General features: G+C 69.8%; 889 protein-coding genes, 11 tRNA genes, 3 rRNA genes, 1 other RNA gene, 4 pseudogenes and 1 riboswitch (2 of these 909 cut by a window edge). Of the genes and pseudogenes, 566 read left to right on the top strand and 342 right to left on the bottom strand.

Going from position 1 to position 895,563, the window contains the following annotated elements; translation table 11 throughout:
- A protein-coding gene (locus ACWA14_RS15305; RefSeq protein ID WP_463795249.1) for an alpha-ketoacid dehydrogenase subunit beta crosses the window boundary here: on the top strand, window positions 1–259 show its end. It extends 722 nt beyond the left edge of the window; only the last 259 of its 981 coding nucleotides appear in the window; its start codon lies beyond the left edge, outside the window; it ends in the stop codon at window positions 257–259.
- A gap of 123 nt (window positions 260–382) precedes the next feature.
- A complete protein-coding gene (locus ACWA14_RS15300) occupies window positions 383–1,720 on the top strand; it encodes a dihydrolipoamide acetyltransferase family protein (RefSeq protein ID WP_463795246.1) in 1,338 nt (445 codons plus the stop codon).
- 49 nt (window positions 1,721–1,769) lie between these two features.
- Here ACWA14_RS15300 and ACWA14_RS15295 read toward each other — a convergent pair whose 3' ends face one another.
- Window positions 1,770–2,987, bottom strand: a complete 1,218-nt coding sequence (locus ACWA14_RS15295) for an ROK family protein (protein ID WP_463795243.1) — start codon at window positions 2,985–2,987, stop codon at window positions 1,770–1,772.
- Window positions 2,988–3,103: 116 nt separating this feature from the next.
- Between ACWA14_RS15295 and ACWA14_RS15290 the strand changes: the two genes are divergently transcribed.
- The 18 genes from ACWA14_RS15290 to ACWA14_RS15205 all read left to right on the top strand — a co-directional run bounded on the left by ACWA14_RS15290 (window position 3,104) and on the right by ACWA14_RS15205 (window position 20,682).
- Window positions 3,104–4,414: an ABC transporter substrate-binding protein gene (locus ACWA14_RS15290; protein ID WP_463797459.1), complete on the top strand. Its 1,311-nt coding sequence runs from the start codon at window positions 3,104–3,106 to the stop codon at window positions 4,412–4,414.
- Entirely contained in the window at window positions 4,411–5,343 is a 933-nt protein-coding gene (locus ACWA14_RS15285) for a carbohydrate ABC transporter permease (RefSeq protein WP_463795241.1), read from the top strand. The genes ACWA14_RS15290 and ACWA14_RS15285 overlap by 4 nt, the downstream gene beginning before the upstream one ends.
- Window positions 5,343–6,221, top strand: coding sequence for a carbohydrate ABC transporter permease (locus ACWA14_RS15280; protein ID WP_463795239.1), 879 nt, complete (start codon window positions 5,343–5,345; stop codon window positions 6,219–6,221). Before ACWA14_RS15285 ends, ACWA14_RS15280 begins: the two co-directional genes overlap by 1 nt.
- A 70-nt stretch (window positions 6,222–6,291) precedes the next feature.
- Entirely contained in the window at window positions 6,292–7,983 is a 1,692-nt protein-coding gene (locus tag ACWA14_RS15275; protein ID WP_463795236.1) for a glycoside hydrolase family 13 protein, read from the top strand.
- A gap of 72 nt (window positions 7,984–8,055) precedes the next feature.
- Window positions 8,056–9,093 carry a metal ABC transporter solute-binding protein, Zn/Mn family gene (locus tag ACWA14_RS15270; RefSeq protein WP_463795232.1) on the top strand — a complete coding sequence of 346 codons (1,038 nt, stop codon included), beginning with the start codon at window positions 8,056–8,058 and terminating at the stop codon, window positions 9,091–9,093.
- Entirely contained in the window at window positions 9,090–9,941 is an 852-nt protein-coding gene (locus ACWA14_RS15265) for a metal ABC transporter ATP-binding protein (protein ID WP_463795229.1), read from the top strand. Before ACWA14_RS15270 ends, ACWA14_RS15265 begins: the two co-directional genes overlap by 4 nt.
- On the top strand, window positions 9,938–10,816 hold the full coding sequence (locus tag ACWA14_RS15260) for a metal ABC transporter permease (RefSeq protein WP_463795228.1): 879 nt from the start codon (window positions 9,938–9,940) through the stop codon (window positions 10,814–10,816). Before ACWA14_RS15265 ends, ACWA14_RS15260 begins: the two co-directional genes overlap by 4 nt.
- Window positions 10,817–10,872: 56 nt before the next feature.
- Entirely contained in the window at window positions 10,873–11,289 is a 417-nt protein-coding gene (locus tag ACWA14_RS15255; protein WP_463795226.1) for a Fur family transcriptional regulator, read from the top strand.
- A gap of 2 nt (window positions 11,290–11,291) precedes the next feature.
- On the top strand, window positions 11,292–12,317 hold the full coding sequence (locus tag ACWA14_RS15250) for a permease (protein ID WP_463797456.1): 1,026 nt from the start codon (window positions 11,292–11,294) through the stop codon (window positions 12,315–12,317).
- A complete protein-coding gene (locus tag ACWA14_RS15245; RefSeq protein WP_463795224.1) occupies window positions 12,310–13,155 on the top strand; it encodes a TIGR03943 family putative permease subunit in 846 nt (281 codons plus the stop codon). Before ACWA14_RS15250 ends, ACWA14_RS15245 begins: the two co-directional genes overlap by 8 nt.
- Window positions 13,145–14,986: a TolB-like translocation protein gene (locus tag ACWA14_RS15240; protein ID WP_463795223.1), complete on the top strand. Its 1,842-nt coding sequence runs from the start codon at window positions 13,145–13,147 to the stop codon at window positions 14,984–14,986. The genes ACWA14_RS15245 and ACWA14_RS15240 overlap by 11 nt, the downstream gene beginning before the upstream one ends.
- Window positions 14,986–15,774, top strand: a complete 789-nt coding sequence (locus ACWA14_RS15235; RefSeq protein WP_463795221.1) for a DNA-3-methyladenine glycosylase — start codon at window positions 14,986–14,988, stop codon at window positions 15,772–15,774. The genes ACWA14_RS15240 and ACWA14_RS15235 overlap by 1 nt, the downstream gene beginning before the upstream one ends.
- Window positions 15,775–15,914: 140 nt before the next feature.
- Window positions 15,915–16,151, top strand: coding sequence for a 50S ribosomal protein L28 (gene rpmB / locus ACWA14_RS15230; RefSeq protein WP_463795218.1), 237 nt, complete (start codon window positions 15,915–15,917; stop codon window positions 16,149–16,151).
- Window positions 16,151–16,321, top strand: a complete 171-nt coding sequence (gene rpmG, locus ACWA14_RS15225; RefSeq protein WP_017203558.1) for a 50S ribosomal protein L33 — start codon at window positions 16,151–16,153, stop codon at window positions 16,319–16,321. Before rpmB ends, rpmG begins: the two co-directional genes overlap by 1 nt.
- Before the next feature lie 3 nt (window positions 16,322–16,324).
- Window positions 16,325–16,630 (top strand): 30S ribosomal protein S14, encoded by a 306-nt coding sequence (rpsN, locus tag ACWA14_RS15220; RefSeq protein ID WP_463795212.1) that lies wholly within the window; start codon window positions 16,325–16,327, stop codon window positions 16,628–16,630.
- A gap of 544 nt (window positions 16,631–17,174) precedes the next feature.
- Complete coding sequence (locus ACWA14_RS15215; RefSeq protein ID WP_463795207.1) at window positions 17,175–17,999, top strand: type IV toxin-antitoxin system AbiEi family antitoxin domain-containing protein; 825 nt, start codon at window positions 17,175–17,177, stop codon at window positions 17,997–17,999.
- A 289-nt stretch (window positions 18,000–18,288) separates the two neighbouring features.
- Entirely contained in the window at window positions 18,289–18,576 is a 288-nt protein-coding gene (locus ACWA14_RS15210; RefSeq protein ID WP_017203554.1) for an HU family DNA-binding protein, read from the top strand.
- A 99-nt stretch (window positions 18,577–18,675) separates the two neighbouring features.
- Window positions 18,676–20,682, top strand: coding sequence for a bifunctional copper resistance protein CopD/cytochrome c oxidase assembly protein (locus tag ACWA14_RS15205; RefSeq protein WP_463795201.1), 2,007 nt, complete (start codon window positions 18,676–18,678; stop codon window positions 20,680–20,682).
- 6 nt (window positions 20,683–20,688) lie between these two features.
- Here ACWA14_RS15205 and ACWA14_RS15200 read toward each other — a convergent pair whose 3' ends face one another.
- Entirely contained in the window at window positions 20,689–21,762 is a 1,074-nt protein-coding gene (locus tag ACWA14_RS15200) for a hypothetical protein (protein WP_463795199.1), read from the bottom strand.
- A 115-nt stretch (window positions 21,763–21,877) separates the two neighbouring features.
- On the opposite strand from ACWA14_RS15200, the gene ACWA14_RS15195 reads away from it, so the two are divergent.
- The gene (locus tag ACWA14_RS15195; protein WP_463795197.1) at window positions 21,878–23,287 is read left to right on the top strand and encodes an ATP-dependent DNA helicase; all 1,410 of its coding nucleotides are present in this window, start codon (window positions 21,878–21,880) and stop codon (window positions 23,285–23,287) included.
- 21 nt (window positions 23,288–23,308) lie between these two features.
- Here ACWA14_RS15195 and ACWA14_RS15190 read toward each other — a convergent pair whose 3' ends face one another.
- Window positions 23,309–23,956: a biliverdin-producing heme oxygenase gene (locus ACWA14_RS15190; protein ID WP_463795195.1), complete on the bottom strand. Its 648-nt coding sequence runs from the start codon at window positions 23,954–23,956 to the stop codon at window positions 23,309–23,311.
- Between the two features lie 87 nt (window positions 23,957–24,043).
- Window positions 24,044–24,358, bottom strand: coding sequence for a DUF2470 domain-containing protein (locus tag ACWA14_RS15185; RefSeq protein WP_463795193.1), 315 nt, complete (start codon window positions 24,356–24,358; stop codon window positions 24,044–24,046).
- An 81-nt stretch (window positions 24,359–24,439) separates the two neighbouring features.
- Between ACWA14_RS15185 and ACWA14_RS15180 the strand changes: the two genes are divergently transcribed.
- The 3 genes from ACWA14_RS15180 to ACWA14_RS15170 are packed head-to-tail and all read left to right on the top strand — an operon-like array spanning window position 24,440 to window position 27,319.
- The gene (locus ACWA14_RS15180; RefSeq protein ID WP_463795191.1) at window positions 24,440–25,717 is read left to right on the top strand and encodes a serine hydrolase domain-containing protein; all 1,278 of its coding nucleotides are present in this window, start codon (window positions 24,440–24,442) and stop codon (window positions 25,715–25,717) included.
- A 19-nt stretch (window positions 25,718–25,736) separates the two neighbouring features.
- Window positions 25,737–26,753 (top strand): magnesium/cobalt transporter CorA, encoded by a 1,017-nt coding sequence (corA, locus tag ACWA14_RS15175; protein WP_463795190.1) that lies wholly within the window; start codon window positions 25,737–25,739, stop codon window positions 26,751–26,753.
- A complete protein-coding gene (locus ACWA14_RS15170) occupies window positions 26,753–27,319 on the top strand; it encodes an isochorismatase family protein (RefSeq protein WP_463795187.1) in 567 nt (188 codons plus the stop codon). Before corA ends, ACWA14_RS15170 begins: the two co-directional genes overlap by 1 nt.
- A gap of 6 nt (window positions 27,320–27,325) precedes the next feature.
- On the opposite strand, the gene ACWA14_RS15165 is transcribed toward ACWA14_RS15170, so the two are convergent.
- The gene (locus ACWA14_RS15165; RefSeq protein WP_463795185.1) at window positions 27,326–27,535 is read right to left on the bottom strand and encodes a multidrug transporter; all 210 of its coding nucleotides are present in this window, start codon (window positions 27,533–27,535) and stop codon (window positions 27,326–27,328) included.
- Window positions 27,536–27,539: 4 nt separating this feature from the next.
- The gene (locus tag ACWA14_RS15160; RefSeq protein WP_463795183.1) at window positions 27,540–28,949 is read right to left on the bottom strand and encodes an APC family permease; all 1,410 of its coding nucleotides are present in this window, start codon (window positions 28,947–28,949) and stop codon (window positions 27,540–27,542) included.
- A gap of 127 nt (window positions 28,950–29,076) precedes the next feature.
- Between ACWA14_RS15160 and ACWA14_RS15155 the strand changes: the two genes are divergently transcribed.
- The 3 genes from ACWA14_RS15155 to ACWA14_RS15145 all read left to right on the top strand — a co-directional run bounded on the left by ACWA14_RS15155 (window position 29,077) and on the right by ACWA14_RS15145 (window position 30,917).
- Complete coding sequence (locus tag ACWA14_RS15155) at window positions 29,077–29,748, top strand: GOLPH3/VPS74 family protein (RefSeq protein ID WP_463795180.1); 672 nt, start codon at window positions 29,077–29,079, stop codon at window positions 29,746–29,748.
- Between the two features lie 59 nt (window positions 29,749–29,807).
- Window positions 29,808–30,614 (top strand): Rossmann-fold NAD(P)-binding domain-containing protein, encoded by an 807-nt coding sequence (locus ACWA14_RS15150; RefSeq protein WP_463795177.1) that lies wholly within the window; start codon window positions 29,808–29,810, stop codon window positions 30,612–30,614.
- A 75-nt stretch (window positions 30,615–30,689) separates the two neighbouring features.
- The gene (locus ACWA14_RS15145; protein WP_463795175.1) at window positions 30,690–30,917 is read left to right on the top strand and encodes a hypothetical protein; all 228 of its coding nucleotides are present in this window, start codon (window positions 30,690–30,692) and stop codon (window positions 30,915–30,917) included.
- A 28-nt stretch (window positions 30,918–30,945) separates the two neighbouring features.
- On the opposite strand, the gene ACWA14_RS15140 is transcribed toward ACWA14_RS15145, so the two are convergent.
- From ACWA14_RS15140 to ACWA14_RS15130, 3 genes are read right to left on the bottom strand one after another with little or no spacing between them, the layout of a single operon-like run.
- Window positions 30,946–31,638 (bottom strand): SGNH/GDSL hydrolase family protein, encoded by a 693-nt coding sequence (locus ACWA14_RS15140; RefSeq protein WP_463795172.1) that lies wholly within the window; start codon window positions 31,636–31,638, stop codon window positions 30,946–30,948.
- Between the two features lie 58 nt (window positions 31,639–31,696).
- On the bottom strand, window positions 31,697–32,848 hold the full coding sequence (locus tag ACWA14_RS15135) for a GDSL-type esterase/lipase family protein (RefSeq protein ID WP_463795170.1): 1,152 nt from the start codon (window positions 32,846–32,848) through the stop codon (window positions 31,697–31,699).
- A complete protein-coding gene (locus ACWA14_RS15130; RefSeq protein ID WP_463795168.1) occupies window positions 32,845–33,441 on the bottom strand; it encodes a TetR/AcrR family transcriptional regulator in 597 nt (198 codons plus the stop codon). The genes ACWA14_RS15135 and ACWA14_RS15130 overlap by 4 nt, the downstream gene beginning before the upstream one ends.
- 366 nt (window positions 33,442–33,807) lie before the next feature.
- Between ACWA14_RS15130 and ACWA14_RS15125 the strand changes: the two genes are divergently transcribed.
- Window positions 33,808–34,254 (top strand): OsmC family protein, encoded by a 447-nt coding sequence (locus ACWA14_RS15125; protein ID WP_463795166.1) that lies wholly within the window; start codon window positions 33,808–33,810, stop codon window positions 34,252–34,254.
- 21 nt (window positions 34,255–34,275) lie between these two features.
- Here ACWA14_RS15125 and ACWA14_RS15120 read toward each other — a convergent pair whose 3' ends face one another.
- Complete coding sequence (locus tag ACWA14_RS15120) at window positions 34,276–34,746, bottom strand: GyrI-like domain-containing protein (RefSeq protein ID WP_463795164.1); 471 nt, start codon at window positions 34,744–34,746, stop codon at window positions 34,276–34,278.
- 210 nt (window positions 34,747–34,956) lie between these two features.
- Between ACWA14_RS15120 and ACWA14_RS15115 the strand changes: the two genes are divergently transcribed.
- Window positions 34,957–35,796 carry a universal stress protein gene (locus ACWA14_RS15115; RefSeq protein WP_463795162.1) on the top strand — a complete coding sequence of 280 codons (840 nt, stop codon included), beginning with the start codon at window positions 34,957–34,959 and terminating at the stop codon, window positions 35,794–35,796.
- A 22-nt stretch (window positions 35,797–35,818) separates the two neighbouring features.
- Here the strand turns inward: ACWA14_RS15115 and ACWA14_RS15110 are convergent, their stop codons facing one another.
- A complete protein-coding gene (locus ACWA14_RS15110; RefSeq protein WP_463795160.1) occupies window positions 35,819–36,022 on the bottom strand; it encodes a hypothetical protein in 204 nt (67 codons plus the stop codon).
- Between the two features lie 175 nt (window positions 36,023–36,197).
- Between ACWA14_RS15110 and ACWA14_RS15105 the strand changes: the two genes are divergently transcribed.
- Window positions 36,198–37,370, top strand: coding sequence for a DUF8173 domain-containing protein (locus ACWA14_RS15105; protein ID WP_463795158.1), 1,173 nt, complete (start codon window positions 36,198–36,200; stop codon window positions 37,368–37,370).
- A gap of 77 nt (window positions 37,371–37,447) precedes the next feature.
- Here the strand turns inward: ACWA14_RS15105 and ACWA14_RS15100 are convergent, their stop codons facing one another.
- The gene (locus ACWA14_RS15100; RefSeq protein ID WP_463795156.1) at window positions 37,448–37,804 is read right to left on the bottom strand and encodes a cupin domain-containing protein; all 357 of its coding nucleotides are present in this window, start codon (window positions 37,802–37,804) and stop codon (window positions 37,448–37,450) included.
- Between the two features lie 40 nt (window positions 37,805–37,844).
- Window positions 37,845–38,447 (bottom strand): TetR/AcrR family transcriptional regulator, encoded by a 603-nt coding sequence (locus tag ACWA14_RS15095; protein WP_463795154.1) that lies wholly within the window; start codon window positions 38,445–38,447, stop codon window positions 37,845–37,847.
- 78 nt (window positions 38,448–38,525) lie between these two features.
- On the opposite strand from ACWA14_RS15095, the gene ACWA14_RS15090 reads away from it, so the two are divergent.
- Window positions 38,526–39,665: a zinc-binding alcohol dehydrogenase family protein gene (locus ACWA14_RS15090; protein WP_463795151.1), complete on the top strand. Its 1,140-nt coding sequence runs from the start codon at window positions 38,526–38,528 to the stop codon at window positions 39,663–39,665.
- A 47-nt stretch (window positions 39,666–39,712) separates the two neighbouring features.
- On the opposite strand, the gene ACWA14_RS15085 is transcribed toward ACWA14_RS15090, so the two are convergent.
- Window positions 39,713–39,786 (bottom strand) — tRNA-Gly (locus tag ACWA14_RS15085).
- A 93-nt stretch (window positions 39,787–39,879) separates the two neighbouring features.
- Here ACWA14_RS15085 and dcd point away from each other — a divergent pair.
- Genes dcd through ACWA14_RS15070 form a run of 3 tightly spaced genes read left to right on the top strand, consistent with a single transcriptional unit; the run spans window position 39,880 to window position 41,472 of the window.
- Window positions 39,880–40,485 carry a dCTP deaminase gene (gene dcd / locus ACWA14_RS15080; protein ID WP_463795148.1) on the top strand — a complete coding sequence of 202 codons (606 nt, stop codon included), beginning with the start codon at window positions 39,880–39,882 and terminating at the stop codon, window positions 40,483–40,485.
- A gap of 1 nt (window position 40,486) precedes the next feature.
- A complete protein-coding gene (locus ACWA14_RS15075) occupies window positions 40,487–40,966 on the top strand; it encodes a hypothetical protein (protein WP_463795145.1) in 480 nt (159 codons plus the stop codon).
- Between the two features lie 50 nt (window positions 40,967–41,016).
- Window positions 41,017–41,472, top strand: a complete 456-nt coding sequence (locus tag ACWA14_RS15070) for a GNAT family N-acetyltransferase (RefSeq protein WP_463797454.1) — start codon at window positions 41,017–41,019, stop codon at window positions 41,470–41,472.
- A 126-nt stretch (window positions 41,473–41,598) separates the two neighbouring features.
- Here the strand turns inward: ACWA14_RS15070 and ACWA14_RS15065 are convergent, their stop codons facing one another.
- Window positions 41,599–42,378, bottom strand: coding sequence for a hypothetical protein (locus ACWA14_RS15065; protein ID WP_463795143.1), 780 nt, complete (start codon window positions 42,376–42,378; stop codon window positions 41,599–41,601).
- Between the two features lie 120 nt (window positions 42,379–42,498).
- Here ACWA14_RS15065 and ACWA14_RS15060 point away from each other — a divergent pair, with 120 nt between their 5' ends.
- Window positions 42,499–43,053 carry a MarR family winged helix-turn-helix transcriptional regulator gene (locus ACWA14_RS15060; RefSeq protein ID WP_463795139.1) on the top strand — a complete coding sequence of 185 codons (555 nt, stop codon included), beginning with the start codon at window positions 42,499–42,501 and terminating at the stop codon, window positions 43,051–43,053.
- 42 nt (window positions 43,054–43,095) lie between these two features.
- Here ACWA14_RS15060 and ACWA14_RS15055 read toward each other — a convergent pair whose 3' ends face one another.
- The 3 genes from ACWA14_RS15055 to ACWA14_RS15045 all read right to left on the bottom strand — a co-directional run bounded on the left by ACWA14_RS15055 (window position 43,096) and on the right by ACWA14_RS15045 (window position 46,141).
- Window positions 43,096–44,508: an MFS transporter gene (locus tag ACWA14_RS15055; RefSeq protein ID WP_463795138.1), complete on the bottom strand. Its 1,413-nt coding sequence runs from the start codon at window positions 44,506–44,508 to the stop codon at window positions 43,096–43,098.
- Window positions 44,509–44,592: 84 nt separating this feature from the next.
- Complete coding sequence (locus ACWA14_RS15050; protein WP_463795136.1) at window positions 44,593–45,084, bottom strand: DUF3253 domain-containing protein; 492 nt, start codon at window positions 45,082–45,084, stop codon at window positions 44,593–44,595.
- 163 nt (window positions 45,085–45,247) lie between these two features.
- Window positions 45,248–46,141, bottom strand: a complete 894-nt coding sequence (locus ACWA14_RS15045) for an Lrp/AsnC family transcriptional regulator (protein WP_463795134.1) — start codon at window positions 46,139–46,141, stop codon at window positions 45,248–45,250.
- Between the two features lie 220 nt (window positions 46,142–46,361).
- Here ACWA14_RS15045 and ACWA14_RS15040 point away from each other — a divergent pair, with 220 nt between their 5' ends.
- From ACWA14_RS15040 to speB, 4 genes are read left to right on the top strand one after another with little or no spacing between them, the layout of a single operon-like run.
- Window positions 46,362–47,699: an MFS transporter gene (locus ACWA14_RS15040; protein ID WP_463795132.1), complete on the top strand. Its 1,338-nt coding sequence runs from the start codon at window positions 46,362–46,364 to the stop codon at window positions 47,697–47,699.
- The gene (locus tag ACWA14_RS15035) at window positions 47,696–49,363 is read left to right on the top strand and encodes an amidohydrolase (RefSeq protein WP_463795129.1); all 1,668 of its coding nucleotides are present in this window, start codon (window positions 47,696–47,698) and stop codon (window positions 49,361–49,363) included. The genes ACWA14_RS15040 and ACWA14_RS15035 overlap by 4 nt, the downstream gene beginning before the upstream one ends.
- Window positions 49,356–50,987 carry a thiamine pyrophosphate-binding protein gene (locus tag ACWA14_RS15030; protein WP_463795126.1) on the top strand — a complete coding sequence of 544 codons (1,632 nt, stop codon included), beginning with the start codon at window positions 49,356–49,358 and terminating at the stop codon, window positions 50,985–50,987. The genes ACWA14_RS15035 and ACWA14_RS15030 overlap by 8 nt, the downstream gene beginning before the upstream one ends.
- 2 nt (window positions 50,988–50,989) lie before the next feature.
- A complete protein-coding gene (gene speB / locus ACWA14_RS15025) occupies window positions 50,990–51,940 on the top strand; it encodes an agmatinase (RefSeq protein ID WP_463795124.1) in 951 nt (316 codons plus the stop codon).
- Window positions 51,941–51,959: 19 nt separating this feature from the next.
- Here speB and ACWA14_RS15020 read toward each other — a convergent pair whose 3' ends face one another.
- Complete coding sequence (locus ACWA14_RS15020; RefSeq protein ID WP_463795122.1) at window positions 51,960–53,057, bottom strand: hypothetical protein; 1,098 nt, start codon at window positions 53,055–53,057, stop codon at window positions 51,960–51,962.
- 176 nt (window positions 53,058–53,233) lie between these two features.
- On the opposite strand from ACWA14_RS15020, the gene ACWA14_RS15015 reads away from it, so the two are divergent.
- Window positions 53,234–54,430: an MFS transporter gene (locus ACWA14_RS15015; protein ID WP_463795119.1), complete on the top strand. Its 1,197-nt coding sequence runs from the start codon at window positions 53,234–53,236 to the stop codon at window positions 54,428–54,430.
- A gap of 18 nt (window positions 54,431–54,448) precedes the next feature.
- On the opposite strand, the gene ACWA14_RS15010 is transcribed toward ACWA14_RS15015, so the two are convergent.
- Complete coding sequence (locus tag ACWA14_RS15010; protein WP_463795117.1) at window positions 54,449–55,354, bottom strand: helix-turn-helix domain-containing protein; 906 nt, start codon at window positions 55,352–55,354, stop codon at window positions 54,449–54,451.
- Window positions 55,355–55,451: 97 nt separating this feature from the next.
- Here ACWA14_RS15010 and ACWA14_RS15005 point away from each other — a divergent pair, with 97 nt between their 5' ends.
- Entirely contained in the window at window positions 55,452–55,913 is a 462-nt protein-coding gene (locus ACWA14_RS15005; RefSeq protein WP_463795115.1) for a DUF3817 domain-containing protein, read from the top strand.
- 15 nt (window positions 55,914–55,928) lie between these two features.
- On the opposite strand, the gene ACWA14_RS15000 is transcribed toward ACWA14_RS15005, so the two are convergent.
- The 14 genes from ACWA14_RS15000 to ACWA14_RS14935 all read right to left on the bottom strand — a co-directional run bounded on the left by ACWA14_RS15000 (window position 55,929) and on the right by ACWA14_RS14935 (window position 68,822).
- A complete protein-coding gene (locus tag ACWA14_RS15000; protein ID WP_463795113.1) occupies window positions 55,929–56,195 on the bottom strand; it encodes a hypothetical protein in 267 nt (88 codons plus the stop codon).
- A 177-nt stretch (window positions 56,196–56,372) separates the two neighbouring features.
- Complete coding sequence (locus ACWA14_RS14995; protein WP_463795111.1) at window positions 56,373–56,603, bottom strand: hypothetical protein; 231 nt, start codon at window positions 56,601–56,603, stop codon at window positions 56,373–56,375.
- A gap of 82 nt (window positions 56,604–56,685) precedes the next feature.
- Window positions 56,686–57,615 (bottom strand): NAD(P)/FAD-dependent oxidoreductase, encoded by a 930-nt coding sequence (locus ACWA14_RS14990; protein WP_463795109.1) that lies wholly within the window; start codon window positions 57,613–57,615, stop codon window positions 56,686–56,688.
- Window positions 57,608–57,937: a ferredoxin gene (fdxA, locus tag ACWA14_RS14985; RefSeq protein WP_463795107.1), complete on the bottom strand. Its 330-nt coding sequence runs from the start codon at window positions 57,935–57,937 to the stop codon at window positions 57,608–57,610. Before fdxA ends, ACWA14_RS14990 begins: the two co-directional genes overlap by 8 nt.
- Window positions 57,934–59,346, bottom strand: a complete 1,413-nt coding sequence (locus ACWA14_RS14980; protein ID WP_463795105.1) for an FAD-dependent oxidoreductase — start codon at window positions 59,344–59,346, stop codon at window positions 57,934–57,936. The genes fdxA and ACWA14_RS14980 overlap by 4 nt, the downstream gene beginning before the upstream one ends.
- Before the next feature lie 21 nt (window positions 59,347–59,367).
- On the bottom strand, window positions 59,368–60,306 hold the full coding sequence (gene cobA, locus ACWA14_RS14975; protein ID WP_463795103.1) for a uroporphyrinogen-III C-methyltransferase: 939 nt from the start codon (window positions 60,304–60,306) through the stop codon (window positions 59,368–59,370).
- The gene (locus ACWA14_RS14970) at window positions 60,303–61,253 is read right to left on the bottom strand and encodes an ABC transporter permease (RefSeq protein ID WP_463795101.1); all 951 of its coding nucleotides are present in this window, start codon (window positions 61,251–61,253) and stop codon (window positions 60,303–60,305) included. Before ACWA14_RS14970 ends, cobA begins: the two co-directional genes overlap by 4 nt.
- Entirely contained in the window at window positions 61,243–62,091 is an 849-nt protein-coding gene (locus ACWA14_RS14965; RefSeq protein WP_463795099.1) for an ABC transporter ATP-binding protein, read from the bottom strand. The genes ACWA14_RS14970 and ACWA14_RS14965 overlap by 11 nt, the downstream gene beginning before the upstream one ends.
- Window positions 62,088–63,161 (bottom strand): ABC transporter substrate-binding protein, encoded by a 1,074-nt coding sequence (locus tag ACWA14_RS14960; RefSeq protein ID WP_463795097.1) that lies wholly within the window; start codon window positions 63,159–63,161, stop codon window positions 62,088–62,090. The genes ACWA14_RS14965 and ACWA14_RS14960 overlap by 4 nt, the downstream gene beginning before the upstream one ends.
- Before the next feature lie 58 nt (window positions 63,162–63,219).
- Window positions 63,220–64,563 (bottom strand): sulfate adenylyltransferase subunit 1, encoded by a 1,344-nt coding sequence (locus ACWA14_RS14955; RefSeq protein ID WP_463795095.1) that lies wholly within the window; start codon window positions 64,561–64,563, stop codon window positions 63,220–63,222.
- Window positions 64,563–65,522, bottom strand: a complete 960-nt coding sequence (gene cysD, locus ACWA14_RS14950; RefSeq protein WP_463795092.1) for a sulfate adenylyltransferase subunit CysD — start codon at window positions 65,520–65,522, stop codon at window positions 64,563–64,565. The genes ACWA14_RS14955 and cysD overlap by 1 nt, the downstream gene beginning before the upstream one ends.
- Window positions 65,519–66,268 (bottom strand): phosphoadenylyl-sulfate reductase, encoded by a 750-nt coding sequence (locus ACWA14_RS14945; protein WP_463795090.1) that lies wholly within the window; start codon window positions 66,266–66,268, stop codon window positions 65,519–65,521. Before ACWA14_RS14945 ends, cysD begins: the two co-directional genes overlap by 4 nt.
- Window positions 66,265–67,986: a nitrite/sulfite reductase gene (locus ACWA14_RS14940; RefSeq protein ID WP_463795087.1), complete on the bottom strand. Its 1,722-nt coding sequence runs from the start codon at window positions 67,984–67,986 to the stop codon at window positions 66,265–66,267. The genes ACWA14_RS14945 and ACWA14_RS14940 overlap by 4 nt, the downstream gene beginning before the upstream one ends.
- Before the next feature lie 143 nt (window positions 67,987–68,129).
- On the bottom strand, window positions 68,130–68,822 hold the full coding sequence (locus ACWA14_RS14935) for a sirohydrochlorin chelatase (RefSeq protein ID WP_463795084.1): 693 nt from the start codon (window positions 68,820–68,822) through the stop codon (window positions 68,130–68,132).
- Window positions 68,823–68,904: 82 nt separating this feature from the next.
- Between ACWA14_RS14935 and ACWA14_RS14930 the strand changes: the two genes are divergently transcribed.
- Complete coding sequence (locus ACWA14_RS14930) at window positions 68,905–69,327, top strand: hypothetical protein (RefSeq protein ID WP_463795082.1); 423 nt, start codon at window positions 68,905–68,907, stop codon at window positions 69,325–69,327.
- Here the strand turns inward: ACWA14_RS14930 and ACWA14_RS14925 are convergent.
- A complete protein-coding gene (locus ACWA14_RS14925; protein ID WP_463795081.1) occupies window positions 69,314–71,188 on the bottom strand; it encodes a vWA domain-containing protein in 1,875 nt (624 codons plus the stop codon). The two genes, ACWA14_RS14930 and ACWA14_RS14925, sit on opposite strands and share 14 nt — an antisense overlap.
- A 256-nt stretch (window positions 71,189–71,444) precedes the next feature.
- Here ACWA14_RS14925 and dnaK point away from each other — a divergent pair, with 256 nt between their 5' ends.
- From dnaK to ACWA14_RS14855, 14 genes are all read left to right on the top strand, one after another.
- On the top strand, window positions 71,445–73,313 hold the full coding sequence (dnaK, locus tag ACWA14_RS14920; protein WP_463795079.1) for a molecular chaperone DnaK: 1,869 nt from the start codon (window positions 71,445–71,447) through the stop codon (window positions 73,311–73,313).
- 2 nt (window positions 73,314–73,315) lie between these two features.
- A complete protein-coding gene (locus ACWA14_RS14915) occupies window positions 73,316–73,972 on the top strand; it encodes a nucleotide exchange factor GrpE (RefSeq protein WP_463795078.1) in 657 nt (218 codons plus the stop codon).
- Window positions 73,973–73,983: 11 nt separating this feature from the next.
- Complete coding sequence (locus ACWA14_RS14910) at window positions 73,984–74,967, top strand: DnaJ C-terminal domain-containing protein (protein WP_463795076.1); 984 nt, start codon at window positions 73,984–73,986, stop codon at window positions 74,965–74,967.
- A 79-nt stretch (window positions 74,968–75,046) separates the two neighbouring features.
- Window positions 75,047–75,457 carry a heat shock protein transcriptional repressor HspR gene (locus tag ACWA14_RS14905; RefSeq protein ID WP_463795073.1) on the top strand — a complete coding sequence of 137 codons (411 nt, stop codon included), beginning with the start codon at window positions 75,047–75,049 and terminating at the stop codon, window positions 75,455–75,457.
- Between the two features lie 46 nt (window positions 75,458–75,503).
- Window positions 75,504–76,166, top strand: a complete 663-nt coding sequence (locus ACWA14_RS14900; RefSeq protein WP_463795071.1) for a GntR family transcriptional regulator — start codon at window positions 75,504–75,506, stop codon at window positions 76,164–76,166.
- A gap of 131 nt (window positions 76,167–76,297) precedes the next feature.
- Complete coding sequence (locus ACWA14_RS14895; protein WP_463795069.1) at window positions 76,298–77,266, top strand: tripartite tricarboxylate transporter substrate binding protein; 969 nt, start codon at window positions 76,298–76,300, stop codon at window positions 77,264–77,266.
- 88 nt (window positions 77,267–77,354) lie between these two features.
- The gene (locus ACWA14_RS14890; RefSeq protein ID WP_463795066.1) at window positions 77,355–77,891 is read left to right on the top strand and encodes a tripartite tricarboxylate transporter TctB family protein; all 537 of its coding nucleotides are present in this window, start codon (window positions 77,355–77,357) and stop codon (window positions 77,889–77,891) included.
- Window positions 77,888–79,555: a tripartite tricarboxylate transporter permease gene (locus ACWA14_RS14885; protein WP_463795063.1), complete on the top strand. Its 1,668-nt coding sequence runs from the start codon at window positions 77,888–77,890 to the stop codon at window positions 79,553–79,555. The genes ACWA14_RS14890 and ACWA14_RS14885 overlap by 4 nt, the downstream gene beginning before the upstream one ends.
- Window positions 79,552–80,421, top strand: coding sequence for a dihydrodipicolinate synthase family protein (locus ACWA14_RS14880; RefSeq protein ID WP_463795061.1), 870 nt, complete (start codon window positions 79,552–79,554; stop codon window positions 80,419–80,421). The genes ACWA14_RS14885 and ACWA14_RS14880 overlap by 4 nt, the downstream gene beginning before the upstream one ends.
- 244 nt (window positions 80,422–80,665) lie before the next feature.
- Window positions 80,666–81,961, top strand: a complete 1,296-nt coding sequence (locus ACWA14_RS14875; protein WP_463795059.1) for an ABC transporter substrate-binding protein — start codon at window positions 80,666–80,668, stop codon at window positions 81,959–81,961.
- A gap of 88 nt (window positions 81,962–82,049) precedes the next feature.
- The gene (locus ACWA14_RS14870) at window positions 82,050–83,015 is read left to right on the top strand and encodes a carbohydrate ABC transporter permease (protein WP_463795056.1); all 966 of its coding nucleotides are present in this window, start codon (window positions 82,050–82,052) and stop codon (window positions 83,013–83,015) included.
- Entirely contained in the window at window positions 83,012–83,884 is an 873-nt protein-coding gene (locus ACWA14_RS14865) for a carbohydrate ABC transporter permease (protein ID WP_463795052.1), read from the top strand. The genes ACWA14_RS14870 and ACWA14_RS14865 overlap by 4 nt, the downstream gene beginning before the upstream one ends.
- Window positions 83,885–83,911: 27 nt before the next feature.
- A complete protein-coding gene (locus tag ACWA14_RS14860) occupies window positions 83,912–84,745 on the top strand; it encodes an SDR family oxidoreductase (protein WP_463795049.1) in 834 nt (277 codons plus the stop codon).
- Window positions 84,739–85,662, top strand: a complete 924-nt coding sequence (locus ACWA14_RS14855) for a dihydrodipicolinate synthase family protein (RefSeq protein WP_463795047.1) — start codon at window positions 84,739–84,741, stop codon at window positions 85,660–85,662. The genes ACWA14_RS14860 and ACWA14_RS14855 overlap by 7 nt, the downstream gene beginning before the upstream one ends.
- A 49-nt stretch (window positions 85,663–85,711) precedes the next feature.
- Here ACWA14_RS14855 and ACWA14_RS14850 read toward each other — a convergent pair whose 3' ends face one another.
- Window positions 85,712–86,293: a hypothetical protein gene (locus tag ACWA14_RS14850; RefSeq protein WP_463795045.1), complete on the bottom strand. Its 582-nt coding sequence runs from the start codon at window positions 86,291–86,293 to the stop codon at window positions 85,712–85,714.
- A gap of 75 nt (window positions 86,294–86,368) precedes the next feature.
- Entirely contained in the window at window positions 86,369–87,301 is a 933-nt protein-coding gene (locus ACWA14_RS14845; RefSeq protein ID WP_463795042.1) for a hypothetical protein, read from the bottom strand.
- Between the two features lie 73 nt (window positions 87,302–87,374).
- Between ACWA14_RS14845 and ACWA14_RS14840 the strand changes: the two genes are divergently transcribed.
- From ACWA14_RS14840 to ACWA14_RS14815, 6 genes are all read left to right on the top strand, one after another.
- Window positions 87,375–88,529, top strand: coding sequence for a DUF4185 domain-containing protein (locus ACWA14_RS14840; protein ID WP_463795039.1), 1,155 nt, complete (start codon window positions 87,375–87,377; stop codon window positions 88,527–88,529).
- A 152-nt stretch (window positions 88,530–88,681) separates the two neighbouring features.
- On the top strand, window positions 88,682–90,049 hold the full coding sequence (locus ACWA14_RS14835) for an ABC transporter substrate-binding protein (protein WP_463795036.1): 1,368 nt from the start codon (window positions 88,682–88,684) through the stop codon (window positions 90,047–90,049).
- A 157-nt stretch (window positions 90,050–90,206) separates the two neighbouring features.
- Window positions 90,207–91,058, top strand: a complete 852-nt coding sequence (locus ACWA14_RS14830) for a carbohydrate ABC transporter permease (RefSeq protein WP_463795032.1) — start codon at window positions 90,207–90,209, stop codon at window positions 91,056–91,058.
- A gap of 13 nt (window positions 91,059–91,071) precedes the next feature.
- Window positions 91,072–91,965 (top strand): carbohydrate ABC transporter permease, encoded by an 894-nt coding sequence (locus ACWA14_RS14825; protein WP_463795030.1) that lies wholly within the window; start codon window positions 91,072–91,074, stop codon window positions 91,963–91,965.
- Window positions 91,966–91,999: 34 nt separating this feature from the next.
- A complete protein-coding gene (locus ACWA14_RS14820) occupies window positions 92,000–93,103 on the top strand; it encodes a DUF4185 domain-containing protein (protein ID WP_463795028.1) in 1,104 nt (367 codons plus the stop codon).
- A gap of 119 nt (window positions 93,104–93,222) precedes the next feature.
- Window positions 93,223–93,663, top strand: coding sequence for a DoxX family protein (locus ACWA14_RS14815; protein ID WP_463795024.1), 441 nt, complete (start codon window positions 93,223–93,225; stop codon window positions 93,661–93,663).
- A gap of 14 nt (window positions 93,664–93,677) precedes the next feature.
- On the opposite strand, the gene ACWA14_RS14810 is transcribed toward ACWA14_RS14815, so the two are convergent.
- Complete coding sequence (locus ACWA14_RS14810; protein WP_463795021.1) at window positions 93,678–94,811, bottom strand: glycoside hydrolase family 172 protein; 1,134 nt, start codon at window positions 94,809–94,811, stop codon at window positions 93,678–93,680.
- A gap of 102 nt (window positions 94,812–94,913) precedes the next feature.
- Here ACWA14_RS14810 and ACWA14_RS14805 point away from each other — a divergent pair, with 102 nt between their 5' ends.
- From ACWA14_RS14805 to ACWA14_RS14785, 5 genes are all read left to right on the top strand, one after another.
- On the top strand, window positions 94,914–95,900 hold the full coding sequence (locus ACWA14_RS14805) for a LacI family DNA-binding transcriptional regulator (RefSeq protein ID WP_463795019.1): 987 nt from the start codon (window positions 94,914–94,916) through the stop codon (window positions 95,898–95,900).
- A gap of 133 nt (window positions 95,901–96,033) precedes the next feature.
- Window positions 96,034–97,530 carry an FGGY-family carbohydrate kinase gene (locus tag ACWA14_RS14800; RefSeq protein ID WP_463795017.1) on the top strand — a complete coding sequence of 499 codons (1,497 nt, stop codon included), beginning with the start codon at window positions 96,034–96,036 and terminating at the stop codon, window positions 97,528–97,530.
- A complete protein-coding gene (locus ACWA14_RS14795) occupies window positions 97,527–100,124 on the top strand; it encodes a GH116 family glycosyl-hydrolase (protein WP_463795015.1) in 2,598 nt (865 codons plus the stop codon). Before ACWA14_RS14800 ends, ACWA14_RS14795 begins: the two co-directional genes overlap by 4 nt.
- A complete protein-coding gene (locus tag ACWA14_RS14790) occupies window positions 100,121–101,755 on the top strand; it encodes a fucose isomerase (RefSeq protein WP_463795013.1) in 1,635 nt (544 codons plus the stop codon). The genes ACWA14_RS14795 and ACWA14_RS14790 overlap by 4 nt, the downstream gene beginning before the upstream one ends.
- A 190-nt stretch (window positions 101,756–101,945) precedes the next feature.
- Window positions 101,946–103,154, top strand: coding sequence for an endo-beta-N-acetylglucosaminidase H (locus ACWA14_RS14785; protein ID WP_463795011.1), 1,209 nt, complete (start codon window positions 101,946–101,948; stop codon window positions 103,152–103,154).
- 17 nt (window positions 103,155–103,171) lie between these two features.
- On the opposite strand, the gene ACWA14_RS14780 is transcribed toward ACWA14_RS14785, so the two are convergent.
- Genes ACWA14_RS14780 through ACWA14_RS14765 form a run of 4 tightly spaced genes read right to left on the bottom strand, consistent with a single transcriptional unit; the run spans window position 103,172 to window position 109,604 of the window.
- Window positions 103,172–106,444, bottom strand: coding sequence for a GH92 family glycosyl hydrolase (locus ACWA14_RS14780; protein WP_463795009.1), 3,273 nt, complete (start codon window positions 106,442–106,444; stop codon window positions 103,172–103,174).
- Window positions 106,441–107,376: a carbohydrate ABC transporter permease gene (locus tag ACWA14_RS14775; protein WP_463795007.1), complete on the bottom strand. Its 936-nt coding sequence runs from the start codon at window positions 107,374–107,376 to the stop codon at window positions 106,441–106,443. The genes ACWA14_RS14780 and ACWA14_RS14775 overlap by 4 nt, the downstream gene beginning before the upstream one ends.
- Window positions 107,373–108,260, bottom strand: a complete 888-nt coding sequence (locus ACWA14_RS14770; protein WP_463795005.1) for a carbohydrate ABC transporter permease — start codon at window positions 108,258–108,260, stop codon at window positions 107,373–107,375. The genes ACWA14_RS14775 and ACWA14_RS14770 overlap by 4 nt, the downstream gene beginning before the upstream one ends.
- A 42-nt stretch (window positions 108,261–108,302) precedes the next feature.
- Window positions 108,303–109,604: an ABC transporter substrate-binding protein gene (locus ACWA14_RS14765; protein ID WP_463795003.1), complete on the bottom strand. Its 1,302-nt coding sequence runs from the start codon at window positions 109,602–109,604 to the stop codon at window positions 108,303–108,305.
- Window positions 109,605–109,817: 213 nt separating this feature from the next.
- Between ACWA14_RS14765 and ACWA14_RS14760 the strand changes: the two genes are divergently transcribed.
- Window positions 109,818–111,128, top strand: coding sequence for a glycoside hydrolase 5 family protein (locus tag ACWA14_RS14760; protein WP_463795001.1), 1,311 nt, complete (start codon window positions 109,818–109,820; stop codon window positions 111,126–111,128).
- Between the two features lie 30 nt (window positions 111,129–111,158).
- On the opposite strand, the gene ACWA14_RS14755 is transcribed toward ACWA14_RS14760, so the two are convergent.
- On the bottom strand, window positions 111,159–112,196 hold the full coding sequence (locus tag ACWA14_RS14755; RefSeq protein WP_463794998.1) for a LacI family DNA-binding transcriptional regulator: 1,038 nt from the start codon (window positions 112,194–112,196) through the stop codon (window positions 111,159–111,161).
- 160 nt (window positions 112,197–112,356) lie between these two features.
- Here ACWA14_RS14755 and ACWA14_RS14750 point away from each other — a divergent pair, with 160 nt between their 5' ends.
- Window positions 112,357–115,365: an alpha-mannosidase gene (locus ACWA14_RS14750; protein WP_463794995.1), complete on the top strand. Its 3,009-nt coding sequence runs from the start codon at window positions 112,357–112,359 to the stop codon at window positions 115,363–115,365.
- Window positions 115,366–115,429: 64 nt separating this feature from the next.
- Here ACWA14_RS14750 and ACWA14_RS14745 read toward each other — a convergent pair whose 3' ends face one another.
- Window positions 115,430–116,794 carry a DUF2252 domain-containing protein gene (locus tag ACWA14_RS14745; protein ID WP_463794992.1) on the bottom strand — a complete coding sequence of 455 codons (1,365 nt, stop codon included), beginning with the start codon at window positions 116,792–116,794 and terminating at the stop codon, window positions 115,430–115,432.
- Between the two features lie 248 nt (window positions 116,795–117,042).
- Here ACWA14_RS14745 and ACWA14_RS14740 point away from each other — a divergent pair, with 248 nt between their 5' ends.
- Entirely contained in the window at window positions 117,043–118,494 is a 1,452-nt protein-coding gene (locus ACWA14_RS14740) for an HNH endonuclease signature motif containing protein (protein ID WP_463794990.1), read from the top strand.
- Window positions 118,495–118,594: 100 nt separating this feature from the next.
- On the opposite strand, the gene ACWA14_RS14735 is transcribed toward ACWA14_RS14740, so the two are convergent.
- On the bottom strand, window positions 118,595–119,182 hold the full coding sequence (locus ACWA14_RS14735) for a hypothetical protein (RefSeq protein ID WP_463794988.1): 588 nt from the start codon (window positions 119,180–119,182) through the stop codon (window positions 118,595–118,597).
- A 189-nt stretch (window positions 119,183–119,371) separates the two neighbouring features.
- Here ACWA14_RS14735 and ACWA14_RS14730 point away from each other — a divergent pair, with 189 nt between their 5' ends.
- Entirely contained in the window at window positions 119,372–120,583 is a 1,212-nt protein-coding gene (locus ACWA14_RS14730) for a glycosyltransferase (protein ID WP_463794986.1), read from the top strand.
- 2 nt (window positions 120,584–120,585) lie between these two features.
- Window positions 120,586–121,854 carry a glycosyltransferase family 4 protein gene (locus ACWA14_RS14725; RefSeq protein ID WP_463797452.1) on the top strand — a complete coding sequence of 423 codons (1,269 nt, stop codon included), beginning with the start codon at window positions 120,586–120,588 and terminating at the stop codon, window positions 121,852–121,854.
- A gap of 22 nt (window positions 121,855–121,876) precedes the next feature.
- Here the strand turns inward: ACWA14_RS14725 and ACWA14_RS14720 are convergent, their stop codons facing one another.
- Complete coding sequence (locus ACWA14_RS14720) at window positions 121,877–122,551, bottom strand: hypothetical protein (protein ID WP_463794984.1); 675 nt, start codon at window positions 122,549–122,551, stop codon at window positions 121,877–121,879.
- A gap of 278 nt (window positions 122,552–122,829) precedes the next feature.
- Between ACWA14_RS14720 and ACWA14_RS14715 the strand changes: the two genes are divergently transcribed.
- Window positions 122,830–123,795: a GlxA family transcriptional regulator gene (locus ACWA14_RS14715; RefSeq protein ID WP_463794982.1), complete on the top strand. Its 966-nt coding sequence runs from the start codon at window positions 122,830–122,832 to the stop codon at window positions 123,793–123,795.
- A gap of 67 nt (window positions 123,796–123,862) precedes the next feature.
- On the opposite strand, the gene ACWA14_RS14710 is transcribed toward ACWA14_RS14715, so the two are convergent.
- On the bottom strand, window positions 123,863–124,870 hold the full coding sequence (locus tag ACWA14_RS14710; RefSeq protein ID WP_463794980.1) for a LacI family DNA-binding transcriptional regulator: 1,008 nt from the start codon (window positions 124,868–124,870) through the stop codon (window positions 123,863–123,865).
- A gap of 55 nt (window positions 124,871–124,925) precedes the next feature.
- Complete coding sequence (locus tag ACWA14_RS14705) at window positions 124,926–125,636, bottom strand: NRDE family protein (RefSeq protein WP_463794978.1); 711 nt, start codon at window positions 125,634–125,636, stop codon at window positions 124,926–124,928.
- 70 nt (window positions 125,637–125,706) lie between these two features.
- Between ACWA14_RS14705 and coaBC the strand changes: the two genes are divergently transcribed.
- Both coaBC and ACWA14_RS14695 read left to right on the top strand, forming a co-directional pair.
- Complete coding sequence (gene coaBC, locus ACWA14_RS14700; RefSeq protein ID WP_463794976.1) at window positions 125,707–126,936, top strand: bifunctional phosphopantothenoylcysteine decarboxylase/phosphopantothenate--cysteine ligase CoaBC; 1,230 nt, start codon at window positions 125,707–125,709, stop codon at window positions 126,934–126,936.
- Window positions 126,937–126,993: 57 nt separating this feature from the next.
- A complete protein-coding gene (locus ACWA14_RS14695; protein ID WP_463794974.1) occupies window positions 126,994–129,219 on the top strand; it encodes an ATP-dependent Clp protease ATP-binding subunit in 2,226 nt (741 codons plus the stop codon).
- 129 nt (window positions 129,220–129,348) lie between these two features.
- Here the strand turns inward: ACWA14_RS14695 and ACWA14_RS14690 are convergent, their stop codons facing one another.
- On the bottom strand, window positions 129,349–129,936 hold the full coding sequence (locus tag ACWA14_RS14690; protein ID WP_463794972.1) for a nitroreductase family protein: 588 nt from the start codon (window positions 129,934–129,936) through the stop codon (window positions 129,349–129,351).
- 124 nt (window positions 129,937–130,060) lie between these two features.
- Entirely contained in the window at window positions 130,061–130,969 is a 909-nt protein-coding gene (locus tag ACWA14_RS14685; protein WP_463794969.1) for a LysR substrate-binding domain-containing protein, read from the bottom strand.
- Window positions 130,970–131,118: 149 nt separating this feature from the next.
- On the opposite strand from ACWA14_RS14685, the gene ACWA14_RS14680 reads away from it, so the two are divergent.
- Complete coding sequence (locus tag ACWA14_RS14680; protein WP_463794967.1) at window positions 131,119–134,580, top strand: proline dehydrogenase family protein; 3,462 nt, start codon at window positions 131,119–131,121, stop codon at window positions 134,578–134,580.
- Window positions 134,581–134,648: 68 nt separating this feature from the next.
- Here the strand turns inward: ACWA14_RS14680 and ACWA14_RS14675 are convergent, their stop codons facing one another.
- The 5 genes from ACWA14_RS14675 to ACWA14_RS14655 form a co-directional block, all read right to left on the bottom strand.
- On the bottom strand, window positions 134,649–135,749 hold the full coding sequence (locus ACWA14_RS14675) for an ABC transporter permease (protein WP_463794965.1): 1,101 nt from the start codon (window positions 135,747–135,749) through the stop codon (window positions 134,649–134,651).
- Window positions 135,746–136,642 (bottom strand): ABC transporter ATP-binding protein, encoded by an 897-nt coding sequence (locus ACWA14_RS14670; protein WP_463794963.1) that lies wholly within the window; start codon window positions 136,640–136,642, stop codon window positions 135,746–135,748. The genes ACWA14_RS14675 and ACWA14_RS14670 overlap by 4 nt, the downstream gene beginning before the upstream one ends.
- Before the next feature lie 99 nt (window positions 136,643–136,741).
- Entirely contained in the window at window positions 136,742–137,911 is a 1,170-nt protein-coding gene (locus ACWA14_RS14665; protein WP_463794958.1) for a benzoate/H(+) symporter BenE family transporter, read from the bottom strand.
- A gap of 63 nt (window positions 137,912–137,974) precedes the next feature.
- Window positions 137,975–138,733 carry a response regulator gene (locus tag ACWA14_RS14660; protein ID WP_463794954.1) on the bottom strand — a complete coding sequence of 253 codons (759 nt, stop codon included), beginning with the start codon at window positions 138,731–138,733 and terminating at the stop codon, window positions 137,975–137,977.
- Window positions 138,730–139,989, bottom strand: a complete 1,260-nt coding sequence (locus tag ACWA14_RS14655; protein WP_463794952.1) for a sensor histidine kinase — start codon at window positions 139,987–139,989, stop codon at window positions 138,730–138,732. The genes ACWA14_RS14660 and ACWA14_RS14655 overlap by 4 nt, the downstream gene beginning before the upstream one ends.
- 269 nt (window positions 139,990–140,258) lie before the next feature.
- Here ACWA14_RS14655 and ACWA14_RS14650 point away from each other — a divergent pair, with 269 nt between their 5' ends.
- Both ACWA14_RS14650 and ACWA14_RS14645 read left to right on the top strand, forming a co-directional pair.
- Window positions 140,259–142,262 (top strand): carboxypeptidase regulatory-like domain-containing protein, encoded by a 2,004-nt coding sequence (locus ACWA14_RS14650; protein WP_463794950.1) that lies wholly within the window; start codon window positions 140,259–140,261, stop codon window positions 142,260–142,262.
- Window positions 142,263–142,364: 102 nt separating this feature from the next.
- Window positions 142,365–142,832, top strand: coding sequence for a hypothetical protein (locus ACWA14_RS14645; RefSeq protein ID WP_463794947.1), 468 nt, complete (start codon window positions 142,365–142,367; stop codon window positions 142,830–142,832).
- 1,658 nt (window positions 142,833–144,490) lie between these two features.
- Here the strand turns inward: ACWA14_RS14645 and ACWA14_RS14640 are convergent.
- Both ACWA14_RS14640 and ACWA14_RS14635 read right to left on the bottom strand, forming a co-directional pair.
- Window positions 144,491–145,306 carry a Cof-type HAD-IIB family hydrolase gene (locus ACWA14_RS14640; RefSeq protein ID WP_463794945.1) on the bottom strand — a complete coding sequence of 272 codons (816 nt, stop codon included), beginning with the start codon at window positions 145,304–145,306 and terminating at the stop codon, window positions 144,491–144,493.
- Window positions 145,303–146,148 carry an exodeoxyribonuclease III gene (locus ACWA14_RS14635; RefSeq protein WP_463794940.1) on the bottom strand — a complete coding sequence of 282 codons (846 nt, stop codon included), beginning with the start codon at window positions 146,146–146,148 and terminating at the stop codon, window positions 145,303–145,305. Before ACWA14_RS14635 ends, ACWA14_RS14640 begins: the two co-directional genes overlap by 4 nt.
- A 77-nt stretch (window positions 146,149–146,225) precedes the next feature.
- Here ACWA14_RS14635 and pyrE point away from each other — a divergent pair, with 77 nt between their 5' ends.
- Complete coding sequence (gene pyrE, locus ACWA14_RS14630; protein ID WP_463794936.1) at window positions 146,226–146,786, top strand: orotate phosphoribosyltransferase; 561 nt, start codon at window positions 146,226–146,228, stop codon at window positions 146,784–146,786.
- Window positions 146,783–147,685: an ROK family protein gene (locus tag ACWA14_RS14625; RefSeq protein WP_463794932.1), complete on the top strand. Its 903-nt coding sequence runs from the start codon at window positions 146,783–146,785 to the stop codon at window positions 147,683–147,685. Before pyrE ends, ACWA14_RS14625 begins: the two co-directional genes overlap by 4 nt.
- Before the next feature lie 65 nt (window positions 147,686–147,750).
- On the opposite strand, the gene ACWA14_RS14620 is transcribed toward ACWA14_RS14625, so the two are convergent.
- From ACWA14_RS14620 to ACWA14_RS14610, 3 genes are all read right to left on the bottom strand, one after another.
- Complete coding sequence (locus ACWA14_RS14620; protein WP_463794928.1) at window positions 147,751–148,140, bottom strand: hypothetical protein; 390 nt, start codon at window positions 148,138–148,140, stop codon at window positions 147,751–147,753.
- Window positions 148,141–148,295: 155 nt separating this feature from the next.
- Complete coding sequence (locus tag ACWA14_RS14615) at window positions 148,296–149,441, bottom strand: MFS transporter (protein ID WP_463794925.1); 1,146 nt, start codon at window positions 149,439–149,441, stop codon at window positions 148,296–148,298.
- Window positions 149,438–150,340, bottom strand: a complete 903-nt coding sequence (locus ACWA14_RS14610; RefSeq protein ID WP_463794922.1) for a MurR/RpiR family transcriptional regulator — start codon at window positions 150,338–150,340, stop codon at window positions 149,438–149,440. Before ACWA14_RS14610 ends, ACWA14_RS14615 begins: the two co-directional genes overlap by 4 nt.
- Window positions 150,341–150,505: 165 nt before the next feature.
- Between ACWA14_RS14610 and ACWA14_RS14605 the strand changes: the two genes are divergently transcribed.
- The 9 genes from ACWA14_RS14605 to ACWA14_RS14565 all read left to right on the top strand — a co-directional run bounded on the left by ACWA14_RS14605 (window position 150,506) and on the right by ACWA14_RS14565 (window position 160,504).
- Window positions 150,506–152,053: an ABC transporter substrate-binding protein gene (locus ACWA14_RS14605; protein ID WP_463794920.1), complete on the top strand. Its 1,548-nt coding sequence runs from the start codon at window positions 150,506–150,508 to the stop codon at window positions 152,051–152,053.
- Window positions 152,054–152,123: 70 nt separating this feature from the next.
- Window positions 152,124–153,095: an ABC transporter permease gene (locus tag ACWA14_RS14600; protein WP_463794918.1), complete on the top strand. Its 972-nt coding sequence runs from the start codon at window positions 152,124–152,126 to the stop codon at window positions 153,093–153,095.
- Entirely contained in the window at window positions 153,092–153,979 is an 888-nt protein-coding gene (locus ACWA14_RS14595; RefSeq protein ID WP_463794916.1) for an ABC transporter permease, read from the top strand. The genes ACWA14_RS14600 and ACWA14_RS14595 overlap by 4 nt, the downstream gene beginning before the upstream one ends.
- The gene (murQ, locus tag ACWA14_RS14590) at window positions 153,976–154,881 is read left to right on the top strand and encodes an N-acetylmuramic acid 6-phosphate etherase (RefSeq protein ID WP_463794912.1); all 906 of its coding nucleotides are present in this window, start codon (window positions 153,976–153,978) and stop codon (window positions 154,879–154,881) included. Before ACWA14_RS14595 ends, murQ begins: the two co-directional genes overlap by 4 nt.
- Entirely contained in the window at window positions 154,881–156,086 is a 1,206-nt protein-coding gene (locus ACWA14_RS14585; protein WP_463794909.1) for an anhydro-N-acetylmuramic acid kinase, read from the top strand. The genes murQ and ACWA14_RS14585 overlap by 1 nt, the downstream gene beginning before the upstream one ends.
- Window positions 156,083–156,586 carry an N-acetyltransferase family protein gene (locus tag ACWA14_RS14580; protein ID WP_463794907.1) on the top strand — a complete coding sequence of 168 codons (504 nt, stop codon included), beginning with the start codon at window positions 156,083–156,085 and terminating at the stop codon, window positions 156,584–156,586. Before ACWA14_RS14585 ends, ACWA14_RS14580 begins: the two co-directional genes overlap by 4 nt.
- A complete protein-coding gene (locus ACWA14_RS14575) occupies window positions 156,583–157,779 on the top strand; it encodes a mandelate racemase/muconate lactonizing enzyme family protein (RefSeq protein WP_463794905.1) in 1,197 nt (398 codons plus the stop codon). The genes ACWA14_RS14580 and ACWA14_RS14575 overlap by 4 nt, the downstream gene beginning before the upstream one ends.
- Window positions 157,776–158,879: a serine hydrolase domain-containing protein gene (locus ACWA14_RS14570; RefSeq protein ID WP_463794903.1), complete on the top strand. Its 1,104-nt coding sequence runs from the start codon at window positions 157,776–157,778 to the stop codon at window positions 158,877–158,879. The genes ACWA14_RS14575 and ACWA14_RS14570 overlap by 4 nt, the downstream gene beginning before the upstream one ends.
- A complete protein-coding gene (locus ACWA14_RS14565; protein ID WP_463794901.1) occupies window positions 158,876–160,504 on the top strand; it encodes an ABC transporter ATP-binding protein in 1,629 nt (542 codons plus the stop codon). The genes ACWA14_RS14570 and ACWA14_RS14565 overlap by 4 nt, the downstream gene beginning before the upstream one ends.
- A 12-nt stretch (window positions 160,505–160,516) precedes the next feature.
- Here ACWA14_RS14565 and ACWA14_RS14560 read toward each other — a convergent pair whose 3' ends face one another.
- Genes ACWA14_RS14560 through ACWA14_RS14535 form a run of 6 tightly spaced genes read right to left on the bottom strand, consistent with a single transcriptional unit; the run spans window position 160,517 to window position 164,449 of the window.
- Window positions 160,517–160,690, bottom strand: coding sequence for a hypothetical protein (locus ACWA14_RS14560; RefSeq protein ID WP_463794899.1), 174 nt, complete (start codon window positions 160,688–160,690; stop codon window positions 160,517–160,519).
- Complete coding sequence (locus ACWA14_RS14555; RefSeq protein ID WP_463794897.1) at window positions 160,687–161,253, bottom strand: YdeI/OmpD-associated family protein; 567 nt, start codon at window positions 161,251–161,253, stop codon at window positions 160,687–160,689. Before ACWA14_RS14555 ends, ACWA14_RS14560 begins: the two co-directional genes overlap by 4 nt.
- Window positions 161,254–161,256: 3 nt before the next feature.
- Entirely contained in the window at window positions 161,257–162,069 is an 813-nt protein-coding gene (locus tag ACWA14_RS14550; RefSeq protein WP_463794895.1) for an HAD-IIA family hydrolase, read from the bottom strand.
- Window positions 162,070–162,122: 53 nt separating this feature from the next.
- On the bottom strand, window positions 162,123–162,755 hold the full coding sequence (locus ACWA14_RS14545) for a metal-dependent transcriptional regulator (protein WP_463794894.1): 633 nt from the start codon (window positions 162,753–162,755) through the stop codon (window positions 162,123–162,125).
- A gap of 26 nt (window positions 162,756–162,781) precedes the next feature.
- Window positions 162,782–163,084 (bottom strand): hypothetical protein, encoded by a 303-nt coding sequence (locus tag ACWA14_RS14540; RefSeq protein ID WP_463794892.1) that lies wholly within the window; start codon window positions 163,082–163,084, stop codon window positions 162,782–162,784.
- A gap of 42 nt (window positions 163,085–163,126) precedes the next feature.
- A complete protein-coding gene (locus ACWA14_RS14535) occupies window positions 163,127–164,449 on the bottom strand; it encodes an Nramp family divalent metal transporter (protein WP_463794890.1) in 1,323 nt (440 codons plus the stop codon).
- Window positions 164,450–164,519: 70 nt separating this feature from the next.
- Between ACWA14_RS14535 and ACWA14_RS14530 the strand changes: the two genes are divergently transcribed.
- Window positions 164,520–165,176: a TrmH family RNA methyltransferase gene (locus ACWA14_RS14530; protein WP_463794886.1), complete on the top strand. Its 657-nt coding sequence runs from the start codon at window positions 164,520–164,522 to the stop codon at window positions 165,174–165,176.
- A gap of 6 nt (window positions 165,177–165,182) precedes the next feature.
- Here ACWA14_RS14530 and ACWA14_RS14525 read toward each other — a convergent pair whose 3' ends face one another.
- The 3 genes from ACWA14_RS14525 to ACWA14_RS14515 are packed head-to-tail and all read right to left on the bottom strand — an operon-like array spanning window position 165,183 to window position 167,974.
- Window positions 165,183–166,505, bottom strand: a complete 1,323-nt coding sequence (locus ACWA14_RS14525; protein ID WP_463794883.1) for an MATE family efflux transporter — start codon at window positions 166,503–166,505, stop codon at window positions 165,183–165,185.
- 28 nt (window positions 166,506–166,533) lie between these two features.
- On the bottom strand, window positions 166,534–167,811 hold the full coding sequence (locus ACWA14_RS14520) for an FAD-dependent oxidoreductase (RefSeq protein WP_463794881.1): 1,278 nt from the start codon (window positions 167,809–167,811) through the stop codon (window positions 166,534–166,536).
- Window positions 167,804–167,974, bottom strand: coding sequence for a hypothetical protein (locus tag ACWA14_RS14515; RefSeq protein ID WP_463794878.1), 171 nt, complete (start codon window positions 167,972–167,974; stop codon window positions 167,804–167,806). Before ACWA14_RS14515 ends, ACWA14_RS14520 begins: the two co-directional genes overlap by 8 nt.
- Here ACWA14_RS14515 and ACWA14_RS14510 point away from each other — a divergent pair.
- The 3 genes from ACWA14_RS14510 to ACWA14_RS14500 all read left to right on the top strand — a co-directional run bounded on the left by ACWA14_RS14510 (window position 167,973) and on the right by ACWA14_RS14500 (window position 171,487).
- On the top strand, window positions 167,973–168,368 hold the full coding sequence (locus ACWA14_RS14510; RefSeq protein WP_463794876.1) for a DUF3253 domain-containing protein: 396 nt from the start codon (window positions 167,973–167,975) through the stop codon (window positions 168,366–168,368). The two genes, ACWA14_RS14515 and ACWA14_RS14510, sit on opposite strands and share 2 nt — an antisense overlap.
- Window positions 168,369–168,432: 64 nt before the next feature.
- Window positions 168,433–170,418: a M13 family metallopeptidase gene (locus ACWA14_RS14505; RefSeq protein WP_463794874.1), complete on the top strand. Its 1,986-nt coding sequence runs from the start codon at window positions 168,433–168,435 to the stop codon at window positions 170,416–170,418.
- 235 nt (window positions 170,419–170,653) lie between these two features.
- Window positions 170,654–171,487, top strand: coding sequence for a serine hydrolase (locus ACWA14_RS14500; RefSeq protein WP_463794872.1), 834 nt, complete (start codon window positions 170,654–170,656; stop codon window positions 171,485–171,487).
- A gap of 53 nt (window positions 171,488–171,540) precedes the next feature.
- Here the strand turns inward: ACWA14_RS14500 and ACWA14_RS14495 are convergent, their stop codons facing one another.
- Complete coding sequence (locus ACWA14_RS14495) at window positions 171,541–172,980, bottom strand: MFS transporter (protein WP_463794870.1); 1,440 nt, start codon at window positions 172,978–172,980, stop codon at window positions 171,541–171,543.
- Window positions 172,981–173,090: 110 nt separating this feature from the next.
- Here ACWA14_RS14495 and ACWA14_RS14490 point away from each other — a divergent pair, with 110 nt between their 5' ends.
- A complete protein-coding gene (locus ACWA14_RS14490; protein ID WP_463794868.1) occupies window positions 173,091–173,780 on the top strand; it encodes a GNAT family N-acetyltransferase in 690 nt (229 codons plus the stop codon).
- 37 nt (window positions 173,781–173,817) lie between these two features.
- Here ACWA14_RS14490 and ACWA14_RS14485 read toward each other — a convergent pair whose 3' ends face one another.
- Together ACWA14_RS14485 and ACWA14_RS14480 are read right to left on the bottom strand one after the other, a co-directional pair.
- Window positions 173,818–174,231: a VOC family protein gene (locus ACWA14_RS14485; protein WP_463794866.1), complete on the bottom strand. Its 414-nt coding sequence runs from the start codon at window positions 174,229–174,231 to the stop codon at window positions 173,818–173,820.
- Between the two features lie 76 nt (window positions 174,232–174,307).
- Complete coding sequence (locus tag ACWA14_RS14480) at window positions 174,308–175,777, bottom strand: peptide MFS transporter (protein ID WP_463794864.1); 1,470 nt, start codon at window positions 175,775–175,777, stop codon at window positions 174,308–174,310.
- Window positions 175,778–175,882: 105 nt separating this feature from the next.
- On the opposite strand from ACWA14_RS14480, the gene ACWA14_RS14475 reads away from it, so the two are divergent.
- Window positions 175,883–177,268, top strand: coding sequence for a glycine--tRNA ligase (locus ACWA14_RS14475; protein ID WP_463794863.1), 1,386 nt, complete (start codon window positions 175,883–175,885; stop codon window positions 177,266–177,268).
- A 143-nt stretch (window positions 177,269–177,411) separates the two neighbouring features.
- Here the strand turns inward: ACWA14_RS14475 and ACWA14_RS14470 are convergent, their stop codons facing one another.
- The 3 genes from ACWA14_RS14470 to ACWA14_RS14460 form a co-directional block, all read right to left on the bottom strand.
- Window positions 177,412–177,837 (bottom strand): DUF1801 domain-containing protein, encoded by a 426-nt coding sequence (locus ACWA14_RS14470; RefSeq protein ID WP_463794861.1) that lies wholly within the window; start codon window positions 177,835–177,837, stop codon window positions 177,412–177,414.
- Window positions 177,837–178,433 (bottom strand): HhH-GPD-type base excision DNA repair protein, encoded by a 597-nt coding sequence (locus ACWA14_RS14465; protein WP_463794858.1) that lies wholly within the window; start codon window positions 178,431–178,433, stop codon window positions 177,837–177,839. The genes ACWA14_RS14470 and ACWA14_RS14465 overlap by 1 nt, the downstream gene beginning before the upstream one ends.
- A 70-nt stretch (window positions 178,434–178,503) precedes the next feature.
- Complete coding sequence (locus ACWA14_RS14460; RefSeq protein WP_463794855.1) at window positions 178,504–179,811, bottom strand: glutamyl-tRNA reductase; 1,308 nt, start codon at window positions 179,809–179,811, stop codon at window positions 178,504–178,506.
- A gap of 81 nt (window positions 179,812–179,892) precedes the next feature.
- On the opposite strand from ACWA14_RS14460, the gene hemE reads away from it, so the two are divergent.
- From hemE to ACWA14_RS14410, 10 genes are all read left to right on the top strand, one after another.
- A complete protein-coding gene (gene hemE / locus ACWA14_RS14455) occupies window positions 179,893–180,918 on the top strand; it encodes a uroporphyrinogen decarboxylase (protein ID WP_463794852.1) in 1,026 nt (341 codons plus the stop codon).
- On the top strand, window positions 180,911–182,530 hold the full coding sequence (locus ACWA14_RS14450) for a protoporphyrinogen/coproporphyrinogen oxidase (RefSeq protein ID WP_463794850.1): 1,620 nt from the start codon (window positions 180,911–180,913) through the stop codon (window positions 182,528–182,530). Before hemE ends, ACWA14_RS14450 begins: the two co-directional genes overlap by 8 nt.
- A gap of 207 nt (window positions 182,531–182,737) precedes the next feature.
- Entirely contained in the window at window positions 182,738–183,184 is a 447-nt protein-coding gene (locus tag ACWA14_RS14445) for a hypothetical protein (protein WP_463794848.1), read from the top strand.
- Window position 183,185: 1 nt separating this feature from the next.
- The gene (locus tag ACWA14_RS14440) at window positions 183,186–183,593 is read left to right on the top strand and encodes a phage holin family protein (RefSeq protein ID WP_463794846.1); all 408 of its coding nucleotides are present in this window, start codon (window positions 183,186–183,188) and stop codon (window positions 183,591–183,593) included.
- A complete protein-coding gene (locus tag ACWA14_RS14435) occupies window positions 183,580–183,852 on the top strand; it encodes a hypothetical protein (RefSeq protein WP_463794844.1) in 273 nt (90 codons plus the stop codon). The genes ACWA14_RS14440 and ACWA14_RS14435 overlap by 14 nt, the downstream gene beginning before the upstream one ends.
- 74 nt (window positions 183,853–183,926) lie before the next feature.
- Window positions 183,927–184,604, top strand: coding sequence for a hydrogen peroxide-dependent heme synthase (hemQ, locus tag ACWA14_RS14430; RefSeq protein ID WP_463794842.1), 678 nt, complete (start codon window positions 183,927–183,929; stop codon window positions 184,602–184,604).
- Between the two features lie 8 nt (window positions 184,605–184,612).
- The gene (gene hemC, locus ACWA14_RS14425) at window positions 184,613–185,608 is read left to right on the top strand and encodes a hydroxymethylbilane synthase (protein ID WP_463794839.1); all 996 of its coding nucleotides are present in this window, start codon (window positions 184,613–184,615) and stop codon (window positions 185,606–185,608) included.
- A complete protein-coding gene (locus ACWA14_RS14420) occupies window positions 185,605–186,399 on the top strand; it encodes a uroporphyrinogen-III synthase (RefSeq protein WP_463794835.1) in 795 nt (264 codons plus the stop codon). The genes hemC and ACWA14_RS14420 overlap by 4 nt, the downstream gene beginning before the upstream one ends.
- Window positions 186,396–187,373, top strand: coding sequence for a porphobilinogen synthase (hemB, locus tag ACWA14_RS14415; RefSeq protein WP_463794833.1), 978 nt, complete (start codon window positions 186,396–186,398; stop codon window positions 187,371–187,373). Before ACWA14_RS14420 ends, hemB begins: the two co-directional genes overlap by 4 nt.
- A gap of 90 nt (window positions 187,374–187,463) precedes the next feature.
- Window positions 187,464–188,789, top strand: coding sequence for a glutamate-1-semialdehyde 2,1-aminomutase (locus tag ACWA14_RS14410; protein WP_463794831.1), 1,326 nt, complete (start codon window positions 187,464–187,466; stop codon window positions 188,787–188,789).
- Between the two features lie 130 nt (window positions 188,790–188,919).
- On the opposite strand, the gene ACWA14_RS14405 is transcribed toward ACWA14_RS14410, so the two are convergent.
- Complete coding sequence (locus tag ACWA14_RS14405; protein ID WP_463794827.1) at window positions 188,920–190,398, bottom strand: HNH endonuclease signature motif containing protein; 1,479 nt, start codon at window positions 190,396–190,398, stop codon at window positions 188,920–188,922.
- Window positions 190,399–190,551: 153 nt separating this feature from the next.
- Here ACWA14_RS14405 and ACWA14_RS14400 point away from each other — a divergent pair, with 153 nt between their 5' ends.
- Window positions 190,552–191,001, top strand: coding sequence for a hypothetical protein (locus ACWA14_RS14400; protein ID WP_463794825.1), 450 nt, complete (start codon window positions 190,552–190,554; stop codon window positions 190,999–191,001).
- A 77-nt stretch (window positions 191,002–191,078) separates the two neighbouring features.
- Here ACWA14_RS14400 and ACWA14_RS14395 read toward each other — a convergent pair whose 3' ends face one another.
- On the bottom strand, window positions 191,079–192,998 hold the full coding sequence (locus ACWA14_RS14395; RefSeq protein WP_463794820.1) for an ATP-binding cassette domain-containing protein: 1,920 nt from the start codon (window positions 192,996–192,998) through the stop codon (window positions 191,079–191,081).
- A gap of 109 nt (window positions 192,999–193,107) precedes the next feature.
- Here ACWA14_RS14395 and ACWA14_RS14390 point away from each other — a divergent pair, with 109 nt between their 5' ends.
- The 3 genes from ACWA14_RS14390 (at window position 193,108) to ACWA14_RS14380 (ending at window position 198,286) form a co-directional block, all read left to right on the top strand.
- Complete coding sequence (locus ACWA14_RS14390; RefSeq protein ID WP_463794812.1) at window positions 193,108–194,169, top strand: enoyl-CoA hydratase/isomerase family protein; 1,062 nt, start codon at window positions 193,108–193,110, stop codon at window positions 194,167–194,169.
- 158 nt (window positions 194,170–194,327) lie between these two features.
- Window positions 194,328–196,055 carry an ABC transporter ATP-binding protein gene (locus ACWA14_RS14385; RefSeq protein WP_463794810.1) on the top strand — a complete coding sequence of 576 codons (1,728 nt, stop codon included), beginning with the start codon at window positions 194,328–194,330 and terminating at the stop codon, window positions 196,053–196,055.
- Window positions 196,052–198,286 (top strand): ABC transporter ATP-binding protein, encoded by a 2,235-nt coding sequence (locus ACWA14_RS14380; protein WP_463794808.1) that lies wholly within the window; start codon window positions 196,052–196,054, stop codon window positions 198,284–198,286. The genes ACWA14_RS14385 and ACWA14_RS14380 overlap by 4 nt, the downstream gene beginning before the upstream one ends.
- A gap of 160 nt (window positions 198,287–198,446) precedes the next feature.
- On the opposite strand, the gene ACWA14_RS14375 is transcribed toward ACWA14_RS14380, so the two are convergent.
- Window positions 198,447–200,018 carry a D-alanyl-D-alanine carboxypeptidase family protein gene (locus ACWA14_RS14375; RefSeq protein WP_463794806.1) on the bottom strand — a complete coding sequence of 524 codons (1,572 nt, stop codon included), beginning with the start codon at window positions 200,016–200,018 and terminating at the stop codon, window positions 198,447–198,449.
- 82 nt (window positions 200,019–200,100) lie between these two features.
- Window positions 200,101–200,212, top strand: a riboswitch (TPP riboswitch).
- Here ACWA14_RS14375 and ACWA14_RS14370 point away from each other — a divergent pair.
- The 3 genes from ACWA14_RS14370 (at window position 200,203) to ACWA14_RS14360 (ending at window position 203,095) form a co-directional block, all read left to right on the top strand.
- Window positions 200,203–200,865 (top strand): ECF transporter S component, encoded by a 663-nt coding sequence (locus tag ACWA14_RS14370; RefSeq protein WP_463794805.1) that lies wholly within the window; start codon window positions 200,203–200,205, stop codon window positions 200,863–200,865. Its footprint overlaps the riboswitch before it by 10 nt.
- The gene (locus tag ACWA14_RS14365; RefSeq protein ID WP_463797450.1) at window positions 200,862–202,319 is read left to right on the top strand and encodes an ABC transporter ATP-binding protein; all 1,458 of its coding nucleotides are present in this window, start codon (window positions 200,862–200,864) and stop codon (window positions 202,317–202,319) included. Before ACWA14_RS14370 ends, ACWA14_RS14365 begins: the two co-directional genes overlap by 4 nt.
- Entirely contained in the window at window positions 202,316–203,095 is a 780-nt protein-coding gene (locus tag ACWA14_RS14360) for an energy-coupling factor transporter transmembrane component T family protein (protein ID WP_463794803.1), read from the top strand. Before ACWA14_RS14365 ends, ACWA14_RS14360 begins: the two co-directional genes overlap by 4 nt.
- Here ACWA14_RS14360 and ACWA14_RS14355 read toward each other — a convergent pair.
- Window positions 203,092–203,439: a CHY zinc finger protein gene (locus ACWA14_RS14355; RefSeq protein ID WP_463794800.1), complete on the bottom strand. Its 348-nt coding sequence runs from the start codon at window positions 203,437–203,439 to the stop codon at window positions 203,092–203,094. The genes ACWA14_RS14360 and ACWA14_RS14355 overlap by 4 nt on opposite strands.
- Before the next feature lie 119 nt (window positions 203,440–203,558).
- Here ACWA14_RS14355 and ACWA14_RS14350 point away from each other — a divergent pair, with 119 nt between their 5' ends.
- Window positions 203,559–204,335, top strand: coding sequence for an SDR family NAD(P)-dependent oxidoreductase (locus ACWA14_RS14350; RefSeq protein ID WP_463794798.1), 777 nt, complete (start codon window positions 203,559–203,561; stop codon window positions 204,333–204,335).
- A gap of 30 nt (window positions 204,336–204,365) precedes the next feature.
- The gene (locus tag ACWA14_RS14345; RefSeq protein ID WP_463794796.1) at window positions 204,366–205,196 is read left to right on the top strand and encodes an SDR family oxidoreductase; all 831 of its coding nucleotides are present in this window, start codon (window positions 204,366–204,368) and stop codon (window positions 205,194–205,196) included.
- A 26-nt stretch (window positions 205,197–205,222) separates the two neighbouring features.
- On the opposite strand, the gene ACWA14_RS14340 is transcribed toward ACWA14_RS14345, so the two are convergent.
- The 3 genes from ACWA14_RS14340 to ACWA14_RS14330 all read right to left on the bottom strand — a co-directional run bounded on the left by ACWA14_RS14340 (window position 205,223) and on the right by ACWA14_RS14330 (window position 207,277).
- The gene (locus tag ACWA14_RS14340; protein WP_463794794.1) at window positions 205,223–205,972 is read right to left on the bottom strand and encodes a sulfite exporter TauE/SafE family protein; all 750 of its coding nucleotides are present in this window, start codon (window positions 205,970–205,972) and stop codon (window positions 205,223–205,225) included.
- A gap of 43 nt (window positions 205,973–206,015) precedes the next feature.
- Entirely contained in the window at window positions 206,016–206,654 is a 639-nt protein-coding gene (locus tag ACWA14_RS14335) for a bifunctional 4-hydroxy-2-oxoglutarate aldolase/2-dehydro-3-deoxy-phosphogluconate aldolase (RefSeq protein WP_463794791.1), read from the bottom strand.
- A gap of 62 nt (window positions 206,655–206,716) precedes the next feature.
- Window positions 206,717–207,277 (bottom strand): hypothetical protein, encoded by a 561-nt coding sequence (locus tag ACWA14_RS14330; RefSeq protein ID WP_463794789.1) that lies wholly within the window; start codon window positions 207,275–207,277, stop codon window positions 206,717–206,719.
- Window positions 207,278–207,348: 71 nt separating this feature from the next.
- Here ACWA14_RS14330 and rlmN point away from each other — a divergent pair, with 71 nt between their 5' ends.
- Entirely contained in the window at window positions 207,349–208,593 is a 1,245-nt protein-coding gene (gene rlmN / locus ACWA14_RS14325; protein WP_463794788.1) for a dual-specificity RNA methyltransferase RlmN, read from the top strand.
- Between the two features lie 40 nt (window positions 208,594–208,633).
- On the opposite strand, the gene ACWA14_RS14320 is transcribed toward rlmN, so the two are convergent.
- The gene (locus tag ACWA14_RS14320; RefSeq protein ID WP_463794786.1) at window positions 208,634–209,272 is read right to left on the bottom strand and encodes an NAD(P)H-dependent oxidoreductase; all 639 of its coding nucleotides are present in this window, start codon (window positions 209,270–209,272) and stop codon (window positions 208,634–208,636) included.
- A 65-nt stretch (window positions 209,273–209,337) separates the two neighbouring features.
- On the opposite strand from ACWA14_RS14320, the gene ACWA14_RS14315 reads away from it, so the two are divergent.
- On the top strand, window positions 209,338–209,904 hold the full coding sequence (locus ACWA14_RS14315; protein ID WP_463794784.1) for a TetR/AcrR family transcriptional regulator: 567 nt from the start codon (window positions 209,338–209,340) through the stop codon (window positions 209,902–209,904).
- A gap of 96 nt (window positions 209,905–210,000) precedes the next feature.
- The gene (locus ACWA14_RS14310) at window positions 210,001–211,623 is read left to right on the top strand and encodes a DUF4407 domain-containing protein (RefSeq protein WP_463794782.1); all 1,623 of its coding nucleotides are present in this window, start codon (window positions 210,001–210,003) and stop codon (window positions 211,621–211,623) included.
- 18 nt (window positions 211,624–211,641) lie between these two features.
- Here the strand turns inward: ACWA14_RS14310 and ACWA14_RS14305 are convergent, their stop codons facing one another.
- On the bottom strand, window positions 211,642–211,938 hold the full coding sequence (locus tag ACWA14_RS14305) for a hypothetical protein (RefSeq protein WP_463794780.1): 297 nt from the start codon (window positions 211,936–211,938) through the stop codon (window positions 211,642–211,644).
- A gap of 100 nt (window positions 211,939–212,038) precedes the next feature.
- Between ACWA14_RS14305 and ACWA14_RS14300 the strand changes: the two genes are divergently transcribed.
- Genes ACWA14_RS14300 through ACWA14_RS14290 form a run of 3 tightly spaced genes read left to right on the top strand, consistent with a single transcriptional unit; the run spans window position 212,039 to window position 215,071 of the window.
- Window positions 212,039–213,502 (top strand): aminotransferase-like domain-containing protein, encoded by a 1,464-nt coding sequence (locus ACWA14_RS14300; RefSeq protein WP_463794778.1) that lies wholly within the window; start codon window positions 212,039–212,041, stop codon window positions 213,500–213,502.
- Between the two features lie 9 nt (window positions 213,503–213,511).
- Window positions 213,512–214,003 (top strand): hypothetical protein, encoded by a 492-nt coding sequence (locus tag ACWA14_RS14295; protein ID WP_463794776.1) that lies wholly within the window; start codon window positions 213,512–213,514, stop codon window positions 214,001–214,003.
- A 54-nt stretch (window positions 214,004–214,057) separates the two neighbouring features.
- On the top strand, window positions 214,058–215,071 hold the full coding sequence (locus ACWA14_RS14290; protein ID WP_463794774.1) for an aldo/keto reductase family protein: 1,014 nt from the start codon (window positions 214,058–214,060) through the stop codon (window positions 215,069–215,071).
- A gap of 106 nt (window positions 215,072–215,177) precedes the next feature.
- Here the strand turns inward: ACWA14_RS14290 and ACWA14_RS14285 are convergent, their stop codons facing one another.
- From ACWA14_RS14285 to ACWA14_RS14270, 4 genes are read right to left on the bottom strand one after another with little or no spacing between them, the layout of a single operon-like run.
- Window positions 215,178–216,089, bottom strand: a complete 912-nt coding sequence (locus ACWA14_RS14285) for a carbohydrate ABC transporter permease (RefSeq protein ID WP_463794772.1) — start codon at window positions 216,087–216,089, stop codon at window positions 215,178–215,180.
- Window positions 216,086–217,039 (bottom strand): carbohydrate ABC transporter permease, encoded by a 954-nt coding sequence (locus tag ACWA14_RS14280; RefSeq protein WP_463794770.1) that lies wholly within the window; start codon window positions 217,037–217,039, stop codon window positions 216,086–216,088. The genes ACWA14_RS14285 and ACWA14_RS14280 overlap by 4 nt, the downstream gene beginning before the upstream one ends.
- A gap of 5 nt (window positions 217,040–217,044) precedes the next feature.
- Entirely contained in the window at window positions 217,045–218,355 is a 1,311-nt protein-coding gene (locus ACWA14_RS14275; protein WP_463794767.1) for an ABC transporter substrate-binding protein, read from the bottom strand.
- A gap of 53 nt (window positions 218,356–218,408) precedes the next feature.
- A complete protein-coding gene (locus ACWA14_RS14270) occupies window positions 218,409–219,644 on the bottom strand; it encodes an aminotransferase class V-fold PLP-dependent enzyme (protein WP_463794765.1) in 1,236 nt (411 codons plus the stop codon).
- Between the two features lie 163 nt (window positions 219,645–219,807).
- Between ACWA14_RS14270 and ACWA14_RS14265 the strand changes: the two genes are divergently transcribed.
- Window positions 219,808–220,494 (top strand): FadR/GntR family transcriptional regulator, encoded by a 687-nt coding sequence (locus tag ACWA14_RS14265; RefSeq protein WP_463794761.1) that lies wholly within the window; start codon window positions 219,808–219,810, stop codon window positions 220,492–220,494.
- A gap of 143 nt (window positions 220,495–220,637) precedes the next feature.
- Here the strand turns inward: ACWA14_RS14265 and ACWA14_RS14260 are convergent, their stop codons facing one another.
- The 6 genes from ACWA14_RS14260 to ACWA14_RS14235 are packed head-to-tail and all read right to left on the bottom strand — an operon-like array spanning window position 220,638 to window position 225,377.
- The gene (locus ACWA14_RS14260) at window positions 220,638–221,156 is read right to left on the bottom strand and encodes a glycine cleavage system transcriptional repressor (protein ID WP_463794759.1); all 519 of its coding nucleotides are present in this window, start codon (window positions 221,154–221,156) and stop codon (window positions 220,638–220,640) included.
- A 24-nt stretch (window positions 221,157–221,180) separates the two neighbouring features.
- Window positions 221,181–222,239, bottom strand: coding sequence for a PLP-dependent cysteine synthase family protein (locus ACWA14_RS14255; protein ID WP_463794757.1), 1,059 nt, complete (start codon window positions 222,237–222,239; stop codon window positions 221,181–221,183).
- A 22-nt stretch (window positions 222,240–222,261) separates the two neighbouring features.
- Window positions 222,262–223,026: a hypothetical protein gene (locus tag ACWA14_RS14250; protein ID WP_463794754.1), complete on the bottom strand. Its 765-nt coding sequence runs from the start codon at window positions 223,024–223,026 to the stop codon at window positions 222,262–222,264.
- Between the two features lie 38 nt (window positions 223,027–223,064).
- A complete protein-coding gene (locus tag ACWA14_RS14245) occupies window positions 223,065–223,925 on the bottom strand; it encodes a GntR family transcriptional regulator (protein ID WP_463794752.1) in 861 nt (286 codons plus the stop codon).
- A 1-nt stretch (window position 223,926) separates the two neighbouring features.
- Window positions 223,927–224,331: a D-ribose pyranase gene (rbsD, locus tag ACWA14_RS14240; RefSeq protein WP_463794749.1), complete on the bottom strand. Its 405-nt coding sequence runs from the start codon at window positions 224,329–224,331 to the stop codon at window positions 223,927–223,929.
- A gap of 14 nt (window positions 224,332–224,345) precedes the next feature.
- Entirely contained in the window at window positions 224,346–225,377 is a 1,032-nt protein-coding gene (locus ACWA14_RS14235) for a ribokinase (RefSeq protein ID WP_463794745.1), read from the bottom strand.
- A gap of 52 nt (window positions 225,378–225,429) precedes the next feature.
- On the opposite strand from ACWA14_RS14235, the gene ACWA14_RS14230 reads away from it, so the two are divergent.
- On the top strand, window positions 225,430–226,092 hold the full coding sequence (locus tag ACWA14_RS14230) for a transaldolase family protein (protein ID WP_463794742.1): 663 nt from the start codon (window positions 225,430–225,432) through the stop codon (window positions 226,090–226,092).
- A gap of 117 nt (window positions 226,093–226,209) precedes the next feature.
- Here ACWA14_RS14230 and ACWA14_RS14225 read toward each other — a convergent pair whose 3' ends face one another.
- A complete protein-coding gene (locus ACWA14_RS14225; protein ID WP_463794739.1) occupies window positions 226,210–226,887 on the bottom strand; it encodes a FadR/GntR family transcriptional regulator in 678 nt (225 codons plus the stop codon).
- Window positions 226,888–226,942: 55 nt separating this feature from the next.
- On the opposite strand from ACWA14_RS14225, the gene ACWA14_RS14220 reads away from it, so the two are divergent.
- Window positions 226,943–227,899: an amidohydrolase family protein gene (locus tag ACWA14_RS14220; protein WP_463794735.1), complete on the top strand. Its 957-nt coding sequence runs from the start codon at window positions 226,943–226,945 to the stop codon at window positions 227,897–227,899.
- 45 nt (window positions 227,900–227,944) lie between these two features.
- On the opposite strand, the gene ACWA14_RS14215 is transcribed toward ACWA14_RS14220, so the two are convergent.
- Window positions 227,945–228,727, bottom strand: a complete 783-nt coding sequence (locus tag ACWA14_RS14215; protein WP_463794731.1) for an SDR family NAD(P)-dependent oxidoreductase — start codon at window positions 228,725–228,727, stop codon at window positions 227,945–227,947.
- Complete coding sequence (locus ACWA14_RS14210; RefSeq protein ID WP_463794728.1) at window positions 228,724–229,584, bottom strand: fumarylacetoacetate hydrolase family protein; 861 nt, start codon at window positions 229,582–229,584, stop codon at window positions 228,724–228,726. Before ACWA14_RS14210 ends, ACWA14_RS14215 begins: the two co-directional genes overlap by 4 nt.
- 124 nt (window positions 229,585–229,708) lie before the next feature.
- On the opposite strand from ACWA14_RS14210, the gene ACWA14_RS14205 reads away from it, so the two are divergent.
- From ACWA14_RS14205 to ACWA14_RS14195, 3 genes are read left to right on the top strand one after another with little or no spacing between them, the layout of a single operon-like run.
- The gene (locus ACWA14_RS14205; RefSeq protein ID WP_463794725.1) at window positions 229,709–231,004 is read left to right on the top strand and encodes an L-fuconate dehydratase; all 1,296 of its coding nucleotides are present in this window, start codon (window positions 229,709–229,711) and stop codon (window positions 231,002–231,004) included.
- Window positions 230,991–231,956, top strand: coding sequence for an aldo/keto reductase (locus ACWA14_RS14200; protein ID WP_463794723.1), 966 nt, complete (start codon window positions 230,991–230,993; stop codon window positions 231,954–231,956). The genes ACWA14_RS14205 and ACWA14_RS14200 overlap by 14 nt, the downstream gene beginning before the upstream one ends.
- Window positions 231,957–231,989: 33 nt before the next feature.
- The gene (locus tag ACWA14_RS14195; protein WP_463794721.1) at window positions 231,990–232,412 is read left to right on the top strand and encodes an RbsD/FucU family protein; all 423 of its coding nucleotides are present in this window, start codon (window positions 231,990–231,992) and stop codon (window positions 232,410–232,412) included.
- 115 nt (window positions 232,413–232,527) lie between these two features.
- Here ACWA14_RS14195 and ACWA14_RS14190 read toward each other — a convergent pair whose 3' ends face one another.
- Window positions 232,528–233,526, bottom strand: a complete 999-nt coding sequence (locus ACWA14_RS14190; protein WP_463794719.1) for a LacI family DNA-binding transcriptional regulator — start codon at window positions 233,524–233,526, stop codon at window positions 232,528–232,530.
- A gap of 192 nt (window positions 233,527–233,718) precedes the next feature.
- On the opposite strand from ACWA14_RS14190, the gene ACWA14_RS14185 reads away from it, so the two are divergent.
- The 4 genes from ACWA14_RS14185 to ACWA14_RS14170 all read left to right on the top strand — a co-directional run bounded on the left by ACWA14_RS14185 (window position 233,719) and on the right by ACWA14_RS14170 (window position 238,413).
- Window positions 233,719–234,588 carry a sugar phosphate isomerase/epimerase family protein gene (locus ACWA14_RS14185; protein ID WP_463794717.1) on the top strand — a complete coding sequence of 290 codons (870 nt, stop codon included), beginning with the start codon at window positions 233,719–233,721 and terminating at the stop codon, window positions 234,586–234,588.
- Between the two features lie 190 nt (window positions 234,589–234,778).
- Window positions 234,779–236,281: a sugar ABC transporter ATP-binding protein gene (locus tag ACWA14_RS14180; protein WP_463794715.1), complete on the top strand. Its 1,503-nt coding sequence runs from the start codon at window positions 234,779–234,781 to the stop codon at window positions 236,279–236,281.
- Window positions 236,281–237,315 (top strand): ABC transporter permease, encoded by a 1,035-nt coding sequence (locus ACWA14_RS14175; RefSeq protein ID WP_463794712.1) that lies wholly within the window; start codon window positions 236,281–236,283, stop codon window positions 237,313–237,315. Before ACWA14_RS14180 ends, ACWA14_RS14175 begins: the two co-directional genes overlap by 1 nt.
- Window positions 237,316–237,411: 96 nt before the next feature.
- Window positions 237,412–238,413 (top strand): substrate-binding domain-containing protein, encoded by a 1,002-nt coding sequence (locus ACWA14_RS14170; RefSeq protein ID WP_463794710.1) that lies wholly within the window; start codon window positions 237,412–237,414, stop codon window positions 238,411–238,413.
- Window positions 238,414–238,647: 234 nt separating this feature from the next.
- Here the strand turns inward: ACWA14_RS14170 and ACWA14_RS14165 are convergent, their stop codons facing one another.
- From ACWA14_RS14165 to ACWA14_RS14135, 7 genes are all read right to left on the bottom strand, one after another.
- Window positions 238,648–238,944, bottom strand: a complete 297-nt coding sequence (locus tag ACWA14_RS14165) for a putative quinol monooxygenase (RefSeq protein WP_463794707.1) — start codon at window positions 238,942–238,944, stop codon at window positions 238,648–238,650.
- Between the two features lie 23 nt (window positions 238,945–238,967).
- Window positions 238,968–239,975: a phosphotriesterase family protein gene (locus tag ACWA14_RS14160; protein ID WP_463794705.1), complete on the bottom strand. Its 1,008-nt coding sequence runs from the start codon at window positions 239,973–239,975 to the stop codon at window positions 238,968–238,970.
- The gene (locus tag ACWA14_RS14155) at window positions 239,972–240,943 is read right to left on the bottom strand and encodes a shikimate dehydrogenase family protein (protein WP_463794702.1); all 972 of its coding nucleotides are present in this window, start codon (window positions 240,941–240,943) and stop codon (window positions 239,972–239,974) included. Before ACWA14_RS14155 ends, ACWA14_RS14160 begins: the two co-directional genes overlap by 4 nt.
- A 10-nt stretch (window positions 240,944–240,953) precedes the next feature.
- A complete protein-coding gene (locus ACWA14_RS14150; RefSeq protein WP_463794699.1) occupies window positions 240,954–241,907 on the bottom strand; it encodes a phosphoglycerate dehydrogenase in 954 nt (317 codons plus the stop codon).
- Window positions 241,907–243,397 (bottom strand): xylulokinase, encoded by a 1,491-nt coding sequence (xylB, locus tag ACWA14_RS14145; RefSeq protein WP_463794697.1) that lies wholly within the window; start codon window positions 243,395–243,397, stop codon window positions 241,907–241,909. The genes ACWA14_RS14150 and xylB (ACWA14_RS14145) overlap by 1 nt, the downstream gene beginning before the upstream one ends.
- A 9-nt stretch (window positions 243,398–243,406) precedes the next feature.
- Entirely contained in the window at window positions 243,407–243,994 is a 588-nt protein-coding gene (locus tag ACWA14_RS14140) for a glucose-6-phosphate isomerase family protein (RefSeq protein WP_463794695.1), read from the bottom strand.
- Between the two features lie 173 nt (window positions 243,995–244,167).
- Window positions 244,168–244,704, bottom strand: a complete 537-nt coding sequence (locus tag ACWA14_RS14135) for a CGNR zinc finger domain-containing protein (protein WP_463794693.1) — start codon at window positions 244,702–244,704, stop codon at window positions 244,168–244,170.
- A 39-nt stretch (window positions 244,705–244,743) separates the two neighbouring features.
- On the opposite strand from ACWA14_RS14135, the gene ACWA14_RS14130 reads away from it, so the two are divergent.
- From ACWA14_RS14130 to ACWA14_RS14110, 5 genes are all read left to right on the top strand, one after another.
- Window positions 244,744–245,655 (top strand): EamA family transporter, encoded by a 912-nt coding sequence (locus ACWA14_RS14130; protein WP_463794691.1) that lies wholly within the window; start codon window positions 244,744–244,746, stop codon window positions 245,653–245,655.
- A 338-nt stretch (window positions 245,656–245,993) separates the two neighbouring features.
- Window positions 245,994–246,716, top strand: coding sequence for a GntR family transcriptional regulator (locus ACWA14_RS14125; protein WP_463794690.1), 723 nt, complete (start codon window positions 245,994–245,996; stop codon window positions 246,714–246,716).
- Window positions 246,713–248,239 carry an MmgE/PrpD family protein gene (locus tag ACWA14_RS14120; RefSeq protein ID WP_463794688.1) on the top strand — a complete coding sequence of 509 codons (1,527 nt, stop codon included), beginning with the start codon at window positions 246,713–246,715 and terminating at the stop codon, window positions 248,237–248,239. The genes ACWA14_RS14125 and ACWA14_RS14120 overlap by 4 nt, the downstream gene beginning before the upstream one ends.
- The gene (prpB, locus tag ACWA14_RS14115; protein WP_463794686.1) at window positions 248,239–249,141 is read left to right on the top strand and encodes a methylisocitrate lyase; all 903 of its coding nucleotides are present in this window, start codon (window positions 248,239–248,241) and stop codon (window positions 249,139–249,141) included. Before ACWA14_RS14120 ends, prpB begins: the two co-directional genes overlap by 1 nt.
- 2 nt (window positions 249,142–249,143) lie before the next feature.
- Entirely contained in the window at window positions 249,144–250,334 is a 1,191-nt protein-coding gene (locus ACWA14_RS14110) for a bifunctional 2-methylcitrate synthase/citrate synthase (RefSeq protein ID WP_463794684.1), read from the top strand.
- Between the two features lie 86 nt (window positions 250,335–250,420).
- On the opposite strand, the gene arfA is transcribed toward ACWA14_RS14110, so the two are convergent.
- From arfA to ACWA14_RS14085, 5 genes are all read right to left on the bottom strand, one after another.
- Window positions 250,421–251,956 carry an arabinosylfuranosidase ArfA gene (gene arfA, locus ACWA14_RS14105; protein ID WP_463794683.1) on the bottom strand — a complete coding sequence of 512 codons (1,536 nt, stop codon included), beginning with the start codon at window positions 251,954–251,956 and terminating at the stop codon, window positions 250,421–250,423.
- 38 nt (window positions 251,957–251,994) lie between these two features.
- On the bottom strand, window positions 251,995–252,918 hold the full coding sequence (locus tag ACWA14_RS14100; protein ID WP_463794681.1) for a carbohydrate ABC transporter permease: 924 nt from the start codon (window positions 252,916–252,918) through the stop codon (window positions 251,995–251,997).
- Window positions 252,918–253,859, bottom strand: coding sequence for a carbohydrate ABC transporter permease (locus ACWA14_RS14095; protein WP_463794679.1), 942 nt, complete (start codon window positions 253,857–253,859; stop codon window positions 252,918–252,920). Before ACWA14_RS14095 ends, ACWA14_RS14100 begins: the two co-directional genes overlap by 1 nt.
- Window positions 253,856–255,193: an extracellular solute-binding protein gene (locus tag ACWA14_RS14090; RefSeq protein ID WP_463794677.1), complete on the bottom strand. Its 1,338-nt coding sequence runs from the start codon at window positions 255,191–255,193 to the stop codon at window positions 253,856–253,858. Before ACWA14_RS14090 ends, ACWA14_RS14095 begins: the two co-directional genes overlap by 4 nt.
- A gap of 114 nt (window positions 255,194–255,307) precedes the next feature.
- Entirely contained in the window at window positions 255,308–256,360 is a 1,053-nt protein-coding gene (locus tag ACWA14_RS14085) for a LacI family DNA-binding transcriptional regulator (RefSeq protein WP_463794675.1), read from the bottom strand.
- 94 nt (window positions 256,361–256,454) lie between these two features.
- Here ACWA14_RS14085 and ACWA14_RS14080 point away from each other — a divergent pair, with 94 nt between their 5' ends.
- The 7 genes from ACWA14_RS14080 (at window position 256,455) to ACWA14_RS14050 (ending at window position 265,331) form a co-directional block, all read left to right on the top strand.
- On the top strand, window positions 256,455–257,714 hold the full coding sequence (locus ACWA14_RS14080; RefSeq protein ID WP_463794673.1) for a D-arabinono-1,4-lactone oxidase: 1,260 nt from the start codon (window positions 256,455–256,457) through the stop codon (window positions 257,712–257,714).
- Window positions 257,715–257,779: 65 nt separating this feature from the next.
- The gene (locus tag ACWA14_RS14075; RefSeq protein WP_463794671.1) at window positions 257,780–258,799 is read left to right on the top strand and encodes a LacI family DNA-binding transcriptional regulator; all 1,020 of its coding nucleotides are present in this window, start codon (window positions 257,780–257,782) and stop codon (window positions 258,797–258,799) included.
- Window positions 258,796–260,343: a sugar ABC transporter ATP-binding protein gene (locus ACWA14_RS14070; protein WP_463794667.1), complete on the top strand. Its 1,548-nt coding sequence runs from the start codon at window positions 258,796–258,798 to the stop codon at window positions 260,341–260,343. The genes ACWA14_RS14075 and ACWA14_RS14070 overlap by 4 nt, the downstream gene beginning before the upstream one ends.
- Before the next feature lie 181 nt (window positions 260,344–260,524).
- Complete coding sequence (locus ACWA14_RS14065) at window positions 260,525–261,529, top strand: substrate-binding domain-containing protein (RefSeq protein ID WP_463794665.1); 1,005 nt, start codon at window positions 260,525–260,527, stop codon at window positions 261,527–261,529.
- A gap of 96 nt (window positions 261,530–261,625) precedes the next feature.
- A complete protein-coding gene (locus tag ACWA14_RS14060; protein WP_463794663.1) occupies window positions 261,626–263,233 on the top strand; it encodes a sugar ABC transporter ATP-binding protein in 1,608 nt (535 codons plus the stop codon).
- A complete protein-coding gene (locus ACWA14_RS14055; protein WP_463794659.1) occupies window positions 263,230–264,297 on the top strand; it encodes an ABC transporter permease in 1,068 nt (355 codons plus the stop codon). Before ACWA14_RS14060 ends, ACWA14_RS14055 begins: the two co-directional genes overlap by 4 nt.
- Window positions 264,294–265,331 carry an ABC transporter permease gene (locus ACWA14_RS14050; protein WP_463794657.1) on the top strand — a complete coding sequence of 346 codons (1,038 nt, stop codon included), beginning with the start codon at window positions 264,294–264,296 and terminating at the stop codon, window positions 265,329–265,331. Before ACWA14_RS14055 ends, ACWA14_RS14050 begins: the two co-directional genes overlap by 4 nt.
- A 26-nt stretch (window positions 265,332–265,357) precedes the next feature.
- On the opposite strand, the gene ACWA14_RS14045 is transcribed toward ACWA14_RS14050, so the two are convergent.
- Window positions 265,358–266,203 (bottom strand): NAD-dependent epimerase/dehydratase family protein, encoded by an 846-nt coding sequence (locus tag ACWA14_RS14045; RefSeq protein WP_463794655.1) that lies wholly within the window; start codon window positions 266,201–266,203, stop codon window positions 265,358–265,360.
- Window positions 266,204–266,260: 57 nt separating this feature from the next.
- Here ACWA14_RS14045 and ACWA14_RS14040 point away from each other — a divergent pair, with 57 nt between their 5' ends.
- From ACWA14_RS14040 to ACWA14_RS14020, 5 genes are all read left to right on the top strand, one after another.
- Window positions 266,261–267,271, top strand: coding sequence for a LacI family DNA-binding transcriptional regulator (locus ACWA14_RS14040; RefSeq protein ID WP_463794652.1), 1,011 nt, complete (start codon window positions 266,261–266,263; stop codon window positions 267,269–267,271).
- Between the two features lie 236 nt (window positions 267,272–267,507).
- Window positions 267,508–268,248: an L-ribulose-5-phosphate 4-epimerase gene (locus ACWA14_RS14035; RefSeq protein WP_463794650.1), complete on the top strand. Its 741-nt coding sequence runs from the start codon at window positions 267,508–267,510 to the stop codon at window positions 268,246–268,248.
- Complete coding sequence (locus ACWA14_RS14030; protein ID WP_463794648.1) at window positions 268,245–269,837, top strand: xylulokinase; 1,593 nt, start codon at window positions 268,245–268,247, stop codon at window positions 269,835–269,837. The genes ACWA14_RS14035 and ACWA14_RS14030 overlap by 4 nt, the downstream gene beginning before the upstream one ends.
- A gap of 56 nt (window positions 269,838–269,893) precedes the next feature.
- A complete protein-coding gene (araA, locus tag ACWA14_RS14025; RefSeq protein ID WP_463794645.1) occupies window positions 269,894–271,408 on the top strand; it encodes an L-arabinose isomerase in 1,515 nt (504 codons plus the stop codon).
- Window positions 271,405–272,322, top strand: coding sequence for an aldose 1-epimerase family protein (locus ACWA14_RS14020; protein ID WP_463794643.1), 918 nt, complete (start codon window positions 271,405–271,407; stop codon window positions 272,320–272,322). Before araA ends, ACWA14_RS14020 begins: the two co-directional genes overlap by 4 nt.
- A 56-nt stretch (window positions 272,323–272,378) precedes the next feature.
- Here ACWA14_RS14020 and xylB (ACWA14_RS14015) read toward each other — a convergent pair whose 3' ends face one another.
- Both xylB (ACWA14_RS14015) and xylA read right to left on the bottom strand, forming a co-directional pair.
- The gene (xylB, locus tag ACWA14_RS14015) at window positions 272,379–273,692 is read right to left on the bottom strand and encodes a xylulokinase (RefSeq protein WP_463794639.1); all 1,314 of its coding nucleotides are present in this window, start codon (window positions 273,690–273,692) and stop codon (window positions 272,379–272,381) included.
- Between the two features lie 7 nt (window positions 273,693–273,699).
- Window positions 273,700–274,890, bottom strand: coding sequence for a xylose isomerase (xylA, locus tag ACWA14_RS14010; protein WP_463794637.1), 1,191 nt, complete (start codon window positions 274,888–274,890; stop codon window positions 273,700–273,702).
- Between the two features lie 119 nt (window positions 274,891–275,009).
- Between xylA and ACWA14_RS14005 the strand changes: the two genes are divergently transcribed.
- A complete protein-coding gene (locus ACWA14_RS14005) occupies window positions 275,010–276,245 on the top strand; it encodes an ROK family transcriptional regulator (RefSeq protein ID WP_463794634.1) in 1,236 nt (411 codons plus the stop codon).
- Here ACWA14_RS14005 and ACWA14_RS14000 read toward each other — a convergent pair.
- On the bottom strand, window positions 276,223–276,837 hold the full coding sequence (locus ACWA14_RS14000) for an antibiotic biosynthesis monooxygenase (RefSeq protein ID WP_463794632.1): 615 nt from the start codon (window positions 276,835–276,837) through the stop codon (window positions 276,223–276,225). The two genes, ACWA14_RS14005 and ACWA14_RS14000, sit on opposite strands and share 23 nt — an antisense overlap.
- Before the next feature lie 483 nt (window positions 276,838–277,320).
- Between ACWA14_RS14000 and ACWA14_RS13995 the strand changes: the two genes are divergently transcribed.
- From ACWA14_RS13995 to ACWA14_RS13970, 6 genes are all read left to right on the top strand, one after another.
- Window positions 277,321–277,953, top strand: a complete 633-nt coding sequence (locus tag ACWA14_RS13995; RefSeq protein ID WP_463794630.1) for a response regulator transcription factor — start codon at window positions 277,321–277,323, stop codon at window positions 277,951–277,953.
- A gap of 32 nt (window positions 277,954–277,985) precedes the next feature.
- Complete coding sequence (locus ACWA14_RS13990) at window positions 277,986–279,170, top strand: thiolase family protein (protein WP_463794628.1); 1,185 nt, start codon at window positions 277,986–277,988, stop codon at window positions 279,168–279,170.
- Between the two features lie 346 nt (window positions 279,171–279,516).
- Entirely contained in the window at window positions 279,517–281,016 is a 1,500-nt protein-coding gene (locus tag ACWA14_RS13985; RefSeq protein WP_463794626.1) for a CoA-acylating methylmalonate-semialdehyde dehydrogenase, read from the top strand.
- A gap of 38 nt (window positions 281,017–281,054) precedes the next feature.
- Window positions 281,055–282,245 (top strand): acyl-CoA dehydrogenase family protein, encoded by a 1,191-nt coding sequence (locus ACWA14_RS13980; protein WP_463794623.1) that lies wholly within the window; start codon window positions 281,055–281,057, stop codon window positions 282,243–282,245.
- On the top strand, window positions 282,242–283,129 hold the full coding sequence (gene mmsB / locus ACWA14_RS13975) for a 3-hydroxyisobutyrate dehydrogenase (protein WP_463794621.1): 888 nt from the start codon (window positions 282,242–282,244) through the stop codon (window positions 283,127–283,129). The genes ACWA14_RS13980 and mmsB (ACWA14_RS13975) overlap by 4 nt, the downstream gene beginning before the upstream one ends.
- A gap of 77 nt (window positions 283,130–283,206) precedes the next feature.
- The gene (locus ACWA14_RS13970) at window positions 283,207–283,983 is read left to right on the top strand and encodes an enoyl-CoA hydratase (protein ID WP_463794620.1); all 777 of its coding nucleotides are present in this window, start codon (window positions 283,207–283,209) and stop codon (window positions 283,981–283,983) included.
- A gap of 114 nt (window positions 283,984–284,097) precedes the next feature.
- Here the strand turns inward: ACWA14_RS13970 and ACWA14_RS13965 are convergent, their stop codons facing one another.
- Window positions 284,098–284,568, bottom strand: a complete 471-nt coding sequence (locus ACWA14_RS13965) for an SRPBCC family protein (RefSeq protein ID WP_463794618.1) — start codon at window positions 284,566–284,568, stop codon at window positions 284,098–284,100.
- Window position 284,569: 1 nt separating this feature from the next.
- Window positions 284,570–285,106 (bottom strand): MarR family winged helix-turn-helix transcriptional regulator, encoded by a 537-nt coding sequence (locus ACWA14_RS13960; RefSeq protein WP_463794616.1) that lies wholly within the window; start codon window positions 285,104–285,106, stop codon window positions 284,570–284,572.
- 140 nt (window positions 285,107–285,246) lie between these two features.
- Between ACWA14_RS13960 and ACWA14_RS13955 the strand changes: the two genes are divergently transcribed.
- Genes ACWA14_RS13955 through ACWA14_RS13945 form a run of 3 tightly spaced genes read left to right on the top strand, consistent with a single transcriptional unit; the run spans window position 285,247 to window position 288,879 of the window.
- A complete protein-coding gene (locus ACWA14_RS13955; protein WP_463794614.1) occupies window positions 285,247–286,023 on the top strand; it encodes an electron transfer flavoprotein subunit beta/FixA family protein in 777 nt (258 codons plus the stop codon).
- 1 nt (window position 286,024) lies between these two features.
- Entirely contained in the window at window positions 286,025–286,996 is a 972-nt protein-coding gene (locus tag ACWA14_RS13950) for an electron transfer flavoprotein subunit alpha/FixB family protein (protein ID WP_463794613.1), read from the top strand.
- 2 nt (window positions 286,997–286,998) lie between these two features.
- Window positions 286,999–288,879: a cytochrome b/b6 domain-containing protein gene (locus ACWA14_RS13945; protein WP_463794610.1), complete on the top strand. Its 1,881-nt coding sequence runs from the start codon at window positions 286,999–287,001 to the stop codon at window positions 288,877–288,879.
- A gap of 123 nt (window positions 288,880–289,002) precedes the next feature.
- Here the strand turns inward: ACWA14_RS13945 and ACWA14_RS13940 are convergent, their stop codons facing one another.
- Entirely contained in the window at window positions 289,003–289,509 is a 507-nt protein-coding gene (locus ACWA14_RS13940; protein WP_463794607.1) for an N-acetyltransferase family protein, read from the bottom strand.
- Between the two features lie 131 nt (window positions 289,510–289,640).
- On the opposite strand from ACWA14_RS13940, the gene ACWA14_RS13935 reads away from it, so the two are divergent.
- From ACWA14_RS13935 to rocD, 7 genes are all read left to right on the top strand, one after another.
- Window positions 289,641–290,201 carry an acyl-CoA thioesterase gene (locus tag ACWA14_RS13935; RefSeq protein WP_463794605.1) on the top strand — a complete coding sequence of 187 codons (561 nt, stop codon included), beginning with the start codon at window positions 289,641–289,643 and terminating at the stop codon, window positions 290,199–290,201.
- Window positions 290,202–290,349: 148 nt separating this feature from the next.
- On the top strand, window positions 290,350–294,015 hold the full coding sequence (locus ACWA14_RS13930) for a proline dehydrogenase family protein (protein WP_463794603.1): 3,666 nt from the start codon (window positions 290,350–290,352) through the stop codon (window positions 294,013–294,015).
- Between the two features lie 91 nt (window positions 294,016–294,106).
- Window positions 294,107–294,541: a hypothetical protein gene (locus ACWA14_RS13925; RefSeq protein ID WP_463794601.1), complete on the top strand. Its 435-nt coding sequence runs from the start codon at window positions 294,107–294,109 to the stop codon at window positions 294,539–294,541.
- Window positions 294,541–294,756, top strand: a complete 216-nt coding sequence (locus ACWA14_RS13920) for a helix-turn-helix transcriptional regulator (protein ID WP_463794598.1) — start codon at window positions 294,541–294,543, stop codon at window positions 294,754–294,756. The genes ACWA14_RS13925 and ACWA14_RS13920 overlap by 1 nt, the downstream gene beginning before the upstream one ends.
- Window position 294,757: 1 nt before the next feature.
- Entirely contained in the window at window positions 294,758–295,783 is a 1,026-nt protein-coding gene (locus ACWA14_RS13915; RefSeq protein WP_463794596.1) for an NAD(P)-dependent alcohol dehydrogenase, read from the top strand.
- Window positions 295,784–295,976: 193 nt separating this feature from the next.
- The gene (gene ddaH, locus ACWA14_RS13910) at window positions 295,977–296,852 is read left to right on the top strand and encodes a dimethylargininase (RefSeq protein WP_463797448.1); all 876 of its coding nucleotides are present in this window, start codon (window positions 295,977–295,979) and stop codon (window positions 296,850–296,852) included.
- A gap of 14 nt (window positions 296,853–296,866) precedes the next feature.
- On the top strand, window positions 296,867–298,063 hold the full coding sequence (rocD, locus tag ACWA14_RS13905; RefSeq protein ID WP_463794594.1) for an ornithine--oxo-acid transaminase: 1,197 nt from the start codon (window positions 296,867–296,869) through the stop codon (window positions 298,061–298,063).
- A 143-nt stretch (window positions 298,064–298,206) separates the two neighbouring features.
- Here rocD and ACWA14_RS13900 read toward each other — a convergent pair whose 3' ends face one another.
- From ACWA14_RS13900 to ACWA14_RS13890, 3 genes are all read right to left on the bottom strand, one after another.
- Complete coding sequence (locus ACWA14_RS13900; protein WP_463794591.1) at window positions 298,207–298,536, bottom strand: hypothetical protein; 330 nt, start codon at window positions 298,534–298,536, stop codon at window positions 298,207–298,209.
- Between the two features lie 78 nt (window positions 298,537–298,614).
- Window positions 298,615–299,943, bottom strand: coding sequence for an MFS transporter (locus tag ACWA14_RS13895; RefSeq protein WP_463794589.1), 1,329 nt, complete (start codon window positions 299,941–299,943; stop codon window positions 298,615–298,617).
- A gap of 5 nt (window positions 299,944–299,948) precedes the next feature.
- Window positions 299,949–300,341 (bottom strand): MarR family winged helix-turn-helix transcriptional regulator, encoded by a 393-nt coding sequence (locus tag ACWA14_RS13890; protein ID WP_463794587.1) that lies wholly within the window; start codon window positions 300,339–300,341, stop codon window positions 299,949–299,951.
- Window positions 300,342–300,514: 173 nt separating this feature from the next.
- On the opposite strand from ACWA14_RS13890, the gene ACWA14_RS13885 reads away from it, so the two are divergent.
- The 15 genes from ACWA14_RS13885 (at window position 300,515) to ACWA14_RS13815 (ending at window position 320,004) form a co-directional block, all read left to right on the top strand.
- The gene (locus ACWA14_RS13885) at window positions 300,515–301,930 is read left to right on the top strand and encodes a serine hydrolase domain-containing protein (RefSeq protein WP_463794585.1); all 1,416 of its coding nucleotides are present in this window, start codon (window positions 300,515–300,517) and stop codon (window positions 301,928–301,930) included.
- 67 nt (window positions 301,931–301,997) lie between these two features.
- Window positions 301,998–303,584, top strand: a complete 1,587-nt coding sequence (locus ACWA14_RS13880; protein ID WP_463794582.1) for an ABC transporter substrate-binding protein — start codon at window positions 301,998–302,000, stop codon at window positions 303,582–303,584.
- A 38-nt stretch (window positions 303,585–303,622) separates the two neighbouring features.
- Window positions 303,623–304,618 carry an ABC transporter permease gene (locus ACWA14_RS13875; RefSeq protein ID WP_463794578.1) on the top strand — a complete coding sequence of 332 codons (996 nt, stop codon included), beginning with the start codon at window positions 303,623–303,625 and terminating at the stop codon, window positions 304,616–304,618.
- Window positions 304,619–304,635: 17 nt separating this feature from the next.
- Entirely contained in the window at window positions 304,636–306,435 is a 1,800-nt protein-coding gene (locus ACWA14_RS13870) for a dipeptide/oligopeptide/nickel ABC transporter permease/ATP-binding protein (RefSeq protein ID WP_463794576.1), read from the top strand.
- Window positions 306,432–307,181: an ABC transporter ATP-binding protein gene (locus ACWA14_RS13865; RefSeq protein WP_463794574.1), complete on the top strand. Its 750-nt coding sequence runs from the start codon at window positions 306,432–306,434 to the stop codon at window positions 307,179–307,181. Before ACWA14_RS13870 ends, ACWA14_RS13865 begins: the two co-directional genes overlap by 4 nt.
- Before the next feature lie 44 nt (window positions 307,182–307,225).
- On the top strand, window positions 307,226–310,597 hold the full coding sequence (locus ACWA14_RS13860) for a serine hydrolase (RefSeq protein ID WP_463794572.1): 3,372 nt from the start codon (window positions 307,226–307,228) through the stop codon (window positions 310,595–310,597).
- Window positions 310,594–311,736, top strand: a complete 1,143-nt coding sequence (locus tag ACWA14_RS13855) for a M20/M25/M40 family metallo-hydrolase (protein ID WP_463794570.1) — start codon at window positions 310,594–310,596, stop codon at window positions 311,734–311,736. The genes ACWA14_RS13860 and ACWA14_RS13855 overlap by 4 nt, the downstream gene beginning before the upstream one ends.
- Window positions 311,724–312,533: a GNAT family N-acetyltransferase gene (locus ACWA14_RS13850; protein WP_463794565.1), complete on the top strand. Its 810-nt coding sequence runs from the start codon at window positions 311,724–311,726 to the stop codon at window positions 312,531–312,533. The genes ACWA14_RS13855 and ACWA14_RS13850 overlap by 13 nt, the downstream gene beginning before the upstream one ends.
- The gene (gene menC, locus ACWA14_RS13845; protein WP_463794563.1) at window positions 312,530–313,636 is read left to right on the top strand and encodes an o-succinylbenzoate synthase; all 1,107 of its coding nucleotides are present in this window, start codon (window positions 312,530–312,532) and stop codon (window positions 313,634–313,636) included. The genes ACWA14_RS13850 and menC overlap by 4 nt, the downstream gene beginning before the upstream one ends.
- Before the next feature lie 31 nt (window positions 313,637–313,667).
- Window positions 313,668–315,344 carry a PucR family transcriptional regulator gene (locus ACWA14_RS13840; protein ID WP_463794562.1) on the top strand — a complete coding sequence of 559 codons (1,677 nt, stop codon included), beginning with the start codon at window positions 313,668–313,670 and terminating at the stop codon, window positions 315,342–315,344.
- A 23-nt stretch (window positions 315,345–315,367) separates the two neighbouring features.
- Window positions 315,368–316,105, top strand: coding sequence for a copper homeostasis protein CutC (locus ACWA14_RS13835; RefSeq protein WP_463794560.1), 738 nt, complete (start codon window positions 315,368–315,370; stop codon window positions 316,103–316,105).
- A 32-nt stretch (window positions 316,106–316,137) separates the two neighbouring features.
- Window positions 316,138–317,007 (top strand): alpha/beta fold hydrolase, encoded by an 870-nt coding sequence (locus ACWA14_RS13830; protein ID WP_463794558.1) that lies wholly within the window; start codon window positions 316,138–316,140, stop codon window positions 317,005–317,007.
- 183 nt (window positions 317,008–317,190) lie between these two features.
- Entirely contained in the window at window positions 317,191–317,928 is a 738-nt protein-coding gene (locus tag ACWA14_RS13825; RefSeq protein WP_463794556.1) for a DUF1684 domain-containing protein, read from the top strand.
- 46 nt (window positions 317,929–317,974) lie between these two features.
- Entirely contained in the window at window positions 317,975–319,024 is a 1,050-nt protein-coding gene (locus tag ACWA14_RS13820; protein WP_463794554.1) for a lipoate--protein ligase family protein, read from the top strand.
- On the top strand, window positions 319,021–320,004 hold the full coding sequence (locus ACWA14_RS13815; protein ID WP_463794552.1) for a DNA-methyltransferase: 984 nt from the start codon (window positions 319,021–319,023) through the stop codon (window positions 320,002–320,004). The genes ACWA14_RS13820 and ACWA14_RS13815 overlap by 4 nt, the downstream gene beginning before the upstream one ends.
- Here the strand turns inward: ACWA14_RS13815 and ACWA14_RS13810 are convergent.
- The 3 genes from ACWA14_RS13810 to ACWA14_RS13800 are packed head-to-tail and all read right to left on the bottom strand — an operon-like array spanning window position 319,994 to window position 322,276.
- Entirely contained in the window at window positions 319,994–320,386 is a 393-nt protein-coding gene (locus ACWA14_RS13810; RefSeq protein WP_463794551.1) for a cupin domain-containing protein, read from the bottom strand. The two genes, ACWA14_RS13815 and ACWA14_RS13810, sit on opposite strands and share 11 nt — an antisense overlap.
- Complete coding sequence (locus ACWA14_RS13805) at window positions 320,383–321,786, bottom strand: NAD(P)/FAD-dependent oxidoreductase (protein ID WP_463794550.1); 1,404 nt, start codon at window positions 321,784–321,786, stop codon at window positions 320,383–320,385. Before ACWA14_RS13805 ends, ACWA14_RS13810 begins: the two co-directional genes overlap by 4 nt.
- A gap of 25 nt (window positions 321,787–321,811) precedes the next feature.
- Window positions 321,812–322,276 carry an Lrp/AsnC family transcriptional regulator gene (locus ACWA14_RS13800; protein WP_463794548.1) on the bottom strand — a complete coding sequence of 155 codons (465 nt, stop codon included), beginning with the start codon at window positions 322,274–322,276 and terminating at the stop codon, window positions 321,812–321,814.
- Between the two features lie 99 nt (window positions 322,277–322,375).
- Between ACWA14_RS13800 and ACWA14_RS13795 the strand changes: the two genes are divergently transcribed.
- The gene (locus ACWA14_RS13795; RefSeq protein ID WP_463794546.1) at window positions 322,376–323,809 is read left to right on the top strand and encodes a gamma-aminobutyraldehyde dehydrogenase; all 1,434 of its coding nucleotides are present in this window, start codon (window positions 322,376–322,378) and stop codon (window positions 323,807–323,809) included.
- Between the two features lie 16 nt (window positions 323,810–323,825).
- Here ACWA14_RS13795 and ACWA14_RS13790 read toward each other — a convergent pair whose 3' ends face one another.
- Window positions 323,826–324,437 carry a GNAT family N-acetyltransferase gene (locus tag ACWA14_RS13790; RefSeq protein ID WP_463794544.1) on the bottom strand — a complete coding sequence of 204 codons (612 nt, stop codon included), beginning with the start codon at window positions 324,435–324,437 and terminating at the stop codon, window positions 323,826–323,828.
- Window positions 324,438–324,818: 381 nt separating this feature from the next.
- Between ACWA14_RS13790 and ACWA14_RS13785 the strand changes: the two genes are divergently transcribed.
- The 4 genes from ACWA14_RS13785 (at window position 324,819) to ACWA14_RS13770 (ending at window position 329,986) form a co-directional block, all read left to right on the top strand.
- A complete protein-coding gene (locus ACWA14_RS13785) occupies window positions 324,819–326,336 on the top strand; it encodes an HNH endonuclease signature motif containing protein (RefSeq protein ID WP_463794541.1) in 1,518 nt (505 codons plus the stop codon).
- Window positions 326,337–326,527: 191 nt separating this feature from the next.
- A complete protein-coding gene (locus tag ACWA14_RS13780) occupies window positions 326,528–327,652 on the top strand; it encodes an ROK family protein (RefSeq protein ID WP_463794539.1) in 1,125 nt (374 codons plus the stop codon).
- 22 nt (window positions 327,653–327,674) lie between these two features.
- The gene (locus ACWA14_RS13775; protein ID WP_463794537.1) at window positions 327,675–328,604 is read left to right on the top strand and encodes a polysaccharide deacetylase family protein; all 930 of its coding nucleotides are present in this window, start codon (window positions 327,675–327,677) and stop codon (window positions 328,602–328,604) included.
- Window positions 328,601–329,986, top strand: coding sequence for an MFS transporter (locus ACWA14_RS13770; RefSeq protein ID WP_463794535.1), 1,386 nt, complete (start codon window positions 328,601–328,603; stop codon window positions 329,984–329,986). The genes ACWA14_RS13775 and ACWA14_RS13770 overlap by 4 nt, the downstream gene beginning before the upstream one ends.
- Before the next feature lie 35 nt (window positions 329,987–330,021).
- Here ACWA14_RS13770 and galE read toward each other — a convergent pair whose 3' ends face one another.
- The 3 genes from galE to galT form a co-directional block, all read right to left on the bottom strand.
- Window positions 330,022–331,002, bottom strand: coding sequence for a UDP-glucose 4-epimerase GalE (gene galE, locus ACWA14_RS13765; RefSeq protein ID WP_463794532.1), 981 nt, complete (start codon window positions 331,000–331,002; stop codon window positions 330,022–330,024).
- 61 nt (window positions 331,003–331,063) lie between these two features.
- Window positions 331,064–332,326 (bottom strand): galactokinase, encoded by a 1,263-nt coding sequence (gene galK / locus ACWA14_RS13760; protein ID WP_463794529.1) that lies wholly within the window; start codon window positions 332,324–332,326, stop codon window positions 331,064–331,066.
- A complete protein-coding gene (gene galT, locus ACWA14_RS13755) occupies window positions 332,323–333,543 on the bottom strand; it encodes a galactose-1-phosphate uridylyltransferase (protein WP_463794526.1) in 1,221 nt (406 codons plus the stop codon). The genes galK and galT overlap by 4 nt, the downstream gene beginning before the upstream one ends.
- A gap of 72 nt (window positions 333,544–333,615) precedes the next feature.
- On the opposite strand from galT, the gene ACWA14_RS13750 reads away from it, so the two are divergent.
- Window positions 333,616–334,641, top strand: coding sequence for a LacI family DNA-binding transcriptional regulator (locus ACWA14_RS13750; RefSeq protein WP_463794524.1), 1,026 nt, complete (start codon window positions 333,616–333,618; stop codon window positions 334,639–334,641).
- A gap of 125 nt (window positions 334,642–334,766) precedes the next feature.
- Here the strand turns inward: ACWA14_RS13750 and ACWA14_RS13745 are convergent, their stop codons facing one another.
- The 3 genes from ACWA14_RS13745 to ACWA14_RS13735 all read right to left on the bottom strand — a co-directional run bounded on the left by ACWA14_RS13745 (window position 334,767) and on the right by ACWA14_RS13735 (window position 339,726).
- Window positions 334,767–337,121 carry a beta-galactosidase gene (locus tag ACWA14_RS13745; RefSeq protein WP_463794522.1) on the bottom strand — a complete coding sequence of 785 codons (2,355 nt, stop codon included), beginning with the start codon at window positions 337,119–337,121 and terminating at the stop codon, window positions 334,767–334,769.
- A complete protein-coding gene (locus ACWA14_RS13740; protein WP_463794520.1) occupies window positions 337,118–338,920 on the bottom strand; it encodes a glycoside hydrolase family 35 protein in 1,803 nt (600 codons plus the stop codon). The genes ACWA14_RS13745 and ACWA14_RS13740 overlap by 4 nt, the downstream gene beginning before the upstream one ends.
- A gap of 101 nt (window positions 338,921–339,021) precedes the next feature.
- Window positions 339,022–339,726 (bottom strand): rhamnogalacturonan acetylesterase, encoded by a 705-nt coding sequence (locus ACWA14_RS13735; protein ID WP_463794518.1) that lies wholly within the window; start codon window positions 339,724–339,726, stop codon window positions 339,022–339,024.
- A 138-nt stretch (window positions 339,727–339,864) separates the two neighbouring features.
- Here ACWA14_RS13735 and ACWA14_RS13730 point away from each other — a divergent pair, with 138 nt between their 5' ends.
- Together ACWA14_RS13730 and ACWA14_RS13725 are read left to right on the top strand one after the other, a co-directional pair.
- A complete protein-coding gene (locus tag ACWA14_RS13730) occupies window positions 339,865–340,809 on the top strand; it encodes a DUF6807 domain-containing protein (protein WP_463794515.1) in 945 nt (314 codons plus the stop codon).
- The gene (locus ACWA14_RS13725) at window positions 340,806–341,894 is read left to right on the top strand and encodes a Gfo/Idh/MocA family protein (RefSeq protein ID WP_463794512.1); all 1,089 of its coding nucleotides are present in this window, start codon (window positions 340,806–340,808) and stop codon (window positions 341,892–341,894) included. The genes ACWA14_RS13730 and ACWA14_RS13725 overlap by 4 nt, the downstream gene beginning before the upstream one ends.
- A 67-nt stretch (window positions 341,895–341,961) precedes the next feature.
- On the opposite strand, the gene ACWA14_RS13720 is transcribed toward ACWA14_RS13725, so the two are convergent.
- Window positions 341,962–342,846 carry an aminoglycoside phosphotransferase family protein gene (locus ACWA14_RS13720; protein WP_463794510.1) on the bottom strand — a complete coding sequence of 295 codons (885 nt, stop codon included), beginning with the start codon at window positions 342,844–342,846 and terminating at the stop codon, window positions 341,962–341,964.
- 199 nt (window positions 342,847–343,045) lie between these two features.
- Between ACWA14_RS13720 and ACWA14_RS13715 the strand changes: the two genes are divergently transcribed.
- The 15 genes from ACWA14_RS13715 (at window position 343,046) to ACWA14_RS13645 (ending at window position 360,227) form a co-directional block, all read left to right on the top strand.
- Window positions 343,046–344,329: an ABC transporter substrate-binding protein gene (locus ACWA14_RS13715; protein ID WP_463794507.1), complete on the top strand. Its 1,284-nt coding sequence runs from the start codon at window positions 343,046–343,048 to the stop codon at window positions 344,327–344,329.
- Window positions 344,330–344,376: 47 nt separating this feature from the next.
- Window positions 344,377–345,375: a carbohydrate ABC transporter permease gene (locus tag ACWA14_RS13710; protein WP_463794505.1), complete on the top strand. Its 999-nt coding sequence runs from the start codon at window positions 344,377–344,379 to the stop codon at window positions 345,373–345,375.
- On the top strand, window positions 345,372–346,286 hold the full coding sequence (locus tag ACWA14_RS13705; RefSeq protein ID WP_463794503.1) for a carbohydrate ABC transporter permease: 915 nt from the start codon (window positions 345,372–345,374) through the stop codon (window positions 346,284–346,286). The genes ACWA14_RS13710 and ACWA14_RS13705 overlap by 4 nt, the downstream gene beginning before the upstream one ends.
- Complete coding sequence (locus ACWA14_RS13700) at window positions 346,283–346,921, top strand: hypothetical protein (RefSeq protein WP_463794502.1); 639 nt, start codon at window positions 346,283–346,285, stop codon at window positions 346,919–346,921. Before ACWA14_RS13705 ends, ACWA14_RS13700 begins: the two co-directional genes overlap by 4 nt.
- Before the next feature lie 136 nt (window positions 346,922–347,057).
- Window positions 347,058–348,272 carry a Gfo/Idh/MocA family protein gene (locus ACWA14_RS13695; protein ID WP_463794500.1) on the top strand — a complete coding sequence of 405 codons (1,215 nt, stop codon included), beginning with the start codon at window positions 347,058–347,060 and terminating at the stop codon, window positions 348,270–348,272.
- Window positions 348,269–349,468, top strand: a complete 1,200-nt coding sequence (locus ACWA14_RS13690) for a dihydrodipicolinate synthase family protein (RefSeq protein ID WP_463794497.1) — start codon at window positions 348,269–348,271, stop codon at window positions 349,466–349,468. Before ACWA14_RS13695 ends, ACWA14_RS13690 begins: the two co-directional genes overlap by 4 nt.
- Window positions 349,465–350,382, top strand: a complete 918-nt coding sequence (locus tag ACWA14_RS13685; RefSeq protein WP_463794494.1) for a sugar phosphate isomerase/epimerase family protein — start codon at window positions 349,465–349,467, stop codon at window positions 350,380–350,382. Before ACWA14_RS13690 ends, ACWA14_RS13685 begins: the two co-directional genes overlap by 4 nt.
- Before the next feature lie 10 nt (window positions 350,383–350,392).
- Complete coding sequence (locus tag ACWA14_RS13680) at window positions 350,393–351,433, top strand: LacI family DNA-binding transcriptional regulator (RefSeq protein ID WP_463794491.1); 1,041 nt, start codon at window positions 350,393–350,395, stop codon at window positions 351,431–351,433.
- Window positions 351,430–352,530: a glycerate kinase gene (locus ACWA14_RS13675; RefSeq protein ID WP_463794488.1), complete on the top strand. Its 1,101-nt coding sequence runs from the start codon at window positions 351,430–351,432 to the stop codon at window positions 352,528–352,530. The genes ACWA14_RS13680 and ACWA14_RS13675 overlap by 4 nt, the downstream gene beginning before the upstream one ends.
- A gap of 135 nt (window positions 352,531–352,665) precedes the next feature.
- The gene (locus ACWA14_RS13670; protein ID WP_463794486.1) at window positions 352,666–353,385 is read left to right on the top strand and encodes a DUF624 domain-containing protein; all 720 of its coding nucleotides are present in this window, start codon (window positions 352,666–352,668) and stop codon (window positions 353,383–353,385) included.
- 71 nt (window positions 353,386–353,456) lie between these two features.
- Entirely contained in the window at window positions 353,457–354,986 is a 1,530-nt protein-coding gene (locus ACWA14_RS13665) for an extracellular solute-binding protein (RefSeq protein WP_463794484.1), read from the top strand.
- Window positions 354,987–355,043: 57 nt separating this feature from the next.
- Window positions 355,044–356,012 (top strand): ABC transporter permease, encoded by a 969-nt coding sequence (locus ACWA14_RS13660; RefSeq protein ID WP_463794482.1) that lies wholly within the window; start codon window positions 355,044–355,046, stop codon window positions 356,010–356,012.
- Window positions 356,012–356,893, top strand: coding sequence for a carbohydrate ABC transporter permease (locus ACWA14_RS13655; RefSeq protein WP_463794479.1), 882 nt, complete (start codon window positions 356,012–356,014; stop codon window positions 356,891–356,893). Before ACWA14_RS13660 ends, ACWA14_RS13655 begins: the two co-directional genes overlap by 1 nt.
- Entirely contained in the window at window positions 356,890–357,537 is a 648-nt protein-coding gene (locus ACWA14_RS13650; protein ID WP_463794476.1) for a DUF1961 family protein, read from the top strand. The genes ACWA14_RS13655 and ACWA14_RS13650 overlap by 4 nt, the downstream gene beginning before the upstream one ends.
- Window positions 357,534–360,227, top strand: a complete 2,694-nt coding sequence (locus tag ACWA14_RS13645) for an exo-rhamnogalacturonan lyase family protein (protein WP_463794474.1) — start codon at window positions 357,534–357,536, stop codon at window positions 360,225–360,227. The genes ACWA14_RS13650 and ACWA14_RS13645 overlap by 4 nt, the downstream gene beginning before the upstream one ends.
- Before the next feature lie 96 nt (window positions 360,228–360,323).
- Here the strand turns inward: ACWA14_RS13645 and pgm are convergent, their stop codons facing one another.
- Complete coding sequence (gene pgm, locus ACWA14_RS13640; protein WP_463794472.1) at window positions 360,324–362,006, bottom strand: phosphoglucomutase (alpha-D-glucose-1,6-bisphosphate-dependent); 1,683 nt, start codon at window positions 362,004–362,006, stop codon at window positions 360,324–360,326.
- A 68-nt stretch (window positions 362,007–362,074) separates the two neighbouring features.
- On the opposite strand from pgm, the gene pheA reads away from it, so the two are divergent.
- Window positions 362,075–363,025, top strand: coding sequence for a prephenate dehydratase (gene pheA, locus ACWA14_RS13635; RefSeq protein ID WP_463794469.1), 951 nt, complete (start codon window positions 362,075–362,077; stop codon window positions 363,023–363,025).
- Between the two features lie 38 nt (window positions 363,026–363,063).
- Here pheA and ACWA14_RS13630 read toward each other — a convergent pair whose 3' ends face one another.
- The 3 genes from ACWA14_RS13630 to ACWA14_RS13620 form a co-directional block, all read right to left on the bottom strand.
- Window positions 363,064–363,288 (bottom strand): methyltransferase, encoded by a 225-nt coding sequence (locus ACWA14_RS13630; RefSeq protein ID WP_463794467.1) that lies wholly within the window; start codon window positions 363,286–363,288, stop codon window positions 363,064–363,066.
- Between the two features lie 81 nt (window positions 363,289–363,369).
- Window positions 363,370–364,419 carry an LLM class flavin-dependent oxidoreductase gene (locus tag ACWA14_RS13625; RefSeq protein WP_463794464.1) on the bottom strand — a complete coding sequence of 350 codons (1,050 nt, stop codon included), beginning with the start codon at window positions 364,417–364,419 and terminating at the stop codon, window positions 363,370–363,372.
- Between the two features lie 120 nt (window positions 364,420–364,539).
- Entirely contained in the window at window positions 364,540–364,962 is a 423-nt protein-coding gene (locus ACWA14_RS13620) for an Hsp20/alpha crystallin family protein (protein WP_463794462.1), read from the bottom strand.
- Between the two features lie 125 nt (window positions 364,963–365,087).
- On the opposite strand from ACWA14_RS13620, the gene ACWA14_RS13615 reads away from it, so the two are divergent.
- Both ACWA14_RS13615 and ACWA14_RS13610 read left to right on the top strand, forming a co-directional pair.
- Window positions 365,088–365,366: a MerR family transcriptional regulator gene (locus tag ACWA14_RS13615; RefSeq protein ID WP_463794460.1), complete on the top strand. Its 279-nt coding sequence runs from the start codon at window positions 365,088–365,090 to the stop codon at window positions 365,364–365,366.
- Between the two features lie 27 nt (window positions 365,367–365,393).
- Window positions 365,394–367,121, top strand: a complete 1,728-nt coding sequence (locus ACWA14_RS13610) for a cation:proton antiporter domain-containing protein (protein ID WP_463794458.1) — start codon at window positions 365,394–365,396, stop codon at window positions 367,119–367,121.
- A 135-nt stretch (window positions 367,122–367,256) separates the two neighbouring features.
- On the opposite strand, the gene ACWA14_RS13605 is transcribed toward ACWA14_RS13610, so the two are convergent.
- Together ACWA14_RS13605 and ACWA14_RS13600 are read right to left on the bottom strand one after the other, a co-directional pair.
- On the bottom strand, window positions 367,257–368,672 hold the full coding sequence (locus ACWA14_RS13605; RefSeq protein WP_463794456.1) for a dicarboxylate/amino acid:cation symporter: 1,416 nt from the start codon (window positions 368,670–368,672) through the stop codon (window positions 367,257–367,259).
- 149 nt (window positions 368,673–368,821) lie between these two features.
- Window positions 368,822–369,166 (bottom strand): hypothetical protein, encoded by a 345-nt coding sequence (locus tag ACWA14_RS13600; RefSeq protein ID WP_463794454.1) that lies wholly within the window; start codon window positions 369,164–369,166, stop codon window positions 368,822–368,824.
- 105 nt (window positions 369,167–369,271) lie between these two features.
- Here ACWA14_RS13600 and ACWA14_RS13595 point away from each other — a divergent pair, with 105 nt between their 5' ends.
- A complete protein-coding gene (locus ACWA14_RS13595; RefSeq protein WP_463794452.1) occupies window positions 369,272–369,670 on the top strand; it encodes a YbjQ family protein in 399 nt (132 codons plus the stop codon).
- 24 nt (window positions 369,671–369,694) lie between these two features.
- Here the strand turns inward: ACWA14_RS13595 and ACWA14_RS13590 are convergent, their stop codons facing one another.
- From ACWA14_RS13590 to ACWA14_RS13580, 3 genes are read right to left on the bottom strand one after another with little or no spacing between them, the layout of a single operon-like run.
- A complete protein-coding gene (locus ACWA14_RS13590) occupies window positions 369,695–369,928 on the bottom strand; it encodes a helix-turn-helix domain-containing protein (protein WP_463794450.1) in 234 nt (77 codons plus the stop codon).
- Window positions 369,925–370,566, bottom strand: a complete 642-nt coding sequence (locus ACWA14_RS13585; protein WP_463794448.1) for a hypothetical protein — start codon at window positions 370,564–370,566, stop codon at window positions 369,925–369,927. The genes ACWA14_RS13590 and ACWA14_RS13585 overlap by 4 nt, the downstream gene beginning before the upstream one ends.
- Window positions 370,566–371,183, bottom strand: coding sequence for a hypothetical protein (locus tag ACWA14_RS13580; protein ID WP_463794445.1), 618 nt, complete (start codon window positions 371,181–371,183; stop codon window positions 370,566–370,568). The genes ACWA14_RS13585 and ACWA14_RS13580 overlap by 1 nt, the downstream gene beginning before the upstream one ends.
- Before the next feature lie 213 nt (window positions 371,184–371,396).
- On the opposite strand from ACWA14_RS13580, the gene ACWA14_RS13575 reads away from it, so the two are divergent.
- From ACWA14_RS13575 to ACWA14_RS13560, 4 genes are all read left to right on the top strand, one after another.
- Window positions 371,397–373,922: an ATP-dependent Clp protease ATP-binding subunit gene (locus ACWA14_RS13575; RefSeq protein ID WP_463794443.1), complete on the top strand. Its 2,526-nt coding sequence runs from the start codon at window positions 371,397–371,399 to the stop codon at window positions 373,920–373,922.
- Window positions 373,923–374,019: 97 nt separating this feature from the next.
- Window positions 374,020–374,523 carry an amino-acid N-acetyltransferase gene (locus tag ACWA14_RS13570; protein WP_463794441.1) on the top strand — a complete coding sequence of 168 codons (504 nt, stop codon included), beginning with the start codon at window positions 374,020–374,022 and terminating at the stop codon, window positions 374,521–374,523.
- 10 nt (window positions 374,524–374,533) lie between these two features.
- Entirely contained in the window at window positions 374,534–375,193 is a 660-nt protein-coding gene (locus ACWA14_RS13565) for a hypothetical protein (RefSeq protein ID WP_463794439.1), read from the top strand.
- Between the two features lie 467 nt (window positions 375,194–375,660).
- Entirely contained in the window at window positions 375,661–376,071 is a 411-nt protein-coding gene (locus tag ACWA14_RS13560; protein WP_463794437.1) for a dehydrogenase, read from the top strand.
- A gap of 60 nt (window positions 376,072–376,131) precedes the next feature.
- Here ACWA14_RS13560 and radA read toward each other — a convergent pair whose 3' ends face one another.
- Window positions 376,132–377,499: a DNA repair protein RadA gene (gene radA / locus ACWA14_RS13555; protein ID WP_463794435.1), complete on the bottom strand. Its 1,368-nt coding sequence runs from the start codon at window positions 377,497–377,499 to the stop codon at window positions 376,132–376,134.
- Between the two features lie 100 nt (window positions 377,500–377,599).
- Between radA and ACWA14_RS13550 the strand changes: the two genes are divergently transcribed.
- The 5 genes from ACWA14_RS13550 (at window position 377,600) to cydC (ending at window position 384,156) form a co-directional block, all read left to right on the top strand.
- Window positions 377,600–378,229 carry a helix-turn-helix transcriptional regulator gene (locus tag ACWA14_RS13550; RefSeq protein WP_463794434.1) on the top strand — a complete coding sequence of 210 codons (630 nt, stop codon included), beginning with the start codon at window positions 377,600–377,602 and terminating at the stop codon, window positions 378,227–378,229.
- A gap of 101 nt (window positions 378,230–378,330) precedes the next feature.
- On the top strand, window positions 378,331–379,746 hold the full coding sequence (locus tag ACWA14_RS13545) for a cytochrome ubiquinol oxidase subunit I (RefSeq protein ID WP_463794432.1): 1,416 nt from the start codon (window positions 378,331–378,333) through the stop codon (window positions 379,744–379,746).
- A 14-nt stretch (window positions 379,747–379,760) separates the two neighbouring features.
- Window positions 379,761–380,789, top strand: a complete 1,029-nt coding sequence (gene cydB / locus ACWA14_RS13540) for a cytochrome d ubiquinol oxidase subunit II (protein ID WP_463794431.1) — start codon at window positions 379,761–379,763, stop codon at window positions 380,787–380,789.
- A complete protein-coding gene (gene cydD, locus ACWA14_RS13535; RefSeq protein ID WP_463794430.1) occupies window positions 380,786–382,441 on the top strand; it encodes a thiol reductant ABC exporter subunit CydD in 1,656 nt (551 codons plus the stop codon). The genes cydB and cydD overlap by 4 nt, the downstream gene beginning before the upstream one ends.
- Window positions 382,438–384,156, top strand: a complete 1,719-nt coding sequence (gene cydC / locus ACWA14_RS13530; RefSeq protein ID WP_463794428.1) for a thiol reductant ABC exporter subunit CydC — start codon at window positions 382,438–382,440, stop codon at window positions 384,154–384,156. Before cydD ends, cydC begins: the two co-directional genes overlap by 4 nt.
- 3 nt (window positions 384,157–384,159) lie before the next feature.
- Here cydC and ACWA14_RS13525 read toward each other — a convergent pair whose 3' ends face one another.
- Window positions 384,160–384,936: a hypothetical protein gene (locus ACWA14_RS13525; protein ID WP_463794427.1), complete on the bottom strand. Its 777-nt coding sequence runs from the start codon at window positions 384,934–384,936 to the stop codon at window positions 384,160–384,162.
- A 290-nt stretch (window positions 384,937–385,226) separates the two neighbouring features.
- Here ACWA14_RS13525 and ACWA14_RS13520 point away from each other — a divergent pair.
- A tRNA-Ser gene (locus tag ACWA14_RS13520) sits at window positions 385,227–385,317 on the top strand.
- A 172-nt stretch (window positions 385,318–385,489) separates the two neighbouring features.
- On the opposite strand, the gene ACWA14_RS13515 is transcribed toward ACWA14_RS13520, so the two are convergent.
- Complete coding sequence (locus tag ACWA14_RS13515) at window positions 385,490–386,476, bottom strand: helix-turn-helix transcriptional regulator (RefSeq protein WP_463794425.1); 987 nt, start codon at window positions 386,474–386,476, stop codon at window positions 385,490–385,492.
- A gap of 102 nt (window positions 386,477–386,578) precedes the next feature.
- Between ACWA14_RS13515 and ACWA14_RS13510 the strand changes: the two genes are divergently transcribed.
- On the top strand, window positions 386,579–387,034 hold the full coding sequence (locus tag ACWA14_RS13510) for a VOC family protein (protein WP_463794423.1): 456 nt from the start codon (window positions 386,579–386,581) through the stop codon (window positions 387,032–387,034).
- A 42-nt stretch (window positions 387,035–387,076) separates the two neighbouring features.
- Here ACWA14_RS13510 and ACWA14_RS13505 read toward each other — a convergent pair whose 3' ends face one another.
- Both ACWA14_RS13505 and ACWA14_RS13500 read right to left on the bottom strand, forming a co-directional pair.
- Window positions 387,077–388,642, bottom strand: a complete 1,566-nt coding sequence (locus tag ACWA14_RS13505) for an alpha/beta hydrolase (RefSeq protein ID WP_463794421.1) — start codon at window positions 388,640–388,642, stop codon at window positions 387,077–387,079.
- A 22-nt stretch (window positions 388,643–388,664) separates the two neighbouring features.
- A complete protein-coding gene (locus ACWA14_RS13500) occupies window positions 388,665–389,306 on the bottom strand; it encodes a hypothetical protein (protein ID WP_463794419.1) in 642 nt (213 codons plus the stop codon).
- A gap of 96 nt (window positions 389,307–389,402) precedes the next feature.
- Between ACWA14_RS13500 and ACWA14_RS13495 the strand changes: the two genes are divergently transcribed.
- Together ACWA14_RS13495 and ACWA14_RS13490 are read left to right on the top strand one after the other, a co-directional pair.
- Window positions 389,403–390,083: a TetR/AcrR family transcriptional regulator gene (locus ACWA14_RS13495; protein ID WP_463794417.1), complete on the top strand. Its 681-nt coding sequence runs from the start codon at window positions 389,403–389,405 to the stop codon at window positions 390,081–390,083.
- Between the two features lie 147 nt (window positions 390,084–390,230).
- Window positions 390,231–391,574 carry a cytochrome P450 gene (locus tag ACWA14_RS13490; RefSeq protein WP_463794414.1) on the top strand — a complete coding sequence of 448 codons (1,344 nt, stop codon included), beginning with the start codon at window positions 390,231–390,233 and terminating at the stop codon, window positions 391,572–391,574.
- Between the two features lie 84 nt (window positions 391,575–391,658).
- On the opposite strand, the gene ACWA14_RS13485 is transcribed toward ACWA14_RS13490, so the two are convergent.
- The 3 genes from ACWA14_RS13485 to ACWA14_RS13475 all read right to left on the bottom strand — a co-directional run bounded on the left by ACWA14_RS13485 (window position 391,659) and on the right by ACWA14_RS13475 (window position 396,578).
- Window positions 391,659–393,722 (bottom strand): glycoside hydrolase family 10-like protein, encoded by a 2,064-nt coding sequence (locus tag ACWA14_RS13485; RefSeq protein WP_463794412.1) that lies wholly within the window; start codon window positions 393,720–393,722, stop codon window positions 391,659–391,661.
- 110 nt (window positions 393,723–393,832) lie between these two features.
- Window positions 393,833–394,270, bottom strand: a complete 438-nt coding sequence (locus tag ACWA14_RS13480) for a hypothetical protein (RefSeq protein ID WP_463794409.1) — start codon at window positions 394,268–394,270, stop codon at window positions 393,833–393,835.
- A 139-nt stretch (window positions 394,271–394,409) separates the two neighbouring features.
- Window positions 394,410–396,578 (bottom strand): MMPL family transporter, encoded by a 2,169-nt coding sequence (locus tag ACWA14_RS13475; protein ID WP_463794408.1) that lies wholly within the window; start codon window positions 396,576–396,578, stop codon window positions 394,410–394,412.
- Between the two features lie 76 nt (window positions 396,579–396,654).
- Between ACWA14_RS13475 and ACWA14_RS13470 the strand changes: the two genes are divergently transcribed.
- Entirely contained in the window at window positions 396,655–397,182 is a 528-nt protein-coding gene (locus ACWA14_RS13470; RefSeq protein ID WP_463794405.1) for a MarR family winged helix-turn-helix transcriptional regulator, read from the top strand.
- A gap of 20 nt (window positions 397,183–397,202) precedes the next feature.
- Here ACWA14_RS13470 and ACWA14_RS13465 read toward each other — a convergent pair whose 3' ends face one another.
- Complete coding sequence (locus tag ACWA14_RS13465; RefSeq protein ID WP_463794402.1) at window positions 397,203–397,634, bottom strand: pyridoxamine 5'-phosphate oxidase family protein; 432 nt, start codon at window positions 397,632–397,634, stop codon at window positions 397,203–397,205.
- Window positions 397,635–397,859: 225 nt separating this feature from the next.
- Between ACWA14_RS13465 and ACWA14_RS13460 the strand changes: the two genes are divergently transcribed.
- Window positions 397,860–398,459, top strand: coding sequence for a pyridoxamine 5'-phosphate oxidase family protein (locus tag ACWA14_RS13460; RefSeq protein ID WP_463794400.1), 600 nt, complete (start codon window positions 397,860–397,862; stop codon window positions 398,457–398,459).
- 6 nt (window positions 398,460–398,465) lie between these two features.
- Here the strand turns inward: ACWA14_RS13460 and ACWA14_RS13455 are convergent, their stop codons facing one another.
- Both ACWA14_RS13455 and ACWA14_RS13450 read right to left on the bottom strand, forming a co-directional pair.
- Entirely contained in the window at window positions 398,466–398,921 is a 456-nt protein-coding gene (locus tag ACWA14_RS13455) for a universal stress protein (RefSeq protein WP_463794398.1), read from the bottom strand.
- A gap of 44 nt (window positions 398,922–398,965) precedes the next feature.
- A complete protein-coding gene (locus ACWA14_RS13450) occupies window positions 398,966–400,825 on the bottom strand; it encodes a heavy metal translocating P-type ATPase (protein ID WP_463794395.1) in 1,860 nt (619 codons plus the stop codon).
- Between the two features lie 116 nt (window positions 400,826–400,941).
- On the opposite strand from ACWA14_RS13450, the gene ACWA14_RS13445 reads away from it, so the two are divergent.
- Genes ACWA14_RS13445 through ACWA14_RS13435 form a run of 3 tightly spaced genes read left to right on the top strand, consistent with a single transcriptional unit; the run spans window position 400,942 to window position 403,625 of the window.
- A complete protein-coding gene (locus ACWA14_RS13445; protein ID WP_463794390.1) occupies window positions 400,942–402,363 on the top strand; it encodes a ferredoxin reductase family protein in 1,422 nt (473 codons plus the stop codon).
- Between the two features lie 12 nt (window positions 402,364–402,375).
- Entirely contained in the window at window positions 402,376–402,810 is a 435-nt protein-coding gene (locus tag ACWA14_RS13440; protein WP_463794386.1) for an FMN-binding protein, read from the top strand.
- Entirely contained in the window at window positions 402,810–403,625 is an 816-nt protein-coding gene (locus ACWA14_RS13435; RefSeq protein WP_463794383.1) for an FAD:protein FMN transferase, read from the top strand. The genes ACWA14_RS13440 and ACWA14_RS13435 overlap by 1 nt, the downstream gene beginning before the upstream one ends.
- Here the strand turns inward: ACWA14_RS13435 and ACWA14_RS13430 are convergent.
- The 4 genes from ACWA14_RS13430 to nhaA all read right to left on the bottom strand — a co-directional run bounded on the left by ACWA14_RS13430 (window position 403,603) and on the right by nhaA (window position 407,709).
- Window positions 403,603–404,577, bottom strand: a complete 975-nt coding sequence (locus ACWA14_RS13430) for a sensor histidine kinase (RefSeq protein ID WP_463794380.1) — start codon at window positions 404,575–404,577, stop codon at window positions 403,603–403,605. The genes ACWA14_RS13435 and ACWA14_RS13430 overlap by 23 nt on opposite strands.
- Window positions 404,574–405,251: a response regulator transcription factor gene (locus ACWA14_RS13425; RefSeq protein WP_463794377.1), complete on the bottom strand. Its 678-nt coding sequence runs from the start codon at window positions 405,249–405,251 to the stop codon at window positions 404,574–404,576. The genes ACWA14_RS13430 and ACWA14_RS13425 overlap by 4 nt, the downstream gene beginning before the upstream one ends.
- Before the next feature lie 46 nt (window positions 405,252–405,297).
- Window positions 405,298–406,014, bottom strand: a complete 717-nt coding sequence (locus ACWA14_RS13420) for a VIT1/CCC1 transporter family protein (protein ID WP_463794373.1) — start codon at window positions 406,012–406,014, stop codon at window positions 405,298–405,300.
- A 333-nt stretch (window positions 406,015–406,347) separates the two neighbouring features.
- Complete coding sequence (gene nhaA, locus ACWA14_RS13415; RefSeq protein WP_463794371.1) at window positions 406,348–407,709, bottom strand: Na+/H+ antiporter NhaA; 1,362 nt, start codon at window positions 407,707–407,709, stop codon at window positions 406,348–406,350.
- Window positions 407,710–407,828: 119 nt separating this feature from the next.
- Between nhaA and ACWA14_RS13410 the strand changes: the two genes are divergently transcribed.
- The 7 genes from ACWA14_RS13410 to ACWA14_RS13380 all read left to right on the top strand — a co-directional run bounded on the left by ACWA14_RS13410 (window position 407,829) and on the right by ACWA14_RS13380 (window position 413,737).
- On the top strand, window positions 407,829–408,215 hold the full coding sequence (locus ACWA14_RS13410; protein ID WP_463794369.1) for a hypothetical protein: 387 nt from the start codon (window positions 407,829–407,831) through the stop codon (window positions 408,213–408,215).
- Between the two features lie 126 nt (window positions 408,216–408,341).
- The gene (locus tag ACWA14_RS13405; protein ID WP_463794366.1) at window positions 408,342–410,084 is read left to right on the top strand and encodes an MDR family MFS transporter; all 1,743 of its coding nucleotides are present in this window, start codon (window positions 408,342–408,344) and stop codon (window positions 410,082–410,084) included.
- A gap of 1 nt (window position 410,085) precedes the next feature.
- A complete protein-coding gene (locus tag ACWA14_RS13400; protein ID WP_463794364.1) occupies window positions 410,086–410,541 on the top strand; it encodes a MarR family winged helix-turn-helix transcriptional regulator in 456 nt (151 codons plus the stop codon).
- A 144-nt stretch (window positions 410,542–410,685) separates the two neighbouring features.
- On the top strand, window positions 410,686–411,423 hold the full coding sequence (locus tag ACWA14_RS13395; protein WP_463794362.1) for an ABC transporter permease: 738 nt from the start codon (window positions 410,686–410,688) through the stop codon (window positions 411,421–411,423).
- Window positions 411,423–412,193, top strand: a complete 771-nt coding sequence (locus tag ACWA14_RS13390) for an ABC transporter permease (RefSeq protein WP_463794359.1) — start codon at window positions 411,423–411,425, stop codon at window positions 412,191–412,193. The genes ACWA14_RS13395 and ACWA14_RS13390 overlap by 1 nt, the downstream gene beginning before the upstream one ends.
- On the top strand, window positions 412,190–413,137 hold the full coding sequence (locus ACWA14_RS13385) for an ABC transporter substrate-binding protein (protein WP_463794357.1): 948 nt from the start codon (window positions 412,190–412,192) through the stop codon (window positions 413,135–413,137). Before ACWA14_RS13390 ends, ACWA14_RS13385 begins: the two co-directional genes overlap by 4 nt.
- 90 nt (window positions 413,138–413,227) lie before the next feature.
- Entirely contained in the window at window positions 413,228–413,737 is a 510-nt protein-coding gene (locus ACWA14_RS13380) for a MarR family winged helix-turn-helix transcriptional regulator (protein WP_463794355.1), read from the top strand.
- 31 nt (window positions 413,738–413,768) lie between these two features.
- On the opposite strand, the gene ACWA14_RS13375 is transcribed toward ACWA14_RS13380, so the two are convergent.
- Window positions 413,769–413,972 (bottom strand): hypothetical protein, encoded by a 204-nt coding sequence (locus ACWA14_RS13375; protein WP_463794353.1) that lies wholly within the window; start codon window positions 413,970–413,972, stop codon window positions 413,769–413,771.
- Window positions 413,973–414,145: 173 nt separating this feature from the next.
- Between ACWA14_RS13375 and ACWA14_RS13370 the strand changes: the two genes are divergently transcribed.
- Window positions 414,146–415,558, top strand: coding sequence for a dihydrolipoyl dehydrogenase family protein (locus ACWA14_RS13370; protein WP_463794350.1), 1,413 nt, complete (start codon window positions 414,146–414,148; stop codon window positions 415,556–415,558).
- A complete protein-coding gene (locus ACWA14_RS13365) occupies window positions 415,555–417,255 on the top strand; it encodes a long-chain-fatty-acid--CoA ligase (protein WP_463794348.1) in 1,701 nt (566 codons plus the stop codon). Before ACWA14_RS13370 ends, ACWA14_RS13365 begins: the two co-directional genes overlap by 4 nt.
- A gap of 9 nt (window positions 417,256–417,264) precedes the next feature.
- On the opposite strand, the gene ACWA14_RS13360 is transcribed toward ACWA14_RS13365, so the two are convergent.
- From ACWA14_RS13360 to ACWA14_RS13340, 5 genes are all read right to left on the bottom strand, one after another.
- Window positions 417,265–419,355: a heavy metal translocating P-type ATPase gene (locus ACWA14_RS13360; RefSeq protein ID WP_463794346.1), complete on the bottom strand. Its 2,091-nt coding sequence runs from the start codon at window positions 419,353–419,355 to the stop codon at window positions 417,265–417,267.
- A 31-nt stretch (window positions 419,356–419,386) separates the two neighbouring features.
- Window positions 419,387–421,657: a heavy metal translocating P-type ATPase gene (locus ACWA14_RS13355; protein ID WP_463794344.1), complete on the bottom strand. Its 2,271-nt coding sequence runs from the start codon at window positions 421,655–421,657 to the stop codon at window positions 419,387–419,389.
- Window positions 421,658–421,719: 62 nt separating this feature from the next.
- Window positions 421,720–421,935, bottom strand: a complete 216-nt coding sequence (locus ACWA14_RS13350; RefSeq protein WP_463794342.1) for a heavy-metal-associated domain-containing protein — start codon at window positions 421,933–421,935, stop codon at window positions 421,720–421,722.
- 128 nt (window positions 421,936–422,063) lie between these two features.
- Window positions 422,064–423,260, bottom strand: a complete 1,197-nt coding sequence (gene dinB, locus ACWA14_RS13345) for a DNA polymerase IV (protein WP_463794340.1) — start codon at window positions 423,258–423,260, stop codon at window positions 422,064–422,066.
- A gap of 71 nt (window positions 423,261–423,331) precedes the next feature.
- The gene (locus ACWA14_RS13340; RefSeq protein WP_463794338.1) at window positions 423,332–424,165 is read right to left on the bottom strand and encodes a zinc-ribbon domain-containing protein; all 834 of its coding nucleotides are present in this window, start codon (window positions 424,163–424,165) and stop codon (window positions 423,332–423,334) included.
- A gap of 58 nt (window positions 424,166–424,223) precedes the next feature.
- Between ACWA14_RS13340 and ACWA14_RS13335 the strand changes: the two genes are divergently transcribed.
- Complete coding sequence (locus tag ACWA14_RS13335) at window positions 424,224–424,850, top strand: DUF1684 domain-containing protein (protein ID WP_463794335.1); 627 nt, start codon at window positions 424,224–424,226, stop codon at window positions 424,848–424,850.
- A 35-nt stretch (window positions 424,851–424,885) separates the two neighbouring features.
- Here ACWA14_RS13335 and ACWA14_RS13330 read toward each other — a convergent pair whose 3' ends face one another.
- Window positions 424,886–426,286, bottom strand: coding sequence for a threonine/serine exporter family protein (locus ACWA14_RS13330; RefSeq protein WP_463794334.1), 1,401 nt, complete (start codon window positions 426,284–426,286; stop codon window positions 424,886–424,888).
- A gap of 81 nt (window positions 426,287–426,367) precedes the next feature.
- Here ACWA14_RS13330 and ACWA14_RS13325 point away from each other — a divergent pair, with 81 nt between their 5' ends.
- On the top strand, window positions 426,368–427,654 hold the full coding sequence (locus tag ACWA14_RS13325; RefSeq protein ID WP_463794332.1) for a hypothetical protein: 1,287 nt from the start codon (window positions 426,368–426,370) through the stop codon (window positions 427,652–427,654).
- A 368-nt stretch (window positions 427,655–428,022) separates the two neighbouring features.
- Here ACWA14_RS13325 and ACWA14_RS13320 read toward each other — a convergent pair whose 3' ends face one another.
- The 8 genes from ACWA14_RS13320 to ACWA14_RS13285 form a co-directional block, all read right to left on the bottom strand.
- Window positions 428,023–428,577, bottom strand: coding sequence for a hypothetical protein (locus ACWA14_RS13320; RefSeq protein ID WP_463794331.1), 555 nt, complete (start codon window positions 428,575–428,577; stop codon window positions 428,023–428,025).
- Complete coding sequence (locus ACWA14_RS13315; RefSeq protein WP_463794328.1) at window positions 428,574–429,242, bottom strand: hypothetical protein; 669 nt, start codon at window positions 429,240–429,242, stop codon at window positions 428,574–428,576. Before ACWA14_RS13315 ends, ACWA14_RS13320 begins: the two co-directional genes overlap by 4 nt.
- A 29-nt stretch (window positions 429,243–429,271) precedes the next feature.
- Window positions 429,272–429,904, bottom strand: a complete 633-nt coding sequence (locus ACWA14_RS13310) for a Pr6Pr family membrane protein (protein ID WP_463794326.1) — start codon at window positions 429,902–429,904, stop codon at window positions 429,272–429,274.
- Window positions 429,905–430,140: 236 nt separating this feature from the next.
- Window positions 430,141–430,392 carry a hypothetical protein gene (locus ACWA14_RS13305; RefSeq protein ID WP_463794321.1) on the bottom strand — a complete coding sequence of 84 codons (252 nt, stop codon included), beginning with the start codon at window positions 430,390–430,392 and terminating at the stop codon, window positions 430,141–430,143.
- Window positions 430,393–430,522: 130 nt separating this feature from the next.
- Window positions 430,523–431,347 carry an endo alpha-1,4 polygalactosaminidase gene (locus ACWA14_RS13300; protein WP_463794318.1) on the bottom strand — a complete coding sequence of 275 codons (825 nt, stop codon included), beginning with the start codon at window positions 431,345–431,347 and terminating at the stop codon, window positions 430,523–430,525.
- A complete protein-coding gene (locus ACWA14_RS13295; protein ID WP_463794316.1) occupies window positions 431,344–432,720 on the bottom strand; it encodes an MFS transporter in 1,377 nt (458 codons plus the stop codon). The genes ACWA14_RS13300 and ACWA14_RS13295 overlap by 4 nt, the downstream gene beginning before the upstream one ends.
- Window positions 432,721–432,763: 43 nt before the next feature.
- Entirely contained in the window at window positions 432,764–433,846 is a 1,083-nt protein-coding gene (locus ACWA14_RS13290; protein WP_463794314.1) for a carboxylate-amine ligase, read from the bottom strand.
- Between the two features lie 10 nt (window positions 433,847–433,856).
- Window positions 433,857–434,123 carry a DUF7218 family protein gene (locus ACWA14_RS13285; RefSeq protein ID WP_463794312.1) on the bottom strand — a complete coding sequence of 89 codons (267 nt, stop codon included), beginning with the start codon at window positions 434,121–434,123 and terminating at the stop codon, window positions 433,857–433,859.
- Between the two features lie 122 nt (window positions 434,124–434,245).
- Here ACWA14_RS13285 and ACWA14_RS13280 point away from each other — a divergent pair, with 122 nt between their 5' ends.
- Entirely contained in the window at window positions 434,246–434,410 is a 165-nt protein-coding gene (locus tag ACWA14_RS13280; RefSeq protein WP_463794310.1) for a hypothetical protein, read from the top strand.
- An 80-nt stretch (window positions 434,411–434,490) separates the two neighbouring features.
- Here the strand turns inward: ACWA14_RS13280 and ACWA14_RS13275 are convergent, their stop codons facing one another.
- The 5 genes from ACWA14_RS13275 to ACWA14_RS13255 all read right to left on the bottom strand — a co-directional run bounded on the left by ACWA14_RS13275 (window position 434,491) and on the right by ACWA14_RS13255 (window position 440,292).
- Window positions 434,491–434,697: a CsbD family protein gene (locus ACWA14_RS13275; protein ID WP_463794307.1), complete on the bottom strand. Its 207-nt coding sequence runs from the start codon at window positions 434,695–434,697 to the stop codon at window positions 434,491–434,493.
- Between the two features lie 154 nt (window positions 434,698–434,851).
- The gene (locus ACWA14_RS13270) at window positions 434,852–437,200 is read right to left on the bottom strand and encodes a beta-xylosidase/alpha-l-arabinosidase (RefSeq protein ID WP_463794305.1); all 2,349 of its coding nucleotides are present in this window, start codon (window positions 437,198–437,200) and stop codon (window positions 434,852–434,854) included.
- Window positions 437,201–437,202: 2 nt separating this feature from the next.
- Window positions 437,203–438,075 (bottom strand): carbohydrate ABC transporter permease, encoded by an 873-nt coding sequence (locus ACWA14_RS13265; RefSeq protein WP_463794303.1) that lies wholly within the window; start codon window positions 438,073–438,075, stop codon window positions 437,203–437,205.
- Window positions 438,072–439,019 (bottom strand): carbohydrate ABC transporter permease, encoded by a 948-nt coding sequence (locus ACWA14_RS13260; protein WP_463794300.1) that lies wholly within the window; start codon window positions 439,017–439,019, stop codon window positions 438,072–438,074. The genes ACWA14_RS13265 and ACWA14_RS13260 overlap by 4 nt, the downstream gene beginning before the upstream one ends.
- Entirely contained in the window at window positions 439,000–440,292 is a 1,293-nt protein-coding gene (locus ACWA14_RS13255) for an extracellular solute-binding protein (RefSeq protein ID WP_463794298.1), read from the bottom strand. The genes ACWA14_RS13260 and ACWA14_RS13255 overlap by 20 nt, the downstream gene beginning before the upstream one ends.
- A 165-nt stretch (window positions 440,293–440,457) precedes the next feature.
- On the opposite strand from ACWA14_RS13255, the gene ACWA14_RS13250 reads away from it, so the two are divergent.
- Window positions 440,458–441,465 carry a LacI family DNA-binding transcriptional regulator gene (locus tag ACWA14_RS13250; RefSeq protein WP_463794296.1) on the top strand — a complete coding sequence of 336 codons (1,008 nt, stop codon included), beginning with the start codon at window positions 440,458–440,460 and terminating at the stop codon, window positions 441,463–441,465.
- 10 nt (window positions 441,466–441,475) lie between these two features.
- Here ACWA14_RS13250 and ACWA14_RS13245 read toward each other — a convergent pair whose 3' ends face one another.
- The 4 genes from ACWA14_RS13245 to ACWA14_RS13230 are packed head-to-tail and all read right to left on the bottom strand — an operon-like array spanning window position 441,476 to window position 445,434.
- On the bottom strand, window positions 441,476–442,312 hold the full coding sequence (locus ACWA14_RS13245) for a PaaX family transcriptional regulator (RefSeq protein ID WP_463794294.1): 837 nt from the start codon (window positions 442,310–442,312) through the stop codon (window positions 441,476–441,478).
- Window positions 442,309–443,541, bottom strand: a complete 1,233-nt coding sequence (locus tag ACWA14_RS13240; protein WP_463794291.1) for a kynureninase — start codon at window positions 443,539–443,541, stop codon at window positions 442,309–442,311. Before ACWA14_RS13240 ends, ACWA14_RS13245 begins: the two co-directional genes overlap by 4 nt.
- A gap of 1 nt (window position 443,542) precedes the next feature.
- Window positions 443,543–444,583 carry an amidohydrolase family protein gene (locus ACWA14_RS13235; protein ID WP_463794288.1) on the bottom strand — a complete coding sequence of 347 codons (1,041 nt, stop codon included), beginning with the start codon at window positions 444,581–444,583 and terminating at the stop codon, window positions 443,543–443,545.
- Window positions 444,583–445,434 (bottom strand): tryptophan 2,3-dioxygenase, encoded by an 852-nt coding sequence (locus ACWA14_RS13230; protein WP_463794286.1) that lies wholly within the window; start codon window positions 445,432–445,434, stop codon window positions 444,583–444,585. The genes ACWA14_RS13235 and ACWA14_RS13230 overlap by 1 nt, the downstream gene beginning before the upstream one ends.
- Before the next feature lie 120 nt (window positions 445,435–445,554).
- Here ACWA14_RS13230 and ACWA14_RS13225 point away from each other — a divergent pair, with 120 nt between their 5' ends.
- Window positions 445,555–447,060, top strand: a complete 1,506-nt coding sequence (locus tag ACWA14_RS13225; protein WP_463794283.1) for a glutamate-cysteine ligase family protein — start codon at window positions 445,555–445,557, stop codon at window positions 447,058–447,060.
- 99 nt (window positions 447,061–447,159) lie between these two features.
- Here ACWA14_RS13225 and ACWA14_RS13220 read toward each other — a convergent pair whose 3' ends face one another.
- Together ACWA14_RS13220 and ACWA14_RS13215 are read right to left on the bottom strand one after the other, a co-directional pair.
- On the bottom strand, window positions 447,160–448,869 hold the full coding sequence (locus ACWA14_RS13220; protein ID WP_463794281.1) for an amidase: 1,710 nt from the start codon (window positions 448,867–448,869) through the stop codon (window positions 447,160–447,162).
- Window positions 448,869–449,972, bottom strand: a complete 1,104-nt coding sequence (locus tag ACWA14_RS13215; RefSeq protein ID WP_463794279.1) for an agmatine deiminase family protein — start codon at window positions 449,970–449,972, stop codon at window positions 448,869–448,871. Before ACWA14_RS13215 ends, ACWA14_RS13220 begins: the two co-directional genes overlap by 1 nt.
- 65 nt (window positions 449,973–450,037) lie before the next feature.
- Between ACWA14_RS13215 and ACWA14_RS13210 the strand changes: the two genes are divergently transcribed.
- A complete protein-coding gene (locus ACWA14_RS13210) occupies window positions 450,038–450,667 on the top strand; it encodes a TetR/AcrR family transcriptional regulator (protein ID WP_463794278.1) in 630 nt (209 codons plus the stop codon).
- 10 nt (window positions 450,668–450,677) lie between these two features.
- Entirely contained in the window at window positions 450,678–452,051 is a 1,374-nt protein-coding gene (locus ACWA14_RS13205; RefSeq protein WP_463794276.1) for a pyridoxal phosphate-dependent decarboxylase family protein, read from the top strand.
- Between the two features lie 187 nt (window positions 452,052–452,238).
- On the opposite strand, the gene ACWA14_RS13200 is transcribed toward ACWA14_RS13205, so the two are convergent.
- Entirely contained in the window at window positions 452,239–452,799 is a 561-nt protein-coding gene (locus tag ACWA14_RS13200) for a TetR/AcrR family transcriptional regulator (RefSeq protein ID WP_463794275.1), read from the bottom strand.
- Window positions 452,800–452,846: 47 nt separating this feature from the next.
- On the opposite strand from ACWA14_RS13200, the gene ACWA14_RS13195 reads away from it, so the two are divergent.
- Window positions 452,847–453,557, top strand: coding sequence for an MBL fold metallo-hydrolase (locus ACWA14_RS13195; protein WP_463794273.1), 711 nt, complete (start codon window positions 452,847–452,849; stop codon window positions 453,555–453,557).
- A 68-nt stretch (window positions 453,558–453,625) separates the two neighbouring features.
- Here the strand turns inward: ACWA14_RS13195 and ACWA14_RS13190 are convergent, their stop codons facing one another.
- Genes ACWA14_RS13190 through ACWA14_RS13180 form a run of 3 tightly spaced genes read right to left on the bottom strand, consistent with a single transcriptional unit; the run spans window position 453,626 to window position 456,968 of the window.
- The gene (locus tag ACWA14_RS13190) at window positions 453,626–454,201 is read right to left on the bottom strand and encodes a cysteine hydrolase family protein (protein WP_463794270.1); all 576 of its coding nucleotides are present in this window, start codon (window positions 454,199–454,201) and stop codon (window positions 453,626–453,628) included.
- Window positions 454,198–455,640, bottom strand: coding sequence for a purine-cytosine permease family protein (locus ACWA14_RS13185; RefSeq protein WP_463794268.1), 1,443 nt, complete (start codon window positions 455,638–455,640; stop codon window positions 454,198–454,200). The genes ACWA14_RS13190 and ACWA14_RS13185 overlap by 4 nt, the downstream gene beginning before the upstream one ends.
- A gap of 35 nt (window positions 455,641–455,675) precedes the next feature.
- Window positions 455,676–456,968 (bottom strand): M18 family aminopeptidase, encoded by a 1,293-nt coding sequence (locus ACWA14_RS13180; RefSeq protein ID WP_463794266.1) that lies wholly within the window; start codon window positions 456,966–456,968, stop codon window positions 455,676–455,678.
- A 118-nt stretch (window positions 456,969–457,086) separates the two neighbouring features.
- On the opposite strand from ACWA14_RS13180, the gene ACWA14_RS13175 reads away from it, so the two are divergent.
- A complete protein-coding gene (locus ACWA14_RS13175; protein ID WP_463794265.1) occupies window positions 457,087–462,624 on the top strand; it encodes a DUF7507 domain-containing protein in 5,538 nt (1,845 codons plus the stop codon).
- 277 nt (window positions 462,625–462,901) lie between these two features.
- Window positions 462,902–463,768: an EamA family transporter gene (locus ACWA14_RS13170; protein WP_463794263.1), complete on the top strand. Its 867-nt coding sequence runs from the start codon at window positions 462,902–462,904 to the stop codon at window positions 463,766–463,768.
- 33 nt (window positions 463,769–463,801) lie between these two features.
- On the opposite strand, the gene ACWA14_RS13165 is transcribed toward ACWA14_RS13170, so the two are convergent.
- A complete protein-coding gene (locus ACWA14_RS13165) occupies window positions 463,802–464,293 on the bottom strand; it encodes a DUF1877 family protein (RefSeq protein WP_463794261.1) in 492 nt (163 codons plus the stop codon).
- A gap of 76 nt (window positions 464,294–464,369) precedes the next feature.
- Complete coding sequence (locus tag ACWA14_RS13160) at window positions 464,370–465,113, bottom strand: GntR family transcriptional regulator (protein ID WP_463794259.1); 744 nt, start codon at window positions 465,111–465,113, stop codon at window positions 464,370–464,372.
- Between the two features lie 170 nt (window positions 465,114–465,283).
- Between ACWA14_RS13160 and ACWA14_RS13155 the strand changes: the two genes are divergently transcribed.
- The 6 genes from ACWA14_RS13155 to ACWA14_RS13130 all read left to right on the top strand — a co-directional run bounded on the left by ACWA14_RS13155 (window position 465,284) and on the right by ACWA14_RS13130 (window position 471,906).
- Window positions 465,284–466,210: a phosphate/phosphite/phosphonate ABC transporter substrate-binding protein gene (locus ACWA14_RS13155; protein ID WP_463794257.1), complete on the top strand. Its 927-nt coding sequence runs from the start codon at window positions 465,284–465,286 to the stop codon at window positions 466,208–466,210.
- Between the two features lie 101 nt (window positions 466,211–466,311).
- Window positions 466,312–467,178 (top strand): phosphonate ABC transporter ATP-binding protein, encoded by an 867-nt coding sequence (gene phnC / locus ACWA14_RS13150; protein WP_463794256.1) that lies wholly within the window; start codon window positions 466,312–466,314, stop codon window positions 467,176–467,178.
- Window positions 467,175–468,911 (top strand): phosphonate ABC transporter, permease protein PhnE, encoded by a 1,737-nt coding sequence (gene phnE, locus ACWA14_RS13145; RefSeq protein WP_463794254.1) that lies wholly within the window; start codon window positions 467,175–467,177, stop codon window positions 468,909–468,911. Before phnC ends, phnE begins: the two co-directional genes overlap by 4 nt.
- A complete protein-coding gene (locus tag ACWA14_RS13140) occupies window positions 468,908–470,071 on the top strand; it encodes a TIGR03364 family FAD-dependent oxidoreductase (RefSeq protein ID WP_463794252.1) in 1,164 nt (387 codons plus the stop codon). The genes phnE and ACWA14_RS13140 overlap by 4 nt, the downstream gene beginning before the upstream one ends.
- Window positions 470,068–470,805, top strand: a complete 738-nt coding sequence (locus ACWA14_RS13135) for an HAD family hydrolase (RefSeq protein ID WP_463794250.1) — start codon at window positions 470,068–470,070, stop codon at window positions 470,803–470,805. Before ACWA14_RS13140 ends, ACWA14_RS13135 begins: the two co-directional genes overlap by 4 nt.
- 12 nt (window positions 470,806–470,817) lie before the next feature.
- Window positions 470,818–471,906, top strand: coding sequence for an alcohol dehydrogenase catalytic domain-containing protein (locus tag ACWA14_RS13130; RefSeq protein ID WP_463794247.1), 1,089 nt, complete (start codon window positions 470,818–470,820; stop codon window positions 471,904–471,906).
- A gap of 16 nt (window positions 471,907–471,922) precedes the next feature.
- Here the strand turns inward: ACWA14_RS13130 and ACWA14_RS13125 are convergent, their stop codons facing one another.
- Window positions 471,923–472,513: an FHA domain-containing protein gene (locus ACWA14_RS13125; protein WP_463794245.1), complete on the bottom strand. Its 591-nt coding sequence runs from the start codon at window positions 472,511–472,513 to the stop codon at window positions 471,923–471,925.
- 242 nt (window positions 472,514–472,755) lie between these two features.
- Here ACWA14_RS13125 and ACWA14_RS13120 point away from each other — a divergent pair, with 242 nt between their 5' ends.
- The 3 genes from ACWA14_RS13120 (at window position 472,756) to ACWA14_RS13110 (ending at window position 475,050) form a co-directional block, all read left to right on the top strand.
- Window positions 472,756–473,103 (top strand): DUF7882 family protein, encoded by a 348-nt coding sequence (locus ACWA14_RS13120; RefSeq protein WP_463794243.1) that lies wholly within the window; start codon window positions 472,756–472,758, stop codon window positions 473,101–473,103.
- Window positions 473,104–473,193: 90 nt separating this feature from the next.
- Entirely contained in the window at window positions 473,194–474,078 is an 885-nt protein-coding gene (locus tag ACWA14_RS13115) for an SDR family oxidoreductase (RefSeq protein WP_463794242.1), read from the top strand.
- Window positions 474,079–474,123: 45 nt separating this feature from the next.
- A complete protein-coding gene (locus ACWA14_RS13110; RefSeq protein ID WP_463794240.1) occupies window positions 474,124–475,050 on the top strand; it encodes an EamA family transporter in 927 nt (308 codons plus the stop codon).
- 12 nt (window positions 475,051–475,062) lie between these two features.
- Here ACWA14_RS13110 and ACWA14_RS13105 read toward each other — a convergent pair whose 3' ends face one another.
- Window positions 475,063–475,818 carry a YidC/Oxa1 family membrane protein insertase gene (locus ACWA14_RS13105; RefSeq protein ID WP_463794237.1) on the bottom strand — a complete coding sequence of 252 codons (756 nt, stop codon included), beginning with the start codon at window positions 475,816–475,818 and terminating at the stop codon, window positions 475,063–475,065.
- Window positions 475,819–475,882: 64 nt separating this feature from the next.
- The gene (locus tag ACWA14_RS13100) at window positions 475,883–476,155 is read right to left on the bottom strand and encodes a DUF6412 domain-containing protein (protein WP_463794235.1); all 273 of its coding nucleotides are present in this window, start codon (window positions 476,153–476,155) and stop codon (window positions 475,883–475,885) included.
- A gap of 69 nt (window positions 476,156–476,224) precedes the next feature.
- On the opposite strand from ACWA14_RS13100, the gene ACWA14_RS13095 reads away from it, so the two are divergent.
- The gene (locus tag ACWA14_RS13095; RefSeq protein ID WP_463794233.1) at window positions 476,225–477,277 is read left to right on the top strand and encodes an NAD(P)H-dependent flavin oxidoreductase; all 1,053 of its coding nucleotides are present in this window, start codon (window positions 476,225–476,227) and stop codon (window positions 477,275–477,277) included.
- Here the strand turns inward: ACWA14_RS13095 and purU are convergent.
- Window positions 477,267–478,118 carry a formyltetrahydrofolate deformylase gene (gene purU, locus ACWA14_RS13090; RefSeq protein ID WP_463794230.1) on the bottom strand — a complete coding sequence of 284 codons (852 nt, stop codon included), beginning with the start codon at window positions 478,116–478,118 and terminating at the stop codon, window positions 477,267–477,269. The two genes, ACWA14_RS13095 and purU, sit on opposite strands and share 11 nt — an antisense overlap.
- A 155-nt stretch (window positions 478,119–478,273) precedes the next feature.
- Here purU and ACWA14_RS13085 point away from each other — a divergent pair, with 155 nt between their 5' ends.
- On the top strand, window positions 478,274–478,729 hold the full coding sequence (locus ACWA14_RS13085) for a glutaminase (RefSeq protein WP_463794228.1): 456 nt from the start codon (window positions 478,274–478,276) through the stop codon (window positions 478,727–478,729).
- Between the two features lie 15 nt (window positions 478,730–478,744).
- Here ACWA14_RS13085 and ACWA14_RS13080 read toward each other — a convergent pair whose 3' ends face one another.
- The 4 genes from ACWA14_RS13080 to ACWA14_RS13065 all read right to left on the bottom strand — a co-directional run bounded on the left by ACWA14_RS13080 (window position 478,745) and on the right by ACWA14_RS13065 (window position 482,326).
- The gene (locus tag ACWA14_RS13080; protein ID WP_463794226.1) at window positions 478,745–479,464 is read right to left on the bottom strand and encodes a glutamine amidotransferase-related protein; all 720 of its coding nucleotides are present in this window, start codon (window positions 479,462–479,464) and stop codon (window positions 478,745–478,747) included.
- Between the two features lie 74 nt (window positions 479,465–479,538).
- Window positions 479,539–480,309, bottom strand: coding sequence for a LysR substrate-binding domain-containing protein (locus ACWA14_RS13075; RefSeq protein ID WP_463794221.1), 771 nt, complete (start codon window positions 480,307–480,309; stop codon window positions 479,539–479,541).
- Window positions 480,310–480,347: 38 nt separating this feature from the next.
- Complete coding sequence (locus ACWA14_RS13070) at window positions 480,348–480,740, bottom strand: hypothetical protein (RefSeq protein ID WP_463794218.1); 393 nt, start codon at window positions 480,738–480,740, stop codon at window positions 480,348–480,350.
- Window positions 480,737–482,326, bottom strand: coding sequence for a PspC domain-containing protein (locus ACWA14_RS13065; protein ID WP_463794215.1), 1,590 nt, complete (start codon window positions 482,324–482,326; stop codon window positions 480,737–480,739). The genes ACWA14_RS13070 and ACWA14_RS13065 overlap by 4 nt, the downstream gene beginning before the upstream one ends.
- Before the next feature lie 114 nt (window positions 482,327–482,440).
- Between ACWA14_RS13065 and ACWA14_RS13060 the strand changes: the two genes are divergently transcribed.
- Window positions 482,441–483,646, top strand: coding sequence for an ATP-binding protein (locus ACWA14_RS13060; RefSeq protein ID WP_463794214.1), 1,206 nt, complete (start codon window positions 482,441–482,443; stop codon window positions 483,644–483,646).
- Window positions 483,639–484,298 (top strand): LuxR C-terminal-related transcriptional regulator, encoded by a 660-nt coding sequence (locus tag ACWA14_RS13055; protein ID WP_463794213.1) that lies wholly within the window; start codon window positions 483,639–483,641, stop codon window positions 484,296–484,298. Before ACWA14_RS13060 ends, ACWA14_RS13055 begins: the two co-directional genes overlap by 8 nt.
- 33 nt (window positions 484,299–484,331) lie before the next feature.
- Here ACWA14_RS13055 and ACWA14_RS13050 read toward each other — a convergent pair whose 3' ends face one another.
- The 6 genes from ACWA14_RS13050 to ACWA14_RS13025 all read right to left on the bottom strand — a co-directional run bounded on the left by ACWA14_RS13050 (window position 484,332) and on the right by ACWA14_RS13025 (window position 493,935).
- On the bottom strand, window positions 484,332–484,739 hold the full coding sequence (locus tag ACWA14_RS13050) for a DapH/DapD/GlmU-related protein (protein ID WP_463794211.1): 408 nt from the start codon (window positions 484,737–484,739) through the stop codon (window positions 484,332–484,334).
- An 83-nt stretch (window positions 484,740–484,822) separates the two neighbouring features.
- Window positions 484,823–485,596: a DNA-formamidopyrimidine glycosylase family protein gene (locus ACWA14_RS13045; protein WP_463794209.1), complete on the bottom strand. Its 774-nt coding sequence runs from the start codon at window positions 485,594–485,596 to the stop codon at window positions 484,823–484,825.
- Window positions 485,596–486,513 carry an EI24 domain-containing protein gene (locus ACWA14_RS13040; RefSeq protein ID WP_463794207.1) on the bottom strand — a complete coding sequence of 306 codons (918 nt, stop codon included), beginning with the start codon at window positions 486,511–486,513 and terminating at the stop codon, window positions 485,596–485,598. The genes ACWA14_RS13045 and ACWA14_RS13040 overlap by 1 nt, the downstream gene beginning before the upstream one ends.
- 62 nt (window positions 486,514–486,575) lie before the next feature.
- The gene (locus tag ACWA14_RS13035; RefSeq protein WP_463794205.1) at window positions 486,576–491,273 is read right to left on the bottom strand and encodes an ATP-dependent helicase; all 4,698 of its coding nucleotides are present in this window, start codon (window positions 491,271–491,273) and stop codon (window positions 486,576–486,578) included.
- A 46-nt stretch (window positions 491,274–491,319) separates the two neighbouring features.
- Window positions 491,320–493,011 (bottom strand): ABC-F family ATP-binding cassette domain-containing protein, encoded by a 1,692-nt coding sequence (locus tag ACWA14_RS13030; RefSeq protein WP_463794203.1) that lies wholly within the window; start codon window positions 493,009–493,011, stop codon window positions 491,320–491,322.
- Between the two features lie 267 nt (window positions 493,012–493,278).
- Complete coding sequence (locus tag ACWA14_RS13025) at window positions 493,279–493,935, bottom strand: alpha/beta hydrolase (protein WP_463794201.1); 657 nt, start codon at window positions 493,933–493,935, stop codon at window positions 493,279–493,281.
- A 72-nt stretch (window positions 493,936–494,007) separates the two neighbouring features.
- Here ACWA14_RS13025 and ACWA14_RS13020 point away from each other — a divergent pair, with 72 nt between their 5' ends.
- On the top strand, window positions 494,008–494,613 hold the full coding sequence (locus tag ACWA14_RS13020) for a DUF4916 domain-containing protein (protein WP_463794199.1): 606 nt from the start codon (window positions 494,008–494,010) through the stop codon (window positions 494,611–494,613).
- A gap of 21 nt (window positions 494,614–494,634) precedes the next feature.
- Here the strand turns inward: ACWA14_RS13020 and ACWA14_RS13015 are convergent, their stop codons facing one another.
- Window positions 494,635–495,702: a threonine aldolase family protein gene (locus tag ACWA14_RS13015; protein ID WP_463794197.1), complete on the bottom strand. Its 1,068-nt coding sequence runs from the start codon at window positions 495,700–495,702 to the stop codon at window positions 494,635–494,637.
- 64 nt (window positions 495,703–495,766) lie between these two features.
- Between ACWA14_RS13015 and ACWA14_RS13010 the strand changes: the two genes are divergently transcribed.
- On the top strand, window positions 495,767–497,281 hold the full coding sequence (locus ACWA14_RS13010) for an MFS transporter (protein WP_463794195.1): 1,515 nt from the start codon (window positions 495,767–495,769) through the stop codon (window positions 497,279–497,281).
- 3 nt (window positions 497,282–497,284) lie between these two features.
- Here ACWA14_RS13010 and ACWA14_RS13005 read toward each other — a convergent pair whose 3' ends face one another.
- Both ACWA14_RS13005 and ACWA14_RS13000 read right to left on the bottom strand, forming a co-directional pair.
- Window positions 497,285–497,923, bottom strand: a complete 639-nt coding sequence (locus ACWA14_RS13005; protein WP_463794193.1) for an SDR family NAD(P)-dependent oxidoreductase — start codon at window positions 497,921–497,923, stop codon at window positions 497,285–497,287.
- A gap of 101 nt (window positions 497,924–498,024) precedes the next feature.
- Window positions 498,025–499,464, bottom strand: a complete 1,440-nt coding sequence (locus ACWA14_RS13000) for a DUF6421 family protein (protein WP_463794190.1) — start codon at window positions 499,462–499,464, stop codon at window positions 498,025–498,027.
- Window positions 499,465–499,536: 72 nt separating this feature from the next.
- Between ACWA14_RS13000 and ACWA14_RS12995 the strand changes: the two genes are divergently transcribed.
- The 3 genes from ACWA14_RS12995 to ACWA14_RS12985 all read left to right on the top strand — a co-directional run bounded on the left by ACWA14_RS12995 (window position 499,537) and on the right by ACWA14_RS12985 (window position 501,376).
- Window positions 499,537–499,986 (top strand): Lrp/AsnC family transcriptional regulator, encoded by a 450-nt coding sequence (locus ACWA14_RS12995; protein WP_463794188.1) that lies wholly within the window; start codon window positions 499,537–499,539, stop codon window positions 499,984–499,986.
- A 39-nt stretch (window positions 499,987–500,025) separates the two neighbouring features.
- On the top strand, window positions 500,026–500,316 hold the full coding sequence (locus tag ACWA14_RS12990) for a DUF4287 domain-containing protein (RefSeq protein WP_463794186.1): 291 nt from the start codon (window positions 500,026–500,028) through the stop codon (window positions 500,314–500,316).
- Between the two features lie 82 nt (window positions 500,317–500,398).
- Entirely contained in the window at window positions 500,399–501,376 is a 978-nt protein-coding gene (locus ACWA14_RS12985; protein ID WP_463794184.1) for a 1,4-dihydroxy-2-naphthoate polyprenyltransferase, read from the top strand.
- 42 nt (window positions 501,377–501,418) lie between these two features.
- Here the strand turns inward: ACWA14_RS12985 and ACWA14_RS12980 are convergent, their stop codons facing one another.
- Together ACWA14_RS12980 and ACWA14_RS12975 are read right to left on the bottom strand one after the other, a co-directional pair.
- Entirely contained in the window at window positions 501,419–501,772 is a 354-nt protein-coding gene (locus tag ACWA14_RS12980) for a DUF4229 domain-containing protein (RefSeq protein WP_463794182.1), read from the bottom strand.
- A 9-nt stretch (window positions 501,773–501,781) separates the two neighbouring features.
- Window positions 501,782–502,696, bottom strand: coding sequence for a hypothetical protein (locus ACWA14_RS12975; RefSeq protein WP_463794180.1), 915 nt, complete (start codon window positions 502,694–502,696; stop codon window positions 501,782–501,784).
- A gap of 91 nt (window positions 502,697–502,787) precedes the next feature.
- Between ACWA14_RS12975 and ACWA14_RS12970 the strand changes: the two genes are divergently transcribed.
- From ACWA14_RS12970 to arfB, 8 genes and pseudogenes are all read left to right on the top strand, one after another.
- On the top strand, window positions 502,788–503,798 hold the full coding sequence (locus tag ACWA14_RS12970) for a glycosyltransferase family 2 protein (RefSeq protein WP_463794178.1): 1,011 nt from the start codon (window positions 502,788–502,790) through the stop codon (window positions 503,796–503,798).
- Window positions 503,795–505,162 carry a polysialyltransferase family glycosyltransferase gene (locus ACWA14_RS12965; RefSeq protein ID WP_463794175.1) on the top strand — a complete coding sequence of 456 codons (1,368 nt, stop codon included), beginning with the start codon at window positions 503,795–503,797 and terminating at the stop codon, window positions 505,160–505,162. Before ACWA14_RS12970 ends, ACWA14_RS12965 begins: the two co-directional genes overlap by 4 nt.
- A complete protein-coding gene (locus tag ACWA14_RS12960) occupies window positions 505,162–506,388 on the top strand; it encodes a cytidylyltransferase domain-containing protein (RefSeq protein ID WP_463794173.1) in 1,227 nt (408 codons plus the stop codon). Before ACWA14_RS12965 ends, ACWA14_RS12960 begins: the two co-directional genes overlap by 1 nt.
- 95 nt (window positions 506,389–506,483) lie before the next feature.
- On the top strand, window positions 506,484–507,356 hold the full coding sequence (locus tag ACWA14_RS12955) for an N-acetylneuraminate synthase family protein (protein ID WP_463794171.1): 873 nt from the start codon (window positions 506,484–506,486) through the stop codon (window positions 507,354–507,356).
- Window positions 507,357–507,384: 28 nt separating this feature from the next.
- The gene (locus ACWA14_RS12950; protein WP_463794169.1) at window positions 507,385–508,788 is read left to right on the top strand and encodes a DUF6716 putative glycosyltransferase; all 1,404 of its coding nucleotides are present in this window, start codon (window positions 507,385–507,387) and stop codon (window positions 508,786–508,788) included.
- A 142-nt stretch (window positions 508,789–508,930) separates the two neighbouring features.
- Window positions 508,931–509,006: pseudogene (locus ACWA14_RS12945) on the top strand.
- 62 nt (window positions 509,007–509,068) lie between these two features.
- Window positions 509,069–509,713 carry a YoaK family protein gene (locus ACWA14_RS12940; RefSeq protein ID WP_463794166.1) on the top strand — a complete coding sequence of 215 codons (645 nt, stop codon included), beginning with the start codon at window positions 509,069–509,071 and terminating at the stop codon, window positions 509,711–509,713.
- Window positions 509,714–509,720: 7 nt separating this feature from the next.
- A complete protein-coding gene (gene arfB, locus ACWA14_RS12935; RefSeq protein ID WP_463794164.1) occupies window positions 509,721–510,161 on the top strand; it encodes an alternative ribosome rescue aminoacyl-tRNA hydrolase ArfB in 441 nt (146 codons plus the stop codon).
- Between the two features lie 16 nt (window positions 510,162–510,177).
- Here arfB and ACWA14_RS12930 read toward each other — a convergent pair whose 3' ends face one another.
- Window positions 510,178–510,804: a class F sortase gene (locus tag ACWA14_RS12930; protein WP_463794162.1), complete on the bottom strand. Its 627-nt coding sequence runs from the start codon at window positions 510,802–510,804 to the stop codon at window positions 510,178–510,180.
- 20 nt (window positions 510,805–510,824) lie between these two features.
- Window positions 510,825–511,535: a CHRD domain-containing protein gene (locus ACWA14_RS12925; protein WP_463794160.1), complete on the bottom strand. Its 711-nt coding sequence runs from the start codon at window positions 511,533–511,535 to the stop codon at window positions 510,825–510,827.
- A gap of 183 nt (window positions 511,536–511,718) precedes the next feature.
- Here ACWA14_RS12925 and ACWA14_RS12920 point away from each other — a divergent pair, with 183 nt between their 5' ends.
- A complete protein-coding gene (locus ACWA14_RS12920; RefSeq protein WP_463794158.1) occupies window positions 511,719–512,279 on the top strand; it encodes an RNA polymerase sigma factor in 561 nt (186 codons plus the stop codon).
- Window positions 512,266–513,030, top strand: a complete 765-nt coding sequence (locus ACWA14_RS12915) for a hypothetical protein (RefSeq protein WP_463794155.1) — start codon at window positions 512,266–512,268, stop codon at window positions 513,028–513,030. Before ACWA14_RS12920 ends, ACWA14_RS12915 begins: the two co-directional genes overlap by 14 nt.
- A 9-nt stretch (window positions 513,031–513,039) precedes the next feature.
- Here the strand turns inward: ACWA14_RS12915 and ACWA14_RS12910 are convergent, their stop codons facing one another.
- Window positions 513,040–515,115 carry a bifunctional lysylphosphatidylglycerol flippase/synthetase MprF gene (locus tag ACWA14_RS12910; RefSeq protein ID WP_463794153.1) on the bottom strand — a complete coding sequence of 692 codons (2,076 nt, stop codon included), beginning with the start codon at window positions 515,113–515,115 and terminating at the stop codon, window positions 513,040–513,042.
- A gap of 111 nt (window positions 515,116–515,226) precedes the next feature.
- On the opposite strand from ACWA14_RS12910, the gene ACWA14_RS12905 reads away from it, so the two are divergent.
- From ACWA14_RS12905 to ACWA14_RS12890, 4 genes are read left to right on the top strand one after another with little or no spacing between them, the layout of a single operon-like run.
- Complete coding sequence (locus tag ACWA14_RS12905; protein ID WP_463794151.1) at window positions 515,227–516,273, top strand: PQQ-dependent sugar dehydrogenase; 1,047 nt, start codon at window positions 515,227–515,229, stop codon at window positions 516,271–516,273.
- Between the two features lie 59 nt (window positions 516,274–516,332).
- Complete coding sequence (locus ACWA14_RS12900) at window positions 516,333–516,683, top strand: PLD nuclease N-terminal domain-containing protein (protein WP_463794148.1); 351 nt, start codon at window positions 516,333–516,335, stop codon at window positions 516,681–516,683.
- Window positions 516,680–518,353 carry a 2-succinyl-5-enolpyruvyl-6-hydroxy-3-cyclohexene-1-carboxylic-acid synthase gene (gene menD / locus ACWA14_RS12895; RefSeq protein WP_463794145.1) on the top strand — a complete coding sequence of 558 codons (1,674 nt, stop codon included), beginning with the start codon at window positions 516,680–516,682 and terminating at the stop codon, window positions 518,351–518,353. The genes ACWA14_RS12900 and menD overlap by 4 nt, the downstream gene beginning before the upstream one ends.
- A gap of 44 nt (window positions 518,354–518,397) precedes the next feature.
- Complete coding sequence (locus ACWA14_RS12890) at window positions 518,398–519,240, top strand: PPK2 family polyphosphate kinase (RefSeq protein WP_463794142.1); 843 nt, start codon at window positions 518,398–518,400, stop codon at window positions 519,238–519,240.
- A 10-nt stretch (window positions 519,241–519,250) separates the two neighbouring features.
- On the opposite strand, the gene ACWA14_RS12885 is transcribed toward ACWA14_RS12890, so the two are convergent.
- Window positions 519,251–520,501, bottom strand: coding sequence for an isochorismate synthase (locus ACWA14_RS12885; protein WP_463794139.1), 1,251 nt, complete (start codon window positions 520,499–520,501; stop codon window positions 519,251–519,253).
- A 71-nt stretch (window positions 520,502–520,572) separates the two neighbouring features.
- Between ACWA14_RS12885 and ACWA14_RS12880 the strand changes: the two genes are divergently transcribed.
- The 5 genes from ACWA14_RS12880 (at window position 520,573) to ACWA14_RS12860 (ending at window position 525,457) form a co-directional block, all read left to right on the top strand.
- The gene (locus ACWA14_RS12880) at window positions 520,573–521,130 is read left to right on the top strand and encodes a DUF402 domain-containing protein (protein WP_463794136.1); all 558 of its coding nucleotides are present in this window, start codon (window positions 520,573–520,575) and stop codon (window positions 521,128–521,130) included.
- Window positions 521,131–521,207: 77 nt separating this feature from the next.
- Window positions 521,208–521,867 carry a class I SAM-dependent methyltransferase gene (locus tag ACWA14_RS12875; protein WP_463797446.1) on the top strand — a complete coding sequence of 220 codons (660 nt, stop codon included), beginning with the start codon at window positions 521,208–521,210 and terminating at the stop codon, window positions 521,865–521,867.
- Window positions 521,868–521,912: 45 nt separating this feature from the next.
- On the top strand, window positions 521,913–522,974 hold the full coding sequence (locus ACWA14_RS12870; protein WP_463794134.1) for a polyprenyl synthetase family protein: 1,062 nt from the start codon (window positions 521,913–521,915) through the stop codon (window positions 522,972–522,974).
- A gap of 57 nt (window positions 522,975–523,031) precedes the next feature.
- Entirely contained in the window at window positions 523,032–524,405 is a 1,374-nt protein-coding gene (locus tag ACWA14_RS12865) for an FAD-dependent oxidoreductase (protein WP_463794133.1), read from the top strand.
- A 41-nt stretch (window positions 524,406–524,446) separates the two neighbouring features.
- Window positions 524,447–525,457 (top strand): alpha/beta hydrolase, encoded by a 1,011-nt coding sequence (locus tag ACWA14_RS12860; RefSeq protein WP_463794130.1) that lies wholly within the window; start codon window positions 524,447–524,449, stop codon window positions 525,455–525,457.
- Between the two features lie 7 nt (window positions 525,458–525,464).
- Here the strand turns inward: ACWA14_RS12860 and ACWA14_RS12855 are convergent, their stop codons facing one another.
- The 6 genes and pseudogenes from ACWA14_RS12855 to ACWA14_RS12830 all read right to left on the bottom strand — a co-directional run bounded on the left by ACWA14_RS12855 (window position 525,465) and on the right by ACWA14_RS12830 (window position 529,961).
- A complete protein-coding gene (locus ACWA14_RS12855) occupies window positions 525,465–526,097 on the bottom strand; it encodes a GntR family transcriptional regulator (RefSeq protein ID WP_463794128.1) in 633 nt (210 codons plus the stop codon).
- A gap of 391 nt (window positions 526,098–526,488) precedes the next feature.
- Window positions 526,489–527,292, bottom strand: coding sequence for a DUF1206 domain-containing protein (locus tag ACWA14_RS12850; protein WP_463794126.1), 804 nt, complete (start codon window positions 527,290–527,292; stop codon window positions 526,489–526,491).
- A gap of 85 nt (window positions 527,293–527,377) precedes the next feature.
- A pseudogene (locus tag ACWA14_RS12845) lies at window positions 527,378–527,671 on the bottom strand (phosphatase PAP2 family protein); the annotation flags it as partial.
- A gap of 310 nt (window positions 527,672–527,981) precedes the next feature.
- Window positions 527,982–528,488: a hypothetical protein gene (locus ACWA14_RS12840; RefSeq protein ID WP_463794124.1), complete on the bottom strand. Its 507-nt coding sequence runs from the start codon at window positions 528,486–528,488 to the stop codon at window positions 527,982–527,984.
- Entirely contained in the window at window positions 528,485–529,717 is a 1,233-nt protein-coding gene (locus ACWA14_RS12835; protein ID WP_463794122.1) for a serine/threonine-protein kinase, read from the bottom strand. Before ACWA14_RS12835 ends, ACWA14_RS12840 begins: the two co-directional genes overlap by 4 nt.
- Entirely contained in the window at window positions 529,701–529,961 is a 261-nt protein-coding gene (locus tag ACWA14_RS12830) for a DUF6458 family protein (protein WP_463794120.1), read from the bottom strand. Before ACWA14_RS12830 ends, ACWA14_RS12835 begins: the two co-directional genes overlap by 17 nt.
- Before the next feature lie 98 nt (window positions 529,962–530,059).
- Between ACWA14_RS12830 and ACWA14_RS12825 the strand changes: the two genes are divergently transcribed.
- The gene (locus tag ACWA14_RS12825) at window positions 530,060–530,743 is read left to right on the top strand and encodes an arsenate reductase/protein-tyrosine-phosphatase family protein (protein ID WP_463794118.1); all 684 of its coding nucleotides are present in this window, start codon (window positions 530,060–530,062) and stop codon (window positions 530,741–530,743) included.
- Between the two features lie 12 nt (window positions 530,744–530,755).
- On the opposite strand, the gene ACWA14_RS12820 is transcribed toward ACWA14_RS12825, so the two are convergent.
- Window positions 530,756–531,244 (bottom strand): YajQ family cyclic di-GMP-binding protein, encoded by a 489-nt coding sequence (locus ACWA14_RS12820; RefSeq protein ID WP_463794116.1) that lies wholly within the window; start codon window positions 531,242–531,244, stop codon window positions 530,756–530,758.
- A gap of 74 nt (window positions 531,245–531,318) precedes the next feature.
- On the opposite strand from ACWA14_RS12820, the gene ACWA14_RS12815 reads away from it, so the two are divergent.
- From ACWA14_RS12815 to rplQ, 41 genes are all read left to right on the top strand, one after another.
- On the top strand, window positions 531,319–531,645 hold the full coding sequence (locus tag ACWA14_RS12815; protein ID WP_463794114.1) for a PadR family transcriptional regulator: 327 nt from the start codon (window positions 531,319–531,321) through the stop codon (window positions 531,643–531,645).
- Window positions 531,646–531,647: 2 nt separating this feature from the next.
- A complete protein-coding gene (locus ACWA14_RS12810; RefSeq protein WP_463794112.1) occupies window positions 531,648–532,289 on the top strand; it encodes an HAAS signaling domain-containing protein in 642 nt (213 codons plus the stop codon).
- Between the two features lie 81 nt (window positions 532,290–532,370).
- Window positions 532,371–532,523: a hypothetical protein gene (locus ACWA14_RS12805; protein ID WP_463794109.1), complete on the top strand. Its 153-nt coding sequence runs from the start codon at window positions 532,371–532,373 to the stop codon at window positions 532,521–532,523.
- A gap of 114 nt (window positions 532,524–532,637) precedes the next feature.
- Window positions 532,638–533,696, top strand: coding sequence for an ABC transporter (locus ACWA14_RS12800; RefSeq protein WP_463794107.1), 1,059 nt, complete (start codon window positions 532,638–532,640; stop codon window positions 533,694–533,696).
- 53 nt (window positions 533,697–533,749) lie between these two features.
- Window positions 533,750–534,196: a hypothetical protein gene (locus tag ACWA14_RS12795; RefSeq protein ID WP_463794104.1), complete on the top strand. Its 447-nt coding sequence runs from the start codon at window positions 533,750–533,752 to the stop codon at window positions 534,194–534,196.
- 61 nt (window positions 534,197–534,257) lie between these two features.
- Window positions 534,258–534,905: a spermidine/putrescine ABC transporter substrate-binding protein gene (locus ACWA14_RS12790; RefSeq protein ID WP_463794102.1), complete on the top strand. Its 648-nt coding sequence runs from the start codon at window positions 534,258–534,260 to the stop codon at window positions 534,903–534,905.
- Window positions 534,906–535,132: 227 nt separating this feature from the next.
- Window positions 535,133–535,501 (top strand): 30S ribosomal protein S12, encoded by a 369-nt coding sequence (rpsL, locus tag ACWA14_RS12785; RefSeq protein WP_017201609.1) that lies wholly within the window; start codon window positions 535,133–535,135, stop codon window positions 535,499–535,501.
- A gap of 5 nt (window positions 535,502–535,506) precedes the next feature.
- Window positions 535,507–535,980, top strand: coding sequence for a 30S ribosomal protein S7 (gene rpsG, locus ACWA14_RS12780; protein ID WP_116635676.1), 474 nt, complete (start codon window positions 535,507–535,509; stop codon window positions 535,978–535,980).
- 84 nt (window positions 535,981–536,064) lie between these two features.
- Window positions 536,065–538,182 carry an elongation factor G gene (fusA, locus tag ACWA14_RS12775; protein ID WP_463794098.1) on the top strand — a complete coding sequence of 706 codons (2,118 nt, stop codon included), beginning with the start codon at window positions 536,065–536,067 and terminating at the stop codon, window positions 538,180–538,182.
- A gap of 149 nt (window positions 538,183–538,331) precedes the next feature.
- The gene (gene tuf, locus ACWA14_RS12770; protein WP_463794097.1) at window positions 538,332–539,522 is read left to right on the top strand and encodes an elongation factor Tu; all 1,191 of its coding nucleotides are present in this window, start codon (window positions 538,332–538,334) and stop codon (window positions 539,520–539,522) included.
- Window positions 539,523–539,717: 195 nt separating this feature from the next.
- Window positions 539,718–539,930 carry a hypothetical protein gene (locus ACWA14_RS12765; protein ID WP_463794095.1) on the top strand — a complete coding sequence of 71 codons (213 nt, stop codon included), beginning with the start codon at window positions 539,718–539,720 and terminating at the stop codon, window positions 539,928–539,930.
- Between the two features lie 832 nt (window positions 539,931–540,762).
- Complete coding sequence (gene rpsJ, locus ACWA14_RS12760) at window positions 540,763–541,071, top strand: 30S ribosomal protein S10 (RefSeq protein WP_030147986.1); 309 nt, start codon at window positions 540,763–540,765, stop codon at window positions 541,069–541,071.
- Between the two features lie 8 nt (window positions 541,072–541,079).
- Complete coding sequence (gene rplC, locus ACWA14_RS12755; RefSeq protein ID WP_463794092.1) at window positions 541,080–541,739, top strand: 50S ribosomal protein L3; 660 nt, start codon at window positions 541,080–541,082, stop codon at window positions 541,737–541,739.
- Between the two features lie 2 nt (window positions 541,740–541,741).
- Complete coding sequence (gene rplD / locus ACWA14_RS12750; protein ID WP_463794090.1) at window positions 541,742–542,404, top strand: 50S ribosomal protein L4; 663 nt, start codon at window positions 541,742–541,744, stop codon at window positions 542,402–542,404.
- On the top strand, window positions 542,401–542,724 hold the full coding sequence (rplW, locus tag ACWA14_RS12745) for a 50S ribosomal protein L23 (protein ID WP_017829206.1): 324 nt from the start codon (window positions 542,401–542,403) through the stop codon (window positions 542,722–542,724). The genes rplD and rplW overlap by 4 nt, the downstream gene beginning before the upstream one ends.
- A gap of 20 nt (window positions 542,725–542,744) precedes the next feature.
- A complete protein-coding gene (rplB, locus tag ACWA14_RS12740) occupies window positions 542,745–543,584 on the top strand; it encodes a 50S ribosomal protein L2 (protein WP_116635682.1) in 840 nt (279 codons plus the stop codon).
- A gap of 12 nt (window positions 543,585–543,596) precedes the next feature.
- On the top strand, window positions 543,597–543,878 hold the full coding sequence (gene rpsS / locus ACWA14_RS12735) for a 30S ribosomal protein S19 (RefSeq protein WP_463794086.1): 282 nt from the start codon (window positions 543,597–543,599) through the stop codon (window positions 543,876–543,878).
- Window positions 543,878–544,276, top strand: coding sequence for a 50S ribosomal protein L22 (gene rplV, locus ACWA14_RS12730; RefSeq protein ID WP_463794084.1), 399 nt, complete (start codon window positions 543,878–543,880; stop codon window positions 544,274–544,276). The genes rpsS and rplV overlap by 1 nt, the downstream gene beginning before the upstream one ends.
- A complete protein-coding gene (gene rpsC, locus ACWA14_RS12725; RefSeq protein WP_463794081.1) occupies window positions 544,276–545,031 on the top strand; it encodes a 30S ribosomal protein S3 in 756 nt (251 codons plus the stop codon). Before rplV ends, rpsC begins: the two co-directional genes overlap by 1 nt.
- Entirely contained in the window at window positions 545,031–545,450 is a 420-nt protein-coding gene (rplP, locus tag ACWA14_RS12720; protein ID WP_463794079.1) for a 50S ribosomal protein L16, read from the top strand. The genes rpsC and rplP overlap by 1 nt, the downstream gene beginning before the upstream one ends.
- Window positions 545,450–545,767 carry a 50S ribosomal protein L29 gene (rpmC, locus tag ACWA14_RS12715; protein ID WP_045278747.1) on the top strand — a complete coding sequence of 106 codons (318 nt, stop codon included), beginning with the start codon at window positions 545,450–545,452 and terminating at the stop codon, window positions 545,765–545,767. The genes rplP and rpmC overlap by 1 nt, the downstream gene beginning before the upstream one ends.
- Window positions 545,767–546,099 (top strand): 30S ribosomal protein S17, encoded by a 333-nt coding sequence (rpsQ, locus tag ACWA14_RS12710; protein ID WP_463794074.1) that lies wholly within the window; start codon window positions 545,767–545,769, stop codon window positions 546,097–546,099. Before rpmC ends, rpsQ begins: the two co-directional genes overlap by 1 nt.
- Complete coding sequence (gene rplN / locus ACWA14_RS12705) at window positions 546,096–546,464, top strand: 50S ribosomal protein L14 (protein WP_463794072.1); 369 nt, start codon at window positions 546,096–546,098, stop codon at window positions 546,462–546,464. The genes rpsQ and rplN overlap by 4 nt, the downstream gene beginning before the upstream one ends.
- Window positions 546,465–546,466: 2 nt before the next feature.
- Entirely contained in the window at window positions 546,467–546,826 is a 360-nt protein-coding gene (rplX, locus tag ACWA14_RS12700) for a 50S ribosomal protein L24 (RefSeq protein WP_463794069.1), read from the top strand.
- Window positions 546,826–547,416, top strand: a complete 591-nt coding sequence (gene rplE / locus ACWA14_RS12695; RefSeq protein WP_463794066.1) for a 50S ribosomal protein L5 — start codon at window positions 546,826–546,828, stop codon at window positions 547,414–547,416. The genes rplX and rplE overlap by 1 nt, the downstream gene beginning before the upstream one ends.
- 133 nt (window positions 547,417–547,549) lie before the next feature.
- On the top strand, window positions 547,550–547,948 hold the full coding sequence (gene rpsH, locus ACWA14_RS12690) for a 30S ribosomal protein S8 (protein WP_047524103.1): 399 nt from the start codon (window positions 547,550–547,552) through the stop codon (window positions 547,946–547,948).
- A 6-nt stretch (window positions 547,949–547,954) separates the two neighbouring features.
- Window positions 547,955–548,491 carry a 50S ribosomal protein L6 gene (gene rplF, locus ACWA14_RS12685; protein WP_463794062.1) on the top strand — a complete coding sequence of 179 codons (537 nt, stop codon included), beginning with the start codon at window positions 547,955–547,957 and terminating at the stop codon, window positions 548,489–548,491.
- Between the two features lie 2 nt (window positions 548,492–548,493).
- On the top strand, window positions 548,494–548,853 hold the full coding sequence (rplR, locus tag ACWA14_RS12680; RefSeq protein WP_029260926.1) for a 50S ribosomal protein L18: 360 nt from the start codon (window positions 548,494–548,496) through the stop codon (window positions 548,851–548,853).
- 20 nt (window positions 548,854–548,873) lie between these two features.
- A complete protein-coding gene (gene rpsE, locus ACWA14_RS12675; RefSeq protein WP_463794057.1) occupies window positions 548,874–549,566 on the top strand; it encodes a 30S ribosomal protein S5 in 693 nt (230 codons plus the stop codon).
- On the top strand, window positions 549,566–549,751 hold the full coding sequence (rpmD, locus tag ACWA14_RS12670; RefSeq protein WP_463794054.1) for a 50S ribosomal protein L30: 186 nt from the start codon (window positions 549,566–549,568) through the stop codon (window positions 549,749–549,751). The genes rpsE and rpmD overlap by 1 nt, the downstream gene beginning before the upstream one ends.
- Window positions 549,751–550,386 (top strand): 50S ribosomal protein L15, encoded by a 636-nt coding sequence (gene rplO, locus ACWA14_RS12665; protein ID WP_463794050.1) that lies wholly within the window; start codon window positions 549,751–549,753, stop codon window positions 550,384–550,386. The genes rpmD and rplO overlap by 1 nt, the downstream gene beginning before the upstream one ends.
- A 129-nt stretch (window positions 550,387–550,515) precedes the next feature.
- A complete protein-coding gene (gene secY, locus ACWA14_RS12660; protein WP_463794049.1) occupies window positions 550,516–551,838 on the top strand; it encodes a preprotein translocase subunit SecY in 1,323 nt (440 codons plus the stop codon).
- Window positions 551,835–552,431: an adenylate kinase gene (locus ACWA14_RS12655; protein ID WP_463794046.1), complete on the top strand. Its 597-nt coding sequence runs from the start codon at window positions 551,835–551,837 to the stop codon at window positions 552,429–552,431. Before secY ends, ACWA14_RS12655 begins: the two co-directional genes overlap by 4 nt.
- A gap of 10 nt (window positions 552,432–552,441) precedes the next feature.
- Window positions 552,442–553,293, top strand: coding sequence for a type I methionyl aminopeptidase (map, locus tag ACWA14_RS12650; RefSeq protein ID WP_463794044.1), 852 nt, complete (start codon window positions 552,442–552,444; stop codon window positions 553,291–553,293).
- Window positions 553,293–553,949 carry a DsbA family protein gene (locus tag ACWA14_RS12645; RefSeq protein ID WP_463794040.1) on the top strand — a complete coding sequence of 219 codons (657 nt, stop codon included), beginning with the start codon at window positions 553,293–553,295 and terminating at the stop codon, window positions 553,947–553,949. Before map ends, ACWA14_RS12645 begins: the two co-directional genes overlap by 1 nt.
- Before the next feature lie 153 nt (window positions 553,950–554,102).
- Window positions 554,103–554,324: a translation initiation factor IF-1 gene (infA, locus tag ACWA14_RS12640; protein WP_017201569.1), complete on the top strand. Its 222-nt coding sequence runs from the start codon at window positions 554,103–554,105 to the stop codon at window positions 554,322–554,324.
- Between the two features lie 63 nt (window positions 554,325–554,387).
- A complete protein-coding gene (gene rpmJ / locus ACWA14_RS12635) occupies window positions 554,388–554,504 on the top strand; it encodes a 50S ribosomal protein L36 (protein ID WP_005050492.1) in 117 nt (38 codons plus the stop codon).
- Between the two features lie 184 nt (window positions 554,505–554,688).
- A complete protein-coding gene (gene rpsM / locus ACWA14_RS12630) occupies window positions 554,689–555,063 on the top strand; it encodes a 30S ribosomal protein S13 (RefSeq protein ID WP_067121131.1) in 375 nt (124 codons plus the stop codon).
- 31 nt (window positions 555,064–555,094) lie between these two features.
- Complete coding sequence (gene rpsK, locus ACWA14_RS12625; RefSeq protein WP_046013422.1) at window positions 555,095–555,493, top strand: 30S ribosomal protein S11; 399 nt, start codon at window positions 555,095–555,097, stop codon at window positions 555,491–555,493.
- A 137-nt stretch (window positions 555,494–555,630) separates the two neighbouring features.
- A complete protein-coding gene (locus tag ACWA14_RS12620) occupies window positions 555,631–556,620 on the top strand; it encodes a DNA-directed RNA polymerase subunit alpha (RefSeq protein WP_045278736.1) in 990 nt (329 codons plus the stop codon).
- Window positions 556,621–556,653: 33 nt separating this feature from the next.
- On the top strand, window positions 556,654–557,199 hold the full coding sequence (gene rplQ / locus ACWA14_RS12615; RefSeq protein ID WP_463794035.1) for a 50S ribosomal protein L17: 546 nt from the start codon (window positions 556,654–556,656) through the stop codon (window positions 557,197–557,199).
- Window positions 557,200–557,274: 75 nt separating this feature from the next.
- Here the strand turns inward: rplQ and ACWA14_RS12610 are convergent, their stop codons facing one another.
- Together ACWA14_RS12610 and ACWA14_RS12605 are read right to left on the bottom strand one after the other, a co-directional pair.
- Window positions 557,275–558,849, bottom strand: a complete 1,575-nt coding sequence (locus ACWA14_RS12610; protein ID WP_463794033.1) for an AMP-binding protein — start codon at window positions 558,847–558,849, stop codon at window positions 557,275–557,277.
- A gap of 122 nt (window positions 558,850–558,971) precedes the next feature.
- The gene (locus ACWA14_RS12605; protein ID WP_463794031.1) at window positions 558,972–560,210 is read right to left on the bottom strand and encodes a PAS domain-containing protein; all 1,239 of its coding nucleotides are present in this window, start codon (window positions 560,208–560,210) and stop codon (window positions 558,972–558,974) included.
- A gap of 164 nt (window positions 560,211–560,374) precedes the next feature.
- Between ACWA14_RS12605 and ACWA14_RS12600 the strand changes: the two genes are divergently transcribed.
- The 8 genes from ACWA14_RS12600 (at window position 560,375) to ACWA14_RS12565 (ending at window position 566,834) form a co-directional block, all read left to right on the top strand.
- Entirely contained in the window at window positions 560,375–561,388 is a 1,014-nt protein-coding gene (locus ACWA14_RS12600; RefSeq protein ID WP_463794029.1) for a Bug family tripartite tricarboxylate transporter substrate binding protein, read from the top strand.
- 1 nt (window position 561,389) lies between these two features.
- Window positions 561,390–561,953 carry a tripartite tricarboxylate transporter TctB family protein gene (locus ACWA14_RS12595; RefSeq protein WP_463794028.1) on the top strand — a complete coding sequence of 188 codons (564 nt, stop codon included), beginning with the start codon at window positions 561,390–561,392 and terminating at the stop codon, window positions 561,951–561,953.
- Window positions 561,953–563,500, top strand: coding sequence for a tripartite tricarboxylate transporter permease (locus tag ACWA14_RS12590; protein WP_463794026.1), 1,548 nt, complete (start codon window positions 561,953–561,955; stop codon window positions 563,498–563,500). The genes ACWA14_RS12595 and ACWA14_RS12590 overlap by 1 nt, the downstream gene beginning before the upstream one ends.
- A 79-nt stretch (window positions 563,501–563,579) precedes the next feature.
- Window positions 563,580–564,380 (top strand): sulfite exporter TauE/SafE family protein, encoded by an 801-nt coding sequence (locus ACWA14_RS12585; RefSeq protein ID WP_463794024.1) that lies wholly within the window; start codon window positions 563,580–563,582, stop codon window positions 564,378–564,380.
- 41 nt (window positions 564,381–564,421) lie between these two features.
- Window positions 564,422–564,868: an FAS1-like dehydratase domain-containing protein gene (locus ACWA14_RS12580; protein ID WP_463794022.1), complete on the top strand. Its 447-nt coding sequence runs from the start codon at window positions 564,422–564,424 to the stop codon at window positions 564,866–564,868.
- The gene (locus ACWA14_RS12575) at window positions 564,868–565,266 is read left to right on the top strand and encodes a MaoC/PaaZ C-terminal domain-containing protein (protein ID WP_463794019.1); all 399 of its coding nucleotides are present in this window, start codon (window positions 564,868–564,870) and stop codon (window positions 565,264–565,266) included. The genes ACWA14_RS12580 and ACWA14_RS12575 overlap by 1 nt, the downstream gene beginning before the upstream one ends.
- Window positions 565,267–565,280: 14 nt before the next feature.
- Window positions 565,281–566,411, top strand: coding sequence for a UDP-N-acetylmuramate dehydrogenase (locus ACWA14_RS12570; protein ID WP_463794017.1), 1,131 nt, complete (start codon window positions 565,281–565,283; stop codon window positions 566,409–566,411).
- Window positions 566,412–566,432: 21 nt separating this feature from the next.
- Window positions 566,433–566,834 (top strand): VOC family protein, encoded by a 402-nt coding sequence (locus ACWA14_RS12565; RefSeq protein WP_463794014.1) that lies wholly within the window; start codon window positions 566,433–566,435, stop codon window positions 566,832–566,834.
- Window positions 566,835–566,877: 43 nt separating this feature from the next.
- On the opposite strand, the gene ACWA14_RS12560 is transcribed toward ACWA14_RS12565, so the two are convergent.
- From ACWA14_RS12560 to ald, 4 genes are all read right to left on the bottom strand, one after another.
- Window positions 566,878–568,077: a pyridoxal phosphate-dependent aminotransferase gene (locus ACWA14_RS12560; protein ID WP_463794013.1), complete on the bottom strand. Its 1,200-nt coding sequence runs from the start codon at window positions 568,075–568,077 to the stop codon at window positions 566,878–566,880.
- 106 nt (window positions 568,078–568,183) lie between these two features.
- A complete protein-coding gene (locus ACWA14_RS12555; protein ID WP_463794011.1) occupies window positions 568,184–568,312 on the bottom strand; it encodes a hypothetical protein in 129 nt (42 codons plus the stop codon).
- Between the two features lie 113 nt (window positions 568,313–568,425).
- Window positions 568,426–568,575, bottom strand: coding sequence for a hypothetical protein (locus ACWA14_RS12550; RefSeq protein ID WP_463794009.1), 150 nt, complete (start codon window positions 568,573–568,575; stop codon window positions 568,426–568,428).
- A 36-nt stretch (window positions 568,576–568,611) separates the two neighbouring features.
- Window positions 568,612–569,706, bottom strand: a complete 1,095-nt coding sequence (ald, locus tag ACWA14_RS12545; RefSeq protein ID WP_463794007.1) for an alanine dehydrogenase — start codon at window positions 569,704–569,706, stop codon at window positions 568,612–568,614.
- A 131-nt stretch (window positions 569,707–569,837) separates the two neighbouring features.
- Between ald and ACWA14_RS12540 the strand changes: the two genes are divergently transcribed.
- Complete coding sequence (locus ACWA14_RS12540) at window positions 569,838–570,347, top strand: Lrp/AsnC family transcriptional regulator (protein ID WP_463794005.1); 510 nt, start codon at window positions 569,838–569,840, stop codon at window positions 570,345–570,347.
- A gap of 25 nt (window positions 570,348–570,372) precedes the next feature.
- On the opposite strand, the gene ACWA14_RS12535 is transcribed toward ACWA14_RS12540, so the two are convergent.
- The 3 genes from ACWA14_RS12535 to aceA all read right to left on the bottom strand — a co-directional run bounded on the left by ACWA14_RS12535 (window position 570,373) and on the right by aceA (window position 574,016).
- Entirely contained in the window at window positions 570,373–570,807 is a 435-nt protein-coding gene (locus ACWA14_RS12535; RefSeq protein ID WP_463794003.1) for a hypothetical protein, read from the bottom strand.
- Between the two features lie 110 nt (window positions 570,808–570,917).
- Window positions 570,918–572,573 (bottom strand): malate synthase A, encoded by a 1,656-nt coding sequence (gene aceB, locus ACWA14_RS12530; protein WP_463794001.1) that lies wholly within the window; start codon window positions 572,571–572,573, stop codon window positions 570,918–570,920.
- A 117-nt stretch (window positions 572,574–572,690) separates the two neighbouring features.
- The gene (gene aceA, locus ACWA14_RS12525; protein WP_463793999.1) at window positions 572,691–574,016 is read right to left on the bottom strand and encodes an isocitrate lyase; all 1,326 of its coding nucleotides are present in this window, start codon (window positions 574,014–574,016) and stop codon (window positions 572,691–572,693) included.
- A gap of 133 nt (window positions 574,017–574,149) precedes the next feature.
- On the opposite strand from aceA, the gene ACWA14_RS12520 reads away from it, so the two are divergent.
- Window positions 574,150–575,601 (top strand): helix-turn-helix domain-containing protein, encoded by a 1,452-nt coding sequence (locus ACWA14_RS12520; RefSeq protein ID WP_463793997.1) that lies wholly within the window; start codon window positions 574,150–574,152, stop codon window positions 575,599–575,601.
- Window positions 575,602–575,619: 18 nt separating this feature from the next.
- On the opposite strand, the gene ACWA14_RS12515 is transcribed toward ACWA14_RS12520, so the two are convergent.
- Window positions 575,620–577,119 (bottom strand): PucR family transcriptional regulator, encoded by a 1,500-nt coding sequence (locus ACWA14_RS12515; RefSeq protein ID WP_463793996.1) that lies wholly within the window; start codon window positions 577,117–577,119, stop codon window positions 575,620–575,622.
- A 144-nt stretch (window positions 577,120–577,263) separates the two neighbouring features.
- Between ACWA14_RS12515 and gabT the strand changes: the two genes are divergently transcribed.
- The 13 genes from gabT (at window position 577,264) to ACWA14_RS12450 (ending at window position 591,093) form a co-directional block, all read left to right on the top strand.
- Window positions 577,264–578,628 (top strand): 4-aminobutyrate--2-oxoglutarate transaminase, encoded by a 1,365-nt coding sequence (gene gabT / locus ACWA14_RS12510; RefSeq protein ID WP_463793994.1) that lies wholly within the window; start codon window positions 577,264–577,266, stop codon window positions 578,626–578,628.
- Window positions 578,629–578,732: 104 nt separating this feature from the next.
- The gene (locus ACWA14_RS12505) at window positions 578,733–580,115 is read left to right on the top strand and encodes a flavin monoamine oxidase family protein (protein ID WP_463793989.1); all 1,383 of its coding nucleotides are present in this window, start codon (window positions 578,733–578,735) and stop codon (window positions 580,113–580,115) included.
- Window positions 580,115–580,999 (top strand): universal stress protein, encoded by an 885-nt coding sequence (locus ACWA14_RS12500; RefSeq protein ID WP_463793985.1) that lies wholly within the window; start codon window positions 580,115–580,117, stop codon window positions 580,997–580,999. The genes ACWA14_RS12505 and ACWA14_RS12500 overlap by 1 nt, the downstream gene beginning before the upstream one ends.
- On the top strand, window positions 580,999–582,540 hold the full coding sequence (locus ACWA14_RS12495; protein ID WP_463793982.1) for an APC family permease: 1,542 nt from the start codon (window positions 580,999–581,001) through the stop codon (window positions 582,538–582,540). The genes ACWA14_RS12500 and ACWA14_RS12495 overlap by 1 nt, the downstream gene beginning before the upstream one ends.
- 26 nt (window positions 582,541–582,566) lie before the next feature.
- On the top strand, window positions 582,567–584,042 hold the full coding sequence (locus ACWA14_RS12490) for an NAD-dependent succinate-semialdehyde dehydrogenase (RefSeq protein ID WP_463793980.1): 1,476 nt from the start codon (window positions 582,567–582,569) through the stop codon (window positions 584,040–584,042).
- Between the two features lie 31 nt (window positions 584,043–584,073).
- A complete protein-coding gene (locus ACWA14_RS12485; RefSeq protein ID WP_463793979.1) occupies window positions 584,074–585,438 on the top strand; it encodes an NAD-dependent succinate-semialdehyde dehydrogenase in 1,365 nt (454 codons plus the stop codon).
- Between the two features lie 166 nt (window positions 585,439–585,604).
- On the top strand, window positions 585,605–587,326 hold the full coding sequence (gene poxB / locus ACWA14_RS12480) for a ubiquinone-dependent pyruvate dehydrogenase (protein WP_463793977.1): 1,722 nt from the start codon (window positions 585,605–585,607) through the stop codon (window positions 587,324–587,326).
- 266 nt (window positions 587,327–587,592) lie between these two features.
- Window positions 587,593–587,665: transfer RNA gene (locus ACWA14_RS12475), tRNA-Trp, on the top strand.
- A gap of 40 nt (window positions 587,666–587,705) precedes the next feature.
- Window positions 587,706–587,978 (top strand): preprotein translocase subunit SecE, encoded by a 273-nt coding sequence (gene secE / locus ACWA14_RS12470; protein WP_463793974.1) that lies wholly within the window; start codon window positions 587,706–587,708, stop codon window positions 587,976–587,978.
- 42 nt (window positions 587,979–588,020) lie between these two features.
- Window positions 588,021–589,073, top strand: a complete 1,053-nt coding sequence (gene nusG / locus ACWA14_RS12465) for a transcription termination/antitermination protein NusG (protein WP_463793970.1) — start codon at window positions 588,021–588,023, stop codon at window positions 589,071–589,073.
- A 290-nt stretch (window positions 589,074–589,363) separates the two neighbouring features.
- Window positions 589,364–589,795: a 50S ribosomal protein L11 gene (gene rplK / locus ACWA14_RS12460; protein ID WP_223622146.1), complete on the top strand. Its 432-nt coding sequence runs from the start codon at window positions 589,364–589,366 to the stop codon at window positions 589,793–589,795.
- An 11-nt stretch (window positions 589,796–589,806) separates the two neighbouring features.
- Entirely contained in the window at window positions 589,807–590,493 is a 687-nt protein-coding gene (gene rplA / locus ACWA14_RS12455; RefSeq protein WP_463793968.1) for a 50S ribosomal protein L1, read from the top strand.
- Between the two features lie 162 nt (window positions 590,494–590,655).
- Complete coding sequence (locus ACWA14_RS12450) at window positions 590,656–591,093, top strand: hypothetical protein (protein WP_463793965.1); 438 nt, start codon at window positions 590,656–590,658, stop codon at window positions 591,091–591,093.
- A gap of 13 nt (window positions 591,094–591,106) precedes the next feature.
- Here the strand turns inward: ACWA14_RS12450 and ACWA14_RS12445 are convergent, their stop codons facing one another.
- The gene (locus tag ACWA14_RS12445; protein WP_463793963.1) at window positions 591,107–591,760 is read right to left on the bottom strand and encodes a LysE/ArgO family amino acid transporter; all 654 of its coding nucleotides are present in this window, start codon (window positions 591,758–591,760) and stop codon (window positions 591,107–591,109) included.
- Window positions 591,761–591,830: 70 nt separating this feature from the next.
- Between ACWA14_RS12445 and ACWA14_RS12440 the strand changes: the two genes are divergently transcribed.
- The 6 genes from ACWA14_RS12440 to ACWA14_RS12415 all read left to right on the top strand — a co-directional run bounded on the left by ACWA14_RS12440 (window position 591,831) and on the right by ACWA14_RS12415 (window position 596,021).
- Window positions 591,831–592,709 carry a LysR family transcriptional regulator ArgP gene (locus ACWA14_RS12440; protein ID WP_463797444.1) on the top strand — a complete coding sequence of 293 codons (879 nt, stop codon included), beginning with the start codon at window positions 591,831–591,833 and terminating at the stop codon, window positions 592,707–592,709.
- A 171-nt stretch (window positions 592,710–592,880) separates the two neighbouring features.
- The gene (locus ACWA14_RS12435) at window positions 592,881–593,516 is read left to right on the top strand and encodes a SipW-dependent-type signal peptide-containing protein (protein WP_463793960.1); all 636 of its coding nucleotides are present in this window, start codon (window positions 592,881–592,883) and stop codon (window positions 593,514–593,516) included.
- Between the two features lie 7 nt (window positions 593,517–593,523).
- Window positions 593,524–594,141: a SipW-dependent-type signal peptide-containing protein gene (locus ACWA14_RS12430; RefSeq protein ID WP_463793958.1), complete on the top strand. Its 618-nt coding sequence runs from the start codon at window positions 593,524–593,526 to the stop codon at window positions 594,139–594,141.
- Window positions 594,142–594,178: 37 nt separating this feature from the next.
- The gene (locus ACWA14_RS12425; protein WP_463793955.1) at window positions 594,179–594,787 is read left to right on the top strand and encodes a signal peptidase I; all 609 of its coding nucleotides are present in this window, start codon (window positions 594,179–594,181) and stop codon (window positions 594,785–594,787) included.
- Entirely contained in the window at window positions 594,787–595,470 is a 684-nt protein-coding gene (locus ACWA14_RS12420) for a hypothetical protein (RefSeq protein WP_463793953.1), read from the top strand. Before ACWA14_RS12425 ends, ACWA14_RS12420 begins: the two co-directional genes overlap by 1 nt.
- On the top strand, window positions 595,467–596,021 hold the full coding sequence (locus ACWA14_RS12415; protein WP_463793950.1) for a hypothetical protein: 555 nt from the start codon (window positions 595,467–595,469) through the stop codon (window positions 596,019–596,021). The genes ACWA14_RS12420 and ACWA14_RS12415 overlap by 4 nt, the downstream gene beginning before the upstream one ends.
- 22 nt (window positions 596,022–596,043) lie before the next feature.
- Here the strand turns inward: ACWA14_RS12415 and ACWA14_RS12410 are convergent, their stop codons facing one another.
- Window positions 596,044–596,724 carry a YqaJ viral recombinase family protein gene (locus ACWA14_RS12410; RefSeq protein ID WP_463793948.1) on the bottom strand — a complete coding sequence of 227 codons (681 nt, stop codon included), beginning with the start codon at window positions 596,722–596,724 and terminating at the stop codon, window positions 596,044–596,046.
- A gap of 294 nt (window positions 596,725–597,018) precedes the next feature.
- Here ACWA14_RS12410 and ACWA14_RS12405 point away from each other — a divergent pair, with 294 nt between their 5' ends.
- Window positions 597,019–598,008, top strand: coding sequence for a hypothetical protein (locus ACWA14_RS12405; RefSeq protein ID WP_463793945.1), 990 nt, complete (start codon window positions 597,019–597,021; stop codon window positions 598,006–598,008).
- 169 nt (window positions 598,009–598,177) lie between these two features.
- On the opposite strand, the gene ACWA14_RS12400 is transcribed toward ACWA14_RS12405, so the two are convergent.
- Window positions 598,178–599,530 carry a glucose-6-phosphate dehydrogenase gene (locus ACWA14_RS12400; protein WP_463793943.1) on the bottom strand — a complete coding sequence of 451 codons (1,353 nt, stop codon included), beginning with the start codon at window positions 599,528–599,530 and terminating at the stop codon, window positions 598,178–598,180.
- Window positions 599,531–599,576: 46 nt separating this feature from the next.
- Here ACWA14_RS12400 and ACWA14_RS12395 point away from each other — a divergent pair, with 46 nt between their 5' ends.
- The 3 genes from ACWA14_RS12395 to rplL all read left to right on the top strand — a co-directional run bounded on the left by ACWA14_RS12395 (window position 599,577) and on the right by rplL (window position 602,547).
- Entirely contained in the window at window positions 599,577–601,370 is a 1,794-nt protein-coding gene (locus ACWA14_RS12395) for a glycoside hydrolase family 15 protein (protein WP_463793941.1), read from the top strand.
- Between the two features lie 258 nt (window positions 601,371–601,628).
- Window positions 601,629–602,117 carry a 50S ribosomal protein L10 gene (gene rplJ, locus ACWA14_RS12390; protein ID WP_045255761.1) on the top strand — a complete coding sequence of 163 codons (489 nt, stop codon included), beginning with the start codon at window positions 601,629–601,631 and terminating at the stop codon, window positions 602,115–602,117.
- A 49-nt stretch (window positions 602,118–602,166) separates the two neighbouring features.
- The gene (rplL, locus tag ACWA14_RS12385; RefSeq protein WP_091226596.1) at window positions 602,167–602,547 is read left to right on the top strand and encodes a 50S ribosomal protein L7/L12; all 381 of its coding nucleotides are present in this window, start codon (window positions 602,167–602,169) and stop codon (window positions 602,545–602,547) included.
- 100 nt (window positions 602,548–602,647) lie between these two features.
- Here rplL and ACWA14_RS12380 read toward each other — a convergent pair whose 3' ends face one another.
- Complete coding sequence (locus tag ACWA14_RS12380) at window positions 602,648–603,652, bottom strand: LacI family DNA-binding transcriptional regulator (protein WP_463793938.1); 1,005 nt, start codon at window positions 603,650–603,652, stop codon at window positions 602,648–602,650.
- 287 nt (window positions 603,653–603,939) lie between these two features.
- Between ACWA14_RS12380 and ACWA14_RS12375 the strand changes: the two genes are divergently transcribed.
- The 8 genes from ACWA14_RS12375 (at window position 603,940) to ACWA14_RS12340 (ending at window position 613,230) form a co-directional block, all read left to right on the top strand.
- Window positions 603,940–605,268, top strand: coding sequence for an ABC transporter substrate-binding protein (locus ACWA14_RS12375; protein WP_463793935.1), 1,329 nt, complete (start codon window positions 603,940–603,942; stop codon window positions 605,266–605,268).
- 110 nt (window positions 605,269–605,378) lie between these two features.
- Window positions 605,379–606,716 (top strand): carbohydrate ABC transporter permease, encoded by a 1,338-nt coding sequence (locus ACWA14_RS12370; RefSeq protein ID WP_463793932.1) that lies wholly within the window; start codon window positions 605,379–605,381, stop codon window positions 606,714–606,716.
- Window positions 606,716–607,684 carry a carbohydrate ABC transporter permease gene (locus tag ACWA14_RS12365; RefSeq protein WP_463793928.1) on the top strand — a complete coding sequence of 323 codons (969 nt, stop codon included), beginning with the start codon at window positions 606,716–606,718 and terminating at the stop codon, window positions 607,682–607,684. The genes ACWA14_RS12370 and ACWA14_RS12365 overlap by 1 nt, the downstream gene beginning before the upstream one ends.
- 78 nt (window positions 607,685–607,762) lie before the next feature.
- A complete protein-coding gene (locus ACWA14_RS12360; RefSeq protein ID WP_463793927.1) occupies window positions 607,763–609,151 on the top strand; it encodes a cystathionine beta-synthase in 1,389 nt (462 codons plus the stop codon).
- Window positions 609,152–609,225: 74 nt separating this feature from the next.
- Window positions 609,226–610,380: a cystathionine gamma-synthase gene (locus tag ACWA14_RS12355; RefSeq protein ID WP_463793925.1), complete on the top strand. Its 1,155-nt coding sequence runs from the start codon at window positions 609,226–609,228 to the stop codon at window positions 610,378–610,380.
- A gap of 202 nt (window positions 610,381–610,582) precedes the next feature.
- Window positions 610,583–611,941, top strand: a complete 1,359-nt coding sequence (locus ACWA14_RS12350; protein ID WP_463793923.1) for a multidrug effflux MFS transporter — start codon at window positions 610,583–610,585, stop codon at window positions 611,939–611,941.
- A gap of 31 nt (window positions 611,942–611,972) precedes the next feature.
- Entirely contained in the window at window positions 611,973–612,605 is a 633-nt protein-coding gene (locus ACWA14_RS12345; protein WP_463793922.1) for a phosphatase PAP2 family protein, read from the top strand.
- A 22-nt stretch (window positions 612,606–612,627) separates the two neighbouring features.
- The gene (locus tag ACWA14_RS12340; RefSeq protein ID WP_463793920.1) at window positions 612,628–613,230 is read left to right on the top strand and encodes an N-acetyltransferase family protein; all 603 of its coding nucleotides are present in this window, start codon (window positions 612,628–612,630) and stop codon (window positions 613,228–613,230) included.
- 89 nt (window positions 613,231–613,319) lie between these two features.
- Here ACWA14_RS12340 and ACWA14_RS12335 read toward each other — a convergent pair.
- Window positions 613,320–613,404, bottom strand: a tRNA-Ser gene (locus ACWA14_RS12335).
- A gap of 141 nt (window positions 613,405–613,545) precedes the next feature.
- On the opposite strand from ACWA14_RS12335, the gene ACWA14_RS12330 reads away from it, so the two are divergent.
- Window positions 613,546–614,175: a hypothetical protein gene (locus ACWA14_RS12330; RefSeq protein WP_463793918.1), complete on the top strand. Its 630-nt coding sequence runs from the start codon at window positions 613,546–613,548 to the stop codon at window positions 614,173–614,175.
- 9 nt (window positions 614,176–614,184) lie between these two features.
- Complete coding sequence (gene trhO, locus ACWA14_RS12325) at window positions 614,185–615,075, top strand: oxygen-dependent tRNA uridine(34) hydroxylase TrhO (protein WP_463793916.1); 891 nt, start codon at window positions 614,185–614,187, stop codon at window positions 615,073–615,075.
- A gap of 38 nt (window positions 615,076–615,113) precedes the next feature.
- On the opposite strand, the gene ACWA14_RS12320 is transcribed toward trhO, so the two are convergent.
- The 3 genes from ACWA14_RS12320 to ACWA14_RS12310 are packed head-to-tail and all read right to left on the bottom strand — an operon-like array spanning window position 615,114 to window position 619,546.
- Entirely contained in the window at window positions 615,114–617,378 is a 2,265-nt protein-coding gene (locus tag ACWA14_RS12320) for a transglutaminase TgpA family protein (protein WP_463793915.1), read from the bottom strand.
- Window positions 617,365–618,558, bottom strand: a complete 1,194-nt coding sequence (locus ACWA14_RS12315) for a DUF58 domain-containing protein (RefSeq protein ID WP_463793913.1) — start codon at window positions 618,556–618,558, stop codon at window positions 617,365–617,367. The genes ACWA14_RS12320 and ACWA14_RS12315 overlap by 14 nt, the downstream gene beginning before the upstream one ends.
- 10 nt (window positions 618,559–618,568) lie before the next feature.
- Entirely contained in the window at window positions 618,569–619,546 is a 978-nt protein-coding gene (locus tag ACWA14_RS12310) for an AAA family ATPase (protein WP_463793912.1), read from the bottom strand.
- Window positions 619,547–619,672: 126 nt separating this feature from the next.
- Between ACWA14_RS12310 and ffs the strand changes: the two genes are divergently transcribed.
- The 16 genes from ffs to ACWA14_RS12230 all read left to right on the top strand — a co-directional run bounded on the left by ffs (window position 619,673) and on the right by ACWA14_RS12230 (window position 639,026).
- Window positions 619,673–619,769: signal recognition particle sRNA small type (gene ffs, locus ACWA14_RS12305), an RNA gene on the top strand.
- A 41-nt stretch (window positions 619,770–619,810) separates the two neighbouring features.
- Window positions 619,811–620,422 (top strand): rhomboid family intramembrane serine protease, encoded by a 612-nt coding sequence (locus tag ACWA14_RS12300; RefSeq protein WP_463793910.1) that lies wholly within the window; start codon window positions 619,811–619,813, stop codon window positions 620,420–620,422.
- Window positions 620,423–620,541: 119 nt separating this feature from the next.
- Complete coding sequence (locus tag ACWA14_RS12295) at window positions 620,542–621,099, top strand: hypothetical protein (protein ID WP_463793908.1); 558 nt, start codon at window positions 620,542–620,544, stop codon at window positions 621,097–621,099.
- Window positions 621,100–621,129: 30 nt separating this feature from the next.
- Window positions 621,130–623,247: a phosphate acetyltransferase gene (gene pta / locus ACWA14_RS12290; RefSeq protein ID WP_463793905.1), complete on the top strand. Its 2,118-nt coding sequence runs from the start codon at window positions 621,130–621,132 to the stop codon at window positions 623,245–623,247.
- Complete coding sequence (locus tag ACWA14_RS12285) at window positions 623,244–624,464, top strand: acetate/propionate family kinase (protein ID WP_463793904.1); 1,221 nt, start codon at window positions 623,244–623,246, stop codon at window positions 624,462–624,464. The genes pta and ACWA14_RS12285 overlap by 4 nt, the downstream gene beginning before the upstream one ends.
- A 104-nt stretch (window positions 624,465–624,568) precedes the next feature.
- The gene (locus tag ACWA14_RS12280; RefSeq protein WP_463793900.1) at window positions 624,569–625,327 is read left to right on the top strand and encodes an HAD family hydrolase; all 759 of its coding nucleotides are present in this window, start codon (window positions 624,569–624,571) and stop codon (window positions 625,325–625,327) included.
- Window positions 625,324–627,831 (top strand): glycoside hydrolase family 65 protein, encoded by a 2,508-nt coding sequence (locus ACWA14_RS12275; protein WP_463793899.1) that lies wholly within the window; start codon window positions 625,324–625,326, stop codon window positions 627,829–627,831. Before ACWA14_RS12280 ends, ACWA14_RS12275 begins: the two co-directional genes overlap by 4 nt.
- A 178-nt stretch (window positions 627,832–628,009) precedes the next feature.
- Window positions 628,010–630,436 (top strand): DNA polymerase III subunit gamma and tau, encoded by a 2,427-nt coding sequence (locus ACWA14_RS12270; protein ID WP_463793896.1) that lies wholly within the window; start codon window positions 628,010–628,012, stop codon window positions 630,434–630,436.
- The gene (gene recR / locus ACWA14_RS12265) at window positions 630,436–631,029 is read left to right on the top strand and encodes a recombination mediator RecR (protein WP_463793894.1); all 594 of its coding nucleotides are present in this window, start codon (window positions 630,436–630,438) and stop codon (window positions 631,027–631,029) included. The genes ACWA14_RS12270 and recR overlap by 1 nt, the downstream gene beginning before the upstream one ends.
- 71 nt (window positions 631,030–631,100) lie before the next feature.
- Window positions 631,101–632,021 carry a DMT family transporter gene (locus ACWA14_RS12260; RefSeq protein WP_463793891.1) on the top strand — a complete coding sequence of 307 codons (921 nt, stop codon included), beginning with the start codon at window positions 631,101–631,103 and terminating at the stop codon, window positions 632,019–632,021.
- Between the two features lie 91 nt (window positions 632,022–632,112).
- Window positions 632,113–633,393: an aspartate kinase gene (locus ACWA14_RS12255; RefSeq protein ID WP_463793887.1), complete on the top strand. Its 1,281-nt coding sequence runs from the start codon at window positions 632,113–632,115 to the stop codon at window positions 633,391–633,393.
- 134 nt (window positions 633,394–633,527) lie between these two features.
- On the top strand, window positions 633,528–634,598 hold the full coding sequence (locus ACWA14_RS12250) for an aspartate-semialdehyde dehydrogenase (RefSeq protein WP_463793884.1): 1,071 nt from the start codon (window positions 633,528–633,530) through the stop codon (window positions 634,596–634,598).
- Between the two features lie 94 nt (window positions 634,599–634,692).
- Complete coding sequence (locus tag ACWA14_RS12245; RefSeq protein ID WP_463793883.1) at window positions 634,693–636,162, top strand: malate:quinone oxidoreductase; 1,470 nt, start codon at window positions 634,693–634,695, stop codon at window positions 636,160–636,162.
- 7 nt (window positions 636,163–636,169) lie between these two features.
- Window positions 636,170–636,823: a thymidine kinase gene (locus ACWA14_RS12240; RefSeq protein ID WP_463793878.1), complete on the top strand. Its 654-nt coding sequence runs from the start codon at window positions 636,170–636,172 to the stop codon at window positions 636,821–636,823.
- 193 nt (window positions 636,824–637,016) lie between these two features.
- Window positions 637,017–637,736 (top strand): FadR/GntR family transcriptional regulator, encoded by a 720-nt coding sequence (locus tag ACWA14_RS12235; protein ID WP_463793876.1) that lies wholly within the window; start codon window positions 637,017–637,019, stop codon window positions 637,734–637,736.
- 9 nt (window positions 637,737–637,745) lie between these two features.
- Entirely contained in the window at window positions 637,746–639,026 is a 1,281-nt protein-coding gene (locus ACWA14_RS12230; protein WP_463793869.1) for an alpha-hydroxy acid oxidase, read from the top strand.
- 27 nt (window positions 639,027–639,053) lie between these two features.
- Here the strand turns inward: ACWA14_RS12230 and ACWA14_RS12225 are convergent, their stop codons facing one another.
- The 6 genes from ACWA14_RS12225 to ACWA14_RS12200 all read right to left on the bottom strand — a co-directional run bounded on the left by ACWA14_RS12225 (window position 639,054) and on the right by ACWA14_RS12200 (window position 644,930).
- Window positions 639,054–639,902: a DUF1295 domain-containing protein gene (locus ACWA14_RS12225; protein ID WP_463793867.1), complete on the bottom strand. Its 849-nt coding sequence runs from the start codon at window positions 639,900–639,902 to the stop codon at window positions 639,054–639,056.
- A gap of 109 nt (window positions 639,903–640,011) precedes the next feature.
- Window positions 640,012–640,773 (bottom strand): HAD hydrolase family protein, encoded by a 762-nt coding sequence (locus ACWA14_RS12220; protein ID WP_463793865.1) that lies wholly within the window; start codon window positions 640,771–640,773, stop codon window positions 640,012–640,014.
- Entirely contained in the window at window positions 640,770–641,246 is a 477-nt protein-coding gene (locus ACWA14_RS12215; RefSeq protein WP_463793862.1) for a VanZ family protein, read from the bottom strand. Before ACWA14_RS12215 ends, ACWA14_RS12220 begins: the two co-directional genes overlap by 4 nt.
- A gap of 69 nt (window positions 641,247–641,315) precedes the next feature.
- Window positions 641,316–641,392: transfer RNA gene (locus ACWA14_RS12210), tRNA-Pro, on the bottom strand.
- A gap of 53 nt (window positions 641,393–641,445) precedes the next feature.
- Window positions 641,446–642,381, bottom strand: a complete 936-nt coding sequence (locus ACWA14_RS12205; RefSeq protein ID WP_463793860.1) for a metallophosphoesterase — start codon at window positions 642,379–642,381, stop codon at window positions 641,446–641,448.
- Window positions 642,378–644,930, bottom strand: a complete 2,553-nt coding sequence (locus ACWA14_RS12200; protein ID WP_463793858.1) for a transglycosylase domain-containing protein — start codon at window positions 644,928–644,930, stop codon at window positions 642,378–642,380. The genes ACWA14_RS12205 and ACWA14_RS12200 overlap by 4 nt, the downstream gene beginning before the upstream one ends.
- Before the next feature lie 89 nt (window positions 644,931–645,019).
- Here ACWA14_RS12200 and ACWA14_RS12195 point away from each other — a divergent pair, with 89 nt between their 5' ends.
- Window positions 645,020–645,244 carry a DUF4177 domain-containing protein gene (locus ACWA14_RS12195; protein WP_463793856.1) on the top strand — a complete coding sequence of 75 codons (225 nt, stop codon included), beginning with the start codon at window positions 645,020–645,022 and terminating at the stop codon, window positions 645,242–645,244.
- Window positions 645,241–645,699 (top strand): RidA family protein, encoded by a 459-nt coding sequence (locus ACWA14_RS12190; protein ID WP_463793854.1) that lies wholly within the window; start codon window positions 645,241–645,243, stop codon window positions 645,697–645,699. Before ACWA14_RS12195 ends, ACWA14_RS12190 begins: the two co-directional genes overlap by 4 nt.
- A gap of 60 nt (window positions 645,700–645,759) precedes the next feature.
- Here the strand turns inward: ACWA14_RS12190 and acs are convergent, their stop codons facing one another.
- Window positions 645,760–647,727 carry an acetate--CoA ligase gene (gene acs, locus ACWA14_RS12185; RefSeq protein ID WP_463793852.1) on the bottom strand — a complete coding sequence of 656 codons (1,968 nt, stop codon included), beginning with the start codon at window positions 647,725–647,727 and terminating at the stop codon, window positions 645,760–645,762.
- Window positions 647,728–648,083: 356 nt separating this feature from the next.
- Here acs and ACWA14_RS12180 point away from each other — a divergent pair, with 356 nt between their 5' ends.
- The 5 genes from ACWA14_RS12180 to ACWA14_RS12160 all read left to right on the top strand — a co-directional run bounded on the left by ACWA14_RS12180 (window position 648,084) and on the right by ACWA14_RS12160 (window position 652,345).
- The gene (locus ACWA14_RS12180) at window positions 648,084–649,088 is read left to right on the top strand and encodes a TadA family conjugal transfer-associated ATPase (protein ID WP_463793851.1); all 1,005 of its coding nucleotides are present in this window, start codon (window positions 648,084–648,086) and stop codon (window positions 649,086–649,088) included.
- Complete coding sequence (locus ACWA14_RS12175; protein ID WP_463793849.1) at window positions 649,082–649,984, top strand: type II secretion system F family protein; 903 nt, start codon at window positions 649,082–649,084, stop codon at window positions 649,982–649,984. Before ACWA14_RS12180 ends, ACWA14_RS12175 begins: the two co-directional genes overlap by 7 nt.
- A gap of 43 nt (window positions 649,985–650,027) precedes the next feature.
- The gene (locus ACWA14_RS12170) at window positions 650,028–650,180 is read left to right on the top strand and encodes a hypothetical protein (RefSeq protein WP_463793847.1); all 153 of its coding nucleotides are present in this window, start codon (window positions 650,028–650,030) and stop codon (window positions 650,178–650,180) included.
- Window positions 650,181–650,574: 394 nt separating this feature from the next.
- A complete protein-coding gene (locus ACWA14_RS12165) occupies window positions 650,575–651,510 on the top strand; it encodes a type IV toxin-antitoxin system AbiEi family antitoxin (RefSeq protein WP_463793845.1) in 936 nt (311 codons plus the stop codon).
- The gene (locus ACWA14_RS12160; protein ID WP_463793843.1) at window positions 651,500–652,345 is read left to right on the top strand and encodes a hypothetical protein; all 846 of its coding nucleotides are present in this window, start codon (window positions 651,500–651,502) and stop codon (window positions 652,343–652,345) included. The genes ACWA14_RS12165 and ACWA14_RS12160 overlap by 11 nt, the downstream gene beginning before the upstream one ends.
- Window positions 652,346–652,363: 18 nt before the next feature.
- Here ACWA14_RS12160 and ACWA14_RS12155 read toward each other — a convergent pair whose 3' ends face one another.
- The 6 genes and pseudogenes from ACWA14_RS12155 to ACWA14_RS12130 all read right to left on the bottom strand — a co-directional run bounded on the left by ACWA14_RS12155 (window position 652,364) and on the right by ACWA14_RS12130 (window position 657,433).
- Entirely contained in the window at window positions 652,364–652,540 is a 177-nt protein-coding gene (locus tag ACWA14_RS12155; RefSeq protein WP_463793841.1) for a hypothetical protein, read from the bottom strand.
- A gap of 477 nt (window positions 652,541–653,017) precedes the next feature.
- The gene (locus tag ACWA14_RS12150; RefSeq protein WP_463793840.1) at window positions 653,018–653,797 is read right to left on the bottom strand and encodes a DUF4839 domain-containing protein; all 780 of its coding nucleotides are present in this window, start codon (window positions 653,795–653,797) and stop codon (window positions 653,018–653,020) included.
- A 623-nt stretch (window positions 653,798–654,420) separates the two neighbouring features.
- Window positions 654,421–655,617, bottom strand: a complete 1,197-nt coding sequence (locus tag ACWA14_RS12145; protein WP_463797443.1) for a PASTA domain-containing protein — start codon at window positions 655,615–655,617, stop codon at window positions 654,421–654,423.
- Between the two features lie 228 nt (window positions 655,618–655,845).
- Window positions 655,846–655,956, bottom strand: a pseudogene (locus ACWA14_RS12140) (DUF2510 domain-containing protein); the annotation flags it as partial.
- 7 nt (window positions 655,957–655,963) lie between these two features.
- A complete protein-coding gene (locus tag ACWA14_RS12135) occupies window positions 655,964–656,815 on the bottom strand; it encodes a hypothetical protein (RefSeq protein ID WP_463793838.1) in 852 nt (283 codons plus the stop codon).
- A 480-nt stretch (window positions 656,816–657,295) separates the two neighbouring features.
- Window positions 657,296–657,433 (bottom strand): DUF4839 domain-containing protein, encoded by a 138-nt coding sequence (locus ACWA14_RS12130; RefSeq protein WP_463797442.1) that lies wholly within the window; start codon window positions 657,431–657,433, stop codon window positions 657,296–657,298.
- On the opposite strand from ACWA14_RS12130, the gene ACWA14_RS12125 reads away from it, so the two are divergent.
- The 10 genes from ACWA14_RS12125 (at window position 657,368) to ACWA14_RS12080 (ending at window position 666,621) form a co-directional block, all read left to right on the top strand.
- Window positions 657,368–657,592, top strand: coding sequence for a DUF4244 domain-containing protein (locus ACWA14_RS12125; RefSeq protein WP_463793836.1), 225 nt, complete (start codon window positions 657,368–657,370; stop codon window positions 657,590–657,592). The genes ACWA14_RS12130 and ACWA14_RS12125 overlap by 66 nt on opposite strands.
- Window positions 657,589–657,945 carry a TadE family type IV pilus minor pilin gene (locus ACWA14_RS12120; RefSeq protein ID WP_463793835.1) on the top strand — a complete coding sequence of 119 codons (357 nt, stop codon included), beginning with the start codon at window positions 657,589–657,591 and terminating at the stop codon, window positions 657,943–657,945. Before ACWA14_RS12125 ends, ACWA14_RS12120 begins: the two co-directional genes overlap by 4 nt.
- Complete coding sequence (locus ACWA14_RS12115) at window positions 657,945–658,274, top strand: helicase (RefSeq protein WP_463793833.1); 330 nt, start codon at window positions 657,945–657,947, stop codon at window positions 658,272–658,274. Before ACWA14_RS12120 ends, ACWA14_RS12115 begins: the two co-directional genes overlap by 1 nt.
- A gap of 78 nt (window positions 658,275–658,352) precedes the next feature.
- Window positions 658,353–661,226: a type I DNA topoisomerase gene (topA, locus tag ACWA14_RS12110; RefSeq protein WP_463793831.1), complete on the top strand. Its 2,874-nt coding sequence runs from the start codon at window positions 658,353–658,355 to the stop codon at window positions 661,224–661,226.
- On the top strand, window positions 661,223–661,858 hold the full coding sequence (gene tmk, locus ACWA14_RS12105; protein WP_463793829.1) for a dTMP kinase: 636 nt from the start codon (window positions 661,223–661,225) through the stop codon (window positions 661,856–661,858). Before topA ends, tmk begins: the two co-directional genes overlap by 4 nt.
- Window positions 661,859–661,920: 62 nt before the next feature.
- A complete protein-coding gene (locus ACWA14_RS12100) occupies window positions 661,921–663,075 on the top strand; it encodes a DNA polymerase III subunit delta' (RefSeq protein WP_463793826.1) in 1,155 nt (384 codons plus the stop codon).
- Entirely contained in the window at window positions 663,072–664,628 is a 1,557-nt protein-coding gene (locus ACWA14_RS12095; RefSeq protein ID WP_463793825.1) for an alpha/beta hydrolase, read from the top strand. The genes ACWA14_RS12100 and ACWA14_RS12095 overlap by 4 nt, the downstream gene beginning before the upstream one ends.
- Before the next feature lie 71 nt (window positions 664,629–664,699).
- Window positions 664,700–664,775: transfer RNA gene (locus ACWA14_RS12090), tRNA-Thr, on the top strand.
- A gap of 126 nt (window positions 664,776–664,901) precedes the next feature.
- Window positions 664,902–666,176, top strand: a complete 1,275-nt coding sequence (locus ACWA14_RS12085) for a tyrosine-type recombinase/integrase (protein ID WP_463793823.1) — start codon at window positions 664,902–664,904, stop codon at window positions 666,174–666,176.
- 64 nt (window positions 666,177–666,240) lie between these two features.
- Complete coding sequence (locus ACWA14_RS12080; protein ID WP_463793820.1) at window positions 666,241–666,621, top strand: DUF2510 domain-containing protein; 381 nt, start codon at window positions 666,241–666,243, stop codon at window positions 666,619–666,621.
- 16 nt (window positions 666,622–666,637) lie between these two features.
- On the opposite strand, the gene ACWA14_RS12075 is transcribed toward ACWA14_RS12080, so the two are convergent.
- Together ACWA14_RS12075 and ACWA14_RS12070 are read right to left on the bottom strand one after the other, a co-directional pair.
- Window positions 666,638–667,084, bottom strand: coding sequence for an ImmA/IrrE family metallo-endopeptidase (locus ACWA14_RS12075; protein WP_463793818.1), 447 nt, complete (start codon window positions 667,082–667,084; stop codon window positions 666,638–666,640).
- Window positions 667,081–667,515 carry a helix-turn-helix domain-containing protein gene (locus ACWA14_RS12070; protein WP_463793816.1) on the bottom strand — a complete coding sequence of 145 codons (435 nt, stop codon included), beginning with the start codon at window positions 667,513–667,515 and terminating at the stop codon, window positions 667,081–667,083. Before ACWA14_RS12070 ends, ACWA14_RS12075 begins: the two co-directional genes overlap by 4 nt.
- 168 nt (window positions 667,516–667,683) lie before the next feature.
- On the opposite strand from ACWA14_RS12070, the gene ACWA14_RS12065 reads away from it, so the two are divergent.
- From ACWA14_RS12065 to ACWA14_RS11920, 30 genes are all read left to right on the top strand, one after another.
- Window positions 667,684–667,947: a helix-turn-helix domain-containing protein gene (locus ACWA14_RS12065; RefSeq protein ID WP_463793814.1), complete on the top strand. Its 264-nt coding sequence runs from the start codon at window positions 667,684–667,686 to the stop codon at window positions 667,945–667,947.
- The gene (locus tag ACWA14_RS12060) at window positions 667,944–668,159 is read left to right on the top strand and encodes a helix-turn-helix domain-containing protein (protein ID WP_463793812.1); all 216 of its coding nucleotides are present in this window, start codon (window positions 667,944–667,946) and stop codon (window positions 668,157–668,159) included. Before ACWA14_RS12065 ends, ACWA14_RS12060 begins: the two co-directional genes overlap by 4 nt.
- An 11-nt stretch (window positions 668,160–668,170) precedes the next feature.
- Window positions 668,171–668,323 carry a hypothetical protein gene (locus ACWA14_RS12055; protein WP_463793811.1) on the top strand — a complete coding sequence of 51 codons (153 nt, stop codon included), beginning with the start codon at window positions 668,171–668,173 and terminating at the stop codon, window positions 668,321–668,323.
- A gap of 540 nt (window positions 668,324–668,863) precedes the next feature.
- The gene (locus ACWA14_RS12050; protein ID WP_463793808.1) at window positions 668,864–669,283 is read left to right on the top strand and encodes a hypothetical protein; all 420 of its coding nucleotides are present in this window, start codon (window positions 668,864–668,866) and stop codon (window positions 669,281–669,283) included.
- A gap of 396 nt (window positions 669,284–669,679) precedes the next feature.
- Window positions 669,680–669,943: a hypothetical protein gene (locus ACWA14_RS12045; protein ID WP_463793805.1), complete on the top strand. Its 264-nt coding sequence runs from the start codon at window positions 669,680–669,682 to the stop codon at window positions 669,941–669,943.
- A gap of 145 nt (window positions 669,944–670,088) precedes the next feature.
- Window positions 670,089–670,445, top strand: coding sequence for a hypothetical protein (locus ACWA14_RS12040; RefSeq protein ID WP_463793802.1), 357 nt, complete (start codon window positions 670,089–670,091; stop codon window positions 670,443–670,445).
- 68 nt (window positions 670,446–670,513) lie between these two features.
- A complete protein-coding gene (locus ACWA14_RS12035) occupies window positions 670,514–670,699 on the top strand; it encodes a hypothetical protein (protein WP_463793800.1) in 186 nt (61 codons plus the stop codon).
- Entirely contained in the window at window positions 670,696–670,857 is a 162-nt protein-coding gene (locus tag ACWA14_RS12030) for a hypothetical protein (RefSeq protein WP_463793798.1), read from the top strand. Before ACWA14_RS12035 ends, ACWA14_RS12030 begins: the two co-directional genes overlap by 4 nt.
- Entirely contained in the window at window positions 670,854–670,988 is a 135-nt protein-coding gene (locus tag ACWA14_RS12025) for a hypothetical protein (protein ID WP_463793795.1), read from the top strand. The genes ACWA14_RS12030 and ACWA14_RS12025 overlap by 4 nt, the downstream gene beginning before the upstream one ends.
- Window positions 670,985–671,299 carry a hypothetical protein gene (locus tag ACWA14_RS12020; RefSeq protein WP_463793793.1) on the top strand — a complete coding sequence of 105 codons (315 nt, stop codon included), beginning with the start codon at window positions 670,985–670,987 and terminating at the stop codon, window positions 671,297–671,299. Before ACWA14_RS12025 ends, ACWA14_RS12020 begins: the two co-directional genes overlap by 4 nt.
- Window positions 671,296–671,427 (top strand): hypothetical protein, encoded by a 132-nt coding sequence (locus ACWA14_RS12015; RefSeq protein ID WP_463793790.1) that lies wholly within the window; start codon window positions 671,296–671,298, stop codon window positions 671,425–671,427. Before ACWA14_RS12020 ends, ACWA14_RS12015 begins: the two co-directional genes overlap by 4 nt.
- The gene (locus ACWA14_RS12010) at window positions 671,424–672,266 is read left to right on the top strand and encodes a PD-(D/E)XK nuclease-like domain-containing protein (RefSeq protein ID WP_463793788.1); all 843 of its coding nucleotides are present in this window, start codon (window positions 671,424–671,426) and stop codon (window positions 672,264–672,266) included. Before ACWA14_RS12015 ends, ACWA14_RS12010 begins: the two co-directional genes overlap by 4 nt.
- Window positions 672,263–672,895 carry a helix-turn-helix domain-containing protein gene (locus ACWA14_RS12005; protein ID WP_463793785.1) on the top strand — a complete coding sequence of 211 codons (633 nt, stop codon included), beginning with the start codon at window positions 672,263–672,265 and terminating at the stop codon, window positions 672,893–672,895. The genes ACWA14_RS12010 and ACWA14_RS12005 overlap by 4 nt, the downstream gene beginning before the upstream one ends.
- Before the next feature lie 23 nt (window positions 672,896–672,918).
- Window positions 672,919–673,233 carry an HNH endonuclease gene (locus ACWA14_RS12000; protein WP_463797441.1) on the top strand — a complete coding sequence of 105 codons (315 nt, stop codon included), beginning with the start codon at window positions 672,919–672,921 and terminating at the stop codon, window positions 673,231–673,233.
- A 31-nt stretch (window positions 673,234–673,264) separates the two neighbouring features.
- Window positions 673,265–674,152 carry a phosphatase domain-containing protein gene (locus tag ACWA14_RS11995; RefSeq protein WP_463793784.1) on the top strand — a complete coding sequence of 296 codons (888 nt, stop codon included), beginning with the start codon at window positions 673,265–673,267 and terminating at the stop codon, window positions 674,150–674,152.
- Complete coding sequence (locus ACWA14_RS11990; RefSeq protein WP_463793781.1) at window positions 674,152–675,222, top strand: RNA ligase; 1,071 nt, start codon at window positions 674,152–674,154, stop codon at window positions 675,220–675,222. The genes ACWA14_RS11995 and ACWA14_RS11990 overlap by 1 nt, the downstream gene beginning before the upstream one ends.
- Complete coding sequence (locus ACWA14_RS11985; protein ID WP_463793780.1) at window positions 675,219–675,485, top strand: hypothetical protein; 267 nt, start codon at window positions 675,219–675,221, stop codon at window positions 675,483–675,485. Before ACWA14_RS11990 ends, ACWA14_RS11985 begins: the two co-directional genes overlap by 4 nt.
- Window positions 675,482–675,688: a hypothetical protein gene (locus ACWA14_RS11980; RefSeq protein WP_463793775.1), complete on the top strand. Its 207-nt coding sequence runs from the start codon at window positions 675,482–675,484 to the stop codon at window positions 675,686–675,688. Before ACWA14_RS11985 ends, ACWA14_RS11980 begins: the two co-directional genes overlap by 4 nt.
- 13 nt (window positions 675,689–675,701) lie before the next feature.
- On the top strand, window positions 675,702–676,070 hold the full coding sequence (locus ACWA14_RS11975; RefSeq protein WP_463793771.1) for a hypothetical protein: 369 nt from the start codon (window positions 675,702–675,704) through the stop codon (window positions 676,068–676,070).
- Window positions 676,057–676,785 (top strand): hypothetical protein, encoded by a 729-nt coding sequence (locus ACWA14_RS11970; RefSeq protein ID WP_463793769.1) that lies wholly within the window; start codon window positions 676,057–676,059, stop codon window positions 676,783–676,785. Before ACWA14_RS11975 ends, ACWA14_RS11970 begins: the two co-directional genes overlap by 14 nt.
- 65 nt (window positions 676,786–676,850) lie before the next feature.
- Entirely contained in the window at window positions 676,851–677,144 is a 294-nt protein-coding gene (locus ACWA14_RS11965) for a hypothetical protein (protein WP_463793767.1), read from the top strand.
- The gene (locus ACWA14_RS11960; protein ID WP_463793765.1) at window positions 677,141–677,644 is read left to right on the top strand and encodes a hypothetical protein; all 504 of its coding nucleotides are present in this window, start codon (window positions 677,141–677,143) and stop codon (window positions 677,642–677,644) included. The genes ACWA14_RS11965 and ACWA14_RS11960 overlap by 4 nt, the downstream gene beginning before the upstream one ends.
- Window positions 677,641–678,444, top strand: a complete 804-nt coding sequence (locus ACWA14_RS11955) for a hypothetical protein (RefSeq protein ID WP_463793763.1) — start codon at window positions 677,641–677,643, stop codon at window positions 678,442–678,444. The genes ACWA14_RS11960 and ACWA14_RS11955 overlap by 4 nt, the downstream gene beginning before the upstream one ends.
- A complete protein-coding gene (locus tag ACWA14_RS11950; RefSeq protein ID WP_463793761.1) occupies window positions 678,441–679,064 on the top strand; it encodes a hypothetical protein in 624 nt (207 codons plus the stop codon). Before ACWA14_RS11955 ends, ACWA14_RS11950 begins: the two co-directional genes overlap by 4 nt.
- Entirely contained in the window at window positions 679,061–679,594 is a 534-nt protein-coding gene (locus ACWA14_RS11945) for a hypothetical protein (protein ID WP_463793759.1), read from the top strand. The genes ACWA14_RS11950 and ACWA14_RS11945 overlap by 4 nt, the downstream gene beginning before the upstream one ends.
- On the top strand, window positions 679,594–679,890 hold the full coding sequence (locus ACWA14_RS11940; RefSeq protein ID WP_463793757.1) for a hypothetical protein: 297 nt from the start codon (window positions 679,594–679,596) through the stop codon (window positions 679,888–679,890). The genes ACWA14_RS11945 and ACWA14_RS11940 overlap by 1 nt, the downstream gene beginning before the upstream one ends.
- On the top strand, window positions 679,887–680,525 hold the full coding sequence (locus ACWA14_RS11935; RefSeq protein ID WP_463793755.1) for a hypothetical protein: 639 nt from the start codon (window positions 679,887–679,889) through the stop codon (window positions 680,523–680,525). Before ACWA14_RS11940 ends, ACWA14_RS11935 begins: the two co-directional genes overlap by 4 nt.
- Window positions 680,522–680,854, top strand: coding sequence for a hypothetical protein (locus tag ACWA14_RS11930; RefSeq protein WP_463793753.1), 333 nt, complete (start codon window positions 680,522–680,524; stop codon window positions 680,852–680,854). The genes ACWA14_RS11935 and ACWA14_RS11930 overlap by 4 nt, the downstream gene beginning before the upstream one ends.
- 80 nt (window positions 680,855–680,934) lie before the next feature.
- Window positions 680,935–681,210, top strand: a complete 276-nt coding sequence (locus ACWA14_RS11925) for a hypothetical protein (RefSeq protein ID WP_463793751.1) — start codon at window positions 680,935–680,937, stop codon at window positions 681,208–681,210.
- Between the two features lie 127 nt (window positions 681,211–681,337).
- Window positions 681,338–681,958, top strand: coding sequence for a hypothetical protein (locus ACWA14_RS11920; protein WP_463793749.1), 621 nt, complete (start codon window positions 681,338–681,340; stop codon window positions 681,956–681,958).
- Window position 681,959: 1 nt separating this feature from the next.
- Here ACWA14_RS11920 and ACWA14_RS11915 read toward each other — a convergent pair whose 3' ends face one another.
- The 4 genes from ACWA14_RS11915 to ACWA14_RS11900 all read right to left on the bottom strand — a co-directional run bounded on the left by ACWA14_RS11915 (window position 681,960) and on the right by ACWA14_RS11900 (window position 684,431).
- Window positions 681,960–682,748: a hypothetical protein gene (locus tag ACWA14_RS11915; RefSeq protein WP_463793747.1), complete on the bottom strand. Its 789-nt coding sequence runs from the start codon at window positions 682,746–682,748 to the stop codon at window positions 681,960–681,962.
- Between the two features lie 415 nt (window positions 682,749–683,163).
- The gene (locus tag ACWA14_RS11910; RefSeq protein WP_463793745.1) at window positions 683,164–683,895 is read right to left on the bottom strand and encodes a hypothetical protein; all 732 of its coding nucleotides are present in this window, start codon (window positions 683,893–683,895) and stop codon (window positions 683,164–683,166) included.
- Window positions 683,896–684,039: 144 nt separating this feature from the next.
- Window positions 684,040–684,198 (bottom strand): hypothetical protein, encoded by a 159-nt coding sequence (locus ACWA14_RS11905; protein ID WP_463793743.1) that lies wholly within the window; start codon window positions 684,196–684,198, stop codon window positions 684,040–684,042.
- Window positions 684,195–684,431, bottom strand: a complete 237-nt coding sequence (locus tag ACWA14_RS11900; RefSeq protein ID WP_463793741.1) for a hypothetical protein — start codon at window positions 684,429–684,431, stop codon at window positions 684,195–684,197. The genes ACWA14_RS11905 and ACWA14_RS11900 overlap by 4 nt, the downstream gene beginning before the upstream one ends.
- Before the next feature lie 373 nt (window positions 684,432–684,804).
- Between ACWA14_RS11900 and ACWA14_RS11895 the strand changes: the two genes are divergently transcribed.
- Together ACWA14_RS11895 and ACWA14_RS11890 are read left to right on the top strand one after the other, a co-directional pair.
- On the top strand, window positions 684,805–685,053 hold the full coding sequence (locus ACWA14_RS11895) for a hypothetical protein (protein ID WP_463793739.1): 249 nt from the start codon (window positions 684,805–684,807) through the stop codon (window positions 685,051–685,053).
- A 260-nt stretch (window positions 685,054–685,313) separates the two neighbouring features.
- A pseudogene (locus ACWA14_RS11890) lies at window positions 685,314–686,174 on the top strand (IS5 family transposase); the annotation flags it as partial.
- A gap of 226 nt (window positions 686,175–686,400) precedes the next feature.
- Here the strand turns inward: ACWA14_RS11890 and ACWA14_RS11885 are convergent.
- From ACWA14_RS11885 to ACWA14_RS11845, 9 genes are all read right to left on the bottom strand, one after another.
- Window positions 686,401–687,009, bottom strand: a complete 609-nt coding sequence (locus tag ACWA14_RS11885) for a hypothetical protein (RefSeq protein WP_463793738.1) — start codon at window positions 687,007–687,009, stop codon at window positions 686,401–686,403.
- A complete protein-coding gene (locus tag ACWA14_RS11880) occupies window positions 687,006–687,590 on the bottom strand; it encodes a hypothetical protein (protein WP_463793736.1) in 585 nt (194 codons plus the stop codon). The genes ACWA14_RS11885 and ACWA14_RS11880 overlap by 4 nt, the downstream gene beginning before the upstream one ends.
- On the bottom strand, window positions 687,587–687,961 hold the full coding sequence (locus ACWA14_RS11875) for a hypothetical protein (RefSeq protein ID WP_463793734.1): 375 nt from the start codon (window positions 687,959–687,961) through the stop codon (window positions 687,587–687,589). Before ACWA14_RS11875 ends, ACWA14_RS11880 begins: the two co-directional genes overlap by 4 nt.
- Window positions 687,958–688,152: a DUF2273 domain-containing protein gene (locus ACWA14_RS11870; protein ID WP_463793732.1), complete on the bottom strand. Its 195-nt coding sequence runs from the start codon at window positions 688,150–688,152 to the stop codon at window positions 687,958–687,960. Before ACWA14_RS11870 ends, ACWA14_RS11875 begins: the two co-directional genes overlap by 4 nt.
- Window positions 688,149–688,580 carry an Asp23/Gls24 family envelope stress response protein gene (locus tag ACWA14_RS11865; protein ID WP_463793730.1) on the bottom strand — a complete coding sequence of 144 codons (432 nt, stop codon included), beginning with the start codon at window positions 688,578–688,580 and terminating at the stop codon, window positions 688,149–688,151. Before ACWA14_RS11865 ends, ACWA14_RS11870 begins: the two co-directional genes overlap by 4 nt.
- 28 nt (window positions 688,581–688,608) lie before the next feature.
- On the bottom strand, window positions 688,609–688,791 hold the full coding sequence (locus tag ACWA14_RS11860; RefSeq protein WP_463793728.1) for a hypothetical protein: 183 nt from the start codon (window positions 688,789–688,791) through the stop codon (window positions 688,609–688,611).
- A 1-nt stretch (window position 688,792) separates the two neighbouring features.
- Window positions 688,793–689,122 (bottom strand): hypothetical protein, encoded by a 330-nt coding sequence (locus ACWA14_RS11855; RefSeq protein WP_463793726.1) that lies wholly within the window; start codon window positions 689,120–689,122, stop codon window positions 688,793–688,795.
- 655 nt (window positions 689,123–689,777) lie between these two features.
- Window positions 689,778–689,927 (bottom strand): hypothetical protein, encoded by a 150-nt coding sequence (locus ACWA14_RS11850; protein ID WP_463793725.1) that lies wholly within the window; start codon window positions 689,925–689,927, stop codon window positions 689,778–689,780.
- A gap of 11 nt (window positions 689,928–689,938) precedes the next feature.
- Entirely contained in the window at window positions 689,939–690,397 is a 459-nt protein-coding gene (locus tag ACWA14_RS11845; RefSeq protein ID WP_463793723.1) for a hypothetical protein, read from the bottom strand.
- A 49-nt stretch (window positions 690,398–690,446) separates the two neighbouring features.
- Between ACWA14_RS11845 and ACWA14_RS11840 the strand changes: the two genes are divergently transcribed.
- From ACWA14_RS11840 to ACWA14_RS11830, 3 genes are all read left to right on the top strand, one after another.
- Complete coding sequence (locus ACWA14_RS11840; RefSeq protein ID WP_463793722.1) at window positions 690,447–690,674, top strand: DUF3039 domain-containing protein; 228 nt, start codon at window positions 690,447–690,449, stop codon at window positions 690,672–690,674.
- Complete coding sequence (locus ACWA14_RS11835; RefSeq protein ID WP_463793720.1) at window positions 690,671–690,925, top strand: hypothetical protein; 255 nt, start codon at window positions 690,671–690,673, stop codon at window positions 690,923–690,925. The genes ACWA14_RS11840 and ACWA14_RS11835 overlap by 4 nt, the downstream gene beginning before the upstream one ends.
- 237 nt (window positions 690,926–691,162) lie before the next feature.
- The gene (locus ACWA14_RS11830) at window positions 691,163–691,321 is read left to right on the top strand and encodes a hypothetical protein (protein WP_463793718.1); all 159 of its coding nucleotides are present in this window, start codon (window positions 691,163–691,165) and stop codon (window positions 691,319–691,321) included.
- Between the two features lie 318 nt (window positions 691,322–691,639).
- Here ACWA14_RS11830 and ACWA14_RS11825 read toward each other — a convergent pair whose 3' ends face one another.
- The 5 genes from ACWA14_RS11825 to ACWA14_RS11805 form a co-directional block, all read right to left on the bottom strand.
- On the bottom strand, window positions 691,640–691,873 hold the full coding sequence (locus ACWA14_RS11825; protein ID WP_463793716.1) for a transcriptional regulator: 234 nt from the start codon (window positions 691,871–691,873) through the stop codon (window positions 691,640–691,642).
- 597 nt (window positions 691,874–692,470) lie between these two features.
- Window positions 692,471–693,046 (bottom strand): hypothetical protein, encoded by a 576-nt coding sequence (locus ACWA14_RS11820; RefSeq protein ID WP_463793715.1) that lies wholly within the window; start codon window positions 693,044–693,046, stop codon window positions 692,471–692,473.
- Window positions 693,047–693,102: 56 nt separating this feature from the next.
- Window positions 693,103–693,657 (bottom strand): hypothetical protein, encoded by a 555-nt coding sequence (locus tag ACWA14_RS11815; protein ID WP_463793713.1) that lies wholly within the window; start codon window positions 693,655–693,657, stop codon window positions 693,103–693,105.
- 36 nt (window positions 693,658–693,693) lie between these two features.
- Window positions 693,694–693,978 (bottom strand): hypothetical protein, encoded by a 285-nt coding sequence (locus ACWA14_RS11810; protein WP_463793710.1) that lies wholly within the window; start codon window positions 693,976–693,978, stop codon window positions 693,694–693,696.
- On the bottom strand, window positions 693,975–694,349 hold the full coding sequence (locus ACWA14_RS11805) for a hypothetical protein (protein WP_463793708.1): 375 nt from the start codon (window positions 694,347–694,349) through the stop codon (window positions 693,975–693,977). Before ACWA14_RS11805 ends, ACWA14_RS11810 begins: the two co-directional genes overlap by 4 nt.
- Window positions 694,350–694,762: 413 nt before the next feature.
- Between ACWA14_RS11805 and ACWA14_RS11800 the strand changes: the two genes are divergently transcribed.
- The 30 genes from ACWA14_RS11800 to ACWA14_RS11655 all read left to right on the top strand — a co-directional run bounded on the left by ACWA14_RS11800 (window position 694,763) and on the right by ACWA14_RS11655 (window position 721,185).
- Entirely contained in the window at window positions 694,763–695,335 is a 573-nt protein-coding gene (locus ACWA14_RS11800) for a hypothetical protein (protein ID WP_463793706.1), read from the top strand.
- 36 nt (window positions 695,336–695,371) lie between these two features.
- A complete protein-coding gene (locus tag ACWA14_RS11795) occupies window positions 695,372–695,653 on the top strand; it encodes a hypothetical protein (RefSeq protein ID WP_463793704.1) in 282 nt (93 codons plus the stop codon).
- Between the two features lie 69 nt (window positions 695,654–695,722).
- Entirely contained in the window at window positions 695,723–696,220 is a 498-nt protein-coding gene (locus ACWA14_RS11790) for a phage terminase small subunit (RefSeq protein ID WP_463793701.1), read from the top strand.
- A 3-nt stretch (window positions 696,221–696,223) separates the two neighbouring features.
- The gene (locus ACWA14_RS11785; RefSeq protein ID WP_463793699.1) at window positions 696,224–697,978 is read left to right on the top strand and encodes a terminase TerL endonuclease subunit; all 1,755 of its coding nucleotides are present in this window, start codon (window positions 696,224–696,226) and stop codon (window positions 697,976–697,978) included.
- A 22-nt stretch (window positions 697,979–698,000) separates the two neighbouring features.
- Entirely contained in the window at window positions 698,001–699,434 is a 1,434-nt protein-coding gene (locus ACWA14_RS11780; RefSeq protein ID WP_463793696.1) for a hypothetical protein, read from the top strand.
- On the top strand, window positions 699,421–700,506 hold the full coding sequence (locus tag ACWA14_RS11775; protein WP_463793693.1) for a hypothetical protein: 1,086 nt from the start codon (window positions 699,421–699,423) through the stop codon (window positions 700,504–700,506). Before ACWA14_RS11780 ends, ACWA14_RS11775 begins: the two co-directional genes overlap by 14 nt.
- Window positions 700,507–700,569: 63 nt before the next feature.
- Complete coding sequence (locus ACWA14_RS11770; protein WP_463793691.1) at window positions 700,570–701,352, top strand: hypothetical protein; 783 nt, start codon at window positions 700,570–700,572, stop codon at window positions 701,350–701,352.
- 13 nt (window positions 701,353–701,365) lie between these two features.
- Window positions 701,366–701,806, top strand: a complete 441-nt coding sequence (locus ACWA14_RS11765; protein ID WP_463793690.1) for a hypothetical protein — start codon at window positions 701,366–701,368, stop codon at window positions 701,804–701,806.
- Between the two features lie 3 nt (window positions 701,807–701,809).
- Window positions 701,810–702,805 carry a major capsid protein gene (locus tag ACWA14_RS11760; RefSeq protein WP_463793687.1) on the top strand — a complete coding sequence of 332 codons (996 nt, stop codon included), beginning with the start codon at window positions 701,810–701,812 and terminating at the stop codon, window positions 702,803–702,805.
- Window positions 702,806–702,870: 65 nt separating this feature from the next.
- Window positions 702,871–703,344 carry a hypothetical protein gene (locus tag ACWA14_RS11755; protein ID WP_463793684.1) on the top strand — a complete coding sequence of 158 codons (474 nt, stop codon included), beginning with the start codon at window positions 702,871–702,873 and terminating at the stop codon, window positions 703,342–703,344.
- Window positions 703,345–703,348: 4 nt separating this feature from the next.
- Window positions 703,349–703,753, top strand: a complete 405-nt coding sequence (locus ACWA14_RS11750; RefSeq protein WP_463793680.1) for a hypothetical protein — start codon at window positions 703,349–703,351, stop codon at window positions 703,751–703,753.
- The gene (locus ACWA14_RS11745) at window positions 703,753–704,103 is read left to right on the top strand and encodes a hypothetical protein (protein WP_463793678.1); all 351 of its coding nucleotides are present in this window, start codon (window positions 703,753–703,755) and stop codon (window positions 704,101–704,103) included. Before ACWA14_RS11750 ends, ACWA14_RS11745 begins: the two co-directional genes overlap by 1 nt.
- A 4-nt stretch (window positions 704,104–704,107) precedes the next feature.
- Entirely contained in the window at window positions 704,108–704,446 is a 339-nt protein-coding gene (locus ACWA14_RS11740; RefSeq protein WP_463793676.1) for a DUF5403 family protein, read from the top strand.
- Complete coding sequence (locus ACWA14_RS11735) at window positions 704,446–704,871, top strand: hypothetical protein (protein WP_463793673.1); 426 nt, start codon at window positions 704,446–704,448, stop codon at window positions 704,869–704,871. The genes ACWA14_RS11740 and ACWA14_RS11735 overlap by 1 nt, the downstream gene beginning before the upstream one ends.
- A gap of 48 nt (window positions 704,872–704,919) precedes the next feature.
- Entirely contained in the window at window positions 704,920–705,507 is a 588-nt protein-coding gene (locus ACWA14_RS11730) for a phage tail tube protein (RefSeq protein ID WP_463793670.1), read from the top strand.
- A 90-nt stretch (window positions 705,508–705,597) separates the two neighbouring features.
- Window positions 705,598–706,086 carry a hypothetical protein gene (locus tag ACWA14_RS11725; protein WP_463793668.1) on the top strand — a complete coding sequence of 163 codons (489 nt, stop codon included), beginning with the start codon at window positions 705,598–705,600 and terminating at the stop codon, window positions 706,084–706,086.
- Window positions 706,087–706,190: 104 nt separating this feature from the next.
- Window positions 706,191–706,469, top strand: coding sequence for a hypothetical protein (locus ACWA14_RS11720; protein ID WP_463793666.1), 279 nt, complete (start codon window positions 706,191–706,193; stop codon window positions 706,467–706,469).
- A gap of 11 nt (window positions 706,470–706,480) precedes the next feature.
- Window positions 706,481–710,029, top strand: coding sequence for a phage tail family protein (locus ACWA14_RS11715; RefSeq protein WP_463793664.1), 3,549 nt, complete (start codon window positions 706,481–706,483; stop codon window positions 710,027–710,029).
- A 230-nt stretch (window positions 710,030–710,259) separates the two neighbouring features.
- Window positions 710,260–710,814, top strand: a complete 555-nt coding sequence (locus ACWA14_RS11710; RefSeq protein WP_463793661.1) for a hypothetical protein — start codon at window positions 710,260–710,262, stop codon at window positions 710,812–710,814.
- Window positions 710,815–711,111: 297 nt separating this feature from the next.
- Window positions 711,112–714,138 (top strand): hypothetical protein, encoded by a 3,027-nt coding sequence (locus ACWA14_RS11705; RefSeq protein WP_463793659.1) that lies wholly within the window; start codon window positions 711,112–711,114, stop codon window positions 714,136–714,138.
- 67 nt (window positions 714,139–714,205) lie between these two features.
- Window positions 714,206–716,029: a DUF859 family phage minor structural protein gene (locus ACWA14_RS11700; protein ID WP_463793657.1), complete on the top strand. Its 1,824-nt coding sequence runs from the start codon at window positions 714,206–714,208 to the stop codon at window positions 716,027–716,029.
- A 3-nt stretch (window positions 716,030–716,032) separates the two neighbouring features.
- A complete protein-coding gene (locus ACWA14_RS11695) occupies window positions 716,033–716,224 on the top strand; it encodes a hypothetical protein (RefSeq protein WP_463793655.1) in 192 nt (63 codons plus the stop codon).
- Between the two features lie 2 nt (window positions 716,225–716,226).
- Entirely contained in the window at window positions 716,227–717,054 is an 828-nt protein-coding gene (locus ACWA14_RS11690; RefSeq protein ID WP_463793653.1) for a hypothetical protein, read from the top strand.
- On the top strand, window positions 717,054–717,353 hold the full coding sequence (locus ACWA14_RS11685) for a hypothetical protein (protein ID WP_463793651.1): 300 nt from the start codon (window positions 717,054–717,056) through the stop codon (window positions 717,351–717,353). Before ACWA14_RS11690 ends, ACWA14_RS11685 begins: the two co-directional genes overlap by 1 nt.
- A complete protein-coding gene (locus ACWA14_RS11680) occupies window positions 717,350–717,955 on the top strand; it encodes a hypothetical protein (RefSeq protein ID WP_463793649.1) in 606 nt (201 codons plus the stop codon). Before ACWA14_RS11685 ends, ACWA14_RS11680 begins: the two co-directional genes overlap by 4 nt.
- Window positions 717,952–718,401, top strand: a complete 450-nt coding sequence (locus ACWA14_RS11675) for a hypothetical protein (protein ID WP_463793647.1) — start codon at window positions 717,952–717,954, stop codon at window positions 718,399–718,401. Before ACWA14_RS11680 ends, ACWA14_RS11675 begins: the two co-directional genes overlap by 4 nt.
- Window positions 718,401–718,814, top strand: a complete 414-nt coding sequence (locus tag ACWA14_RS11670) for a hypothetical protein (protein WP_463793644.1) — start codon at window positions 718,401–718,403, stop codon at window positions 718,812–718,814. Before ACWA14_RS11675 ends, ACWA14_RS11670 begins: the two co-directional genes overlap by 1 nt.
- A 14-nt stretch (window positions 718,815–718,828) precedes the next feature.
- Window positions 718,829–720,250 (top strand): glycerophosphodiester phosphodiesterase family protein, encoded by a 1,422-nt coding sequence (locus ACWA14_RS11665; RefSeq protein WP_463793642.1) that lies wholly within the window; start codon window positions 718,829–718,831, stop codon window positions 720,248–720,250.
- A gap of 258 nt (window positions 720,251–720,508) precedes the next feature.
- On the top strand, window positions 720,509–720,898 hold the full coding sequence (locus tag ACWA14_RS11660; protein ID WP_463793639.1) for a hypothetical protein: 390 nt from the start codon (window positions 720,509–720,511) through the stop codon (window positions 720,896–720,898).
- A complete protein-coding gene (locus tag ACWA14_RS11655; RefSeq protein ID WP_463793637.1) occupies window positions 720,895–721,185 on the top strand; it encodes a hypothetical protein in 291 nt (96 codons plus the stop codon). The genes ACWA14_RS11660 and ACWA14_RS11655 overlap by 4 nt, the downstream gene beginning before the upstream one ends.
- A 54-nt stretch (window positions 721,186–721,239) precedes the next feature.
- Here the strand turns inward: ACWA14_RS11655 and ACWA14_RS11650 are convergent, their stop codons facing one another.
- Together ACWA14_RS11650 and ACWA14_RS11645 are read right to left on the bottom strand one after the other, a co-directional pair.
- Window positions 721,240–721,536, bottom strand: coding sequence for a hypothetical protein (locus tag ACWA14_RS11650; RefSeq protein ID WP_463793635.1), 297 nt, complete (start codon window positions 721,534–721,536; stop codon window positions 721,240–721,242).
- A 33-nt stretch (window positions 721,537–721,569) separates the two neighbouring features.
- Complete coding sequence (locus ACWA14_RS11645) at window positions 721,570–722,139, bottom strand: hypothetical protein (RefSeq protein ID WP_463793632.1); 570 nt, start codon at window positions 722,137–722,139, stop codon at window positions 721,570–721,572.
- Between the two features lie 149 nt (window positions 722,140–722,288).
- Between ACWA14_RS11645 and ACWA14_RS11640 the strand changes: the two genes are divergently transcribed.
- The 3 genes from ACWA14_RS11640 (at window position 722,289) to ACWA14_RS11630 (ending at window position 723,551) form a co-directional block, all read left to right on the top strand.
- Window positions 722,289–722,354 (top strand) — tRNA-Thr (locus ACWA14_RS11640).
- A 79-nt stretch (window positions 722,355–722,433) separates the two neighbouring features.
- The gene (locus tag ACWA14_RS11635; RefSeq protein ID WP_463793630.1) at window positions 722,434–723,015 is read left to right on the top strand and encodes an isochorismatase family protein; all 582 of its coding nucleotides are present in this window, start codon (window positions 722,434–722,436) and stop codon (window positions 723,013–723,015) included.
- Window positions 723,012–723,551, top strand: coding sequence for a DUF1697 domain-containing protein (locus ACWA14_RS11630; protein ID WP_463793628.1), 540 nt, complete (start codon window positions 723,012–723,014; stop codon window positions 723,549–723,551). The genes ACWA14_RS11635 and ACWA14_RS11630 overlap by 4 nt, the downstream gene beginning before the upstream one ends.
- Before the next feature lie 40 nt (window positions 723,552–723,591).
- Here ACWA14_RS11630 and ACWA14_RS11625 read toward each other — a convergent pair whose 3' ends face one another.
- Entirely contained in the window at window positions 723,592–723,807 is a 216-nt protein-coding gene (locus ACWA14_RS11625) for a hypothetical protein (protein ID WP_463793624.1), read from the bottom strand.
- A gap of 25 nt (window positions 723,808–723,832) precedes the next feature.
- On the opposite strand from ACWA14_RS11625, the gene ACWA14_RS11620 reads away from it, so the two are divergent.
- Complete coding sequence (locus ACWA14_RS11620; RefSeq protein ID WP_463793622.1) at window positions 723,833–724,354, top strand: CGNR zinc finger domain-containing protein; 522 nt, start codon at window positions 723,833–723,835, stop codon at window positions 724,352–724,354.
- Between the two features lie 75 nt (window positions 724,355–724,429).
- Here ACWA14_RS11620 and ACWA14_RS11615 read toward each other — a convergent pair whose 3' ends face one another.
- The 3 genes from ACWA14_RS11615 to ACWA14_RS11605 all read right to left on the bottom strand — a co-directional run bounded on the left by ACWA14_RS11615 (window position 724,430) and on the right by ACWA14_RS11605 (window position 726,000).
- Window positions 724,430–724,975, bottom strand: a complete 546-nt coding sequence (locus ACWA14_RS11615; protein WP_463793619.1) for a type 1 glutamine amidotransferase domain-containing protein — start codon at window positions 724,973–724,975, stop codon at window positions 724,430–724,432.
- Window positions 724,976–725,099: 124 nt separating this feature from the next.
- Window positions 725,100–725,172 (bottom strand) — tRNA-Lys (locus tag ACWA14_RS11610).
- A 165-nt stretch (window positions 725,173–725,337) separates the two neighbouring features.
- On the bottom strand, window positions 725,338–726,000 hold the full coding sequence (locus ACWA14_RS11605; protein ID WP_463793617.1) for a fasciclin domain-containing protein: 663 nt from the start codon (window positions 725,998–726,000) through the stop codon (window positions 725,338–725,340).
- Window positions 726,001–726,207: 207 nt separating this feature from the next.
- Here ACWA14_RS11605 and sigK point away from each other — a divergent pair, with 207 nt between their 5' ends.
- The 4 genes from sigK (at window position 726,208) to ACWA14_RS11585 (ending at window position 729,346) form a co-directional block, all read left to right on the top strand.
- On the top strand, window positions 726,208–726,807 hold the full coding sequence (sigK, locus tag ACWA14_RS11600; protein WP_463797439.1) for an ECF RNA polymerase sigma factor SigK: 600 nt from the start codon (window positions 726,208–726,210) through the stop codon (window positions 726,805–726,807).
- On the top strand, window positions 726,804–727,613 hold the full coding sequence (locus tag ACWA14_RS11595) for an anti-sigma factor (RefSeq protein WP_463793615.1): 810 nt from the start codon (window positions 726,804–726,806) through the stop codon (window positions 727,611–727,613). Before sigK ends, ACWA14_RS11595 begins: the two co-directional genes overlap by 4 nt.
- A 29-nt stretch (window positions 727,614–727,642) precedes the next feature.
- A complete protein-coding gene (locus ACWA14_RS11590) occupies window positions 727,643–728,272 on the top strand; it encodes a DNA-directed RNA polymerase subunit beta (protein ID WP_463793613.1) in 630 nt (209 codons plus the stop codon).
- 189 nt (window positions 728,273–728,461) lie between these two features.
- The gene (locus ACWA14_RS11585; RefSeq protein ID WP_463793611.1) at window positions 728,462–729,346 is read left to right on the top strand and encodes an aminodeoxychorismate lyase; all 885 of its coding nucleotides are present in this window, start codon (window positions 728,462–728,464) and stop codon (window positions 729,344–729,346) included.
- Window positions 729,347–729,403: 57 nt separating this feature from the next.
- On the opposite strand, the gene pstB is transcribed toward ACWA14_RS11585, so the two are convergent.
- The 7 genes from pstB to ACWA14_RS11550 form a co-directional block, all read right to left on the bottom strand.
- Window positions 729,404–730,183: a phosphate ABC transporter ATP-binding protein PstB gene (gene pstB, locus ACWA14_RS11580; RefSeq protein WP_463793609.1), complete on the bottom strand. Its 780-nt coding sequence runs from the start codon at window positions 730,181–730,183 to the stop codon at window positions 729,404–729,406.
- 29 nt (window positions 730,184–730,212) lie between these two features.
- A complete protein-coding gene (gene pstA, locus ACWA14_RS11575; RefSeq protein ID WP_463793608.1) occupies window positions 730,213–731,307 on the bottom strand; it encodes a phosphate ABC transporter permease PstA in 1,095 nt (364 codons plus the stop codon).
- 1 nt (window position 731,308) lies between these two features.
- Window positions 731,309–732,274, bottom strand: a complete 966-nt coding sequence (gene pstC, locus ACWA14_RS11570; protein WP_463793605.1) for a phosphate ABC transporter permease subunit PstC — start codon at window positions 732,272–732,274, stop codon at window positions 731,309–731,311.
- Window positions 732,275–732,376: 102 nt separating this feature from the next.
- Window positions 732,377–733,480, bottom strand: a complete 1,104-nt coding sequence (locus ACWA14_RS11565) for a phosphate ABC transporter substrate-binding protein PstS (protein WP_463793602.1) — start codon at window positions 733,478–733,480, stop codon at window positions 732,377–732,379.
- A 181-nt stretch (window positions 733,481–733,661) separates the two neighbouring features.
- A complete protein-coding gene (locus ACWA14_RS11560; RefSeq protein ID WP_463793600.1) occupies window positions 733,662–734,639 on the bottom strand; it encodes an NUDIX hydrolase in 978 nt (325 codons plus the stop codon).
- Window positions 734,636–736,801: an RNA degradosome polyphosphate kinase gene (locus tag ACWA14_RS11555; protein WP_463793596.1), complete on the bottom strand. Its 2,166-nt coding sequence runs from the start codon at window positions 736,799–736,801 to the stop codon at window positions 734,636–734,638. The genes ACWA14_RS11560 and ACWA14_RS11555 overlap by 4 nt, the downstream gene beginning before the upstream one ends.
- 52 nt (window positions 736,802–736,853) lie before the next feature.
- Window positions 736,854–737,537 carry a winged helix-turn-helix transcriptional regulator gene (locus ACWA14_RS11550; protein ID WP_463793593.1) on the bottom strand — a complete coding sequence of 228 codons (684 nt, stop codon included), beginning with the start codon at window positions 737,535–737,537 and terminating at the stop codon, window positions 736,854–736,856.
- 72 nt (window positions 737,538–737,609) lie between these two features.
- Between ACWA14_RS11550 and ACWA14_RS11545 the strand changes: the two genes are divergently transcribed.
- The 3 genes from ACWA14_RS11545 (at window position 737,610) to ygfZ (ending at window position 739,776) form a co-directional block, all read left to right on the top strand.
- Complete coding sequence (locus tag ACWA14_RS11545) at window positions 737,610–737,900, top strand: hypothetical protein (RefSeq protein WP_463793592.1); 291 nt, start codon at window positions 737,610–737,612, stop codon at window positions 737,898–737,900.
- A 150-nt stretch (window positions 737,901–738,050) separates the two neighbouring features.
- Window positions 738,051–738,653: a nitrobindin family protein gene (locus tag ACWA14_RS11540; protein ID WP_463793587.1), complete on the top strand. Its 603-nt coding sequence runs from the start codon at window positions 738,051–738,053 to the stop codon at window positions 738,651–738,653.
- Window position 738,654: 1 nt separating this feature from the next.
- On the top strand, window positions 738,655–739,776 hold the full coding sequence (gene ygfZ / locus ACWA14_RS11535; RefSeq protein WP_463793585.1) for a CAF17-like 4Fe-4S cluster assembly/insertion protein YgfZ: 1,122 nt from the start codon (window positions 738,655–738,657) through the stop codon (window positions 739,774–739,776).
- Here the strand turns inward: ygfZ and ACWA14_RS11530 are convergent.
- A complete protein-coding gene (locus ACWA14_RS11530; RefSeq protein WP_463793582.1) occupies window positions 739,767–740,618 on the bottom strand; it encodes a methyltransferase domain-containing protein in 852 nt (283 codons plus the stop codon). The genes ygfZ and ACWA14_RS11530 overlap by 10 nt on opposite strands.
- An 80-nt stretch (window positions 740,619–740,698) precedes the next feature.
- Between ACWA14_RS11530 and ACWA14_RS11525 the strand changes: the two genes are divergently transcribed.
- Complete coding sequence (locus ACWA14_RS11525) at window positions 740,699–741,448, top strand: phosphoglyceromutase (protein WP_463793579.1); 750 nt, start codon at window positions 740,699–740,701, stop codon at window positions 741,446–741,448.
- 115 nt (window positions 741,449–741,563) lie between these two features.
- Here the strand turns inward: ACWA14_RS11525 and phoU are convergent, their stop codons facing one another.
- Window positions 741,564–742,262 (bottom strand): phosphate signaling complex protein PhoU, encoded by a 699-nt coding sequence (gene phoU, locus ACWA14_RS11520; protein ID WP_463793576.1) that lies wholly within the window; start codon window positions 742,260–742,262, stop codon window positions 741,564–741,566.
- A gap of 197 nt (window positions 742,263–742,459) precedes the next feature.
- Between phoU and ACWA14_RS11515 the strand changes: the two genes are divergently transcribed.
- Window positions 742,460–743,704 (top strand): sensor histidine kinase, encoded by a 1,245-nt coding sequence (locus ACWA14_RS11515; protein WP_463793574.1) that lies wholly within the window; start codon window positions 742,460–742,462, stop codon window positions 743,702–743,704.
- Window positions 743,701–744,384, top strand: a complete 684-nt coding sequence (locus ACWA14_RS11510) for a response regulator (RefSeq protein ID WP_463793572.1) — start codon at window positions 743,701–743,703, stop codon at window positions 744,382–744,384. The genes ACWA14_RS11515 and ACWA14_RS11510 overlap by 4 nt, the downstream gene beginning before the upstream one ends.
- Window positions 744,385–744,482: 98 nt before the next feature.
- On the opposite strand, the gene ACWA14_RS11505 is transcribed toward ACWA14_RS11510, so the two are convergent.
- Complete coding sequence (locus tag ACWA14_RS11505; RefSeq protein ID WP_463793567.1) at window positions 744,483–744,956, bottom strand: DNA modification methylase; 474 nt, start codon at window positions 744,954–744,956, stop codon at window positions 744,483–744,485.
- A 136-nt stretch (window positions 744,957–745,092) separates the two neighbouring features.
- Between ACWA14_RS11505 and ACWA14_RS11500 the strand changes: the two genes are divergently transcribed.
- The 5 genes from ACWA14_RS11500 to ACWA14_RS11480 all read left to right on the top strand — a co-directional run bounded on the left by ACWA14_RS11500 (window position 745,093) and on the right by ACWA14_RS11480 (window position 750,015).
- Window positions 745,093–745,575 carry a CarD family transcriptional regulator gene (locus ACWA14_RS11500; protein WP_463793564.1) on the top strand — a complete coding sequence of 161 codons (483 nt, stop codon included), beginning with the start codon at window positions 745,093–745,095 and terminating at the stop codon, window positions 745,573–745,575.
- 72 nt (window positions 745,576–745,647) lie between these two features.
- Window positions 745,648–746,922 (top strand): 2-C-methyl-D-erythritol 4-phosphate cytidylyltransferase, encoded by a 1,275-nt coding sequence (gene ispD / locus ACWA14_RS11495; protein WP_463793563.1) that lies wholly within the window; start codon window positions 745,648–745,650, stop codon window positions 746,920–746,922.
- Between the two features lie 9 nt (window positions 746,923–746,931).
- Window positions 746,932–748,335 (top strand): cysteine--tRNA ligase, encoded by a 1,404-nt coding sequence (gene cysS, locus ACWA14_RS11490; RefSeq protein ID WP_463793562.1) that lies wholly within the window; start codon window positions 746,932–746,934, stop codon window positions 748,333–748,335.
- A complete protein-coding gene (gene rlmB, locus ACWA14_RS11485) occupies window positions 748,328–749,332 on the top strand; it encodes a 23S rRNA (guanosine(2251)-2'-O)-methyltransferase RlmB (protein WP_463793560.1) in 1,005 nt (334 codons plus the stop codon). The genes cysS and rlmB overlap by 8 nt, the downstream gene beginning before the upstream one ends.
- A gap of 41 nt (window positions 749,333–749,373) precedes the next feature.
- Window positions 749,374–750,015 carry an NAD(P)-dependent oxidoreductase gene (locus tag ACWA14_RS11480; RefSeq protein ID WP_463793558.1) on the top strand — a complete coding sequence of 214 codons (642 nt, stop codon included), beginning with the start codon at window positions 749,374–749,376 and terminating at the stop codon, window positions 750,013–750,015.
- A 33-nt stretch (window positions 750,016–750,048) separates the two neighbouring features.
- On the opposite strand, the gene ACWA14_RS11475 is transcribed toward ACWA14_RS11480, so the two are convergent.
- Both ACWA14_RS11475 and ACWA14_RS11470 read right to left on the bottom strand, forming a co-directional pair.
- Entirely contained in the window at window positions 750,049–751,353 is a 1,305-nt protein-coding gene (locus ACWA14_RS11475) for a DUF4032 domain-containing protein (RefSeq protein ID WP_463793556.1), read from the bottom strand.
- 86 nt (window positions 751,354–751,439) lie between these two features.
- Window positions 751,440–752,543 carry an ABC transporter ATP-binding protein gene (locus ACWA14_RS11470; RefSeq protein ID WP_463793554.1) on the bottom strand — a complete coding sequence of 368 codons (1,104 nt, stop codon included), beginning with the start codon at window positions 752,541–752,543 and terminating at the stop codon, window positions 751,440–751,442.
- A gap of 229 nt (window positions 752,544–752,772) precedes the next feature.
- Between ACWA14_RS11470 and ACWA14_RS11465 the strand changes: the two genes are divergently transcribed.
- Both ACWA14_RS11465 and ACWA14_RS11460 read left to right on the top strand, forming a co-directional pair.
- Window positions 752,773–753,729, top strand: coding sequence for a DsbA family protein (locus ACWA14_RS11465; protein ID WP_463793552.1), 957 nt, complete (start codon window positions 752,773–752,775; stop codon window positions 753,727–753,729).
- Between the two features lie 41 nt (window positions 753,730–753,770).
- A tRNA-Thr gene (locus ACWA14_RS11460) sits at window positions 753,771–753,843 on the top strand.
- On the opposite strand, the gene ACWA14_RS11455 is transcribed toward ACWA14_RS11460, so the two are convergent.
- On the bottom strand, window positions 753,817–754,308 hold the full coding sequence (locus tag ACWA14_RS11455) for a universal stress protein (protein WP_463793551.1): 492 nt from the start codon (window positions 754,306–754,308) through the stop codon (window positions 753,817–753,819). The two genes, ACWA14_RS11460 and ACWA14_RS11455, sit on opposite strands and share 27 nt — an antisense overlap.
- 161 nt (window positions 754,309–754,469) lie before the next feature.
- Here ACWA14_RS11455 and ACWA14_RS11450 point away from each other — a divergent pair, with 161 nt between their 5' ends.
- From ACWA14_RS11450 to ACWA14_RS11440, 3 genes are all read left to right on the top strand, one after another.
- Window positions 754,470–755,135 carry a BON domain-containing protein gene (locus ACWA14_RS11450; protein WP_463793549.1) on the top strand — a complete coding sequence of 222 codons (666 nt, stop codon included), beginning with the start codon at window positions 754,470–754,472 and terminating at the stop codon, window positions 755,133–755,135.
- On the top strand, window positions 755,125–757,545 hold the full coding sequence (locus tag ACWA14_RS11445) for a phosphoketolase family protein (RefSeq protein ID WP_463793546.1): 2,421 nt from the start codon (window positions 755,125–755,127) through the stop codon (window positions 757,543–757,545). The genes ACWA14_RS11450 and ACWA14_RS11445 overlap by 11 nt, the downstream gene beginning before the upstream one ends.
- 99 nt (window positions 757,546–757,644) lie before the next feature.
- Window positions 757,645–758,340 carry a BON domain-containing protein gene (locus ACWA14_RS11440; protein ID WP_463793544.1) on the top strand — a complete coding sequence of 232 codons (696 nt, stop codon included), beginning with the start codon at window positions 757,645–757,647 and terminating at the stop codon, window positions 758,338–758,340.
- On the opposite strand, the gene ACWA14_RS11435 is transcribed toward ACWA14_RS11440, so the two are convergent.
- The gene (locus tag ACWA14_RS11435) at window positions 758,307–758,978 is read right to left on the bottom strand and encodes a response regulator (protein WP_463793542.1); all 672 of its coding nucleotides are present in this window, start codon (window positions 758,976–758,978) and stop codon (window positions 758,307–758,309) included. The genes ACWA14_RS11440 and ACWA14_RS11435 overlap by 34 nt on opposite strands.
- A gap of 108 nt (window positions 758,979–759,086) precedes the next feature.
- Window positions 759,087–759,866, bottom strand: coding sequence for a universal stress protein (locus ACWA14_RS11430; protein WP_463793540.1), 780 nt, complete (start codon window positions 759,864–759,866; stop codon window positions 759,087–759,089).
- Window positions 759,867–760,013: 147 nt separating this feature from the next.
- On the opposite strand from ACWA14_RS11430, the gene ACWA14_RS11425 reads away from it, so the two are divergent.
- Window positions 760,014–761,711, top strand: coding sequence for a GAF domain-containing sensor histidine kinase (locus ACWA14_RS11425; RefSeq protein ID WP_463793538.1), 1,698 nt, complete (start codon window positions 760,014–760,016; stop codon window positions 761,709–761,711).
- Window positions 761,708–762,370 (top strand): response regulator, encoded by a 663-nt coding sequence (locus ACWA14_RS11420; RefSeq protein WP_463793535.1) that lies wholly within the window; start codon window positions 761,708–761,710, stop codon window positions 762,368–762,370. Before ACWA14_RS11425 ends, ACWA14_RS11420 begins: the two co-directional genes overlap by 4 nt.
- A gap of 39 nt (window positions 762,371–762,409) precedes the next feature.
- On the opposite strand, the gene ACWA14_RS11415 is transcribed toward ACWA14_RS11420, so the two are convergent.
- Window positions 762,410–762,937, bottom strand: a complete 528-nt coding sequence (locus ACWA14_RS11415; RefSeq protein ID WP_463793533.1) for a DUF1003 domain-containing protein — start codon at window positions 762,935–762,937, stop codon at window positions 762,410–762,412.
- 301 nt (window positions 762,938–763,238) lie between these two features.
- On the opposite strand from ACWA14_RS11415, the gene ACWA14_RS11410 reads away from it, so the two are divergent.
- From ACWA14_RS11410 to ACWA14_RS11400, 3 genes are read left to right on the top strand one after another with little or no spacing between them, the layout of a single operon-like run.
- Window positions 763,239–763,817 carry a flavodoxin family protein gene (locus tag ACWA14_RS11410; protein WP_463793532.1) on the top strand — a complete coding sequence of 193 codons (579 nt, stop codon included), beginning with the start codon at window positions 763,239–763,241 and terminating at the stop codon, window positions 763,815–763,817.
- The gene (locus tag ACWA14_RS11405; protein WP_463793530.1) at window positions 763,814–765,289 is read left to right on the top strand and encodes an MBL fold metallo-hydrolase RNA specificity domain-containing protein; all 1,476 of its coding nucleotides are present in this window, start codon (window positions 763,814–763,816) and stop codon (window positions 765,287–765,289) included. Before ACWA14_RS11410 ends, ACWA14_RS11405 begins: the two co-directional genes overlap by 4 nt.
- Window positions 765,289–766,347 carry a zinc-dependent alcohol dehydrogenase gene (locus ACWA14_RS11400; protein ID WP_463793528.1) on the top strand — a complete coding sequence of 353 codons (1,059 nt, stop codon included), beginning with the start codon at window positions 765,289–765,291 and terminating at the stop codon, window positions 766,345–766,347. The genes ACWA14_RS11405 and ACWA14_RS11400 overlap by 1 nt, the downstream gene beginning before the upstream one ends.
- A gap of 34 nt (window positions 766,348–766,381) precedes the next feature.
- Here the strand turns inward: ACWA14_RS11400 and ACWA14_RS11395 are convergent, their stop codons facing one another.
- Together ACWA14_RS11395 and ACWA14_RS11390 are read right to left on the bottom strand one after the other, a co-directional pair.
- Window positions 766,382–767,203, bottom strand: coding sequence for an ABC transporter permease (locus ACWA14_RS11395; RefSeq protein WP_463793527.1), 822 nt, complete (start codon window positions 767,201–767,203; stop codon window positions 766,382–766,384).
- Entirely contained in the window at window positions 767,200–768,111 is a 912-nt protein-coding gene (locus ACWA14_RS11390) for an ABC transporter ATP-binding protein (RefSeq protein ID WP_463793524.1), read from the bottom strand. The genes ACWA14_RS11395 and ACWA14_RS11390 overlap by 4 nt, the downstream gene beginning before the upstream one ends.
- A gap of 182 nt (window positions 768,112–768,293) precedes the next feature.
- Between ACWA14_RS11390 and ACWA14_RS11385 the strand changes: the two genes are divergently transcribed.
- From ACWA14_RS11385 to ACWA14_RS11370, 4 genes are read left to right on the top strand one after another with little or no spacing between them, the layout of a single operon-like run.
- On the top strand, window positions 768,294–769,247 hold the full coding sequence (locus ACWA14_RS11385; RefSeq protein ID WP_463793523.1) for an ABC transporter ATP-binding protein: 954 nt from the start codon (window positions 768,294–768,296) through the stop codon (window positions 769,245–769,247).
- Entirely contained in the window at window positions 769,244–770,005 is a 762-nt protein-coding gene (locus tag ACWA14_RS11380; protein ID WP_463793521.1) for an ABC transporter permease, read from the top strand. The genes ACWA14_RS11385 and ACWA14_RS11380 overlap by 4 nt, the downstream gene beginning before the upstream one ends.
- 9 nt (window positions 770,006–770,014) lie before the next feature.
- Window positions 770,015–771,106 carry a sensor histidine kinase gene (locus ACWA14_RS11375; RefSeq protein WP_463793519.1) on the top strand — a complete coding sequence of 364 codons (1,092 nt, stop codon included), beginning with the start codon at window positions 770,015–770,017 and terminating at the stop codon, window positions 771,104–771,106.
- Window positions 771,107–771,123: 17 nt separating this feature from the next.
- The gene (locus tag ACWA14_RS11370) at window positions 771,124–771,717 is read left to right on the top strand and encodes a response regulator (protein WP_463797437.1); all 594 of its coding nucleotides are present in this window, start codon (window positions 771,124–771,126) and stop codon (window positions 771,715–771,717) included.
- Between the two features lie 14 nt (window positions 771,718–771,731).
- Here ACWA14_RS11370 and ACWA14_RS11365 read toward each other — a convergent pair whose 3' ends face one another.
- Together ACWA14_RS11365 and ACWA14_RS11360 are read right to left on the bottom strand one after the other, a co-directional pair.
- On the bottom strand, window positions 771,732–772,115 hold the full coding sequence (locus ACWA14_RS11365) for an MmcQ/YjbR family DNA-binding protein (protein ID WP_463793515.1): 384 nt from the start codon (window positions 772,113–772,115) through the stop codon (window positions 771,732–771,734).
- 3 nt (window positions 772,116–772,118) lie between these two features.
- Window positions 772,119–772,772 carry an SOS response-associated peptidase family protein gene (locus ACWA14_RS11360; RefSeq protein ID WP_463793512.1) on the bottom strand — a complete coding sequence of 218 codons (654 nt, stop codon included), beginning with the start codon at window positions 772,770–772,772 and terminating at the stop codon, window positions 772,119–772,121.
- Window positions 772,773–772,875: 103 nt separating this feature from the next.
- On the opposite strand from ACWA14_RS11360, the gene ACWA14_RS11355 reads away from it, so the two are divergent.
- Window positions 772,876–773,790: a DMT family transporter gene (locus ACWA14_RS11355; RefSeq protein ID WP_463797435.1), complete on the top strand. Its 915-nt coding sequence runs from the start codon at window positions 772,876–772,878 to the stop codon at window positions 773,788–773,790.
- 3 nt (window positions 773,791–773,793) lie between these two features.
- Here ACWA14_RS11355 and ACWA14_RS11350 read toward each other — a convergent pair whose 3' ends face one another.
- Both ACWA14_RS11350 and msrB read right to left on the bottom strand, forming a co-directional pair.
- Entirely contained in the window at window positions 773,794–774,369 is a 576-nt protein-coding gene (locus tag ACWA14_RS11350; RefSeq protein WP_463793509.1) for a nitroreductase family protein, read from the bottom strand.
- Window positions 774,366–774,770 (bottom strand): peptide-methionine (R)-S-oxide reductase MsrB, encoded by a 405-nt coding sequence (msrB, locus tag ACWA14_RS11345; RefSeq protein WP_463793507.1) that lies wholly within the window; start codon window positions 774,768–774,770, stop codon window positions 774,366–774,368. Before msrB ends, ACWA14_RS11350 begins: the two co-directional genes overlap by 4 nt.
- 112 nt (window positions 774,771–774,882) lie before the next feature.
- On the opposite strand from msrB, the gene ACWA14_RS11340 reads away from it, so the two are divergent.
- The 4 genes from ACWA14_RS11340 (at window position 774,883) to groL (ending at window position 778,525) form a co-directional block, all read left to right on the top strand.
- Window positions 774,883–775,875, top strand: coding sequence for a DUF2332 family protein (locus ACWA14_RS11340; RefSeq protein WP_463793505.1), 993 nt, complete (start codon window positions 774,883–774,885; stop codon window positions 775,873–775,875).
- 9 nt (window positions 775,876–775,884) lie between these two features.
- Window positions 775,885–776,142: a DUF3263 domain-containing protein gene (locus ACWA14_RS11335; RefSeq protein WP_463793503.1), complete on the top strand. Its 258-nt coding sequence runs from the start codon at window positions 775,885–775,887 to the stop codon at window positions 776,140–776,142.
- Between the two features lie 72 nt (window positions 776,143–776,214).
- Window positions 776,215–776,781: a LytR C-terminal domain-containing protein gene (locus ACWA14_RS11330; RefSeq protein ID WP_463793501.1), complete on the top strand. Its 567-nt coding sequence runs from the start codon at window positions 776,215–776,217 to the stop codon at window positions 776,779–776,781.
- 124 nt (window positions 776,782–776,905) lie between these two features.
- Complete coding sequence (gene groL, locus ACWA14_RS11325; RefSeq protein WP_463793498.1) at window positions 776,906–778,525, top strand: chaperonin GroEL; 1,620 nt, start codon at window positions 776,906–776,908, stop codon at window positions 778,523–778,525.
- Window positions 778,526–778,616: 91 nt separating this feature from the next.
- On the opposite strand, the gene ACWA14_RS11320 is transcribed toward groL, so the two are convergent.
- From ACWA14_RS11320 to ACWA14_RS11310, 3 genes are all read right to left on the bottom strand, one after another.
- Window positions 778,617–778,904 carry a WXG100 family type VII secretion target gene (locus tag ACWA14_RS11320; RefSeq protein WP_463793496.1) on the bottom strand — a complete coding sequence of 96 codons (288 nt, stop codon included), beginning with the start codon at window positions 778,902–778,904 and terminating at the stop codon, window positions 778,617–778,619.
- A gap of 148 nt (window positions 778,905–779,052) precedes the next feature.
- The gene (locus ACWA14_RS11315; protein WP_463793493.1) at window positions 779,053–780,741 is read right to left on the bottom strand and encodes a sensor histidine kinase; all 1,689 of its coding nucleotides are present in this window, start codon (window positions 780,739–780,741) and stop codon (window positions 779,053–779,055) included.
- Between the two features lie 41 nt (window positions 780,742–780,782).
- Window positions 780,783–781,475: a response regulator transcription factor gene (locus tag ACWA14_RS11310; RefSeq protein WP_141871123.1), complete on the bottom strand. Its 693-nt coding sequence runs from the start codon at window positions 781,473–781,475 to the stop codon at window positions 780,783–780,785.
- 131 nt (window positions 781,476–781,606) lie between these two features.
- Here ACWA14_RS11310 and ACWA14_RS11305 point away from each other — a divergent pair, with 131 nt between their 5' ends.
- The gene (locus ACWA14_RS11305) at window positions 781,607–782,563 is read left to right on the top strand and encodes a lysostaphin resistance A-like protein (protein WP_463793489.1); all 957 of its coding nucleotides are present in this window, start codon (window positions 781,607–781,609) and stop codon (window positions 782,561–782,563) included.
- Window positions 782,564–782,581: 18 nt separating this feature from the next.
- Here the strand turns inward: ACWA14_RS11305 and ACWA14_RS11300 are convergent, their stop codons facing one another.
- Genes ACWA14_RS11300 through ACWA14_RS11290 form a run of 3 tightly spaced genes read right to left on the bottom strand, consistent with a single transcriptional unit; the run spans window position 782,582 to window position 786,266 of the window.
- A complete protein-coding gene (locus ACWA14_RS11300) occupies window positions 782,582–784,228 on the bottom strand; it encodes a DNA repair helicase XPB (protein WP_463793485.1) in 1,647 nt (548 codons plus the stop codon).
- A 36-nt stretch (window positions 784,229–784,264) separates the two neighbouring features.
- Window positions 784,265–785,980, bottom strand: coding sequence for a helicase-associated domain-containing protein (locus ACWA14_RS11295; RefSeq protein ID WP_463793482.1), 1,716 nt, complete (start codon window positions 785,978–785,980; stop codon window positions 784,265–784,267).
- Window positions 785,981–785,990: 10 nt separating this feature from the next.
- Window positions 785,991–786,266: a multidrug ABC transporter ATPase gene (locus ACWA14_RS11290; protein ID WP_463793480.1), complete on the bottom strand. Its 276-nt coding sequence runs from the start codon at window positions 786,264–786,266 to the stop codon at window positions 785,991–785,993.
- A gap of 118 nt (window positions 786,267–786,384) precedes the next feature.
- Here ACWA14_RS11290 and ACWA14_RS11285 point away from each other — a divergent pair, with 118 nt between their 5' ends.
- Both ACWA14_RS11285 and ACWA14_RS11280 read left to right on the top strand, forming a co-directional pair.
- Window positions 786,385–786,765, top strand: coding sequence for a cold-shock protein (locus ACWA14_RS11285; RefSeq protein WP_463793478.1), 381 nt, complete (start codon window positions 786,385–786,387; stop codon window positions 786,763–786,765).
- Window positions 786,749–787,408: a DUF3027 domain-containing protein gene (locus ACWA14_RS11280; RefSeq protein ID WP_463793474.1), complete on the top strand. Its 660-nt coding sequence runs from the start codon at window positions 786,749–786,751 to the stop codon at window positions 787,406–787,408. Before ACWA14_RS11285 ends, ACWA14_RS11280 begins: the two co-directional genes overlap by 17 nt.
- Window positions 787,409–787,418: 10 nt before the next feature.
- Here ACWA14_RS11280 and serC read toward each other — a convergent pair whose 3' ends face one another.
- Entirely contained in the window at window positions 787,419–788,531 is a 1,113-nt protein-coding gene (gene serC, locus ACWA14_RS11275; protein ID WP_463793473.1) for a phosphoserine transaminase, read from the bottom strand.
- A gap of 99 nt (window positions 788,532–788,630) precedes the next feature.
- Here serC and ACWA14_RS11270 point away from each other — a divergent pair, with 99 nt between their 5' ends.
- The 4 genes from ACWA14_RS11270 (at window position 788,631) to ACWA14_RS11255 (ending at window position 791,296) form a co-directional block, all read left to right on the top strand.
- A complete protein-coding gene (locus ACWA14_RS11270; protein ID WP_463793471.1) occupies window positions 788,631–789,332 on the top strand; it encodes a metal-dependent transcriptional regulator in 702 nt (233 codons plus the stop codon).
- A 337-nt stretch (window positions 789,333–789,669) separates the two neighbouring features.
- The gene (locus tag ACWA14_RS11265) at window positions 789,670–790,392 is read left to right on the top strand and encodes a M23 family metallopeptidase (RefSeq protein WP_463793469.1); all 723 of its coding nucleotides are present in this window, start codon (window positions 789,670–789,672) and stop codon (window positions 790,390–790,392) included.
- Between the two features lie 313 nt (window positions 790,393–790,705).
- A complete protein-coding gene (locus ACWA14_RS11260; protein WP_463793467.1) occupies window positions 790,706–791,203 on the top strand; it encodes an HNH endonuclease in 498 nt (165 codons plus the stop codon).
- Window positions 791,204–791,223: 20 nt separating this feature from the next.
- Window positions 791,224–791,296, top strand: a tRNA-Arg gene (locus tag ACWA14_RS11255).
- Window positions 791,297–791,316: 20 nt separating this feature from the next.
- Here the strand turns inward: ACWA14_RS11255 and ACWA14_RS11250 are convergent.
- The 7 genes from ACWA14_RS11250 to idi are packed head-to-tail and all read right to left on the bottom strand — an operon-like array spanning window position 791,317 to window position 797,005.
- Complete coding sequence (locus ACWA14_RS11250) at window positions 791,317–792,207, bottom strand: prenyltransferase (protein WP_463793465.1); 891 nt, start codon at window positions 792,205–792,207, stop codon at window positions 791,317–791,319.
- Window positions 792,204–792,545 carry a lycopene cyclase domain-containing protein gene (locus tag ACWA14_RS11245; protein WP_463793464.1) on the bottom strand — a complete coding sequence of 114 codons (342 nt, stop codon included), beginning with the start codon at window positions 792,543–792,545 and terminating at the stop codon, window positions 792,204–792,206. The genes ACWA14_RS11250 and ACWA14_RS11245 overlap by 4 nt, the downstream gene beginning before the upstream one ends.
- Complete coding sequence (locus ACWA14_RS11240) at window positions 792,542–792,895, bottom strand: lycopene cyclase domain-containing protein (RefSeq protein ID WP_463793462.1); 354 nt, start codon at window positions 792,893–792,895, stop codon at window positions 792,542–792,544. Before ACWA14_RS11240 ends, ACWA14_RS11245 begins: the two co-directional genes overlap by 4 nt.
- Window positions 792,895–794,496, bottom strand: a complete 1,602-nt coding sequence (gene crtI, locus ACWA14_RS11235; protein WP_463793460.1) for a phytoene desaturase family protein — start codon at window positions 794,494–794,496, stop codon at window positions 792,895–792,897. The genes ACWA14_RS11240 and crtI overlap by 1 nt, the downstream gene beginning before the upstream one ends.
- Window positions 794,493–795,401 carry a phytoene/squalene synthase family protein gene (locus ACWA14_RS11230; RefSeq protein WP_463793458.1) on the bottom strand — a complete coding sequence of 303 codons (909 nt, stop codon included), beginning with the start codon at window positions 795,399–795,401 and terminating at the stop codon, window positions 794,493–794,495. The genes crtI and ACWA14_RS11230 overlap by 4 nt, the downstream gene beginning before the upstream one ends.
- Window positions 795,398–796,471 carry a polyprenyl synthetase family protein gene (locus ACWA14_RS11225; protein WP_463793456.1) on the bottom strand — a complete coding sequence of 358 codons (1,074 nt, stop codon included), beginning with the start codon at window positions 796,469–796,471 and terminating at the stop codon, window positions 795,398–795,400. Before ACWA14_RS11225 ends, ACWA14_RS11230 begins: the two co-directional genes overlap by 4 nt.
- 12 nt (window positions 796,472–796,483) lie before the next feature.
- Complete coding sequence (idi, locus tag ACWA14_RS11220) at window positions 796,484–797,005, bottom strand: isopentenyl-diphosphate Delta-isomerase (RefSeq protein WP_463793453.1); 522 nt, start codon at window positions 797,003–797,005, stop codon at window positions 796,484–796,486.
- Window positions 797,006–797,081: 76 nt separating this feature from the next.
- On the opposite strand from idi, the gene ACWA14_RS11215 reads away from it, so the two are divergent.
- Window positions 797,082–797,717 carry a MarR family winged helix-turn-helix transcriptional regulator gene (locus ACWA14_RS11215; RefSeq protein ID WP_463793450.1) on the top strand — a complete coding sequence of 212 codons (636 nt, stop codon included), beginning with the start codon at window positions 797,082–797,084 and terminating at the stop codon, window positions 797,715–797,717.
- A 37-nt stretch (window positions 797,718–797,754) separates the two neighbouring features.
- Here the strand turns inward: ACWA14_RS11215 and ACWA14_RS11210 are convergent, their stop codons facing one another.
- Window positions 797,755–798,102 (bottom strand): histone-like nucleoid-structuring protein Lsr2, encoded by a 348-nt coding sequence (locus tag ACWA14_RS11210; RefSeq protein WP_463793448.1) that lies wholly within the window; start codon window positions 798,100–798,102, stop codon window positions 797,755–797,757.
- 102 nt (window positions 798,103–798,204) lie between these two features.
- Window positions 798,205–799,059 carry a LuxR C-terminal-related transcriptional regulator gene (locus tag ACWA14_RS11205; protein WP_463793446.1) on the bottom strand — a complete coding sequence of 285 codons (855 nt, stop codon included), beginning with the start codon at window positions 799,057–799,059 and terminating at the stop codon, window positions 798,205–798,207.
- A gap of 109 nt (window positions 799,060–799,168) precedes the next feature.
- Between ACWA14_RS11205 and ACWA14_RS11200 the strand changes: the two genes are divergently transcribed.
- Window positions 799,169–799,516, top strand: a complete 348-nt coding sequence (locus ACWA14_RS11200) for a DUF485 domain-containing protein (protein ID WP_463793444.1) — start codon at window positions 799,169–799,171, stop codon at window positions 799,514–799,516.
- Entirely contained in the window at window positions 799,513–801,150 is a 1,638-nt protein-coding gene (locus ACWA14_RS11195) for a solute symporter family protein (RefSeq protein WP_463793442.1), read from the top strand. The genes ACWA14_RS11200 and ACWA14_RS11195 overlap by 4 nt, the downstream gene beginning before the upstream one ends.
- A 108-nt stretch (window positions 801,151–801,258) precedes the next feature.
- Here ACWA14_RS11195 and ACWA14_RS11190 read toward each other — a convergent pair whose 3' ends face one another.
- A complete protein-coding gene (locus ACWA14_RS11190) occupies window positions 801,259–801,768 on the bottom strand; it encodes a methylated-DNA--[protein]-cysteine S-methyltransferase (RefSeq protein ID WP_463793439.1) in 510 nt (169 codons plus the stop codon).
- Between the two features lie 213 nt (window positions 801,769–801,981).
- Between ACWA14_RS11190 and ACWA14_RS11185 the strand changes: the two genes are divergently transcribed.
- Window positions 801,982–805,665 carry an AAA family ATPase gene (locus ACWA14_RS11185; RefSeq protein ID WP_463793436.1) on the top strand — a complete coding sequence of 1,228 codons (3,684 nt, stop codon included), beginning with the start codon at window positions 801,982–801,984 and terminating at the stop codon, window positions 805,663–805,665.
- Window positions 805,658–805,873 (top strand): hypothetical protein, encoded by a 216-nt coding sequence (locus ACWA14_RS11180; protein WP_463793435.1) that lies wholly within the window; start codon window positions 805,658–805,660, stop codon window positions 805,871–805,873. Before ACWA14_RS11185 ends, ACWA14_RS11180 begins: the two co-directional genes overlap by 8 nt.
- A gap of 115 nt (window positions 805,874–805,988) precedes the next feature.
- Here the strand turns inward: ACWA14_RS11180 and mscL are convergent, their stop codons facing one another.
- The 3 genes from mscL to ACWA14_RS11165 are packed head-to-tail and all read right to left on the bottom strand — an operon-like array spanning window position 805,989 to window position 807,317.
- Window positions 805,989–806,411 (bottom strand): large conductance mechanosensitive channel protein MscL, encoded by a 423-nt coding sequence (gene mscL / locus ACWA14_RS11175; RefSeq protein WP_463793433.1) that lies wholly within the window; start codon window positions 806,409–806,411, stop codon window positions 805,989–805,991.
- Window positions 806,412–806,434: 23 nt separating this feature from the next.
- The gene (locus ACWA14_RS11170; RefSeq protein WP_463793430.1) at window positions 806,435–806,707 is read right to left on the bottom strand and encodes an FmdB family zinc ribbon protein; all 273 of its coding nucleotides are present in this window, start codon (window positions 806,705–806,707) and stop codon (window positions 806,435–806,437) included.
- Between the two features lie 13 nt (window positions 806,708–806,720).
- Window positions 806,721–807,317, bottom strand: coding sequence for a 5-formyltetrahydrofolate cyclo-ligase (locus ACWA14_RS11165; RefSeq protein WP_463793428.1), 597 nt, complete (start codon window positions 807,315–807,317; stop codon window positions 806,721–806,723).
- A gap of 41 nt (window positions 807,318–807,358) precedes the next feature.
- On the opposite strand from ACWA14_RS11165, the gene galU reads away from it, so the two are divergent.
- The 7 genes from galU to rrf all read left to right on the top strand — a co-directional run bounded on the left by galU (window position 807,359) and on the right by rrf (window position 815,911).
- Entirely contained in the window at window positions 807,359–808,246 is an 888-nt protein-coding gene (gene galU / locus ACWA14_RS11160) for a UTP--glucose-1-phosphate uridylyltransferase GalU (protein WP_463793424.1), read from the top strand.
- 27 nt (window positions 808,247–808,273) lie between these two features.
- On the top strand, window positions 808,274–808,903 hold the full coding sequence (locus ACWA14_RS11155) for a GNAT family N-acetyltransferase (protein ID WP_463793419.1): 630 nt from the start codon (window positions 808,274–808,276) through the stop codon (window positions 808,901–808,903).
- A 71-nt stretch (window positions 808,904–808,974) separates the two neighbouring features.
- The gene (locus ACWA14_RS11150; RefSeq protein ID WP_463793417.1) at window positions 808,975–809,823 is read left to right on the top strand and encodes a hypothetical protein; all 849 of its coding nucleotides are present in this window, start codon (window positions 808,975–808,977) and stop codon (window positions 809,821–809,823) included.
- 53 nt (window positions 809,824–809,876) lie between these two features.
- Window positions 809,877–809,949 (top strand) — tRNA-Ala (locus ACWA14_RS11145).
- Between the two features lie 693 nt (window positions 809,950–810,642).
- Window positions 810,643–812,167 (top strand): 16S ribosomal RNA (locus ACWA14_RS11140).
- A gap of 415 nt (window positions 812,168–812,582) precedes the next feature.
- Window positions 812,583–815,686, top strand: a 23S ribosomal RNA gene (locus ACWA14_RS11135).
- A gap of 108 nt (window positions 815,687–815,794) precedes the next feature.
- Window positions 815,795–815,911: ribosomal RNA gene (gene rrf, locus ACWA14_RS11130) — 5S ribosomal RNA — on the top strand.
- Together the 16S, 23S and 5S rRNA genes form the textbook arrangement of a ribosomal RNA operon.
- A 99-nt stretch (window positions 815,912–816,010) precedes the next feature.
- Here rrf and ACWA14_RS11125 read toward each other — a convergent pair.
- Window positions 816,011–816,799: an IclR family transcriptional regulator gene (locus ACWA14_RS11125; RefSeq protein ID WP_463793414.1), complete on the bottom strand. Its 789-nt coding sequence runs from the start codon at window positions 816,797–816,799 to the stop codon at window positions 816,011–816,013.
- A gap of 52 nt (window positions 816,800–816,851) precedes the next feature.
- Here ACWA14_RS11125 and hutH point away from each other — a divergent pair, with 52 nt between their 5' ends.
- Genes hutH through hutI form a run of 3 tightly spaced genes read left to right on the top strand, consistent with a single transcriptional unit; the run spans window position 816,852 to window position 821,243 of the window.
- Window positions 816,852–818,393: a histidine ammonia-lyase gene (gene hutH, locus ACWA14_RS11120; protein WP_463793411.1), complete on the top strand. Its 1,542-nt coding sequence runs from the start codon at window positions 816,852–816,854 to the stop codon at window positions 818,391–818,393.
- Window positions 818,386–820,080 carry a urocanate hydratase gene (gene hutU / locus ACWA14_RS11115; protein WP_463793408.1) on the top strand — a complete coding sequence of 565 codons (1,695 nt, stop codon included), beginning with the start codon at window positions 818,386–818,388 and terminating at the stop codon, window positions 820,078–820,080. The genes hutH and hutU overlap by 8 nt, the downstream gene beginning before the upstream one ends.
- Complete coding sequence (hutI, locus tag ACWA14_RS11110) at window positions 820,077–821,243, top strand: imidazolonepropionase (protein WP_463793406.1); 1,167 nt, start codon at window positions 820,077–820,079, stop codon at window positions 821,241–821,243. Before hutU ends, hutI begins: the two co-directional genes overlap by 4 nt.
- A gap of 22 nt (window positions 821,244–821,265) precedes the next feature.
- On the opposite strand, the gene ACWA14_RS11105 is transcribed toward hutI, so the two are convergent.
- The 4 genes from ACWA14_RS11105 to ACWA14_RS11090 are packed head-to-tail and all read right to left on the bottom strand — an operon-like array spanning window position 821,266 to window position 826,344.
- Window positions 821,266–823,134 carry a glycogen debranching N-terminal domain-containing protein gene (locus ACWA14_RS11105; protein ID WP_463793403.1) on the bottom strand — a complete coding sequence of 623 codons (1,869 nt, stop codon included), beginning with the start codon at window positions 823,132–823,134 and terminating at the stop codon, window positions 821,266–821,268.
- Window positions 823,131–823,970 carry a carbohydrate ABC transporter permease gene (locus ACWA14_RS11100; RefSeq protein WP_463793401.1) on the bottom strand — a complete coding sequence of 280 codons (840 nt, stop codon included), beginning with the start codon at window positions 823,968–823,970 and terminating at the stop codon, window positions 823,131–823,133. The genes ACWA14_RS11105 and ACWA14_RS11100 overlap by 4 nt, the downstream gene beginning before the upstream one ends.
- Window positions 823,967–825,088, bottom strand: a complete 1,122-nt coding sequence (locus ACWA14_RS11095) for a carbohydrate ABC transporter permease (RefSeq protein ID WP_463793398.1) — start codon at window positions 825,086–825,088, stop codon at window positions 823,967–823,969. The genes ACWA14_RS11100 and ACWA14_RS11095 overlap by 4 nt, the downstream gene beginning before the upstream one ends.
- A gap of 2 nt (window positions 825,089–825,090) precedes the next feature.
- Complete coding sequence (locus ACWA14_RS11090; protein ID WP_463793394.1) at window positions 825,091–826,344, bottom strand: sugar ABC transporter substrate-binding protein; 1,254 nt, start codon at window positions 826,342–826,344, stop codon at window positions 825,091–825,093.
- A gap of 144 nt (window positions 826,345–826,488) precedes the next feature.
- Here ACWA14_RS11090 and ACWA14_RS11085 point away from each other — a divergent pair, with 144 nt between their 5' ends.
- Window positions 826,489–827,496, top strand: a complete 1,008-nt coding sequence (locus tag ACWA14_RS11085) for a LacI family DNA-binding transcriptional regulator (protein ID WP_463793391.1) — start codon at window positions 826,489–826,491, stop codon at window positions 827,494–827,496.
- Window positions 827,497–827,542: 46 nt separating this feature from the next.
- Here ACWA14_RS11085 and ACWA14_RS11080 read toward each other — a convergent pair whose 3' ends face one another.
- Window positions 827,543–828,475 (bottom strand): agmatinase family protein, encoded by a 933-nt coding sequence (locus ACWA14_RS11080; RefSeq protein WP_463793389.1) that lies wholly within the window; start codon window positions 828,473–828,475, stop codon window positions 827,543–827,545.
- Window position 828,476: 1 nt separating this feature from the next.
- Entirely contained in the window at window positions 828,477–829,754 is a 1,278-nt protein-coding gene (locus ACWA14_RS11075) for a DUF445 domain-containing protein (RefSeq protein WP_463793387.1), read from the bottom strand.
- 34 nt (window positions 829,755–829,788) lie between these two features.
- On the opposite strand from ACWA14_RS11075, the gene ACWA14_RS11070 reads away from it, so the two are divergent.
- A complete protein-coding gene (locus tag ACWA14_RS11070) occupies window positions 829,789–830,061 on the top strand; it encodes a metal-sensitive transcriptional regulator (protein WP_463793384.1) in 273 nt (90 codons plus the stop codon).
- 24 nt (window positions 830,062–830,085) lie between these two features.
- On the opposite strand, the gene ACWA14_RS11065 is transcribed toward ACWA14_RS11070, so the two are convergent.
- Window positions 830,086–831,633 carry an amino acid permease gene (locus ACWA14_RS11065; RefSeq protein ID WP_463793382.1) on the bottom strand — a complete coding sequence of 516 codons (1,548 nt, stop codon included), beginning with the start codon at window positions 831,631–831,633 and terminating at the stop codon, window positions 830,086–830,088.
- 156 nt (window positions 831,634–831,789) lie between these two features.
- On the opposite strand from ACWA14_RS11065, the gene ACWA14_RS11060 reads away from it, so the two are divergent.
- The 5 genes from ACWA14_RS11060 to ACWA14_RS11040 all read left to right on the top strand — a co-directional run bounded on the left by ACWA14_RS11060 (window position 831,790) and on the right by ACWA14_RS11040 (window position 836,839).
- Window positions 831,790–833,145, top strand: a complete 1,356-nt coding sequence (locus ACWA14_RS11060; protein WP_463793380.1) for a glutamine synthetase family protein — start codon at window positions 831,790–831,792, stop codon at window positions 833,143–833,145.
- A complete protein-coding gene (locus ACWA14_RS11055) occupies window positions 833,126–833,878 on the top strand; it encodes a gamma-glutamyl-gamma-aminobutyrate hydrolase family protein (protein ID WP_463793378.1) in 753 nt (250 codons plus the stop codon). The genes ACWA14_RS11060 and ACWA14_RS11055 overlap by 20 nt, the downstream gene beginning before the upstream one ends.
- Window positions 833,875–835,236, top strand: a complete 1,362-nt coding sequence (locus tag ACWA14_RS11050; RefSeq protein ID WP_463793377.1) for an aldehyde dehydrogenase family protein — start codon at window positions 833,875–833,877, stop codon at window positions 835,234–835,236. The genes ACWA14_RS11055 and ACWA14_RS11050 overlap by 4 nt, the downstream gene beginning before the upstream one ends.
- A 61-nt stretch (window positions 835,237–835,297) precedes the next feature.
- Complete coding sequence (locus tag ACWA14_RS11045; protein WP_463793375.1) at window positions 835,298–836,077, top strand: 3-oxoacyl-ACP reductase; 780 nt, start codon at window positions 835,298–835,300, stop codon at window positions 836,075–836,077.
- 33 nt (window positions 836,078–836,110) lie between these two features.
- Complete coding sequence (locus ACWA14_RS11040; protein ID WP_463793372.1) at window positions 836,111–836,839, top strand: FadR/GntR family transcriptional regulator; 729 nt, start codon at window positions 836,111–836,113, stop codon at window positions 836,837–836,839.
- 7 nt (window positions 836,840–836,846) lie between these two features.
- Here ACWA14_RS11040 and ACWA14_RS11035 read toward each other — a convergent pair whose 3' ends face one another.
- The 6 genes from ACWA14_RS11035 to ACWA14_RS11010 all read right to left on the bottom strand — a co-directional run bounded on the left by ACWA14_RS11035 (window position 836,847) and on the right by ACWA14_RS11010 (window position 842,883).
- A complete protein-coding gene (locus tag ACWA14_RS11035) occupies window positions 836,847–838,238 on the bottom strand; it encodes an aspartate aminotransferase family protein (RefSeq protein ID WP_463793370.1) in 1,392 nt (463 codons plus the stop codon).
- Window positions 838,235–838,702, bottom strand: coding sequence for an Lrp/AsnC family transcriptional regulator (locus ACWA14_RS11030; RefSeq protein ID WP_463793368.1), 468 nt, complete (start codon window positions 838,700–838,702; stop codon window positions 838,235–838,237). The genes ACWA14_RS11035 and ACWA14_RS11030 overlap by 4 nt, the downstream gene beginning before the upstream one ends.
- Before the next feature lie 87 nt (window positions 838,703–838,789).
- Window positions 838,790–839,965 (bottom strand): acyl-CoA dehydrogenase family protein, encoded by a 1,176-nt coding sequence (locus tag ACWA14_RS11025; protein ID WP_463793367.1) that lies wholly within the window; start codon window positions 839,963–839,965, stop codon window positions 838,790–838,792.
- Entirely contained in the window at window positions 839,962–840,720 is a 759-nt protein-coding gene (locus tag ACWA14_RS11020; protein ID WP_463793366.1) for an alpha/beta fold hydrolase, read from the bottom strand. The genes ACWA14_RS11025 and ACWA14_RS11020 overlap by 4 nt, the downstream gene beginning before the upstream one ends.
- 34 nt (window positions 840,721–840,754) lie before the next feature.
- Window positions 840,755–841,678 (bottom strand): sugar kinase, encoded by a 924-nt coding sequence (locus ACWA14_RS11015; protein WP_463793364.1) that lies wholly within the window; start codon window positions 841,676–841,678, stop codon window positions 840,755–840,757.
- On the bottom strand, window positions 841,675–842,883 hold the full coding sequence (locus ACWA14_RS11010; protein ID WP_463793361.1) for an MFS transporter: 1,209 nt from the start codon (window positions 842,881–842,883) through the stop codon (window positions 841,675–841,677). Before ACWA14_RS11010 ends, ACWA14_RS11015 begins: the two co-directional genes overlap by 4 nt.
- Window positions 842,884–843,282: 399 nt before the next feature.
- Here ACWA14_RS11010 and nrdH point away from each other — a divergent pair, with 399 nt between their 5' ends.
- From nrdH to nrdF, 4 genes are read left to right on the top strand one after another with little or no spacing between them, the layout of a single operon-like run.
- Entirely contained in the window at window positions 843,283–843,516 is a 234-nt protein-coding gene (nrdH, locus tag ACWA14_RS11005) for a glutaredoxin-like protein NrdH (protein WP_045279611.1), read from the top strand.
- An 8-nt stretch (window positions 843,517–843,524) separates the two neighbouring features.
- Complete coding sequence (nrdI, locus tag ACWA14_RS11000; RefSeq protein ID WP_463793359.1) at window positions 843,525–843,974, top strand: class Ib ribonucleoside-diphosphate reductase assembly flavoprotein NrdI; 450 nt, start codon at window positions 843,525–843,527, stop codon at window positions 843,972–843,974.
- Entirely contained in the window at window positions 843,971–846,115 is a 2,145-nt protein-coding gene (gene nrdE / locus ACWA14_RS10995) for a class 1b ribonucleoside-diphosphate reductase subunit alpha (RefSeq protein WP_463793357.1), read from the top strand. Before nrdI ends, nrdE begins: the two co-directional genes overlap by 4 nt.
- 35 nt (window positions 846,116–846,150) lie before the next feature.
- Window positions 846,151–847,128 carry a class 1b ribonucleoside-diphosphate reductase subunit beta gene (gene nrdF, locus ACWA14_RS10990; protein WP_463793354.1) on the top strand — a complete coding sequence of 326 codons (978 nt, stop codon included), beginning with the start codon at window positions 846,151–846,153 and terminating at the stop codon, window positions 847,126–847,128.
- Between the two features lie 131 nt (window positions 847,129–847,259).
- On the opposite strand, the gene ACWA14_RS10985 is transcribed toward nrdF, so the two are convergent.
- Window positions 847,260–847,871: a flavodoxin family protein gene (locus tag ACWA14_RS10985; protein ID WP_463793352.1), complete on the bottom strand. Its 612-nt coding sequence runs from the start codon at window positions 847,869–847,871 to the stop codon at window positions 847,260–847,262.
- 111 nt (window positions 847,872–847,982) lie between these two features.
- Between ACWA14_RS10985 and ACWA14_RS10980 the strand changes: the two genes are divergently transcribed.
- Both ACWA14_RS10980 and ACWA14_RS10975 read left to right on the top strand, forming a co-directional pair.
- Window positions 847,983–848,186, top strand: a complete 204-nt coding sequence (locus tag ACWA14_RS10980) for a hypothetical protein (RefSeq protein ID WP_463793350.1) — start codon at window positions 847,983–847,985, stop codon at window positions 848,184–848,186.
- Window positions 848,187–848,420: 234 nt separating this feature from the next.
- The gene (locus ACWA14_RS10975; RefSeq protein ID WP_463793348.1) at window positions 848,421–849,512 is read left to right on the top strand and encodes a fatty acid desaturase family protein; all 1,092 of its coding nucleotides are present in this window, start codon (window positions 848,421–848,423) and stop codon (window positions 849,510–849,512) included.
- Here the strand turns inward: ACWA14_RS10975 and ACWA14_RS10970 are convergent, their stop codons facing one another.
- The 3 genes from ACWA14_RS10970 to ACWA14_RS10960 are packed head-to-tail and all read right to left on the bottom strand — an operon-like array spanning window position 849,513 to window position 850,971.
- Entirely contained in the window at window positions 849,513–850,115 is a 603-nt protein-coding gene (locus ACWA14_RS10970; protein WP_463793346.1) for a GNAT family N-acetyltransferase, read from the bottom strand.
- A gap of 33 nt (window positions 850,116–850,148) precedes the next feature.
- Window positions 850,149–850,589, bottom strand: coding sequence for an ImmA/IrrE family metallo-endopeptidase (locus ACWA14_RS10965; protein ID WP_463793344.1), 441 nt, complete (start codon window positions 850,587–850,589; stop codon window positions 850,149–850,151).
- Between the two features lie 7 nt (window positions 850,590–850,596).
- The gene (locus ACWA14_RS10960; protein WP_463793343.1) at window positions 850,597–850,971 is read right to left on the bottom strand and encodes a helix-turn-helix domain-containing protein; all 375 of its coding nucleotides are present in this window, start codon (window positions 850,969–850,971) and stop codon (window positions 850,597–850,599) included.
- Between the two features lie 94 nt (window positions 850,972–851,065).
- Between ACWA14_RS10960 and ACWA14_RS10955 the strand changes: the two genes are divergently transcribed.
- The 4 genes from ACWA14_RS10955 to ACWA14_RS10940 are packed head-to-tail and all read left to right on the top strand — an operon-like array spanning window position 851,066 to window position 853,680.
- The gene (locus ACWA14_RS10955; protein WP_463793341.1) at window positions 851,066–851,308 is read left to right on the top strand and encodes a helix-turn-helix domain-containing protein; all 243 of its coding nucleotides are present in this window, start codon (window positions 851,066–851,068) and stop codon (window positions 851,306–851,308) included.
- A gap of 54 nt (window positions 851,309–851,362) precedes the next feature.
- Window positions 851,363–852,292 (top strand): aldo/keto reductase, encoded by a 930-nt coding sequence (locus ACWA14_RS10950; RefSeq protein WP_463793337.1) that lies wholly within the window; start codon window positions 851,363–851,365, stop codon window positions 852,290–852,292.
- Window positions 852,293–852,310: 18 nt separating this feature from the next.
- The gene (locus tag ACWA14_RS10945) at window positions 852,311–852,697 is read left to right on the top strand and encodes a PLDc N-terminal domain-containing protein (RefSeq protein ID WP_463793335.1); all 387 of its coding nucleotides are present in this window, start codon (window positions 852,311–852,313) and stop codon (window positions 852,695–852,697) included.
- A 2-nt stretch (window positions 852,698–852,699) separates the two neighbouring features.
- On the top strand, window positions 852,700–853,680 hold the full coding sequence (locus tag ACWA14_RS10940; RefSeq protein WP_463793333.1) for an epimerase: 981 nt from the start codon (window positions 852,700–852,702) through the stop codon (window positions 853,678–853,680).
- A gap of 7 nt (window positions 853,681–853,687) precedes the next feature.
- Here the strand turns inward: ACWA14_RS10940 and ACWA14_RS10935 are convergent, their stop codons facing one another.
- Window positions 853,688–854,293: a TetR/AcrR family transcriptional regulator gene (locus tag ACWA14_RS10935; RefSeq protein WP_463793329.1), complete on the bottom strand. Its 606-nt coding sequence runs from the start codon at window positions 854,291–854,293 to the stop codon at window positions 853,688–853,690.
- A gap of 105 nt (window positions 854,294–854,398) precedes the next feature.
- Between ACWA14_RS10935 and ACWA14_RS10930 the strand changes: the two genes are divergently transcribed.
- Window positions 854,399–855,205, top strand: coding sequence for a sugar phosphate isomerase/epimerase family protein (locus ACWA14_RS10930; RefSeq protein WP_463793327.1), 807 nt, complete (start codon window positions 854,399–854,401; stop codon window positions 855,203–855,205).
- Window positions 855,205–856,344, top strand: coding sequence for a Gfo/Idh/MocA family protein (locus ACWA14_RS10925; protein WP_463793325.1), 1,140 nt, complete (start codon window positions 855,205–855,207; stop codon window positions 856,342–856,344). The genes ACWA14_RS10930 and ACWA14_RS10925 overlap by 1 nt, the downstream gene beginning before the upstream one ends.
- A 27-nt stretch (window positions 856,345–856,371) precedes the next feature.
- Here the strand turns inward: ACWA14_RS10925 and ACWA14_RS10920 are convergent, their stop codons facing one another.
- Genes ACWA14_RS10920 through hrpA form a run of 4 tightly spaced genes read right to left on the bottom strand, consistent with a single transcriptional unit; the run spans window position 856,372 to window position 863,294 of the window.
- Entirely contained in the window at window positions 856,372–857,301 is a 930-nt protein-coding gene (locus ACWA14_RS10920) for an NYN domain-containing protein (protein WP_463793324.1), read from the bottom strand.
- Window positions 857,294–858,301, bottom strand: a complete 1,008-nt coding sequence (locus ACWA14_RS10915; protein ID WP_463793322.1) for a Gfo/Idh/MocA family protein — start codon at window positions 858,299–858,301, stop codon at window positions 857,294–857,296. Before ACWA14_RS10915 ends, ACWA14_RS10920 begins: the two co-directional genes overlap by 8 nt.
- Before the next feature lie 40 nt (window positions 858,302–858,341).
- Entirely contained in the window at window positions 858,342–859,286 is a 945-nt protein-coding gene (locus ACWA14_RS10910; protein ID WP_463793320.1) for a quinone oxidoreductase family protein, read from the bottom strand.
- Window positions 859,287–859,325: 39 nt separating this feature from the next.
- Entirely contained in the window at window positions 859,326–863,294 is a 3,969-nt protein-coding gene (hrpA, locus tag ACWA14_RS10905) for an ATP-dependent RNA helicase HrpA (RefSeq protein WP_463793317.1), read from the bottom strand.
- A gap of 43 nt (window positions 863,295–863,337) precedes the next feature.
- On the opposite strand from hrpA, the gene ACWA14_RS10900 reads away from it, so the two are divergent.
- The 6 genes from ACWA14_RS10900 (at window position 863,338) to ACWA14_RS10875 (ending at window position 870,142) form a co-directional block, all read left to right on the top strand.
- The gene (locus ACWA14_RS10900) at window positions 863,338–864,474 is read left to right on the top strand and encodes a heparan-alpha-glucosaminide N-acetyltransferase domain-containing protein (protein WP_463793314.1); all 1,137 of its coding nucleotides are present in this window, start codon (window positions 863,338–863,340) and stop codon (window positions 864,472–864,474) included.
- A gap of 66 nt (window positions 864,475–864,540) precedes the next feature.
- Window positions 864,541–865,377 (top strand): aldo/keto reductase, encoded by an 837-nt coding sequence (locus ACWA14_RS10895; RefSeq protein WP_463793312.1) that lies wholly within the window; start codon window positions 864,541–864,543, stop codon window positions 865,375–865,377.
- A gap of 87 nt (window positions 865,378–865,464) precedes the next feature.
- Window positions 865,465–867,261 (top strand): thioredoxin domain-containing protein, encoded by a 1,797-nt coding sequence (locus tag ACWA14_RS10890; RefSeq protein ID WP_463793310.1) that lies wholly within the window; start codon window positions 865,465–865,467, stop codon window positions 867,259–867,261.
- A gap of 96 nt (window positions 867,262–867,357) precedes the next feature.
- The gene (locus ACWA14_RS10885; RefSeq protein ID WP_463793308.1) at window positions 867,358–868,269 is read left to right on the top strand and encodes a hypothetical protein; all 912 of its coding nucleotides are present in this window, start codon (window positions 867,358–867,360) and stop codon (window positions 868,267–868,269) included.
- Window positions 868,266–868,625, top strand: a complete 360-nt coding sequence (locus ACWA14_RS10880) for a GntR family transcriptional regulator (protein ID WP_463793306.1) — start codon at window positions 868,266–868,268, stop codon at window positions 868,623–868,625. Before ACWA14_RS10885 ends, ACWA14_RS10880 begins: the two co-directional genes overlap by 4 nt.
- A 143-nt stretch (window positions 868,626–868,768) precedes the next feature.
- Window positions 868,769–870,142, top strand: coding sequence for an amino acid permease (locus ACWA14_RS10875; protein ID WP_463797433.1), 1,374 nt, complete (start codon window positions 868,769–868,771; stop codon window positions 870,140–870,142).
- Window positions 870,143–870,160: 18 nt separating this feature from the next.
- On the opposite strand, the gene ACWA14_RS10870 is transcribed toward ACWA14_RS10875, so the two are convergent.
- Window positions 870,161–871,714: a dolichyl-phosphate-mannose--protein mannosyltransferase gene (locus ACWA14_RS10870; protein ID WP_463793304.1), complete on the bottom strand. Its 1,554-nt coding sequence runs from the start codon at window positions 871,712–871,714 to the stop codon at window positions 870,161–870,163.
- A gap of 35 nt (window positions 871,715–871,749) precedes the next feature.
- Between ACWA14_RS10870 and rsmI the strand changes: the two genes are divergently transcribed.
- The 11 genes from rsmI (at window position 871,750) to ACWA14_RS10815 (ending at window position 885,205) form a co-directional block, all read left to right on the top strand.
- On the top strand, window positions 871,750–872,571 hold the full coding sequence (rsmI, locus tag ACWA14_RS10865; protein ID WP_463793302.1) for a 16S rRNA (cytidine(1402)-2'-O)-methyltransferase: 822 nt from the start codon (window positions 871,750–871,752) through the stop codon (window positions 872,569–872,571).
- Window positions 872,568–873,197 carry a class I SAM-dependent DNA methyltransferase gene (locus ACWA14_RS10860; protein ID WP_463793298.1) on the top strand — a complete coding sequence of 210 codons (630 nt, stop codon included), beginning with the start codon at window positions 872,568–872,570 and terminating at the stop codon, window positions 873,195–873,197. The genes rsmI and ACWA14_RS10860 overlap by 4 nt, the downstream gene beginning before the upstream one ends.
- A gap of 76 nt (window positions 873,198–873,273) precedes the next feature.
- Window positions 873,274–874,377, top strand: coding sequence for a LacI family DNA-binding transcriptional regulator (locus tag ACWA14_RS10855; RefSeq protein ID WP_463793296.1), 1,104 nt, complete (start codon window positions 873,274–873,276; stop codon window positions 874,375–874,377).
- Between the two features lie 141 nt (window positions 874,378–874,518).
- Window positions 874,519–876,183, top strand: a complete 1,665-nt coding sequence (locus ACWA14_RS10850) for an ABC transporter substrate-binding protein (protein WP_463793292.1) — start codon at window positions 874,519–874,521, stop codon at window positions 876,181–876,183.
- Window positions 876,180–877,160, top strand: coding sequence for an ABC transporter permease (locus tag ACWA14_RS10845; protein WP_463793290.1), 981 nt, complete (start codon window positions 876,180–876,182; stop codon window positions 877,158–877,160). Before ACWA14_RS10850 ends, ACWA14_RS10845 begins: the two co-directional genes overlap by 4 nt.
- Window positions 877,157–878,071 carry an ABC transporter permease gene (locus ACWA14_RS10840; protein WP_463793288.1) on the top strand — a complete coding sequence of 305 codons (915 nt, stop codon included), beginning with the start codon at window positions 877,157–877,159 and terminating at the stop codon, window positions 878,069–878,071. Before ACWA14_RS10845 ends, ACWA14_RS10840 begins: the two co-directional genes overlap by 4 nt.
- A 5-nt stretch (window positions 878,072–878,076) precedes the next feature.
- Complete coding sequence (locus tag ACWA14_RS10835; protein ID WP_463793285.1) at window positions 878,077–879,795, top strand: ABC transporter ATP-binding protein; 1,719 nt, start codon at window positions 878,077–878,079, stop codon at window positions 879,793–879,795.
- A 42-nt stretch (window positions 879,796–879,837) separates the two neighbouring features.
- Entirely contained in the window at window positions 879,838–881,007 is a 1,170-nt protein-coding gene (locus ACWA14_RS10830; protein ID WP_463793283.1) for a glycoside hydrolase family 1 protein, read from the top strand.
- 139 nt (window positions 881,008–881,146) lie between these two features.
- Window positions 881,147–882,688 carry a molybdopterin-dependent oxidoreductase gene (locus tag ACWA14_RS10825; RefSeq protein ID WP_463793281.1) on the top strand — a complete coding sequence of 514 codons (1,542 nt, stop codon included), beginning with the start codon at window positions 881,147–881,149 and terminating at the stop codon, window positions 882,686–882,688.
- 64 nt (window positions 882,689–882,752) lie between these two features.
- Complete coding sequence (metG, locus tag ACWA14_RS10820; RefSeq protein WP_463793279.1) at window positions 882,753–884,330, top strand: methionine--tRNA ligase; 1,578 nt, start codon at window positions 882,753–882,755, stop codon at window positions 884,328–884,330.
- A gap of 2 nt (window positions 884,331–884,332) precedes the next feature.
- Window positions 884,333–885,205, top strand: a complete 873-nt coding sequence (locus tag ACWA14_RS10815; RefSeq protein ID WP_463793277.1) for a TatD family hydrolase — start codon at window positions 884,333–884,335, stop codon at window positions 885,203–885,205.
- Here ACWA14_RS10815 and ACWA14_RS10810 read toward each other — a convergent pair.
- Window positions 885,184–886,470, bottom strand: a complete 1,287-nt coding sequence (locus ACWA14_RS10810; RefSeq protein WP_463793275.1) for an MFS transporter — start codon at window positions 886,468–886,470, stop codon at window positions 885,184–885,186. The genes ACWA14_RS10815 and ACWA14_RS10810 overlap by 22 nt on opposite strands.
- Window positions 886,471–886,525: 55 nt before the next feature.
- Here ACWA14_RS10810 and rsmA point away from each other — a divergent pair, with 55 nt between their 5' ends.
- From rsmA to ACWA14_RS10795, 3 genes are read left to right on the top strand one after another with little or no spacing between them, the layout of a single operon-like run.
- The gene (gene rsmA / locus ACWA14_RS10805; protein WP_463793273.1) at window positions 886,526–887,395 is read left to right on the top strand and encodes a 16S rRNA (adenine(1518)-N(6)/adenine(1519)-N(6))-dimethyltransferase RsmA; all 870 of its coding nucleotides are present in this window, start codon (window positions 886,526–886,528) and stop codon (window positions 887,393–887,395) included.
- Between the two features lie 9 nt (window positions 887,396–887,404).
- Window positions 887,405–888,472 carry an L-glyceraldehyde 3-phosphate reductase gene (gene mgrA, locus ACWA14_RS10800; RefSeq protein ID WP_463793271.1) on the top strand — a complete coding sequence of 356 codons (1,068 nt, stop codon included), beginning with the start codon at window positions 887,405–887,407 and terminating at the stop codon, window positions 888,470–888,472.
- Between the two features lie 13 nt (window positions 888,473–888,485).
- Window positions 888,486–889,418, top strand: coding sequence for a 4-(cytidine 5'-diphospho)-2-C-methyl-D-erythritol kinase (locus ACWA14_RS10795; protein ID WP_463793270.1), 933 nt, complete (start codon window positions 888,486–888,488; stop codon window positions 889,416–889,418).
- A 146-nt stretch (window positions 889,419–889,564) separates the two neighbouring features.
- Here ACWA14_RS10795 and ACWA14_RS10790 read toward each other — a convergent pair whose 3' ends face one another.
- Window positions 889,565–890,230, bottom strand: coding sequence for a DUF998 domain-containing protein (locus tag ACWA14_RS10790; protein WP_463793268.1), 666 nt, complete (start codon window positions 890,228–890,230; stop codon window positions 889,565–889,567).
- Window positions 890,231–890,537: 307 nt separating this feature from the next.
- Here ACWA14_RS10790 and ACWA14_RS10785 point away from each other — a divergent pair, with 307 nt between their 5' ends.
- The 4 genes from ACWA14_RS10785 to ACWA14_RS10770 all read left to right on the top strand — a co-directional run.
- A complete protein-coding gene (locus ACWA14_RS10785) occupies window positions 890,538–891,551 on the top strand; it encodes a LacI family DNA-binding transcriptional regulator (protein ID WP_463793266.1) in 1,014 nt (337 codons plus the stop codon).
- A gap of 154 nt (window positions 891,552–891,705) precedes the next feature.
- A complete protein-coding gene (gene mmsA, locus ACWA14_RS10780; protein WP_463793265.1) occupies window positions 891,706–893,226 on the top strand; it encodes a multiple monosaccharide ABC transporter ATP-binding protein in 1,521 nt (506 codons plus the stop codon).
- Complete coding sequence (gene mmsB, locus ACWA14_RS10775) at window positions 893,223–894,593, top strand: multiple monosaccharide ABC transporter permease (protein WP_463793263.1); 1,371 nt, start codon at window positions 893,223–893,225, stop codon at window positions 894,591–894,593. The genes mmsA and mmsB (ACWA14_RS10775) overlap by 4 nt, the downstream gene beginning before the upstream one ends.
- A 59-nt stretch (window positions 894,594–894,652) precedes the next feature.
- Window positions 894,653–895,563, top strand: partial view of a substrate-binding domain-containing protein gene (locus ACWA14_RS10770; RefSeq protein ID WP_463793261.1) — the 5' portion only. Its footprint extends 208 nt past the window's final position; the window shows 911 of its 1,119 coding nt (coding positions 1–911); the start codon lies at window positions 894,653–894,655; its stop codon lies off the right edge, out of view.

The raw sequence follows: 895,563 nt of genomic DNA, 5'->3' as shown, positions 1-895,563 counted from the left end.
GCCGATCGACTACGCGCCGATCCTCGACTCGGTGCGCAAGACCGGCCGCATGATCTACGCGCAGGAAGCGCCCGGGTTCACCAGCATCGGCAGCGAGGTCGCGGCGACCGTGATGGAGCGCGCGTTCTATGCCCTCGAAGCGCCGGTGCTGCGCGTCTCGGGCTACGACACCCCGTTCCCGCCCGCCAAGCTCGAGGGCGTCTACCTCCCGGATGCCGACCGCATCCTCGAGGCCGTCGACCGTTCCCTGGCGTACTGACGCTCGCCTGATGTTCGCAATTCCGCAAGAATCACCGCATACCCGGCAGCTTCGCACCGAACGGGCGCCGTCGGCTCCGTCCCGGCGGAGTTGTGAACGACGCATCTGTCGAAAGGACCGCGCATGAGCACGCAGAACTTCCCCCTCCCCGATGTCGGCGAGGGTCTGACCGAGGCCGAGGTCGTGACCTGGAAGGTCGCACCGGGCGATGTCGTGGCGATCAACGATGTGATCTGCGAGATCGAGACGGCGAAGTCGCTCGTCGAGCTCCCGTCGCCGCACGCCGGCGTCGTGGGCGAGCTGCTGGTGAGCGAGGGCACGACCGTGGAGGTCGGCACCCCGATCATCACCTTCGTGACCGAGGATGCCTCGGCCGCTCCCGCGGTGGCCGTGGCCCCGGCCGCGGAAGAGGGTGGCGGCTCGGTGCTCGTCGGATACGGCACGGGCGGCGGGGCGACCTCGCGCCGCAAGCGTCCGGCGGAGCGCCCGGTGCGATCCTCGGTCGGCGTGATCGCCAAGCCCCCGATCCGCAAGCTCGCCCGCGACCTCGGCGTCGACCTCACCACGGTCACCCCGAGCGGCGCCGACGGCGAGGTCACGCGCGACGACGTCATGAAGCAGGCCTCGCAGGCGAGCGTGTTCCGCAACATCGAGACGCCGGAGTGGGGTGCCGTGCGCGAGGAGACCGTGCCGGCACCGCAGAACCCGCCGGCAGGGCTCGCTCGTGGGCTGGCCCCGGCCGCCGAACCGGCCGGCGACGGCCGCACCGAGTCGATCCCGGTCAAGGGCATGCGCAAGGCCACGTCGTCGGCCATGGTGCAGAGCGCGTACTCGGCGCCGCACGTGACGGTGTGGAAGGAGATCGATGCGAGCCGCACGATGGAGCTCGTGAAGCGGCTGAAGGCCTCGCCCGACTACGCCGACATCCGCGTCTCGCCGCTGCTGATCATGGCGCGCGCCGTGATCTGGGCCGCTCGCCGCACCCCGATGGTCAACGCGGCCTGGATCGAGACCGATGCCGGGGCCGAGATCTCGGTGCGCCACTACGTGAACCTCGGCATCGCCGCCGCCACCCCGCGTGGTCTGCTCGTGCCGAACATCAAGGATGCACAGGATCTGGGCATGAAGGACCTGGCCCGCGCGCTCAACCGCCTCACGCTCACGGCGCGCGAGGGCAAGACGACGCCCGCCGATCAGCAGGGCGGCACGATCACGATCACGAACATCGGCGTGTTCGGGATGGATGCCGGTACCCCGATCATCAACCCGGGCGAGGCCGGGATCGTCGCGATGGGCACGATCAGTCAGAAGCCGTGGGTCGTCGACGGCGAGGTGCGTCCCCGCTGGGTGACGACGGTCGCCGGATCGTTCGACCACCGCGTGATCGACGGCGACGGCATGAGCCGCTTCATCGCCGACGTGGCGTCCGTGCTGGAGGAGCCCGCGCTGCTGGTCGACTGACGTCGGGGGGCGCCCTGCGTCTCGCTGCGCTCGCTCAGGAGGCGGGTCGCTAGGCGGAGGCGCGGAGGCGGTGCTCGGCGAGCTGGGGCACGGCGCGTTCGCGGGCGGCCCGGCGGGCCGTGGTGAGGGCGCCGACCGCGACGACCTCGGCTCCCAGCGTCGAGGCCAGGAGCTCGGGCGCAGGGAGATGCAGCTCGGCGGGCAGGATGCGTCGCGCGGCCGCGAGGACCGGCTCGATGCTCTCGGCCACCGCCCCGCACACGATCACGCGCGCCGGGTCGTACATGCTGCCGAGCACACCGACCACCCGGGCGACCGTGGCACCCACGCGCGCGGCGACGAGCACGGCATCCGCATCCCCCGCCGCGGCGAGGGTCAGCAGGAGACGGGGGTCGGCCTGCGCCTGCCCGACGATCCGCCCGACCGGGCTGTCCGCGGCGATCTCCCCGTTCTCGACCGCGTTCCGGGCCTGGTCCTGCACGGCGTAGCGCAGCCCGAACGCCGACCCGACACCGATGATGTGGTCGAACACGATCCCCTCGCCCACACCGCCGTGGGCCCCGTGCAGCACGTGGCCGTCGACGACGACCCCGCCGCCGAAGCGTTCGCTCGCCAGCAGGGCGACGTAGTCGCGGCATCCGATCGCAGCACCGGCCGCGCCCTCGGCGATCGCCGCCAGCTGGGCGTCGTTCTTGATCTCGACCACGGGTGCCCAGGCGAGCAGCGCCTCGCCGAGTCCGGGGTTGGTGCGCTCCCAGAATCCATCGGGGTGCGGGGGAGAGACGCCGTCGCGGTTCACGGGAGCGGCCACCCCGGCGCAGATCGCGAGCACCTTCTCGCGCGGCACCTCGGCCTTCGCGAGCACGGTCTGCAGCTGCTCCAGGATGGTCGCCCGGCGCTGCTCCGCGGTCTGCGTCGGATCGATGTCGACGCGATGATGCACGAGAGTGCGGTCGAGCAGATCGCCCACCGACACCGCGAGGTGCCGGTCGCCGGCGTCGATGCCGACCACGACGCCGAGGTCGGGGGAGAGGGTGAAGCGCCGGGCCGGGCGTCCCGCACGGTAGCTGCCGGCGACGCGGGCGTTGGGGAGCTCGTGCAGCATTCCCGCGCGCACGAGGGTGTCGATGGCGTCGATCGCGGTCGATCGGGTCAGCGAGGTGCTCGCCATCGCCTCGGTGGCCGTGAACTCTCCGGCCGTCCAGGCGAAGTCGAGGACGGTGCCGACACTCGCTCGCCCCGTTCCGAGATCGGAAATCTCCGCCACAGCACTTGACCTTTCGTCATCCCCAATGAGACAGTACCGGGATAAAGAGTAAATTCGCTCACTAGATTTAGTGCGTGGATCTACGCAGCGAAAGGACGACGGTGTCTGTGAAGAGTATGCGTGCGGTGCGATGGATAGCGGGGGGCCTCGGCCTGACGCTCGTCGGAGCCGCCTTGACCAGCTGCGCGGCCGGCTCGGGGGCGGAGACCATCCGCTTCACGTTCAGCAAGCGCGAGGCGATCGGGTTCATGACCGAACTCGTCGCCGAGTACAACGCCTCCCAGAGCGACGTGAAGGTCGAGATCGACACCTCGGGTGTCGACGTCGTCTCCGCCAGCTTCGTCCGCGGCAATCCGCCCGACATCATGCTGGCGAACTACAACTACGAGGTCGCCCGCTTCGTGCAGCGCTGCGCACTCACCGACCTCTCCGAGACCGAGGCCGCCGCCGGCATCCGCGACGACCTGCAGCCGCTCATGGAGCAGTACGGCTCGTGCGAGGGCCGCACCAGCGCCCTGCCGTACTCGGTGATGGCGGCCTCCGTGATCTACAACAAGGAGATCTTCGAGGCCCAGGGCCTCGAGGTCCCGACCACGTGGGACGAGCTGATCGCGGTGTGCGACCAGCTCACCGCCGCGGGCATCGACCCGTTCTACGCCACGTTCAAAGACGACTGGACCGTGGCGCAGGGGTGGTACGACTACACCGCCGGCGGCTCGGTCGACGTGATCGATTTCTTCGATGCTCTCGCGACCGAGGGCACGGAGGTCGGCCCCGACTCCCCGGTCTCGTTCGAGAAGGATTTCGCCGAGCCCATGGAGCGCATGCTGCTGCTCGCGGACGAGTACACCAACGACGATGCCGCCAGCCGGGCCTACGGCGACGGCAACCTCGCCTTCGCGAAGGGCGAGGCCGCGATGTACCTGCAGGGCCCCTGGGCCTTCAGCGAGATCGCGAAGACCTCCCCCGATCTCGAGCTCGGGACCTTCCCGCTGCCTATGACCGACGACCCCGCCGACCTCGGCGTGCGCGTCAACATGGACCTCGCCGCGATGATCCCCGAGGGCTCCCGCCATCAGGATGCCGCGCGCGACTTCCTCGAGTTCCTGTACCTGCCCGAGAACATCGAGGCCTACAACGAGTCGCAGCTGGGCTTCACCCCGACCACGGATGCCCCGCCCCCGAACGATCCCCGGATCGAGGGCATGATCGAGTACTACGACGCCGGGCAGATCTACCAGGGCCCCTCCGTGCTGGTGCCCAAGACCCTCCCGATGGTCAACTACGCGCAGGCGATGGTGCTCGGCTCCTCCACCACCGGCATCCTCCGCACCATGGATGCCGACTGGGCCCGCATCGCGTTCCGCGCCCCGATCCCCACGACAGGCGATTCGGCCTCCGGCGAGACAGAGGAGTCCGCGCCATGACCACCACGACCACGGCCCCCACGAGCACCACGACGATCCTCACGGGGGAGACGCGCAAGATCCGGCGGCACACGCGCCGCGTCGAGCCGATCTACTACGTCTTCCTGCTGCCGACGCTGCTGCTGTTCACGCTCGCGATCACGGTGCCCGGCGTCATCGGCATCTTCTTCAGCTTCACCGACTCGATCGGCATCGGCGAGTGGAGCTTCAACGGCCTGACCAACTACATCGCGATGTTCAGCGACCCGGCGATCCTGCAGAGCTACCTGTTCACGTTCGGATTCTCGGTCGCCACGGTGATCGTGGTGAACGTCGTCGCCTTCCTGCTGGCGGTGGGGCTGACCTCCCGGATCCGCTTCAAGACCGGTCTGCGCACGATCTTCGTGATCCCGATGGTGATCTCGGGCATCATCATCGCCTACGTCTTCAACTTCCTGTTCTCGAACTCGCTGCCCGCCGCGGCGGCCGGCACCGGCATCCCGTGGCTGGAGACCAGCCTGCTCGCGAACCCCGACCTCGCCTGGGTCGCGATCGTGATCGTCACCGCGTGGCAGGCGGTTCCCGGCACGCTGCTGATCTACATCGCCGGGCTCCTGTCCGTGCCCGGGGAGGTCTACGAGGCGGCCTCCATCGACGGTGCGAGCAAGGTGCAGCAGCTCACCCGCATCACGCTCCCGCTCGTCGCCGGCTACGTCGTGATCAACGTCATCCTCGGATTCAAGGGCTTCCTGAACGCCTACGACATCATCGTCGGACTCACCAACGGTGGACCCGGCACCTCGACCCGCAGCGTCGCCATGACGATCATCGCGGGCTTCAACGGCGGCGACTACGCCTATCAGATGGCCAACGCGACCATCTTCTTCATCGTCGCCGTGCTCATCTCCCTGCTGCAGCTCTCGCTGACCCGCGGAAGGAACGCCCTCTGATGTCGACGCAGACGATCACCACCCAGACGACCTCCGGCAGGAAGCCGCGTCTGCGCATGGAGCGCGTGAACTGGTCCGGCACGGTCATCCTGATCCTGTGCGCGGTCACCGTGCTGCTCCCGCTGTACGTGACCATGTCGATGGCGTTCAAGACGACGGCGCAGTCCGTCGACGGTAATGCCTTCTCGCTGCCGGCGCCGTTCAGCATCGACGGCTTCGTGCAGGCGTGGACGCTCACGAAGTTCCCGGTCGGTGCGGCCATCTCGCTGCTCGTGACCGCGGGCACCGTGATCGCGACGATCCTGCTCGCCGCCTTCGCCTCGTACGCGATCGTGCGCAACTGGGACCGCCGCCTGTTCCGCTACTCGTTCTTCTACCTGCTCGCGGCGATGTTCATCCCGTTTCCCGTGGTGGCTCTGCCGCAGATCCAGCTCACCGGACGCTTCGGGCTCGACAACCCGGTCGGGGTGATCCTGCTCGCCACGATGTTCCAGCTGAGCTTCAGCGTGCTGCTGTTCACCGCGTTCCTGCGGTCGATCCCGATCGAGCTGGAGGAGAGCGCACGCATCGACGGCGCGACGACCTGGCAGACCTTCTGGAAGCTGATCTTCCCGCTGCTGGCGCCGATGAGCGCCACGGTCGGCATCTTCGCCTTCCTCTACGCCTGGAACGATTTCATGCTGCCGTCGCTGATCATCTCCGATCCGGCCATGCAGACGCTCCCGGTGCGGCAGAACCTGTTCCAGTCGCAGTTCAGCAACAACTACAACGTCGCCTTCGCCTCCTACCTGATGGCGATGGCGCCCGCGATCCTGGCGTACCTGTTCACGCAGCGCTTCGTCATGGAGGGCGTGACGCAGGGCGCCGTCAAGGGCTGACCGCCGTCGCCTCGGCGAGGCGACGAGCACCTCGCAGACCACCGCAACAACCGAAGGAGCCACACCCCTCATGACCGATGCGACTCTCACCGAGACCCGCACAGACGTCGACGCCGCCGCCTGGTGGCGTCAGGCGGCCGTCTACCAGATCTACCCGCGCAGCTTCGCCGACGCCGACGGAGACGGACTGGGAGACATCCCCGGCATCCTCTCCCGCGTCGACTACCTCGCCGACCTGGGGATCGATGCGGTCTGGTTGAGCCCGTTCTATCCCTCCGCCCTCGCCGACGGCGGCTATGACGTGGCGGACTACCGGAACGTCGACCCGCGCCTGGGCACCCTGGAGGACTTCGACGCGATGGTCGCGGCGCTGCACGCGCGCGGCATCCATGTGATCGTCGACATCGTGCCCAACCACAGCTCCGACCTGCACGAGTGGTTCCAGGAGGCGCTCGCCGCCGGCCGCGGATCCGCAGCGCGCGAGCGGTACATCTTCCGCGAGGGCACCGGTCCCGACGGCTCCGAGCCGCCCACGGACTGGGTCTCGGTGTTCGGCGGCAGCGCGTGGGAGCGGGTCGAGGACGGCCAGTGGTACTTCCACAACTTCGCGGTGGAGCAGCCCGACCTGAACTGGGATCACCCGGACGTCCGCGAGGACTTCCTGAAGACCCTGCGCTTCTGGTCGGACCGCGGGGTCGACGGCTTCCGCGTCGACGTCGCCCACATGCTGACCAAGGACCTCAGCGAGCCCCTGCCCTCGCAGGCCGAGCTCGATGCGATGGATCGCACCTCGGGCACGCACCCGCTCACGGATCGCGACGACGTGCACGACATCTACGCGGGCTGGCGCGAGGTCTTCGACTCCTACGACCCGCCGCGCACCGCGGTGGCCGAGGCGTGGGTCGCGACGCCGGAACGCCGGGCACGCTACGCGTCCGCGGAGGGGCTCGGGCAGGCGTTCAACTTCGACCTGCTGGTCGCCGACTTCGACGCCGCGCAGTTCCGGGTCATCATCGACGACAACCTGCAGCAGGCGCAGCGTTCGGGCTCGTCGACCACGTGGGTGCTGTCGAACCACGACGTCACGCGGCACGCGACCCGCTACGGACTCGCGCCACTGAACGGCCGCCCGGTCAAGCAGGGCACCGAGTGGGTCGCCGCGGGCGGGCCGGCCGACATGCTGGACGCCGCGCAGGGGTTGCGTCGGGCGCGGGCCGCCTCGCTGTTCATGCTCGGTCTTCCGGGGAGCGCCTACCTGTATCAGGGGGAGGAGCTCGGCCTGGGCGAGGTCGCCGAGATCACGCCCGAGCAGCGCCAGGACCCCGGGTTCTTCCGCGGTTCCGAGTTCGACGGACTCGGCCGCGACGGATGCCGCGTGCCGCTGCCCTGGTCGGCCGAGGGCGTCTCCCTCGGGTTCGGCGACGCGGAGGCGCACCTCCCGCAGCCCGCGTGGTTCGCGGAGTTCGCGGTCGACGTGGAAGCGTCCGACCCCACCTCGACGCTCACGCTGTATCGCGAGGCGCTGCGGCTGCGTCATCCGCTGCAGACCGGCGAGACGCTCGAGTGGATCGAGACCGGTCGCGCGGATGTGCTGCGCTGCGTCCGTCCGAACGGGTGGCAGGTCGTGGCCAACTTCGGCACGGAGCCGTTCTCCCTCGGGGCGGACGCCGCCGATGTCGTGCTCGCCAGCGCTCCGGTCTCGGACTCGCTGCTGCCGGGCGAGGCGTCCGCTTGGATCGCGCCGGAGGGTCTGATCGGCTGACACGAGGAGCCGGGGGAATCCGGCGCGGGGCGACGGTTTGATAATGGTTCTCATTAGCCTTACGATGAGGTCATGAAGAAGATCGTCGCCCCCCTCGCGCTCACCTCCGCCGCTGTCCTCGCGCTCGCCGGATGCTCGGCCGCGCCGACCTCGGCGGCGAGCGGCGGCGAAGGCGGCGGCGACGGCGCGATCCAGGTGGTCGCCAGCACCAATGTGTACGGCTCGCTGGTCGCGCAGATCGGCGGCGACCGCGTGGACGTGACCTCGATCATCAGCTCGGCCACGCAGGACCCGCACTCGTACGAGGCGACCGCCCGCGACCGGCTGACCGTGCAGAAGGCCGACCTCGTGATCGAGAACGGCGGCGGCTACGACGCCTTCGTCGACACGCTGCTGCAGGACGCCCAGGACCCGCACGTGATCACGGCAGTCGAGTTCGCCCACGACTTCCCCGGCAACGAGGGTCACGCCGAAGAAGAAGGCCACGCCGAGGACGAAGGCCACGACCACGCTGAGGAGGAGGGGCACGCCGAGGAAGAAAGCCACTCCGACGAAGAGGGCCACGAGGGCCACGACCACATCGAGGGCTTCAACGAGCACGTGTGGTTCGACCCGCACACCATGATCCACGTCGTCGAGTCGATCACGGACGAGCTCAGCGAGCTCGACCCCGACGGCACGGCCGACTTCGAGGCCAACGCCGCCGAGATCGCCGCCGATCTCGAGGGCTTCGAGACCGACCTCGCCGGCCTCCAGGCCGAGGCCGAGGGCAAGACCGTCTTCATCACCGAGCCGCTCCCCGGCTACCTCGCCGCCGCCGCCGGCCTCACCGACGCGACGCCGGAAGGATTCGCGGAGGCCGTCGAAGAGGGCACCGACGTCGCGCCGGCCGTCCTGCTGGATGCGCTGACCGTGATCGACAGCGGCACCCTCACGGCGCTGCTCACCAACGCGCAGACCGGAGGCGCCGAGACCCAGCGCGTCGAGGAGGCCGCGAAGGCTGCCGGCATCCCCGTCGTGGCCTTCACGGAGCTGCTGGAGGACGGATCGTCGTACTCTGAGTGGATGCGTGATGCGATCAAGAACCTCGCCGCCGCGATCCAGTCGTGACGGGCGGCGCTGACCTGCGCTCACAGGCAGCGGATACCGCGGTCCCGGTGCTCGAGATCGCGGGCGCCTCGCTGCACCGCGACGACCGCGAACTCTGGTCGGGGCTCGATCTGACCGTGCGCGCGGGGGAGTTCATCGCGGTGCTCGGACCCTCGGGCTCGGGCAAGACCACGCTGCTGCGCAGCATCCTCGGACTCCAGCCGCTCTCCTCGGGCAGCATCCGCGTGGCGGGTCAGCCCGTGCACCGGGGGAACTCCCGCATCGGCTACGTCCCCCAGCAGCGCTCGCTCGCCCCCGACACCAGCATGCGCGCCCGCGATCTCGTCGCCCTGGGGGTGCAGGGGAGTCGGTTCGGCTTCCCCATCCCGCACCGGGGCGACCGGGCCAAGGTCGACCGACTCCTCGATTCCGTCGGCGCCGCGCACTTCGCCGAACGCCGGGTGGGGATGCTGTCCGGCGGTGAGCAGCAACGTCTCCGCGTGGGCCAGGCCCTCGCCGACGAGCCCTCGCTCCTGCTGTGCGACGAGCCCCTGTCGAACCTCGACCTCGCGAACCAGCTCGCCGTGACCGACATCATCGATCGGCAGCGCAAGGACCGGGATGCCGCGGTGCTGTTCGTCACGCACGACATCAACCCGATCCTCGGCCGCGTCGACCGCATCCTCTACATCGCCGGCGGACGATTCCTGCTCGGCACCCCGGACGAGGTGCTGCAGACCCGCGTGCTGACCGAGCTCTACGGCACCCCGGTGTTCGTGCTGCGGGCGGGGGACCGCCTCGTGGTGGTCGGGGTTCCCGACGCGGAGCACCACGAGCACGGCGACCACGCGCAGGGAGGGATGGCATGATCTCCCTCACCCGCACGGTCCCGATGCTCGACTGGAGCGACGTCTTCTCGTTCCAGGATTACGGCGAGCTCGTCGCCCTGCTCGCCAACTCGATCGTCGCCGGTGCCGTGCTCGGCATCGTGGGCGGACTGATCGGCGTCTTCGTGATGCAGCGCGACCTCGCCTTCGCGGTGCACGGCGTGAGCGAGCTGTCGTTCGCCGGTGCTGCCGCCGCGCTGCTGTTCGGCGGCAGCGTCGTGGCCGGTTCCCTCGGCGGCGCGCTCGTCGCGGCGATCCTGATCGGGGTCCTCGGTGCGAAGGCCCGGGATCGCAACTCGATCGTCGGCGTGCTCATGCCCTTCGGGCTGGGCCTCGGCATCCTGTTCCTGTCGCTCTACGAGGGGCGGAGCGCGAACCGCTTCAGCCTGCTCACCGGGCAGATCGTCTCGGTCTCGAGCCCTGACCTCGGCTGGCTCATCGGCATCAGCATGGTCGTGCTGATCGGCCTCCTCGTGATGTGGAACCCCCTGCGGTTCGACTCGCTCGATCCGGAGTCCGCCGCGGCGCGCGGAGTGCCCACGCGGGCGGTGAGCCTGCTGTTCATGGTGCTGCTCGGCCTGATCGTCGCCGTCAGCGTGCACATCATCGGTGCGCTGCTGGTGATGGCGCTGCTGGTCACGCCCGCGGCCGCAGCGATGCGCGTCACGGCAGGACCGGTCGCGGTGCCGCTGCTGGCCGCGCTGTTCGGGTTCGTCTCGGCGGTCGGCGGCATCCTGCTCGCACTCGCGGGCTCGCTGCCGGTGAGCCCGTACATCACGACGCTGTCGTTCACGATCTACGTCGTGTGCTGGATCGTGCAGCGGACACGGGCCCGCGTGCGCCGTGTGCGCGCCTGAGGCGACGGCTCCGGTTCTCCCAGCCCCCGGCAACTCCGGCGGATTAGACTCGTCGTATGGCTCAGCGGAACACCTGGCAGCGCGAACGCGTGCGCGAAGCCCTCGCCGACGCGCGCGGATTCGTGAGCGCGCAGAGTCTGCACGCCGCGTTGCGCGATGACAACACCGGCATCGGGCTCGCCACGGTCTATCGCACGCTGTCCGGCCTCGCCGCCGCCGGAGACGCCGACTCCCTGCAGAGCCCGGAGGGCGAGGCCCTGTATCGGGCCTGCACGACCCAGGGGCACCATCACCACCTGATCTGTCGCTCGTGCGGTCTCACGGTCGAGATCGAGGCCACCGACGTCGAGCAGTGGGCCCACCGCACGGCCGCCCTGCACGGTTTCACGGATGCCGCGCACGTGGTCGACATCTTCGGATACTGCACCCCCTGCGCCAACAAGCGCGAGAACGCCGGAGCAGCATCCGCGTGAGCCTGCTCACCCCGCCGCGGCACTCGCATCGCCCGACGACCCGGTCGCCGCGATCGGTGTGGATCGGCGTCGGACTCGGCGCCGCCATCGTGGCCGCGCTCTTCCTGATCGACCGGTTCCTGCCCGCCCTGTTCCCCGCGTCGCTCCCGACGCGCGCCCAGGACGGCCTGACGCTCGCCTTGAGCGTGCTGATCGAGGCGCTCCCGTTCGTCGTGCTCGGGGTGCTGCTCTCGATCGTCGTCCAGGTCTGGCTCCCCGCCGACCTGATCCACCGCTGGCTGCCGCGGCGGGCCTGGGCGCGGCGGGCCGTGCTGTCTCTGCTCGGCATGCTGATCCCGGTGTGCGAGTGCGGCAACGTGCCGTTCGCGCGCGGTCTCATGATGCGCGGCCTCGCCCCGGCGGAGGCGCTCACCTTCCTCATCGCGGCGCCGATCGTGAACCCGATCGTGATCCTGACGACGCACGCCGCGTTCGGATGGGACGGCGGCATCCTGGTCGCCCGACTCGTCGGCGGCTACCTCATCGCGAACCTGATCGGCTGGATCTTCAGCCGTCACCCCGACCAGAACTCCCTGCTGACGCAGCGGTTCGTCGACACCTGCGACCGTGTGACCCACGAGCACGGCACGCCGATGAAGCGCAGCCTCACGCAGTTCCTCGTCGAGCTGCGGGCCGTGATGCCGGCGCTCGTGATCGGATCGGCCCTCGCCGGGGCCGTGCAGGTGCTCATCCCCCGCGACACCCTTCTCGCGATCGGGTCGAACCCGGTGCTCTCGATCCTCACCATGATGGCGCTCGCGATGACGGTGGCGATCTGCTCCAATGTCGACGCGTTCTTCGCGCTGTCCTTCGCCTCGACGTTCTCGTCGGGCGCGCTCATCGCCTTCCTGCTGGTCGGACCCCTGGTCGACGTCAAGATGCTCGCGCTCATGCGCACGACGTTCACGACGCGCACGCTCGCGGTGATCGTCGGCGTCGTGGTGACCGCGGCCTTCGCGATCGGGATCGGGGTGAACGTCCTTGTCTGAGCAGCTCTCCTCGCGCGCCCGTGCCCGTGCGCTCGGCTCCCGCTGGCTCGGTGTGGGGCTCGCGACGCTCATCTCGATCGTCACGCTCGGTCTCGCCGTCACCGGTCGGCTGACGCTGTACATCAGCCCGGAGACGATCTGGTTCGCGTGCGCCGCCGCGGTGGTCACCCTGGCCGGGGCGATCTGGTCGTGCACGCTGCCGCTCGGCGTCGAAGGCGACCACGGGCACGATCACGGCCCCGCGGCGGCCCCGGCTGGCCCTGCTCCGGTCGAGACCGGTGCTCCGGATGCGGCTGCTGCTGCGGCTGCGGCTGCCTCGCCCTCCCCGCGTCGCACTCTCGCCGCCGTCGGCGCGGTCACCGGTGGCGTGCTGGCCTCCGGCGTCGCGATCGCCGCGCTCGTGCTGCCGCCGGCCACGCTGTCCGTCGACCTCGCGATGTCGCGCGCGGGCGAGCAGACGGCCCTGTTCGCGGGGGCCGACACGGTGACGCTGGGTGTCGCCGACACCTCCACGTTCGGCGTCGGCGACTGGGCGAGCGTGTTCGCGACCTCGACCAACACCGCGGCGTACGACGGGTCGCCCGTCACGCTCACCGGCTTCGTCACGCCCGCGTCCTCGGGTGCCGACGGCGTCAACCTCACCCGTCTGGTGATCACGCACTGCGTGATCGACGCGCAGACGGCGACTCTGCCCGTGACGGTCGATGCCGGCGAGTTCGACACGGGACAGTGGGTCGAGATCACCGGCACGGTCCGGGCGGATGCCGACGGCTCGCTGCACGTCGACCCGACCGACGTCGTCGCGATCGACGAGCCCGGGGACCCCTATGAGTACTGACGACGAGCACGCGACCGGGTCGCCGGTGCCGCAGACACGGGCGGAGATGCGTGCCGCGCGTGAGGCGGCGGCGCGCGCCGCGGAGGTCGCCGCGGGGCGAGCCCCCGTGGACGCCGAGGCCGACGGGGAGGCGGAGCGTGCGGAGGCGGAGCGTGCCGAGGCCGAGCGTGCCGACGAGGAGCGTGCCGAGGCCGAGCGTGTGGCGGCCGAGCGTGCGGAGGCCGAGCGTGCCGACGAGGAGCGTGCCGAGGCCGAGCGCGCGAATGCCGCCCGTGTGGAGGCCGAGCGCGCGGTCGCGGAGCGTGCGGAGGCCGAGGAGGAGGAGCGCGCCGAGGAAGCCGACCGGGTGGAGGCCGAGCGCGCCGCCGCAGCCCTGGCAGCCGCGCGACCCGCGGAACCGGCCGCAGACGAGCCGCCGCCGCGCGCCACGGCCACGACGGACACCCCTGCGGCGCGAGACCGTCCCGGTCGTCGCTTCCTGCTGACGATCGCGGCCGTGCTCGGGGTCCTGATCCTTGTCGGCACCGGCCTCGGGGTCGTCAGCCTGACGCAGGGCCCGCGCCTCACCGAGGTCCAGTCCGACCCCGCGCAGGCGATCGAATCGTCCGGCAGTCGGGTGATCCTGACCGCCAACCAGTCGCTGACCGGAATCGACCCGGCACAGGTCACGGTCGATCCGGCGGTGCCGTTCACGATCGACGCGGCCGGTCGTGGCATCGGCATCCGCTTCACCGTCCCGCTCGACGACGAGACCGAGTACACGATCCGCGTGTCCGATGTCGTGGGCGCGGGCGGAGGACCGAGCGCGGTCCTCGAGACGAGCTTCACGACGCCGGCTTCCAGCATCTTCCTGCTGCGCCGGGACGTCGACGGCGACGACACCATCTTCCGCACCGACCTCAGCGGCCAGGAGGCCGTGCCGGTCTTCGCCCACGATCAGATCAACGACTTCCGGGCGACCTCCACGCAGCTCGTCGTGGCGGTCGCCGACGACGACGGATCGACGCTGCTCGTGATGAACCGCGACGGGTCCGAGCCGCGCGAGCTGCCGCTGCCCGGTGAGGGGTACGTCGGCGCGATCCAGGTGTCGGAGCGCGGCGGACTGGTCGGCTACAGCTACTCCGACCGAGAGCTCAGCGACACCGAGGGGCGGGCGAGCGTGCTGGTCACCCAGTCGCTGAGCGGTGATGACGAACCCGTGATCGCCGAGGTCGCGGGCGAGGAGGCCAGTGTCTTCTCCTGGCAGTTCGTGCCCGACAGCGCCGCTCTGCTGTTCATCGACTTCGACGGGGCGCTCTCGCTCGTCGACCGCTCCAGCGACGCCGGTGTGCAGTCGCTCGGCCTCGCCGCGAACATCCAGGGCGTCTCCCGAGGCACCTACACCGCGATCGTCGAGCGACTCGACGGCACCGTGGTCGAGCTGAACCTCACCGACGGATCGGAGGCGCCCCTCGCGGCATCCGAACCCGACTACGGGATCGCGTCGACGATCACGCCCTTCCCCGGGGGCACCTTGAGGCACGTCGTCGCCCGCGATGCGAACGGCATCCCGGAGGGGCAGGCCGTCGTCCGTGTCAACGAGAAGGGTGCCGCCGAACCGCTCGTCGACGTCGGATCCGCGGATTCGATCCTGCAGGCGTGCGCCTCGCCGAGCGGTCAGTACGCGGCGGTCGTGATCGCGCCGGACCTGACGAACAACCCCTACGACGGCATGCTGCTGCCGCTGCCGGAGAACATGGAGACGCACCTGTTCGACCTCCGCACCGGCGAGGAGATCGTGGCCCTCACCGGCTTCGACGCGTCGTGGTGCCAGACGGCACCGCGATTCTGATGACGTCCGGGTCCGCCCCGGGCGACGCGGGGCCGCAGAAGCCGCCGCTGCTGCGTCGAGCCCGCCGAGGCGATCTGGGAGGTCTCCCGGTCGAGGTCGCGCCGCGGCTGCTGGGCGCGGAACTCCGCACGGTCGTCGCCGCGCCGCGTGACGTCGGCGGCGATCCGGTCGAGGTGCGGCTGCGCATCACCGAGGTCGAGGCCTACCACGGGCAGGGGACCGGGCCGCGGGCGGACCCCGGTTCGCATGCGCGCAGCGGACGCACGGCACGGAACGCCACGATGTGGGGCGAGCCCGGGCATCTCTACGTGTACCTGAGTCACGGCATCCACTCGTGCGTCAACGTCGTCGCCGGAGCGGAGGGCGAGGCCGGCGGGATCCTGCTGCGCGCCGGCGAGGTCGTCGAGGGAGTGGATGTCGCGGCGCAGCGCCGCGGTGCGGCGGCTCCGCTGAGTGCGACGGCGCGGCGCGATCTGGCGCGCGGGCCGGGGCGTCTGGGGCAGGCGGTGGGGCTGCGGCATCCGCTCCATGACGGCATCGACGCGGTCACGGGGGAGCTCTGGCGGGGTGCCAGCGCGGAGCTCTGGCTCGGGGAGCCGCTGGCCGAGGTCGCGACCGGTCCGCGCGTCGGGGTCGCGGGTGTCGCGGGAACGGATGCCTTTGCCTGGCGCTTCTGGATCCCGTCCGAGCCCACCGTCTCCGCGTTCCGGTGGGGTCGGGGCGCGCGTGAGGCGAGCGCGCTGCCCGCGGCCCCCGACACGCCCGGCGCGTCGGGCGTGCTAAACTGACTCCTTGTCTGCGCACACTCCTGTGCGCAGTTCGCGTGCTTCCCCTTCTTCGGCCGAGAGATCGGCGGGTCGAGGTTGCGTGCAGACAAGGGATCTTGGGTGAGGCCGTCCGGCCTCACGGTAAAGAAGGAGTCACCATCATGGCAGCAGTGTGCCAGGTGACCGGAGCTGTTCCCGGTTTCGGTCACAATGTCTCGCACTCGCACCGCCGGACGAAGCGCCGCTTCGACCCGAACGTGCAGAAGAAGACCTATTTCGTTCCCTCGCTCGGTCGTAAGATCACGCTCAACGTGTCCGCCAAGGGCATCAAGGTGATCGACGTCCGCGGCATCGAGAACGTGGTCAAGGACCTCAAGGCGAAGGGTGTGAAGCTCTAATGGCCAAGAAGGCTCAGGACGTCCGTCCGATCATCAAGCTGCGTTCCACGGCAGGTACGGGATACACGTACGTGACCAAGAAGAACCGCCGCAACACCCCCGACCGCCTCGTGCTCAAGAAGTACGACCCGGTCATCCGTCAGCACGTCGAATTCCGAGAGGAGCGTTGATCAATGGCTAAGAAGAGCAAGATCGCTCGCAACGAGCAGCGCAAGGTCATCGTCGAGCGTTACGCCGAGCGTCGCGCCGAGCTGAAGAAGACCCTGGTCGACCCGACCGCGACCGACGAGGCCCGTGAGGCCGCCCGCGTCGGCCTGCAGAAGCTTCCGCGCAACGCGTCGCCGGCTCGCGTGCGTTCGCGCGACGTCATCGACGGCCGCCCCCGCGGTGTCCTGACGAAGTTCGGCATCTCGCGTGTCCGCTTCCGTGACATGGCGCACCGCGGCGAGCTGCCCGGCGTGACCAAGTCCAGCTGGTAAGCACCCGCACGTGAAGGGGCGAGGATCTTCGGATCCTCGCCCCTTCACGTGCCCGCGTGGGTTCGGGTCCCGGGGGGTTCGGGTGCCGGGGCCGTTCGGGCGCGCGGGTTCGGGCTCGCGGGGTCCCTGCCCGGCGCGCGGGTTCGGGAGGAGTTCTCGGCCTCGGGCGGCGTCCCCGGCGCGATGGGTCCGCCCGAGAGGAGGAACTCCTCCCACGCCTCTGTCCTCCCTACGCCCTCTCCTCCCTGCGCCGTCCCTCCCGACGCCCTCCCCTCCGGACGCCCTCTCCGAGGCCCAGTCCAAGGCCCTGTCCGGGGCCCCCTGCCGCGCCCTGCCGAACGCCCTGTCCGCCGCGGGGAGGAACTCTCGGCCTCGGGCGGCGTTTCCGGCGCGATGGGTCCGCCCGAGAGCAACAGTTCCTCCCCGGCGGACGACCGCACCGGCCCGCGCAACTGCTCCTGCACGACGGGCCATCCGGCCGCACTCTCCCCGGAAGGCGGATATCGAGGGGTGAGTGGATGCCGTGCGCGGCCATCATCGGGGGATGGATCTGATCGCGGTGATGTCGCAGAGGAATGGGGTCGCGCGCGTCGCGACGCTGAGGCGGGCAGGCGTGTCCGAGCACGCCCTGAGACGGGCGGTCCGCAGCGGCAGGCTCGTGTCGGTGCGCCGCGGATGGGTCGCGCTCGACGGGGCTGATCCGCAGCTCGTCGCGGCGGCGACTCGCGGCGTCGTCCTGAGCTGCATCACGCTCGCCGCACGGAAAGGGCTGTGGGTGCGCGACGCCTCCGCGCCGCATGTGGCGGCACCGCCGAAGGCCGGCCACACGCGGAGCGGCCCCGGGGTCACCCACTGGAATCGGCCGGTCATCCCCCGCGACCCGGACGCGTGCGAGGACACTCTCGAGAACGCCCTGGTGCTCGTCGCCCGCTGCCAGCCGCACGAGAGCGCGCTGGCGACGTGGGAGTCGGCCCTGCGGCAGAAGCTCGTCGATCCCGGCATCCTCGCGCGGGCACCGTTGCCGCCGGCGGCGCGACGTCTGCTCGCGGAAGCGCGGCCCTTCTCCGACTCCGGCACCGAGAGCATCTTCCGGACCCGCTTGGGCTGGTTGCCGGTGCCGCTGACGCCGCAGGTGTGGATTCTGGGACATCGTGTCGACTTCCTGATCGGAGATCGCCTGGTCGTCCAGATCGACGGAGGGCATCAGGTCGGCGCACAGCGCACGAGCGACATCGCGCACGACGCCCTGCTGACGCTGCACGGGTATCACGTGATCCGGATCGGCTACGACCAGTTGATGCATCGGTGGCCGGGGGTGCAGCGCACGATCCTCGCGGCGATCGGGCAGCGGCTGCACGAGGCGGCGTGAGACCGCGTGGGGCGGTGCGAGTCATGTCGGGCGGAGATCACGCGCTCGGGAGGGGGCTCATCCGGGCATCCTCCGCCCGAGACCGAGTTCTCCGCCCGAGGGGTCGAGGGCCCGAAAACCTGTGACTGGAGTGACAAAAGTGGTGCAACACGCCCCGGAAATCGCCAAAACCCGCGAAATGACGCGGAAATGTCGGCTGACGTTGATACATTCAAGGCGGTCACTCGACCAGGAGCATCCGCTCCGACACCTACAACGATGCGACGGGATCTCGTCGCTGGAGGATGACATGGCTGACAAGTCCATCACCAAGACCGAGCTCGTCGCGAGCATCGCAAGCGCCACGGGTCAGAGCCAGGCCACCGTCTCCGGTGTCCTCGACTCGCTGTTCGCCACGGTCTCCGACGCTGTTGCCAAGGGCAGCAAGGTCTCGATCCCGGGCTGGATCTCGTTCGAGCAGGTCGACACCGCTGCCCGCACCGGCCGCAACCCGCAGACCGGCGCCGAGATCAAGATCCCGGCCGGCAAGCGCGTCAAGGTCACCGCTGGCTCCAAGCTGAAGGCTGCCGTCAAGTAATCCGACTGCCGCTCACGAAGGCCGTCGCCCCTCGGGGTGGCGGCCTTCTGCGTGTGCGGTCGGTGAGCCGGCCGGGGCGCCGCGGCTTAGGCTGGAGGGGTGACTTCCCGCGCCGTGACGACCAGCCGGAGTCCGGCGTATCGTCTTGCCGGCGTCGGCATCCTGCTCTCGGCCTCCGTGGTGGGTGTCGTGATCGCGCTGGCTCTCGGCGGTGGCGCGGCCCCGCTGCTCCTGCAGGATCCCGGTGCCTTCGTGCGCTGGTCGATCCCGATCGCGAAACTGGTCATGAACGTCGCCGCCGCCGCGATGCTCGGCTCGCTCGTGCTCGCCCTGTTCGCCCTGCGCAGTGAGACCGAGCCCTTCGACGCGGCCCTGAACACGGCCTCGATCGGTGCTGCCGTGTTCACGGTCTCCGCGGGCTTCACGGGCTTCCTCACGTTCATGGCGGCGTTCAACCCGAGGCTCAGCATCGAGAACGAGTTCGGTGCGCAGCTGGGCCGATACCTGCTGCAGACGTCCCTCGGACAGTCGTGGCTGATCACGACCGTCCTCGGCTCCGTCATCACCGTGCTCGCGTTCGCGTGGCGCACGTGGACGCCGACGCTGCTCACGGCCGTCCTCGCCGCCGTCTCCTTCCTGCCGCTCGCGACGCAGGGGCACTCCGGTGACCTCGCCGGCCACAACGTCGCCGTCAACTCGATCCTGCTGCACACGATCGGTGCGGCGGTCTGGCTCGGCGGCCTGCTGCTTCTCGTGCTGTTCCGAGGCCGCGGTGATGTCGACACCCCGCGCCTCGTCGCCCGGTACTCCTCGCTCGCGATCGCCGCCTTCTTCGTGGTCGCGGTCTCCGGGATCGCCCGCTCGGTCGTCGCCCTGGGTGACTGGAGCCAACTCGCCACGGCGTACGGCGCGATCCTGATCGTCAAGGCCCTCCTGCTCACCGCGATGGGGCTACTGGGTGCCTGGTACCGCGCTCGCCTGATCCCGAAGCTCACGGGGGACCGGTCGTCGCGGTGGTTCTGGATGCTGGTGCTCTGCGAGGTCGCGCTGATGGGTCTGGCCTCCGGAGCGGCGGCCGCACTCGCGCGCACCCCTCCGCCCACCGGCGAGGAGGCCGCGTTCGCGCAGACCCCCGCCGAGGTGCTCACGCGTTCCGCGCTGCCGCCCGACTTCACGATCGACCGCTGGTTCACCGCCTGGGACCTCGACATCCTGTGGCTGGTGGCCGCGGGCTTCGGTCTGTTCCTGTACGCCGCCGGCGCCATCCGCCTGCACCGCCGGGGAGACCGCTGGCCGATCCACCGCACCGTGTTCTGGGTGCTGGGCATCCTGCTGCTGGTGTGGGTCACGAGCGGTCCGATCAACGCCTACCAGGAGTACCTGTTCAGCGTGCACATGCTCGGGCACATGATGCTCTCGATGGCGATCCCGCTGATGCTGGTCGCCGGCGCTCCGGTCACCCTGGCGCTGCGCGCGGTGCACAAGCGCGACGACGGCACGCGGGGCGGCCGGGAGTGGATCCTGTGGGCGGTGCATTCCCCGTTCTCCCGCGTCGTCACGCATCCGTTCGTCGCCGCCGCGATCTTCATCGTGTCGCTGTGGGCGTTCTACTTCACCGATCTGGTGCGGTGGTCGATGTTCGAGCACCTCGGTCACGAGTGGATGGTCGCCCACTTCCTGATCACGGGCTACCTGTTCGTGCTCAGCCTCGTCGGCGCCGATCCCGTGCCGTACCGTCTGCCGTATCCGGGGCGCCTGATCACGCTGATCGCCGTGATGGCGATGCACGCCTTCTTCGGTGTCGCGATCATGATGCAGGAAGGGCTGATGGTGGCCGACTGGTTCGGTGCCATGGGCCGCGACTGGGGCCCCACTCCGATGGAGGACCAGTACATCGGCGGTGGCATCGCCTGGTCCATCGGCGAGATCCCGACGCTGATCCTCGCGATCACGGTCGCGATCCAGTGGAGTCGCAGCGACACCAAGCTGCAGCGGCGCCGCGACCGTCATGCCGACCGCACGGGCGACGCCGAGCTCGAGGAGTACAACGCCAAGCTCGCGGCCATCGCGGAGCGCGATCGTCGCGCGGAGAGCGCACGGCGCTGAGCGACCTCAGCCCGCGGGCTGCTCCTCGGGCGACCCGACGCGGATCGACGCCGAGCCGTCGGGCAGGATCACGATCGTGCCGTTGACCTGGAAGGGGACATCCTCGGACACGTCCTGGATGGAGCCGTCGAACAGGGACTGGATCTCGACCTCGAGGTGAGCCACGGCATCCGCGGTCGGGATCAGCCAGTGCCCGGTGTCATCGGGTGCGACCGTGACGGTCGGCTGCGCCGCGATCGACCAGGCCGGGGTCGAGGCGATCCGGTTGCTCACCTGCAGGCCGAACGGGCAGGCCGTCGGCTGGAGCACCTCCTGGGTGGCGCATTCCGCCAGGAACTCCTCGACGCGCTGCTGCACCACCGCGACGAACTCCGGGGTCGGCTCGGTCTGCACGTCGAGCGGGGTGATGGCCAGGGGGGTGTCGGCGAGCACGCCGGAACCGGACGATTCGGCGATCGGAGTGTCGACGGTCACCGAATACAGGCCGGGGGTGAAGACGAGCAGCGGCAGTGATTCGAGGGCATCGGCATCGACGCCGTCGGGGGAGATCTGCCGGCGGTCGACCTCGAAGCCGTTCACCGCGAACTGATCCGCGCCGCTCACCGTGAGCTCGACCACGGCCAGCGGACTCGTCTGGAACCGCCAGTTCGGGGTGACACCGAGCCACCCGTCGCGCTCGATCACGAACGTGGTGGTGCCGGCGTGGCCCGCCGCCTTGTAACTGACGGTGACGGCCGTCCCCGCATCGGCGGGCTCCTCCGACTCGACGTGCACGTCGGTGAGGGGCGCGAGCGCGGAGCGACGGAGCATCGCCTCGGATGCCGCGGTGTCGATCCCCGCCGTGGAGAGGGTCGCCCGGTCGATCGCGACGCCGGGAACGCGGAGCGCGTCGGCCGCACGGCCCTCGGACAGCAGTTCGAGGTAGCGCACGACGAAGGCCGACGGCCCGTAGAACTGTTGGTAGAGCGCGATGCCGCCGGCGCCGAGGGCGGCGATCAGCAGCACCCCGACCAGGGCCAGCAGCGTGAGATCGACGCCGAGACGGGAGCGCCGAGGCCTCGTCGTCTCCCGCGTGTGCATGGCGTCAGTCTAGGAGGGCGTCCTGGGATGACGCCGAGCGCCGCGACGGTGCGGCGGACGGCGGGCCGTAGCATGGGAGGGCTACCGCGTCCGCCCGCGTCCCCGTGAGAGTTCCGTGTCCCCTCCCGCCCTGTCCGATGAGCAGAACGAGCTCTTCCGACTCATCGAGGACACCGGGAAACACGTCTTCATCACCGGCCGCGCCGGCACCGGCAAATCGACGCTGCTGCGGCACTTCGCCTGGCACACGAAGAAGCAGATCGCGATCTGCGCCCCCACCGGCGTCGCCGCCCTCAACGTGGAGGGGCAGACGATCCATTCGCTGTTCCGCTTGCCGATCGGGCTGATCGCCGACGGGGACATCGACCAGAACGATGCGACCCGCCGCGTCCTCAACGCGATCGAGACCCTCGTGATCGATGAGATCTCGATGGTGAACGCCGACCTGATGGACGCCATCGACCGTTCGCTGCGGCAGGCCAGGGGGCGACGGGGCGAGCCCTTCGGCGGCGTGCAGATCGTGATGTTCGGCGATCCGTACCAGCTCGCTCCCGTGCCGCCGCGGGGCGACGAGGCCCGGTACGTGCAGGACCACTACCGCTCGTTCTGGTTCTTCGACGCCAAGGTCTGGGCCGGGGGCACGATGGGGTCGGGTGTGCACGGGCCGGGCTCCTCCGACCAGCAGGGGCTGTTCGAGGTGGACACCAGGGCCGAGCTGCACGTGCGCGAGCTGGTGCAGATCCACCGCCAGTCGGATGACGGGTTCAAGGCCATGCTCAACGCGGTGCGCTACGGCCGCGTGACCGCCGAGATCGCCGGAATCCTGAACGCGCAGGGCGCCAGGACGCCGCCCGATCCCGAACCGGGCGAGGTGCCGATGATCACCCTCGCCACCCGCAACGACATCGTGAACGGCATCAACAGCCGTCACCTGGCCGCGCTGCCGGGCAAGGAGCAGACGGCACGCGCCGAGGTCAGCGGCGACTTCGGCCGCGGCGAGGCGTCGCTGCCGGCGGAGTCGGAGCTGAAGCTGAAGGTCGGCGCCCAGGTGATGTTCCTGCGCAACGACACCGCCATGACGGGGGATCCTCCGCGGTGGGTGAACGGGACGATCGGCACGGTGGTGCGCATCCTCGGGAGCTCGGTGCGGGTCGACATCGACGGCGAGGAGGTGGAGGTCGAGCCCGCCGTCTGGGAGCGGTTCCGTTACGCCTACGACCAGAGCACGAAGAAGCTCAGCCGCGACGTGGTCGCCGAGTTCACCCAGTTCCCGCTGCGGCTCGCCTGGGCGGTGACGATCCACAAGTCGCAGGGCAAGACCTACGAGCGGGCGATCATCGACCTGGGGTCGGGAGCCTTCGCGCCGGGCCAGACCTACGTCGCCCTGAGCCGCCTCACCTCGCTCGACGGGCTGTACCTGTCGCGCGCGCTGCGCCCCCGCGACATCCGGGTGGACGAGGACGTACGCCGCTTCATGCGCGATGCCTGGCTCGCGGCGTCCACGCCGGAGCTGCCGAAGAGCTGAACCCGTGCGGGAGAGTCGAGGTCAGGCGGCGGCGCGGGCGCGGTCGAGGTCTTCGAACAGTTCGGTGTTGAAGCGGTAGGCGAGGAGGACCTCGTCGATGACGCGCTCCCGTTCCGCGGCATCCCACGGGGCGGCATCGAGCTGCTCGCGGTAGACGTCCTTGAACGCCGAGGGATCCGCGATGTCGTCGAAGAGGTAGAACCCGATGCCGTTCGTCTCGAAGCCGAACCGACGGGCCATCACGCGTCCGATGAAGATGCCGCCCGAGAGGTCGCCGAGGTAACGGGTGTAGTGGTGCGCCACGAAACCGCCGGCCCACGTCGCACCGACCTGGCGGATGCGCTCCACGTAGCGCTGAGTGGTGGGGAGCGGACTGATCCGCGACCGCCATTCGGGGCCGAGCAGGTACGCCAGATCGGCCTCCAACGCGGGGAGGCGTGTGAGCTTGTCGCTGAGGAAGACCGAGGCCACGGCATCCTGCCGCATGCGCTCGCCCGCGGATTCCAGGGCCTCGTAGATGAAGTAGTGCTGCGAGACGAGCGAGATGTAGTCCTCGCGCGATCCCACGCCCTTGAGGAGGTCGGACATGAAGCCGGCACCCTCACTGCGCGAGTGCGATCCGGACGATCGCTCGCGCAGCGCGGCAGAGAAGGAGAGGATCTCGGTCATGACCCCAGTGTAAGGGTTACCTAACTCGGCGGGAAGCCCCGGATTCGGGGGACGCCGCGTGCTGTCGTCGCGTCGCGACCGCCCGTGTCAGGCGTGCGGGCGCGGCTCGACGCCCAGGCGCGCGCAGGCGAGGTCGTAGAGCGCCACGACCTCGCGTCGCACGGCGGGGCGATCATCGATGGGGCCGCCCGGCCACGGCACCCGCAGCTCGGAGGTGCTTCCCGCGCGGACGACGTCCCACCGCCCGCCGTCGCCGTCGAAGCCCGTCATCGTCGCGTCGGTGATCTCACCGTCGGCCGGCTCCGCGAAGGCGCGGGCTATCAGGATGTTGTCGTCGGTGTGGTCGTGGTTCATGTGTCGCAGCACGGCGCCGACCACGTCGGTATCGAAGGAGTGGGGCACATCCTCACTCTAGGCGTCGGGTCAATGCGGACTTTCAGGATCCGCGTTCTAGACTCGGGAGACATCTCTCGGGGGTTCTCCATGCCACTTCTCTCGTCGCGCCTCCGGCGCGCCGCCGCGGCCAGTGCGGTCGTGCTCGGTCTCGTGCTCGTCGGGTGCACCTCGGAGGAGAGCTTCAGCTACACGCCGCCCGCGCAGGTCGAGGGTGATCTGCCCGACGACACGGTCGCCGCGATGCAGGCAGCGGTCGACAACGCGCTCGTCTCGTCCGGAGCCAGCGGTGCCGTCGTCGGCGTCTGGGTTCCGTGGAGCGGCAGCTGGGTCACCGGCGTGGGCACGCAGGGGCCGGGCGGTGAGCCGCTCGACACGGACATGTCGTTCCGCATCGCCGACGTGACCCGACTGATGACGTGCGACGTGCTGTACGCCCTCGCGGACGAAGGGACCGTCGAGCTCGACGCTCCCGTGCCCGACTACGTCTCGGGCGTGGCCGACATGGTCGACATCACTCTGCTCGACCTCTGCAACGGGACCAGCGGGGCGGGCGCTTCCGAGCCGACCCTGAAGTCCTCCTGGTTGAACACCCCGGAGCGCGTCTGGGCGCCGCTGGAGCTCGCCGGGTACGGACTCGGCCGGGACCGCGTCGCCCCCCACACCACCTACCGAGACTCCGATGCCGGGTACCTGCTGCTCGGGCTCGCGCTCGAGCGCGCATCGGGGATGTCGGCATCCGAGCTGATCGCCGAATACGTCACCGAGCCTCTCGGACTCTCGGGCACCTCGCTTCCGCGCGCCGCCGCCGCTCCGCCCGCTGCGGGTCCCGTCGTGAACGGGCACTACCTCACCCCGGTCGAGGGCGGCTACAACTGCGCCGCACCGGTCGACATCACGACGCTGTCGTCGAGCGTCGGCTTCACCGACTCCGGCGCCGTCTCGACCATCACCGATCTCGGCCGCTACGTGCAGGCCGAGGCGGCGCAGGTGCTCCGCACGCAGGACACCCCTGACCGCTTCGGGTCTCCTCTTCCGATGAGCTCGGGAGCACCCTCGTGGTACCAGGCCACCGGCGGGGCGATCCTCGTCGGGTCGATGATCGGCCAGGGCGGCTGGGTGCCGGGCTATGCGACCGCCGCGTACTCCGACCCCGCCACCGGCTTCACGGTCGCGGTCGTGCTCAACGACTCGACCCAGGGCGCGGCCCTCGCACAGTACCTGGCGTGGGAGCTGTCGGCGATCGCGTCGAAGGCGCCGGCGGCCGAGGGGCAGACGGCCCCCGAGTTCGGGCTGCCGTTCACGGCCGAGCAGTACCACCAGGCGATCACGGACGCCGCCATCACCTGCGTCGCGCCGGTGGAGTGACCGTGCCGAGGATGCCGCGATGACGATCGTCGACAACGCGATCTACGTCGACGGCGTGCGCACCGAGAACCCCCAGAGCCTCAGCGAGACCTTCGAACTGATGCGCTCCCGGGGCGGGATGAGCTGGATCGGTCTCTACCGGCCCAGCGCGCAGGAGATCCGCGAGGTGGCCGACGAGTTCGGCATCCATGCGCTCGTCGTGGAGGACGCCCTCTCGGGGCACCAGCGCTCGAAGCTGGAGCGCTACGGCGAGGTGCTGTTCATGGTGCTGCGGCCGGCGCGCTACCTCGACGAGAGCGAAGAGGTCGAGTTCGGCGAGGTGCACGTGCTGGTCGGCCCCGACTTCGTGGTGACCATCCGCCACGCGGAGTCGCCGGACCTGGCGCGTGTCCGACACCGACTGGAGTCCGACCCGACGCTGCTCGCGCGCGGACCGGAAGCCGTGCTGTACGCGATCCTCGACGAGGTCGTCGACGAGTACACCCCGGTGCTGGCCGGACTCGAGAACGACATCGACGAGATCGAGAGCCAGCTGTTCGTGCAGGACGTGGACGCCACGCAGCGCATCTACGAGCTCGGCCGCGAGGTGATCGACTTCCAGCGCGCGACGCAACCGCTGTCGGGGATGCTGGAGGCGCTGCTGCGCGGATCCGAGAAGTACCGGGTCGATGAGGAACTGCAGCGCTATCTGCGCGACGTGCTCGACCACACGCTGCGGGTCGCCGACCGGGCGACGACCTTCCGCACCGTGCTCGACAACGCGCTCACGGTCGAGTCGACGATCGTGGCGCGACGCCAGAACGATGAGATGCGCCGGATGACAGAGCTCAGCATCCGTCAGAACGACGAGGTCAAGAAGATCTCGGGGTGGGCGGCGATCCTGTTCGCTCCCACGCTGGTCGGCACCGTCTACGGCATGAACTTCGATCACATGCCCGAGCTGCATTGGACGCTCGGCTACCCGATGGCGATCGCGCTCATGCTGGCGATGGGCGTGGGGCTCTACGCGGCCTTCAAGCGCAAGGGCTGGCTGTGATGGCGCGCACCGCCACCGCCCTGCTCGTGATCGACGTGCAGGAGTCGTTCCGGCAGCGCGCGCGGGAGTGGGCGGACACCGCGAATCCCCGCGTGCTCGACAACGTCGCGCTGCTCGTCGATCACGCACGCGCCGTCGGCGATCCGGTCGTGTGGGTCACGCATGCCGAGCCCGGCAGCGGCGGGGTGTTCGACCCGGCGCTCGGGTTCGTGCGGGTGATGTCGGAGTTCGAGCCGCAGGCGGGCGAGCCCGCGGTCACGAAGACCTCGGCGAACGCCTTCACCTCCACCGATCTGCAGCGGCAGCTGGACGCAGCGGGAATCCGCAGGGTCGTGGTGTGCGGCATCCGCACCGAGCAGTGCTGCGAGACCACGGCCCGGGTCGCGAACGACCTGGGCTACGAGGTCGAGTTCGTCACCGACGCCACCACGACCTCGGCGATCCCCGCGACCGAGCACCTCTCGGCCGTGTCGGGGGAGGAGCTCATGCGCCGGACGGAGAGCATCCTGTCGGCGCGCGGCTTCGCCACGATCGTCCGCACGCAGGATCGGGTGTCGACCGCCTGAGGGCGGCTACTTCCCGTCGGCCTCCGGCATCCCGGGGCCGGGGCCCGGGCGGACGGCGGCGTCATCGGCGATGTCGATCCGCGTGACGCCGTCTCGCTCCGACACCTCGATGCGCGGGGCCGCATCGGCCTCGGTCGCATCGGGAGCCGAGGTCAGCTGATCGTGACGCTTCTCCTCGCTCGTCATCGCGTCATCCGCGGTGTTGTCCGTGCTCATGCTGTCAGGCGTGCCCATGGTCGGTCCTCTCGTCATCCTGCGGGGTGGTCTCGTTCTGCGGGGTGGTCGTGTCCTGCGGGTCGTGATCGGCGCGCTCCGAGCGGCGCCGAGACCAGCGGGTGAGCGCGAAGAGCACCGCGCCGATCGCGAGCAGGACAGCGCCGAACAGCCACACGATCGGGCGCTGCTGGCTGAGCAGCAGGAGGCAGGACGCGATGCCGAGCACGGGCACGAAGGTCCACACCCGGAAGTGGTCGTGATCCACGCGGTCGCGCCGCAGCACGAGCACGGAGATGTTGGCGCTGAGGAACACGAACAGCAGCAGCAGCACCACGGTCTCGGCGAGCGTCGCGAGGTCTCCGACCAGGGTCAGCCCCATCGCGACGAGCGTCGTGGTGAGGATCGCGACCCACGGGGTCTTGCGCCGAGGCAGCACACGGCCGAGCACGGCGGGCAGCAGGGTCTGCTCGGCCATGCCGTAGGTGAGCCTGCTGACCATGATCATGGTCAGCAGCGCCCCGTTGGCGACGGCGATGAGGGCGATCAGGCTGAACAGCCAGGACGGGACGCTGACACCGGTGGCCTCGACGACCGCGAGCAGCGGCCCGGAGGATTCCTGCAGCTCGGAGGCGGGCAGGGCGATCGAACTCGCCAGCCCCACCAGCAGATAGACGGCGCCCGCCGTGAACAGCGCGGCGAAGAGGGCACGGGGATACGTGCGGCGCGGATCCTTGACCTCTTCGATCATGTTCGCCGAGGTCTCGAATCCCACGAAGGAGTAGTAGGCGATGACGGCGCCGGCGAGCACCGAGACCGCCACGCCGGTCCCTTCCGGAGCGGCGGTGACGCGGGAGACGTCGCCGCCCCCGCCGCCGACGAAGATCGCGACGACCGCGATCACGATCACGAGTCCGCTCAGCTCGATCGCCGTCATCACCAGGTTGGCGCCCAGGGACTCGCGGATGCCGCGGGCGTTGAGGGCGGCGACCACGGCGAGGAAGACGATCGCGACGGGGATGGTCGGCAGGTCGAGGAAGGTGCGGAAGTAGTCGCCGGCGAAGGCGATCGCCAGGCCCGCCGCACTGGTCACTCCGGCGGCCAGCATGCTGAAGCCGACGAGGAACGACACCAGCGGACTGCGGAACGCGCGCTCCGCGAAGACCGCGGCCCCGCCGGCGCGGGGGTACTTGGTCACGAGTTCGGCGTACGAGCCCGCGGTCAGCAGCGCGAGGCCGAGGGCGAGCAGGAGCGGAGCCCACAGCATCCCGCCGACCTTCTCGGACAGCACGCCCATGAGCGCGTAGATCCCCGCGCCCAGGACGTCTCCGAGGATGAAGGCGAACAGCAGGGGTCCGGTGATGGCCCGTCGTAGGCGCGTCGGGGCGCCCTCGGCGGCAGCGGTCTCAGTGGTCATCCGCTCACCGTAGGGGCGTACGGGGCGTGGTGGGACGGGGTTGACAGCGGGCGGGATGCGACAGCGGGTGGCGAGATCCGTCGTGCGGTGGATGTGCGCGCCGCACGGGGCGTCGTACCGTGGGGCCATGTTGATCGTCGAAGAGCTTCACCTCCTGCTGCTGCGACCGGACGGACGCCCCGAGGTGGCGGCGGGCGGCTACCGCCTGTACGCCGAGATCGCGGCGGCTGTCGTCGATCTGACCCTGCACGGACGGGTGGTGCTGACGGAGGAGAAGCGGCCGCGGGTGCAGGTGGTGTCGACGGAACCCACCGGAGACCCGGTGCTGGACGACCTGCTCGTCCGCCTGGCGCCGTCGAGCGGGAAGCATCTCGATTCGCTCGTGGTGTCGTCGAAGTTCGACCCGCTCGACCAGGTCGTCGCCTCGCTCGTCAGGCAGGGCATCCTCGCCCGGGGCGAGCGGGGGTTCTTCGGCTGGGGCGCGGAGCGCACGCCCGAGTCCGATCCGGGGCCGGAGATGCTCCTGCGCGCCCGGCTCGCCGCGGTGCTGGCGGGAACGGCGGCACCGAGCCAGGCCGATCTCGCGCTGCTGGCGATCCTGCACGGACTCAACGCCGCATATCCGCTGCTGCGTCACGATCTCGGGGAGATGAAGGCCTCGCAGGTCCGCGCCCGCATCGAGGCGCTCGCCGACGGGTCGGCTGCGGGTGGCGCCGTCTCCGGAGCCGTGAACGCGGCGATCATGGTGGTGATGATGGCGGTGATGACCCCCGTGATGGTCGCGACGACCATGAGCTGACCGGGAGTGGTCGACCGGAGCCGGCGCTCGATGTCCTGCCGGTGTGAGAGGTTGGAGCGGTGAACACTCCTGCTCCCGCTCGCACGCTCCTCGTCGGCTCCGGAAAGCTCGCACGACGCCTGGCGCCGCTGCTGCGCGCGGACGGCGGCGAGGTCTTCGCGCTCCGCCGCAGCGACAGCGACCTGCCCGAGGGCGTCGTGGGCATCCGCGCCGATCTCGCCCTGCCCCTCGCCGAACCGCTCCCGGCGGTCGACGCCCTGGTGGTGACGCTGCCGCCGAGCGACCCCGGATACCGCACGATGCTGGCGCACGTGGCCGCGGCGCTCCCGTCTCTCCCGGCACGCACGGTGTTCGTGTCATCGACCGGGGTGTTCGAGGCGGGACCGTTCGACCGCCCCCTCACGGAAGACGATGTGCCGGTGCCGGGCAGCGACCGTTCGCAGGGCCTGCGCGACGGCGAACTCGCGGCGCAGGAGCTGTTCGACGCCGTCATCGTGCGTCCCGCGGGCATCTACGGTCCCGGCCGCGAGTTCCTGCTGCGCCAGGTGCGTGAGCACGCCGTCGTGAATCATCGACGACGGACGAACCGGATCCACGAGGTCGATCTCGTCCGCGCGATCGACGTGCTGCTGCGGATGCCGGAGCCTCCGGCGCTCGTGCACGCGGTCGATGCCGCCCCCGCTCCGCTCGGCGAGGTCGTGCGCTTCGTGGCCCGCGAACTCGGGCTGGATGTGCCCCCGGACGACGCGTCGGCCGGGGAGAGCGGCACCGTGCTCGACGGGACGCTGCTGCGGTCGGTGCTCGGCGAACTGACGTATCCGACCTACGCCGAGGGCTACGCGGAGATGATCGCCGAGATCCGCTGACTCTCTCTGCGCCGACGCGAGATGTCCCCCGCGCGGGGGATGCGTGTCCTCCTACCCGGGCGTAGCGTCGGTGCCATGAGCGGATCCGAAGAAGGAACGGGCGCCGAAGACGGACCCGAGAAGAAGCCGGGCTACGGGGTCGCGATCGGCATCGCACTCGGGCTGCCGATCGGGGCCGGCATGGGAATGATCCTGTTCGACAACATCGCCATCGGCGCGGGGTTCGGGGTGGCGATCGGCCTCTGCATCGGGGCGGCGCTCGAGTCCTCGCGCTCGTCGGGCACGGACCCCGGAGCGAGGTAGACGGGAGTCCCGCGCGGCTGCCGCCGGGTCACAGGGCAGGATCGAGCCGCGCCAGCGCGGCATCCATCTCCTCCGCCATGTGCGCGTATCCGCGGTCGGAGGGGTGGATGCCGTCGGACGCCATCCAGCTCTCCTCGGCGCCGGCGTAGTGGCCGTCGAGCCACCGGCTCGCCCCGGGGATCCAGTCCGCGTCGATGTCGGCCGCGGCCTCCTCGACCCAGCCGATGATCGTGTCGACCGACTCGGGCCGCTCCTCGGTGTACCAGAACGGCTCGACCACGATGATGCGGGCCTCGGGAAGTGCCTCGCGCAGGCGGGTCAGGTCGTCGCCGATGGTCGCCTGGATGAGGTCGGCGCGACTCGCGAAGCTGAAGTTGTCGTTCAGCCCCATCGTGACGAAGACGATCTCCGGCTCTTGCTCGATGATGAGCGCGGGCAGGTCGTTCTCCCCGAAGTCCGCACGGTGGTTGACGAACCCGAGCCCGTTGACGCTCGGGTTGAACTCGTTCCAGCCGCGGTCCTCGCTGATGACGCTCGACCAGCGCAGGGACGGGTCGCTCGCCCCGGTCCCGAGTGTGTACGAGTCGCCGTAGAACCCGACGAGGGGACCGTCGGCGGTCGGCGCGGCAGTGACATCGGGTGCCGGCGAGGCGGCAGGCGCGCAGGCCGTGAGGCCCAGGGCGAGGACGACCACGGAGGCGAGTGATCGGAGACGGCGCATGTCTTCTGTTCGGCGCCGGCCCCGGGACGGATGGGGCGAGGGGCCGGACCTGGCCCGATCAGGCGGGGGCGAAGGGCCCCCGGGCTCCGAACACGCGGTCGGCGAAGCGCTCGCCGATGAGGCGATGGGCCTCGGTGCTCGGATGCAGTCCGTCGGGCAGCGGGAAGGTCTCCGCGTCTGCCGCTCCGTAGAGGTCCCGCCCGTCGAGGTGGTGCAGGTGCGGGTCGTCGCGGCGGGACTCGGCGACCTGCGCCAGGGCGTCGCGGATGACCTGCAGGGTCAGCCGTCCCTGCGCGGTGTCACCGGGAGTCCCGGTGGCGATGAACTGCATGACGTCGGCGCCGAACGTGGCGGGGTCGATGGCGCCGGGGCCGGGGGTGTCCTCGTGTATCCCGCAGTACAACGGCGAGATCAGCAGGAGCGGCGTCGTGGGGTGACCGTCGCGGATGGTGTCGAGGAACCCGCGGATCGCGGGGATGAAGCTGCGCAGGCGCATGGCGTCGAGGTTGACGACGTTGATGCCGAGCTTGAGGCTGATGAGGTCGGCGGGGGTGTCGCGGATGAGCCGGGCGAGGAAGGGGTCGACGAGGGCGCTGCCTCCGAAGCCGAGGTTGTGCAGCCGAGCGCCGGTGCGGCGGGCGGCGACGACCGGCCAGATGCCGGTGGGATGCGTCGCGTTCGAGCCGTGGCTGATGGAGCTGCCGTGGTGCACCCAGAGAGGACCGGCCTGCGGTGCGGGGGCGATGGCGGCATCCGAGCGGATCTCCCCCAGGTCGACGGCCTCGTTGTGGGGAAGCCAGAACTCCACGGTCGTGCGGCCGGAGGGGAGTCCGTCGACGACGACCCGATCGGGAGCGCCGGCGATGAGGGAGCGCGCCCCGGTCGCGGGGTCGAGCTCGATCGCGTCGCCCTCGGTCAGGGGATGGGTGTGGACGAGCGTGCCGTCGATCACGACGTCCACGGCTCCCCGCGCACGCTTCATGCCCCGATAGGTCACGCGCGTGGCATGCAGATCGAGCTCGATCCGCCGGGCGTCGGTCACCAGCGCGATGCGGGCGCCGGAGGGCTGCGCCTCCATGAGGGTGAGCTGCGGATCGGCGTCGCGCTCGCGCACCGCCCGCGGCAGGCGGTGGGGTCGCAGCCCGCGATCCACGGATTCCCCCTCGAGGACGCCGTGCAGGAGCTCGCGGCTGACGGGGGTGGTGATCATGTCGTCGTCCTTCCGCGGGCCTGCCCGCGTGTGTTCCAGGTGGTCAGGAGGAAGTGCAGGGAATCGAGGAGTTCGCCCCAGGAGTCCTCGGCGGGCGGCGCGCTGTGGGCGAAGTTGCCGAGACGCTCGAGTGTCAGGAAGCCGTTCAGGGCACCGCCCACGATGCGGATCGCGTGCGTGCGATCGGCGGCCGCGATGTCGTAGCCGAGAAGCACGGCATCCGTCAGTCGCACCACGCGCCGCGCAGCCGGGGATGCCACGGCATCCGGCCCCGCCGTGCGCTGCAGGGCCTCCCAGAGGCCCGGGTGCTCCTGCACCATCGTCCGATGCGCGGCCGCGAAGCCGTCGAGGGCGTCGCGGGCGGAGCGGCCGGCGATCGCTTCGGTGATGAGGTCGGACAGCGTGTCGAGGGCGACCACCGTGACGCCGTCGCGCAGCGCTGCGATGTCGCGCACGTGCGTGTAGAGACTCGGCGTCTGCACGCCGAGGGACCGTGCCACGGCGGCGAGAGTCACGGCGGCGAGACCGTCGGCGTCGGCGAGGGAGGCCGCGCGCTCGACGACCGCGGCCGGGGTGAGCGCTGTCTTCGTCATGCCGCCAGCCTAATGCCATGAGGTTATTACCTATGCGCATAATGGCGATCTGGACCCCTCGGCACCGGGAGATACCCGAGAGCTGAGCGGGTCGACGGAGGGCATTCCTTACGCCCCCAGGCGAAATGCCGCGCGATCGAACACCAGGAGGGAGCATCCAGCGGAGATCGCGGTCTGAGCCCGAATTCGCAGACGGGGATCGATCCGCGTGCCACTCTCATCTCAGCTCTCGGGCATTCCCCGACGGTAGGGCCCCCTGTTCGGGGGGTGCGGGACCTAGGTCCCGCGGTGCGCGGCGGCGTGGCGCTCGACGGCGCAGGACCTTCGCCCTGCGCCGGGCGGGTGCGCGGCGACATGCTGGACGGCATGGTCATCGACTCCGTGGAGACACCCGCATCGCGCATCTACGAGGTGCGTGCTCGCGTCGACGCGCGCGGCCGAGCGGTGGTGCACCTCGGCACCGAGACGGTCGCCTTCGACGCGAGCTGGGCCGCGAAGGCGCCGTCGGGGCTCCCCGGGCCGGCCGAGCTGCTGGCGTCCGCCTTCGCGGCGTGCCTGCTGAAGAACGTCGAGCGGTCTGCCCAACTCATGCCCTTCCGCTATCAGGAGGCCGATGTCGATGTCACCGCGCACCGGCAGGACCTGCCACCGCGGTTCATCCGGCTCGAGTACCGACTGCACCTGGTCACGGACGAGCCGGAGCGGCGCGTGCGCCTGCTGCACGAGAACCTCCGCAGGTTCGGCACCGTCTACAACACGCTCGCGGTCGCGTGCGAGATCGACGGGGCCGTCACCACCACGCCGCCCGTCTAGGCGGCGCCGTGCGCCACGGCATCAGTGCGCGTCCACGGCGAGGGGCCAGCAGATCTGCGTCTGCCACCGGGCCGGGTCGGGTTCGGCTTCCGGATCCGTCAGGTAGCTCTCCCACATCACCGCACCCGGCGTCAGGGCCGATGTCGTGAAGTAGTGCTCCACCTCGGAGTACGTGCTCTCCATGCTGTCGTACGGTCCGACATGGACGGCGGCGACGCCCCTGCCGCCGGGGAGGACGCCGGGCACGACGCGTCCGGCCGGGGCGAACGCCGCGGCCACCGGGTACCCCGCCTCGACGTCCACGGTCTCGGTCGGCGGCCCGTAGTACTTGCCGTACGGCGGGCCGACGGGATGCAGCCCCTGGGCCTGGATCGCCGCCAGCGTCTCCGCGAACGCGCGGGAGAAGAACGCGGTCAGCTCCGTCATCGGCACCCGTTCCCGCACCCCGGCGGTCGGCTGCTCCCGGAAATCGGTGATCTGGATGCTCGTCATGACGACACTTTGATGGGCGCGGCACGCCGGGTGTAGGGGCGAACGTCCCTCCGGCTCGCTACTCGGCGCTGAGAAACGGGGGCGCTGCGAAAACGACGGCGCTGCGGGACTTAGGCCTCTGCCGCCCGGGCGCGATCGGCGCGATGCTGGGGCCCTGTCCTTCCCGCCCCGGCGGTGGGAGTGTGGGGACGAGGTGAGAGGGCAACGATCATGCAGGAGAGCATCCTCGTCGGAGTGACCGACAGCTCGGCATCGCACAGGGCGGTCGACTGGGCATCCCATCGTGCACGGGAACGCAGCAGCAGGATCGAGATGATCTCCGTCGTCGGCGGAGCCGTCGGCACCGTGGGGGAAGGGGCGATCATCGACGACGCCGTCGCCCGGACCCAGGCGCTGCTCGATCGAGAGGCCGAGCGCGCCCGCGCGTACGGCGTGCCGGTGGAGAACCGCATCGACCGCGGCGACCCCGTGCGGAAACTGATCGACGCATCCATGGTGTTCGATCTGCTCGTGATCGGGAGCGACTATCGCGGAGCCTCCGACGGGCCGCGCCGTGGCCCGCACGGCATCCGCATCGTCGCCGGCGCGCACTGTCCGGTCGCCGTCGTGCCGGACATCGATCTCACCGGTCGCCGGGGCATCGTGGTCGGCGTGGACGACTCGCCGAGTTCGGAGCGCGCCGTCGAGTTCGCCGCCGCGGAGGCCGACCGTCTGGGCGAGCCGCTCACGGCCGTCACCACCTGGTCGCCGGTGCCGGTGCCCTTCGACATGCACGCCTATCCCGAGGAGTACCTCTCCGCGATGCAGAAGCTGTCGGAGGAGACGCTCGCCATCTCGCTCGCCGGGCTCCGCCGCGACTACCCCGACGTGGTCGTGACGCCGGTGATCGAGCGCGGTCGCCCGGAGACGACGATCAATCGGCTCGCCGCGGAGGCCCGCCTCGCCGTCATCGGGTCGAACGGCAAAGGCGCGATCGCGCGTTTCCTGCTCGGATCGACGAGCCGCGAGGTGCTCGCGCGCATGGCGACGGCCACCGTGGTCATCCGCTGATCCGGCACGCCGCGGCATCCGGTCAGACGCCGAGGGCCTCGAGAACGTGGAAGGTGACGTAGACCGGCCACACGGCCGCCTGCAGGAGCCCGAGGACCAAGGCGCCGAAGGCGCCGTCGGAGCGCGAGAGGAAGTAGATGGCGGCGCCGATGTAGGCGAGGAGGAAGAAGAAGCCCCACGGCCCCGCCTTCTCCACCACTCGGATGCTGCTGCGCTCGTCGCCCATGATGCCCCCTCCGGTCTCTGCGCCTGAGCATCACTCCGATCCGTCGCGGTACGCGGGCCGAAAGTCCCTCCGTCCGTGGTCTCGGCGAGACGGCGCGGGACCTCCGGCCCTACAGCGGGTTCGGGCTGCCACGCAGACTGCTCGCAGGTCCACCACGCCAGGAAGAGGTCATGCCATGAACACATCACGCACCGCCCGGCGATTCGCCGTGGCGCTGTCGCTGGGAATCGCCGTCCTCGGTGCGGGGGTGGGCGCGAGCGCTGCGCCCCCGGACCCGATCGCCACGACGTCGAGCGCGCCGATGGCGACGGACGATCGGGAGGGGCCGCAGTTCTACAGCGGCGTCTCGATCGACGTGTCGGGAACCATCGACGGCGACGTCTACGCCTCGGGTCAAAGCATCACCATCAGCGGGGACGTGACGGGCGATGTGATCGCCGCCGCCCAGACCATCACGGTCACCGGGACCGTCGACGGCAGCATCCGGCTCGCCGGCCAGTCGGTCACGATCGGCGGTGAGGTCTCCGGCAGCGGCACGATCTTCGCCGCCGACGTCACGGTCGCCGACACGGCATCCTTCGGAGACGATCTCGTCGGCGGCTCCGGCACCATGGACATCGCAGGCGACGTGGGGCGCGATCTCGTGGTGAGCGTCGGCACCCTCCGCATCGACGGCACGGTCGGCGGTGACGTGACCTACGTCAGCGACAACGAGGCCCGCATCTCCGAGGGAGCGGTGAGCGGAACGGTCGATCGCATCCGGTCCGCACCGCAGCCGAGGATGGAGATCTCCCCGTGGGGCGTGATCGTCGGATGGCTGCTCGGGCTCGTGTACGCGCTGGTCGCGCTCAGCATCGTCACGGTGCTCACGGCCCTGCTCGTCCCGCGCTGGCTGCGACGGGTCACGGATCACCTGATGCCGTCGCCGTGGAAGGGGCTGCTGGTCGGGTTCGTCGCCGCCGTCGCCGTGCCGTTCGTGCTGCTGACGCTGCTCATCACGATCGTCGGGGCTCCGATCGCTCTCGCCCTCGGGACGATCTGGTTCGTGATGACCCTCGCGACCTTCCCGTACGTCGCTCACTACCTCGGGCGACTGCTCTTCCGGGGCAACGGCCGGCCGGTGGTCGAATCCCTGGTCGGCGGGCTCATCCTGATCACGGCGCTGCAGATTCCGTGGCTCAACATCGTGGTGTGGCTCGCGATGGTGTTCTTCGGACTCGGCGCTCAGCTCCTCGAGATCCACCGGCAGCGGCCGTGGAAGATCGAGCGGCACACGGGGTCGGAGCCGGCGGCACCCGTCGCGGAGACGGCACCTGTCGCGGAGCCTGCATCGACACCTCCGATGTGACGGACAGTACGGTGGCGCCGGCGATGATCGTCGGCGCCACCGGCGTGCTCGGCGCAGGGTGCGTAGGAGTGGTGCGCTCAGGGCTGGTCGGGATGCTCCGGGCCCAGTGTCGACGGCGAGGGGGCGCCGGCCGCCTCGCCCTTGAGCTCGACGAGGATCGTGTGCGTCGGCGTCGTCCCGGTGTTCTCGCCCGCGTGGCGCTGCGCCGGAATCCACACGGCCTGCCCGGCGGGGAGCTTCGTGTCGAAGGTGCGCTCCCCGGCGCTCAGCCGACGGGAGAAGCCGGTGAGCGTGACCATGACGCTGTTCGGATGGTCGTGCGGCGTGGTCTGATCGCCCGGCGCATCGGTGTATTCGAGCACGCGGACGTGCTCGTTCTCCCAGAGCGTGCGGTAGTGGTCAGGGTTCGTCAGCGTGGGATCGTCGGTGATCATGCGGCGCACCCTATGCCCGGGCATCCGGTGCGCCCGGGACCTAGGTCCCGGGCGGTGGCGCCACGCCGGTGTCGCTTCGCGAGCTGTCGATGCACACCTGTATGTCGTTCCACACCGTCGTCAGGGCATCCTCGAGGGAGAGGTCGGAGGACCCTTCCAGCCATCGGTCCATCGCGAGGTCGAAACAGGTCACGGCGAGCGCCGCCGACGTGTGCGCGTGGCGAGGTTCGACACCGCGTCGGGTCAGGGACTGTTCGATGGCGAGCGCGAGGTGGTGGCTGCGGAGAAGGTCACGCTCGTGCAGTGCCGGTTCGCTGTGAATGATGCTGCGCCGACGCGCGATCTGTTCTCGCCAGCCCTGGATGCCTCGGCATGCGGCCGCGAGGCCTGCGCGCACGGTGGCGGTCCCGTCGTATTCCTGCGGGATGGACGCCATGAACTCGCTCACCGCCTGGGGAAACTCCCGATCTCGGAGGAACAGCACATCTCGCTTGTCGGAGAAGTGGCGGAAGAACGTCCGTGTGGTGAGCCCCGCCGCCTCGGCGATCTGGGGAACCGTGGTGCCCGCGTATCCCTGGTCCGCGAACAGGGTCATCGCGGCAGCTTCCAACCGCAGTGCAGCATCCGGCGACCAACGAGGCATGGAACCAATGATGACACGAACTGTCGTAAGATGAATCTGATGACACGAGATGTCATCAGATTCGGAGAACGAACGAGAATGAGCGACAACACCGGGGCGTGGATCGATTCCCCCTATGCGGACCTGACGATTCGCGAGGCTCCGATGCCGGAGCCGGGGCCGGGCCAGGTGTTGCTCGAGGTGCGCGCGGTGGCGGTGAATCCGCTCGATGCGATCATCCAGTCCAACGGCACGGTCATGTACGGGTGGTTGCGCTACCCGGTCATCCTCGGGGAGGACGTCGCGGGTGTCGTCGTCGAAACCGGTGTCGGCGTGGACGACTTCGTCATCGGAGACCGCGTGGTCGCGTACGCGATGGGCCTGGAGAAGGGCCGGGACCCCGTCTCGGAGAGCGGGTTCCAGGCCTACGTCGTGGTCGATGCGGGTCTGGCCGCCCTCCTGCCGGCCGCGACCGCCTTCGAGGATGCCGTCGTGCTGCCGCTGGCGCTGTCCACCGCGGCCGCCGGCCTGTTCGAGAAGGACCAACTGGGACTGGACCACTCCCGTCTCGGAAACGCGGCCGCCCGCGATGAGGTCGTCGTGATCTGGGGCGGCGCGACCGCCGTCGGAGGCAACGCGATCCAACTCGCCCGAGCAGCCGGCTATCGGGTGATCACGACAGCCTCTGCGAAGAACCACGAACGGATGAGGCGGCTGGGAGCAGAAGCCGTCTTCGACTACCGAGACCCGGAAGCCGCGGATCAGATCATCGACGAGGTCGGGGGCGCCGCGGTGGCGGGCATCCTCGCCGTCGCGGTGGGTTCGGCCGAGGCCTGCCTCCGGATCGCGCGCGCAACCGGTGCCACGCGGATCGCGATGGCGAGCCCTCCCGTCTCGTTCTACGAGCAACCCCGCCGTCGCGGCCTCTCCCTCGCCCGCGTCCGCCTCTTCCTGACGCTCGGAACGCGAACGGCGCTCCTGCAGGTGCGCAGCCGCTCCCGCGGGATCAGAGCATCGTTCATCTGGGGGAGCGCCATCGCCGCGTCGCCCGTGGGTCCGGCCCTCTGGGGCGGATATCTCCCCGCCGCTCTGGCCTCGGGCAGGCACCACCTCTACCCCGAAGCCCACATCGCAGGACACGGCCTTCCCGCGATCCAGGAGGCCATCGACACCCTTCGCCGCGGTGTATCGGCACGGAAGCTCGTCGTCACTCTCGACCGCACACCGACGGAACCATGATCGATCCGGGAGGAGGCGTCCGACCGCAGCGCGGTGGACGTCACACGTGGAGGGGCTGACGGGAATCGAACCCGCGCTATCTGCTTGGGAAGCAGAAGTTCTGCCATTGAACTACAGCCCCGTACCTGCATCCGAAGAGCAGGTATCGGCCAGCCTACCCGCCGGATGCGTGAAGGCCAAAGTGTCGGATGCCCCGGGCAACTAGGCTGGGGCCGTGCTTCTCAGTGATCGCGACATCAAGGCAGAACTCGCATCGGGCCGCATCGGCCTCGACCCCCGCGAGCCGGAGATGATCCAGCCGTCGAGCATCGACGTGCGTCTCGACCGGTACTTCCGGCTGTTCGACAACCACAAGTACCCGTTCATCGATCCCTCCGAGGATCAGCCGGAGCTCACCCGGCTCATCGAGGTCGACCCCGACGAGCCGTTCATCCTGCACCCCGGCGAGTTCGCGCTCGGTGCGACCTACGAGCAGGTCACCCTGCCCGATGACGTCGCCGCGCGTCTGGAGGGCAAGTCCTCGCTCGGACGCCTGGGACTCATCACGCACTCCACCGCCGGGTTCATCGACCCCGGCTTCACGGGCCACGTGACGCTGGAGCTGGCGAACGTCGCGACCCTCCCGATCAAGCTCTGGCCGGGCATGAAGATCGGTCAGCTCTGCTTCTTCCGCCTGACCTCACCGGCGGAGAACCCCTACGGCTCGGGCCCCTACGGCAACCGCTACCAGGGTCAGCGCGGCCCGACGGCCTCCCGGTCGTTCCAGAATTTCCATCGGACCGACGTCGGCGTGACCGACATCGGCGCAGTCGGAGGCTGACATGAGTGATGACAGCATGAACCCGCAGAATCCGCCGGCAGATGCTGTCGTCCCCGCCCCGCCGGAGACTCCGGTCCCGGACGGCGCGCTCGCGCCCGAGCCCGTGATCCCTCCGTCGTCCGCGGTGATCCCACCGCCCCCGGCGGACATCCCCTCGGCGGATGCCGTGATCCCGCCCCCTCCGCCCGAGGCCATGATGCCCTCGTCGCGCAGCGCTCGCCGCAAGCCGGCCATCCTCGAGGGCGATCAGCCGTCCGCCGTCGCCGACGACTGGGCGAAGCCCTCGGTCGCGCCCGAGGTGCCGACGACCGGCGCGTATCGCGGCATCAGCGCCGCGATCTTCGTGTTCCTGCTCCTGTTGCTGGCGGCGGCGGTCGCCCTGGCCATCTACCTCGCCACGACGACGAGCTTCCCGTTCGCTGCCGCGGCGCCGGGGTTCAGCGACGCCGCGACCCTGCTGCTCCCGACGCTCCGGTCGTGAGCGAAGGGCTCATCGCGCGGGATCCCGCGCTCGCGCGGACCTCGGATCAGATGCCAGGCCCGGATGATCGGCCGGCATGGGCACTGCGCCCGAGCGTGCGCGATGACGCGACGTGGATCGCGGAACTGCGCGCCGTCGTGCTGCGGGACGACCTGGAGCGCCTCGGCCGCTACGACAGCACGCGCGTGCGGCGGCGGTTCCTCGACGCGTTCGATCCCGCGCACACGCGCATCATCGTGGTCGACGGAGCGGATGCCGGGTGCATCGCGGTGCGCCCGGACGGTGCGGACACGCACTGGATCGAGCATTTCTACCTCGATCCGGCGCTGCAGGGGCGGGGGATCGGCGGCGCGGTGCTGCAGCGGGCGCTGGATGCCGGCGCGGATCGGATCCACCGGCTCAACGTGCTGCAGGGGAGTCCCGCGCTACGTCTCTATGAGCGGGCGGGGTTCGTCGTGGACAGCGAGGATGCGGTCGACGTCTTCATGACCCGCTCGCCGCGCTGACCCCGGCGCTCGGCTGACCCCCGTGCCCCTGCGGACCCCGGTGCTCGGCTGGCGCCGGGGCTCGCGTGACAGGACGAAGGGACGGATGCCGGAGCATCCGTCCCTTCGTGCGAATCGGTCCGGGGATCAGGCCGCGCGGCCGCGCTGGAACCCGGCGTCGAAGCCGCGCTCGAAGGCGCGCTGCGCGTGACGCCCCGCGCCTCGCGGGTGGTGGCCGTGTCCGTGGTCGCCGCGATCGTGACGGTGGTGACCGTGGCCGTGGCCGTGGCCGTGGCCGTGGCCGTGGTCGCCGAGCTCGTGGCCGGGACCGTCGCCATGACGCGGGCCGAAGCCCTCGTGGTGGCCGGACTCGGCGTCGAGGTCGCCGTCGTGGCGCGGGCCGTGCCCGAATCCGCGACCGAAGCCGCGCGGAGATCCGTGCCCGAACCCGCGACCGGGTCGGCCGAATCCGCGACGGCGTCCGCGGGGGAGAGGGGTGTCCTCGTCCCAGCCGAACGCGCGGGCGATCTTCTCGAGTGCGGCGAGGGTGGTGGCCAGTTCCTCCGCGGAGACCGCGTCGGTGACCTTCGCGCGGATGCGCTCGACGATCGCGCCGAGGCGATCCTTGGCGGCGCGGCCGTCGTCGGTCAGGGCCCAGCCCTCGCCCTCGGGGGCGATCCAGCCGCGCTCGGCGAGCCCGTGCAGCTTGTGCGCGGGCAGCGGGCGAGGTGCGTCGACGGTGCCGTCGACGATGGAGAGGAGGCGCCAGTCGCGGCGACTCGCGTGCTCGCTCTCGAAGGCGGTGGCGAACTCGGCGGCCAGGAGCCGGTCGGTCGCCTTCAGCCAGTATCCGAGCGGGCGGGCGCTGTGGTCGGGGGTGGTGTCAGGGGTGTCGTTGTCAGGGGTGTCGTTGTCAGAGGTGTTCATGGAAGATCCTTCAGTGTCAGGGGGTATCGCATGTCGGAGGACATGTGCATGTCATGTGGCATGTACATGTAGTGTGACATGAAGTGCGGATGCATGTCAAGACGCATGTAAAATCATGCTGTGACCCCTGACGAGATCGATCCGGCCGAGGCCATCGCCCATGCGCTCTCCCGACTGCGCGGACGCCGCCCGGGCGAGCGTGGCCCCGGCTCCGGACGCGGGGGAGCGCACGGTTGGCACGGCGAGGGGCACGAGCACGGCCACCCGCACGGCGAACCGTTCGGACACCGCGGGCGACCCGCGGGACCGCCCTGGATGACCGATCCCTCCGCGCGACTCGGGGGTCCGGCGCGGATGCGGATGCTCGAGGCGCTCGCCGCGGCATCCGCCCCTCTCAGCGTCAGCGCCCTCGGCGAGGCGATCGGCGTCGACCAGCCCCGTGCCTCACGTCTCGTGCAGCAGGGCGTCGATCACGGTCTCGTGCGTCGGGAGGCCGACCCCGACGACGCGCGCCGCACGCGCATCGCGCTGACCGAGGAGGGGCGGCGCCTGGCCCGCGGCGTGCGGGGCGAGCGGCGCGAGCACCTCGGACGGGCGCTGGAGTCGTTCACCGAAGCGGAGCGCCTCGAGCTCGCCCGACTGCTGAACAAACTCGCCGACAACTGGCAGCACTGAGCGGCAACCGGCGTCGGTGCGGCATCCTCGCCCTGGCTGGCCTCAGACCCGTCGCGGTGCCCTGACCGGAAGCAGCAGCAGGAAGCCGAGGATCAGCACCAGCATGATGCCCAGGATGCCGAAGGCGGTCTGGCCGGTCAGCACGATCAGCACGGTCCAGGCGCCGGATGCCATCCAGCTCGCCGCGCGCCCGGTCGTGGCATAGAGGCCGAAGATCTCGCCCTCGCGACCCGCCGGGGTCACCCGGGCGAGGAACGAGCGGGCCGCGGCCTGCGCCGGTCCGACGAACGCGCAGAGGATGAGGCCGCCGATCCAGAACACCATCGTTCCGCCGTCACGCAGCAGGAACACCGCGAGACCCGCGACGATCATCGCCCCGATCGAGGCGAGGATGATGCGCTTCGGCCCGAGGCGGTCGTCCAGTCTCCCGGCGATGATCGTGGAGACGCCGGCGATCAGGTTCGCGGCGATGCCGAAGATGATGATGTCCTGCGTGCCGAACGCGAACACCGCCGTGCCGATGATCGCACCGAACGCGAAGACGCCGCCGAGACCGTCGCGGAAGACCGCACTCGAGAGCAGGTACCAGAACGTCGGACGCGTCTCGGGGCTGCGGTAGAGGCCGGCGACGTCTCTCACGAGGAGGACGTACGAGCGGAAGAAGCCGACCCTGCGCTCCGGGCGGCCCAGGGAGGGCTCGGGCACGTTGAGGAAGATCGGGATGCTGAAGACGATCGTCCAGACCGCGCATCCGACCGCGATCAGGCGGTAGGCGAGGCCGTTGTCGGTCGACATGCCGAACCAGTCGAAGGCGTCGAGCACGACGACGATCACCAGTGCGATGATGCCGCCGAGATAGCCGAAGCCCCACCCGAGGCCCGAGATGCGTCCGACGTTCTTCGGCGTCGCGATCCCGATCAGCATCGCGTTGGAGTTGACCGCCGCGATCTCCTGGAACACGGTCGCCGCCGAGATCAGCGCGACACCGAGCCAGAAGAGGCTCGGCACCGGCTCGACGAACCAGAGTCCGAGCATGCAGAACACCAGGGCGCCGGTGCCGATTCCGAGCCAGAGCTTCTGTCGCCCGGCGGCATCCGCTCGTTGGCCCAGCACCGGGGCGAGCAGCAGGATGCCGAAGGCCGCGATGGTCGAACCGAGGCCGAGGGACGAGGTGAGCCCGGCGATCGCCTGCTCGTAGGCGTCGCTGTCCGGGTCGAGGGCGGCGATGTCGGCCGGCAGGAACGCGTCGGTCGTCAGGTACAGCGCCGTGAAGACGAACGTGAGGATGACGGTGTTGAAGGGCTGCGTCGCCCAGTCCCACAGCGCCCAGGAGAACACCTGCTTGCGGGGTGCGGGGGACTCTCCGCGGAGGTCGAGGCCGATCACGCCCACAGCGCCGCTGTTCGCGGTCGCGGGGGGCTCCGGAACGGCGGCGCGGGATTCGGGATCGCTCATGCTCGAAGTCTGGCCGCGTCGGGTGAACGCGGGGTGACGGCGCGCCGCGCGGGGGGTGGCGGCGGGATGCGGGTGGGGCGCCGGTCAGAGGGCGGGGCCGCGGACGATGCGGACGGGACCCCGCGCCTGCTCGATCTGCACGGGCTCGCCCTTCTGCGTGACCACGACTTCTCCGCGTGCGGCCAACTCCCCGGCGACGCGGCGGACGGCGTCCATCCGCGACCTCCACGACTCGCCGCCGATCGCGCGGGCGACGTCACTCGGGCAGATGGATGACTCGGCGCGCTTGCGGGTGAGGGCGCGCATCGCGGCGGCGGCCCGGTCGTCGAACTCGGCGTCGGACGGCTCCTCCCACCACGGCGCCCCGCGCTCGCCGAGGGCGGTCTTCGCGTCGTGCACGCGTCGCCGGGCATCGGCATCGGCGGACTTCACGGCACGCCGGGCGGCCATCAGCTCATCGACGAGCTCCTGGCGGAACTTCTCCGGGATGGCGGGATCGGTGGCACGCCAGCGCCGTCCGTTCACGACGATGTGGTGCCCGTCGGCGGTCCGTTCGGGTTCGTCGGCGTCTGTCATCCGCCCAGCATCCCGTCTCTGCACTCGCCGAGCCACCCCCTTGTGCGCGAGCCACCCCTTTGTGAACGCATTTAAAGGGGTGGCTCGCGCAAAAAGGGGTGGGTCGGCACGGGAGAGAGGAGAGAGAAGAGAGGAGAGAGAAGAGAGAAGAGAGGAGGGAGAGTCAGGGGAGGGGAGGGCGGATGGTGCGGGCGTAGTCCTCCTTCAGGACCGCGAGGTGCATCCACGCCTCCACGCGGGTCACGCCGGGCAGGGCGCGCAAGCGCTCCAGACTCTCGAACAGGGCCCCGGCGGATGATTCCACCAGCGTCGCGACGACATCGAAGCGTCCGAGCGTCCGAGCGGCGAAGTCGACGCCCCGCCCGCTGCGCAGCACCTCGATCACCGCCTCGTCGTCGTCGCCCAGCGTGATCCCGACGCCCATCGACAGCTGGCGATGAGCGAGTCCTCGGGCCTCGACCGCGCTGATCTTGATCACCCCGCCGTCGATCAGCCGCTGCACCCGCGTCGCGACCGCCGAGGGGGACAGCCGCACCTCCTCGCCCAGGGCGCGGAAGCTCTTCCGCCCGTCGGTCTGCAGCTGTTCGATGAGCGCCTCGTCGATCGCGTCGAGCGTCACGTCGCCGTGGTACTCCGACACGAAGAACCCCTTCACGACGGTCGAGTAGATGATCGTGTTGATGTCGAGGATGCCGTCGATCGCGCGGATCATCGCGAGCAGGTCGTGCAGCTCCTCCATCGATCCGAGTCGCAGCTCGGCGACGAGGTCGTGCGCGCCTCCGACGGCCGACACCAGCACGGTCTCGTTCCGGTCGCGCAGGTGCTGCGCCACGGGTTCGACGGGGCCGACCGTGCGGATCGAGACGTGCGCGAGCACATGCTGACCGAGGAACACCGGGTCGACCGCGGCGACCACCCGCACGGTGCGGTCGTCGAGCATCGACTTCAGCCGCGCCGCCACCGCGGCGCGCGACTGCCCGAGGCGGTCGGCGAGGGAGCGGATGCTGGCGCGGCCGTCCTCCTGCAGAGCGCGGATCAGATCGGCGTCGAAATCCATGGATCGTCCCCATCGGTCAGTTTCCCTGCATCGCACGCATCGATGCGTTCTTGTTCAGTCTAGGGAGCGTCTCTGCCGTGAGATAGGCCTACTTTGGTAGGGGCGGCAAGCAATACTCCAGTGAATGCTCGTTCTCACTGGAGTTCTGGCCTTGCCGAAGGTGCGCGGAGCGCCGTAGCATCCATCGCTATCCGACATCTTCCGCAAAGGAGCGGGCCTCATGGCTTCCACCACCCACAGCGGCACTCACAGCAAAGCACGTCGCGCTGGCTTCGCCGCCTTCGTCGGTACCACCATCGAGTGGTACGACTTCTACGTCTACGCGACCGCCGCGGCGCTCGTCTTCGGTCCGCTCTTCTTCCCGAGCGGTGACCGCCTGGCCGAGACCGCCGCCGCGTTCGCGACCTTCGCCGTCGCGTTCCTCGTACGCCCCCTGGGCGGCATCATCTTCGGCCACATCGGCGACAAGCTCGGGCGGCGCACCTCGCTCGTCATCACGCTGCTGCTGATGGGCGCGGCGACCGTGCTGGTCGGCTGCCTGCCGACCTACGAGAACATCGGCATCCTCGCCCCGATCCTCCTGATCCTCCTGCGGGCCGTGCAGGGCCTCGCGGTCGGCGGCGAGTGGGGCGGCGCGGTGCTCATGAGCGTCGAGCACGCCCCGGAGAAGTCGAAGACCTTCTACGGCGGCTTCACGCAGCTCGGCAACCCGGCCGGCGCCCTGCTGGCCTCCGGCATCTTCGCGATCATGGCGCGGATGGGCGACGACTTCATCATCAACGGCGGATGGCGCATCCCGTTCCTGCTGTCGATCGTGCTGGTCGGCGTCGGCTTCTGGGTCCGCTACCGCGTCGAGGAGACCCCGGTCTTCGAGGCGAAGGTCGAGGGCCGCAAGCAGTCCATGCCGCTCGCCTACGCCCTGCGCACCAACTGGCGTCCGATCCTGCTCGGCATCGGCATCCTGCCCATCTCGACCGGCGGCTACTACCTCGCCACCACGTTCGCGACCGCCTACGCGACCGGTGAGCCCATCGCGATCAACGAGCGCGTCATCCTCGACGCCATGACGATCGCCTCCTTCGTGGAATTCGTCGTGACGCTGCCCATCGCCTGGCTGGGCGACAAGTGGGGACGCAAGAGAGTCATGTACCTCGGCCTGATCACCTCGGTGCTCACCTTCGTGCCGTTCATGCTGGTGATGCCGGGCCGCGTCGAGCCGCTGATCTTCCTGTTCGCCTCGCTGGTGCGCATCGCCATGAGCGCGACGTACGCCCCGATCGCGGCGCTGCTCGCGCAGATGTTCCGCCCCCAGTCGCGCTACACGTCGATCGCTCTCGCCTACGGCGTGGGTGCGGCGATCTGGGCCGGATTCTCCCCCTGGTTCGCCACGCAGCTGATCGCCTGGACCGGCAACATCTGGTCGGTCCTCGCGATGTTCGCCGGCATGGCCCTCATCGCCGGCATCTGCACGAAGCTCGCCCCGCAGCACTCGGACGAGGCCCCGGTCACGGGTTCGTTCACCGCCCGCACCGACACGACCGCGAACAGGCTGCCATGAGAAAGCTCACCCCCTTCGACCAGTCGGCACAGACGGTCCCTCGCCTGATCACGGCCGGGGTGATCCGGACGGTGGATGCCGCCGCCACGACCGCGACCGCGATGCTGACCGATCGGGGCCGGATCCTCGCGATCGGCACCCCGGAGGAGTGCGAGACGGCCGCGGCCCGGGCAGGACTCGACCCGGAGCGGATCGATCTCTCGGATACCGCGATCGTCCCCGGCTTCGTGGACGCCCACGCGCACCCCCTGATGTTCGGGCAGATGATGAGCTGGGTGGACTGCGGGCCCGAGAAGGCGCGCAGCATCCCGGAGATCGTCGCGCTGCTGCAGGCGGCGGCCGCCGATCTCCCCGCCGGTCGTCCGGTGCGCGGTTACGGCTACGAGCAGCGCAACCTCGCCGAGAAGCGGCATCCCACCCGGTTCGAGCTCGACGAGGTCGCGACCGACCGCGAGGTGTACCTCATGAACGCCTCGGGCCACGGCGGCGTCGTCAACTCGCACACCCTCGCGAAGAACGGCGTCGACCGCGACACCCCGAACCCCGACGGCGGCGAGTTCTTCCGCGACGCCGAGGGGGAGCTGACCGGCGAGCTGTCGGATGCCGCGTGCAACATCCTCACCGGGGTGCACGGGGTGAAGATCGGCCACCACGGCCCGAACTTCCACCTCGCCGACGAGCCGGAGGAGCACCTGCGTCAGCTCGACGTCGCGACCCGCCGCTTCCTCGCCGGCGGCGTCACCTCGATCGGCGACGCCCAGGTCACGCGGCGCGAGTTCGACATGTACCTGCGGCTCGCCGAGGCCGGACGCCTCGAGCTGCGGGTGTCGATGTACCTGCTCTCGCACCTGCTCGACGAGGCCCTCGAGATGGGCATGGTCGGCCAGTTCGGCAACGCGCACCTCAGCTTCGCCGGCATCAAGTTCTACGCCGACGGCACGCTCGGCGGCTGGACGGCGTACTTCCCCGACGGCTACGTCGGCGACCCCTGCCGCACCGGCCAGCTCTACCACGAGCCGGCGGAGTACGCGGGTCTCATCCGCAAGGCGCACGCCGCCGGTCTGCAGACCGCGACGCACGCCCAGTCGCCCACCGCGATCGAGATGGTCGTCTCGGCGATCGAGGCCGCGCTCGCCGAGCATCCGGACGCCGACGCACGGCACCGCATCGAGCACTGCGGGCTGCCCACGCCCGAGCAGATCGCGCGGATGGCGGCCTCCGGCATCCGTCCCGTGAACCAGACGCAGCACTACTTCAACTGGGGTGAGGGCGTCGAGGAGGCCATCGGCACTCCGGGCGAGCGCTTCAACCCGCTCGGCGAGTTCGAGCGGGCGGGGGTGCCCTTCACGATCTCCTCGGACGCACCGGTCGCCGAGCCGATCCCGCTCGAGGCGATCCAGACCGCCGTCACCCGCGTCACCCGTCGCGGGCACACGCTCGGACCCGACGATCTGCGGGTCTCCGCGCTCGCCGCCCTGCGCGCCCACACGATCGAGGGTGCCGTGTCGATCGGACGGGAAGACGACCTGGGCTCGCTCGAGGTCGGCAAGTACGCCGACTTCGTGGTGCTGTCGGCCGATCCGCTCGCGGTCGCCGCCGAGGAGATCTCGTCGATCGCCGTGCGGGAGACCTGGGTCGACGGGGAGCGACGCCACCATGCCTGAGTCCGGCGCCGCGCCCGAGACGCCCGCCGAGGAGTACGCCGACACCGCGGGCCGGGCGGTCCTCGAGACCCTCCGCGCCTACGGGGTGACCGCGATCTTCGGCATCCCCGGCACGCACAACCTCGAGCTCTACCGGCCGCTCGCCGACCTCGGCATCCGTGCCGTGACGAACCGCCACGAGCAGGGCTCCGGATACGGCGCCGACGGCTGGGCGCAGCAGACGGGGCTCCCTGGCGTGGTCATCACGACCTCCGGGCCCGGACTGCAGAACGCCATGAGCGCGATCGGCACCGCCTTCTGCGAGTCGCGGCCGCTGCTCGTGCTGTCGCCGGGGGTGCCGCTCGGAGCGGAGTTCGCCGACGTCGGCACCCTGCACGAGACCAAGGACGCCTCGGCCATGGTCGGCGCGATCGCCGAGTGGTCGCGTCGCGTGCGGTCGGCCGCGGAGGCCGTCGACGCCGTGCACGACGCCTTCGCGCTGTTCCGCACCGGTCGTCCCCGTCCCGTGCACATCGAGATCCCCCTCGACGTGCTCGAGGCCCCGGCCGACGTGCCGGCCGAGCACCGTGTGCCCCGACCGCTCCCCGCGGCCGCCTCCGGGGAGACCCCCGCGCTCGCCGAGGCCGCGCGTCTTCTCGAGGACGCCCGGCACCCCGTGATCGTCGCGGGCGGCGGATCCACGCGCGCCTCCGGCGAGATCCTCGCGCTCGCCGAGCGACTCGGCGCCCCGGTGCTCACGACGCTGAACGGCAAGGGGGTCGTCGACGAGCGGCACCCGCTCGCGCTCGGCGCGAATCTGCGACTGGCCGCCGCCCGCGCCGTGGCCGAGAAGGCCGACGTGCTGCTCGTGGTCGGCTCGAAGCTCGGGGAGGCCGAACTGTGGGCTCCGCGCCTCGAGGCCCGAGGTGCGGTGATCCGCGTCGACATCGCGCCCGCGCAGCTCGACAAGAACCTCGCCGCCACGGTCGGCGTCGCGGGGGATGCCGTCGCCGTGACCCGCGCGCTGGTCGCCGAGCTTCCGTCCGCTGCCCGCCCGCCGCGCGACCTCGCCGCCGAGCGGGAGGCCATCGCGCGCGAGATCCGCGACACCGCCCCCGACACGGTCGCGCTCGCCGAGGTGATCGCCGAGGCACTGCCGGACGACGCGATCGTCGCGGGGGACTCGTCGCAGATCGTGTACCTCGCGCTCGCGAACGTGCTGCGCGCGTCGCAGCCGCATTCCCTGCTCTACACGCCGACCTACGCCACGCTCGGCTATGGCCTGCCCGCCGCGATCGGTGCCCGCGTGGCACAGACCGAGCGTCCGGTGGTGACCGTGATCGGCGACGGCGCACTGATGTTCTGCGTGAACGAGCTCGCCACCGCGATCGAGCAGCGTCTCGATCTCACGATCGTGTGTGTCGACAACGGCGGGTACGCCGAGATCCGTCAGAACGAGGTCGACCGGGGCATCGTTCCCGTCGGCGTCGACCTGGTGCAGCCCGACTGGGCCGCGCTCGCGACGGCCTTCGGCGGGACCGGCCGTCGCGTGGAGCGCCGCGACGACATCGGCGACAGCATCCGGGCCGCGATCGCCGCCGGCGGCGTGCAGCTCGTCCACATCCCCACCGAAAGACAGGACTGACCATGACCGAGAACGTGGGACCCCTCGACGCCTCCGCGAACCCCCGGTACTCCGGCATCGCGACCTTCGCGCGCCTCCCGCGCATCGAAGACGTGCCGCGGGCCGACATCGCGGTCGTCGGCATCCCCTTCGACTCGGGGGTGAGCTACCGGCCGGGCACCCGCTTCGGCCCCTCGCACGTGCGCGAGTCGTCCCGTCTGCTGCGGCCCTACAACCCCGCGCAGGACGTGTCGCCGTTCGCGATCGCCCAGGTGGTGGATGCCGGCGACATCCCGGTCAACCCCTTCGACCTCACCGAGGCCGTGACCGAGGTCGAGCGGGCCGCGCTCGCGCTGGGCGCGCAGGTCGAGCGCATCGTCACGATCGGCGGCGACCACACCGTCGCGCTGCCGCTGCTGCGTGCGGTCGCCGCGAAGCACGGACCGGTCGCGGTGCTGCACTTCGACGCCCACCTCGACACGTGGGACACGTACTTCGGTGCCCCGATCACGCACGGCACCCCGTTCCGCCGGGCGAGCGAGGAAGGCCTGATCGACCTCACCGCGAGCTGCCATGTCGGCACCCGCGGTCCGCTGTACTCGAAGCAGGATCTCGAGGATGACGAGCGACTGGGCTTCTCGATCGTGTCGAGCGAGTACATCGAGGAGCACGGCGTCGACGCGGCGATCGACCGCATCCTGCAGCGCATCGGCGACAAGCCGCTGTACGTGTCGATCGACATCGACGTGCTCGATCCCGCGCACGCGCCGGGCACCGGAACCCCGGAAGCCGGCGGGCTCACCAGCCGCGAGCTGCTGCGGATCCTCCGTGCCCTGCGCGCGCAGAACATCGTCGGCGCCGACGTCGTCGAGGTCTCCCCGGCCTACGATCACGCGCAGATCACCGGGATCGCCGCGAGCCACGTGGTCTACGAGCTCGTCACGCTGCTCGCCGCGCGCCTCGGTCAACGCTGATCCGGAGCGCCCGCGTACGCTAGTCGTCCATAGGTGCCGTCGGCGGCGTCAGTCGCACGAGCACCCCGTCGCCCTCGCCGCCGGTCGCGACGACCCATGCGTCGCCCGTCCACGCCGCGGCGTTCGCGCCGCACAGGAAGGGCAGCGGATGCTCGGCGCCGGCGTCACTGAGTCGGAGGGCGTCGCCGAGCCGGAGGGCGTCGCCGTCCGTGCCTTCCCGGCAGGTCAGGCGCCGCTCGAGCGCCTCCCGCGCCTCGGGCGACCCGCCCACCGTCACCCCCGTCGTCTCGGACTTCTCCTGTCCGCCGCCCCACCAGAGCGCGGTCCCGTCCGGCCGGGCCGCGACGAGCGGGCGATCCGCCGTCTGGGGGGAACGGCTCTGCTCCGCCCCGTCGGGCCTGAGCACGATCCGCGCCGAGGGGGTCGCCACGAGGATCCGACCGGAGGCGTCGACGTCGAGGTCGATCGGCGGCACTCCCGGCCGCGAGTCCGGGGCATCGTCGAGCGCGAGCGGTTCGGTGTGCAGCAGAGTCCGCTCGCCGCTGTCGAGATCGACGCGCAACACCTCGTAGTCGAGATAGCGCTCGGGGCGCGGCTGGTAGCGCACCACGATCGCGTCCCCGTCGAACACGGCGACATCGCCGAACGCGAAGTCGCCGAAGTCGAACGCCCCGTCGTCTCCGACCGTCTCCCCGGGGAGGTCGCGCATCGTCATCGCGGTGGTGTCGAGCACCGAGAGCATCGGCATCGCATGGACTCCGTCACCCTGGGTCACGACGAGCTCGGTCGTCGACAGCGGCGCCATCGCCCGGATGCGGGACAGCGGATCATCCGGCTCGACGTCGAACCGCGCGAGCGTCTCGCCGCCCGCACCGACGTGCAGCCAGGAGCCCGACGACACGGTCCAGAACCCGCCGGCGCCGTCGGCGGAGAGCACGTGCATCCCGTACGCGATGTCGGTGGGCGGACCTTCCGGCGCGGCCTCCGGCCCCGATCCCGAGAACGAGGTCTGGTGCGGGATCGGCTCGAGCGTCCAGTCGTCCGGTCCCGGAACGGGCCGCGGGGTGCATCCGGCCGCCAGGAGGAGCGTCGCGAGCAGCGCCGTCGCCCTCAGCATCCGTCCGGTTCTCGCGCTCTCATGTCCCCGCATGCCCCCACTCTCGCGGGCCGGGGTGGGAAGCCGCTGGGGGCGCACCGAATCCGGGCCGGACCCGGCGCCCGCCCCGGACGAATGGTCGGATGCCGCGGACGCCTGGTCGGGCCCCGGCATCCGTCTGCTGCGAGGCTGGGAACATGACGACGACCGCGCCCCTCCCCACCGCCGCGCCCACGCGAGCGGTGCGTATCCGCTACGGCGGCCTGATCATCCTGATGCTGATGGGGTTCCTCCTCGTCACCGCGGAATTCCTCCCCAACGGCGTGCTCACCGAGATGGCCGAGGCCCTGAACGTCACGCCGGGGCAGGCCGGCCAGACCGTCACGGTCACGGCGCTGGTCGGACTCGTGGTCGCCCCGACCATCGGCCTGATGTTCCCGCGCCTCGATCGGCGCTCGCTGCTGGTCTGGATGGCGCTCGCCGCCGCCGTGTCGAACCTGATCGTGGCGATCGCGCCGAACCTCCTGATCATCCTGCTGGCACGCTTCCTGCTGGGCGCCGCGATCAGCGCGTTCTGGGCGATGTCGATCACGGTCGCCGCGCGCCTGGCCGGACCCGAGCACCTCGGACGCGGGGTCATGTTCACCTCCGCAGGCGTGTCCCTCGCGACGGTGGCCGGCGTTCCGCTGGGCGTGATGCTCAGCGAGCTCGTCGACTGGCGCATGGTGTTCGCGATCGCCGGCGGGCTGATGGTCGTGCTCGCCGTCGCCCTGCGACTCCTGCTGCCGTCGGTGCCCGCGGCCCAGGCCTCGAGCCTGCGACTCCTGGTCGACACCCTGCGACGCCCCGGCATCGGACTCGGGATGCTCGGGCACGTGCTCGTGGTGCTCGGGCACTTCTCCGCCTACACCTACGTGCGGCTCGCACTCGAGCGCATCCCCGAGGTCGATGCGGGGACGATCGTCGTGCTGCTCGCACTGTTCGGGGTCGGGGGTCTCCTCGGCAACATCACGATCGGACTCGTGATCGACCGTTCCTTCGCGTTCTTCTCGGTGTTCGCGCCGCTCGTGATCGCGGTGTCGGTGGTCGCGATGATCCTGCTGTCCGGCTCGGTCATCGGCGTCGGGGTGGTGGTGCTCGTCTGGGGCTTCTTCTTCTCGTCGTGGCTGATCGTCGTCAACACGTGGGTCGGTCACCGCATGCCGGACCGGCTCGAGGGCGGCGGCAGCCTGGTCGTGGTGGGCTTCCAGGGCGCCATCGCGATCGCCGCGGGCCTCGGCGGGCTGCTCGTCGACACGCTGAACATCGAGCTCGTCTATGTGCTGGGCGCGATCTCGCTGCTCGCCGGAGCCGCACTGTTCGGCGCGTCGAACCGGGTGCGCGTCACGACCTGACGGCGGGACCTCCGCGCCTCACGCGGGGATCGGCGCCCGGTGCGTGGCACGCCACGTCGAGGGCGTCACCCCCGTGCGGCGGCGGAAGGCGCGGCTGAAACCCTCGTCCGAGGCGTAGCCCAGCGCACGCGAGGTCTCGGAGACCGAGTGCCCGGCGTCGAGCATCCGCTTCGCCGCGTCGATGCGCACCTCGGTGACGTAGTCCGCGGGGGAGCGCCCGATGGCGGAGCGGAAGCGCTCCGCGAACGCCGACCGCGACATCGCGCTGACGCTGGCGAGGCGCTCGACCGTCCAGTCCCGCCCGGGCGCCTCGTGGATCGCCTCGACCACGCGGTCGAGGAACGGATCGTTCGACACCGACGGCCATCCCCGCGGAGCGCAGCCGTTCGCCGCCCAGGCGCGGATGAGCGAGAGCAGCACGGTCATCGCCATCATGCGGCAGATCACCGGGTCGCCCTGCCGCGCCGGGGACGCCTCCGCGTCGACGACGCCCATGGTGCCGGCCAGAGCCGCCGCCGCCGGTTCGAGCGCGTCGAAACCCGTGACGGTGATGAGGTCGGGCAGCACGGCGGTGAGCCGGGAGGCGGTGTCGGAGAGCACCAGGTCGACGACGAGGAGCGAGGCGCCGGCATCCGCCTGCAGCAGGAACGGGGTGGCACCCAGGGTCAGGAACGCGTCGCCGGGCACGAGACGGTCGGCTCCGTCCGCGACGGCCACCTCCCGCGAGGTGCGGTCGACGTCGAGATGGCAGCCCGAGCTCAGCGGCGGATGCCCCTGCACGCTGCCGTCCGTGAGGTACACCAGGGTCACGGCTCCGGGGGTGAGCGGGAGCAGACCGCCGGCGGGCAGCGCGACGCGACGCCCGATGCCGACCTCGAGGTCGACCGAGCCGAGCAAGTGCGAGAGCGCGCCGGCATCCACCATGCCTTCGGCAACGTCGACGTGCGGCGGGGTATTCCGTCGGAGGCCGGAACGGAGGCGCGACGCGGATACCCTGGAAGGACCCCACCCGAGGAGTGCCGTGTTCCGTTCGCCCGCCCGCCTGTACCGTGCCCTCGCGATCGCGGAGGCGATCACCTGGACCATCCTGATCGCCGCGATCATCGCCCGGGCCGTGGGGGCGCCGGGGGTGGTCGTCACGATCGGCGGCGGCATCCACGGGTTCGTCTTCCTCGCCTACGGGGCGACCGCCGTGCTGGTCGCGCTCAACCAGCGCTGGCACCTCGGCGTCGCCGCGCTCGCGGTGGTCAGCGCCGTGATCCCGTACGCGACCATCCCCACCGAGATCTGGCTGCACCGCTCCGGGCGCCTCGACGGCGACTGGCGTCTCGAGCCGGGCGACGACCCCCGCGATCGCCGCTGGTACGACCGGCTGATGCGCTGGTTCCTCCGCCGCCCCTGGGTGCTGTTCGCCCTGCTGGCGGGCGCCATCGTCGCGCTCTACGTCATCCTGCTGCTGGTGGGCCCTCCCGGCGGCAAATGAGAGCCGCCTGCCCGCTCACGGGGTGACGACGACCGCGTTCTTCTCGGCGACCTCGGCGAGCACGGCGGAGGCATCGCCGGAGGTGCAATCGACGATGACGGAGAGGCCGACTCCGGTCGCGCTGAAGGCCCGCGCGGCGATGACCCACGTGCGGGCGCCCTCCGCGCCCCTGACCTGACGCGTCTCGACGCCGCCGGAGCCGCCGACCTGGTAGCTGAACTGTCCCGTCGTGGCGACCGGGGTGACCTCCGCCGCGGTCGACTGCAGGAGGACGGCGAGCACCGCGTCGGAGGACGCGCTGTCATCTCCCGTGACGACATCGACATCCGAGGTGAGACCCTGCCAGAACTGCGCGGTGCAGGCACCGTCCGCCGTGGCGTAGCTCCAGCCGCCGTTGCCGTCGTCGGGCGAGGCGGTGACCCAGCCGTCGTCGGCGATCAGGGCGTCGCCCCACTCGATTTAGGCCGTGGGCGGCAGCTCCTGTCCCTCATCGAAGCTCAGCGCGCTCGGCAGCTCGCCGGGGGGTTCCTCGGCGGGGGTGTCGCTCGGCGCGACGGTGGGGTCGGCGGATGCCGGCTGCTCCGTCGGGATCTGGGCGGCCAGGCATCCGCTGAGCGGGATCACCGTCAGGGCGACGAGTGCCGTCGCGGCGAGGCGGAGAAGCGGTCGGGCCGAGCGGATCGGGGTCATGCGAGCCAGCGTAGCCCTCGGTACGCGCCCACCACGATGGGCTGCTCTGCCCGGCTGCCGGCGGTCGTGTCCGTGGGCGGCGTCAGTGCGCGGTGGCGACGCCGACCATGTCGTGCACCATCACGGCGGCGACGCGGGCTCCCGCCCCGGCGGCCACGATCAGCTGCTGCGGCCCGGGGGTCGCGGCATCGCCGGCGGCGTACAGACCCGGCACGTCGGTACGACCCGACCGGTCGGTGAGCAGGTTGCCCACCGCATCGAGAGCGGGCGTGATGCCGTCGAGGAACGACAGCTCGGTCTCCCACTCCGGCCGCACGAAACCGCCGTCGACCGCGACCGTGGTGCCGTCGGCGAGCCGCACGGCCTCCAGCACACCCCGGTCGCCCACGAGTTCGACGATCGGCTGCCGCTCCACCGCGACACCGGCGGCGGCGAGCTCGGCCTCCTCCGCGGTGGTCACGACGTCGGCGCCGTGGGTGAACACCGTCAGCGTCTCGGTCCACCGTCCGATGAGCCGGGCGCGGGTGGCCAGATCGGCGGATTCCCCGATCAGGGCGAGGCGTCGTCCCTGCAGCTCCCACGCGTCGCACGCGGCGCAGCTGAACAGGCTCATGCCGTAGAAGCCGCGCAGGTTGGGCACGTCGGGCAGGGTCTCGCGCAGTCCGGTCGCGAGCAGCACGGTCCATGCCGCCACGGTCGTCTCGGGGCCGCGGCGGCCGATCTCCGCCTCGAAGCCGGCCGGGGTGGATCGCAGCGCGGCGACCCGCACGCGCGTGCGCACCTCGACGTTCGGGTACGCCGCGAGCTCGGCGCGGGCGATGCGGCGCAGCTCGTGCGGCGGCACGCCGTCGCGCGTGAGGAACCCGTGCGAGTTCAGCGTCGCCGCATTGCGCGGGCGATCCGCGTCGACCACGAGCACCCGCATGAGCGAGCGGCCGAGGTTGAGCGCCGCGGACAGCCCGGCGGGGCCTCCGCCGACGATGAGCACATCGTGGGGAACCGACTCAGTCATGCGCACCCTCCTGCGGGGGAAGGGCGGCGACCACCGGATGGTCGAACGCGAAGACGCCGACCTTGGCGGCGCCGCCGGGCGACCCGATCTCCACGAAGAAGTCGACGTTCGCCGTGTAATAATCCTGCCACTCCTCGGGCAGGTCGTCTTCGTAATAGATGGCCTCGACCGGGCACACGGGCTCGCACGCGCCGCAGTCGACGCACTCGTCGGGGTGGATGTACAGCGAGCGCTCGCCCTCGTAGATGCAGTCGACCGGGCATTCGTCGATGCAGGCGCGGTCCTTCACATCCACGCACGGCAGCGCGATGACGTAGGTCATCGGACGAGGGAGGCGTCGCGGGATACCGCGACCTGCTCGTCGCGCGGCACCACCTTCACCCGCTCGCGGCGGTGCACGTGCGTCTCCCCGCGATGACGCTCCTCGGCGTCGAGGGCCAGCCAGCCGTCCCACGTCGTGTACGCGGTCTCGCGGGCGTCGAGGAGTGCGAGCACGTCGTCCTCCGCGATCGGGTCCGCGAGCAGCCCCGCGTCGGCGTCGGCCGTGAGGTTCGTGATCGTCTCCAGCGCGTCCGACTTGGTGTGGCCGATGAGCCCGACGGGCCCGCGCTTGATCCAGCCGGTCGCGTACAGCCCCGGCTCTCCCTCCACCCGCCCGCCCTCGTTCGGCACGACACCCCGTCGCGCGTCGAAGGGGGCGTCCACCACCCGGGTGCCGTAGTAGCCGACGGCCCGGTACACCGCCTGCACGGCGTAGTCGCGGAACTCTCCGGTGCCGATCAGTCGGGGCGTGGCATCCACCGCGTCGTTCCCGTCCTTCTCCAGCCGCGTCCGCTCGAAGCGGATGCCCTCGACCTTCCCGTCGCCCGTGATCGCGATCGGGGCGTGCCAGAAGTGCAGGTGCAGCCGCCGCGACGCGGTGCCGGCCGGGCGCTCGCGCCAGGCGTTCAGGGTGCGCAGCATCACCTTGAGCTGATTGGTCGGGGCCGCGGCGGGGTCGATGCCGTCGAAGTCGACCTCGTCGAGCACGATGTCCACGTCGGGTACCTCACCGAGCTCGCGCAGCTCGATCGGGGTGAACTTGATGTCGGCAGGGCCGCGCCGGCCGAACACGTGCACGTCGGTGACGGCCGAGGACTCGAGTCCCGCGAGGACGTTGTCGGGCACCTCGGTCGTGCGCAGATCGACGGCGTGCTTGGCGAGCACCCGCGCGACGTCGAGAGCGACGTTGCCGTTGCCGATCACCGCGACCGAGGAGGCGTCGAGCGGCCAGGTGCGTGCGACATCGGGGTGCCCGTCGAACCAGGCCACGAAGTCGGCGGCCCCGTGCGATCCGGGCAGCTCGACACCGGGGATGTCGAGGGCGGCGTCGCGGATCGCCCCGGTCGCGAGGATCACGGCGTGGTACCGCTCGCGCAGCTCGTCGAGGGAGATGTCGCGGCCGACCTCGACGTTGCCGAGGAAGCGGATGGTGCGCCGGGTCGGGAGCGGCTCGCCGTCGGATGCCGGGGGAAAGGCGTCGAGCATCTCGTGCAGCGAGTTCACGATGCCCTTGATGCGGGGGTGGTCGGGGGCGACGCCGTAGCGGATCAGCCCGTAGGGGGCCGGCAGCGACTCGAACAGGTCGATCTCGACGCCGGGACGCGCCGCGGCGAGCAGGTTGCCGGCGTAGATGCCGGCGGGACCGGCGCCGACGATCGCGACGCGCAGGGCAGGGGAGACGGAGGTCATGACGGCCTTTCGGAACACGGCTCAGTGCGAGCGCGAGAACAGGGACGAGAGGGGATTGCGGTGCGGGCGAGCGGACGGCATCGGAACGGCGGATCCGATCGCGTCGATCGCCTGGATGAGCCCGGTGTCGACCGCGAGGCCGGCATCCAGTGCATCGGCCCAGCGCGTGCGGCCGGAGCGGACGGCATCCGCAGCATCCGGAAGCGGCACCGGCACGGGCACCGGCAGGGGGAGCGCGGATGCGGCGTGCGGACTCAGCGCGACCACATCGCCGACCACGACCACCGCGGGCGAGCGCACCTGTCGGGCGGCGGCGAGGTGGGCGATCGTGGCGAGCGTGCCGATCGTGGTGCGCTGATGCTCGCCGTACCCGTCCTCGATGATGGCGACCGGGCAGTCGGAGCCGCGCGAGGCGGCGAGCACATGGGCCGAGTGCGCGAGCGTGCTCACCCCCATCAACAGCACGACCGTGTGGTCGCTGCCGCGGGGAAGGTCGGCGATCTGGTCGTGTCCGCTCACCACCGTGAACGAGGTCGCGACACCGCGGTGGGTCAGCGGGATGCCGGCGACCGCCGGCACCGAGACCGCGCTGGTCACTCCCGGCACGACCTCCACCGCGAGCCCGGCCGCTTCGCAGAACAACTGCTCCTCGCGGCCGCGGCCGAACACGAACGGGTCGCCGCCCTTGAGTCGCACGACACGACGTCCGGCCTCGGCGAGCTCGACGAGCAGCGCGTTGATGCCGTCCTGCGGCACCGGGTGATGGCCGGGCAGCTTGCCCACGTCGATCACCTCGGCGTCGATGGTGACGCCCTCTGCCGCGAGCTGCTGCAGCACCGCGCGGGCACCGAGCCGGTCGGCGACGATCACGTCGGCCTCCTGCAGCGCACGCAGACCCCGCAGGGTCAACAGCCCCGCATCGCCCGGTCCGGCGCCGACGAGCGTGATCCGCGCGGTCATCGGTCGCCTCCCAGCGCGAGGCCGCGTCGCTGCAGCATGCGTCGCTCCAGCGGTCCGAAGAACGCCAGTTCGATCAGGATGCCGATCGCGAGGATCACGATGATCGTGCCGAGCACACTGGCGAGGTCGGCGAGCTCGCGCGACTGGTTCAGCATCGTGCCGAGCCCGAACCCCATCGTTCCTCCCCCCGTGATGATCTCGGCGGCCATCAGCGACCGCCAGGAGAAGGCCCAGCCCTGCTTGAGCCCGGCGAGGTACCCCGGCAGGGACGCCGGAAGAATGACGGCGGTCGCGAGCTGCCATCGGCTGGCTCCGAGCACGGTGCCGACCCGCCGCAGCTGGGGCGGGACCTGATCGATGCCCGACAGCAGACCGTTGACGATCGAGGGGATCGCGCCCATCAGGATCACGAAGTACGCCGTGGCGTCGGAGAGACCGAACCAGATGATCGCGGCGGGAACCCAGGCCACCGAGGGCAGCACCATGAGGCCCGAGATCAACGGGCCTGCCGCGCGCCGGAGGACCGTCGACTCGGCGAGCAGCATCCCGAGCGCCGTGCCGACCGCGATGGCGACGAGGAACCCGAGGATGCCGCGCTCGAGGCTCGTCAGGACCGATTCCTGCAGGCGCCCCGACTCCCATGCGTCACCCAGAGCGCCCGCGACCTGCAGCGGACCGGGGGCGATGTCGGGCCGGGGATCGGCGATGACGACGAAGAGCTGCCAGACGACGACCAGCACGACGAGCAGGATGACGGGAGGCAGCACCTTCGACAGCGCCGTGCGCCAGTGGGGGGTGCGGTCGGCTTCCTCGCTCTGCAGCCGGTCGAGACCGGCGGACAGGGTGCGGAGGTCGTCGTCCTTCGTCTCGCTGCGCTCGCTCAGGAACCGGGGAGCGGATGCGGATTCGCCCAGGACCCGGGGAGCAGATGCGGATTCACGAGGCATTGCGGCGGATCTCCTTCCGCAGCTCGGTGGTGATCTCGGTCGCGAGCGCCGCGACCTCGGGCGACTCGATGCGACGGTCGATCGTCTGGGCGACTCGCCACTCGCCGGCGATGCGGCCGGGCCGGCTGGTGAGCAGCACCACACGCTGGCCGAGTCGCGCGGCCTCCCGCACGTTGTGCGTGACGAACACGATCGTCCGCCCGGTGGCTCGCCACACCCGTTCGAGCTCTTCGTGCAGCAGGTCCCGGGTGATCGCATCGAGCGCCGCGAACGGCTCGTCCATCAGCAGGACCGGGCGGTCCTGCGCGAGCGCACGCGCGAGGGCGACCCGTTGCCGCATCCCTCCCGACAGTTCGTGCGGCCGCTTGTCTCCCGCCTCGGCGAGATTCACGGTCGCGAGCAGGCGCTGCGCCTCCTCGCGGCGCTCGCCACGGGGGACGCCGCGCAGCCGGAGCGCGAGCTCGACGTTCTTGCGGGCCGTCAGCCAGGGCAGGAGGGCGGACTCCTGGAACATCACGGCGGCCCCGGAGGATGGCGTCGCGATCGCGCCGGAGGTGAGCGGCTCCAGCCCGGCGATCAGGTTCAGGAGCGTGGACTTGCCGCATCCGGAGGCTCCCAGCAGGCAGACGAACTCTCCGGGGGCGATGTCGAGAGACACGTCGTCCAGCACGACAGGTCCGGTGCCGAAGCGCTTGGTCACGTGGGAGAGGCGCACCGCGGGCTCGACCGCGGCCACCGGCGCCTTCGGCGGCGTGACGCCGTCGAAGCTCGGCGTCAGGGAGGGGACGACACCGGTCGCCTGGCCCGGCAGCGTCCGGCCCACGGGCGCACTCATCATTCCCGCCCGAGGGACGCGGCGGAGACGAGCGGCAGGCCGTCCGCCTCGAGCAGCGCGTTCAGGGCGCGGAGGTCGAACAGCCCGTCGATCGAGCCGTCCTTCTGCGTGCCGGCCGCGAGTCCGTTGTCGACCAGCGTCGCGAAGGCCTCCGCATGCGGATCGACCGTGAAGGTGACGTTCTCGAGTGCGCGGGCGAGCACCTCGTCGGAGAGCCGCTTGCCCGTCGCCTCCTCGAGCGCGTCGTTGATGACGGTGGGCGCCTGGTCGGCGTGCTCGTCGAGCCAGGCGACGGAGGCGACGTGTCCTGCGAGCAGGTCGTCGACGACGTCGGGATGCTCCTCGGCGAACTCGGCACGCACGAGCAGCACCGTGGTCGGGAACGCCCCGTCCTTCCAGAGATCGGCCTCGTCGACGAGCACCTGTGCGTCCGCTTCGACCACGAGCCGAGACACCCACGGTTCGGGCAACCAGGCGCCGTCGAGCTGGCCCTGTTGGAAGAGGGTGAGCGTCTGCGCGTTCTCCGTCGGGGTGATCGAGACGTCGCCGCCCCCGGCCGTCGTCGTCTCGAAGCCCTCCTCGGCCAGCCAGCTGCGCAGCGCGACGTCCTGCGTGTTGCCGAGCTGCGGAGTCGCGATGTTCGCGCCTCGGAGGTCTTCCGGGCGGTCGATCCCGTCCCGGACGACGAGTGCGGCCCCGCCCGCGGTCGCTCCGGCGATGATGTGGGCCGACTCGCCTCCCGACTGGATGAAGGTGTTGATCGAGGGGTTCGGGCCGATGTACGTCGCGTCGATCGCACCGGCGGAGAGCGCCTCGATCGCGGCGGGGCCGGCGTTGAAGACCTCGGTCTTCAGATCGACGTCGCCGAGGGCATCCGCGAAGAGGCCCTCGGAGAGGCCGGCCAGCGCGGGCGCGTGGGTCACATTGGCGAAATAGCCCAGGCGGATCTCGCCGAGCGTGTCGGCCTCGCCCTCCGTCGCGGAACCGCTCGCGGAGGCGGAGGCGCATCCCGCCAGCATCATCGCAGCGAGTCCCAGGGCAGTGAGTGTCGTGGTGGTTCTGGTGATCTTCACGGTTTCGCCTCCTCAGCGGTCGGATGGTGCAGGTGCGGACAGGGGTCGGGCAGGTGGGTCAGGATTCGTCGATCACGGTCGCCGCGGCGAGCGTCGCGCCGTCGGCGGGGTGGATCAGCAGCAGCGAACCTCCGGCGCGATTGCGCGCATAGGGCTCGAGGGGAAGCGCCGAGGCGAACCGCAGCCGCACCCGTCCGATCTCGTTCACGCCCAGGGAGTCCGTGTCGTCGTGCAACGCGAGCGTCGCGAGGTCGCGGCGGGAGAGCACCTCGGCGACCTGGGCCTGCACGGTGGAGGTGCCGTGCTTGACCAGGACCCGGGTGCCGACGGCCACGGCACGGGAGTCCAGCTGGAACAGCTCGACCACGGCCTCGCGACGTCCGGCGGGGGCGGTGCCGGCCGAGACGAGGAGCGCGCCGCGCGCGGCATCCACCTCGTCCGCGAGAGTCAGGCTCACCGACTGCGGCGCCGTCGCGGTCGTGGCGTCGGCGCCGGCGATCCGGATGCCCGTGACGGAGGTCGCGATCCCTGCAGGGAACACTTCGATCCGGTCGCCGACGCGCACCGAACCCGAGGCGATCCGCCCGGCGAATCCGCGGTAGTCCCGATAGTGCTCCGCCTCGTCCGCGGGGATCGTCGGGGCCAGCCCGCCCTGCGGACGCAGCACCAGCTGCACGGGGAGCCGGAATTCGGCCTCCGTGACGGTCTCATCCAGGCTCGGCAGCGTCTCGAGCAGTTCGAGCAGGGTCGGGCCGTCGTGCCAGGGCGTGCGCGCCGACCGGTCGACGATGTTGTCGCCCTCCAGCGCGGAGACCGGGAGCACCTGCACCCCGTCCAGCGCGAGGTCGGCGGCCACCCGGCGCGCGTCGAGGTCGATCTCCGCGTAGCGCTCCGCGTCGAACCCGATCAGGTCGATCTTGTTCACGGCCACGATCACGTGCGCGACCCGCAGCAGCGACGCCACCGCGAGGTGGCGCCGGGTCTGCTCGACGATGCCCTTGCGGGCGTCGACGAGCACGATCACGGCATCGGCGGTCGCTGCTCCCGTCACCATGTTGCGCGTGTACTGCACGTGCCCGGGGCAGTCGGCGAGGATGAAGCTGCGGCGGCCGGTGGAGAAGTAGCGGTAGGCGACGTCGATCGTGATCCCTTGTTCCCGCTCGGCGCGCAGGCCGTCGGTGAGCAGGGCGAAGTCGAAGGCGCCGTGCGCGAATCCGCGCTCGCGGGAGGTCGCGGCGACCTGCGCGAGCTGATCGGCGAGGATCGCCTTCGCGTCGTGCAGCAGACGCCCGACGAGCGTCGACTTGCCGTCGTCGACCGAGCCGGCGGTGGCGAAGCGGAAGAGCGTGTCGGCCGTCTCGCCGTGCGCGATCGGCGACCGGGTGTCGGTGGCGATGGTCATCAGAAGTACCCGTCCTTCTTGCGATCTTCCATGGCGGCCTCGCTGATACGGTCGTCGGCGCGGGTCGCCCCGCGCTCGGTCAGGGTGGAGCCGGCGACCTCGGCGACGACGGCTGCCGTGTCGAGGGCATCCGATTCGACCGCGCCGGTGCAGCTCATGTCGCCCACGGTGCGGTAGCGGACGGTGCGTCGCTCGATCCGCTCCCCCTCGCGCGGCTCGGAGAACTCCCCGACCGCCCACCACATGCCGTCGCGATGGAACACCTCGCGCTCATGGGCGTAGTACAGCGGGGGCAGCGCGATGCTCTCGCGGGCGATGTAGCGCCAGATGTCGAGCTCGGTCCAGTTCGAGATCGGGAACGCCCGCACGTGCTGGCCCGGGAGATGACGGCCGTTGTAGAGGCTCCACAGCTCCGGGCGCTGGTTGCGCGGATCCCACTGGCCGAACTCGTCGCGCAGCGAGAGGATGCGCTCCTTCGCCCGGGCCTTGTCCTCGTCGCGGCGGGCACCCCCGAAGACCGCGTCGTGCTTCCCCGCGGCGATCGCGTCGAGCAGCGGCTGCGTCTGCAGGGGGTTGCGGGTGCCGTCCCGTCGCTCGGCGAGGCGTCCGTCGTCGAGGTAGTCCTGCACGCGGGCGACCTCGAGGCGGATGCCGAGGCGGGCGACCGTCTCGTCGCGGAAGGCGATCACCTCGGGGAAGTTGTGGCCCGTGTCGACGTGCAGCACCGGGAAGGGCACGCGGCCCGGCGCGAAGGCCTTGGTCGCGAGGTGCAGCACGACCACGGAGTCCTTGCCCCCGGAGAACAGCAGCACGGGGCGCTCGAACTCGGCGACGACCTCGCGGATGATGTGGATCGCCTCGGCTTCGAGCAGGTCGAGGGTGCCGAGCGTCGCAGCGCCGGTCGCAGCGCCGGTCGCAGCGCCGGTCGGTGCGCCGGAGGTGAGGAGGGAGGTGCTCATAGGTGCAGTCCGCATTCCGTCTTGGCGAGTCCGGCCCAGCGGCCGGATCGGGGGTCGTCGCCGGGGGCGACCTGGCGGGTGCACGGCGCGCACCCGATGGAGGGATAGCCGTTCGTGATCAGCGGGTTCACCGGCACGCCGTGCGCGGTGGCGTAGTCGATGAGATCGTCGAAGGTCCACGCCGCGACCGGATTGACCTTGACGAGACCGTTGCGCTCGTCCCACACGATCAGCGGGGTGTCGGCGCGCGTGGGGCTCTCCTCGCGACGAACCCCGGTGAACCAGAGCTCGTAGCCGGCGAGCGTGCGCTGCAGCGGTTCGACCTTGCGGCGCGCGCAGCACAGTCCGGGGTCGCGCGCGAACAGCTCGGGGCCGAACTCGGCATCCTGCTCGCGCACCGACTGGGCGGGTGTCACGTCGACGATGCGCACGTCGAGCGCGCGCGCGACCTCATGGCGCGTGAACGTCGTCTCGGCGAAGTGGTAGCCGGTGTCGAGGAAGAGCACGTCGACACCCGGCAGATCCGCGGCCACGAGGTGCGGCAGCGCGGCATCCGCCATCGAGCAGGCGACCGCGGTCTGGGCGGTGGCGAAGTTCTCGGCGACCCAGGCGACGACCTCGGCGGGGCTCGCCTCATCGGCCGCACGACTGCGCAGGTCGGCGGCACCGCGTTCGGCGAGGGCGCGCAGCTCCTCGGCGGCGCGGCGCGCGGGCCGCGGGGGGCGAACCGTGACGGGGGTGCTCACAGCAGCGCCCCCTCGTCGGCGCGGTGGGCCCAGACGGCGAAGGTCTCGCCCTCCGCGCGATCGGCGAGGTAGCGGCGGATCACGCGCTCGGCGTAGTCGGCGATGCCGTCCGCCTCGACCTTGAGCCCGCGCACGGTGCGGCCGAGCCCTGCCTCCTCGCGGTCCTGGCTCGCGAGCCCGCCGCCGAGGTGCACCTGGTAACCCGGCACCTGTTCGCCGGCCGCGTTGGTGATGAGCTGGCCCTTGAGGCCGATGTCGGCGATCTGGATGCGGGCGCAGGAGTTCGGGCATCCGTTCACGTGGATCGTGACGGGCCGGCCGATCTCGGGTTCGAGCTCGGACAGGCGCTGCTCGAGCTGACGCACGGCGTCGGCCGCGTTGGCCTTCGTCTCGACGATCGCGAGCTTGCAGTACTCGATGCCCGTGCACGCGATGGTGCCGCGGCGGAACAGGCTGGGACGGGCCGAGAAGTCGAGGGCGTCGAGCCCGGCGACGAGCGACTCCACGCGGTCTTCGGGCACATCCAGCACGAGGAGCTTCTGGTGCGGCGTCGTGCGCACGCGCTGCGAGCCGTGCGCCTCGGCCAGGTCGGCGAGGCCCGTGAGACGGCTCCCGGAGACGCGGCCGACGAGCGGCGCGGCGCCCACGTAGAACAGGCCGTCCTTCTGGCGGTGGATGCCGACGTGGTCGCCCTGTCCCTTCGGGCGCGGTGCGGCGGGGCCGTCGGGCAACGGGGTGTCGAGGTACTCGGTCTCGAGTACCTCGCGGAAGCGCTCGACGCCCCAGTCGGCCAGGAGGAACTTCAGGCGCGCCTTGTTCCGCAGCCGCCGGTAGCCGTAGTCGCGGAAGATCTGCGTGACCGCGTGCCAGACCTCGGCCACCCGCTCCGGGGCGACGAAGGCACCGACGCGCTCGCCGAGGCGGGGCACGGCCGCGAGCGCGCCGCCGACCCACAGGTCGTAGCCGACGCCGAGCTCCGGGTGCTCGACGGCGACGAAGCCGCAGTCGTTGGTCTCGTGCACGACGTCCTGACTGGGGTGCCCCGTGATGGCGGTCTTGTACTTGCGCGGCAGGTTCGCGAGGGTCGCGTCCCCGATGAAGCGGTCGGTGATCTCGCGGATCTGCGGCGTCGGATCGATCAGCTCGTCTGCCGCGATGCCGGCGACGGGCGAGCCGAGCACCACGCGCGGCACATCGCCGCAGGCTTCCGTGGTGCCCAGACCGACGGCTTCCAGCCGGCGCCAGATCTCGGGGACGTCCTCGATCTGCACCCAGTGCAGCTGCACGTTCTGACGGTCGGTGAGGTCGGCGGAGTCGCGGCCGAACTCGGTGGAGATCTCGCCGATCACCCGGAGCTGCTGCGTGGTGAGCTGGCCGCCGTCGATGCGCACACGCAGCATGAAGTACTCGTCCTCGAGCTCGTGCGGCTCGAGCTGCGCCGTGCGACCGCCGTCGATGCCGGGCTTGCGCTGCGTGTACAGGCCCCACCAGCGGAAGCGCCCGTGCAGATCGGTCGGATCGATCGAGGCGAAGCCGCCCTGCGCGTAGACCGTCTCGATGCGCTCGCGCACGTTCAGTCCGCTGTCGGCGAGCTTGAACTCCTCGTTCGCGTTCAGCGGTTCGTGACCGTCGACCGCCCACTGCCCGTGGGGCTTCGTCGGCGTCCGCGCGGTGCGCGTGCGGGCACCGCGGATCGGCGTCGGCTGCTCAATCGTCATGTCCTGCTCCCTGGATGGCTTCGCATCACGCTAGGAGCGGGAAATCGGCGGACGAACCCCGATGACACGGGGCGTCAGCCGACGTCATGGGGCGACACATCGCCGCCGGGGTCTTGACAGCGGAGCCTGTGGTCCGCCCGCGGTCAGGCCGTCAGCTGCGGAACCGCATCCTCGTAGCGCGACACGACCAGGTCGATGAGCGGCTCCGGCACCGTGCCGCCGTCGAGCAGCGGAAGGGCGAGCAGGCGTCCCTCTGCCTGCCGGTGCGCGAGGTCGAAGAAGAATCCGCGGGCGAGCAGGTAGGTCGCCACGGCCGCCTCCGGGTGCGCCGCGAGCACCGTCGGCAGATCGGGCTCGCGTGCGGCCAGGTACGCGAGCTCCACCGGGCCGTCCCGATGCGCGCGCAGCACGGCGGCCATGCCCTCGGCATCCGTGAGCGAGCGCGGATCGCGGGAGCCGGCCACCGCGAGGATCACCGCGGGGGCGGAGGCCGCGGCCGGACCCTCCGCGCGGAGGCGCTCCTCGAGCACGGCGGCGAGTCTCGGGTCCGGGCCCAGCGGCGCGGCGACCACGGCATCCTCGCGCGTCTCGACCATCCCGTGCAGGTCGTGGTGCACGTGGAATCCACTCGACAGCAGCAGGGGGACGACGACGACGGGGCCCTCGACGGCAGCCAGGGCGTCCACGGCATCGGGCTCCTGCACGTCGACGAAGGCGGCGCGCACCTCGACATCGTCGAGTCGCGCGGCGACCGCGTCGACGAGGGCCGAGATCGCTCGGGCGCCGGCCGCATCCGAGGTCCCGTGCGAGACGGCGAGCAGTGTGGGGCGATTCATGCGGTCAGCCTAAGCCGTGTCTGTGACGACGAGGTTTCCTCTTTCCCTTCCGTGACGGACGTCGCGCGCCTAGAGTCGCCGCATGCGGCTCCGCGCCATCGATCTGGTCGACGTCCTGGTCTATCTCGTCGTCCTCGGTGCCTTCAGCCAGCTCTTCCCGGCCGTGATCTCCGAGACGTTCCTGCTCTCGCTGCTCACCGCGATCCTGCTCAAAGTCGTCCTCGAGGTCGTGGTGCGGGTCAAGAAGGCGGCGCTCACCCGCATCCGCTCCGACGGCGGCGCAATGCGTCGTGCGGTGGGGGTGGTGGTCCTGGTGCTCGTGCTCCCGGGCAGCAAATTCCTCGTGCTGGAACTGGTGGCGCTCCTGTTCGGGGACGCCGTCCACCTCGGCGGCTTCTTCCTGGTGACACTGCTGATCGTCGTGCTGATGCTCGCGCGCGGTGCCGTCCGCCGACTCCTGATGCCGGCACCCGATGATCCCGTCGGAGACGTCAGAAGCTCGTGACCAGGTCTCCGAGCACCGCGGTGATCTTCGTCGGATCGGTCGCATCGTAGAAGTGAGCCCCGGTCGCGGAGGAGATCTTCTGCAGCGTCGCGACATCGGCATCCGCGCCGTACGCCAGCGTGAAGACGAGCACCGGGGCGAAACGCTTCCGATCCGCGAGGTTCGACAGCAGGGCGGTCTCGTCGATCGTCGGCACCGCCGTCTCGTTCGCCCCGTCGCTGAGAAGGACCACGGCGGTGATCTTGTCGGGATCGTAGTTCGATGCCTGCAGCTTCGTGAACTCGTCGACAGCCGCGTAGAGCGGGGTGTAGCTCTGTGGAGAGAGTCCTTCGACGGCGGCGATCAGCGAGTCCCGGTGCTCGGACACTCCGCCGACGGGGGTCACCAGGCCCGGTGTCAGCGTCGCGTCCCCGGCGGAGGAGAACGCGGCGAGGCCCACGTCGTCCCCGGCGGTGAAGTGGTCGAGCGCCGCCTCGATCGCGGATTTCGCCGCGTCGAGCTTGGACTCGCCGTTGGGGATCGGCGCCGACATCGACCCCGACACGTCGACCAGGAAGAGGACGGACGCGCGCTTGCGGACATCGGTGAACGCCGCATGGACGTCTCCGATCGTCTTCTGGTCGGGGAAGGGGATCACCGTCGTCTGCTCCTGCGGGAGCCGACCGACGTCGCGCACCGCGTCGCTCAGGTCTCCGTGCAGGTCTCGGTAGCCCGCGTCCCGCACGATCTGCTGGCCCTCCGCTGTGCCCAGGAAACGCAGGAAGTCCTGGGATCCGGCGCGCTCGGCCTCGTCCACCCAGTCTCCGTCGAGTGTGACGGCAGGGAGGTCGGCCGCGTAGGAGCCGTCCGACGGGGCGATCGGGATCAGCGGCTCTTTCGGGGGATCGCCCTGGACGCGCGTCACGCCGTCACGACTCACGATGCCCCGGTTGTAGTCCCATACGGATTTCTCGTCGACGATCACCGCCGACAGGAAGTCGGCCGCGGAGCCCTTCGCCTCCGCGTCACGTGCGTGCCACAGGAAGTGCTCGGGAGTCGCCATGTAGTGGCTGGTCGCGAGCTCATGCTGGCGCACCTCCGCGGCGATCGCGAGATCGGCGAGGTCGGAGGACGTGGTGGTGCCGATGCCCTCCCCGGCCGCACCGAACGATGACAGGAGAGCCGCTTCGCCCGACGTCGCGACCAAGGGGCTGGTCTTCCCGAGCTTGAACGGGCCCCATTCCGGATGACCGAGTCCGGCCCAGACGGTGTCGTCGACGGCGGCCGCGAACACGTCCGTCCAGCGGGGAGCGGCTTCATCCCAGCCGATGGCCTCCGCGAGATGCTCCGGCATCGCCACCACGATGGAGGATGAGCCGGCGCCGGTGTGGTCGCTCGGCACGATGTCGGCTCCCTCGTTCCGCGCCACCGAGAGCCACGACGAGGCATCCGGCATCCACACCGTCGGGCGTTGATCGGCGCCGAGGTCGGCGAAGCCTGCGGCGGCGTGCGACGCCGCGACGCCCGACTTCTCCTTCGAGGCCGTGACCGTCACGCATCGGCCGCCGACGTCGCGGGGGACGGCGTTGTATCCCGCGGCGAGTGCGGTGGCCAGCTCCGCGTTCTCGAATGACGACAGCACCGTGACCGCGATGCAGGGGCCGCCACCGGCGGATGCCGGCGGTTCGTCCGCGGGAAAGGGTTTCTCGGGAGGGGGCGTGTCCGTCCCGGCCGTCTCCGCAGTGGCCGGGGCCGCGCCCTTCGAGGCGATGGCCCCGCCGACCGCGGCCAGCGCGACCGTGAGCGCGACGATCGTGCCCGCGAGCACCCACGTCAGAACCTTTCGCGGGCGCGGCGAAGCGTCCTCGTGTTGCAGCACCATCTCGTGACCTCCCCAGATCGAGCGGCATCCCCGCGCTCAGGGTAGCCAGAGCGACGCGGTCGGGGCGAGCAGATTTCGCGCCATGACACGGGGCGCGCCCACCTCGGCGGATGCGCGTAGGCAAAGTTGAGCCGATTCATATCAAGTTCACTTTGACAGCGTCGGGGGCTGCGCGTATCCTTGAGTCATCGCGACTCAGGTTTCTGATCGCTGCAGACTTCCGAACCACTCAACGTCCGTAAAAAAGGAGAATCACATGGCACGTGCTGTTGGAATCGACCTCGGTACGACGAACTCCGTCGTCAGTGTCCTCGAGGGCGGCGAGCCGAAGGTCATCGCCAATGCCGAGGGCTTCCGCACCACCCCGTCGGTGGTCGCCTTCACCAAGGACGGCGAGGTGCTCGTCGGTGAGACCGCGAAGCGCCAGGCCGTCACGAACGTCGACCGCACCATCGCCTCGGTCAAGCGCCACATCGGCACCGACTGGTCGTTCGACGTCGACGGCAAGAAGTGGACGCCGCAGGAGATCTCCGCGCGCATCCTCATGAAGCTCAAGCGCGACGCCGAGTCGTACCTGGGCGACACCGTGACCGACGCGGTCATCACGGTCCCTGCGTACTTCAACGACGCCGAGCGTCAGGCCACCAAGGAGGCCGGCGAGATCTCGGGTCTCAACGTGCTCCGCATCATCAACGAGCCCACCGCCGCGGCTCTCGCCTACGGCCTCGACAAGGGCAAGGAAGACGAGCTCATCCTGGTCTTCGACCTGGGTGGCGGCACGTTCGACGTCTCCCTCCTCGAGGTGGGCAAGGACGACGACTTCTCCACGATCCAGGTGCGCGCCACCGCGGGTGACAACCGCCTCGGCGGCGACGACTGGGACCAGCGCGTCGTCGACTACCTGATCTCGCAGTTCAAGTCCACGACCGGTGTCGACGTCTCGGGCGACAAGATCGCCCTCCAGCGCCTCAAGGAGGCCGCGGAGCAGGCGAAGAAGGAGCTCTCGAGCTCGACCAGCACGAGCATCAACCTGCCGTACCTGTCGCTCACCGACTCGGGCCCCGTCTCGCTCAGCGAGACCATCACCCGCGCCAAGTTCGAGGACCTCACGAAGGACCTGCTCGACCGCACCAAGAAGCCGTTCGAGGACGTCATCCGCGAGGCCGGCATCAAGGTGTCCGAGATCGACCACATCGTCCTGGTCGGCGGATCGACCCGTATGCCCGCCGTCGCCGAGCTCGTCAAGCGCGAGACCGGCAAGGAAGCCAACAAGGGCGTCAACCCGGATGAGGTCGTCGCCGTCGGCGCCGCTCTCCAGGCCGGCGTGCTGAAGGGCGAGCGCAAGGACGTCCTGCTGATCGACGTCACCCCGCTGAGCCTGGGTATCGAGACCAAGGGCGGCATGATGACCAAGCTCATCGACCGCAACACCGCGATCCCGACCAAGCGCAGCGAGACCTTCACCACGGCCGACGACAACCAGCCGTCCGTCGCGATCCAGGTCTTCCAGGGCGAGCGCGAGTTCACCCGCGACAACAAGCCGCTCGGCACCTTCGAGCTCACCGGCATCGCCCCGGCGCCGCGGGGCATCCCGCAGGTCGAGGTGACCTTCGACATCGACGCCAACGGCATCGTGCACGTGTCCGCCAAGGACAAGGGCACCGGCAAGGAGCAGTCGATGACGATCACCGGCGGCTCGTCGCTGTCGAAGGACGACATCGAGCGCATGGTGCGCGAGGCCGAGGAGAACGCGGCCGAGGACAAGAAGCGCCGTGAGGCCGCCGAGGTCCGCAACCAGGCCGAGACCCTCGCCTACTCGATCGACAAGCTGATCAAGGACAACGAGGAGAAGCTCCCCGCCGACGTCAAGGAATCGGTCCAGGCCGACGTGGACGCCCTCAAGACGGCCCTCGCCGGAGACGACGACGAGGCCGTGAAGACCGCGTTCGACAAGCTGAACGAGTCGCAGGGCAAGCTCGGCGAAGCGATCTACGCGCAGTCGCAGGCGGATGCCGCGGCCGGCGCACCGACGACCGACGGCGAAGCGCCCGCGGCCGACGAGACCTCCTCGGATGAGGATGTCATCGACGCCGAGGTCGTGGACGACGAGGACGAGAAGAAGTAACCATGACGGACAAGAACTTCGACAGCCAAGATTCGGTTCCTGAGCCTGACGAAGGACGCAGCGAGGGGTCGGATGCTCAGGCATCCGGCCCCGCGCCGCAGAACCCGGATTCCACCGAGGCCGCAGCGGCCGAGGGCTCTGACGAGATGCCCGACGAGGGCGCCGAAGACCTCACGGTCGACGACATCCTCGGCGCGACGCAGACCGGCGAGGCCGCGGCGGAGGACGCCGTGCTCGCCGACCTCGAGTCGACGCTGCTGAACGACCTCAAGCGCCTCCAGGCCGAGTACGCGAACTACCGTCGCCGCACCGAGGAGCAGCGCCAGATCGAGATCGAGCGGGCGAAGGGCGAGGCCGTGAAGGGCCTCATCCCGGTGCTCGACGACTTCGACCGTGCCGCCCAGCACGGCGACCTCGTCGACGGCACGCCGTTCGCGGCGATCGCCGTCAAGGTGCGCGCCGTCGTGGAGCGCCTCGGCGTCGTCTCGTACGGCGCGGCGGGCGAGGACTTCGACCCTCAGCGCCACGAGGCGATCTTCCAGCAGCCGACTCCCGGCGCGGAGAAGGCGACGATCCTCGAGGTCGTCGAGGTGGGTTACCGCCTGGGCGACGTCGAGCTCCGCCCCGCGAAGGTCGTCGTCGCTGTTCCGGCCGCGTAGGCAGGTGATCAGTGGCTAGCCAGGACTGGTTCGACAAGGACTTCTACAAGACCCTCGGGGTCTCGAAGGATGTCACTCCCGCCGAGCTGAAGAAGACCTATCGCAAGCTCGCCCGCAAGTACCACCCGGATTCGAACCCGGGGGATGCCGCGGCCGAGGCGACCTTCAAGGAGATCAGCGAGGCCTACTCGGTGCTCAACGATGCCGAGCAGCGCAAGGAGTACGACGAGATCCGCGCCATGGGCTCGGGCGCCCGCTTCACGGCGGGTGGCTCGGGCTCGGGCGGGTTCGAAGACGTCTTCAGCCGCTACGGCCAGAGCCGGGGCGGGCAGTCGGCCGACTTCGAGGACATCTTCGCGATGTTCAACCAGGGGCAGGGCGGTGCCTTCGGCTCCGGCCGTTTCGGGCAGACGTCGGGTGGCTTCCGCGGCTACGGCGGTCCGCAGCGCGGAGCCGATGTCACGGCGCGCACCACGCTCGACTTCGTCACCGCGGTGCAGGGTGAGACGATCACGCTGCAGGGCGACGACGGCAAGCCGTTCAAGGTGAAGATCCCCGCGGGCGTGGCCGACGGCCAGAAGATCCGTCTGCGCGGTCGCGGGCGTCCGTCTCCGGACGGGGGAGACCGGGGGGACATCGTGGTGCAGATCACGGTGCGCCCGCATCCGGTCTTCACCCGTGACGGGCTCAACCTGCGGCTGACCGTTCCCGTGACCTTCACCGAGGCCACGCTCGGCGCCACGATCGAGGTGCCGACGCTCAGCGGCGACACCGTCAAGCTGCGCGTCGCCCCCGGCACCCCCTCCGGGCGGGTGCTGCGGGTCAAGGGGCGCGGCGTCGTGACCGCCAAGGGGACCGGCGACCTGCTCGCCGAGCTCCAGGTCGCGGTGCCCTCGCACCTCGACGACGCCGCGCGGGAGGCGCTCGAGAAGTTCCAGTCGCTCGAGCCCGCCGAGAACCCCCGCGCCGAGCTCATGGCGAAGGCGCGTCGCTGATGAACGCCACCGGCACGCCGTCGGTTCCCGGACGCCCGGGGGCCGACGGTGGTCGTTCGGGGGCCGAGGGAGATCGCGCATGAACGCCGATTCTCCGATGTTCGCGATCGCCGCGGCGGCCGAGCTCGCCGGCATGCATCCGCAGACCCTGCGGCAGTACGACCGCATCGGCCTGGTCGTGCCCGGGCGCACGACCGGCGGCTCTCGTCGCTATTCGCCCCGCGACATCGAACAGCTGCGCGAGGTCGCTCAGCTGTCGGCCGCGGGGGTCAGCCTGCCCGCGATCGCCCGGGTCCTCGATCTCGAGGACGAGAACCGGGCGCTGCGCGCACGCGTCGCCGAACTCGAGGCCGCTGTCCGCGCGGAGCGGGAGAACCGTCCCGGGGTGCGCGTGTTCGCCGCGGGATCCTCCGGCGTCGTGCCGATGCCGAGCGGGCGACGCCTCCGCCGCGCGACCGAGGTCGTGCTGTGGAGGCCGCGCGGGGACTGAGATCCACCGCGGTGTGTATCCTGTCAACTGTTAACAGGAGGTCACCGTGACGCAGAGCGTGAAGCGTGGAGAGTCCCTCGGTGCCCAGGTGGCCCGAGTGCTGAGGCAGCGCATCGTGCGCGGCGAGCTCGCGCCGGGTGCGCGCATCACCGAGGAAGCGCTGGCCGAGGAGTTCGCCGTGAGCCGCGGCCCGATCCGCGATGCCCTCACGCAACTGAGCTTCGAGAAGCTGGTCGAGGTGCAGCGCCCCCGGGGCGTCTACATCGTCGGCCTGTCGCCGGATGACGTCGAGCAGCTCTACAGTCTGCGCGGGGCGCTCGAGCAGCTCGCCCTGTCCCGCGCCATGCGCGTCGAGGACGACGCGCGCTGGGCGCCGATGGCTGCGGCGGTCGCGCGGATGGGGAGCGCGGCGGACGACGGCGATCATGCCGCGTTCGTGACCGCGGACCTCGAGTTCCATTCGCAGATCTACGCCCTGGCGGATCACCCGCGGCTCGAGGGGGCGTGGAACCAGTACCTCCCCACCTTCACCGCGCTCCTCGACGTCACGATCAACCACGACGACGATCTGCACGAGTCGTCCGACGATCACCGCAGGCTTCTTGACGTGATGCGCACCGGAACGGCCGAGGAGGCCGCGGGCGTGCTGGCCTCGCACCTCGACGGTGCCCGCGACCGGATGCTCAGCGAGATCACCGCGCCGCGGTGACTGCATCCCCTCCTGTCCGCGCGCGCATCGTGCGACAGGCGGGGCGATGCGCGCAAGTGTTGACTGTTAACAGTCAACACTGCTAGCCTCAAGGCGTCGACAACACGGTCGACCCACGTAGAGGAGCAAAGATGCCCCGCAAGCGCATCACCCGGGCGGCCGCCGCGATCGCCGCCCTCGCAGCCACCGCACTCGTCCTCTCGGCCTGCACCAAGGTCGAGGAGAACGAGGAAGCCGCGTCGACGTTCCCCGAGAGCGACATCCGCCTCATCATCCAGGCCAACCCCGGTGGCGGCTCCGACCTCTCGTCGCGTGCCCTCGCCTCCGAGCTCGAGAAGATCCTCGGCGTCAGCATCATCCCCGAGAACATGCCCGGTGCCGCCGGCGCCCTCGCGATGGAGTACGTCGGCGCGCAGGACCCCGACGGCTACGTCATCGGCTTCGCGCCGGTCGAGATCGCGATGCTCAACACCACGCAGGGCGCGAACGTGCTCCCGGAGAACTTCGATCTGCTCGGTCAGATCATGCTGGCCCCCGGCGTCATCACGGTCGGCGCGAACAGCGGTATCGAGAGCCTCGAAGACCTGGTCGCCCAGGCCGAGTCCGGTGCCGTGACGGTCGCCAACTCCGGCGCGGGCTCGATCTGGGAGGCCGCGACCATCGGCCTCGGCGACGCCACCGACGCCGCCTTCACCCCGGTGCCCTACGACGGCGGTGCGACCGCGGTCGCCGCGGCCGCCTCCGGCGAGACCGTCGCCGCCGTCTCCGGCCTCGGCGAAGCGCTCGCGCAGGGCGAGGCCGTGCGCATCCTCGCGGTCATGAACGACGAGCGCCACCCCGACGCGGAAGACGTGCCGACCGTGGAAGAAGCCATCGGCGATGACGTCGTCTTCGGCGGCTGGGGCGGGATCTACGCCCCGAAGGGTCTGCCCGACGACGTGAAGGCGGCTCTCGAGAGCGCCGTCGAGGAAGCCGTCGAGTCCGACACGTACCAGCAGTTCCAGGAGGACGCCGGCAACCTGGTCGTGTACCGCGACTCCGCCGAGTGGACCACCTTCGTCGACGAGCAGTTCACCCTGTTCCAGGACCTCCTGGGCTGAGCAGGCCCGGTCGAGAACGCCGCGGGGCCGGGCTCATCACCGGCCCCGCAGCGCTTTCCCCCCCCTCTCAGGACACGGAAGGAGCATCATGTCGACCTCCGCAGCAGACGGCGTCGTCGAGACCGACGGCCACCAGGCCGCCCCCGCATCGCGCGGCATCGAAATCGCGTTCGGCGTCGTGGCCCTCGCCTTCACGACCGGCTACCTCTTCCTCGCCACGCAGATCCCCCTGCGCCGCGAGGCCGCCCCGGGCCAGATCGACGCCCGGTTCTGGCCGCTGGTGATCGCCGTCACCGCGGTCGTCATCTCCCTCGCCATCCTCGCGCTCGCCCTCACCCGACCGGCGCCCGGCCGCGAAGACCTCGAGCGCATCCAGCCCGGAGGCGTCCTCCGCGTCATCGCCACGCTCGTGATCGCCTGCGTCTTCATCGCCGTGTGGTCTCTGGGCAGCCTCATCCTGTTCGGCTACCGCATCGAGGTCTTCCCCGTCGCGTGCGCCGTGCTGATGGCATCCCTCATGCTCGTCTACGGCCACCGCCGCTGGCTGAGCCTGATCATCTACTCCGCCTCCGTCACGGCGTTCGTCTACGTCGTGTTCGGGATGCTCCTGAGGATTCCCCTGTGAACGCGCTCATGGAGGGGCTGAACTCGCTCCTCGACATCTCGATCCTGCTCTACATGCTGGTCGGCCTCCTGCTCGGCTTCATGGTGGGCGCCTTCCCCGGCATCACCGCCACCATGGCCGTCGCCCTCGCGGCCGGCTTCACCCTGACGCTCGAACCGGTCCAGGGGCTCGCGGTCCTGCTGACCATCTACGTCGCCGCCAACTTCGGCGATCGGGTGCCCTCGATCCTGATCAACACCCCGGGAACGCCGGCCTCGATCGCCACCACTCTCGACGGCTATCCGATGGCGAAGCAGGGGCGGGCCGGCCTCGCCCTGACGATCTCCGCGATCGTGTCGGCCGTCGGCATCCTGGCCTCGCTCGTGCTCTTCGCGGTCGCCGCCGTGCCGATCGCCAGCTTCGCCCGCGACTACTTCAAGTCGCCCGAGCTGTTCGCCCTCGTCGTCTTCGGCATCTCGATCATGATCGGCATCTCGTCGAAGTCGATGCTCAAGGGCATCCTCGCCGGACTCTTCGGCCTCATGCTCGGCACGGTCGGCACCTACGCCGCGACCGCCGATCAGCGCTTCACATTCGGCGTGCTCGAACTCGTCGAAGGTGTCAACTTCATCGCCGTGATCATCGGCCTGTTCGGCATCGCCGAGCTGTTCGACCAGCTGCTCACGCACCGGAAGTCGCACGTGCGGCCCATCTCGAGCCTCGGCCGCTGGTGGCCGAACCGGGCGGAGCTGAAGCAGAGCGGCCGCGCCACCGCGGTCGGCGGTGCCGTCGGACTCGGCGTCGGACTCATCCCCGCGGCCGGCGGCGACATCGCCGGTCTCATCGGATGGGAGCGGGCACGAAAGGTGTCGAAGCACCCGGAGATGTTCGGCAAGGGGTCGATCGAGGGCGTCGCGGCCTCGGACACGGCCTCCAGCGCCACGCTCGGCGGATCGCTCACGACGACCATGGCGCTGGGCATCCCCGGCGACTCGGTCATGGCGGTCATGATCGGCTCGATGATCATCTGGGGCATCACCCCCGGCCCGACGCTGTTCACGAACCGGCCGGACCTGGTGGTCTCGATCGTCGGCATCATGCTGGTCGCGACGATCCTGTCGCTCGTGCTGAGCCTGATCCGCATGAAGGGCATGGTCAAGCTGCTCGACGTGCCGCAGCCGTACCTGTGGAGCGGCATCCTGATCTTCTGCATCATCGGCACCTATGCCACCTCGAACAGCCTCTCCACCGTCGTCACGATGCTGGTGTTCGGTGTCGTCGGGGTGCTGCTCAAGCGTCTGCAGGTGCCGGCCGGTCCGGTCGTGCTCGGCCTGCTCCTCGGCCCGCTCGCGGAGGAGAATCTCGCCCGTACGCTGGCGATCCTCCCGACGCGTCCGTTCTTCGAGGTCGTCAGCCCCATCGCGCTGATCCTGCTGGCCCTCGCCGTGCTGTCGATCGTGATGCCGGCGATCCGCGCGGCCCGCAAGCCCCGCGCCGAGCGGACGTCGCTGGCCGACTCGATCCTGCGCGAGGACAGCCTCGCGCAGATCGAGAAGGCGCACGACGAGCTCGCCGCGAACCCCGATCTGCTCACCTCGACGGTGCGCAACGTCGACACCTCAGCCCGCGCGACCCGCAGGGCGCGCCGGGACCAGCGCAAGAACTCCAAGGAGAACGAGAAGTGACCCGTTACGACATCCTGACCGCCGTCCCCACCGCGTTCCACCGCGACGGGAGCCTCGACCTCGAGGGCTCGCGGGCGATCTTCCGCTTCGTCGGACAGTCGGGCAACGAGGGTGCCTTCATCCTCGGCACCACGGGCGAGTTCCCCGCCGTCGACGTGGCCGAGTTCACCGCACTCGTGGGTGCGGCGATCGACGAGCTCGCCGACCGCATGCGCGTGATCGTGCACGTCGGCCAGCCGAGCACGTTCGAGGCCGTGCGGCTCGTGGAGATCGCGAAGGGGCTCGGCGCGACCGAGTTCGCCGCCCTCACCCCGTACTACCTGAAGTCGACCGAGGACGCGATCTTCGACTACTTCCAGGCGGTGTCGGATGCCGTGGGCGACGGGCGTCTGTACGTGTACATCTACCCGGCGCGCAGCGGCAACACGGTCTCGCCCGAGCTCCTGGTGCGGCTGTCCGCTCTGCCGAACGTGGTGGGAGCCAAGCTCAGCGAGCTGTCGCTCGACGAGATCGCGGCGTACCGTGCCGCCGTCCCGGCCGACTTCGACCTGTACACGGGTGCCGACCGCGACCTCATCGCCGCGGTCGACGCGGGCGCGCAGGGCGTCGTGTCGGGGGTCTCCTCGGTGACCCCGAAGCCCTTCCGTGCGCTGGCGGATGCCGGCCGCTCGGGCGATGCGTCGGCGATCGCCGCCGCGCAGACGGCCGTGGACGACGTGGTGTCGCTGATCGGCGGGGACATGGCCCGCATGAAGGAGGCGTACCGTGTGCTCGACGTGGTCGATGCGTACTGCCGCATGGCGATCGCCGAGCCGACCGACGCCGAGCGCGCCGCGGTGGCGCAGGTGGTCGCCGCGAACCGCTGACGCATTCTCCTTCCGACGAGGCGCGGAGCAGGCCCTGAGCCTGCTCCGCGCCTTTCTTCGTGCGCGCGTCGAGGGGGCGGATACGTCCGCGCCAAGGGTTTCATCGTCACAAAATAATTACGTAACCATTTTCTCTTGACTCCGCGCAAACAGGCGGGCTACGGTTGCGAAATCGGTTTCACGCATCCCTCGTGAAGAACCGACCGCATCGTCGCAGAAGGCTTGCTGCCCAAAGGAGTGAACAGTGAAGTTGATCCATGCACACCCATCCCGCCGTACCCGTGCGCTGAGGGTCGTCGGCATCGCCGCCGTCTCCGCGATCGCCCTCGCCGGATGCTCCGCGGGGAGCGACTCCGGAGACGCCGGGGCCGCTGCCGGCGGAGAGCTCACGTTCTCCAACTGGCAGTTCCTCGAAGACGGCAAGGGCCCGATCATCTGGGATGCCGTGAAGGGCTACACCGGCCCGAACGACGACATCGAGCTGACCAAGGTCGAGATCCCGTTCGCGAACTACGCCGACAAGCTCAGCACCGAACTCGGCGCCGGCGGCGGACCCGACGTCATGGTCCTGCAGGACAGCCAGTTCGCGTCGCTCGTCGACGCCGGCGTGCTGGAGCCGCTCGACGACATCGCCGACGAACTCGGCGACAGCCTCAACGCCACGAACGAGGCCGGCTTCTTCCAGGACGGTCAGTACGGCTTCAACTGGGAGCGCCCGACCTACAACACGGTGATCTACAACAAGGACGTCTTCGCCCAGCTCGACCTCGAGGTCCCGACCACGTTCGAGGAGTTCCTCACCACGGCCGAGACCATCCAGGCCGAGCTCGGCATCGCCGGCTGGGCCGGTCGTCATCAGACCGCGGAGATCGACGGCTGGACGCTCGAGATGGCCAACTGGATCTACGGCTTCGGCGGCGAGCTCAGCGACGGCGAGGCGCTCACGATCGACAAGGCCGAGAACGTCGAGGCCGTCGAGGCGTTCCTGGAGACCTTCGAGTCGGGTGTCGCGCCGATCGGCGACGACGCGTCGACCTTCCGCGCCAAGTTCGGTCAGGGCCAGGTCGGCATGCTGTTCGAGAACTCGGGCGTCGCGACGACCATCACCAGCAACCCCGACAACGTCATCACCGGCGAGAACATGGGCGCGGCACCGCTGCCGCTCGCCAACGCCGGATCGAACTCGCAGCTCATCATCGCGGTCAATGCGAACAGCGACAACGTCGAGGCCGCGAAGGACTTCGTGCGGTGGATCCTCGGCGATGAGGGCCAGACCGCGATCCGCGCCGGTCTCGGTGCCTCCGCCATGGCCACCGACGTCGAGCCCGATGCCGAGTTCCTGGCGGCGAACCCCTGGGCCACGCAGTTCCTCGAGGCCGCGAAGACCTCGAAATCGACGCTGGTCGAGGGCTTCGAGACCGAGAGCAAGCCGATCTGGCGCGAGGTGCTGACCGCGGTCGAGGACCTGCGCGTCAACGGCGGCGACGTCGAGACCAAGCTCGGCGAAGTGCAGAAGGCGCTCGAGGCCGAACTCGGCTGAGCTCCCGAGGGGCGGGATCCCCATCCCGCCCCTCACGCCTCGCTCACCCCGTCGCTCACCGCGTCGCCCCCTCTGAAAGGACCTCCGCATGGCCACCCGCACCCTCGAGGCGCCCCGTTCGACGCCTCGCGCTGCCCCGCCGAAGCGGCCACGCGGCAGTGGAGCCGTCGGGCGCTTCGTCGAGCGCAACGGCGCCTACCTCTTCCTCTTCCCGGCGGTCGTGTATCTCGCGATCTTCACGGTCTTCCCGCTGATCCGCGGCCTGATGCTGTCGTTCACCGCGACCAAGCTCGTCAACCCCGCGGGTGGCCGGCCGGTCGGCGCCGAGAACTACGAGTACCTGCTCGCGAGCGACAAGTTCTGGACCTCGGTCGTCACGACCCTGCTGTACACGCTCTTCACGGTGCTGTTCTCCGTCGGCATCGGCACGGCGGGTGCGCTGCTGCTGAACACCGCCTTCAAGGGGCGGGGCATCATCCGCGCGATCGCCACCATCCCGTGGGCCGTGCCCACCGTGGCCGCCGCCCTCATCTTCGTGTGGATCTACAACAACGAGCAGGGCATCCTCAACCGCACCACATCGGCGCTCGGCATGGGCCAGCACGGATGGCTGGTCGACCCGCAGTACGGACTCTTCGCGGTGACGCTCGCCACGGTCTGGAAACTCACCCCGCTCGTGATGCTGGTGATGCTGAGCGCGCTGCAGAGCGTGCCCCAGGAGTTGCGCGAGGCGACCTGGGTCGACGGCGCCACGCGGTTCCAGTCCTTCCTCGCGGTCACGCTGCCGCACCTCATGCCCACGCTGCGCGTGATCACCCTGCTCATGACGATCTGGTCGATCCGTCGCTTCGAGATCATCTTCCTCATCACCGGCGGCGGTCCGCTCGACGTCACCAACACGCTGGTCGTGAACGTCTACCGCACGGCCTTCCAGGACCAGAACCTCGGCCGTGCCGCCGCGATCGGCGCCCTCGGACTGGTGCTGTCGCTGCTGGTCACCGTCGTGTACTTCATCGTCGAGCAGATCCAGGAACGTCAGGAGAGCCAGCGATGACCACCGTGCGCATCCCCACTGATCTCCCGCGTCGCCGAGGCGTCGGCGCCCGGTTCGGCAGTCTCGGCAAGGCCGTGCTCATCACGCTGCTCGTGGTGTTCGCCGGGTTCCCCGTCTACTGGATGCTGGGCACCTCGCTCGGCACCGAGGCGTCGCTGTACCGCGACGGGCAGCCCCTGATCCCGGAGTTCCAGAACATCGGGCAGTGGGGCGGCTTCCTCTCCGACATCCCGATCTTCCGCTGGCTCGGCAACTCGTTCGTGATCGCGGCGGGCACCACGATCCTCAGCCTGGTGCTCGCGACCATGGCCGCCTACGCGCTCAGCCGCTACCGGTTCCACGGCCGTGGGGTCGCCGGCTTCCTCTTCTTCAGCACCCAGATGCTGCCCGAGGCGCTCATCATCGTGCCGCTGTACGCGATCTTCGCGGGCGCCGGTCTGCTGAACAGCCACTGGGGTCTGGTCCTCGCCGACACCGCGTTCGTGATGCCGGTGGCGATGTTCATCATCAAGAGCGGGATCGACAAGATCCCCTATGAGATCGAGGAGTCGGCGCGCATCGACGGCTGCTCCCGGCTGCGCATCCTCACCACGATCGTGCTGCCGCTGATCATGCCGAGCATCGCTGCCGCCGCGGTCATCGCGTTCTTCGACGGCTGGAACGAGTTCATGTTCGCGAACACCTTCATCTCGTCGTCCGAGCTGTGGCCGGCCTCCGTCGGACTGTCGTCGTTCCTGGGTCAGTTCTACACGCCCATGAACGTCGTGATGTTCTGCGCGCTGCTGTTCGCACTGCCGGCGATCATCTTCTTCCTGTGGGCGCAGCGGGGCATCGTCTCCGGCCTCACCGCAGGATCCGTCAAGGGCTGAACGCCCTGCAATCTGGAGTACTCACACATGTCTGAAGGTCTCGACCCGCTCTTCTCCGTGCGGGACAAGGTGGTCGTCGTCACCGGCGGCTTCGGCCAGATCGGGGCGGAGTTCGTCCGCTCGCTGCACGCACGCGGGGCCCGCGTCGCCGTCACCTCCCGCCGCGAGGTTCCCGACCCCGCCGCCCGGCTCGGCCTCGACGACCCGGAGGGGAGACTGCTCGCGCTCGCGATGGACATCACCGATCAGGCGAGCGTGGATGCCGGCTTCGACCGGGTCCTCGCGACCTGGGGCGTGCCCACCGTCGTCGTCAACAACGCCGGGATCGACACGCAGCCCAGCGCCCCGCCCGAGGTGTCGGGTCCGTTCGAGGAGTTCCCGGTCGAGGTGTTCCGCGAGGTCGTCGACACCAACCTCGTCGGCACCTTCCTCGTCACGCAGGCCGCGGGGCGCCGCATGCGGGATGCCGGCGTGGGCGGCTCGATCGTGAACGTGGGCTCGATCTACGGCATGGTCTCGCCCGTGCAGGACATCTACGCGTACAAGGCCGAGGACACCGGCATCCCGTTCATCAAGCCGGTCGCCTACTCGGCGGCGAAGTCGGGCCTGTACAACCTGACGCGCTACTGCGCCACGTACTGGGGTCGTGCCGGCATCCGGGTGAACACGCTCACCCCCTCCGGTGTGCGTCGCGACACGCAGGATGCGAAGTTCCAGGCGAACTACATCGAGCGGATGCCGATCGGACGCATGGCGGAAGCCGACGAGTACAACGGCGCGCTGCTGTTCCTCGCCTCCGAGGCGTCGACCTACATGACCGGCTCCAACCTCGTGGTGGACGGCGGGTGGACCGCATGGTGACCGACCTGCTCGGCGACCGCCTGTTCACGGCGGCCGTCACCCCGATGCGCGGTGATGAATCCGTCGACCACGACGCGCTCGCGACCCTGCTCGACAGCGACGTCCGCCGCGGGGTCGAGGGGCTGTACGTCTGCGGCTCGTCGGGGGAGGGCGTGCTGCTGTCGGAGGCCGAGCGCATCGCCGTCGCGGAGACCGCGGTGGTCGCGGCGTCCGGTCGGGTGCCCGTCGTGTCGCACGTCGGCGCGATGTCGACCGGTGAGGCGATCCGCATCGCCGCCGCGGCGAAGGATGCCGGTGTCTCGGCGATCTCGATGATCCCGCCGCTGTACTACGGCTATGCGACGTCCGATGTCGTGCGCCACTTCCGCTCCGTGATCGATGCGGTCGACCTGCCGTTCGTGCTCTACAACATCCCGCAGTTCACCGGTCGCGACATCTCGGAGGGCGGGTTCGAGGAGCTGCTCGCGCTGCCTCGGGTGATCGGCGTGAAGCACACCTCGCGCAACCTCTACGGCGCGGAGCGCGTCCTCCGCCGGTATCCCGAGGTGACCCTGATCAACGGGTTCGACGAGTTCTACCTCCCGGCGCTCTCGATCGGCGCGCGCGGAGCGATCGGCACCACCGTCAGCCTGCAGATCGACCTGTTCCTCTCGCTGCGGCGGCGGTTCGCGCGGGGTGACCTCGCGGGTACGCGTGCGGTGCAGGTGCGCATCAACGACACGGTCGAGGGCATGGTCGAGGTCGGGGTGTTCGGTGCCGCCAAGTACCTCGGCGGGAAGAACTGCGTCCCGCTCGGGGATTGCCGTGCCCCACTGCCGAGGCTCGACGACGAGGGCCGGCAGCGTCTGGATGCCGTGTTCGTCCGGCTGCAGGAGCACATCGCCGTCACGGCAGAGGAAGACGCGCGCGTCGGCTGAGCCGCCCGCGGTCGCGTGATCGTGCGGTCGTCCGAAGACGCGAGTCGCGTCAGCGAGGATCGCCCGCGTCGAGGTGCGCTTCCCAGGTCCAGGCGGCGTCCGGGCGGGTGGAGACGCGGGCGGTGCTCGCCTCGAGTTCCCGGATGTAGGCGGGCACCGAGATCGGGATCGGGGCGCTGAACACGGTCTGCGCGGTCAGCCGGGTGTCGAGGGACTCGAGCGAGCGGGCGACGGTGGTGAAGACCTCGGCGAGGAGTTCGATCGAGGCGATCGTGGTCGTCGTGGTGCTGCCGCGCACGTGCCCCGCGAGGGCGTCGGGTGCCGACGCCCCGGGGGCCGTCGTGATGGCCCAGCGAGCATCGGTGAGGCGGTCGTGCAGGGACACGAGCGGGTGGAGATGGCGGGCGATGTCGGCCTGCGCGGCGGCGGTGAGGATGCCGGCGAGATCCGCCCGCGTGAAGACGTCGAGCCGTCGCCAGAGGGGCTGATGCGCCTGCGGGGGTGTACCGGCGAGCGCGAGGATGTTCCCGAGGGCGTCCTTGATCTTCGTCGCCGAGGCGGCGACCGTGGTCCGTGCTCGTGCGAGCCGTTCGTCGGTATCGCCGACTGCTGCGTGCGACTCCGTCTCCATGTCTCCAGCATGTCAGATCCGATGCCCGGCCCTCGCGACGATCCGGGTCGTCCGCGGGCCGACATCGGCGGGATCTCAGACTTCTTCGACCGAGAAGCGGAACGCGGCTCCCTGACGGAACGGCTCGATGAGCTCGATGTTCTCGTATGCGGGTCCGCCGGGGATCGCCGAGGCACTGGCCCAGTACGTCCCGCGGGCGTTGACCGACGCCACGAGCTGTGGGTGCGGATCGTCGGACCGCCAGGTCTGCACCGCGCGACGGCCGAGGAAGCGCCAGTGCCCGGCTGTGTCCGCCGCGTAGTCGACCGACCAGGGGTCTGTCTCGTCGCCGGTCGCGCTCACGATCGCGGCATGGCCGTCGCGGACGAGATCGGCGAGGGCGAAGCGCCGGTGTGTGGTGAACGCCGTGCCGGTGAAGCCGGGCCACAGCTCGTCAGGCGTGACGATCCGATCAACGAGATGCAGGCAGCGCAGCCGAGCCCAGTTGCCCATCGTGGCGCTGAGCACCAGGTGGGCGAGCGGCGCCGATGCCGCATTGGCGAAACCGGCGACCTCGACCTCGTGCGGATGGTCGGCGAAGAACCGCACCCGGACGCGCACCTCGGAGCCGTTGTCGAACCGCTCGACGCCGATCCACACGGTCAGGGTCTCGACGCCGTCGATGAGCGCGATCACGCCGCGCGCCGGAGCGCCCGTGATGCCGGATTCCGCGGCCTCCGCTGCATCCGCCGACCAGAGCCGCTTGCCCTGCGCGCCCGGATCGAGCGTGCTCTGCTCCAGCTCGGAGTAGCCGCGTTCGACGGCCCCTCGGGGGATCGGCTCGACTGCGATGAAGTTCACCAGACGCTCGCGCGGATGATCGAGGTACGGGGCGAAGATGCGGAGCAGTCCGCGCGGCCCGGGGATGGGCGGAATGCCGAGCTGCAGACCGTTCGGATGCCCCCAGCGGGGCTCGGCGGAGACATCGCCGGAGGGGCGCAGCCATCGCTCGGCGGCAGAGTCGGACATGCGTGAGACCCTAGTGCGTTGAAATCGATTTCGCTAGGTTCGAGAGCATCGCCACTGCTGATCGAGGAGGATCATGCGACCCGTCACCCCCAACCCTCGCCGTGCCGCCGCCGTCGCGGCAGCCCTCTCCCTGGTCGTCGCGCTCGCCGCCTGCGCGGACGATGCGAGCGTGAGCGTCGACCCGGATCCGGACAAGCCGTTCGTGCTGGAAGGTGTCTCGAACCTCACCGAGATCGCGCAGCTGACCGGCCCCGATGCCATGAACGACACGGCCGCCGTCTCGGTCGCCGGCACCGATCTCGGCTCCATGGTCAATGTCGGCGACAGGACCCTCTTCCTGTTCGGCGACACCTTCGGCGAGCGAGACCCGGAGTCCATCGGAGGCCAGGGCGGATTCTGGAGGTCGAACGTCGCGGCGTGGACCACGGACGACGACCCTCGCGACGGCATCGCGTTCGACGGCTGGGTGGAGGACGACACCGGTCTCGCCGCGGCGCTGATCGAGGGGGATCATGACGCGAACGGCGCGGGAGGCGAGGTCACCAAGATCCCGACCTACGGCTTCACGGTCGGCGACACGATCTACGTGGCGTACATGTCGGTGCGCTTCTGGGGAGCGGCCGGCGCCTGGGATGCCAATCATGCCGCGCTCATCGCGTCGCGCGACGGCGGGGAGACGTGGGACCGGGTCGACGATGTCGAATGGCCGGGGGACTCCGGTTTCGTGCAGGTCGCGACCGTGCAGGTCGCCGAAGGCGGGGAGGACTGGATCTACTTCTGGACCATCCCCGCGGGCCGTTTCGGCGGCGTGCAGCTCATGCGGGTGCGGGCGGCGGAGGAGGCGGTGGAAGACCCTTCCGCCTACTCGTACTTCGCAGGGGTCGAGGGGGAGGAGCCGCAGTGGAGTGCGGAGATGGCGGATGCCGAGACGATCGTCCCGGGCACGATCGGTGAACTGTCGGTGATGTGGTCGACGTATCTCGAGCGCTGGGTCATGACGTACTCGGACGCGGGGAGTGCCTACATCCGGGAGGGGATCACGCCGTGGGGACCGTGGGGCGAGTCGCACGAACTCGTGTCGGGCGCCGAGTATCCGGGGCTGTATTCGCCGTACCTGAATCCCCGATACGTGACGGAGGACGGGCGCCGCATCCACTTCACGCTGTCGCTGTGGGGCCCGTACAACGTGTTCTGGTTCTCCGCCGATCTGGAGCGCGTCGGCGGGTAGACGCCCGCAGAGATCCCTTGCGCATGAAATCGATTTCGCCTACTCTGGCGCATACCCGGTCACCGAAGACCGACAGCAGGGCGCTTGTCCTTCGGTGGAGGCCGAACACACAGCAGTGACTCGATGAGGAGTCCGTTCCTGAGGAGGAACCCATGAGAATCAGCACTCGTACGCGAAGGGCCGCGATCGCCGCCGTCGGCGCGATCACGGTCGGCACGATGCTCGCCGCCTGCGGCTCGGGCACACCGGGAGAATCGGCTGAAGGCGAGGGCGGGGAAGCCGGCGTCACGACGATCCAGTTCTGGCACCGCACCTTCACCCCGGTCGAGAACGAGTGGTACGCCGGGATCGTGAAGAAGTTCAACGAATCCCAGGACGAGATCAAGGTCGTCGACACCGAGGTGCCCGCCGATGCCTGGGATCAGAAGATGAAGGCCGCACAGGCGGCAGGCAAGGCTCCCGACATCTACACGCACTCCGGCAGCATCCAGGACGCGGTGTCGGCGGGGCAGCTGCACGAGCTCGACTCGATCGTTCCCGAAGACGCGCTGGGCGAGATCATCGACGCGGCCAAGCCCGTCTCCGAGGTGGACGGCACGCACTACGCCTACCCGCTGCTGCTCGAGCCCCAGGCCGTGCTGTTCTGGAACAAGGATCTGCTGGACGCCGCCGGTGTCGACTCCGAGACCGGACCCCAGTCCTGGGACGAGCTCATCGCTGCCTGCGCCAAGATCCAGCCGACCCTGTCGGACGGCCAGTACTGCATCTCGCCGGCGCAGGATGCCGGCACCTTCGCCTGGTCGACGGTGGGCCAGCAGTTCAACTTCGCCGGTCACACGGCGCTGAACGACGACTGGACCTCGGCTGACATCGACGACGACGGCTACCGGTCGCTGATGGAGCAGTACAAGACTCTCTGGGATGAGGGCTACATGCCCAAGCAGCCCCTCGCCGCCTACGTCGAGGCCAAGGACTACGGCGAGGAGAAGGTCGCCTTCAAGGTGTCGGGCTCGTGGATGATGTCGGAGGTCGGATCGGACTACCCGGATCTCCTGGCCAAGACCGGCATCGGCGCCTTCCCGAACGCGAGCGACGCCGACGGACGCTCGGCGACCACGCTGGGCAACTTCAAGTGGGTCGTCGACGCGAAGTCCAAGGCTCCCGAAGCGGCGGGGGAGTTCCTCTCCTGGGCGATCGCCGGTGACGCCGAGAACCTCGTCCCGTTCTTCGTCGACACGCAGTTCACCAAGGTCCCCGTCCGGCAGTCGGTGCAGGATGCCGTCGCCGCGACCGACGGCGCCGCCGATGCCCCGTGGTCGTCGGTGATCGTGGATGACATCGCCCCGACGGCCATCCCGGAGCCGCGCTACCCGTGGGATGTCTCGCTCGCGGTCGGCACCGCGATGGAGTCCGTGATGAAGGGCTCGGCCTCGGTGGACGATGCGATCGCGACCGCCAACGATGCGATCAAGACCGTGATCGACCGTGAGGGCCTCGCCGACAAGGCACCCAAGGACTGACGCCGCGCGATCGGGGGCCGGTGCAGGGCCGGCCCCCGAGCGAGTGCGTCCGCGAAGAACGAGAGAACGGGTGACGACGATGGTCGACAGGGCAGTCGCAACGCAGCGGCGGGTGGTGAAGCAACGAGAGGACCGATATCGGTACCGGGACGGGCGAGTGGCCTACCTCTTCCTCCTCCCGGTCATCGTCCTCCTCGGCATCTTCGTCATCTGGCCGGCGATCTACGCGGGATACCTCTCGTTCCAGGACTGGAGTTTCTACAAGGAGCCCGAGTTCGTGGGGTGGAAGAACTTCGTCGACGTGACCAGCGATCGGCTGTTCTGGGCATCCGTCGGTCGCGGGTTCGTCTTCGTGCTGATGACGGTCCCGCCGATGCTGCTGCTGGCCTTCCTGTTCGCCAGTCTCGTGGTGAGCGTCTCGCGGAGGTTCGCCAGCTTCCTCAAGGTGAGCATCTACATCCCGACGATCATCTCCTCCGTGATCACGTCGATCATCTTCGTGCTGATCTACGACTATTCGGGGGGACTGCTGAACTGGTTCCTCAAGATCTTCGGCATCGACCCGATCGCCTGGATCGGCGACCCCGCGTGGGCGCTGCTGGCGATCGCCGTGCCCGCCATCTGGCTGGGCATGGGTCTGACCTCGCTGATCATGGTCGCCGCGATGGTCGACATCCCGCAGGAGTACTACGAGGCGGCGGCGATGGAGGGGGCGAACTGGTGGCAGAAGACCGCGTACATCACGCTCCCGCAGATGAAGAACATCATCCTCTACCTGCTCATCACCGGCTTCGTGGCGGCGATCCAGCAGTTCGAGCTGCCCCTCGTGATGACGCAGGGCGGTCCCCTGGATTCCACGACCCTGCCGAACCTGTTCATCTTCAACCACTTCCGCAACGACATCAACGTCGGGTACTCGATCGCCGCCGCCCTGGTGATGTTCGTGGTGCTGGGCACGGTGTCCGCCATCGTCTTCAAGTTCGTGAACTCCGAGAGGCTGGTGGACTGAGATGGTCGCCGTCATGCCCCCAGACGCCACCCGCACGATCGTGCTCGCCGGCAAGGAGCCGCCCGCCCGTGCTCGCCTCCCGCGGACACCCGGATCCTGGGCGACGATCATCGCGAAGTTCCTCGCCGGCGGGATCTTCCTCATCGCCGCGCTGTTCCCCCTCGCCTGGATGCTCATCGCCGGCTTCAAGTCGAAGACCGAGGTCATCCAGACACCGTTCCAGTTCTTCCCGGAGGTATGGCGCTGGGAGAACTACACGCAGATCCTCGCCGACCCGACCTTCACCCGCACGATGCTGTGGACCTTCGGGGGAGCGGTGCTGTTCACGTTCCTGAGCCTCACCGTCAACTCGCTCGCCGCCTACGCCTTCGCCCGGCTGGACTTCCGGTTCAAGCGCACGCTGTGGGTGGCCGTCATCACCACGATGTTCATCCCCGGGATGACGATCCTGCTGACGAGCTTCATCGTGGTCACGCGCCTGTCGATGCTCGACACCCTCGCGGTGCTCGTGATCCCGGGTGTCGCGAGCGCGGGTGTCGTGTTCTTCATCCGGCAGTTCTACCTGAACATCCCGGCGAGCCTGGAAGAGGCGGCGATGCTCGACGGGTGCGGGCGGTTCGCGATCTTCTTCCGCATCTTCCTGCCGCTGTCGAAGCCGCCGTTCGTGGTGATGGGGATCACCTCGTTCCTGGCCTACTGGAACTCGTACGTGTGGCCGATCCTGACCATCACGACGCCCGAGCGCTTCGTGGTGCAGCAGTACCTGGCCACGTTCCGCTCCGAGCGATCGACCGAGCTGGGGCTGCTGATGGCGGGCTCCGTGCTGGCGGCGGCGCCCGTGATCATCCTGTTCCTCATCTTCCAGCGCCAGATCATCGGCAACATCAAGATGGCAGGTCTCAAGTAGGTCGAAAGTCACGCAGTACCGAGAGGAGAGGTCGATGGAGACCGAGAACACGCACGGACCCCGCATCACTCGACGAGGCGTCCTGCAGGGCGCGGTGGCAGCGGCGGGAGCGGCGCTCTTCGCCTCGACCGCGGCGCCCGCCCCCGCCGCCGCGGCCGGACTCACGGTGTCGCGGATCAAGGTCCTCGCGGGAACCCAGAGTCCGGTGCAGTACGGGATCGGGGCGACCGACCTCGGCATCCCGGCGCGCACGCCGGACGGGCGGATGCTGTTCCTGTTCGGCGACACCTGGGCGGACGGCGTGGGCGGTGCGAACTGGCGCTCGCCGGTGGCGCTGTACTCGTCGACGACGAACCTCGCCGCCGGTGTCACGTTCAACGGCTGCGGCGGAGCCGGCGCGAACACGCAGGGCACGGCCCCTCAGCTCTGGTACTACCCGCACGATGCGTACTTCACCACTGTGATCCCTTCGGACGTCATCACCATCGGGTCCCGCATGTACCTGCACGCGATCGTCAACGGACCGAACTTCGGTGCGGTGCGGTGGACGGAGCTCTGGAAGTCCGACGACAGCGGCGCGACGTGGCAGCACACCGGACTGCAGTTCCCGGCCGACATGGCCGGCGGAAAGTTCCAGTGCATCACGTGGGGTCTGGGCAGCGACGGCTATGTGTACATCTACGGCACCGGGTTCCAGCGCGACAAGGGCATCGTGCTCTACCGGGTGCCGTCGAACAGCATGACGACGCTCTCGGCCTACCAGCCGTGGGGCTTCGCGAACGGCTCGTGGGGGTGGGGCAAGCCGGTCACCGAGGTGCTCTCCGGCGGTTTCGGAGAGATGTGCCTGCGGCCGCTGGGCGGCAAGTGGATCCTCACCTGGTTCAACGCGCCGGCGTACCGGATCGACGCGATGGTGCTGAACACCCCGACCGACAACCTGTACACCGCGACCAAGACCACGCTGCTGTCCGGAACGGAATGGGGGACCGAGGATGCCTCGCACGTCGCCCAGCTCTACGGCGGGTACATCATCCCCGGTTCGACGCTGTCGGACCTCCACCTGAGCGTGAGCCAGTGGCACACCGGGAACAACAGCGTCTACCACTCCGAGCAGTTCCGGGTGCAGGGGCTCGTCTGAGGGGAGACGAACGAGACCGCACTCAGGAGACGGAAAACTCCGCTTCCTAGCGTGGGGTCAGGGAACGCCCCTGCCCCGCGCCTGGCGCGCGGTGTCCTGCCACGAAGGAACACCTCCTCATGACGAACACCACCCGCCCCTCCGCCTCCGTGTCGCTGGGGCTCCTCGTCCTGCGCATCGTGGTCGGTGCGATCTTCGCCGCCCACGGCGCGCAGAAGGTCTTCGAGTTCACCCTGCCCGGCACGATCGGCAGCTTCGAGGGCATGGGGGTGCCCCTGCCGGAGATCGCCGCCCCCGTCGTCGCGTTCGTCGAGCTCATCGGCGGCATCCTGCTGATCGTCGGCTTCCTGACGCGTCCGGTCGCCATCCTGCTCGCGATCGACATGCTCGTCGCCCTCGTCCTCGTGCACCTGCCCGCGGGACTGTGGGTCGGCGACGGCGGCTACGAGTTCGTCGCCGTCCTGGGAGCCGTGGCGCTCGCGCTCGTCTTCACCGGTGCGGGGCGTTTCTCGCTCGACCGCGCCCTGCTGCGCGGTCGAGCACCCGCCTGGCTCCGCTGACCGACCGCTCGCCGTCAGTCCTGCGGAGGGCGAGCGGGGAAGGCGCCGATGTCGGGAACCGGAGCGGTTCCCAGGTGCACCTCCAGGTCATCGGGCGTGGGTGTCTTCGGGCGCCGTGCCGTCGGCCGGTCGAGGTAGAACAGCGCCGTGGAGGCGATGTCGTCCCGCAGCGGCAGATAGCGCCATCCGCTGCGCCACCCGAGCGCCTGGATGTCAACCTTGGGGATGCCGGTGGCGAAGTGGATCGGGTCGAGCAGGTGCCAGCGGTACATGCCGAACCGCTGCTGTGAGACGTAGAGGCCGTCGGGCCTGATCACCTGAGGCATCCCGAGATACGGCGTGGAGAATTCGGTATACCCCTGCCCGGGGATGTCGAAGTTCCAGGCGCCCCCGAAGTAGTCCTCGGTGCCGGTGCCGCAGATGGTCGGGTGATCGGTGTCGTCGTCGAGGTAGAACTTGATCTCGCCCTCGCCCCACCAGCCGTTCGAGTTCACGCCCCACGCGATGTAGGTGCCCACGTACTGCCCCTGCCCCTCGATGCCCTCGAGGATCACGTGCGGCGTGAGGTCTTCGAGCGGGTTCGAGCGGCGCCACTGCGCGTGGAAGTAGGCGTCGTTCGTGTGATCGCCGCCGATCTCGTACGTGACCTGGTAGTACACGCGCACGTCCACGACCGAGGTGTTCTCGAGCGTGAGGCGTGCGCCGTCGCGGAAGGGCATGGGCCAGTACGAGTTGAAGCCGCCGTGCGGGTTCGCGGCGATGGTCTGCGAGTTCACCTGAGCGAAGACGCCCCAGCCGTTGCAGAAGAAGTCGCCGTACGGCACCTCGACCGCCGGCTCCTCTGCGCCGTCCCAGTACGCGCGCAGCAGCAGCGTGCGCCAGTTGTCGGTGTGGGTGGTGATCCAGATGTGCGTGATCTTGCCGGAACCCGAGATGTCGGCGAGCTCGAGCGTCTCGCCGGCCTTGATGTCCATGCTGGGTGAGATCTTCCAGCCGGGGCCGAGGTCGCGGGCGCACGACGCACCGGTACCCTCGGTCGCCCGGCCGCCGCCCCCCGCGGATCCGTCGAAGTTCTCGGGAGAGATCGATCGTGTCTGGACCGGTCGCAACGCTGCGAGGGATGCCAGATCTGAAGGTGCAGAAGTCATGGGCGCCAATGTAATCGATTTCATCGCGGATCGCCAGAGATGTTCGTCGTGCGCGATACTGTTGCTTCACCTCCGGGGCGGCCGGAGAGGCAGCGAGGGTTCATGTCAACGATCTACGACGTCGCGGAGCTGGCGGGCGTCTCTCCCGCCACCGTGTCCCGTGTCTTCAACGGCACGAGCGTCTCGAAGGAGAAGGTCGCGGCCGTCCGCGATGCGGCGGAGAAGCTGAACTTCACGCCCAATCGCACCGCGCGCACGCTGCGACGACAGAGCTCCGAGGTCATCGCGCTCGTCATCCCCGACATCGAGAACCCGTACTTCACCGAGATGGCCCGAGGCGTCGAGGACGTCGCCTCGGAGGCCGGGTACTCCGTGGTGCTGTGCAACTCCGACGCGCAGCTCGAGAAGGAGGCGACCTACCTCCGCATCGCGATCGCCGAGCACATGTCCGGCGTCATCATCGCCACCGCCGAGGAGCAGTCGAACCTCGACAGCATCCTCGCCACCGGGCGGCCGGTGGTCGCCGTCGACCGCGGGACGACCTACGACATCGACGGCGTCGTGATGGCCAACCGTGCCGCGGGGACCTCCGCGACCAAGGATCTGATCGGCGCCGGATACCGTCGTATCGCCTACATCGGAGGACCCGAGCACATCGACACGGCGGCAGAGCGTGCCGCGGGGTGGCGTGCTGCGCTGTCGGCCGCGCAGCCCGACCTCGATCTCGACGAGCTGGAGCGCTTCGCGACCTTCCGTGTCGACGGGGGTCGCGCCGCGATGGAGGAGCTGCTGGCGCTCCCCGAGCCGCCGGATGCCGTGGTCGCCGGCAACAACCTGATCGGCGTCGGGGCGATCCAGGTGCTCACGGAACACGGACTCACTCCTCCCGCGGTCGGTGTCGCCGTCATCGGCTCGTTGCCGTTCACGACGCTCTCCCCGACCGCCGTCACCGTCGTCCGCCTGCCGGCGCGGCACATGGGCGTCACGGCGGCGCGGATGCTCCTCGAGCGCATCGGTGGCGACACCCAGCCCGCGCGCACGGTGGTGCTGCGCAACGAGGTGCAGTCGGCCTCCGTCCTCCGCGCCTGAGAGAGGTCCCGGACGCGGGGCGGAAGGCGATCCGGGCAGACGGTGCGACATCGTCTTGCGCCATGAAATCGATTTCGCGTACAGTGGCGGACAGGTTTCAGATTCCGTCGGCACGGGTTTCAAGGAGGACGCCATGCGCTGCACCCTCGGGGTGGACATCGGCACATCCAGCAGCAAGGGCGTGCTCGTCGATGCGCGCGGCGAGATCCTGCACGCGGCGACCCGAGCGCACGACGTCCGCAGGCCGCGCACCGGCTGGGTCGAGATGGATGCCGCCGTCTGGTGGGACGAGTTCGTCGCGCTCTCCCGCGAGCTCATCGAGGCGGTGCCCGATGCCGAGATCGTCGGTGTGGGCGTGAGCGGCATGGGGCCATGCGTGCTGCTGGTCGACGAACACGATGAGCCGGTGCGGCCGGCCATCCTGTACGGGGTCGACACCCGCTCCACGGCGCAGATCGTCCGGATGACGGACGAGCTCGGCGCCGAGGAGATCACGCGCGTCGGCGGGTCCGCGCTGACCTCGCAGGCCGCGGGGCCGAAGATCGCCTGGGTCGCCGACGAGGAACCCGAGGCGTGGGCACGCGCCCGCCGGCTGTTCATGCCCGCTTCCTGGCTGGCGTACCGGCTCACCGGTGCCTACGTGCTCGATCACCAGTCCGCGAGTCAGGTCACGCCCCTCTACGAGATCGAGGACGCGCGCTGGCACGAGCCGTGGTGGGAGCGGTACGCAGCGGAGCTCGAACAGCCGTCACTCGCGTGGGCCGGAGACATCGCCGGGTACGTCACCGCTGACGCGGCATCCGCCACCGGCATCCCGGTGGGCACGCCCGTGATCACCGGAACGATCGATGCCTGGACCGAGGCGGTGAGCGTCGGCGCCCACGAGGTGGGTGACCTCATGCTGATGTACGGCACCACGATGTTCATGGTGTTCACGAACGGCGATCAGGCCCTGCGCACTCCGTCGATGTGGACCACCGCCGGGGCGTTCGCGGGAACCCGCAACCTCGCGGGCGGGCTCTCCACCTCCGGCGCGCTCACGGCCTGGCTGAGATCGGTGACCGGTGCGGACTACCCGCAGCTGCTCGCGGAGGCCGCCGCGTCGGGCCCCGGCGCGAAGGGCCTGCTGATGCTGCCCTACTTCGCGGGGGAGCGGACGCCGATCCAGGATCCGGATGCGCGGGGCGTCATCGCGGGTCTCACACTCGAGCATTCCCGCGGCGACCTGTACCGTGCGGCGCTCGAGGCCACCGCCCTCGGTGTGCGGCACAACGTCGAGACCATGCGTGCGGCCGGCGCCGACATCCGCCGGATCGTCGCGGTCGGCGGCGGGACCCAGGGGCAGCTCTGGCTGCAGATCGTGTCGGATGTCACCGGACTCGTGCAGGAGGTGCCCGCCACGACCATCGGGGCGAGCTACGGCGCCGCCTTCCTCGCGGCCACCGCGACCACGACCGCGGATGCCGCGCCCCGGATCGCCGACTGGAACCCCGTCGTGCAGCGCATCGAGCCGAACGACGCGCTGCGCCCGCTCTACGACACGCTGTTCGACCGCTACGTGCGCCTGTACGCCGGCACGAAGGACGTCAGCCACGAACTCGCCGCGGAGCAGCGCGAGGTGTCGGCATGAACCGGCGCGCATCCGGCATCCCGCACACCTCGCAGGCGACCGCGTTCCCGCTCGGCGGGATCGGCACCGGCACCGTGTCGATCGGCGCCCGCGGGGAGCTGCGCGACTGGGAGCTGGAGAACCTTCCCGACAAGGGGCGCCGCAACCCGCACTCGTTCTTCGCGATCCATGCCGCGCCCGAGGGCGGCCCCGCGGTGACCCGGGTGCTCGAGGCTCGGCTCACCGGGCGCCACGACGCCGATGCCGGATACGCCTTCGATGCGCTCGCCGGCCTGCCCCGGCTCGACGCCGCCACGCTGCACGGCGAGTACCCCGTGGTCGATGTCGACTTCATGGATGACGTGCTGCCGGTGGAGGTATCGCTGCACGCCTTCACCCCGCTGGTGCCGCTCGACGCCGACGCCTCCGGCATACCCGCCGCCGTGCTCCGCTACCGGGTGTCCAATCCCGGAACGGCGCCGGTCGCGGTCACGGTCGTCGGCAGCGTCTCGCACACCGCCGGTCGTGCGGCGCCGGGGCCGGAGGCGCCGTGGGGCATGCGTGCGACACAGACCGTGCGATGGCGCGACGACGGTGACGTGCGCGGGCTCGACTTCGGGATCGACCTCCCGGCGGACGACCCCGGCTATGGCACGTTGAGCCTGACCACCACGGATGTCGCCACCACGGCGAAGCCGCAGTGGGTCACCAGCTATTGGCCCGACGGGGCACGGCTGTTCTGGAACGACCTCACGGATGACGGACTGCTGGCCGCGGAACCGCGGCTCACGCTCGAGGATCGTCCGCGCGGGCTCTTCGCCGAGCTCGACGCCGAGGGGCGCCCGCGATCATCGGCGGACGCGTCGTCGCTGACGGAGGAGGAGATGCTCGCGAAGCTCCCGCGGCTGCGCACCGGGTCACTCGGCATCGTGCACACGCTCGCACCGGGGGAGAGCCGCGACTTCGAGTTCGTGCTGGCCTGGAGCTTCCCGAACCGTCGGCGAGGCTGGGCCGGGCACATCGTCTTCGCGGACCCGCACATCGACGAGACGGTGCAGAACCACTACGCGACCCTGTGGTCCGATGCCTGGGCCGCGGCACGCCATCTGCACGCACAGCTGCCCGCGCTGGAGGGCGCCACCGATGCCTTCGTGGAGGCGCTCTACGGCAGCTCCCTCGACCCCGTGCTGATCGACGCCATCGGGGCGAACGTCGCCACCGCGCGCTCGACCACCGGCTTCGTACTCTCCTCTCCGCGCGCCGAACTGGGCGAGGGCCCCGTGTTCGCGGCGTGGGAAGGGTCCTTCGACCACGGCGGGTCGTGCGAGGGAACGTGCACGCACGTCTGGTCCTACGCGCAGACCCTCGCGTGGCTGTTCCCCTCGCTCGAGCGCAGCGCCCGGCGGGTGGAGTACCTGCTCGAGACCGACGACGAAGGGGCCCAGAAGTTCCGGGGCAACCGCGTCTTCGGCGGGCCCTCCTGGTTCATGGCCCCGGCTGTCGACGGCCAGCTCGGCACCCTGCTGCGCCTGCATCGCGAGTGGCGGTTCGGCGCGGGCGACGACTTCCTGCGCGAACTCTGGCCGGCCGCCGTCCGCACACTGGACTATGCCGCGCGGGAGTGGGACCGCGACGGCGACGGCCTGCTCGACGGCGAGATGCACAACACCTACGACATCGAGTTCCACGGCGCCGAGCCCCTCGCGAACGGGATCCACCTCGCCGCCCTCCGTGCCGGCGCGCGGATGGCCGCCCACCTGGGCGAGTCGACGCGTGCCGCCGAATGGAGTGCGCGGGCCGACACGGTCGCACAGGCGATGGACGAGATCCTGTGGAACGGCGAGTACTACCGACAGGTGATCGACGACCTCGACGCGCACCGCTACCAGTACGGCGAGGGCGTGCTGTCGGATCAGCTGCTCGGACAGTTCCATGCGTACGTGAACGGGCTCGGCGCGATCCTCCCCGAGGCGCACGTCGAATCGGCGCTCGCCGCGATCGTGACGCACAACCTGCGCGACGATCTCTCGGCACACGAGAGCACGCAGCGCGTGTACGCGCTGAACGACGAGGGCGGTCTGCTGCTCGCCTCCTGGCCGCGCGGAGGACGACCCGCGATCCCCTTCGTCTACTCGGACGAGGTGTGGACGGGCATCGAGCACCAGGTCGCGGCATCCCTGCTGTTCGCCGGCCGTGCCGCCGACGCGCTCCGCATCGAGCGATCGTTGCGCGCCCGCTACGACGGCAGGCACCGCAGCCCCTGGAACGAGATCGAGTGCGGCAACCATTACGCCCGCTCGCTCGCCTCGTGGGCCCTGCTGCTCGGTGCCGGAGGCGCTCAATGGGATGCTCCGACCGGTGCGCTGTCGTTCGCGCCGTCGGCCGGTGTGCTCCGTGACGAGGGCGACGTATTCCGCAGTCTGTTCACGACCGGAACCGGGTGGGGGCGTGTCGAGATCGACGACGACGCCCTCACGCTCCACCTCGACGGCGGCGCCCTCGAGGTCGCCGTCCTCCGCCTGCACGGCCGAACCCTCGGCCGCGATATCCGACTTCGAGCCGGCGAACGCCACGTCGCCCCGCTCACCCCGACCCCAACCCCGGAGGCATCATGACCACCTACACCCTGCCGACCCCGGCATCCCGACCGGCATCCGCACCGAAGACCGCGTACCTGATCGCCTCCGGCGACCTGCGCGAAGCCGCCAACACCGGCGGCTGGCCCGTGCAGGTCGAACTCGAGGCCGGCGTCACCGGTGTCTTCAACGACCTGGGCTGGACGGTCATCCGCGCCAATGACGTGGACCCCGAGACCGGGCACGGCTTCATCTCGAGCCAGCGCATGGGCCTCGAGGTCTTCAGGAACATCCCCACCGATGCGCCGCTCATCGTCGCCGAGGCCGTCTGGCAGTACTCGCACCACGTGCTCGCCGGCCTGCGCTCCCACGAGGGGCCGATCCTCACGGTCGCCAACTTCGCGGGCGACTGGCCGGGACTGGTCGGACTGCTCGGCCTGAACGCGGGGCTGACGAAGATGGACAAGCCGTACGCCACGATCTGGTCGGTCGACTTCACCGACGAGTGGTTCCGCGCCGGCATCCGGGAGTGGACCGAGACGGGCGCCATCACCCACGACGCCTCGCATGTGCGCGCACTGCCCGCGCTTCCGGACAGCCCGGAGAAGGCGCTGGGCGAGGCGCTCGCCGCGGAGCTGCTCGCGGAGAAGGCCATCATCGGCGTCTTCGACGAGGGCTGCATGGGCATGTACAACGCGATCTTCGACGACGAGCTGCTGAACAAGACGGGCATCTACAAGGAGCGCCTGTCGCAGTCGGCGCTGTACGCCGAGATGCTGAACGTCACGGATGCCGAGGCGGACGCCGCCTACGACTGGCTGATCGATGCCGGCATGACCTTCCGGTACGGCGAGGATGCGACGACCGAGCTCACCCGCGACCAGGTGCAGTGGCAGCTGAAGATGTACATCGCCGCGCTCCGCATCGCCGACGACTTCGGGCTCGACGCGGTCGGCATCCAGTACCAGCAGGGTCTGAAGGACCTGGTGCCGGCATCCGACCTGGCCGAGGGCATCCTGAACTCGACCGAGCGCCCGCCGGTGACCTCGCGCGACGGCTCGCGCGTGCTGCACGACGGGCGCGCGTTCCCGCACTTCAACGAGGCCGACGAGGGCGTCGCGGTCGACGCGCTCGTGACCGACCGTGTGTGGCGCGCGATGGGACTCGTGCCCGACAACACCCTGCACGACGTGCGCTGGGGCGAGGACTTCGACGGCCGGTTCGTCTGGGTCTACGAGATCTCGGGCTCGGTGCCCGCCTCGCACCTCGGCGGGTGGCAGAACGCCGAGGGCTGGCGTCAGGGCCACGTGTTCTTCCCCGCGGGCGGCGCCACCATCAACGGCGTCTCGAAGCCGGGCGAGATCGTGCTGTCGCGGGTGTTCATCGCCGACGGCATCCTGCAGGCCGACATCTTCCGCGCCTCGGTCGTGGAGCTGCCGGAGGAGGAGACGCAGCGTCGCAAGGACGCCACGAACCCGGAGTGGCCGATCGCCCACGTGGTCCTGCACGGCATCTCCCGCGACCAGTTCATGGCCCGGCACAAGGCGAACCACGCACAGCTCGTCTACGCGCCCGACGCCGAGACGGCCGACAAGGCGCTGATCGCCAAGGCCGCGATGTTCGCGGGCATGGGCATCCGGGTCAACGTCGTCGGAGACGTGACGATCTGATCCGCTGACAGCCGGAGGGGGCCGGGGGAGGGGACGGATGCCACGGCATCCGTCCCCTTTCCCGTGCCCCTCCGCGACGCCTGGGTGCTCCCCGGGAGTTCTTCCGGGCCGTGGACTTAAGCGCTATAGTCGGCGGCAGGTCGCGAGGGCGCGGCCGATTCGACAACGACGCCGAAGGAGACGATCCGTCATGAGCCGGAAGAACGTCACGAACAATCGACTGCGCAGGAGCATCGCCGGGCTGGGGGTGACGGCCACGGCTGCGGCGGCGGTCCTGGTCGGCGCCTCCGGGGCGACCGCGGACACACCGGAACCCGTGGACCCGAAGCTCGCCGTGTACGTCGAGGTCAACTCGAACGATTTAGCGAACGTGGCGGACTACACGCTCGCCGACTCCGGCGACGCGGCCATCGACATGGCGATGATCTTCGCCGCCAACATCAACTACGACGGCGAGCAGGCCTACCTGCACTTCAACGAGCGCGTCACCGAGACGCTGGAGGATGCCGAGACGCAGATCCGCCCCGTCCAGGAGCGCGGCACGAAGGTGCTGCTCTCGGTGCTCGGCAACCATCAGGGCGCGGGCTTCGCGAACTTCACCTCGTATGCCGCGGCCGACGCGTTCGCGGCCCAGCTCGCCGACGCCGTGACGACCTACGGGCTCGACGGCATCGACTTCGATGACGAGTGGACCGAGTACGGCGCGAACGGGACGCCGCAGCCCAACGCCGAGTCGTTCGGCTGGCTGGCATCGGCGCTGCGCGACCGCCTCGGCCCGGACAAGATCATCAGCCTGTACGCGATCGGACCGTCGTACACGACGACCGACTTCACGCTGTTCGACGCCGCCGACGTGATCGACTACGCCTGGAACCCCTACTACCCGACGTACGACGCGCCCACTGTCGCCGGACTCGAGGACCGGACCCGGCTCGGGGCCGCGGCCATCGACCTCGCGAACACCGGCGCGGCGACGGCGGCCGACTTCGCGCGACGCACCGTCTCCGACGGCTACGGCGTGTACGTGGCGTACAACCTGACCGCGACCGACCAGTCGGCCTATCTTTCGGGGATCACGCAGGCCCTGAAGGGCGAGGCGACCGAGTACCGGGCGGCACCGAAGGACCGCACGGCTCCGACCGTCACGGTGAAGCAGGGAGAGGGATTCACGACCGGCTCCGCGGACGCGTACTCGATGGTCAGCTTCAAGCTCCACGACGCGGGCAAGATCGATCGGCTCTTCGTCAACGGCGTCCTCAAGGACCTCACCGACGACGCGTGGAGCGATCTCAACTTCGTGAAGCCGGGTGCGTTCGGCGCGGTCGCCGGAGAGAACACGCTCGAAGTGCTCGATGTCGCCGGGAACCGCACGGAGATGACGTTCGTCCTGGCCGGCTGATACAGCCGTCGGGCTGATCAGTCCAGGTCGAAGACCTCGATCTGACGGATCGTGACCTCGGCCTCCGCCCGCACGCGGAGCGCCGAGGTCACGATCCGCGTCGTCAGGGTGAACGGGGTCGTGCGGTCGGGCAGCAGATCGGCGTCATGCGTCGTGGTCGCAGGCGCCCAGGCTCCGTCGGCATCGAGGATTTCCCAGCGCAGAGCGGATGCGGATGCCGCGTGCACCGTCGTCACGGTGAGGTCGCTGATGGCGCGCGGCTCGGGGAAACGCCAGCCCACCCACTCGCCGGAATGCAGCCGAGTGCCGGCGCTGCCCGCAGGGTCGCCGTCATCGAACACCCGCTCGGGGTTCCGGACAGCCGGGGAGGACAGGGTGACGCCGCTCGCCGTCAGGTCTGTGCGCCAGGCAGCGACATCATCCGTGGACCCGGAGGTGCCGGACTCGAGCGCCGCCACCGGATCGACACCGAACACGAGCTCGAGCACCGCCTCGCCGACGAGCGCGTCGATCGACAGCTCGGCGGTCGGCAGGGCGACGCCGTCGAGCCGCGCCTCCTGCAGCACGTGCGCCGAGGGCACGCTGCGACGGGACACGACCCGCAGAGAGGAGCCGTCGCCCCGCTCCACGCGGATGTCGTCGACGAGAGGGGAGCCGATCCGCAGCACGCCCGAGGCGAGCTCCAGCGGATAGAGCCCGAGCGCGGCCCACAGCCACCAGGCACTCATCTCGCCGTTGTCCTCGTCGCCGGGGAAGCCCTGCCCGATGTGCGCGCCCGCGAACAGGCGGCCGGCGAGGTCGTGCACGATCGCACCGGCACGCCAGGGCCGATCACTGAACGCGTACATGAAGGGGATGTGATGCGCGGGCTGGTTCGAGATCGCGCACATGCCCGCGCGCAGCGCCGCCGCCTCGCGCTGCTCGTGGATCACCGTGCCGTATGCCCCGCCGAACCGCTCGTCGGCCGTCTCGGGCTCCGCGAAGAGCGCGTCGAGATGGCGGCCGAGCTCCGCCGGTCCACCGTGCAGCGCGGCGAGGCCCGCCCCGTCGTGCACGGCGCCGACCGACATCCCCCAGGCGTTCGTCTCGACGTTGTCCCCGCCCCACACACGCGGATCGAACCCGGGGGTGAAGGCGCCGGCGCTGTCCCTGCCGCGGAAGAAGCCGGTGTCGGGATCGAACAGTGTGCGGTACGACCGCGCGCGATTGGCGAAGTACCGGGCGAAGGCCCGGTAGCGCGCGGCATCCGCGCTCGTCCGATCCGCACCCCCCGAAACCGGGGCGTCCGCAGCGAGCTGAGCCGCGAACCGGCCGAGCGCGGCGTCGCTCACCGCGTTCTCGATGCTCCAGCTCATCCCCTCCGGCACATCCGAGGAGATGTACCCGGTGAAGCGGCCCCGGTCGATGCCCTTGCGCCCGCGTCGGGCATCCGGCCCCGGTTCGCACGCGTTACGCCAGCCGCTCTCGAAGGCCTCCGCGCGGTCGAAATCGACGCCCCAGCGCGCGGCATCCGCGAAGATCTGATCGCTCGACGTGCCCACCATGCTGTCGACGTACCCGGGGGCGCTCCACCGGGCCATCCAGCCGCCCCGGCGATACTGCGCGAGTTGACCGTCGAGGAGCCTGCCCGTCAGCGCCGGGTCGAGCAGGGCCAGCGCCGGCCACTCGGTGCGGTACGTGTCCCAATACCCGTTGTTCACGATGAGCTCGCCGCCTGCGATCGGAGCGCTCGTGCGATCGTCGCCGTACGGCGTTCGGGGGGCGAAGACGTCGGCGAAGCGCCAGGCGGGCGCCGCCGCCGTGCCGGTGTTCTCAGCGGCCCGGTTCGGGTACAGGTGCATCCGGTGCAGCGCTGCGGCGATGCGGGCGCGGTTCTCCTCGTCGGCGAGCCGACGGGTCGGGGCCTCCGCGGCAGGGAGGGGCGGGATCGTGACCCGTCCCAGCAGCCGGTTCCAGGATGCCGCGGCCGCCTCCCGCAGCTCCTCATAAGGGACTGCCGCGGGCGCCTCGATCGCCAGGCTCCGCCGAGCCTGCGCGATCGACAGGTACGACACGGCGACCCGCACCTCGAGCGCTCCGCGTCCGCTCGCATATCCCGCCACGGACGGGCGTCCGTCGTCGTCGAGCATGCCCTGCACACCCGCGTCCCCGGGGTCCGCCGGATGCAGGACCTCGCCGGCGACGTAGCAGCGCGGCGCGTTGCCCCAGTCCTCCGGCCCCTCCGGCGTCCATCCCTCGAAGTGCCCGTCATCCGTCCACGCGAGCTGTCCCTCGCCGGTGAGCTGGTCGATCACGAACCCCACGGTCGCGCCGGGGTCGTCGGCGTGCACGCGGAAGGCCGCGGTGTGCGACGTCGCGGTCATCTCGGCGCGCAAGCCGCCGTTGAGCTCCACGGCGTACTCGTGCGGGCGCGCGCGCTCCGACCCGGGGACGATCCACCGCCGGCGCCCGGCGCGCTGCGACGTCGGGTGTCCCGCGAACGGCATCAGCTGCAGCACCGAGCGGTCGCCGATCCACGGACTCGGCTGATGCGAGAACTGCAGCGCCTCGAGGCATCGTCCCGCGGGGTCGTCGTGCACGAAGGAGCGGTACGGCCAGCGGGCGTCGGCGGCGTCGGTCGCCGGCGTGACGAACGTGAAGCCGTGCGGCACGGCGACCGCGGGGATCGTGTTCCCGCGCGAGAAACGCGGGCCGGAGTGGGTGCCGCGTCGGGTGTCGACGCGTTCCACCGGAGGGATGTCTCCCACCGGGGCCTGCTCGGCGATGATGCACTGCACGAAGCCGGTGACCCGCGCGGGGAGGTCCGCTGCGGGGGCGAGGGTTCTGGCACCGAGCACGAGCTCGACGGTGGCGGTGGCGGCGCCGATGGCATCGCGGGTGCCGTCGTCGTGCAGCAGCGGGGCCAACGCCACCGTGTCCGCGTTCCATTGCTCCGGCAGACTCCAGCGCGCGGCGAACTGCGCATCGGCGCCGAGCGCGACGTCGTACCGATCCCGCACGGCGAGGTCGTCGCTGAGGCGGATGCCGTCGGCACCCCGCGCATCGACCGTCACCGCGAGCGCCGCATGCGGGGCCCGTGTGGCGGCGGGACCGTCGGCGTAGAACGCCCAGTGCAGCACGGTCGTCGGGGTCAGGGCGATGTCGGCGAGGCCCGGAACCTCGATCCGCTGCTCGCCCGCGGAGGGATCGAACGCGAAGGCGAAGACCGGCCCGCGCAGCACTCCCGTGTGCGGGCGCGACGAGGGGGGATCGGCCGGGCCGTCGGCCGGGGTGAGCGAGATCTCGCTCACCCCTTGATCGCCCCCTCCTGCACGCCCTTGAAGAAGAAGCGCTGCGTGAAGGAGAACATGATGACGATGGGCACGAGAGCGATCATGGTGCCCGCGGCGATCAGGCGCGGATCGACCGAGAAGCTGCTGTTCAGATACGCCATCCCGACCGTCAGGGTGTACTTCGACGGATCCGAGAGCACGATCAGCGGCCAGAGGTAGTCGTCCCAGGCGCCGATGAAGGCGAAGATCGCGACGACCGAGACCATGCCGCGGATGTTGGGCCACACGATGTGGCGGATGCGCTGCCAGGTCGTCGCGCCGTCGACGGTCGCGGCATCCAGCACGTCCTTCGGGATCATGCGGCAGGCGGTGGCGACGAGCAGGACGTTCATGGCGCTGATGGCGCCGGGGAGGAAGACCCCCCACAGGGTGTCGGCCAGCCCGAGCGCGCGGATCGTGAGGAAGTTGCTCGTGACGGTGACCTCACCCGGGAAGAGCAGGGTGGAGAGCAGGATGCCCATCACGATCCACTTGCCGCGGAACCGCATGCATCCCAGCGCGTAGCCGGCGAACGTGGCCAGGATCACGTTGCTGAGGACCGTGCCGACGGAGACCAGCAGCGAATGCCAGGCGTAGAGGTAGACCGGAACCACGTCGGCCACGGTGGCGTAGTTCTGCAGCGTCGGGTCGGTCGGGATCAGGTTCGGCGGGAAGGAGTAGATGTTCTCCTGAGGGCCCTTGAACGAGGTCGAGAGCTGCCAGATGAACGGACCGATCACGAGGACCAGCACGAACAGCAGCAGGGCGTACCGGCCGATCAGTCCGCCGAGGGTGGGCTTGCTGAAGTCGCCCGAGCCGCGGCGGCGGAAGATGCGCTCCCGCGCGGGCGCCGGGGGCGGGGTCTCCGCGCGGCGGTCGTCGTCGGTGCGGGGCGGGCTGAGGGTGCTCATGCGGGGACCTTCGCCTTCTTCTCGCGATTCATGAGGGCGATCGCGGCCAGCGGGATGAGAGTGAGGAGGAACAGCGCCACACTGATCGCCGAGGCGTATCCGATGTTCCCGTTCAGGCCGGAGCCGACCTGGCGGATCAGCATCACGAGCGAGATGTCGTAGCCGCCGGGTCCGCCCGTGCTCTTGGACAGCACGTCGAGTTCGGCGAACACCCTCATCGCCGAGACGGCGATGAGCACCGAGATCAGCAGCATCGCGCCGCGCAGCGACGGGACCGTGACTGAGAGGAAGCGGCGGAAGGAGCCGGCGCCGTCGAGCATGGCCGCCTCGTGCAGCTCCTTGCCGACGTTGGCGAGTGCGGCGAGGTACACGACCATGTAGTAGCCGAGCCCCTTCCACACCGTGAGGAGGATGGCGCAGCCGAGCAGCAGCCACCTGTCCACGAGGAAGGCCATCGGCCGGTCGACGACCCCGAGGAACTCGAGCGTCTGGTTGATGATGCCGCGGCTGTCGAACAGCCAGGTCCAGATGAGCGCGACCACGACCACCGAGGCGATCACCGGGAAGTAGAAGGTGGTGCGGAAGAACGCGATGCCGGGGAGCTTCTTCTGCACGAGCATCGCGAGCAGCAGCGGCAGGATCGTCAGCAGCGGCACGCACACGACCACGTAGATGAGGCACGTGGTGAGCGCGTTCCAGAACATCTCGTCGCCGAACATCCGCTCGTAGTTCGCGCCTCCCACGAACTCGGGGGTGCGCAGCGGGCGGGCGTCGGTGAAGCTCAGGAAGACGGTGTTCAGGAAGGGCCAGAGCGCGAACACCAGCACCCAGATGACGGCGGGACCGAGGAGGAGCCACGGGGTGAACCACTTGTGCGATCTCATCGTCCTCATCCGGGTCCGGATGCCGGTGTCCGCGCGCATGGCTTACTTGTCCACGCGGTTCGCGTTGGCGTACTCGACGATCTTGTCGAGCTGGGTCTGCGCGTCGGCCTCGCCGTTGACCGCGAGCGCGATCTGCTGCGTCATGTAGGTCGCCATGTCCGAAGTCCACTGGAACGGGAGGGCCTTGGCGTCCTGCATGGCGCCGAACACGGTGTCGATCGCCGCGAGCTGCTTCTCGTCCGTGACGGAGGACGCGATGTTCTCGACGACCGCATCGCCTCCGGCTGCCGTGCCGGGCGCGGTGCCGACGGCCAGTGAGGAGAAGGCGATCTGGTTCTCCTCGTTCGTCGCGAACTCGGCGAACGCGAGTGCGGCCTCCTTGTTGTCCGAGTCGGCGGAGACGTTGAGGCCCTGCACGTAGAGCGGGGCGACGCCGAGGCGCGGGGTCGCGACGGTGGTCTCGAGCAGAGCGGGGGCATCCTTCTGGAGGTCGGTCGTGAAGCCGGTGCCGCCGGTCGTGAACGCGACCTTCTCCTGGATGTAGGCCTCGGCGTTTCCGCCGTAGTCACCCGTCAGTGCCTCGGCGGGCATCGCGCCGGCCGCGTAGGCGTCGGCGTACTTCTCGATGATCGCGGCGGCCTCGGGGGTGTTGAAGTCGAACTCGCCCTCGTCGTCGATGACCTCCATGCCGGCGGCGGTGAAGGTGTCGAGCGCGGGGATCGAGGAGAGAAGCTGCACCTTGCCGCCGGATTCGGTGGCGACGTCCTCCGCGAGCGTGAGCAGGTCGTCCACGGTCGTCGGCAGGTTCGCTTCGGTGACGCCGAAGGGCTCCAGCTGTGCGAGGTTCCACCACGAGGCGTCGCTGGAGAGGTACCAGGGCAGACCATAGGTACCGTCCATGCCGGGGTACTGGCTGTACGCGTCCCACGCGCCGGCGTTGTAGGCCGATGCCAGATCGGGGTCGGCGGTGTCCAGGTCGACGAGCTTGCCGGCCGCGACGAGCGGGTAGGCGATGTCCGGCGGCAGGTTCAGCACGTCGGGGAGCGTGTCGGCGTTGGCCTGGCTCAGGATCTTCTCCTGGTAGCCGTCGCCCGGCTGGTCGAGCCACTCGACCGTGACGTCGGGGTGCTCCTTCTCGAACGCGTCGATCAGGCTCTCGAAGTACGGCGTGAACTTCTCGTTCTTCAGCGACCAGGTCTGGAACTGGATCGTTCCGCTCAGCTCGCCGGAGGTGTCGATCGGGCCGGATGCGTCCGAGGGGCCGCCGCCTCCCGTGCAGCCGGCGAGCGCCATGGCGCCGATCGTGAATGTTGCCAGAGCGACAATGCGTGCGGGAACTTTCATCGTGCTTCTTCCTCGAGGCGGGCGATTCGACGGTGTCCACAGTCCGCGGACTACAACGCTTTAGCAGATGAAACCATCCGATGCGCCCGCTGTCAAGGTGGGTGCGCAGTCTCGTCGGGCGGGCTGATTCCGACTGGATGGGTCTTGTTGCTCAAGCGCTATAGTTGTGCGACATGTCCTCGCCGGAGGGCTCTGTCGGAAAGGCCGGAACACATGACGCAGCGTGGCGCTCTCGATGCTCCCCTGAGATTCGGGGCGAACTACACGCCGTCGAAGGACTGGATGCACGCCTGGCTCGACTTCACCCCCGACGACGTGCGTCGCGACTTCGCGGCCCTCGCCGAGCTGGGCCTGGACCACGTGCGGGTGTTCCCGCTGTGGACCGTGCTGCAGCCCAACCGCACCCTGATCCGCCCGAAGGCGGTCGACGACGTGCGGGCCGTGGTCGACATCGCGGGAGAGTTCGGGCTCGACGCGAGCGTCGACGTGATCCAGGGCCACCTGTCGAGCTTCGACTTCGTGCCGGCGTGGCTGTCCACCTGGCACGACCGCAACATGTTCACCGATCCGAAGGCGCTCGAGGGGCAGGTCGCCCTCGTGGAGACCCTCGCCCGCGCGCTGGGCGAGGCCCCGAACTTCCTCGGTCTGACGCTGGGCAACGAGACCAACCAGTTCTCGGCGCACACGCATCCTTCGCCCTGGCCGGTCACGACCGACGAGGCCGGACAGTGGATCCAGGCGCTGCTCTCCGCCGCCGAGAGCGCGGCCCCCGGCCTCCCGCACGTGCACAGCGAATACGACGCGGTCTGGTACATGGACGGCCACGGCTTCACGCCGGCGCACGCCTCGCGTCTGGGCGCCATGACCACGATCCATTCCTGGATCTTCAACGGGACCGCGCAGCGCTACGGCGGTCGCTCGGTCGCCGCCGACCGGCACGCCGAGTACCTCATCGAACTCTCCCGCGCATTCGCGACGGACCGGGACCGACCGGTGTGGCTGCAGGAGGTGGGTGCTCCCTCGAACTGCCTCGACGAGAGCGAGATGCCCGGATTCCTGGAGGCGACGGTGCGGTCGGCCGCCCGCACCGAGAACCTCTGGGGGGTCACCTGGTGGTGCTCGCACGACGTCAGCCGCCGGCTCGGCGACTTCCCCGAGCTGGAGTACTCCCTCGGCCTGATCGATGAGAACGGGGCGGCGAAGCCTCTCGGGCGGCGCTTCGCCGAGCTCATCCCGGAGCTGCGGGCCCGGACGGCTCCTCCGGCGCGCGAGACGGCGATCGTGATCGACGTGGATGCGCGCGAGGTGCCGGTCAGTCGCGCGGCCCTGAGCCCGGGCGGCGCCGTGTTCCAGGCGTGGGCGGATGCCTGCGAGAGCGGCATCGACCCGACGTTCGTGACCTCCCGGGCCGCGCTCGACCAGGCAGCGCTGGACGCGCGCGGCATCCGCCGCCTGATCCGCCCCGACCTGTCGACGAACACGGTCGGCCGCTACGGCGCGGTCAACACCGTCGTGTCCGCCTGAGAGCAGTCGGACACGAACGCGGAGCCTGCCTCAGGCCCGCCCCGCCCCCGCCGGGGGAGCGGTGCTCTCGCGTGCGGTGAGCGTCGGGGTCGGCCCCTGCACGCTGGGGAGGTTCGTCCCCGCCTCGATCTGGCGCAGCAGCAGCGTCGCGGCCTGCTCGCCGAGCTCGAAGGTGTCGCGGGTCATGGCTGTGATCGACGGATTGATGAGCCCGGCGATCACCGAATCGTCGAAGGAGGCGAGCGAGACGTCGCGCGGCACGTGCCGTCCCATCTCCTGCGCGACCCGGAGTCCGGCGACCGCCATCACGTCGTTGTCGTAGACCACGGCGGTCGGGCGGAGGCGCCCGGAGAGCTGGGCGCGGGTCACGGCCGACGCGCGCGCGGGGGAGAAGTCGGTCGTGATCACCTCGCCCGCGACGCCGTCGGCCGCCATCCGCTCCAGCACCTCGGCGCGCAGCCGGGTGTGCTCGAGCTCGGCGGGACCGGCCACGTACGTGATGCGGGTGTGACCCAACGCGGCCAGGTACGAGAAGAGCGTCTCGGCCACTTCGTCGTCGCCGATCCACACGCTCGGCACGGCGCCGTCGGGAGACGGCTTCGAGCCGATCATCACCGCACGGGCGTCGAGTGCCGTGATGCGGTCGGCGCGCGGATCGTCGTCGCGGGGGTCGATCAGGATGATGCCGTCGACCTGGTTCGACGACCGCCACTGCCGGTGCACCTCCATCTCCTCGGCGATGTCGGCGACCAGGCGCAGCTGGAGGCTGACCTTGCTCTGCGACAGTCGCGACTCGATACCCGCGATGAGGTCGGTGAAGAAGGCCTCGGAGCCGAGGGAGCGGGCCGGGCGCGCGAGGGCCAGGCCGACGGTGTTCGCCCGGGCGCCCACCAGGGCGCGTGCCGCAGAGCTGGGCTGCCAGTGGTTCTCGGCGACGACGGCGAGGATGCGTTGGCGCGTCTCCTCGCTCACGCCGGGCCGGCCGTTCAGGGCGAACGAGACGGCGCCGGGGGAGACGCCGGCCATGCGCGCGATATCCGCGATCGTGACGCGTTTCCCCGGTGTCATGGCCTTCACCCTACTTGATCGTTTTAGACCTTCGGATGCGCCGTTCCGTGCCATAGGATCGTTTACTAGATCGCTTTAGTAGAGCCGATAGCATCGACATCGGCCGTCCGCACCGCGGGGCCCGTCGAGCACCACTCACCGTCGAGCCGGAGAACCACACATGCATGACGACACCTCGCTCACCGTCGGCCGCGTCAAGCGGGTCCTCGAGGAGCGCATCCGCCCGGCGATCCACTCGGCGTCCGTGCCGCTGGACGTCGAGATCCACGAACTGCCCGGCGAGCCGATCGCGCCCGCCGACGGCCTCGCCCTCGAGTTCGAGCCCGCGACGGTCGGCGCCCCCTGGGGCCCCGCGTGGGGGACGACCTGGTTCAGGCTTTCCGGACGCATCCCGGCCGCGTGGTCGGGACGCCGGGTCGAGGCGCTCATCGACCTCGGCTTCGACGTGAACATGACGGGTTTCCAGTGCGAGGCGCTGGCCTACCGGGCGGGCGGCCCGGACGCCGACCCGATCCCGCTGAAGAGCATCAACCCGCGCAACCAGTGGGTGCCGATCGCCGAGACCGCCGCGGGCGACGAGCCCGTCGAGCTCTACCTCGAAGCGGCTTCCAACCCCGTGCTGCTCGACTACCACCCCTTCCTGCCGACGCGGGAGGGCGACATCCTCACCTCCTCGAAGGAGCCGCTGTACCGGGCGCGGCGCATGGATCTGGCCGTGTTCGAGGAGGAGGTCTTCGCGCTGTCGCTCGACCTCGAGGTGCTGTTCGAGCTGCAGGCGGAACTGCCGGCGACCTCCCCGCGGCGCATGCGCATCCTGCAGGCGATGGACGACGCGCTCGACGTGCTCGACCTGCAGCACATCGTGGCGACGGCTCCCGACGCCCGCGCGCGTCTCGCCGATGTGCTCGCCGCCCCCGCCGAGGCGAGCGCGCACCGGATCTCGGCCGTCGGCCACGCCCACATCGATTCGGCGTGGCTGTGGCCCGTGCGCGAGACGATCCGCAAGGTCGCGCGCACCACCTCGTCGATGACGACCCTCATCGACGAGCAGCCCGAGTTCCAGTACGGCATGTCCAGCGCGCAGCAGTACGCGTGGATCAAGGAGCACCGTCCCGAGGTGTGGGAGCGGGTCAAGGCCGCGGTCGCCGCGGGACGATTCCTGCCGCTGGGCGGCATGTGGGTCGAGTCCGACACCGTGATGCCGACGGGGGAGTCTCTCGTGCGCCAGTTCTCGCACGGTCAGCGGTTCTTCGAGCGCGAGTTCGGCATCCGCTCGAAGGGCGTCTGGCTGCCCGACAGCTTCGGCTATTCGCCCGCCCTGCCGCAGCTGATGCGCCGGGCCGGATTCGAGTGGTTCTTCACGCAGAAGATCTCCTGGAACCAGCAGAACGTCTTCCCGCACCACAGCTTCCTCTGGGAGGGCATCGACGGTTCGCAGGTGTTCACGCACTTCCCGTCGATGGACACGTACAACTCGCAGCTCAGCGGGATGGAGGTCGCCAAGGCCTCGCGTCAGTTCAAGGAGAACCGGCTCAGCTCGCGGTCGATCGCTCCGGTCGGCTGGGGCGACGGCGGCGGCGGCACCACCCGCGAGATGGTCGGCAAGGCCGAGCGCCTGCGCGACCTCGAGGGCAGCGCGCAGGTCGTGTGGGAGCATCCCGACGTCTTCTTCGACGCCGCGAAGGCCGAGCTGCCGCATCCGGCGGTGTGGGTGGGCGAGCTCTATCTCGAGCTGCACCGCGGCACGTTGACCAGTCAGCATGCCACGAAGGCGCTGCACCGCTGGGCCGAGCACGCGCTGATCGAGGCCGAGCTGTGGGCCGCGACGGATGCCGTGCGCACCGGCGCGGACTACCCGCAGGCCGAGTTCGACCGCCTGTGGCAGGCCGTGCTGCTGCACGAGTTCCACGACATCCTTCCCGGCACCTCGATCGCGTGGGTGCACCGGGAAGCCGTGTCGGTGTTGTCGGACGTGCTCTCGGATGCCCGGGACATCGCGGACGCCGCCCGTCGCTCGCTCGCGGGCGACGGCGATCGTCCGCTGCGGTTCGAGCCGACGTCGGTCGGGCGCGGGCGTGCGCTCGGAGCGGCGTTCGTCGGCGAGTCCGCCGAGGCGCCCGTGTCGCTCACGGAGGAAGACGGCGGCTGGCGGCTGGAGAACGCGCTCGTCTCGGTGCTCGTCTCGGGCGAGGGACTCATCGTGTCGGCCGTCGACAAGGCCTCGGGGCGCGAGACCGTGGCGGAGGGCAAGGCCGCGAACCTGTTCCAGCTGCACCAGGACTTCCCGAACATGTGGGATGCGTGGGACATCGACCGGTACTACCGCAACAGCGTCGACGACCTCACGGCGGTCTCGTCGATCGAGGCGTCGACGGCCGGCGGCGTCGCGCAGATCGTGGTGACCCGTCCGTTCTCGGAGTCGACCATCACGCAGACGATCGTGCTCGCTCCGGACTCGCGCACCGTGCTGCTGCGCAACGACGTCGATTGGCACGAGACCGAGAAGCTGCTCAAGCTCGCCTTCCCGCTCGACATCCAGGCCACCCACACCGAGGCCGAGACCCAGTTCGGCTACCAGTCGCGCGTGACGCACACGAACACGAGCTGGGAGGCGGCGAAGTTCGAGACCTCCATGCACCGCTTCGTGCTCGTGCGCGAGCAGGACTTCGGGGCGGCGCTCGTGAACGATTCGATCTACGGCTACGACACCTCGCGGGAGGTGTCGGGCGACGCGGTCACGACGACGGTGCGGCTCTCGCTGCTGCGTGCTCCGCGCTTCCCCGACCCCGACACGGACCACGGCCGTCATGCGATCGAGGTCGGCTTCGTGATCGGTGCGGATGCCGCGATCGCGACGGCCGAGGGCATCCGCATCAACTCCCTTCCGTCCGTCCTGCATGGTGCGCGCGAGGTGGAGCCGCTCGTGTCGGTGCAGGGCGAGGGGATCGTGGTGTCGGCGGTCAAGCTCGCCGACGACGGCTCGGGAGACGTGATCGTGCGCGTGTACGAGGCGCTCGGCCGCCGCGCGGTCGGCGAGCTCGCGGTCGGCTTCGACCACAGCGAGGTGCGCGAGGTCAGCCTGATCGAGGATGACATCGACGAGGCGCGCCGCGGCGGCGCGCTGCGTCTGCGTCCGTTCGAGGTGCGCACGCTGCGCATCGTGCGCTGAGTCGTCGTCCCCGCGCAGCCGATGCGCGGGGACGACGCCGGGCAGGTGCGGGCGTCGGCGGCGGTCAGGTGGCGGGTGCCGGGTTGCGCGCGGCGGCGAGGAAGCTCTCGTAGTCGGCCAGCGACACCGCCGCGTAGGCGCGCGCCCAGTCGAGCAGGGCGCGCCCGACCACGCGCCCGCTGCCGATGTAGCCCGCCACCTCGGTCGCCGTCACGCACTGGCTGTGGGCGCGGGCGATCGTCGCCGCACAGGCCTGCGCGTAGCGCACGAAGGGGCCGTCGGCCAGCTCCTCGACCTCGATGCTCCCCTTCATGTCGTGGAACTGCCGCACGTAGAAGTCGGCGTTCGGGCCGCGCAGATGCCCGAGGAACGGATCGGAGAGCGCCTGCAGGATCCGCTGCATCGCCACGACGCGCGCGCCCTCACCCGAGGCGTCGATCACCTCCTGCACGGCGCGCGGCTGTGCGATCCCGCCGTACTCGACCAGCACGCTGCGCGACGCCTGCTTCGGCTGCATGAGCACCGTGTTGTCCTCGCCGTCCTGGAACAGCACGAGGTAGCAGCGGGTGCCCACGCTGCCCACCCCGACCACGCGGCGCGCCACGTCGCTGACCGTGTAGTGCTGGAAGAGCAGCGCGATGTCGGGGCTCGCGGTGCGGCGGTACTGGGCGACGAGGTCGTGCACGAGGGCGAGCAGTTCCGGGCCGACGGGAGTGGTCGTCGGCTCCTGGGGGAGGAAGCGGCGGCGGCCGGCGGCATCCACCTCGGTGAGTCGGCGGACGGCGCGCTCGCCCGTGCGGCGCTCGGCCTGCCGCACCGCGCCCCGGATCGCCTTGCGCGACGCCTTGTCGAGCATCCCGGTGGCGGACTCCACATCGAAGTGCGTGAAGTAGCGGGCGGTCGGGCTGAGCTCGATCGAGCGCGCGATGCCTCCCGCATACGCCTCGACCGCCGCGAGCACGGCGGCGTCGATCACGGCATCCGGCCTGCCCGTCGACTGCCCGCCGACCACGATGCTGGCCACGAGGCGCTTGACGTCCCATTCCCAGGGCGCCCAGGCCGCCTCGTCGAAGTCGTTGAGATCGAACATCAGGCTGCGCTGGGCGGAGGCGTAGAAACCAAAGTTCGAGACGTGGGCGTCGCCGCAGGAGGCGACGAGGATGCCGCTGTGCGGGGCCTGTGCCAGATCCGCCGCCATCAGCGCCGCCGTGCCGCGGTAGAACGCGAAGGGACTTGCCGCCATGCGCTCCGTGCGCAGGGGGACGAGCTCGGGGATGCGATCGCGGTTCTGTGCGGCCAGGATGCCGAGCGGATCGCGGGTGCCGCTGGGCGGTTCGGCCAGTGCGCTGCGCGGGGTGCGTTTGCGGGCGTCGAGGCCGCGGTCGAGGAGCGTGCGGCGCGAGGCCGGAGGGGCCCACGGGGTGGTCATGGGGTCATTGTGACAGGTGCGCGCGGGGGCGTCGATGGGGCGATCGGGCGGGTTTCGGGAGTGGGGTGTGGGGTGGTTCGGGGTGGGGAGTCGGGGTGCCGCTGCTTCTTCGACATGAAGCGGTGGTGTGTGCGCAGAAGGGGGTGGTTCGGCGCATAAAGGGCCGGGTCGCGTGACGTATCGGAATACTGCGTTGAGCTGGGCTTTTCGGGGTCGGAATGTCGGTGGTCCGGGGTTGACTGGGGGGTATGAACAGTGCTGCGGGGATCATCGATACGGTCGTGAACGGCCGTGGTCGTGTGCCCACCGACGCGATCGCCGCCCTGTCCGACGTGGAGAAGATGGAGTTGCTGCGGCAGGCGGGTGAGCTCCAGCGGCTCGTGGATGCGGTGGTGGTCGAGACCGTCGCGTCGGTCCCGTCGATTCCGGCCGGGTCGGGCACGCCGGGGTTCTGCGGGCTGTTCGGGTGCGCGACGATGAACGAACTGCTCCAGCGGGTCCTGCGCGTCGATGGGCGGGAGGCGGCACGGGTGGTGAAGGTCGCCGCCGGGGTGCACCGGGAGTTGAACCTCTCCACGGGTGGGTGGCAGCCGGCGTTGTTCCCGGCACTGCGGGAGGCGTTGATGGATGGGGTGATCGGGGTGTCGGGGTTCGCCGCGGCCACGGGGCCGATCCTCGGTGCGGGGCGGCGGATCACCGCCGAGGAACGAGCGGAGGCGGACGCGCAGTTGGCGGACCTGGCCCGCGGGGTGACAGCGGCAGACGGCGACGATGACGACGTGGCTCCGCCGGCGACTCCGGAGGACCTGCGGTTGTTCGCCCGCGTGATCATGGCGTATCTCGACCCTGACGGGGCGAAGCCCTCCGCAGAGACCGCGATGCGCGGGAGGGGTGTGCGGTTCGGGCGGGAGAAGAACGGACTGATCCCGTTGCACGGCGACCTGTTGCCCGAGGTCGCGGCGCAGATGCAACGGATCTGGGACGCGTACTTGAACCCGAAGGTCGACGGGCCGCCCCTTCCGGGTGTGCAGTTCACCCCGTCAGACGATGACGACTCGACATTCGGTGCGGACAAGTTCGAGGATGATGTCACCCTTCCATCGGCTGACGACGGTGGGATGGTCGATACCCGGACGCGGCCGCAGAAACAGCACGACGCCCTCGCCGCGGCGCTCGGGATCGCGGCGCGGCACGACGACATGCCCCGTCTGGGAGGTGCCGCACCGACACTGACCGTGTCCGTGACGGCGGAGGATTACGCGACCGGTCGCGGATGGGCGCACGTCGACGGCATCGACACTCCGGTGCCGGTTTCCACCGCCGCACACACCGCATGCGGCGGGACCGTGCAACGGGTGCTGTTCGACCCCGACGGCCGGATCGTCGGGATCGGGGTCACCGACCGCATCTTCACCATCCACCAGAGACGAGCCATCACCCTCCGCGACAAGGAATGCCTCATCCCCGGGTGTCACGTCCCCGCATCCTGGTGTGAGATCCACCACGTCGACGAACACTCCCGCGGCGGACCGACCCACACCGACAACGGCGTCGCCCTGTGCTGGCACCATCACCGCACCCTCGACACTTCCGGGTGGGAGATCCGCATGCAGAACGGGGTTCCGGAAGTGCGGGGCCCGGCGTGGTGGGACCCCGCCCGACGATGGCGCACACCGAGACCGGTTTTGCGGGCGGCGTGACGAGAGCACTCTGCCCTTCGCGGTGAGCGCTCCGCCCCTCGGGATCAGCGCGCCACGATTCGGGATGCGCTCCCCGCCTTCCGCGATGAGCGCGCCGCGGTCAGGCCGGAGGAAGCCGCAGGACGTCGGGGGATTCGCCGCCCGAGAGGTCGTCGGCGATGCGGATACTGCGCGCCAGGTCGTCCAATGCGCCGGAAAGAACGCCGAAGCGCTCGCGGTCGCTGCACACCGCGGTCAATGTCACCAGATGCGTCCCCGTGTCCCACGTGTAGGTCGCGAACGGCGGCGCGGCCGGCGACTCGGGCACGGGGACCACGAGCTTCTCGCCCGCACCGAGTCGGGTCGGGAACGACACCGTGTCGTCGTAGTCCATCGGCATCGATGCGCGGGCGATGCGCACCTCCGGCGTCAGCTGCTGTGCTGTGGCCATCGCCACGACGAGTTCCGGCTCCGCCTTCCACGTCCACACGAGCACGCGCCCGTCGGCCTGACGCATCATGAACGGAGCCGCCTGACTCATCGCCCAGGCGCCCAGCCGGGATCCGGGGCGCGCGGTCGCGCCGAGCGCGGTGTTCGCCTGCCCCAGCAGCATCCGGATCGCGGCCTTGCGGTGACGCCGCCCGCGCCAGCCCAACGAATCCGTCACGGGGGTCCACAGTGCGGGGTCGGCATCAGCAGTCAGTCGCATGCTTCCACGCTAGAGGGTCCGGCGGGAGGATGCCGGAGGATCTCCGCCGCCCCACGCGCAGTGATCGCCATCGTCGCGAACGCGAATGCAGCGGATGCCGGTACGCCTCGGCGGGACGATCAGGCCGCTCGGGTAGAGTGGCCAGCGCCCGACCAGGGCTCTCCTTGGCCGTCGTACCCGTTAGGCAGCATGTCAGACTCCTCCTCCGATCCGAGTGCTCCCGCGACCGGGGAGCGACCGTTGCGCATCCTGATCGGATGCGACACCTTCGCCCCCGACATCAACGGCGCCGCCCGCTTCGCCGAGCGCCTCGCCGCCGGTCTCGTCCAGCGCGGGCACGACGTGCACGTCGTCGCGCCCAACCAGGCGTATCGCCGGGCGGCCCCCCGCACCGAGGTGATCGAGGGTGAGCCGATGACCCTGCACCGCCTGCCGTCGGTGCGCTGGGCGCCCCACGACTGGCTGCGCTTCGTGTGGCCGTGGCGTGCGAAGCACTACGCGCGCTCGGTGATCGACCGCGTCCAGCCCGACGTCGTGCACATCCAGTCGCACATCGTGATCGGCCGCGGACTGGCGTACACCGCGCACGACCGCGGCATCCCGGTGATCGCCACCAACCACGTCATGGCCGAGAACATCCTCGACCACAGCACGTTCCCGAAGTTCGTCGACGACCGGGTCCTGAAGTGGGCCTGGGGTGACGCCAAGCGCACCTTCGACCTCACGCGCGCCATCACGACCCCCACCCGCCGGGCGGCCGACTTCCTCGAGAAGACCGTGGAAGTGCGCGGCGTGATCCCGGTGAGCTGCGGCATCGACCGCACCCAGTACACGCCCGTGATCGGCCCGCGCGAGCAGAACCGGATCATCTTCGTCGGTCGCCTCACGGCCGAGAAGCAGGTCGAGGTCATCCTGCACGCCATGACGAAGCTCGATCCGGCCCTCCGCACCACCTTCGACATCGTCGGCGGCGGTGACCAGCGCAAGCAGCTCGAGAACCTCGCCGCGAAGCTGGGCCTCGCCGACAGCGTCACCTTCCACGGACGCACCACCGACGAAGAGCTGCGCGCCCTGCTCTCGCGCGCCAGCCTGTTCGTGATCGCCTCGATCGCCGAGCTGCAGTCGATCGCGACCATGGAGGCCATGGCCTCGGCGCTCCCGATCGTCGCGGCGGATGCCGTCGCGCTGCCGCATCTCGTGCATGACGGCGAGAACGGCTATCTGTTCACGCCCGGCGATGCCGACGAGCTCGCCGCGCGCCTGACCGACGTGCTCTCGGCGGAACCGGCGGAGTACGAGCGTATGCAGAAGGCGTCTCTCGACGGCGTGCTCGTCCACGACATCAACCGCACGCTCGACACCTTCGAGGCGCTGTACCGCGACCAGCCGCTGCCCCAGTGACGATGCACATCGTCTTCTTCGGCGATCAGCACCTCGAGTCGCTCGGGGGAGCGCAGGTGTCGATGCGGTTGCAGCGCGAGTTCCTCGAGCGCGCCGGGCACACCGTGACCGTGGTCGCCCCGGCGATGCACGGACCTCGCGCCGACGCGTCGGCCGAGGCCACACGAGGGAACGTCGATCTGCCGTCCGTGCCGATCACTCTCGATCGCGAATACTCGATGACGTGGCCGGGCCGCGTCACCGACCGCCACCTCGACCGCGCCCTGACCCGGCGCCCGCCGGTCGACATCGTGCACGTGCAGGCCGACTTCTGGGGAGCCTTCATCGGCCACCGCTACGCGTATCGCCACGGCATCCCGGTCGTGCACACCATGCACAACCGCGTCGATGTCGGCATCGCCGCCGTGACTCCCCTGCATCGGCCCGTCCTGGGCGTCCTGAACCTCTGGGAGCGCATCGCGCTCCGGGGCATCGGCGCAGACTCGGGTGCGGGTACGGGTACGGGTATGGGTATGGGTACGGGTACGGGTGCCGGCACGCGCAGCGACGGCTGGGCCTTCCTCCGCGGCCTCGCCGCCGGTGCCTCCGCCGTCACCGCACCGTCGACGCATTTCGCACGGCGTCTCGAACAGCACGCGGTCTTCCCTGCGGTCGACGTGATCTGGAACGGCATCGACGACGACGTGCGCGATTCCACGCTCGCCGCAGCCCCCGCCCAGCGCGCGCCCGGGCGGCCGCGATTCGTCTGGCTCGGACGCATGAGCCCCGAGAAGCGGCTGCTGCCCTTCCTCGAGGCCTTCGTGGCCTCGGGTGTCGATGCCGACCTCGAGATCATCGGAGGGGGTGGTCAGCGGGCCGCGGCAGAGAAGATCGTGCGCACCCACCCGACGGTGCGCTTCGCCGGTCGACTGACCTACCCCGAGACGCTCGCCCGCATCGCCGCCGCCGACGCGCTCGTGCAGACATCGATCGGCTTCGAGACCCAGGGCATGACGCCGTTCGAAGCGGCGACGCTCGGCACCCCTTCGGTGATCAGCGACCCCGACATCGCCGCCGAGCTCGGAGGCGGACTCTGGGCGGTGCCGGATGCCGACGCCGACGAGCCCCGCCGCATCGCCGCGCTGGCCGAGACCCTGCGGGTCGCCGCCTCCGACATCGCCTCCGGTGCAGCCCCGACACCGGTCCCTGCGGTGGCCGAGGGATTCCGTCAGTCCTCGCGCACGGCCGCGATGATCGAGCTCTACGAGCGGGTGCTGACCGCTGCACGCTGATCGCCGGCCGCGAGGGGGCGCTTCAGAGGAACGTGTAGAACAGCGACGAGAACCAGCCGACCACGACCCCGGCGATCTGCGTTCCGGCGATCCCGATCGCGATGCCGGCGAGCAGACGCGGCCCGGGGCGGCGGGCCGCGATGATGCCCAGGATCAGCGCCGCCGCCGATCCGCCGAGCGCGACGAGTCCGCTGAGGGCGTTGATCACGCCGAGCCCCGCGCCCGAATAGTCGAGTGCGCGGTAGGCGAACGGGGTGAACAGCGAGATCACGAGTCCGACGGCGAACGTGGCGAGCGCCACGATGAGCGCCACGCGGGCGAGCGGGTTGCGCGGGCCGGTCGCGGTCTGGCCCGGACCCGGGTACTGCGGCTGGGCGGCGGGGTACTGCGGCTGCCCGGTGGGGTACTGCGGCTGCGCGGCGGGGTACTGCTGCTGCCCGGTGGGGTACGGCGGCTGCCCGGCGGGGTACTGCGAGGCCCCCGCGTACGGCGGCGGGGTCTGCGGGTGAGCGGCCACCCCGTGGGGCGCTGCCGCGGCGGGGAACTGCTGGTCGGCCGGAAGCTGAGGATCCGCGGGCAGTGGCGAGGCCGCGGGCGGTGCGGGTGCGGGCGGCGCCGGCGCGGGGGCGGGGGACCGCTGCTGCTCCGGAGACTGCGCGGACGACGGGACGACGGGATGCTGCTGCGGCTCGCTCATGCGGTCGAGCGTACTCGGGGCGGAGTGCCGATGGATCAGCGGGACGACCGCGCAGGCGCAGGCTCCACGTCGCGACCGGCGACGCGACTCCATTCGGTGGGCACCGCGCGGTGCCCGTCGCGGCGGACTTCCCGCAGTGTCGCGACGAGCATCCAGAGGGCGAGGACGGCGAGGGCGATGAGGAGTACCTTGGCAGAAACCCTACGATCGATGCATAATCGCCACGACTGGCAGAATCGTCATCGATCAGCGGAAAACTGCCAACCTCGGGAGTGCTCATGAAGACGGTCGCCTGCATCATCCAGGACGGGTTCGCCCCCTTCGAGTTCGGTGTCGCCTGCGAGGCGTTCGGCCTCGATCGCTCCGACGACGGCGTGCCGAACTTCGACTTCCGGGTCGTGGCGCCGCGCGTCGGCGTCGTGCCGTCGAAGGTCGGCTTCTCGGTCAACGTCGAGCACGACCTCTCCTTCGCCTACGAAGCGGATCTGGTCGTGTTCTGCCCCCTGCCCCGCTCGCACTGGGACCGCATCGACCCTCGGGTGCTCGACGTGGCCCGCGACGCGGTCGCGCGCGACGCCTGGGTCATGAGCGTCTGCAGCGGCTCGTTCATCCTCGCCGCGGCCGGCGTGCTCGACGGCCGCCGCGCCACGACGCACTGGATGTACTCCGACGTGATGGCCGACATGTACCCGCAGATCGACATCGACCCCGACGTGCTGTTCGTGCAGGACGGCAAGATCATCACGAGCGCCGGCACCGCGGCGGGCATCGACGCGTGCCTGCACCTGCTGCGACAGGAACTGGGCGCCGAGCTCACCAATCGCATCGCGCGCCGGATGGTGGTGCCCCCGCAGCGGGACGGAGGGCAGGCCCAGTTCATCGATCGTCCCTTGCCGGTCGTGCCCGATGACCTGCTCTCGGCCGTCGCCGATTGGGCGGTCGAGAACCTGCGCGAGGACCTCGGCGTCGATCGTCTCGCCGCACGGGCACTGATGTCGCCGCGCACCTTCGCCCGGCGCTTCAAGAGCGAGTACGGCGCCACCCCGGCGGCGTGGCTGGCCCGGCAGCGCATCATCCATGCGCAGCGGCTGCTGGAGCGCACCGATCTGCCGCTCGAGCACATCGCCGAGGAGTGCGGCTTCGGCTCGGCGGCCGTGCTGCGCCAGAACTTCTCGCGGGTGCTGGGCCTGAACCCCACCGCCTACCGCGCGCGCTTCTCGTGTGCCGAGGAGGCCGTGGCGTAGCCTCCCGATCCGGGGTCGGGTGCCGGGTTCGGGCCCTGGAGTCGGGCGTCGGGTCAGATCGTTCGGGTCAGATCGCCCGGGTCGTCGAGCGCTCGATCAGACTGCAGGGCAGCACGAGATGCGCGCGCTCCTGGGTGGGGTCGTCGAGGAGCGCGAGGACCATCTCGACCGCGCCACGCGCCATGTCGAGGATCGGCTGGCGGACCGTGGTCAGATCGAACGACTCCCACGACGACATCGCGACGTCGTCGAAGCCGAGGATCGAGACGTCATCCGGCACCGCGGCTCCGAGCGCCTTCGCCGCGTTCAGCGCGCCGAAGGCGACGAGGTCGTTGTGGCAGAAGAGTGCGGTCGGCGGCTCAGCACGCTGCAGCAGCCGGGTGGCCGCTGCGAACGCCCGGGTGTAGTCGAGGTCGGCGACCTCGAGCAGATCGTCGTCGAACGCGACATCGGCCGCGGCCAGTTCGCTCAGGAAGCCCTCGTGGCGATCGTGCACGGACGCCGCCCCCAGGGGCCCCGCGATCACCCCGATCCGTCGATGCCCGAGCGACAGCAGATGGCGCCCGGCGATCCGTCCGCCCTCGAGGTTGTCGGGAGAGATCGTCGCCGTCTCCGGGGCGGTCGCGGGTCCCATCGTGACCGAGGGGACCCCCAGCGACGAGATGCGCCCCTCGTCGTCGGCGGGCAGCAGGGTCGTGGTCAGGATGACGGCATCCACGTTCGTCTCCCACAGCGAGCGGGCCAGGTCCTCCGTGGTGTCGGCGCGACCGCTGAGGATCAGGGCACGGTATCCCGCACGGGTCAGCTCGTCGCTGATGGTGTGCAGCAGCTCGGCGTAGTAGCTGTTGCGCGGATCACCCAGGACCACGCCGATCGTGTGCGTGCGACTGGTCACCAGGCTGCGGGCGCTGAGGTTCGGGCGGTAGCCCAGCTGCTGGATCGCGGCTTCGACCTTGACGCGTACGCGCTCGGACACGCCATCCGCCCCGTTGACGATGCGCGACACCGTGGTCTGCGACACCCCGGCCGCCTTGGCGACGTCGATGCTCGTGACTCCGCGTGATCTCGGCGGCATGGTCCTCTTCCTCGGGGCGGAATCTCCATCGTAGACGGACCGCCGACGCGGATGACTACGCAGTCGCGTCGTCCCAGTGCGCCGGGGTCGCGAGGGCGTGGTCGTGCACGTCGACCCCGGCGGGAGTGACGGCCGCCGTGGCATACAGCAGGGACTGCGTCGGATAGCCGTGCGGGCGGTTGTCGCGGATGATGGCCCGGTCGTCCTCGGGGGAGAGGGTGGCGGTCTCGGCGAGCAGCGCCACCCAGTCCCCGGCCCAGTCGGTGCGCGCGGATGCCGGCTCGAGGGAGCGGAACCGCGGCAGCCAGGTCCGGATGCGCGGGGTGGCGTCATCGTCGAGATCGTCGTGCGCGATCATGTGCGTGCCGCGGGGAACAGGGGTCTCGCGCAGCACGGCGCCGTCCCACGAGAGCACCCTGGCGCCGTCGGGGCCGACCTCGAGCAGATTGAACCCGTGCATCGGGAGCGGGCCGTCGGGGGAGCGCCCCTCCACGGAATCGAGCGCGAGCGATCCGCGAGAGACCGCCCGTGTCTCGTCGAGGTCCTGCACATCGGCGCGATTCAGGAGCACGGCGAGGCGGCGCCGCGCGGGATTCACGGCGAGCCACGCCCCGCCCGCGCGTCGGTCCCGGATGCCGATCACGCCGGGGTGCTCCGTCGGCCACCACGGACCGAGACCGTCCCACTCGCGATCGGGATCCTCATCGCGCACCGCCAGCAGTCGTGCGGCTCCGGCATCCTCGACATCGATCACGACTGTGCACACACCGGCAATCCTAGGTCGGCGGCACCGGCATCCGGCCCGTCCGCCCGCATGCTGCGGCACAATCGGAGGTGTGAACATCGTCGTCGGAGTCACGGGTGGCATCGCCGCCTACAAGACCGTCCACCTGGTCCGCCTGCTCACGAAGGCGGGTCACGACGTGACCGTGGTGCCGACCGACGATGCCCTGCGCTTCGTCGGGACCCCCACATGGGAGGCGATCAGCCGGCACCCCGTCACCACGAGCGTGCACGACGACGTCGCGAAGGTGCGTCACGTCGCTCTCGGCCAGGCCGCGGAGCTCGTGATCGTCGCCCCGGCGACCGCGAACACGATCGCCTCGATGGCCGCGGGGCTCGCGGGAGACCTCCTGGGCACCACGCTGCTCTCGACCGTCGCCCCGGTGCTGATCGCGCCCGCGATGCACGCCGAGATGTGGCGGCATCCGGCCACGCAGGCGAACGTCGCCACGCTCCGCGCCCGGGGCGTGCACACGGTCGGGCCCGGCGACGGGGAGCTCGCGGGCGGCGACTCGGGGCCCGGGCGCATGTCCGAGCCGGAGCAGATCATCGAGGCGGCGCTCGCCCTCATCGGGCCGGGCGACCTCACGGGCCTCCGCGTGGTCGTGTCGGCCGGCGGCACCCGGGAGCCGATCGATCCCGTGCGCTTCCTCGGCAATCGGTCGAGCGGACGCCAGGGCGTGGCGCTCGCCGTCGAGGCGGCGGCGCGTGGTGCCGAGGTCGTGCTCGTCGCCGCGCACATCGATGCCGGCGTGCTCGATGCGGCGGTGGATCCTGCGGCCGGGCATCCGTCGATCCGTGTGGAGCAGGTCGGCACCGCCGCGGAGCTGTCGGAGGCGATGAAGGATGCCGCTTCCACCGCGGATGTCGTGATCATGGCCGCCGCGGTCGCCGACTACCGCCCGGCCGAGGCGGCGGCGCACAAGCTCACGAAGGAGCAGGGGCCGCTCACGCACATCGACCTGGTGGAGAACGAGGATGTGGTCGCCGCTCTCGCCGCGGCCCGTGCGGCCGGCGATGCACCGGAGGGTCAGACGATCGTCGCGTTCGCCGCGGAGACGCTGACGGATGCCGCCGCGCGCCGCGAGCGGGCACGACGCAAGCGCGAACGCAAGGGCGTGGATCTGCTCGCGGTCAACCTCGCGGATGCCGAGCACGGCTTCGAGCGCACGGAGAACGCGGTCGAGGTCATCGGGCCGGAGGGGGCGGTGGTCGCCGAGGCGGCGGGGACCAAGCGCGAGGTCGCACGCATGCTCTGGAACTCGGTCGTCGGCATGCGGTAAACTTGAGTCAAGGCTACTCAACTTTCGCCCGGAGGGGCCTTGACCCAGGAGGAACAGATGACCAACCCTCAGTCCGGTGCCGGCACCGACGAGCAGCAGTCCGCCCTCGAGCAGTTCGGGATCAATCTCACCGACCGCGCGCGCCAGGGCAAGCTCGACCCCGTGATCGGTCGTGACAGCGAGATCCGGCGGGTCAGCCAGGTGCTCACCCGCCGCACCAAGAACAACCCGGTCCTGATCGGGGAGCCCGGCGTCGGCAAGACCGCCGTCGTGGAGGGCCTCGCCCAGCGGATCGTCGCGGGCGACGTGGCCGAATCCCTCAAGGACAAGGAGCTCATCACGCTCGACATCTCGGCGCTCGTGGCCGGCGCGATGTACCGCGGGCAGTTCGAGGAGCGCCTGAAGCAGGTCCTCAAGGAGATCACCGAATCCGAGGGGCAGGTCATCACCTTCATCGACGAGCTGCACGTGCTGATGGGTGCGGGCGGCGGCGAGGGATCGGTCGCGGCCTCCAACATGCTCAAGCCGATGCTCGCCCGAGGAGAGCTGCGTCTGATCGGCGCCACGACCCTCAACGAGTACCGCGAGTTCATCGAGAAGGACGCCGCGCTCGAGCGCCGCTTCCAGCCGGTGTACGTGGGCGAGCCGACGGTGATGGACACGATCGCGATCCTGCGCGGACTCAAGGAGCGCTACGAGGCGCACCACAAGGTCGCGATCTCCGACGGCGCGCTCGTCGCTGCGGCATCCCTCTCGAACCGCTACCTGCCGGCGCGCCAGCTGCCCGACAAGGCCATCGATCTGATCGACGAGGCCGCCTCGCGGCTGCGCATGGAGATCGACTCCGCCCCGGTCGAGATCGACGAGCTGCGGCGCCATGTCGACCGGCTCAAGCTCGAGGAGCTCGCGCTCAAGAAGGAGAAGGACGCCGCGTCGAAGGAGCGTCTGGAGGCCCTGCGCGCCGATCTCGCCACCGAAGAGGTCAAGCTGCGCGAACTGCAGTCGCGGTGGGAGCGCGAGCGCGCCTCGCTGAACCGCGTCGGTGACCTGAAGACCCGGCTCGACGCGGCTCGCAGCGATGCCGAACGCGCCCAGCGCGAGGGCAACCTCGAACGGGCGTCGCGCCTGCTGTATGCAGACATCCCGGCGCTCGAGCGCGAGCTCGTCGAGGCGGAGCAGTCCGAGGCCTCCGGACCCGGCGAAGGCCGCATGGTCAACGAGCAGGTCACCGACGAGGACATCGCCGGGGTGATCGCGGCGTGGACCGGCATCCCCGTCGGGCGCCTGCTGCAGGGGGAGGCCGAGAAGCTGCTGCACCTGGAAGCCGAGCTGGGCAAGCGCCTGATCGGGCAGAAGGATGCCGTCAAGGCGGTGTCGGATGCCGTGCGCCGCTCGCGCGCAGGCATCAGCGACCCCGGCCGACCCACCGGCTCGTTCCTGTTCCTCGGCCCGACCGGCGTGGGCAAGACCGAGCTCGCGAAGGCCGTGGCGGAGTTCCTCTTCGACGACGAGCACGCCATGGTGCGCATCGACATGTCGGAGTACGGCGAGAAGCACTCGGTCTCGCGGCTCGTCGGCGCCCCTCCCGGCTACATCGGTTATGAGCAGGGCGGCCAGCTGACCGAGGCCGTGCGGCGTCGGCCCTACAGCGTGATCCTGCTCGACGAGGTCGAGAAGGCGCATCCGGAGGTGTTCGACGTCCTGCTCCAGGTGCTCGACGACGGGCGCCTGACCGACGGCCAGGGACGCACGGTCGACTTCACGAACGTCATCCTGATCCTGACGTCGAATCTCGGGTCGCCGATCCTGATCGACCCCGTGCTCTCGCTCGACGACAAGCGCGAGCAGGTCATGGCGCTCGTCCGGCAGGCGTTCCGCCCGGAGTTCCTGAACCGCCTCGACGACATCGTGATGTTCCAGGCGCTCAGCGAAGACGACCTCGCGCAGATCGTCGAGCTCACGATCGATCAGCTGCACACGCGGCTGCGCGACCGCCGGCTCACGCTCGCGGTCACGCCGGACGCCCGGTCGTGGCTGGCCGAGCGCGGCTACGACCCGATGTTCGGTGCGCGTCCGCTGCGTCGGCTCATCCAGTCCGAGGTGCAGAACAAGCTCGCGACGGCGCTGCTCTCGGGTGGAGTGCACGACGGCGACACGGTGCGCGTGGACGTGGCGGTCGACGGCACCGGACTCGTGCTCACCTCGACCTCGCCGGATCCCTCACCCGGCCGTGACGACAGCGACGACGACGACGTGATCGAGGCGGAGCTGCTCGAGGACTGACGTCGCCCACCCGCTCATCCGCTCTCGGGAGGAGTTCGCGCCTTCGGGAGGAGTCGTGCCCCGGCATCCTCCTCCCGAAGGGGAGAACTCCTCCGCAGGAAAGGGATGCCGGGGATGCCCCGGGGGTGCTCAGGCGCTGAGGATGACCGTCTCGGCGATCGGGCGGCGCACGCGCGGCGCGACCTCGCGCTCCTGGAGGACCTCGGGGAGGCTCTCGACATCGCCGAACTCGCCGACCGCGAAGACCGTGGCCGGTACGAAGCGCTCGTCGAGGTCGGCGAACTCGCGCACGACCTCCGGGTCGAAGCCGCTCATCTGGTGCACGACGAGGCCGTCGTGGTGGGCCTGCACGGAGAAGTGCGCGACGGCCTGACCGAGGTCGTACAGGGCGTGGGTGATCGGGGTGCCGTCGGCGGTCGCGGTCTCGGCGACCGCCACCACGAGCACGGCCGCGTGCTGCGCCCACGTCTGGTTGAAGCCGACCAGCGCATCGACGACCTGAGCGTGCAGTGCGGTGCCGCGGCGCGCGACGATGAAGCGCCACGGCTGCGAGTTGTTCGCCGACGGGCTCCAGCGGGCGGCCTCGAGGGCGGTGGCGAGCTTGGCCTCGTCGATCGCGTTCTGCGACTCGAAGGCGCGGGGGCTCCAGCGTCCGGCGAGGACGTCGAGGACGGGATGCTCGGTGGGGGCGGTGCGATCGATCAGGGGAGTGCTCACGGGAATGCCTTTCGGAAAAGGAGGGGATCGGACTCCTTCGTCCGCGTACAGGGGTGCACAACGAATGTATGTGAATGCATATTCCCGTGCGTCCGCGCATGACGGAGTGTGTCGACGCCCTCGCTCACTCCGGCAGGATGCGGTCCGCGGCGGCCGCGAGCGCCCGCCGCACGGCTCGGATCGACGGCGCTCCGACCGACACGCGCCGTGTCGACGAGAAGATCTCGCGGCGCGGGGCGGAGGGGAGCGGGGTCACCGCGACGGTGGGGGTCTCGCCCGCCCACACGAGCTCGGGCAGCAGGCCGACCGCGAGTCCCGCGCGGATCAGCCGCACGTGGGCGGTGAGGTCGGCGACCTCGAACCGCACGTCCGGCTCGAACCCCGCGGTGCGGCACAGCTGTTCGGCCCAGGCACGGGATGCGGTGCCGGCGGGTTCGAGCACCCAGGGCTCGTCGCGCGTGGCGCTCAGCGCGGCCGCGGCATCCGTGTCATCCGGGGAGCCGGGCCGACGCGCGAGGGCGATCGTGTCGTGCGCGAGCAGCACGCGGTCGAGGTCGGCATGGATGGCGCGCGTGTGCCCCGGGTACTGCTCGGCGAGGATCAGGTCGAAGTCGCGGCTCGACACTCCGACGAGCCCGGTCTCCGGATCGCACTCGGTGACCTCGACGCGCAGCGCGGGGTGGTCGGTCTTGAGGCTCGTGAGTGCGCGGGGGAGCAGAGAGTGCGCGGCCGACTGGAACACCGCGATGCGCACCGTGCCGGTGACCTCGGTGAGGGATTCGGCGACGGCGACCTCGGCATGCTCGAGCTGATCGAGGATGCCGATGGCCTCCGCCACGAGCACGTTCCCCTGCGGGGTGAACTGCACCCCGCGGCCGACGCGGCGCAGCAGTGGGACCCCGACGTCGCGCTCCAGCGCACTGAGCTGCTGCGACACGGATGCCTTGCTGTACGACAGGGCGTCGGCCACGGCCGAGAGCGTGCCCCGGCGCGACAGCTCGACCAGGAGTCGGAGGCGATGGACATCGAGCATGCGGCATCCTCTCGGTCCGTCGTCCGTTCAGGAGAACTGAACATAACTCACTCGAATTGGTTGATAGACGGAGCCTACCGCCGGGGATGACAATGATCCAGCCGCACACGACCCGAGGTGTGCGATCCCCACCAGGAGGCCTCCCGCCGATGACTGCCCTCGACACCACCCCCCGCACCACCGAGGTCGCCGCCGTCGTGCAGCGCTGGCTCACCGAGAGCGAGACCCACCCGGTCGAGCCCGCCGCCCAGCGTCTCGCCGAGGTGCTGAAGGATCCACGAGGGCTCGACTTCACGGTCGGCTTCGTCGACGGCGTCATGCGCCCGGAGGACCTCACCGTCGCCGGTCGCAAGCTCGCCGAGATCGCCCAGGTCACCCCGGCGCTGCTGCCCTGGTACCTGCGCGCCGCGATCCGGACCGGCGGGTTCTTCGCCCCGAAGCTCCCCGGCGTCGTCGTGCCGATCTCGCGCCGCGTGCTGCGGGCCATGGTGGGCCACCTCGTGCTCGACGCCACGCCCTCCAAGCTCGGCCCCGCGATCGCGAAGCTGCGCACGGGAGGCAACCGTCTCAATCTCAACCTCCTCGGCGAGGCCGTGCTGGGTGAGCGCGAGGCGGGGCACCGCCTCCAGGGCACCCGCGACTTCCTCGCCCGCGATGACGTCGACTACGTCTCGATCAAGGTGTCGAGCGTGGTGAGCCAGCTCTCGATGTGGTCGTTCGACGAAGCCGTCGCGGATGTCGTGGAGAAGCTCACCCCGCTGTACGAGCTCGCCGCGCGGGCCGAGGCCCAGGGCAAGGCCAAGTTCATCAACCTCGACATGGAGGAGTTCCGCGACCTCGACCTGACGATCGCGGCCTTCACGGCGATCCTCGACCAGCCGGGGCTCGAGAACCTCGAGGCCGGCATCGTGCTGCAGGCGTACCTGCCCGACGCGCTCGGTGCGATGCAGCACCTGCAGGAGTGGGCCACGGCCCGCCGGGCCCGCGGCGGCGCACCGATCAAGGTGCGCGTCGTCAAGGGGGCCAACCTCGCGATGGAGCACGTCGACGCCGCGGTGCACGGCTGGCCGCTCGCGACCTACGACACCAAGCAGGACTCCGACACGAACTACAAGCGCGTGCTCGACTGGTCGCTCACGCCCGAGCGCCTCGACGCCGTGCGCATCGGCGTCGCCGGCCACAACCTCTTCGACATCGCCTACACCTGGCTGCTCACGCAGGCCCGCGGCGTCGACGGCGGCTCCCTCGTCGAATACGAGATGCTGCTGGGCATGGCCACGGGGCAGGCCGAGGCCGTCCGCAAGGACGTCGGTCGCCTCCTGCTCTACACGCCCGTCGTGAACCCGGCCGAGTTCGACGTGGCCATCGCGTACCTCGTGCGTCGTCTCGAGGAGAACGCGAGCCCCGAGAACTTCATGTCGGCGGTGTTCGAGCTCGCTGCGGACCCCACGCTGCTGAAGCGGGAGCGCGAGCGCTTCGAACGCTCGCTCGCCGCCCTCGAGGCCGACCGCTCGGTGCCGGCATCCCACCGCGTACAGAACCGCGCGACCGAGGCGGATGCCGCCACGCCGACCACCGGCTTCCGCAACCAGCCCGACACCGACCCCGCGCTCGGCGCGAACCGCACGTGGGGACGCGAGATCCTCGCGCGCTCGACGGACTCGACCCTCGGCACCGAAGCGATCGCCGCGGCCCGCGTCGAGACCGTCGCCCAGCTCGACGGCATCTTCGTCGCCGCCACCGCCGCCGCCGCGCAGTGGGCCGCGCGACCCGCGGCCGAGCGCGCCGAGATCCTGCACCGTGCGGGGGACGAGCTCGCCGCCCGTCGCGGCGAGCTGATCGAGATCATGGCGCACGAGGCCGGCAAGACCATCGCCGAAGCCGATCCCGAGATCAGCGAGGCGATCGACTTCGCTCACTACTACGCCGAGCGCGCGAAGGACCTCGAGGCGATCTCGGGTGCCGCGTTCGTGCCCTCGAAGGTCACGGTCGTGACGCCGCCGTGGAACTTCCCCGTCGCGATCCCCGCCGGTGGAGTGCTCGCGGCGCTCGCGTCCGGCTCCGGCGTCGTCATCAAGCCCGCCAAGCTCACCCAGCGCTGCGGCGCCGTGATGGTCGAGGCGCTGTGGGCGGCCGGCGTGCCGCGCGAGCTGCTCGCCCTCGTCGATCTCGCCTCCCGCGATCTCGGGAAGCGCCTCGTGTCCGGCCCCGCGGTCGACCGGGTCATCCTCACCGGTGCCTACGAGACGGCCCAGCTGTTCCGCTCGTTCCGCTCCGACCTGCCGCTCCTCGGCGAGACCAGCGGGAAGAACGCGATCATCGTGACGCCTTCGGCCGACCTCGACCTCGCCGCCGCCGACGTCGCGCGCAGCGCCTTCGGGCACGCGGGGCAGAAGTGCTCGGCGGCGTCGCTGGCGATCCTGGTCGGTTCCGTCGCCGACTCGAAGCGGTTCCGGCGCCAGCTCGTGGATGCCGTCGCCTCGATGCGCGTCGGGCTCCCCGCCGACCCGGCCACCCAGATGGGGCCCATCATCGAGCCGGCCGACGGCAAGCTGCTCGCGGCGCTCACCGAGCTCGGTGCGGGCGAGAGCTGGCTCGTGAAGCCCGAGAAGCTCGACGACGAGGGCACGCAGTGGACCCCCGGCGTGAAGACCGGTGTGCGCGAAGGCTCGTACTTCCACATGACCGAGTTCTTCGGTCCGGTGCTCGGCATCATGCACGCGAAGGACCTCGACGAGGCGATCCGCCTGCAGAACGCGGTGGACTTCGGGCTCACCGCCGGTCTGCACTCCCTGAACTCGGCCGAGGTCGCCACCTGGCTCGACCGTGTCGAAGCGGGCAACCTGTACGTGAACCGCGGGATCACCGGCGCGATCGTGCAGCGCCAGCCGTTCGGCGGCTGGAAGCGCTCGGCCGTCGGCGCGGGCGCCAAGGCCGGGGGCCCGAACTACCTCTTCGGGCTCGGCGAGTGGGCTCCGGCCGAGCTGCCCGCCGTCGTCCCGGGGGCCGCGATCAGCCCGGCCGTGGAGGCGCTGCTGCGTGCCGCCGGGGGCGAGCTCGACGCCGATGCATCCGAGTGGCTGCAGCGCGCTGCGGCATCCGATGAGCAGGCCTGGGTGTCGGAGTTCGGCGTGATCTCCGACAAGTCGGGACTGGGCGTGGAGCGCAACCTGTTCCGCTACCGTCCGGTCGCGGTCGACGTGCGCATCGCCGAGCAGGCTCCGCTGGTCGAGAGCGTGCGCGTGCTCGCCGCTGCTCTGCGCAGCGGAAGCCCGTTCACGGTGTCGGCAGCGTCTCTCCCCTCCGGCATCGAGAAGGCGCTGCGGGCGCACGCGGCCACCATCGTGCACGAGAAGGATGCCGCGTGGGCGAAGTCCTACGCCAAGGCGGTCCGCAAGGCCGATCACACCTGGCGGCGCGTGCGGCTGGTGGGCGGCGATCCCGCCGCGCTGTTCGAGGCGCTCGGCGGCCTGCCCGACGTCGCGGTCTGGTCGCACGCCGTGACCGGCGCGGGCCGCGTGGAGATCCTGCCCTTCCTGCACGAGCAGGCCGTCTCGATCACGAACCACCGCTTCGGCAACCCGACGGGGCTCACCGACGGCATCATCTGAGGCGCCGAGACGAACGACGACACCCCCCGCCACGCGGCAGGGGGTGTCGTCGTCCGTGATGGCCGGTCTCAGCCGCGCAGCGCCTCCCCGAGCTTCACGCGCGACCCCATGCGCAGCAGCGAGTTCTCGTAGATCTTCGCGCCGACCATGATCGCGGCCACGCAGCTCGCGAGCAGGATCACCAGGCTCAGCAGCGGCTCCCACCACTGCGCCTCGCCGACGAACAGGCGCATGGGCATGCCGACGGGGGCCGAGAACGGCACGTACGACATGATCGTCAGCACCAGCGGGTTGTCGTTGAAGATGATCACGAGCACGTAGGGCGCCATGATCAGCATCGTGATCGGGGTCGTGGTCGATCCGATGTCCTCCTGGCGGGAGACCATGGATGCCGCGGCCGCGAACAGGGCGGCGAGCAGGATGAACCCGAACAGGAAGAACACGGCGAACCAGATGATGGGCGGGCCGAGCGTGGAGAGCACCTCCCGTTGACCGGTCACGATCAGGCCGATCGTGGCGATCGCCGCCAGGGCGAGGATCTGCCCCATGGCCAGCACGGTGTTGCCGATCACCTTGCCGGCGAGCAGCGTGCGGGCGGGGATCGCCGACAGCAGCACCTCGACCACGCGGGTCTGCTTCTCCTCGACGATGCTCTGCGCGATCGTGCCGCCGAAGGTCGCGGCGGCACCCATGAAGACGATGCCGAAGGCGATCGCGATGAAGTACCGCAGCAGCGGGTTCGTCGTCGCCGGCTGCAGGATCTCGACCTCGGGGGCCTGCGACAGCGCGGAGACGAGAGAAGTCGGCGCATCCTTCAGCGCGATGACCGTGTAGCCGGAGGCGTTGTCTCCGGGCACGACGGCCGCGTCGACCTTCTCGGAGCGCACGAGCTCTTCGGCCTCCGCCTGATCCGACACCTCGGTGAGCTCGATGTTCGGCAGTGCCGAGACGGCCGCGGCGGTCTCGGAGGTGGCGGCCACCGGCATGGTCTCGGTGGCGGCGTTGTTGCTCGCGAAGCCGCCGAGCACGATGCCGGCGAGAGCGAGCAGCAGCAGCACGCCGGTCGAGATCAGGAAAGCCTTGCTGCGCAGCTTCGAGCCGATCTCACGCTCGGCGACCAGCCAGATGCCGTTCGATCCGCGGACGGGGGCGGGGGCAGGAGTGTTCACTGGATGACCTCCTTGAAGATCTGGGCGAGGGACGGATGCTTCGGGGCGAAGCTGGCGACGTCGCCCCGGTCGACGGCGGTGCGCAGCACGCGCTGGGCCGTCTCGGCGTCCTCGGCGTCGAACAGGGCGTATCCGCCCTCGAAGTCGACGACCGTGACGCCCGGTTCGGTGCGCAGCCAGCCGGCGTCTCCGGCCGAGACCAGCTCGTAGCGGTTGCCGGCGTGCTCGGCGCGCAGCGCGTCGCGGGGGCCGGAGGCGCGGATCGTGCCGCCGGCGAGGATGACGAGGTCATCGCACAGGCGCTCCACCACGTCGAGCTGATGCGAGGAGAACAGGATCGCCGACCCCTTCGCGGCGCTCGCCTGCAGAACGCCGGCGACCACGTCGACCGCCAGCGGATCGAGGCCCGAGAACGGCTCATCGAGGATCAGCACCTCGGGGTCGTGCACGAGGGAGGCGGCGATCTGCGCGCGCTGCTGGTTTCCCAGCGAGAGCGACTCGATCGTGTCGTTCAGACGCTCGCCCAGGCCGAGCTCGGTGAGCAGCTCGGTCGCGCGCGATGCGGCCTCCGCCTTGCCGAAGCCGTGCAGGCGGGCGAGGTAGACGATCTGCTCGAGCACCTTCATCTTCGGATACAGCCCGCGCTCTTCCGGCATGTAGCCGAAGCGCCGGCGGTCGGCGGCGGTGAGCGCCGTGCCGCCCAGCTCGACGCGTCCGCTGTCGGACGAGAGCAGTCCGAGCACGATCCGCATGGTCGTGGTCTTGCCCGCGCCGTTGCCGCCGACGAAACCGGTCAACCGCCCCGGATTCACCGGGAAGGAGACGTCGTCGAGCACGAGCCGAGAGCCGTAGCTCTTGGTGATGCCGATCAATTCGAGAGGTCCTGTGGTCATACCCTCACGCTACGGAGCACCGGCATCGCGCGGCATCCCCCCTGCGGCGGATTGCGCGATGTCCTCCCGCCGGGGGACGGGCCGGATGTCCCGGCCGGATCACCGACGGGAGTGCAGCACCGTGCGCACCAACAGGCCGGCGACCAGGGCCCAGAACGCGGCGCTGACGCCGAGCACCGCGATGCCGGATGCCGCGACCAGGAAGGTCACCACGGCGGGGAGCCGTTCGCCGGGGTCGTCGATCGCCTGCTGCACGGCCGCCCCGAACGCCCCGAACAGGGCGAGGCCGGCGACCGCGGGGATCACGGCATCCGGTGCGAGCAGCACGAGCGTCGCGAACGCGGCGGAGAATCCACCCAGCACGAGGTAGGAGGCTCCGGTCGAGACGCCGGCGACCCAGCGACGCCGCGGGTCCGGATCGGCGTCCGGCGCGGCGGCGAGGGCGGCACTGATCGCCGCGAGGTTGATCGCGTGTCCGCCCGCCGGTGCGCCGAGCGCACTGCCGAGTCCGGTCACGAGCATCGCCGGGCGCCACGGCACCTCGTAGCCGAAACTGCGCATGATCGCGATGCCCGGCACGTTCTGCGAGGCCATGGTCACGATGAAGAGCGGCAACGCGAGACCGACCAGTGCGCCCACCGACCACGTCGGTGCCGTGAGCTCGACGCGCGGAAGGAGGAGCGCGGGATCGACGGCCGCGCCCTCCCGGATGAGCGACACCGCGACCACCACGGCGGCGGCCACGAACGCCAGCGGGACGGCCCAACGCGGTGCGAGCCGGGCGGCGATCAGCCAGGTCAGGGCGACGGGCGCCACGCCCCAGGGGTTCTCGACGAGCCCGGTGAGGGGAGCGAGGCACAGCGGCAGCAGCACCCCGGCGAGCATGGCCTGCGCGATCGACGGCGGGATGCGGGCGATCAGCGCGCCGAGTGCCGGCCAGAGGGCGGTGAGCAGGATCAACGCCGCCGCGACGAGGAAGGCGCCGACCGCGGCGGGCCACCCGCCCTCGACCGTTCCGGTGGCCACGAGCAGCGCCGCGCCGGGTGTCGACCACGCGGCCGTGATCGGCATGCGATACCGCCAGGCCAGCACGATGCACGCGAGCCCCATCGTGAGGCTCGCCGCGAGCAGTCCGCTCGCCGCCTGTGCGGCCGACGCCCCCACGGCGCCGAGCCCGGTGAGCACGACCGCGAACGAGCTGGTGAAGCCGACGAGCGCGGTGACCACGCCCGCCAGGATGGGGCGGGAGAGGGGGGCGCTGCCGGGCATCCTCCGAGGCTAGCGCTCCGCGGGCTCGGTGCGTGCGCCGTCCGTGTCGTCGATCCGTGCCCGCTAGGCGAGCCCGAGACGGTACGCGAGGACCACGGCCTGCACGCGGTCGCGGGCACCGAGCTTCTGCAGGATGCGCGAGACGTGGGTCTTCACGGTCGCCTCGCCGATGAACAGGGCGCCCGCGATCTCGGCGTTGCTGCGCGCATCGGCCAGCAGCGCCAGGACCTCCGCCTCGCGGTCCGTGAGGGGCTCGGCGAGCGGCTCGGGCGACGGCCGAACCGCGGGTGCGGGGGCGGCTGCGGGCGCGACGGCGGCTGCCGGTATCGCGGTGTCGGTTCCTGTGCCGGTGCCGGTGCCGGTGTCGGTTCCTGTGCCGGTGCCGGTGCCGGTCGCGAAGCGGGCCAGCACGCGGCGGGTGACCTCCGGCGCCAGCATCCCGTCGCCCGCCGCCAGCGCCCGGACCGCCGCGATCAGGTCCTCCGCGCCGGCGTTCTTCAGCAGGAATCCGCTCGCTCCCGCGTCGAGCGCGTGGTGCAGGTAGTCGTCGCGGTCGAAGGTCGTGACGATCGCGATGGCGGCCGTGATCGCGGGGTCGGCCACGATGCGTCTGGTCGCCTCGATGCCGTCCATGTCGGGCATCTGCACGTCCATGGTGATGACGTCGGGGAGCAGCGCGGACGCCTGCGTCACGGCATCCGCGCCGGTCCCCGCCTCGCCCACCACCGTGATGTCGGGCTGGGTCTCGAGGATCGTGCGGAATCCGGCCCGCAGCAGCGCGTGGTCGTCGACGAGGAGGACGCGGATCGCTTCGGTGCTCATGCGGAGTCCTTCATGGTCGTGGTCTTCGCGGAGAGTGGTACCCGCGCCCGCACCCGCAGGCCGCCGAGCGGACGGGGCGTGACCTCGATCGTGCCGCCGGAGGCGATGGCCCGCTCGCGCATGCCGAGCTGGCCGAGGCCCGGGCGCAGCGGGCCGACCGAGCGGCCGGTGTTGACGATCTCGACCTCGACGCCCTCGTCGTCGTAGCGCACACGCACATCGGCGGTCGCCCCGACGCCGGCATGCCGACGGGCGTTCGTGAGCGATTCCTGTGCGATGCGGTACAGGTTGACCGCGACGAGCGAGGGCACGGCGCTCGGTTCGCCGATCACCGCGTAGTCGGTGGGGAGACCCGCCTCCGTGGAGGCCTCCGCGAGTTCGGCGATGTCGTCGAGCGTGAGGGTGGAGGCCGGCTCCAGCGTCTCGCCGCCGGGGGTGCGCAGGGTCTCGAGCAGCTGCCGCAGCTCGCTGATCGCATCGCGCGCCGAGGTCTCGATGCTGGTGAGGATGCGGGCGGACTGCGCGGGGTCCTGGTCGATCACCAGCCGTGCGGCCCCCGCCTGCACGCCCATGACCGACACGTGGTGCGCGACGACGTCGTGCAGCTCCCGGGCGATGCGGACGCGGTCGAGGGCGACGGCCTGGGCGGCGGTGACCTCGCGCTCGCGCTCCAGCTCGGCGGTGCGCTGTTCGAGCACCTCGCGTTCGGCGGCGGAGTTCCAGGCGCGATCGCCGATGTAGTACGCACCGCCGAAGTAGAGCGCGTTCAACAGGATCTGGATCATCATGAACGCGATGTACGGCGAGAAGGCGCCCGCCATGACGTCGGCATCGTCGGCCTGCGTGATGGCCTCGTAGTACATCGTGATCAGCAGCCACGCGAACATGCCGACGATGATCGCGATGCGCACGATCATCGCGCGACGGCGGTCGTTCATCCACGCGCCCACCGAGTACAGGCCGATGAACATCGCGATGTTGCCGACGTAGAGCTCCGGGATCTTCACGGTCACCGCGACGAAGTAGGCCGTCGCGGTGATGACGGCGACGATGCCGGGCCAGCGTCGCCGGAACGCCAGCGGTCCGGTCACGACCACCGCGTAGACGAGCGCGGTCCACAGCTCGGCCTGCTCGTCGCCGTAGATCAGCGAGATCGACGAGAGCCCGGCGCTGAGGATCGCTCCGGCGAACAGCACGACGGCGAGCAGCAGATCGCTGCGGTACTCGCGGGCGGTCGGTGTGCGGGTGAACGGCATCCCTCCACCGTAGGGCGGCGGTGGATGCCGTGGCATCCGTCGCGCGGGGGAGATCTGCTGGTGCGCCGCTTTCGCACGATCGCATAACTCGCGAGACTCGACTATTCCGTCCCGTGCGGTTTGCCCCTAGATTCAGAGACGCATCGCCGCAGGAGTGGCGCGCAGGATCCGGGGCTTGTCGGCGACGTCGCTGTCGCACGCGCATCTCCGTCGGGAGGGGATGGACGATGTCGTCAGGAAGATCGATTCGACGAGGAACGCTTCGCGCGATGCTCGCGGGGACGGCAGCGGCCGTTCTGGCTCTCACTGGAGCGGTCTCGACTGCCGCCGCTGACGTCGAGCCCACGACGACGATCACCGGCACGGTGACGCGCGAAGCCGACGGAACCCCGGTGGAAGGTGTGGGGGTGTTCCTCTCGAACGTGACCACCGGTGGCTTCTCCTTCAACGGGTCGTCGGATGTGAACGGAGAGTATGCGGTCGCCGATCTTCCGGCCGGAGAGTACGTCGTCCGATTCGCCCCGGACTTCGCCGCCCCGGACCTGGTGTCCGAGTTCTGGGACGGCGCGCCCGATTTCACCACCGCTCAACGCATCACGGCCGTCGGCGGGGAGACGATCGCCGACATCGATGCCACGCTGCAGAGCGCCGGGTCGATCAGCGGGACCGTGACCCGCGAAAGTGACGGCACCCCTGTTCAGGGTGCAGCCGTCACCGTGTCCGACGGCCAACAGGGAACGGTCGGCACCGCGTGGAGCGGCGCGGACGGCACCTTCCGCGTCATCGGCGTGCCGGACGGGAACCACACCGTGCGGTTCGACGAGCCCTTCGGCAGTCCTCTCGTCACCGAGTACTGGGACGATGCCCTGGACAGCGCGAGCGCGACTCCTGTCACCGTCGTCACCGGGCAGGAGACCAGCGGTATCGATGCAGCGCTGAGCGAAGCCGCGACCATCAGCGGTGTCGTGACGCGTTCCAGCGACGGCTCCCCGGTCGAGGGCACGGTGACGATCACGAGCCCGGCGAGTGGCGGTCAGCAGGTATCGGTCGGTGTCGACGGGAGCTACAGCGCGCAGGTGGACCCGGGCAGTTACACGGTCCTGTTCTCCGGCGAGGGGCAGCGAGTGCTCCCCGAGTACTGGGAGGACGCACCGCGTGAAGCCGACGCCACACCGGTCACCGTCGGTTCGGGACAACGACTCGAAGCGATCGATGCCGAACTCGCATCCGCGACCGCGATCACCGGCATCGCGCGGGCGGAGGGTGCGCCGACGGCGGGACTGGTGATCGCGGCCCAGGCAGACGGCGAGCAGGTCGGAACGACGGTCACGGGCGTCGACGGCTCTTATGAGCTCGTCCTTCCGGCGGGGACCTACACGCTCAGCGCCGCCGGGCCCGCGTTCGACCCCGTCTACGCGACGCAGTACTTCCCGACAGCGACGACACCCCGCTTCGCGACGCCGGTGGTGCTCGGCGCGGACGCCGACCGGACGGACGTCGATTTCGATCTGGTCAGGGGAGGCAACATCCAGGGGGCGATCCAGGGTGTGGGCGCCGAACTCCCGGAGAGCGGAGCCGAGGTCACCGCCTATGTCCTGGACGGGTCGGGATGGTATCCCGTCGCCACGGCGATCACCCAGGATGAGTACATCTTCGGAGGCCTGGACCCGTCGGCGCCGCAGGCAGGTGGTCCGCTTCCTGCGGGGACGTACAAGATCGGAGTCGAGGCCGACGGATTCTGCACCCGATTCTTCGGAGGGGCGACGACACTCGACGGCGCGGACACCCTGACACTCGCAGCCGGGGCGAACCTCGTCGACGTCGATATCGCTCTGACCGTCGAATGCGCTCCGCCTCGGCCTGAGCCGGTCCTCACTCTCTCTGCAGATTCGGTCCGCGCCGGTGACGAGATCGGAATCTCCGGGATCAACTTCCCGCCGGGATGGACGATCGAATTCCAATTGCACTCCGAACCGATCCACTTGGGGAACTTGACCGTCGACGCAGCCGGAGTGGTCAAGGGAACCCTGCGCATCCCCGCAGACGCAGAAGTCGGGGAGCATTACATCCTCGCCCGACTGGGCACCACGAAGCTGGCGACCGCGACACTGCAGGTGACCGCTGCCGCCGGCGTGGGCGGCGTCGCGACCGGATCCGGGGGAGGGTCGCTCGCGAACACCGGCGCGGAGGCGCCGACGTTAGCGCTGATGATGGCGCTCGGACTGCTGAGCGCCGGCGTCGTCCTGGTGCGCCGCCGCCGTGTCGAGAGCTGAGACCTGGCTCCTGGGCCGACTGGCTCTTCACTCGTGACGTTGAACGAAGACGGGACGGCGGACTTGGTAGAAATTCGACTGGTTGACGGATTGTGAGATTGCGTGCAAATCAAAAAGACGCTGATGGTGGGTGGTCTCGGACTCGTGGCACTCATTCTTGTGGTGGTCCTTGGTTTCGCCATCATCGCACCAGTATTCACTGCCACACGCGGCCCGGATTCGCAATTTGAATACCCGATTAGTTGGCAACCCGCACGTGAGCCGAATTCGGATTCAGCGGGACCTTCGATATTGAGGCTGAACGAAGATGGGACTGCGGATTTTACCGGCATTCAACTCGGAGAAATTCGGAATACCGCAGATGGTCGTCAATGTCTCGAGGGGAATGGTGATGTCTCCTCTGGTCGCGGCGTGTGGGAGGTAGATGGCGACGGTGTGCTACGCGTCAATAGTGATTCGGGTGACGCCGCCTTTCTTCCTGGTCGTGGTCGCTTCACCGGCCCTGACTGGTCAGAACTGCGACAGCCATTCTGTGATCACACGTACATTGATTTCAGCCCGATCGTTTAGCGTGATATTGCTGAGCCGATGCGCTTTGGATCAACTCGTAATGAAGCTCGCCTACCGAACTCGAACGCTGCAAGTCGCGAACTGCGCGTGATCGATGCCCCCGGGTCGCGATCTTGGGATTGCGATTTCGCTCAGCAATCGCCCTGAGCCGACGAAAAGGGTTGCACCGACCGATCGATTGCGCCTAGCGAGATCATGGTCGTCGGTAGCGACGACCCCAGCCTCATCGACAGCGTCAGCGTGAACCTGATGATCGGGCGCGGCATCCGAAATTTCCCGCACGTGAATCGACAAACGCCGACAGGTCACATCCGTCCCTTCAGGATTCCTGGGCCGGGACCGAAGGTGAGGATGCCCGTTCGCTGAGTGATCGCCGAATTCGGTGACGTGACCGTTGACCGCGACCGGAGCGATGGAGTTGCCGATGTGGAGTCGGAGCTACTGGTTCGCCGCCTCCCAGATCCCGGTGACCGACTGCCAATCACCGCTTCAATGACGTTGGCAAGGTGTCGAGGGTGTGCGGACGTACTCTGGCGCAGAGGGCAAGCCGATCGCGGAGACGGGCTGGCCGGTACTACATTGGGCACCGTCAGAGTGCATCCTCCTTGCGATCTTTCACAAGAGCTACTGGCGGTTCTTGAAGAGAGCAAGTGATCGCCTCTTCAGCCAGGCGCTCGCCGACGCGTTGATGAACCCCGGAGAAAGATCAAAGATGATCCTGTTCGTTGGAATAGGTGCAGCCTTGATGGGGCTGATTCAGATCGCGTTCGGGCTCGGCTTGATCTGACAGGGTACTTCGGCGAAGCCATCGAGAGCCAACGTCAAGTACAGCTGGTAGGCGGGGAGGCAGGGCGCGATGCAAATTACACTGAGCGCTGGGGGCATTATGGGGCCCTATGACAGCACTCCAGCATGACTACAGGTCACTCATAGACCTTGTCACAGCAGGGGCCCTGCCGAAACCCACGAAGTCGAACAAAAAGTTCTTGCAGCCAGGAGGGGGACCGCTCGTCGAGCTTGCCCCGAACCATAATGCCCCAGTGCCGGAGGCGGGGATCGGTGCGCAGGTCTGCATTGTCGTGGTTTGCGGTGCGTATGAGCGCGGTTACGAGGGGGCAGAGTTTTTCAATAGCCACTGGAGTGGCTATTGAGGCGTCAGTAACCGTAGGGTATCCAGTGAGGACGCCAACGGCTGGTACGTTATCGGAGAATGCTCGGCGACTGCCTTCGTTGGGGCGGGCGCCCAGGTCGGAGTAGGGCTTTCTGATCAGGCGAATCCCGAAGGTGGTGTGCGATTGAATTCCACATCCTCGGGTTCGGTACGGGTGGGCGGCGGTGGTGGGTGTAGTGCCGGCGTCAAGTACAGTTGGTAGACGGGGAGGCGGGGCTTAATGCAACTTCCATTTATTGTTGGAGGCGTTCTTGTGCTTGCTGGCACAGCTTTGATTCTCGCTAGGAGACAGTTCCCGAGCTTCATCCATGTCGGTCTCAAGAGATTTTACGGTGAGCCCTTCGCGGATATGGTGTATCAAAGAACCTCGCCCGGATTGATAGTTCTCGTGGGAACCGTAATTGTGCTTCTTGGTCTGTTTAATATTGTTGAAGTCTTATGGCTGTGAGTTGTCGAGATATTCGCAAGTTGCGCAGTGCAGGCGCCGTCAGCCGCGTCCGAGCAACCGCTCGATCACCCGCGCGACGCCGTCCTCATCGTTCGACACCGTCGTCTCGTTCGCGGCATCCTGCACCACAGCATCAGCGCCGGCCATCGCCACGCCCCGCCCTGCCCAGCGCAGCATCTCGACGTCGTTGAGCGCATCGCCGAAGGCCACGACGTCGGCGCGGTCGATGCCGAGGTGCGCGCACAGGCGAGCGAGGCCGGTGGCCTTCGTGACGCCCTCGGCCATGACCTCCACGAACGGCGCCCCCGAGAGCGTGGCCTCGAAGCCGGTGAGGCCGAGTGAGTTCAGGGTGTCGAACAGCACGGCGGGGGCGAGCTCGGGATGCCGGATGACGAACTTCACGCTCGGGGCCGACAGCACCTGCTCGAGCGGCACGCCGCCCATGGTCTCGGGAGCGCGCTTGTGATCGCGCATCTCGGCGATCTGGGCGTAGCCGTGCTGCGCGACGAAGGTCTCGCCTCCCTCGCGCACGCTGGCGAACAGCAGGCCGGGGATGCTCGTGCGCAGGGCCTCCGCGAGCGTGCGGATCGTCTCGGGGGGCAGCTCTTCGGCGAACAGCATCCGTCCCTCGGAAAGGTGCACGGCGTACGCGCCGTTGCTGCACAGGGCCCAGTCGTCGAAAGCCGCGTCGGCCGCGATGGTGCGTAGGCCGATCGGCTGACGGGCGGTCACGGGGATGACATGCACGCCCCGATCGCGGGCGGCGTCGAGGGCCCGGCGCGTGCGGGGCGTGACCGCGGAGGTGGAGTCGAGCAGCGTGCCGTCGAGATCGGTCGCGATCAGCCGCAGGCTCACGAGAAGATCATAGGCAGATCGTCGTCGTCCTCAGCCCCGCCGAGGGTCAGGTCGACCACGACGGGCACGTGGTCGCTGGGCTGCTCGCCCTTGCGCTCGTCGCGGTGGATCGAGGCGCCGGTGACGGCATCGGCCAGCGTGCGCGACCCGAGGATGAAGTCGATGCGGATGCCCTCGTTGCGGGGGAACTTGAGGCGCTGGTAGTCCCAGTAGGTGTAGCCCTCGGGGAGCAGCGGACGCACCACATCGGTCACCCCCGCGTCGGCGAAGGCGAAGAAGGCGTCGCGCTCGGGCGGCGAGACGTGCGTCGACCGGCCGATCACGATGTCGGGGTCGCCGTTGTCGTCGTCGAACGGGATGATGTTGAAGTCGCCCACCAGGGCCAACGGGAGATCCGGGTTCGCCGCGAGCTCGGCCGCCGTGGACTTCTTCAGCTCTTCGAGCCAGTGCAGCTTGTACGCGTAGTGCGGGTCGTCGAGCGAGCGGCCGTTCGGCACGTACAGGCTCCACACCCGCACGCCGTCGACCATCACGCCGAGGGCGCGCGCCTCGAGCGGGGCATCCGGTCCTTCATGACCCTTGGCGAAGCCCGGCATGCCGTCGAACGCCGTCCGTACATCGGTGACCGGCAGGCGGCTCGCGATCGCGACACCGTTCCACTGATTCAGTCCGTGCACCTCGACGTGGTAGCCGGCTTCTTCGAACGGGCCGTAGGGGAACTGCTCCGGCTTGCACTTGATCTCCTGCATCGCCAGGACGTCGATGTCTTCGCGCACGGCGAATTCGACGGTGCGGGCGACGCGGGTGCGGATGGAATTGACGTTCCAGGTGGCCAAGCGCATGCGTCCAGCCTAGTTGCGGCATCGGACACGCAGACATCCCGCGGAACACCGCACTCGCGCCTTCTACACTGGATGCCGTGACCGCACTCGACGCAGACCGCCAGACGCTCCTCGACCTCATCACGGACGAGGCGGTGTTCCACGGTGACTTCACCCTGTCCAGCGGCAAGAAGGCGACGTACTACGTCGACATGCGCAAGCTGACCCTCGACCACCGGGCCGCCCCGGCGATCGGCCGCATCATGCTCGACCTCGTCTCCGACCTCGACGTCACCGCTGTCGGCGGACTCACGCTCGGCGCCGATCCGATCGCCAACTCCGTGCTGCACGCCTCGGTCGCCACCGACCGCCCGCTCGACGCCTTCGTGGTGCGCAAGGAGCCGAAGGACCACGGCCGCGGGCGCCAGATCGAGGGCGCCGACGTCGCCGGCAAGCGCGTCGTCGTGCTCGAAGACACCTCGACCACGGGGCAGTCCGCGCTCAAGGCCGTCGAGGCCCTGCGCCGGGAGGGCGCCGAGGTCGTCGCCGTCGCCGTGATCGTGGACCGCAAGACGGGCGCGCAGGCCGCCATCGAAGCCGAGGGCCTGGAATGGCGCGCCGCCTTCGACCTCGACGACCTCGGACTCGACCCCCAGTGACCCGGTACGCGCTCGCCGTCGACGTCGGCGGCACGAAGATGGAAGCCGCCCTCGTCGGCGCGGACGGCGTGCTGGTCGACGGCACCCGCAGCCGTCAGCCCACCGGACGCGCGGCCACTCCCGCCTCGCTCGACGCCGCGGTGCGGGCGATCGTGACGCATGCGCTGGCCGCCGCTCCCGCCGACGCCGAGATCGTCGGTGCGGGTGTCGGCAGCGCGGGACCCATCGACCGCACGGCCGGCGCGATCATGCCGGTCAACATGCCCCTGGCGCGCGGCTTCGGGCTCGCCGCCGCGGTGCGCACCGCGGCATCCGCTGTTCTCGGACGTGATGTGCCGACCGTCCTCGGGCACGACGGCGGCGCGCTGGCGCTCGCCGAGTCGTGGCTCGGCGCCACGCAGGATGCCGGGGCCTCGCTGTCGATCGTCGTGTCGACGGGTGTCGGCGGCGGTTTCGTCGTGAACGGGGCCTACATCCCGGGCGCGACCGGCAACGCCGGCCACCTCGGCCAGGTGCGTCGAGAGGGCGGAGCGACCCTCGAGGAGATCGCCTCGGGTCCGGCGAGTGCCGCGTGGGCGCGGCAGCAGGGCTGGGACGGCGCGACCGGCGAGGACCTGGCGCGGGATGCTGCGGCCGGCGTGGCCGTGGCGCGCGCCGCCATCGAGCGTTCCGCTGCCGCGGTGGGCGAGGCGCTCGCCGACGCCGCGACCCTCGTCGACCTCGACACGGTCGCCATCGGCGGCGGCTTCTCCCGCGTCTCCGAGGACTACATCGACCTCGTGCAGCAGGCGCTCACCGCGAGCGCCGCGCACGAGTATTCGCGCAGGGCGCGCGTGGTGCGCTCCGGTCTGGGTGACGAGGGGCCGCTCATCGGGGCTGCCGCTCTCATCCTGCGCTGACGGCGCTGACGGACTGACGGCACTGACGGCGCTCACGTCCGCTCGCGCTGCGGTCGTCGCGCGGTTCAGCGGCTCGTCGTCAGGAGGTGGCGCGGGGGACCCTCGAGCCGCGCGATCGCGATCTTGACCTCGGTCACGTCCGACGCCAGGGCGTCGATGCGGTCGGTGAGTTTGGCTTCGGTCGCGTCGATCCGGTCGGTGAGCTTGGCTTCGGTCGCGTCGATCCGGTCGGTGAGCTTGGCCTCGGTCGCGTCGATGCGGTCGGAAAGCTTGGTCTCCGTGCGGTCGATCCGCTCGGTGAGCTTCTGTTCGCCGGTCTCGATGCGATCGATCAGCCGGGCCTCCGTGGCATCCATGCGCCGCACGAGCCACGCCAGGCCGACGAACAGGCTCGCGCCGAGCGTCAGGACGACGCTGACGCCGCTGATCACGATCGCGAGGGTCTCGGCGGACACGGGCACGGCTCCGTTCTGGGTCGCTGCGGGAGGGGCGGCGGGTTCATCAGCGACGATACGCCGCCCCCGCGCGGCCCACGAACGGAATACCGGTATGCGTGGAAAGGCGTGGACAACACGGTCACGCGACGGATGGTGCAGGGAGAGTGGAGCTCTCAACGCGGCGACGAGCTCGCGCGCCGCGTCCGCACCGCGCCGACCACGATGACGGCCACGAGCGCGCACAGCCCCGCCGACATCAGCAGGGTGGTGCTCGAGGCGGGATCGCGTCCGACGACCAGCACCAGCGCGGGTACGAACGTGCCGCCGACCGCTCCGCACGCCACGAGGGCACCGGTGACCGCAGCGCCGCGCGCGGCATCCAGGCGGTCGAGCGCCAGCCCGAGGATGAGCCCGTAGCTCGGGGCGAGAAGGACGACCGCTGCCGCGAGGGCGAGGAGCGCGATGATCGGGGCGTCGCTCACCGTGACCCCGGCGGTGGTCATCAGGCAGGCCGCGCCGACCGTTCCGACGGCCAGGATCGAGACCGGCGAGACCGAGCCGCGTCGGAGGGCGGCGGCGCCGAAGCGCCCGAGGGCCATCAGCGCCCAGAAGACCGAGGTCCCGAGCGCGGCCGCCGCGGGGTCGAGGGTGAGTGCGCGACCCGGGATCACGGCCGACCAGCCGGAGAGCACGGTCTCCACTCCGACGTAGAGCGGCAGGGCCAGGGCGAAGGGGAGCAACATGCGCAACCCGCGCAGGTCACGCCGCTCCGGGGCCGCGGAGATCGACCGCGGGGCGCTGCCGGCGAGCAGGACCACCGCCGTGAGCGGGACGGCGGCGAGGATGCTCAGCGCCGCAGGGACGGCGGCCCCCGCGGCCACCGCGAGCGGCGTGAGGGCGGCGCAGACGGCGACGGTCCCCAGCAGCGCGCTCAGCAACCCGGTCGCGCTGCCGACGGCCGCGGCCTTCGCGGCGACCGATCCTGCCGCCTCGACGAGCCCGAATCCGAGTCCGGCGACGGCGGCCGCAGCGATGAAGATCGTCGGCGCGGGGGCGAGCGCGACCGCGACGAGCGCGACCGACTGCAGTCCGGTGCCGATCAGGAGCGTCATCCGCGTCGGGCGCCGCACCAGCAGAGGGCCGGAGAGCAGCACGCCCACGAGAAGACCGGCGAACAGGGCCGGCACCGCGATGCTCAACGGTGCGTCCAGCCGCTGTTCGGCGGCGGGCAGCAGGGCGGGGACGAAGGCCGCGGTGACGCCGAGACTCGCGAACGCGGCGAACAGGCCCGCTCGCGCACGCCGGGGGGAGGGGATCACGCGCCGCCGCCCCGCGCGCGGTGCACGGCGGCGTAGGTGTCGCGGATCGCCTCCATCGACCGGTCGTAGTTCGATTGGGCGACCCCGATGAACAGGCAGTCGACGACCATGAGCTGGGCGATGCGGCTGCCGAGGGCCCCCGAACGGAAGCCGGTCTCGCGGGCGGCGGTCGTGAGCACGATGTCGGCCTGCCCGGCCAGCGGAGCACCGGAGTGGTTCGTGATGGCGATCGTGGTCGCCCCGGCGTGCCGGGCGAGCAGGAGGAAGTCGATCGTGTCGGTCGTGGCGCCCGAGTGCGAGACGGCGATCGCGACATTCCCGGGGCCGAGGGTGGCCGCCGAGGTCCACGCCGCATGCGGGTCCGACCACTCGAGCGCGGTGCGGCCGATGCGGGTGAGCTTGCGCTGCAGATCGAGTCCGGCGATCGAGCTCGCCCCGACGCCGAAGATGTCGACCCGTGTCGCGGCGTTCACGGCGTCGACGGCCGCGCCCAGGGCCGTGGTGTCGAGGACCTTCGCGGTGTCGGCGAGGGAGAGCGTCTCGGCGAGCGAGACCTTCGCGACGATGTCGGCGAGGGTGTCGTTGCGGTCGATGTCACCGGAGACCGGGGGAAGGGATGCCGTGTCGAAGGTCTCCCGTTCCACGTCGCGCAGCACGTGATTGCGCAGCTCGCGCACGTGGTCGTAGCCGAGGCGCTTGCAGAAGCGCACCACCGAGGTCGTGGAGGTGTCGCAGCGCTGAGCGAGTTCGGCGATCGAGAGGCCGGCCGCCTCGGCGGGGTTCGCGAGGAAGAGGTCGGCGATCCGCTGTTCGCTGGGTCGCAGCTCCGGACGGATGCCGCGCATGCGCACGAGCACGGGGTGCCCGCCGGCATCGTCGCGGGCGGCTTCAGGGGGCATGGGTTCTCCGATCGGTGACTCCACCCTAGAGGAACTTCTATTACATAAGTAGAGACTTTCGTGTACTTTTGGTACCACCAAGACCGACGACGTTCGCGGGCGAGCAGGCACAGCCGCCTCCCCGACGCCATGGCGACGCGTCCCAGCCAGCAGGAGGAATCAGCAATGAGCACAGCACGGCGGGCGTCACTGGGCGCTCTCATCGCGACAGGTGCCGCTTTGGCGCTCGTCATCACGGGATGCTCCGCACCGGCATCCGACTCACCGTCGACCGACGGCACCGCCGGCGGCGACCTGGTCGTCGGGGTCACCAGCGACCCGGACACGCTGTTCCCCTGGAAGGCCACGCAGTTCCAGGCCGTCAACGTGCTGCAGAACCTGTACGGCACGCTGACCGAGTTCGACGAGGAGCTCAACGTCGTCCCCGGGCTCGCCGAGTCGTGGGAGGTCTCGGAAGACGGTCTCACGCTCACGTTCACCCTCCGTGACGGCGTCACCTTCGCCGACGGCAGCACGTTCGGCTCCGAGGACGTCAAGTACTCCCTCGACGCGATCGCGCTCGAGGAGACCGCCGCGGTCGCGCGTACCTCGCTCGCCTCCGTCACCGCGGTCGAGGCGACCGACGAGAAGACCGTCACGCTCACGCTCAGCGCTCCGGATGCGGCGCTCCCGGCGAACCTCGCCGTGATCAACATGGCCATGCTCTCCTCGGACGACACCGAGGAGGGTCTCAACACGACGCCCAACGGCACGGGTCCCTTCGTGCTGGAGGACCGCACGCCCAGCCAGTCGCTGACGCTCGCGAAGAACGACGACTACTGGGGCGACACCGCGCTGCTCGACTCGGTCGAGTTCCGCGTCATCCCCGACGAGTCGTCCATCGTCTCGGCGATGCAGTCCGGCAACGTGCAGCTCGCCGTGTTCGACGACCCGCTGGTCGCGCAGACGGCGGAGGGGGCGAACGTCACCGTCGCCACCACCCCGCAGCTGAGCTACCACGCGCTGCAGCTCAACGCGACCCGTGGCGACCTCACCGACGTCAACGTCCGCCTCGCGATCCAGTGCGCGATCGATCGTCAGGAAGTGCTCGACACCGCCGCCCTCGGCGAGGGAGAGGTCACCGGACCGATCACCGCGCCCGCGTTCAAGTCCGACCCGGAGTCGCGTCCGTGCCCCGAGCGTGATCTCGACAAGGCGGCCGAATACCTCGACGAGGCCGGGAAGTCCGACGGCGTCACCGTCAAGACGATCGTCTCGCAGGGCGAGTACGCCACCTCGGTGAACGAGGCGCAGAACCTCAAGGCGCAGCTGGCCGAGGCGAACATCACGCTCGACATCGAGGTGCTCGAGTCCGGTGCCTACGTGGACCGCTGGATCGCCGGCGACTTCGACGCCGCCGTCGCGCTCAACGGCGGACGCCCCGACCCCGACGGCATGTACGGCCGCTACTTCACCAGCACCGGCAACCTGAACGCCGTCGCCGGCTACTCCTCGCCCGAGCTCGACGCGCTGTTCGCCGAGGGGCGTCAGACCGCCGACCCGGAGGCGCGCAAGGACATCTACGCGCAGGTCTCCGACGAGCTCGAGGACAACGCGGCGTGGATCTGGCTGTTCACCAGCTACACGTACACCGCCACGGCCTCGACCGTCGACGGCTTCGTCCCGATGGTCAACGGCTCCCTGCAGTACCTGCGGACCACCTCCATCCAGTAGCGGATCGAGGGGGCGCGGACGGCTCCGTCCGCGCCCCCTCCTCCCCGACGACAGGCATCCCCTCACTCGCATGTTCAGACAGATCCTCGCGGGCACCGTGCTGCGCCGCATCCTCGCCGCCCTCGGCACGCTGTTCGGCGTCGCCGTCTTCGTCTTCCTGATGCTGCGCGCCATCCCGGGCGATCAGATCAGCTCGGGCCTCGGCACCGAGGCCGCCGCCCTGACCCCGTCCCAGCGCGCCGCGCTCGAGGCCTACTACGGTCTCGACCAGCCGCTGTTCGTGCAGTTCTTCTCGTGGCTCGGCAACATCTTCACCGGCAACCTCGGCTTCTCCTCGCGGGCCCAGACGAGCGTGCTCGACCTCACGGTCGCCGCGCTCCCCGTCACGTTCGAGCTCGCGCTCTTCTCGATCGTGATCGCCCTCGCCATCGGCATCCCGCTCGGCATGCTCTCGGCCTCGAAGCCCGACTCGGTGCGCGACGGCGTCGGCCAGGTCGTCGGCCTCGCCGGTCTGTCGATCCCCGCCTTCCTGCTGGGCACCGCGCTGCTCGCGGTGCTGGCCTCCTCGTTCGGCTTCAACCCGAACGGACAGGGCTTCGTCACGCTGTTCCAGGATCCGCTGCTCAACCTCCAGCAGATGCTGCTGCCGTCGGTCGTGCTCGGTTTCGGTATCGCGGCGCCGATCATGCGCACGACGCGCACCGCGGTGCTCGAGATCCGCTCGAACGACTTCATCCGCACCACACGGGCGAAGGGCGTGCCGCCGCGACGGCTGCAGCTCCGCCACGTGCTGCGCAACGCGCTCGTGCCGATCGTCACCATGACCGGCCTGCAGTTCGGCTACCTGCTCGGCGGTGCCGTGGTCGTGGAGCAGATCTTCTCGCTCCCCGGTATCGGGCGGCAGGTGCTGCTCGGCATCCAGCAGAAGGAGTACGCGCTCGTGCAGAGCACCGTGCTCGTGATCGCGCTCGCCTTCGTCATCGTCAACCTGCTCACCGACCTGCTGTACCGGGTCATCGATCCCCGGGTGCGTGCCGCATGACCGACATCTCTCAGACCCCCGTCCTCGCCCCCGGTGGCGGGCGCACCCTGGAGCGCGTCCGCCTGCTCCTGCGCAGCCGCAGCGGACTCTCCGGCCTCCTCATCGTGGTGCTGCTGGCGCTGCTGAGCCTCGTCTCGGCGTTCGGCCTGCTGCCCTTCGATCCGCTCGCGCAGGACCCGCCCTCCCGGCTGCAGCCGCCCTCCGGCACGCACTGGTTCGGCACCGACCAGTTCGGCCGCGATGTGTTCTCACGGGTGGCCGCCGGTGTCGCGAACTCCGCCCTGATCGCGGTGGTCGCGGTCGCCTTCGCCACGGTGGTCGGCACCGTGTGCGGCCTGATCGCCGGCTTCTACCGCGGCTTCTCCGACGGTGCGATCACGGCGGTCACGAACGTGCTCTTCGCGTTCCCGCCGCTGCTGCTGGCCCTGTCGCTCGCCTCGGTGTTCGATCGCAACTGGTTCACGATCGCGGTCGCCATCGCGATCGTCTACGTGCCGATCTTCATCCGGGTCACGCGCGGCCCGGTGCTGTCGCTCCGCGAGGTCGAGTACGTCAAGGCGGCCAAGAGCACCGGTCAGAGCCGGATGGCGACCATGTTCCGGCACGTGCTGCCGAACATCACCTCGATCATCATCGTGCAGGTCACGCTGTCGCTCTCGTGGGCCGTGCTCACCGAGGCGTCGCTGAGCTTCCTCGGACTCGGCACGCCGCCGCCGGCACCGTCGCTCGGGTCGATGATCTTCGAGGCGCGCACGCTCCTCACGATCGCACCGTGGACGATGATCGCCCCCGGTGTCGTCGTGGTCCTCCTCGTCGTGGGTCTCAACCTGCTGGGCGACGGGCTGCGCGACAGCCTCGACCCGCGGAACAGGGGCAAGCGATGAGCGGTGAGGACCTCGGCGGGCTCGCCACGGAGGCCAGCGACCCGCGGTACGCGGAGCTCGACCGCATGAGCGTGGCGGAGCTCGCGCAGACCATGAACGACGCCGACGCGACGGTCCCGGCGGCCGTCCGACGCGCGTTCGATCAGATCATCCCGGCGATCGAGGCGACCGCCGCGCGCATGACCCAGGGCGGACGGCTGGTCTATGTCGGAGCGGGGACACCGGGCCGGATCGGCATCGTCGACGCCTCGGAGTGCCCGCCCACCTTCAGCACCCCGCCCGAGCTCGTGTTCGCGATCATGGCCGGTGGACCGGGCGCGATCGTCACGCCCGTCGAAGGGGCGGAGGACGACGTCGAGGCCGGCGTCGCCGCGATCGACGCGGCCGACATCGGCCCGCTCGACACCGTGATCGGCATCGCCTCCAGCGGGCGGACCCCGTTCGTGATCGCGGCCGTGCGCCGGGCGCGCGAACGCGGTGCGCTGACGGTCGGGCTCTCCTGCAACGTGGGCACGGCGCTCAGCGCGACGGCGCAGCACGGCATCGAGGTCGACGTGGGGCCCGAGGTGCTCGCCGGGTCGACCCGACTGAAGTCGGGGACGGCGCAGAAGCTCGTGCTGAACATGTTCTCCACCATCGTGATGGTGCGTGGGGGCAAGGCGTACGGCAACCTCATGGTCGACGTGAAGGCGTCGAACCACAAGCTGCGCGAGCGCGCGGTCCGCATGGTCGGCACCATCACCGGCGCCGATCGCGACGCCGCCGTCGACGCGCTGGAGGCCGCCGCCTACGACGTCAAGAAGGCCTCCGTCATGATCCTGCGGCACGAGGATCTCGCGACGGCCACCGAACGACTCGACGCAGCCGCCGGCCGGCTGCGCACGGCACTGGAGGAGAACTGATGCGCGTCCTCGGACTGATTTCCGGCACCTCGCACGACGGGATCGACGCCGCGGTCGTCGACTTCACCGTGCACGGCGAGGCCACGGCGGCCGCAGGTGCGGGGGCAGGCGTCGCGCTGCGCGGCACGGTCCTCGCCGAGACGAGCGTGCCGTACTCGGCGTCGCTGCGGGCGCGTCTGGTCGCCGCCCTCCCGCCCGCGCAGACCACGCTCGCCGAGGTCGCCGAGCTCGACACGTTGATCGGCCAGGCGTTCGCCGAGGTCGCGGCCGACATCGCCGCGGAGGTGGGCGGCGTCGACGCCGTGTGCTCGCACGGACAGACCGTCTACCACTGGGTCGACGGCGCCCACGCCCTGGGCACGCTGCAGATCGGCCAGCCCGCGTGGATCGCCGAGCGCGTCGGTGCGCCCGTGGTCTCCGACATCCGCATCCGCGACATCACGGCGGGCGGCCAGGGCGCGCCCCTGGTGTCGTTCCTCGACGAGCTGCTGCTGCGCTCGCGCGCCGGAGTCTCGGCGGCGCTGAACCTCGGCGGCATCTCGAACATGACCGTGGTGCGCCCCGACGGCCTGGTCGCCTACGACATCGGTCCGGCCAACGCGCTGGTCGACGCCGTGATCGTGGAGCATGCGCTGAACCCGCTCGGGTACGACGACGACGCTGCGATCGCGCGCACCGGCACCGTGGACCAGCCCCTGCTGGACGCGCTCCTGACCGATCCGTACTACGCGCTCGAGGCGCCCAAGAGCACCGGCAAGGAGCACTTCCACCTCGGCTACGTGCACGAGCATCTGGCGGCGCAGGGCCGGGAGATCCCGGTGGTCGACGTGGTGCGCACGCTCACCGAGCTCACGGTCCGCACGGTCGCGCGCGACGTGCGGGCGGCCGGCATCGGATTCCTCGCGGTGTCCGGGGGCGGATGCCGCAACCCGCTGATCCTCGACGGCCTGCGGGCCGCGCTCCCCGAGACCGAGGTGGTGCTGGCCGACGAGCTCGGCGCCCCCGCCGACAGCAAGGAGGCGATCCTGCTCGCCCTGATCGGGTGGTGCACGATGCACGGCGTCTCGGCCATCGTGCCCGGCGGCACCGGCGCGCGCGAACCGCGGATCCTGGGCACCATCACCCCGGGCGCCGGTCCGCTGGTGATGCCGGAGCCCGTCGCCGGCATCGACACCCTCCTGCTGTCGGAGGCCACGGCATCGTGACCCTCGAGGTGCGCCGCGCCACCCCGGACGATCTGTCCGGGGTGCTCGAGGTGTTCCTGGGCTGCTGGCGCGAGAGCTACCGCGGCATCCTCCCCGAGGAGGCGATCGACGCGATGACCGACGAGCGGGCCGAGGCCCTGTGGCAGCGCGTGCTCACCGGTCCGGTGGGGGAGGTGCTCGTCGCCGAGCGCCGGAGCGAGCTCGCGGGGATCACGCGGTTCGCCGTGAGCGCGCACGAGGACGGCCGCATCGACGGCGCCGTGCACTCCCTGTACGTCTCGCCGCGCGCACACGGGGGCGGTGTCGGTTCGGCGCTGCTGTCGGCGGCGACCGCAGCGCTCCGCGACGCGGGGGCGGAAGCCGCGACGCTGTGGGTGTTCGCGGCCAATGCCCCGTCGATCGCCTTCTACCGCGCCCGCGGCTGGAAGCCGGACGGTGCGACCAGGACTCAGCCCGAGTTCGGCGAACCGGAGCAGCGCATGCGCAGGGAGTGGACATGAGCGTCGTGGAAAGATTGCGCGTGCTGCGGGTGCCCTCGCCTCTGGTGCGCCCCTTCGTCACGGCGGTGCGCCGCACCGATCACCTCGACGTCGTGCTGGTCGAGGCGACGGATGCCGACGGCCGCGTGGGCTGGGGCGAGGCCGCCACGAGCTGGCGCGTCACGGGCGAGAGCGCGCAGAGCGTCTCGGCGGTCGTGACCGGACCCCTCGGTGCGGTGATCGCCGGGCGGGATGCCGGTGACCCGGAGCTCGCGCGCGACATCGCGCGAGTGGTGTGGGGGAACGCCGCCGCGCGCAGTGCGCTCGCGTGCGCGGTCGCGGACCTCGACGCCCGGCGGCGCGGACTCCCGCTCGCGGCCGCGCTGCGCGGTGACGCCGGCGCGACACCCTCGCCCACCGCCGCGCCCACTTCCATGCCCTCGATCCCGCGTATCCGCACCGACATGACCCTGTCCGCCGCTCCTGCCGAGGAGCTCGCCGCACGGGCGAGGGAGCACGTCGCCGCCGGGTTCGGATGCCTGAAGGTGAAGGCCTCGGCCGATCACGACACCGTGGCGGGGCTGCGCGCGATCCGCGCCGCCGTCGGGCCCGAGGTCTCGGTGCGGATCGATGCCAACCAGGCGTGGGATGTCGATACCGCGATCCGGATCATCCGTGCCTGCGAGGACGAGGGCTTCGGCGTCGAGTTCGTCGAACAGCCGACGCCCGCGCACGATCTCGACGCGTTGGCGCGGGTGACGGCGGCCGTGGACACCCCGATCATGGCCGATGAGTCCGTCCGCACGGCCGATGACGTCCGGGCGATCGTCGAGCGCGGTGCGGCCGCTCTCGTGAACCTGAAGCTCGCCAAGACCGGGGGGCCGGCCGAGGCGATCGCGGCGGCGCGCGTCGCCCGCCAGGCCGGACTCGGCGTCGTGATCGGCTGCATGATGGAGTCGCATGTCGGCGTCACGGCTTCCGCGCACCTCGCTGCGGCGCTGGTGCCGGACGGCGTGCACGACCTCGACGCGGCATCCTGGTTGCGCCGCTCCCCGGTCATCGGCGGCGTCGTCGCCGCGGGGGAGATCCTCGAACTCGGAACCACCCCCGGCACCGGCATCCGCGGCCTCGCGGCAGAACCGGCCGAGATCCGGGGCGAGGCTCAGCCCGAGGTCCTCGCCGACATCGCCCTCGCACGGACGGCCCGCGCATGAGCGCCGCCACCGCCGTCGCGGCGCTCCTCTCCTCGCCGACGGCGACTCCTGGTGCCGTGGTCGGCGTCGCGTCCGCCGACGCGCGGGATCTCTCCGCCGGGGGCCGCGCCGACGGAGCCGGGACACCGATGACGACCCGGACCCTGTTCGACATCGCCTCGGTGACGAAGGTCGCCGCGACCACCACGGCGATCCTGTCCCTCGTGTCCCGCGGCGACCTCCGCGTCGACGATCCGGTCGCCCGCTTCCTGCCCCGCACCGCCTGCGCCCCCGGGACGACCGTGCGGCACCTGCTGCAGCACCGCGCCGGACTGTGGGAGTGGCAGCCGCTCTATCTCGCGCGCGAGCATGCCGATCCGGTCGCGGTCATGGACTCGATCCCGCTGCGCCACGGACTCGATGAGGGGCGCCACTACTCCGACCTCGGCTTCCTGCTGCTCGGCCGCATCCTGTGCGCCGTCACCGGGTTGACGCTCGACGCCGCGGTGCGCGCGCTGGTCACCGAACCGCTCGGCCTCACGCGCACCGGCTTCGCCCCGATCGCGTCGCCGGTCGCCTCGTCGGCGGTCGGCGATGCCGCGGAGCGCCGCATGGTCGCCACGGGAGAGCCCTACCCGATCCTCACCGCCCGGCGCACGTTCGGCTGGCGTGAGCACGAGATCACCGGTGCGGCGAACGACGGCAACTGCTTCCATGCCTTCGGCGGCGTGGCCGGACATGCGGGGCTCTTCAGCACCGCCGACGATCTGCTGACGCTCGGGGTGGCCCTCGCCACGGCCGACCGGCACGCCGATCTCTGGCATCCGGATGCCGTGGCGGAGTTCTTCCTCGATGGCCCCGACCCCGGGCAGGCGCTCGGCTGGCGCAGCGACACCGTGCGCGTCGGCGGCCGGGACGAACGGATGCTGTGGCATCCCGGCTTCACCGGCTGCGCGCTCGGCATCCTGCCCGCCTCCGGCACCGCGGTCGTGATGCTGACCAACCGCTTGCTCGCCCGCTCTCCCGCGCCCACCGACGCCCTGTGGCGATCCGCCCTCCCCGCACTCCTGGCCGGCGACGGCCCGACACTCCGTGACACCGAAGGAACGAGAACACCATGAGCACCACTTCGCCTGTGCTGAGCATCCGCGACCTCGCCGTCGCGTTCCGGACCGGCTCCGACCTGGTCACCGCGGTCAGCGACATCAGCATCGACGTCGCGGCCGGGGAGACCGTCGCGGTCGTGGGGGAGTCCGGCTCGGGGAAGTCGACCACCGCCGCCGCGGTGAACCGGCTGCTTCCCGAGAACGGCGTGATCACCGCGGGCAGCATCCGGTTCGACGGGCGCGAGCTCACCGAACTGAGCGAGAACGCGATGGTCTCGCTCCGCGGCGCGGGCATCGGTCTGGTCCCGCAGGACCCGATGTCGAACCTCGACCCGCTGATGCGCGTCGGCGATCAGATCGGCGAGGCGCTGGAGGTGCACCGGCACACGTCGGGTGACGCCACCACGGCCAAGGTCGTCGAGCTGCTGGAGATGGTCGGGATCGCGGATGCCGCGCAGCGCGCCACGCAGTACCCGCACGAGTTCTCCGGCGGCATGCGTCAGCGCGTGCTGATCGCGATGGGACTCGCCTGCAAGCCGCGCCTGCTGATCGCCGACGAGCCGACCTCGGCGCTCGACGTGACCGTGCAGCGTCGCATCCTCGACCAGCTCGACGAGCTGACGCAGGAGCTCGGCACGGCCGTGTTCCTCATCACGCACGATCTCGCCCTGGCCGCGGAACGCGCCGACCGCATCGTCGTGATGTTCCGCGGGCGCATCGTGGAGGAGGGCACGTCCGCCCAGGTCCTCGAGAACCCCCAGCACGAGTACACGAAGCAGCTCCTCGCCGCGGCTCCCAGCCTGGCGTCCCGTCGGGTGGGGGCACCGCGGCGCACGGAGGCGGCCGGAGCGCCCTTCGTCGAGATCCGCGATCTGCGCAAGGAGTTCGCCCTGCGCTCGCCGAAGCCCGGCGAGCCGAAGACCTTCACGGCGGTCGACGGCGTCAGCTTCTCGATCCGCCGCGGCACCACGGTGTCGATCGTGGGGGAGTCCGGATCGGGCAAGTCGACCACCGCCAACATGGTGCTGGGGCTGGAGGACGCCACCTCGGGGTCGATCCTGTTCGACGGCGCCGATCTGACCGCGCTCCGCCGCAAGGAGCTGTTCGCCCTCCGCCGCCGCGTGCAGCCGGTGTTCCAGAACCCGTACGCCTCGCTCGACCCCCGCTACACGATCGAGCAGTCCATCGCCGAGCCCCTGCGGGTGCACCGCATCGGCACCGCGGCGACCCGGCACGCCCGCGTTCTGGAACTCCTGGAGCAGGTCGCGCTTCCCGCCGCCATGGCCGAGCGCCTGCCCCACGAGCTGTCCGGCGGGCAGCGCCAGCGCGTCGCGATCGCCCGTGCGCTCGCCCTCGAACCCGAGCTCGTGGTGCTCGACGAGGCCGTGTCGGCGCTCGATGTGCTGGTGCAGGCGCAGATCCTCGATCTGCTCGCCGACCTGCAGAAGCGGCTGGGACTCAGCTACCTCTTCATCAGCCACGACCTCGCCGTCGTGCGGATGATCTCCGACGAGGTGCATGTCATGCAGCGCGGCGTCGTGGTCGAGAGCGGCACCCCGGAGCAGATCTTCGACGACGCGCAGCACCCGTACACGCGGGAGCTGCTGGCGGCGATCCCCGGAGCGACGCTGGCGTCGTGACCCGGGGCGTGCTCAGCCCTTGCGCTCGTCCTCGTCCCAGGGGCCTTCCCACCAGCCGGTGCGCTCGTCGCCCCCGGTGCCGTCGCCGCGTCGGCGTCGGGAGCGCACGAGCTGCACGATCCACACGGTGAGCGTGCCCAGCAGGATCACGAACATCACCAGGAAGAACAGGTCGCGTTCGGTCATGGGCGTTTCCCCTCCGCGGCATCCGCCACGATCTTCGCGATCCGGGACGCACGCGTCTCCGGGCGCTTCGCGGTCGCGATCTGCGTCAGCGCGAACTTCCTGATCGACCTCGGGAAGGCATCCCAGGTCGCGCGAGCGGGGGGTGAGGCGTCGAGCGCCGCCGTGAGCGCGGCGGGTTCGATCCCCGCTTCGGGGCCGTCGAGCATCTCCCACGACCCGTTGGCCTTCGCGACCTCGAGGGCCCGGATGCCGGCGGGCGCGAGCAGACCCGCCGCCTCCAGCTCCGCGATGCGCGCCTTGTTCGTCGCCGCCCATCCGCTGCCCGGGCGCCGCGGCGAGAACCACTGGCCGACCGTGGTGTCGTCGAACGTGCGGACGGGCCCGTCGATCCATCCGAAGCAGAGGGCCTGGCGCACGGCATCGTCGTAGCCGACTCCGGTCGCGGTGCCGCGCACGCTCAGCAGCCAGACGCCCGCCGGTCGCTCGTGGTTCTGCTCGAGCCAGGATCGCCAGATCGCGGCATCCGCCGCGGTGATCCGCTCTCCGTCATCGAGTGCGCCCACGGGTCACTTCTTCGTCGCGACCGTGGTGATCGTCTCGGTGATGCGCGGAAGCAGATCGGCCACCGACTGCACGATCTCGTCGGGCCGGAACGGGTACTTCTCGATCTCGGCCTGGTCGCTGATGCCGGTGAGCACGAGGATCGTGTGCAGGCCCGCCTCGATCCCGGCCACGACGTCGGTGTCCATGCGGTCGCCGATCATGCCGGTGCGCTTGGAGTGCGCGCCGATCTTGTTCAGCGCCGAGCGGAACATCATCGGGTTCGGCTTGCCGACGACGTAGGGGTCCTTGCCCGTGGCCTTGGTGATGAGCGCGGCGATCGCACCGGTCGCGGGCAGCGGTCCGTCGGCGCTGGGGCCGGTCGCATCCGGGTTCGTCACGATGAAGCGCGCGCCGCCGAGGATCAGGCGGATCGCCTTCGTGATGGCCTCGAACGAGTAGTTGCGCGTCTCGCCGACGACCACGAAGTCGGGGTCGGTCTCGGTCATGATGAAGCCGGCGTCGTGGAGGGCGGTGAGGATGCCGGCCTCGCCGATCACGAAGGCGGAGCCGCCGGGGAGCTGCTGCTGCAGGAACGACGCGGTGGCCAGCGCCGAGGTCCAGATGCGTTCCTCCGGGACGTTGAGGCCGCTGGTGCGCAGGCGCGCGGAGAGGTCGCGCGCGGTGAAGATCGAGTTGTTCGTGAGCACCAGGTACGGGATGTCGTTGCGCTCCCATTCGGCGAGCAGCTCCGACGCCCCGGGGATGGCGTCGTTCTCGTGCACGAGCACGCCGTCCATGTCGGTCAGCCAGCATTCGATGTCATCGCGTTGAGCCATGTGCACAGCTTATGGCGCGCACCCGCGTCGTGCGGTGTGGATGCGGGAGCCGCTCAGGCCGTGAGCCAGACCGCCGCGCGGGCGCCGTCGGGGAGCGTGATCGTCCGGCCGTCGATCTGCACGCCGGTGGCCCCGACCGTGAGGTGCGTGCCGACGTCGACGCCGTGCGACTCCAGGGCGCGCAGGATCTCGGGATCCTCGTCGCTCACGCGCAGCACCCGCCCGGTGTGTCCCTCCGCGGCGTGATCGAGCCGCACGAAGGGCTCTCGGGTCACGGTGCCGTCGGCGTCCGGGATCGCGTCGCCGTGAGGGTCGAACCGCGGGCGGCCCAGACGCACGTCGATGCCCTCGAGCAGGCGGTCGCTGATGGTGTGCTCGAGCACCTCGGCCTCGTCGTGCACCTCATGCCAGCCGTAGTCGAACTCGCGCACCAGCCAGGTCTCGACCAGCCGGTGGCGGCGCACCATCGCGAGCGCGCGCCGGGTGCCGGCATCCGTCAGCCGCACCGCGCCGTAGGGCACGTGCGAGACGAGCCCCGCCGCGGCGAGCTTCTTCACCATCTCGGTGACCGACGACGGCGCGATGCCGAGCTTGGCGGCCAGCACCGAGGGGGTGATCGGGGCGTCCTGCCATTCGGTGTGCGCGTAGACGGTCTTGAGGTAGTCGTCTGCTGCCGGGGATGCCACGGATCCAGTCTAGGTCAGCCGGATTCTCAGCCGTTCAGGGCGCCGAGCACGAGCACGAAGGCCACCTGCCCCGCGAAGAACACGACGAGGAACCCGAGCAGCGCCGCGGCGAGGGACAGGCGTCCGTCGAACTCCGGGATCGAGGCGATGCCGATCGCCCGGGCGCGGAAGGCGAGCACGAGCGTGGCGATGCCGAGGGCGAGCTGCACCCACGGCCCGCCGAACGGCAGCACGGTCGGGAAGGCGATGAGGAGGCCGCCGATCACGCCGGTCGCGATGCCGATCCAGGTGAGGATGCGGACGGTGCGGCGGGCGGGTTCGGCAGACATGCTCCGAGCCTATCCGCCGCCGCGGGTGCCGCCCCTGCCGGGTCAGGCCCCCGTGAGGAGGAGCCAGAGCAGGGTGCCGTTGAGGGCGACGAGCAGGATCGACGCGATGATGCCGGCCGCGGTGGTCCAGACGCGGTTCACCCACACGCCCAGCGTGCGCTTCTGCGCCGTGAGGGCGATGAGCGGGATCAGGGCGAAGGGGATGCCGAACGACAGCACGACCTGACTGAGCACGAGCGCGAGGGTGGGATCGATGCCGAGCCCCAGGATCACGAGCGCCGGGATCAGCGTGATCAGGCGACGCAGGAGCAGGGGGATGCGCACGTGCAGCAGGCCGTGCATGATCTCGGCGCCCGCGTAGGCGCCGACCGAGGTGGAGGCCAGGCCGGACGCCAGCAGGCCGACCGCGAAGAAGGTCGCGACGACCGGACCGAGTCCCGCGGCGAGCGCGGCGTGCGCGCCCTCGAGGGAGTCGGTCCCCTCGACGCCGGCGAGGTTGGCGGCGGCGAGCAGCAGGATGCCGAGGTTCACCGACCCGGCGATGATCATCGCGATCGTGACGTCCCACCGGGTCACCCGGAGCAGGCGACGGATGCGGGGAACGTCGGTGCGCACGGCTTCGGCGGCCTGCCCGTCGGCGTGATCCTGCGCGCTCTGCCCGGCGGGGGCGGCGGGCGCGGCGCCGAAGCGGTCTCGCACGAGCGAGGAGTGCGCGTAGATCGCGTGCGGCATGATCGTGGCGCCGAGGATGGAAGCGGCGAGCAGCACCGATCCGGTTCCCTCGAACCGGGGCACGAGGCCACCCGCGACGCCCGCCGGGTCGGGCGGTGCCACGAAGACGCCGGCCACGAAGCCGACCGTGATGATCACCATCAGTCCGATGATCACGAACTCGAAGGGGCGTGCACCACGGCGGCTCTGCACCGCCAGCAGGATCATCGACACGGCGCCGGTGATGAGTCCGCCCAGCAGCAGGGGCACGTCGAACAGCAGGTTCAGGGCGACGGCGCCGCCGATGACCTCGGCGAGGTCGGTCGCCATGGCCACGAGTTCGGCCTGGAGCCAGTAGGAGCGGCGGGCCCAGCGGTTGCGCAGGCGCGAACCGAGCACCTCCGGCAGGCTCTGCCCGGTGACCACGCCGAGCTTCGCCGAGAGGTACTGGATCAGCCAGGCCATGATGTTGCCCGCGATCACGACCCAGACGAGCAGGTAGCCGTACTGGGCGCCGGCGGTCATGTTGCTGGCGACGTTGCCGGGGTCGAGGTAGGCGACGCCGGCGACCAGGGCGGGGCCGAGGAGCCAGAGACTGCGCGGTGGCGTGCTGCGGGCGACGGGAGCCTCGATGGTCCCGAGATTTTTAGGCATGCCGAAATCGTAGCGGATATTTCGGTGTACCTAAATATCCGTCGGGTGCGGTGGCGGATAGCCTGGCGGGATGGATGAGCAGACGCCGGAAAGCGCCCCGGAGAGCACGACACCCGAGCGCACCACGCACGGCGTCGGCCCCTGGCCGGGAGGACCGGCGGCCTGGCCGGACGACGACCGGTACGACCGTGAACTGCTCGAGATCGGCGACACCCGCAACGTCATCGACCGCTACCGGTACTGGCGCATGGACGCGATCGTGGCTGATCTCGACACGCGCCGGCATCCGTTCCACGTCGCGATCGAGAACTGGCAGCACGACATGAACATCGGCTCGATCGTGCGCAGCGCCAACGCGTTCCTCGCCGACACCGTGCACATCATCGGACGCCGACGCTGGAACAAGCGTGGGGCAATGGTCACCGACCGCTATCAGCACGTCGTGCACCACGACGACATCGAGACGTTCGCCGCCTGGGCGGCCGAGGAGGGGCTCCCGATCGTCGCGGTCGACAACGTCGAGGGCTCCCGGCCCGTCGACTCCGCCGATCTCCCTGAACGCTGCGTGCTGCTGTTCGGTCAGGAGGGACCCGGTCTGTCGGCGGAAGCGCTCGCCGCGGCATCCGCCCACATCGAGATCACCCAGTACGGCTCGACCCGGTCGATCAACGCCAGCGCCGCGGCGGCCGTGATCATGTACGAGTGGTGCCGCCGCTACGCGCGATGAGCGACGTCAGGCGCCGGCCGTGAGCCAGGCGCCGGTGCGCACGCGCCAGCCCAGCGTCACGAGTCGGGCGAGCAGGTACACCCCGAAGAACGCACCCGCCAGCCAGATCAGCCCCACGGCGCCATCGACGCCGATCGTGGCGATGAGCCACAGCGCCGGAAGGAACGGGACGAGGGTGAGTCCGCCCGCGATCGCCAGATAGCGCGCGTCGTTCGCCCCCATCAGCACGCCGTCGAGCACGAAGACGACCCCGGCGACGGGCTGCGCGATCGCCAGCACGAGCAGCGCCGGCTGCACGAGCGCCGCGACCTCCGCCGATCCCGTGAACACGATGCCCATCACCCCGGAGAGCGCGGCGATCAGCCCACCGACGATCACCCCGAACCAGGCGCCCCACGCGACCGTGCGCCCGAGCACCCGCTGCACCTGGCGCTCGTCTCCGGCGCCGAGCTCCTTGCCGATCAGCGCCTGGGCCGCGATCGCCAGCGCGTCGAGCGCGAACGCCGCGGCGGAGAAGATCGTGAACACGATCTGCCACCCCGCCAGCTCGTCGGTGCCGATGCCGGTGGCGACGCCGACCGTCGCGAGCAGGGCGACGCGCAGGCTCACGGTGCGGAGGAACAGCCAGCCGCCCGACCGGGCGCTGTTGCGCAGTCCGGCCCGCTGCGCACGGAGCGACGCGCTGTGCCGCGTCGCGAGGCGCCGGATGACGAGCACATAGGCGCCGACCATGCCCCACTGCGCGGTGATCGTGCCGGCGGCCGAGCCCGCGATGCCCCAGCCGAAGCCGTAGATGAAGAGCACGTTCAGCAGTGCGTTCGCGCCGAAGCCGAGCCCGGCGATCCACAGCGGCGTCACGGTGTCCTGCATGCCGCGGAGCAGCCCGGTCGCGGCGAACACGATCAGCATGGCGGGCAGGCCCCACATCGAGATCACGAGATAGTCGTTCGCCTGCTGCGAGACCGCGTCGCCGCCGCCGAACAGCGACACCAGCCACGGCGACGAGACCGCCCCGATGACCGCGAGCACCGCGCCGAGCCCCAGTGCGAGCCACATGCCGTTGATGCCCACCGAGACCGCATCGCCCGGCTGCCCGGCTCCGAAACGGCGGGCGACGGCGGGGGTGGTCGAGTACGCCAGGAACACCATGAGTCCGACGATCGTCTGCAGGATCGCGCCCGCGATCCCGAGCCCGGCGAGCGGCGTCGTGCCGAGGTGCCCGATCAGCGCGGCGTCGACGATGAGGAAGGCGGGTTCTGCGATCAGGGCGCCGAGTGCCGGGACCGCGAGCCGCAGGATCTCTCGATTGAGGGAGGGGCGCGCGGTCATCCTCCGAGCCTATGGGCTGGTGGTGCGGCTAGGCGCCGGCTCCGGTGCTTCCCGGCGCCCCCGTGTCGGTCAGGATCGCGCGTGCGGTGCGTTCCCCGGAAGAGAGCGCGCCCTGGATCGACGCGGTGTCCCGGTGGTCACCGGCGATGAAGAGGCGTTCGGCGGAGCGCGGCGATCGCGGCGCCCGCAGCGGAGCCGGCTGGGACGGCAGTGCGTCGGGGATGTCGTCGCGCCGGATCAGCTCCCAAGCGCTGACGTCGGCACCCCAGATCTCCCTCAGGTGGCGGCGGACCTCGTCCTCCCCGGCGGGATCGCCGCCGCGCGGCAGCAGGCAGGTCGCGGCGACCAGGTGGCGTCCGGCCGGCGCATACGAGGGCACCGTGTGGGTCATCACCACCGTGTTCACGACGGGACCTCGACCTCGGCCGCGCCCGTCGACCGTGAGCAGCGCCGACGCGGTCGGCGGTTCGGCGGCGGCGAACCACCACGTCTGAAGACCGTTCGTCTCCGGCCTCGCCAGTCCGGTGAGATCGCCGACGGCCTCGGGTCCGACCGCGACGACCACGCGAGCGGCCCGCACGGCGTCGCCGTCGGCCATCTCCACCACGGTGCCCTCGCGAGGCGGGGAGATGCGTGCGGCGCGGGCGCCGAGACGGATGTCGGCGCCGGCCTCGCGGGCGTGCGCGGCGAGCTGCTCCGGGACCGCGGCGATCCCCTGCGCCGGCAGACCGGGGCGCCCGAGCGCGAAGTACCGCACGAGCAGTCGGGCGAACGCGTTCGACGTCTCGCCCCGGTCCTCCGCCAGAACGCCGGCGAGGAACGGCTCGATCACGGCGGTGCGCAGCGGACCGCGGAGCCCCGTGGCATCCCACCCCTCGCGCAGGGCGACATCGTTCCGGGCGAGACGCGAGAGCGGACGCACCAGTGCCGGCGCCGCCCAGCGGGCGAGGGCGACCGCATCCCGTCCGTTCACCAGGCCGCTGCGCAGCGTGGCCATGATCGAGAGCGGATGCCGCACCGGATGCCGCAGCTCGGCCATCCCGTGATCGGTGCGCACCCGGACGCCGACCGGGAAGCTTCCCAGCGCGAGCGCATCGAGATCGACGCTGCGGCGCAGCGCCGGATAGGCCGGATTGAGCACCTGGAAGCCGCGATCCAGCCGGAACCCGTCGACGATGTCGGTGCGCTGGCGTCCGCCGACGGCATCCCCGGCCTCGAGGACGACGACGTCGAGCCCGCGCGCGGCGAGCAGACCGGCGCAGCGGAGTCCCGCAAGACCGGCGCCGACCACGACCACGTCATGCATGCGTCACGGCTCCGGAGATCTCGTCGAGCTGCTCGCGGATCACGACCACGGGAGTGCGCACGGGCTGCATGGCACCAGCGTACGACGGGATGCCGTGCCGCGGGCGCGCGCACCGATCGGGCACGGCGCGCCCACGCCACCACCGGTTTACGCTGAGCATCATGCGGACACGGTCAGTGACTCCCCACCCGCAGGACGAGACGAAGATCTGCGCGTCCTGCGGTCGCGAGATGCACTGGCGCGCGGCGTGGGCCGCCGTCTGGGACGAGGTCAGGTACTGCTCTGCCGCGTGCCGGGCGCGGAAGGTGACGCCGCAGGACCGCGAGCTCGAGGCGTCGATCCTCGCGCTGCTCGCCCCGCAGGCCGCGAAGGGGACGATCTCCCCGGACGATGCGGCGCGCGCCGTCGGCGGCGAGGCATGGCGAGAACTCCGGGAGCCCGCGCGCCGCGCCGCCCGACGGCTGGTGGCCGCCGGGGCCGTCGACATCGTCCAGGACGGGCGCGTCGTCGACCCGTCCTCCGCGAGAGGCCCGATCCGGATCCGTCGCCGCCGCTGAGCCCGGCAGTGCCTCCGGGCCCGCCGCTGGACATGAGGGGGGAGACGGGTCATAGGCTGGTCGCATGACTGACGTTCTTCCCGTGGGCCTCGCCGTTTCCGAGTTCAGCTCCGACATCCGCCCGCAGGACGACCTGTACCGCCACGTCAACGGCGCCTGGATCGACCGCACCGAGATCCCGGGCGACAAGGCCCGCTGGGGCTCGTTCCACCTGCTGGCCGAGCAGGCGGAGAAAGACGTCCGCACGATCATCGAGGAGTCGCAGGATGCCGAGCCCGGCACCCTCGCGCGCAAGATCGGCGACCTGTTCGCGAGCTTCATGGACACCGCGCGCATCGACGCCGCCGGCACCGCACCCCTGGCCGAGACCCTCGCCGAGATCGACGCGATCGACGGCATCCCCGCGTTCCTGCGCACCGTAGGCGCCTATGACCGCGACGGTCGCGCCCACCTGATCGGCTTCTACGTCGACGGCGACCCCGGCAACCCCGAGCGCTACCTGCCCGTGCTCGTGCAGTCCGGACTGTCGCTCCCCGACGAGAGCTACTTCCGCCTCGACACCTTCGCCGACACGCGCGCCGCCTACCGCGCCCACCTCGAGCGCCTTCTCGGGCTGGCCGGCATCGCGGATGCCGCAGCCAACGCCGAGCGCGCGATCGCCCTCGAGACCGAGCTCGCCGGGCACCACTGGGACAACGTGAAGAGCCGCGACGCGGTCGCGACCTACAACCTCAAGACCTGGGCCGAGATCCAGGAGCTCGCGGGCGTCGACCTCGCGCCGTGGCGCGACGCGGTCGCCCCCGCGGCGCCGGACGCCTTCGCCGAGGTCGTCGTCTCGCAGCCCAGCTTCCTGGAAGGGCTCGGCTCGCTCCTCACGGCCGAGCGCCTCGACGACTGGAAGGCCTGGCTGCGCGCGCAGGTCGTGCACGCCGCGGCGCCGTACCTGACCGACGACTTCGTGGCCGAGAACTTCTCGTTCTACGGCACCGAGCTCACCGGCGTCCCCACGATCCGCGAGCGCTGGAAGCGCGGCGTCTCGGTCACCGAGAGTGCGCTGAGCGAGGCGATCGGCAAGGTGTACGTCGAGCGCCACTACCCGCCGACGGCGAAGGCCGCGATGGACGAACTCGTCGCGAACCTCATCGAGGCCTACCGCCAGAGCATCACCGACCTCGAGTGGATGACGGCCGAGACACGTCAGCGCGCTCTCGCCAAGCTCGACTCCTTCACACCGAAGATCGGCCACCCCGCCGTGTGGCGCGACTACTCGAGCCTCACGATCGACCGCGACGACCTGTTCGGCAATGTGCGTCGTGCGGCGATCTTCGAGCACGACCGCAACGTGGCGAAGGTCGGCAAGCCGATCGATCGCGACGAGTGGCACATGCCGCCGCAGATGGTCAACGCGTACTACAACCCGTCCATGAACGAGATCGTGTTCCCGGCGGCCATCCTGCAGTACCCGTTCTTCGACGCCACGCGCGACGCGGCGGCGAACTACGGCGGCATCGGCGCGGTGATCGGTCACGAGATCGGTCACGGCTTCGACGACCAGGGCAGCCGCTACGACGGCGACGGGCGCCTCGAGGACTGGTGGACGGATGCCGACCGCTCCGCCTTCGAGGAGCGCACCAAGGCGCTCATCGCGCAGTACGACGTGCTGGTCCCGGAGGGGCTGTCGCCCGAGCACCACGTGAACGGCGCGCTGACGATCGGCGAGAACATCGGCGACCTCGGCGGCCTGGGCATCGCGCTCAAGGCCTACGAGCTGTCGCTGCGCACGGACCCCGCGGTCCCCGAGCCCGTCGACGGACCGGTCATCGACGGTTTCACGGGTGTGCAGCGGCTGCTGCTGTCGTGGGCGCAGGTGTGGCAGCAGAAGGGACGCGAGGCCGAGACGCTGCGTCTGCTGACGATCGACCCGCACTCGCCGAACGAGTTCCGCTGCAACCAGATCGTCCGCAACATCGACGCCTTCTACGAGGCTTTCGGGGTCAGCGAGGGAGACGCCCTGTGGCTGCCGGAAGACGCTCGTGTGACGATCTGGTGACCAAACTTCACACGCGCTGAGGGGCCTCCCGGGCGGGGGTACGATATCGGTGCTGCGGGGAAAGCGACCCCTCGGCGTCCCATCCACCCCCCTCCGGTTAGGACCATGCGTGGGCTCCCGTACCCCCTCGTTCCCTGAACCTCACGGCCGATCTTCGGGGCAACCCGCGGACGGATCATCGGCCACGCTGCGCCGGTCGCAGAATACCGGTCGGCGGCTTCCGCGCCGCGCTGCCGTGGGACGTCGGTCGTTCGGCTCGACGCTGCAGGCGCTCGAGCGGCTGGCGGATGCCGGCGCGCAGGTGTCGGTGCACGTGGTGGATCTCGACTCGCACGAGCACGTGCTCGCGGGCGACGACCACGTGACGATGCCGGTCGCGGGGCTCGGCGTGGTGCCGCTGCTGATCGAGGTCGCCGCGGGGTTCGAGAGCGGTGCGCTCGACCCCTTCGAGATCGTGGAGCGCACCGACGTCGACGCCGTCACGACCTCCGGGCTGTGGCGCAACCTGCACGCTCCCGCCCTGCCTCTGGAAGACCTCGCGGTGCTGGCCGCGACCGCGGGCGACCCGATCGCCGTCAATGCGCTCCTGCACCGGGTCGGGCACGACCGCGTGCGGGCGCGCATCGAGAGCCTCGGGCTCCGGCGCACGGCGCTGCTCGACCGATTCCGTGACGAGCGGGGGCCGGATGACGCCCCGCACGTGGCGGTCGGATCGACCAGGGAGCTCGCCGGACTCTTCTCCGCCCTCGTGAACTCCGCCGTCGTCGACGCCGGCGTGAGCGCCCAGGTGTCGGAGTGGCTCAGCCTCAACCAGGACCTGAGCCTGGTCGCGGCCTCCACCGGTCTCGACCCGTTCGCGCACGAGCATGACGCGCACGGACTGCTGTTCGTGAACAAGACCGGCCGCGACCGGGGCGTGCGCGCCGAGGCCGGGGTGCTGGGCGGTCCCCGCGCCGGTGTCGCCTACGCGCTCATCGTCTGCTTCGACGACCTCTCCATCACGCACCGGCTGCGGGCGCACGATGCCTTCCGCGTGCTCGGCGTCGATCTCATGGAGTACACGCACTGACGGCATCCGCCTCGCCGCCTCGCCGTGGCCATGCGTCCGTTCGCCGGCGTCGGTCAGTTCGGGAGCGACGGATGCGGTTCGCTGGTGCGGTGCTTCGGGATGAACAGCGACAGCACGACCGCGACGATACCGGCCGCGATCGCGAGCCAGAAGCACACCTCGAACGCGGCACGGGTCGGGATCGCGACGCCCTCGACGTCGACGCTCATCGCCGCGAGCACGCCGCCCATCACGGCGGACGCGCTGGAGGTGCCGACCGAGCGGAACAGGGCGTTGAGCCCGTTCGAGGCGCCGGTCTCGTTCGAGGGCACCGCGCGCATGATGATCATCGGCATGGCGGCGAAGGTGAAGCCGATGCCCACGCCGATCAGCAGGTTCGCGACGAGGATGTGCCACACCTCGCTCGACCACAGCAGCACGAAGACGTAGGCGAGCACGATCGCCACCGCGCCGACCGTGAACAGCGGGCGCGGTCCGACCGTGCGCTCGAGCCAGCCCGACAGCGGTGAGATGACCATCATGACGAGCCCGGCCGGCATGATCACGAGCGCAGCGGCGACCATGTCGAGCCCGAACCCGGAGTTCGCGACCGGCGCCTCCAGCAGCTGCGGGAACGTGACGTTGGAGGCGAACAGGGCGAAGCCCATCCCGACGGCGGCGATGTTCGTGAACAGCACGGCCGGGCGGGCGGCGACGCGGAGGTCGAGCAGCGGATCCTTCGTGCGCAACTGGTACCAGCCCCAGATCAGCAGCACGACCACGCCGCCGATGATGCACGTGAGGGTGAGCGGCGCGGTCCAGCCCCACTCGGCGCCGCGGGAGACGAACAGCAGGATGCCGGTCAGGCCGATCGCGAGGCCGATCGCGCCGGGGATGTCGAGGCGGCCGGGGAAGCGGAGCACGTCTTCCGGGACGACGGCGAGCACGAGGGCGAGACCGATCGCGCCCAGCCCGGCGGCGAGCCAGAACAGCCAGTGCCAGTCGGCGTTCTGCGCGAGGAGGGCGGCCACCGGCATCCCGATCGCGCCGCCGACCCCCATCGTGGCGCTCATCAGGGCGACTGCGGTGCCCAGTCGGTTCGTCGGCAGCACGTCGCGCATGATCGCGATGCCCAACGGCACCACCCCCGTCACGGCGCCCTGCAGGGCGCGGCCGATGATCACGCCCACGATCGACCCCGACAGCGCGGCGATGACCGAGCCGATGATGAGCAGGACGAGCAGCACGATCACGACACGGCGTTTGCCGTACATGTCGCCGAGTCGGCCCGAGATCGGGGTGGCGACGGCGGCGACCAGCAGCGTGATCGTGACGACCCAGGTCGTGTCCTCGCGCGAGGCGTTCAGCAGCTGCGGGAGCTCGGCCTGCAGCGGCACGACCAGCGTGAACATGAACGACGAGCAGAGGCCGGTGAAGGCGAGCACCGCGACGATCGCCCAGGTGGGGGAGGTGCGGGAGAGACGTCTTCTGGCTCTGTCCTCGTTCGCACCCACCGACCAAGGCTATCGGCGTCCGCGGACACCGGGGCCGCGAGCCGGCCCGGACGAGGCCCGCATCGGCGATCCGATTTCCGCGAGAACTGTCGGAGGGGCAGACTGGGCGGGTGCGAACCATCCGTGATCTCGACACCGTTGAACTCATCCTCGATGCGCAGGGCCTGCTCGACTCCATCCGCGGCCCGCAGCGCGTGGTGGATGCCGGCACGCTGCGTGCGCTGCAGCAATCCGGGAACTACGTCGTCGGCTTCTTCGACGGCGAGGGCGCGGAGGAGCGGATGGTCGGCGCCTCGATCGCGTTCTTCGGCGAGCCCGCCCGGCGCGCGATGCACTCGCACATCACCGCCCTGCTGCCGGAGTTCCGCGGCCGCGGCTGGGGCCGGGAGCTCAAGGAGCACCAGCGCCAGTGGGCGTTCTCCCGCGACGTCGGCCGCATCACGTGGACGTTCGACCCGCTCGTCGCGCGCAATGCGCACTTCTTCCTGTCGGTTCTGGGCGCCCGGGCCACGGGCTATTCGGTGAACCGTTACGGCATCTTCGGCGGCGGCGACGCCGGCGACGAGAGCGACCGCCTCGACGTCGAATGGGCGCTCGCCGACATCGCGAAGCCCCCGGCATCCGACGAGGTCGTGGAGACCCTCGAGATCCCCGCCGACATCGAGGCCCTGCGCGAATCCGACCCCGCCGCCGCCCACGAGTGGCGCATGCGTCTGCGGGCGGAGATGTCGGAGATCCTCGGGCGCGGCCTCCGCATCGCCGGGTTCGACGACGAGCGCGGCTACCTCTTCACCGCCTGAGTCCGACGCCTCGGTCCGGCTTCCGGCTCGCTCGCACTCAGCGCGGCGGCAGCACGTACTCGCCGGTCTCCCCGGGGTTGACCGCGATCTCCCACCGGAACCCGTCGGGATCGACGAAGTAGCCGGAGTATCCGCCCCACGCCCGCTGCTGTCCCGGACTCACGGTCGCGCCGAGCAGCGCGGCCTCGGCGAGCACGTCGTCGACCTCGGCGGGGGTCGCGAGGTTGTGGGCGAGGGTGAGTGGCGCGATGCCGGATGCCGGGGCCTCACCCACTTCGGCCGTGAAGCCCTCGACCGACCACAGCGACAGGATCACGTGCTCGGCGACCGGGAACATCAGGACATCGTCGCCCGAGAAGATCGGCTCCCAGCCGAGACCGTCGACGTAGAAGGCCCGGCTGCGGTCGAGATCCGAGACGGCGAGGGTGATGAAGCTGACGCGCTGTTCCATGCCGCCGAGTCTGGCACCGGCATCCGACACTCCGCGACGCCCCCTCCGCATGATCCCTCCGCGAGGGGCCCCGGCCTCAGCGCACCTCGCGCATGAGCCGCAGCACCGGCTTCACCGCCAGCAGCAGTCCGATGCCGACGGCGACCGCGATGAGACCGAGGACTGCGAAGTACGGCACCTCGTTCTCGGGGTCGTAGAACTGCACCAACCATCCCGAGATCGCGGTGCCCAGGGCGATCGACAGGAAGAACAGCGCCACCATCTGCGTGCGGAACACGGCGGGCGCGAGCTTGGTCGTGACCGACAGGCCGACCGGCGACAGCAGCAGCTCGGCGACCGTGAACACGAACAGGATGCCGACGATCGCGAGCAGCGGCGTGGTGTTGCCCTGTCCGCCCGAGAACGGGAGGAAGAGCAGGAAGGCGGACCCCATGATGATGGCGGCCAGTCCGAACTTGACCGGCGTCGAGGGCTGGCGGGTGCCCAGGCGCGTCCACAGCGCGGCGAAGATCCCGGACAGGATGATGATGAACACCGGGTTGATGGACTGCACCGTGGAGACCGGGATCTCGATGCCGAACAGCGTCCGATCCAGGCGCTTGTCGGAGTAGATCGTCAGCACCGTGAACTGCTGCTGGTACAGCGACCAGAACGCGACGCTCGTGACGAAGAGCGGCACGAACCCCCACACGCGAGAGCGCTCGGTCGCGTCGATACGGCGACTGGTGAGGATCACGGCGAAGTAGGCGATCGCGGCGACCGCGGTCAGCACGATCACGATGATCGCGAGGTTGTCGGCGCGGATCACACCCACCAGCACGAGCACGGCGATCGCGACGACGGCGGCCACGGCGATGCCCACGACGAGCCGGTAGCGGGTGCGGGGGAGCGGGTTCGGCACCGCGCTCGCCGACGCGGGCAGGGAGCGGCGCCCGAACGAGTACTGCACGAGGCCCAGGGTCATGCCGATCGCGGCGAGGCCGAAGCCGTAGTGGAAGCCCAGGGTGGACTGCAGGATGCCGGTCAGGATCGGCCCGAGGAAGGCGCCGAGGTTGATGCCCAGGTAGAAGAGCGAGAAGCCCGCGTCGCGGCGGGTGTCGTCGGGGGCATAGAGCGTGCCGACGACCGAGGTGGCGTTGGCCTTGAGCCCGCCGGAGCCGAGGGCGACCAGCACGAGCCCCACGCCCACGCCGAGCACCCCGGGGATCAGGGCGAGGGCGATGTGCCCGGCGACGATCACGATCGCGCTGAAGAACAGCACGCGCTCGGAGCCGAACAGGCGGTCCGCGAGCCAGGCGCCCAGGATCGTGGAGAGGTACACCGAGCCGCCGTAGGCACCGACGATGCCGCCCGCGACCGCCTCGGGGATGCCGAGGCCGCCCTGCGTGGCCGAGTAGTACAGGTAGATCAGCAGGATGCCCTGCATGCCGTAGAAGCTGAATCGCTCCCACATCTCCACGCCGAAGATGTGCACCAGCGACCACGGCTGGCCGAAGAAGCGGGTGTCCTCGTCGCGGATCCGGGGGCTCGGCTGGGCTGCACTCATCCCACGACCGTACCCCTCGACCCCGTCGCGCACGAGTCGGCCGCCGATAGACTGGGATCTCCCGTGTTCACGGGTCTCCTCCCGCATCCGACCATTGGAGCCACCATGGCCGAACAGTCCCGCCTCGACAAGGTCATCGCCCTCGCCCGCCACCGCGGGTTCGTGTTCCAGGCGGGTGAGATCTACGGCGGCTCCCGGTCGGCCTGGGACTACGGGCCCCTCGGCACCGAGCTCAAGGAGAACATCCGGCGGCAGTGGTGGCAGACGTTCGTCCGTGGACGCGGCGACATGGTCGGCCTCGACTCCAGCATCATCCTGCCCAAGCGCGTGTGGGAGGCCTCGGGTCACGTCGCCACCTTCACCGACCCGCTCGTGGAGTGCCTGCAGTGCCACAAGCGCTTCCGCGCCGACAACCTCGTCGAGGACTTCGAGGCGCGCAAGGGTCGCAAGGCCGAGAACGGTCTCGCCGACATCCCGTGCCCGAACTGCGGCACGAAGGGCCAGTACACCGAGCCGAAGTCGTTCTCGGGTCTCGTCAAGACCTATCTCGGCGTCGTCGACGACGAGTCGGGCCTGTACTACCTCCGCCCCGAGACCGCGCAGGGCATCTTCGTCAACTTCTCGAACGTGCTCACCGCGAGCCGCAAGAAGCCGCCGTTCGGCATCGGCCAGGTGGGCAAGGCGTTCCGCAACGAGATCACCCCCGGCAACTTCATCTTCCGCACGCGCGAGTTCGAGCAGATGGAGATCGAGTTCTTCACGCCGCCCGCCGACGCGAACGAGTGGTTCGAGCACTGGGTCGAAGCCTGCTGGAACTGGTTCATCGACCTCGGGATCGACCCCGAGAACATGCGCCAGTTCGACGTGCCGGAAGACGACCGCGCGCACTACTCCGCCGGCACGATCGACGTCGAGTACAAGTTCGGCTTCGCGGGCAAGGAGTGGGGCGAGCTCATGGGCGTCGCCAACCGCACCGACTACGACCTGTCGAGCCACAGCGAGGCATCGGGACAGAGCCTGACGTACTTCGACCAGGCGACCGGTGAGCGCTACACCCCGTACGTGATCGAGCCGTCGTTCGGCCTGACGCGCGCGATGATGGCCTTCCTCGTCGACGCGTATCGCGAGGAGGAGGTGCCGAACGCGAAGGGCGGCAGCGACGTGCGCACCGTGCTCAAGCTCGACCCGCGCCTCGCGCCGGTCAAGGCCGCGGTGCTGCCCCTGTCGCGCAACGAGAAGCTCTCGCCGCTCGCTCGCGAGGTCGCCGACACGCTGCGTGCCTCGTGGTCGGTGGACTTCGACGACGCCGGCGCGATCGGTCGCCGCTACCGCCGCCAGGACGAGATCGGCACCCCGTTCTGCGTCACGGTCGACTTCGACTCGCTCGACGACCGCGCCGTCACGGTGCGCGACCGCGACACGATGGCGCAGGAGCGCGTCTCGATCGACGACCTCCACGCCTACCTGGCAGAGCGTCTCCGCGGCGCCTGAGACCCGTCACCCGCCTCTCGTCCCGCCCGGCATCCCGCCGAGCCACCCCCTTCTGCGCGAACCGGCCCCTTGTGAACGTCTACAAGGGGCCGGTTCGCACAGAAGGGGCCGGGTCGGCGGGGTGACGAGGAGAGGTCAGGAGGTCAGGAGGTGACGGTCAGCTGCATGTCGTCCGTGCCGCCCGACTCGGCCCAGGCGAGCGAGCGCTCGAGGATGCCGCGGAGCACGTCGAGGTCGATCTCCTCGAGATCCGTCAGGTAGAGGCAGCCGGCGCCCGTCGTGTGCGGGCCGAGCGACGCCAGCGCCTCGGCGTGGGCATCCGCTCCGTCGAGCAGGTAGATCGTGGTCGCGGCTTTGCGGGGAGCGAAGCTGAGCAGCCCGGTGTCGCCCTCGGTGCCCGTGGGGTACCGGTAGTGGCACGAGCCGAATCCGATGATCGTGCCCCACGTCGCCGGCTCCCGCCCCGAGACCTCGCGCATCAGTGCGGTCAGCGTCTCGGCGTCCCGTCGGCGCTTCGCCGGGGCGGAGCGCGCGATGAGTCCCGCGACGTCATCGCCCGTCGGCTGCATCAGGAGGCCTTCTCCGCCTTGGCTGCGGCTTTCATCGCCTTCTTGTGCTCGCGGACCTTCGTGAGGGACTCCGGCGAGACGATGTCGGCCACGCTGCGGTACGACCCCTCCTCGCCGTAGGCGCCCGCGGCCTCCCGCCACCCCTCGCCGGTGAAGCCGTACTGCTTGCCCAGGAGTGCGAGGAAGATCTTCGCCTTCTGCTCGCCGAACCCCGGGAGCGACTTCAGCCGCGTCAGCACCTCGGCGCCGGAGGGCACGCTCTCGGAGTCCGACGACGGACGCGTCCACAGGGCCGCCGCATCTCCGTCCCAGTCGTCGACGAGCGTCTGGCACAGCGTCTGCACGCGCGTCGCCATCGATCCGGGGAAGCGGTGCACGGCCGGTGTCTGCCGGAACGCCTCGAGGAACTCGTCCGGGGCCATGTGCGCGATCGCCGCGGCATCCGCGGCCCCCGTGCGCTGCTCGATCTTGAGCGGACCGGCGAACGCGGTCTCCATGGGCACCTGCTGGTCCAGCAGCATCCCGACCAGCAGCGCCAGCGGGTTCTCGGTCAGCAGGGCGTCGGCGTCGGGATCTCCCGTGATGTGCAGGGCCATGACACCAGTCTGGCACTGTCGACCATCGCGGTGCACAGCACCCGAGCGCAGGACGCCGCCGTGTGCGACGTCAGGCCGAGAGCGTCGAATCCGCCGCGCCGCCGGCAGCCGGAGCCTGCGGCGCGATGCCGTACAGGGTGCCGAGGGCCGCCGCGAACTCGTCGGCGCGACCCGCCGCCGCCAGTTCGTGCGCGCGCGATGTGGGGGTGTGCAGCAGCACGCCGGAGAGGTGCCGCAGAGCCTGCTCGATGCGCCCGTCCTCGTCGCCGCGCGCCCGGGCGCGGTCGATCTCCGCCTCGAGCAGACCGAAGATGTGCGAGCGCAGCGCGACGACCGAGGGGATCACGCTCTGGCGCTCGCCGACCACGTGGAACGTGTCGGCCGCCTCGCGCACGACGCTGCGCGCGGCATCCGTCGCCTGCAGCTCCTCGAGGGGCGCGTGCAGACGGATGGTCTCGAGGTCGAGCAGCGCGACGCCGTCGAGGGCGGCGACGGCGGGGTCGACGTTGCGCGGCATGCCCAGGTCGACCACGAGCCGGTTGCGCGTGCCGACCGGGCACCCGACCGCGGTGGGGACGGTGGGCAGCTGCAGGTGATCCGGGCCGAGCACGGGCTCCGTCGCGCTGGTGCAGGTGATCAGCAGACTGGAGCGCATCGCGGTGTGCGCGTAGTCCTCGGCCGAGACGGCGCGCAGGCCATGCTTCGCCGCGAAGATCTCGGCGCGGCCGGAGGGGGAGTAGACGGAGATGTCGACGGCACCGCGCTCGCGCAGGGTGGCGAGGGTGACGGCCGCGTAGGCCCCGGTGCCGACGAGCAGCACGCGCTCGGTCGACCAGTCGGCGATGCGGCTGTCGGCCAGTTCGAGGGCGAGGCGGACGAGAGAGCGCCCGGCCCGGCCCAGGGCGGTGACGTTCTTGACCTTGCGCTGCGCCTGGCTGGCCCGCTGGAAGAGACGCTCGAGCTCGGGGGAGGTGGTGCCCACCTTGCGGGCCGACTTGAGTGCGCGGCGCACCTGGCCGGCGATCTCGCCCTCTCCTGAGACCACGGATTCGAGACCGGAGGCCACGGAGAACAGGTGCTCGGCGACCCGACGGCCGGAGTGCACGGTGTACGCACCGTCGAACTCGGAGGCCGAGACGCCGGTGACCGACTCGACGGCCTCGATCACGGCTTCGACGCCGATCGCACCGGCGGCGGTGACGGGCTCGTCCATTTCCACGTACGCCTCGAACCGGTTGCACGTAGCGAGAACGACGGCACCCTGCACGCACGGGGCCATCTCCACCAGGGTGGGGGCGACGCCGTCGGGGGTGCGGCTCAAGCGCTCGAGCAGTTCGAAGGAGGCGGTCTTGTGACTCGCCGTGACACACAGCAGCACTCTTCGATTGTACCCGCGATCGGGGGCGGGGGTCGCCGGCTGCGCAGCAGGCGCACAACCGACGGATGGGAGGATGGACGCATGGCCCTCTCCGATGCTCCTCTGCTGCGCGCTCTCGCGGGTGACCGCCCTGAACGGACCCCCGTGTGGTTCATGCGTCAGGCCGGCCGCTCGCTTCCGGAATACCGGGAGCTCCGCGTCGGCACCCGCATGCTCGACGCCTGCCTCACGCCCGAGCTCGCGGCCGAGATCACGCTGCAGCCCGTGCGTCGCCACGGCGTCGACGCGGCCGTGTTCTTCAGCGACATCGTGATCCCGCTGCGCCTGGCGGGGGTCGAGGTCGAGATCGAGCCCGGACGCGGGCCGGTGTTCGCGAACCCGGTGCGCACGGCATCCGACGTGGATCGCATCACCGCCATCGATCCCGACTCGCTCGACGCGACGGCCATCACCGAGGCCGTCCGACTCGTCACCGCCGAGCTCGGCGACACTCCGCTGATCGGATTCGCGGGAGCACCGTTCACGCTCGCGGCGTACCTGGTCGAGGGTGGCCCGTCGAAGGAGCACATGCGAGCGCGCGGCATGATGCACGCCGACCCCGACTCGTGGAACCGCCTGGCCGGCTGGCTCGCGCAGATCTCCCGTCGGTTCCTCCTCGCGCAGCGGGATGCCGGCGCCTCGGTCGTGCAGCTCTTCGACTCCTGGGCCGGGTCGCTCAGCACCGCCGACTACCGGGCGTTCGTCGCGCCGCACTCCACGGTCGCGCTGCAGGACATCGGCATCCCGAGCATCCACTTCGGTGTCGGCACCGGACCGTTCCTCGCCGACATGCGGCTCGGCGGCGTGGCCGACGGCGTGGGCGTGGACTGGCGCCAGCCGCTCGACGAGGCCGCCGCGATTCTCGGCCCCGACGTCACGGTGCAGGGCAACATCGATCCCGCCTTCCTCGCCGCCCCGTGGCCCGTGCTGGAGGCGCACGTCCTCGATGTGCTCGAGCGCGGTCGCGCGGCACGGGCGCACATCGTCAACCTCGGTCACGGCGTTCCGCCCGAGACCGACCCCGACCAGCTGACGCGCATCGTCGAGCTGGTGCACGCGCATGGCTGACAGACAGGGCGCCGGCGCCTCGGCGGCCGCCGACCTCGCGGCCCGCGCCGCGCAGACCCATGTCGTCGTGATCGGCGGCGGCGTCGGTGGTCTGATCGCAGCGCGAGAGTGCGCCAAGGTCGGCATGCGGGTGACCGTGCTGGAGTCGTCGGATGCCGTCGGCGGCGCCATCCGGCGCACCGAACTCGACGGCATCGCGCTGGACGCCGGGGCCGAGAGCTACGCCACCCGGGGTGGGCATGTGCGCGCGCTGGTGGAGGAGCTCGGGCTCGCGGACCTCATCGTCGCGCCGGCGGCAGGCGGGGCGTGGCTCGCGGGCATCCCCGGGACGGGCGCGGCCCCGCTCCCGGTCGGGGGAGTGCTCGGCATCCCGTCCAACCCCTTCCAGGAGGATGTCCGCCGCATCATCGGCTGGTCCGGCGCCTGGCGTGCGTATCTCGATCGCGTGCGCCCGCCGCTGACGATCGGTCACCAGCTGTCCCTCGGCCGCCTGGTCGCCTCGCGGATGGGGCCGAAGGTGCGCGACCGCCTCGTCGCTCCGGTCACGACGGGCGTGTACTCGGCGTCGCCGGATGACGTCGACGTGGACGTCGCGGCTCCCGGTCTCAACGCCGCGCTGACGCGGGTCGGCTCCCTCTCGGGGGCCGTGATGGCGCTGCGGCAGGACGGCGCCGCCCGCAAGTCTCCCGGCGCCGCGGTGGAAGGCCTCGTCGGCGGCATGGGCGCGCTCGTCGACGCCCTCCTCGACGACCTCGGCCGCTTCGACACGACGGTGCGCATCGGCACACGGGTCGAGCAGCTCTCGCGCGATGCGGGCGGATGGCGCATCCGCACGCGGTCCGCGGCACCCGCGGCCGATGCAGCGATGGATGCGGCGATCGACGATGAGTCCCCCGCCGCGCCCGCTCCCGCGCCCGATGCCGCGCCCGCGGCCGATCCCGGCCCGCCTCTCGACCTCGCGGCAGAGCTCGTGGACGACCTCACCGCCGACGCCGTGATCGTCGCGACCGACGAGCTCTCGGCGCGCGCTCTGCTGTCTCCCGTGGTCGCCGCACTCGCGGCCGGCGAGGAGGAAGCCGCCGTCGTCGCGCCCGAGATCGAGGTCGTGACACTCCTGCTCGATGCCCCGGCGCTGGATGCCGCTCCCCGAGGCACGGGCGTGCTCACGGTGCCCGGCAGCCACATCGCGAAGGCTCTCACGCACTCCACCGCCAAGTGGGAGTGGGTGCGCGCCGCGGCCGACGGTCGTCATGTGGTGCGGGTGTCGTTCGGGGCGCAGGGGGAACCGGCGGCGACCGCGACCCTGGATGACGATGCCGCGGCAGCCCTGGCTCTGCGTGAGGCCTCCGCTCTGCTCGGGATCCCGCTCGATCCGCCGGCTCTGATTGCCGCGCATCGGGCGCGCTACGTGCAGGCCCAGCCCGCATCGCTCATCGGTTCCGGCGAACGACGGGCGGCCGCGCGTGCCGCCGTGCAGGCGGTGCCCGGTCTCGCCGCCGTCGGCGCCTGGCTCGCCGGCACCGGGCTGGCGCAGGTCATCCCCGACGCCGTGGCCGAGGCGGACCGGTTGCGCCACGAGATCCTCTGGAACCGATCGGACGCCCCGGACTGACTCCCGCCGACCGCCGAACGCACTCGGGTGCGGCGTGACGTCGTCCGCGCCGGTCCCGACCGGCGGGTGGTCTCGCGAAACGACTCCGTCGCGCCTGTCAACCCCCTGACCCCTCAATGCCGAAATCGGCATACGGGGACTACGCTGGGAACCTGGCCGACGGGGATCGAAGCCTGCGGCTCGACCGGAACAACGTGAGGAGACCCCATGAAGGGGAAGATCGGACTCGTCGTCGGACTCGGCGCCGGATACGTACTCGGCACGCGCGCCGGGCGCGAGCGTTACGAACAGATCAAGAAGCAGTGGCTCAAGGTCTGGAACCTCGACCCGGTGCAGGACAAGGTGCTCCTGGCGAAGGAGTTCGTCAGCGGCAAGGCCGCAGCCGTACCGGGTGCGCTCTGGAACGGCGCCGTCAAGGTCGTGCAGTCGGTCGGCGGCTCGGGCACCCCGGGCCAGAAGCTCGACTCGGCCATCGCCAAGGGCAAGCAGGCCGCGGACTCCGTGGCGGATGCCGCCGAGAGCGTCGTCGAGGATGCCAAGGCCGCCGTGACGAAGCCCAGCACCTCGAAGAGCAGCACGTCGAAGAGCACCGCATCGAAGTCCTCCTCGGGCTCCACCGCCTCGAAGACCGCACCGAAGAAGACCGGCGCCTGATATGGCTCGCGGATTCCGTGATCGCGCCGATGACAGCCTGCTGACTCTGCTCGGGGATCTTCCCGAACTCGTCACCAATCTCGTCAAGGCGGAGATCAACGGCGCAAAGGCGTGGGTCTCGCGCACGGCGAAGGATGCCGGCATCGGTTCCGTCTGGTTCCTCGTCGCGCTGTTCTTCCTGTTCTGGGCGGTTCCCGTGATCCTCGTCTTCGCGATCGCCGGGCTGTCCTCGTGGTGGCCGGTGTGGCTGTCGGCGATCGCCGTCTTCGGCATCCTGCTGGTGGCGGTGCTGCTGTTCGCGCTGCTCGGCATCCTGAAATTCCGCAAGGTCCTCCGGCGGCAGAATCCCGCCCAGGCTGTGGCCGAAGACATCCGACTCGTGAAGGACGCCGGCGATGACCGTTTCTGACAACCTGCCCCGCACCGCTGTCCCGGCCGGGATCGTCGATCCTGTCGCCTCGGCGCGCGCCGAGCTCAAGGCGGCCCTGGCCGCGATCGAGGTCAAGGGCAACATCCCGCGTCGGGTCGAGAAGGCATCGAAGCGCGGCATCGCGAAGGCCCGGGTGTTCGCCGACCGCAACCCCGCCGCCGCCGTCGCGGGCGTCGTGGTCGTCGCCGCGGCCGTCGGAGGTCTGGTCTGGGTGATCGCGCGAGCGATCTCCCGCTGAGACCGGACCATCTCGCGCCCGCCCGGACCGTCATCGCGTTCGCGGGCGCCTCGCAAAGGAGGCAGACTGAGGACATGTCCGAAGAGCTCGAAGAGAACCCGTCCGGCTTCACCCTCTGGGCCGTCTGGCGACGCAATCCCGACGTTCCGGTGACCGAGTCCGACTCGACCGAACTCGAGACGATCGTCTCGTACGTCGAGGATTCCGGCGTCACCGTCCGCGGCTTCTACGACGTGTCCGGCCTCAAGGCGGATGCCGACCTCATGGTGTGGCTGCACGGCGACACGGCCGAAGAGCTGCAGCGTGCGCTGCGCCGGCTCCGTCGCACCGAGCTGCTGCGTTCGCTGCTCCCGGTCTGGAACGTGATGGGCGTGCATCGGGACGCCGAGTTCAACCGCTCGCACGTCCCCGGTTTCCTTCGCGGGGTGGAGCCCAAGGACTGGCTGTGCCTCTACCCGTTCGTCCGCACCCCGGAGTGGTATCTCGCTCCTGAGGCCGATCGCCGCACCATGCTCGCCGACCACGGACGCAAGGGCGCCGCCTTCACCGGCGTCATCGCGAACACCGTCGCCGCGTTCGCGCTCGGGGACTACGAGTGGTTGCTGCCGCTCGAGGCAGACGAGGTCACCGATCTCGTCGACCTGATGCGCGACCTGCGTTACACCGACGCGCGTCTCTTCGTGAAAGAGGAAGTGCCCTTCTACACCGGGCGCAGGCTCCGGTTCGACGAGATCGCGGACGTGCTGCAGTAATCGCGCCGATGAGTACTCCGATCCGTCTGGGAACCCGGCGCAGCGCACTCGCGCAGGCGCAGTCCGGTCATGTCGCCGCGGCGCTCGAGAAGGTCATCGGGCGTCCCGTCGAGCTCGTCACGATCGCCTCCGAGGGCGACACCAACCGCGCATCGCTGTCGGAGATCGGGGGCCAGGGCATCTTCGCCACCCGGCTCCGCGATGCGCTGTTCGCGGGGGAGTGCGACTTCCTGGTGCACTCGCTCAAGGATCTGCCGACCGCGATCCCCGACGGCCTCACGATCGCGGCGACCCCCGTCCGCGAAGACGCACGCGACGTGGTGCTCACCCGCGACGGCGTCCCCCTGCATGAGCTGGTCTCCGGCAGCACGATCGGCACGGGCTCGCCGCGTCGGGTCGCGCAGGTGCACCGCCGCGCGCCCCACGCCGAGGTCATCGACATCCGCGGCAACGTCGACTCCCGGCAGGCGCGGGTCGTCTCGGGTGAGCTGGATGCCGTGATCCTGGCCGCCGCCGGGCTGCGCCGTCTCGACTCCGAGTTTCCGCTGCGCCGGGAGGCCCTCGGTCTCGCGGAGTGGCCGACCGCCCCCGGACAGGGTGCGCTCGGTGTGGAGACGACGGTGGATGCCCCCGCCGAGCTGCGGGCCGCGCTGGCGTCGCTCGACGACGAACCGACCCGTCTCGCGGTCACCGTGGAGCGCGCGATCCTGGAGGGACTCGACGCGGGCTGCCAGGCTCCCATGGCAGCACATGCCGTGGTCGAGGGCGACTCCGTGCGCATCAGAACGGTGGTCTACGCGAGCGACGGAGGCCGTCGGATCGGCCTCGACGTCACCGAACCCCTGAACGGGGGGTATATTCGTCGGAACGGCAGTGGCAATGGAGCGGATGCTGCCGATGGTGCAGGCCCGATCAGCGCAGCTCGCGAGATCGGGTTGGCTGTTGCCCGTCGGCTGCTCGAACAAGGGGCGGCCGACCTCGTCTCCCGAGAGCAATCCTCATGACATCCGAAACGAAGCAGGACCGACCACTGGACGGCTGGCGAATTCTCGTGCCGCGCGGGGGGCCGTGGGGCGACGGCGTCGCCGCGTCGCTCCGTGCCCGGGGTGCGGTGCCCGTGGTGGCACCGCTCATCAACTTCGCCCCCACGACCGATCAGCCGACGCTCGACATCGCGCTGGAGCAGCTCGCGGCGGGTACGTTCGACTGGCTGACCGTCACCAGCGCCACCACGGTCGACGTGATGTTCGCGCATCGCGCCGTCGTGCCGCGCACGACGAAGATCGCCGCGGTCGGCGAGACCACGGCCGCGGCACTGCAGGCCGTCGGCTATGAAGTCGCCCTGGTGCCCGAGAAGGACAACTCCGCCGAGGGGATGGCCGAGCAGCTGATCGCCCTCGAGACGGAGCCGCGGCGCATCCTCGCCCTGCGGAGTGAGATCGCGAAGCCCGTCCTCAGCCTCCTGCTGTCGGACGCCGGACATCGGGTCGACAGCGTCGTGGCGTATCGCACGGTCGGAGTCCCCGTCACCGAGCGCATCAAGCGCGATGTGGAGAACGGTCGCATCAACGCGATCCTCATCACCAGTGGTTCCGTCGCGGAGCAGGTGCGCGAGCAGTTCCCGGAGATCCCCGAAGACACCCTGCTGGCGGCGATCGGACCGCGCACGGCGCGCGACGCACTCAAGGCCGGCCTCCCCGTCTCGGTCGTCGCCGACCGCCAGACCGTGGACGCTCTGATCGACGCGGTCTCGCACTTCACCCTCCCGCACGCGGCCGACGAGTTCGCACCGTGAGCTTCCCCGACACCCGCCTGCGGCGGCTGCGCCAGTCGCGCGCGGTCCGCGATCTCGTCCGCGAGACCGCGGTGGAGCCGCGTCAGCTCGTGCTTCCGATGTTCGTCCGCGAGGGGATCGACGAGCCCGTCGCGATCGGCTCGATGCCCGGCGTGCAGCAGCACTCCCTCGATTCGCTGCGGGCCGCGGCGGTCGACGCCGCGGAGGCCGGGGTCGGTGGTGTGATGCTGTTCGGTGTGCCCGCCGTGCGCGATGCCCGCGGTTCGGGAGCGGACGACCCGCACGGCATCCTGAACGTCGCGACCGAGGCGCTGGCCGCCGAGGTGGGCGATGCGCTCGTCGTGCAGACCGATCTGTGCCTCGACGAGTTCACCGACCACGGCCACTGCGGCGTCCTCGCCGCCGACGGCTCCGTCGACAATGACGCCACACTCGATCGCTACACGTCGATGGCTCTCGCTCAGGCACGCGCCGGATCGCAGTTGCTCGGACTGTCCGGCATGATGGACGGCCAGGTCGCCGCCATCCGGACCGCGCTCGATGCGGAGGGCTTCACCCAGACGCTGATCCTCGCTTATGCGGCCAAGTACGCGAGTGCGTTCTACGGGCCGTTCCGCGAGGCCGTCGACTCGCAGCTCGTCGGCGATCGGCGCACGTACCAGCTTGATCCCGGCAACCGCCGCGAGGGTGTGCGCGAGGCCGTCGTCGATGAGGCCGAGGGCGCGGACATCGTCATGGTGAAGCCGGCGATGGCGTTCCTCGACGTGCTCCGCGAGGTGCGCGACACCGTGCATATTCCGGTGTGGGCATACCAGGTCTCGGGCGAGTACGCCATGATCGAGGCGGCGGCGGGCAACGGCTGGATCGATCGCCGGGCGGCCGTCCTCGAGTCGTTGCTGTCGATCCGCCGCGCCGGAGCAGACACCGTTCTGACCTACTGGGCGACGGAAGCTGCGCGCTGGCTGCGCGAGTGACGCGCCCTCCCGCTCCTCCGGAGCATCACCGCGCTTCTGTCGAAGCATCACCTCGCTCTTTCGGAGCGCCAACCCGACTTTCGGAGCCTCATGACCGACCGCAATGACGACCTGTTCTCCGCTGCCCGTGCCGTGATCCCCGGCGGGGTCAACTCGCCGGTGCGCGCCTACGGCTCGGTCGGCGGCACGCCGCGGTTCCTCGCCTCGGCGGCCGGGGCGAGAGTGACGGATGCCGCCGGTGTCGAGTACGTCGACCTGGTCGCTTCCTGGGGGCCGGCGCTGCTCGGTCACGCGCATCCCGAGATCGTCGCGGCGGTGCAGGAGGCCGCGACCCGCGGACTGTCATTCGGCGCGCCGACCGAGGGCGAGGTCGAGCTCGCGGCGCTGATCGCCGACCGCGTGCGCGTCGGGGAGCAGCGTCCCGTCGAGCGCGTGCGACTCGTGTCCACCGGCACCGAAGCGACCATGACGGCGATCCGACTGGCGCGCGGTGCGACCGGGCGGGATCTGCTCGTGAAGTTCGCCGGCCACTACCACGGTCACTCCGACGGTCTGCTGGCCGAAGCCGGATCGGGCGTCGCGACGCTGGCGCTGCCCGGCTCCGCGGGGGTGCCGGCGCCCATCGCCGCCCAGACCCTGGTGATCGGCTACAACGACCCGGATGCTCTCGCCGCCGTCTTCGCCGAGCACGGCCCGCGCATCGCGGCGGTCATCGTCGAGGCCGCGGCCGCCAACATGGGCGTCGTCGCACCGGTTCCCGGCTTCAACCGCCTGATCGCCGACACCGCGCATGCGCACGGTGCCCTCATGATCATCGACGAGGTGCTCACGGGATTCCGCGTGCACCCGGCCGGCTTCTGGGGCCTCGAGACCGAAGCGGGCGAGGACTACATGCCCGACATCTTCACCTTCGGCAAGGTCGTCGGCGGCGGGATGCCCTTGGCCGCGCTCGGCGGTCGTGCCGAGGTGATGGATCTGCTCGCGCCCCTGGGGCCGGTGTACCAGGCGGGCACCCTCTCGGGGAATCCACTGTCCGTCGCGGCCGGCCTCGCCACGTTGCGCCTCGCGACGCCGGAGGTGTACGCGGCGATCGATGCCGCGGCGACGCGCGTGGCCGCGGCGCTCGATTCCGCGCTCACGGATGCCGGAGTCACCCACGCGGTGGCACGGGCGGGCAACCTCTTCAACGCCTCGTTCCGCGCCTCCGCGCCTCGTGACTACGCCGAAGCGCAGGCGCAGGAGTCGTTCCGCTACGCCCCGTTCTTCCACTCCCTCCGCGAGCAGGGCATCGCCTTGCCGCCGAGTGTGTTCGAGGCCTGGTTCCTCACCGCGGCTCACGGGGAGGACGAGCTCCAGCGCATCGAGCAGGCCCTCCCGCGCGCGGCGGCTGCGGCTGCCGCCGCCGTTCGTCCCTGACGCGGGCGCTGGTGCCGCACGAGCGCTGGTGCCGCACGGGCGCTGGCGCAGGGCGCTGGCACGGGCGCTGGAACGGGCGCTGGCGCAGGGCGCTGGCGCGGGTGCTGCCTGACGGGGGCATCGCGGTGCCTCAGACGAACATGACCCGGCGCGGTGCGGTGTCGCTGTACCGGTTGCCCAGAGGACTGGTCCACTCGATGCTGCCGTCGTGGCGTTGACGCGCGCTCCAGCGATGGTGGTCACCGATTCCCGGATGCTTCAGCACGTGGTGACCCGCGCAGAAGTGACTGAGATTGTCGAGACTCGTCGGTCCACCCCGGGCGTGGTCGTGGTTGTGATCGATCTGGCATCGGTGCACCGGCATCCGACATCCGGGGAAGCGGCAGTGCTGATCGCGGGCCCGCAGGAAGCGCCGCATGCCCTCGGTGGGCATGTAGGTGTCCGTCTCGGTGACCATGCCTGTCGCGTCGAGGAACAGTCGCGACCAGCTGCTGTGGCGGCTTGCGAGATCGCGGGCCACGTCGGGATGAAGGGGCCCGTGTCCGTCGAGCTCGGCGGGACGATCGTCGATCCCGGCGAGCGTGGTGGCTGCCACCGTGACCTGCACGCGTGCATGCACGGGCGCCGCACCCGTGCCGGCGAGCGCGAACGGGTCGGAGGTGAGCAGCAGGTCGGCGAGGAGGTCGGTGCGGAGCTGGTCCATCGTGCGTTCGTCTGCGGGGATGATCTCCGGCTCGGGTTCGGGAGGAAGAGCGCTCCCGTCGCCGGAGGCGCCCGCGCGCAACGGGTCGGTCGTGAAGGTGCCGCCCTCGCCGAAGACGACCCATTCGTCGAGGGATGGGCTCGACCAGTCGAGATGCTCGGGGAACACCGGATCGGCGCCGGAGTCGAGCAGGTCGAGATCGAGCGGCCCGGGGTCGAAGGGTGCGCCGAACGCTGACGCATGATCGCCACGAGCCGCGACGACCTGCTGGGCCAGCCGGGTGAGACGGTCCATGACGGCGACCGCGAGGTGTTCGGGGAGCACCACCGTGAGCAGCGCGAGGCCGTCGCCGACGGAGCGCATCGTGACGGTGCGCTCGGACGTCGCTCTCCGATGCCGGTCGACGAGCGTCTCCCCGGCCAGCGCCGCGGAGATCTGACGCACCAGCGCGCGGGTGCGTGCGGGGGTGTCATGCTCGGCGACGACGACGGCCGCGTTGTCATACAGGTCGAGTGCCGTGGCATCCGCCCGTCCGTCTCTGACCGCTTGACGGACGATGTCGCCGGCGCGGACGATCTCGCGCACGTGCGCCGCCGTGATCGCGCCTCGACGGAACGAGCCGCGCACGGTGGGGTGATCGGAGTCGAGGAAGGCGGCATCCGCGAAGGCGTACTCGATGCTGCCCTTCGCCACGTGTCCGGCGGCGGAGTACTCGGCGACCATCGACCGGTGGATCGTGTCGCGATGGGAGGGGCTCTCCTGCACGTCGGCCTCGCACACCCGGAGTCGTGCGATGAGCAGATCGGCGCACTCCGCCTCGAGCCGTGCGATCTGCTCACGCCTTTGCAGCCAGGCATCGAGCAGCGCGCGACGCTGGGCGATGCGGTCATCGGGAGTGGCGGTCATGCCGTCAGTATAGAACATATGTTCGAAACTCGCGACGACCTGTGGACAAAACAGAGGCGCATCGGGGAGGGCGGAGGAACCCGACAACGGATCGTTGCGTTCCTGTGAGCAAGTCGCAGACAACTGGGAGGGCCTCGCTGGCAGACTGGCTTCATGGTGACGTTGCTCCTCGATCAGACGCAACTGGAAGTCGTGCTCTCTCCGATCGAGCGAGCCGTCACCTTCCACCGCGAGAACCTGCGCATCGCGCGCGACACCATCACCAAGGTGCAGCTGACCGAGGACGCATGGACCTGGCTGCGCGGCGTCCCGAACCCGGGAACCCACATCCCCACCGTGCTCGCCGCGGGCAGCTGGAAGGCCGCAGGCAGCCTCGACTTCGTCCTCATCCGCCGACGGCGCCCGAGTGTCGTGATCGACCTCGACGGAGACGCGCAATATCGGCGCCTGATCCTCACGACCCGTCACGGCCTGTCGCTCACGCAGGCGCTGCGCCTCGATGTGTCGGATGAACCCGCCGATGTCGAGGAGATCGTCGCGACCTCGCCGATCCCGGTGACCAAGGGCAGTCGCAGGCCGGTCATCCGGCCACGACCGGCCTGAGCCGATCAGTCCTCTCCCACGACGAAGCCCTCCGTGACCGACAGGTCCGGAGGGCTTCGTCGATGCACGCGCGAGGATCAGCCGTGCTGGTGCTCGCCGTCGTGGTGCTCGTGGTGCTCGCCCTCGTGCGGGTGCTCGCGGTGCTCGCCCTCGTGCGGGTGCTCGTGGTGCTCGCCCTCGTGCGCCGGCGACTCGTCCGTCGAATCGTTCAGGGGAACCGTGTCGATGACTCCGGTCGACGAGTCATCGGAGGTCGACGACTCCTCGGCCGGCTGCTCGCCGAGCGGGTAGTCCTTCGGCTCGTCCTCGTAGTAGGCGCGTGCCGCCGCGGCGAGCATCGAGCTCACGGCCGCCGAACGCGGGTCGGCGTCTTCTGCGTGCTCGGCATCGCCGGCATCGTCGGAGCTGTCGGACTGCTGGTCCGGGGCGGACTCGCCCAGGTCAGCGAAGATCTCGATCCCCGCTGCGGCCTCGGCCTCAGCGGAGCCGGTCTCCTCCGTGGTCCGGTCGGCGTCGGAACCCTCGACAGCGTCGGAAGCGACTCCGTCTTCGACCACGGGGGAGTGCTCGTCATCGGCGTGATCGATGCCGTCAGACTGAGGCGTCGCGTCGTCCCGAGGCGCCTCGTCCTGGCCGTCGTCGCTGCGGTCGGCGAAGATCTGGCCGACGTCGTGCACCGGAGCGTCGTCCAGGGCGGGGAACGGGGAGTCGGCGTTCGGCGCCTGCGCGACCGTGCCGAACAGGATCTCATCGAACGACGGCGTCTCCGCTGCGGGGCTCTCGTCGGCACCGTCCTCGTCGGCATCCGTGGGTTCGCTGTGATCGGCGTCGTCCGTCTCGGCGGGCTCCTCGGTGCCGGCGGCGATCCCCGAGGAGGTCACCGGATCGCTCGCCGACGTCTCGGAGAGGGAGGCCGACACCGCGGCCACTTCGGCGATCATCGCGTTCTCATCGGCGATCGCGACATCGGTCTCCGAGGTGAAGGCCGCGACGGCGGCATCGTCCTCGGCCGCGTCGGATGCGCCGGCATCGTCCTGGGCCGCGAAGGGGGAGTCGGCGGGCAGCGCCAGCTGCGAGGCCGCGGCCGAGGCGCGGGCCTCGAGCTTGCCGCCGCGCACCAGGTCGATGAACACGTCCTCCAGAGTCGGACCGCGCTGCACCAGGGTGCTGAGGGCGATGCCGGCGGCCGCGGCCACGGCGCCGACCGTGCGGGCATCGCCGCCGCGCACCGTGAGGCCGGAGCGCAGCACCTCGACATCGAAGCCGGCGGTGGAGAGCGCGGTCGTCAGTGCTGCGCGATCCGCGGCATCCACCACGACCGAGCCCGCCGACGGATCGGCCAGGGTCTCGATGCCGCTGGACAGCACGAGCTGGCCCTTCGAGAGCACCAGGACGTTGTCGGCCACCTGCTCGACCTCGCTGAGCACGTGGGAGGAGACGAGCACCGTGCGACCCTCGTCGGCCAGGCGGCGCATCAGCAGTCGCATCCAGCGGATGCCCTCGGGGTCGAGTCCGTTCGCCGGCTCGTCGAAGACGAGAGCGCCGGGGTCGCCGAGCAGCGCGTGCGCGACGCTCAGGCGCTGGCGCATGCCCAGCGAGAAGCCGCCGATGCGCGAGTCGCCCTCGCCGTCGAGTCCGACCTCGGCCAGGACCTGGTCGACGCGGGAGAGCGGGATGCCGTTCGCCTTGGCGGCGATCGTGAGCTGACGGCTCGCGGTGCGCCGCGTGCGGTAGGCGGTCTCCTCGAGCACGGAACCGATCGTCCGCAACGGCTGGCGGAGCTCGGCGTAGGAGGTCCCGCCGATCGTCGCGGAGCCGCTCGTGGCGCGCACCTGGCCGAGCAGGATGCGCAGCGTGGTGGTCTTGCCGGCCCCGTTCGGGCCGAGGAAAGCGGTGACAGCTCCGGGCTCGACCCGCGCGGAGAGGTCCGAAACGGCGGTCACCTCATTGAAGCGCTTCGTCACATTCGTGAATTCGAGCACCTGTCCGTCGGGCATCCGCGACCTCTCCTTGCATTGGGCACTTCCCCCTATCCTGCCGGAAAAGCCGTCGGATCGCGTATTTCATGCGGATTCCACCCCCGATCGTCGGGGTAGCCTGGCACCCGTGACCGAATCCAGCGCTGCTCCCCGCGTCCTCGTCCGCAAGGAGGGAGCCCTCGGACGGCTCACCCTCAACCGCCCTGAGGCGATCAACGCGCTCGACGTCGACATGATCCAGCAGCTCACCGACGCCCTGCAGGCGTGGGTGTCCGACACCGACGTGCAGATCGTGCTGATCGACGGCGCCGGGGAGCGGGGGATGTGCGCGGGTGGCGACGTCCGCGCCCTGCACGGACAGATCGTGGCGGGCCGCGCCGAGGAGACCCAGGAGTTCTTCCGCTCGGAGTACGCGCTCGACGCCCTCATCGCGGAGTATCCGAAGCCCGTGGTCGCTCTCGCCGACGGCATCACGATGGGCGGGGGCATCGGGCTCGCGGGGCATGCGGCCATCCGCATCGTCACCGAGCGCTCCCGGTTGGCGATGCCCGAGACGCGCATCGGATTCACGCCCGACGTCGGCGGCACCTGGCTGCTGGGCAGGGCCCCGGGCCGCTTGGGGGAGTACTTCGCCCTCACGGGAGCGACCATGAGTGCCGCGGATGCCGTGTACCTCGGCTTCGCCGACCACGTCGTGCCGTCGGATCGCCTCGACGCACTGCGCGAGGCCCTGGCGTACCGGGCCGACCCGACGGGCCCCAGCGAGATCGTGCTGCTGTTCGACGAGACCCCCGAGCCCTCGGCGCTCCCCGCGGCTCGCGCGTGGATCGACGAGGCGTTCTCCGCGCCGACGGTGACCGAGATCGTCGCACGACTGCGTGCGGACGCGTCGGCGGATGCCGCCGCGGCGGCCGATCTGCTCGAGGGGCTGGCGCCCACCGGCCTCGCCGTGACCCTCGACGCCGTGCGTGAAGCACGAGAACTCCCCGGCCTGAGGGCTGCGCTCGAGGGCGAGTACCGGCGTGTGCTGTGGTTCGTGACCCAGCACCCGGACCTGGTCGAGGGCATCCGTGCGCAGCTGATCGACAAGGATCGCAACCCCCGCTGGCAGCCCGCGACGCTGGCTGAGCTCGAGCCCGACGCGGGGGCCGCTGCGCGAGGCTACGTGCCCCGCCGCTCCCTGTTCTAGGGGTCTCGCGCGGGAGGAGCGGTTCGCTGTCAGCGAAGGTCGGCCTCCCGGGGGATACGAATGTCGGAACTTCGTGCAACTCTGTCTTGTGGCCGATTGTCGGACGGCGTCCGTCTGCCGGGAAATCCGCCGCGTGTTCCTTCATAGAAAGTCCGCCTGTGCTGGGAAAAATCCTCTTCCGCTATCTGTCCAGATATAAGTGGCTCCTCCTGGGTGTGCTGGTCTTCCAGCTCGCCAGCGCGGCAGCGACCCTCTACCTCCCGCGCCTCAACGCCGACATCATCGACAAGGGCGTGGCCCAGGGTGACACCGGCTACATCTGGAACACCGGGCTGTTCATGCTCGTGGTCTCGCTCGGGCAGATCATCGCCTCGGTCACGGCGACCTTCTTCGCCGCGCGCGCCGCGATGGGTGCCGGTCGCGACATCCGCGCCGACGTGTTCGGGAAGGTCAGCGGCTTCTCCGAGCGCGAGGTCTCGCAGTTCGGCGCCGGCTCTCTCATCACCCGCAACACGAACGACGTGCAGCAGGTGCAGATGCTGGCGATGATGGGCGCGACCATGCTCGTCACCGCGCCGCTGCTCGCGATCGGCGGCATCATCTTCGCGGTCCAGACCAACGTCGGACTCAGCTGGCTCATCGCGGTCTCGGTGCCGCTGCTGCTGCTCCTGGCCGCGCTCGTGATCGGGCGCATGGTGCCGCTTTTCCGCAGCTATCAGGGCAAGCTCGACAACGTGAACCGCATCATGCGCGAGCAGCTCACGGGCGTGCGCGTGGTGCGGGCGTTCGTGCGCGAGCGCATCGAAGAGGAGCGCTTCCGCGGAGCCAACACCGACATCATGGTCGTCGGCCGCAAGGTCGGCTCGTTGTTCGTGCTGCTGTTCCCGCTGTTCATGCTCATCCTCAACGTGACCGTCGTCGCCGTCATCTGGTTCGGCGGCATCGAGGTCAACAACGGCACCGTGCAGGTCGGCACGCTCTTCGCCTTCATGCAGTACATCGGTCAGATCATGGGCGGCGTCATCATGGCGAGCTTCATGGCGATCATGATCCCGCGCGCCGCTGTCTCCGCCGAGCGCATCGGCGAGGTGCTCGACTCCGAGTCCACCCTGGTGCGACCCGAGAACGGCGTGACCGAGTTCCCCGTGCCCGGCGCTCTGGCGCTGGACGATGTCGAGTTCACCTACCCCGGAGCGGACGCGCCGGTGCTGCGCGGCATCAGCTTCGCGGCAGACCCCGGCGAGACGATCGCGATCGTCGGATCCACCGGGTCGGGCAAGACGACCCTCGTCTCCCTCATCCCGCGTCTGTTCGACGTGTCCGGCGGTGCGGTCCGCGTCGGCGGCACCGACGTGCGGGAAGCCGATGTCGAGGCGCTCTGGGACAGCATCGGCCTGGTGCCGCAGCGCCCGTTCCTCTTCACCGGCACCGTGGCGTCGAACCTGCGCTACGGGCGGGAGGAAGCGACCGACGACGAACTCTGGCAGGCGCTCGAGATCGCCCAGGGCCGCGACTTCGTCGAGGAGATGCCCGACGGTCTCGACTCGCGCATCGCCCAGGGCGGAACCAACGTCTCCGGCGGGCAGCGCCAGCGCCTGGCGATCGCGCGCGCGATCGTGCACCAGCCGAAGATCCTCGTCTTCGACGACTCGTTCTCGGCTCTCGACCTCACCACCGATGCCCGCCTCAGACAAGCGCTCTGGCGCGAGCTTCCGCAGGTGACGAAGATCGTCGTGGCGCAGCGCGTCTCCACGATCACGGATGCCGACCGCATCGTGGTCCTCGACGGCGGCACCATGGTCGGCGTCGGAACCCACGAGGAACTGCTCCGGACGAGCGACACCTACCGGGAGATCGTCGAATCGCAGCTGGGGGTGGACGCATGAGCGACCAGAACACGCCGAGACGGCGCGGACGCGGCACCCCGGCGCCGGTCGTCGAGCCGGAGATGACGGCCGAGGAGAAGTACGAGGCCGAGCTCGCCGAGCAGGCGCGTCAGAACTCCGGCGACTGGGACAGCGTGGCGCCCGGCAAGGCCGACAACTTCGGTAAGAGCTTCGCGCGCATGATCGGGCTGCTGCGACCCTCCGCCGTCTGGTTCGTGTTCGTCTCCATCCTGGGGGCGCTGGGCGTCGTGCTGACGGTCGCCGCGCCTCGCGTGCTCGGCGAGGCGACGAACCTCATCTACAAGGGCTTCATCTCGATCCAGCTCGGGCAGTCGAACGGCGACTTCCCCGGATTCCCCGCCGGTACCTCGCAGGACGTCGTGGTCGACGCTCTGCGCGGTGCGGGTCAGGACGACTTCGCGAACCAGGTGGGTGCGCTGGGCGACTTCCAGGTCGGTCAGGGCGTCGACTTCGGCGCCCTGCGCTGGATCATCACCGCCGTGCTGGCGATCTACGTGGTGGCGGCCTTCCTGACCTGGATCCAGGGCTACGTCATCAACGTGATCATGGTGCGCACCATGTGGCGTCTGCGGGAGCAGGTCGAGGCGAAGATCAACCGCTTGCCGCTGTCGTACTTCGACAAGGTGCAGCGCGGTGAACTGATCTCGCGTGTCACGAACGACATCGACAACATCACGCAGACCATGCAGCAGTCGCTGTCCGGAGCCCTCACCTCGGTACTCACCGTCGTCGGCGTGCTGGTCATGATGTTCTCGATCTCGTGGCAGCTCGCGCTGGTCGCGCTGGTCACCCTTCCGCTGATGGCGGTGATCTTCGGGGTGATCGGTCCGCGGTCGCAGAAGGCCTTCGGCACCCAGTGGCGCAAGGTCGGCCGTCTGAACGCCCGCGTCGAGGAGGCCTTCTCGGGTCACGCCCTCGTGAAGGTGTTCGGCCGGGAGAAGGACGCACTCGAGAAGTTCCAGGTCGAGAACGAGGAGCTGTTCCAGGCGAGCTTCAAGGCGCAGTTCCTCTCCGGCATCATCATGCCGGCCATGATGTTCGTCGGCAGCCTGAGCTACGTGGGCATCGCGGTGCTCGGCGGGCTGATGGTCGCCGGCGGCCAGCTGCGGCTCGGCGACGTGCAGGCGTTCATCCAGTACTCGCAGCAGTTCACCCAGCCGTTGTCGGAGCTGGGCGGAATGGCCGCTGTGGTGCAGTCGGGCACGGCATCCGCGGAGCGCGTGTTCGAGCTGCTCGACGCCGAGGAGCAGGAGGCGGATGACTCCGATGCCCCCGCCCTCGCCGACGGCAAGGGTGTCATCGAGTTCGAGAACGTCGCGTTCTCGTACACGCCCGAGCGTCCGCTGATCAGAGATCTGTCGTTCCGGGTCGAACCGGGACAGACCGTCGCGATCGTCGGGCCCACCGGTGCCGGCAAGACGACGCTGGTCAACCTCATCATGCGCTTCTACGAGCTCAGCGGCGGCCGGATCCTGCTCGACGGACAGGACATCGCCGAGATCACGCGCGACGACCTGCGCTCGCGCACCGGCATGGTGCTGCAGGACCCCTGGCTCTTCGGGGGCAGCATTCGCGAGAACATCCGATACGGCCGCTCGTCGGCGACCGACGACGAAGTGCTCGCGGCAGCCCAGGCGACGTATGTCGACCGCTTCGTGCACGCCCTCCCCGAGGGCTACGACACGGTCCTCGACGAAGACGCCTCGAACGTGTCGGCGGGTGAACGGCAGCTCATCACGATCGCCCGTGCCTTCGTCGCGCAGCCGTCGATCCTCATCCTCGACGAGGCGACCTCGGCGGTCGACACCCGCACCGAGCTGCTGCTGCAGCACGCCATGGCCGCCCTGCGGCACGGGCGCACGTCGTTCGTGATCGCGCACCGTCTGTCGACCATCCGTGACGCCGACCTCATCCTCGTGATGGAGCACGGTGACATCGTGGAGAAGGGCACGCACGACGAGCTGATCACCGCGCAGGGTGCGTACTGGCGGTTGTACCAGTCGCAGTTCGAGCAGGCCGCGACCGACATCGATGCCGAAGACGAGCTCACGGGTTCCACGCCCGTGATCGCCAGCGGAGACACGGAGGATGCCACCGCGGATGCCCTCGTCGGGGTCTCCGCCGGGGTGCAGAATCCGGCTGCCGCAGCCGGGGCGGCGAAGGCTGTCGTCGAGAAGTCCGCCGGAGATGCGCCTGAGCCGCGGTCGTGACCGAGCCGCGGTCGTGACCGAGCCGGTCGACGCCCGACGCTGAATGATGCCCCCGCCCCGGTGCCCCGGAGCGGGGGCATCATTCGGGATCGGGGATGCCCGTCCGTCGGCCCGAGTGCCCGGCGGCTTCAGCGCCGGGGTGGCCCAGTGCCCGGTGGCTTCAGCGTTCGTCGGCTTCGATGCCGAACAGTTCGAGCGGGTGAGTCAGTCGCCACCACGGGCTGGGGCCGTCGATGTCCCGATCGAGTACGAGACCCGTCGTCGTCGTGTCGATGGGTCCGGACGTCGTGAGCGTGCCGACCGGGTCGTCCTCGTCCCGCGCCTCGCCGAGATCGAACGTCGGCGAGGCGGTGGCGGATGCTCCGGCCCAGAGCGTGACCTGCGCGTCGGCGTCGGAGACGACGTCGACGGTCTCGCCCCAGACGGTCTGCACCTGACCGACGACCGTCCCTTCGGGCACCGCCGGAGCCAGGGCCGACAGCGCGGTCTCGACCTCGGCGAACAGGGAGCGCGTCGCCGCGAGCCGCTGCTCGTCATCCGGCTGATCGAGCACGGCGGCGTACAGGTGCACGGTGGTCTCGCCGACGGTGATGTCCTTCGCGGTCAGCAGGTTCCACCCCACGAGGGTGCCGGTCTTGATGCCGACCACGCCCGGGTCGGCCAGCATGCCGTTCGTGTTCTCCACCGTGCCGGCCCCGGGCAGCGTGACCGAGGGGGTCCCCACGATCTCGGCGAACACCGGGTTCTTCATCGCGTACTCGCCGAGCGCGACCAGTGCCTCGGGCGTCGCGACGTTGCGCTCGTCGAAGCCCGAGGGAGACATGATCGTGACGCCCTCGAGTCCGCGTGCGCTCAAGTACTCCTCGGCAGCGCGCGCGAACTCCCGTTCGGACCCCCAGATGTCGGACACGAGTCGATCGATGTAGTTGTTCGCCGACCCGAGGAGCGTCCCCTGCAGCATCTGGTACTCCGTCAGCACCCCGCCGACGGGCACGTCGAGTGCCGACTGGTCTGCGCGGCGGTACGACCAATAGTCGAGGCTGTCCTGGAAGGTGAACGAGAACTCCGGGCCCTGCTCGCCGAGGGACAACGGCATCCGATCGAGCACCATCAGGCTGCTGACGACCTTGGTGATGCTGGCGATACTCATCGGCTCCGTCGTGGACGCGACGGTGCCCATGCCGGCGATGCCCACGCCCGCCGCGCCCTGCGCCGGCCAGGTCATGGTGGCCGCCGGTGCGGGGACGGTCGCGAACTCGACCGCGCTGACGGTCGGGCTGACCTCATGCAGCGGCCACAGCAGCGCCGTTCCGCAGTAGGAGGCGACGAGACCCGCGAGGATGCTGAGGGGGACCAGGATCGGCGGGCGCGCGATCACGGGGCGCAGCCGCGCCTCGCGCAGGAGCGGCACCGCGGCGTCTCGCTCGTCCACGCGGTCGAGTGAGGCGACCGGAGAGTGCGCGCCGACCGCGGCCACGTCGACCCACGTCAGCGCCGTGGCAGGCTCGTTCTCGTCGGCCCATTCGGCATCGGGCACAGTGAGGATGGCGGTCGGATCGGCCCATCGCAGGGTGGTCTCGGATGCGGACGCCACCGGCTCCGTGGGCGTGACCGGATCCGCGGTCTCCGGGGGCACGACCTCGGGATCGACGACCTCGTTCTCCGCGGTCTCGGACTCCGCCGCCTCGACGGCATCCGCCGGGGGCGCCTCGGGAGAGTCGGGAGCAGTCACTCGCCTAAGTTACCGAATCCCCCGCCCCGCCGCCGCCCACCGTCGTCGCGACACGCGCGGGCACGGGACTCGCTAGGATCGTCTGTACAACCACGGGAGTCCGGCGAGCCGGGCTGAGAGGGAGCGAATCGCGCTTCGACCGTCGAACCTGATCTGGGTCATGCCAGCGCAGGGAGGAGTTCCGATGAGTACATCCACGTCCACATCCCCCACGGACCCGGCGGTCTCCGCCACGCACCGGGGATTCGGCAATCCGCAGCTCTGGCGCTGGCGCGTCGTCGACATCGTCGTGGCCGCCGTGCTCGGCGTCGCGATCGGCCTGGTCTTCTGGGGGTGGAACACGATCGGCTACGCCTGGTTCGGTGCCGCCGACGCGCTGACCCCCGGACTCGGCGGCATCGCCGTCGGGATCTGGCTGCTCGGCGGCGTGGTGGGCGGGCTCGTGATCCGCAAGCCCGGTGCGGCACTGGTGGTCGAGCTCGTCGCCGCCATCGTGTCGATGCTGATCGGCAACGTCTGGGGGATCTCGACCGTCCTCTCCGGCATCGTGCAGGGGCTGGGCGCCGAGATCATCTTCGCGCTCTTCTTCTACCGTCGCTTCGGGATCGCGGTCGCCGCCCTCGCCGGCGTCGGCGCGGCCGTGGCCGCCTGGGTGTTCGAGCTGTTCTACGGCAGTTCGCCCAACATCCTGAAGTCGTTCGAGTTCAACACGATCTACCTGGTCAGCGTCGTCATCTCCGGGGCGATCCTCGCCGGCGTCGTCGGGTGGCTGCTCGTGCGCGCCCTCGCGGTGACGGGGGCGCTCAACCGCTTCGCCGTCGGGCGAGAGCACGTGCGCGAGGTCTGAGCGTGTCCGTCGCCGCCCCGGCCCGCGTGCAGGCTGCGGGCTGGGGCTGGCGGTACGCCGGACGGAAGCGCCCGGCGGTCGCCGACGTCACGTTCACGATCGAGCCGGGCGAGCGGGTCCTGCTGCTGGGTGCCTCGGGTGCCGGCAAGTCGACGCTCCTCGCGGGGCTGGCGGGCGTGCTCGGGGATGACGACGAGGGCGTCCGCTCGGGCTCGCTGCGCATCGACGGTGCGGCCCCCGAGTCGCGGCGCGGGCAGGTCGGCCTCGTGCTGCAGGATCCGGATGCCGGGATCGTGCTGTCGAAGGTCGGTGATGACGTCGCGTTCGGGTGCGAGAACCTCGGCGTCGCGGCATCCGAGATCCCCGGTCGCGTCGCCGAGGCCCTGGATGCGGTCGGCCTCGACGTCCCCCTGCAGCGCGCGACGAAGGCCCTCTCGGGTGGGCAGAAGCAGCGTCTCGTGCTCGCGGGGGTCCTGGCGATGCGACCAGGGCTGCTGCTGCTCGACGAGCCGACCGCGAACCTCGACCCGGAGGGGGTGCGCGAGGTGCGCGCGAGCGTCGAACGGGCCGTCGCGTCGACCGGCGCGACCCTGATCGTCGTCGAGCACCGCACTCCGATCTGGGTCGACCTCATGACGCGCGTGATCGTGCTCGCCGCCGACGGCGGACTCCTCGCCGACGGCGCCCCGGAGCGCGTGTTCGCCGAGCACGGCGACGCCCTCGCCGATGCCGGGGTGTGGGTTCCCGACCGCGAGATCGATCTGCCGGTGCTGGAGCAGGTGGCGGCATCCGACGTGCTCTCGGCCTCCGATCTCGCGATCGCGCGGGAACCCGGCGCGGCGGTGCAGACCGGGCTCACGCTGCACGTGCCCCGCGCGAACGCGACCGTCATCACCGGACCCAACGGCGCGGGCAAGTCGACGCTCGCGCTCACGCTGGCCGGACTCATCCCCGAGCACGCGGGCGAGGTGCAGGCGGCCCCCGAACTCGCGGGCCGCAAGGGCGTGCGCCCCATCCGCTGGTCTTCCCGCGAGCTGCTCACCCGCATCGGGATGGTCTTCCAGGATCCGGAGCATCAGTTCCTCACGCAGACGCTGCGCGACGAACTCGCCGTCGGCCCGCGGGCGCTCGGCTGGGCGCAGACGCGGACGGATGCCGTCGTCGACGAGCTCCTCGATCGCCTCGGCCTCACCGCGCTCGCGCTCGCCAACCCTTTCACGCTCTCGGGAGGGCAGAAGCGGCGGCTCTCGGTGGCGACCGTGCTGGCGGGCGCCCCCGAGGTGATCGTGCTCGACGAGCCGACGTTCGGGCAGGACCGCCGCGGGTGGATCTCGCTGGTCGCCCTGCTGCAGGAGGAGATCACACGCGGGCGATCGGTCGTCGCCGTCACGCATGACGACGCCGTGATCCGGCACCTCGGCGGGCACGCGATCGCGCTGGGAGGGACACCGTGACCACGACCGGGACCGCGCGGGCCGTGTGGCTCGACGGCGTGAACCCGGTGACGAAGCTCGTGCTGGCGGTGCTGCTCTCGGTGCCGCTGTTCGCCTCGATCGACGTCACGAGTGCCCTGGTCGCGATCGGGCTCCAGCTGCTGTGCCTCCCGCTCACGGGGCTGCGGCTGTCGACCGTGCTGAAGCGTCTGCTGCCGATCGTGATCTTCGCCCCGATCGCGGGCGTCAGCATGCTGCTCTACGCCGAGCCCGCGGGCCGGATCTACTGGAGCTTCGGTTTCGCGACGATCAGTGAGGACTCGATCACGCTCGCGATCGCGGTGAGCCTGCGCGTGATCGCGCTCGGCCTGCCGACGATCCTGCTCTTCGGCGGCACCGATCCGACCGAGCTCGCCGATGCGCTCTCGCAGGTCGCGAAGCTGCCCAGCCGGTTCGTGCTCGGCATCCTCGCGGGCACGCGGATGCTCGGCCTGTTCCTCGACGACTGGCGGACCATGAGCCTCGCGCGGCGTGCCCGGGGCGTGGGCGATCGGGGAGTGCTGCGGAGGTTCTTCTCGATGGCGTTCGTGCTGCTCGTCTTCGCGGTGCGCCGCGGTTCGAAGCTGGCCCTCGCGATGGAGGCGCGCGGCTTCGGCTCCGGCATCCCGCGCACCTGGTCGCGTCCGTCCCGGCTGCATCCGCGGGATGCGGTGGCGCTGCTCGGCGGTGTCGCGATCATGGCGCTCGCGCTCGCCGCGGCGAGCGCGGTGGGCACCTTCCGCTTCGTGTGGAGCTAGCTCGGGTCCTGCCGGAAGTAATACTCGTGATGCAGTGCGCAGCGCTCGTTGAACAGCGCCGTGCACCGGGGGCACGCCGTCACCACGAGGTACTCGGCGATCGTGAGCTCGTGTCCGCACGCGCCGCAGAGGATCGCCTCCCGATCGTGCTGATCCGTCGCCCACTGCTGTGCAGGATGCCCGGCCGACTCCTCGTGGCACAGGTGGCAGGGGTAGTACTCGCCGCAGCACGCGAAACGGATCGCGATGATGTCGGTCGGGCCGCGGTAGTGCGCGCACCGGGTCATGTCGTCGACGACCGCGCCGTGCACGGGAGGCCGCTCGGATGCCGAAGGGATGACCATGCCTCCATCCTGCTGCACGACTCCGGGCGAGGCGTGAGACGCGGAGTCGCGTTGGCTGGGACTGCGTCGCACGAGTAGTGTCGTAAGCACGGTCAGATCGTCGTTCGAAGGAGAACAGGATGCAGATCAGCGGGCAGGGCGCACTCATCACGGGCGGCGCCTCCGGGCTCGGACTCGCCACGGCTCGGCGGCTCGTCGCCGCCGGCGGGCACGTCACGATCATCGACCTCCCCTCCTCGCGCGGCGCCGAGCTCGCAGACGAGCTGGGCGGACTCTTCGTCCCCGCCGACGTCACCAGCGTCGACGAGGTGCACGCCGCCGTCGCCGCCGCGCAGGCCGCCGCCCCGCTGCGCGTCGTCGTCAACTGCGCCGGCATCGCGCCGCCCGCCAAGGTGCTCGACCGCGAGGGCCACCCCGCGCTCCTCGCCGATTTCGAGCGCGTGATCCGCATCAACCTGGTCGGTACGTTCAACGTGCTCTCCCAGGCCGCCGCCGTCATCGCGACCAACCCCCTTCCGCAGGCTCAGGGAGCGGATGCGGGGGACCGCGGCGTCATCGTGAACACCGCGAGCGTCGCCGCGTTCGACGGGCAGATCGGTCAGCCCGCGTACTCCGCGTCCAAGGGCGGCGTGCACGCGATGACCCTGCCGGTGGCGCGCGAGCTCGCCCGCCACGGCATCCGCGTCTGCACGATCGCCCCCGGCATCATGGAGACCCCGATGCTGATGGGCCTGCCGCAGGCCGCGCAGGACTCCCTGGGCCAGCAGGTGCCGCACCCCTCACGACTCGGACGCCCCGAGGAGTACGCCGCGCTCGTGGAGCACATCATCGAGAACGGCTACCTCAACGGCGAGACGATCCGCCTCGACGGCGCGATCCGCATGGCGCCGAAGTAACCGCACGCTTCCCACCTCGAAGGAGACCCCATGTCACTGGCAGGCAAGACCATCCTCATGTCGGGCGGCAGCCGCGGCATCGGCCTGGCGATCGCGCTGCGTGCGGCGGCCGATGGCGCGAACATCGCGATGCTCGCGAAGACCGACACCCCGCATCCCAAGCTCGAGGGCACGATCCACACCGCGGCGGACCAGATCCGCGCGGCCGGGGGGCAGGCGCTCCCGATCGTCGGCGACGTGCGCGACGACGACGACATCACCGAGGCCGTGATGAAGACGCAGGGCGAGTTCGGCGGCATCGACATCGTGATCAACAACGCCAGCGTGATCGACCTCTCGCGGTCGCTCGAGCTCGGCGCCAAGAAGTACGACCTGATGCAGGACGTCAACGTGCGCGGCACGTTCATGCTCTCCCGTGCCGCGGTGCCGATCCTGAAGGACGCCGAGAACCCGCACATCCTCTCGCTCTCGCCTCCGCTCAACCCCTCGCCGAAGTGGCTCGGTGCGCACACCGGCTACACGCTCGCGAAGTTCGGGATGACGATGGTCACGCTCGGCCTCGCGGCGGAGTTCGCGCGCGACGGCATCGCGGCGAACACGCTCTGGCCCCGCACCACGATCGCGACCGCCGCGGTGCAGAATCTCCTCGGCGGCGACAAGGTCATGGCCGCGAGCCGCACGCCCGACATCTACGCGGATGCCGCCTACGCGGTGCTGTGCAAGCCGGCCGCGTCGTACACCGGGCAGACGCTGATCGTCGAGGACGTGCTCGAGGCCGACGGTGTGACCGACTTCTCCGGCTACGCGGCGATCCCCGGCACCCCGGACGAGCGCCTCTTCCCGGACATCTTCCTGGACTGAACGCGGCCCCGCCGACGCGGGGGCCGTCAGAACAGCAGGTAGACGGCGCCCGCGATCGTGAGGCCGATCACGATGCGGTCGAACAGGCGCTGGTCCATGCGGCGGGCCAGACGGATACCGGCGAGCGCGCCGATCACGACGAGCGGTGCGAGCGCGGCATCCATCAGCAGCACCGGCCCGTCGAAGAGTCCGAGTCCGGCCAGGAACGGCACCTTGATCACGTTGATGATCGCGAAGAACCACGCCGAGGTGCCCAGGAACACCTGCACCGGGGTGCGCGTCGCGAGGAAGTACATCGACAGCACGGGCCCGCCGGCGTTGGCGACCATCGTGGTGAATCCGCCGAGCGTGCCGTACGCCCCGGCGAGCAGGATGCCGCCGGGCGGGAGAGCGGCGGCATCCGCTCGGTTCTGCCGCCATCGGCGCCACAGGGTGACGGCGATCATCAGCAGCAGGATCACGCCGATCGCGCGGCGGACGATCCCGTCGCCGGCGAGCGCGAGGAAGGCGAACCCCGCGAGCAGCCCCGCGATCACGGCCGGTGCCAGGCGCAGCAGCGTCGGCCAGTGCGCGTGGCGCCGGTAGGCGATCAGCGCGAACACGTCGCCGACCATCAGCAGCAGGAGCATCGCGGCGGTCGAGGTGCGCGCGGGCAGCACCGCGGCGAACAGCGCGATCGCCAGGATGCTGCCGCCGGGCAGCGCGGTCTTGGAGATGCCGATCGTGACCGCGGCGAGGGCGAGCGCCGCCCACGCCCAGGGATCGAGCGCGATCACCGGAGCGGGGTCGAGGGCATCATGCGCGGGAAGGAGGCGGTCGTCAGGCGCGGACGGCTGCGAGCGCGGAGGCGAACCGGGTGGCGCGCTGCGCGATGTCGGTCCAGTCGGATGCCGCGATCGACGCGCCGTTCGCGAGATCTCCGCCCGCCCCGACCGCGACGGCGCCGGCCGCGAACCAGGCCGCGAGGTTGTCGGGGCTCACGCCGCCGGTGGGCATGAGCGGGGCGGTGGGGAACGGGCCGCGCAGGGCGCCCAGGTACGACGGGCCGCCGAGGGATGCCGGGAAGATCTTGACCACGTCGACGCCGAGCGCGAGCGCGCCCATGACCTCGGTCGGGGTCATCGCGCCCGTCATCACGACGCGGCCCGTGTCGAGCATGGTGCGTGTGAGGTCGGGGAGAGTTCCGGGGCTCACCAGGAACTCGGCGCCGGCGTCGGCGGCATCCGCTGCCTGCACGGCCGTGGTCACCGTGCCCGCGCCGATGTAGGCAGCGTCGCCGTGGCGGGCGATGAGCTCGCGGATCACGGCCGGGGCGTCGGGCGTGGAGAAGGTGACCTCGATGCCGGTGACGCCGCCGCGGATGATCGCCTCGGAGGCCTCGAGGGCGAGTTCGGGCGACGGGGCCCGCAGCACGGCGAGGATTCCGGTCGTGCGGGCGCGGTCGAGACGGTCAGACATGGAGCTCCTTGATCGGTGGTCTGTTCCATTCTCCCGGACCGCCACCTGTAATGACAAGTTGCTCAGCGCGCCGAGCGCGGGTTCCAGGCCTCGATGAGCATCTTCGACTCCTTCAGGCCGAGCCCGGTGTGCTGGCGGAGGGCCTTGATCGCGGCGATCTGCTGGTCGGAGGCGACGAGCCGATCGATGTCGACCGCGATGTTCACCGGCAACGCGGCGCGGACCGAGGCGGGCGTCGCGGCGGACGGGGTGATCGACGAGGAGGCGGCCGTCGCATTCGACACCGCGGCGAGATGCGGAGCCGTCGTGCTGACCGACCAGTGATCGATGCGGTCCTTCGCCTCCTGGAGTCTGACGCCCGTGTGCTGCCGGAGCAGCTTGATCGCGTGGATCTTCTGGCCGCCGGCGACGAGTCGATCGATCTCGGCGATGGCTGCGGGAGTGAGGGCGGATGCCGAGGGGGTGGCCGACGTGGCGGTGCCCGATCGCGGCATCGTCGGGCTCGGCGTGTAGGCCTGCGGCTCCGGCTCCTTCGGGCGCATGCCGCGGAAGGCGGCGCGGAGGATCATCACCACGATGATCAGACCGATGACGATGCCGATGATCACGATGAGGGGGTCCATGGGGTCAGTCTAGGGAGCGGGTGGGCCGTGCCCCAGGGCCTTCCCATCCGTCACCGCGTACCCTGGGAGGTATGACTGAGTCCTCTCCCATCCGTTCCACGGGTCCCGCCAAGCCGCAGGTGCGCCCGGCGACGGAGGGGTGGACCCAGAAGAAGGACGCCGAAGGGCGCCCGCTCCTCCAGTTCGCCAGCCCGAAGCGCGGCAAGCCGCCCGTGCATCTCGCCGACCTGACCCCGGCCGAGCGCACCGAGAAGGTGAAGGAGCTCGGGCTGCCCGGCTTCCGCGCCAAGCAGCTCTCGACGCACTATTTCCGGCACTACACGTCCGACCCCGAGCTGATGACCGACCTTCCGGCCGACACCCGGGAGCAGCTCGTCGCCGGCATGCTGCCACCGCTGCTCACCGAGGTGCGCCGGCTCGAGACCGACCGCGGCGACACCGTCAAGTTCCTCTGGCGACTGCACGACGGCGCTCTGGTCGAGTCGGTGCTCATGCGCTACCCCGGCCGCATCACGCTGTGCGTGTCGAGCCAGGCCGGCTGCGGCATGAACTGCCCCTTCTGCGCGACCGGCCAGGCCGGGCTCACGCGCAACATGTCGACCGCCGAGATCATCGAGCAGATCGTGCGGGCGAACCGCCTGATCGCCGAGGGTGGCCTCGGCGGCAAGAAGTCCGACGACCACAGCATGGAGCGCGTGTCGAACATCGTCTTCATGGGGATGGGCGAACCGCTCGCCAACTACAAGCGCGTGATGGACGCCGTCCGCATCATGGTGGGCCCGCAGCCCGACGGCCTCGGCATGAGCGCACGCGGCATCACGATCTCGACGGTCGGTCTCGTCCCCGCGATCAAGAAGCTCTCCGACGAGGGCATCCCCGTCACGTTCGCGCTCTCGCTGCATGCCCCCGATGACCAGCTGCGTGACGAGCTCATCCCGGTGAACTCGAAGTGGAAGGTCGACGAGGCGCTCGACGCCGCCCGCGAGTACTACGAGAAGACCGGACGCCGCGTCTCGATCGAGTACGCGCTGATCAAGGACATGAACGACCACGCCTGGCGGGCCGATCTGCTCGCCGACAAGCTCAACGAGCGCGGCCGCGGCTGGGTGCACGTCAATCCGATCCCGCTGAACCCGACTCCCGGCTCGATCTGGACCGCCTCGACCCGCGAGGCGCAGAACGAGTTCGTGCGACGGCTCAACGACGCCGGCATCCCGACGACCCTCCGCGACACCCGCGGCAAGGAGATCGACGGCGCCTGCGGTCAGCTCGTCGCCACGACCGAGGACGAGGCCGCCTCCGCCGCGATGGCCTGAGTCGGTCCGGCGCGGTACCGGCGCCCGGCGCGGTGCCAGGTCATCGAAGCACCGGAAGGACCCCTTTCGGCTGCGTTTCCGACCCCGCACGGGGCGGGCGGATCGAGTGCGCGCGGGTGGAGCGCGCGTCGCCGGCACCGAGCCGCTCGACGCGGTCGAGCCACCGGGCGATGCGTGCCTCATCGGCATTTTTCACGCCCAGCAGGCGATGCGTGCGGACCGAGCGGACGCCGCACAGCCTCAGGGTGTTTCGCGCGACCTGCGTCTGCGCGGGGAGCCCGGTGAACGGGACGGCGAACCAGGGCGTGTCCGCGAGCAGCAGCAGGCGTCCACGGCGGGCAGACAGCAGCCCCTGGGGGAGACCGAGGGCGGTGTAGCGGTACTCCTGCTGCGGCATAAGGGCTCGGTCGAAGAAGCCCTTCAGCAGCGCGGGGACCGAGCCCCACCACACCGGGGCGGCGACGACCACGGTGTCGGCCGCGTGGAGAGCGGCCTTGGCATCGGCGAGGTCGGGTTCGAGCGGCATCCGCTCCCGATAGCCGAAACGCAGATGCGGATCGAAGTCGAGGTCGCGCAGGGCGAGCACGCGGGCGTCGCCGTGCCCCGCGGCATAGCGCTGGGCGAGCGCGGCGGTCAGAGAGCGGGAGTCGGGGTGGCCGTCGATCACGAGAGCGGACATGCGCGGTTCCTATCTGGACAGTGTCAAGCTGGTGGACAGTGTCAAGATAGGAGACAATGTTGCTCATGTCAAGTTCGAAGGACGGCTACCACCACGGCAACCTGGCCCGCGCGCTCGAGGACGCCGCGATGCAGCTGCTGGAGCGGATGCCGGCGGCGGACATCAGCCTCCGTGAGGTCGCGCGCACCGCGGACGTGAGCCACAACGCGCCGTACCACCACTTCGCCGATCGCCGGGGCCTGCTCAAGGTGCTCGCGGAGCGCAGTATGGGGGAGCTTCTCACGGCGGTGCGGGCAGCCGTGGCGGATGCCGGGACTCCCCGCGACCAGGTCGTCGAGGGAGGTTTCGCGTACATCCGCTTCGCGGTCGAGCATCCGCACGCCTTCGACGCGGTCTACGACCCCACCGTGTGCGTACCCGGTTCGCCGACCGCGACCATGGCGCCCCTGATCGACGGGCTCGAGCAGGTGCTGGCCGAGGCCGCGGTCGCGGCCGGTCTCGACCGTCCGGCCGACGTCGTGGCGCTGTGGGGACTCATCCACGGGCTGGGCACACTCGCCGCCGCCGGACACTTCGCGCTCGACGAGGCCTTCGCCGCGCACCGGGCGACCGTGGACCGGTTGCTCGCCTGATCCCGGATCCGCACCGGGCGCCGGGAACCGCATCCTGGGAGCCGCTCGCAGGGGTCTTGCAACGGACGCACAGGGATCCTTCCCTACATTGGTCTGATGCCCTACTCCGCCCACCGACCGGGTCGCTTCGACTCGCAGGGTCGGATCATCATCGACGGCGACCCGAACGCCGACACCGATGACCTCGACTTCCTGCGCGAATACGAACCCACCGGCGCCGATGACACGGCCCGCGAGACCCCCGTGTCCGAGCCGTCCGACGCGACCCCGACGGCCGAGGCCGACACCGATGCCGCACCCGTGAAGCCGCGTCGGACCCCCCGCGCGCCGCGTCCGCCCCGCACACCCCGTGCCCCGCGTACCCGCGGATCCCGCGCTCGGACGCTCGCGATCCTCGGCGGAGCGGAGGGCGAGATCCTCGATCGCGTCCCGAACGAGACCCCGCGCTTCGTGCAGATGTTCTTCGTGCTCGCCGGCACGGCGCTCGTCTCGGCGATCTCGATGCTGTTCGCCCTGACCACCGGCGTGCAGGCGGCCGTCTGGCTCGCCGTGCCGCTCGCCCTCGTGTGGGCGCTCATCATCTTCAACCTCGACCGGTTCCTCACCTCGACCATGTCGTCGACCAAGAACGTCTGGCGTCTGATCGGCCTCGCGATCCCCCGGGTGATCATGGCGGCGATCATCGGCTTCGTGGTCGCCGAGCCGCTCGTGCTGCAGATCTTCCACAACGACATCGCGCGAGAGGTCGCCTCGACCAACATCTCGCAGTCGCAGTCCGACCAGGAGGCCCTCGAGACCGGACCGGAGAAGATCGCGCTGGATGCGGCATCCGCCCGCGTCGCGGAGCTCGAGAACCAGGCCGCCACCGGCATCGTCGCGGGTACCGACTCCTCGTCGGCGACCGAGGCGGCTGCGCAGGCGGCGGTCGACGACCTCACCGCGAAGATGACCGCCCAGCAGGCCGTGATCGATCAGGCCCGCACCCTCTACCAGTGCGAGCTCACCGGTGAGGGCGCCGGCACCGTGCCCGGCTGCACGGGTGTCAACGGCGAGGGCGCCAGCTCGGATGCCGCTCAGGCCCAGCTCGCCGAAGCGCAGCAGACCTACGACGCCCTGGGCGCGCAGCTGCGCACCGCGAACGAGGAGCTCGCCGCCGCCGGCACCGCCGCGAAGGAGAACACCTCGACCTCGGAGGCGCAGAACCGCGAGCAGGCGCAGTCGCAGCTCGCCGGGGCGCGCGACACCTACGACCAGGCGCTCGCCGCCTACAACGCGCGTGCGGATGCCGTGGCGCAGGGCAACGCGGGAGCGGTCGGTCTGCTCAGCCAGATCAGCGGATTGAACCGACTGAGCGAGAAGGAGCCGACGATCCTGTGGGCGCACATCCTGATCGCGGCGCTGTTCTTCATGATCGAGCTGCTGCCGGTGCTGGTGAAGGTGCTCACGAGCTACGGCGACCCGAGCCTGTACGAGAAGGCCGCCGCGATCCGCAAGCAGGTCGACCTCGACCGTGTGACCGCCGAGGGTTTCCGCGATCGAGCGGCCATCGTGACCGCGCAATCGCAGGGGATGCAGGCGGATGCCGGCTCCGGGGAACCGCAGACGCGGGCGGAGCGCCGTGAGGCGGCCGAGGCGCAGGAACGTGATCTCGCCGAGAAGCGCGCCCAGGCCCAGACGCTGGAGGAGCAGGAGCAGCTGGTCCGGTCGAGCGCCGGCTGAGGCGCGGCGGCCGCGGAGTCAGCCCGCGAGGTGCGAGTGCTCCGGCAGGTCGAGGTCGAGCTCGCGGATGCGGATGCGGCGGAGCACCGGGGTGCGGCGCACGGTGTGCGCGATCGAACGGATCACCGCGACCGGGGAGGGGCGGCCCGCCCACGGAACGCCGGTGAGAGCCGCGTCGATGACCATCAGCGGAGCCCCGAGCGCGGCGTCGTGCGGACGTGCGTCATCGCTGAGCCACGTGAGAAGGTCGGCAATGGTCCAATCGAGGTCGATTGGCCCAAGATCAAGCGAGATTCTGGCGATGAGGGTGTCCATTGGTCCAGAATCGGGTCATATGAGCATCGATCACAGGGCCAATAGTGCGCCGGTGGACCACCGATCGGCCACGGACGCGGCGGGCGCAAATGGGGCTGCGGTGAGCCGCACAGCTGTGGATGCCGGCGCTCTCCTGGTGCGCGGCGGTGAGGTCTCCTCCGCGGGGCTGGCGTCTCGGCTGGGCCGCTGGACGCACGGCGACGGCACGCTCGCGGCACGGCTGTCGCGGGGCATCGCCGCCCTCATCGCGGGCGGGGAGCTGCGTCCGGGAGACCGACTACCGGCAGAACGCGCCTTGGCCGCCGCCGGTTCCGTCTCGCGGGGGACGGTCGTCGCGGCCTACGCCGACCTCGCCGAGCACGGACTCGTCGAGCGACGCCAGGGGAGCGGAACGCGGGTCTCCGGGGCGCCGGCACCCGCGGTCTCGGCATCGCGTCCGGGGCGGGGCGAGGCGCTGTTCTCGTCCCTGCCCAATGCGATCGACCTCCTGCGTGCCGTGCCCGGGATCTCCGCGCTCGCGGAGCAGCTGATCCGCGACCATCAGCCTCGGCTCGATCTCGCCCTTCTCCCCGAGACCGACCCGGCGGGACTCCCGGTGCTGCGCGAACTGATCGCCGAGATGTACCGCGCGGAGGGCACGCCGACCACACCCGAGCAGATCCTCGTGACGCACGGGGCGCAGCAGGCGATCAGCCTCGTGGTGAACGCCCTCGTCGGCCCGGGCGACGTCGTGCTGGCGGAGGAGGTCACCTGGCCCGGGGTGACCGACTCGGTCGGGCTGCGGGGCGGCACCGTCCACAGCATCCCGATGGGGCCGGACGGACTCGACGTGGATGCCCTCGAGGTCGCGATCGCTCGGCTGCGCCCGGTGCTGATCGCGGTCAATCCCCATCATCAGAACCCGACCGGCACGCGGCTGCCGGCCGCGGGGCGTCATCGCCTGGCGGTGCTGGCGGCGCAGTACGGCGTACCCGTGATCGAGGACCGGGTGCTCGCCGGCATCGCCTTCGACGGCATCACGCCGCCGACCCTCGCCGCGGAGCGACCGGATGCCCCGGTGATCGTGGTCGAGTCCGTGTCGAAGTGGGCATGGGCGGGACTGCGGATCGGGTGGCTGCGGGCGGACCCCGTGCTGGTGCGGCGTCTGCGCGGGGCGCGGCAGCTCGCCGACCAGTCCACGAGTGTGCCGGGGCAGCTGATCGCCCTCGATCTGATCGCCCGGGCCACCGACCTGCGCCGGGAGAACAGTCGCATCCACGAGAAGCGGCTCCGCCTGCTCGAGGACCTGATGGCCGAGCATCTGCCCGACTGGTCCGTCGTCCCGCCCCGCGGCGGCCTCTCCCTGTGGGGTGCGCTGCCGACGGGATCCGCCGCCGCGCTCGCCCGGGTCGCCGCCGCGCACGGCGTCTCGATCGCGGGGAGCGCCGCGTTCACGGCATCCGTGTCGTCCGACGACCACATCCGCATCCCGTTCACGGCGCCCGACGACGTGCTCGCGGAGGGTGTCCGACGCCTCGGGGCGGCCTGGCGCGAGTATCGGGAGACTCTCGGGGCCGCTTCCTAGGATGACCGGATGAAGCCCCTGCCGCGTCACACGCTCCCGGTCTCGCTCGTCGGCGTCCTCGCCGTCACCGCCTACGCCGCGGTCGCCGCGATGCAGATCCTGGTGTGGAATCCGCTGGCTGCCGCCCCCGGCCTGAGTCTGGACGAGGTGCGTGCGGAGCTGTCCGGAGCGGGCGAGCATCTCGGGCACACCGGTGTGCTCATCTTCCTGGGCATCGGTGTGATGCTGGCGGTCGCGACCGCTGCGGTCTCGATCGTGACGAGGGCGCCGGCCATCGTCCCGGGTCTGGCATTCCTCACGATCCTCACCTTCGGGGCACCGGCGTACTTCGTCGCCTCCTTCGGCCCCGGCATGGCACTTGCGGACGGCCTCGGGATCAGCGGGGCGGACCGCTCGCCGTGGGGCCTTCCGCTCTTCGGCGTGAGCGCCCTGGCCGCGATCGCCGTGATCGTGTGCGGGGTCATGGCCGCGCGGCGCAGCGCGTCGATCGGAGTCACCTGAGACCGGTCACGGAAAACCCGCGCCGGTGTCCCCGGCAGCCAGTAGCGTTGATCCATGGTCAACTATCGCTATCTCGGTAACAGCGGTCTCAAGGTCTCTGAGATCACCTACGGCAATTGGGTCACCCACGCCTCTCAGGTCGGCGACGACGCCGCCGTCAAGACGGTGCACGCGGCGCTCGACGCCGGCATCACCACGTTCGACACGGCCGACACGTACGCCAACACGGCGGCCGAGGTCGTGCTCGGCAAGGCCCTCGAGGGCCAGCGCCGCGCGGGCCTCGAGATCTTCACGAAGGTCTACTTCCCGACCGGCCCCAAGGGCCCCAACGACACCGGTCTGAGCCGCAAGCACATCTTCGAGTCGATCGACGGGTCGCTCAAGCGCCTCGGCACCGACTACGTCGACCTGTACCAGGCGCACCGCTTCGACTACGAGACCCCGCTCGAGGAGACGTTCCAGGCCTTCGCCGACGTCGTCCGTCAGGGCAAGGCGCTCTACATCGGTGTCTCGGAGTGGACCGCGGAGCAGCTGCGCGAGGGGCACGCGCTCGCGAAGCAGCTCGGCATCCAGCTCATCTCGAACCAGCCGCAGTACTCCATGCTGTGGCGCGTGATCGAGGGCAAGGTCGTGCCGGCCTCCGAAGAGCTCGGCATCTCGCAGATCGTCTGGTCGCCGATGGCGCAGGGCGTGCTGAGCGGCAAGTACCTGCCCGGCCAGCCCGTGCCGGAGGGCTCGCGTGCGACCGACCCGCACAGCGGCTCGGACTTCATCAAGAGCTTCCTGAAGGACGACATCCTCAGCGCCGTGCAGAAGCTCAAGCCGATCGCCGAGGAAGCGGGCCTGTCGATGCCGCAGCTCGCGATCGCGTGGGTGCTGCAGAACCCGAACGTCGCCGCAGCGCTGGTCGGAGCATCGCGCCCCGAGCAGCTCGCCGAGACGGTCAAGGCCTCGGGTGTCACGCTCGACGCCGACACCCTCGCCGCGATCGACACCGCGCTGGGCGACACCGTCAACAACGATCCCGAGCACACGTACACCTCCTCGCCGAAGGCCCGCCTGGTCTAGTCGGCCGAGCGGCCCCTTTTCACACGAACCGCCCCCTTATGGACGTCCATAAGGGGGCGGTTCGCGCAGAAAGGGGTGGTTCGGCGAGAGGGCGCGTGAGAAGGGGTTACTCCTTCACGGCGCCGGCGGTGAGGCCCTGCACGATCCAGCGGCTCGCGAGCGCGAACATCACCATGGTCGGCAGGATCGTCAGCACGGCTGCGGCGCTCATGGAGCCCCAGTCGATGTTGAACGTCGAGATGAAGCCGTTCAGCGCGGAGGGCACCGTGCGGTTCGCGTCGGTGTTCATCAGCACGACCGACAGGAACAGCTCGTTCCAGCAGTTGACGAAGTTGAAGATGAACGCCGCGATGATGCCCGGCGTCATGACCGGTACCAGCACGCGGAACAGGGCGCCGAGCCGCGAGCACCCGTCGATCATCGCCGCCTCCTCCAGCGCGTCGGGGACGTTCTCGAAGAACCCGCGCAGCATGACGGTCGAGAACGGGATGCAGATCGCGATGTAGACGAGGATCAGTCCGGGCTTGGTGTCGACGAGTCCCAGATCGGTCATCATCGAGTACAGCGGCCCGAGCGCGATGAACGCCGGGATCATCTGCGTGAGCAGGAACGCGATCAGCACCGCGCCCTTCCCCCGGAACTCGAACCGCGCGATGACATAGGCGCTCAGCAGCGCGATCAGCGTCGCCACCGCCCCGGCGACGATCGCCACGAGTGCCGAGTTGCCCAGGAACACCCCGAAGGAGCTCTGCTGGAACAGGCTGATGTAGTTCTCGAACGACGGCTCGCTGGGCCAGTACTCGAGCGGGAAGGTGTTGATCGTGCCGGGGGACTTGATCGACGTCAGTGCGATCCAGTACAGCGGGAACAGGGTGATCACGAGCCAGAGCCCGAGTCCCACCACCCGCACGACACCGCCGGGGGTCACCCGCCGCTTCGGCTTCGGCCGCGGGGCCTTGGCCAGATCGGGAACGGTGAGACGCCGGGTCTCCGTGACCGTGGTTCCGGTGATGGTCATCGCTGGGCCCTCCGCATCGCCATCAGGTAGAACGCGCAGAACACGAACAGGAAGGCGACGACGATCAGTCCGATCGCGCTCGCGATGCCGTAGTTGCCCTGCTGGGTGTAGTTGATCATCCACGTCGTGATGATGTGCGTCTGGTTCGCGGGCCCGCCGTTGGTCATCGCGTAGATGATGTCCGGGAAGTTGAAGATCCAGATCACGCGCAGCAGGATCGTGAGCAGGAGCGTCACCGCGATGTACGGGATGATGATCGAGAACAGCTGCCGCACCTTGCCGGCGCCGTCGAGGCTCGCGGCCTCGAGCATCTCGTCGGGCACGGACTGCAGCGCGGCGAGGATCATGATCGCGAAGAACGTCACGCCGTACCAGATGTTGGCGACGATCACGGCGAACATCGCCAGCTTCGGATCGGCCAGCCACGGCAGAGGCGCGTCGATCAGGCCCGCCTTCATGAGCAGGTCGTTGACCACGCCGAACTCGGCGTTGAACATCCAGCGGAACAGCATCCCGATCAGGAAGCCGGACACCGCCCACGGGAAGAACACGAGGGCCTGGTAGAGCCCACGGAAGCGGAAGCGCTTGCGCAGCGCGAGCGCGATCAGGAAGCCGATCACGAGCTGCGGCACGAGCGAGCCGACCACCCAGAGCACCGAGTTGCCCGCCACGATGGGGAACGCGGGGTCCTGGAAGACCGTGACGAAGTTGTCGAACCCGACGAACGGGGTCGAGGTGAGGTCCCACAGGTTCCAGTCGTGGAACGCCATGCGGGCGCCCTGCAGCATCGGCCAGTACGTGAACCAGCACACGAACACGATCGCCGGTGCCATGAAGGCCAGCAGCGTCAGCGCGTGGCGTCCACGGAACTGCCGACGTCGGCGGCCCGGGGAGGCCCCGCCGGCGGTGCCGGCGGAGCCTCTCTCACGAAGAGCGGATGCGGATGCCACGAGGGTCAGCCCTTCTCCGCGGCGTACTTCTCGGTCCAGAACTCATCCCACGAGGCCAGCATGTCGCTGGTGCTCATGTTGCCCAGCAGCACGTTCTGCACGTCCTGGTCGGACTTCTGGATCCACTCGGTCCACCAGCTGACACCGCGCGGCTGGCGCACGTTGACGTAGGTCTCCGGGTCTTCCGTCATCGTGACGTAGCTCGTCCACGGGCCGGTGGAGTAGAACTCGTCGTCGGCGGCCTCGCTGATGATCGGCACCAGGCTGTTCGCCTGGGCGAACTCGGTCGCGGGCTCGGCCGACGAGAGGAACTCGACGAGCTTCACCGCCGCTTCCTTGTTCTCGCTCGCCTCGGCGACGCCCCATCCGGCGACGGCCAGCGGCTGTGCGGCCTTGCCCGACGGCCCGACGAGCAGCGGTGCGGTGTCCCACTGGTCCTCGGTCAGGTTGGAGTCCTGCACGGTGGCGATGACCTCGGGGTCCTGCAGCAGGAACGCCGTGGTGCCGTTGGTGAAGCCGGCGACCATCTCGGGGTAGCCCCACGAGACCGCCGAGGGCGGGGAGGCCTCGGTGAAGAGGTCGAAGTAGTCGTCGGCGGCTTCCTGTGCCTCGGGGGCGGCGAAGATCGTCGAGCCGTCCTCCAGCAGGAAGGCGTCGTCGACGTCGAGATCATCGATCGTGTAGGCCTCGATCGCGGCGACGACGTTGCTGTTCGCGTTCGCGCCACCACGGAACGCGTAGCCGTAGATGTTGTTCGACGGGTCCTGGATGGCGGATGCCTGCTCGAGGAGTTCCTTCCAGCTGTGCGGAGGGCCGTCGAAACCGGCCTCCTCCACGAGATCGGTGCGGTAGAACAGCGACAGTCCGTAGAAGCCGTAGGGGACGAAGTAGCTCTTGCCGTCCTCCGCGACGGAGGCGGCCTGAGCGTTCTCGGTCAGAGCATCCCAGCCGTCCCAGCTCTCCAGGTCGCCGCCGAGGTCGTACAGCCAGCCGTTGTTCGCGAACGGACCGACCGTGATGTCGCGCACCTCGAGCACGTCGACGCCCTTGCCCGACTGCAGCATCTGCTGGATCTTCTGGTCGGCCTGCTCGGTGGGCGGGGAGACCAGGCTGACCTTGATCTTCGGGTTCTCCTCCTCGAACTGGTCGAGCAGCCCGCGGAGCAGGTCGGTGCGGGCGGGGTTGGTCAGGCTCTCGACCATCTGCAGGGTGACGGTGCCGTCGGCGGCCGGGCCGCTGCTGCCGGAGCAGCCGGTCAGCGCGAGGACGGCGACGGTGCCGAATGCTCCAGCTGCCGTCAAGATCTTGTGCTTCACGATGTGCCTCTCAGTGTGGGTGGGTGTTCGGGTGGGGCGGGTCGAGGTGCGGGTCAGGGGATGACGAGCGATTCGGCGGGGCGGATGCCGGCGCGGCGCAGGATCGAGGGGATGCAGCGTTCCACGAACGCCTCGAAGTCGGACGCCTCGGTGTACAGGTGCGCCGAGAGTCGGAAGTAGCCGATGCCGCGGAAGCTCGTGAACGCGGTCTCGACGGAGGTCTCGTCGAGCAGCTGCATCCGCAGTTCGTCGGCTTCCTCGCGCGTGGAGCCGAGACCGAGCGGAAGGCGGACCAGACGCATGGACGGCACGGGGGAGGGGAGCGGCGTCAGCGGGTCCTCGTCGCCGTAGGGGCGGAATCCCTCGGCGATGATCTCGGCTCCGGCATCCGCCATCCGTGCCATCGCCTCGCGCGTCTGCGGCCAGCCGAACTCGCTCTCGACGAAGTCGATCGCCGCCGGGGTGCTCAGGTAGGTCGTCGCGTCGATCGTGCCCTGGGTGTCGAAGCGATCGGGGTAGGGCTCGTTCGCGGCCCAGGAGTCGATCAGCGGCCACAGCTCTGCACGGTCGGGTGCGTTCGTGACGAGCAGGGCCGAGCCGCGCGGGGCGCAGGGCCACTTGTGCATGTTGCCGAACCACCAGTCGCCGCCCGCGACCGCGGCGGCATCCGGGATCAGGCCGGGGGCGTGGGCGCCGTCGACGAGGGTGCGCACGCCGTGCTCGGCGGCGAGTCGGGAGATGCGGGCCGTGGGCAGCAGGCGGGCCGTGGGGGAGGTGATCTGGTCGACCACGATCAGGCGGGTGTTCGGGGTGATCGCTTCGCTGAAGAGCTGTACGACCTCGTCGTCGGAGGCGAGGAGCGGCAGGGCGACCGTGCGCACGCGGGCGCCGAACCGGCGGGCGAGGCGCTGCGCGCCCATCGTGATCGCGCCGTAGCCCTGATCGGTGACGAGGATCTCGTCCTCGCCCGCGAGCTGGAGGGAGTTGTAGACCACGGTCGCCGCGGCGGAGGCGTTCGGCACGAAGGCGGAGTCCTCGGCGCGGGCGCCCACGAACGGCGCCGTGCGTTCGCGGGCGTCGCGCACCCGTTCGGCGATGCGCGGGAACCACTCCACAGGGCTGAGGTCGGCGCGGCGGCGCAGGGCATCCTGATGCGCGACGACGGCGGAGGGGACCGCGCCGAAGGAACCGTGGTTGAGGTGGATGACCTCGGGGTCCAGCGGCCAGGCATCCCGCGCTCTGGCGACGGAATTCAGCCCGAGCGGTGCGGGAAAGGGGAGTGCCGACATGCGTCCTCATCTACGTGTCCGGGGAGTTGTTGCACAACTTTGCCATAGAGCTTCCGAATCCACCACGAATAGTTCAGAATCGGAGGTAGTTGTTATACGAATTGGTCGGACTCTTCCCATCCGACAGACTCACAGAGGAGTTGGTGTGTCAGGGAGGATGACCATGAGCGCACTGGATACCGCGCTGCACGGCCTGCGGGCGCTGATCGCCGACGGCGCACTCCGCCCGGGCGACCGGTTGCCCAGCGAGGGAGAGCTGTGCGAGCGGCTCGGGGTCTCGCGCGGGTCGCTGCGCGAAGCCATCCGCATGCTGGCCGCCCTCGGGGTGCTCGAGACGCGCCACGGCTCGGGCAGCTACGTGGGCGAGCTGCGCGCGGCCGACCTGATCGGCAGTCTCTCCCTCACGGTCGGGCTGCTGCCGATGGAGGGGGTGCTCGAGCTCACCGAGCTGCGCCGCGTGCTCGAACCCCATGCCGCGGCGCTCGCCGCCGCCCGCATCGACGCCGAGACGATCGCTCGGCTCGACCGCGTGCTGAGCGAGATCGAGGCGAGCGACGACTTCGAGCTGCACTCGCGGCTCGATCACGAGTTCCACATGACGATCTCGCGCGTCGCAGGCAACGACGCGCTCACGAGTCTGATCGACGTGCTCCGGTCACGGTCGCGGGCGTACCGCATCCCCGACGCGCACGACGCGGCGGAGCTCAAGCGGCAGTCCGACACGGGGCATCGCGCGATCCTGCGCGGGCTCGCCGCCGCCGATCCGGTCGCTTCGAGCGCCGCGGCATCCTCGCACGTCGAGCACACCGAGTACTGGGTTCGTCGCTACACCGACGACGACCCGCGCTGACGTCTCGCGTCGCCCCCTCCTTGGTGCCGACCGGCCCCTTTTTGTTCGACCCGGCCCCCTATGGACGGTTACAAGGGGCCGGGTCGAACAAAAAGGGGTGGTTCGGCGAGGTTGGCGCGGTCGGCGTGGGGCGACGAGAGGGGTCAGTCGAGGGTGATGTCGACCTGGATCTCGGCGGCGAGGCGCTCGAGATCCGCGCGCAGGGCCTCGAGATCGACGGATTCCGGGACCCGCGCGATGACGGATGCCTCGAACAGGCGTCCGCCGGCCATCGCGGCATCCCGCGTCTCGGTCGCCAGTTCCTCGATGCTCAGGGCGTGCGCGCTGAGCACGGTCGAGACCTCGCGCACGATGCCGGGCCGGTCGTTGCCGAGCACCTGGATCGTCAGCAGCGGATCCTGCTCGACGCTCGCACTCGTCGCGCCCGTGAGCACGGCGACCTTCAGGAGCCCCTGCCCCTGAAGCCCGCGCAGCGCGCTCTGCAGCTCGTCGGCCTGCTCGGTCGGCACCGAGACCTCGATCACGCCCGCGAACGTGCCCGCGAGCTCGGCGAGGGAGCTGTTCTCCCAGTTGCCTCCGTGCGCGTCGACGACATCGGCGACCGCGGCGACGAGCCCCGGTCGGTCTGCTCCGGCGACGGTGAGGATCAGAGTGGTGGTCATGCGGCCAGCGTAGCCGTGAGCGGGTCAGTCCTCCCAGACCCCGGTCGCGAGGAAGTGGTCGAGGCGTGCGCGGTGCGGAGCGAGATCCCAGCCCTGCGCGGCGACCCACTCGTCGGAGAAGTACGTGCGGGCGTAGCGGATGCCGCTGTCGCAGATCAGCGTCACGACGCTGCCGGTCTCGCCCTCCGCCCGCATCCGGGCGATGAGCTGGAACGCGCCGTACAGGTTCGTGCCGGTCGAGCCGCCCGCCAGGTGCAGAGTGCGCGCGCGCAGCATGCGGATCGCCGCGATCGAGCCGGCATCCGGCACGCGGATCATCTCGTCGATCACGCCCGGGACGAACGAGGCCTCCACGCGGGGCCGTCCGATCCCCTCGATGCGGCTCGGGTGTCCCACCGGTGGGTCGACCGTTCCGGCCCAGCCGTCGTAGAACGCCGAACCCTCGGGGTCGACCACGGCGATCTGCGTCTCGTGGCGGCGGTACTTCACGTAGCGACCGAAGGTGGCGCTGGTGCCCCCGGTTCCGGCGCCGACGACGATCCAGCGCGGAATCGGATGGCGCTCCTGGGAGAGCTGGCTGAACACGCTCTCGGCGATGTTGTTGTTGCCGCGCCAGTCGGTCGCCCGCTCCGCGAAGGTGAACTGGTCGAGGTAGTGGCCGTGGCAGTCGGATGCCAGGCGCTGGGCCTCCGACGACATGTCCTCCGCCCGGTCGACGAAGTGGCACCGGCCGCCGTAGAACTCGATCAGGTCGATCTTCTCCTGGCTGGTCGAGCGCGGCACCACGGTCACGAACGGCAGCCCCAGCATGCGGGCGAAGTACGCCTCCGACACGGCGGTCGATCCGCTCGACGACTCCACGAGCGTGGTGTCCTCGTGGATGCGTCCGTTCACCAGCCCGTAGAGCAGCAGCGAACGGGCGAGGCGGTGCTTGAGGGATCCCGTCGGATGCACCGACTCGTCCTTCAGGTACAGGTCGATGCCCCACTCGGGAGGCAGCGGGAACAGGTGCAGATGCGTGTCGGCGCTGCGGTTGGCGTCGGCCTCCAGCAGAGCGATCGCGGTGCTGGTCCAGGAAGTCACCGTTCGAGCGTATCCCGCCCGCTCACCGGTCGGTGAACCCGCCTTCGCCGGTCTCGCCGTCGTAGGTGAAGATGCGGTCCTCGAGCTCGATCCGGATGTCGTCGCCGAACGGCTCCTGTGCGAGCAGGCGCTCCTCCAGCATCGCGGCGCGGTCGTCGAACTCCTGGGCCTGCGCGGCGTCGACGCCCCACATCGTGGCGACCTTCATGTCGGTCAGCAGGTACAGGAACGCCGAGAGAGCGGTGCGGTTGAACTCGGTGTCGGGGATGCTCTGCCACAGCGCGCCCGAATCGCGCAGGCGCTTGTACTCCTCGATCTTGGCCTCGAGCCGTGCCTCGATGCCGGAAGGGTCGGCGTCGGTCGGGTCGTCCGCGGGGGCATCCGGGTCCGGTTCGGCGATCGCCGTGGGCGGCGCCGGGGTCGAGGGCCCGCTCGTGCCGAGCAGCAGCCCCACCACGACCGCCACCCCCACGACGCCGAGCACGACGACGCCGCCGACCACGGCGAGCACGATGCCCAGCCGGTTCGACGACGCGCGGGGAGCGGACGGATACGGAGCGGACGCGGACGGGTACGGCGGGGACGGATACGGCGCGGGCGGTCCCGCGGCGGTGGCTCCGGCGTACGGCGGCAGCGGTGGCCCGGCCGGCGGCTCGGGAGGTGGGCCCAGCGGCGGTGCCAGCGGGGTCATCGAGAGACCGGATGCCGCAGGCATCGGGTCGGGCTCGTACGGCGGGGGCGGTACGACCCCGTTCGGATCGGGTTCCGTCCCGTGCGCATCGCCCATCGTGTTCCCCGCCCCCGCGTCGACCCGTATGTCGCGTCTCAGCTCACGGTACCGGCTCGCGAGGCCCCGCCGGCGCCGTCGATGTGCAGCAGCGATGCCTGCGACTGCGCCTGCTGCAGCTGGAACTCGAAGCGCGAGCGGTCGCCGCGGTGGTAGGCGACGAAATACTCCATCGGCGCGCCGTCCGCACCGCGGCTGACGCTGCGCAGGCGCAGCAGGGCCGACCCCGCGCTCACGCCCAGATGCAGCGCCTGCTCATGGGTCGCGACGGTGGCCTCGGCGGAACGCACACCGCTGGTCGCGACGATGCCGTTGTCGGCGAGGAGCCGGTACAGCGAGCGCTCGGTGAGGTCGACGCCCAGCGTCGTGACACCGACGTGCTCCGGCATCCAGGTCGTGGACAGCGACCAGGGCTCGCCGTCGACGTGGCGCAGACGTTCCAGCACCACGACGGGGGAGCCGGCCGGCAGCTCCAGCGCCCGCGCGATCTCCTCGTCGGCGATGGTGCGCTCGTGACGCAGCACGTCGCTGTGCACGTGGCCGCCGCGGCGCTCGACATCGTCGTACAGACCGACGAGCGTGTGCACCAGACTCTCGCTGGTCCGCGGGCGCGAGACGAAGGTGCCCTTGCCCTTGACGCGCTCGACGAGCCCCTCATGCTCGAGCTGCGCGAGCGCCTGCCGGACGACCGTGCGCGAGATGCCGTAGCGCTCGCACAGCCGGTGCTCTCCGGGCAGGGGGTCTCCGGGCAGCAGCCCGTCGCGGGCGATGCCGTCGACGATCAGCTGCCGCAGCTGGTCGTACATGGGGGCGGCGGAGTGCCGATCGATCGCGTCGGGCAGGGGCGCGTCGGGCAGGGGCGCGTCGGGTCGGGTCGTATCCGGGGAGGTGGCGGTCATGTCAGTACGCGACGCCCGCGTGCAGGATCACGTTGGCGTACGGGGTGAATTCTCCGGAGCGCACGAACGCCCGTGCGCTGCGGGTCTGCTCCTTGAACTCGACGTGCGGCACGAGCTCGATCTCGAAGCCCATGCCCGCGAACCGCTCGCGCAGTCCGGCCAGCACCTCGGGGCTCTTCTCCGCGACCTCGGCGGAGACCGTGGCGCCCTCCACGACCAGTTCGGCGAGCACGGTGTCGAGCACGTCGAAGAACGCGGGCGCGCCGGGGCGGTACGCCAGGTCGATCCGCTCGGATCCGGGCGGGATCGGCAGACCGGCATCCGTCACCACCAGCAGGTCGGTGTGGCCGGTCTCGCTGATCACGCGCGACAGGGCCGGATTGATCGTGGTGGAGGTCTTGCGCATGGTCTTCTCCGGGATCAGTTCGCGACGGCGGCGGATTCGCGTTCCGCGAGGAACGCATCGACGTCGGCACGCAGCGGGAGGCTGGGTGACGCGCCCTGCTTCGTGACGGTGAGGGCGCCGGCGGCCGTGGCCAGGCGCACGGCCTGGGTCAGCGTGCCGCCGTTCGCGAGCGCGGCACCCAGATAGCCCGCGTAGGCGTCGCCCGCGGCCGTGGTGTCGACGGGCTCGACGGGGAAGGGCGCCACGACGATCGTCTCGTCCGCGGTCACGACGCACGACCCCTGACCGGCCAGTGTGATCACGGCGGCACCGACGCCCTGCGCGAGGAACCAGCGCCCCGCCCGCTCGGCGGACTCGGCGTCGGTGACCTCGATCCCGCTGATCAGCGTGGCCTCGGTCTCGTTCGGGGTGACGATGTCGATGTTCTGCCACACGTCGCCCGGGAGCGTGGCCGCCGGGGCGGGGTCGAGGATCACGGTCATGCCGTGCTCGCGCGCCCGTCCGGTGATGTGCGCGGTCAACGCGGAGGGCGTCTCGAGCTGGGTGAGCAGCACCGAGGTGGTCGGTGCGAGCGCGGCGAGGGCCTCGTCGATCTGCCCCGTGCTGAGCGCGGCGTTCGCGAGCGGGACCATGACGATGTCGTTCTGCGCCGACGCGTCGACGCGGATGTGCGCGATGCCGGTCGGACCCGGAACGGTGCGCAGGTGCGTGAGGTCGACGCCGGCCTCGCTCAGTCCCTCGACCACGAGGTCGTGGAACAGATCGTCGCCCACGCATCCGACGAAGCTCGTGCGGGCGCCCGAGCGTCCGGCGGCGACGGCCTGGTTGGCGCCCTTGCCGCCGAGCATCAGGGTGAACTGATCGCCGAGGATGGTCTCGCCCCGCGCGGGAAGGCGCTGCGAGAAGGTGGTCACGTCGGCGGTCACGCTGCCGACGATGACGACGCCGGAGCGATCGCCGGGGTGTGCGGGGGCCATGTCGCTCCTGATCTTCTTCGACAGCATGCAGACCGTCGCGAGGCCTTTGACATCGACGGCGGCTGTCATTACATTAGCCGAAGCCGAACCTGTAACGACAGGTCGCCCGCGAGGAGATCCGATGACCGTGACCGCGCCCCGCCTCTACGTGGACAGCGCCGACACCGCGCGCGTGTCCTCTCTCCTCGCCGCCGGCGTCGTGCACGGAGTGACGACGAACCCGACGATCCTCGAACGCGGGGGGCGCACGGCCGCCGAGATCCCCGACCTCTATGCGCGGTGGGAGTCGGAGGGCGCGCGCGAGATCTTCTTCCAGACCTGGGGCGGCGACACCGCGTCCTTCCTGCGCAACGCGGAGGGCCTCCGCGCGCTCGGCGACCGCGTGGTCGTGAAGGTGCCGGCGACCGCCGCCGGGTTCGCCGCGGCATCCGCGCTGGTGCGCGACGGCGCGACGGTGCTGGTCACGGCGGTGTACTCGATCTCGCAGGCGCTGGCCTGCGCCGGCATCGGCGTGCGCTACATCGCGCCCTACCTCGGACGGATGCGGGATGCCGGGATCGACGGCGACATCGTGATCGCACGCATGCAGCAGATGTGCGCGGGGAGCGACTCGAACGTGCTCGCCGCGTCACTGCGCACGGCCGACGACATCACCGACCTCCGCGTCCTCGGGGTGCCGTACTTCACCGCGGCGCCCGACGTGATCGAGCAGGCGCTGTTCCACGACGTGAGCGACAGCTCGGCGGCGGAGTTCGACGCCGCGATGGGGCGCCTGGGGGCCTGAGCGCGAATGTCTGCCGTGCACGATTCAGTCTGATCGCACCGCGTCGGGGGCAGTGATCCCGCGATCACGCGGGTGGCGGAGCAGCGCGGCGACGTTCTGACTGAATCATGTCCGGACTCAGGCGGAGGCGGCCTGCCGCAGCCAGCGCTCGACCCCGGCGATGTGCGCGGTGGCCAGCGAGGTCGCCAGGGCGGGGTCGCGTTGCGCGATCGCATCCGCGATGGCACGGTGCTCGGACAGCGTGCGCTCGACGGCGCCGCCCTCGGTGAGCCCGCGCCACACCCGCGCCCGTACCGTCTGACTGCTCAGGTGCTCGATCAGGCTCGCGAGATAGGCATTGCCCGCCATGCGCACGATCTCGCGGTGGAAGCGGATGTCGTGCTCCACGAGCGCCTCGATGCTGACCGAGGCGTCGACCCCCTCGATCTCGGCGATCAGACCGGCGATCTCCTCATCGCTGCCCAGCGTCGCCGCGAGCCCCGTCGCCTGTGATTCCAGCATGCGCCGGACAGCGAAGATCTCGAGCATGGAACCGTCGTCGTGCATGTCGACGACGAACGAGATCGCCTCGAGCAGCAGGTGCGGCTCCAGGCTCGTGACGTAGGTGCCGTCGCCGCGTCGCACGTCGAGCACCCGGATCACCTCGAGCGCCTTGACCGCCTCGCGCATCGAGTTGCGGGAGAGTCCGAGTCGCTCCGACAGCTCCTTCTCCGGGGGAAGACGATCGCCGGGGGCGAGTTCACCCGACACGATCATCGCCTTGATCTTCTCGATCGCCTCGTCCGTGACAGCCATGGCGTCATCCTAGCGATTGGTCGGATGTCTGAGGCAGTATGGTCGCATGCGCGTCATGGATTCACATCTGCACCTGTGGGACGACGAGGTCCTGACCTACGGCTGGCTCGAGGGGCCGCTGGCCTTCCGGTTCGCGGACACCGAGCTCGCGCACGCCCGACTGGCGGGGGTGCGGGAGGAGAAGGCGGTGTTCGTGCAGGCAGGGACCGTGCCGGAGCAGTTCCTCGACGAGGTGCGCTGGGTCTCGGACCAGGCCGCCGCGCTGGGCGTGCTCGGCATCGTGGCCGGGGCCCGGCTGGACCGCGACGTGGACACCCTCACGCATCTGGAGGGACTCAGCGCCTTCCCGCTCGTGCGCGGTGTGCGCCACATCCTGCAGGACGAGCCCGACGGCCTCGCCGTCTCGACCGCGTTCGTGACCGGAGCGCGCGAGGTCGCCGCGCGCGGGTGGACGTTCGACGCCTGCGTCCGCGCGGGGCAGCTGCCCGACGTCGCGCGCCTGGCCGGGGCCATCCCCGAGCTGCGGATCGTGCTCGACCACCTGGGGAAGCCGGAGGTCGGCACGGCCGATTCCCCGCGGGAGCCGCGAGCGGAGTGGGTGCGCGACCTCACCGAGCTGGCGCGGCATCCGCACGCCTTCTGCAAGATCTCGGGGCTGCCCGCCGAGGCCGGTGGCGACTGGACGGCCGCGCAGCTGGAGCCCTTCCTGGATGCCGCCGCCGACGTCTTCGGCGAGCAGCGCCTGATGTGGGGCAGCGACTGGCCGGTGTCGGTGATCGGTCCGGCCGAAGCGGGGGATCCCCATGCCCCGGAGGACGGTGCGGCGACCTATCAGCCCTCGGGGCGCTCGCGGTGGCTCGACGTGGTCGTGGCCTGGGCGCGGGCCCGGGGGCACGACGTCGATGCGATCCTGTGGGCGAACGCCGCGCGCTTCTACGGCACGGAGGCGGATGCCGCCTCGGAGGCACCGCGCCGCGGCATCCTCGGCCGGCTCTTCGGCGATCGCGCCTGACCGCGTGGCACCCGCGGAGCGATCCGCGGGTGCCGCGCGGGCGGGTCACACCGGACGCGGGCGCAACTGCGCCATGCCTCCGTCGACCTCGATGAACGTGCCCGTCGTGGAGCCGGCGGACGGCCCGACGAGATAGGCGACCGCCGCCGCGACCTCGTCGGCAGTGACCAGTCGGCCGTGCGGCTGACGGGCTTCCAGCGCGGCGCGCTCGGCGGCGGGATCGGCCGCGGAATCCAGCAGGCGGCCGACCCACGGGGTGTCGGCCGTGCCGGGGTTCACGGCGTTGACGCGGATGCCCTCGCGCAGATGGTCGGTGGCCATGGCGCGGGTGAGCGCCGAGACGGCCCCCTTCGACGCGGTGTACAGCGCGCGCTGGGGCAGGCCGGTGGTGGAGGCGATGGATGCCGTGTTGCAGATCGCCGCCGCGGGGGAGCGGCGGAGCCAGGGCAGAGCCGCCGCGGTCACCCGGGCGATACCCGTCACGTTGATGGAGAGGACCCGGGCCCACTCGTCGTCGTCGTTCGCGGTGATGTCGCCCTGCGCCCCGATGCCGGCGTTGTTGACGAGGATGTCGATGCGGCCGAACCGCTCGGCGACGGCGGCGACGGCGGCATCCACGCTCGCGCGGTCGGAGACGTCGGCGGTGAAGGCGGCGAACGCGGCATCCGCCGGGCCGGTGTCGCGGTCGAGCACCGCGACCCGGGCGCCGTCGGCGTGCAGCCGGTGCGCGATCGCGGCGCCGATGCCCGAGGCGCCGCCGGTGACGATCGCCACGAGTCCGTCCAGTCCGCCGCGGCGCGTGTCCGTCTCGGGAGCCGACGCGGTCATCGCCGTGCCTCCCAGGCCACGAACTCCTGGCGCTGTCGGCCGAGGCCGTCGATCTCGATCTCCACCACGTCGCCGGCCGCGAGGTAGGGGAAGTTGCCCGACAGGGCGACCCCCTGCGGGGTGCCGGTGAGGATGAGGTCTCCGGGCTCGAGTGCGACGTACTGCGAGAGGTGGTGCACGATGTGCTCGACCGTGAAGATCATGTCGCTCGTGTTCGAGTCCTGCCGCGGCTCGCCGTTCACGAAGCTGCGGAGTCCGAGTGCGTGGTGATCGACCTCGTCGGGGGTGACCAGCCACGGGCCGGTCGGGTTGAAGCCGGGGGCGATCTTGCCCTTCGACCACTGGCCGCCCGAGACCTCGATCTGGAAGGCGCGTTCCGAGACGTCATTGGCGGTCACGAAGCCGGCGACGTGCGCGAGCGACTCCTCGGGCGAGTCGAGGTAGGAAGCGCGGGCACCGATCACGATGCCGAGCTCGACCTCCCAGTCGGTCTTCTCGCTGCCCCGGGGGATCGTGACGGCGTCGTTCGGGCCGACGACCGTGTTCGGGGTCTTCAGGAAGATGATCGGGATGGTCGGCGGCTGCGAGCCGGACTCGGCGGCGTGCGCGGCGTAGTTCATGCCGACGCAGATCACCGCGCTGGGGCGGGCGATCGGGGCGCCGATGCGGAGCGCCGCGGCATCCGCGATCTCGGGGAGCTCGTGGGCCGCATGCGCCGCGGCCACCCGCGAGCGGAAGTCGCCGGCGAGGAAGTCGCCGTTCACATCGGATGTCACCGACCGGAGGTCGTAGGAACGGTCGCCCTCCACGAGGACGGGGATCTCTGCCCCAGGGGCGCCAAGCCGCGCGAACTTCATGATTCTCCTGATCCGTCGGTCGACCACCTCGCGGCAGCCTGTCTCGTTGACAGTATAGACATCCGATGTTTACACTCCAAGAGATCCGCGCGACGAAAACCACTCGCGCATGGAGAGGAATCCTGTGAGCCGTATCGTCGCCCTCGACACCACCGACATCCGCTTCCCCACGTCGCTCAGCCTCGACGGGTCGGACGCGATGAACCCGGACCCCGACTACTCCGCGGCGTACGTGATCGTGCGCACCGACGCCGACGACGACATCGCGGGACACGCGTTCGTGTTCACGATCGGGCGCGGCAACGACGTGCAGGTCGCGGCGATCGACGCGCTCGCCGGACACCTGGTCGGGCGCGAGATCGAACCGCTGCTGGACGACATGGGCGGCACGTTCCGCGCGATCATCGGCGACTCGCAGCTGCGCTGGCTGGGCCCGGAGAAGGGCGTCATGCACATGGCGATCGGCGCCGTGATCAACGCACTGTGGGACATCAAGGCCAAGCGCGCGGGCCTTCCGCTGTGGCAGCTGCTCGCACGGATGAGCCCCGAGGAACTCGTCGACCTGGTCGACTTCCGCTACCTCACCAACGCGCTGACCCGCGAGGACGCGCTCGAGATCCTCCGCGCCGCGGAGCCCGGCCGCATCGAACGCGAGCGGGAACTGCTCGCGACCGGCTATCCGGGGTACACCACGAGTCCCGGCTGGCTCGGCTACTCGGACGAGAAGCTCGAGCGCCTCGCCCGCGAGGCCATGGCCGACGGCTTCACGCAGATCAAGCTCAAGGTGGGCGCCGACCTCGACGACGACATCCGCCGTTTCCGCAAGGCCCGCGAGGTCTGCGGCCCCGACTTCCCCATCGCGATCGACGCCAACCAGCGCTGGGAGGTGTCGGAGGCGATCGCGTGGGTGAACGCGCTCGCCGAGTTCCATCCCGCCTGGGTCGAGGAGCCGACGAGCCCCGACGACGTGCTCGGGCACGCGGAGATCGCGCGCGGCATCGCCCCGATCCGTGTGGCCACCGGGGAGCACGCGCAGAACCGCGTCATCTTCAAGCAGCTGCTGCAGGCCGACGCGATCTCGGTCATGCAGATCGACGCCGTGCGCGTCGCGGGCGTGAACGAGAACATCGCGAACCTGCTGCTCGCCGCCAAGTTCGGCGTGCCGGTCTGCCCGCACGCCGGCGGCGTCGGCCTGTGCGAGGCCGTGCAGCACCTGTCGATGTTCGACTTCGTCGCCGTGACCGGCACGCGCGAGGGACGCCTGATCGAGTTCGTCGACCACCTGCACGAGCACTTCGTCGTGCCCACCGACATCCAGGGCGGCTCGTACATGGCGCCGACCGCACCCGGGGCGAGCATGGAGATGAAGGCCGACAGCATCGCGGCGTACACGTGGACGGGCGCGCATGTCGTCGTCTGACCGCCTCGAGGTGCCGACGCTCGGCTACGGTGCCGCCAACGTGGGCAACCTGTTCCGTGCCCTCAACGACGACGAGGCGTGGGCGGTGCTGGATGCCGCGTGGGAGAGCGGCATCCGCTTCTTCGACACCGCGCCCCACTACGGCCTCGGCCTCTCCGAGCGCCGGCTCGGCGCGTTCCTGCAGACCAAGCCCCGCGAGGAGTTCGTGCTGTCGACCAAGGTCGGCCGACTGCTGCGCCCCAACCCCGCGCACGCCGGGGGCCTCGACACCGCGAACGACTTCCACGTGCCCGACGACCTGCAGCGGGTGTGGGACTTCTCGGCAGACGGCATCCGCACGAGCATCGAGGAATCGCGTGACCGCCTCGGCATCGAGCGCATCGACCTGCTGTACCTGCACGACCCCGAGCGGCACGACCTCGACCTCGCGCTCGCGGAGGCGCTGCCCGCCCTGGAGCAGCTGCGCGCCGCCGGCGAGGTCGCCGCGATCGGTGTCGGCTCGATGGTGTCCGAGGCGCTGGCCGCCGCCGTGCGCTCCGCGGATCTCGACCTGGTCATGGTCGCCGGGCGGTACACGCTGCTCGAGCAGCCGGCCGCGGCCGAGGTGCTTCCCGCCTGCCGCGAGACCGGCACCGGGATCGTGGCGGCATCCGTGTTCAACTCCGGGCTGCTCGCCTCGAGCGAGCCGCGTCGCGACGGCCGGTACGAGTACGGTCAGCTGCCCGACGCGCTCTGGGACCGCCTGGTGCGCATCGCCGCGGTGTGCGCGGACCACGATGTGCCGCTCCCGGCGGCCGCGATCCGGTTCCCGCTGCAGGCCGCGGAGGTGCGCGCGGTCGTGGTCGGGGGCAGTCGCCCGGCGCAGCTGCGGCAGAACGCCGAGTACGCCGCGCTCGATATCCCCGACGCGCTGTGGGAGAACCTCGCCGCCGAAGGCCTCATCCCCGCCTGACCGCCCGCTGTCCCCCACCCGGAAGGAGCCGCCGTGCTCGAAGGAATCCACCCGCTGCTCACGGGCGAGCTGCTGCTGCACCTCGACCGCATGGGGCACTCCGACTCCGTCGTGATCGCCGACGCGCACTTCCCCGCGTGGGGCCTGGGGGAGCGCGTCGTCGACCTCCCGGGTACCGCGACGCCCGACGTGGTCGCGGCGATCCGCACGGTGCTGCCGCTCGACGACGCTCCGGGCATCGACCTGATGGCCTCGGCCGACGGCGCGCTGCTCGACGTGCAGCGCGAGCTGATGGCCGCCGCGGGAACGGAGGTCGAGACGACCCGTTTCGTGGAGCGCTTCGCGTACTACGACCTCGCGAAGGAGGCTTACGTGCTCGTGCGCACCGGCGAGACGCGCAAGTACGGCAATGCGCTGCTGCGCAAGGGCGTGGTGGGCCACGCGTCGCGTTCATAATTCAGTCTGTTTGTCGCACCGCGACCCGGATGCGGCCGAAATCGGGCTCCTGCGGGCCGATCGTCCTGAATCGTGAACGCCCGGCGCGCGGCACTCGCCGCGGCGGTGCGCCGGGTCAGCGCCCGATCGTCGATTCCCGCACGATGAGCTCCGCGGCGAACGGCGTCGTCTCCGGCGGGGGCGCGGCGGGGTCGGCCAGCTGACGCAGCAGAGCGGCACCCGCCGCGCGGCCGATCTCGTAGCCGGGCTGCCGCACGCTCGTGAGCGGCACCACGCTCTGGTGCGCCTGGGCCACATCGTCGAAGCCCACGAGGGCGATGTCCTCGGGTACCCGGATGCCGTGCCGGAGCAGCCCGGTCAGCACGCCGAGCGCGACCATGTCGTTGGCCGCGAAGACGGCATCGGGGCGCTCCGACGCGGGCATCGCGATGATCGCCGCCGCCGCGCGCAGGCCCTCCTCGGTGATCAGGTCCGAGACGTCGTGCACCAGGATCTCGGCGTCCGCGTCGGCCGCATCGCGCAGACCCTGCAGGCGGTCGTTCGACTGGCTCACGGTCGGGGTGCCGAGGAACAGCAGGCGACGGCGGCCGAGCGCGAGCAGGTGCTCGCCGGCCAGACGTCCGCCACCGCGGTCGTCGAACAGCACCGAGGCGATCTTCGACGAGGGCGGGATGGGGCCGACGACCACCGAGCGGATGCCGCGGTCGGCGACCCGCTCGAGCTGCGGCACGACGTCGTCGTGCGGATAGATCACGATGCCCTGCACCCGGTGCGCCTCGAACATCTCGATGTTGCGGCGCTCCTGGGCGCTGTCGCGGTTGCTGTTGCTGTAGAACAGCGACCAGCCGCCCTCGCGCGTGACATCCTCGACGCCGCGGGAGAGCTCGTTGAAATAGGGCAGCCAGGCATCGAGCAGGATCAGCGCCAGCGCCTTGCTGGAGCCCGCCCGCAGCTGGCGCGCCGATTCGTTCGGCACGAAACCGAGCTCCTCGATCGCGGCCCGGACGCGTTCGCGGCTCGCCGCGCCGAGCACGTGCGGGTGGTTGAGGTAGTTCGACACGGTCGAGGAGGAGACGCGGGCGAGTGCTGCCACGTCCTTCACGCTGGCCGGCATCGGAACTCCTTCGTCGCGGTGGCCGCACCTGCTCGGATGAGCGGTCGACACCACAGTATCCCCGAAACTTGGCACGTGCCAAGAAAGTTCTTGACAGGCGCGAGGCGCCGACCTATCGTTGCCCGCAGCGCAACTTGCAACGTGCCAAGTAGCCGAGGCGATGGTGCCGCACACCCGTCTCCGAGAGGCCCCATGAACATCGGATGCCACGGACTCGTGTGGACGGGGACCTTCGACGCCGACGGCATCCGCCTGTCGGTCGAGAAGACCAAGGAAGCCGGGTTCGACCTCATCGAGTTCCCGCTGATGGATCCGTTCGCCTTCGACGTCGACGCGGCGAAGGCGGCGCTGGAGGAGCACGACCTCGCGGTGAGCGCGTCGCTCGGGCTGTCCGAGGCCACCGACGTCACCGGTTCCGACCCCGCGGTGGTCGCGGCCGGCGAGGCGCTGCTGATCCGCGCGGTCGATGTGCTGGCCGACCTCGGCGGCACCCACTTCTGCGGCGTGATCTACAGCGCCATGAAGAAGTACATGGAGCCAGTGACCCCGGCGGGCCTCGAGAGCAGCCGTCGGGCGATCGCGAAGGTCGCCGACCACGCCGCCGAGCGCGGCGTCTCGGTCGCCCTCGAGGTCGTGAACCGCTACGAGACCAACGTGCTCAACACCGCGCGCCAGGCGATCGCCTATCTCGCGGAGGTCGATCGTCCGAACCTCGGCATCCACCTCGACACGTACCACATGAACATCGAGGAGTCGGACATGTTCGCGCCGGTCCTCGACGCGGCGCCGAGCCTGCGCTACGTGCACATCGGCGAGAGCCACCGCGGCTACCTCGGCACCGGCACGGTCGACTTCGACACGTTCTTCAAGGCGCTGGGCCGGATCGACTACGACGGGCCGATCGTGTTCGAGTCGTTCTCCTCGGCGGTGGTCGCCCCGGATCTGAGTCGGATGCTGGGCATCTGGCGCAACCTCTGGACAGACAACGAGGAACTCGGTGCGCACGCGAACGCGTTCATCCGCGACAAGCTCGTCGCCGTGGACTCGATCCGATTGCACTGACGCACGGCGCCGGGGGCGAAGGAGAGACCTGTGGCCAAGATGTTATTACAGGTCTTCCCATCCCCTCCCCGGTTAGTTACATTTAGATACAACTTGCGTGAGATATCGCGTGAGTGCAGAATTGATCCGATGTTTGCGATTCAGATCGCGGGCGTCGACATTCACAACCTTCAAGGAAGCAGGTGAGCACATGAGTGATCCCATTCTCAGAGTCGATGGCATCAGCAAGGGATTCCCCGGTGTGCAGGCGCTGAAGGACGTGCACCTCGAGGTCCACGCCGGTGAGGTGCTCGTGCTCGTCGGCGAGAACGGCGCGGGCAAGTCCACGCTCATGAAGATCCTCTCCGGGATCTACACCAAGGACGAGGGCACGATCACGTTCGAGGGCCGGGAGGTGGAGCTCACCAGCCCCCTGCAGGCGCAGGAGCTCGGCGTCACGATCATCCATCAGGAGCTCAACCTGATGCCCGATCTGACCGTGGCGCAGAACATCTACGTAGGCCGGGAGCCGCAGACGGGTCCCTTCCTGTCGGAGCGCAAGCTCAACGCGCAGACGGCCGAGCTGCTCACGCGCCTCGACATCCGGCTCAACCCCCGGCAGCTCGTCGGCGAGCTCACGGTCGCGGAGCAGCAGATGGTGGAGATCGCCAAGGCGCTGTCCTTCAACGCCAAGGTCCTCATCATGGACGAGCCCACCTCGGCGCTCACCGACTCCGAGGTCGAGACGCTCTTCGTGCTGATCGAGCAGCTCAAGGCGCGCGGCACGGGCATCGTCTACATCTCGCACCGCATGGATGAGCTGCGCCGCCTCGCCGACCGCGTCACGGTGCTCCGCGACGGTGCATACATCGGATCACTTCAGAAGTCCGAGGTCAGCATCCCGACCATCATCGAGATGATGGTCGGTCGTCCGATCGATGAGGGAACGCGTCCGACGGCCCGCGAGCACGCCAACGACCCGGTGGTCCTCGACGTGCAGGGGCTGTCGACCAAGAACCTGCTGAAGGACGTGTCGTTCCAGCTCCACCGCGGTGAGATCCTCGGCTTCGCCGGACTCATGGGCGCCGGTCGCACCGAGACCGCGCGCGCCGTGATCGGCGCCGACCACCGCGACGGGGGCTCCATCGCGATCGGCGGACAGCCGGTGCGGATCACCCAGCCGGCGGATGCCGTGAAGCACGGTCTCGGCTACCTCTCCGAGGACCGCAAGCTCCTCGGGCTCATGCTCGAGCAGGACGTCACGTTCAACACCGTGCTCGCCTCCCTCGGGTCGTACGCCAACGGCATCGGCTGGATGGGCGACAGCAAGGCCAAGAACCGCACCAAGGAGTACGTGCAGCAGCTGAGGGTGAAGACGCCCTCGGTGAACCAGGTCGTCAAGCTCCTCTCCGGAGGGAACCAGCAGAAGGTCGTCATCGCCCGGTGGCTGATGCGCGACTGCGACATCCTCATCTTCGACGAGCCGACCCGAGGGATCGACGTCGGCGCGAAGGAGGAGATCTACCGCCTGATGCAGCAGCTCGCTGACCAGGGCAAGTCCATCATCGTCATCTCATCGGAGCTCCCGGAGATCCTCCGCGTCGCGAACCGCATCGCGGTCTTCGCGAACGGTCGCATCACCGGAACGCTCCGCAACGAGGAAGCCAGCCAGGAGAAGATCATGCAACTCGCAGCCCACGGGGAGGAAGACTGATGAGCACCCCGCAGCAGCCCGGATCGTCGACGACGACGATCATCCAGACCGCCGTCACGGAGAACACCGACAAGCGCGACATCGGCGGCTTCCTGAAGCGCCAGCTCCAGCAGTCGCTGGCCTTCGGCACGCTGATCGTGCTGGTCATCTTCTTCTCGATCGCCAGCCCGGCCTTCTTCACGTTCAGCAACATCGCCACCGTGCTGCTGTCGACCGCGGTGATCGGCATCCTCGCCCTCGGCACCACCTTCGTCATCATCACCGGCGGCATCGATCTCTCGATCGGCACCGGCATGGCGCTCTGCGCCGTCATGACGGGTGTGTTCGTGACGAACATGGGCCTGCCGGTCTGGGTCGGCGTGATCGGCGGCGTCCTCACCGGCGTCCTGATGGGTCTCGTCAACGGCGTGAACATCACGTTCCTGCGGCTCCCGCCGTTCATCGCGACCCTCGCGATGATGATGATCGCCGGCGGTCTCGCCCTGGTCATCTCGAACGTCTCGCCGATCTACTTCTCGACCTCGGCGCCGGACTTCAAGAAGATCGCGCTCGGCGTGATCATCCCCGGCATCCCGAACGCCGTGCTGATCACCGCGGTGGTCGCGGTCATCGCCTGGCTCGTGCTGTCGAAGACGCTCCTCGGCCGCTACACCTTCGCGATCGGCTCGAACGAGGAGGCCACGCGCCTCTCGGGCGTGAACACGCGACGCTGGACGATCCTCATCTACATGTTCGCCGGCGCCTTCACCGGCATCGCGGGCATCGTGATCGCCGCCCGCCTCGACTCCGCCCAGCCGCAGATCGGCACCGGATACGAGCTGCAGGCGATCGCCGCGGTCATCATCGGCGGCACCTCCCTGCTGGGCGGACGTGGCTCCATCCTCGGCACCGTCATCGGCGCGCTGATCATGAGCGTGCTGGTCAACGGCCTGCGCATCATGTCGATCCAGTCCGAATGGCAGAACGTCGTCGTCGGCATCGTCGTGCTGCTGGCCGTCTTCCTCGACTCGCTGCGCAACCGCCAGCGGACCTGACCTCTCGCACCCGACTCAACTCAATACGCACCACGCAGTTCCCCGCCGGCCCCGGCCGGCACTCACAGCACTCACACACAGAACAATGGAGTTTTCATGAATTTCGGCAAGAAGACCGCATTCGCGGCACTCGTCGCAGCATCCGCGCTCGTGTTCGCCGGCTGTGCCGGCGGTGGCGACGTGATCGAGGAAGGCGGCGGTGACAGCGCCGGCAGCGGCGACGGAGAGATGTACATCGCCCTCGTCTCCAAGGGCTTCCAGCACCAGTTCTGGCAGGCCGTCAAGCAGGGCGCCGAGGAGCGCGCAGAAGAGCTCGGTGTGCGGATCACGTTCGAAGGCCCCGCGGCCGAGACCGAGATCGCGCAGCAGCTCGAGATGCTCACCACCGCCATCGACAAGAACCCGGATGCCATCGCCTACGCCGCCCTCGACCCCGAGGCGTGCGTCGCCCCGCTCGAGCAGGCCAAGTCGAAGGACATCCCGGTGGTCTACTTCGACGCCCCGTGCAACGGCGACGTCGGTCTGAGCCTCGCCGCCACCGACAGCAAGGTCGCCGGTGCACTCGCCGCCGAGCACATGGCCGAGCTGATCGGCGGATCGGGCGAGGTCGCGATCGTCGGCCACTCGCAGATCAACTCGACCGGTGTCGAGCGTCGTGACGGCTTCGTCGAGAAGATCGAGTCGGACTTCCCCGACATCGAGATCGTCGACATCCAGTACGGCGACGGCGACCACCTGAAGTCGGCCGACATCGCCAAGACGCTGATCTCGGCGCACCCCGACCTCAAGGGCATCTACGGCACCAACGAGGGCTCCGCCATCGGCGTCGTCAACGCGGTGAACGAGCTCGGTCTGGAGAAGGGCAAGATCACGATCGTCGGCTTCGACTCCGGCGCCGCGCAGATCAACGCCATCAAGGACGGCACCATGGCCGGCGCCATCACGCAGGACCCGATCGGCATCGGCGCACAGGTCGTGCAGGCCGCCTACGACGCGGCCAACGGCGACTCGGTCGAGGAGTTCTACGACACCGGTTCGTACTGGTACGACGAGACCAACATCGAGGACCCGAAGATCGCTGCGGTCCTCTACGAGTGACACTCCCTCTCGGAGTGACACGCTGATCCGCTGAGATCGAGGAAGCCCCCCACCGCCCGGTGGGGGGCTTCCTCGTGTCACCGGTCGCGACGTCGCGTCACGGTGAGGAGGTCGACACACGGATGCCGGGGAGAGGGGGGATCTCCCCGGCATCCGTGCCCTTCGCCCGGATTCCTACACGGAGGGGTGTGGGGACTCCGGGGGCTCGGCCGCCGGCGCGAGGCCGGCGGAGGATCAGAGGCGCTGCAGGAAGGTGAGCTGAGACGTCGGTTCGACGATCAGCTCCTGCAGCTCGGCGTTGAACGGGACTCCCGAAGGAGAGGACAGGTGAGCCTGGAAGGCCTCGTCATCGCGGTACACCTCGTAGACGAAGAACCGATCCGGGTCGTCGGCGAGCCGGGACGCATCGAAGACGATGTTGCCTTCCTCGCTGCGCACCACTTCGGCGAAATCCCGCAGCAGCGCCACCAGACGATCGGCTGCTCCCGGGCGCGCCGTGAACGTCGCGTGCAGGATGGTCGGCTCGGTCATGGCGCTCCTTCGGGGGCTCCCTTTCAGTATGACGGGAGATGGGGGCGAACGCCGATTTCCGCGCCGGATTCGGTCGCGCGCGCGTGTCCGAGACGCAGGAGCGCGGCGGGATTGTCCCGGAGCATCCGGTCGACGGATTCGTCTCCGATGAGCGCGCGCAGCCGGGGAACGTAGCGGTCGCCGAGGTACGCCAGCCCGGGCATCCCGCCGTAGGCGAGGTAGCGGGTGCGGCGCGCGACATCGCCGCCGAGGAGCACCCGGTGCCCGGCCCCGCGCGCCACGACGTCGGCGGTCAGGGCGAGCAGCTCGGCGTCGGAGCGCGTGCGCGGGCGGGCGACGCCGTCGTAGCCGAGGTACGCCCCGCGTTCGGCGAGCGAGGCATGCAGCCCGGCGTCCGGGTCGCGGTCGGCGTGCGCGAGCACCACGCGGTCGGCCGGCACCCCACGTTCGCCGAGCAGATCGAGCACCTCGTGCGCCGCGGTGCAGAACTCCAGATGCACCATGATCGCCGCGCCCGTCTCGTGATGCGCGGCTGCCAGGGCGTGCAACGTGGTGCGCTCGAAGTCGCTGATGCGCCAGTAGTCGATGCCGCCCTTGAGGATGCCGGCGCGCACCGGGTGGCCCGTGGGGGAGTCGGCGGGGCGGGCCTCGGGAACCGCGTCGCTCACCCCCATGCCCGTCGTGATGTCGCGCACGAACAGCGCGGTCAGCTGGGCGGCGCCCGCCGCGCGCGTCGGGTGCGCGGTGTCGTAGTGCGCCTCGCGGTGCCGTCCGGTCGTGGCGACGATGTGCAGCCCGGTCGCCGCACTGATCCGGGCGAGGGCCTCGGGGTCGCGGCCCAGCCCGAACGGCGTCGCATCGATCATCGCCGCGAAGCCGCTGTCGCGCAGGTGCCCCGCCTCGACGCTCGACCGCGGCTCGTCGTCGAGCTCATCGCCGGGCAGCAGCGGGCTCACCTGGAACAGGTGCTCGTGATAGTCGGTGGTGCCGAGCTGCGCCGGGTCGATGTCGCCGAGGACCGTGCGGATCATCGGCGCGCGAACTCCGCGGCCGCGGCCAGGCGCTCCACGATCTCGGGGGTGAGGTCGAGCTCGAAGACGTCGGCGATCACCTGCGACCAGCCGTGGATGAAATACCGCCAGCCGTCGACCACGTGCAGCGAGCGGGTGGCTTCCTGCGCGCGCGCCTGCTGCAGGAACTCCAGCGATCCGCGGTAGTTGAACTCCCACACGTGGGCGCCCTCGGGGAAGACCGCCTCGTCGGGGAGGGGGGAGCCGGGGCGATCCTTGCCGAGCCCGGTGGCGTTCACGATCAGGGAGCCTGCGGGGGCCGCGGCGACGAGTGCGGCGGCCTCGGCGGGCGTGTCGGTGCGCACGAAGCGGAGGAGTTCCGGCGGCGTGCCGTGCTGGTCGTGCACGGCGCGGAGGTGCGCGAGCGCCGCGTCGGAGACCGCGGTGACCGTCACGCGCGCGGGCGCGTCGGCGCGCTCGGCGAGCGCCCAGCTCAGCGCGGTGCCGGAGCCCCCGGCCCCGAGGATCACGACCTCGGCGCCGGTGCGGGCGAAGTGATCGGCGGGCAGGAAGTCGTTCAGGGCGAGGTCGACCGTCAGCGGATCCTTCGCCCGCCCGATCAACCGGTCGCCGCGCTTCGAGATGCTGGAGATCTCGCTGCACGACACCGCGAACGGGTCGAGTTCGTCGAACAGGTCGGATGCCGCGGCGTACACGTTCATCTTGTGCGTCGTGACGAGGGCGCCGCGATGGGCCGGGTCGTCGCGGATCTGCTCGACCATCGCGATGTACTGCGCGGGCGTGGCATCCATCGGCAGGTCGTGGCCGACCAGCTCGCGCGTCGGGAGTCCGAGCACCTCGGCCCAGCGCGGGAACACCTGCATGATCGACGACGAGCCGGTGCTGACGCCGACGAACCCCATGTAGCCGGCGGGTGTGGTGCCGGGGAGCGTCGCGGGGGCGGATGCCGGGGCGGGGGACGAGGTCATCGATGGTCTCCTAGCGGGACGGAACAGGGTGGGCGGGCTCGGCGCCCCGGAGCACGGCGATCACGTCGTCGAGCGAGAGCGCGCCCATGGCGTCGACGGCCTGGGTCGTCTGAGCGCCCAGGTGCGGGGTCACGATCACCCGGTCGGCGAACTCGGCGGCGAGCAGGGGGCTGTCCTGGGCGGCGGTGTCACCGTGCAGGGTGTCGGCGGCGTACCCCGCGAGCGTGCCGTCGCGGAGCGCCGTGGCGACGGCATCCTCGTCGACCAGGTCGCCGCGTGCCGTGTTCACGATCACGCTGCCGCGGGGCAGGGTGGCCAGACGTGCCGCGTCGACGAGCAGCTGACCGCCCGGGGCGTGGAGCGAGACGAGGTCGGCGCGGCGGAACAGCTCGTCGAGCTCGACCGGCTCCGCGCCCTGCGCGCGCACGACGTCGGGGGAGAGGAAGGGATCGGCGGCCAGCACGCGGCATCCGAAGCCGCTCAGCCGCTTCGCGACGCCCTGACCGATCCGTCCGAAGCCGACGATGCCGACGGTCGCGGCTCCCAGCTCCCGTCCTCGTCTCACGCTCCAGTCGCCGGCGCGCACGCGGCGGTCGCCGTCGGGCACGAAGCGGAGGGCGGCGAGCATCAGTGCGACCGCGTGATCCGCGACCGCCTCGGCGTTCGCGCCGGGGGTGTGCGTGACGGGGATGCCGCGGAGGCGGGCCGCGTCGAGGTCGACGGCCTCGGTGCCCACGCCGTAGCGGGCGATCACGCGCAGGCGCGGAGCCGCCGCGAGGTGCTCGTCGGTCACCGGGCCGGTGCCGGCGATCCACGCGTCGGCGCCGTGCAGGAGGGAGCGGAGCTCGTCGAGGTCATGGTGCGCCGGACCTCGGAGGATGCGGTGGCCGGCCTGGCTCGCCCGGGTGACGAGGTCGAGATCGCCGTCCGAGAAGGAGCGGCTGGTGACGAGGATGACGGCCATCAGCGCGGCGCTCCCGCGAACCACGGGGCGAGGGCGGTGTAGGCGTCGTCGAACCGGGCGTGGCGTGCCGCGTAGACGGCGTGCCGACCGGCATCCGGGGTGAACTCCGCCGTGACCTCGCTGAGTGCCCGCGCCGCCGAGAACTCCGCCAGCCCGAGACCCACGGCGCCCGTGACGGCCGCCCCGAGGCTGTTCGCCTCCTCCACGATCGTGCGGCGACGCACGGGGACGCCCCAGACGTCGGCCAGGACCGCGAGGTACGCGTCGCTCTGGGCGCCACCGCCGACCGCGTCGATCCGGTCGATCGTCGCGCCCGCGGCCCGGAACGCCTGGATGCAGGTGAGCAGGTTGAACGCGGTGCCCTCCAGCACGGCGCGCACGAGGTGCGCCCGGGTGTGGTGGCGGCCGATGCCGACGAAGGCGCCGCGCGCGTCGGGGTCCCAGTGCGGTGATCGCTCGCCGAGCAGATACGGCAGGAAGTAGAGGTCCTCGGTGTCGAGGTCGCCGGCAGCCTCCGCCGTGAGCCGCCCGGTCTCCGGATGCGCGGGGTCGGGCGACAGTGCTTCCGCGATCCACTGCACCGAGGCGCCACCGGCCTGCATCGTGGCGGTGGGCACGAAGGAGGCGGGGACGACGTTGTCGAACGTGAACGTGCGCATCGCGGGGTCGTGCAGCGGGGCATCCGCCGCGAACGAGATCCACGACGAGGTGCCCAGGCACACGTAGGCGCCGTCCTCCGGGGCCACCACGCCCGAGCCGACCGCGGCGAGGGGGCCGTCGCCGCCGCCCATCACCACGCGCACGCCCGTGTGCAGACCGAGGGCGGATGCCGCGGCATCCGTGAGCCGGCCGGCGATCGTCGTCGACTCCAGGATCTCGGGGAACAGGGCGGGGTCGAGGCGCGCGGCCTGCAGCACCTCCGCGGACCACGTGCCGGCGGCCTGGTCGTAGGCGTTGGTGCCCGAGGCGTCGGAGCGGTCGGTCGCGAGGCGGCCGGTGAGGCGCAGCACGATGAAGTCCTTCGCCACGCACACGCGGCGCACGCGCGCCCACACCTCGGGTTCGTTGTCGCGCACCCACATGATCTTCTCGACCGAGTAGGTGGGGTTGAGGCGGTGTCCCAGGATGCCGTACGCGTGCGCGGCACCGAGGGCGGCCTCGAGCTCTCGCTGCTGCGCGCCCGCGCGCGTGTCGGCCCAGATGATCGCCGGTCGCGCGGGGGCGCCGTCGGCGTCGAGCAGCACGGCGCCCATCATCTGGCCGCCCACGACGACCCCGGCGACGTCTGCCGGGCCGGTCTCGGTCTTCGCGAGCAGCGCGCGGGTGGCCTCGACGACGGCATCCCACCAGTCCTCCGGGTTCTGCTCCGCGACGCCGCCCGCCGCGAAGTGCGCCGGATACGGCACCGTGACCGAGGAGACGAGCCGTCCGTCGGAGTGGTGCAGCGAGGCCTTGTTGCCCGTGGTGCCCAGGTCGTGCGCGATGATCATGGACGGCGCCTAGTTCGAGGGCGTGGAGTACGGACGCAGCTCGACGGACCCGTCGGCGGTGCGGTAGGCGCGCGACCCCATGCCGTGCGCGAGCACCCAGCCGTAGTCGTGGCCGGCGCCGCCCGGGTAGACCGCGAGGAAGGAGTAGGGCTCGTCGCCCGTGTTGACGGAGCGGTGCGCCCAGCCCGGGGGGATGTAGCCGATCGTGCCGGGCAGCATGTCGAGCCACTCGGTGCGTTCGCCGTCGAACATCAGCAGCCCGCCTCGGCCCTTGAGCGCCAGGTAGATCTCGCCCTGGTGGTTCGGGTGCTGGTGGCCCTTGGTCATCCAGAGCTCGCCCGAGGTGTCGCCCGGCATGATCGTCGTGATCGACTGCGGCAGCTCGCGGTCGACCTCGGGGACGGGCGAGCTGACCACGGTGTACACGACGGGGTTCTCTTCCGCGGATGCGGCGGCCCAGGCCTCGGCGTCGACGAAGAGTCCCTCGAGGTCGGACATGCGGCGCGTGAGGGTCGGGCCCTCGGGAGACAGCGTGAGCTTCTCGGCGTCGAAGGCGATCGCCATCGGGGAGATCGGCGGGGTGTGGAACTCGGGCATCAATGCTCCTCGTCGGCGGCGGGCGTCGTTGCGCGGTCATCACGCGCCGGGCGTCGACAACCTGTAATAACAAGTGAGCATACCTGTCATGACAGGCGGAGTCCAGAGGTGCGTGCGCATCCGCGCGTGCCGGTGCGCGCGGATGCGCGGGGAGGGGGTGCGCGGGGAGGGGGTCAGGCCTCGGCGCGGCGGGCGCGGTAGGCGGCGACCGCGTTGCGGTTGGCGCAGGCGGTGGAGCAGTAGCGCTTCGAGCGATTGCGCGAGAGGTCGAGGGCGAGCGCCTGGCACGTGTCGTCGTCGCAGACCGAGATGCGTGAGCCCTCGTCGGCGCGGATGACGTCGATCATCGCCATCGCGGTCTCGATCAGCACGCGTTCGGCGAGCGGGCGGTCATCGGCCACCGCGTGCAGGTGCCAGTCCATGTCGCCGTGGCGCACGAGGCGGGGGGCGACCTGGGATGCCGCGAGGGCCTGGTTCACGAGCACCGCCATCTCCTCACGCGGGGCCAGCAGCATGGCGCGCAGGGTCGGGCGCAGATCGCGCAGCGCCGCGAGCTCGGCGGCGTCGCGATCGAGGCGACCCGTGTAGGGATTCGCCTCGAGGAAGGCGTGGTGGTCGTCGAGGTCGGCGAGGGTCTCCGGATCCTCCGCGGAATTCACGAGCCAGACGGCGGACCGTAGGGCGTACTCCGTGTCATCGGTGAAGATCATGTTGACATCTTACATCCGCGCCGAGTAGCGTCACATCCCATGAGCACTGTGAGCAATGACAGCATCCGGATGCCGGGCGTCCGACTCGGGCTGCCGCTCGCGATCGGTGCCGCCCTCGCGTTCGGGATGTCGGGAGGCTGGGCGCGCGGCCTCATCGATGCGGGATGGACGCCCGGTGCTGCTGTGACCGCGCGCATCTGGGTCGCCGCGCTCGTCCTGCTCGTCCCGACGATCCTCTCGCTGCGCGGGCGCTGGGGCGTGCTCCGGCGCAATCTCGGCATGATGGCCGCGTACGGACTGCTCGCCGTCGCCGCGACCCAGCTCTGCTACTTCCAGGCCGTCGCCGTCATGGACGTCGGCATCGCGCTCCTGATCGAGTACACGGCTCCGGTCGCCGTCGTGCTGTGGCTGTGGATCCGCCGCGGTGAACGCCCGACGCGGCGCAGCATCCTCGGCGCGGTCATCGCCTTCGTCGGCCTCGTGCTGATGCTCGACGTCCTCACCGGTGCGACGGTGAACGGCGCGGGCATCCTGTGGGCGCTGGGCGCGATGGTGGGCGCCGCGGCGTACTTCCTGCTCTCCGCGAAGGCCGACACGGGCCTGCCGCCGCTCGCGCTCGCGGGCGGAGGCCTGCTGCTGGGGGCGATCGGGCTCACCGCCGCGGGCCTCGTGGGCGTGCTGCCGATCGCGTGGACCACCGACGACATCGCGTACCGCTTCGGTACCGTGCCGTGGTTCGTGCCGGTCCTCGCGATCGGGCTGATCGCCACGGCGCTGGCCTACGTCCTCGGGATCGCCTCGACGCGGATGCTGGGTTCCCGACTCGCATCCTTCATCGCCCTCGCCGAGGTCGTCGCCGCGCTGCTCTTCGGCTGGTTGCTGCTGGGCCAGTTGCCCGATCTGCTGCAGATGCTCGGCGGGCGCTCGTGCTCGCCGGTGTGGTGGTGGTGAAGCTGGGCGAGCCCGCGCCGGACCCGGCATCGATGGAGTTCGTCGAACCCCTCCCCGACCCCCGCTGATCCGCCCCGCGTCTCTCTCCCCCTCGCCTCCTTCCCTCCCCCCTTCTATCTCTGCCCTGCCCGCCTGCCGACCCGGCCCCTTCTGTGCCACCGGCCCCTGTGAATGCGCGCACACGGGGGCCGCTCGCACAGAAAGGGGTGGCTCGGCGGAAGTGCGGGTGGCGTACCGCGAGAGGGGGCAGGGAGGAGGGGCAGCGTCAATGTATACGTGAAGGCGCCTCATCGGTCGATCGCGCCCGTCCGGACGGTGCTATGTATACACTGAAGAGCATGACCCTGGCACCGGAGCGCACGACGGCGGGCGATCGCGCGTACGTCGCACTGCTCGACGGCATCCAGTCCGGGGCGCTCGCCGCCGGTTCCGTGCTGGGCGAGGTCGAGCAGGCCGCGCGCCTCGGGGTCAGCCGCACCCCCCTCCGGGAAGCACTGCGCCGACTGGCCGCCGACGGGCTCGTCGTGCAGCAGTCGCCGCGGGTCACGGTGGTGGCCGATCTGGATGCCGACGACATCCGCGCCCTGTTCGAGATCCGCCGAGCTCTGGAGGAGACCTCCGCCCGCCTCGCCGCCGCACGAGGAGACGCCGCGCTGTTCGCCGCGCTCGCCGAGGAGTTCGGTCGCGTCGACCTCACCGACCCCGCCGGTCGCGACGCCTACTACGCCCTGATCGCGCGCTTCGATGCGGCCCTCGACGCGGCCGTCGCGAACGACTACATCGCCGCCGCCCTGCGCACCGTGCGCACCCATCTCGTCCGGGTGCGCCGGATGGCCCGCGACCAACCAGCGCGGCTCGCGGCATCGATCGCCGAGCACCGCACGATCGCCCAGGCCCTCGCCGCGCGCGACGGCGACCTCGCCGCCCACGCCACACACGTGCACCTGCACAACGCGCTCACCGGCATCCTCGACTCCCTCGACTCCCTCGACTCCCTCGACGACGGCACCGACCTCGTCGAGCTCCCCGACCCCCGTTCCCACCGCGAAGGACTCTCATGACCGTCACCCACCACGTCCGTGTGCACCGCAGCGACGAGAACCTGCCGCGCGAAGACCAGCTCGCCTGGAAGATCGCCGAGGTCGCCGCCGACCCCGTCGAGGTCGAGCAGGACGTCGTCGACATGATCATCAACCGCATCATCGACAACGCCTCGGTCGCTGCCGCCTCCCTCACGCGTGCGCCGATCGACGCGGCCCGTGCGCAGGCCTTCAGCCACCCCGTCTCGACCGGCGGCGTGGGCGCGAACCTGTTCGGCGCCGCCCTCGATCACCGCACCAGCCCCGAGTGGGCGGCGTGGGCCAACGGCGTGGCCGTGCGTGAGCTCGACTACCACGACACCTTCCTGGCGGCGGAGTACTCCCACCCCGGCGACAACATCCCGCCGATCCTCGCGGTCGCCCAGCACACCGGCAAGGACGGTCGCGCTCTCGTGCGCGGCATCGCCACCGGGTACGAGATCCAGATGGACCTGGTGCGCGCGATCTGCCTGCACAAGCACAAGATCGACCACGTCGCCCACCTCGGCCCCTCGGCCGCCGCCGGCATCGGCACGCTGCTCGGACTCGACGTCGAGACCATCTACCAGGCGGTGGGGCAGGGCCTGCACACGACGACCGCCACCCGCCAGAGCCGCAAGGGCGAGATCTCGACCTGGAAGGCGCACGCGCCCGCGTTCGCCGGCAAGATGGCCGTCGAGGCGGTCGACCGGGCGATGCGCGGCCAGACCAGCCCCGCTCCCATCTACGAGGGCGAGGACGGCGTCATCGCGTGGATGCTCGACGGCAAGGATGCCGCGTACGAGGTGCCGCTGCCCGCCGCCGGCGAGGCCAAGCGCGCCATCCTCGACTCGTACACGAAGGAGCACTCGGCCGAGTATCAGGCGCAGGCGTGGATCGACCTCGCCCGCAGGCTCGGCACCGAGAACCCGGCGCTCCGCGACCCCGCGAACATCGCCTCGATCGTGCTGCACACCAGCCACCACACGCACTACGTGATCGGCTCGGGCGCGAACGACCCCCAGAAGTACGACCCCACGGCGTCGCGCGAGACGCTCGACCACTCGATCCCGTACATCTTCGCGGTCGCGCTGCAGGACGGCGGCTGGCACCACGTCGACTCCTACGCGCCGACGCGCGCCGGACGCCCCGACACCGTCGAGCTGTGGCACAGGATCACCACGGCGGAGGACGCCGAGTGGACGCGCCGCTACCACTCGGAGGACCCCGACGTGAAGGCCTTCGGGGGTCGCGTCGAGTTCCGCCTCACCGACGGCAGCACGGTCGTCGACGAGATCGCGGTCGCCGACGCGCACCCGCTCGGCGCGCGCCCGTTCGCGCGCGAAAACTACATCGCCAAGTTCCGTCTGCTCGCGGCGCCCGTGCTCGAGGCGGAGGAGATCGAGCGCTTCCTCGCCCTCGTGCAGCGGCTTCCCGAACTCACGGCTGCGGAGGTCGGCGAGCTCTCGATCGTCGCGAAGCAAGGGCTGCTCGAGGCTGCTCCGGCGCCGAAGGGGCTGTTCTGATGCTGTACTCCACGACGACACCGGCGGAGAAGCGCCGCCTGTTCCGCGAACGCCTCGCGAGCGGTGAACTGCTGCGCTTCCCGGGGGCGTTCAACCCGCTGAGCGCACGCCTGATCGCGCAGAAGGGCTTCGACGGCGTCTACATCTCCGGAGCCGTGCTCGCGGCTGACCTGGGGCTGCCCGACATCGGGCTCACGACGCTGACCGAGGTCGCGGGCCGGGCGAAGCAGATCGCGCGCATGACCGAGCTGCCCGCGATCGTCGATGCCGACACGGGATTCGGCGAGCCGATGAACGTGGCCCGCACGATCCAGGAGCTCGAGGACGCGGGTCTGGCGGGCATGCACATCGAGGATCAGGTCAACCCGAAGCGCTGCGGCCACCTCGACGGCAAGAGCGTGGTCGACGAGGACACCGCGGTCAAGCGCATCCGCGCCGCCGCCGACGCCCGCCGCGACCCGGACTTCCTCATCATGGCGCGCACCGACATCCGTGCCATCGACGGGCTGGATGCGGCGATCGATCGTGCGAAGGCGCTGGTGGATGCCGGGGCGGACGCGATCTTCCCTGAGGCGATGCGCACGCTGGCCGAGTTCGAGGCCATGGCGACCGCGCTCGACGTGCCGATCCTGGCGAACATGACGGAGTTCGGCAAGAGCGAGCTGTTCTCGACGACCCAGTTGCAGAGCGCCGGGGTGCGCATCGTGATCTGGCCGGTGTCGCTGCTGCGCACCGCGATGGGCGCGGCGGGGCGTGCGCTCGATACGCTGAACGACGAGGGGCACCTGACCTCGATGCTCGGTGCGATGCAGCATCGGGCGGATCTCTACGACCTCATCGACTACGAGTCGTACAACCATTTCGACTCCGGGGTCTTCAACTTCACCATCGAGAAGGAGTGACCATGACCGAGCCGGACATCAAGAAGGGCCTCGCGGGCGTCGTCGTCGACACGACCGCGATCTCGAAGGTCAACCCCGAGACGAACAGCCTCCTCTACCGCGGGTACCCGGTGCAGGAGCTCGCGGCGACCCAGTCGTTCGAGGCCGTCGCCTTCCTGCTGTGGCACGGCGAGCTGCCCACGGCCGACGAGCTCGCGGCCTTCCGCAGCACCGAGCGTCGACACCGGGCGCTCTCGCCCCAGGTCAAGGACGCGATCGACCGGCTCCCCCTCGACTCGCACCCGATGGACGAGGTGCGCACGGCCGTGAGCGTGATCGGCGCGATCGAGACCGCCGGCATCGCCAACGTGCTGGATGCCGTCGGCACACCGGAGGAGAATCTCGAGCGCAGCCTGACCCTGTTCGCCGCGCTCCCCGCGATCGTGGCGTACGGCCAGCGCCGGCGCCGGGGTCTGGAGCCCATGGAGCCCCGCGACGACCTCGACTACGCCGCGAACTTCCTCTGGCTCACGTTCGGCGAAGAGGCGGACCCCGCGGTGGTCGACGCGTTCAACCGCTCGATGATCCTGTACGCGGAGCACTCGTTCAACGCGTCCACGTTCACGGCGCGCGTGATCACCTCGACGCTGAGCGACCTGTACTCGGCGGTCGTCGGCGCGATCGGCGCGCTCAAGGGACCGCTGCACGGCGGCGCGAACGAGGCCGTCATGCACATCTTCGACGAGATCCACACGGCCGACCAGGTCGAGGCATGGCTCGACAAGGCCCTCGCCGAGAAGCGCAAGATCATGGGCTTCGGGCACCGGGTCTACAAGCGCGGCGACTCGCGGGTACCGACCATGAAAGCCGCTCTCGACACGTTGGTCGCGCACTACGACAAGCCGGCCGTCGGGGAACTGTACGAGAAGCTCGAGAGCGAGTTCGTCGACCGCAAGGGCATCTACCCGAACCTCGACTACCCCTCGGGCCCTGCCTACAACCTGATCGGCTTCGACACGCTCACGTTCACGCCGCTGTTCGTCGCGGCCCGCATCACCGGGTGGACGGCGCACATCATCGAGCAGCAGGCCTCGAACGCGCTGATCCGGCCGCTGTCGGCGTACGACGGCCCCGACGAGCGCCACATCGAGGAGTACGAGCCCGACACCGCGGCGATCGACGTGGCGGAGCGCCCGGAGGAAGCCGCCGGCTGAGCCCGGCCACGAGAACGCGGAAAGGCCCCGGATCCCTCAGGATCCGGGGCCTTTCCGCCGCATCAGGGCTCTTCTGCCGAGAGGCCTCAGGCGCGGGTCACGTCCAGCTCCAGCACCGACCACGACAGCGGGGGCAGAGTCGCACGGAGGGCGCCGCCCACGACCTCGGCCGCTCCCAGCGGCACCATGTGCACGGTGTCGGGCGTGGTCTCGAGGTTCGACGTCCGGCGGTCGCCGCCCTCGGGCACTGTGAGCGTCTCGGCCTGCCGCAGCCGGAGGTCGCCGAGTCCGTGCAGGTCGATCGTGAGGTCGTTCTCCTCGTCGAGCGAGCGGTTGGCCACGAAGACGACCAGGCGCCCGGTCTCCTCGTCCCAGGTCGCGGCCGCGTCCACCGAGTCCACATCGCCGTAGCGCTTCGTCGCGATCTGCGACGCGGTGACGGCGAGTCGCAGGATGCGTCCCTTCGCCAGGCGTGCCATCCGCTCGAACGGCCAGAAGCTCGTCTGACGCCAGGCCGGCCCGTTCTCCTCGGAGCGGATCGGCGCGATCACGTTGACCAGCTGCGCCTGGTTGGCGATCTTCACGCGATCGCCGTGCCGCAGCAGGCTGTTCAGCAGCGTGCCCACGACGACGGCATCCGTCACGTTGTAGGTGTCCTCGATCAGACGCGGATGCTTGCTCCAGCCCGCCTTCTCGATCTCCTTCGACTCGACGTCGTTGTACTTCACCTGATCCCACACGTTCCACTCGTCGAACGAGATGTCGACCTGCTTCGTGTGCTTGCCCGCGGCCTTGACCGCGTCGACCGTGGCGATGACGCCCTCGATGAAGGCGTCCATGTCGACCGACTCCGCGAGGAACGACGCGGTGTCGCCGTCGTGCTCCTGGTAGTACGCGTGCATCGAGATGAAGTCGACCTCGTCGTAGGCGTGGCTGAGCACCGTGTGCTCCCAGCTGCCGAACGTCGGCATCGACCGGCCCGAGGATCCGACCGCGACGAGCTCGATCGAGGGGTCGACCAGGCGCATCGCCTTGGCGGACTCCTGGGCCAGGCGACCGTACTCGGTCGCGGTCTTGCCGCCGATCTGCCAGGGGCCGTCGAGTTCGTTGCCCAGGCACCACAGCTTGATGTCGAAGGGCTCGGCCGCGCCGTTCTTGCGCCGCAGGTCCGACCAGTACGTGCCGCCGGGGTGGTTGGCGTATTCCACGAGGGCGCGGGCCTCCTCGACACCGCGCGTGCCGAGGTTGATGGCCTCCATGACCTCCACGTCGGCGTCCTTCGCCCAGTCCATGAACTCGTGCAGTCCGAAGGCGTTGGTCTCGATGGTGTGCCAGGCGCCGTCGATGCGCACGGGGCGATCCTCCACGGGGCCGACGCCGTCTTCCCACCGGTAGCCGGAGACGAAGTTGCCGCCGGGGTAGCGGACGACGGTCGGTCCCATCTCCTTCACCAGGGCGAGCACGTCCTGACGGAAGCCGCGGTCGTCGGCCTGGGGGTGCCCCGGCTCGTAGATGCCGGTGTAGACGCAGCGCCCCATGTGCTCGACGAACGAGCCGAAGAGCCTCCGGGGGACGTCGGCGATCGTAAAGTCGCGGTCGATGGTGATGCGGGCCTGAGACATTGCTCTCCTTGAATCTGGCTCTGTGGCCGGGTGGGGGACTACTGACCGCCGAAGCCGCTGGTCGCGACGCCCTTGACGATCTGCTTCTGGAAGATGAGGAACACGATGATCAGCGGCAGCGCCGCCAGCACCGCCTGGGCCATGACCTGCGCGTACTGCACGCCGTAGGCGCTGATGACGGTCTGCAGTCCGACCGGCAGCGTCATGAGCGTGGTGTCGTTGATCACCAGGAACGGCCACAGGAAGTTGTTCCACGCGGCGATGAACACGAAGATGCCGACCGAGGCCATGATGGGCCTCGACAGCGGCAGCACGATCGACCAGAAGATGCGGAATCGTCCGGCGCCGTCCACGCGGGCGGCGTCCTCGAGCTCGATCGGGATCGCGTCGAAGAACCGCTTGAGGATGAACACCATGGCCGGGGCGACCACCTGCGGGAGGATCAGCCCCCAGTACGTGTCGATCATGTTGAAGGCGAGCATCTCGTAGAACAGCGGGATGATCAGCACCTGCGGCGGCACCACGATCGAGGCGATGATCGCCACGAACAGCCACTTGCGTCCGGAGAAGTCCAGTCGCGAGAAGGCGTAGGCGGCGAGGGCCGAGATCGTCAGCGTGAGCAGGGTGATGACGACCGAGGTCCACAGGCTGTTGAACGCCCAGGTGTAGACGTTGCCCTGCGACAGGATCGCGGTGAAGGCGTCGACGGTCGGGCCGGCGGCGCCGATCCAGCCGGGGTCGCCCGACGCGGCATCCGTCTCGGTCTTGAACGCGGTGGCGACCGCCCACAGGAAGGGCAGCAGCCAGCCGATCGCGAGGAGCAGCAGGATCACGAACGCGGTGACGCGCAGCGGGGCGAACGGCTTCTGACCGGGCAGGTGCGCCCGCCGCGGGCCGCGGGCCCGGGTGGTGGTGAGCGTCTCGGTGGTGGGGGCGACCGGGGTGGCGGTGGCGGTGGACATCAGAGCTGCTCCTTCCGGCGGCGCTGGATCAGGGCCTGCGCCACGCCGAGGATCACGATGAGGGCGAAGAAGACGTAGGAGATGGCGGCCGAGTAGCCGAACCGGTAGCTGACGAAGCCGGCCTCGTAGATGTACTGCACGATCGAGCGGGTGGTGTCGCTCGCGACCCCACCGAGCATCTGGTACGCCTGGTCGAACAGCTTCAGCGAGGCGAGGATCTGCAGGATGAGGATCAGCACGGTGGCCGGTCCGAGCTGGGGGAGGGTGATCGACCAGAACTGGCGCCAGGCGCCGGCGCCGTCGAGGGAGGCGGCCTCGTACTGCTGCGGCGGGATGTTCTGCATCGCGGCCAGGTACAGCAGGAAGTTGAAGCCGACGGTCCACCAGACCGTGGCGATCACGATCGACAGCATGTTGGTGTCGGGGTTCTGCAGCCAGGCGATCGGCTCGAGCCCGAAGGCTTCGAGGATGTTGTTGGCCGCGCCCACCTGGGGATTGAAGATCCAGACCCAGATCTGGGAGATCACGGTCGAGGCGAGCAGGAACGGCATGAAGAACGACAGCCGCCACAGCCACTGACCGGGGATGCCTCGATCCACGAGCGCCGCCATGAGCAGGGCGATCGCGACCAGGGGAACGGTGGAGATCAGGGTGAACCAGACCGTGTTCCCCATCGACTGCCACATCTTCGGGTCCGACAGCGCCTCGGCGTAGTTGGCGAAGCCCACGAACCCCCCGCCCGCGCCGGTGAGCGATTGGTCGGTGAAGCTGAGGATGATCCCGTGGATGATGGGCCAGACCAGGAACAGCGCGAAGGCCACCAGGAACGGGGCGAGGAACACCCAGCTGATGAGCTGTTCGCGGCCGCGGGGGCGCCGGGTGGGGCTCCTGTCGTGCGAGCCCGTGACGATCGTGCGGGTGGAGGTCGTCGTGGTCGTCATGAGCGGAACGTCCCTTCCGGATCGGCCGGGTTGGGCTGTCGGAGCAGGGTGTTGACGCGGGCCTCGAAGCGATCGATCGCGGCGGCGGGGTCGTCGCCCGAGAGCAGGACGCCCTGCACGGCGGCGCCGAACTCGCCCTGGAAGTTCGACCCCGAACCGGTGAACCACGCGGTGGGATCGTAGATCACGTACTGCGCGGCTTCGGCGTAGTTCGCCTGCGGGACGAGGTCCGCGTACGCGGGGGACTCGGTCACCGGCAGGAACGCGGGGATGTGCCCGGCCTCGGCCCAGTCGAAGGAGTTCTTCAGCATGTCGGCGACGAACCGGTACGTCAGGTCGCGGCGCTCGGGATCGGCGTTCGTCTGGTGGGGGAGCACGAACGAGTGGGAGTCGGCGTAGACGGCGGGGGTGCCGTAGAGCGTGGGGATCATGGTCGCGTCGAACGCGATGCCCGCGCTCTGCATGGTGCGCAGCTCCCACACGCCGGTGAACAGCATCCCGCTCTTCCCGGTCGCGAACTCGGCGATCGCGCTTCCGTAGTCGGCCTGGGCGAGCGCGATCTCGCCGTCGAGCAGGGTGCGCATCAGGGTCAGCGATTCGACCGCCACGTCCTTGTCGATCACGGCCTTCCCGCCGACGGGAAGCTCGATGGGGGTGCCGTGCTGCGCGTAGAAGGTGGAGAACAGGCGCCACATCTGCGCGCCGTCGCCGAGGTATCCGAACGAGAGGGCGTGTCCGTCGGTCGCGCCGCCCACGGTGCGCAGCTGGTCGATGAACGCCTCGGGGGACGACGTCTCCTGCAGGCGGCCGTCGCTGTCGAGCACCCCGGCCGCATCGCAGATGTCGGTGTTGAACATCATCACGAAGGGATGCGCGTCGAGCGCGACGCTGTACATCTGCTCGCCCACGAATCCCTTCTCCCAGATCGGGGCGGGGAACGCGGAGCTGTCGACGCCGAGCTCCGCCAGGCGATCGAGGTCCCACGGGTCGAGCAGGCCTCCCGGGGCCCAGCCGACCGTGCGGGTGGCGTGCATGATCGCGACATCGGGGGCGCGGCCGCCGGCGCCGGCCATCGCGAGCTTCGTGTAGTAGGGCGTGCCCCAGGCGAGCACGGTGGGGCGGATGCGGAACGCGGACTGCGCGGCGTTGACCTCGTCGAGCAGCGCCGACATCGTGACCCCGTCACCACCCGAGAGCAGATGCCAGAACTGGAGCGTCTGCGGTCCGGAGGCGGTGGTGGTGCCGGGGGCGCAGCCGGCGAGGACCGCCGTGCCGGCGGCGAGCGAGGCGGCGGTGAGGAATTGTCTGCGCGACAGATCGAGCGGGGGCGTCATCGTCACTCCTTCGTGACCGTGAGGTGGACGCCCCCATCATTACATCGATGTAATCGACCCGCAAGCCAGAATATCGCGAGCGCTCCCGGCGACGAGCGGCCGCGGGGTGGGGTGTCAGCCCGCCGGCGGGTGGTAGCCGGCGGGGCGGCCCTGCGTGCTCGCGCGCTCCAGCAGGCGATGGGAGAGGGTGAGCGACCGCGGCGGCGCGGACCGGTCGTCCATGCGCGATTCGAGCAGGCCGAGCGCCGCGACCGCGAAGGCCCGGCGATCGAAGGCCACCGAGGTGAGTGCGGGCGAGGTGTACCGCGAGAACTCGACGTCGTCGAACCCGGTGATGATCACGTCGTCGGGGACGCGGATGCCGTTGACGTGCAGGGCGTGCAGCGCGCCGAGCGCGAGCGAGTCGGTCAGGGACACGATCGCGTCGAAGGGCACCCGCCGCGCGAGCAGGGTGCGCACGGCATCCGCTCCACCGCTCATCGACCATGGCATCCGGTTGACCTCGCGCGCGGGGTCGCGGGCGATGCCGGCCTCGCGCAGGGCGTCGTGCACCCCCTCCAGGCGCAGCCGGCTCGTCGCGGTCGCCGTGGACGGGTCGTCGTCGGCACCGACCACCGCGATCCGCGTCGCCCCGCGGGAGAGCAGGTGACGCGTGGCATCGGCGGCGGCCTGCCGGCTGTCGACGCGCACGTGATCCGCGCGGTTCTGCTCGACCTCGCCGATCACGACCAGTGGCGGCAGGCGGTCGGCGTACTTCAGCACGCTGTCCTCCAGGCGGATCGGGTTGAGGATCAGCCCGTCGACGAGGTGGGCGCGGGCGCGGGAGACGAGCTCCTTCTCGCGCTCGGGTTCGGAGGCCGTCTCCTCGATCTGCACCGCGAGACCTCGATCGTGCGCGGCCTCCACGATGCGGTGCACGAGCTCGGCCGAGAACGCGGTGGCGAGGTCGGGCAGGGCGACCGCGATGATGCCGGAGCGTCCCTTGCGCAGACCACGCGCGCTGAGGTTCGGAACGAAGTCGAGCTGCGCCATCGCCGCCTCGACCTTCACGCGGGTGGCGTCGTTCACCGGGACGGTGCCGGTTACGACGTTCGAGACCGTCTTCGCCGACACTCCGGCCAGGGCCGCGACATCCTTCATCGTGGGGCGGGGCGGCATCGCGGTCATGCGGTCAGCCTACTGGCGGAGAGGTGTCCGGAGGGGGTCGCGCGGGCATGCTGTACATCGATGTAGTCACCGGGTCCGTGGTTATCATGGCGCCATGACGATCGAACGCAACTGGGCAGGCAACCTCACGTACCGGGCCGGGGAGATCGCGCACCCGGGCTCGGTCGACGAGCTGAGAGCGCTGCTCGGCCGGGGCGGGGCGATGCGCCTCCTCGGATCGCGGCACTGCTTCAACGACATCGCCGACACCGACGGTCTGCTGATCGCCCTCGACCGGATGCCGGCCGTGTTCGCGGTGGACTCCACCCGCACCTCCGTCCGGATCTCGGGTGCCGCGCGCTACGGCGACGTCGCGCCCCGGCTCGAGGCCGAGGGGCTCGCGCTCGCCAATCTCGCCTCCCTGCCCCACATCTCGATCGCCGGGGCGGTCGTCACCGGAACCCATGGCTCGGGCGATGCGCTCGGCTCGCTCGCGCAGGCCGTGCGCGCCCTCACGATCCTCACCCCGGGCGGCGAGACCCGGGTCCTGCAGCGCGGCGACGCCGACTTCGACGGGGCCGTCGTGAACCTGGGCGCCCTCGGCGCGGTGCTCGACGTGACGCTCGACGTCGAGCCGACGTACGAGGTCGCGCAGCACGTGTTCGAGCACCCGAGCTGGGATGCGGTGCTCTCCGAGTTCGACGCGGTGACCTCGATCGGCACCAGCGTGAGCCTGTTCTCGACGTGGGAGCGCACCGACTTCGTGGACCAGATCTGGGTCAAGCAGCGCCAGCCGGAGGCACGGGAGGCGGCGCGGGAGTCGCTGTTCGAACGACTCGGGGCCGAGCCGGCGACGCACAAGCGGCATCCGATCCTGGGCCTCGATCCGATCGCCGCGACCGCGCAGCAGGGCGTTCCGGGGCCCTGGTTCGAGCGGCTCCCGCACTTCAAGCAGGAGTTCACGCCGTCCGCCGGGGCGGAGATCCAGACCGAGTACCTCGTGCCTCGGGCCGACGCGGTCGCGGCGATCCAGGCCGTGCGCACCCTCGCCGGCCAGATCGCGCCCCTGCTGCTCGTCAACGAGATCCGCACGGTGCGCTCCGACGACCTCTGGCTGAGCTCCTCGTCCGGCGTGGACGCCGTCGGCATCCACTTCACCTGGAAGCCCGACGAGGCCGCCGTGCGTGCGCTGCTCCCGACCATCGAGGCCGCTCTGCCGGAGACCGCGCGCCCGCACTGGGGCAAGGTGTTCACGCTCGACGGCGCCGAGGTGCGGGCCCGCTACCCGCGCTGGGACGACTTCGCCGCGCTCGCCGCGCGCTTCGACCCCGAGCGGCGCCTCGTGAACCCCTACCTGGAGCGCCTCGGCCTGTAGGGGTTCATTGCACCACCTCCGTTGTTCTCGGTAACATTGCCGAGGCTCGGCCGACGGAGGTGCGCATGGTGAACGTCGGATCCGACAAGCCCAACATCCGTCAGGTCGCGACGATCGCCGGCGTCTCGCACATGACCGTCTCCCGGGTGCTCAACGATCACCCGAACATCAAGCCCGACACCCGGCGCCGGGTCCTCGAGGCGATCGAGGAGCTCGACTACCGGCCCAACCTCGTGGCGCGGGCGCTGGCGACGCAGCGCACCCGGCGCATCGGCGTGATCGTGGAGAGCGCCGTGGCGCACGGCCCCACCAGCATCCTGCGCGCGGTGGAGCTCTCGGCCCGCGCCGCCGGGTACTCGGTCACGCCGGTCGCGCTGCACGAGGGCGACGCCCTGTCTCCGCAGGAAGCCGTCGACAACCTCGTCACACAGGGCGTCGACGCCCTCTGCGTCATCGCCCCGCGGTCCTCGTCGGTGGCCGCCCTCCGGCGCATCGCGATCTCGGTGCCGATGCTCGTGGTGAAGGCGGATGCCGACCCGACCTTCCTGACCGTCTCGATCGATCAGCATGCCGGCACGAGCCTGGTCGTCGACCACCTCGTCGCCCTCGGGCACCGTGACATCCTGCACCTCTCCGGACCGTTGGACTGGCTGGACGCCCGGGCGCGGGAGCGCGCGTTCCATTCGCGGGCGAAGTCGTGGGGCATCCGGGAGCGTCCGATCGTGGTCGGGGACTGGTCGGCCGACTTCGCCTACGATTTCGCGACGGGGCTCACCCGACTGCCGGAGTACACGGCGATCTTCGCCGCGAACGACGACATGGCCATCGGCCTGATCCACGGGCTGCACGATCGGGGCTTCGAGGTGCCGACGGATCTGAGCGTGGTCGGGTTCGACGACATCCCGCTCGCTCGGCACTTCCTCCCGCCGCTCACCACCGTTCGTCAGGACTTCGGGGCGCTGGGCGTCGCGGTCGTCGAGATGCTGCAGGCGGCGATCGAGGGCCGCGACCTCCCCGCGCTCACCCGCATCCCGACGCAGCTCGTGGCGCGCGCATCCTCGGCCGCCCCGCGGGTGGGGCGATGACGGCTGCTCCCGCCCCCGAGCCGGTCGTGCGGCTCGCGGGCATCACGGTCGACTTCCCCGGCGTCCGCGCGCTCGACGACGTCGACTTCCGCCTCTTCCCCGGTGAGGTGCATGCCGTCATGGGCGAGAACGCGGCGGGCAAGTCGACCCTGGTCGGGGTGATCACCGGCACCCACCCCGCCGATGCGGGATCGGTCTTCGTCGACGGCGAACCGCGCCGCTTCTCCGGGGTGGCCGACAGTCGCGCGGCCGGCATCGCCACCGTGTTCCAGGAGGCGCAGCTGAGCCCGAACCTCAGCGTGGCCGAGAACGTGATGCTCGGTCGGGAGCGCCGCGGACGTCTCGGCATCGACTGGAGGCGGACGCGTGCGGATGCCGCGGAGGCACTGGCCTGGCTCGGGCTCGACGACCTCGACCCCAAGACGCCGTTGTCGATGCTCACGCCGGCCCAGAAGCAGCTCGTCGCGCTGGCGCGGGCGGTGGTGGACGAGCCGAGAGTGCTCGTCCTCGACGAGCCGACGTCGAGTCTCGATGTCGCCGAGGTCGCGACCCTGATGCGCGTCATCCGGGGGCTGCGTCGGCGCGGTGTCGCGATCCTGTTCATCTCGCACTTCCTCGAGCAGGCGTTCGCGATCAGCGACCGCATGACCGTGCTGCGCGGGGGGCGGCGGGTCGGCGAGTACCCGACGCGCGACCTCGAGCGGGCCGACCTGATCTCGAAGATGCTCGGGAAGGACATCGACAGCCTCCGCGCCCTCGGCTCGGAGCGCAAGGCGCACCACTACTCGACGGAGGGGGAGCCGGCGCTGCAGGCATCCGGTCTCGGGAGACGCGGCGAGCTGGAACGGATGGACATCGAGATCCAGCGCGGCGAGATCGTCGGGCTGGCCGGGCTCCGCGGATCGGGGCGTTCGGAGGTCGCGTCGCTGCTGAGCGGAGCGGTGCGCGCCGACAGCGGCGTGCTCTGGGTCGACGGCGAACAGGTGCAGCTGCGCAACCCGTCGATGGCGCTGCGGCACCGGGTCGCCCTCTCGCCCGACAATCGCGGCACCCAGGGCATCATCGGCGAGCTCACGGCGCGGGAGAACATCATCCTGTCGCTCCAGGCCCTCCGCGGCTGGTCGCGTCCGCTGTCGCAGGCCGAGCGGTCGGCGCTCGTCGAGACCTACGTCGAGGCGCTGCATCTGGACCCGCGCGATCTGGATCGCCCCGTCGGGCTGCTCTCCGGTGGGACCCAGCAGAAGGTCCTGCTCGCACGCGCGCTGGCTGTGCGCCCGCATGTGCTGATCCTCGACGAGCCGACCCGGGGGATCGACATCGCCGCGAAGCTCGAGGTCCAGCGACGCATCAGTCAGCTGGCCGGAGAGGGCGTGTCCGTGGTGTTCATCTCCTCGGAGCTCGAGGAGGTCGTGCGGCTGAGTGATCGGATCATCGTGCTGAAGGACCGCGAGAAGATCGGCGAACTCAGCAACGGACCGGCCGTCACGGTCGACACGGTGGTGGAGATGATCGCCGCCGAGCTGGGACACAGCGGCGAACTGTGATCGGTAACACGATCAGCGCCTCGTAGTTTCGCTGATTTGTGGATGATCCCTTGTGTTCTTGAAAATGTTCCCGGTAACATCACCGCAGGACATGCGATGTCGCTGTCCTGCAATCACGACAGGGACCACGATCGGTCCATCGTTGCCGGAGCGACCACCGGCGTCTCGAAGAGGAGAAGAAATGTCCGCGAAGAAGCGCATCCGCATCGCGTTCGGTCTGGCAGCAGTCGGCGCACTCACGATCGGCCTGGCAGCCTGCGCCACCGGTGACTCCGGCGGCGACGGTGGTGACGGCGGTGGATCCGACGAGATCACGACGGTCGGATTCGTCGCCGTGGGTCCCGAAGGCGCGTGGCGAGAGGCCAACGAGCAGAACATCCAGGACACCTTCACGGAGGAGGCCGGGTACGAGCTGAAGTACGCCCCCGCGACCAACCTCGACCAGAAGTCGCAGATCGACGCGTTCACGTCGTTCGTCGACGAGGGTGTCGACGTCATCCTGCTGTCGGCGACCGAGGCGTCGGGCTGGGAGGACTCGCTCACCCGTGCCCAGGAGGCGGAGATCCCCGTCATCCTGCTCGACCGCGGTATCGAGCCCGACGACGACAGCCTGTATGTGACGCGCATCGCGCCCGACAACGTCGAGGTCGCGAAGCAGGTCGGCACCTGGGCGGCCGAGACGTTCCCGGACGGCGGCAACTACGTCGTGCTCGAGGGGCCCGCCGGCGTGGGCGTCGTCAACGAGCGCAACACCGGATTCGACGAAGGCCTCGGCGACTCCTCGCTCACCAAGCTCGACGCCCAGACGGCGAACTGGTCGGCGGAAGAGGGCAAGAGCGTCTTCGAGACCATGCTCAAGTCGAGCGGCAACGACATCCAGCTCGTGTTCGCGCAGAACGACGAGATGGGTCTCGGCGCGGCGCAGGCCGCCGAGGAGGCCGGTCTGGTCGTGGGTGAAGACGTGAAGATCGCCACGATCGACGGCACCAAGAACGCCATGCAGGCGCTCGCCGACGGTCAGCTCAGCTACGTGCACGAGTACAACCCGCTGTTCGGGGAGACCGCGCTCGAGGTGGTCGAGAAGGCGCTCGCCGGCGAGGAGGTCGAGTCGTACATCGTCGTCCCGAGCGAGGCATTCGACTCCGCCGAGGCGGCTCAGGCCGTGCTCGCCGACCGCAAGTACTGATCGAGCAGCGGAACCCGACGCCGGAGTGATCCGGCAGCGAGCCCGGGTGGGGCAGCGCGACCGCGCCACCCGGGCTCTCCGGACGGAGAGACAGCGATGAATGAAGAACCACCCCTCGTCGAGATGCGCGAGATCTCGATCGAGTTCCCCGGCGTGAAGGCGCTCGACGGGGTCGAGCTGCGTCTCTTCCCGGGCGAGGTCCATGCGCTCATGGGCGAGAACGGCGCCGGGAAATCGACCCTGATCAAGGCCCTGACCGGCGTCTACCGGATCGACTCCGGGTCGATCGTCGTCGCGGGACAGGAGCGCAGCTTCGGCGGCGCCGCGGACGCGCAGGATGCCGGGATCTCCACGGTCTACCAGGAGGTCAACCTCGCGCCCAACCTCTCCATCGGCGAGAACGTGATGCTCGGTCATGAGGTGCGCGGCCTGTTCGGCATCAACTGGGCCGCCACGCATCGCGCCGCGACGGAGGCGCTCGCCCGGCTGGGCCTCGGCCACCTCGACACCCGCAAGCCGCTGTCGACGCTCTCGATCGCGCTGCAGCAGCTCGTCGCGATCAGTCGCGCGATGGCGATCAAGGCGAAGGTGCTCATCCTCGACGAGCCGACATCGAGCCTCGACGCCGCCGAGGTCGACGGCCTCTTCTCCGTCATCCGCTCTCTGCGCGATCAGGGCGTCGCGATCCTGTTCGTCTCGCACTTCCTCGACCAGGTCTACGCGATCAGCGACCGCCTCACGGTGCTGCGCAACGGCCGCTACGAGGGCGAGTACCGCACGCGCGATCTCGACCGGCACGCGCTCATCTCGACGATGATCGGCAAGGACCTCGACACCCTCAAGTCCCTGGGCGGCAACCGGCGCCGGGAGCCGAGGGACGCCGCGGAGAAGCCGCTGCTCGCGGCGACCGGCATCGCCCGACGCGGCGCGGTCGAGGCGACCGATCTCGACATCCGCCCCGGAGAGGTCATCGGCTTCGCCGGACTGCTCGGATCGGGTCGCACCGAGCTCGCCCGGCTGCTGTACGGAGCCGATCGCACCGACGAGGGCACCATCGAGCTGCACGGCCGACGCGTCGACCTGCGCTCCCCGGCCGACGCGCTCGCGCGGCGGCTCGCGTTCTCGACCGAGAACCGACGGGACGAGGGGATCATCGGCGACCTCACCGTCCGCGAGAACATCGTGCTCGCGGTCCAGGCCGAGCGCGGCTGGGCGCGGCCCATGAGCCGCAAGGAGCAGGACGCGATCGTCGACCGCTACATCGATCAGCTCAACGTGCGACCGGCCGACCCCGACCGGATGATCAAGAACCTGTCGGGTGGCAACCAGCAGAAGGTGCTGCTCGGGCGCTGGCTCGCGACGCAGCCCGAACTGCTGATCCTCGACGAGCCGACGCGCGGCATCGACGTGGGTGCCAAGGCCGAGATCCAGGAGGCCGTGGCCCAGCTCGCGGAGGACGGCGTCGCCGTGGTGTTCATCTCGTCGGAGCTGGAGGAGGTGGTGCGCCTGTCCGAGCGGATCGTGGTCCTGAAGGACCACCGCAAGATCGGCGAGATCCAGAACGGCCCCGACGTCACCGCGCAGGTGATCGTCGACGTGATCGCCGCGCATGGAGTGGATGCCGCGGCCGAGACCCTCGACGACACCGACGCCGCCCTGCCCGATAGCATCGCCCCCACAACCGACAAGGAGGCAGCGCGATGACCGCGGCAGCCGGCACCACCATCTGGCGGGATCTCATCCACAAGCCCTTCTTCTGGGGAATCGTCGCGATCCTCGCCCTGCTCGCGCTGAACGTGATCAAGGATCCGACGTACCTGGCACTCTCGATCAACCCCAACAACGGCAATCTCGTCGGCAACCTGATCGACATCCTGCGCCAGGCGGCGCCGGTGATGATGATCGCCATCGGGATGTCGCTCGTCATCGCGACCGGAGGGATCGACCTCTCGGTCGGCTCGCTCATGGCCGTCGCCGGGGCCGTGTCGATGGAGTTCCTCAGCGCCGCGGGGGGCTCCTTCGGCGCCGCGCTCGCCGCCGTCGGCCTCGCGCTGGTCATCGCCGGCATCCTCGGAGCGGTCAACGGGCTGCTCGTCGCCTACGTCGGGCTGCAGCCGTTCATCGCCACGCTCGTGCTCATGCTGGCCGGACGCGGCATCGCGAAAGTCATCACCGGCGGGCAGAACACCACCGCCTCGAACGACTCCTTCCGCTGGATCGCGAACGGCTTCGTGATCGGCATCCCGGTGGTGTTCATCCTCGCCGTCCTCATCGTGATCGCGGTCGGCTGGGTGGTCCGGCGCAGCGCCCTGGGTCTCATGATCGAGGCGATCGGCATCAACCCGCGCGCCAGCCGGATGGCGGGCATCAAGCCCCGGGGGCTCCTGCTCACGGCCTACATCATGAGCGGCATCCTCGCCGGAGTCGCCGGCATCATGTCGGTCGGAAGCGTCATGACCGTCGACATCTCGCGTACCGGCTATCAGCTCGAACTCGACGCGATCCTCGCGGTCGTGATCGGCGGGGCCTCTCTGGCGGGCGGGAAGTTCTCGCTCAGCGGGGCGTTCGTCGGAGCGCTCCTCATCGCGACGCTCGACAAGACGGTGCTCTATCTCGGCATCTCGTCGTCGGCGACCCCCGCCTTCAAGGCCATCGTGATCGTCCTGCTGTGTCTGCTGCAGTCGCAGCGGGTGCGCAGCTGGTTCCGGCGGCGCCGGAGGACCCGACCCACCGAGCAGCTCCTGCAGAAGGAAGAGGTGAGCGCATGAGCGCCCTGACCGCGACCCCGTCGCTGCGCCCGACCGAGAAGGCCTCCGATCGCGTGCGGCGGATGCTCACCGCGAACCCCTCGGTGCTGCCGACCATCGCCTCCGTCGTGATCTTCGTGGGGATGGTGATCTTCGGCGAGACGGCCTACGGCCGCATCCTGCAGTTCAACACGCTGTCCAACCTGCTGATCAACAACGCGCACCTCATCGTGCTCGCCGTCGCCCTGACGTTCGTGATCCTCACGGGCGGGATCGACCTGTCGGTGGGATCGATCATCGCGGTGTCGTCCGTCGCGGGCGTGATGCTCTCGAACGAGGGGTGGAACGCCTTCGCCGTGATCATCGCGATGATCGGGATCGGCGTGCTCTTCGGGACGGTGTCCGGCATCCTGATCCGCTACTTCGCCGTGCAGCCCTTCATCGCGACGCTCGCGATGATGTTCCTGGGCCGCGGCCTCGCCTCGCTGCTCAGCACCAAGCCGGAGAGGCTCGGCGAGGACTCGCCCATCCGCTGGATCGGCACGCAGCTGAAGATCATCGACGGGCCCAAGGTGAACGACCTCGTGATCACCCCCGCGGTGATCGTCGCGGTGATCGTGGTGGCGGTCGCGTTCTTCGTCCTGCACCGCACCCGCACAGGACGCACGGTCTACGCCATCGGCGGATCGGAGAGCTCGGCGCTGCTGATGGGACTGCCGGTGCCGCGCACCAAGGTGCTGGTCTACGTGATCAGCGGGGCGCTGGCCGGCCTCGCCGCCGTGCTCTACACCGCACGGCTCGGCACGGCGCAGAACATCACCGGCATCGGCTGGGAGCTCGACGCGATCGCGGCCGCCGTGATCGGAGGCACGGTGCTCACCGGTGCCTACGGCTACGTGCTCGGATCCGTCATCGGGGCCCTGGTGCTGGGGCTGATGAATGTGCTCATCACCCGTGACGGCGGCATCCCGCCCGAGATGACCACGATCATCACCGGAGGCATCCTGCTCGTGTTCGTCCTGCTGCAGCGCGCGGTGACGCGAAAACGGGAGTAGGGGGGCGCCGCGCTCCCGGCGGCCGGTCAGACGTGGTCGCGCCAGGAGTGCTGCGGGTCGAAACCCAGCACGCGGCGGGCCTTGTCGATCGACAGCAGCGTCTCCGTGGGGCCGAACTCCCGCTTCACGGGCACGTCGGGGAACACCTCGGCGAGCAGCTCCTCGTTCGGGCGCGACATCACGGTGTCGGCCGCCGCGATGATGAACTGATCGAACCCCGGCGCGGCGACCTCGAGCGCCCGCTGCACCGCCTGCGCACCGTCGCGCGCGTCGATGTACCCCCACAGGTTCCACTTGCGCCGAAGGGCGTCGGCGTCGAACGCGGGGAACTCGGCGTAGTCCTCCGGGTCCATCACGTTCGAGAAGCGCAGCGCCGTGATCGACGTCTCGGGGTGCCAGCGCACCAGCTCGGTCGCGAGCTGCTCCTCCAGCGTCTTCACGAGGGAGTACACCGACTCGGGGCGCGGCGGGTAGTCCTCGTCGACGGGCACGTAGGGCGGGGGCACGTCGAACGGCAGGCCGAGGACGGTCTCGCTCGAGGCGTACACGATGCGGCGGATGCCGAGCCGCACGGCCGCCCAGAACACGTTGAAGGTGGCGGGCATGTTGTTGTGGAAGGTGGCGACGTCGCTGCGGATGCCCGGAGCCGGGATCGCACCCAGGTGCACCACGGCATCGAGACCGTCGTGCCGATCGCCCACCGCGGTGAACGCGTCGACGACCTGTCCGTAGTCGGTCAGGTCGACCTGCACGAAGTCGGCGCCGCGGGCGCCGGTCACGTCCATGCCGATGACCTGGTGGCCGTTCGCGCGGAGTTCGCGCGCGACGACGCGGCCGAGCTTGCCTGATGATCCGGTGAGAGCGATGCGCATGCCACCAGCGTGCCATGGCCGCGAGCCCCGAGGGCCGGGCGTCGTACACTCGTCGGCGTGAGTGACCCCCGCAGTACCCCGCGCCGCCCGATCGGCGTCCGTGACGTCGCCGCGCTCGCCGGGGTCTCCCGGCAGACGGTCTCGCGCGTGCTGAACGAGCATCCCGATGTGGCCCCGGAGACGCAGGAGCGCGTGCGCGCGGCGATGCTCCAGCTCGGCTACCGCATGAACAACGCCGCCCGTGCGCTCGGCACCCGCCGCTCGCGGACGCTCGGCGTGCTGGCCTCGGACGCGCTGCAGTACGGGCCCTCCCGCAGTCTCGCGGCGCTCGAGGCCGCGGCGCGCGGGGCGGGCTATTGGCTCAGCGCGGCGTTCGCGGACGCGGCCGACACCGACGCCGTGCTCGCGGCGGTGGATCACCTCGTCGTGCAGGGGGTGGAGGGCATCGTGGTCGTCGCCCCGCACACGCAGACTCTGGAGGCGCTCTCGGCACTGCGGATCGACGTGCCGATCGTGACTCTGCATTCCGCGGGGTCCGGCGCCACCGGGCTCTCGGTGGACCAGGCGGCCGGTGCCCGATTGGCCGTGGCGGCGCTCGCGGAGGCCGGTCACACGCGCATCGCCCACCTCGCCGGCCCCCCGGACTGGCTCGAGGCGGAGTCGCGCGCCGAAGGGTTCGCGGCCGAGCTCACCGCGCGCGGGCTGACCCCGGGTCCGGTGATCGCGGGGGACTGGTCGGCGGGGTCGGGCCACGCGGCCGGCGATCCGATCCGGCGATCGGGCGTCACCGCGGTGTTCGCGGCGAACGACCAGATGGCGCTCGGGCTGCTCGGCGCCCTGCACGAGGCCGGTCTCGCGGTGCCCGGCGACCTGAGCGTGGTGGGGTTCGACGACACCCCGGACGCCGCGTACTACTGGCCGGCGCTGACGACGGTGCGCCAGGACTTCGAGGAGCTCGCCCGGCGTGCGGTCGCGGCCGTGATCGGCGGCCCCGGTGCCGACTCGGCCGTGCTCCCGCCGGTCGCCCCCGTGCTGGTCTCCCGTGCGTCGGTGGCTCCGCCCCGCTGACCCGGCGCCCCGCCGACCCGCCCGCTGCGACGCGGGTCGCGTTCACGATTCAGTCAGATCGTGGTCACGCCTGAGGACATACCGCGGATTCTCGGGGGCCGGGTCAGGCGGGTCTCGCGTTCTGCCTGAATTGTGAACGGCGGAGCGGCGAGCCCGGGTGCCTTGACGCACCGAACGCGCCCGTGACAGACTTCTGTGACCGGTCACAGTGACCGGCTCCGACCCCTGAGGCAGCTGTGAGCAACGACGCCCCCACCTTCGACGCCCCCGCCCCCGCCTTCGACGCCGCCGTCGAGCGCGCGATCGCCGCGGTCCGCGCCGATGTCGCCCGCCTGCACGGAGAGCTCGTCCGCTACGGCCTGGTCGTCTGGACCGGCGGCAACGTCTCGGGCCGCGTCCCGGGCGCCGACCTCTTCGTGATCAAGCCCAGCGGCGTGAGCTACGACGAGCTCACCCCGGCGAACATGATCCTGTGCGACCTCGACGGCACCGTCATCCCCGGCGCCCCCGGCAGCGACCGCGCTCCGTCGAGCGACACCGCCGCGCACGCCTACGTCTACCGGAACATGCCCGAGGTCGGTGGCGTCGTGCACACGCACTCCACCTACGCGGTGGCCTGGGCCGCCCGCGGCGAGGAGATCCCGTGCGTGATCACTGCCATGGCGGACGAGTTCGGCGGGCCCATCCCGGTCGGTCCCTTCGCGATCATCGGGGACGACTCGATCGGCCGCGGCATCGTCGACACACTCCGTGGGCACCGCTCCCGTGCGGTGCTCATGCAGAACCACGGCCCGTTCACGATCGGCAGCGACGCGAAGGATGCCGTGAAGGCCGCGGTCATGGTCGAGGACGTCGCCCGCACCGTGCACCTCGCCCGCGAGGCCGGGCCGCTGATCCCGCTCCCGCCGGAGGCGATCGACCGCCTGTACGACCGCTATCAGAACGTGTACGGCCAGAGTGAGGATCCCCGCCGATGACCGCGCAGACCGCCGCCGACGACCTCCGCGCGGGCCGCACGAGCCTGGGCATCGAGCTCGGCTCCACGCGCATCAAGGCCTGCCTGATCGGCCGCACCGCCACCGAGGTCCTCGCGACCGGTTCTTTCGCGTGGGAGAACCGGCTGGAAGACGGTCGCTGGACCTATGCGATCGACGAGGTCTGGGCGGGGCTGCAGGCGGCGTACACCGACCTCCTCGACGACGCGCAGGAGCGCCACGGCATCCGCCCGGAGTCCTTCGGGGCGATCGGCGTCTCGGCCATGATGCACGGCTACCTCGCCTTCGATGCGGCCGGCGACCTGCTCGTGCCGTTCCGCACCTGGCGCAACACGAGCACCGGTGCCGCCTCCGCGGAACTCGGTGCGCTGTTCGGGGTGAACATCCCGCTGCGGTGGTCGATCGCGCATCTGCACCAGGCCGTGCTCGACGACGAGGCGCACGTCGCGCGGATCGCGAGCGTGAACACCCTCGCCGGTTACGTGCACCAGTCGCTCACGGGCGAACGCGTGCTCGGCGTCGGCGATGCCTCCGGCATGTTCCCGATCGACTCCGCCACCGGCACCTACGACGCGCGGATGCTGCAGGCGTACGACGGCCTCGTCGCCGGACGGCTCCCCGCCCCGGTGGCCGCGCTGCTGCCGTCCGTGCGTCCCGCCGGGGCTTCGGCGGGAACGCTCACGGCGGAGGGCGCCGCATTGCTCGATCCGAGCGGCGCGCTCCGGCCCGGCATCCCGCTCTGCCCGCCCGAGGGCGACGCCGGCACCGGCATGGTCGCGACGAACTCCGTCGCCCCGCGCACGGGCAACGTGAGCGCGGGCACGAGCATCTTCGCGATGGTCGTGCTCGAACAGCCGCTGACCGAGGTGCATCACGAGCTCGACCTGGTGACCACCCCCGCGGGCGATGCCGTGGCGATGGTGCACTGCAACAACGGCGCGAGCGAGCTGGCCGCGTGGGCGGGGCTCTTCACACGCTTCGCCGCCGCATCCGGTCAACCCGTGAGCGACGACGCGACCTTCGACGTGCTCTTCCGCGAGGCGCTGGAGGGCGAAGCGGATGCCGGCGGACTGCTCGCATACAACCACCTCGCGGGCGAGCCGATCGCCGGGCTGACCGCGGGGCGTCCGCTGTTCGTGCGCACGCCCGACAGCGCGTTCACGCTGGCGAACTTCCTGCGCGCGCAGGTCTACGGCGTGTTCGGCACGCTCGCGCTGGGCATGCGGGTGCTCGCGGCGGAGGGTGTGCAGCTCGACCGGATGTTCGCGCACGGTGGCATGTTCCGCACCGCCGGGGTGGCGCAGCGCTTCCTCGCCGGGGCGCTGGACGCCCCCGTCGCGGTCGGCGAACTCGCCGCGGAGGGCGGGGCGTGGGGCATCGCGGTGCTCGCGGCCTACCTCGACCACGCCGACGAGCTCGCGCTCGGCGACTACCTCGCGCAGCGCGTGTTCGCCGCGGCCTCCCTCTCCACCGTCGATCCCGATCCGGCCGACGTCGCCGGCTTCGCCTCCTACCTCGACCGTTATCGCGCGGGGCTGGCCGTCGAGGCCGCCGCCGTCGCCTCCCTCTGACCCGCGGACTCTCCGCTTCCCCCTCTCCCTCACCCGCTTCTGAAAGGCGACTCCCCATGGCGCTGACCACCTCCCTCGACGGCTACGAGGTCTGGTTCCTCACCGGCAGCCAGCACCTGTACGGGCCGGAGACCCTCGCGCAGGTCGCCACGCAGTCGCAGCAGATCGCACGGCTGCTCGACGAGTCGCCCGAGGTCCCGGTGCGCATCGTCTGGAAGCCGGTGCTCACCGACGCCGCGGCCATCAAGCGCACCGCGCTGGAGGCGAACGCCGACGACCGCGTGATCGGCCTCGTGGCGTGGATGCACACCTTCAGCCCCGCCAAGATGTGGATCGCCGGGCTCGACGCGCTGACGAAGCCGCTCGCGCACCTGCACACGCAGGCGAACGTCGAGCTGCCGTGGGCGGAGATCGACTTCGACTTCATGAACCTGAACCAGGCCGCGCACGGCGACCGGGAGTTCGGGTACATCCAGACGCGCCTGGGTGTGCCGCGCAAGACCATCGTCGGGCACGCCTCCGACCCGCGCCTTCGTCGGGAGCTGGGCACCTGGCAGCGGGCGGCGGCCGGACTCGCGGCCGCGCGCGACCTGAAGCTCGCCCGCTTCGGCGACAACATGCGCTTCGTCGCGGTGACCGAGGGCGACAAGACCGAGGCCGAACTGCGGTTCGGCGTGCAGGTCAACACGTGGGGCGTGAACGACCTCGCGGAGGCCGTGGCCGCGGCATCCGATGCCGACGTCGACGCGCTGATCGACGAGTACGACGAGCTGTACGAGGTCGCCCCCGAGTTGCGGCGGGGCGGTGAGCGGCACGGAGCCCTGCGCGACGGCGCCGCGATCGAGGTCGGTCTGCGCTCCTTCCTGGAGGAGGGCGGCTTCGGCGCCTTCACGACCTCGTTCGAAGACCTGGGTGCGCTGACGCAGCTCCCGGGCCTGGCGGTGCAGCGTCTCATGGCGCTCGGCTACGGCTTCGGCGCGGAGGGCGACTGGAAGACCGCGATCCTCGTGCGCATCGCGAACGTGATGGGGGCGGGGCTGCCGGGCGGCGCGAGCCTGATGGAGGACTACACCTATGACATGACCCCCGGCGACGAGCTCATCCTCGGGGCGCACATGCTCGAGGTCTCGCCCTCGCTCACCACCGCGAAGCCGAGCCTCGAGATCCACCCGTTGGGCATCGGCGGCAAGGCTGACCCCGTGCGTCTGGTCTTCACCGCCGACCCCGGGCCGGCGGTCGTGGTGGCGCTGAGCGACATGCGCGACCGGTTCCGGCTGACCGCGAACGTGGTCGAGAACGTGGCGCCGCGGGCCGCACTGCCGAACCTTCCCGTGGGGCGCGCGGTGTGGAAGCCGCAGCCCGACTTCACCACGAGCGCCGCCGCCTGGCTCACCGCCGGCGCCGCGCACCACACGGTGATGTCGACCGCGGTCGGGATCGAGGCCTTCCGCGACTTCGCCGACATGGCCGAGGTCGAGCTGCTCGTGATCGACGAGAGCACGACCCTGCCGGAGTTCCAGAAGCAGGTGCGGTGGAACCAGGCCTACTACCGACTGGCGCAGGGCCTGTGAGCGCGACGCCGCGGTCGGGGCGTCCGCGGCGCCTCGTCTCCGGGGGCTACCGCGCGGACATCGCGAGCATCGGTGCCACACTGCGCGCGCTCACGCTCGACGGCCGCGACCTGGTCGTGCCGTTCGACGCCGATGAGGTGCGCCCGGCCTACCGCGGCGCGACGCTCGCGCCCTGGCCCAACCGCATCGTCGACGGCCGCTACGCCTTCGCGGGCGCGACGCATCAGCTGCCGCTCACAGAGCCGGAGCGTGCGCAGGCCCTGCACGGGCTCCTGGGGTGGGCCGAATTCGAGGATCGCCTCGTGCTCGACGACCGCGTGGTGCTCGCGGCCGTGATCGAGCCGCAGGCGGGGTACCCCTTCCGCGTGGAGGTCGAGGTCGAGTACCGCCTCGACGCCGACGGTCTGCGGCAGACCGTGACCGCGCACAACATCGGAGCGGATGCCGCGCCCTGGGGCACCGGACCTCACCCCTACCTGGTGGCCGGACCGGGCCGGGTGGACGACTGGACGCTGACGCTCCCGGCATCCGAGGTGCTCACCGTGACCCCGGAACGGCTGAGTCCGGTCGCGGTCGCGGCGGTCGACGCGCACCCCGAGTGGGACTTCCGCACGCCGCGCCGGATCGACGACGTGTTCATCGATCACGCGTTCACCGAGCTCGCCCGCACCGACGGGGTGGCCGAGGTGCGCGTGACGACCGCCGACGGACACGGCGTGGGCATCGCCTGGGACGAGCGATGCCCGTGGGTGCAGGTGCACACCGCCGATACCCCGGCGCCGGAGACGCACCGTATCGGCCTCGCGGTCGAGCCGATGACGTGCCCGCCGGATGCGTTCAACTCCGGCGTCGATCTCGTGACCCTGGAAGCGGGCGAGACACACTCCGCGTCCTGGCGGATCTTCGGGGTCTGAGTCCGGGCTTCGGGGTCTGAGTCCGGGCGCGCGTGGGGGCGGGAGTGCCGCTCCCGCTACCGCACCAGGTCCGCAGCCTGGCGGGCCGCGCCGAGCGCGACGTACTCGCCGGCGGGCGGCACCTCGACCGGCAGGCCGAACACCTGCGGGGCGATCTCCCGCACGGCCGACGACTGCGCGCCGCCGCCGATCAGCAGCGCTCGCCGCAGCGGGACTCCGGCATCGCGCAGCGCGTCGAGACCCGCGGCGAGGCCGGACAGCATCCCCTCCACCGCGGCTCGCGCCAGGTTCTCGCGGGTGGTCGAGGCGAGGGTCATGCCGCGCAGCGTCGCGGTCGCATCGGGGAGGTTGGGCGTGCGCTCGCCTTCGAAGTAGGGCTCGAGCGAGAGTCCTGCCGCCCCCGCCGATGCCGCCAGGGCGAGGCGGCCGAGCTCGTCGTGATCCACCCCGAGCAGCGCCGCGGTGACGTCGAGCACCCGCGCCGCGTTGAGCGTGCACACGAGCGGGAGGAAGTGTCCGTCCGCGGAGGCGAAGCCGGCGATGATGCCGGAGGGGTCGGCGGAGGGCGTCTCGCTCACCGCGAAGACCGTGCCGCTGGTGCCGATCGACACGACGACGTCTCCGGGCCCGGCGCCGAGTCCGAGAGCCGCGGCCGCGTTGTCTCCGGCGCCGGGGCCCACGCGCCGCCCGGCGGCATCCGCCACCGACTCCTGCGGACCGAGCACGCGCGGCAGCACGACGTCGTCATGCGCACCGAGCGCGGCGGCGAGCAGTGCGCGGTCGTACTCGCCGGTCGCGGCGCTCCAGTATCCGGTGCCCGAGGCGTCCGACCGATCGGTCACGAGCTCCTCCAGGACCGGCCCGAGCGGGGCGGCATCCGCTCCCTCCGGACCGTAGCCGCGCAGTCGCCAGGTGAGCCAGTCGTGGGGCAGGGCGATCGCGGCCACGCGAGCCGCGTTCTCGGGCTCATGGTCGCGCAGCCAGCGCAGCTTCGAGATCGTGAACGAGGCCACCGGCACCAGGCCCGTGCGCTCCGCGAGCTCCGGCGCCCCGACCTCGGCGATCAGCGCGGCCGCGGCATCCGCCGAGCGGGTGTCGTTCCACAGCAGGGCATCACGGATGACGGCACCCGAGGCGTCGAGCGCCACCAGTCCGTGCTGCTGGCCGCCGATCGACCAGGCGGTGATGTCGTCGAGCCCGCCCGCCTCGGCGATCGCCGCGGTCAGCGCGGTCCACCACGCCTCCGGGTCGACCGATGTCCCCGCGGGATGCGAGGCCCGACCCGTGCGCACCACGGCGCCCGTCTCGGCGTCGATCACCACGACCTTGCACGACTGCGTCGAGGAGTCGACGCCGAGCACGAGAGCCATGAGCGGATCAGCGAGCGCCGAGCAGGTGCTCGGTGGCGAGCTGCTGCAGACGGACGAAGCCGAAGCCCTTGCCGCCGAGGTAGGCGTCGGCGTCGAAGTCCTCGTACGCGCTGCGGTCCGCGAGCAGGGCGTCGTAGGACTCGCCCTCGTTCAGCGTCGGCGTCGAGAGCTCGGCGACCTTCGCGGCGGCCAGGGCCTCCTGCACCTCGGGGTCGGCGCGGAAGGCCGCGGCACGCTCCTTCAGCAGCAGGTAGGTGCGCATGTTGGCGGCGGCGGAGTCCCACACGCCCGACTCGTCCTCCGTGCGGCTGGGCTTGTAGTCGAAGTGGCGGGGACCGTCGTAGGCCGGGATGCCGTTCGGGCCGCCGTTCTCGAGCAGATCGACGAGCGAGAACGCGTTGTGCAGGTCGCCGTGCCCGAACACCAGGTCCTGGTCGTACTTGATGCCGCGCTGGCCGTTCAGGTCGATGTGGAACAGCTTGCCGTGGAACAGCGCCTGCGCGATGCCGGCGGTGAAGTTGAGTCCTGCCATCTGCTCGTGACCGACCTCAGGGTTCACGCCCACGAGCTCGGGGCGCTCGAGCGAGTCGATGAACGCGATCGCATGGCCGAGGGTGGGCAGCAGGATGTCGCCGCGCGGCTCGTTGGGCTTGGGCTCGATCGCGAAGCGGATGTCGTAGCCCTTGTCGGTGACGTAGTCGCCGAGCAGGTTGACGGCTTCACGGTAGCGCTCGAGCGCGGAGCGGACATCCTTGGCGGAGTCGTACTCCGCGCCCTCGCGCCCGCCCCACATCACGAACGTCTGGGCGCCGAGCTCGGCGGCGAGGTCGAGATTGCGCAGCACCTTGCGCAGGGCGAAGCGGCGCACCTGGCGGTCGTTGGAGGTGAATCCGCCGTCCTTGAAGACCGGGGCGCTGAAGAGGTTGGTGGTGACCATGGGCACGATCACGCCGGTGTCGGCGAGGGCGCCTTTCAGGCGGTCGATCTGCGTCTGGCGTTCGGCGTCGGTCGAGCCGAAGGCGAACAGGTCGTCGTCGTGGAACGTGAGGCCGTAGGCCCCGAGCTCGGAGAGCTTCTCGACGGCGTGCACCACGTCGAGGGCCGGACGGGTGGGGCCGCCGAAGGGGTCGGATCCGTTGTATCCGATGGTCCAGAGGCCGAACGAGAACTTGTCGGCGCGGGTCGGGGTGAGGCTCATGATGCTCCTTCGCATGGCGTCCGCGGCGACGCGGCGCAATTGTTGTGAACAACAACATATAGGCTGGGCTCGACGATGTCCAGCCTCCTAGACTGGGGCGTCGGAGCAGAGGAGTGTCCGTGGTGAGAGACGCGTCGACGACGATCAGTGCGACGGCGAGTGCGACGGCGGCGGCGTCGAAGGACGGCGACGGCGTGCGCGCGCGCAACCTCGCCCGCCTCCTCCGCCGAGTGCATCTGGACGGGCCGCAGTCCCGCGCCCAGCTGACCTCCGCCACCGGGCTCAATCGATCGACCGTGGCCGATCTCGTCGCCGAGCTGGTGGCCGACGGCTGGGTCATCGAGCGCGACCCCGATCCCGCCGGTCGGGTCGGACGCCCGTCGCCGGTGGTGCAGGCCTCGCCGCAGACCGTCGTGATCGCGGTGAACCCCGAGGTGGATGCCGTGGAGATCGCGGCGATCGACCTCGCCCACGGGATCGCGGTGCGCGAGCGCATCGAGACGATCCTGCCGTCCGCCGAGGCGGTGGCCGCTCTGGTCGCGGAGGTGCTGGAGCGCTGGACCCGCGACACGCTGCGGGAGACGCGCGTCGTCGGCATCGGCGTCGCCGTGCCGGGGCTGGTGCGCCAGGGCGACGGCCTGGTGCGCAACGCCCCCCACCTCGGCTGGGTCGACGCCCCCGTGCGGGCGCTCCTCACGACCGCCACCGGGCTCCCGGTCGCGGTCGGCAACGACGCGAGCCTCGGGGCCCTGGCCGAGCACCTCTTCGGTGCCGCACGCGGTGCCGACGACGTCGTCTATCTCAACGGCGGCCCCTCGGGCATCGGCGGTGGCATCATCGTGCACGGGCTGCCCGTCGGCGGCGTCGGCGGATACGCGGGGGAGTTCGGCCAGAACCGGGTGCGGACCGGCGCGGAGGGGACGCAGGGGCCCGTCGCGGTGCTCGAGGACGAGGTCAGCAGGGCCCGTTTGCTCATCGCGCTCGGGCGGCACACCGCCGACGACGCGGCCCTCGCGGTCGCGATCGCGACAGCGACCGACCTCGGGGCCCCCGACGCGCGCGACGACGCGAGCTCCCGGCGGGATGCCGTGCGGGAGGAGTGCCGACGTCAGCGCGGCATCCTCGCCCCGGCGATCGCCGATGCGGTCAACATCCTCAACCCCGCCGTCGTCGTGCTCGGCGGCTTCCTCGCGATGCTGGCCGAGGTCGACCCCGACGGCTTCGCGGAGGCGGTGCGTGCGTCGGCCATGGCCGAGAGCGTCGAGGACCTCCGCATCCTCCCGGCCTCGCTCGCGGCCGACCGTCTGCTGCTCGGCGCGGCCGAGCTGGCGTTCACCGCCGCCGGCGTGATCTGACGCGGGGCTCGCGGGCGAGCCAGGTCCGCAGCGAGCGCGTCACGAACGGCAGCACCCAGTAGGTCATGATCGGCGTGAGCACGAGGGTCGTCGCCAGCACGCGCAGCCAGATCGGCAGGGCATCCCAGCCCGGGATCGGACTCATGGCGTAGGTGAACGCGAGATTCACCGGGAAGAAGCCCAGCCAGATCGTGACCGCCTGCTTCCAGCGGGGCGGTGCGCTGCCGACCGGGGTCGGCACGGAGCCGCTCGTGACCGGAACGGTGATGGTGCCCGTGGCGGGATCGTCGAACCATCCCTCGATGCCGCTGCGCCGGCGTGAGCGCTCGCTGAGCACGAGACCTTCGCCGGTCGCCAGCCACGAGGCCCGCTCCTCCGAGCCCTCCCACGCGACGAGGGTGTCCTCGTCCGCGAAGCGGTACAGCATGTGCCACACCTGCGAATCGGCGCCCGCGCGCACCCAGCCGGATCCGAGGAATCCCGGGTAGCGGTTCGCCTTGTTCACGCCCCTCTGCACCCAGGAGGTGACCTCATCGATGCGATCGGGGTCGACCTCGCGGCGGATGGAGACCGTGATGGGAGCGCTGGACATGGCGGATCCTCGGGGGAGCGGGGCGGCCGGGTCGCGGACACGCCGAAGGGGGCTGCGCCAGGGTCGCGGCGCGTCGTCGATTCTATTCGCCGCGGCGGAGCCCGGGGCGCTCCGCCGGGGCTCGGAAGCAATAGCCGGGAACGGCGTCACGAAACGGGCCCCCCGTGGTCTGGGTCGGTGGGTGCAGCGTGGCTGCCCCGAACGACAGAAGAAGGATGCCGATGCCCACACCCCGCCGATGCCGAGTGCATGAGGTGCTCTCGATCGTGTCGACGCGCGGTGTGCGACGGGAACGGCTGTCTTCCGTCTCCCCCTGACTCCGGGGCGGGCCCACCCATCCCCGCCCGCCCCGGTCCTCCCGCCCTCCGGCGGCGGGACGGGGCCGCGGTGACATATCGGTCGGGTCGCGGTAGAACTTTCGCAGGACAGCAGGACAGCAGGACAGTACGACAGCAGCACGGGGGGAATGGGGATCATATGGTCGTGTGCGTAGGAATCATCGATGATCATCGGGCGACGCTCGTGGGAGCCACGGCGATCATCGGGAGCCATCCGGGCTTCCATGTGGTCGCTGCCGGCCGTACCGTGGCCGAGCTGCTCGCCTTCCGGCAGCGGATGGACGTGGTCATCCTCGATCTGACGCTGTCCGACGGATCGACCGCGCCGCAGAACATCGCCTCGCTGTCCCCGGTCGGCGCGAGAGTCCTGGTCCACGTCTCGGAGGAGTCCCTGGCCACGATCCGCGAGGCCGCGCGGGCAGGAGCGGTCGGCATGATCAACAAGGCCGAGGAGGTGCCCCACATCATGGCGACCCTGAACGCCGCGGCGCGCGGGCAGCTCGAACCCGGCCTGCACTGGACGACGCGGCTCGGGCAGGGCGGAGCCGCGTTCACCCGCGTCGCGCTCTCGGCGCGCGAGACCGAGGTCTTCGCCCGCTACGCCGCGGGGGAGACCGCGGAGAAGGTGGCGCAGCAGCTCTTCGTGTCGCGGGAGACGGTGCTCGATCACGTGCGCCGCATCCGCGGCAAGTACGCCGCGGTCGGGCGCCCCGCTCTGACGAAGGTCGATCTGTTCCGGCGTGCGGTGGAAGACGGTTACGTGCAGCCGAATCCCTGACCGGTGCGGGGCGCAGGGCGCAGAATGGGGTCATGAGCCCACGCAGCGAAGCGGTCCTGGTCGATGTCGTCCGTACGCCCGTCGGGCGCGGAAAGCCCGGAGGAGCGCTTTCCGGGGTGCACCCGGTCGATCTCGCGGCGGGAGTGCTCCGGGCCCTCCGCGACCGCACCGGGCTGGAGTCGTGGCAGATCGACGACGTCCTGCTCGGCTGCGTGAGCCAGGTCGGCGAGCAGTCGATGAACATCGCGCGCCAGGCCGTGCTCGCCGCCGGCTTCGACGAGGGTGTGCCCGCCGCGACGATCGATCGGCAGTGCGGGTCGAGTCAGCAGGCCGTGCACATCGCGGCGCAGGGCATCATCGCCGGCGCCTATGACGTCGTGATCGCGGGCGGTGTCGAGTCGATGAGCCGGGTGCCGCTGGGATCCTCCGGGGCGGGAGGCTCTCCGATGTCTCCGCGTCTGCGCGCCCGCTACCCGGACGGGCTGGTGAACCAGGGGGTCTCGGCCGAGCTGATCGCGCAGCGGTGGGGGCTGGAGCGTGCACAGCTCGACGCCTACGCGGCGGAGTCCCACCGTCGCGCCGCCACGGCCGCGGACTCGGGTTTCTTCACACGCACCCTGATCGCGGTCGAGGAGGCACCCGACGCGCTCACGGATGAGACCGTGCGACCGGGGACGACGGCCGAGGCGCTCGCCGGCCTCCCTCCCGCCTTCCGCACCGAGGCGCTCGCCGCCCGCTTCCCGGAGCTCGACTGGCGCATCACGGCGGGCTCGTCCTCGCCGCTCAGCGACGGAGCCTCCGCCGCCCTGCTGATGAGTGCGGAGCGCGCCGCGGAGTGGGGGCTGACGCCGCGCGCGCGGTTCCACTCGTTCGCGGTGGTGGGAGACGACCCGCTCCTGATGCTCACCGGCCCGATCCCCGCGACGCGGCGCATCCTCGAACGGTCGGGGCTCACGATCGACGACCTCGACGCGTACGAGGTGAACGAGGCGTTCGCCTCGGTGCCGTTGGCCTGGGCCGCCGAGCTCGGTGCCGATCCCGCGAAGCTGAACCCCCGCGGCGGGGCGATCGCGCTCGGCCACGCGCTCGGCTCCTCGGGCACGCGACTGCTGGGCACCCTGGTCGATCACCTGGAGGCGACCGGCGGACGTTACGGACTGCAGGTGATGTGCGAGGGCGGCGGGATGGCGAACGCGACCATCGTCGAGCGCCTCTGAGGACGAACGCCGCCGGGCCGGAGGGCGCCGGAACCGGGGGCGCCGGTGCCGGACAGCGGGACGGAGAAGACCCCCGCCGACCCGATTTCGGCGGGGGTCCTGCGGTGTGGGCACCGCGGCGGGAGCGGGATCCGCTCTCCGCGGCGCGGAAATCTGTGACTACCCGTTCCGGTCTGAGTCTTCCGCGCACCTGCAGTTGTAATCGACGCACATGGCCGCGCGGTGAACGGCAGGGGAACGGCTGTGCGCATCGCCCGCGGGCAGATACAAGGATGTCCTAGTAAATCTGCGGATGGCGAAGTAAACTTTCCACTGTGCCAAGGACGGTACGGAGGGAAGTCGCAAAATGACTCGCACAATCCCGCACTTCGTAGGCGGATCGCATCGCACCCCGGAAGACGGACGCTTCGCCGACGTCTTCGATCCCAGCTCGGGGGCCGTGCAGGCGCGCGTGCCGCTCGCCTCGGCGGACGAGGTCGGCGAGGTCATCGCGAACGCGGCGGCGGCGCAGACCGCCTGGGCCGCGACGAACCCCCAGAAGCGCGCCCGCGTGCTGCTGCGCTTCCTCGATCTGGCGCAACGCGAGATGCAGTCGCTCGCCGAGCTCCTCGCGAGCGAGCACGGCAAGACCGTCGACGACGCGAAGGGCGACATCCAGCGCGGACTCGAGGTGATCGAGTTCTCGGCCGGAGCCCCGCATCTGCTCAAGGGCGAATACTCCACGGGTGCGGGAGCCGGCATCGACGTGTACTCGATGCGTCAGCCGCTCGGTGTGGTCGCGGCGATCACCCCGTTCAACTTCCCCGCGATGATCCCGCTGTGGAAGGCGGGTCCGGCGCTGGCCGCGGGCAACGCCGTCGTGCTCAAGCCCAGCGAGCGCGACCCCTCGGTGCCCGTCCGTCTGGCCGAGCTGTTCCTCGAGGCGGGGCTGCCCGCAGGGGTGCTGAACGTCGTGCACGGCGACAAGGAAGCGGTCGACGCGCTGCTCACCGACGACCGGATCCGCGCGGTGGGGTTCGTCGGATCGACGCCCATCGCCGAATACATCTACGCCACCGCGACCGCGCACGGCAAGCGCGCGCAGTGCTTCGGCGGTGCGAAGAACCACATGATCGTGATGCCGGACGCCGACCTCGATCAGGCCGTCGACGCGCTGATCGGCGCCGGTTACGGCTCGGCGGGCGAGCGCTGCATGGCCATCTCGGTCGCGGTTCCGGTCGGACGGGAGACGGCGGACGCCCTGGCCGCGAAGCTCACGGAACGCGTCGCGAAGCTCCGCGTGGGCCCCTCGCTGGCAACCGACGTCGACTACGGCCCGCTCGTGACGCGTGCGGCGGTCGAGAGGGTCGAGGGGTACATCCGCCAGGGGATCGACGAGGGCGCGACGCTGCTCGCCGACGGACGAGGACTCGTCGTGCCCGGCCACGAGGAGGGCTTCTACCTCGGCCCGACCCTGTTCGACCATGTCACGACCGAGATGGCGATCTACCGCGAGGAGATCTTCGGCCCGGTGCTGGTCATCGCCCGCGCCGCCGACTACGAGGAGGCGCTGCGCATGGCCTCCGAGCACGAATACGGCAACGGCGTCGCGATCTTCACGCGCGACGGCGATGCCGCCCGCGACTTCGCCGCCCGGGTCGAGGTCGGCATGGTCGGGGTGAACGTGCCCATCCCGGTGCCGATCGCGTATTACACGTTCGGCGGCTGGAAGCGCAGCGGGTTCGGCGACCTCAACCAGCACGGCACCGACGCCTTCCGCTTCTACACCAAGACCAAGACGGTGACGAGTCGCTGGCCGAGCGGCGTGCGCGAAGGCGCGAGCTTCGTCATCCCCACGATGCACTGACCCCGTCCACCGAATCAGGGACCACGGAAATGACCATGATGAGCACCCCCACCACCTCCACGTCGTCCACCACTCCGGAGGAGCGCGAGGCGATCCTCGGTGCCGTGCGCGAATTCGCCGAGACCGAGCTCGCCCCGTTCGCCGCCGAGCGCGACGAGAAGCATCTGTTCCCGCGGGAGTCGCTGCGCACCGCCGGGGAGCTCGGGCTCGGGGGCATCTACGTGCGCGAGGAGTCGGGCGGCACCGGGCTCGCCCGCGTCGACACGGTGGCGATCTTCGAGGAGCTCGCGAAAGGCGATCCCGCGGTCGCCGCCTACATCTCGATCCACAACATGGTGGTCTGGATGATCGACACCTACGGCACCGCGGATCAGATCGATCGCTGGCTGCCCGACCTCACCGCGATGGTCGCGTTCGGCGGCTACTGCCTCACCGAGCCGGGGGCGGGATCGGATGCCGCCAACATCACCACCAGTGCGGTGCGGGACGGCGACGACTACGTGCTGACCGGCGTCAAGCAGTTCATCTCGGGCGCGGGGGAGGCCGCGGTGTACGTCGTGATGGCCCGCACGGGTGAGCCCGGCGCGCGGGGCATCAGCGCCTTCCTGGTCGGGGCCGACGCCGAGGGGCTGAGCTTCGGTGCCCTGGAGAAGAAGATGGGGTGGCACGCGCAGCCCACGCGGCAGGTCGTGCTGGACGGCGTGCGGGTTCCGGCATCCGCTCTGCTCGGTGAGGAGGGCAAGGGTTTCGCGATCGCGATGTCGGCGCTCAACGGAGGACGGCTGAACATCGCCGCCTGCTCCCTGGGAGGAGCGCAGTGGGCGCTCGACCGTGCGGTGCAGTACGTGCACGAACGCGTCGCCTTCGGCGAGGTCCTCGCCGAGAAGCAGTCGATCCTGTTCGCGATCGCCGACATGCGCACCGACCTGCAGGCCGCCCGCCTCATGGTGCGCGACGGCGCGGAAGCGGTCGACGCGCACGCCCCCGACGCCACCATGCGCTGCGCCATGGCCAAGCGCTTCGCGACGGATGCCGGCTTCGACGTCGCCAACCGCGCGCTGCAGCTGCACGGCGGCTACGGGTACCTGCACGACTACGGCATCGAGCGCGTCGTGCGCGACCTGCGCGTGCACCAGATCCTCGAGGGCACGAACGAGATCATGCGGCTGATCGTCGGACGCGAGATGCTGCGACCGGCCGGATCCGCATCGATGCGGGCCGCGTCATGACCCGCATCGCGTTCCTCGGGCTCGGGCACATGGGCCTGCCGATGGCCGTGAACCTGGCGAAGGCCGGCCACGAGGTGCACGGATTCGACCTGGTGCCGGCGGCGATCGCGGCGGCGGCGACGGCCGGCATCCCGGTGGCCGCGAGCGGGGCGGACGCCGTGACGGACGCCGACGTCGTGCTGACGATGTTCCCGGCCGGGCGCCACGTGATCGAGGCGTATCGCTCCGAGCTGCTCGCCGCGGCGCGACCGGGCACGCTGTTCATCGAGTCGTCGACGATCGCGGTCGACGAAGCGCGCACGGCGCACGAGCTGGCCGTCGCGGCGGGGCACCGTCACATCGACGCCCCGGTGTCGGGGGGCGTGGTCGGAGCCGAGAACGGCACGCTGGCGTTCATGGTGGGGGCATCCGAGGAGGACTTCGCCGCCGCCCTGCCGCTGCTCGAGGCCATGGGGCGGCGGATCGTGCACTGCGGCGGGCCCGGGCTCGGGCAGGCCGCGAAGGTCTGCAACAACATGATCCTCGCGGTGTCTCAGATCGCGGTCGCCGAGGCGTTCGTGCTCGGGGAGCGGTTGGGCCTCGAACACCAGGCGCTGTACGACGTCGTGTCGCAGGCGTCGGGCCAGTGCTGGTCGCTCACCACCAACTGCCCGGTGCCGGGACCGGTGCCCTCGAGCCCGGCGAACCGCGACTATCAGCCGGGCTTCGCCGGCGCCCTCATGGCGAAAGACCTCGGTCTGGCGCTGCAGGCCATCGAGCAGACCTCGACGGATGCGCAGATGGGCCGCCTGGCGCAGCGCATCTACGCGGCCTTCGCGGACGGGGACGGCGCGACGCGCGACTTCTCCGGCATCATCACCGACATCCGCGACGACCGGGTGTGACGACCGCGGTCGCCCGACGACACGGCGATACTGAACACGGCGCACACGCCGACGATGACAGGAAGGCGGACATCACGATGACCGAGTACGAGACGATCCTGGTCGAGCAGCGCGGACGCGTGGGCTGGATCACGCTGAACCGCCCGCAGGCGCTGAACGCGCTGAACAGTCAGCTCGCCGCGGAGGTCACTGCGGCGGCGCGTGCCTTCGACGCGGATGACGGAGTGGGCGCGATCGTGGTGACCGGTTCGGAGAAGGCGTTCGCCGCGGGAGCCGACATCAAGGAGATGGAGGGGATGTCGGCGGCGGAGATGATCGCCACCGACCACTTCGGCGTCTGGCACGACTTCGCGGCGGTGCGCACGCCCGTGATCGCCGCGGTCGCCGGCTTCGCGCTCGGGGGCGGATGCGAACTCGCCATGATGTGCGACATCATCCTCGCCGCGGACACGGCCAAGTTCGGTCAGCCGGAGATCACCCTCGGCGTGATCCCCGGGATGGGCGGCACGCAGCGGCTGATCCGCGCGGTCGGGTACTACAAGGCCGCCGAGCTCGTGCTCTCGGGTCGTTTCATGGGCGCGGAGGAGGCGGAACGCTCCGGCCTCGTGTCGCGGGTGGTGCCGGCATCCGACCTGCTGTCCGAGGCGACGACGCTCGCCGAGACCATCGCGGCCCGCTCGCTGCCGTCGGTGTACGCAGCCAAGGCCGCGCTCGACGCGGCCATGGAGACCGGGCTGGCCGAGGGTCTCGCGCACGAGAAGCAGGCGTTCGCGGCGCTGTTCGACACCGCGGACCAGAAAGAGGGCATGGCGGCCTTCCGCGAGAAGCGCAGCCCGGACTTCCAGAACCGGTGACGTCATGGGGGCGTTCACGATTCAGGACGAACGGCGCCGGACGGGCGTCGTGGGGCCGTTCTGGCGCCTCGGCGACGCGATCGGCCTGAATTGTGAACGTCCCCCGACCCGGTCTCAGGGCGTGGGGGTGTTCCCGGGGCTCTCGACCGCGGCCGCGATGGCCGCATTGCGCTCCGTGGGGAGCCGCTGCAGGTATGCGCGGAGCACCAGTCGATCGACCAGTCGCCCGAGCGGTCCGAACGGCGAGTGGAACTCGAGGGTGTCCCGCATCAGCGTGCCCTGCGGGTGCGCCTCGAAGACGTGCTCGTGCAGGAGCGCACCGAAGGGCCCGGAGATCTGGCGGTCGCAGAATCTGCGCGGCGGTTCGATGTCGAACACCAGCGACCGCAACCGGAACGGGATGCCGAAGTGGCGCGCGCGCCATGTCACGGTGGATCCTTCCGTGAACGTCCCTCCCGCGGGCGCTTCGACCATGCGCTCGCCGTACCGCGCCATCGAATCCTGGTGCAGCGCGGGATCGAGCGACGCCGCGAACACCGCCTCGGGTGCGGCGGCGATCACGGTCTCGAGGACGAAGCGCGCCATGTCAGAGGGGCTCGGGTCGCGGCCGCGGATCGGTGAAGTCGCCGGCATCCCGGCGGAGGCGGGCGACGATCGCGACGAGCTCGGCCGCATCGGCGCGGCTCATCCCCGGATCGGCGAAGACGTCGGCGTTGAGGGCGGCGGTCGCGCGCTCGACGAGATCGCGTCCGGCATCCGTGAGGGCGAGCATCGCCGCGCGTCCATCGTGCGGGTGCGGTTCGCGCACGATCAGCCCGTCGCGCACCAGTCGCTCGGCCGTGCTCGTGACGGTGGTCGCATGCACCTGCAGGCGCGCCACGGCGCTCGAGAGGGGGAGCCTGCCCGCCCGGCTGAACGCGAGCAGCCGCAGCATCTCGTAGCGGGCGAAGCTCAGCGCGAACGGTTTGAGCGCGGCATCCACGCGTGCGAGCAGCAGTTGCTGGGCCCGCATCACCGAGGTGACGACGGTCATGCCGTCGGCGGCATCCGTCCATCCGTGCGCGAGCCACTGCCGCTTCGCCTCGGCGAGCGGATCCACGGGGAGCGGGCGGGGTCGGACCACTCCTCTACGGTAGTGGTGGCGAGACGCCTCGGCGGGGCGACGCGCGTGCCGGGATGCCGGACGCGGGTGAATCCGAGTCGCGCGGCGGGTGGAACTGAGTCCCGCAGGAGTAGAATCGACGCAGTCGTGAGGAGCAATCGATGAAGATCTTCGTCCTGGTCAAAGAGGTGCCGGACACCTACGGTGATCGCACCCTGAACCTCGAGACCGGTCTGGCCGAGCGCGGCGCCGGAGACCTGGTGCTGGATGAGATCACCGAGCGTGCGCTCGAGGTCGCGCTGAGCCACGCCGACAAGAACGAGGGCACCGAGGTGGTCGCCCTCTCGATGGCGCCGGAGACCTCGACCGCGACCGTGCGGCGGGCGCTCGCGATCGGTGCGGCATCCGCGGTGCACATCGCCGACGAGCAGCTCGCCGGCGCCGACCTCGGTCTGACGGCCGAGGTGCTCGCCGCCGCGATCCGCCGTGCCGCGCCCGACCTCGTCATCACCGGCAACCTGTCGACCGACGGCTCGGGCGGTGTCATGCCGGCGATGCTCGCCGAGCACCTCGGATACGCGCAGGCGACGGCGCTGTCGTCGGTGGAGATCACGGCCGACACCGTCTCGGGCACGCGCGCGGCGGATGCCGGATCGCAGACCGTCTCGGCCCCGCTGCCCGCCGTGATCTCGATCACCGAGGCGCTGCCGGATGCCCGGTTCCCCAACTTCAAGGGCATCATGGCCGCCAAGAAGAAGCCGCTCGAAGTGCTGTCGCTGGCGGATCTCGAGGTCTCGGCGGACCCGGCGGTCGCCCCCCGCACGATCATGACCTCGGTGGCCGCGAAGCCTCCGCGGGCTGCCGGCGTCAAGATCACCGATGACGGCGACGCCGCCGCACAACTCGTCGACTACCTCGTGCAGAACAGGCTGGTGTGAGATGTCCGCTCCCGAGAACCCGATCCTCGTCCTCCTCGACGTCGACCCTGCGGGGAACGTCGCGAGCAGCACCGCGGGGCTGCTCGGCGCCGCGTCCGGGGTCGGTTCGCCGGTCGCCCTGATCGTCGGCGGCTCTGCGGATGCCGCGGCCCAGGCGGCTGCGGCCGGTGCCGCCCTGGTGCTCACCGCCGAAGGGGACGCTTCCACCCTCACCGTGCCGGTCGTGGATGCGCTGCAGGCCGCGATTGAGCGCGTCCGCCCCGACGCCGTCCTGATCTCCAACTCGATCGCGGGCCGTGATGCGGCCGGTCGGCTCGCGGTGCGCATCCGCAGCGCGCTGTCGGTCGACGCGATCGGCGTGTCCCGCGATGACGAGGGCGTCGTCGCCCACCACTCCGTCTACGGCGGTGCGTATCTCGTCGATTCCGCGCCCACCTTCGGCGTCCCCGTCATCACGGTGCGCCAGGGGGCCGTCGATGCGCGCGCCGAGGCCGTCGCGGAGCCCGAGGTCGTCGCACTCGAGGTCACCCCGTCGGGGGCTGTCGCCGCGACGGCCGGTCCGGTCGAAGCCGTCGAGGTCACCTCGTCGCGACCCGAGCTGCGCGGAGCGACGCGGGTCGTCTCGGGCGGGCGCGGGCTGGCGTCGAAGGAGAAGTTCGTGCTCGTCGAGGAGCTCGCGGATGCGCTCGGCGCCGCCGTCGGCGCCTCGCGCGCGGCCGTGGATGCCGGATACATCCCGCAGTCGCACCAGGTGGGACAGACCGGTGTCTCGGTGTCGCCGCAGCTGTATGTCGCTCTCGGCATATCCGGGGCGATCCAGCACCGCGCCGGCATGCAGACGGCGAAGAACATCGTCGCGATCAACAAGGACGCGGAGGCGCCGATCTTCGACGTGGCCGATTTCGGCATCGTCGGCGATCTGTTCACGATCGTCCCGCAGGTCATCGCCGCGCTCGAGGCGCGGAAGAAGTAGCCATGGCGACGCGGATGCTGCGGCGCGGACTGCCGCGTGTCGCCGGCGGGGAACCCTGGCCGCCCGCGACGGAGATCGCGGATGCGGGTACGGGTCTGGAGGCGGATGCGGAGTCGGCGGACGCAGGCGTGATCGCCGCAGATGCACCCGTCGCGTCGGCATCGGCATCGGCGTCGGCGTCGGCATCGGCATCGGCGTCGGTCCCGGAAGCGGAGGACGCGTCGGCGGCGGTCCTGGGTATGGCGGAAGCCGCGGCGAGCGATGCCCCGGCGACCCGCGCTCCAGCGACCGACGCTCCCGCGACCCGCGCCTCGGCGGACCGCGCGACGACGGGTCTCCGGATGCGCCGCGGACTCCCGCGGGTCGCGGGAGGAGAGCCGTGGCCGCCGTCGGCCGCGGCGCCCGGGGCAGCTGCGGAGACGCCACCCGCGTCGGCCCCGGCAGCGTCGGAGTCGATCGCCGGCGCGGCGTCGGAGTCAGCATCGGCGCGGAGTACGTCGACCCCCGGCTCCCCGGACACCGATTCCCCGGTTGCAGGCTCCTCGGACGTGCTCCCCGCGGCGGTCGCGGCGAACGCCGCGGCGCCGACGATCACGTCGACGGATGCTGCGGCACCCGCGACGCTTCGACGCGGCCTGCCCCGCACGGTCGGCGGCGCCCCCTGGCCACCCGCGGACACCGTGCCGCGTCCCGCGGCGCAGCCGGAGCACGACCCCGCCGCGCCGACCGCGGAGCACGCCGCATCGCTCGACGCAGACTCCGCCACTGCATCCGCCACGGCATCCGCCACTGCGTCCGCCACCGCGGCACCGGCTGCGGCATCCGAACCGTCGGCGTCCGCGGACGCGAGCCGCGACGTGGCCCCCGCTGCGGCCCCGGCCCCGGTCGCGCTCCTCGGCCCCGACCTGCACACCCCGCTGCGCACCCCGCGCACGGTCTGGGACGGCCGGGCGCCGCGGCGCGTGACACCGGTCGCGGCTTCCCCCCGCCGTCGCCCGACGTGGCCGCAGGCGATCGCGGGGCTCTTCGGCGCCGCGGCCCTCGGCATCCTCGCCGCGGCGGCGGTCGCGCTCGTCCGGACCCTGCTCAGCCTCCCGTTCATGCAGGACTTCCTCGCGACCTTCCCCGGTGAGTACGAGTCGCCTCTCGCGGTCGAGCCCGGGTTCGCGCCGTGGATCGGGTGGCAGCACTTCTTCAACGTGTTCCTGATGGTGCTGATCATCCGGACCGGACTCCGGGTGCGCACCGAGAAGCGGCCGACCGCGTTCTGGACTCCGCGGAACAACCCCAAGGGCAAGATCAGCCTCACGCTGTGGTTCCATCAGGCGCTCGACATCCTGTGGCTCGTGAACGGCGTGATCTTCGTGGTGCTGCTGATCGTCACCGGCCACTGGGTGCGCATCGTGCCGACGAGCTGGGAGGTGTTCCCGAACGCGCTCTCGGCTGCCCTCCAATACGTGTCGTTCGACTGGCCGCATGAGAACGGGTGGAACAACTACAACAGCCTGCAGCAGCTCGCGTACTTCGCGACGGTCTTCATCGCCGCCCCGCTCGCCGCGATCACCGGCTTCCGCATGTCGGGGATGTGGCCGAAGAAGGCCGAGCGCCTCTCGAAGGCGTACCCGGTGGAATGGGCGCGGGCGCTGCACTTCCCGATCATGCTGTACTTCGTGGCGTTCATCATCGCCCACGTCGCGCTGGTGATGCTGACCGGGTTCCTGCGCAACCTCAATCACATGTATGCGTCGCAGGATGCCGTCACCTGGACCGGCTTCTGGGTGTTCGTGGCCTCGATGGTCGTGATCGCCGCCGGGTGGTTCGCCGACCGCCCGCTCGTGATCGCGCCGATCGCGAAGGCGTTCGGCAACGTCTCCGCCCGCTGACCCGAACCGCTCTTCGCCGAACCACCCCTTTTCGTGCGAGCGGCCCCTGTAAATGCGTCTACAAAGGGGCCGGTCGCACAGAAGGGGGTGGCTCGGCCACGTCGTGACGAGGGGGAGCGCGCGTCAGCGGGTGAAGCGGACCTCGGTCAGCGTCTCTCCGAGGAAGGGCTCGGTGTGCGTCGCGCCGTCGAGCGTGAAGCCGTTGCGCGTGTAGAAGCGGTGGGCGCGCGGGTTGTCCTCGGCGACCCAGAGGTACAGCGGCTCGTCCTTCTCGACGGTGGCGTCGAAGAGCTTCTGGCCGATGCCGACACCGTGCAGCGCGTCGAGCAGATAGATGAAGTAGAGCTCGCGGAACGCCGGGGCATCCTTGTCGCGCGCCGGGCCGGAGCCGGCGAAGCCGACGATCTCGCCGTCGACGAGCGCGGCGATCATCTTGAAGTCCGGACCCTGCGAGGCCCAGTGCGTCCACAGCTCGGCCATCCGGCGGGGCGACACGTTCTCGAGCGCCGCCTTGCTGATGAGGTGGTCGTACGTCTCGTGCCAGCACTGGGCGTGCACGCGACCGAGAGCCTCGGCATCCACATCACGGACCGGGCGGACGATGACTTCTGGCTGGGCTTCGGCGCTCATGACCGCGACTCTACGCGCGGCATGAGCGATCCGGAAATCGAGGGAATGCCCCGCGCACACCCCGCGCAGGCGATGGAGGATTCGCACAACGAAGTACGACTTCCATGCACCGCTGGCTACGATCGATCCTCGTGAACGTGATCTGGCGCACCCTCCTGGTGATTCTCCGTGCTCGACTCCGTGTGCGCCGCGGCCGGACGCTCGATCCGACCGCGGTCGGCGGCATCCGCCTGACGACCCTGCCCAGCGACATCGATCTGCTGCGCCACATGAACAACGGCCGCTACCTGTCGCTGTTCGACCTCGGCCGCTGGGATCTGCTGATCCGCACCGGCCTCTTCGACGCCATGGACGCGCAGGGCTGGTACGCCGTCGTCTCGAGCGAGACCGTCACGTTCCGCAAGTCGCTGCAGCTCTGGCAGCGTTTCGAGGTGCAGTCGCGTTTCATCGGTCACGACGACAAGGCGCTGTTCCTCGAGCATCGCGCGGTCGTCAAGGGCGAGGTCTACGCCCGGGCGATCGTGCGGGCCCGGATGCTGCGCCGCACCGGAGGCACGGTCAGCCACGAGGAGCTGTTCGCCGCCGTCGGGAAGCCGGAGGGCGTGCCGGAGATCGACGCCTGGGTGCACGACTGGGCCGCGGCATCCGCCCTGCCTCCCGTGCGCATCCCCGCGCCGAGCGTCTGGCCCTGATCGGCACGCGCCCCGCCGCCGGTCCTGCGACAGCGCCCGCCGCCCGCCGCCCGCCGCCCGCCGCCCGCCGCCACGGGCGAGGCTCCGGGCTGCGCGGCGCCTGAGTCCTAGGCTGAGGCCATGTCCGAGTCGTCGTCTTCCCCGACGGATGCCGTGGCATCCGCCCCCCCTCGCCGATCGCGCGGTGGAGCTCGCCCGTCGCTGGGTGACCGAGGCGGCGGCCGTGGAGGTCGATCCCGCGGCGCGGCGACTGGCCGATGTGCTGCAGGACGCGAACGGACTGCCCTTCACGCTCGGCTTCGTCGACGGGGTGATGCGGCCGGAGAGTCTGAGCGCGGCGGCGTCGCAGCTGCACCGGATCGCGCCGATCGTGCCCGAGTTCCTGCCCTGGTACCTGCGCGGCGCCGTGCGGATCGGCGGCGGTATGGCCCCGATCCTGCCCAGCCCCGTCGTGCCCATCGCCCGGCGGATGCTGCGCGAGATGGTCGGACACCTCGTCGTCGACGCGCGTCCGGCGAAGCTGGGGCCGGCGATCGAGAGGATCCGCAGCTCCGGCTCACGACTCAACCTCAACCTGCTCGGCGAGGCCGTGCTGGGGGAGGCCGAGGCGCAGCGCCGGCTCGACGGCATCCACGAGCTGATCCGACGCGACGACGTCGACTACGTCTCGGTGAAGGTCTCGGCGATCATCAGCCACATCTCGATGTGGGCGTTCGACGAGGTCGTCGACCGGGTCGTGGAGCGCCTGCTGCCGTTGTACCTGACGGCGGCCACCCCCTCGCCGAGCACCGGTGCGCAGACCTTCATCAATCTCGACATGGAGGAGTACCGCGATCTCGACCTCACGATCGCGGTGTTCACCCGGCTGCTGGAAGACCCGCGGCTGCAGGGGCTGTCCGCCGGGATCGTGCTGCAGGCCTACCTGCCGGACGCCCTGCCGGCGCTGCAGGAGCTGACCGCGTGGGCCGGGGAGCGCTGGCAGCACGGCGGCGCGCCGATCAAGGTGCGTCTGGTGAAGGGCGCGAACCTGGCGATGGAGAACGTCGAGGCGCGCCTGCAAGGCTGGACCCCGGCGACCTACGACACCAAGCTCGACACCGACGCGAACTACCTGCGCTGCCTGGATTGGGCGCTGCGCCCCGAGAACACCCGGTCGGTGCACATCGGGGTGGCCGGACACAACCTGTTCGGCATCGCGTACGCCTGGCTCCTGGCCGGCGTGCGGGGCGTGCGCGACGCCGTCGAGTTCGAGATGCTGCTGGGGATGGCGCAGGGACAGGTGCAGGCGGTGGCCCGCGAGGTCGGCCCGGTGCTGCTCTACGTGCCGGTCGTGGCACCGGCCGAGTTCGACGTCGCGATCAGCTACCTCGTGCGGAGACTGGAGGAGAACGCCTCGGCGGAGAACTTCCTCTCCGCCGCCTTCCACCTCGACACCGACGAGTCGCTCTTCGTGCGCGAGCGGGACCGCTTCCTCGACGCGCTGGACCGCTCGTCCGAGGAGAGCCTGTGGCGCGGACCCCGCCGCACCCAGGACCGGCTCGCCCCGGTGCACGAGTCCGTGCGCCCGATGCCCGCCGCCCCTGATCCCGAGATCGAGCTCACGAAGGCCGTGCTCGGCATCTCCCGGGGCTCCGACGGCACCGACACCCACGACGGCGGCGAGGCGTTCCTCGAGACCGCCGTGTACTCCCCGCGCGAGTGGGATGCCGACACCGGCGGCGCCCCCGGATTCACGAACACGGCTGACAGCGACCCCGCGCTGCCCGCGAACCGGGAGTGGGCGGCGTCGGTGCGGGCCCGCATCGCGGACTCGACGGCCGGCGACGACACGCTCGCGCAGGCGCGCATCGATGACGCCGAGACCCTCGACCGCACCGTGCGCCAGGTGCAGGAAGCGGCCGCCGCATGGGGGTCCCGGCCGGCGACCGAGCGCGCCGAGGTGCTGCTGCGCGCGGCCGCCGCACTGGAATCGCGTCGCGGCGAGCTGATCGAGGTGGCGGCATCCGAGACGGGCAAGGTGTTCGCGGAGGCCGACGTCGAGGTCAGCGAAGCGGTCGACTTCGCCCGCTACTACGCCGCCAAGGCCCGCGAGCTCGACGCGATCTCGGGGGCGACCTTCGTGCCGGCGCGGGTGACCGTCGTCTCCCCGCCGTGGAACTTCCCGCTCGCGATCCCGGCCGGCGGGGTGCTCGCCGCGCTCGCCGCGGGCTCCGGTGTGGTGTTCACGCCCGCCCCGCAGGCGCGTCGGTGCGCCGCGGTGATCGCCGAGGCGCTGTGGCAGGTCGGGGTGCCGCGAGACGTGCTGGCCCTGATCGACATCGACGAGGACGCGCTCGGTCGGTCCCTCATCACGCACGACGCCGTCGACCGGGTCATCCTCACCGGCTCCTGGGACACCGCGGCGCTGTTCCGGTCCTGGCGTCCGGAGCTTCCGCTGCTCGCCGAGACGAGCGGCAAGAACGCGATCGTGATCATGCCCTCGGCGGATCTGGATCTCGCCGCGGCCGACCTCGTCAAGAGCGCCTTCAGCCATGCGGGGCAGAAGTGCTCCGCGGCATCGCTCGCGATCCTGGTGGGTCCCGTGGGTCGCTCGCAGCGGTTCGCCCGCCAGTTGGCGGATGCCGTGCGCTCCCTGCACGTCGGCTGGCCCACCGACCCGCTCGCCGAGGTCGGGCCGGTGATCGAGAAGCCGCAGGGCAAGCTCGCCTGGGCGCTGACCGAGCTCGAGGGCGACGAGCAGTGGCTGATCGAGCCGGCGGTGTCGACCGACGACCCGAGCGGACGGCTGTGGCGCCCCGGGGTGCGCGTGAACGTGCAGCCGGGATCGCGCTTCCACCTCGAGGAGTTCTTCGGCCCGGTGCTCGGGGTCATGCATGCGCCGACGCTGGCGCGCGCGATCGAGATGCAGAACGCGGTCGCCTACGGGCTGACGGCGGGGCTGCACACCCAGAACCCCGACGACCTGTCGCTGTGGCTCGACCGCGTGCAGGCGGGCAACCTCTACGTCAATCGCGGCATCACGGGAGCGATCGTGCAGCGTCAGCCCTTCGGCGGCTGGAAGCGCTCGGCGGTCGGTCCCGGAGCGAAGGCCGGCGGCCCGAATTACCTGATCGGTCTGGGATCCTGGCACGCGCAGCCGGGAGCGGCCACCTCGAGCACGCTGCACCTGCGCGGACTCGACTCCCGCATCACCGGGCTGATCGAATCGGCGCAGCCCTCGCTCGACTTCGAGGCGTTCGAGTGGCTGCGCCAGGCGGCGCTGTCGGACGCCCTCGCCTGGGGGCGCGAGTTCGGGCAGGTGCGCGACGTGTCGCACCTGACGGTCGAGCGCAACCTGTTCCGCTACCGCCCGGTGCCGGTCGAGATCCGGGCGACGGCGGATGCCGCGCTGCAGGACCTGTTGCGCATCGTGATCGCGGCCGTGCGCTCGGGGGCCGGATTCACGCTGTCCTCTCCGGTCGGGATGCCGGCGGCCGTGCGTCACGCGCTCGGCGACCTCGATGCCCCCGTGTTCCTGGAGAGCGACGAGGAGTGGACCCGGCGGATGACCCCGCGTCCCGCGCCCGCGGAGGGAGACGTCGCTCCGACGCCCCGTGCGGGCCGGGTGCGGCTGGTCGGCCCTCGTGCCGCCGTGGCCGCTCTCGCTTCCGCGCTCGCGGCGGCCGTCGAGGGCGATCCCGATCTCGCGGTGTACGACGGCGAGGTGACGGCGGCCGGGCGCATCGAGCTCCTGCCGTTCGTGCACGAGCAGGCGATCGCGATCACGGCGCACCGATTCGGCAATCCCGATCCGACCTTCCGCGACGTGATCTGACCCCGGCATCGGATGTAAAAGATTCTTGACACGCGCCGGGGTGGCGGGCTAGCCTCCTGATGTCAACAATCTTTTACATCAGGAGGATGCCGTGGCCTACGAGGAGCGCAACGTCTGGACGGGTCTCGTCGTCAGCATCATCGCGATCACGACCTACGTCACGATCGTGCTGCAGCAGGCGGGCGGAGGATCCCCCACCGAGGTCGACTGGTTCCCGCTCATGCTGTGGACCATCGGCCTGGGCATCGTGGTCACGATCCTCGCCAGCATCGTCTGGGGGCTGATCGCGCACGCCCGGGACCCCGAGGGCACCGGTCGCTCCGACATCCGCGACCGCGACATCAGCCGGATGGGCGCCCGCGTCGAGCAGGCCTTCGTCGCGATCGCCGGGATCGGGGTGATCGTGCTCTGCGCGCTCGGTGCCGACCTCTTCTGGATCGCGCACACGATGTTCGCCGGCTTCGCGGTTTCGGCGGTCGTCGGCAGCGTCGCCCGTGTGATCGCCTACCGCCGAGGACTGGTCTGATGGTCAAGCCCACCCGGGTCTCCAACAGCATCCGCGCGCACCGCGAAGCCGCCGGCCTCACCCAGGCCGAGCTCGCCCGCACCGTCGGCGTGACCCGCCAGACGCTTCTCGCGATCGAGCAGGAGAAGTACTCTCCGACGCTCGAACTCGCCTTCCAGATCGCCCGGGCCTTCGGCGTCGGGCTGGACGACCTCTTCACCTACCCGGAGCACTGACATGACCACGCACACGACCCCCACGATGACCGCCTGGCAGAACGCGCGCTACGGGCCGGCCGCCGGTGCCGCGCTCGCCGAGAGCCCGATCCCGACGCCCGGTCGCGGCGAGGTGCTGCTGCAGGTGCACGCCACCGCCCTCAACGCCGGCGACGTGCGGCTGATGCTCGGCGATCCGCTGCTCGTGCGTCCGGTGTTCGGACTCACGAAGCCGAAGAACCCGGTGCGCGGTATGGATGTCGCGGGGCGCGTGATCGCCCTGGGCCAGGACGTGACGGATGCCGCGGTCGGCGACGAGGTCGTCGTCGAGCTGCCGGGCGGTGGCGGACTCGCCCCGTTCGCCGTGGCCCCGGCCGCGCGACTCGCCCGTCGCCCCGAGTCGGTGTCGGTCGTGGACGCCGCGTGCCTGCCGATCGCGGGAGGAACCGCCTGGCAGGCGCTCGACCTCGCCCGCGTCGCCGCTGTCGACGCTGCCGATGCTGCCGACCGTCCGCCGCGCGTGCTCGTGATCGGCGCCTCGGGCGGAGTGGGCACCTTCGCGGTGCAGCTCGCCGCCCTCCGCGGTGCCGAGGTGTGGGCGACCTGCGGGGAGCGCAACCGCGCCCTGGTCGAGGAGCTCGGTGCCGCGCGGGTGCTCGACCACCGCACGAGCCCGCTCGACGCCCTCCCCGCCGCGCACTTCGACGCCGTGATCGACGTGGTCGGCGGCCTGCCCTTGCGTCCGCTGCAGCGCCTGGTGCGGGCGGGCGGGACGGTGGTGCTGGTGTCGGGCGACGGCGGACCCGTGCTCGGCCCCCTCCCGCGGATGCTCAAGGCCGCCGTCCTGTCGGTCGGCTCGGCCCGGCGCATCCGTCCGCTCGCGGCCGCCGCGAAGCCGGAGATCGTGCGCGAGCTGCTCGCGCTCGTGGCGGCCGGATCGCTGCGACCGGTGATCGAGCGCGAACACCCCTTCGCCGAGGCATCCGCCGCCCTCGCCCACCTCGAAGCGGGTCACACGGTCGGCAAGATCGTGGTCCGCGCGGGATGAGTCGGATGCCGGGACCCGGGCGCGCGCTCTGGCGGGCCACAGGCAGCGGATGACACAATGGGATCTGGCGTGCCCGGAGCGCATCTTCCTCGCCACCCGCTCCTCGAGAGCTGCGGGTCGAAGGACCGTCGGGCCCCTGGACAGCGTCCGCCGCGTCCTGTTCCGAGGAGCATCCATGTCGTTCGAAAACACGATGACCACACCGGAGACCGCGGTCGCGGCCGCACCGCGCACCGCGCACCACCGGCGCTACCTGATGTGCAGCCCCGCGCACTTCACGGTGAACTACTCCATCAACCCGTGGATGGAGCCGGCCAAGCCGACCGACACCGCCCGGGCCGTCGCCCAGTGGCAGAAGCTCCACGACCTCTACCTCGAGCTGGGTCACGAGGTCGAGCTCATCGAGCCGCTCGCCGACTACCCCGACATGGTCTACACGGCCAACGGCGGCTTCCTGATCGACGGCCGCGCCTACGTGCCGAAGTTCCGCTTCGAGCAGCGTGCGGGCGAGGCCCCCGCGTTCGCCGACTGGTTCCGCGCCGCCGGCTACGACACCGTCATCCCCGAAGAGGTCAACGAGGGCGAGGGCGACTTCCTGCTCGTCGGCGACGTGATCCTCGCCGGCACCGGGTTCCGCTCCACCGGCGACAGCCACCGCGAGGTGGGGGAGATCTTCGGCCGCGAGGTCGTGTCGCTGAACCTCGTCGACCCGCGGTTCTACCACCTCGACACCGCGATCGCGGTACTCGACCCGGTGCAGGGCGTGGAGAACGGCGGCCCCGAGCGCGCCAACATCGCCTACCTCCCCGGTGCCTTCGACGACGCCAGCCGCGCCGTGCTGGAGGAGCGCTTCCCCGACGCCATCCTGGTGTCGGATGAGGACGGCTCGGTGTTCGGGCTGAACTCCGCCAGCGACGGCTACAACGTGGTGATCTCGCCGCGCGCGACGGGCTTCGAGAAGCAGCTGCGCGAGCGCGGTTACAACCCGATCATGATCGACCTGTCCGAGCTGCTGCTCGGCGGCGGCGGCATCAAGTGCTGCACGCTCGAGCTGCGCGGTGCGAAGTGACGACGACGGGAGCGGTGGTTCCTGAGGGAGCGCAGCAAGACGCGGGGCACGTCGCCCACAACTACCACCCGCTGCCCGTGACGATCGCCCGGGGCGAGGGCGCGTGGGTCACCGACGTCGAGGGCAAGCGCTACCTCGACCTGCTCGCGGCGTACTCGGCCGTGAACTTCGGCCACCGGCATCCGGCTCTCGTCGCCGCCCTGACCGAGCAGCTGGGTCGGGTCGCACTCATCAGCCGCGCGTTCGACAGCGATCGGCTCGAGCCGTTCGCCGCCGCTCTCGCCGGGCTCGCCGGCAAGGACCTCGTGCTGCCGATGAACACCGGGGCGGAAGCCGTCGAGACCGGGATCAAGGTGGCCCGCGCCTGGGGCTACCGGGTCAAGGGCATCGCGGAGGGCCGCGCGCGCATCGTCGTGGCGGCGGGCAACTTCCACGGACGCACCACCACGATCGTCAGCTTCAGCGACGACGACTCGGCGCGTGACGACTTCGGTCCGTACACGCCGGGCTTCGACGTGGTCCCCTACGGTGATGCGGAGGCCATCGCCGCCGCCATCACGGAGGACACGGCCGCGGTGCTCGTCGAGCCGATCCAGGGCGAGGCGGGCGTGGTGATCCCGCCCGAGGGGTACCTGCGCCGCATCCGCGAGATCTGCGACGAGAAGAACGTGCTGTTCATCGCGGACGAGATCCAGTCGGGACTCGGCCGCGTCGGCGAGACGTTCGCGTGCGACCGCGAGGGCGTCGTGCCCGATCTGTACCTGCTGGGCAAGGCGCTCGGTGGCGGCATCCTGCCCGTCTCCGCCGTCGTCGGGAACGCCGATGTGCTGGGGGTCATCCGTCCGGGCGAGCACGGCTCGACGTTCGGCGGCAACCCGCTCGCCGCGGCCGTGGGTCTGCGCGTGGTCGAGATGCTCGAGTCGGGGGAGTTCCAGGAGCGCGCCCGTGCGCTCGGGGAGCACCTCGAGCCGCAGTTGCGGTCGCTCATCGGCCACGGGGTGACCGAGGTGCGCATCGCCGGCCTGTGGGCCGGAGTCGACATCGACCCGGCACGCGGCACCGGCCGCGAGATCGCGGAGAAGCTCCTCGCGCGCGGCGTGCTCGTGAAGGACACGCACGGCCAGACGATCCGCATCGCTCCGCCGCTCGTGATCCGCGCGACAGAACTCGACTGGGCCGTCGAGCAGCTCAAGCTCGTCCTGTCCGCCTGACGCGCCCCACCCTGCCTGCTTGACGGACTGCCCGCCGAGCCACCCCTTTGTGATCGAACCACCCCTTTAAATGCGTCTACAAGGGGGCCGGTCGAACAGAAAGGGGCCGTTCGGCGGGGAGGGCAGGGGAAGGCGAGGGGAGACTAGCCGGGAGCGTTGTCGGGGTCGAGAAGCTTCAGCGTCTCCTCCTCGGCGGGGTTGTCGGCCTGCAGCTGATCCTCGGTGTGCTCGTCACCGCCCAGCGGTGCGGGGGCCTCGCCGTCGCGGTTCGCGTCGCCCTGGATCGCGCCGTTCGTGGCGTGACCCTCCGAGCTGTCGCCCTGGATCGCGCCGTGCGGGGAGTCGCCGTGCGAGCTGTCGCCCTGGATCGCGCCGCCCTGGCTCGCGCCCTGGGGGTCGCTTCCTTCGGAGCCGTCGGCGCCCGTCGCGCCCTCGGCCGGATCCTGCGGGTGGGGTGTCGTGTTCTCGTCCATGGGAGTGAGACTACGCCCGCTCCCACCCGCCGCGCAGGCCCTTGACAGGGGCGTGCCACGCGGCGCCGGACGCGCGGCTCAGTCCTGAGGTTTCGCCGACCGGATCGGCGTGGTGACCGCGGCCTCATCGCTGAACTCGACCGGATCAACCTCGTCGATGATGCTCAGCGGACGCGTCTCGTCCATGGTGAGCAGGAAGCGCCGGTTCTCATGCCGGTGCAGGCGTCCGGACGAGAACACCCAGATCGCCCCGATCGCACAGGCGACGAGCCCGGCCGTTCCGCCGAGCATGATGGCGGTGCGGGGGCCGAAGGCGTCGGCCACCCATCCGGCGATCGGGGCGCCGACCGGGGTCGATCCCATGATGACCGCCATGTACAGCGCGAGCACCCGTCCGCGCAGGGCCGGGTCGGTGGTCATCTGCACGTAGCCGTTCGCGGTGGTCAACAGGGTCACGATCATGAATCCGGTGAACATCAGCGTCACGGCGTACGAGGCGTAGCTCGGCATCGCGGACGACACGAACGCGGCGACACCGAAGCCGCCGGCGGCGAAGATCACCACGCGCACCCGGGCGCGGTCGCGGCGTGCGGCCAGCAGCGCGCCCGCGAGCGAGCCGATCGCGAGGATCGAGCTGAGCACGCCGTAGCCGTCGGCACCGGCGCCGAACTCGATCGCCATGGTCGAGGCGAAGATCGGGAAGTTCATGCCGAAGGCGCCGATCAGGAACACGGTGACGAAGACCACGCGCAGATCGCTCCGCCCCCAGACGTACCGGAACCCGGCGGCCAGTCCGCCGCGGCTGCGGTTCTTCAGGCGGGGGGCGAGCAGCTCGCGGTGCAGCATCAGCAGCGCCAGGATCATGGCCAGGAAGGTCGCGGCGTTCACGATGAACACCCATCCGGAGCCGATCGCGACGATCAGCAGGCCACCCACGGCGGGCCCGATCATGCGCGCGAGGTTGAAGGATGCCGAGTTCAGCGCGACCGCGTTGGAGGTGTCGCCGGATGACACCATGTCGGAGACGAAGGCCTGCCGTGCCGGAGCGTCGAAGGCGTTCACCACACCGAATCCGAGCGCGAAGCCGAACATCATCGGCAGGGTCATCAGACCGTTCAGCAGCAGGACGCCGACCGCGATCGCGAGTCCGAGCAGCGCCGACTGGGTCACCATCAGGATGCGGCGCCGGTCGAAGCGGTCCGCGACCAGGCCGGTGAGGCTCACGAGCACCAGCGGAGGGCCGAACTGCAGCGCCATCGTGATGCCCATCGCGGTGGCGTCGTTGTCGGTGAGCTCGGTGAGGACGACCCAGTCCTGGGCCGTGGCCTGCATCCAGCCGCCGACGTTGGAGACCAGGGCGCCGGCGAACCAGATGCGGTAGTTGATGTTCGCGAACGAACGGAACATGGCGCTCATCGTTCCACCGCCCGTCGCATCAGGGCGCTGGCCTCGCGCAGGGTGGCGAGTTCTTCCTCGGTGTAGTCGACCTCACGGAGCATGTCGGCCAGGAGCTCGTCGCGACGACGGATGGTCTCGACGACGATCTCGGTGCCGGCGTCGGTGATGTCGACCTGCACGCGCCGCCGGTCGTCCTCGTCGGGCGTGCGGTCGACGAAGCCCTGCTCCTCGAGGCCGTTGACGATGTTCGTCATCGACGGCGCGGTCACGCGTTGGCGTTCGGCGAGCGTGGTGATCGTGCGGCGACCGTTGGCGCGCAGCTCGGCGAGCACCGCGAGCTGGGCATCGCTCATCGAGTCGGTGGCGCGCACGCATCGCAGGCGGCGGGCCATCCGGAACGTGGCCATGCGGAGGTCTGTGGCGGTCAGGTGGAGAGACTCTTCAGACGCAGACATTGTTTAGTTAGCCTATCTAATCTTTCCGGCCGATATGCCGGATTGTCCGATCCGACGAACGCACCGGTGTCGATCCGTCGAATCCGACCAGGGAGAGGGCGGATGTCGATGCCTAGAGTGAGGGCATGCACAGCCCCTCTCAGGTCGGTGAACTCCTGCACTCCACGCTCGGATCGCAAGCCCGGAAGCGCGGCGTGCCCGCCGCCTCGGTCGCGGTGGTGATCGACGGAGAGATCGTCGAGCATGCCGTGGGTCTGCTCAGCACCGCGACCCGCGTCGAGGCCACGGTCGATTCGGTCTTCCAGATCGGATCGATCACCAAGGTGTGGACCGCGACGATGGTGATGCAACTGGTCGACGAGGGGCTCGTCGACCTCGATGCGCCGATCCGCCGTTACGTGCCGGAGTTCGCGGTCGGGGACGAGACGGCCGCCGCGGCCATCACCGTGCGTCAGCTGCTCAGCCACCGGTCGGGCTTCGAGGGCGACATCTTCACCGACACCGGACGCGGCGACGACGCCGTCGAGAAGTACATCGCGCTGCTCGCGGACGCGGTGCAGACCTTCCCGCCCGGCGCGCTCTTCTCGTACAGCAACGCCGGCTACGTGCTCCTCGGCCGCATGATCGAGCTCCTGCGGGAGACGACCTGGGAAGAGGCGCTGCTCGCCCGCATCGCGACGCCGCTCGGACTGGCGACGGTCTCGCCGAGCCCCTACGAGGCCATCCTGCACCGCGTCGCCGTCGGGCACCTCGACGCCGAAGACGGCGGGGAGCCGCAGCCGGCGCCGTTCTGGGCCATGGCGCGGTCGAACGAACCCGCAGGCTCCATGCTCGCGATGTCGGCCCGCGATCTCGCGGTCTTCGCGCGCGCGCACCTGCAGGCCGCGGATGCGTCGTCGACCGACGGGGAGGACGGCGAGAGCGCCCTCCTCTCCCGTGACGCCGCGACGACCATGCGCACCGCGGCGGTGCGACTGCCGCGGCTGGCCGGCATGGGCGCGGCCTGGGGACTCGGCTGGGAGATCGACCGCGACGGGGAGAATCCGCTGTTCGGCCACGACGGCAACACCGTCGGCCAGTCGTCGTTCCTCCGGATCGCGCCGGATGCCGGCGTCGCGGTGGTGCTGCTCACCAACGGCGGAGACGGCGCCGGACTCTTCCACGACGTCGCCGATGCGCTCCTGCGCGATCTGACCGGCGAGGGCCTTCCGCCCGCGCCGACCCCGCCGGCGGCATCCGCAGCGTCCACGACGCCCCGCGCCGTGGACGGGTATCTCGGCGTCTACTCCAACTCCACGATGGAGATGGAGGTGTCGCAGGACGACGAGGGACGCCTGTGGCTGGAGCAGCGCCCGAAGCCCGAACTCCTCGCCCTCGGGGCGCAGCCGTCGACCGACGAGCTCGCTTGGTTCGAAGACGGATCGCTCATCCTGCGCGAGCGCAAGAGCGGCATGCACCTCGTGCTCGCCTTCCTCGATCCCGCGTCCGACGGGCGCGCGTCCTACATCCACTTCGGTCGCGCCGTTCCGCGAACACGATGACCGTCCGGACGCCGTCACGTCGCGTCCCGCCTCCCGCGCACCCGATCCCCCTGCCAGAAGGAACGTCATGACACCGAAACGCACCGCCGTCACCGCCGTCGTCACCGTGACCGCTCTCGCATCCCTGCTCGTCGCCTGCGGAACAGAGGGGGGAGGAGGCGGCGGAGGCGATCCGGTCGCGGGCGGCACGTTCACGACGCTCCTCGGCTCCGACCCGGGGAACCTCGACCCGCAGCTCTCGGCGGGCAGCGCGCTGTTCGACATCAGCAAGCTCGCCTACGACACCCTCGTGAGCATCGACGCCGACGGCGAGGTGCGCAGCCAGCTCGCCTCCGAATGGAACGTCGACGGAACGACCGCGACCCTGACGATCAACGAGGGCATCACGTGCGGCGACGGCAGCGACTTCACGGCGCAGACGGCCGCGGACAACCTGAACTGGATCTCCGACCCAGCCAACGAGAGCGGCTTCCTCGGCGCCTTCCTGCCGGTGGGAGTCACCAGCGTCGCCGAGGGCGACACGGTCACGATGACGCTCGCCAGCCCGGCGCCGTTCCTGCTGCTCGGCCTCGGCGGACTGCCGATGGTCTGCGGCAGCTCTCTGACCGATCGTGACGGCCTCGCGGCGGGCACCGACGGCACCGGCCCGTACGTGCTGACCGAGGCCGTGCCGAGCGATCACTACACCTACGAGCTCCGCGAGGACTACGCCTGGGGACCGGGCGGCGCCACGGTCGACGAGCCCGGCATCCCGGCGAAGGTCACCGTGCGCGTCGTCTCCGACGGCACGACCGCGGCGAACCTGCTCCTCTCCGGAGAGGCCAACGCGGCGCAGCTCACCGGACCCGACGCCGACCGGGCGATCGGCGCCGGTCTGTTCCAGCGGGAGGCCACGGCCATCGCGGGCGAGCAGTGGTACAACCACGCCGAGGGGCACCCGACCAGCGACCCCGCCGTCCGCAAGGCGCTCACGCAGGCGGTCGACCTCGACGAACTCGCGAACGTCCTCACCGCCGGCAAGGGCGGACGGGCCACCGCGCTCGCCGTCGTGGAGCCGACCGTGTGCACCTACGACGCGATCTCGGGCTCGCTTCCCGAGTTCGACGTGGATGCGGCGAACGCCACGCTCGACGAGGCCGGATGGGTGCGCGGCGCCGACGGCGTGCGCGAGAAGGACGGCACCCGGCTCAGCCTGACCTTCCTCTACGAGAACAGCCTGGGGGCCGCGGCCGCCGCGGCCGCCGAGCTCGCGCTCGCGGCGTGGGACGAGATCGGCGCCGAGGTCGACGGCAAGCAGCAGGACGAGAGCGCGCTGCTCGAGGCGACCTTCAGCACCGGCGCGTGGGACATCAGCTGGCTGACCCTGAGCGTGAGCAGCCCGGATCAGGCGATCGGCTTCGTCAGCGGAGCGGTTCCGCCCGAGGGGTCGAACTTCTCGGCCATCCAGAACGACGACTACACCGCCGCCGTCACCGAGGCATCGCAGCTGAACGGGAGCGAGGGGTGCGGCACGTGGGAAGAGGCCGAGAAGGCCCTGTTCGCGGCATCCGACATGGTGCCGTTCGCGAACGCCACCATCTACATGTTCGGCAACGGCGCCGAATTCGAGTGGCTCGGCGTGATCGAGCCCACCAGCGTGCGCCTGGTCGGCTGAGCCCCGGTGCCGCAGGAGCCACGGATCGGATCGACGACATGACCACGGTGACGACCCGCATCGCGGAGGACGAGCAGCGCGTCGGCGACCATCGCTGGCTGCGCTTCGCGATCCGTCGCACCGGGCGACTGCTCGTCTCGCTGTGGATCCTGATCACGGCATCCTTCCTGATGATCCACCTCGTGCCGGGGGATCCGATCCGGTCGGCCCTCGGCCCGACGGCCCCGGCCGCCGTGGTCGAGGCCCGGAGGGAGTCCCTGGGACTGAACGACCCGATCTGGCAGCAGTACGTCGACTACCTCCGCGGCGTGTTCACCGGCGACATGGGGATCTCGATCGGATCGCAGCTCCCGGTCGCCCAGACCATCGCCCAGCGGCTGCCGGCCACCCTGCTCCTCGCGGTCCTCGCCTTCGCGCTGGCCCTGCTCATCGCCCTGCCCCTCGGCATGGCGGTGGCCGTGGCGACGCAGCGGGGCCGGGCGCGCGGCCTCGAGGTCGGCTTCAGCTCGTCGAGCGTCGTGCTCGGATCGATCCCCGACTTCCTGCTCGCCGTCGCCCTCGTGGCGGTGTTCGGCGTGCAACTGGGATGGTTGCCGGTGGCCGGCAGGGAAGGGCCGATGTCCTACATCCTCCCGGTGCTCGCCCTCGCGATCGGGCCGGCGGCGATCCTCGCGCGGATCCTGCGGATCGAGGCCCTCACGGTGCTCGAGGCCGACTTCGTGCGGACGGCCCACGCCAAGCGCCTGCGCACACCGCGCATCAACCTGCGGCACGTGCTGCCGAACGCCGTGACCGCGACGCTCACCCTCAGCGGCCTGCTGCTGAGCGGACTCGTCGCCGGCACGGTGCTGGTCGAGACGGTCTTCGCGTGGCCGGGGCTCGGCAGCACGATCGTCAGCTCGATCCAGACCAAGGACTACCCCCTCGTGCAGGGGACCGTGCTCGTGTACGGCGTGGGAGTGCTGCTGGTGAACACGCTGGTGGATGCCGCGCTCGCCGTGCTCGACCCGCAGTCGACGGCGGCCTCCGCATGAGGTGCACACTCGGGACCATGCTGCGCACGCCGCTCGGGGCGACGGCGCTCGCGCTGCTCGCCCTCGTCGTGGCGACGGCGATCGTCGCGCCCCTGCTCTGGGGAGAGCAGGCGGACACGACCGACACCGGTGACCTGCTCGCCGGTCCCTCGGCCGAGCATCTGATCGGGACCGACAACCTCGGCCGCGACCTGCTGCTCCGCACCGTCGTCGCCACGCGGCTCTCGATCGTGCTGGCCCTGCTCGCGACGCTCGTCGCCGTCGGGGCTGGTCTCATCCTCGGCGTCGCGCCGTTGCTGCTGGGCCGCTACCTGGGGCGGGCCGTCACCTGGTTCACGGGGATCGCGGTCGCCTTCCCCGGCCTGCTGCTGGCCCTGTTCTTCGCCGCGATCTTCGGCAGCACGGCGACGGCGGCCGTGTTCGCCCTCGGCCTCGCGGGAGCCCCGTCGTTCGCGCGGCTCTGCCAGAACCTCATCGCGGGGATCGAGGCGCGCGACTTCGTGTCGGCCGCCAGGGTCGGCGGCATCGGCCGGTTCCGCGTGCTCTTCCGCCACGTGCTCCCGAACATCGGCGAACCGCTCATCGTGAACGCCACGATCGGCGCCGGCGGCGCGCTGCTCGCTTTCGCGGGGCTCTCGTTCCTCGGTCTCGGCGTGCAGCCGCCCGAGTACGACTGGGGTCGTCTCATGATGGACGGTCTGCGCGGCATCTACTCGAACCCGTCGGCCGCCCTCGCTCCCGGCCTCGCGGTCGTGATCGCGGGCTTGGCGTTCAACCTGACCGGAGAATCCGCCGCACGCAGCCTCGGCCTGTCGGACGACGTGCTCCTGAGCGGGCCGGCACGCGTGCGCCGTCTGCGCCGGACGCGCGTCGCGACGGATGCCGCGGCAGCCGTCGCGCAGCCGGCAGACGGCGGCCCGGTGCTCGAGGTCGAGGACCTGCGTGTCGACTTCGCGAGCGCCACGGGCGGCGTCGTGCACGCCGTGCGCGGCATCGATCTCACCGTCCACCAGGGCGAGATCGTCGGGATCGTCGGGGAATCGGGGTCGGGCAAGTCGATGACCGCGCTCGCCGTCGCGCAGCTGGTCACCGCGCCCGGCCGCGTCGAGGCATCGACCCTCCGCTTCCTCGGGGTCGACCTGCAGGCGGCCGGCAAGGCGCGGCTCCGCCGCCTGCTCGGAACCTCGATGGCCATGGTGTTCCAGGACCCGATGTCGTCGTTCAACCCGACGATGCGCATGGGCGACCAGCTCGCCGAGGTCGCCACCGAGCACGCGGGGCTCCGCCGTCGCCAGGCCCTCGAGCGCGCGGCGGATCGCCTCGCGGCGGTGCGGATCAACGCCCCGAAGCGCCGGATCCGTCAGTACCCGTACGAGTTCTCGGGCGGGATGCGCCAGCGCGCCATGATCGGGATGGGGCTGATGGTGTCGCCGCGGCTGATCATCGCCGACGAGCCGACGACGGCGCTCGATGTGACCGTGCAGAGTCAGGTGCTCGATCTGCTGCGGGACATCCGCGACGAGGACGGCGCGTCGATCCTCTTCATCAGCCATGACATCTCCGTCGTCGCCGAGCTGTGCGACCGGGTGCTCGTGATGCGCTCCGGCGTGATCGTCGAGGAGCTCGACGCCTCCGACCTGTCGTCGGCGCAGCATCCGTACACCAGGGCGCTGCTCGCGGCCGTGCCGCACATGGCCACCGCTCTCGACCGTCCGCTCGCGACGCTCGCGACCGTCGCGGCCGAGGAAGAGCGCGCGGCCGGTGCGGCCGACGCCCACGATCACGATCACGACCACCAGGAGGTGGGGAGCCGATGAGCGAACTCCTCTTCGACGACGTCTCGGTGCGCTACGGCGTCGGCCGCGGCGCGATGACGGCTGTGGATCGGGTGTCGATCCTCGTGCCCGACGGCGGCGTGACGGGCGTGGTCGGCGAGTCGGGTTCGGGCAAGTCGACGCTCGCCCGGGCCGCCGTGGGACTCGTGCCGCTGCACGCGGGCCGCATCCTGCTCGACGGCGCACCGATTCCGCGCCGCGGACCGCGGCCGCTGCAGATGGTCTTCCAGGATCCGTATTCCTCGCTCGACCCGCGGATGCCGGTGGGCGCGAGCATCGCCGAGATGATGCCGTCCGGCCTGACGCGGCGAGCCCGCGACGCGGAGGCGGCACGGCTGCTCGAGCTCGTGCACCTCGACCCCGCCCAGGCCGGTTCGCGGCCGTCCCGCTTCTCGGGAGGCCAGCGGCAGCGCATCGCGATCGCCCGGGCGCTGGCCGGACGACCGCGGGTGCTGATCGCCGACGAGATCACCTCCGCGCTCGACGTGCTCATCCAGGGGGCGATCCTGAACCTGCTGCGCGAACTGCAGGCGGAGCTCGGCTTCTCGATGCTGTTCATCTCGCACAACCTCGCGGTCGTGCGCTACGTGGCCTCGCAGATGGCCGTGATGCGCGACGGCCGCGTCGTCGAGCAGGGCCCGACGAGCGCCGTGCTCGATGACCCGCAGGATGCCTACACGCAGGAGCTGCTCGCCGCGATCCCGCGACCCATCGAGTACGTCCCGTGACCGCACGATCCGGCGCCACGAGCGCCGCAACCGAAGGAGTCCCCATGACCCGCAGAATGAGCATCGACGACGCCCTCGCTCTGACCGTTCCGAGCCAGCCGGCGCTGTCGCCGGCCGGCGATCGCGTCGTGTACGTGCTCGGAGGGACGGATGCCGCCGCCGACGAGAACACCAGCGCGCTGTGGATCGCCGAGGACGGCGCCACCCGCGCGCTGACCCGCGGCACCTCCGACGCGAGCCCGGCGTTCTCGCCCGACGGTGCCCACGTCGCGTTCCTGCGCGACGGTCAGCTCTGGACGTTGCCCCTCGCCGGCGGGGAGCCCCAGCAGCGCACCACGCTGCCGCTCGGCGCCGGCTCCCCGGTGTGGAGCCCCGACGCCACGAAGATCGCGTTCACGGCATCCGTCGTCCCGCTGTCGACTCCCTCGGATGCCGTCGAGACGGACGCGCAGCGCGCCGAGCGCGAGCACGCGCCGATCACGACCGCGGGCATCGACTACCTCGTCGACGGCGCCTGGTTCACCCGCGGTGTGAGCGCGCAGCTGCACGTCCTCGACCTCGCCGACGGGCAGGTGCGTCGCCTCACCGACGGCGTCGCCGGCGTCGGCAGCCCGGCCTGGTCGCCCGACGGATCGACCCTCGCCTACGTCGCCCGTCCCCGCGGCGGCGACGACCTCGGCTTCCGCTCGGCGGTGCACGCGCTCGACCCGGCGGATCCTGCCGCCCGTTCGCGCGTGCTCGCCTTCGCCGAGGGCTTCGCGGGCACCGTCTCGTTCACGCCCGACGGCGAGAGCCTGCTCGTGGTGGGCTGGAACGGCGACCCCGACGGGCACGCGAGCCTCTTCCGCGCCGACCTCGGCTCGAACCATGTGACGGACCTCGCTGCGAGCCTCGACCGCAACGTGATGCCCGGTGCGCCCGCCTACCCCGGCGCGCTGCCGCAGGTGACCGCCTCGGGCGACGTGCTCTTCGCGATCCGCGACCGCGGCGCCACCCACCTGTACGCGGTGCCGGTCGGCGGCGGTACACCGCGCCACGTGCACGGCGGCACCGACGAGGTGGTCAGCGGGCTCTCCGTCGCGGGCGACGTCGCCGCCGTCGCCCTGTCGACGCCCACCTCGTTCGGCGAGATCCTGCGGCTCGACCTCACAGGCGGCGACGCCACCACGCTCACCGCGCACGGTGCGGCCCCCGAGGGCGTCGAGCTCTTCGTGCGGGAGAGCCGCGACTTCACGATCAGCGACGGCACCGTGGTGCAGGGATGGATCGTCCGCGACCCGGCGGCCTCGGGGCCCACCCCGCTGCTGGTCGACGTGCACGGCGGACCGCACAACTCCTGGAACGGCGCGGTCGACGAGATGCACGTCTACCACCAGCAGCTCGCCGCCGACGGCTGGACGATCGTCATGATCAACCCGCGTGGCAGCGACGGCTACGGCGAGGAGTTCTGGAAGGGCGTCAACGGCGCCTGGGGCACAGCCGACGCGAAGGACTTCCTCGAGCCGGTCGACGAGCTCGTCGCCGAGGGTACCGCGGATCCCGCGCGCCTCGCGGTCGCGGGCTACAGCTACGGCGGCTACATGTCGGCGTACCTCACCGGTCACGACGACCGCTTCGCCGCGGCCGTCACGGGCGGGATCGTGGCCGACCTGTTCAGCATGGGCGGCACGAGCGACGATGCGCACCTGCTCAGCCTGTTCGAGATCGGCATCCTGCCGTGGCAGTCCGAGGGGCGGGAACGCCTGAGCGCGATGTCGCCGTACTCGCACGTCGAGAACGTCACGACGCCGACCCTGGTGCTGCACGGCGAGAAGGATCTGCGGTGCCCCGTTCATCAGGCGCAGCAGTGGCACTACGCCCTGCGGGAGCGCGAGGTCCCGACCGAGCTCGTCATCTACCCGGGCGGCAGCCACGTCTTCCCGCTGCTGGGAGCCCCGAGCCATCGCGTCGACTACGCCCGCCGCATCGTGGAGTGGGTCGAGCGCTTCGCGGGCAGCACCGCCGGTGCACGGCCCGCGGCCATCGACGCCGCGCACTGGCAGCACCGCCTCGATGCCCTCGCCGCTCTGCACGGGGTGCCGGGCGCGCAGCTCGGCATCCTCCGCCACGACGCCGACGGAGGCCGCGACGACGTCGTCACGGTGGCCACCGGCACGCTGAACCGCAGCCTGCCCGCGGCGTCGGGCACGGTGCTCACCGACTCGCTGTTCCAGATCGGCTCGATCTCGAAGGTGTGGACCGCGACCGCGATCATGCGGCTCATCGAGCAGGGGGCCTTCACCCTCGACACCCCGGTGCGGGAGATCCTTGCCGGCGTGCGCCTGGTGAACGACGAGCTCACCGCCGGAGTGACCGTGCGTCACCTGCTCACCCACACGAGCGGCATCGACGGCGACGTCTTCACCGACACCGGACGCGGCGACGACACGCTCGAGAAGTACACGGCGCTGTTCCCCGAGATCGGTCAGAACCATCCGCTGGGGGCGACCTGGTCGTACTGCAACTCCGGGTTCTCGCTGCTCGGGCGCATCATCGAGCAGGCCACCGGCAGCGTATGGGACGAGGCGATGCGCGAGCTGATCTTCACGCCGCTCGGCCTGACGCATACCGTGACGCTCCCGGAGGAGGCGATCCTGCACTCCGCCGCGGTCGGTCACGTCGATGTCGGCGACGAGAGCGTGGTCGCCCCGGTGTGGGCGCTGCCGCGGTCGCTGGGCCCGGCCGGCCTCATCACCGCCCGCGCCGAGGACGTGCTCGCCTTCGCACGCCTGCACCTGGCCGGCGGCGTCGCGGCGGACGGCACACGACTGCTCAGCGAGCACACGGTCGCCGAGATGCAGGCGTTCCAGGCCGAGGTGCCCGACAAGCACGTGCTCGGCGACTCGTGGGGGCTCGGCTGGATCCGCTTCGACTGGAACGGCGCGCGCCTCTACGGGCACGACGGCAACACGATCGGGCAGGCGGCGTTCCTGCGGGTGCATCCGGAATCGGGTGTCGCGGTGACGCTGCTCACCAACGGCGGGCACACGCGCGACCTGTACGAGGACCTCTACCGCGAGATCTTCGCCGAGCTGTCGGACGTGCGGATGCAGGAGTCCGTGCAGCCGCCCGCCGAGCCGGTCGACGTCGACATCACGCCGTACGTCGGCACCTACGAGCGCGCATCCGTGCGGGCCGAGGTGTTCGCGGGCCCCGACGGACCCGTGCTGCGCACGACCGTGCTCGGCCCCCTCGCCGAGCTCGAGCCCGACCCGGTCGACGAGTACCCGCTCACCCCGTTCAGCGACGGCGTCTTCGCCCTGCGCGCCCCCGGCACGCAGACCTGGATGACGGCGACGTTCTACACGCTGCCGACGGGTGAGGACTACCTGCACTTCGGGGCGCGCGCGACGCCGAAGGTGTCGACCGGCGCATGAGTCCCTCGCTGCCGCTCACCACCGAGACGCTCACGGAGGCGGCGATCATCGCCACCATCCGTCGGCTGATCGAGTGCGAGTCCCCCTCGGCCGACCCGGGCGCGGTCGCGCGCTCGGCCGATCTCGTCGCCGAGGTCGGCGCCGAGCTGCTCGGCACCGCGCCGGAGCGGATCGTCATCGACGGATGCACCCACCTGCGGTGGCGCTTCGGCGCGGCCACGCGGGTGCTGCTGCTCGCGCATCACGACACGGTGTGGCCGCTCGGCACGATCGAGCGGCTGCCCTACGGGATCGTCGACGGCGTGCTCCGCGGTCCCGGCTCGTTCGACATGAAGACGGGCCTCGCGATGGCGCTGCATGCGGTCGCGTCGCTCGAGGACCGTGACGGGGTGACGCTGCTGGTGACCGGCGACGAGGAGACCGGGTCGACACGCTCGCGGGCACTGATCGAGGAGACCGCGCGGGGGGCGTCGGCGGCGCTCGTGCCGGAGGCCTCGGCCGACGGCGGTGCATGGAAGGCGGCCCGCAAGGGCGTCTCGATGTACGAGATCGCGGTGCAGGGGAGGGCGGCTCATGCCGGCCTCGAACCCGAGAAGGGCGTCAACGCCACGGTGGCGCTCGCGCACCTGGTGCTGCTCGCGACCGGTCTGGGCGACCCGGATGCCGGGACGACCGTGACGGCGACCTCCGCGTCATCGGGGACGACCGGCAACACGGTGCCCGCGGAGGCGCGACTGTCCATCGACGTGCGGGCCTGGTCGGCCGCCGAGCTGGAGCGGGTGGACCGGGCGCTGCGCGCCTCCGCCTCACCCGTTCCCGGAGCGGTCATCGAGGTGCACGGCGGCATCAACCGTCCGCCGCTGGCGCGCGAGATGTCGCAGCCGCTGGTCGACCTCGCCCGGCGGCTCGGGGCGCCGTACGGACTCGCCGAGGTGGCGGCCGTCGCGGTCGGCGGGGGGAGCGACGGCAATTTCACGGCCGGCGCCGGGGTGCCCACCCTCGACGGTGTGGGGGCCGTCGGGGGCGGGGCGCACGCCGACGACGAACACGCGATCGTGGCGGAGATCCTTCCGCGCACGCGACTGCTGGCCGATATGGCGGCGGAGATATCGAGAACGGACGGGCCATGGCAGAACTGACGCGCGACGACGCCGACGCCACGACGGCGGTGCACGACGCGGAGCGGGCAGCCGCGGCATCCGGGGTGACCATCCGGGAGCTCTCGACCGTCGCCGACTACGGCTCGGCGATCGACCTGCTGTCGCGGATCTGGCAGCGCTCACCCGAGAATCCGGTCGTCCCGCCCGAGCTGCTGCGCGCGCTCAGCAAGGCAGGCAACTACATCGGCGGCGCCTTCGCCGGTGACGAGCTGGTCGGCGTCGCGATCGCGTTCCATGCCGATCCCGGTCGCCACGCGCTGTACAGCCACATCGCCGGCATCTCGGCGGCGCATGCCGGGCACTCGGTCGGCTTCGCGCTGAAGCAGCATCAGCGCGCCTGGGCCCTCAACCGGGGGGTCGAGGCGATCGAGTGGACCTTCGACCCGCTGGTCGCCCGCAACGCGCACTTCAACATCACGAAGCTGGGCGCGCGTCCGCAGGAGTACCTCTCGGACTTCTACGGGCCGATGGCCGACGGCGTGAACACCGGTGACGAGACCGATCGGCTGCTGATCCGCTGGGAGCTGCGCGACACCGAGGTCTCGCTCCGTGCGGGCGGCACGCCGCTGCCCACGGCAGAGCGGATGCCGGGCGATCTCACCGTCGCGGTGCCGGCCGACATCGAGAGGATCCGCCGAGAGGACCGGGCGGAGGCGCAGCGCTGGCGTCTCCGCGTGCGCGAGGAGCTCACCCGCGCCCTCGAGGCCGGCGGCCGCATCGTCGGATTCGACCGCAGCGAGGGTTACATCATCCGACCGGAGAAGAGGACGCCGTGAGAATCGACGGGATCGAGCTGCGACGGGTGGCCATGCCGCTGGTGTCGCCGTTCCGCACATCGTTCAGCACGCAGACCGAGAAGGACATCCTGCTGGTGCGCGCCGTGGTCGACGGCGTCGAAGGGTGGGGGGAGTGCGTGACGCTGCCCGATCCGCGCTACTCGCCCGAGTACACCGACGGGGCGGTCGACGTGCTGCGCCGATTCCTCCTCCCCGCGCTGACCGGCGTCGAGCTCGCCGGGGCGCACATGATCGGCGAGGTGCTGAGGCCGTTCAAGGGGCACCGGATGGCGAAGGCCGCGATCGAGACGGCTGTGCTCGACGCCGAGCTCCGCGCCGAGGGTCGATCGTTCGCCCGTGAGCTCGGCGCGGTGCACGACACCGTGCCGTGCGGGGTGTCGGTCGGCATCATGGACGAGATCCCGCGGCTGCTGGATGCTGTCGACGGCTACCTCTCCGAGGGGTACGTGCGCATCAAGCTGAAGATCGAACCCGGCTGGGATGTCGAGGTGGTGCGCGCGGTGCGCGAGCGCTTCGGCGACGACGTGCTGCTGCAGGTCGACGCGAACACGGCCTACACGCTGCGCGACGCGCAGCACCTCGCCCGGCTCGACGACTTCGGACTCCTCCTGATCGAGCAGCCGCTGGAGGAGGAGGACATCGCAGGTCACGCCGACCTCGCGAAGCTGCTGCGCACCCCGATCTGCCTCGACGAGTCGATCACCTCGGCGCAGACCGCCGCGGCGGCGATCCGTCTCGGCGCCACGAGCGTCATCAACATCAAGCCCGGCCGCGTCGGCGGCTACCTGGAGGCCCGTCGCATCCATGACCTCGCGGTGGCGCAGGGCGTGCCCGTCTGGTGCGGAGGCATGGTCGAGTCGGGCCTCGGGCGCGCCGCCAACATCGCGCTCGCCGCACTCCCCGGTTTCACGCTGCCCGGCGACGTGTCGGCCAGCGACCGCTTCTACCGGGTCGACCTGACCGAGCCGTTCGTGATGCACGACGGCGCGCTCGCGGTGCCGCAGGGGCCAGGTCTCGGCGTCGCGCCCATCCCGGAGATCCTCGACGAGCTCACGACCTGGACCGAATGGCTGCCGATGTGACAGCGGCCGATGGGACATTAGGCTCGCCGGTATGAGCCCGCTGTCGCGATCGAGCTGGGGACGCGTCTTCGACGATCTCGGGGTGACGCTGCTCGAGGTCGCGTACGGCCGCATCGACGTGGACCAGCACATCGGCGGGGTCGTGATCCACGATCCCGTCGACGAACCCGTGTATCCGCAGAACGCCGTCGTGCTCGCGGTGGCGATGCAGGATGCGGATGCGCTCGCCGCACTCGTGACCGAGGCCGGGAGCCGCGACGCGGTCGCGGTGGTGGTGCGGGCGTCGACCGAGCTGCCGGAGGCCGTGCGCGAGGCGGCCGACCGGGCCGGGATCGCGATCCTCAACCTCGCACGCGGGGCGACGTGGACGCAGCTCGCCGCGTTGCTGCGCTCGCTGCTCGCGGAGGACGACGTCGGGCAGACCCCGGCCGAGTCGCTCGGCGGGGTGTCGTCGGGCGACCTGTTCGCCGTCGCCAACGCGATCGCCGCGCTGCTCGACGCCCCCGTGACGATCGAGGACCGCTCGTCGCGGGTCCTCGCCTTCTCGGGCGGGCAGGAGCGCGCCGATCCCTCGCGCGTCGAGACCATCATCGGCCGGCAGGTACCGGATCGCTACGCCCGCACGCTGACCGAGATGGGAGTCTTCCGGGCGCTGTACCGCGACGACGCCCCGGTGCTGGTCGACCCGGTGGCGCTCGGCGAGGGCGTGTCGACGCAGCGTGTCGCGATCGCCGTGCGCGCCGGCGACGAGGTGCTCGGCTCGATCTGGGCCGCGATGGACGGTCCGCTCACCGAGGAGCGTTCCGCGACCCTCCGCGATGCCACGAAGCTGGTCGCGCTGCATCTGCTGCGCATCCGTGCCGGCGCCGACGCCCAGCGCCGCCTGCGCGCCGAGCTCGTCAGCCGTGCGGTCAACGGCGCCGGTGTCAACGGCGGCGCCGACGCGCAGGACGCGCTGAACCGCCTCGGCCTGTCCGGTCGCCGGGTGTGGGTGACCGCTGCGGCTCTCGCGCCGCGCGGCGGCGACGGCACGGAGCACGACTCCATCGCCGAGCGCGAGCGCCTCACCGATGCGCTGGCGCTGCACCTCTCCGCGGTGCAGCAGGGCGCCGCGGTGGCCCTGGTCGGCGACACCGTCTACGGCATCCTCCCCGTCGCCGATGCGGCCGCCGAGGAGCGCTCGGTCGGCCTCGCCGAAGACTTCCTGCACCGGGTCGGCGACCGCATCCCCGCGGTGATCGGCGTCGGGCGACCCGCCACGACCGTCGCCGAGATCGCGCGCTCCCGCGCCGAGGCCCAGCGCGCTCTCCGGGTCGTGCTCGAACGCGGGTCCGGGGCGGGGGTCGACGACCCCCCTCGCGGCGGCGACATAGGCCGGCGCAGCGTCGCCCGCATCGGCGATGTCGAGACCGCCTCGCTGCTGCTGGATCTGCGGGATCTGCGCAGCTCCCGCGGCGACGTGGCCTCCGGGGTGCTCGCCCGCCTGATCGAGTACGACGCCCGCAACGACGCGCATCTGATCGACACGCTCACCGCGTGGCTCGACCGGTTCGGCGATGTCACCGCGGCGGCCGCCGCGTGCTTCGTGCACCCGAACACGTTCCGTTATCGGCTGCGCCGGGTCGCCGAGGTGGGCGGCGTCGACCTCGATGATCCGGACGCGCGGTTCGCGGCGATGCTGGAGATCCGGACGCTGCCGATCCGATGATCGCACTCGGGCAGAATGGACGGATGACCCGGACCCTCGCCCTCGAACTCGCCGTGCAGGACCCCGCCGGCGTGCGTGTCGCCGCCGCGGTCGGTGCCGCCCGCGTCGAACTCGCCTCCGCTCTCGCCCTGGGCGGAGTGACGCCCTCGCCCGCCACGCTCGAACTCGCCCTCGATGCCGCGGGCGACGGCGGTCCCGAGGTGCACGTGCTGATCCGGCCCCGCGCCGGGGGCTTCCACTACGACGCCGACGAGATCGCGGTCTCTGCGCGCGATGTGCGTCGGGCGATCGAGGCGGGCGCCCACGGTGTCGTGATCGGCGCCCTCGATGCGGACGGACGCCTCGACACGGAGGCGATGAGCCGCCTGCGCGATGCCGCCGAGGGCGCATCCGTCACGCTGCACCGCGCGATCGACGTCACCCCCGACCCCGTCGCCGCCCTCACCGCGGCGCGCGAGCTGGGCCTGCGCCGCGTGCTCACCTCCGGCGGCGCCTCGGTCGCGATCGACGGCATCGACACGCTGCGCGCCCTGGTCGTCGCATCCGACGGTGCGATCGAGATCATGGCGGGCAGCGGAGTGGATGCCGCCTCGGCGTCGGCGCTGGCCGCGACCGGGATCGACGCCCTGCACTTCTCCGCCAAGCGCACGGTGCCCGCACAGGGCGGCGTGCGGATGGGGTCGGCCGCCGACGGCGTCGGTGGCCACGAGGTCACCGATCTCGACACCGCGCGCGCGGTCCGCGCGGCGCTCGGTCTGTAGCCGGTCCCGACATCCGTCGCTAGGCTCGGAGCGTGACGGATACCCGCGAGTTCACCGATTCCCACGGCATCGCCATCGTCTACGACGTGCACCCCGCCACCGGCACCCCCCGCGGTGTCGTGCAGCTGCTGCACGGCGTGGGGGAGCACGCCGGCCGCTACGGGGCCCTGATCGGCGCCCTCACCGGCGCCGGCTTCCACGTGTACGCCGACGATCACCGCGGGCACGGCCGCACCGGCATCCGGCAGCATGACGGTCCCGCCGGTCTCGGCCGCCTCGGCAAGGGCGGCCTGACCGCCGCGAAGGATGCCGTGTGGCAGCTCACCGGCATCATCCGCGACGAGAACCCCGACCTCCCGCTCGTGCTGCTCGGGCACTCGTGGGGCTCCTTCCTCGCGCAGATGCTCGTCAACGATCACCCGGACGCCTGGGATGCCGTGGTCCTCTCCGGCTCCGCGCTGCGCCTGCCCGGTTCCCTCAACGCCGCCCCGCTGAACGCGCGCTGGGCGGCACCCGATGCGACCGGGCTCGAATGGCTCAGTCGTGACCCCGAGGTCTGGAAGCAGTTCGACGAGGACCCGCTCACCACCGACGTGCCGCTGCTCAAGCTGTTCGGACCGGTCGAGGCCGCGAAGCTCTACGGCCGCCCGCGCAAGGACCTGCGCGCCGCGCGCGATGGGGAGGACCTCCCGCTGCTGCTGCTGGTCGGCCGCGACGATCCGGTGGGCGGGCCGCGCAGCGTGCACAAGCTCGCGGAGGAGTACCGCACGCGGTCGCGGCTCAGCGACATCACGACGCTCGTGTACCCGGATGCCCGCCACGAGATCTTCCACGAACTGCAGCAGGACGAGGTGCGCGCCGACGTGCTGGCCTGGCTCGACAAGCACTTCCCCGCGCGCTGACCCGGCACCGCGCTGACTCCGCCTGCGCGCGATATGTCGCGGCGTTACGCCGCGTAAAGGCATGTGACACCCCGCCGATCCCGGTCTCGGCCGCCGACGTAGATTCGGCAGCGACATTCCGTGGACAGTCGGGTGAGGCGCGTCGCACCGGCGAGCGCGCCCCCGGGGGGAGGAGCAGCGCCGATGGGCTTCGAGGACGACTGGCGCGAGTGGCACGCGTCTCGGGAGCGCTACGCGGGTGCCGAGTACGGTCCGGCATCGCTCGAGTCGACGAACTGGCTGATCACGATCCCCTCGGCGGTCGACGGCATCCCCGGGCTCTGGGCGCGCGCCGACGACGGCGGCATCCACGGCACCGAGCTCGGACTCGAGGGCGCGAGCGTCGCCCTGCGCGGCGCCGACACGCTGCGCCTCGGCCGGCGGGAGCTGCGGGTCTTCCCGCGTGACGAGAATGTGGCGCTGCGGGTGTTCAATCCGGCCCGGCCCCAGCGCGAGCGGTTCAGCGGGATCGACGCCTACCGGCCGGAGGAGGGCTGGCGACTGCCCGCACGCTTCGCGCCGGCCCCCGACGAGGCGATCACGTTCACCTCGGTGGACGGACGCGCGCACGACACCCCGATCGCGGGGCGGCTGCACTTCACGCTCCGGGGACGAGAGCAGCAGCTGACCGTGACGCGCAACTCCCAAGGCGTGCTGCGCGCCGTCTTCGGCGACGGCACGAACGGCCACGAGACCTACCGGTTCCGCTTCCTGCCGGTGGAGGAGCCCGCGCCCGACGGGACGGCGGTGGTCGACTTCAACCGCGCCTACCTGCCGCCGTGCGCCTTCTCGGACCAGTTCATCTGCCCCCTGCCGCCGGCCGGGAACCGCTTCTCGGTGCCGATCAGGGCGGGGGAGCGCGCGGTCCTGCTGGGGCGCTGACACGCGGAGCCGCCCACCCGGCGGGGGCGCGCCTTAAGCTGGACTCGTGCACGGAGAATTCAAGGTTCCAGGGGGAAAGCTCGTCGTCGTCGACCTGGAGGTCGAGGACGGACGGATCGCGCAGTTCCGCTTGGCGGGAGACTTCTTCCTCGAGCCCGACACCGCGCTCGACGCGATCAACGACGCGGTCAACGGGCTGCCCGTCGAGACCGACGCCTCGGCCATCGCGACGGTCGTCCGCCGGGCGCTCCCCGAGGGGGCGCAGCTGCTCGGCTTCACGCCGGAAGCGGTCGGCACCACGGTGCGTCGGGCGCTCGTGACGGCGCCGGGCTGGCGCGACTTCGACTGGGAGATCGTGCACGACAAGGCGGTGTCCCCGCAGATGAACCTCGCCCTCGACGAGGTGCTGACCTCGCGCGTCGGGGAGGGGCGTCGGCGTCCGACCCTCCGTATCTGGGAATGGGACGGCTCGGCGGTCGTGATCGGCTCGTTCCAGTCGTACCGCAACGAGGTCGACCCCGAGGGCGCCGCGCGCCACGGCTTCGACGTCGTCCGCCGCATCTCCGGCGGCGGGGCGATGCTGATCCCCGCGGGGCAGATCATCACGTACTCGCTGTACGTGCCGGCCTCCCTCGTGCAGGGGATGACCTTCGCCGACTCCTACGCGTTCCTCGACGACTGGGTGCTGCAGGCGCTGCGCTCGCTGGGCATCGACGCGACCTACCAGCCGCTCAACGACATCGCGAGCCCTTCGGGCAAGATCGGCGGCGCCGCGCAGAAGCGCCTCGCCAACGGAGGGGTGCTGCACCACGCCTCGCTGTCGTACGATCTCGACGGTCAGGTCATGACGGAGGTGCTGCGCATCGGGCGCGAGAAGCTCAGCGACAAGGGCACGACCTCCGCGGCCAAGCGCGTCGATCCGCTGCGCAGCCAGACCGGCCTCACCCGCGACGAGATCATCGAGCGCTTCATCGCGACCTTCCGCTCGCTCACCGCCGCGGAGACCGGCGCGATCTCGGACGAGGAGTACGCCGACGCCGAGGCCCTGGTCGAGTCGAAGTTCTCGACCGACGCGTGGCTGCACCGGGTGCCGTGACCGACGCTGACGCCGGGCCCGGAACGCGGATCGGCGCCGTCTCGATCATCGAGGGCGACAACCTCGTCGTCGCGGCAGGCCTCCCGGCGTCGTCGTTCACCCTGGTCTACCTCGATCCGCCGTTCAACACCGGCCGCACGCAGGAGCGCCAGGTCGTCACGGCCACGCGCACACGCGCCGGGCAGGCGTTCACGATTCAGTCAGAATCGGCCGAATCGGGGGCGGAAAGCGCTTCAACGCCGGAATCGGCGACAGATGGACTGAATACCGAACAGCCGGCTCGGGAGACCGAGGTGCGGCACGGCTTCCACGGGCATCAGTACGAGCGTGTGCGCGGCATGCTGCGCACCTACGACGACCGCTTCGACGACTACGGCGCGTTCCTGATGCCGCGGCTGGAGGAGGCCTGGCGCCTGCTCGCCGACGACGGCACCCTCTATCTGCACCTGGACTACCGCGAGGCGCACTACGCCAAGGTCATGCTCGACGCCGTGTTCGGGCGCGACTCGTTCCTCAACGAGCTCATCTGGGCCTACGACTACGGGGCGAAGTCGCGCAGCCGCTGGCCCACCAAGCACGACACGATCCTCGTGTACGTGAAGAATCCGCGCGACTACGTGTTCAACTCCGACGAGGTCGACCGCGAGCCGTACATGGCGCCGGGGCTCGTCACCCCTGAGAAGGCCGCGCGCGGGAAGCTGCCCACCGACGTGTGGTGGCACACGATCGTCCCCACGACCGGGCGGGAGAAGACCGGATACCCGACGCAGAAGCCCGAGGGGATCCTGCGCCGCATCGTCCGCGCGTCGAGCCGCCCGGGTGACCGCGTGCTCGACCTCTTCGCGGGCAGCGGGACGACCGGAGCCGTGGCCTCGGCGCTGGGCCGCGACGCCGTGCTCGTCGACGACAATCCGGAGGCGATCCGGGTGATGCAGCAGCGGATGCCGCACGCCGAGGTCTCGACGGGGCTCAGGCGATGAAGATCTTCCGCAGCGTCTCCGTCACGGTCCAGACCGTGCGTTGACCCTCGGCCAGGCGCACCACCGACCCGGGTCCGACCGCGAGGTCGGGAAGAGCAGGATCGTCGAACGCGATCGTCGCGTGACCGGCGAGCACCACGAACACCTCGTCGGTCTCGACATCGGATGCCGTTCCCGGTGTCATCTCCCACACGCCGATCTCGACGCCGTCGGCACCGCCGTCCGAGCCGACACCTGCCCCCACGCCCACGAGCGTCGTGAAGGCGGCCGTCGGTGCCCCGGCGAGCACCGTCTCGGCGGGGAGGGGTTCGTGTGCGAGCGGCAGCGTCGCGGCATCCACTCCGCTTCCGGCGACGAGCGACCGCGACACGAGCCCGGTCACGAGTCGAACCCCATGCCGACCGCGTCGAGCGTGCGGAGGAAGAGGTTGCGCCGACCCTCGTTGTGATCGGCACGGTCCATCGCGGCGCGCACCAGGTTCACGCCGATCGATGCGGCGGGCTCCGGGGGGAACGGGATCGGCTTCTCGCGCACCATCCGCAGCGCGGTGCGCTCGGTCTCCTCGCCCGACAGCAGGTCGAGCATCACGTCGGCCGCGAACCGGGCCGCCCCCACGCCGAGGCCGGTGAAGCCGGTGGCGTAGGTGACGCGCCCCGTGCGGGCGGTACCGAAGAACGCGCAGAAGCGGCTCGACGAATCGATCGCCCCCGCCCAGCGATGCGTGAAGCGCAGCCCCTCGAGCTGCGGGAACGTCGTGAAGAAGTGCGAGGCGAGGCGCCGGTGGCTCTCGATGCGGTCCTCGTACGCCGGGCGCACCTTGCCGCCGTAGTGGTAAACCGCGTCGTAGCCGCCGAACAGGATGCGGTTGTCGGAGGACAGCCGGTAGTAGTGGAACTGATTGGCGCTGTCGGCGAGACCCTGACGGTTCGACCAGCCGATCGACGTCAGCTGCTCATCCGTGAGCGGCTCGGTCATCAGCACGTAGTCGTACACCGGCACGGTCATCAGGCGGTTGCGCCGCAGCAGCGAGGGGAAGACGTTGGTGGCGAGGGCCACGGCATCCGCGGTCAGGCGTCCGTTCTCGGTGACGAGCGTGATCGCCGACGACCCGTCCCCCTCGATCCGGCGCACCAGGCTGTGTTCGTGGATCTCGACGCCGAGCTCGACCGCGACGCGGGCGAGCTCCATGCCGAGCTTCGCGGGATGCACCAGGGCGCAGCTGTCGCGCTCCCAGGCGCCGGCGAGGAAGGTGTCGGAGTGCACCTCGGCCTGCACGGCGTCGCGATCGAGGAACCCCTCCTCCTCGCGCAGCCACTCGACCTGGTGGGGTTCGACGGCGACGGCGAGCTGACCGGTGCGTTCGAAGTCGGCCTTCATGCCGTATCGCTCGACCGTCTGCTGGATGCCGTCGAGGTTCTCCAGGCCCAGCTCTTCGAGGCGGTCGATCTCCTCGGGCCACCGGGTCAGTCCGTTCTCGTGCCCGTGGGTGAGGCTGGCCTCGCAGAATCCGCCGTTGCGTCCGGAGGCGGCCCACGCGACGCGCGACGCCTCGAGCAGCACGACGCGCCGCTCGGGGTGCCGCTCCTTGGCGCGGATCGCGGTCCACAGTCCGGCGTATCCGCCGCCGACGATCGCGAGGTCGGCGCGCGCGGCGCCGACCAGCGGCGGGTGCACGGGCCGGTCGACGTCGTCGAGCCAGAAGGTGCGCAGCGCGGTGTCGGCCAGCGACCGGTCGATGACGGACGGCGCCGGACGCCGGCGTTCGAAGACGGTGGTTCCCATGATCACTCCGGTTCGCGGGGACGCGTCAGCGCGTGCCCCAGTTGTAGAGGTCCTTGTACAGTCCCGCGTAGAGCAGGCTCTCGGTGTGCGCGATGCCCGGAACGGCGCGGATGCGTGAGGCGATCAGCTCGATCAGGTGCTCGTCGTCCTCGCAGACCGCCTCGACCAGGATGTCGAAGGTGCCGAGCGTGACCACGACGTAGGCGAGTTCGGGGATCTTCGTGAGCTCCTCGGCGATCTCCCGCGGGTCGCCGGTGACCTTGATGCCGATCATCGACATGCGGTGGAAGCCCAGCTGCATCGGGTCGGTCACGGCGACGATCTGGATCACCCCGGCCTCCGTCATCCGCTGCACCCGCTGCCGGGCCGCGGCTTCACTGAGTCCGACCGCGCGGCCGATCTCGGCGTAGGGGCGGCGACCGTCTTCCTGTAGGAGTTCGACGATCTTCTTCGAGACGTCGTCCAGCGCGGGGTGTTTCAGCGTGCTCATGTGTCGATATTGACAGGTGAAGGCCGGTTCGGCAACTGATTTCGTTGTCGAATGAGATCCGGCCTTCAGATTTCGTTTCTCCGTGGCTACCATGAGGGCATGCGCACAGATCTCCTGCAGAACTTCGTCGGCGGCCGGTACGTTCCCGTGCGCGGGACCGGCACGCTGCCGCTCGTCGACCCCGTGACGGAAGACGAATACGGCGCGCTGCCGCTGTCCGACACCGATGACGTGGATGCCGCCTACGCCGCGGCATCCGCCGCCTTCCCGCTCTGGCGCGACACCACCCCGGCCGATCGGCAGTTGGCGCTGTTCCGCATCGCCGACGAGATGCTCGCCAGGGCCGAGGAGTTCGCGGACCTGGAGACGCAGGACACCGGCAAGCCGCGCGCGAGCCTCGTCGCCGACGAGATCATGCAGTCGATCGATCAGCTGCGCTTCTTCGCCGGGGCGGCCCGCAGCCTCGAGGGGCGCGCGGCGGGGGAGTACCTCGCGGGGCACACCTCCTTCGTCCGACGCGAGCCCATCGGGGTGATCGGACAGGTCACCCCCTGGAACTATCCGCTGAACATGGCGGTGTGGAAGATCGGGCCGGCGCTCGCCGCGGGCAACACCGTGGTGCTCAAGCCCGCCGAGTCCACGCCGCTCACCACGCTGCTGCTGGCCGAGATCGTGGCGAAGCACACGCCCGCCGGCACGCTCAACGTCGTGCTCGGCGATCGCGACACCGGGGTGGCGCTGGTCGAGCATCCGACGCCGCAGATGGTCGCGATCACCGGGTCGGTGCGCGCCGGGATGGCCGTGGCGCGGTCGGCGGCGAACGACGTCAAGCGCGTGCACCTCGAGCTCGGCGGCAAGGCGCCCGCGATCGTGTTCGCGGATGCCGCGATCGAGAAGGCCGTCGACGGCATCGTCACCGGGGCGTTCTTCAACGCGGGGCAGGACTGCACGGCGGCGACGCGCGTGCTGGTGCATTCCTCCCGTCATGACGAGCTCGTCGCCGCGCTCGTCGCCCGGGCCCGCACGCACGCCAGGACCGGCGGGCCGCACGAGGAGGGTGTGCTGTACGGGCCGCTCAGCAGTGCCGCGCAGCTCGCCCAGGTGTCGGGCTTCGTCGAGCGTCTTCCCGCGCATGCCACGGTCGAGACGGGCGGTCGACGGCAGGGCGACCGCGGATATTTCTGGGAGGCGACGATCGTGTCGGGCCTGCATCAGGACGACGAGGCCGTGCAGGGGGAGATCTTCGGCCCGGTGCTCACGGTGCAGCCCTTCGACACCGACGCGCAGGCGCTCGAGATGGCGAACGACGTCCCCTACGCGCTGGCATCGTCGGTGTGGACGACCGATCATTCCCGCGCGATGCGGTTCTCCCGCGACCTGGACTTCGGCTGCGTGTGGATCAACACGCACATCCCCTTCGTCTCGGACATGCCGCACGGCGGGTTCAAGCACTCCGGCTACGGCAAGGACCTCTCGCAGTACGGATTCGACGACTACACGCGCATCAAGCACGTCATGACCGCGCTCGACTGAGCGCCTCTCGCGGGAGTCAGCGGTCGGATCGGGCGGTCGACGGTGCGGGGGTCAGCCGTTTCACGCGGCGATGCTCGGCGAGCGTGAGCTGAGGACGCTCCTCGATCTTCGTCGCGCCGTCGGCGACCCATCCGTGGCGGGCGTAGAAGCCATCGGCGCGGTCGTTGCCGTCGAGCACCCAGAGGGAGGCGCGGGTGTGCCCTGCCTCGACCAGGCGCTGCTCGGCGGCCGTGAGCAGTGCGTGTCCGACGCCCGTCGACCACGCGGAGGGGTCGGCGTAGAGGCCGTAGATCTCCCCGTCCCGGGGTGGGTCGCGGTCTGCGTCGCGGTCGCAATCTGAGTCGCGGTCGCGGTCTGCGTCGCGGTCGCGGTCTGCGTCGCGGTCTGCGCCGAATGACGTCCAGCCGAGGAGGGCGCCGTCGCGCACGGCGACGAGGGTGTCGAGCGTCAACGGATGCGGTGCGGCGAAGATGCCGCGCCAGGTGTCGGCGCGGTCGGCGATCGAGAGTGAATCGAGGAACGCCGCGTCGATGAGCCCGCGATACGCCGCCTGCCACGACCGCACGTGGATGCCGGCGACCGCATCGGCGTCTGCGGCGACCGCGGTGCGGATGTGCAGGAGGGCCATGCGACAACTCTGGCATGCGAGTGGGGGGTATGTGCGGGCGGTGCGGAGATGCGGATGCGGGTGGGGATGCGGGTGCGGATGCGGTGCGGTGCGGCCGGGGGATGAGGCGGATGCGGATGCGCGGGCGGATGCAGTGAGGGAGGGCCGTGGGCGTCGTGAGCGAGGGGTCGCGGGGTGGGGGTGCGGGTGGGAATTCGGGGCGGGATGCGGTGAGTGAGGGGTGCATCGGGCGGTCTGTCCGGTGGTCCTCGGTGCGTCTGCGGTGCGCAGAAAGGGGCGGTTCGACATATAAAGGGCCGGGTCGCGTGACGTATCGGAATACTGCGTTGAGCTGGGCTTTTCGGGGTCTGAATGTCGGTGGTCGGGGGTTGACTGTGGGGTATGAACAGTGCTGCGGGGATCATCGATACGGTCGTGACCGACCGTGGTCGTGTGCCCACGGACGCGATCGCCGCCCTGTCGGACGTGGAGAAGATGGAGCTGTTGCGGCAGGCGGGTGAGCTCCAGCGGCTCGTGGATGCGGTGGTGGTCGAGACCGTCGCGACGGTCCCGTCGATTCCGGCCGGGTCGGGAACTCCGGGGTTCTGCGGGCTGTTCGGCTGCGCGACCATGAACGAGCTGCTCCAACGGGTGCTGCGCGTGGACGGCCGGGAAGCAGCACGAGTGGTGAAGGTCGCCGCCGGGGTGCACCGGGAGCTGAACCTCTCGACGGGCGGGTGGCAGCCGGCGTTGTTCCCGGCGCTGCGGGAGGCGCTCATGGACGGCGTGATCGGCGTGTCGGGGTTCGCCGCGGCTACGGGGCCGATCCTCGGTGCAGGGCGACGGATCACCGTCGAGGAACGAGCGGAGGCGGACGCGCAGTTGGCGGACCTGGCCCGCGGGATGACTGCGGCGGACGGCGGCGACGACGCCGTGGGTGAGGACGCTGCTGGTGAGGACGATGCTGGTGAGGACGTGGCTCCGCCGGCGACTCCGGAGGACCTGCGGTTGTTCGCGCGGGTGATCATGGCGTATCTCGACCCCGACGGGGCGAAGCCCTCCGCAGAGACCGCGATGCGCGGGAGGGGTGTGCGGTTCGGGCGTGAGAAGAACGGACTGATCCCGTTGCACGGCGACCTGTTGCCCGAGGTCGCCGCGCAGATGCAGCGCATCTGGGATGCGTACTTGAACCCGAAGGTCGACGGACCACCTCTCCCGGGTGTGCAATTCACCCCGTCAGACGACGAAGGCGACGCATCGGACAACGACCGGTTCGGCGAGGACAAGTTCAAGGACGACACCACACTCCCCGCTGACGACGCGGGCGGAATGGTCGACACCCGCACCCGGCCGCAGAAACAGCACGACGCCCTCGCCGCGGCGCTCGGAATCGCCGCCCGCCACGACGACATGCCCCGACTCGGCGGCGCCGCGCCCACGTTGACCGTGTCCGTGACGGCAGAGGACTACGCCACCGGGCGCGGATGGGCCCACGTCGACGGCATCGACACTCCGGTCTCCGTCGCCACCGCCGCACACACCGCATGCGGCGGCACCGTACAGCGGGTGCTGTTCGACCCGGACGGCCGGATCATCGGGATCGGGGTCACCGATCGGATCTTCACCGTCCATCAGAGACGGGCCATCACCCTCCGGGATCGGGAATGCCTCATCCCCGGGTGCCATGTCGCCGCGTCCTGGTGCGAGATCCACCACGTCGACGAACACTCCCGCGGCGGACCCACCCATACCGACAACGGAGTCGCGTTGTGTTGGCACCATCACCGCACCCTCGACACTTCCGGGTGGGAGATCCGCATGCAGAACGGGGTTCCGGAAGTGCGGGGCCCGGCGTGGTGGGACCCCGCCCGACGATGGCGCACACCCCGGCCCCTGCTCCCCACCGCCCTCACCGGATAGTGACGCAGTGCTGCGGGTGAGCCACCACCCCCACCGGGAGAACCGCCACCCCCACCCGGGAGAAGCATCACCCCACCGGGACAACTGGCACACTCCCATGCCCCTGTGCTCGTCGTCATCTTCCGTGGGAGCCGTCCTGCGGGTAGGGGCGATGTGTCATGCTGAGGCGGAGCCGACCCGGGGGATCGAGAATGACGAGGCCAGTCACAGGACCGCAGATGCTCGCGCGCACCCTCAACAGCCGCGCGATCCTCGAAGCCCTCGCCCGCAGTGGTCCCCACACGCGCGCCGAACTGATGGCGGCGACCGGGCTCTCGCGTACTGCCGTCACGCAGGTGCTCCGCACGCTGGAAGGCAACGGGGCCGTCGCGGCCGCCGGCGTCGACCGAGACACACGGGGTCCCGCGGCCAGCCGCGTCGCCCTGCATCCGCACCTCGGATACGCCGCGGCCATCCACGTCGACCACCATGCGGCGCACGTCGTGCTCGTCGACGCCACCGGCGCGATCCGGGCCGAGGAACACGGCGACTTCCGCACCAACGACGACCGCGTCGACTGCATCGCCGCCCTCGTCGCCGCCTGCCGCCGCTCGGCAGCGGGCCCCGTGCTCACGGCGACGGTCGCCGTGCCCGGCGCGGTCACGCCCGACGGCAGCATCCGCAACGACGAAGGACCCGACGGGCGCACGTTCCACACGGCTCTCGTCGCGGCACTCGGCTGCGAGGTCCGCATCGAGAACGACGTGAACCTCGCCGCCCTCGCCGAACTGACCGAGAGCACGGCATCCGACCTCTCCAGCTTCGCCCTGCTCCTGCTCGTCGGCGACGGGCTCGGCGCGGGAATCGTGATCGACGGAGCCCTGCACCGCGGCTCGTCCGGTCTCGCCGGCGAGATCATGTACCTCCCGCAGTCGCCGCTTCCGATCGGCGCTCCGGTGGTGAGCGATGTCGTCGTCAGCGACCTCGCCCTCGCCCACGGGCGCGATCCGCAGGCGTTGCTCGGCGAGCACCTCGACGCCGCAGCGGAGGGCGACGAGGCCGCCCAGCGCATCGTGGTCGAGGTCGCCCGACGACTGGTGCTGATCGCCGGCACCATGACGCTCGTCCTCGACCCGGAGGCTTTCATCCTGAGCGGGGATGCCGCGCACCCCGTCCTCGTCGCGGCGATGGAACGGGTGGCGGAAGACTACGCCCCGCTGCTCACCGTCCGTCTTCTCGTCGCCGCCTTCGGAGTGGAGGCTCCGCTCGTGGGCGCCGTCCGCGAGGCGACATCCGCTCTCCGTGCCACGCTCTTCACCCGGGTGCTGGCGCCCTGACCCCGCCCGAGAGGACCCGTCGATGACCGCTCCCTCCGACCTCGCCGACCGCCTCGGGCTCCCACCCGGTGCCAGGGCGATCATCCTCAACGCCGACGACTTCGGCATGTGCCATGCCGCCAATACGGCGATCATGGCGCTGCTGGATGCCGGACTCGTCGACTCCACCACCGTGATGGTGCCGTGCTCCTGGGCCCCGGAAGCCCTCGCGTTCGCGAGCGTGCGGACGGATCTCGACGTGGGCGTGCACCTCGTGCTCACGAGCGAGTGGACCCGCTACCGCTGGCGGCCGCTCACGGCGACGTCGGCGAGCCTGGTCGACGCCGACGGCTTCTTCCCCCGCGACGTGCGCTCCGTCGAGCAGCACGCCGAGGCGGACGAGGTCGCCGCGGAGCTCGCGGCGCAACTCCAGGCCGCGCTCGACGCCGGAGTCGACGTCACCCACCTCGACAACCACATGGGGTCCGTCTACGGACTGGCGACCGGACGCCACTTCCTCACCGAGGTCTTCGCCCTCGCCGCCCGGCACGGACTGCCGTTCCGCCTTCCGCGCCGCAGGGACGGGGTCACCGACGACCCGGCGCTCCAGGCGACGCTCGACGGGGCATCCGCCGCCGCCGATGCCGCCGGGGTCGAGATCATCGACCGGCTCTGGTCGCACCCGTTCGAGCTCGTCGGCGCCGGCACGCCCCAGGAGGAGACCTACGAGCAGGTGCGCGACGGCTTCGTCTCGCTGCTGCGGGCAGTGCCCGCCGGGGTCACCGAGCTCTATCTGCATCCCATGGCCGACGGCGAGGAGCTGCGTGCGGCCGTCGACTTCGGTGCTGTCAAGCGCGAATACGAACGGCGCCTCCTCGCCGACCCCGTCGTGCAGCAGGCCATCGCCGACGAAGGTCTCGTGCGCATCGGCTGGCGCGCCCTGCGCGATCTGCAACGCGGAGAGCAGCGATGACCTCGCTCGGCACGCGTCTGCGCGATCGCCGACTGGATGCCGCCCCGACGCGCGCGCAGTCGATCGCGTTCGGGGCATCCGGCTTCCCCACGCAGCTGATGGCGCAGACCTTCTCGGCCTTCGTCGTCTACTTCTACGTCGCGCACCTGGCCGTGCCCGCGGGGTGGATAGCAGGCGCCATGATCGCCCACGGCATCCTCAACGCCGTGCTGAATCCGCTCGTCGGCGCGGTGTCCGATCGCCTCCGCACGCCGTGGGGACGGCGCATCCCCTGGATCGGCATCGGGATCGTCCCGCTCGTCGTCTCCTTCGCGCTGGTCTGGATGCCGCCCGATCTCCCGATCGGCGGACTGATCGTCTGGTTCCTCGTGGTCACCGCCCTGTACGACATCGCGTTCGTGGTGGTCGTCCTCAACATCTCGGCGCTGTTCCCCGAGATCTTCCGGACCACCGAGGAGCGCTCGCGCGGCAACGTGCCGCGGCAGATCTTCGCGATCCTCGGGATGGTGCTCGGCACCGCCGGCGCCCCGGCCCTGTACGACTCGATCGGCTGGCCGGGCATGGCGATCGTGCTCTCGACCGTCTGCCTCGGGCTGCTCGCATGGTCGTTCTTCGGCGGCATGATCGAACGCCGTGCGCCCGGGACATCCCCCGTGGGAGCCATCGAGACTTCCACCGAGACACCCGCCGCGGGAGCCGCGGAGGCCGCACCCGACTCCATGCCGTTCCGCGACCAGCTGACCCACACCTTCGCGAATCGCGCCTTCGTGCCGTACGTGCTCGGTTCGCTGTTCATGCAGACGTCGATCGCGGTGATCCTCGCCGCCATCCCCTTCTACGTGCGGTACTCGCTGGGAGCGGCGGAGGGGGAGGGCAGTCTGCTGCTGGCGGCGGTCTTCGTCACCGCCATCCCGTCGATCGTGTTGTGGAGCGCCGTCCTGCGGCGCACCAGCCCGCGCACCGCCATGCTGTGGACCGTGGCGGTCTTCGGTGTCGCCGTGCTCGGCTACCTCGCTCCCACGACCGTGCTCGGCGCGGTCCTGGTCGGTGTGGGAGTGGGCGTGGGAGTGGGCGGTCTGCTGCAGCTGCTCGAGGTCATGCTCGCCCAGATCATCGACGACGACCATGAGCGCACCGGGCTTCGCCGCGAGGGCGCCTACTTCGGCGTCAACGGTTTCGTCGTGCGGGGATCCGTCGTGCTGCAGGCGGTCGTCGCCGCTCTCGTGCTCACGGCATCCGGCTTCGACGCGACGCTCGGCGACACGCAGCCCGAGGGCGTGGACGGCGGCATCCGGGTGATGCTCGCGGCGATCCCGATGGTCTTCACCGCGCTCGCCTGGCTGTGCTTCTGGCGCTACCCGATCCGCGCCCGCGACGTCTGAGGGCGCGGTCGCGGGCGGCACGCACCGGCGGCCCGTCAGACCGACGCCGCGCGCCGCGCCTCCCAGCCGGTGCGGACCATCTCGTCGACCGAGTAGCGCATGCGCCAGTCGAGGTCGCGCGCGGCGAGCTCGCCGGTCGCGACGATCCGGTCGGGATCGCCGGGGCGGCGCGGTCCGATCTCGGGGACGAAGTCGATCCCGGTCACGCGGGCGACGGCATCCATGATCTGCCGCACGCTGAGACCGTCGCCGGACCCCAGGTTGTAGGCGGCCTCGATCGACTCACCCGCGGCGAGACGCTTCGCGGCGGCCACGTGCGCGGCGGCGATGTCGCCCACGTGCACGTAGTCGCGCACGTTGGTGCCGTCGTCGGTCGCGTAGTCGTCGCCGTTGATGCGGGGCGTCCTGCCCGCGAGCAGCGCCTCGAACACGATCGGAAACAGGTTGTGCGGGCTCACGTCGTACACGGTCGGGTCGGCCGAGCCGACCACGTTGAAGTACCGCAGCGAGGTGTGGCGCAGCGGGGTGTCGGAGTCGGCGGTCGCGATCGCCTGATCGCGCAGCAGCCATTCGCCGATCAGCTTGGACTCGCCGTAGGGACTCGCCGGCTTCTTCGCGGTGTCCTCGACGACCAGGGAGACATCGGGCGTGCCGAACACGGCGGCGGAGGACGAGAAGACGATGTTCGCGACGCCCGCGGCCTGCATCGCCTCGAGGATGACGCGGGTGCCCTCGACGTTCTGCGCGTACGTGTGCAGGGGGCGCTGCACCGAGACGCCGGCGTACTTGTACCCGGCGACATGGATCACCCCGTCGGCGTCGTGCTCGCGCAGGGTCTTCTCGACGAGGTCACGGTCGAGGATGCTGCCCTGCACGAACGGCACGCCCTCCGGCAGGAACGACGCCACGCCGCTGGACAGATCGTCCAGCACGACGGGGGTGAGCCCGGCATCCGCGAGGGCACGGACGACGTGCGCCCCGATGTAGCCGGCGCCGCCGGTGACGATCCAGGACATTGCGTTCCTTTCCTGCCGCGCTCCGCGCGGCTGTGTCCGTAGTCTTCCCGCCGTCATTCTCTCAGGCGTCGCGGTGCGCCCCCGCGGACGGGACCACCGTGAACAGATGCGGAGCGGCGAACCCGGCGTCCGCGAACGCCCGGGCGACGGCATCCGACACCGTCTCCACGGCGCTCTGCTCGATCAGCGCGATCGCCGCGCCGCCGAAGCCGCCGCCGGTCATCCGGGCACCGATCGCCCCGGCCGCGAGAGCAGCCTCGACCGCGGTGTCGAGCTCGGGCACCGAGATCTCGAAGTCGTCGCGCATCGACGCGTGCGAGGCCACGAGCAGCGCGCCGATGCTCCGTGCGCCCTCCTCGCGGAGCGCCCGCACGGTGTCGAGCACACGCTGATTCTCGGTCACGATGTGCCGCACGCGGCGGAAGGTCACGTCGTCCATCAGCTCTTCCGCGCGGGGGAGGTCGTTCACCGACACGTCGCGCAGGCTGGGGACGCCCATGAGCGCGGCGCCCTTCTCGCACGACGCGCGGCGTTCGCGGTAGCCGCCGGTGGAGTGCGCGTGCTCCACGCGGGTGTCCATCACGAGGATCGCGAGCCCGGCGGGAGCGGCGCCCACCACGACCGGCAGCGCCTCGAGCGAGCGGCAGTCGAGGAAGATCGCCGCATCGGGCTCGCCGAGCATCGACGCCATCTGGTCCATGATGCCGGTGGGAGCGCCGACCGCCTCGTTCTCGGCGCGACGCCCGATGCGGGCCAGCGCCACGCGGTCGTGACCGGCGCCCCAGATGTCGTTCAGCGCGGAGGCCGTCGCCCCCTCGATCGCGGCGGACGACGACAGGCCCGCTCCGACGGGCACGTCGGAGGCGATCGCGATGTCCACGCCCGCGAAGGCGGTGATCTCCTCGTCCGCGGACTCCGCCGTCTTTGCAGCCTGCTGCATCGCCCATGCCACGCCGAGCGGATAGGCCGCCCACGCCGGAACGGCCGGTTCCGCCCCCGCGGCGGTCGGGAACAGGGCGTCGAGCTCGTCCAGGCTCACCTCGACGGCTGCAGCGGTGCCGGCCTCGAAGGTCGAGACCACGCGGATGCGGCCGTCGTCGCGGGTGCCGACCGCCGCGACCGTGCGGTGCGGGATGGCGAACGGCAGCACGAAGCCCTCGTTGTAGTCGGTGTGCTCGCCGATCAGGTTCACCCGACCCGGAGCGGACCACAGGCCGGCGGGCTCGTGACCGGTGAGGTCGAGGAACAGCGCGCGCGCGGCGTCCTGGGCGGAGTGGGGGGCGGAGTGGGGGGCGGCGTGGTCGGCGGCGTCGGGTGCGGTCATGCGGAGGCCTCCTCGGCGCTCGTGGTGGGGCTCGCTGCGCCCTCGGCTTCGGCGCGGGCGATCGCCTCGCGGATGCGGGCGGCCCCCAGCTCGGGCGGCACCTCGGCGGCCCAGGCCCACATCGCGGCCTCGGATCCGGCCAGGAACTTGAGCTTGTCGGCCGCGCGGCGCGGGCTCGTGAGCTGCAGGTGCAGGCGCACCGAGTCGCGCCCCACGTGCACCGGAGCCTGGTGCCAGGCCGCGATGTAGGGGGTCGGGGTGTCGTACAGGGCGTCCACCCCGCGCAGCAGACGCAGGTAGAGGGGCGCGAGTTCGTCGCGCTCCTCGGGCGTGGTCTCGGCGAAGTCGGGCACGTGACGGTGCGGCATCAGGTGCACCTCCAGGGGCCAGCGCGCTGCGAACGGCACGAAGGCGGTCCAGTGCTCGCCGCGGAACACGACGCGCTCGGACGCCTGCTCGAACTCGAGCACGCGGGCGAAGAGGTCGGGTGCCGTGCGATCGATCGAGTCGAGCAGGCGCGTGGTGCGCGGGGACACGTAGGGGTAGGCGTAGAGCTGGCCGTGGGGATGCGGCAGCGTGACGCCGATCGCCTCGCCGCGGTTCTCGAACGGGAACACCTGCTCGATCCCCGGCAGCTGCGACAGCGCGGCCGTGCGGTCGGCCCACGCCTCGATGACCGTGCGGGCGCGCGTGACGGACTGGGTGCCGAACGAGCCGGAGTGCTCGGGGCTGAAGCACACGACCTCGCAGCGGCCGACCGAGGTGCGGGTGCGGCCGAGGCCGAGCGCCGAGAGGTCGTCGAGCCCGCGCGGAGGGTTCGCCGCCGCCGGCGCGGTGCCGAGTGCCTCGGTGAGGGCCGGCCCGAAAGCGGGGGATCGGTTCTCGAACACCGCGACGTCGTACAGCGACGGCACCTCGGACGGATTCGTCGGAGTCTGCGGGGCGAGCGGGTCGGCGTCGGCCCCGGGCATCATGACCCGGTTCTGACGGTTGGCCGCGACCGTGATCCAGTCGCCCGTGAGCACGTCGAGGCGCATGCTCGCAGTGTCGGGGCGCGGGTCGAGCGTGCGGGCGTCGACCGCGCGCTCGGGGCCGAGCGTGGTGTCGGGGTCGTCGTAGTAGATGATGTCGCGACCGTCGGCGAGGACGGTGGCGCGCTTGACGATGCCGGCGCTGAGGGACTCGGTGCGCAACTCAGGATATTCGGGCGTGTTCACGTAAACATGGTACGCACACGGCCGTGGTAACGTCAACATGCCTGAGTTGTGCACGCGCGGAGGGGGAGAGCGATGACCGACAGGGACTCTCGCCCCGGACGGACGACGTCGGGGCGCGTGTCGATGGCCATGGTCGCGGCGCGCGCCGGTGTCTCGGGACAGACCGTGTCGCGCGTCGTCAACGACAGCCCGCGCGTCGATCCCGTCACCCGCGCCCGCGTGGAGCAGGCGATGACCGCGCTCGGATATCGGCCGCACCGCGCCGCCCGGGCCCTGCGCACCGGACGATCGCAGACCATCGGTCTCGTGGTCACCACCCTGACCACGGTCGGCAACTCCCGGATGCTGCAGGCCACCGCCGAGGCCGCGGCCGAACGCGGCTACGCGCTCACCGTCGTGACCGCCGCCGAGGGGGTGACCACCGCCTTCGCACGACTGGCGGAGCAGGAGGTCGACGGTGCGATCGTGCTGAACGAGGCCTCAGCGCAGGTCTCCGGACACGAGCCTCCGGCCGGACTGCGTCTCGTCGTGGTCGACGCCCCCTCCGGCGCCGGGTTCGCCGCGGTGCACAGCGATCATCACGGAGGCGCAGTGGCCGCGACCGCCCGCCTGCTCGAACTCGGCCACGACACGGTGCACCACCTCGCCGGACCGGCCGACTCGTACGCCGCGGCCGAACGCGAGCGCGGCTGGCGCGAGACGCTCGGCGCGGCCGGAGTCACTCCACCCGCACTCGTGCGAGGCGACTGGAGTGCCGACGCCGGCTTCGCCGCGGGCCCGGCGCTGGAGGCGGCGTCCGCGGTGTTCTGCGCCAATGATCAGATGGCGCTCGGTCTGCTGCGCGCGCTCGCGGAGGCCGGACGCCGCGTGCCCGAGGACGTCAGTGTGATCGGTTTCGACGATGTGCCGGATGCCGCGAACTACCGTCCCCCGCTCACCACGATCCGCCAGGACTTCACGGCGCTCGCCCACCGCGCGGTCGCCGCGCTGGTGGCGGAGATCGAGGGCGGTGCGGTCGAGGGCGATGCGGTCGAGGGTGGTGCGGTGTCGGTCATCCCGACGCAGCTGGTCGAGCGCGCCAGCACAGCGCGAGCCTGAGCCGAGACGCACCCGTCGCGGCGGCGCGGTCGCGGCTCAGACGGCGGTCGCGGCTCAGACGGCGGTCGCGGCTCAGCGGCGGTCCCGGCTCAGAGCGCGGTCCCGGCTCACACGGCGGTCCCGGCTCAGACGGCGTCGATGACCGAGCGCCAGCGGCCCCGCGGGGAGGCGGTCACCGCCGTGACGGCGAGGAGGGGCATGTCTGACGCGGCGGCGGCCTCGCGCACCGCCGCGGCTGCCCGAGGGAGCGCGATCGTGGAGCGCGGTGACAGCGGCAGCACGTGCAGGGTCACGACGCTCTCCCGCGTGATTCCGGCATCCGTCACCGACACGCGCCACCGGGTGCCGTCCCAGAAGCGATCGTCGACCGTGACGCCGTCGACACGCAGCTGCCCGACATCGTCCGCCCAGTCGATCTCGAGCACGGCGTCGGCCGCGGGATCCGTCGCACCGTCGGGCACGTCGAGCACGAACACGGCCGCCGCCGCGGAGAAGGCCGCCTCATCCGGAGCGCGATGGCGGCGCCCTCCGAATCCGTGGTCGGCGGGGACGCCCGACGCGGCGCGGGAGAGGATCACGCCGACGGCGACCGGGGTTCGCGCACCCGCATCGGTCTCGACGATGAGCGGCGCCCAGGATCGCGTCGCCGGATCGTAGGCCGAGACCTCGACGGTCTCCTGGGCGCCGGCCCGCCCCCGCACCCGGACGCTCCGGTCGTCCCAGGCGAGCTCGGCGGCGGTGCGCAGGAGCCGCCGGCCACCGCCTGCCCGTTCCTGCACCCACAGGTGCTCTGCCGCATCGGCGGGAAGAACGAGGACGTCCGCCCCCGACATCCCGGCGGCGGCGAGGGGCGCGTCGCCCGGAGTCACGACGACCGGCGCTTCGTCATCGAGCGCGAGCTCGACAGGGATGCCGGCATCCGCCACCAGCACGAGCGTGGGATGCGCGCCGGGGAGCAGCGTGAGGACGGATGCCGTCGCCCAGCGCACCCGCGTGCCGCCCACCCTGAGCCCGATCGGCCACCGCGCGAGCGTGCCGGACGGGATGTCGATCGGAGCGGAGGGGACGAGGAGCGGACCCGCGTCGAGCTCGATCCGCAGGTGCACGTCGCGCACGGCATCCAGCCCCTCGTACGGCTGGTGATGCGAGATCACCGCGAACCCCTCGGTACCGTCGGAGCGCAGCGCCCAGCGCAGCCGTTCGCGGTCCCGCACGCCGCGCGGCATCTCGTCGGGCATCGCCGAGGTCATGCCCGCCAGTCGATCACCGAAGGCGCGCAGGAACGCGTGCTGCGCGCGGAGCAGTCCCGCGGCGCCCCCGAGCTCGCCGGCCTGGGAGATCGGCGCGTGGAAGTCGTAACTCCACTCGGGGAGGTCGTTGGGGTAGCCGGTGGACTGGCTCTCCTGCATCCCCGGACCGGGGTTCCGCCCTCCGGCGAACATGTAGTAGCCCTGCCAAGCCGATCCGTTGCCGATCTTGGTGTGCGTGAGGGCGGCGATGTCGCGCGGATCCAGCACCGGACGGCGGTGGTACGCCGTGGCCATTCCGCTGCCGAGCTCGCAGGTCGCAGGAGGGAAGCCGTGCAGATCGAGCGGCACCGGGGTCTGGGCGGTGCCCGTCACCGAGCCGGCATCGCCCTGCAGGGCGCGCACGTCGGCGCCCACGCCCGGGTCGTCCCAGTCGTGGGAGGGGAGGAAGTGCGCGCGGAAGGTGTCGTCCCACGGCTGCTCGGGGTCGAGCCAGAATCCGTCGGCGTACCCGCTGAACAGCGGGAAGACCTCGCCGTGCGGGAGGGCGGCTCCGCCCCAGGCGGTGGCGGTCCACAGCGGCGCGGTGATCCCCGCCTCCCGCGCCAGCCGCTTGAGCGTGCGCAGGTGCTCCGGGCGATCGTAGAGCTCGTTCTCGAGCTGGATCGCGATGACCGGTCCACCCGGGCGTGCCCGGCCGTCGAGCGCCCCGGCCAGCTGCGCGAACCACTCCCGCACGAGGGCGAGATAGCGCGGATCGTCGCTGCGGTGCGTGATCCGCTGCTCCTGCATCCACTCCGGGAAGCCGCCGTTGCGGGCCTCGCCGTGCGCCCACGGGCCGATCCGCAGCACGAGATCCAGGCCCGCGTCGGCGCATTCGTCGACGAACGCGCCGATGTCCAGGTCGCCGTCGAAACGGGGTGCGCCGCGCTCGGGCACATGATGCAGCCAGAAGACGTAGGTCGACGCGGCCGTGATGCCGGATGCGCGCATCTGACGCAGCCGCTCCCCCCACCGCCGTCGCGGCAGGCGGCTGTAGTGCACCTCGCCCGAGACGGGGATCCACCCGGCGCCGTCGCGCAGGATCGCCCGATCCGTGACCGCGAGTCCGTGGGCGGCATCCTCCGGCAGCGGCATCCCGGCATCGTGCGCGGGCGAGGGCCACGGTCGGTGGCGGACGGTGAGCGCGCGCGGCGTCGGGGGGTTCACGGGGGAGTCGGTCGGCGCGTTCACTCGACCTCGTGCCCCAGGTCGGGCCGCGCGACGAAGCGCGCCGTGGCATCCGTCATGGCCTCGAGCTCGACGACGACGAGCTCGTTGCGCCCCCGGCGGGTGACGGGGCCCGGCACGTAGAGCGTGCGCTGCGGGCCCCGGCGCCAATACCGGCCGAGGAAGAACCCGTTGATCCAGGCGTAGCCCTTGCCCCACCCCGCCGTGTCGAGGAAGAGATCGGCCGCCTCGACGAGATCGAACGCGCCGCGCAGGCCCGCGGGGCCCGCGACAGCACCGGCGATGGCCAGTCTCGAGGTCGCCACGTCCTGCGCGCCCTCGGCCCGGGCGACGACATCGACGAGCCCCGGGACATCGATCGTGTGCACCTGCCAGGGCCCGGTGATCGGTGTGCCGTCGAGAGTCGGCGTACCGATGAGCCCCTTGTGCTCGCCGATCTTCGTGTCGTAGTTCACGCGTCCGGTCTCCTCGACCCGCAGCCGGAGCAGGTCGCCCGCGGGAATCGCGAGCGCGAGGTCGCCCGTCGTGCGCTGCAGGGTGCCGCAGGGGCGGCCGTCGATCGCGACCCAGGCGAGATCGCGCACCTCGGCGGCGAGCACGGCCGGGGCGTCGGGAGCGGTCGGTGCGTCGGATGCCGTGGCGCTGATGTGCGCGGAGTACTCCACCAGCACCACGTCGGCGCCGAGCTCGTCCATCGACGGCGGGGTGTCGAAGCGTCCGCGATCCGTCGACGCCGCGGGCAGGGGGTCGCCCACGCTCTCGAGGGCGACCTGCAGGGTGGGCGCGTCGACGGGCTCCGGCAGCGGGTCCGCGGGGACCGGTGCGTGCCGGGCGATCACCTCGCGGAACGCGTGGAACTTCGCCGTCAGGTCGCCGGATTCGCTGATCGGCGCGTCGTAGTCGTAGCTGGTCACCAGTGGCAGATAGCGGCCGGAGTCGTTGGCGCCCGCGGTCAGTCCGAAGTTCGTGCCGCCGTGCACCATGTAGATGTTGACGGATGCTCCGGAGGCGAGCAGCAGTTCCAGGTCTGCGGCGCTGTCGGCGAAGGTCGTGGTGTGGTGCTTCTCGCCCCAGTGATCGAACCAGCCGCACCAGAACTCCATGCACATGAGCGGTCCGGTCGGCTGGTGCTCGCGGAGCGTCGCGAGGCGTTCGTGGATGCGTGCGCCGAAGGACCCCGTCGTGTGCAGGCCCTCGTGCGCGCCGTTCTCGAGCATGTGCGGGATCGGCTGGTCGACCTGCGTGAGGGGGACCGTGATGCCGGCCGCCCGGGTGAGCCGGATCAGCTCGGCGAGGTACGCCTTGTCATCGCCGTAGGCGCCGTACTCGTTCTCGATCTGCACCAGGATCACGCTGCCGCCGGTGTCGATCTGCCGGGGGGCGATGATCCGGTTGACCTTCTCGAGATAGCGCGTGACCTCGGCGAGGAAGCGGGGGTCGGAGCTGCGCAGCCGCATCGTCGGGTCGGCCGTCAGCCAGGTGGGCAGACCCCCGTTGTGCCACTCGGCGCAGACGTACGGGCCGGGGCGCACGATCGCGTGCAGGCCCTCCTCGGCGATCAGGTCGAGGAAGAGCCCGAGGTCGTGGGGCCCCGAGGCATCCCACTCGCCGCGGATCGGCTCGTGCGCGTTCCAGGCGACGTAGGTCTCGATCGTGTTGAGGCCCAGGAGTCGGGCCTTGCGGATGCGATCCCGCCAGAGGCCGGGGTGGATGCGGGTGTAGTGCATCGCGCCCGAGATGATCTGTCTCGGTTCGCCGTCGAGCAGGAAGTCCGAGTCGCCGATCTGGAACCGGGAGGTCATGCGGGTGTCCTTTCGCAGGGGGCGTGGGGAGGGGCAGGCGCAGGGGGAGGAGCAGACGCGGGGGAGTGTCGTGCCGGGGAGCGCACGACCGGGCGGCCGCGTCAGTGGACGAGTTGCGAGCCCTTCGCGGGCTGGTCGCCGTCTCGGCGTGCGATGGCGCGCAGCGAGCGTGCGACGAACGCGGCGATCCGGTCGGCGCCCTCGGCGCGGAAGTGCGTGTCGTCGACCAGTCCGGCGGGCCACGCGGCGGTCTCGCCCGGCGCGAAGTGCGACAGCAGGGCGACGGATGCCGCGTCGCCCAGATCCTCGTAGAGCCACGTCGTGAAGACCGTGAGGTCGATCAGCGGCGCATCCAGCTCTCGCGCCAGGTCGCGCACCGCGTTCGGGTAGTCGCCGTGGGTCGGCGTCACGTGTCCGGACGCATCGAACCATCGGCGCTCGCACGAGGTGCACAGCACGGCGGTCGCACCGCGATCGCGCACCTCGGCGACCATGGTGCGCAGCCGGTCGGTGTAGCCTCCGCGGGCGTCGAGCTCGGGGAGCTTCTGGTCGTTGTGCCCGAACTGGATCACCACCGTGTCGCCGGGCGTCACGTCGTCCAGCACCTGCGCCCACGAGCCGGAGGCGCGGAAGGATGCGGTGGTCGCTCCGCCGAACGCGTGATTGCGCACGGGGGATCCGAGGTGTCGGTCGAGGAAGTGTCCCCAGCCCGACATCGGGCTCTCGAGCGGCTTCATCGGAGCGACCGTGGAGTCGCCGGCCAAGTGGTAGGTCGTCGTCGGGTGCGTCGTCTGGTGCGTGGTCATCGAAGCGTCCTCGCGGAGGTCGTGCACCGTCGGCGGTGCGAAGGGCGGTCATCGCAGTCTGTCACGGATAGCGCTTTCCCGCATCTGGTCCTAGGCTGGAGGTCCCCGGCGATGCCGGATGCCGCCCACGGAGGTCTCATGCTTTTCGACGCTGATCAGCCCGGCCGTCTCGTCCTGCGAGACGGCGAGACGGTGGTGGCCGAGTACGTCTACGACGCGCCCCGCGCGGCCGAAGAGTCCCCGCGCCCGTATCTGCTGCTGCGCACGAGGTCGGGGGCCGAGGTGACGGCCCATCGCCCTGCCGATCACGTCTGGCACTCGGGTCTCTCCCTCGCGCTCCCCGTCGTGGGGGTGCACAACTTCTGGGGCGGTCCCACCTACGTCTCCGGGAAGGGGTACCTGCCCCTGTCCGACAACGGCTCGCAGCAGCACCGCGACTTCCTGTCGACGGGCGAGGGGAAGGCCGCCGCTCCCGATGTCGCCGCCGTCGAGGAGGTCGTGGAGTGGGTGGCCGCGAGCGGGGCGGTCGTGCTCCGGGAGCAGCGCCGGTTGACCGCTCGGCCGGTCGATGAGCAGACCTGGGCGCTGACATGGCGCAGCGTCCTGAGGAACGCGTCCGGCGCTGCTCTCGCGCTCGGATCGCCCGCGACGAACGGCCGGGCCGGCGCCGGGTACGGCGGCATCTTCTGGCGGGGCCCGACGTCGTTCCGCGGCGGGGGCATCGTGACGCCGGACGGGACGGTCGGCGATGCCGCTCTCGGACGGTCGGGGCCCTGGCAGGCCTTCATCGCCCCGGATCGTTCCGCCGGGGTCCTCCTGCTCGACGGCGGCCACAGCGGCGGCGGCAGCGGTGGTGACGGCGGTGACGGCAGCGCGACTCCCTGGTTCGCACGCAGCGAGGAGTACGCGGGGCTGGGGCCGGCACCGTTCTTCTCCGAGGAGCGGATGCTGGCTCCCGATGACGAGCTGGTGCTCTCGGCGGCCGTCGTCATGGGCGGCGCCGGGGTCGCGGCGTTCGCCGACCCGCTCGGGGAGTCGCTGCGCTGCGAACTCGACGCCCCCGCACGGAAGATCGACGCATGACCGCCCCTCTTCGCTGTGCTCTCGTCGGTACCGGCGCCGTCGCGAACCTCCATGCGAGCGCCGTGCAGGCGCACCCGCACGCGCGCCTCGTCGCGGTCACCGACCTCGCGCGCGACGCGGCGGAGGGATTCGCGGCGCGGTGGGGTGCTCCGGCCGTCCACGACACCCTCGCCGAGATGCTCGACGCGGAGCGACCCGATGTCGTGCTGATCTGCACGCCGCCCGGCGTGCACCGCGAACAGACGCTCGCGGCGTTCGCGGCCGGCGCCCACGTCGTGGTCGAGAAGCCGCCCGCGCCGTCGCTGGACGAGCTCGAGGAGATGCGCGCCGCCGCCCGCGCCGCGGGGAGACAGCTCGCCGTGGTCTTCCAGCAGCGCACGGGGACGGCTGCCGCCCACGTGTGCGGCCTCCTGCGCCGAGGAGCGCTGGGCCGCCCGCTCCTCGCGCTGTGCCACACGCTGTGGTTCCGCGACGAGGAGTACTTCGCCGTTCCGTGGCGGGGGAGATGGGAGACGGAGGGAGGCGGGACGACGCTGGGGCACGGCATCCACCAGCTCGACCTGCTCGGCTATCTCCTGGGGGACTGGGAGAGCGTGCAGGGGCGACTGTGGCGCCTGGACCGTGAGACCGAGACCGAGGATGCCTCGACGGCCACCATCACCTTCGCCGGCGGTGCGGTCGCCCAGGTCGTCTCGAGCACCGTGTCGCCGCGGCAGACCAGCTCGATCCGCCTCGACACGCAACGGGCCACCGTCACGGTCGACCATCTCTACGGGCACGGCCACGAGAACTGGAAGATCACCCCGGCGCCGGGGTACGAGGAGAAGGCCGTCGAGTGGGAGCTCCCCGAGCGGGAAGAGCGCAGCGACCACGGTCCGCTGCTGCGCGACGTGTTCGACGCGCTGCTCTCGGGGCAGCCGCTGCCGTCGACCGCCGACGAGCCGGCTCGTGCGATCGAGATGGTCGCGGCGATCTACGCCTCGGCCGCCGCGGACGGTGCCGTGGTCACGCCGGCCGACCTCTCCGCGCATCCGACGCATCGCCGCGGTTTCACCAGTCCGGTCACCGATCTGCGTGATCGATGATCGCGCTTCCGGCGCGACGGGTTCCGTGAACGATGGGAACGGCAGGCCCGGGAGAGGAGCGTCGGTCTCATCCCGTCATCAGGTCGGCCAGGTCGCTCAGCACGGCATCGCGGGAGCGCCCGTACGTGGTGAGCATCTCCTCGGGGGAGCTGATGAGGGTCTTCCAGAGCGCCCAGGCCGCTCCTCGTAGCCAGGCGTCCTGCGGTAGCTCCAGCCGGTCGTGCAGCAGCTCACGTTCGCGAGAACGGCAACTCAACCATGCGAAGGCCAGGTCGCAGGCGGGATCACCCACGCACGTCTGCCCGAAGTCGATGAGCGCTGCCAATCGGCCGCCGCTCTCGAACACCATGTTGCCCGGCGCGACATCGCCATGGACCCACACCGGCGGCCCGGTCCACACCGTGGCCACGGCCGCATCCCAGAGTGCCCGACATCCCTCGGCACGGCGCCCGGACAGGAGAGGGAGCCGGCCCTGAACCTCCTCGCCGACCGCGCTGACGTGACAGCCGCGGTAAGCGGATGCGCTTCCCGCCCAGGGGCCTCCGACTGTGTCGCAGGCCTGCAACTCCCGCAGGGCGTCGCCCACGCTGCCGATGGCGCTCTCCCGATCGCGCGGTTCCACCGCGGTCAACGTGTGCCCCTCGATCCACTCGCGAACGGACCACGGTCGGTCGAATGCCGGCGAGGGAGCCCCGGTCGCGACGACGCGGGGGATCGCGACGCGAAAGCCGGAGTCGAGGATCGCGAGGGTGTGCTCCTCCCGGACGAGGCCGGCGACGTAGCCGTCAGCGCTCGGGAGGCGGACGCTCATCCTGTCGCCGAGCCGGAAGGTGCGGTTGTCCCACCCCTGAACTTCCACCGGGCGGATCGGCAACTCCGACCACTGAGGGAACTGCTCCGACACAAGGGAGCGGACCAACGAAGAAGTGATCTCTTCGGAAGCGGCAGCCATCGCGCCAGCTTAGTGAGACGAGCGCCTGTCGGGGCCCTCCACAACGGTGCGGAAAGCGTTTCCCCAAAAGTTCTTGCCCTGACGCCACGGGCGTAGTACCGTGAGCGGGAAGCGCTTTCCCGACACCACCACCGCGTGATGTCGCACTGCGGACGATGACGGTCCACGGCGGCTCGGAACGCGGACAGAGAGGACAACGATGTTCAAGAAGAAGCGGGTCATCACTGCGGTCGCCCTCGCGACCGGAGCTGCCCTGATGCTCGCCGGCTGCGCGAGCGGCTCCGCGGCGGAATCGACGTACGACCCGGATGAGAAGGTCACGTTGAACTTCACCTGGTGGGGCAACGACGATCGCGCGGATCGCTACAACCAGCTGATCGCCGCGTTCAACGAGGAATACCCGAACATCACGATCAACGGGCAGTTCACCGATTTCCCGAGCTACTGGGAGAAGCGTCAGACCGAGGCTGCCGGCGGGGGCCTGCCCGACGTGTGGCAGTTCTCCGACAGCTACCTGCGTCAGTACGGCCAGCCCGGCTACGTGCTCGACCTCGACACCGTGAAGGACCACATCGACTTCACCACGTTCGATGACTCCCTGCTGGGCACCGGACAGCTCGACGGCACGCAGTACTCGCTGCCCACCGGGTACAGCGCCTGGGCCAACTTCGTGAACGACGATCTGATCGCCGCGAACGGGCTCACCCCGCCCGAGGGCGGCACGAGCTTCGACGACTTCTCCGACTGGATGGCCGACGTCACCGCGCAGACCGGCGGCGCGGTCTACGGCGGCACCGACGTGACGCAGCGGATCCAGACCTTCGAGCTGGTGCTGCGCGCCGACGGCAAGAACCTCTACACGGATGACGGCAAGCTGGGCTTCACGGAAGAGGAGCTGGCCGACTTCTGGGAGTCCGGGGCCGAGATGCGCGACGGCGTCGCGATCCCGCAGAGCCGACTCGAGGAACTCACCCCGAAGTCTGGCTTCGGCGCCGGCGTCACGGCGACCGAGACGAGCTGGAGCAACTTCCTCGGCGGCTACCTCGCCGACTCCGGTGCGTCGTCGATCCAGCTGATCGCACCGCCGACCGCGAAGGAAGGCTCCAAGGACCTCTACCGCCAGGCGGGTCTGCAGGTCGCGATCTCGGCCGACACCGAGCACCCCGAGGCCGCCGCGATCTTCCTCGACTACGTCGTCAACAGCCCCGAGGCCGGAGAGATCTTCGGAACCACCCTCGGCTTCCCGGCCTCGACCTCGAAGCTCGACGGCGCGGTGCTGGAAGGACAGGACAAGCAGGTCGCGGACTACCTCGAGTCGGTCTCCGACCGCATCGGCGACGCCCCGCCCATCCCCGTGGTCGGGTACGGCGCGCTCGAGCAGAAGTTCTGGGACCTGGGCAAGGCGCTCGGCCTGGGAGCGATCACGGTGGATGAGGCCGTCTCGCAGTTCTTCTCCGAGGCGAACGTCGTCCTCGCCGGCTGAGCCGGCCGGAGCGACCGCCGAGCGACAGGACAGGACCAGGAGAGATGATGGCAACGGAATCGGGCGCTCTGCGAGCGCACTCACGGGCGGCCGACGCCGTCCCCGGCCCGGCGGGAGACCGCCGGGCCGGGGGAGCCGGACCCCGTCGGCGCGGGGTCTCCCTGCGCCGACGCGAGAACGCGGCGGGCTATCTCTTCCTCTCGCCCTGGCTGATCGGCTTCTTCGTGCTCACCGCCGGGCCGATGCTGTACTCGCTGTACCTCGCGTTCACGAACTACAACATCTTCTCCCCGCCGCAGTGGATCGGCCTGGGCAACTTCGAGCGGATGATGCAGGACGAGGTCTGGTGGGGCTCGGTGCGCATCACCCTGCTCTACGTGCTCGTGGGCACGCCGATCAAGCTGGCGGCCGCCCTCGGCGTGGCCATGCTGCTCAACTACCGCAGCCGCGGTACCGGGTTCTTCCGCTCGGCGTTCTACGCGCCGTCGCTGATCGGGGCGAGCGTGAGCATCGCGATCGTCTGGCGTGCGATGTTCTCCACCGACGGCCCGGTCGACAGCGGGCTGAGCCTGTTCGGGATCGACATCGGCGGATGGGTCGGGGTGCCTGCCCTCATCCTCCCCATGATGATCCTGCTCGCGGTCTGGCAGTTCGGTGCACCGATGGTCATCTTCCTCGCCGGTCTCAAGCAGGTGCCGCAGGAGCTCTACGAAGCGGCCTCGGTCGACGGCGCGGGGCCGTTCCGCAAGTTCCTCAGCGTGACGCTGCCGATGCTGTCGCCGGTCATCTTCTTCAACCTGCTGCTGGAGATGATCCACGCCTTCCAGATCTTCGCCTCGGCCTACATCATCGGCTCCGGCACCGGCGGACCGGCGGGAGCGACCAACTTCTACACCGTGTACCTCTACACGCGCGCCTTCACCAACTCGCAGATGGGGTACGCCTCGGCGATGGCCTGGGCGCTGCTGCTGGCGGTCGCCGTGATCGCCTTCGTGATGTTCCGCACCTCGAAGTCGTGGGTGCACTACGCGGGAGACAACCGATGAGCGCGACGGATCAGGACACCATCACCCTCGTGCTGCCGCCGGGGGCCAAGGCTCCTGCGCGGCGCGGCCTCCGTCGGCGCGGGACCGGGAAGACGATCGCCTGGATCATCACCATGGTGGTGCTGACGGCCATCATCCTCTATCCCCTCGCCTGGATGTTCTCGGCGTCGTTCAAGCCGACCGCCGAGTTCGGCGCCAACCAGTCCTTCTTCCCGGAGAACCCGACGATCGACAACTACTTCACGGTGTGGAAGGGCATCGGAGGAGTGCCGCTGTGGCAGTTCTTCCTCAACTCCTTCCTCCTCGCCGTCGGCTCGGTGATCGGAACCGTGTTCTCCGCCTCGCTCGCCGCCTATGCCTTCGCGCGGGTGCGCTTCGCGGGAGGCGGCGTGTGGTTCGCGATCATGATCGGCACGCTGCTGCTGCCGTTCCACGTGCTGATCATCCCGCAGTACATGCTGTTCCGCTCGCTCGACCTCGTCGACACGTTCGCCCCGCTCCTGATCGGCAAGTTCCTGGCGACCGAGGCGTTCTTCGTGTTCCTCATCGTGCAGTTCATCCGGGCGCTGCCCCGCGACATGGACGAGGCGGCGCGCATCGACGGCTGCGGGCACGGGCGCATCTACTGGTCGATCATCCTGCCGCTCATCAAGCCGGCCCTGGTCACGGCATCCATCTTCGCGTTCATCTGGAGCTGGAACGACTTCCTCGGACCCCTGCTGTATCTCAACTCCACCGAGAACTACCCGCTCCCGCTGGCGCTGCGCGTCTTCAACGATCAGACGAGCACCTCGGACTACGGGGCGACGGTGGCGGTCTCGGTCCTCGCGCTGCTGCCGATCCTGCTGTTCTTCATCGTCTTCCAGCGCTTCCTCGTCGAGGGCGTGTCCACGCAGGGATTGAAGGGATGAGCCGGGTGACGCGGCGTCCCCGCCCCGTCGAGCCCGACGGCAGTGTTCTGCGCTGGCCCGGTGCGCGCGCGAAGTTCGCCCTGCTCGGGGAGGTGCTCTGGACCGGGGTGCTGATGGCGATCGCCTGCGTGCCGATCGTCACCTGGCCGGCTGCGGTCGCCGCGGGCGCGGCGCACCTGCGCCGGTATCTGCGGGCCGAGGCGACGCCGGCGGCAGCGTTCTTCCGTGATGTCGGGAAGGCCCTGCCCGGCGGAGTGGTCGTGGGGGCGGCATCGATGCTGCTCGGTGCGCTCGTGGTCGCCGACGTCGCGCTCGCCTTGGGCGGCGCCATCCCCGGCGGAGCGCCCGTGGCGATCGTGGCCGTGCTCCTCGGTGCCGCGGCCCTCACGATCACGGTGACCGCGGCGAGCACCTGGTCTGCGGGCGAGCGCTGGCGAGAACTGCTGCGGCGTGCGCCCCGCATCCTCGCCGTCGATCCCTCCGGCGCGGTGTTCGTGGTGGTCGCGCTGGGGCTCGCGGGTGTCATCACCTGGCAGTTCCTGCCGCTCGGCATCCCCACGCTGGGTCTGGTCGCGTTCGCGCTCGTCGCGATCTTGGAGCGGCGTCTCGCGAGGTGCTCCGCAGAACCGCACTGACCCGGAGCCCGCACGGATGCGCGCGGGCGTCGACATCCACCGGTCGACATCGCACGGACCACAGGAACACGAGAACTCGAATAAATCGGAAAGCGCTTGCCCCTCGGTGGGGCTCGCACAGACAGAAGGAACGACAGTGACTGACACGACCCTCGCCCCGGCCGGTGCCACGGCCCCCGTCCTCGCCCCGCAGGTGCGGGAGATCGGCATCATCATGAACGGCGTCTCGGGCCGCATGGGATACCGCCAGCACCTCGTGCGCTCGATCCTCGCGATCCGCGATCAGGGCGGCATCGAGCTCGCCGACGGCACGAAGGTCACGGTCAAGCCGCTGCTCGTCGGCCGCAGCGAGGCGAAGCTCGCCGACCTCGCCGCCCGCCACGGCATCGAGGACTACACGACCGACCTCGACGCGGCTCTGGCCGACCCCCGCTGGGAGATCTACGCCGACTTCCTCGTCACGAAGGCGCGCGCCACGGCGCTGCGCAAGGCGATCGCGGCCGGCAAGACCATCTACACCGAGAAGCCCACCGCCGAGTCGGTGGAGGAGGCGCTGGAGCTGGCGAGGCTCGCCGCCGAGGCGGGGGTCAAGACCGGCGTGGTGCACGACAAGCTCTACCTGCCGGGCCTCCAGAAGCTCAAGCGCCTGATCGACTCGGGCTTCTTCGGCCGCATCCTGTCGGTACGTGGCGAGTTCGGCTACTGGGTCTTCGAGGGCGATTGGCAGCCCGCGCAGCGCCCGAGCTGGAACTACCGGGCGGAAGACGGCGGCGGCATCATCGTCGACATGTTCCCGCACTGGAACTACGTGCTGGAGAACCTCTTCGGCGAGGTGCGGTCGGTCTACGCCCAGGCTGCCGTGCACGTCGCCGACCGCTGGGACGAGAACGGCGACAAGTACACCGCGACGGCCGAGGACTCCGCCTACGGCATCTTCGAGCTCGAGGGCGACGTCGTCGCGCAGATCAACTCGTCGTGGACCGTCCGCGTCAACCGCGACGAACTCGTCGAGTTCCACGTCGACGGCACGCTCGGTTCGGCCGTGGGCGGTCTGTTCGGTGCGAAGATCCAGCACCGCAACGCCACGCCCAAGCCGGTGTGGAACCCCGACCTCGCCGACGACCACGACTACGCCGCCGACTGGGCCGCGATCCCCACGAACGACGTGTTCCTGAACGGCTTCCGCCAGCAGTGGGAGGAGTTCCTCACCTCCTACGTCGAGGGCACCGACTACGCGTTCGACCTCCTCGCCGGCGCCCGCGGCGTGCAGCTCGCCGAGGCGGGATTGCAGTCCAGCCGCGAGGGGCGCAAGGTCGCCCTGCCGCCGCTGTCGCTGGACGGCGCACGATGACGACGCTCACCCTGCTCGCCGCCGACGGGGCGACCCCGCGGGTCGCGCTCAACGAGGCTCCGGGTTACGCCAAGCCGGTCGGCGGGCTGCGCAGCCGCGTCGCCTACGCGGCCGCGCACGTCGTCCCCGTGGCCTGGGGCGACAACACCCCCGGTCGCCCGGCCGAGATCGACTGGGACGCCACGCTCGACTTCCGCCGCGCGGTGTACTCGTGGGGTCTGGGGGTGGCGGATGCGATGGACACGGCCCAGCGCAACATGGGGCTCGACGCCGACGCGACGCGCGAGCTGATCGTCCGGTCGGCCCAGGTCGCCCGCGAGGAGGGCGGCTCGGTGGTGGTCGGCGTCAACACCGACCACGTCGACGCGGAGCACATCTCGATCGACCAGGTCATCGCGGCCTACACGGAGCAGCTGCACTTCACCGAGGAGCAGGGTGCCGGCCCGGTGCTCATGGCGTCTCGCCACCTCGCCCGGGTCGCCGCGTCGGCCGACGACTACCGCCGGGTCTACCGCGCCGTGCTGCAGTCGGCGACCACCCCGGTCGTGCTGCACTGGCTCGGTACCGCGTTCGACCCCGCGCTCGCCGGCTACTTCGGCTCGACCGAGTGGCGCGAGGCCGCCGACGTGCTGCTCGAGATCATCGCCGAGAACCCCGACAAGGTCGCGGGCGTCAAGATGAGCCTGCTGAACGCCGAGTCCGAGATCTCGGTGCGCGAGCGCCTGCCCGCCGGGGTGCGCATGTTCACCGGCGACGACTTCAACTACGTCGGCCTCATCGGGGGCGACATGACCTCGTCTCCGGGAGCGTCGCCCGGCGCTGCCTTGGCGCGGGGGCACTCCGATGCGCTGCTGGGCGCGTTCGCGGCGCTCACGCCCGTGGCATCGGCGGCGATCCAGGCCCTGGATGCGGGTGACCCCGAGGAGTACCGGCGCATCCTCGGCCCGACGGAGGAACTCAGCCGTCAGGTGTTCGCGGCTCCCACGTTCTACTACAAGACCGGCGTCGCGTTCCTGTCGTGGCTCAACGGCCACCAGCCCGCGTTCCAGATGGTCGCCGGACTCCACTCGGCGCGGAGCCTGGTGCACCTCAGCCGCATCGTCGAGCTCGCGAACGCCTCGCTCGCCCTCGAGCATCCGGAGCTCGCACGCGAGCGCTGGCACGGGATGCTCCGCCTGAACGGAGTCGACGCATGACATCTCCACATCGCGGGATCGACACGGTCGCCGCTCCGGCTGCGCACCCGGCCGTGCACCCGCGTCTGTCGATCAACCAGGCGACCATCAAGCGCGCCGATCTGGCCACGGCCCTCCGGGTGACGGCCGAGGCGGGAGTGCGCTCGATCGGCCTGTGGCGCGAGCCGGTGCAGGAGGTCGGACTCGACGTCGCGGCCCGGATGCTGTCCGACTCGGGTCTGCGCTTCTCGACGCACTGCCGCGGTGGCTTCTTCACGCTTCCCGCAGGCCCGGAGCGCGACGCGGCCCTCGACGACAATCGCCGGGCGATCGAGGAGACCGCGACCCTCGCCGCGGCCGGCGCCGAGGGCTCGACCGCGGTGCTCGTGCTCGTGGCGGGCGGACTGCCCGAGGGCTCTCGCGACCTGATCGGGGCGCGGGAGCGGGTCCGCGACGCGATCGGCGCCCTCGTGCCCGACGCCCGGGCCGCGGGGGTGACGCTGGCGATCGAGCCGCTGCATCCGATGTACGCCTCCGATCGCGCCGTGGTCTCCACGCTCGGGCAGGCGCTCGACATCGCGGGCGACTTCGCGGCGCGCGACGTCGGTGCCGCGATCGACACGTTCCACGTGTGGTGGGATCCGCAGGTGCTCGCGCAGATCGCCCGCGCCGGCCGGGAGCGCCGGATCGCCACCTATCAGGTGTGCGACTGGAAGACGCCGCTCGCCGCGGACGTGCTGCTGTCGCGGCACTATCCGGGAGACGGTGTGATCGACTTCGGGCCCCTGACCCGTGCCGTGCTCGCGAGCGGGTACGACCGCGACATCGAGGTCGAGATCTTCAACGAGGACGTCTGGGCCACGGATCCGGCGGAGGTCGTCCGCCGGACCGCGCGCAGCTTCGACACGATGATCTCGCCGCACCTGACCGCCTAGAATCACGACTGTGACCAGCGACGCATCCACACCTCTGCGCTCCGGCTCGGCGACGCTGCACGACGTGGCGCGGATCGCCGGCGTCTCGCTCGCGACGGCGTCGCGTGTGCTGAACGGCTCGGCCCGCAAGGTCGCCGGGTCGTATCGCGAGCGGGTCGAGGCGGCTGCGGAACAGCTCGGCTACACCGCGAACCTCTCGGCGCAGGCGACCGCCCGGGGCACGGCCGCGATCATCGCGCTGCTCGTCGCCGACATCGCCGACCCGTACTTCGGCGAACTGGCGTCCGGTGTGGCCCGGGGTGCCGACGAGGCCGGCCTGGTCGTCACGATCGCGATCACCGAACGCGACCCGGAGCGCGAGGTGCGCCTGGTGCGCGCCCTCCGAGGGCAGAAGCCGCGCGGCGTGATCCTCGCGGCATCGCGACCCTCGCCCGAGATCGCGCCCGCCCTCGCCCGGGAGCTCGACGCGGTGACCGCTGCCGGCGGCCGGGTCGTCGCGCTCGGCGTCGGATCCGACACCGTGCGCTCCGTCTCGATCGACAATCACGGCGGGGCCTCCGCGCTGGGGGCCGCCCTCGCCGAACGCGGCTACCGACGGGCGATCGTGCTGGCCGCCGCCGAGGGCGTGGTGACCAGCGACGCCCGTCTCGCGGGCTTCACCGAGGGCTTCACCGCCGGCGGCGGAGCCGGGCCCCGCGTGTACCGCGGCGCGTTCACACGCGACTCCGGCGGCCAGGTCATGACGCAGGCGCTCGCCGACGGCATCGATCCGGGAACCCTCGTCTTCGCGATCAGCGATGTCGTGGCGATCGGCGCGCTGTCGTCGATCCGGGAGTCGGGCCGGCAGGTCGGCGCCGACATCGCACTGTGCGGCTTCGACGACATCCCGACCGGCCGCGATGTCACTCCCGCGCTCACCACCGTGCGCGTGCCGTTGGAGGAGGTCGGGTTCGAGGCCTTCCGGGCCGCGACGGACCCCGAGTGGACCCCGGATGACCGCCCGCTCCACCTCGAGGTGATGCTGCGGGCCAGCACGCCGCCGCTGTCATGACCCGCACGGTCGTCCTCGCGCTCGACAGCCTCAAGGGCTCGATCGCGGCAGCCGATGCCGCCGCGGCCGTCGCCGCGGGCTGGCGATCGGTCGAGCCCGAGGCTCTGCTGCTGCCGCGGCCGATGGCCGATGGGGGGGAAGGCACCGTCGCGGCGTTCGCCGCCGCCGACGAGGGCGCGCGGATGATGCCCGTGACGGTGCGCGGACCGGACGCTCAGGCCGTCGAGGCGCACTGGCTGCTGCTGTCCGACGGGACCGGGGTCGTCGAGCTCGCCTCGACGAGCGGGATCGAACTGCTCGGCGAGCGACGCCTGCCGTGGGATGCCGACACCGTCGGCTTCGGCCAGGCCATCCGTGCCGCTCTCGACCACGGCGTCACCCGGTTGGCGTTGGGCATCGGCTCCAGTGCGTCCACCGACGGCGGCGTCGGTCTGCTCACGGCGCTCGGCGCGCGGTTCCTCGATGCGGCGGGCGCTCCGATCGCCCCGGGCGCCCGGGGGCTCGCCGACCTCGACGCGGTCGACCTCGCCGGGCTGCCCGCGCTTCCGCCCGGCGGCGCCGTGGTGCTCACCGACGTCACGAGCCCCCTGCGGGGTCCTGCAGGCGCGGCGATCGTGTTCGGTCCGCAGAAGGGGTTCGACCACGCCGGGGCGGAGCAGGCGGATGCCGGACTCGCCCGCCTCGCCGCCCGGGTGCCCGGCGACCCGGACGCACCGGGAGCCGGCGCCGCCGGGGGTGCCGGGTTCGCCCTGCATCTGTGGGGCGCCACGCTCACGGCCGGTGCCGCGCAGGTCGCGGCGCTGATCGGGCTCGACGCGGCGGTACGCCGGGCCGACCTGGTCGTCACAGGGGAGGGGGCGTTCGACGGCCAGTCGGCCGCCGGGAAGGTGCCGTCGTTCGTCGCCGATCTCGCGGCCGTGGGCGGGGTGCCGGTGGCGCTCGTCGCCGGACGGATCGACGCGGCCGCCGACACGTCGCGGTTCTCGGCGGCGCTCTCGCTCACCGACCTCGCAGGCAGCGGTCAGGCCTCGCTCGCCGACCCCGCTCGCTGGCTGCACGTGGCCGGTGCGGAGCTGGCCCGCAGCCTCTCCGGCTGAGGGCTCCAGGCAGGCCGATCGGTAGGCTCCGAGGCTATTGACACGTTTCATTTCCTGGGTTAGCATCGACCGGAAAGCGCATTCCCATCCCGCCGCGCCGCCCGAGGCGCGCAGCTGCTGATCGACGGAGATCTCATGAGCAACGGAACCGTGTCCGGAAGCTGGGCGCTCCGCATCCACGCCGCGTGCGACTGGCTCTTCTGGGTCATGACGGTCAACGCGCTCTGGTATCTCTTCACGCTCGCCGGCGGCATCGTGCTCGGAGCGGCCCCGGCGACCGTCGCGGCCGCCGAGCTGACCCGGCGCCGGCTGCGCGGCGAGGCCTTCCCTGCCGTCCGCACGTTCGCGGCGGCCTGGAAGCGCGAGTTCCTGCGCGCGAACGCCGTGCTCGCCCCCGTGCTGGTGATCATCACGATCCTCACGATCAACGCGATCGGGTTCACCGGCGCCGGCACGCTCGGTCAGGCCCCCGGCATCGCCACCCTGATCGCTCTCGTGCTCGCGGTCGCCCTGCTGGCCGTGGTCGTCCCGCTGTACGTCCACTACGACCTCCCGCTGCAGGCCTACCTGCTGACGGCATCCCGCTGGATGCTGCGCAACCTCGCTCCGGTGCTGCTGCTCGTCCTCGCGGTCGTCGTGGTCGTCACCGCCAGCCTGATCCTCCCCGGCGTCATCCCGTTCCTCTCGCTCGGCGCGTGGCTCACGATCGACACCGCGCTCTGCCTCGGCTTCTTCGCGGCGAACGACCGCCAGCTCGCGGCCGCGGCCGCGACCGCCACCGGTACCGCGTCCGGTGCCGCGACCGTCACCCCGTCCGCCGCCGGCACGCGCGCCGTCCCCGTGACAGCCCGCTGACCCCCGATCCGACACCCCCGCACCCCGACACCCCCGCACCCTCGCAACAGCACGAACGAAGGAGTTCACCCATGAAGCACATCCGAAAGCTCAGCGGCCTGGCCCTGGTCACCGCGGGCGCGGTCGTCCTGGCCGGCTGCTCCGGCGCCGACGACAGCGGCGAGGCCGCCGAGCTCACGAGCCTGTCCATCATGGCGCCCTACCTCGTGACCAACGCCCCGGCCGAGGGCAACGAGATCCAGGCCGCGCTCGAGGAGATCGCGGGCGTCGACCTCGACATCACCTGGGTGCCCAACTCCTCCTACGGCGACAAGACCAACATCACCCTCGCCGGGGACGACATCCCGCAGGTCATGATCATCCAGGGCAAGGACCCGGGCTTCGTGCGCAACGCGGAGGCCGGCGCGTTCTGGGACCTCACCGACTACCTCGACGACTACCCGAACCTCAAGACGACCTTCCCCGAGGTGCAGCAGGCCGCGAGCGTCAACGGCAAGGTGTACGGCATCTTCCGCGCGCGCGACGTGATGCGCACCTCGGTGATCGTCCGCAAGGACTGGCTGGCGAACGTCGGGCTCGAGATGCCGAAGACGACCGACGACCTCGTCGAGGTGGCCAAGGCGTTCACCGAGCAGGACCCCGACGGCAACGGGGCGGACGACACCTACGGCCTGATCATCCCGAAGTGGCCCGGCGCGATCGGCACCAGCAGCCCGTACGACGTGATCGAGACGTGGTTCGGCGCCGGGAACCGCTGGACCGAGCGCGACGGCGAACTCGTGCCGAGCTTCACCACCGACGAGTGGCTGGAGGCCGTGGAGTACGAGAAGGGCCTGGTCGATGCCGGGTATGTGAACCCCGACTACACCACGTTCGACTCGGCGACCTGGAACGAGCCCTTCCTCAACGGCAAGGGCGGCATCATCATCGACGTGCACTCGCGCGCGGGTGTGCTGATGAGCCTGTTCAAGGAATCCGACCCGGAGAACTTCGACCAGTACGTCGACATCACCGGCAACCTCATCGGCCCCGACGGTGAACTCCACGCCCAGCCGACGACCGGCTACAGCGGCTTCCTGGCGATCCCGAAGACGAACGTGCGCAGCGAGGCGGAGCTGCGTGCCGTGCTCGAGGTGCTCGACAAGCTGAACTCCGACGAGGCCGGACCCGTGCTCAACAACGGCATCGAGGGGGAGACCTACACGCTCGAGGGCGACCTCGCGGTACCCGTGGACGGAGCGCCGCAGGCGCTCACCGACGCGGTGCTCAGCTACAGCCAGCTCGGCATGAACGTCACCGGGTTCCAGGGCTACCTTCCGAAGCAGGCGTCGGAGTACGAGCAGGAGATGTATGACAAGCGCAAGGAGATCGAGGCCGCCGACTACGAGCACGCGGTGATCGATGAGGCCGCCCCCTACGTCTCGACGACCTACGTGTCGAAGGGCGCGCAGCTCGACGTGATCGTCTCGGACGCCCGCATCCAGTACATCGCCGGTCAGATCGACCTCGACGGTCTCAAGGACGCGGTGGCGCTGTGGCGCAGCAGCGGCGGCGACGACATCATCGCCGAGATCAACGAGCTGAGCAGCCAGAACGACTGATCACCCGGGGGCGGATGCGCGCCGCATCCGCCCCCTCCCTCACCGTTAGGAGATCGCGTGGTCATTCTGGACAAGGCCGTCACGCAGACGGAGGCCCTCACCGTCCCGCCGCTGCGGCGCCGCCGCGGCGTACGCGTGCACTTCACCCAGTTCAAGTGGCTGTATCTGATGCTGCTGCCGGGGCTCATCTACTTCGCGGTGTTCCGCTACGGGCCCATGGGCGGCGCGATCATCGCGTTCAAGGACTACGTCCCGTTCCTCGGCATCGCGGACAGCCCGTGGGTCGGGTTCAAGCACTTCGAGGATCTCTTCGCCAGCCCGGACTTCGGCCGGATCATGGGGAACACACTGATCCTGGCGCTGCTGAGCGTGGTCGTAGCTTTCCCGCTCACGATCATCGTCGCGATCCTGCTCAACGAGCTGCGGGTCACCCTGGTCAAGCGCTCCGTGCAGACCCTGATCTACATCCCGCATTTCCTCTCGTGGACCGTGGTCGCCTCCCTGACCTACCTGCTGTTCGCCCTCGACATCGGCCCGCTCACCCAGCTCATCAACGGGATGCTGGGCACCGACACGAGCTTCCTCACCGATCCCGCGTGGTTCCGACCGATCATCGTGCTGCAGGACATCTGGAAGAACACCGGCTGGGGGACCATCATCTTCCTCGCCGCGCTCGCCGGCGTCGATCAGGAGCAGTACGAGGCGGCGATCATCGACGGCGCCGGGCGATTCCAGCGGGTGTGGCATGTCACGCTCCCCGCCATCCGCCCCACGATCATCATCCTGCTCGTGCTGCAGATGGGGCAGGTGCTGAACACCGGCTTCGAGCAGATCTACCTCATGACCAACTCCCTCAACCGCCAGGTCGCCGACGTCTTCGACACCTACGTCTACTTCATGGGCATCACGCAGGGCAGCTACAGCTACAGCACCGCGGTCGGCCTGTTCAAGGCCGTGGTCGGCGTCGTGCTGATCTTCGGGGCGAACTGGCTCGCCAAGCGCTTCAACCAGACGGGAATCTTCTGATGGCTCGCGAGAAGTACCGGTTCAACACCCCCGGCGGTCGGGTCTTCGATGTCGTCAACGTCGTGCTGCTCTCCGCGATCGGCATCGTCGCCCTCATCCCGTTCGTGTACGTGATCGCCGGCTCCTTCGCCACCGAGCTCGAGCTCGCCACCCGCTCGTTCTTCGTGTGGCCCGAGACCTTCAGCCTGCGCGCCTACGAGTCGATCCTCACGAGCCCGACGTTCCTGCGCGCCATGGTCACCACGATCGCCGTGACCGCGGTCGGCACGGCGCTGCAGCTGTTCCTCACCGCGTCGATGGCGTATCCGCTCTCCAAGGGCAACCTTCCGGCGCGACGCACACTGCTCTCGCTGATCGTGTTCACGATGGTGTTCTCCGGCGGCATGATCCCGACGTTCCTCGTCGTGAAGGATCTGGGCCTGCTCGACACGTACTGGGCGCTGATCCTGCCGCTCGCGATCAACCCGTTCAGCCTCATCATCATCAAGAACTTCTTCGAGCAGCTCCCGGGCGAGCTCGAGGAGTCGGCCAAGATCGACGGCGCGAACGAGATGCAGGCACTGTGGAGCATCATCCTGCCGCTCTCGAAGCCGGTGCTCGCGACGTTCGCGCTGTTCTACGCGGTGGGCATCTGGAACGACTTCATGTCGCCGCTGCTCTACCTCAACGACAACTCGATGTGGACGCTGCAGATGTTCCTCCGCCAGGTGACCGTCGCGACCGACCTGTCGATGCTGGAGGCGGATCCGAACCAGATGCCGCCGGCGCAGGGCATCAAGTTCGCCGTGATCGTGGTGGCCACGCTGCCGATCCTGCTGTTCTACCCGTTCCTGCAGAAGCACTTCGCGAAGGGGATGCTGATCGGCTCGGTGAAGGGGTGAGCACGCTGCTCCACGCCAATCCGCTCGCGACCCCGCGCGACCTCTCGGACTGGGTCGCGGAAGGGCCGGTGCGCGCGACCGAGGGCGAGGGCGGGGTGCTCCTCGCCGGCGGTGGGGGCATCGACGAGCACTGGACCCTGTGGTGTCCCGAGGTGTTCGGTGACCGCATCCGCATCACCTGGGAGATGTCGCCGCGTGCGGAACCGGGACTCGCCATGCTGTTCTTCGGGGCCGCGGCCGTCGGGGGCGGGGAACTCTTCGACGCCGGACTCGCGCCGCGCACCGGCGCCTACCCGCAGTACCACTCCGGCGACATCCGCACGCTGCACGTGTCGTACTTCCGCCGTCGATGGGAGGACGAGCGCGCGTTCCACACGTGCAACCTGCGCAAGTCGCCCGGCTTCCATCTCGTCGCCCAGGGCGCCGACCCGCTCCCCGGAGTCGCCGACGCGCGTGAGGAGTTCTACCGTGTGAGCGTCGTCAAGGATGCCGCGCGCGTGACCTTCGCGATCGACGACCTCGTGCTCTTCGACTGGACCGATGACGAATCCACCGGACCGCGTGTGCGCGAGGGCCGGATCGGGTTCCGCCAGATGTCTCCCCTGATCGCCTGCTACCGAAACCTCGAGGTGCATTCGCTATGACCGCTCCCTCTGCTCCGACCGCCGCGACGACCGTGCCGCTGCGCTGGCTCGACGACGCGGCGCCCGAGGCGCTGCCCTCGGGCGTCACCTGGGGGGCGCCGCTGCCGCGCGGCCGCGTCACCACGGTCGCAGACCTCCGGCTGCGCCGCGACGGCGAGGTCGTGCCGGCGCAGTTCTGGCCGCTCGCGACCTGGCCCGACGGATCGGTGAAGTGGACGGGGGCGGCGCTCGGCGCCACGGACCACGGCGCCGCGACGGACGGGCGGGGCGGTGACGGTGCGTACGAGATCGTGGCGGATGCCGCGGCCGAGGCGCCCGTGCACGCGCACCCGGTGCGCGTGCACCGGGTCGCCGACCGGGTGACCGTCGACAACGGCGTGCTCACCCTGCAGATCGACGCACCGTTCGCGGGCGGGATGTCGGAGGAGGGTGCAGGCGACACGCTCGTCCGGCGGATCACGCGCGGCGGAGTCGCGATCGCCGAGGACATCCGCCTGGTGAGCCTGCGGCAGGACACGATCGCGGACGACGGCGGCAGCGCCCCTCGGGGGCACTTCCGCTCGCGGGTGTCGCTCGTGGAGGTCGAGCAGGACGGCCCGATCCGGGCTGTCGTGCGCATCGAGGGGGTGCACCGTGCGGAATCGGGTGGCCGGGAGTGGCTGCCGTTCGTGGTGCGGCTCGTGGTGGCCGCCGGTTCGGCCGAGGTGCGCCTCGTGCACACGGTCATCTGGGACGGCGACGGCGAGGCCGACTTCCTCGCCGGACTCGGCGTCAGGGCGGAGGTTCCGCTGCGCGCCCCGCTGCACGATCGGCACGTGCGCGTCGCCGGCGCGGACGGCGGGTTCTTCGCCGAGGCGGTGCGCGGCCTCACGGGGCTGCGCCGTGACCCGGGTGCCGGGGTGCGCGCCGCGCAGATCCGCGGAGAGGCCACGCCGCCGACCGCGGAGTGGAACCCGGAGGTGTCGGAGCGGCAGGAGCTGATCCCCGCCTGGGGCGACTTCACGCTCACTCAGCTCAGCGCCGACGGCTTCGGCATCCGCAAGCGCACGGCGCCCGGCCACGCGTGGGTCAGCGCGGGAGCCGGCACCCGGGCGGAGGGGTTCGTCTCGGTCACCGATCCCGGTGGCGGCTTCGGCATCGGGGTGCGCGGGTTCTGGCAGTCGCACCCGGGGCAGCTCGACATCCGGGCGGCGGCGTCGGAGCGCGCCGAGGTCACCGCCTGGCTCTACGCCCCCCAGGCCCCGCCGATGGACGTGCGGTTCTACCACGACGGTCTCGGTCAGGAAGACTTCGCGACGCAGCTCGAGGGGCTCGAGATCACCTACGAGGACTACGAGCCGGGCTTCGGCGACGCGCACGGGGTCGCACGGACGCACGAGCTCACCCTGTTCGCCTACGCCGAGACCCCGAGGATCGACCGCCTCGCCGACGACGTCGCCCGACTGCAGGCCCCTCCGCTGCTCCAACCCACGCCCGCGCATCTCGACGCCGTCGGCGTGTTCGGCGACTGGAAGCCGATCGACCGCTCGACGCCGCTGCGTGCCGAGATCGAGGACAGCATCGACTTCCTCCTGGACTTCTACCTCGGGCAGATCGGGCAGCGCAGCTGGTACGGCTTCTGGGACTACGGCGACGTCATGCACGCCTACGACCCCGACCGGCACGTGTGGCGCTACGACGTGGGCGGCTACGCCTGGGACAACAGCGAGCTCTCGCCCGACCTCTGGCTCTGGTACTCGTACCTGCGCAGCGGCCGTGCCGACGTGTTCCGTCTCGCCGAGGCGATGACCCGGCACACCGGCGAGGTCGACGTGTACCACCTCGGGCGCTGGAAGGGCCTCGGCTCACGGCACAACGTGCAGCACTGGGGATGCAGCGCCAAGCAGTTGCGCATCAGCAGCCCGATCTACCGCCGCATCTTCCACTACCTGACCGCCGACGAACGTGTCGGCGATCTGCTCACCGAGCTGCGCGACAGCGACCAGCGCTTCCTCGACACCGACCCCACCCGCAAGGTGCGCACGGATGCCGCGACCTATCGGCCCGACCGCGCGGCGCTCGCCGTGGGACTCGGCACGGACTGGGGAGCACTGGCGGCGACCTGGCTCACCGACTGGGAGCGCACGGGAGATACGCGCTCGCGTGATCGGTTGCTGGGCACCATGGCCGACATCGGGGCGCTTCCGCACGGGTTCCTCACGGGGGAGGCGCTGTACGACCTCGACACAGGCCGGTTCGACACGAGCCGCGACCGGATCTCGGTGTCGCATCTGAGCGCGGTGTTCGGGCTCGTCGAGGTGTGCAGCGAGCTGATCGACCTGGTGGACGTGCCGGGGTTCCGCGAGGCCTGGCTCGACTACTGCCGGCTGTACCTCGCCACCCCCGAGGAGCAGATCGCGGCGGTCGGCGCCCCTCTCACCGGCATCCACCTCGAGCAGGCGCACAGCCGGCTCACCGCCTACGTCGCCGCGAGCACCGACGATCCGCAGCTCGCGGACCACGCGTGGGAGGCGTTCGAGGGCGTCGGTGAATGGCTCGTGCACCGGCGCGACTTCACGCTGCGCCGGATCGACGTGCCCCACGTGCTGAACCCCGTGGACGAGGCCCCCAGCGTCTCGACCAACGACGCCGCCCAGCACGGCCTGGCCGCGATCCAGAATCTCGCCCTGATCGGGCACCGGTTGCGCTGACGCGCCGTGGGCGCGGGATCACAGACCGCGCGGGATCACAGACTGCGCTGACGCGGGCCGCGGGGGGCGGTCCGCGTCAGCGCGCTGAGTCGGGGGTCAGCCGCCGAGGGCGGCCGACACCACGGCGCGGGCCTCGGCCTGCACCTCGGCGAGGTGCTCCGGCCCGCGCAGGCTCTCGGCGTAGAGCTTGTAGACGTCTTCCGTGCCGGAGGGACGCGCGGCGAACCAGGCGTGCTCCGTCTGCACCTTCAGGCCGCCGATCGCCGCCCCGTTGCCGGGGGCGTGCGAGAGCTTGGCGGTGATCTCCTCGCCGGCGAGCATGGTCGCCGAGACCGATTCGGGGGCGAGCTTTCCGAGCGTGGCCTTCTGCTCCGGCGTGGCGGGCGCGTCGACTCGCTGGTAGGCGGAGGAGCCGAACGCGGTCTCGAGCTCGGCGTAGCGCTCCGACGGGGTCTTGCCGGTGACCGCGATGATCTCGGCGGCCAGCAGGCACAGCAGGATGCCGTCCTTGTCGGTCGACCACACGGTGCCGTCCTTGCGCAGGAACGAGGCCCCGGCGGACTCCTCGCCGCCGAAGGCGACGGAGCCGTCGAGCAGACCCGGCACGAACCACTTGAAGCCCACCGGGACCTCGAGCAGGCGGCGGCCGAGCGACTCCGCGACGCGGTCGATGATCATCGACGACACCAGGGTCTTGCCGATCGCGGCGTCCCGCGGCCACTCGGCGCGGTGCGAGAACAGGTAGTCGATCGCGACGGCGAGGTAGTGGTTCGGGTTCATGAGTCCGGCATCCGGGGTCACGATGCCGTGCCGGTCGGCGTCGGCGTCGTTCCCCGTGAGCACGTCGTAGTCGCTCTTCTTCGCCACCAGCGAGGCCATCGCCGACGGGGAGGACGGATCCATGCGGATCTTCTCGTCCCAGTCGAGGGTCATGAAGCGCCAGGTCGGATCGACCTCGGGGTTCACGACCGTGAGCTCGAGGTCGTGCATCTCCTTGATCAGCGCCCAGTACTCCACGGAGGCGCCCCCGAGCGGATCGGCGCCGATCCGGACACCGGCCGAGCGGATCGCGTCGATGTCGATGATCGAGGGGAGGTCGCGCACGTACGCGTCGCGGAAGTCGTAGCCGGTGATGGCGTCCCAGTCCACGTCGGCGAAACGCAGGCGCTTCACGCCGTCGAGACCGTTCGCGATGAGCTCGTTCGCCCGGTCGGCGATCCACCCGGTCGCATCGGTGTCGGCCGGCCCGCCGTGCGGGGGGTTGTACTTGAAGCCGCCGTCGCGCGGCGGGTTGTGGCTCGGGGTGACCACGATGCCGTCGGCGAGACCGACGTGCGACTCGCCCGCACCCTGGGCCTGATCGCCCGCACCCTGAGCCTGACGAAGGGCGCGGTTGTGGGTGAGGATCGCGTGACTGAGCGCCGGGGTCGGCACGTACGAGTCGCGGGAGTCCACGCGCACGTCGACGCCGTTGGCCAGCAGCACCTCGATCGCGCTGCGCTCCGCGGGGAGGGAGAGGGCGTGCGTGTCGCGCCCCAGGAACAGGGGGCCGGTGATGCCCTGCGACGCCCGGTAGTCGACGATCGCCTGCGTCGTGGCGAGGATGTGGTTCTCGTTGAAGCTGCCCGAGAGCGACGAACCACGGTGGCCGCTGGTGCCGAAGGCGACACGCTCGGCCGCGACATCCGGCCGAGGAATGCGGTCGTAGTAGGCGGCGATCAACTCGTCGACGTCGATGAGGTCAGTTTCCTCCGCGGGGAGGCCGGCACGGCTGGTCATGCAGACAGTCTGCCCCCGATCGCGCCGGAGGCGAAACTTCGGTTTCCCCCTGTGCGCGGAGGGCTAAGGTGAAACGCGTGACTGAACGCCGCACCTACAGCTATCTCGGACCCGCCGGCACCTTCACGGAGGCGGCGCTCGAGCAGGTCGCGGAGGCCCGTGGGCAGGACTGGCGTTCCGTGCACAACGTCGGAGAGGCGCTCGCCGACGTCCTGGAAGGGCGCAGCGACGCCGCCATGATCGCGATCGAGAACTCGATCGAAGGCGGGGTGTCCACCACGCAGGATGCGCTGGCGACGCTGCCCGGACTGCGGATCATCGGCGAGTACCTCGTGCCGGTGAACTTCGTGCTCGTCGCCGCGCGCGGCACCACCCTCGACCAGGTGCAGGTCATCGCCGCCCACCCGGTGGCATACGCCCAGTGCCACGGCTGGCTCGGCGCACACGTGGCGTCCCACTCCCACGTCCCTGCGGCGAGCAACGTCGCCTCGGCCATCGGCGTGCTCGACGGATCGCTCCCTGCGCAGGCGGCGATCGCCGCCCCGGGCATCGTGAACCACTACGACGTCGACGTGCTCGCCGAGGGGATCGGCGACAACGCGCAGGCCGTGACGCGCTTCGTGCTCGTGACGCGCACGACCACCCCGCCGGCTCCGACCGGCGCCGACAAGACCTCGCTCATCGTCGAGCTCCCGCACGACCACCCCGGTTCGCTCCTGGAGATGCTCGAGCAGTTCTCGACGCGCGGCATCAACCTGTCGCTGATCGAGTCCCGTCCGATCGGCGACGAGCTCGGCCGCTACCGCTTCGTGATCGACGCCGACGGCCACATCGAGCACGAGCGCATGGCGGACGCCCTCCTCGGCATCCGCCGCTTCAGCCCCCGCGTGGTCTTCCTCGGCTCCTACCCGAGAGCGGACCGCCAGATCGTGCACTACCCCGAGCGCTACGCCGACGACGTGTTCGTCGAGGCGCGCGACTGGCTGCGCGGCATCCTCTCGGGCGAACCGGTCGAGTAGCCCGCGGGGTCGCTCCGCGGCTCCGTGCTTGTCGCGGCTCAGTGCTCCTGGAACATCGGCCACGCGCTGCCCGGCGTCATCCGCGCATGCAGGGCCCCCTTGGCGGACGCGAGGCTGGGGTAGGTGCCGGCTGCGGCATCCGCTCCCGCCATCGTGACCTGATAGCCCTCATCGTCGTGCCGGATGCTGCCGGCGACACCGTTGGTGCCGTAGGCGACCCAGAGTGCGAGTGTCCTGGTCGTGCCACTGGTCGTGGTGCTCATCGTCGAACCCCCTTCTTCTGCTCGTGAGGGTACGCCCCTCGCGCCCCGATGACCAGGGGTCTCGCGCCGCGCTCACCCGTCTCAGAGGGCGGCGGCGACGAGCTCCAGCGTCTGGGCGCGACCGGATGCCGAGTCCAGGGGTTCGGCATCATGGGCACCGGCGACGGGGGAGAGCATGACCTCTTCCACGCCGTAGCGCGTCGCGAACTCCCGCACCTCGGCGGCGACGGATTCGCCCGTGCCGACGAACCAGCGCGAGCGGGCGCCCTGCACGACCTGCTCGGTCGCCGCATCCGCTTCCGCCGCGGTGGCGGCTGCGGCCTCTTCCACCGTCTCGAGGGCGGTGAGGGGCTTGTTCAGTCGCAGGCGGGCCATCATCCGCAGCTGCGGCAGCGCGCGCGCCTCGGCCTCGTCCGCGGTCGGGGCGGCCACGGCGTTCACGGTGAGGAAGGTTCGCGGTTCCGGGTTCTCCTCACTCGGCTGGTATCCGGAGCGGTACAGGTCGAGCGCACGTTCGAGCCCCTGGCCCGAGAAGTGGTTCGCGAACACGTAGGGCAGCCCCTGCGCCGCGGCGAGCTGAGCGGAGTAGTCGCTCGACCCCAGCAGCCAGACCTGAGGGGCGCCGATCGCCGCGGGGGTCGCGTGCACGGTGTACTCGCCGCCCGAGGTGAAGCGCAGGGTCGCTCCCTCGCTCGAGACGAGCGCGGAGATGTCCTGCACATGGCGGGGGAACTGCTCGACGTCGCTGGTCGTGCCCGCCTGGCGCAGCAGCTGCGTGATCACGGGGTCGCTGCCGGGGGCGCGGCCGAGGCCGAGGTCGATGCGGCCCGGGGCGATCGCCTCCAGGGCCGCGAACTGCTCCGCGACGATGAGCGGAGCGTGGTTGGGCAGCATCACGCCGCCGGATCCGAGGCGTATCCGCTGCGTGCGTGTCGCGGCGGCGGCGATCAGCACGGGAGGCGTGGTCGAAGCCACTGCGGGCATGTTGTGGTGTTCCGCGAACCAGTACCGGCGGTAGCCGAGCCGATCGGCGATCTCGGTGAGGGAGAGGGAGGACCGGATGGCCTCGGCACTGGTCTGGCCGGTTCGCACCGGGACGAGGTCGAGGACGGAGAGAGCGACGTCATTCATCCCCGGATGCAACCGCGCGGGGTGGCGTCGCATTCCCGCCGCGCCTCGGGGCCGACACGGACGGCGACGAGGGAACGGCAGCGGGGAGGGGCCGGGTTCGCGCCGGCCCCTCCCCGGTGATCAGGCGTCGATCGCCTGACGATGGTCGACCGACTCCACCGTGATCTTGCGCGGCTTCGCCCGCTCGCTCACAGGGATGATCACCGACAGCACGCCGCTCTCATAGGAAGCGCTGATGCCGTCGAGATCGACGCCCTCGCCGAGCGTGAACTGGCGCAGGAACGAGCCGGCGCCGCGCTCGCGGGCGAGCCAGCGCACTCCCTCGCGCATGTCGGCGGTGCGCTGCGCGCGGATCGTGAGCTGCGCACCGTCGAGATCGACGTCGATCGAACCCGGGTCGGCGCCGGGAAGGTCGGCGTGCAGGATGTAGCGGTCGCCGTCGCGGTACAGGTCCACCGGCATCAGCCGGGGTGCGCGGCCGGAGTCCAGCACGCTCGCGGCGAAGCGGTCGAGGTGACTGAACGGATCGAAGGTGAGTGCCAAGGGTGTCTCCTTTCGTGCGGCCCTGTCGGGCGATGATCGGATGCAGGTTATCTGCATCACGTGACGTATATTTTTTATAGAACGAACTCGGATCTTCTGCAAGTCGAACAAAGGAAACTGTCAGCATGGCTCAGCGGGACTCGAAGACGCCGCTGTACGGCATCGCCGTCGCCGCGCAACTCGTCGACCTGCCCGAGGCGACGCTCCGACTGTTCGAGAGCAGAGGGCTCCTGCAGCCCGCTCGCAGCGACGGCGGAACCCGGCGTTACAGCGACGACGACATCGACCGCCTCCGCCGGGCGGCGCAGCTGCGCAGCGACGGACTGAACATCGCGGGCATCGGCCGGGTGCTCGACCTCGAAGACGAGAACGCGGGCCTGCGCGAGGCGCTCGACGAGGATTAGCCGGCGCCGCGCCGCTACGATTCCCCCATGGAAGCAGGCATCTTCTACGTCCTCGTCGGAGCCGTCGCGGTGGCGGCATTCGCCCGGTGGCGCGGGTGGCCGGCGCCGCTGCTCGTGACGGTGGTGGCGCTCGCGGCATCCTTCCTCCCCTTCGCGCCCGACCTCGACATCGACGGGCACCTGCTGCTGAGTCTCGTGCTGCCGCCGCTGCTCTACTCGGCCGCGCTCGATGTGTCTTTCGTGGGGTTCAGACGCAGCCTCCCGCAGATCCGGCGCCTGGGCATCTGGCTCGTGCTGCTCACGGCGATCGCGGTCGGCTTCGTCGCCTGGTGGATCATGCCCTCGCTGACCCTGCCGGGCGCACTCCTGCTGGGGGCCATCGTGGCGCCGCCGGATGCCGTGTCCGCGGCGGCGATCGGCCGCAAGCTCGGGCTGCCACGCCGCATCATGACGGTGCTGTCGGGGGAGAGCCTGATCAACGATGCGACCTCGCTCACGCTGTACCGGGTGTTCGCGACGATCCTCGCCGGAGCGACGGTGTCGGTGTGGGACGGCATCGGCCAGTTCCTGCTGGCGGTCGCGATCGGCGTCGTGATCGGGCTTGTGTACGGCGTCGTGCTGCACCAGCTGCGCATGCGCATCAGCGACGCGGTCGTGATCGGAACGGTCGGGCTGCTCGCGCCGTTCGGCGCCTACGCGATCGCGGAGCACCTGCTCGGATCGGGCGTGCTCGCGGTCGTCGCCATGGGCCTCTACGTCGGGTTCAATTCTCCCCGCACCGACTACACGACCCGGCAGCAGGAGAAGCCGCTCTGGCTCTCCGCCGACCTGCTGCTGGAGAGCTTCGTGTTCGCGTACATCGGCCTGCAGTTCCCGCGCGTGCTGCGCGACCTCGGCAGCGAGTCGGTCTCCCAGATCCTCCTGCTGTCGGGTGCCGTGCTGCTGGTCGTGCTCGTCGTGCGTCCGCTGTACATCTTCCCGACGAGCGCCTGGGCCAACCGTCAGGACCGACGGCGGCTCGCGCGGTGGGACCGCGAGGTCGCGTCAGGAGAGTTCGAGAAGCGTCGGGGCCGGTCGCGCCGCTGGCGGAGGTTCACGGCCGAAGAGCTGCGGACGCACATCGTCCGTGAGCAGATGGCAGGGCTGCAGCTCACTCCCAAGGACAGTGCGGTCATCTCCTGGGCGGGCATGCGGGGCGTCGTGACGCTCGCGATCGCGCTCGCCGCAGCAGACCTGGCCACGCTCGGGGCGGAGGCCTCGCATGCGATCGTGGTGGTGGCCTTCGTCGTCACGGTGGGCACCCTGCTGCTGCAGGGGCTGACGCTGCCGATGTTGATCCGCCGCCTCGGGATCGAGGGTGACGTGGATCACGAGGAGGACGAGAGGGCGCTCGCCGCGGTCAGGGAGAAGACCCGCGAGGCGGGCAAGGCATTCCTCGCCGAGAAGCGCGTGGAGTGGGAGGCGAAGTACGGCGCCGTCGACCTCGGGATCTTCGACGCGTTCACGAAGCGCATGAGTCGGGTCGAGAAGGACGCGGATGCCGCGCAGGAGGTCGAGGATGCCGTGCGACGCCCCTCGTACGACGACCTGGTGTCGCTGTCGCGGGGCTGGCTCAAGGTGCGCCGCGAGATCCTGCTGCAGGAGCGCGACGCGGGCGAGATCGACGAGGAGCTGATGCGCGAGCTGATCGCCGCGATGGATGCCGAGGAGCTCGCCCTCGACACCCGCGGCGCGACGCGCCCGCCGCCCCGCTAGCCCCTGTTCCCTTCCTCCGAACCGTCGAGCGGCCCCTTTCTGTTCGACCGGCCCCTTTGTAGCTGCACAAAGGGGGCCGGGTCGTACGAAAAGGGGCCGCTCGGCGGAGGTGGGTGAGGCGGGAGGTGGGTGAGGTCAGCGCGTGGAGGCGGGCTCCGGAGCGCTGTCCTGTGCATCGGCGTCGGCGTCCGCGTCGTCGGCGAAGGGCAGGCCCTCGCGGGGAGCGTTGTAGAGCTCGAGGTTCAGGATGCCCTCGCGCTTGGCCACGATCGCCGGGATGAGCGCCTGACCCGCGACGTTCACCGCGGTCCGGCCCATGTCGAGGATCGGGTCGATCGCGAGCAGCAGTCCGACGCCCTCCAGCGGCAGACCCAGGGTCGACAGCGTGAGCGTGAGCATCACGACCGCGCCGGTGGTGCCGGCCGTGGCGGCGGAACCCACGACCGAGACGAGCACGATCAGCAGGTACTGCACGAAGTTCAGCTCGATGCCGAAGAACTGCGCGACGAAGATCGCGGCGATGGCGGGGTAGATCGCGGCGCAGCCGTCCATCTTCGTCGTCGCGCCGAACGGCACGGCGAACGAGGCGTAGGAGCGGGGCACACCGAGGTTGCGCTCGGTCACGCGCTCCGTGAGGGGCAGCGTGCCGATCGAGGAACGGCTGACGAAGGCCAGCTGCACGGCGGGCCACACGCCCGAGAAGTACTGCTTGATGGACAGTCCGTGCGTCTTGACCAGGATCGGGTAGACGACGAACAGCACCAGCGCGAGGCCGGCGTAGACCGCGATCGCGAACCAGCCGAGGGCCGCGAGCTTCTCCCAGCCGTACTTGATCACGGCGGCGCCGATCAGGCCGAAGGTGCCGATCGGGGCGATGCGGATGATCCACCACAGCACGCGCTGGATGACCTTGAGCAGCGACTCGGTGAACGCCAGGAACGGCTCGGCCTTCTTGCCCGCCTTGAGGGCGGCGATGCCGACAGCGACGGCCACGACGATGACCTGCAGGATGTTGAAGTTGACGCTCGAGGAGAACGTGCCCTCGGCGGCGCCGGGGTTCGTGCTGACGCTCAGTCCGAGGAAGTTCTGCGGCACGAGACCGAGCAGGAAGTTCCACCAGGTGCCGACCGTCGACGGCTCGCCGGCCTCGAGCCCCTCACCGGCGCGGTTGCCCGGCTGGATCACGAGGCCGAGCACGATGCCGATGCTCACGGCGATGAACGCGGTGATCGCGAACCACAGCAGGGTCTGTCCGGCCAGGCGCGCCGCATTCTGCACGCGGCGCAGGTTCGAGATGCTCGCGACGATGGCGGTGAAGATCAGCGGCACGACCGCCGCGCGCAGCAACGTGACGTAGGAGCTGCCGATCGTGTCGAGGGTCGCGGACAGGCCGTTGGGGTTGTCGGCCGTGGCACCGAGCTGGCGACCGATGAGGCCGGCGGCGATGCCGAGGATGAGGGCGGCGATGATCTGGAAGCCGAACGAGGTCAGCAGCTTCCGGATCGGCCCGCGGGTGTCTGGCGCCTTCTGGGCGCGCGCGGTAGTACTCATGGTGGGGAACTCCAGGGAATATCGCGGCGCACCCGAATGCGCGCCATAACGCACAACGCTACGAGTGCCGATTCATTCCGAGGGCGGAGATGACGAAGGATGACGGATGCTGTCCGCATCCGTCATCCTTCGTCGAGTGTGGAGCAGGGTCAGCCGGCGATGCACTCCGGGCCGCGCTCGGAGATGATCTGCGTGGTCAGGTCCTTGTCGGCCTGGTCCTTCTGGCGGTCCTCGCCGTCGGCGAGGTAGTTGAGGGTCTCATCGCTCAGCTCGGAGTCGACGAGGTAGCCCGCGAGGCACTCGGAGGCTTCGTCCGTGAAGACCTCGCCACCCGGCTGGGTCGCGAAGAACTCGGACAGCCCCTTGGCGACATCGGCCTCGGACGGACGGGTCTCGCCGGCGCCGCAGGCGGCGAGGGAGAAGGCCAGGGCCGCGATGGGCAGGGCCAGGAGAAGGCGGGCGGAGGGGCGCAGGTTCCGGTCGTTGAAAGTCATAGCCCCACGCTATCGGCTCACAGCCGACTGATAGGGAGCCGCGCATGGGCAGATATGCCCACCGTCACTCCTGTCCGCGGGCGTGCTGTCTGCCACGATGGCCTCATGTTCATGGTGACGACGAACGACATCCCCGGTTATCGCATCACGCAGGTCCTGGGTGAGGTGATGGGTCTGACCGTGCGCTCGACCGATTTCGGTCAGGGTTTCACAGCGGGATTCCGCTCGCTCGGCGGCGGCGAGATCCCCGAGTACACGCAGGTCATGTACGAAGCGCGCCAGGTGGTGATGGGGCGCATGTGGGAGCAGGCGGTGCAGCGCGGCGGCAATGCGATCGTCGCGATGCGCTTCGACGCGGGGTCGATCGCGAACTTCACCGAGATCTGCGCCTACGGCACCGCCGTGGTCGTGGAGCCCGTCGCGCAGGCATCCCCGCCGCCCGCATCCGCTCCCCAGGCTTCCGCTCCGCCGCAGGCGTCCCCGCCGCCACCGCCCGCCGTCTGATCGGCAGCGGGCGCAGCGCGGCGCTCAGCGGGCGAGCACCAGCAGGTCGCCGACCTCGCATTCGAGCGCCTCGCAGATCGCGCGCAGCGTGGAGTAGCGGATGGCCCTGGCCCGGTCGTTCTTGAGCACCGACAGATTCACGATGCTCACCCCGACCCGTCCGCTGAGCTCGGTCAGGGTCATGCCGCGTTCCGCGAGCAGTTCGTCGAGACGGCAGTGGATGCCGGTGAGCTCGTCGTCGTTCTCTGCCGGGCTCACACCAGACCCTCCGTCTCCTTCTCGAGCCGCGCGGTCTCGTCCTGCAGGCGGATGCCCTGGCGGAATGCGATCGCGATCAGGCCGACGGCGACCCCGGTCGCGAAGACGGGAACGATCGACCAGAACTCGAGGGGATGGACCGGGTCTCCCGGACCGAGATCGATGGCTCCGAGGACACCGTTCAGCCCTCGGTTCTCGAGCATCACGATCAGCATCGGTGCGAGCACGAGCGTCCATCCGATCGCGTCGAACGCCCGCGCGTTCCCCCGGACGAAGAACCGGCCGCGGAGGAAGTTCCACGCCACGAGCATGACGCCGACGATCACGATGAGCGGGGCGAGAGTCCAGAGCACGAGCGATCCGATGATCGCGGCGGTCGAGAGTGGATCCACGTCGGTCGCGAAGACCATCACCTGCTGAGCGATGCCGTCGACGGTGACGGCTCCGGAGTCCGCCGTCGCGCTGATCGGCTGCTCATCGATGGGGACGGACCACGCGATTCCCTGATCCCGGAACGTGCCGAGGGTGCGCAGGACGGTGCCGAACGCGACGACGACCAGCGCGGCGGCGCCGAAGAGCAGCACCGTGACGGCATCCGCGGTCTGCGATCGGGCCGAACGGAAGGGGGAGGAGGGCATCAGATCAGTCCTTCCGTCTCGCGCTGCAGTCGGTCGCCGATCGCGAACGCCGTGCTGATGACGGCGATGATGAACGCCGCGAGCACGAAGGTGAACGGTTCGATGCTGATCACGGCATTGTCGACGGAGTTGTCGGTGACGGCGGCGACGGCCGCGTTGGCGAGCATGTTGTCGAAGAACTGCACGGCAGCGAAACCGAGCAGACCGGTGATCCCGGCCGTCGTGACGAGCCCGGTGTTGCGGCGGCTGAAGACCGTCCCGGACAGGATGCCGCGCGCCAGCAGCATCAGGCACCCGATCACGACGACGATCGTGAGGATCTGGATGACCTGGCCGAGGACCCCCGGCACCGTCGCGGTCGGGGGCAGCTGGTCGGCGGTCATGATCGCGCGGTCGAGCTCGAGCGTGATGTCCGCACCGCCCGCGCCGAGGGGAGCCTCGACGGGTTGGTCGACGAACTCGACCAGGACCGGGACCCGCCCACCGCTGACGAGTTCGATGATGCGGATGATCGAGAAGACGGTGATGTACGCCGCGATCGCCACTCCCGCGATGCAGAAGCCGATGAGCGCGCCGGCGTCGCCGCGGGACAGTGTGCCCTGTTTCGTCGAGGTCATGATCGTTCCTTATCGATAGTCGTTGTTAGCGATAAACGTTAACATAACGAAAATCGATATGTCCGTCAAGACCGGTGCGGAGGAGCGGGGGCGGAGAGGCTCTGTGGCGCTATGCCGACGGCGAACACGGGCATACCGGCGCTGCACGGTGGTTACTCTCGATGTACAGGCGCGAGAAGCGTCTTCGCCCCCGTGCGAATAAGGAGTCACAGCATGTTCGAGAGATTCACGGACCGAGCCCGTCGTGTGGTCGTCCTCGCCCAAGAAGAGGCGAAGATGCTCAACCACAACTACATCGGAACCGAGCACATCCTGCTCGGTCTCATCCACGAGGGTGAGGGCGTCGCCGCCAAGGCACTCGAGAGCCTCGGCATCTCGCTCGACGCCGTGCGCGAGCAGGTGCAGGACATCATCGGCCAGGGCCAGCAGCAGCCGACCGGTCACATCCCGTTCACTCCGCGCGCCAAGAAGGTGCTCGAGCTGAGCCTCCGCGAGGCCCTCCAGCTCGGCCACAACTACATCGGCACCGAGCACATCCTGCTCGGCCTCATCCGCGAGGGGGAGGGCGTCGCCGCACAGGTCCTCGTCAAGCTCGGCGCCGACCTCAACAAGGTGCGCCAGCAGGTCATCCAGCTGCTCTCCGGTGCTCCGGGCCGCGAGCCCGCCGCCGTCGGCGCGCAGTCGAACGACACCCCCAGCGCCCAGGGCGGCTCGGCGGTGCTCGACCAGTTCGGCCGCAACCTGACCCAGGCCGCGCGCGATAACAAGCTCGACCCGGTGATCGGGCGCGAGAAGGAGATCGAGCGGGTCATGCAGATCCTGTCCCGCCGCTCCAAGAACAACCCCGTCCTCATCGGCGAGCCCGGCGTCGGCAAGACCGCCGTCGTCGAGGGTCTCGCCCAGGCCATCGTCAAGGGCGATGTGCCCGAGACGCTGAAGGACAAGCAGGTCTACTCGCTCGACCTCGGTTCGCTCATCGCCGGTTCCCGCTACCGCGGTGACTTCGAGGAGCGCCTGAAGAAGGTCACCAAGGAGATCCGCACGCGCGGCGACATCATCGTCTTCATCGACGAGATCCACACCCTCGTGGGTGCGGGTGCCGCCGAGGGCGCGATCGACGCGGCCAGCATCCTGAAGCCGCTCCTCGCCCGCGGCGAGCTGCAGACGATCGGTGCGACCACGCTCGACGAGTACCGCAAGCACTTCGAGAAGGATGCCGCTCTCGAGCGTCGCTTCCAGTCGATCCAGGTCGCGGAGCCCAGCCTCCCGCACACGATCAACATCCTGAAGGGTCTGCGCGACCGCTACGAGGCGCACCACAAGGTGCAGATCACCGACGGCGCGATCGTCGCGGCATCCAACCTCGCCGACCGGTACGTCTCCGACCGCTTCCTCCCGGACAAGGCCATCGACCTGATCGACGAGGCCGGCGCCCGCCTGCGTCTGTCGATCCTGTCGAGCCCGCCCGAGCTGCGCGAATTCGACGAGAAGATCGCCAAGGTCCGCGAGCAGAAGGAGCTGGCCTCCGAGGAGCAGGACTTCGAGAAGGCGGCATCGCTGCGCGACGAGGAGAAGAACCTCCTCGCCGAGCGCCTGCGTCTCGAGAAGCAGTGGCGTTCGGGTGACGTCGCGACCCGCGCGGTCGTCGACGAGGGCCTGATCGCCGAGGTGCTCGCGCAGGCCACCGGCATCCCGGTCTTCAAGCTCACGGAGGAGGAGTCCAGCCGACTCGTCTTCATGGAGAAGGCCCTGCACCAGCGCGTCATCGGTCAGGAAGAGGCGATCGCCGCTCTCTCCAAGACCATCCGTCGCCAGCGTGCCGGACTGAAGGACCCGAAGCGCCCCTCCGGCTCGTTCATCTTCGCCGGCCCCACGGGTGTCGGAAAGACCGAGCTCGCGAAGGCTCTGGCCGAGTTCCTGTTCGACGACGAGGCGGCACTGATCGCCCTCGACATGAGCGAGTTCGGCGAGAAGCACACGGTCTCGCGTCTGTTCGGAGCCCCTCCCGGATTCGTCGGTTTCGAAGAGGGCGGCCAGCTCACCGAGAAGGTGCGCCGCAAGCCGTTCAGCGTCGTGCTCTTCGACGAGATCGAGAAGGCGCACCCGGACATCTTCAACTCGCTCCTGCAGATCCTGGAAGAGGGTCGTCTGACCGACGGCCAGGGCCGCGTGATCGACTTCAAGAACACCGTGATCATCATGACCACCAACCTCGGTGCGCGTGACATCGCCGGTGGACCGGTCGGGTTCCAGGTCGAGGGCAGCAACGCCACGACCTACGAGCGGATGAAGGGCAAGGTGAACGAGGAGCTCAAGCGCAACTTCAAGCCTGAGTTCCTGAACCGCGTCGACGACATCATCGTGTTCCCGCAGCTGTCGAAGGAGGAGCTGGTGCAGATCGTCGATCTGTTCACCAAGCGCCTCGCGGAGCGTCTGCTCGACCGCGACATGACGATCGAGCTCTCGCAGTCCGCGAAGGAGCGCCTCATCGAGATCGGGTTCGACCCGGCCCTCGGTGCCCGTCCGCTGCGTCGCGCGATGCAGCACGAGGTCGAGGACCGGCTGTCGGAGAAGATCCTGCACGGCGAGCTCAACCCCGGCGATCACGTGAAGGTCGATGAGAAGGACGGCGAGTTCCTGTTCGAGCACGGTCCGCGCGGCGAGCAGGTCTCGGTCGGCGTGAACACCGGCGGCGAGATCTCGGCCACTCCCGACCTGGCGGTCACCAGCGGGGAGTGATCCCGAATCGACACGGAAAGGGGTGGATGCTGCGGCATCCGCCCCTTTCCTGTGTCCGGCACAGGTGCCGGCGGGATGCGGGTTCTAGGCTGGGGATGTGAGCGAGTACATCGTCCGACCGGCCCGCAGCGCCGACGTCATCGGCATCCGCAGCCTGCTGCAGCCGATGGTCGAGCAGCGCATCCTGCTCGGCAAGGACCTCGCCGTGCTCTACGGCTCGGTGCAGGAGTTCGTGGTGGCCGAGGCCGACGGCGAGCTGATCGGCTGCGGCGCGCTGCACGTCATCTGGGAAGACCTGGGCGAGGTGCGCACCCTCCTGGTGCGCGAGGACTGGCTGCACCACGGCGTCGGTCGGGCGATCGTCGACCGCCTGGAGCAGAGCGCCGCCGATCTCGGACTGTCGCGACTGTTCTGCCTGACGTTCGAGGTGCCGTTCTTCACGCGTCGCGGATACACCCCGATCGGCGAGCAGGTCGTCGACCCCGACGTCTACTCGCAGCTGCTGCGCAGCGGTGATGCGGGTGTCGAGGAGTTCCTCGATCTGGCGCACGTGAAGCCGAACACGCTCGGCAACACCCGGATGCTGAAGGTGCTCAACTAACCTGGACACCATGCCCCGTCAATCCGCTGCCGTCTACCGTCGGCGGAGGCTCGTTCTCTTCGGCGGTCTGATCGTGCTGCTCGCGGCCGTCGGCATCGGCATCTGGCTGTTCATCGCGAAGCCGTGGGCGCAGGCCGCCGATGGTCCGAGCCCGGTGCCGTCGTCGACCGGCACGCCGAGCGCGTCGCCGACGCCCGGCGAGGAGACCGCTTCCGCCTCCCCCTCGCCCGAGGCCACCGATCCGAACGCGCCTCCCGCGGTCGTCGCCTGCGAGGCGAAGGACATCGAGGTCACCGCGGTCACGGACGCCGACACCTACGCCGCCGGCGTGCTGCCGAAGGTCTCGATCTCGCTCACCAACACCGGCACCACCGACTGCACCATGGACGTGGGGTCGACCACGCAGGTGTTCACGATCTCCAGCGGTTCCGATGTGTGGTGGCGTTCGACGGACTGCCAGGAGAACCCGAGCAGCATGATCGCCACGCTGACGGCGGGGGCCACGGTCACGAGCAAGGATCCGGTGACGTGGGACCGCACGCGCTCCAGCGTCGAGACCTGCGCGCAGGAGAATCGGCAGCGTGCTCCCGGAGGCGGCGCCTCGTACCACGTCGAGGTCTCGATCGGCGGGTTCACGAGCCTCACCTCGAAGCAGATCCTGCTCTTCTGAGCATCCCCCTCACCTCGCCGACCGGCCCCTCTGTGTACGACCCGGCCCTCTTTTTGCACATTTAAAGGGGCCGCTCGCACAAAAGGGGGTGGCTCGGCGAGCACGGGGCGCGGGGGAGGCGCTGGAGAAACGCGCGAACCTCGAAGCAGAACCGCGGCCACACCTTCGAAAAACGTGGTGCGCGCCGATATTCTCTTCGGAAGCTTCTGATTTAACCGGAATCCTCGACCGATGCTGACAGGCCCTGTTCTTTGGGATACCATTGAGTGACTCTCGGGAATATGCGGCACATGCCATCCCCAGTGGCGTCGACTACAGCGTCCCCAGCGCTTCGACACTCGCCGTTCGAGAGTCCGAGGGCCCTCTCGAGTACCCCAGTCCCCAATGTGGGACTCGAGAGGGCCCCTATCGTTTCCGCCGGACGCTGCTCAGCGCGCGGACACCCGTCTCCTGCCTAAGCTGGATGCATGGCATCCAAGAAGGCGAAGACCTCGAAGAAGAAGCCCGCCCCCGAGGAGTTCCGCTCCGAGGCCTTGGCGCAGGCACTCGAGAAGCAGGACATCGCCGCCGTCGCCCTGGCGCTGCGCAACGGCATCACCGTCGTTCCGCTGATCGCCCCGGGGGCGCGGGACAATCCCCTGGACAGCGGCGAGGTCTGGACGTATCGCGACCGGGAGAGCGGTGACATCGCTCTCCTGCTCTTCAGCGATGCCAAGAACAAGCCGGACAACCTCCCGCCCGGCGTCGGCATCTACTCGGCGGCGTGGCTGCGGACGTTCCTCGCCACGCATCCCATCACCACCGTCTTCCTCGACATCGCCGGCCCGCACCCGATGCAGGCGGGCCCTGCCGAACTTCTCAAGGCGCTGGACGCGTAGCTCGCACCCGCGGCGCGGTCAGAGCGGCGGGCTCAGGACGACGCGATCAGAGCGGCGCGGTCAGAACGGCGGGATGTCGCGGTCGGGACGTCGTGCCGTGTTGCGTCGGCGTACGTCTTCCAGCGCGGCCCGGAGCGTCTTCGACCGGTCGTCGACGACCTGCTCGTAGCCGAGGCGCGCGGCCTCGGAACGGCGCTGAGCCGCCTGCGTGACGGGGCGGATCTCGCCCGCGAGGCTCAGCTCGCCCACCGCGGCGACCGTGCGCGGCACGGACCACTGGCTGATCGTGCCCGCGACGGCGATCGCGATCGCGAGGTCGGCTGCCGGCTCGGTGAAGCGCACGCCGCCGACGGTCGACACGTACACGTCGAGCGTGCTCGTCTTGATGCCCGCGCGGCGTTCGAGGATGGCCAGCACCATCGCCACCCGCGAGGAGTCGACGCCGTGCACGATGCGCCGCGGGTTCGGTGCCGAGCTGTCCACGGTCAGCGCCTGCACCTCGACCGGGAGCGCCCGACGGCCCTCGAGCGAGATCGCGACGCAGGTGCCCGGCTCTGTCGCCCCCTGGGAGAGGAACAGGCCGGACGGATCGGGCACTTCGGCGATGCCGTCGCCGGTCATCTCGAAGCAGCCCACCTCGTCGGTGGGGCCGAAGCGGTTCTTGAGCGCCCGGATGAAGCGCAGCGACGTCTGACGGTCGCCCTCGAAGTGGCACACGACATCGACCAGATGCTCCAGCACGCGCGGCCCCGCGACCTGACCGTCTTTCGTGACGTGGCCCACCAGGATCACGGGCAGGCCGCGGTCCTTCGCCACGCGGATCAGGGTCGACGCGACCTCGCGCACCTGGCTCGGTTGTCCGGCCGCTCCGTCGATCAGCGAGGAGGTGACCGTCTGCACGGAGTCGACGATCACGAGCTCGGGCTTCACCTCGTCGATGTGCCCGAGGATGGTCGCCAGGTCGGTCTCGCTCGCCAGATACAGCTCGTCGTGCAGCGCTCCCGTGCGCTCACCGCGGAGACGCACCTGCGCCTGCGACTCCTCGGCGCTCGCGTACAGCACCCGCCGCCCGCCGCGCGCGGCCTGTGCCGCCACCTCGAGCAGCAGCGTCGACTTGCCCACCCCGGGTTCGCCGCTGAGCAGGATGGCCGCCCCGGGCACGATGCCGCCGCCCAGCACCCGGTCGAACTCGCCCACACCGCTGGAGCGTCGGGGCACGTCGAGCGTGGTGACCTGCGTGATCGGCCGGGCCGCGCGATCGGCGGTCGGAGACAGCGCGGTGACCCGCTGCAGGATGCCGGTCTTCGCCGCCTGTTCCTGCACGGTGCCCCACTGCTGGCACTCGGCGCAGCGGCCGACCCACTTCGCCGTCGTCCACCCGCATTCGGTGCACACGTACGCGGGGGGAGCGGGTTTCCGGGTGGCCATGCACCCAGGCTATCGGCGGCATCCGACATCCCTATCGGCGGAGGCATTATTCACGGCCCGACCGCTGGATGCCGCAAGGACGCGCGGCGATAATGGAGTCATGGCCAATGGCGGGCCCGTCTGCGGGCCGATCTCGACGTTCTCACGGGTGCGGCTCCTGCACGCGCTCTTCGAGGCGCGCACCGTGTGCACCATCGGGGAGCTCTGCGAGGCCACGGGTCTGCACCCGAACACCGTGCGCGAGCACCTGCAGCGCCTGATCGAGGGCGGCTACGTGATCCAGGCCACCGAGCACCGCACCACCCGCGGACGCCCCCGCACTCTGTACAGCGCGGTGACCGGAGCCGCCGACGCCTCGAGTCCCATCGCCCGCGACAAGGTCAGCGCCGCCGCCCGCCGCGGAGACCTGCTCCGGCGCGTGCTGCCGGGCGCGGCATCCGCCCTCGGACGCGATGCGACCTACCAGCTTGACGCCCTGATCGAACACTTGGAGGAGAGCGGCTTCGAGCCCGTCGTCGATGACGAGCAGCTCACTGTCGACCTCAGCCCCTGCCCGCACGCCGCGGGCCGCGCCGAAGACCGTCCGATGCTGTGCACCGTGCATCTCGGCCTCATGCAGGGGGTGCTCACCGAAGCCGGTGGGCCGCTCGCTGCCGAGGCCGTGCGCACCTCCGCCCTCCCGGCGGACTGCACCGTGCAGCTGCGAGTGACGGAGATGACCGCCGCCTAGGCGAGCATCCACGTTTATTCACGGTCGACGCCCCTCCGGGAGCGACGAACCGATGGCTAGCGTGAGCAGATCAGTGCAGGGCGCAGAAGAAGGAGTGCTCCATGGAATGGCTCGACCCGCTTGTGCTGTCGCGATGGCAGTTCGGGCTCACGACCGTCTACCACTACCTCTTCGTGCCTCTCACGATCGGCATGGCCCTGGTCGCGGCGATCTTCCAGACCGCGTGGGTGCGCACCGGCAAGGTGCAGTACCTGCACCTCACGCGCTTCTTCGGCAAGATCTTCCTCATCAACTTCGCCATGGGCGTGGTCACCGGCATCGTGCAGGAGTTCCAGTTCGGCATGAACTGGTCGGACTACTCGCGCTTCGTCGGTGACGTGTTCGGTGCCCCGCTGGCGTTCGAGGGGCTGCTCGCCTTCTTCTTCGAGGCGACGTTCATCGGACTGTGGATCTTCGGCTGGGACAAGCTCCCGCAGAAGCTGCACCTCGCCACGATCTGGTGCGTGTCGATCGGCAGCATCCTGTCGGCGTACTTCATCATCGCCGCCAACGCGTTCATGCAGAACCCGGTCGGCTACGTGTTCAACCCCGAGACGAACCGGGCGGAGCTCACCGACTTCTGGGCGCTGCTGACGAACCCGGTCGCGCTGGCGGCGTTCCCGCACACGATCTTCGGCGCCCTCATGTTCGCCGCCGGTGTGGTGATCTCGGTCTCGGCCTGGCACCTGTCGCGCGGCCAGCACTTCGACACGATGCGCATCTCGCTCAAGTTCGGCCTCTGGGCCATGATCGTCTCGACCGCGGGCGTCGTGCTCACGGGCGACCAGCTCGGGCTCGCGATGTACGCGGCGCAGCCGATGAAGATGGCCGCCGCCGAAGCGACGTTCAACACCGTGTGCGGCGCCGACGCCTCGTTCAGCATCTTCACCCTCGGCACGCCCGACGGCAGCTCCGAGCTCTTCTCGATCCGCGTGCCGTTCCTGCTGTCGCTGCTGTCCACGCACACGCTCGACGCCTGCGTGCACGGCATCAACGACCTGAACGCCGAGTACGCGCTCACCTACGCCGACACCGGTCTCACCGACTTCGCCCCGATCCTGTGGGTCACGTACTGGGCGTTCCGCTGGATGATCGGCCTGGGCATGGCCGCCGGCCTCGTCGCCGTGATCGGCCTGTGGCTCACCCGCAAGGGCGCCAAGAAGCCCCCGACGCAGTGGATGTGGAAGCTCGCGATCTGGTCGTTCCCGCTCGCGCTGGCCGCGAACATCATGGGCTGGGTCTTCACCGAGATGGGCAGGCAGCCCTGGATCGTGTTCGGGCTGATGACCACGCAGGACGGCGTCTCGCCGGGCGTCTCCGGTCTCGAGGTGCTCATCTCGCTGATCGCCTTCACCGCGATCTACGCCGCGCTCGCCGTGGTCGAGATCCGCCTGATCATCCGCGCGGCCCAGAAGGGCCCCGACACCACCGAGCAACCCCACGACGAGACGGCCCAGCTGCCGTCGGTCGTGTACTGAGAGGGAGGAGCATCATGGATCTCGCAACGCTCTGGTTCTGGATCGTCGGCTTCTTCTTCGTCGGCTACTTCGTGCTCGACGGCTTCGACTTCGGAGTCGGCATGTCGCTGCCGTTCCTCGGCAGGAACGACGTGTCGCGCCGCCAGGTCATCAACACGATCGGCCCGATCTGGGACCTCAACGAGACCTGGGTCATCGTGGCCGGTGCCGTGCTGTTCGCGTCGTTCCCCGAGTGGTACGCGAGCCTGTTCAGCGGGTTCTACCTGCCGCTGCTGCTGATCCTGCTCGCACTGATCCTGCGCGGTGTCTCGTTCGAATACCGGCATCAGCGCGAGTCGGCGGCGTGGAAGCGCGGCTTCGACCGGATGATCGTGATCGGCTCCGCCGTGCCCGCGTTCCTCTGGGGCGTCGCGTTCGGCAACATCGTGCAGGGCGTCGCGCTGGATGAGAACCACATCTACGTGGGCGGGTTCTTCGCCCTGCTGAACCCGTACGCGCTGCTGGTGGGCGCGACGACGCTGCTGCTGTTCTTCCTGCACGGCGTGCTGTTCGTCGCGCTCAAGACCGACGGCCCGGTGCATCAGGATGCCCGCACGCTCGCCGCCCGCGCCGCGATCCCGACGGTGCTGGCCGCCGCCGCCACCGTCGTCTGGACGATCGCCCTGGCCGCGGACCGTGAAGCCCCGCTGCTCTGGCTCGTCGCGGCGACGGGCGCCGTGGCCGCCGTCTCGCTGCTGAGCGCGATCATCCTCTCGCGGAGCGGACGAGACGGGCAGGCGTTCTTCGCCGGCATCCTCACCGTGCTGTTCGCGGTCGTGATGCTGTTCACGGCGTTGTTCCCGTACGTGCTGCCGTCGACGATCGACCCGGCCTACAGCCTGACGATCCAGAACGCCTCGAGCACGCCGTACACGCTCACGATCATGAGCTGGACCGCCCTGATCGCCCTGCCCCTCGTACTCTTGTACCAGGGCTGGACATACTGGGTGTTCCGCAAGCGGGTCACCCGCAGCTCGATCGAAGGAGCACCGGCGCACGCGTGAAACCCGTCGATCCGAGACTGCTGCGATACGCGCGGGCCGCGAGGGGGTTCCTCGCGGCATCCGCGCTGATCGGCGTCGTGCAGACCGCGGTCGTGATCGTGTTCGCGTGGCTGCTGACGGATGCCGTGACCGGGGCGATCGCGGGGCGCGACGTCAGCGGCTCCCTGCTCGGGCTGCTCGCGGTGGCACTCCTGCGCGGACTGCTGATCGCCGCGTCCGACGCCGCGGGCACCCGGGCTGCCGCGAAGACCGGGGCGGAGCTGCGGGCGGTGCTGATGCGCGCGATCGGCGTGCTCGGGCCGGGGTGGCTCGCGCAACGCAACCGCACCGCGCTCGCCGTGACGGCCGGACACGGCCTCGAGGCGCTCGACGCCTACTTCGCCCGCTACATCCCGCAGCTCGTGCTGACCGCGATCGCGACGCCCGTGCTGCTCGCCGTGATGTGGTGGCAGGACTGGCCGAGCGGACTGACCGCGGCCATCACCCTGCCGCTGATCCCGCTGTTCCTGATCCTGATCGGCATGGCCACGCGCACCGTGCAGCAGAAGCAGTGGCAGACGCTGCAGCGGCTGGCCGTGCGCTTCGCCGACACCGTGCAGGGACTCTCGACACTGCGGCTGTTCGGTCGGGATCGGCGGGCGGCGGATCGGATCGAGTCGACGTCGGAGGAGTACCGCCGCGAGACCATGAAGGTGCTGCGGTACTCGTTCCTGTCGGGCTTCGCGATGGAGCTGCTGTCGTCGCTCGCCGTGGCCCTGATCGCGGTGTCGGTCGGGTTCCGGCTGCTCTCCGGCGACCTCTCGCTCGAGGTGGGGCTGTTCGTGCTGCTGTTGGCGCCCGAGGCGTTCCTCCCGATCCGTCAGGTCGGCGTGCAGTTCCACGCCGCGTCGGAGGGCGTCGCGGCGACCGAGGATGTGTTCGCGGTGCTCGACGAGGCCGGCGCGCGGCGGCGTGCCGGGGGTGACGTCGGGGTTTCCTCCGACGGATCGCCGTTGTTCCTGCAGGTAGCGGATGCCGGGGATGCGGCGACCGCCGGGGACGCCGTACTCGTCGTGGACGGTCTGCGCGTGCGCGACCTGCCGCCGATGTCGTTCACGGCGGGTCCGGGAACGATCACGCTGATCGAGGGGCCGAGCGGGGTGGGGAAGTCGAGTCTGCTCGCGGCGCTGCGGGGTGCGGCGCCGTTCGAGGGTCGCGCGGTGTTCGGCGGCGTCGACGTGCGGGCGCTCGCCCCGGCGGAGTGGCTCGCCTGGGCCGGGCAGGCTCCGGGGCTCCTGCAGGGCTCCGTCGCCGAGAACGTCGCCCTCGGTGATCCGGGCCCGGATGCCGTGCGCGTGCGCGAGGCCCTCGACGCTGCCTGTGCGGACGGGATCGATGCCGCGCTCGAGCTCGGCGTGCAGGGGAGCGGGCTCTCCGGGGGACAGGCGCAGCGCGTCGCGGTCGCTCGAGCCCTCTACCGCCACGCCGGCGATCCGCACCGGGTGCTGCTGCTCGATGAACCGTCCAGCGCCCTCGACCCCGAGACCGAGGCGCGCCTGTGGCATTCGCTGCGTCGCCGGGCGGATGCCGGGGCCCTGATCGTCCTCGTCTCCCACCGCCGCTCGGCGCGGGAGATCGCCACGCACGTCGTGTCGATGGGGGTGCACGCATGAGCCTCTCTCGCGTCCAACCCTCGGGTTCCGCCCGCTCGGCGCGCGTCGCCGAGGTGCTGCGTCTGGCGCAGCCGCCCGTGCGCCGCTTCCTGCCCGGGCTGCTGTGGGGAGTGCTGTCGGCGGGCGCCGCCGTGAGCCTGCTCGCGGTGAGCGGCTGGTTGATCGTGAGTGCCTCCATCGTCGACTCGCTCGTGCCTCTGTCGATCGCGGTGGTCGGGGTGCGGTTCTTCGCGGTGTCACGTGCCGTGTTCCGCTACCTCGAACGACTGAGCGGGCATGACGCCGCGCTGCGCCAGCTGGCCGCCCCGCGTGCGGACCTCGTGCGCCGGCTCATCCCGCTGTCGCCCGCGGGGCTCGGGTCGACCGACCGCGGTCAGTTGCTCTCGACGCTCGTGGATGACGTCGACAATCTGCAGAACCTGCCGTTGCGCGTGGTGCAGCCGCTCGCGGTCGCCGGCGTCGTCGCGCTCGGCGCCGTCGGGTTCATCGCGGTGATCTCCCCGCCGGCTGCCCTCACCCTGGCGGCATGCCTGGCGATCGCCGCCGCCGCCGCGATCGGCATGGGGTGGTGGTTCGGCTCCCGTGCCGAGGAACGCGTGTCGGCTCGGCGTGCCGAGCTGTCGGCCGCGCTCGTCGATTACATGGGCTCGCTCGACGTGCTGCTCGCCTACGGCGCGGAGGAGCAGGCGCGCGCGCGGGTGACGACGGCGGATGCCGCGCTGCGCCGGGTCGTGAACCGGGCATCGCTCGCGCAGGCGGTGGCTGCCGGGGTGATCTCCGTGGTCGCGGGTGCGGCGTCGGTGTGGGCGATCGCGGTCGCCGCTCCCGGGCTCGCGACCGGAGCGATCGACGGACCCTGGCTGGCCGTGGTCGTACTGGTGCCGATGGTCGTGTTCGAGGTGTTCGGTGCGGTGCCGGTGGCCGCGGCATCCTGGCGCAGTGTGCGCGCGAGCGCCGAGCGCATCGTCGAGATCCTGCCCGCGCGCATGCCCGAGGAGCTGCGGCCGGATGACGGCACGGACGACGTCACCGCGGATGCTGCCGGGGCCCGTGCGATGACGGCGCAGACGCCGACTCTGCGTCTGCGCGAGGTGCGGGCGCAGTGGCCGGGCGGTGCGCCGGCGCTGCGCGGTGTGGACCTCGAGGTGCGACCGGGGGAGCGGGTGCTGGTCGCCGGCCCGAGTGGCGCGGGGAAGAGCTCGCTCGCGGCCGTGCTGGTCGGCTTCCTGCGGGCGGAGGGGGAGTACACGCTCGACGGGGTCGATGCGGCATCCGTCTCCGGACCCGCGCTGCGGCGCGTGGTGGGGCTGTGCGAGCAGAGCCCGCAGCTGTTCGACGAGGACATCCGCCAGAACCTGCTGTTCGCGCGCGACACCGCGACCGACGACGAGCTGCGCGCGGTGCTCGAGCGGGTCGGACTCGGTGCGTGGGCGCAGGAGCGGGGCGGGCTCGACGCACGCGTGGGCGACCGCGGCGCGCTCGTGTCGGGCGGGCAGGCCCAGCGCATCGCCCTCGCGCGGGCCCTGCTGCGGGGGTTCCCGGTGCTGGTGCTCGACGAGCCGACCGCCGGGGTCGATGCCGATGCGTCGGAGGCGCTGCTGCGCGACCTGCTGCAGGCGGCGGGGGAGCAGTCGGTGCTGCTGATCTCGCACGTCGAGCCGCCCGTCGGGACGGTCGACCGCGTCGTGCGGCTCGAGGGCGGCCGCACGGTCTGAGGCTCAGCGGTGCAGCGGCCTCGGCGGCTCCATCACGATGCCCTGGGCTTCGAACGCGCGCCGGCGCTCCTCGATGCGGCGGTGCATCTCGACCTGCGCCGCGTCGACGATGCGGTCGTCGAGCGCGACGGTGGGGGGATGCGGGTCGCCGTGGTTCTCGGCGATGTAGGCGTCGAGTTCGGGTCCGGACGTCCACGAGGTGATGAGGGCGTAACGAGGGGCGGTGCCCCGGTGCCAGACCGCGTGCCAGAAGCGCTGGGTGTCGACGATGATGCGCGAGCCGCCCCGCAACGGCAGCCGGATCTCGGTGGCCGGATCGAACCGGTCGCTGCGGAGGATGAGCATCGAGTCGGGGTCGTCCGTGAGGTTGTAGTAGCCCCGGACCACCCAGCCCGTGCCCTCCTGGTTCAGACGGTTGTTGTCGTCCTGGTGCAGGTTGTAGATCGCGTCGGCGTACTCGTTGGGCTGCAGCTCGATCACGCGGCACCGGCCGATCGTGGCGCCGGGCTCCTGCGCGCGGCGCTGCAGCGTGGGGGCGATCGCCACCTGCGAGGGCACCCAGACCCCGTCCTTGTCGGTGCGGGGCGGGGTCTGGTTCCAGAAGCCGTTGCACTCCACGGCTCCGGCGTAGCTGGCGAGCGGGGCGAAGCGGGTGATGCCGGAGGACCGCCAGCCGATGTACTCCAGATCGAGCCATTCGGCGGGGTCACGGGACTGGTCGTGGTCGCTGAGAGCGACGTAGCCCGTCTCGGCGAGTGCGGCAGAGGTCACGAAACTCACGGTGGAGCATCCTTCCTTCGGGTGCTGAGGCCATCCTAAGGCGCTCGTGTTCTCCGCATCCGCCCCCGTCCCGTGCATAACCGCTTCTCCTCTCGCCCCGTCCGTCGACCGCCCCCTTCGCCGAGCGGCCCCCTTTCGCCGAGCGGCCCCTTCGCCGAGCGGCCCCTCTTTGTGCGAGCCACCCCTCTCTGAGCGTTCACAGAGGGGCGGCTCGCGCAGAAGGGGGCCGGTCGGCACACAGGGGCGGCGTCGATTCGCGCCGCCGCCCCGCGTCGCGTAAGCTGTTCCGCGGTGACGTGTCCGAGCGGCCGAAGGTGCAACTCTCGAAAAGTTGTGTAGGGTAACCCCCTACCGTGGGTTCAAATCCCACCGTCACCGCCATGGAAGCCCCCTCTTCGCGAGGGGGTTTTTCCGTGTCCGGGGCGGGGCGAGGTCATCGAGGAAGAGCGGCCTCGGAGTCCTCTCCTGGCATTCCGTCGTGCGGGCGACCGATTCGAGCATCACATCGGAGGACCGCGTCGCGCGTCTTCTCGACCTCCGCCGAGAGGAGATCTCATCGGGACGCGGTGACGGTGTCGCGGTAGCGGTTCGCGAGCACGGCGAAAGCCTCGGCGAGCTCGGGCGGGTCGATGACCTCCATCGCCACTTCGAAGCGGCCGTATGAGGCGGCGAGTGACCCCCACGACCATGATCCGGATTCGAGCGTGCAGCGTCCGTCGCTGTGCGGGCGTACGGTGCCGTCGCCTGCGAAGGGCAGTACCTCTTCGACGGGGAGGTCGAGGATCACGGTGCCGCGGCAGGGCCACTGGTTCACGTCGGAGCCCTTGAAGCGGGCGGAGACGAAGTCGTGCACATCGCCGCCCGGGACCTCGTGCGGGGTGAAGCGAGGACCGGTGGGGACGCGGGGCGTGATCCGATCGGCGCTGAACAGGCGCCAATCGTCTCGCTCCAGGTCCCACGCGAGGAGATACCAACGACCCCGCGCGGTGACGAGGTGGTGCGGCTCCACCCGACGCGGTGGGCGGAAGGGATCGTCGATCGGCGCGATGCGCGGCGCATAGTCGAAGCGGAGCACCTCGCGGGCGTGGATCGCGGTCGTCAGCGACAGCAGCACCTCCATCGAGATCCCGCCGGGCGTCTCCTCTCCCGGCCGCTGCCGGATCGCGGTGACCTCCAGGGCATCGAGGCGATGGCGGAGGCGGGAAGGCATCACCTGTCGCATCGTCGCCAGCGCCCGGATGGCACCCTCGCCGATCTCCGCTCCGGCGACCGAGGCGGTCTGCAACGCGACCGCGATCGCGACGGTCTGATCGTCGTCGAACAGCATCGGTGGCAGTTCGCTGCCTGCTGCGAGCCGGTACCCGCCATCCCGTCCCAGGGTCGCGTCGATCGTGTACCCCATCTCGCGGAGGCGCTCGATGTCGCGCCGCACGGTCCGGTCGCTGACCTCGAGCCGCTCGGCGAGCAGCGACCCCGGCCAGTCGCGTCGGGTCTGCAGCAACGACAGCAGAGTCAGGAGCCGCGAGGTCGGGGAAGTCATGTCGTCGACTCTATGACCGAACTAGGACACGATCTGACCTCCTGGCCTGAAACGCTGATGTCACCCACCGAGACAGGTCGGGACCCGACGCAAGGAGCACCCATGAGCATCCAGACCACCACCCACCTGAACTTCCGCGGCGATGCCCGTGCAGCGCTGGACTTCTACGGGGCCGTCTTCGGCTGCCCCGTCGTGATCAACACCTACGCCGACTTCGGGATGCCGGCAGACGTCCCCGGCGCGGACAAAGTCGTCTTCGGCCTCGTCGCCGCCGAGAACGGCTTCCGGGTCATGGGCTACGACATCCCCGGCCACACGGAAGGCGGTCTCGCCGGCGGCGGTGCGACCCGCCGCGAGAACCACATCACGGTCACCGACCAGGCCCTGTTCGTCTCCCTCAGCGCCGACAGCATCGAGGAGCTGCAGGGCTACTGGGACCGCCTCGCCGCGGACGCCACGATCGTCGAACCCCTCGCCGCGTCCGCGTGGAGCCCCGGCTTCGGGATGCTCACCGACCGGTTCGGCGTCACCTGGAGCATCAGCGTCGCCGCGAACTGATCCTCAGCTCCCGGGTGCGGACCTCCGGTCCGCACCCGGGACTCACAGCTCGCAGCGGGCGCCATCCTCCGGCAGCTCGAGGTCGACGAGGTAGTCGGCGACGATCCCGTCGACGCACGCGTTGCGGGAGATGACGGTGCCGTGCTGGTTGCCGTCGACGGTGAGCAGCCGTGCGCCGAGCGTCTCGGCCAGGCTGATGCCGCCGTCGTGGGGCGTCACGGGATCTCCGGTGGCGGAGATGACGAGCACCTCGGGCAGTCCCTCGACGTCGGTGGCGTAGGGGGAGCCGAGGGTCGGCTCGGCGGGCCAGAACGCGCACCCGTCCTGCGTGGCGGGGTCGGTGCCCGGGTCGAGGAAGGGCACGGCCTCGTTGAGGTCGTCGCCGAGCTGCGCCATCTCCGCGGCGGTGAAGCGTTCTTCGTCGAGGCAGTTGATGGCGAAGAGTGCCTCGTAGGAGTTCGTGTACTCCCCGCTCGCCGAGCGGCCGTAGTATCCGTCGCGCAGGGCGAGGAGGGCATCCGGTCGCCCCGCCTGCAACTCCGAGAGCCCTGCGATGATGGCGGGCCAGCTCGCCTCGGAGTAGAGGCCGGCCACGATCGCCTCGTTCGCTGCGAGGAAGCCGACCTCGCGGCCGTCGGCGGCGGTCAGCGGCTCGTCGACGAGCGGCCGCGTGAGCTCCTGAACCGCTGTCGTGGCCTGCGCCGGGTCCGTGCCCAGGGGGCATGCGGGCTGAGTCGCGCAGTGATCGGCGAAGCGCTGGAACGACGCCTGCAGTCCCGCGCTGAGCTGGATCCGGCGGTCCGCGGTGTTCTTGCGGGGGTCCACGGCGCCGTCCAGGACGAGCGCCCGGACGTTCTCCGGGAACATCTCCGCGTACACCGCTCCCAGTCGGGTGCCGTAGCTCACGCCGGCGAACGTCAGCTCGTCGTCGCCGAGTGCGGCGCGGAGCACGTCCATGTCGCGAGCGGCGTCGCGCGTCCCCAGATGCGCGAGCACCGCCTCGCTTCCCGAGCCGTCCGCGCACTTGTCGACGATCTCGCGTGCGGACTCCGACGTCCACTCGCCGAGCGCCGAGAGCGGAGCGTCGGCGTCTCGCTCGGCATCGGTGTAGCAGTCGACGGCCGGGCTGCTGAGGCCGACGCCCCGAGGGTCGAAGCCCACGATGTCGAAGCGTTCGGTGACCGGCCCCCCGGCCCACAGGGCGGCGACGAGGGGAGCGAAGGTGGTCGCCTGCGCGCCCGGGCCGCCGGGATTCAGGACGACGGAGCCGATCCGGTCGTCTCCGGTGGCGGCGATGCGCGTCACGGCGATCTCGAGCGTCTCGCCGTCGAGGTCGTCGTAGTCGATCGGCACCGTGAGCGTGGCGCACTCGGCGCTCTCGGCCGCTGCGACGATCTCCGGGACATCGGGCTGCGAGCCCACGATCGCGGGGTCGCAGGGCCCGAAGTCGAGCTCCTGCTCCCGGAACTGCTCCCGCGTGGTCTCGGTCGAGGTTCCCTGGTCGTCGGAGGTCGCGGCGGTGCATCCGGCGAGCACGAGCAGGGAGGCGGCGGCGGCCGCGATCAGGCCTCGTGCCGCCCATCGCCGTCGGTCTTCTCGGTTCGTCATGGTCGGTCCTTTCGTGAGGGTGTCAGCTGGCGAGTTCATCGATCCAGCTCGATCGCATCCGCCGGGCGCGTTCGGTGCTGCCGAGCACGGCCGCGAGCCCGATGAGCAGATTGAGGGGGAGGGGGAGCCGGACGGGGGAGGTGAAGGTTCCGATCGAGTCGGCGATCAGCGGGATCTGCGAGAGCGCCGCGACGATCTGGGGCACCTCCACGCCGAGGCCGACGACGACGAACACGATCGAGACGAGCCCGACCACCCGGCTCACGCCGGGATGCCGCTGGTGCAGGCGAGCGCGACGCCCTTCGGCGGATGCCGGGTCGGGGGTCAGCTGCTGCTCGGTGCCGTCGGGCCGCACGTAGTGGCATCGCCGGAGCCCGAAGCCGGTGATCGCGACCTCGATGTGACCCCCGGGCACGGGGAATCGGGTGGGCATCTTCGCGAACGACTCCAGCGCGCCGTCGACGTAGAGGCGGGCGCGGACCTCGCCGTCGGTCATGTCGCCGGCGTGGCGGACGTCGACGGCGTAGACCCGGGACGAGCCGTCCGGCGAGGTCAGTGCGATCGAGCGCAGCGATCGGCCGAACATCTGCCACCAGCGGTAGCGCCGCAGGGGTTCGCCGGAGCCGGTTCGGACTCGTCGGATGCGCCAGTTCTGGATGCCCATCGTCGTGATCCCCCTCGGATTAGTACAGTGTGATAGTGACGAGGGATTAAGCTAGCACACTGTGATAGACAGGTGTCACACGAGAGGGTGGAACACATGGATGTCGAATCGGACGAGCCGGGAACCCGCGCCAAGATCCTCATCGCCGCGGCGACGATGCTCGGGGAGAATCCCACCGCGCGCTTGAGCGTGCGGGCGGTGGCCGCTCGCGCCCAGGTGAGCACGGGGTCCCTGCGGCACTTCTTCCCGACGCAGCGAGAACTCGTGGAGACGGTGGTCGGGGCGATGTACGACCTCGAGATCCCGGACGATCCGATCAACGATCACTCCCTGACGCCGTCGGAGCGCCTCGTGGCGTGTCTGCAGATGCTCCTCGCCCAGGTCGGCATCGGCGATCGCGCCCGGCAGCAGTGGGGCGCGCTGTACGAGGCGTACGTCGCCTCACCCCCCTCGGAGGACGAGGCCGCCACCTACCTCGCGCTGGATCGCATGGGGCGTCATCGCATCGAGGAGTGGCTGTCCACGCTGGTGGAGGAAGGAGCGATCCCGGCGGGGAGGATCGAAGAGCGGGCGCGGTTCCTCACCACCGTCACGACCGGCCTCATGGCCGAGCGCGCGCTGCCCTCCGAGGCGGTGCGCCTCGAGGTCGAGCACGAGAGCCTGCGGCTCGCCGTCCACGCGGTCACGAGCGGGGGGGCCCGCGACCGAGGAGGCGACGGCGCAAGCGCGGTGAGAAGAAAGTCCCCTCCCGATCGCCCTCGCCACCCCGCGGGATGAGGTCACGCGAGCGGGACCGGAGGATGAGGTCCGGCACCGCAGCATCGATGCCGCGTCCTCATCGACGACCGCGTTGGCGGTCTACCACAGGCGGCTCTTCTGCGCTTCCCCCTCGCGCTTTCCCCGTCTCCCTGGGAGCGTCGCCCCATGACATCCACGAACATCCCGCACCGCGCGCTGCAGGCACTGCGCGCCCTGTCCGCCGACGACGCTCCCTTCGTCCTCATCCGGGGCTACGACTTCGGGAAGCGGATCTGGAACCGGGTGGAGCCGGGGGCGCGGGCCGCGCCGATGCGCATGCTCGGACACGACGCGGTCTTCGTCCGTGGTGAGGAAGGCGTCGCGCTGTTCTACGACGACACCCGCATCGCGCGGCACGGAGCGATGCCTGCGCTCGTGCAGGAGACCCTGTTCGGGCACGGGTCCGTGCACAGCCTGGACGGTGACGCGCACCGGCATCGCAAGAGCGCCTTCGTCGACATCGCCTACGAGGATGCGCAGGTCGCCCGCCTGACGCCGTGGCTCGAGCGGGAGTGGGAAGCCGAGCGCGCCGACTGGATCGACGGCGGCGCACGCACCGCCTACGGGGCCGCGACCGGCGCCTTGGGCCGAGCCGTGATGGGGTGGGCCGGGCTCCCGGGGACCGCCGCAGCGAAGACCCGGTGGTCCGCGCGTCTGGCGCAGATCGTCGACGGGTTCGGTGCCCCGTACTCGCCTGCCTACGCGCTCGCGGCACTCAACCGGCTGTGGTCCGACCGGCATTCCGCCCGACTCATCGAGGCCGTACGCGACGGCCGGCTGCAGCCCGATCCGGAGACTGCACTCTCGATCTGGGCCCACCACCGTGATCAGGCAGGAGATCTGCTTCCGGCGCGGGTCGCGGGTATCGAACTGCAGAACAGCATCCGCCCCATGATCGCTGTCGCGCGCTTCGTCGCCTTCGCAGGTCGAGAGCTCCACGGGCGCAGTGACTGGCGCACGCGCATCGCGCAGGAGACGGCCGAGAACCGCCGGCTCGTCGGAGGAGAGCTGGCGACGCTGTTCGCTCAGGAGATCCGCCGCACCGCGCCCTTCGTGCCGATGCTCCCGGGGCGCGCGATCGCCGACATCGACATCGAGGGTCAGCACGTCGCCGCGGGCGGGCGTGTCGTGCTCGACATCCTCGGAACCGACACCGATGACCGGTCGTGGACGCATCCGGAGCGCTTCGCGCCGGAACGCTTCGTCGACGTCGACGACTTCGAGACCCTGAAGACGTTCATCCCCCACGGGGGTGCCGACGTCGAGACGGGGCATCGGTGCCCGGGAGAGAAGCTCGCCATCGCGGGCCTCTCCGCGGGTATCGCGGTGCTGAGCGACCCGAATCTGCGCATTCTCGACGACGGCCTCGCCGTGAACCGGCGACGCCTGCCCACACGGCCGCGCTCCGGCGTCCGCGTCCGCTCGACGGATGCCTCAGCCACCGGCGCACGAGGCTGCCCGTTCCACTGAGCGCGCCGCCGCGGACGAGGGGGCGGGATGCGTGCCGGCCGTGCGCACGCATCCCGCCCCTTCCTATGCCCTGATCGACACCCCTCAGTGCGCTCGCCGTGTGTGCGCGCGTCGGAGGAGCGCGGCCCCCACGGCGAGAAGGCCGAGTCCTGCGAAGACGGCGAGTGCCGGGATGCCGCCTCCGGTGTTCGCGAGATCGCCGGTCGCCGAGGAGCTGTTGTTCTGCGCGTCTCCGATCTCACGGTCCGAGGTGTCGTCATCCACGGGCGGGGCCGTGGGTTCGACCGTGGGGGTCGGGTTCTCGGGCTCCGGCGTGGTCTCGGCCGCGGAGACGGCCTCGCTCTCCACCGCGGCCGCGTCGAGGGCGGTGACCACCCACGTCGGGGAGGCTCCGGCGTCCGCCGCGGAGGACAGGTCGTAGGCGAAGTCGGTCCCGCCACCCGCCCACACCGTGTCGACGAGGGTGCCGGGCGAGGCGGCGACCTCGGCCGCACTGCCGGTGCCCCGGTAGATCGCGTACTGGCGGGCTTCCCCGGCATCGCCCGTGCGCCAGGTGAGCCGGTCGGCATCGATCCGGACGTCGACGGGGGCGGTGACCGCGCCGTCCGAGAGCCACGGCTTCGCGGGGACGATCGTGGGGGATGCGAAGGCCTCGGAGCGCAGGAGATCGATCGCCGTGTTCTTCGCCTCATGCTTCGGCTGCTGGTCGACGGGCAGCGTGGCGATCGCGCTCGGCTGCATGTCGTTGTAGCTGAACAGCACGCTGCCGTCGATCCCGTCGAGCTTCTGGTTGAAGCGGATCTGGTGGGGGACCTCCTCCGGGTTCATCCAGGCCGCCTCCCAGCCGCCGTTGTTCACGTGCTTGTACAGCGCGTGTCCGACGTAGACCTGCGTCCGGCTGTCGGCCGCGACATCGCTCCACCACGTCGCGAGTTCGCCGTAGGGCGCGGCGGCCTGGTCGAAGCTCCAGTAGATCTGCGGCACGATGTAGTCGACGAGCTCGTCCTGCACCCAGCCGCGGGTGTCGGCGAACACGGCGCTGCTGTAGGTCTGCGACGACGAGGTCGGGGTGTTCGACCCGGCGGGATCGAGGGCCTTGTGCTCCCAGATGCCGAACGGGCTGATGCCGAGCTGAACAGCGGTGCCGGCCGCCGCGTTGTGCGCGTCGATCGTGGCGTCGACCTGCTGGATCAGGCTCGTGATGTTGTCGCGCCGCCACGCCTCGATCCCCTCAGCGGAGTCGGGGTAGCCGGCGGTGAGTCCGAACTCCTCGAAGGTGGCGCGGTCCTCGCCGGCCGCACCGAAGAACACGTTCTGCCCGTCCACCGTGATGCGGTAGGGGTAGAAGTAGTCGTCGAAGTGGATCGCGTCGACGTCGTAGTTCTCGACGATCTCGTCGACCGTGGCCGCCACGTACGCCTGCACCTCGGGCTGGCCGGGGTCGAGGAACAGCTTCTCCTCGAACGACAGCACCCAGTCGGGGTGCTGCACGGCGAAGTTGTCGTCGGAGAGGATCGCGGCGTCGTTCAGCGCGGCGAGATACTCGGGGATGCTGAGGGCTCTGACCTCCTCGGCGGTCAGTCCGAGCGCGGCGAGGGTCGCCGGGGCCGACATCTTCGTGTTGGTCACGCGGTAGGGGTTCAGCCAGGCGTGGAACTCCATCCCGCGCGCGTGGGTCGCGTCGACCATCTTCTGCAGCGGGTCGTAGCCGGGATCGGTGCCCTGAGGTCCGCCGAGGAACTCCGACCACGGGTTCAGCTCCGACGGGTAGTAGGCGTCCAACAGCGGCCGCACCTGGAAGATGACCGCGTTCATGTTCCAGGACTCGAAGTCGTCGAGCACGGTCGCGTACTTCGCGTCGAAGTCCGCGGGGCCGGCGGGCTTGCCGAAGTTCAAGTTCCCGATCGTCCCCACCCACGCGCTCGAGAACCGCCGGTTCTCCGGCACGAGCTCGGTCGGGATCGACACCTGCTCGCCGGAGCCCGGGTAGGTCTGCACGGGCTCGGTGCTGTAGCCGTAGGAGCCCGCCTCGTCCTTGACGTACTTGAAGAGCGGATCCTCTTCTGCGGTCGGTGCCGCTGCGGCCCCCGACGCCACTCCCAGCGTCATCACGGCAGCCGCGACGACAGCGATCGATCTTCTCAACATTGAGGCCTCCCACGTTACGGAAATAATTTCCACACATCTCTGTGCAGATGAAACTATCTACTAACGTGCCATGGATGCCGTCTGAAATCCAGGGGTGGACCTCCCGCGCATCAGCCCGTGGCGGCGGCCTTCTCCTCCTCCGAGTTCGGTGTCCAGCCGTACCAGCCGTCGTCGGTGGGCATCACGCTCCAGTCGCCGCAGGCGAACACGGTCTTCGCCGTGTACGGATCCGGCGCCTCCTCGAGCGTCCACGCCGGCGCCGAGAAGCGCTCCACCTCGACGCAGGCCTCGGGGAGTGCCGCGTCGCCGGAGAGCAGGATCACGGCGTCCTCGGCCTCCTCGAGCGTCGAGGTGCGCACGGTGATCTCGGTGGCGTCGGCCGGGATCCAGTCCGCATCGACCTCGGCACCCTCGTGGAAGGCGGCGACGTCGTCGAAAGTCGAGGTGGCCTGCTTGTGGACGAGGCTGTCGTAGGCGGAGCAGCCGGCGAGGGACAGCAGCCCGGCGAGCAGCAGGGCGGGGGTGGCGATGGCCGTTCGTGCGTTCATACCTCCAGCCTCGTCGCCCCCGACCGCCGGGGCATCGGGCGTGCGAGGTATCGGTATCCCCCCAGGGGATGATCCCGGGGGGAGGGCGGCCCGCCGTCCGTGCAGGTCGACGGGCCGCGCGCTCCTCAGCGGGTCCGCGTCACCGGCGCGCAGCCCTCCGCGTCAGCGCCGGCTCCGGAGTCGTCGCCGCGTGCGGCTCCGCTCCGTTCACCGCACCGGCGTGCGGCGCCAGTGCATCCGCTCCGCGCTCCTTCGCCTCGGCGTCGGTGAGCACGGGCTTGCGGGGCCACCAGAAGCGGTCGCCGGTGAGGAAGGCGAGCGCCGGCACGATCACCGTGCGCACGAGGAGGGTGTCGATCAGCACACCGATGCAGACGATGATGCCGATCTGCGTCAGCGTGATGAGCGGCAGCACGCCGAGCACCGCGAACACGGCGGCGAGCAGGATGCCGGCGCTGGTGATGACCGCTCCGGTCGCGGCGAGGGCACGGATCATGCCCTGCGTGACGCCGAGGTGCTCCGATTCCTCCTTCGCCCGGGTGACCAGGAAGATGCTGTAGTCCACACCCAGGGCCACCAGGAACAGGAAGCTGAACAGCAGCACGTTGGTGTCGATCGCGGGGAACCCGAACAGCGGGGTCTGGAAGAGCCACCAGCTGAGCCCCACGGCGGAGAAGAAGCTGCCGACCACGGCGAGGAGCAGCAGCAGCGGAGCGACGAGCGCCCGCAGCAGGATCACCAGCACGAGCAGCACCAGCACGAGGATGAGCGGGATGATCAATGCCTGGTCGCGGGCCTGGGCGTTGGTCACATCGAGCGCCTGGGCGTCGAGACCCCCGACGAGCCCGGTTCCGTCTCCGACGTCGTCGAGGGTCGCCCGCATCCGATCGATCGTTGCGAAGGCCTCCTCCGTCTCGGCGCTCGCGTTCAAGGTGACGTCGAGGCGCGCGAACTCGTCGGTCGTCTCGCCCTCCATCACCGCGTCGACGCCGTCGAGGTCGGTCAGTGCGTCCACGGCATCCGCCGCGTCGTCGATCGGCACGATCACGACGGCGGGAGAGGTCGTGCCCGCGGAGAACGCCTCGGCGAGCACCTCCTGGCCCTGCACGGCCTCGGGCTTCTGCAGGAAGCGGTCGTTCTGCGAGAGGCCGGTCTGCACGAAGAAGAGTCCGCTCGCCATCGCGCCGAGCACCAGGAAGCCGGAGGCGGCGATGATGGCCGGGCGACGCGAGACCCCGCGGCCCAGCTTTCCCCACAGGCTGCGCGAGATCGCGTCGGCGGAGCCGAAGCGGGGGATGTAGGGCCAGAACAGGCCCCGCCCGAACAGCACCAGGGCGGCCGGGAGCACGAGGAGGGCGAACAGCATCGCGACCGTGATGCCGACGGCGCACGCGAGGCCGAGGGCGCGGTTCCCGGCCAGTTCGGCGAGCAGCAGGGTCAGCAGGGCGAGGGCGACGGTCGACCCGCTCGCGATGATCGCGGGGCCCGCTCCGCGCAGCGCGCGCTGCATCGCTATACGACGGTCCTCGTGCAGGCGGAGCTCGTCGCGGTAGCGCGCGATGAGGAGGAGGGCGTAGTTCGTGCCGGCGCCGAACACGAGCACCGACAGGATGCCGGTGACCGAGGCGTCGAGCTGGATGCCCACCGCCGCGGCCACCTGGCGGGCGATGATGCCGGCCAGCGCGTCGGCGACACCGATCACGACGAGCGGCACGAGCCACAGCCACGGGCTGCGGTAGGTGATGAGCAGCAGCACTGCGACGACGACCACGGTGGTGAGCAGGAGGGTGAAGTCGGCGCCCTCGAACACCGCGGCGATGTCGACCTCGAAGCCCTCGGCACCGGTCAGGTACACGCGCACCCCGTCGAGATCGGCGGATGCCGCGTCGCGGAGCTCCTGGGCGCGCTCGGTCTGGGCGGCGACATCGGCCTCGACGTCGAGGGGCACGACGACGAGCGCGACGGTCCCGTCGTCCGAGAGCTGGGCAGGAGGCACGAATCCCTCGCTGGAGAGTGAGGCCAGGTCGCCGCGGGTCTTCTCCTCGATCGCGGCGAGGGTCTCGGCGTCCAGCTCGCCGTCCTCGGATTCGAACACCAGGAGGGCGGAGGTGCCGTCGGCGCTCTCGAACTGCTCGCGCAACTCATCGACCTGCACGGACTCGGCCGAGTCGGGCAGCCCGACCGACGGAGCCGTCTCGGTGCTCTCGGAGCCCGCGAGGCTGAAGAGGCCGGCAGCGGCGACCGCGGCGATCACGAGCATGATCCACGACGTCTTGGCCGATGTCAGGAACCGCAGAACGTCTTTCATGTCTCTCCCGGAAGTCACATACTTCGATAGTCGAACTATTCGACACTGGAAACAAGATAGAGGTAATCTGGGTCTCATGCAACCGAGGGATGCGGGTGTCGCCGACGCCGCCGTGAGCGCGGCGCCGAGCGGTCTGCCCAGCGATGCGGCGCCCACGCGACCGGCGACCGCGATGCTGCGCGAGTTCATCGAACTCAGCGAGCAGTTCGAGCGGGTCCTCGGTGCGGAGCTCGCCGTCAACCCCACCGACCTGAACGTCATGGAGCAGCTGCTCATGAGCGGACCGCTCGGGGCCAGCGAGATCGCGCGACGTGTGGGAATCTCGGCGGGAGCGGCGACGACCGCGGTCGATCGGCTGGTCGCGCTCGGTCATGTGACACGCCAGGCGCAGCCTCACGACCGGCGGGGAGTGCTGGTCGTGGCACAGCCCGCGTCGCGCGATCGCGCCATGGGGCGGCTCATGCCGATGATCCTGGGCATCGACGCACAGCTCGACTCCTTCTCGGCCGAGGAGCAGGAGACCATCACGCGCTACCTCCGCCAGGTGGTCGAGCATCTGGGTCACCATGCCTCCGTCTCACCACCCTCGACGACACCCGGCTGATCAGCGGCCCCGCGTCGGCATCACGCCACGGCCGAGAGCTGGAAGATCCGGCCGCTCACGTGCGTGGGGGTGATGACCACCCAACGGTCCTTCTCCTCGGGCGCCCAGGAGCGCAGGTCGAGTGCCTCCAGCCGGTCGATCTCACGGGAGCTCTCGACCTCCTCGGCGCGGCCCTTCGCCACCACGCTGAACGCCTCGTGCTCGTCGTAGCCGTCGATCTGGAAGACGATCGAGCTGTGGATCGTGAGTTCGAGGAGCTTGGTCCCCGGAGATGTACGGAACACGATGCGACCGTCGTCGATCCCGTGGTTGATGGGGAAGATGTCGATCTCGCCGGCGGCCTGCGCGGCCAGCCGGCCGTACGGCGCGCGGGCGATCCGCTCCCAGCATTCGTCGTCGGTGAGAGCCCGCGAGGGCGGGCGGTCCTCCCAGGACAGATCGGACATCGTCATGCACTTCCCTTCGCCGCTCTCGGGGGTCGAGCGGAGCCCAGGGCCGGCATCCGCGTCGATGGAGGGACGGACCCTCGTCCCTCACGGTAGGGCGGCGCGGCGCCCCCGGACAGGACCAACGTCCCCTGCATGCCCGCCCCCGCGCGCGGTGCGATGGGACCTTCGCCCCTGGCGCTCCCGGTCGCCGCGGGGTGGACTGGGAGGCCCGACGAAAGGACGTGCGCCATGGCCACGGACGACCCGAACCCGTACCTGCACGTGGCGCCCGCCCCCGAACCGACGCGGGCCGTCGTGGACAAGCTGTCCACGACCGAGTGCTGGCGGCTGTTGGCGCGCGGCGAGCTGGGGCGACTGGCGGTGACGGGCATCGACGGGTCTCCCGACGTGTTCCCGGTGAACTATCTCGTGCACAGCGGTGCCGTCTACATCCGCTCCGCTCCCGGCGCCAAGCTGATCGACATCACCGCGCACCGCGAGGTCGCCTTCGAGGTCGACGGGGAGAACACGGCATCCCGCTGGAGCGTCGTGATCCGCGGGAACGCGCATCGTCTCGACACCGATGCGGAGATCGAGGAATCCGGCATCCTCCACCTGACCTCGTGGAGTCCGACCGGCAAGTACAACTACATCCGGATCACGGCCACGTCGGTGACCGGGCGGCGCTTCCGACGGCGCTTCCCCGACATCGCACCGCCGGTGACCGCGCCGCTCGCGGCGGGGATCCGTCCGACCGGCGGCAGTCCGACGCAGGCCGGGGCCGAGGCGGACGACCGCGGTCAGCGGCCGGTCCGCATCCCGCACTTTCCGCCGATCTCCGACGAGTGACCCGACTCAGGCCGCGCCGACGGTGTTCTTCGGGGTGTGCATGATCAGTACCGGGCACTCCGCGTGCGCGGCGCACGCCGCACCGACCGATCCGAGGAGCAGGCCCGCGAACCCGCCGTGGCCGCGACTGCCGAGGACGAGCAGGTACGCGCCCGCGCTCTCCTGGATCAGGACCCGGGCCGCCGGGCCCTGGAGCACTGTCTGGAGGATCGGCCGCGGTGGTGCGCCGGGGAAGGCATCCTCGACCGTCTGCGCCAGCGACTTCGCCGCTTCATCGTGGGGAGACCAGTCCGTCGCGGCGTAGTACGGATCGAACAGGACGGGATACTCCCAGGTCGTGATCGCCTCGAGAGAGGCATCCACGGCCTCCGCGAGTTCGGCGGCCCGCTGGAGCGCGATCACCGAGGACACGGAGCCGTCGACGCCGACGACGATGCGGGGGTCTGCTGTCGAGATGTTCATCCTCCGACGATGCTCCCGCCGACGGCCCGCGTCCGGGCCGAAGGTCACACGCGTTCCGGCGTCGCCAGGCCGCTGGGCGGCCCGCCGAGAGCCCGGAGCGCGTAGAGGATGGTCGCAAGGTCCACGGCCTCCTGGGCCAGCGCTCCCGCGATCGCGGGGATGGCGCCGGTCATCGCGACGAGCATGAGCCCGACGCTGAGCCCGATGCCGATCCAGATCGCCGTGAGGGCCACGCGCAACGTGTGTCTGCCGATCGCGATGGCGTCGACGACCTTCGCGAGCGAGTCGACGAGGATGACCACGTCGGCCGCGTCCCCGGCGGCGGTGGCGCCGCGCGCCCCCATCGCGACCCCGATGTCGGAGGCCGCCAGCACGGGGGCGTCGTTGACCCCGTCGCCGACCATCATCATCGGACGCGGCTGCAGTCCGGCGGCGAGGTTCACCTTCTCCGGCGGGAGGAGCTCGGCGTGCACGTCGTCGATCCCGACCTCGCGGGCGATGGATTCCGCCGTCGGGGCGGCGTCGCCGGTGAGCATCGTGAGCCGCTCGACCCCGTGCGCGCGCAGCCAGGCGATCACCGCCGATGCCTCGGGGCGCGCGGCATCCGCGAGGATCAGCGTGCCGGCGAAGCGACCGTCGATCGCGACGTAGGCGGCGGCCTCACCCGGGGCCAGGGCCGTGCGCACGGTGTCGGCGGCCAGCGAGGCCACATACGCGGGCTTGCCCACCACGACCGTGCGTCCGCTGATCTGGGCGGTCACGCCGTTGGTGGCCGCCTCGCTGGCCTCGTCGGTCGCGTGCAGCTCGAGCCCCCTGCTCTCGGCGGCGCTGCGGATTCCCGCGGCGAGCACGTGCGAGGAGTACTGCTCGGCCGACGCGGCGAACGCCAGCAGCTCCTCGGCCGCGAAGCCGGGCGCCGGGCGCACATCGACGAGCTTCGGCGCGCCCTGCGTCAGCGTCCCCGTCTTGTCGAACGCCGCCGAGCGCACCCGCGCGAGCTGCTCGATCACGGCGCCGCCCTTCATGATGACCCCGGTCTTGGCCGCGCGCGAGAGGCCACCCAGGAAGGCGACCGGAGCGGCGATCAGCAGCGGGCAGGGGGTCGCCAGCACGAGCACCTCGGCGAAGCGGGTCGAGTCGCCCGAGATCGCCCAGGCCGTCCCCGCCAGTACGAGCGAGACGGCCGTGAACGGGATCGCGAACCGGTCGGCGAGCCGCACGACGGGCGCGCGCGATTTCTCAGCGGCATGCACGAGCGCGACGATCTGCTGATACTGGCTGTCGGCGCTGGATCGCAGGGCGCGGATCCGCACGGCTCGGGTGCCGTTGACGGCTCCGGAGAGCACCTCGCCACCGGCCTCGCGCGTCACGGGCATGCTCTCGCCGGTGAGCGACGACTCGTCGAAGCTGGCGCTGTCGGACAGCAGGATGCCGTCGACCGGCACGATCTCGGAGGGCCGCACGAGCAGCGTGTCGCCGATCACGACCGCATCGACGGCCACATCGGCCACCTCCTCGGACTCCGCAGTCGGCGCAGGGCCGACGACGTGGGCGACGCGTGGCGAACGATCGAGCAGGGCCGACAGGTCGCGCTTGGCGCGTCGGCCCGCGAAGTCCTCGAGCGCCTCGCCGCCCGCGAGCATCAGGACGATGATGAGCCCGGCGATGTACTCGCCGACCGCCAGGGTCGCCACCATCGCCACGACCGCGAGGATGTCGAGCCCGACGTGTCCGCGGATGACGTCGCGGATCATCCCTATGAGGGTCCACACGACGAAGCCCGCGACGTACACGGTCGCGGCTCCCTGTCCGATCGGCTGCTCGCCGGCGGCGTGCAGCGCGAGCACTCCACCGAGGACGAGGATCGTGAGCACGATCACGGGGTACCGACGGAGGAAGCGCATACGCTCAGCATCCCCCGTCCGGTGCCGGCGCACCAGGCCCGGTCCGCCGGCTAGGAGTTCGCTGTGGACGGCTCTTCCTTAGACCTGTCTCAGAGCCGCCTCTGCACGATGTCCTCATGACCACTCTGACGACCAGACCCCTCACCCCGGCCGCCGCGTCCGCTCCGGCCCCGCGGGGAGTGGGCCGACGCACCGCTCAGCTCTGGCGCGCCGGGGCGATCGTCGTGATCTGGGCGACCAGCCTCTTCGTCGTCGCGCTCTGGGTCGCCGGGGGCGGAGTCGCAGCTCTCCTCGGGTTCGACGCCGAGACCGTGACGACGCTGGGCCGGCTGACCGGTCTCATCGCGTCGAACCTGTTGCTCTACCAGGTGCTGCTGATGGCCCGCGTCCCCCTGTTCGAGCGGGGATTCGGTCGCGACGGCATCACCCGCCTGCACCGCTTCGTCGGCTTCTGGTCGTTCTGGCTGATGGGCGCGCACATCGTGATGCTGGCGGTGGGGTACGCGCTCGCGGCAGGCGTCGATCCGCTCGCCCAGCTGTGGAGCTTCGTCTGGGACTATCCCGGAATGCTGCTCGCGACCGTGGGCACCCTCCTGATCCTGCTCGTGGTCGTGACGTCGATCCGACGCGCGCGCCGGAAGCTGCGCCACGAGTCCTGGCATCTGCTGCACCTCTACGCCTACCTCGGGGTCGGCCTCGCTCTGCCGCACCAGCTGTGGACGGGCGCCGACTTCCTGTCGTCGCCGATCGCGACCGGATACTGGTGGTCGCTCTGGGCTGTCGCCGCGGCATCCGTCCTCGCCTTCCGCATCGTGTCGCCCCTGCTGCGCTCGTCGCGCCGGGCGCTGCGGGTCGCCGCGGTCGAGCGCGACGGGGCGCGGGGAGTCACGGTGCGCGTGTCCGGGCGCGACCTCGCGTCGCTGAGGGCCCGAGCGGGTCAATTCTTCGTCTGGCGGTTCCTGGACGGACCCGGGTGGACGCGGGGACACCCGTTCTCGCTGTCGTCCGCACCGGGGAGCGATCTCACTCTCACTGCCCGCATCGTCGGCGACGGCACCCGGCGGCTCGAGACCCTCCTTCCCGGCATGCGGGTCATCGTGGAGGGGCCGTACGGCGAGATGACGGGCGAGCGACGGACCGGGACCAAGCTGCTCATGATCGGAGCCGGCGCCGGAGTCGCACCACTCGTCGCCCTCCTGGAGGCCGAGGCGTACGCTCCTGGAGCGGCGACGCTGATCACGCGCGACTCGAGCGCCGCGGACGCGCTCCGCCAGGACGCGATCGCGGATCTCGTCGCCCGGCGCGGTCTCCGGCATCTCCCCTTCGTCGGTCCGCGGTCGACCGGGGGATCGCCGTGGATCCCGGCCACGCACGGGGCGTGGACCGGACCGCAGCTGCTGCGGCATCTCGTCCCGGACCCGGAGGAGTACGACGTGTTCCTCTGCGGAGCCGCGGACTGGATGACGGTCCTGACGCGGGACCTCCGCGACGCCGGGTTCGCGGCTCACCGCATCCATTCCGAGTCCTTCACGATCTGAGCGGAGAACGTCATGAAGAAGATCCTCTACACGCTGCTCGCCACAGTCAGCGGCCTCGTGCTGCTGTTCAGCTACCGCACGTCGGTCGACGTCGTGATGCCGGTCGACTCCGTCGCCGCGACGACCGGCTCGACCGGAACGACCGGCTCGACGTCGGGTTCCGGGCTCGTGGACGGCACCTACACGGGCGACTCCGTGCAGACCCGGTACGGACCCGTGCAGGTGAAGATCACGGTGTCCGGCGGGAAGATCAGCGCGGCGGAAGCGACCGACTATCCCGACGGCAACGGACGCGACCGGCAGATCAACGGCACCGCGATCCCGCGTCTCGTGTCGGAGACGATGCAGGCGCAGAGCGCGAAGATCCAGATGGTGTCCGGTGCCACGTACACTAGCGACGGATACCGCTCCTCCCTGCAGAGCGCGATCGATCAGGCGCAGAGCTGATGACCGGGGTGCACACGACCCGCGTCCGGGTCGAAGAGATCATGGGCATCCCGATGAGCATCCACGTGGTGACGGCGGGGGAGTCGATCGGGCCGGACGTCGAGGAAGCGGTCGGCGCCTGCTTCGACGAGCTCCGCGACATCGACCGGGTCTTCTCGACGTATCGGGACGACTCCGACATCCTGCGCATCCGGCGGGGCGAGCTCACGATCGCGGAGGCCGACCCCCGGGTCGCCGTGGTCGCGGATGCCTGCGGACGGGCGGAGACGGAGACCAGAGGGCTGTTCTCGGCGACGTGGCGTGGGTGGTTCGATCCGACCGGATACGTGAAGGGGTGGGCCGTGGAGGAGGCGAGTCGCCGGCACCTCGCTCCGCTGCTGTCGGGTGTGATCGCGGTCGGGATCAACGCCGGCGGGGACCTGCAGCTCTTCACCGCGGCGGGGTCGGCGTGGCGATGGCACGTCGGGATCGCCGACCCGCACGACCGGACACGGGTCATCGCCACGATCGACGTCGTCGACGGCGCGGTCGCCACATCGGGAACGGCTGAGCGCGGACTGCACATCGTCGACCCTCGCACCGGGGAGCGGGCGACGGGAGTCGCCTCCGCCACCGTGGTCGCCCCGGGCCTCGCTCAAGCGGACGTCTGGGCCACCGTCGCCGTCGTCGCGAGCGCGGATCATGCGTGGATCGCCGACGCGGGCTCGCGCACCGGCATCCTCGTGGACGACGACGGACGGGTGACGCGCTGGCTCGGCTCCACGACGGTCGAGGTGCAGACCGCGACTCCCGTCAGCGGTGCGCCGGCAGCGTGAGCAGGAACGTGGTCCCCTCGGGCGTCGACGACTCGACCTCGATCGAGCCGCCCGCGCGGCGAGCCACGTCCCGCACGAGGGACAGGCCGAGCCCGAAGCTGCGCGGGCGTCCGCTCTCCCGGGGACGCGCGAACCTCTCGAACACCTGATCTGCGGAGATCCCGTCGATCCCGGCTCCCTCATCGATCACCCGCACGGTCGCGTTCCCGGTGCCCGCGCCGATGCGGATCGTGACGGTGCCGCCCGCAGGGGAGTGCTGCACGGCGTTGTCGAGGAGCGCGACAAGGATGCGGACCAGCGTCACGGTCGGGATCTCCGCCTGCACGTCCCTCTCGCCCGCGACGGCGAGCGATACGCCCGATTCGGAGGCGATCGACGCGATGGATGCGACCGCCGCGTCCGCTGCCGCCCGCACATCGGCCGAGGAGTCCGGCTGCGAGTCGCCCTCGGCGGCGATCAGCAGATCGGTGAGCACGTCGCCCATCATGTCCGCGTCGCGACGGAGTTCCGCGAGCCCCGGGCCCAGGTCCTCGCCCCGGTCATGACGGCGCTGCACGACCTGGATGCGGCTCGTCAGCGTGGTCAACGGCGTGCGCAGCTCATGGCTCGCGTCGGCGACGAAGTGACGCTGTCGGCGCAGGGCTTCCGCGAGAGGGCGCACGGAACGTCGAGCCGCGACCACCGCGACCGCGGCGAGCAGCACGACCCCGATGATCCCGAGGACGATCACGGTCGGCACGACCACGTCGATGTCGACGATGACGTCGTCGGTCGGCCCGACGGGGCGGCCGACGACGCCGCCGTGCTCCGCGCCTTCGCGCCGCGAAGTCGCGAGCACCACGGCGAGGAGGATCCCGATGCCGGTCGCGATGATCACGCCGGACGCGACGCCTACCCAGAGGCCGATGGAGAGCGCCGCCCGGCGCACGCGAGCGGTGTCGGACTCGGTCACGAGGGAGTCCCCGCCCGGTAACCGCGGGCGCGCACGGTGTCGATCATCTCGGGCGTGGTCTTCCGGCGCACGTAGTGCACATAGGTGTCGACGGAACTGGAGGTGTCTCCCTCGTGGAAGACGGCGCGGAGGATCTCCTCCCTGCTGAACACATGCTCCGGACTGGCGCTCAGCAGCTCCAGGAGTGCGCTCTCGGTGGCGGTCAGCGCCACGCGGAAGCCGGACGGGTCGTACACGGCCTGGGCATCCGGCGCGAACACCCACTCGCCGAGGTCCCTCCGCACACCGTCGGCGCGGAAGGCGCGGCGCAGTGCCCGCAGGCGTGCGAGCAGCTCGCCGTAGTCGAACGGCTTGATCAGGTAGTCGTTGGCTCCGCCGTCGAGCCCGGTGACCCGGTCGTCCACCGTGCCGGATGCCGTCAGCATCAGGATCGGCGTGGTGATGTGCGCCGTCCGCACGGCTCGGATGAGTGCGATGCCGTCCATCCCGGGGAGCCGTCGGTCGACCACCATCGCGTCGTAGCGTCGGCCGAGGGCGAGACGGAGGGCCTTCTCACCGTCGACGGCATGGTCGACGTCGTACACGTCCGACAGCACTTCGACCGTCATGGCGGCGATCTCCGCGTCGTCCTCGACGTAGAGGAGCGACCCGCGCGGCAGGTCCGTCGTTGTCATCAGGCTCTCCTTCGGCTCTGCCGCGGGCGGAGGATTCGGGCGCGGTCTAGACGACGCCGGTGGTTCCGAAGAGCGTACCGATCAGGAAGGTGGCGATCAGCGCGAACGCTCCGCCCACCACGACCCGCACCGTGGGGCGAAGGGCCGGGCTGCCGCCGAGGCGGGCGCCGAGGGCTCCGGTGATGCCCAGGGCCAGCAGCACCACGACGAAGGTCGCGGGGATCCGCACCTCCGGCGGCAGCAGCATCGCCACGAACGGGATGATCCCGCCGACCGTGAACGCGACCGCGGAAGCGAGGGCGGCACGCCAGGGGCTGACCAGGTCCTCCCGGTCGATGTTCAGCTCGGCCGACAGGTGGGCGGCGAGGGCGTCGTGCGCGGTCAGCTCCTCGGCGACCTGGCGTGCGGTCTCCGGCGAGATCCCCTTGGCCTGGTACAGACCCGCGAGTTCTTCGAGCTCCTGCTCGGGCATCTCCGCGAGTTCGCGGCGCTCCTTCGCGATGAGCGCCTTCTCGCTGTCGCTCTGACTGCTCACCGACACGTACTCGCCGAGCGCCATCGAGATCGCGCCACCGACCAGTGCGGCGGTGCCGGCGGTCAGGATGGGGGCCAGGTCGTTGGTCGCTCCGGCCACACCGACCACGATCGCCGCGACCGAGACGATCCCGTCGTTCGCTCCGAGCACGCCCGCCCTCAGCCAGTTCAGACGTCCGGCGATCCCCGCGGTGTGCGGCTCGTCGGGGTGGGTGTGCGTACTCGTCATGGCGCCCCTCCGCTGTCGATCAGGTTCCCGACCCATTAGACACCGGCGCGATGCCGGGAGGGGAGGACTTTCGACCCGGTGCGGGGGAGCTCGGACGGAGTCCACCAGCATATTGCTAACCCTTGACCTATCTCACCTGTCTAGCGATAGGGTGGGCTATCCGGTGAGCGATGCTGGCCGGATCGAGGGCTCTCCGTGGCAGTGTGCCGTGTATCACGAGTCCAGTTCCCCAGACTGGTCGTTCAATGCAGAGCGCGAGGTCGCGAGGTTCCATCAGGCCCTGTCCGGTCCTCCACGCCCCAGACGTGGAGGACCGGTGAGGCTGATCGTCTGTCAGGCCTGCGGTGCCGACGGACGCGACGGCTGATCCTGGTAGATGTCCGGCGTCCCGTCGCCGTCCTCGTCGATCTGCTCGGCGAGGGCGATCGCCCGGTAGCGCCGGTTGCGCACGATCAGGATGCTCGCGGCGAAGAGCGAGGCGAGGAGCGACGCGATCATGATCGCGATCTTCGCGTCGTCGCCGTGCACACTGTCGGCGCCGAAGCTCAGCTCGGCGATCAGGAGGGAGACGGTGAACCCGATCCCGGCGAGGAGTCCGACCCCGATGAGGTCGATCCAGCGCAGCGCGGCATCGAGCCGGACCCGGGTCACCAGGGTGAGCAGGCGCACGGACAGCACGATGCCGATGGGCTTGCCGAGCACGAGCGCCACGACGATGCCGATCGTCACCGGATCGGTGGCCGCGCGCAGGATGCCGTCGACGCCGCCGACCGCGACGCCGGCCGCGAAGAACGCGAAGATCGGCACGGCGATGCCCGCGGAGAGGGGGCGGAAGCGGTGCTCGAACTCCTCGGCGAGACCCGGTCCGGTCGAGGGGGCCGGATCCTTCCTGCTCGGGCGCACGGGGATCGTGAACGCCAGTGCGACACCGGCGATCGTCGCGTGGATGCCGGAGGCGTGCAGGAAGGCCCAGGCGATGAAGCCGAGCGGAAGCAGGATCAGCCAGGCGGCGAAAGCCTTCTCCCGGAAGAAGACCCGGTAGCGCTGGGCGAGCACTCCGTAGACGGCGATCACCACGACCGCGATCAGCAGCGGGATCATCTCGATCTCGGCGGTGTAGAACACCGCGATGATGAGGATCGCGATGAGATCGTCGACGACGGCGAGGGTGAGCAGGAACACCCGCAACGGACTCGGGAGGTGTGAGCCGACGAGGGCGAGCACGGCGACGGCGAAGGCGATGTCGGTCGCGGTCGGGATCGCCCATCCCTCCCGCAGCGACGGCTGCTGCCAGACGATCGCGGTGTAGATGAGTGCCGGCACGGCGACGCCGCCCACCGCGGCGGTGATGGGCACGATCGCCGTGCCGAATCGGCGGAGATCCCCGGTGACGACCTCGCGCTTGAGCTCCAGGCCGACCATGAAGAAGAAGATCGCCAACAGGCCGTCGGCCGCCCACGCACCGAGCGAGAGCTCGAGATGCCACGGCTCGTACCCGATGCGGAAGTCCCGCAGCGCGAAGTAGCTGTCGGAGGCGGGGGAGTTCGCCCACACGATCGCGATCGCCGCGGCGATCACGAGCAGGATGCCGCCGACGGCCTCCTTCCGCAGCAGGGAGGTGATGCGTCCCGCTTCCGCGGCGCCGGGCCAGCGGGGGAAGCGGCCTGTCGGGGGTGATGAAGGAGTGTTCGGCATGGGAGCTTCCTGGAGAGTGGTCGACTGATGAGGTGTCGACCAGACTTCCCGACGCGCCTCCACCATTCTACCGTCGACGACGTCTGGTCCCGAATCGGTCGCCTCGGTAGGGTCGGCATATGACGCAGGCGACGATGACGACGAATCGACCGGTCTCCGCGGATCGGCGTTCCTGGCGACTCAGCCGCGGCGCGATCCTCGTCCTCGGTGTCTTCGTGATCCCTCTGGCGCTCTCCGCCGCGCTCAACGCCTACGGCGCCCTCACGCTCGAGGGGGCGCTGCGCATGGCGGCGGCCACCGTCGCGGGGCAGACGATCGCCGTCGTGTGCGCGGTGGGAGTCGTCGTGCTGACCGTGCGCCGCGGCTTCGCGCTGCCCTCGACCCTGGCCTTCGCGCTCATCGCGGCGCTGGTGCTCGCCAACGCGCTCGCCGCGATCGGGACCGCGGGGGAACTGCTGCTGACCCGACTCGACCTGCTCGCCGAGATGGACGCGCTCAACGGCTAGCTTCCGCTCCCGTTCGGCACGTGCTGCCGACAGTGTCGCTCCGCTGTGTGCTCTGATAGTTGCGCTTACGCAACTATCAGAGGTATAGTTGACCGTTATCAACTTTCTACACAGGAGCTCTCCACTGTGACAACGTCCACCACATCCTCCGCGTCCGACGCGACGCGCACTCCGCGCGAGGTCTTCACCGCGATCTCCGGCCTCGTCGTCGGCATGTTCGTCGCCGTGCTCTCGGGCACCGTGGTGTCGACCTCGATGCCGGTCATCATCGCCGACCTCGGCGGCACCCAGTCCCAGTACACCTGGGTCATCACGGCGAGCCTGCTGGCGACCGCCGTCTCCACCCCCATCTGGGGCAAGCTCGCCGACCTGGTCGACCGCAAGATCCTCGTGCAGCTGTCGCTGATCATCTTCACCGTCGGCACCGTGATCGCCGGGTTCTCGACCGACACGAACATGCTGATCGCCGTCCGCGTCATCCAGGGCATCGGCGTCGGCGGCCTGATGTCGCTCGTCATGATCGCGGTCGCTCTCATCATCTCCCCCCGCGAGCGTGGTAAGTACATGGGCGTCGTCGGCGGCATCATGGCCCTGGGCACCATCGGTGGGCCGCTCCTGGGCGGGCTCCTCACCGACGTGTGGGGCTGGCGCTCCAACTTCTTCGTCGGCGTGCCGTTCGCGATCCTCGCGCTCGTGCTGCTGCAGTTCACGCTGCACCTGCCCAAGCCGCAGCGCGACACCAAGGTGTCGATCGACTACTTCGGCATCGTGCTGCTCGCCGTCGGCGTCTCGACCCTCCTGATCTGGGTCTCGATGGGCGGCAGCGAGTTCGAGTGGAACTCCTCGACGAGCATCATGCTCGCCGTCATCGCCGCTGTCGCGATCGCCGGATTCATCACGGTCGAGTTCTTCGTGAAGGAACCGATCGTCCCGATGTCGCTTTTCCGCAACCGCACCTTCACGCTGTCGGTCATCGCCTCCATCGCCATCGGCGTGTCGATGTTCGCGACCTCGGTGTTCCTCGCCCAGTACTTCCAGCTCGCCCGGGGCGCCACGCCGACCGAGTCGGGCCTCATGACGATCCCGATGATCATCGGCCAGATGGGCGCCTCGATCATCATCGGTCAGCTCGTGAGCCGCTTCGGCAAGTGGAAGGGCTGGATGATCACGGGTTCCGTGCTGACCACGGTCGGCGTCAGCATGATGGCGACGCTGCGCTACGACACCCCGTTCGTGCTCGTGGCCGCCTACATGGTCGTGCTCGGCGCCGGACTCGGCATGGTCATGCAGAACCTCACGCTCATCGTGCAGAACGACACGCCGCCGCGGCAGCTCGGCGCCGCGTCGTCGAACGTCAACTTCTTCCGCACCATCGCCGGCACCATCGGCGTCACGGTCATGGGATCGATCCTGTCGACCAGTGTCGCCCGCTCCATGAGCGACTCTCTCGAGGGCTTCACCCCGACCACGCCGGAGGAGGTCGACGCGCTGCAGCACCTCGCCTCGGGCGATGTGCCGAAGGTGGCGCAGCTTCCCGACACGATCCGTGCGATCGTCGAAGGCGCCTACGGCAGCGGCATCGCGGACGCGTTCCTCATCGCGATCCCGCTCGCCGTGATCTCGATCATCGCGATCGCGTTCATCAAGAACAAGCCGCTGTCCACCAAGAACGCCGCCGAGCAGCTGCGCGAGCAGGCGGAGGATTCGGCGATCGAGGTCGCCGAGGCCGAGGTGGGCGGGGCTCTCTCCACCGGAGCGATCCGCACCACGGGCGACGGATCGACCTCACCGCGCACCGGTGCGGTGACCGTGCTCGAGCGCGAGGACCGGAACCCGGAGCAGCGCGAGGGCCGGGAGCCGAGGCGCTGAGATGGCCACGCTGGACGCCGCCGCACCCGAGGACGTGGACAGCGCCCTCGGGGATCTCCAGACGCACCTGAGCCTGATCTTCGCGCGGACCCGGACGCTCTGGAAGGAATCGGCGGCCCGCCTCGACCCCGAGCTCCCGGTGGGCGGCTACAAGCTGCTGACCTTCATCGACCGGGCGGGCGCGGCCAACGCGCATGAGCTCGCCGAGCGCTTCGAGATCGACAAGTCGGTCATCAGCCGTCAGGTGCGGATGCTCGAGGAGCTGGGGCTCCTCGAGTCGCGGGCGGACGAGCGCGACGGCCGGCTGCGGGTGCTGACCGCGACACCCTCGGCCTGCGCCGCTCTGGCCGAGCTGCGTCGCGACCACGCCGTGCGCCTGCGCTCGGTCGTCGCCGAGCTGACGCAGGAGGAGGTCGACGCCGCCTCCAAGGTCTTCCGTCTGCTCGCGGAGATCTGATCCCGCGGGATCCCCACGAAGCCCCGCCGTCATCTCGACGGCGGGGCTTCGTCGTCCTCTTGTCCAACGGGCCCATCTGTGGTTCAGTCGAATGTCTGTGATCGCCTCCGCTGGCAGATCCGGACCGCACAGAACGGGGCTTCGGTGAACTGGATCGCCTCGAACCTCGGCCTGATCATGGATCTCACGCTGAATCACGTCCGCCTCGCGATCCTCCCCATCATCCTGGGCTTCGTCATCGCCGTGCCGCTGGGCTGGGTGTCCAGCCGCAATCGGATCGTGCGCACCGTCGTCATCAGCACGGGCAGCCTGCTCTACACGATCCCCTCCCTGCCGCTGTTCGTCATCCTGCCGCTCATCCTCGGCACCCGGATCCTCGATGACGCCAACCTCGTCGTCGCGCTCTCGATCTACGCGGTCGCGATCATGCTGCGCTCCGCGACCGATGCCTTCGGATCCGTCGATCGGTCCGTGATCGAGGCGGCGAAGGCCGTCGGCTTCTCACCGGCCGGCCGGTTCTGGCGCGTCGAGTTCCCGCTCGCCGGTCCCGTGCTGATCGCCGGGCTCCGCGTCGTCTCCGTGTCGACCATCGCCCTCGTCTCGGTGGGCGTGATCATCGGCTCCGAGAACCTCGGCTACCTGTTCCAGAACGGCAAGCAGCGCGGCATCCTCGAGGAGGTCGTGGTCGGGATCGTCATGAGCCTGCTCATCGCTCTCGTCTTCGACCTGATCCTGGTCGCCCTCGGGCGCATCCTGATGCCGTGGAGCCGGGCCGCCGGCGTGCGCGCGCCGCGCGGAGCGTCCCCCGACACCGGCACGGGCTCGGGCGCCGACACCGGTGCCGCCCGTCGAATCCTGGCGTCCCCGGGTACGGGGGTCTGATGGACTTCCTCCTGAACGCCCTCGCCTGGATCGTCGATCCGGCCAACTGGGTGCCCGGTTCCCAGAGTCCCCTGCCCCTCGGGGACCGGCTCGTCGAGCATCTCCTCTACTCGGGTGTCTCGCTCGCCCTGGCGATGCTCATCGCTCTGCCGCTCGGCTTCGCCATCGGGCACACCGGGCGCGGGCGCCAGTTCGTGATCGGCTTCACGGGCGCCATGCGCGCTCTCCCGACGCTCGGGGTGCTCTTCTTCCTCACCATGGTGCTGCGCTCCGGTCTCAGCACCACCCCCGCCGTCCTCATCGGCTCGATCATCGCGTTCGTCCTGCTGGCGATCCCCTCTCTCCTCGCCGGGGCCTACGCCGGGGTCGAGAGCGTCGATCGTGAAGCGATCGACGCCGCGCGATCGATCGGGATGACGGAGCTGCAGATCCTGTTCCGGGTCGAGATCCCCCTCGGTCTGCCGGTGATCATCGGCGGCATCCGCTCGGCGGCGCTGCAGGTCATCGCGACGGTGACGATCGCCTCGTACGTCGGACTCGGGGGCCTGGGGCGCATCATCTCCTCCGGCATCGGTCTCAACGACTACACGGTGATCCTCGGCGGCGCGCTGCTGGTGACCGCCCTCGCGCTGGGTGTCGACGGCATCTTCGCTCTCCTCCAGCGCGTCACCCGCACGGCGGGATCGGCCTCCGCACCTCGTTCCCGTTCGCAGCGAAACCGTTCGGATTCCGTCGCGGATCCGGTCGTCGATGAAAGGACACCCGCATGACCTCTCGAGCACCCAAGACCTGGCTGGCCGCCTGCGTGGTCGCCGCCGGCACCACCATCGCACTCGTCGGATGCACGACCACCGACCCCACCTCGTCGGGCGGGGAGGCGACCGCGGGGGATGCCGTCGTCGTGGGCTCCTTCGCCTTCCCCGAGAGCGAGATCCTCGGCGAGATCTACGCGCAGGCGCTCGAAGCCGAGGGCTTCGACGTCTCGACCAAGTTCAACATCGGACCGCGGCAGCAGACGATCCCGGCCCTCCAGGACGGCTCGATCAACCTCATCCCGGAATACAACGGCAACCTGCTCGCCTACTACGACACGGAGTATGCGGAGCGGACGACGGAGGATGTCGACGCCGCGCTGCCGGATGCCGTGGCCGCCGACGACCTGCAGGTGCTCGACTCGGCGGAGGCCGAGGACAAGGACGCCTATGTCGTCACGAGGAAGACCGCGGAAGACAACGACCTGACGTCCATCGGCGACCTGAAGGCTCTCGAGCCGTTCTCGCTGGCGTCCAACCCGCAGTTCGGCGAACTCGGCTACGGCATCCCGGGACTGCGCGACGTCTACGGCGTGGGCGTGGAAGCGGGACAGGTCACCTTCGTCCCGTACGAGGACTTCGGCGGCCCGGACACCGTTCAGGCGCTCGTCGACGGCACCGTCCAGGTCGCGGACATCTACACGACCTCGCCGGCCATCCGCACGGAGGACCTCGTCGTCCTCGAAGACCCCGAGAACATGATCTCGGCGCAGAACGTCATCCCGCTGCTGTCGAAGGATGTCTACTCCGACGAGCTCGCCGACGTGCTCAACGCCATCTCGGCGAAGCTCACGACGGACGACCTGATCGCGCTCCGCGACCGCGTCGAAGGCGAGGAGAAGGCATCGGCGGCGACGGCGGCGGAAGACTGGCTCACCGCCGCAGGTCTCATCGGCAAGTGACCCCGTACCCGACGAGGGAGATCGTGCTCCTCGTGTGATCGAAGCCCCGCCGTCCGACCGACGGCGGGGCTTCGCCGTAAGCTGGCGATCATGAGCGCCCCGTCCGACGAAGCCGCCCGAACGGCTTCGCCCGCCGCTTCGCCCACGACGCGGCCCGCCGATTCTCCGACCGGTGTCGATCTCGATCAGGCCGTCTCCCGCGTCGAGCATGAGCTCGGACGTCTCTTCGCCCGGATCCGGGTGAGCTGGCGGGAGGCCGCCGCGACCGTGCATCCCGAGCTCCAGCCGCTCGGCTACCAGGTGCTCACCTCGATCGCGTCGGGCAAGGCCACCTCGGCGGGGGCGATCATCGAGCGCCTGCAGACCGACAAGTCGGCCGTCAGCCGGCACGTGCGTCAGCTCGAGCAGTGGGGGCTCGTGGAGAGCGTGCGAGACGAAGGCGATCGCCGGGCCCGCGTGCTCGTCGCGACCCCGCTGGCGCAGGAGCGCGTGGCGCTCGCCCGCTCCCGGTACGAGGCCCGCCTCGCGGAGCGACTGCGCAACTGGTCGGCCGAGGACCTCGACCACTTCGCCGAGCTGCTCGCCGCGTTCGGGGACTGACCCGATCGCGCGCGAGCATCCGGGGCTCGCGTCAGCGCGACGTCGGCGGAAGCTTGTCGACGCCGTGACGGTTCGGCTTGTCCGGCTCGGCCGCCGTCTCCGGCGACGCCTGCGTCGGGCCGGTCGGTGTCTCCGATGTCGGGTAGCGGGGCTCGTCGATCTCGACGGCCTTGTCGCGCTCGTCGAGCGGGGGCAGATGGTCCAGGGGCTGTTTGATGTCGTCGGGGTGGCTCATGCCCTCAGGCTCTCGCGGGGTACCCGGAGCGACCAGGGGGTTGAGAACACGCCCACCGTATGGTTAAGGCGCTGTTCGTCCGTGACGCACGGCAGCTCATCCGCCATGATCGAAGCACGGCGGCACCGTGACTCACGGCGGCGGCTGCGCCTTCCGAGAAAGCAGGAGACACGATGTCAGACTTCCGCGAGCACTACGACGTCGCCGTGATCGGGGCGGGGCCGGCCGGCACGGCCGCGGCGCTGCGGGCCTCCGAGCTGGGGGCGAGGGTCGTCGTCCTCGAAGCCGGCCGCACCGGGGGAACCTGCGTGAACACCGGTTGCGTGCCCACCCGCGTGCTCGCGAAGACCGCTCGACTGATCCGCGAGTCCCGTCACGCCGACGACTACGGCGTCGATGTCGGCGTCCCGGTGATCGACTGGGCCGCGACCGTCCAGCGCGTGCACGCCCGTGTCGACCGCGTGCGATCGATCAAGCGCGAGGCGGAGCGGTTCGCCGACGCGGGCATCGATCTCCTCCACGAGGGGCGGGCGCGCTTCGCCGACGACCACACCCTCGTGCTCGACAGCGGACGGCGGATCACCGCGGATCAGATCATGATCTGCGTGGGCGGGCATTCGCGGCGCCTGCCGATCCCCGGTGCCGACCTCGCCACCGTGCCCGAAGACGTGCTGACGCTGCCGGCCCTGCCGCGGCGGGTGGCGGTGATCGGCGCGGGCAACACGGGCGCGCAGCTCGTCACGGTGTTCTCCTCCTTCGGGTCGGAGGTGACGCTGCTCGACGTCGCCCCGCGCGTGCTGATGGCCTCGGACGCCTCGATCTCGGCCGCCGTCAGTGCGGCGTTCGCGGATCAGGGCATCGCCGTGCACACCGGGATCGAGACGGTCGCCGGCCTCGCCCGCGAGGGCGACGCCGCGATCCGCCTCGACTGGCGCGAGGGCGGCGAGGAGCTGTCGTCCGTGTTCGACGCGGTCATCATGGCGACCGGCTGGCCCGCCGACGTGGAAGACCTGGGCCTCGAGCACGCGGGTGTCGAGATCGAGCGCTCCGCGATCCCCACCGACCGGTACTTCCGCACGGTCGTGCCGCACATCTTCGCGGTCGGCGACGCGAACGGCCGGGACATGCTCGTGCAGGCCGCGCAGTTCGAGGGCGAGGCGGCCGCCGAGAACGCGGTGCTCGGCGCGAACCGACGCACACCGCACCACCTGCTGCCCGCCGGCGGCTTCACCGACCCGGACTACGCCGGGGTCGGGCTCACGGAGGACCAGGCGCGCGAGCGCGACACCGGGTGCGTCATCGTGTCGGTGCCGTACGCGAGCCTGGAGCGCGCCGTGATCGATGACCGCGAGATCGGGTTCCTGAAGCTCATCGCGGATCGGCGGCGTGAGCTGATCCTCGGCGCCCACGCGGTCGGCGAGAACGCGATCGAGGTCATCCAGTCCGTCACCACGGCGATGGCCGCCGGCGTCGATGTGTCCACGCTCGCCGGGGTCCGCTTCGCCTATCCCACCTACAGCGCGATCATCGGGATCGCCGCCCGGGCGGTCCTCTCCGGCGTCGATCAGGGGAGGATGGAAGCATGACCGTCACCCCCCACGACTCCCGGCCCTGGCTCGCCTCCTACGCGGAGGGCGTTCCCGCCGACATCGACGAACCGTCGCAGACGCTGACCGAGATGATGGCCGCGAGCGTGCACGCCTATGCCAAGCGGCCCGCGCTGGAGTTCTTCGGCGCGGTCACCACGTACCGCGAGCTCGGAGAGCAGATCGAGCACGCGGCGGAGGGCCTGCGACGCCTCGGCGTCGGCCACGGCGACCGCGTCGCGCTGGTGCTCCCCAACTGCCCGCAGCACGTCGTGGCCTTCTACGCGGCGCTCCGGCTGGGGGCGATCGTCGTCGAGCACAACCCGCTCTACACGGCGCGCGAGCTGCGGCACCAGTTCGAGGATCACGGGGCGCGCGTCGCGATCGTGTGGGACAAGGCCGTCGACACGGTCGCGGGCTTCCCGGCCGACCTCGCGGTGGAGCACATCGTGAGCGTCGACATCACCGAGGCGATGCCGCTGTCGAAGCGTCTGCTGCTGCGTCTGCCCGTGCCGAAAGCGCGCGCCTCACGGGCGCGCCTCACGGGCCGGCCCCGCGCAGCGCACCCGATCGCCTGGAAGTCGCTGCTCGGCCACCGGCGTCTGGCGCGGCGAACCCCGGGGCCGACGCTCGCCGACACCGCGCTGCTGCAGTACACGAGCGGCACCACCGGCACTCCCAAGGGGGCGATCCTCACCCACGCCAACCTGCGCGCGAACGCGATGCAGGGGCGCGCCTGGGTGCCGGGTCTCGTCGACGGCGAGGAGACGTTCTACGGCGTGCTGCCGCTGTTCCATGCGTACGGGATGACGCTGTGCCTCACGTTCGCGATGAGCATCGGTGCGAAGCTCGTCCTGTTCCCGGCCTTCGATCTGGGGCTGGTCACCGTCGCGGCGCGCACGAGTCCGCCCACGTTCCTGCCCGCGGTGCCCCCGATCTACGACGCGCTCGCCCGGGCTGCCGAGCGCGGCACCATCGATCTCTCCTCGGTGCGGTTCGCCATCTCCGGGGCCATGAGCCTGCCCGTCGCGACGGTGAAGCGCTGGGAGGAGGCGACCGGCGGCCTGCTGGTCGAGGGATACGGCATGACCGAGAGCTCTCCGGTCGCCCTCGGCAACCCCATCGGGCGCACCCGCCGCCCCGGCACGGTGGGGGTGCCGTTCCCCAGCACGCGCATCCGCGTCGTCGACCCGGCCGACACCGACGTCGACATGCCGACGGGCGAGCGCGGCGAGCTCCTCATCCAGGGCCCTCAGGTGTTCCCGGGGTACTGGGGGCGTCCCGGAGACACCGCCGACACGCTGCTCGCCGACGGGTGGCTGCGCACCGGCGACATCGCCGAGGTCTCGGCCGACGGGTTCGTCACGATCGTCGACCGGCTCAAGGAACTCATCATCACCGGCGGATTCAACGTGTCGCCGAGTGAGGTGGAGGACGCTCTCGAGGCGCATCCGGATGTCGTCGCCGCCGCCGTCGTGGGGCTCCCTCGCTCCAGCGGCGGGGAAGAGGTCGCGGCGGCCGTGGTGCTCCGTGAGGGGGCGACGCTCGACGGGGATGCCCTGCGCGACTTCTGCCGCACGCGGCTCACCCCGTACAAGGTCCCGCGACGCGTGATCGCGGTCGACGACCTCCCGCGCTCGCTCATCGGCAAGGTGCTCCGGCGCCAGGTGCGGGAGCAGCTGCTCGCGGATCGCTGACCCGCGCGGCTAGTCGGAGAGCGCCGCACGGGTGCTCGCCTCCGGCGAGAGGTCGATGCGCCGCAGCAGTTGCGCGTTGAGGGCGACGACGACGGTCGACAGCGACATCAGGACGGCCCCGACCGACATGGGCAGGACGAAGCCGATCGGGGCGAGGATCCCCGCGGCGAGCGGCACCGAGAGCAGGTTGTATCCGGCGGCCCACCAGAGGTTCTGCCTCATCTTGCGGTAGGTGGCGCGGGAGAGCTCGATCACGGAGAGCACCGATCGCGGGTCGGAGCTGGCGAGGATGACGCCGGCGGAGGCGATGGCCACGTCCGTGCCGGCGCCGATCGCGATGCCGACGTCGGCCTGCGCCAGGGCAGGGGCGTCGTTCACGCCGTCGCCGACCATCGCCACCTTCTTCCCCTCGGACTGCAGCGCGGCGACCCGCGCGGACTTGTCCTCGGGGCGCACGCCGGCGAACACGCGGTCGATGCCGAGTTCGGCGGCCACGGACTCGGCGACCGCCTGGGCGTCTCCCGTGATCATGACCACTTCGATGCCCGAACGGTGCAGCGCATCGACGGCCTGACGCGACTCGGGGCGCACCTCGTCGGCGAGCTTCAGGCCGCCCTGCACCCGTCCGTCGACGACGACGTGCAGGATGATCGCTCCTTCGCCCCGCCATGCCTCCGCCGCGCCGATCTCGGTTCCGCCGACCTCGGCGAGGAGCGCCGGACCTCCCACGCGCACCTCGCGGCCGTCGACGGTCGCGGTGACGCCCACGGCGGGCGAGGAGGTGAATCCGGAGGAGCGGACGAGCGGAAGGCCCTTCTCCTCGGCGGCACGGACGAGGGCCCGAGCGAGCGGGTGCTCGCTGTCGGACTCCGCAGACGCGGCGAGGGCGAGCAGCCGGTCGGCGTCGATGTCGCCGACGGGCTCGACCTGCGTGACGGTCGGGGCACCCTTCGTGAGCGTTCCTGTCTTGTCGAACAGCACGGCGTCGACGGTGCGCATGCTCTCCAGCGCCAGTCGGTCCTTGATCAGCACGCCGCCGCGCGCGGCACGTTCCGTGGCGATCGACACGACGAGGGGGATGGCCAGGCCGAGGGCGTGGGGGCACGCGATGACCAGCACCGTGATGCTGCGCACGACCGCGGCGTCCGGGTTGCCCACGAGCGTCCACACCACGGCCGTGAGGGCGGCGGACACCAGGGCGAACCAGAACAGCAGGGCGGCGGCGCGGTCGGCGATGCGCTGCGCGCGGGAGGAGGAGTTCTGCGCCTCGGTCACCAGGCGCTGGATGCCGGCGAGAGCGGTGTCATCTCCCGTCGCGGTGATCTCGACGCGCAGCCCGGAGTCGGTCGCCACGGTTCCGGCCGTGACCGGGTCTCCCGAGGACCGGGTGACCGCGCGGGATTCGCCGGTCACCATCGACTCGTCCATCGCGGCGGTGCCGTCGATGATGCGGCCGTCCGCGGGGACGCTTCCGCCCGGACGCACCACGACGATGTCGCCGATCGCCAGATCCGCGGGTGCGACCAGGACGACCGTGTCGCCGTCGACGCGCTCGGCCTCGTCCGGGAGCAGGGCCGCGAGCGAGTCGAGGGCGGAGGTCGTCTGGGCGAGCGATCGCATCTCGATCCAGTGGCCGAGGAGCATGATGACGATGAGCAGCGCGAGCTCCCACCAGAACTCCAGCTCGTGGTGGAGGAGCCCGAGCGTGGCTCCCCACGAGGCGAGGAACGCGACCGTGATCGCGAGACCGATCAGCAGCATCATGCCGGGCGTGCGCGTGCGCAGCTCGCTCACGGCCCCGGTGAGGAAGGGCCAGCCGCCCCACACGTACATGACCGTGCCGAGGATCGGGGCCACCAGGCGCACCGCGTCGGGCACCTCGTAGCCGAGCAGCATCGCGAACATCGGCGAGAACGCCACCACGGGCACCGCGATCAGCAGGTTGATCCAGAACAGCCGCCGGAACTGCCCGACGTGATCACCGTGGTGGGCATGGCCACCGGAGTGGTCGCCGTGGTGTGCGTGGCCGCCGTGGCCGGTCTGGGGTGCGTGGTCGGCGTCGTGGTCGGGGGTGGTGTGGTGTGCGTGCGGCTCGGTCATGCGTGTTCCTTCCGACGGGTCGTGCGGGTCGTCACCGCGCGACGCTGCGGAATCCGCGCAGGCGCAGGCTGTTGCCCACCACGAAGACGCTCGACAGGGCCATGGCGGCCCCGGCCAGCATCGGATTCAGCAGGCCCAGCGCGGCCACGGGGATCGCGGCGACGTTGTAGGCGAAGGCCCAGAACAGGTTGGTCTTGATGGTGCGCAGCGTCTTCCGGGACAGGCGGATGGCATCGACCGCGCTGCGGAGGTCGGCGCGCACGAGGGTGATGTCGGAGGCCTCGATCGCGACGTCCGCTCCGGTGCCCATCGCGAGGCCGAGGTCGGCCTGTGCCAGAGCCGGGGCGTCGTTCACTCCGTCTCCGATCATCGCGACGGTCCGCCCTTCGCTCTGCAGGCGGGCGATCACGGCGACCTTGTCCGGCGGCAGGACCTCGGCGATCACCTCGTCGATCCCGACCTCGTCGGCGATCCGGCGGGCCACGGCCGCGTTGTCGCCCGTGAGGAGGATCGGGGTGAGTCCGAGGGCTTTCAGCTGCGCGACGGCCTCCGCGCTCGTGGGTCGGACGGTGTCGGCCACCACGAGGATGCCGCGGGCCTGCCCGTCCCAGCCGACCGCGACGACGGTCTTGCCCTCGGCCTCGGCGCGGGCCTGCGCCGCGGTGACCTCGGCGCTCAGCGGCTGCGATCGCTCCGCGAGGAACGACGCCCGGCCGACGATCACGGCGTGTCCGTCGACGATGCCCTCGACGCCTCGGCCATCGGTGCTGGTGAAGCGCGAGACCGCGGCGAGGGTGCCCGTCTCCTGCACGGCGCCCTTCGCGATCGCCTGCGCGATGGCGTGCTCGGAGGCATCCTCGACGGCGCCGGCCAGGCCGAGCAGTCGGGCGCGGTCGGTCCCCGGCTCGAGCACCGCGTCGATCAGCGTCATCCGGCCGGTGGTGACCGTCCCGGTCTTGTCGAGCACGACGGCGTCGACCTTGCGGGTGGACTCGAGCACCTCGGGGCCCGTGATGAGCACTCCCATCTGCGCCCCGCGACCGGTGCCCACCAGCAGGGCGGTCGGGGTGGCCAGCCCCAGCGCGCACGGGCAGGCGATCACGAGGACCGCGACCGCGGCGGTGAAGGCGGCCGCGGCGGGGAAGCCGGCGAGAAGCCAGCCGGTCAGGGTGGCGGCGGCGATCACGATCACGATCGGCACGAAGACGCCGGAGATGCGGTCGGCGAGCCGTTGCACGTCGGCCTTCCCCGACTGGGCGTCCTCGACCAGCTGCGCCATGCGCGCGAGCTGGGTGTCGGAGCCGACGCGGGTGGCCCGCACCACGAGTCGGCCGCCGGTGTTGGTGGTCGCGCCGGTGACGGCATCCCCCTCGGCGACCTCCACCGGCACCGACTCGCCGGTCAGCAGGGAGGCATCGACGGACGACGACCCGGAGGTGACGATCCCGTCGGTGGCGATCCTCTCGCCGGGGCGCACGAAGAACTCATCGCCCACCTGCAGATCCGCGACCGGGATCGTGGTCTCGACGCCCCCGCGGAGCACCGAGACGTCTTTCGCGCCGAGTTCGAGCAGTGCCCGCAGCGCGGCGCCCGCCTGACGCTTGGACCGCTTCTCGAAGTAGCGCCCGGCGAGGAGGAACATCGTGACACCCGCGCCGACCTCGAGGTAGATGTTGCCGGCGCCGTCGGAGGGCGCGAGCGTGAACTCGAACTCGTGCACCATGCCGGGCATTCCCGCGGTGCCGAGGAACAGCGCGTAGAGCGACCACAGGAAGGCCGCGAGGGTGCCCATCGACACCAGGGTGTCCATGGTGGCGGCGCCGTGGCGCAGATTGATCCAGGCGGCCCGGTGGAAGGGGAACGCGCCCCACACGATCACGGGAGCCGCGAGGGCGAGCGACGCCCACTGCCAGTTCGTGAACTGGAGGGCGGGGACCATCGCCATCGCGATCACGGGCAGGGTCAGGATGATCGAGATGATCAGCCGGGTGCGCAGCGATGCCAGCTCGGGGTCGCCGCCGCCGTCGTCGTCGCCGCCGTCGGAGGAGGAGCCCCGGGTGTTCCGGGGAGCGGGGACCACGGCGGTGTATCCGGTCTTCTCGACCTCGGCGATCAACGCGGACGGGTCGTAGCCGGCGGGCACGGTGACCGCGGCCTTCTCGGTGGCGTAGTTGACGGTCGCCGTCACGCCGTCGAGCCGGTTCAGCTTCTTCTCGATCCGCATCGCGCAGGAGGCACAGGTCATCCCGCCGATCTCGAGTTCGAGGCCGGTCGCCCCGCTCGGGGGTGCCGCTGTGGTCATGACTGCTCCTTGTTCGACGTGTGGTGTCGGTCGATCGGACCGTGCCGATGGCGGGCCGTGGGTCAGACGCGCGCGGCCGTGTAGCCGGCTTCCTCGACGGCGGCCAGCACGGCGCTGTCGTCGAGGGCTCCCGTCGCGTCCACGCTGAGCATGCCGGTCTGGGCGCTGACCCGGATCTCGTCGACGCCGGGGATCCGGCCCACCTCGTCGCGGACCGACCGTTCGCAGTGGCCGCAGGTCATGCCCGTCACGCGGTAGTCGATGGTCTGGGTGTCCATGGCATCCTCCTGATTCTCGAATACCCCCATGGGGTATCTCTGAGACCAACGTATCGGGGCGGAGACTATTCCCGCAAGGCGTCGTCGCATCGGCATCCGACGACGTCGTGGCCGCGGGGAGGCCGGGGTCACTCGTGTTCGGGCAGCAGCGGACTCGACCAGCCGGGATCGCGGCCGAGCTGCGCGGCCCGGGACACCGACGTCGCGCCGAAGCGATCGCGCACCGTGTCGAGCACGGTGTCGAGGCGCTGGTCGTCGCCCCAGTCGATCGGGAGCTCCGGTTGCACGTCGTCGGCGCGATCGAGGTGCGACAGCGAGATGCCGAGAAGGGTGATGCCGCGCACCGCGAGCTCGGGACGCGCGGCCCCCAGCAGCGTGCGCGCCGCCGCGAGCAGCGTCGCGGTGCGGTCGGTCGGGGAGCCCAGCGTGCGCGACCGGGTGGCCTTGGCGTAGTCGCCGAAGCGCAGCCGGAGCACCACCGTGCGGCACACGCGGCCCCCGTCGCGCAGGCGGCGCGCCAGGCGGTCGATGATCTGCGTGAGGATCAGATCGAGCTCCTCGTCCGACCGTGGACGGGTGCCCAGGGCGCGCTGGGAGCCGATCGATCCCCGGCGCCGCGTCGTGTCGACCGGCCGGGGGTCGCGCAACCGTGCCAGCGCGTGCAGGTGCGCCCCGACGGCCGTGCCCAGCATCCGCTCGGCCGTCTCCGCCTCGAGGGCGGCGAGCTGCCCCACGGTGCGGATGCCGCGGGCATGCAGTTTCTCGGCGGTCGCGGCGCCGACGCCCCACAGACGCTCCACCGGCAGCGGGAGCAGGAATGCCTCCTCGCGGTCGGGCTCGACCACGAGCAGCCCGTCGGGTTTGCTGACCGCGCTGGCGACCTTGGCGAGGAACTTGGTGCGCGCGACCCCGACCGAGATCGTGAGCCCGACCTCGGCGCGCACGCGTTCGCGCACGCGCACGGCGACCTGCTCGGGAGTGCCCGCGAGGCGGCGGAGCCCGCCCACTTCCAGGAACGCCTCGTCGATCGAGAGTCCCTCCACGAGCGGCGTCGTGTCGCGGAAGATCGCGAACACGTCGCGGCTGGCCTGCGAATACGCCTCCATGCGCGGCGGCACCACCACGGCGTCGGGGCAGAGATCGAGCGCGTGCCGACCGCCCATCGCGGTGCGCACGCCGCGGGCCTTGGCCTCGTAGCTGGCGGCGAGCACGACGCCGCCGCCGACGATGACCGGTCTACCGCGCAGTGCGGGCGCATCGCGCTGCTCGACCGAGGCGTAGAACGCGTCGAGATCCGCGTGCAGCACGGTGGCCTCACCCCGCATCGCGGCCTCCTGTCGTCGAGCAGATCGTCGCACGACCCGGGGACATCGGTCGGGTCCGGGGACGCCGCGCCTCACGTGCGCAGGTAGGCGTCGACCAGGAGCGGGCCGCGGATGTCGCGCAGCCGGTCGATCACGCGGTCCACGCCGCGTGTGCTGAGCGCCGGCATCGGCAGATCGTGCGGTCCGAGCGGCTCGAGCTTCCCCGTGCGCACCCGCACGACCTCCCACCCCGCGGCACGCAGGGCGCGGTCCTTGCGGCGGTCGGCGGTCTCCCGATCCCCGACGTGCTCGAGCCCGTGCCGGCCGACCGTGTCGTACTCGACCGCGACGCGCAACTCAGGCAGCAGGATGTCGGGCCACACCTCGGTGTGGCGGAAGAAAGGACGGCCCACCTTGACCGCGTTCATGCCCGTCGTGACCTCGAGCCGCGCGACCAGAGCGGCGCGCAACCGCTCCTCGGCGGCCGAGGCGGGCTTCGGCGCGCACACGCTGAGGAACGCGGTCCCGGTCGGGAGGTCGGGCGTCCGGGCGCACAGCGCCGGCGCGGCGGCGCGAGGGCGGGCGGGGATCGCGCGCGCCTCGCCCAGGATCACGGGTTGCGGCTGCGCCAGCCGCGAGCATTCCGGACACCACGCCGACCGCCGTCTGACCCGGCCGGGTCGGTGGCGCTGCTCGGTCGGGGTCGCGGCGAACCGGTGCCCGACCGCGCACTCCCAGCACAGCAGCACGTCGGCCGCGAGCGGGATCTGCGACAGCGTCACGCCGTGATTGAGCTCGGGGTGGTACTGGCGGATGAGCTCGGGATACGCCGCCCAGGCGGCGCGGAAGGTGCCGACCTCGTAGGGCACGGCGACACCGCGCGAGAACTGTCTCCTCGCCCACCACTGCGGCACTGGCTCCGGCACACCGCGACGATAACCCCCGGTTCCGACATCGCCCGCCCCGCCCCGTACCCTGGGTCTCATGACGAGCACTCCCGCACGCACCGCCGCCGAGGTCGTCGACTGGCGACGCCGCGTCTTCGCCCTCTACGCCGCCGTGCGCCAGGCGGACGACCCGGAAGAGGCCCACGAGCTCTGGCGCATCGAGCGCGACGACCTGATGCTCCATCACCCGGCGACGCCGCTGCTGCCGGAGGACCGTCCGCTGTTCGAGGGCCTGCCGATCGCTCCCTACGACCCGGAGTGGCGTTTCGAGCTGCCGATCCTTCCGGCCGAACCCGGCGGATTCGAGTTCGCCACCGGCACCGACGGGGTCGTGCCCTTCGAGCGCATCGGCAGGGTCGAGATCCCGGATGCCGGGTCGCTCGACGTCTGGCGACTCGCATCGTACGGCGGGGGTCTGTTCATCCCGGTGCGCGACGCGCTCGCCGGACGCCCCGGCGGCACCTACGGCGGCGGGCGCTACCTGATCGACACGGTCAAGGGCGCCGACCTCGGATCCGACGCCGCGCAGGGCACGATCGTGCTCGACTTCAACTTCGCCTACAACCCGTCCTGCGCCTACGACCCCGCGTGGGCATGCCCGCTCGCGCAGCCGGGCAACGTGCTGAGCGTGGCCGTGCCCGCCGGCGAGCACTACGCGGGCTGACGCCGGCCGCCCGGCGCCGCGCGTCGCGGCTCCCGTCAGCGGCGCACGCGCGCCCGGGTCTTGGTGACGCTCCCGAGGGTCGCCCGCACCGGGGTGCCGAGGTAGAGCCCGAGCGACGCCCCCGACGCGAGCCCGACGCCGATCACCGCGGCGAAGATCAGCGAGCTGCCCGCGCCCACCACGTCGGAGGCGGAGCCGTCGGTGTGGACCATCTCGAGCAGCCCCTGGAACACCGCCACACCGGGGACGAGCGGCACGATGGCCGCGGTCGTCACCGCCACCGACGGCACGTGCAGGTTGTGCGCGATGAGCACGCCGACGAAGCTCGCCAGCAGTGCGCCCAGCGCGCTCGCGGCGGCCGGGTGCAGCTGGAGTGCCGTGGCGACCGTGTAGCCCGCGATCGTGATCGCGCTGAGCAGCGCGCTCACCAGGATGATCCGCATGCCGGCACCGTTGAAGACCGCCACGGCGACCGCGATGATCACGGCGCCGGCGAAGACGCTCGGCAACGGGCCGAACGGCGCCGGATCGTCGGGGAGATCCATCGTGAAGCCCAGCACGCTGCCGAGCTCGAGGCCGACGAGGATGCCGATCACCACCCCGAGCGTCTGCATCGTGAGGTCGAGGATGCGGCCGCCGGCGGTGAGTGCGAAGCCGTCGATCGCATCCTGCGCGGCGCCCACCACGGTGAGCCCGGCCAGCATCAGCACGATACCGGAGGCCACGATGATCGACGGGCGGATGTCGACGAACGGCGCGATCCCCGCCGCGCCGAGGGCGGACACCGCGACGGCGACCACCGTGGTCACGAACCCTCCCGCGATCTGGCTGAAGAACAGCGGCACCCGCAGGCGTGCGAGGCCCGCCTGGGTGATCGCGGCGCCGAGCGCCGCGACGAAGGTGAGGCCGACGATGAGCGGCGAGGCCCCGAGGAGGATGCTCACGCCGACCGCGAGCATGGCCCGGGCCACGATGACCACGGGCTGCTGGTAACGGAACGGCACCCGGCGGATGACCCGGAACGCGGTGCGCGCCGACTCGAGGTCGAGTCCGCCCCGGATGTCGGAGACGAGGGCCTGCACGCGCTGGAGCTTGGCGTGATCGGGCGCGGCGACCCGGACGACGCGGACCAGGGTCTCGGGCCAGACCTCGCCGCTCAGGTGGAAGGAGACCGTGATCGAGTTGTAGGTGACGTCGACCTGCACCCCGCGCAGCCCGTAGGCGTCGCAGACCCGGGTGATCGCGAGGGTCACCTCGTGCGCGGAGGCCCCGACCGCGAACATCGACTCCCCGATGCGGGTCGACAGGTCGAGGACCCTGGGCACCATGCGCTCGTCGATGACGGGCATGACCTCGGTGGGGGCGACGCTCGCGGGGTCGGTGTGCACGATCCTGCGCATGGAGGCGAGCAGTCGCCGTGGGGAGTTCCGGGACATGACTCCATTCTCCCGGGTCGCGCGCAGCGTCCCGCACGCGCGGGCGGTGCGGCGCCGGACCCGCCCACTACGGTGGAGCACATGGCATCGGCTCTGCGCACGTTCGGGCGCATTCTGGCGCGCCACTGGCCGGTGCTGCTGGCCTGGGGCCTCGGGGGCGAGGCGGCGCATCAGCTGCTGGTGCAGCTCGCCGGATTCGTCGGCGGGCACACCACGCTGGGCGGCCTTCTCCTGCTGCCGCTGGCGGTGGCGGCGCGGCTCGTGTCGTACGTCGCGATGTACCTCGCCGTGCGCCCCTCGCTTCCGCACAGCGCCCCGGCGGCGCCGCTCGGACCGCGGGCGTTCGGGGCGGCGGTGCTCGCGGCGATCCTGCCCTTCTTCGCCTTCTACGCCGCCTGGGGGCTGCTGGAGAACGATCAGATCGAGTTCTTCCGCATCGCGAGCGACATCGCGCTCCGCGAGGCCGGGTTCGACTACGACCTGCTCGGCGACCGCGGGGGACTGGTCTCGGTCGGCATCCTGCCCGTCACCGTGCTCGTGATCGCGCTCGCCGCGCGCATGCTGCTGACCCGCCTGCGCGACCGGCTGCCGTCGTGGACGCTGGCGATCGCCGCCTACGCCGAGGTGCTGTGGACCTTCATGCTGTTCACGCTCGTGGGGCAGTGGTGGGCCGATGCGCGGGGCTGGCTCTCCGGACGCGCCGGGATCGTGTGGCTCGACGACCTGGGCGACTGGTTCGACGCGAACATCCTGCCGGTGGCGGTGCTCTGGGAAGGGCTCCTCGGGCTGGTCGGTCTGATCGCGGCCGTGGTGCTGGTGCCGGCCGCCTGGCTCACCGTGGCCGGGGTGATCTACGGCACGACCTTCGACGCCACCCCGAAGCCCCTGCGCGGCGCCGAGTCAGCCCTCCGCGGCACCGCGTCGACGCTCGCGCGCTCGCTCCTGCTGCGTTTCGAGAGCCTCTGGGCCGCGGTCGCGCTCGTCTGGCGCGGCGGACCGGTGCTGTTCGGCGCCACCGCCCTCGCCTACGCGCTCTGGGCCTGGGCCGAACGCGCGGGATCACGGGGCGTGCTGCAGCTGATCGGGGGGCACGAGACCACCTTCTGGGCGGCGTTCCTGCCGCTCATCCTGCTCGGCGTCTCCGTCATCGCCGAACCGCTGCGCGTGGCGATCGTCGCCACCGCGTTCGATGCCGTGATCGGCCGTCCGCGCGCCGGCCTCGACACCCGGGCGTCAGAGCCCGGGAGCGTCGCCGGGATCGACGGAGAATCGCGCGATGGCGCCGCTGTCGCCGGGGACGTCGAACCAGAACGGCCCGTCGGCATCCGCGGGAAGCAGGAAGACCGCGAGGATCTCGTAGGGGGCTGACTCCGTCTGACACGAGCTCTCCGCGGCATCGGAGGGCACGCCGAGCACGGAGCGCGCGTTCTCCCACACGCGCCCGCTGTGCTGCTCGGTGAGCGCGAACATCCCACAGGTCGTCGCCTCGGCGCCCGCACGCGCGTCCAGACGGATGCTGAGGGTGCGCGAGCCCTCCGGGGCATCGAACTCCGACCAGGTGGACCGCTCGAGCGCGATCGTCTGGCCCGCGATCTCCGCCTGCGGATCCGCGACGGTGATCGTCTGCGCGACGCGCGTGGAGGCCGGGACCACGTCGAGCCACACATGCACGCCGACCGCGGCCACCGCCCCCGCCGCGAGAGCGATCAGGGGCAGGCGCTGCCGTCGCCACCAGCTCATGAGGTCCATCCCGGCGACTCGAGGGCGAACCGCGCGGTGGCGTCGAGGTCGCCCAGGTCGATCGGCACGGCGATCACGTCGTCGAGCTGAGGCACGGCGGTGAAGGTCGTGAACTGCAGCTCGCCGACGCCGCTGCGCAGTTCCGACGGCAACTGGAAGGCCAGGGTGCCCGTGATGTCGGTGCCCAGGTGCAGGCGGGTCTGCAGGAGGGATGTCGACGGCCGCTCGCTCGCGAGGAACTGGCGGCCGTCGACCGTGAGGGTCGCGAGACCGATCACGGCGTTCTTCTCGGTCTCCGCCGCCGCGGCGTCGACCGTCACCAGCAGCCAGTTCCCCTCGGCGCTCCATTCGGCGGAGGGCACGTCGAGGCGATCCGCGAACACGGCATCCTGCACCGTGACGACCAGCGAGCGCGAGGTCACCGGCGCGCCGGCAGCACCGCGGACGATCAGCGGATCGAGCAGGGAGTCCTCGCCCGGGATGGTGGTGGTCACCGCCCCGGCGCCCACCACCAGCGCGGCCCCGAGCACCCAGGGGAGGACCTTCCTCATGCGCGTTCCTCCAGATCGACGCTGATGCGCGCGACCCGGTCGGTGCGCTGCCACGAGATCACGGACGACGACAGGATGATCTGGCCCCCCTGGGCCCGTGCGTCGAACACGTCCAGCTCCACGGTGCCGGACGGGAAGGCATCGTCGGGGACCGACCAGGCCAGGAGAACCTCGTCGGGCACGCCCGGCTGCAGGACCACGCCGCCGGCCGAACCGTCGGGTCGCCAGGCGCGCGTCGAGAACGCATCCGTGGCCTGCGGCACGTCGAGCAGCGGCGTGCGGGAGTTCACGAGCTTCGATTCGACCCGGTTCGCGGCCGTGCCGACGCCGATCGGGCGGTCGGAGAGGTTCTCGATCTCGACCGTCATGACCAGCAGGGTCTCACCGTCCTCCGCCTCGAGGAACTCGGATTCGACGGCATCCGTGAGCTCGGCTCCGGTCACGGTCACGGCGTAGAGCGAGGTGCGCACCTCGCTACCCGCGGAGGCCGCGGCGGGCGTGCGTTCCGCCGCGACCAGCCCGCCGGCGAGGAGGAACACCGCCACCACACCGGCGGCTGTGCAGCCGGCGATCCAGAGGGGGCGTGCGCGGCGATCCGTGGCCGAGCGCGCCGCGCGGGCGCTCGCGCTGCGGGCCTTCCCGGCGATCGCGCGCATCCTGGTCACCGGGTCAGCCTATCCACGTGGCCCGCTGCTCAGGGGGCGCGCGTCGCGTCGTGGCGGAGGTTGCCGACCCCGCGCACCAGCACCGCGAGCACGAAGAAGGTCACGACCAACGCGAGGCACCACAGGGCGACTCCGCCGTAGCCTCCCGAGACGGCGGGGTTGAAGAACGGGTACGGGTAGAAGCCGTCGACCGCGCCGCGACTGACCGAGAAGATCGAGTACGCGGCGGGCCAGATCATCCACCACAGCGCGACCCGGAACGGCAGGCGGTGCCGCGGCGGCCAGATGATCCAGTCGGCGAGCCCGGCGATCGGGACGACCATGTGCACGATGACGTTGACCCAGGGGATCAGCTCGCCGAGGTCGGTGTCGGCGAGCAGGGTGTTGAAGACGATGCCGACGAACACGATGTAGACGACGGCGCCGCCGCGGATCGCCGCATCCGACGCGGAGGGCTCCCTGTGCGTCGTGATCAGCCGCACCGCGCTCACGATGAACACGATCGAGATCAGGATGTTCGAGAGGTTGGTGAAGTAGCAGAAGAAGTTCAGGATGCTGTGGCCCTGGGGGATGGTCACCGCGAAGAACTGCACGCCCACGGCCGTGAGCGAGAGCGCGGCGAACACGAGCCGGAACACGATGGCGGCGACGCGAGGATCCATGCCCTCAACCTAGCGGGGCCGCGACGCCTCCCGCGAGCACGATATATCGCACGGAGGGCCGAGGCGGCAAGCCCCTCGTCCCCGGATCGGTGCCGACCTATGGTCGGGTCTGCGGGCGCACGAGAAGCCTTTCGAGGGTGCGGCTTCTCTGCCATTCTCCGCGCGCCGGTGGTCTGCGGCCCCGTCTTTCTGGCCGGAGCAGACCGCCGGCGCCTCTCTGTCCGGTCTCCGGTGTCTCAGTTCGAGATGCCGAGATCCGGGTCGACGTCGGTCTCGTCGCCCAGCTCGAGCGGGTCGAGTCCGCCGTCGGGGTGGTCGAGGTCGCGGGTGTCGGCATCCGCGGAACCGGCATCCTGCGTGTCCGCGTCGTACTGCACGGCGTCAGGGGCCGCCGGGTCGTCCGCCGTGAACGTCTTCTCGCCGGCGGGTGCCTCACCGGCTGCGTCGAACGGGCCCTGGTCTTCGGGGTAGGAGCGGGGGTCGGTCATGAGAGTCCTCTCGGTCGGAAGCCCCGGAGCCGTGCGCGGCCTGCCGGGGTCGGAACTCCAGCTTCACGCATCTCGGCCCGGCGTGCGCGGGTGTTGACACGGAGGCGTGCGCGTGGATGGTCTCCGGCGGTCACCCCGGGCAGGTCTCGAACACGTAGCCGTCGTCGTCCGGGGTGACCAGGTCGCGATCGCGCAGCACCATCGATGCGGGCGCGTCCTCGTCGGCGCACATCTCCGTGAACGGCCGCGGCAGCTCGTCGGAGTACTCCACGTCGATCACCTGATCGCCGTACACCGCGGTGTAGACCCCGCATTCCCGGTAGACGGCGCACTCCTCGCTGACCGCGAAGTCGAACCCTGCCGCCTCGTGCAGCGTCTCGGCGTCCTCCGCGGCGTTCTTCTGCCCCGCCGAGAGGCCGGAGTCGTGGGCCGCGGTGACCAGCAGGGACGCCAGGGCGAGGTTGTCGTCGAGGGAGAGCGCCCCGTCCGATCGCGTGTACGAGTCGAGGTTGTCGAACTCGACCGCGGCGAACCCGGCCTCCGCGCATCCCTCGATCCACGGGATCACGGTCGCCGCGATCCGTTCGCGACGTTCGGCGGTGGAGGTGTCGAGCAGCACTTCGTCGGGCCAGTCCGGGTCGAACACCGGCACGCCGTCCCGGTGCAGCAGCAGGTCCTCGTCCCAGCCGCCGAGCTCGCCGGGTTGCGTCTGGAAGCCGTTGACGTAGCAGATCGAGTACACCCCGTCCGCGGGCGACGCCTCCCGATCGCGCCCGACGATCCCCACCCCGTCGGCCGGGTCGTAGGCGCCGCCGAGCTGGTAGTCCGGAACCGCACCGGCGGGGAGCGCCGCCCGCTGGTGCCCGGCGGTCGGCTCCGCGGATGCGTCGACCGCGCATCCCACCAGGAGAAGCGCTGCGGCCACGAGCCCCGCAGCGCCGATCGCGCGGTTCACTGTCCGGCCTCCACGGGCTGCTCGACGGGGTTCCGTCGGATGCCGATCCACGACACCACTCCGCCGACGATCAGGAGAGCGGCGGTCACCCAGGCCGCGTTGTGGAAGCCGTCGAGGTCGAGTGCCCCGCCGACGATCGTGGAGAGCATCGCCACCACGAGAAGGCCGGCCACGCGGGAGACGGCGTTGTTGACCGCCGAGGCGATGCCGGAGTGCGACTCGTCGATCGCGCCGAGGATCGCGGCCGTGAGCGGGGCGACCGTGAGCGACAGGCCGAGGCCCATCACGATCATCGCCGGCAGCACCTGCCACCAGTAGTCGAACTCGGTGGACACGAAGAGCAGGAGCAGGGCGCCGGCCGCCATCACCAGCGGGCCGACCGTCATGAAGATGCGCGGCCCGAACCGGCCGGCCCAGGCGCCCGCGCGGGAGCTCAGCAGGATCATGAGGATCGTCATCGGCAGACTGGCGAGTCCCGCGGCGGTGGCGCTGAGCCCCGCGCCCTGCTGCAGGTACACCCCGACCACGAAGCCGCTGAGCGACAGGGCGGCGTACACGAACAGCGTCGCGATGTTGCCCCAGCCGAAATCGCGCACGCGGAACAACCACAGCGGCATCAGCGGCGTCGCCGAGGAGCGCTGGCGCAGCAGGAAGCCCGTGAACAGCGCCGCGCCCAGCACGCCGGGGAGCCAGATGGCCGGCGAGCTCCAGCCGAGATTCGGCTGCTCGATCAGCGCGAACACCACGGCGCCGAGTCCGACCGCGCACAGCACCCCGCTCCACCAGTCCACCCGCAGCCCACGCGGATGCTCCGGCAGGTGCAGGCGGGCGAGCAGCAGCAGGGTGATGCCGATGGGCAGCACGTTGATCAGGAAGACGAAGCGCCACGACAGGAAGTCCACGAACAGCCCGCCCAGCAAGGGGCCGACGAGCTGGGCCGCCGTGGTGAACGCCGTCCATACGCCGATCGCGCGGGATTGCGCGTCCGCCCGCATCGTCGCGGTGATGAGGGCCAGCGAACTCGGCACCAGCAGCGCTCCGGCGGCGCCCTGCGCGGCGCGGGCGATGATCATGCTGATCGGATCGAACGCCGCGGCGACCGCGATCGAGGCGATGCCGAAGGCGATCAGGCCGACGCGCATCACGACGACGCGCCCGTACGCGTCGGCGACCGATCCGGCGAGCAGGATCAGCGCGCTCAGGGTGATCAGGTAGGCATCCACCACCCACTGCTGGGTGGTGATCCCGCCGCCGAGCTCGTCGCTGATCGCGGGGAGCGCCACGGTCACCACGGTGCCGTCGAGGAAGGTGACGAAGGACGCGAGGACCGCGACCGAGATGACGAGTCGCTGCAGGGAGGTGAAGGATGCCACAGCCTGACGATACTCCCGCGCGCAGCGGCCGGGGCGGCTCCGTTCAGGGTGCGGACGGAGACGGCTCCGTGCCCTCGCGGTAGAGCCGCCGGAGCCCCGCCACGCCGCCGGTCGCGAACGCTCTCCGCTGGCGTTCGGCTCCGGTCCCCTCGGCGCGGATGCCGGCCATCCGTTCTTCCACGAATGCTCCGTCGCCGAGCTCGTCGAGCGCGGCCCCGACCGCCTCGCACAGTCGGGTCGCGAGGGCCCAGGCGTCCGTCACCTCGCCGGTCCCGGGGTCGAGCAGGCGGGCGTCCATGCCCTGACGGGCGGCGGTCCAGAGCGAGGCGTCGAGTCCGTCGACGCGCACGACGGATGCGGGCAGTTCGGGTGTCGCGACGATCGCGCGCGTCAGGGCGGCGGCGAACAGCGTGTCCTCCGGGTGCAACTGCGCGTCGAAGACCCGCGTCTCGACCGTGGGGAAGCGCTCCGAGAGCCGCGCGGCCCAGGAGAGCGAGGCGCGATCGGGGAGCGCACGCATCTCGAGCAGCCGGTCGACCTGCGCGTGGTAGTCGTCGAGGTCGTGGAAGAGCGGGGGCATCCAGGACGACGGCAGGCGCCGGATCACCACGCTGCGCCAACTCGCGAAGCGCGTGTCGACGCCGTCGCCGAACGGGCTGTTGCCGGTGAGGGCGAGCAGCAGCGGCAGCCAGCCGCGCAGGCGGTTGAGCGCCCGCACGCGCTCCTCGTCGTCGGTCACCTCGACGTGCACGTGCAGCCCGTTGACCTCGTGCCCGCGCGTGATGTGGGCCAGGTGCGCGGCGACCACGTCGTAGTGCGGAGACGGAGAGATCACGAGCGCTCCCGTCGTCGCGTAGGCGGTGCCGGATGCCGCCGCGACAGCACCGTGCCGCGCGGCGGTCCGTCCGAGGAGCCCGCGCAGGTGCCGCAGCTGGGCCTCCGCCTGCGCGCGGGTGCGGACGGGATCGGTCACGCACTCGACCTGGCAGGTCAGATACTCCGCGAGCACCCGCCCCGACGTCGCCCGGTCGGCGAGATCCTGTCGGGCGGTGTCACCGATTCCGATGGGTCCGAGGCTCTGCTCGTCGAGCAGGACGAACTCCTCCTCGATGCCGAAGCGCGCCACCGTGCGGCGCCTAGTGGTTTCGCAGCGCGGAGATCAGCTGCGCCTTGCGCAGGGAGCTGTACCCCGAGAGGCCGAGCTCCTTGGCACGGGCACGCAGCTGCGGGACCGTCCAGTCCTCGTAGTCACCGTGCTCGCCGCCGCGGCGTCCGACGGCGCTCCGGCCCTCTTTCGCCGCCGCGTTGGAGATGCGGGCGGCCTTCTCCTTCGAGGCGCCGTCCTCGCGGAGCTCCTCATAGAGCTCCGGGTCTTTCAGGGAGTTGTTCCGGGGTCCTGGCATGATCCTCGTCCTGTCTACGCATCCGGAAGGTGTCCACGTCAACCCCCTCCGGGGAACCGGCGGCCCGCGACTAGTGTGAGGACCGCAATCGGGGTGCCCAGCCCCGGAAGAAGGGAAACCCGATGAACATCCTCCTCATCATCGTCATCGTCGTCGCCGTGATCCTCGCGATCACCGGTGGACTCGTGCAGTCGCTGCAGTTCCTGCTGTGGGTCGGACTCGTCCTGCTCGCCATCGCCGTGATCGCCTGGTTGATCCGCGCCATCGGTGGCCGCAGCAAGGTCTGACTCAGGCCGTGAGGCCCGCACGATGCGGGTCTCACCCTCAGAACGAATTCAAGGAGTGAGACCCGCATCGCGCGTGGTTCTCACTCCTTGAATGCGTCTCGGACGTTCTCGCCGGTCTTCTCGGCGGCGTCCTTCACATTCTGGCCGGCCTGCTTGGCGGAGGCGTGAGCCTGATCGCCGCGGCCCTCGGCCTCGAGCTTCTCGTTGTCGGTGACCTTTCCGGTCGCCTCCTTGGCCTTGCCTGCGGCCTTCTCGGCGGCGTTCTTCACGTCGTCTGCAGCGCTCATGGCGTGCTCCTCTCCTCGATGGATCGATGGAGAGACCACCGTCGCACCACCGGCGACATCCCACCACGGGATTGACAACCGCGACTCCGCGTGACAGCACTCTGCGGCACCGCGCACCGCCGTCCGCGTCGACGCTCCGCCTCCATCGGTCGGCTCAGCCCGCCACGATGTCGATCGTCGTCACGGTCTCCTCGTGGTCGCACGCCTCGCCCACCCACAGCCGGATGCGGCCCGGCTCCACCCGGCGGACGCCGTCGATGCCGGTGAAGGCGAGGCGGTCGGCGGGCACGTCGAACTCCACCCGCCGGGACTCGCCGGCCTCGAGAGCCACCCGCCGGAAGGCGACCAGCTGCGCCACGGGCCGCGCGACGCTGGCGACCTCGTCGTGGGCGTACAGCTGCACGACATCCGTGCCGGCGCGCGGCCCCGCGTTGCGCACCTCCACCGACACGCGGAACACCGCTCCGCCGACCACGGATGCCGCCGTCTGCAGCTCCGTGTGCGCGAAGCGGGTGTAGCTCAGCCCGAAACCGAAGGGGCGGACGGGGGCGGGGTCGACGCTGGTCACATCCGTGCGCCCGCCGAGCACCGGGTGCAGGTACGAGTACGGCTGCGCGCCGGCGGCGCGGGGGAGGGAGACGGGGAGCCGTCCCGACGGAGCCACCAGGCCGGTCAGCACACGGGCCAGGGCGGGACCGCCCTCCTCGCCGGGGAAGAAGGACTGCAGCACGGCCGCCGGCCGCGCCGTCCCCTGCGCGGCGACGGTCTCGTCGGTGGCGGGGGAGTTCACCGACCCGAGCCCCGCGGTCGCCCCGGTCGCGATGTCCCGCGGCGGCAGCGCCCACTCGAGCGCATAGGGGCGCCCCGTGAGCGCGACCAGGACGACCGGGGTGCCGGTGGCGACGAGCGCCTCGACGAGTTCGCGCTGCACGCCGGGCAGCTCCAGGGTGTCGACGTCGTTGCCCTCGCCCACGGTCCCGCGACCGAAGAGGCCGGCGCGATCGCCGATCACCACGATCGCCAGGTCGGCGGCGGATGCCTGGGCGACGGCGGCGGGGAAGCCGCTGCGGTCATCGCCCTCGACCGCACACCCCGGGGTATGCGTGAGGGTCGCGGCGGGGAGCGCCGCGCGCAGCCCGTCGAGCACGGTGGGCAGGTCGATGCCCTCCGGCACGCCCGGGTGATGCGCCAGCACATGGTTCACGAACGAGTAGCACCCCATCAGCGCCTCGGAGCTGTCGGCGTTGGGCCCGATCACGGCGATGGTGCTCTCGGTGCGCGGGTCCACGGGCAGCACGCCGTCGTTGCTCAGCAGGACGAGCGACTCCTCGGCGAGGCGTCGGGCGAGCGCGCGGTGCGCCGCCGAATCGAGGTCGACCTGCGTGGGCGGCGTCGTGAAGTCGGCATCCAGCAGCCCGAGCTCCTCCTTCTCCGCGAGCACCCGGCCGACGGCCCGGTCGAGGAGTTCGGGTGCGAGTGTGCCGCTCCGCACCTGCGCCGCGAGCGTGAGGAAGGCGTCGGGCGAGGGGAGCTCGACATCGATGCCGGCCGTGATCGCGAGGGCCGCGGCCGCCGCCGGCGTCTCGGCGACCCGATGCATGGTTCGAAGGAAGTCGACGGCGAAGTAGTCCGACACCACGACGCCGTCGAACCCCCAGCGCTCGCGCAGGACGCCGTGGAGGTAGTGCGGATCGGCGGCGACCGGCACCCCGTCGATGTCGGAGTAGGAGTTCATCACGCTCCGGGCGCCGCCCTCGCGGATCGCCATCTCGAACGGCGGCAGCAGGACGTCCTCGATCTCCCGCGTGCCCGCATGGACGGGCGCGTGATTGCGGCCGGCGCGCGAGGCCGAGTAGCCCACGAAGTGTTTGAGCGTGGCGTGCACCCCCTGCGACTGCAGGCCGCGGACGAACGCCGTGCCGATCGTGCCGACCACGAGGGGATCCTCGGCGATGCACTCGTCCACCCGCCCCCACCGCGGGTCCCGGATCACGTCGAGCACGGGGGCGAGCCCCTGGTGGATGCCCAGGGCCGCCATGGAGGAACCGATCGCGCGGCCGATCTCACCGACCAGCTCCGGGTCGAACGACGCGCCCCAGGCGAGCGGGGTGGGGAAGGTCGCCGCCTTCCACGCGGCCAGCCCGGTCAGGACTTCCTCGTGCACGATCGCCGGGATCCCCAGTCGGGTCTCCCGCTGCAGTCGGGCCTGTTCCGCCCACAGCCAGCGTGCGCGCTCGATCGGATCCACCGGACGCGTGCCGTACACGCGGGTGAGGTGCCCGATGCCGTGCGCGGTCGCCTCCTCGTAGCGAGCCGACGTCCGCTTCTCGCCCGCCATGGGCGCCACGACCTCCTCGCCCTGGTCGACCCAGAACCCGACGAGCTGCGACTGCTTCTCCTCGAGCGTCATCCGGGTCAGGAGATCCTCCACGCGAGGGGAGAACCGGGGGCGGGTGCGGGGGTCGGACACGGTGGTCACTTTCTGTGGAGAGTCGATCGACATGCTCAGCCCTTGACCGCGCCGGTCAGACCGCCGACGATGCGACGCTCGAACAGGCTGAAGAAGATCAGCGCGGGGATCATCGAGAGCGAGGTGAAGGCGAGCACCTTCGCGGTGTCGACGGAGTACTGCGACGCGAAGGACTGCACGCCGAGCGGGAGGGTGAACGCAGCGGCGTCGTTGAGCACGAACAGCGGCAGCAGGTACCCGTTCCAGCTGCCGATGAAGGCCAGGATGCCGGTCGTGATCACGCCCGGGAGCGACAGGGGGAGCACCATCCGCCAGAAGAATCCGATCCGGCTGCATCCGTCGATGAACGCGGCCTCCTGGATCTCGTCCGGGATCGCCCGCAGGAACGGCACCAGGATGATGATCGTGGTCGGCAGGGCGAAGGCGATCTGGGGAAGGATCACGCCGCCGAGCGAGTTCATCAGGCCGAGATTGCGCACCACGATGTACAGCGGCGTGATCGCGACCGTCAACGGGAACATCAGCCCGGCGGCGAAGAAGGCGTAGAGCACCCCGCGCCCGACGAAGCGATAGCGCGCGAGCACGTACGCGGCCATCAGCCCCAGCGCGACCGCGCCCAGCGTGGTGCACAGGGCGACGATCGTGGAGTTCATCACCTGCCGCCAGAAGATCCCGCCGGTGATCACGTCGACGTAGTTCGAGAACACCCAGGGCTGGGGAAGGCCCGCGGGATCGGTGGTGATCTGCGCGTTCGTGCGGAAGCCGCCGACGATGATGTACGCGATCGGTGCGAGCATGAGCCCGACCACGACCAGCGCGACGACGTACACGGCGGGGTTGGCCCAGGGCAGTCGGGCGCGCACCCGGCGTCCTGCCCCCTGGGTGACGAGTACCGAGGTGGCGGTCATCGCGTCCTCCTCTTCTTTGCGGTGGTCGGGGCGGCCGCGCCGGTCAGCGCGCCGTCGGTGTCGCGCCGCAGGATCGCCCGCTGGTAGATGAGCGCGACCACGAGCGAGATCAGGAACAGCACGACGGCCACGGCGTTGCCGTATCCGAAGTTGCCGGCGTTGCGCCCCTCCGACACCATGTAGGTCGCCATCGTGGAGGTGCCGGCGGTCGAGGCGATGTACTGCCCCCAGATGATGTAGACGAGGTCGAACAGCTGCAGCGAGCCGATGATCGACAGGAACGCCCAGATGCGCAGGGTCGGAGCCAGCAGCGGCAGCGTGATGCTCCACTGGATCTGCCAGTAGGAGGCGCCGTCGATCGCCGCGGCCTCGTGCAACTCCTCCGGAATGCCCTGCAGGCCCGCGAGGAACAGGATGACCGCGAAGCCGACGTACTTCCACGTGATGATCACCATCAGGGTCCAGATCGCGATGTCGGGGTTCGAGAGCCAGTCGTTCGCCAGGAACCCCAGGCCCATCCCGGTCAGCAGGTCGTTGAACGCCCCGCTGGTCTGCAGCATCAGGCTCCAGCCCGTCCCGACCACGACCTCGGAGATGACGTAGGGGATGAAGATCAGCACGCGGATCAGGGACTGCCCGCGCATGCGTCGGTTCAGCAGCAGGGCCAGCAGCACGGCCGCCGGCCCCTGCAGCACGAGCGACATCACGAGGATGAAACCGTTGTGGATCAGCGCGTCGTGGAACAGCGGGTCCTGCAGGATCGTCAGATAGTTCCGCAGACCGACGAAGTCCGTGGGAGAGCCGTACCCCTGCCAGCTGAAGAAGCCGTAGTAGGCCGCCATCAGCACCGGGAAGATGACGAAGGCGAGGAAGACGATCAGGGCGGGCCCGGCCAGAAGGATCACTTCCAGCCGGGCGGCCGCCTTATGCCTTCGCTGCGGCATCCTGAACGGCCTTGACGATGTCCTCCGGGGTTCCCTGACCGGCGAGCATGGTGACCACGGCGACGTTCAGCGCGTTGCCGACGTTCTGGCCGTAGACGGTGTCGAGCCACTGCGAGGCGTACGGGGCGGCGTTGTACGCCTCGAGGATCGCCTGCAGGTACGGCTCGGTGACCGCTTCCTGCGCCACGGTGTTCACCGGCGGGGCGTTGAACGCCGTGTAGTAGGCGGTCTGCACCTCGGACGTGCCGAGATAGTTGAGGAAGTCGACGCACGCGTCCGGGGCGTCCACCGAGCAGGAGTATCCGTCGACGCCGCCCATCATCGAGCCGGGAAGACCTTCACCGCCCTCGATCTCGGGGAACGGGAACCAGGCGAGGTCGGGGAGCGGCTTCTGGTCCGGGGTCAGCGAGCTGATGACGCCGGGGTTCCACGCGCCCATCAGCTCCATGCCGGCCTGACGGTTGGCGATGAGGCCCGCGGAGCTTCCGGCGCCCTGCTGGGCGGCGGTCGTGAGGAATCCGGAGTTGAAGGGCTCGGTGTCGGCGAACGCCTGCAGGTTCTCCCCGGCCCGCAGCCAGCACTCGTCGTCGAAGTTCATCTCATCGGCTGCCTGCGCCAGCGTCTCCGGGCTGCACTCGCGCAGCGCCATCCAGTAGTACCAGTGCGCGGCGGGCCAGGCGTCCTTCGCGCCGAGCGCGACGGGCTCGATGCCGGCGGCCCGCAGCTTGGCGGTGGCGTCCTCCAGCTCGGTGAGCGTGGTCGGGTTCTCGGTGATGCCCGCCTCGTCGAAGAGATCCTGGCTGTAGAAGAGCCCGCCGGGCAGCACGGCCACGGGCATCGCGTAGATCTTGTCGTCGAGGCTGCTCGCGGAGTACGCGGCATCCGGGATCTCCTCCGCCGCCGGACCGGTGATCGCGTCCGTCAGGTCCTTCACCTGGCCGGCCTTCACCATGGCTGCCATCTTGCCGCCGCCGCGCTGGAGGAAGATGTCGGGGGCATCGCCCGAGTTCAGCGCGGTCTGGAGCTTGCCGTCGAGGTCTTCGTTCTGGATCGACTGGACGTCGATCGTCACCCCGGGGTTCGCCTCTTCGAAATCCGCGACGGTCTTCTCCCAGAACTCCACGCCCGGTCCGGTGGTGGAGTTGTGCCAGAGCGTCATCGCGGTTCCGTCGCCGCCGCCGTCGGATCCCCCGGCGGTGCATCCGCTCAGGGTCAGCGCTCCGACGGCGGCGATCGCGGCCGCGGAGACGAGGGAAATCCTTCTGCTGTTCATGTGATCGTTCTCCTCATCGAGAATGTGCGCCGCGTCGATGCGGGGCGCCCACGGCTGCAGGGTGAGAGCGTGGTGGGAAGCAGTCTCTTGGCGAATCCGAGCCGCGTCAAACGTTTTCGAAAACAGTTTCCATCGCGCATCGCGCAGGGGCTACAGTGAGCAACCATGAGCGGCAGAACCACCATCCACGACGTCGCGAAGGCGGCAGGGGTGTCGGTGTCGACCGTCTCGAAGGCCGTGAACGGGCGCTACGGGATCGCGGATGCCACGGTGCAGCGGGTGCTCGACACGGTGCGCGAGCTCGGCTACGAGTCGAGTCTGGTCGCGAGCAGCATGCGTGCGCGCCGCACCGGGGTGATCGGGGTGCTGCTGGCCGACTTCGAGCCGTTCAGCGCCGAGATCCTGAAGGGTGTCGGAGCCGCAGTCCACGACACCGCGTTCGACCTGTTGGCCTACAGCGGCTCCCGCCACGGTGCGGGGGAGGGGTGGGAGCGCCGATCCCTGAGCAGGCTCTCCGGCACGCTCGTCGACGCCGCGATCATGGTCACGCCGACCGTCGTGGGGGCATCGACCGAGATCCCCGTCGTCGCGATCGACCCGCACACGGGCCGCGCCGACCTCCCGACCGTGGAATCGGACAGCTTCGGGGGTGCGCTGACCGCCACGCGCCATCTGCTCGACCTCGGCCACCGCCGGATCAGCTTCCTCGGCGGGCGGCCCGACCTCCGATCGGCGGGACTGCGCGACGCCGGCTACCGCCGGGCGCTCAGCGATGCCGGCATCCCGGTCGACCCCGACCTGATCCGCGCCGGACGCTACGAGCTCGAGACCACGCGCGACTCCGCGCGGCTGCTGCTCGCCGGCCCCGCGCGCCCCACGGCCGTCTTCGCCGCGAACGACCTCTCGGCGATCGCGGTGATCGACGTCGCCCATGAGCTCGGGCTGCGCGTGCCGGACGACCTCTCGGTGATCGGCTTCGACGACGTGCCGGAGGCCTCTCGCCGCGCGCTGCCGCTGACGACGATCCAGCAGCCCATGCGGCGGCTCGGGAGCGTCGCCGCCGAGATGGTGTTCGCGCTGCTCGCCGGGCGACCCGTCGAGCAGATGCACGTGATCCTGCCCACGCGGCTCGTCGTGCGCGCGACCACGGCGCCCCTGCGGCCCGGGGGCTGAGAGACGGGAGTCAGCGGCCGATCGCGGCGTGCACGTGCGCGGCGGCAGGGGCGGCCAGCTCCGCCGAGAGCCGGGCGAACTCCTCGAAGCTCCGGCGCCCCGGCCAGCCCTCGGGCAGCATCGACGGCGGCAGGCCGGGGTCGACGTAGGGGAGCACCCGCCAGCTGTCGATCAGGCGCACGTACGCGGGGAACGGGGCGGAGGGAAGCAGCGGCAGCGACTCCTGGAACACGCGGTGCTCGGCCGCCAGCGCCTCGAGATCCCACCATCGGGCGGCGGCGTCGGCGAGGGGGAGCGCGGTCTGCGGTGTCGACGCACGGAACAGGGTGACCCAGTCGCGGGCGTCGAGCTCGTCGACGATCTGAGCGACCTCGTCGTGCAGATGACCGGGGCACATCCACAGCGCCGGCGACACCGTGCCCGCACCGATGAACTGGAGTCGGCGCCGCAGCTGATGGCGCACGCTGCGGGCGCTCTCCGGGATCGAGAACGACACCAGGCACCAGGGGTCGTCGTCGTGCATCTCGCGCATCGCGAAGATGCGCCGGTCCCCGCGCTCGAGCATCGGGACGGCGGCGGGGTTCAGACGGTATCCCGGCACCCCGTCGCGCTCGGACAACAGCAGCCCCTTCTGCTTGAGGCGCGTGACGGCGGTGCGCGCCGGGGCCGTGGCGATGCCGAGGTCGACCGCGAGTGCGACGAGATCGGCCGTGGAGATCCACCCGCCGAGGGGGCGCAGGAACAGCCCGACGACCGTGCGCAGCAGGGAGGACGTGCTGCCGGGGCGCGCGTCGATGTCATCCGGCACCGCACTGCGCTCGCGGTCGGGCGCGGGGTGATCCGTCATGCGGGTAGGGCGTCGCGGACCGCGAGCACGCCGGTCACGGTCTCCACGTGCGAGGTGCTCAACGGAGACAGACCGAGTCGGATGCCGTCGGGGAAGCGGAAGTCGGGGATGATGCCGTCCTCCCACAGCCGCGCGGTCACGGCGCGGAAGTCGGGGTGCCCGATCGTGACGTGACCTCCGCGCCGGTCCGCATCGCGGGGGCTCAGCAGCCGCACACCCCGCGGGGCGAGCACCTCGTCGTAGGCCCGCACGGCGAGCTCGGTCAGCGAGACCGACTTCGCACGGACGGCGTCGACCGTCGCCTGCTCGATCAGATCGAGCATCCCCTGCATCGCGAGCAGGGAGGTGATGGGCGGGGTGCCGCTCAGCAGCTGCCGGATGTCGTCCGCCGGCACATACTCCGGGCCCATCGCGAAGATGTCGGCCGCGCTCCACCAGCCGTGGATCGGCTGACGCAGCACGCCCTGCAGCCCGTGTCGCAGGTACGCGAACGCGGGCGACCCCGGGCCGCCGTTGAGGTACTTGTACGTGCAGCCGACCGCGATGTCGACGCCCCACGCGTCGAGCTGCATCGGCACCACGCCCGCGGAATGGCACAGGTCCCACATCATCAGGGCGCCCGCCTCGTGCACGGCATCCGTGATGGCGGGCATGTCGGCGAGGGCGCCGGAGCGGTAGTCGACATGGCTCAGCGAGACCAGTGCGGTGCGATCGGAGACGACGGCGGCGACGTCCGCGACCGTGACGCCGTGCACCGGATCCGGTTCCAGCCAGCGCAGCGTCATGCCGGTCTCGGCCGCGACGCCCGCCGCCAGGAAACGATCGGTGGGGAAGTTGCCCGCCTCCATCACGATCTCGGTGCGGCCGTCGCTCGCCGCGCCGAGGGCCGCGCGCAGGAGCTTGTAGATCAGGACGCTGGTCGAGTCGGCCACCACGGTCTGCCCCGCCGCGGCACCGAGCGTGAGGCGGCCGATCCGATCTCCCAGCGCCATCGGCAGTGCCATCCACTGCTCGTCCCAGGAGCGGATCAGCCGCGTGCCCCAGTCCTCCCGCACGAACTGCGCGATCTTCTCGGGGACGTCGCGCAGCGGGCGTCCGAGCGAGTTGCCGTCGAGGTAGGCGTGGACACCGGGTGCCTCGGCGAAGGCGCCGAGGTGGGCGTGCAGCGGATCGACGGCGTCGAGAGCGCGGGCGTCGTCGAGCAGGCGGGCGGCGAGAGGATCGGTCATGTCACACCTTCAGATCGGCGGGGGTGAGGGGGCGGGCACGGACGGGATCGGCCGCGGCGGGGTCTGCCCCCGGGAAGAACAGCAGGGGGGATGTCGGGTCGAGCGGGTCGAGGGGCGCGAGCGCGCGCAGCACCGCCGCGGTGTCGAGACCGGCCGCGCGGAGTGCCGCGATCTCGGCGGCGTTGAGCCCGACCGGCGTGGGGCCGTTGCCCATGTCGGTGCCGTAGCGCACGGTGCCGCCGGCGGAGTGGAAGCGGCGGACGTTGTCGAGTGCGACGTGCAGGTCGGCGCCGCTGTGGATCGCGACCGTCGAGATCCACACGACGGAGGCCGCCTGCGCCGCGATCTCGGCATCGTCGAGGCGCTCCGTGAACGGGGCGTGGGCCAGCTGCGCGACGCCGAGGCGGGCGGCGCGCTGAGCCTCGCCGCGCCCCTCGGCGTGCGCGACGACGGGCAGGCCGTGGGTCTCGGCGCGCTCGACGATCGCGCGGAACAGCGCGTCGTCGAACACCGGGCCGGCGTGCGCGTTGCTCGCGATCTTGATGCACGAGGCGCCGGCATCCGCCATCTCCGCGACGGCCTCTCGCGCGGCATCCGCGTCGGCGATCTCCCGGACGGCGCCCTCGGGCGCCCACTCCCGGTCCGAGGGATACCCGCCCGGCGGGGTCAGGAACGCGCCCGCGAAACGGATGTCCGGCAGGTGCGGCGTACACGATTCAGGACGATTGGCCCCGCCCCGCCCCGAAACGGCCTCGAAAGCCCCGTTCGACGGCGTTCTGACTGAATTGTGAACGGCCAGCGCGGCGACCACATCGGGATTCGCGCCGAGGTCGACCACGCGTCCGAGCGTCGAACCGGCGAGCAGCGCGTGATCGACGAGCTGCAGGTGCACGTGGTGGTCGGTGAATCCGCCGCAGATCACGCCGTCGAGGCGGGGGAGATCCGCCGAGGGGATGTCGTCGCGCAGACGCACCCGTCCTGCAGGGTGGTCGACGACGCCCTCGCGCCAGTCCGCGCCGTCGAAGAACGCGACCGCGAACATCAGCCGCCGATCTCCGTGCGCACGGTGTAGAGCTCCGGGAAGAAGGTCAGATCCAGCGCGCGCTGCAGGAAGCCCACGCCGCTCGATCCGCCGGTGCCGACCTTCATGCCGATCGTGCGGGCGACGGTCTTGAGATGGCGGAAGCGCCAGAACTGGAAGTTGTCCTCGAGGTCGACCAGGTCTTCGCACGCCTCGTAGAGGTCCCAGTGCTCCTGGTGGCTCCGGTAGATCTCGCGGATCGCGGGGACCAGCTCGGGCGTCTCGCGATACGGCTCGCGCACATCGCGGTCGAGGATCGAGGCGGGGACCGGAAGACCCCGTCGGGAGGCGTAGCGCAGGAACTCGTCGTACAGCGTGGGCTTCTCCCACTCGGCCGTGAGCAGCGCGTGGTTCGCCGGGTGGTCCTGGAAGACGCTCAGCATCTTCTCGTTCTTGTTGCCCAGGGCGAATTCCACCGCGCGGTACTGCACCGACTGGAAGCCGGAGGAGTTGCCGAGGGCTCCGCGGAACTGCGCGTACTCGGTCGGGGTGAGCGTCGCGAGGATCGCCCACTGCTGCGTCATCACATCCTGGATCTTCTTGACCCTGGCGACACGCTTCAGCGCCTCGCGCAGGTCGTCGCTCGCCAGCAGCACGCGGGCGGACGACAGCTCGTGCAGCAGCTGCTTGAGCCAGAGCTCGGTGGTCTGATGCTGGATGATGAACAGCAGTTCGTCATGGTGCTCGGGCAGGCTCACCGGGTTCTGCGCCGTGAGCAGCTGATCCAGCGACAGGTACGAGCCGTAGGTCATGCGACCCGACAGATCGGTGACGATGCCGTCTTCCAGGGCGCGTTCGTTCTCGGGGCTCATGGGTCGCTTCCTGTTCGGGATGGGCACCCACGAACATATAGCAAGCGTGTCGATCGTCACAATAATGAAATATGGGAACCCTTCCTCGACGGAGAGGCGGACGGTGGATACCGTCGGCGTATGGGTGACAGCATCGAGGCGCGCACGTTCACGCGCCAGGACCGTACGCAGTTCCGCGCCAGGACCGAGCGATGCCTCGACGCCCTGGCATCCATGCTCGCGGATGGGCGATTCGCGGCCGTGGACGCCCCGGACTCGCAGCTCGGCCTGGAGATCGAACTGAACCTTGTCGACGAACAGGGTGCGCCGGCGCGGGGGAACGACGCGGTGCTCGACGCCATCGCCTCTCCCGCCTTCCAGACGGAGCTCGCCCGCTTCAACGTCGAGATCAATGTGGCACCGCGCCCGATCGGCCACGGACATCTCCGCGAGCTCGAGACCGCGCTGAGCGGCGCGCTCGAGGTGGCCGACGAGCGGGCGCGATCGGCCGGCAGCGGCCTGGCGATGATCGGGATGCTGCCGACGCTCGACGAGACCCACTTCACCGAGCGCTGGTTCTCGGCCGACCCGCGGTACAGCCTGCTCGGTCAGCAGATCCTCTCGGCGCGCGGCGAGGACATCGAGTTGCAGCTCGACGGCGTCGCCCTCGGCGATGATCGACCCGGCGAGCGGCTCGCGATGGTCTGCGACACCATCCTCCCCGAGGCCGCGTGCACCTCCGTGCAGCTGCATCTGCAGGTCGCTCCCGAGTCGTTCGCCGCGTACTGGAACGCGGCTCAGTCGATCGCGGGCGTGCAGGTGGCGCTGGCGGCGAACTCCCCGTTCTTCGCCGGGAAGGCGCTGTGGCACGAGACGCGGATCCCGATGTTCGAACAGGCGACCGACACCCGTTCGCAGGAGCTGAAGAATCAGGGCGTGCGGCCCCGCGTCTGGTTCGGCGAGCGGTGGGTGACGTCGATCTTCGACCTCTTCGAGGAGAACTCCCGGTACTTCCCCGCGCTGCTGCCCGTGTCCTCGGACGAGGATCCGTTCGCGGCTCTGGACGAGGGGCGTGCGCCGGAGCTCGCCGAGCTGCGCATGCACAACGGCACGGTCTATCGCTGGAACCGTCCGATCTATGACGCTGCGAGCGGGACCGCGCATCTGCGCCTCGAGAACCGGGTGCTGCCGGCGGGGCCGACCGTCGTCGACGTCGTGGCGGATGCCGCGTTCTACTACGGCCTCGTGCGCACCATCGCCGAGGCCGACCGTCCGATCTGGACGCAGATGACCTTCGACGCCGCGGCCGAGAACCTGCGCGCGGGGGCACGCGGCGGCATGGAGTCGCGGTTGTACTGGCCGGAGGTCGGCTGGATCAGCCCGACCGAGCTGGTGCTGCGACGGCTGTTGCCGGCGGCCGCCGAGGGGCTGGACGCCTACGGTGTCGACCCCGAGGTCCGCGATCGCTACCTCGGCATCATCGAGCAGCGCTGCCTCACCGGGCGCAACGGTGCGGTCTGGCAGCGGGAGAACGTCGCGGCCCGCGAACGCTCCGGCGCGTCACGGCCCGACGCGCTGCGGGGCATGCTGGCGGACTATCTCGAGCGCGCGCACGTCGGCGAGCCCGTGCACACCTGGACGCACTGACGTACGGACGCGCTGACGCTGTCGCGCTGACGCTGAGGCACTGAGGCACTGAGGCACTGACGCACTGACGCACGGGTACGCGGCGACCTGACCGTGCGCTCAGAGCGCGGGAGTCCTCGGCGGCGGAGTCCGGCGCTCGCCGGGAGCGCCGACCGCCTCGAACGCCGCGGCGAGGCGGAGGAGCGCGGTGTCGTCGGTCGCGCGACCGGCGAAGGTCAGACCGATGGGCATCCCGATGTCGGCCATGAGCCCCATCGGCACCGTGACCGTCGGGATACCGAGGTGGCGCACCGCGAGGTTGCCGTTCGCGATCCAGGTGCCGTTGCGCCAGCCGAGGTCGGCGGAGGCCACGTTCACGTCCATGTCCGCCGGGCCGATGTCGGCCACCGCGGGGAACACGACGGCGTCGAGCGCGAGGTCGTCCATCCACGCCTCGAGGTCACGGCGTCGCGTCTCCTCGAGGCCGTGCAGTCCCGCCGCCAGCTCGGGCATCGCGGTGAACGAGGCGTCCGGATGCGCGCGCACCCAGTCCGGATACTCCGCGATGTCGTCGTCGAAGCCCGTGTACCGATCGGGGAGCGCGCTCTCCGGATGCGGGAAGATCGCGGCACCGTCGACCGCGGCCAGCGTGGACAGCGCGGGGTCGCCGTTCGCCTGCAGGAAGTCCTCCCACGCCCACGCCGACAGATCGACGATCTCGCGGTGCAGGAACTCGGGCGAGACGAGTCCGCGCGTCGCGATCGTCGGTGCGCCGGGGCGGTCGCCCTCGTAGTTCGACACCACCGGGAAGTCGACCTCCACCACGGTCGCCCCGGCGGCCTCGAGGTCGCGACGTGCAGCCTCCCACCGTTCCACGATCGACGCCCGGGTCTCGATCCGCTGCCCGGTCGGTCCGCCGATGCCGGGGCCGGGGGCCGTCCCGGCATCCGGATCGGCGTTGATGTACATCCGGGGGATGCCGATGCGCGCGCCGTCGAGTGAGGCATCAGCGGCCAGCGCCGGGTACGAATCGGGGCGGACGGCCGAGGCGGGCGGCACATCGACCCACGGCTGTGCGCGCCAGAAGTCTCCGCGGGTCTCGACATCGTCGGCGACGATCACGTCGAGCACCTCCAGCAGATCGGCCATGGTGCGCGTGTGCGGCACGACGACGTCCATGGTGGGCACGAGCGGCCAGTTGCCGCGCACCGAGATCACGCCGCGCGAGGGGGTGTAGGCGCACAGGGCGTTGTTGGTGGCCGGACCGCGTCCGCTCGACCAGGTCTCCTCGCCGAGCCCGAAGGCCGCGAAGCTCGCCGCGGTCGCAGTGCCGGAGCCGTTCGAGGAGCCGGAGGCGAACGGGGCGGTCAGCCAATCGGCGTCATAGGGGCTCTCGGCGCGACCGTAGACGCCGCGCTGCATGCCGCCGTTCGCCATCGGCGGCATGTTCGTCAGGCCGAGGCAGATCGCCCCGCCCGCCCGCAGCCGCTCGATCGTGAAGGCGTCGCGCTGCGCCACGAGCGCGGCGAACGCGGGACTGCCGGCCGCGGCCGTGAGTCCGCGCACGAGGTAGCTGTCCTTCGCGGTGTACGGGATGCCGTCGAGCGGCCCGAGCGTCGTGCCCCGAGCGCGACGCGCATCGGATGCCGCGGCCTCGTCCTCCGCCTCGGGATTCGCGACGACGACGGCGTTGAGCGCGGTCGCGGTCCCCGGCGCGTCGAAGGCGGCGATGCGCGCCCGGTACGCGGCGACCAGCCCGACCGCGGTGGTGGCGCCTGTCTCGAGCGCGTGGCGGAGGTCGGCGATCGAGGCCTCGGTCACCTCGACCATCAGCGGGAGGTCCCCGTCGTGTCGTCGCGGCGTGCCGGCTCCGGAGCGGGCGAAGCGAGACGGGGAGCACCCGCGTCCAGCGCCGGCTGCTGCTGCGTGATGCAGTGGATCCCGCCGCCGCGATCGAACAGCGGACGGGCGTCGACCGTCACCACACGCCGCCCGGGGTAGGCCTCGGCGAGGATCTCCCGCGCGGCGGCATCCGCGCGCTCCTCGCCGAAGCCGCAGGCCACGACACCGTCGTTCGTGACGAGGTGGTTGACGTAGCTCCAGTCGACGAAGCCCTCGTGGTCGCGCAGCGTCGCCGGCGCTGGGAGGTCGAGGATCTCGAAGTGTCGACCCGCGGCATCCGTCTGCTGTTCCAGGTGAGCGCGCAGGTCGCGGGTGACCGCATGATCGGGGTGGTCCGCATCCTGCTGCGCGTGCAGCAGCATCCGCCCGGGGGAGGGGATCGTCGCGACGATGTCGACGTGACCGTTCGTGCCGAGGTCGTCGTAGTCGCGCGTGAGCCCGCGGGGGAGCCACACGGCCGTCGTGGCGCCGATCGTGCGGGCCATCTCGGCTTCGACGCGCCGGCGGTCGGCGAAGGGATTGCGCCGAGGGTCGAGCTGCACGGTCTCGGTCAGCAGCACGGTGCCCTCGCCGTCGACATGGATGCCGCCGCCCTCGTTCACGAGCGTGGAGCTGACGAGCTCGGCGCCCACGGCACCGGCCACGACGCGCGCGTGCTCGGCGGCCTTGCGCCACTCGGCCCACTCCGGCGATCCCCAGCCGTTGAAGATCCAGTCGACGGCGCCGAGCACGCCGGGTCGTTCGTCGTCGACCACGAAGGTCGGTCCGGAGTCGCGCATCCAGAACTCGTCGACCGGGGCCTCGACGATCTCGATGCCGCCGCTCAGCATCCGCCTCGCCCGCCCGATCTCGCTCGGATCCACGACCATCGTGACTGGCTCGAACTCGGCGACCGCGTGGGCCACAGCGGTCCAGGTCGCATAGCCCGCCGCGCGCTCGGCATCGGTCGCGCCGAGCGTCTGCCCCTCGGCGGGGAACGCCATCCAGGTGCGCTCGTGGCGGGCTGTCTCTGCGGGCATGCGCCAGGCCATCGTGGTCTCCTCGCAACCGAATCTGTTATTGAACATGTGATCAACAGGTGCTACGGTAGCCCGTGATGAACACGACGTCAAGAGACCAGAGCCCCCGGCGCATGTCGCCGGAGCAGCGCGACCGGTCCATCCTCGACGGGGCGATCGGCCTCGCACGGGAGAGTGGGCTCGAAGCCCTCACCGTGCGCGCCGTGGCGAGCCGCGTCGGGGTGACGCCCGCGCTCGTCGCGCACTACCGCCCGGTCATGGACGCCTTTCTCGCCGACGTCTTCGGCGAGATCGTCGCGGCCGAACGCCTCGAGGTCATGGCGGAGTTCGATCCCGCTCGGGGAGTGCGCGACAACCTGTTCCGCATGGTCGAGACCCTGCTCGACGGCGACCGCGACGACGTCACCCTGGTCTGGGTGCAGGCCTGGGCGCTCGGGGCGCGCAACGAGGCGCTCGCCGCCCGCGTGCGCACCGAGATGGACCGGTGGCAGAGCGCGATCGAAGAGCATCTCGCCCGCGCGGTGGCCGCGGGCGAGCTCGCGTCCACCCGCACCGACACGGCTGCCTGGCTGCTGCTCGCGATGGTCGACGGCATGAACGCGCATTCGCTCGTGAAGTGGGCGCCCCACGACCGTGCCGACCTCGCCCGTCGCGCGCTGGCCGTGGCGCTCGACCACGACGACTCCCTCACCTCTCCGAGAACCTAAGGAACGCACCATGGATGCAGTGCGCATGCACGCGGCCTCACCCGAGTCGACCGCGATCATCGACGCCGTGCTCGACTATTCGCGTCGGCGGATGCTCGCCGCCGACGTGCCGCTCGACAAACCGCAGACCGAGGCCGAGCTCAACCGGCTGATCGGCGCGACCATCACCGACGCCGGCCTCGGGGCGAACCGCGCGCTGAGCCTGTTCGAGCACGTGCTCGCTCCGGCCTGCCTGACGACGAGCCATCCGCTGTACCTGTCGTTCATCCCCACGGCGCCGACCATGGCGGCCATCGCGTTCGACCTGGTCGTGTCGGCGTCCGGGCTCTACGGAGGCAGCTGGCTCGAGGGTGCCGGCGCCGTGCACGCCGAGAACGAGGTGCTGTCGTTCCTCGCCTCCGAGTTCGGTCTGCCCGACACCGCCGGCGGCGTCTTCGTGCAGGGGGGCACGATCGGCAATCTCTCGGCGCTGGTCGCCGCCCGCGAGGCCGCGAAGGCGCGACTGCTCGATGCCGGGAAGGAGCTGCCGCGGCGATGGAAGATCGTCTGCAGCGTCGAGGCGCACTCCTCGAACAAGTCCGCGGCGCGGGTGATGGATGCCGACGTGCTGCTGGTTCCGGCGGGCGACGACGGAGTGCTGCGGGCGGATGCGGTCCGCGACGCGCTGGTCGCGCACGGCGACGAGATCTGCGCGGTCGTGGCGACGGGCGGGTCGACCAACTTCGGCATCGTCGACGACATCGCGGGCATCGCGGCGCTGAAGGACGAGTTCGACTTCTGGCTGCACATCGATGGGGCGTACGGCCTCACGGCGATGCTCGCGCCGGAGGCCCGGCACATCTTCGCGGGCGTCGAACGCGCCGACTCGGTGATCGTCGACCCGCACAAGTGGCTGTTCGCGCCCTTCGACTGCTGCGCCCTGATCTACCGCGACCCCGACAGCGGGCGCCGCGCGCACACGCAGCACGCCGAATACCTCGACACCCTCACGGATGCCGACGAGTTCAGCCCTTCGGACTACTCGATCCAGCTGACCCGTCGCCCGCGCGGTCTCCCGATGTGGTTCTCGCTCGCGACCTACGGCATCACCGCCTACCGCGAGGCGATCAGCGCCACGCTCGACCTCACCCACCGGATCGCCGGGGAGATCGCCGCCCGTCCCGAGTTGCGACTCGTCCGGGATCCGCAGCTCTCGGTGGTCGTGTTCGAGCGCGTGGGGTGGGAGCGCGCCGACTACGACCGCTGGTCGGCGGGTCTCCTCGACACCCAGCACGCCTTCGTGGTGCCGAGCTCGCACCAGGGGCGTCCCAACACCCGCTTCGCGATCCTGAATCCACTGACCACGTTCGATGACCTCGTGGGCATCCTCGACACCATGAAGTAGGCGGGCGGGCGGACGAACGGACCCGGGCGGACGAACGGACCTGAGCGAACCACAGGACCTGTGCAGACGCACTCGCGCGACCTGCCGGAAGATGTGCGGGATGCAGGAGCATCCGGCCCGATCCTTCGTGCACGTCGCACATTCCCCTGCACGTCGCACCGGGCGAGGCGGGCGGACGGCGAGGGAGTCAGGTCGAGAGTCCGGCGATCAGCCGCCGCAGGCCGTAGTCGAACGCGCGGTCGACGTCGCCGCCGAGCCGGAAGGCGCCGGAGAGCTCCATCTGCAGGAAGCCGGTCGCCCAGGCGGTGAAGAGGCGGGCGGCGTCGAGCGCGTCGGTCTCGCCGACGAGGGCCGTCGTCGCACGGATGAGGGGCGCAGCCGAGCGCTGCAGCGCCTCCTGTGGAGCCACGGCGCTGAACACGAGGCGGAAGGCCTCCGGATGCTCGTGGGCGAAGCGACGGTACGTCTCGGCGATCTCGGTGATGTCGGCGTCCGTCGCATCGAGCCGGACCGTGAGGTCGTCGATCGCGGACTCGGCGATCGCGGAGAGCAGGGCGTCGCGGTCGCGCACCCGCTTGTAGAGCGAAGGGGCGCGCACGCCGACCCGGGTGGCGACCGCCTGCATCGTGACGCCCGCCGGGCCCGTGGCGTCGAGGATCTCGCGGCCGGCCGCGACGATCTGTTCGAGGGAGGTTCGTTCGGGCGTCGGCATCTGTCCTCCGTCTTCATGGCTATTGACAATAGCCATGATAGCTACGTAACGTAGCCATCGCAATCATCCCGAGAGGATCCGCCATGAAACTCGCACCCCACCTGCACCGACTCGGCAACGACATCGTCGCCTCGTACCTGATCGATCTGCCGGAGGGCATCACCCTGATCGACGCCGGGCTGCCCGGACACTGGAACGACCTGAAGCAGGAGCTGGACGTGATCGGCCGGCCGCTGTCCGACATCGCCGGTCTCGTCCTGACGCACGGCGACGGCGACCACATCGGCTTCGCCGAACGCCTGCGCGGGGAGGTCGGGGTGCCGGTGTTCATCCACTCCGCCGACGCCCACCGGGCGCGGACGGGGGAGAAGCCCCGGACGCCGATGGGACCGGCCCGCCTCGGCCCGACGCTCGGCTTCTTCGCGTACGGCCTGCGCAAGAACGCGCTCCGTGCCCGTCACGTCGCTGAGGTGACGGAGATCGCCGACGGTGACGTGCTCGACCTTCCGGGCGCGCCCGTCGTGATCGGGATGCCGGGACACTCGCCGGGCAGCATCGCGATCCATGTCCCGGCGGCGGATGCCGTGTTCGTGGGCGATGCGCTCACCACGCGGCATGTGCTCACGGGGCGCACCGGGGCGCAACCCGCCCCGTTCACGGATGAACCGGACAAGTCCCTCGCCTCCCTCGACCGCCTGGCCCAGGTCTCCGCATCGTGGGTGCTCCCGGGCCACGGCGCCCCCTGGCAGGGCTCCCCGGCCGAGATCGCGGCCGCCGTGCGCGCAGCCGGCTGACAGATGTGCCTCCGTCGCCGTTCCCGCTCGGGTCGGCGCGGGCACGGGCGGGCGCGGGCGGGCGGCGATCAGCGCGCGGCGAGCACCGTCGCGGTGTCGCTCAGGGTGATCTGCGGGGGATACAGCCCTATCACCCGGATCGCCGCGTCCTGGTTCTCCGCACTCGACCCGGCACAGGCGTCGGTGACGACCGTGATGCGCGCTCCGGCATCCGCGGCGGCGAGTGCCGTGGAGAGGACGCAGCAGTCGGTGGCCACCCCCGTCAGCACGATCCGCGCCCCGGGCCCGACGATCGCTTCGAGTGCGGGCCCCCACTTGCCGAAGGTCGGCAGATCGAGTGTCGGATGCGGCGACAGGTCCGCCGCCTCCGGGACCAGCGCGAACAGCGCGTCATCGGCCGGCTGATCGGCGAACGGCCACGCGGCGAAGTAGTCGCCCCAGGATGTCGACCGGTCGGCCGTCGGCATCCATCGCGTCACGATCACGCGCTCGCCGAAGGAGGCGGCGAGCGCCCGGATGTGCGGCATCGTCTCCGCGAAGAACGGCGATCCCCATGGGGAGTCCGACGAGGCGAAGATCGCCTGCGGGTCCACGACCACGAGCCACGCGGCCCGCGTCGCCGAGTCCGTGGACGGATCGCTCACGCCTGCTCCTGGCGGCGGATCTTCCCCGCGCGGGCGAGGGAGGTCACGAGGAACGAGAGCACCAGGGCGAAGAAGACGCCGAGGTTCGCGTACGCCCATTCGCCGTCTCTGCCGCCGATCAGGAACAGCAGATATCCCTGCCAGTTGTTCCACGGCGCGTCGGCGGCGAAGTTGTTCACGACCAGGCCCCAGCCGATCACGCTGGTCACGACCATGGTGCCGATCGAGGTCCAGTCCCAGGCGCCGTAGCGGCCGTTCGCATCGAACAGGGCTGCCTCGTCGTAGACCTTCTTCCGGCGCAGGATGTCGGCGATCAGGATGCCGGCCCACGACGCGAGGGGCACTCCGAGGGTGATCAGGAAGCTCTGGAACGGTCCGAGGAAGTCGGTCGCGAAGAACACCACGAAGACCGTGCCGATCGTGAGGATCACGCCGTCGATGGCCGCGGCGGTCGGGCGGGGGATGCGGATGCCGAGGCTGAGCAGCGTCAGCCCGGACGAGTAGATGCCCAGCACGGCGCCGGAGACGAGGGCCAGCACCGCGGTCAGCAGGAACGGCACGAGCACCCACACCGGCAGGATCGACGCGAGCGCTCCGACCGGATCGGAGGCGATCGCGGTCATGAGGTCATCGTCGGAGCCCGCGAGCAGCAGACCGAAGACCACGAGGATCACGGGAGCGATCGAGCCGCCGATCGTGTTCCACGCCACGATCGCGCCGTCGGACGCCGTGCGCTTCTGGTACCGCGACCAGTCGGCGGCGATGTTGATCCACCCGAGCCCGAAGCCGGTCATCACCAGCACCAGCGCCCCGACGACCTGGCCGATTCCCCCGTCCGGACGTGCGAGCACGACGGCGAGGTCGATGCTCGGCGCGGCCAGGATCACGTACAGCACGGTGACGATGCCGGTCACCCAGGTGAGCACCGACTGCAGCTTCATGATCGTGTGGTAGCCGAGCACGGATGCCACCACGATGAGTGCTGCCACGATCATCGTGGCGATGATCCTCAGCACCACGCTGTCGCCGTCGCCGCCGAGCTGGGTGATCACGGTGGCGGTGGCGAGCACCGCGAGGATGGCGAGGAACGTCTCCCACCCGATCGACGTCAGCCACGAGACGATGCCCGGGACCTTCTGGCCGTGCACGCCGAAGGCCGCACGGGAGAGCACCATGGTCGGCGCGGAGCCCCGCTTCCCGGCGATCGCGATGAGCCCGCATAGCAGGAACGACACCACGATGCCGACGACCGAGACGAGTGCGGCCTGCCAGAACGAGATTCCGAAGCCCAGCACGAACGAGCCGTACGACATGCCGAACACCGACACGTTCGCCGCGAACCACGGCCAGAACAGATCACGCGGCTTCGCCGTGCGCTCGGATTCGGGGATGATCTCGATGCCGGCGCGCTCGATGAGTGCGGGCGTGTTGTCGCTCATGTGCACATCATGGCACTGCGCGGACGACCCGGGGGTCAGGCGGTGAAGAAGGCCTCCGCGGTGCGCGTCAGGTCATGGAGGTCGGAGACCCCCGCGAGTTCGCGCGCCGAGTGCATCGACAGGATCGGGATGCCGACGTCCACCGTGCGGATGCCGAGGCGCGTCGCGGTGATCGGGCCGATCGTCGAGCCGCACGGCACCGCGTTGTTCGACACGAACTCCTGCGTCTGGACGCCCGCGCGCTCGCACCAGGCGCGCCAGGACGCGGTGCCCACGGCATCCGTCGCGTAGCGCTGATTCGCGTTGAGCTTCAGGATCGGCCCCGAGCCGAGGACGGGCTGCACCACCGGGTCGTGCTTGGCGACGTAGTTCGGGTGCACCGAGTGTCCGACGTCGCTCGAGAGGCACCAGGACGACGAGTAGGCGCGGCGGCGCTGCGAGGAGTCCGCGCCGAGCCCCGCGTACAGGCGCTCGAGCACGTCCTCGAGGAAGGGGCCGGCGGCGCCCGAGCGCGACTCCGAGCCGAGCTCCTCGTGGTCGAAGGCGGCGAGCACGGCGATCGGGGCGCGGGCGGCCGGCGTCCGGTCGGCGATGGCGGCCAGGGCGACGACGCCGGCGTGCACGGAGGCGAGGTCGTCGAGTCTGCCGGACGCGAAGAAGGCGTCGTCCTTGCCGAACACGGCGCCGCGCGCCGAGTCGGCGATCAGCACGTCGTACCCGCGGATGTCGGACGCGGCGACCTCGGCCGAGGCCGCGAGTTCGGCCAGGATGTCGGCCTGCGCCGGGTCGCCGAGCCCCCACACCGGCTGCGTCTCGTTCTGCTTGTCGAGCGAGAGCCCGTTGTTGACGCCCCGATCGAGATGGATCGCGAGCTGAGGGAGGCGCAGCAGCGGGCCGGTGTCGGCGAGCACGACGCGGCCGTCCGAGAGGGCGAGACGGCCGGCCAGGCGCAGTTCCCGGTCGAGCCAGGAGTTGAGCAGCGGACCGCCGTACACCTCGACGGCGGCCTGGAGCCAGCCGCGCGCCCCGGTCGTCGGCTGCGGCTTGAGCTTGAAGCCGGGGGAGTCGGTGTGGGCGCCGAAGACGTGCACCGGGGTGGTGGTCCCGGCATCCTCCGGCACGACCCACGCGATGGTCGCGCCGTCCCGCACGATCACGAAACGACCGCCGACCTGCGCGGGCCACTCGTCCTCCTCCTGGAGTCGGGTGAAGCCCGCGGTCTCGAGGCGCCGTGCGACCTCGGCGGCCGCGTGGTAGCTCGACGGTGAGGCGGCGACGAAGTCCGCGAGATCGTCGGCGTGCGACAGGGCGACCGGGGTGACGGGCATGACAAGCCTTCCTAGATATAGGGGTTCTTCGAGAGTAGTGGCGCGAATTCCGGTGCGCGTCCGTAGCCTGCGCAAGGGGGCGCGCACCGTGCGCTCGGGGAACCTGGGGGTCTTTCGCATGCGTGACGTTACGCGCTCGTCGCCGATTCGTCGATTCGTCGCGGGTGCGGCTGCCGCGCTGATGCTCGCCGCCGGACTGACCGTCGTCACGGATGCCGCCGCTCCGGTGCCGGTCGCGGCCGCGCAGAACCCGACGAGCTGCGTGGGGACGGTCGCTCTCGTCAACGGCGGGTTCGAGGCACCGGCCATCGCTGACTCCTCGTTCGCCCATCTGCCCGAGCGCTCCGTGCCCGGGTGGGCGACGACCGACGCTCGGAGCGAGATCGAACTGTGGAGCAGCGGTTTCCTCGGGACGCCCTCCGCTTCCGGTCGTCAGTTCGCGGAGTTGAACGCCAACAGCGCGGGCTTCCTGTATCAGGACGTCGCGACGACGCCGGGCCAGACCCTGGCCTGGTCGCTGAAGCACCGCGGCCGCGGCGGCACCGATGTGATGCGCGTCCTGATCGGACCCGCCGGTGGATCGCTCGCGCAGAGCGGTCCGCTGATCTCCGACGGCGTCGGCGCCTGGGGAGCGTACACGCGCACCTACACGGTTCCGGCCGGGCAGACCACGACCCGTTTCGGCTTCCAGGCCGTGAGCGCGGCCGGCGGCCCGACCGTGGGGAACCTGATCGACGACACCGCCTTCGGCACGGGCCCGTGCCTGATCACGACGAAGTCGGTGGCGAACCTCACCCGTCCCGGAACGACCGCCGCGGTCGGCGACACGCTGCGCTACACGGTGACCACGCGCAACGACGGCGGCAACCCGTCGTTGCGGTCCGTGTCGACCGACGTGCTCGCACCCGGACTCGACTACGTGCCCGGATCGATCCGCCTCCTCAGCGGTGCGGGAGCCGGTGCGCTCAGCGACGCGGCGGGCGACGATCGCGGCGAGTTCGTCGCGGGGACCCGCACCGTGCAGGTGCGTCTCGGAGACGCCGCCACGGCCGCGCTCGGCGGGTCGATCGCCGTCTCGACGAGCACCAGCTACACCTTCGACGCGAGGGCGAACGCCTCGGCCGCCGGGGGAGTGATCATCAATGAGGCCGAGGTCGCGTTCCGCGACGGCGTCACGAATCAGAACAGTGTCTCGACGAGCCCGCAGACGCGTACACCCGTGAACCCGGTCGCCGATCTCGCGATCACGAAGACCCTCGACACGCCGTCCCCCGTCGCCGGGAGCCCGGCGACGTTCACGCTCACCGTGCGGAACACCGGGCCGCAGGTCGCCACCGGCGTCACCGTCACCGACCCGCTCCCGGCGGGACTGACGGACGTCACGGCCACATCGGGTGGTGCGACCTGTCAGGTCGCCGGCACCGTCACGTGCGCGGTGCCGGATCTGGCGGTCGGGGCCGCCGTGCAGATCCGGGTCACCGGCACCGTGCGGGCCTCGGCGGATCCCGGCTCGTCGCTGTCGAACACGGCGACCGTCACCGGATCGCGAAGCGACCCGAACCTCGCGGACAACACCGCGAGCGTGGCTGCCACGGTCTCCGCCGTCGCCGACGTCGCGATCAGGAAGGCGCTCGCCCCCGCCGCACCGGTCGCCGGTCAGAACGTGACCTACACCCTCACGGCGAGCAACACCGGGCCCTCCGAGGCGCGCGACGTCGTGATCACCGATCCGCTCGACCCCGCGACCACGTTCGTCAGTGCGACGACCGAACAGGGAAGCTGCGCGGTGGCCTCCTCGATCCTCACGTGCCCGACCGGCGTGCTCGCCCCCGGCGCGACCACCGTCGTGACCGTCGTGGTGCGGGTCGCCGCGGGAGCGACAGCCGTCGTGCAGAACACGGCGTCGGTCACGACCCGCACGACCGACACCGATCCCGGCGACAACGTCGACGCGATCAGCTTCCAGCCGGACATCATCGCCGACCTCGCCGTCGTCAAGACGGCATCCACTCCCCGGGTGTCGGCCGGAGACCCGATCGACTTCACCCTGGCCGTGAGCAACCGGGGAGCTTCCGACGCCGTGAACGCCGTGCTCGACGACACCTTGCCCGCGGGCTTCACGGTGACGGGGATCGATGAGCCCGCCGGTGCCGACTGCAGCTCCACCGGCTCCGCGATCCGCTGCATCTGGGCCTCGTTCCCCGTCGGAGGGCCGTCGACCGTCGTCGTGCGAGCGGCCGTCGCCGCCGATGCTCCCGCGGGCACCGCGACCAACACCGCCTCGGCGGCCGCTCCGGCCGACGATGCGAACACGGCGAACAATTCCGCTTCCGCCGACGTCGAGGTGGTCCAGAGCGCCGACCTGAACGTCGTGAAGACCGCGCCGCGCACGGGAGAGCCGGGCAGCCCCTTCACGTACACGATGGTGGTCTCGAACTCCGGTCCGTCCATCGCCCGCGGTGCTTCGCTCTCCGACACGCTCCCGGCGGAGTTCGCCACGGCCACCACGGATGCCCCGGGCTGCGCGGTCGCGGCGGGAACGCTGAGCTGCGCGCTCGGCGACATCGCCCCCGGGGCGTCGGTCGCCGTCGAGATCGACGGCCGCTGGAGCGCCACCGCGACAGGCACGATCTCGAACACCGCGACGACGACCTCGGCGACGCCCGACCCGAACACGGACGACAACACCTCCACCGTCGAGGTCGCCCTCCTGCCCCGCGCCGATGTGACCCTCGTGAAGACGACTTCCACCCCGACCCTTCCTCTCGGCGGCGAGGCCTCCTTCGTGGTGACCGCGCGCAACGACGGCCCCTCGGCCGCCGCCGGCGTGATCGTCGACGAGGTCGCCCCCGCCGGGCTCCTCCTCACCGGCGCCAGCCCGACGGTCGGATCCTGGTCGGACGGGGACGCACGGTGGACGGTGGGCACTCTCCTTCCGGGGCAGTCGGCGACCCTCACGGTCACGACGACCGCCGGGCGGGAGGGCGCGCTGGTGAACACCGCGACCCTGAGGTCCGCGACGCCGGATCCGGATCCCTCGAACAACACCGGAACGGCCACCGTCGTGGTGACGCCGTCGGCCGACCTGTCGATCCTCAAGACGAGCTCCGTGACCCCGGCGACGCTCGACGGGCCTGTGACCTACACGATCCAGGTCACGAACGGCGGCCCCAGCGCGGCCGCGAACGTCGCCGTGTCCGATGCGCTGCCGGCGGCGCTCCTCACCCCGACGACGTCGACGCCCGGATGCGTGATCACCGGATCGCAGCTCGACTGCACCCGCACGACGCTCGCGGTCGGCGCGTCGTTCACGGCCACCGTGACGGGCATCGTCGACCCGGCGACGGGGGCCGAGTCGCTCACGAACACGGCGTCCGTGGGGGCCGACACCCCCGACCCGGACCCCTCCGACAACAGTTCGACCGTGACCGTCCCGACAGCGGGAGCGCCGCGGGTCGAGCTGCGGAAGACCGTCGGTCCGCCGAGCGACACGAACCTCGACGGACGGATCGGCGCGGGGGACACCGTCGCCTACCTCTTCACGATCCGCAACTCCGGGGAGGTCACGCTCACCGCCGCCGAGATCACGGATCCGCTGCTCGGGGGAGTCGTGGACTGCCCCGCGTTCACTGCCCCGCTGCCTCCCGGCGGCACGGCCGTCTGCGCACCGGTGGAGTACACGCTCACTCAGGAAGACGTGGATGCCGGCGCAGTGCGCAACACGGCGGCCCTCGCCGCCACGTCCGCCCGAGGAACGGCGACCGCCGACGCCGAGGCGAACGTCGCGATCGCGGCGACGAACAGCATCAGCCTGCGCAAGATCCCCTCGGTCGTCGCCGACGTCGACGGCGACTCCGCGGCGGGGGCGGGCGACACGGTCGACTACACCTTCACGGTGACCAACAACGGCACCACCACGCTGCGCGACGCGCAGATCACCGACGCGATGCTGGGCGGCGCGCTGGAGTGCCCGGAGCTCGACGGTGTCGCGCTCGCCCCGGGGCAGTCCGTGTCGTGCACACCGATCACTTCCGCGCTGACGCAGGGCGACATCGACGACGGACAGGTGCACAACGAGGCCTCCGTGACGGCCGACGGACCCTTCGGCGCCGTGACCGACGGGGCCGAGGCCGACGTGGACCTCACCGGCACCGCCGCGATCGAGCTGCTCAAGAACGTCGGGGTCGCGACGGACACGACCGGCGACGGCCGTATCGGCGCCGGTGACGCGGTGGAGTACACCTTCACGGTGCGCAACGTCGGAACGACCACGCTGTCGGGCGTCGCGGTGTCCGACCCGCTGCTCGGCGCCGGCGAACTGTGCGCGATCAACAGGCTGCCCGTGCGCGGCGTGACCGCGTGCGGTCCCTTCCCGTACACGCTCACGCAGAACGACGTGGAGAGCGAGATCGTGCGCAACACCGCCACGGCCGCGGGAACGAGTCCGCTCGGTCCGGTCGTCGATGAGGCCTCGGCCGATGTCGTCATCACGGGGACGGCGGCGATCGCCCTGACGAAGACGCCCGGAGCCGTCGATCTCGGGGCAGACGGTCGGGTCGGCGCCGGCGACACCGTCGGCTACACCTTCACGATCCGCAACACCGGCACCACGGTGCTGCGCGACATCGTGCTCGACGACCCGCTCCTGGGCGGGCCCGTCGACTGCGCCGCGCTCGACGGCCTCGCTCTGAGTCCGGGGGGTGAGGTCGGCTGCGGCCCCGTGGACCATGCGCTGACCCAGGAGGATGTGGATGACGGCATCGTCCGCAACGAGGCGCGCGTCACGGCCCGGTCCCGCGGCGGAGACGTCGCCGCGGACGCCCAGGCGGACATCGTCGTGGCGGGCACCGACGGCATCGGGCTGGTGAAGTCGGCGGCCGCCGTCGAGGACGTGAACGACGACGGCCGCACGGATGCCGGTGACACGATCGCGTACAGCTTCACGGTGTCCAATGAGGGCACCACCACGCTCTCGGACATCGCGGTCAGCGATCCGCGCCTCGCCGGCGCGGTCACCTGCGATGCGACCGTGCTGGCGCCCGGGGAGTCGACCGTGTGCACCGGGGCTCCCGTGCAGCTCACGCAGGCCGAGGTCGACGCCGGCGAGATCGTGAACACCGCTGACGCCACCGCCACCGGCACCTCCGCCACCCCTCCCGAGGCGAGCGACACGGTCGTGACGCCCCTCGTCGCACAGCCCGCGATCGCGCTCGTCAAGACCGGCGGCGACTATGTCGACGTCGACGGTGACGGCCGGGTGAACGCCGGCGACACGGTGGGGTTCCGCTTCACCGTGACGAACACGGGAGCGGTCACCCTGACCGATGTCGTGATCGACGACCCGAAGCTCGGCGGGGTGGTCGCGTGCGAGATCGCCGACCTCGCCCCGAGCGCCGTCGCCGAGTGCGGTCCGGTCGCCTCTCCCCTCACCGCCGCGGATATCGCGGCGGGTGCGGTCGTGAACGTCGCCACGGTGCGGGGTACCGGCGGCCCGGCGACCGTCTCGGCCGCGGCCACCGCCACCGTCGAGGTGCGCGGGCTGGCGACCACGGGCGGAGTGATCACCGGCCTCGGATGGGCGGTGGCCCTGCTCGCGATCGGCGCACTGGTGCTCCTGATCACGCGACGACGTCGGCGTGAGGACGACGACCTCTGACCCCCAGCCCCGGAGCGCCCGGTTCGACCCCCACCCCACTCCACCACCCCACCGAACCGGGCGCTTCGGCGGTTCGTCCTGAACGGCCTCCCTGCGTTTCCCGCCCGTTCATCCGCCGCCGGTACCGTGGACCCCGATAGCGCCTAGGGTTCCGGGGTCCCACCCGTCTGGTCCGAGCGGCGCCACGATCCCCCTCCGCAGGGGAGTCGTCATCTGACAGGACAAAAGCCCGGAGGACCCTGTCCGTCGCGCCCGCGACGGAGGGAAGGGTCTCGTCATGTCCGCTCTCGCCTTCGCCCTGGTGATCTCCGCCGCCGTCGCCCACGCCGCCTGGAATGTCATCGCCCACGGCGTCAGTCGGGCCGGCATGCCGTTCCTGTGGTGGGGTGCCGTGAGCAGCACGGTGGTGTGGATCGGCGTCGTGCCGTTCACGGGTGGCCTCGGCACGAGTGATCTCGGCGCGTTCGCGCTCGGCGTCGGGGTGTCCGCGGTGCTGCACGTCGGCTACATGGTCGTGCTGCAGCGCGGGTACCGCGAGGGCAACCTCTCGACCGTGTACGCGACCGCGCGCGGGGTCGGACCGTTCCTGTCGGTGATCATCGCGGTGGTGGCGCTGGGGGAGCGGCCGGCACCGATCGCGCTCGCGGGCGTCGCCGCGGTGATCGGCGGGGTCGTCGCGATCGGACTGGTCGATCGCGGGCGCGGCGCCGGAGCGAGACGCGGCATCGACCTCGGCCTGGTCTTCGGGGCGCTCACGGGTGTCGCCATCGCGATCTACACGATCTGGGACGCCCACGCCGTGCGCACGGGGAACCTCTCGCCGGTCGCCTTCATGGTCGGCACCACCCTGCTCCAGGTGCCCTTCTACACGGTCGCGGTGCGGCGCCGGTGGGGCGCCGTCCGCGAACTCGGGCGCACGCAGTGGCGACGGATCGTCGTGTTCGGCGTGCTGTCGCCGCTGTCGTACATCCTCGTGCTCGCGGCGATCCAGATCGCGCCCGTCGCCCTGGTCGCTCCCCTGCGCGAGGTGAGCGTCGTGCTCGTGAGCCTGTTCGGCGTCGTCGTGCTGCGCGAGTCGCGACCGGGATGGAGGATCGCGGCCTCTCTGGTCGTCGCGGCCGGGATCGTGCTGCTCGCGGTGTGACTCGTCCCGCGATGCGGGCGGTGACCGACCGGATCAGCGGATGCTGATCACCAGGTGATGGCCCGCATCCGCCGCGCGACGGTGCACGGCCGCGAGCGCGTCGAGAGCGTCCGCGAGGCCGGCACGCAGCACCGACGGTTCGCCCTCCCAGATGTTCGGGGAGATGCCCGCCTCGGCGAAGTCGGTGAAGTCCGCGCCACGCAGAAGCGCGTCGCGATCCACGGCGTCGAGCGCCTCGATGATCGCCGGCAGTTCGTCGTTCTCGGTGCATCCGACGAAGTCGTCCCCGTCGAACACGTGCACGCCGACGACCGACTCGCTCAGAGGATCGTCATCCCGCGGTGCGGCCGCGGAGGTCCCGGTGAGCAGGTAGTGCAGCCCGTCCCACATCGTGCCGAGGTGCACGGTCGGCGCTCCCGACGACGCGAGATCCTCGAGCGTCATGACGCGCACCTCCGGCGCCGACGAGACGAGCAGGTCGAGTGTTCGCTCATCCACCAGCGTGTAGGCCGCCCGCATGCCCATCAGCACACCCCCCGGAATGCATTTCGTCGATCGAATCGACTCTACGCGGTGTCGGCAGCACGCTTCCAGCGGGGCGTCAGCGACCGACCGCGCGCATGTAGTGCCCGTCGGTCGAGATGCCGGATGCCGCGACCGTGAATCGGACGACCTCGCTGAGATAGCGGTCCTCCGATGCCTCGAAGATCGTGCCGTCCGCATCGCGCGAGGTACGGCTGAGTCGCAGGATCGGCGTGCCCGTCGGCACCTTCAGCAGCGCGGCATCCTGCTCGTCGGCAGCGACGGCATCGATCACATGCTGCAGCCCGACGATCGGGTGCCCCTGCGATCCCAGATACTCGGTGATCGACACCCGGTCGAGGTCGACCTCGAACAGCCGCCGGCCGGCGGCCTCGGTGTAGAAGAGGCGTTCCAGCATCGTCGGGCGCCCGTCGAGCAGTCGAAGCCGGACGACGCTGACGATCGTGTCGTCGGGTCCGACCCCCAGGGCGGCTCCGTGATCGCCCGCTCGGCGCAGGCTCACCTCCTGCGTCTGTGCGCCGGGCGTGACGCCGAGGTCGCGCGCCCAGCGCGTGAACGGGACGGACACGTCGACGGCCTGGTTCTGCTTGCGCGCGACCACCCGAGCCGGACGCCCGCGGCTGGTCTCGATCAGCCCCTCACCGCGCAGGGTTCCGAGGGCGTTGCGGATCGGACCGCGCGAGGTGCGCCACCGGGCGGCGAGCTCCGCCTCGGTGGGGACGTCATCGCCGGGGCGCAGCGTTCCCGCCGTGATCTGCTGCCGGAGGTCGTCCGCGATCTGGGTGTAGACAGCTTCGGTCACATAGGTACCTTACTTGCCTCGGTGTGGACGGTGGTACCCCGTCTCGCGCTGTTCACCCAGGGAAATCGTGGATGAACGCGCTCTGAACTCTTCCGAGTTAGGTACATTTCTCGGCGCTCCGGCTGAGAGAGTCATCCGTGGATCACCCCTCCCACCTCTGAAAGGTCCTCATGAAGCTTCGTGCTCTCCCCGCCCTCGCGGGCGTCGCGCTTCTCGCCCTCGGTCTGGCCGCCTGCTCCGGCACGGCGGAGGCGACCGGCGCCCCCGGCTCCGACGGCGCCTCGACCAGTGGCTTCGCGGTCGACGAGAACACCCTCGTCTTCGGTGTCGTGCCCGACTCGGTCGACACCGAGACCAACTACCAGCCGCTGATGGACTACATCGCCGAGATCACCGGCAAGACCGTCGAGTACCACGAGTCGACCGACTACGCCGCGCTCATCGAGGCCGCGGTCGCGGGCAAGGTGGACGTCGCGTCCTTCTCCGGCTTCACCTACGTGACCGCCACGAACAACGGCGCGAAGCTCACCCCGATCTCCTCGATCGTGACGGAGGAGGGCCAGGAGCCCGGGTACTTCTCGCAGGCGATCGTGCCCGCCGACAGCGACATCTCCAGCATCGAGGACTTCGCGGGCAAGAAGGTCTGCTTCGTCGATCCCTCGTCGACCTCGGGCTACCTCTTCCCCTCGTACAACCTGATCGAGGCCGGCATCGACCCGAAGACCGACATCACGCCCGTCTTCGCGGGCAAGCACGACGTCAGCGTCCAGAAGGTCGGCGAAGGCGTCGAGTGCGAGGTCGGGTTCGCGGAGGACTCCGAGGTCGCCAAGTCGGATGCCGTGAAGGTCGTCGACGAGACCATGGTGCCCGGTGCCCCGCTCGTCTACGCCTCCGCGTTGCCGGATGACATCGCGCAGGAGCTGATCGACGGGCTGTCCGAGATCACGATCGACGACATCATCGCGGCCGGCATCGAGGGCGCCGACACGGATGCCTTCCGCAGCGTGTTCTTCGCCACCAAGCCGGTGGACGACGCCTACTACGACCTCATCCGCGACATCTGCACGGAGACCGAAGCGGAGCAGTGCAAGGCCTGACGGCCTGACCACCACTCCTGGCCGGCCGGTTCCTGAGCGCACCCCGCCCCGCGCGCTCAGGAACCGGCACCCCCGTCATCACCACCCGGAGGAGCTCCGACATGACCCTTCCCGCCACCGACGCCGTGGTCCGCCTGCGCGGCGTGACGAAGAAGTTCGGCTCGACGACCGCCCTGGACGACGCCTCGCTCGAGGTCTCGCGCGGTGAGATCGTGGTGCTCCTCGGACTCTCGGGCTCCGGAAAGTCGACGCTGCTGCGTCATCTCGACGGCCTCGAGCTCCCCACCGCGGGCGACGTCGAGGTGCTCGGCGCCTCCGTGCCGACGCTGCGCGGACGAGCGCTGCGATCGCTGCGCAGTCGCGTCGGCTTCATCTTCCAGCAGTTCGAACTGGTGCCCTCCCTCACGGTGCTCGAGAACGTGCTCACCGGATCGCTGTCGCGTGTGCGCGGCCCGCGTCTCGGCCTGTGGGGCTACTCGAAGGCGGCGAAGCTGCAGGCGCTCGAGCACCTCGACCGCGTGGGGCTGCTCGATCGTGCCTATCAGCGCAGCGACACCCTCTCCGGGGGACAGCAGCAGCGGGTCGCGATCGCCCGCGCTCTGATGCAGAAGCCCGACATCCTGCTCGCCGACGAGCCGGTCGCCTCGCTCGATCCCGAGTCGAGCGATCAGGTGATGGCTCTGATCCGCGAGATCGCCGCCGACGAAGGCCTGACGGTCGTGTGCAGCCTGCATCAGGTCGACCTCGCGATCTCGTGGGCCGATCGCATCGTCGGACTGCGGCACGGTGAGATCGTGCTCGACACCCCCACCACCGACCTCACCAAGGCGGAGGTCATGGAGATCTACGGCCGCGTCGCCACCACGACCGCCGAACTGCGGGCCGTGCAGCTCGAACTCACCGACGGCGTCCCGCTCGGCGCGGCCGCTGCGGTCGACGCCGAACCCGCTCGGGAGTCCGTCTCGTGACGCTCCTCGCCGACTCCTCCGCCTCCTCTGCGCGACCGGTGTCCGCGCCGGTCGCGCAGCGCGCGCCGAAGCGTCCGATCTCCCCGGAACGCATCGCGGCGACGCTCACCCTCCTCGCCCTCGTCGTGCTCGGCATCCTCGCCGTCGACGAGGTCGGCATCTCGATCCCGGCCATGGCGCAGAGCTGGGGCAACGCCGAGAACTTCCTGGCCCGCGTGGGCGGTCTGTCCTTCCCCGAACCCGGAGATCTGCTCTGGCTCATCGCCCTGACGGTGGGTCTCGTGCTGGTCGGCACGCTGCTCGCGGCCGTGCTCTCGGTGCCGATCGCGTACCTGGCGGCCTCGAACACCACCCCCGGCAACGGATGGCGTGCCGCGGCGCGCTTCGTCGGCGTGCTCACCCGCGCGCTTCCCGACGTCGTGCTCGCGATGGCGTTCGTGCTGATGTTCTCCCTCGGCACGCTCCCGGGCATCCTGGCGATCGGCATCCACTCGATCGGCATGATCTCGAAGATGTTCGCGGATGCGATCGAGCAGATCGACGAGGGTCCCCGCCTCGCGATCCGCGCGGCGGGCGGATCGAAGCTGCAGGAGTTCAGCGCCGGCATCCTGCCGCAGGTGCTCCCCAGCTGGGTAGCGACCGTGCTGCACCGCAACGACATCAACCTGCGCGGCAGTGTCGTGCTGGGATACGTGGGCGTGGCCGGGCTCGGGCTCGAGATGTCCTACGCGTTCAAGTCCCTGAACTACGGTGCGGGACTCGGCATCGCGCTGGTGATCTTCGCGCTCTGCGTCGTGATGGAGATCATCTCGAGCCTGGTCCGCGGCGCGATGCTCGGAGAGCAGCGTCAGACCCGCTCGTGGATGGATCGGCTGATCCATCCGCGCCTCGGCGCCCCCGCGGCCGTCGCGGCGGCAGCTCGCCCGTCCTGGGCGGCGACTCCGCGGGACGCCGTCCGACGCCCGTGGACCGCGCAGCGCGTCCGCCACACCGCGGCGGGGATCGTCGCCGTGCTCGTGGTGCTCGGCAGCGTCATCGTGAGCGACATCACCTGGTCGGACTTCGTCACGGTCTGGGCGAAGCTCCCCGACGTGGCGGTCCGGTTCTGGCCCCCCTCGTTCGGCAACTACGAGGCCGAGGCGATGATCTCCGCGATGCGCGACACCGTGGCGATCGCGCTGGCGGCGACCGTGCTGACCCTCCTGCCCTCGATCGTGCTCGGTTCGCTCGCCGCCCGGAACGTCGCGCAGGGCCCGGGAGCACGCGGCGCCGCACGGTTCCTGCTGGTCGGCATCCGCGGCATCCCCGAGCTGATCCTCGCGATCGTCCTCGTGGTGATCACGGGGCTGGGCCCGCAGGCCGGCGTCATCGCCCTCGCGATCGGCGGGGTCGGACTGCTCGGCAAGCTGATCGCCGACTCCTTCGAGGAAGTCGACCGCGGGCCGGAGCGCGCCCTGCGGGCGGTGGGCGCCACACGCCTGCAGACCTACGCCTCGGCGACGGTGCCGCAGGGGATGCAGGCGCTGATCGGGCACAGCTTCTACATGCTCGACACGAACATCCGCGCGGCGACCGTGCTCGGCATCGTCGGTGGAGGCGGCGTCGGGTACTACCTGCTCAACGCGAGCCAGGGATCCCGCTACGAGACGGTCACCGCGATCGTGCTCATGATCCTCGTGACGGTGCTGGTGGTCGAGGGACTGGCGATGTGGATGCGGAAGGTCTTCCGGTGAGCGGACACGAGGGCGCCCCGGTCGGGCGCGGGCACGACACCGCCGACGTGGTCGTCGTCGGCTCCGGCATCGTCGGACTCGGTGCCGCGTACGCCGCGATCCGACGCGGACTGCGCGTGATCGTGGTCGACCGCACGGACGGTCCCCGCGGCGCCACGATCCGCAACTTCGGACATCTGTGCATCGGCGCACAGCAGGGCGAGGCGCGCCGCTACGCCGACACCTCGCGGGAGCTGTGGCTGCGTCTCTCGACCGACGCCGACTTCTGGCTGCGCGAGTCGGGAACCCTGGTCGCCGCACGTCATGCGGACGAGATCGCGGTGCTCGAGGCCGCCGTCCCCGGCGGGGGCATCCGGATGCTCGACGCCGACGACGTACTGCGCCTGGCTCCGCTGCGCCGCGCCGGACTCGTCGGCGGCGCGCACATCGAGACCGACCTGCAGACCGATCCCCGCGCCGCCGCCGACGCCATCGTCCGTCACCTCTCGGTGCTCGGGGTGGACTTCCGGTTCCGGACCGCGGTCACCGCGTTGCACGCCGGGCGGGTCGCGACGACGCGGGGCACGATCGACGCCGCGCACACGATCGTCGCGGTCAACCACGACATCGATCAGCTGCTGCCGGAGATCGCCGAACGCGTGGGCATCCGGCGGTGCGCTCTCGACATGATGCGGGCGGCGGTCACGCTGCGGCATCCGCTCGCGGCCCCCCTGCTCACCGGCTGGTCGCTGGTCCGCTACGGGCGCTTCGCCGGCGCGCCGGAGACCGCGCTCCTCCGCGCCCGGCTGCACGCCGAGCGCCCCGACCTCGCCGGGCTCGATCTCAATCAGATGTACACGCAGCTGCCCGACGGTTCGCTGATCATCGGCGACTCGCACGCGTCCGCCGTGACCGCCTCGCCGTTCCAGCCCGAAGCGGCGTTCGCCGCGTTCCTGACCGAGGCCGAGGCACTGTTCGACATGCCGGCCCCGCGCGTGCTCGAGCGCTGGCAGGGCGTCTACGCGACCGGCCCCGCGGAGTTCCTCGTGGAGCGGAGCGAAGCGGGGGCCCTGGTGCTCGCCGCCACCACCGGCATCGGAATGACCACGGGGCTGGGGCTCGCCGAAGAGAATCTCACCGCCGCCTTCGGGTGGACACCCGCACTGGAAGGAACACCATGACCCGCTCTCTCGACCCCACCGCAACCGATCGCCCTCCGATCGAACTCGTCGTGCTCGACATGGCCGGGACGACCGTGCTCGACGACGGTGTCGTGGAGCAGGCGTTCCAGCGCGCGGCGGAGCGCACCGGGGTCGCCGATCGGATGCCCTGGGACGAGGCGCTCCACCATGTGCGCGTGACCATGGGGCAGTCGAAGATCGACGTCTTCACGCACCTCGCCGACGGTGATGTCGTCGCCGCGACCCGCGCGACCGCGGCGTTCGAGGGCGCCTATGCCGAGATCGTGCGCGAGCAGGGCGTCTCCGAGATCCCGGGCGCCGCCGACACCATCCAGGGGCTGAAGGACGCCGGCCTCGCCGTCGTGCTGACCACGGGGTTCGCGCCCGTCACCCGCGACGTGCTGATCGACGGACTCGGCTGGGGCGGCCTGATCGACCTCGCCCTGTCGCCGATCGACGTGGGCCGGGGACGCCCGGCGCCCGACCTCGTGCTGACGGCGCTGATGCGCACCGAGACCTCCTCGGTCGCCGCGGTGGCTGTCGCCGGGGACACCGTGAGCGACGTCGAGTCCGGGCGTCGCGCCGGCGCCGGCCTCGTGGCGGGGGTGCTCACCGGTGCGCATGATCGCGCCGCGCTGGACGGAGCCGGTGCAGACCTCGTCCTCGCCGACGTCACGTCTCTGCCCTCCGCTCTCGCCCACCGCGGGCTGCTCCGTCTCGTCGCGACCTCCTGAACGGCGACGCACATGGGAACGGTGCTGATCCGCCCACCGGGTCATCGACGCGACGTCGCGTTGCGGCCGGCGGCCACCGCGATGGTGTGGACCGGGGTGGGGCATCCGCACGAGACGATCGCGGTGCCGGGCGTCGCGCTCGCCGACGCCGACGTGCTGGTCGCGATCGAGATGTCGACGATCTGCGGTTCCGACGTGCACACCGTGCAGGGCAGGCGGCCGGCGCCGACACCGCTCGTGCTCGGTCACGAGAGCGTCGGCCGGGTGATCGCGCTCGGCGACGGGGGCGCGCTCGCGGTCGACGGCGCCCCGTTGCGGGTCGGCGATCGCGTCGTGTGGTCGGTCACGGTGTCGTGCGGGGCATGCGACCGCTGCCGGGGCGGGATGCCGCAGAAGTGTCGCACGCTCGGCAAGTACGGCCATGACCGGATCGGCGTGCACGGTGACCTCGCCGGAGCGTTCGGCAGCCACATGCAGCTGCGCGCCGGCACCGCGATCGTGCGCGTCCCCGAATCGCTGCCCGCGTCGGTGCTCGCGCCGGCGTCGTGCGCCACAGCCACCGCGTGGTCGGCCGTGGCCCGCGCGGCGCGGGTGCGCGACCTCGAGGGTGCGGCGGTGCGGGTGCACGGTGCGGGTCTCGTGGGGCTGTCCGCGGCGGCGATCGCCGCCGAGCACGGGGCCGTAGTCGAGGTGCTCGATCCGAACGCGGACCGTCGGGCGCTCGCGGCGCACTTCGGCGCGACCTCACTCGACCGCGAACCGGATGTCGTGATCGAGGCCTCAGGACATGCGGTCGGCGCGGCCCTGGACGGTGTCGCGATCGGCGGCGTCGTCGTGCTGGTCGGCAGCGTGTTCCCCGCTGAACCGGTGCCGTTCGACGCCGAGAGCATCGTTCGTCGTCTGGTCACGATCGCGGGGGTGCACAACTACACGGGCGCCGAGTTGGCCGACGCGGTCGCGTTCCTCGCCGGGCGGGGACGCGCCTACCCGTTCGCCGATGCGGTGGGCGCGGTGCGCGCGCTCACCGACATCGACGTCGCCCTCGCGGAGGCGACACAGCCCGGGGCGCCCCTGCGGATCGGGCTGGTCCCCGGGCGGTGATCGCCGGGCCGAGAGGTCAGGCCTCGTTCTTCTCCGAGCCGCTCTCATCCGCGCCGGCGTGCTCTGTCGGCGTCTGATCGACGTTCTTCTCGTAGTCGTCGGGAGCGGCTTCGCCCTGGGGAGCGCCGGTCTCGGCGGTCTCGGACTGCTCGGCCTCCGCGCTGTAATCCGGACGGGGCGGCTGCAACGCCTGGTCGTCGTACTCGCCGCCCTTGCGCCCGCCGAAGGGACGGCCGTGGTCGGCGAACTCCTCGCGGGCGAACACGAAGGTCCACGGGCCCGCCGTGAACTGCGCGCCGGTGCGGAGCGTCTGGCTGTCCTCGCCGGGGTGCGTGGCGTCGGCGCCGCCCGCGGCGCTCTTCTCGCCGTCGCCGTGCAGCGTGAGCACGTACTCGTCGCGGTCGTCGTGCTGGATCGTGGCGTGCACGGGATCGGTGTCGGCGACGCGCAGCTCATTGCCCTCGGCGGAGCCGATGCGGACGAGATCGACGTCGAGCGCGAACTCGGTGCGGTCGTCGTCGCGAGTGATGCGCAGACGCGGGTTGCCCGCGCCCCACTCGGCGTGGGTGGTGGTCGGCGTGTAGCCCTCGTTCGTCTCGTCACTCATGCGTGATCGCCTCCTCGAAAGTGTGTCTCCGAGCTTAGGCGCGGCCGCCGACACGGAGGTAGGGGTTGACTTCGGGAGGCTCCGTCCCGCGCGCGCGGCCGCGGTTCGGGCGCGCGCGCGACAGGGCCGTGCGTGTCCCGTATTCTTGGATGTCGGGGCGAGGACGTACGCTACGCAGAGAGGGCCGAATCAGGCGGGCCCGGCAGCATGCCGGCTCGCCCGTGATCCGAGGAGTAGGGCACATGGGAAAGTTCGTCTACGAAGGCGGAGTCAAGACCGAGATCGAGGACCGCGCACTCACGCACCTGCAGCTCGTGATCACCGCCAAGCTGCGCCGCGGCGAGCCGTTCCCGTTCAGCTGGCGTGAAGACGCCAGCGTCGGTGGCGGTCGCGTCACGGTGTGGGTGCAGCCGGGCAGCTCCCTCGTCTTCAAGTACTTCGGCAGCCGCCAGCCCGCGATCAACCGCGCCTGGATCGAGGCCCTCGCGTTCACGGCGAACGCGCCGAGCGGTCTCTATCTCATGCCGGAGCCGTCGGAATCCGCCGAGCCGGTCGGTGCGTCCGACCTCGCGGCATCCACACGCGCCTGACCCGCACCGCCGCTTTCGCTGTCAACCCCCTTCGCCGCGATGGCCGAGTGCGGCATCGTCGCTCTCTCGGACAACACGAGAGGCGAACGCATGACGAACGATCTTCCCGACCCCCGCACGGCTCACCCCACCGAGGACTTCCCCGCGCAGCAGCAGGACCAGCCCGGCGTCACGGGAGACACCACCCCGCGGCCCGATCACGGTGAGTCCAGCTATGTCGGCAGCGGTCGTCTGGACGGACGTCGCGCGCTGATCACGGGAGGCGACTCCGGCATCGGCCGCGCCGTCGCGATCGCCTTCGCCCGGGAGGGCGCGGATGTCGCCATCGCGCACATGCCCGAGGAGCAGGACGACGCGGATGCCACGCTCGAGCTGATCCGCGACGCGGGCCGCACCGCCGTGAGTCTGGCCGGTGACCTCCGCGACGAGGCCTTCGCCGCGGAGATCGTCACGGCGACACGGCAGGCGCTCGGCGGACTCGACATCCTGGTGCTGAACGCCGCCTACCAGCACGACATCGACGGCTTCGAGAACCTGCGCACCGACGACATGCGCCGCGTCTTCGAGACCAACCTCGTCGGCATGGTGCACACCGCACGCGCCGCCTACCCCGACCTGGAACCCGGCGCGAGCATCATCGTCACCTCGTCCGTGCAGGCCGCCAGCCCGTCGCCCGGTCTCATCGACTACGCCATGACGAAGGCCGCGCAGGTGGCGTTCGTGCACGCGCTCGCCGAGGAGGCGGGTGCCCGGGGCATCCGTGTCAACGCCGTCGCGCCGGGGCCGATCTGGACGCCGCTGATCCCGGCGACCGGGTGGGATGCCGATCACCTCGCCACCTTCGGGCAGGACACCCCCCTGGAGCGGGCAGGACAGCCGGCCGAACTCGCGGGAGCGTACGTCTACCTGGCCTCCGCCGAATCCTCCTACACGTCGGGCGCCGTGCTCGCGGTGACGGGCGGCAAACACCTCTGAGTGTCGATTGGACGCGGGCGGGGCTGATGCCCCACGCTGGGTGACGTGCAGCAGCCCGCGTCCTCCCGCTCTCTCGTCGGCGTCGCGCTCGTCATCGGCTCCTGCCTGTCGCTGCCGTTCGGTGCGGCAGTCGCGGCGCAGCTCTTCCCGGTCCTCGGCCCGTGGGGCGTGACGTCGCTCCGCGTCGCGATCGCCGCGCTCCTGCTCGTCCTGATCGTGCGACCGCGGCCGCGAGGGTGGACGCGACAGCAGTGGACGGCGGCCCTGCTGTTCGGGGTCTCGCTCGCGGCGATGAACGGCTTCTTCTACGCCGCGATCGACCGCATCCCCCTTGGCCCCGCGGTCGCGATCGAGTTCCTCGGGCCCCTGGTGCTGGCCGCAGTGCTCACCCGACGTCTCGCCGACGCGGTGTGGGTGGGCGTCGCCCTGATCGGCATGGTGCTGCTCGCGATCGACGGACTGCTGGGGGCAGAACCGCTGGATCCGCTCGGTGTGCTGTTCATCCTGATCGCCGCCGCCTTCTGGGCGATGTACATCCGCATGAGCGCGCGCGTCGGCTCCCTCATCCCCGGTGCCGGTGGCCTCGCGATGGGACTCGTCGTCGCGGCACTGCTGCTGGTGCCGATGGGGATCCCCGCCGCGATCACGGTCGCCGGCGACACCCAGCTCCTCCTGCTCGCCGCGATCACGGCCGTGCTGTCGTCGGTGATTCCGTACAGCTTCGAGCTCGCGGCGCTCCGTCGGTTGCCGGAGCGGGTGTTCGGCGTGCTGCTCAGCCTCGAGCCCGCCTTCGCGACCCTGGCGGGATGGCTCGTGCTCGGCCAGGACGCGACCCCGCTGCGCCTGCTGGCGATCGCCCTGGTGGTCGCGGCGAGCGTCGGGACCACCCTCGGCATCCGGCGCCGCCGACGGAAGGATGCCGAGGCGGACCCTCCGGGCGTCTTCACCGCCCCGATCCCGCTTCCGGACTGACCCGCGGATCTCTCACGCCGGCGCCACGACCGGCAGCGGATAGCGCCGACGCAGCAGCGCCCGCTGCCCGAGCGTCCAGACCACCGTCAGGGTCAGATACAGCGCGGCCGCGAGCGGGACGAATGCGGCGAACACCGCCGTGAGATGGTGCAGCGCACTCATCGCGCGGAGCATCCCGGGAGAGTTCAGCGGGGAGTCGCCCTCGACGGGGGCCGGACGGAACACGCGCCGGGTGACCTCGGCGACCGCGATCATCACGGCGAGCAGCACGCCGAAGACGAGGAACGTGCCCGGTGTCGCCACCCCGCCGAACAGCGCCGAAACCAGGCTCGTCCCCAGCGGGGCGCCGAGAAGATCGTGCGTCAACAGCTCGTTCGGGTGGCCGGCGATGTCGGGCCGCAGGAAGAGGGTGTACAGGATGCCCACGACCGGGGCCTGCGCGAGCACGGGGAGCATCCCGGCGAAGGGCGACGTGTTCTCGGCGCGGTACAGCGCGAGCGTCTCGCGCTGCAGCCGCTCCGGATTCTTCCGGTGACGGCGCTGCAGGTCGCGCAGGCGCGGAGCGAGACGCGCTCGGGTCTGTTCGGCCTTCGCCTGCGAGAAGCCGACGGGGATGAGCAGCGCGCGCACCAGCAGGGTGACGAGCACGACAGCGGCCGCGGCGGCGGTGGTGCCGGCGAGAGGTTCGAGAGCGGTGGCGAGCCCGGCGAGGGCGCCGTAGGCGCCCTCGAGGAGCGCGGTGAGGGGAGGAAAGGCGAAGGGGTCCATGAAGTGTCCGTTCGGAGTGTCGGGAGGGGTCGGCGAAAGCCGCGTGATCCCGAGAGGAACGGAACTACGCGGCGGTGGCGACTCCCGGCGCTCGGGGACGCGGGTGCCCTGCGGCATCCGGATCGCTCTGAGCGAGGAGGGTGGAGACGTCGATGGCGCGCCAGGGATGAGGCGGTGTTCCGCGCGCGGCCCGGTGCAGACTCAGCACGAGGGCGAGCAGCAGGGTGGTGACCGCGACCAGCGCGATCGCCAGGCCGAGGGCCGCGGCATCCGGGACGGACACGAGCCCGAGCGCGGTCAGCACGATGCTCAGCATCTGCCCGAACCACTCGCTCATGTACGCCCTCACTCCCTGCTGCGAGGGTAGCATCGGCCGTCCCGGCGCGCGCGGGCGTAGCCTCGGAGCATGAGTGATCTGCGTGCGCTTCTCGGCATCGAGCATCCGATCGTCCTCGGCCCGTTCGGCGGTCTCTCCTCGGTGCCGCTCACCGCGGCCGTGAGCGAGGCGGGCGGTCTCGGCTCGTTCGGGCTCTACGGTTACGACGGTGACCGCATCCGCCGGACCGGGGCCGCGCTGCGTGCCGCGACCTCCCGGCCGTTCGCGCTCAACATCTGGCTTCCCACCGGCGACGAGGTGATCCCGAACGCGCAGCACATGATCTTCGCGCAGGCGCTGCAGCCGTTCTACGAGGCCGTCGGCGTCGAGATGCCGGCCCGACCGGAGAGCTACATCCCGACGCTCGATGAACAGCTCGACGCGATCTGGGATGTGGCGCCCGCTGTGCTCAGCGTCGTGTTCGGCGTGCCCTCCGCCGCGCTCGTGGCGGAGGCGCACCGCCGCGGCATCCGCGTCGTCGGCACCGCGACCACGGTCGCCGAGGCCACAGCGCTCGCCGACGGCGGGGTCGACGCGATCGTCGCGACCGGATTCGAGGCCGCGGGGCACCGCGTCTCCTTCCTGCGCGCCGCCGAGGACTCCCTCGTCGGCACGATCGCCCTGGTGCCGCAGGTGGCCGACGCGGTCGATGTTCCCGTGATCGCCGCCGGCGGCATCGCGGACCGACGGGGTGTGGCCGCGGCCTTCGCCCTGGGCGCGAGCGCGGTGCAGGTCGGCACCGCCTTCCTCGCCACGGCCGAATCGGTCGCGACGGACGCGCACCGCGCCGCCATCCGCCACACGGCCGCCGAGGAGACCGTGCTCACCCGCGCCATGAGCGGGCGCCTCGCGCGGGGCGCTCGCAACCGGGCCGTACGCGCGATCGAGGCGAGCGGCACGATCGCGCCGTTCCCGATGCAGAACTGGCTCACCGGACGCTTCCGCACCCCGGCAGGGGAGCAGGACCTGCCGGAGCTGCAGTCGCTGTGGATGGGACAGGCCGCCCCGCTCAGTCGCTCCGGGAGTGCCGCGGAGACTTTCGCGGAGCTGCGCGCCGGCGTGCCCGCCGACCTCAGAGGATGACGGTGGAGCGACCGTGCACGATCACGCGGTCCTCGGCGTGCCACTGCACGGCGCGCGCCAGCACCTGACGCTCGACGTCCGCGCCCCGGCTCTGCAGCTCGGCGGCGGATTCGGCGTGCGTGACGCGCGTGACGTCCTGCTCGATGATCGGTCCCTCATCGAGGTCGGCGGTGGCGTAGTGGGCCGTCGCACCGATCAGCTTCACCCCGCGATCCTTCGCCCGGGCGTACGGGTTCGCGCCGATGAAGGCGGGCAGGAACGAGTGGTGGATGTTGATGACCGGCGCCTCGAGCTTCTCGATGAAGCCGTCGGTGAGGATCTGCATGTAGCGGGCGAGCACGACCAGGTCGACGTTGCCGCGGAGCAGGTCGAGCTGGCGCTCCTCCATGAGCTGCTTGTCGCCCGAGGGGATGTGCACGAACGGAACCCCGAACGAGCGCACCGACTCGGCGAGGTCGGGGTGGTTCGACACGACCATGGTGATGTCGATGTCGAGCTGGCCGCGCTGCGTGCGCCACAGCAGCTCCATCAGGCAGTGGTCGTACTTCGACACGAAGATCGCGACGCGCTTGCGCCGGGCGGTGTCGTGCAGGGACCACTCCATGCCGAAGCGCTCGGCGACGACGGCGAGATCCGCTTCCAGCGCGACGCGTGCGGCCGCGAGCCCGGGGAGGTGGATCACGGTGCGCTGGAAGAAGCGTCCGCCCTCGGAGTCGGTGGAGTGCTGGTCGAGCGAGATGATGTTCGCGTCGTGCGCGGCGAGGACACCGGCGACGGCGGCGACGATCCCGGGCTGGTCGTCGCAGGCGATCAGAAGGCGGGCGGTGTCGGGCTGAGACATGGGGGCTCCTCGATGGTGTCCCTCGATTCTGCCGTGCCCGCCTGCCGCCCGACGAATCGCCGCGACGGATGGATACGCTGGACATCGGCGTGACGCCCGCGCGCTCCACGCCCGCTCCGCCGTCCGCGGGGCATGGATCGTCGGGAGGAGATGCGATGACGGCATCCGCTCTGCTCGCGCAGACCGCGCGCGATCTCGCCGGCCTCCCAAAGGAGGGGCTGGGGGAGCAGCGTGATTCCCGGTGGCGGGGCCGGCGCATCGTCCGGGTCGGCGAGGCCTGGCATCTCGGCGTGCTGCTGCTGACCGAGACGCACGTGCTGGCGACGGCCGAGGTGCTGCGTGCGGCGGATCCCGGGCGCCGCGGCTACACCGCGGAGTCGGCCCGCGAGCGCGCCGTGCGGAGGCAGGAGGCACTGCGCGGAGGCTTCGATGCGGGCGAGGTCGTGCACGTGGGGTGGAGCCGGATCGATGTGGACGCGGTGGATGCCGGCGGCCGCTCGGGCCCGCTCGCGCTGCTCGACGGCATCCCCTCGGTGCGTTGGAGCACCGCGGGCGGGTACATGCCGCTGGAGCCCTACCTGCGCGAGCGCGTGGAGCTGCTGCGGGGCTGAGCCCGTGCGCGCGGGTCAGGCGGCGAAGGTCTGCGCGAAGCGGCGCAGCAGCGCGGTGCCCTCGGTGACGGATGCCGACAGCACGCTGTCCTGCACCCTGTCGAACTCGGCGGGGTCGAAGTATCCGGTCGTCCGATAGAAGGTCATGCGGTCGGCGAAGTCGCGCGGGGTCGGCTCCGGGTGGAACTGCGCGGCGTACAGGTGCGTTCCCACGCGATAGGCCTGCACGGGGCAGGCGTCGTTGGTGGCGAGCAGCTCCGCGCCGTCGGGCAGGGCCACCGCGCTCTCCTTGTGCGCCGTGAACACCGTGAGCGCGGGGGAGCTCCCGCCGAAGATCGGATCGACCGCACCGGCGGGGGTCGTGCGGATCACCGTGGCGCTCGCGACCTCCGGGGTCGCGGTGGTCACGTCGCCGCCGAGCATCCGCGTCACCACGCCGATGCTGAAGCAGGTGAAGAACACGGCGACCTCGGCATCGATCGCGCGCTGGGCGATCGTGCGGAGATCGGCCTCGACCCGCAGCTGCTCCGGGATCTTCTCGGCGTCGCTGACGTTGAAGGGCGAGCCTCCGACGACGACGCCCCGGTAGCCGCGCAGCCGGGCGGGATCGAGCGGCGATTCCAGCAGATCGAGCCGGTCGACGACGTCCACGCCGAGGGCCCGCCGGAACGACGCATGCTCGGCATCGGCCGCTCCGCGCTCCGGGCGCACACACACGTAGAGAAGCGAACCCATCCGGCGATTCTAACGAGGGCCGGACGTCGCGGAGAAAAGCGGGTGACGCCCCGTGACGCCCGGGTCGCGCGGTGTCAGCGCGAGGAGTTGGCGGTGCGGCCGCGCACGATGCCGACGAAGGTCTCGACGTCGGGGGTGGTGCGATCGCGCGGCCAGACCAGGGCCACCGTGGAGGTCGGGCCGTCGAGCAGCGGACGGTGACCGGCATCCTTGCGGTGGTGCAGGCGGGCGAGGGACATCGGCACGATCACGATGCCCACCCCGGATGCCGCGGTCGCGATCGCCTGCTCGGTCGGCAGCGGGGCGAAGGTCGCCCGCCTGGTGCCCGGCAGATCCGGTGCCCCGAGCACGTCGTCCGACGGCACGATCACGATTTCGCCCGAGAGATCGGCGATCGTGAGCTCGTCGACCGCGAGCAGGTGCGAGTCCGCGGCCGCGACCACGACCGGCACCTCGTCGTACAGCGCGATGACGTGCAGACGGTCATCGTCGAGCGGCAGACGGAGCAGCGCCGCGTCCACCTCGGCGAGGATGCGACTCCGGTCGCCGGCCTCGACACCCGCCTCGACGGGAACGAGTTCCAGCCGCACGTGCGGCATCCGCTTCTTCCAGGCGTCGATCCACTTCCCCGGCGTCGCGCCCGGCACCGTGGCGAGGCGGAACACACGGGGCTCCTCGGAGACGTCGCGGGGGGCATCGAAGACGACCTTCGCCGAGGCAGGCGTGCGCGTGCCCTTGCCCTGCGGCTTCGGCTGCGGTTTGCCCTGTGTCCTTCCCTGCGGCTTCCCCTGCCGTGCGGGGCCGCCGCTGGTGCGCCGCGCCGGTCGCCGTCCCTGAGTCGCCATGTGGTCCAGGGTATCGGGCGCCGGGCGGCGCATCCGCGTCAGTCCCCGGAGGCGGAGCGGTGCTGGGCGTGGCGGATGAGCCCGACAGCACCGGTGACCAGCACGAGCACGCCGATCGCGAGCAGCACGAGGGCGACCCCCGTCTCCGGCGTGAGAGCCGTGATGGCATCGGCGGTCGCCGAGCGACGCTCGTCGTCGGTGAGCATCCAGATGCCCGCGAAGGCGATCGCGGCGAACAACAGGCCCCAGATGATCGCGGCGCCGCGCACGCGCGGTGCGCCGGGGTCGACGAGGGGCGCCGGGGATGCCGTCATCGCCGCGGGGGGCTGCGGGGCGGCGGCGTCGAACGGTGCTGTCTCGATGCCCGGTGTCGTCTCGCCGGTCGTCGTCTCGCCGGTGGGAGCCGCCGGGGGTGTCAGGTCGGTGCTCATCGCTGTTCCTCCGCTGTGTCGTAGATCGTGACGAACACGTCGCCCGAGGTCTGGGTGACCGTGACCGGCTGCCGTGTGGTGACCCCGGCGCTCTCGGCCGCCGTGCGCACGGACGCCGTCTGCGTTCCGTCGTCCTGCCTGACCAGCGGCCAGACACCCGAGTCGAGCACGGTGCCCGTGTCCGGATCCATGCGCATCCAGCTCACGGTCCCCGTCCCGACGATCGCGTCGAGCTGGAGCTCGACCCCCGGCTGGACCTCGATCCAGGTGTTGCCCGATCCCTTGTCGATCACGAGGGGGCGAGGGCCGCCGTCGTGCGGCGTGAGCGTGATGTTCAGATCGCCGAACGGCTGCTGCACGTGCTGCGGCCGGTTGTTCGACACCGAGGCCCACCCGAAGGTGAGGTCGTCGAAGGTCGCGACGTACCCGGCGGTCAGGCCCCCGGCGAGGGTGATCGCGGTCAGGAAGGCGAGGAAGCCGCTGCGGCGACGCAGAAGACCCGCGATGATCATCCCGAAAGACAGCACGAGTGCGGCGCAGAGCAGCCCGAGCGCGCCGGCGGTGGGGCCGCCCGTCAGCCCGACACCCGCGCCGACGGCCAGGGCGAGGCCCATCACGGAGGCCACGAGGGCGAAGCCCGCCCGCGGCTTCGAGGCCCGGCGCACCCGGCGACGCTCCGCGGCCTCGGCGGCGAAGGTCGCGCCGATCGCCTGCCGCTCGCGGCGCGCCTGGTCACGCGCCGCGCGGTCGGCATCCTGCTGCTGGCGGCGCCAGGCCTGATCCTGTTCGCGCCAGGCCGCATGCTGCGCACGCCAGGCGGCGAGTTCGGTCGGGTCGGTCGTGCCGGAGGGCAGCGGCGTCGGTGCGACAGGGCGCTCGCCGGCCGCGGACGGCGCAGAGACGGGCTCGGCGTCGGGAAGCGGCTGGTGGTCGGAGGCGCCCTCGGCGGAGAACGAGGACGAGGGTGTCGCATCCGCGCCCTCGGCGGTACCCGAACCGCCGAGGGTCGCGGATGCGTCCGGGGCCGCGGAGCCGGTCGGAGCCACCGACACGCTCGACGCGGAGGTCCCCGGGGTGCGGCTGGCAGCGCGCACGATGAGGAAGAGCAGTCCGCCCACGAGGACCAGGCCGATGAGCCAGCTGACCATGGACAGGGCCGACCAGCTCTCGTAGCCGAGGCCGAAGAATCGTCCGGCCAGCGGGGCGGTGGGGATCAGCCCGATCGCGGCCACGACGAGGATGCCGAGCTGCACCGGCTCGTAATCGCGGTTCAGCAGATCGCGGGCGTGGATCCGTCCGTCGGCGTCGGGCAGCAGCGCCCAGGCGAGGGCGTAGAGGAAGATCACGGGGAGGCCGAACAGCGCCGCGATCACGAGAACACCGCGCACGATCAACGGGTCGATGCGCAGGCGGGCCGCGATGCCGGCGGCGACCCCGCCGAGCCAGCCCTCGGAGCGCGCGACACCCAGGCCGGACACCCACCGGAAGAAGCGCTCTGCGGGAGCCGAAGGGGCGGGCGTCGCCGTGCCGGGGGCGGCCGGATCGGTCGCATCGGCGGCGGGGGGAGGCGCTGTCGGAATCGTCATGCTTCGATCCTGTCCGTCCGGCGGTGTGGCCCGCCATGGGGTGAACCCCTGAGCGACCCCTGATCTCGGCCGCGGGAATCCCCTCAGCGATGCTGCGGATGATTGGATGGCGACATGCCCTCCTCCGCGCCGCCCGTCCCCGCGCGCCCGCCCCGCGTGGCGGCCCCGCCGCGACCGGCGCTCGAGCGGGACCGCGACTGCCTGGTCTCCGGGGTCGGTGCCGGTCTCGCCCGGCACCTGGGAGTGCCGGTCTGGATGGTCCGCGCCCTGTTCATCGCGCTGTCGCTCTGCGGCGGCGCCGGCGTGCTGCTCTACGCCTGGTGCTGGGTCTTCACCCCCTGGGCGGATGCCGAGACGGCACCCTCTCGGCGCGTGCCGGTCGCCTGGATCCTGATCGCGCCCGCCGCGGTCGCCGTGCTCGTCGTCGGGTCGTGGACCCTCGGCAACACCCCGGGCAGCGTGTTGTCGCAGGCGCCGGCCGTGCTCGGAGCCGTGTCGGCCGTGGTGCTCGCCACCGCCGCCGGGCTGTGGGCGACGTTGATCGATCACACCGACACGGCGCGCGGCCCCCGGCACACGGCCGTCGTGCGGATCCTCGCGGTGGCGCTGCTGGTGGTGCTGTTCCTCGTGCTGCTGTCGCGGGCGGTGGGCGGCGTCGAGTTCCTGCTGGCGCTCCTGCCGCTCGGCGGCGTGCTGGCGGTGGCATCCTCGACCCTCATCCCGCGCTGGCGGGAGCTCGCGGGGGAGCGCACCCGGCGCATTCGCGAGGAGCAGCGCAGCGAGATGGCGGCGCACCTGCACGACTCCGTGCTGCAGACGCTGGCGCTGATCCAGAACAGGGCGGGTGCGTCGAGCGAGGCGGCCCGGCTCGCCCGTGCGCAGGAGCGTGAACTGCGCGCGTGGTTGTACGACGGCGATGCGCCGGCCGACAGCGATCTCCCGACCGACCTGCGCGATCTCGCGGGAGCACTCGAGCTCGACTATCCGGTGCGGATCGAGGTCGTCTCGGCGGGGCTCTCGACCGAGCGGGCGAGCGGTGAGCTCGCCGCGGCCGCCCGTGAGGCGATGCTGAACGCGGCACGCCATGCCGGCGGGGAGATCTCGGTGTACATCGAGGGCAGCATCGCCGGTGTCGACGTCTTCATCCGCGACCGCGGGCCGGGCTTCGACCTCACGGAGGTTCCCGATGACCGGCTCGGTGTGCGGCAGTCCATCATCGGACGCATGCGCCGTGCCGGCGGATCCGGCAGCGTGCGCAGCGACCCGAACGGCACCGAGGTGCATCTCTCGATCGCGACGACAGGAGAAAGCCGTGGCTGACCGCATCCGGGTGGTGCTCGTGGACGACCATTCGATCTTCCGTTCAGGCCTGCGCGCCGACCTCGATGAGAGTGTCGATGTCGTCGGTGAGGCGGATGACGTGCCCTCGGCGATCGCCGTGATCCGCGAGACGGCGCCCGACATCGTGTTGCTCGACGTGCACCTGCCCGGGGGTGCGGGCGATGACGCGAGCGGCGGGGAGGCCGTCATCCGCGGCTCGGCGCCGACGTCGTCCCGCTTCCTCGCGCTCAGCGTGTCGGATGCCGCGGCGGATGTGGTGCGCGTGATCCGCGCCGGGGCCCGCGGGTACATCACGAAGGGCTCGTCCGGCGGGGAGGTGTCGCGCGCGGTGCATGCGGTCGCGGGCGGGGACGCGGTGTTCTCGCCGCGGCTGGCGGGGTTCGTGCTCGACGCGTTCGGGGCCGTCTCGGGAGAGACCGCCACCGCGAGCGACGAGCTGGACAGGCTGTCCGCGCGCGAGCAGGAGGTCATGCGACTGATCGCGCGGGGTTATGCGTACAAGGAGGTGGCCGCCGAGTTGTTCATCTCGATCAAGACGGTCGAGACGCACGTCTCGGCGGTGCTGCGCAAACTCCAGCTCTCCTCACGGCACGAACTGACGGTGTGGGCTTCGGAGCGCAGACTCCTGTAGGCGCGGGGCCCTGCGTTCGGGGCGGGGGTGGTCTCAGGCCGCGAGCCAGAGACCCTTCGGGTCGGTCGCGATCGTGAGGCCGGCGGCCACCGTCTCGTCATCGCCGATGCGGGCTCCGCGCACGATGCGCGCTCCGGCGCCGACGTCGGTGCGGACGCCGATGTGCGCTCCGTCTCCGACCGCGGCACCCTGTCCGATGTGGGCGTGCGCATCGATGTGCGCACCCTCGCCGATCACGGCATCCGGTTCGATCCAGGCGCCGCGGGCGATCGTCGCCCCGGCGCCGATGCGGGCCCCGGGTTCGATGTAGGCACCCGCTTCGATGTGCGCCTTCGGGTGGACCTTCGCGCCGTGCGCGACGAGTCCGCGGCCATTGGCGTGCTTGCGGTACCGCAGCGTCGCTCCCTGGTCGTTCTCGATGTCGACGTAGTTCTTTCCCACGATTCCTCCCGTGTTCCGGAGACTTCCCCGGATATATCAACAACAGGGGACGGGGGTGATTCATTCCCTCCGGGGGATGCTGGTCAGCGCTGGCAGGACGGGCACCAGAAAGTGATGCGTTCGCGGGTCGGATCGGCCCCCTGCTCCCCACGCCGGATCAGTGTTCCGCAGCGCCGGCAGGGCTTGCCCGCCCGCCCGTAGACCCACATCGCCTGCCCCGGGCGATTGATGCCGGTGAAGGTGCGACCGGAGCGATCGCGGTTGGCGCGGATCGTCCGCACGCCGAGCTCGATCAGGGCAGCGACGTCGACCTCCGGCATCGGGGTGGTCGGCAGGATTCCGCGCAGGAACAGCAGTTCCGCCGCATAGACGTTGCCGAAGCCCGCGACGTTGCGCTGATCGAGCAGCGCCACGTGGATGCTGCGCGTGTCGGCTCCGAGTCGTCGCACGGCCTCGGCCGCATCCCAGTCGGCGGCGAGGGGGTCGGGGCCGAGATAGCCCACCAGCTGCTCTTCGTCGCGGGTGGGCACGACCTCGATCTCCGCGAGGTCGACGCCCACGGCCTCGCGCTCGGCCGTGCCGACGATCGCGCGCACCTTGAACGCCGGATGCCGCCACTTCTCGCCCGGCGCGTAGATGAACCACGCGCCGTCCATGCGCAGGTGCGAATGCAGCGTGCTGTCGCCCACGCGCAGCAGCAGATGCTTGCCGCGCGCCACGGCACCGTGGATGGGTTGACCGGTCAGATCGATCGTCGCCGCCTGCGGGACGCGCAGATCGAAGCGGGTGGCGTCCGCGCCCGCGAGCGCCTCGTCGAGACGGCGCGCGGCGCGGAAGACGGTGTCGCCCTCGGGCATCAGCGATCTCCGGCCGGTGGTGGCGGGGGGGGGGACGTCGGGCGGCCGGCGGGCGCGGGCGGCGGCGGTGTGGACGTCGGGCGGCCGGCGGGCGCAGGTGGTGGCGGGATGACGGCGCGCGCGGCGGAGGGCGCGGGCGGAGGCGGCGTGACAGCCGGCGCCGGGACGCCCGGCCCGGGCGCCTGGGGTGCCCGCTGCATCATGGTGCGAGCGAGCATCGTCGCACCGGCGACGGCCGCGGGCATGACGACGACGGCGCCGCCGGGGATGAGGAAGCACAGCTGTGTCGCGACCCCGAAGCCGAGGACGCGGGCCCTGCTGCCGCCGAACAGCGCGGCGCGGTCGGCGGGTGTGAGGTCACGGGCGTCGAAGGAGCGGCCGGTGAGTTCTCGCGCGAGCATGCGCCCCGACAGGAACACGCCGGCGACCGGAGCGAGCACTCCACCGATCAGGGGCACCAGACCGAGCAGCAGGACGAGGATCGCGATCAGGATGCCGAGGAGCACGAGGCGCAGGCCCTCGCCGAGCGCGGTCCAGAAGCCCCCGCCGTCGGTCGCCGGGGCGTCGCCCAGGTCGGCCTCGACCGCGCGCCAGATGCGCTGGTAGAACGGGTCGCCGATCGTGAGGGTGAGCGCGCTGAACACGGCGCTCGCGAGGGCGAGGGCGGCGGCGATCACCACGAAGCCGACGACGCTGCGCAGCAGACCTCGCCAGGGCTCGGTCCAGCCATCGGCGAACGGTGTCAGGAAGGTCGAGATCGACGTCATGCCGAGCACGATCGGGATCAGGGCCGCGGCCAGCACGACCACCGCGATGACGGCCGGGACGAGCCCGAGGTTCATCAGGCCCGGGCGGGTGCGCCAGAGGGCGAAACCGCGCAGCAGGAGGCGGATGCCGGCGCCGAACTCTCGGATCATGGCTCCCAGCGTAGAAGACGCCCGGGCGTCGGGAGACGGCGCCCGGTCGCCGGCATCCACATTCAGACCGCCTTGCGCAGGGTGTAGCCGCGCGGGGTGACCACGAAGCCGGCCTCCTGCAGGGCGAGGGCGAGCTCGGTGCCGTACACGCCCTCACCGTTCACCTTCTCGACCGTGAGGGTGTCGAGTCGGCGGGCGCGGGCTGTGTTCGCGAGGTCGGTCGCCGCGGCACGGAGGAGATCGCCGTCCTCCGTGAACGACAGGACGGTGCGCCCGCCGCGCTCGAGGTAAAGCACGAGCGCGCCGTCGACGAGCACGACCAGGCCTCCGGCCTTGCGACCCGGACGATGCGAGACATCCAGCTTGGGCCACCCGAGGGCCGCGCCGTACGGGTTCGCCGGGTCGGTCGCGGCGAGCGTCACGGCCAGGCGTGGTGGCGGATCGGCGAGCCCGGCGAAGGTGCGCAGACGATCCACCGTCGCCGACGCGGCGAACTGCGCGGCACCCAGCTGCTCGATCACATAGCCGCGACGGCAGTGCCCCGCCTCCTCGAACCCGGCCAGCACGCGGTACGCCTGCGCGAAGCCGCCCGGCACTCCCTCGGACTGCACCGCGCCGCGCGTGACGACGCCGTAGCGGTCGAGGAGCAGCCCCGCCGTGACCGTGGCGCGTCGCGCGGGGTCGGACTCGACCGAGGGCAGCAGCGACCAGCGACCGCCGATCGCGGACGGACGCGGGGCCGTGCGGGTCAGCGACATCCCCCGGTAGGTGCGCGTGCGCGGTGCCTTGCGCTTGACGCGGTGCGCCTGCGATCCGCCGGCCAGCAGCGAGCGGATCGGCGCGAACGTGTCGTTTGTGACGTGCCCGGCCCAGGTGAGCGCCCACAGCGCTTCCAGAACGGACTGCTCGTTCTCGGCCTCCGTCATCTCCTTCAGCTGCCCCGCGAAGAACGCGCCGCCGACCTGCAGCGCCGTGATGATCTTCGCCTCGAGGGAGTCGTCGGCGATCTCGGCATCCGGGTCGGGCAGCGTGAAGGGCGCCAGGTCGGCGGGGTGGAGGGACACCCAGCCGTCGCGTCCGGGGAGCGTGCCGTGGCCCGACCAGATGACCTCGCCCGCCGCCGTGAGCTCGTCGAGCATGCCGGGCGCGTAGTCCCGCACCCGCGACGGCAGGACCAGCGACTCCCAGGCGCTCGCCGGGATCGGCACCCCGGCGAACTGCTCGATCACGCTCATGACGCCGTCGAGCCCCTCCAGCGGTCGACGCAGATGCTGCCAGTCAGGGAGGAACCGCGCGTACGCCTCGGGGGAGACGGGCTCGACACTGCCCCGGATCGCGGCGAGGGAGCGCATGCGCAGTCGTCGGAGCACCTCGGTGTCGCACCACTCGATGTCGTCCGCCGACCCCGCCGCCTCGGGCAGGAAGTAGCCGCTCGTCAGGCGTCCGGCGTTGTCCAGGCGTTGCAGGGTGTGCCGAGCGACCGCCGCGCCGATGCCGAAGCGGGTGGCGATCGCCTCCGTCGTGAACGGCCCGTGCGTGCGTGCGTACCGGGCGACCAGATCGCCGAGCGGGTCGGCGAGCGGTTCGAGGAAGGCGACCGGGATGCCGGTGGGCAGCGCCGCACCCAGCGCATCGCGCAGGCGACCCGCGTCTTCGATCGCGGCGACGCGCGTGACGCCGGCGATCGTCACCGGGATCGCGCGGCGGGCGGTCACGAGCGCGTCGAGGTGAGCGGCAGCGGACGCCTCGGTTGCCGCCGCCGGGACCGCCGCTGCGTCGACATCGACATCCGCATCCGCGATCGTGCCCGCATCGGCGGAGAGCCTCTCGGCGACCTCGGCCGCATCCAGCGGTCCGAGCATCCGCAGCAGATCCGCGACGCCCTCCAGGCCGCGGGCACGGCGCTCCGGATCGAGCCGCTGGGCCTCGCGCTCGAACTGGGCGATGATCGCCGGATCGAGGAGCTCGCGCAGCTCCACCGTGCCGAGCAGTTCGCCGAGCAGCGCGGGGTCGACGGACAGCGCGGCGGCGCGGCGCTCGGCCAGTGGCGAGTCGCCCTCGTACATGAACGCGCCGACGTAGCCGAAGAGCAGGTCGCGGGCGTACGGCGACGGCTGGCCCGGCTGTGTCTCCACGAGTCGGATCCGCCGGTCTGCGATCGAGGTCGCGAGTTTCCGCAGCGAGGGCAGATCGTAGACGTCCTGCAGCACCTCGCGCAGGGTCTCGAGGATCACGGGGAACGTCGGATGCCGTCGTGCGACCTCGAGCAGCTGGGCCGAGCGCTGGCGCTGCTGCCACAGCGGGGAGCGTCGGTTCGGGTTCGTGCGCGGCATGAGCAGCGCTCGGGCGGCGCACTCGCGGAAGCGGGAGGCGAACAGCGCGGAGCCTCCGACCTCCTCCGTCACCAGGTGCTCGAGCTCGTCGGGATCGAAGACGAACAGTTCCGCCCCGGGAGGCTCGGCCTCCGCGTCCGGGATGCGCACGATGATGCCGTCATCGCTCGCGACGGCCGAACTCTCCACGCCGATGCGCTCACGGACGCGCGCGTTGATGGCCAGCGCCCAGGGCGCGTGCACCTTCATGCCGTAAGGGGAATGAAGGATGACGCGCCAGTCGCCGACCTCGTCCCGACCGCGCTCGACCGTCAGCGTGCGGTCGGTGGGGAGCGTGCCCGTGGCCTCGCGCTGCTCCGAGAGATGGGCCATCAGGTTTCCCCTGGCCTGCTCGTCGAGACCGGCCTCGAGCAGCCGCTGCATCGCCTTCTCCGGGGTGGCGCCCGAGACCTCGCGCGAGAACTTCCCGAGCGCCTCACCCAGCTCGAAGGGGCGGCCGATGCCGTCGCCGTGCCAGAACGGCACCTTGCCGGGCTGCCCGTAGGCGGGGATCACGTTCACCCGGTCATGGGTGATCTCCGCGATCCGCCAACTCGTGGTTCCGAGTGTGAACACGTCTCCGACGCGGGATTCGTAGACCATCTCCTCGTCGAGTTCGCCGACGCGACGGCCGGCGCCCTCGCCCGCAACGAAGACGCCGAACAGGCCGCGGTCGGGGATGGTGCCACCGCTCGTCACCGCGATGCGCTGCGCACCGGGTCGTCCGGTCAGGGTGCCCGCGTCGCGGTCCCACACGAGTCTCGGGCGCAGCTCGGCGAACTCGTCGGAGGGATAGCGGCCCGCGAGCAGATCGAGCGTCGCCTCGTACGCGGAGCGGGGCAGCGCCTGGAACGGTGCCGACCGGCGGACGGTCTCGAACCACTCCTCGACGCTGATCGCGCCGAGCGCACTCGCCGCGACCGTCTGCTGCGCCAGGATGTCGAGCGGATTGCGCGGCACCTGGATCGCCTCGATCCTGCCCGCCAGCATCCGTTCCGTGACGATCGCCGTGTGCAGCACGTCGCCCCGATGCTTGGGGAAGAGGGCCGCGCGGCTAATCTCGCCGACCTGGTGACCGGCACGACCGACGCGCTGCAGCCCGGAGGCGGCCGAGGGCGGGGCCTCGACCTGGATCACGAGGTCGACCGCACCCATGTCGATGCCGAGCTCGAGGCTGCTCGTCGCCACGACGCAGCGCAGCACGCCCGACTTGAGCTCCTCCTCGACGAGTGCGCGCTGCTCCTTCGAGACCGAACCGTGGTGCGCCTTCGCGAGCACCGGATCGGCCCCGGCTGTCGACCCGGCCTGCGCCATCATCGCGGCGGGCACGGCGGCGTCGGGGACGGGCACCCCGACGCGCTCGGAGTAGATCTCGTTGAGGCGACCGGTCAGGCGTTCGGCGAGGCGGCGGGAGTTGGAGAACACGATCGTCGAGTTGTTCTGCAGGATGCGGTCGACGATCGCCTCCTCGACATGGGGCCACACCGATCCGGTCACCTCGGTGTATTCGGCGTCGTCTCCCGGGGTCTCCGCGGGTGCGCCGGGCGGCGGGGGCGGATTCGTCATGTCGTCCATGGGCACGACGACCGACAGCTCGAAGGTCTTGGATGCCGGCGGCGCCACGATCTCGACCGGGGCGGAGCCGCCGAGGAAGCGCGCGACCTCGTCGATCGGGCGCACGGTGGCCGACAGCCCGATGCGCTGGGCGGCCGTCTCGGTGCCGTGCGAGCGGCGGAGGGCGTCGAGTCGCTCCAGGCTCACCGCGAGATGCGCGCCGCGCTTGGTCGCGGCGACCGCGTGCACTTCGTCGATGATGACGGTGTGCACGTCGCGGAGGGTCTCGCCGGCGCGACTGGTGAGCATCAGGTACAGCGACTCCGGCGTCGTGATGAGGATGTCCGGCGGATCGGAGACGAGCTTGCGTCGATCGCTCGAGGTGGTGTCGCCCGAGCGCACGCCGACCGTGACCGACGGAGCGGGGAGCCCGAGGCGTCTGGCCGACTGACCGATCCCGATGAGCGGGGAGCGGAGGTTGCGCTCGACGTCGACGCCGAGGGCCTTGAGCGGGGAGATGTAGAGGATGCGGGTGCGCGAGGCATCCTTCTCGCGCTTCTCGGACGCCGATGGCTTCGCGGACTTCGACGGCCTCTCGTCGGCCTGGTCGAGGCGCTCGCGGAACACCCTGTCGATCGCCCAGAGGAAGGCCGACAGCGTCTTGCCGGATCCGGTCGGGGCCACGACCAGCGCGTGCTTGCCGGCGGAGATCGCGTTCCATGCGCCGGCCTGCGCCGGGGTGGGCGCGGGGAACGCGCCCCGGAACCAGTCCTGCGTCGCGGGGGTGAATCGGTCGAGCACGGGATGTGCGGAGCTCGACGAAGCATCGCTCATGACTCCATCTTGGTCGAGGCCTGCGACATCGGGGGAGTCGGCGCGGTCACCCCGCCTCCTGCAGGGTGCCGTCCGTCGAGATCTCGAGCGTCAGGTCGAGATCGAGCCGGCGCAGGAACGCGTCGTCGTGGCTCACGACGAGCACGGCTCCGCGGTAGCCGCGCAGCGCGTCGACCAGATGATCGACCGTGTCGAGGTCGAGGTTGTTCGTGGGCTCGTCGAGCACCACGAGATGCGGCGCCGGATCGGAGAGCAGCAGTGCGGCCAACGCCACCCGGAACCGCTCGCCGCCGGAGAGCGCCGACACCGGGCGGTCGGCGGTCGCGCCGCGGATCAGGAACCGTGCCAGCCGGTTGCGCAACTCCTTCTCCGGCACATGGGGGGCGGCCTGCGCGATGTTCTCGACCACCGAGCGGTGCTCGTCGAGGCCGTCCACGCGCTGCGGAAGATAGCCGACGAGCTCCGTATGCGCCTCGGCACGCAGCGCCGGTCGTTCCGTATTCAGTCCGGATTCCGCGGATCCGCCCGAATCGGGCGATTTCGAGCCGTCGGCGCCCGTTCTGCCTGAATTGTGAACGTCCAGACCCTGGGCATCCGCGACCAGCCGCTCGAGCAGCGTGGTCTTCCCCGCCCCGTTACGCCCGATCAGCGCGACCCGCTCGGGTCCCTGGATCACCCACGACCGCTCCGCATCTCCGATCGTGGCGATGCGGCGACTCCGTGACACCCGGGGATCGGGCAGCTCGATCTTCATCGCGGCATCCGAGCGGATCCGGCGACCGGCCTCGTCGTGCGCGGCGCGCGCGGCATCCTCCTTCGCCCCGACCTCGGTGCGCAGCTTGCCCGCCGACACCTCGGCGGCCATCCTGCGGCCATGCGCGACGATCTTCGGCACGCGCTTCTCGATCTCCGCCTTCTTCGCGGTGCGGGAGCGGTGCGCGAGCTTGGTCTCGGCCTCGATCCGCTGCCGCTTCTCCTTGCGCACGGCCTGTGCCGCATCCCGCTCGGCCTGCTGGGCGGCGTTCTGCTCCGTGTCGAGCCAGGCGCGCCACTCCGAGTACGGTCCGCCGAACACGTTCAGACGCTGCCCGTACAGCTCCGCCGTCTCGTCCATCAGCTCGAGCAGGGACACGTCGTGGCTGACCACGATCAGCGTCCCCGTCCAGGCGGCGATCATCGCGGCGAGCTTCGTGCGGGCGTCGCGATCGAGATTGTTGGTGGGCTCGTCCAGCAGGGTGATCGGGGCGCGGCGCAGGCGGATGCCGGCGATCGCCACCAGCACGGCCTCGCCGCCGGAGAGCTCACCGACACGTCGGTCGAGGAACTCGGGGGCGAGCCCGGCTTCTCCCAGAGAGGCCTCGGCGCGCGCCTCGATGTCCCAGTCGTCGCCGACCGCGTCGAAGTGTGCGGGGTCGACGTCACCGGCGGCGATCGCGCGCACGGCGTCGAGGGCGGTCGCGACGCCGAGCAGCTCGGCGACGCGGCGGTCGACATCGAGCGTCAGCCGCTGCGGGAGGTAGGCGACCTCGCCGCTCGTGTGCACGGAGCCGGAGGCCGGCGAGAGCTCGCCGGCGATCACACGCAGCAGCGTGGACTTGCCGGAGCCGTTGCGGCCGACGAGTCCGGTGCGCCCGGCGCCGAACGAGCCGGACACCTCCCGGAGGGCCGTCGATCCGTCGGGCCAGGTGACGGTGAGGCGGTCGAGTGTGACCGCTGCGTGCGGGGTCGGGGTGGACATGGGGTCTCCTGTCGAGTGCATGGGTGCACTGACACCGGAACACCGCGGGGTCGTCGAGAGTCGACGCCTTCGAGAGGCGGTGCGGGCCGTGTGAGTCGGCGATCGTCGGGTCAGCGCGCGGAAGAAGGGGCGCGGAGGCGACGGATCAGATCAAAGGACTTCCAGACACGGCGGACAGGACTCGCCGACGATACCCGGGCGTGTCGCACGGCGCAACCCCGACGCGAGTCGCCCCGAGGCGGGAAGTCCCGCGACGCGGCCCGAGTGCTACTTCTGCTCGATGCCGTCGACCCACTTGTCGAGGAACAGCCGCACATCGGCCAGTTCGTCCTCCGAGATGCTGTGTGTGAGTCCCGGGTACACGCGTCCCGAGAGCTCCGAGTGATCCGGGAGCCACTGCGCCGTCTGGTCGATCAGTGCCGGCGGGATCACGTCGTCATGCGAGCCCCGCCCCCAGAACACCGCGGGGCGACGCTCCCGCAGATCCTCATCGCGCGGCAGCTCGCCGCTCGCGACGTATCCGCTGAGTGCGGTCACGGCCCCGAAGCGCTCGGGGTCGAGCCGTAGGGCCTGCAGCGCGACGGCCGCGCCCTGCGAGAAGCCCAGGAGTGCGACCGAGGATGCGCCGACGGCGGCGATGTCGAGCCAGCGCAGCAGTGCGTCGGAGGCCGCCGTCACGGCGTCTCCGCTGCGGCCGTCGAGCCCCTCGATCGGGTACCAGGATCGCCCCGGCATGGGCCACGGCGGACTGAGCGGAGCAGCCACGGCGGCCACGGCGATGCCGGGAGGCAGGTACGGGACGAGGCCGAACAGGTCGTGCTCGTCGGACCCGTAGCCGTGCAGCAGCACCAGCAGCGGCATCCCGTCGCGTCGGTCGGTCGACCAGCGGGTCGCGGTGTCGTCGATCGTCAGGTGCGCGCTCATCCGACCATCCTGCCAGGGGGTGCCGACGTGCGTTCTGTGCCGGGATCGGGATGCGGCTGGTAGAAAGGACACATGTCCGTCCGCACACCTGATCCCGATCCGGAACCCGAAGACGACGGTCTCGGTGCGTACCGCGACCAGAATGCACCGGTCCCCGGGTCCAACCCCGGCTGGCTGAGCGACTTCGAGCTCGCCGAGGCCCGGCGGCACCTGCCGATGCTGTACGTCGAGGCCATTCCGGTGCGCACCGACGGCTCGGGACAGGTGACCGAGATCGGCATCCTGTTGCGGTCGACGCCGATGGGCGAGATGACCCGCACGATCGTGTCGGGTCGCGTCCGCTTCGGCGAGACGATCCGCGATGCCCTCTTCCGCCACGTCGAGAACGACCTCGGACCGATGGCCTTCCCCCTGCTGCCGCCGCAGCCGCTGCCGTTCACGGTGGCCGAGTACTTCCCGATGCCCGGGGTCAGCGCGTACCACGACGACCGTCAGCACGCGGTGTCGCTGGCGTTCGTGGTTCCCGTGACCGGAACGTGCGAGCCGCGTCAGGACGCCCTCGAGGTCACGTGGTTCTCGCCCGAGGCGGCCGCATCCGACGCGGTCGCGGCCGAGATGGAGGGCGGCCGAGGCACGCTCATCCGTCTGGCGCTCGCCAACCTCGGACTGCTCCGCTAGTCGGAGGCCCGAGCGCCCGGATCAGGCGGTGGTGAGGCGGGCGAGCTCCGCCACGAAGGCGTCCACGTCGTCCTCGTGCGTGTCGAAGCTGCACATCCAGCGGACCTCGTTGCGCGCGGCATCCCAGTCGTAGAAGCGGAACGACTCCCGCAGCGCATCCGCGACGCCGTCCGGCACGGTCGCGAAGACGCCGTTGGACTGCGTGGGCTGGGTGAAGGCGACGCCGTCGATCGCTCCGGAGGCGATGCCCTGCTCGATCGCGCCGCGCAGGCGGGCGGCCATCGCATTGGCGTGCCGGGCGTTGCGCAGCCACAGATCGCCCTCGAGCAGGGCGATGAGCTGCGCCGAGACGAAGCGCATCTTCGAGGACAGCTGCATGTTGAACTTGCGGGAGTACACGAGCCCGTCGGATGCCGAGGGCTCGAGCACCACGATCGCCTCGCCGAGCATCGCGCCGTTCTTCGTGCCGCCGAAGCTGAGCACGTCGACGCCGGCGTCACGGGTGATGGCCCGCAGCGGGACGTCGAGGGCGGCGGCCGCGTTCGACAGGCGCGCACCGTCGAGGTGCAGCTTCATGCCGCGCTCGTGCGCGTGGTCGGCGATCGCGCGGATCTCTTCCGGGGTGTACAGCGTGCCGAGTTCGGTCGACTGCGTGATCGAGACGACCAGAGGCTGCGCGCGGTGCTCGTCGCCCCAGCCCCATGCCTCGCGGTCGATGAGGTCGGGGGTGAGTTTGCCGTCGTCGGTCGGCACCGTCAGCAGCTTGAAGCCGCCGATCTTCTCGGGTGCTCCGCCCTCGTCGACGTTGATGTGGGCGGTGGATGCCGCGATCACAGCGCCCCAGCGCGGCAGCATCGACTGCAGGCCGGTGACGTTGGCCCCGGTGCCGTTGAACACCGGGAAGGCCTCGGCCGTCTCGCCGAAGTGCCCGCGGACGACCTCCTGCAGACGTGCGGTGTACGCGTCACTGCCGTAGGCGCCCTGGTGCCCGTCGTTCGCCTGGGCGATCGCGGCGAGGACCTCGGGGTGGATCCCGGAGTAGTTGTCGCTGGCGAAACCGCGGATCTGAGGGTCATGCTGAATGCTCACCGGTCAAGCCTACGGCCCGGATGAGGGTCTTCCGGATGTCGGTGGGGCGCTCTACCCTCGGAGCATGCAGCGCACCGCGGCCGGAACCGCTTTCGCGAACGTCCTCGTCAACACGTTGATCGCCAATGTGACGACGAGCTTCCTGTGGTTCGCCCTCACCTTCTGGGTGTACATCGAGACGCAGTCCGTGCTCGCCACGGGCATCATCGGCGGCGCCTACATGCTGTTCATCGCGTTCTTCGCGATGGTCTTCGGCACCATCGTCGACCGCCACCGCAAGCACACGGTCATGCTGCTCTCCAGCGTGATCTCGGCGGTCGCGTTCCTGCTCGCCGGAATCGTCTACATGACGCAGTCCGAGGCCGCCCTGCTGGACCTCGGTGGCCCCTGGTTCTGGATCTTCTCGGCCGTGATCCTGTTCGGCGGCGTGATCGAGCAGTTGCGCAACATCGCCCTCTCGACGACGGTCACGCTGCTCGTGCCCGAAGAGAGGCGCGCCAACGCCAACGGTCTCGTCGGCACCGTGCAGGGGCTGGCCTTCCTCGTCACGAGCGTCTTCTCGGGGCTGTCGATCGGATTCCTCGGCATGGGGTGGACGCTCGTGATCGCGATCGCCGCGATGGTCGTGACCTTCGTGCATCTGCTGTTCATCCGCATTCCCGAGGGGCAGCCGGAGGCCGAGCCGGAGGCGAAGAACGCCCTCGACTTCCGGGGCAGTGTGCGGGCGATCCGGCTCGCGCCCGGGTTGTTCGCGCTCATCATCTTCTCGACGTTCAACAACCTGATCGGCGGCGTCTACATGGCGCTGATGGACCCGTACGGATTGACGCTGTTCGATGCCCAGATGTGGGGATTCGCGCTGGCGTTCGCCTCGACGGGATTCCTGATCGGCGGCGCGCTGGTGGCGAAGTTCGGCCTCGGCAGGAAGCCGATGCGCACGATGCTCCTGGTCGTGATCGCGATGGGGCTGCTGGGCTCGGTGTTCATGCTCCGCGAGTGGTGGCCGCTGTACGTGATCGGCATGTGGATCTACATGGCCCTCGTGCCGCCGGTCGAGGCGGCCGAGCAGACGGTCATCCAGAAGGTCGTGCCGTTCGAGCGGCAGGGCCGTGTCTTCGGCGTGGCGGCGGCGATGGAGGCCGCGGCGGCTCCGATCACGGCGTTCCTGATCGCCCCGATCGCCGAGTTCCTGATCATCCCGTACATGCGCACGGCCGAGGGTCAGCGTCAGTGGGGGTGGCTGCTGGGCGAGGGGGAGGCGCGTGGCATCGCTCTGATCTGTCTGTTCGCCGGACTCGTGATGGTGGTCGTCGCGACGCTCGCGTTCTTCACGAAGTCGTACCGGCAGCTCACCGATCTGTACGCCCAGGCCCCTGTCCAGCAGCCGGGCGCCGACCGCGACGGTGCCGAGCCTCAGGGTGCCGGGAGTGAGGGCGGCGAGGGCGGTGGCGGAAGTGACGGCGTTCACGCAGCCCGCGGCGCGGAGCGCGCGAGCGAGCGACGCCCCGAGGACCGCGTGCTGGAGGCTCCGCCTCCCGTGCGCGGTCAGCCCCCGGAGTTCCCGGAGCCGCGCGCCTAGGGGTCAGGCGAGCTCGATGATCCGATCGTTGAGCTCCGCAGCATCCGTGTCCCACAGGGCCAGCAGGGCGGGGGTGAGCGTCGCGGGATCGAGCGCTTTCGCGCGGAAGACCACGGAGGCCGCGCGCAGGGGCGCGCCGCCGTCGCGGGCGGCCTTCGCGAAGCCGTGGGCGACCGCGCGGGTCCAGGCTTCGCTCGCGGCCTTGACCGCGGCGTAGTTCGCGCCCCCGGCGAGGGGACGGGCGACCGCCGTCGACGACACGATCGCGAAGCGCCCGGCATCCGAGGCCTGCAGCGCCGCGTCGAACGCACGGCTCGTCGCGCGCACGGCCGCGAGGGCGGGCAGAAGGGCGGCGAAGTCGTCGTCGGACTGTCCGGCGAGCCCGCCGCCGCCCCGCCAGCCGCCCACCAACGGGATCACCGCGTCGACGGCGCCGAGCCGGGCGGCGAGTGCGGTCATCTCGGAGAGCGATGTGGCGTCGGCGACCTCGACCTCGGCTCCGGCCTCCCGCAGGGGCTGCAGACGTTCCGCGGAGCGCCCGGTCGCGATCACGCGCGCACCTGCCTCCCCGAGTGCGCGGGCGACCGTGAGTCCCGACGTGCTGGTCGCTCCCGCGAGCACGACGGTGCGTGGCTCACTCATCACCGAGCCACCCCCTTGTGTGCGAGCCGTCCCTTTGTGCACGCACAAAGAGGGGTGGCTCGCACACAGAGGGGCCGACCGGCGAAGGGCGGAGCCTCACCTCAGTCGTCCGTCCCGCGGATGCCGACCGTCGACTCGATCACGGGCTTCATCTTCTTGTCGAGTGCCTCGAAGAACATCGACAGCGGGAACTCGTCATCCAGCACCGCGTCGGTGTACCCCTTCGGCGCCCCCGAGAGGATCTCGTCGGACAGTCCGCGCGCCCAGTTCGACGCGGGGTGCGGCGTCAGCACGCTGCGCACGAGGTCGTACGCCGCCAGCCAGTGCGCCGTCTTCGGGCGGTCGATCGAGCGCCAGTACAGCTCGTCGATCGCATCGCCGAGGGCCACCACGGCGTCGGGGACGCCGTCCCAGTCGAAGGCGAGCGCGGTGTCGGTCCAGTGCAGCACTCCGCGCTGGTGCAGCCACGCGAACAGCAGCTGGCCGCCCAGCCCGTCGTAGTTGCGCACCCGGGATCCGGTGATCGCGAAGCGGAAGATCCGGTCGAAGATCACGGCGTACTGCACGAGCGGTGCATGCTCGAGCATCTCCCGCTCGGAGGCCGTCAGCGTATCGCCCGCCTCGACGCGTGCCGACAACGTCCGCTGGATCCGGACGGACTCGCGGAACGCGGTCAGATCGCACCGCAGCTCCTCCAGCGAGTACAGGAAGAACGGCATGCGCTGCTTGATCATGAAGGGGTCGAACGGCAGGTCGCCGCGCATGTGCGTGCGGTCGTGGATGATGTCCCACATCACGAACGCGCGCTCGGTCAGCGCCTGATCGTCGAGCATCGCCGCCGCCTGCTCGGGCAGCTCGAGCTTCGTGATCTCCGCGGCGGCACGAGTGACACGACGGTAGCGCGCGGCTTCGCGGTCCTGGAAGATCGCGCCCCAGGTGAAGCTCGGGATCTCGCGCATCGCGACGGTCTCGGGGAACAGCACGGCCGAGTTCGTGTCGTAACCAGGCGTGAAGTCGACCAGTCGCAGCGAGACGAACAGCTTGTTGCCGTAGTCGCCGGCCTCGAGCGCGGCGATGAACTCCGGCCAGATCGTCTCGACGATGAGCGCTTCGACGAGGCGGTCGCTCGAACCGTTCTGCGTGTACATCGGGAACACGACGAGGTGGCGGATGCCGTCGATGCGGTGCTGCTGCGGCTGGAACGCCAGCAGGGAGTCGAGGAAGTCCGGCACGCCGAAGTCCGCGGCCGCCCAGCGGTCGAAGTCGACGACGGATGCCGCGAGGTACTCGGCGTCGTGCGGGAAGGCGGGGGCGAGCGCGCGGATGCCGGCGGTGATCGTCGCGACGAGCGTGCGGGCGTCGTCGTGGTGCGCGGCGTCCGGGATCGAGCCGTCCTTGATCTGCAGCTCGCGGATCGCGATCGCGGCATCCTTCAGCTGCGCCCAGGCGGCGGACTGCTCGGCGACCGACGCGTCCTCGACGACCTCGGGTTCGCCGACGATGGCCTGTGCAGCGGAGCTGTTGGCGGAAATGATGGACATCGGGACCTCCGATCGCGCGGCATGCCGGAAATTTTCCGGTCATAACGAAATACTCACGGTAATCTTACATCCATGGATGATTCTGTCGACCGCGCGATCGTCGCGGAGATCGCCCGTGACGGACGCGCGACGCTCTCCCACCTCTCGGATGCCGTCGGCCTCTCGGTCTCGGCCGTCCAGTCCCGTCTGCGCCGCCTGGAGGCCCGTGGCGTGATCACGGGGTACCGTGCCATCCTCGACCCCGAACTGGTCGGAACGCCGCTCTCCGCCTTCATCGAGATCACCCCGCTCGACCCTGCCCAGCCCGACAACGCTCCGGAGCTGCTGGAACATCTCGACGCGATCGAGGCCTGCCACTCGATCGCCGGCGACGCCAGCTACATGCTGTTCGTCCGGGTCGCCTCGCCCCGTGCGCTCGAGGAGCTCGTGCGCGACATCCGTACCGCCGCGAACGTCAGCACCCGCACGACCGTCGTCCTGCAGACCTATTACGAGCACCGGCCGATCCTCCCGGTGGAGTAGCCTCGCGAGCGACAGTCCCATCGCTCGACAGGAGACACCATGTCGTTCCAGGCGTACCTCGACAAGGTCGAGACCCAGACCGGACTCACCCCGCGGCAGTTCATCGCACTCGCGAAGGAGCAGGGCTTCGACGAGACGACGAAGTCCACGGTCGTCCTGAACTGGCTCAAGGAGGAGTACGGTCTCGGCCACGGTCACGCGCAGGCCATGGTGCACGTGATCCTCAAGGGGCCGAAGATCAGCGACACGCACGTCGGCAGGAGCGGCGCGCACGGCGACGCATCCGACACGCTGTGGCTCGACGGCAAGGACTCGAACCCGAACCCCTGACGCATCGACGGGCTCCGCATCCCAGCCCGTTCCTCGGCCCGGTCGAAGGGCCCTCCTCGCCGTCCCCAGTAGGATTCCCTGCGTGGCAGCATCGTCGAAGAGCAAGAAGAGCACGGCCCGCGTGAGCGGCAATCCCGCGAAGCGGGCCAGCGGCAACCCCGCCCGGCAGCCCGTGATCGAAGCGGGTCCCGTCACGGTCGGCGACTGGATCGGCGCGGCCCGCCTGCGCACGCTGCCGCTGGCCGTCGCACCGGTCCTGATCGGCACGGGTGCGGCCCGCAGCACCGGCCCGGAGTTCCACTGGGTCATCGCGCTCGCCTGCCTCGCGGTCGCGGTGCTGCTGCAGATCGGCGTGAACTTCGCCAACGACTACAGCGACGGCATCCGCGGCACCGACGCGGTCCGGGTGGGGCCCGCCCGGCTCACGGCATCCGGGCGCGTGTCTCCCCGCACCGTGCTGATCATCGCCCTCGTCTTCTTCGCGCTCGCCGCGGCGGTCGGCATCGCGATCGTCGTGCGCACCGAGCAGTGGTGGATGCTGGCCGTCGGTGCCGCCTGCATCGTCGCGGCGTGGTTCTACACCGGCGGCAAGCGCCCCTACGGGTACGCCGGCCTCGGCGAGGTGTTCGTCTTCGTGTTCTTCGGACTCGTCGCCACGCTCGGCACGACCTGGGTGCAGGTCTTCCAGCTCCCGCAGCAGGCGTGGCTGGGCGCGATCGCGGCCGGGCTGTTCGCGTGCGCCGTGCTGCTGGCGAACAACCTCCGTGACATCGATCAGGATCGCGCGGTGGGCAAGCGCACCCTCACGGTGCTGATCGGGCGCCGGGCGACCCGGGTGCTGTTCACCCTGTTCATCCTCGCGCCGTTCGGCATCGCGGCCTTCCTCGCCCTGCTGTTCCCGATCGCGTGGCTGTCGCTCCTGGCGCTGCTCTCCGCTCTTCCGGCCGTGCTGATCGTGTGGACGTATCGACTGCCGAAGGAACTCGTCATCGCTCTGGCGCTCACCTCGCTCACGGCGCTGCTGTACGCCGGTGCGCTGTTCTGGGCCTTCGTCGGCTGAGCCGCCCCTGGGCCGACGGCAGCGGATCGACGACGGCGGGAGTCAGTTCTTCGGGCGGTCTTCCGGTGTCGACGGCGCCTCGGCCACAGGTCCCGCCTCGGCCACAGGTCCGGCCTCGGCCACAGGTCCGGCGTCGACCACGGCATCCTCGGCGGCGGCGTCCGCCTGACCCGTCGTCTCCCGGCGGCGACGACGCTCGTGGAGCTCGGTGGACGCCTCGGACAGCGGGCGGCGCAGGAAGAGCATCGAGACGCTGGTGCCGATCAGCGCGGAGAAGATCGCGGCCAACCACCAGAACTCGCGGAAGATCGGGAAGAAGAACCAGAGGATCGCGAGGGGGACCAGGAACGCCAGCAGTCGCAGCACGGAGTAGACGAGGAGAGGTGCGGGCTTCACCCTCTCAGTCTAGGCGCGCTCCCGCGGGACCCGGTCGAGGCCGAGGACGGCAAAGGGGATGCCCCGCACCACGCGCCGGTGGGGGTGCTCGCCGAGCGTCCACAGCAGGTCGGCGTCCGGATCGAGGGCCAGATCCTCGCACCCCACGGGGAGGGGAACGGCGTGCGGCGTGAGGGCCTCGCGGCTGCCGGTCCACAGCCGGCCGGGTCGCATCAGGTTCGACTGCGACACGAACGGCTGATCGCCCCACCGCACGACCCCCTGCATGCGGGGGATGCCGGGGGAGAAGCGGTCGTGCTCCTCGAAGGCGTCGTCCGGCCCGTCGGGAATCGAGAACTCCGCGATCCGCCCCTGGTCGTCCGTGCGGTACTCGCCGATCAGGACGCGGCGCAGCGGCGTGCCGTCGTCGTCGAAGACACGCCCGAGGAAGGAGCACCGCAGCGCGAGCGGATGCACGCGAGAGCGCACCGCCACGAGCGCGGTCCTCGGCAGCCCGAAGCGGGAGGCGCCGCGCAGGCGCCGGGCGAGAGACCCCCGCATGCGGCGGACACTGCCGAGATCGAACTCCCAGATGCCCTGCCCGGTGGCCGCGACGAACAGCCGGTCGTCGAACCAGGCGAGTCCCCCGGTGTGGATGGGGGCGGGCTGCAGCCGGCCCTCCTCATCGGTGAACGCGAGAGCGACATCGAGGTGCCGGGGGCGTTCGGGATCGATCAGGACGACGCGGGACGCGAGATGCGCGTTCGCCTTGTCCTGCCGGAACCAGCTGACCGCGAGGGTGCGGCGTCCCCGCCAGGAGCCGATGTCGATGCCCTGCGGGTACCACCGGGTGGTCCAGGCGCGCGCGGTGAACCACCGGAGGTCGGCGGTGTCGCGCCGCCCCCGTCGCATCGGCCGCCACCACGACCCACCGAACCGGAGCATGTGTCCATCGTCGCCGATCCGCGACGGGCCGCCGACCAGGACACCCCGCGTTCACCTCGGGGTTCCCGTCCGGCCACGAACGCCTGCGAGCATGCGGGTCACCGCCACCCCCGGGAGATCCGTGCGCAGCCCCCTCGTCACCGTCATCGTTCCTGCCAAGGACGCCGGCGCCTACCTCGCCACCACCCTCGCGACGCTCGCCCGCCAGTTCGACGACCCGGCGGCGCTCAAGTTCGTGGCGATCGACGACGGATCCGGGGATGACACAGGGGACCTGATGCGGCGCTTCGCCGACCGGCTCCCGCACGCCGAGGTGCTCGTGAACGCCGAGCCGCGCGGTCTGGCCAGCGCCCGCAACCAGGGCCTGGCGCACGTCGAGGGCGAGGCGTTCTGCTTCCTGGACGGCGACGACTGGATGCAGCCGCAGAGGCTGGCGGTGCTCAGTGCGCGCCTGCGGGAGCTCGGCGCCGACTTCCTCCGCACGGACCACGTGACGGTGCGCGACGGCGTTCGGACACTCGTGCGGGCGCCGCATCCGTGGCGGGAGCGACTCGTCCCCCCGCGCCAGGCGATCCTGCCGGAGACCGAGACCACGATGGTCGACTATCCGTTCGCCTGGGCCGGGATCTTCCACCGCCGCGTGCTCGAGCGCGGACTGGCGGAGTTCCCGCCCGGACTCTTCACGGCCGAGGATCGGCCGTGGATCTGGCGGTTGCATCTGCAGGCGGAGTCCTTCGCCGTCGTGGATGCCCCCGCGTTGCTGTATCGCCGCGGGGTGACCGGCTCGCTCACCCAGGTGCGCGATCGGCGTCAGCTCGACTTCGCCCGGGCGATGACCGCGGTGGTCGATCTCGTGGAGCAGGATGCCGAGGCGCCGCGGTTCCTCCCCAAGGCGGTCTGGACGGCGCTCGCGCTCAGCTCGCACCACCTCGTGCGGTCGCGCCGCATGCGGCCGGAGCTGCGTGCCGAGATGCGCTCCGGCATCCGCGCACTGCTGGGTCGGCTCCCCGAGGATCAGGTGGCGGCGGCCGTCCGCCGTCTGGACGGGCCGCGTCGTCGGGTGCTCGCGCGTTCGCTGCGACAGGCAGGGCACGGCGCATGACGCAGCTCTTCGCCGTGCACAGCGCCTACGGGCTCGCGACCGCGGCGGCCGCGATCGACGCGCAGCTCCGAGGCGACGGCGCCCGCGGCGAGCGTGTGCTCGTGCCGTTCGTCTCGGCCCGGGTTCCTGAGACCGTGGTCGGCGTCGGGGCGGACCCGGCACTGCAGACCCTCCGCGAGCGGTTCGATCGGATCGAGGACCTCGGCGCCCTGCTCGGGCCGCTGCATCCGAGCGCCTGGGAGCCCGCGCCGGCAGATCTGCCCCTGCTCGAGCGCCTGCTCACCCGGGCGTGGGGCATCGATCACGACGACCTGGAGCTCCTCGTGCAGAGCCCCCAGGTCGCGCCCGCGCGCACGCTGATGTCGATCTTCCCCCGCGCGCGCCTGACGATCATCGGCGACGGCCTGATGACGTATTCGCCGATGCGCGTCGCGCTGGGGCACCCGGTGTCGGCGCGCATCACCCGGGTCGTGCACGCCGACGTGGTGCCGGGTGTGCGGCCGCTCGTCGGTGGAACCGGTGCGGAGACGCTCGCGGTGTCGCCGGAGGCGTTCCGCCGCGTGCTGCTCGAGACCGATCACGGCGCCCCGGTCACCGATGACCACGGCCATCCGCTCGACGACGGCACCCCGACCGCGCTCGTCCTCGGCCAGTACCTCTCGGCGCTCGGCCTGATGACGCCGCGGGAGGAGATCTCCCTGCAGCGCGACCTGATCGACCGGGCCGCGAGCTGGTCGCCGACGCGCATCGTCTTCAAACCGCATCCGGCGGCCCCGCCGCAGCTCACCCACGCAGTTCGCGAGCGGGCGCTGTCGCAGAGGCGGGAGTTCGTCGAGTATCGGGGGGCGCTCGCCGCGGAGGTGCTCGCGCAGCGGGTGGATGCCGTGGCCGTGGTCGCCGGGTTCTCGACCGCGCTGCCCACGGTCCGTGCGCTGTTCGACACCCCGATCGGGGCGAGCGGCCTGGCGTCGATGCAGCGCCGACTCACCCGGTTCGAGAACAGCAACCGCGTGCCGATGGCGATCGTCGACGCCCTCACGCGGGCCGACACCCCGTACACCGACCCCGCGCGTCTGCAGCAGCTCGTGGATGCGATCGGATACGCGATGCAGCCCGAGATCGCGGGGCACCTCCGAGGCCGCGCGGAGCGGTTCCTGGACGGGCTGGACGCCGGTGAGCGCGACCGCTACTTCGCCCCGGAGCGTCTGGCGGCCCTGCGGCTGCCCGGCGCGCCCGCCGAAGGTCCGCTGCACCGGGCGCTGCGGTCCACCGGCGGGACCGGTCGTGTCGAGGAGTGGCGGTTGACGGCGAGGGGCGCGCGGCGGCGGGCGACACGAGCATGGCGAGCGATTCGAGGACGATGATGACGACGAGCACCGAGACGATGAGCACCGAGACGACGAGCGAGACGACCGGCACTGAGATGACGTCCGACCCGGCGGCGCGCCGCACCGTGGCGATCATCCCGGCCCGCGGCGGGTCGAAAGGGGTGCCGCGCAAGAACCTGCAGACGGTCGGAGGGGTGCCGCTCGTACAGCGGGCGATCCATGCGGCGCGCGCCGCCGAGGGCATCCACCTCGTGGTGGTCTCGACGGACGACGCCGAGATCGCGGCCGTGAGCGTGGCGGCCGGCGCCACCGTCATCCGCCGCCCGGACGAGCTCGCGGGTGACACCGCGTCGTCGGAGAGCGCGATCCTCCATGCGCTCGACGAGCTCTCCCGGCGCGGGGAGCCGTTCGAGGTCGTCGCCTTCCTGCAGGCGACGTCACCGTTCATCCCCACCGACGCGCTCGCCGCCGCCGTGCGCGAGGTGCGGTCGGGCCGCGCGGACAGCGTGTTCTCCGCCGTCGAGTCGTACGGATTCCTGTGGCGACGCGGTGACGACGGGGAGGCGGTCGCGGTCGACCACGACGCCGCCCACCGTCCGCGTCGGCAGGATCGAGCGCCGCATCATCTCGAGACCGGGGCTTTCTACGTGTTCGGCGTCGAGGGCTTCCGCGCGAGCATCCACCGCTTCTTCGGCCGCGTCCGCATCGCCGAGGTGCCGGAGTGGACCGCGATCGAGATCGACGACGAACAGCAGCTCGGCATCGCCCGGGCGCTGGCCGCGCGGCACGACGTGCCGTCCGCGATCCCCGTGCGCGCGGTGGTGACCGATTTCGACGGCGTGCACACCGACGACACGGCGATCATCGACGCGGGCGGTGGTGAGCGCGTGCGCGTCAGCAGGGAGGACGGGATGGGCGTCTCGCTGCTCCGCGCCGCTGGTGTGCCGATGCTGATCCTCTCGACCGAGGTCAACCCGGTGGTGCGGGCACGCGCCGACAAGCTGCGCGTGCCGGTGCTGCACGGCATCGCCGACAAGGAGGCCGCTCTGCGCGACTGGGCGGAGGACGCCGGCATCCCGCTCGCCGACATCGCCTACCTCGGCAACGACGTCAACGACCTCCCCGCGATGCGCATCGTCGGCTGGCCGATCGCGGTGGCGAACGCGCACCCGCGGGTGCGGGAGCACGCGCGCGTCGTGCTGCGCCGACGGGGCGGCGAGGGTGCGGTGCGCGAGCTGATCGAACGGGTGTTGTCGAGCTGACCGATGCCGGTCATCCTCCGGTCGCGTGGTGTTCACCCACGGCGCGTACTCAGGAGGAGCGGGGCTTTCCCGACCGCTCGACGACCGGAGGAACCATGACTGTCAGCATCGGATCGCGCGTGATCGGCGGAGGCCACCCGGCCTACGTGATCGCGGAGATCGGCCTGAACCACAATGGCGACGTCGAGATCGCGAAGCGCCTCATCGACGTCGCGGCCCGTGCCGGAGCCGACGCCGTGAAGTTCCAGAAGCGCACCCCCGAGATCTCCACACCGGAGCACATGCGTGACGTGCCGCGGGAGACCCCGTGGGGCACCATGAGCTACCTCGACTACCGTCGCCGCGTCGAGTTCGATCGCGAGCAGTACGTCGCGATCGGCGACCACGCCACGCTGCAGGGACTCGACTGGTTCGCGTCACCCTGGGATGTGCCCAGCGTCGCGTTCCTGGAGGACCTGAACGTCGTGGCGCACAAGGTCGCCTCCGCGAGCCTGACCGACACCGAGCTGCTCCAGGCGCTGCGCGCCACCGGCAAGCCCGTGATCCTGTCGACCGGCATGTCGACCATTGCGCAGATCGATCGGGCGCTCGACACACTCGGCACCGACCGCGTGGTGCTGATGCACGCCACCTCGACCTACCCGCTCGAGCCGGAGGAGGCCAACCTCCGCGCCATCGCGACCCTGCGTGACCGCTACCCCGGCATCCCCGTCGGATACTCCGGTCATGAGCGCGGTCTGCAGATCTCGCTCGCGGCGGTCGCGATCGGCGCCGTCGCGGTCGAACGCCACATCACCCTCGACCGCACGATGTGGGGTTCCGATCACGCGGCCTCGCTCGAACCCGCCGGCATCGAGCACCTCGTGCGCGACATCCGGGTGATCGAGACGGCGCTCGGCGACGGGGTGAAGCGCGTGTTCGACAGCGAGCGCGCCCCGATGGCGAAGCTGCGTCGCGTCTCGGCATGACGACCGCGGCGCGGGGCGAGGAGGCGGCATGAGGGGTGGAGACGGGCTGCGCGTGGTCGCGATCGCGGACGCCGATTCGTTCGTGAAGTGGGCCGCCTCGCTGCTCGGCGGCGTTCCCGGCATCCGATCGCATCTGCTGCTGGTGCGCACGCCGCTGGTCGCGAGTGCCGAGCAGCAGCGCACCGCGCTCGCGGGCACGGGGATGCTGCCGGAGCAGGTCACGCGGGTGCGCTTCGCCGAGACCCTCGCCTGGTTGGAGGGGCAGCGCCCCGACGTGGTGCTGCTGGCCGGCCGTGGACCGTTCGTGCGCCTGATGGGCCGGGTGATCGACGCCCTCTCGCATCGCCCCGTCACGATCTCCGGACTTCCCGGCATGGCGATCCCCGCCCAGCGCGGAGCTCTGGAGTACCGCCGGCACACCGACCTGATGATCGTCCACTCGCACCGCGAGGCCCGGGCGTTCGAGGAGCTGGGACGCCGCATCGGCGTCTCGGTGCCGACTGCGCTCGCCACCCTGCCGTTCGCGCGGAGACGGCAGCGGATGCTGCGCCCCGAACAACTCCGCATCGACGCCGTCTCGGGTCGCCGCAGCGGCCTCGCGCTCGTCGAGCGTCCGGAGCGCCCCCTGCCGGAGCCACCGACCCCGGTGCGCCCGCCCGCCACCGACATCGTGTTCGCGGCTCAGGCCCTCGTGCCGGTCGGGCGCGAGGAGCGCGGGGAGATCGCATCGATGCTGGTGCGCGCGGCGGAGGCCGACCCCACCCGGCGGGTCGTGATCAAGCTGCGATCGCGGCCGGGGGAGTCGGAGACGCACCTCGAGCGCACCCCCTACACCGAGCTGCTGCCGACCCGGCGCCCGGAGAACCTCGTGGTCTCGTACGAGTCGATGGCCACCGCGCTGGAGAGCGCCGCCGGGCTCGTGACCGTGAGCTCGACGGCGGCGATCGAGGCCACGGCGCTCGGTATCCCGGTGATCGCGCTCGATTCGTTCGGCGTGAGCAAGAGCCTGTTGAACACGGTGTTCGTCGGCAGTGGTCTGCTGGGCGGGCGCAGCGAGGTCGTGGCCGGGCGCTTCCGGCATCCGCACCCGGACTGGCTGCGCGACAACTACTTCCACCCCGATGCGCATGCGACCTGGTGGGAACGCGTCGAGCAGCTCGTCGCGCTGCGCCGTGCGGGCGCCCTGCCGGCGAAGCGCGTGCCGGTCGCCCGCGGCGGGTCTCTGCACGAGGCCTGGCAGCGGGCGAGCGTGCTGGGCGCGGAGGACCGGACGGTCACGGGCGGTCTCGCTCTCACCCTCGGCGTTCCGGCCACGGCGGCGCTCGCCGCACTGCGCCGCCGCGGTCGCTCGGGCGTCGCCGACACCTGGACGGATGCCTCCACGGACGTCACGCTCGAGCCGAACCCGTTCCACGACTCCCTCCGCCGCTGAACCGGACCGCCGCCGCAGGCGGGATCCCTCGGTCCGTCGCCGTCGCCGTCGCGTGACACCCGGGGTCATCTGCCGACCCATACCGTCACCACCGGGGGCGATGCTGGTGCTCGGCATCGCGTCCCGGTAGCGTCGACCCCATCGCGGCGATCCGGGCGGTCCCGGGCCTCAGCTCATACCTGACGGCGTTGCGGGTTCGACTCCCGCCGTCGCGTCCAACTCGGATGTCGCATCCACCCCCGCCGGTCTCGGGGATCGGACGCAGACGTAAGGTCATGACATGAGAGACGTGACGCGTCGGGGTCTGTTCCTGTCGGTGCTGCTCAGCGGCATCGCGGGCTATGTGGATGCGGTGGGGTTCATCGACACAGGAGGCCTGTTCGTCTCGTTCATGAGCGGCAACTCCACCCAGGCGGGTGTCGACGTCGCGGAGCAGGGGGTGGCGGCTGCTCTGCTGCCGCTGTCCCTGGTCGCGGCGTTCGTCGCGGGTGTGACCGCCGGCGCGCTCATCGGCCGCGACGGTCGACGCCGTGCCGCGGCGATGGCGGCCGGGGCCACCGCGGTCGCGATGAGCGCCGCGCTGGCGGCCTTCCTCCCCGACGGCCCGTGGCGGTTCCTGCTCCTCGCGGCGGCGATGGGCGCGCTCAACACGCTGTACCTCTCGGAGGGACGCGCGCGGGTGGCGATCACCTACGCCACCGGCACGCTCGTGAGCCTCGGCCTGGCGATCGCGGCACGGGCGTCGGGGCGATCCCCCTCCGCCTGGCAGCGTCCGCTGCTGCTCTGGGGTGCTCTCGCGGGAGGAGCGGTGGTCGGCGCGACCGCTCATCGACTCGGGAGCGGGCCGTCTCTCCTGATCGCCGCCGTGGTCCTCGGGGCCGCAGCGATCGCGGTGGCGGCGGTCCGTCGCACGCACAGAGGATGATGGAGACATGCCTGCCTCCCACCGCCCCGGTCTCCGAGTCTCGGCGGGCCTGACCATCCCGGAGTCGGAGCTCTCGTGGCGGTTCTCCCGGTCGTCCGGCCCGGGAGGCCAGGGCGTGAACACCGCCGATTCCCGCGTCGAACTCGTGTGGGATGCCGCCGGCTCCGCGGCGCTGTCGCCGAGTCAGCGCGAACGGCTCCTCGACCGGCTCGACGGCCGGCTGGTCGCCGGGGTCCTGACGATTGCGGCATCCGAGCATCGTGCGCAGCTGCGCAACCGCGACGCGGCACGGGCGCGACTGGTCGAGCTGGTGGCCGATGCCCTGCGGCCGCCCGCGCCCTCACGGCGGCCGACGAAGCCGAGCCGCGGCTCCAAAGAGCGTCGGCTGAAGGCGAAGCAGCGGCGCACCGACGTCAAGCAGTTGCGGCGGCCGCCCCGCGACTCCTGAACGCCGGTGGCTCCCGTCAGACCGGTGCCCGGACGGCGTAGACGACCCTGTTCTCCGTGTACGACGCGGCGGCGGCGTCGAACACGCCGCCGCACGTGATCAGGCGCAGTTCGTCCGCGGCCACCGCGCCGAAGACCTCCGCGGTGGGGAAGGCCGACTTCGGGTAGTCGGCGACCGTCGTGACGGTGTAGCGGAAACTCGTGCCTTCGGCGTCGGTCACCTCGACGACGTCACCGGCCGTGAGCTCCTTCAGCCGGAAGAACACGGCGGCGCCCGTGGGGGAATCGACGTGCCCGGCGATCACCGTGGGGCCGTATCCTCCCGGGCGCCCGCCGCCGGTGAACCATCCGACCTCGTCGTAGTCCCTCGGCGCCTCCATCTGCCCGGACGGTGCGATGCCGAGATCGATCAGCGGCATGTCGAGCGCGAGCGCGGGGATGTGCACGCGCTGCGGGGGAAGGCCACGGGCGATCGGCTCCGCGACGGGTGTCGTCGCGGGCGCCGACGCGGCGGGGGGCGCGGAGGGCTCCGGCGCCCGGGTCGATCCGGGCGACCCGGGCGCCGAAGTGCATGCGGTCAGCACCAGCGCGACGAGCGCCAGTGCCACGCTCGCGGACCGACGCACCCCGGGGGCAGGATGCATCGGAGTCCGCGAGCGGGTCATCATCGGGCGTCGGCCCGGCGGCGGTGGGCGATGACGCCGAGGCCGGCGAGCGCTCCGGCGACGCCGACGGCGGCGATCGACACGCCGGCGGCGTTCATCCCCGTCTCCGCGGTACCGCCGCCGCCGGTGGGGACGCCACCGACGGGAACGCTCGTGAGCTGTCCGCGGACCACGCCGGCGGGCGAGGCGACGGTGTGCGAGTCGGCCGAGAAGCCACTCGGGTCGTCTTCGATCTGAGAGAGTGAGAAATCGGTCCCGGTGTCGACGCCGTCCACCATCACTCCGGTGGTGAACGGTCCCTGCAGGCAGCCGGAGCTCGTGCGCGGCCCGTCGCCGATCGGAGCCGGGTTGGGGAAGGCGATGCGGGGCGGCCCGGGCTGCCCGGCCTGCGCCTGGTGGATGTGCGTGGCGGTCTTGGCGGGGCTCTCGTAGTCACCCGAGACGCCGTCGAGCGTGATGTCGTAGCAGATGACCTCGAGCTCCGAATTGATGCGGAACGTGAAGGTCCCGGTCGCGCCGTCCTGGCCGGGAGTCGCGACGCCGTCGGCGTTGACGACCTGATCGGGGGTGGCCATCACCGTGAAGGCGCTGGTGAATGAGGACGGCTCGGGCACCTCGGTCTCGGCGTGCGCGGGTGCGGCGACGGCGAGGAGTCCGACCGCGGCGACCGCGCCGAGGGTGAGAGTGCGTGCGGAGGTTCTTTTCGACATGTCGCGCCCTTTCGATGCGGATGCCCGATGCATCCGTTGCCGGGGGATACGCCCCGCGCATCCGTTCCGTTCATCGCGCACGGAATTCTCTTTCCGGATGAACACCCGCGACGATCACGCCGTACACCCTGCAGGTTCTCGATCCGCGAGCCGACGGCCTAACCTGAGGGGAGCGTGCCGACCATGACGGGGTTCGCCCAGGGGCATTCAGGGAGCGTGATGGAGCATCCGGCAGAGCGGTCCGCGCGATTCGACGCCACGCGGGCCTTCGATCTGCACGGCTCGGCCCTGCTCGGGTTCGCCGTCAACGCCGTGCGTGACCGCCCCCTCGCCGAGGACTGCGTGCAGGAGACCTTCCTGCGGGCGTGGCGCTCGCGCGAGAGCTTCGACCCGGCGAAGTCCTCCGAGCGCACCTGGCTGTTCGCGATCGCCCGCAACGTGATCGCCGACGCGTTCCGCGCGCGGGGGCGGATGCCGCGGATCGGCGGCGAACAGGAGCTGGAACAGCATCCGGCCACGGATCCGGATCCGCTGGAGCGGCTGCAGATCACCGAGGGGCTGGCACGGCTCAGCGCCGCCCATCGGCAGGTGATCGTCGCCGTCCACGTCGAGGGGCGCACGTATCGGGAGGTCGCCGACGCCACCGGGGTCCCGGTAGCGACGCTGCGCACCCGGGCGTTCCATGCTCTTCGTGCACTGCGGGGCCACCTCGACGGATCGGAGGAATCTGATGGACATCAGTGACGAACGGATCTCGGAGCTCATCGCCGCGGCGGTGGCGGGGGAGCTGTCCCCGGAGGAGGAGGCCGAGCTCGACGCGCTCCGCCGGCTCCACCCCGGGATCGCCGAGGAGATCGCGAGCCTGCGCGGGGTGGCCGCCCGGCTGACCGAAGCCGAGGCGACGTGGACCGAGGTCGCCCCCGACGACGCCCTGCGCGACCGGCTGCGCGCGCTCTTCGACGCCGACGGGCTCGCCGCGACGGCATCGGCCATGAGCACTCCGCCGACTGCCGTGCCACCCGCCCCGGCATCGGATGCCCCCGAGGCATCGGCGGTTCCCGTGCGCCGACCGTCTCGCTGGGTGGTCGGCATGCTCGGAGCCGCCGCGTGTGTCGGCATCGGTCTGGGCGTGGGGCTCCTCGTGCCCGCCGCCCTCTCCGCACCGCCGACCGGCCCGCCCGGCACGCTGGGCGCGGTCGAACCGGTCGAGGTGCGCGATGCCTCGGACGGCACCGCCATCGATGCGGATCTCGTCGCCCACACCTGGGGCACGGAAGCCGTGCTCGACGCGACGGGACTCGAGGTGGGCGCGACCTACGCGATCGTCTTCATCGGGACCGACGGCTCCGAGTTCTCCGCGGGGGAGATGCTCGGCTCGCCCGTGGCGATCCACTGCCGGGTCAACGCGGCGGTGCTGCGGGAAGACGTCGCCCGCCTCGAGATCCGCGACGACGCCGGCATCGCGATCGCGGCGGCCGAGGTGCCCGACGTCTGAGCCTCCCGCTCAATCCTTTCCGCCACCGCGCACGAGCTCGAGGCCGGCCCCCGCGAACTGTCGGATCGTGGCGTCCGGCAGGAACGCCCGGGTCAGCGCACCGCCGATACGGGTCAGGTCGCTCTCGTCGCGGAACAGCAGGTACATGGTCTCGTAGCGCGGGTGGAACTTCTGCTTGAAGCGGTGCAGCGAACCGAAGCCGTAGACGGGCTCGAGCGCCTCGGCCAGCCGTTCGCTCAGCGCCGCGATCACGCCGGCGTCCGGCGGGTAGTCGTGCGCGAGCGGAGCGCCCGAGAGCGACATGATCTCGGCCCCCTCCTCCGAGAACTGCTTGGCGGAGGAGCCGATGAGGTACTCCATCACCGGCGCGAAGCCGCCCTCGCGCCGGCGCATCAGGTCGAGCGTCCAGCCGCGCACGGTGCCGCCCGGGGCGTGGACCGGCAACCAGGAGAGGAACCCGTCGACGTCACCGTTCGGGGCGAGGGCGAGCGCGAGTCGCACCTCCGGGTCCTCCGCCTCCTCCAGCGTCCCGAGGGTGAAGCGCATCTCGGGAAGGTCCTTGTCGCCCACCCAGGCCTCGGAGATCGCGCGCAGCTGCTGCTTCACGCCCCACGACTCCTCGCCGAGCCGGGTCATGCGGAAGGTCATCTCCTCGCGCCCCGCGCGGTTGAGCGAGGTGCGCACGGAGTTCCATCGCTTGCCGGTGAACTCCAGCCCCGGCAGGTCGACGATCGTGTCGTCCGCGACCACGATGCTGCGCCACGTCGGTGGCACGGCGGCGCGGGTGGCCTCGTCGGCGCTGAAGAAGCACGGCACCAGCCCTGCCTGCTCGGCGGTCCGGATGAAGTCGGTGACAGCGTCGGCGCGGGCCTCCGCCGGTCCGATCGGATCCGCGAGCGCGAGCGCCACGCCGCTGCGCCGCTGGTAGGCGACGACGCCACCGGTCACGCGGGCGTAGCTGTTCCCGTCCCAGGTCGTCATCCACGACAGCGTGCCGCCGCCGTGCGTGCGCAGCTCGGCCTTGACGTCGTCGACGCTCGGGGCGGGCGGGGCGCCCAGCGTCGATCGCCGTCGGGCCCGGAACGCCCGGCGCACCCACACGAGGTACACGAGGACGATCAGCCAGAGGATGCCGTTGGCCAGCGCGAGCTCGGTCTCCCCGTCCCAGCGCAGATCGATCTGCGCCTGGCTGAAGACCGTGATGAGCGTGAACGTCAGCGCGCCGACGAGGACGTTGAAGGAGCCCAGCAGCAGGGCCATCACCCAGGCCCACCGCCGACCGCGGCGCAGTCCGTTCACGAGCACGGTGATCACCACGAGATCGATCGCGAGGTCGATGAACCCGCCCGACGCCGACTCGGTCGGGCCGAAGGGGCCGTCGGTGGGGACGAGCACCGTGATGATCTCGATCGCGCCCAGCACCAGGACGGCCATCACCGCGATGAGGCGCTGCTCCCGGACGGTCGTGCGACGCACGCGCAGCGAGCGGTCCACGCCGAGCACGAGCAGCACCGCGAGCAGATGCTCGAGATCGGCGAGCGTGCCCCAGAACAGCATCGCGATGAACACGAAGCCCAGCAGGATCAGCCAGCCGCGCACGCGCCACGGTGCGCGGAAGAGTCCGACCGCCGCGGCCATGCACGCCATCGTGCCGCCGGACGCACCGACGTCGAGCGCCATCGCCTGCGCCGTGGCCCACTCCCAGGGGAAGCGCGAGAGCACGAGCAGCAGCAGGGCGGTCGCGCAGATCGCGAACAGCTGACCGATCCAGTAGTAGGCGAGGGCGACCCGCGACCCCCGGCGGTACTCCAGGTACGCCATGCCCCAGAAGCTGCCGATCGTGAACACGTACACCCACGGCTGGTTCACGAAGAACGTGCCGGTCAGCGGCGTCCACCACCGGCCGGCGTCGAAGCTCGGCAGGCCGTACGCCACGGAGCGGAACAGCGCATCGTCCTCGAATGGACGCCACAGCCCCTGCCCGATGATCCCCACCGCGAGGATCAGCCCGACCATCGTGAGCGTCGCCGGGATACGGCGCGCCACCGAGAGGACGGCGGACGGAGCGTGTCGAGACTCTGACATGCGCTCAGCGTAGCGACGGCGTCGACGGTGCGGGAGAGGAACAGATGCCCCGCGCCCTCTTCCGTCCTGCCGTCGATCGGTGTGAGATGGAGAGCGGGAAGGGGGTGCCGGATGCCGAAGCGAGGACGCACCGCGGTGGGGATCGTCGCCGCGACGCTGCTGACACTGACCGCCTGTTCGTCATCGCCGACGCCGTCCGGGCAGCCCGGTCCCGCGGTGGAGGTGATCGCGGAGGGCCTCGACGCTCCGTGGTCGATCGCCTTCCACGAGGGCACGGCGCTCGTGAGCGAGCGCGACAGCGCACGGGTCCTCGAACTCGACGCCGACGGGAGCACGCGCGAGGTCGCGCGCATCGACGGCGTCCAGCCGAACGGCGAAGGCGGGCTCCTGGGCCTCGCGGTGCACGACGGCGAGCTGTACACGTACTTCACGGCCGAGGACGAGAACCGCATCGAGCGGCGCCCGATCATCGGTGACCCCGGATCGCTCGACCTCGGGTCGCCCCGGTCGGTGTTCGACGGCATCCCGGCGGCCGGCAACCACAACGGCGGGCGCATCGCCTTCGGTCCCGACGGGATGCTGTACGTGACGACCGGCGACGCCGGCGATCGCGACGCCGCACAGGATGCCGAGGCACTCGCGGGCAAGATCCTCCGGCTGACTCCCGACGGCGCGGTGCCGGAGGACAACCCCACCGCGGGTTCTCCGGTGTACACCTCGGGGCACCGCAACCCGCAGGGCATCGCGTGGGATGCCGCGGGCACGATGTACGCGACCGAATTCGGGCAGAACACCTGGGACGAGGTGAACGTGATCGAGCCGGGCGGGAACTACGGCTGGCCGATCGTGGAGGGCATCGCCGACGACGGCGACCACATCGATCCGGTGCAGCAGTGGTCTCCGGCCGACGCGAGTCCGAGCGGGATGACGGTCTCCGGCGGCGACCTCGTCATCGCGAACCTCCGCGGACAGCGGCTGCGGATCGTGCCGCTCGACGATCCGGCCACGGCATCCGAGTGGTACGTGGGGGAGTTCGGGCGACTGCGGGATGCGGTCGTGGCGCCCGACGGCTCGCTCTGGATGCTCACCAACAACACCGACGGGCGCGGCGATCCCGCCGCGGCGGACGACCGCATCCTCCGCATCGATCGCGACTGACGTCGGGCGCATCGGGCGCATCGGGCGCCGACCTCCATGAACGTGCATACACTGGAGGGGTGGCGAGAGTACTGATCGTCGGCGGCTTCCTCGCCGCCGTCTTCTGGGTGTACAGCATCGTCGACTGCGCAGTGCAGCCGGCGACGCGGCACCGCGGTGTGCCCAAGGCCGCCTGGCTCGCGATCGTCATCCTCCTCCCCGTGATCGGCGGCATCCTCTGGTTCGTGCTCGGCCGTCGCCGCGCGAACGGCAAGGACACGATCCGGATGGTCGCCCCCGACGATGACCCTGCGTTCCTGCAGAGCATCAGCAAGACCGAGCAGGACGACCGCATCCGCCGCCTCGAAGAGGAGCTCGCCCGTCTCGACGACGAGACCGACGAGGGTACGGCGCCGGAACCCCGCGCGTGACCGCCTCTCCGGCGTCGGATGCCGCGGCCGCACTGATCGCGGAACTGATCGCCCGGGGCGTGCGTGACCTCGTGCTCTCTCCCGGTTCGCGGTCGCAGGCGCTCGCGCTCGCCGCCGTGCACGCCGCGAATGCCGGTGCTCTGCGCGTGCACGTGCGCATCGATGAGCGGGTGGCCGGGTTCACCGCGCTCGGGCTCGCCCGCGAGACCGGTGTCCCCGCGGCGGTTGTGTGCACGTCCGGCACGGCGGTCGGGAATCTCCTCCCCGCGGCCATGGAAGCCTTCCACTCCGGCGTCCCGCTCCTCCTGCTGACCGCCGACCGCCCGCCCGAGCTGCGCGGCGTCGGCGCGAATCAGGCGACCGTCCAGCCCGGTGTGTTCGCCGCCTGGGCGCGAGAGGTGATCGACGCGCCGGTGCCGGTCGAGCACGCAGCGACATCCTGGTCCGAGCTCGCCGCCCGCGCCGTCGCAGTCGCCCTCGGGGCGGAGGCCGCGCGCGGCCTGCCCGGTGTCGCCGGTCCCGTGCACCTCAACCTGCCCTCGCGCGAGCCGCTCTCGGGTGCCGCGATGGAGGTCCCGCTGCATCCCGGGGAGGCGCCACGTGCCTCCGCGGGGGAACCGTTCGTGCTGGCCCGCGGGCCGCGCACCGTCGTGATCGCCGGTGCCGACGCCGGCCCGGTCGCCGAGGAGATCGCGCACACGGGGTCGTGGCCTCTGATCGCCGAGGTCGTCAGCGGGGCGCGCTTCGGCCGACGCATCGTGCACGGGTACCGCGAGCTGCTGCGGCGCGATGACCTGGGCGGACGTATCGAGCGCGCCGTGGTGCTCGGTCACCCCACGCTCAGCCGCGAGGTGACGGCACTGCTCTCGCGCACCGACGTCGACGTCGTGGCGGTCCGTCGCGGCGGCGAGGAGCTGAATCTGAACCACCGCACGCTCTCCGCGGCCGCGGTGTCGGTCGCGGAGGGTTCGGACGACCGCGAGTGGCTCGGCGCCTGGCTCGAGGCCTCCGCCGCCCTCGCCGTCGACCTCAGCGAGGACGCCCCCGATCAGGACGGCCTGGCGTCCATCGACCCCGCCGCCCGGCGCGACGCGGTGCAGGCCGAGCTCGCGGCGGTGCGCCGTCCGCTGGACCGCGCCCTGCTGGTCGACTCCGTGTGGCGCGCCACCTGGCCGCACGATCGGCTCGTGTTCGGATCGTCGCGACTCGTGCGTGTGGCCGACGCCGTGCTCGGCGGCAAGAAGGTGCCGGTCCACGCGAACCGTGGTCTCGCCGGCATCGACGGCACGATCGCGACGGCGACCGGCATCGCGATCGCCAGCCAGGCGGCGGGGGAGCCGGGGGTCACCCGGGTGCTGCTGGGCGACCTCGCCTTCCTGCACGACGTCGGCGGGCTGCTGCTGCCGCCGGACGAGACCGAACCGCGCCTGCAGGTGATCGTCGGCAACGACGGCGGCGGCACGATCTTCGATTCCCTCGAGGTCGCGGGCTCCGCTCCCACCCGTGATCTCGACCGTGCGTTCTACACCCCGCACGCGGTGCGGCTGGAGCAGCTCGCGCTCGCCTACGGGTGGGAGTACCACCGGGTGACCACGCGCACGGCCCTCGACCAGGTGCTGACGACCCCCTCCGGCGGGCGTCAGCTGATCGAGGTCCCGCTCCCGCGCTGAGCGAGAGGCGTGCGGAACCGGCCCGGACTCGACAGGATGGGCACATGGACACGCACAGGTGGGCAGACATCCTCCGCGTCGGCGACGGCTTCCGCCTGGCCGATGTCGATCCCGGGGGGCGGCCGGGCTACACCGGCGGCAAGGCGGACGGCGTGGTCGACCTCGAGCGGGGCCTCGCCACGCTGAGCGGGCTCCAGGAGAGACTGTTCGCCCAGAGCCGGACGGGAACCGCCGCCGACGCGGTGCTGCTCGTGCTGCAGGCGATGGACTCCGCCGGCAAGGGCGGGATCGTCCGCCACGTCGTCGGGGGTGTCGACCCCCAGGGCGTCGCGCTCGCGGCCTTCGCGGCGCCGACCCTCGAGGAACGGGAGCACGACTTCCTCTGGCGCATCGAGAAGCGGCTTCCGAGACCGGGCTTCATCGGGGTCTTCGACCGGTCGCACTACGAGGATGTGCTGATCGGCAAGGTCAGAGCGCTCGCGGACGCCTCCGAGATCGAGCGCCGCTACGACGCGATCAACGCGTTCGAGTCAGAGGTCGCGGCATCCGGCGTCCGCATCGTCAAGGTCATGCTGCACATCTCGGCCGACGAGCAGAAGGAGCGGTTGCGCGAGCGTCTCGACCGCCCGGACAAGCACTGGAAGTACAACCCGGGCGATGTCGACGAGCGACTGGTGTGGGACCAGTACATGCAGGCGTATCAGACGGTGTTCGACCGCACGTCGACCGAGGCGGCGCCCTGGTTCGTGATCCCGGCGGACAGCAAGTGGTACGCCCGGCTCGCGGTGCAGGAGCTGCTGCTCGCGGCGCTGGAGGACATCGACCCGCAGTGGCCGCTCGCCGCGTTCGACGTCGCGGCCGAGAAGGCGCGCCTCGAGGCGAGCTGAGCGGCCCGGCTCAGGCCAGAGCGTCGACCAGGGGACGGAACTTCACGCGCGTCTCCAGCAGCTCCGATTCCGGATCGGAGCCCGCGACGATCCCCGCACCGGCGTAGGCCGTGACGGCGATGTCGTCGGCGCGGGCCTCGAACTGCGCACACCGCAGGGCGATCGCCCACTCGCCGTTGCCCGCCGCGTCGACCCAGCCCACGGGCCCGGCGTACCGGCCGCGGTCGAAGGGCTCGAGTTCGCGGATCACCCCGATCGCGATCGTGGTGGGGGTGCCGGCGACCGCCGCGGTCGGATGCAGGGCGCCGACCAGGTCGAGAGCGGATTCGCCCTCCGCCAGCTCGCCCTCGACGTCGGTCGCGAGGTGGAAGAGGTTCGGCAGCTTCAGCAGGAACGGCTGCTCGCTCGCCGCGAGCGCCCGGGCATGCGGACGCAGGGACGCGAGCACGCTCTGCACGGCGTACTGGTGCTCGTCGAGATCCTTCGTGCTCGAGGCCAGCGCGGCGGATGCGGCCGTATCGGCGTCGGCGTCCGCTCCACGACCGATCGTGCCCGCCAGGACGCGTGCCGTGACCGTGCGCTCGTGCACGGTGACCAGGGTCTCGGGGCTCGCGCCGATCAGGCCGTCGACCGCGAACGCCCAGGTGTCCGGGTAACCGGTCGAGAGCGCGCGCACGAGGCGCCGCAGGTCGGAGCCCGCGGGGATGCTTCCGGTGAGGTCGCGCGCGAGCACGACCTTGCTCAGCTCGCCCTGCGCGATGCGCCCGAGTGCCTGCCGCACCGAGTCCTGGTACCCCTGTGGGCTCTGCGCGCCGGGGCCGACGGTCCCGGCCCAGTGCGGACCGTAGGGGTGATCCGCCTCGGGTGCGGCCGGGACCGCGGCATCCGCGGGGCGGATCGTCGTGCGCCAGAAGCGGTCCCCGTGGCGCCCGAGCACCTGTGACGGGATCACGAGCACGCTGTCGGCGGCCGACCTCTCATCGAAGGCCAGGGCGCCGAAGGCGACGAGCCCGGTGCCGGGGAGCCCGATCGGGTCGTCGATCGTCGCACCGGCGGTCAGACGGCGCCAGGCGGTCGCGAGCGCCGTGCTCCGGCGTGCCGCGCTGCCGGCCCGCGCGCGCAGTTCGCGCAGGGGCTCTCCGACGGCGACGATCCCGTCACCGCGGCGCAGCCAGGCCAGGGGACGGGCGGGATCCGTCGCGGCGAGGAGATCCTCGATCGGATCGATCTCTCGGGTTTCGACGACCAGCGCGCTGCTCACCCCTCCAGCCTAGGACTCGGGGATGGGCAGGGGCCGCCATCGTGCCCAGCGCGTCGATCTAGGGTGAACCCATGAGTGACGAACGACCCGAGGCTGGTGCCGAGATGATCTTCCAGTGGCGCAAATGGGACGGGTCTCCGCACTGGCGTCACGAGTGCGTGTACCTCGGGGCGGATGCGTGGGGCGACTGGGTCGGGCAGCCCGTCGGCTGGCGGAGTGCGCGCCCGGGGGCGGGCTTCACCGCCGTCGGACCCAACGTCACGCTCGTGCCGCCGCAGGGTGATTTCGCACTCACCGTGAACCGAGACCACCCGAAGGGGATGCGGATCTACATCGATCTGGGGTGGGACGTCCGGTGGTCGGACGACCCGCTGCTCGCGACCGGCGTCGACATGGATCTCGATGTCGTCCGCGTCGAGGGCGACCGCGGCACCTGGGTCGACGACCGTGACGAGTGGGTGGAGCACAGCGTCCGCTACGGGTATCCGGCGGAGGTGATGTCGCGCCTCGAGGCGCTGGCGCTCGACCTCGAGGACCGCGTACGACGCCGCGTCGCGCCTTTCGACGACGCGACGGCGGATGTCTGGCTCGATCGTCTCGAGGCTCTTCGGCTCTCTCCCCGGCCGTGACGCCTAGACTGGATCAGGTGACCTCGAACCAGCCCAATCGCGCCGATCTCGGCAAGGACCCCGCGCACGTCAGCGGGATGTTCGACCAGGTCGCGGCAGGATACGACCGCACCAACACGGTCATGACGTTCGGCAACGACGTGCTGTGGCGTGCGGCCACGACGCGGGCGGTCGCCCCGCAGCCGGGGGAGCGCATCCTCGATCTCGGGGCGGGCACGGGAGCGTCCTCCGCCTCGCTCGCCCGCAGCGGCGCCGAGGTGGTCGCGGCCGACTTCTCGCCGGGCATGCTCGCCGAGGGACGCCGTCGCCACGGCAGCATCCGCAATCTGTCCTTCGTCGAGGCCGACGCCACGAACCTGCCCTTCGCCGACGCCGAGTTCGACGCCGTCACCATGTCGTACGCCCTGCGCAACGTCAGCGACCCGAAGAAGGGGCTGAGCGAGCTGCTCCGCGTGACCAAGCCCGGCGGACGACTGGTGATCAACGAGTTCTCCACGCCGCCCGGTGCGCTGTTCCGCGGTGCCTACCGCTTCTACAACGACCAGGTGCTGCCGCGGGTGGCCCGCGTCGCGGGCACGAACGGTGACGCCTACGACTACCTGAACGAGTCGATCCGCGCCTGGCCCGATCAGAAGCGCCTCTCGGCGTGGATCCGCGAAGCCGGATGGACGGATGTCGCCTATCGAAACCTCACCTTCGGCATCGTCGCCCTGCACCGCGCCCGCAAGCCGGAGTAGGACCGTGGATGCTGCACCCGTGCGCGACGACGCTAGGCTGAGACCGTGACTTCGAGCCGCGTAGCCCCGGGTTCGCGACTGGCGAGCCGTCTCGGTTTCAGCGACCGCGTTTTCGTCGGCCCGGCCGCCCGCCGCGTCGCTCGGGCCATCGAAGACGGGCTCGAGCTCGTCGAGACCGGTCTCGCCGACGACGTGCGCGTCGCCGATCCGCTCGCGGATGCCGCCAGCCGCTATCTGTACGAGGCCGGAGGCAAGCGCATCCGTCCGGTGCTCACGCTCCTCGCGGCGCAGCTGGGCGACGGCAACACCACGGCCGTGATCGACGTCGCCAAGGCGCTGGAGATCACCCACCTCGGCTCGCTGTACCACGACGACGTGATGGACGGCGCTGACCGTCGCCGCGGCGTTCCGGCGGCGCACGCGGTGTGGGGCAACAACATCGCGATCCTCACGGGCGACATCCTCTTCTCCCGCGCCAGCCAGCTCATGTCGCGGCTGGGCGAGCGGGCCATCCGGCTGCAGGCCGACACCTTCGAGCGCCTCGTCCTCGGGCAGATGCACGAGACGCTCGGCGCGCAGCCCGGTGACGATCCCATCGAGTTCTACATCCAGGTGCTCGCCGACAAGACCGGCTCCCTGATCGCGGCAGCCACGCAGGGCGGGGTGATCTTCTCGAACGCTCCCTCCGAGCTGGAGGAGCCGCTGCGGGTGTACGGCGAGAAGATCGGCGTCGCCTTCCAGCTGCTCGACGACGTGATCGATCTCTCTGCCAAGCCGGAGGACACCGGCAAGGTTCCCGGCACCGATCTTCGGGCCGGGGTGCCGACCATGCCGTACCTGCTGCTGAAGGCCGAGACGGATGATGCCTCGATCGACCTCGCCGCGCGCATCGACGACGGCGTCGCCCGCATCGCCGAGGGTTCGGATCCCGCGATCCTGGACGGACCGCTGACCGAGCTGCGCGACCACGTCGGCACGCAGAAGACCCTCGCGCTCGCGCACAGCTGGACTCAGGACGCCATCGATGCCCTCGATGCGCTTCCGCGGGGCACGGTGCGCGACGCACTGACCCGTTTCGCCGTCACCCTCGTCGAACGCTCCAGCTGATCGCCCCGCGGCCCTCGTCGGCCGCGCACCGATCTCTGCGGCACAGGAAAGGACTCCATGACCAAGCTCAGACTTGCCATCGTCGGCGCCGGCCCCGCCGGCATCTACGCCGCCGACATCCTGCTGAAGGCCGAGCGGAAGTTCGACGTCTCGATCGACCTCTTCGAGCAGCTCCCCGCACCGTACGGTCTGGTCCGCTACGGGGTCGCCCCCGATCACCCCCGCATCAAGGGAATCATCGGCGCGCTGCGTGACGTGCTCGACCGGGGCGACATCCGCCTGTTCGGCAACGTCCGCTTCGGCGAGGACATCACACTCGACGACCTCAAGCGCCACTACAACGCGGTGATCTTCGCCACGGGAGCCGTCCGCGACACCACGCTCGACCTCCCCGGCATCGACGCGGTCGCCTCGTACGGGGCGGCGGACTACGTGAGCTGGTTCGACGGTCACCCCGACGTCCCGCGCGAGTGGCCGCTGGATGCCGCGTCGGTCGGCGTGCTCGGCAACGGCAACGTCGCCCTCGACGTCGCGCGCATGCTCGCGAAGCACGCCGAAGACCTCCTGGTCACCGAGGTGCCCGCGAATGTCTACGAGGGTCTGAAGGCCAGCGCGGTCACGGACGTGCACGTGTTCGGACGCCGTGGCCCCGCCCAGGTGAAGTTCACCCCCCTCGAGCTCCGCGAGCTCGGCGAGCTGCGCGACGTCGACATGGTCGTGTACGACGAGGACTTCGACTACGACGAGGCGTCGAAGGATGCCGTGGCGAGCAACAAGCAGGTCATGGTCATCGACCGCATCCTGCAGTCGTGGCGCAAGCGCGAGTCCGTCAACAACGCGGGCGGCACGGCGTCGCGCCGACTGCACCTGCACTTCTGGGCGCGCCCGGCCGAAGTCCGCAAGGACGACAGCGGCCGCGTCGCCGCGCTCGTCTACGAGCGCACGAAGCCCGACGGGCAGGGAGGCGCTGTCGGGACCGGCGAGATGCGAGAGGTGCCGATCCAGGCCCTCTACCGCGCGATCGGGTACTTCGGCTCGCCGCTGCCCGATGTGCCGTTCGACAAGAAGCACGGCGTCATCCCCAACCGCGAGGGTCAGGTGCTCGCCAAGGACTCCAACCAGCAGATGCGCGGCATCTACGCCACCGGGTGGATCAAGCGCGGCCCGGTCGGCCTCATCGGTCACACGAAGTCCGACGCGATGGAGACCGTGCGTCACATCATCAACGATCAGGGTTCCTGGTGGCACCCGGAGGACCCCTCCGAAGAGGCGATCCCCGCGCTCCTGCAGGAACGCGGCGTGAAGTGGACGGACCTCGACGGCTGGCACCGCCTCGACGAGCACGAGATCGGTCTGGGCGCCCCGCACGAGCGGGCCCGCGTCAAGGTCGTGCCGCGCGACGAGATGGTGCGGGTCTCTCGGGGAGAGTGACCGCGACGCGCATCCCGTGCGCTCTCGGCTAGCCTGGCCGCATGGCTGAGTGGATCCCCGACGTCCTCGGAGACGAATTCGAGCAGCGGACGCTCGAGCTCGACGAGGATGATCGCGGTCCGGTCGTCGCGACGCTCGTCCGCGCGCTGCCCCCGGAAGAGGGCTGGTGGGACCGCCTGAGCGGACGCCGGCGTCCGCTCGACGGGGTTGACGTGCTCTATGTGCACGGGTGGTCGGACTACTTCTTCCAGAAGCGCCTGGCCCGGTTCTGGACCGCGCGTGGTGCCCGTTTCTTCGCGCTCGACCTCCGCCGGTACGGGCGCAGCCTGCGCGAAGGGCAGACGCCGGGATACGTGTCCGATCTCGGCACGTACGACGAGGACATCACGGCGGCGCTCTCGGCGATGGAGCGCGGCGGCGACGAGGGCGCGGGATCCGCTCGCAGGCTGGTCCTCCTCGGGCACTCCACGGGAGGGTTGACGCTGAGCCTGTGGGCCTCGCGGCATCCGGGAGAGGTGGATGCGCTCATCCTGAACAGTCCGTGGCTGGAATTCCAGTTCGCGTCGGTGCGCTCGGCGATCGCGCCGGTCGTCGAGCTGACCGCCCGGCTGCGTCCGCTCGAGGTCGCACCTCAGGTCGATCTCGGTTTCTACACGCGCGCGCAGCAGGAGGCGGCCGACCCGGACGATCCGGTGGAGGTCGACACTCGCTGGCGTCCGGTGCAGAGCATGGCGGTGTATGCGGGCTGGCTGAACGCGATCCTGTCCGGCCATGCGGCGGTGAGCGCCGGGCTGTCGATCGCCGCGCCGGTGCTCGTGCTGCTCTCCGCGCGCTCCTCGACTCCGACGAAGTGGACGGAGGACCTCACGCGCACGGATTCCGTGCTGGTCGTCGACGACATCGCGCGGGCGTCACTGCGCCTGGGCTCGTCGGTGACGGTGGAGCGGATCGACGGAGCGCTGCACGATGTCTTCCTCTCCCGGCACGAGGCCCGGGAAGACGCCTACCGGCGGCTCGATCGCTGGGCCCGCGGTTGGCGCGCGACCTGGTGACCCCGGCTCACACGTAGTGCATCTCGCGGGCGAGTCGCTCGGCTTCGTCACCGTCGCCGGCCAGGACGGCCTCCCGGAATCGCGCGTACACGTCGCTCATGCGGTCGCGGTCCTCGGCGGGGACGCGCCAGTCGCGCAGGTTGCGGAACAGCGCGACGGCGGCGTCGTCCATGAGGGAGGCCAGCGCGGTGTTGCCGCCATGCTCGCCGAGGTAGGCGAAGACGGCCCAGCGGGCCTCGGTGGGGCTCGTGTCGGTCTCGAACGCCGCCTGCATCTCATCGATCAGCTCGGCGAGCTCTTCCCGCTGCGCGTCGGTGAGGCGGGCGACGCCCCGGCGCGCGGCGAAGCCCGCCTGATACCCGGCGAACTCCAGGGACTGCGCCACGATCTCGGGCGTGATCGAGGTGACCTCGGTGTAGCGGCTGGGGTACATCACGACGAGCCCGTGGCGCTCCAGCCGCTGCAGGGCTTCTCGCACCGGGGTGCGGGAGACGTGCAGCTCCTCCGCCACCTCGACGTCTCGGATGCGGTGGTGCGGAGGCAGGATGCCCTCGATGATCTGTCGGCCGATGTGCTGGAACACCTCGTCCGCCAGCAGCTGTTTGACCTCGCCGGTGTTCCGCGGTGCGGATTCGCTCATGGACCTTGCCCCCAGTAATGCTCTCTGATCCCCGAGCTCACCCCATGTATCACCCGGAGGGGCAACTACATCATGAACTCGACATCGCCGCCAAACGGCGTTTGGCGTCGCCTCCGCCCGCGCTCCGGCGGGCGTTTCGCGCCGTCGTGCTCGTGGCCGTCGGACGTGAGGGTCGCCCGTCGGCCACCGACGATTCGAGGACCGGATCGAACGCCCCCGATCCCCATCGGGCGGGCGTCGCGTTCCGGGCAGGCGCGTCGTCGGTGGCCTGAGGGGCGACCCTGACCAGTGTCCGGCACCGCGAACGATATATCGATATGCGAGCGGGGATGCCCCCCGAAGTAGGGGTCAGCCGGTGGGGAGCCGTCGGGCACGCGCCCCCGTCGCACGCTCACATCCGGGCGTAGCGGGCACGGGCGATGCAGAACAGGCCGTACAGGGCCAGGCCGACCCCGACGGTCCAGAGGATCACGGCGCCGAACGGGAGCCCGGCGAGAGTGCGCAGTGCCGAGTCCAAGCCGCCGGCGGCCTCCGGGTCGTGGGTGAGGGCGGCGATGACGAAGAGCACCCCGGCCACGGCGACCGCAACCCCCTTCGCGATGTAACCGGCGACGCCGAAGGCGATGATGCCGGAGCGCTTCGTGCCGGAGGGGAGAGCGAGGTGCTTCGTGAACGCGCGCGTCGCTCCGCGCACGATGAAGGCGACGCCGATCGCGGCCACGATGAGACCGACCAGCACGAGCAGGGCGACGCCGGCCGGCACCGCGAGCAGGCGGGCGCTGAAGGACTGCGACGAGTCGGACGACTGCGACTGCCCGCCCAGCGCGTAGACGAGAGCGGTCGCGCCGATCGCGAGATACGCGCCCGCTGTGCCGAGGAACTTGATGCGGTGCGCCCACTTCTTCTTCGCATCCGGATCCTGTTCGACGAGCGCTTCGGCGATCTGCCAGATCGCGAGGGCGAGCAGGCCGAGCACGATGCCCCAGAGCAAAAAGACCCCGGCCGGGCTCTGCTGGATCTGCTGCAGTGCGCCGCCCTGGTCGGCGTTCCCGCCGCCGCTGCCGGTGGCGATCGACACGGCGATCGCGCCGATCAGGATGTGGAGGATGCCGAGGACGACGTATCCGACGCGGGCGAGGACCCGGAAGACCGTGGAGTCCTGTGCTGCTCGGGCCGTGGAGGAGGGGGTGTTCATGAGAGGGGGGAGCCTTCCATCGGTGTTTCGCGGGTGGGGAGGGGGACGGTGCGGACGGCCGGCGATCGCGGGCGGCGGCGACGGCGACCCACACGAAGGCGGCGACGGCGATGCCCTCGAGCATGCCGGCGACCACGTCGCTGAGCCAGTGGGCCTGGAGGTACGTGCGGCTCCACATCATCGTGAGGACCCAGATCGCGCCCAGCACCCAGACGGGGCGGCGTCCGATCGCGAGGCCGAGGATCACGACGACGGTGGTGGCGACGGCGGTGTGCCCCGACGGGAACGATGTCGCCATGCTCTCCGCGAGCGAGTCGGCGGGGCGCGTCCGGCCGATCACCGCCGCCATGGTCGCGCCGATCGCGACGACGGCGACCATGCCGATCGCGAGTGTCGTGGCATCCCACCGCCGTCCGCGCCAGAGCAGGAGGCCGATCAGCAGGGCGCCCACGACGATCATGCCGACCGTGCCGCCGACGACCGCGGGCACCCAGGCGATGACGATGCCGATGTCGTTCAGAGCGGCGAGCATGAGGTCGTGCCACCAGAGGTCCATCGGAAGGGGCACGTGGTCGCCGGCCGCGACGACGGCGCGCAGGATGACGAACGCGATGGCGGCGCAGATCCCCACGACGAAGACGGTGGTGCGGCCGCGCGCGCTCGAGACATCGGTGCGCGCGGTCGGCTCCTCAGCCCGCATCGCCGGAGCCCTTGTCGTCGCTCTTGTCCTCGTTCGACTTCTTGTCGGGCTTGTCCGGCTTGTCGGGCTTGTCAGGTTTCTCGGGTTTCTCGTCGTCGTTGGCGGTGTCGTCGCCGCCGTCGTCGTCCGAGGTCGTCTCCTGCTCCGCGTCGTCGGAGTCGGTGACCGTGGTGTCAGCGGGAGGGGTCGTGGCCGCGATCGCGGCCTCGAGGTCCGCCCGCACGAGCGCGAGCGACTGCTGGATGATCGAGGCGCGTTCGGCGCTGATCTCGCCGTCGGCCCGGGCACGGGCGGCCTCGGCCTCGAGAGCGTCCAGCTCCTGCAGGGCCGCCGCGTGATCCGTTCCACCGGCGTGTTCGGCGATCGCGACGACCCGGGCCTGCCACGCCCGGCTCATCTCGGCGTCCAGACCGGTCGGCGGAGCCGAGCATCCTGCGATGCTCAGGCCGATGACGAGGATCGCCGCGGCGATCGACGAGCGAGCACGGCGCTTCACGGCGACACCGCGTCGAGCAGCTGCTGCAGATGTGCGGCCAGGGGTTCTTCGACGGTCGGGAGCGTCGGCGGCTCGACGGGCTCCTGAGCGCCGTCGGCGAGCAGGGACACGCCGCCGATCACCGCGGCGGCGACGACCACGGATGCGAGGGCGAGCGCCGCGATCCGTCGCCACCGTCGACCAGAGGGATCCGGCGTCGCCGAGGAGTCCGCGACGGGGTCGGAGTCCCGGGCGCCGGTGTGGTCGCCGCTGAGGACCGCGGTGCGGGTCGGGGTGACGTCGGCGGAGGCTTCTGCGGTCGCCTCGGCGGTGATCGCCACGGTCGGTCCCGCCGGCATGCGCACCGTCCGCTCCGGGGCGGACGTCGCGGCGGCGGGACGGCTCAGGTCACGGACGCCGATCACGACATCGAGGGCCGTGGGTCGCGACGCCGGGTCGCGGGCGGTCATCGCGGTCACCAGGGATTCCCAGCCGGGGCCGACAGAGGGGGGGATCGCGGGATCCTGCGTCAATCGGGCGAGCACGGCCTCCCGCATGTCGTCCTGCGCGAAGGCCCGTTCTCCCGTGAGCGACTCGAGCACGACCAGGCCGAGCGAGTAGATGTCGGACGAAGGGAGGGGAGTGCTGCCGGTCACCTGTTCGGGACTCAGGTAGGCGGCGGAGCCGATGACGGTCCCCGGAACCGTGAGGCGAGTGGTGTCGATCAGGTGAGCGATGCCGAAGTCCGCGAGCTTGGCGAGGAACTCCTCCCCGGGGACGCTAGATGCGCGCAGCAGCACGTTGGCGGGCTTCACGTCGCGGTGCACGATGCCTGCCTGGTGGGCCGCGTGCAGGGCTTCCGCGAGGTCGCGGGTGACGCGCCGCGCCGTGGGCTCCGAGAGCGGTCCGCCGTGGAGGCGCGACTGCAGCGTCGGGCCGTCGACGTACTCCATCACGAGGTATCGCGGTTCCTCGGCCCCCACATGCGCGTCGTAGAGGGTGACCAGCGCCGGGTGGTTGAGCCCGGCGAGCAGTCGGGTCTCGGATGCCGTGCGCGCGGTCTCGGTGGCACCGTCGCGGAAGAGCTTCACGGCGACGGTGCGCCGGAGCAGCGTGTCGTGGGCGCGATAGACGACGCCCATGCCGCCCTCCCCGAGGCGATCGCCGAGCCGGTAGCGATCGCCGAGCAGGGGGCCGCCCGCGTCGCCGGTCGTGGTGCGTGCTCCGCCGGTCTCAGGCGATGGGGTCATTGTCGCGGATGCTTCTCCGCGTCACGCGCTCGCCGGTCGCCGGGTCGACGGAGGTGCGCGCGACCGTGCTGGTCTGGCGGTTGCGGAAGACGAAGATGAGGCTGATCAGGAAGACCACGACGCCGGCGCCCATCAGGATGTAGCCGATCAGGTCGAGGTCGACGTAGCCGCCCGTGTCGATGTTCAGCGCGAAGACCAGGATCGCTCCGATGACGAAGAGTGCGATGCCGCTTCCGATTCCCATGTGTCCATCCCTCTCTGGAGGCCGCCCCTGCGTCCTCGCCTGACCACACTATGGTCAATGGCGGCTGAGTCAATACTCATGGACACAGCCTCCGAGCCATGCTATGGATGAACACGATGACCGATCTCGCGCGCCGGGCGGCGATCTTCGCCGCACTCTCCGATCAGACGCGCCTGCGCATCGTCGACCTGCTCACGCTGGGCGATCTGTCGTCATCGGAGATCGGGATGCAGCTCGACCTCCGCTCGAATCTGATCGCTCATCACCTCGGCGTGCTGGAAGCCGCGCACATCGTCGCGCGCACGCGGTCGGAGTTCGATCGACGGCGCAGCTACATCGGGCTCCGCCCGGAGGTCTTCGACACGTTGGCCCCGCCCAGCGTCCCGAGACCGCGCCGCGTGCTCTTCGTATGCACCGCGAACTCGGCCCGTTCGCAGCTGGCCACGGCGATCTGGCGGGGGATGAGCGCGATCGAGGCGGCATCGGCGGGGACGCAGCCGGCCGAACGGGTCAACCCCGGTGCCGCGTCAGCCGCGGTACGCCATGGGCTCGCGATGGACTCCGAAGCCCGACCGCGGCACGTGGACGACGTGCGTGCCGCGGGCGACCTGGTCATCACGGTCTGTGACGACGCGCACGAGAGCCTGCATTCCACCGACGACCTGCACTGGTCCATCCGCGATCCTGCGCGGCTCGGCACCGATGACGCCTTCGACGACGCGTTCGACGCGCTGTGGCAGCGCATCCGCGCGTTCACGTCCCGCCTGGCCGCCTCGGCCTGACGGGCGGTCGCGTCAGCGGTAGTTGATGAACTGCAGGTCGACCTCGAGGTCGGCGCCCTTGAGCAGCGCGATCACGGCCTGGAGGTCGTCGCGGCTCTTGGACTGCACGCGCAGTTCGTCGCCCTGGATCTGGCTCTTGACGCCCTTGGGGCCTTCGTCGCGGATCAGCTTGCCGATCTTCTTCGCGTTCTCGGAGGAGATGCCGTCCTTGATCGTGGAGACGATCCGGAACTCCTTGCCGCTCGCGAAGGGCTCGTCGGACTCGAGGCTCTTGAGGGAGATGCCGCGCTTGATGAGCTTCGACTGGAACACGTCCAGCACCGCTTTCGCGCGCTCCTCGGAGTTGGCGATGATGAGCACCTGCTCGCCGCTCCAGGCGATGGATGCTCCGGTGCCCTTGAAGTCGTAGCGCTGCTCGATCTCCTTGCGGGCCTGGTTCAGGGCGTTCTCCGCCTCCTGGGGATCCACCTTCGAGACGATGTCAAATGAGCTGTCAGCCATACAGGCAGTGTACCGGCGGCACGTGACCCGAGCTGGGTGGGCGGTAGCGTGCGTGGCATGCTACCTTGTGATGCATGACACCGGACATCGGAGCGCAGATGCGCAAGGGGGTCGTCGAGTACTGCGTGCTCGGCCTTCTCGCCGACGAGCCGATGTACGGCTGGCAGCTGGCTGACGCGCTCACCGGAGCGGGTCTGATCGCCAGCATCGGCACCCTCTATCCGCTCCTGGGGCGTCTCCGGGACAACGGATGGGTCACCACCTTCGATCGCCCATCGGAGAGCGGGCCGGTGCGCAAGTACTACCGGCTGACGGATGCCGGGACCGAGCAGCTCGTGCGCTTCCGGGCGCAGTGGGCCCCATTCGCCCGTGTGGTCACGGGCATCGTCGGAGAGGGATGAGAATGACCGATACCACCGCTCAGCACCTGCGTGAGGACTACCTCGCACGCCTCGAAGTCGCTCTGCGCGGCGTCCCGCACGGTGTCGACTCCGACATCAGCGACGGCATCGCGGAGGAGCTGCAGGGGTTGGATGCCGTCGCTACGGCCGAGCGCATCGCGCAGCTCGGCTCGCCCGCCGACATCGCCCGGGAGGCGGGGGAGGAGAGCAGGGTCGACACCGCGGTCGGAGCCGCGATGCCGGCTGCAGAGGTGGTGCGGCGTCCGGTGGTCGCGACGCGGGGCTACGCGATCGTCTCCGCGTTGTCGCTGAGCTTCGGAGGCTTCGTCGTGCCGGTCGTCGGCTGGTTCGTCGGCGCCGTGCTCGTGTCGTCGAGCACGCTCTGGAAGGTCTGGGAGAAGGTCGTCGCGATCGTGACGCCGGTGGTCTTCGTCGCCGCGTTCCTGGTGATCATGCAGGTCATGAGCCTCGGTGCGGTCGTCGAGACCGGGGGCTCTTCCGGTTCGGGCGCCGGCGTCGAGGTGGCGAATCCGCTGGTCCCGGCGCTCAGCGGCTGGCACGCGGTGATCCTGCTCGGTTTCCTGCTCGTCCCGGCATCCGGCCTCTGGCTGCTCTGGCGACTGCGCGGGCGCACCGAGCGCTGATCGATCGTTCACGCGACCCCGGGCGGGTGCCCCTCGGCGTTGCGCCGGTGCTCGCGGCGCGATGCGCCCTACGGTGGCCCCATGGCACGAGTGGGTGGACGCAGCCTCACGATGAGCTGGATCGCCGGGATCTTCTGTGCGGTCATCATCGGCGGTCTGCTGTGGCTGTCGCTCCCGATGCTGCCGGTGCTCGCCGAGTTCGCCGGGGACGGGCTGCGGAACATCCTGCCCTGAGTCCCCGCCGACCGCGGGCAGGAAGCGGTATGACGACACGACGGCACGCCTCCCCGGGCCCTGCCCCGCCCGGCGGTAGCCTCGCAGTGCACACTTCCGATGAGAGGCGCACCCATGAGTGACCCCGACGTTCCCCAGTCCGAGAAGCCGACGAATGTCGATGACGTCGTCGGCAGCGCGAACGCCGGTCTCGACGCTGCTGCCGCGGCAGGCGCCGACGTCCACGGCGCCCGCGCCGAATCCGTCGTCGATGAGAACGGCGTCGAGCAGCCCGTCATCGTGCAGCCCGCGGACACCGACTCCGAGGCGCACGAGAAGCCGGCAGACCACGCCGCCGACTCGTCCGTCGATCGCGACCTCGCCGCCTTCGAAGAGGCCGAGCGCTCGCACCCCGGCACGTTCACGCCTCCCGCGGCCGCCGCGGCTCCGCCCGTCTTCACGGACCGCGAGCCCGTCTCCTCCCGCGACGAGCCCGTCTCCTATCGCGACGAGCCCGTCTCCTCCCGCGACGAGCGCTCCATCGCGGACTCCGCGTACTCCTCGCGGGCCGATGACGACACGCGCGTCCTCCCCTCGGAGCCCGCGGGCGCTGCGGCCCCCCTGGTTCCGCAGCCGATCTTCGTGCAGGCGCCCGAGCCGCCCCGCGATCGCGGGAACCGCGGAACGGCCGGCGCGATCGGCCTCCTCGCGACCCTCGTCTTCGCGGTGCTGTACCTCGGCTCCACGATCGGTCTCGGCGCCCTCGCCGGCGACGTGACGGCCGACAACCTGGGCACCGCCGCGCTCGCACCGCTGCTCACCTGGGGCTTCTGGACTCCCGTGGTGGTCTTCTTCCTGGGCTTCTGGTTCCTGGGTGCGATCATCAACCGCGGACGCTGGGGCCTCTGGGTCGTCTTCGGCATCATCGTCGGTGCGATCGCCTACGGCGGCCACATCCTCGGTCAGGTCTTCGAGGCGCGGTTCTGGACGCTCAGCCCCTCCGAGGGACTCGACCTCGTCGGCGGGCAGCTGCTCGCCCCGCTCGCGATCGCGGCCTTCCTCTTCGCCCGCGAGCTGACCATCTGGTTCGGCGCCTGGGTCGCCCGCAGCGGGGCCCGCAAGACCGAGCTGAACGCCGAGGCGCAGCGCGAGTACGAGCGCACGCTCGAAGCCGGCCCGACCCTGGCGCGCTGATCGACGACACCACCACGCCGAACCCCCGTGGGCCTCAGCCCGCGGGGGTTTCGGTGATTCTGGCCCTGGTGCTCGCCACCGTCGGCTTCTTCGCCCTCGCGGTCTTCGGTCTCGGCGCGGTCAGCTTCTTCACGGATGCCGACATCATCGCGGTGCCGGGCCTCGGCCCGGGCCCCGGCATCACCGGGATGCTGGTCGCGCTCGTGACGTTCGCGGCGATGCTGCGCGTCGTGCTGCGCCGGGCGCATCCGTCCTTCGTGTCCGCCGGCGCGATCGCCCTCGGCTCCGCACTGGGTCACCTCATCGCCGTGTGGGTCGCCGTGCTGATCGCCTCGGGGGGCGCGATCACCGCGACCGCCGTCGCGGGCGACCTGGTCCGCGGGGGAGCCAGCGCCGTCCTCCTGCTCGCGGCGGTCATCGCCGCCTGGGCGGGGATCGCGATGCGTCGCACCCGTTCCGGTCGCCCTCAGTGGCCCTGGGAGCGCGAAGACGAGGAATGACGCCCCGCCGCTCGCGGAGGAAATCGGGGCGAGGAAGCGATCCGCGCCGTACGCTGTTCGTGTGGAGCGCTCGTTGGAGACGCAGGTGGACCAGGCCGTCGAGGCCTGGCTGCGTTGGGTGCCCCGCTGGGAGCCGGCCACGCATCGCGGACGAGTGGCTCCCTGCCGTCGCTGTCTCGGCTCGCCGATCCTCTCGGCCGCGGGGATCGGGGCCAACGTGCCGCACGGCGTCCAGCACGGTCTGTCGACCCGGATCAAGACGATCGTCGATCATGCCGTCGCCGACTACACGGCCCGCAACCTCCCGACCCTGCAGCGCGAGCTCGATCAGCAGACCGCGCGCAATCGTGCCCGGGGCTATCGGCCGACCGAGAACCTCGATCCCGAATTCGACGGGCTTCCGCTCGATCCTGAGCCCGTGGCCGGCGCGCCGTTCCTCTTCACGATCGCCGGTCTCGCGGATGCCGCGAGCGCCGATCTGCCCCCGCTTCCCCCGCTGAGCGAGGAGGCGAAGGCCGCTCTGCGTCAGGAGGTCGCCCTCGCCGACGAATACGCGAACATGGTCGGACGCGAGGTCTGCGGGCTGCTGCTGCGGCATCGCATCCACATCCAGGCCGCGATCTCGCAGCACGTCGAGCCGCAGATCGAGGCGCTGTTGGCCGAGCTCACCCAGTCGCTGGACTCGCCGTTCGACCCGGATCGTCCCTGATCCGCGCCGCGCGCCGGGCGTCGGCGTCCATTTGACCCTCAGGTTACGCGGCATTACACTTGGTCAGGTGTGTGCACGTCTCGACGAGCACGCCGGGCGTCGGCACCTTGCCGGTCCGCCTCCACGGCATACCCACCACACCACAAAGTGCGTCGATTCCGGCGTGCCGGTGGGTCATGATGTGAAACCCATCACGCTGTCACCGTGCAGCACTATGAGGAGAGAACGTGCCAACTATTCAGCAGTTGGTTCGCAAGGGTCGCTCGCCCAAGGTCACCAAGACCAAGGCGCCCGCCCTGAAGTCGAACCCGCAGCAGGCCGGGGTATGCACCCGCGTCTACACCACCACCCCGAAGAAGCCGAACTCGGCGATGCGCAAGGTCGCTCGTGTGAAGCTCCGCAACGGCACCGAGGTCACCGCGTACATCCCCGGTGAGGGCCACAACCTGCAGGAGCACTCCCTCGTGCTCGTCCGCGGCGGTCGTGTGAAGGACCTCCCCGGTGTGCGTTACAAGATCGTCCGTGGCGCCCTGGACACCCAGGCTGTCAAGAACCGTAAGCAGGCTCGTTCCCGCTACGGCGCGAAGAAGGGTTGAGTTAGATGCCTCGTAAGGGTCCAGCCCCCAAGCGCCCCGTCGTCAACGACCCGGTATACGGCGCTCCGATCGTCACCTCGCTGGTGAACAAGATCCTCGTCGACGGCAAGAAGTCTCTGGCCGAGTCGATCGTCTACGGCGCCCTCCGCGGTGTCGAGGCGAAGAACGGCGGCCAGGATGCCGTCGCCACTCTCAAGAAGGCGCTCGACAACGTCCGCCCGACCCTCGAGGTCCGCAGCCGCCGCGTCGGTGGCTCGACCTACCAGGTTCCGGTCGAGGTCAAGCCGCACCGCGCGAACACCCTCGCGCTGCGCTGGCTCGTCAGCTACGCCAAGGGTCGTCGTGAGAAGACGATGACCGAGCGTCTCCAGAACGAGATCCTGGACGCGTCGAACGGCCTGGGTGCCGCGGTCAAGCGCCGCGAAGACACGCACAAGATGGCCGAGTCGAACCGCGCGTTCGCTCACTACCGCTGGTAACAGCTCCGCCCGCCCCCGGCCACTCGCCGGGGGCGGGCACCCCCCTCTTCGCAGTACGACTGCACGAAAGATAAGGACACTCCTGTGGCACAAGACGTGCTCACCGACCTCAGCAAGGTCCGCAACATCGGCATCATGGCGCACATCGATGCCGGCAAGACGACGACGACCGAGCGCATCCTGTTCTACACGGGCGTCAACCACAAGCTCGGCGAGACGCACGATGGCGCCTCGACCACCGACTGGATGGAACAGGAGAAGGAGCGCGGCATCACGATCACGTCTGCCGCCGTGACCTGCTACTGGAACAAGAACCAGATCAACATCATCGACACCCCCGGTCACGTGGACTTCACGGTCGAGGTGGAGCGTTCGCTCCGCGTCCTCGACGGTGCGGTCGCCGTCTTCGACGGCAAGGAGGGCGTCGAGCCCCAGTCCGAGACCGTGTGGCGTCAGGCCGACAAGTACAACGTCCCCCGCATCTGCTTCGTCAACAAGATGGACAAGCTCGGCGCGGACTTCTACTTCACGGTCGACACCATCGTCAACCGTCTCGGCGCCAAGCCGCTGGTCATCCAGCTGCCCATCGGTGCGGAGAACGACTTCGTCGGCGTCATCGACCTGGTCGAGATGCGCGCGCTGGTCTGGGCGGGTGACTCCAAGGGTGACGTGACCATGGGAGCGTCCTACGAGATCCAGGAGATCCCGGCCGACCTCAAGGAGAAGGCCGACGGCTACCGTCAGACCCTCCTCGAGACCGTCGCCGAGACCGACGACGTCCTGCTCGAGAAGTTCTTCGGTGGCGAGGAGCTCACCGTCGCCGAGATCAAGGGCGCGATCCGCAAGCTCACCGTGGCTTCCGAGATCTACCCGGTCCTCTGCGGCTCGGCGTTCAAGAACCGTGGTGTCCAGCCGATGCTCGACGCGGTCATCGACTACCTCCCGAACCCGCTCGACGTGGGATCGATCGAGGCGCACGACCCCAAGGACTACGACACGATCATCGAGCGTCACCCCGACGCCAACGACCCGTTCGCAGCCCTGGCCTTCAAGGTCGCCGTGCACCCGTTCTTCGGTCGTCTGACCTACGTGCGCGTGTACTCGGGTCACCTCGACTCCGGCGCTGCGGTCATCAACTCGACCAAGGGCAAGAAGGAGCGCATCGGGAAGATCTTCCAGATGCACGCCAACAAGGAGATCCCGGTCCCCTCGGTCACCGCCGGAAACATCTACGCAGTCATCGGCCTGAAGGACACCACCACCGGTGACACCCTGACCGACCCGACCTCCCCGGTCGTCCTCGAGTCGATGACGTTCCCGGAGCCGGTCATCGAGGTCGCGATCGAGCCGAAGACCAAGGCCGACCAGGAGAAGCTGGGTGTCGCCATCCAGAAGCTCGCTGAGGAGGACCCGACCTTCCGCACGGAGCTCAACCCCGAGACCGGTCAGACGACCATCAAGGGCATGGGCGAGCTGCACCTCGACATCCTCGTGGATCGCATGAAGCGCGAGTTCAACGTCGAGGCGAACGTCGGCAAGCCGCAGGTGGCGTACCGCGAGACGATCAAGAAGGCCGTCGAGAAGCACGACTACACGCACAAGAAGCAGACCGGTGGCTCCGGCCAGTTCGCGAAGATCCAGTTCACCATCGAGCCGATGGACCTGGACTCCGAGAAGACCTACGAGTTCGTGAACGCCGTCACCGGTGGTCGCATCCCTCGTGAGTACATCGGCTCGATCGATGCCGGTTTCCAGGACGGGATGAACGTCGGCGTGCTCGCCGGCTACCCGATCGTCGGCGTGAAGGCCACCATCGTCGATGGTGCCGCTCACGACGTCGACTCCTCGGAGATGGCGTTCAAGATCGCAGGTTCCATGGGCTTCAAGGAAGCTCTCCGCCGGGCGAACCCCGTGCTCCTCGAGCCGCTGATGGCGGTCGAGGTGCGTACTCCTGAGGAGTACATGGGCGACGTCATCGGTGACCTGAACTCGCGTCGTGGCCAGATCCAGTCGATGGAGGACGCCGCCGGCGTCAAGGTCGTCCGTGCGCACGTCCCGCTGTCCGAGATGTTCGGCTACATCGGTGACCTGCGCTCGAAGACCTCGGGTCGCGCCGTGTACTCGATGGAGTTCAACAGCTACGCTGAGGTTCCCCGCGCGGTGGCCGACGAGATCGTCCAGAAGCACCAGGGCGGCGAGTAGTCATCTTCCTGGGAGCCGGGTTCCGGCCCGGCTCCCAGGTCCCCTACAACTTCACATTCCCTCTCTACTAAACTGAGATTCACACCCGTAGAGAACCGGTCGCAAACCAGCGCCCGGTCACCTCTACACGACGTCCTGAGGAGGACCTAGTGGCTAAGGCCAAGTTCGAGCGGACCAAGCCGCACGTCAACATCGGAACCATCGGTCACGTTGACCACGGCAAGACCACGCTCACCGCAGCGATCTCGAAGGTTCTTGCCGACAAGTTCCCGTCGGCGACCAACGTTCAGCGTGACTTCGCGTCGATCGACTCGGCGCCGGAAGAGCGCCAGCGCGGTATCACGATCAACATCTCGCACGTCGAGTACGAGACCCCCAAGCGTCACTACGCTCACGTGGACGCACCGGGTCACGCCGACTACATCAAGAACATGATCACCGGTGCAGCTCAGATGGACGGAGCGATCCTCGTGGTCGCCGCCACTGACGGCCCGATGGCTCAGACCCGCGAGCACGTCCTGCTCGCCAAGCAGGTCGGCGTGCCGTACCTGCTCGTCGCCCTGAACAAGAGCGACATGGTCGACGACGAGGAGATCCTGGAGCTCGTCGAGCTCGAGGTCTCCGAGCTGCTCGCCTCGCAGGGCTTCGCTGAAGACGCTCCTGTCGTCCGCGTCTCCGCTCTCAAGGCGCTCGAGGGCGACGAGAAGTGGGTCCAGTCGATCCTCGACCTGATGGACGCTGTCGACGCGAACGTGCCCGACCCGGTGCGCGACAAGGACAAGCCGTTCCTGATGCCCGTCGAGGACGTCTTCACGATCACCGGTCGTGGAACCGTCGTCACGGGTCGCGCCGAGCGTGGCACGCTGGCCATCAACTCCGAGGTCGAGATCGTCGGCATCCGCCCGACGCAGAAGACCACGGTCACGGGTATCGAGATGTTCCACAAGCAGCTCGACGAGGCATGGGCCGGCGAGAACTGCGGTCTCCTGCTCCGTGGCCTCAAGCGTGAGGACGTCGAGCGCGGCCAGGTCGTCGTCAAGCCGGGTTCGGTCACGCCGCACACGGGCTTCGAGGGCACCGCGTACATCCTGTCGAAGGAAGAGGGCGGGCGTCACAACCCGTTCTACACGAACTACCGCCCGCAGTTCTACTTCCGTACCACCGACGTCACCGGCGTCATCTCGCTGCCCGAGGGCACCGAGATGGTCATGCCCGGCGACACCACCGACATGACGGTCGAGCTGATCCAGCCGATCGCCATGGAGGAGGGCCTCGGCTACGCCATCCGTGAGGGTGGACGTACCGTCGGCGCTGGTACCGTCACGAAGATCCTCAAGTAAGCATCTGCTTTCTCACACAGGGGTCGGACCTTCGGGTCCGGCCCCTGTGTCGTTAACCGACGTCGGGCGCGTTCCCGAGGAGAGCGTCCGAATCCTCGGTCGTCGCGGGGGGTTCCGTTCCCGGCGGGCGGCGATGCACAATGAGGGGGATCGACCGCTTCCGGTCGGCTGCGCACACCTCTGAAAAGGAACATCATGGGTATCGACGACACCGTCAACAAGGGACGAGACCTCTACGAGCAGAACAAGGACAAGATCGCGGAGGCCGTGAAGAGCGAGCAGGCCGAGGACATCAGCGACAAGGTGCTCGACGGTGTCGCGGACTTCGCGAAGAAGCTCGCTCCTGGAGCCGCGGACAAGATCGACGAGATCCGCGACAGTGCCGACAAGGCCGTCGGCAACGAGTGACGATCATCTGCTGAACCGACACGGCGGTCCGCTCTTCGGAGGGGGCCGCCGTGCTGTGTGTGCGATGAGAATCGGCCGCGCCACGCTCGCGTCGAGGGCCCTGACCGCGTAGACTCGAGGAGACCGCCTGGGGATCTTGCGGTCGGGACCGTCGAAGGGGTTCGACAGTCCGAAAACACGCGGTTTTCCGCGTTGAATCTGGGGAATGACGATCTTGGGGATCATCGTACGATGCGTGCACTCCGTGCAGCGCTCCTCCCTGCCCGCGCGGCGGTTTCTTCGCCGCGCCCTCGGACGGGGGTTCCGGCGTCCCTTCACGCCGGGGTCCTCGCGTTCGGTGTGCCCCCTCGCACTGAACGCCCTCCCCAAGCGGGGCGAGGCATGGGGATGCCTCGCCCCGCTATCTCCCTGATCCGGGGCGTATCTCGCGCCGCGGACGGCGCCATCGCCGGGCGCGACACGCCCGGGTTTGCGCAAGTCAAATCGGTCGTGGCAGAATAGACAGGTTCGACATTCCGGCGTGCGCCATGCGCGCGGGATCACCACCAGGGCAGTGCATAGGCGGCGTCTCCTCTCGGAGCTCGCAGGGTTCTAGGCCGCGGGTGGCAGAACACACACCCCGACACCTTCACATCGAGGGATTCGCCATGCGTGGCGGAGGTCGGCATCCCGCACATCGGAAGACGTGCGGGCTGATACAAGAACAGTGGTGCAGCAGATCGACTCGCGAGAGCCGTTCGAGTGCCGAGGCGCGAACAGCGCCGACGTGCGTCCAATGCCCCAGGATCATCCGGTCCAGGTCGGTAAGACGCCTAAAGAGAGTGAGCAGACAATGGCGGGACAGAAAATCCGCATTCGCCTGAAGTCGTATGACCACGAGGTCATCGACTCGTCGGCACGCAAGATCGTCGACACCGTGACCCGTGCGGGCGCGACCGTCGTCGGCCCCGTGCCGCTTCCGACCGAGAAGAACGTCGTGTGCGTCATCCGGTCGCCCCACAAGTACAAGGACAGCCGCGAGCACTTCGAGATGCGCACCCACAAGCGTCTGATCGACATCGTCGACCCGACGCCCAAGGCCGTCGACTCGCTGATGCGTCTCGACCTCCCGGCCGACGTCAACATCGAGATCAAGCTCTGAGGCCCGGCATGGTTGACATCAACTCCAAGGTTTCCAAGGGCATGCTCGGCACCAAGCTCGGCATGACCCAGGTCTGGAACGAGAATGGCAAGCTCATTCCCGTCACCGTCATCGAACTCGCACCGAACGTGGTCACCCAGGTTCGTACGCCCGAGAAGGACGGCTACAACGCCGTGCAGATCGCGTACGGCCAGATCGACCCGCGCAAGGTGAACAAGCCGCTCTCGGCTCACTTCGAGGCAGCCGGCGTCACGCCGCGCCGTCACGTGACCGAGATCCGCACCGCGGATGCTGCTGACTACTCACTCGGTCAGGAGCTCACGGTCGACGGCACGTTCGACGCCGGCCAGCTCGTCGACGTCGTCGGCACGAGCAAGGGCAAGGGCTTCGCCGGTGTCATGAAGCGTCACAACTTCAAGGGCGTCTCGGCATCGCACGGTTCGCACCGCAACCACCGCAAGCCCGGCTCCATCGGCGCATCGTCGACCCCGAGCCGCGTCTTCAAGGGCATGCGCATGGCCGGCCGTATGGGTGGCGAGCGCGTGACCGTCCTCAACCTCACGGTGCACGCCGTCGACGCCGAGAAGGGTCTGCTGCTCGTCAAGGGCGCCGTCCCCGGTGCTCGTGGCCGCATCGTCTACGTCCGCAACGCAGTGAAGGGTGCCTGATCATGGCTGACTCGACTCTCGCGCTCGACGTCCTCAAGGCAGACGGCAAGAAGGCTGGCTCGATCGAGCTGCCCGCCGCGCTGTTCGACGTCAAGACGAACATTCCGCTGATCCACCAGGTCGTCGTCGCGCAGCTCGCGGCGGCTCGCCAGGGAACCCACTCGACCAAGCGTCGCGGTGAGGTCTCCGGTGCCGGTCGCAAGCCCTTCAAGCAGAAGGGCACGGGTAACGCCCGTCAGGGTTCCATCCGCGCGCCGCACATGACCGGCGGTGGCATCGTGCACGGCCCCAAGCCGCGCGACTACTCGCAGCGCACCCCGAAGAAGATGATCGCGGCCGCCCTGCTGGGCACGCTCAGCGATCGCTTCCGCGGTGACCGCATCCACGTCATCGAGTCCTTCGGGATCAACGGTGCGCCTTCGACCAAGACCGCGGTGAGCTTCCTCAACACGGTCGCGTCGTCGAAGAACGTGCTCGTGGTCATCGAGCGCAACGATGACGTCACGCTGAAGAGCATCCGCAACCTGGACAACCTCCACGTGCTGACGTTCGACCAGCTCAACGCCTACGACGTGCTCGTCTCCGACGACATCGTCTTCACCCAGGCCGCGCTCGAGGGCTTCATCGCCTCGAAGTCCGGCGCCAACCAGGAGGTCTCCGCATGAGCGAGCAGGCATCTGTTCTCCAGACGGCCCTGAACAAGGACCCGCGCGACATCATCCTGAAGCCGGTCGTGTCCGAGAAGAGCTACGGACTCATCGACGAAGGAAAGTACACCTTCCTCGTCGACCCGCGCGCTTCGAAGACCGAGATCAAGCTCGCCATCGAGAAGATCTTCGGCGTCAAGGTCGCAGGGGTCAACACCCTCAACCGCGTCGGCAAGGCTCGTCGCACCCGCTTCGGCACCGGTAAGCGCAAGGACACCAAGCGCGCCATCGTCACCCTGAAGTCGGGCACCATCGACATCTTCACGGCAATCGGCTGATCCGGGGGATAAGGACAATAATGGCTATTCGTAAGTACAAGCCCACGACCCCGGGCCGTCGCGGCTCGTCGGTGGCTGACTTCGCCGAGATCACCCGATCGACGCCTGAGAAGTCGCTGCTGCGCCCGCTCTCGAAGACCGGTGGTCGCAACAACCAGGGCCGCATCACGACCCGTCACATCGGTGGTGGCCACAAGCGCCAGTACCGTGTCATCGACTTCCGTCGCAATGACAAGGACGGCGTCGACGCCCGCGTCGCTCACATCGAGTACGACCCCAACCGCACCGCGCGCATCGCGCTGCTGCACTACTTCGACGGCGAGAAGCGCTACATCCTCGCGCCGGCGAAGCTGAAGCAGGGCGACGTCGTGGAGTCCGGTGCCGGGGCCGACATCAAGCCGGGCAACAACCTCCCGCTGAAGAACATCCCCACGGGTACCGTCATCCACGCGATCGAGCTCCGCCCCGGCGGCGGCGCGAAGATGGCACGTTCGGCCGGAGCATCCGTCCGTCTCGTCGCCAAGGACGGCCCCTACGCCCAGCTGCGTCTCCCCTCGGGCGAGATCCGCAACGTCGATGCGCGCTGCCGCGCGACCATCGGCGAGGTCGGCAACGCCGAGCAGTCGAACATCAACTGGGGCAAGGCCGGCCGCATGCGTTGGAAGGGCGTCCGCCCGACCGTCCGTGGTGTCGCCATGAACCCGGTCGATCACCCGCACGGTGGTGGTGAAGGCAAGACCTCCGGTGGCCGTCACCCCGTCACCCCTTGGGGCCAGGCTGAGGGTCGTACCCGTCACGCCAACAAGGAAAGCGACAAGTACATCGTGCGTCGTCGTAACGCCGGCAAGAAGCGTAAGTAGGAGTAAGAGAAGATGCCTCGCAGTCTTAAGAAGGGCCCCTTCGTCGACGATCACCTGCTTCGCAAGGTGATCGGCCAGAACGAAGCCGGCACGAAGAACGTCATCAAGACCTGGTCTCGCCGGTCCATGATCATCCCGGCCATGCTGGGTCACACGATCGCGGTCCACGACGGTCGCAAGCACATCCCCGTGTTTGTCTCCGAGACCATGGTCGGCCACAAGCTGGGCGAGTTCGCGCCCACCCGCACCTTCCGCGGCCACGAGAAGGACGACAAGAAGGGGCGGCGCCGCTAATGGTCGAATCGATCGCACGCGTGCGACACATCCGCGTGACCCCTCAGAAGGCTCGTCGTGTCGTCGCGCTCATCAAGGGCAAGCAGGCCCAGGAGGCTCTGGCGATCCTGAAGTTCGCGCAGCAGAGCGCCAGTGAGCCGATCTACAAGCTTGTCGCGTCGGCCATGGCCAACGCGCAGGTGAAGGCGGATCGCGACGGCGAGTTCCTCGACGAGCAGGACCTGTACGTGGCCAACGCGTACGTCGACGAGGGCACGACGCTCAAGCGTTTCCAGCCCCGTGCACAGGGTCGCGCTTTCCAGATCAAGAAGCGCACGAGCCACATCACGGTCGTGCTCTCGACGCCTGAGGCAGCTCCGGCCGCCCCGGGCGACAGCAACAAGAAGGCGAGCAAGTAATGGGACAGAAGGTAAACCCGTACGGCTTCCGTCTCGGTATCACCACGGACCACGTGTCGCGCTGGTTCTCGGACTCGACGAAGCCGGGTCAGCGTTACGCCGACTACGTCGCCGAGGACATCAAGATCCGCAACCTGCTGAAGACGCAGCTCGACCGCGCCGGTGTCTCGAACATCGAGATCGAGCGCACCCGTGACCGCGTCCGCGTCGACATCCACACCGCCCGTCCGGGCATCGTGATCGGTCGTCGTGGAGCCGAGGCCGAGCGCATCCGTGGCGACCTCGAGAAGCTCTCGGGCAAGCAGATCCAGCTGAACATCCTCGAGGTCAAGAACCCCGAGGCCGATGCTCAGCTGGTCGCACAGGGTGTCGCCGAGCAGCTGTCTGCTCGTGTGGCTTTCCGTCGCGCGATGCGCAAGGGCATGCAGGGCGCTCAGCGCGCCGGTGCCAAGGGCATCCGCATCCAGGTCTCCGGTCGCCTCGGCGGCGCGGAGATGAGCCGGTCGGAGTTCTACCGCGAGGGTCGTGTGCCGCTGCACACGCTGCGCGCGAACATCGACTACGGCTTCTACGAGGCGAAGACCACCTTCGGCCGTATCGGTGTGAAGGTCTGGATCTACAAGGGCGACCTCACCGCAAAGGAGCTCGCTCGCGAGCAGGCCAATGCACCGAAGTCCCGTCGTGACGACCGTGGTGGCGACCGCCGCCGCGCGCCGCGCAACGAGGCACCTGTCGCAGAAGGAGCGTCGGCATAATGCTCATCCCCCGTAAGGTCAAGTTCCGCAAGCAGCACCACCCCGGTCGTTCGGGGCAGGCTACCGGTGGCACGCAGGTCTCGTTCGGCGAGTACGGCATCCAGGCCCTCACGCCCGCTTACGTGACGAACCGTCAGATCGAGTCCGCTCGTATCGCCATGACGCGTCACATCAAGCGTGGCGGAAAGGTGTGGATCAACATCTACCCCGACCGTCCGCTCACGAAGAAGCCGGCCGAAACCCGCATGGGTTCCGGTAAGGGTTCCCCCGAGTGGTGGGTCGCCAACGTCAAGCCGGGTCGCGTCCTCTTCGAGGTCGCCGGTGTGAGCGAGGAACTCGCTCGCGAGGCACTCACCCGTGCCATTCACAAGCTGCCTCTCAAGGCACGCATCATCAAGCGCGAGGAGGGCGACGCGTAATGGCGATCGGCACCAAGGAGCTCGCTCCGGCAGAGCTCGACACGTTCGAAGACCAGCGCCTCGTTGAGGAGCTGCGTAAGGCCAAGGAGGAGCTGTTCAACCTCCGTTTCCAGTCGGCCACCGGCCAGCTGGAGAGCCACGGCCGCATCCGCGCCGTCAAGCGCGACATCGCGCGTCTCTACACCGTGATCCGCGAACGCGAGCTGGGCATCCGTGCGACGCCCGCTCCGGTCGAGGTCCCGGCGAAGAAGGCGACCAAGTCGAAGGCGAAGAAGGCGGACTCCGCCGACGACGCCGTGAAGGAAGAGGCTGAGTGATGGCCACCAAGAAGGAAGCGACTGTGGAGACGCAGTCCGCCGGACACGAGTCGTCTGAGCACGACGTGCGCGACGCCGCAGCTCGCGGTTACCGCAAGTCGCGTCGTGGATACGTCGTCAGCGACAAGATGGACAAGACCATCGTGGTCGAGGTCGAGGACCGCGTGAAGCACCCGCTTTACGGCAAGGTCATCCGCCGCACCTCGAAGGTCAAGGCGCACGATGAGGCGAACTCCGCCGGCATCGGCGACCTGGTCCTGATCAACGAGACCCGCCCGCTGAGCGCCACCAAGCGCTGGCGTCTGGTGGAGATTCTGGAGAAGGCCAAGTGATCCAGCAGGAATCCCGACTCAAGGTCGCCGACAACACCGGGGCCAAGGAGCTGCTCACCATCCGCGTTCTCGGAGGCTCCAAGCGCCGCTACGCCGGTCTGGGCGACACCATCGTCGCGACCGTCAAGGACGCGATCCCCGGTGGGAACGTCAAGAAGGGTGATGTCGTCAAGGCGGTCATCGTCCGCACCAAGAAGGAGACGCGCCGTTCCGACGGTTCGTACATCAAGTTCGACGAGAACGCCGCTGTGATCCTGAAGAACGACGGGGAGCCCCGCGGCACCCGTATCTTCGGACCGGTCGGTCGTGAGCTTCGCGACAAGAAGTTCATGAAGATCGTCTCGCTGGCGCCGGAGGTCATTTAATCATGGCGAAGATCAAGAAGGGTGACCTGGTTCAGGTCATCACCGGAGCCACGCAGGAGCGTGGCGGCGACCGCGGCAAGCAGGGCAAGGTCCTCGAGATCCTGTCCGACAAGAACCGCGTCATCGTCGAAGGCGTGAACTACGTCACCAAGCACTCGCGCGTCGGTCAGACGCAGCGTGGCACCAAGACGGGGGGCATCGAGACTGTCGAGGCCTCCATCCACATTTCGAACGTCGCACTCGTCGACCCTTCGACCAAGAAGCCGACCAAGGTCGGCCACCGGGTCGAGGAGCAGGTGAAGGACGGCGTGAAGCGCAACGTCCGCGTGCGCTTCGCGAAGAAGTCAGGTAAGGACCTCTGATGGCAGGGACCGACGCCGCGGTGGCTGGCAAGATCCAGCCCCGCCTGAAGGCGAAGTACAACGCTGAGATCAAGAAGGCGATGCAGGAAGAGTTCGGTTATGCGAACGTCATGCAGATCCCCGGTCTGGTCAAGGTCGTCGTGAACACCGGTGTCGGCGAGGCAGCTCGCGACAGCAAGGTGATCGATGGTGCGGTCGACGACCTCACCAAGATCACCGGTCAGAAGCCGATCGTCACGAAGGCCCGCAAGTCCATCGCGCAGTTCAAGCTGCGTGAAGGTCAGGCCATCGGCGCACACGTCACGCTCCGTGGCGACCGCGCCTGGGAGTTCGTCGACCGCCTCGTCTCGCTCGCACTGCCCCGTATCCGCGACTTCCGCGGTCTCTCGGGCAAGCAGTTCGACGGCAACGGCAACTACACCTTCGGCCTCCAGGAGCAGAGCGTGTTCCACGAGATCGATCAGGACAAGATCGACCGGGTTCGCGGTTTCGACATCACCGTCGTCACCACCGCGAAGACGGATGACGAGGGTCGGGCACTGCTCCGCCACCTCGGCTTCCCGTTCCGCTCGGAAGACGCACAGGCGTAACCGCCTCGACGGGCTCAGTGGTCATCGGTCACTGAGCCCGTCGATGTGCACGTACAATTGAAGATTGCGTGCTCATCGCAGGCCGTCTGTCGTGTAACGGCAGCCGGAACCTCATGAACAAAGGAACATAACAATGACAATGACAGACCCGGTCGCAGATCTGCTGACCCGTCTGCGCAACGCGAACTCGGCGCACCACGACTCCGTGACCCTGCCGTCGAGCAAGTTGAAGACGCACATCGCCGAGATCCTCCAGCAGGAGGGCTACATCGCCGGCTGGGAGACCTCTGACGCCCGCGTCGGGAAGAACCTGACGCTGACGCTGAAGTACGGCCCGAACCGCGAGCGCTCCATCGCAGGCATCAAGCGTGTCTCGAAGCCCGGCCTCCGCGTCTACGCGAAGTCCACGGAGCTCCCCACGGTCCTCGGCGGCCTCGGCGTGGCCATCCTGTCCACCTCCTCCGGTCTTCTCACCGACCGTCAGGCTGAGCAGAAGGGCGTGGGCGGAGAAGTTCTCGCCTACGTGTGGTAATTCATCATGTCGCGTATTGGACGACTTCCCATCGACGTGCCTGCGGGCGTCACCGTTTCGGTCGACGGCCGTGAGGTCGCGGTGAAGGGCCCCAAGGGTGAACTCACCCTCACGGTGGCCAGCCCCATCGAGGTCGCGGTCGAGGAGAACCAGGTTCTGGTCTCCCGTCCCGACGACGAGCGCGAGTCCCGGTCGCTTCACGGCCTGACCCGCACGCTCATCAACAACAACATCATCGGCGTGACCCAGGGCTACACCAAGGGTCTCGAGGTTGTCGGAACCGGTTACCGCGTCGCTCAGAAGGGCAGCGCGGTCGAGTTCGCACTCGGCTTCTCGCACCCGGTCCTGATCGACCCGCCCGCCGGGATCACGCTCACGGTGGAGGGCACGAACAAGCTCACCGTCAGCGGAATCGACAAGCAGGCTGTCGGTGAGGCAGCTGCCAACATCCGCAAGATCCGCAAGCCCGAGCCGTACAAGGGCAAGGGTGTGCGCTACGCCGGCGAGAACGTGCGTCGCAAGGCCGGAAAGAGTGGTAAGTAACCATGGCTCTCAAGTCAAAGTCTGACGCCCGCGCGCGTCGTCACGCCCGCCTTCGCAAGAAGGTCGTCGGCACCGAGGTGCGTCCGCGCCTCGTCGTCAACCGTTCGGCTCGCCACGTCTTCGTGCAGCTCGTCGACGACAGCAAGGGTCACACCGTGGCGTCGGCTTCGACGCTCGAGACCGACCTGCGCTCGCTCGAGGGTGACAAGACCGCCAAGGCACGCAAGGTCGGCGAGCTTCTCGCCGAGCGCGCGAAGGCCGCCGGCGTTTCCGAGGCCGTGTTCGACCGTGGTGGCAACCGCTACGCCGGTCGTGTCGCAGCCATCGCCGATGGCGCCCGTGAAGGGGGGCTGGCACTGTGAGTGACAACAAGGAGAACGAAGTGACCGAAACGGCTGCTGCCGCTCCCGAGGCGGCCCCGGTCGTCTCTGAGACGGCCGCCGGCACGACTCAGGCCGAGCCTGCTCGCGAGGGCCGCCGCGGCGGCGGTCGCGATCGCAACCAGGGTGGCGGCCGTGACCGCAACTCGCGCGATCGTGGGGACAACCAGTTCCTCGAGCGCGTCGTGACGATCAACCGCGTCTCGAAGGTCGTGAAGGGTGGACGTCGCTTCAGCTTCACCGCCCTCGTGGTCGTCGGTGACGGCAACGGACTCGTCGGCGTCGGCTACGGCAAGGCCCGCGAGGTCCCCCTGGCGATCTCGAAGGGTGTCGAAGAGGCCAAGCGCAACTTCTTCCGCGTTCCGCGCGTCGGCGTCACCATCCCGCACCCCGTGCAGGGTGAGGCCGCTGCCGGTGTGGTGCTGCTGCGTCCCGCTTCCGGCGGTACCGGTGTCATCGCGGGTGGTCCCGTCCGCGCCGTGCTCGAGTGCGCCGGTATCCACGACGTGCTGTCGAAGTCGCTCGGCTCGTCGAACACGATCAACATCGTGCACGCGACCGTCGCCGCTCTGAAGCAGCTCGAGGAGCCCCGTGCGGTCGCCGCACGTCGTGGCCTCGAGTTCGACCAGGTGGCTCCGGCTCGTCTCGTCCGCGCGGAGGCCGACGCCATCGCCGCACAGAAGGTAGGTGCCTGATGGCTTCGCGCCTCAAGGTCACGCAGGTCAAGTCCAAGGTGAGCGAGAAGCAGAACCAGCGTGACACGCTGCGCAGCCTCGGTCTCAAGCGAATCGGTGACACCACCGTTCGCCCTGACGACGCGCAGACGCGCGGGTACGTCAAGACCGTCGCCCACCTCGTCAAGGTTGAGGAGATCGACTAATGGCTGAGAAGAACGACGCCGTCGAGGCCACCAAGGCCCCGAAGAAGGCTGCCGCTCCCAAGGCTGCTGCAGAGAAGAAGCCCGCCGCGAAGAAGGCACCGGCCAAGACCGCTGCCAGCAACGCGTCGGCCGACTCTGCGGCCAAGAAGCCCGCTGCCAAGAAGGCTGCGCCGAAGAAGGATGCTCCGGCATCCCGCCCCGGCGTGCTGAAGGTGCACCACCTGCGTCCGGTCCCCGGCGCCAACACCGCGAAGACCCGTGTCGGTCGCGGTGAGGGCTCCAAGGGCAAGACCGCGGGCCGTGGTACCAAGGGCACCCGGGCACGCAACACCGTTCGCGTCGGCTTCGAGGGTGGGCAGATGCCTCTGCACATGCGCACCCCGAAGCTGCGCGGGTTCAAGAACCCGTTCCGCGTCGAGTACCAGGTCGTGAACCTGGAGAAGCTCGCGGAGCTGTACCCCAAGGGTGGCGATGTCACCATCAGCGACCTGGTCGCCAAGGGTGCCGTTCGCAAGAACGAGAAGGTCAAGGTTCTCGGAAACGGCGACATCGCCGTGAAGCTCACCGTCGCGGTCGACAAGGTCTCGGGTTCTGCCGAGCAGAAGATCGTGGCTGCGGGCGGATCCGTCAAGTAACCACCAGACAAGAGGGGCCGGAGATTCTCCGGCCCCTCTTGTGCATCGGTCTCCCGGCTCCGCCGGGTAGGTTACCCTGGTCATTCAGCCGTCCTTCGGGATCAGGCAACCTTTTCAGGAGGAACGTTCTTGTTTAGCGCCATCGCGCGGATCTTCCGCACCCCCGACCTCCGTCGGAAGATCGGTTTCACCTTGGCGATCATCGCCATCTACCGGCTCGGTTCCAATGTGCCCGCGCCGTTCGTGAACTTCCCGAACGTCGAGGAGTGCCTCGCGCAGAACACCGGAGCCGACGGCCTTCTCGGACTGGTCAACCTCTTCTCCGGGGGCGCGCTGCTGCAGCTCTCAATCTTCGCGCTCGGGGTGATGCCGTACATCACCGCGACCATCATCACGCAGCTCCTCCGCGTGGTCATCCCGCACTTCGAGGCGCTGCACAAGGAGGGTCAGGCCGGCCAGGCCCGGTTGACCCAGTACACGCGGTACCTCACGATCGCCCTCGCGCTGCTGCAGTCCACGACCCTCGTCACGGTCGCCCGCAGCGGTCAGCTTTTCGGGGCGACCGACATCGCCGCCTGCCAGAACCTGCTGACCAACGACGTGTGGTGGGCGCAGCTGCTCATCATCATGGCGATGACCGCCGGTACGGGCCTGATCATGTGGTTCGCCGAGCTCGTCACCGAGCGCGGCATCGGCAACGGCATGTCGCTCCTCATCTTCACCTCGATCTCCGCCACCTTCCCCGGCGCCATGGGAATGATCTGGGAGAGCCGGGGCTTCGAGGTCTTCCTGCTCGTGCTCCTGGTCGGAATCATCGTGATGGGGCTGGTCGTCTTCGTCGAACAGTCGCAGAGACGCATCCCCGTGCAGTACGCCAAGCGCATGGTCGGACGCCGCACCTACGGCGGCACCAACACCTACATCCCGATCAAGGTGAACATGGCCGGCGTGATCCCCGTGATCTTCGCCTCGTCGCTGCTCTACATCCCGGCGCTCATCGCCCAGTTCAACACTCCGCAGGACGGCAGCGTCCCCGCGCCCTGGGTCACCTGGATCAGCGCGAACTTCACCACGGGCAACCACCCGGTGTACATGCTGGCGTACTTCCTCCTCATCATCGGCTTCACCTACTTCTACGTCGCGATCACGTTCAACCCGGTCGAGGTCGCCGACAACATGAAGAAGTACGGCGGGTTCATCCCCGGCATCCGTGCCGGGCGTCCGACCGCCGAGTACCTCGACTACGTCCTCACGCGCATCACGCTTCCCGGATCGATCTACCTGGGTCTGATCGCGCTCATCCCGCTCATCGCTCTGGCCACGGTCGGCGCCAACCAGAACTTCCCGTTCGGCGGCGCCTCCATCCTGATCATCGTCGGTGTCGGTCTCGAGACGGTCAAGCAGATCGACGCGCAGCTGCAGCAGCGCCATTACGAAGGGCTTCTTCGATGACGACAACCGCACGTCTCCTGATCGTCGGCCCGCAGGGCTCCGGAAAGGGCACGCAGGGTGTCCGCATCGCCGAGTCCTACGGCATCCCCGTCGTCTCCACCGGCGACATCTTCCGCGCGAACATCAAGGAGGGGACGCCGCTCGGTCAGCAGGTCACGGCGATCCTCGACAAGGGCGATCTCGTCCCCGACGAGCTCACCAGCGAGATCGTGCGCGACCGACTGTCCCAGGAGGACGCCGAGCACGGCTTCCTTCTCGACGGATACCCGCGCAACGCCGCACAGGTCGCCCACCTCGAGGCGTTCCTGGCCGAGCGCGGAGCGGCTCTCGACGCCGTCATCCTGCTCGACGTCCCGCGTGAGGAGAGCATGTCACGCCTCCGCCTGCGTGCCGCGGAGCAGGGGCGCTCGGATGACACCCCCGAGGCCATCGGTCACCGGCTCGACATCTACGAGCGCGAGACGGCTCCGATCCTCGAGGCCTACGGGGCCAAGGGCATCGTCGATCGGATCGACGGCGTCGGCTCGCTCGACGAGATCACCAGCCGTGTCTTCGCCGCGCTGACCGCCCGCGGTCTGCGCCTCGCGGCCTGAGCGGCCGACGATGTTCCGCCGGTCGATCTACAAGACCCCGGCCCAGTTGAGGTCGATGGTGGAGCCGGGGCTCATCACCGCGGAGGCGCTCGACGCCGTGCGGCCGTTGATCCGTGCGGGTGTCACCACGCTCGAGCTGGACGCCGCCGCGAACGCGGCGATCACCTCCCGCGGCGCCGAGTCGAACTTCCAGCTCGTCCGGGGCTACCGGCACACCATCTGCGTCTCCGTGAACGAGCAGGTCGTGCACGGGATCCCGGGTGAGCGCGTGCTGCAGCCGGGCGACCTCGTCTCGGTCGACTGCGGGGCGCAGTTCCAGGGATGGAACGGCGACAGCGCCATCTCCGTCGTGGTACCCGATCCGCAGCGGCCGGAGCTCGTCGCCCACCGCGAAGAGCTGTCGCGCGTGACCGAGGGGTCGATGTGGGCCGGCATCGCGGCCATGGCCTCCGCGCGCCACCTCGGCGAGATCGGCGCGGCGATCCAGGAGTACATCGAGGCCCAGGGAGTCTCCCGCGTGTCGGGGGAGCCGTACGGGATCCTCCGCGAGTATGTGGGCCACGGCATCGGACGCAAGATGCACGAGGCTCCGAGCGTCTTCAACTACCGCACGCCCGACCCCGGTCCCGAGGTCAAGCCCGGGCTGGTGCTGGCGATCGAGCCCATGGTGACCGCCGGGGGAGAGGCGACCTACGTCGAAGACGACGACTGGACCGTCACGACCGTGGACGGCACAGACGGCTCACATTGGGAACATAGCGTGGCCCTGCATGATGGGGGTGTCTGGGTGCTCACCGCGCCTGACGGCGGAAGAGCCGGACTCGCCCCGTTCGGGGTCGAGCCTCGAGAGATCGGAAAGTAATGGCAGCGGCGAAGAGCAACACCAACTGGTTCGCGATCGGGGTCTCGGCCGCCGTCGTCGTGATTCTGATCGCCCTGGGCGGTCTCGTGGTGTTCCTGAACAACCAGGCCACGGCTCCCGGTCCGACCCCCGGTGGGGCGCTGATCAGCGAGGAGAACGGCGCGATCACCGTCGGCGAGGGCGACACCACGGTCGACACCTACATCGACTTCATGTGCCCCGTGTGCGGTCAGTTCGAGCAGGCGTACGGCGAGCAGCTGCAGACCGCCGCCGCGAACGACGAGATCACCCTGAACATCCACCCGATCGCCATCCTCGACTTCCGTTCGACGACCGACTACTCCTCGCGCTCCGCCGCGGCGATGTACTGCGTCGCCGAGAACGACCCCGACTCCGCACTCGCGTTCATGAACCTGTTGTTCGAGAACCAGCCCGCCGAGGGGTCGGCCGGACTCGATGACAACCAGCTCGCCTCTTACGCCGAGCAGGCCGGAGCCACGAACTCCGCGACGTGCATCTCCGACAAGGAGTACATCAAGTTCCCCGTGGCCCAGGCCAAGGAGCACGAGATCCAGGGCACGCCGACCGTCGAGATCGACGGAGAGCGCATCGACAACAGCGAGATCGCCACACGCTTCGCCACGATCCTCGGCTGAGCGTGAGCGGCGCTCGAGTTGCCGGATGGCCCGCGAGCGTCTAACATTGATCTTTGGTGCTTTGTGCCTTGATTTCGGCGTGTCCGGAGGCTCAGCACCACAATCCAACCACCCACCGCAGATCGACCGGTCTGCAGAAGCGTCAGCGAGGCTATGGCTAAGAAAGACGGTGTCATCGAGATCGAGGGCGTGATTTCCGAGGCTCTGCCCAACGCGATGTTCCGCGTTGAGCTCAGCAACGGACACAAGGTCCTGGCGACGATCTCCGGCAAGATGCGACAGAACTACATCCGCATCATCCCCGAGGACCGCGTGGTCGTGGAGCTCAGCCCCTACGACCTCACCCGCGGCCGTATCGTCTACCGCTACCGCTGATCGGTCGAGAAGTAACGGCCTGCCCCTGACGGGGCGGTACGAAGACAGCGAACAGGAAACATCATGAAGGTCAACCCCAGCGTCAAGCCGATCTGCGATCACTGCAAGGTGATCCGCCGCCACGGCCGCGTCATGGTGATCTGCAAGAGCAACCCGCGTCACAAGCAGCGCCAGGGCTGAACCCCTGGCGGGTCTGGTCTCAGGCCCGCGCTGCGCGGCATCGCTCGTGCACATCTCATAACTGAACACACAGACGGCAGGATCAGATCCTCCGCCCGGCTCTTGAGCCGGCGGAGAGGACACCTCGGGCGGAGGCCCGGGCACCGATCCTGTTCCACACCTCCACAACACCCAGGAGAACCGCATGGCACGTCTTGCCGGCGTTGACATCCCGCGCGACAAGCGCGTGGTGATCGCCCTTACCTACATCTACGGCGTTGGCCGCACCCGCTCGGTCGAGATCCTCAAGGCGACGGAGATCGACGAGAGCATCCGCGTGAAGGACCTCAGCGACGAGCAGCTGATCGCCCTCCGCGACTACATCGAAGGCAACTACAAGGTGGAGGGTGACCTCCGCCGCGAGGTCGCCGCAGACATCCGCCGCAAGGTCGAGATCGGCTCCTACGAGGGCATCCGCCACCGTCGTGGTCTCCCGGTCCGTGGTCAGCGCACCAAGACCAACGCCCGTACCCGCAAGGGCCCGAAGCGCACCGTCGCAGGCAAGAAGAAGGCCCGCTAAGCGCGGCCCCAGGGACTAGGAGAACACTTTCATGGCTGCACCCAAGGCCGCCGCGCGCAAGCCGCGCCGCAAGGAAAAGAAGAACATCGCGCTGGGCCAGGCCCACATCAAGTCGACGTTCAACAACACCATCGTTTCGATCACCGACCCGTCCGGCGCTGTCATCAGCTGGGCGTCGTCGGGTGGCGTGGGCTTCAAGGGCTCGCGCAAGTCGACCCCGTACGCTGCGGGACTGGCCGCCGAGTCCGCTGCGCGTCAGGCGCAGGAGCACGGCGTCAAGAAGGTCGACGTCTTCGTGAAGGGTCCGGGCTCCGGCCGCGAGACCGCGATCCGCTCGCTGCAGGCCGCCGGCCTCGAGGTCGGCTCGATCTCGGACGTCACCCCGCAGGCGCACAACGGTTGCCGCCCGCCGAAGCGCCGCCGCGTCTGATCCGGCACGGTGAGCCGCTCGCGCCCCCTCGTGGGGCCGGGCGGCTCTCCGCCCGCATGCGGGCATCGACTTCCACAACTCAAGACCTCACCACACCACATGTCATATAGCGGTCATGTGATCGAAAGGAACACAGAGTGCTTATTGCACAGCGTCCCACACTCACCGAGGAAAAGATCGTCGAGAACCGGAGCCGGTTCATCATCGAGCCTCTGGAGCCCGGCTTCGGATACACGATCGGCAACGCGCTGCGTCGCAGCCTGCTGTCGTCGATCCCCGGCGCCGCTGTCACCAGCGTTCGCATCGACGGCGTGCTGCACGAGTTCAGCACCATCCCCGGCGTGAAGGAGGATGTCACCGAGATCATCCTCAACATCAAGGGCCTGGTCGTCTCCTCGGAGCGCGACGAGCCCATCACGGCGTACCTGCGCAAGACCGGTTCGGGCGAAGTCACCGCCGCCGACATCTCGGCTCCGGCCGGTGTCGAGGTGCACAACCCCGAGCTCGTCATCGCGACCCTCAACGACACCGCGAAGTTCGAGCTGGAACTGACGATCGAGCGTGGCCGCGGCTACGTCTCCGGTACGCAGAACCGCAACGAGTACGCCGAGGCCGGTCAGATCCCGATCGACTCGATCTACTCGCCCGTCCTGAAGGTCAGCTACCGCGTCGAGGCGACTCGTGCCGGTGAGCGTACCGACTTCGACAAGCTCATCCTCGATGTCGAGACCAAGAACAGCATCGTCCCGCGCGACGCGGTGGCCTCGGCCGCCAAGACGCTCACCGAGCTGTTCGGTCTCGCCCGCGAGCTGAACGTCGAGGCCGAGGGCATCGAGATCGGCCCGGCGCCGGTGGAGGCAGTGAACTCCAGCGAGCTGTCGATGCCGATCGAGGACCTCGACCTGTCGGTCCGCTCGTACAACTGCCTGAAGCGTGAGGGCATCAACACTGTTTCCGAGCTCGTCGCCCTGTCGGAGACGCAGCTCATGAACATCCGCAATTTCGGCCAGAAGTCGGTCGACGAGGTGCGCGACAAGCTCATCTCGCTCGGTCTGTCGCTCAAGGATTCGGTGCCCGGTTTCGACGGCGCCCACTTCTACGGCGGCAGCGAAGACGAGTCCTTCTGAATCCCGACCTTTCTGACCAGGAGCTAGACGATTATGCCCAAGCCCACTAAGGGTCCCCGCCTCGGAGGCGGCCCCGCACACGAGCGCCTGATGCTTGCCAACCTCGCGGCGGCGCTCTACACCCACAAGTCGATCAAGACGACCGAGACGAAGGCCAAGCGCCTCCGTCCGCTCGCTGAGCGTCTGATCACCTTCGCCAAGCGTGGCGACCTGCACGCGCGTCGTCGCGTCCTGGCCGTCATCGGAGACAAGAGCGTCGTGCACACTCTGTTCGCCGAGATCGCGCCGCTGGTCGCTGACCGTGAGGGTGGCTACACCCGCATCACGAAGGTCGGCAACCGCAAGGGTGACAACGCCCCCATGGCCGTGATCGAGCTCGTTCTCGAGCCCGTCACGCCCAAGGCGAAGTCGGCCAAGAAGACCGCGGCGGCTGAGAAGCCCGCCAAGGTCGAGGAGGCCCCCGCGGAGGAGGCCCCCGCCGACGACGCGGCTGCTGCCGACGCCGGTGCGGAGTCGCAGGCCGAGGGTGACGCAGCCGAGGCTGCCGCCGAGGACGCTGTCGAGAAGAAGTCCGAGTAAGACCTCTGCTCACCACGAAGCCCGCCGCCCCTCCCGGGGTGGCGGGCTTCGTCGTCTCCCGGGAGCCGGGACGACTCAGCGGGCGCGGAGGTCTTTCCGCAGGATCTTTCCGGAGGCCGACTTCGGGATGGCGTCGATGAATTCCACCTGACGGACCTTCTCGTGCGGTGCGACCCGCCCGGCCACGTATGCCATGACCGCGTCGGCGTCGAGCTCGGCGCCCTGCTGCACCACCACGAACGCCTTCGGCACCTCCTGCCCGTCGTCGTCCGGAGCGCCGACGACCGCGGCGTCCGCGATCGCGGGGTGTTCCAGCAGCACCGCCTCGAGCACCGCGGGCGCCACCTGGTAGCCCTTGTACTTGATCAGCTCCTTCAGGCGGTCGACGATGCGGAAGACCCCCTCGGCGGTGACCGTGGCGACATCGCCGGTGTGCAGCCAGCCCTCCTCGTCGAGCATCTCGTGCGTGGCCTCCGGGCGGTTCAGGTATCCCTTCATCACCTGCGGGCCGCGGATCAGCAGCTCGCCGGGAGCGCTCGCCCCGTCGGTCGGCGCCGTGACTTCAGCGCCCGTCTCGGCATCGCGCAGCCGGGCCTCGGTGCCGCTCAGCAGCAGCCCGACGCTGGAGCGATCGATGTCGTCGCGGTCCGCCGGGATCGCATGCGTCACCGGACTCGTCTCGGTCATGCCGTACCCCTGGCAGACCGTGCACCCCAGACGCGCGGCCACGGCGGTGGCCAGGGCGCCGTCGAGGGGCGCGGCGCCCGAGAACACGACCTTGATCGACGAGAGGTCGTACTGGTCGACCAGCGGATGCTTCGCCAGGGCCACCGCGATCGGCGGCGCGATGAACACCCAGCTCGTGCGGTGCTCGGCGACCACGCGCAGGAAGTCGGCGAGATCGAACCTCGGCATGGTCACGAGGGCCGCGCGCTGACGCAGCGCGAAGTTCAGCAGCACGGTCATGCCGTAGATGTGGAAGAAGGGCAGCACCGCGAGCACGCGGTCGTCGTCGGCCAGAGAGATGGTGGATCGGCACTGACTCACATTGGCCACGAGGTTCCGGTGCGTGAGCATCACGCCCTTGGGTCGTCCGGTGGTGCCGGAGGAGTACGGCAGGACGGCGAGGTGCTCGGCGGGGTCGAACGACACGGTGGGGGCGGCGCGGCCCTCACCGAGCAGATCCGGGAGCGAGGGGTGTCCGTCAGCGCCGTCGAGAACGATGAGATGGTCGGCGTCGATGCCCACCGTGGCGGCCGCCGCCTCAGCGCCCGGAAGCAGGGGAGACACGGTGATCAGCCAGTCGGCCTCGGCGTCCGCGAGCTGGGCGGCGATCTCCTCAGGCGTGTAGAGGGAGTTGATCGTGGTCGCGGTGGCGCCGGCGCGCAGGATGCCGTGGAACACGGTCGCGAACGCGGGGATGTTCGGGCACAGCAAGCCGATGCGCGTCCCGACGCCGACGCCGCGGGCGGCGAGAGCGCCGGCGAAGAGATCGATCTGCGCGATCAGCTGCCGATAGCTGGTCTCCGCACCGCTGGTCCCGTCGACCACCGCCGTGGCGTCGAGACGGGCCTCGTCGAGATCTCCGAAGAGGAAGTCGTAGACGGAGACAGCGGGGATCTCCACCTCCGGAAAGGTACTGCGAACCATGAGATCTCCTTCGATCCGGCCGACCACGTCCGCGTGGTCGGGGTGGGATCAAGTGTCGCATAGCCGAGGACTGCGTCCCAGGGGTGAGCAGCGATCAGTGAGCAGCGATCAGCGATCAGCGATCAGCGGGAGCGCGACTCCGCGGTGTCGACCACGCGATAGCGGGTGCTCGGTCGTCCCTTGGTCGAATAGTCCAGCGCGCGGACAGCGCGTCCCGAACTGGCGAGGTGCTCGAGGTAGCGTCGTGCGCTCACCCGCGAGATCTGCAGGTCGTCGCCGATCTCGGACGCGGAGGCCTCGGGGCGAGCGGTGAGGGCGACGACGACACGATCGAGGGTCTCCGCGCTCAGTCCCTTGGGGACGCCGAACCGCTGCCGGAACGCGATGATCGCGTCGGCGGTCTCGACCCGGCGCACGACGTCGTGCAGCTCCGTGTGGTCGCGGAGCAGCAGGGTCGCCTCGACCGCGCTGCCGTCGTCGGCCACGCTCCCCGTGCTGCGGGCGACCAGCACATGGGCGCCGACGATGACCGGGCGCCCCGCCGTCTCGCCTTCGCGCAGCACCGCCTCCAACTCGGAGCAGAGTGCATCCGACGCCTCGGCGCCGTCGAGCTCGCCTGGCCCCGCACCGAGGAAGCGGGCGGCGGCATCGTTGGCCAGGGTGATGCGTCCGCGCTCGTCCACGACGATCACGCCCTCGCTGAGACCGTGCAGAGTCGTCTCCTGGTTCTTCACCAGGGCGGCGATCTGGTGCGGCTCCAGCCGGTAGATGCGACGGCGGATCACCGAGGTCACCCAGGCCGACCCGAACACTCCGACCACTGCAGCGGCGAGCATGGCGGCGATCAGCCCGGTGAGATTGCTCAGGAACTCGGCGTTGAGCTCGGACTCCAGGATCCCGACCGACGCCGTGCCCATCACGGATCCGTCCGCGTCGCGGATGGGCACCTTCACGCGCCACGACGGTCCGAGGGTGCCGGTCTGCGTGCCGACGTAGACCTGTCCGGCGAGCGGCACGGAGGGGTCGGTCGAGACGCGTTCGCCGATGCGATCGGGGTTCGGGTGCGAGTAGCGGATGCCGTCGTCATTGGCGACGACCACGTAGGCCAGATCCGACGCCTTGCGGATCACCTCGGCGACCGGCTGGATCTCCGCGGACGGATCGGCGTCGTCGAACGCCTCGAGGATGGTCGGGAGCTGGGCGATGGACTGCGCCACGGCCTGCATCCGATCCTTGTAGGCCTCACGCAGCGCATACTCCTGGAACGCACCGGCGACGACGCCGGTCGCGAGAGTCACCAGGAACACGATCAGCGCCTGCAACAGGAGCAGCTGAACGCGAAGCGTCATCTTCGAAGCCACTCGCTCATTCTCCCCGCTCCTCCTCGCCGCCGCGAGCGCGCGGGGGAGACGTTCGCGACCAATAGTTTCAGAACCGGGAGCAATAGTTTCCGAAGCTTGAGCGGTGAGACCCGCGAACCCAGGGTGGACGGACAGCACTCACCGATGCTCAAGGAGGAGCAGAAATGAACACAGCACGGATCGGCACCCTGGCCGCCCTCGCGGCGGTCGCTGCCCTGACGATGACCTCATGCTCCGGCAGCGCCGAACCGGCAGCCGACGGGGGAGGCGAGGCCGTCACGGTCACCGACGTCTCGATCGTCGTGCCGGCCGACCCCGGAGGCGGGTGGGATCAGACCGGTCGGGCACTGTCGCAGCTGCTCACCGAGGAGGACATCGTCGGATCGGCCGCCGTCACCAACGTCGGCGGAGCGGGAGGCACGGTCGGTCTGGCTCAGCTCGCGAACGAGCGCGACCCGAACACGCTCATGGTGATGGGCCTGGTGATGGTCGGCGCGGTGGAGACGAACGCGTCCGCCGTACGGATCGAGGACATGACGCCGATCGCCCGGCTGACCGATGAGCCGCTGGTCGTGGTCGTCCCCGCCGATTCCGAGTACGACACCCTCGAAGACCTCGTGGAGGATGTCGTCGACAACGGACAGGCCGTCACGATCACCGGCGGATCCGCCGGCGGGGCCGATCACATCCTCGCCGGACTCATGCTCGAGGAGGCCGGGCTCGACGGCGGCGACATCGCCGAGAAGCTCAACTACACGCCCAACTCGGGCGGCGGTGAGGCGACCTCGTTGATCCTCGGAGGCAAGGTCTCGGCCGGTATCTCCGGAGTGGGGGAGTTCCTCCAGCACATCGAGGCGGGCACGATGCGCGCGCTCGCCGTGTCGTCGGAGGACGAGGTCCCCCAGCTCCCCGACGTCCCCACCATCACGGACTCGGGATACGACGTGGTGCTGACCAACTGGCGCGGAGTGATCGCGCCGGGCGGCATCGACGACGCGCACCGCACGGAGCTCGAGCGCATCGTCACCGAGCTGCACGACTCCGCATCCTGGACCGAGGAACTCGAGACCCGGGGCTGGGCGGATGCCTTCCTCACGGGAGCGGAGTTCGAGGACTTCCTCGCCTCCGACATCGACGAGGTCACCGCGACGCTGAAGAACATCGGCCTGGTCGGCTGACATGGCGCCCGGGTCTCTGCAGGGAGGCCCCGAGGAGGTGCGGGTCGGCGTCGGCCGACCCGCACGTCTCGTCGGGTCACTCCCGGTGGGCGAACTGATCTTCGCCCTCCTCATGGTCGCGCTCGGCGTGTTCGCCCTGATCGGCGTCTTCGCGATCCACGTGCCGGTCGGCTCGCAGGTCGGCCCCACGGTCTTCCCGATCTTCGTGGCGGTGCTGCTGCTCGCCTCCGCGGTCGCGGTCGTCGTCGGCATCCTGCGCGGTGAGCGCGGTGTCCCCGAGGACGGCGAGGACGTGGACCAGTCGCTTCCGACGGACTGGATCACGCTGCTGAAGATCGCCGCCCTGCTCGTCGCCCATCTCGTGCTGATCGAGCCGCTCGGCTGGGCTCCGGCCGCTGCCCTGCTGTTCGCCGGGGTCGCGTGGGCGCTCGGCGCGAAGAAATGGTGGCGGGCGCTGCTCGTCGGTGTCGCGCTGGCGCTGATCGTGCAGGTCGTCTTCGGTGGGCTTCTGGGGCTCTCGCTGCCCTGGGGACCGGCACTCGGCTGGCTCGGAAGGATGTTCTGATGGACAGCTGGAATCTCCTGCTCGAAGGCTTCGCCACGGCGCTCCAGCCGCAGTACCTGGTGTTCGCGTTCTTCGGCGTGCTGATCGGGACGGCCGTCGGCGTGCTCCCGGGCATCGGGCCGGCCATGACGGTCGCGCTCCTGCTGCCGCTGACCTACACGCTCGACCCCACGGCCGCGCTGATCACCTTCGCGGGGATCTACTACGGCGGCATGTACGGCGGGTCGACGACCAGCATCCTGCTGAACACCCCCGGGGAATCCGCCTCGATCGTCACGGCGATCGAGGGACACAAGATGGCCAAGCTGGGCAGGGGCGCCGCGGCGCTCGCCACCGCCGCCCTCGGCTCCTTCGTCGCCGGCACGCTCGCGACCATCGGGCTCACCCTCCTCGCCCCGGTGCTGGCGCAGTTCGCGGTGAACCTGGGACCGTCGGACTACGTCGCCCTGATCGTGGTGGCGTTCGTCACCGTCGGCGCGCTGATGGGCTCGTCCGTGCCGCGCGGACTGCTGTCCCTCGGCGTCGGTCTGTTCCTCGGCCTGATCGGCACCGACCAGCTCTCCGGGCAGCAGCGCTACACGCTCGGACTCCTGCCGCTCGCCGACGGCATCGACATCGTGCTCGTCGCCGTCGGGCTGTTCGCAGTGGGGGAGACCCTCTACATCGCCGCGCGTCTCCGGCACGGCGCGATCGATGTGATCCCGGTCAGCCGCGGATGGCGCAGCTGGATGACCCGCGACGACTGGCGACGCTCGTGGAAGCCGTGGTTGCGGGGAACGGCGATCGGCTTCCCGATCGGCACGATCCCCGCGGGCGGCGCCGATGTGGCGACCTTCCTGTCGTATGCGACGGAGCGGAAGCTGTCGAAGCGCCGGGACGAGTTCGGCCGCGGAGCCATCGAGGGCGTCGCGGGACCGGAGTCGGCGAACAACGCCGCCGCCGCCGGGGTGCTCGTGCCGTTGCTGACGCTCGGGCTCCCGACGACGGCGACCGCCGCGATCATCCTCACGGCGTTCCAGTCCTACGGCCTCCAGCCGGGGCCGATGCTGTTCACGAGTCAGTCGTCGCTGGTGTGGGCGCTCGTGGCGAGCCTCTACATCGGCAACGTCATCCTCCTCGTGCTCAACCTCCCGCTGGTCGGGATGTGGGTGAAGCTGCTGCAGATCCCCCGTCCTTACCTGTACGCCGGCATCCTGCTCTTCGCGGCTTTCGGGGCGTACGCGCTCAACTACTCGGTCGTGGACATCCTGATCCTGCTGATCATCGGCGTGCTGGGCTACTTCATGCGGCGCTACGGGTTCCCGGTCGCGCCGCTCGTCGTCGGCATGATCCTCGGGCCGATGGGGGAGGCGCAGATGCGGCGGGCGCTGCAGTTGAGCCAGGGCGACCTGAGCACGTTGGTCATGCAGCCCTTCGCCGCCGTCGCCTACGCGGTGCTGGCGCTCCTGATCGTGGGCGGGCTGTGGCTGCGACGCCGTCAGCGCCGCTACGAGCAGGCGCTCACCGAGTCGATCGCGGTGCCGATCCGCTCCGACTCGGAGGTCTGAGGACACCGGGGGGCGGCGGGGCGCGGGAGTAGGCTGGAGATCCTGCGGCCGCCGACCGGTCGCGGGAGAGGAACGAAGCGTGAACGACGTCGCCGCCGGACGGAATCGGGGGCCGCGAGCGTACGCGGCGTTCATCGGCATCGGCCTGCTCGCCGGTCTCCTCTCCGGATTGTTCGGGGTCGGGGGCGGCACCGTGATCGTGCCGCTCCTCGTCCTTCTCCTGCACTTCGATCAGCGCATCTCGGCCGGCACCTCGCTGGCGGCGATCGTGCCCACCGCGAGCGTCGGGGTGATCTCCTACGCGGTGTCGGGCTCCGTCGCCTGGGTGCCGGCGCTGATCCTCGCAGCGGGAGCGGTGGTGGGAGCGCAGATCGGCACCCGCCTCCTCCCGCGCATCTCGCAGACGGCCCTGCGGTGGGGGTTCGTCGGATTCCTCGTCGTCGTGATCGTCTCGCTGTTCCTCGTGATCCCCTCCCGTGATGCGGAGCTCGTGCTGAGCTGGCTCACCGGACTCGGGCTGCTGGCCGTGGGCGTCGGCACCGGAGTCCTCGCCGGGCTCATCGGCGTGGGCGGCGGAGTGATCGTGGTGCCGGTGCTCATGCTGGTGTTCGGTACCAGCGACCTCATCGCCAAGGGCACCTCGCTGCTCATGATGATCCCGACCGCGATCTCCGGCACCATCGGCAATCTCCGTCACCGCAACGTCGATCTGCTCGCGGCGGCGTTGATCGGCCTCGCCGCCTGCACCACGACCGCCCTCGGCGCGTGGATCGCGACGCTCATCGAGCCGGGTGTCGGCAACATCCTGTTCGCGGCCTATCTCGTCGTGATCGCCCTGCAGATGGCGCTCAAGGCGGTGCGGGGTCGGCGGAAGCCCTGAGTGGCCCCGCGGGTGTCGACGGCCCTCGGTAGGATCGAGGGGTGCCAGTGAACACTGATCTGATCGGCCGGGAGTTCCCGCCGACGCCCCCGTACCTGGTCGGACGCGAGAAGGTCCGCGAGTTCGCCCGCGCCGTCTTCGCCGACGCTCCGCAGCACACCGACGTCGAGGCGGCCCGTGCGGCCGGATTCGCCGACGTCGTGGCGCCGCCCACCTTCGCGATGGTCATCCAGGATCTGACGCTGCAGCAGCTTCTCGGACTCGAGGACTCGGGCATCGTCCTCGCCCGCACCATCCACGCCGAGCAGCGGTTCACGTACTCGCGCCCGATCGTCGCGGGCGACGAGCTCGTCGCCCGGCTCAGCGTCACCGGCATCCGCACGATGGGCGGGAACGCGCTGATCACCAGCGAGGCCGACATCACCGATGTCGACGGCGCCCATGTCGTGACCGCGACCAGCGTGCTGCTGGTCGGAGAGGGGGAGTGATGCCGTACGCCGTCGGAGACACGATCGCCGAGCGCACCGTGCACCTGGACCGGGAATCGCTCGTCCGCTACGCCGGAGCATCCGGAGACTTCAATCCCATCCACTACCGCGACGACGTCGCGGCATCCGTCGGTCTTCCCGGCGTCCTCGCGCACGGCATGCTCACGATGGGCATCGCCTCGTCGGTCGTCGTCGCCGCCCTCGAGCCGGGCACCCGCATCCTCGACTACGGGGTCCGCTTCACCAAGCCGGTCGTGGTCGATCCCGTGGACGGCGCCGACGTGCACGTGCTCGCGACGGTCGGTGCGGTCGACGAGGAGTCCGCCCGTATCGACCTGAAGGTCACGTTCGCCGAGACCACGGTGCTCGTCAAGGCACAGCTGCGCGTCGCGCTCTGATGGGGCGATCCGACATGCGCGAGATCGCACCGATCCCTCTCGCCGAGCTCACCACGCTCCGCACCGGCGGGGCACCCGAGCGGATGCTCGAGGCCCGCACCACGGAGGAGCTCGTCGAGGCGCTCCGCGACACCTGGGCGCGGGGCGAGGACTGGTTCGTCCTGGGCGGCGGGTCGAACCTGTTCGTCGGCGACGAGGCGTTCGAAGGCACCGTCATCCGTGTCCTGACCTCCGGCATCGAGGAACTGCCCTCGCCGCACGCGGGGCGGATCCGCCTGCGCGCGCAGGCCGGTCATGGGTGGGACGCCTTCGTCGCCTACGCCGTGGAGCACGGGTATGCGGGTCTCGAGGCGATGTCCGGCATCCCCGGCACCGTCGGAGCCTCCCCGGTGCAGAACATCGGCGCCTACGGCCAGGAGGTCCAGGAGACCCTGGTCGAGGTCGAGTTGATCGATGAGAGCGACGGCGAGATCTCCACCGTCCCGGCCTCCGAGCTCGGACTCGGATTCCGCACCTCCGTCTTCAAGCACCACTACGGCAGCGTGCCGCAGCGGCGTGCGGTGATCCTGTCGGTGACGGTCGATCTGGTGGTGGCGAACGAGCGCGTCGTGCGCGGCGAGCAGCTGCGACGGGCGCTGGGCCTCGCTGACGACACCCCGGTGCCGCTGACCTGGGTGCGCGAGCGCATCCTCGCGACCCGCGCGTCGAAGGGGATGCTGCTCGATGACGACGACCCCGACACGCACGGCGTCGGCTCGTTCTTCCAGAACGCGATCGTCGCGGAGTCCGTGGCCCGGGCGCTGCCGCCCGAGTGCCCCCGGTGGCCGGTCGCGCCGGATCTCGATGCGGTCACCGTGATCCCGCTCGCCGCCTACGACGGCGTCTTCGAGGTCCCCCGGCGCGAGCCCACCGACGTCAAGGTCAGCGCCGCCTGGCTGATCGAGCAGGCCGGAATCCGCAAGGGTTTTTCGCTGCCGCGTTCGCGTGCCTCGGTGTCGACCAAGCACGCGCTCGCGCTCACCAACCGTGGCGGAGCGCGCGCAGCGGAGGTCGCCGAACTCGCCCGTTTCATCCAGAGCCGCGTGCACGCCGAGTTCGGACTCGTGCTCCAGCCCGAGCCGGTGCTGATCGGCGTCGACCTGTAACGCGCGGGCTACACTCGCCGCATGAGCGGACTGATCCCGTACCTGTTGTTCCCCGGCAACGCCGCGGAGGCGATGCGTCACTACCAGTCGGTGTTCGGCGGCGAGCTGAAGCTGTTCGACTATGCGCAGCTCGACCGGCATGACGGTCCGAGCGACGCGATCGGTCACGCGATGCTGCAGGGCGTCGTCGAGCTGTCGGGCGCGGATGCCGGGATCGACGACGATGCGGTGCAGATGAGCGGCATGTTCCTGTCGCTGCTCGGTACCGCGGACGCCTCGACCCTGACCGGGTGGTTCGCGGATCTGTCCGTCGGGGGTCGCGTGATCGATCCCTTGCAGCGGCGTCCCTGGGGCGACTGGGACGGCACGCTGGTCGACCGCTACGGCATCCGCTGGCTCATCGGCTACCAACCTGAGGAATGACACGGACGCCTGACCCGGCACTCGGCCGGATCAGGCGCCGGCGTCAGGCGAACAGGCGCTGCAGTCGCTGCACGCCTTCCAGGAGGGCGTCGTCGCCCAGAGCGTAGGAGAGGCGGAGGTAGCCGCTCGGGCCGAAGGCCTCACCGGGCACCACGGCGACCTCGGCCTGCTCCAGGATGAGGTCGGCGAGCTCGAGGGAGGTCGTCGGCGTCACGCCGCCCCAGGTGCGGCCGAGCAGACCCTGCACGTCGGGGTAGACGTAGAACGCGCCGAGGGGGTTCGGGACCACGATGCCGTCGATCTTCGACAGCTCCGCCACGATCAGGCGGCGACGACGGTCGAAGGCCTCGCGCATCTGCTCGGCCTCGGTCTGAGGCCCGTTGAGGGCGGCGATCGCGGCCTTCTGTGCGACGTTGTTCACGTTGCTCGACAGGTGCGACTGCAGGTTCGCGGCGATCTTGATCGCATCGGCGGGACCGACCATCCAGCCCACCCGCCAGCCGGTCATGGCGTAGGTCTTGGCGACGCCGTTGACGAGGATCGTCTGGCCGGCGACCTCGGGCACGGCCTCCACGATCGAGGTGGCCTTGACCCCCTCGTAGGTGAGGTTCTGGTAGATCTCATCGCTGATGACCCAGATGCCGTGCTCGAGCGCCCATTCGCCGATCGCCGCGGTCTCCTCGGCGGTGTACACGGAGCCCGTGGGGTTCGACGGCGAGACGAAGACCAGCGCGGTGGTGCGCTCGGTGCGCGCGGCCTCGAGCTGCGCGACCGTGACCTTGTAGTCCTGGTCGGCTCCCGCGAACACCTCGACGGGGGTGCCGTCGGCGAGACGGATGGCCTCGGGGTACGTGGTCCAGTACGGTGCGGGCAGCAGCACTTCATCGCCCGGGTTCACCACGGCCTGGAACGCCTGGTAGACCGACTGCTTGCCGCCGTTGGTCACGATGACCTGGCTCGGGGAAACCTCGAGGCCGGAGTCGCGCAGCGTCTTCGCCGCGATGGCCTCGCGCAGCGCCGGGAGGCCGGCCGCGGGCGTGTAGCGGTAGCTGGCGGGGTCGGCGAGCGCCTCGGCCGCGGCATCCACGATGAACTGCGGCGTCGAGAAGTCGGGCTCACCGGCGGCATACGAGATGATCGCCCTGCCTTCGGCCTTGAGAGCCTTCGCCTTGGCGTCGACCTTCAGGGTCGCCGACTCGGCGATCGCGGACAGTTTGCGGGAGAGAGGAGCGCGTTCGGTCACGACTACGAGCGTACTCGGGTGGGCCCGCCGGATGCCGGGCGCGTCGCCGTCAAGATCCGCGGTTCTTTCGGATTCCGGCGGTCCGCCTGCGCGCGCCCGGCAGAGGCTAGTCCCGGATCTCCCACCAGAAGGAGAGCAGGAGCAGCGGTCCGCTGATGAGCGCGGAGAACAGTCCCGCCAGCAGTACGAGAGCGGCGATCGTCACGCTGAGCGTGGCGAGCAGCCGCAACACCATCCGCGCGGGGAGCGGGAGAGTGCGTTCTGTCTCGTCGTCCGCGTCCGCGTCCGGCGCGTCGCGACGCTCTCGGTCATCTCGCCTTTGCGCTGCCCTCGGCGCGCCCGGTCTCGTCACTCGCGCCATGCCGCGAAGAGTATCAGCGGCCAACCCAAGAAGAGAGTCAGTGCGAGTCCGGCGCCGAGGTGCGCGAGCAGCCGCAACAGCATCCGAGCGGGCAACGGGAGCGAGCGCTCCACCTCACCCTCGGCCGTCGGCTCCATAATCTGATGTTAGCGATCGTGCGCTCCGGCGCCGGCTCAGGCGGTGGCGAAGCCGTGCGCCTGAGCGACGGCGTCGAGCACGATGCGTCCCCCGTGCACGTTCAGCCCCTTGGCCAGTGCGGCGTCGTCGGCTGCCGCACGGTCCCAGCCCTTGCCCGCGATCGCCGAGACGTAGGGGAGCGTGGCGTTGGTGAGCGCACGCGTCGCGGTCTCGGGCACCGCGCCGGGCATGTTCGCGACGCAGTAGTAGATCGAGTCGTGCACCGCGAAGGTCGGGTCGTCGTGCGTGGTCGGACGAGATCCCTCGAAGCATCCGCCCTGATCGATCGCGATGTCGACCAGCACCGAGCCGGGCTTCATCGTCGCGACCATGTCGTCGGTCACGAGCTTGGGAGCCGCGGCACCGGGGATCAGCACCGAGCCGATCACGAGGTCGGCGGTGGCGAGCTCTTCGGCGATGTCGTAGCGGCTCGAGGCGCGGGTCTCGAGGGCGCCGCCGTACCGGTGCTCGAGCTCGCGCAGACGGGGCAGCGAGATGTCGATCACGGTGACCTTCGATCCGAGACCGAGCGCGTTCGCCGCGGCGTGCTCTCCGGCGACGCCTCCGCCGATCACGACCGTCTTGGCGCGCGGGGTGCCGGCGATGCCGCCGAGCAGGGTGCCGCGGCCGCCGTTCGAGCGCAGCAGGGCGTACGAGCCCATCGTCACAGACAGGCGGCCGGCGATCTCGCTCATCGGCACGAGCAGTGGCAGACTGCGATCGGGGAGCTGCACGGTCTCGTACGCCACGGCGGTGGTGCCGGCATCGACCAGAGCGGTGGTGAGGGCGCGGTCCGCGGCGAGGTGCAGGTACGTGAAGAGGGTGAGGTCGGGGCGCAGGAAGCCGTACTCCGGGGCGATCGGCTCCTTGACCTTGATCAGCAGATCGGCGGCGCCCCACACCTCGGCGGCGGAGTCGACGATCTCGGCACCGACGGCGCGGTACGCGTCATCCGTGATGCTCGAGCCGAGCCCGGCGCCGGACTGCACGAGCACCCGATGTCCTTCGTGGACCAGGCGGTCGGCTCCGGCAGGTGTCAGAGCGACCCGGTTCTCGTTGTTCTTGACCTCGGTCGGTACGCCGATCTTCATCGATCCTCCATGTGTCGCGTCCGGGGGGACAGTGCGGGCGTGCGTGAAGACAGAATCGCAGAAACGTCGGCGCTCCAACAGATTCTCTGGTGAAGATTCGTGTCGAGAGGAAATCCTGAATAATGCTTCGTATGGATGAGGCAGATCGGGCCGCTGGGCCGAAGACTCTTCGGGCGCCGGCGCTCGACGCGATCGACGCCGAGATCGTGCGGCTGCTCAGTCGCGACGGGCGGATGACGAACGCCGAGCTGGCCGGCACCCTCGGCGTCGCCCCGTCGACCGCGCATGCGCGACTGCGGTCGCTGATCGATCGCGGCGTGATCACGGGATTCCACGCGAGCGTGGACGAGCGGATGCTGGGCGCCGGACTGCAGGCGATCATCGGCGTGACGCTGCGCCCGAGCGGGCGGCGGGAGAGCATCGTCGAGTTCGCGGAACGTGTGCGAGTCCTGCCGCAGGTGATCCAGGTGTTCTTCCTCGGCGGCGATGACGACTTCCTGCTGCACATCGCTGTGGCCGACTCGTCGGAGATGCGCGAGTTCGTGCTCGAGCACCTGTCGGCGCAGAGCAGCGTCGCCTCGACGCGCACGAGCATCGTCTTCGACTACCACCGCAACTCGGTGGCCAGCTCGTTCGCGTGACCCGGCCTCCGGCGGCCCGCGCCGGTCAGGCTCCGAAGGAGGCCGGCAGCGCGCAGTAGTCGGCGAAGCGGCGGGTGGGGGCGTCGGGGTCGGTGACGTCGACCAGAGCGGAGGACACGCTGTGCGGAGCCTCGTCGCCCGCGAGCTGCCAGAGGGTGAAGTTCCACATGCCGCGGGCGGACTCGTCCAGCAACGCGGCGGGTCCCGAGACGACCAGCACTCGACCGTCCTGCGGTGCCGTCCGGAAGGGGGTGATGACCTCCGCGCGCAGTGCGGTCAGCTCGCCGTCCTCGGTGTGCGCGCGTTCGACGTGCTGCCCCGCGGCCTCGAGAGCCGCCGCGAGATCGTCGGCCGTGCGTCGCGAGCGCCCGGCATCCGCTCCGGCGACCGCCAGGAGGCGGTTTCCGCGGGGGTAGAGGTGGAGGAACTCGCCGGCGATACCGGTCCACGCGTCTGTCATGGACCCAGCCTACGACCGCCGGAGACGGCGGGCTCCGATCGGATCGCAGCGCCGAGCCCCCGGTCGCCGCCGCGTGGACGGAGATCGGGGGCTCGGCCGACCGGGGAGGGTCAGTCCTCGTCGATCAGGTGCTTCGCGTACGCGCCGAGCGTCAGGAACGCCGGGAAGTCCTCCCGCAGCGACACCTCGCGGAAGATGTCCGCCGCATCGTCGAAGCGGTCGCCCGCGCTGCGGGTCGTGGAGGCCAGCACCTGACGGATCAGCCCCTCGACGTACTCGACCGTGATGGGCGTTCCCTCCTGCGTGGTGCGGTCCTGGTGGATCCACTGCCACACCTGCGAGCGGCTGATCTCGGCGGTCGCGGCATCCTCCATCAGGTTGTCGATCGCCACCGCGCCCAGCCCGCGCAGCCAGGCCTCGAGGTAGCGGATCGCGACCGAGACGTTGTCGCGCACCCCCTGGGCGGTGATCGGCCGTCCGATGTGCAGGTCGAGCAGGTCGGCCGCCTGCACGTGAACGTCGTCGCGCCGGCGGTCGACCTGGTTCGGTCGGTCGCCGAGCACCGCGTCGAACTCGGCCTGCGCCGTCGGGATCAGGTCGGGGTGGGCCACCCAGGTGCCGTCGAAGCCGTCCCCGGCCTCGCGCTTCTTGTCGGCGGCGACCTTCTCGATCGCCCGCGCCGTCGCCTCGGGGTCGCGCCGGTTCGGGATCGAAGCGCTCATGCCGCCGATCGCGAAGGCACCCCGCTTGTGACAGGTCTGCACGAGCAGCTCGGTGTAGGCCCGCATGAACGGCACGGTCATGGTGACCTCGCTGCGATCCGGGAGCACGAAGCGGGCGCCGCGCCCGCGGTAGTTCTTGATGATCGAGAAGATGTAGTCCCAGCGCCCGGCGTTGAGGCCGGCGCAGTGGTCGCGCAGCTCGTACAGGATCTCGTCCATCTCGAAGGCCGCGGGCAGCGTCTCGATCAGCACGGTCGCGCGGACCGTGCCGTGCGGGATGCCGATGTACTCCTCGCTGAACGTGAAGATGTCGTCCCACAGCTTCGCCTCTTCGCTGGACTCGATCTTGGCGAGGTAGAAATACGGACCGCGGCCGCCGTCGATCAGCGCCTGCGCGTTGTGCAGGAAGTACAGCCCGAAGTCGACGAGGGAACCGGATGCCGCGGTGCGCCGACCCGCCCGGTCGGTGAACTGCACGTGCTTCTCCGGCAGGTGCCAGCCGCGGGGCCGCATCACGATCGTGGGGGTGCGCTCCGCCGTGACGCGGTACTCCTTGCCCTCCGGCGAGGTGAAGCTCAGCTCGCCGCGGATGGCGTCGCGCAGCGAGAGCTGGCCCTCGATCACGTTCTTCCAGGTGGGGCTGGTCGCATCCTCCTGGTCGGCGAGCCACACCCGCGCCCCGGAGTTCAGAGCGTTGATGGTCATCTTCGGGTCGGTCGGCCCGGTGATCTCGACCCGGCGGTCCTCGAGCCCGGGGCCCGCGCCGGCGACACGCCACTGCGCATCGTCGCGGATGTGGGCGGTGTCGTCGCGGAAGCGCGGGTCGTGCCCGTTGCCGATCTCGAAGCGGCGGCGCATCCGGTCGGCGAGCCGGTCGTGGCGGCGCGACGCGAAACGGTGGTGCAGCTCGGTGAGGAACGCGATCGCCTCGGGGGTGAGGATCTCGTCGTAGCGCTCACGGAGGGGTCCGGTGATCGTGATCGCGGGACCCTGCTGGGTCGTCGGGATCGGCGCGGTGGTCGGGGGAGCGGTGGGAGTGGTCATGATCGTGAGTCCTTTGCGGTGTGGTGGCCCTTCGTCTCGTCGCTGCGCTCCTCGCTCAGGAACCGGCCCGGTGGGCGGACGGCTCCTGAGCGAGCGGAGCGAGACGAAGGATGCGGGTCAGTGGAACTGTGCGGCTTCGGTGGAACCGGCGAGGGCGAGGGTCGCGCTGTCGGGGTTGAGCGCGGTGGAGATGACGTCGAAGTAGCCGGTGCCCGCCTCGCGCTGGTGCTTGGTGGCGGTGTAGCCGTCGGCCTCGGCGGCGAACTCGGCTTCCTGCAGCTCGACGTACGCGCTCATGGCGCGATCGGCGTAGCCGCGGGCGAGATCGAACATGGAGTGGTTCAGGGCGTGGAAGCCGGCCAGGGTGATGAACTGGAACTTGTAGCCCAGATCGGCCAGCTCCTGCTGGAACGTCGCGATCTCGGCATCCGTGAGGTGGCTCTTCCAGTTGAAGCTCGGCGAGCAGTTGTAGGCGAGCAGCTTGCCCGGGAACTGCGCGTGGATCGCCGCCGCGAACTCCCGGGCGAGCGCGATGTCGGGCTCGCCCGTCTCGACCCAGAGCAGATCGGCGTAGGGGGCGAAGGCGAGGCCGCGGCTGATGACCGACTCGATGCCGGGGCGGATCCGGTAGAAGCCCTCGGTGGTGCGCTCGCCGGTGGTGAATGCCTGGTCGCGCTCGTCGACGTCGCTGGTGAGCAGGTCGGCGGCGAGAGCGTCGGTGCGGGCGATGATGACGGTCGGCACCCCGGCGACATCGGCGGCGAGACGCGCGGCGTTGAGCGTGCGGACGTGCTGTGCGGTCGGCACGAGCACCTTGCCGCCCAGGTGGCCGCACTTCTTCTCGCTCGCGAGCTGGTCTTCCCAGTGGATGCCGGCGGCACCCGACTGGATCAGCGACTGGGCGAGCTCGTAGGCGTTGAGCGGGCCACCGAACCCGGCCTCGGCATCCGCGACGATCGGTGCGAGCCAGTCCTGCGTGATCGCTCCCTCCGCGTGCTCGAGCTGGTCCTGGCGGATCAGGGCGTTGTTGATGCGCCGCACGACCGCCGGCACCGAGTTCGCCGGGTACAGCGACTGGTCGGGGTAGGTCTGGCCGGCGAGGTTGCCGTCAGCGGCGACCTGCCAGCCGGAGAGGTAGATGGCCTTGAGTCCGGCGCGCACCTGCTGCACGGCCTGCCCGCCCGTGTAGGCGCCGAGCGCTCGGACGTAGTCCTCGGTGTGCAGGAGGTTCCAGAGGTTCTCGGCCCCGCGGTGGGCGAGAGTCGATTCCTCACGGACCGAGCCGCGGATGCGGATGACGTCGTCGGCGGTGTACGTGCGCTCGACGCCGTCCCAGCGGGGATCGGTGTCCCAGATCTCCTGCAGCTCGGCCGCCGTCTGCACCTGGTCGCCGGCGCGCAGGCCGGCGGGGCGGGGTGCGGGGGTTCCTGTGGTGTTCGTCATGGTGTCTCCTCGGTCGATCCGGCGGCGATGCCGGTGTGGCGTGTTCCCACTGTGTGTGAAGTTCCGGCCATCCGCTGACCGATCCGGGAGAGAAGATCGCACGAAATTCTGTTTCTGTGACAGAATCGCCGCCATGAGCACCTCCGCAGGCGAAGAAGACGCCGACTCCCTCACGATCGGCCGGCGCATCCGTCAGCTCCGCACCGCGCGGGGCATGACCCTGGAAGACCTGGCGGCGGCGGTCGGGCGGGCGCCGAGCCAGCTCTCGATGGTCGAGACGGGCAAACGCGAGCCCAAGCTCACGCAGCTGCAGGCGATCGCCCGCTCGCTCGGGGTGACGATCGACGCGCTGCTGGAGGGCGAGCCCCTCGACGAGCGCAGCGCCGTGGAGATCGCGCTGGAGCGCGCCATGAAGGGGCAGACGTTCCAGGCGCTCGGGATCGAGCCGTTCCGCATCGCGAAAAGCATGCCGACCGAGGCTCTCAAAGCGCTCCTCGCGCTGCAGGGCGAGATCGATCGCCTGCGGGACGAACGTGCCGCGACCCCCGAGGAAGCTCGCCGGGCCAATGTGGAGCTCCGGCACCTGATGCGGCGTCAGGACAACCACTTCGCCGACCTCGAGACCACGGCGTCCGAGATCCTCCGCGCCGTCGGGCATCCGGGCGGGCCGCTCACGCAGCGCACGGCATCCGAGATCGCCGCCCACCTGGGATTCACGCTGCACTACGCGCCTGACCTGCCGCAGACGACGCGCAGCGTGGCGGACCTCGCACACGGGCGGCTGTACCTGTCGAGCCGTGTCCCGGCCAAGGGTGATGCGCGCACGGCGGTGCTGCAGGCGCTGTCGAGCCGGATGCTCGGGCACTCCGAGCCCCGCAGCTACGCCGAGTTCCTGCGTCAGCGGGTGGAGACGAACTACCTCACCGGCGCGCTCCTCATCCCCGAGGCGCACGTGGTGCCCGCTCTGATCGACGCGAAGGCGCGGCGATCGATCTCGATCGAGGATCTGCGCGACGCCTACTCGGTGTCGTACGAGACGGCGGCCCACCGCTTCACCAACCTCGCGACCCGGCACCTCGACATCCCGGTGCACTTCCTGAAGGTGCACGAGTCGGGCACGATCACGAAGGCGTACGAGAACGACGACGTGAACTTCCCGACCGACCGCCTCGGTGCGATCGAGGGGCAGATGTGCTGCCGCCGGTGGACGAGCCGCGTCGTGTTCGACGAGGACGACCGCTTCAATCCGTACTACCAGTACACCGACACGGGCAACGGCACCTACTGGTGCACGGCCCGCGTCGAGGCATCCAGCGAGGGACTGCACTCGGTCAGCGTCGGGGTGCGCTTCGACGACACGAAGTGGTTCGTCGGGCGCGACACCGTGCACCGCGGGGTCTCGAAGCACTCGGTCGAGGTGTGCTGTCGCCGGGCGCCCGCCGACCTGGAGGAGCGCTGGCGCGAGCACTCCTGGCCGAACGTGAAGACGCCGCGCACGCTGCTCGCGACGCTGCCGACCGGTTCGTTCCCCGGCGTCGACACCACCGACGTCTACGAGTTCCTGGAGGCGCACGCGCCGGGGTGAGGGGTGAACGGCTGACGTTCAGTCGCGGGCGGTCTGCAGCAGGGCCCACAGCTCGGCGCGCGCGGGGAACGACGACAGATCGCTGCCCAGCAGCGCGCCCGCCGACGCGATGCGCGCCCGGAGCGTGTGCCGGTGCACCCCGAGGGCTGCGGCGGCCGGCTCCGCGCGGGCGTCGTGTTCGAGCCAGCAGCGCAGCGACCGCTCGAGCTCGCCCCCGGTGCGGGCGTCCTGCGCGCGCAGCGGTGCCAGTCGGGACTCCGCGACCAGACGCGCCTCGTCGGTGGCCAGGGCGCTGAGGATGCTCGATCCCACGGTGTCGGCATAGCGCTCGGCTCCCGCCGCGCCGCGCTGGCGCAGCGCCGCGAGGGCCTGGGCGTGCGCGCGGGAGAACGCGTCGTAGCCCTCCGGTTCCGAGACGCCGAGACGGATGCCGAAGCGTTCGGCCAGCTCGTCGAGAAGCCCGTCCTGCGTCGCCGAGACGCAGAGCGTGAGGCCGTCCTCGGACTCGGCCAGGAAGAAGGGAGTGCCGTGCTCCGTGCGCTGGCGTTCCCACCAGTCCGCGACCGCTCCGGCCGGGGCGTCCGAGGCCACCGCGACCAGGACGGGTGCCTGCGGCAGCGAACCGAGAACGCGGCGCGCGAGGCCGGGATCGTCCTCCTGCAGGGAGCCGAGGAGCTGGGTGTGCAGACGTCGACGGCTGCGCGCCAGCTGCGCGCTCTGCTCCATGGCCAGACCCGACATCGCGATCACCGACGTGACGACCGAGCGCGCTTCCTGGTCGAGAGCATCGGTCGCGAGCGCGATCACCCCGCGCAGGTGGCCCCCGCGGCCGATCGTGAACAGCATGAACGTCTCCTCGCCGATCGTGAGGGACTGCCCTGCCTCGAGCCCGCGCGTGAGGATCTCCATGACGCGATCGCCGAGGAGGGTGAGCGCGCCGGCATCGATCGTGTCGCGCGGGTGGGCGGAGAGCAGCGAACCGGCGGCGTCGAACATCCCGGCCCAGACGCCGAGCCGGCGCGCGAGCTCGGTGAGGGTGGCGCTCAGCCCGTGCGGACGCAGCGCGGCGAGAGCGAGGGCGCGCTGACTGTCGAGAGCCCAGGAACGACGCGCGTAGGCCTGCGCCGCGATGGCTTCGGAGTGCGCGCGGGCGACCGCGATGAACGGCGTGCGATACGGCACCTCGAACAGCGGCAGACCGCGCTCCGCGCACGCGGCGAGGAGCTCGTCGGGGATGCCGGCGCGATGCACCTCCGTGCCGAAGCCGAGCCCGAGCACCCCACGATCGATCAGTCGCGCGACGTAGGTGTCGGCGGCATCCGTGTCGTCGAACTGCGTCCCGGTCGTGAGCAGGACGAGGTCTTCCGCGAGGAAGGGGGTGGGGTCGGCGAGATCGGAGCTGTGCACCCAGCGCAGCGGACGGTCCAGCGCGCCCTCGAGCAGGGATCCCTCCGGCGACACCAGTCGCAGTCCGAGGTCGCGGCGCCGGAGGAGGACGCGCAGGGTGGGTTGTTCCATGTCGCTCCCGTCCTGTTCCGCCGTCGGCCTCCGCCCGGGAGGTGGTTCGACCCTGCGCCGGAGTGTACGCGGCGGCAGAACTCTCCTCCAGATTGTACAGTCCGGCGAATGCGCACCGCGGCGGCGTCGCCGTACGCTCGCGGCATGGCTCTCCTCGACACCACTGCTGTTGCCGTTCCCCTGGGCGGACCCGAACTTCCTCAGGAGCGACGTCTCGTCACCGCTCTTCCCGGCCCGCGCTCGGCCGAGATCCTCGCCCGCAAGGCGGATGCCGTCGCCGCGGGCGTCGGGCACACCGTGCCGGTCGCGACCGTGGCCGCGGGCGGCGGCGTCGTGGTGGACGCCGACGGGAACTCGCTGATCGATCTGGGATCCGGCATCGCGGTCACGACCGTGGGCAACGCGCACCCGAAGATCGCCGCCGCGGTGGCCGCCCAGGCCGCGCAGTTCACGCACACCTGCTTCATGATCTCGCCCTACGAGTCCTACATCGAGGTCGCCGAGGCGCTGAACCGGGTCACCCCCGGTGCTTTCGCCAAGAAGAGCGCCCTGTTCAACTCGGGCGCGGAAGCGGTGGAGAACGCGATCAAGATCGCTCGCAAGTTCACCGGTCGCCAGGCGGTCGTCGCCTTCGACCACGGCTACCACGGCCGCACGAACCTGACCATGGCGCTCACCGCCAAGTCGATGCCCTACAAGAGCGGCTTCGGGCCGTTCGCCCCCGAGGTCTACCGGGCGCCCACGTCCTACCCGTTCCGGGACGGTCTCGCCGGGCCCGAGGCGGCGGCCCGTGTCATCCTGCAGCTCGAGAAGCAGATCGGCGCCGACAACCTCGCCGCCGTCATCATCGAGCCCATTCAGGGCGAGGGCGGCTTCATCGTCCCGGCCGACGGCTTCCTGCCCGCGATCGTGGAGTGGTGCCGCGCGAACGGCGTGGTCTTCATCGCCGACGAGGTGCAGACCGGCTTCGCCCGCACCGGACACATGTTCGCGAGTGAGATCTTCGGCATCGAGCCCGACCTGATCACCACGGCCAAGGGCATCGCGGGAGGACTCCCGCTGGCGGCGGTCACCGGCCGCTCCGAGATCATGGACGCCTCGCACGCGGGAGGTCTCGGCGGCACCTACGGCGGGAACCCGATCGCCTGCGCCGCAGCGCTCGCCGCGATCGACGTGTTCGAGAACGACGGCGTGATCGAGCGTGCTCGCGAGATCGGCGCGATCCTGACCCAGCGCCTCTCCCGGATGCAGGAGCAGGACGCCCGCATCGGCGACATCCGCGGACACGGCGCGATGATCGCCGCCGAGTTCGTGGATCCGGAGACGAAGGCGCCGGACGCCGCGCTCACGGCTGCCGTCGCGAAGGCCTGCATCGCGCAGGGCGTGATCGTGCTCACCTGCGGAACCTACGGCAACGTCATCCGCTTCCTCCCTCCTCTCGCGATCGGAGACGCCCTGCTCCACGAGGGTCTCGACGTCGTCGCGGAAGCGCTCGCCGCCAGGGAGTGACGACCCGGTCGCCCCGCGCGACCCCCTCACACGTCCGGTCGCGACCCCAATCGGGGGATTGTCGGGTCGCGACCGGCACATTCATCCCAACGAAGGAGAAGCAGATGGCTGAGATCACCCGGGACGTGCTCATCGTCGGCGCCGGAGCCGCAGGGCTCACCGCGGCGAACGACCTGCGGAAGGCCGGCCTCTCGGTCGCCGTCCTCGAGGCACGCGATCGCGTCGGAGGACGCCTGTGGACCGACGTCATCGACGGCGCCATGCTCGAGATCGGTGGCCAGTGGGTCTCGCCCGATCAGGATGCGCTGATCGACACGGTCGAGGAGCTGGGGCTCGAGACCTTCAGCCGCTACCGCGACGGCGACAGCGTGTACGTCGGCCCCGACGGGGTCGCGTCGCGGTTCACCGGGGAGATGTTCCCGGTCTCGTCCGACACCGAGCGGGTCATCGCGGAGATCACCGAGCGCCTCGACGCCATGGTCGCGGAGATCGACCCCGACCGCCCCTGGGCGCACCCGAAGGCCGCGGAGTGGGACTCCATCACGTGGGACGCCTGGCTGCGCGCCCAGACCGACGACGACGAGGCGGTGCTGAACCTCGCCTTCGCGACCGGTTCGGCGATGCTGACCAAGCCGACGCACTCCTTCTCGCTGCTGCAGTCGCTCCTGATGGCGGCATCCGCGGGCTCCTACTCGCATCTGGTCGACGCGGACTTCATCCTCGACAAGCGCGTGGTGGGCGGCCTGCAGCAGGTGCCGGTGCTCCTCGCCGAGCGCCTCGGCGAGGACGTGCTCCTGAACCAGCCGGTGCGCAGCCTCGAATGGAGCGAGAACGGCGTCACCGCCACGACCGACGACCTCACGGTGAGCGCCCGGTTCGCGATCCTCGCGCACGCACCGGTGCTGTACAGCCGCATCGCCTTCGTGCCGCCGCTTCCCCGCCGCCAGCACCAGCTGCACCAGCACATCTCGATGGGCTTCGTGATCAAGGTGCATGCGGTCTACGACCGTCCGTTCTGGCGTGAGCAGGGCCTCAGCGGCACCGCGTTCAGCCCCTATGAGTTATCGCACGAGGCGTACGACAACACCAACCACGGCGACACGCGGGGCACGCTGGTGGGCTTCGTCTCCGACCACAACGCCGACGACCTGTTCGCGCTGTCGGCAGAGGAGCGCAAGGAGCGCATCCTCGAATCGCTCTCGCACTACTACGGACCCGAGGCCAAGAACCCCGTCGTCTACTACGAGAGCGACTGGGGCAGCGAGGAGTGGACGCGCGGTGCCTACGCCGCGAGCTTCGACATGGGAGGTCTGCACCGCTACGGCGCCGACCTGCGCACCCCGGTCGGCCCCCTCCACTTCGCCTGCAGCGACATCGCGGGCGCCGGATACCAGCACGTCGACGGCGCGATCCGGATGGGGCGCCTGGTCGCCTCGCAGATCGTCGAGTCGAGCCGCGCCGGCGGCGACACGGCTGCGAGCCGGTGATGACCGGCGCGATCGTCGTCGGCTACACGGCGACCGACAGCGGAGCCGACGCGGCGGCGCTCGGGGCTCGCCTCGCGCGCAGCCTCGGGGCCACGCTGCACCTGGTGATCGTGCTGCCGACGGAGGGAACGCGCAGCGCGGCGGTCCCACCCGAGCGCGCCTACGAGGATCACATCCGCCGACAGGGCAAGAAGTGGCTCGAGGCCGCGCTCGTCCGGCTGCCGGCGGAGCTGACCCGCAGCGGTCACGTGCGCTTCGCGGAGTCCTTCGCCGAGGGGCTGATCGCCGCCGGCGAGGAGTTCGGCGCCCGTCTGATCGTGGTCGGTGCCGCCGGCGGCGGTCTCTTCGGACGCCACCGGCTCGGCAGCGTCGCCTCCGAGCTGCTGCACTCCTCGACGATCCCGGTCGCCCTCGCCCCCGCCGGCACGGCGGGTCAGGACGACCACGTCATCCCGCGGGTCACGGTCGCGGTCGGCACCCGCCCCGGCGCGGACAACCTGCTCGACGAGGCGACCTCGGTCGCGGCTTCCGCCGGTGTGGGGCTCCGCCTCGTGTCGCTCGTGCCCTTCGACGTGCCGCCCGGTCTCGACACCGGTGCGATCCGCCTGGCCGGCACCACCCACGCGCACGACGTGCTCGCGGTCGCGCAGGAGATCCTGCCCGGCGACCTCGGCGCGGTGATCGAGGAGGCCCCCGGCGACACGGTCGAGGATGCTGTCGCCCACCTGTCCTGGCTTCCCGGCGAGGTCATCCTCGTCGGCTCGAGCAGGCTCGCGCAGCCGCGCCGCCTGTTCCTCGGCTCGACCGCAGCGAAGATGCTGCACGAGCTGCCCGTCCCGATGATCGTCGTCCCGCGTACGCGCGCCGAAGCAGGAGACCGCTGATGAGCAGCAGCAACCGGGCGACGGAGCCCGCAGCAGTGACCACGGGGATCTCGAGCAAAGGGCTGAGCGCCGGCACCGTCGGGCTGATCGGTGCCATCGTGATCGGCATCTCGTGCATCGCCCCGGCCTACACCTTCACCGCCGCGGTCGGCCCCGTGGCCTCCACGGTCGGCCCGCAGATCCCGGCCATCATCCTGGTCGGGTTCATCCCGATGCTGCTGGTCGCCTTCGGCTACCGCGAGCTGAACAACCGCATGCCCGACTCCGGCACCTCGTTCACCTGGGCGACCAGGGCGTTCGGACCGTGGATCGGGTGGATGGCCGGATGGGGCCTGGTGGTCGCCACCATCCTCGTCCTCTCCAACCTCGCCGGTATCGCGGTGGACTTCCTCTTCCTGTTGATCTCGCAGATCAGCGGCAACCCCGACGTCGCCGGACTCGCGAGCAACACCGGCATCAACATCGGCGTCTGTCTGCTGTTCATGCTCGCCGCGACCTGGGTCTCGTACCGCGACATGCAGACGACCCAGAAGCTGCAGTACTGGCTCGTGAGCTTCCAGATCATCGTCCTGGTGTTCTTCGCCATCGCCGCGATCGTGCAGGCGGTGAGCGGCAACGGTTTCGACTTCCAGCCGTTTGACCTGAACTGGTTCAACCCCTTCGCGATCACGTCGTTCAGCGCCGTCGCCGCCGGTCTCTCGCTGTCGATCTTCATCTTCTGGGGCTGGGACGTCACCCTCACCATGAACGAGGAGACCAAGGACCCGGAGAAGACGCCGGGCCGCGCGGCCACGGCCACCGTCCTCACGATCGTGTCGCTGTACCTGCTCCTCGCGGTGGCGATGATCATGTTCGCCGGCGTCGGCACCGGGGAGCTCGGTCTCGGCAACGAGGACATCCAGGAGAACGTCTTCTTCCACCTCTCCGGCCCCATCCTCGGCCCGCTCGCCTTCCTCGTCTCCCTCGCCGTCCTCACCAGCTCCGCGTCCTCGCTGCAGTCGACCTTCGTCGGCCCGGCCCGTACGCTGCTCGCGATGGGGCACTACGGCGCGCTGCCGAAGTCGTTCGCCAAGGTCAGCCCGCGCTTCTTCACCCCGGGTTACGCGACGATCGTCTCGGCGATCGTGGCCTCGGCGTTCTACGCGGTGATGCGCGTCGTGAGCGAGGACACCCTGTGGGACACGATCCTCACGCTCGGCATGATGATCTGCTTCTACTACGGGCTCACCGCCTTCGCGTGCGTCTGGTACTTCCGCAAGCAGTGGTTCGACTCGACGAGGAACGTGTTCTTCACGTTCCTGTTCCCGCTCGTGGGCGGTGTGATCCTGGCGGTGCTGTTCTTCACCACCCTGATCGATTCGATGGACCCGGCCTATGGCTCCGGCTCGCAGATCGGCGGTGTCGGCATCGTCTTCATCCTCGGGATGCTCATCATCGTCGTCGGCATCGTCGTGATGATCGTCAACTTCATCCGGCGCCCGGCCTTCTTCCGCGGCGAGACACTCGGCACCGACGCTCCGCCGAGCCTGCGTCGTCGTTGATCCCCCTTCCCCAGAGAAAGAGAAACATGAGCACTCAGATCGCACCGGCCGAGCAGGCTCTGCTCGACAGCATCCCCACCGGCCTCTTCATCGGCGGACAGTGGACGGATGCCGAGACCGGAGGCACGTTCGACGTGCACGACCCGGCGACCGGAGCAGTCATCCGCACCATCGCCGACGCCACGCCCGGTGACGGCATCCGCGCGCTGGATGCGGCGGTCGCGGCGCAGGACGCCTGGGCGGCCACGGCGCCGCGTACGCGCAGCGACATCCTGCGCCGTGCTTTCGACCTGGTGCAGGAGCGCAAGGAGGACCTCGCGCTCCTCATGACGCTCGAGATGGGCAAGCCGGTCGCCGAGGCCCGGGGCGAGGTCGGCTACGGCGGCGAATTCCTCCGCTGGTTCAGCGAGGAGGCCGTGCGCATCAACGGCCGCTACGGGCTGAACCCCGAGGGGACGGGGCACATGGTCGTCTCGCAGCGACCGGTGGGCCCGTCGTTCTTCGTGACGCCGTGGAACTTCCCCTTCGCGATGGCCACGCGCAAGATCGCGCCGGCGCTCGCCGCCGGCTGCACCGTGGTCATCAAGCCCCCGGCCCTCACGCCGCTCACGACGATCTTCTTCGTGTCGCTGCTCGAGCAGGCAGGTCTTCCGGCCGGCGTGGTCAACGTCGTGCAGACGTCGAAGTCGAGCGCGCTCTCGGCGCCGATCATCGCCGACCCGCGGCTGCGCAAGCTGTCCTTCACCGGGTCGACCGAGGTCGGGCGCAAGCTCATCGCCCAGGCCGCCGAGGGCGTGCTGCGGGTGTCGATGGAGCTCGGCGGCAACGCGCCGTTCGTCGTGTTCGACGACGCCGACCTCGACAAGGCCGTGGACGGCGCGCTCGCCGCGAAGTTCCGCAACATCGGCCAGGCGTGCACGGCGGCGAACCGCTTCATCGTGCACAAGGACGTCGCGGGCGAGTTCGCCAAGCGGGTCACCGAGCGCGTGAACGCGATGAAGATCGGTCGCGGCACCGAGGAGGGCGTGGCGATCGGCCCGCTCATCGATGAGGATGCGGTCGCCAAGGCCGGCGAACTCGTCGACGAGGCCGTCGGACGCGGCGCCACCCTGCTCACGGGCGGCAAGGCCCTGGAGGGCACCGGCACGTTCTACCAGCCGACCGTGCTGACCGACGTCGTCGCCGGCAGTGCGATCCTGCGTGAGGAGATCTTCGGACCCGTGCTCGCGATCGCGACCTTCGAGTCGGAGGAGGAGGCCGTGCGCCTCGCCAACGACACCGAGTACGGCCTCGTGTCGTACGTCTTCACCGAGAGCCTGCAGCGCGGGCAGCGGATGATCGACGCCCTCGAGACCGGCATGATGGGTCTCAACGTGGGTGTGGTCTCGAACGCGGCCGCTCCCTTCGGCGGCGTCAAGCAGTCCGGCGTCGGGCGCGAGGGCGGCTTCGAGGGCATCCACGAGTACCTGTCCACCAAGTACACGCTGATCCCGGTCTCCTGACCGGCATCCGATCGACACGAGAGGACACGACATGACCGACTACGCCGTCATCAACCCCGCCACCGGAGAGACGCTGGCGTCCTACGACACGTTCACGGACGCGCAGATCGAGCACGCCGTCGCAGCGGCCGACGAGGCGCACCGCGGATGGTCGCGCTCGTCGACCGTGGGGGAGCGGGCCGCGCTGCTGCGTCGGGCCGCGGAGCTGCACCGTGAACGCCGCGAGGAGCTCGCCGACGTGTTCGTGCGCGAGATGGGCAAGCCCCGCGAGGCCGCGCTGGGCGAGGTGGACTTCGCGGCGGACATCGCGGAGTACTACGCCGACCAGGCCGAGGCGATCATGGCCGATCAGCCGATCGCGATCCTCGGAGACGGCTCCGCGATCATCCGCCGCTCCTCGCTCGGGCCGCTCGTCGGCATCATGCCGTGGAACTTCCCGGCCTACCAGATCGTGCGCTTCGCCGCCCCGAACCTGATCGTGGGCAACACGATCCTGCTCAAGCCGGCCCCGCAGTGCCCGGAGTCGTCGACAGCGATCGAGGCGATCTATCACGACGCCGGATTCCCGGAGGGCGCGTACCAGAACGTGCTCGCGACCAACGAGCAGATCGCCGACATGATCGCCGATCCGCGTGTGCAGGGCGTCTCCCTCACGGGCTCCGAGCGCGCCGGTGCGGCGGTGGCCGAGATCGCCGGGCGTCACCTGAAGAAGGTCGCGCTCGAGCTGGGTGGTTCCGACCCGTTCATCGTGCTCTCGACGGACGACCTCGACGCGACCGTGAAGGCGGGCGTGGATGCGCGTCTCGACAACAACGGGCAGGCCTGCAACGGCGCCAAGCGGTTCATCATCGTCGACGATCTGTACGACGCCTTCGTCGAGAAGTTCACCGCGGCGATGGCGGCGGTCGAGGCGACCGATCCCACGCTCGACGACACCGTGCTCGGACCGGTGTCGTCGGAGACCGCCGCGTCGAACCTGCAGGCGCAGGTCGACCAGGCCGTCGAGCAGGGGGCGACGCTGCTCACCGGCGGCACGCGGGACGGCGCGTTCTTCGCACCGACCGTGCTCGCGGATGTGACGCCCGAGATGAACGTGTACCGCGAGGAGCTGTTCGGCCCGGCCGCGGTCGTCTATCGCGTCGCCGACGAGGACGCCGCGGTGGCCCTCGCGAACGACACGACCTTCGGCCTCGGGTCGTACGTCTTCACGACGGACGAGGAGCAGGCCGCGCGCGTGGCTGACCGGATCGAGGCCGGCATGGTCTACGTCAACCTCGTGCTCGCCGACAGCCCCGAGCTGCCCTTCGGCGGCATCAAGCGCAGCGGCACCTCGCGCGAGCTGGGGCACCTCGCCGCCGACGAGTTCGTCAACAAGAAGCTCATCCGCATCGGCTGAGTGCCGCCGGTCTCGCGCGCCGTCTCCTCGCCGAGCCACCCCTTTCGCTGCGAGCGGCCCCTCTGAGTACGCACTCAGAGGGGCCGCTCGCGCAGAAGCGGGCGGCTCGGCAACGCGCACGGGCTCGGCCGGCGACGGAGGTGCGAGGCGGGCGTAGGGTCGAAGCATGGCCAACGTCGCGGAGAACATCGTCAAGACCCTGAAAGCCAACGGCATCGAGCGTGTGTACGGTCTGCCCGGAGACTCGCTGAACGGATTCACGGATGCGCTCCGCAAGGACGGCACGATCCGCTGGGTGCACGTGCGGCACGAGGAGTCCGCCGCCTTCGCCGCGTCGGCGGATGCCGCGACCACGGGAGACCTCGCGGTCGTGGCCGGCTCGTGCGGCCCCGGCAACCTGCACCTGATCAACGGGCTGTACGACGCGAATCGATCGCGGGTGCCGGTGCTCGCGATCGCGGCGCACATCCCCACGAACGAGATCGGGACGGGCTACTTCCAGGAGACCCACCCGCAGGAGCTGTTCCGCGAGTGCAGCGTCTACGTCGAGTACGTCGCCGACCCGCGGCAGATGCCCCGGCTGCTCGAGATCGCGATGCGTGCGGCGATCGAGAAGCGCGGGGTCGCCGTGCTCGTGATCCCGGGCGACGTCGCGCTGGCCGAGATCGCCGACGACCGCGCGGTGGTGATCGAGCGCACGCGCCCGGTCGTCGTGCCCAGCGGCGCGGAACTGGAGAAAGCCGCGACGCTGCTCAACGAGGCCTCGAAGGTCACGATCCTCGCGGGTGCCGGTGCGGAAGGCGCCCACGGCCAGGTCCTCGCGCTCGCCGACCGGCTCGGCGCGCCGATCGTGCACGCGCTCCGCGGCAAGGAGTTCATCGAATACGACAACCCCTTCGACGTCGGGATGACGGGCCTGCTCGGCTTCGCCTCGGGCTATCGCGCGATGGAGTCGGCGGATGCCGTCCTGGTGCTCGGCAGCGACTTCCCGTACGAGCAGTTCTACCCCGAGCACGCGACGACGATCCAGGTCGACATCCGCGGCGAGCAGCTCGGCAAGCGGCATCCGCTCGATCTCGGACTGGTCGGAGACGTGCGAGCGACCGCCGAGGCGCTCCTTCCCCGTCTGGCCGAGAAGGACCGCGGACACCTCGACGACTCCACCGCGCACTACCGCAAGACGCGCGCGAAGCTCGACGATCTCGCCGTGCCCACCAAGGCCGGACGCCCGATCCATCCGCAGTACCTCGCTCGCCTCCTCAACGAGCAGGCGGCGGATGACGCGATCTTCACGGCCGATGTCGGCTCCCCGACGGTGTGGGCCGCGCGCTATCTGCGGATGACCGAGAACCGTCGACTGATCGGCTCGTTCACTCACGGATCGATGGCGAACGCGCTGATGCACGGTATCGGCGCGCAGGTCGCGCATCCGGACCGCCAGATCGTGGCGCTCGCCGGCGATGGTGGTCTCGCGATGATGCTCGGCGAGCTGTTGACCCTCACGCAGAACACGCTGCCGGTGAAGACGATCGTGGTGAACAACTCCTCGCTGAACTTCGTCGAGCTCGAGATGAAGGCGGCAGGGTTCGTCACATACGGCACCGGTCTGGAGAACCCCAGCTTCGCGGCGATCGCGCAGGCGATGGGGATCTTCGCCCGACGCGTCGAGAACAGCGAGGACCTGCCGGATGCCGTCCGCGAGGTACTCGCGCACGATGGCCCCGCGCTGCTGGACGTGGTGACGGAGCGCCAGGAGCTGTCGATGCCGCCGGCGATCGAGGCCGCGCAGGTGAAGGGCTTCGCGCTGTATGCGATCCGGACGGTCATGTCGGGACGCGGCGATGAACTGCTCGACCTCGCCCGGGCGAACTGGCGCCAGCTGTTCTGAGTCGCGGCGCTCCCTTTCCACGGCTCGGGAGGAGAACTCGCTTTCCGGCGGAGGCTCACGCCGAGAGGCTCCTCCCCGGCGGGGGTTCTCCTCCGCGGGGGGAGCCCGGCGACGACGCAGTTCGCGATCCCGGTTCGGCTCCACCGGATCGATGCCGTATGCTTGTGGAGCAGTTGTTTTCTGCAGTCTTTCGCCATGCCTGAGGCCTTCGGACCCCGGTCATCGTGACAGAGTGGAGAAGACGCACCCGAGGCCTCCCGGTCTCTAGGGCGGTAGCTCAATTGGCAGAGCAGCGGTCTCCAAAACCGCAGGTTGCAGGTTCGATTCCTGTCCGCCCTGCGCGTCAGCGCAACGCTGACACACGAAAGGTACATTCAGGATGGATCAGGAAGACCCGCGCGGCGAGGTCGTCGCTGTCGGCGCCACCCGCGAGAAGAAGCAGGGCTTCTTCGGTCGGTTCTTCGGCGGCATCGCCCTGTTCATCCGTCAGGTCATCTCCGAACTGCGCAAAGTCGTCACACCGACGCGCAAGGAGCTGTTCAAGTTCACCGGTGTGGTGCTCGTCTTCGTTCTGATCGTCATGGGCATCGTCTACGGTCTGGACACGCTGTTCGCGTATGTGACGCACTGGGTGTTCGGAATCCCCGGCTGATGACGCCCCGCGGCCTCGGCCGCAGCAATGGAGAAGAAACACGTGGCTGAACGATATTCCGATGACGCCGACTGGGCGACCGCGGCAGAGCAGTCCAGCGAGGAAGACGAGGCCCAGGAGGGCAACGTCCTCGCTGCGGAAGAGCTCTCGGTGACGCCGGCCGAGCACGTCGCCCTGCACATCGAGGACCAGGACGGCGAAGAAGACGACACCGGCAACGATGGAGACATCGAGGTCGACGACCCGGAAGCGGATGCGATTGTGAACGACGCTCTCAACCTGGACGAAGCGGCAGAATCCGAAGCCGCCGCCGAGGTCCTGAACGACGCTGTGGCCGAGGAGACGGCCGATCAGGAGGCCGCTGCGGCATCCGAGATCGAGCCCTACGACGGCCCGGACGTGAACGGCGACGAGGACGCTCCGGCCGACTCCGACGCGGACGACGATTCCGGCGAGGATGCCGACGCCGAGGAGGACCCGTACGAGGCCTTCCGCATGGACCTCCGCATGCTCCCGGGCAAGTGGTACGTCATCCACTCCTACGCGGGCTTCGAGCGCAAGGTCAAGGCGAACATCGAGCAGCGCAAGTCGACGCTCGAGGTCGAGGACGAGATCTACCAGATCGAGGTCCCGATGGAGGACGTCGTCGAGATCAAGAACGGCCAGCGCAAGATGGTCACCCGCGTGCGCATCCCGGGCTACGTGCTCGTGCGCATGGAGCTCACGGAAGACACCTGGTCGGTCGTGCGTCACACGCCGGGCGTCACCGGCTTCGTGGGCAACGCCCACAACCCGACGCCGCTGCGCTTCGAAGAGGCCTTCAACATGCTGAAGTCCCTCGTCGAGGTCAAGGACGCCCCGACCGCGAAGAACATCGCCTCCAAGGGTGGCCACGCGGTGGCGCGTGCGACGCCGGCCGAGGTCGACTTCGAGGTCGGCGAGACCATCACGATCAAGGAAGGCTCGTTCGCGGGCCTGCCCGGTTCGATCAGCGAGATCAAGCCCGAGAGCGGCAAGCTCACGGTCCTCGTCTCGCTCTTCGAGCGTGAGACCCCGGTCGAACTGTCGTTCGACCAGGTCACCAAGATGGTCTGACCCCACGCTTCTCGAGAACGGCCGTCCCTCCGGGGGCGGCCGTTCTCGCGTGTGCGTCCCGCCCCGCATCGGCGTACGCGGCGGCGTCCGTATCGCCGTGGCGGACGGGCGAACACGAGGCTGCCGCGCATCCGGTAGACTGATGTGGTTTGTGTGCCGCTTCGGCGTGCGCGCAGGCGACCACGGTCCGGAAACGCCGGACCCGTGGGAGAAACGGATGCTCGTCCGGAGCGAGGCGCGAAGCGCCGAGTCGACGGGCCCCGGCATCCGATTCGATGAAAGGAAAGAGAATGGCACCGAAGAAGAAGGTGACCGGCCTGATCAAGCTTCAGATCAACGCCGGTGCAGCCAACCCGGCGCCGCCGATCGGCCCCGCGCTCGGTCAGCATGGCGTCAACATCATGGAGTTCTGCAAGGCGTACAACGCCGCGACCGAGTCGCAGCGCGGCAACGTCATCCCCGTCGAGATCACCGTCTACGAGGACCGCAGCTTCACGTTCATCCTGAAGACCCCGCCTGCCGCGGAGCTCATCAAGAAGGCCGCCGGCATCCCCAAGGGATCCGCGACCCCGCACACCGTCAAGGTCGCGAAGATCACCAAGGACCAGGTCCGCCAGATCGCCGAGACCAAGCAGGCCGACCTGAACGCAAACGACATCGAGGCCGCCTCGAAGATCATCGCCGGCACCGCCCGTTCCATGGGCATCACGGTCGAGGGCTGAGGAGAATAATCATGGCTAAGTCCAAGGCTTACAACGCTGCCGCCGAGAAGATCGAGGCAGACCGTTTCTACACCCCGTCCGAGGCTGTCGCCCTCGCGAAGGAGACCGGCTCGGCGAAGTTCGACTCGACCGTCGAGGTCGCGCTGAAGCTCTCCGTCGACCCCCGCAAGGCAGACCAGATGGTGCGCGGCACCGTCATCCTGCCCCACGGCACCGGTAAGACCGCCCGCGTCATCGTGTTCGCGACGGGACCGGCCGCTGAGGCCGCGATCGCCGCCGGCGCCGACGAGGTCGGTGGCGCCGAGCTCATCGAGAAGGTCGCCGCAGGCTGGACCAACTTCGACGCCGCCGTCTCCACCCCGGAGCTCATGGGCCAGGTCGGTCGTCTCGGAAAGGTGCTGGGTCCGCGTGGCCTGATGCCGAACCCGAAGACCGGCACCGTGACCCCGAACACGGCGAAGGCCGTCGAGGAGATCAAGGGCGGAAAGATCGAGTTCCGCGTCGACAAGCACGCCAACGTGCACTTCGTCGTGGGCAAGGCCTCCTTCACCGCCGAGCAGCTCGACGAGAACATCGCCGCAGCGCTCGAGGAGATCGTGCGCCTGAAGCCGTCGAGCTCCAAGGGCCGCTACATCCAGAAGGGTGCGGTGTCGACCACGTTCGGCCCCGGCATCCCGCTGGACGTCAACGCCATCTGACGCACTCTGCAGACGAAGAGGCTCCCGCATCCCGCGGGGGCCTCTTCGTCGTCTCCGGGGGTCTCGCGTCGCGGGGGCTGCGAACGCCGGAGCCGATCTCGTCATTGACGGAATATCACTCGCGCTGGTAGCTTCGGCAGATCTCGGACCCAGGGGGGTGTCATGCGATCTCCACGTCGCCTCGGCGCATCGGCCGCCGTCATCGGACTCATCGCGCTGCAGCTGTTCGTCGGGGGTGGGGGCGCGGCAGCGGCGGCGCTGAAACCGGTCGATGTCGGACCGGTGAGCATGGGGGCATCCATGAACTGCAACGGCGCGCGGTCGAGCGTCGGCGACGCGTGGGTCTCCCTCTCCGGCGACTACGTCACGGTCCGGGATCACTGCGCCGACGGGAACCCGGTGATGGCGCGGATCACCATGACGGTGAACGGTCAGAACAAGGTCTGGTCCTGCTACAACCGGAGCGGCGCAGGATCGGTCGTGGTGTGCGACTACGACTGGCCGGAGGGCTTCGTGGGCTTCAAGACGCTGATCTTCTACGCCTGGGACGGCATCAGGGAGTACAAGATGGGCGGGCTCCGGCACTGGCGCGACGGGTGAGCGGCGCCGTCTCTCAGCCCCCGAGCACCGGGACGACAAGACTCACCGCGATGACGATCATCACCACGGCGATGGCGGCGTCCAGGATGCGCCACGCGAAGGCGGAGCGCAGCCAGCGTCCGAGATAGCGGGCGCCGAAGCCGAGCGCGGTGAACCACAGGATGCTGGCGGTCACGGCCCCGGCGGCGAACAGCCAGCGCTCCGCGCCGTGCGTGGCCGCGATGGAGCCGAGCATGAGGACCGTGTCGAGATAGACGTGCGGGTTGAGCCAGGTGAGCGCCAGAGCCGTGGTCACGGTCGCGGCGAGACCGGTCGTCGTCGATCTCGTCGTGCCTGCAGGGGCGCCGGGGTCCGTGTCCCGCGCCGGAGTGTCGGGGAGAGCGGAATCACCGCGCCAGGCGCGGCGGGCGGCGAGGATGCCGTAGACCAGCAGGAAGGCCGCACCTGCCCAGCGAGCCACGGGCACCAGCCAGGGGGCGGCGGAGATCAACGCCCCCAGTCCGGCCACGCCGGCGAGGATCAGGACGGCATCCGAGATCGCGCAGATCAGGATGACCGGGATCACGTGCTCGCGTCGGATGCCCTGGCGGAGCACGAAGACGTTCTGCGCGCCGATGGCGACGATCAGCGAGAGGCCGAGGCCGAGACCGGCGAGAGCAGAGAGCATCACCCCAGACTAGGAACCGGTGGGCTTCATCACCAGTGAAGATTCCTTTCTTCCCATTAGCATCACTAATGTGAGAATCGATCCGGAACTGGCGGCGACCGTGGCGGCCGTCGCAGACGAGGGCACCTTGGACGCTGCGTCGCGCCGCTTGCGCATCACGCCGTCTGCCGTCAGTCAGCGCCTGAAATCGCTCGAGCAGCAGCTCGGCCGCATCCTCATCGTGCGCGCGAAGCCGGCGCGGCTGACCGAGGCCGGGGAGGCGGTGGTGCGGCTCGCCCGGCAGATCGATCTTCTCGAACACGAGGCGCTGGCCGGCGTCGGGCTGGATGCCGAGAGTGCGAACCGGCGCATCACCGTGCCGCTCGCGGTCAACGCCGACTCGATGTCCACGTGGTTCCTGGCGCCGCTGGCCCGACTCTCCACGCGACACTCCGTCGATTTCGACCTGCACCGGGACGACCAGAACTTCACGGCCCGGCTGCTCGAATCCGGCACGGTGATGGCGGCGGTCACGAGCGAGCGCGTCGCGGTGGCGGGCTGCTCGGTCACCCCGCTCGGTGTCCTCGCGTATGAGGCGGTGGCTGCGCCGGCATTCGCAGACCGCTGGTTCCCCGACGGGGTGACGGCCTCCGCACTCGCGCAGGCGCCGTTCGTCGACTTCGATCGTCGTGACACCCTGCAGCATCGCTGGTTGCGCGAGCGCGGAGTCGCCCATCCCGGCGTGCCGCGCCACTACGTTCCGGCCTCTCACGACTACGCCCTGGCGGTCGAGCTCGGGCTCGGCTGGGGGATGCTGCCACTGCTCCAGGGCTCCGAGGAGCTCGTGCGCCTCGGCGGACCGACGCTGCGCGTCGCGCTGTACTGGCAGCAGTGGAATCTGCGCTCCACCCTGCTCGACACCATCGCCAACGAAGTGGCCGCGGAAGCGCGCGCTGTACTGGAACGCTGATCCAGCCACGATTCGCGGATGCGCGAAATGAGTGCTGTTCGTGCGCGTTTTCACCTTGTCGCCTGGGGTTTCCGCAGAGAGGATGAAAGTGCACACATGGGTGCTGCAGGTCGCTGAGGGGTGACTTCCCGGCATCGCGCCGGAGCACCGATTCCTGAGGGGGAACAACTCATGACCACCACGCAGAATCGTCGCAAGGTCCTCGCGGTCCTCGCCGGAGGGCTCGTACTGGGGGTCGGTGTCGCTGCCGTCCTCGCCGCGTGGAACGACTCCGAGTTCGCGACCGGGACCTTCACGTCCGGATCGTTCAACCTCGAGGGTTCGACCGCCGGCGACGTCGACCTGAACTACAGCGACCACAACGTCGACGATGGCGATACCGCGGCGGCGCTGGCCTTCGATCTGCCCGCCGATGTGGTGAACGACATGTCACCCGGGGATGCCGTCTACGCGGGATTCTGGGTGCGTCTCGCGGCGGGCACCACGAGCGGTGCCGATCTGGCCGCGAACGGCACGATCGCCGACGACGCGGCGACGTCCAACTCGGAGCACCTCGGGTACGCGATCTACGCGCTCGCACCGGGTGCCACCTGCGATGCCGCATCCGCCACCGGCACCCCGATCGCGACCGGTGCGACGCTCGACGCGCAGACCGGCATCACGCCGGTTCCGCTCGTGCAGGGCGCGGATGCCGCCACCGCCGGGACCGCCGTGCAGCTGTGCTTCGTGGTGACCGCGGATGCGACCCTGGAACAGGGCACCGCGACCACGGCGACCTGGAAGTTCACGGCCATCTCGACGAGCTGAGCCGCTGATGACGACCCGCAGAGGGAGGCGGGAGGCGAGGCGACGGCGCTCTCACCGGATTCGCGCCGTCCTGGCGGGCGGGCTCGTCTTCGGTATCGGTGCGGCAGCGACCCTCGCCGCCTGGAACGACGCCGAGTTCGCGACGGCGACGTTCCAAGCCGGCAGGTTCGGCATCGTCGGGGCGACCGACGGCACCGCTTTCACAGACCACGCCACGGCCGGATCAGCGGCGGCGCTGACCTTCGCCCTCGCGCCGACCGCCATGGCCCCGGGAAGCACCACCTATGCACTCTTCAGTGTGAAGACGGCGAATCCCTCCGTGGCAGGAACGGTCCAGCTCACCGCCGGAACCCCCGGCGGCACCGGGCTCGCCACGTACCTCACGTACGGGGTGCGCACGATCGCCGGCACCTCCTGCAGCGCCGCCACCTATCCGGCGGGCACGGCGGTGGTTGCGGACGGGTCGGTGCTGACCGCGAACGGCTCGACCACGCAGGCGGTGGCTGCGAACGGCGTCGGGCAGGTGAACTACTGCATCGCGGTGACGCTGCCCACGACCGCCCCGAATGCGGCCCAGGGGCTCACGATGTCGCAGACCTGGCAGTTCGCGGGCACCTCCGCGTAGGGGACCGGATGCCGAGGCGGACGAGACGGAGGCACGGATGAGCGCACCGGTGACGCGGCGCAGTCTGCGCGAGCGGACGGTGGGCAGCGGCGGGCCGCCGACCGGCGCCGCCGCGGCTGCGGGGCGCACCAGGCGCTCGCGCCTCGGCTCCGCCCTCACCGACATCCTGCTGTGGGCCGCCGCAGCGGGCGGGGCGGTCTGCATGGTCCTCGTCGTGCTCGCCGTGACCGCGCAGATCACTCTGATCATGTTCAGCACCGGCTCGATGTCGCCCACCATCCCCGCGGGCTCCGTCGCGGTGGTGCAGCGGATCGACGCCGCCGAGATCGAGGTCGGCGACGTGGTGACGGTGGACCGCGACGGCGAGCTCCCGGTGACCCACCGCGTGACCGGGATCGAGCCGGGCGCCACGGAGACGGAACGCCTCATCACGATGCGCGGCGATGCGAACGCGTCGGAGGATGCCTTCCCGTACGCCGTCTCCTCGGTGCGCATCGTGCTCTTCTCGATTCCCGGCATCGCCGTGATCATCGCGGGAATGGGCAACCCGATCGTCCTGGGTGCCCTGACGCTGGCGGCGACGGCGCTCGTGATCTGGGCCTTCTGGCCGCGCGCCGACCGGCGCCCTGCCGAGGGGGACGGCTGATGGTGCGGCGGAGCGGGGGATGGGGCTGGCGAAGGGGGGCGGGGTCTGCTCCCGCGATCCTCGCGGTGGCCTGCGTCGCGGCCGTCGTCGTCGCGCTGCCGACGCCCGCCTGGGCGGCTCCGACCACTCAGGTGGTGCAGGGCGAGGTCATCCGACTGGTGTCCGTGGCCGATTGGGACGCGGCATCCGCTCTGCGTCCGGGGGTCCCGGTGCGGTGGGACGTGGCCGTGACGGCGGATGCGCCCGACCCCGGCGTCGTGCAGATCGCGGTCAGCGCGCGGGGGGATGCGCCTCTCGTCGTCGACATCGCCGTCTGCGACACCGAGTGGGAGTCCGCGGGGTGCCCCGGGGGTGAGGCGCTGCTTCGCTCGGGGTGGAGGATGCCGCGTGACGGGGGTGAGATCGCGATCACGGACGTCGCCGACACCGAGGAGGCGCACATCCGCCTCGTGGTCGCCCTCGGCCCGGGCGGGGACGGGGGCAGCACCGACATCCGCGTCATCGCCCGCGGCGCCGGCGAATCCGTCACGATCGGACCCGACGGCGACGGGCTGGCGACGACGGGTCTTCCCTCGAATACGCCCTGGGTGCTCGGGGCCGGCGGCATGCTCGTCGCCGTCGGCACGCTGCTGGTGGGCGCGAGCCATCGGCGGAGTGACTCCCGAGAGGCGGGCCGGCAATGACCGAGACGGTCGGAGCGGGCCCGGACCGAAGGCGTCCGGCGGGGGAGCGCCCGGTCGAGCGGCGTCATTCCCCCCGGCGCGTACTGGCCGGCGCGGCGGGACTCGCCCTGCTGGTCGGCGCGGCGCTGCTGCCCCCCGTGCCGCTGACCGAGGCGCGGTTCACCGACACCGAGCACACCGCCGCGTCCCTGCAGGCGTCGACGCTGGTGACGCCGGTGATCACCTCCTGCACGGTGACAAGCTTCCTCGGCACGTTCACGGGGTTCACGATCGCCTGGACGTCACCGTACGTCAAGGCGCAGCAACGGCTGTCGATCAATGCCGTCGCCGTCGACAACGCGGGTGTCACCCAGAGCGGCACGGGTCCGTACTCGTACTCGACGACCGTGAGCTCGTCGGCACTGAACACCCTGCTGGGTTCTCTGCTCGGCGCGTCGAACACGGTGCGGGTCCAGGCGATCGCAGGGACGTCCTGGGTGTCTCCGGCGGCGACCAGAACGCTGTCGGTCGGCGGACTGCTCGGACTCGGCGGCAACAACACGTGCACCTGAGGGGCCGGCGCCCGCGGTGCCTCTACTCGGCCAGTGCCAGGGCGCGGAAGGCGTCGCGTTCGCGCAGCTGCTCGCGACGGCTCGCGACGGGATCGACCAGGCGCGACGGCGGCTGCTGACCCGTGGTCCGACGATAGAGCTCATCGATCAGCGCGGTCGCGAGGCTCACCAGTTTCGCGATCTCCCGGTCGTCGCGGTCGATCCACAGGCAGCGGGGCTCGTCGTGGATCGGCGCGAAGTCGACGTGCTCCTCCCACACGAAGAGTGTGCGTTCGGCGCCGAGCACGTGCTGCTGCCACCACACCTGGCGCAGGTAGGTGCGGGGGATGCCGCGGAACGCCTTGTTCGTGGTCTTGATCTCGGCCAGCTTCACGCGGCCCTGCGCGTCGACGGCGACCCCGTCGGGAGTGGCGAGGTGGCGATGCTCGACCTCGGCGCGGAACAGGGCGGAGGAGGGGAGGATGCCGTGGGTCGCGGCGACCCAGGCGGCGATCTCGGGCTCGCGACGGCGTCCGTGATCGGTGTACACGTTGCCGCCGAAGCGCGGTCCGCCGCCGAGCTTGGAGTCGGCCGCGCGGGCGATCGATCTCTCGCTCGTGAGACCCGCGACATCGGTGGCCGTGATGCCCCGCGAGCGGGCCCGCATCCACGCCACGCGATCGCGGGAGTCCGCGACGATGCGTGCGGCGAGTTCGGGGTTCACTCCTCGACCCTAACCCGGTCCGCCGACGTCGATCCGCATACACGCCGCCCCCCTGGTGTTCGACCCACCCCTCCCGTGCCGACCGGCCCCCTTGTGTTCGACCCACCCCGATAAATACGCACACAAAGGGGTGGCTCGAGCAGAAAGGGGTGGCTCGAACAGGACGAGGGGGGGGAGGAGGGGAGGAGGGAGGTGGGAGGTCCTGCTTCCTGCACAGGGGGCGAACCTCGGGGGATGCTCCACAATCCGCCCTTCGCCGTCCCGCGGCGCGTCCGAGACCCGCAGGATCGGCGCATGGTTCACGCGACGATCGACACGATCTCCGATGCCCTCCTCAGCAGTCGACGCCTTCGCGAGGAGGGGTGGAGTTCACGCAGCCTCGGGACGGCGATCGAGTCGCGGCGGTTGCACCGCGTGCGTCGAGGGTGGTTCATGGAGCAGAAGCACTGGAGCGGCCTGTCCCCGGAGTCCCGTCATCGGGCGGAGGTGCTGGCGACGGCATTCTCCGAGGCCGGAAGCGACCCGGTGTTCTCGCACGTGTCGGCCGCCGTGCTGTGGGGGCTGCCGCTGTACCGTGTGCGCCCGACGCGCGTGCACGCGCTCACCACGCCGAATCAGCGGCACAGCACCACCGGGATCCTCCGACATGAAGGGTCGATTCCCGGCGCCGACATCGCGGAGATCCGGGGACTACGCTGCACGTCGCTCGCCCGGACCGTGTTCGACGTCGCCCGCACGGTCGCACCCGAAGCGGCGTTGGCGGTGGCCGACGCAGCGCTCGCCCTGGTCGGGGGCGACCCCTGGGACTTCGACGATCAGGCGGCCGACGCCCTGCTCGGGGAACTCGCAGCGCGAGCGCGTCGACCGGGCGCGCGCGGCATCCTTCAAGCCCGACGCATCGTCGACCTCGCGGACGGCAGGGCGCAGCTGCCGCTGGAGAGCGTCACGCGCTACCGCCTCCATCAGGCCGGCTTCGCCCGGCCGCGCCTGCAGGTCCCGGTAGACCGTGCGGATGGCGGTCGCTTCTGGATGGACATCGCCATCGACCAGTCGCAGACGTTCCTCGAGTGCGACGGCCGTGCGAAATACCGCGACGGCGCGCTGCGCGGGGAACGCTCCGCCGAGGACGTCGTGTGGGGGGAGAAGGTCCGCGAGGATTGGGTGCGTGCGGTCACCGGGTGGAGAGTCGTGCGGGTGAGGAGCGAGCACGTCGCGACATCCGCCGCCGCGGAATCCTTCTTCCGGGCGGTGGGTCTGTTCGCACACCGCCGCCGACCCGCGTGATGAGGAGCGCCCCCGACCCGGCCCCTTGTCCCCGAACCACCCCTTTGTCCCCGAACCACCCCTTTGTCCCCGAACCACCCTTTTGTGTGTGCACACAGAGGGCCGGGTCGCACAAAAAGGGGTGGGTCGGCAGAAAGGCAGCAAGTAGGGAGGTAGGGAGGAAGGCAGGTCAGCGGGGCGCGGGGCCGGCGGAACCGGCGGGATACTCCTCGAGCGGTACCTCGCCGCGCCGCCACGACTCGAGGATCGGTGCGACGATGCGCCAGCTCTGCTCCGCCGCGTCTCCGCGCACCGCCAGCAGGGGATCGCCGTCCAGGACGCCGGACAGCACCTCGGCGTAGGCCTTGAGCGCGCCTTCGCCGAGTTCGGCGGAGAGCGTCGCGCGCTCCAGCTCGAAGGGATCCTCCGCGGCGTTGAGGTTGAGTTCGAGCGAGATCCGGTCGGGCCCGAGCGAGAAGCGGAGGACCGCCCCCTCGGATGTCCCCGTCAGCCCCGTCGGCACGTGTCGGACGGGGCGGAAGTGCACGACGATCTCGGTCGCCGGTTCCCCGAGCGCCTTGCCCGAACGCAGGCGGAACGGCACCCCGGCCCACCGCGCATTGCGCACCTCGAAGGTCGCCTCGGCGAGCGTCTCGGTCTGCCGTGCGGGGTCGACCCCGGGCTCGTCGACGTACGACGGCTTGTCGACGCCCTTGATCGTGCCCGCGGTATAGCGTGCGCGGCGCGACGACGCCACCGGATCACCGCCCCAGACCGAGGTGGCACGCAGCACCGCACCGGTCGCGGCGCGGAAGTCGACCTCGTCGAGCGTGGCCGGCTCTTCCATCGCGAGCACGGCGAGAACCTGGAGGAGGTGGCTCTGGATCATGTCGACCAGCGCGCCCGCGGCGTCGTAGTACCCCGCGCGTCCCTCCAGGGCGAGGGACTCGTCGTAGACGATGTCGACCGCGGCGATGCTCTCGGCCGACCAGAGGGGTTCGAGGATGCGGTTGGCGAAGCGCGCCCCGAGCAGATTCAGGGTGGTGGACCGCCCGAGGAAGTGGTCGACGCGGAACACCTGGCTCTCCGGGACGAGCGCGGTCAGCGTCTCGTTCAGTGCGCGAGCGCTGGCTTCGTCGGTGCCGAAGGGCTTCTCCATCACGAGCATCGCGCCGTCCGGCAGCATGTCTGGTGACATCGCCGCGATCGAGGCCGCGGCGATCGCCGGCGGCACGGCGAAGTACAGGGCCACGTGCCCGCTGCACTCGGCCAGCAGCGGGCGCAGGTCGTCGGCGCGCGTGATGTCCGTTCGGCGGTACGCGACCTCCACGCGGGATGCGGCGTCGTCGGCACCCATGGTCGCGAACGACGCGCGGACGACGGCGGCGAGGTCGGCGTCCGTCCACTCCTGCCGGTCGACGCCCACGATGCGCACGGCCCGCGACGGCTCTCGCGTCAGCAGCTGGCCGAGAGCGGGGAGGAGCAGGCGGGAGGCGAGATCGCCCCCGGCCCCGAAGATCACGAGCGTGGTCGGAGCGGTCATGTGCCCACCGTAACCTCTCCACAGCCAGGCATGTCAGAGTGGAGTGATGCCCGCACCCATCGAGGACTATGCCCTGCTCAGCGACTGCCGCACCGGAGCGCTGGTCTCCCGCGACGGAAGCATCGACTGGCTCTGCCTGCCGCGCTTCGACGCGCCCTCCCTGTTCGGTGCTCTCCTGGGGGAGCCGAGAAACGGATGCTGGAGCCTGCGTCCGCTCGATCGGGAAGCGACACCGCATCGCCGGTACGTCCCGGACACGTTCATCCTGGTCACCCGCTGGGAGACCGCGACCGGGGTCGCGGAGGTGCACGAGTTCATGCCGCAGCATCCGACGCGTGCGGCGGTCGTGAGACGGATCGTCGGCGTCTCGGGACGGGTCGAGTTCAGCACCGAGCTGCGGCTGCACTTCGACTATTCGCGCCGATTGCCCTGGGTCCGCCAGGTCGGCACGCCCGAGGACCCGGCGCTGCGGGCGACGGCAGGGCCCGAGGCCGTGATCGTGCGCGGGGTGCGGCTCGTCGCGGAGGATCACGTGCACCGGGGCACGTTCTCGGTCGGGCCGGACGAGGTCCGCGACCTGACGCTCAGCTGGTTCCCCTCGCACGAGCACCCGCCGACGCCGCTGGACGTGGACGGGGAGTACGCCGCGACCCGGTCGTGGTGGCAGGGGTGGGCGAGCGGCATCGCGCACGACGGCCCGTATCGCGACGAGGTCGTCCGCTCGCTGCTGGTGCTCCGGGCCCTCACCAACAGGGACACCGGCGGGATCGTCGCCGCCGCGACCACCTCGCTGCCCGAGGAGTTCGGCGGGTCTCGCAACTGGGACTACCGGTTCGTGTGGTTGCGGGATGCCGCCCTGACGCTGGAGGCACTGATCGCCCACGGCTTCCTCGCGGAGGCGCATCACTGGCGACGCTGGCTGCTGCGGGCGGTCGCCGGAGAGCCGAGCGAGGTGCAGATCATGTACGGCATCGCCGGAGAGCGCGACCTGGTCGAGCGCGAGCTCACCAGCCTGCCCGGCTACGACGGCGCGGCGCCGGTGCGCATCGGCAACGGCGCCGTCGACCAGTACCAGGGCGACGTGATCGGCGAGGTGCTGGTGGCGCTCGAGGCGGCGCGGATCGCGGGGGTGGAGGAGGGGAGCTTCTCGTGGCCCCTGCAACGGGCGCTCATCGAGCATGTGATCGCCTCGATCGACCGCCCTGACAACGGCATCTGGGAGATCCGCGGCGAGCCGCAGTGGTTCACGCACTCGCGCGTCATGATGTGGGCCGCGGTCGACAGAGGTGTTCGCGCTGTCCGGGAGCACGGTCTCTCCGGCGACGCCGACGGCTGGGAGCGGGTGCGCGAGCGACTGCGCACCGAGATCGACGAACGCGGGGTGGATGCCGAGCACGGCTACTTCACTCAGCACTACGGGTCCGCCGAGGTCGACGCGTCGCTGCTCGTGCTTCCGCAGGTGGGGTTCTGCGCGGCCGACGATCCGCGGATGCTGCGCACCGTGGAGCAGATGGAGCGCACATTGCTCCGCGACGGATTCCTGCTGCGGTATCGCACGGAGTCGGGGGTGGACGGTCTCGCCGGAGACGAGCATCCGTTCATCGCCTGCAGCTTCTGGCTGGTCGAGCAGTATGCGGCGACCGGTCGCCTCGACGAGGCCCGTGATCTGATGGCGCGACTGATCGCGATGACGAACGATCTGGGACTGCTGTCCGAGGAGTACGACGTGCCGCACGCGCGGCAGGCGGGCAACACGCCTCAGGCGCTCTCGCACCTCACCCTCATCCGCGCAGCCGACGCCCTCGCCGGGCACCGGGGGAGGGCGGCCGACCGCCGCTGACCCGGCCGACCGTCGCCGGCCCCTCCACCACCGATTTGGGCCTCGGTGTTCCGTGGGGTACCCTGAGAGCAACCGAAGACCGCTGGTCATCGTCGTGCGCGAGAGTGCATGGTGATTGAAGCTCTGCATCGCAGGGGCCCGCGCAGGACACGAACTTCTCAAAGCTCCGTGCGCTTGCGCCGGAGCTTTTCTGTTGCAGCGAGGTCGAGGTCGGCGCCTCGCCACCGTGAGGCGCCTCGTACACACCAAGGAGTGACCATGGCGCAGAAGGATGCATCGGTTGCCGAGCTCACGAAGTCATTCGAGAACTCGTCCGCCGTTCTGCTGACCGAGTACCGCGGTCTGACGGTTGCCCAGCTCAAGGAGCTGCGCAACAGCATCCGTCAGGACGCTGAGTACGCCGTGGTGAAGAACACGCTGACCAAGATCGCCGCCAACAAGGCTGGCATCACCGCGCTGGACGACGACCTCAAGGGTCCGTCTGCCGTCGCGTTCGTGCACGGTGACTTCGTCGCCACTGCCAAGGCTCTTCGTGACTTCGCCAAGGCCAACCCGCTTCTCGTGATCAAGTCCGGCATCTTCGAGGGCAACGCCCTCTCTGCCGACGAGGTCAACAAGTACGCCGCGCTCGAGAGCCGTGAGGTTCTGCTGGCGAAGGCTGCGGGCATGATGAAGGCGACGATGGGCAAGGCTGCCGCCACCATCGATGCTCTTCGCGAAAAGCTGGAGACCGCCGAGGCCGCGTAAGCGACCTGACGTTCTCGTTCAACAAACCCCATCTATTAGGAGATACATCATGGCTAAGCTCACCACTGAGGAGCTGCTCGAGCAGTTCGCCGGCCTGACCCTCGTCGAGCTCAACGACTTCGTCAAGGCGTTCGAGGAGAAGTTCGAGGTCACCGCTGCTGCCCCCGTCGCCGTCGCCGGTGCGGGTGGCGCAGGCGCTGCAGAAGAGGTTGAGGAGAAGGACTCCTTCGACGTCATCCTCGAGGCTGCCGGCGACAAGAAGATCCAGGTCATCAAGACGGTCCGCGAGCTCACCTCGCTCGGCCTCGGCGAGGCCAAGGCTGTCGTCGACGGTGCTCCCAAGGCCGTGCTCGAGGGCGCGAACAAGGAAGCCGCCGAGAAGGCCAAGGCTGCTCTCGAAGAGGCCGGCGCGACGGTTACCCTCAAGTAATCACGCTTCAGCGTTCTTCACGAAGGCCCCGGGTTCACCCCCGGGGCCTTCGTGCGTCTGCGGGGGACCGCGGGGATGCCGTCCGTCCGGGGCGCGATCCTCAGCGCGGCGCGGCGGTCGAACTGCGCACGACCAGCGTGGAGGCCGCCGCGACGTGCTCGAGCGGGGCGTCGGGGTCGCTCATCCGCAGGGTCAGGAGGCGCACCGCCTCGTCCCCCTGCTCCCGCGGCGACTGCCCGATCGTCGTCAGGGCGAACATCTCCGCATGCCGGTGGTCGTCGATGCCCACGACGCTGAGTTCGGACGGTACGGCGATCCCGAGGCGACGGGCCGCGATGATCGCGCCGATCGCGGCCTCGTCGCACACGCCGACGATCGCCGTCGGACGATGGCGGCGATCGCCCAGCAGCCCGGCGGCGGCGGCGTACCCGCCCGGCATCGTGGGGGCGGCATCCGCCACCCGGAGGCGGGCGGAGAGGCCCGCCGACGTCAGCGCGTCCTGGTAGCCGTGAAGGCGTCGCGCGTCGCCGACGCTCGTCTCCGCGATATCGGTCTGTCCGCCGACGAAGGCGATGTCGGTGTGGCCGAGCTCGATCAGATGCTCGGACGCGATGCGCGCGGCGGCGGCGTCGTCGATGGACACGGAGCTCGATCCCTCGCTGTACGGTCCGACGCTGACGAGCGGACGCCCGATGCGCTGCAGCTGCTCGAGCTCGAGCGCGCTCGGCTGGATGTCCACGGCGATGATGCCGTCGTACCGGCGGCGGGGGAGCACGCTCTCGAACAGCCGGTGCCGGGTCTCCGATCCCTCGGGGATGCCGTAGAGCGACAGATCGTAGTCGCGGGCGAAGAGGGCGTCCTGCACACCGGCGAGCAGCTCGGCGAAGAACCAGCGGTCGACGGAGGGCATCACGACGGCGACGGTCTGGGTGCGGCCGGTGGCCAGGCTCGTGGCGGAGGAGTGCGCGATGTACGACAGGGCGTCGGCGGCCTGCGCCACGCGCTGGCGTGTCGCCTCCGCGACGTAGCCCCGCCCGGTCAGTGCGCGACTGGCCGTGGCTTTCGAGACCCCGGCGCGCGCCGCAACGTCCGCGATCGTGCTCATCGGTCCTCCTCGACCCGCCCGGCGCCCGGCGCCCGCGCTGTCGACGATGCGACAGGCGGGAGTCAGCGTAGCTTGTCGGCGGCGAAAAGGGAACCGGTTCCACAGCCTAGAAGTGGGAGCGCTCCCATCCGCGGTGCGGCGGGCGAGGCAATGGTTGCGAGCTTGTGATCTTCGCTGACTTGTGCGGGGTGCGGAGAGGCAAGTAGGTTTGCCTGGAATCGGTTCCCCAATGGATGCGGCGATGCTCCTCCGGGTGAACAGGTGAACCACCTCAGAGGAGAGAACACATGGCTTTGTCACAGCGAAACCGCCTTCTCGCTCCCCTCGCTTTCGTCGGAGTCGCAGCGTTCGCGCTGGCCGGCTGCGCCGAGGGCGGGAGCGGCGACAGCGGAGGCGGAGAAGGAAAGACGACCGTCCGGATCTCGGGCGGCATCACGGGTGTCGAGGCTGACGACCTGAACGAGTCGTTCGCCGCCTTCACCGAAGAGACCGGCATCAAGGTCGAGTACACCGGCGACAAGTCGTTCGAGGGCAACATCGTCACGAAGGTGACCGGTGGTGACGCCCCCGACATCGCGATCGTGCCGCAGCCGGGTCTGCTGAAGACCCTGGTCGACACCGGCAAGGTCATGGCCGCCCCGGAGGCGGTCGAGGCCGCCGTCGATGAGAACTGGTCCGAGGACTGGAAGAAGTACGGCACGTTCGACGACACGTTCTACGCGGCGCCGATGCTCGCCAACCTCAAGGGCTACGTCTGGTACTCGCCGTCGAGCTTCGAGGAGTGGGGTGTCGAGGTTCCCAAGACGTGGGACGAGATGATCGAGCTCACCGACACGATCGTCGAGAAGACGGGCCAGCCCGCCTGGTGCGCGGGCTTCGCGTCCGACGCGGCATCCGGCTGGCCGGGCACCGACTGGATCGAGGACCTCGTCCTGCGCCAGTCCGGTCCGGAGGTCTACGACGACTGGGTGGCCGGCGACGTCAAGTTCACCGACCCCGAGATCAAGGACGCGTTCGACGCGGTCGGCAGCATCCTGCTCAACCCGGAGTACGTCAACGCGGGCTACGGCGATGTCAAGAGCATCAACGCCACGGCCTTCGGTGACGTCGCGGCGGCCGTCGCGGACAAGAGCTGCCCGCTGACCCACCAGGCGTCGTTCCTGTCGGCGAACTTCCTCGACGTGCAGACGGCGGAGGGCGAGACCCCGACCGTCGCGCCCGACGGCGACGTGTACGCCTTCGTCCTTCCCGGCCTGACCGAGGGTGAACTGCAGATCGAGGGTGGCGGCGAGTTCGTCACCGCCTTCTCGGACGACGAGTCCACGGTCAAGGTGCTCGAGTTCATGGCATCGCCCGAGTTCGCGGATGCCCGCGTCAAGCTCGGCGGCGTGCTGTCCGCCAACAAGAACGCCGACCCGACGCTCGCATCGAGCGAGTTCCTGCAGGAAGCGATGGTCATCATGCAGGACGAGTCGACGGTCTTCCGCTTCGACGCCTCCGATCTGATGCCGTCCACCGTCGGACAGGGTTCGTTCTGGAAGGGCATGGTCGACTGGATCGACGGCAAGGACACCGAGACGGTGCTCTCCGACATCCAGGCGGGCTACGAGAACTGATCTCGCCGCACGCACATCGTTGAACCGAACGGGGCCGGGCTCTCGAGCCCGGCCCCGTTCCCCCCATCCACACCGCTCGGGTACGAAGCCGTACTCAGAAGGGGACTTCCATGTCGCAACTGACAGTCGAGCAGCCCGTCAAAGCCGACGCCCCCGTGACGACTCACGGAGCAGATGAGAAGGGCCGCCGACTCACCCGCATCGTCGTCGTGGTCGGTTTCGTGCTCCTCGTCGCGCTGGCGTTGGGGCTCGTCTTCACCACCTCCACCGAAGAGTCGGCTCGCATCACGATCGGCTTCTCGCTCAACAGCTTCTTCGTCTGGCTCGGCGGGATGTCTCCGCTCGTCCAGATCCCGGCGGTCCTGCTCGCCTTCGGCGTCGTCGTCGTGGTCGTGCTGGTCCTCATCGAATACGCACCGCGTGCCGGCCGCGGCTACTTCATCATGCGCCTGGCCGCGTGCCTCGTGATCCCGGTGCTCGCGTTCCTGCTGCTGCGCCCGTACGCGAACGCCGTCCTGTACGTCGTCGCCATCGCGCTGCTCGTGGGTGCGCTGCTGTTCTTCGCCGACTACCGCTCGCGCCAGGGAGCCGGCTACCTGTTCCAGCTCGTGCTCTTCATGGCCCCGGCCGCGACCATGCTGATCCTCGGCCTCATCTACCCCGCCATCTCCACCATCTTCAAATCGTTCTTCGACAAGACCGGTGCCGAGTTCGTGGGCCTCGAGAACTACTACTGGGTGTTCACCAACCCCACCGGTACCGCGTCGGTCATCAACACGATCCTGTGGGCGCTCCTCGCCCCCACGATCTCGGTCGTGATCGGTCTCGCCTACGCCGTCTTCATCGACAGGGCCCGGGGCGAGAAGTTCCTGAAGGTCCTCGTGTTCATGCCGGTCGCGATCTCGTTCGTCGGCGGCGGCATCATCTGGAAGTTCATGTACGACGCCCGCCAGGGTGACCAGATCGGTCTTCTGAACGCGATCGTGACCGGGTTCGGCGGCGACCCCGTGCAGTGGCTCGCCGTGAAGCCGATCATCAACACCCTGATGCTGCTGGTCGTGTTCATCTGGATGCAGACCGGTTTCGCCATGGTGATCCTCTCCGCGGCGATCAAGGCGGTACCGATCGAGCAGATGGAGGCCGCCGAGCTCGACGGGACCAACGCCTGGCAGCGGTTCCGGAACGTGACGGTGCCCGGCATCCGCTCCTCGCTGATCGTCGTGCTCACGACGGTGACGATCGCCTCGCTGAAGGTCTACGACATCGTCGCCGTCATGACGGGCGGCCGCGACGACACCACCGTCCTCGGATTCGAGATGGTGAACCAGCAGCAGCGGTTCCAGAGCTACGGACACTCCTCGGCGCTCGCCGTGGTGCTGTTCCTGTTCGTGCTCCCGCTGATCATCTACAACGCCCGATCCTTGGCCAAGCAGAGGGAGATCCGCTGATGAGCGCGACACAAGCAGTCGTCGCCGACACGCGCACGAAGCGCCAGGTCGAGCGAGACACCCGACGCAACGAGGCGATCGCGCACAAGAAGCTGACGTCGAAGGGCGCGACCATCGCGGCCGTCATCATCGCCATCTTCTGGACGATCCCGACGTTCGGACTCTTCGTCACCTCCTTCCGCCCCGGAGCCGACACGCAGACGAGCGGCTGGTGGACGGCGTTCTCGAACCCCGAGTTCACGCTCGACAACTACGTGGAGGCGCTGAGCGCGGGAGGCACGTCGACCACCCTCGCCTCGGCGTTCGTGAACTCGCTGGCCATCACGATCCCGGCCACGGTCTTCCCGATCGTGCTCGCATCACTGGCGGCCTACGCCTTCGCGTGGATCGACTTCAAGGGTCGCAGCATGCTGTTCGTGTTCGTGTTCGCGCTGCAGATCGTGCCGATCCAGATGGCCCTCGTGCCGCTGCTCAGCCTGTTCTCCGAGGGTCTGACGATCAACGACGTCCCGATCTTCCCCGGCTTCGGACTCAACGAGGTGCAGTACAGCTTCGCGCGGGTGTGGATCGCGCACGCGATCTTCGCGCTGCCGCTGGCGACGTTCATGCTGCACAACTTCATCTCCGACATCCCCGGTGAGGTCATCGAGGCGGCACGCGTGGACGGGGCCGGCCACGGCCAGGTCTTCTTCCGCATCATCCTTCCGCTCGCGATGCCCGCGATCGCGTCGTTCGCCATCTTCCAGTTCCTCTGGGTGTGGAACGACCTGCTCGTGGCGACCATCTTCGCCTCGCCCGGCGCGCTGCCGATCACGCAGGCGCTCAACTCGCTGTCCGGGACCTGGGGCAACCGGTGGTTCCTGCAGTCCGCGGGAACGTTCATCTCGATCATCGTCCCGTTGATCGTGTTCTTCGCGCTCCAGCGGTTCTTCGTCCGCGGTCTGCTGGCCGGAGCGACGAAGGGCTGATCCCATCCCTCGACGGACGGATGCCGCGGTGGCTGTCGTACTGGCCCGCCGCGGCATCCGTCGTCGTACGCTGAATCCATGAAGTACCAGGACTCGATCGTCGACCTGATCGGCGACACGCCCCTCGTGAAGCTCCAGCGCGTCACCGAGGGCGTCGAGTGCACGGTACTGGTCAAGCTGGAGTACCTGAACCCCGGCGGATCGGCGAAGGACCGCATCGCGACGCGGATCATCGACGCGGCCGAGGCGGCGGGTCAGCTGAAGCCCGGCGGCACGATCGTCGAACCCACCAGCGGCAACACCGGTGTCGGGCTGGCGCTCGTCGCCCAGCAGCGGGGCTATCGGTGCGTGTTCGTGGTTCCCGACAAGGTCGGCGACGACAAGATCGACGTGCTCCGCGCCTACGGTGCCGAGGTGGTGGTCACCCCGACCTCGGTCGCCGCCGACAGTCCGGAGTCGTACTACAGCGTGAGCGACCGGCTCGCCCGGGAGATCCCCGGCGCCTTCAAACCCAACCAGTACGAGAACCCGAACGGGCCGCGCAGCCACTACGAGACCACGGGACCCGAGATCTGGCGAGACACCGAGGGGCGCGTGACGCATTTCGTCGCGGGCGTCGGCACCGGGGGCACCATCACCGGTACCGGCCGGTTCCTGCGGGAGGTCTCGGAGGACCGGGTGCGCATCATCGGGATCGACCCCGAGGGAAGCGTGTACAGCGGCGGCACCGGGCGCCCCTACCTCGTCGAGGGGGTCGGCGAGGACATCTGGCCGGGCTCCTACGATCCGACCGTGCCGCACGAGATCGTGGCCGTGGACGACGCCGAGTCCTTCGCGATGACGCGTCGGCTGGCTCGAGAAGAGGGGATCCTGGTCGGTGGATCGAGCGGGATGGCCGTGGTCGGCGCGCTCCGCGTCGCTCGTGAGCTGCCGGCGGATGCCGTCATGGTCGTGCTGCTCCCCGACGGCGGGCGCGGGTACCTGAGCAAGATCTTCAACGACGGCTGGATGCGCTCCTACGGCTTCAGCGATGTGGACGAGGGGGAGAAGGTCGCGGATGTGCTCACGGAGCGCGCGCGGCGTCACGCGCAGGAACCCGGCGCCCGGCTTCCCGACCTCGTGCACGCGCACCCGACCGACACGGTGCTCGACGCGATCGGGATGATGACCGAGTACGCCGTGTCGCAGCTGGTCGTGCTCAGCGCCGAGCCTCCGGTCATGATGGGCGAGGTGGTCGGCGCCGTGAGCGAGAAGGGCCTGCTCGACCTGGTCTTCCGCGGCGAGGCGAAACCCTCGGATGCCGTCGGCATGCACGCGGGGGAGCGCCTGCCTCTGATCGGTCTGCACACCCCGCTCGCACAGGCGCGCGCTGCGCTCGCCGACGCGGACGCCCTGCTGGTCACGTCGGCGGGCCGACCGCACACGGTGCTGACCCGGCAGGACCTCCTCGCGTACCTGTCTCGCTGAGGCACGCCGCCGCCGTGGGACGCGCGGCGTAACAGGCGCGGACGCCGGGGCGGCGCCGGTCGTAGGCTGAGGACATGTCCGAGCATGCCTTCGCCACCCGAGCCATCCACGCAGGTCAGACGCCCGATCCGATCACCGGGGCGATCATCCCGCCGATCTACCAGGCCTCCACGCACGTGCAGGACGGCATCGGCGGTCTTCGCGAGGGCTATGAGTACAACCGCTCGGGCAACCCGACGCGCTCCTCGCTCGAGACCCAGATCGCCGCGCTCGAGGGCGGCGCGAGCGCCCTCTCCTTCGCATCGGGCCTCGCCGCGGAAGACGCTCTGCTGCGCGGCATCCTGAAGCCGGGGGATCACATCCTCCTCGGCAACGACGTCTACGGCGGCACCTACCGGCTGCTCACCAAGGTCCTCGCGCCCTGGGGGATCGAGACGACCACGGTCGAGCTCGGCGATGCCGACGCGATCCGCGGGGCCCTCCGCCCCTCGACGAGGATCATCTGGCTGGAGACGCCGAGCAACCCCCTGCTCAAGGTGGTCGACATCGCCCGGACCGCGGAGATCGCGCACGACGCCGGAGCCATCCTCGTCGTCGACAACACCTTCGCCTCACCTGCGCTGCAGCTGCCGCTCTCGCTCGGCGCCGATGTCGTCGTGCACTCGACCACCAAGTACCTCGGCGGACACTCCGACGTGCTCGGCGGCGCCGTGGCGTTCCGCGACGACCGCTTCCACGATCAGGTCAAGTTCCAGCAGTTCGCCGTGGGTGCCGTGTCGGCCCCGCTCGACGCCTGGCTCACCACGCGGGGCATCAAGACCCTCGCTGTGCGGATGCGGCAGCACTCCGAGAACGCGCAGGCGATCGCGGAGTGGGCCGCTGCACGCCCCGAGTTCGAGGCGGTGTTCTATCCCGGTCTCGCCACGCACCCCGGGCATGAGGTCGCCGCGGCGCAGATGAGCGGCTTCGGCGGGATGCTCTCCCTGGCGCTCGCCGGCGGTGCGGCCGCCGCGCACACCCTCGCGGAGTCCACGGAGATCTTCCAGCTGGCGGAGTCGCTCGGCGGGGTGGAGTCGCTCATCGGCTATCCGGCCGAGATGACCCACGCCTCGGTCAAGGGGACGCCGCTCGCCGTGCCGGAGAACGTCATCCGCCTCTCGGTGGGCATCGAGGATGTCGCGGACCTGATCGCGGACCTCGAGCAGGCGCTCACCCGCGCCGCACGCTGACCCCCGCCCTCGCTGCTGGCGGGTGGTGTCGCCCCGCACCGCGGGCGGATGCTCTTCTGACCCCGCACCTGCGAGGGGGACGCGGGGTGGGCGCGCCGGGAGGCGAAGTCGCGGTGGCGCGAGGGAGGGGCGGGAGTAGCATGGAACCTTCCCCGCTCGAATCGATTCGAGCCCGCCTCCCCTGAATTCCGGAAGGACCTCTGTGTCCGACGCGCCCCGCACCGCCTCCACGCCGATCCCGCCGTCCGAACGCACGGCGACCGGCAGCATCCGCATCCCCTCCGCGACGGGAGCGATCCGCACGCTCGGATCGAATCCCGCCACGGCGCCGATCATGCTGCACCCCGGCGACGCGATCCCGAACCGTCGCCGCGTGCTCTACATCGTGCTGCTGGGTGCGCTCACCGCACTCGGTCCGTTCACGATCGACCTCTACCTGCCGGCCTTCCCGGTGCTGGAGGAGGACTTCCAGACCACGGCGGCCGCGATCCAGCTCACGCTCACCGGAACAATGATCGGTTTCGCGATCGGTCAGCTCGTGGTCGGTCCGCTGAGCGACAAGGTCGGGCGCCGCATCCCGCTGATCATGGTCACGGCGCTGCACGTGCTCGCGAGCGTCGCGGCGGCCTTCGCCCCGAGCCTCGAGCTGCTCAGCGTCACGCGCGTGCTGATGGGGGTCGGCGCGGCGGCGGGCGGTGTCGTGGCGATGGCGATCGTGCGCGATCTCTTCGGCGGCCGTCGGCTCGTGGTGATGCTCTCGCGGCTCGCACTGGTGTCCGGCGTGGCCCCGGTGGTCGCGCCGCTGATCGGCGCGTGGCTGTTGACCCTGATGCCGTGGCGGGGCATCTTCGTGGTGCTCGCGGCCTACGGCGTCGTGATGCTGGTATCGACCGTGATCTTCGTGCCTGAGACGCTGCCGGCGGCGCGACGCGGCGGCGGCGGCGCCACCGTGCTGCAGCGCTATCGTTCCGTGCTCTCCGATCGTGTCTTCCTGGGCGTCCTGGTCATCGGCGGGATGACCTTCTCCGGGCTCTTCTCGTATCTGTCGGCCTCGCCGTTCCTGTTCCAGCAGACGCACGGCCTCGACGCCCAGCAGTACGGTCTGCTGTTCGCGGTCAACTCGCTCGGCGTCGTCGTCGGGGTGCAGACGGCGTCGCGCCTCGCGACACGCTTCGGTCCGCAGTGGGTGCTGGCGTACTCGACCTCGGTGCTGCTGCTCGCGGGCATCGCGATCGTCGTGACCGACCAGCTCGGCCTCGGCCTGTGGGGCACCGTCATCCCGCTGTTCGTGTTCATGACGGCGTGCGGCTTCACGTTCCCGAACGTGCAGGTGCTCGCCCTCGATCGGCACGGCAAAGCGGCCGGCACCGCGGCGTCGATCCTCGGCGCGACCAACTTCGGCGTCGCCGGACTCATCTCCCCGGTCGTCGGATGGATCTCGAAGGACGCCGGGATCACGGCCACGACCATGGCCTCCGTCATGGTCGGATGCGCCGCGATCGGCCTGCTCTCGCTGTGGCTGATCGTGCGCCCCCGCACCGTCGGCATGCTCACTCCCTGAGGAAGGGGCGATCATCCGTCAGAATAGGACGATGAACCGACGGATGCTGCTGTGGTGGGGGGTGGCGTGCCTCGTGCTCGCCACCGGGCTGGGCGCGCTCGTCGCCTTCGGATTCGACACGACGCCGGGCTTCGACTCGTGGTGGAACGATCTCGTCGCCGGCATCCGCTCCGACGGGATGATCGCGTTCGCCTCGGTGCTCAACGCGGTCGGCGGCGGGTGGATCGCCATCTACGCGATCCCGCTGCTCGTGATCATCGCCTTCCTCCTCGCGCGCCGGTGGCGCACGGCCGTCTTCGTCGCCGTGTGCTTCCTGGGGAGCGCGGCGATCGTGCAGGTGCTCAAGCACGTGTTCGGCCGTGCCCGGCCGGAGGATATGCTGGTGGCCAGCGACTTCGGCTCGTTCCCCTCCGGCCACGCGGCCAATGCCGCGACGATCGCCGTGGTCGCGTGGGTGCTGTTCCCGCGGGTCTGGGTCGCGGTCGTCGGCGTGCTGTGGATCATCGCGATGGCGCTCTCGCGCACCTTCCTCTCGGTGCACTGGGCCAGCGACACCCTCGGCGGCGCCCTCGTGGGCATCGGTGTGGTGCTGATCTTCGCCGCGTGGTTGCTGCCCTGGGTGCAGCGGCGTCGGCACGCGGTCCCGGCCGCGCCGATCAGCTGAGACCCCGTCCCGAGGAGATCCCATGTCACGCATCCGTCCCTATCGTCCCTCCGATCGTGCCGCGCTGTCCGAGGTGTGCGTGAGGACCGCGGATGCCGGTGCCGACGCCACCGGCATCCTCTCCGACGATGATCTGTGGGGAGACCTGTTCGCGGTGCCCTATGCCGAGCGCCATCCGGATCTCGCCTGGGTCGTCGAGACCGATGACGAGCGCGTGATCGGGTACCTGGTCGCGACCGATGACACCGACGTGTTCTACGCCTGGTTCCGCGACGAGTGGTGGCCCGCGTTCCACGAGCGCTTCCCCCGGCCCCCGTCGCCCGCGACGCGCGAAGAGCACCTGATCGCCTACGGATACGGCCGAGTGCCCGGGGCCGAGCCGCTGGCCGCGGACTACCCGGCGCACCTGCACATCGACCTCCTGCCCGAGACGCAGGGGCAGGGCCTGGGGCGGAAGCTCATCGAGACCCTGTTCGAGGAGCTCGCACGACGGGGCGTGACCGGGCTGCACCTGGGCATGGATCCGAAGAACATCGGCGCTGCGGCATTCTACGAGCGCCTGGGGATGACCCCGCTGCCGACGGCGCCGGGCGGTCAGAGCTTCGGCGTGCGCTTCGACGGCTGAGACCGGGCGTCCTCCTGCGGACGAGGACACCTCCCCCGAGGAGGAAACAGAAGGGCCCCCGCAGATGCGGAGGCCCTTCTGGTTATCGGCGGTGACGGCGGGATTCGAACCCGCGGTTGCTTGCACAACACACGCTTTCCAAGCGTGCTCCTTCGGCCGCTCGGACACGTCACCAGGAACAACCTGTCCATCTTATCCGATCGTGCAGCTCCTCGATGACACGCGCGCCTCCGGTCGCCGCCCGTCGAGTGCGGTCTCACCCCGGAACCGGGGGTTGAGAGCGTCTCGCATGACGTCGTACAGTCCTCATGCGAGGTGTGGGCCTCGCATGCGCTGGGGCGGGTGCGGGAAGGAGCGGATGTCGTGGTGGGTGGGCAGGTGGAGTCGGCGACGCTCCTTCCCGGATCGCGGTGCTCCGCCACCCCGTGGCTCGTCGCGCATCCTTCACTGACTCGCCGGTGGTGGCGGTCGCTCGAGCGCGATCTCGCCGCGACCGATGGCGTCGAGCCGCCGGTGCGTGTGCTCGACCCGCTCGCGGTGTGCCGGCGCATCTCGGTGTTCTTCGGACTCGACGTCGACACCGACGTGCGCCGGTGGCGGATGAGCCGCGGTGGCCTGTGCTGGAGCGACCTCCGCGGCGAGCCGCCCGCCGCCGAGGGCGGAACCGTGATCAGAAGGGCTGCGGCGGGTCTCGCTCCGCGCGGCTACGACGCCGCCTCGTTGCTCTGCCATGCGCTGGCCGTGCCGGAGGTGGCCGAGCAGGTCGCGCACCGGTTCCGCGGCGTCCTCGACACCGACGACGGTGTGGTCTCCCAGCTGCACGTCCTGTCGGTCCTGCTGACGCGCGCCGACGCCGGTGAGCATCCCACGCTCGTCGCTCCGATCCATCGGCACGTGGATCGGCTGATCGGCCGACCCACCCTCCTCCGTCCGACGACCGCGTAAAATCGCCAGGTGGCAACCCCCAAGATTGTTCTCTTCTACGCCTTCGCCCCTCTCGCCGATCCGGAGGCCATCCGGCTCTGGCAGCGAGACCTCGGTGAGGCACTCGGCCTCCGAGGGCGCCTTCTGATCTCGAAGGACGGCGTGAACGGCACCCTCGGCGGCGACCTGCCGGCCGTGAAGAAGTGGCTGCGGTCGTTCCGCTCCTACGCGCCCTTCGCGAACGCCGACATCAAGTGGAGTGAGGGCACCGGCCTCGATGCAGACGGGCGCAGCCTGGACTTCCCGAAGCTCAGCGTGAAGGTGCGCGACGAGATCGTGTCGTTCGGGGCACCGGGCGAACTCCGCGTCGACGAGCACGGCGTGATCGGCGGAGGAGCACGGCTCACGCCCGACGCCCTGCATGAGCTGGTGCAGCGCCGCGGTGACGAGGTCGTGTTCTTCGACGGCCGTAACGCGCTCGAAGCCCAGATCGGGCGCTTCCGTGATGCCGTGGTGCCCGACACCGAGACGACCCGCGACTTCGTGCGGCTGCTCGACTCCGGCGCCTATGACGATCTGAAGGGCAAGCCGGTCGTGACGTACTGCACCGGCGGCATCCGCTGTGAGGTGCTCTCGAGCCTGATGACGGCGCGCGGCTTCGGTGAGGTGTATCAGCTCGAGGGCGGCATCGTGCGCTACGGAGAGCAGTTCGGCGATGACGGCCTCTGGGAGGGGTCGCTCTACGTGTTCGACAAGCGCGGGTCGGTCGATTTCTCCGACCACACCGCCGTGATCGGGACGTGCGCCGGCTGCGGAGTGCCGACCAAGCGCACCGCCAACTGTCCCGACCTGTCGTGCCGAGTGCAGTCCGTGGTCTGTGCCGCGTGCGACAGCGTGGCCTGCGCGCAGCACGCGGCCTGACGCCGTCCGCGATCCGAGCGTCAGCCGCCGCCTCCACCTCAGACGGTGGTGGGGGAGCGGCTCCCGCGCGCGAGCACGAGCGAACGCGGCAGCAGGAGGGAGCGCGCCTGCGTGACACGATCGCTGCGCCGCAGCAGGCCGCCGATCACCGCGCGCAGCGGGTCGGCCAGGTCGGCGGGATCGCCGCTCCCGCGGGCGTAGTTCGAGCGCTCGACGGCGTCGACGAGCTGCCGCACCGCATCGGCATCCACCCCATAGCGCGCCACCAGCAGACGGCCGCGCCCGCGCGGGGTGTCGGCGTCGGACAGCGGCACCTGCAGATCGATCAGGGTGTCGCGCAGTTCCGCCCACGCGGCCGCCGCATCGCCCTGACGTGCCCGACGCAGGCGTGTCGCGCGCTCGATCACTCGGATCGCCGCGGGAAGCAGCAGCAGCACCAGCACACCGATGACCGAGAGCACGACGGGCGTGGGGTCGAGGCGGCGCAGCTCGCCGTCCGCCGTGGTCGCGTCGCCGGTGTCGCCGCGGTCCACCTCGGGCGCGGTCGTCTGCTCGGACTCGGGCGCGGTGGTCGGTGCGGGGGAGGAGGGATCGGTGCTTCCCCCACCCTCGATCGCGGTCGCCTGGAACTCGGTCGGCACGCCCAGCGAGGCGGTGGGCTCGAAGGGCACCCAGCCGACGCCGGGGAACAGCACCTCCGGCCAGGAGTGCAGCTGGTCGCTCGAGACCGAGAAGATCGACTCGTCGCCTCGCCGCTCGGTCGTCAGGGCGCCGGGGAGGTAGCCCACGACGATACGGGTCTGCATGTCGAGGCTCTGTGCCATGAGGGCGAAGGCACCGGCGAAATGCACGCAGTAGCCGGAGCGCTCGTCGAGGAACTGGGCCACGGCGTCGGCGCCGGTGCCGTCGAACCCCTCGTCGACCGGCGTCTCCAGCGAGTAGGAGAACGAGCTGCGGAACCACGTCTGCAGAGCCACCAGTCGGTCGTAGTCGGTCGACTCCTCCGCGGTGACCTCGGCGGCGAGCTCCCCGATGATCGGGGGCAGCTCGACGGGGTCTCCGCCGTCCGGGAGCGGAGCGGCGGCATCCAGCGTGCGGATCTGCTCGAGGGTGGGGGCCACCGTCGTCGAGGTCACCGTGTAGTCATTGCCCGCGGCCTCCGCGTCGCGAGCGAACAGGGTGCGGTTCTCGGGCATCACCCGCCACGCCCCGGAGACCCCCTGCACCCGCGTCGCCGGATACGGCAGCGGAAGCCAGGAGCTCGACATCCGGAGCACGCGGATCGACGTCGTCTGCTCGTCGGTCGCGATCTCCGCCGACCAGTCCGGGTCGCCGAATCCCTCGCTCTGCCGGTTGAGGTCACCACGATCGGGCTGCCAGATGCGGCCGTTGAACTGCGAGAGGGTGGTCAGGCGCAGGTACGGCGCCACGTCGCCTTCCGTCGCGACGGTGAGCACCTCCACCGGGTTCGGCTGCCGCAGGTCGTCGCCCAGACGCAGCGAGGCATCGACCGTGGTGCCGACGCCCGCGCCGGCCAGACCTGCCGCCACCGGGAGCGCCGGGGCGATGATCACCGACGCGGCGACGGCGGCAGCCCCCACGCCGGCGGCGACGGCGAGAGACGCACGCCGCGGGGAGAGCGGATGCCGCCCCGCCGTGTACGAGAACAGCACGAGCGCGAAGACCGCGAGCAGCACGAACCACACCACGTGGGCATCGCCCATCGTCACGATCATCGGAATGGCGCCCACGGCTCCGGTGAGGACCAGCGTGAGCACCGCGGAGCGCAGCGCGATGAACTGATCGATCAGCAGAGCGACGAGAGCGAAGCCGAACCCCAAGGTCGCGGCGAGACCGAGGGACGAGTCCAGCGGAGCCGCGCCGAAGACGATCTCCTCCCACGCCGAGGCGGCGAGCGCGGCGAACACCGACAGTGTCGTGGGAGTGGGGAGCAGCCCGAAGACGGCCGTGTCGCCGGCGACCAGCAGGGTCACGACGGCGACGACGACGGCCGCCTGGACCAGGAACGTGGTGAGATCGCGGACCCAGGCGCGGCGACGACGCAGCAGGAACCGCATCGCCGCTCCGGTCGCGGCCGTCGCGATGATGACGGCCACGACCACGAGCGACCACGTGCCCGGCTCGATCACCGACGTGAACGGCCACATCGCGAGCAGCCCGGCGACCGCGGCGAGCGCGGCCGGGGCCAGGACGCCCTCCGGCTGCTCGTGCTCGCGATGCCATGGCACGCGCACGGCGGCACGGGCCCGTCGCCCGGACGGGCTCTGCTCAGCGCGGAACATCACCGACTCCGATGGTGCGTTCGGGGAGGGCGTCCTCCCAGGCCGCGGCGACGTCGGACCCGAGCCGGGTCACGCCCCAACCCTGCCGACGGGCGGCCGCTTCGGCTCCCGGGAGCGGCTCCGTGGCGAACAGCATCGCGGCGGCGGCCCCGGAGGGGCGCAGCAACGCCGCGTCCTCTTCGTCGATCCGTCCCGTGATGTAGACGAGCGGTCCGGGAGGAGCGCCACCGATCAGGGTCGCGAGGTCGCGCGCATCGCCGCGCGGGGCGACCATCGCCAGAGCGACGAGGAGCCCGTCCCGGTCATCCTCGTGTCCGCGCAGCGCGCCCAGCAGCGCTCCCGTGCTGTCGATGACGTCGACGCCGTAGCCCTCATCGGCCAGATGGATCGCGATCGACGCGCACAGCGAGACGGCAGCTTCGAAATCGCTGTCCTCCCGTGCCCCCGCCGTTGCCCAGTGAGTGCTGCTGCGGTCCAGCACGACGAGGGCGTCGGGGCTCGACTCCTCCTCCTCCTGACGCACCATCAGCTGTCCGCGGTGCGCGGTGGCCCGCCAGTGGATGCGGCGCATCGAATCGCCCGAGAGATACCGACGTGGGGAGAGGTTGTCGCTGCCCTGGCCGAGGCGGGACACCGAGGTCTGCGCGGTCCCACCCGCGGCGCCGACCTTCACGGTGAGCGCGGCGAGGGTGCGGACCTCGGGCACGACGGTCACGGTGCGATGCTCGCCGAACTCCTGTTCCCGCTGAGCGAGTCCGAAGGGGTCGACCGTGCGCAGGATCAGCGGGCCGACGGGCCAGACGCCGCGCCGCACCCCGGTGATCAGATAGCTGAGGCGGCCGTTCTCGGGCGGATACTCGCCGCTCGAGTCGCCCACGACGGCATCCGGCAGCACATCGTGCCAGAGCGCGTGCGGCACGCGGATCGCGCGCAGCGCGAAGCGCACCGTGACGCGCGACGTCTCGGCGACCGTCAGCAGATCGGTGGAGATCTGCCGCGACACCGTGCCGCTGCGGCGAGGCAGATGCACCACGAGCAACGCGAACAGGGTGAGCGCCGCGAGCAGCACCCCCAGGTAGAGCAGGATCGGCGCCGCCAGCAGGTTCGCCACGACGAGGCAGCACAGGGCGGCGATCAGCGCACCGGTGCCGCGCGCCGTCAGAGCTCGTCGTCGCCTCATGATCGGTCGATCAGGAGCGCGTGGCCACGGGCACCCGCACCCGATCGACGATCTGCGTGAGCGCGGCCTCGATCGGCTGCGCGCCGGCGCGGTGGGCGCCCCGCGCGGGCAGCAGGCGGTGGGCGAAGACCGGGATCAGCAGCGCGGTGACGTCGTCGGGGATCACGTAGTCGCGGCCGTCGAGCGCGGCCCAGACCTTCGCGGCCCGGATGAGCTGAAGCGTCGCGCGCGGGCTGGCGCCCAGATGCAGGTTCGGGTCGGCCCTGGTCGCCTGCGCGAGCGCGACCGTGTACTCCTCGAGCGCCGGAGCGACGTGGACCGAGCGGGCCCAGGAGATCAGGTGCGAGATCGACGTGGCGTCCGCCACCGGTCGCACGTCGGCGAGCGGATTGACGACATCGCGCTGGCGGAGCATGAGCGCCTCCGCGGCGGCATCCGGGTATCCCATCGAGATGCGCATCATGAAGCGGTCGCGCTGCGCCTCCGGGAGCGCGTAGGTGCCCTCCATCTCGAGGGGGTTCTGCGTGGCCACGACCAGGAACGGATCGGGGAGCCGGTGCGTCGAGCCGTCGACCGTGACCTGCCCCTCCTCCATCGCCTCGAGCAGCGCGGACTGGGTCTTGGGGGAGGAGCGGTTGATCTCGTCGGCGATCACGATGTGGGCGAACACGGCGCCGCGCTTGAACTCGAACTCCCGATCGACGGGGTTGTAGACCGACACACCCGTGATGTCGCCGGGGAGCAGATCGGGGGTGAACTGGATGCGGCGCACCGTGGCGTCGACGCTCGCGGCCAGCGCACGGGCCAGCATCGTCTTGCCGACTCCCGGCACGTCCTCGATCAGCAGGTGACCTTCCGCGAGCAGGCACACCAGCGCGCTGCGCACGGCATCCGGCTTCCCGTCGATCACCCTCCCGACGGAGCCGAGGATCGCCGAGGTCTGCGCGGCGAACTGCTCGGCCGTGATCTGCGGGGAGTTCTGGGGCATGCGATCCCTCTCGTGCGGGCGCCTCGGTGCGCGTTATTCGATCGTAACCCGGTGAGCGGCACCCCGCTCTGGCAGCTTCCCCTGAACGTGGTGTCGAACCACCGTCGGCGTCGGGTTAGGATGGTTGACGGCTCTCCGCGTGGCGGCATCCAGGCCAATTCCCCCAGGGCGGAAACGCAGCAAGGGTAACCGGGCTCTGCTGGGTGCGCGGAGGGTCACTTTCTTTTCCAGCGTCTTCCGGGGCGCGCCTGCGAGGATCGTGACGTGACCACCCGTGACGTGACCAGCGCCGCCGATGCCCGCCGCTCCGCGCCGCTCGGCCGCTTCCTCTCGCCGGTCGCGCTCCTGGCCCTGATGTGGCTGGTCCAGTTCGTGGATGCCGTGCTCCCCGGCTCGTTCTCCGGCTTCGGGCTGCGCTCCTGGGATCCCGCCGGTCTCGGCGGCATCGTGATCGGACCCCTGCTCCACGCGAACTGGGCGCATCTGATCGCCAACTCCGTGCCCCTGCTGGTGCTCGGATGCCTGGTGGCCGTCGAGGGCGCTCGCCGCTTCTGGGCGGTCACGGCGATGGTCGCGGTGATCGGTGGGCTGGGCACGTGGGTGTTCAACGTGCCCGGCACGCTGACGGTCGGCGCCTCCGGGCTGGTGTTCGGGTACTTCGGCTACGTCGTGCTGCGCGTGTTCGCGCCGGGACGGGTCGCGCACCGCATCCTCTACGCCGTGGTCGCCGTGGTCGTGATCGCGCTCTACGGCGGCTCGATGCTCGCGGGAGTGGTCGGCGTGCGCGAGGGAATCTCCTGGCAGGCGCATCTGTTCGGCGCGATCGGCGGAGGGGTCGCTGCGCTCTCCGGACGACGAGGGCGTCGATCGCCATGAGCGCGAAGGCGGCGCCGACCCGTCGCCGATCTCCCTCGGCGACGCGCAGGAAGACGAGTGCGAAGCGCCGCAGACCCGGTGCTAGGAAGAGGGCGGCGCTGCGGCTGCGGCGACGGCGGATGCTGCGCCGCACGCTGATCGCGAGCGCGGTGGTGGCGGCCGTCGTCGCCTTCGCCGTGCTCATCCCGCTCGGCATCGCCCGGGACCCCGTGGTGGTGTGCGCGGCCGATCCCGCCACGTATCCGTCGACGGGGGTCGCGGGCTGGCGCGGGGAGCAGCTCGAGAACGCGGCGACGATCATGCAGACGGCGTCCGCGCGGGGGCTCGGTCGCGACGCGCAGATCCTCGGCGTGATGACGGCGATGGGCGAGAGCAGCCTCACGAACATCGACTACGGCGACTGGGAGACGAACGGCGTCACGAATCCCGACGGCACGCGCACCAGCAGCATCGGTCTCTTCCAGCAGCAGACGTGGTGGGGGAGCATCGAGGAGCGCATGGACCCGGCGACCTCCGCCGGCCTCTTCTACACCCGGCTCGAGCGGCTCCCCGACTGGCCGTCGATGGAGCGATCGCACGCGATCCACCGGGTGCAGATCAACACCGACCGGGACTACTACAGCCGTTATGAGGCGGATGCCGTGGCGGTGGTGGATTCGCTCTCCGGATCCTGCTGACTCCAAGAGAGGGAGGCCTAGGCTGGGGGCGTGGCACGGAGCATATACATCACCTCGGCCGAAGGACACACGGGCAAGTCCACGATCGCGCTCGGCGTGCTCGATGCCCTGATGCGCGTGAGCCCGCGAGTCGGCGTGTTCCGGCCCATCGCGCGCTCGGTCGCGGAGCGCGACGACGTGCTCGAGCTCCTGCTCGCCCACGACGGCGTCCACCTCGACTACGAGGACTGCATCGGCGTCACCTACGACGATGTGCGCGCCGACCCGGATCGGGCGCTGTCGACCATCGTCTCGCGCTTCAAGGCGGTCGAGGCCCAGTGCGACGCGGTCGTGATCATCGGCAGCGACTACACCGACGTCGCCAGCCCCGCCGAACTCGGATACAACGCCCGGATCGCGGCGAATCTCGGTGTGCCCGTGCTCCTCGTCCTCAGCGGACGCGATCAGCAGCGCCAGGCCGAGCAGCTCGGGACGACCACGGCGCGGGTCCCGGCGGCGGTGGGACAGATCGCGGCACTGGCGCTGTCCGAGCTCGCGGAGGAGCGCGCCGAGCTGTTCGCCGTGATCGTCAACCGCGCCGATCCCGCGGTGCTCGACGAGATCGTCGCCTCCGTGAAGGCTGTCCGTCCGGGCGCCGACACTCCCGTGTGGGCGATGCCCGAGGACCGGATGCTGGTGGCTCCCTCGATCCGCGGCATCCTCGCCGCCGTCGACGGACGCGTGATCAAGGGCGATGCGGATCGTCTGGGACGCGAGGCGCTGTCGATCGTGGTGGCCGGCATGTCGATGGTGAACGTGCTCCCGCGGCTCACGGAGGAAGCGGTCGTGGTGATCCCGGCCGACCGCACCGAGGTGCTCCTCGCGACACTGCTCGCCGACGCGTCCGGGACGTTCCCCCGTGTGGCCGGCATCATCCTGAACGGACCGTTCCCGCTCCCGGAGCCCATCGTGCGGCTGCTCGACGGCTTCCCCTCGACGGTGCCGATCATCGCGACCGACCTCGGCACCTACGACACCGCCGTGCGCGTCATGGGCGCGCGCGGACGCATCTCTCCCGACTCGCGTGCCCGGTACGATCGCGCGCTCGGGCTCTTCCAGACCCACGTCGACATCGCCGAGCTCACCACACAGCTCGGGCTCGCGGAATCCCGCGTCGTGACACCGCTGATGTTCGAGTACGGGCTGATCGAGCGCGCCCGCGCCGATCGCCGTCGCATCGTGCTCCCCGAGGGCGATGACGATCGCATCCTGCGCGCCGCCGCGACCCTGCTCGCCCGCGAGGTGGCCGACCTGACGATCCTCGGCGACGAGACGGCGTTGCGGGCTCGGGCCACCGAGCTGGGCGTCGACATCACGGCCGCCCAGGTCATCAGCCCCACCGATCCCGCGCTCGTCGAGCGCTTCGCGACCGAGTACGCCCGGCTGCGTGCGCACAAGGGCATCACGCTGGCCCAGGCGGCCGACACGGTCACCGACGTGTCGTACTTCGGCACCATGATGGTGCACCTCGGACTCGCCGACGGCATGGTGTCGGGTGCCACCCACACCACGGCGCACACGATCCGCCCGTCGTTCGAGATCATCAAGACCAAGCCGGGCGTGAACGTCGTCTCGAGCGTGTTCCTGATGGCGCTCGCCGACCGCGTCCTGGTCTACGGCGACTGCGCCGTGATCCCCGACCCCACGAGTGCGCAACTCGCCGACATCGCGATCTCCTCGGCGGCCACCGCCCGCCAGTTCGGCATCGAGCCGCGCGTGGCGATGCTGTCGTACTCGACGGGGGAGTCCGGATCGGGCGCCGACGTCGACAAGGTGCGCGAGGCGACGGCGCTGGTGCGCGAGCGTGCGCCCGAGCTGCTCGTCGAGGGTCCGATCCAGTACGACGCGGCGGCGGATGCCGCTGTCGCCAAGGCGAAGCTGCCCGATTCCGCCGTCGCCGGCCGCGCCACCGTCTTCGTCTTCCCCGACCTCAACACCGGCAACAACACCTACAAGGCCGTGCAGCGCTCGGCGGGTGCCGTGGCGATCGGGCCCGTGCTGCAAGGGCTGAACAAGCCGATCAACGATCTGTCGCGCGGAGCCCTCGTCGACGACATCGTGAACACCGTCGCGATCACCGCGATCCAGGCACAGGGAGTCTCCCCATGAGCGCGATCCTCGTCATCAACAGCGGCTCGTCATCGCTGAAGTACAGCCTGCTCGACATCGAGGACGAGATCGAGCTCGCGTCCGGACTCATCGAACGGATCGGCCAGCGCACCAGCGTCGCCGCGCACACCGTCCGCCCGGAGACCGACGCGGATGCCGTGCCCACGATGCTCGAGGCCACCTACCGCGACGAGCGCGACATCCCCGACCACCACGCGGCCTTCGCCGTGATGCTCGAGCAGTTCGCCGAGCACGGACCGTCGCTCGACGATCATCCGCCCGTCGCGGTCGGCCATCGCGTGGTGCACGGCGGGGCGCGCTTCTTCGCGCCCACCCTGATCGACGCCGACGTGGAGCGGCAGATCGAGGAGCTCTCGGTGCTGGCGCCCCTGCACAACCCCGCGAACCTCTCCGGCATCCTCGCGGCGAAAGCCGTGTTCCGCGGGGTGCCGCACGTCGCGGTCTTCGACACCGCGTACCACCAGACCCTTCCCGCTGCCGCCTACACCTATGCGATCGATGCAGAGCTCGCGGCCCAGCACCGAGTGCGCCGTTACGGTTTCCACGGCACCAGCCACCAGTTCGTGAGCGAGACCGCGGCGGAGTTCCTGGGGCGCGACCTCGGATCGCTGCGCCAGATCGTGTTCCACCTCGGCAACGGCGCCTCGGCCACGGCGGTCGACGGCGGACGCTCGGTCGAGACCTCGATGGGGCTCACCCCGCTCGAAGGCCTCGTGATGGGCACGCGCTCCGGCGATCTCGACCCGGCCGCGCTCGTGCACCTGTCCCGCCGCGCCGGGCTCTCGATCAACGATCTCGACGCGCTGCTCAACACCCGCAGCGGCCTCCAGGGTCTCGCTGGGCGCAGCGACATGCGCGATATCCTCGCGGGCGTCGACGCGGGGGAGGAGGCGGCCACGCTCGCCTTCGACGTGTACGTGCACCGACTGCGCGCCTATGCCGGTGCCTACATCGCGCAGCTGGGCGGCGTCGACGTCATCTCGTTCACCGCCGGGGTCGGCGAGAACGCCGCGCGCGTGCGGGCCGCGGCGATGGCGACGCTCGGATTCGCGGGCGTCGAGATCGATCCCGTGCGCAACGAGGAGCGCGGACGCGGCGTCCGACGCATCTCCACGGATGCCTCGCGGGTGACCGTGCTCGTGGTCCCCACGAACGAGGAACTGCAGATCGCGCGGCAGACCTCCACCCTGCTCTGAACCCGCCCCGACCTGAGGGTTTCCGACGACCGCTCCTGCCAACTACGCTTGCACAGTGGCACGGAGAGGTGCCGACTCCCTCGCCCCTTCTCCCGGAGGCTCCCGTGCCCCATTCCCTTCCCGATCTCCTCGCTGCCGACGGCGTGCTGTTCGACCTCGACGGCGTCCTGACGCCGACCGCCGAAGTGCACATGCGCGCCTGGAAGGTCGTGTTCGACGAGGTGTTCGCCCAGTGGGGGATCACCCCCGCCTACAGCGACGCCGACTACTACGACTACGTCGACGGCAAGAAGCGCTACGACGGCGTCGCGAGCCTGCTGCGCAATCGCAACATGGAGATCCCGTGGGGTGAGGTCGACGACGCTCCGGAGGCCGAGACCATCTGCGGCATCGGCAACCGCAAGAACGCCGCGTTCGCCGCCGCCTTGCGCGCCGAGGGCATCGCCCCGTATCCCGGGTCGCTCGCGGTCGTCGAGCGCCTGCACGGGGCGGGGATCCCGCTCGGCGTCGTGTCGAGCTCGAAGAACGCGGAAGAGGTGCTCGGCAGCGCCGGCATCCGCTCCTTCTTCCGCGTCGTCGTCGACGGCGTCGTCGCCGAACGCGACGGGCTGGCCTCGAAGCCGGCCGCCGACATGTTCCTCGCGGGGGCGGCCGCTCTCGGCGTCGACCCCGCTCGCAGCGTCGCCGTCGAGGACGCCACCTCGGGCGTCGCCTCCGCGGCCGCCGCCGGATACGGGAGCGTCGTCGGCGTCGACCGCGGCGCGGGTGCCGATGCCCTGCGCGCCGCCGGCGCCACGGTCGTCGTCGACGACCTCTCGCTGTTCCTCCCGCACCTCTCGAACGACACCTCGGAGTCCGCATGATCGATCGCGACCGCTTTCCCGTCGACCCCTGGCGTCTGATCGAGACGCGGTACACCGAGGAGGGCGTCGGCGAGACGCTGTTCACCATCGGCAACGGGTATCTCGGTCTGCGCGGCAACCACATCGAGGGGCGCGGCGCCCACGAGCACGGCACGTTCATCAACGGCCTGCACGAGACCTGGCCGATCCGTCACGCGGAGCAGGCCTACGGCTTCGCGGAGGTCGGCCAGACCATCGTGAACGCCCCGGACGCCAAGGTCATGCGGGTGTACGTCGATGACGAGCCGATGTCCTTCGACGTCGCCGACGTGCGCGAGTACCGCCGCACGCTCGACATGCGCACGGGCGTGCTCGAGCGCATCGTGGTCTGGGAGACGCCGTCGGGCAAGCGGGTGCGCATCCGTGACGAGCGGATCGTGAGCTTCGAGGAACGCCACCTCGCGATCCTGCGCCTCGAGGTCGTCGTGGAGAACTCCGACGCGCCCGTCACGATCAGCTGCCAGCTGCTCAACCGCCAGGACGGCGCCGGCGTGTACGCCGGAACTCCGGCCTCGGCGAAGGGCGGGGGATTCGACCCGCGCAAGGCCGAGAAGATCGCCGACCGCGTCCTCGAGCCCGCCGAGCACTGGCAGGACGGCCTGCGCTCCGCGCTCTCCTATCACGTGGCGGATTCCGGGATGACGGTCGCCGTGGTGGCCGACCACATCATCGAGACCGAGAACGAGTACAGCGCCCGCACCCTGATCGAGGGGGACATCGCCAAGAACGTCTTCCGCGTGCAGGCGAAGGCCGGGGAGCCGATCCGCATCACCAAGCTCGTGAGCTATCACACCTCGCGCGGCGTGCCTCCCCGTGAGCTCGTCGACCGCTGCCGCCGTTCCCTGGACCGGGTGGCGGTCGAGGGCGTCGAGACCCAGTTCCGTCGTCAGGCGGAGTGGCTCGCGGCGTTCTGGGAGCGCAGCGACGTGCAGATCGGCGGTCGGGACGACCTGCAGCAGGCGACCCGCTGGTGCCTGCTCCAGCTCGCGCAGGCCTCCGCGCGCGCCGACGGCACGGGGGTGCCGGCCAAGGGCGTGTCGGGCTCCGGTTACAGCGGCCACTACTTCTGGGACACGGAGATCTACGTGCTCCCCTTCCTCACCTACACGTCGCCGCAGTGGGCGCGCAATGCGCTGCGCGCCCGGGTGCACATGCTGCCGGCCGCGCGTCGTCGTGCCGCTCAGCTGAACGAGGCGGGGGCCCTGTTCCCGTGGCGCACGATCAACGGCGAGGAGGCCTCGGCCTACTATGCTGCCGGCACCGCGCAGTACCACATCAACGCCGACGTCAGCTTCGCGCTGGGCAAGTACGTGCGCGCCACGGGCGACGAGGAGTTCCTGCGCCGGGAGGGGGCCGACGTGGCGGTGGAGACCGCCCGGCTCTGGGCGACGCTCGGGTTCTGGCGCAGCTCGCGACTCGTCGAGGAGATCGACGGTGGCGGAGGCGTCGAGACCTTCCACATCCACGGCGTGACCGGCCCCGACGAGTACACAACGGTCGTGAACGACAACCTGTACACGAACGTCATGGCGCGCTACAACCTGCGCTACGCCGCCCGCATCGTGCGCGAGATCGCCGAGACCTACCCCGAGGACTACGCGAAGCTCGTCGAGCGGACCGATCTCGGCGAGGGCGAGGCCGATGCATGGGAGCGCGCGGCCGAGGCGATGTTCATCCCGTACAGCGAGTCGCTCGGCATCCACCCGCAGGACTCGCTCTTCCTCGAGCGCGAGGTGTGGGACCTGCAGCACACGCCCGACTCGCAGCGGCCGCTGCTGCTGCACTTCCACCCGCTGGTGATCTACCGCTTCCAGGTGCTGAAGCAGGCGGACGTCGTGCTGGCGCTGTTCCTGCAGGGCAATCACTTCACGCCGGAGGAGAAGCGCGCCGACTTCGACTACTACGATCCGCTGACCACGGGAGACTCGACGCTCTCCGCCGTGGTGCAGTCGATCCTCGCCGCGGAGGTCGGGTACCAGGATCTCGCGCTGGAGTACTTCTGCCAGTCGCTCTTCGTCGATCTGCACGACCTCCACCACAACGCGTCCGACGGCGTGCACGTGGCATCGGCCGGTGGCGTGTGGACGGCGCTCGTGTTCGGATTCGGCGGCATGCGCGACTACGCCGGCGAGCTGAGCTTCGACCCGCGTCTGCCGGCGGACTGGCCCTCGCTGTCGTTCCCGCTGCAGTGGCAGGGGTCCGATCTCCAGGTCACCATCACCGCCGAGGAGCTGCGGGTGCATGTCCGCGCCGGTGCCCCGGTGCCGTTCACGGTGCGCGACGAGGCCTACATCGCCACGGAGGACGAGGTCGTGGTCGTGCCCCTGGCCGATCAGGGTCCTCTGATCGCCGGACGCCCGTCGCTGCGCAAGTTCGCGGACGCGCGCCGCGAGGACGGCACGCGCCTGTCGGCATCCGTCCCGGTGATCACGACTGCGATCCCGGTGATCGTCCCGATCGACTGAGCCGTTCCTTCCTTCGCCTCCTCGCCCCTCGCCGAGCCACCCCCTTCTGCGCGAACCACCCCTTTGTGCACGCGCATAAAGGGGTGGTTCGCACGAAAAGGGGCCGGTCGGCGAGAGTGGATGCCGTCGCGGATGCTGCGCCTGCCGAAACGTCCGTGGCACGCCGTAGGCTGTTGAGGTGACCACAGCCCTGTACCGCCGCTACCGACCCGAGACGTTCGGCGAGATGATCGGGCAGTCTCAGGTGACCGATCCGCTGATGACGGCTCTGCGCGGCGACCGCGTGGGCCACGCCTACCTCTTCTCCGGGCCTCGCGGGTGCGGCAAGACCACGTCCGCCCGCATCCTCGCCCGCTGCCTCAACTGCGCCGAGGGCCCGACCGACGTGCCCTGCGGCACGTGCCCCAGCTGCGTCGAGCTCGCCCGCGCCGGCGGGGGATCCCTCGACGTGGTCGAGATCGACGCGGCCAGCCACAACGGCGTCGATGACGCCCGCGATCTCCGCGAGCGCGCGACGTTCGCCCCGAGTCGTGACCGGTACAAGATCTTCATCCTGGATGAGGCGCACATGGTCACCCCGCAGGGCTTCAACGCGCTGCTCAAGCTCGTGGAGGAGCCTCCCGAGCACGTGAAGTTCATCTTCGCGACCACCGAGCCCGAGAAGGTGCTCGGCACCATCCGCTCGCGCACGCACCACTACCCGTTCCGCCTCGTGCCGCCGGCCGCGATGCTCGAGTACGTCGAGAAGCTGTGCACCGAGGAAGGCGTCGTCGTCGAGCAGGGTGTGCTGCCGCTCGTCGTCCGTGCCGGAGGCGGCTCGCCCCGAGACACGTTGTCCTTGCTCGATCAGCTCATCGCGGGCTCCGACGCTCCCGCCGGTTCCGCCACCGTCACGGTCGGTTACGCCCGCGCGGTCGCCCTCCTCGGGTACACGCACGGGGCGCTGCTGGACGAGATCGTCGACGCGCTCGCCGCCGGAGACGCCGCGGCGGCGTTCCCCGCGATCGACCGCGTCGTGCAGACCGGGCAGGACCCTCGACGCTTCGTCGACGACCTGCTCGAGCGACTGCGCGATCTGATCGTGATCGCGGCCGTCGGCCAGGGGGCGTCCGCCGTGCTGCGCGGGCTCGCCGAGGACGACCTGGAGCGCATGCGCGGGCAGGCCCAGGTCTTCGGTGCCGCGCGTCTCTCCCGCACCGCCGACGTCGTCAGTGCGGCGCTCGACGACATGACGGGAGCGACCTCGCCCCGACTGCACCTCGAACTCATGGTCGCCCGCGTGCTCGCGGCGTCGGCGGCGGCCGCATCGGCGTCGTCCCCGGAGGCCGCAGCCCGGCCCGCGTCCGTTCCGGCGGCGTCCGCCCCGCCCGTGTCCGCCCCGCGTCCGCCCCTCGCATCCTCGCCGCCGGCGCCGGTGCCGACGCCCATCGAGCAGCCGCCGGCCCCGGTCGCACAGCCCCAGGCCGTCGCTCCTGCGGCGCCCGTCGCGGAGAGCGCACCCGCTGCTCCCACCGAGGCCGCACCCACCGAGGCCGTCGCCGCCGAGGCCGCACCCGTCGCCGCGGACGATGTCTCCACCGCGGCACCCGCCGACGCCGGGAACGCTGATGCCCCGTCGCCCGAGGCCGTGCCCACCGGTCCGGTCACCTTCGTCCGAGTGACAGCGGGGTGGCCCGCGATCCTGACCCGGCTCGAGAGCATCAGCCGTATGTCGTGGCTGGTCGTCACCACGGTCCAGCCGCTCGCGTACGACACCGACTCCGAGGTGCTCACGCTCGGCTTCGCCAGCCAGCACGACGTCGGCAAGTTCAAGGGCACGACCCCGGGGTCCGGCCCGTCGGACCACCTGCGCACCGCGATCCAGCAGGAACTCGGTGTCACGGTGAAGTACCTTCCTGCTCCGCTTCCGGCGGGTGCCGCGGAACGGGGTCGCGACGTCTCGAACGGCGCAGCCTCGAACGGCGCAGCCTCGAAGGACTCGTCCGCGACACCGCCGAAGAACTCCGCGACACCGCCGAAGAACTTAGCCGCACCGAGGGACTCATCCACCGGCGCGCGCACGTCTTCCCGTCCGCTGTCGTCGGCGTCCTCCGCGCCGGCGGTGACCGAGTGGGCGGTCGCGACGATCCCCGCCGGCGAGTCCGCGCCGACGGCTCCGGAGGCCCCGCTCCCCGTCGATGAGGAGCCGGAGGAGGTCGAGGCGGCAGGATCCGCCCCGACGCCCCCGCACGACGGTTCCGTCGACCAGGCCGAGCCGCCTCTGCCCGGAGACGACGACGCCCCCGACTTCGACGACGAGCCGCCCTACGATCCCTCGTACGAGCCGGCTCCTGTCGGCGCATCGTCCGTGGGGGGGCCCGGCGCCCCATCCGCCGCGCCCTCGGCGGCCAACGCGCCGGCGACGCAGAGTCCTCCCCGTGCCGTCGCGCCCCGCGCCGCGGCACCGCAGGCCGCACCGGCATCGCGCGCCTCGGCGCCCGTGCTCACGGAACGCGCTCCCGCCGCCGGTGGCGTGCAGCGCTACGGTGAGGCCGTGATCCGCCAGGTGCTCGGCGCGACGTTCGTGCGCGAAGAGCCCTATGAGCCCCCGACGAGGTTCGCCTGATGTATGACGGAATCGTTCAGGAACTGATCGACGAATTCGGCCGACTGCCCGGAATCGGACCGAAGTCCGCCCAGCGGATCACCTTCCACATCCTGCAGACGCCGACCTTCGACGTCGCTCGTCTCGCCGAACTGCTCTCCGAGATCCGGCTGCGGGTGCGTTTCTGCGAGGTGTGCGGAAACGTCGCCGAACAGGAACGCTGTGCGATCTGCCGCGATCCGCGCCGCAACGGCGCCCTGATCTGCGTCGTCGAGGATGCGAAGGATGTCGCCGCGATCGAGCGCACCCGGGAGTTCCGCGGGCTCTACCATGTGCTCGGCGGATCGATCAGCCCGATCGCCGGTGTCGGCCCCGACGACCTGCGCATCGCCCAGCTCATGACGCGCCTGGCTGACGGCACCGTGCAGGAGGTCATCCTGGCCACGAACCCCAACCTCGAGGGCGAGGCGACCGCCAGTTACCTGAGCCGTCTGCTCACCACGATGCAGATCACGGTGTCGCGCCTCGCCTCGGGCCTCCCCGTCGGCGGCGACCTCGAGTACGCCGACGAGGTCACGCTCGGGCGGGCCTTCGAAGGACGGCGCGTCCTGTGATCCGGCGCATTCCATGACCCGGCGCACCCGGTGAACCACCTCGTGCGGTGCGGGCGCGCCCCCGTGTCGACGTGAACGCGCACGGCGGCTTCTCCCGACGCGGGTGGCTGCTGTTCGCCGCGATGGCCGTGCTGTGGGGCGTGCCGTACCTGTTCATCAGCATCGCCGTCGAGACGATCTCGCCCCCGGCCATCGTGGCCGGCCGCACCCTGATCGCCGCGCTGCTGCTGCTGCCCTTCGCGCTCCGCAGCGGCGCCCTGCGCGCCGCCATGAAGCACTGGCCGTGGGTGCTCGCCTTCGGCGCGATCGAGATGGCCGGGCCCTTTCTGCTTCTGGGGCACGCCGAGATGACCCTGCCGTCCGGCATGACCGGGCTGCTCGTCGCCACGGTGCCCCTGTTCGCCGCCGTGATCGCGCTCGGAGGCGGTGATCGCGGAGTGTTGCGGCCCGCCCGCGCGATCGGACTCGTCGTCGGATTCCTCGGCGTCGGGGTGGTGGTCGCGGGCCCCGGATTGTTCGGCGGCGAGGTCAGCCTGCTCGCGGCCGGCGAGGTGCTGCTCGTCGCGATCCTCTACGCGATCGCCCCGTTCATCGTGGCCCGTCGGCTGGGCGACGTCCCCGCACTGGGCACGATCACGCTCTCCCTCCTGATGATCGGCATGCTCTACCTCCCGATCGGACTGCTCACGCAGCACGAGGTGCCCTCGCTGCCGTCGATCCTCGCCCTGCTGGCTCTCGCCGTGATCTGCACGGCGGTCGCATTCATCGCCTTCTTCGCGCTGATCCGGGAAGTCGGACCGGTGCGCGCGCCGCTGTTCACCTACGTCAACCCGATCGTCGCGATCATGCTGGGCGCGATCGTGCTGTCCGAGCCCCTCACGCCCGGACTGCTCCTCGGACTTCCGCTCGTCATCGTCGGATGCTGGTTCGCCGCCACAGGTGGGCGGCTGCGCCCCGCGGCATCCCTCCCGCTTCCGCCCGTCGCCCCGTGAACGTCCACACGACGACACATGCGCACCGTGGCATACGCCGCGATCGTAGAATGAGCGAGGGCGGATCCGCCCGACATCCCCGGGAGTGAACGTGGCCCTCATCGTGCAGAAGTACGGCGGTTCGTCCGTCGCCAACGCAGAGAGCATCAAGCGCGTCGCCAAGCGCATCGTCGACACCCGTCGTGCAGGCCACGACGTGGTGGTGGCGGTCAGCGCGATGGGTGACACCACCGATGAGCTGCTCGACCTCGCGAACGAGGTCGCTCCGATCCCCGCGCCGCGCGAACTCGACATGCTGCTGTCCAGCGGTGAGCGCATCTCGATGGCGCTGCTGGCGATGGCGATCCACTCGATGGGCTTCGAAGCGCGGTCGTTCACGGGCAGTCAGGCCGGCATGATCACCGACTCGCAGCACGGCGCCGCGCGCATCGTCGATGTGACCCCGGTGCGTCTGCGCGAGGCGCTCGACGAGGGCGCGATCGTCATCGTCGCCGGCTTCCAGGGCTTCAACCGCGACACGCGCGACATCACGACGCTGGGCCGCGGCGGCTCCGACACGACGGCGGTGGCCCTGTCCGCCGCGCTCTCGGCCGACGTCTGCGAGATCTACAGCGACGTCGACGGCATCTTCACCGCCGATCCGCGCATCATCCCGCAGGCGCAGAAGCTCGACCACATCTCCAGCGAGGAGATGCTCGAGCTCGCCGCCAACGGCGCCAAGGTGCTCTACATCCGCGCCGTCGAGTACGCACGTCGTCATCGCGTTCTCATCCACGCCCGCTCGACGTTCTCGTCGGCAGAGGGCACGTACGTTCTGGGCGAGGGTATGAAGAACCCCCGCGAAGTCGAGGGAGCAGCCATGGAAGAACCGATCGTCGCCGGAGTCGCCACCGATTTCAGCCAGGCCAAGATCACCGTCTCCGGTGTCCCGGATGTGCCGGGCAAGGCCGCGGAGATCTTCAAGATCGTCGCCAAGTCCGGTGCCAACGTCGACATGATCGTCCAGAACGTGTCGGCCACCGGCCGCACCGACATCTCGTTCACCGTGCCGAAGGCGGATGCCGCGGCGGCGCTCAAGGCGCTCGCGGGGGATCAGACCGAGGTCGGTTTCCAGAACCTCGTGCACGACGACCAGATCGGCAAGCTCTCGGTCGTGGGTGCGGGCATGCGCACGCACTCGGGCGTCTCGGCGGTGCTCTTCGAGGCGCTGTCCGCTGGGGGGATCAACATCGAGATGATCTCGACGTCCGAGATCCGCATCTCCGTGGTGCTGCGTGGCGACGATCTCGCCGAGGCCGCTCGCACGGTGCACACCGCCTACGGGCTCGACGGCGAGGTCGAAGCCACGATCCACGCCGGCACCGGACGCTGATCCGGGGCGACTCCGCTCCTCGCCCGGCGCGATAGACTCGCCGGAACCCTGACATCGGCGCCAGGCGCAGCATCCGTACCCCGACGCCGCGCCTTCCGCCTCGTACGCCGCACCGCACGACGCCAAGGAACCTCATGACCCGCATCTCCGACTCAGGACTCTCCGTCGCCATCGTGGGCGCCACCGGACAGGTGGGCACCGTGATGCTCGAGATTCTCGCCGAGCGGTCGTTCCCGATCCGCGAGCTGCGCTTGTTCTCCTCCTCGCGCTCGGCCGGCACATCGATCGCGTACGCGGGCATCGACGTCGTCGTCGAGGACGTCGAGACCGCCGATCCTTCGGGCATCGACGTGGCCCTCTTCTCGGCCGGCGCCACCGCCAGCCGCGCCTACGCCCCGCGCTTCGCCGAGGCGGGAGTGGTCGTGGTCGACAACTCCAGCGCCTGGCGCATGGACCCCGAGGTGCCGCTGGTCGTGAGCGAGGTCAACCCGCACGCGATCGACGAGCGCCCCAAGGGCATCATCGCGAACCCCAACTGCACGACCATGGCGGCCATGCCGGTCCTCAAGGTGCTGGATGCCGAGGCCGGGCTCGAGCGACTGATCGTGTCGACCTACCAGGCCGTGTCGGGATCGGGTCTCGCCGGGGCGCAGGAGCTGCTGGGGCAGATCGAAGGCGTGCTGGCCGAAGGCGACACGCTCGGCCTCGTGCGCGATGGCTCCGCCGTCGCGTTCCCCGCGCCCGTGAAGTACGTCGCCCCGATCGCCTTCGACGTGATCCCGTTCGCGGGCAACCTCGTCGACGACGGCGACAACGAGACCGACGAGGAGAAGAAGCTCCGCAACGAGAGCCGCAAGATCCTCGAACTGCCGGATCTGCGCGTCGCGGGCACGTGTGTGCGCGTGCCGGTCTTCACGGGCCACTCGCTGTCGATCAACGTCGAGTTCGCGCGCGATCTCACGCCGGAGCGCGCCCGCGAGGTGCTGGGTGCCGCCCCCGGGGTCGTGCTCGACGAGGTGCCGACTCCGCTGCACGCGGCGGGCAAGGACCCGAGTTTCGTGGGTCGCATCCGTGCCGATCAGTCGGCGCCGGAAGGCAAGGGCCTCGTGCTGTTCATCAGCAACGACAACCTGCGCAAGGGCGCGGCGCTGAACGCGGTGCAGATCGCGGAGATCCTGGCGGAACGCCTCGCCGTCACGGCCTGACGCCGACTCCGGAGTTCCTGGCGCCGGAGTTCCTGGCGCCGGAGTTCCTGGCGCCGTGTTCTCGGGTGTCGTGCCTGCGAACTAGACTGTTCTGGTGACCGAAACCGTCGATGTCGTCCTGATCGGTGGTGGCATCATGAGCGCCACCCTGGGTACTCTGCTGCACGAACTGCAGCCGGAGTGGAAGATCGTCGCCTTCGAGCGACTCTCCGATGTGGCCCAGGAGAGTTCGAACCCCTGGAACAACGCCGGCACCGGCCATGCCGCGCTGTGCGAGCTCAACTACATGCCCCAGGGCAAGGGGCCGCTCGACCCCGCCAAGGCCGTCTCGATCAACGAGCAGTTCCAGCAGAGTCGCCAGTTCTGGTCCTCACTGGTCGACAAGGGTGTGCTGGACGCGCCGTCGACGTTCATCAACGCGACCCCGCACATGACGTTCGTCCGCGGTGAGAAGGATGTCGCGTACCTCCGCGACCGCTACGAGGTGCTGAAGAAGCAGCCGCTGTTCGCGGGGATCGAATACAGCGAAGACTCCCGGGTGATCAACTCCTGGGCGCCGCTGCTCATGCAGAAGCGCCGCAAGGGCGAGCCGTTCGCCGCGACCCGGGTGCCCGCGGGCACCGATGTCGATTTCGGTGCGCTGACGCACCAGCTCTTCGATCACCTGACCTCGTCGGGTGTCGACCTGCGCACGAATCACGAGGTGCGCACGCTGAAGAAGCAGAAGGACGGCACCTGGCTCGTCAAGTACCGTCACACCCTCGGCCGTACTCCGAGCGAGATCAAGGCCCGGTTCGTCTTCGTCGGCGCCGGCGGTTGGGCGCTCAAGCTCCTGCAGCGGTCCGGCATCCCCGAGATCAAGGGATACGGCGTCTTCCCGATCGGCGGGCAGTTCCTCAAGACCTCGAACCCGGAGGTCGTCGCGCAGCACCAGGCCAAGGTGTACTCGCAGGCCTCCGTCGGGGCCCCGCCGATGTCGGTGCCGCACCTCGACACCCGCGTGGTCGACGGCGAGGCCTCGCTCATGTTCGGACCGTTCGCGACGTTCAGCCCGAAGTTCCTCAAGAACGGCTCGATGCTCGACATCGTCTCCCAGGTGCGCCCGCACAACCTGGTCCCCATGCTGCAGGTCGCGGTCAAGAATCCCGATCTGATCACGTACCTCGTGGGCGAGCTGATGAAGAATCACGCCAAGAAGGTCGACAGCCTGCGCACCTTCATGCCTACCGCGAAGGACGAGGACTGGACCCTCATCGACGCCGGTCAGCGCGCGCAGGTCATGAAGAAGGACCCGGAGAAGGGCGGCGTGCTGCAGTTCGGCACCGAGGTCGTCTCGGCGGCGGACGGGTCGATCGCGGGCCTGCTGGGTGCCTCCCCGGGCGCGTCCACGGCCGTGCCGATCATGCTGAGCCTGCTGAAGACCTGCTTCCCCGAGGAGTTCCCGGGGTGGGAGTCCGAGCTGCGGGCGCTGATCCCGACGTTCGGCGAGGAGCTCAACCCGAACCCGGCGCTTGCGGAGGAGTCCACGGCGGCGACTGCCGGCGCCCTCGGCATCAACCGCTGAGGCTGCGGTGGGCAAGCTCTATTTCCGCTACGGAGCGATGAACTCGGGCAAGTCCACGGCACTGCTGCAGGCGGCGTACAACTACGAGGAGCGCGGGCAGCATGTGCTCCTGGCCAAGCCGGCGATCGACACGAAGGGGGCCTCGGAGATCGCGAGCCGTCTCGGCGTCACGCGCGAGGTCGACTTCCGGATCGCCCCCGACGACGACGCCCGTGCGCTGTTCGCGGAGCACCGTGAGCGGGTCCGCCGGTCGCCGGTGGACGAGCTTCTCCCCAGCGGTCCCATCGATGTCGCGTGTCTCCTGATCGATGAGGCGCAGTTCCTCTCTCCGGCGCAGGTCGACGACCTGTTCCGCATCGCGATCGAAGACGGCATCCCCGTGATCGCGTACGGCATCCGCAATGACTTCCGCACGCACGCCTTCCCCGGCTCGGCCCGGCTGCTCGCGATCGCGCACTCGCTCGAGGAGCTCAAGACCATCTGCCGCTGTGGGCGCAAGGCGGTGTTCAACGGACGCGTGATCGGCGGTCGCTTCGTGTTCGACGGGGACCAGGTGGCGATCGATGAGGGTGCCGGACGCGCGGCCGCGCCTGAGCTCACGACGTACGAGTCGCTGTGCGGCGCCTGCTACCTCCAGGAGTCCGCCGGACGCCTGGGCTGACCCGCCCCCTCCTGCCCCCTCTTCCTGATGCCGACCGGCCCCTCTGTGTGCGAGCCGCCCCTCTTTGCGCGCATTCACAGGGGCCGCTCGCACAGAGAGGGGTGGCTCGGGCAGCAGGAGAGCGAGGGGAAACATGCCCGCTTGCGTGGTCTGACCACACAGGCTACTCTGTGGTCAGACCACAGGAGGCCGAATGTCGCAACACCCCGCGCGGGCATGGCGTGTCGTCCTCGAACACATCGAACGCGATCTCCTCGACGGACGTCTCGGCCCCGGTGATCGGCTGCCCTCCGAACGCGACCTCGCGACCGCGCTCGGGGTGGGGCGCTCGAGCGTCCGTGAGGCCTTCCGCGTGCTCGAGGTGCTCGGTCTCATCCGCACCGCCACGGGATCCGGCCCGCAGTCCGGCGCGATCGTGATCGCCACCCCGACCGGAGGGATGTCGGAACTGCTCCGCCTGCAGGTCGCGGCCCAGGGATTCCCCCTCGACGACGTCGTGCGGACCCGCCTCGTGCTGGAGACTGCGGTCGTGACGGCGATCGCCGCAGACGAGGAACGCGACACCGCACGCGCGCATGACCTGCTGCAGGCGATGGATGCCGTCGACCTGACGCCGTCCGAGTTCCTGGCGCTGGACGCACAGCTCCACCTCTCGCTGGCCGAGTCGAGCGGGAACGTGGTGATCGCCGCCATGATGGCGGGTCTCCGTTCGTCGATCGAGTCGTACGTACAGGCCGGGGTCGCCGCGATCCCGGACTGGGATGCCATGGCCGCCCGTCTCCGCGCCGAGCACCGCGCCCTCGTCGCGGCGATCGACGACGCTGATCCCGTCACCGCACGCGCTCTCGTGCACGCCCACATCACCGACTACTACACCGCCGCGGGCCTGACCCGCGGCGCCGACCGCCCCTGAGAGGTCCCCATGGTCCAGCGCCAGGTTCCCAAGCCCGCCGAGCTCCTCGAGCTGATGAAGTTCAAGAAGCCCGAGTTCGACGGCCGAAAGCGGCGCCTCGACGCCGCGCTCACGATCGACGACCTGCGGACGATCGCGAAGCGACGCACGCCCAAGGCCGCCTTCGACTACACCGACGGCGCCGCGGAAGGCGAGCTCTCTCTCACGCGGGCTCGGCAGGCGTTCCAGGATGTCGAGTTCCACCCCGGCATCCTGCGCCCCGCCCCCGATGTCGACACGCGCGTCGACATCCTTGGTGGACCGTCCGCCCTGCCCTTCGGTATCGCCCCGACAGGGTTCACCCGGCTCATGCAGACGGAGGGCGAGAGCGCAGGAGCGGGCGCCGCTGCTGCCGCCGGCATCCCGTTCACGCTGTCGACCTTGGGCACGACGTCGATCGAAGACGTCAAGGCCGCCGTCGTCCGGGAACCGCAGGGCCCGGTCCCCGGACGCGCCTGGTTCCAGCTCTACGTGATGCGGGACCGCGAGATCTCGTACGAACTGACCCGCCGCGCCGCCGCCGCCGGATTCGACACCCTGCAGTTCACGGTCGACACCCCGGTCGCGGGTGCGCGCCTGCGCGACAAGCGCAACGGCTTCAGCATCCCCCCGCAGCTCACCCTCGGCACCATCATCAACGCGATCCCGCGTCCCTGGTGGTGGTTCGACTTCCTCACCACTCCGAAGCTCGAGTTCGCCTCCTTGAGCACCACCGGGGGCACGGTCGGAGAGCTGCTGGATGCCGCGATGGACCCGACGATCAGCTACGACGATCTGGCCGTCATCCGTGACATCTGGCCGGGGAAGATCGTCATCAAGGGCGTGCAGAACGTCGAGGACTCGGTCCGTCTGCGCGACGAGGGTGTCGACGGCATCGTGCTCTCCAACCACGGCGGGCGGCAGCTCGATCGGGCGCCGATCCCGTTCCACCTGCTCCCGGAGGTCCGCAAGGCCGTCGGCGACGACTTCACGGTCATGGTGGACACCGGCATCATGAACGGCGCCGACATCGTCGCCGCGGTCGCGCTCGGCGCCGACTTCACGCTCATCGGACGCGCCTACCTGTACGGGCTGATGGCGGGAGGCCGTCAGGGTGTCGACCGCACCATCACGATCCTCCGCACGGAGATCGAGCGCACGATGCGGCTGCTGGGGGTCTCCTCGCTCGCCGAGCTCGAGCCCGCTCACGTGACGCAGCTGACGCGCCTGGTGCCGGTCGCGCGCGCGGCGGCGGAGGCGCGCACACGCTGAGCTCAGCGGGTGCCGCGACGTCCCGCGTCAGGCGCGGGAGGTCCCGGCAGCGGCAGGAGCGCGGGGCGGCCACGGCACGAGCATCGAGGTGGTGCGCCGGTAGTCGGCGTACGCGGGGTACTTGCTCCCCGTGATCGATTCCGTGAAGAGCGTCGAGCCGAGGAACAGCAGGGTGAGCAGCGCGGGGCCCGCGAGGGTCGGGTTCAGCGCGCCGCCGAGCAGCCCGGCCCCGGATGCCACGGCCGCCGTCGCCCCGAGGGCGTAGAACGCCCACCACTGCGCCTGCTCGAAGAAGAAGTTCGGGTGCCGGCTGTACCGGAACAGCCCCGTGGTCGCGAAGCCCGGCGCGAGCGTGCCGCCGGCCTGCTTCTTGCGCTGATGGAAGGTCCACTGCTGCTGATCCGCGATCGTCTCCCCGGCCAGGGCGGCGACGAAGGCGAGCGTGAACACGGCATCCCAGACGGTGAGCGCGGACGGATGCTGCGCCGCGACGTGCGCGGGGAGGGTGATCAGCACGAGCAGCGCCATCTGATACCCGACGATGAACAGCACCGAGAAGAGCTGGAACTGCCACGGCCGCATGCGTCCGCGCAGGATCGCCCAGCGGTAGTCCTCCATGCCGCTGTAGCCGCCCTTGCGCGCGAAGTTGAACGTGAGGCGTGCGCCCCAGAGGGTGACGAGCACGCCCATCAGCACGAGTCGAGCGGAGCCCTCGCCCTGCGCGAAGGCGACGCCGGCGAAGATCCAGACGTACACGACGGGGACGATCGACCAGGCGCGGTCGACCCAGGAGGTGTCACGGGTGACCAGCGAGAGGACCCAGCAGACCAGGCTGGCGAGTGCCGCGACGACGATGACGGACTGCAGGGCATCCATGCACGTCATGGTAGGCCCCGGGTGCCGGTTGTGGGGGATGCGCGCGATCCGGCGCGGGGTGGTCTCTGCTGTGTCTCCGGCAGGAGGCTCTCCGGGGCGAGCCCGTTTCTCAGCGCTCGAGTGTTTTCAGCAGCGCGTCGAGCTTGTCGGCGGTGTCTTCCCAGCCCTCGACCGCGACGGAGGGCACCCCCATCGCGAGCACGGGATAGTCGTTCCCGCCTTCGTCGAGACGGTCGCCGAAGAACAGCATCGCCTCGAGCGCGATGCCGGTGCGCTCCGAGAGTTCCCGCATGCCGAAGGCCTTGTCGATGCCCGCCTGGGTGATGTCGATCGACGTCGAACCGCCGGAGCGCACCTCGAGTTCGGGCAACCGCGCGGCGACGGCGTCGCGGAGCGCTCGGCGCTTCGCTCCGTCCGGATCCCAGGCGTGCTTGGCCTCGCGGGGAGCGCGCTGGCCCAGCGCCGAGAACGTGATCTGCGAGCCGCGGTCCTCGAGGATGTCACCCCACGGCTCGGCCTCCCAGAGCCCGAGCTTCTCGGCTTCTTCCCGGAGAGCCGTGAGCGCGGCCTCCTTGTGCGCCTCGCTGAGATCGTGCGCGTACACCGGGGTGAAGCCCGCACCGTCGTGACGCAGGTACCGGGTGCCGCAGGTGGGCAGCAGATGCAGACGCGCGAGGTCTGCCGCATCGGTGTCGCCGAGCTGGGCGATCACCTGCGTGCGGAACTGCGTCTCATTGCCCCCGGAGATGATGGCGACCTCGACGGTCTTCAGCAGCGCGCGCAGCAGCGCGGCGATCCGCGGGTCGATGGTCCCCTTGGAGGGAGCGAGCGTGTCATCGAGGTCGAAGGCGACGAGGGCAGGCGTGGTCATGATGCCTCCAGCGTGGGGGACGGGTGCCGTGCGGGGCGCGGCGCGAAGATCAGGGTGCACAGCACGGCGACGAGGACGCCGGCGGTGGCCCCGGCGGAATTGGCGACGACGTCGGAGACGGTCGCGGCGCGATGGGGGAGAGCCAGCCGCTGCGACACCTCGATGGCCGATGACACGGCGGGGCCGATCAGGAGAGCGAGCGGCCAGACGGAGCGGGGGAGGAGCACGAAGGCCAGGATGCCGATGGGGACGAACACCAGGACGTTGGCGAGAATCTCGAGCAGGGTGAAGTCGAGCGACGCCCATCCGGCGCGGTGCGCGGTGCCCAGGACGGTGTCGAGCAGATTCGGCATCGATTCCTCGATGCGCTCCGGAGTGAGGGTGAGGAGGGCGAGTCCGGCGAGGAAGGGGACGCCCAGGCCCAGCGCCCAGACACGGGTGAAGCGTCGGGGAGGAGGGAGCAGAGGGCTCAATGCCTTCCCTTTCCTGGCCGGCGCCGGTACGGAGAAGGCCGCCCCGGTGGGGCGGCCTTCCGGTGTCACTGGTCGGGGTGACAGGATTTGAACCTGCGACCTCTTCGTCCCGAACGAAGCGCGCTACCAAGCTGCGCCACACCCCGTTTGCAACCCTCCGAGTCTACAGCGAAATCCCTGCAGCACCGAATCGAGCTGGTCAGGCGCGCGCCGTGAGCGTGAGGAGCGTCGCCTCGGGGCGGCACGCGAACCGGACCGGCGCGTAGATCGAGTGCCCGCATCCGGCGCTCACGTTGAGGGGCACGCTGCGGCCGCCGTGCGTCCAGGTGCTGAGGCCCTTGGCCTGCTTCAGCGGGATGTCGCAGTTCGCGACGAGGGCGCCGTAGCCGGGGATGCAGACCTGGCCGCCGTGCGTGTGGCCCCCCAGGATGGCCTCGGCGCCGAGATCGATGAATCCGTTCAGCACACGCTGATAAGGCGCGTGCGTGACGCCCAAGACGGACGTGCCCGGCTTCTGCGTGCCGAGGCCGGAGATCGCGGCCGGGAGGGCGTCGAGCCGATCCCAGTCGCGGTGCGCGTCGCTGACGCCGAACAGGTCGACCGGGTTCCCGGCGACGGTGAGTCGCGCGGCGGCGTTGTTGAGGTCGCTCCAGCCCAGCTCATCCGTGAAGTACCGATTCATGGCGTCGGTGTCGAGCACGCCGGGTTCCCGCTGCTTCTTCGACGGTCCGAGGAAGTAGCGCAGGGGGTTGCGCGGCGAGGGCGCGGTGACGTCGTTCGAGCCGTGCACGAACACGCCAGGGATGCCGGCGAGCGGATCGAAGGCGCGACGGATCCCCGCGAGGCCGTCGCGGTGGCCGAGGTTGTCGCCCGTGTTCACGACCAGGTCCGGCTGCAGCTGCGCGAGCGAGGCCAGCCAGTCCTGCTTCCGGTGCTGCCAGGGCGCCATGTGAGCATCGGACAGATGCAGCACGCGGATCGGCGCCGAACCGGGGGCGAGGGCGGATGCCGTCACCTCGCGCACCGTGAACAGGTACCGCTCGATGCCGATACCCCAGACCGCGGCGGCGACACCAGCGGCCCCCACCGCGCCGAGCGCGATGAGGGCCGGGTGAGCCGAGGAGTTCCTCGTCAACAGGTCACCGAGATCTTCTGGGACTTGTTCGATGCGGTGCCCCCGGGAGGGTCGGTCGCCGACACCGTGGCGTCGGGCGCGCTGCAGTTGCCCGCGAAGTCGATCGACGTGAATCCCGCACCGACCAGTGCGGCACTCGCCGCTGCCCTGGTCTGGCCGTTGACGTCCGGCACGGTCGTCCCCAGGCCATTGCTGGGCGAGATCGTGACGGTGCCACCGCCGGCCGTCTGCCCGGAGGGATCCTGTGCCACGACGATGTTGGTCGCCTTGTCACTGTCGACCGGTTCTCCGACCGACACCGAGAATCCGGCGCGCTCGAGAGTCGAGGTCGCCTCTTCCACGGTCTGCCCGACAACGTTCGGCACGTTCGTCAGGACGCGGCGGCTGAGGTTCGGGTCGGCATCCGGGAATCGCTCTCCCGGGTACGCCGCATTCGCTGCTCTCTGCATGTCGCGGGCGAGCGCGTAGCGCACCTCGTTGAGCTTGTTCTTGCCGTCCCATACGTTGAAGACGGTCTCCTGGCCCTTCCAGCGGCCGGCCCAGACGGCGGTGGCGACCTCGGTGCTCGACTCGATCATCATCGTCGACCACAGGTCGTGTGTCCCGGTCTTGCCGATCAGCGGCGTCCCGTCGAACGGGTTGGCCTGGGATCCCGTCCCGCTGCCCGCCATGACTCCAGCGAGTGCGTAGGCGGCCGTGGCGGCCACCTCCTTCGAGATCACACCCTCGGTGCACGATGCTGCGGGGAGGGGGAGTTCCTCGCCCCGGGTGTCGGTGACCTTGTCGATGGCACGCGGGGTGCAATAGGTGCCGCCGCTCGCGACCGTCGCGTAGGCGTTCGCCATGGCCAGCGGCGAGATGTTCTTCGGCCCGAGAACGTCGTAGGGCACGTTCTCATCCGTCACCTTCGCGCCGCTCGCAAGAGTGACGCCCATCCGATCGGCGACCTTGTTGATGTCGCAGATGTCGAGCTTCGATGCCATCGCGAAATACCCGCTGTTGAGCGACTGCGCCGTGAAGTTCCTCACGGAGTTGGTGTACCCGAAGCTCCCGCCGAAGTTGCCGATCTCCTTGGTGTCGGTGGTCTGCACACTTCCGCACACCGGGATCTTCAGATTCGTCTGCACGCGGCCGTTCAGCACCTCGTTGACGGAGTGCCCCTTCTCGAGCCAGTCGATCAGGGTGAACAGCTTGTAGGTCGATCCCACCTGGAAGCCGCCGGAGTTCCCGTGCAGGGCGTCGCCTGCGAAGACCAACGACGTGTACGCCTGGTCGTCGGTGGGTGTCTCCTGGAACTTCGTGTTCTGCGTCATCGAGAGCACGCGGCCTGTCCCGACCTCGACGGAGACCCCGGCCGCGCCGAAGTACTTGTTGTCGAAGTTGGGCTGCACGTTCTCGGACATCGTGCGCACGGCGGCGTCTTGGATCTTGAAGTCGAGCGTCGTGTAGATCTTCAGTCCGCCGCGACGCAGCAGATCGCGGCGGTCCTGCTCGGTTTCACCGAACGCAGGATCGGTCTCGATGATCGACTTGGCGTACTGGCAGAAGTAGGCGTTCACTCCCGCGGCGGCGCACCCCTGGGTGGGGCGGGTGATCGTCGGTGCGATGTCGGAGGCATCGGCCTCGTCGTATTGCGCCTGCGTGATCTTGCCGTTCGCCAGCATGCGTCCGAGCACGTAGTGGCGGCGATCCTTGGTGTCCTTGTACCCGTCGGCTTCGCTGTTCTGGCCCACGCCGTCGGCGGTGTACGTGCCTTCCACCTTGTCGATGCGGTAGGTGTTCGGGTTCTGCACGATGCCGGCGAGGGTCGCAGCCTGCGCGACGGTGAGGGTGGCGGCGGTGGCGTTGAAGTAGTACCGTGCCGCGGCCTCGATGCCGTAGACGGTGCCGCCGAAGTTCGCGATGTTCAGGTATCCGAGCAGGATGTCGTTCTTGGAGTAGTCCTTCTCGATCTGGATCGCGTAGCGCATCTCCTGGAGCTTGCGCTCGATACCCTCGGTGCCCTCTGCCTGCGTGGCCTTGTACCAGCAGGCCTGCAGGTCCTCCGCGTACGTCTCGGATGCGGTGTCGACGTCCTTCTCGCACTCCTGGATCTGCACGTTCTTCACGAACTGCTGACTGATCGTGGATGCGCCGCGCGAGGAGGTTCCCCTGATGTTGTCGATCACCGCGCTGACGGTCGCTCCGAGGTTCACCCCGCCATGGCTGTAGAAGTTCTTGTCCTCACTGGAGAGGATCGCGTCGTACAGCACCGGGGAGACCTGCTCGTAGGTGACCGGGATGCGGTTCTGCTCGTAGAACGAGGCCAGCGCGATCGGCTTGCCGTCGGTTCCGGTGGCGTAGATCGTCGACTGCTCCATCGGAGTGTCGACCTGGAGCACCTCGGGCAGTTCATCGAACAGCGTCAGCGCGCTGGTGCCGGCGAGGCCCGTCATCGCCAGGACCGGGGTGACGCTGGCGGTGACCAGGAGACCGGCGACGGCGCTGAGTCCGACGAGCCCGAGAAGGCCGCCGAGCACACCGTTCACCGTGCGATTCTTTTGAGGCATACGCTGATCGTAGGGGAGTTCCCTGAATACCGCCTTTGACGAGCGTCGGCCTGTTCGCGCGCCGCGACGCCCGAATCGACAGGAGAATCATGACCACGTGGGAGTACGTCACCACCCCGCTGCTGATCCACAACACGGCAGCCATCCTCAACAACTGGGGAAAGCAGGGCTGGGAGCTCGTGCAGATCGTGCAGGGTCCCGAGGGTGGCCTGGTGGCCTACTTCAAGCGCCCCGTCACGCAGGACGGCTCGGCGAACGCGGGACTCGCCGCCGCGGCCGAGGCCGCGCGTCAGTTCGAGGGGGGTGCCGCATGACCGTCAGCGCGCGTCTCGCCGAGCTCGGCATCGAGCTTCCCGCCGTCGCCGCTCCGGTCGCGGCCTACGTCCCCGCGGTGGTCCACGGCGGGCTCGTGTACACCTCGGGTCAGCTGCCGTTCACCGACGGTGCGCTGCCGGCCCTCGGGAAGGTGGGCGCGGAGGTCACGGCGGAAGACGCCAAGACCTACGCCCGCACCTGCGCGCTGAACGCGCTCGCCGCCGCAGCGGATGCCGCCGGCGGCGTCGACCGCATCGGCGGCGTGCTGAAGCTCGGCGGCTTCGTGGCATCCGCTCTCGGGTTCACCGGTCAGCCGGGCGTGATCAACGGAGCGAGCGAGGTGCTCGGCGAGATCTTCGGAGATGCCGGGCGGCACGCGCGCGCAGCCGTCGGCGTCGCCGAGCTCCCGCTGGGCAGCCCCGTCGAGGTCGAGGTCACCTTCCTCCTCGCCTGAGTCGTCCCGTCGTGCAGAACGCCCCCTCCCGGATCCGGAAGGGGGCGTTCTGCATGCGGGCTACTTGACCTGGGCGGAGATGATGCTCATCACGGCGGTGTCGGCCAGCGTCGTGGTGTCGCCCACCTCCCGGCCCTCGGCGACATCGCGCAGCAGGCGCCGCATGATCTTGCCGGAGCGCGTCTTGGGCAGCTCGCCCACGATGTACACGTCGCGCGGGCGGGCGATCGCACCGATCTGCTCGCCGACCCAGAGCCGCAGCTGCTGCGCGAGTCCGGCGGGGTCGTGCACGTCGAGGTAGCTCTGCTTGATGATGACGAACGCGACCACGGCCTGGCCCGTCGCTTCGTCGGCGGCGCCCACGACGGCCGCCTCGGCGGTCGCCTCGTGCGCCACCAGCGAGGATTCGATCTCGGCGGTCGACAGGCGGTGACCGGAGACGTTCATGACGTCGTCGACACGTCCGAGCAGCCAGAGGTCGCCGTCCTCGTCGAGACGGGCGCCGTCACCGGCGAAGTAGTACCCCTGTTCTTCGAACTTCTCCCAGTAGGTCTCGCGGTAGCGCTCCGGGTCGCCCCAGATGCCGCGGAGCATGCTCGGCCAGGGCTCCGTGACCACGAGGAGGCCGCCGTTGCCGTTGCCGACCTCGACGCCGGTCTCGTCGACCACGTCGATCGAGATGCCGGGCAGCGGAACCTGTGCCGAGCCGGGCTTGGTCTCGGTCACGCCGGGCAGGGCGGACACCATGATCGCTCCGGTCTCGGTCTGCCACCAGGTGTCGACGATCGGCGTTTTGCCCGCGCCGATGACCTCGCGGTACCACATCCACGCCTCGGGGTTGATGGGCTCGCCCACCGACCCGAGCAGGCGCAGGGAGGACAGGTCGAACTTCGCCGGGACGCTGCGACCGATCTTCATGAACGAGCGGATGGCGGTGGGGGCGGTGTAGAAGATCGACACCCGGTACTTCTCGATGATCTCCCACCACCGGCCGGGGTGCGGGGCGTCCGGAGTGCCCTCGTAGAGCACCTGCGTGGTGCCGTTCGCCAGGGGGCCGTAGGCCACGTAGGAGTGGCCGGTGATCCAGCCGATGTCGGCGGTGCACCAGAAGACGTCGGTCTCGGGGTGCAGGTCGAACACGTACTTGTGCGAGTAGGCCGCCTGCGTGAGGTACCCGCCCGAGGTGTGCAGGATGCCCTTGGGCTTCCCGGTCGTGCCGGAGGTGTAGAGGATGAAGAGCGGGTTCTCGGCGGGGAACGCCTGTGCCTCGTGCTCGGCGGATGCCGCGGGCACGGCCTCGTGCCACCAGATGTCGCGGCCGTCGACCCAATCGACGTCGTTCTTCCCGCGCTGCACGACGAGCACGTGCTCCACCGTCTGCTGTTCGCCGTCGCCACGGTCGCTCAGCGCCTGGTCGACCGCGGGCTTGAGAGCGGAGACGCGGCCCTTGCGGTACCCGCCGTCGGCCGTGATGACCACCTTGGCTCCGGCGTCGTCGATGCGGGAGCGCAGACTGTCGGCGCTGAACCCGCCGAACACGACCGAGTGGATGGCGCCCAGGCGTGCCACTGCGAGCATCGACGCGATGGCCTCGGGGATCATCGGCAGGTAGATCGCCACGCGATCGCCGTGCGTCACGCCGAGGTCGGTGAGCACGTTCGCGACCCGCTTGACCTCCTCGGTGAGCTCGGCGTACGTGATGCGTCGGGAGTCTCCCGGTTCGCCCTCCCAGTGCAGGGCCACCCGGTCGCCGTTGCCGGCTTCGACGTGGCGGTCGAGGCAGTTGTACGCCACGTTGAGGGTGCCGTCGTCGAACCACTTCGCGAAGGGCGGGGCCGACCAGTCGAGCACCTGGGTGAAGGGGGTGTGCCAGTGCAGGAGCTCGCGCGCCTGCTCGGCCCAGAACTCCTCGCGATCGGTCCCCGCGCGCTCGTACAGGGCGGGGGAGGAGATGGTCTGAGCGACGAACTCCTCGGACGGCGGGAACCGACGGGTCTCGTTGAGAAGGTGGTCGATCTGGCTGCTCATCGGCAGGCGCTCCTTTGCGGCTGGGGGCGTGGTCGCGAGGGAGGCACGACCAGGTCCTGGCGAATCTAGTCCCGCGGACCAGCCGCGCATACTGCCGAAAGTCGGTAGTACGACCGGGTTTTGTCAGGACGCCTGCCCTGCGTACACTCGACGACAGCCGAATACTCATTCCGGCCTTGGCGCGCCCGATTCCCCCGATCGCGGCCCGCCCTGGGCGGCATCTCATTCCCCCCGTGAGATGCCGCCCGTTCTCTTTCCCGGGCTTCGTCCTCCACGGGACCGCAGGGCGCGGGATCTCTGCACAGAGGGCGCGATGTGCGCAGTGCGGTGACGTGCGGTGGTCCTACCTTCGGGTCATGCCCTCGTCCTTCGTCATCCGACCCCGTGGCGCGACTGCCGCCGTCGGGTCTCCCGCGCACGTCCCTCCACGCCTCGATCCAGCGTTCGGACCGCTGCGCGAGTACTGCGACGACGGCACCGTGACGGATGTGTTCGTCAACGGGCCGGATGGTCTGTTCGTGGATCGGGGGAACGGCGTCGAGCCGGTCGACGGATGGAGCGCGTCGGAGCGGGAGGTGCGCGATCTGGCGGTGGCTCTCGTGGCGCTCGGCGGCCGCCATCTCGACGATCAGGCCGCCTGCGTCGACGTGCGGCTCGACTCGGGCATCCGCGTGCATGCGGTGCTGGCCCCGATCTCGACCCGGGGCACCGCGCTGTCGATCCGCATCCCGCGCGTGCTGGCCGCCGATCTTGCCGCGCTCGCCGCGCTGGACGCCTTCGATGAGGGCCAGCAACGCTGGCTGCAGGAGCTCGTGCGCACGCGGGCCAACATCCTCATCACCGGCGGCACCGGAACGGGCAAGACGACGCTGCTCTCCGCGCTGCTGTCCGAGGTGCCCCGCGACGAACGACTCGTGACCATCGAGGACGTCGCCGAGTTGCGGCCGCGGCATCCGCATCATGTCGCTCTCGAAGCACGGCAGGCGAACCTCGAGGGCGCCGGTGGCGTCAGCCTGGCGCGACTGGTGCGGGAATCGCTGCGCATGCGACCCGACCGGCTCGTGGTGGGGGAGTGTCGGGGCGAGGAAGTGCGCGAGCTGCTGACCGCGCTCAACACCGGGCACGACGGCGGGGCGGGGACGCTGCATGCGAGCGGCCTGCGCGACGTACCGGCTCGGCTCGAGGCGCTGGGAGCCCTGGCGGGGATGGATGCCACGGCTCTCGCACGTCAGGCCGCCAGCGCGTTCACGACGGTCCTCCACCTCGCCCGAGCCCCCGGCGGGCGTCGTCGGATCGCGCAGGCGGGCGTCTTCGTGATCGAGGGGGACCGTCTCGGCATCCGCGAGGTGGAACCGTGGTGATCCGCCTCCTGCGCACCGCGGTGCCCTCCGGCGGCGCCGAGGAGGCGGCCACGTCGGTGCAGACGCTCGCGGTGCTGCTGCAGGCGGGAGCGGTCCCTCTGGTCGCCTGGCGGCATCTCGCCGAGACGGGTGATGCGCACGCCGCGGCGGTGGTCGAGCGCGTCGCCGCGGGGGTGCCGCTGCTCGCAGCGATCGAAGCGGAGGGCGGCGCCTGGGCCGATCTCGCCGCGGCCTGGGAGATCGCCACGACCGTGGGTGCTCCGCTCGCATCAGTGCTGCGCATGCTCGCCGAGACCCTGCGAGATGCGGGTGCGGCCGCCGACGATGTGCGGATCGCCCTCGCCGAACCGGCGGGCACGGCGCGCCTCCTGCTCTGGATGCCACTGGCCGGTCTGCTGCTCGGCCTCGCTCTCGGGTTCGACACCGTCGGCGTCGTCATGCGCAATCCGCTCGCGACCGGCTGCGTGGTGGCCGGGCTGCTGCTGGTCGGGGCCGCGCGGCTCTGGACGAACCGCCTGTTGCGTCGCGCTCGCCCCGGGCCCGAGACGCCCGGCATGACGGCGGAGCTGGTCGCCGTCGCGCTGGCGGGAGGGGCTTCCATCTCGCGGGCACTTCGGCTCGTCGCCGACAGCGGAGCCGGGCGGCACACCGGCGACGAGCGCGTCCACTCGGTCCTCGAGCTGTCCCGCGCGGCGGGGGTGCCTGCCACCGAGCTCCTCCGAGCCTCCGCGGCGCAGGAACGCCACGAGGCGCGCATCCAGGGGCGGCTCCGCGCCGCGCGGCTGTCGACTCAGCTGCTGATCCCCCTCGGAGTGTGCACGCTTCCCGCCTTCCTGCTTCTCGGAGTCGCGCCGCTGCTGCTCAGCGTGCTCGGCGCGACCCCGCTCCCGCTCTGATCGTCCGCAAGGCCTCGTATCCACCACAGAAAGAAGGAACACCATGAGCACGATTCCCCCACTCGACCGCCGGCGCGCGGCCGCGCTCTTCACCGACGACACCGGCGCCGCCACCGCGGAGTACGCGATCACGACGATGGCGACCGTGGCCGTTCTAAAACGTACTTCACGCGTCCCCATTCGCCAAGATAACTGACCGCTATGAGCGCCGGGTGAGGGACTTGTAGAATCACCAATCTTCCGAAGCGGGATCTGGCGGCGGTGCACACGTGAGTGAAGGAGAGCAGGCGCCAGGTGTCCAACCGGGGCCGTGTGCCGGAGGGCCTAATTGAGGCATACGATGCGGTGAACTGAGCGTCCGCGCCGGTGGCGCCATCCAAGCCAGGCCGGCGGTCTTAGTAAGATCCTTTTCTCATGGCGTGATTATAGGTAGTAAAATTGCATTTACTACGTAAAGATCACGGTAGGATATAACCATGGTTCCGCGAGAAAACTCCGCCGTCACCGCCCTGGTTCGCGCTCTCCCTCCGGAGTTCGACACCGAAGTCGGCTTCGATTCGGTCCGCCTCACGCTCGACGGCCGTTCTTGGATGGTCCGTCCGATCTGGGCTGGAGAAGGTCTGGCCGCAGACGTGCAGCGCGCGCGAAACATGCTCATTCATGTCGATGCGCCCACTGATGCACTTACCGTCATCACAGCTCGGCGCATGAGCGCCGGCGCACGGGAGATCCTCGATGAGGAACATCTCTCGTGGGCAGATGGGAGCGGGAGAGCGCGCATCGTGATCCCCGGCGAGGTGTACATCACGCGCCTCGACCCGATCCCCGCCGACGCGAGGCGGCAGTTCACTTGGTCGGGGGCCGCGCAGGCGGTCGCTGAGACGCTGCTGTCGTGGCGGGTGAGCTACGGGCGCGACGTCCCCGATTCCATTGGAAAGGTCGCAGACATCGCTCAGGCCGCGGACGTCTCCGTCGCTCACGCGGCGCGCGTCCTGCGCCAATTCGACGAGCAGCACTACACGATCAAGACCGGAGCAGAACGAGGAAGCACGGCGACACGCGAGCTGCGCGACCCGGGTCGAATGTTGAGCGACTGGGCAGGGCATTACGCGCTGGGCGCGGCGACGCCCGTGGCGGAGTTCCATGTGCCATGGCGCGACCACGAGGAGTCGCTCTCGATGCTCACATCGTCGCTAGAAGGCACAAACTGGGCAGTGACCGGAACCGTGGCCGCGGAACGCATCGCGCCGTTCCTGACCAGCATCCCCACCGTCGATGTGTACGTGTCCTTCGATGACCTGCAGGACCTCCGCCGCCGTGTATCGAGTCAGGACGACGTGCGTGAAGTCGCGCACGGCGGCCGCATTCGCGTGTTCACCGAGAAGGACTTCGTATTCGGTCTGACCGACAATCGTGACGGCCTCTCCCTCTGCTCGCCGGTGCGCGTGTACGCCGACCTTCTGCGCAGCAGGGGACGCGCAGCTGAGGCGGGAGAGCACCTGAGGGAGAGCGTCATTGCATTCTGAGATCCGAAGCCGTCAGGCTCGCGAACGTGCAGAGGATGCGCTGGTCAGGTTCGTGCTGCTCGCCGGCGATCGCGCCATCGACTTCGTCGTGATCGGAGGGTTGAACCCTGACTTCCTGGCGACGCGGGCGCCGGTCCCGCACCAGGGAACGACCGATATCGATCTGCTCTTCGCGCTCGGCTTCGACAGCGTCGCGGCGACGCCGGACTACTCCTGGATCGACGAGGCGCTCGAGGCCGGCGGGTTTTCCTCTGTGAACATGTGGCGTTGGGACGCCATGCTCGGGGGCGCACGGGTGCGCTTGGAGTTCCTGTGCGACGTGTGGGATCACACTGATGACACGGTCCCGCTTCCACGCTCCAGGTCTGCAGTAGCGAGCAAAATCGCCGGTCCTGCCGCAGCACTCCACGCCCCTATGGTGCGGGAGCTCCGCGTTTCAGATGTCGTACGAGCCGTTGTGCCCGATGCTCCCGAGACGGTGAGCATCCGGTTCGCGAGCCTCGGCGGATACCTCCTCGCCAAGGCGGCCGCTGCGTTGGAACGCAGGCTGGAGAAGGACAAGTACGACCTCATGTACGTCATCCTGTACAACGCAGGTGGGCCGCGGGAGGCCGCCCGTGCTGTGGCACGCCAACTCATCGCCACCGAGGACTCATCCGATCCGAACGAGATCCGAGGCGCCATGGATAACTACCTCGACCCACGGGGCGCGTGGACGGGCACATTCGCGCAGATGATGATTGCGACGGGTGACACAGCGACTGAGGAGCAGCTCCGCACGGACGCTTCTGAAGGAGCGCGGTCGTTCCTGGAGGAGCTCGACGGTCAGCAGTAGTCGTCGCGCGCTCAGGACTCACACCCGACGCCGTGTCGTCGACCCAGCGGCCGAGTTTCTGCCCAGTCGGACGGCCGGTGCGCCGGCCTCGTTCCGGCGGAACAGCACCATGTGCCACAGCCCCGGGCTCTTGCCGAACTGTAGCTGCGGCAGGCGGGTGTCCGAGGCGGGCTGCGTGGTGTTGGCGATGGTCATAGTGGTGTGTGTTCCTTTCGAGCTGCGGAGTTGCACCAACGGTGGTCTCGCCGGACGGCGAGTGAGAGGCATGTGGCAGATAAAAAGTGAACGCGATCGGCATCGATCTTGATCCGCATGACTCTCGGCACGCAGAGCCGGAGCCGTTATTGCTCGAAACGTATGTGTCGAATGTCTTGGCGCGGCCGTAGGCTTCCTGCATGTAGACGACCTACGACAGCGAAGCGGACGCCGCCTACATCTCACTGGTGCCCGAGCGCACCCTGGGCACTCCGTGCGCAACGAGGTCGTCGAGACCGACGGCGGTACCGTCGTGCTCGATTTCGACCAGACAGGGTGCTCATCGGTGTCGAGGTGCTGGGAGCATAACGAGTGCTGGACCCGGCGATCGTGGCGGGGGCCGAGCAGATCGGCGGAGGAACCGCGTGAGCGAGGCGATCAGTAGCCCTCGATCGACGAACCGGACCTGAGGGCGTATCAGCGCACGCGGGTCTCGACCGGCTCCAGCTGGAACAGCGGGTCCTTGAACGATCCGACGCGCGCGATGACATGGACGTTGTCGCCGACGCCTATCGCGTCAGGTACGTCGCCGGTCAGATTCAGGTCGCTCGTGATGTTCACGTCACGGAATTGGAAGCTCGGCCCGCCGTTCGAGTGGGTCTCGCTGTAGTCGCCGTACGTGATCAGGATGTCGTACCGCGTCGTATAGCCCTCGTGGTTGTTCATTGCACCAATCGAGCCATCGAACTCGATGAGTTGGCCGGCATACTGCTCAGCGAAGGCCTCAACAGTGGGGATGTCCGCCGGTCCGGTGAGCAGTGCTGCGAGCTCAGGGCTGTTTTCCATCGTCAGCGAAGCCTGCTTGGTGGGCTCTTTCTCGATGGGCTCTGCGTTAGCGGGCTCGTCTGGCTCTGGCGCGGGCTCGTCCTCAGGCACGATTGGTTGTGCGCTGGGTGTGTCGACGGGTTCTGCGGCGTCATCGTTGTCTCCGCCTGTGACAGCGACCATGATGCCGATGAAGATGCCCAGCGCGACGAGCACTCCGCCGATGATCGCGAGCGTCTTCCACGGCGGCTTCGGCTGTGGTCTGCGGAAGACCAGCTCCGAGCGGAGCTTGCCCGGAGTCTGCGTGACCAGCTCCCAACCGTCGTTCTCCCATTTCGAGATCGTGCGGTTCTCGGTGCCACGCACCGCCTTGGCGCTTTGAGTCTCATACTTGATGGCCTCGGCCTCAGCGCGCACGTCACTGTCTGTCATGGTTCTCCCGCCCAGATCCCGGGAGAACGTTCATCGCCGGGTTATCGCGAGCATAGTGGCAAGGAGGTAGGTCGACGAACCAACGCGAGGGCGTCGAGTGGGTGCCGGTTCCAACACTGCTGATCTGCGATGGGGACGCAACCGTAGAGTGGCCTGGGGGGCGTCCGTGCGGTCGTCGCCAGCACCGATGGGAGCAGCTCGTGATCAGGTTCACCGATTTTCTGCCCGTTCCAGAGCTGGAGCTCACGAAGTGAAGCTCAACATGCGCGCCGGCGACGGCAGCGACCGTGGGCGTGCTAGAGCAGCTCTTTAAGCTCGAGCCCCCGCCCGGAAGGGCGAGCCGTCGCGGATCGCTTCGTTCACGAACAGGCCGATCGTCGACTCGGCGAGGGCGTTATCGTAGACGTCGCCGATTGATCCGATCGATCGGGACGCTGGCGCGCGTGATGGTGAAGGGCGCTCACGATCAGGACAAGCTCCACGCGCCCCCGAGGCGATCCATGGCTGGACGAGCGCATGGTATCTGCGGAGATCCGGATCTGGGGACGAGGTCTGGGGAGACCTCCGGCGGGATGCCGAGCTCGAACCCCTTCTTTCAGTGAGGCATCCCGCACACTCTCCCATCAGTGCTCGTAGCAGACGCCGTCGCCGTCACCGTCGCGGCAGAGGTAGTAGCCCGACCGGATGCGCTCTTCCATCTCGGCGATCGCCTTCTCCCGCTCCCGCTCGGCTTCCTGCCAGCGGGCGACGTAGGCGTTCGCATCGGCTTCTGCCGCGCGGCGGCAGTCACCGATCGTGCCGACGTAATTGGCCACAGCCTGGTCGCCTGCCTGAGCGATGAACGGCACGTAGACGACAGCCTGAGACTCGGCGGGGTATCGCGGTGCATAGGGCGTGAAGGCGACCACTTCGCTGCCCCAGCCCTCGACACCCACGCCGCCTTCCATCTGTGAGGCGTCAGGTACCCACCAGCCGGTGCGTATGAGTCGTTCGTTAACGGAGTCGGTGGGAGGTGCTGTCTCGGTCTCGTCGTCTGGTCCCAGCACGTGGATGAACCCGTGGGACTCGCCGGCGCGGCTCATGACCACGAGGACGCGTTGCCCGATCGGCAGCTGCTTATCGAGTTCGGCGGCCGCCGCGGTCAGGCCGTCCTTCAATGGAGAGCCGCAGAGGGGCGCCAGCGGGGAGATCAGATCCAGCGACACCGGTGCTGCGTCGACGAGCACGGTGGAGACGTCGAAGGTCATGTCGCGTTCGTAGCCCGTGATCGTCCCCGTGAAGCTCCGCTCGCCGAGATGAAGGTCGTGGGCCAGTGCCTCAGTGACCTCGTCGGCGACTTCGTCGTGCTTGAGCACGCGAACCTCGACCCAGTCTCCCTCTCGGGAGTCCGTTGCCGGGGCGATGTCCTGGGACACCACTGTCCAGTTCGACGGCATGAAGACGGCGCGGTCGTTGCGTTCGTCCTCGTACCGCAGGGTGAGGCGCAGGCGCTTGGCCTCGTCGAGCGCGTCCGCGAGGTTCATGCCGACGAACTGCGGCATCCGCAGGTCGCCGGAGATCGGCCAGTACTCGCGGATCTCTTCCGTCTCCGGCTCGTCCTTGCCCGGCTTGCTCTCGGAGTTCGGGCTTGAGACCTCCGGCGACGGCTGATTGCTCTTGGTGGCTGCCTCGCCAGCGGACGTGTCGATCGGATGCGCGGCGAGAAACGTCGTGAAGGACACCGCGATGATCACCGAGGTGATCGTCCCCACGGAGGCGAGCACGAGCCCGGTGAGCCACAACCCTTTGCGCTGGCGTCCTCGCCAGGCGACGAGAGCCACGACGATGGCTGCGATCCCGAATGCGGCTCCGAGGAAAGGTGCCCACCCGGTGAGGAAGGCGATGATGCCGAGGATTAGCGCGATGAGGCCCGAACGCCCGGGCCCCCCGACGTGTTGCTCCGGCGCCAGTTCAGTGGGCGGCGGGGAGGAGACTCCGCGCGCTTGCGGTGCGGGCAGCTCAGGTGCTCTGTCGCGTCGGCTCGGCGCAGGAGGTGCAGAGCTTGAAGGCGTCTCCCGAGTTTCGCCTGTCCAGTCGTTCCCATCCCAGCGGCGTTGCCGGGTGAGATCTTCAGGGTCCGGGTACCACCCGGGGCGCGGGTTCTTCGGAGCGGTAGTCATGGGTGGTTCAGCCTTCTCCGAGGTCGTCGAAGTCGATGCGCTCCATGATCGCGGCGATCTCGGGCTCTTTGTCGAGATCGAGAGGACGCAGCCCCGGGCTCGGAGGACGCTGATTGAGGATCAGCTGGGACGCCACGTCCATCAGGATCACGGAGGCGTTGACCTCCTTCCAGCGGACGCCGTCGAGCGCTGTGCGCTGTATCACGGCGGCGGCCATAGCCTCGCCGCGTCGCTCGCCGTATGCGGAGATCCCGGCGCTCCGCACCGCGAGGATGCGGATGCTCGTGAGCCCCGGGGCGACGGCGAACGCTTCTTTGACGGTCGCCAGCAGGTAGCCACACACGAGGAGGTGGGAGTAGCCATCCCGCTCCGCCTTGGTCATTTTGCGGATGCTCGGGTTGCCCGCGGCCGTGACTCCTGGCATCTGACCGGGCAAGGACCGCTCGTCGGGCACAAGAACGGTCAGGGTCGCTTCGGAGCCTTCGACGGCCAGCGGCGCCGCGGGAGCCGCGTTGTCCTCGAACGCCGAGGCGAGCTGGTCCATGACCGTTGCGGGGTCGTTCGCGAGGAGCGCCGCCCAGAACCGATCGAGCTCTGCTTGCTCCTGTTTCCAGGCCCCTACGCGCCGATGCGTCTCCTGCATGACAGCCTGATCCGCGTGCGCGATCGCGCTGGCAGTGGCGGCGCGGCGCTCGGCCCGCTTGAAGGCGCTGATCTGCCTCAGGGCGGCATCCACGTGGCTCTTCCGCACAGCCTCCGGGTCCACCGGCGGAGGCGGAGGGAGGACCGGGCGCTGCGCCAGAGTGAACGTCTCCTGGTGCAGGCTGGCGATCGTATCCAGAGCCGCCGCGAGTGCCATGGTGCGGTCGATCTTGTCCAGGCGCGCGGCACTTGCCAGAGTCGATGTCGCGTAGCCGGTGCCCTGTCGACTGCCCCGAGTCCGCGACCCTCCTCCGAGGGAGGTGTAGTAGCCGATGGGTCCGGCCCCGGTGGAGAACCCCGTCCGCCCTGCCCCGACGTGTACACGCGCGATCCGCGGCCCGATGCTCGTGCGAACGCCCCGCGACGAGGCCCGCACCCGCACCCCCGGCGCGATCCTGATGGAGAAGCCCATGTCTTCCTTTCGCATCGGCCCCCGAGCCGACATGGCATGATCCTGACACATCCGGAGACCGGCCGCGGTCTACTGATCTGATGGTTGGCTGCGGGTCCGCCGGTATGCAGTGCGCAGACCGCTCGGGACTTCGCGCAGCACGCGAACTTTTTGCGGCCGTAGCGTCAGCCGTCAGTTGAGGCCGCGTCGGCTCCGCTGCCGAGAGGCGAGGGCAGCCGGGCGTGCTCAGCGCAGGCTGGTCTGCACCGGCTCCAGCTGGAACAGCGGGTCCTTGAATGATCCGACTCGGGCGATGACGTGCACGTTGGTGCCGACGTCGATCGTGTCGGGAACCTCGCCGGTCAGATGCAGGTCGTTCGTGATGTTGACGTCGCGGAGCTGGAAGTTCGGGCCACCGTTCGAGTACGTCTCGCTGTAGTCGCGGCCGTCGCCTTCGCCGGCCTCCTGGTCGTCATCATGCGCTCCGACGAGGTGCGCGGCATCCTGACCGATCTCGTGCGACGAGCGCTCAGCGTGTCATGAGCGATCGCCGTGCCCGAAGGCGCATCGGAGAACGCGGTTCCGTCGCGGCCGAGCTCGCGCTCGCGCTCCCCGCGGTCGTGTTCGTGATGCTGCTGGGCGTCGGTGCGCTCGGAGCCGCCTCCGGTCAGGTGGCGCTGCAGGACGCCACGGCGGATGCCGCACGACTGCTCGGTCGCGGGGAGGGCGACGGCGCGGCTCATGCCGTCGTGCGCGAAGCGGTCCCCGGGGCGACGATGTCGTCCTCGTCGCGGGGGGCACTCGTGTGCGTCACGTCACGCCTCGACGTCGGGGTGGGATCGGTGATCCGGGTCCCCCTGCGGGCATCCAGCTGCGCTCTCGACGGAGGACTCTGATGGCCGGATCCGCGCTCGCCGCGGGCGTTCTGGTCGTGGCTGCCGGGCTCTCCCTCGGGCTGGCGGCCGTCGGCGGAGCGGCAGTCACGGCGCAGAGGGTGGCCGGTGCCGCGGATGCCGCCGCGCTCGCGGCCGCCGACGCCTCGAGCGGTGCCGTGGTGACGGCGGAGGAGCCGTGCGCGCTCGCGGCCCGGGTCGCCGCGGCGTCGGGAGCCTCGCTCACCGACTGCGCGATCGAGGGGTTCGTGGCGACCGTGCAGGTGCAGGCGGCGTACGCTGGTCTCACTGCCGTCTCCCGCGCCCGTGCTGGGCCACCCGAGGGTCACTGACGGCGGTGGCGACCTCGCTCACTGTGAACGACCCCACACAGTGGTGTGTATGGTGTGCTTCGAAGAAAGGACGCACCCTTGGCTGAAGGCAAGAAGCTCGTCATCGTCGAGTCCCCGACGAAGATGCGGTCTATTCAGGGATACCTGGGCGACGGTTACGAGGTGCTCAGCTCTGTCGGGCACATCCGCGATCTCGCCGACAAGAAGGACATCCCGGCCGCCGACAAGCAGGCCTACGGGAAGTACTCGATCGACATCGACAACGGGTTCGACCCGTACTACGTGGTGTCCGACCGCAAGACGAAGACCGTCGCCGAACTCAAGCGTGCGCTGAAGACCGCCGACGAGCTCCTGCTCGCCACTGATGAGGACCGCGAGGGCGAGGCGATCGCCTGGCACCTGCTGGAGACGCTGAAGCCGAAGGTCCCCGTCAAGCGCATGGTCTTCCACGAGATCACCAAGGACGCGATCCAGGCCGCCATCGGGAACACCCGCGAACTCGACCACGATCTGGTCGACGCGCAGGAGACCCGCCGCATCCTCGACCGCCTCTACGGCTGGGACGTGTCTCCCGTGCTCTGGTACAAGGTCAAGACGGGCATCTCCGCCGGCCGCGTGCAGTCCGCCGCGACCCGGTTGATCGTCGATCGTGAGCGCGAGCGCATGGCGTTCGTCTCGGCCGAGTACTGGGATGTCGACGCCGCCGCGGCCGCGACCGGCACCTCCTTCCGCATCCGTCTCGTGCGCGTCGACGGCGGCCAGCTCGCCCGGGGCACCGACTTCGACGACGACGGCAAGCTCAAGAAGGCCGTCGTGGTCCTCGACGAAGCCCGCGCCACCACGCTCGCCCAGGCGATCGACGTGGTGGGCGCCGGCACCGTCACGAAGGTCGAGGCGAAGCCCGGAACCCGCAGCCCGTACGCGCCGTTCACGACGTCGACGCTGCAGCAGGAAGCCGGCCGCAAGCTCTCGATGGGCGCCAAGCAGGCCATGGGTGTCGCCCAGCGCCTGTACGAGAAGGGGTACATCACCTATATGCGTACCGACTCCACGGCGCTGAGCACCCAAGCGGTGCAGGCGGCGCGGAGTCAGGCCGTCGCCCTGTACGGGGATTCGGCCGTGCCGCTCAAGCCCCGCGTCTACAAGTCGAAGAGCAAGAACGCGCAGGAGGCCCACGAGGCCATCCGTCCGTCGGGGGAGAACTTCCGCACTCCGGCGTCGCTCTCCGGCGAGCTCGACCGTGACGAGCAGCGCATGTACGACCTCATCTGGAAGCGCACCGTCGCGAGCCAGATGTCCGATGCGAAGTACGAGACCACGACCGTCACGATCGCGGTCGACGCGGCGGGGCAGAAGGCCGAGTTCACCGCCTCGGGAACGGTCTACACCTTCAAGGGCTTCCTGGAGGCCTACGAAGAGGGACGCGATGAGAAGCGCGGCGACGCGGATGCCGCCGAGAACCAGTCGCTGCCGGCGGTCGCCGTGGGCGACGAGCTCGCCGTCTCGGATGCCGAGGCCAAGGGCCACCGCACGAACCCGAAGCCGCGCTACACCGAGGCGTCGCTGGTCAAGGTGCTCGAGGAGAAGGGCATCGGCCGTCCGTCGACCTTCGCCTCGATCCCCGAGACCATCCTCGACCGCGGCTACGCGGTCAAGCGCGGCCAGGCGCTCGTTCCGACGTGGCTCGCGTTCAGCGTGGTGCGCCTGCTCGAGGAGCACTTCGCCGAGCTCGTCGACTACGACTTCACGGCCGCGCTCGAGGACGACCTCGACACGATCGCCCGCGGCGAGCAGAACCGCGTCGAGTGGCTGAAGTCGTTCTACTTCGGCTCCGACTCGCACGTCGGGCTGCGACAGGTGGTCGACAACCTCGGCGAGATCGATGCCCGCGCGCTGAACTCCACGCCGATCACCGATACCGCCACGCTGCGCTTCGGCAAGTACGGCCCCTACCTCGAGGTCGCCGACCCGGAGAACCCGGAGGCCAAGCCGCGCATCGTCAACGTGCCGGAAGACCTCGCGCCCGACGAGCTCACCACCGCGAAGGCGCAGGAGCTGATCGACGCGCCCGTCGCCGGAGACCGCGTCCTGGGACTCAACCCCGAGAACGGCAAGATCGTCGTCGTGAAGGACGGCCGCTTCGGCCCCTACGTGCAGGAGAACGACCCGGTGTCGGACGACGCCGCGGTCGACGAGATCACGGGCGAGGTCGTCGAGGCGCCCAAGCCCAAGCGCGGCGCGAAGAAGGCAGCCGCACCCAAGCCGCGCACCGGCTCGCTGTTCCGGTCGATGTCGGTCGACACGATCGATCTCGACACCGCGCTGCAGCTGCTGAGTCTGCCGCGCGTCGTGGGCACCGACCCCGAGTCGGGCGAGGAGATCACCGCGCAGAACGGCCGCTTCGGTCCGTACCTCAAGAAGGGCACGGACTCCCGGTCGCTCGAGAGCGAATCGCAGATCTTCGACGTCACCCTCGAGCAGGCGCTCGAGATCTACACGCAGCCGAAGTACGGTGCCCGCCGGGCATCCAGTGCGCTCGTCGAGTTCGAGGCCGATCCGGTCAGCGGCAAGCCGATCCGCATCCGCGACGGTCGCTTCGGCGCGTACGTGACCGACAGTGAGACGAACGTGACGATCCCGCGCGGCCAGAAGGTCGAGGACATCACGTTCGAAACCGCCGTGCAGATGCTCGCCGACAAGCGCGCGAAGGGCCCTGCGCCCAAGCGCGGTGCGCGGTCGACCGCGGCGAAGAAGGCTCCCGCCAAGAAGGCTCCGGCGAAGAAGGCTCCGGCCAAGAAGGCTCCGGCGAAGAAGACGGCGGCGAAGGCTCCCGCGAAGAAGGCGGCCCCGGCCGACGCGGCGAAGTCCGCGGCACGGTCGGCGGCGGCGAAGAAGGCGGCAGCGACCCGTGCGGCGAACGCGGCGAAGGCGGCGGCGAAGGCGGACTCGTGACCTCAGGTCCCGGTGCGTGGATCACGCTCGAGGGCGGAGACGGCTCGGGCAAGACCACGCAGTCGAACCTGCTGGCGTCGTGGCTCGCGGATGCCGGGCACACCGTGGTCCGCACGCGCGAACCCGGCGGGTCGGAGGTCGGTCAGCTGATCCGCGACATCGTCCTCCACCACCGCGGTGACATCGCTCCTCGGGCCGAGGCGCTGCTGTACGCGGCGGATCGTGCGCATCACGTGGCGACCGTCGTGCGCCCTGCGCTGGCGCGGGGCGAGGTCGTGCTGCAGGACCGCTACCTCGACTCCTCGGTCGCGTACCAGGGTGCGGGCCGGGTGCTCGACGCCACCGAGATCCGCGACCTCTCGCTGTGGGCCGCCGAAGGCGCACTCCCCGACCTCACCGTGCTGCTCGACCTCGATCCGGCCGCGGCCCGCACGCGCCTGGACTCCGCGGAAAAGCCGTTCGACCGCCTCGAGGCGGAGAAGTCCGAGTTCCACGGACGGGTGCGCGACGCGTACCTGGAGCTGGCGTCCGCCGAGCCGGGGCGCTTCCTGGTCCTCGACGCCGCGGCATCCGCCGACGAGATCGCCGCGCGCATCCGCACCCGCGTCGAGACCCTGCTCGCCTCGCGCTGAGCGTCGGCGACCATCCCGCGAGCGTGCCCGCGAGCGTCGGTGCTCCCGATTAGGCTGAGGGCATGCCTCAGACTGTCGCCGCCCCGTTCCCGTGGGCCGATGTCTGGGGGCAGGATGCCGCGGTCGAGACGCTCCGCGATGCCGCCGCCGACCCGGGGGCGCTCTCGCACGCGTGGCTGATCACGGGCCCGCCGGGCTCCGGTCGCTCCACGCTGGCCTATGCCTTCGCCGCCGCGCTGGTCGCCGACCGCCCCGACGACGAGGCGGCGATGCGTCAGGTGCTCGCCGGAACGCACCCCGATGTGACGGCGCTGCGCACCGACAAGGTCATCATCACGATCGCCGAAGCCCGTGCGCTGGTCGAGCGTTCGTACTTCGCCCCCTCCGCCGGGCGCTATCGCGTGATCGTCGTGGAAGACGCCGATCGCATGGTCGAGCGCACGTCCAACGTCCTGCTCAAGGCTCTCGAGGAGCCGCCCGAGCAGACGGTGTGGATCCTCTGCGCGCCGAGCGAGGCCGACCTGCTGCCCACCATCCGTTCCCGCGTGCGCTCCCTCCGACTGCGCGAACCCGACGTCGCCGATGTCGCGCGGCTCATCAGTCTCCGCACCGGGGTCGACGAGAGCGTCGCCGAGCAGGCGGCCCGACACGCGCAGCGGCACATCGGCATGGCACAGCGGCTCGCCACCGACGAGGCCGCACGCCGTCGTCGCGACGAGACCCTGCGCTCCGTGATCGGGGTGCGCGGCGTCGGGGACGCGGTCGAAGTCGCCGGCCGCATCATCCAGGCGGCGACGGAAGATGCGAAGGCGCTCACGGCCGAGCGCGACGCGCAGGAGCGCGCCTCCCTGCTGCGGATGGTCGGCATCGCGGAGGGCCAGGCGGTGCCTCCCGCATTGCGCTCTCAGCTCTCGGCGCTGGAGGACGATCAGAAGAAGCGCGCGACCCGAAGCCTCCGCGACGGGATCGACCGGGTGCTCACCGATCTGCAGTCGATGTTCCGCGACGTCGTCATGCTCCAGTTCGGACAGGACGATCTGATCAACCGCGAACTGCGCGATGAGCTGTCCGCACTCGCCTCCGCGTGGCCGGAGACCCGTACTCTGGTCGTACTCGACCACCTTGCCGACACCCGCCAGTCGCTGGAGCGCAACGTCGCACCGCTGCTCGCCCTGGAGAGCTTGCTCGTGACCATCGCGAGCGGGAGGACACCGTGAAACTTCGATCGACATCCCGTCTCCACCGAGCCATCGCGGTCATCGCGGGCCTCGCCGCGACATCCGTCGCCCTCTCGGGCTGCCTCTACGCGATGATCCCCGAACAGGCCGCCCCCCGTCCCTCGGTGACCAACGCGCCCGACACCGACGGTGTCGATGCCGATCTGCTGCCGTTCTACGAGCAGACGCTGTCGTGGGTCGGTTGCGGCACGGGCTTCGACTGCACCGATGTCACGGCGCCCCTCGACTGGGAGAACCCGGGTGCGGGTGAGATCACGCTCTCGGTGGTGCGTCACCAGGCGGAGGGGACCCCGGTCGGCTCTCTGCTGACGAACCCCGGAGGTCCCGGCGCGAGCGGAGTCGACCTGATCCTCGGCAGTCTCGACTACGCGGTCGGGGCCGACCTCATCGAGAACTTCGACGTGATCGGATTCGATCCCCGCGGCGTCGGGGAGTCGACCGCGGTGACCTGCTACGACGCGGAGCAGATGGACGACTACCTGTACAGCATCCCCGCGGCGCCCCGCGGCACGCCGGAGTGGGAGGCCGAGCTGCTCGACGCCCACGCCTCCTTCGCCGAGGCCTGCGAGGCGAACAGCGGCGGCATCCTCCCGTACATCACGACCATCAACGCGGCTCGCGACATGGACCTGATCCGTGCGGTGCTGGGCGACACGCAGCTCAACTACCTCGGCTACTCGTACGGCACGTTCCTCGGCGCCACCTACGCCGAGCTCTACCCGGAGAAGGCGGGTCGGTTGGTGCTCGACGGCGCCATCGACCCCGCGGTCTCCGGCCTCGAGGTCGGAGCGACCCAGGCGCTCGGATTCGAATCGGCTCTGCGGGCGTACATGGAGAACTGCCTGGGCAGCGGCTCCTGCCCGTTCACCGGCACCGTCGACCAGGCGATGGACGACCTCGGCGCGCTTCTCGCGAGCGCGGATCGCACCCCGCTCGAGAACGGTGACGGACGCCTGATGGGTGCGGACTCGATGATGACGGGCATCATCGCGGCCCTGTACTCGCAGGACAGCTGGAGCTTCCTCACGCAGGGTCTCGACGAGGCACTGCAGGGCGATCCGACCACGATGTTCGTGCTCGCCGACTTCTACAACGGCCGCGAGGGCGACACGTACGCCGACAACTCGTCCGAGGCCTTCCGTGCGTATAACTGCATGGACTACCCGGTGGAAGACGATCCGGCGGCCGAGGCGGCGACCCGCGCGAAGATCGCCGAAGGCGCACCGACCATCGCTCCTTACTGGGAAGGCCCGGACTCCTGCGAGGTGTGGCCGTACCCCCCGACCGGCACGCGCGGCGAGATCGCGGCCGAGGGTGCCGGACCGATCCTCGTGATCGGCACCACCAACGACCCGGCGACGCCGTACGAGTGGTCCGAGTCCCTGGCGGCGCAGCTCGAAGAGGGCGTGCTGATCACCCGCGTCGGCGAGGGCCACACGGGCTACAACAAGGGCAACTCCTGCGTCGACGGCGCCGTCGAGGCGTTCCTGCTCGACGACGTGGTGCCGGAGGACGGACTCCGCTGCGAGTGACCCGGTGCCGATTCGCCAAGGGCGAGTGCGACAGGGTAATATCGGTGATCGTGCCGGTTCGCCCGTCACACGCCGCTTTAGCTCAGTCGGTAGAGCATCTCACTCGTAATGAGAAGGTCGTCAGTTCGATTCTGACAAGCGGCTCCATCAAACCCCCGGAATCCCCCGTGATTCCGGGGGTTTTGGCGTTGGTGTCGGAAGCACCTGCAAACATAACGTTTGCGAGTGCATGTGTGCACCTATGTGTGCACTGCCTCCGAGAGAGGGTACAAGATGCCGAAGACGCGCGGCCACGGTGAGGGTGGCCTGTACTACATCAAGGAGCGGAAGCTCTGGCGGGGGGTCGTGAGCGATGGCTTCCACGCCGACGGCCGGCGGCGTCAGCGCACCGTCTCTGCGCGGACCAAGACCGCCGCACGCGACAAGCTGGACGCGTTGCGCGCCGAGATCAACGAGTTCGGCGCACCGCTCGACAAGGCCGTCACGGTCGAGGCGTGGGCCGAGCACTGGCTCCGCACCGTGTGCGAGCCGTCGATGAAACCGGACACGCTCGCGAGCTACGAGTCCATCGTGCGGAAGTGGATTCTCCCGACCCTCCGGAAGAAGCGCGTCTCGGCGCTCAAGCCCTCCGACGTCCGCGCGGTGACTCTCTCCATCACAGATGCCGGCCGCGCCGTCTCCTCAGCTCGGAAGGCGCACGCGGTCCTCTCATCCATGCTCGAGTCAGCGCGGAAGGATGGCGTGTGCGCGAAGAACGTCGCCGCCGACGTGACCCCTCCCGGCGCGGGCGGGGTCGAACGGGGCGCGCTCGACACCGAGGTCGCGCTGCGCGTCTTGCAGACTGCGCTCAATCGCCCCGACGGCGTCCGCTGGTGGTTCGCGATCCTGGCCGGCATCCGACAGGGTGAACGCCTCGGCGCGACGATTGACAGCGCGGACCTCGTCCGGCACGAGTTCACGATCCAGTGGTCGCTCACCGAGGTGCGCTTCCGGCACGGATGCGGCGGCACGTGCGGGAAGTCTCGCGACGGCTCATGCCCGAAGCGGAAGCTCAAGGTGTCGCCTGGCTTGACACATCGCCAGCTCGACGGACGACTCTGCCTGGTCCGTCCGAAGTCAGGCAACGTGCGCACGATCCCGCTCATCGACGCGCTCGAGGGGATGCTGGTCGACTACCTCGCGAGAGACACTCGCCCGAACCCTCACGGGCTCATCTGGCGAAACGATGACGGATCTCCGATCACCCCCGCGCAGGATCAGGCCGAGTGGCGCTCGATCCTCCTCGAAGCGGGCGTCATCACGCCGGAGCAAGCGCTCCCTCCGCGCGAACGCCCCACGGGCACCCCGGACACTCCGACGACACACTTCGCCCGCCACACGACAGCCACCGTGCTCATGGAGCTCGGCGTGGATGCGAAGATCATCGGCGAGATCGTGGGACACGTGGACGTGCGCACCACCCGCGGGTATCAGCACGTGTCGTCGACCCAAGCCCGCCTTGCTCTCGAGGCTCTTGGCGAGCACTTCTCCGGCGCGCTCGGACGATAAAGTGTCGCTCATGGGAAAACCGGTCAGGGTACACACGGGATGCGCCGACTGCTCGAAGTGCACGATGTCGCGTGCCGGCGTCGGTGTCCGCAACGCGGGGCGCGGCGCCGCGGCCGTGGCGACTCTCGGCATCTCCGAAGCGGCGATGGCGTTCTCCCGCACCTGCACGGCGTGCGCCCACCAGATGTCGCTGCACGACCGCCCGGGCACGCAGAGCGCCATGGGACGCGCCATCGGCGCGATCATGAATCCGCCCAGCGACTACGACGGCCGGCCGTTCCCTCCGTCGTTCTACGAGGGCCAGCCAGCGCCCGCGGCGGTCGCGCCGGCAGCTCCGGCCCCGGTGGCATCGGCCGGACCCGAGGCCGGCTGGTACTCCGACCCGGACGGAACGCCGAACCTCCGCTGGTGGAACGGCCATAGCTGGACCGACCACCGAAAGTAGCGTCTGAACCAACGGGTCAGTGCGCGGGGACTCTCTCCGCCCACTGGCCCGTTCCCATGCGCGGGTCCAAGTACACGTGGTCGCCGATGCGCGACAAAACCCGCCGGAACGCGGTGACGAGCTTGGTGGTCACGCCAAGGTCGTACGCCATCGCGCCCGCGTGGCCGTCCCAGCGATCTTCCGCGATCCGGTACCTCTCCGGCGTGATGAGCAACAAGGCCGCCCACTCATCTGCGCGCCGTTCCTGTCTCGCGTTCGCTGGACCAAACTTCGAGGGGACGTCTCCCCAGACGGCGTGTGCCAGCTCGTGAGCGAGCGTGCTCGTCTCCTTGCGAATTGTCATCCCCGAGCGGAGGCGGATGCGCTTCAGGTCGTGGCGGTACTCACCGTCTCGGGTTGCCAGGTCGACGTACTCGATCGTGACGCCTAAAGCGTCCGCCATGTCCTCGAGCTTTCCCGTCATCCGTCGTACCCCTCGTCCGTTTCGTCTTCCGCGTCCCTCTCCGACGCGACAGCCTTCAGGTCATCCTGTACGGGGCCACGGACGTTGAGCGGGATCGGTAGGGGGCCGGTGAGCGCTTCCGTCGCCGTCGCCGCTTCGATGCGGTGGAGGATCTCCTGCGCGAGTTCGATGTCCGAGAAGGTCGCCATGCCCACGCGAGCACCGAGGCGATCCGCCTCTGCTTCCGTGATGAATCCCGCCGCGACGAAAGCGTCAGCGAAGTCCAGGTTGAACGCGCGGCAGATAGCCACGACCGAGTCGATCGTGACAGCGGTCGCACCCGTGAGCTGTCGGTTCAGGGTGCTCTGCTCCAACCCGGCGGCTTGCGCGATTGCTCGCACGCTGCGCGCGCCGGTCGCGTTCTGGAAGTAGTCGCTGAGGTTGTCTCGCATAACCACAGTTTGATGCACTTTTGCCACAAGTGCAACCTCGTTTACCAGGAAATATCGCAGAAGCGCATCGCAAAGCTGACACGCCGAGGCGAATCTGACTTGCTTAACGTCTCACATGTGGCAGAGTTGCCTCATCGCAAGGCAAAGTTGCATCACGAAGGGAACGAGATGACAGTCTCCATCCGCATCAAGGACGGTCTGGTCGACCGACTCCGGGAGACCCGAAACCTGCCCTCAGAGGAGGCGGTCGCCCGTCTGGTCGGCTCTGACCGGACCACACTCCGCCGCATCATCAAGGGTGCTCAGCCGTCCGGTGCATTCATCGCAGGATTCTGCGTCGCGTTCGGCCTGGGCATGGGCGAGGCGTTCGAGATCGTGCACGACGCACCGCTCGTCGAAGCCGAGGACAAGCCCGGGGAGCTGGCGGCATGAGCTCTGGCGTCGTCCAGCGGATCGAGTTCCCGCCGGCGCTGTTCACCCGCGAGCTGGCGGCGTACTACCTGTCCAAGTCTCTCCGAGAGGTCGACGATCTCCGGTCGGCCGGCGAGCTGATCCCGTCCGGCAGCGGAAAGCGCATCTTCTTCAAGAAGGCCGAACTCGACCGCTACGTCGACAAGATGCCTGAACGGGACGGCGAGCACTGATGGAAGACACGATGCCGCTTTGGTTCTGGCTCCCGGCCGCTTGCATCCTCATCCCGCTCGCGTTCCTCGCGATGACCATCAAGGTCTCGAGCGGAGCCGACCCCAACCCCGATGAGCCGACACGGCTCGACATCCTCGAGCAAACCGGCATCTACCCCCGGTAGCTCCCCCGACCGCCCGCGTCGCTAAACCGGGTCGCTTCTGGGAGTCCTCACCGACCCCAGGGGTACTCGTCGCGCCCGATGCACCGTCAACGGGCCGCGATCGCACCAACAGAACTCCACATTGACCAATCCCGCACAGGGATACGAGGGGCCAGTCGAAGCCACGATGCTGCGACCCCTCATGCACTCGTTTCGGCGGACCGTGGCAGGTCCGGGACGACTCGAAGGACGACTGTGCGGGGGAGACAGCGCACCGAAGGTGAAGCCGAGAAGGTGCGCTCGAACGGGGGAGACGCTATGTCGCGCCGACGCCCCGTAGCGGAAGTGACGCGCTGAGCGCTGAACACCCGCGGGTGACTCATCGAAGGGAAACCCCAGACATTCCGACCGGCGACGAGATATCGCCGGCGCCCGAACCAGGCAGTACACCGTGGGCCAGTCCACGGCGGGCACGGCGGCGCTCACGCGCCGCGATCGAAGGGAAGCAGGGTCCGGGCGAGTGAAACCGCCCGGACCATCTCACGTCAGAAGGAGTACCCGATGGAACGTCGAACGTTCGTCAAGGGCGCCGCATGGTCCGTCCCCGTCATCGCCGCGGTGGTGAACCTGCCAGCGGCCGCGGCCTCGGAGGCCTACCCGCCGAAGCCGCCCATCCTGGTCTGCACCCCGCAAAACTACGACGCCGACGTCGAGGCGGTGACGATCAGCGGCAACCTCATGCTCATCAAGATCCGCGCCGGCGCGCAGAACAGTGTCGACGTCACCGTGCGCATCGCCGGTCACCGGCAGACCCACCTGAACCTCGTCTCGCCGGGCACGCCGACGAACGGCGTCGCCCACATGAAGAACTACCTGCCGGGCCAGGTGTTCTCGGTCACGCTGCCCAGCACCTATGACCGCAACCGCGGCGACTGGCTTCAGGTGAAGACGGTCCACAACGAGAACTGCGTGGACGCGTGATGGCGGACGAGCTCGCCGCTCAACGCGAAGAGGAGTGGGCAGGGATCTGCAAGGACGTCGCGTCCCTGCGCCCACCCATCCCGACCATCCGACCGACCGCGATCCTGTCAGGAGACACCCGTGGGCTCTGAGTTCTACCGACAGCCGTCGAAACGGCTCGACCGCGAGTTCCGGCAGATGGGTGCCACGAGAGCGGCGCGGTCCTCCCAGAACGTCACCTATCGCTTCCCCGACGGCGCGCGCCGGATCGTACCGACCAACATCTCGCCCGGGAACGCGCGAGCCATGCTCATGGAAGTACAAGCCCGATACGGCGACGGGCGTGACAGATCGAACTCGGACCCTCTCCGCTCCGCGGTCGCTCGCCCCGACATCCCGGCCGTCAGCGCGGATCGGATGGTCCTCACTCGCCATGCGCACGAGCGCGTCGACCTCATGGCCGAACAGGCGAACCTCAGCCCGGTCGAGATCCGCGACGCCATCCGCTTCCCCGACCGCGTGCTCTGGTCCCCGATGCACGAGTCGTGGATGTGGGTGCGCGGTCGAGTCATCGTCGTCGTCGTGTTCAACGAACTCGGCGATCCAGTGATCCGCACTCTGCTCTGGGCCACCGAAGAGCTGTGGGAGAGAAACCCGCGGCCGGAGCCGGAGCCCGCATGAACACGACGCCGAAACCCGGCATCCACGACCACTGCACCACCTGCAACGGCTGGGGCTTCTACCTGAGGTGGAAAGACCCCGACGAAGAGGCGGAGTGCATCGACTGCAACGGCACCGGAAGGCGCCCGGCCGAAGGGAACCACCCATGAACACCAAGACCATGTCCCACTCGACAGACCCGGAGACGTCTCACGCCGCGGCCGAGAAGGTCGACGCACACGTCACGGCCCAGCTCAAGAAGGCGTTGCTGGCGCTGCTCAGCGAGCAGAGTCGCACGGCTGACGAGCTGACCGCCGCGTACGTCGACCAAGCCGAGGCGCGCGAGTGGCCGCGGCTCTCCGACCACCACAACGTGAAGCGTCGCCTTTCCGAGCTGCACGCGAAGCACCACGTCATCCGCCCGTCGGGGGAGAAGCGCCCGTCGCGGATGCAGACCCTTTCGACCGTGTGGGAGCTGTCCGTCCCGCTCGACGATGCCCGCGACATTGTGGACGCGTCGTGAGGTCGTCTCGGAAGCCGAAGGCGTTCCGGGAGCGCGAGATCCGGCGGGGATGGGCAGGGGAAGCATCCGTGGCTCAGCCGGCCGTCGAAGACCGCCTCCTCGCGGTCGTCACCCGCGACGTTCAGATCTCGCTCGGCCACGCCGTGCGGATCACCCGCATCGTCCGCGACCGCGGCTCGACGCTCTACCACCTGTCTGACGAAACCATCATCACCGCACCCCAGGGTGCCCGACTCACATGGGAAGAAGCATGACTCCTCTCGACCTCATGGCTTGGGCGTTCGCCTGGGTCTGCGTGCTCGCCGCGCTCGTCTTCACGATCGTCATCGTGGGCGCATTCGTCCGCGTCGCACAGAACCGACGCGCCGATCGGAAGTCGACTGCCGTCTTCGGAAGCGAGGGCCGGAAGTGATCGGCAAGCCACTCGAATGGGCGAAAGCGCGCACGCCGCGCGCCAGGCTCGCCGCCGAGATCGCGCTCGCCGGTTCCGGCCTCGCGATCATCGCCATGTTCGCCTTCTACGTCAGCGTGGGTGCCCCGTGATCGACGCCGCACGTGCCCGTTCACGAGTCAGCACGAAGTCCGCTCGCCAAGAGGTGCTCGCCGACCTGTCCGACGCTGAGACCCGGGCGGTCCGCGACGACCGGATCGCGATCACGGAAGACCTCTATCGACTGCTCGAGTCCGACCTCGACCCGCTGGCCCTCCGAACCGCCGTCTTCACTCACATGACCAGCGTCGTGACCGAGGCGTTCGACGAGACAGTCGACCGGGCGCGGGCTGAGGTCAGCCGTCTCTACGAGCGGCTTCCGCACACCACAACCGACCCCGACGAGAAAGAGGCCCGAGCGTGATCGAGTACTTCGACGCCGAGAAGCAGCAGTGGGTGGTCAGCCGCTTCGACTGGCTCCCCGAAGACATCGAGTTCCTCAACTCGGCTGTCGGCTACGAACTTTACCGACCGATCGGAGCGAGCGCGTGAGCCTCATCCTGGACATGCCAGAGGTCGAGTACCACGGGCATCCCGCGCTGTCATCGACCGGAGCGAAGTACCTGCTCGAGTCGCCCGCCAAGTTCGACTGGGTCATCAACCAGAAGAACCGCGTCGAGAAGAAGGCGTACGACGTCGGCTCAGCGGTTCACGCGCTCGTGCTCGGCACCGGCTACGACGTGGCGATCATCCCCGACGAGCTGCTCTCCGGTGCGAACAAGGCGATCTCATCCGACAAGGCGAAGGCGTGGGTGAAGGAGCACCGCGACGCCGGGGAGATCCCGATGAAGGAAGCGGAGTACGCACCGGTGAAGGCCATGGCCGACGCAGTGCTCATGCATCCGACAGGGCGGGCTCTCCTCGAGCGGGACGGCAACGCCGAGGCGTCGATGTTCGCCACCGACCCGGCGACCGGCGTCGACCTCCGATGCCGGTTCGACTTCCTGCCGGCCGATCGCCGTGTCGCTGTCGACCTGAAGAAGACGCGGCCCGGTCACGCTCGACCGTTCAAGTTCGCGTCGACCGTGGTCGAGTACGGCTACGACGTGTCGTGGGCGCACTACCTGCTCACGGCCGAACTCGCTGGTGAAGAGGTCGTCGACATGGTCTTCCTGGTCGTCGAGGACGGCCCGCCCTTCCACATCCTCCCCGCCCGGCTCGATCCCGACTTCAAGGAGATCGGAGCCGCGAAGGCGCGCGTAGCTCGCGACCGTTTCGCACGCGCTCTCGACACGGGGGAGTGGCCCGGCTACCCGTCCGAGATTCAGCTCATCCGCCCCCCACAGTTCGCCATCTACGACCACATCGACGCACAGGAGAGTGCCGCATGACGAAGACCGCCGCTACGGAGATTGATCTCCCGGAGTCATCCGAGAAGAGCCGCCTCGCCCGGTCCCCGCGATCCGAGGCGCCGGACGACTTCGCTTCCGCCGCCGACCGCATCGCGGCGTTCTGGGACAAGTACCCCGAGGGGAGCATCCTCCCCGAAGTGGAGGAGACCAGGATCGACGACGGGCAGAGTCTCCCGTACCGCTCGTACACGGTGCGCGCCTTCATCCGGAAGCACTCGGAGTCCGAGCGGCCCGATGCGATTGCTCACGCTACTCGCGACGAGGCAGACGAGGACGAGGTGACTCGCGCGTTCCCACAGGAGACAGCAGAGACGTCGGCCGTCTCACGTGCGCTGCGCTACCTCGGCATCCTGCCCCACGGAAAGGAAGCCGTCGGCACCCCGGCGTCGCCCACTACGAAGCCAGCCGCCGCGAGCACATCGGTACACCCGCTCGCGGCGGCTCGCGTCGCCGCCGGGGTCACACAGAAGGCGCTCGCCGCGTTGATGGTCGGCGTCGGACACGAATGGTCCCAGGCTGTCGTCTCGAAGGTCGAAAACGGCCACCGCGTGCTGTCTGACGACGAAGCGGAGACGCTCGTCGAGCTGATCGGATACAAGCCGAGTTGAGCGCCACGACGATCCCCGCACCAGTGCGCCGGGTCGTCCGGAAGCGAGCGAACGGCAGATGCGAGGGGTGCGGCAGGGTCGCACCCCTCGAGCTGCATCACCGGAAGTTCCGGTCCCGCGGGGGGAAGCACACGGTTGAGAACCTGGCCGCGCTGTGCGGATGGGGGAACCACACCGGATGCCACGGACTCGCTCACTCAGCGAACCCGCCTGAGGGCTGGTCTATCCCCTCGGGCATCGCCGATCCCGCCACGACCGACTTCTGCACCCTCGACGGCCAACGTCTCAGATTCACGCCCGACGGCGAAGCGGTCGATATCCCTATCAGGACGAATTGACGCCGGGCGTGCGCCCGGAGAACGGGGCATCATGCCTACCATCCACATGACCCGGGGCATCCCCGGCTCCGGCAAGAGCAAGCACGCGAAGGAATGGGCTGCAGCCGATCCTGAGAGCCGGGTCCGAGTCAACCGCGACGACATCCGCCGCATGATCTCCGGCACCGAGCAGACGCTCCTCTCGCACTCGCTCGAGCAGCACGTCTCCCAGGTCGAGAAGCAGATCGCGCTCGCGGCGCTCGCCGCAGGCAAGGACGTCATCATCGACGCCCAGAATCTCCGCGCTCGCTACGTGCGCCCCTGGCTCGCTCTTGGCTACCCGGTGCGCTTCATCGACTTCCCCGTGTCGCTCGACCTCGCGCTCGCCCGGAACGAGGCTCGAGGAGGGACCGTCCCGGAAGAGGCGATCCGCCGATCGTACGATCGGCTCACGATCAACGGTGAACTTCCGCCGCCGCCGATCGCTGACACCCCGCCCCGGCGCTACGTTCCGAACCTGGCGAAGCCCGCGGCGATCATCGTCGACATCGACGGCACCCTCGCGCACAGGGACGGGAAGCGGTCACCGTACGACTGGAAGCTCGTCGGCTCGGATTCGCTCGATAGTGCCGTTGCCTGGCTCGTCGACCTGATCGGACGCTCGAGCACCACACAGATCATCCTCATGTCCGGTCGCGACGCCACATGCCGCCAGCTCACCGAGCAGTGGCTCGACGAGCACCGCGTGCCGTGGGACCACCTGTTCATGCGCCCCGAGGGTGACATGCGCGCCGACACCGTCGTGAAGCGCGAGCTGTTCAACGCGCACGTGCGCGACCACTTCAACGTGCATTTCGCCGTTGACGACCGAGACTCCGTCGTCCGTATGTGGCGGTCGATGGGGCTCAAGTGCTTCCAGGCCCAGGAAGGGGCATTCTGATGACCATCGACGACCTCATCGACATGGGGGCCGTGGACGCGGAGATCTCCGCCGGCTACGTCACCGAGCGCACGCACCCGGAGTTCCCGGAGCTGCGCATCCTGAACTACACCGACCGGTGCCAGTTCGACCGCCACTGGAACGCGATCACCCGCCTCACCCGCGGGCTGATCTACAACGCCTACACTCGCGAGGTGCTCGCGCGGCCGTTCGCGAAGTTCCACAACCACGGGGAGCCGGAGGTCGGCGAGCTGGATGTCGACGCCCCAATCGTCGGAGCGTTCGACAAGCTCGACGGCTCGCTCGGCATCACCTACATGCGGCCCGACGGGCGTCCGGCGATCGCGACGCGAGGCTCGTTCTCCTCCGACCAGGCGATCCACGCGACCCGCTGGCTCAACGCATCGCCGTGGGGGCTCGTTGTTCCCCTGACGAGGGGCGAGTACACCTGGCTCTGGGAAATCATCTACCCGGGCAACCGCATCGTGCTCGACTACGGCACCCGCGACGAGCTCGTCTACCTCGGCGCCGTCGACATCACGACCGGCCACTACTCGCCACCGAACATGGACGATGCGGTGCTGGCGTTCGCCGCCGAGATGCCGGCGCGCACGCTCCGCGAGGCGCTCGCGATCCCGCCGCGGCCAAACGCTGAAGGACTGGTCGTGTGGCTCGACCCCACGCACGCGGTGAAAATCAAGCAGGACGACTACGTGGCCCTGCACCGAGTCGTGTCGAACCTCACCGTCAAGGAGGTCTGGCGACAGCTCCGCGCCGGCACATTCGAGGCGTTCGTCACCGCGCTCCCGGACGAGTTCCACGCGTGGGCGATGGAGACGGCCGAACCGCTCCTCGCTCAGCACGAGTGGACCTTCCACGCGGCCGAGATGTGGGTCGCGGCCGTGCACGGGCGCGACCTCACCGAGCGCAAGGACCAGGCGCTCTACATCACCGCGAACGTGTCTGCCGGCATCCGGGGTCTCGTGTTCTCTCTGCTCGACGGGAAGAACATCACCGACGCGATCTGGCGCATGACCGAGCCGAAGAACATCCAGGAGACCGAGGCATGAGCCGACGCATGGATGTGGACCGGGAGATCGCCGCGGTAACGCGTCGCATCCAGCGTCAGATCGACGCCAGCGCCCGCGAAGCGCTCATCCGGCTCGGCTTCGACCCCGACGCGGAAGCCCGAGCCGCACAGCTCGAGCGAATGGCCGCGGTCGGCGCCGCTTTCGGGCACGCGCTGGTCACGCTTGGTGAAGTCGCCGCCGTCACCCTGAACGCCTTCGCCGAAGTGGTGGGGGCGCTCGAATTGGAAGCGGAGGAGCCATGAGCTTCCCGGCCCAGTACAACGGCACATGCGCGGCGAACTGTGGCTACCGCATCCGCGAGGGCGACGAGATCGAACGCGACGAAGACGGGAAGTTCCGCCACGTCGACTGTGTCCCGAAGCCCGACCCGACCACTCTCGGACCCCGAGAGGTCGTCTGCCCCGACTGCTGGCTGGTGAAGCCGTGCCGGTGCGACGACGACTGAGAGAGGAGCCGTGATGGCTCAGATACCACGCACTCCGGTGCACTTCCCGCGGATGAAGGTCCGCGGACGCCGGAACAAAACGAAGCTCGCCGCGCGCCGCCACTACCGCACCGTCCTACCTCACGTCAGGATGACGCAGGTGTCGCCGTACAAGACCCGGTTCGACGCGATCGTCGAGTGGGAGCCGGGTTGCTTCCGCCTCGAGGCCGAGCAGGTCCACGACGGTTGGGGACGCGAGGTCAAGCCCCAACGCATCCAGGTGACGCCAGCACCGGAACCCCGCCCCGAGCCCAGCTTCTCGATGCAGTTCAAGATCGAGAACCGGATGAGCGACGACCTCTGGAACATGCTCTTCGGGAGGGGGCGAGATGGCGAAGGATGAGCGCCTCTACATGACGTTCCCGAACGATTTCCACCGTCACCCCAAGCTGCGCAACCAGCCAGCCGAGGTCAAGTGGGCGTTCGTCGAGATGAATGGCGAGGCGCGCATCGCGGACAACGACGGACGGTTCAGTGCTGAGGACGCCGAGTTCCTATGGGGGCCGCAGATCCTCGCCGCGCTGGTCGCTTCGCATCCGACTCGTCCTCTCGTCCTCCGGGACGGCACCGACTACGTGATTCGGGAGTACTCGAAGCATCAGCAGACGAAGGCTGACCGCGAGGCGCGGAGCGCGTTGCGGGCCGAAGCGGGGCGCAAGGGAGGGCTTGCCAAGGCCCAAGCAAGTGCTAGCAAGAGCCAGGCCGACGGTGGCAACCAGAAGCACAGTCAGAGTCAGAGTCAGAGTCACCAGACTTCTACTCACGTTTCAGAGAGTCCGTCACGAGATAACCGTGCGAGCGACGCGACGGACGAGCAACCTGCCCCATACCGAAGCGCACTGGCATCCCAGCACGGGATCGACGTGATGCGGGTCAGAGCGCACATCGAAGACAAGCTCGGCATGGTTCTCGAGCCGCCGGACGCCGTCAACGTGTCCATCTGGATTCTGAACAAGATCAAGACGCCACCGCGCGCGCCGACGAAGTACGTCCTCGCCGCCATCACCCGCTCGCCCGCCGAGGTGCAGCAGTACATCCACGAATCCGGTCTCGTCTGACCGGAACTATCCACAGGCCACTCCCCGCTTCGGGAGTGGCCTTTCTCATTCGAGGAGGGCACCCCATGCCGGAGGACTTCGACTGGCTGAGGCTCATCAACAAGCGGGCCGCGCTGCGCGAGCAGTTCCCCCCGCTGTCGAGCGTGATCCGGGAACGTCCCGGTTCGGCGAGTGACAGCCGGCGTCAACGACTGATCTCCGAGGAGAACCAGTTGGCGAAAGCCCGCCACGACCTCGCGCGCTTCCAGGAAAGCGCTGACAGGAACGCACGCCGCCAGGAGCGGCTCGACAACGAAAGACGCCGCCGCGCCTACAAGGGCTATCGGGCGGCGAAGAACGAAATGAAGGAGAGCGCATGAGCGCCGACATCCTGTCCGACCCCACCCACCCCCACGGCACCACCGAGGGATTCGCTCGCGGATGCCGCGGCGCGCACTGCCCGGCGCGGATCACCTGTCGCACGGTCCACTTCCGCTACCACGGCGACTACAGCTTCCGTCGGGCGATCGACACCGGCATGACACCGGAGCAGGTGCTCGAGCAGGAGGAAGCCGCGCGGAAGCCGGCACGCCCCCAGCCCACGAGCGAAGACGTGCGGCGCTGGAACGACGCCCGCAACGAACGGCGAGCGTCCGAACGCCGAACCGACGCACCCACACGTGTCCCGTCCACGGACTACCAGAAGCGGGTCGCGCGCCTCGTCCTCGAGAAGCAGATGACCGACCGTGAGATCGCTGACGAGCTGCACCGCACCAGGCTTCAGATCGCAGCCGTCCGAAAATACCTGGGCTTGCGCCCGAACCTCACCGACCGAACCCCCGCCCCGGCGGGGGTTTCGTCGTCTCAGGGGTCCGCGTGACCGTGCTGGCAGATCTTCCTTCGGAGCAGATCGCGAGGCTCATCCTCCCGACCGTGACATCGGACGCCTATGCGGCCGTGCGTGGTGGCTCGTCTCATCCGGATTGGAAGAAGGCGCGCGGCTCGATGGTCACGTTGCAGGACGTGACGGAGCATCTGCTCCTCCCGACACCGGTCGCACAGCCTTCCGGCAACTCGCCGGAACAGCATCTCCGGAAGAAGCCGGGCAGGGAGGTTGTGACCGACCTCGCGATCATTGCCGAGAACGGTCTCATCGGAAGCGGAGGGCGTCTCCTCCCGACACCAGAGGCCAAGAACGGCACATCGGGGCCGGACTACGCACGAGCGGGTCGCTCGACGTCCGGCGGCGACGACCTCGCCACCGCGACACAGCGACTTCTCCCGACGCCGAACGTCGCGATGGCCGAGGGAGGCCAGACCTCGCGCTCTGGCGATCGGAAAGTTGAGCCGCTCCTCGTTGGCATCGCCATCGAACAGGCAACCGACTGGGGGCCGTACGCGGCCGCGATCGAGCGATGGGCAACGATCATCGGCCGGCCGGCTCCGGCTCCCGTGCGCAACGACGGGAAGGGCGGGAAGCCCCGCCTGAACCCCGAGCTGACCGAGTGGATGATGGGCTGGGAACGCGGCTGGGTGACCGCCGCGGTGATCGGCCTCACCCGCTCCGAGCAGCTCAAGGCATGCGGCAACGGCGTCGTAACCCGGCAGGCCGCGGCCGCGCTGCGCATCCTGCTCGCCCGCACGGGCGTGCCGGCCATCGAGTATCGGCTCGCCGCATGAAGCTCGCGATCGCCGATCCGCCATACCCGCCGCTCTTCCGAGAGCGCTTCGATCTCGCCGGCGGCGCATCACGCGTCACGGCGAGGTCGCGCGCGACGCGCTGGTACGGCGACGGGCCGCGCTCGAGGACGGACGCCCCGCGTGCCGACAACCACCCGGACGCCGGCAGGTGGGACGACCTGGACGCCCACCGCGCGCTCCTTCTGCACCTGGTGCAGAACTACGACGGTTGGGCGATCGCGACGACTCCCGACGGACTCGGCGCGTACCACCCCCTGCCGATCAACGCGCAGATCATGGCCTGGCACCGCCCGACTGCGATGCCAGGCGGTGGCCGGCTGATCGAGCGGTGGGAACCGGTCATCGTCTACATCCCGGAGGAGCGACGCACTCGCGCCGGGATGCGCGTCTCGAACGTGCTCACCGCCAATGCTCCGTCAGCGCGGGGAGCCGCTCGAAGCTTCGTCGGCGCGAAGCCGCCCGAGTGGACCCGATGGGTGCTCGACGCGCTCGCCTACGACCCGGAGGTCGACGAACTCGACGATCTCTTCCCCGGCTCCGGCGCGGTCACGGCCGCGGCGGACGGGATGCTCTCGCTTCACGAAAGGACAGCCCCATGACGAACTTCATCGGCATCGACTGGTCGCTCACGGGATGCGGCGTCGCCGCGTACGTGGACGGCGAGTGGGATCGGTGCACGATCACGTCGAACCCCGACGACGGCACCCCTGAGGGATTTCTCGCGCGGGTCGAGCGCATCGCCGTGCAGATCGTGAGCGGGGCGGACCCCGCCGAGGGGGACATCTGGGCGATCGAAGGACCGTCGCTCGGCGCGCGAGGCTCCGCAGTCGATCGCATGTTCGGTGGCTGGTGGCTGACCATGGCCGCACTCACCGCGCACCACGGCACCCCGTGGGTGTACGCACCTTCGAGCGTGAAGAAGGTCTCCACCGGCTCCGGCAGCGCCGGGAAGGACGAAGTCCTCCTCTCGACTGCGAAGCGAGTACCCGAAGCCGACGTCCGGAACAACAACGAGTCGGACGCGGTCTGGCTCGCCATCTGCGCATCCATCACCCACGGGGAGCCGATCATCCAGCTCCCCAAGAACCACACCGCCGGGCTTACCCGGACCCTGAAAGGAAAGTCATGATGACCATCGACATCCACGCCGAGCTCCACCCCCGACTCCTCGTCGACGCCCGCGCCCGCAACGAACGCCAGCGCATCGCTTCCGAGTACGAGCCGAGCGCCCGCGAGCTGTTCGCCAACCGTGAGCAGATCCTCGACAGCACGGCCCTCCCGGTCACGAGCCGGCACCGGTGGGGGCGGCAGGAGAAGCGGAAGCGGCACGCGAAGCTCGCCGCGCTGATTCCCACCATCAACCGGATCACGCACCGCGTTCGCTCGTCGTATGCCGGCGTCAGCTACGGGGGTCGCGGGGCATGAGCTCCTGGCCCGAGACGATGAAGGTCGGTCCCATCGGGGACTGGCCCGAGGACTTCACGCGCGAGCGGCGCCCGGCACCGTTCCGCGCGACCCTGTCGAATACCCTCGCCCTGCTGCGGCGCGAGATCTACAACCTCGTCGACACGAAGGTGCAACAGGATTTCGCCGAGCTGCTCGTCGCGATCCCCGCCGGCGCGTTCCGCATCGACGGCCGACCGTACGCCAACGCGAAGGCCGAGCACCCGGGAGTGATCTTCTCGATCGACTCGCGGAACGGGCACCTCTCGTACCCGTGCGACACGTTCACGTCGTGGGAGGACAACCTCCGGGCGATCGCGCTCGCACTCGAGGCGCTCCGGAAGGTCGACCGCTATGGCGTGTCGAAGAGCGGCAAGCAGTACCGCGGGTATCTCGCGATCGAGGCGACCGCGACGCCGGCTGGATTCGCCGACCGCCAGGACGCGCTCATGTTCCTCGCTCGCGTCACCGGGTTGCCCTACATGGACCATCCGGTGTCAGGGTTGCTGCGTCGCGCCCAGCAGAAGACGCACCCGGACATGCCCGGCGGCAGCGCGACGGACTTCCAACGCGTCTCGCTCGCCGAGGCGAAGCTCCGAGAGGCAGGTGTGCTGTGAGCGTCGAGTACGCGGGCATCACGATCATCATTGACCAGGGCGCCGAACGGACGATCATCAACGTCCCGAAGGCGACCAGCGTCGAAACGTTCACTGCCGAGCCCTCGCTTCCGGTCACGATGGCGAACGTGTTCGGGATTGCCGACGCCCCCTTCTGGCGCGACCCGCTCTACCACCCGACAGTCGGGCTCCGGTTCCGCCCGATCAGCGAGTTCACAATCCGAGAGGAACGCAACCCCATGCACCCCGCCGCACCCGAGCTCTCCGAGCATGAGCAGGCCGAGGTTGACCGGTTCGGCATCCACGACGAAGACCGGGGTGTCTGGTGAGCGCCGCGGGTCAGGCGAACAGCGACGAGTTCACCGAGATCCTCCAAGTCGCTGAGGACGCACACCCGAAGCGCGCACTGATGTCTGTCCCGCCGCGCCTGGTCGCGGCGAAGAAGTTCATCAACGAGGTGCGCGACGCGCTGCAGATCGAGGAGGACGACCGTGCCCGTGAAGCCGCCGACTGGATCGTCGACAAGATGGAGCGCTTCGGCGCCCGGTCCGCGCAGGGTGTCTTCGACCTGAAGGGCAACGGCCCGATCTGCTCATGGTGCGGGGTGATCTGGCCGCTGTGCGGTCACCACCACCAGTCGGCGGTCGACATGGAAGACGAGGAGGACGGGAACGACGATGCCTGACGATCCAACAGCGTGCATCACCAATCACGAGTCCATGGGGGCGGTTCCGAGACGGGACCGCCCCTTCCCGTGTCGGCGACGGGATCAGCACTACGCGGCGTGCGAGAACGACCGGTGTCGGGGCTGTGTGCCCCGCTCCGCGCGCTTCGGCTACCTCTGCCCGGTCTGCTACCGCCGACTGGTCGACGCGCTCGGCCGGCTCGCGTGGCTGATCGCTCATCTCCGCTCGATCGAGAAGCCGGCACAGGCCATCGGGGAGCGCGTCGACACGTCGATGCAGAAGTCGATCCTGATGCCCGACCCGTGGATCGCGGCCGACGAGCTGATGGTCGCGCTGGGCGCGCGGGTGATCCCGTCGACCGCGTCGATCGACGAGGCCATCCGCCTCGCACACGAAGCCGTCCGCATGGACGTCGACTCGTGGATCTCCACGATCGAGGGCGCGACGTCGGCCGTCGTGCTGCTGAGGCGCATGGACGTCGCGCTGAAGCGGTGGCCGGACAGCGAGGCGCAGTTCCGTGCCATCCCGTACGTGCAGTGCCCGAACTGTGGGTATCCGCACCTGTGGCGCGCCGCGCCGGAGCGCAAGGGCGACGACCTCCGAGTCGTGTGCGGCACGCCGGAGTGCGGATATCAGCTCGGGTGGGACGCGTGGGCGGAGCAGTACGCTCCCGCGTTCGCCGCGATTGAAGCGGACATGAAACGTCGCGAGCGGGATGCGAAGCGCGCGGACGTATCGTTGCGGTAGTTCAATCGGCCAACGGATCGACCTTGTCGATCACGTCGCGTGCTTCATCTTCTGCGGTGGCCCGTGCTGCCTGAACAGCGCGTCTGCGAACGACCTCGCGCCACCCTCGCACGATTGGACTGCGGGGGTGGCCTCGAGTCGAGGCGCGTCGCGCGCGCCAAAATTCTTTCCGCCAAGCGGTTTCGGCAACAAAGAACGCTTCGCGATATGCGAGGAGCAACCACCGGCTGTCTACGTACTCCTCGATCAGGCGGCGTAGCTGCTCGTCGTGCGGCGGTCCGGGCATCCTGGTTCTCAGGTCAGCCGGCCATTCCCATTCCCATTCCGGATCGAGGGGCTTGCCAGACGAAATGAGTCGGAGCACGTTGCGATCGATCTGTCTGGAGATCGCGACGCCGTCATAACCGTCGGCGGAGAAGTGAACCTTGCTGCGTGCGTCCAGAGCGTCTGCTGTCGATTCGAGCGCGTCGAGTGCAGACACAAACCGCTCGGCCCAGCGGAAAGTCCAGACGTACTCGGGTGCTTGGCCTCGCGGAACGTTGGCGTGTTCCTCCACAAGCCGGTTGAGGAGAGTCCGGTTGGGGTGCCAGTTCCCGTTCTCATTGTCGAAATCGATGTTGTGCCTCAGGACCGACCGTGCACGCTCGACGACTTTGGACTGAGCGCTTCTCACCTCGAGCTTGCGAGCGCGACTTGTGAATCGCCTCTCGGCGCCGAGCACGACACCACCGACAATGCCACCAGTGGCCAGACCGACGATCAAGTCGGGCACGAACGAGTCCCAGTTCACTCGCCCAGTATGCCGCGTCCGTCGCGGCACCACCGAAAGGAGTCGGCGTGCCGATTCTGACCTACAACCACCGCTACAAGGTCGCATCGATGAGCGACACCCAGCAGGAAAGGCAGGCAGAGCGATGAGTCCGAGAGGTGAGCGCTCACGGATCGGCGAAACCGTGCCCTGGACCCACCGGCTCAACGGGATGAAACGGCCGATGACGGCCGACGACGAGCGCAACGTCGTCGAGAAGCCGACCAAGGCGAGAGGACTGGACCGATGACCGGTCGATCACGTTCGTGCCTGCCGAGGCCGCGCGCTGCGAGACGCACCTCGGATCGGCGTGACCGTGGTGCTGTCGAAGGCCGTCCTCCGCATCGAACCCGGCGTGAGGCGCGGTAGACCTCGCGGAGCAATCGGGCGACGGTGACTACCCGCCCTCGGTGATTTGCAGCAAATCGGCTGCGGCACCGAGGGTGCCCGCCGACATCCGGGCGCCAAATCGTGCGTATGGTACAACTCGCCGAACCACCTCACGCAGTCTCTCTGCGAAGCTCGCAGTGTCCTCGTTCTCCTCCAAGCTGTCCGCCAGCATCGTGATCACGCCAACAAGTTCATGAACTCGTCGCAGAAGATCGACGGAGCCGAGCATGCTGGACTCCGCGAAGACCTTCTGCACGGAACTGATCAACTCGAACACGTAGCGCCGCTCAACCTCGCTCAGTTGGATCGCCGGATCGCGAAGGCACTCCAGCAAATCCTCGAGCGCCTCACTGCTCGTGCGAGCCGTTGCAGGCGACATCGATACCGTAAGACCGACCGACCGAACGACGTCACCGAAAGCACGAAGGACGTCGATCGCCGACTGCTCTATCACTGCGCGGTTACCCTGAACACTCGAAGTCCAGTCGATCCAGGGCGCAAAAACGCCCTTCGCCCACGCCGGATAAGACCGTCGGAAGTGATCGATGTTCTCGCCAGAAAGAGTCATGGCATCGAGATACCGCCCCACCTCACTGAGCAGGTGCGCAGCTTGAATCTGTCGCGCCCAGCTATCCGGACTGTCGTCGTCGAGCTGTCTCATGCGCCGCACAGACACGCCAGTCGACACCGTCTTCCAAGCCTCGAGGAGATCGGCAAGATCGTGTGCTGCGTTACCCATATCGGGAGCATACAGACACCCCCGAATTCGGGGCGTGCATTAATTCGCGAAACCCGCAACGATAAAACGTAGATGATGGAGTACTCCGCCTCGCCCGAAGCCCCGGCCCCTGACACAAGGGACACCGGGGCTTCGCCGCGTCAGCTACAGGCCCGCGTCACGGAGGAACTTGTCCCCCAGCTCGTCGACCAGCTTCTCCACTTCACGGTCCGTCGCCTCGTCGATCAGCCGCTCCTCCTCGGCCGGCGTCGCATCCTCAGGGATCGACACGATAAACTCCCGCCGGATCTTGCCGTCGCTCACTTCACGACCCACTTGAACGGCTGCCGCGCTGACACAGCCGCCGCATAGTCCCTGACCTGGGACTCAGGCATGTCGACACCGATCGCTGCGAACCAGCGCTTCACACGTGGCTGAACCTCGCCGACTGGCTTTCCCTCGTGCTGAGCCCGGAACCGCCGATCGGCGTCCTCGATCTTCCGTGCGATGCCCGCGTACATCTCGCGCATCCCCGCCTCATTGATCTTGATCTTCATAGCCCCACGATCTCCAATCGCTCCCGAACCAGACGGCCCCAACAGTCATCAAAAGGCGCTCAGGTGCTTGGCCTCCAAGGTCCCAGCGAATCCCGGACACAAGCCGACTCGACACGCCCACCAATCCCAGACTGTCGAAGCAACGACATCCCCGTGCTACGGCGCATCCCGCACAGGGCAAGAGGCCCGAGTCGAGGTGATCCATCGTGGGGATATCCGAAGACCAGAAGGCCCAAGTCCTCGCACTCCACACCGAAGGCCTCGCCCGCCGCATCGGCATCAGCGTCGCACGCAGTCCGGTGTGCGGATCACGTTGCCCGGACGTTATGGGAGACAGCCGTCACCCCACCCGAGAAACAAGAGGAACAGAACCATGGCTGAGCCGCAGAGCATCAAGATCCAGATCGACGAGGACGCACTCCGTCAGCAGGTGGAGAAGTCGCTGCAGGAGGCCACGGAGTCGGCCGCGATGCGTCTCCGGTCTGCCGCCGACGTACTCGACGGTGGTCGATGGATCAACGAGTTCGAGGAATTGCAGGCGACACGACTCCGGGACGAGTACGAGAGGGGCCGTGCAGCCGGTCTCGCGGAGTCCGGCCAGGAAGCGCATGTAGAGCGATGAGCCCGAGCGACGAGCACCCGCTGATCGGCAAGACCGTGCGCTGGACCCACGGGCCCAACGTGCTGGAGGGGTCGGCGACGGCCTACGACGATGAGGATGACGAGCTGTTTATCGTCCCGAAAGGATTGATCCACGGGTACTACTGGGTGCCAGTCGGGGAGTGTGAGGCTCTAGGCTCTCCACATGAATCGCGAGAGCGGCCAACGCGCTAGAGCGTGTTGATAAACACATCGAGGGCTCATTAGGCAAGGCTAGATGTCGTGTCGCGTGATGTGATCTCGGATGAGGTGTGGTCGGTGATCGGGTCGCTGTTCCCGAAGGCCGCGGCCACCGGGCGGCCTCCATTGGACCGGCGCCAGATTGTGGAGGCCACCGCCTGGCGTTATCGGACGGGGGCGCCGTGGCGGGATCTCCCGGAGCGGTTCGGGAAGTGGAACACGGTCTATAAGAGCTTCGACCGGTGGGCCAAGGCGGGCGTGTGGGCGAAGGTCTTGGAGCAGGTGCAGTCACAAGCGCACGCCTCGGGAGAGTTGGACTGGGTGGCCTCGATCGATTCCACGATCGTGCGCGTGCATCAGCACGGTGCCACACTGCCGCGCCCAAAAAAGGGCCTTGTGGAACTACAGGAAGTTCGCCGCGGAGCCGCCTGACCACGCGATCGGCCGCTCCCGCGGCGGGCTCACGACAAAGTCTCACCTGGTCTGCGACGGCCGTGGCCGGGCACTGGCGTTCGTGCTCACCGGCGGCCAGGTCGCCGACACAATCATGCTTCCGGCGACTCTGGGAGAGATCCGGGTGCCCACCGGCGGGCGGCCCCGGTTGCGTCCAGACCGTGTTCTGGCCGACAAGGGCTACCCATCCAAAGCCAACCGCGCTTGGCTACGGCAACACGAGATCGCGGCGACCATCCCCGAGCGTGACGATCAGATCGCCCACCGCCGCAAGAAGCCCGGCCGTCCCATCGAGTTCGGGCCCGAACAGCGCGAACGCTACCGCGGACGCAACGTCGTCGAACGCTGCTTCAACCGCTCAAGCAATGGCGCGGCCTCGCGATGCGATCAGACAAGACCGCCCGCAACTACCACGCCGCCCTCTGCCTCGCCGCCACCCTCCACTGGCTCAACACCGGGTTGATCAATACAACATCGCCCTCGCGTTCGGACCGGGCCGAGGAGACGAGCTCTCACGGCCGCGCCGATCTCGTGTCGCACTCCGTCTACGACCCAATCACCCGGATGGACGGGGATCACGAAGCGGCCGCGTCCGCTCCAGTGAAGTACTCCACCGGACGCAGCAGAGGCGGCAAATCCGCGGAGCACTGAGCCGAGCAGACCTGACGTCTCGCAGTCATTCCCCGAAGCGGGTGCGGGCGGTATGACGTGCGCGAAATCCGCCGCGCAGGTGCACGTACGCGGCTATTTCGAAGCCCAGGGTATCGTCGAGCGCCTTCAGGAGGCTATCGACGGTGACTCCGATTTGGTGGGGCGACGCTCCTCGCTGGCAGGTCACGTCGATTTTCAGCGTTGTCACTTCCCTGACCTGGAACGCGCTGACATGGGTGGCGAGCATGTCCGGTTCCTCGTTTGTCGCCGTCTGGAGGAGTTCGGTTGCGACTTCGGATTCAACGATGGTCGTGCTGGCGTCCCCGACGTGCAGTGTGAGGAGGCGTCCGGTTCGTCCGCGTCCCTGGCGCACCACGAACGTCACGAGCAGGCCGATCAGCAGGAGAAGGATGGCGAGGATGCCGACCGACACCCAACCAATTCGCGTTCCGTCGACTGCAGGGGTCAGGAGAAGCGACTCGGCCGTCGCGCTGACGTAAGGCGCCTTCTCGTCCCAAGCCTGTGCGACCGCGGGGAACAGCGCGAGGGCGAGAGCGGCCAGTCCTGCGGAGAGAAGCACGATTCCGACCGCTACGAGTAGGAGCCGGTTGGCGAATCGGTTCGTGTTCGTCATGCGCCCACCTGTCCGTGCGGTTCCACGCGCAGTCGTGGCGGGCGGAGCGCTGGCTCGAGTTTGTAAGAGTTGAGCTCGTCGGTGACAGCGCTCAGCACGGTCTCCGTATCGATGGGAATGCCGGACGTGGGGGTGAGATGTACGTCGACCGTTCGTCGTGCGAGCGTGACGCGAACATTGTCCGCGCTGATTCGCGCAGTGGAGGCGGCCCGACGGGCAAGACCGGAGGCGATGACTTCGTCGTCGACGATGACTACGCTGCGTTCCGACACCAGTGAATGACGTGAGCGCCGTCCCGGTGTCAGTCCGACGACGACCAGGACGATACCAACGACGGCCACAACAGCACCCCCTGCAACGAGCCACGAAGGAGGAGCTGAAGTCAGCTCCTCGACTGCGTGGAGCATGTCGGCCGGGTTGCTGAGCAACGGCGGCAACCCGATCAATCCCAACAGCATCTCGGTACCGAGCCAGGCGAAGACGAGGATGAGGGCGATCGCGACGACGATGGCCGCCAGCGACCGGGATGAGTGGGTCTCGCGCCGCCTGATTCTGGCCGACGGCGACAGGGTGGCACTCAATGCACTCTCCTGTCGCGCTGTTGTCGAGTCCCGACGATGCGCATCGTGATGTGGCCGATCCGGAGACCGGTGAGGGAAGCTACCCGGTGCTTGATCGCCGCGTCCGCTCGCGTGGCACGGTCGAGGAGACTCCCGTCTGTGTCTTCCAGGAGGCTGCTGTTGCGTATCATGCGGCGCAGCGGTGCGGCCGGCAGCCGGGTGTCGAGTGTGATCGTCAGGAGCCCACGATCGTCGCCGAGCGTGACTCCGACGTCACCGTCGTCGACGCCAAGGGTTTCGGTGGCGACAGCGGCGACCAGGGCGCTCAGTGCTCGCCGCGTGATGCGGGTCCGGCCGGGCAGCGTTGTCGCTACGTCGAGTGTTTCAGTCACGAGGATGAGCGTTTGCCGCGGAGGGAGTCGATGACGGCTCCGAAGTCGAGCTTCCCGTCCACGATGCGTCCGATGATTCCGCCGACGAGCATCCCCGCCGCGACGAGGACGCAGGCCCAGAAGCCAAAGGCGACCCACACTACCGCGATGATTGCTCCGGCGAACATCCCGGTCTTCGCGGACGAGTTCATTGGACCCGAGCCTGGTTTTCGGTGTCTGCGGCGTCATCGGACGGGAGGTAGATGTCATGGATGGTGATATTCACCTCGGTGACCTCCATCCCGACGAGCGACGAGACCGCAGCGATGATCGACGCGCGCACGTCGTCGGCGACCTTTTGAAGCGCGACCGGGTAGTCCGCGACGATGCTCACGTCGACAGCGACTTGGGTTTCGCCGACCTCGACGCTGATCCCCTGCCCCATGTCGCTGGCGTTCATCGCGTCGCGAATAGCGCCCATCATGCGGGCCGCGCCGCCGCCGAGCGCGTGTACGCCTTCGACGTCACGTGCCGCCATGCCGGCGATCTTCGCTACCACGCCGTCATCGATGACCGTCTTGCCGTGAGTTGTCTCGGCGCTCGCTGTCACGACGGGCGCGGTTGCTGCTGGTGTAGCCACGATGTGCTTCCTCTCGCGTGGGCGAAGATCACTTCTTGTGCGATGACGTGTCCTGGCCGGCCTGGTGGTGGATCTTGTCCGCTGCGTTCTTCAGCGCGTCTTCGATGGTGCTCGTGATCTCGTTGATCTTGTTCTCGACCGCGTTGACGGACTTGTCCGCCACGTCCTTCGCGCCTTCAGCTGACTTCTTGATGCTGTCCCCGGCAGTCATTTCAGATTTCCTCTCTCCGGCCCGTCAATGTGCGATGTGTTGCAGACGCTACGCGTCGGACCGGAGGAGGCGTCAGGCCGAAAGTCCTATGGGATTCGCTGAGGTGAGCCTCGCCTTGGGTGCTATGCGGGGTTGGCGGGTTGACCGCCACGAGGAAGATCGCCGTCCAGTGGCACAGGAAGGCCATCAGGGCGACCGGCGTCATCATCGCCGCGTTCGCCGCGAAGCAGCCCACGACGTACATCAGCGCGCCGAAGCCGAGCAGCAGATGCAGCGGCACGAAGAGCCGGCGCGGCGCGGTTGTCCGCAGCGTCCTCTTCGGTACGCTCAATGCCTCCAGCGAGCACCGTGCTGACTGCCCGACTTTGGCCGTTCTGCACATTCATCAGACGTACTGACGCGATGGTGGCTCAATCGGTCGAGCGGGCAGCACCGGTGTTCGCGAAACCGCCGTCAAGAACGGAACGGCGGGTCGGTGCGGGCTCGGTCCTTCACGGGTGGTCTGGCCTCTGCCTCGCCGCCATCATTTACTGGGCACACGGGGTTTATCAACACACCCTAGGTCGGAGCACAAGCTGAGGGTAGAGCTTGCCGCGAAACGCCGCGCTGTGGTAGCCGAGATCGCACGACTGCTCGAGAAGTTCCCTTGTCCAGGGTGTGGGAAGTCATTCAAGGTGAACGAGCGGTTTCGCATCCCGAAGCACGAGCGGCACGACGCGCTCTGTTCCGGTTCGTTGCTTGCCATCGGATGGTTCCCGGACGGACTCGCGGCTGTGCCGTACGAGCGTTACGACGACCACGAATCTGTCGAGGCGAGGGCGCTTCTCAGGCGCACGCTGTCGCCTGCAGCTGCATCCGAGCGTCGGTCCACGAGTGTTGTGGCGACCGCCCGGCGCCCGGTAACACCGTCTCAGGTGGATTGCCGGGCTCCAAGCGCTAGGTCACACCGCAAGGTGGGGCGCCCGATCGGGCGCCCCACGCCTCGACTATCCCTTGTCGGATTCGGTGAAACGAATAACCTCGTCGGGCTTCGTTGGACCACCCGTACCGAGGATCGTGCCACCTTCGATCGTCCGCTCGAATCCCTGTTCGTCGGCAGAGTCGTCGAGCCATTCAGGCTTGTTCTCATTCCCCATCTTTCACCCCCTCAGAGCATAGATACGGCCGCGAAAGCGACCACCAGACTCGACCCAAGCAGTACGAGGCCCACTCGCACCATCCCGAGACGGTAGGCGAGGCGCTTCTCCTGCCTTTGGATGAAGCTGACGTACTGCCGCGATAGGTATAGCGAGGCGTCGAAATCGTCACGCATGAGCAGTTCGTCACGCGTGTATTCCGCTCGGATCTCGTCGATGGCGATCGGGAACAGTGCCGCGATTCCGAAGCCCACTGCGGTAACGCACAGGACCATTGCCAGCATGAACATTCCTGTCGGCCGGCCGACCAAGAGCCCAGTGACGATCGAGGCGGAAGCGATGAGCACGCCGGCACGCGACTCAGCCGAGGCGAGCCGCCGCGACTGAAACTCCATGCGCCGGTTGAGTTCGGAGAACGCCAGCTCGTACTGGTGCTGCTTCTGCTCGAACGTCGGTTTGCCACTTCCCATATCCGAACCCTACTTGCCCGCACTCGAATACGAATAGCTAAGGAGAATCATGACGACAGACATGCTCGAAGAGCTGCGAGAGATCACCACGACCAGTGACGGGGACCACGACAAGTTCGCGCACTACTTCCCGAAGAAGGCGCTGGACGCCGCAATGTTCGAAGGGAAGGTACCCACAGCGATGTGCGGCAAGAAGGTGCCGCGACCGTTCAACGGCATCGATGGGCGCACGGTCTGCCCGACGTGCAAAGAGTTGCACGAAGGGCTGGCCGAGTGACCCGCCGCGACTACATCCGCACCGACGAGCTGGCCGACGCCGCCGTCCGCATCGTTGATCTACCGAAGCTGTTCAACGTGAGCCGCTTCACCATCGACGACTGGATCACGAAGGACGCAATCTGCACCTTCGACTACCCCGCGTGGGACGGCGTCGGCCGGCCCCCGATGGCCGTCCGATGGGGCGACCTGCCGATCAAGAAGCCCGGCACGACACGATGGCACCGACGCCAGGACCAGAAGAAGTCCTGATAGTCTCTCTAGGGTTGGACCCGTCCATACCCCACACCCTCGGATCACACGTCCGGGGGTTTTTTGTACCCTCCCAGCATGTCGGTCGACGAGAGTCCCGGCTGGCCTGGTTCTGAGGGTCGCCGCCACCCAAGCGGCAATCGCGCACCCACCGGGGCGCCCAACAGAAAACGCTCGAGCCACGTCAGGGTGAGGCGAGCAACATATTCCCTTCGAAAAACACCCGCGGGAGGTGCAATGAGCACCCCAACCGAGCAATTCACCGAGCCGGCACCGGCAGCGCCCGAGTACCCCTGCCTCGAATGCGACGAGCGCTACGGAAGCCCGAACGCCGCCCGCCGATGCGAACTCGACGACGTCGCCGCCGATCGCGCCGCACGCCGCGGCCGAGGCTGACGATGGCCTGGTCAACGAGTGACAGGAAGTCGCAACTTCCCGCCGACTGGCCCGCACGGTGCAAGTTCGTGCTCGACCGCGACGGCCACCGTTGCCAGCACGTCCGCTTCGACACCGGCCGCAAATGCGGCGCCTACGCGAACCAATGCGACCACAAGAACCAGGAACGGTCCTGGGACCACTCGACCACGAACCTGCAAGCGCTCTGCGAGTACCACCACGGCGTGAAGAGCTCGTCGGAAGGTGGACGCGCGGCGTCAGCTCGCCGGAAAGCCGCAAAGAAGCGTCGGCACCCGGGTCTGCTCCCGTAGCTGCAATCTAGGAGCTCTTCGGTGCTGCAAGATCCGTCCGCGCACCACGTCCCGGCCGCTTCGACCACCAGGCGTCGATCGTCGCTTCGGACCATCCGCCGTTCGGGCCGATGCGCACGTCCGGCTCCGGCATCCGCCCCTTCGACGCGTACTGACGGATCGTCACAGCTTCGATGCTCGCATCGTGCCGGCGACGCAAATAGGCCGCGATCTCGGTCGGCCCCATGTACTCGACGGTCATGCTTGCAATCATCCCACGGGCAGTAGAATCGCTCATGGTTCCTTCCCTTCGGTTGGATTCCAAGCCCCGGCTCTGTTTCACCCTGCATCGCAGGTCGAGCCGGGGCATCTTCGTGTTACCAGTCCTGCAATTCGCCCGGGTCGACGACGTCGAACATCGCAACTTCCCCGGCGACCGCCGGTCGACGTTCCCCGCGCGGCCACCGCACCCCCTCGAGGGGATGCAACTTCCGCTCGTACTCCGGTGCGGGCGCGTAGGGCTGCAATAGACCTTCCAGCGATGCAATCTCCCCGGCCATCTAGAACAGAGCTCCTGCAATGGGGGAGAGCGGCGCATCGATGATCGGCGCAACACCCGCCGGCATGACGACGTGCACGCCGGCGGTGAACGCGTCGCCGAGCACCCGCGCCGACGTGGATGTCGCAACTTCGACCCATTCCCCGTTGACGGCCCGCCACAGGGTCTTCCGTCTACGGTTCGCACCGAACCACGGCTCAAGGCGCAACAGGCTCTCAAACGTCTGCCCGTACCGCGTGCACGGCTTCCCCGTGAACAGGCACTCAGCCGTGCAACCGACCGGCGTGATGCAAGTACCCATCAGAAGACCTCGCCCCACACCTCAGCCGAAGCAACTTCGGTCGCCGCGGGGGCTTGCTGCTCCCAGTCGCCGAACGGTGCAACGTCCGGTGCCGTCGCGTTCGCGATGATCGTGTGCACCTGCTGACGCGACAGACCGACCGACCGTGCAATCGCAACCTTCGTCGCACCCTTCGACGCCGCGTCGAGAATGAGCGCGTCGCGTTCAAGCGTCAGACGACGCAACATGTCGAGCTGGTCGAGTGCCCGGTCTGCCGAGTCCTCCCATGCAATCTGCTCCCGCTCCTCAGCGGCCCGCGCACGCCATTCCGTGAGCGTGATCCGTTCCGTGCCCCAATGCTCCACCCACCACTGACGAAACTCAGTCGTGACGATTCCGCGCACCATGTGCGCCGCGCCATAGAACGCGGCCTGTTCCGTCGTCAGCCCGCGCGACGTCGCGCGTGCAAGATAGGCGGCCGCGCGCGGCGTGTTCTGAAACAGGTACGTGACCCCGCCCGTGTGGTCATAGAACCGTGCAAGTTCCCCCGCCACGTACTCGGCCCATGCTTCGAAATCGTCCCGGTAGATGCTCACGATGTCTTCCCTTCGGTGCCCGGGTGCTTCACTTCCCGGGATGATGCAAGTAGGTGTCAGATGTCGACGACGGCCGCGAGAGCGTCGCCGGATGCCGCGAGGACCGCGACATAGGCGCGCACGTCGCGAGCTTCGGGATGCCCTTCCACGTGGACACCGCCGGGCACGTGCGGGCGTCCCGGGATGATGAGCGCATCTCGCACATGGGCGACGATGTCCGCATCGGTCAAGCTGTCAGTGTCGACGCCCGCGCGCTGATCCGCGACTACCTCCCGAACCGCTTCGGACAGGTCAGCCATCATCGGCACGACGGCGTAGCCGCGCCCATCGATCCAAACGGCGTCGGCGCCGTCGACCTCTCCGGCGCTGAAATCGTCGCTCATCGTGTAGTCAGCGACGCCCGGGTGTCCGTCCCATTCCGGGCGCGAGATGAGCGTAGAGCAGCGCTCCACGGTGTCGCCGACCTCTCCCGCGTACTCGGTGAGAATGTTCCCGTCGAGCGTCGCCGCATACGGCGTAAACCCGTCTTCCCAGGTGAATATACGCATGGTCCGATTCCCTTCGATTCTGCAAGGCGCTTCCCGCCTTGCCCTGTCCCGCGCTCCCGTCATGATCGGGAGCCGCCTACGCGGTGCGCGGGGATGCTTTCACGCGCTGACCTCTCCGGCGCGGACGATGGTCCCGCGTTCGGTGAACACGTGCCCGCAAACGATGCTGAGGGTATCCATGCTGACCCGCTGCGCGGCCGTGCGCGCCGTCTCAGCGTCTTCCATCGTCGCGTGTGGCCCGCTGACCTGCCCGCTGTTGACCCCGCCGACGCGGTAGACGTAGAACCCCGTCACGTACCCGTGGCGGTCACGCCCCGGGAACGTCGCCGCGATGGTTGCGAGCTCTCCCGCGCGATCACCTACGCGCAGGGCCGGAAACGTCATGCCGTCCACCGCCCGGCGATAAAGTTCACCCGGTTGACGGCGTCGAGCGCCGCGGCCGTGTCCTGCTCCGGCGTCGGGTCGACCCGCTCCGCCCGATTGATCGTGTCCACGTAGGCCAGGTTGTCGCCGTACACAGCCTTGATGACGTAGGAGACGAGCACAGTTTCATCTGAGGCCACGAAAGTCTGACGCTCGACCCAATAGGCGGAGAAGTCGCCCGGCTTGCCCGATACCGCGACATGCTCCACCGGCCGGCCGATCAGGGTAGCGCCGAAGTGACGCATTTCGCCGGGCCCGAAGTGACGCCCTTCGTATCCGGCCGCGGCCTGTGCGTCGTGCACTGTCGTGATGAGTCGTTGCCACTGAGGCATGCGCTTAGCCTGTGCGAGCGTCCGGCGTGTGGTGTCCGTGGTTGGCATGGTCCCTATCCCTGTGTTCGTGCAACGGCGTGTGCCTGTCGCTGTGTCTTCGGTTGGTGTCGGTGCTTCACTTCCGACACACATGACATTACTCACGTCCGTTACCAATGTCAAGCCCGATTGCCCTACGTCTGGCACCCGACATGCCAGCCCTGCCAGCACCGAGGACACACACCATCTGTCGCCTCACTTGACACCACATCGCGCCCGACACACGCCGACTGTCAACCGACGCGACACCCCCGGGCACCCACCCCCTGCCCCCGGTCTCTCACCGCCCGCAAGCGTTCTGCCTCTCGCGGTGCGCGCGGGTCTGGGGGGTCGCGATCCGGCCATGAGGCGGAGGCGCCGGGTACTCTTCGATCATGCAGATTCAGTTCGACCCCTTCGCTTCGGTCATCGCCGTCATCGCGCTGGTTGTCTCTGGACTCGCCTATAGAGCTGCGAAGCGTGCACCCCATGAGGATCGTGTGCGATCGAACCGAGATGCCGTCCGAGATGCTCTGCGCGAAGCGTTCGAACCCCTCTTCCGGCCGATTCTCGCCGTCGCGAACGGCTTGCCTGTCGACGGCATACCCGACAGCGTCGAGCGGATGCGCTCCGTCCTCGCCGAGTTGGGCCCGCGTCTGCCCGAGCAAGGCGAACTCGCCAAGCTCTATTCATCCGTCTCTCGCGCTATCAATCGATGGGAAGAAGTCCTTCACCTTGGAAGGATGCACGACGCTGCACTCGACGAGTTGGACGCGGTTGAAGCTCGAGCCAGCCACTCGGAAGACCCGGGGCGGCGCAAGCGTGAAGCCCGGGCGAATGTCGATCGTGCCAAGAGCGCACTCGACGCGGCCCGCGTCTCACTGCGGGACGTGCTGATTCTCGTTCGTGACGGAAGCCTCGCCTACACGTCCAAGGTCGACGCCGACGATCGGCGTCTCGCGCAGTAGCTCGTCCCTCCTGCGGCCGAGCCAGAAAGGCCGCAGATGTCTGAAACCCCTCTCGAGCGCCTCGGTGCGGCGATCGCCGCCTTCATGGAAGAGGCCGAGTCCTTTCCGCCGGGTGCCCTGATGACCGGCTTCGTTGTCGTCGCGACTCACTCGAGAGTTCAGTCCGACGACCCTCAGGCGCTTCCCCTGGTCACGGGCACGCAGTACGCGATCGGCCCGGAGACGTCGATGACCGGCGCATGGGGAATGGCTCGCTTCCTGGATGCCGTCATCGAGCGAGCGACCTGGAACATGCTCGGCGAGCCGCAAGACGAGTAGCTCGCAACCACATCATCACCGTCCGGTGACCGTTTCGGTCCCGGCTTCCGTTTCGGGAGAGGCACGCACATGGCTGGCAATGGTCCGGCGCCGAAGGCATCGCGCTCACGTAGCCGCGACACCCCTTCGCGCGAAGTAATCAAGTCCGACGGGCGCATCGGCGGATTCCCGCTGCCCAACGACGTGCTTCCGCGCGTCGAGAAGAAGGACGAAGACCCCGACTACTGGGAGGGCGAGGCGCAGCGCGAGGAGTGGCATCCGCAGACCGTGCGGTGGTGGCAGAACTGGCGTGAGTCCCCTCAGGCCGTGAAGATGCTCACCGCTCCCGACTGGGACTACCTGCTCGACACCGCTCTGCTGCATCACCAGATGTGGATGAGCGGCGGGAAGAACTCGGAGCGTGCCGCGGAGATCCGTCTCCGCGTCGCGACGTTCGGTGCGACGGTCGCTGACCGCCTCCGCCTCCGCCTCGAGATCGAGGTTCCCGAGGAATATTCGGTGGGCAACGCGAAGAACTCGAACGTGACCAGCATCGACGATCGCCGCTCGCGGCTGGCGAACGAGTAGCTGATGCCCCGGCGACTTCTACGCGCGAAGGGGCATGACAGGAAGCGTTCGCTCGGATGGCTCGCCACGTGGTGGATCGAGACGTTCGTCGTCCACGGCCGTGGCGGTGCGCAGGGAATGCGCATCCAGTACGGCGACGAGTACACCGGCTTCATCGTCGACTGCTACGCGCACGACGCCGCCGGTAAGCGGTTCTACAACTCCGCCTTCTTCTCGCGCCCCAAGGGCACCGACAAGTCGGGCCTCGCCGCCGCGCTCGTGCTCTTCGAAGCGTTCGGCCCCGCCCGGTTCGACGGGTGGGCGAAGGGCGGCGAGACCTACGAGTTCCTCGGCCAGACGTACACGTACACCAAGGGCGAGCCGATGGGGAAGCCTGTCCGCGGCCCGGTCGTCAAGATCATGGCGACGGAAGAGGGCCAGACCGGCAACGTCTTCGACAACGTCTACTACAACCTGACCGACGAGAACGCCCCGCTCTACGCGCTGAAGGCTGTCTACGGCGTCGACCCCGGCAAGACTCGCGTGCTGATCCCTCACAACGGTGGATCGATCACGCCGTCGACCGCCGGCGCGGCATCGAAGGACGGTGGCCTCGAGACCTTCGCGGTCTTCGACGAGACCCACCTGTACGAGACGCCCACACTGCGCTCGATGTACGACACCGTGGTCCGCAACCTGTCGAAGCGACGCAAGGAAGGCTCGTGGTTCATCGAGACCACGACGATGTACGAGCCCGGCGCCGAGTCGGTCGCTGAGGACACGTACTTCCTGGCCGACCAGATGGAAGAGGGCAAGGCACGCCGCCCGCGTCTGCTGTTCGATCACCGGTGGGCGAACGTCGAGTCGCTCGACAAGATCAAGGTGCCGGACGACACAAAGCGTGGCGGACAGCGCGTCGAGACCGAAGACGAGTACTACGAGCGCCTCCGAAACGCGTTCTTCGAGTCCTTCGGCGACGCGATCGCGTGGAACGACCCCGAGGGCATGCTGGACGACCTGTTCGACCCGCGCCGCTCCGAGGAAGACACCATGCGGTACTTCTTCAACGCGGTCGTGGCCGGCAAGCACGCCTGGTTGAAGCTCAACGAGTGGTCGAAGATCGGGCTGCAAGCTCGCCTCGCCGATGCGCGGGAGAAGGGCGTCAAGCTCGGCTTCCGCCCGCCGGCGCGCGGCGACAAGATCGCGCTCGGCTTCGACGGATCGTTCAACTCCGACGCGACGGTGCTCATCGCGTGCCGCATCGACGACGGATACGTCTTCCCGATCGGCATCTGGGAAGCGCCCGACTCGAAAGAGGCGAAGCACTGGCACGTCGACCACCAAGAGGTCGAGGCGGTGCTCGACGCCACCTTCAAGAAGTTCAGGGTCGTCGCGTTCCTGGCCGACCCGCCGCTGTGGCGTGACTACGTCGACCGCTGGGAGACGAAGTACGGCGCTGAGCTCCTCGTGCGCGCCACCGAGGCGAAGCCGATCTCATTCGAGACGGCGCAGCACACGGTCATGGCGAAAGTCGTCGAGCGCACCGAGACGGCCGTCAAGTCTGGCGAGCTGTTCCACGGCAACCACAAGGTGCTGACCCGCCACGTGCTCAACGCGAGCAGGTGGAAGCGATCTGCCGGCGACGTCATCGGCAAGGACCGCAAGGGGTCGTCGAAAAAGATGGACGCCGCGGTCGGCATGTGCCTCGCGGTCGAGGGCCGAGCTCGGTACAAGAAGCAGTTCAAGAAGCGGACGGGCACGGCTCGCCGAGTCCGGTAATCCCGGGGAAATGAGGTGGATAGTGCTGACAGATGCCGGTATCCCCGACTCTGATGACTGGTGGCTCGTCCGCCTGGCGAATCGCCTCGGCGAAGGTCTGCCGCGGATGAAGAAGCTGAGCACGTATCGCGATGGCGATGCGCTGCTCCCGACGGACACGTGGGACTCGGCGACGAGTGAGCAGTACTGGCGGTTCTGCCGCCGCTCGCGCCTGCACGTCGCCGAGACTCTCCGCGATGCCCGCACTGACCGTCAGGAAGTGGTCGCGTTCCGAACGTCCGCTCAGGGCGACGAGAACGGCGACATGGTCGCTCAGGCGATCTGGGACCGCTCGCGCATGGCGATGCAGTCGGTGCCGCTGTTCAACGATGTCGGAGACTTCGGACGCGCGTACATCACGACGACGCCCGACCCTCGAGGCAAGGCGCTGTGGCAGATCGCCAACGAGTGGACGACGATCAGCGAGCAAGACCCCCGGTTCCCGTGGGTCACGCGCGCCGCGATCAACGTCGGCTACAACGCGATCCTCCGCACCGAGGAAGTAACTCTGTTCCGCCCCGGCTACTACCGCGTCGCCTACCGGTCGACTTCGGTGCCCACGCTGCCCTCCGACGGCACCGTGTGGAGCGTCACGTCGGACTGGACGTGGGTCTCCGGGCCCATTCGCACCGGCACGATCGACGAGAGTCTCGTCACGCCGCTCGCGACTCCCGACGGGTACGGCATCTACGAGAAGCACCTGGACACGCTCGACCGCATCAACGAGATCACGCTGAACGCGCTGACCCTCATCGTCATGCAGTCCTTCCGCCAGCGCGCCGTCATGGCGGATCTCGACGACGTCTACCCCGAGGATCATCCGAAGGCCGGCGAGGCAATCGACTACGACGAAGTGTTCCGCACCGGCCCCGCGGCCCTGTGGACGCTCCCGTCGAGCGCGAAGATGTGGGAGTCCGCCGCCACCGACGTGCGCCCCATCTATGAGGCGCGCAAAGACGAGCTGAAAGACCTCTGCACGATCACCCGCACGCCGATGAGTCTCTTCGACTCGTCGAACGCGAACCAGTCTGCTCTCGGGTCGCAGATCTCCCATCAGCCGCTCGTCAACGCTGTCAACCGCATGAACCGCGTCACTGGTGTCTCGCTCGCTCAGGCGATGTCCCAGTCCCTCCGCATCGAGGGGGAGACGTCGCGTGCCGAGTTCACGCAGATCCAGGTCGAGTTCGCGAAGGTCAACCCGGCCACGCTCGCGGAGAAGGCCGAAGCCGCGCCGAAGTTCAAGGCAGGCGGTGCACCCCAGGCGTACATCGACGCGGAAGTGTTCGAGATGACGCCCCAGGAACGCCGCACCGCGGCGACCGACCGCACCGAAGACGCCTTCAACGCCGCGCTCGCACTCGCGGGCACCCCCGCGGAGGCGGCGGCGGTGACAGGAGCGAACCGTGGCGACGACTGAGGACATCCGCTACGAGCATCTCGTCTCGACCTACGCCGCCCAACAGGCGACGATCGTCGAAGCGCTCCTCCGGATGCTCCTTGGTATCTGGCTCCCCTTCACGTGGTGGGGTCGACCGGACATGGTGAACGCCGCGGCCGCGGCATCCGCCGTGCAGGTCGACATCGCCTCGCGACGGGCGCGCCGGCTGTCCCGGGCGTTCATGCTCCGCCAGCTCGCGATGATCGACGCGATGCCGGACTCGCTCCCGCCCATCGTCGACACCTACGAGCGCGGCGGATCACTGACCGTCGAGGTCTACCGACGCCCCGCGCGCCAGCTCGAGCACAAGATCCGGAAGCTCCACACGGATGCCAAGACTGGAGTGCTCGACTGGCCGGACCGCGTGTCCGACGAAGAGTGGAAGACGTTCGAGGACCGGCTCACGTCGCTCGTCAACGACGACATCGCCGCCACCGCGCGCGATGAGGCCCAGAAGGTCATGTGGGCGGCGCCGAAGGTCATCGGCTACCGCCGCGTCATCCACCCGGAGTTCTCGAAGACCGGCACATGCGGTCTCTGCATCGTCGCGGCCTCGCGCTTCTACCGGAAGTCCGAGCTGATGCCGCTGCACGACCTGTGCAAGTGCACCATCTCACCGATGACGGCCGAACGAGACCTCGGTCTGCGTCTGAACGACGCCGACCTGGCCCGCATCTACGACGCCGCCGGCTCCACGTACGCCGAAGACCTCAAGCGGATCACGGTGCAGGTGCGCGAGCATGGCGAGCTCGGTCCGATCCTCACCCGCAAGGGCGACGCGTTCCGCACGCTGGCGAAGGTCAATCGCGACTCGAAGCGAAAGACGTTCACGCACTTCAAGCGGATGACCGCCGATGATCAGCGCCGCATGTGGCAAGCGCAGCTCGCCACCGCCGAGCGCGGCATCCGCATCCTCCGCGACGCGAAAGAACTCGGCACCAACCTCGGCGACATCACCGGCGGCAACAAGCCGGTCGCCGTGAAAGACATCGACAAGGCCATCGAGTGGTACAGAACGCTCATCGCGCGCGCCACATCGAACCTCGGCTGACCCCACGACCTCCCACCCCGATCCGGGGCGGGTTCCACCTTCCGATTCGGAGGCTCATCCACCATGTCCGCACACCAGCCCACCCGCATCCTCGGTCCCCAGTTCGCTCCGTCCTGGCACCGACCGCAGTTCCGCTACATCGACCCGGTTCCGGGCGCTGAGGCAGCGACGACACCCGGTTCGGGTGAGGTCGACTTCCTGCCGGCCGACGACCAGCTCTCCGACGAGGAGTTCCTCGCCAAGCGGGGCTTCCCGCGGGGCGTGAAGCGCGACGACATGCCGGTGGAGCAGCAGCTCACCTCACTCCGCTACGAAGCCCGGAAGTGGCAGTACCTCCGCGATGCCGACAAGCGCACTGTCTCGCAGTACGCGCAGTTCGGCACCGTCGAAGAGCTGCAAAACGCCCGGGACGTCGCGGAGCGGGCGCGTCTCGACGCTCTCGGCGACAACGAGCGGGCCATGGAAGAGGCGAAGTCCGCCGCGCGTGCAGAGGGCATCGCCGAGGGCAAGAGCACACACCTGGCCTCGGGGGTGCGCGGGATGCTTCTCGCGCTCACCAAGGGCGCGGATGAGTCCTTCGAAGAGGCGACGGCCCGCGTGGACGCCGCGATCGGATTCGCTGATCTGACGAAGTTCATCGGCGACAACGGAGAACTGGACGCCGCAAAGGTCCAGACGTTCGCACAGTCCACCGGTTCGGCGGGCGGCAACGGTCCTCAGTCGAGCTGGGGTGAGCGCTTCAACCAGGACCACCAGGGGCGCCTCACTCCTGCACCCGGGGCGACCGGTTCGGTCGCAGCCTTGGAGCAGGCCATCTACGACGCCAAGAAACCCCACACCGCCTAAGGAGGCACACACAATGTCTGATTTCCAGATCCAGACCCGTGCGACCGGCGTGAAGCAGGACACCCGTTGGCGCACGTCGTCCCACGGTGAAGACGCTGCACGACCCGGCCAGCTCGACGTCAGCGCGTTCACCTCGGGAACGCACTACAACATCCCCGGCCAGGACAAGAACACGATCCCCTCGGGGGTCGCGGTCGCGAAGCTCGCCAACGGCCTGTACGGCCCGTACAGCGCCACCGCCGGAGCCGACGACAGCGACCCGCGTCGCACCCTCGCCGGCTACATCAACGACAACGAGGGCATCGTGCTCGGGGACACCCCGTCCACGGCCAAGCCGACGTTCGCCCGCCTCGTGCACGGCATCGTCAAGCCCTCGCTCCTGCCCATCGCCGCTCAGCGCACGACCGTGAAGACGGCGAAGACGAGCGTCTCGATCACCCACGTGGAGGACTGACACATGGCGTTCTCGAAGAACTACCGCACCCCCGCGCAGCTCACGGCCTACGCCCGCGCTGCTTTCCGCCTTCACGTCGAGTCGTTCGCGATCGCGGGTCTGCTGCCTCTCGAGGCGTCCCCGACGCTGAACTACTCGGTGAGCGTCGGCAAGTCTGTGCTCCCGTCCGCGGCCTCGTTCCGCAGCTGGAACACCGAGTCCGAGGTCGGCGAGCTCGGCGGCGGTCAGACCGCTGAGGGCAAGCTGCCCCCGATCTCGATCCGCATCCCGGTCGACGAGCACCAGCAGCTCTCGATGATGGGGCTCGAGGACGCGATCGGCGCGGCGTTCGAACGTCGCGCCGAGCGCACCGCTCAGGCGGTCGGCTCGCGTCTCGTGCTCGCCGGCGTCGAGGCCATCGTGGACGGTCGCGTGACCATCCAGGAGCGCGAGATGAACATCGTCATCGACTTCGGTCGCAAGGCGGCACAGTCCGGCACCGCGCCCACCCTGTGGGCCGCGGCCGGCGCTGACCCGGTCGCTGACCTCGATGGCATGCGTGCCGTCATGGGCAAGGGCATCTCGTCGGTCATCATGTCCCGCGCGATCCTCTCGATGCTCCAGACGAACGTGGAGATCATCAAGCTCGTCACGCAGCGCGGAAGCGACCTGCCCTCTCGCGTCAGCGAGGAGGACGTGCGGTCGGTGCTCCGCGACTGGGGCTACGGCGAGGTCCGCGTCAACGAGCAGACGATCGTCAACCGCCTCGGCGTGGAGCAGTCGCTCTTCCCGGCGGACCGCATCGTCATGCTCTCCGGCTCGCAGTTCGGAAACACCCTGACCGGTGTGACCGCTGAGGCATGGGCACCGGAGAACGGCATCAGCCGCGCCGAAGCCGCCGGCCTGTTCTCGGGTGCGACGCACACGCACGACCCCGAGGGCTACAACGTGCTCGTCTCGGCGATCGCGCTTCCCGTCGTGCAGTCGCCCGACAACACCGCGTCCCTCAAGGTCGCGTAACCCATCCGGTCGCTGTGGGGCGGTTCCTTCGGGAGCCGCCCCATTCCCGTTCAAGGAGAACGCCCATGAGCAAGAAGCAGAACATCCTCAACGCCCACGTCGCTCGACTCGTCGGAGGCCTGCTCGTCTCGGCCGGCCCGGGCGACGTCGCACCCGACTGGGTGACGAACACCGCGCTCTTCGAGTCCGCTCCCGAGCCCGGCGAGCCCACAAAGACCCCCGTCGTCGCGGCGACGCCCGCGTCGACCCCGAAGCCCGAGCCGTCCGGCGACCCCGTCGAGAAGGACGACCTCTCCGACCTCGGCATCGCCGAGCTTCGTGACATCGCCGGCACCCTCGAGGTCGCGAAGGCCGGCTCCAAGGCCGAGATCGCGGCGCGCATCCGTGCGCACCGCGCCGCGTCCGCAGCCAAGGCGGCTGACACCGGAGACGCTGACCGCGACGAGCTGATCGAGAAGGCCACGGCGCACGGCATCCCCGACGCCGGCGACCTGACCGACGACGAGCTGCTCGCCGCGATCGAGTCCGCAGGGGAGTGATCGGATGACGATGCTCCCCGAAGTGAAGCCCGACGCGATCCCGAAGTACAGCACGGTCGATCTCGCCGAGCTCGACGACGAGTACATCGAGGGAAAACTCGGTGAGGTAGTCGACGAGATCAAGGGCCGCTGGGGGAGCATCGTCTCCAATCGTCTCGAGGCGGGCACGCTCACCCTCCGCCTATACGAAGCGGTCGTCGTCCGCGTCGCCGCCCGCGTCTTCGGCAACGAGGACGGATTCCGCAAGGAGAACGAAGGCCAGTACGGATATGAGCGAGAAGCCCTCGCCGCATCCGGCTACATCTGGTTCAGCGACATCGACGAGCGCTCACTCACCGGGCGCGTCGCGAAGAAGACGTCTGGCCGCGCCGGCACCGCCACGGTCGCCCGGCAGAGGGGATGGCCCTGATGTCGCTCCTCACCCGACGCGCGCCGCACACCGTCGAGGTCCAGAACCGCTCCATGACGCGCAACGAGCGCGGCTTGCAGGTCATGGCGAACGTCGGGTCGCTCATCCCCGTGAAGTGCATGGTCGAGCCCGTTCGCGACTGGTCATCCTCCGAAGAGGTCGAGACCCTCGGCCTTCAGGTCGTCGACCTCGCCATCATCCGCTCGAAACTCTGGCCCGGCGACGTGAACTCGCATGTCATCTGGGACGGCGCTCTGTACGAGACCGTCGGCGCACCGCAGAAGCACTCCGCTTCGCGCCGAACCGGACACCACCGAGTCACCGTCAAGTGGCTCAAGAACCTGGGGTGATCGCATGTCCGCATTCGTGAACAAGGACGCTGGCACGCAGGCCGCGATCATCGCAGGGGGTTCGCGGGAGATGGACGACGCCGCGAACCGCGGTCTCCGCACCGTCCGAAGCGTCGCCGCGGCGCACCGCCAGACGGGCGCCTACATGGAACAGCTCAGCGTCATCACCGCCCCCGGTATCAGCGGAAACGGACGCCGGGTCAGCGACCGTCTCATCGTCTCCGACGACCCCGGCTCCCCGGCAATCGAGTGGGGCCACATGGTCCGGCACAAGAACGCCCGTCGGGTGAGCTGGGTGCCCGGCCAGCACATCATGGGCCGCGCTCTGAAAATGATGAGCTGATGGGCCGCTTCGACGTGTCCCTGCTGGACAACGATCAGCTCTTCAACACGCTCGTGCGCGAGATCACTCCGCCCGAAGCGACCGTCGCGGGCGACCTCGATATCGGCTCCTTCGCCGAAATCCCGTTCGTGACGCACTTCTCCCTCACTTCACAGGAGGGCAACGCGAACGGCCTGTGGGCCGTGACGCTCACCCTGAACATCTTCGCCGAGCCCGAGACCGCTTGGGATCTCGTCTCCGCCGTCTACAAGGGCGTCTGGGGATGGGAAGACCCGACGAAGGGCATCGTGCCCGGGGTCGGCGCTGTCGAGTCCATCGACGAAGAGATCTCCGCTTTCTCCCGGGTCGGTGGGCAAGCGCAGATGGAGAACAAGGTCGTGATCCAGTACACGGGGTCATGGCGAATCACCGCCCGCAACCACTAGTCCTTCTGCGCCCCTCGGGGCGGGTCTGCACACCCACCAGGAGGAACCGTGTCCGTTGACGCAACCAAACTCGTAATCCCCGGGCACGGAACCGTGTTCCACGCCCCGGCCAACACCAAGCCCCCGGCAACGCCGCTCACGGCGTTCAACCTTCAGGCCGATGGCCCCACGCCGTGGAAGAACCTCGGTCACACGTCGAAGCAGAACACCATCGCCTTCACGAAGGAGGGTGGCGAGAAGGAACAGCTCGACACGTTCCTCGCCGACGGCGTGCGCACCACGACCAGCTCCACCCAGTGGGGCGTCACCGTCGCGGCGCTGCAGTTCGACGAGACCACCCTGGACCTCGCGTTCAACGGTGACTTCGACGCAAGCACCGGCGGCTACACCGTGGCCTCGCCGCGCCCCATCTCGGCGGCGCTCTTCCTCTACTTCCAGGACACGACCGGTTCGGTCGGCTTCTGGATTCCGAACACGGAGGTCTCCCTCGGAGACGCGCCGTCCGTCGACACCGCGCAGTTCCTTGAGCTGCCGCTCAGCGTGTCGATTCTGTCTGCGAGCAACGCCATCATCCCGTCCGTCGAGGGCCGTGCTGGCGTGTTCCAGATCTTCAAGACCGGGCTCGCCGCGGCGTAGCCCCCACAACCGTCCCCCTGGGTGCAGAGCCGCAGACCCGCCCAGGGGGACGTTCCCTCATTGGTCTGCAACGCATGAAAGAGGTCTGCCATGACTACTCCCAAGACTCAGCCGCAGGATCGCCGCGCCAAGGCCACCAAGCCCGCCGCGAAGACCGCATCCAACACGCCTGCCGAGAAGCCGGCGCTGACTCCGTCGGAGCAGCTCGACGCCGAGATGGAAGCGCGCGAGATCCGCGAGGCGCTGCTCGTCGACCTGCCGCCGCTCCGCCCCGCCTTCCGCTTCCGTCTGCGCCACAAGAACGCGTTCGACAACCTCGTGCTCGACGCCGTGAAGTCCGGCGCGTTCGACAGCGACAGCGACGGCCCGCTCGAGTTCGACACCTCGAAGCCGCAGGACATCGAGCGCCTTCAGAAGCTCAACGACTTCGTCGCGTCGATCGACGAGTGGGCGGAGTCGATCGCCGAAGACCCCGAGGCGTACGCCGTGTGGTCGGAGGGCAAGGACCAGGAGACGTTCATGGCCCTCTTCGGCACTTACCAGGATGCACTGGGGGAATCCAAGAGCTCCGCGAGCTGATCGACGAACTCGACACTCACGGAGCTCTACGCGCCGACCTGGCCCAGTTCTACAGCGGTCTGAACATCGATCACGTGTGGGAGGGCAAGCAGCCCGCTCGGCACGTGATCTACCTCACTCACCATCTCGTGCTGAACCCCCACTCCCGCGTCTACGCGATCCGTGGGGGGTCACCCGAGCTGCAGGGGTGGGATGCGGCGACGGTCGTCGCGGTCCGCACCTACAACCTCCTCGCCGCCGTCGTCCAGGGCTTGTCCAAGGGCGAGCCGGACCCGGGTCTCTTCATCGAGTACCCCGGCGCCGAGAAGGAGCCGACCACGTTCGAGCCGAAGACGCTCGCCGAGCTGTTCTCCGGACCGCTCGAGAAATTCCTAACTGAATAGAGGTGGCGCGGATGGCTGGTCCCAACCCCGGACGCAACGTAGGTCGACTGTCCATCCGCGTCATCCCGAACACCAACGACTTTCGGCGTGATCTGAAGCGTCGCCTCGAGGCGATCGAGCGCAGCACGTCGATGACGGTGCGCGTCTCGAAGGCGAAGCTCGACAACGCATCCATCCGAGCCGATATCCGCCGGCAAATGGAGGAGTTCAAGGGTCTCGACGCCGCGGTCAACGTCCAGGTCAACGTCGACAAGGCACGGCTCCGGAAGAAGTCGCTCCGTCGCTCCATCCAGGCCCAGTTCGATGAGTTCAGCGACATCCGCGTCGCTATCGCGGCCGAGATCAAGAACAAGGAGCGCTTCGAGAAGGAGGTGCGCGACATGGTGTCGCGCGCGTCCCGCAACAAGGTGAACATCGCCGCGGCCGCGCACACGCTCGCCGCCTCCGGCCAGCTCGCCTGGGTCTCGCGCGACCGGTTCGTCAACCTGATCGTCCGCGTCAGCAAGAAGTCGGTCACGGACGCCCTCGTCACCCTCGCCGCGCTTTCCGGCGCGCGCCTGTCGTGGCAGTGGATCGACGACCTCGCCACATCGATGAAGAACCTCGACAAGAACCTCCCGTCCATCCTCGGCTGGACCACCGGCATCACGTCCCTCGTCGCCGCGTTGTTCGCCGCGACCTCTGGGCTCGTCGGCATCGGACAAGGGCTGTTCTCGATCCTGCCGGCGGCGCTCGTGATCCCGGGGCTCTTTCTGAACGCGGTCGGCTCCGTCACGGCGCTCATCGTCGCCCTACGGAACACCGGCAAGGAGCTCGCCCCCCTCAAGGACGACATGTCCGAGCTGGGCGAGATCATCAACACCGGATTCTGGTCGAAGGCGCGTCAGCCGATCCTTGATCTCGTCACCGGCCTCATGCCGCAGCTCCGCAACGCCTTCAAGGAGCTCTCCACGGGCATCGGCCAGTTCAGCGGCGATCTCGCGAACGCGTTCGCCGTCGAGCTCGACGGTGGCCGGCTCGAGTCGATCTTCTCCGGCATCGCGGAGGGCTGGCGCATCCTGTCGACGGGCGCACCCGCGTTCGCCGGCGCGATGACGTCCCTCTCCCAGATCGCGGCGAAGTACACGCCCCGGCTGGCCCACTGGTTCGTCCGCCAGGCGAACACCTTCGACAACTGGCTCGAGGCCATCTCGACCGACGGCCGGCTCGAAGGGTGGATGGAAGGCGCGATTGCCTCCATGTACGACCTGTGGGATGCCACCACTGGCATCTCCGGTGTGTTCGCCGGTCTGTGGAAGGCGGCGGAAGCCGCGGGCTCCCAGGGTCTCGCCGGGTTCGCCGACATGATGCAGACGTGGGAGCGCGTCGTCAACGGCGCCGACTTCCAGCGCGGCCTCACCGCGGTGTTCCGTGGAGCGCGCGTCGCGATGGGTGCCTTCGGCGACGCTGTGCGCGCGATCGGTCGCCTAGTCGTCGACCTCGACAAGTCCTTCGAGAAGTTCATCGGCTCTGCTGGCATCTTCCTCGGCGGTCTCATCGAAGGTGCGGCGAACGCTCTCAACCAGCCCACGGTCGATAAGGGACTCACGGACCTATCGAACGGCCTGGTGCGTGCGCTCGAGGGCATCCTGCCGCACTTGCCGGCCATCGCATCGACGTTCGGTGGGTTCCTCGGTCTGCTCGGCGACATCGCGGGCACGCTCCTGCCGACAGCCGTCGGGGTGCTCGCGGAACTGATGCCGACGATCGACAGCGTGATCTCTTCGATCCGCAACTCGGGTGTGCTCGAGACGCTCGGCGACGCGGTGACCAACATCGCCCAGCAGCTTGGCCCGGCGCTCGAGGGATTCGCCGATTCGGTTGGTCCCGTTCTCATCGACGCGCTCGTCGGACTTGCCGACGCGCTCGTCGACATCGCCCCGATCCTCGCGAGCCTCATCGACACGCTCGGCGACTGGATCTCGGCGCTGGGGGACTGGTCGAAGTCCAACGGCGAGTTCTTCGACGCTGTCCGCCAGTTCATGGGGTCCGACATCGCCGGCGGCAAGGCGCTCGGCCAGCTTGGGAAGCTCGGGCAGTTCAAGCAGGCGGATGACGGGAACCCGTTCACGGTCGAGGTCAAGTTCGACTTCGAGCGGTACTGGAACGACAGTCGGCTCACGGTGGGCGAGAAGGCGCGTGGCATCGCGACCGTCTTCATGTCCGAGTACGAGCAGGTGCTCGCCTCCGAGGGGCAGGGTGCCGCTGACGCACTCGTGGCGAGCTTCCGTGACATCGAGGGCATTCCGCCCGAGGTCACCGCGAAGATCAACGAGCAGCTTCAGCAGGGGATCACGCTCAAAGACCTCAACCCCGTCGAGCAGAGCTATCTGGACGACGTCGTGTCGAAGGTCAAGGACGCGTGGAAGACCGGCGGCGCCGATGGTGCGGCCGCGATGTGGAAGGAAGTCACGGACTTCAACCTCGCCCCAGGGAACACGGAGAACATGCGGTTGTGGGCAGAGGACGTGCTCCGGGACGCGAACATCACGATTCCCAACCCGACGTTCGACCCGAAGGCGGCAGATACAGTCGCCGCGGAGGCCACGCGCATCGCCGAGCGCATTCGCACCTCGTTCAACAGCGGGAGCAAGAACAAGGCCTGGATGGGCGAGTTCTGGTCTGTCGACCTGGCAACCCGAGCGAAGATCATGTCCGAGCTCGGGGATCTCGCCGACGACGCGCGAGACGCACTCGACATCAACCGCTCCGATCGCAGCGGTCGCACCGGTGGTGGCGGCGGATTCTCTCGCCAGCTCGCGCAGGGCATCACGGCGGGACTTCCTGAGCTGGAAACCTCGATGCGCGCTACGAAGGATGCTGTCACCCGCGGAATGGTCGGGTCGGAGTCGTGGCTCACCCCCGCGGGCACGTCGATGATCGGCGGCATGAAGCTCGGGATTGACGCCCAGATTCCGACGATCACAACCACCATGGCGGGGATGGGCAGCGTGCTCCGCACTGCCATGGCCGGCGCGAGCACGTGGCTACAGCCGACCGGCTCCGCGACGATGCTCGGAATGCAGAGCGGTGCGCTCGCCTCGCGCGGGTCCGTCGTATCGGCATTCGGTGGCGTTCGAGGAGCTGTCGCCGGCACCCTGTCCGGCGCCGGCGGGTGGTTCGTCTTCATCGGCGTCGCCATGATGGCCGGTATCGCACGTGGCGTCGCGGCAGGAAGCGGAATGGTCGCACGTGAAGCGCGATCCGCGGTCAGCCGGGCGGTCAGCGCCGCTCGCGTCGAGGGAGACATCCACTCTCCGTCTCGGCGGACAGAGCGCGAGATCGGCGCGCCGCTGGTCCAGGGTGTCGCTGTCGGCATCAAGCGCAACGCAGACGGCGTCCGCCGGTCGATGGTCGCGGCCATCGACTTCAGCGGTGTCACCGGCTCTGCTCCGACCCTCGGGGCAGAAGGCGGCGAGTCAACATCGCGCGTCGCACTCCACATCCACAACCCGGTCGTCCGTGATCTCCAACAGGAGGCATGGGAAGCCGCTCAGCTCGCAGGGCAGGTAGCAGGATGATCCGAGTCAACGGCATTCCCTTGGACAACCCCGATCTCGGATGGCTGTTCCGGCCCGGATCTGTGCCCTACGCGAGCGTAGAAGCGACGCTCGGGCAGGCGCAGATCAGCGGACGCGACGGAACGGTAGCGACCGCGACGACGATCCAGCCGACCTTCTACCCCCTGAAGGTCGGCACGCCGCCGTCCGGGTGGGCACCACTCATGGCGCTCTTCGGAGCGTCACGCCTGGTGCTCACCCGCGATGACGACGTCAGCGTCGAAGCGGTCGCTCGTTTCGCCTCCAACAGCATCGACAGGGTGCACGCTCGCAACCAGTTCATCGACGCGACGCTCATCGTCGAGGTGACCGGGGCATTCTGGCGCTCGAAGCTCGAGACGACTCCCGCGGTGGTTCTCTCGTCGGCGTCGGTCAGCCTCACCGGTTTCGCTGGCATCTCCGCACCCATCCAGGACGCCATCGTTCGCCTGAAGGGCGCAGGGGCCGGGGTGCAGGTCACCGACCCGTCGGGCGCATGGGTGACCTTCCCGACGGTCCCCGCCGGATCGTACGCTCGCTTCGAATCCGCCACCGGGCGGTGCTTCGTAACGAGCACGGACACGTGGGTGGGCGGGACCGATGTCTCCGGCGAAGTCGACTTCGGCGGGCCGCGCGGATGGTTCGAAATCACTCCCAAGCTGGGCGCGGCGGACCCGCGCATCAGGTCCGCGCAGCTAACGATCACGTCAACCTCGCGCACCGGCGCTGAGGTGGCGGTGCGCGCGAAGAACGCACACACACTGTAAGGAGACGCGATGGGAACCATCCGACTGCGGCTGATGAGCGACGACGGGGCGACCCGTGGCCGAGTTCTGAAGACCTCATCCATTCAGGTGACGCAGTCAGAGTCGTCGACCGCCACCCTCAGCTTCACGGTCCCTGAGGACATCGCCGGCCGACTCGACGCGCCGCTTGTTGTTGCCGTCGAAGACACCACGAACCCGAGCCTCCGCGACGAGCTCTTCATGGTCGACGAGGACGATGGCGACGACAGCGACGCCACGGGCACCGTGAAGTACTCGGGCGAAGGATACGTCCCGTGGATGCTCGCCCGCACCTACCTCCACTGGACGTCATCTGCGAAGAACGGCACGCGCACCTACAAGGCGCAGAACGCCGGCGGCGTGTTCGCGGGGATGATCCTCGAGTCCAAGAACCGGGGGTGGGGGCCATCCATTCAGGTGGACTTCACCACGCTCAAGGACTCTGCCGGAGTCAACTGGACCGCCGACGACAAGGAAGATCTCCCCTTCCAGCTCCTCACGCCGCTCTCGAGCGTGCTGCAAACGCTGACCCTTCAAGGGCTCTGCGACTGGCGCACCGAGGGGCGGAAACTCCGGATGTTCCGAGTCGGGACTGGCGGAGTCGTCCGCACCAACGTGGTCTTCGGCGGGCCCGGCTTCATTCGCAAGCCTGCGAGGACGTCGTTCAAGAACGTCTTCACCCACCTGACCGTGGTTCCGGAGAAGACCCCGAACTGGCTGTACCTCACCAATACAGGCGCCCCCACACGGTTCGGCCGGCTCGAAGCCACGATGACCCAGTCCGGCGTGGACAAGCACTCCACCGCCACGAAGCTGGCCCAGCCGACGCTACTGGACGGGCGCACCGCAAAGCGTGAGTACTCATTCGAGTACGCGCTCACCAAGGGGATGCCGGTCCCGTGGACGGACTTCAACATCGGCGACATCGTCACCACTCGTACCCGCCATGGGAAGCAGCCGAAGCGAGTCGTGGGCATCATCGTCACCGTCCAGGACGAGACCACTGTCCGCGTCATCGTCGGGGACAAGCTCACCACCGCACAGGCCAAGCTCGCCCGCCGAGTCGTGTCCGGCTCCATCGGCGGCACGATCGGAGGTAGCGGGCAGACTTTCCCCGTCGGCAACGCGACGATGTCGCCGCCGGCGGCGCCGACGGGTCTCCACATCGAAGCCAACGCAGGGTCGTGGCGGACTGACGGCACCGCCCAGGCCGAGGTGACGCTGGCATGGGACGCCGTCGTGGTCGCAATGGACGCGTCGGAGATCGACGTCAGCGGCTACGAGGTGTCGGTGCGATCCGGGGCATCGGAGTCGACAATCTTCGCCTCGACTCCGAACCTCTCGGTCACCGCGCGCGAATGGGTTCCCGGGACGAACTACAGCGTGAAGGTCCGGGCGCTCGGATTCGCTGGACAGATCGGCGAATGGTCTCCCGAGATCGTCGTCACTCCCCAGATTCCGGGCCTTATCGTCCCGCGAGCCCCCGTCGGGCTCGCGATCACGTCGAACACGGCCGCATTCGCAGCGGACGGGTCAGCGATCGCGACGGTTACGGCGTCATGGACTCCAGTGACGCGTTCGCTCGACGACAGCCTCGTCGACGTCGCTGAGTACGAGTTCCGTGTCGGGCTGGACACGCAGCGCGTCACTGCTCCCTCGGCGACCTTCACCGTTCCGAGTGGCCGGCAGGTGACGATCTCCGCTCGCGCGCTCACCACCCTCGACGTTTGGGGCGATCCATCGGCCGGCCTGTCGATCACCGGAGCCGCGCCGCCGGCGGCGATCCCGGCGCCCTCGGCGCCGATCCTCACCGCCGGCCTGGGGGGCATCTCGTTCCGATGGGACGGTCTCTCAAGCACTGGCGCGGCGATGCCCGCGGGCTTCGGCCGGATCATCGTCGACTCCGGGCCTTCGGCAACAGGACCGTGGACGACGCTCGGCGCGACGCTCTCTGCTGCCGGCGGAAGTTCGCTGTCCGGCCCGGTCGGCGCCGCGATACACGTGCGGTTCCGATCGTTCGACACCCTGGGCAGGGTCGGCGGCATATCCGCCGTCGCCTCGGCGACGTCGCAGGGCGTAGCGCTCGCAGACATCGCTCCGGACCTCGTCGGATCAATCGACTCGATCCGTATGACAGCGGACGGGAAGAACCGGATCTACACCAGCGCGACCGAGCCGGTCGGTAACCCGACGAACTTGGTAGCGAATCCGCTGCCCGCGGCGACGACGGGCTTCGCGCCCCCTGGTGCGCTCGGCACGATGACGGACGGGACGCTCGCCTTCGAGACGGTCAGCAACGGAGTTTCGACGCCGTACATCTTCTCCGCCGGAGCCACGACGGCAGTACTAGCTGGCGAAGTGGTAACGCTGCTCGCGATCGTCGAGATCGTGGGCGACGTGGCCGGAACGAGCTACACGGTCCGAGCCCACCGTCGCACGGGCAACTTCTACTACCCGTCAGGGGCACAGACCATCGTGGCGAACGGTGCGCCACAGGTGGTGCGCATAGTGTCCACCCTCGCATCGGACGCACCGGCCGGAAGCCTCGATCTCTCGATCGTGCGCGCCGGCACGGGAGCCGCAGGGATTCGGCTCCGCATGGCGAAATTGCTCATCGTGAAGGGTGATTACAAGGGCGGCTTCGTGCAGCGCTTCACCCCTGGCGATCAGTGGTACGTGCTCGACTCTGCTGGCACGTCAATCATCGCGATCCGGATCTGGAATGGTGCCACGTGGTTGCCGTACCAGATCGCAGCGCAGGACATCATCGCGGCGGGCACCATCAAGGGAATGCACGTCGAGGCCAACACCCTCGGCGTGAACCACGTCTCACCAACGTTCGGCGACGATCTGAACCTGTCGGCGAACGAGAGCGTGACGATCATCGTGGGCCGGCAGAACGAGCAGGCCGAGGAGCTCGCGGACGTCGCGGATGGCGTCAGCGGTGCGCAGACGACGGCCGAGGCCGCGTCATCCGCCGCCGGAACAGCCCAAGCAACCGCCAGCGGGGCGGCGAACGCTGCATCTGCTGCGGCCGCGGCGGCGTCCGTGGTCGGGCAGCAGCTCGATCGGCATCAGACCTTCTATCGGTTCGGCGTCGATGGGCTCGCGATCGGCGACCCGAACGTCGCGTCCGAGCTGAGGCTGAAGCCTGACCGGATCGAGATGACGCAGAACAACGTCGTCGTCTCGTACTGGGAGGGCGGAGTGTTCGTCGCGGACGAGGCGCGTCTCGACTCCGCACAGATCGGCAACCACCTATTCACCGCCTACGGCGCGGGACGGACCATCATCCGCCCGCTCTAGGCACACACCGCGGAGGGGCCGAGGCGCACTGCCTTGGCCCCTCCGTCATGCCCGGGAAGGGGAACCGATGGGAACCGTCCGGATCAGTGAGGTCAACAGCGGCCCGGCCACGACCTTCCAGGTTGAGGGTGACTTGCTGTCGCAGTCGAGCGCCGGCAACTACTCCACGGTGCGCTGCTACCTCGTGGCGAAGAACGGTCCGGGTGGCACCACTGGATCCGGCTTCTCCGGGGCGGGATATCAGGCCGGCACGATCGCCGGCGTCAAAGAGTTCGCGCGTCGCTCAGGCACCCCGTTCCTACCCTCGGGCTTCTCAGACGGGGCAACTCGCTGGCGCCTCGGCCCCTACGACGTGCAGGTGCCTCACAATGCGGATGGAACCAGAGAGCCGATTCGATTCGGCATGGTGCTCGACTACGGATCGATCAGCGAGACACTCTTCTCAGGAACGCTGGCGCTGCCGGCGATCGCACGCGCCTCTCGGGCGACCTTCGCCCCGGGTTCGCCATTCGATGCCGGCGTCGCCGTCACCATCAACACCAATCGCGCTTCGTCCTCCTTTACCCACAAGCTCACGCTGAGCTTCCAAGGCGTGTACGAGACCATCGCCGACGGCGTCGCGACGAGCTACTCGTGGACGCCGCCGCTCTCGCTCCTCGAAAAGTTCCCCGACGCGGCATCGGCGACCGGGTTCATCCGCACGGAGACGTGGAACGGCTCGACCTACGTTGGCAGGTACGACACTGTCTTCACTCTTCGGGCGCCCGCGTCGGTCGTGCCCACAGTCAGCGGTGTGACCGTCTCGGATCAGAACACCGACGTCGCGAGCGTGGTTGGAGCTTTCGTTCAGGGCATGTCCCGCGCGAGCTTCTCCGTCGCCGGCGCAGGCGTCTACGGCTCAACCATCACGGATAGCGAGGTGACGTTCCAAGGCGCACTCGTGCCAGCAGGCGCGAGTGTGCTTGTGACGACGCCGGGTAACCTGCCGATCACCGCTCGTGTGAGCGACACCCGCGGCCGGACTGGCTCGGGGACGGCCCCGGTCCCAGTTCTCGCCTACTCCCCACCGTCGGTGACGGCGTACCAGGCGCGGCGCTGCTCGAGCATCGGGGCTGTCGTCGACGATGGTGCGTACCTTCGTGTCGACCTGAGCGGGCAGATCGCATCGCTACTCAACGGAACGCAGAGGAACGCGATCACGGTCCGGGCATTCACCCGACCCCGCGGCGGAAGCGTTTGGACACCGCGCAACGTCATCACCCCGGCGGGGACGAGCTACAACACGTGGTTCCTGATGTCGGGCGGGGGAGTCTTCGCGCCGACGAGCTCGTGGGACGTGCGGGTGCAGCTTCACGATCGTTTCGGAGCCTACGTCGCGGACACGGTCGTTTCCACCGCGGCGGTCGCGCTGGACATGAATGGCACCAACGTCGGAGTGGGGAAAATTTGGGAGCAGGGCGCGCTCGACGTGGCCGGCCAGATCTTCCAAGCTGGCCTCCCTGTGATCGACGCTGGCGACATCGCGACTGAGACCACCGCAGGGATCGCCGAGCTCGCAACCCAGGCTGAGATCAACGCCGGCGACTCAACCCGAATCGCGACGGCAGCTTCCATCCGAAACTCGTCTTGGTCTGCCTTCGCGGAAGCCCGCGGGCAGGCCATCTGCACCGCAACTGGTGTCACCACCGTCACATTCCCGGCAGGGCGATTCTCTGTCCCACCGAATCTGATCGCGACTCCGGTGAACAACAGCACGGTCGGCATGGTCCACATCACCAACAAGACCGCCGTCTCGTTCGAAGCGCGCTTCTTCAGCTACACGGGGGCGCAGATGGCTGGAACTCTCGACTGGTCCGCGTCTCAGGCCGGCGAGAGCTCAGCGGGAGGGTGACGCATGTTCATCATCACGAACCCATTCACAGGGGACGAGACCATCCTCCCGGCCGTCACCGTTTCCTGTGCGCAGGAAGCGTGTGGGAACGCCGGTATCGAGTTCACGGTGCCCGAAAGCGCAGTCCAGTGCGGCGCGTGCGGCGAATGGATCATCCCGCCGCCCCCTGAGGCGACGACAGACAACGAGGAGTAGCCATGGGAATCAGCTTCGTCGGCGGTGCGTACAACCGCGCGGCCGGAACACGCAACGCGTTCGACGCGCTGTCGGACGAGCTCGTGAGCGAGGGACACCCGCCGATGGTCTCGCTGTCCGGGGACCGTGAGCCCGATGTGCAGGAGCGCCTCTGGTACGAGCGGATGACGCTGGCGCCCGAGAACCGGCGCGTCTACGGATACCGCTGGTGGGAGGGGCGGAAGTGGTTCCAGATCCACCCGGACACCGTTGCCCCGCCCCGCTCGAGCAACCATGAGGCCCGCCGATCGAACGACCTCAAGTGGCCCTACAACTCGAACACGGCAGCGGCGCGGCGCGCCAAGGTGCTCGCGAGGAAGCACGACATCACCCGCGAGGGCGAGGCATTCGGCGAGCTGTGGCACTGGACCTTCTGGGGCGCGCTCGGACACATCGACAACCCGTCGGCAAGCGGCGGATCTATCAGTCCCGAGGAGGACGAAATGAGTGCAGAAGCAGAGCGACAGATCAAGGCGCTCCACGACGCGGTCTTCCGCGGCGGGAACAGCATGAAGGACAACGGCGCGTCGATCTCCGACAGCCTTGGCCGGATCGCTGAGGCCACGAAGCCGATCACGATCGGTGGCACGCAGAAGAGCATGCGTCAGGTGATTGCCGATACGCGCCTGTCGGCCGCGCGAGTCGAGGCGCAGAACGCCGCACTGACAGCCGCCGTGCAGTCGCTCGCGACCGCGCAGGGCGCCGATCCCGCCGCGATCCTCCGGGCCGTCCAGAACGGCGTCGAGAACGCGATGCGAAAGGTCACCTTCTCGGCGGATGTCGACGGGTGATGACAGAGCCGGAACCCACCGGCTGGGAGCTGATGCGTGCGATGCGCGAGCTTCGCTCTTCCGTGGACAAAGTCACGGCCGGCATGGTCACGCAAGCGCTCTTCGCCGCCGCCCAGCAGGCGCAGAAAGAAACCGACGATCGGCAGAACTCACGCCTCAAGCAGCTCGAGGACGACCGTGACGCTGAGCGCAAGACGAAGGCGCAGCAGTGGTTCGCGATCGGACTGTCGGGCCTCGGCGTGATCGGCACGATCATCGCCGGCATGGTCCTCTTCGCGCTGAAAGGAGGAATCGGATGAGCACGGTGAACAGCACCCGATTCTGGCGCACGGCAACAGCCGGCATCGTTGTCCTCTCCATCCTCCTCGTCGGGGCTGGCGGCGCGTACCTTGCTGTGGCGAACAGCGAGCTTCGCGTGCAACTGAGCGCGTCCCAGCAGAACGCGCAGAGTCTCTACGAGCAGCTCCTCGCCGAAGGCGTGGAACCCGAAGGTGAAGCACCCGACCAAGTCAGCACGGTCACGCCGCTGAACGGCCGCGATGGTCGCGACGGCACGGACGGAGCGCGCGGCCCCGGCCCCACCTCCCAGCAGGTACTCGACGGCATTCAGCGGTGCTTCACAGCCGGGGTCTGCACCGCCCCCAAAGGCGACGAAGGTGCCCCCGGCACCGATGGCGCTGACGGAGCCGATGGCGCGGACGGCGCGCGCGGCGCCGACTCCACCGTTCCGGGCCCCGCCGGAGCCGCCGGCGTGGGCATCGCGAGCATCGCGTGCCTCGACGACGGCATGTGGCAGTTCGTCATGACCGACGGCACCACTCGCGACGTTCCCGGCCCCTGCCGGTTCGTCACCCCTCTCGACCCCAACACTCAGAATCCAGAAGGAGATCCCACACCATGAACGCATTTGCCCGCTTCTTCACCGCCGAGCGGCGTCAGCTCATCCAGGCCTTCCTGGTCACCCTCGCGCCTCTCGCGATCATGTTCGGCTACGGCACCGAGGGGACGTGGGAGCAACTGCTCATCATCGCCGGCGCCGTCATCGGGGCGATCGCATCGCTCCTCAACCTCCTCAACGTCCGAGTCTCCGACTGGGCAACGCAGGGATGGGCCATCGTGCGAGCCGCCGTCTACAGCTTCGGCACTGTCGTCTCGCCGGCGCTCGTACTCCTCGGCTTCTACGGCGAAGACGTGAACACGCAGATCCTCACCGCGCTCTCGATCGGCCTCACCACGCTCTCTTCCGCCATCGCCATCTTCGCCAGCGGACAGCAGGCGCGGGTCGTCGTCATGACGCAGTGGACCGACGGCACCTGGCAGGCGCCGCGAGCGGTCGAGGGCGCCTGATGGCCGTCCGTCTCGCCGCGGCCACTCGTTCCGCGGCCACTGATGCGATCGTCGATCTCATCGATGCCGGGAGCGGCGCCGGCACGATCAAGATCTATACCGGCGCGCAGCCCGCGTCGGCGTCATCCGCCGCGACGGGAACCCTTCTCGGCACCCTGACGATGACCGACCCGGCCTTCGGGAACGCCGCATCCGGTGTTGCGACCGCATCCCCGATCGCCGGCGACTCATCCGCGGACGCCTCCGGCACCGCCGCGTGGGCACGCATCGCGGACTCCACCGGCAACACGGTGCTCGACTGTGCGGTGACGGCTTCCGGAGGCGGCGGCGACCTGCAGCTCGACAAGGTTGCCATCATCGAGGGCGGCGCGATCAACGTCACGTCGCTCACGGTGACGATGCCCGCAGGCTGAGGAGGGGGTCGATCGTGGCTGAAAACCCCTACTGGGTCGCGGCGATCGACCCGCTCCCGCTGGCGGAACAGTCCGACCGCATCACCTTCCCGAAGCCGACCAGCGGCTTGCAGGATGGCGACGTCCTCGCAGTGCCCATCCGGTCACAGGCAGTGCGCAACGGCGAGATCGGCCTGCCGTCTGGATTCCAGCGCGGCGGGCTCGGCTCCGTGCCGAATGACCGTTCGCAGGGCATCTTCATCAAGGTCATCACGAAGGTCGCAGACGAGACCGCGACGTCCTACACGTTCACCGGCCTCTCCACCGGGGCGTCGCGCATCATCGGCAAGATGCGGGTGCTCCGCGGCGTCGACCTCGCACACCTGATCGATGGTGGCGTCGCGTACGACGCTGACGCGAGCCTCCCCGCAACCAACGCCGGCGGGCTCCCGTTCATGGCGGTGGCTCTGTTCGACGGTGAGTTCACCGGTGGAGTCTCCGTGACCCCGACGTCGACACCGTCGGGGTTCGCGGTCGACCTCATCGCGCAGACGGCAGGCGGGAGCTCCCCGGCGCCCATCACCCCCAACTCATCGACGACCGGCTCGCGGACTGGACTGGTGCTGCTCTCGAAGCGGTTCACCGACACCACGGCCGTGCCCTTGCTTCAGCCCGCGTGGGGGAACGGCGGCAACCCAACCGATCCGAAGAGCGCACTGTGGCTCGTTCGCGGCAAGGTGGACGCATCCGCGCCGCGCGGCTTCAACTCGGTCGCCGAGATGCGCGAGCGAAAGGGTGCGACGTGGGGGCACCGCGGGGGCTCGGCGTCGTACACCGAGCACTCTCTCGCCGCATACGCCGCGGCCGCCGCGCGCGGCTACGGGGTGCTCGAGCTGTCTCTGCAGCGCACGAGCGACGGCGTCTGGTTCGGATGCCATGACCTCGACCTCGCGCGGGTGACCGGCAACCCGGCGCTCACACAAGAGGTGCGGACGATGACGTGGGCGCAGGCCAACTCGTACCAGATGACGGTCGGCAGTCAAGCGCCGCAGCCGTTCATGCGCTGGCAGGACTTCATCGCCGCTGGCTACGGGACCACGCACGTGCTCGTCCTCGACCCGAAGAACAGCGTCGGCACACACCAGGCAGAATTTCTCGCGATGGTCGCCGCATCCGTTGATCCGGCCCGCGTCATCATGAAGTGGGCCGGCGGGCTGACCTCGTTCGCTGACGCGGCGAAGGCGGCAGGGTCAAGACGGCCGGCTACTGGTACCAGGCCGACTACGACAACGGGAACCTCGCTGCTCAGGCCGCGTCGTGGGACTGCCTCGGCATGGACTACACCGCGGGCACCGCGTGGACCGGCCCCGGGAACATCGTCGAGCTCGCGGCCATGCAGGGCAAGAAGGTCTGGGCGCACATCGTCCCGACCCAGGCGGCGTACGACCTCGCGATGAGCAAGGGCGCCGACATGGTCCAGGTGTCGGGCGTCGGCGTCGTCGCGCCCGTATCGGCCTGGACGTCGGATATCGCTCCCTGCCCTGACGGCATCCGGAACCGGCACGTCGACGCCGCCCGGTGTCGCCGGATCGGGCGGCTTGATGCTCCCAGCTCTGGAAGCCGCGGGTGCCGGAACGACCTCAGCCCCGACATCGACAGGTGCCGGCGCTATCGTGCTCCCGACGCTCACCGCGGCCGGCGGAGGATCTACGTCGGTGCCGATCTACACGGGCGTCGGCGATCTCACCTTGCCGGCGTTGCAGGTCGTTGGTCTCGGCGCGGAGGCTCCGCCGGTATTCGTCGCGGTCGGAGACCTGACGCTCCCGATGCCCACCGCATCCGGCTTCGGATCAACGGACGCCCCCACGGGTGCAACGGGCTCGGGGGATCTTTTGCTCCCCGCGCTCTCCGTGGCGGCATCCGGATCGACCGAGCCGCCCGTCGCAGCCGGGGTCGGCGCTCTCACGCTGCCCGCACTGCGGGTGCATGGTGTGGGCGCGACCGGACGCAGCGACCCATTCCCCGAGCATCGCACCCTCGTCGGCCTGGCCGCACCGCGCCTGCTCGAGTCCGTGACCATCACCCGAACGTTGGAGGACGCATGACCGTCGTCAAGGCAGGAGACCGCACCGCAGTGCGGTGGAAGGCGAACGCGGATCTCGCGGGAGCATCGGTCGCGCTCTTCGCCGAGCTGGCCGGGACGGCTGAGGCCATCCCGCTCGACGTGACCGTAGTCGACGAGGCGCAGGGCATCGTGCAGCACACGCTCACCGGTGATCTTGCCGTCGGCACGTATCGAATCGAGCTGAAGGTGCGCCGCGGGACCGACGACCCCGTGACCTTCCCGAACGAAGGACACGCTCGACTCATCGTCAAGCGCGCCATCGCATGAATGAACCCCCTCTCTCGCCACCCGGCGAGGGAGGGGGTTCTTCTGCGTCCGCGGTCAGCTCAGGCGCGGGGTGCTGTGCGCCGGCATCCCGCGGCGATGCGCACCAACAGCGATCCACGGCTTAACACCAGGGAGCTCCCGGAGCGCGGTCGTCAGGATGCGGTTGTGGTCGTCCTCGAAGTACCCCACCCAGATGCCGACCGACTCGGCCAGGATGTCATCTCGGGTGTCGGCCGTAGCGCGCAGCTCCGCGATGACCGGGGCCGGATCTGTCGCGTATCGGTTGCGGGTGCAGATCGCGTCTAGTCGGACGCTGAGCGCGATCTCGGGAGAGAGGCCTCTCGATGGCATGCCGGTATCCCTTCTCCGGCCGAGGCCGTAATTCTACGCGTCCGGTTGGGGCGTGCTCACGCGCCCGCCCGGCCACTGCGTGAACCTCTCATACCGCTTTAGTTCGTCCGCCCCCGGCTCCTCGCCGCGCGCGTACGCCGCGCTGACCTCGTACCCGGCTCGAAGGATCGGCCCAACGATGATGGATGAATGGACCCCCGCGAGACCGCCTTCAACAGACAAGCTCTGATGGTAGGCGCGGAGGACGCGGCCGAGCCGGTCGCGAGCTATGCGATCGGGGATGAGGCTGATAGCTAGCTTGAGCTCGCTCGTTTCGGGCCCGTGAAATCGCTCCTCGAGCAGTGCGTCGACCTTTTCCATCTGCCCGCGAATGTCAGGGTCGTCGCGGTCGATCCGGATTCTTCCGGTCTCATCCATCTCTTTGCTGAAGAGCTTCGTGACCAGGAGGGCGGCGTGTCGAAGGTGAGCCCCGCGCTCAGCCTCGACTGCGAGAGATCGATCCCGTTCGGACTGTTTCGCCGTCGCGCGTTGGGTGAGGGCGACACCTCCCAGCGAGCCGCCAACACCGATGAGGCCGGACAACACCACCGAGAGCCATTCCATGCTCCGACCATAGCGGCCCTCAACCGCAGCGCCGTCGCCGCGTGCCGAGTGAGCGAGCGCCCGGTGGCGGCACTGTCGCCATGTGTGCACCCGTGTGTACCAATCTCCCCAATCTCAGGGATAGACTGGCGGCAATTCAAGGGTTTGTGGGGTGCTGAACGGTGCGAACCGTCTCACTCGTAATGAGAAGGTCGTCAGTTCGATTCTGACAAGCGGCTCCGAAGGCCCCGAGGTGTGCAGACACCCGGGGCCTTTCCCGTGCACGGGCGCCGGCGGCGGGGTTACTCTCGAAGCATGAGCAGAGCGCTGTTGATCGTCGACGTGCAGAACGACTTCACCGAGGGTGGTGCCCTGGCCGTCGCGGGCGGGGATGCCGTGGCCTCCGCCGTCTCCGAGTTCCTGGCCGGGCATGCCGGCGATTACGACCTGATCATCGCCTCCCGGGACTGGCACGATGCCGACGGTGACAACGGCGGTCACTTCGCGGAGGCTCCGGATTTCGTCGACACCTGGCCCGTGCACTGCGTGGCCGGAACGTCGGGCGCCGACTACGACCCCCTGCTGGTGACCGACGCGGTCACCCATCACGTGCGCAAGGGGCAGGGGAAGCCGGCGTATTCGATGTTCGAGGGGATCACGGATGCCGGGGTGACCGTCGGTGCCGTGTTGAGCGCCGCGGGTGTCGTGCACGCCGACGTCGTCGGCATCGCCACGGATCACTGCGTGCGGGCCTCCGCGCTGGATGCCGTGGCGCACGGCGTCCGCGTGCGCGTGTTGACCGATCTCACCGCGGGGGTCGCGCCCGCATCGAGCGAGTCGGCACTCGCCGAGCTCGCGCACGCCGGAGCGGAGCTGATCGACAGCGCCGACGCATGAGCCGCAGCGTGCTGCTGCTGCGTGCCGTGAACGTCAGCGGACGGAACAGTGTGCCCATGGCCCGCCTGCGCGAGATCCTCGCGGCCGAGACCGACCTGACCGGCGTCTCGACCTACATCGCCAGCGGCAACATCCTCTGCGACGAGCCGGCGGACCCGGTCGCGGCCTGTGCCCTCGTGCGCCGGACGATCGCCCAGGCGTTCGAGGTGGACACGCCGGTGATCCATCGCAGCCACGAGCAACTCGTGGCCTCCGAGGCCGCGCAGCCCTTCCCCGAGGGCGATCTGCGCTTCGTGCACGCGATGTTCCTCGAGCGCGAGCCCGCGGCCGATGCGCTGGAGAAGCTCGAGGATCGACGGCGCCCCGCGGAGCGACTCGCTCTGCGCGGCGACGATCTGTGGATCGACTACGGCGACGGCGGTGTGCACTCCACGCGCCTCACCACGGCGGTGCTCGATCGCGCTCTGGGGGTGTCCGGCACCGCGCGCAACCTGCGCACCGTGCGCACGCTCATCGAGCGGACTGCGGGAGGCTGATCTCCCGCGAGGGCATTCCGTCGCGGCGTGGTCCGGGCGTTCAGCCGCGTGCGTCGCCGAGTTCTCGGCTCGATGCCGTCGGAGGGAGCTGCGGGTGCGCCTGCAGGTCGACCCGTCGTGCGGCGCAGCCGCTGCAGCGCACGTAGAGCACGTGGCCCTCGCTCGTGGGGTGACGCGATTCGACGAGCCAGGCGTGCTCGTGGACGGCCGTGTGTGCGGGGATGCGGGGGATCGGGAGCGTGTGCAGCGAGGTCATGCCTCCAGCGTGATGTAATGCCCTTATGCATCTCAACCCTTACGGCGAGTACGCCGTGCTGCTCGCGACCTCCCTCGCGAACGACTGGCCGGCCGACCGCGCGGGCATCGAGGCGCGCACGCTCGAGATGGGCATGACCATGACCTTCCCGCCCGCACCCGACGATCACGAGCGGATCCGTGCGGTGATCGACGACTGGCTGGAGATCGTCGACGAGGCGGATCACGACGCACGGGCGGCACGGCTCAACGCGCACCTCGCCACGGCCGCGGCGTATCCGCGTCTCACGAATCACGACGGAGAAGGATGGCACCTGCACTACCGCGACGATGTGCCCTCGCTGCCGTTCGTGCTGAGGGCGGTCATCAGCCTGGGGACCTCGTTGCATCTGGTGACGCGGGGGATGGGCCGGCTCGGGCGGTGCGAGGCGGACCCGTGCACCCGGGTCGTGGCGGATGTCACACGCAACGGCCGGCAGCGGTTCTGCTCGGTGCGGTGCGCGAACCGGGCAGCCGTCCGGCGGCACCGGGCGCGCGGCAGCGCCTGAGGACGCAGGGGGCATGCAGAGACAGCCGCCCCTCCGAGGAGGAACGGCCGTCTCTGTGCGGGAGGAGTCAGCGCATCACGCCGTCTGGCCGGAGTGCTGTCCCTCGCCGATCTCCTCGATCAGCTTGGCGTTGAAGGCCGGCAGGTCGTCGGGGGTGCGGCTGGACACGAGGCCCTGGTCCACGACGACCTCTTCGTCGACCCAGCTCGCACCGGCGTTGCGCAGGTCGGTCGCCAGGCTCGGGTAGCTCGTGAGGGTACGGTCGCTGACGACATCCGCCTCGATGAGGATCCAGGCGCCGTGGCAGATCACGCCGACCGGCTTGTGCTGCTCGAAGAAGGCGCGGGCGAACGCGATCGAGTCCTTGTCGAGACGCAGGTGGTCGGCGTTCACGACACCGCCGGGGAGCACCAGCGCCTCGAAGTTCTCGGCGCTCGCCTCCGCTGCCGTCAGGTCGACCTTCTGCTCGTGGCCGTTCTTGCCGGTGATGGTCGATCCCTCGGGGGCCACCATCGTCGCGCTGGCCCCGGCGCCGGTCACGGCCTCCCACGGGCTCGTCAGCTCGCTGTCCTCGAATCCGTCGGTCGCCAGGAATGCCACTCGGCTGTTGAGGTTCGTCATGATCCGTCCTTCCGTGGGGGAGAGTCCCGTTTTCCGGGAACATCTCGACCCTCGCGCATGCGGCAGGAAGAGTGAAGGGGGTGGCCGGATGAGCCGACGGATGCTACGGATCGTCGCTGTGCGGTGGGCCCCGTGGGGCTCGAACCCACGACCCGCGGATTAAAAGTCCGATGCTCTGCCAACTGAGCTAGAGGCCCGCACGACCAGTCTAGGGCGCAGAGAAGGGCCGTCGGTGACAGTGTCACCGACGGCCCTTCTTGTCTTCCCGAGGGCCTCCCCGCCTACGGGAAGACTGTGGGAGCCGAGGTTCCTTCTCGGCGGGATGCCGGGTGTCCCATCCCGGCGATCCGTCTACTGGCTACTTACGCAGCCGGGGGCATCAGCACCGAGTCGATCAGGTACACGGTCGCGTTGGCGGTCATGACGCCACCGCAGATGACGTTCGCGTCGTTGACCATGATGCTGTCGCCGCTGCCGGTGACCTCGACGTCCGCACCCTGAACGGTGGCGTGCGTGCCCTCGATCTCATCGGGAGCGATCTGGCCGGGGACCACGTGGTAGGTCAGGATCGAGCTCAGCGTGGCGCTGTCGGTCTTGAGAGCCTCGATCGTGGCGGGGTCGATCTTCGCGAACGCGTCGTCGACCGGCGCGAAGACGGTGAACTCGCTGCCGTTCAGCGTGTCGACCAGGTCGACGTCGGGGTTCAGCTGACCGCTGACTGCGGCGGTGAGGGTGGTGAGGAGCGGGTTGTTGGATGCGGCGACCGCGACCGGGTCAGCGGCCATGCCGGAGACCGATCCCGCGCCGTCCGGCACTTCCTCGGCGTATGCGGCGCAGCCGGGGCCGACCAGGTTGGCGGCCGGGTCCATCGTGTCGGGGGTGGACTCCGACGTCTCGGGAGCCATCGAGGGCTCCATGCTCTCGTCACCGGCGTCGCCAGTGGAACCTGAACACGCGGAGAGCATGAATGCTCCGGCCAGCGTGAGGGTGAGGGCTGCGGTGACCTTCTTCTTGGTGCTGAACATCTCGAACCTCCGGATATTGTGCCCCGGCGTTTCCGTGGCGTTGACGGCTGTTCGGAGCCCCGCTCGCATCGGATGGGAGAAATCGAGAAGTTTTTTCGAACTGGTCGATTTCGGTTCGATCACGGAGTCCGGGACCGGGCGCCGGAAATGCCGCGAATCGCCTGTTCGCGGGCCCGCCCGTGCACGAGATTCATCAGGAAATGCGGCATGCTTATAAGGATGGTCATCGATGGAATGGACGTGCCCGAGGATGGGCCGGCGAGCGACGCGGTCGCCGACTTGCTCGTGCGTGTCGCCGGCGGCGACCAGATCGCCTTTGCAGAGCTGTACGACACGCTCTCCTCGCGCGCGTTCGGTCTCATCCTCCGGGTGCTGGTGAACCGCTCGCAGAGCGAAGAGGTGCTGCAGGAAGTTTTTCTCGAGATCTGGCAATCCGCGTCCCGGTTCGCTCCGAACAAGGGCCAAGGACGAACATGGGTGATGACCATCGCACATCGTCGGGCCGTGGATCGGGTGCGTGCATCGCAGTCGAGCGCAGACCGTGATGTGCGGGCAGGTCTCAGGGACATCGGCGTGGCACACGACAGTGTCGCCGAGCAGGTGGAGCTGGGGATCGACGGCGAGAAGGTCGTCGATGCACTGTCAGGGCTTCCTGAGGTTCAACGCGAAGCGCTCGTCCTCGCCTACTACGGCGGCTACAGCCAAAATGAAATATCAGTGCTCGTGGGAGCACCACTGGGAACGATCAAGACACGGATGCGAGATGGCCTGAGCCGTCTCCGAACGGCGATGGGGGTGACAGCATGAATGAGAACGACTTCGCGGAACTCGCGGCAGGCGCCGCTCTGAATGCGCTGTCCTCCGAGGATCGCGATCGCCTCCGCACCGCACTCATCGCCCACCCGGAGTGGGCATATCTCGTCGAGGACGACGGGGAGACGGCAGGAGTTCTTGCCATGACTGCAGTTCCGGTATCTCCGCCCCCCTACATCCGCTCCGCTCTGCTCGCCCGCATCGCGATGACGCCGCAGGACGGCAGCTCCTCCGATGCCGAGGAGCACGTCGCATCGGCGCATGTCGCCGACCCTGCGGCTTCGGCCGACGGCGCGGCAGCGATGGCCCCCGAGGGCCCCTCGATCCTGTCCCGACCCCCGCGGCGCTGGACGCGGTCGATCCTCGCGCTCGCCGCCTGCCTCGCCCTCGTGGTCGGTATCGGCATCGGCGCGGCCGCGATCAACAACGTCATGAACCGCCCAGCCGCCGTGGTCGCCCTCGAGCAGATCCAGTCCGCCGGAGATGCGCAGCAGGCGTCCATCTCACTCGCCGACGGCGGCAGGGCCACGGCCCACTGGTCGGCATCGACGGGCACGGCCGTCCTGGTGACCGACGGTATCCCCGCGGCCGCCGACGGCGAGACCTACGAGCTCTGGTTCGTGCGGGGCGAGACCCCCATCGCCGCCGGCGTCTTCGACACCGAGGACGGGAACGCGACCGCCGTTCTCGCGGGCGAGATGCACTCCGGCGACGTGATCGCCGTGACCGTCGAGCAGGCCGGAGGCTCCCCTTCGGGACAGCCGACCACCGATCCGGTCATCGTGATCCCGACGGCCTGACGCCCCCGCATCGCGGGTAGCCTGGTTCGATGCCCGAGCAGCATCACCGCCCCGTCCATCGCCCGTCGAGCTCCTTCGACAACATCGTCGCCCCCCATGATCCGGCCGAGGAGACGCGCGTCGCGCATGCCACGGCGTCTGCTCTGCTGACGCGGGTGCGGGCCGACGAGAGCGGGGTGAGCGCGGATCGCCTGGTGGCCTTCACCGCCGAGCACGGCATCGATGAGATCGCGGAGCTGTGGTCGAAAGCGCCGGCGCGCACGCTTCCCGGTGCCCTGTGGCGGCTGTATCTGCTGCAGTTGGCGATCCACTCCGATGCCCGCACGGCGGCTCTGCTGTACGAGCGCGGCCGAGTGGAGCTGCCGTCGGCGGATGCCGTGATCGCCGGCGCACCCGTGCCCGCCGACCCGGACGAACTGGTGGCGCTGATCGACATGATCCTGCGCGGCGCCTTCCGAGGCGACTTCGCGGTGGCGCTCGAACGCGCGGCGGCTTTTTGCCGGCTGCAGGCCTCGGGCGCCACGCATCTCGCCGACGACTACGAGCCGACCGAGCCGTCGCGGGCGAGCGAGCTCACGACCCGCGCCCTGCGCTTGAGCAGCTACGGGCAGGACCTCTCGGCCGCGTCGACGCTGTGGCGGGCAGGGGCATTGACCTGACCCGACGGCGAGCGGAGGAGAGGCTCCGGTCGGACCACGCTCCCGGGCAGGAGAAGACCGGGCCGCAATAACGCCTCACGGCGGAAGGCCGCTCGAAGCGGCAAAAAATGGAGCCCGGGGTTATGCGGCCCGGCCACTCCATTGTAACGCGAGCGAGCGGAGGCTATTCCCGACGTCTAGGCTCAGAGCATGACCCGGCGCTTCGCACTGATGATCGATCCCGTCGCGGCGGATGAGAGCCGCGACGACTACGCAGACACGTTCACGCGCGTGGATGCCGCCGCCCCCGCACTCAGCGTCGGCGAGTTGAGCACGCAACGCGGCGACGGCGTGTTCGAGTCGATCGGGGTGATCGACGGGCATGCGCAGGAAGTGCTTCCGCACCTCGACCGGCTCGCGCACTCCGCACGCCTGTGCGACCTCCCCGTGCCGCACGCCGAGCAGTGGCGACAGGCCATCGAGAGGGCCGCCGCCGAGTGCGGACAGGGCGAATCCGTCATCAAGCTGATCCTGAGCCGGGGCGTCGAGCACGGCCCCACCCCGACCGCCTGGGTCACCGCGGCGCCCGCGGCCGACTTCTCCGCCGTGCGCGCGAGCGGCATCCGCGTCGTCACTCTCGACCGCGGCTACGATCTCGGTGCGGCTGAGCGCGCACCCTGGCTGCTGCTGGGCGCCAAGACCCTGTCGTACGCGGTCAACATGGCGGCTCTGCGCGAGGCTCACCGCCGCGGGGCCGACGATGCGATCTTCCTCTCCAGCGACGGTTTCGTGCTCGAAGCGCCCACCGCCTCGTTGATCCTGCGATTCGGCGATCGGTTCGTGACACCCGCCCCGAACGGCGGCATCCTGCACGGCACCACTCAGCTCAGCGTCTACGAGTACCTCGCCGATCGCGGCTTCGAGGTGGGCTACGACCGCATCCCGGCATCCGAGCTGCGCCAGGCGGATGCCGCCTGGCTCGTGTCCAGCGTTCGTCTGGCCGTCTCGATCACCGCGATCGACGGCGTGGAGCTGACCGCCGATCAGGAGCTCACCGGGGAGCTGAACCGCTACCTGCTCTCGCCGCGCGACTGAGGATGCACGAAGGGCCCGGAGCCGAAGCCCCGAGCCCTTGCGTCCGTCAGCGGGAACTCAACCGAAGCGGCCCGAGACGTAGTCCTCGGTCGCCTGCACCGACGGCGTGGTGAAGATCGACGTGGTGTCGTTGTACTCGATCAGCTTGCCGGGCTTGCCGGTGCCGGCGATGTTGAAGAACGCCGTCTTGTCGGAGACGCGCGACGCCTGCTGCATGTTGTGGGTGACGATCACGATGGTGAACTCGTTCTTGAGCTCGCCGATCAGCTCCTCGATCGCGTAGGTCGAGATGGGGTCGAGCGCCGAGCAGGGCTCGTCCATGAGCAGGACCTCGGGGGAGACCGCGATGGCACGTGCGATGCACAGACGCTGCTGCTGGCCGCCGGACAGACCCGATCCCGGGCGGTCGAGGCGATCCTTGACCTCGTTCCAGAGATTGGCGCCGGTGAGGGACTGCTCGACCAGAGCGTCCTGGTCGCTCTTCGACATGCGGTTGTTGTTGAGCTTCACGCCGGCGAGCACGTTCTCCTTGATCGACATCGTGGGGAACGGGTTCGGACGCTGGAAGACCATGCCCACCTGACGGCGCACGAGCACCGGGTCGACGCCGGGGCCGTAGAGGTCGTTGCCGTCGAGCAGCACTTCGCCCTCCACGCGGGCTCCGGGGATGACCTCGTGCATGCGGTTCAGCGTGCGCAGGAAGGTCGACTTGCCGCAGCCGGAGGGACCGATGAAGGCGGTGACGCTGCGGGGCTGGATGTCGAGGGACACGCCTTCGACCGCGAGGAAGTTGCCGTAGTAGACGTTGAGGTCGTTGACTTCGATGCTCTTGGACACGTGGGTTCCTGTTCTGAGAGGTCGGGCGCTCAGCGGCCGGCGAGTTTGGGAGCGAACAGCTTCGCGACGAGACGCGCGAGCAGGTTCAGCACCATGACGATGAGGATGAGGGTGAGGGCGGCGGCCCACGCACGGGCGACGGCCGCGTCGGGGTTCGTGCCCTGGTTCATGTACTGGTTGTAGGCGAACACCGGCAGCGTCATCATCTGACCGCTGAACAGGTTGGTGTTCAGACTCTGCGTGAAGCCGGCGGTGAGGAGCAACGGGGCCGTCTCGCCGATCACGCGGGAGATGGCGAGCATGACCGAGGTCGTGATGCCGGCGATGGACGTCGGCAGCACGATCTTGAGGATCGTCAACCACTTCGGCACGCCCAGCGCGTAGGACGCCTCGCGCAGCTCGTTCGGGACGATGCGCAGGAGTTCCTCGCTGCCGCGGACGACGACCGGGGTCATCAGCACGGCCAGCGCGAGGGCGCCCATGAACCCCATCGAGATGCCGGGGCCGATCAGCAGCGCGAAGACGGCGTAGATGAACAGACCGGCGACGATCGAGGGGATGCCCGTCATCACGTCGACGAAGAACGTGATCGCCTTCGCGAGCTTCCCCCGGCCGTACTCGACGAGGTAGATCGAGGTCATGAGTCCCACGGGCACCGAGATGACGGTCGCCGTGAGGGTGACCAGGACGGTGCCCCAGATCGCGTGGACGATGCCGCCGCCGTCGCCGATGACATTGCGCATCGAGAAGCTGAAGAACTCGGAGTCGAAGCGCTCGATGCCGTTGGACACGACCGTCCACAGCAGGGAGATCAGCGGGAGCAGGGCGATCAGGAACGCGGTGGCCACGAGAGCCGTCATCAGGCGATCGACGGCCTTGCGCCGGCTCTCCACGATCGAGGAGATGACGGTGATGATGACCATGTAGAGCACGAGGCCGACGACGACCGTGCCCGCGATGTTGAAGTCGGCGAGGTCTCCGCCGACCGAGGCGGCGGCGAAGACCGCCGCCGAGACGAGGAGGGCGCCGCCGAGCAGGGCCCAGGGCACCCACGCGGACAGCTTGCCCGCGGTGAGGGACGAGGGAGCGGTGGCGGCGGTGCGCGTGGCGGTGAGGGTGGTCATGTCAGTTCGCTCCCGAGAACTCGGCGCGACGGGCGACGATCCAACGCGCCAGCGCATTGACCGCGAAGGTCACGACGAAGAGGATGAGGCCGGTCGCGATCAGGGTGTTCACGCCGGTGTCGTGCGCCTCGGGGAAGGCCAGGGCGATGTTCGCGGGGATCGGCGTGGGGTTGGTCGCGGTGAGCACGAGGAAGCTCACGACCGCGGAGGGCGAGAGCACCATGGTCACGGCCATCGTCTCGCCCAGCGCGCGGCCGAGAGCCAGCATCGCGGCCGAGACCATGCCGCCGCGGGCGAACGGGAGCACGGCCATGCGGACCATCTCCCAGCGGGTGGAGCCGAGGGCGAGCGCGGCCTCCTCGTGCAGCTTCGGAGTCTGCAGGAAGATCTCGCGGCAGATCGCCGTCATGATCGGGATGCACATCACGGCGAGCACGAGTGCCGCGGTGAGGATCGTCTTGCCGGTCGAGGAGACCTGCCCGCCGAAGAACGGCACCCAGGAGGCGTTCGTGTTGAGCCAGGCGTAGATGGGCTGCAGGAGCGGTGCGAGCACCAGGCCGCCCCACAGGCCGAAGACGACCGAGGGCACGGCGGCGAGCAGGTCGATGATGTAGCCGAGGACGGCGGCGAGGCGGCGGTGCGCGTAGTGGGAGATGAAGAGCGCGATGCCGATCGAGATCGGAGCCGCGATGAGCAGGGCCATGAAGGCCGCCCAGAGCGTGCCGAACACGAGCGGTCCGACGTACTCCCAGAAGGAGCGGCCCTTGAGGATGTGGTTGCCGCTCGTGTCCGCCTCGAAGGCGGGGACGCTCTGGATGATGAGGAAGGTGGCGACGGCGGCGAGCACGATGAGGATGATGACCCCCGCGCTGAGTGCGGTGCCGGAGAAGACGCGGTCGCCGAGCCGCTGCTTCGCCTTGATCGGAGCAGGCGGTGCGGACGGTGCCTGCGAAGTCGTCGTGCTCATGGTCTCCTGTTTTCGGGCTGGAGTGAGGGATTCTGCGGGCTGTCCGATGCCCTCGCGCCCGCAAGGCGCGAGGGCATCGGGGTCAGCCGATCGTCACCGAGGTCAGTCGACCTTGATCGTGTCGATCGCCGTGAGGACCTTCTCGCGCAGGCCGTCCGAGATCGGGGCGCTGCCGGCGTTCTCGGCCGCGGCATCCTGTCCCTCGGCGCTGGCGATGTACTCGAGGTACGACTTGACCAGGGCGGCCTTGTTCGTGTCCTCGTACTCTTCGCACGCGATCATGTAGCTGACCAGGGCGATCGGGTACGAACCGGCGGGGGCGGCGGCGGGGTCGATGTCGAAGACGAGGTCTCCGGCGCCACGGCCCTCGACGAGCGGGGAGCTCTCGACGAGCGCGGCGGATGCCTCGGCGGAGTACTCGACGTACTCGCCCTCGACGCCGACGTGGACCTGGCCGAGGTTGCTCGTCTGCGACGCGTCGGCGTATCCGATGGTGCCGTTGCCCGCGGTGATGGCCTGCACGACACCCGAGGTGCCCTGTGCCGCCTCGCCGCCCTGGATCGGCCACTCGCCGTCGGCCTCGTAGGTCCACACGTCGGGGGCGGTCGCGGAGAGGTAGTGCGTGAAGGTCTCGGTCGTGCCCGAGTCGTCCGAGCGGTGGACCGGGGAGATCGCGAGGTCGGGGAGCTCGACGCCCTCGTTCTGCGAAGCGATGGCCTCGTCGTTCCAGTTGGTGATCGTGCCGGCGAAGATCCCGGCGATGCTGGCGGCGTCGAGGTTCAGCGTGTCGACGCCCTCGAGGTTGAAGGCGATGGCGACCGGGGCGATGTAGAGCGGGACCTCGACGATCGCGTCGGAGGCGCAGGTGCCGAAGCCGCCCGCGGCTTCCTCTTCGTCGTCGAACGCGCGGTCGGAGCCGACGAAGTCGCTCGCGCCGGCGAGGAAGTTCTCACGGCCCGTGCCCGATCCGGTGGGCTCGTAGTTGATGGTGACGCCGGAGTTGGCGGTCTGGAAGGCGGCGACCCAGGCTTCCTGAGCCGCGGTCTGAGCGGAGGAGCCGGTGGCCTTGAGGGTGCCTTCGAGCGTGGAGGAGGTCGGCGCGTCCGACGAGCCGCCGGCGCCGCCTTCGTTCGCGGCGCAGCCGGCGAGGGCGAGAGCGGCGACGGCGCCGATGGCGCCGATGCGAGCGATTCGGGAGATCTTCACTGTGGATCCGTTCGATCGGAGGATGGGTTGAGGCCCGGTGCAGGGCACACAGTGACGCTAAGCGCGGCGGTTAACGAGACTCTCCCGCGCAGGTGAACGGAAGGTGAACGACGGACGACTCTCTGGGGGCGATCCGCGTCGATCCGGGGGAGTACGGGGTTCCCCGGGCCGACGGGAACCCTCAGGTCTTCGGGATGTGCGTCTCGATCGCGATGATCCCCGAGCCGGGGTTCGTCGAGGAGAGGTGCACGACCGAGAATGCCGCCGGCTCCAGATCGGCAGCACTGCTGAGATACGAGCCCTGGATCGTGCCGGTCGCCAGAGCGATCTCCGACAGCAGCCCCGGCAGCACGGGACCGTGACTGCACAGCACGGCGGGCTTGCCGGAGCGGACGCGATGACCCACGACCGAACGCAGGTCGTCGCTGCCGTCCTCCCAGGCGTCCTGGCTGATCTTCTCGGTCGTGACGAGCTTGCGCCCGATCGCCTTCCCCAGCGGGGCGACGGTCGACACGCACCGCACCGCGTCGCTCGTGACGATCTTGCGCACGCCGAAGGCCTTCAGCGGGCCCACGACGGACTTCGCCTGCACGCGACCGCGGTCGGTGAGCGGCCGACTCGCGTCGGTCCCGTCCCAGTCGCCGCGGGGGAGCGCCTTCGCATGACGCAGGACCACCAGCGGGAATGTGCGCAGCACACCGTCGGAGACGAGCGTCGAGAAGAAGTCGAGGATCTCCAGGTCGACGGGGTAGCTGAGGCGGCTCCGTGCCTTCTTCACGCTCACCCACTCGAGTGCCGCGATCTCCCGGTTGGGGACGAAGGTCGATGCGCGGATCGCCTCCTCCGTCGCCTCGGCGGCCCAGTAGTGCACCACCTTCTGCTTGCGCGACGCCAGCACGTAACGGCTCACGCCCACCGGCACACCGAGGATGACCCGGATGCCGGTCTCCTCGTGCACCTCGCGGACCGCTGTCTCGGCGAGCGTCTCGCCGGGATCGACCTTCCCCTTCGGCAGGGTGATGTCGCGGTACTTGGTGCGGTGGATCAGCAGGATCTTCAGCTTGCCCTCGACCATGCGCCAGACGACGCCGCCGGCGGCGTAGACCGCCTTGTCGGTCCACCCGGCGCGCGGCGAGGTCTTCGTCTGCGGCGCCGTCATCGCACCGACCGGGCGCGACGACGGCGCTGGATCAACCCCATGGTCTTGTCCTGCAGATCGATCAACGGCTTGCCGTCGGCATCTTCGGCGTGGCGCTCCCAGACCCCGTTGGCTCCGAGGTGCCACGACGTGGTCCCGGGGTCCATCGCGAGCTCGAAGAACGCGAGCAGATCGTGCAGGTGCGTCGGGTCGGTCACGCGCACCAGCGCCTCGACGCGGCGGTCGAGGTTGCGGTGCATCATGTCGGCGCTGCCGATGAAGACCTGCGGGTCTCCGCCGTTCTCGAACGCGAAGATCCGCGAGTGCTCCAGATATCGGCCCAGGATGCTGCGCACCGTGATGTTGTCGCTGATCCCGTCGAGGTCCGTGCGCAGGCTGCAGATGCCGCGCACCCAGACGTCGACCTTCACTCCGGCGACGCTGGCCCGGTAGAGCGCGTCGATGATCTCCTCGTCGACCATCGAGTTCACCTTGATGCGGATGTGTGCGGACTTGCCCGCCTCGGCGTTCTTGCGCTCGGCATCGATCTGACGCACGAGTCCCTTGCGCAGATGCAGGGGAGCGACGAGCAGCCGCTTGAACTTCTTCTCGATCGCGTAGCCGCTGAGCTCGTTGAACAGACGCGTGAGGTCCTTGCCGACCTGGGCATCGGCGGTGAACAGGCCGAAGTCCTCGTAGATCCGACTGGTCTTCGGGTTGTAGTTGCCGGTGCCGACGTGCGAGTAGTGCCGCAGCATCCCGTCTTCCTCGCGGATCACGAGCGCGAGCTTGCAGTGCGTCTTGAGGCCGACCAGGCCGTAGACCACGTGCACGCCGGCCTTCTCGAGCTTGCGCGCCCAGACGATGTTGTTCGCCTCGTCGAAGCGCGCTTTGACCTCGACCAGCGCCAGCACCTGCTTGCCGGCCTCGGCGGCGTCGATGAGCGCCTGCACCACGGGACTGTCGCCGGAGGTGCGATACAGCGTCTGCTTGATCGCGAGCACGTGCGGGTCGCGTGCCGCCTGCTCCAGGAACGCCTGCACGCTCGTCGTGAACGATTCGTAAGGGTGATGCACGAGCACGTCGGCCTTGCGGATGGCCTTGAACATGTCGGCGCGCGTGCTGCTGTCGCCGGGCTGGAAGGCCACGGCGGTGGTCGGCAGGTGCGGGGGGTACCGCAGATCGGGGCGGTCGATCCGCGACAGCGAGAACAGTCCGCGCAGGTCGAGCGGACCGGGGAGCCGGTAGACCTCCTGGTCGGTGATGTCGAGCTCCTTCACGAGGAGCTCGAGCGTCACGTCGTCCATGTCGTCGGTGATCTCGAGGCGGATCGGCGGGCCGAAGCGGCGACGCAGCAACTCGGCCTCGAGCGCCTGGATGAGGTTCTCGCTCTCGTCCTCCTCGATCTCGACGTCCTCGTTGCGGGTGAGGCGGAAGGCGTGGTGATCGAGCACCTCCATGCCGGGGAACAGGTCGCCGAGGTGGTTCGCGATCAGGTCTTCCAGGCTCAGGCAGCGGACGATCTCGCTGGAGCCCGGCACCTCGACGAAACGCGGCAGCATGGGCGGCACCTTCAGGCGGGCGAATTCCTGACGCCCGGTGCGCGCGTTGCGGATGCGGATCGCGAGGTTCAGCGAAAGACCCGAGATGTAGGGGAACGGGTGCGCGGGGTCGACGGCCAGCGGCATCAGGACGGGGAAGACCTGCGCCTGGAAGTACTCGGTCAGTGCCGAGCGCTCGGGGTCGGTGAGCGCCGCCCAGTCGGTGATCTCGACACCGGCATCGGCGAGCGCCGGGCGCACCAGCGAGGTCCAGGCGTCGGCATGACGCAGCTGGAGCGCGTGCGCTTCGCGGGAGATGTCGGTGAGCGCGTCGACGGGGGAGCGACCGATGTTGGTCGGTACCGCGAGCCCCGTCACGATGCGGCGCTTCAGGCCGGCCACCCGCACCATGAAGAACTCGTCGAGGTTGCTGGCGAAGATGGCGAGGAAGTTCGCCCGCTCGAGTTCCGGGAGCGATGCGTCCTCGGCCAGCTCGAGCACACGCTGGTTGAACGCCAGCCAGCTCAGCTCGCGGTCGAGGTAGCGGTGGTCGGGGAGCAGAGCGTCGGGAGACTCGATGGCATCGAAGTCATCGTCTTCGGCGTCACCGAGACCGGCGTCGGCGAGTGCGGGATCGATCATGGGGTACATCTAAGCACCGCCAGGTGTCGCATGCGTGAACGGGGGCGTTCCGTTACCGCGCTGCGGCCACCGTCTCCTCGTCGTACACGTTGAAGCGGTAGCCGACGTTGCGCACGGTGCCGATGATCTGCTCCTGGTCGCCGAGCTTGGCGCGCAGCCTCCGCACGTGCACGTCCACGGTGCGCGTGCCGCCGAAGTAGTCGTAACCCCAGACCTCGCTGAGCAGCTGCTCCCGGGTGAAGACACGCGAGGGGTGAGTGGCCAGGAAATGCAGGAGCTGGAACTCCTTGTACGTGAGGTCGAGAGCCTTGCCGTGCAGCTTGGCCGAGTAGGACTGCTCGTCGATCGTGATGCCGGATGCCTGCACGCGCGTCGGTGCCGCCACCTCGTCGCGGCGGGCGAGCGCCAGTCGCACGCGGGCGTCGGTCTCGGCGGGGCCCGCGGTGGAGATGAGGACGTCGTCGATGCCCCAGTCCCCGGAGAGCGCGCTCATGCCGCCCTCCGTCACGACCAGCAGCAGCGGCGCATCCTGCCCGGTGGCCCGCAGCAGGCGGCAGAGCGACTTCGCACCGACGAGATCCTGACGGCCGTCGACGATCACGATGTCGTACTCGGGGGCGCTCACCAGCTGGGCCGGTTCAGCGGGGATCTGGCGGACGCGGTGGCTGAGCAGCTCGAGCGCAGGCAGCACCTGCTCCGATATCGGAGCGTGGGTCAGAACCAGGATCTCGGCCACGCGCACTCCTCACCTGCATCGGGCGATGCCGTGGGGCAATGATACCGGCAGCCGATGGGTCACAATGGAGTCATGACGGAACCAGCCCTCGCACCGCGTAATGCCTTCGTCGGCGTGGTCGCCGTGTGGGTCACCGCCTTCCTCGCGAGCATCCTGCTCGGGATCTTCGTCGCCGAGGACTGGCGCGTGTCCTGGATGCTCGTCGCGTTCGGCGGCGTCATCCTGATCTCCTTCGCGGTGCAGCTCTGGTACGGACGCACACAGGGCTTCATCTTCCGCGTGGCCGCCAGCGTCATCGGCGCACTGCTGCTGATGGGCATGATCTCGATCGGATTCGGCCTCGCCGCGCTGATCCCGACCTGACACCTCTCCCCAGCCGGGGTAAAGTGGACGCATGGACATCATGGCGCTCGAGATCTTCTTCATCGGTCTGCTGGGTCTCGCGAGCCTGGCGATCGTCTTCGTGTCGGCCGTGGTTCTGCGCAACCTGTTCCGCGGTCAGCGCTGAGCGACGTGCTCGAGCTGCCGACCGATCTTCCCGCCGACCTCGCTCCGCTCTCGTGGCTGATCGGCGTGTGGGAGGGAACCGGTGTGATCGACTTCCCCGTCGGAGATGACCGTCTGCAGGGCGAGTTCGCCCATCAGGTGAGCTTCAGCCACGACGGCGGCCCCTTCCTGAACTACTCCGCCACCGCGACCTTCGTGGGTGAAGACGGCACCGCCTCGGTGCCGTTGATCGCGGAGACCGGCTTCTGGCGCCTCGCGCGGCCCGCCGCCGACACGGATGCCGGACCGGCGCTGCTGCCGCCGCGGGAGCAGCCGGTCACGCGCACCGTCGACGACGTCGAAGAGCTGCGCACGGCATCCGGCGGCTTCCCGATCGAGGTCTCGATCGCCCACTCCGACGGAATCCTCGAGCTCTACCTCGGCGAGATCAACGGCCCGCGTGTGGACATCGCCTCCGACGCCATCGTCCGCGCCGCCGGGGCGAAGGAGTACGGCGCCGCCACGCGCCTCTACGGTCTGGTCGACGGACACATGCTCTGGGCCTGGGACATCGCCGCCCTGGGCACTCCGCTGCGCTCTCACGCCTCCGCCCGTCTGGCGAAGGTCTGACATGGCGATCTTCTCCGGCATCCCCGGCGCCGTCGCCGACGAGTTCGGCATCGCGCACTTCGGCGATCCGTTCCGCGAACAGCGCCGGCTGGCGGCGGGAGGGGCGTTCGTGCCGCTCGACGACCGCCGCGTGATCGAGGTCTCCGGCCCCGAACGCCTCGGCTGGCTGGATTCGATCACGTCGCAGTCCGTGGGGCACCTGCTCCCGGGGGAGAGCACGGAGCTGCTCGTCCTCGATCCGCAGGGCCGGGTCGAGCACGCGGCCGGTGTGCTCGACGACGGCGCGTCGACCTGGCTGATCGCGGACGCCGCGGATGCGGAGAGCCTGGCGACGTGGCTGACGCGGATGAAGTTCCGCACCCAGGCGACGGTCGATCTGCGCCCTGAGCTCGCTCTGCTCGGCTTCGTCGACGGGGGTCCGGCTGCGGAGACCGTGTCGGCGATCGCGCTCGCCCCGCAGGGCGCGCCCCTGATCTGGGCCGACCCGTGGCAGCGGGTGTCGGTCGGCGGCCACCAGTACGCCCAGGTGTCCGATCACCCCGGAGCCGCCCTCGCCTGGCGGGTCGCCATCGTCACCGTGGATGCCGTGGCCGCGCTCGCCGCGTCGGCCGATCCCGAGGCCGTCGCCGGTCTGCTCGCGGCCGAGTCGTTGCGGATCGCCGCCTGGCGCCCCCGCTGGGCCGCCGAGGTCGACGAGCGCTCGCTGCCGCACGAGTCCGACTGGATCCGCAGCGCGGTGCACCTGAGCAAGGGCTGCTACCGCGGGCAGGAGACCGTCGCCAAGGTGCACAACCTCGGACATCCGCCCCGGCGGCTCGCGGCGCTGCAGCTCGACGGCAGTGACGCGGTGCTTCCGTCGCCCGGCGCCGCAGTCTTCGCGGGAGACGACGAGGTCGGACACCTGACCTCGGTCGCGCGGCACCATGAGGACGGGCCCATCGCCCTCGCGATCCTCTCGCGGCGCGCGCCGATCGGCGACCTCGTGGTGCGCGAGGACGGCATCGACATCGCCGCCGCGCAGCAGGTGATCGTCCCCGGCGACGCCGGTGCGACTGCCGACATCCCGCGCCTCACGCGGCTTTCCCGACGTCCCTCGGCGCCGGACCCCCGCGCTCAGGCCTGAACAGGCGGCGACGCGCTCTGCGGCAAGGGGGCGACGGCCTCCCACGGCACGGTCAGTTCGCCCAGGCGCCACCGATTGCGGGTGCCGATGATCGGCCACCCCTGGTCGCGCAGTGCCGTCACGGCGGCGATGAACCGCTGTGTCACGCCGAAGGTCGACAGCGGTGCCGCCCGATCCCACTCCCGATCGAGGTCGGCGAGGAGGGCGTGGATGCGCTCGCCGGGGATGTTGCGGTGGATCAGCGCCTTCGGCAGGCGCTCGGCGACGATGCTCGGCCGCTCCAGCTCGGCCAGCCGCAGCGAGATCGTGAAGCGCAGGGCCCGGCCGTCGGGGCCGACGTCGATCCAGCTCGACACCCGGCCGATCTCGTCGCAGGTGCCCTCGATGAGCAGTCCACCCGGCGCCAGGCGTTCCGCCATCGTGCGCCAGGCCTCGGCGACATCGGACTCGTCGTACTGCCGCAGCACGTTCATGGCGCGGATCACGCACGGCCGTCGGGCGCCCGGGAGCGGCACCTCGAACCCGCCGCGCGCGAACGAGACCCGCAGAGCGGGGGAGAAGGGGGTCCGACCCGCCTGGACGTCGAGGAGCTGCGCGGTCGCGAGGGCCACGCGGGCCGGATCGATCTCGAGCCCGCGCACCTCGGCATCCGCGCGCACGCCCTGCAGCCGGGTGGCGAGCTCGAACGCCGTGACCCCGCTCGCACCGTAGCCCAGGTCGATCACGAGGGGGTCCTCCGCACGGAGGAACGCGGGACTCACGGCGATCCAGCGGTCGTTCCGCCGCAGCCGATTGGTCCCGGTCGTGCCGCGCGTGGGACGACCGAGGGGAGAGCGCGCCATGACTCCATCCTCCCAGCCCCGTGTGAACCCCGGAGACGGCGGCGTGCACGTCCGACGACCCGCGCGGATAAACTGGCGGCATGACTGCGACGCGCACCCTGATCCTGCTCCGCCACGGCCAGAGCGAGTGGAACGAACTGAACCTCTTCACCGGCTGGGTCGATGTCCGCCTGACCGCGCAGGGCAAGGACGAGGCCCGCCGCGGTGGCGAGCTGCTCGCCGAGGCCGGCATCCTCCCCGATGTCCTGCACACCTCGTTGCTGAGCCGGGCCATCCAGACCGCCGACATCGCGCTCGACGCGGCGGACCGTCTGTGGATCCCTGTGACCCGTTCGTGGCGCCTCAACGAGCGTCACTACGGTGCGCTGCAGGGCAAGGACAAGGCCCAGACGCTCGCGGAGTTCGGCCCGGAGCAGTTCCAGCTGTGGCGCCGCTCGTTCGACGTGCCGCCGCCCCTCCTCGACGACGCCAGCGAGTTCAGCCAGGTGAACGATGTGCGCTACCAGGGCATCGACGGCGACGTGCCGCGCACCGAATCGCTCAAGCTCGTGATCGACCGCCTGCTTCCGTACTGGGACGACGCGATCGTCCCCGACCTGGACGCGGGGAAGACCGTGCTCGTCACCGCGCACGGCAACTCGCTCCGTGGACTCGTGAAGCACCTCGAGGGCATCAGTGATGACGAGATCGCCGAGCTGAACATCCCCACCGGCATCCCGCTGGTCTATGAACTCGACGAGGACAACCGGCCCACCGGTCCGGGGCGCTACCTCGACCCGGAGGCCGCCGCCGCCGGCGCCGCCGCTGTCGCCGCGCAGGGCAAGAAGTAGCGGGTCGGCGCCCGGCGCCGCCCCTCCTCGACGAAGCCCCTCCTGATCCGCGGACCAGGAGGGGCTTCGTCATGCCCCGAGCATCGGCTCGGGGCGTCGGCGGAGTGGCGCGGACTCAGGCGTGCCCGAACTCCCGCTGCTGCTCGGCGGCGAGGGCGATCTCGGCCTCGGAGACCTGCCAGTCGCCGGTCGCGAGGTAGACCATCTTCTTGGCCACCGCGACCGCGTGGTCGGCGAAGCGCTCGTGGTAGCGGCTGGCCAGCGTGGCATCGACGGTCGCGGTGGCCTCGCCCTTCCAGTTGTCGCTGAGCACCTTCTCGAACACGTTGGCGTGCAACTCGTCGACATCGTCGTCCGCGTTGCGGATGATGTCGGCGAAGCGCAGGTCCTGCGTGCGGATGAGTTCGGACAGCGTGCGTGAGATCTCGACGTCGAGTTCGCCCATCTTGACGAAGGTGCCCTTGAGTCCCTTCGGGATGGCGCGCTCGGGGAAGCGGAGCCGGGCGAGCTGGGCGATGTGCTCGGACATGTCGCCCATGCGCTCGAGCGAGGCGCTCACCCGCAGCGCCGTCACGACGATGCGCAGGTCGCGGGCGACCGGCTGCTGGCGGGCGAGGATCTCGATGGCCTGCTCGTCGAGCGTGAGGGCGAGTTCGTCGATCTTGGCGTCGTCGGCGATGACCTCTTCGGCCAGCGCGACGTCACTCGTGGCGAACGCGCGCGTGGCCTTGTCGATCGAGACCGTGACGAGGTCGGCGATCTCGACCAGGCGAGACTGCAGGTCCTCGAGGGACTGGTGGAAGACTTCGCGCATGTGCGGCGCAACCTTTCGTTCGAGTCGCGACGGTGTCGTCCGCGAGAGGGTCGGGCCGTGCTCCCGCACAGGCCCGATGCGATTGTGTGCCCCGAAGGTTAACGAACGGTGCCCAGAACGTGAATAGTACTTCTCCCGTTGCCGTGCCCGTCGGAAAACGCGCCGAAGCGCCGGTGAACGCACTCTACGCTGAGGGTATGACGTTGCCGCAGATCGCGCTGATCGCCCTCGCCGCAGGTGTGCTGATCGGCGTCGGGTTCTCGCTTCTGATGCTGTGGGCGTACCGGGCGCGAGCCCGCGTCGAGCAGCAGACGTCGACGGTCGTTCCCAACGGCATCACCGACGTCCTCGACAGCATGGACGACGCGGCCTGCGTCGTGGACAGCTCCGGCCTGGTGCTCGCGGCCTCGCAGGCGGCGACGCGCTTCGGCATCGAGGTCGGGGCGACCCTCGACCATCCCGAGCTCCGTCAGCTCGTGCGCAGCGTGCGCTCGGCGGGCGGCACGAAGACCGACTCCCTGCGCATCACGCGCGGTGGTGTGAGCCTCGACCCGCGGCTGGTCTCGGCACGCGCGAGCGTGCTCGGCGCCCGCATGGTGCTGCTCATCATCCGCGACGTGACGGAGCAGGAGCGGCTCGACCAGATGCGCCGCGACTTCGTCGCCAACACCAGCCACGAGCTGAAGACACCCGTGGGGGCCGTCAGCCTGCTCGCCGAGGCGATCGAGTCCGCGGCCGACGATCCGCCTCAGGTCCGCATCTTCGCCGCCCGCATCTCCGCCGAGGCCGGGCGTCTCGCGCAGCTGACCGGGCGCATCATGAGCCTCTCCCGCCTGCAGGCCGAGGACGGCCTCGCCGAGGTGACCCCCGTGTCGATCGACGAGGTCATCGCGTCCTCGATCGAGGCGCACGTCGTGCAGGCCGATTCCGCCGGCGTCGAGCTCAGCCGAGGCGGCGATCGCGGAGCCTGGGTGCGCGGAGACGCGCAGATCCTGATCGAGGCGGTCGGCAACCTCGTCGCGAACGCGATCGTCTACTCCCCGCGCGGATCCCGCGTCGGGGTCGGCGTGAAGGCCGAGGACGGCGTGGTCGAGATCGCCGTCGCCGATCAGGGCATCGGGATCGCCGAGGCCGACCGCGAGCGCATCTTCGAGCGGTTCTACCGCGCCGACGAGGCGCGCTCGCGCCGCACCGGCGGCACCGGACTCGGTCTCTCGATCGTCAAGCACGCCACCCAGCGCCACGGCGGCGAGGTGCGCCTGTGGTCGCGACCCGGGCGGGGCTCGACCTTCACCATCCGCCTTCCGATGATCGATGCTCCCGACCCCCTCGACATCGGCAAGAAGAGCAAGAAGAAACGCGCCCGCAAGGCGGCGAAGGCGAAGGCGAAAGCCCCGTCCGCCCCGCTCGCGGGGCGCGCCCGGAACGGAGAGACCGCATGACACGCATCCTTCTCGTCGAAGACGAGCCCGACCTCGCCGACCCGCTCGCCTACCTGCTGCGGCGGGAAGGGTACGAGGTCGAGATCGCCGAGGACGGACCAGGGGCGCTGGCTGCGTACCGGGAGCGCGGCGCCGACATCGTGCTCCTCGACCTCATGCTTCCCGGCATGCCGGGTACCGAGGTGTGCCGTCAGATCCGGTCGACGTCGGCGGTTCCGATCATCATGCTCACGGCCAAGGATTCCGAGGTCGACATCGTCGTGGGACTCGAGCTGGGTGCCGACGACTACATCACGAAGCCGTACTCCTCGCGCGAGCTGCTCGCCCGGATGCGCGCGGTGCTCCGCCGCGTCGTGCAGGCCGACAGCGAGCTCGACGAGCGGGTGCTCGACGGCGGACGGGTCTCGTTGGACATCGACCGGCACACCGTGTCGGTCGCGGGCTCACTCATCAACATGCCCCTGAAGGAGTTCGAACTGCTCGAGGTGCTGATGCGCAATTCGGGTCGCGTGCTCACCCGCGGTCAGCTGATCGACCGGGTCTGGGGCAGCGACTACTTCGGCGACACCAAGACCCTCGACGTGCACATCAAGCGCATCCGCTCGCGCATCGAGGAGAACCCGAGCGAGCCGGTCATGCTGGTCACGGTGCGAGGTCTCGGGTACCGCTTCGAGGGCTGATCCCCGCGTCCCGGTGCACGCGGACGCGCACGGGACGCGGAAGAGGCCGGCTCCCACGTGGGGGCCGGCCTCTTCCGTACGATATGCGCGGACCGGGGTCAGTCGTCGGTCGGCACCAGATCGGCGTAGTAGGGGAGCGTTCCGTCGAGCACGGGCACCTGGGTCTTCATGCCGAGGGCGTCGCCCGACTGGAAGTGCATCTCGACCGTCGAGCCGGGCATGGCGTCGAGATCGATGATGCGCAGCGGGTCGGCGTCGGCGCCGAAGCTCACGCGGTCGCCCGCGGGGACCGTGACCGTGAAGGGATCGATGCCGTCGATGCCGATCGTGAGGGTGGCGCGCTCATCGGTGGGGTTGACGACGGCGGCGATGAAGTTGCCCACCGTGCCGTCCTCGTTCGCGACGATGAAGGCGTTGCGGACATCGAGGGGGCTGTCGGGATCGAACACGTTGACGCCGTCCGACGCGGAGTACTCGATCGTCGTCGCCTGCGGCGAGATGAACGTGCAGCCCGTCGCGCTGAGAAGAACGAGAGCGCTGAGGGCGGCAGACGCAACAAGGCGCGATTTCACGGGTCCTCCTGAGGTCCGACGGAATATCCGTCTCCATTCTACGGGTACGCGCGTGCCCTCTCCGAGACGGATGCGGCGCGAACCTTAGCGCATAATCCCTGTGGTATCCTTGAGGTTGCCGAAAGGACATTTTTTTATGCTTTTTGAGGTTGGCGAAACCGTCGTCTATCCGCACCATGGCGCTGCGACCATCATCGAGGTCAAGGAACGCATCATCAAGGGTGAGGCGAAGAAGTATCTCAAGCTGAACGTCACCCAGGGTGATCTCATCATCGAGGTTCCCGCCGAGAACGTCGACCTGGTCGGCGTCCGCGATGTGATCGGCAAGGAAGGCCTCGACCACGTGTTCGAGGTGCTTCGTGCCCCGTTCACCGAGGAGCCCACCAACTGGTCGCGTCGCTACAAGGCGAACCTGGAGAAACTCGCCTCGGGCGATGTCATCAAGGTGAGCGAGGTCGTCCGCGACCTGTGGCGTCGAGACCAGGACCGCGGTCTCTCCGCGGGAGAGAAGCGCATGCTGGCCAAGGCTCGCCAGATCCTGATCTCCGAGCTGGCACTGGCCGAGAAGACCGACGAGGACAAGGCGAGCGCTCTGCTCGACGAGGTCCTCGCCTCCTGAATCACTCCTCGAAGGGGCGGATGCTGCGGCATCCGCCCCTTCGTCGTCTCCGCCAGACGGTAGCGTGAGATCGTGACTCTGCTCCCCGTCCCGGACACCGCGATCATCGTCGTCGCCGCCGGCTCCGGCACCCGTTTGGATGCCGGTGCGCCCAAGGCCCTCGTCGGCATCGACAGCCACTCGATCCTGCGCCACGCGCTTGACGGCGTCTTCGCCGCGGCCCCCGCGCAGGTGATCATCGTCGCGCCCGCCGGGTTCGAAGGCGACGCCGAGACCGAAGCCCGCGAGGCGGCGGGCGATCGCATCGACCTCGTACGGGTGGTGACCGGCGGCGAGACGCGCCAGCAGTCGGTCGCCGCGGGGCTGGCAGCCCTCTGGGGTGATGTGTCGACCGTGCTCGTGCACGATGCGGCCAGAGCGCTCACGCCTCCGGCGCAGATCGATGCCGTGGTCGATGCCGTTGACGCGGCCGGCGCGCAGGTCGGCGTCATCCCCGCCCTTCCCGTCGTCGACACCCTCAAGCGGGTCGACGACGGGACGGTCGTCGCGGCGGTCGACCGCTCCGAGCTCGCCGCTGCGCAGACGCCGCAGGGCTTCCCGCGCGGCCCGCTCGAAGATGCCTATGCCGCCGCGCGGACGGCGCGGGCCGAGTACACCGATGACGCCGCGCTCTTCGCGGCGAACGGCGGAACGGTGCGGCACATCGCCGGCTCCGAGCGGGCGTTCAAGATCACCACGCCCGCCGATCTCGAGCGGGCGCGCCATCTGCTGGCGGATGCGGGTGCCCTCACGGCGGCCCCGGCGCCGGCGACCGCCCTGACGCCGACGACCGCTCCTCTCGTGCCGCGGGTCGGCATCGGTACCGATGTGCACGCGTTCGGCGGCGAGGGCGACCTGTGGCTGGCCGGTATCGCCTGGCCGGGGGAGCAGCCCCTCTCCGGGCACTCCGACGGCGACGCGGTCGCTCATGCGATCGTCGACGCGCTGCTCGGGGCGGCGGGTCTCGGCGACATCGGCGAGCACTTCGGCACCGCGCATCCGGAGTACGCCGGGGCGCACGCCGAGGTCTTCCTCGCCCGCACGCGCGAACTGCTCGCGGAGGCCGGCTTCGCGATCGGGAACGTGTCGGCGCAGTTCCAGGGCAATCGACCGCGGTTCAGCGCCCGTCGTGCCGAGGCCGAGCGCGCGCTGTCGGCGGCGCTCGGCGGCGCGCCCGTGTCGGTGACCGCCACGACGACCGATGCGCTCGGCTTCCCCGGACGTGGTGAGGGGATCTCGGTCACGGCGATCGCGATGGTGGTGCCGGCCCCGGGACTTACTCAGGGCCCTGGCGCGCTCTCCGAGTAGGCTTGAGCGGTGACACTCCGCCTCCACGACACCCGCACGCAGAATCTGCGTGACTTCGTGCCTCTCGACCCCGAGAACGTCACGATGTATGTCTGTGGACCCACGGTGCAGTCCGCGCCGCATATCGGCCACGTCCGCGCCGCGCTCAGCTTCGATCTGCTGCGCCGCTGGCTCACGCACCGGTACGGCCGCGTCACCTTCGTGCGCAACGTGACGGACATCGACGACAAGGTGCTGCAGAACGCGACCGACACCGAGCCGTGGTGGGCGCTGGCGTACCGGATCGAGCAGGAGTTCAGTGCAGCGTATGCCGGCGTCGGCATCCTTCCTCCCACCTACGAGCCGCGTGCGACGGCGTCGATCCCACAGATGCAGGAGCTCATCGCGCTCCTGATCGAGCGCGGTCACGCCTACCCCGCGCCCGACGGCTCGGGCGACGTGTACTTCGACGTGCGCTCCTGGGCGGAGTACGGCGCGCTCACGCATCAGTCGATCGATGCGATGGAGGCCGCGGAAGACGCCGATCCCCGAGGGAAGCGCACCCCTCAGGACTTCGCGCTCTGGAAGGGAGCGAAGCCCGGCGAGCCGGCCGACGCGAGCTGGTCGTCTCCCTGGGGTTCCGGTCGCCCCGGCTGGCACATCGAGTGCTCCGCCATGGCGAAGCGCTACCTCGGCGCCGCGTTCGACATCCACGGCGGCGGGCTCGACCTGCGCTTCCCGCACCACGAGAACGAGCTCGCGCAGTCCACCGCTGCCGGCGACGCGTTCGCGGAGTACTGGGTGCACAACGGCCTGGTCACCGTGAACGGGCAGAAGATGTCGAAGTCGCTGGGCAACTTCACGCTCGCCGCCGACGTGTTGGCGCTGCAGGAGCCCCTCGTCGTGCGTTACGCACTGGCGGCGGCGCACTACCGATCGAGCCTCGACCTCGGCGACTCCTCGTGGGAGGAGGCGGATGCCGCCCTCAGCCGCATCGCCACCTTCATCTCCCGCGTCCGCCGCACGCTGCCCGGTGCGCCCGACGACGCCCGCATCGGCGAGATCCCGGGCGCCTTCGCGGACGCCATGGACGACGACCTCGGCGTTCCTCAGGCGCTCGCCGTGCTGCACGACACCGTGCGACGAGGGAACACGGCGATCGATGACGGCGATCACGACGAGGCCTGGGCCGCCTTCACCGAGGTGGACGCGATGGTGCGCCTGCTCGGGTTCGACGAGCTCATGGGCTCCGGCGGAGACGTCGCCGCCCATACGACCCTGGACGCGCTCGTCCAGACGATGATCACCCAGCGTGCTCAGGCACGCGCAGACAAGGACTGGGCGGCAGCGGATCGCATCCGAGATGCGATCGCCGCCGCAGGAATCACGCTGGAGGACACTCCGGCCGGAACTCATTGGAGTATCGATGGCTAAGCCAGGGCGCCCCGGCGCGAGCAAGGGAAACAAGAAGGGCCCGCTCAAGGGCACCGGCGGACTGGGGCGCAAGGCGCTCGAGGGCCGCGGGCCGACCCCGAAGGCGGAGGATCGCGCCTGGCACCCCGCGGGCAAGCGCAAGGCTGCGGCCGAGCGCTACGCGGCGTCCGGCGGCAAGGGCAAGCCGGGGCAGCGTCAGACGGCGGGCGGCAACCCCAACCGCACGGCCCGCGCCAAGGACAACACGACCGACACCGAGGTCGTGACCGGTCGCAACTCGGTGCTCGAGGCGCTCCGCGCCAAGATCCCCGCGACGGCGTTCTACGTGGCGCAGCGCGTCGAGATGGACGACCGCGTCAAGGAGATGCTGTCGATCGCGACCAACCGGGGAATCCCGGTCATGGAGGTCACCCGCCAGGAGCTCGACCGCATGGCCGGCTTCGACGGCGTGCACCAGGGCGTCGCGATCAAGGTGCCGCCGTACGAGTACTCCCACCCGCAGGACCTGCTCGAACAGGTGATCGACCGCGGCGAGGTGCCCCTGTTCGTCGCCCTCGACGGCATCACCGATCCGCGCAACCTCGGAGCGATCATCCGCTCGGCCGCCGCGTTCGGCGGACACGGCATCATCCTGCCGCAGCGTCGATCCGCGGGCGTCAACTCGGCCGCCTGGAAGACCAGCGCCGGTGCGGTCGCCCGTACCCCGGTGGCCCTCGCCACGAACCTCACCACGCAGCTCAAGGAATTCAAGAAGCAGGGGGTCTTCATCCTCGGACTCGCGGGCGACGGCGACATCTCGCTTCCGGCGCTGCAGCTCGCCGACCGCCCGGTCGTGATCGTCGCCGGTTCCGAGGGCAAGGGGCTCTCGCGCCTGGTCCGTGAGACCTGCGACCAGATCGTCTCGATCCCCATCTCGGCGGCCACCGAGTCGCTGAACGCCGGGATCGCCACGTCCGTCGCGCTGTACCAGGTCGCGACCATCCGCGCCGCGAAGTGACGCGGCGCCCGCACTCGAACACCTGACCCAGGGAGAATCGCATGGCTCGCATCGTCGTCCTCGGAGGGACCGGCTACGCCGGTCGTCACATCGTCACGGAGGCGGTGGCCCGCGAGCACGGGGTCATCGCGATCTCCCGTTCGGAGCCCGAGGCTCCGGTCGCCGGCGCGGCGTACATCCAGGGGTCGGCGCTCGACATCGACTCGATCGCGGCGGCGCTCGACGGAGCGGATGCCGTGGTCTCCGCTCTGTCGCCCCGCGGCGACATGGCCGACAGCGTGCTGGACGCGTTGCGCGGGCTGGCGGAACGCCTCACGGGCACCGAGACGCGTCTGGGCGTGATCGGCGGCGCCGGCGGCAGCCTCGTCGCGCCCGGAGGGCCCCGGCTGTTCGACCAGGACTTCCCCGAGGAGTACAAGCACGAGGCACAGGTCGGCATCGACTCGCTCGCGCTGCTCGAGACCACACCGGCCGACCTCGACTGGTTCTTCATCCACCCCGCCGAGGTGTTCGGTCCGTGGGCCGAGGGAGAGCGCACCGGGAAGTACCGCGACGGCGGCGACGTGCTCGTGCGCGCCGAGGACGGCTCGTCGACCATCTCCGGCGCCGACTTCGCCGTGGCGGTCGTCGACGAGATCGAGCAGGGCAACCACCACCGCGAACGATTCACCGTCGGCTACTGACCTGCGACGGCGCTCCTCCCGGGGGGAGGGGCGTCAGACCAGGTCGCGCCAGTCCACGGCCTCGTCGTCGTCGGCGACCGACAGATTCCCGGTGATCACCGGGAGGCTCATGGTCTCCGTCGGCGGCCCCATGATGGTCGCCTCGTCTCGGCGATGGCGCAGCACCTCGTTGATGTAGCTCGTCAGGACCTCGGCGAGCGGCACGGAGCGTCCGTACGCCTGCGAGAGATACCAGCGGTGCTCCAGCACCTGATGGAACACCTCGGCGGGCTCCAGCTTGGCGCGCAGCTCGTAGGGGATCGCGCGGACCACAGGCTCGAAGACACGTGTGAGCCATTCGTGGGCGTACATCTCCTCGTCGACCCACTGCTTGGTCGATCGGGCGCGGAACTCGTCGAGGTCGTTGAGCAGCCGGCGCGCCTGGTTCTCCTCGACGTCGAGGCCGGTGAGCCGGATGAGGCGTCGCTGGTGGTGACCGGCATCCACGACCTTCGGCTGGATCTCGACGGCGGTCCCGTCCGGGGTCGTGGTCATCGACATCTCGTCGATGTCGAAGCCGAGAGCGTTCAGGCGCTCGACGCGCTCGGTGATCCGCCAGGTCTCGGCGGAGGAGAACGACTCCTGCGCGGTGAGCTCGGCCCACAGCGATCGGTACGACGACACGATGCCGTCGGCGATCGCGACGGCATCCACGCCGTGCTCGAGCCGTCCGCCGGCCGCGAGGTCCATGATCTCGCCGGCGATGTTCGTGCGGGCGAGATCGAGATCGTAGGAGCGCTGGCCTTCGGTGAGGCCCTCCTCGTGCAGCTCTCCCGTCTCGGCGTCCACCAGGTACGCCGCGAACGCACCGGCATCGCGGCGGAACAGCGTGTTCGACAGCGAGACATCGCCCCAGTAGAAGCCGACGTTGTGCAAGCGCACCAGCAGAAGGGCCAGGGCGTCGACGAGGCGGTTGGCGGTGTCGGGACGCAGCACGCGGGTGAACAGCGCACGGTACGGCATGGAGAAGCGCAGGTGCGAGGTGACCAGCGCGGCGGGAAGCGGGTCGCCCTGGTCGTCGGTGCGACCGGCGATCACGGCGACGCGGGACACGCACGGCACATCGAGGCGGGCGAGGTTGCCGAGCATGTCGTACTCGCGCTGCGCCATCTCCGCGGTGGTCTCCTTCACGGCCACGACGCGGCCGGAGAGATCGGCGAAGCGGACGAGGTGACGCGAGAGCCCCTTGGGAAGGGAGACGATGCGCTCCGAGGGCCAGACCGCGAGAGACGTCGACCAGGGGAGCTCGAGCAGACCGGGGTCGATCGTGCTGGCGGTGATCCGCAACGATTCCTGCATGACGCTCCCGAGGTGAAGAGGACGGACGAAAAAAGAGACGCGGCGCGGGTGACCGAAGTCAGCCCGCGCCGCGTCTGTGAATCCGATCAGGCGGAGACGACCGGCTTGTCGTTCAGACGCTCGCCCGACTCGATGTCGAAGGCGTGCACGTGGCCCGCCGACGCCGCGAGGGTGACGGTCTCACCCGCGTGCGGGTGGCTGCGACCGTCGACGCGGGCGACGAGGTCGGCGCGCTTGCCGTTGATCTCGGTGTGGCCGTAGAGGTAGCCGTCAGCGCCGAGCTCCTCGACGAGGTCGACCGTGACCGTGAGGCCCTTGCCGTCGGCGGGGCCGACGACGATGTCCTCGGGGCGGACGCCGACCGTGACCTGCGAGCCGTTGGCACGACCCACCGTGTCGCGGTCGAGGGGGACGACCTCGGAGCCGAAGCGGATGCCGCCCTCGGCGAGGTCCGCCGAGAAGAGGTTCATCGCGGGCGAGCCGATGAAGCCGGCGACGAACACGTTGTTCGGCTTCTCGTACAGGTCGCGCGGCGAGCCGACCTGCTGGAGCAGGCCGTCCTTGAGCACGGCGATGCGGTCGCCCATGGTGAGCGCCTCGGTCTGGTCGTGCGTGACGTAGACCGTGGTGACGCCCAGGCGACGCTGCAGCGACGCGATCTGGGTGCGGGTCTGCACGCGGAGCTTGGCGTCGAGGTTCGACAGCGGCTCGTCCATGAGGAACACCTGCGGCTGACGCACGATCGCGCGGCCCATGGCGACGCGCTGACGCTGACCACCGGAGAGGGCCTTCGGCTTGCGGGTCAGGTAGTCCTCGAGGTCGAGGAGCTTGGCGGCTTCGAGAACGCGGGTGGCGCGCTCTTCCTTGCCGATGCCGGCGATCTTGAGCGCGAAGCCCATGTTCTCGGCGACCGTCATGTGCGGGTACAGCGCGTAGTTCTGGAACACCATCGCGATGTCGCGGTCCTTCGGCGGGACGTCGGTGACGTCGCGGTCGCCGATGAGGATGCGGCCGGAGTTGACCTCTTCGAGGCCGGCGAGCATGCGGAGGGACGTGGACTTACCGCAACCGGAGGGGCCGACCAGGACGAGGAACTCGCCGTCTCCGACCTCGAGGTTGAGCTTGTCGACGGCCGGACGGGTTCCGCCGGGGTACAGGCGGGTGGCGTCATCGAATGTGACAGATGCCATGATGCTTCTCCTTCACCGGCAGGTACGTGCCGGACGATCCGTTGTGATGGAATCGGCGGGAGGACCCGCCGCGACCCCTCATTGGGTCGGGTTCAGTATGACATGAACCGTGCCACCTGGGTGATTCTCAGACTGACTGGTTAACATCGAACCCGGCCGCCTTCGCGGCGATCGGCGCAGGAAGCGTCGGTCGGGGCCAACCCGGACCCCCACAGACTCAAGAGGAACGATGTCGAGCGACGAAACGCCGAACGTCCCCACGCCTCGCAATTCTCGCGAGGCCGTGCGGGAGAAGGCCCAGCAGGTGCACGCCCAGCAGTCGAGGGCGCGCGTGCTGCGACGGATCATCATCGGCGCGGTGGCGGTCATCGCCGTCGGCGCGATCGGTACCGCCGTGACCCTCGCTGTCTCGGCGCAGGTCTCGAAGCCGCAGCTGAGTCCGACGGGCATGGACGGGGACGGCGTCATCGTGACCGATGTCGCCGCCGCGTCCGTCGAGGCCGGCGCCGCCACCCCGAACCCCGAAGCGACGGATGCCGGTTCGGAAGAAGCGCAGCCGGCGCCCGAGCCCACGGCCTCCGAGGGCGTCGACATCCACATCTACGTCGACTACCTGTCGCCCGAGGCGGGGGAGTTCGAGCGCGCCAACGCGCGTCAGCTCGCCGGGTGGATCGGCGAGGGCGCGGTCACGGTGAGCTACCACCCGGTGGCGCTGCTGACCGCCAGCTCGAACGGCACCAAGTACTCGCTGCGTTCCGCGGCGGCAGCCGCCTGCGTCGCGACGCACTCTCCCGAGCAGTTCTACGCCTTCAACCACGACCTGCTCGACAAGCAGCCCGAGGTCGGCAGCGACGGTCTCTCCGACGCGGAGCTCGCGGATGTCGCCGGCGCCGTCGGCGTCGACAACACCAAGGCCGTGCGCGCGTGCATCGAGGACGCGGACTTCGTGACCTGGGCGAAGGATGCCACCACGCGGGCTCTCGACGGCCCACTCGCCGGATCCGATGATCTGGAGCTGACCTCGGCGCCGATGATCGTCGCCAACGGCGAGGCCTACGTGGGCGCCCTGGACGACCCCGCGGAGTTCTCGCAGTTCGTGCTCACGGTCGCGAGCGACGCGTACTACGAGACGGCGACGCCCACCCCGGCGCCCAGCACCGAACCGACCGAGACGCCCGCCCCGTAAGTTCGGACCGGCCTCCCGCCATCGCTAAACTGGTGGCACCCGCCGACTTGGCGCAATTGGTAGCGCACCGTACTTGTAATACGGGGGTTACGGGTTCGAGTCCCGTAGTCGGCTCTCTGTGTCTTCCGTGCCCGCGGGCTCGTCGTCGCGAGCCGGGCGCGAGTGCACGATCAGCACGGGGCAGTGCGCGTGCTCGGCACAGGTGGCGCTCACCGAGCCGAGCAGCAGCCCGACGAATCCGCCGTGACCGCGGCTGCCGAGCACCAGCATCGCGGACCGGCGGCTGAGACCGATGAGGGTGCGTGCCGCAGGGCCGGGAAGCACCGCACGGGAGAACCTCTCGGGCGGCGCCGAGCCGAATGCCTCTCTGACCGCGATGTCGAGCGTCTCCTCGGCGTACTTCTCCGGCGTCCACTCGATCGCGACGTAGGGCTCGATCGGCGGGGCGGTCCACGTCGTCACCGCGTGCAGCGGCGCATCGAGGGCGGCGGCCATGCGCGCGGCGTACCGCAGCGCGTCGATCGAGGATTCGGATCCGTCCACGCCGACGACGATGCGGTCCGCAGCTGAGTTGTCCATGCCGTCACTGTGATCCGCGCCGGCGTGGGGGAGCGGGACGAAGGTCACATGACCGCACCGCGCGTCCGCTCGCGGGACCTAGGGCCTGAGGATGCCGACCCTTCGGAGGGACCCTGGGGGCACGCGCACGACGTGCGCCCGATCTGAAGGGAAGAACGATGATGGCTCTCGCGACGGACAGCGACCTGGATGTGCAGCTCCTCGTCATCGACGAACTCGAATGGACCCCCGACGTGGATGCCGCCGGCATCGGCGTCGCTGTGGAGGACGGCACCGTCACCCTGTCGGGCGAGGTCGACTCCTACGCGGAGCGCCTCGCCGCGAAGCGCGCCGCCCGCCGGGTGCGTGGAGTGCGGGCCATCGTCGACGACCTGACGGTGCATCCGCGGACGGCCTGGCCGCTCACCGAGACCGACATCGCGAAAGAGGTCATGCACGCCCTCGACGTCGCCGCGAACGTCCCGGAGACGGTGCAGGCGGAGATCCACGGGCACAGCGTGACGCTCACGGGTGAGGCGCAGTGGGACTTCCAGCGCACGGCGGCCACGCGCGCTGTGCAGTACCTGCGCGGCGTCTACTCGGTCACCAGCATGGTCACACTCGCATCGCGCCCCTCGGCCGTCGGCACGGAAGACCAGATCCGCAAAGCACTCCTGCGCAACGCTCAGCTCGAGGCCGAGCGCATCCACGTCCGCACCGAGGGGAACACCGCGATCCTCACGGGAACCGTGAAGTCGTGGGCTGAACGCCGTCAGGCGGCCAACGCGGCCTGGGCGTCGCCCCACGTCACCGACGTGGACAACCGGATCACCGTCAGTGGACTCTGAACGGGACGCTGCGCAGGAGCTCCCGATGCGGACGCTCCAGGCGCTGAACTCCTGGTGGCGAGCGGCCAACTACCTCTCCGTCGGGCAGATCTACCTGCTCGACAATCCGCTGCTGCGCGAACCTCTCCGTCGGGAGCACATCAAGCCGCGACTGCTCGGACACTGGGGCACGACCCCGGGCCTCAACTTCGTGTACGCGCACCTCAACCGGGTCATCCGGGAACGGTCGCTCTCCACGATCTACATCGCCGGTCCTGGCCACGGAGGCCCGGGCATGGTCGCCAACGCCTACCTGGACGGCACGTACAGCGAGGTCTACAACTCGATCGACCGCTCGGAGGACGGACTGCGTCGGCTGTTCCGCCAGTTCTCCTTCCCCGGCGGCATCCCGAGTCATGTGGCCCCCGAGACTCCGGGGTCGATCCACGAGGGCGGCGAGCTGGGCTACTCCCTCTCCCATGCCTACGGTGCGGCGTTCGACAACCCCGACCTCCTGGTGGCCGCCGTCGTCGGCGACGGCGAGGCGGAGACCGGACCACTGGCCACGGGGTGGCACGGCAACAAGTTCCTCGATCCCGTGCACGACGGGGTGGTCCTGCCGATCCTGCATCTCAACGGCTACAAGATCGCGAACCCCACGGTGCTCGCCCGCATCCCCGAGGCCGAACTGCTCGAGCTCATGCGGGGGTACGGGCACACCCCCTACCTCGTCTCCGGCGGGTTCGACGGGGAGGACCCGATCGACGTGCACCGCCGGTTCGCGCGCGTGCTCGACGAGGTGCTCGACCAGATCGCGCGGATCAAGGCGGAGGCGCAGGCCGGCACCCTCGACACGCGACCGGCGTGGCCGATGATCATCCTGCGCACGCCGAAAGGGTGGACCTGTCCGCGGGAGATCGACGGACATCCGGCGGAGGACAACTGGCGCTCCCACCAGGTGCCGCTCCGCGATGCGCGCGACACCGAGGCGCACACGCGACTCCTCGAATCCTGGATGCGGTCGTACCGCCCGGAAGAGCTCTTCGACGAGGACGGGGCTGTCGTCGCATCGATCACCGCGCTGGCGCCCGAGGGCGATCTCCGGATGAGCGCGAATCCGAACGCGAACGGCGGTCTGCTGCGGAAGGACCTGCGGCTGCCGGACTTCCGCGACTACGCGGTCGACGTGCCGGCCCCCGGAGCGTCGCAGAGCGAGGCGACGCGTGTGCTCGGGGTCTGGTTGCGTGACGTGATCGCGGCCAATCCGCGCGACTTCCGCATCTTCGGGCCGGACGAGACGGCCTCGAACCGGCTGGACGCGGTCTTCGAGGTGACCGACAAGCAGTGGAACGCGGAGTCGCTCCCGATGGATGCCGACAACCATCTCGCACCGACCGGGCGGGTCGTGGAGATGCTCAGCGAGCATCAGTGCCAGGGGTGGCTCGAGGGCTATCTGCTGACCGGCCGGCACGGGCTCCTCACCTCGTACGAGGCCTTCATCCACATCGTCGATTCGATGTTCAACCAGCACGCGAAGTGGCTCAAGACCACCCGGGGCATCCCCTGGCGCCGACCGATCTCCTCCCTCAACTACCTGCTCAGCTCGCACGTCTGGCGCCAGGACCACAACGGCCTCTCGCACCAGGACCCCGGGTTCATCGACCACGTCGTGAACAAGAAGGCGGATGTGGTGCGCGTCTACCTGCCGTTCGATGCCAACACCCTGCTGTCGACCTACGACCACTGCCTGCGCTCGCGCGACTACGTCAACGTCGTCGTCGCCGGGAAGCAGCCGGCCCCGAACTGGCTCTCGATGGACGCGGCGATCGAGCACTGCACCCGCGGACTGGGACTGCTCGAGTGGGCGGGCTCGGAGCAACCCGGCGAGGAACCCGACGTGGTCCTCGCCGCGGCCGGAGACGTGCCGACCCTGGAGGTGCTGGCGGCGGCATCGATCCTGCGCGCCCGGATCCCTGGGCTGAAGGTGCGCGTCGTCAACGTGGTCGATCTCATGCGGCTGCAGAGCGAGGGGGAGCATCCGCACGGTCTCGACGACCGCGAATACGACGCGATCTTCACTGCCGACAGGCCGGTCATCTTCGCGTATCACGGCTACCCGTGGCTCATCCATCGGCTGACCTACCGGCGGCACGGACACGATCAGCTGCACGTGCGCGGGTACAAGGAGGAGGGCACGACGACCACGCCCTTCGACATGGTCATGATGAACGACATCGACCGGTTCCGCCTGGTGATGGACGTGATCGACCGGGTTCCCGGCCTGGGCGCGAGAGAGGCGGGGCTGCGTCAGGAGATGCAGGACTCCCGGGTGCGTGCACGGGCGTACACGCGTCGGCACGGCGAGGATGCGCCCGAGATCGCGCACTGGAGATGGTCGACGACGCCGCCGACGCCGACGCCACAGGGGTGACACCTCGACGGGACCAAGGGCTCTCCTCCCCTGGCAGGCGAGGAGCAGACTCATCCGTGCATCCGGGCACACGGGTGTCGACACAGGAAGGCCACGACCATGGCGACCACGGCGCACATCGACGACCGGGACATCCAGAGAACCGTGCTGCAGGAGCTGCAGTGGACCCCGGACGTCGATGACGCGGGCATCGGGGTGGCGGTCGAGGAGGGGACGGTCGCGCTCTCGGGAGAGGTCGACAGCTTCACGGAGCGTCTGGCCGCCACTCACGCGGCACTGCGTGTGCGGGGAGTGAGCGCGGTGATCGACGACCTCGTCGTGCGCTCGGCGCACGGGCAGCAGATCACCGACACGGACATCGCCCGCGAGGTGGAGCACGCCCTCCGTGCCGCGAGCGATGTTCCGCTCGGCGTGAAGGCACTGGTCGGTCACGGCGACGTCGTCCTCGTCGGCGAGGTCGAGTGGGATCACCAGCGTCGCGCGGCGAAGCGCGCGGTCCAGCACCTGAAGGGGGTGCGCGCCGTCACCAGCAGGATCACGTTGACGGCGCGGCCCTCCGCCGAGGACGCTGCGGAGCGCATCCGCGGCGCGATCGTGCGCCATGCACAGCTGGATGCCGGCACGATCGGCGTGTCCGTCGCCGGGACCAGGGCGACCCTCACGGGAACCGTGCGGTCCTGGCCGGAGAAGAGCCAGGCGGCCGAGGCGGCGTGGGCGTCGCCGCACGTGACCGACGTCGACAACCGCATCGAGGTCGACCGCTACGGGCCGGGTCGGTCCACCGATCCGTCGTGAGCACCGGAGCGATTCTTCCGTTCGGTGTGGAGGATGGCGGCCTGGGTGCGGCGCTCGAGGCCGAGCTTGCTGAGGAGTGACGAGACGTAGTTCTTCACGGTCTTCTCCGCCAGGCCGAGACGCGCGCCGATCTGCCGGTTCGACAGCCCTTCGGCGATCAGTGCGAGGATCTCCCGCTCCCGCTGGCTCAGCGCGCCGAACCGCGGATCCTCGGTGTCGGCCGTGCTCAGACCGCGTGTCACGCGGTGGACCATCGACGGCTTCAGCAGCCGTCTGCCGTTCGCGACGGCGCGGATCGCGTCGACGAGATCGTCGGTGCGCAAGGTCTTCACGAGGTAGCCCGCCGCGTCTCCCAGGAGCGCGGCGAACAGGGCGTCGTCATCGTCGAAGGCGGTGAGGATCAGGCACTGCACGCTCGGATGCTCCTGGCGGATGCGGCGGCACAGATCGATACCGCTGCCGTCGGGCAGATGCACGTCCAGCACGGCGACATCGGGCAGAGTCGCCGCGATCCGTGTGATCGCCTCACCGCAGGTCGCGGCCTCGCCGACCACCGTCAGGTCGGAGTGCGCTTCGAGCAGGTCGGAGATGCCTCGGCGCACCACCTCGTGGTCGTCGACGAGGAAGATGCGGAACATGCGGGCACTCCGATCCTGGAATCGCGTGGATGCGGACCGAGATGTGCTCGCCGCGGGTGAGGACAGGGTACCTCGCGGGAGGGCGCCCGGCGGGGCGCGGCGCCGTCGTCAGATCACGGGAGCGTGGCGCACGATCAGGACCGGAGCATTGATGTTCACGAGCACGTCGTGGACCACGGACCCCAGTGTGCGGCTCGCACCCGAGGAGCGCCCGGCACCGATGACGAGAAGGGACGCGTTGCGGGACGCATCCAGCAACGCTTCGGCGGGTTGTCGGGCACTGGCCCGTGCCCACACGCCCGCGCCTGGCCGTCGGCTCATCGCGACCGCCTTGGCGCGCTCGAGCACGTCCCGCCCGATCGGGACTGGTGCCGGAACGATCCCGGCGAACGACGAGTGGACCAGTTGCACGCGCTCCTCTCGCGCCGCCGCCTCGTCCGCGGCAGCGCGGACGACGTGGGACATCAGGTCGTCGTCCTTCACGCCGGCGACCACGCCCGCCCGGAAGCGCAGATCGACCTCCGGGACCACCGCGACGGTACAGGGCGCGAGCGCGACGATCTGCAGCGTCAGCGTGCCGAACACGCGGCTGCGGATGAACCCGGTCTTGCCCGTGCCGATCACGAGGATGTCGTCGGGGCGGAGGAACTCCGCGACGGCCGCAGGGATCGGGGCCGCGGGGAGGGCGATCGTGCCCGCCGCATCTGTGCCCGCGATCGTGATCGCGTGGGCCCCACGAGCGTCCGGGGGAGCGCCGCGGTCGCCGGAGCTCCCGACCCTCACCCGGACGAAGGCCGATCCCGACCGCGCGGCGTGCGAACGCGCCCATGAATCCGCCGCCTCCGCGGGATCAGCGCCCCCGACCCCGAGTACATATCGACCGGGCATGTCATGCCGCCTCTCTCCATGCCGCTCCCCGCGGAAGCGCGACACCCATGGTGCGATGCGCGGTGCCGCCGACGGAAGAGTCCAAGGTCCTTCTACGCGGCCGGACACTGGTATATCGTCGGCAGGGGCGGCCCAAAAGGGGGTGCGATGGACGACGAGAATCTCGAGTTCCCCGCGCGGCGGCGGTCGGAACTGGAGAACACGATCGGGGAACTCGTGGATCGAGCCCACCTGGTCCTCGCCACTCAGGGGCGATTGCAGAGTCTCCTGCGGGCGAATCAGGTGGTGGTCGAGAACCTCGAGCTCGAACAGGTGCTGCGTCACATCGCCGAAGCGGCTCTGTCTCTGGTGGACGCACAGTACGCGGCGCTCGGCGTCATCGATCGCGACGGCCTCCTCGAGCAGTTCATCCACGTCGGGATCCCCGAGGACGTGGCCTCGGAGATCGGTCATCTGCCCGAGGGGCACGGCATCCTCGGCGCGGTCATCGAGAGTGAGCATCCGATCCGCCTGGAGAATCTCGGGGACGACCCGCGGTCGGTCGGTTTCCCCGCGCATCATCCACCGATGCGCAGCTTCCTGGGCGTGCCGATCCGGGTGCGCGGCGAGATCTTCGGAAACCTGTACCTCACGAACCGTGCGGGTGGCTCGTTCACGGATGAGGACGAGGAGCTCGTGCTCGCCCTGGCATCGACGGCGGCGATCGCGATCGACAACGCGCGTCGGTTCGAGGAATCACGACGGCTCCAGCGGCTGAGCAGCGCGCTCGCCGAGATCAGCGCAGCGCTTCTGGCGCCGGATTCCGGCGACGTGTTCGGCGTGCTGGCCGAGCGGGTCGCCGCGTTGGTCGACGCGGACCTGGTCTGCATCGTGGTCCCCGACCCGCTCACGGAGGGGTACCGCGTCGAGACGGCACGCGGGATCGGGGCGGAAGCCGTCGAGGGCGCCGAGATGCACGGTGTCGATTCGGTCGTCTCCCGGGCCATGCGCAGCGGGGGCATCGTGGCATCCGAGGGATCGGTCGACCCGTTCTTCGCGCGGACGCCGTTCACCGGAGGATCGACGGTCGCCGTTCCGTTGATCGTGGCCGGAGCGTCGGCCGGTGCCCTGTATGTCACCCGCACGGTGACCGGTCGGCGCTTCTCGCCCGAGGACCTGTCGACCCTGGCGGAGTTCGCGTCGCAGGCCGGCCTGGCGCTGGCCCTCGCCCAGGCCCGTACCGACCGCCAGCGCCTGGACGTGATCGAGGATCGCGCGCGCATCGCCCGCGATCTGCACGACAACGTGATCCAGCGGCTCTTCGGCACCGGGCTCGGCCTGCAGGCGCTGGCGGCGAAGGTGCCCGCGCACGCCGCGAGCATCGCGGCTCAGGTGCGCGAGATCGACGCCGCGATCGCCGACTTCCGCACGGCGATCTTCACCCTTCAGACATCCGACCCCGGATCCGTGCGCCATCGTCTGCTCGACGTGGCGAACGAACTCGCGCCTCTCCTCGACAGCGCGCCCCGGATCGCCTTCGCCGGTCCGGTCGACCTGCTGGTCACCGGCGCTCTCGCCGAGGATGCGGTCGCCGTGGTGAGGGAATCGCTCACCAACGTCGCCCGTCACGCGCGGGCGACGGTCACGGAGGTCAGCGTCGCCGCGACGGCGTCGCACGTCACGATCATCGTCGACGACGACGGCATCGGGATACCCGAGAATCCGTCGCGCGCCAGCGGGACGGGGAACCTCGCCGCTCGTGCGCGCGCGCACGGGGGCGTCTGCAACATCGAACGGCGCCGCACGGGGGGCACGCGGGTGCGGTGGCACGTTCCGCTGGAATCGGGGCCGGAGGTCGGAGGATGACGCGGGTCTTCCTGGTGGACGACCACGAGATCGTGCGGCGCGGGGTGATCCGCATCATCGATGCCGACCCCGAGCTCGACGTCGTCGGGGAATCGGGCGGGGTCAAAGGCACCCTCGGACGCATCGCCGCGACGTCTCCGGATGTGGTCGTGATCGACGTCCACCTCCCTGACGGGAGCGGGATCGATCTCTGTCGGATCATCCGCTCCGAGCATCCCGAGATCCGCTGCCTGATGCTGACCGCGTTCGACGATGATGCGGCGAGCATCGCCGCAGTCATGGCGGGAGCATCCGGGTACGTGCTCAAGACGATCGAAGGAACCGGCCTCGTCGAGTCGATCCATCGTTCCGCGCGAGGCGAGAACCTCATCTCGGCCGAGATCTCCGCCGGAGTGCATCGCCACCTCGAGGCGCGCGCGCTCGCGGCGCGCTCCCCGTCGGTCGACCTCGCGCTGCGGGAGCGTCAGGTGCTGCGACTGATCGCGGAGGGGCTCACGAACCGCCAGATCGGGGAGCGTCTCGGGCTGGCCGAGAAGACCGTGAAGAACTACGTCTCAGGGCTGCTCGCCAAGCTCGGCATGGAGCGGCGCACCCAGGCCGCGGTATACGGGGCGGCCGAGCGACTCGCCCGAGGACCGGCTGACGGCGGGCGGGACTGACGCGCGTCGGCCTGTGGGCCGGCATCCGCCAGCGGGCGGTCAGACGTCGCGGAGCGGACCCGCGCGGTCGAGATCGGACGCAGAGGATACGCCTGTCTGCTGCGCGTGCAGCCGGCGCAGCAGCGACAGCTGGAGGCGGTTGATCTCCATCAGCTCCTCGAGCTCGCGCTTGGCCGCCACGTTCGTCTCGTAATCGTGCCGCGCGAGGACCGCCGCGATCGCATCCTGGCGCTTCGCCGCGATGAGGAGGATGGCGCCCTGGAGTCCGGCGAGCATGCTGAGGAAGAGGTTCAACAGGATGTACGGGTACGGATCCCAGGAGAAGTCCATCGCGTTCACGAAAGCCCAGGCGAGCATGAAGGCGAGGAAGCATCCGATGAACAGCCACGAACCCATGCCGTTGCGCAGGGTGTCGGCGGCGCGTTCACCCCGAGTGAGGGTCTCCGCGTGCTGCGTGTGCCAGTTCGTCGTGGGACGCCCCGGACGCTCGTCGTCGTCGCCTGCGCCGATGGCGTCCGTGATCGCTTCGCGGTGATCGTTCGGATCGTCGTGATCGAAGATCGTCATCGTCTCCTGCCCTTCTCCGGTGTCGGTCTCGGAGCCTAGAGGCGTCCGAGGCGGGGAGAGAGGCACAAGGTCCTCCGGCGGAGGTCGGGCCGCTGCCTCCCGGCGGGACGTTCGGCCCACGGAAGGCGACGGTCGAGGAGGAACGATGGCGGAGCCGGGGGAACTCAGCCCACTCTCGAAGGAGCATCATGACCGACTCGATCCTCGCCAGCCGCCCGACTCCCGTCGGTCCGACCGACCTGCACCTCCCGCCCACGCAGCCGATCGACATCGGCGCGCTGATCCGTATGGAGGAGGGACAGTGACCGCCGCCGCCGCATCGCGGCCCCGTCCGGTCGTCACGATCGTCGTCGAATCGCTGTTCGGGAACACGCGGCAGATCGCCGAGGCGATCGCGGACGGCATCCGCGAGGAGCTGCCGGTCTCGGTCATCCCGGTCGGCGAGGCCTCGGCACTCGCCGAGTGCGAGGTCCTCCTCGTCGGGGCGCCGACCCATGCGCATTCGCTGAGCAGCCCCGCGTCTCGGTCCGAAGCCGAACGGTGGGCCCGCGACCCCGCGCGGCATCTGCGTCTCGCCGTCGACAGCGACGCCACCGGCGTCCGGGAATGGCTCGAGCACGCCCCGTCCGCGTCACTCGGCTCCGTCGCCTTCGACACCCGGGTCGACATGCCGCGCATCTTCACCGGATCCGCCGCCACGGCGATCGCGAGACGGCTGAAGAAGCGCGGACTGCACGAGATCGTCTACCCCGAGAGCTTCCTGGTCGACAAGGACAGCCGTCTGCTGCCCACGGAGCTGGACCGCGCGCATCGCTGGGGTCGTGAGATCGCGGGCGCCGCGCTCGCGCGGGACGCGCACGCGCTGCCGGTGCAGGGATGAGCGGGAGGCGGCGGCGCTCCGCACGGAGCGCGGAGGGGGCGACCCTCGCCTTCCTCGGCGCCGCCGACACCGTGACCGGCTCGCGCTATCTCGTCACCGACGACTGCTCACGGGTGCTGGTCGACTGCGGGCTCTTCCAGGGATTCAAGGTGCTGCGCGCGCGCAACCGTGGCGCGTTCCCGGTCCCGCCCGGCTCCGTCGACGCCGTCGTCCTCACCCACGCGCACCTCGACCACTCCGGATACCTGCCGGCACTCGTGCGTGACGGGTTCCGCGGACACATCTACGCCAGTGCGGGCACCCTCGCGCTGTGTCGGATCATGCTGCTCGACAGCGCGCATCTGCTCGAGGAGGAAGCGCGCCACGCGGCGCGACACGGCTGGTCGCGGCATCAGCACCCCGAGCCGCTGTACACGGTCGATGACGCGCTCGCCGCGCTGGACCGGTTCGTCGCCGTGCCGCCCGGGACCGAACGCGCGATCGCCGGTTCCGTGAGCGCACGCTTCCTCCCGGCCGGACACATCCTGGGCGCCATGAGCGTCTACCTCGATGTCGACGACCGCCGGCTCTGCTTCACCGGCGACCTGGGCCGCCCCGATGACCCTCTCATGCGCCCGCCGCATCCGTTCGACGGTGCCGATGTCCTCGTCACCGAGTCCACCTACGGCGATCGACGCCACAGTCGCACCGAGCCGCAGACGCAGCTCCGCGACATCGTGCGCCGGACGGTCCGCCGAGGGGGTGTGGTGCTGATCCCGGCGTTCGCGGTCGGGCGCACAGAGACGGTCCTGCTGCACCTGTCCCGTCTGCGCGAGCGCGGCGAGATCCCCGATGTGCCCATCTTCGTCAACAGTCCCATGGCGGTCAGTGTCGCCGACGTCTACCGCGAGCATGTCGACGAGCATCGCATCGCGCCGGAGGAGGTCGAGCGTCTGTACTCCGTCGCGACGCCGGTGCGCAGCGTCGACGAGTCGAAGCTGCTCAATCTGCGCGGCGGTCCGATGATCATCGTGTCCGCGAGCGGAATGCTCACCGGTGGCCGCATCCTCCACCACCTCCGCGCCTATGGTCCGGACAGACGCAACACCATCGTGCTGACCGGGTTCCAGGCCGGGGGGACGCGCGGGGCGCGGTTGCTGGCGGGCGAGCGCAGCCTGCGGCTCTTCGGCGCCGATGTGCCGATCCGGGCCGAGGTCGCGGTCATCGACTCGATGTCGGCGCACGCGGATGCCGATGATCTCATCGACTGGATGCGGTCGGGCCCTCGGCGGCCGGATGCCGTCTACGTCACACACGGAGAGCCGGCCGCGGCGGATACCCTCCGGCTGCGGATCGAACACGAGCTGGGGTGGCCGGCGCGGGTTCCCGAGCACGAGCAGGAGGTGCCGATCTCCTCGAGGGACCTTCGGCCCGCTGCGCCCCCACCGCCGGCGGGAGACTTCTCGAACAACCATCTCGTCAAGGAGGAATGATGCGCGCAGCAGTCGTCACGGAGTTCGGTGCACCGGCAGAGGTCGAGGAGCGCTCGATCCCGCAGCCCGGCCCCGGACAGGTCCTGGTCCGCCTGGAGACCTGCGGTCTGTGTCACACCGACATCCACGCCATGCGGGGCGATTGGCCGGTCAAGCCGCACCTGCCTCTGGTCCCCGGTCATGAGGGAGTGGGCATCATCGAGGGGATCGGCGAGGGCGTGACCACCCGCACGATCGGACAGCGGGTCGCGATGCCGTGGCTCGGTCACGCGTGCGGTGACTGCCGGTACTGCATCGACGGCCGGGAGAACCTCTGCGAGCAGCAGTACAACAACGGCTACGCCGTCGACGGCGGATTCAGCGAGTACATGCTCGCCGACGCGCGCTTCGCCACACCCGTTCCGGACGGCATCACGGCTCTGGATGCCGCACCGCTCACCTGCGCCGGAGTCACCACCTACGCGGCGATCAAGAACGCCCACGTCACCCCGGGGGAGACCGTCGTGGTCTTCGGTGTCGGCGGCCTCGGGCACCTCGCCGTGCAGTACGCCCGCCTGGTCGGGGCGAAGGTCATCGCCGTCGACGTCACCGACGAGAAGCTGGATCTGGCCACCGAGCTCGGCGCCGATCATGTGATCAACGCCCGGGAGACCGATCCGGTCGAGGCGATCGGAGCCCTCGGCGGTGCGGATGCGGTCGTGGTCCTGGCCGTCGCCCCCAGCGTCTTCGATCAGGCGTTCCGCGCGCTGAACCGCGGCGGACGGCTGGTGCTGGTGTCGCTGCCCGCCGGGGGCGAGTTGACCATCCCGATCTTCGACACCGTGCTGAAGGGGATCAGCATCATCGGCTCGATCGTGGGCACCAGGCAGGACCTCGCCGAGGTCTTCGCGCTGCACGCCGCCGGGCGCACGCGGGTGGTCACCGAATCGCGCGAGCTGCATCAGGTCAACGCCTCCGTGGAGGAGGTCCTGGCCGGGGCCGTGCCTGCGCGACTCGTCTTCCAGTACCACACCGCCGACGTCGTCCCGGTGCGAGATGCGGCGGGCGTATCGGGGTGATCGCGGCTCGCCGGTCTCGCACCGGCGACGAGGGTCAGGCGTCGCGCGTGCGCAGCACCGCCCACGCGGCGAGCGTGGTCGCCACGACCCAGGCGACCAGCGTCAGCCACGCCTCCCCGTCGACGCCGGAACCGGAGGCGGGAAGGATGGCGTTCTGTGCCGCGACGGAGGGGAGGCGGTTCGCCAGTTCGGTGACCCACTGCCACGACTCGCCGGCGAAGGAGAAGAAGTTCGCCACGATCGGCAGCACGAAGAGGAGTCCCACCGTCGCCGCGATCGCTCCGGCCCCGGAGCGGAGGAGGAAGCCGAAGGCGACCCCGATCAACGCGAACACCGCCATGGAAGCGGACGCGAAGACGATCGGCAGCAGCGAGTGCGTCGGATCGGACCAGTCGATGCTCTGACCGCGGGCGCCCACGATGAGTCCGACCGCGAGGGCGGCGCCGAAGAAGATCAGCAGCGACGAGACGAACAGGAACAGCGCGAGCACGACGGCCTTGGCCGCGAGCACCGAGCCCCGCACCGGGTTCGCCGTGAGGGTCGAGCGGATCATGCCGGTGGAGTACTCGCCGGTCACGGAGATCGCGCCGAGGATGCCGGCGAGCAGCATCGTGAACTGCACCGGTAGCACGACGGCCTGGATGGCGTCGAACTCGGGGATCGAGACGGACTGGGCGATCAGCGCCGCGATGCCGATCGTCAGCAACGCCGTGATCCCGATGGACCACCACGTCGAGCGCAGGGTGGAGAGCTTGATCCACTCGCCGCGCACAGCACGGGGGAACGAGAGAGAGCCGGTGTTCGTGGCGGCGCCGGCGGAACCGGAACGGGTGCGGGAAGCGACCTGGGTGCTCATGCGATCTCCTGGGAGCGGTACTCGACCGCGTCGCCGGTGAGCGCGAGATACGCGTCCTCCAGCGATCCGGTGGCCGGGGTGAGTTCATGAAGGGGGATGCCGCGATCGGCGGCGAGGTCGCCGATGCGGGCGGCCGGCAGGCCGACGATGTCGAGGAGGTCCGGCGCGATGCGCACGATCTCGACGTCAGGCCCTGCCACCGCGGCCGCGAGATCGGCCTCTCGCGGCGTGCGCACGCGCACGGTGTTCCTGGTCCAGGCCCGCACCAACTCGTCGAGCGGAGCATCGGCGAGCACGGTGCCCCGGCCCATCACGATCACGTGATCGGCCGTCTGCGCCATCTCGCTCATCAGGTGGCTGGAGAGCAGCACGGTGCGTCCTTCGGACGCCGCGCGCCGGGCGAACTGCCGCACCCAGAGCACGCCCTCGGGGTCGAGGCCGTTCACCGGCTCGTCGAGGATGAGGGTGTGCGGGTCTCCGAGCAGCGCCGACGCGATGCCGAGCCGCTGGCCCATGCCCAGGGAGAACTTCCCCGCGCGTCTGCGGGCGACGGAGCCGATGCCGGCGAGATCGATCACCTCGTCGACGCGCGACGTCGGGATGCCGTGGGTGGCGGCCAGGGACCGCAGGTGGTCGCGGGCGGTGCGCCCGGTGTGCACGGCCTTGGCGTCGAGGAGCACGCCGACCTCGCTGAGCGGGGCGGGAAGCTTGCGGTACTCGCGCCCCGACACGGTCACGCGGCCGGACGTCGGGCGGTCGAGACCGACGATCATCCGCATCGTGGTCGACTTGCCTGCCCCGTTCGGGCCGAGGAAGCCGGTCACCGTTCCGGGCTGGATCGTGAACGAGACATCGTCGACCGCGGTCTTGTCTCCGAATCTCTTCGTGAGGCCTTCTGCTGTGATCATGGCTTCCACGCTACGGATCCGGCGCGGTGCGGCGCGTCCCTCGGAAGGACGACCTGCGCCGTGCGACGTCATCCTGTGGACGGATGCTCCCGCCGCCGGCCGCGCTCGGCATGACGGATGTCATACCGAGGATGTGACATCCGCCTCCGGCGTCGACGGCCGGCGCGCGGTTGGCTGGAAGCATGAGCCGCACCGCCACCGTCATCGCCCCCGCCGATCATCCACCGGCCGCCACTCCCGCCGTCGAGCTGACCGGGATCGTCCGGCGCTTCGGGCAGGGCGCGAGCCGCGTCGTCGCGGTCGATCACATCGACCTGCGTATCGAGCGGGGGGACATCGTCGCCCTGCTCGGGCCGAACGGTGCCGGCAAGACCACGGCGATCGACGTGCTGCTCGGTCTGTCCGAACCCGATGAGGGAAGCGCTCGCGTGCTGGGGATGGATCCGCGCCGCGCGGTGGCCACCGGCCGGCTGGCGGCCGTGCTCCAGACCGGAGGGCTCCTCGCCGACCTCACGGTGCGCGAGACCGTCGCGGTCGTGGCGGGACTGCACGGCGCGAGTGCGCGCGTCGACGAGGTGATCGGGCGGGCCGACCTCTCCACCATCGCTCGCCGCCGTGTCGGAAAGTGCTCGGGCGGAGAGAAGCAGCGGGTGAAGTTCGCTCTCGCGCTGCTGCCCGACCCCGACGTGCTCGTGCTCGATGAGCCGACCGCGGGCATGGACGTCACGGCACGCCGCCGGTTCTGGGAGGCGATGCGCGAGGACGCGGATGCGGGGCGGACGATCCTGTTCGCCACGCACTACCTCGAGGAGGCCGAGCAGTTCGCCCGGCGGACCGTGGTCGTGCATCACGGGCGTGTGGTCGCCGACGGCTCCACCGCGCACCTGCGGGCCTCGCTGGGCGGGCGAACGGTCTCGGCGACGCTGCCCGGCACGGCGGCGGCGGCCCTGATCGATGAGCTGCGCGCCGATCCGGACGTCGGGGAGGCAGCGGCGGACGCCGGCCGGATCACCGTGCGCACGGCCGCATCCGACGCCCTGGCCGGACGGCTGCTGTCCCTCGGCGCCACCGATCTGGAGATCGTCGCTCCCACGCTCGAATCCGCCTTCACCTCACTCACGGAGGACCCGTCATGACGACTCTCGTCGCACCCGCTCTGTACCGCACGGAACTCGTGCGACAGATCCGCAACCCCTACACGCTGGCCTTCACCCTCGCGATACCCGTCGCGATGTACCTCCTGTTCGGGGCGAGCATGTCGTACGCGACGCAGAGCGTCGGCCATGCGAACGTCTCGTTCTACGTGATGGTCTCGATGGGCGCCTACGGGACGGCGACGGCGATGAGCTCGCTCTGCTCTCTGGCGGCATCGGAGGTCGGACAGGGGTGGGGCAGGCAACTCGCGCTCACCCCGCTGACGACACTGGGTTACGCGGCGACCAAGGTGCTCGCCGCGGTGTCGTTCTCCGCGCTCGCCGTGGTGTTCGTCTACGCGGCCGGCGCCGCCACGGGCGCCGAAGCCGACGGCACCTGGCGGTGGCTCGCGGCCGCCGGCATCACGCTCGGGCTCGGCCTCGTCTACGGGCTCTTCGGGCTCGGCGTCGGCCTGGCGTTCAACTCCGACTCCGCCGCGGCACTCGCCTCGATCTCGATCACCTTCTTCGGCTTCTTCGGCAACGTCTTCATCCCGCTCGACGGAGCCATGCTCGACGTCGCGAAGTGGACACCGATGTACGGGTATGTCGCGCTCGTCCGGTGGCCGGCCACCGACGGCACTCTCGTCGCGGGGGGCGCCGATCCGCTGTGGGGCGTGCTGCTGAACATCATCGTGTGGGCGGCGCTCTTCTCCGCACTGGTGCGGCTCGGCGTGCTGCGCTCCCGTCGGCGTCGTTAGGCTGAGCGGATGCACACCGAGAGCACGGGGCCCCAGGCGCCCGCGGGTCCCTGGGAGCGCTGGGGATGGCTGATGGCCGTCGTGTGGATGGTCTTCCTCGTGTACCCGATCCTGGCGCTGCTGGCGTCGGATGCCGATCTCGCCTGGGTCGTGCTCGGCTGGGCGGCCACGGTCGCGTTCGCCGTGGTCTACGTCATCGGCTTCGTGGTGGGGATGCGCTCGTCCTGGGGGAAGCCGCGCCCCCTCGTCCGCGTGCTGTTCTGGGTGCAGATCGGCTGTGCGCTGATGACGATCCCCGCGATCGACACGCAGGCGCTCAGCTTCCTGCCCTACCTGATGTCGTATGCCAGCTATGGGCTGCGCGGGGTCTGGCACTGGGTGACGACGCTCGGCGGCATCGCCCTCGCCGGCGGCGTGGTGCTGCTCTCCGGCCGGCTGGACGGCCATTTCCAACTGTTGGTGGTGGTGCTGCTGATCGCCGTCGTCAACACGGTGAACACGTGGCTCATCAGCCGCTCGATCGACGCCGACCAGGTGCGCATGGAGCTCGCCACCAGTGACGAGCGTGCATCGATCGCCCGCGACGTGCACGATCTGCTGGGCCACACCCTCACCGCGGTCAAGCTGAAGGCGGAGCTCGCCGAGCGACTCGTCGACCAGGATCCGGAGCGGGCGAAGGCCGAGCTCGCCCAGATCGTCCACCTCACGGGCGAGGCGATCGCCGGTGTGCGCAGCACCGTGACCGGCATCCGCGGCGCGGCGCTGTCGGAGCAGATCCATGCGAGCACGGTCGCGCTCGAATCGGCCGGACTACAGGTGCGGATCGAAGGAGACCCGGTGGCGTTGTCACCGGCCCAGGCGCTGCCGGCCGGATGGATCGTCCGAGAGTCGACGACCAACATCCTCCGGCATGCGCGGGCGCGCTCCGTCCGCATCACGATGGCTCCCGGCGTGGTGGCGATCGAAGACGACGGTCGCGGCGCACGGGGACCCGCGGGCAGCGGCCTTCGTGGCATGTCGGAGCGGGCCGCGGCGGCCGGTGGGGTCCTCGCTGTGGAGGATGCGCCGACCGGAGGCACCCGGGTGAGTGTGACGTGGTGACCGCCCCGATCCGGGTGATGCTCGTCGACGATCAGGCCCTCGTGCGCGGTGCCATGGGGGCGCTGCTCGAGCTCGAAGACGACCTCACCGTCGTGGCCGAGGCCGGCGACGGCGCGCAGGCGGCGGAGCGCGCCTGCGCGGTGCGACCGGACGTCTGTCTCATGGACATCCAGATGCCGGGAGTCGACGGGATCGAGGCGACGCGGCTCGTGCGCGCGGCGAGCCCCGAGACCAGGGTGCTCGTGGTGACCACGTTCGCGCGCACCGGCTATCTGCGGCAGGCGCTGGATGCCGGGGCGAGCGGGTTCATCGCGAAGGACACCCCTGCCGCCGAGCTCGCGCATGCGGTGCGGCGCGTGCATCAGGGTCTGCGCGTGGTCGATCCGGTGCTCGCCGAGGCGTCGCTGTTCGAGGGCGCCAACCCGCTCAGCGAGCGCGAGCAGCAGGTGCTCCGGCTGTCCGCCGACGGCCGGAGCATCGCTCGCATCGCGGCGGAGGTCTTCCTCTCGGCGGGGACGGTGCGCAACCATCTGTCCTCGGCGATCGGGAAGACCGCCACGGAGAATCGCGCGCAGGCGGCTCGAGCCGCGCGCGACAGAGGGTGGATCTAGTCGCGAGACCGGGGTCAGGCGGGAGCGCGGCCGAACAGCTGCGGATCGACGGGCCTCTGCGCGCGCGGGAGCTTCTCCACCACGAGCAGGTACGACTCGGTGACCAGCTCCGTCACGAGCCCCTCCTCGAGTGATGCGCCGGGAGTGAGCGTGATCCAGTGCTTCTTGTTCATGTGGTACCCGGGCACGATGTCGGCGAACGTCTCTCGCAGCGCGACCGCGTCGTCGGGATGCGACTTCAGGGTGATGCGCCCGGTGCCGTCGAGGGGGATCAGGAGGAAGACACGGCCGCGCACCTTGTAGACGTCCCACTCCGGACCGAACGGATTCTCCCGTGCCGACCCGGGCAGTTGCTCGGCGCGTGCCGAGGCCGCGGAGATCAGATCCTGCGCGTCCACGGGTCAGAACAGCCGATCCGCACGCTTGTCGTCGCCGCGCGGGGTCGTCTGCACCCGCTCGTCGAGCTCGGCCGCCGCGAGCAGGGCCTCGTCGATGACCTCCCGATCCGCGTCGGCGGTCAGCCACTCCTCGGCGAATGCGGCGGGGATGAGCACCGGCATCCGATCGTGCACTCCGGCGAGATGCGCCGGCGCCGGGCGCATCACGATCGAGTAGCAGGTGAACGTCGCGCCATCGGCCGTGCGGCCGCGCTGGGTCACGGCGGCCATGCCGAACAGGGCCCCGTCATCGACGAGGAATTCGTGCCACTGCCGTGACGGCTTCTGCATCTCGAACCAGCTCGTGGCGGGCACGATTCCTCTGCTCTTGAGTGCCCCCGGCCTCTCCTGCAGGCGTTCCGAACGGGTGTTGATCGAGGGGAACTTCGCCGGCTCTCCGCCGACGAGGAACCCCCACCACGCGGGCTCCAGCACGGGAGTGTTCTCCGGTTGCACGACGAGCGGATTCAGATTGCGCAGGTTCCGCCCCGTCGGCCGCACGGTCTCACCCGCATTCTGCTCGGCCCACACGCGCAGCCCGTCCAGCACCGCCTCGTCGGCGGCCGCCAGGAACTCCGCATCGGTGAACCGGGGATCGAGACCGTAGCTCGCGCACATGCCGTCAGCGTATCCCCGGCGTCGGACATCCGGGGGAGAGGATGCTCGGTCCGCCGCCGAGTAAGGTCGACACGTGCCCCCGATCCGTCCTCTCCCCGCCCCGGTGGCTCTCGGGGGAGCGATCGCGATCGGCGTCATGACGGCGATCCAGGCGCGGATCAACGGCGTCCTCGGCGTGCGTCTGGACGACGGCATCGTCGCCGGGCTGGTCTCGTTCACGGTCGGTCTGCTGGCGCTGATCCTCGTGATCGCCTGCCTGTCGCAGGCACGACGCGGTGTCGCGCGTCTGTGGCACGGGGTGCGCGAGCGATCCATCCCCGCGTGGATGCTGCTGGGTGGAGCGTGCGGCGCCCTCACGGTCTCCACACAGGGCCTCACCGCCGGGATCCTCGGGGTCTCGCTCTTCACGGTCGGCGTCGTCGCCGGTCAGACGCTGCACGGCCTGGTGCTCGACCGCATCGGCTTCGGCCCGGCCGGAGTGGTCGCCGTCACGCCCGGACGGGTGCTGGGCGGACTGCTCGCGCTCGCCGCCGTGGGCATCTCGTTGAGCGGCGACGTGCTGTCGGCCGCCCCTCTGTGGATGCTGCTGCTGCCGTTCGCCGCGGGGGTCGGCATCGCCTGGCAGGCCGCGACCAACGGTCGCCTTGCCCAGCGGGTGCAGTCGCCGATCACCGCGACGCTGATGAGCTTCATCGCCGGAAGCGTCGTACTGCTGCTCGCCGCCGGGATCAGCGTGGCGGTGCGCGGGATGCCCGATGCGCTGCCGGCGGAGCCGTGGCTCTACCTGGGCGGCTTCCTGGGGTTCGCGTACATCCTGCTGGGAGCGTTCCTCGTCGCGCACACGGGAGTGCTGCTGCTGGGGCTCGGCTCGGTGCTCGGTCAGCTCTCCGCCTCGGTCGTCATCGACCTGGTGTGGCCGACCGCGGCAGGACCCGCTCCGTGGCAGATCATCGGCATGGTCGTCGTCGCCGTGGCATCCGTCGTCGCTGCGGTGCCCCGCCGTCGGCGCCGGGGCTGAGACCTACTTCTTCTTCGACGTCTTCTTCCTCGACTTCTCGGAGGGCTCCGGCATCCGAGAGATCAGCGCGCTCGCGTCGACGGTCTTCCGGCGCCCGGGACCCTTCCCCGCGGGCTTGCGTCCGACGTAGAGCCAGCCGAGGAGAACCTCGTTCTTGCGCAGACCGTGCGCCTTGGCGACAGCACGCGCACGGGTGTACCGGCCGGTGCGCCACAGCACGCCCCACCCGGCCTCGTCCAGCAGCAGGCTGAGCATGTGCGCGACCCCGGAGGCCACGGCCTCCTGCTCCCACTGCGGCACCTTGTCGCTCTTGCGGAAGCTCGCCACGACGGCGATCAGGAGCGGCGCGCGCAACGGCTTCGACGACGGCGACGAGTCGCCCTCCGCCTTCGCGATCGCGGCACCGAGCACCTCGCGGTCGCTGCCGCGCAGCTCGATCAGACGCCACGGACGCAGCGAGGAGTGGTCGGCCACGCGGCCCGCGGCGGCGACGTAGGTCAGCAGCTCCTCGTGCGAGGGCGCCGTGTCGTCGACCTTCGACCAGGACTGACGCGCGCGGGCCGCGTCGAGCGCGCTCACGACTCTTCGGGGGTGAAGTTCAGCGCGATCGAGTTCATGCAGTACCGATCGCCGGTGGGCGTGCCGAAACCGTCGGGGAAGACGTGTCCGAGGTGCGAGCCGCAGTTCGCGCAGCGGACCTCGGTGCGCACCATGCCCAACGTGGTGTCATCGATGAGCTCGACGGCGTCCGGTCGGATGGACTCGTAGAAGCTCGGCCATCCGCACCCGGAGTCGAACTTCGTGCCGCTCTTGAACAGCTCGGCGTCGCACGCACCGCAGGTGTAGAGCCCGGCGCGGCCCTCATCGAGCAGCTCACCCGTCCAGGCGCGCTCGGTGGCGGCTTCCCGCAGCACGGCATATTGATCGGCGCCGAGTTCCTCGCGCCACTCGTCTTCGGTCTTGTCCACGCTGTACGACATGCGTCCTCCTGAGTCGGTCCCCTCCATTGTCTCGCGTCCGACGGCCTCGGGGCGCACGGCGAGAGCGGCGCTGCAGGCAGGGGAGCGGGCCGGAGCAGATGACAATGGAGAGATGGATGACGTCGTGCAGGAGCGCTATGCGAGATTCGCCCGCGACGAGGCGCCCGGTCGGAGCGCCCTCTACGGCGACTGGGCGGCGGGAGTCGCCGGAGACCCGGAGATGCAGGACGTCCTCGCCCGGATCCCGGAGAACCGTCGTCAGCCACCGCTGGTGTTCGCGGTCACCCGACTGCTGGGCGCACCGCTGGAGGGGTACGCGCACTGGCGCCGGTTCGTCGGAGAGCATGCCGACGCGGTCGTGGCCGAGTGCGCTCGCCGCTCGCTCCAGACGAACGAGCCGCTGCGGCTCGCCCCGCTCCTTCCCGTGCTGTCCGAGATCGACGGCCCGCTGGCTCTGCTGGAACTCGGAGCATCCGGAGGCCTCTGCCTGTATCCGGATCGCTACTCGTACCGTGTCGTGGGCCCGGACGGGCGGCTGCGCGCCGCGCTCGACCCCCTCGACGGCCCCTCCTCGGTCGTGCTGGAGAGCACCGTCCGCGGAGATCTCCCCCCGATGCGGATGCCGGAGGTCGTGTGGCGGGCCGGTATCGACCTCGCGCCCCTGGACGCGCGCGAGGATCAGGACCGCCGCTGGCTGCGGGGGCTCGTCTGGCCAGGAGAGCAGGGGCGGGAAGAGCGGATCGATGCTGCTCTCGACATCGTGGCGGCCGACCCTCCGCTGCTCGTCGCGGGGGACGCCCTGGCGGAGGTGCAGGCGCTCGCGTCCGAGGCTCCCGCCGATGCCGCACTCGTGATCACGACGCCGGGCGTGCTCGTGCACATCCCGCGCGCGCAGCGGATCGCCCTCGTGCAGAGCATCCGCACGCTGCGAGCCCGGTGGATCACGATCGATCCTCCGGGGCTGCTCGACCTCGACGGGACGTGGGCGGGTGCCGCGACCGGGTCGGACTTCGTCGTCGCGCTGGACGGCCGCGTGCGGGCATCGGCGGATCCACTCGGGCGCTCTTGGGAGTGGCGCGGGTCCGCGGTCGCCGAGCCGTCCTAACCTGAACCCATGCTCGGAGACCTCACGGAACGCGATCGTGCGATCCTCACGCTGGAGACGGCGTGGCCGCGCCACAGCAGCGCCAAGGAAGAAGTCATCCGCGCGCAGCTCGGCATGAGCGCCGCACGGTACTACCAGCTGCTCGGACGGCTGATCGAGTCGGAGGCCGCGGTCGAATACGATCCGATGCTCGTGCGACGTCTGCGGCGGATCCGGGATTCCCGCGAGCGTGTGCGCGCCGCCCGGATGCCGGGCTTCGTCGGCTGAGCAGGCGGGAACGGCCGCGACGGGCCGCTCGTCCGTCGCGGATTGCCAGGCCGGTGCCGCTAGCATCGAGGGGTGTCAAAGCCCACCCGTGATCGTTTCGACGATGTCCCCCGCTCCGCTGGTCGCGTGGGGGCGCACCGGGCCGAAGCCCCGGGCATGAACGGCTGGGTCGTCCTGCTGTGGTCTTTCGTGGCGGCGCTGGTGCTCATCATCGCGGGCATCTTCGGCTCCCTCGTGGTGATGGGACGCATCTCGCTGTTCCCCGAGGCCGTGCCGAGCTCCGTGCCGACGCCGACGGAGACCGGGGTGGTCGACACCGCTTTCTCGGTGCTGATCCTGAACGCGTCGCCCGACGACGGTCTCGACGAGCAGATGCGGGACGTGCTCGTCAACAACGGCTGGGCCGCCGGCGCGGTGTACGCCAGCGACAGCGACAGCGCGGACTTCGCCACCACGACCGTGTACTACGTCGAGGACGACGACGAGCTGGCGGCGATCGGTCTCGCCGGGGTCATCGGCGGCGCCGCGGTGGAGCAGAGCGATTACTACGCGCAGCTGAACGAGACCGACAGCGAGCAGCTGGTCGTGGTGATCGGCCTCGACCGGACCGCGGCCGGCTCCGAGACGCCCGCCCCCTGAGCGCGCCCCGCTCGGCGGCGCGCGCGGCTTGCACTCGGAGGGGTCGAGTGCCAGAATGGCGTTAGCACTCTCATACCCTGAGTGCTAAACCCCACGTCTACGTCCAGGAGGGACGAAAAAACTCATGGCAAAGATCATTGCTTTCGATGAGGAGGCCCGACGCGGCCTCGAGCGCGGCCTCAACATCCTCGCCGACGCGGTCAAGGTGACCCTCGGCCCGCGCGGTCGCAACGTCGTTCTCGAGAAGAAGTGGGGCGCCCCCACGATCACGAACGACGGTGTCTCCATCGCCAAGGAGATCGAGCTCGACGACCCGTACGAGAAGATCGGTGCGGAGCTCGTCAAGGAGGTCGCGAAGAAGACCGACGACGTCGCCGGTGACGGCACCACGACCGCCACGGTCCTGGCCCAGGCGCTCGTCCGCGAAGGCCTGCGCAACGTCGCAGCCGGTTCCGACCCGATCTCGCTCAAGCGCGGCATCGAGAAGGCCGTCGCCGCGATCACCGAGGAGCTGCTCTCGAGCGCCAAGGAGATCGAGTCGAAGGCTCAGATCGCCGCGACCGCGTCGATCTCCGCCGCAGACCCCGCCATCGGCGAGCTGATCGCCGAGGCGATCGACAAGGTCGGCAAGGAAGGCGTCGTCACCGTCGAGGAGTCCCAGACCTTCGGCACCGAGCTCGAGCTCACCGAGGGCATGCGCTTCGACAAGGGCTACCTGAACCCGTACTTCGTCACGGACCCCGACCGTCAGGAAGCCGTCTTCGAAGACGCCTACATCCTGATCGCGAACCAGAAGATCTCCAGCATCAAGGACCTCCTGCCGATCGTCGACAAGGTGATCCAGGACGGCAAGGAGCTCGTCATCATCGCGGAGGACGTGGAGGGCGAGGCTCTCGCGACTCTCGTGCTCAACAAGCTCAAGGGCATCTTCAAGTCGGTCGCCGTCAAGGCTCCCGGCTTCGGCGACCGCCGCAAGGCGCAGCTGCAGGACATCGCGATCCTCACCGGTGGTCAGGTCATCACCGAAGAGGTCGGCCTCAAGCTGGAGAACGCCACGCTCGACCTGCTGGGCCGTGCGCGCAAGGTCATCGTCACCAAGGACGAGACCACGATCGTCGAGGGTGCCGGTGAGGCAGCCCAGATCGAGGGTCGTGTCACGCAGATCCGTCGCGAGATCGAGAACACCGACAGCGACTACGACCGGGAGAAGCTGCAGGAGCGTCTGGCGAAGCTCGCCGGTGGCGTGGCCGTCATCAAGGCGGGCGCTGCGACCGAGGTCGAGCTCAAGGAGCGCAAGCACCGCATCGAGGACGCCGTCCGCAACGCGAAGGCGGCCGTCGAAGAGGGTGTCGTCGCCGGTGGTGGCGTGGCGCTGATCCAGGCCGGCACCAAGGCCCTCGCCACGCTCTCCCTCACGGGTGACGAGGCGATCGGTGTCAACATCGTGCGCGTCGCGATCGAGGCTCCGCTGAAGCAGATCGCGCTGAACGCCGGTCTCGAGCCGGGTGTCGTCGCGAACACGGTCGCCGGTCTCCCCATCGGTCACGGCCTCAACGCCGCGACCGGTGAGTACGGTGACCTCTTCGCTCAGGGCATCATCGACCCGGCCAAGGTGACGCGTTCGGCTCTGCAGAACGCCGCCTCGATCGCCGGTCTGTTCCTCACGACCGAGGTCGTCGTCGCCGACAAGCCTGAGAAGGCCGGCGCTCCGATGGGCGACCCGTCGGGTGGCATGGACTTCTGATCCTCACCGGTGCGGAGGCTTTCGCCTCCGCCGACAGAAACGCCCCGGCCTCGGCCGGGGCGTTTCTGTTTGCCGCGGGGGCTCGGCGGCCTCAGCGGAAGAGGCTCGCCGAGTACTGGTCGGCGTCCGCGTACTGCGTGGCGGCGGAGCCGAGCGCGGTGCTGATCGACTCGAGCACCTGCTCGACGTGCAGCTGCGCCCCGCGCCACTGCTCGGCGCACGTCTGGAACGCGCTCGAGGCGGTGCCCACCCAGGACGACTGCAGCTGACCGAGCTGCGCCATCAGCGACGCGGACTCGCCCTGCAACCGCTCCATGGTGGCACGGGCCGCGCCGTGGGCGGCCTGGACGGCGTCGGTGTCGACGGTGAAGACAGACATGGGAACTCCTTCTTGTAGGGACTTCCGACGGTAGGCGTCCGCCGCTCCTTCCGGACGGACTTCCCGTCCTCCGCCCGGTGGCTGTGCGCAACGACGACCCCGGGGCTCCTGTGCGGAGAGACACGGATGCCGCGAGGGGCGCGAACCGCTACAGATCCACTCGATCGATGGGCTGCGTGTCCTGAAGCAGGTGGGCCGGGGTCGCTCGCGAGGGGGCGAGGGGCAGCGTGACCGTGAAGGTGGCTCCTCCACCCGGCGTCTCGGACACCGCGACATCCCCGTGCAGGGCCTTCATGATCGAGGACACGATCGCGAGGCCGAGGCCGGAACCGCCGGTCTCACGAGCCCGCGAGGTGTCGGCACGCCAGAAGCGCTCGAAGATCTGCTCACGGATCTGCGGCGGGATGCCCTCCCCGTGATCGACGATCGCGATGCTCCCCGTTCCGCGGACCCGGTCGGAGTCGACGACGATCTCGATGGCTCCGTCCTCGGGGGAGAAGCGGCGCGCGTTCCCGAGCAGGTTCGTCACCACCTGACGGACCTTGTTCTCCTCACCGAGGACGATCGGCGGGGTGCGCACCGGGGTGTCGGCGACCTCGCTGAAGTCCAGCATCGTGGGCGGCGTCGTGGCGGAGGCCCGTGACCGGCGCCGGAGTCTGCTCAGCGTTCCGCGAGAGGCGGGACGGGCGACCGGGGTCTCCGGGGCCGGCTTCGGGATGCTGCGTGTGGGGGCCGACACCGACTCGATGGTCAGATCGATCACGGTCACGGATCGACCCGGCGCAGCCGCCCGCAGGTCGAGCGCCGCGTCGCGGGCGATCGGTCGCAGGTCGACGGAGACGATCTCGGGCTCTCGCTCCTCGTCCAGACGAGCGAGCGCGAGCAGATCCTCGACGAGGACGCCCATCCGAATGGCTTCCTTCTCGATGCGCTCCATGGCGCGGGCGGTGTCCTCCTCGCCGGTGATCGCGCCCATCCGGTACAGCTCGGCATAGCCGCGGACGCTGACCAACGGCGTGCGCAGCTCATGGCTGGCATCGCCGATGAAGCGGCGCATGTGCTGCACGGTCCGGTCCCGCTGCGCGAGCGAGGCATCGACGCGGTCGAGCATCGTGTTGATCGCGGTGTTGAGGCGTCCCACCTCGGTGGTGGGCTCCAGGTCCGTCAGGCGCTGGCTGAAGTCACCCGCCGCGATCGACATCGCCGTCGACTCCACCTGGCCGAGGCGGCGGAAGGTGAGGGTGACGAGCCCGCGCGTGAGCAGCGCGGCGATGAAGATCGTGATGAACGCGATCGTGATGTAGATGCTGAAGTACTGGCTGATGACCCGATCCGCTCCCGCGAGCGGCAGCGCCACCAGTTGGGTGCGCAGGGCCCCGCCGTCCGAGGTGAGCACGGCCACCGCGGCGACGTAGCTCCGGCCGTCGGCGTCCTCGAGGGCGAGAGTCTTGTCTTCGTCCTGTTTCGCCTGGGAGGTGGAGTACGCGCTCGGGAACAGGGGGGCGGCGCCGGACGAGTTGCCGGTCGTGGCCAGCAGTGCGCCTTCGGCATCGTAGATCGCGAAGGAGAAGTCGCGGGGCTGCTCGTCCCGCGGCGTGTAGACGGTGCGGCCGTCGACCGTGGCCGTGTCGAGATAGCGCTCGGCGAGATTGCTCGACACGAGTGCCGGAAGCTGCGCCTCGATGTTCGACACCAGCGCGGAGCGCAGCAGCGGCACGGTCCCGATCCCGGCGATCAGCAGGCCCAGTGCCAGCAAGGCGACGGTGACACCCGTGACCTTCGCGCGAAGGCTGATCCGCCGCCACCAGTTGGTGACCGCATCCGGCTTGTGCGCCATGCGGTCCTCCCCGTGTGCGGCGTCGTGCGGTGAAGCGGTGCTCAGGCCGACTTGCCGACCTTGAGCATGTACCCGAAGCCGCGCTTCGTCTGGATCAGGGATTCCTCGGTGTGCGGATCGATCTTGCGACGGAGGTACGAGATGTAGCTCTCGACGATGCCGGCGTCGCCGTTGAAGTCGTACTCCCAGACATGGTCGAGGATCTGCGCCTTGGACAGCACCCGGTTCGGGTTCAGCATGAGGTAGCGCAGCAGCTTGAACTCGGTGGGGCTGAGCTCGATCGGCTCCTTGCCCACGTGCACGTCGTGGGTGTCCTGATCCATCGCCAGCTCGCCGGCTCGGATGATCGACTCCTCATCGGCCTGCATGGTGCGCCGCAGGATCGCCTGTGCGCGAGCGACGATCTCGTCCAGGCTGAACGGCTTGGTGACGTAGTCGTCGCCGCCCGCGTTCAGGCCCTCGATCTTGTCCTCGGTGCCGTCCTTGGCGGTCAGGAACAGGATCGGCGCGGTGAAACCGGCGCCGCGCAGACGCTTGGTGACGCTGAATCCGTTCATGTCCGGAAGCATCACGTCCAGGATGATGAGGTCGGGCTCCTCTTCGAGGACCGCGGAGATGGTCGCCGCGCCGTTCGCGACCGTCTTCACCTGGAACCCGGCGAAGCTGAGACCCGTGGAGAGCAGGTCACGGATGTTCGGTTCGTCATCGACGACCAGGATGCGTGCAGCAGTCATGACCCCATTATGGTGACTTCGGCCATGATGATGCTGACCATTGCTCGGAATGGCGCGGTCTCACCGCTCCGCGGGCGGCGGATCGCGGCCGTCGGGAGCCGACGCACAGGCGCATCCGCAAGGATCGAGGCATGAGTTCGCACGAGGAGATCGCCTTCCATCGCCTGGCGCGCCTGCGCCCGCGCTACCGCTGGTGGCGGGTCCTGCTGACGGGACTGCTCGGACTCGTCTTCTACATCGTGCTCCTGCTGCTGCTGATCGTCCCGATCGTGATCGCGGGTGTGCTGCTGCCGGGATGGGCGGCCGAGATGCAGGTGCTCCTCACGACGACGCAGTACTTCGATCTCGAGCGTCCGTGGCTCTTCCTCGCGCTCGTGGTGCCGCTGATCCTGATGATCCCCGCGCTCTTCGCGGCCTCCCGGATCGTGGAGGGCCGCGGGGTCGGGATGCTGTCCTCGGTGGCGGGGCGGTTGCGATTCGGATGGCTCGGGAGGAGCCTGGTGCTCGCACTCGCCGTGTTCCTCGTCTACTTCGCCGTGCTGCTCGGCTGGTCCGTCGCGGCGGGGGAGCCGATCGAGCCGGACTTCTCCGCGCCCGGTCTCGGCGTGATGGTGCTGCTCGTGCTGCTGTTGATCCCGCTGCAGGCCGCAGCGGAGGAGTACGTGTTCCGCGGTTACCTGATGCAGCTGATCGGCGGCTGGCTGCGGCATCCGGCGTTCGCGATCCTGCTGCCCGTCCCGCTTTTCATCCTCGGACACGGGTATGACGTGTGGGGTGCGGCGAGCGTGGGCGTCTTCGCGGTCGTCGCGGCCTGGCTCACCTGGCGCACCGGCGGGCTCGAGGCCGCGATCTCGCTGCACATCGTCAACAACGTGCTGATCTTCCTGCTCGGATCGGTCGCCGTCGTCGATGCGAATGCGACCTCGGGCACACCGATCGACCTCATCGCCTCCGCGGCCGCCATGGTGGGGTACGCCGTCCTCGCTGATCGGTGGGCCGTCCGACGGGGCATTGCCCGGACGGCCTCCGTGCGGGCCTCCGAGGGCGCCGCCGGCACCCACGCGCTCCCGCGCGTGCTGCGCGGCTGACGGCGCCTCCGACCCCTCTCAGGCCGCGGCGAGGTCGTCGGCGTCGAGGATCGTGTAGCTGTAGCCCTGCTCGGCCAGGAAGCGCTGGCGGTTCTGCGCGTAGTCCTGGTCGATCGTGTCGCGCGCGATGAGCGTGTAGAAGCTCGCGGTGTGCCCCGACTGCTTCGGCCGCAGCAGACGACCGAGACGCTGAGCCTCCTCCTGGCGCGATCCGAACGATCCGGAGACCTGGATCGCGACGGAGGCCTCGGGCAGGTCGATCGAGAAGTTCGCGACCTTCGACACCACGAGGAGCGAGATCTCGCCCTCGCGGAACTGGCTGTAGAGCTTCTCGCGCTCGTCAACGGGGGTCGCGCCCGTGATCTGCGGGGCATCCAGTGCGGCGGACAGGGTCTCGAGCTGGTCGAGGTACTGGCCGATCACCAGGATGCGCTCGCCCGGGTGCTTCGCGATCAGTTCGCGGACCGTGTCGATCTTGGCCGGAGCGGATGCCGCGAGGCGGTAGCGCTCGTCGTCCGTCGCGGCGGCGTACTCCAGCCGGTCGTCCGGGGGCAGGTCGACGCGCACCTCGTAACAGGCGGCGGGGGAGATGAAGCCCTGCGCCTCGATCTGCTTCCAGGGGGCGTTGAACCGCTTCGGCCCGATCAGGCTGAACACGTCTCCCTCGCGCCCGTCCTCGCGCACGAGCGTGGCCGTCAGGCCGATCCGCCGGCGGGCCTGCAGATCGGCGGTGAGCTTGAACACGGGGGCGGGGAGCAGATGCACCTCGTCGTAGACGATGAGGCCCCAGTCGAGGGCGTCGAGCAGCGCGAGATGGGCGTACTCGCCCTTCCGCTTCGCGGTGAGGATCTGGTACGTCGCGATGGTGACGGGCTTGACCTCCTTGGCCTGCCCGGAGTACTCCCCGATCTCCTCCGGGGTGAGGCTCGTGCGCTTGAGGAGCTCATCGCGCCACTGCCGGGCGGAGACCGTGTTGGTCACCAGGATCAGGGTGGTGGTCTTCGTCGCGGCCATGGCGCCGGCGCCGACGATCGTCTTCCCGGCACCGCAGGGCAGCACCACGACGCCCGAGCCGTCCTTCGAGAACGCGTCGACGGCGTCCTGCTGGTAGGGGCGGATGTGCCAGCCGTCCTGCTCCGACAGCTCGATCTCGTGCGGCGTGCCCGGCGTGTATCCGGCGAGGTCCTCGGCGGGCCAGCCGATCTTCAGCAGCTCCTGCTTGATCTGTCCGCGGGCCCAGGCGTCGACGACGAAGGTGTCGGGCTGGGGGTGACCGATCAGCAACGGCTGGATGCGCTTGTTGTTGGCGACCTGGGCGAGCACCGCAGGGTCCGAGGAACGCAGGATCAGCGTGCCCTCGTCGTCGCGCTCGATCACCAGACGGCCGTAGCGGTTCACGGTCTCGCGGAGATCGACGGCGACGGAGGGCGGCACCGGGAACCGCGACCAGCGGTCGAGGGTCTCGAGCATGTCCTCCGCCGAGTGTCCGGCCGCGCGGGCGTTCCACAGGCCCAGCCGGGTGATGCGGTAGGTGTGGATGTGCTCCGGCGCACGCTCCAGCTCGGCGAAGATCGCCAGCTCGTGGCGGGCGCTCTCGGCATCGGAGTGGGCGACCTCGAGGAGCACGGTGCGATCGCTCTGGACGATCAGGGGTCCATCAGACATAGCTGCCCAGTTTACCGGGCGTGGCGGGGCGCGGGGCTAGGAAGCGACGATCGTCGCGGATCGGATGCTGGACACCGGAAGCGTCCGCTCCACGTCGGCCGCTCGATCGCGACCCCGCAGCCGTCCTCCGCCGAGACCGGTGGCCTCGAGCAGCAGCTCGCGGGTGGAGCCGTCCGGCATCCCGACCGTGACCTGCAGGACGGCCTTCGCGCGCACGGCTGCCTCCAGCTCCCTGTCCATCCAGGCGGCGTCGGCATCGGGGCCCTGCTGCGATCGCAGTCGCGCGATCAGCGGGGTGAGATCCGTCCGGGAGGAGGCGAGCGGGTCGACGTCGAGGGCCGGATGCCGCTCTCCCACCACCGTCCGGCCGTCGGCGCCGACCAGGGTCGCCGGATAGCGGGCATCGGTCAGGGCCCAGAACACGGTGTCGCGGCCGACCCTCGTGGTCAACGCGTCGCCGTGCCGCGTGAGTCCGAGCGGCCGCAGAGCCTGATCGACGGACATCGCCTCGATCAGGTGCAGGTCGCTGCTCTCGATGCGCGTCCGTCCGCTCTCGTCCTCCGTCGAGACGCGGACGAGACCGTGGCGCTGCGCGGACTGCGTGACGAGATAGTGCAGAGGCTGCGGGATGCCGGTCAGGGAGATCTCGGTGAGGAAGTCGAGGATCGACTCCGCGGTCTCTCCCGAGGCGAAGGCGCGCGTGATCGACTCGGTCGTGAACCGATACGACGAGGCCTGGGCCGCGGACTCGCGCGCGGCGATCGTGCGGAGCCGCACGTCGAGCGGCGGTGCGAGGGGCCCCGGGGCGATCGCGGTCAGATCGTTCTGCAGGAAGATGCGGTCGACTTCGGCAGGCAGCAGGCGGGCGAGTTCGGCGGGGTCCGCCGGCTCCCCTGCGCGCAGCGGGACGGACCACGCCGGTTCGGTGTCGTCTTCGGCGAGCAGGCCGAGCAGTCGGGCGGACGTCAGCAGCTGGTCGCTGTGCTCCGGCCACGAGGGATCCCAGGGATGCGCCCCGCGCCAGTCGGTCGGTGCGAGCCAGCCGCCGTCGGCCGTGCGCAGACCGCGGGGCAGGGCGTCGCGGAACGCCGTGGCCAGCGCGGCCCAGCGATCCGCCGCCGAGGAGCGGAGCCATTCCTCGGCGATCGATGCGGTGCGCAGCCTGCGTCCGTCGGCGACGACGAGCCCGGCGTCGAGGGCGACCGCGACGAGCGGATCGACGAGCTCGATCGGCACCCCGGCCTCGCTCAGCTGACGTTTCTCACCGGCGCTCACCGACCCGCCGGCGAGCAGCGCGAACGGGGAGTCGCGCGTGATCAGGACGAGGTCGGCGAGGATCGAGACGGTCGTGAACGCGCGCTCGGCCGCGTGCGCCGCCGCATCCTCCGCTGCGGGTTCGGAGGCGGACGTGTCGTCGGAGACGGGAGGGACGGAAGCGCGCCCGGCCAGCGCCGCGACCACAGGGGGCGGCGGCGTGCCGTCGGGGCGCAGCAGCGCAAGGGAGATCAATGCCTCGCGTTGCGGGCCGGCGTCGTCGCCGGAGGCGGCGCGCAATAGGCCGCGGGCCTCCGCCGCCGTCAGGGTGGGAAGAGCTCTCCCCACGGATGCCGGGTCGAGCAGCGCCTCCGCGGCGTCGAAGAAATCGTGCCAACCGGAGTCCGCCCGCACGCGGCGCGCCGTGAACAGATGGAGCAGCTCGTCATCGCTCGCCGCGGCAAGCCAATCGGCCAGCGGGCGTGCGTGGGTGGTCATGCCGAATCCCTCAGCGGCGCGATGCTGCGCGACCTTTTCGGATGAAGCTCATCACGAGCAGCGCGATGATCATGACGAAGGCGACGGGCAGACCCCAGAAGGGGATGGCCGCGACCGCCGGCCACACGCCCTCTCCGAACGCGCTCTGGTCCATCCCCGCGGCCGTGCCGATGATGATCGCGAAGAAGCAGATCACGGAGGCGGCGGCGATTCCGAGCGCGGCGAATGCGAGGATTCGATCCAAGCGCCGGATGGGAATCTCCGGTTCGGAATTCTGCGTGCTCATCTCCCTCACCTTAGCCTCTCCCGCCCATCGGGTTCGGCTGCTCCATGAGCGGTAGGCTGGGGGGAGGGCGCGCACCGGCGCGTCCTCACTTTCCGCACCGAATCAGCGAGGTTCTCCCATGCCCACCGGCAAGGTCAGGTTCTACGACGAAGACAAGGGCTTCGGTTTCATCGCAGCCGATGACGGCCAGGACGTCTTCCTGCATGCTTCTGCCATGCCCACGGGCACCGCCGTGAAGACGGGGGCGCGCGTCGAGTTCGGTGTGGCGGACGGCAAGCGCGGCCTGCAGGCCCTCTCGGTGCGTGTGCTGGAAGCACCCCCGAGCCTCGCGAAGGCCAAGCGCAAGCCGGCTGACGACATGGCCATCATCGTCGAAGACCTCGTGAAGCTGCTCGACACCATCGGCGGCGACCTGCGTCGCGGACGCTACCCCTCCTCGAGCCACGGTCGCAAGATCGCGGCCGTCCTGCGCAAGGTCGCCGATGACCTCGACGCCTGACGCCGACGAGCGTCTCATCGGAGCCCACGATCTCGCGCTCTCCGCGCTGCGCGAGATCACCCCGGCATCCTCCATCGGCCCCGCCGCCGGCTACCTCCTCGAGGACGACGGCTCGGTGTCGCTGCGCTTCGCGAACCGTCTCCCCGGCTACCCGGGCTGGTTCTGGACCGTGACGGTCGCCGCCGTGGAGGACGCCGAGCCCACCGTGCTCGAGATCGAGCTGCTTCCGGGCGACGGCGCGCTGCTCGCACCCGAGTGGGTGCCGTGGGTCGAGCGCCTGGCCGAGTACCGGTCCCACCAGGCGGAGCTCGCCGAGCAGGCCGCTGAGGGGGAGACCGGCGTCGACGGCGCCACGGAGACCGACCCGGATGACGGGGATGATTCGGATCTCGACGGCGACGACGATGATCTCGACGACGACGACGACGACGACGATGATGACGACCACGTGGCCGACATCCTGCACGCGGGCGACGTCGACGGCGTCGACATCGACGAGCTCGACCCGAGCGCGTCCGACGACGATTCGGCCGAGGACGGCTTCGAGGCGTCCGACGACGGCTACGACGAGGACGAAGACGAAGACGGCGCCGACGCTGACGAGGAGTCAGACGCCGACGCCGACGAGTCCGAGGAGGAGTGACCTCCGGCGCTCAGGCGCCGAGGTTCTCCAGCACGTGGTCGAGTGACCGTGTGAGCTGGCGCACGTCGTCCGGCTCGATCGACACGAACGTCGCGACGCGCAGCTGGTTGCGTCCGAGCTTCCGGTAGGGCTCGGTGTCGACGATCCCGTTGGCGCGCAGCGTCTTGGCGATCGCCGCCGCGTCCACGCTGTCGTCGAAGTCGATCGTGACGACCACGGGCGAGCGGTGCGCCGCATCGGCCACGAAGGGCGTCGCGACCGCGGACGCGGCAGCCCAGTCGTAGAGCACGCTGGACGACTCGGCGGTGCGGGAGGCCGCCCAGCCGAGCCCGCCGTTGTCGAGGATCCAGCGGAGCTGGCTGTCGAGCAGGTGCAGCGTGGTGAGCGCCGGGGTGTTCAGCGTCTGGTTCAGCCGCGAGTTGTCGAGGGCGTTCTTGAGGCTGAGGAACTCCGGGATGTAGCGGCCGGACGCCGCGATGCGCTCGATGCGCTCGATCGCGGCGGGGGAGGCCGCGGCGAACCAGAGGCCGCCGTCCGAGCCGAGGTTCTTCTGCGGAGCGAAGTAGTAGACATCGGCCTGCGCGGCGTCGACGTCGATGCCTCCCGCCGCGCTGGTCGCGTCGATCACCGTCAGCGCGCCGTCCACCTCGACCCGCTCGACCGGAGCGGCGACACCCGTGGAGGTCTCGTTGTGCGGCCAGGCGTAGACGTCGACGCCCTCGACGATCTCGGCGGCGACGCGCGAGCCCGGGTCCGCCTTGCGCACATCGGGCGCCTCGAGCCACGGCGCGGCGGCCGCGGCGGCGAACTTGCCGCCGAACTCGCCGAAGACGAGGTTCTGGCTGCGTCGCTCGATCAGGCCGAAGGCCGCGGCATCCCAGAATGCGGTCGACCCGCCGTTGCCGACGAGGATCTCGTAGCCTTCGGGGATCCGGAACAGGGCGGCGAGCTGCTCGCGCACGCTGCCGACGAGGTTCTTCACCGGCGCCTGACGGTGCGATGTGCCGAGGATCGATGCCCCCGACGTGAGCAACGCCTCGAGCTGCGCGGGGCGCACCTTGGAGGGTCCGCAGCCGAAGCGGCCGTCGACGGGCAGGAGGTCACGGGGAATCTCGATCGCCATGCGTCGATTCTAGGGTGCGCCGCCCGAACCCGATCACCGTGCGAGCCCGGATACCCCGCGGGAATGTAGGCTTACCTAAGAACCTCGGAGGGCCTGCACATGACGGATCTGATCGACACCACGGAGATGTACCTCCGCACCATCCTCGAACTCGAGGAGGAGAACATCGTTCCCCTGCGGGCCCGCATCTCCGAGCGCCTCGGGCATTCGGGGCCGACCGTCTCGCAGACCGTGGGGCGGATGGAACGCGACGGGCTCGTGGTCGTGTCCGAGGACCGCACTCTCGAGCTCACCGACGCCGGCCGGCGCAAGGCCGTCGACGTGATGCGCAAGCACCGCCTCGCCGAGCGCCTGCTCTCCGACGTGATCGGTCTGGACTGGGCCTACGTGCACGAGGAGGCCTGCCGCTGGGAGCACGTGATGAGCGAGCAGGTGGAGCGCCGCCTCGTCGAGCTGCTCGGGCACCCCACCGAATCGCCCTACGGCAACCCCATCCCCGGTCTCGACCAGCTCGGAGATCTGCCGGCGCGCACGTTCGACGAGGGCGTCATCGGGCTGGTGCAGAAGATGACCGCGGCGGGAGAGCCGATCGAGGGCACCGTTCGTCGCCTCGCGGAGCCGGCGCAGGTCGACCCCGAGCTGCTCGAACAGCTCCGCGACGCGGGGGTCATGCCCGGTGCGCACGGCGACTTCCGCTTCAGCGAGGGCTACGTCCTCATCCAGATGGACGGCAAGGAGGACGGGCTGGAACTGCCCGTCGAACTCGCTTCGCACATCTTCCTCGTGGGGGAGCCCGCCTAGAAAATGGCTGATCAGAGCGCCTGTGCGAGGATTAACAGCTTCGCGGGGTGACATGATCGTTATCTTCCGGTAACCTCGGTGAAGTCGCCAGCGAAGCCCGTTGGAGACGAACCGCGAAGATCGCCTTTCTGGCTTGTCGTCGTCGCGGCAGGACGAACAAAGCACCCGAAGCTGCCGTCGTGTCACGAAGAAGAGTGCCGACGAGTCAGCGCTACCCGAAGCGCGCAGGCGCAGGAGGAACAGAGTTTTGGCCGCAGAGATCGAACCGCCCGCGAAGAAATCTGAAGACCGAGCACCCGCACGCCGCACCGGCATGCGCGGCGCTTCTCGGACCTCCGTGAAGCCGCTCCGCTCCATCGTCATCTTCGGTGCCGTGGGCGCTCTGGTCGCCGGTGTCGCACTCCCCGCATACGCCGCGTCGAAGCCGATCGAGGCCACGGCCACGGTCCAGCAGCTCGCCGCGGTCGATGCCCAGTCGCTCGTCGTCGCCTCCGCGGCGACCGCGGCACCGCTCAACCGCGGTACCTTCACGGCGACCACGCCGGAGGAGATCGCGAAGAAGAAGGCCGAGGAGGCCGCCGCAGCGCGAGCCGCCGCCGCCGCCAAGAACGCCACGGCGTCCACGAACTACAACACCGCCGGATACGCCCTCACCTCGCCGGGCTCCGGCGAGGTGCGCTACCCGCTGCCCGGAGGCTCCTACACGCAGGGACGCACGATCGGCGGCGCCCACAACGGTGCCGACATGCTCGCCCCCGCCGGCACCCCGATCTACGCCGCCGCTGCCGGCGTCGTCCGCGCCTCCGCGGAGAGCATCGGCGGCTACGGCGTGTGCGTCATGATCGACAGCGTCGTCGGTGGTCAGCGCGTGCAGACCACCTACGGCCACATGACGTACGGCTCGCGTCAGGTCGCGGCAGGCCAGACGGTGTCCGCCGGTCAGCTGATCGGCTACGTCGGCAGCACCGGACGTTCGACGGCCAACCACCTCCACTTCGAGGTCTGGATCAACGGCGGTCTCGTCGAGCCGTACTCCTGGCTCGCCACCAACGCCGGCTGATCTCCTGCCGAACACACCGAGAGTTCATCCCCAGTTTCGCCCCGCACCCCGGGGAATGGGTTAGCCTGATCCCGTTGTCGTACGGACGGGAGAAGCTGATGGCGCGAATACCGAGCATCCGAACCATGGATGAGCTCGGTCGTCACGTCCTCCTGCATCGCCCGCAGGGATGCCACGGCGTTGCCGTGCGCGAAAGGCGCTGTCTCTGAGACGGCGCCTTTTTTCGTCCCTGCGCACACTCTGTCGTCTGCGCGACCTCCTGTGATTCGAGAGCGCCGGGAAGCCGTCCCGGCGGATCGAGAGGATGAGACGAATGCGCACACTGGTCCTGAATGCCGGATACGAGCCGCTGGCGATCGTGTCGTTCAAACGAGCGCTCGTGCTCGTGATGAACGACAAGGCGACCGTGATCGAACGCGTGGAGGACGACCCCGTCTGGGGCAGCCACGGGGTGTACGACCGCCCGGCCGTCATCATCCTGTCGCGCTACGTGCGGGTTCCGAACAGCAGACGCGTCCCGGTCACACGGCGCGGCGTGCTTCGTCGCGACAACCACCGCTGCGGCTACTGCGGCAAGACGGCATCCACCATCGATCACGTGCTTCCGCGCTCGCGGGGCGGAGCCGACTCGTGGGAGAACCTCGTGGCGTGCTGTCTGCGCTGCAACAACGTCAAGAGCAACCGCACGCCCCAGGAGATGCGGTGGGAGCTGCGCTTCACACCTCGGCCTCCGCACGGGACCGCCTGGACCGTACGCGGCACCGAGAGCAGCGACCCGCGGTGGGAGCCGTACCTGGAGCTGGCGGCCTGACCGCTTAGACTGGAGGGCGCGCCCTCGTAGCTCAGGGGATAGAGCAGCCCTCTCCTAAAGGGCAGGTCGCAGGTTCGAATCCTGTCGAGGGCACCCCAGCGGATGATCCCGGGTCAGAGGACCCAGGCGAGGATCAGCACCATGGTCGCCAGGAACCCGGCGGCGTAGTTCAACCAGATGAAACGGCGCCACGAGCGGTTGGTCTGGCCGGAGGTCTCGTCGGTGACGTTCCACCATGGCGCCGCATTGACGATGTAGGGCAGCGCGAGCACGGCCGCGAGCGGACCGGGCCACGGCGTGAAGAGCATCGCCACCCCCGCGACCACCCAGAGCACGACGGACATCCGCACGGTCGCACGCGCGCCGATCACTGTCGCGACCGAGGCGATGCCGGCCTCTCGGTCGGGACCGATGTCCTGGACGGCCCCGAAGGCGTGTGCGGCCATGCCCCAGAGGAAGAAGGCGAGGAGCACGACGACCGTTCCCGCCGTGACCGGCGCACCGGCCAGGGCGATCCCGACGACCGCCGGGCTGACGAAGTGCGTGCTGGAGGTCAGGGAGTCGAGGAACGGGCGCTCCTTGAACCGGAGGCGGGGAGCGGAGTACGCGATGACCGCGAACACACTCACCGCCAGCCAGATCCAGGACGCCGGCGAGCCGACGGCGACCAGGTATACCAGGAACGGGATGTTGGTGACGGCCGCCGCCCACAGTGTCGCCCGGTGGATGCGCGGAGACAGCAGTGCGCCCTCGATGCCGCCCTTCCGCGGGTTCGCGAGGTCGGAGGCATAGTCGAACACGTCGTTGATCCCGTACATCGCGAGGTTGTAGGGGACGAGGAAGTACAGGGTGCCGATCACCAGCGTCAGGTCGACCTCGCGGGTGCTGAGCAGGTACGCGGCCGCGAACGGGAACGCGGTGTTGATCCAGCTGATCGGGCGGGAGGAGAGCACGATCTGGGCGAGGTCGCTCCGCATGGACGACCCGCGGGTGGGGGTGCTCATCGCTGCTCCTCGGTACGGTGTCGACGGTCGCGTGCGCTCCGCCTCGCACGGAGGGCCGCCCAGAGCGCGGGGAGCAGCAGCGCTCCGGCGAGCGGATACGTGAAGTCCTCGATCGGGGCGAGCCCGATGTGCACTCCCACCAGCTGCTCCGGTGCGTAGTGGAAAAGCCCGCTCGCGATCATCAGGGTATCGAACACCGCCGTGAGCACGAGCAGCACCGCGATCGTCACGCCCACGGCGACGAGCCGGGGCCCGCGCGGGCGGGCGACGAGGGCGAGGACGATGCCGGCCGCGGCGGCGACGGCGAGGAACACCGCCGACAGTTGCAGGTACGTCATCGCGATGCCCCTCCCGATGAGGCTGCGGCCGGTGTGCGCCGAAGTGCGAGGAGGCGCACGGTGCCCGTGTAGATCACCATGGTGCAGACGACGAGGAAGAGCAGGAAAACCGGTTCCTCGATCGGCAGTTCGGGTGCGAGCAGCACCCCGGTCGCGATCGCCGCCTCGCCGCGGAAGAAGATCCCGCCCGCGATCCCCGCGATGTCCCAGAGCAGGAAGAAGGCCACACCCACCACGGTCACGACGGTCGCCGCGATCGGGTCGCGCCAGAAGAACAGCCGGAAGCGCCAGTCGAGCAGCAGCATGCACCCGAGGAAGACGAACAAGGCGGCGAGGTAGATCACGCCCATCAGGGGGCGTCCGTCCGGACCTGCTCGACAGCCGGCTCGGGAAGCGGGCCTCCGGAATGATCACCTCGGATGCGCTTCAGGACGATCTCCGCACTGATGAGGCACATCGGCACTCCCACGCCCGGTGCGGTCGTCGCCCCGGCGTAGAACAGCCCCTGCACCTTGCGGGAGGCATTCTGAGCGCGGAACATCGCGCTCTGCGACAGGATGTGCGCCGGACCCAGCATCCCTCCACGCCAGGAGTGGTAGTCGTCGCGGAAGTCGGCGGGCCCGGTCGTCTCGCGGACGACGATGCGCTCGCGGAGGTCGGGGATGCCCGCCCATTCCGCGATCAGGTCGATCGCCGCATCCGCGGCGGCCTCGATCTGCGGGGATCCCGTCCCGTCGGGGCCTCCGTGGCCGAGCTCGACGTCGGCCGGGATCGGGACCAGCACGAAGAGGTTCTCGTGGTCGGCGGGCGCCACGTCGGGGTCGGTCGCGCTCGGTTTGCAGACGTAGGTGGATGCGGGAGAGGGCACCGACGGCGTGGAGCCGAAGATCGCGTCGAAGTTGGCGTCCCAGTCCTCGGTGAAGAACAGCGAATGGTGCGGCAGCTCGGGCAGCGAGCCGCGCACGCCGAGCATCACCAGGAGGCCGCCGGGGCCGCTGGTGCGCCGGGCCCACCACGACTCGGGGTAGGTCTGCAGCGACGGCGGAAGCAGGGTGGTCTCGGTGTGGTGCAGGTCGGCAGCCGAGACGACGATTTCGGCTTCCTCGTGATGTGCTGTGCCCTGCGCATCGACCCAGTCGACGCCCGTGACCGGGCTGCCTGGCTGCGCGCTCTGGGTGCGGATGCCGGTGACCGCGGCCCCGGTGACGATGCGGACGCCCTGGGCGCGGGCGAGATCCTCGATGCGCTCGACGAGCCGCCAGAAGCCGCCCTGGGGATAGCTGACGCCCTGGTCGAGATCGAGCGCGCTCATCAGGTGGTACATGGCCGGTGCGCTGCGCGGATCGGTGCCGAGGAAGACCGCGGGATACCCGAGGATCTGCCGGATCACGGGATGCCGGAACCGCTTGGCGGCGAAGGACTGCAGTCGTGAACCCAGCAGGGAGAACAGGCGGGGGAGCGCCCGGAGGATCTCCGGGGCCATGAGGGTGCGCACGCGCGTGAACGGGTTGTACAGGAAGTGCTTCTCGGCCATCGTGCTGGCCTCGTGCGCGGAGTCGAGGTAGTCGTCGAGGGCGCGGGCCGATCCGGGCTCGAGCGACTCGAAGAGCTGCGCCACGGCGGCGCGACCCGCCGGCACCGTGACGGCGGAGACGGGCTCGTCCGAGGTCTCCGGGGCGCGGAAGACGCGGTAGCCGGGATCCAGGAGCGTGAGGTCGAGCTGCTCCTCGGTCGAGGTGCCCATCATCGCGAAGAAGTGGTCGAAGACCTCGGGCATCAGGTACCACGACGGACCGGAGTCGAATCGGAAGCCGTCGCGCTCCACGGTCCCGGCGCGGCCCCCCACGCGCTCGTTCTTCTCGAGGATCGTGACATCGTGCCCGTCACGGGCGAGCAGGCCGGCGGTGGCCAGTCCGGCGACTCCGGCGCCGATCACGACGACGCGGCTCATCGGTCCCGCTCCAGGGCGGTGACCACGACGGCGCGTCCCGCCAGGGCCGCCTTGAGCGGATCGGGTACCCGCACCCGGCGCCGGTAGAGCTCATCGGCCGGGGTCGTCGCGACGCGCTGCGTCAAGGCGGAGAACAGGGCGTGCGCGCTGCGGACGGCGGCCCGTGCATCCCGGGGGAGCAGCGGGATGGCCGCGGCGGCATCGTCGAGCTCGCCGTGGATGGTGCGCACCCAGGCGTCGCGATCGGCGTCGGTGAGTCGTGCCGATCCGCCCAGGTAGCCCCGATGCAGGCGGTCGGTGTCGTCGGCGAGGTCTCGCAGGAAGTTCACGTTCTGGAATGCCGATCCGAGCTGACGGGCTCCGTGGTCGAGGGTCGAGTGTTCGATGTCCGTGCGGTGCTCATCGCGGAGGAAGACGCGCAGGCACATGAGCCCGACGACCTGCGCCGAGCCGTAGACGTAGCGTTCATGGGAGGCGGAGTCGTGCGCCGTGAAGCCCGCGTCGCCGGCGATGTCGGCGCGCATCGAATCGAAGAACGGCTGGGTCAGGTCCTCGCCGATGCCCGATTCGAGCGCGGTGCGGGCGAACGCATGCAGCACCAGGTCGCTGCTGTACCCGAGACGCATCGCGCGATGCGTCTCCGCGATGTAGGCGTCCAGCGCGGCGGACTGTGCCGAGCCGTCGAGCCCCGCCTCGGCGGCCACGCCGTCGACGATCTCGTCGGCGATGCGCACCATCGCGTAGATGTTGCGCACGTGCTGCCGGTGGCGGCGGCCGAGCAGACGGCTGGCGAGCCCGAACGACGTCGAGTAGGTGCGGATGACGTCGGTCGCGGCGATCTCGGCGGTGCGGGTGAAGCGATCGAGGGCTCCGTGGCCCTGAGGCCTCGCGGGGCTCCCGGTCATGCGCGGCGACTCTCGATGCGCGTGGCGAGCCCGAGGATCGTCCGACCGGCTTCGGCGGAGATCGTTCCGGCTTCCTCGGCCTCGGCGAGCACGGAGGACACGGCGACGAGCTGCTCCTCCACCAGGCTGCGTGCGAAGCTCTCGGCCCCGCACTCGCGGAGGCGTTCGCGGATGCCGGTGGCGTTCTTGACGCTGAGATCCAGAGAGCCGAAGTGCAGTTCGATGCTCGGCCAGTGTCCGGTCATGCGGGCGTACGCGATGATCGCGGTCTCCTTGCCCTCGCGGAGGTCCGAGAACGCGTCCTTGCCGTGAGCGCGGGAGTCGCCGAACACCGAGAGCAGATCGTCCTGCAGCTGGTAGGCGAGCCCGAGATGGCGACCGATCTCGGTGAGCTGCTCCTCGGCAGCCGCCGACGCTCCGGCGAGGACGGCGGCAGCCCGGAGGGGGAGGACGAAGGAGTAGGTGGCCGTCTTGTACGCGCTCATCGACAGGATGGTGCGCAGGTCCGGGGCGATGATGCCATCGGTCAGTCCGACGTCGATGTGCTCGCCTGCCACGGTCTCGAAGATGGTCTGCTCCATCAGGGCGAGCAGCCGGACGCGGGTCTCGCTGGACACGTCGGCCCGGGCGAAACCCAGCACGGAGGAGGCGAGCAGCAGATCACCCATCAGGATCGCGCTGGAGCGCGCCCAGTGCAGCGCGGATTCCTCGCGCTCGTCGCGTCGACGCTCGGCGAGCGAGCCGATCAGGTTCGGGCGGCGACGACGGATGAGGTCTCCGTCGATCACGTCGTCATGCAGCAGGAAGGCGTAGTGGAGCAGCTCGACATGGGCGGCGACGTCGATCACCGTCGTGGTCTCGGACGCACTGACACCGCCGGGCGACAACGCACGATGGAAGTCGAGCAGCAGACGCGGCCGGATCAGCTTCCCACCCAGCGCGTGATCGGCGGCCTCGCGCCAGAGCGCGGCGAACTCCGTTCCGTATGCCTCCGCCGCCGCGCTGCGTTCCGAGAACCGGCGGCGCAGGACCTCTTCGATCCGGGTTCCCAGATCCTCGTCGGTCGCCATGGAGGTCATCGTTCAGACCTCGCCGATCTCGCGCAGCAGCGGAAGCTGGCCCTGGATCCAGGGGCTGAAGGCGAACGGGGTGAGCGAGACGGACTCGACGAGATCCTGCGGGCTCACCCACACCCACTCGGCGACCTCGTCCGGATTGGCGATCGGGTCGCGGTCGACCACCGCCACATGCACGGGGCAGATCTCGTTCTCCACGATGCCGCTCGCGTCGACGGCGCGATAGCGGTAGTCCGGGAGGACGAGGCGGATGTCGTGGAGCTCGATGCCGAGTTCCTCGAGTGCGCGTCGTCGGACGGCCTCCGTCATGTCCTCGCCGGGGCGGGGGTGGCCGCAGAAGCTGTTCGTCCAGACGCCGGGCCAGGTCTGCTTCGCGAGCGCGCGGCGGGTGACGAGGATGCGTCCGTCGCGGTCGCGGATGTGGCAGGAGAAGGCGAGATGCAGGGGAGTGTCCTCGGTATGGACCTGATCCTTCGGCAGGACGCCGACCGCCGAGCCGTCTTCGGCCAAGAGGGTCACGTTATCCATTGCATCCTTCTCACGAATTCGCTAACCTAGTAAGTTATAAACCTAGCATGAAACCCGTCGTGTGTAACATGATCGCATGGACAACGAGTCCCGCACCACCCCGGCGCAGGGTGAGTGGGGAGAGGCGGCACCGGATCGAAACGCCCCAGGCCCAGACGGCTTGAGTCACTCGGCCATCTACGACGTGGATGCGAGCGATCCCCGCAGCTCCTTGATCGACCGTACCGGCATCGACCCCGAAGATCTCCGGCAGATCTCGGTGTTGATGGGCGCCATCGCCGCCCTACGAGAAGCGGAAGAGCATCTCTCCGTCGCCTCACGCCGTTATATGCAACTGAACGACACGGATATGCGTGCTCTTCACTATCTCATCGTGTGCGCGAATCGAGGTGTGATCGCGACGCCGAGTGGAATCGCGCAACACCTCGGCATATCGACTGCGGCGACCACGAAGCTCCTGGACCGACTCGAGAAGAATTCGCATATCCTCCGCGCCCCTCATCCCACCGACCGGCGCGCTCTCGCCATCACGATCTCGAAAGAGACGCGTCATGCGGCCATGGAGACCGTCGGGAAGCAGCAGTCGAAGCGGTTCTATGCGGCGGCTCGCCTGACGAGGCAAGAGCGAGACGTGGTGATCCGCTTCCTCGGCGACATGACGAATGAGATCGCATTGCGCGGAGAGGCGTGGGCGGCCGATCCGAAGGGATAGGCATCCGGGCGAGGAACGCCTATCCGTCGATCTCGGATCAGTGGGCTGCGTGATAGGCCTCGAGGATGGGCGCCGGGATTCGTCCGCGCTCGGAGAGCTCGTGACCGTTCTCCTTCGCCCACGCGCGGATCGCCGCGACCTCCGGGTTGCGGCCGGGCCGCTTCCTCGGGGTCGTCGCCGAACGGACCGCGCCCGCGGAGCCGGCTCGACGTCCCGCGGAGATGTACGGCTCGAGTGCCTTCCGCAATTCGTCGGCGTGAGCGGAACTCACGTCGATCTCGTACGAGGTTCCGTTGATCGAGAAATGTACTGTCTCGCCCTCCCCGATCTCCAGGACGCTGCCATCGATGTCGTCGACCAATTGGTGCACAATTCTTCTTGCCATGGAATTGACCATACCGTCGAGCGATAATTCCGACAAGGCGATCCACTATCGCGCCGGTGATATTCGGAATTGACGACATTCGTCCCGATTATGCGTCGTTCGTCAGGGGAGCAATCCCGCCCGACGCGCTTTGGCGACGGCGGAATGGCGGGTGGAAGCGTCGAGCTTCGACATCGCCGTGCCCAGATACGCCTTGACGGTGCCTTCGCGCAGTCCGAGCCTCGCCGCGATCTCGGCGTTGGTGGCCCCCAGCGCTGCGCAGGCGAGCACATCGATCTCTCGCGGGGAGAGGCGCACGGTGGGCACGGGGCCGGTGACAGCCGGCACGGCTTCTCCGGCGAGGGAGGCGAGGCGGCGCTCGACCTGGGCGATCCGCTGTCGGAGCGTGTCATCCGCGACGGAGGAGCCGATGCTCCGCAGTTCGGCGAACGTCTCCCGCAGCTCCTCGCGCTGCGGCGGAGTCATCTCGTCGGCCGAGGCGCGGGAGCGCAGACGGCGTTCGACCTCGTCACGGACGCGGAGCTCATCGGCGACGGTTCGGGCGACCTGCATCGCCGGTGCGGTCGTGACCCCGCCGACCTGCTCCTGATCCCAGGCGCCGGCATAGAGCACCCCGCGCGGTCTGTTGTCGACCACGATCGGCACGGCGAGCAGCGTGCGCAGCCCTTCCCCGAGCACGAAGACGTCGTAGTCGTGGGTGATCTGCTGCGAGGAGCCGTAGTCGCTCGTCATCCGCGGGCGGAGTTCCATCATCGCCCGGCCGCCGAGTCCGCGCTCGGGCCGGACACGCAGACCGTCCAGGCTCCGGGTCCGGTTGCCGACGATGCTGGTCACCTGCACGACGCCCTCGTCGATGAGGCCGCCGAACGCCACCGGGAAGCGTGTGCGCCGGGCGAGTTCGCGCACCGCAGTGGCGACGAGTTCGGCCTCGGACTCGATGATCACCGGAGAGCTCACGACTACCTACTTTCGGGGGTGACGGCACCGTGCCCCGTTTCGTAGGGTCGACCCTACCATTCGCCCGGCGGGAGCCGAGCGAGCACCGGACATGTGGCAAGGAGGCCCCATGAGCGACCAGACCCCGACGGGTTCGAGCGGCGAGATCGACTACATCGCCGTCGAGCGATCACCGCGATTCCTGCAACTCAAGCGGACGCAGAGATCCTTCATCTTCCCTCTCGCCGCGTTCTTCCTCATCTGGTATTTCGTCTATGTGCTGCTCGCGGCATTCGCCACGGACTTCATGGCGCAGCGCGTGTGGGGTGACATCACGGTCGGCCTGCTGCTCGGACTCGGGCAGTTCGTGACGACCTTCGCGATCACGATGGCATACGTCTCGTTCGCGAACCGCAAGCTCGACCCGCTGGCGACGGAGATCCGTGAAGAGCTCGAGAACGCGCAGGGCCGCGCATGAGCGCCGTGCGTGCGGCGGTCGACTCGGTCACCGCCGAGAGCAATCCCGTGCTGAACATCTCGATCTTCGTGGCGTTCGTGGCGGTGACGCTGTTCATCGTGATCCGCGCGAGCCGCAACAACAAGACCGCGGCGGACTACTACGCCGCCGGGCGTTCGTTCACAGGCCCGCAGAACGGCTTCGCGATCGCCGGCGACTATCTGTCCGCGGCATCCTTCCTCGGCATCTGCGGCGCGATCGCGATCAACGGCTACGACGGCTTCCTCTACTCGATCGGGTTCCTGGTCGCCTGGCTGGTGGCTCTGCTCCTGGTCGCGGAGCTGATGCGCAACACCGGCAAGTTCACGATGGCCGACGTGCTGTCGTTCCGCCTCAAGCAGCGCCCCGTGCGCATGGCGGCCGCGATCACGACCCTCGCGGTGTGCTTCTTCTACCTGCTCGCACAGATGGCGGGTGCCGGCGGACTGGTCTCGCTCCTCTTGGGCATCGACGGACGCGTGGGGCAATCGATCGTGATCGCGGTGGTCGGGGTGCTCATGATCGTCTATGTGCTGATCGGCGGCATGAAGGGCACCACCTGGGTGCAGATCGTCAAGGCGTTCCTCTTGATCGGTGGTGCTCTGGCCATGACGATCTGGGTGCTCGCCACCTACGGATTCAATGTGAACACCCTGCTCGAGGCGGCGGTGGCGAACTCCGACAAGGGTGATGCGATCCTCGCTCCCGGGCTCCAGTACGGGGCGAACCCGTGGGACTTCCTCTCCCTCGGAATGGCGCTCGTGCTGGGTACCGCCGGTCTGCCGCATGTGCTGATGCGCTTCTACACGGTGCCGACCGCCAAGGAAGCGCGGCGTTCGGTGGTCTGGGCGATCTGGTTGATCGGCGGCTTCTATCTGCTGACGCTCGTGCTCGGCTATGGAGCGGGCGCTCTCGTCGGGGCCGACGTCATCGCGGCGGCACCCGGCGGCGTCAACTCCGCCGCACCGCTGCTCGCGCTCGAGCTCGGCGGTCCCGTGCTGCTCGGATTCATCTCCGCGGTGGCCTTCGCGACCATCCTCGCGGTGGTCGCCGGTCTGACCATCACTGCGGCCGCATCGTTCGCGCACGACATCTACGCGAACGTCATCCAGAAGGGACGCAAGGACAGCGACGGCAACCCCGTCGCTGCGGACCCGGACGGAGAGGTGCGCGTCGCGCGGCGCACGGTGATCGTGATCGGAATCCTGGCGATCATCGGCGGGATCGGCGCGCAGGGGCAGAACATCGCGTTCCTCGTCGCGCTGGCCTTCGCGGTCGCGGCTTCCGCGAACCTGCCGACCATCCTGTACTCGCTCTTCTGGCGCCGGTTCTCGACGCGGGGTGCGGTGTGGAGCATGTACGGCGGTCTCGGGTCGGCGATCATCCTGATCGTGCTGTCCCCGGTGTTCTCCGGAACCCCGACCTCGATGATCCCCGGCATCGACATCGCGGTCTGGCCGCTCAACAACCCCGGCATCGTGTCGATCCCGCTCGGCTTCCTGCTCGGCTGGCTCGGGACGATCACCAGCACCAAGAAGGAATCGCCGCAGCTCGCCGCCGAGATGGAGGTGCGTTCGCTCACGGGGTTCGGGGCGGAGAAGGCGACGGATCACTGAGGCGTCGTCCCGTCTGACGATCGAGCACTGTGGACCCGGCGGCCTACTCGCCGGGTCCACGGTGTCGCCTCGGAGGCGCTGGTGACGGACAGCGGTCACGGACACCCGTCACGGAGCCTCGAGGTCGAGAAGGTAGCGCTTGCGCTCCGGATGGGCGCCGTACTGCCCGGCCGATCCGTCGGACTTCACCACGCGGTGCACGGGCACGATCACGGAGAACGGCGTACGTCGGCAGGCCGTGCCGACGGCACGCGCGGCACCCGGTGCGCCGGCGAGGGCGGCCACCTCGCCGTAGCTCAGGGTCTCGCCCCACGCGATCGTACGGATCGTCTTGAGCGCGGCGAGGGCGAAACCCGACGCCAGCCGCCAGTCCAGCTCCAGCGATGCGAAGTCGTCCGGCATGCCGTCGAAATAGGTCTCCAGACGGGCGGACAACTCGTCCGCAGCGCCGGGCGCCGGTACGGGGATGGCGCCGAGAGACCGGGAGATCCCCTCGAGCAACCAGGGGACGGAGGGGTCGTCGGATTCGGAGAGGTCGAAACGCACGATCCCGTGATCGGAGAACACGGCGAGCGCATCTCCGAAGGGCGTGGGAGCGAAGTCGTATCGGAAGGTCATGGCACCATCTTGTCGGGCAGCGCCGACCTCCCGGTGGCGATGCACGTGACCGGGGGAGAAGCACTCCCGCGCCGTCATCCGTGCAGAGTGGGTGCGGATGCTCGTTCGGGGCAGAAATCCGGTGAAACCCGCCCGGGATACCCGGCGCTGACCCCTCCCGCGCCTAGGGTGTGAATTGTGTGGCGACGGGAAGACAGGTCTGCGGATGACGCGGTGACGGATGCCGCAGTGACCCTCGGCGACCTGCAGCAGTCTGCGACCGGCGTCGAGGTCGCCCACGCGGCGGAGGCCGAACGCACCCGTCTGCGGGCGGAAGCCGCTGATCTCGGAGGCGCGTCGCCGCTGGTGAACTTCCGCGACACCCCGGAGTCGGGGATCGACATCTCCAAAGCGCATCCGGGCAGCCTTCCGCAGTTCATCACGGGCAAGTCGACCCTGCTGTCGAATCTCTTCCGCGACGAGGTCGGGCTGCGCACCGCGCGTCTGGCCGCCGAGCGCATCACCGCGAAGCACACCGAACTGCGCACCGTGCGCGGCATCGAGGCCGTGCACCTCACCGTCGGCGTCGCACGCTGGAGGATCGGGGGCGCCGGTTTCGCCGCTCCCGTGCTGCTGCGGCCGCTGGCGATCCGCCGGCACCACTCGGACTTCGAGCTCAAGCTGCAGGGCGTGTTCGTCGTCAACCCCGAGCTCGTGCGGATCGCGCGTGAGCATTTCGGCATCACGATCGATGCGACCGCGCTCGCCGCCCTGGCGTACGACGGCGGCATCTTCAAACCGCAGCCGGTCATCGACAGCCTCCGCGCGATCGCCCGGTCGATCGACACGTTCTCCGTCGAGCCGCGCCTGGTCGTCTCGACATTCGCCGACGTGGGCGGCGCGATGGTCCGCGACGGCCGCAACCTCGATCACCGGGTGCTCAACGCCCTGGCCGGGCACGTCGGTGACCGCGAGCAGCTCGCGGCACCGCGGGCCGCGCCGCATCACACCGGACCGGACGACCGCGCGCCGGCATCGGACAACCTCCTCCTCGACGCGGATGCCGAACAGGAAGCCGTGCTGGCACGGATCGCTGCCGGTCACTCCCTGACCGTGGCCACGCTGCCCGGTACCGGGGGAACCCAGACCGTGATCAACGCCCTGGGCGAGCTCGTCCGCGCGGGCAAGCGCGTCCTCGTCGTGTCGGCCCGGCGCTCGACCCTCGACGGGGTGCGGCACCGACTCGCGGGCATCGGCTTGGACAGCCTGGCGATCTCGCCGGCGAGCGTCCGGCGCGACCTGGTGCGGGCGATCGGTCGCAACGAGAAGGCCGTGGCACCGAAGGTCAGCGAGGTCGACGATGCCCTGGTCCGCCTGCGCACCGTGCTGCGCGACTACCGACAGGCGCTGATCACACCGGTCGCGGGCACGAACGCCTCGGTGCTCGACGCCACCCGGCATCTGACCCGACTGGCTTCCCTGCCGACTCCGCCCTCGACCACCGCGCGTCTCGGCACCGACGCCCTGCGACGGCTGGCCGGTGACCGCTCCGGAGCGGCAGCGGCGCTCGCGCAGGCCGCGCGACTCGGCGAGTTCCGCTTCGGGCCCGACGATTCGCCATGGTACGGGGTCACGTTCTCGAGCACCGAAGCGGCACGGGCCGCACACCAGCTCGCCGGGCGCCTGCATTCCGACAGCATCCCCGCTCTCCTCGAGCGCGGCTACGAGCTCATCGCACAGACGCGTATGCGGCCGTTCTCCACGATCGATGAACTCGGCGACTACCTCGATCTGCTCCAGGGCATCCGTGACACCCTCGACCGCTTCAGTCCGACGGTGTTCGAACGTCCGCTCGGCGAGCTCATCCAGGCGCACGGCTCCCGCCGGGACGCGCCGGGAATGTCCGGCGCCAACCGCCGACGCCTCCGTCGCCTGGCGAAGGAGTACGTCCGCCCCGGCGTGCACGTGACCGAGATGCACGAGTCGCTGCTGCGGATCCAGGCGCAGCGCACTCAGTGGCAGCGCCACGTGGAGGCCGGCGTCGCGCCTGAGGTCCCGCTCGGCCTCGCCGAGGTCTGGTCGTCGTGGCAGCGGGCGGAAGCGGAACTCGCCGAGCTGGATGCCGCGCTCGGTCGCCGCGAACCGCTGGCGTCTCTTCCGGTCGCGCGACTGGTCCGCACCCTCGCCGGCCTCGCCACCAAGTCCGACGTCTTCGACAACCTCGTCGAGCGCGCACAGCTGCGCGACCGACTCGCCCTGCTGGGACTCGAGCCCCTGTTGGCCGAGCTCTCGGTGCGGCACGTGTCGGAGAGCCTCGTCGGCGACGAGCTCGAGTTCGCGTGGTGGCAGTCGCTCCTCGAACGCGCGCTGCAGGACAACCGCGCGCTCCTCGGCGCGAACACCGCAGTGGTCGACCGCCTGGAGCGCGACTTCCGCCTGGTCGACGAGGCCCACGCCGCCATGGCGGGGCCGTTGCTCGCGTGGCAGCTGGCGAACCAGTGGAAGATCGCGATCGTCGACGAGCCCCAGCAGTCGCAGCATCTGCGCCGCGCGCTCACGCAGCCCACGTCCACGACGGCCGAGATCGTGAGCGCGGCGCCGACCCTCGTCGACGTGCTGGCTCCGGTGTGGATCTCCTCGCCGTACCTGGTCCCCGAGATCCCCGACTCGGTCGAGTTCGACACGGTCGTGCTGGTGGATGCCGCCGCGGTGAACCTCGCCGAGACGGCGCCGGCGATCCGTCGCGCGCGTCAGATCGTGGCCTTCGGCGATCCCGTCACGCAGCGCCCGACGCCGTTCCAGATCGCCGTCGATCCCAGCGAGCAGTGGGAGGCCGAGGTCCCGTTCGACGACACGTCCGTGTTCGAGCGTCTCTCCGAGCTGCTTCCGGTGCTCACCCTGACCCGCAGCTATCGGGCCGGCGGCGAGGATCTCGCCGAGCTGATCAACGACGCCTTCTACGGCGGTGAGATCGTGTCGCTGCCCTGGGCGGGCTCGTATCTCGGCCGCGGCAGCCTCACGGTCGACTACGTGGAAGGCGGCACGGGAGCCCCCGATCCGGTCACGGGAGCGGTGGAGAGCCCTGACGCCGAGGTCGCGCGCGTCGTCACCCTCGTGGTCGAGCATGCCGTGCATCGACCCGCCGAGTCCCTCATGGTCGTGACGGCCAGCGCCCGGCACGCGGAGCGTGTGCGCGCTGCGGTGACCACGGCCTTCGCAGGGCGCTCGGACGTCGCGGACTTCGTCGGACGGGATACCGCGGAACCCTTCGCCGTGCTCACGCTCGAAGAGTCGGTCGCGGAGAGCCGCGACCGTGTGATCTTCTCCCTCGGCTTCGGTCTCACCAAGCACGGCCGCGTCCTCAGCGACTTCGGCGACCTCTCGACCCCCGACGGAGAACGACTCCTCACCGTCGGGATGACCCGCGCCCGTCGTTCGATGGTCATCGTCTCCTCCATCCGTCCCTCCTCCTTCGACGACGGCCGCCTCGCACACGGCGCCGCCACACTCATGTCGATCCTCGGCGGGCTCGCCACGCGGGCGCGGGATGCACGTCTCGAAGACCTCGCCGACCCCCTCACGCTGGCGCTCGCCCGGGAGCTGCGGCGTCTGGGCGCCTCCGTCGACGTGGACTACCGCGGGCGCCTGCCCCTGGTCGCGCAGCACAAGGGCAAGGCCGTCGTGATCGAATCCGATCCGGAGACCAGAGGGGAGTCGCTGCGGGAGACGCTCCGCCTGCGCCCCCACGTCCTGCGCCGGCTGGGCTGGCACTACGTCCGCGTGCACGCCTTCGATCTGTACAGCGACCCGGTGACGGCCGCGACACGGATCGCCGCCGTGCTCGGGATCGCCGAATCGGCCCCGCGAGCCGACAATGACACGCAGCCGATCGACGTCATCGACCCCGGTGATGGCTGAGCGGTCGTCGGAGGATTCCGACGGTCAGCGCATCGTGCGGGTGCCCGGGTCGCGTCGGGCTCGTCTCACCCCGGTGCCGGGCACCGATCCGAACCCGGAGCCCGTGATCCGGGAGACGCCGGCGCCGTCGGACCCGGCGACGACGAAGGCCGTGGACCGCGGACCCAACGACGAGCGCCTGCGACTCGACGTCCCTCCGCACTACTGACCGACATCGCTCCGCACCCCGGACTTCCACTGCCGCGACGCACGAAGCCGCCCCCGCCGTCCGGGCCACGCGAACACGTGGCTCTCCAGCGAGAGCGGCTTCGGAAGAAGGGCGATCAGGCGCGCGGGCTCTTCGCCAGCAGGTCGCGGATCTCGACGAGCAGCTCGGCTTCGGTGGCGGCGGCCGGCTCGTCCTCGGGTGCTTCCGCCCGCGTGCCCTTGCGGGCTTCGACGTGCGCCTTGAAGGTGTTCATCGGCAGGACGAACACGAAGTAGACGACCAGGGCGACCGCGAGGAAGCTGATGATGGCGGAGACGAGATCTCCGAGCGGGAAGGTGACCGTGTCACCGTAGATGTTGGTCACCTGTGGACCGAACTCGCCCGCGGCGTTCGCCGGGAAGAACAGAGCGACCAGCGGGGTGATGATGCTGGCGACCACCGCGTTCACGATGGCCGTGAACGCACCGCCGATGACGACCGCGACGGCCAGGTCGATCACGTTGCCGCGGAGGATGAAATCCTTGAAACCTTTGAGCATGGGAACCCCCAGTAGTCAGGACCTCAGGAAGAGGTCGGGCTCGACGCAGCGGCAGGCTTGGCGCTCGTCGTCGTACCCGAGTTCGATGATGCCGAAGCATCCTTCGATCCGCCACTCTTCGCGCGGGAATCCGTCCGATAGAAGCCGGAGCCGTTGAAGGTCACCCCGATCGACCCGTATTGCTTGCGCAGAGCACCCCCACATTCGGGGCAGACCTCGAGTGCGTTCTCGGCGAAGCTCTGCACAGCGTCGAAGGTGTGACCGCACGACGTGCAGGCATAGGCATAGGTGGGCATGGCGTCCTCGGGATCAGCGTCGCGGGTGCGACAGGTTCAGGGTCTGCGTCGGGGTGACGACGCCGCTCACCGGCTGGTCGTGCACCTCCCGGGGCAGGGAGTCGAGTATCTCGGAATCATAGATGACCGCGTAGACGGGCGGGCACTTCTCCATGGAGCCGATCGTCTTGTCGAAGTAGCCGCGACCCCATCCCATCCGCATCCCGGTGCGGTCGACGGCCGCCGCAGGCACGATCATGAGGTCGACGTCGTTCACCGCGATCGGTCCGAGCACCTCGCCGGTCGGCTCGGGGAGGCCGTACAGGCCCTCGGCGACGTCGCCGTCATCGGTCGCGACAGCCCAATCGAGCAGCCCGTCGGAGCGCGTGATGGGGAGCAGCACCCGGATGCCCCGGCGCACCGCCCGGGAGACGAACTCGCGGGTTCCTGGCTCCTGGGTGGTGGAGAGGAAGCACGAGATCGAGCGCGCGCCGAGCGATTGGATCAGCGCATCGAGGCGCTCGCCGATCAGGTGCGCCGCCGATTCGCGCTGCGCGTCGGAGAGCTGGGCACGGCGCTCGCGTAGATCTGCACGCAGCGCGCGCTTCTCCTGCTCTGCCTCGGTCGACATGGGTCAAAGTCTACGGGGGTGCTCCCCACTAGGCTGGGGAGATGGGTCATCAGAAGATCAAAGCCGTCATCCCCGCAGCAGGACTGGGGACACGCTTCCTGCCCGCGACCAAGGCGATGCCGAAGGAAATGCTCCCCGTCGTCGACAAGCCTGCGATCCAGTACGTCGTCGAAGAGGCGGCGGATGCCGGGATCGAAGACATCCTCGTCATCATCGGCCGCAACAAGAACGCCATCTCTAACCACTTCGACTCCGTGCCGGAGCTCGAGGTGCGGCTCACCGAGAAGGGTGACATGGGCCGCCTCGAGCGGGTCATGAAGTCCAGCGATCTCGCCGACATCCACTTCGTCCGCCAGGGCGAGCCCAAGGGTCTCGGCCACGCAGTGCTGCGGGCGCGTACCCACGTCGGCGACAGCTCGTTCGCCGTGCTCCTGGGCGACGACCTGATCGACGAGCGCGATCCCCTGCTCACGCACATGATCGCCGAGCACGAGCGCACCGGAGCGGCGGTGATCGCCCTCATGGAGGTCGACCCCGCGAGCATCCACATGTACGGCGCCGCGGCGGTCGAGGAGATCGAGGGCTCCGACTCGGTGCGAGTGACCGGGCTCGTGGAGAAGCCGGCCCAGGAAGACGCCCCTTCCAACCTGGCGATCATCGGACGCTATGTCCTCCCCGCCTCGGTGTTCGAGATCCTCGAGCGCACCGAGCCGGGCAAGGGCGGCGAGATTCAGCTCACGGATGCGCTGCAGGAGCTCGCGACCGACCCGGACGGTCCCGGTGTGATCGGAGTCGTGTTCCGCGGGCGCCGTTACGACACGGGCGACCGTGTCGATTACATCAAGGCGATCGTGCAGCTGGCCTCCGACCGTGAAGACCTCGGACCGGAGTTGCGTCCGTGGCTCAAGGAGTTCGCGGAACGCCTGTAGGCGATTCTGCGGACGTCGGGACGCAGGATGGATCTGACGGCGGGGATCAGGCACGGGGCTGTCGAGCTGCGCCTGGTGCGCAGCAAGGACGCGCGTCCGTTGCAGCAGGAGCTTCTCTCGAACCGTTCCTGGCTGCAACCATGGGAGGCCACGGTTCCCTACGGCAGCGTCTCCTTCGACATGCGTCTGAGCATCCGGAGACTGCTGCAGCAGTACCGTGACGGAGCCGGCTACCCCTTCGTGATGGAGTACGACGGTGAGATCGCCGGGCAGCTCAATGTCTGGGGTGTCGCCCGCGGGTCTCTCTGCTCGGCGACCATCGGATACTGGGTGAGCGAGCGATTCGCCGGTCGGGGGATCACTCCCACCGCGGTCGCCCTGGCCACCGATGCCTGCTTCACCGAGTACGGCCTGCACCGCATGGAGATCTGCATCCGGCCAGAGAACGCGGCGAGCATCCGCGTGGTGCAGAAGCTCGGCTTCCGGTACGAGGGGCTGCGCCGGCGCTACATCCACATCGACGGGGACTGGCGCGATCACTACGCGTTCGCTCTCACGCGGGAAGACGTTCCGCAGGGCGTGCTCGCCCGCTGGCTGAACGGCGGTGTGTCGGCCGCCGTCTCCGAGATCCCGCCCGCCGACCGGCTGTCGACCTGATCCGAGACGGACACGCCGCGACACGCGCCGACTACCCGGTTCTGCCCCGCCGGTCCCTTACCGTTAGGGGTATGGATGGGCCGGTGCTGAGCGGGGGAGTGATCGTGCTCGTCGCTGTGCTCCTGTGGATGCTCTATCTGCTGCCGTCCTGGCGCGGGCGCTTCCAGTACAACGCCGCCGAGCGCAATGCGGTGCGACTCAATCAGGCTCTCCGCGTGCTGGCCGAGACCAGCGAGACTCCCGGGGAGGTGCGGTTCGAGCTGAACGCCCGCACGGCCCTGGCGCAGCAGAAGCTCGCCAAGCGCGTCCAGGCCGAGCGTGAAGCAGCAGAGCTCGCCGGTCTGAAGCAGGAGCTCGCGGCCGCCAGCGCCGACCCCGTGCTCCGGCAGGCGCGGGCCCGACGTCGCGTCCGGGTGACCGCGACCACTGTCCTTTTCCTCGGACTCGCCGGCGCCGGACTCGGTGTCTGGCAGCTGATCGCCACGGGTGGATCTGTCCTGCTGTGGGTCGGGGGAGCGCTCGTCGTCGTCGCCGGGATCGCGCTGCAGAAGATGGCGACCGTGGCGCGTCGATCCGCTCGTCGTCCTCAGACGCTCGCCGCGCCGGCGCGTGAGCGTGTGGCGCCGGAACTGCATGACCAGGGTCCCGCCACCTGGACGCCGCGCACGCTGCCGGAACCCCTGGTGACCGTTGCCGGTTCCCGGGCGCAGACCGCCCGTGCCGCGATCGATGCGCAGGAGGAGAGGCGCAAGGCTGCGCGTATCGCCGCCCTGCGCGAGCGCGCGGAGGAGATGGCGCCGCCGGCACCGGTCGCGCTGCCCGCCGCCTCGTCGTCGCCCTACGCCCGGATGGGATTCGTGGACGACGCGGAGATCGAAGCCCATGTGCGCGATCTGCTCAGTCGTCGGGCTGCCGGGTGATTCCCGGGCGACCATGACCGCTCCGACGTCGTGATAACGTAGGAGACGTTCCAGGGCCTATGGCGCAGTTGGTAGCGCGCCTCGTTCGCATCGAGGAGGTCAGGGGTTCGAATCCCCTTAGGTCCACAGAACACAAGCCCCCAGGCGAAAGCCTGGGGGCTTTTTCGTACCCCGCGTGAACCTCCGCCGGCGTCCGCCGCCGGAGCTCGCACCGGGAGCAGCCCTGGCGTCGTCATCCGGGGGGAGATCGTGCACGAGACGGCGGCGCCCCCGGGATTCCGCGGAAGAGCGTGGCGACACGCCCGGCGGACGCCTCGGATTTGCCGGAACCCCGGGATCCGCGTAACTTATTACTTGTTCGCCCCACAGGGAAGCGGAGAGGCCGAGAGCTTCACCCCCCTCAAGTGGAGAACCACCTCCTTCCTTTCACTTACTCGTTGAGTGTTGTGGCCTTCGGGTCTAGGATGGGAGTTTCCACCTCTTCTGCGGTCTTTCGGTCGTGTTCCGGGTCTTTTTTGGTCTGGTGCGTGTCGATTTGACAGGCGCGGGGATGTGGGTAAGATAGAGAAGTTGCCCTTCGGGCCTGGTTGTGATGACTGGGTCGTGGGAGCATCCGATCCTTGAGAACTCAACAGCGTGCACTTGTCAAATGCCAAATTATCCTCGTCTCCACGTTATGTGGGGGTGAGAATTCCTTTGGATCAAAGACCAATCCCTTCCGGGGGGTTGGCAATGGATGAAGTCAGCAATGAATTTGTCTCTTTGGTCAGCATCAAACTCGCTGCGTCACCGTTTTCCCGGTGGGGTATGCATTTCTTTTTTACGGAGAGTTTGATCCTGGCTCAGGATGAACGCTGGCGGCGTGCTTAACACATGCAAGTCGAACGGTGAACACGGAGCTTGCTCTGTGGGATCAGTGGCGAACGGGTGAGTAACACGTGAGCAACCTGCCCCTGACTCTGGGATAAGCGCTGGAAACGGCGTCTAATACTGGATATGTGACGTGACCGCATGGTCTGCGTTTGGAAAGATTTTTCGGTTGGGGATGGGCTCGCGGCCTATCAGCTTGTTGGTGAGGTAATGGCTCACCAAGGCGTCGACGGGTAGCCGGCCTGAGAGGGTGACCGGCCACACTGGGACTGAGACACGGCCCAGACTCCTACGGGAGGCAGCAGTGGGGAATATTGCACAATGGGCGCAAGCCTGATGCAGCAACGCCGCGTGAGGGATGACGGCCTTCGGGTTGTAAACCTCTTTTAGCAGGGAAGAAGCGAAAGTGACGGTACCTGCAGAAAAAGCGCCGGCTAACTACGTGCCAGCAGCCGCGGTAATACGTAGGGCGCAAGCGTTATCCGGAATTATTGGGCGTAAAGAGCTCGTAGGCGGTTTGTCGCGTCTGCTGTGAAATCCGGAGGCTCAACCTCCGGCCTGCAGTGGGTACGGGCAGACTAGAGTGCGGTAGGGGAGATTGGAATTCCTGGTGTAGCGGTGGAATGCGCAGATATCAGGAGGAACACCGATGGCGAAGGCAGATCTCTGGGCCGTAACTGACGCTGAGGAGCGAAAGGGTGGGGAGCAAACAGGCTTAGATACCCTGGTAGTCCACCCCGTAAACGTTGGGAACTAGTTGTGGGGTCCATTCCACGGATTCCGTGACGCAGCTAACGCATTAAGTTCCCCGCCTGGGGAGTACGGCCGCAAGGCTAAAACTCAAAGGAATTGACGGGGACCCGCACAAGCGGCGGAGCATGCGGATTAATTCGATGCAACGCGAAGAACCTTACCAAGGCTTGACATATACGAGAACGGGCCAGAAATGGTCAACTCTTTGGACACTCGTAAACAGGTGGTGCATGGTTGTCGTCAGCTCGTGTCGTGAGATGTTGGGTTAAGTCCCGCAACGAGCGCAACCCTCGTTCTATGTTGCCAGCACGTAATGGTGGGAACTCATGGGATACTGCCGGGGTCAACTCGGAGGAAGGTGGGGATGACGTCAAATCATCATGCCCCTTATGTCTTGGGCTTCACGCATGCTACAATGGCCGGTACAAAGGGCTGCAATACCGCGAGGTGGAGCGAATCCCAAAAAGCCGGTCCCAGTTCGGATTGAGGTCTGCAACTCGACCTCATGAAGTCGGAGTCGCTAGTAATCGCAGATCAGCAACGCTGCGGTGAATACGTTCCCGGGTCTTGTACACACCGCCCGTCAAGTCATGAAAGTCGGTAACACCTGAAGCCGGTGGCCTAACCTTTTTGGAGGGAGCCGTCGAAGGTGGGATTGGTAATTAGGACTAAGTCGTAACAAGGTAGCCGTACCGGAAGGTGCGGCTGGATCACCTCCTTTCTAAGGAGCATCTGACTCTTCGGAGTCCAGAACCCAGTTCGGGGACGTTCGTTTCTCGCTGGGAGCTCATGGGTGGAACATTTGACATGGTGTGGTTGATGAGGGTTTCTTCTAGTACGTCGCTTCGGCGGTTGGAATGGGGAGGTTTTCGGAGGCTGCGCCTGCACGCTGTTGGGTCCTGAGGGACCGGATGCGGATCCTTTGGGATTCGTGCCGTACCTCTGGGCCTCTTTCTGTTTCTCCCGGTTGGGGGTTGTGGATGGGGGCACCGCCCGTACTTTGAGAACTACACAGTGGACGCGAGCATCTTGCAGCCGGCTTTTGTCGGTTGCACAAGATGATCTTAAAGATCATTAGTCAATTTCATGCCAGGCCTTTCGGGGTCTGGTGTCGATTCTGATTCAAACTCATGTGATTTCAAGTCTTTAAGAGCAAACGGTGGATGCCTTGGCATCTGGAGCCGAAGAAGGACGTAGCAATCTGCGATAAGCCTCGGGGAACTGATAAGCAAGTTTTGATCCGAGGGTGTCCGAATGGGGAAACCCCGCTGGGCGGCGTGCCGACCTAGTGACTCCCGCCTGAATATATAGGGCGGGTAGAGGGAACGTGGGGAAGTGAAACATCTCAGTACCCACAGGAAGAGAAAGCAACCGCGATTCCGTTAGTAGTGGCGAGCGAAACCGGAACAGGCTAAACCTAGCGTGTGTGATAGCCGGCAGGCGTTGCACGTTGGGGGTTGTGGGACTTTTCAGTCATCTCTGCCGAGATGGCGGCGTTACAAGAAGGTATAGACGAACGGTCTTGAAAGGCCGGTCATAGAGGGTGCCAACCCCGTAGTCGAAATGCTTCTCTTGGCGCGAAGAGTATCCCAAGTAGCACGGGGCCCGTGAAATCCCGTGTGAATCTGTCAGGACCACCTGATAAGCCTAAATACTCCCAGATGACCGATAGCGGACAAGTACCGTGAGGGAAAGGTGAAAAGTACCCCGGGAGGGGAGTGAAATAGTACCTGAAACCGTTTGCTTACAAACCGTTGGAGCCTCCTTAGTAGGGGTGACAGCGTGCCTTTTGAAGAATGAGCCTGCGAGTTAGCGATATGTGGCGAGGTTAACCCGTGTGGGGTAGCCGTAGCGAAAGCGAGTCTGAATAGGGCGATTCAGTCGCATGTCCTAGACCCGAAGCGAAGTGATCTATCCATGGCCAGGTTGAAGCGACGGTAAGACGTCGTGGAGGACCGAACCCACTTAGGTTGAAAACTGAGGGGATGAGCTGTGGATAGGGGTGAAAGGCCAATCAAACTTCGTGATAGCTGGTTCTCTCCGAAATGCATTTAGGTGCAGCGTTGCGTGTTTCTTGCCGGAGGTAGAGCTACTGGATGGCCGATGGGCCCTACAAGGTTACTGACGTCAGCCAAACTCCGAATGCCGGTAAGTGAGAGCGCAGCAGTGAGACTGTGGGGGATAAGCTTCATAGTCGAGAGGGAAACAACCCAGACCACCAACTAAGGTCCCAAAGCGCGTGCTAAGTGGGAAAGGATGTGGAGTTGCTTTGACAACCAGGAGGTTGGCTTAGAAGCAGCCACCCTTGAAAGAGTGCGTAATAGCTCACTGGTCAAGTGATTCCGCGCCGACAATGTAACGGGGCTCAAGCACGCCACCGAAGTTGTGGCATTGATATTTTTGGTAGGCCTTCGTGGTCCAGCCGTATTGATGGGTAGGAGAGCGTCGTGTGGCCAGCGAAGCGGCGGTGTGAACCAGCCGTGGAGGCTACACGAGTGAGAATGCAGGCATGAGTAGCGAATGACGTGTGAGAAACACGTCCTCCGAAAGACCAAGGGTTCCAGGGTCAAGCTAATCTTCCCTGGGTAAGTCGGGACCTAAGGCGAGGCCGACAGGCGTAGTCGATGGACAACGGGTTGATATTCCCGTACCGGCGAAGAACCGCCCAAGCTAATCCAGTAGTGCTAAGTGTCTGAATCCCAGTGACTGATCCCTTCGGGGTGACGCGTTGGGCCTAGCGCACGACCCCATTCTGGTGCGGTTAGCGTATTAACAGGTGTGACGCAGGAAGGTAGTCCAGCCAGGCGATGGTAGTCCTGGTGCAAGTGCGTAGGCCGAGAGATAGGCAAATCCGTCTCTCACATAGGCTGAGACACGATGCGGATAAAAAGTGGATGATCCTATGCTGCCAAGAAAAGCATCGACGCGAGGTTCAAGCCGCCCGTACCCCAAACCGACTCAGGTGGTCAGGTAGAGAATACCAAGGAGATCGAGAGAATCGTGGTTAAGGAACTCGGCAAAATGCCCCCGTAACTTCGGGAGAAGGGGGGCCTTCGGCGTATAGGGATTTACTCCCAAAAGCGTTTGGAGGCCGCAGAGACTAGTGGGTAGCGACTGTTTACTAAAAACACAGGTCCGTGCCAAGTCGCAAGACGATGTATACGGACTGACGCCTGCCCGGTGCTGGAAGGTTAAGAGGACCGGTTAGCCGCAAGGCGAAGCTGAGAATTTAAGCCCCAGTAAACGGCGGTGGTAACTATAACCATCCTAAGGTAGCGAAATTCCTTGTCGGGTAAGTTCCGACCTGCACGAATGGCGTAACGACTTCCCAACTGTCTCAACCGCGAACTCGGCGAAATTGCATTACGAGTAAAGATGCTCGTTACGCGCAGCAGGACGGAAAGACCCCGTGACCTTTACTATAGCTTTGTATTGGTGTTCGGTGTGGCTTGTGTAGGATAGGTGGGAGACTTTGAAGCATGGACGCCAGTTCGTGTGGAGTCATTGTTGAAATACCACTCTGGTCACTCTGGATATCTAACTTCGAACCGTAATCCGGTTCAGGGACAGTGCATGGTGGGTAGTTTAACTGGGGCGGTTGCCTCCCAAAAAGTAACGGAGGCGCCCAAAGGTTCCCTCAACCTGGTTGGTAATCAGGTGTCGAGTGTAAGTGCACAAGGGAGCTTGACTGTGAGACTGACAGGTCGAGCAGGGACGAAAGTCGGGACTAGTGATCCGGCAGTGGCTTGTGGAAGCGCTGTCGCTCAACGGATAAAAGGTACCTCGGGGATAACAGGCTGATCTTGCCCAAGAGTCCATATCGACGGCATGGTTTGGCACCTCGATGTCGGCTCGTCGCATCCTGGGGCTGGAGTAGGTCCCAAGGGTTGGGCTGTTCGCCCATTAAAGCGGTACGCGAGCTGGGTTTAGAACGTCGTGAGACAGTTCGGTCCCTATCCGCTGCGCGCGTAGGAAGTTTGAGAGGATCTGACCCTAGTACGAGAGGACCGGGTTGGACGAACCTCTGGTGTGTCAGTTGTTCCGCCAGGAGCACCGCTGATTAGCTACGTTCGGGATGGATAACCGCTGAAAGCATCTAAGCGGGAAGCCGGCCTCAAGATGAGACTTCCATACCTTCGGGTGAGAGGCTCCCAGCCAGACTACTGGGTTGATAGGCCAGATGTGGAAGCACGGTAACGTGTGCAGCTGACTGGTACTAATAAGCCGATGACTTGATAACACACCGTTTGTTGGTGCTACGCGTCCACTGAGTGGTTCTCGATGTACGGTCGAGAACCGCATAACAACAATGACTTTGTTATGTGTTTGATTGAAACATCAATAGTGTTTCGGCGGCCATAGCGTGAGGGAAACGCCCGGTTACATTCCGAACCCGGAAGCTAAGCCTCACAGCGCCGATGGTACTGCAGGGGGGACCCTGTGGGAGAGTAGGACACCGCCGGACTCCTTTTAAACAAAAGAGCCACCCAATGCTGGGTGGCTCTTTTGCGTTAACGTGCACTATCTGTGCCTCGCTCGCGGCCCGGATCCTCGGGGCAGGGGATCACCGCTTCAGGCGAGTCTCGAGTACTTGAGCCGTCTCGATGACGGCCGCGGCGAGTGTGCTCTCCTCGGACTCCGTCCCGGCCCAGGTCACGGCGACTGCGGCGACCGGCCACCCGGCATGGTCGAGCACGGCCGCTCCGACCGAGCGGAGACCCGCGGCGATCTCGCTGTCCTCCGTCGCATATCCGCGCCCCCGGACCTCTCGGAGGAGCTCACGCAGTTCCCGGGGACGCCGAGGACCGAGCCCGCTCCGGTCGGGGAAGGCGGATGCATCCGGGTACAGCGCCCGCACCTGTTCCCGGGGCAGCGCCGCCATCATCGCCCTGCCGCTCGCGGTGAGGTGCGCGGGCAGACGAACTCCCACATCGGTGACCAGGGCGGGCCGCCGCGGAGCGCGTTCCTCGACGATGTAGAGAACGTCGCCGCCGCTCATCACCGCGAGGTGCGCGCTCTCGCCCAGTCGGTCGGAGAGTGCCGCCACGAGCGGTCTGCCCAGACGGGCGAGCGGCTGCTGGCGCGCATAACCTCCGGACAGCTCGAACGCGGACGTCCCCAGGCCCCACCGTCGCTCCTCACGGAAGTGCAGGACGAACCCGTGCGCCGCGAGTGTGGTGAGCAGGTGGTAGACCGTCGAGCGGGGGAGCGACAGTTCCCGCGCGATCGCCGAGGCCGCGACGGGCGCCGGTCGCCCGGCGAGGTGGCTCAGGATGCGCAGGGTCTGCTCGGCCGCCGGCACCTGGGGCGCGCTCCGCTCTGCGGTCTCCACGTTGTCTGGGATCACAGACACAGCATGCCACGTCCGACTCCGTGCGAGGGCGGTTCGGGTGTGGAATCGGATCATGATCGATCTCGCCTCCGTGCTCGTCGGGGCCCGGCCCCTCGCCCCCGCCGATGTCGTCGCCGTCGCCCGCCACAGCGCAGCTGTCGTGATCGACGCCGATGCCCTCGACCGCGTAGCCCGCACACGCGAGGTCATCGACGGGCTCGCCGCCGATCCGCATCCGCACTACGGCGTCTCGACCGGCTTCGGCGCACTGGCGACGACGTTCATCGTGCCGGATCGACGGCTGCAGCTGCAGGCCAGCCTGATCCGTTCGCACGCGGCCGGGACCGGAGCCGAGATCGAGCGGGAGGTCGTCCGTGGGCTCCAGCTCCTGCGTCTGCAGACACTCGCCTCGGGGCGCACCGGGGTGCGCCCGCTCGTCGTCGAGACGTACGCTGCGATGCTCAACGCGAGCGTCACCCCGGTGGTGCGGGAGTACGGATCGCTCGGGTGCTCCGGCGATCTCGCGCCGCTCGCACACATCGCTCTCGCCGCGATGGGGGAGGGAGAGGTCCGCGACGCGTCGGGTGCCCTGCGCCCGGCATCGGATGCTCTCGCGGAGGCGGGCATCGCCCCGCTCACGCTGGTCGAGAAGGAAGGACTGGCGCTGATCAACGGCACCGACGGGATGCTCGGAACCCTGGTGCTCGCGCTGCATGATCTCGAGATGCTGCTGCTGACGGCCGACATCGCGGCGGCGATGTCGGTGGAGTCGCAACTCGGCACCGACGCAGTCTTCGCGGCTGACCTGATGGCACTGCGTCCGCAGACCGGGCAGGCCGCGTCGGCCGCACACCTGCGGTCCTTTCTCGCGGACTCGCCTCTGGTCGCCAGCCACAAGGGCCCCGAGGACGGCCGCGTGCAGGACGCGTACTCGCTGCGCTGCTCGCCGCAGGTGCACGGCGCGGCTCGGGACACCCTGGGGTACGCCGCGATGATCGCCGGCCGGGAACTCGCCAGCGTCATCGACAACCCCGTGATCACCGTGGACGGACGGATCGAGTCGAACGGCAACTTCCACGGCGCTCCCGTCGCCGCCGTGCTCGACTTCCTCGCGATCTCCATCGCCGATGTCGCCTCGGTGTCGGAGCGCCGCACCGACCGGGCCCTGGATCCCGCCCGCAGCCACGGTCTTCCCCCGTTCCTCGCGCATGAGGTCGGCGTCGACTCCGGCCTGATGATCGCGCAGTACGCATCGGCGGGCATCGTGTCGGAACTCAAGCGTCTCGCCGTCCCGGCATCCGTCGATTCCATCCCCTCGTCCGCGATGCAGGAGGATCACGTGTCGATGGGGTGGGCGGCCGCTCGCAAGCTCCGCCGCGCGATCGACGGTCTCGGCCGGGTGCTCGCGATCGAGATCCTCACCGGAGCCCGGGCGCTCGACCTCCGCGCGCCGCTGCAGGCGGGTCCGGCCACCGGAGCGGTGCGAGACCTCGTGCGCACCGTGGCCGCGGGCCCGGGGCCGGACCGCTACCTCTCGCCCGAGATCGAAGCCGTCACCGCCCTCGTCCAGTCGGGCGACGTCGCCCGCATCGCAAAGGAGCACGCGCATGTCTGACATCACTTCCCACCCGGAGGCCTCCGCGCAGGACGGGGCCGTCGACCGGCGCAGCATCCGAGCCGCCCGCGGCAATCAGCGCACCGCGAAGAGCTGGGGTGCGGAGGCTGCCAAGCGGATGCTGATGAACAACCTCGACGCTGAGGTCGCCGAGCACCCCGAAGACCTCGTGGTGTACGGCGGCACGGGCAAGGCGGCGCGGAACTGGGAGGCATACGACGCGATCGTCCGCACCCTCGATGAGCTCGAGCCCGACGAGACGCTGCTGGTGCAGTCGGGCAAGCCCGTCGGGGTCTTCCGCACGCACGAATGGGCGCCCCGGGTGTTGATCGCGAACTCCCACCTCGTGGGCGACTGGGCGACGTGGCCGGAGTTCCGCCGACTTGAGGAGCTCGGACTCATGATGTATGGCCAGATGACGGCCGGCTCCTGGATCTACATCGGCACGCAGGGCATCCTGCAGGGCACCTATGAGACCTTCGCGGCCGTCGCCCGTTCGCTCGGGCGCGACTCGTTGCGCGGCACGCTCACCCTGACCGGCGGGGCCGGTGGCATGGGCGGGGCGCAGCCGCTCGCGGTGACGCTCAACGACGGCGTGGTGCTGATCGTCGACGTCGACGAGTCGCGTCTGGCGCGTCGCGTGGAACACGGGTACCTCGATGAATACTCGACCGATCTCGACGCCGCCGTGGCACGGGTGGTCGCCGCGAAGGCCGCCGGAGAGGCCCTGTCGGTGGGCGTGGTCGGCAATGCCGCCGAGGTGTTCCCCGAGCTGTTGCGTCGCGGCACCCCGATCGACATCGTGACGGATCAGACCAGCGCGCACGATCCGCTGGCGTACCTCCCCGTCGGCCTGTCGGTCGCGCAGTGGAAGGCCGAGGCCGAGCGGGATCCGGAGGAGTTCACCCGGCGTTCGCGGTCGTCCATGGCGGCCCAGGTCGCGGCGATGGTCGCGTTCCAGGATGCCGGAGCCACCGTGTTCGACTACGGCAACTCGATCCGCGCCGAGGCGCAGCTCGGGGGCTTCGACCGCGCCTTCGAATTCCCCGGCTTCGTGCCGGCCTACATCCGTCCGCAGTTCGAGGAAGGGCGGGGACCCTTCCGCTGGGCCGCGCTCTCGGGCGACCCCGAGGACATCTACAAGACCGACCGGGCGATCGCGGAGCTCTTCCCCGACGACGCGGCGCTGCACCGCTGGCTCGACAAGGCGGGTTCGACCGTGCACTTCGAGGGTCTTCCGGCCCGCATCTGCTGGCTCGGCTACCAGGAGCGCCATCTCGCCGGGCTCAAGTTCAACGAGATGGTCGCGTCGGGCGAACTCGCCGCCCCGATCGTGATCGGTCGCGATCACCTCGATTCCGGATCCGTCGCCTCGCCCTATCGCGAGACCGAGGCCATGAAGGACGGCTCCGACGCGATCGCGGACTGGCCGCTGCTGAACGCGCTCCTGAACACCGCCTCGGGAGCGTCGTGGGTCTCGCTGCACCACGGCGGCGGCGTGGGCATCGGCCGATCGATCCACGCGGGGCAGGTCACGGTCGCCGACGGCACCGAGCTCGCCGCGCAGAAGCTGGAGCGGGTGCTCACGAACGACCCCGGTACCGGGGTCATGCGCCATGTCGACGCGGGATACGAGCACGCCCGCGACATCGCTCGCGAGCGCGGACTGAAAGTGCCGATGCTGTGAGCACTGTGCTGATCTCTCACATCGGCGAGCTCACGACGAACGTCGCCCGAGATGCGGACATCTCGGGGGCGCTGCATGACGCGGCGGTGCTGATCGATCGGGGACGGATCGCCTGGGCGGGGCCGGTCTCGGAAGCGCCTGTCGCCGACGAGATCGTGGACGCCGGGGGACGCGCGGTGATCCCCGGGTTCGTGGACAGCCACAGCCATATCGTGTTCGGGGGTGATCGCGCCGCCGAGTTCGAGGCGCGCATGGCGGGGCAGAAGTACGCCGCCGGGGGCATCCGCTCGACCGTGGCCGCGACCAGGGCGGCGTCCGACGAGGAGCTGCGGGCGCGGGTGCGCGGATTCGTCGACGAGATGCGCGCGCAGGGCACGACGACCGTCGAGATCAAGAGCGGGTACGGACTGAGCGTCGCGGACGAGGAGCGGCTCGTCCGTCTCGCCGCGGAGGTCACGGAGGAGGTCACCTTCCTGGGCGCACACGTCGTGCCCGCCGACTACGCCGAGCGTCCCGAGGAGTACGTGGACCTGGTGATCGGACCGATGCTCGACGCCTGCGCACCGTACGCGAAGTGGATCGACGTGTTCTGCGAGACCGGTGCCTTCACGGTGCCGCAGTCGCGCCGGGTGCTCGAAGCGGGGATCGCTCGCGGGCTGCTCCCGCGGATCCACGCGGGGCAGCTCGGCCCGGGGGAGGGTGTGCGCCTGGCGGTCGAACTCGGGGCGGCATCCGTCGACCACGGCACCTATCTGTCGGACGACGATGTCGCGGCGCTCGAGGGGTCGCGCACGGTTCTCACACTGCTGCCCGGCGTCGAGTTCTCCACGCGTCAGCCGTACCCGGATGCCCGGCGGCTGATCGACGCCGGTGTGACGGTCGCCCTGGCCTGCGACACGAACCCGGGGTCGAGCTTCACGTCGTCGATGCCGTTCTGCATCGCGATCGCGGTGCGCGACATGGGGATGACGCCGGCCGAGGCCGTGTGGGCGGCGACGGCCGGCGGGGCGCGGGCGCTGCGCCGCGACGACATCGGCGTGATCGCGCCCGGTGCCCGCGCGGACCTGGTGATGCTGGACGCGCCGACGCGCGTCCATCTCGCCTATCGCCCGGGCGTACCGCTGGTGCACACGGTGTGGAAGGACGGCCTCGCGGCGGGATGATCCCACCGCGAGGCCGGATCGCTCACCGCAGCGCGTTCGCGCAGACGACCGCGGCCGCGGCCGACCAGGCCTGCGGGCGGCAGGCGGCGGGGTAGGGCACGGGGCGGCCGCCGGGGATCCGCGTCTCACCGGACTGCAGCTCGGGAACGCGGTAGTCGAAGCCCTCGGCCGAGTCGAGGAGCTGGTGCGCCACGGCGGCTGCCTGTTCGGGGAGTCCCGCCCGCAGCATCCCGTGCAGGGCGATCGCGGTGTCGTGCGCCCAGACGCTGCCCCCGTGATAGCTCAGTGGCCAGTAGCCCTCGGCGCCCGTGGACATCGTGCGGATGCCGTAGCCGCTGGACATCGCAGGGCTGACCAGGAGGTCGGCGCAGGCGCGCTCCTCCTCCGGATCGAGCAGCCCGGTGCCGAGCAGATGCCCGATGTTGCTCGTGAGCGTGTCGACCGGGGCCCCGTGGGCGTCGAGAGCGATCGCGGGGTAGCGCCCCTCCGGGGTGGTGACCCAGTAGGCCTCGCGGAAGCGGCGCCGGAGGTCCGCCGCCCAGAGCCGCAGATCCGTCGCGCCCTGCTCGCCGAGCGCATCGAGCAGATCGGCACCGCGGATCGCGGCCTCGTAGGCGTACGCCTGCACCTCGCTGAGCGCGATGGGCCCGTCGGCGAGGCGACCGTCGCGCCATTGGATCGAGTCTCCGGAGTCCTTCCACCCCTGGTTCGCGAGTCCGTGACCCGTCTCGTCGACGTAGTCGATGAAGCCGCTCCCGGACGCGTCGCCGTGCTCAATCATCCATCCCAGCGCCGCGCGCAGGGCAGGGAGGAGCTCGCGCACGTCGTCCTCCGGCAGACCGGCGTCTCGCGCGTCCGCCAGCAGGCACACCCAGAGCGGGGTCGCGTCGACCGTACCGTAGTAGAGCGGCGGGAGGTGCACGTCCTCGCCCGGGAGCGAGAGGGTGCCGCTGCGCAGCTCGTGCGGGATCTTGCCGGGGGCCTCCGCCGTCGCCGGGTCCGTGGAGGTTCCCTGCAGGCGCGCGAGCACGCGGAGGGTCGACGCGGCCATCGTCGGGTCCGTGTCGAGAGCGAGCCGGGCGGCCCAGATCGCGTCACGACCGAACAGCGTGAAGAACCAGGGGGCTCCCGCCGCGTAGAACGCGTCCTCCGGGTGCGCGGGCAGCGCCAGACGCAGCGCATCGAGATCGGCCGAGGCGCGGGCGAGCCAGCGGGCCGCCCGGACGTCGGCGGGCGCCTCGACGGGGGATTCCGCGGGGGCCGGGTGGGCTCCCGCCACCACGAGCGTCGGATCGGAGAGGTCGAGTTCCCATGTGACCGTGACCGCGCCACGAGCGGGCACCGTGATCTGCCAGCGGAGCACGAGCGCGTCCTCCTCGCGCGACACGGCGGCGCCGGCCGCCGTGAGCGACAATTCCGCGTCACCGGACCGGCAGGTCGTGCCGTCCCACGACCAGGGCGTGGCCGGGGTGAGCCCGGCCTTGACCTGCTGCATCGGTGCGAAGTCGGGCAAGACGCGCACCGACACCGGGACCGTGATCGGAACGGCCCGATGCGAGGAGAGGCGTAGGTGTTCCACGAAACGGCCCGCGGACACCTGCCGTTCGCGGTCCAGACGCACCTTCGGGTCGGCGGAGTCGTCGTCGAGGCCCCGGAGCACATCGGTGAACACGACGCGTCGCGGATCGGGGGAGGAGCAGGCGATCGACTCGAGGGCTGTGCCGTCGACGAGAGCCTCGATGCCGCGGATGTGTCGGGTGTCGCCGTGGAAGATGCCATGGATCGGGGCGGTACCCATGCGGCCGGCGGCATCCGACCAGACCTGCGTCGGAGCCTCGAGCACGATCACGGCGTCGTCCAGCAGCGGCTGGAGGGGCGGGGTGGGGGTCATTCCTTGACGGCTCCTTCTGTGGTGTTCATGATGCGGCGCTGGAAGATGAAGAACATCACGGCGACGGGGATCGTCATGATGAGCGCAGCCGCGAGCTTGATCGGGTACTGGGTGCCCTGACTCAGCTGTCCGCTCGCCAGGGAGGCGACGCCCTTGGTGAGCGTGGTGAGGGCGGGGTCGTTCGTGGACACGATGAAGTGGCTGAGCTCGTTCCACGAGCCCTGGAACGACAGGATGATGATCGTGACGAGCGCGGGGGTCGCCATCGGCAGCACCACGGACCAGAAGATGCGGAAGGTGCCGGCCCCGTCGATCCTCGCCTGCTCCTCGACGGACGCGGGGATCGACTCGAAGAAGTTCTTCATGATGAAGACCCCGGCGGCGTCGACCAGGAGCGGCAGGATCATGCCCGCGTAGGAATTGAACAGCCCCAACTGGTTGGTCACGAGGAACTTCGGGATGAGCAGGACGACCGCGGGCACGGCCATCACGGCGACGAGGGCGGCGAACACGATGCCGCGGCCGCGGAAGCGCAGTCTCGCCAACGCGTACCCGGCGAGCGAGTTGAAGAACACGCGCCCGAGCGTGACGAAGACGGTCACGACCGTGCTGTTCACGAACCACGACGGGAACGTGGAGTTCGCGAACAGACGCTCGTACGCGGCGAAGGTCCACACCTCGGGGATCAGGGAGATGCCGGACGAGGCGGCATCCTCATCGGTCTTGAAGCTCGTCGACACCTGCACCAGGAACGGGTAGATGTAGATGATCGCGAGCAGGATCAGGACCGCGTAGAGCACGATCTGCCAGGTGAGCTGTTTGGTCGAGAGCCTCACGACGCCCCTCCCTTCCGGGTCACGCTGTACGCGCGCAGACGTCGGCGCGACACCGGGCGGTCTTTCAGCACCCAGCGCTGGAGGAGTGTGAACACCACGATGATCACGAACAGGAGGAACGCGATCGCCGCACCCTGCCCCCATTCCTGCTTCGTGAAGGCGGTCTGGTACGACAGGAACGCGGGCGTCAGCGTGGTCTTGCTCGGCGAGCCCTGCGTGCCCGCGTAGATCTGGTCGAACACCTGCCAGCATCCGATCAGGCCGAGTGTGAGCACGGTGAAGAGGGTCGGGCGCAGCTGCGGGAGCGTGATCCGCCAGAAGCGCTGCCATCCGTTCGCGCCGTCCATCATCGCCGCCTCGTCGACGTCGGCCCCGATGCTCTGCAGCCCGGCGAGGAACAGCAGCATGAACGTGCCGGAGGTCGTGAAGACGGCCATCAGGATGTACGCGCTCATGGCGATCGAGGGGCCGGCCAGCCAGTCCCACCAGGAGACGCCGAGGGTGCCGGCCTGGGTGAGTGCCCCCGGGCCGGTCTCCACGCCGACGGTGCTCAGCAGGAGGTGCAGGATGCCGCGGGGGTCGTTGAACCAGTTCGGCCCCGTGAGTCCGAACCAGGAGAGCACGTCGTTGACCGCGCCGCTGGCCGAGAAGAGGAACATCCACAGCACCGTGATCGCGACCGAGCTCGTCACCGAGGGGAAGTAGTAGGCGGTGCGGAAGAATCCACGACCCCGCAGCATCGCACGGTTGACCAGCACGGCGAGGAAGAGGGCGAGCGCGGTCTGCAGCGGCACGACCAGCACCACGTACCAGGCGTTGTTGCGCAGCGCGGTGCCGAAGTCGCGCGTGGCGAGACCGCCGTCGGTGAGCACGGCTGCGTAGTTGTCCGCGCCGACGAACGACACGTCGCCGGAGAGGGGGCTGCCGCGGCCGGCCCAGTCGGAGACGCTCACCCAGAGGGCCATGAGCACCGGGACGAGGAGGAAGACGCCGAGGATCAGGATCACCGGCGCGGTGAACAGCCAGCCCGCGGCGGTCTCGCCGCGACGGAGTCCTGAGCCCTCGCCGCGACGGAGCGCGGACGCTCCGCCGCGGCGAGGTGCGACCTGAACGGTCATGACTACGGGACGATCGCTTCGAGGTTCGACTGGACCGACTCGAGGATCTGCGCCGGCTCGGCCGACTTCAGCGACTCGAGCTGGGCGTTGAAATCGGCGATCACGTCGGCGGCGCCGTCGAGGTTCGGGGGGAACTGCGCGTAGTCCGCTCCGGAGAGGAAGGGCGCGAGGGCCTCGTTGTCCGCCGTCCAGGCGTCCGCGGCGGACGCGATCGACGGCATCGGACCGAAGGCCTTCGAGAAGGCGAGCTGGCTGTCGGCGCTGGTCAGATACTGCACGAGCTCGAGCGCGGCCTGCTGGTTCGGGCTGTCGGCAGCCATGCCCCAGCAGTTGGTGAACTGCAGAGTGCCCTGGCCCGCCGGGCCGGCGGGGAGCTCGGCGACCGTGTACTCGACTTCGCTGAAGTCGTTGGACATCGCGCCCGTGATCCAGTTGCCCTCGATCACCATGGCCGCGGACTGCTTGCCCAGGGCTTCTCCGCCCCAGCCTGCCCCGACGTCCTTCGCGAAGGCGAACGTGCCGTCGGCGAGGTGCGTCTTCACGTAGTCGAGCGCCTCGACGTTGGCCTCGTCGGCGGCGATCGCGGCGCCGTCGCGGACGAGTCCGCCGCCCGCCCCGGCCATGAAGACGCCGATGCGCTGGTACTCGGCGCCGAAGGCGAGTCCGACCTGGTCGGCCGTGGTCAGCGTCTTCGCGACCGCGGCCAGGTCGTCCCACGTCTCGGGGATGTCGGCGTCGGTGAGTCCGGCGTCGGCCCACAGGCGGGTGTTGATCACGAGGGCGAGCGTGGAGAAGTCCTTCGGTGCGCAGTAGAACGTGTCGTCCACCGTGAAGTTCTCGACCAGCGAGGGGTAGAAGTCGTCCTTGTTCTCGAGCTGATCTCCGTACGGCTGCAGCGAGCCGTTCGCGGCATAGCCCGCGAGCTGGTCGGTGGAAAGGTAGAACAGGTCGGCCGGGTTGCCGGCCGCGAAGCCCTGCGAGAGCTCCTGGTCGAGGTTGCTGGCGACCTGCAGCGAGACCTCGACGCCGGAGTCCTCCGACCAGGCGTCGACGGCCGACTGCACGGCGGCCGTCTCGGCATCGCCGGAGGATCCGATGAGCAGGGTGAGGGCGTCGTCGGACGACGTGAGACCCTCGGCGTCCGGAGATGCGGAGTCTCCGCCGGAGAACCCGGATCCGCATCCGGTCAGGATCAGGGTGCTGGTCAGCAGCACCGCTCCGGTGCCGAGAAGTGCGCGTGTGGGGGGCCGGGTCATGGTCTCTCTCCTTTGATGAGTCACGGCGGGTACCGAGGTGTCCGGGTGTCGACGGCAAAAATTTGAACGATCAAACTCTGCGTGGAATAGGCTAGGCGGCGGACGCGGAAAGTGTCAAGCCCGCTCACGATGAAGGAGGTGCCCATGGCCAAAGCGCCGACCGTCGAAGACGTCGCCGCCCACGCCGGCGTTTCGCGACAGACCGTCTCGAACGTGCTGAACACCCCGGACATCGTCCGTCCGGCGACGCGGGATCGCGTGCTCACGGCCATCGAGGCACTCGGCTACCGAAGGCACGCTGCCGCGCGGCGCCTGAGACTGCGGCGCAGCTCGACCATCGGCATCCGTCTCGACCCCTACCTCGGCGGCGTCTCGGGCGTGGTGCTCGACCGCTTCGTGCACGCCATCACCGAGCGGGCGAGCGACCGGGGCATGCGCATGCTCGTCTACGCGGCACGCACCCCGCAGGCGGAGCTCGCCCGTCTCGGCGAGCTCTGGGACGGGTCGGAGATCGACGCCGCGATCCTCACCGCCACCGAACGCGACGACCCCCGAGTGCGCAGACTCGACGAGATCGGCCTGCCGTTCATCTCGTTCGGCCGCCCCTGGGGCGAGGACGACATCTCCGATCCGCGCCATCTCTGGGTCGATGTCGACGGAGCCGCCGGCACCCGCGCCGCGACCGAGCATGCGCTCGCGAGCGGCGGGCGTCGCGTCGCCTTCCTCGGCTGGCCGCCCGGGTCGGGCACCGGCGACGACCGCGAACGCGGCTGGCGCGAGGCGATGGCGGCCGCCGGCGCGTCCGGCGATCGCCTGATCGCCGAGGAGGGCGTACCGATCGCCCGAGCCGCCGTCGATGCCGCGCTCGCCGCGGATGCCGCACCGGACGCGCTCGTCTGCGCCAGCGACTCGCTCGCCGTCGGCGCCCTGCTCGCGGTCGCCTCGGCGGGACTGCGGCTGCCGGTGATCGGCTTCGACAACACGCCGACCGCGGAGGCACTCGGATTCTCGAGTGTCGAGCAGCGTCCGGAGGACGTCGCGACGGCCGTCCTCGAACTCCTCCTCGGCCCCACGGGAGAGATCGTGGCGCCCCGGAGTCTGCGCAGCGGCGCCGCGCACGCGCTGATCACGCCGGAGCTGATCGTCCGCTGACCGTGCCGGGGCGGACGCAGGGCCCGGCGCCGTCGTCCGGCAGGGCTCAGCGCCGCGCCGCGAGGCCCGCGAGCAGCTCCAGCACGCACAGGGCCGCGAGGCGGACCGTACGGGCATCCTCGGTGTCGGCCGTCGCGTCGACCTCGGCGAGATCGGCGCTCACCACGCGGGCATCGGATGCCACGGCGCGGGTCAGCGCACGCAGCTCGGCGGCCTGCAACCCGCCGGGAACACTCGCCGGACAGCCGGGCGCGACGCTCCGGTCGCAGACGTCGACGTCGACATCGAGATGCACGCGCGGATCGGGTCCGGCCCCCGCGATCTCGAGGGCCTCCACCACCACGTCGGCGACGCCGCGTCGCCGCACCTCGTCGAGCGTGATCACGCGGATGCCCCACTCCGCGGCGCGCTGCGCGTAGAACGCCGAGTTGGCGAAGTCCGCGATGCCGATCTGCACGATCCGTCGTGGGTCGATGCGCATCGTTTCGAGCGCGGAGGCCGCCGGCGTGTCCTGCACCAGGCGCCGCACCGGAGTGCCGTTGGAGACGCCGTCGCGCAGATCGAAGTGCGCGTCGATCGTGATCAGACCGGTCGCCCTCGCCCCGAGCGCGACCGGGTAGGTGAGCGAGTTGTCGCCGCCGAGGGCGATCACGAGCTCCGCGCCCCCGCTCAGCTCGCGCACGCGCTGGATCACCGTCGCCTCGCCGGCATCGCCGTCGGGTTCGGACACGTCTCCCGCGTCGGTGATGCGCAACTGCTCGTTCAGATCGACGATCGGCGGCCCCAGCAGGGTGGCACCGTACCGGGGGAGGGCCTCGCGGATCGCGGCCGGTGTCGCATGCGCTCCGGTCGGCGACAGCGAGGTGCGCCAGGTCGGCACGCCCAGCAGCACCGCATCGGCCGTGCCCTGATGGGCGGGCCAGGAGCCGGCACGCGGCCACAGCGGGTCGTCCGTGAGGGGTCGCGCAGGGGGTGCCATGTCAGACTCCGGGGATCAGGGCATGCGCGATCGAGAAGATCGCGAGACCGGCGAGGGCGCCGACGAAGGTGCCGTTGAGGCGGATGTACTGCAGGTCGCGGCCGACCATGAGCTCGATCTTCTCGGTGGTCTCGACCGGGTCCCAGCGTTCGACCGTGTCGGTGATGATCGAGGCGATGTCGTGGCGGTAGCGGTCGACGAGGAAGACCGCGGCGTCCGACACCCAGGTGTCGACGCGCTTCTGCAGCGCGGCATCCGTCGTCAGGCGCTCGCCGACCTCCTGCAGGGCCTGCACGGCCCGTCGCCTCAGCCCGCTCTCGGGATCGGCCAGCGCGCCCAGCAGGCCGTTCTTCGCGGTGTTCCAGGCCTCCGCCGCCAGCGCGCCGACCCGCGGGCTGTCGAACAGCGATGCCTTCGCGTTCTCGAGCTTGGCGCGGGTGTCCGGGTCGTGCTGCAGGTTGTCGGCCAGTCGGCTGAGGTAGCCGTCGACCGCGAGGCGCGCGGGATGCTGCGGGTCGGCCTGCACAGCGGCGATGAACTTGATGGCCTCGTTGTAGACCGTGTCGTCGACGAAGCGGTGCGCGAGCCGCGGCACCCACGACGGCAGTCGGCGGGAGACGAGCCCCGTGAACGAGCCGGCGTTGGCCTCGAGCCAGCGCCCGATGCTGTCCGCCGCGAGATCCACGGCGCCGTGGTGGGCATCCGCCTCGACGATCTTCTCGAGCCAGGTGCCGGCCGGCGGCCCCCACTCGGGCGACACCAGATGCTCGCGCGCCAGATCGGAGATCAGGTCGCGCACGTCGTCGTCGCTGAGGGCGTTGAGCACCGCCGTCGCGATCGTCGCGCCCTCGGCGCCGATCCGCTCGGCATGGGGCGCCTCGCGCAGCCACTCGCCGGCGCGCCGGGCGATCGCCGTGCTCGACAGTTTGGTGCGCACGACGTCGGCGGCGAGGAAGTTGGTCTCCACGAACTCACCGAGCGTGCGACCGATCTCGTCCTTGCGGTTCGGGATGATCGCGGTGTGCGGGATCGGGAGCCCGAGCGGGCGACGGAACAGCGCGGTGACGGCGAACCAGTCGGCCAGCGCGCCGACCATGCCGCCCTCGGCCGCAGCGCGCACGTACGCCAGCCACGGCTGGCGCTCCTGGAACATGAAGGCGATCACGAACGCGATCGCCATGAAGATCAGGGCGCCGAGCGCGACCGCCTTCATTCGGCGGAGGGCGCGCAGGCGTACCTGGTCGGCGGGGGACAGCAGAGCCATCGGTGTTCGCGGCATGACGCCATCCTTCCACGACGGCTACGCTCGAACCGTGATCGAAGACATCAAGAAACGCGCGCTGCACCGCACCAGCATCCTCGAGGGGCAGATGCGCGGCGTCGCGCGGATGATCGAGAACGAGGACTACTGCATGGACATCATCACGCAGTCTCGGGCGATCCAGCGCTCCCTCGAGTCACTGAACCGGCTGCTGCTCGAGAATCACCTGCGCACCCACGTCACCGAGATGTTCGACGCGGGCGGCGACGAGCGCGAGAAGGCGGTCGGCGAGCTGCTCAAGGCCTTCGACTTCGACTCGAAGTAGCGCGACGGCCGCCGTCCCGCGGCGTCACCGGCCGCTGCCGAAGACCTCGCCCTCCATGGCGTCGTAGCCCTCGGCCTGCGGGTCGCCGTGGGTTCCGCCGGACAGCGCGTACTCCTCCTCGGGGGAGAGCACGAGACGGTGGCGGAAGAACAGGGCGAAGCCGAGCAGGATGATCGCGTAGACGATCGCGATCGCGATGATCGCGGGGCCGAACGTCGGGTTCAGCAAGAAGCCCACGAAGATGAGACCGGCGATCACGAGGGCGATCACGGCACCCGGGATACCCCAGGGGCTCACGTACGGGCGGTCGACGTTCGGGAACTTCCGGCGCAGGATCACGAACGACACGAGCTGCAGGCCGTACGCGACGACGGCACCCCAGACCGCGATGTTCAGCACGATGGCACCGGCCACCGATCCGGCGCCCTCGGAGTCGACCGCGGTGAGCACGTCGAGCACGATCAGGGCGATGAAGCCGACCGCGGCACCGACGGTGAGGGCGACCCACGGCGTCTGACGCTTTCCGGTGAGCGACAGGAAACGCGGGTAGTAGCCCGCGCGTGAGAGCGAGTACATGTTGCGGCCGTAGGCGAACATGATGCCCTGCAGCGAGGCCAGCAGCCCGATCAGCGCGAACAGGGCGAGGACAGCCGCGAGCTGGTCGCCGACGATCGCACGGAATCCGTCGAGCAGGGGTTCGCCCGCGGTTCCCGTGGCCTCCGCGCCGATCACGCCGGTGTTGAGGAACAGCACGAGAAGACCGGTGACGATCAGCGTGCCGCGTGCCCAGAAGCCGGCCTTCGGGATGTCGCGCGTCGGGTTGTGCGACTCCTCCGCCGCGAGCGGGAGCTCTTCGATGCCCAGGAAGAACCACATCGCGAACGGCAGGGCGAAGAGGATCGGCAGCACGCCGTGCGGCAGGAAGGTGGTCTGGCCCTCGTCGGGGGCGATGTCCCACAGGGCGTCCCAGCTGAAGGCGCCGGAGAACAGCGCCATGAGCGAGAACACCACGATGATGCCGATCGAGATGATCGAGACGACGATCGCGAAGCGGAACGAGATGGCCGCACCCGCCGAGTTCAACGCGATGAAGACGATGTAGAGGATCAGGTACCAGGCCCATCCCGGCAACTCGATCCCCAGCAGCTCGCTCGTGATGCCGTTCGCGTACGACGCCGAGAAGTAGACGATCACCGCCGTGGTGGCGACGTATTCGATGGTCTCCGCCGCCCCGGTCACCAGACCGCCCCAGGGGCCCATGGCGGACCGGGCGAAGGAGTACGCCCCGCCGGTGTGCGGCATCATCGCGGCCATCTCGCCGATCGCGAAGATCATGCCGTAGTACATGATCACCAGGATCGCGAAGGCGATCAGCATGCCGCCGAATCCGGCGAAGTCGATGCCGAAGTTCCATCCGGAGAAGTCGCCCGAGATCACCGCGGCGACCGCGAGTCCCCACAGTCCCCACACGCCCGCGGAGCGCTTGAGCGTCCGCTTGTCGAAGTACTCGCTGCCGGCACGTGTGTAGGTCGCTCCGGCAACCTTGCGGGAACCGCTGTTCTGCTCAGACATCCGCTCTCCGTTCGTTCGCGCGCAGGCGCCGGGTGCACCTTGGGCATGATTGTGACAGTCAATGGTGGTTTCGTCTACCTTTAGGCGTCGAGGTGTTCTACTCTGATGCCGGAGCCGGTCTGCCGATCGCTTCACCACGACGACGGGAGCGAGAAGATGTCGGGAAACCTGAGCATCGAGCAACTGGATGCCGGCATCGCCGCCGGCGAGATCGACACGGTGATCGTGGCCTTCGCCGATGCGCAGGGGCGGCTGGTGGGCAAACGGGTCTCGGCCCGGCTCTTCCAGGAGGACATCCTGCATCACGGCGCCGAGGCCTGCGACTACCTGCTCTCGGTCGATGTCGACATGAACACGGTCGACGGCTACGCGATGTCGGGGTGGAACCGCGGCTACGGCGACATGGTGCTCCGCCCGGATGTCGTCACGCTCCGCCGCATCCCGTGGATCGACGGCACCGTGCTGGTCATGGCGGATCTCGTGTGGCAGAACGGCGAGCCCGTGGGGCCGTCGCCGCGGGCCATCCTGGACCGGCAGCGCGAGCGACTCGCCGAGCGCGGCTGGACCGCGTTCTCCGGAACCGAGCTCGAGTTCATCGTCTTCGAGAACACGTACCGCGACGCCTGGGCCCGCAAGTACGACGGACTCACCCCGGCGACCGACTACAACGTCGACTACAACCTCCTCGCCTCCACGCGGATGGAACCGCTGCTGCGCGACATCCGCCTCGGCATGGACGGCGCGGGGATGTACTGCGAGGGCGTGAAGGGCGAGTGCAACCTCGGACAGCAGGAGATCGCGTTCCGCTATGCGGAGGTGCGCGAGACCGCCGATCAGCACGCGATCTACAAGAACGGGGCGAAGGAGATCGCCGCGCAGCACGGGCAGTCGCTGACGTTCATGGCGAAGTTCAACGAGCGCGAGGGCAACAGCTGCCACATCCACCTGTCGCTGCGCGCGGCCGACGGCACCCCCGTGATGGCGGGCGACGGCGAGCACGGTTTCAGCCCCGTCATGGAGCACTGGATCGCCGGCATCCTGGCGACGCTCCGCGAGTTCACACTGCTCTACGCCCCCAACATCAACTCCTACAAGCGCTTCGCGAAGGGCAGCTTCGCGCCCACCGGCGTGGCCTGGGGCATCGACAACCGCACCTGCGCGCTGCGCGTGATCGGAAGCGGATCGGGCCTGCGCGTCGAGAACCGGGTGCCGGGCGGCGACGTGAACCCGTACCTGGGCATCTCGGCGATCATCGCCGGAGGGCTGCACGGCGTCGAGAACGAGCTTGCATTGCCCGAGCGGTTCACCGGGAACGCGTACGAGGCCGGCGTCGACCACCTGCCGACCACGCTGCGCGAGGCGGCTCAGCTATTCAGCGAGTCGCGTATCGCCCGGGCCGCGTTCGGCGATGACGTGGTCGACCACTATCTCAACCAGGCGCGCATCGAGCTCGAGGCCTACGACGCCGCCGTGACCGACTGGGAGCGGGTCCGTGGTTTCGAGCGGCTCTGAGAACGCGCCGCTGATCGGCATCACCACCTACCTCGAGCGGGCGACGCAGGGCGTCTGGGACGTGCGGGCGGCGTTCCTGCCCGAGCAGTACCTCACGGGTGTCACCGCGGCGGGCGGCATCGCGATGCTCCTGCCGCCGCAGGACCCGGATGCCGCAGGCGCCGCACTCGCGGGCCTCGACGCCGTCATCCTCTCGGGCGGTGCCGATGTCGCCCCCGAGCTCTACGGTGCCGAGCGGCATCCCCTCACCGACCCCGCACGGGTCGACCGCGACGCCTGGGAGCTCGCGCTCTTCCGCGCCGCCGAGGCCCGGCGGATGCCGGTGCTGGCGATCTGCCGCGGACTCCAGCTCGTCAACGTCGCCCGGGGAGGCACCCTGCAGCAGCACCTGCCGGAGTCCCTCGGCACCGAGCGCTACCGGATCGGCGGCGGGGTGTTCGCCGAGAACGAGGTGGCGGTCGCCGACGGCACCGCGCTCGCCGGGGTGCTCGGCGGCGGATCCGTGCGGGTGCACAGCTACCACCACCAGGGAATCGACCGACTCGGCGCGGGGCTGACCCCCGCCGCGCATTCCGACGACGGTCTCGTACAGGCGTTCGAGGACACCGCGAACGGGCACGTCGTCGGCATCCAATGGCATCCCGAGGAAGATCTCGAGGACCGGCGCCTGTTCGCCGACCTCGTCACGCAGGCCCGCGCGTTCGTCGCGCGGCGGAAGGAAGGAACCTCATGAGCGCGTTCACCGTGATCGACCCGTCGACGGGAGCGGCCATCCGTGAGGTGGCGCGCGCGGGCGTCGACGAGACGGATGCCGCGATCGCCCGCGCTGTCGCGGCGCAACGGCGTTGGGCGGCCCTCGCGCCCGTGGCCAGGGCCGACGCCCTGCGGTCGTTCGCGCGCGCCGTGGAGGGCGCCGCGGAGGAGCTCGCACAGCTGGAGGTGCGCAACTCCGGGCATCCGATCGGCTCCGCGCGCTGGGAGGCAGGGCACGTCGCTCAGGTGCTGAACTACTACTCGGCGGATCCCGAGCGACTCTCCGGCCGGCAGATCCCGGTCAGCGGCGGACTCGATGTGACCTTCCACGACCCCTACGGCGTCGTGGGGATCATCGTTCCCTGGAACTACCCGATGACGATCGCGGCCTGGGCGTTCGCGCCCGCGCTCGCCGCCGGGAACGCGGTGGTGCTCAAGCCCGCCGAGCTGACACCGCTCACGGCGATGCGTCTGGGGCAGCTCGCCGTCGAGGCCGGCCTGCCGCAGGGCCTGTTCGAGGTCGTCACCGGCTCGGGATCGGTCGTGGGGCAGCGCCTGGTCGAGCATCCCGACGTCCGCAAGGTCGTCTTCACCGGATCGACGGAGGTCGGCATCGAGGTCGCGGCCGGATGCGCGCGCGCGTTGAAGGCCGTGACCCTCGAGCTCGGCGGGAAGAGCGCGAACATCGTGTTCGACGACGCCGATCTGGAGCGTGCGGCCGCCGCGGTTCCCGGCTCGGTGTTCGACAACGCGGGTCAGGACTGCTGCGCCCGGAGCCGACTGCTGGTGCAGCGCTCGGTCTACGACCGGTTCCTCGAACTGCTGGAGCCGGCGGTCGCCGCCTGGCGCGTGGGCGATCCCGGCGACGAGGGCACCGACATGGGCCCGCTGATCTCGGCCCGTCATCGCGAGACCGTGGCGGGCTTCCTCGACGGCGCCGACATCGCGTTCCGCGGCAGTGCGCCGCAGGGCGACGGCTTCTGGTTCGCGCCCGCGGTCGTGCTCGCCGCTCCCGGCGACGCCATCGCGCAGCAGGAGGTGTTCGGTCCGGTCGTCGCCGTGCTGCCCTTCGACGACGAGGCCGATGCCATCCGTCTCGCCAACGACACCGTGTACGGTCTCGCCGGATCGCTCTGGACCGAGAACCTCGGGCGCGCGGTGCGGGTGTCCCGCGGCGTCCAGAGCGGAGTGCTGTCGGTGAACTCGCACTCCTCGGTCCGCTACGCGACGCCGTTCGGGGGCATGAAGGCCTCGGGACTCGGGCGCGAACTCGGACCCGACGCGGCGGAGCACTTCACCGAGACCAAGAACGTCTTCTTCGCCGTCGACGACGCCTGATCGGCGACACCTCGTCATCCCCTGACCCTCGATCCCCATCGCGCACCACCCGGAGGACCCCATGAGCATCGACCTGACCCAGCGACTCGCCGACCGCGTCGCCATCATCACCGGAGGGGCCAGCGGCATCGGCTTCGCCACCGCCGAGCGGTTCGCCGCCGAGGGAGCGTTCGTCGTCATCGCCGACGTCGACCCGACCTCGGGGGAGGCGGCCGCGGCACAGGTCGGTGGGGTCTTCCGCCCCGTGGACGTCGCGGACGAGGAGAAGGTGAACGCGCTCTTCGACGGCGTCGCGGCGGAGTTCGGTCGGATCGACATCGCCTTCAACAATGCGGGGATCTCCCCGGCGGACGACGACTCGATCGAGACGACCGAGCTCCCCGCCTGGGACCGGGTGCAGGACGTGAACCTCAAGAGCGTGTACCTGTGCAGCCGCGCGGCACTCCGGCACATGGTGCCCGCCGGTCGCGGATCGATCATCAACACGGCGTCGTTCGTGGCGCTCCTCGGCTCGGCGACCTCCCAGATCAGCTACACCGCCTCGAAGGGCGGCGTCCTGGCGATGTCCCGCGAACTCGGTGTGCAGTTCGCCCGGCAGGGCGTGCGGGTGAACGCCCTCTGCCCGGGGCCCGTGAACACCCCCCTGCTGCAGGAGCTGTTCGCCAAGGACCCTGAGCGCGCACAACGGCGGCTCGTGCACGTGCCGATGGGTCGCTTCGCCGAACCCTCGGAGCTCGCCGCGGCCGTGGCCTTCCTCGCATCGGACGACTCCTCCTTCATCACCGCGAGCGCCTTCGTGGTGGACGGCGGCATCACCAACGCCTACGTCACCCCGCTGTGAGCGGGGCACACCGCGCTGTGAAAAGGTGAAGGCATGAGCGAGCGCCCCGCCGACGGCGACCTGGTCGAGGTCCGGCGCGCGGTGTATCGCCCGTTGCGCCGGGGCAACGCCCTGGAGGACACCGTGGCCCGCCTGGTGCAGACCATCCGTCTCGGCGTCGTCGCCCCCGGGGAGTCGCTGCCGCCGGAGCGCGAGCTCGCGGCATCCTTCGCCGTCAGCCGCGACACCGTGCGCGAGGCGATCCGCGAACTCGCCGATGCCGGCTATCTGCTCGCGCGTCGGGGGCGGTACGGCGGGACGTTCGTCGCGGATCCGCTGCCGCAGCCCCCGAGACCCGGCAGCCCCACCGCGGCAGAGCTCGACGACGTGCTGGGGCTCCGGCGCGTGCTGGAGAGCGGGGCGGCGTACGCCGCGGCGAGCCGGACACTGGATGCCGTGACCCGCGCCGATCTGTGGGCCAGGCACGAGGCGGCGCTTCCCGCCGGACCGGACGAGTACCGTCGCCTCGACACCCTGTTCCACCTGGCGATCGCGGAGGCCGCGGCCATCCCGTCACTGCTCGCACTCGCCGCGGAGAACCGGGCCGACGTGAACGCCTGGCTCGACACCTTCCCGCTGATGCCCCGCAACATCCAGCACTCGGGTGAGCAGCACGAACGCATCGTCGTCGCGATCCTCGCCGGACGTCCCGATGCCGCCGAGGCGGCGATGCGCGACCATCTGGCCGGGTCGGAGGCGCTGCTGCGGGGCTTCCTGATCTGACGCGGTCTCAGAGCACCGACTGGGCCCGCGTCAGCACGTCACGGAGGATCTGCTCGATCTCGCGGAACTCCGGCTGCCCGATCGTGAGGGGCGGCGCGAGCTGGATCACGGGGTCACCGCGGTCGTCCGCGCGACAGTACAGCCCGGCCTCGAACAGCGCCGGGGAGAGGAACCCCCGCAGGAGTCGTTCCGATTCGGCGTCGTCGAAGGTCTCCTTCGTCCCCTTGTCCTTCACGAGCTCGATGCCGAAGAAATAGCCGTCTCCGCGCACGTCGCCCACCAGCGGCAGATCGAGGAGCTTCTCGAGTTCGGCGCGGAAGAGCGGAGAGTTCTCGCGCACCCGCTGATTGAGGCCCTCCTCGTCGAAGATCGCCAGGTTCTCGAGCGCGACGGCGGCCGAGACCGGGTGGCCGCCGAACGTGTACCCGTGCGGGAAGGACATGTCGCCGTGCGAGAACGGCTCGTAGATGCGGTCGCTGATGATCGTGGCGCCGATGGGGGAGTAGCCGCTGGTCATCCCCTTGGCGCACGTGATCATGTCGGGCACATAGCCCATCCCGGTACACGCGAACGTGTGCCCGAGGCGACCGAAGGCGCAGATGACCTCGTCCGAGACGAGCAGCACGTCGTGCCGATCGCAGATCTCGCGCACCCGGGCGAAGTATCCGGGGGGAGGGGGGAAGCATCCGCCGGAGTTCTGCACGGGCTCCAGGAAGACGGCGGCGACCGTGTCCGCCCCCTCGAAGAGGATCATCTCCTCGATGCGATCGGCCGCCCAGCGCCCGAAGGCCTCCGGATCCTCGGAGGGAGCGCCCATCTCCTCCGCGCGGTAGAAGTTCGTGTTCGGCACGCGGAAGCCGCCGGGCGCGACCGGTTCGAACATCGACTTCATCGCGGGGATGCCGGTGATGGCCAGGGCGCCGTGCGGGGTCCCGTGGTACGCCACCGAGCGCGAGATCACCTTGTGCTTGGTGGGCTTGCCCATGAGCTTCCAGTAGTGCTTGGCGAGCTTGAGCGCGGTCTCGACCGCTTCGCCGCCGCCCGTCGAGAAGAAGACCCGGTTCAGATCGCCCGGTGCCTCGTCGGCGAGCCGGTCGGCCAGCTCGATCGCGGCGGGGTGCGCGTACGACCACAGGGGGAAGAAGGCGAGCTCGGATGCCTGGCGGGCGGCGACCTCGGCCAGGCGTCGTCGACCGTGCCCGGCGTTCACGACGAACAGGCCGGCGAGGCCGTCGAAGTACTGCTTCCCCTGCGAGTCCCAGATGTGGTGACCCTCGCCCTTGACGATGATCGGCACACCGGACTCGGCCATGGTGGACTGCCGGGTGAAGTGCATCCAGAGGTGATCGCGGGCCTTCGCCTGCAGGTCGGCGGTGTCGTAGGAGTGCGCGGAGCTCATCGGGTCCCCCAGTTGTAGAGCTGCTTCTGCAGCTTGGCGTAGATGAAGGTCTCGGTCGACACGACCCCCTCGATGGGGCGGATCACGTCGTTGATCAGAGACAGGAGATGCTCGTCGTCCTCGCAGACGACCTCGGCCAGCACGTCGAACGCGCCCACCGTGATGACGACGTAGTCGATGGCATCGACGGCGGCGATCGCCTCGGCGACCACGCGGGCGTCTCCGGAGGTGCGGATCCCGATCATCGCCTGACGGTGGAACCCGAGCTGCATGGGGTCGGTGACCGCGACGATCTGCATGACGCCCGTCTCGGTGAGACGCTGGACACGTTGACGCACCGCGGCCTCGCTGAGCCCGACGACGCGTCCGATGTCGGAGTAGGAGCGGCGTCCGTCCTCCTGCAGGAGTTCGATGATGGTCTTCGAGACGGTATCCAGCACAGGGTGCTTTTTCGTCGGACTCATGGTGCGATCTTCGCATTCCCGAGCCCGTTCGGCAACTGATTCCGCGTCGTGGCGTGCCCGCACCCGCGGAATCGGCAGGAATGGGGCTCAGGAATCGATCGGTCCGAGCCAGGCGGTCGCCGCCGTCGCGTGGGCGGACTCCGGGTCGGAGGGGTGGAACGCTCCGGCGAGCACGTCGCGATAGAGCCGCGAGAGCTCGTTCGCCGAGAAGTACGAGCCACCACCCGCGACGAGCATGGCCTGATCGACCACGTGCTTCGCGGTCGTGATCGCCCGGTGCTTGACTCCGGACAGCAGGCTGAACCATCGGGCGCCGTGGTCGATCCGCGCGTCGACGTCGTGGGCGAGCGTGGCGATCTGGGGCGGGAGCGCGTCGTACGCTAGGGCCATGTCGGCGATCCGCCAGCGGATGTCGGGGTCCTGATCGTAGGTCTTCCCGGTCTTCTTCGAGCGTCGCGTGGCCGCGGTCTGCGCGGCGACGTCGAGCGCGCGCCGGGCGATCCCCGTGTACACGGAGGCGAGCAGGATCTCGAACACGCTGAAGATGCCGAACACGATCGGATCGGGTGTCGGCCCGGGATCGATGCGACGGACGACGTGCTGCGGGGGCGCCTGTGCTCCCGCCAGCCGCGTCGTGCGGCTCTGGGTGCCGCGCATGCCCAGGGTGTCCCAGTCGTCGGACGTGGTCACCTCTGCCGTGCGCTCCACGAAGGCGAACACGAGCTTCGGGGCATCCGCGCTGGTCGTGTCGAGGCCGTGCAGGCCGAGCTTGCTCCACACCGGGGCGAGCGAGGTGAAGATCTTGGTGCCGGTGAACGCGTAGCCGCCGTCGGGGAGGGGGGTGGCATCCGTCTCGCTGCCGAACAGCACCAGGTCGTTGCCGGCCTCGCTGATTCCGAATGCGAACACCTCGCCCGCGACGGCGCCGTCCTGCACGAACTCGAGCCCCGCGACGCCGCGGTCGCTGAAGACCTTGGCGACGCCCGTCCACACCAGGTGCATGTTGATCGCGAGGGCGGTGGCGGGCGCGGCGGTCGCGAGTCGTTGCTGCAGCAGGGCGGCCTCCGCGAGCCCGAGTCCGGCGCCGCCGCGCTCGGCGGGCACCAGGATCGACAGATACCCGGCGGCGCGCAGCTCGTCGAGATCCTGCTGCGGGAAGGTGTTCTCGCGGTCGTGGATCGGCGCACGTTCGCGGATCCGCTCCAGCAGCTCGTCGGGCAGGAAGGCGGTGGGGTCGAATCCCCCGCGGTCGGTCGTGCTCATGCGAGGGCCTCCAGGAGCTGCCGGATCGATTCCTCCGGCTTGTCGCGGTGCAGGGAGTGCCCGGCGCCGTCCACGACCGACAGGGTGATCAGCGGGTTCGAGGCGAGTGTCTCCTCGGCCAGGGCGCCGGTGAAGATGCTGTACACGGCGGGGTCCGCCCCGATCACGTGCGCGGGAACGGTGAGCGATCGGGCCGCGGCGCGCACGTCCCAGGGCTGGTTCTGCACGCTGGTCTGCTCCACCGCCCACGCGCTCGCGCGCCGCACGGCATCCACCTTCAGCTCCTGATCCTGCGGATGCCAGTGCGGATGCTCCTCCTGCACCACGGCGAGGCGGGTGTCGGCGAAGGCGCGCTCCTGGCTGCGGCGCACGACGTCCGCGTCGTGGCCGGTGACGAGGATCGCGGGGTCGATCAGCACGAGTCGAGCCGCCCAGGCCGGATCGGATGCCGCGGCCACGGTGCTCGCCGCTCCACCGAGCGAATGTCCGACCACGGCATCCCAGGGGCCGCCGCCGTCCGGACGGGTCGCGACGAGATCGACCGCGAAGGCTGCGACCGTGTAGTCGAGCGCGCGAGGGGCATCGCCGTGCCCGCGGAGGTCGACCGCCGTGGCATGCCATCCTGCGGAGGCGAGGGCATCGCCCAGGCGCCACATGAGTGCTCCGGACGAACCCAGACCGTGCACCAGCAGGGCGTGTCGAGAGGCCGAGGGATCGCCCCAGGCGAGGCGGGGAAGGGTGAGCGGAGCGGGCATGGCTCCAGCCTAGAACCGCGGTCCGCTCGCCGGGTCAGACGGCGGGTTCGAGGGGTGGGATGTCGGCGGCGATCCGCAGCACGCGAGCCGCGGCCGCGTGCCCGGCAGACAGGCGGCCCGCGAGATCGGCGCCTTCGAGGGTCGCCGCCAGGAAACCCGACGCGAAGGCGTCACCCGCGCCGACGGGCTCGACGACCTCCACCACGGGCGCCGGCACGAAGACGGGCTCCTCGGAACCGGAGAAGGCCGTGGCGCCGATCTCGCCGTCCTTCACCACGAGCAGCGCGCAGTGCGGCAGGTGCGCACGGATCTCATCCGGGGTCGCGGTGCCCCAGATCCGCTCGGCCTCATCGCGACCCACGAACGCGATGTCGGCGGCATCCGCGAGGCGGGCGAGGGTGGCGGCCGCTTCCTCCTCGCTCCAGAGCGCGCGGCGGTCGTTCACATCGAAGGACACGGTCGCCCCTGCCGCGCGGGCATCCGCGAACAGCCGGGTGACCATCCCGGAGCACGAGTCCGAAAGTGCCGGGGTGATGCCAGTGGTGTGCACGATGCGCACGCCGTCGAGTCGCGCGGGGGAGAGGTGCCCGGGGGCCATGCGCGATGCGGCCGAGCCGCGGCGGTAGTAGTAGACGGCCGATGATGCGATGCCCGGGTCCTTGAACATGATGCCGGTGGGAGCCTCGGCATCCCGCTCGACCCACAGCTCCACACCGCGCTGCGCGACCTCCGTGGCGATGCGCGTGCCGAGCGGGTCGTCTCCGAGCCGAGAGGCCCACGCGACCGTGTGCCCGAAGCCGGCCAGTCCGATCGCGACGTTGGACTCCGCGCCGGCGAGGCCGATCGTCGCGGTCCGACCTGCGGAGAGGTCGGCGTCGGTGGGGGTGACGAGCGCCATCGTCTCGCCGATGCAGACGACGGCCGGAGCGGCGGCGTGCGAGGAGGAGGGGGAGTTCATGAAGGGGTGACCGCCAGAGGTTCGGTGTCGGGGTGGGGGCTCGCGTCGCGATGACGCAGGTCGGGGAAGGAGCGGACGAAGACGATCGAGACGACGAGTCCGGCCGCCGCGAAGAGGGTGGCCGCGAGATAGGCGCCCCGCGGATCGGTCGCGTCGACGAGGAACCCGGCGACCGCCGAACCGGCGGCGGCACCGATCAGCTGACCCGTGCCCGCCCAGCCGAAGGCCTCGGCCGTCTCGCTGAACTTGACGCTCGCGGTCGTGATCGCGAAGAGCACCGCGAGTGCGGGGGCGATGCCGATGCCCGCGACGATGAGGGTGCCGCCCAGCCAGAAGACATCGAGCGAGACCATGGTGAGGGCCAGGCCGATCGTGACGATCGTGAGGCGCCGGGCCATCGCCCAGGGGCCGATCGGGATGTGCCCGAACGAGAGCCCGCCGGCGAGGCTGCCGACGGCGAACACCGCGAGTACCAGGCCGGCCGCGAGACTGCCGTGCTCGAACGTGGCGACGACGCCGACCTCGACGGCGGAGCATGCGCCGATGAGCAGGAATCCGATGACGGTGGCGAGGAGTACCGGCGGCTTGAGCACGACCTTCCCGAACGCGCTGCGACTGCGCGGGATGCGCACCCGGCCGACCTCGGGGGCGAGGATGAACCACGCTCCGCCGCCGACCAGCACCACCGCGACGAGGAGCAGCCCCTCTGCCGTGCCGATCTGCGTCGAGACGAGGGTGATGACCACCGGCGCGAGCACCCAGATGATCTCCTGCAGCGATGCGTCGAGGGAGAAGAGGGGGGTGAGCTGCTTCGCGTTCACGAGTTTCGGGTAGATGGTGCGCACGGCGGCCTGGACCGGCGGCGTCGAGAGTCCGGCGAGGAGACCGAGAGCCATGTACCCGGGGACGTTCAGGGGCAGCAGGGCCAGACCCAGCACGGCGAGGACGCAGACCGCGAGCGTCAGGGTGAGGACGCGGCGCATGCCCCACGCGCCCATCCACCGGCTCGTGACGGGGCCGGCGACGGCCTGCCCCACGCTGGTCGCGGCGAGGACGAGACCGGCGAACCCGTAGGAGCCGGTCTGCTGCTCGACATGCAGCAGGATCGCGAGCGAGGTCATCCCGTTGGGGAAGCGAGCGGTCAGCTGAGCCGCGATCATGCGCGCCACCCCGGGCGTGCGAAGAAGGTCCCGATATCCCGCCACGGGTCAACGCTACCGGGCCTCGGCGGGCGTCGGCGGCAGGTCGCGCGGAGGCGTCGAGGCGACACGCCGACGACACGCCGGAGGCGAGTTTCCACAGGCGTCGGAATGTCCGAGGTGCGCCCTAGCGTGCCCCCTGTGGATGGATCGCGAGCGAGTGGTTCTCCGCCGCGATTTCTCGGGGGTCAAGACCCCGTCGCCGGGTCCGGTGCCTGTGGAAGAAAGGGTGGAGAACCTGTGTTGTACCTGGGGAGAGCGGTGGAAAACTACACGGATGTAACTACTACCCCTTGTGGTCGTACCTAATGTCCGTACCTATATGTAGTATTGAACTCCCGGCGGCGGTCTGCCGGAGGATGCCTGCTGAGAAGCAGGCCTGAGATCTGAGGGGTCACCAGAAAAATGTCGATTACGGTCTACACCAAGCCGTCCTGCGTTCAGTGCAACGCCACCTACCGCGCGCTCGACGCCAAGGGCATCGAGTACGAGATCCACGACCTGTCGGAGGACCCGACGGCCCTGGAGCAGGTCAAGGCGCTGGGCTACATGCAGGCGCCGGTCGTCGTCACCGACGAGGACCACTGGTCGGGCTTCCGTCCCGACAAGATCAACGAACTCGCGACCCGCCTCGCCTGAGCACGACCATGAGCGCCGTCGCCACCGCAGCGCCGCTCCTGGTCTACTTCTCGAGCGTGTCGGGCAACACCGCCCGATTCGTCGAGAAGCTCGACCTCCCCGCCCGACGCATTCCCCTTCAGCGCAGCGACGGAGAGCTCGTCATCGACGAGCCCTTCGTCCTGATCACCCCCACCTACGGCGGGGGTGAGGGGCGCGGTGTCGAACGAGGCGCGGTGCCCAAACAGGTGATCCGATTCCTCAACGACGAGCGCAATCGGCGCCACATCCGCGGAGTGATCTCCGCAGGCAACACGAACTTCGGCGAGTCCTTCTGTCTCGCCGGAGACATCATCAGCCGCAAGTGTCAGGTGCCCCACTTGTATCGGCTCGAAATCTTCGGCACACAGGACGATGTTGATCGCGTGAGCGACGGATTGGAACGACGTTGGACAGCGCAGTTAAAGACCAGGCCATGACCGAGCAGGTGGCCTTCAAGATCAACCCCGGCTACGAGGGCATGGACTACCACGCCCTCAACGCGATGCTGAATCTGTACGACGCGAACGGCAAGATCCAGTTCGACGCCGACAAGCGCGCGGCGCGGGAGTACTTCCTGCAGCACGTGAACCAGAACACCGTGTTCTTCCACTCGCTCAAGGAGCGCCTGGACTACCTGGTCGAGAAGGAGTACTACGAGGGCGCGGTCATCGAGCGCTACTCGTTCGACTTCATCCAGAAGCTCAACGACCTGGCGTACTCGAAGAAGTTCCGCTTCGAGACGTTCCTCGGCGCGTTCAAGTACTACACGAGCTACACGCTGAAGACGTTCGACGGCAAGCGCTACCTCGAGCGGTTCGAGGACCGCGTCGTCATGACCGCTCTCGGTCTCGCCGACGGCGACGAGAAGCTCGCCGTCGCGCTGGTCGAGGAGATCATCTCCGGCCGCTTCCAGCCGGCCACCCCGACCTTCCTCAACGCGGGCAAGGCCCAGCGCGGCGAGCTCGTCAGCTGCTTCCTGCTGCGCATCGAGGACAACATGGAGTCGATCGCCCGCGGCATCAACTCCGCCCTGCAGCTGTCGAAGCGCGGTGGCGGCGTGGCGCTGCTGCTGTCGAACATCCGCGAGTCGGGTGCGCCGATCAAGCAGATCGAGAACCAGTCCTCGGGCATCATCCCCGTGATGAAGCTCCTCGAAGACAGCTTCAGCTATGCCAACCAGCTCGGTGCCCGTCAGGGTGCCGGCGCGGTGTACCTCAACGCGCACCACCCCGACATCATGCGCTTCCTCGACACCAAGCGTGAGAACGCCGACGAGAAGATCCGCATCAAGACGCTGTCGCTCGGCGTGGTCGTGCCCGACATCACCTTCGAGCTCGCGAAGAACGACGAGGACATGTACCTGTTCTCGCCGTACGACGTCGAGAAGGTCTACGGCGTACCCTTCGGCGACATCTCGGTCACCGAGAAGTACCGCGAGATGGTCGACAACCCGCGCATCAAGAAGACGAAGATCAACGCGCGCGAGTTCTTCCAGACCGTCGCCGAGATCCAGTTCGAGTCGGGCTACCCGTACGTCATGTTCGAAGACACGGTGAACAAGGCCAACCCGATCAAGGGCCGCATCAACATGTCCAACCTCTGCAGCGAGATCCTGCAGGTGAACACACCGACCACGTACAACGACGACCTGTCGTACGACAACATCGGCAAGGACATCTCCTGCAACCTCGGCTCGATGAACATCGCACTGTCGATGGACGCCGACAACCTCGGCCAGACGGTCGAGACGGCGATCCGTGCGCTCACCGCGGTCAGCGACCAGAGCCACATCGGCTCCGTGCGCTCGATCGAGGACGGCAACGACCGCTCCCACGCGATCGGCCTCGGCCAGATGAACCTGCACGGCTACCTGGCACGCGAGCACGTGTTCTACGGGTCGGAAGAGGGCATCGACTTCACGAACATCTACTTCTACACGGTGCTGTTCCACGCGCTGCGCGCCTCGAACAACATCGCGATCGAGCGCGGCACCACGTTCGACGGCTTCGAGGACTCGACGTACGCCAGCGGCACGTTCTTCGACAAGTACATCGAGCGCGCCTGGGTTCCCGAGACCGAGAAGGTCAAGGAGCTCTTCGCCGGCAAGCACATCCCGACGCAGGAGGACTGGGCGGAGCTGAAGGCCTCGATCCAGAAGCACGGCATCTACAACCAGAACCTCCAGGCCGTGCCGCCGACCGGTTCGATCTCGTACATCAACAACTCGACCTCGTCGATCCACCCGATCGCGTCGAAGATCGAGATCCGCAAGGAAGGCAAGCTCGGCCGCGTGTACTACCCGGCGGCGTTCATGACGAACGACAACCTGGAGTACTACCAGGACGCGTACGAGATCGGCTACGAGAAGGTCATCGACACCTACGCCGCGGCGACGCAGCACGTCGACCAGGGCCTGTCTCTGACGCTCTTCTTCAAGGACACCGCCACCACCCGCGACATCAACAAGGCGCAGATCTACGCATGGCGCAAGGGCATCAAGACGATCTACTACATCCGTCTGCGTCAGATGGCGCTCGAGGGCACCGACATGGCCGAGTGCGTCTCGTGCATGCTCTGATCCCGCGATCCTCCTGAACTCGAGAAACGACGAAAATGACTCCCGAATCCCTCAAGCTGGTCGACCACGTGCAGGCGATCAACTGGAACCGAATCCAGGACGACAAGGACGTCGAGGTGTGGAACCGCCTCGTGAACAACTTCTGGTTGCCTGAGAAGATCCCGCTGTCCAACGACATCCAGTCGTGGAACACGCTCACCCCCGACGAGCAGCTGCTCACGATGCGCGTGTTCACGGGGCTCACCCTGCTCGACACCGTGCAGGCCACGGTGGGCGCCGTGTCGCTGATCCCCGATGCGATCACCCCGCACGAGGAGGCCGTCTACACGAACATCGCGTTCATGGAGTCGGTGCACGCCAAGAGCTACTCCTCGATCTTCTCGACGCTCGCGTCGACGAAGGAGATCGATGAGGCGTTCCGGTGGTCGGTCGAGAACCCGAACCTGCAGCGCAAGGCTCAGATCGTCATGGACTTCTACCGCGGCGACAACCCGCTCAAGCGCAAGGTCGCCTCGACCCTGCTCGAGAGCTTCCTGTTCTACTCGGGCTTCTACCTGCCGATGCACTGGTCGAGCCGGGCGAAGCTCACGAACACCGCCGACCTGATCCGCCTCATCATCCGGGACGAGGCCGTGCACGGGTACTACATCGGGTACAAGTTCCAGAAGGGCCTCGAGAAGGTCACGCAGGCGGAGCGCGACGAGCTGAAGGACTACACGTTCTCGCTGCTCTACGAGCTCTACGACAACGAGGTGCAGTACACGCAGGACCTCTACGACGGTGTCGGTCTGACCGAGGACGTCAAGAAGTTCCTGCACTACAACGCCAACAAGGCGCTGATGAACCTCGGCTACGAAGCGATGTTCCCGTCGTCGGTCACGAACGTGAACCCGGCGATCCTGTCGGCGCTCTCCCCGAACGCCGACGAGAACCACGACTTCTTCTCGGGCTCCGGCTCGTCCTACGTCATCGGCAAGGCCGAGGCCACGGAAGACGACGACTGGGACTTCTGAGCGATCTCGTCGCGTCGCCCCGCGAGCGGCGACCTGTTCACGTCACGCCCCCTGCGTCTCTCGACTGAGAGCGACGCAGGGGGCGTGTCTTTGTCGGGCGCGCGACCGCTGCCGGACCTGCGCGTCGGCACTCACTCAGCCGGGAACGCGCGCTCCTTCAGCTGAGCGGCCAGGTGCGCGGCATTCCGTGCGGCCGTCGCCGTGGCGGATGCCACTTTCTCCGGCGTCTCGTCGAGGTCCTTGTAGTCGACCGTGTGCATCGCCTCGCCGTTCCAGTACACCGAGCCCTGGGCCGGGATCGTGTAGCCGATGTCGTTCAGCGACTGGAACAGGATCGCCGCGATGTGGTGCGCGCCGTCCTCGTTGCCGACGACGCCGGCGATCGCGACCTTGTCGAACAGGTGCGGGCGCCCCGCGGCATCCGTCTCGCTGAGCTCGGCGTCGAGCCGCTCGAGCACGCGCTGAGCGATGCTCGAGTGCTGACCCATCCAGGTCGGCGTGACGAACACGAGGATGTCGGCGTCGAGAACCTGGGCGCGCAGCGTCGGCCACTCGTCGGCTCCGCCCATGTCGGCCTCGACGCCGGGGCTGATGACATGGTCGGCGGCCCGGACGAGTGCGCCGGTCACGCCGTGCGCGGCGAGGGCGTCGAGCACCTGCGTGGCGAGCAGGTCGGAACTCGACTCGGCGGGGGAGGGCTTCAGGGTGCAGGAGATGGCGAGTGCCTTCAGAGGAGTGGTCATGATCGAAGGCAATCACGCGCCGGGTCGTGCGCCCAGGGGGTTTCCTCTTCTGCGCTTCTGCGCTACCGGTGGACGGTACGCTAGAAGACGGCCGCGACGACAGGAGACCCCGTGATCCTCAGCTTCATCTTCTTCATGATCCTCTTCCTCGGAGGCATCTACCTCATGGGTCTCGCCCAGTCGCTCGAGGACTTCCAGGCCATCGTCTTCACGGGCGGCCTGCTGATCACGATGGTGTCGCTGGCGTTCATGATGCGCGAGGGCGGCACGGCCACGCGTCGCTCGAACAACTGGTCGGGCAACGCCACCGACTGATGGAGTCCGCGCTGTGGGAACCACCGCGCGTCGTGGGATCCGAACCTGTGAGACGCACAGATTCGGAGCGTAATCTCGAGGGATGAGAACGCGGATGCACGGCCCGATGTACGGCCGGTCATCTGCGCTTCTCGCCTCTTCTTCGACCGTCTCCGACGACGGTTCCTGCATCGATGACGGGGCGCATGAGGGCGGCGCCTGCCCCTGAGCGGGGCCGCCGGAGATGAGGTCATCATGGATGACGTTGGACGGATCGTCCGCACTCGCCCGAGCGATCGACGCGCACGTTCGTCGAGTGCTTTCACCGAGCTGGCCCAGCAGGTCCGCGACCGCGGTCTGCTCCGCCGTCGCTACGGCTACTACTGGTCGAGGCTCGTCGCTGCCCCGCTGATTCTCGCGGCGTGTCTGCTCGCCTTCGTCTGGATCGGTGACTCCTGGTGGCAGCTGTTCACAGCGGCGGTCCTCGCGATCCTGTTCACGCAGATCGCGTTCCTGGGGCACGACGCGGCGCACCGCCAGATCTTCGTCTCGGGGCGGTGGAACGACTGGATCAGCCTCATCCTCGGCGACCTGCTCGTCGGAATGAGCTACGGATGGTGGCAGCACAAGCACACCCGTCATCACGCCAACCCCAACAAACTGGGCGCCGATCCCGACATCGAGTTGCCCGTCATCGCCGTCACGGCGGAGTCCGCGAGGAAGCACCGCGGACCGGTGATCGCGTGGCTGCGCGGTCACCAGGGGTGGCTGTTCTTCCCGATCCTGTTCCTCGAGGGCGTCTCGCTGCACGCGTCCGGCGTGCGACGGGTGTTCGCGCGAGGTCGACTGGAGCGGCGCTGGGTCGAGATCGTGTTCCTGAGCGTGCGGATCATCGGCTTTCTCGTGCTGGTGTTTCTCGTGCTCTCGCCGGGCATCGCGTTCGTGTTCCTCGCGGTGCAGCTGGGGCTGTTCGGGTTCTACATGGGCATGGCGTTCGCCCCGAACCACAAGGGGATGCCCGTGGTGCCGCGTGAACTGACGCTGGACTTCCTCCGCCGCCAGGTCCTCATGAGCAGAGACATCACGGGGAGTCGTGTCGTGGATGTGGCTATGGGAGGTCTGAACTATCAGATCGAGCACCATCTGTTCCCGTCGATGCCCCGACCTCACCTGCGGCGGGCGGCGCCCCTCATCGCGGACTACTGCCGCGCGCAGAACGTGACCTACACGCAGACCGGGCTGCTCGCCTCCTACGCGATCGTCGTCCGGTACATCAACCGGGTCGGCCTGGGGGAGCGCGACGTGTTCAGCTGTCCGTTGATCGAGCAGCGCACCGCGATCGGGTGATCAGCGCCGCCGGGCCAACCGGGCTTCGAGGTTCGCCCGCACGGCCGGCCACTCCGGCTCGATGATCGAGAACTCGACGCTGTCGCGCAATGCCCCGTTGCGGAAGCGTGACATCGCCCGCATGACGCCGTCCTGCTTGGCTCCCAGGCGTTCGATGGCGGCGCGGGACTGGAAGTTCACCCACTGCGTGGTGAGGCCGACGCGGAAGACGCCCAGCGTCTCGAAGGCGTGCCGCAGCAGCAGGAGCTTGGACTCGGCGTTCGTGCCGGTGCCGTGCGCAGACGGCCGGTTCCAGGTGTAGCCGATGTGCAGCCGCGGCACGTCGGGCACCAGGTCGTAGTACGTCGTCATCCCGATCGCGCGACCCGCGGCGTCGAACGCCGTGAAGGGCACCATCTCGCCCGACTCCCGCAGGGCGATGCGGCGGTCGATCTCGGCGGCGACCCCGTCGGGCGCGGGGACCGAGGTGTACCACGCGGTCTTCCACAGCTCGCCCTCCTCCACCGCCTCGACCAGCGCATCATGGTGGGCCCTGTCCAGGGGGCGCAGCTCGACGAGCTCTCCGGTCAGGGTGACGGCGGCAGGGGAGACGAGGAAGGCCATGAGGTCATTCAACCAGCGCGAGGGGCATGTGATTCACGCCGCCACGATGCGGTGTGCCCATTGGCCGGTGCCCATGCGCGGCGCGAGGTACGTGGTGTCGCCCACGCGTTGCAGGAGTCGTTGGTAGGCCCGCACGAGCTCGATGGTCACGCCCAGCTCGAACGCGAGGCTGGCGCCGTGCGTGCCCCGCATCGCTTCGGCGGAGGCGTAGGCGGCGGGGGTGAGCAGCAGCCGCGCGGCCCACTCGTCCGCCTGGCGCTCCTGACGTCGTCGTGTCGGCGCGTGCGTGGTCACGGTGTGGCCGAGGGCGGCGTGCGCGAGCTCATGAGCGAGGACGCTGCGGCGGGTGCGCTCGCTCATTCCCGGGGCGAGCCGGATGCAGCCGGAGGCGTGGTCGTAGCCGCCCAGCGTGGGGCCCGGTCGTTCGATGACGCGGAGACCATGCTCTTCGACGAGTCGAAGAAGGTCGTCCATGCTGCCCCTAGTGGTAGAGATCGTCGGTGTCGCCGTGGTGCCCGAGGCCGGAATCGAAGGCGACTTCGCGGACATCTTCGCGCGGGCCGCGGACATTCGGGCGACGGAAGGGCGTGAGCTCGCCGCTCGCGCCGGCGTTGTCGACACGGAGCCGTTCCTCGGCGCGTGCGAACACGATGTGGGGCTCGACGCGCAGTGATGCGCACACGGCGTACACGACGGGCACGGGGATCGCGCGCTTGCCGGTGACGTAGTTGTCGAGTGCGCTGCGCGCGATGCCGATCGTGCGCGCCATCGCGGCGATGCTGCTGCCGGCGGCGGCGATCTCTGCCCGCAGCTGGCGCCCGACCGCCGCGTTGAACTCCTCGGAGGGTGTCTTCACACGAGTCACGATAGCACCGGCCCGTAACCGATATGCCGTCATACCGGACCAGGCGCACCTTGTCCGGAGCCATGCGGGGCGATAGTGTCGTCGTGTGACGACGGATGATCGACAGATGGTGGCATCGGCGGTCCTGTCGCACCTTCACTCACGCGGTCGCTCGGTGGCGTGGCTCGCCACTCGCGCCGGCGTGCCGGACTCGACCCTCCGCAGCAAGCTCGGCGGTCGATCCGCCTTCACGGTGACCGACCTCGCCGCGATCGCGGACGCCCTCGGCCTCTCACCCGCCGCTCTCGTCCCCTCCCCGCCGGCCCCCACTCGGCCTCTTTCGCGCTGACGAGTCGGCGGTTCGCCGCGGTCCCGTCGGCGGAGCGCGGAGTATCGTGGCGGCATGAAGACTGTTCCGTTCGGGTCCACTGTCGCGCCTTCCGTCATCGCCGGGATGATGCGGATCGATGACAAAGACGACGCCCACATCCGCGAGCTCTACCGCGCTGCGCGCGACTCGGGCATCGATTTCTTCGACCACGCCGACATCTACGGCGGCAGCATGCACCACTGCGAGACCCGGTTCGCCGAGGCGCTCGGGCTGACGCCGGCCGAGCGTGACGAGATCGTGCTGCAGACCAAGTGCGGCATCGTGCCGGCAGAGGGGATGTTCGACTTCTCGTACGAGCACATCATGACGCAGGTCGAAGGGTCGCTGCGCGCGCTGCGCACCGACCGTCTCGACGTGCTCCTGCTGCACCGGCCCGACGCGCTGGTCGAACCCGAGGAGGTCGCGCGGGCGTTCGACGAACTCGAAGCGTCCGGCAAGGTGCGCGCGTTCGGTGTCTCGAACCACACGCCCCGCCAGATCGACCTGCTGCGCACGGCCGTGCGCCAGCCGCTGGTCGCGAACCAGCTGCAGCTCTCGATCACGCATGCGCCGATGATCGCACAGCCCATCGCGATGAACATGGCGGCGGAGGATCAGAGCGTCGGGCGCGACGGTGGCGGCATCGTGGAGTACTGCCGCATCAACGACATCACGGTGCAGGCATGGTCGCCCTTCCAGGGTGGATTCTTCACCGGCGTCTTCCTCGGCAATCCGGAGTACGCCGAGCTGAACGCCGTGATCGATCGCCTCGCCGCCGCCTACGACGTCACCCCGATCGCGATCGCCACCGCGTGGATCACGCGCCACCCCGCGCACATGCAGGTCGTTCTCGGGACCACGACGCCGCAGCGTGTGCGCGACGCCGCAGCGGGTGCCGACCTCACGCTCACCCGCCCCGAGTGGTACGAGCTCTTCCGCGCCGGCGGGCACCTGCTGCCGTAGCGGCGCTACCCTGAGTCCATGCCGTTCCTGTTCTCGATCCTCGTCCTCGCGCTGATGATCGGCGCGCTGATCGACATCATCACCCGGGACGATTCGCAGGTGAAGCACCTGCCCAAGATGGTGTGGCTCATCGTCGTGATCCTGCTGCCGCTGATCGGCGGCCTGCTGTGGTTCGGACTCGGGAGGGACTACGGCGACGGCGGTATCCCCATTCCGCGCATGCGGCGTGCCGCACGCCCGGCGCGTCCGGGCCCGACGACCGTGCAGGCCGCTCCTCCGTCGGACGTGCGCACGACGGAGCAGCAGATCGCCGATCTCGACCGGGAGATCGAGGAGTGGCGGCTGCGACAGGAGATCGAGAAGCGCCGAGGCGGAGCTGACGGACAGGGACAGGGGCAGAGCTAGACATGGCGAAGCGTGCAGTGATCGGCGGCGGATCGGGATTCCTCGGCACCGCCGTGAAGGAAGCCCTCGAGAAAGACGGCTACGAGGTGGGCATCATCGGCCGCAACGGCCCGGATGCCCGCTGGGACGACCCCGCGTCGATCCTGCGCCTCGTGGACGGCGCCGACCTGCTGATCGGCCTCGCGGGCAAGGCGATCGACTGCCGGTTCACGGACGCCAACCGCGAGGAGTTCTTCCGCTCCCGCGTCGACACCACGCGGGCCCTGCACGAGGCCGTCGAACGCTCCGTGCACCCTCCGGGCGTCTGGATGAACGCGAGCAGCGCCACGGTGTACCGCTACGCGCTCGACCGGCCGCAGACCGAGGCCGACACCGACTTCGACACGGGGTTCTCGCCCGATGTGGCGCTCGCCTGGGAGGATGAGCTCTTCCGCGGCGACCTCCCCGGCACGCGGCGTGTGGCTCTGCGCATCACGATCGTCCTCGGCGACGGTCCGGCCACCGACCTCTTCTTCCGACTCGCCCGCTTCGGGCTCGGCGGGCCGCAGTTCGACGGCTGGTGGTTCCCGCATCGGCGGTACCGCGGCATCGGCCCGAACCCCACCCAGCCGGAGCAGCCCCTCGGGCATCGCTCCCGCGGACGGCAGAAGTTCAGCTGGATCCACATCGACGATCTGGTCGGCGCAGTGCGGTTCATCCGCGACGACGCGTCGATCCAGGGGCCGGTCAATCTCTCGGCGCCCACCCAGACCGACAACCGCGGGCTGATGGCGACGCTGCGGCGCGTGGTGGGGATGCCGATCGGCCTGCCGTCCTGGCGCTTCATGCTCGAGCCGGCGATGTGGGTGCTGCGCAAGGAGCCCGAACTCGTGCTCAAGAGCCGGTGGGTGGCTCCGCGGGTGCTGACCGACGCCGGGTACGACTTCACGTATCGCGAGATCGAGCCCGCGCTCCGCGACGTGTGGGATCAGCGCAAGAACTGACCCGCGCTCAGTCCGCGGGGCGCAGCAGACGGTCGAGCAGCGCGAGCGCCTCGTGCTGCGGGGCGGCCTCATCGAGGAGCCACTGCGTCTGCAGGCCGTCGGATGCCGCGACGACGAGGGCGGCGACCGCCTCAGGATCGGCATCGGCGCGCAGGCGACCGCGCTGCTGCTGTTCACGGACCGACGCGGCGATGTCGGTGCGGAGGCGCGCGAACCGGGTCGTGGCGAAGTCGCGCGCCACGGGATGGCCGTCCTCCAGGGCGGTGGCGACGAGTGTCGAGTACAGCTGCACGAGCCCGGGGACCGCGCGATTGGTGCGGGCGCTCTCGATCATGAGCTCGACGGGTGTCGCGTCATCGAGAGCGGGGCCGGGGCGATGGCTCGGTGCGTTGCTCTCGGCGTAGACGGCGACGAGGAGCTCTTCCAGCGAGCCGAAATAGTGGGTGAGGGCCGCGTGGGTGACACCGACCTCCCGCGCGATCGCGCGCAGACTGGTGCGGTCGGCGCCGCGCTCGGCGAAGACCTCGATCGCCCGGTCGAGGATCTGCTGACGTCGCGCGATCCCCTTCGCATAGGCGCCGCGCGGGGGTGGGCGATCGTCGTCATCCGGCATGCTCGCAGTCTAGCGAGATCAAAACCTCCGCGTGGAAGTATTTGTGCTAGCGTGCTCACACGGGCGAGAGCCCGACTGTCGCCGACGACCCGAGGAGCACGACCGATGACGATCCAGACTTCCCTCCAGCTGTTCACGATCAAGGACCAGCTCGAGGCCGATCTCGAGGGCGCGCTCGCCGAGGTGGCCGCCCGCGGCTTCACCGCCGTCGAGCCGTACGACTTCGTGCGCCGCGCGGACGCGGACGCCGCGGCCCTGACCGCCTCGGGTCTCACGGCCCCGTCCGGTCACGCCTTCCTCGCTTCGGAGTCGTTCGTGAACCCGGACGGCAGCGGCACCACGACACCGGTGCCGCCTCCCGCCGAGGTCTTCGCGGCTGCCGCCGTCCTCGGCATGCACACGGTGATCGATCCGTACACCGCGCCCGCCCGCTGGGAGTCGATCGCACAGATCGAGGAGACCGCGCGGCTGCTGAACGCCGCCGCCGCGATCGGCGCCGATCTCGGCATCCGCGTCGGGTATCACAACCACGCGCACGAGCTGGAGGCGGTCTTCGACGGCGTCACCGGACTCGAGGTGCTCGCGGGGCTGCTCGATGACCGCGTCGTGCTCGAGGTCGACCTGTACTGGGTCGCCCGCGGCGGCGTCGATCCCGTCGCCCTGCTGCAGCGTCTGGGCGACCGCGTGATCGCGGTGCACGCCAAGGACGGCACGCTCGACCCCGCGCTCGCGTCCACGTATCCGCCGGCCGACCAGGTGCCCGCGGGCGACGGTGCCGTGCCACTCGTGGAGTCGATCGCGGCCGCCCCCGCGCTCGAGCTCGCGATCGTCGAGTTCGACCACTACGAGGGCGATCTCTTCGCGGCGATCGAGCGCAGCCGTGTCTACCTCGACGAGAAGGTGGCACGCTGATGGGCATCGGCTCCGGGCCCGTCGGCGTCGGCATCATCGGCGCGGGGAACATCAGCGACCAGTACCTGACGAATCTGACCGCCTTCCCCGATGTGCGGGTACTCGCGGTCGCGGACGCGATCGAGGAGCGCGCGCGGGCGCAGGCCGAGAAGTACGGGGTGCCCCGCGCCGGCGGGGTCGACGTGGTGCTCGATGATCCCGAGATCGACATCGTGGTGAACCTCACGATCCCCGCGGTGCACGTGGAGGTCTCGGAGGCGATCATCGCCGCGGGCAAGCACGTGTGGACGGAGAAGCCGATCGGGGTGGACCGGGAGGAATCCCGGCGCCTGCTCCGGAAGGCGGATGCCGCCGGGCTGCGCGTCGGCGTCGCTCCTGACACCGTGCTCGGCCCCGGCGTGCAGACCGTGAAGCGCGCGATCGCACGGGGCGACATCGGACGCCCGCTGTTCGCCCAGACCACCTTCCAGTGGCAGGGACCGGAGATCTTCCACCCGAACCCCGCGTTCCTGTACGCCCGGGGCGCGGGGCCGCTGCTCGACATGGGCCCGTACTACGTCTCCGCCCTCGCTCACGTGTTCGGCCCCGTCGCCAGGGTGGCGGCGCTCGGTCTGCAGGGCACGGCGACGCGACGGGTGCAGGTCGGGGAACTCGCCGGTCAGGAGTTCCCGGTCGAGATCCCGTCGACGCTCAGCGTGCTGATGGACTTCGAATCCGGAGGTCAGGCGCAGAGCCTGTACAGTACCGACTCACCCGTCCTGCGTCAGGGCATCGTCGAGGTGACCGGCACCGAGGGCACGATCGTCATCCCGGACCCGAACACCTTCGGTGGGCCGATCTCGATCACCCGGCCGCTGCGCCGCGTCGTCGTCCCCCCGCAGCCGGTCGAGCAGGAGATCATCGACGTCGCCTCGGAGGGCGTGCTCTCCGGCCGCGGGGTCGGACTGCTCGACATGGTGCGATCGATCGCCGCAGGGCGACCCCACGTCGCATCGGGGGAGTTCGGCTACCACGTGCTCGACACGCTGCTGTCGATCGAGGAGGCCGCGGAATCCCGCAGCTTCGTCACGGTCGAGAGCACCCTGGATCAGGTCGGCACGCTGGAGGCGGACTTCGATCCCTTCCAGGCCACTCTCTGACGACGGTCGGACGGACAGGAGGCCGGCTCAGCGCTCGCGCAATCGCACGAGACGCTCGTGGCCGGTCTCCTCGAGTTCCGTGATCTCGTCACGCGACTTCAGGAAGTCCGAGAACGAGCGGTAGCCCAGAGCCTTCTCGCTGAACGAGGGGTCCATGCGGCGCATGTGGGTCTTGACGGCCGAGCTGTGCAGCCACTCGTCGGCATCCGCCTTGTCGTGTCCGAGCCGCAGCGCGCGCTCGAGGAGCTGGGTCGCCTCGCCCTGCTCGTCGAGCTTGGGGGCGGTCTTGGCGCGACGCGTCTTCGGAGCGGTCTTCGTCTTCACGGTCGTGTCGGCCGTGTCGGTCGGGCTCACCGTGGCTTCCGCGACGACGGCGACGGGCTGGCTCGGACGAACGACGCCGGTGAGCGAGTCGTAGGCCTCGAACTCGTCGCACGCGGCGGCGAGCGACTTGGCGGTCGATCCGGCCACGCCCACGCCGATCACGTAACGGCCGAGCCGCTTGCAGCGCTGGGCGAGCGGCACGTAGTCGCTGTCGCCCGCGACGATCACGACGTGCGTGAGGTCGGGAAGGCGGAACATGTCTTCCACGGCATCCACGGCGAGACGGATGTCCGCGCCGTTCTTCGCATAGGCCGCCGCGGGGAAGAGCTGGACCAGGTCGACCGCGCGGGCCACGAGCTGCGAGCGGTACTCCGCGTTGACCGGCGACGACCAGTCCGCGTACGCCCGCGTGAGAACCAGGGTGCCGAAGGACGCCGCGTAGTCGATGATCGCGCCGACCTCGATCATGGCGCGACTCAGGCGCTCGGCGACCTCGGGGTCGTTCGGGTTCTCGGCGATGCGCTGGCGGTCCTTGCCGTAGGCATTGCGCCCGTGGACACGGTCGTACCAGGAGATGACGATGTTGTCGAAGTCGAGGTAGACCGCGACGCGGGTCGCGGACGGCTCAGCCACGGTCGGACTCCTCGCCGGGGTACTGCACGCCGATCTGGCGGCGGATCTCATCGAGTGCGCCCATGATCTCCACGCTCTCGGCGAGCGGCAGCAGATCGCCCTCCAGGATGCCCTCGCGGACCAGTCGTTCGGCCGCGAGCGCCTCGAACTGCATGCCGCGTCCTCCGGCCTCCGGGTCGAGGCGGCCGTCGAACTCCTCGATCACGGTGCCGTCGGGTCCGACGACACGGAACGTCGTCGGGGAGTACCAGACGCGGTCGATGTCGATGCGGGCGGCGGTGCCGATGATGCTGGCGGTGTTCGGCCCCGCCGCGCGCGAGGACGACAGGCTGGTGGAGATCGCCCCGCCCTCGTGCGTCATGACGGTCGCGACCTCGGCGTCGGCTCCGGTCTCGATCAGCCGCGCGACGCTGTGGATGCTGGTGGGCGCACCGAGGATGTCCCAGATGAACGACAGCGGGTAGATGCCGAGGTCGAGCAGCGCGCCGCCGCCGAGCTCGAGGGCGTTCAGGCGATGCGCCGGATCGGAGGGGAGCAGCTGCGTGTGGTCGGCGGTCACGGCGCGGATCTCGCCGAGCGTTCCCTCGGCGATGATCTCGCGCACGCGGAGCATGTGCGGCAGGTAGCGGGTCCACATGGCCTCGGTGGCGAGCAGACCGCGCTCGGTCGCGAGGCGCTGGAGGTCTTCGGCCTCGGACCGGTTCACCGTGAACGCCTTCTCGACGAGGACGTGCTTGCCGTGCTCGAGCGCGAGACGCGCGTTCGCGTGGTGCATCGGATGCGGCGTCGAGACGTAGATGATGTCCACGTCGGGATCGGCCACCAGCGCCTCGTACGAGGCGTGCGCGTGCGGGATGTCGAAGCGGGCGGCGAAGGCGTCGGCGGACTCCTGCGACCGCGAGCCCACCGCCACGAGATCGAGCCCTTCCGTCCGCAGATCAGAGGCGAAGGCGGCGGCGATGCCGCCGGTAGCGAGGATTCCCCAACGAAGACCAGTCATCATCTCAGCGTAGAGGGTACGGGCGACACTCTCGTCGGACTCAGGGAATCAGCACGATCTTGCCCGATGCCGCACCGGACTCCACGAGCACGTGGGCCTGTGCCGCCTCGGCCAGGGGGAGCTGGGGGCCGAGCTCGATCACGAAGTCGCCGGAGGCGAGCAACGCGATCGTCTCCGGAAGGGCCTCCGCGCGCCACTCCTGCTCCTGCGCGGTGAGCGGGGTCGGCGAGCCGCCGGAGAAGGCCCGGATACCGAACGATGCGGCATCCGGCCCGCGGACGATGGTCGCGATGCGATCGTGGTCGGGCACGAGGGCGAGGGAGACCTCGATGGCCTCATCCGTGCCGGCGCAGTCCAGGGCGACCGTGACCCCGTCGGGGGCCGCCGCCTCGACGCGCTCCTGCAGGCCGTCGCCGTACGCGACCGGGATCGCGCCGAGTTCGCGCAGCTGCGCGTGGCGGGCCGGGCTCGCGGTCGCGATCACGGTCACGCCCCAGTCCACGGCGAACTGCACCGCGGCCTGACCGACCGCGCCGGAGCCGGCGTGCACGAGCAGCACATCGCCCTCGCTCACCTCGAGCGACCGCAGAGCCTGGTACGCGGTGCCGGCGGGGATGCCGATGCCGGCGCCCTCCGCGGCGGTGACGGAATCGGGCAGTGCCGCGAGGTGGTCGGGCGAGAGAGCGATCGCCGAGGCGTAGGTGCCGTGCGCATCGCGGATCGCGACCCGGTCGCCGACCGCGAAGCCGTCGACCCCGGGCCCGATCTCGGTGACCACGCCGGCGCCGTCGAATCCGACGGGACGCGGCTCGGTGAGGGGCGGCGATGGGCGCTTGCCGCCGCGGATCTTCGCGTCGATGGGGTTCACGCCCGCGGCCTCGATCCGCACCACGACCTCGCCGTGCCCGGGCACGGGATCGGGGATCTCGGTGAGGTGGAGGACGTCGGGGGAGCCGATTTCGGTGTAGACGATCGCGCGAGCCATGGCTCCAGGCTACCCACCGGCGGGCCGGTGGGGGCGGGATCAGCGGCCGGCGAGGACCTTCTGGATGCGCTGCGGCGAGACCGGCTGCGCGGTGCCGAGCCGCTGCGCGAACACGCTCACGCGATACTCCTCGAGCAGCCAGCGCGTCTCCACGAGCGCGGGGGTGGCGTCTTCCGACAGCGGGATCGTGCCACCGGCATCCTGATACACCGTCGCCATTCGCTCGTACTCCGTCATCCGCGTGCGGTCCTTGCCCGGTTCGCTCGCCAGCGTCTTCAGCCGGTCGCGCATGGCCTCGAGATAGCGGGGGAAGTGCGCGAGCCGGTCGATCCCCGCGGCCGACACGAATCCGGGGTGCAGCAGCGCGAGCAGCTGGGTCTTGATGTCGTTCAGGGGCCCGAGCAGCGCGAGCGAGTTCTGCGCCTTGATACCGCGCTCCACGTCGCGCGACAGTGTGAGGATGCGGGCGACGAGCGAGACCGCCGCGAACAGCTCGTCGACCAGCACTGCCGAGACCGCATCCCGGACGCGGGCGAACTCGGCCTCGGTGCGCACCACGCCCGTCCCCGCGGTGGCCGCGTCGATCACGCGGCGCGCGACCGCGGCGCGGCAGTCCTCGATCAGCGCGGCGGCGGAGGGGTACGACGATGCCGCGAGGGCGAGCTTCTCCGGGCTGGTGAGGTGCTGCTGCACGTACGAGGACGGGGAGGGCACGGCGAGGAGCACGAGGCGCAGCACGCCGGCGCGGGTCGCGGCCGAGGCCGCCTCCGCGGAGGACTCGACCCGCACCGACACGGTCTTGCCCTGATCGACGACGGCCGGGTATCCGCGCACGACGCCGCCGGCGACGCGGGTGTCGAGCACCTCGGGGAGGTCGCCGAACGTCCAGGCCGTCAGGCCGTCCTGCTCGATCGGTCCGCGGACCGAGGCGGCGGCGACCGAGGCCGCGGCATCCTTCGCGCCCGCGCGCTGTCGCGGGGGCGCGGCGATCGACCGCGCCACGCTGCTGCGCGCGCGGTCGGAGAGCTCGGTCTGCAGCGCGCCCAGGTCGCGTCCGCTGCCGGCGACGCGGCCGCGTTCGTCGACCGCGCGGAAGTTCATGCGCAGGTGCGCGGGCACGCGCTCGTCCTCGAAGTCGGCGGCCGTCACGAGCTGGTTCGCCAGCGGCTGGACGAGGCGCGCGAGCGCCTCCTTCAGCGTGCGCGCCGGGAGGCCGCCGTGCGCCTCCGGACCCTGGCCCGCGAGCTCCGCCCCGAACTTGTCGGCCCAGTCGGCTGCCGGCACGACGTGGCGGCGGATGGCCTTGGGCAGGGCGCGCAGCAGCCCGGTGACGAGCTCGGCGCGCAGTCCGGGCACCTGCCAGTCGAAGCCGCGGTCCTCCACCTGCGCCAGGAGCGCCAGGGGCACCACGACGCTGACGCCGTCGTCCGGCGCGCCGGGTTCGAAGCGATACGCCAGCCCCAGCACCTGGTCGCCCTGCGTCCAGCGCGTGGGGAAGTCCTTCTGGTCGGCGCGTTCCTCGTCGTCGATCAGGTCGGCCTCGCGCATCGCGAGCAGCTTCGGCGTGGTCGCCATCGTCTCGCGCCACCACGCCTCGAAGGAGCGCACGTCGAAGACCTCGGCGGGGATGCGCTCGTCGTAGAAGCGGAACACGGCCTCGTCGCCGGCGAGGATGTCGCGACGGCGCTCGCGCTCCTCGAGCTTCTCGAGACGCTTGCGGAGCTCGGCGTTGCTGCGCCAGAACCCCGCCACCCGCTTGTCGAGGCGGCTCGGATCCCACTCGCCCTCGACGAGTGCATGACGCACGAACAGCTCGCGCGAGGCGGCGCGGTCGATGCGCGCGAACTGCACGCGGCGCCGCGGGATGATCTCCACGCCGAACAGCGTCACCTTCTCGAAGGCGACGGCGGCCCCGGCATCCTTCGACCAGTGCGGTTCGGTGACCTGCCGCTTGGCGAGATCCCCGGCGAGCGGCTCGGCCCACGCAGGATCGATCGCGGCCACCGTGCGGGCGAAGGTCCGCGAGGTCTCGACGATCTCGGCGGCCATCACGGCGCGCGGGCTCTTCTTGCGGAGGCCGGAGCCGGGGAAGATCGAGAAGCGGATGCCGCGCGCGCCCCGGTATTCGGTGACCTTCCGCTTCGGGTCCTTGGCGGGCGAGTGCGTCTTGCCGGCCGGGGCCGTGCGCTCGTCCAGGATGCCGATCTGCGACAGCAGGCCGGACAGCAGCGAGCGGTGGATCGCATCGGGATCGGATGCGCCCTGCTGGGTGCCGGAGCCGGTGGCATCGCCCTCGACGCGGATCTTCGCCCCGGTCAGGAGCGCGCGCAGCTGACGGTGCACGTCGAACCACTCGCGCACGCGCACGTAGTTCAGATGCTCGGCCCGGCAGAGGCGGCGGAAGGCGCTCGATCCGAGCTCGCGCTGCTGTTCGCGGAGGTGGTTCCAGAGGTTCAGCAGCGTGAGGAAGTCGCTCGTCGGGTCGGCGAAGCGGGCGTGCAGCCGATCGGCCTCGGCGCGGCGCTCCTCCGGACGCTCCCGGACGTCCTGGATCGACATGCCCGACACGATCGCCAGCACGTCGCGGGTGATCTCGGGGGAGCCCGTCGCCGAGCGCCCCGATTCGATGAGCATGCGTGCGAACCGCGGATCGATCGGGATGCGCGAGATGTCGCGGCCGATGCGGGTGAGGCGCGCGGTCTCGGAGCCGGACTGCGCCTCGACGGCGCCGAGCTCGGTGAGCAGGTCGACCGCCGCCTTGACGCCGCGGGAGTCGGGCGGGGTGAGGAAGGGGAAGGCGGTGATGTCGCCGAAGCCCAGGGACAGCATCTGCAGGATGACCGAGGCCAGCGAGGTGCGCAGGATCTCGGGTTCGGTGAACTCCAGGCGGCGCTCGAAGTCCTCCTCCGAGTAGAGGCGGATCGCGATGCCGTCGCTCGTGCGTCCCGCGCGGCCGGAGCGCTGGTTGGCGGAGGCCTGCGAGATCGCCTCGATCGGCAGGCGCTGCACCTTCGACCGGTTGCTGTACCGCGAGATGCGGGCGGTGCCCGTGTCGATCACGTACTTGATGCCCGGCACCGTGAGGCTCGTCTCGGCGACGTTGGTGGCGAGGATCACGCGGCGGCGGACGCCGGCGACGCGGCTCCGCTCGAACACGCGATGCTGCTCGGCGGCGGAGAGGCGCCCGAACAGGGGGAGGACCTCGGTCGGGGAGCGGTCGTTCGCGTAGGCGCCGCGCACGGCATCCGCCGCATCGCGGATCTCGGCCTCGCCGGGCAGGAACACGAGCACGTCGCCTGCGGACTCGCGGTCGAGCTCGCGCAGCGCGGCGACGATCGCCGACACCTCGTCCTCCGGCTCCCCGGAAGCGGGGGAGGTCGCCGCGGCATCCTCCTCGGCGTCGTCGGTGAGCGGGCGGTAGCGGATCTCGACCGGATAGGTGCGTCCGGAGACCTCGATGACCGGAGCGGGCGTGCCGTCTGCGCCCGCGAAATGCTTCGCGAAGCTCTCCGGGTCGATCGTCGCCGAGGTGATGATGACCTTCAGGTCGGGCCGTTCCGGCAGGATGCGGGCGAGGTAGCCGAGCAGGAAGTCGACGTTGAGGGACCGCTCGTGCGCCTCGTCGATGATGATCGTGTCGTAGCGGCGCAGAAGGCGATCACGGTGGATCTCGTTCAGCAGGATGCCGTCGGTCATCAGGGCGATCCTGGTGTCCACGGAGACCTTGTCGGTGAAGCGCACCTTGTAGCCGACCAGGGCGCCGAGCTCGACCTGGAGCTCCTCCGCGATGCGCTCGGCGATCGTGCGCGCCGCCAGACGGCGAGGCTGCGTGTGGGCGATGTTCGTCCGCCCGAGTTCGAGCGCGATCTTCGGCAGCTGCGTGGTCTTCCCCGAACCGGTCGCGCCCGCGACGATGACCACCTGGTTGTCGCGGATGGCCTCGGCGATCTCGGCGCGCGCGGCGCTGACCGGCAGCTCCGGCGGGTACGAGATCACGGGGGAAGACATAGCCCTCCATCGTATGCCGGGAAACGCACCCTACGATCATCTCGTGACAGATCCGCTGCGCTGGTTCCAGGACTTCGGTCGACCGCCCCGCATCCTCGGTCTCGACGTCGCCCGCGGCCTCGCGATCCTGGGCATGGCCGGTGCGCACATCGGCGAGACCGAGACCTTCGACTGGCTGCGGCCGGAGACGTGGACCGACCTCGTGCACGGGCGTTCGTCGATCCTGTTCGCGGTGCTCGCCGGCGTCTCGATCGCGCTCATGACGGGCCGCAGCGAGCTCCCCGATCGTGCGCGCGTCCCGGGCATCCGACTGCAACTGATCGGGCGCGGTGCCGTGATCTTCGTGATCGGCCTCGGGCTCGAGATGCTCAACACCCCGATCGCGGTGATCCTGACGCTCTACGGGCTGCTGTACGTCGCCGTGATCCCGTTCCTGCGGTGGCGCGCGTGGCAGCTGCTCGCGGCCTCCGCCCTGCTCGCGCTGCTCGGCCCCGCGGTGCTCGCGCTTCTCGGCGCCCTGGCGCTGTATCCCGGCGGAGCCGGGGTGAGCTTCGTGCTCTACGGCAGCTACCCCCTCACCGCGTGGATGGCCTTCGTCCTCGGCGGGATGGCGCTCGGTCGCCTGCACGTGGACCGCCTCCACACGGCGGCGGTGGCGCTCGGCATCGGCGTCGTGCTGGCGGTCTCGGGCTACGGCCTCGGCGCGCTGGGGCAGGCAGCCGGTGTCGGCGGCTTCTCCGATGACACCTCCGGGGCGTCGTTCAGCGGTTGGGACTCGTACCCGCAGGCGCTCGGCCTGGCGGATCCGCTGGGCTCCGCCGCGCGTGCGTTCTTCGCCGTCGAGCCGCACAGCGCCGGCACGGCCGAGATCATCGGATCGGGCGGCTTCGCGCTCACCGTGATCGCGCTGTGCCTGTTGCTGAGTCGGCCGCTGCGGTGGCCGCTGCTTCCGCTCGGCGCCCTCGGCTCCATGCCGCTGACGGCATACACCGGGCATGTCCTCGTGATCGCCCTCGTCTCCGGGCCGGGTGCCCTGTATGCCGACAACGCCTTCTGGGGCGTTCTGTCCATCGGTCTCCTTCTGGCGGCGACGTTCTGGTCGATGCTCGTGGGCCGAGGTCCCCTCGAGCGGTTCGTCGCCCGGGCGGCATCGACGATGGCCGCGATCCCTCGTCGGTGATCGCCATCAGCGAAACGATTCGAAACCCTCAGGTTCGCGAGCAGTCGCCGCTCTAGGCTGAGAGGCATGACCATTCCTGCACTCGAACTCAACGACGGAAATTCGATCCCCCAGCTGGGCTACGGCGTCTTCAAGGTGCCGGCGGACGAGACCGAGCGGGCAGTGGGCGAGGCCCTGGAGATCGGCTACCGCCACATCGACACCGCCGCGATCTACGGCAACGAGGAGGGCGTGGGCGCCGCGATCGCCTCGTCCGGCATCCCGCGCGACGAGCTCTTCATCACCACCAAGCTCTGGAACGACCGCCACCACGGCGAGGAGCCGCGCGCCGCGATCGGCGAGAGCCTCGACAAGCTCGGCCTCGACGCGGTCGACCTGTACCTGGTGCACTGGCCCACCCCGGCCAAGGACGACTACGTGCACGCCTTCGCCAAGCTCATCGAGCTCCGCGAGGCGGGCCTGACGCGCAGCATCGGCGTCTCGAACTTCCTCGTGCCGCACCTGGAGCGCGTCGTCGGCGAGACCGGCGTCGTCCCGGCCGTGAACCAGATCGAGCTGCACCCCGCCTACCAGCAGCGCGACGTGGTCGCCTGGGCGACCGAGCACGGCATCCGCATCGAGTCGTGGGGCCCGCTCGGACAGGGCAAGTACGACCTGTTCGGCACCCCGGCCGTCGCCGAGGCCGCGGCCGCGCACGGCGTCACCCCTGCCCAGGCCGTGCTGCGCTGGCACCTGCAGAAGGGGATCATCGTGTTCCCGAAGTCGGTGCGCGCCGAGCGCCTGCGCGAGAACCTCGACGTCTTCGGCTTCACGCTGACCGACGACGAGGTCGCGGCGATCGACGCCCTCGACCCGCTCGACGGCTCCGGCCGCGTGGGGTCGCACCCCGACGACGTCAACTGACCCGCGGTCTCCGACCGTTCGACGAGGCCCCGTGTCGCTCTCCGCGACACGGGGCCTCGTCTGTCTCGACAGGCGTAGCGTGGGGGAATGACCAATCGGCTCGCCGACACGCTCAGCCCGTACCTCCGTTCGCACGCCGACAACCCCGTCGACTGGTACCCGTGGGGGCCGGAGGCGTTCGCGGAGGCCGCGCGGCGCGATGTGCCCCTGCTGATCTCGATCGGCTACTCGACGTGCCATTGGTGCCACGTCATGGCGCGCGAGTCGTTCTCCGACCCCGAGACGGCCGCGGTGATCAACGCGGGGTTCGTCGCGGTGAAGGTCGACCGGGAGGAGCATCCCGACGTCGACGGCGCCTACATGGCCGCGGCCTCGGCGTTCACCCAGAACCTCGGCTGGCCGCTCACGGTGTTCGCGACGCCGCAGGGTCGCACGTTCTACGCCGGAACCTACTGGCCACCGACGGCACGGGCACCTCTGCCCTCCTTCGGCGAGGTGCTCGCCGCCGTGGGGGAGGCCTGGTCGCTGCGCCGGGCGCAGGCGATCGAGTCGGCGGATGCCGTGGCCGAGGCGCTCGCGCGCGCCGCCGAGTCCACCCCGGCCGAACTGCCCTCGGCGGAGACGATCGTGGCGGCCGCCACGGCGATCGGTGCCCGAGAGGATGCCCAGTACGGCGGCTTCGGCGGGGCGCCGAAGTTCCCGGTCGCGACCACGCTCCGCTTCCTGCAGAGCCCGCTCGTGCGCCGCGAGGCCCCGGAGGCCGCGGCCTCGGCGCACCGTGCGCTCGTGGCGATGTCGGGTTCGGCGCTCCGCGACACCGACGGCGGATTCTTCCGCTACGCGACCCAGCGGGACTGGACGGTGCCGCACTACGAGCGGATGCTCACCGACAACGCGCAACTGCTGGAGGTCGCGCTCGATGAGGGAGCCGTGCCCACGGCACGCGGCATCGCCGGGTTCCTGCTCGCGGTCCTGCAGTCCGGCGAGGGGTTCCGCGCGGCGCAGGACTCGGAGTCGTGGATCGACGGCCGGCGCAGTGAGGGCGGCTACTACCAGGTGCCCGTGTCGGAGCGGGAGCACCTGCCGGCACCGGATGTCGACGGCAAGGTGATCACGGGATGGAACGGTCTCGCGATCGGCGCCCTCGCCCGAGCAGGGGCGACGCTGGCGGAACCCGCCTGGCTCTCCGCAGCCGTCTCGGCGGCGGAGGCCGTGCTGCGGCACAACCGCGATGCCGAAGGTGCTCTCGTCCGCGCCTCGCTGGACGGCACGGCATCCGCGGCGATCGCGACGGATGCCGATCTCGGCCTCCTCGCCGACGGCCTCTTCGCTCTGGCGGTCGCGACGGGCGACGCGGCCTGGGCGTCGGAGGCGCGCGCGGTGCTGGACGACGCGCTCGCCGGAGACCGGGTCGATCCTCTCCTCGCCGCAAACGGCATCGCCGCGTCGCCCGACCAGACCGATGGTGACCTGCCCTCCGGGACTGCGGCTCTGGCCGGCGCAGCCCTCACGGCCTGGCGCCTCGGCGCGGGGGAGCAGTATCGGGAGGCCGCGGTGCGCCGCGTGCAGGAGCAGGCGTCGAGGGCGGGCGAGCAGCCTTTCGCACACGGCAGCCTGCTGCGGGTCGCCGCCGGACTGATCGACCCGCCCCGACAGATCGTCGTGGTCACCGACAGTGCGGGCGGCGCACTCGCGGCGGCGGCGCACCGGGCGGATGCCGATGTGGTCGCGGTCGTCAGTCCGGCCCAGTCTCGCGCCTTCTCCGCCGCCGGGTTCTCTCTGTTCGAGGCGAAGGCGGAGTCACCCGACCGCGCCTTCGACTGTCGCGCCTTCGTCTGTCGACTCCCGGTGAGCGAGCCCGGGGAGATCATCCGCGAGCGCTGATCCGGGGTGACACGCGTTCCGGAACCGTGTATCAGCTGATTGACACAGCAGACCTCCGCCTGTACCGTTCAAGTGGTACACGAAAGAGGAGGAGTCATGGCCGGGATCATGATGGTGGGATACGTGCTGGGCATCGTCGCCGCAGCGGTGGTGATCTGGTCAGCGGTTCGCCGCCGGCGGGAGGAGCGGGTCCCGACGCCGCTGGCCCCCGTGCTGCGCGCCGCCCGCCGGCGCGCGTCGATCTCGGTGGTGTTCGCGGTGGCAGTGCTCGTGGCCGGAGTGCTCGTCGGCCTGGCGCTCCCCGGCCTGCTGGGTCAGTCTCTCGTGGTCGCTCCGCTCGTCGCCGCCGCGGCGGGCATGCTGCTGTACGGTTCCACGCCTCCCCGCGCGGTTCCGCTGCGCGCCGACGAGCCGCGCGCTGCGCCGCTGGTACCGCGTTCGGCCGTGTCCGTCGTGCCCGCGCGCTGGGCGGCGGCCGCGATCGCCGCCGTGACCGCGCTGGTCGCGCTCGTGCTGTTCTGCGGGGTCACCGCGAGCGACGACGAGCAGGGTCGCTCACGGGCGATCCGGTTCGAGGCCGAGGACTACGCCTCGTGGGCGAGTCCGTATCCGGGATGGTTCTACGGCGTCCCCACGCTCATCGCCCTCGTGGCCCTTCTCGTGAGCGCGCTGATCGCGCTGCAGCGCATCAGCACCACCGCAGCGTTCCCGAATCCGGCGGATGCGGACGTCGACCGGCTGTGGCGCCGTCGCTCGGGCGCGGTGATGGTGGGGCTCGGCCTCGGAGCCGTGCTCTTCTCCTACGGAGGGATCGCGATCACGGCGGGGATGGCGATGGGCAACACCGTCATCGACGCACGGACGCCGGCCGTGTGGTCGGTTCTCGCACAGGTGCTCTGGATCTCGGGTGCCGCGGGGCTGGTGCTCAGCATCGTGAGCGTGACGGTCTCCGGCCTGACGGCCGTCACGATCGGGGAGGCGGCGACCAGGATGGAGCGCGTCCGATGATCACCGTCGATCCCGCCGGCGCGCTCGCGCCGTTCGAGCAGGTGCGGTCCCAGATCGCCGACGGCATCCGCTCCGGGGACCTGGTCGAGGGCGCCCGGCTGCCCTCGATCCGGCAACTCGCCACCGACCTCCGCGTGGCCGCCGGCACCGTCGCCAAGGCCTATACGGCTCTGGAGGCGGAGGGGCTGATCGAGAGCAGCCGGGCGCGGGGCACGCGCGTGCGCGGCGGCAACGCACACGGAGCGCGGGTGCGCGACGCGGCGGCGGTGTTCCTCGACGCCGCGGAGGGACTCACCCTCGACGAAGCACTCGGCGCAGTGCGCACCGCCTGGGCCGCCCGTGGTGATCGCGGCTGACGCCGCTCTCGGCGCGGACACCGGATTGGCCGGGCGCCCGGATCCGGTCTAGGGTTGCGCGACAGCAGGCGCCGCCGTTCGGGCCGCCACCGGATCGCACCCAGAGGATCGACGTGCCCGACAGCACCACCCGCACGACCCGCATGACCGCGAGCGCCACGACGGATGCCGGGAAGCGACTGCACCCCGGCCTCACGCGCCGACAGATCTCGATGATGGGGCTCGGCGGCGCGATCGGCGCCGGCCTCTTCGTGGGCTCCGGGCAGGCGATCGGACTCGCCGGTCCCGCCGTGCTGATCTCCTACCTCGTCGCGGGCGCCATCGTGATCCTCGTGATGGCCATGCTGGCCGAGATGGTCGCGGCGCGTCCGAGCTCGGGGGCGTTCAGCGCGTTCGCGCAGGAGGCGATGGGCCGCAGTGCCGGGAGTGCGGTGGGGTGGCTGTACTGGATCCAGCTCATCGTGGTGATCGCGGCGGAGGCGACCGGCGCTGCCGGCATCATCGCCGGATGGGTGCCCGGCAACCCGGCCTGGGCCTGGGTGCTCGTCTTCGTGGTGGCCCTCACGGCGGTGAACCTGTTCGGGGTGCGCAACTACGGCCGCTTCGAGTTCTGGTTCGCGGCGATCAAGGTCGCCGCGATCATCGCCTTCCTCATCGTGGGCGTCTGCGCGATCGGCGGGCTGGTCCCCGGGGTGCCGGCCACCGGCATCGGGAACCTGATCGGGGAGGGCGGGTTCGCGCCGAACGGCGTGACCGGTATCGCCGCCGCACTCCTCATCGTGGTGTTCGCCTTCGGGGGCACCGAGGTCGTCGCGATCGCCGCGGCCGAATCCGACGATCCGGCCCGCAACATCCGCCGCATCGTGCGTGAGGTGCTCGTGCGCATCCTCGTGTTCTACATCGGCTCGATCTTCGTGATCGTCACCGTGCTGCCCTGGAACGACCCTGCCGTGCTCGACGGTCCCTTCTCGGCCGTCCTCGCCACGATCCGGGTGCCGGGGGTCGACCTGGTGATGTCGCTGATCGTGGTCGTCGCCCTGCTGTCGGCCATGAACGCGAACATCTACGGGGCCTCGCGCATGGCGTTCTCGCTCGGCGAGCGCCGCCTCGCGCCGCACCGCGTCACCCGCGTCAGCGCGAAGGGCGTGCCGTACGTGGCCGTGCTGGCCTCCGTGTCGTTCGGTTTCGTGACGGTCGGTCTGAACGGTGCCTTCCCCGATGTCGTCCTGCCCGCGCTGCTGAACGTCGTCGGATCGACGCTGCTGGTCACCTGGATCGCGATCGCCGTGTCGCAGATCGTCCTGCGCCGCCGCGCCGATCGCGCAGGAGCGGCGCTGCCGATGCGCATGTGGGGGTTCCCCTGGCTGTCGTGGCTGTGCCTCGCCCTGCTGGCTGGTGTGATCGCGCTGGGCATGATCGACCCCGCGGCTCGAGGGCAGCTGCTCCTCACGCTCGCCCTCACGGGCGCACTGCTCCTGGTCGCCCGGATGACAGGCGTGCGCGCCTCCGCTGGGTAGACCCGACGCGCGCCCGGCTCAGATCCAGCCGGGGAGCCAGTTGTGCAGGCGCCAGAAGTCGTACGGCACGCTCATGCCGGTCCACAGCGGGTAGAAGAACGCCGAGATCAGCAGCACGAACGCCAGGAACACCATCACGGTGCGCTCGCCGGCCTGACGCCGGTACAGCGGATCCTCGCGCCTCCCCGCGATCGCGCGAAGGGCGACCGCGAGCGCGATCACGAGGAACGGCATCATCGCGACGGTGTAGAACTGGAAGATCGTGCGCTCGGGGATCAGCAGCCAGGGCACGTAGGTCGCCGCGAGCCCGACCAGGGGCACGCTGACCTCCGCGAAGACCGGCCGGCGCTGCACCCAGCCCCGCACCACCAGGATCAGCAGGAAGACGGCGGCCGCGACACCGGCGTACCAGATGAGGGGATTCGGCACCGCGGTGATCACGGCGATGCAATGGTCGGTGCCGCAGTCCTTCGCATCGGGACCCACCCAGATCGCGGTCGGGCGCAGCAGGAAGGGCCACTCCCACGCCGGGCTCGCGTACGGGTGTCCCTTGCTCAGACCGACGTGGAAGCCGAGCATCGCCTGATGGTACTTCCACAGCGCCACCAGGGGATTCGCATCGCTCTGCCGGTCGTAGCCGCCCGCCGTGACGAACCACCCGGTCCAGCTGATCAGGTACGCCGCGAGCGCGGGGAAGACCATCAGCAGGAACGACACCGGACCCTGCCGGAACACGGCATCCGTGGGCCACAGGATGACGCCGCGGCGGCGTCGGGCGAGGGCATCCGTCACCACGACGTACAGGCCGAAGGCGGCGAGCGCGTACAGGCCCGACCACTTCACGGCGCACGCGGCCCCCAGCGCCAGTCCGGCCGCGACCAACCACGGGCGACGCCACAGCAGCGGGCCCCAGTACGCGTCGGGGGAGTCGGGGTCGCGCCACTGCAGGGCGGGGATCGTGCGTCGTCGGTCGCACAGCACGAACAGCACGCCCAGCAGGAGGAAGAAGGTCAGGATGCCGTCGAGCAGCGCGATCCGGCTCATCACGATGCTGAGTCCGTCGACCGCCAGCAGCAGGCCGGCCACGCTCGCGACGACCACCGAGCCGGTGAGCTGACGGGCGATCAGATACACGAGCAGCACCGACGCCGACCCGAGCAGCGCGGTGGCCAGTCGCCAGCCCATGCTGTCGTCCGGGCCTCCGATCGCCATGCCGAGAGCGATCAGCCACTTCCCGAGCGGGGGGTGTGCGATGAACGATCCGGTCTCCGACAGCGGCAGGTCCTGCAGCGTCACGAAGGCCTCGTTCGCCCCCTCGCCCCACGTACCCTCGTAGCCGAGCGTCCACAGCGACCACGCGTCCTTGACGTAGTACGTCTCGTCGAACGCGAGCTGGTGCGGGTGCCCGACGTTGATCACCCGCAGCAGGGCACCGAGGGCGGTGACGAGCAGCGGCGCGAGCCAGCGCACGGTGCTGCTCGACCGCGCGCCGTCGAGGATGCGATCGCGCAGCTCCCCGTAACGCGTCGACCGTGCGTCGGGGGCGGGCAGCAGGGGCGCGGGGGCGGTCACCGGTCCAGCCTAGACAACGCGCCTAAGCTGAGCGGATGATCATCCTCGCTGCGACTCCGATCGGCAATCTCGGCGACGCCTCCCGTCGCCTGATCGAGGTGCTCGAGAACGCCGAGATCGTCGTCGCGGAAGACACTCGCACGACCCAGCGGCTCCTGCAGGCGCTGCAGATCGGCAATCGCCCGCGCCTCATCGCCCTGCACGATCACAACGAGAAGCAGAAGGCCGCCGAGCTCGCGGCGCTCGCCGCGGAGAACGACGTGGTCGTGATGAGCGACGCGGGCATGCCGACGGTGAGTGATCCGGGATACGGGCTCGTGGCCGAGGCCGTGGCGCAGGGCATCACGGTCACCGCGATCCCGGGTCCGAGTGCGGTGCTGATGGCGCTCGCGATCTCCGGTCTTCCCACCGACCGCTTCACGTTCGAGGGATTCCTGCCGCGCAAGCCGGGGGAGCGCCGCTCCACGCTGCGCGCTCTCGCCGCCGAGCCGCGCACCATGGTGTTCTTCGAGTCGCCCGCGCGTCTCGCCTCGTCCCTCGCCGACATGGGGGGCGCGTTCGGCGACGGGCGGCGGATCGCGGTGTGCCGCGAGCTCACGAAGTTCTACGAGGAGGTGCGCCGGGGCACGGCATCCGAGCTCGTCGCCTGGGCGAAGGACGGGGTGAAGGGCGAGATCGTCGTGGTCGTGGAGGGAGCCCCGCACCGGGAGTCCTCGCCGGAGGACGCCCTCTTCCAGGTGCAGACGCTCGTGGCCGACGGCATCCGCCTGAAGGAGGCGTGCGCCGAGGTGGCGGCCGCCACCGGGTTGTCGTCCCGCGATCTGTACCAGGCCGCGCTGGCGGCCCGCACACGGTGACGACGCCGGACGCCGGCGCCGACGGCCGCGTCGCGCGCGCGTATGACGACCGGGCGCAGGAGTACGTCCGCGCTGCGGGCGCCCTCGAGCAGATGGACGAACGGGACCGCCTGGTCATCGGGCGGTGGCGCGACGAGACATCCGGAGCTCTCCTGGACGCGGGCTGCGGACCCGGCCACTGGACGGCTTTCCTGGGGGAGGGGAACCGCTCCGTGTCGGGTATCGACGTCTCGACGGGGCTGCTCGCCGCGGCCCGGGCGCGGTTCCCCCACACGTCCTTCACGCGAGCCTCCTTCCGGGCCGTGCCCGTCGAGGAGGGGGAGCTCGGCGGCATCCTTGCGTGGTACTCCCTGATCCACACCCCGCCGGCCGACCTGCCGGGCGTGCTGCGGGAGTTCGCCCGCGCCGTCGCTCCGGGCGGCAGCATCCTGATCGGCTTCTTCGACGGGGAAGCCCGCGCGCCGTTCGCCCACGCCGTCGCGCCGGCGTTCTTCTGGTCCGCCGAGGCCCTCGCGGCGGAGCTGTCGTCCGCCGGCTTCGAGGTCGTCGGGCGGGAGCGTCGGGACCGCGCTCCCGGCGAGATCAGCCGGCGCGCGCACGGACATGTGATCGCACGGCGCTCCTGACGGGTGCTCGTGGCCTTGCCGTCGGCATCCGCTCGCGCGGGTAGCCTGGGGCACACACTTCCGGGAAGGATCGAGCGTGACCAAGAGAGCGACCGTCTACGACGTCGCCGACCGTGCGGGCGTCTCGATCGCGACGGTGTCGCGCGTGCTGCGTTCCCCGGATGCCGTGCGCCCCGCCACCCGGGAACGGGTGATGGATGCCGTCGTCGAGCTGGGCTACGTGCCCAGCGGCAGTGCGCGGGGACTCGCCGAGCGCCGCACGGGTGTGCTCGGGCTGTACTTCCCCGGATTCGACGCCTCGGAGGAGGCTCCGCTGTTCGACGTGCTGGCGGACGAGCACGGAGCGCTCCCGCCGTTCACGGTGACGCGGGACGCAGCCGACCCGGAAGCCCACCCGACCCTGCTGTTCCTCGACGAGGTGCTGCGCGGTGCCGAACTGGAGGCCTGGCGGCAGGGCTTCGTGCTCATGATCGGCGTCGGGCGCGATGACCCCTCGCGCTCGACCGTACGGGACATGGCGGGGCGGGTCGACGGTCTCATCGTCCTGGCGCAGAGCGTGCCGGACGATGTGCTGGCGCGGCTCGCGCAGCGCATCCCGGTCGTCGTGCTGTCGGGGCCGCCACGCGGAGACCACTACGACCACGTCACCGTCAGCAACACCGAGGCCATGGCCGAGCTGACCCGCCTCGTGCTGGCGCAGGCCGATCCCGCGCGCATCGCCTTCCTGGCCGGGCCCGAGGACTCCCCGGACGGCGTGCAGCGCTGGGACGGGTTCGCCGCGGCGGTGGCGGACGCGGGAATCGCGCTCGACGACGTGACCGTGCTCCGCGGCGACTTCACCCGCGCATCGGGGCGCGCGGCGGCGGAGACGCTGATCGCGGGTGGCGCCCCGTCGGCGCTGATCGCCGCGAACGATCAGATGGCGCTCGGGGCCCTCGACGCCTTCCGATCCGCGGGGCTGCGGGTGCCGGATGACGTGCTGATCACCGGCTTCGACGGACTCGAGGCCGCCGCGCTGTCGACCCCGCCGCTGACCACGGTTCGCCAGCCGTTGATCGACCTCGGTCGGGCCGCGGTCCAGCTGCTCGGACGCCGTCTCGAGCAGCCTGATGCGGCGCCGGCCACCGTGCGACTGCCCCTGCAGATCCTGCTCCGGGAGAGCTCGCAGCGGCCCGAGTAAGACGCCCTCGGGAACGCCGGCGGTGGGGAGACCGGTTGCGCATCCGAAATGTATGCGCTTACAATCGGTCATGCGGCACCGGCCGCAGGGCGTTCCGATCGCGTGGCGCCCTTCATGACAGAGACGACATGAGGTGGCAGTGTGGCGAAGACGCCCATGCTCCGACGCTGGCGGAGAGCCGCGATCGTAGGACTGGCGGCTGCGGCCGTCGTGCTCAGCGGATGCAGCATCCAGATCACATCGCAGCCCGATCCCTCGATCGGTGCCGACACGATGCTGATCAACGCCGACAAGGGCAACCCGTTCTTCACGCGGAACTTCAATCCGTATCTCACCAACACGCGGACGGCGTCGCGGTGGATGTACGAACCGCTGATCCTGGTCAACCCGCTCGACGGCACGCTCAACCCGTGGCTGTCCTCCGAGTGGTCGCAGCCCGACGCCCGGACGATCATCATGACGGTCCGCGACGGCGTGCAGTGGAGCGACGGCGAAGACCTCACCGTCGACGACGTGGCGTTCACGTTCCAGCTCCTGAAGGACAACCCGTCGCTCGACATCAAGGGCGCCTGGCAGCACCTCGAGAGCGTCGAGACCGAGGGGAGCGACGTCATCCTGCGACTGCAGACCGACGATGCCCCCTCGCTGTCGATCCTCGGCCAGACCATGATCGTCCCCGAGCACCTCTGGGCCGACGTGGAAGACCCCGGCACGTTCCGCAACGAGGAGCCGGTCGGCACCGGGCCGTTCGTGCTCGGCAACTACAACGACCAGCAGTACTCGATGGACAAGAATCCCGACTACTGGCAGGCGGAGAAGATCGAGGTCGAGCACATCATCCTGCCCTCGACGAACTCGCAGCTCGACACCGTCAGTCGAGGCTACGACTGGGCGTACTCCTTCATCTCCGACGTCGAGGGCACCTGGGGTGCCGCGAGCGAGCACAACGCCTGGTGGTTCCCGCCGGGCGGCGTGATCGCGCTGATGCCGAACCTCGAAGTCGCGCCCTTCGACGACGTGAACGTGCGCCGCGGCATCGCGCTCTCCCTCGACCGCGAGGAGATCGCCGAGACCGCCTCCGAGGGGTACATGGAGCCGGCCGGACAGACCGGCCTCATCCTGCCGAACCAGGAGGAGTACCTCGACCCGAGCATCCCCGACCAGGGCATGATCACGGAGGACACGGATGCCGCGCTCGCGGCCTTCGCCGAGGCGGGGTACACGCTGCAGGGCGACCGGCTCGTCGGTGCGGACGGCACGCAGCTCGAGTTCGCCCTCACCACGGCCAACGGCTTCACCGACTGGACCCGCGCCGCGCAGACCGTGCAGAGCCAGCTCGCCGCGGTCGGCGTGAAGGTCACGCTCAAGCTCCCGCAACCCGCGGGCTACCAGAGCGCGATCAGCAACGGCGACTTCGAGATGGCGATCGGCGGCATGGGCAACGGCGACGTCTACCAGGCCTTCAACAACCTGCTCTCGAGCGAGTTCTACGTCCCCTCGGGAGAGGCCACGGCGAACAACTTCGAGCGCTACCGATCGGACGAGGCCGACGCCCTGCTCGCGGAGTACCGCGAGACCGTCGACACCGCCCGTCAGGCCGAGATCGTGAGGGAGCTGCAGGGCATCGTCTACGACGATCTGCCCGTGATCGGTCTCTACTACGGCGGCATCTGGGGGCTGTTCAGCGACGCCAAGTTCACCGGCTGGCCCACGGCGGACGATCCGTACATGATCCCGCAGAACTACGACTCCGCTCCGCTGATGATCTTCACGCGGCTCGAGCGAGTGAAGGGAGAGGACAAGTGACCTACGTCCTCCAGAAGATCGGTCTGTTCCTGCTCACCCTGTGGGCCGCGATCACGCTGAACTTCTTCCTCCCTCGCCTGATGCCCGGTTCCCCGGCGGATGCGGCGATCGCGAAGCTCTCCCAGAACGGCCCGGTCTCCGACGCGACACGTGCGGCGATCGAGGCGCAGCTCGGCGTGCCGACCGGCTCGATCTGGGAGCAGTACGTGACCTACCTCGGTCAGGTCGCCCGGCTCGACTTCGGCGTCTCGTACACGTTCTATCCCCAGAGCGTGTCGAGCATGGTGTCGACCGCGCTCCCGTACACGATCGGCCTCGTGGGCATCGTCACGATCCTCGCCTTCGTGCTCGGCACCCTGATCGGCGTCGCCGCCGCCTGGCGTCGCGGCACCTGGCTCGACTCGCTGCCGACGCTGACCGGCTCGTTCCTCAGCACCTTCCCGTACTTCTGGACCGCGCTGCTGCTGCTCTTCTTCCTCGGCTACGTGCTGCACTGGTTCCCGACGACCGGCGCCTACGCCGCCACGACGACCCCGGGCTTCACGGGGGAATTCATCGGCGACCTCGTGCAGCACGCCGTGCTCCCCGCGCTCACGATCCTGTTGACCTCGCTCGGCGGGTGGATCATCGGCATGCGCAACGCCATGATCAACACCCTCGGAGAGGACTACGTGACCTTCGCCGAGGCGAACGGTCTGCGCGGCCGAACGATCGCCCTGCGGTACGCGGCGCGCAACGCGATCCTGCCGAACCTCACCGGCTTCGGGCTCACGCTCGGCGGCGTGGTCGGCGGATCGATCCTCGTCGAGCAGGTGTTCGGCTACCCCGGTATCGGGTACCTGCTCTTCAACGCCGTGATCGGACAGGACTATCCGCTCATGCAGGCGCTCTTCCTGATGATCACCGTGAGCGTGCTCATCGCCAACTTCCTCGTCGACATCTTGTATGGCGTGCTGGACCCAAGGACCCGCCGATGACCTCCACCATGAACGTCAAGATCCCCGCCGAGCGGATCGCCGCTCCCAGCCCGTGGCGCGCGTTCGGCCGGATGATGGGCACGCTGTGGTCCAACGGCAAGGCGCGACTCGGACTCTGCATCCTCGGTCTGTTCGTGATCGTCGCGGTGTTCGCGCCGCTGATCGCGCCGTACGGCGCGAAGGACAACGGCTTCGAACGCAACGCCGACGCCTCGTGGGCCCACTGGCTCGGTACCACCGCGGCCGGGGAGGACGTGCTCAGTCAGCTCATCTACGGCGCGCAGATCAGCCTGCTGGTCGGCATGGCCGCCGGACTCCTCTCCACGATCGTCGCTGTCCTGATCGGTCTCAGCTGGGGGTACATGCGCGGCTTCGCCGGCGAGGTGGTCGGCTTCATCGTCAACCTCTTCCTGGTGATCCCCGGACTCCCGCTCATGATCGTGATCGCCGCGTATCTCCAGAACGGCGGCATCCTGATGATCATCGCCGTGATCGTGGTGACCGGATGGGCGTGGGGCGCGCGTGTGCTGCGCAGCCAGACCCAATCGCTCCGCGGGAACGACTTCGTCACCTCGGCGCAGTTCTCCGGCGACAGCCGGGCGCGGATCGTCTTCCGGGAGATCCTCCCGAACATGACCTCGATCATCGCCGGCACCCTGTTCGGGGCGGCGACCGCGGCGATCCTCGCCGAGGCGGGGCTCGAGTTCCTCGGCCTCGGCGACTCCAGCATCGTCAGCTGGGGCACGATGCTCTACTGGGCGCAGAACTCCAACTCCCTGCTGACCGGCCAGTGGCTGCTGCTGTTCGCCCCCGGTCTCTGCATCGCGCTGCTCGCACTGAGCCTCACGCTGATCAACTTCGGCGTGGACGGCATCTCCAATCCGCGCCTGCGAGAAGGGAAGGGACGATGACCGCCATGAGTGAGGACATCGACGTGCGCGAGAGCGACGTGCTGCTGGACGTGCGGGGACTCTCGGTCGAGTACGCCTCGCCGGGGACCACCCCGGTGACCGCGGTCGAGAACGTGTCGTTCACCCTGCGCCGCGGCGAGTTCGTGGGTCTGGTCGGCGAGTCCGGTTCGGGCAAGTCGACGCTGGGCTTCGCGCTCACGCGGCTGCAGAAGCCGCCGGCGCGCATCAGCGGCGGACGCATCCTGTTCGGCGGCCGCGACATCCGCGAGCTCGATGCGGAGGAGCTCCGCCGCCAGCGGCAGGGCGGGTTCGCGATGGTGCTGCAATCGGGCATGAACGCGCTCAACCCGGTCCGCACCGTCGGCAACCACTTCCAGGACATCTTCGCGGCGCACGGGCATGTGCCCAAGGACGCCCGCGAGGCGCGTGCCCGGGAGCTGGTCGGCAAGGTCGGCCTGGACGCCGCCGTGCTCTCGCGCTACCCGGGCGAGCTCTCTGGTGGTATGCGCCAGCGAGCGTCGATCGCCCTCGCTCTCTCGCTCGAGCCGCAGCTGATGGTCTTCGACGAGCCGACCACGGCGCTCGACGTGCTCGTCCAGCACGCCGTCATGGACACGATCCGCGACCTGCAGCAGGCCGAGCACTTCACGGCGATCCTGATCAGCCATGACCTCGGCATCGTGATGGAGGCCACCGACCGTGTGATGGTGATGCACGAGGGGCGCATCGTGGAGGATGCCTCGAGCCGCGACATCCTGGAGAATCCGCAGGACGAGTACACGCGGATGCTGCTGAGCCACTATGCCGACCCGCGGGCGGAGACGATCTCCATCCCGGGCTTCGTGGATCTCGGCACCCGGCGCCGCGAGGGCCGTGCGCGCACGGATGTCACCGAGACGGTCCCCACCGTGTCTCCGCGCGACACCCGCCGCGCGGACGCCGCGATCGTCGTCGAGGGGGTGTCGAAGCACTATCCCGCGCCCCGCCGCGGCGAGCAGCCCGTGACCGCGGTCGACGAGGTGTCGTTCCGGCTCGAACCGGGCGAGGCGCTCGCGCTGGTCGGGGCATCGGGATCGGGCAAGTCGACCCTCGCGAAGCTGATCACCGGCGTCGAGAAGCCGACGTCGGGCACCGTGCGCTTCGGCGACGTCGACGTCGCCACCCTCCGCCGGAAGGGCCTGCGCGACCTGCGCAAGGACGTGCAGATGGTGTTCCAGGACCCGTATTCGGCACTGAATCCGCTGCACACGGTGGAGTACGCGCTGAGCCGTCCGATCCGCAACTACACGCCGCTCCGAGGTCAGGAGGCCAGGGCGCGGGTCCTGGAACTGCTGGAGACGGTGGGGCTCACCCCGGTCGAGCAGTTCGCGGCGAAGCTGCCGCATCAGCTCTCGGGCGGACAGCGGCAACGCGTCGTGATCGCCCGTGCTCTCGCGAGCGATCCGCAGGTGCTGATCGCGGATGAGCCGGTGTCGATGCTCGACGTCTCGCTGCGCGCCGGCGTGCTGGCGCTGCTGGAGGATCTCCGCGAGCGGTGGGGCATCAGCATGCTCTACATCACGCACGATCTGCTGAGCGCACGACTCGTCACCGAGAACATCCTCGTGCTCAACAGCGGACGCGTCGTGGAGCGCGGCGAGACCTCCCAGGTGCTGCAGCATCCCGAGGATCCGTACACGGTCCAGCTGCTGGATGCCGTGCCCAACCCGGCCCGAACCCGATAGTCACGTACCCGACACTCGCGAACTCGAAAGAGAGGAGCACTCGTGCTCACATTCCCTGACGGCTTTCTCTGGGGCGCTGCGACCGCAGCCCATCAGGTGGAGGGGAACAACACGACCAGCAACTGGTGGACCATGGAGCACGCTCCCGGTTCGCCGATGGTGGAGCCCTCGGGCGACGCCGCCGACCACTTCCACCGGTACCCGGAGGACATGCGCCTGCTCGCCGAGGCGGGGCTCAACTCCTACCGCTTCTCGGTGGAGTGGGCACGGATCGAGCCCGAGCGCGGGTTCGTCTCGCGCGCCATGCTCGACCACTATCGCCGCATGATCGACACCGCACGCGAGCACGGCCTCGACCCCACCGTCACCCTGATGCACTTCACGGTGCCGCAGTGGTTCCAGAAGGACGGCTTCTGGCGCGCGGATGACGCGGTCGATCTGTTCGCGCGCTACGTCGAGACCGTGCTCCCGATCCTCGACGACGTGACCTACGTGTGCACGATCAACGAGCCCAACATCGCCGCGATGCTCGCCGGGGGAGAGGATGCCGCGAATCTCGTCGCCTACGGCCTCCCCAACCCCGATCTCGCGGTCGCCGACACCCTGCTCGCGGCGCACCGCCGGGCATCCGACATCCTGCACTCGGTCTCCGGCGTGCAGGCGGGCTGGACCATCGCGACGCAGGCCTTCCACTCCACCGGCGAGCCCGGTGCCGACGAGATGCTCGCCGCGTACGGCGACCCCCGTGACCACTGGTATCTGGAGCAGTCCGCCGGCGACGACTTCGTCGGCGTGCAGGCCTACACCCGCACCTTCATCGGTCCGGAGGGGCCACGCCAGGTCGCGGACGACGTGGAAACCACGCTCACGGGGTGGGAGTTCTTCCCCGAGGCGCTCGAGCTGGGTGTGCGCAGCGCCTGGGAGCGCAGCGGCGGCGTGCCGGTCCTGGTCACCGAGAACGGCATCGCCACGGCCGACGACACGCGCCGCATCGCCTACACGCAGGGAGCGCTGGAGGGCTTGCATCGCGCGATCTCCGACGGCATCGATGTGCGGGCCTATCAGCACTGGAGCGCGCTCGACAACTACGAGTGGGCCAGCGGCTTCGCGCCGACGTTCGGCCTGATCGGCTTCGATCACGAGACGTTCGAGCGCTCGCCGAAGCCCTCGCTCGCCTGGTTGGGAGAGGTCGCCAGGCGCAACGGCCTCTGACCCGGCCCCGCTGCCCGCCCCCGCTCTGCTCGGCTTCCCTCGTCCGATCGCACTTCCCTCGGCCGAATCCCCGCGATTCGGCCGAGGGAGGCGCACGAGGCCGAGCCGGGTGGGCGTGGGACGGGGTTACGCTCGGTTCATGACGCAAGAGACCCGCACGACTCGCGGTGAGAGGCTCCGCTCGGCGGCGGCGGGGCTGAGCGCGGCGGTCGTCGCCGTCGGCCTGGCCGAGCTCGTCGCCGCCGTCGTCGAACCCCGCGCGAGCCCGTTCGGCGTGATCGGGAGCGGGTTGATCGATCTCGCGCCGAGCTGGGCGAAGGACACCGCGATCGCGCTGTTCGGCACGGGCGACAAGGCGGCCCTCCTCACGGGGATCGCCGTGGTCCTCGGGGCCGTCGCGGCGGCAGCCGGCATCCTCGAGTCCTGGCGGGTCGGCGTGGGATCGGTGATCCTCGGCGGTCTCGGCGTGCTGGCGCTCGTGGTCGCGATGATCCGCCCCGGCGCGGGACCGTTCGCGTGGCTGCCGGGGCTGGTCGCGGCCGTCGTCGCCGTCGTCGCGCTGCGGATGCTGACACGCAGACTCCGTCCGATCGCGGGCTTCGCCCCGGACCATGACGACCGCCGCCGCTTCCTCCTCTGGACGGCCGGCACAGCGGCCGCCGGTCTGGTCGCGCTCGCGGTCGGGAACGTGGCGCGCGGGGCATCCCGGTCGATCGAGGCCGTGCGTGAGGCGCTGCGGCTGCCGAAACCGACGGCCGCGGCAGCGCCCGTGCCCGCCGCCGCCGAGCTCGGCATCCCCGGTCTCGCCCCCGTCGTGACCCCGACCGTCGACTTCTACCGGATCGACACGGCTCTCGTCCTGCCGCAGGTCGATCCGGCGGACTGGTCGCTCCGCATCCACGGCATGGTCGATCGCGAGGTCACGATCACCTGGGACGAACTGCTCGCCCTGCCGATGACGGAGTCGCACGTCACGCTCGCCTGCGTGTCGAACGAGGTGGGCGGTTCCCTGATCGGCAACGCCCTCTGGTTGGGGCACCCGATTCGCGAACTGCTGGCCCGCGCGGGCGTGCAGGCCGACGCCGACATGGTGCTGTCGACCTCGGCCGACGGCTTCACCGCCTCCACCCCGCTGGAGGCCCTCACCGACGAGCGCGACGCGCTGCTGGCCATCGCCATGAACGGCGACGCGCTGCCGGTCGAACACGGATTCCCGGTGCGGATGGTCGTCCCCGGCCTGTACGGCTACGTGTCGGCGACGAAGTGGGTCACGCAGCTCGAGGTCACGCGCTTCGATCGCGCGATGGCCTACTGGACGCCGCGCGGGTGGTCCGAGCGCGGTCCGATCAAGCTCCAGTCGCGCATCGATGTGCCCCGTGGGGGCCGGCCGGTCGAGGCGGGCGACGCGGTGATCGCCGGAATGGCGTGGCAGCAGCACATCGGGGTCGCCGGGGTCGAGGTCCGCGTCGATGAGGGGGAGTGGCAGCGCGCCGACCTCGCGGAGGCGATCTCGGCCGACACCTGGGTGCAGTGGAGCATCCCGTGGACGGCGGAGAGCGGGCGGCACACGATCGAATGCCGCGCGATCAGCGTCGACGGCGACACCCAGACCTCTCAGCCGGCCGCCCCGGCGCCCGACGGCGCGCAGGGCTGGCATCGCGTCGACGTGACGGTGAGCTGAGGGGCGATCGCGACCGTTTCGACGGCGCGTAACCACCCCCGGCATCCCACCTAGAATTGTCCCCATGCCCGCAGGCGAATCGTTCTACATCACCACGCCCATCTACTACCCCTCCGATGTGCCGCACATCGGCCACGGGTACACCTCGGTGGCGGTCGACACGCTCGCGCGTTGGCACCGCCAGGCGGGCGACGACACCTGGATGCTGACGGGCACGGACGAGCACGGGCAGAAGATGCTGCGCGCCGCGGCGGCGAACAACGTCACGCCGCAGGAGTGGGTCGACAAGCTGGTCAGCGAGGCGTGGTTCCCGCTGCTGACGACCCTCGACGTCGCCAACGACGACTTCATCCGCACCACGCAGGAGCGCCACGAGACGAACGTGCAGACGTTCTTCCAGCGCCTGTACGACCGCGGCTACATCTACGCCGGCGAGTACGAGGCGCTCTACTGCGTGGGCTGCGAGGAGTTCAAGCCCGAGGCGGAGATCGTCGACGGCACGGGACCCTTCGAAGGCCTGAAGGTCTGCGCGATCCACTCGAAGCCCCTCGAGCTGCTGCAGGAGAAGAACTACTTCTTCAAGCTCAGCGAGTTCCAGGACCGCCTGCTCGAGCTCTACAAGACGCAGCCCGACTTCGTGCGCCCCGACTCCGCCCGCAACGAGGTGATCTCCTTCGTGAGCCAGGGGCTCAAAGACCTCTCGATCTCGCGGTCGACGTTCGACTGGGGCATCCCGCTGCCCTGGGACGAGTCGCACGTCATCTATGTGTGGGTCGACGCGCTGCTCAACTACGCCACGGCGATCGGCTACGGTTCCGACCAGGAGACCTTCGATCGTCGGTGGCCCGCCTACCACGTGGTCGGCAAGGACATCCTGCGCTTCCACGCGGTCATCTGGCCGGCGCTGCTCATGGCCGCCGGAGTCGAGGTGCCCAAGGGCGTCTTCGCGCACGGCTGGCTGCTCGTCGGCGGCGAGAAGATGTCGAAGTCGAAGCTCACCGGCATCGCGCCGACCGAGATCACCGACGTGTTCGGATCCGACGCCTACCGCTACTACTTCCTGTCCGCGATCGCGTTCGGACAGGACGGCTCGTTCTCCTGGGAAGACCTCTCGGCGCGCTACCAGGCCGAGCTCGCGAACGGCTTCGGCAACCTGGCCTCCCGCACCACGGCCATGATCCAGAAGTACTTCGACGGCGTCGTGCCGGCCGCGGCGGACTATTCCGACAAGGACCTCGCGATCCAGAAGATCGTCGCGGATGCCGCGGCGGGGGCGGATGCCGCGGTCGAGCAGTTCCGCATCGATGAGGCCATCACCTCGATCTGGACCATCGTCGACGCCCTCAACGGCTACATCACCGAGAATGAGCCGTGGGCTCTGGCGCGCGATGAGGAGCAGCGCGAGCGCCTCGGCACCGTGCTCTACACGTGCGCGGAGGGGCTGCGAGCGCTGGCCGTGCTGCTGTCGCCGGTCATGCCGCAGGCCACCGAGAAGCTCTGGGTCGCCCTCGGGGCGGACGCGACGCTCGGCAGCCTGCAGGATCAGCCGATCCGCGAGGCCGGGGCGTGGGGCATCCTGCAGCCGGGCACAGACGTCGCCACCCTGTCGCCCCTGTTCCCGCGCGTGGAGTCGACTGCCTGAAGATGACGTACGTGCAGCAGCGGGACGGCGACGGACGCAAGGATCTCCGGTATCCGGCGGCCCCGGAGCCGCTCGCGGTGCCGGTGTACGACAACCATGCGCACCTGGAGATCCTCGACGGCGACGAACCTCTGTCGCTGAGCGAGCAGCTCGATCGCGCGCAGGCCGTCGGCATCGCCGGGGTCGTCCAGGCCTCCGGTGACATCGAATCGTCGCGCTGGGCGGTCGAGGCCGCGGCATCCGACCCGCGTGTGCTCGCCGCCGTCGCGATCCACCCGAACGACGCACCCGCGTACGCGGAGGACGGTCGTCTCGACGAGGCGATCGCCGTGATCGACGAGCTCGCGCCGCACCCCCGCGTGCGCGCCGTGGGCGAGACGGGCCTCGACTTCTTCCGCACCGAGCCCGAGCGTCGGGCCCCGCAGTTCACCTCCTTCGAGGCGCACATCGCGATCGCGAAGAAGCACGGCATCGCGATGCAGATCCACGATCGCGACGCGCACGAGGCGGTGCTGGAGACGCTGGCCCGGGTCGGCGCCCCGGACACGACGGTCTTCCACTGCTTCTCGGGCGATGACACCATGGCGCGGATCTGCGCGGATGCCGGCTATCACCTGTCCTTCGCCGGCAACGTCACGTTCAAGAACGCCCAGAACCTGCGCGACGCCCTCGCGGTGACGCCGCTGGACCGGATCCTGGTCGAGACGGATGCGCCGTTCCTCACCCCGGTGCCGCTGCGAGGTCGTCCGAACGCGCCGTACCTCGTGCCGATCACGGTGCGCTTCATGGCCGCTGAGCTCGGCATCGGGGTCGACGAGCTCTGCGCGCAGCTCGCCGAGAACACCCTGCGGGTCTACGGTTCGTTCGCCGACTGACTCGCGGGTTCCGCGTCGTCGGGCCCGGTGCCGGTGACGGGCCTCGCCGACACGATGTGCGAGATCGGCTTCCACACCAGCACCAGGGTGAGAGCCGCGCCGACGAACGCGAACCACCACGGCGCGGTGAGTCCCCACACCTGGGCGATGACCCCGCCGAGCGCCTGCCCGACGACCATGCCGCCGAACACGCCGACCATGTTCACCGAGGCCACCCGCCCCTGCAGCTCGGCGGGAACCAGGCGCTGCCGGACGGTCGTGGAGATCGTGCCCCACACGAACGCGTACGCGCCGAAGAAGAACATGATGACGAGGGCGACCCAGCCGGTCGTGGTCAGCGCGAACGACAGGTGCATGAGCACCTCCAGCGACAGCACCACCCGCATCAGCGTCGCGAAGGACACGTGTCTCTCCAGCCAGCCGAAGCTGAGGGTCGCGAGGATGCCGCCCGCCGCGGACGCGGTCGTGAGCGCTCCGTAGCCCACCGCGCCCATCTGCAGGTGCTCGGTGGCGTACAGCACGAGCACGCCCCAGGGGGCTGCCCACGTGATGTTGAACACCAGGATGATGAGCACCAGCATGCGCACCGGGGGATTGCGCCACAGCCAGCGGAGCCCCTCCGCGATGTCGGTGTGGACGGGAGTGCGGACGTCGGTCTCCCGCGGCGGGACGGGCGTCTTCGCCATGCGCGAGATGAGCACGACCGCGAGACTCACGCACACGATCTCGAGCAGGAACGGCCAGGCGGTCCCCGCGGCGAACAGGAACGCGCCCAGCGGCGGTCCGGCGAACTGGTTGGCCACGAGGTATCCGGCCTGCAGGCGCGCGTTGCCGATCCCCAGATCGGCGGGCTTCACGAGCATCGGCAGCAGGGTGCTCCCCGCCGTGTCGACGAAGACCTCTGCGGTGCCGTAGACGAACGCGACGGCGAGCACGATCCCGATGTTGGCGGCGCCCGTGACCAGGAAGACGCACAGGGCCGCGAGCACGAGGGCTCTGGCCGCGTTCGCGACCATGACGAGGCGCCGACGGTCGAAGCGGTCGGCGATCGCGCCCGCGTGCAGTCCGAACAGCAGCCAGGGGAGGAACTGCAGGATCGCGCCGGCCGCCACCAGGATCGGCGACGACGTCATCGATGCGATCAGCAGGGGAGCGGCTGCGAGTGCGACACCGTCACCGACGTTGCTCGTCCAGGAGGAGGCGAGCAGCCACCGGAAATCCCGGCCCATGCGGCGGGGCGCGACGAGTTCACCGAGGGAGGGCACCAGAGAAGACTACTGACCGGCGGGAGACATCGATGCGGTGGGGGAGAATGGGAGGATGACCGTCACCCTGCTCGGCGCTTCCGAGATCCGCCGCCTCGCCGCCGAGCTCGACGTCACACCGACGAAGAAGCTCGGCCAGAACTTCGTCACCGACGCGAACACGGTGCGCAAGATCGTGCACGCCGCTCGGGTGCAGCCGAACGAGCGGGTGGTGGAGGTCGGCCCTGGCCTGGGATCGCTCACCCTCGCGATCCTCGAGACCGGGGCCTCCGTCACAGCCGTCGAGATCGATCACCGTCTGGCCGCCCGGCTCGCGCAGACGGCGGCGGAGCACGGTGTGGAGGACGGGAAGCTCACCGTCGTCGACGCCGATGCCCTTCGCATCACGGAGCTCCCCGGGGAGCCGACCGTGCTCGTCGCGAATCTGCCGTACAACGTCTCTGTCCCGGTGCTGCTGCACTTCCTCGAGAACTTCGCCTATCTGCAGCGGGGCGTCGTGATGGTGCAGGCGGAGGTGGCCGAGCGGATCGCCGCCGGCCCCGGATCGAAGGTGTACGGTTCACCGAGCGTCAAGGCCGCGTGGTACGGCGACTGGCGGCTGTGCGGCACGGTCTCCCGCCAGGTGTTCTGGCCGGTCCCCAACGTCGACAGTCTGCTGGTCGGCTTCGATCGTTCCAGCGGAGAGCGCGGATCCGAGGACGAGCGTCGCCGCACCTTCCAGATCGTGGATGCCGCGTTCAATCAGCGACGCAAGATGCTCCGCCAGGCGCTTTCGGGTCACTTCGGCAGCTCCGCCGCGGCCACCGAGGTGCTGCTCGCGGCCGGGGTCGCCCCCACGGCACGGGGTGAGGACCTCACGGTCGAGGACTACCACCGCATCGCGCAGCACGCCGCCACGATGAGCGAGGCGGGCGACAGGGACTAATCTGGCACGGTGACCGAGTCTCCGCGCTTCAGCCCCGATGTCCCCGAGCTGCACCGTCCGTATGCCGCGGACGAGAGCCGCTACCAGCAGTTCGCCTACCGTCAGGTCGGCACGTCCGGCCTCTACCTGCCGCCGATCTCCCTCGGACTCTGGTGGAACTTCGGCGACAACATCCCTCTCGACAACCAGCGCGCCCTGTTGCGCCACGCGTTCGACCGCGGCATCACGCACTTCGACCTGGCCAACAACTACGGCCCGCCCTACGGCTCCGCCGAAAAGAACTTCGGTCGTATCTTCGCCGAGGACTTCCGCCCCTACCGCGACGAGCTCATCATCTCGTCGAAGGCCGGATGGGACATGTGGCCCGGCCCGTACGGAGACTTCGCGAGTCGCAAGTACATCCTCGCCAGCGCGGAGCAGTCGCTGACCCGCATGGGACTCGACCACGTCGACATCTTCTACTCGCATCGGGCAGACCCGGTGACCCCGGTGGCGGAGACCGTCGCCGCCCTCGACACCCTCGTGCGCCAGGGCAAAGCGCTGTACGTCGGCATCTCGTCCTACAGCGCCGAGCGCACGCAGGAGGCCGTCGACGTGGCCGCGGAGCTGGGCACGCCTCTGGTCATCCATCAGCCGGCGTACTCGATCCTCAATCGCTGGGTCGAGAACGGACTCACCGACACGCTGCGGACGAACGGAGTGGGGGCGATCGCGTTCACCCCGCTCGCGCAGGGGCTGCTGACCGACAAGTACCTCGGGGACGGCACGGCCGATCGGGCCCAGCAGCGCGGTTCGCTGCCCGATGGACCGCTCACCGCGGACGCTGTTGCGACCCTGCGCTCGCTCAACGAGGTGGCGCGCGATCGTGGTCAGTCTCTCGCCCAGCTCGCCCTGCAGTGGACGCTGCGCGATCCCGTCGTCGCCTCGGCACTCATCGGCGCCTCCCGGCCGTCGCAGCTCGACGAGAACATCGCCGCGGTGCACGGGCCCGACTTCACCGCGGGGGAGCTGGCCCGCATCGACGAGCTCGCGGGGTCGATCGACGTCGACCTGTGGGCGAAGTCCGCGGAGCTGTGACGGGTCCGGTGTCATGAGCGTCGCCGTGTCGAACGAGTCCGTGCGGGTACGGGCACCGGGAAAGATCAACCTGTATCTCGGTGTCGGCGGTCGCCATGACGACGGCTACCACGCGCTCGCGACGGTGTTCCAGGCGGTCTCGCTCTTCGAGGATGTGATCGCTCGCCCCGCGGACGACTTCTCCGTGATGGTCTCGGGAATCGACGATGCCGGTTCTGTGCCGCTCGACGACCGCAACCTGGCGATGCGCGCGGCGAAGCTGTTGGCGACCGCCACCGATCACCCCGGAGGAGTGGCGCTCGAGATCCGCAAGAACGTGCCCGTCGCGGGAGGCATGGGCGGAGGGTCGGCGGATGCCGCGGCGGCGCTCGTGGCCTGTGATGCCCTGTGGGGCACCAATCTGTCGCCGGCACGCCTGCATGATCTGGCCGCGCGGCTGGGGGCGGATGTGCCGTTCGCCCTGCACGGGGGAACCGCGGTGGGCACGGGGCGGGGCGACCAGCTCAATCCGGCGCTCGCCCGTGGGCGTTTCGACTGGGTACTCGTGACGAGCCCGCAAGGGCTGTCCACGCCGGCCGTGTACGGGAGGCTCGATGCGCTGCGTGACGCCGAGGGCGCGCTGGCGGACGATCCGCCGCTCTCCCTCGACGTCCCGATCCCGGTGCTGCAGGCGCTGCGAGCGGGGGATCCGGCGCAGCTCGCCGAGACCCTGCTCAATGACCTGCAGGCCGCTGCGGTGTTCGAACGTCCGGACCTCGACGAGACCATTCGGGCCGGAGTGCGCGCGGGTGCCCTGCAGGGCATCGTGTCAGGTTCCGGACCCACGGTCGCGCTGCTCTGCGCCGACCCCGATGCGGCGCGCGAGGTGCAGGACGAACTGCACCTGTCCGGTCGGGAGGCAATCCATGTGCACGGGCCGGTGCCGGGCGCGCGCATCATTTCGTGACCGGGCGGGTGCCGGAGCGGGCAGCCCCTCTCGAGATCTCCGGTTCCCCAACCGGCTCTCGAGAGGGGGCTCGCCACAAGGGACGTGGCGGTGCTGCCTCACTTCGAATGGTTCCGCGCCCCAGACGCTTCCCCGTGTAGCCCCAGCTACGGGAACGACATTACAGCGACTTTGCTTGTCCCCCAAATGGGGGACACAAAAAATCGCTGTGAGTTTGCTGAGCGTATCGGGCCGACCGCGGGGGACAGGCGCTTCACGTGCTTTTCGAGCAGGTGCACCCAGGTCAGGATCGCCGTGAATCCGATGGCTTCGAACACGGTGAGGTTGATGAATCCGGCGGCCATCGCGGCCATGGCGAGGATCAGGCTGCAGCCGGCGATGATCGCGAGGACACTGAGCGCACGAGACAGGGAGCGCAGGAAGAGCCGGTGCACGATCAGCAACGCGGCGAACGACAGCAGCATGCCGTTGGCCGCGGTGTCGTGCACCACCTTGTCGAGCGAGAGCGGGAAGACCCCGATGCCGGTGAGGCTGAGTCCGAGCAGCGCGACGAACAGGGGCACGACCCGTGCCGCGTGCCGGGAGGATGTCGGATCCGTCATGAGCCACCGCAGCAGCCAGAGCCGCATCATGATCGCGGACACCGTGATCGTCGCGCCGGCCGCGATCACTCCGCCGTTGAAGAGCATGGCGGAGAAGTCGTCCGTCATGCCCAGGCGGCTGAAGTACAGCTCCCACCACCGGGGGTCTGTCGTCGTGACTGTGGCGGCGATGATGCCGGCACAGAGCAGGCTCGCTGCGGTGAGTGTCAAAAACGCTCTTCGGGGGGCGCTCATGGCTGTTCCTGTCGCCATACGCTCGGCGGCAGGCCAGGACGGGTAGAGAGTCCCCCCTCGGGCGAGCGTTCATCGGGTGCGGAGCTACGACGGACCGCTTCTGTAGTGGTCAGTCTAGCGAAACTTCCGGGTCCTGACGGATTTCTCTTTTCGATGGAGCAGGCCGGAGCGACGAGGGGCGGAGCCCGCCGGCGTCTCCCCGCCGACACGGCGATATGCGCGAAACGAGTTCCCGGGACATAATGAGGAGGAGATGTGACCGTGCACATGCGAGGAGGCTGCGATGTCCAGCGCTTCCGATCGCGCCCGGTTGCCGAGTATCCGTGACGTCGCGCGCCTGGCGGGGGTCTCCCACCAGACCGTCTCGCGTGTCCTGAACGACCATGCCAGCATCCGTCCGGAGACCAAGGCCAAGGTCCTCGATGCGATCTCGGTGCTCGACTACCGGCCGAATCTGGCAGCCCGTGCGCTGGTGACCAGCAAGTCGAACATGCTCGGCATCCTCTCTGCCACGATCGGGGAGTTCGGGCCGACGTCCTCGATCGCCAGCATCGAAGACGCGGCGCGCGAGGAGGGCTATTCGGTCTCGACCCTCAATCTGCCGTCCACGACCCCGGAGGCGATCGGCACGGCCGTTCGCCAGCTCGCGCGGGAGCAGGTCGACGGCATCGTCGTGCTCGCGCCGCAGGTGCGCGTCTTCCATGTCCTGCGCGGCATGGACGTCTCCATGCCGTTCGTGACGCTCCAGACGGCGTCCGGTTCCGACGGCGTCAGCCTTTCGGCCGACCAGGTGGCGGGGGCCAAAGCGGCGACCGAACACCTGATCGGGCTGGGCCACAGCGACATCCTTCACCTGGCCGGTCCGCAGGACTGGATCGAGGCGGAGTCGCGCATGCGGGGCTACCTCGACGCCCTGCGGGAGGCCGATCTGCCCACGTTCCCGCCGATCCGCGGGGACTGGACGGCGGACTTCGGCTACTTCGCCGGGCAGGAGCTGTCCCGTCGCCGCGACTTCACCGCCGTGTTCGCCGCGAACGACCTGATGGCGATCGGACTGCTCCACGGCTTCCGGGACGCCGGGGTCCGCGTGCCCGACGACGTGAGCGTCGTGGGGTTCGACGATGTGCCGGTGGCGGCCCACGTCGCCCCGACGCTCACCACCGTGCATCAGGAGTTCCCGGAGCTCGGGCGACGAGCGGTCACGATCCTCCTGGCGCAGATCCGCGGCGAAGCATTGCCGACATTCGGCCCCCTCCAGACGACGCTGCGCCTGCGCGAATCGTCCGGGTCACGGTAGCAACACGAAATATCGGTGCGGACTTGACACGGTCCGCTCCGCATTGGACGATGTAATCAATGTGAACGGTCACATCGAAGGTGACCGCACGTACCGAGGAAGATCCGTGAGCACTACAGCAACGTTGCCGACTGTTTCAGGTCCGCTCTTGGAGATGCGCAGCATCACCAAGGAGTTCCCGGGGGTGAAAGCTCTCTCCGACGTCTCCATCACCGTTCGCAGCGGTGAGATCCACGCGATCTGCGGCGAGAACGGCGCGGGGAAGTCCACCCTGATGAAGGTGCTGTCCGGCGTGTACGCGGCCGGCACGTACGAGGGCGAGATCCTTCTCTACGGCCGTGAGCAGCGCTTCAAGGACATCGCGGCCAGCGAGCATGCCGGCATCGTGATCATCCACCAGGAGCTGGCTCTCATCCCGGAGCTGTCCGTCACCGAGAACATCTTCCTCGGCAACGAGATCCGTCGCTTCGGCCGGATCGACTGGCAGGCGCAGAAGCAGCGGGCGCTCGAACTGCTCGCGCGCGTCGGCCTCAACGAGGACCCGGACGTCGCGATCAAGACCCTCGGCGTCGGCAAGCAGCAGCTGATCGAGATCGCGAAGGCGCTGAACAAGGACGTCAAGCTGCTGATCCTCGACGAGCCGACCGCCGCGCTCAACGAGAACGACTCCCAGCACCTGCTCGACCTGATCCTGGGCCTCAAGGCCAAGGGCATCGCGTCGATCATCATCAGCCACAAGCTCAACGAGATCGAGCAGATCGCGGATGAGATCACGATCATCCGCGACGGACGCACGGTCGAGACGCTCGACATCTCGCGCGGAGAGATCAACGAGGACCGCATCATCCGCGGCATGGTCGGCCGCTCGCTCGAGAGCCGGTACCCGGACCGCACGCCCGAGATCGGCGAGGTGTTCTTCGAGGTCAAGGACTGGTGGGTGCAGCACCCGACGGTCTCCGAGCGCACGGTCGTGAAGGGCTCGAGCATCAACGTCCGCCGCGGCGAGGTCGTCGGGATCGCCGGGCTCATGGGCGCGGGGCGCACCGAGTTCGCGATGAGCATCTTCGGGCGCTCGTACGGCACCTATCTGTCCGGCACCATGATCAAGGACGGCCAGGAGATCACGCTCCCCGACGTCGCATCCGCGATCAAGCACGGCCTCGCGTACGTCAGCGAGGACCGCAAGGTGCTGGGACTCAACCTGCTCGACACCATCAAGCGCGCCACCGTGTCGGCCAAGCTCTCGAAGATCGCCCGTCGCGGTGTCGTCGACGCCCGGTCGGAATACGCCGTCGCCGAGCAGTACCGCAAGGCGCTGCGCATCAAGACGCCGTCGGTCGAAGAGGGCGTCGGCAAGCTGTCGGGAGGCAACCAGCAGAAGGTCGTGCTGGCCAAGTGGATGTTCACCGATCCCGACCTGCTCATCCTCGACGAGCCCACCCGCGGTATCGATGTCGGCGCGAAGTACGAGATCTACGCGATCATCAACGAGCTCGCGGCGCAGGGCAAAGGCGTCATCGTCATCTCCAGCGAACTGCCCGAGCTCCTCGGCATCTCCGACCGCATCTACACCGTCTTCGAAGGTCGGGTCACCGACTGCATCCCGGCCGACCAGGCGACACCCGAGGCCCTCATGCGCAGCATGACCTCCGCGACCCAGAAAGCATCCGCATGACCACCGACTCCACCACCGCCAAGCGCGGCTTCCACTTCAAGGACATCACGAAGATGTTCGGAGGCGGACAGTCGACGCTGCGCCAGTTCGGCATCCTCGGCAGCCTCGTCGTCATCCTGGTCGTCTTCCAGCTGCTGACCTGGATCTTCAAGGGACAGGGTCTGACACTGTCGTCGGGGAACCTGATCAACGTCGTCAACCAGTACTCCTACATCCTGATCCTCGCGATCGGCATGGTGATGGTCATCATCATGGGACACATCGACCTGTCCGTCGGCTCCGTCGCCGCCTTCACCGGCATCATCGTGGCGAAGGCGATGTCGGACGGTAACCTCCCCTGGCCGCTCGCGATCCTGCTCGGCCTCGGTGTCGGCGTGCTGGTCGGGGCCTGGCAGGGCTTCTGGGTGGCGTACGTCGGAGTGCCGGCGTTCATCGTGACCCTGGCCGGCATGCTGTTCTTCCGCGGAGCGAACCAGTGGGTGGGCGACTCGCAGTCGATCCCCGTTCCCGACGGCTTCCGCGTGATCGGTGCCGGCTACCTGCCGGAGCTTCCGTTCATCCCGGTCCCCTTCAACGTCCTGACCATGGTGCTGGCGCTGATCGGCGTCGCCGTCATCGTCATCTCCGAGATCCGCACGCGCCGCGCCCAGCGCAAGATGGGGTCGGAGATGGCCCCCGCATGGGTGAGCACCACGAAGGTCGTCCTGATCTCGGTCGTGATCCTCATCGCCGGCTGGCTGTTCGCCACGGGGCGTGAGGGCACCAGCTTCCCGATCTCCGGCGTGATCCTGCTGCTGCTCGTGATCCTGTACACGTTCATGACGAGCAACACGGTCTTCGGCCGTCACATCTACGCGGTCGGCGGCAACCGTCAGGCCGCACGCCTCTCGGGCGTGAAGGACCGCTGGGTCGACTTCTTCGTCATGATGAACATGTCGGTGCTCGCCGCCCTCGCCGGAATGATCTACGTCTCCCGCGCCACGGCCTCGGGACCGCAGGACGGAAACGGGTGGGAGCTCGACGCGATCGCGTCCGTGTTCATCGGTGGCGCGGCTGTCTCCGGTGGTATCGGAACCGTGATCGGGTCGATCATCGGTGGTCTCGTGATGGCCTTCCTGAACAACGGACTCGCGCTGCTCGGCGCCGGAGCCGACGTGGTCTCCATGATCAAGGGCCTCGTGCTCCTGCTCGCGGTCGGCGTCGACGTCTGGAACAAGCAGCAGGGCCGCCCGTCGCTCATCGGTTTCATGACCCGCCGCTTCGGACGCAAGGACGATCCTGCGCTCGAGACCTTCGACCCGAAGGCGAACTACCCGACCAACCAGAAGTACGAAGCCCCCGCCGTCGACGAGACGCGCGGAAAGTAGGGGTCGATTCGCGTGCCGCACGCGCGATGAGACCTTCACACACCAGAGAAAGAGATCACATGAAGAAAATTCTTCTGTCGACGACAGCGCTTGTCGTCGCAGGCGCGTTTGCCCTCACCGGCTGCTCCTCGGAGCGCGGCGGCGGCACGGGTTCCGGAGAGGGCGAGGAGGCCGCAGCAGGCTTCGACGCCGGCGCCACGATCGGTGTCGCGCTTCCGGACAAGACCTCGGAGAACTGGGTCCTCGCGGGCCAGCTGTTCACCGACGGTCTCGAAGAGGCCGGGTTCAAGGCCGACGTGCAGTACGCACCGGCCAGCAACACGGTCGCCGAGCAGCAGAACCAGATCCAGGCCATGGTGACCGGTGGGGCGAAGGTCATCATCATCGGCGCGAAGGACGGCAAGCAGCTGTCCACGCAGGTCGAGGCCGCCCGCGACGCCGGCGTCACGGTGATCGCGTACGACCGCCTGATCGAGAACACCGAGGCCGTCGACTACTACGTCGCCTTCGACAACTTCAAGGTCGGCCAGCTCCAGGGCCAGGCCCTGCTCGACGGTCTCGCCGAGCGCTCCGACCACGAGGCTCCGTACAACATCGAGCTGTTCTCCGGCTCGCCGGACGACGCCAACGCCCCGGTGTTCTTCAACGGTGCGATGGACGTGCTCCAGCCGAAGATCGATGACGGCACGCTGAACATCGTCTCGGGTCAGACCGAGATCGCTCAGACGGCGACCGAGGGCTGGAAGCCCGAGAACGCGCAGCGCCGCATGGACTCGCTGCTCACGTCCTCGTACGGCTCCGAGATGCTCGACGGCGTCCTCTCCCCGAACGACACGCTCGCCCGCGCCATCATCACGTCGGTGCAGCAGGCCGGCAAGCCGGTTCCGGTCGTCACGGGTCAGGACTCCGAGGTCGAGTCGGTCAAGTCGATCATGGAGGGCATCCAGTACTCCACGATCAACAAGGACAC

This window comes from Microbacterium sp. TW_SC_2, assembly GCF_055361165.1.
The sequence above is the reverse complement of the archived record's forward strand: the minus strand, read 5'-3'. Positions and strand labels throughout refer to the sequence as shown.

Coding starts and splice junctions, on each gene's coding strand:
- ACWA14_RS15300 (WP_463795246.1), top strand. CDS start 383: ATGAGCACGCAGAACTTCCCCCTCCCCGATGTCGGCGAGGGTCTGACC.
- ACWA14_RS15290 (WP_463797459.1), top strand. CDS start 3,104: ATGCGTGCGGTGCGATGGATAGCGGGGGGCCTCGGCCTGACGCTCGTC.
- ACWA14_RS15285 (WP_463795241.1), top strand. CDS start 4,411: ATGACCACCACGACCACGGCCCCCACGAGCACCACGACGATCCTCACG.
- ACWA14_RS15280 (WP_463795239.1), top strand. CDS start 5,343: ATGTCGACGCAGACGATCACCACCCAGACGACCTCCGGCAGGAAGCCG.
- ACWA14_RS15275 (WP_463795236.1), top strand. CDS start 6,292: ATGACCGATGCGACTCTCACCGAGACCCGCACAGACGTCGACGCCGCC.
- ACWA14_RS15270 (WP_463795232.1), top strand. CDS start 8,056: ATGAAGAAGATCGTCGCCCCCCTCGCGCTCACCTCCGCCGCTGTCCTC.
- ACWA14_RS15260 (WP_463795228.1), top strand. CDS start 9,938: ATGATCTCCCTCACCCGCACGGTCCCGATGCTCGACTGGAGCGACGTC.
- ACWA14_RS15255 (WP_463795226.1), top strand. CDS start 10,873: ATGGCTCAGCGGAACACCTGGCAGCGCGAACGCGTGCGCGAAGCCCTC.
- ACWA14_RS15240 (WP_463795223.1), top strand. CDS start 13,145: ATGAGTACTGACGACGAGCACGCGACCGGGTCGCCGGTGCCGCAGACA.
- ACWA14_RS15235 (WP_463795221.1), top strand. CDS start 14,986: ATGACGTCCGGGTCCGCCCCGGGCGACGCGGGGCCGCAGAAGCCGCCG.
- rpmB (WP_463795218.1), top strand. CDS start 15,915: ATGGCAGCAGTGTGCCAGGTGACCGGAGCTGTTCCCGGTTTCGGTCAC.
- rpmG (WP_017203558.1), top strand. CDS start 16,151: ATGGCCAAGAAGGCTCAGGACGTCCGTCCGATCATCAAGCTGCGTTCC.
- rpsN (WP_463795212.1), top strand. CDS start 16,325: ATGGCTAAGAAGAGCAAGATCGCTCGCAACGAGCAGCGCAAGGTCATC.
- ACWA14_RS15215 (WP_463795207.1), top strand. CDS start 17,175: ATGGATCTGATCGCGGTGATGTCGCAGAGGAATGGGGTCGCGCGCGTC.
- ACWA14_RS15210 (WP_017203554.1), top strand. CDS start 18,289: ATGGCTGACAAGTCCATCACCAAGACCGAGCTCGTCGCGAGCATCGCA.
- ACWA14_RS15200 (WP_463795199.1), bottom strand. CDS start 21,762: ATGCACACGCGGGAGACGACGAGGCCTCGGCGCTCCCGTCTCGGCGTC.
- ACWA14_RS15190 (WP_463795195.1), bottom strand. CDS start 23,956: ATGACCGAGATCCTCTCCTTCTCTGCCGCGCTGCGCGAGCGATCGTCC.
- ACWA14_RS15180 (WP_463795191.1), top strand. CDS start 24,440: ATGCCACTTCTCTCGTCGCGCCTCCGGCGCGCCGCCGCGGCCAGTGCG.
- corA (WP_463795190.1), top strand. CDS start 25,737: ATGACGATCGTCGACAACGCGATCTACGTCGACGGCGTGCGCACCGAG.
- ACWA14_RS15170 (WP_463795187.1), top strand. CDS start 26,753: ATGGCGCGCACCGCCACCGCCCTGCTCGTGATCGACGTGCAGGAGTCG.
- ACWA14_RS15165 (WP_463795185.1), bottom strand. CDS start 27,535: ATGAGCACGGACAACACCGCGGATGACGCGATGACGAGCGAGGAGAAG.
- ACWA14_RS15160 (WP_463795183.1), bottom strand. CDS start 28,949: ATGACCACTGAGACCGCTGCCGCCGAGGGCGCCCCGACGCGCCTACGA.
- ACWA14_RS15155 (WP_463795180.1), top strand. CDS start 29,077: ATGTTGATCGTCGAAGAGCTTCACCTCCTGCTGCTGCGACCGGACGGA.
- ACWA14_RS15145 (WP_463795175.1), top strand. CDS start 30,690: ATGAGCGGATCCGAAGAAGGAACGGGCGCCGAAGACGGACCCGAGAAG.
- ACWA14_RS15140 (WP_463795172.1), bottom strand. CDS start 31,638: ATGCGCCGTCTCCGATCACTCGCCTCCGTGGTCGTCCTCGCCCTGGGC.
- ACWA14_RS15135 (WP_463795170.1), bottom strand. CDS start 32,848: ATGATCACCACCCCCGTCAGCCGCGAGCTCCTGCACGGCGTCCTCGAG.
- ACWA14_RS15130 (WP_463795168.1), bottom strand. CDS start 33,441: ATGACGAAGACAGCGCTCACCCCGGCCGCGGTCGTCGAGCGCGCGGCC.
- ACWA14_RS15125 (WP_463795166.1), top strand. CDS start 33,808: ATGGTCATCGACTCCGTGGAGACACCCGCATCGCGCATCTACGAGGTG.
- ACWA14_RS15120 (WP_463795164.1), bottom strand. CDS start 34,746: ATGACGAGCATCCAGATCACCGATTTCCGGGAGCAGCCGACCGCCGGG.
- ACWA14_RS15115 (WP_463795162.1), top strand. CDS start 34,957: ATGCAGGAGAGCATCCTCGTCGGAGTGACCGACAGCTCGGCATCGCAC.
- ACWA14_RS15110 (WP_463795160.1), bottom strand. CDS start 36,022: ATGGGCGACGAGCGCAGCAGCATCCGAGTGGTGGAGAAGGCGGGGCCG.
- ACWA14_RS15105 (WP_463795158.1), top strand. CDS start 36,198: ATGAACACATCACGCACCGCCCGGCGATTCGCCGTGGCGCTGTCGCTG.
- ACWA14_RS15100 (WP_463795156.1), bottom strand. CDS start 37,804: ATGATCACCGACGATCCCACGCTGACGAACCCTGACCACTACCGCACG.
- ACWA14_RS15095 (WP_463795154.1), bottom strand. CDS start 38,447: ATGCCTCGTTGGTCGCCGGATGCTGCACTGCGGTTGGAAGCTGCCGCG.
- ACWA14_RS15090 (WP_463795151.1), top strand. CDS start 38,526: ATGAGCGACAACACCGGGGCGTGGATCGATTCCCCCTATGCGGACCTG.
- ACWA14_RS15075 (WP_463795145.1), top strand. CDS start 40,487: ATGAGTGATGACAGCATGAACCCGCAGAATCCGCCGGCAGATGCTGTC.
- ACWA14_RS15070 (WP_463797454.1), top strand. CDS start 41,017: ATGCCAGGCCCGGATGATCGGCCGGCATGGGCACTGCGCCCGAGCGTG.
- ACWA14_RS15065 (WP_463795143.1), bottom strand. CDS start 42,378: ATGAACACCTCTGACAACGACACCCCTGACAACGACACCCCTGACACC.
- ACWA14_RS15055 (WP_463795138.1), bottom strand. CDS start 44,508: ATGAGCGATCCCGAATCCCGCGCCGCCGTTCCGGAGCCCCCCGCGACC.
- ACWA14_RS15050 (WP_463795136.1), bottom strand. CDS start 45,084: ATGACAGACGCCGACGAACCCGAACGGACCGCCGACGGGCACCACATC.
- ACWA14_RS15045 (WP_463795134.1), bottom strand. CDS start 46,141: ATGGATTTCGACGCCGATCTGATCCGCGCTCTGCAGGAGGACGGCCGC.
- ACWA14_RS15040 (WP_463795132.1), top strand. CDS start 46,362: ATGGCTTCCACCACCCACAGCGGCACTCACAGCAAAGCACGTCGCGCT.
- ACWA14_RS15035 (WP_463795129.1), top strand. CDS start 47,696: ATGAGAAAGCTCACCCCCTTCGACCAGTCGGCACAGACGGTCCCTCGC.
- ACWA14_RS15030 (WP_463795126.1), top strand. CDS start 49,356: ATGCCTGAGTCCGGCGCCGCGCCCGAGACGCCCGCCGAGGAGTACGCC.
- speB (WP_463795124.1), top strand. CDS start 50,990: ATGACCGAGAACGTGGGACCCCTCGACGCCTCCGCGAACCCCCGGTAC.
- ACWA14_RS15020 (WP_463795122.1), bottom strand. CDS start 53,057: ATGCTGAGGGCGACGGCGCTGCTCGCGACGCTCCTCCTGGCGGCCGGA.
- ACWA14_RS15015 (WP_463795119.1), top strand. CDS start 53,234: ATGACGACGACCGCGCCCCTCCCCACCGCCGCGCCCACGCGAGCGGTG.
- ACWA14_RS15010 (WP_463795117.1), bottom strand. CDS start 55,354: ATGGTGGATGCCGGCGCGCTCTCGCACTTGCTCGGCTCGGTCGACCTC.
- ACWA14_RS14995 (WP_463795111.1), bottom strand. CDS start 56,603: ATGACCCCGATCCGCTCGGCCCGACCGCTTCTCCGCCTCGCCGCGACG.
- ACWA14_RS14990 (WP_463795109.1), bottom strand. CDS start 57,615: ATGACTGAGTCGGTTCCCCACGATGTGCTCATCGTCGGCGGAGGCCCC.
- fdxA (WP_463795107.1), bottom strand. CDS start 57,937: ATGACCTACGTCATCGCGCTGCCGTGCGTGGATGTGAAGGACCGCGCC.
- ACWA14_RS14980 (WP_463795105.1), bottom strand. CDS start 59,346: ATGACCTCCGTCTCCCCTGCCCTGCGCGTCGCGATCGTCGGCGCCGGT.
- cobA (WP_463795103.1), bottom strand. CDS start 60,306: ATGACCGCGCGGATCACGCTCGTCGGCGCCGGACCGGGCGATGCGGGG.
- ACWA14_RS14970 (WP_463795101.1), bottom strand. CDS start 61,253: ATGCCTCGTGAATCCGCATCTGCTCCCCGGGTCCTGGGCGAATCCGCA.
- ACWA14_RS14965 (WP_463795099.1), bottom strand. CDS start 62,091: ATGATGAGTGCGCCCGTGGGCCGGACGCTGCCGGGCCAGGCGACCGGT.
- ACWA14_RS14955 (WP_463795095.1), bottom strand. CDS start 64,563: ATGACCATCGCCACCGACACCCGGTCGCCGATCGCGCACGGCGAGACG.
- cysD (WP_463795092.1), bottom strand. CDS start 65,522: ATGAGCACCTCCCTCCTCACCTCCGGCGCACCGACCGGCGCTGCGACC.
- ACWA14_RS14940 (WP_463795087.1), bottom strand. CDS start 67,986: ATGACGATTGAGCAGCCGACGCCGATCCGCGGTGCCCGCACGCGCACC.
- ACWA14_RS14935 (WP_463795084.1), bottom strand. CDS start 68,822: ATGAATCGCCCCACACTGCTCGCCGTCTCGCACGGGACCTCGGATGCG.
- ACWA14_RS14930 (WP_463795082.1), top strand. CDS start 68,905: ATGCGGCTCCGCGCCATCGATCTGGTCGACGTCCTGGTCTATCTCGTC.
- ACWA14_RS14925 (WP_463795081.1), bottom strand. CDS start 71,188: ATGGTGCTGCAACACGAGGACGCTTCGCCGCGCCCGCGAAAGGTTCTG.
- dnaK (WP_463795079.1), top strand. CDS start 71,445: ATGGCACGTGCTGTTGGAATCGACCTCGGTACGACGAACTCCGTCGTC.
- ACWA14_RS14915 (WP_463795078.1), top strand. CDS start 73,316: ATGACGGACAAGAACTTCGACAGCCAAGATTCGGTTCCTGAGCCTGAC.
- ACWA14_RS14905 (WP_463795073.1), top strand. CDS start 75,047: ATGAACGCCGATTCTCCGATGTTCGCGATCGCCGCGGCGGCCGAGCTC.
- ACWA14_RS14895 (WP_463795069.1), top strand. CDS start 76,298: ATGCCCCGCAAGCGCATCACCCGGGCGGCCGCCGCGATCGCCGCCCTC.
- ACWA14_RS14890 (WP_463795066.1), top strand. CDS start 77,355: ATGTCGACCTCCGCAGCAGACGGCGTCGTCGAGACCGACGGCCACCAG.
- ACWA14_RS14870 (WP_463795056.1), top strand. CDS start 82,050: ATGGCCACCCGCACCCTCGAGGCGCCCCGTTCGACGCCTCGCGCTGCC.
- ACWA14_RS14865 (WP_463795052.1), top strand. CDS start 83,012: ATGACCACCGTGCGCATCCCCACTGATCTCCCGCGTCGCCGAGGCGTC.
- ACWA14_RS14860 (WP_463795049.1), top strand. CDS start 83,912: ATGTCTGAAGGTCTCGACCCGCTCTTCTCCGTGCGGGACAAGGTGGTC.
- ACWA14_RS14855 (WP_463795047.1), top strand. CDS start 84,739: ATGGTGACCGACCTGCTCGGCGACCGCCTGTTCACGGCGGCCGTCACC.
- ACWA14_RS14850 (WP_463795045.1), bottom strand. CDS start 86,293: ATGGAGACGGAGTCGCACGCAGCAGTCGGCGATACCGACGAACGGCTC.
- ACWA14_RS14845 (WP_463795042.1), bottom strand. CDS start 87,301: ATGTCCGACTCTGCCGCCGAGCGATGGCTGCGCCCCTCCGGCGATGTC.
- ACWA14_RS14840 (WP_463795039.1), top strand. CDS start 87,375: ATGCGACCCGTCACCCCCAACCCTCGCCGTGCCGCCGCCGTCGCGGCA.
- ACWA14_RS14835 (WP_463795036.1), top strand. CDS start 88,682: ATGAGAATCAGCACTCGTACGCGAAGGGCCGCGATCGCCGCCGTCGGC.
- ACWA14_RS14825 (WP_463795030.1), top strand. CDS start 91,072: ATGCCCCCAGACGCCACCCGCACGATCGTGCTCGCCGGCAAGGAGCCG.
- ACWA14_RS14820 (WP_463795028.1), top strand. CDS start 92,000: ATGGAGACCGAGAACACGCACGGACCCCGCATCACTCGACGAGGCGTC.
- ACWA14_RS14815 (WP_463795024.1), top strand. CDS start 93,223: ATGACGAACACCACCCGCCCCTCCGCCTCCGTGTCGCTGGGGCTCCTC.
- ACWA14_RS14810 (WP_463795021.1), bottom strand. CDS start 94,811: ATGACTTCTGCACCTTCAGATCTGGCATCCCTCGCAGCGTTGCGACCG.
- ACWA14_RS14805 (WP_463795019.1), top strand. CDS start 94,914: ATGTCAACGATCTACGACGTCGCGGAGCTGGCGGGCGTCTCTCCCGCC.
- ACWA14_RS14800 (WP_463795017.1), top strand. CDS start 96,034: ATGCGCTGCACCCTCGGGGTGGACATCGGCACATCCAGCAGCAAGGGC.
- ACWA14_RS14795 (WP_463795015.1), top strand. CDS start 97,527: ATGAACCGGCGCGCATCCGGCATCCCGCACACCTCGCAGGCGACCGCG.
- ACWA14_RS14790 (WP_463795013.1), top strand. CDS start 100,121: ATGACCACCTACACCCTGCCGACCCCGGCATCCCGACCGGCATCCGCA.
- ACWA14_RS14785 (WP_463795011.1), top strand. CDS start 101,946: ATGAGCCGGAAGAACGTCACGAACAATCGACTGCGCAGGAGCATCGCC.
- ACWA14_RS14775 (WP_463795007.1), bottom strand. CDS start 107,376: ATGAGCACCCTCAGCCCGCCCCGCACCGACGACGACCGCCGCGCGGAG.
- ACWA14_RS14770 (WP_463795005.1), bottom strand. CDS start 108,260: ATGAGATCGCACAAGTGGTTCACCCCGTGGCTCCTCCTCGGTCCCGCC.
- ACWA14_RS14765 (WP_463795003.1), bottom strand. CDS start 109,604: ATGAAAGTTCCCGCACGCATTGTCGCTCTGGCAACATTCACGATCGGC.
- ACWA14_RS14760 (WP_463795001.1), top strand. CDS start 109,818: ATGACGCAGCGTGGCGCTCTCGATGCTCCCCTGAGATTCGGGGCGAAC.
- ACWA14_RS14755 (WP_463794998.1), bottom strand. CDS start 112,196: ATGACACCGGGGAAACGCGTCACGATCGCGGATATCGCGCGCATGGCC.
- ACWA14_RS14750 (WP_463794995.1), top strand. CDS start 112,357: ATGCATGACGACACCTCGCTCACCGTCGGCCGCGTCAAGCGGGTCCTC.
- ACWA14_RS14745 (WP_463794992.1), bottom strand. CDS start 116,794: ATGACCACCCCGTGGGCCCCTCCGGCCTCGCGCCGCACGCTCCTCGAC.
- ACWA14_RS14740 (WP_463794990.1), top strand. CDS start 117,043: ATGAACAGTGCTGCGGGGATCATCGATACGGTCGTGAACGGCCGTGGT.
- ACWA14_RS14735 (WP_463794988.1), bottom strand. CDS start 119,182: ATGCGACTGACTGCTGATGCCGACCCCGCACTGTGGACCCCCGTGACG.
- ACWA14_RS14730 (WP_463794986.1), top strand. CDS start 119,372: ATGTCAGACTCCTCCTCCGATCCGAGTGCTCCCGCGACCGGGGAGCGA.
- ACWA14_RS14725 (WP_463797452.1), top strand. CDS start 120,586: ATGCACATCGTCTTCTTCGGCGATCAGCACCTCGAGTCGCTCGGGGGA.
- ACWA14_RS14720 (WP_463794984.1), bottom strand. CDS start 122,551: ATGAGCGAGCCGCAGCAGCATCCCGTCGTCCCGTCGTCCGCGCAGTCT.
- ACWA14_RS14715 (WP_463794982.1), top strand. CDS start 122,830: ATGAAGACGGTCGCCTGCATCATCCAGGACGGGTTCGCCCCCTTCGAG.
- ACWA14_RS14710 (WP_463794980.1), bottom strand. CDS start 124,870: ATGCCGCCGAGATCACGCGGAGTCACGAGCATCGACGTCGCCAAGGCG.
- ACWA14_RS14695 (WP_463794974.1), top strand. CDS start 126,994: ATGACCAACCCTCAGTCCGGTGCCGGCACCGACGAGCAGCAGTCCGCC.
- ACWA14_RS14685 (WP_463794969.1), bottom strand. CDS start 130,969: ATGCTCGATGTCCATCGCCTCCGACTCCTGGTCGAGCTGTCGCGCCGG.
- ACWA14_RS14680 (WP_463794967.1), top strand. CDS start 131,119: ATGACTGCCCTCGACACCACCCCCCGCACCACCGAGGTCGCCGCCGTC.
- ACWA14_RS14670 (WP_463794963.1), bottom strand. CDS start 136,642: ATGACCACAGGACCTCTCGAATTGATCGGCATCACCAAGAGCTACGGC.
- ACWA14_RS14665 (WP_463794958.1), bottom strand. CDS start 137,911: ATGCCCGGCAGCGCCCCCCTCTCCCGCCCCATCCTGGCGGGCGTGGTC.
- ACWA14_RS14660 (WP_463794954.1), bottom strand. CDS start 138,733: ATGAGCACCGAAGCGATCCGCGTCCTCCTCGTCGACGACCACGCGCTG.
- ACWA14_RS14655 (WP_463794952.1), bottom strand. CDS start 139,989: ATGCCGTTCACCCGCACACCGACCGCCCGCGAGTACCGCAGCGATCTG.
- ACWA14_RS14650 (WP_463794950.1), top strand. CDS start 140,259: ATGCTCGCGGGGACGGCAGCGGCCGTTCTGGCTCTCACTGGAGCGGTC.
- ACWA14_RS14635 (WP_463794940.1), bottom strand. CDS start 146,148: ATGCGCTTGGCCACCTGGAACGTCAATTCCATCCGCACCCGCGTCGCC.
- ACWA14_RS14610 (WP_463794922.1), bottom strand. CDS start 150,340: ATGCCCCCTGAAGCCGCCCGCGACGATGCCGGCGGGCACCCCGTGCTC.
- ACWA14_RS14605 (WP_463794920.1), top strand. CDS start 150,506: ATGAGCACAGCACGGCGGGCGTCACTGGGCGCTCTCATCGCGACAGGT.
- ACWA14_RS14600 (WP_463794918.1), top strand. CDS start 152,124: ATGTTCAGACAGATCCTCGCGGGCACCGTGCTGCGCCGCATCCTCGCC.
- ACWA14_RS14595 (WP_463794916.1), top strand. CDS start 153,092: ATGACCGACATCTCTCAGACCCCCGTCCTCGCCCCCGGTGGCGGGCGC.
- murQ (WP_463794912.1), top strand. CDS start 153,976: ATGAGCGGTGAGGACCTCGGCGGGCTCGCCACGGAGGCCAGCGACCCG.
- ACWA14_RS14585 (WP_463794909.1), top strand. CDS start 154,881: ATGCGCGTCCTCGGACTGATTTCCGGCACCTCGCACGACGGGATCGAC.
- ACWA14_RS14575 (WP_463794905.1), top strand. CDS start 156,583: ATGAGCGTCGTGGAAAGATTGCGCGTGCTGCGGGTGCCCTCGCCTCTG.
- ACWA14_RS14570 (WP_463794903.1), top strand. CDS start 157,776: ATGAGCGCCGCCACCGCCGTCGCGGCGCTCCTCTCCTCGCCGACGGCG.
- ACWA14_RS14565 (WP_463794901.1), top strand. CDS start 158,876: ATGAGCACCACTTCGCCTGTGCTGAGCATCCGCGACCTCGCCGTCGCG.
- ACWA14_RS14560 (WP_463794899.1), bottom strand. CDS start 160,690: ATGACCGAACGCGACCTGTTCTTCCTGGTGATGTTCGTGATCCTGCTG.
- ACWA14_RS14550 (WP_463794895.1), bottom strand. CDS start 162,069: ATGGCTCAACGCGATGACATCGAATGCTGGCTGACCGACATGGACGGC.
- ACWA14_RS14540 (WP_463794892.1), bottom strand. CDS start 163,084: ATGTCTGCCGAACCCGCCCGCCGCACCGTCCGCATCCTCACCTGGATC.
- ACWA14_RS14535 (WP_463794890.1), bottom strand. CDS start 164,449: ATGCCTAAAAATCTCGGGACCATCGAGGCTCCCGTCGCCCGCAGCACG.
- ACWA14_RS14530 (WP_463794886.1), top strand. CDS start 164,520: ATGGATGAGCAGACGCCGGAAAGCGCCCCGGAGAGCACGACACCCGAG.
- ACWA14_RS14525 (WP_463794883.1), bottom strand. CDS start 166,505: ATGACCGCGCGCCCCTCCCTCAATCGAGAGATCCTGCGGCTCGCGGTC.
- ACWA14_RS14520 (WP_463794881.1), bottom strand. CDS start 167,811: ATGCATGACGTGGTCGTGGTCGGCGCCGGTCTTGCGGGACTCCGCTGC.
- ACWA14_RS14510 (WP_463794876.1), top strand. CDS start 167,973: ATGCGGACACGGTCAGTGACTCCCCACCCGCAGGACGAGACGAAGATC.
- ACWA14_RS14515 (WP_463794878.1), bottom strand. CDS start 167,974: ATGATGCTCAGCGTAAACCGGTGGTGGCGTGGGCGCGCCGTGCCCGAT.
- ACWA14_RS14505 (WP_463794874.1), top strand. CDS start 168,433: ATGACTGACGTTCTTCCCGTGGGCCTCGCCGTTTCCGAGTTCAGCTCC.
- ACWA14_RS14485 (WP_463794866.1), bottom strand. CDS start 174,231: ATGGAACAGCGCGTCAGCTTCATCACCCTCGCCGTCTCGGATCTCGAC.
- ACWA14_RS14480 (WP_463794864.1), bottom strand. CDS start 175,777: ATGAGTGCAGCCCAGCCGAGCCCCCGGATCCGCGACGAGGACACCCGC.
- ACWA14_RS14475 (WP_463794863.1), top strand. CDS start 175,883: ATGGCCGAACAGTCCCGCCTCGACAAGGTCATCGCCCTCGCCCGCCAC.
- ACWA14_RS14470 (WP_463794861.1), bottom strand. CDS start 177,837: ATGCAGCCGACGGGCGATGACGTCGCGGGACTCATCGCGCGCTCCGCC.
- ACWA14_RS14465 (WP_463794858.1), bottom strand. CDS start 178,433: ATGGCCCTGCACATCACGGGAGATCCCGACGCCGACGCCCTGCTGACC.
- hemE (WP_463794852.1), top strand. CDS start 179,893: ATGGCCCTCTCCGATGCTCCTCTGCTGCGCGCTCTCGCGGGTGACCGC.
- ACWA14_RS14450 (WP_463794850.1), top strand. CDS start 180,911: ATGGCTGACAGACAGGGCGCCGGCGCCTCGGCGGCCGCCGACCTCGCG.
- ACWA14_RS14445 (WP_463794848.1), top strand. CDS start 182,738: ATGAAGGGGAAGATCGGACTCGTCGTCGGACTCGGCGCCGGATACGTA.
- ACWA14_RS14440 (WP_463794846.1), top strand. CDS start 183,186: ATGGCTCGCGGATTCCGTGATCGCGCCGATGACAGCCTGCTGACTCTG.
- ACWA14_RS14435 (WP_463794844.1), top strand. CDS start 183,580: ATGACCGTTTCTGACAACCTGCCCCGCACCGCTGTCCCGGCCGGGATC.
- hemQ (WP_463794842.1), top strand. CDS start 183,927: ATGTCCGAAGAGCTCGAAGAGAACCCGTCCGGCTTCACCCTCTGGGCC.
- hemC (WP_463794839.1), top strand. CDS start 184,613: ATGAGTACTCCGATCCGTCTGGGAACCCGGCGCAGCGCACTCGCGCAG.
- ACWA14_RS14420 (WP_463794835.1), top strand. CDS start 185,605: ATGACATCCGAAACGAAGCAGGACCGACCACTGGACGGCTGGCGAATT.
- ACWA14_RS14410 (WP_463794831.1), top strand. CDS start 187,464: ATGACCGACCGCAATGACGACCTGTTCTCCGCTGCCCGTGCCGTGATC.
- ACWA14_RS14405 (WP_463794827.1), bottom strand. CDS start 190,398: ATGACCGCCACTCCCGATGACCGCATCGCCCAGCGTCGCGCGCTGCTC.
- ACWA14_RS14400 (WP_463794825.1), top strand. CDS start 190,552: ATGGTGACGTTGCTCCTCGATCAGACGCAACTGGAAGTCGTGCTCTCT.
- ACWA14_RS14395 (WP_463794820.1), bottom strand. CDS start 192,998: ATGCCCGACGGACAGGTGCTCGAATTCACGAATGTGACGAAGCGCTTC.
- ACWA14_RS14380 (WP_463794808.1), top strand. CDS start 196,052: ATGAGCGACCAGAACACGCCGAGACGGCGCGGACGCGGCACCCCGGCG.
- ACWA14_RS14370 (WP_463794805.1), top strand. CDS start 200,203: ATGAGTACATCCACGTCCACATCCCCCACGGACCCGGCGGTCTCCGCC.
- ACWA14_RS14355 (WP_463794800.1), bottom strand. CDS start 203,439: ATGGTCATCCCTTCGGCATCCGAGCGGCCTCCCGTGCACGGCGCGGTC.
- ACWA14_RS14350 (WP_463794798.1), top strand. CDS start 203,559: ATGCAGATCAGCGGGCAGGGCGCACTCATCACGGGCGGCGCCTCCGGG.
- ACWA14_RS14345 (WP_463794796.1), top strand. CDS start 204,366: ATGTCACTGGCAGGCAAGACCATCCTCATGTCGGGCGGCAGCCGCGGC.
- ACWA14_RS14335 (WP_463794791.1), bottom strand. CDS start 206,654: ATGTCTGACCGTCTCGACCGCGCCCGCACGACCGGAATCCTCGCCGTG.
- ACWA14_RS14330 (WP_463794789.1), bottom strand. CDS start 207,277: ATGGACCCCCTCATCGTGATCATCGGCATCGTCATCGGTCTGATCATC.
- rlmN (WP_463794788.1), top strand. CDS start 207,349: ATGACTGAGTCCTCTCCCATCCGTTCCACGGGTCCCGCCAAGCCGCAG.
- ACWA14_RS14320 (WP_463794786.1), bottom strand. CDS start 209,272: ATGTCCGCTCTCGTGATCGACGGCCACCCCGACTCCCGCTCTCTGACC.
- ACWA14_RS14315 (WP_463794784.1), top strand. CDS start 209,338: ATGTCAAGTTCGAAGGACGGCTACCACCACGGCAACCTGGCCCGCGCG.
- ACWA14_RS14310 (WP_463794782.1), top strand. CDS start 210,001: ATGCCCTACTCCGCCCACCGACCGGGTCGCTTCGACTCGCAGGGTCGG.
- ACWA14_RS14305 (WP_463794780.1), bottom strand. CDS start 211,938: ATGGACACCCTCATCGCCAGAATCTCGCTTGATCTTGGGCCAATCGAC.
- ACWA14_RS14295 (WP_463794776.1), top strand. CDS start 213,512: ATGAAGCCCCTGCCGCGTCACACGCTCCCGGTCTCGCTCGTCGGCGTC.
- ACWA14_RS14290 (WP_463794774.1), top strand. CDS start 214,058: ATGGTCAACTATCGCTATCTCGGTAACAGCGGTCTCAAGGTCTCTGAG.
- ACWA14_RS14285 (WP_463794772.1), bottom strand. CDS start 216,089: ATGACCATCACCGGAACCACGGTCACGGAGACCCGGCGTCTCACCGTT.
- ACWA14_RS14270 (WP_463794765.1), bottom strand. CDS start 219,644: ATGTCGGCACTCCCCTTTCCCGCACCGCTCGGGCTGAATTCCGTCGCC.
- ACWA14_RS14265 (WP_463794761.1), top strand. CDS start 219,808: ATGAGCGCACTGGATACCGCGCTGCACGGCCTGCGGGCGCTGATCGCC.
- ACWA14_RS14260 (WP_463794759.1), bottom strand. CDS start 221,156: ATGACCACCACTCTGATCCTCACCGTCGCCGGAGCAGACCGACCGGGG.
- ACWA14_RS14250 (WP_463794754.1), bottom strand. CDS start 223,026: ATGGGCGATGCGCACGGGACGGAACCCGATCCGAACGGGGTCGTACCG.
- ACWA14_RS14245 (WP_463794752.1), bottom strand. CDS start 223,925: ATGACCGCCACCTCCCCGGATACGACCCGACCCGACGCGCCCCTGCCC.
- rbsD (WP_463794749.1), bottom strand. CDS start 224,331: ATGCGCAAGACCTCCACCACGATCAATCCGGCCCTGTCGCGCGTGATC.
- ACWA14_RS14235 (WP_463794745.1), bottom strand. CDS start 225,377: ATGACAGCCGCCGTCGATGTCAAAGGCCTCGCGACGGTCTGCATGCTG.
- ACWA14_RS14230 (WP_463794742.1), top strand. CDS start 225,430: ATGACCGTGACCGCGCCCCGCCTCTACGTGGACAGCGCCGACACCGCG.
- ACWA14_RS14225 (WP_463794739.1), bottom strand. CDS start 226,887: ATGGCTGTCACGGACGAGGCGATCGAGAAGATCAAGGCGATGATCGTG.
- ACWA14_RS14220 (WP_463794735.1), top strand. CDS start 226,943: ATGGATTCACATCTGCACCTGTGGGACGACGAGGTCCTGACCTACGGC.
- ACWA14_RS14215 (WP_463794731.1), bottom strand. CDS start 228,727: ATGACCGCGTCGGCTCCCGAGACGGACACGCGCCGCGGCGGACTGGAC.
- ACWA14_RS14210 (WP_463794728.1), bottom strand. CDS start 229,584: ATGAAGTTCGCGCGGCTTGGCGCCCCTGGGGCAGAGATCCCCGTCCTC.
- ACWA14_RS14200 (WP_463794723.1), top strand. CDS start 230,991: ATGTCGTCGTCTGACCGCCTCGAGGTGCCGACGCTCGGCTACGGTGCC.
- ACWA14_RS14190 (WP_463794719.1), bottom strand. CDS start 233,526: ATGCCGGCCAGCGTGAAGGACGTGGCAGCACTCGCCCGCGTCTCCTCC.
- ACWA14_RS14185 (WP_463794717.1), top strand. CDS start 233,719: ATGAACATCGGATGCCACGGACTCGTGTGGACGGGGACCTTCGACGCC.
- ACWA14_RS14180 (WP_463794715.1), top strand. CDS start 234,779: ATGAGTGATCCCATTCTCAGAGTCGATGGCATCAGCAAGGGATTCCCC.
- ACWA14_RS14175 (WP_463794712.1), top strand. CDS start 236,281: ATGAGCACCCCGCAGCAGCCCGGATCGTCGACGACGACGATCATCCAG.
- ACWA14_RS14170 (WP_463794710.1), top strand. CDS start 237,412: ATGAATTTCGGCAAGAAGACCGCATTCGCGGCACTCGTCGCAGCATCC.
- ACWA14_RS14165 (WP_463794707.1), bottom strand. CDS start 238,944: ATGACCGAGCCGACCATCCTGCACGCGACGTTCACGGCGCGCCCGGGA.
- ACWA14_RS14160 (WP_463794705.1), bottom strand. CDS start 239,975: ATGATCCGCACGGTCCTCGGCGACATCGACCCGGCGCAGCTCGGCACC.
- ACWA14_RS14155 (WP_463794702.1), bottom strand. CDS start 240,943: ATGACCTCGTCCCCCGCCCCGGCATCCGCCCCCGCGACGCTCCCCGGC.
- ACWA14_RS14150 (WP_463794699.1), bottom strand. CDS start 241,907: ATGGCCGTCATCCTCGTCACCAGCCGCTCCTTCTCGGACGGCGATCTC.
- xylB (WP_463794697.1), bottom strand. CDS start 243,397: ATGATCATCGCGCACGACCTGGGCACCACGGGCAACAAGGCCTCGCTG.
- ACWA14_RS14140 (WP_463794695.1), bottom strand. CDS start 243,994: ATGCCCGAGTTCCACACCCCGCCGATCTCCCCGATGGCGATCGCCTTC.
- ACWA14_RS14135 (WP_463794693.1), bottom strand. CDS start 244,704: ATGATCTTCACCGATGACACGGAGTACGCCCTACGGTCCGCCGTCTGG.
- ACWA14_RS14130 (WP_463794691.1), top strand. CDS start 244,744: ATGAGCACTGTGAGCAATGACAGCATCCGGATGCCGGGCGTCCGACTC.
- ACWA14_RS14125 (WP_463794690.1), top strand. CDS start 245,994: ATGACCCTGGCACCGGAGCGCACGACGGCGGGCGATCGCGCGTACGTC.
- ACWA14_RS14120 (WP_463794688.1), top strand. CDS start 246,713: ATGACCGTCACCCACCACGTCCGTGTGCACCGCAGCGACGAGAACCTG.
- prpB (WP_463794686.1), top strand. CDS start 248,239: ATGCTGTACTCCACGACGACACCGGCGGAGAAGCGCCGCCTGTTCCGC.
- ACWA14_RS14110 (WP_463794684.1), top strand. CDS start 249,144: ATGACCGAGCCGGACATCAAGAAGGGCCTCGCGGGCGTCGTCGTCGAC.
- arfA (WP_463794683.1), bottom strand. CDS start 251,956: ATGTCTCAGGCCCGCATCACCATCGACCGCGACTTTACGATCGCCGAC.
- ACWA14_RS14100 (WP_463794681.1), bottom strand. CDS start 252,918: ATGTCCACCGCCACCGCCACCCCGGTCGCCCCCACCACCGAGACGCTC.
- ACWA14_RS14095 (WP_463794679.1), bottom strand. CDS start 253,859: ATGACGACCACGACGACCTCCACCCGCACGATCGTCACGGGCTCGCAC.
- ACWA14_RS14090 (WP_463794677.1), bottom strand. CDS start 255,193: ATGACGCCCCCGCTCGATCTGTCGCGCAGACAATTCCTCACCGCCGCC.
- ACWA14_RS14085 (WP_463794675.1), bottom strand. CDS start 256,360: ATGACCGCGATGCCGCCCCGCCCCACGATGAAGGATGTCGCGGCCCTG.
- ACWA14_RS14080 (WP_463794673.1), top strand. CDS start 256,455: ATGACGATCGAACGCAACTGGGCAGGCAACCTCACGTACCGGGCCGGG.
- ACWA14_RS14075 (WP_463794671.1), top strand. CDS start 257,780: ATGGTGAACGTCGGATCCGACAAGCCCAACATCCGTCAGGTCGCGACG.
- ACWA14_RS14070 (WP_463794667.1), top strand. CDS start 258,796: ATGACGGCTGCTCCCGCCCCCGAGCCGGTCGTGCGGCTCGCGGGCATC.
- ACWA14_RS14065 (WP_463794665.1), top strand. CDS start 260,525: ATGTCCGCGAAGAAGCGCATCCGCATCGCGTTCGGTCTGGCAGCAGTC.
- ACWA14_RS14060 (WP_463794663.1), top strand. CDS start 261,626: ATGAATGAAGAACCACCCCTCGTCGAGATGCGCGAGATCTCGATCGAG.
- ACWA14_RS14055 (WP_463794659.1), top strand. CDS start 263,230: ATGACCGCGGCAGCCGGCACCACCATCTGGCGGGATCTCATCCACAAG.
- ACWA14_RS14050 (WP_463794657.1), top strand. CDS start 264,294: ATGAGCGCCCTGACCGCGACCCCGTCGCTGCGCCCGACCGAGAAGGCC.
- ACWA14_RS14045 (WP_463794655.1), bottom strand. CDS start 266,203: ATGCGCATCGCTCTCACCGGATCATCAGGCAAGCTCGGCCGCGTCGTC.
- ACWA14_RS14030 (WP_463794648.1), top strand. CDS start 268,245: ATGACCGCGCAGACCGCCGCCGACGACCTCCGCGCGGGCCGCACGAGC.
- araA (WP_463794645.1), top strand. CDS start 269,894: ATGGCGCTGACCACCTCCCTCGACGGCTACGAGGTCTGGTTCCTCACC.
- xylB (WP_463794639.1), bottom strand. CDS start 273,692: ATGGCTCTCGTGCTCGGCGTCGACTCCTCGACGCAGTCGTGCAAGGTC.
- xylA (WP_463794637.1), bottom strand. CDS start 274,890: ATGAGCCTCACCCCGACCCGCGCCGACAAGTTCTCGTTCGGCCTCTGG.
- ACWA14_RS14000 (WP_463794632.1), bottom strand. CDS start 276,837: ATGTCCAGCGCTCCCATCACGGTCTCCATCCGCCGCGAGGTCGACCCC.
- ACWA14_RS13990 (WP_463794628.1), top strand. CDS start 277,986: ATGAGCCCACGCAGCGAAGCGGTCCTGGTCGATGTCGTCCGTACGCCC.
- ACWA14_RS13985 (WP_463794626.1), top strand. CDS start 279,517: ATGACTCGCACAATCCCGCACTTCGTAGGCGGATCGCATCGCACCCCG.
- ACWA14_RS13980 (WP_463794623.1), top strand. CDS start 281,055: ATGAGCACCCCCACCACCTCCACGTCGTCCACCACTCCGGAGGAGCGC.
- mmsB (WP_463794621.1), top strand. CDS start 282,242: ATGACCCGCATCGCGTTCCTCGGGCTCGGGCACATGGGCCTGCCGATG.
- ACWA14_RS13970 (WP_463794620.1), top strand. CDS start 283,207: ATGACCGAGTACGAGACGATCCTGGTCGAGCAGCGCGGACGCGTGGGC.
- ACWA14_RS13965 (WP_463794618.1), bottom strand. CDS start 284,568: ATGGCGCGCTTCGTCCTCGAGACCGTGATCGCCGCCGCACCCGAGGCG.
- ACWA14_RS13955 (WP_463794614.1), top strand. CDS start 285,247: ATGAAGATCTTCGTCCTGGTCAAAGAGGTGCCGGACACCTACGGTGAT.
- ACWA14_RS13950 (WP_463794613.1), top strand. CDS start 286,025: ATGTCCGCTCCCGAGAACCCGATCCTCGTCCTCCTCGACGTCGACCCT.
- ACWA14_RS13945 (WP_463794610.1), top strand. CDS start 286,999: ATGGCGACGCGGATGCTGCGGCGCGGACTGCCGCGTGTCGCCGGCGGG.
- ACWA14_RS13940 (WP_463794607.1), bottom strand. CDS start 289,509: ATGAGCGCCGAAGCCCAGCCAGAAGTCATCGTCCGCCCGGTCCGTGAT.
- ACWA14_RS13930 (WP_463794603.1), top strand. CDS start 290,350: ATGCCGTGGCATCCGCCCCCCCTCGCCGATCGCGCGGTGGAGCTCGCC.
- ACWA14_RS13920 (WP_463794598.1), top strand. CDS start 294,541: ATGGTCAAGCCCACCCGGGTCTCCAACAGCATCCGCGCGCACCGCGAA.
- ACWA14_RS13915 (WP_463794596.1), top strand. CDS start 294,758: ATGACCACGCACACGACCCCCACGATGACCGCCTGGCAGAACGCGCGC.
- ddaH (WP_463797448.1), top strand. CDS start 295,977: ATGACCACACCGGAGACCGCGGTCGCGGCCGCACCGCGCACCGCGCAC.
- ACWA14_RS13900 (WP_463794591.1), bottom strand. CDS start 298,536: ATGGACGAGAACACGACACCCCACCCGCAGGATCCGGCCGAGGGCGCG.
- ACWA14_RS13895 (WP_463794589.1), bottom strand. CDS start 299,943: ATGTTCCGTTCGTTCGCGAACATCAACTACCGCATCTGGTTCGCCGGC.
- ACWA14_RS13890 (WP_463794587.1), bottom strand. CDS start 300,341: ATGGCCACGTTCCGGATGGCCCGCCGCCTGCGATGCGTGCGCGCCACC.
- ACWA14_RS13885 (WP_463794585.1), top strand. CDS start 300,515: ATGCACAGCCCCTCTCAGGTCGGTGAACTCCTGCACTCCACGCTCGGA.
- ACWA14_RS13880 (WP_463794582.1), top strand. CDS start 301,998: ATGACACCGAAACGCACCGCCGTCACCGCCGTCGTCACCGTGACCGCT.
- ACWA14_RS13875 (WP_463794578.1), top strand. CDS start 303,623: ATGACCACGGTGACGACCCGCATCGCGGAGGACGAGCAGCGCGTCGGC.
- ACWA14_RS13870 (WP_463794576.1), top strand. CDS start 304,636: ATGCTGCGCACGCCGCTCGGGGCGACGGCGCTCGCGCTGCTCGCCCTC.
- ACWA14_RS13865 (WP_463794574.1), top strand. CDS start 306,432: ATGAGCGAACTCCTCTTCGACGACGTCTCGGTGCGCTACGGCGTCGGC.
- ACWA14_RS13860 (WP_463794572.1), top strand. CDS start 307,226: ATGACCCGCAGAATGAGCATCGACGACGCCCTCGCTCTGACCGTTCCG.
- ACWA14_RS13855 (WP_463794570.1), top strand. CDS start 310,594: ATGAGTCCCTCGCTGCCGCTCACCACCGAGACGCTCACGGAGGCGGCG.
- ACWA14_RS13850 (WP_463794565.1), top strand. CDS start 311,724: ATGGCAGAACTGACGCGCGACGACGCCGACGCCACGACGGCGGTGCAC.
- ACWA14_RS13840 (WP_463794562.1), top strand. CDS start 313,668: ATGAGCCCGCTGTCGCGATCGAGCTGGGGACGCGTCTTCGACGATCTC.
- ACWA14_RS13835 (WP_463794560.1), top strand. CDS start 315,368: ATGACCCGGACCCTCGCCCTCGAACTCGCCGTGCAGGACCCCGCCGGC.
- ACWA14_RS13825 (WP_463794556.1), top strand. CDS start 317,191: ATGGGCTTCGAGGACGACTGGCGCGAGTGGCACGCGTCTCGGGAGCGC.
- ACWA14_RS13805 (WP_463794550.1), bottom strand. CDS start 321,786: ATGGGAACCACCGTCTTCGAACGCCGGCGTCCGGCGCCGTCCGTCATC.
- ACWA14_RS13800 (WP_463794548.1), bottom strand. CDS start 322,276: ATGAGCACGCTGAAACACCCCGCGCTGGACGACGTCTCGAAGAAGATC.
- ACWA14_RS13795 (WP_463794546.1), top strand. CDS start 322,376: ATGCGCACAGATCTCCTGCAGAACTTCGTCGGCGGCCGGTACGTTCCC.
- ACWA14_RS13790 (WP_463794544.1), bottom strand. CDS start 324,437: ATGGCCCTCCTGCACATCCGCACCGCGGTCGCCGCAGACGCCGATGCG.
- ACWA14_RS13785 (WP_463794541.1), top strand. CDS start 324,819: ATGAACAGTGCTGCGGGGATCATCGATACGGTCGTGACCGACCGTGGT.
- ACWA14_RS13780 (WP_463794539.1), top strand. CDS start 326,528: ATGACGAGGCCAGTCACAGGACCGCAGATGCTCGCGCGCACCCTCAAC.
- ACWA14_RS13775 (WP_463794537.1), top strand. CDS start 327,675: ATGACCGCTCCCTCCGACCTCGCCGACCGCCTCGGGCTCCCACCCGGT.
- ACWA14_RS13770 (WP_463794535.1), top strand. CDS start 328,601: ATGACCTCGCTCGGCACGCGTCTGCGCGATCGCCGACTGGATGCCGCC.
- galE (WP_463794532.1), bottom strand. CDS start 331,002: ATGTCCTGGATCGTCACCGGCGGCGCCGGCTACATCGGGGCGCACGTC.
- galK (WP_463794529.1), bottom strand. CDS start 332,326: ATGACCGCACCCGACGCCGCCGACCACGCCGCCCCCCACTCCGCCCCC.
- ACWA14_RS13750 (WP_463794524.1), top strand. CDS start 333,616: ATGACCGACAGGGACTCTCGCCCCGGACGGACGACGTCGGGGCGCGTG.
- ACWA14_RS13740 (WP_463794520.1), bottom strand. CDS start 338,920: ATGACCTCCCGGTTCCAGATCGGCGACTCGGACTTCCTGCTCGACGGC.
- ACWA14_RS13735 (WP_463794518.1), bottom strand. CDS start 339,726: ATGACCACGCACCAGACGACGCACCCGACGACGACCTACCACTTGGCC.
- ACWA14_RS13730 (WP_463794515.1), top strand. CDS start 339,865: ATGCTTTTCGACGCTGATCAGCCCGGCCGTCTCGTCCTGCGAGACGGC.
- ACWA14_RS13725 (WP_463794512.1), top strand. CDS start 340,806: ATGACCGCCCCTCTTCGCTGTGCTCTCGTCGGTACCGGCGCCGTCGCG.
- ACWA14_RS13720 (WP_463794510.1), bottom strand. CDS start 342,846: ATGGCTGCCGCTTCCGAAGAGATCACTTCTTCGTTGGTCCGCTCCCTT.
- ACWA14_RS13715 (WP_463794507.1), top strand. CDS start 343,046: ATGTTCAAGAAGAAGCGGGTCATCACTGCGGTCGCCCTCGCGACCGGA.
- ACWA14_RS13710 (WP_463794505.1), top strand. CDS start 344,377: ATGGCAACGGAATCGGGCGCTCTGCGAGCGCACTCACGGGCGGCCGAC.
- ACWA14_RS13705 (WP_463794503.1), top strand. CDS start 345,372: ATGAGCGCGACGGATCAGGACACCATCACCCTCGTGCTGCCGCCGGGG.
- ACWA14_RS13700 (WP_463794502.1), top strand. CDS start 346,283: ATGAGCCGGGTGACGCGGCGTCCCCGCCCCGTCGAGCCCGACGGCAGT.
- ACWA14_RS13690 (WP_463794497.1), top strand. CDS start 348,269: ATGACGACGCTCACCCTGCTCGCCGCCGACGGGGCGACCCCGCGGGTC.
- ACWA14_RS13685 (WP_463794494.1), top strand. CDS start 349,465: ATGACATCTCCACATCGCGGGATCGACACGGTCGCCGCTCCGGCTGCG.
- ACWA14_RS13675 (WP_463794488.1), top strand. CDS start 351,430: ATGACCCGCACGGTCGTCCTCGCGCTCGACAGCCTCAAGGGCTCGATC.
- ACWA14_RS13670 (WP_463794486.1), top strand. CDS start 352,666: ATGAGCAACGGAACCGTGTCCGGAAGCTGGGCGCTCCGCATCCACGCC.
- ACWA14_RS13665 (WP_463794484.1), top strand. CDS start 353,457: ATGAAGCACATCCGAAAGCTCAGCGGCCTGGCCCTGGTCACCGCGGGC.
- ACWA14_RS13655 (WP_463794479.1), top strand. CDS start 356,012: ATGGCTCGCGAGAAGTACCGGTTCAACACCCCCGGCGGTCGGGTCTTC.
- ACWA14_RS13645 (WP_463794474.1), top strand. CDS start 357,534: ATGACCGCTCCCTCTGCTCCGACCGCCGCGACGACCGTGCCGCTGCGC.
- pgm (WP_463794472.1), bottom strand. CDS start 362,006: ATGACCAGCCGTGCCGGCCTCCCCGCGGAGGAAACTGACCTCATCGAC.
- ACWA14_RS13630 (WP_463794467.1), bottom strand. CDS start 363,288: ATGAGCACCACGACCAGTGGCACGACCAGGACACTCGCACTCTGGGTC.
- ACWA14_RS13625 (WP_463794464.1), bottom strand. CDS start 364,419: ATGAATGACGTCGCTCTCTCCGTCCTCGACCTCGTCCCGGTGCGAACC.
- ACWA14_RS13615 (WP_463794460.1), top strand. CDS start 365,088: ATGGCTCAGCGGGACTCGAAGACGCCGCTGTACGGCATCGCCGTCGCC.
- ACWA14_RS13610 (WP_463794458.1), top strand. CDS start 365,394: ATGGAAGCAGGCATCTTCTACGTCCTCGTCGGAGCCGTCGCGGTGGCG.
- ACWA14_RS13605 (WP_463794456.1), bottom strand. CDS start 368,672: ATGAGTACTACCGCGCGCGCCCAGAAGGCGCCAGACACCCGCGGGCCG.
- ACWA14_RS13600 (WP_463794454.1), bottom strand. CDS start 369,166: ATGACTTTCAACGACCGGAACCTGCGCCCCTCCGCCCGCCTTCTCCTG.
- ACWA14_RS13595 (WP_463794452.1), top strand. CDS start 369,272: ATGTTCATGGTGACGACGAACGACATCCCCGGTTATCGCATCACGCAG.
- ACWA14_RS13585 (WP_463794448.1), bottom strand. CDS start 370,566: ATGCCCTCCTCCCCCTTCCGTTCGGCCCGATCGCAGACCGCGGATGCC.
- ACWA14_RS13580 (WP_463794445.1), bottom strand. CDS start 371,183: ATGACCTCGACGAAACAGGGCACACTGTCCCGCGGCGACGCCGGCGCG.
- ACWA14_RS13575 (WP_463794443.1), top strand. CDS start 371,397: ATGTTCGAGAGATTCACGGACCGAGCCCGTCGTGTGGTCGTCCTCGCC.
- ACWA14_RS13565 (WP_463794439.1), top strand. CDS start 374,534: ATGCCCCGTCAATCCGCTGCCGTCTACCGTCGGCGGAGGCTCGTTCTC.
- ACWA14_RS13560 (WP_463794437.1), top strand. CDS start 375,661: ATGGCATCCAAGAAGGCGAAGACCTCGAAGAAGAAGCCCGCCCCCGAG.
- radA (WP_463794435.1), bottom strand. CDS start 377,499: ATGGCCACCCGGAAACCCGCTCCCCCCGCGTACGTGTGCACCGAATGC.
- ACWA14_RS13550 (WP_463794434.1), top strand. CDS start 377,600: ATGGCCAATGGCGGGCCCGTCTGCGGGCCGATCTCGACGTTCTCACGG.
- ACWA14_RS13545 (WP_463794432.1), top strand. CDS start 378,331: ATGGAATGGCTCGACCCGCTTGTGCTGTCGCGATGGCAGTTCGGGCTC.
- cydB (WP_463794431.1), top strand. CDS start 379,761: ATGGATCTCGCAACGCTCTGGTTCTGGATCGTCGGCTTCTTCTTCGTC.
- cydC (WP_463794428.1), top strand. CDS start 382,438: ATGAGCCTCTCTCGCGTCCAACCCTCGGGTTCCGCCCGCTCGGCGCGC.
- ACWA14_RS13515 (WP_463794425.1), bottom strand. CDS start 386,476: ATGACTTCCCCGACCTCGCGGCTCCTGACTCTGCTGTCGTTGCTGCAG.
- ACWA14_RS13510 (WP_463794423.1), top strand. CDS start 386,579: ATGAGCATCCAGACCACCACCCACCTGAACTTCCGCGGCGATGCCCGT.
- ACWA14_RS13505 (WP_463794421.1), bottom strand. CDS start 388,642: ATGACGAACCGAGAAGACCGACGGCGATGGGCGGCACGAGGCCTGATC.
- ACWA14_RS13500 (WP_463794419.1), bottom strand. CDS start 389,306: ATGGGCATCCAGAACTGGCGCATCCGACGAGTCCGAACCGGCTCCGGC.
- ACWA14_RS13495 (WP_463794417.1), top strand. CDS start 389,403: ATGGATGTCGAATCGGACGAGCCGGGAACCCGCGCCAAGATCCTCATC.
- ACWA14_RS13490 (WP_463794414.1), top strand. CDS start 390,231: ATGACATCCACGAACATCCCGCACCGCGCGCTGCAGGCACTGCGCGCC.
- ACWA14_RS13485 (WP_463794412.1), bottom strand. CDS start 393,722: ATGTTGAGAAGATCGATCGCTGTCGTCGCGGCTGCCGTGATGACGCTG.
- ACWA14_RS13480 (WP_463794409.1), bottom strand. CDS start 394,270: ATGAACGCACGAACGGCCATCGCCACCCCCGCCCTGCTGCTCGCCGGG.
- ACWA14_RS13475 (WP_463794408.1), bottom strand. CDS start 396,578: ATGAAAGACGTTCTGCGGTTCCTGACATCGGCCAAGACGTCGTGGATC.
- ACWA14_RS13470 (WP_463794405.1), top strand. CDS start 396,655: ATGCAACCGAGGGATGCGGGTGTCGCCGACGCCGCCGTGAGCGCGGCG.
- ACWA14_RS13465 (WP_463794402.1), bottom strand. CDS start 397,634: ATGACGATGTCCGATCTGTCCTGGGAGGACCGCCCGCCCTCGCGGGCT.
- ACWA14_RS13460 (WP_463794400.1), top strand. CDS start 397,860: ATGGCCACGGACGACCCGAACCCGTACCTGCACGTGGCGCCCGCCCCC.
- ACWA14_RS13455 (WP_463794398.1), bottom strand. CDS start 398,921: ATGAACATCTCGACAGCAGACCCCCGCATCGTCGTCGGCGTCGACGGC.
- ACWA14_RS13450 (WP_463794395.1), bottom strand. CDS start 400,825: ATGCGCTTCCTCCGTCGGTACCCCGTGATCGTGCTCACGATCCTCGTC.
- ACWA14_RS13445 (WP_463794390.1), top strand. CDS start 400,942: ATGACCACTCTGACGACCAGACCCCTCACCCCGGCCGCCGCGTCCGCT.
- ACWA14_RS13440 (WP_463794386.1), top strand. CDS start 402,376: ATGAAGAAGATCCTCTACACGCTGCTCGCCACAGTCAGCGGCCTCGTG.
- ACWA14_RS13435 (WP_463794383.1), top strand. CDS start 402,810: ATGACCGGGGTGCACACGACCCGCGTCCGGGTCGAAGAGATCATGGGC.
- ACWA14_RS13425 (WP_463794377.1), bottom strand. CDS start 405,251: ATGACAACGACGGACCTGCCGCGCGGGTCGCTCCTCTACGTCGAGGAC.
- ACWA14_RS13420 (WP_463794373.1), bottom strand. CDS start 406,014: ATGACGAGTACGCACACCCACCCCGACGAGCCGCACACCGCGGGGATC.
- nhaA (WP_463794371.1), bottom strand. CDS start 407,709: ATGCCGAACACTCCTTCATCACCCCCGACAGGCCGCTTCCCCCGCTGG.
- ACWA14_RS13410 (WP_463794369.1), top strand. CDS start 407,829: ATGACGCAGGCGACGATGACGACGAATCGACCGGTCTCCGCGGATCGG.
- ACWA14_RS13400 (WP_463794364.1), top strand. CDS start 410,086: ATGGCCACGCTGGACGCCGCCGCACCCGAGGACGTGGACAGCGCCCTC.
- ACWA14_RS13390 (WP_463794359.1), top strand. CDS start 411,423: ATGGACTTCCTCCTGAACGCCCTCGCCTGGATCGTCGATCCGGCCAAC.
- ACWA14_RS13385 (WP_463794357.1), top strand. CDS start 412,190: ATGACCTCTCGAGCACCCAAGACCTGGCTGGCCGCCTGCGTGGTCGCC.
- ACWA14_RS13380 (WP_463794355.1), top strand. CDS start 413,228: ATGAGCGCCCCGTCCGACGAAGCCGCCCGAACGGCTTCGCCCGCCGCT.
- ACWA14_RS13375 (WP_463794353.1), bottom strand. CDS start 413,972: ATGAGCCACCCCGACGACATCAAACAGCCCCTGGACCATCTGCCCCCG.
- ACWA14_RS13370 (WP_463794350.1), top strand. CDS start 414,146: ATGTCAGACTTCCGCGAGCACTACGACGTCGCCGTGATCGGGGCGGGG.
- ACWA14_RS13365 (WP_463794348.1), top strand. CDS start 415,555: ATGACCGTCACCCCCCACGACTCCCGGCCCTGGCTCGCCTCCTACGCG.
- ACWA14_RS13360 (WP_463794346.1), bottom strand. CDS start 419,355: ATGACCGAGCCGCACGCACACCACACCACCCCCGACCACGACGCCGAC.
- ACWA14_RS13355 (WP_463794344.1), bottom strand. CDS start 421,657: ATGACCACAGCGGCACCCCCGAGCGGGGCGACCGGCCTCGAACTCGAG.
- ACWA14_RS13350 (WP_463794342.1), bottom strand. CDS start 421,935: ATGGACACCCAGACCATCGACTACCGCGTGACGGGCATGACCTGCGGC.
- dinB (WP_463794340.1), bottom strand. CDS start 423,260: ATGCGGGGTGAGGCCACCGTGCTGCACGCGGATCTCGACGCGTTCTAC.
- ACWA14_RS13335 (WP_463794335.1), top strand. CDS start 424,224: ATGACGAGCACTCCCGCACGCACCGCCGCCGAGGTCGTCGACTGGCGA.
- ACWA14_RS13330 (WP_463794334.1), bottom strand. CDS start 426,286: ATGTCCCGGAACTCCCCACGGCGACTGCTCGCCTCCATGCGCAGGATC.
- ACWA14_RS13325 (WP_463794332.1), top strand. CDS start 426,368: ATGGCATCGGCTCTGCGCACGTTCGGGCGCATTCTGGCGCGCCACTGG.
- ACWA14_RS13320 (WP_463794331.1), bottom strand. CDS start 428,577: ATGAGGAAGGTCCTCCCCTGGGTGCTCGGGGCCGCGCTGGTGGTGGGC.
- ACWA14_RS13310 (WP_463794326.1), bottom strand. CDS start 429,904: ATGGATCCTCGCGTCGCCGCCATCGTGTTCCGGCTCGTGTTCGCCGCG.
- ACWA14_RS13305 (WP_463794321.1), bottom strand. CDS start 430,392: ATGACCGACCCCCGCTCCTACCCCGAAGACCAGGGCCCGTTCGACGCA.
- ACWA14_RS13285 (WP_463794312.1), bottom strand. CDS start 434,123: ATGCCAGGACCCCGGAACAACTCCCTGAAAGACCCGGAGCTCTATGAG.
- ACWA14_RS13280 (WP_463794310.1), top strand. CDS start 434,246: ATGAACATCCTCCTCATCATCGTCATCGTCGTCGCCGTGATCCTCGCG.
- ACWA14_RS13275 (WP_463794307.1), bottom strand. CDS start 434,697: ATGAGCGCTGCAGACGACGTGAAGAACGCCGCCGAGAAGGCCGCAGGC.
- ACWA14_RS13270 (WP_463794305.1), bottom strand. CDS start 437,200: ATGTCGATCGACTCTCCACAGAAAGTGACCACCGTGTCCGACCCCCGC.
- ACWA14_RS13265 (WP_463794303.1), bottom strand. CDS start 438,075: ATGACCGCCACCTCGGTACTCGTCACCCAGGGGGCAGGACGCCGGGTG.
- ACWA14_RS13260 (WP_463794300.1), bottom strand. CDS start 439,019: ATGCCGCAGCGAAGGCATAAGGCGGCCGCCCGGCTGGAAGTGATCCTT.
- ACWA14_RS13255 (WP_463794298.1), bottom strand. CDS start 440,292: ATGAACAGCAGAAGGATTTCCCTCGTCTCCGCGGCCGCGATCGCCGCC.
- ACWA14_RS13250 (WP_463794296.1), top strand. CDS start 440,458: ATGAGCGGCAGAACCACCATCCACGACGTCGCGAAGGCGGCAGGGGTG.
- ACWA14_RS13245 (WP_463794294.1), bottom strand. CDS start 442,312: ATGACGGATCACCCCGCGCCCGACCGCGAGCGCAGTGCGGTGCCGGAT.
- ACWA14_RS13240 (WP_463794291.1), bottom strand. CDS start 443,541: ATGACCGATCCTCTCGCCGCCCGCCTGCTCGACGACGCCCGCGCTCTC.
- ACWA14_RS13235 (WP_463794288.1), bottom strand. CDS start 444,583: ATGTTCGCGGTCGCGTTCTTCGACGGCGCGGACTGGCGCGAGGGCGTC.
- ACWA14_RS13230 (WP_463794286.1), bottom strand. CDS start 445,434: ATGAGCCCCGAGAACGAACGCGCCCTGGAAGACGGCATCGTCACCGAT.
- ACWA14_RS13225 (WP_463794283.1), top strand. CDS start 445,555: ATGGGTGACAGCATCGAGGCGCGCACGTTCACGCGCCAGGACCGTACG.
- ACWA14_RS13220 (WP_463794281.1), bottom strand. CDS start 448,869: ATGGTCGAGGTGACCGAGGCCTCGATCGCCGACCTCCGCCACGCGCTC.
- ACWA14_RS13215 (WP_463794279.1), bottom strand. CDS start 449,972: ATGGCCTGGCGCATGCCCGCAGAGACAGCCCGCCACGAGCGCACCTGG.
- ACWA14_RS13210 (WP_463794278.1), top strand. CDS start 450,038: ATGAACACGACGTCAAGAGACCAGAGCCCCCGGCGCATGTCGCCGGAG.
- ACWA14_RS13205 (WP_463794276.1), top strand. CDS start 450,678: ATGGATGCAGTGCGCATGCACGCGGCCTCACCCGAGTCGACCGCGATC.
- ACWA14_RS13200 (WP_463794275.1), bottom strand. CDS start 452,799: ATGGCTATTGTCAATAGCCATGAAGACGGAGGACAGATGCCGACGCCC.
- ACWA14_RS13195 (WP_463794273.1), top strand. CDS start 452,847: ATGAAACTCGCACCCCACCTGCACCGACTCGGCAACGACATCGTCGCC.
- ACWA14_RS13185 (WP_463794268.1), bottom strand. CDS start 455,640: ATGAGCGACAACACGCCCGCACTCATCGAGCGCGCCGGCATCGAGATC.
- ACWA14_RS13180 (WP_463794266.1), bottom strand. CDS start 456,968: ATGCCCGTCACCCCGGTCGCCCTGTCGCACGCCGACGATCTCGCGGAC.
- ACWA14_RS13175 (WP_463794265.1), top strand. CDS start 457,087: ATGCGTGACGTTACGCGCTCGTCGCCGATTCGTCGATTCGTCGCGGGT.
- ACWA14_RS13170 (WP_463794263.1), top strand. CDS start 462,902: ATGTCCGCTCTCGCCTTCGCCCTGGTGATCTCCGCCGCCGTCGCCCAC.
- ACWA14_RS13165 (WP_463794261.1), bottom strand. CDS start 464,293: ATGGGCATGCGGGCGGCCTACACGCTGGTGGATGAGCGAACACTCGAC.
- ACWA14_RS13155 (WP_463794257.1), top strand. CDS start 465,284: ATGAAGCTTCGTGCTCTCCCCGCCCTCGCGGGCGTCGCGCTTCTCGCC.
- phnC (WP_463794256.1), top strand. CDS start 466,312: ATGACCCTTCCCGCCACCGACGCCGTGGTCCGCCTGCGCGGCGTGACG.
- ACWA14_RS13135 (WP_463794250.1), top strand. CDS start 470,068: ATGACCCGCTCTCTCGACCCCACCGCAACCGATCGCCCTCCGATCGAA.
- ACWA14_RS13130 (WP_463794247.1), top strand. CDS start 470,818: ATGGGAACGGTGCTGATCCGCCCACCGGGTCATCGACGCGACGTCGCG.
- ACWA14_RS13125 (WP_463794245.1), bottom strand. CDS start 472,513: ATGAGTGACGAGACGAACGAGGGCTACACGCCGACCACCACCCACGCC.
- ACWA14_RS13120 (WP_463794243.1), top strand. CDS start 472,756: ATGGGAAAGTTCGTCTACGAAGGCGGAGTCAAGACCGAGATCGAGGAC.
- ACWA14_RS13115 (WP_463794242.1), top strand. CDS start 473,194: ATGACGAACGATCTTCCCGACCCCCGCACGGCTCACCCCACCGAGGAC.
- ACWA14_RS13105 (WP_463794237.1), bottom strand. CDS start 475,818: ATGGACCCCTTCGCCTTTCCTCCCCTCACCGCGCTCCTCGAGGGCGCC.
- ACWA14_RS13100 (WP_463794235.1), bottom strand. CDS start 476,155: ATGAGCGAGTGGTTCGGGCAGATGCTGAGCATCGTGCTGACCGCGCTC.
- ACWA14_RS13095 (WP_463794233.1), top strand. CDS start 476,225: ATGAGTGATCTGCGTGCGCTTCTCGGCATCGAGCATCCGATCGTCCTC.
- purU (WP_463794230.1), bottom strand. CDS start 478,118: ATGTCTCAGCCCGACACCGCCCGCCTTCTGATCGCCTGCGACGACCAG.
- ACWA14_RS13085 (WP_463794228.1), top strand. CDS start 478,274: ATGACGGCATCCGCTCTGCTCGCGCAGACCGCGCGCGATCTCGCCGGC.
- ACWA14_RS13080 (WP_463794226.1), bottom strand. CDS start 479,464: ATGGGTTCGCTTCTCTACGTGTGTGTGCGCCCGGAGCGCGGAGCGGCC.
- ACWA14_RS13075 (WP_463794221.1), bottom strand. CDS start 480,309: ATGGCGACTCAGGGACGGCGACCGGCGCGGCGCACCAGCGGCGGCCCC.
- ACWA14_RS13070 (WP_463794218.1), bottom strand. CDS start 480,740: ATGAGCACCGACCTGACACCCCCGGCGGCTCCCACCGGCGAGACGACG.
- ACWA14_RS13065 (WP_463794215.1), bottom strand. CDS start 482,326: ATGACGATTCCGACAGCGCCTCCCCCCGCCGCCGATGCGACCGATCCG.
- ACWA14_RS13060 (WP_463794214.1), top strand. CDS start 482,441: ATGCCCTCCTCCGCGCCGCCCGTCCCCGCGCGCCCGCCCCGCGTGGCG.
- ACWA14_RS13045 (WP_463794209.1), bottom strand. CDS start 485,596: ATGCCCGAGGGCGACACCGTCTTCCGCGCCGCGCGCCGTCTCGACGAG.
- ACWA14_RS13040 (WP_463794207.1), bottom strand. CDS start 486,513: ATGATCCGAGAGTTCGGCGCCGGCATCCGCCTCCTGCTGCGCGGTTTC.
- ACWA14_RS13035 (WP_463794205.1), bottom strand. CDS start 491,273: ATGAGCGATGCTTCGTCGAGCTCCGCACATCCCGTGCTCGACCGATTC.
- ACWA14_RS13030 (WP_463794203.1), bottom strand. CDS start 493,011: ATGTCCACCCCGACCCCGCACGCAGCGGTCACACTCGACCGCCTCACC.
- ACWA14_RS13025 (WP_463794201.1), bottom strand. CDS start 493,935: ATGAGCGCGCACCTGACGATCGACGACACCGCGACCCGCTGGTCGACC.
- ACWA14_RS13020 (WP_463794199.1), top strand. CDS start 494,008: ATGTCCGTCCGCACACCTGATCCCGATCCGGAACCCGAAGACGACGGT.
- ACWA14_RS13010 (WP_463794195.1), top strand. CDS start 495,767: ATGCAGCGCACCGCGGCCGGAACCGCTTTCGCGAACGTCCTCGTCAAC.
- ACWA14_RS13005 (WP_463794193.1), bottom strand. CDS start 497,923: ATGAGTGAGCCACGCACCGTCGTGCTCGCGGGAGCGACCAGCACGTCG.
- ACWA14_RS13000 (WP_463794190.1), bottom strand. CDS start 499,464: ATGTCCATCATTTCCGCCAACAGCTCCGCTGCACAGGCCATCGTCGGC.
- ACWA14_RS12995 (WP_463794188.1), top strand. CDS start 499,537: ATGGATGATTCTGTCGACCGCGCGATCGTCGCGGAGATCGCCCGTGAC.
- ACWA14_RS12990 (WP_463794186.1), top strand. CDS start 500,026: ATGTCGTTCCAGGCGTACCTCGACAAGGTCGAGACCCAGACCGGACTC.
- ACWA14_RS12975 (WP_463794180.1), bottom strand. CDS start 502,696: ATGCTCCGGTTCGGTGGGTCGTGGTGGCGGCCGATGCGACGGGGGCGG.
- ACWA14_RS12970 (WP_463794178.1), top strand. CDS start 502,788: ATGCGGGTCACCGCCACCCCCGGGAGATCCGTGCGCAGCCCCCTCGTC.
- ACWA14_RS12965 (WP_463794175.1), top strand. CDS start 503,795: ATGACGCAGCTCTTCGCCGTGCACAGCGCCTACGGGCTCGCGACCGCG.
- ACWA14_RS12960 (WP_463794173.1), top strand. CDS start 505,162: ATGACGACGAGCACCGAGACGATGAGCACCGAGACGACGAGCGAGACG.
- ACWA14_RS12955 (WP_463794171.1), top strand. CDS start 506,484: ATGACTGTCAGCATCGGATCGCGCGTGATCGGCGGAGGCCACCCGGCC.
- ACWA14_RS12950 (WP_463794169.1), top strand. CDS start 507,385: ATGAGGGGTGGAGACGGGCTGCGCGTGGTCGCGATCGCGGACGCCGAT.
- ACWA14_RS12940 (WP_463794166.1), top strand. CDS start 509,069: ATGAGAGACGTGACGCGTCGGGGTCTGTTCCTGTCGGTGCTGCTCAGC.
- arfB (WP_463794164.1), top strand. CDS start 509,721: ATGCCTGCCTCCCACCGCCCCGGTCTCCGAGTCTCGGCGGGCCTGACC.
- ACWA14_RS12930 (WP_463794162.1), bottom strand. CDS start 510,804: ATGCATCCTGCCCCCGGGGTGCGTCGGTCCGCGAGCGTGGCACTGGCG.
- ACWA14_RS12925 (WP_463794160.1), bottom strand. CDS start 511,535: ATGTCGAAAAGAACCTCCGCACGCACTCTCACCCTCGGCGCGGTCGCC.
- ACWA14_RS12920 (WP_463794158.1), top strand. CDS start 511,719: ATGACGGGGTTCGCCCAGGGGCATTCAGGGAGCGTGATGGAGCATCCG.
- ACWA14_RS12915 (WP_463794155.1), top strand. CDS start 512,266: ATGGACATCAGTGACGAACGGATCTCGGAGCTCATCGCCGCGGCGGTG.
- ACWA14_RS12910 (WP_463794153.1), bottom strand. CDS start 515,115: ATGTCAGAGTCTCGACACGCTCCGTCCGCCGTCCTCTCGGTGGCGCGC.
- ACWA14_RS12905 (WP_463794151.1), top strand. CDS start 515,227: ATGCCGAAGCGAGGACGCACCGCGGTGGGGATCGTCGCCGCGACGCTG.
- ACWA14_RS12890 (WP_463794142.1), top strand. CDS start 518,398: ATGGACACGCACAGGTGGGCAGACATCCTCCGCGTCGGCGACGGCTTC.
- ACWA14_RS12880 (WP_463794136.1), top strand. CDS start 520,573: ATGAGTGACGAACGACCCGAGGCTGGTGCCGAGATGATCTTCCAGTGG.
- ACWA14_RS12875 (WP_463797446.1), top strand. CDS start 521,208: ATGTTCGACCAGGTCGCGGCAGGATACGACCGCACCAACACGGTCATG.
- ACWA14_RS12865 (WP_463794133.1), top strand. CDS start 523,032: ATGACCAAGCTCAGACTTGCCATCGTCGGCGCCGGCCCCGCCGGCATC.
- ACWA14_RS12860 (WP_463794130.1), top strand. CDS start 524,447: ATGGCTGAGTGGATCCCCGACGTCCTCGGAGACGAATTCGAGCAGCGG.
- ACWA14_RS12855 (WP_463794128.1), bottom strand. CDS start 526,097: ATGAGCGAATCCGCACCGCGGAACACCGGCGAGGTCAAACAGCTGCTG.
- ACWA14_RS12850 (WP_463794126.1), bottom strand. CDS start 527,292: ATGAACACCCCCTCCTCCACGGCCCGAGCAGCACAGGACTCCACGGTC.
- ACWA14_RS12835 (WP_463794122.1), bottom strand. CDS start 529,717: ATGACCCCATCGCCTGAGACCGGCGGAGCACGCACCACGACCGGCGAC.
- ACWA14_RS12830 (WP_463794120.1), bottom strand. CDS start 529,961: ATGGGAATCGGAAGCGGCATCGCACTCTTCGTCATCGGAGCGATCCTG.
- ACWA14_RS12825 (WP_463794118.1), top strand. CDS start 530,060: ATGCTATGGATGAACACGATGACCGATCTCGCGCGCCGGGCGGCGATC.
- ACWA14_RS12820 (WP_463794116.1), bottom strand. CDS start 531,244: ATGGCTGACAGCTCATTTGACATCGTCTCGAAGGTGGATCCCCAGGAG.
- ACWA14_RS12815 (WP_463794114.1), top strand. CDS start 531,319: ATGACACCGGACATCGGAGCGCAGATGCGCAAGGGGGTCGTCGAGTAC.
- ACWA14_RS12810 (WP_463794112.1), top strand. CDS start 531,648: ATGACCGATACCACCGCTCAGCACCTGCGTGAGGACTACCTCGCACGC.
- ACWA14_RS12805 (WP_463794109.1), top strand. CDS start 532,371: ATGGCACGAGTGGGTGGACGCAGCCTCACGATGAGCTGGATCGCCGGG.
- ACWA14_RS12800 (WP_463794107.1), top strand. CDS start 532,638: ATGAGTGACCCCGACGTTCCCCAGTCCGAGAAGCCGACGAATGTCGAT.
- rpsG (WP_116635676.1), top strand. CDS start 535,507: ATGCCTCGTAAGGGTCCAGCCCCCAAGCGCCCCGTCGTCAACGACCCG.
- ACWA14_RS12765 (WP_463794095.1), top strand. CDS start 539,718: ATGGGTATCGACGACACCGTCAACAAGGGACGAGACCTCTACGAGCAG.
- rpsJ (WP_030147986.1), top strand. CDS start 540,763: ATGGCGGGACAGAAAATCCGCATTCGCCTGAAGTCGTATGACCACGAG.
- rplC (WP_463794092.1), top strand. CDS start 541,080: ATGGTTGACATCAACTCCAAGGTTTCCAAGGGCATGCTCGGCACCAAG.
- rplD (WP_463794090.1), top strand. CDS start 541,742: ATGGCTGACTCGACTCTCGCGCTCGACGTCCTCAAGGCAGACGGCAAG.
- rplW (WP_017829206.1), top strand. CDS start 542,401: ATGAGCGAGCAGGCATCTGTTCTCCAGACGGCCCTGAACAAGGACCCG.
- rplB (WP_116635682.1), top strand. CDS start 542,745: ATGGCTATTCGTAAGTACAAGCCCACGACCCCGGGCCGTCGCGGCTCG.
- rpsS (WP_463794086.1), top strand. CDS start 543,597: ATGCCTCGCAGTCTTAAGAAGGGCCCCTTCGTCGACGATCACCTGCTT.
- rplV (WP_463794084.1), top strand. CDS start 543,878: ATGGTCGAATCGATCGCACGCGTGCGACACATCCGCGTGACCCCTCAG.
- rpsC (WP_463794081.1), top strand. CDS start 544,276: ATGGGACAGAAGGTAAACCCGTACGGCTTCCGTCTCGGTATCACCACG.
- rplP (WP_463794079.1), top strand. CDS start 545,031: ATGCTCATCCCCCGTAAGGTCAAGTTCCGCAAGCAGCACCACCCCGGT.
- rpmC (WP_045278747.1), top strand. CDS start 545,450: ATGGCGATCGGCACCAAGGAGCTCGCTCCGGCAGAGCTCGACACGTTC.
- rpsQ (WP_463794074.1), top strand. CDS start 545,767: ATGGCCACCAAGAAGGAAGCGACTGTGGAGACGCAGTCCGCCGGACAC.
- rplX (WP_463794069.1), top strand. CDS start 546,467: ATGGCGAAGATCAAGAAGGGTGACCTGGTTCAGGTCATCACCGGAGCC.
- rplE (WP_463794066.1), top strand. CDS start 546,826: ATGGCAGGGACCGACGCCGCGGTGGCTGGCAAGATCCAGCCCCGCCTG.
- rpsH (WP_047524103.1), top strand. CDS start 547,550: ATGACAATGACAGACCCGGTCGCAGATCTGCTGACCCGTCTGCGCAAC.
- rplF (WP_463794062.1), top strand. CDS start 547,955: ATGTCGCGTATTGGACGACTTCCCATCGACGTGCCTGCGGGCGTCACC.
- rplR (WP_029260926.1), top strand. CDS start 548,494: ATGGCTCTCAAGTCAAAGTCTGACGCCCGCGCGCGTCGTCACGCCCGC.
- rpmD (WP_463794054.1), top strand. CDS start 549,566: ATGGCTTCGCGCCTCAAGGTCACGCAGGTCAAGTCCAAGGTGAGCGAG.
- rplO (WP_463794050.1), top strand. CDS start 549,751: ATGGCTGAGAAGAACGACGCCGTCGAGGCCACCAAGGCCCCGAAGAAG.
- ACWA14_RS12655 (WP_463794046.1), top strand. CDS start 551,835: ATGACGACAACCGCACGTCTCCTGATCGTCGGCCCGCAGGGCTCCGGA.
- map (WP_463794044.1), top strand. CDS start 552,442: ATGTTCCGCCGGTCGATCTACAAGACCCCGGCCCAGTTGAGGTCGATG.
- ACWA14_RS12645 (WP_463794040.1), top strand. CDS start 553,293: ATGGCAGCGGCGAAGAGCAACACCAACTGGTTCGCGATCGGGGTCTCG.
- infA (WP_017201569.1), top strand. CDS start 554,103: ATGGCTAAGAAAGACGGTGTCATCGAGATCGAGGGCGTGATTTCCGAG.
- rpmJ (WP_005050492.1), top strand. CDS start 554,388: ATGAAGGTCAACCCCAGCGTCAAGCCGATCTGCGATCACTGCAAGGTG.
- rpsM (WP_067121131.1), top strand. CDS start 554,689: ATGGCACGTCTTGCCGGCGTTGACATCCCGCGCGACAAGCGCGTGGTG.
- rpsK (WP_046013422.1), top strand. CDS start 555,095: ATGGCTGCACCCAAGGCCGCCGCGCGCAAGCCGCGCCGCAAGGAAAAG.
- rplQ (WP_463794035.1), top strand. CDS start 556,654: ATGCCCAAGCCCACTAAGGGTCCCCGCCTCGGAGGCGGCCCCGCACAC.
- ACWA14_RS12610 (WP_463794033.1), bottom strand. CDS start 558,849: ATGGTTCGCAGTACCTTTCCGGAGGTGGAGATCCCCGCTGTCTCCGTC.
- ACWA14_RS12600 (WP_463794029.1), top strand. CDS start 560,375: ATGAACACAGCACGGATCGGCACCCTGGCCGCCCTCGCGGCGGTCGCT.
- ACWA14_RS12595 (WP_463794028.1), top strand. CDS start 561,390: ATGGCGCCCGGGTCTCTGCAGGGAGGCCCCGAGGAGGTGCGGGTCGGC.
- ACWA14_RS12590 (WP_463794026.1), top strand. CDS start 561,953: ATGGACAGCTGGAATCTCCTGCTCGAAGGCTTCGCCACGGCGCTCCAG.
- ACWA14_RS12575 (WP_463794019.1), top strand. CDS start 564,868: ATGCCGTACGCCGTCGGAGACACGATCGCCGAGCGCACCGTGCACCTG.
- ACWA14_RS12570 (WP_463794017.1), top strand. CDS start 565,281: ATGCGCGAGATCGCACCGATCCCTCTCGCCGAGCTCACCACGCTCCGC.
- ACWA14_RS12565 (WP_463794014.1), top strand. CDS start 566,433: ATGAGCGGACTGATCCCGTACCTGTTGTTCCCCGGCAACGCCGCGGAG.
- ACWA14_RS12555 (WP_463794011.1), bottom strand. CDS start 568,312: ATGGTGTTGCGGCTGCTCGCCACGCTCAGCGTGACGATCGCCGCTCTC.
- ACWA14_RS12550 (WP_463794009.1), bottom strand. CDS start 568,575: ATGGAGCCGACGGCCGAGGGTGAGGTGGAGCGCTCGCTCCCGTTGCCC.
- ald (WP_463794007.1), bottom strand. CDS start 569,706: ATGAAGATCGGCGTACCGACCGAGGTCAAGAACAACGAGAACCGGGTC.
- ACWA14_RS12540 (WP_463794005.1), top strand. CDS start 569,838: ATGGATGAGGCAGATCGGGCCGCTGGGCCGAAGACTCTTCGGGCGCCG.
- ACWA14_RS12535 (WP_463794003.1), bottom strand. CDS start 570,807: ATGACAGACGCGTGGACCGGTATCGCCGGCGAGTTCCTCCACCTCTAC.
- aceB (WP_463794001.1), bottom strand. CDS start 572,573: ATGACCACTCCCACCGCTCCCCCGACCACCGCGCCGATCCCGACGACC.
- aceA (WP_463793999.1), bottom strand. CDS start 574,016: ATGACGAACACCACAGGAACCCCCGCACCCCGCCCCGCCGGCCTGCGC.
- ACWA14_RS12520 (WP_463793997.1), top strand. CDS start 574,150: ATGAGCACCTCCGCAGGCGAAGAAGACGCCGACTCCCTCACGATCGGC.
- ACWA14_RS12515 (WP_463793996.1), bottom strand. CDS start 577,119: ATGGAACAACCCACCCTGCGCGTCCTCCTCCGGCGCCGCGACCTCGGA.
- gabT (WP_463793994.1), top strand. CDS start 577,264: ATGGCTCTCCTCGACACCACTGCTGTTGCCGTTCCCCTGGGCGGACCC.
- ACWA14_RS12505 (WP_463793989.1), top strand. CDS start 578,733: ATGGCTGAGATCACCCGGGACGTGCTCATCGTCGGCGCCGGAGCCGCA.
- ACWA14_RS12500 (WP_463793985.1), top strand. CDS start 580,115: ATGACCGGCGCGATCGTCGTCGGCTACACGGCGACCGACAGCGGAGCC.
- ACWA14_RS12495 (WP_463793982.1), top strand. CDS start 580,999: ATGAGCAGCAGCAACCGGGCGACGGAGCCCGCAGCAGTGACCACGGGG.
- ACWA14_RS12490 (WP_463793980.1), top strand. CDS start 582,567: ATGAGCACTCAGATCGCACCGGCCGAGCAGGCTCTGCTCGACAGCATC.
- ACWA14_RS12485 (WP_463793979.1), top strand. CDS start 584,074: ATGACCGACTACGCCGTCATCAACCCCGCCACCGGAGAGACGCTGGCG.
- poxB (WP_463793977.1), top strand. CDS start 585,605: ATGGCCAACGTCGCGGAGAACATCGTCAAGACCCTGAAAGCCAACGGC.
- secE (WP_463793974.1), top strand. CDS start 587,706: ATGGATCAGGAAGACCCGCGCGGCGAGGTCGTCGCTGTCGGCGCCACC.
- rplK (WP_223622146.1), top strand. CDS start 589,364: ATGGCACCGAAGAAGAAGGTGACCGGCCTGATCAAGCTTCAGATCAAC.
- rplA (WP_463793968.1), top strand. CDS start 589,807: ATGGCTAAGTCCAAGGCTTACAACGCTGCCGCCGAGAAGATCGAGGCA.
- ACWA14_RS12450 (WP_463793965.1), top strand. CDS start 590,656: ATGCGATCTCCACGTCGCCTCGGCGCATCGGCCGCCGTCATCGGACTC.
- ACWA14_RS12445 (WP_463793963.1), bottom strand. CDS start 591,760: ATGCTCTCTGCTCTCGCCGGTCTCGGCCTCGGCCTCTCGCTGATCGTC.
- ACWA14_RS12435 (WP_463793960.1), top strand. CDS start 592,881: ATGACCACCACGCAGAATCGTCGCAAGGTCCTCGCGGTCCTCGCCGGA.
- ACWA14_RS12430 (WP_463793958.1), top strand. CDS start 593,524: ATGACGACCCGCAGAGGGAGGCGGGAGGCGAGGCGACGGCGCTCTCAC.
- ACWA14_RS12425 (WP_463793955.1), top strand. CDS start 594,179: ATGAGCGCACCGGTGACGCGGCGCAGTCTGCGCGAGCGGACGGTGGGC.
- ACWA14_RS12420 (WP_463793953.1), top strand. CDS start 594,787: ATGGTGCGGCGGAGCGGGGGATGGGGCTGGCGAAGGGGGGCGGGGTCT.
- ACWA14_RS12415 (WP_463793950.1), top strand. CDS start 595,467: ATGACCGAGACGGTCGGAGCGGGCCCGGACCGAAGGCGTCCGGCGGGG.
- ACWA14_RS12405 (WP_463793945.1), top strand. CDS start 597,019: ATGGTTCACGCGACGATCGACACGATCTCCGATGCCCTCCTCAGCAGT.
- ACWA14_RS12400 (WP_463793943.1), bottom strand. CDS start 599,530: ATGACCGCTCCGACCACGCTCGTGATCTTCGGGGCCGGGGGCGATCTC.
- ACWA14_RS12395 (WP_463793941.1), top strand. CDS start 599,577: ATGCCCGCACCCATCGAGGACTATGCCCTGCTCAGCGACTGCCGCACC.
- rplJ (WP_045255761.1), top strand. CDS start 601,629: ATGGCGCAGAAGGATGCATCGGTTGCCGAGCTCACGAAGTCATTCGAG.
- rplL (WP_091226596.1), top strand. CDS start 602,167: ATGGCTAAGCTCACCACTGAGGAGCTGCTCGAGCAGTTCGCCGGCCTG.
- ACWA14_RS12380 (WP_463793938.1), bottom strand. CDS start 603,652: ATGAGCACGATCGCGGACGTTGCGGCGCGCGCCGGGGTCTCGAAAGCC.
- ACWA14_RS12375 (WP_463793935.1), top strand. CDS start 603,940: ATGGCTTTGTCACAGCGAAACCGCCTTCTCGCTCCCCTCGCTTTCGTC.
- ACWA14_RS12370 (WP_463793932.1), top strand. CDS start 605,379: ATGTCGCAACTGACAGTCGAGCAGCCCGTCAAAGCCGACGCCCCCGTG.
- ACWA14_RS12365 (WP_463793928.1), top strand. CDS start 606,716: ATGAGCGCGACACAAGCAGTCGTCGCCGACACGCGCACGAAGCGCCAG.
- ACWA14_RS12360 (WP_463793927.1), top strand. CDS start 607,763: ATGAAGTACCAGGACTCGATCGTCGACCTGATCGGCGACACGCCCCTC.
- ACWA14_RS12355 (WP_463793925.1), top strand. CDS start 609,226: ATGTCCGAGCATGCCTTCGCCACCCGAGCCATCCACGCAGGTCAGACG.
- ACWA14_RS12345 (WP_463793922.1), top strand. CDS start 611,973: ATGAACCGACGGATGCTGCTGTGGTGGGGGGTGGCGTGCCTCGTGCTC.
- ACWA14_RS12340 (WP_463793920.1), top strand. CDS start 612,628: ATGTCACGCATCCGTCCCTATCGTCCCTCCGATCGTGCCGCGCTGTCC.
- ACWA14_RS12320 (WP_463793915.1), bottom strand. CDS start 617,378: ATGTTCCGCGCTGAGCAGAGCCCGTCCGGGCGACGGGCCCGTGCCGCC.
- ACWA14_RS12315 (WP_463793913.1), bottom strand. CDS start 618,558: ATGAGGCGACGACGAGCTCTGACGGCGCGCGGCACCGGTGCGCTGATC.
- ACWA14_RS12310 (WP_463793912.1), bottom strand. CDS start 619,546: ATGCCCCAGAACTCCCCGCAGATCACGGCCGAGCAGTTCGCCGCGCAG.
- ACWA14_RS12295 (WP_463793908.1), top strand. CDS start 620,542: ATGCTGCGCCGCACGCTGATCGCGAGCGCGGTGGTGGCGGCCGTCGTC.
- ACWA14_RS12285 (WP_463793904.1), top strand. CDS start 623,244: ATGAGCGCGATCCTCGTCATCAACAGCGGCTCGTCATCGCTGAAGTAC.
- ACWA14_RS12275 (WP_463793899.1), top strand. CDS start 625,324: ATGATCGATCGCGACCGCTTTCCCGTCGACCCCTGGCGTCTGATCGAG.
- recR (WP_463793894.1), top strand. CDS start 630,436: ATGTATGACGGAATCGTTCAGGAACTGATCGACGAATTCGGCCGACTG.
- ACWA14_RS12250 (WP_463793884.1), top strand. CDS start 633,528: ATGACCCGCATCTCCGACTCAGGACTCTCCGTCGCCATCGTGGGCGCC.
- ACWA14_RS12235 (WP_463793876.1), top strand. CDS start 637,017: ATGTCGCAACACCCCGCGCGGGCATGGCGTGTCGTCCTCGAACACATC.
- ACWA14_RS12230 (WP_463793869.1), top strand. CDS start 637,746: ATGGTCCAGCGCCAGGTTCCCAAGCCCGCCGAGCTCCTCGAGCTGATG.
- ACWA14_RS12225 (WP_463793867.1), bottom strand. CDS start 639,902: ATGGATGCCCTGCAGTCCGTCATCGTCGTCGCGGCACTCGCCAGCCTG.
- ACWA14_RS12220 (WP_463793865.1), bottom strand. CDS start 640,773: ATGACCACGCCTGCCCTCGTCGCCTTCGACCTCGATGACACGCTCGCT.
- ACWA14_RS12200 (WP_463793858.1), bottom strand. CDS start 644,930: ATGCCTCAAAAGAATCGCACGGTGAACGGTGTGCTCGGCGGCCTTCTC.
- ACWA14_RS12195 (WP_463793856.1), top strand. CDS start 645,020: ATGACCACGTGGGAGTACGTCACCACCCCGCTGCTGATCCACAACACG.
- ACWA14_RS12190 (WP_463793854.1), top strand. CDS start 645,241: ATGACCGTCAGCGCGCGTCTCGCCGAGCTCGGCATCGAGCTTCCCGCC.
- acs (WP_463793852.1), bottom strand. CDS start 647,727: ATGAGCAGCCAGATCGACCACCTTCTCAACGAGACCCGTCGGTTCCCG.
- ACWA14_RS12180 (WP_463793851.1), top strand. CDS start 648,084: ATGCCCTCGTCCTTCGTCATCCGACCCCGTGGCGCGACTGCCGCCGTC.
- ACWA14_RS12170 (WP_463793847.1), top strand. CDS start 650,028: ATGAGCACGATTCCCCCACTCGACCGCCGGCGCGCGGCCGCGCTCTTC.
- ACWA14_RS12165 (WP_463793845.1), top strand. CDS start 650,575: ATGGTCCGTCCGATCTGGGCTGGAGAAGGTCTGGCCGCAGACGTGCAG.
- ACWA14_RS12155 (WP_463793841.1), bottom strand. CDS start 652,540: ATGACCATCGCCAACACCACGCAGCCCGCCTCGGACACCCGCCTGCCG.
- ACWA14_RS12150 (WP_463793840.1), bottom strand. CDS start 653,797: ATGACAGACAGTGACGTGCGCGCTGAGGCCGAGGCCATCAAGTATGAG.
- ACWA14_RS12135 (WP_463793838.1), bottom strand. CDS start 656,815: ATGGCACTCGCGGCGGCTCTGGATACGATCGCCAGCCTGCACCAGGAG.
- ACWA14_RS12120 (WP_463793835.1), top strand. CDS start 657,589: ATGAGCGATCGCCGTGCCCGAAGGCGCATCGGAGAACGCGGTTCCGTC.
- ACWA14_RS12115 (WP_463793833.1), top strand. CDS start 657,945: ATGGCCGGATCCGCGCTCGCCGCGGGCGTTCTGGTCGTGGCTGCCGGG.
- ACWA14_RS12100 (WP_463793826.1), top strand. CDS start 661,921: ATGCCTCAGACTGTCGCCGCCCCGTTCCCGTGGGCCGATGTCTGGGGG.
- ACWA14_RS12085 (WP_463793823.1), top strand. CDS start 664,902: ATGCCGAAGACGCGCGGCCACGGTGAGGGTGGCCTGTACTACATCAAG.
- ACWA14_RS12080 (WP_463793820.1), top strand. CDS start 666,241: ATGTCGCGTGCCGGCGTCGGTGTCCGCAACGCGGGGCGCGGCGCCGCG.
- ACWA14_RS12075 (WP_463793818.1), bottom strand. CDS start 667,084: ATGACGGGAAAGCTCGAGGACATGGCGGACGCTTTAGGCGTCACGATC.
- ACWA14_RS12070 (WP_463793816.1), bottom strand. CDS start 667,515: ATGCGAGACAACCTCAGCGACTACTTCCAGAACGCGACCGGCGCGCGC.
- ACWA14_RS12065 (WP_463793814.1), top strand. CDS start 667,684: ATGACAGTCTCCATCCGCATCAAGGACGGTCTGGTCGACCGACTCCGG.
- ACWA14_RS12060 (WP_463793812.1), top strand. CDS start 667,944: ATGAGCTCTGGCGTCGTCCAGCGGATCGAGTTCCCGCCGGCGCTGTTC.
- ACWA14_RS12055 (WP_463793811.1), top strand. CDS start 668,171: ATGCCGCTTTGGTTCTGGCTCCCGGCCGCTTGCATCCTCATCCCGCTC.
- ACWA14_RS12050 (WP_463793808.1), top strand. CDS start 668,864: ATGGAACGTCGAACGTTCGTCAAGGGCGCCGCATGGTCCGTCCCCGTC.
- ACWA14_RS12045 (WP_463793805.1), top strand. CDS start 669,680: ATGGTCCTCACTCGCCATGCGCACGAGCGCGTCGACCTCATGGCCGAA.
- ACWA14_RS12040 (WP_463793802.1), top strand. CDS start 670,089: ATGAACACCAAGACCATGTCCCACTCGACAGACCCGGAGACGTCTCAC.
- ACWA14_RS12030 (WP_463793798.1), top strand. CDS start 670,696: ATGACTCCTCTCGACCTCATGGCTTGGGCGTTCGCCTGGGTCTGCGTG.
- ACWA14_RS12005 (WP_463793785.1), top strand. CDS start 672,263: ATGACGAAGACCGCCGCTACGGAGATTGATCTCCCGGAGTCATCCGAG.
- ACWA14_RS11995 (WP_463793784.1), top strand. CDS start 673,265: ATGCCTACCATCCACATGACCCGGGGCATCCCCGGCTCCGGCAAGAGC.
- ACWA14_RS11990 (WP_463793781.1), top strand. CDS start 674,152: ATGACCATCGACGACCTCATCGACATGGGGGCCGTGGACGCGGAGATC.
- ACWA14_RS11985 (WP_463793780.1), top strand. CDS start 675,219: ATGAGCCGACGCATGGATGTGGACCGGGAGATCGCCGCGGTAACGCGT.
- ACWA14_RS11980 (WP_463793775.1), top strand. CDS start 675,482: ATGAGCTTCCCGGCCCAGTACAACGGCACATGCGCGGCGAACTGTGGC.
- ACWA14_RS11975 (WP_463793771.1), top strand. CDS start 675,702: ATGGCTCAGATACCACGCACTCCGGTGCACTTCCCGCGGATGAAGGTC.
- ACWA14_RS11970 (WP_463793769.1), top strand. CDS start 676,057: ATGGCGAAGGATGAGCGCCTCTACATGACGTTCCCGAACGATTTCCAC.
- ACWA14_RS11965 (WP_463793767.1), top strand. CDS start 676,851: ATGCCGGAGGACTTCGACTGGCTGAGGCTCATCAACAAGCGGGCCGCG.
- ACWA14_RS11960 (WP_463793765.1), top strand. CDS start 677,141: ATGAGCGCCGACATCCTGTCCGACCCCACCCACCCCCACGGCACCACC.
- ACWA14_RS11950 (WP_463793761.1), top strand. CDS start 678,441: ATGAAGCTCGCGATCGCCGATCCGCCATACCCGCCGCTCTTCCGAGAG.
- ACWA14_RS11945 (WP_463793759.1), top strand. CDS start 679,061: ATGACGAACTTCATCGGCATCGACTGGTCGCTCACGGGATGCGGCGTC.
- ACWA14_RS11940 (WP_463793757.1), top strand. CDS start 679,594: ATGACCATCGACATCCACGCCGAGCTCCACCCCCGACTCCTCGTCGAC.
- ACWA14_RS11935 (WP_463793755.1), top strand. CDS start 679,887: ATGAGCTCCTGGCCCGAGACGATGAAGGTCGGTCCCATCGGGGACTGG.
- ACWA14_RS11925 (WP_463793751.1), top strand. CDS start 680,935: ATGTCTGTCCCGCCGCGCCTGGTCGCGGCGAAGAAGTTCATCAACGAG.
- ACWA14_RS11910 (WP_463793745.1), bottom strand. CDS start 683,895: ATGGGTAACGCAGCACACGATCTTGCCGATCTCCTCGAGGCTTGGAAG.
- ACWA14_RS11900 (WP_463793741.1), bottom strand. CDS start 684,431: ATGAAGATCAAGATCAATGAGGCGGGGATGCGCGAGATGTACGCGGGC.
- ACWA14_RS11895 (WP_463793739.1), top strand. CDS start 684,805: ATGGCTGAGCCGCAGAGCATCAAGATCCAGATCGACGAGGACGCACTC.
- ACWA14_RS11885 (WP_463793738.1), bottom strand. CDS start 687,009: ATGACGAACACGAACCGATTCGCCAACCGGCTCCTACTCGTAGCGGTC.
- ACWA14_RS11870 (WP_463793732.1), bottom strand. CDS start 688,152: ATGAACTCGTCCGCGAAGACCGGGATGTTCGCCGGAGCAATCATCGCG.
- ACWA14_RS11860 (WP_463793728.1), bottom strand. CDS start 688,791: ATGACTGCCGGGGACAGCATCAAGAAGTCAGCTGAAGGCGCGAAGGAC.
- ACWA14_RS11850 (WP_463793725.1), bottom strand. CDS start 689,927: ATGGGGAATGAGAACAAGCCTGAATGGCTCGACGACTCTGCCGACGAA.
- ACWA14_RS11845 (WP_463793723.1), bottom strand. CDS start 690,397: ATGGGAAGTGGCAAACCGACGTTCGAGCAGAAGCAGCACCAGTACGAG.
- ACWA14_RS11840 (WP_463793722.1), top strand. CDS start 690,447: ATGACGACAGACATGCTCGAAGAGCTGCGAGAGATCACCACGACCAGT.
- ACWA14_RS11830 (WP_463793718.1), top strand. CDS start 691,163: ATGAGCACCCCAACCGAGCAATTCACCGAGCCGGCACCGGCAGCGCCC.
- ACWA14_RS11825 (WP_463793716.1), bottom strand. CDS start 691,873: ATGACCGTCGAGTACATGGGGCCGACCGAGATCGCGGCCTATTTGCGT.
- ACWA14_RS11815 (WP_463793713.1), bottom strand. CDS start 693,657: ATGACGGGAGCGCGGGACAGGGCAAGGCGGGAAGCGCCTTGCAGAATC.
- ACWA14_RS11810 (WP_463793710.1), bottom strand. CDS start 693,978: ATGACGTTTCCGGCCCTGCGCGTAGGTGATCGCGCGGGAGAGCTCGCA.
- ACWA14_RS11805 (WP_463793708.1), bottom strand. CDS start 694,349: ATGCCTCAGTGGCAACGACTCATCACGACAGTGCACGACGCACAGGCC.
- ACWA14_RS11800 (WP_463793706.1), top strand. CDS start 694,763: ATGCAGATTCAGTTCGACCCCTTCGCTTCGGTCATCGCCGTCATCGCG.
- ACWA14_RS11795 (WP_463793704.1), top strand. CDS start 695,372: ATGTCTGAAACCCCTCTCGAGCGCCTCGGTGCGGCGATCGCCGCCTTC.
- ACWA14_RS11790 (WP_463793701.1), top strand. CDS start 695,723: ATGGCTGGCAATGGTCCGGCGCCGAAGGCATCGCGCTCACGTAGCCGC.
- ACWA14_RS11785 (WP_463793699.1), top strand. CDS start 696,224: ATGCCCCGGCGACTTCTACGCGCGAAGGGGCATGACAGGAAGCGTTCG.
- ACWA14_RS11770 (WP_463793691.1), top strand. CDS start 700,570: ATGTCCGCACACCAGCCCACCCGCATCCTCGGTCCCCAGTTCGCTCCG.
- ACWA14_RS11765 (WP_463793690.1), top strand. CDS start 701,366: ATGTCTGATTTCCAGATCCAGACCCGTGCGACCGGCGTGAAGCAGGAC.
- ACWA14_RS11760 (WP_463793687.1), top strand. CDS start 701,810: ATGGCGTTCTCGAAGAACTACCGCACCCCCGCGCAGCTCACGGCCTAC.
- ACWA14_RS11755 (WP_463793684.1), top strand. CDS start 702,871: ATGAGCAAGAAGCAGAACATCCTCAACGCCCACGTCGCTCGACTCGTC.
- ACWA14_RS11750 (WP_463793680.1), top strand. CDS start 703,349: ATGACGATGCTCCCCGAAGTGAAGCCCGACGCGATCCCGAAGTACAGC.
- ACWA14_RS11745 (WP_463793678.1), top strand. CDS start 703,753: ATGTCGCTCCTCACCCGACGCGCGCCGCACACCGTCGAGGTCCAGAAC.
- ACWA14_RS11740 (WP_463793676.1), top strand. CDS start 704,108: ATGTCCGCATTCGTGAACAAGGACGCTGGCACGCAGGCCGCGATCATC.
- ACWA14_RS11735 (WP_463793673.1), top strand. CDS start 704,446: ATGGGCCGCTTCGACGTGTCCCTGCTGGACAACGATCAGCTCTTCAAC.
- ACWA14_RS11725 (WP_463793668.1), top strand. CDS start 705,598: ATGACTACTCCCAAGACTCAGCCGCAGGATCGCCGCGCCAAGGCCACC.
- ACWA14_RS11715 (WP_463793664.1), top strand. CDS start 706,481: ATGGCTGGTCCCAACCCCGGACGCAACGTAGGTCGACTGTCCATCCGC.
- ACWA14_RS11705 (WP_463793659.1), top strand. CDS start 711,112: ATGCTCGCCCGCACCTACCTCCACTGGACGTCATCTGCGAAGAACGGC.
- ACWA14_RS11700 (WP_463793657.1), top strand. CDS start 714,206: ATGGGAACCGTCCGGATCAGTGAGGTCAACAGCGGCCCGGCCACGACC.
- ACWA14_RS11695 (WP_463793655.1), top strand. CDS start 716,033: ATGTTCATCATCACGAACCCATTCACAGGGGACGAGACCATCCTCCCG.
- ACWA14_RS11690 (WP_463793653.1), top strand. CDS start 716,227: ATGGGAATCAGCTTCGTCGGCGGTGCGTACAACCGCGCGGCCGGAACA.
- ACWA14_RS11685 (WP_463793651.1), top strand. CDS start 717,054: ATGACAGAGCCGGAACCCACCGGCTGGGAGCTGATGCGTGCGATGCGC.
- ACWA14_RS11680 (WP_463793649.1), top strand. CDS start 717,350: ATGAGCACGGTGAACAGCACCCGATTCTGGCGCACGGCAACAGCCGGC.
- ACWA14_RS11675 (WP_463793647.1), top strand. CDS start 717,952: ATGAACGCATTTGCCCGCTTCTTCACCGCCGAGCGGCGTCAGCTCATC.
- ACWA14_RS11670 (WP_463793644.1), top strand. CDS start 718,401: ATGGCCGTCCGTCTCGCCGCGGCCACTCGTTCCGCGGCCACTGATGCG.
- ACWA14_RS11655 (WP_463793637.1), top strand. CDS start 720,895: ATGACCGTCGTCAAGGCAGGAGACCGCACCGCAGTGCGGTGGAAGGCG.
- ACWA14_RS11650 (WP_463793635.1), bottom strand. CDS start 721,536: ATGCCATCGAGAGGCCTCTCTCCCGAGATCGCGCTCAGCGTCCGACTA.
- ACWA14_RS11645 (WP_463793632.1), bottom strand. CDS start 722,139: ATGGAATGGCTCTCGGTGGTGTTGTCCGGCCTCATCGGTGTTGGCGGC.
- ACWA14_RS11635 (WP_463793630.1), top strand. CDS start 722,434: ATGAGCAGAGCGCTGTTGATCGTCGACGTGCAGAACGACTTCACCGAG.
- ACWA14_RS11630 (WP_463793628.1), top strand. CDS start 723,012: ATGAGCCGCAGCGTGCTGCTGCTGCGTGCCGTGAACGTCAGCGGACGG.
- ACWA14_RS11625 (WP_463793624.1), bottom strand. CDS start 723,807: ATGACCTCGCTGCACACGCTCCCGATCCCCCGCATCCCCGCACACACG.
- ACWA14_RS11620 (WP_463793622.1), top strand. CDS start 723,833: ATGCATCTCAACCCTTACGGCGAGTACGCCGTGCTGCTCGCGACCTCC.
- ACWA14_RS11615 (WP_463793619.1), bottom strand. CDS start 724,975: ATGACGAACCTCAACAGCCGAGTGGCATTCCTGGCGACCGACGGATTC.
- ACWA14_RS11605 (WP_463793617.1), bottom strand. CDS start 726,000: ATGTTCAGCACCAAGAAGAAGGTCACCGCAGCCCTCACCCTCACGCTG.
- sigK (WP_463797439.1), top strand. CDS start 726,208: ATGCTTATAAGGATGGTCATCGATGGAATGGACGTGCCCGAGGATGGG.
- ACWA14_RS11595 (WP_463793615.1), top strand. CDS start 726,804: ATGAATGAGAACGACTTCGCGGAACTCGCGGCAGGCGCCGCTCTGAAT.
- ACWA14_RS11590 (WP_463793613.1), top strand. CDS start 727,643: ATGCCCGAGCAGCATCACCGCCCCGTCCATCGCCCGTCGAGCTCCTTC.
- ACWA14_RS11585 (WP_463793611.1), top strand. CDS start 728,462: ATGACCCGGCGCTTCGCACTGATGATCGATCCCGTCGCGGCGGATGAG.
- pstA (WP_463793608.1), bottom strand. CDS start 731,307: ATGACCACCCTCACCGCCACGCGCACCGCCGCCACCGCTCCCTCGTCC.
- pstC (WP_463793605.1), bottom strand. CDS start 732,274: ATGAGCACGACGACTTCGCAGGCACCGTCCGCACCGCCTGCTCCGATC.
- ACWA14_RS11560 (WP_463793600.1), bottom strand. CDS start 734,639: ATGACGGCGCCGCAGACGAAGACCTCGCCGCGCGCCGGGTGGACCGAC.
- ACWA14_RS11555 (WP_463793596.1), bottom strand. CDS start 736,801: ATGATCGATCCCGCACTCGCCGACGCCGGTCTCGGTGACGCCGAAGAC.
- ACWA14_RS11545 (WP_463793592.1), top strand. CDS start 737,610: ATGACGGAACCAGCCCTCGCACCGCGTAATGCCTTCGTCGGCGTGGTC.
- ygfZ (WP_463793585.1), top strand. CDS start 738,655: ATGGCGATCTTCTCCGGCATCCCCGGCGCCGTCGCCGACGAGTTCGGC.
- ACWA14_RS11530 (WP_463793582.1), bottom strand. CDS start 740,618: ATGGCGCGCTCTCCCCTCGGTCGTCCCACGCGCGGCACGACCGGGACC.
- ACWA14_RS11525 (WP_463793579.1), top strand. CDS start 740,699: ATGACTGCGACGCGCACCCTGATCCTGCTCCGCCACGGCCAGAGCGAG.
- phoU (WP_463793576.1), bottom strand. CDS start 742,262: ATGCGCGAAGTCTTCCACCAGTCCCTCGAGGACCTGCAGTCTCGCCTG.
- ACWA14_RS11515 (WP_463793574.1), top strand. CDS start 742,460: ATGACGTTGCCGCAGATCGCGCTGATCGCCCTCGCCGCAGGTGTGCTG.
- ACWA14_RS11510 (WP_463793572.1), top strand. CDS start 743,701: ATGACACGCATCCTTCTCGTCGAAGACGAGCCCGACCTCGCCGACCCG.
- ACWA14_RS11500 (WP_463793564.1), top strand. CDS start 745,093: ATGCTTTTTGAGGTTGGCGAAACCGTCGTCTATCCGCACCATGGCGCT.
- rlmB (WP_463793560.1), top strand. CDS start 748,328: ATGGCTAAGCCAGGGCGCCCCGGCGCGAGCAAGGGAAACAAGAAGGGC.
- ACWA14_RS11480 (WP_463793558.1), top strand. CDS start 749,374: ATGGCTCGCATCGTCGTCCTCGGAGGGACCGGCTACGCCGGTCGTCAC.
- ACWA14_RS11475 (WP_463793556.1), bottom strand. CDS start 751,353: ATGCAGGAATCGTTGCGGATCACCGCCAGCACGATCGACCCCGGTCTG.
- ACWA14_RS11470 (WP_463793554.1), bottom strand. CDS start 752,543: ATGGCATCTGTCACATTCGATGACGCCACCCGCCTGTACCCCGGCGGA.
- ACWA14_RS11465 (WP_463793552.1), top strand. CDS start 752,773: ATGTCGAGCGACGAAACGCCGAACGTCCCCACGCCTCGCAATTCTCGC.
- ACWA14_RS11455 (WP_463793551.1), bottom strand. CDS start 754,308: ATGGACAACTCAGCTGCGGACCGCATCGTCGTCGGCGTGGACGGATCC.
- ACWA14_RS11450 (WP_463793549.1), top strand. CDS start 754,470: ATGGCTCTCGCGACGGACAGCGACCTGGATGTGCAGCTCCTCGTCATC.
- ACWA14_RS11440 (WP_463793544.1), top strand. CDS start 757,645: ATGGCGACCACGGCGCACATCGACGACCGGGACATCCAGAGAACCGTG.
- ACWA14_RS11435 (WP_463793542.1), bottom strand. CDS start 758,978: ATGTTCCGCATCTTCCTCGTCGACGACCACGAGGTGGTGCGCCGAGGC.
- ACWA14_RS11430 (WP_463793540.1), bottom strand. CDS start 759,866: ATGCCCGGTCGATATGTACTCGGGGTCGGGGGCGCTGATCCCGCGGAG.
- ACWA14_RS11425 (WP_463793538.1), top strand. CDS start 760,014: ATGGACGACGAGAATCTCGAGTTCCCCGCGCGGCGGCGGTCGGAACTG.
- ACWA14_RS11420 (WP_463793535.1), top strand. CDS start 761,708: ATGACGCGGGTCTTCCTGGTGGACGACCACGAGATCGTGCGGCGCGGG.
- ACWA14_RS11415 (WP_463793533.1), bottom strand. CDS start 762,937: ATGACGATCTTCGATCACGACGATCCGAACGATCACCGCGAAGCGATC.
- ACWA14_RS11405 (WP_463793530.1), top strand. CDS start 763,814: ATGAGCGGGAGGCGGCGGCGCTCCGCACGGAGCGCGGAGGGGGCGACC.
- ACWA14_RS11400 (WP_463793528.1), top strand. CDS start 765,289: ATGCGCGCAGCAGTCGTCACGGAGTTCGGTGCACCGGCAGAGGTCGAG.
- ACWA14_RS11395 (WP_463793527.1), bottom strand. CDS start 767,203: ATGAGCACCCAGGTCGCTTCCCGCACCCGTTCCGGTTCCGCCGGCGCC.
- ACWA14_RS11390 (WP_463793524.1), bottom strand. CDS start 768,111: ATGATCACAGCAGAAGGCCTCACGAAGAGATTCGGAGACAAGACCGCG.
- ACWA14_RS11385 (WP_463793523.1), top strand. CDS start 768,294: ATGAGCCGCACCGCCACCGTCATCGCCCCCGCCGATCATCCACCGGCC.
- ACWA14_RS11380 (WP_463793521.1), top strand. CDS start 769,244: ATGACGACTCTCGTCGCACCCGCTCTGTACCGCACGGAACTCGTGCGA.
- ACWA14_RS11375 (WP_463793519.1), top strand. CDS start 770,015: ATGCACACCGAGAGCACGGGGCCCCAGGCGCCCGCGGGTCCCTGGGAG.
- ACWA14_RS11370 (WP_463797437.1), top strand. CDS start 771,124: ATGCTCGTCGACGATCAGGCCCTCGTGCGCGGTGCCATGGGGGCGCTG.
- ACWA14_RS11360 (WP_463793512.1), bottom strand. CDS start 772,772: ATGTGCGCGAGCTACGGTCTCGATCCCCGGTTCACCGATGCGGAGTTC.
- msrB (WP_463793507.1), bottom strand. CDS start 774,770: ATGTCGTACAGCGTGGACAAGACCGAAGACGAGTGGCGCGAGGAACTC.
- ACWA14_RS11340 (WP_463793505.1), top strand. CDS start 774,883: ATGGATGACGTCGTGCAGGAGCGCTATGCGAGATTCGCCCGCGACGAG.
- ACWA14_RS11335 (WP_463793503.1), top strand. CDS start 775,885: ATGCTCGGAGACCTCACGGAACGCGATCGTGCGATCCTCACGCTGGAG.
- groL (WP_463793498.1), top strand. CDS start 776,906: ATGGCAAAGATCATTGCTTTCGATGAGGAGGCCCGACGCGGCCTCGAG.
- ACWA14_RS11320 (WP_463793496.1), bottom strand. CDS start 778,904: ATGTCTGTCTTCACCGTCGACACCGACGCCGTCCAGGCCGCCCACGGC.
- ACWA14_RS11315 (WP_463793493.1), bottom strand. CDS start 780,741: ATGGCGCACAAGCCGGATGCGGTCACCAACTGGTGGCGGCGGATCAGC.
- ACWA14_RS11310 (WP_141871123.1), bottom strand. CDS start 781,475: ATGACTGCTGCACGCATCCTGGTCGTCGATGACGAACCGAACATCCGT.
- ACWA14_RS11305 (WP_463793489.1), top strand. CDS start 781,607: ATGAGTTCGCACGAGGAGATCGCCTTCCATCGCCTGGCGCGCCTGCGC.
- ACWA14_RS11300 (WP_463793485.1), bottom strand. CDS start 784,228: ATGTCTGATGGACCCCTGATCGTCCAGAGCGATCGCACCGTGCTCCTC.
- ACWA14_RS11295 (WP_463793482.1), bottom strand. CDS start 785,980: ATGACCACCCACGCACGCCCGCTGGCCGATTGGCTTGCCGCGGCGAGC.
- ACWA14_RS11290 (WP_463793480.1), bottom strand. CDS start 786,266: ATGAGCACGCAGAATTCCGAACCGGAGATTCCCATCCGGCGCTTGGAT.
- ACWA14_RS11285 (WP_463793478.1), top strand. CDS start 786,385: ATGCCCACCGGCAAGGTCAGGTTCTACGACGAAGACAAGGGCTTCGGT.
- ACWA14_RS11280 (WP_463793474.1), top strand. CDS start 786,749: ATGACCTCGACGCCTGACGCCGACGAGCGTCTCATCGGAGCCCACGAT.
- serC (WP_463793473.1), bottom strand. CDS start 788,531: ATGGCGATCGAGATTCCCCGTGACCTCCTGCCCGTCGACGGCCGCTTC.
- ACWA14_RS11270 (WP_463793471.1), top strand. CDS start 788,631: ATGACGGATCTGATCGACACCACGGAGATGTACCTCCGCACCATCCTC.
- ACWA14_RS11260 (WP_463793467.1), top strand. CDS start 790,706: ATGCGCACACTGGTCCTGAATGCCGGATACGAGCCGCTGGCGATCGTG.
- ACWA14_RS11250 (WP_463793465.1), bottom strand. CDS start 792,207: ATGAGCACCCCCACCCGCGGGTCGTCCATGCGGAGCGACCTCGCCCAG.
- ACWA14_RS11245 (WP_463793464.1), bottom strand. CDS start 792,545: ATGACGTACCTGCAACTGTCGGCGGTGTTCCTCGCCGTCGCCGCCGCG.
- ACWA14_RS11240 (WP_463793462.1), bottom strand. CDS start 792,895: ATGGGCGTGATCTACCTCGCCGCCTTGTTCGTCTTCCTCGGGTGCATG.
- crtI (WP_463793460.1), bottom strand. CDS start 794,496: ATGAGCCGCGTCGTCGTGATCGGCGCCGGAGTCGCCGGACTGGCCACC.
- ACWA14_RS11230 (WP_463793458.1), bottom strand. CDS start 795,401: ATGACCGGGAGCCCCGCGAGGCCTCAGGGCCACGGAGCCCTCGATCGC.
- ACWA14_RS11225 (WP_463793456.1), bottom strand. CDS start 796,471: ATGGCGACCGACGAGGATCTGGGAACCCGGATCGAAGAGGTCCTGCGC.
- idi (WP_463793453.1), bottom strand. CDS start 797,005: ATGGATAACGTGACCCTCTTGGCCGAAGACGGCTCGGCGGTCGGCGTC.
- ACWA14_RS11215 (WP_463793450.1), top strand. CDS start 797,082: ATGGACAACGAGTCCCGCACCACCCCGGCGCAGGGTGAGTGGGGAGAG.
- ACWA14_RS11210 (WP_463793448.1), bottom strand. CDS start 798,102: ATGGCAAGAAGAATTGTGCACCAATTGGTCGACGACATCGATGGCAGC.
- ACWA14_RS11200 (WP_463793444.1), top strand. CDS start 799,169: ATGAGCGACCAGACCCCGACGGGTTCGAGCGGCGAGATCGACTACATC.
- ACWA14_RS11195 (WP_463793442.1), top strand. CDS start 799,513: ATGAGCGCCGTGCGTGCGGCGGTCGACTCGGTCACCGCCGAGAGCAAT.
- ACWA14_RS11190 (WP_463793439.1), bottom strand. CDS start 801,768: ATGACCTTCCGATACGACTTCGCTCCCACGCCCTTCGGAGATGCGCTC.
- ACWA14_RS11180 (WP_463793435.1), top strand. CDS start 805,658: ATGGCTGAGCGGTCGTCGGAGGATTCCGACGGTCAGCGCATCGTGCGG.
- mscL (WP_463793433.1), bottom strand. CDS start 806,411: ATGCTCAAAGGTTTCAAGGATTTCATCCTCCGCGGCAACGTGATCGAC.
- ACWA14_RS11170 (WP_463793430.1), bottom strand. CDS start 806,707: ATGCCCACCTATGCCTATGCCTGCACGTCGTGCGGTCACACCTTCGAC.
- ACWA14_RS11165 (WP_463793428.1), bottom strand. CDS start 807,317: ATGTCGACCGAGGCAGAGCAGGAGAAGCGCGCGCTGCGTGCAGATCTA.
- galU (WP_463793424.1), top strand. CDS start 807,359: ATGGGTCATCAGAAGATCAAAGCCGTCATCCCCGCAGCAGGACTGGGG.
- ACWA14_RS11155 (WP_463793419.1), top strand. CDS start 808,274: ATGGATCTGACGGCGGGGATCAGGCACGGGGCTGTCGAGCTGCGCCTG.
- ACWA14_RS11150 (WP_463793417.1), top strand. CDS start 808,975: ATGGATGGGCCGGTGCTGAGCGGGGGAGTGATCGTGCTCGTCGCTGTG.
- hutH (WP_463793411.1), top strand. CDS start 816,852: ATGATCGATCTCGCCTCCGTGCTCGTCGGGGCCCGGCCCCTCGCCCCC.
- hutU (WP_463793408.1), top strand. CDS start 818,386: ATGTCTGACATCACTTCCCACCCGGAGGCCTCCGCGCAGGACGGGGCC.
- ACWA14_RS11105 (WP_463793403.1), bottom strand. CDS start 823,134: ATGACCCCCACCCCGCCCCTCCAGCCGCTGCTGGACGACGCCGTGATC.
- ACWA14_RS11095 (WP_463793398.1), bottom strand. CDS start 825,088: ATGACCGTTCAGGTCGCACCTCGCCGCGGCGGAGCGTCCGCGCTCCGT.
- ACWA14_RS11090 (WP_463793394.1), bottom strand. CDS start 826,344: ATGACCCGGCCCCCCACACGCGCACTTCTCGGCACCGGAGCGGTGCTG.
- ACWA14_RS11085 (WP_463793391.1), top strand. CDS start 826,489: ATGGCCAAAGCGCCGACCGTCGAAGACGTCGCCGCCCACGCCGGCGTT.
- ACWA14_RS11080 (WP_463793389.1), bottom strand. CDS start 828,475: ATGGCACCCCCTGCGCGACCCCTCACGGACGACCCGCTGTGGCCGCGT.
- ACWA14_RS11075 (WP_463793387.1), bottom strand. CDS start 829,754: ATGCCGCGAACACCGATGGCTCTGCTGTCCCCCGCCGACCAGGTACGC.
- ACWA14_RS11065 (WP_463793382.1), bottom strand. CDS start 831,633: ATGTCTGAGCAGAACAGCGGTTCCCGCAAGGTTGCCGGAGCGACCTAC.
- ACWA14_RS11060 (WP_463793380.1), top strand. CDS start 831,790: ATGTCGGGAAACCTGAGCATCGAGCAACTGGATGCCGGCATCGCCGCC.
- ACWA14_RS11050 (WP_463793377.1), top strand. CDS start 833,875: ATGAGCGCGTTCACCGTGATCGACCCGTCGACGGGAGCGGCCATCCGT.
- ACWA14_RS11045 (WP_463793375.1), top strand. CDS start 835,298: ATGAGCATCGACCTGACCCAGCGACTCGCCGACCGCGTCGCCATCATC.
- ACWA14_RS11040 (WP_463793372.1), top strand. CDS start 836,111: ATGAGCGAGCGCCCCGCCGACGGCGACCTGGTCGAGGTCCGGCGCGCG.
- ACWA14_RS11035 (WP_463793370.1), bottom strand. CDS start 838,238: ATGAGCTCCGCGCACTCCTACGACACCGCCGACCTGCAGGCGAAGGCC.
- ACWA14_RS11030 (WP_463793368.1), bottom strand. CDS start 838,702: ATGAGTCCGACGAAAAAGCACCCTGTGCTGGATACCGTCTCGAAGACC.
- ACWA14_RS11025 (WP_463793367.1), bottom strand. CDS start 839,965: ATGAGCACGACCGACCGCGGGGGATTCGACCCCACCGCCTTCCTGCCC.
- ACWA14_RS11020 (WP_463793366.1), bottom strand. CDS start 840,720: ATGCCCGCTCCGCTCACCCTTCCCCGCCTCGCCTGGGGCGATCCCTCG.
- ACWA14_RS11015 (WP_463793364.1), bottom strand. CDS start 841,678: ATGAACTCCCCCTCCTCCTCGCACGCCGCCGCTCCGGCCGTCGTCTGC.
- nrdH (WP_045279611.1), top strand. CDS start 843,283: ATGTCGATTACGGTCTACACCAAGCCGTCCTGCGTTCAGTGCAACGCC.
- nrdI (WP_463793359.1), top strand. CDS start 843,525: ATGAGCGCCGTCGCCACCGCAGCGCCGCTCCTGGTCTACTTCTCGAGC.
- nrdE (WP_463793357.1), top strand. CDS start 843,971: ATGACCGAGCAGGTGGCCTTCAAGATCAACCCCGGCTACGAGGGCATG.
- nrdF (WP_463793354.1), top strand. CDS start 846,151: ATGACTCCCGAATCCCTCAAGCTGGTCGACCACGTGCAGGCGATCAAC.
- ACWA14_RS10985 (WP_463793352.1), bottom strand. CDS start 847,871: ATGACCACTCCTCTGAAGGCACTCGCCATCTCCTGCACCCTGAAGCCC.
- ACWA14_RS10975 (WP_463793348.1), top strand. CDS start 848,421: ATGGATGACGTTGGACGGATCGTCCGCACTCGCCCGAGCGATCGACGC.
- ACWA14_RS10970 (WP_463793346.1), bottom strand. CDS start 850,115: ATGGCCTTCCTCGTCTCCCCTGCCGCCGTCACCCTGACCGGAGAGCTC.
- ACWA14_RS10965 (WP_463793344.1), bottom strand. CDS start 850,589: ATGGACGACCTTCTTCGACTCGTCGAAGAGCATGGTCTCCGCGTCATC.
- ACWA14_RS10950 (WP_463793337.1), top strand. CDS start 851,363: ATGAAGACTGTTCCGTTCGGGTCCACTGTCGCGCCTTCCGTCATCGCC.
- ACWA14_RS10945 (WP_463793335.1), top strand. CDS start 852,311: ATGCCGTTCCTGTTCTCGATCCTCGTCCTCGCGCTGATGATCGGCGCG.
- ACWA14_RS10940 (WP_463793333.1), top strand. CDS start 852,700: ATGGCGAAGCGTGCAGTGATCGGCGGCGGATCGGGATTCCTCGGCACC.
- ACWA14_RS10935 (WP_463793329.1), bottom strand. CDS start 854,293: ATGCCGGATGACGACGATCGCCCACCCCCGCGCGGCGCCTATGCGAAG.
- ACWA14_RS10930 (WP_463793327.1), top strand. CDS start 854,399: ATGACGATCCAGACTTCCCTCCAGCTGTTCACGATCAAGGACCAGCTC.
- ACWA14_RS10925 (WP_463793325.1), top strand. CDS start 855,205: ATGGGCATCGGCTCCGGGCCCGTCGGCGTCGGCATCATCGGCGCGGGG.
- ACWA14_RS10915 (WP_463793322.1), bottom strand. CDS start 858,301: ATGACTGGTCTTCGTTGGGGAATCCTCGCTACCGGCGGCATCGCCGCC.
- ACWA14_RS10910 (WP_463793320.1), bottom strand. CDS start 859,286: ATGGCTCGCGCGATCGTCTACACCGAAATCGGCTCCCCCGACGTCCTC.
- hrpA (WP_463793317.1), bottom strand. CDS start 863,294: ATGTCTTCCCCCGTGATCTCGTACCCGCCGGAGCTGCCGGTCAGCGCC.
- ACWA14_RS10895 (WP_463793312.1), top strand. CDS start 864,541: ATGACCATTCCTGCACTCGAACTCAACGACGGAAATTCGATCCCCCAG.
- ACWA14_RS10890 (WP_463793310.1), top strand. CDS start 865,465: ATGACCAATCGGCTCGCCGACACGCTCAGCCCGTACCTCCGTTCGCAC.
- ACWA14_RS10885 (WP_463793308.1), top strand. CDS start 867,358: ATGGCCGGGATCATGATGGTGGGATACGTGCTGGGCATCGTCGCCGCA.
- ACWA14_RS10880 (WP_463793306.1), top strand. CDS start 868,266: ATGATCACCGTCGATCCCGCCGGCGCGCTCGCGCCGTTCGAGCAGGTG.
- ACWA14_RS10875 (WP_463797433.1), top strand. CDS start 868,769: ATGACCGCGAGCGCCACGACGGATGCCGGGAAGCGACTGCACCCCGGC.
- rsmI (WP_463793302.1), top strand. CDS start 871,750: ATGATCATCCTCGCTGCGACTCCGATCGGCAATCTCGGCGACGCCTCC.
- ACWA14_RS10840 (WP_463793288.1), top strand. CDS start 877,157: ATGACCTCCACCATGAACGTCAAGATCCCCGCCGAGCGGATCGCCGCT.
- ACWA14_RS10835 (WP_463793285.1), top strand. CDS start 878,077: ATGAGTGAGGACATCGACGTGCGCGAGAGCGACGTGCTGCTGGACGTG.
- ACWA14_RS10825 (WP_463793281.1), top strand. CDS start 881,147: ATGACGCAAGAGACCCGCACGACTCGCGGTGAGAGGCTCCGCTCGGCG.
- metG (WP_463793279.1), top strand. CDS start 882,753: ATGCCCGCAGGCGAATCGTTCTACATCACCACGCCCATCTACTACCCC.
- ACWA14_RS10815 (WP_463793277.1), top strand. CDS start 884,333: ATGACGTACGTGCAGCAGCGGGACGGCGACGGACGCAAGGATCTCCGG.
- rsmA (WP_463793273.1), top strand. CDS start 886,526: ATGACCGTCACCCTGCTCGGCGCTTCCGAGATCCGCCGCCTCGCCGCC.
- ACWA14_RS10795 (WP_463793270.1), top strand. CDS start 888,486: ATGAGCGTCGCCGTGTCGAACGAGTCCGTGCGGGTACGGGCACCGGGA.
- ACWA14_RS10785 (WP_463793266.1), top strand. CDS start 890,538: ATGTCCAGCGCTTCCGATCGCGCCCGGTTGCCGAGTATCCGTGACGTC.
- mmsA (WP_463793265.1), top strand. CDS start 891,706: ATGCGCAGCATCACCAAGGAGTTCCCGGGGGTGAAAGCTCTCTCCGAC.
- mmsB (WP_463793263.1), top strand. CDS start 893,223: ATGACCACCGACTCCACCACCGCCAAGCGCGGCTTCCACTTCAAGGAC.